785 protein-coding genes, 5 tRNA genes, 20 pseudogenes and 3 CRISPR repeat arrays (2 of these 813 only partly in view) are annotated in these 922746 nt (G+C 42.3%); of the genes and pseudogenes, 438 read left to right on the top strand and 372 right to left on the bottom strand.

What is annotated here, in order from left to right:
- Window positions 1-98, bottom strand: partial view of a photosynthetic/respiratory NAD(P)H-quinone oxidoreductase subunit K gene (gene ndhK / locus CYLST_RS20300; protein ID WP_015209615.1) — the beginning only. Its footprint begins 640 nt before the window's first position; only the first 98 of its 738 coding nucleotides appear in the window; the start codon lies at window positions 96-98; the stop codon falls past the left edge of the window.
- The gene (gene ndhC, locus CYLST_RS20295) at window positions 89-451 is read right to left on the bottom strand and encodes a photosynthetic/respiratory NAD(P)H-quinone oxidoreductase subunit C (protein ID WP_015209614.1); all 363 of its coding nucleotides are present in this window, start codon (window positions 449-451) and stop codon (window positions 89-91) included. Before ndhC ends, ndhK begins: the two co-directional genes overlap by 10 nt.
- 197 nt (window positions 452-648) lie before the next feature.
- Here ndhC and CYLST_RS20290 point away from each other — a divergent pair, with 197 nt between their 5' ends.
- The 6 genes from CYLST_RS20290 to CYLST_RS33540 all read left to right on the top strand — a co-directional run bounded on the left by CYLST_RS20290 (window position 649) and on the right by CYLST_RS33540 (window position 3051).
- Window positions 649-993, top strand: coding sequence for a rubredoxin (locus tag CYLST_RS20290; protein ID WP_015209613.1), 345 nt, complete (start codon window positions 649-651; stop codon window positions 991-993).
- A 217-nt stretch (window positions 994-1210) separates the two neighbouring features.
- Window positions 1211-2233 carry a photosynthesis system II assembly factor Ycf48 gene (locus tag CYLST_RS20285; RefSeq protein WP_015209612.1) on the top strand — a complete coding sequence of 341 codons (1023 nt, stop codon included), beginning with the start codon at window positions 1211-1213 and terminating at the stop codon, window positions 2231-2233.
- 103 nt (window positions 2234-2336) lie between these two features.
- Window positions 2337-2585: a cytochrome b559 subunit alpha gene (psbE, locus tag CYLST_RS20280; RefSeq protein ID WP_015209611.1), complete on the top strand. Its 249-nt coding sequence runs from the start codon at window positions 2337-2339 to the stop codon at window positions 2583-2585.
- Window positions 2586-2594: 9 nt separating this feature from the next.
- Window positions 2595-2732, top strand: a complete 138-nt coding sequence (gene psbF / locus CYLST_RS20275; RefSeq protein ID WP_015209610.1) for a cytochrome b559 subunit beta — start codon at window positions 2595-2597, stop codon at window positions 2730-2732.
- Between the two features lie 9 nt (window positions 2733-2741).
- Window positions 2742-2861: a photosystem II reaction center protein PsbL gene (psbL, locus tag CYLST_RS33545; protein WP_015209609.1), complete on the top strand. Its 120-nt coding sequence runs from the start codon at window positions 2742-2744 to the stop codon at window positions 2859-2861.
- A gap of 70 nt (window positions 2862-2931) precedes the next feature.
- A complete protein-coding gene (locus tag CYLST_RS33540) occupies window positions 2932-3051 on the top strand; it encodes a photosystem II reaction center protein J (RefSeq protein ID WP_015209608.1) in 120 nt (39 codons plus the stop codon).
- Between the two features lie 164 nt (window positions 3052-3215).
- Here CYLST_RS33540 and psaI read toward each other — a convergent pair whose 3' ends face one another.
- From psaI to psbO, 6 genes are all read right to left on the bottom strand, one after another.
- The gene (psaI, locus tag CYLST_RS33535) at window positions 3216-3356 is read right to left on the bottom strand and encodes a photosystem I reaction center subunit VIII (RefSeq protein ID WP_015209607.1); all 141 of its coding nucleotides are present in this window, start codon (window positions 3354-3356) and stop codon (window positions 3216-3218) included.
- Window positions 3357-3467: 111 nt separating this feature from the next.
- Window positions 3468-6218: a hypothetical protein gene (locus CYLST_RS20270; protein ID WP_015209606.1), complete on the bottom strand. Its 2751-nt coding sequence runs from the start codon at window positions 6216-6218 to the stop codon at window positions 3468-3470.
- 668 nt (window positions 6219-6886) lie between these two features.
- Complete coding sequence (locus CYLST_RS20265) at window positions 6887-7129, bottom strand: hypothetical protein (protein ID WP_015209605.1); 243 nt, start codon at window positions 7127-7129, stop codon at window positions 6887-6889.
- A gap of 139 nt (window positions 7130-7268) precedes the next feature.
- Window positions 7269-8186 (bottom strand): hypothetical protein, encoded by a 918-nt coding sequence (locus CYLST_RS20260; RefSeq protein WP_015209604.1) that lies wholly within the window; start codon window positions 8184-8186, stop codon window positions 7269-7271.
- A 164-nt stretch (window positions 8187-8350) separates the two neighbouring features.
- On the bottom strand, window positions 8351-9127 hold the full coding sequence (locus tag CYLST_RS20255) for an RNA polymerase sigma factor SigF (protein WP_015209603.1): 777 nt from the start codon (window positions 9125-9127) through the stop codon (window positions 8351-8353).
- Window positions 9128-9864: 737 nt separating this feature from the next.
- Entirely contained in the window at window positions 9865-10698 is an 834-nt protein-coding gene (gene psbO, locus CYLST_RS20250; protein ID WP_015209602.1) for a photosystem II manganese-stabilizing polypeptide, read from the bottom strand.
- An 883-nt stretch (window positions 10699-11581) separates the two neighbouring features.
- Here psbO and CYLST_RS20245 point away from each other — a divergent pair.
- Window positions 11582-11893, top strand: a complete 312-nt coding sequence (locus tag CYLST_RS20245; RefSeq protein WP_015209601.1) for a hypothetical protein — start codon at window positions 11582-11584, stop codon at window positions 11891-11893.
- 23 nt (window positions 11894-11916) lie between these two features.
- Here the strand turns inward: CYLST_RS20245 and CYLST_RS20240 are convergent, their stop codons facing one another.
- The gene (locus CYLST_RS20240) at window positions 11917-16926 is read right to left on the bottom strand and encodes a WD40 domain-containing protein (protein WP_015209600.1); all 5010 of its coding nucleotides are present in this window, start codon (window positions 16924-16926) and stop codon (window positions 11917-11919) included.
- A gap of 390 nt (window positions 16927-17316) precedes the next feature.
- On the bottom strand, window positions 17317-18648 hold the full coding sequence (locus CYLST_RS20235) for a P-loop NTPase fold protein (protein WP_015209599.1): 1332 nt from the start codon (window positions 18646-18648) through the stop codon (window positions 17317-17319).
- A 382-nt stretch (window positions 18649-19030) separates the two neighbouring features.
- Between CYLST_RS20235 and CYLST_RS20230 the strand changes: the two genes are divergently transcribed.
- The 3 genes from CYLST_RS20230 (at window position 19031) to ftsZ (ending at window position 22109) form a co-directional block, all read left to right on the top strand.
- A complete protein-coding gene (locus tag CYLST_RS20230) occupies window positions 19031-19870 on the top strand; it encodes a cell division protein FtsQ/DivIB (protein ID WP_015209598.1) in 840 nt (279 codons plus the stop codon).
- A 642-nt stretch (window positions 19871-20512) separates the two neighbouring features.
- Complete coding sequence (locus CYLST_RS20225) at window positions 20513-20773, top strand: hypothetical protein (protein ID WP_051056137.1); 261 nt, start codon at window positions 20513-20515, stop codon at window positions 20771-20773.
- A 46-nt stretch (window positions 20774-20819) separates the two neighbouring features.
- Window positions 20820-22109, top strand: coding sequence for a cell division protein FtsZ (gene ftsZ, locus CYLST_RS20220; protein ID WP_015209597.1), 1290 nt, complete (start codon window positions 20820-20822; stop codon window positions 22107-22109).
- Between the two features lie 384 nt (window positions 22110-22493).
- Here the strand turns inward: ftsZ and gshB are convergent, their stop codons facing one another.
- The 9 genes from gshB to cofG all read right to left on the bottom strand — a co-directional run bounded on the left by gshB (window position 22494) and on the right by cofG (window position 36607).
- On the bottom strand, window positions 22494-23474 hold the full coding sequence (gene gshB / locus CYLST_RS20215; RefSeq protein ID WP_041233762.1) for a glutathione synthase: 981 nt from the start codon (window positions 23472-23474) through the stop codon (window positions 22494-22496).
- Window positions 23475-23591: 117 nt separating this feature from the next.
- Window positions 23592-23864: a glutaredoxin 3 gene (gene grxC / locus CYLST_RS20210; RefSeq protein ID WP_015209595.1), complete on the bottom strand. Its 273-nt coding sequence runs from the start codon at window positions 23862-23864 to the stop codon at window positions 23592-23594.
- A 625-nt stretch (window positions 23865-24489) separates the two neighbouring features.
- Entirely contained in the window at window positions 24490-25269 is a 780-nt protein-coding gene (locus CYLST_RS20205) for a hypothetical protein (protein WP_015209594.1), read from the bottom strand.
- A gap of 31 nt (window positions 25270-25300) precedes the next feature.
- Entirely contained in the window at window positions 25301-26026 is a 726-nt protein-coding gene (locus CYLST_RS20200) for a hypothetical protein (protein WP_015209593.1), read from the bottom strand.
- A gap of 1339 nt (window positions 26027-27365) precedes the next feature.
- Window positions 27366-29129, bottom strand: a complete 1764-nt coding sequence (gene hflX, locus CYLST_RS20195) for a GTPase HflX (protein ID WP_015209592.1) — start codon at window positions 29127-29129, stop codon at window positions 27366-27368.
- 236 nt (window positions 29130-29365) lie between these two features.
- Window positions 29366-30928 carry a tetratricopeptide repeat protein gene (locus tag CYLST_RS20190; protein ID WP_015209591.1) on the bottom strand — a complete coding sequence of 521 codons (1563 nt, stop codon included), beginning with the start codon at window positions 30926-30928 and terminating at the stop codon, window positions 29366-29368.
- Entirely contained in the window at window positions 30925-32250 is a 1326-nt protein-coding gene (locus tag CYLST_RS20185; RefSeq protein WP_015209590.1) for an ATP-binding protein, read from the bottom strand. Before CYLST_RS20185 ends, CYLST_RS20190 begins: the two co-directional genes overlap by 4 nt.
- A 483-nt stretch (window positions 32251-32733) precedes the next feature.
- A complete protein-coding gene (locus CYLST_RS20175) occupies window positions 32734-35112 on the bottom strand; it encodes a tetratricopeptide repeat protein (RefSeq protein WP_015209588.1) in 2379 nt (792 codons plus the stop codon).
- 481 nt (window positions 35113-35593) lie between these two features.
- Complete coding sequence (cofG, locus tag CYLST_RS20170; protein WP_015209587.1) at window positions 35594-36607, bottom strand: 7,8-didemethyl-8-hydroxy-5-deazariboflavin synthase subunit CofG; 1014 nt, start codon at window positions 36605-36607, stop codon at window positions 35594-35596.
- Window positions 36608-36826: 219 nt separating this feature from the next.
- Here cofG and psbA (CYLST_RS20165) point away from each other — a divergent pair, with 219 nt between their 5' ends.
- From psbA (CYLST_RS20165) to CYLST_RS20145, 5 genes are all read left to right on the top strand, one after another.
- Complete coding sequence (gene psbA, locus CYLST_RS20165) at window positions 36827-37909, top strand: photosystem II q(b) protein (protein WP_015209586.1); 1083 nt, start codon at window positions 36827-36829, stop codon at window positions 37907-37909.
- Window positions 37910-38288: 379 nt separating this feature from the next.
- On the top strand, window positions 38289-39371 hold the full coding sequence (gene psbA / locus CYLST_RS20160) for a photosystem II q(b) protein (protein ID WP_015209585.1): 1083 nt from the start codon (window positions 38289-38291) through the stop codon (window positions 39369-39371).
- A 346-nt stretch (window positions 39372-39717) separates the two neighbouring features.
- Entirely contained in the window at window positions 39718-40806 is a 1089-nt protein-coding gene (gene aroC / locus CYLST_RS20155) for a chorismate synthase (protein ID WP_015209584.1), read from the top strand.
- A 128-nt stretch (window positions 40807-40934) separates the two neighbouring features.
- Window positions 40935-42026 (top strand): AAA family ATPase, encoded by a 1092-nt coding sequence (locus CYLST_RS20150; RefSeq protein WP_015209583.1) that lies wholly within the window; start codon window positions 40935-40937, stop codon window positions 42024-42026.
- Window positions 41987-42667, top strand: a complete 681-nt coding sequence (locus CYLST_RS20145; RefSeq protein ID WP_245587408.1) for a DUF4276 family protein — start codon at window positions 41987-41989, stop codon at window positions 42665-42667. Before CYLST_RS20150 ends, CYLST_RS20145 begins: the two co-directional genes overlap by 40 nt.
- 108 nt (window positions 42668-42775) lie before the next feature.
- On the opposite strand, the gene CYLST_RS20140 is transcribed toward CYLST_RS20145, so the two are convergent.
- Both CYLST_RS20140 and CYLST_RS36040 read right to left on the bottom strand, forming a co-directional pair.
- A complete protein-coding gene (locus CYLST_RS20140) occupies window positions 42776-43384 on the bottom strand; it encodes a Uma2 family endonuclease (protein WP_015209581.1) in 609 nt (202 codons plus the stop codon).
- A gap of 151 nt (window positions 43385-43535) precedes the next feature.
- Window positions 43536-43745, bottom strand: a complete 210-nt coding sequence (locus CYLST_RS36040; RefSeq protein WP_245587548.1) for a hypothetical protein — start codon at window positions 43743-43745, stop codon at window positions 43536-43538.
- Here CYLST_RS36040 and CYLST_RS20135 point away from each other — a divergent pair.
- Genes CYLST_RS20135 through CYLST_RS20120 form a run of 4 tightly spaced genes read left to right on the top strand, consistent with a single transcriptional unit; the run spans window position 43651 to window position 46242 of the window.
- Window positions 43651-43878 carry a SemiSWEET transporter gene (locus tag CYLST_RS20135; RefSeq protein ID WP_245587526.1) on the top strand — a complete coding sequence of 76 codons (228 nt, stop codon included), beginning with the start codon at window positions 43651-43653 and terminating at the stop codon, window positions 43876-43878. The two genes, CYLST_RS36040 and CYLST_RS20135, sit on opposite strands and share 95 nt — an antisense overlap.
- Window positions 43879-43884: 6 nt before the next feature.
- On the top strand, window positions 43885-45531 hold the full coding sequence (locus CYLST_RS20130; protein ID WP_015209579.1) for a B12-binding domain-containing radical SAM protein: 1647 nt from the start codon (window positions 43885-43887) through the stop codon (window positions 45529-45531).
- Between the two features lie 53 nt (window positions 45532-45584).
- Window positions 45585-45773: a CPXCG motif-containing cysteine-rich protein gene (locus CYLST_RS20125; RefSeq protein WP_015209578.1), complete on the top strand. Its 189-nt coding sequence runs from the start codon at window positions 45585-45587 to the stop codon at window positions 45771-45773.
- A 19-nt stretch (window positions 45774-45792) separates the two neighbouring features.
- Window positions 45793-46242 (top strand): SRPBCC family protein, encoded by a 450-nt coding sequence (locus tag CYLST_RS20120; RefSeq protein ID WP_015209577.1) that lies wholly within the window; start codon window positions 45793-45795, stop codon window positions 46240-46242.
- A gap of 28 nt (window positions 46243-46270) precedes the next feature.
- Here the strand turns inward: CYLST_RS20120 and CYLST_RS20115 are convergent, their stop codons facing one another.
- Complete coding sequence (locus tag CYLST_RS20115; protein ID WP_015209576.1) at window positions 46271-47086, bottom strand: SDR family NAD(P)-dependent oxidoreductase; 816 nt, start codon at window positions 47084-47086, stop codon at window positions 46271-46273.
- A 780-nt stretch (window positions 47087-47866) separates the two neighbouring features.
- Between CYLST_RS20115 and crtW the strand changes: the two genes are divergently transcribed.
- Window positions 47867-48631 (top strand): beta-carotene ketolase CrtW, encoded by a 765-nt coding sequence (crtW, locus tag CYLST_RS20110; protein ID WP_015209575.1) that lies wholly within the window; start codon window positions 47867-47869, stop codon window positions 48629-48631.
- Window positions 48632-48659: 28 nt separating this feature from the next.
- Here crtW and CYLST_RS20105 read toward each other — a convergent pair whose 3' ends face one another.
- The 3 genes from CYLST_RS20105 to CYLST_RS20095 form a co-directional block, all read right to left on the bottom strand.
- Entirely contained in the window at window positions 48660-49340 is a 681-nt protein-coding gene (locus tag CYLST_RS20105; RefSeq protein WP_015209574.1) for a hypothetical protein, read from the bottom strand.
- Window positions 49341-49352: 12 nt separating this feature from the next.
- On the bottom strand, window positions 49353-50450 hold the full coding sequence (hrcA, locus tag CYLST_RS20100; protein ID WP_015209573.1) for a heat-inducible transcriptional repressor HrcA: 1098 nt from the start codon (window positions 50448-50450) through the stop codon (window positions 49353-49355).
- A 439-nt stretch (window positions 50451-50889) separates the two neighbouring features.
- On the bottom strand, window positions 50890-51249 hold the full coding sequence (locus CYLST_RS20095; RefSeq protein ID WP_015209572.1) for a rhodanese-like domain-containing protein: 360 nt from the start codon (window positions 51247-51249) through the stop codon (window positions 50890-50892).
- A 125-nt stretch (window positions 51250-51374) separates the two neighbouring features.
- Here CYLST_RS20095 and CYLST_RS20090 point away from each other — a divergent pair, with 125 nt between their 5' ends.
- From CYLST_RS20090 to CYLST_RS20070, 5 genes are all read left to right on the top strand, one after another.
- Window positions 51375-53009: a DUF3352 domain-containing protein gene (locus CYLST_RS20090; RefSeq protein ID WP_015209571.1), complete on the top strand. Its 1635-nt coding sequence runs from the start codon at window positions 51375-51377 to the stop codon at window positions 53007-53009.
- A 163-nt stretch (window positions 53010-53172) separates the two neighbouring features.
- The gene (locus CYLST_RS20085; RefSeq protein WP_015209570.1) at window positions 53173-53667 is read left to right on the top strand and encodes a hypothetical protein; all 495 of its coding nucleotides are present in this window, start codon (window positions 53173-53175) and stop codon (window positions 53665-53667) included.
- Between the two features lie 352 nt (window positions 53668-54019).
- Window positions 54020-55216 carry a hypothetical protein gene (locus CYLST_RS36035; protein ID WP_245587407.1) on the top strand — a complete coding sequence of 399 codons (1197 nt, stop codon included), beginning with the start codon at window positions 54020-54022 and terminating at the stop codon, window positions 55214-55216.
- Between the two features lie 128 nt (window positions 55217-55344).
- Window positions 55345-56112 carry a serine O-acetyltransferase gene (cysE, locus tag CYLST_RS20075; protein WP_015209568.1) on the top strand — a complete coding sequence of 256 codons (768 nt, stop codon included), beginning with the start codon at window positions 55345-55347 and terminating at the stop codon, window positions 56110-56112.
- Between the two features lie 2 nt (window positions 56113-56114).
- On the top strand, window positions 56115-56810 hold the full coding sequence (locus CYLST_RS20070; RefSeq protein ID WP_015209567.1) for a L,D-transpeptidase family protein: 696 nt from the start codon (window positions 56115-56117) through the stop codon (window positions 56808-56810).
- A 1-nt stretch (window position 56811) separates the two neighbouring features.
- Here the strand turns inward: CYLST_RS20070 and CYLST_RS20065 are convergent, their stop codons facing one another.
- The gene (locus CYLST_RS20065) at window positions 56812-57396 is read right to left on the bottom strand and encodes an Npun_F5749 family FMN-dependent PPOX-type flavoprotein (protein WP_015209566.1); all 585 of its coding nucleotides are present in this window, start codon (window positions 57394-57396) and stop codon (window positions 56812-56814) included.
- A gap of 179 nt (window positions 57397-57575) precedes the next feature.
- On the opposite strand from CYLST_RS20065, the pseudogene nrdJ (CYLST_RS20060) reads away from it, so the two are divergent.
- The 6 genes and pseudogenes from nrdJ (CYLST_RS20060) to CYLST_RS20035 all read left to right on the top strand — a co-directional run.
- A pseudogene (gene nrdJ, locus CYLST_RS20060) lies at window positions 57576-58805 on the top strand (ribonucleoside-triphosphate reductase, adenosylcobalamin-dependent); the annotation flags it as partial.
- A 316-nt stretch (window positions 58806-59121) separates the two neighbouring features.
- A pseudogene (gene nrdJ, locus CYLST_RS20055) lies at window positions 59122-60195 on the top strand (ribonucleoside-triphosphate reductase, adenosylcobalamin-dependent); the annotation flags it as partial.
- A gap of 144 nt (window positions 60196-60339) precedes the next feature.
- The gene (locus tag CYLST_RS20050) at window positions 60340-60903 is read left to right on the top strand and encodes an EF-hand domain-containing protein (RefSeq protein ID WP_015209565.1); all 564 of its coding nucleotides are present in this window, start codon (window positions 60340-60342) and stop codon (window positions 60901-60903) included.
- 259 nt (window positions 60904-61162) lie between these two features.
- Entirely contained in the window at window positions 61163-61471 is a 309-nt protein-coding gene (locus CYLST_RS20045; protein WP_015209564.1) for a type II toxin-antitoxin system PrlF family antitoxin, read from the top strand.
- Window positions 61468-61935: a type II toxin-antitoxin system YhaV family toxin gene (locus CYLST_RS20040; protein WP_015209563.1), complete on the top strand. Its 468-nt coding sequence runs from the start codon at window positions 61468-61470 to the stop codon at window positions 61933-61935. Before CYLST_RS20045 ends, CYLST_RS20040 begins: the two co-directional genes overlap by 4 nt.
- 93 nt (window positions 61936-62028) lie before the next feature.
- Window positions 62029-62451: a hypothetical protein gene (locus tag CYLST_RS20035; protein WP_015209562.1), complete on the top strand. Its 423-nt coding sequence runs from the start codon at window positions 62029-62031 to the stop codon at window positions 62449-62451.
- 75 nt (window positions 62452-62526) lie between these two features.
- Here CYLST_RS20035 and CYLST_RS20030 read toward each other — a convergent pair whose 3' ends face one another.
- Window positions 62527-63051: a GNAT family N-acetyltransferase gene (locus tag CYLST_RS20030; protein WP_015209561.1), complete on the bottom strand. Its 525-nt coding sequence runs from the start codon at window positions 63049-63051 to the stop codon at window positions 62527-62529.
- A complete protein-coding gene (locus tag CYLST_RS20025) occupies window positions 63052-63327 on the bottom strand; it encodes a type II toxin-antitoxin system TacA family antitoxin (protein WP_015209560.1) in 276 nt (91 codons plus the stop codon).
- Between the two features lie 430 nt (window positions 63328-63757).
- Here CYLST_RS20025 and CYLST_RS20020 point away from each other — a divergent pair, with 430 nt between their 5' ends.
- From CYLST_RS20020 to CYLST_RS19990, 8 genes are all read left to right on the top strand, one after another.
- Window positions 63758-63976, top strand: coding sequence for a ssl0294 family protein (locus CYLST_RS20020; RefSeq protein ID WP_015209559.1), 219 nt, complete (start codon window positions 63758-63760; stop codon window positions 63974-63976).
- A 320-nt stretch (window positions 63977-64296) separates the two neighbouring features.
- Entirely contained in the window at window positions 64297-64581 is a 285-nt protein-coding gene (locus tag CYLST_RS20015) for an RNA recognition motif domain-containing protein (protein WP_015209558.1), read from the top strand.
- 406 nt (window positions 64582-64987) lie between these two features.
- On the top strand, window positions 64988-66037 hold the full coding sequence (fbp, locus tag CYLST_RS20010) for a class 1 fructose-bisphosphatase (RefSeq protein WP_015209557.1): 1050 nt from the start codon (window positions 64988-64990) through the stop codon (window positions 66035-66037).
- Between the two features lie 238 nt (window positions 66038-66275).
- Window positions 66276-67421, top strand: coding sequence for a transaldolase (gene tal, locus CYLST_RS20005; protein WP_015209556.1), 1146 nt, complete (start codon window positions 66276-66278; stop codon window positions 67419-67421).
- A 122-nt stretch (window positions 67422-67543) separates the two neighbouring features.
- Window positions 67544-69073: a glucose-6-phosphate dehydrogenase gene (zwf, locus tag CYLST_RS20000; RefSeq protein ID WP_015209555.1), complete on the top strand. Its 1530-nt coding sequence runs from the start codon at window positions 67544-67546 to the stop codon at window positions 69071-69073.
- A gap of 169 nt (window positions 69074-69242) precedes the next feature.
- Complete coding sequence (opcA, locus tag CYLST_RS19995) at window positions 69243-70601, top strand: glucose-6-phosphate dehydrogenase assembly protein OpcA (protein ID WP_015209554.1); 1359 nt, start codon at window positions 69243-69245, stop codon at window positions 70599-70601.
- Between the two features lie 262 nt (window positions 70602-70863).
- A complete protein-coding gene (locus tag CYLST_RS36830) occupies window positions 70864-71112 on the top strand; it encodes a mannan-binding lectin (RefSeq protein WP_085960643.1) in 249 nt (82 codons plus the stop codon).
- A gap of 169 nt (window positions 71113-71281) precedes the next feature.
- The gene (locus CYLST_RS19990) at window positions 71282-72676 is read left to right on the top strand and encodes a cobyrinic acid a,c-diamide synthase CobB (protein WP_015209552.1); all 1395 of its coding nucleotides are present in this window, start codon (window positions 71282-71284) and stop codon (window positions 72674-72676) included.
- Here CYLST_RS19990 and CYLST_RS19985 read toward each other — a convergent pair whose 3' ends face one another.
- Window positions 72677-73117 carry a cyclic nucleotide-binding domain-containing protein gene (locus CYLST_RS19985; RefSeq protein ID WP_015209551.1) on the bottom strand — a complete coding sequence of 147 codons (441 nt, stop codon included), beginning with the start codon at window positions 73115-73117 and terminating at the stop codon, window positions 72677-72679. It abuts the gene before it with no gap.
- A gap of 335 nt (window positions 73118-73452) precedes the next feature.
- Between CYLST_RS19985 and CYLST_RS19980 the strand changes: the two genes are divergently transcribed.
- A complete protein-coding gene (locus CYLST_RS19980; RefSeq protein ID WP_015209550.1) occupies window positions 73453-76440 on the top strand; it encodes a UPF0182 family protein in 2988 nt (995 codons plus the stop codon).
- Between the two features lie 69 nt (window positions 76441-76509).
- Here the strand turns inward: CYLST_RS19980 and CYLST_RS19975 are convergent, their stop codons facing one another.
- The 4 genes from CYLST_RS19975 to CYLST_RS19965 form a co-directional block, all read right to left on the bottom strand.
- Window positions 76510-76737 (bottom strand): type II toxin-antitoxin system HicB family antitoxin, encoded by a 228-nt coding sequence (locus tag CYLST_RS19975; protein WP_015209549.1) that lies wholly within the window; start codon window positions 76735-76737, stop codon window positions 76510-76512.
- Window positions 76738-76798: 61 nt separating this feature from the next.
- Window positions 76799-76954, bottom strand: coding sequence for a type II toxin-antitoxin system HicA family toxin (locus CYLST_RS33520; RefSeq protein WP_015209548.1), 156 nt, complete (start codon window positions 76952-76954; stop codon window positions 76799-76801).
- 84 nt (window positions 76955-77038) lie between these two features.
- The gene (locus CYLST_RS19970; protein WP_015209547.1) at window positions 77039-77848 is read right to left on the bottom strand and encodes a glucose 1-dehydrogenase; all 810 of its coding nucleotides are present in this window, start codon (window positions 77846-77848) and stop codon (window positions 77039-77041) included.
- A gap of 199 nt (window positions 77849-78047) precedes the next feature.
- Entirely contained in the window at window positions 78048-78476 is a 429-nt protein-coding gene (locus CYLST_RS19965) for a hypothetical protein (RefSeq protein ID WP_015209546.1), read from the bottom strand.
- Between the two features lie 547 nt (window positions 78477-79023).
- On the opposite strand from CYLST_RS19965, the gene CYLST_RS19960 reads away from it, so the two are divergent.
- The gene (locus CYLST_RS19960) at window positions 79024-79413 is read left to right on the top strand and encodes a hypothetical protein (RefSeq protein WP_015209545.1); all 390 of its coding nucleotides are present in this window, start codon (window positions 79024-79026) and stop codon (window positions 79411-79413) included.
- 264 nt (window positions 79414-79677) lie between these two features.
- Here the strand turns inward: CYLST_RS19960 and CYLST_RS19955 are convergent, their stop codons facing one another.
- From CYLST_RS19955 to infC, 4 genes are all read right to left on the bottom strand, one after another.
- Entirely contained in the window at window positions 79678-80235 is a 558-nt protein-coding gene (locus tag CYLST_RS19955; protein ID WP_015209544.1) for a CAP domain-containing protein, read from the bottom strand.
- A 57-nt stretch (window positions 80236-80292) separates the two neighbouring features.
- Window positions 80293-80526, bottom strand: coding sequence for a hypothetical protein (locus CYLST_RS19950; protein ID WP_041233183.1), 234 nt, complete (start codon window positions 80524-80526; stop codon window positions 80293-80295).
- A gap of 87 nt (window positions 80527-80613) precedes the next feature.
- Window positions 80614-83619, bottom strand: a complete 3006-nt coding sequence (locus tag CYLST_RS19945) for a hypothetical protein (RefSeq protein ID WP_015209543.1) — start codon at window positions 83617-83619, stop codon at window positions 80614-80616.
- A gap of 206 nt (window positions 83620-83825) precedes the next feature.
- The gene (gene infC / locus CYLST_RS19940; RefSeq protein ID WP_015209542.1) at window positions 83826-84359 is read right to left on the bottom strand and encodes a translation initiation factor IF-3; all 534 of its coding nucleotides are present in this window, start codon (window positions 84357-84359) and stop codon (window positions 83826-83828) included.
- Window positions 84360-84955: 596 nt separating this feature from the next.
- On the opposite strand from infC, the gene CYLST_RS19935 reads away from it, so the two are divergent.
- Window positions 84956-85900 (top strand): alpha/beta fold hydrolase, encoded by a 945-nt coding sequence (locus CYLST_RS19935; protein ID WP_015209541.1) that lies wholly within the window; start codon window positions 84956-84958, stop codon window positions 85898-85900.
- 22 nt (window positions 85901-85922) lie between these two features.
- Here the strand turns inward: CYLST_RS19935 and CYLST_RS19930 are convergent, their stop codons facing one another.
- Window positions 85923-86285 carry a BON domain-containing protein gene (locus CYLST_RS19930; RefSeq protein ID WP_015209540.1) on the bottom strand — a complete coding sequence of 121 codons (363 nt, stop codon included), beginning with the start codon at window positions 86283-86285 and terminating at the stop codon, window positions 85923-85925.
- A 270-nt stretch (window positions 86286-86555) separates the two neighbouring features.
- Here CYLST_RS19930 and ilvN point away from each other — a divergent pair, with 270 nt between their 5' ends.
- The 18 genes from ilvN to CYLST_RS19840 all read left to right on the top strand — a co-directional run bounded on the left by ilvN (window position 86556) and on the right by CYLST_RS19840 (window position 110571).
- On the top strand, window positions 86556-87074 hold the full coding sequence (gene ilvN, locus CYLST_RS19925; protein WP_015209539.1) for an acetolactate synthase small subunit: 519 nt from the start codon (window positions 86556-86558) through the stop codon (window positions 87072-87074).
- Between the two features lie 1088 nt (window positions 87075-88162).
- Window positions 88163-90136 carry a polysaccharide biosynthesis protein gene (locus tag CYLST_RS19920; protein ID WP_015209538.1) on the top strand — a complete coding sequence of 658 codons (1974 nt, stop codon included), beginning with the start codon at window positions 88163-88165 and terminating at the stop codon, window positions 90134-90136.
- A gap of 145 nt (window positions 90137-90281) precedes the next feature.
- Complete coding sequence (murJ, locus tag CYLST_RS19915) at window positions 90282-91658, top strand: murein biosynthesis integral membrane protein MurJ (protein WP_015209537.1); 1377 nt, start codon at window positions 90282-90284, stop codon at window positions 91656-91658.
- Window positions 91659-91677: 19 nt separating this feature from the next.
- Entirely contained in the window at window positions 91678-92799 is a 1122-nt protein-coding gene (locus tag CYLST_RS19910; protein ID WP_015209536.1) for a glycosyltransferase family 4 protein, read from the top strand.
- Window positions 92800-93113: 314 nt separating this feature from the next.
- Complete coding sequence (locus CYLST_RS19905; protein WP_015209535.1) at window positions 93114-94355, top strand: O-antigen ligase family protein; 1242 nt, start codon at window positions 93114-93116, stop codon at window positions 94353-94355.
- 200 nt (window positions 94356-94555) lie between these two features.
- A complete protein-coding gene (locus CYLST_RS19900; RefSeq protein ID WP_015209534.1) occupies window positions 94556-95653 on the top strand; it encodes a glycosyltransferase in 1098 nt (365 codons plus the stop codon).
- A 151-nt stretch (window positions 95654-95804) separates the two neighbouring features.
- Window positions 95805-97067: a glycosyltransferase gene (locus CYLST_RS19895; RefSeq protein WP_015209533.1), complete on the top strand. Its 1263-nt coding sequence runs from the start codon at window positions 95805-95807 to the stop codon at window positions 97065-97067.
- Between the two features lie 48 nt (window positions 97068-97115).
- Complete coding sequence (locus tag CYLST_RS19890) at window positions 97116-98312, top strand: glycosyltransferase family 4 protein (protein ID WP_015209532.1); 1197 nt, start codon at window positions 97116-97118, stop codon at window positions 98310-98312.
- A 377-nt stretch (window positions 98313-98689) separates the two neighbouring features.
- Window positions 98690-99646, top strand: coding sequence for an NAD-dependent epimerase/dehydratase family protein (locus CYLST_RS19885; protein ID WP_015209531.1), 957 nt, complete (start codon window positions 98690-98692; stop codon window positions 99644-99646).
- Window positions 99633-101240: a DUF4091 domain-containing protein gene (locus CYLST_RS19880; protein ID WP_015209530.1), complete on the top strand. Its 1608-nt coding sequence runs from the start codon at window positions 99633-99635 to the stop codon at window positions 101238-101240. Before CYLST_RS19885 ends, CYLST_RS19880 begins: the two co-directional genes overlap by 14 nt.
- A 70-nt stretch (window positions 101241-101310) precedes the next feature.
- Window positions 101311-101517 carry a hypothetical protein gene (locus CYLST_RS19875; RefSeq protein WP_157162612.1) on the top strand — a complete coding sequence of 69 codons (207 nt, stop codon included), beginning with the start codon at window positions 101311-101313 and terminating at the stop codon, window positions 101515-101517.
- Complete coding sequence (locus CYLST_RS19870; protein ID WP_015209529.1) at window positions 101483-102640, top strand: glycosyltransferase family 4 protein; 1158 nt, start codon at window positions 101483-101485, stop codon at window positions 102638-102640. Before CYLST_RS19875 ends, CYLST_RS19870 begins: the two co-directional genes overlap by 35 nt.
- A gap of 419 nt (window positions 102641-103059) precedes the next feature.
- Window positions 103060-103677: a sugar transferase gene (locus CYLST_RS19865; protein WP_015209528.1), complete on the top strand. Its 618-nt coding sequence runs from the start codon at window positions 103060-103062 to the stop codon at window positions 103675-103677.
- A gap of 37 nt (window positions 103678-103714) precedes the next feature.
- Window positions 103715-104605: a phytanoyl-CoA dioxygenase family protein gene (locus CYLST_RS19860; RefSeq protein ID WP_015209527.1), complete on the top strand. Its 891-nt coding sequence runs from the start codon at window positions 103715-103717 to the stop codon at window positions 104603-104605.
- A 39-nt stretch (window positions 104606-104644) separates the two neighbouring features.
- A complete protein-coding gene (locus tag CYLST_RS19855) occupies window positions 104645-105724 on the top strand; it encodes a hypothetical protein (protein ID WP_015209526.1) in 1080 nt (359 codons plus the stop codon).
- Window positions 105725-105792: 68 nt separating this feature from the next.
- A complete protein-coding gene (locus CYLST_RS19850; RefSeq protein WP_015209525.1) occupies window positions 105793-107007 on the top strand; it encodes an ATP-grasp domain-containing protein in 1215 nt (404 codons plus the stop codon).
- Between the two features lie 44 nt (window positions 107008-107051).
- Complete coding sequence (locus tag CYLST_RS19845; protein WP_015209524.1) at window positions 107052-108233, top strand: DegT/DnrJ/EryC1/StrS family aminotransferase; 1182 nt, start codon at window positions 107052-107054, stop codon at window positions 108231-108233.
- A 136-nt stretch (window positions 108234-108369) separates the two neighbouring features.
- On the top strand, window positions 108370-110571 hold the full coding sequence (locus CYLST_RS19840) for a GumC family protein (protein WP_015209523.1): 2202 nt from the start codon (window positions 108370-108372) through the stop codon (window positions 110569-110571).
- A 25-nt stretch (window positions 110572-110596) separates the two neighbouring features.
- Here CYLST_RS19840 and CYLST_RS19835 read toward each other — a convergent pair whose 3' ends face one another.
- The 8 genes from CYLST_RS19835 to CYLST_RS19795 form a co-directional block, all read right to left on the bottom strand.
- On the bottom strand, window positions 110597-112822 hold the full coding sequence (locus CYLST_RS19835) for a pentapeptide repeat-containing protein (RefSeq protein WP_015209522.1): 2226 nt from the start codon (window positions 112820-112822) through the stop codon (window positions 110597-110599).
- 12 nt (window positions 112823-112834) lie between these two features.
- Complete coding sequence (locus CYLST_RS19830) at window positions 112835-113836, bottom strand: zinc-dependent alcohol dehydrogenase family protein (protein WP_015209521.1); 1002 nt, start codon at window positions 113834-113836, stop codon at window positions 112835-112837.
- A 1488-nt stretch (window positions 113837-115324) separates the two neighbouring features.
- A complete protein-coding gene (gene arsS / locus CYLST_RS19820) occupies window positions 115325-116311 on the bottom strand; it encodes an arsenosugar biosynthesis radical SAM (seleno)protein ArsS (RefSeq protein WP_015209520.1) in 987 nt (328 codons plus the stop codon).
- A 46-nt stretch (window positions 116312-116357) separates the two neighbouring features.
- A complete protein-coding gene (gene arsM / locus CYLST_RS19815; RefSeq protein ID WP_015209519.1) occupies window positions 116358-117326 on the bottom strand; it encodes an arsenosugar biosynthesis arsenite methyltransferase ArsM in 969 nt (322 codons plus the stop codon).
- A gap of 305 nt (window positions 117327-117631) precedes the next feature.
- A complete protein-coding gene (locus CYLST_RS19810) occupies window positions 117632-117811 on the bottom strand; it encodes a hypothetical protein (protein WP_041233180.1) in 180 nt (59 codons plus the stop codon).
- A gap of 390 nt (window positions 117812-118201) precedes the next feature.
- Window positions 118202-118882 (bottom strand): response regulator transcription factor, encoded by a 681-nt coding sequence (locus CYLST_RS19805; RefSeq protein ID WP_015209517.1) that lies wholly within the window; start codon window positions 118880-118882, stop codon window positions 118202-118204.
- A gap of 189 nt (window positions 118883-119071) precedes the next feature.
- The gene (locus CYLST_RS19800) at window positions 119072-119359 is read right to left on the bottom strand and encodes a Mo-dependent nitrogenase C-terminal domain-containing protein (protein ID WP_015209516.1); all 288 of its coding nucleotides are present in this window, start codon (window positions 119357-119359) and stop codon (window positions 119072-119074) included.
- A gap of 182 nt (window positions 119360-119541) precedes the next feature.
- Window positions 119542-120012, bottom strand: coding sequence for a GNAT family N-acetyltransferase (locus tag CYLST_RS19795; protein ID WP_015209515.1), 471 nt, complete (start codon window positions 120010-120012; stop codon window positions 119542-119544).
- Window positions 120013-120302: 290 nt separating this feature from the next.
- On the opposite strand from CYLST_RS19795, the gene CYLST_RS19790 reads away from it, so the two are divergent.
- Entirely contained in the window at window positions 120303-120500 is a 198-nt protein-coding gene (locus CYLST_RS19790) for a hypothetical protein (protein ID WP_015209514.1), read from the top strand.
- Window positions 120501-121065: 565 nt separating this feature from the next.
- Window positions 121066-121710, top strand: a complete 645-nt coding sequence (locus CYLST_RS19785; protein ID WP_015209513.1) for a PAP/fibrillin family protein — start codon at window positions 121066-121068, stop codon at window positions 121708-121710.
- 645 nt (window positions 121711-122355) lie between these two features.
- A CRISPR array of direct repeats spans window positions 122356-123044; the repeat unit is 36 nt; unit sequence GTTTCCATTAATTCCACTTCTCAGAATAGAAGTGAC.
- Between the two features lie 687 nt (window positions 123045-123731).
- Here CYLST_RS19785 and CYLST_RS19780 read toward each other — a convergent pair.
- The 6 genes from CYLST_RS19780 to CYLST_RS19755 are packed head-to-tail and all read right to left on the bottom strand — an operon-like array spanning window position 123732 to window position 130741.
- On the bottom strand, window positions 123732-125285 hold the full coding sequence (locus tag CYLST_RS19780) for a hypothetical protein (protein ID WP_015209512.1): 1554 nt from the start codon (window positions 125283-125285) through the stop codon (window positions 123732-123734).
- Window positions 125286-125288: 3 nt separating this feature from the next.
- Window positions 125289-126905: a hypothetical protein gene (locus CYLST_RS19775; protein WP_015209511.1), complete on the bottom strand. Its 1617-nt coding sequence runs from the start codon at window positions 126903-126905 to the stop codon at window positions 125289-125291.
- Window positions 126895-127320, bottom strand: coding sequence for a hypothetical protein (locus tag CYLST_RS19770; protein ID WP_015209510.1), 426 nt, complete (start codon window positions 127318-127320; stop codon window positions 126895-126897). Before CYLST_RS19770 ends, CYLST_RS19775 begins: the two co-directional genes overlap by 11 nt.
- A gap of 4 nt (window positions 127321-127324) precedes the next feature.
- Window positions 127325-128176 carry a type III-B CRISPR module RAMP protein Cmr4 gene (gene cmr4, locus CYLST_RS19765; protein ID WP_015209509.1) on the bottom strand — a complete coding sequence of 284 codons (852 nt, stop codon included), beginning with the start codon at window positions 128174-128176 and terminating at the stop codon, window positions 127325-127327.
- Between the two features lies 1 nt (window position 128177).
- Complete coding sequence (locus tag CYLST_RS19760) at window positions 128178-129161, bottom strand: type III-B CRISPR module-associated Cmr3 family protein (protein WP_015209508.1); 984 nt, start codon at window positions 129159-129161, stop codon at window positions 128178-128180.
- Window positions 129146-130741 carry a Cas10/Cmr2 second palm domain-containing protein gene (locus tag CYLST_RS19755; RefSeq protein WP_015209507.1) on the bottom strand — a complete coding sequence of 532 codons (1596 nt, stop codon included), beginning with the start codon at window positions 130739-130741 and terminating at the stop codon, window positions 129146-129148. Before CYLST_RS19755 ends, CYLST_RS19760 begins: the two co-directional genes overlap by 16 nt.
- Window positions 130742-131125: 384 nt before the next feature.
- Here CYLST_RS19755 and CYLST_RS19750 point away from each other — a divergent pair, with 384 nt between their 5' ends.
- On the top strand, window positions 131126-133210 hold the full coding sequence (locus CYLST_RS19750; protein WP_015209506.1) for a WYL domain-containing protein: 2085 nt from the start codon (window positions 131126-131128) through the stop codon (window positions 133208-133210).
- 68 nt (window positions 133211-133278) lie between these two features.
- Window positions 133279-134513: direct repeats of the CRISPR family, unit length 36 nt; unit sequence GTTTCCATTAATTCCACTTCTCAGAATAGAAGTGAC.
- Between the two features lie 706 nt (window positions 134514-135219).
- Here the strand turns inward: CYLST_RS19750 and CYLST_RS19740 are convergent.
- Entirely contained in the window at window positions 135220-135777 is a 558-nt protein-coding gene (locus tag CYLST_RS19740; protein ID WP_015209504.1) for a hypothetical protein, read from the bottom strand.
- 28 nt (window positions 135778-135805) lie between these two features.
- On the opposite strand from CYLST_RS19740, the gene CYLST_RS19735 reads away from it, so the two are divergent.
- Window positions 135806-136018 carry a hypothetical protein gene (locus CYLST_RS19735; protein WP_015209503.1) on the top strand — a complete coding sequence of 71 codons (213 nt, stop codon included), beginning with the start codon at window positions 135806-135808 and terminating at the stop codon, window positions 136016-136018.
- 16 nt (window positions 136019-136034) lie between these two features.
- On the opposite strand, the gene CYLST_RS19730 is transcribed toward CYLST_RS19735, so the two are convergent.
- The 16 genes from CYLST_RS19730 to CYLST_RS19655 all read right to left on the bottom strand — a co-directional run bounded on the left by CYLST_RS19730 (window position 136035) and on the right by CYLST_RS19655 (window position 151921).
- Window positions 136035-137453 (bottom strand): sensor histidine kinase, encoded by a 1419-nt coding sequence (locus CYLST_RS19730; RefSeq protein ID WP_015209502.1) that lies wholly within the window; start codon window positions 137451-137453, stop codon window positions 136035-136037.
- 57 nt (window positions 137454-137510) lie between these two features.
- Window positions 137511-137972, bottom strand: coding sequence for a DM13 domain-containing protein (locus CYLST_RS19725; RefSeq protein ID WP_015209501.1), 462 nt, complete (start codon window positions 137970-137972; stop codon window positions 137511-137513).
- Between the two features lie 169 nt (window positions 137973-138141).
- Window positions 138142-139800 (bottom strand): glycosyltransferase family 39 protein, encoded by a 1659-nt coding sequence (locus CYLST_RS19720; RefSeq protein WP_015209500.1) that lies wholly within the window; start codon window positions 139798-139800, stop codon window positions 138142-138144.
- A gap of 17 nt (window positions 139801-139817) precedes the next feature.
- A complete protein-coding gene (locus tag CYLST_RS19715) occupies window positions 139818-140636 on the bottom strand; it encodes a GNAT family N-acetyltransferase (protein WP_015209499.1) in 819 nt (272 codons plus the stop codon).
- Window positions 140637-141223: 587 nt separating this feature from the next.
- Complete coding sequence (locus CYLST_RS19710; protein WP_015209497.1) at window positions 141224-142144, bottom strand: NAD(+) kinase; 921 nt, start codon at window positions 142142-142144, stop codon at window positions 141224-141226.
- Window positions 142145-142150: 6 nt separating this feature from the next.
- Window positions 142151-142456, bottom strand: a complete 306-nt coding sequence (gene nuoK / locus CYLST_RS19705) for an NADH-quinone oxidoreductase subunit NuoK (protein WP_015209496.1) — start codon at window positions 142454-142456, stop codon at window positions 142151-142153.
- A 47-nt stretch (window positions 142457-142503) separates the two neighbouring features.
- On the bottom strand, window positions 142504-143100 hold the full coding sequence (locus CYLST_RS19700; RefSeq protein ID WP_172642195.1) for an NADH-quinone oxidoreductase subunit J: 597 nt from the start codon (window positions 143098-143100) through the stop codon (window positions 142504-142506).
- A 73-nt stretch (window positions 143101-143173) separates the two neighbouring features.
- Window positions 143174-143755 carry an NAD(P)H-quinone oxidoreductase subunit I gene (gene ndhI, locus CYLST_RS19695; RefSeq protein ID WP_015209494.1) on the bottom strand — a complete coding sequence of 194 codons (582 nt, stop codon included), beginning with the start codon at window positions 143753-143755 and terminating at the stop codon, window positions 143174-143176.
- Between the two features lie 197 nt (window positions 143756-143952).
- A complete protein-coding gene (nuoH, locus tag CYLST_RS19690; protein ID WP_015209493.1) occupies window positions 143953-145071 on the bottom strand; it encodes an NADH-quinone oxidoreductase subunit NuoH in 1119 nt (372 codons plus the stop codon).
- 390 nt (window positions 145072-145461) lie between these two features.
- Window positions 145462-146598, bottom strand: coding sequence for a citrate synthase (locus CYLST_RS19685; protein ID WP_015209492.1), 1137 nt, complete (start codon window positions 146596-146598; stop codon window positions 145462-145464).
- Between the two features lie 112 nt (window positions 146599-146710).
- Entirely contained in the window at window positions 146711-147205 is a 495-nt protein-coding gene (gene sixA / locus CYLST_RS19680) for a phosphohistidine phosphatase SixA (RefSeq protein WP_015209491.1), read from the bottom strand.
- 87 nt (window positions 147206-147292) lie between these two features.
- Entirely contained in the window at window positions 147293-147976 is a 684-nt protein-coding gene (locus CYLST_RS19675; RefSeq protein ID WP_015209490.1) for a Shedu immune nuclease family protein, read from the bottom strand.
- Window positions 147973-148470, bottom strand: a complete 498-nt coding sequence (locus CYLST_RS36025) for a type II toxin-antitoxin system RelE family toxin (RefSeq protein ID WP_015209489.1) — start codon at window positions 148468-148470, stop codon at window positions 147973-147975. Before CYLST_RS36025 ends, CYLST_RS19675 begins: the two co-directional genes overlap by 4 nt.
- Window positions 148471-148792: 322 nt before the next feature.
- Window positions 148793-149263 (bottom strand): DUF29 domain-containing protein, encoded by a 471-nt coding sequence (locus tag CYLST_RS19665; protein ID WP_015209488.1) that lies wholly within the window; start codon window positions 149261-149263, stop codon window positions 148793-148795.
- Between the two features lie 164 nt (window positions 149264-149427).
- Entirely contained in the window at window positions 149428-150711 is a 1284-nt protein-coding gene (locus tag CYLST_RS19660; RefSeq protein ID WP_015209487.1) for a DHH family phosphoesterase, read from the bottom strand.
- Window positions 150712-151423: 712 nt separating this feature from the next.
- On the bottom strand, window positions 151424-151921 hold the full coding sequence (locus CYLST_RS19655) for an HNH endonuclease (RefSeq protein WP_015209486.1): 498 nt from the start codon (window positions 151919-151921) through the stop codon (window positions 151424-151426).
- A 578-nt stretch (window positions 151922-152499) separates the two neighbouring features.
- On the opposite strand from CYLST_RS19655, the gene alr reads away from it, so the two are divergent.
- The 3 genes from alr to CYLST_RS19640 all read left to right on the top strand — a co-directional run bounded on the left by alr (window position 152500) and on the right by CYLST_RS19640 (window position 154801).
- On the top strand, window positions 152500-153690 hold the full coding sequence (gene alr / locus CYLST_RS19650) for an alanine racemase (RefSeq protein WP_015209485.1): 1191 nt from the start codon (window positions 152500-152502) through the stop codon (window positions 153688-153690).
- Window positions 153691-153803: 113 nt separating this feature from the next.
- Window positions 153804-154643, top strand: a complete 840-nt coding sequence (locus tag CYLST_RS19645; RefSeq protein ID WP_015209484.1) for a dual specificity protein phosphatase family protein — start codon at window positions 153804-153806, stop codon at window positions 154641-154643.
- Between the two features lie 76 nt (window positions 154644-154719).
- Window positions 154720-154801: transfer RNA gene (locus CYLST_RS19640), tRNA-Leu, on the top strand.
- Window positions 154802-154993: 192 nt separating this feature from the next.
- Here CYLST_RS19640 and CYLST_RS36385 read toward each other — a convergent pair.
- The 4 genes from CYLST_RS36385 to CYLST_RS19625 form a co-directional block, all read right to left on the bottom strand.
- The gene (locus tag CYLST_RS36385) at window positions 154994-155119 is read right to left on the bottom strand and encodes a hypothetical protein (protein WP_015209483.1); all 126 of its coding nucleotides are present in this window, start codon (window positions 155117-155119) and stop codon (window positions 154994-154996) included.
- Between the two features lie 56 nt (window positions 155120-155175).
- Window positions 155176-156807 (bottom strand): HEAT repeat domain-containing protein, encoded by a 1632-nt coding sequence (locus CYLST_RS19635; protein WP_157162611.1) that lies wholly within the window; start codon window positions 156805-156807, stop codon window positions 155176-155178.
- A gap of 156 nt (window positions 156808-156963) precedes the next feature.
- Entirely contained in the window at window positions 156964-157548 is a 585-nt protein-coding gene (locus CYLST_RS19630; RefSeq protein ID WP_015209481.1) for a hypothetical protein, read from the bottom strand.
- Between the two features lie 38 nt (window positions 157549-157586).
- On the bottom strand, window positions 157587-158171 hold the full coding sequence (locus tag CYLST_RS19625) for a hypothetical protein (protein WP_015209480.1): 585 nt from the start codon (window positions 158169-158171) through the stop codon (window positions 157587-157589).
- Between the two features lie 1324 nt (window positions 158172-159495).
- On the opposite strand from CYLST_RS19625, the gene CYLST_RS19615 reads away from it, so the two are divergent.
- The 5 genes from CYLST_RS19615 to CYLST_RS19595 all read left to right on the top strand — a co-directional run bounded on the left by CYLST_RS19615 (window position 159496) and on the right by CYLST_RS19595 (window position 167531).
- The gene (locus tag CYLST_RS19615) at window positions 159496-160536 is read left to right on the top strand and encodes a response regulator (protein ID WP_015209477.1); all 1041 of its coding nucleotides are present in this window, start codon (window positions 159496-159498) and stop codon (window positions 160534-160536) included.
- Window positions 160537-160609: 73 nt separating this feature from the next.
- Window positions 160610-160987: a response regulator transcription factor gene (locus tag CYLST_RS19610; protein ID WP_015209476.1), complete on the top strand. Its 378-nt coding sequence runs from the start codon at window positions 160610-160612 to the stop codon at window positions 160985-160987.
- A gap of 4 nt (window positions 160988-160991) precedes the next feature.
- Window positions 160992-161507 (top strand): chemotaxis protein CheW, encoded by a 516-nt coding sequence (locus CYLST_RS19605; protein WP_015209475.1) that lies wholly within the window; start codon window positions 160992-160994, stop codon window positions 161505-161507.
- A gap of 44 nt (window positions 161508-161551) precedes the next feature.
- Window positions 161552-164404 carry a methyl-accepting chemotaxis protein gene (locus tag CYLST_RS19600; protein ID WP_015209474.1) on the top strand — a complete coding sequence of 951 codons (2853 nt, stop codon included), beginning with the start codon at window positions 161552-161554 and terminating at the stop codon, window positions 164402-164404.
- 118 nt (window positions 164405-164522) lie between these two features.
- Window positions 164523-167531: a hybrid sensor histidine kinase/response regulator gene (locus CYLST_RS19595; RefSeq protein WP_015209473.1), complete on the top strand. Its 3009-nt coding sequence runs from the start codon at window positions 164523-164525 to the stop codon at window positions 167529-167531.
- A gap of 669 nt (window positions 167532-168200) precedes the next feature.
- On the opposite strand, the gene CYLST_RS19590 is transcribed toward CYLST_RS19595, so the two are convergent.
- On the bottom strand, window positions 168201-169874 hold the full coding sequence (locus tag CYLST_RS19590) for an alpha/beta hydrolase (protein WP_015209472.1): 1674 nt from the start codon (window positions 169872-169874) through the stop codon (window positions 168201-168203).
- Between the two features lie 137 nt (window positions 169875-170011).
- Between CYLST_RS19590 and CYLST_RS19585 the strand changes: the two genes are divergently transcribed.
- Window positions 170012-170209: a hypothetical protein gene (locus CYLST_RS19585; protein ID WP_015209471.1), complete on the top strand. Its 198-nt coding sequence runs from the start codon at window positions 170012-170014 to the stop codon at window positions 170207-170209.
- A 27-nt stretch (window positions 170210-170236) separates the two neighbouring features.
- Here CYLST_RS19585 and CYLST_RS19580 read toward each other — a convergent pair whose 3' ends face one another.
- Window positions 170237-171151 carry an ion channel gene (locus CYLST_RS19580; protein ID WP_015209470.1) on the bottom strand — a complete coding sequence of 305 codons (915 nt, stop codon included), beginning with the start codon at window positions 171149-171151 and terminating at the stop codon, window positions 170237-170239.
- Window positions 171152-171261: 110 nt separating this feature from the next.
- On the opposite strand from CYLST_RS19580, the gene CYLST_RS19575 reads away from it, so the two are divergent.
- Window positions 171262-172449, top strand: coding sequence for an MFS transporter (locus CYLST_RS19575; RefSeq protein WP_015209469.1), 1188 nt, complete (start codon window positions 171262-171264; stop codon window positions 172447-172449).
- A 76-nt stretch (window positions 172450-172525) separates the two neighbouring features.
- Here CYLST_RS19575 and CYLST_RS19570 read toward each other — a convergent pair whose 3' ends face one another.
- The 6 genes from CYLST_RS19570 to CYLST_RS19550 form a co-directional block, all read right to left on the bottom strand.
- A complete protein-coding gene (locus CYLST_RS19570; RefSeq protein WP_015209468.1) occupies window positions 172526-173392 on the bottom strand; it encodes a YsnF/AvaK domain-containing protein in 867 nt (288 codons plus the stop codon).
- 305 nt (window positions 173393-173697) lie between these two features.
- Complete coding sequence (locus CYLST_RS19565) at window positions 173698-174609, bottom strand: DUF2382 domain-containing protein (RefSeq protein WP_015209467.1); 912 nt, start codon at window positions 174607-174609, stop codon at window positions 173698-173700.
- A gap of 503 nt (window positions 174610-175112) precedes the next feature.
- The gene (locus tag CYLST_RS19560) at window positions 175113-175955 is read right to left on the bottom strand and encodes a DUF2382 domain-containing protein (protein WP_015209466.1); all 843 of its coding nucleotides are present in this window, start codon (window positions 175953-175955) and stop codon (window positions 175113-175115) included.
- Between the two features lie 459 nt (window positions 175956-176414).
- Window positions 176415-178313 carry a transketolase gene (locus tag CYLST_RS19555; RefSeq protein WP_015209465.1) on the bottom strand — a complete coding sequence of 633 codons (1899 nt, stop codon included), beginning with the start codon at window positions 178311-178313 and terminating at the stop codon, window positions 176415-176417.
- Window positions 178314-178422: 109 nt separating this feature from the next.
- The gene (locus CYLST_RS36825; protein ID WP_425389087.1) at window positions 178423-178488 is read right to left on the bottom strand and encodes a hypothetical protein; all 66 of its coding nucleotides are present in this window, start codon (window positions 178486-178488) and stop codon (window positions 178423-178425) included.
- Window positions 178489-179376: 888 nt separating this feature from the next.
- The gene (locus CYLST_RS19550) at window positions 179377-179841 is read right to left on the bottom strand and encodes a GNAT family N-acetyltransferase (RefSeq protein WP_015209464.1); all 465 of its coding nucleotides are present in this window, start codon (window positions 179839-179841) and stop codon (window positions 179377-179379) included.
- A gap of 191 nt (window positions 179842-180032) precedes the next feature.
- On the opposite strand from CYLST_RS19550, the gene CYLST_RS19545 reads away from it, so the two are divergent.
- Together CYLST_RS19545 and CYLST_RS19540 are read left to right on the top strand one after the other, a co-directional pair.
- The gene (locus tag CYLST_RS19545; protein WP_015209463.1) at window positions 180033-180293 is read left to right on the top strand and encodes a hypothetical protein; all 261 of its coding nucleotides are present in this window, start codon (window positions 180033-180035) and stop codon (window positions 180291-180293) included.
- A 652-nt stretch (window positions 180294-180945) separates the two neighbouring features.
- Window positions 180946-181824: a DUF4231 domain-containing protein gene (locus tag CYLST_RS19540; RefSeq protein WP_015209462.1), complete on the top strand. Its 879-nt coding sequence runs from the start codon at window positions 180946-180948 to the stop codon at window positions 181822-181824.
- Between the two features lie 86 nt (window positions 181825-181910).
- Here the strand turns inward: CYLST_RS19540 and CYLST_RS19535 are convergent, their stop codons facing one another.
- Window positions 181911-182372 (bottom strand): DUF1499 domain-containing protein, encoded by a 462-nt coding sequence (locus tag CYLST_RS19535; protein WP_041233176.1) that lies wholly within the window; start codon window positions 182370-182372, stop codon window positions 181911-181913.
- Between the two features lie 505 nt (window positions 182373-182877).
- Here CYLST_RS19535 and CYLST_RS32390 point away from each other — a divergent pair.
- The 12 genes from CYLST_RS32390 to CYLST_RS19475 all read left to right on the top strand — a co-directional run bounded on the left by CYLST_RS32390 (window position 182878) and on the right by CYLST_RS19475 (window position 201261).
- Complete coding sequence (locus CYLST_RS32390; protein WP_015209460.1) at window positions 182878-187557, top strand: eCIS core domain-containing protein; 4680 nt, start codon at window positions 182878-182880, stop codon at window positions 187555-187557.
- Between the two features lie 9 nt (window positions 187558-187566).
- Window positions 187567-188244 (top strand): hypothetical protein, encoded by a 678-nt coding sequence (locus tag CYLST_RS19525; protein WP_015209459.1) that lies wholly within the window; start codon window positions 187567-187569, stop codon window positions 188242-188244.
- A gap of 100 nt (window positions 188245-188344) precedes the next feature.
- Window positions 188345-189850 (top strand): hypothetical protein, encoded by a 1506-nt coding sequence (locus tag CYLST_RS19520; RefSeq protein WP_015209458.1) that lies wholly within the window; start codon window positions 188345-188347, stop codon window positions 189848-189850.
- Window positions 189851-189868: 18 nt separating this feature from the next.
- The gene (locus CYLST_RS19515; RefSeq protein ID WP_015209457.1) at window positions 189869-190534 is read left to right on the top strand and encodes a hypothetical protein; all 666 of its coding nucleotides are present in this window, start codon (window positions 189869-189871) and stop codon (window positions 190532-190534) included.
- A 24-nt stretch (window positions 190535-190558) separates the two neighbouring features.
- A complete protein-coding gene (locus tag CYLST_RS19510) occupies window positions 190559-190987 on the top strand; it encodes a hypothetical protein (RefSeq protein ID WP_015209456.1) in 429 nt (142 codons plus the stop codon).
- 81 nt (window positions 190988-191068) lie between these two features.
- The gene (locus CYLST_RS19505; RefSeq protein WP_015209454.1) at window positions 191069-191833 is read left to right on the top strand and encodes a HEAT repeat domain-containing protein; all 765 of its coding nucleotides are present in this window, start codon (window positions 191069-191071) and stop codon (window positions 191831-191833) included.
- An 8-nt stretch (window positions 191834-191841) separates the two neighbouring features.
- Window positions 191842-192423 (top strand): DUF4291 domain-containing protein, encoded by a 582-nt coding sequence (locus CYLST_RS19500; RefSeq protein ID WP_041233750.1) that lies wholly within the window; start codon window positions 191842-191844, stop codon window positions 192421-192423.
- A 295-nt stretch (window positions 192424-192718) separates the two neighbouring features.
- Window positions 192719-194542, top strand: a complete 1824-nt coding sequence (locus CYLST_RS32780) for a type III secretion system chaperone family protein (protein ID WP_015209452.1) — start codon at window positions 192719-192721, stop codon at window positions 194540-194542.
- Window positions 194543-194579: 37 nt separating this feature from the next.
- The gene (locus CYLST_RS32385) at window positions 194580-198686 is read left to right on the top strand and encodes a phage tail protein (RefSeq protein WP_015209451.1); all 4107 of its coding nucleotides are present in this window, start codon (window positions 194580-194582) and stop codon (window positions 198684-198686) included.
- Window positions 198687-198691: 5 nt separating this feature from the next.
- A complete protein-coding gene (locus CYLST_RS19485; RefSeq protein ID WP_015209450.1) occupies window positions 198692-199813 on the top strand; it encodes a WG repeat-containing protein in 1122 nt (373 codons plus the stop codon).
- A 17-nt stretch (window positions 199814-199830) separates the two neighbouring features.
- On the top strand, window positions 199831-200382 hold the full coding sequence (locus tag CYLST_RS19480) for a DUF6939 family protein (protein ID WP_015209449.1): 552 nt from the start codon (window positions 199831-199833) through the stop codon (window positions 200380-200382).
- A gap of 147 nt (window positions 200383-200529) precedes the next feature.
- Window positions 200530-201261 (top strand): hypothetical protein, encoded by a 732-nt coding sequence (locus CYLST_RS19475; protein ID WP_245587405.1) that lies wholly within the window; start codon window positions 200530-200532, stop codon window positions 201259-201261.
- Window positions 201262-201615: 354 nt separating this feature from the next.
- Here CYLST_RS19475 and CYLST_RS19470 read toward each other — a convergent pair whose 3' ends face one another.
- The 4 genes from CYLST_RS19470 to CYLST_RS19455 form a co-directional block, all read right to left on the bottom strand.
- Complete coding sequence (locus CYLST_RS19470) at window positions 201616-201918, bottom strand: chaperone modulator CbpM (protein WP_015209447.1); 303 nt, start codon at window positions 201916-201918, stop codon at window positions 201616-201618.
- Window positions 201915-202877: a DnaJ C-terminal domain-containing protein gene (locus tag CYLST_RS19465; protein ID WP_015209446.1), complete on the bottom strand. Its 963-nt coding sequence runs from the start codon at window positions 202875-202877 to the stop codon at window positions 201915-201917. Before CYLST_RS19465 ends, CYLST_RS19470 begins: the two co-directional genes overlap by 4 nt.
- Window positions 202878-202903: 26 nt before the next feature.
- Window positions 202904-204250, bottom strand: a complete 1347-nt coding sequence (locus CYLST_RS19460) for an erythromycin esterase family protein (protein WP_015209445.1) — start codon at window positions 204248-204250, stop codon at window positions 202904-202906.
- Between the two features lie 421 nt (window positions 204251-204671).
- Window positions 204672-204947 (bottom strand): hypothetical protein, encoded by a 276-nt coding sequence (locus tag CYLST_RS19455; RefSeq protein ID WP_015209444.1) that lies wholly within the window; start codon window positions 204945-204947, stop codon window positions 204672-204674.
- 167 nt (window positions 204948-205114) lie between these two features.
- On the opposite strand from CYLST_RS19455, the gene CYLST_RS19450 reads away from it, so the two are divergent.
- The 5 genes from CYLST_RS19450 to CYLST_RS19430 all read left to right on the top strand — a co-directional run bounded on the left by CYLST_RS19450 (window position 205115) and on the right by CYLST_RS19430 (window position 208145).
- On the top strand, window positions 205115-205747 hold the full coding sequence (locus CYLST_RS19450) for a bifunctional 4-hydroxy-2-oxoglutarate aldolase/2-dehydro-3-deoxy-phosphogluconate aldolase (RefSeq protein ID WP_015209443.1): 633 nt from the start codon (window positions 205115-205117) through the stop codon (window positions 205745-205747).
- Between the two features lie 97 nt (window positions 205748-205844).
- Window positions 205845-206357, top strand: coding sequence for a L,D-transpeptidase (locus CYLST_RS19445; RefSeq protein ID WP_015209442.1), 513 nt, complete (start codon window positions 205845-205847; stop codon window positions 206355-206357).
- Window positions 206358-206772: 415 nt separating this feature from the next.
- Entirely contained in the window at window positions 206773-207312 is a 540-nt protein-coding gene (locus CYLST_RS19440) for a L,D-transpeptidase (protein ID WP_015209441.1), read from the top strand.
- A gap of 301 nt (window positions 207313-207613) precedes the next feature.
- Complete coding sequence (locus CYLST_RS19435) at window positions 207614-207889, top strand: DUF7219 family protein (RefSeq protein WP_015209440.1); 276 nt, start codon at window positions 207614-207616, stop codon at window positions 207887-207889.
- 61 nt (window positions 207890-207950) lie between these two features.
- Entirely contained in the window at window positions 207951-208145 is a 195-nt protein-coding gene (locus CYLST_RS19430; RefSeq protein WP_041233746.1) for an RNA-binding S4 domain-containing protein, read from the top strand.
- Between the two features lie 116 nt (window positions 208146-208261).
- Here the strand turns inward: CYLST_RS19430 and CYLST_RS19425 are convergent, their stop codons facing one another.
- Genes CYLST_RS19425 through CYLST_RS34670 form a run of 3 tightly spaced genes read right to left on the bottom strand, consistent with a single transcriptional unit; the run spans window position 208262 to window position 211007 of the window.
- Entirely contained in the window at window positions 208262-209860 is a 1599-nt protein-coding gene (locus CYLST_RS19425; RefSeq protein ID WP_015209438.1) for an Hsp70 family protein, read from the bottom strand.
- A gap of 3 nt (window positions 209861-209863) precedes the next feature.
- The gene (gene uvsE / locus CYLST_RS19420) at window positions 209864-210820 is read right to left on the bottom strand and encodes a UV DNA damage repair endonuclease UvsE (protein ID WP_015209437.1); all 957 of its coding nucleotides are present in this window, start codon (window positions 210818-210820) and stop codon (window positions 209864-209866) included.
- Window positions 210789-211007 (bottom strand): hypothetical protein, encoded by a 219-nt coding sequence (locus tag CYLST_RS34670; RefSeq protein WP_015209436.1) that lies wholly within the window; start codon window positions 211005-211007, stop codon window positions 210789-210791. Before CYLST_RS34670 ends, uvsE begins: the two co-directional genes overlap by 32 nt.
- 383 nt (window positions 211008-211390) lie before the next feature.
- Here CYLST_RS34670 and CYLST_RS19415 point away from each other — a divergent pair, with 383 nt between their 5' ends.
- The 6 genes from CYLST_RS19415 to CYLST_RS19390 all read left to right on the top strand — a co-directional run bounded on the left by CYLST_RS19415 (window position 211391) and on the right by CYLST_RS19390 (window position 216624).
- On the top strand, window positions 211391-211609 hold the full coding sequence (locus CYLST_RS19415) for a hypothetical protein (protein WP_015209435.1): 219 nt from the start codon (window positions 211391-211393) through the stop codon (window positions 211607-211609).
- Window positions 211610-211869: 260 nt separating this feature from the next.
- Entirely contained in the window at window positions 211870-213267 is a 1398-nt protein-coding gene (locus tag CYLST_RS19410) for a hypothetical protein (protein ID WP_015209434.1), read from the top strand.
- A 159-nt stretch (window positions 213268-213426) separates the two neighbouring features.
- Entirely contained in the window at window positions 213427-214878 is a 1452-nt protein-coding gene (locus tag CYLST_RS32380; protein WP_015209433.1) for an ATP-binding protein, read from the top strand.
- Window positions 214879-214921: 43 nt separating this feature from the next.
- The gene (locus CYLST_RS19400; RefSeq protein WP_015209432.1) at window positions 214922-215434 is read left to right on the top strand and encodes a GNAT family N-acetyltransferase; all 513 of its coding nucleotides are present in this window, start codon (window positions 214922-214924) and stop codon (window positions 215432-215434) included.
- Entirely contained in the window at window positions 215435-216112 is a 678-nt protein-coding gene (locus CYLST_RS19395; protein WP_015209431.1) for a ComF family protein, read from the top strand.
- 56 nt (window positions 216113-216168) lie between these two features.
- The gene (locus CYLST_RS19390; protein WP_015209430.1) at window positions 216169-216624 is read left to right on the top strand and encodes a PPC domain-containing protein; all 456 of its coding nucleotides are present in this window, start codon (window positions 216169-216171) and stop codon (window positions 216622-216624) included.
- A gap of 21 nt (window positions 216625-216645) precedes the next feature.
- On the opposite strand, the gene cobS is transcribed toward CYLST_RS19390, so the two are convergent.
- Complete coding sequence (cobS, locus tag CYLST_RS19385; protein ID WP_015209429.1) at window positions 216646-217419, bottom strand: adenosylcobinamide-GDP ribazoletransferase; 774 nt, start codon at window positions 217417-217419, stop codon at window positions 216646-216648.
- A 354-nt stretch (window positions 217420-217773) separates the two neighbouring features.
- On the opposite strand from cobS, the gene CYLST_RS19380 reads away from it, so the two are divergent.
- The 5 genes from CYLST_RS19380 (at window position 217774) to psbM (ending at window position 220469) form a co-directional block, all read left to right on the top strand.
- Complete coding sequence (locus CYLST_RS19380) at window positions 217774-218226, top strand: hypothetical protein (protein WP_015209428.1); 453 nt, start codon at window positions 217774-217776, stop codon at window positions 218224-218226.
- A 150-nt stretch (window positions 218227-218376) separates the two neighbouring features.
- Window positions 218377-219525, top strand: coding sequence for a tRNA guanosine(34) transglycosylase Tgt (tgt, locus tag CYLST_RS19375; protein WP_015209427.1), 1149 nt, complete (start codon window positions 218377-218379; stop codon window positions 219523-219525).
- 89 nt (window positions 219526-219614) lie between these two features.
- Window positions 219615-219752, top strand: a complete 138-nt coding sequence (locus CYLST_RS32775) for a photosystem II reaction center protein K (protein ID WP_006195022.1) — start codon at window positions 219615-219617, stop codon at window positions 219750-219752.
- Between the two features lie 187 nt (window positions 219753-219939).
- Complete coding sequence (locus CYLST_RS19370) at window positions 219940-220236, top strand: 2Fe-2S iron-sulfur cluster-binding protein (protein WP_015209426.1); 297 nt, start codon at window positions 219940-219942, stop codon at window positions 220234-220236.
- A 116-nt stretch (window positions 220237-220352) separates the two neighbouring features.
- Window positions 220353-220469 carry a photosystem II reaction center protein PsbM gene (psbM, locus tag CYLST_RS33510; RefSeq protein WP_015209425.1) on the top strand — a complete coding sequence of 39 codons (117 nt, stop codon included), beginning with the start codon at window positions 220353-220355 and terminating at the stop codon, window positions 220467-220469.
- Window positions 220470-220549: 80 nt separating this feature from the next.
- On the opposite strand, the gene CYLST_RS19365 is transcribed toward psbM, so the two are convergent.
- The 4 genes and pseudogenes from CYLST_RS19365 to CYLST_RS36815 all read right to left on the bottom strand — a co-directional run bounded on the left by CYLST_RS19365 (window position 220550) and on the right by CYLST_RS36815 (window position 223920).
- Window positions 220550-221401 (bottom strand): universal stress protein, encoded by an 852-nt coding sequence (locus tag CYLST_RS19365; RefSeq protein ID WP_015209424.1) that lies wholly within the window; start codon window positions 221399-221401, stop codon window positions 220550-220552.
- Window positions 221402-221792: 391 nt separating this feature from the next.
- Window positions 221793-221964 (bottom strand): annotated as a pseudogene (locus CYLST_RS36820) (IS701 family transposase); the annotation flags it as partial.
- A 449-nt stretch (window positions 221965-222413) separates the two neighbouring features.
- Complete coding sequence (locus CYLST_RS19360) at window positions 222414-223121, bottom strand: hypothetical protein (RefSeq protein ID WP_015209423.1); 708 nt, start codon at window positions 223119-223121, stop codon at window positions 222414-222416.
- Window positions 223122-223566: 445 nt separating this feature from the next.
- Window positions 223567-223920, bottom strand: a complete 354-nt coding sequence (locus CYLST_RS36815) for a DUF6714 family protein (RefSeq protein ID WP_425389086.1) — start codon at window positions 223918-223920, stop codon at window positions 223567-223569.
- An 84-nt stretch (window positions 223921-224004) separates the two neighbouring features.
- Here CYLST_RS36815 and CYLST_RS19355 point away from each other — a divergent pair, with 84 nt between their 5' ends.
- Together CYLST_RS19355 and CYLST_RS19350 are read left to right on the top strand one after the other, a co-directional pair.
- Complete coding sequence (locus CYLST_RS19355; protein WP_041233174.1) at window positions 224005-224391, top strand: helix-turn-helix domain-containing protein; 387 nt, start codon at window positions 224005-224007, stop codon at window positions 224389-224391.
- The gene (locus tag CYLST_RS19350; RefSeq protein WP_041233173.1) at window positions 224388-224951 is read left to right on the top strand and encodes a transposase; all 564 of its coding nucleotides are present in this window, start codon (window positions 224388-224390) and stop codon (window positions 224949-224951) included. Before CYLST_RS19355 ends, CYLST_RS19350 begins: the two co-directional genes overlap by 4 nt.
- Before the next feature lie 262 nt (window positions 224952-225213).
- Here the strand turns inward: CYLST_RS19350 and CYLST_RS19345 are convergent, their stop codons facing one another.
- The 5 genes from CYLST_RS19345 to CYLST_RS19325 form a co-directional block, all read right to left on the bottom strand.
- On the bottom strand, window positions 225214-227319 hold the full coding sequence (locus CYLST_RS19345) for a M3 family metallopeptidase (protein ID WP_015209421.1): 2106 nt from the start codon (window positions 227317-227319) through the stop codon (window positions 225214-225216).
- A gap of 70 nt (window positions 227320-227389) precedes the next feature.
- Complete coding sequence (locus CYLST_RS19340) at window positions 227390-228106, bottom strand: SDR family oxidoreductase (RefSeq protein ID WP_015209420.1); 717 nt, start codon at window positions 228104-228106, stop codon at window positions 227390-227392.
- A gap of 429 nt (window positions 228107-228535) precedes the next feature.
- A complete protein-coding gene (locus CYLST_RS19335; protein ID WP_041233172.1) occupies window positions 228536-229192 on the bottom strand; it encodes a DUF1295 domain-containing protein in 657 nt (218 codons plus the stop codon).
- Window positions 229193-229212: 20 nt separating this feature from the next.
- Complete coding sequence (locus tag CYLST_RS19330) at window positions 229213-229986, bottom strand: SDR family oxidoreductase (protein ID WP_015209418.1); 774 nt, start codon at window positions 229984-229986, stop codon at window positions 229213-229215.
- Between the two features lie 78 nt (window positions 229987-230064).
- On the bottom strand, window positions 230065-230955 hold the full coding sequence (locus CYLST_RS19325) for a hypothetical protein (protein ID WP_015209417.1): 891 nt from the start codon (window positions 230953-230955) through the stop codon (window positions 230065-230067).
- Window positions 230956-231038: 83 nt separating this feature from the next.
- Between CYLST_RS19325 and murG the strand changes: the two genes are divergently transcribed.
- Window positions 231039-232121, top strand: coding sequence for an undecaprenyldiphospho-muramoylpentapeptide beta-N-acetylglucosaminyltransferase (gene murG, locus CYLST_RS19320; protein WP_015209416.1), 1083 nt, complete (start codon window positions 231039-231041; stop codon window positions 232119-232121).
- A gap of 469 nt (window positions 232122-232590) precedes the next feature.
- Here murG and CYLST_RS19315 read toward each other — a convergent pair whose 3' ends face one another.
- The 8 genes from CYLST_RS19315 to CYLST_RS19280 all read right to left on the bottom strand — a co-directional run bounded on the left by CYLST_RS19315 (window position 232591) and on the right by CYLST_RS19280 (window position 239204).
- A complete protein-coding gene (locus tag CYLST_RS19315) occupies window positions 232591-234204 on the bottom strand; it encodes a mechanosensitive ion channel family protein (RefSeq protein WP_015209415.1) in 1614 nt (537 codons plus the stop codon).
- A gap of 84 nt (window positions 234205-234288) precedes the next feature.
- Window positions 234289-234642: a slr1659 superfamily regulator gene (locus CYLST_RS19310; protein ID WP_015209414.1), complete on the bottom strand. Its 354-nt coding sequence runs from the start codon at window positions 234640-234642 to the stop codon at window positions 234289-234291.
- Window positions 234643-234696: 54 nt separating this feature from the next.
- Window positions 234697-235287, bottom strand: a complete 591-nt coding sequence (locus CYLST_RS19305) for a slr1658 family protein (protein ID WP_015209413.1) — start codon at window positions 235285-235287, stop codon at window positions 234697-234699.
- Between the two features lie 166 nt (window positions 235288-235453).
- The gene (locus CYLST_RS19300; protein ID WP_015209412.1) at window positions 235454-236725 is read right to left on the bottom strand and encodes a PP2C family protein-serine/threonine phosphatase; all 1272 of its coding nucleotides are present in this window, start codon (window positions 236723-236725) and stop codon (window positions 235454-235456) included.
- Window positions 236722-237321: a SpoIIE family protein phosphatase gene (locus CYLST_RS19295; RefSeq protein WP_015209411.1), complete on the bottom strand. Its 600-nt coding sequence runs from the start codon at window positions 237319-237321 to the stop codon at window positions 236722-236724. Before CYLST_RS19295 ends, CYLST_RS19300 begins: the two co-directional genes overlap by 4 nt.
- 124 nt (window positions 237322-237445) lie before the next feature.
- Window positions 237446-237850, bottom strand: a complete 405-nt coding sequence (locus tag CYLST_RS19290) for an anti-sigma regulatory factor (RefSeq protein WP_015209410.1) — start codon at window positions 237848-237850, stop codon at window positions 237446-237448.
- Window positions 237851-238282 (bottom strand): STAS domain-containing protein, encoded by a 432-nt coding sequence (locus CYLST_RS19285; RefSeq protein ID WP_015209409.1) that lies wholly within the window; start codon window positions 238280-238282, stop codon window positions 237851-237853.
- Between the two features lie 4 nt (window positions 238283-238286).
- Window positions 238287-239204 (bottom strand): protoglobin domain-containing protein, encoded by a 918-nt coding sequence (locus CYLST_RS19280; protein ID WP_015209408.1) that lies wholly within the window; start codon window positions 239202-239204, stop codon window positions 238287-238289.
- Window positions 239205-239396: 192 nt separating this feature from the next.
- Between CYLST_RS19280 and CYLST_RS19275 the strand changes: the two genes are divergently transcribed.
- Both CYLST_RS19275 and CYLST_RS19270 read left to right on the top strand, forming a co-directional pair.
- Entirely contained in the window at window positions 239397-239891 is a 495-nt protein-coding gene (locus tag CYLST_RS19275; RefSeq protein WP_015209407.1) for a hypothetical protein, read from the top strand.
- 131 nt (window positions 239892-240022) lie between these two features.
- On the top strand, window positions 240023-240262 hold the full coding sequence (locus CYLST_RS19270) for a DUF6737 family protein (RefSeq protein WP_015209405.1): 240 nt from the start codon (window positions 240023-240025) through the stop codon (window positions 240260-240262).
- A 13-nt stretch (window positions 240263-240275) separates the two neighbouring features.
- Here the strand turns inward: CYLST_RS19270 and CYLST_RS19265 are convergent, their stop codons facing one another.
- Together CYLST_RS19265 and CYLST_RS19260 are read right to left on the bottom strand one after the other, a co-directional pair.
- Window positions 240276-241586 carry an MFS transporter gene (locus CYLST_RS19265; protein WP_015209404.1) on the bottom strand — a complete coding sequence of 437 codons (1311 nt, stop codon included), beginning with the start codon at window positions 241584-241586 and terminating at the stop codon, window positions 240276-240278.
- Window positions 241587-241617: 31 nt separating this feature from the next.
- On the bottom strand, window positions 241618-242211 hold the full coding sequence (locus tag CYLST_RS19260) for a thioredoxin family protein (protein WP_015209403.1): 594 nt from the start codon (window positions 242209-242211) through the stop codon (window positions 241618-241620).
- 127 nt (window positions 242212-242338) lie between these two features.
- Here CYLST_RS19260 and CYLST_RS19255 point away from each other — a divergent pair, with 127 nt between their 5' ends.
- The 3 genes from CYLST_RS19255 to CYLST_RS19245 all read left to right on the top strand — a co-directional run bounded on the left by CYLST_RS19255 (window position 242339) and on the right by CYLST_RS19245 (window position 245532).
- Window positions 242339-242743 (top strand): NIL domain-containing protein, encoded by a 405-nt coding sequence (locus CYLST_RS19255; RefSeq protein ID WP_015209402.1) that lies wholly within the window; start codon window positions 242339-242341, stop codon window positions 242741-242743.
- 126 nt (window positions 242744-242869) lie between these two features.
- Window positions 242870-244363: a glycerol kinase GlpK gene (gene glpK, locus CYLST_RS19250; RefSeq protein ID WP_015209401.1), complete on the top strand. Its 1494-nt coding sequence runs from the start codon at window positions 242870-242872 to the stop codon at window positions 244361-244363.
- A gap of 200 nt (window positions 244364-244563) precedes the next feature.
- Complete coding sequence (locus CYLST_RS19245; protein WP_015209400.1) at window positions 244564-245532, top strand: CHAD domain-containing protein; 969 nt, start codon at window positions 244564-244566, stop codon at window positions 245530-245532.
- 48 nt (window positions 245533-245580) lie between these two features.
- Here CYLST_RS19245 and CYLST_RS19240 read toward each other — a convergent pair whose 3' ends face one another.
- The 3 genes from CYLST_RS19240 to CYLST_RS19230 all read right to left on the bottom strand — a co-directional run bounded on the left by CYLST_RS19240 (window position 245581) and on the right by CYLST_RS19230 (window position 247474).
- Entirely contained in the window at window positions 245581-246213 is a 633-nt protein-coding gene (locus CYLST_RS19240) for a hypothetical protein (protein ID WP_015209399.1), read from the bottom strand.
- Between the two features lie 119 nt (window positions 246214-246332).
- Window positions 246333-246749 (bottom strand): hypothetical protein, encoded by a 417-nt coding sequence (locus tag CYLST_RS19235; protein ID WP_015209398.1) that lies wholly within the window; start codon window positions 246747-246749, stop codon window positions 246333-246335.
- 92 nt (window positions 246750-246841) lie between these two features.
- Window positions 246842-247474, bottom strand: coding sequence for a hypothetical protein (locus CYLST_RS19230; protein WP_015209397.1), 633 nt, complete (start codon window positions 247472-247474; stop codon window positions 246842-246844).
- Between the two features lie 213 nt (window positions 247475-247687).
- On the opposite strand from CYLST_RS19230, the gene CYLST_RS19225 reads away from it, so the two are divergent.
- Window positions 247688-248272 carry an LURP-one-related family protein gene (locus tag CYLST_RS19225; RefSeq protein WP_041233171.1) on the top strand — a complete coding sequence of 195 codons (585 nt, stop codon included), beginning with the start codon at window positions 247688-247690 and terminating at the stop codon, window positions 248270-248272.
- 5 nt (window positions 248273-248277) lie between these two features.
- Here CYLST_RS19225 and CYLST_RS19220 read toward each other — a convergent pair whose 3' ends face one another.
- Entirely contained in the window at window positions 248278-249216 is a 939-nt protein-coding gene (locus CYLST_RS19220; protein ID WP_015209395.1) for an N-acetylmuramoyl-L-alanine amidase, read from the bottom strand.
- A 486-nt stretch (window positions 249217-249702) separates the two neighbouring features.
- Here CYLST_RS19220 and bchH point away from each other — a divergent pair, with 486 nt between their 5' ends.
- The 4 genes from bchH to CYLST_RS19200 all read left to right on the top strand — a co-directional run bounded on the left by bchH (window position 249703) and on the right by CYLST_RS19200 (window position 254587).
- Window positions 249703-253443 carry a magnesium chelatase subunit H gene (gene bchH, locus CYLST_RS19215; RefSeq protein ID WP_015209394.1) on the top strand — a complete coding sequence of 1247 codons (3741 nt, stop codon included), beginning with the start codon at window positions 249703-249705 and terminating at the stop codon, window positions 253441-253443.
- 1 nt (window position 253444) lies between these two features.
- Entirely contained in the window at window positions 253445-253666 is a 222-nt protein-coding gene (locus CYLST_RS19210; RefSeq protein WP_015209393.1) for a type II toxin-antitoxin system HicB family antitoxin, read from the top strand.
- Window positions 253666-253893 (top strand): type II toxin-antitoxin system HicA family toxin, encoded by a 228-nt coding sequence (locus CYLST_RS19205; protein WP_015209392.1) that lies wholly within the window; start codon window positions 253666-253668, stop codon window positions 253891-253893. The genes CYLST_RS19210 and CYLST_RS19205 overlap by 1 nt, the downstream gene beginning before the upstream one ends.
- Window positions 253894-253966: 73 nt before the next feature.
- Window positions 253967-254587, top strand: coding sequence for a Uma2 family endonuclease (locus CYLST_RS19200; RefSeq protein WP_015209391.1), 621 nt, complete (start codon window positions 253967-253969; stop codon window positions 254585-254587).
- 173 nt (window positions 254588-254760) lie between these two features.
- Here the strand turns inward: CYLST_RS19200 and CYLST_RS19195 are convergent, their stop codons facing one another.
- Both CYLST_RS19195 and CYLST_RS19190 read right to left on the bottom strand, forming a co-directional pair.
- Window positions 254761-255156 (bottom strand): type II toxin-antitoxin system death-on-curing family toxin, encoded by a 396-nt coding sequence (locus CYLST_RS19195; RefSeq protein ID WP_015209390.1) that lies wholly within the window; start codon window positions 255154-255156, stop codon window positions 254761-254763.
- Window positions 255143-255769, bottom strand: a complete 627-nt coding sequence (locus tag CYLST_RS19190; RefSeq protein WP_015209389.1) for a hypothetical protein — start codon at window positions 255767-255769, stop codon at window positions 255143-255145. Before CYLST_RS19190 ends, CYLST_RS19195 begins: the two co-directional genes overlap by 14 nt.
- Window positions 255770-255863: 94 nt before the next feature.
- Here CYLST_RS19190 and CYLST_RS19185 point away from each other — a divergent pair, with 94 nt between their 5' ends.
- Entirely contained in the window at window positions 255864-256088 is a 225-nt protein-coding gene (locus CYLST_RS19185) for a type II toxin-antitoxin system HicB family antitoxin (RefSeq protein WP_015209388.1), read from the top strand.
- Window positions 256089-256214: 126 nt separating this feature from the next.
- Here CYLST_RS19185 and CYLST_RS19180 read toward each other — a convergent pair whose 3' ends face one another.
- Window positions 256215-257765 carry an adenosine deaminase family protein gene (locus CYLST_RS19180; RefSeq protein WP_015209387.1) on the bottom strand — a complete coding sequence of 517 codons (1551 nt, stop codon included), beginning with the start codon at window positions 257763-257765 and terminating at the stop codon, window positions 256215-256217.
- 84 nt (window positions 257766-257849) lie between these two features.
- Window positions 257850-259094: a tRNA nucleotidyltransferase/poly(A) polymerase-related protein gene (locus CYLST_RS19175; protein ID WP_015209386.1), complete on the bottom strand. Its 1245-nt coding sequence runs from the start codon at window positions 259092-259094 to the stop codon at window positions 257850-257852.
- An 84-nt stretch (window positions 259095-259178) separates the two neighbouring features.
- On the opposite strand from CYLST_RS19175, the gene CYLST_RS19170 reads away from it, so the two are divergent.
- The 3 genes from CYLST_RS19170 (at window position 259179) to CYLST_RS19160 (ending at window position 262384) form a co-directional block, all read left to right on the top strand.
- Window positions 259179-259427, top strand: coding sequence for a Ycf34 family protein (locus tag CYLST_RS19170; RefSeq protein WP_015209385.1), 249 nt, complete (start codon window positions 259179-259181; stop codon window positions 259425-259427).
- A gap of 165 nt (window positions 259428-259592) precedes the next feature.
- Window positions 259593-260273 carry a tRNA (adenosine(37)-N6)-threonylcarbamoyltransferase complex dimerization subunit type 1 TsaB gene (gene tsaB, locus CYLST_RS19165; RefSeq protein ID WP_015209384.1) on the top strand — a complete coding sequence of 227 codons (681 nt, stop codon included), beginning with the start codon at window positions 259593-259595 and terminating at the stop codon, window positions 260271-260273.
- A 614-nt stretch (window positions 260274-260887) separates the two neighbouring features.
- Complete coding sequence (locus CYLST_RS19160; protein ID WP_015209383.1) at window positions 260888-262384, top strand: adenylate/guanylate cyclase domain-containing protein; 1497 nt, start codon at window positions 260888-260890, stop codon at window positions 262382-262384.
- A 271-nt stretch (window positions 262385-262655) separates the two neighbouring features.
- Here the strand turns inward: CYLST_RS19160 and CYLST_RS19155 are convergent, their stop codons facing one another.
- The gene (locus tag CYLST_RS19155; RefSeq protein WP_015209382.1) at window positions 262656-263939 is read right to left on the bottom strand and encodes an aspartate aminotransferase family protein; all 1284 of its coding nucleotides are present in this window, start codon (window positions 263937-263939) and stop codon (window positions 262656-262658) included.
- A 151-nt stretch (window positions 263940-264090) separates the two neighbouring features.
- Here CYLST_RS19155 and CYLST_RS19150 point away from each other — a divergent pair, with 151 nt between their 5' ends.
- The 5 genes from CYLST_RS19150 (at window position 264091) to CYLST_RS19130 (ending at window position 272577) form a co-directional block, all read left to right on the top strand.
- The gene (locus CYLST_RS19150) at window positions 264091-265155 is read left to right on the top strand and encodes a potassium channel family protein (RefSeq protein WP_015209381.1); all 1065 of its coding nucleotides are present in this window, start codon (window positions 264091-264093) and stop codon (window positions 265153-265155) included.
- Between the two features lie 333 nt (window positions 265156-265488).
- Window positions 265489-268128: an alpha/beta fold hydrolase gene (locus tag CYLST_RS32770; protein WP_015209380.1), complete on the top strand. Its 2640-nt coding sequence runs from the start codon at window positions 265489-265491 to the stop codon at window positions 268126-268128.
- Between the two features lie 307 nt (window positions 268129-268435).
- Complete coding sequence (locus CYLST_RS19140) at window positions 268436-269791, top strand: leucine-rich repeat domain-containing protein (RefSeq protein WP_015209379.1); 1356 nt, start codon at window positions 268436-268438, stop codon at window positions 269789-269791.
- Window positions 269792-269995: 204 nt separating this feature from the next.
- Window positions 269996-271219 (top strand): leucine-rich repeat domain-containing protein, encoded by a 1224-nt coding sequence (locus CYLST_RS19135; RefSeq protein WP_041233170.1) that lies wholly within the window; start codon window positions 269996-269998, stop codon window positions 271217-271219.
- 203 nt (window positions 271220-271422) lie between these two features.
- Window positions 271423-272577: a leucine-rich repeat domain-containing protein gene (locus CYLST_RS19130; RefSeq protein ID WP_015209377.1), complete on the top strand. Its 1155-nt coding sequence runs from the start codon at window positions 271423-271425 to the stop codon at window positions 272575-272577.
- Between the two features lie 24 nt (window positions 272578-272601).
- Here CYLST_RS19130 and CYLST_RS19125 read toward each other — a convergent pair whose 3' ends face one another.
- From CYLST_RS19125 to CYLST_RS19045, 18 genes are all read right to left on the bottom strand, one after another.
- Complete coding sequence (locus tag CYLST_RS19125) at window positions 272602-273159, bottom strand: methylmalonic aciduria and homocystinuria type D protein (protein ID WP_041233169.1); 558 nt, start codon at window positions 273157-273159, stop codon at window positions 272602-272604.
- 340 nt (window positions 273160-273499) lie between these two features.
- Window positions 273500-273706 carry a hypothetical protein gene (locus CYLST_RS19120; RefSeq protein ID WP_015209375.1) on the bottom strand — a complete coding sequence of 69 codons (207 nt, stop codon included), beginning with the start codon at window positions 273704-273706 and terminating at the stop codon, window positions 273500-273502.
- Window positions 273707-273809: 103 nt separating this feature from the next.
- Entirely contained in the window at window positions 273810-274214 is a 405-nt protein-coding gene (locus tag CYLST_RS19115; protein WP_041233168.1) for an ExbD/TolR family protein, read from the bottom strand.
- Window positions 274198-274851 carry a MotA/TolQ/ExbB proton channel family protein gene (locus tag CYLST_RS19110; RefSeq protein WP_015209373.1) on the bottom strand — a complete coding sequence of 218 codons (654 nt, stop codon included), beginning with the start codon at window positions 274849-274851 and terminating at the stop codon, window positions 274198-274200. The genes CYLST_RS19115 and CYLST_RS19110 overlap by 17 nt, the downstream gene beginning before the upstream one ends.
- A 180-nt stretch (window positions 274852-275031) precedes the next feature.
- Window positions 275032-275154 (bottom strand): AAA-like domain-containing protein, encoded by a 123-nt coding sequence (locus tag CYLST_RS33505; RefSeq protein WP_085960638.1) that lies wholly within the window; start codon window positions 275152-275154, stop codon window positions 275032-275034.
- Between the two features lie 135 nt (window positions 275155-275289).
- Entirely contained in the window at window positions 275290-275622 is a 333-nt protein-coding gene (locus CYLST_RS19105) for a hypothetical protein (protein WP_015209372.1), read from the bottom strand.
- A gap of 46 nt (window positions 275623-275668) precedes the next feature.
- On the bottom strand, window positions 275669-276415 hold the full coding sequence (locus tag CYLST_RS19100) for a DevA family ABC transporter ATP-binding protein (protein ID WP_015209371.1): 747 nt from the start codon (window positions 276413-276415) through the stop codon (window positions 275669-275671).
- Window positions 276416-276427: 12 nt separating this feature from the next.
- Window positions 276428-277594 (bottom strand): ABC transporter permease DevC, encoded by a 1167-nt coding sequence (gene devC / locus CYLST_RS19095; RefSeq protein WP_015209370.1) that lies wholly within the window; start codon window positions 277592-277594, stop codon window positions 276428-276430.
- Between the two features lie 70 nt (window positions 277595-277664).
- Complete coding sequence (locus tag CYLST_RS19090) at window positions 277665-278975, bottom strand: ABC exporter membrane fusion protein (RefSeq protein WP_015209369.1); 1311 nt, start codon at window positions 278973-278975, stop codon at window positions 277665-277667.
- Window positions 278976-279023: 48 nt separating this feature from the next.
- On the bottom strand, window positions 279024-279635 hold the full coding sequence (locus CYLST_RS19085; RefSeq protein WP_015209368.1) for a TetR/AcrR family transcriptional regulator: 612 nt from the start codon (window positions 279633-279635) through the stop codon (window positions 279024-279026).
- A 376-nt stretch (window positions 279636-280011) separates the two neighbouring features.
- Window positions 280012-282006 (bottom strand): hypothetical protein, encoded by a 1995-nt coding sequence (locus tag CYLST_RS19080; RefSeq protein WP_015209367.1) that lies wholly within the window; start codon window positions 282004-282006, stop codon window positions 280012-280014.
- 23 nt (window positions 282007-282029) lie between these two features.
- Window positions 282030-285056 (bottom strand): DUF6603 domain-containing protein, encoded by a 3027-nt coding sequence (locus CYLST_RS19075; RefSeq protein WP_015209366.1) that lies wholly within the window; start codon window positions 285054-285056, stop codon window positions 282030-282032.
- Window positions 285057-285251: 195 nt separating this feature from the next.
- Complete coding sequence (locus CYLST_RS19070) at window positions 285252-286355, bottom strand: protein kinase family protein (protein ID WP_015209365.1); 1104 nt, start codon at window positions 286353-286355, stop codon at window positions 285252-285254.
- 139 nt (window positions 286356-286494) lie between these two features.
- On the bottom strand, window positions 286495-288387 hold the full coding sequence (locus CYLST_RS32375; protein ID WP_015209364.1) for a microcystin-dependent protein: 1893 nt from the start codon (window positions 288385-288387) through the stop codon (window positions 286495-286497).
- 140 nt (window positions 288388-288527) lie between these two features.
- On the bottom strand, window positions 288528-289412 hold the full coding sequence (locus CYLST_RS19060; RefSeq protein WP_015209363.1) for a hypothetical protein: 885 nt from the start codon (window positions 289410-289412) through the stop codon (window positions 288528-288530).
- Between the two features lie 623 nt (window positions 289413-290035).
- Window positions 290036-294034 (bottom strand): hypothetical protein, encoded by a 3999-nt coding sequence (locus CYLST_RS19055; protein WP_015209362.1) that lies wholly within the window; start codon window positions 294032-294034, stop codon window positions 290036-290038.
- Between the two features lie 668 nt (window positions 294035-294702).
- Window positions 294703-295158 (bottom strand): cupin domain-containing protein, encoded by a 456-nt coding sequence (locus CYLST_RS19050; RefSeq protein ID WP_015209361.1) that lies wholly within the window; start codon window positions 295156-295158, stop codon window positions 294703-294705.
- Window positions 295159-295953 carry a cysteine hydrolase family protein gene (locus CYLST_RS19045; RefSeq protein ID WP_015209360.1) on the bottom strand — a complete coding sequence of 265 codons (795 nt, stop codon included), beginning with the start codon at window positions 295951-295953 and terminating at the stop codon, window positions 295159-295161.
- Between the two features lie 382 nt (window positions 295954-296335).
- Between CYLST_RS19045 and CYLST_RS19040 the strand changes: the two genes are divergently transcribed.
- Complete coding sequence (locus tag CYLST_RS19040) at window positions 296336-297733, top strand: amidohydrolase (RefSeq protein WP_015209359.1); 1398 nt, start codon at window positions 296336-296338, stop codon at window positions 297731-297733.
- A 55-nt stretch (window positions 297734-297788) separates the two neighbouring features.
- Here the strand turns inward: CYLST_RS19040 and CYLST_RS19035 are convergent, their stop codons facing one another.
- Window positions 297789-303161 carry a trifunctional serine/threonine-protein kinase/ATP-binding protein/sensor histidine kinase gene (locus CYLST_RS19035; RefSeq protein ID WP_015209358.1) on the bottom strand — a complete coding sequence of 1791 codons (5373 nt, stop codon included), beginning with the start codon at window positions 303159-303161 and terminating at the stop codon, window positions 297789-297791.
- Window positions 303162-303707: 546 nt separating this feature from the next.
- Between CYLST_RS19035 and CYLST_RS19030 the strand changes: the two genes are divergently transcribed.
- Window positions 303708-304916 (top strand): NupC/NupG family nucleoside CNT transporter, encoded by a 1209-nt coding sequence (locus CYLST_RS19030; protein ID WP_015209357.1) that lies wholly within the window; start codon window positions 303708-303710, stop codon window positions 304914-304916.
- A gap of 7 nt (window positions 304917-304923) precedes the next feature.
- Here the strand turns inward: CYLST_RS19030 and CYLST_RS19025 are convergent, their stop codons facing one another.
- Window positions 304924-305376 (bottom strand): hypothetical protein, encoded by a 453-nt coding sequence (locus tag CYLST_RS19025; protein ID WP_015209356.1) that lies wholly within the window; start codon window positions 305374-305376, stop codon window positions 304924-304926.
- A gap of 483 nt (window positions 305377-305859) precedes the next feature.
- Here CYLST_RS19025 and CYLST_RS32370 point away from each other — a divergent pair, with 483 nt between their 5' ends.
- Genes CYLST_RS32370 through CYLST_RS19010 form a run of 3 tightly spaced genes read left to right on the top strand, consistent with a single transcriptional unit; the run spans window position 305860 to window position 315093 of the window.
- Complete coding sequence (locus tag CYLST_RS32370; RefSeq protein WP_051056132.1) at window positions 305860-310143, top strand: two-partner secretion domain-containing protein; 4284 nt, start codon at window positions 305860-305862, stop codon at window positions 310141-310143.
- Window positions 310133-312313, top strand: a complete 2181-nt coding sequence (locus CYLST_RS19015) for a ShlB/FhaC/HecB family hemolysin secretion/activation protein (protein WP_015209353.1) — start codon at window positions 310133-310135, stop codon at window positions 312311-312313. Before CYLST_RS32370 ends, CYLST_RS19015 begins: the two co-directional genes overlap by 11 nt.
- A gap of 35 nt (window positions 312314-312348) precedes the next feature.
- On the top strand, window positions 312349-315093 hold the full coding sequence (locus CYLST_RS19010) for a CHAT domain-containing protein (protein WP_245587404.1): 2745 nt from the start codon (window positions 312349-312351) through the stop codon (window positions 315091-315093).
- A gap of 69 nt (window positions 315094-315162) precedes the next feature.
- Here CYLST_RS19010 and CYLST_RS19005 read toward each other — a convergent pair whose 3' ends face one another.
- The 3 genes from CYLST_RS19005 to CYLST_RS18995 all read right to left on the bottom strand — a co-directional run bounded on the left by CYLST_RS19005 (window position 315163) and on the right by CYLST_RS18995 (window position 319032).
- Window positions 315163-316026, bottom strand: coding sequence for a DUF928 domain-containing protein (locus tag CYLST_RS19005; protein ID WP_245587403.1), 864 nt, complete (start codon window positions 316024-316026; stop codon window positions 315163-315165).
- An 88-nt stretch (window positions 316027-316114) separates the two neighbouring features.
- Window positions 316115-317881 (bottom strand): CHASE2 domain-containing protein, encoded by a 1767-nt coding sequence (locus tag CYLST_RS19000; RefSeq protein ID WP_015209350.1) that lies wholly within the window; start codon window positions 317879-317881, stop codon window positions 316115-316117.
- Window positions 317882-317937: 56 nt separating this feature from the next.
- Window positions 317938-319032, bottom strand: coding sequence for a TIR domain-containing protein (locus CYLST_RS18995; protein WP_015209349.1), 1095 nt, complete (start codon window positions 319030-319032; stop codon window positions 317938-317940).
- Between the two features lie 384 nt (window positions 319033-319416).
- Between CYLST_RS18995 and CYLST_RS18985 the strand changes: the two genes are divergently transcribed.
- Window positions 319417-321447, top strand: coding sequence for a glycoside hydrolase family 10-like protein (locus CYLST_RS18985; protein WP_015209348.1), 2031 nt, complete (start codon window positions 319417-319419; stop codon window positions 321445-321447).
- Between the two features lie 230 nt (window positions 321448-321677).
- Window positions 321678-322508, top strand: coding sequence for a squalene/phytoene synthase family protein (locus CYLST_RS18980; protein WP_015209347.1), 831 nt, complete (start codon window positions 321678-321680; stop codon window positions 322506-322508).
- A 43-nt stretch (window positions 322509-322551) separates the two neighbouring features.
- Here CYLST_RS18980 and CYLST_RS18975 read toward each other — a convergent pair whose 3' ends face one another.
- Entirely contained in the window at window positions 322552-323973 is a 1422-nt protein-coding gene (locus CYLST_RS18975) for a WGR domain-containing protein (protein WP_015209346.1), read from the bottom strand.
- Between the two features lie 374 nt (window positions 323974-324347).
- Complete coding sequence (locus tag CYLST_RS18970; protein WP_015209345.1) at window positions 324348-327032, bottom strand: winged helix-turn-helix domain-containing protein; 2685 nt, start codon at window positions 327030-327032, stop codon at window positions 324348-324350.
- A 246-nt stretch (window positions 327033-327278) separates the two neighbouring features.
- Here CYLST_RS18970 and CYLST_RS18965 point away from each other — a divergent pair, with 246 nt between their 5' ends.
- The gene (locus CYLST_RS18965; protein WP_015209344.1) at window positions 327279-327485 is read left to right on the top strand and encodes a hypothetical protein; all 207 of its coding nucleotides are present in this window, start codon (window positions 327279-327281) and stop codon (window positions 327483-327485) included.
- A 129-nt stretch (window positions 327486-327614) separates the two neighbouring features.
- Here the strand turns inward: CYLST_RS18965 and glsA are convergent, their stop codons facing one another.
- Window positions 327615-328619: a glutaminase A gene (gene glsA / locus CYLST_RS18960; protein ID WP_015209343.1), complete on the bottom strand. Its 1005-nt coding sequence runs from the start codon at window positions 328617-328619 to the stop codon at window positions 327615-327617.
- Window positions 328620-329443: 824 nt separating this feature from the next.
- On the opposite strand from glsA, the gene CYLST_RS18955 reads away from it, so the two are divergent.
- The 3 genes from CYLST_RS18955 to sodB all read left to right on the top strand — a co-directional run bounded on the left by CYLST_RS18955 (window position 329444) and on the right by sodB (window position 333519).
- Entirely contained in the window at window positions 329444-330532 is a 1089-nt protein-coding gene (locus CYLST_RS18955) for a septal ring lytic transglycosylase RlpA family protein (protein WP_015209342.1), read from the top strand.
- 159 nt (window positions 330533-330691) lie between these two features.
- The gene (locus CYLST_RS18950; RefSeq protein ID WP_015209341.1) at window positions 330692-332317 is read left to right on the top strand and encodes a bifunctional pantoate--beta-alanine ligase/(d)CMP kinase; all 1626 of its coding nucleotides are present in this window, start codon (window positions 330692-330694) and stop codon (window positions 332315-332317) included.
- 599 nt (window positions 332318-332916) lie between these two features.
- On the top strand, window positions 332917-333519 hold the full coding sequence (gene sodB, locus CYLST_RS18945; RefSeq protein WP_015209340.1) for a superoxide dismutase [Fe]: 603 nt from the start codon (window positions 332917-332919) through the stop codon (window positions 333517-333519).
- A gap of 381 nt (window positions 333520-333900) precedes the next feature.
- Here the strand turns inward: sodB and CYLST_RS18940 are convergent.
- Window positions 333901-334255, bottom strand: a pseudogene (locus tag CYLST_RS18940) (Uma2 family endonuclease); the annotation flags it as partial.
- Between the two features lie 129 nt (window positions 334256-334384).
- On the opposite strand from CYLST_RS18940, the gene CYLST_RS18935 reads away from it, so the two are divergent.
- The 3 genes from CYLST_RS18935 to CYLST_RS18925 all read left to right on the top strand — a co-directional run bounded on the left by CYLST_RS18935 (window position 334385) and on the right by CYLST_RS18925 (window position 336718).
- Window positions 334385-334591, top strand: a complete 207-nt coding sequence (locus CYLST_RS18935) for a hypothetical protein (protein WP_015209339.1) — start codon at window positions 334385-334387, stop codon at window positions 334589-334591.
- Between the two features lie 72 nt (window positions 334592-334663).
- Window positions 334664-335692, top strand: coding sequence for a phosphoribosylformylglycinamidine cyclo-ligase (gene purM / locus CYLST_RS18930; protein WP_015209338.1), 1029 nt, complete (start codon window positions 334664-334666; stop codon window positions 335690-335692).
- Between the two features lie 339 nt (window positions 335693-336031).
- Window positions 336032-336718 (top strand): PHP domain-containing protein, encoded by a 687-nt coding sequence (locus CYLST_RS18925; RefSeq protein ID WP_015209336.1) that lies wholly within the window; start codon window positions 336032-336034, stop codon window positions 336716-336718.
- A gap of 54 nt (window positions 336719-336772) precedes the next feature.
- Here the strand turns inward: CYLST_RS18925 and CYLST_RS18920 are convergent, their stop codons facing one another.
- Window positions 336773-337309, bottom strand: coding sequence for a retropepsin-like aspartic protease family protein (locus tag CYLST_RS18920; protein WP_015209335.1), 537 nt, complete (start codon window positions 337307-337309; stop codon window positions 336773-336775).
- A gap of 116 nt (window positions 337310-337425) precedes the next feature.
- Between CYLST_RS18920 and CYLST_RS18915 the strand changes: the two genes are divergently transcribed.
- Both CYLST_RS18915 and CYLST_RS18910 read left to right on the top strand, forming a co-directional pair.
- Window positions 337426-338247, top strand: coding sequence for an RNA-guided endonuclease InsQ/TnpB family protein (locus CYLST_RS18915; RefSeq protein WP_015209334.1), 822 nt, complete (start codon window positions 337426-337428; stop codon window positions 338245-338247).
- Between the two features lie 240 nt (window positions 338248-338487).
- Window positions 338488-339357, top strand: coding sequence for a DUF5895 domain-containing protein (locus tag CYLST_RS18910; protein WP_041233165.1), 870 nt, complete (start codon window positions 338488-338490; stop codon window positions 339355-339357).
- Between the two features lie 110 nt (window positions 339358-339467).
- Here CYLST_RS18910 and mltA read toward each other — a convergent pair whose 3' ends face one another.
- The 4 genes from mltA to CYLST_RS18885 all read right to left on the bottom strand — a co-directional run bounded on the left by mltA (window position 339468) and on the right by CYLST_RS18885 (window position 345298).
- Window positions 339468-340694, bottom strand: a complete 1227-nt coding sequence (mltA, locus tag CYLST_RS18905; protein ID WP_015209332.1) for a murein transglycosylase A — start codon at window positions 340692-340694, stop codon at window positions 339468-339470.
- A gap of 3 nt (window positions 340695-340697) precedes the next feature.
- The gene (locus CYLST_RS18900; RefSeq protein ID WP_015209331.1) at window positions 340698-340952 is read right to left on the bottom strand and encodes a hypothetical protein; all 255 of its coding nucleotides are present in this window, start codon (window positions 340950-340952) and stop codon (window positions 340698-340700) included.
- A gap of 790 nt (window positions 340953-341742) precedes the next feature.
- A complete protein-coding gene (locus tag CYLST_RS18890) occupies window positions 341743-344484 on the bottom strand; it encodes a GAF domain-containing sensor histidine kinase (protein WP_015209329.1) in 2742 nt (913 codons plus the stop codon).
- A gap of 343 nt (window positions 344485-344827) precedes the next feature.
- Window positions 344828-345298: a riboflavin biosynthesis intermediates N-glycosidase gene (locus CYLST_RS18885; RefSeq protein WP_015209328.1), complete on the bottom strand. Its 471-nt coding sequence runs from the start codon at window positions 345296-345298 to the stop codon at window positions 344828-344830.
- 118 nt (window positions 345299-345416) lie between these two features.
- Between CYLST_RS18885 and CYLST_RS18880 the strand changes: the two genes are divergently transcribed.
- The 5 genes from CYLST_RS18880 to CYLST_RS18855 all read left to right on the top strand — a co-directional run bounded on the left by CYLST_RS18880 (window position 345417) and on the right by CYLST_RS18855 (window position 349450).
- Entirely contained in the window at window positions 345417-345902 is a 486-nt protein-coding gene (locus CYLST_RS18880) for a DUF2243 domain-containing protein (RefSeq protein WP_015209327.1), read from the top strand.
- Window positions 345903-345950: 48 nt separating this feature from the next.
- Window positions 345951-346556 (top strand): DUF4129 domain-containing protein, encoded by a 606-nt coding sequence (locus CYLST_RS18875; protein ID WP_015209326.1) that lies wholly within the window; start codon window positions 345951-345953, stop codon window positions 346554-346556.
- A gap of 45 nt (window positions 346557-346601) precedes the next feature.
- Entirely contained in the window at window positions 346602-347696 is a 1095-nt protein-coding gene (locus tag CYLST_RS18870) for a DUF4350 domain-containing protein (protein ID WP_015209325.1), read from the top strand.
- 273 nt (window positions 347697-347969) lie between these two features.
- Window positions 347970-348920, top strand: coding sequence for an AAA family ATPase (locus CYLST_RS18865; RefSeq protein ID WP_015209324.1), 951 nt, complete (start codon window positions 347970-347972; stop codon window positions 348918-348920).
- Between the two features lie 287 nt (window positions 348921-349207).
- Window positions 349208-349450, top strand: a complete 243-nt coding sequence (locus CYLST_RS18855; protein ID WP_015209322.1) for a hypothetical protein — start codon at window positions 349208-349210, stop codon at window positions 349448-349450.
- 12 nt (window positions 349451-349462) lie between these two features.
- Here CYLST_RS18855 and CYLST_RS18850 read toward each other — a convergent pair whose 3' ends face one another.
- On the bottom strand, window positions 349463-349792 hold the full coding sequence (locus tag CYLST_RS18850; protein WP_015209321.1) for a helix-turn-helix domain-containing transcriptional regulator: 330 nt from the start codon (window positions 349790-349792) through the stop codon (window positions 349463-349465).
- 57 nt (window positions 349793-349849) lie between these two features.
- Here CYLST_RS18850 and CYLST_RS18845 point away from each other — a divergent pair, with 57 nt between their 5' ends.
- On the top strand, window positions 349850-351175 hold the full coding sequence (locus CYLST_RS18845; protein ID WP_015209320.1) for a DUF58 domain-containing protein: 1326 nt from the start codon (window positions 349850-349852) through the stop codon (window positions 351173-351175).
- Between the two features lie 294 nt (window positions 351176-351469).
- On the opposite strand, the gene CYLST_RS18840 is transcribed toward CYLST_RS18845, so the two are convergent.
- Both CYLST_RS18840 and CYLST_RS18835 read right to left on the bottom strand, forming a co-directional pair.
- Window positions 351470-352783 carry an MFS transporter gene (locus CYLST_RS18840; protein ID WP_015209319.1) on the bottom strand — a complete coding sequence of 438 codons (1314 nt, stop codon included), beginning with the start codon at window positions 352781-352783 and terminating at the stop codon, window positions 351470-351472.
- Between the two features lie 430 nt (window positions 352784-353213).
- Window positions 353214-354467: an MFS transporter gene (locus CYLST_RS18835; protein ID WP_015209318.1), complete on the bottom strand. Its 1254-nt coding sequence runs from the start codon at window positions 354465-354467 to the stop codon at window positions 353214-353216.
- A 1126-nt stretch (window positions 354468-355593) separates the two neighbouring features.
- Here CYLST_RS18835 and CYLST_RS18830 point away from each other — a divergent pair.
- From CYLST_RS18830 to CYLST_RS18805, 6 genes and pseudogenes are all read left to right on the top strand, one after another.
- The gene (locus CYLST_RS18830; RefSeq protein WP_015209317.1) at window positions 355594-356451 is read left to right on the top strand and encodes a TauD/TfdA dioxygenase family protein; all 858 of its coding nucleotides are present in this window, start codon (window positions 355594-355596) and stop codon (window positions 356449-356451) included.
- Window positions 356452-356476: 25 nt separating this feature from the next.
- Window positions 356477-357070, top strand: coding sequence for an FcoT family thioesterase (locus tag CYLST_RS18825; protein WP_015209316.1), 594 nt, complete (start codon window positions 356477-356479; stop codon window positions 357068-357070).
- A 318-nt stretch (window positions 357071-357388) separates the two neighbouring features.
- The gene (locus tag CYLST_RS18820; RefSeq protein ID WP_015209315.1) at window positions 357389-357877 is read left to right on the top strand and encodes an acyl carrier protein; all 489 of its coding nucleotides are present in this window, start codon (window positions 357389-357391) and stop codon (window positions 357875-357877) included.
- The gene (locus CYLST_RS18815) at window positions 357874-362073 is read left to right on the top strand and encodes a non-ribosomal peptide synthetase (protein ID WP_015209314.1); all 4200 of its coding nucleotides are present in this window, start codon (window positions 357874-357876) and stop codon (window positions 362071-362073) included. The genes CYLST_RS18820 and CYLST_RS18815 overlap by 4 nt, the downstream gene beginning before the upstream one ends.
- Before the next feature lie 120 nt (window positions 362074-362193).
- On the top strand, window positions 362194-363771 hold the full coding sequence (locus CYLST_RS18810) for a long-chain-fatty-acid--CoA ligase (RefSeq protein ID WP_015209313.1): 1578 nt from the start codon (window positions 362194-362196) through the stop codon (window positions 363769-363771).
- Window positions 363772-363787: 16 nt separating this feature from the next.
- Window positions 363788-364115, top strand: a pseudogene (locus CYLST_RS18805) (ISAzo13-like element ISMae28 family transposase); the annotation flags it as partial.
- 172 nt (window positions 364116-364287) lie between these two features.
- Here the strand turns inward: CYLST_RS18805 and CYLST_RS18800 are convergent.
- Window positions 364288-365244 (bottom strand): stage II sporulation protein M, encoded by a 957-nt coding sequence (locus CYLST_RS18800; protein WP_015209312.1) that lies wholly within the window; start codon window positions 365242-365244, stop codon window positions 364288-364290.
- 80 nt (window positions 365245-365324) lie between these two features.
- On the opposite strand from CYLST_RS18800, the gene CYLST_RS18795 reads away from it, so the two are divergent.
- Window positions 365325-366146, top strand: coding sequence for a hypothetical protein (locus tag CYLST_RS18795; protein ID WP_015209311.1), 822 nt, complete (start codon window positions 365325-365327; stop codon window positions 366144-366146).
- 21 nt (window positions 366147-366167) lie between these two features.
- Window positions 366168-366947 (top strand): RDD family protein, encoded by a 780-nt coding sequence (locus CYLST_RS18790; RefSeq protein WP_015209310.1) that lies wholly within the window; start codon window positions 366168-366170, stop codon window positions 366945-366947.
- 92 nt (window positions 366948-367039) lie between these two features.
- Here CYLST_RS18790 and CYLST_RS18785 read toward each other — a convergent pair whose 3' ends face one another.
- Complete coding sequence (locus CYLST_RS18785; protein WP_015209309.1) at window positions 367040-367828, bottom strand: DUF1868 domain-containing protein; 789 nt, start codon at window positions 367826-367828, stop codon at window positions 367040-367042.
- Window positions 367829-368055: 227 nt separating this feature from the next.
- Between CYLST_RS18785 and holA the strand changes: the two genes are divergently transcribed.
- Entirely contained in the window at window positions 368056-369045 is a 990-nt protein-coding gene (holA, locus tag CYLST_RS18780) for a DNA polymerase III subunit delta (RefSeq protein ID WP_015209308.1), read from the top strand.
- Window positions 369046-369153: 108 nt separating this feature from the next.
- On the top strand, window positions 369154-369630 hold the full coding sequence (locus tag CYLST_RS18775; protein WP_015209307.1) for a DUF4168 domain-containing protein: 477 nt from the start codon (window positions 369154-369156) through the stop codon (window positions 369628-369630).
- 394 nt (window positions 369631-370024) lie between these two features.
- Here CYLST_RS18775 and CYLST_RS18770 read toward each other — a convergent pair whose 3' ends face one another.
- The 10 genes from CYLST_RS18770 to CYLST_RS18725 all read right to left on the bottom strand — a co-directional run bounded on the left by CYLST_RS18770 (window position 370025) and on the right by CYLST_RS18725 (window position 378757).
- On the bottom strand, window positions 370025-370726 hold the full coding sequence (locus tag CYLST_RS18770) for a class I SAM-dependent methyltransferase (RefSeq protein ID WP_015209306.1): 702 nt from the start codon (window positions 370724-370726) through the stop codon (window positions 370025-370027).
- A gap of 215 nt (window positions 370727-370941) precedes the next feature.
- A complete protein-coding gene (locus CYLST_RS18765; protein WP_015209305.1) occupies window positions 370942-372513 on the bottom strand; it encodes a metallophosphoesterase family protein in 1572 nt (523 codons plus the stop codon).
- Between the two features lie 60 nt (window positions 372514-372573).
- Window positions 372574-372993 carry a type II toxin-antitoxin system VapC family toxin gene (locus tag CYLST_RS18760; RefSeq protein WP_015209304.1) on the bottom strand — a complete coding sequence of 140 codons (420 nt, stop codon included), beginning with the start codon at window positions 372991-372993 and terminating at the stop codon, window positions 372574-372576.
- Window positions 372994-373000: 7 nt separating this feature from the next.
- On the bottom strand, window positions 373001-373216 hold the full coding sequence (locus tag CYLST_RS18755) for an antitoxin AF2212-like protein (RefSeq protein ID WP_015209303.1): 216 nt from the start codon (window positions 373214-373216) through the stop codon (window positions 373001-373003).
- 101 nt (window positions 373217-373317) lie between these two features.
- On the bottom strand, window positions 373318-374544 hold the full coding sequence (locus CYLST_RS18750; RefSeq protein ID WP_041233733.1) for a damage-control phosphatase ARMT1 family protein: 1227 nt from the start codon (window positions 374542-374544) through the stop codon (window positions 373318-373320).
- A gap of 159 nt (window positions 374545-374703) precedes the next feature.
- Window positions 374704-374964 (bottom strand): type II toxin-antitoxin system RelE family toxin, encoded by a 261-nt coding sequence (locus tag CYLST_RS18745; RefSeq protein ID WP_015209301.1) that lies wholly within the window; start codon window positions 374962-374964, stop codon window positions 374704-374706.
- A 5-nt stretch (window positions 374965-374969) separates the two neighbouring features.
- On the bottom strand, window positions 374970-375212 hold the full coding sequence (locus tag CYLST_RS18740; RefSeq protein ID WP_015209300.1) for a hypothetical protein: 243 nt from the start codon (window positions 375210-375212) through the stop codon (window positions 374970-374972).
- Window positions 375213-375276: 64 nt separating this feature from the next.
- The gene (locus CYLST_RS18735; protein WP_015209299.1) at window positions 375277-376338 is read right to left on the bottom strand and encodes an agenet domain-containing protein; all 1062 of its coding nucleotides are present in this window, start codon (window positions 376336-376338) and stop codon (window positions 375277-375279) included.
- Window positions 376339-376422: 84 nt separating this feature from the next.
- On the bottom strand, window positions 376423-377352 hold the full coding sequence (locus CYLST_RS18730) for a hypothetical protein (protein WP_015209298.1): 930 nt from the start codon (window positions 377350-377352) through the stop codon (window positions 376423-376425).
- Entirely contained in the window at window positions 377306-378757 is a 1452-nt protein-coding gene (locus CYLST_RS18725; protein WP_015209297.1) for an ATP-binding protein, read from the bottom strand. The genes CYLST_RS18730 and CYLST_RS18725 overlap by 47 nt, the downstream gene beginning before the upstream one ends.
- A gap of 186 nt (window positions 378758-378943) precedes the next feature.
- Here CYLST_RS18725 and CYLST_RS18720 point away from each other — a divergent pair, with 186 nt between their 5' ends.
- Window positions 378944-379255 (top strand): type II toxin-antitoxin system Phd/YefM family antitoxin, encoded by a 312-nt coding sequence (locus CYLST_RS18720; protein WP_015209296.1) that lies wholly within the window; start codon window positions 378944-378946, stop codon window positions 379253-379255.
- A complete protein-coding gene (locus CYLST_RS18715; protein ID WP_015209295.1) occupies window positions 379252-379581 on the top strand; it encodes a type II toxin-antitoxin system RelE/ParE family toxin in 330 nt (109 codons plus the stop codon). Before CYLST_RS18720 ends, CYLST_RS18715 begins: the two co-directional genes overlap by 4 nt.
- A 6-nt stretch (window positions 379582-379587) precedes the next feature.
- Here the strand turns inward: CYLST_RS18715 and murJ (CYLST_RS18710) are convergent, their stop codons facing one another.
- Window positions 379588-381192 (bottom strand): murein biosynthesis integral membrane protein MurJ, encoded by a 1605-nt coding sequence (murJ, locus tag CYLST_RS18710; protein ID WP_015209294.1) that lies wholly within the window; start codon window positions 381190-381192, stop codon window positions 379588-379590.
- Between the two features lie 165 nt (window positions 381193-381357).
- Between murJ (CYLST_RS18710) and CYLST_RS18705 the strand changes: the two genes are divergently transcribed.
- Window positions 381358-381711, top strand: coding sequence for a hypothetical protein (locus CYLST_RS18705; protein ID WP_015209293.1), 354 nt, complete (start codon window positions 381358-381360; stop codon window positions 381709-381711).
- 228 nt (window positions 381712-381939) lie between these two features.
- Here the strand turns inward: CYLST_RS18705 and CYLST_RS18700 are convergent, their stop codons facing one another.
- Both CYLST_RS18700 and CYLST_RS18695 read right to left on the bottom strand, forming a co-directional pair.
- On the bottom strand, window positions 381940-382446 hold the full coding sequence (locus tag CYLST_RS18700) for a pentapeptide repeat-containing protein (RefSeq protein WP_015209292.1): 507 nt from the start codon (window positions 382444-382446) through the stop codon (window positions 381940-381942).
- 85 nt (window positions 382447-382531) lie between these two features.
- Window positions 382532-384037: an LCP family protein gene (locus CYLST_RS18695; RefSeq protein ID WP_015209291.1), complete on the bottom strand. Its 1506-nt coding sequence runs from the start codon at window positions 384035-384037 to the stop codon at window positions 382532-382534.
- 115 nt (window positions 384038-384152) lie between these two features.
- On the opposite strand from CYLST_RS18695, the gene CYLST_RS18690 reads away from it, so the two are divergent.
- The 5 genes from CYLST_RS18690 to CYLST_RS18670 all read left to right on the top strand — a co-directional run bounded on the left by CYLST_RS18690 (window position 384153) and on the right by CYLST_RS18670 (window position 389042).
- Window positions 384153-385217: a mannose-1-phosphate guanylyltransferase gene (locus tag CYLST_RS18690; RefSeq protein ID WP_015209290.1), complete on the top strand. Its 1065-nt coding sequence runs from the start codon at window positions 384153-384155 to the stop codon at window positions 385215-385217.
- A 78-nt stretch (window positions 385218-385295) separates the two neighbouring features.
- Window positions 385296-385580: a membrane protein insertion efficiency factor YidD gene (yidD, locus tag CYLST_RS18685; protein ID WP_015209289.1), complete on the top strand. Its 285-nt coding sequence runs from the start codon at window positions 385296-385298 to the stop codon at window positions 385578-385580.
- 31 nt (window positions 385581-385611) lie between these two features.
- Entirely contained in the window at window positions 385612-387255 is a 1644-nt protein-coding gene (locus tag CYLST_RS18680) for an ABC1 kinase family protein (protein ID WP_041233163.1), read from the top strand.
- 6 nt (window positions 387256-387261) lie between these two features.
- Window positions 387262-388242 carry an ABC transporter ATP-binding protein gene (locus CYLST_RS18675; RefSeq protein ID WP_015209287.1) on the top strand — a complete coding sequence of 327 codons (981 nt, stop codon included), beginning with the start codon at window positions 387262-387264 and terminating at the stop codon, window positions 388240-388242.
- A gap of 11 nt (window positions 388243-388253) precedes the next feature.
- Window positions 388254-389042 (top strand): ABC transporter permease, encoded by a 789-nt coding sequence (locus CYLST_RS18670; protein ID WP_015209286.1) that lies wholly within the window; start codon window positions 388254-388256, stop codon window positions 389040-389042.
- A gap of 298 nt (window positions 389043-389340) precedes the next feature.
- Here the strand turns inward: CYLST_RS18670 and CYLST_RS18665 are convergent, their stop codons facing one another.
- From CYLST_RS18665 to CYLST_RS18655, 3 genes are all read right to left on the bottom strand, one after another.
- Entirely contained in the window at window positions 389341-389598 is a 258-nt protein-coding gene (locus CYLST_RS18665) for a hypothetical protein (RefSeq protein WP_015209285.1), read from the bottom strand.
- Between the two features lie 611 nt (window positions 389599-390209).
- A complete protein-coding gene (locus CYLST_RS18660; RefSeq protein WP_015209284.1) occupies window positions 390210-391901 on the bottom strand; it encodes a serine/threonine-protein kinase in 1692 nt (563 codons plus the stop codon).
- Between the two features lie 102 nt (window positions 391902-392003).
- On the bottom strand, window positions 392004-392858 hold the full coding sequence (locus CYLST_RS18655; protein ID WP_015209283.1) for an alpha/beta fold hydrolase: 855 nt from the start codon (window positions 392856-392858) through the stop codon (window positions 392004-392006).
- A gap of 196 nt (window positions 392859-393054) precedes the next feature.
- Here CYLST_RS18655 and CYLST_RS18650 point away from each other — a divergent pair, with 196 nt between their 5' ends.
- The 3 genes from CYLST_RS18650 to CYLST_RS18640 all read left to right on the top strand — a co-directional run bounded on the left by CYLST_RS18650 (window position 393055) and on the right by CYLST_RS18640 (window position 398804).
- On the top strand, window positions 393055-394587 hold the full coding sequence (locus CYLST_RS18650) for a SagB/ThcOx family dehydrogenase (RefSeq protein ID WP_015209282.1): 1533 nt from the start codon (window positions 393055-393057) through the stop codon (window positions 394585-394587).
- A gap of 226 nt (window positions 394588-394813) precedes the next feature.
- Window positions 394814-397300: a GAF domain-containing protein gene (locus CYLST_RS18645; protein WP_015209280.1), complete on the top strand. Its 2487-nt coding sequence runs from the start codon at window positions 394814-394816 to the stop codon at window positions 397298-397300.
- 7 nt (window positions 397301-397307) lie between these two features.
- On the top strand, window positions 397308-398804 hold the full coding sequence (locus CYLST_RS18640; protein WP_015209279.1) for a hybrid sensor histidine kinase/response regulator: 1497 nt from the start codon (window positions 397308-397310) through the stop codon (window positions 398802-398804).
- Window positions 398805-398841: 37 nt separating this feature from the next.
- Here CYLST_RS18640 and CYLST_RS18635 read toward each other — a convergent pair whose 3' ends face one another.
- The 3 genes from CYLST_RS18635 to CYLST_RS18630 all read right to left on the bottom strand — a co-directional run bounded on the left by CYLST_RS18635 (window position 398842) and on the right by CYLST_RS18630 (window position 403097).
- A complete protein-coding gene (locus CYLST_RS18635) occupies window positions 398842-401754 on the bottom strand; it encodes a DUF3769 domain-containing protein (protein WP_015209278.1) in 2913 nt (970 codons plus the stop codon).
- 205 nt (window positions 401755-401959) lie between these two features.
- The gene (locus CYLST_RS33490; protein WP_015209277.1) at window positions 401960-402076 is read right to left on the bottom strand and encodes a photosystem II reaction center protein I; all 117 of its coding nucleotides are present in this window, start codon (window positions 402074-402076) and stop codon (window positions 401960-401962) included.
- A gap of 325 nt (window positions 402077-402401) precedes the next feature.
- Window positions 402402-403097, bottom strand: coding sequence for an acyltransferase (locus CYLST_RS18630; protein ID WP_015209276.1), 696 nt, complete (start codon window positions 403095-403097; stop codon window positions 402402-402404).
- Window positions 403098-404868: 1771 nt separating this feature from the next.
- Here CYLST_RS18630 and CYLST_RS18625 point away from each other — a divergent pair.
- Together CYLST_RS18625 and glgP are read left to right on the top strand one after the other, a co-directional pair.
- Window positions 404869-405192, top strand: a complete 324-nt coding sequence (locus CYLST_RS18625) for a hypothetical protein (RefSeq protein ID WP_015209275.1) — start codon at window positions 404869-404871, stop codon at window positions 405190-405192.
- Window positions 405193-405813: 621 nt separating this feature from the next.
- Entirely contained in the window at window positions 405814-408378 is a 2565-nt protein-coding gene (gene glgP, locus CYLST_RS18620) for an alpha-glucan family phosphorylase (RefSeq protein WP_015209274.1), read from the top strand.
- Here the strand turns inward: glgP and CYLST_RS18615 are convergent.
- Window positions 408345-409109 (bottom strand): DUF429 domain-containing protein, encoded by a 765-nt coding sequence (locus tag CYLST_RS18615; protein WP_015209273.1) that lies wholly within the window; start codon window positions 409107-409109, stop codon window positions 408345-408347. The two genes, glgP and CYLST_RS18615, sit on opposite strands and share 34 nt — an antisense overlap.
- Window positions 409110-409378: 269 nt before the next feature.
- On the opposite strand from CYLST_RS18615, the gene CYLST_RS18610 reads away from it, so the two are divergent.
- Window positions 409379-409576 carry a transcriptional regulator gene (locus CYLST_RS18610; RefSeq protein WP_051056131.1) on the top strand — a complete coding sequence of 66 codons (198 nt, stop codon included), beginning with the start codon at window positions 409379-409381 and terminating at the stop codon, window positions 409574-409576.
- Here the strand turns inward: CYLST_RS18610 and CYLST_RS18605 are convergent.
- Both CYLST_RS18605 and CYLST_RS18600 read right to left on the bottom strand, forming a co-directional pair.
- Window positions 409565-409792, bottom strand: a complete 228-nt coding sequence (locus CYLST_RS18605; RefSeq protein WP_015209272.1) for a type II toxin-antitoxin system Phd/YefM family antitoxin — start codon at window positions 409790-409792, stop codon at window positions 409565-409567. The genes CYLST_RS18610 and CYLST_RS18605 overlap by 12 nt on opposite strands.
- A 66-nt stretch (window positions 409793-409858) precedes the next feature.
- Window positions 409859-411430, bottom strand: a complete 1572-nt coding sequence (locus tag CYLST_RS18600; RefSeq protein WP_015209271.1) for a B12-binding domain-containing radical SAM protein — start codon at window positions 411428-411430, stop codon at window positions 409859-409861.
- Window positions 411431-411523: 93 nt separating this feature from the next.
- On the opposite strand from CYLST_RS18600, the gene CYLST_RS18595 reads away from it, so the two are divergent.
- From CYLST_RS18595 to CYLST_RS18560, 8 genes are all read left to right on the top strand, one after another.
- A complete protein-coding gene (locus CYLST_RS18595; protein ID WP_015209270.1) occupies window positions 411524-413932 on the top strand; it encodes a tetratricopeptide repeat protein in 2409 nt (802 codons plus the stop codon).
- 21 nt (window positions 413933-413953) lie between these two features.
- The gene (locus CYLST_RS18590) at window positions 413954-414181 is read left to right on the top strand and encodes a hypothetical protein (protein ID WP_015209269.1); all 228 of its coding nucleotides are present in this window, start codon (window positions 413954-413956) and stop codon (window positions 414179-414181) included.
- A 249-nt stretch (window positions 414182-414430) separates the two neighbouring features.
- The gene (locus tag CYLST_RS18585) at window positions 414431-415039 is read left to right on the top strand and encodes a CAP family protein (protein ID WP_015209268.1); all 609 of its coding nucleotides are present in this window, start codon (window positions 414431-414433) and stop codon (window positions 415037-415039) included.
- A 218-nt stretch (window positions 415040-415257) separates the two neighbouring features.
- On the top strand, window positions 415258-416265 hold the full coding sequence (trpS, locus tag CYLST_RS18580; RefSeq protein ID WP_041233162.1) for a tryptophan--tRNA ligase: 1008 nt from the start codon (window positions 415258-415260) through the stop codon (window positions 416263-416265).
- 60 nt (window positions 416266-416325) lie between these two features.
- Window positions 416326-417243 (top strand): methylenetetrahydrofolate reductase, encoded by a 918-nt coding sequence (locus CYLST_RS18575; RefSeq protein WP_015209266.1) that lies wholly within the window; start codon window positions 416326-416328, stop codon window positions 417241-417243.
- Between the two features lie 238 nt (window positions 417244-417481).
- Window positions 417482-418612, top strand: coding sequence for a DUF262 domain-containing protein (locus CYLST_RS18570; RefSeq protein ID WP_015209265.1), 1131 nt, complete (start codon window positions 417482-417484; stop codon window positions 418610-418612).
- Window positions 418609-419814, top strand: a complete 1206-nt coding sequence (locus CYLST_RS18565) for an AAA family ATPase (protein ID WP_015209264.1) — start codon at window positions 418609-418611, stop codon at window positions 419812-419814. The genes CYLST_RS18570 and CYLST_RS18565 overlap by 4 nt, the downstream gene beginning before the upstream one ends.
- Before the next feature lie 3 nt (window positions 419815-419817).
- Complete coding sequence (locus CYLST_RS18560) at window positions 419818-420783, top strand: hypothetical protein (RefSeq protein WP_015209263.1); 966 nt, start codon at window positions 419818-419820, stop codon at window positions 420781-420783.
- A 42-nt stretch (window positions 420784-420825) separates the two neighbouring features.
- Here CYLST_RS18560 and CYLST_RS18555 read toward each other — a convergent pair whose 3' ends face one another.
- Window positions 420826-421104: a type II toxin-antitoxin system RelE/ParE family toxin gene (locus CYLST_RS18555; protein ID WP_015209262.1), complete on the bottom strand. Its 279-nt coding sequence runs from the start codon at window positions 421102-421104 to the stop codon at window positions 420826-420828.
- A gap of 2 nt (window positions 421105-421106) precedes the next feature.
- On the bottom strand, window positions 421107-421367 hold the full coding sequence (locus tag CYLST_RS18550) for a CopG family ribbon-helix-helix protein (protein WP_015209261.1): 261 nt from the start codon (window positions 421365-421367) through the stop codon (window positions 421107-421109).
- Between the two features lie 123 nt (window positions 421368-421490).
- Here CYLST_RS18550 and CYLST_RS18545 point away from each other — a divergent pair, with 123 nt between their 5' ends.
- Window positions 421491-422276, top strand: coding sequence for a Uma2 family endonuclease (locus CYLST_RS18545; RefSeq protein ID WP_015209260.1), 786 nt, complete (start codon window positions 421491-421493; stop codon window positions 422274-422276).
- A 107-nt stretch (window positions 422277-422383) separates the two neighbouring features.
- Entirely contained in the window at window positions 422384-422635 is a 252-nt protein-coding gene (locus tag CYLST_RS18540; RefSeq protein WP_015209259.1) for a UPF0175 family protein, read from the top strand.
- Between the two features lie 129 nt (window positions 422636-422764).
- On the opposite strand, the gene CYLST_RS18535 is transcribed toward CYLST_RS18540, so the two are convergent.
- The 3 genes from CYLST_RS18535 to CYLST_RS18525 all read right to left on the bottom strand — a co-directional run bounded on the left by CYLST_RS18535 (window position 422765) and on the right by CYLST_RS18525 (window position 427556).
- Window positions 422765-423895 (bottom strand): CO2 hydration protein, encoded by a 1131-nt coding sequence (locus CYLST_RS18535; protein WP_015209258.1) that lies wholly within the window; start codon window positions 423893-423895, stop codon window positions 422765-422767.
- 164 nt (window positions 423896-424059) lie between these two features.
- Entirely contained in the window at window positions 424060-425562 is a 1503-nt protein-coding gene (locus CYLST_RS18530) for an NADH-quinone oxidoreductase subunit M (RefSeq protein WP_015209257.1), read from the bottom strand.
- 137 nt (window positions 425563-425699) lie between these two features.
- Complete coding sequence (locus CYLST_RS18525) at window positions 425700-427556, bottom strand: NAD(P)H-quinone oxidoreductase subunit F (RefSeq protein WP_015209256.1); 1857 nt, start codon at window positions 427554-427556, stop codon at window positions 425700-425702.
- A 651-nt stretch (window positions 427557-428207) separates the two neighbouring features.
- On the opposite strand from CYLST_RS18525, the gene CYLST_RS18520 reads away from it, so the two are divergent.
- The 10 genes from CYLST_RS18520 (at window position 428208) to CYLST_RS18475 (ending at window position 437227) form a co-directional block, all read left to right on the top strand.
- Window positions 428208-428516 (top strand): carbon dioxide-concentrating mechanism protein CcmK, encoded by a 309-nt coding sequence (locus CYLST_RS18520; protein WP_015209255.1) that lies wholly within the window; start codon window positions 428208-428210, stop codon window positions 428514-428516.
- Window positions 428517-428608: 92 nt separating this feature from the next.
- Window positions 428609-428953: a carbon dioxide-concentrating mechanism protein CcmK gene (locus CYLST_RS18515; protein ID WP_015209254.1), complete on the top strand. Its 345-nt coding sequence runs from the start codon at window positions 428609-428611 to the stop codon at window positions 428951-428953.
- Between the two features lie 6 nt (window positions 428954-428959).
- Window positions 428960-429262 carry a beta-carboxysome shell vertex protein CcmL gene (gene ccmL / locus CYLST_RS18510; RefSeq protein ID WP_015209253.1) on the top strand — a complete coding sequence of 101 codons (303 nt, stop codon included), beginning with the start codon at window positions 428960-428962 and terminating at the stop codon, window positions 429260-429262.
- Between the two features lie 119 nt (window positions 429263-429381).
- On the top strand, window positions 429382-431019 hold the full coding sequence (gene ccmM / locus CYLST_RS18505) for a beta-carboxysome scaffolding protein CcmM (protein WP_015209252.1): 1638 nt from the start codon (window positions 429382-429384) through the stop codon (window positions 431017-431019).
- A 120-nt stretch (window positions 431020-431139) separates the two neighbouring features.
- Window positions 431140-431904: a beta-carboxysome scaffolding protein CcmN gene (ccmN, locus tag CYLST_RS18500; RefSeq protein ID WP_015209251.1), complete on the top strand. Its 765-nt coding sequence runs from the start codon at window positions 431140-431142 to the stop codon at window positions 431902-431904.
- 72 nt (window positions 431905-431976) lie between these two features.
- The gene (ccmO, locus tag CYLST_RS18495) at window positions 431977-432765 is read left to right on the top strand and encodes a beta-carboxysome assembly protein CcmO (RefSeq protein ID WP_015209250.1); all 789 of its coding nucleotides are present in this window, start codon (window positions 431977-431979) and stop codon (window positions 432763-432765) included.
- Window positions 432766-432941: 176 nt separating this feature from the next.
- Window positions 432942-433868, top strand: coding sequence for a LysR family transcriptional regulator (locus CYLST_RS18490; RefSeq protein ID WP_015209249.1), 927 nt, complete (start codon window positions 432942-432944; stop codon window positions 433866-433868).
- A 128-nt stretch (window positions 433869-433996) separates the two neighbouring features.
- Window positions 433997-435643 (top strand): mucoidy inhibitor MuiA family protein, encoded by a 1647-nt coding sequence (locus CYLST_RS18485; RefSeq protein WP_015209248.1) that lies wholly within the window; start codon window positions 433997-433999, stop codon window positions 435641-435643.
- Between the two features lie 15 nt (window positions 435644-435658).
- Entirely contained in the window at window positions 435659-436462 is an 804-nt protein-coding gene (locus CYLST_RS18480; RefSeq protein ID WP_041233729.1) for a class I SAM-dependent methyltransferase, read from the top strand.
- A 54-nt stretch (window positions 436463-436516) separates the two neighbouring features.
- Complete coding sequence (locus tag CYLST_RS18475) at window positions 436517-437227, top strand: Uma2 family endonuclease (RefSeq protein WP_015209246.1); 711 nt, start codon at window positions 436517-436519, stop codon at window positions 437225-437227.
- Here CYLST_RS18475 and CYLST_RS18470 read toward each other — a convergent pair.
- A complete protein-coding gene (locus CYLST_RS18470) occupies window positions 437224-437424 on the bottom strand; it encodes a hypothetical protein (RefSeq protein WP_015209245.1) in 201 nt (66 codons plus the stop codon). The two genes, CYLST_RS18475 and CYLST_RS18470, sit on opposite strands and share 4 nt — an antisense overlap.
- 143 nt (window positions 437425-437567) lie before the next feature.
- Between CYLST_RS18470 and mnmE the strand changes: the two genes are divergently transcribed.
- Window positions 437568-438959 (top strand): tRNA uridine-5-carboxymethylaminomethyl(34) synthesis GTPase MnmE, encoded by a 1392-nt coding sequence (gene mnmE / locus CYLST_RS18465; protein WP_015209244.1) that lies wholly within the window; start codon window positions 437568-437570, stop codon window positions 438957-438959.
- Window positions 438960-439254: 295 nt separating this feature from the next.
- On the opposite strand, the gene CYLST_RS18460 is transcribed toward mnmE, so the two are convergent.
- A complete protein-coding gene (locus CYLST_RS18460) occupies window positions 439255-440373 on the bottom strand; it encodes an aliphatic sulfonate ABC transporter substrate-binding protein (RefSeq protein WP_216595221.1) in 1119 nt (372 codons plus the stop codon).
- A 382-nt stretch (window positions 440374-440755) separates the two neighbouring features.
- Between CYLST_RS18460 and CYLST_RS18455 the strand changes: the two genes are divergently transcribed.
- From CYLST_RS18455 to CYLST_RS18435, 5 genes are all read left to right on the top strand, one after another.
- A complete protein-coding gene (locus CYLST_RS18455; RefSeq protein WP_015209242.1) occupies window positions 440756-441424 on the top strand; it encodes a cadmium resistance transporter in 669 nt (222 codons plus the stop codon).
- A 447-nt stretch (window positions 441425-441871) separates the two neighbouring features.
- A complete protein-coding gene (locus CYLST_RS18450) occupies window positions 441872-442222 on the top strand; it encodes a hypothetical protein (protein ID WP_015209239.1) in 351 nt (116 codons plus the stop codon).
- Entirely contained in the window at window positions 442209-444185 is a 1977-nt protein-coding gene (locus tag CYLST_RS18445; protein ID WP_015209238.1) for an ATP-binding protein, read from the top strand. Before CYLST_RS18450 ends, CYLST_RS18445 begins: the two co-directional genes overlap by 14 nt.
- A 13-nt stretch (window positions 444186-444198) precedes the next feature.
- Window positions 444199-447189: a PAS domain S-box protein gene (locus CYLST_RS18440; protein ID WP_015209237.1), complete on the top strand. Its 2991-nt coding sequence runs from the start codon at window positions 444199-444201 to the stop codon at window positions 447187-447189.
- A 91-nt stretch (window positions 447190-447280) separates the two neighbouring features.
- On the top strand, window positions 447281-447658 hold the full coding sequence (locus tag CYLST_RS18435) for a response regulator transcription factor (protein WP_015209236.1): 378 nt from the start codon (window positions 447281-447283) through the stop codon (window positions 447656-447658).
- Window positions 447659-447751: 93 nt separating this feature from the next.
- Here the strand turns inward: CYLST_RS18435 and CYLST_RS18430 are convergent, their stop codons facing one another.
- On the bottom strand, window positions 447752-448636 hold the full coding sequence (locus CYLST_RS18430) for an alpha/beta hydrolase (RefSeq protein WP_041233727.1): 885 nt from the start codon (window positions 448634-448636) through the stop codon (window positions 447752-447754).
- A gap of 374 nt (window positions 448637-449010) precedes the next feature.
- Here CYLST_RS18430 and CYLST_RS18425 point away from each other — a divergent pair, with 374 nt between their 5' ends.
- Both CYLST_RS18425 and CYLST_RS18420 read left to right on the top strand, forming a co-directional pair.
- Window positions 449011-449901: a lysophospholipid acyltransferase family protein gene (locus CYLST_RS18425; RefSeq protein WP_015209234.1), complete on the top strand. Its 891-nt coding sequence runs from the start codon at window positions 449011-449013 to the stop codon at window positions 449899-449901.
- Between the two features lie 216 nt (window positions 449902-450117).
- Window positions 450118-451182 (top strand): DUF6765 family protein, encoded by a 1065-nt coding sequence (locus CYLST_RS18420; protein WP_015209233.1) that lies wholly within the window; start codon window positions 450118-450120, stop codon window positions 451180-451182.
- 103 nt (window positions 451183-451285) lie between these two features.
- Here the strand turns inward: CYLST_RS18420 and CYLST_RS18415 are convergent, their stop codons facing one another.
- Entirely contained in the window at window positions 451286-452935 is a 1650-nt protein-coding gene (locus CYLST_RS18415) for a hypothetical protein (protein WP_015209232.1), read from the bottom strand.
- 105 nt (window positions 452936-453040) lie between these two features.
- On the opposite strand from CYLST_RS18415, the gene CYLST_RS18410 reads away from it, so the two are divergent.
- Window positions 453041-456268, top strand: a complete 3228-nt coding sequence (locus CYLST_RS18410; protein ID WP_015209231.1) for an alpha-mannosidase — start codon at window positions 453041-453043, stop codon at window positions 456266-456268.
- Window positions 456269-457161: 893 nt separating this feature from the next.
- Here CYLST_RS18410 and psbN read toward each other — a convergent pair.
- Window positions 457162-457293 carry a photosystem II reaction center protein PsbN gene (gene psbN / locus CYLST_RS18405; protein ID WP_015209230.1) on the bottom strand — a complete coding sequence of 44 codons (132 nt, stop codon included), beginning with the start codon at window positions 457291-457293 and terminating at the stop codon, window positions 457162-457164.
- 290 nt (window positions 457294-457583) lie between these two features.
- On the opposite strand from psbN, the gene psbH reads away from it, so the two are divergent.
- The 3 genes from psbH (at window position 457584) to pth (ending at window position 458881) form a co-directional block, all read left to right on the top strand.
- Window positions 457584-457787, top strand: coding sequence for a photosystem II reaction center phosphoprotein PsbH (psbH, locus tag CYLST_RS18400; RefSeq protein WP_015209229.1), 204 nt, complete (start codon window positions 457584-457586; stop codon window positions 457785-457787).
- Between the two features lie 163 nt (window positions 457788-457950).
- On the top strand, window positions 457951-458223 hold the full coding sequence (locus CYLST_RS18395) for a TatA/E family twin arginine-targeting protein translocase (RefSeq protein ID WP_015209228.1): 273 nt from the start codon (window positions 457951-457953) through the stop codon (window positions 458221-458223).
- A 16-nt stretch (window positions 458224-458239) separates the two neighbouring features.
- A complete protein-coding gene (gene pth, locus CYLST_RS18390; protein ID WP_015209227.1) occupies window positions 458240-458881 on the top strand; it encodes an aminoacyl-tRNA hydrolase in 642 nt (213 codons plus the stop codon).
- Window positions 458882-459097: 216 nt separating this feature from the next.
- On the opposite strand, the gene rpsU (CYLST_RS18385) is transcribed toward pth, so the two are convergent.
- The 4 genes from rpsU (CYLST_RS18385) to CYLST_RS18370 form a co-directional block, all read right to left on the bottom strand.
- Entirely contained in the window at window positions 459098-459277 is a 180-nt protein-coding gene (rpsU, locus tag CYLST_RS18385; protein WP_015209226.1) for a 30S ribosomal protein S21, read from the bottom strand.
- Window positions 459278-459584: 307 nt separating this feature from the next.
- Window positions 459585-459929, bottom strand: coding sequence for a hypothetical protein (locus tag CYLST_RS18380; protein ID WP_015209225.1), 345 nt, complete (start codon window positions 459927-459929; stop codon window positions 459585-459587).
- A 199-nt stretch (window positions 459930-460128) separates the two neighbouring features.
- Entirely contained in the window at window positions 460129-460986 is an 858-nt protein-coding gene (rsmI, locus tag CYLST_RS18375; protein ID WP_015209224.1) for a 16S rRNA (cytidine(1402)-2'-O)-methyltransferase, read from the bottom strand.
- A 21-nt stretch (window positions 460987-461007) separates the two neighbouring features.
- The gene (locus tag CYLST_RS18370; RefSeq protein ID WP_015209223.1) at window positions 461008-461442 is read right to left on the bottom strand and encodes a DUF29 domain-containing protein; all 435 of its coding nucleotides are present in this window, start codon (window positions 461440-461442) and stop codon (window positions 461008-461010) included.
- A gap of 50 nt (window positions 461443-461492) precedes the next feature.
- Between CYLST_RS18370 and CYLST_RS18365 the strand changes: the two genes are divergently transcribed.
- Complete coding sequence (locus CYLST_RS18365; protein ID WP_015209222.1) at window positions 461493-462353, top strand: sugar kinase; 861 nt, start codon at window positions 461493-461495, stop codon at window positions 462351-462353.
- A gap of 65 nt (window positions 462354-462418) precedes the next feature.
- Window positions 462419-463273, top strand: a complete 855-nt coding sequence (locus CYLST_RS18360; protein ID WP_015209221.1) for a 3'(2'),5'-bisphosphate nucleotidase CysQ family protein — start codon at window positions 462419-462421, stop codon at window positions 463271-463273.
- A 45-nt stretch (window positions 463274-463318) separates the two neighbouring features.
- On the opposite strand, the pseudogene CYLST_RS18355 reads toward CYLST_RS18360, so the two are convergent.
- A pseudogene (locus CYLST_RS18355) lies at window positions 463319-464039 on the bottom strand (RNA-guided endonuclease InsQ/TnpB family protein); the annotation flags it as partial.
- 503 nt (window positions 464040-464542) lie between these two features.
- Here CYLST_RS18355 and CYLST_RS18350 point away from each other — a divergent pair.
- The 3 genes from CYLST_RS18350 to CYLST_RS18340 all read left to right on the top strand — a co-directional run bounded on the left by CYLST_RS18350 (window position 464543) and on the right by CYLST_RS18340 (window position 466200).
- Window positions 464543-464854: an RNA recognition motif domain-containing protein gene (locus CYLST_RS18350; RefSeq protein ID WP_015209219.1), complete on the top strand. Its 312-nt coding sequence runs from the start codon at window positions 464543-464545 to the stop codon at window positions 464852-464854.
- Window positions 464855-464979: 125 nt separating this feature from the next.
- Window positions 464980-465174 (top strand): 30S ribosomal protein S21, encoded by a 195-nt coding sequence (gene rpsU, locus CYLST_RS18345; protein ID WP_015209218.1) that lies wholly within the window; start codon window positions 464980-464982, stop codon window positions 465172-465174.
- A gap of 486 nt (window positions 465175-465660) precedes the next feature.
- Window positions 465661-466200 carry an SH3 domain-containing protein gene (locus CYLST_RS18340; RefSeq protein WP_015209217.1) on the top strand — a complete coding sequence of 180 codons (540 nt, stop codon included), beginning with the start codon at window positions 465661-465663 and terminating at the stop codon, window positions 466198-466200.
- Window positions 466201-466257: 57 nt separating this feature from the next.
- On the opposite strand, the gene CYLST_RS18335 is transcribed toward CYLST_RS18340, so the two are convergent.
- From CYLST_RS18335 to CYLST_RS18325, 3 genes are all read right to left on the bottom strand, one after another.
- Complete coding sequence (locus CYLST_RS18335) at window positions 466258-467145, bottom strand: hypothetical protein (protein ID WP_015209216.1); 888 nt, start codon at window positions 467143-467145, stop codon at window positions 466258-466260.
- Window positions 467146-467193: 48 nt separating this feature from the next.
- Window positions 467194-467706: a hypothetical protein gene (locus CYLST_RS18330; RefSeq protein WP_015209215.1), complete on the bottom strand. Its 513-nt coding sequence runs from the start codon at window positions 467704-467706 to the stop codon at window positions 467194-467196.
- Between the two features lie 138 nt (window positions 467707-467844).
- Window positions 467845-468498 (bottom strand): class I SAM-dependent methyltransferase, encoded by a 654-nt coding sequence (locus CYLST_RS18325; RefSeq protein WP_015209214.1) that lies wholly within the window; start codon window positions 468496-468498, stop codon window positions 467845-467847.
- A 140-nt stretch (window positions 468499-468638) separates the two neighbouring features.
- Here CYLST_RS18325 and CYLST_RS18320 point away from each other — a divergent pair, with 140 nt between their 5' ends.
- From CYLST_RS18320 to CYLST_RS18300, 5 genes are all read left to right on the top strand, one after another.
- A complete protein-coding gene (locus tag CYLST_RS18320; protein ID WP_015209213.1) occupies window positions 468639-470297 on the top strand; it encodes an ArnT family glycosyltransferase in 1659 nt (552 codons plus the stop codon).
- 10 nt (window positions 470298-470307) lie between these two features.
- Window positions 470308-470751: an HlyD family secretion protein gene (locus CYLST_RS18315; protein ID WP_015209212.1), complete on the top strand. Its 444-nt coding sequence runs from the start codon at window positions 470308-470310 to the stop codon at window positions 470749-470751.
- A 71-nt stretch (window positions 470752-470822) separates the two neighbouring features.
- Window positions 470823-472109 (top strand): MFS transporter, encoded by a 1287-nt coding sequence (locus CYLST_RS18310; RefSeq protein WP_015209211.1) that lies wholly within the window; start codon window positions 470823-470825, stop codon window positions 472107-472109.
- Window positions 472110-472208: 99 nt separating this feature from the next.
- Complete coding sequence (locus CYLST_RS36380; RefSeq protein WP_281172786.1) at window positions 472209-472337, top strand: hypothetical protein; 129 nt, start codon at window positions 472209-472211, stop codon at window positions 472335-472337.
- A 479-nt stretch (window positions 472338-472816) separates the two neighbouring features.
- Window positions 472817-473668, top strand: coding sequence for an SDR family oxidoreductase (locus tag CYLST_RS18300; RefSeq protein WP_015209210.1), 852 nt, complete (start codon window positions 472817-472819; stop codon window positions 473666-473668).
- A gap of 114 nt (window positions 473669-473782) precedes the next feature.
- On the opposite strand, the pseudogene CYLST_RS34655 reads toward CYLST_RS18300, so the two are convergent.
- Window positions 473783-473908 (bottom strand): annotated as a pseudogene (locus CYLST_RS34655) (Uma2 family endonuclease); the annotation flags it as partial.
- A gap of 170 nt (window positions 473909-474078) precedes the next feature.
- On the opposite strand from CYLST_RS34655, the gene CYLST_RS18295 reads away from it, so the two are divergent.
- Genes CYLST_RS18295 through CYLST_RS18280 form a run of 4 tightly spaced genes read left to right on the top strand, consistent with a single transcriptional unit; the run spans window position 474079 to window position 477397 of the window.
- Complete coding sequence (locus CYLST_RS18295) at window positions 474079-474789, top strand: hypothetical protein (protein ID WP_015209208.1); 711 nt, start codon at window positions 474079-474081, stop codon at window positions 474787-474789.
- A 3-nt stretch (window positions 474790-474792) separates the two neighbouring features.
- Window positions 474793-475425 (top strand): hypothetical protein, encoded by a 633-nt coding sequence (locus CYLST_RS18290; protein ID WP_015209207.1) that lies wholly within the window; start codon window positions 474793-474795, stop codon window positions 475423-475425.
- On the top strand, window positions 475422-475649 hold the full coding sequence (locus CYLST_RS36560; protein ID WP_015209206.1) for an ABC-three component system middle component 6: 228 nt from the start codon (window positions 475422-475424) through the stop codon (window positions 475647-475649). Before CYLST_RS18290 ends, CYLST_RS36560 begins: the two co-directional genes overlap by 4 nt.
- Window positions 475646-477397, top strand: a complete 1752-nt coding sequence (locus CYLST_RS18280) for an ABC-three component system protein (RefSeq protein WP_015209205.1) — start codon at window positions 475646-475648, stop codon at window positions 477395-477397. Before CYLST_RS36560 ends, CYLST_RS18280 begins: the two co-directional genes overlap by 4 nt.
- A 59-nt stretch (window positions 477398-477456) precedes the next feature.
- Here CYLST_RS18280 and CYLST_RS18275 read toward each other — a convergent pair whose 3' ends face one another.
- The 3 genes from CYLST_RS18275 to acs all read right to left on the bottom strand — a co-directional run bounded on the left by CYLST_RS18275 (window position 477457) and on the right by acs (window position 480628).
- Window positions 477457-477942, bottom strand: a complete 486-nt coding sequence (locus tag CYLST_RS18275) for a DUF4365 domain-containing protein (RefSeq protein ID WP_015209204.1) — start codon at window positions 477940-477942, stop codon at window positions 477457-477459.
- 4 nt (window positions 477943-477946) lie between these two features.
- Window positions 477947-478426: a DUF4365 domain-containing protein gene (locus tag CYLST_RS18270; RefSeq protein WP_015209203.1), complete on the bottom strand. Its 480-nt coding sequence runs from the start codon at window positions 478424-478426 to the stop codon at window positions 477947-477949.
- Between the two features lie 231 nt (window positions 478427-478657).
- The gene (gene acs / locus CYLST_RS18265; RefSeq protein ID WP_015209202.1) at window positions 478658-480628 is read right to left on the bottom strand and encodes an acetate--CoA ligase; all 1971 of its coding nucleotides are present in this window, start codon (window positions 480626-480628) and stop codon (window positions 478658-478660) included.
- 283 nt (window positions 480629-480911) lie between these two features.
- Here acs and CYLST_RS18260 point away from each other — a divergent pair, with 283 nt between their 5' ends.
- Entirely contained in the window at window positions 480912-481607 is a 696-nt protein-coding gene (locus CYLST_RS18260; RefSeq protein WP_015209201.1) for a hypothetical protein, read from the top strand.
- A gap of 54 nt (window positions 481608-481661) precedes the next feature.
- The gene (locus CYLST_RS18255) at window positions 481662-482114 is read left to right on the top strand and encodes a hypothetical protein (RefSeq protein WP_015209200.1); all 453 of its coding nucleotides are present in this window, start codon (window positions 481662-481664) and stop codon (window positions 482112-482114) included.
- A 114-nt stretch (window positions 482115-482228) separates the two neighbouring features.
- On the opposite strand, the gene CYLST_RS18250 is transcribed toward CYLST_RS18255, so the two are convergent.
- Complete coding sequence (locus CYLST_RS18250; RefSeq protein WP_015209199.1) at window positions 482229-482657, bottom strand: hypothetical protein; 429 nt, start codon at window positions 482655-482657, stop codon at window positions 482229-482231.
- Between the two features lie 317 nt (window positions 482658-482974).
- Here CYLST_RS18250 and CYLST_RS18245 point away from each other — a divergent pair, with 317 nt between their 5' ends.
- From CYLST_RS18245 to CYLST_RS18235, 3 genes are all read left to right on the top strand, one after another.
- Window positions 482975-483319 carry a hypothetical protein gene (locus tag CYLST_RS18245; RefSeq protein WP_015209198.1) on the top strand — a complete coding sequence of 115 codons (345 nt, stop codon included), beginning with the start codon at window positions 482975-482977 and terminating at the stop codon, window positions 483317-483319.
- Between the two features lie 426 nt (window positions 483320-483745).
- Window positions 483746-485071, top strand: a complete 1326-nt coding sequence (locus tag CYLST_RS18240; protein WP_015209197.1) for a salicylate synthase — start codon at window positions 483746-483748, stop codon at window positions 485069-485071.
- A gap of 213 nt (window positions 485072-485284) precedes the next feature.
- Window positions 485285-486007 (top strand): TerC family protein, encoded by a 723-nt coding sequence (locus CYLST_RS18235; protein WP_015209196.1) that lies wholly within the window; start codon window positions 485285-485287, stop codon window positions 486005-486007.
- An 89-nt stretch (window positions 486008-486096) separates the two neighbouring features.
- Here CYLST_RS18235 and ndk read toward each other — a convergent pair whose 3' ends face one another.
- Window positions 486097-486546 (bottom strand): nucleoside-diphosphate kinase, encoded by a 450-nt coding sequence (gene ndk / locus CYLST_RS18230; RefSeq protein ID WP_015209195.1) that lies wholly within the window; start codon window positions 486544-486546, stop codon window positions 486097-486099.
- A 231-nt stretch (window positions 486547-486777) separates the two neighbouring features.
- Here ndk and speA point away from each other — a divergent pair, with 231 nt between their 5' ends.
- Window positions 486778-488796 (top strand): biosynthetic arginine decarboxylase, encoded by a 2019-nt coding sequence (gene speA, locus CYLST_RS18225; RefSeq protein WP_041233726.1) that lies wholly within the window; start codon window positions 486778-486780, stop codon window positions 488794-488796.
- Between the two features lie 74 nt (window positions 488797-488870).
- Here the strand turns inward: speA and CYLST_RS18220 are convergent, their stop codons facing one another.
- The 3 genes from CYLST_RS18220 to CYLST_RS18210 form a co-directional block, all read right to left on the bottom strand.
- Window positions 488871-490037 (bottom strand): nucleotidyltransferase family protein, encoded by a 1167-nt coding sequence (locus CYLST_RS18220; RefSeq protein ID WP_015209193.1) that lies wholly within the window; start codon window positions 490035-490037, stop codon window positions 488871-488873.
- Between the two features lie 236 nt (window positions 490038-490273).
- Window positions 490274-491101, bottom strand: a complete 828-nt coding sequence (locus tag CYLST_RS18215; protein ID WP_015209192.1) for a segregation/condensation protein A — start codon at window positions 491099-491101, stop codon at window positions 490274-490276.
- 29 nt (window positions 491102-491130) lie between these two features.
- A complete protein-coding gene (locus CYLST_RS18210) occupies window positions 491131-492216 on the bottom strand; it encodes an AI-2E family transporter (RefSeq protein ID WP_015209191.1) in 1086 nt (361 codons plus the stop codon).
- A 108-nt stretch (window positions 492217-492324) separates the two neighbouring features.
- Between CYLST_RS18210 and pdxH the strand changes: the two genes are divergently transcribed.
- Window positions 492325-492969, top strand: a complete 645-nt coding sequence (gene pdxH, locus CYLST_RS18205) for a pyridoxamine 5'-phosphate oxidase (RefSeq protein WP_015209190.1) — start codon at window positions 492325-492327, stop codon at window positions 492967-492969.
- Window positions 492970-493049: 80 nt separating this feature from the next.
- On the opposite strand, the gene CYLST_RS18200 is transcribed toward pdxH, so the two are convergent.
- The 8 genes from CYLST_RS18200 to argB all read right to left on the bottom strand — a co-directional run bounded on the left by CYLST_RS18200 (window position 493050) and on the right by argB (window position 502612).
- A complete protein-coding gene (locus tag CYLST_RS18200; RefSeq protein WP_041233725.1) occupies window positions 493050-493865 on the bottom strand; it encodes an Rpn family recombination-promoting nuclease/putative transposase in 816 nt (271 codons plus the stop codon).
- Between the two features lie 363 nt (window positions 493866-494228).
- Window positions 494229-495797 carry a TniQ family protein gene (locus CYLST_RS18195; RefSeq protein WP_015207966.1) on the bottom strand — a complete coding sequence of 523 codons (1569 nt, stop codon included), beginning with the start codon at window positions 495795-495797 and terminating at the stop codon, window positions 494229-494231.
- A gap of 1 nt (window position 495798) precedes the next feature.
- Complete coding sequence (locus CYLST_RS36020; RefSeq protein ID WP_245587401.1) at window positions 495799-496443, bottom strand: hypothetical protein; 645 nt, start codon at window positions 496441-496443, stop codon at window positions 495799-495801.
- Window positions 496437-496967 carry a hypothetical protein gene (locus CYLST_RS36015; protein WP_245587400.1) on the bottom strand — a complete coding sequence of 177 codons (531 nt, stop codon included), beginning with the start codon at window positions 496965-496967 and terminating at the stop codon, window positions 496437-496439. The genes CYLST_RS36020 and CYLST_RS36015 overlap by 7 nt, the downstream gene beginning before the upstream one ends.
- Before the next feature lie 2 nt (window positions 496968-496969).
- Window positions 496970-499684, bottom strand: a complete 2715-nt coding sequence (locus CYLST_RS18185; RefSeq protein WP_015207964.1) for a TnsA endonuclease C-terminal domain-containing protein — start codon at window positions 499682-499684, stop codon at window positions 496970-496972.
- Window positions 499685-500207: 523 nt separating this feature from the next.
- Entirely contained in the window at window positions 500208-500987 is a 780-nt protein-coding gene (locus tag CYLST_RS18180; protein ID WP_015209188.1) for a DUF3153 domain-containing protein, read from the bottom strand.
- Window positions 500988-501059: 72 nt separating this feature from the next.
- Window positions 501060-501581, bottom strand: a complete 522-nt coding sequence (locus tag CYLST_RS18175) for a tetratricopeptide repeat protein (RefSeq protein WP_041233723.1) — start codon at window positions 501579-501581, stop codon at window positions 501060-501062.
- Between the two features lie 134 nt (window positions 501582-501715).
- On the bottom strand, window positions 501716-502612 hold the full coding sequence (gene argB, locus CYLST_RS18170; protein WP_015209186.1) for an acetylglutamate kinase: 897 nt from the start codon (window positions 502610-502612) through the stop codon (window positions 501716-501718).
- 477 nt (window positions 502613-503089) lie between these two features.
- Between argB and CYLST_RS18165 the strand changes: the two genes are divergently transcribed.
- Window positions 503090-504754, top strand: a complete 1665-nt coding sequence (locus CYLST_RS18165) for a glycoside hydrolase family 44 protein (protein WP_015209185.1) — start codon at window positions 503090-503092, stop codon at window positions 504752-504754.
- An 88-nt stretch (window positions 504755-504842) separates the two neighbouring features.
- On the opposite strand, the pseudogene CYLST_RS36010 reads toward CYLST_RS18165, so the two are convergent.
- Window positions 504843-505133, bottom strand: a pseudogene (locus CYLST_RS36010) (IS4 family transposase); the annotation flags it as partial.
- 247 nt (window positions 505134-505380) lie between these two features.
- Here CYLST_RS36010 and CYLST_RS18160 point away from each other — a divergent pair.
- Window positions 505381-506781 carry an ABC transporter substrate-binding protein gene (locus CYLST_RS18160; protein WP_015209184.1) on the top strand — a complete coding sequence of 467 codons (1401 nt, stop codon included), beginning with the start codon at window positions 505381-505383 and terminating at the stop codon, window positions 506779-506781.
- A 12-nt stretch (window positions 506782-506793) separates the two neighbouring features.
- Here CYLST_RS18160 and CYLST_RS18155 read toward each other — a convergent pair whose 3' ends face one another.
- Window positions 506794-507348: a shikimate kinase gene (locus CYLST_RS18155; RefSeq protein WP_015209183.1), complete on the bottom strand. Its 555-nt coding sequence runs from the start codon at window positions 507346-507348 to the stop codon at window positions 506794-506796.
- Window positions 507349-507354: 6 nt separating this feature from the next.
- The gene (locus tag CYLST_RS18150; protein WP_015209182.1) at window positions 507355-508962 is read right to left on the bottom strand and encodes an NB-ARC domain-containing protein; all 1608 of its coding nucleotides are present in this window, start codon (window positions 508960-508962) and stop codon (window positions 507355-507357) included.
- Between the two features lie 425 nt (window positions 508963-509387).
- Here CYLST_RS18150 and CYLST_RS18145 point away from each other — a divergent pair, with 425 nt between their 5' ends.
- A complete protein-coding gene (locus tag CYLST_RS18145; protein ID WP_015209181.1) occupies window positions 509388-509582 on the top strand; it encodes a hypothetical protein in 195 nt (64 codons plus the stop codon).
- 9 nt (window positions 509583-509591) lie between these two features.
- Here the strand turns inward: CYLST_RS18145 and CYLST_RS18140 are convergent, their stop codons facing one another.
- The 3 genes from CYLST_RS18140 to CYLST_RS18130 form a co-directional block, all read right to left on the bottom strand.
- On the bottom strand, window positions 509592-510263 hold the full coding sequence (locus CYLST_RS18140; RefSeq protein ID WP_015209180.1) for a LapA family protein: 672 nt from the start codon (window positions 510261-510263) through the stop codon (window positions 509592-509594).
- Between the two features lie 100 nt (window positions 510264-510363).
- Window positions 510364-510984, bottom strand: coding sequence for a flavin prenyltransferase UbiX (locus CYLST_RS18135; RefSeq protein WP_015209179.1), 621 nt, complete (start codon window positions 510982-510984; stop codon window positions 510364-510366).
- 17 nt (window positions 510985-511001) lie between these two features.
- Entirely contained in the window at window positions 511002-513353 is a 2352-nt protein-coding gene (locus CYLST_RS18130; RefSeq protein WP_015209178.1) for a ribonuclease R family protein, read from the bottom strand.
- A gap of 1044 nt (window positions 513354-514397) precedes the next feature.
- On the opposite strand from CYLST_RS18130, the gene CYLST_RS18125 reads away from it, so the two are divergent.
- Complete coding sequence (locus CYLST_RS18125) at window positions 514398-515261, top strand: hypothetical protein (protein ID WP_015209177.1); 864 nt, start codon at window positions 514398-514400, stop codon at window positions 515259-515261.
- 48 nt (window positions 515262-515309) lie between these two features.
- On the opposite strand, the gene clpP is transcribed toward CYLST_RS18125, so the two are convergent.
- Entirely contained in the window at window positions 515310-515915 is a 606-nt protein-coding gene (clpP, locus tag CYLST_RS18120; protein WP_015209176.1) for an ATP-dependent Clp endopeptidase proteolytic subunit ClpP, read from the bottom strand.
- Window positions 515916-517504: 1589 nt separating this feature from the next.
- Between clpP and CYLST_RS18115 the strand changes: the two genes are divergently transcribed.
- Together CYLST_RS18115 and CYLST_RS32365 are read left to right on the top strand one after the other, a co-directional pair.
- Window positions 517505-519571: a thioredoxin domain-containing protein gene (locus tag CYLST_RS18115; protein WP_015209174.1), complete on the top strand. Its 2067-nt coding sequence runs from the start codon at window positions 517505-517507 to the stop codon at window positions 519569-519571.
- 549 nt (window positions 519572-520120) lie between these two features.
- Window positions 520121-524197, top strand: coding sequence for a HEAT repeat domain-containing protein (locus CYLST_RS32365; protein WP_015209173.1), 4077 nt, complete (start codon window positions 520121-520123; stop codon window positions 524195-524197).
- Window positions 524198-524306: 109 nt separating this feature from the next.
- On the opposite strand, the gene CYLST_RS18105 is transcribed toward CYLST_RS32365, so the two are convergent.
- Window positions 524307-524885 carry a hypothetical protein gene (locus tag CYLST_RS18105; protein ID WP_015209172.1) on the bottom strand — a complete coding sequence of 193 codons (579 nt, stop codon included), beginning with the start codon at window positions 524883-524885 and terminating at the stop codon, window positions 524307-524309.
- Window positions 524886-525047: 162 nt separating this feature from the next.
- On the opposite strand from CYLST_RS18105, the gene CYLST_RS18100 reads away from it, so the two are divergent.
- Both CYLST_RS18100 and CYLST_RS18095 read left to right on the top strand, forming a co-directional pair.
- A complete protein-coding gene (locus CYLST_RS18100) occupies window positions 525048-525644 on the top strand; it encodes a molybdenum cofactor guanylyltransferase (protein WP_015209171.1) in 597 nt (198 codons plus the stop codon).
- Window positions 525645-525866: 222 nt separating this feature from the next.
- Entirely contained in the window at window positions 525867-526799 is a 933-nt protein-coding gene (locus tag CYLST_RS18095; protein ID WP_015209170.1) for an ABC transporter substrate-binding protein, read from the top strand.
- A 96-nt stretch (window positions 526800-526895) separates the two neighbouring features.
- On the opposite strand, the gene CYLST_RS18090 is transcribed toward CYLST_RS18095, so the two are convergent.
- The 4 genes from CYLST_RS18090 to CYLST_RS18075 form a co-directional block, all read right to left on the bottom strand.
- Window positions 526896-527864, bottom strand: coding sequence for an FTR1 family iron permease (locus tag CYLST_RS18090; protein WP_015209169.1), 969 nt, complete (start codon window positions 527862-527864; stop codon window positions 526896-526898).
- Between the two features lie 77 nt (window positions 527865-527941).
- Entirely contained in the window at window positions 527942-528376 is a 435-nt protein-coding gene (locus CYLST_RS18085; RefSeq protein WP_015209168.1) for a ferritin-like domain-containing protein, read from the bottom strand.
- 180 nt (window positions 528377-528556) lie between these two features.
- Window positions 528557-529600, bottom strand: a complete 1044-nt coding sequence (locus tag CYLST_RS18080) for a ComEA family DNA-binding protein (RefSeq protein ID WP_015209167.1) — start codon at window positions 529598-529600, stop codon at window positions 528557-528559.
- Between the two features lie 226 nt (window positions 529601-529826).
- Entirely contained in the window at window positions 529827-530852 is a 1026-nt protein-coding gene (locus tag CYLST_RS18075; protein WP_015209166.1) for a multicopper oxidase domain-containing protein, read from the bottom strand.
- A 337-nt stretch (window positions 530853-531189) separates the two neighbouring features.
- Here CYLST_RS18075 and CYLST_RS18070 point away from each other — a divergent pair, with 337 nt between their 5' ends.
- The 12 genes from CYLST_RS18070 to CYLST_RS18015 all read left to right on the top strand — a co-directional run bounded on the left by CYLST_RS18070 (window position 531190) and on the right by CYLST_RS18015 (window position 548753).
- A complete protein-coding gene (locus tag CYLST_RS18070; RefSeq protein WP_041233720.1) occupies window positions 531190-531876 on the top strand; it encodes an energy-coupling factor ABC transporter permease in 687 nt (228 codons plus the stop codon).
- Window positions 531863-532174, top strand: a complete 312-nt coding sequence (locus CYLST_RS18065; protein ID WP_015209164.1) for an energy-coupling factor ABC transporter substrate-binding protein — start codon at window positions 531863-531865, stop codon at window positions 532172-532174. The genes CYLST_RS18070 and CYLST_RS18065 overlap by 14 nt, the downstream gene beginning before the upstream one ends.
- Window positions 532158-532967 (top strand): cobalt ECF transporter T component CbiQ, encoded by an 810-nt coding sequence (gene cbiQ, locus CYLST_RS18060; RefSeq protein WP_015209163.1) that lies wholly within the window; start codon window positions 532158-532160, stop codon window positions 532965-532967. The genes CYLST_RS18065 and cbiQ overlap by 17 nt, the downstream gene beginning before the upstream one ends.
- A gap of 61 nt (window positions 532968-533028) precedes the next feature.
- Window positions 533029-533856, top strand: coding sequence for an energy-coupling factor ABC transporter ATP-binding protein (locus tag CYLST_RS18055; RefSeq protein ID WP_015209162.1), 828 nt, complete (start codon window positions 533029-533031; stop codon window positions 533854-533856).
- A 325-nt stretch (window positions 533857-534181) separates the two neighbouring features.
- Complete coding sequence (locus CYLST_RS18050) at window positions 534182-535105, top strand: energy-coupling factor ABC transporter permease (RefSeq protein WP_015209161.1); 924 nt, start codon at window positions 534182-534184, stop codon at window positions 535103-535105.
- The gene (locus CYLST_RS18045; RefSeq protein ID WP_015209160.1) at window positions 535098-535766 is read left to right on the top strand and encodes an energy-coupling factor transporter transmembrane component T family protein; all 669 of its coding nucleotides are present in this window, start codon (window positions 535098-535100) and stop codon (window positions 535764-535766) included. The genes CYLST_RS18050 and CYLST_RS18045 overlap by 8 nt, the downstream gene beginning before the upstream one ends.
- A 23-nt stretch (window positions 535767-535789) precedes the next feature.
- Complete coding sequence (locus tag CYLST_RS18040; RefSeq protein ID WP_015209159.1) at window positions 535790-536554, top strand: energy-coupling factor ABC transporter ATP-binding protein; 765 nt, start codon at window positions 535790-535792, stop codon at window positions 536552-536554.
- Between the two features lie 397 nt (window positions 536555-536951).
- A complete protein-coding gene (locus CYLST_RS18035; protein WP_015209158.1) occupies window positions 536952-537431 on the top strand; it encodes a hypothetical protein in 480 nt (159 codons plus the stop codon).
- A 63-nt stretch (window positions 537432-537494) separates the two neighbouring features.
- Entirely contained in the window at window positions 537495-544073 is a 6579-nt protein-coding gene (locus CYLST_RS18030) for a HAMP domain-containing protein (protein WP_015209157.1), read from the top strand.
- Window positions 544074-544333: 260 nt separating this feature from the next.
- Complete coding sequence (locus CYLST_RS18025) at window positions 544334-546511, top strand: response regulator (RefSeq protein WP_015209156.1); 2178 nt, start codon at window positions 544334-544336, stop codon at window positions 546509-546511.
- Between the two features lie 190 nt (window positions 546512-546701).
- Window positions 546702-547373 (top strand): DUF1361 domain-containing protein, encoded by a 672-nt coding sequence (locus tag CYLST_RS18020; protein WP_015209155.1) that lies wholly within the window; start codon window positions 546702-546704, stop codon window positions 547371-547373.
- Window positions 547374-547586: 213 nt separating this feature from the next.
- Window positions 547587-548753 carry a baeRF7 domain-containing protein gene (locus CYLST_RS18015; RefSeq protein WP_015209154.1) on the top strand — a complete coding sequence of 389 codons (1167 nt, stop codon included), beginning with the start codon at window positions 547587-547589 and terminating at the stop codon, window positions 548751-548753.
- Window positions 548754-549104: 351 nt separating this feature from the next.
- Here CYLST_RS18015 and CYLST_RS18010 read toward each other — a convergent pair whose 3' ends face one another.
- The 3 genes from CYLST_RS18010 to CYLST_RS18000 all read right to left on the bottom strand — a co-directional run bounded on the left by CYLST_RS18010 (window position 549105) and on the right by CYLST_RS18000 (window position 552883).
- Window positions 549105-549887: a sulfite exporter TauE/SafE family protein gene (locus CYLST_RS18010; protein ID WP_015209153.1), complete on the bottom strand. Its 783-nt coding sequence runs from the start codon at window positions 549885-549887 to the stop codon at window positions 549105-549107.
- 40 nt (window positions 549888-549927) lie between these two features.
- A complete protein-coding gene (locus CYLST_RS18005) occupies window positions 549928-551232 on the bottom strand; it encodes a sulfite oxidase (RefSeq protein WP_015209152.1) in 1305 nt (434 codons plus the stop codon).
- A 196-nt stretch (window positions 551233-551428) separates the two neighbouring features.
- Window positions 551429-552883, bottom strand: a complete 1455-nt coding sequence (locus CYLST_RS18000; RefSeq protein WP_015209151.1) for an aminotransferase class V-fold PLP-dependent enzyme — start codon at window positions 552881-552883, stop codon at window positions 551429-551431.
- Window positions 552884-553430: 547 nt separating this feature from the next.
- Between CYLST_RS18000 and CYLST_RS17995 the strand changes: the two genes are divergently transcribed.
- Entirely contained in the window at window positions 553431-554030 is a 600-nt protein-coding gene (locus CYLST_RS17995) for a hypothetical protein (protein WP_015209150.1), read from the top strand.
- Window positions 554031-554271: 241 nt separating this feature from the next.
- Here the strand turns inward: CYLST_RS17995 and mazF are convergent, their stop codons facing one another.
- From mazF to CYLST_RS36810, 4 genes are all read right to left on the bottom strand, one after another.
- A complete protein-coding gene (gene mazF / locus CYLST_RS17990; protein WP_015209149.1) occupies window positions 554272-554619 on the bottom strand; it encodes an endoribonuclease MazF in 348 nt (115 codons plus the stop codon).
- Window positions 554613-554855 (bottom strand): AbrB/MazE/SpoVT family DNA-binding domain-containing protein, encoded by a 243-nt coding sequence (locus tag CYLST_RS17985; protein ID WP_015209148.1) that lies wholly within the window; start codon window positions 554853-554855, stop codon window positions 554613-554615. The genes mazF and CYLST_RS17985 overlap by 7 nt, the downstream gene beginning before the upstream one ends.
- Window positions 554856-555020: 165 nt before the next feature.
- On the bottom strand, window positions 555021-557387 hold the full coding sequence (locus CYLST_RS17980; protein WP_015209147.1) for a putative PEP-binding protein: 2367 nt from the start codon (window positions 557385-557387) through the stop codon (window positions 555021-555023).
- A 4-nt stretch (window positions 557388-557391) separates the two neighbouring features.
- Complete coding sequence (locus tag CYLST_RS36810; RefSeq protein WP_015209146.1) at window positions 557392-557712, bottom strand: MerR family DNA-binding transcriptional regulator; 321 nt, start codon at window positions 557710-557712, stop codon at window positions 557392-557394.
- A 375-nt stretch (window positions 557713-558087) separates the two neighbouring features.
- On the opposite strand from CYLST_RS36810, the gene CYLST_RS17970 reads away from it, so the two are divergent.
- The gene (locus CYLST_RS17970; protein ID WP_015209145.1) at window positions 558088-558546 is read left to right on the top strand and encodes an MgtC/SapB family protein; all 459 of its coding nucleotides are present in this window, start codon (window positions 558088-558090) and stop codon (window positions 558544-558546) included.
- A 29-nt stretch (window positions 558547-558575) separates the two neighbouring features.
- Here the strand turns inward: CYLST_RS17970 and CYLST_RS17965 are convergent, their stop codons facing one another.
- From CYLST_RS17965 to CYLST_RS17955, 3 genes are all read right to left on the bottom strand, one after another.
- Window positions 558576-558989: a hypothetical protein gene (locus CYLST_RS17965; RefSeq protein ID WP_015209144.1), complete on the bottom strand. Its 414-nt coding sequence runs from the start codon at window positions 558987-558989 to the stop codon at window positions 558576-558578.
- A gap of 384 nt (window positions 558990-559373) precedes the next feature.
- The gene (recF, locus tag CYLST_RS17960) at window positions 559374-560492 is read right to left on the bottom strand and encodes a DNA replication/repair protein RecF (protein WP_015209143.1); all 1119 of its coding nucleotides are present in this window, start codon (window positions 560490-560492) and stop codon (window positions 559374-559376) included.
- An 87-nt stretch (window positions 560493-560579) separates the two neighbouring features.
- A complete protein-coding gene (locus CYLST_RS17955) occupies window positions 560580-563426 on the bottom strand; it encodes a cation-translocating P-type ATPase (RefSeq protein ID WP_015209142.1) in 2847 nt (948 codons plus the stop codon).
- 290 nt (window positions 563427-563716) lie between these two features.
- Here CYLST_RS17955 and CYLST_RS17950 point away from each other — a divergent pair, with 290 nt between their 5' ends.
- Window positions 563717-565387, top strand: coding sequence for a transglutaminase-like domain-containing protein (locus tag CYLST_RS17950; RefSeq protein ID WP_015209141.1), 1671 nt, complete (start codon window positions 563717-563719; stop codon window positions 565385-565387).
- 297 nt (window positions 565388-565684) lie between these two features.
- The gene (locus CYLST_RS17945; RefSeq protein WP_015209140.1) at window positions 565685-567046 is read left to right on the top strand and encodes a hypothetical protein; all 1362 of its coding nucleotides are present in this window, start codon (window positions 565685-565687) and stop codon (window positions 567044-567046) included.
- A gap of 21 nt (window positions 567047-567067) precedes the next feature.
- On the opposite strand, the gene CYLST_RS17940 is transcribed toward CYLST_RS17945, so the two are convergent.
- Window positions 567068-567922, bottom strand: coding sequence for a PD-(D/E)XK nuclease family protein (locus CYLST_RS17940; protein WP_015209139.1), 855 nt, complete (start codon window positions 567920-567922; stop codon window positions 567068-567070).
- Between the two features lie 110 nt (window positions 567923-568032).
- Between CYLST_RS17940 and CYLST_RS17935 the strand changes: the two genes are divergently transcribed.
- The 3 genes from CYLST_RS17935 to CYLST_RS17925 all read left to right on the top strand — a co-directional run bounded on the left by CYLST_RS17935 (window position 568033) and on the right by CYLST_RS17925 (window position 570669).
- On the top strand, window positions 568033-569460 hold the full coding sequence (locus CYLST_RS17935) for a phosphoglucomutase/phosphomannomutase family protein (protein WP_015209138.1): 1428 nt from the start codon (window positions 568033-568035) through the stop codon (window positions 569458-569460).
- Between the two features lie 59 nt (window positions 569461-569519).
- Window positions 569520-569789, top strand: coding sequence for a LapA family protein (locus tag CYLST_RS17930; protein ID WP_041233157.1), 270 nt, complete (start codon window positions 569520-569522; stop codon window positions 569787-569789).
- A gap of 73 nt (window positions 569790-569862) precedes the next feature.
- Window positions 569863-570669, top strand: coding sequence for a DUF4351 domain-containing protein (locus tag CYLST_RS17925; RefSeq protein WP_015209136.1), 807 nt, complete (start codon window positions 569863-569865; stop codon window positions 570667-570669).
- A 930-nt stretch (window positions 570670-571599) separates the two neighbouring features.
- Here CYLST_RS17925 and CYLST_RS17915 read toward each other — a convergent pair.
- Both CYLST_RS17915 and CYLST_RS17910 read right to left on the bottom strand, forming a co-directional pair.
- Window positions 571600-571851, bottom strand: a complete 252-nt coding sequence (locus CYLST_RS17915; RefSeq protein ID WP_015209133.1) for a hypothetical protein — start codon at window positions 571849-571851, stop codon at window positions 571600-571602.
- Window positions 571852-571882: 31 nt separating this feature from the next.
- Window positions 571883-572101 carry a type II toxin-antitoxin system HicB family antitoxin gene (locus tag CYLST_RS17910; RefSeq protein WP_015209132.1) on the bottom strand — a complete coding sequence of 73 codons (219 nt, stop codon included), beginning with the start codon at window positions 572099-572101 and terminating at the stop codon, window positions 571883-571885.
- A 125-nt stretch (window positions 572102-572226) separates the two neighbouring features.
- Between CYLST_RS17910 and CYLST_RS17905 the strand changes: the two genes are divergently transcribed.
- Genes CYLST_RS17905 through CYLST_RS17895 form a run of 3 tightly spaced genes read left to right on the top strand, consistent with a single transcriptional unit; the run spans window position 572227 to window position 573343 of the window.
- Window positions 572227-572553 carry a DUF433 domain-containing protein gene (locus CYLST_RS17905; RefSeq protein ID WP_015209131.1) on the top strand — a complete coding sequence of 109 codons (327 nt, stop codon included), beginning with the start codon at window positions 572227-572229 and terminating at the stop codon, window positions 572551-572553.
- 3 nt (window positions 572554-572556) lie between these two features.
- The gene (locus CYLST_RS17900) at window positions 572557-572898 is read left to right on the top strand and encodes a DUF5615 family PIN-like protein (protein WP_015209130.1); all 342 of its coding nucleotides are present in this window, start codon (window positions 572557-572559) and stop codon (window positions 572896-572898) included.
- Between the two features lie 13 nt (window positions 572899-572911).
- A complete protein-coding gene (locus tag CYLST_RS17895) occupies window positions 572912-573343 on the top strand; it encodes a DUF29 domain-containing protein (protein ID WP_015209129.1) in 432 nt (143 codons plus the stop codon).
- 102 nt (window positions 573344-573445) lie between these two features.
- Here CYLST_RS17895 and CYLST_RS17890 read toward each other — a convergent pair whose 3' ends face one another.
- Entirely contained in the window at window positions 573446-575020 is a 1575-nt protein-coding gene (locus CYLST_RS17890) for an NAD(P)H-quinone oxidoreductase subunit 4 (protein WP_015209128.1), read from the bottom strand.
- A gap of 300 nt (window positions 575021-575320) precedes the next feature.
- Between CYLST_RS17890 and CYLST_RS17885 the strand changes: the two genes are divergently transcribed.
- Window positions 575321-575896 (top strand): PEP-CTERM sorting domain-containing protein, encoded by a 576-nt coding sequence (locus CYLST_RS17885; RefSeq protein WP_015209127.1) that lies wholly within the window; start codon window positions 575321-575323, stop codon window positions 575894-575896.
- A 353-nt stretch (window positions 575897-576249) separates the two neighbouring features.
- Here the strand turns inward: CYLST_RS17885 and CYLST_RS17880 are convergent, their stop codons facing one another.
- The 4 genes from CYLST_RS17880 to CYLST_RS17870 form a co-directional block, all read right to left on the bottom strand.
- A complete protein-coding gene (locus CYLST_RS17880; protein WP_015209126.1) occupies window positions 576250-578352 on the bottom strand; it encodes an NAD(P)H-quinone oxidoreductase subunit 5 in 2103 nt (700 codons plus the stop codon).
- Between the two features lie 61 nt (window positions 578353-578413).
- A complete protein-coding gene (locus CYLST_RS34650) occupies window positions 578414-578695 on the bottom strand; it encodes a hypothetical protein (RefSeq protein ID WP_157162607.1) in 282 nt (93 codons plus the stop codon).
- A gap of 88 nt (window positions 578696-578783) precedes the next feature.
- Window positions 578784-579170: a thioredoxin family protein gene (locus tag CYLST_RS17875; RefSeq protein ID WP_015209125.1), complete on the bottom strand. Its 387-nt coding sequence runs from the start codon at window positions 579168-579170 to the stop codon at window positions 578784-578786.
- A 377-nt stretch (window positions 579171-579547) separates the two neighbouring features.
- Entirely contained in the window at window positions 579548-580264 is a 717-nt protein-coding gene (locus CYLST_RS17870; RefSeq protein WP_085960632.1) for an NnrU family protein, read from the bottom strand.
- Between the two features lie 212 nt (window positions 580265-580476).
- On the opposite strand from CYLST_RS17870, the gene CYLST_RS17865 reads away from it, so the two are divergent.
- From CYLST_RS17865 to CYLST_RS36805, 5 genes and pseudogenes are all read left to right on the top strand, one after another.
- Window positions 580477-581490 carry a LysR family transcriptional regulator gene (locus tag CYLST_RS17865; protein WP_015209123.1) on the top strand — a complete coding sequence of 338 codons (1014 nt, stop codon included), beginning with the start codon at window positions 580477-580479 and terminating at the stop codon, window positions 581488-581490.
- 109 nt (window positions 581491-581599) lie between these two features.
- On the top strand, window positions 581600-582940 hold the full coding sequence (locus CYLST_RS17860; RefSeq protein WP_015209122.1) for a protein kinase domain-containing protein: 1341 nt from the start codon (window positions 581600-581602) through the stop codon (window positions 582938-582940).
- Between the two features lie 114 nt (window positions 582941-583054).
- Window positions 583055-584146, top strand: a pseudogene (locus CYLST_RS17855) (substrate-binding domain-containing protein).
- Window positions 584085-584876: pseudogene (locus CYLST_RS17850) on the top strand (ABC transporter substrate-binding protein); the annotation flags it as partial. The pseudogenes CYLST_RS17855 and CYLST_RS17850, both read left to right, overlap by 62 nt.
- Before the next feature lie 447 nt (window positions 584877-585323).
- Window positions 585324-585461 (top strand): hypothetical protein, encoded by a 138-nt coding sequence (locus tag CYLST_RS36805; protein ID WP_245587399.1) that lies wholly within the window; start codon window positions 585324-585326, stop codon window positions 585459-585461.
- Window positions 585462-585922: 461 nt separating this feature from the next.
- Here CYLST_RS36805 and CYLST_RS17845 read toward each other — a convergent pair whose 3' ends face one another.
- The gene (locus CYLST_RS17845; RefSeq protein ID WP_015137174.1) at window positions 585923-586681 is read right to left on the bottom strand and encodes a Crp/Fnr family transcriptional regulator; all 759 of its coding nucleotides are present in this window, start codon (window positions 586679-586681) and stop codon (window positions 585923-585925) included.
- Window positions 586682-586956: 275 nt separating this feature from the next.
- Between CYLST_RS17845 and CYLST_RS17840 the strand changes: the two genes are divergently transcribed.
- Complete coding sequence (locus CYLST_RS17840; RefSeq protein WP_015209121.1) at window positions 586957-587823, top strand: DALR anticodon-binding domain-containing protein; 867 nt, start codon at window positions 586957-586959, stop codon at window positions 587821-587823.
- 366 nt (window positions 587824-588189) lie between these two features.
- Here the strand turns inward: CYLST_RS17840 and CYLST_RS17835 are convergent, their stop codons facing one another.
- Complete coding sequence (locus CYLST_RS17835) at window positions 588190-589032, bottom strand: Cof-type HAD-IIB family hydrolase (protein WP_015209120.1); 843 nt, start codon at window positions 589030-589032, stop codon at window positions 588190-588192.
- Between the two features lie 71 nt (window positions 589033-589103).
- On the opposite strand from CYLST_RS17835, the gene polA reads away from it, so the two are divergent.
- Window positions 589104-592043, top strand: coding sequence for a DNA polymerase I (gene polA, locus CYLST_RS17830; protein WP_015209119.1), 2940 nt, complete (start codon window positions 589104-589106; stop codon window positions 592041-592043).
- Window positions 592044-592371: 328 nt separating this feature from the next.
- On the opposite strand, the gene CYLST_RS17825 is transcribed toward polA, so the two are convergent.
- Window positions 592372-592719, bottom strand: coding sequence for a DUF6575 domain-containing protein (locus CYLST_RS17825; protein WP_015209118.1), 348 nt, complete (start codon window positions 592717-592719; stop codon window positions 592372-592374).
- Between the two features lie 113 nt (window positions 592720-592832).
- Here CYLST_RS17825 and CYLST_RS17820 point away from each other — a divergent pair, with 113 nt between their 5' ends.
- Window positions 592833-593819, top strand: coding sequence for a hypothetical protein (locus tag CYLST_RS17820; RefSeq protein ID WP_015209117.1), 987 nt, complete (start codon window positions 592833-592835; stop codon window positions 593817-593819).
- Window positions 593820-593846: 27 nt separating this feature from the next.
- Here the strand turns inward: CYLST_RS17820 and CYLST_RS17815 are convergent, their stop codons facing one another.
- The 4 genes from CYLST_RS17815 to CYLST_RS17800 all read right to left on the bottom strand — a co-directional run bounded on the left by CYLST_RS17815 (window position 593847) and on the right by CYLST_RS17800 (window position 599366).
- Entirely contained in the window at window positions 593847-595349 is a 1503-nt protein-coding gene (locus CYLST_RS17815) for a family 10 glycosylhydrolase (RefSeq protein ID WP_015209116.1), read from the bottom strand.
- Window positions 595350-595869: 520 nt separating this feature from the next.
- Complete coding sequence (psb27, locus tag CYLST_RS17810; RefSeq protein ID WP_172642162.1) at window positions 595870-596274, bottom strand: photosystem II protein Psb27; 405 nt, start codon at window positions 596272-596274, stop codon at window positions 595870-595872.
- A gap of 111 nt (window positions 596275-596385) precedes the next feature.
- Window positions 596386-597528, bottom strand: a complete 1143-nt coding sequence (gene cofH / locus CYLST_RS17805) for a 7,8-didemethyl-8-hydroxy-5-deazariboflavin synthase subunit CofH (RefSeq protein WP_015209114.1) — start codon at window positions 597526-597528, stop codon at window positions 596386-596388.
- 209 nt (window positions 597529-597737) lie between these two features.
- A complete protein-coding gene (locus CYLST_RS17800) occupies window positions 597738-599366 on the bottom strand; it encodes a glycosyltransferase family 39 protein (RefSeq protein WP_015209113.1) in 1629 nt (542 codons plus the stop codon).
- A gap of 660 nt (window positions 599367-600026) precedes the next feature.
- Here CYLST_RS17800 and CYLST_RS17795 point away from each other — a divergent pair.
- The 3 genes from CYLST_RS17795 to CYLST_RS17785 all read left to right on the top strand — a co-directional run bounded on the left by CYLST_RS17795 (window position 600027) and on the right by CYLST_RS17785 (window position 605546).
- The gene (locus CYLST_RS17795; RefSeq protein ID WP_015209112.1) at window positions 600027-601721 is read left to right on the top strand and encodes a glycosyltransferase family 39 protein; all 1695 of its coding nucleotides are present in this window, start codon (window positions 600027-600029) and stop codon (window positions 601719-601721) included.
- Between the two features lie 708 nt (window positions 601722-602429).
- Window positions 602430-603674 carry a glycosyltransferase gene (locus CYLST_RS17790; RefSeq protein ID WP_041233715.1) on the top strand — a complete coding sequence of 415 codons (1245 nt, stop codon included), beginning with the start codon at window positions 602430-602432 and terminating at the stop codon, window positions 603672-603674.
- Between the two features lie 180 nt (window positions 603675-603854).
- Window positions 603855-605546, top strand: coding sequence for a glycosyltransferase family 39 protein (locus CYLST_RS17785; RefSeq protein ID WP_051056130.1), 1692 nt, complete (start codon window positions 603855-603857; stop codon window positions 605544-605546).
- Between the two features lie 36 nt (window positions 605547-605582).
- On the opposite strand, the gene CYLST_RS34645 is transcribed toward CYLST_RS17785, so the two are convergent.
- From CYLST_RS34645 to CYLST_RS17760, 5 genes are all read right to left on the bottom strand, one after another.
- Entirely contained in the window at window positions 605583-605876 is a 294-nt protein-coding gene (locus tag CYLST_RS34645; protein WP_015209108.1) for a hypothetical protein, read from the bottom strand.
- A 131-nt stretch (window positions 605877-606007) separates the two neighbouring features.
- A complete protein-coding gene (locus CYLST_RS17775) occupies window positions 606008-606559 on the bottom strand; it encodes a 3'-5' exonuclease (protein ID WP_015209107.1) in 552 nt (183 codons plus the stop codon).
- 24 nt (window positions 606560-606583) lie between these two features.
- The gene (locus tag CYLST_RS17770; protein WP_015209106.1) at window positions 606584-607087 is read right to left on the bottom strand and encodes a MarR family winged helix-turn-helix transcriptional regulator; all 504 of its coding nucleotides are present in this window, start codon (window positions 607085-607087) and stop codon (window positions 606584-606586) included.
- On the bottom strand, window positions 607053-607535 hold the full coding sequence (locus tag CYLST_RS17765; RefSeq protein WP_015209105.1) for an EVE domain-containing protein: 483 nt from the start codon (window positions 607533-607535) through the stop codon (window positions 607053-607055). Before CYLST_RS17765 ends, CYLST_RS17770 begins: the two co-directional genes overlap by 35 nt.
- Before the next feature lie 113 nt (window positions 607536-607648).
- On the bottom strand, window positions 607649-608086 hold the full coding sequence (locus CYLST_RS17760) for a hypothetical protein (protein WP_041233713.1): 438 nt from the start codon (window positions 608084-608086) through the stop codon (window positions 607649-607651).
- A 126-nt stretch (window positions 608087-608212) separates the two neighbouring features.
- Here CYLST_RS17760 and petN point away from each other — a divergent pair, with 126 nt between their 5' ends.
- From petN to CYLST_RS17745, 5 genes are all read left to right on the top strand, one after another.
- Complete coding sequence (gene petN, locus CYLST_RS33475; RefSeq protein WP_012408302.1) at window positions 608213-608302, top strand: cytochrome b6-f complex subunit PetN; 90 nt, start codon at window positions 608213-608215, stop codon at window positions 608300-608302.
- A 7-nt stretch (window positions 608303-608309) separates the two neighbouring features.
- The gene (locus tag CYLST_RS35235; RefSeq protein WP_085960630.1) at window positions 608310-608471 is read left to right on the top strand and encodes a hypothetical protein; all 162 of its coding nucleotides are present in this window, start codon (window positions 608310-608312) and stop codon (window positions 608469-608471) included.
- Window positions 608472-608726: 255 nt separating this feature from the next.
- The gene (locus CYLST_RS17755; protein WP_015209102.1) at window positions 608727-611759 is read left to right on the top strand and encodes a GAF domain-containing protein; all 3033 of its coding nucleotides are present in this window, start codon (window positions 608727-608729) and stop codon (window positions 611757-611759) included.
- A gap of 114 nt (window positions 611760-611873) precedes the next feature.
- Complete coding sequence (locus tag CYLST_RS17750; protein ID WP_015209101.1) at window positions 611874-612086, top strand: hypothetical protein; 213 nt, start codon at window positions 611874-611876, stop codon at window positions 612084-612086.
- A gap of 128 nt (window positions 612087-612214) precedes the next feature.
- The gene (locus tag CYLST_RS17745; protein ID WP_015209100.1) at window positions 612215-612670 is read left to right on the top strand and encodes a DUF29 domain-containing protein; all 456 of its coding nucleotides are present in this window, start codon (window positions 612215-612217) and stop codon (window positions 612668-612670) included.
- Between the two features lie 131 nt (window positions 612671-612801).
- On the opposite strand, the gene CYLST_RS17740 is transcribed toward CYLST_RS17745, so the two are convergent.
- From CYLST_RS17740 to CYLST_RS34640, 3 genes are all read right to left on the bottom strand, one after another.
- The gene (locus CYLST_RS17740) at window positions 612802-613077 is read right to left on the bottom strand and encodes a type II toxin-antitoxin system RelE family toxin (RefSeq protein WP_015209099.1); all 276 of its coding nucleotides are present in this window, start codon (window positions 613075-613077) and stop codon (window positions 612802-612804) included.
- Window positions 613070-613321 carry a type II toxin-antitoxin system Phd/YefM family antitoxin gene (locus tag CYLST_RS17735; protein WP_015209098.1) on the bottom strand — a complete coding sequence of 84 codons (252 nt, stop codon included), beginning with the start codon at window positions 613319-613321 and terminating at the stop codon, window positions 613070-613072. Before CYLST_RS17735 ends, CYLST_RS17740 begins: the two co-directional genes overlap by 8 nt.
- Window positions 613322-613405: 84 nt before the next feature.
- The gene (locus CYLST_RS34640) at window positions 613406-613555 is read right to left on the bottom strand and encodes a hypothetical protein (RefSeq protein WP_157162606.1); all 150 of its coding nucleotides are present in this window, start codon (window positions 613553-613555) and stop codon (window positions 613406-613408) included.
- An 83-nt stretch (window positions 613556-613638) separates the two neighbouring features.
- Between CYLST_RS34640 and CYLST_RS17730 the strand changes: the two genes are divergently transcribed.
- The 4 genes from CYLST_RS17730 (at window position 613639) to CYLST_RS17715 (ending at window position 616581) form a co-directional block, all read left to right on the top strand.
- On the top strand, window positions 613639-614055 hold the full coding sequence (locus CYLST_RS17730; RefSeq protein WP_015209097.1) for a XisH family protein: 417 nt from the start codon (window positions 613639-613641) through the stop codon (window positions 614053-614055).
- Window positions 614043-614384, top strand: coding sequence for a XisI protein (locus tag CYLST_RS17725; RefSeq protein ID WP_015209096.1), 342 nt, complete (start codon window positions 614043-614045; stop codon window positions 614382-614384). Before CYLST_RS17730 ends, CYLST_RS17725 begins: the two co-directional genes overlap by 13 nt.
- A gap of 326 nt (window positions 614385-614710) precedes the next feature.
- Window positions 614711-615733, top strand: coding sequence for an IS4 family transposase (locus CYLST_RS17720; protein WP_085960564.1), 1023 nt, complete (start codon window positions 614711-614713; stop codon window positions 615731-615733).
- Window positions 615734-615780: 47 nt separating this feature from the next.
- Window positions 615781-616581 carry a hypothetical protein gene (locus tag CYLST_RS17715; protein ID WP_015209095.1) on the top strand — a complete coding sequence of 267 codons (801 nt, stop codon included), beginning with the start codon at window positions 615781-615783 and terminating at the stop codon, window positions 616579-616581.
- 153 nt (window positions 616582-616734) lie between these two features.
- Here CYLST_RS17715 and CYLST_RS17710 read toward each other — a convergent pair whose 3' ends face one another.
- From CYLST_RS17710 to CYLST_RS17700, 3 genes are all read right to left on the bottom strand, one after another.
- Complete coding sequence (locus tag CYLST_RS17710) at window positions 616735-618141, bottom strand: NAD(P)(+) transhydrogenase (Re/Si-specific) subunit beta (protein ID WP_015209094.1); 1407 nt, start codon at window positions 618139-618141, stop codon at window positions 616735-616737.
- Complete coding sequence (locus CYLST_RS17705; protein WP_015209093.1) at window positions 618138-618431, bottom strand: NAD(P) transhydrogenase subunit alpha part 2; 294 nt, start codon at window positions 618429-618431, stop codon at window positions 618138-618140. The genes CYLST_RS17710 and CYLST_RS17705 overlap by 4 nt, the downstream gene beginning before the upstream one ends.
- A gap of 75 nt (window positions 618432-618506) precedes the next feature.
- Window positions 618507-619679, bottom strand: a complete 1173-nt coding sequence (locus CYLST_RS17700) for a Re/Si-specific NAD(P)(+) transhydrogenase subunit alpha (protein WP_015209092.1) — start codon at window positions 619677-619679, stop codon at window positions 618507-618509.
- Between the two features lie 751 nt (window positions 619680-620430).
- Between CYLST_RS17700 and CYLST_RS17695 the strand changes: the two genes are divergently transcribed.
- The 9 genes from CYLST_RS17695 to CYLST_RS17660 all read left to right on the top strand — a co-directional run bounded on the left by CYLST_RS17695 (window position 620431) and on the right by CYLST_RS17660 (window position 625190).
- A complete protein-coding gene (locus CYLST_RS17695; protein WP_015209091.1) occupies window positions 620431-620943 on the top strand; it encodes a DUF2808 domain-containing protein in 513 nt (170 codons plus the stop codon).
- Window positions 620944-621078: 135 nt separating this feature from the next.
- Window positions 621079-621213, top strand: coding sequence for a 50S ribosomal protein L34 (rpmH, locus tag CYLST_RS33465; protein ID WP_015209090.1), 135 nt, complete (start codon window positions 621079-621081; stop codon window positions 621211-621213).
- Between the two features lie 25 nt (window positions 621214-621238).
- Window positions 621239-621661, top strand: a complete 423-nt coding sequence (rnpA, locus tag CYLST_RS17690) for a ribonuclease P protein component (protein WP_015209089.1) — start codon at window positions 621239-621241, stop codon at window positions 621659-621661.
- The gene (locus tag CYLST_RS17685; protein WP_015209088.1) at window positions 621648-622037 is read left to right on the top strand and encodes a PH domain-containing protein; all 390 of its coding nucleotides are present in this window, start codon (window positions 621648-621650) and stop codon (window positions 622035-622037) included. The genes rnpA and CYLST_RS17685 overlap by 14 nt, the downstream gene beginning before the upstream one ends.
- Window positions 622038-622240: 203 nt before the next feature.
- Window positions 622241-623392, top strand: coding sequence for a membrane protein insertase YidC (yidC, locus tag CYLST_RS17680; RefSeq protein ID WP_015209087.1), 1152 nt, complete (start codon window positions 622241-622243; stop codon window positions 623390-623392).
- 2 nt (window positions 623393-623394) lie between these two features.
- A complete protein-coding gene (locus CYLST_RS17675) occupies window positions 623395-623913 on the top strand; it encodes a Jag family protein (protein WP_015209086.1) in 519 nt (172 codons plus the stop codon).
- 97 nt (window positions 623914-624010) lie between these two features.
- Complete coding sequence (locus CYLST_RS17670) at window positions 624011-624523, top strand: YceD family protein (RefSeq protein WP_015209085.1); 513 nt, start codon at window positions 624011-624013, stop codon at window positions 624521-624523.
- A gap of 45 nt (window positions 624524-624568) precedes the next feature.
- Window positions 624569-624814 (top strand): AbrB/MazE/SpoVT family DNA-binding domain-containing protein, encoded by a 246-nt coding sequence (locus CYLST_RS17665; protein ID WP_015209084.1) that lies wholly within the window; start codon window positions 624569-624571, stop codon window positions 624812-624814.
- The gene (locus CYLST_RS17660) at window positions 624801-625190 is read left to right on the top strand and encodes a type II toxin-antitoxin system VapC family toxin (protein ID WP_015209083.1); all 390 of its coding nucleotides are present in this window, start codon (window positions 624801-624803) and stop codon (window positions 625188-625190) included. The genes CYLST_RS17665 and CYLST_RS17660 overlap by 14 nt, the downstream gene beginning before the upstream one ends.
- A 19-nt stretch (window positions 625191-625209) precedes the next feature.
- On the opposite strand, the gene CYLST_RS17655 is transcribed toward CYLST_RS17660, so the two are convergent.
- Window positions 625210-625668 carry a type II toxin-antitoxin system VapC family toxin gene (locus CYLST_RS17655; protein WP_015209082.1) on the bottom strand — a complete coding sequence of 153 codons (459 nt, stop codon included), beginning with the start codon at window positions 625666-625668 and terminating at the stop codon, window positions 625210-625212.
- 2 nt (window positions 625669-625670) lie between these two features.
- Complete coding sequence (locus CYLST_RS17650; RefSeq protein WP_015209081.1) at window positions 625671-625913, bottom strand: hypothetical protein; 243 nt, start codon at window positions 625911-625913, stop codon at window positions 625671-625673.
- Between the two features lie 176 nt (window positions 625914-626089).
- Between CYLST_RS17650 and CYLST_RS17645 the strand changes: the two genes are divergently transcribed.
- The 3 genes from CYLST_RS17645 to CYLST_RS17635 all read left to right on the top strand — a co-directional run bounded on the left by CYLST_RS17645 (window position 626090) and on the right by CYLST_RS17635 (window position 630769).
- Window positions 626090-628072 carry an AAA family ATPase gene (locus CYLST_RS17645; protein WP_015209080.1) on the top strand — a complete coding sequence of 661 codons (1983 nt, stop codon included), beginning with the start codon at window positions 626090-626092 and terminating at the stop codon, window positions 628070-628072.
- A gap of 561 nt (window positions 628073-628633) precedes the next feature.
- Complete coding sequence (locus CYLST_RS17640) at window positions 628634-630145, top strand: AAA family ATPase (RefSeq protein ID WP_015209079.1); 1512 nt, start codon at window positions 628634-628636, stop codon at window positions 630143-630145.
- 111 nt (window positions 630146-630256) lie between these two features.
- Window positions 630257-630769 carry an SH3 domain-containing protein gene (locus CYLST_RS17635; RefSeq protein ID WP_041233712.1) on the top strand — a complete coding sequence of 171 codons (513 nt, stop codon included), beginning with the start codon at window positions 630257-630259 and terminating at the stop codon, window positions 630767-630769.
- A 260-nt stretch (window positions 630770-631029) separates the two neighbouring features.
- Here CYLST_RS17635 and CYLST_RS17630 read toward each other — a convergent pair whose 3' ends face one another.
- Both CYLST_RS17630 and sbcC read right to left on the bottom strand, forming a co-directional pair.
- Entirely contained in the window at window positions 631030-633006 is a 1977-nt protein-coding gene (locus CYLST_RS17630) for a sensor domain-containing protein (protein ID WP_015209077.1), read from the bottom strand.
- 377 nt (window positions 633007-633383) lie between these two features.
- Window positions 633384-636410 (bottom strand): exonuclease subunit SbcC, encoded by a 3027-nt coding sequence (gene sbcC, locus CYLST_RS17625; protein ID WP_015209076.1) that lies wholly within the window; start codon window positions 636408-636410, stop codon window positions 633384-633386.
- Between the two features lie 266 nt (window positions 636411-636676).
- On the opposite strand from sbcC, the gene CYLST_RS17620 reads away from it, so the two are divergent.
- From CYLST_RS17620 to CYLST_RS17595, 5 genes are all read left to right on the top strand, one after another.
- Window positions 636677-637645, top strand: coding sequence for a hypothetical protein (locus CYLST_RS17620; RefSeq protein ID WP_015209075.1), 969 nt, complete (start codon window positions 636677-636679; stop codon window positions 637643-637645).
- A 623-nt stretch (window positions 637646-638268) separates the two neighbouring features.
- A complete protein-coding gene (locus tag CYLST_RS17610) occupies window positions 638269-639636 on the top strand; it encodes an NACHT domain-containing protein (protein ID WP_245587398.1) in 1368 nt (455 codons plus the stop codon).
- A 17-nt stretch (window positions 639637-639653) separates the two neighbouring features.
- Window positions 639654-639863, top strand: coding sequence for an NACHT C-terminal helical domain 2-containing protein (locus CYLST_RS36000; protein ID WP_157162605.1), 210 nt, complete (start codon window positions 639654-639656; stop codon window positions 639861-639863).
- Window positions 639864-640216: 353 nt separating this feature from the next.
- Entirely contained in the window at window positions 640217-640909 is a 693-nt protein-coding gene (locus tag CYLST_RS17600) for a hypothetical protein (protein ID WP_015209073.1), read from the top strand.
- Window positions 640910-641268: 359 nt separating this feature from the next.
- Window positions 641269-642507, top strand: a complete 1239-nt coding sequence (locus tag CYLST_RS17595; protein WP_015209072.1) for an S-layer homology domain-containing protein — start codon at window positions 641269-641271, stop codon at window positions 642505-642507.
- A gap of 3 nt (window positions 642508-642510) precedes the next feature.
- Here the strand turns inward: CYLST_RS17595 and CYLST_RS17590 are convergent, their stop codons facing one another.
- Window positions 642511-643890: a GAF domain-containing sensor histidine kinase gene (locus CYLST_RS17590; RefSeq protein WP_015209071.1), complete on the bottom strand. Its 1380-nt coding sequence runs from the start codon at window positions 643888-643890 to the stop codon at window positions 642511-642513.
- A 283-nt stretch (window positions 643891-644173) separates the two neighbouring features.
- On the opposite strand from CYLST_RS17590, the gene CYLST_RS17585 reads away from it, so the two are divergent.
- On the top strand, window positions 644174-644491 hold the full coding sequence (locus CYLST_RS17585) for a DUF3155 domain-containing protein (protein ID WP_041233710.1): 318 nt from the start codon (window positions 644174-644176) through the stop codon (window positions 644489-644491).
- A 432-nt stretch (window positions 644492-644923) separates the two neighbouring features.
- Here CYLST_RS17585 and CYLST_RS17580 read toward each other — a convergent pair whose 3' ends face one another.
- Complete coding sequence (locus tag CYLST_RS17580; protein ID WP_015209069.1) at window positions 644924-645454, bottom strand: cofactor assembly of complex C subunit B; 531 nt, start codon at window positions 645452-645454, stop codon at window positions 644924-644926.
- A 52-nt stretch (window positions 645455-645506) separates the two neighbouring features.
- Entirely contained in the window at window positions 645507-645854 is a 348-nt protein-coding gene (locus CYLST_RS17575; RefSeq protein ID WP_015209068.1) for a PadR family transcriptional regulator, read from the bottom strand.
- A gap of 702 nt (window positions 645855-646556) precedes the next feature.
- Between CYLST_RS17575 and CYLST_RS17570 the strand changes: the two genes are divergently transcribed.
- The 8 genes from CYLST_RS17570 (at window position 646557) to rpsN (ending at window position 653041) form a co-directional block, all read left to right on the top strand.
- Window positions 646557-647135, top strand: coding sequence for a DUF3611 family protein (locus tag CYLST_RS17570; protein WP_015209066.1), 579 nt, complete (start codon window positions 646557-646559; stop codon window positions 647133-647135).
- Window positions 647136-647236: 101 nt separating this feature from the next.
- Entirely contained in the window at window positions 647237-648517 is a 1281-nt protein-coding gene (serS, locus tag CYLST_RS17565; protein WP_041233709.1) for a serine--tRNA ligase, read from the top strand.
- Window positions 648518-648735: 218 nt separating this feature from the next.
- Entirely contained in the window at window positions 648736-649758 is a 1023-nt protein-coding gene (locus CYLST_RS17560; RefSeq protein ID WP_015209064.1) for a CBASS cGAMP-activated phospholipase, read from the top strand.
- A 179-nt stretch (window positions 649759-649937) separates the two neighbouring features.
- Entirely contained in the window at window positions 649938-650159 is a 222-nt protein-coding gene (locus CYLST_RS17555; protein ID WP_015209063.1) for a hypothetical protein, read from the top strand.
- Complete coding sequence (locus CYLST_RS17550) at window positions 650147-650548, top strand: type II toxin-antitoxin system VapC family toxin (protein ID WP_015209062.1); 402 nt, start codon at window positions 650147-650149, stop codon at window positions 650546-650548. Before CYLST_RS17555 ends, CYLST_RS17550 begins: the two co-directional genes overlap by 13 nt.
- A 347-nt stretch (window positions 650549-650895) precedes the next feature.
- On the top strand, window positions 650896-651996 hold the full coding sequence (gene rseP, locus CYLST_RS17545; RefSeq protein WP_015209061.1) for an RIP metalloprotease RseP: 1101 nt from the start codon (window positions 650896-650898) through the stop codon (window positions 651994-651996).
- Complete coding sequence (gene nth / locus CYLST_RS17540) at window positions 651993-652661, top strand: endonuclease III (protein ID WP_015209060.1); 669 nt, start codon at window positions 651993-651995, stop codon at window positions 652659-652661. Before rseP ends, nth begins: the two co-directional genes overlap by 4 nt.
- 77 nt (window positions 652662-652738) lie before the next feature.
- A complete protein-coding gene (gene rpsN, locus CYLST_RS17535) occupies window positions 652739-653041 on the top strand; it encodes a 30S ribosomal protein S14 (RefSeq protein ID WP_015209059.1) in 303 nt (100 codons plus the stop codon).
- 62 nt (window positions 653042-653103) lie between these two features.
- Here rpsN and CYLST_RS17530 read toward each other — a convergent pair whose 3' ends face one another.
- Window positions 653104-653433 carry a hypothetical protein gene (locus CYLST_RS17530; RefSeq protein WP_015209058.1) on the bottom strand — a complete coding sequence of 110 codons (330 nt, stop codon included), beginning with the start codon at window positions 653431-653433 and terminating at the stop codon, window positions 653104-653106.
- A gap of 126 nt (window positions 653434-653559) precedes the next feature.
- Between CYLST_RS17530 and aat the strand changes: the two genes are divergently transcribed.
- Window positions 653560-654135 (top strand): leucyl/phenylalanyl-tRNA--protein transferase, encoded by a 576-nt coding sequence (gene aat, locus CYLST_RS17525; RefSeq protein WP_015209057.1) that lies wholly within the window; start codon window positions 653560-653562, stop codon window positions 654133-654135.
- Here aat and CYLST_RS17520 read toward each other — a convergent pair.
- Window positions 654132-654947, bottom strand: coding sequence for a DUF3598 family protein (locus CYLST_RS17520; protein ID WP_015209056.1), 816 nt, complete (start codon window positions 654945-654947; stop codon window positions 654132-654134). The genes aat and CYLST_RS17520 overlap by 4 nt on opposite strands.
- 96 nt (window positions 654948-655043) lie before the next feature.
- Window positions 655044-655943, bottom strand: coding sequence for a cell division protein FtsX (locus tag CYLST_RS17515; RefSeq protein WP_041233708.1), 900 nt, complete (start codon window positions 655941-655943; stop codon window positions 655044-655046).
- A gap of 207 nt (window positions 655944-656150) precedes the next feature.
- Here CYLST_RS17515 and def point away from each other — a divergent pair, with 207 nt between their 5' ends.
- The 3 genes from def to CYLST_RS17500 all read left to right on the top strand — a co-directional run bounded on the left by def (window position 656151) and on the right by CYLST_RS17500 (window position 657973).
- A complete protein-coding gene (def, locus tag CYLST_RS17510) occupies window positions 656151-656714 on the top strand; it encodes a peptide deformylase (RefSeq protein WP_015209054.1) in 564 nt (187 codons plus the stop codon).
- Between the two features lie 12 nt (window positions 656715-656726).
- A complete protein-coding gene (locus CYLST_RS17505; protein WP_015209053.1) occupies window positions 656727-656930 on the top strand; it encodes a hypothetical protein in 204 nt (67 codons plus the stop codon).
- 140 nt (window positions 656931-657070) lie between these two features.
- Window positions 657071-657973, top strand: coding sequence for a PD-(D/E)XK nuclease family protein (locus CYLST_RS17500; protein ID WP_015209051.1), 903 nt, complete (start codon window positions 657071-657073; stop codon window positions 657971-657973).
- A gap of 19 nt (window positions 657974-657992) precedes the next feature.
- Here the strand turns inward: CYLST_RS17500 and CYLST_RS17495 are convergent, their stop codons facing one another.
- From CYLST_RS17495 to CYLST_RS17465, 7 genes are all read right to left on the bottom strand, one after another.
- Entirely contained in the window at window positions 657993-658682 is a 690-nt protein-coding gene (locus tag CYLST_RS17495) for a hypothetical protein (RefSeq protein ID WP_015209050.1), read from the bottom strand.
- A 141-nt stretch (window positions 658683-658823) separates the two neighbouring features.
- On the bottom strand, window positions 658824-659495 hold the full coding sequence (locus CYLST_RS17490) for a hypothetical protein (RefSeq protein ID WP_015209049.1): 672 nt from the start codon (window positions 659493-659495) through the stop codon (window positions 658824-658826).
- Window positions 659496-659676: 181 nt separating this feature from the next.
- Entirely contained in the window at window positions 659677-660231 is a 555-nt protein-coding gene (locus CYLST_RS17485) for a hypothetical protein (RefSeq protein ID WP_245587397.1), read from the bottom strand.
- A 300-nt stretch (window positions 660232-660531) separates the two neighbouring features.
- Window positions 660532-661224 (bottom strand): hypothetical protein, encoded by a 693-nt coding sequence (locus CYLST_RS17480; RefSeq protein ID WP_015209047.1) that lies wholly within the window; start codon window positions 661222-661224, stop codon window positions 660532-660534.
- Between the two features lie 141 nt (window positions 661225-661365).
- Window positions 661366-661632 carry a hypothetical protein gene (locus CYLST_RS17475; protein WP_245587396.1) on the bottom strand — a complete coding sequence of 89 codons (267 nt, stop codon included), beginning with the start codon at window positions 661630-661632 and terminating at the stop codon, window positions 661366-661368.
- 150 nt (window positions 661633-661782) lie between these two features.
- Window positions 661783-663129, bottom strand: a complete 1347-nt coding sequence (locus CYLST_RS17470) for a WG repeat-containing protein (RefSeq protein WP_015209045.1) — start codon at window positions 663127-663129, stop codon at window positions 661783-661785.
- Window positions 663129-664724: a hypothetical protein gene (locus tag CYLST_RS17465; protein ID WP_015209044.1), complete on the bottom strand. Its 1596-nt coding sequence runs from the start codon at window positions 664722-664724 to the stop codon at window positions 663129-663131. Before CYLST_RS17465 ends, CYLST_RS17470 begins: the two co-directional genes overlap by 1 nt.
- A gap of 418 nt (window positions 664725-665142) precedes the next feature.
- Here CYLST_RS17465 and recJ point away from each other — a divergent pair, with 418 nt between their 5' ends.
- The 3 genes from recJ (at window position 665143) to CYLST_RS17450 (ending at window position 668667) form a co-directional block, all read left to right on the top strand.
- Complete coding sequence (gene recJ / locus CYLST_RS17460; protein ID WP_015209043.1) at window positions 665143-667503, top strand: single-stranded-DNA-specific exonuclease RecJ; 2361 nt, start codon at window positions 665143-665145, stop codon at window positions 667501-667503.
- A 132-nt stretch (window positions 667504-667635) separates the two neighbouring features.
- Window positions 667636-667809, top strand: a complete 174-nt coding sequence (locus tag CYLST_RS17455) for a type II toxin-antitoxin system RelE family toxin (protein WP_245587395.1) — start codon at window positions 667636-667638, stop codon at window positions 667807-667809.
- Window positions 667810-667833: 24 nt separating this feature from the next.
- Entirely contained in the window at window positions 667834-668667 is an 834-nt protein-coding gene (locus tag CYLST_RS17450) for a carbohydrate ABC transporter permease (protein WP_015209041.1), read from the top strand.
- Between the two features lie 54 nt (window positions 668668-668721).
- Here CYLST_RS17450 and CYLST_RS17445 read toward each other — a convergent pair whose 3' ends face one another.
- A complete protein-coding gene (locus CYLST_RS17445; protein ID WP_015209040.1) occupies window positions 668722-669429 on the bottom strand; it encodes a sugar transferase in 708 nt (235 codons plus the stop codon).
- A gap of 278 nt (window positions 669430-669707) precedes the next feature.
- Entirely contained in the window at window positions 669708-673796 is a 4089-nt protein-coding gene (locus CYLST_RS17440) for a hypothetical protein (RefSeq protein ID WP_015209039.1), read from the bottom strand.
- Between the two features lie 316 nt (window positions 673797-674112).
- On the opposite strand from CYLST_RS17440, the gene CYLST_RS34635 reads away from it, so the two are divergent.
- The 4 genes from CYLST_RS34635 to cobT all read left to right on the top strand — a co-directional run bounded on the left by CYLST_RS34635 (window position 674113) and on the right by cobT (window position 677388).
- Window positions 674113-674292, top strand: coding sequence for a hypothetical protein (locus CYLST_RS34635; protein ID WP_157162604.1), 180 nt, complete (start codon window positions 674113-674115; stop codon window positions 674290-674292).
- Window positions 674293-674599: 307 nt separating this feature from the next.
- A complete protein-coding gene (locus CYLST_RS17430; protein WP_015209037.1) occupies window positions 674600-675301 on the top strand; it encodes a Crp/Fnr family transcriptional regulator in 702 nt (233 codons plus the stop codon).
- A gap of 11 nt (window positions 675302-675312) precedes the next feature.
- A complete protein-coding gene (locus CYLST_RS17425; protein ID WP_015209036.1) occupies window positions 675313-676095 on the top strand; it encodes a DUF2232 domain-containing protein in 783 nt (260 codons plus the stop codon).
- Window positions 676096-676290: 195 nt separating this feature from the next.
- Entirely contained in the window at window positions 676291-677388 is a 1098-nt protein-coding gene (cobT, locus tag CYLST_RS17420; protein WP_015209035.1) for a nicotinate mononucleotide-dependent phosphoribosyltransferase CobT, read from the top strand.
- 18 nt (window positions 677389-677406) lie between these two features.
- On the opposite strand, the gene CYLST_RS17415 is transcribed toward cobT, so the two are convergent.
- On the bottom strand, window positions 677407-678375 hold the full coding sequence (locus CYLST_RS17415; RefSeq protein WP_015209034.1) for a glycosyltransferase family 2 protein: 969 nt from the start codon (window positions 678373-678375) through the stop codon (window positions 677407-677409).
- A gap of 184 nt (window positions 678376-678559) precedes the next feature.
- Here CYLST_RS17415 and CYLST_RS17410 point away from each other — a divergent pair, with 184 nt between their 5' ends.
- Window positions 678560-678844, top strand: coding sequence for a hypothetical protein (locus CYLST_RS17410; RefSeq protein WP_015209033.1), 285 nt, complete (start codon window positions 678560-678562; stop codon window positions 678842-678844).
- Window positions 678845-679023: 179 nt separating this feature from the next.
- Here CYLST_RS17410 and ctpB read toward each other — a convergent pair whose 3' ends face one another.
- Window positions 679024-680361, bottom strand: coding sequence for a carboxyl-terminal processing protease CtpB (ctpB, locus tag CYLST_RS17405; RefSeq protein WP_015209032.1), 1338 nt, complete (start codon window positions 680359-680361; stop codon window positions 679024-679026).
- 313 nt (window positions 680362-680674) lie between these two features.
- Between ctpB and CYLST_RS17400 the strand changes: the two genes are divergently transcribed.
- Window positions 680675-681370, top strand: coding sequence for a YdcF family protein (locus CYLST_RS17400; protein ID WP_015209031.1), 696 nt, complete (start codon window positions 680675-680677; stop codon window positions 681368-681370).
- A gap of 227 nt (window positions 681371-681597) precedes the next feature.
- Window positions 681598-681723, top strand: coding sequence for a hypothetical protein (locus tag CYLST_RS36375; RefSeq protein WP_015209030.1), 126 nt, complete (start codon window positions 681598-681600; stop codon window positions 681721-681723).
- A gap of 5 nt (window positions 681724-681728) precedes the next feature.
- On the opposite strand, the gene CYLST_RS17395 is transcribed toward CYLST_RS36375, so the two are convergent.
- Window positions 681729-682121 (bottom strand): hypothetical protein, encoded by a 393-nt coding sequence (locus CYLST_RS17395; protein ID WP_041233151.1) that lies wholly within the window; start codon window positions 682119-682121, stop codon window positions 681729-681731.
- A gap of 94 nt (window positions 682122-682215) precedes the next feature.
- The gene (locus CYLST_RS34630) at window positions 682216-682377 is read right to left on the bottom strand and encodes a hypothetical protein (protein WP_015209029.1); all 162 of its coding nucleotides are present in this window, start codon (window positions 682375-682377) and stop codon (window positions 682216-682218) included.
- Window positions 682378-682527: 150 nt separating this feature from the next.
- Between CYLST_RS34630 and CYLST_RS17390 the strand changes: the two genes are divergently transcribed.
- The 5 genes and pseudogenes from CYLST_RS17390 (at window position 682528) to CYLST_RS17370 (ending at window position 684200) form a co-directional block, all read left to right on the top strand.
- Entirely contained in the window at window positions 682528-683304 is a 777-nt protein-coding gene (locus CYLST_RS17390) for an Rpn family recombination-promoting nuclease/putative transposase (RefSeq protein ID WP_015209028.1), read from the top strand.
- A gap of 29 nt (window positions 683305-683333) precedes the next feature.
- Window positions 683334-683531, top strand: a complete 198-nt coding sequence (locus CYLST_RS17385) for a hypothetical protein (protein ID WP_041233150.1) — start codon at window positions 683334-683336, stop codon at window positions 683529-683531.
- Between the two features lie 6 nt (window positions 683532-683537).
- A pseudogene (locus tag CYLST_RS17380) lies at window positions 683538-683759 on the top strand (Rpn family recombination-promoting nuclease/putative transposase); the annotation flags it as partial.
- Window positions 683760-683789: 30 nt separating this feature from the next.
- On the top strand, window positions 683790-683975 hold the full coding sequence (locus CYLST_RS17375) for a hypothetical protein (RefSeq protein WP_041233148.1): 186 nt from the start codon (window positions 683790-683792) through the stop codon (window positions 683973-683975).
- A gap of 30 nt (window positions 683976-684005) precedes the next feature.
- Complete coding sequence (locus CYLST_RS17370) at window positions 684006-684200, top strand: hypothetical protein (protein ID WP_041233147.1); 195 nt, start codon at window positions 684006-684008, stop codon at window positions 684198-684200.
- Between the two features lie 39 nt (window positions 684201-684239).
- On the opposite strand, the gene CYLST_RS17365 is transcribed toward CYLST_RS17370, so the two are convergent.
- From CYLST_RS17365 to CYLST_RS17345, 5 genes are all read right to left on the bottom strand, one after another.
- Complete coding sequence (locus CYLST_RS17365; RefSeq protein WP_015209027.1) at window positions 684240-684800, bottom strand: 5-formyltetrahydrofolate cyclo-ligase; 561 nt, start codon at window positions 684798-684800, stop codon at window positions 684240-684242.
- A gap of 16 nt (window positions 684801-684816) precedes the next feature.
- Window positions 684817-685761, bottom strand: a complete 945-nt coding sequence (locus CYLST_RS17360; protein ID WP_015209026.1) for a GDP-L-fucose synthase family protein — start codon at window positions 685759-685761, stop codon at window positions 684817-684819.
- Window positions 685762-685785: 24 nt separating this feature from the next.
- Window positions 685786-686865, bottom strand: coding sequence for a GDP-mannose 4,6-dehydratase (gene gmd, locus CYLST_RS17355; RefSeq protein ID WP_015209025.1), 1080 nt, complete (start codon window positions 686863-686865; stop codon window positions 685786-685788).
- 402 nt (window positions 686866-687267) lie between these two features.
- Complete coding sequence (locus CYLST_RS17350; protein ID WP_015209024.1) at window positions 687268-687999, bottom strand: undecaprenyl-phosphate galactose phosphotransferase family protein; 732 nt, start codon at window positions 687997-687999, stop codon at window positions 687268-687270.
- A 103-nt stretch (window positions 688000-688102) separates the two neighbouring features.
- Window positions 688103-689254 carry a glycosyltransferase gene (locus CYLST_RS17345; protein ID WP_015209023.1) on the bottom strand — a complete coding sequence of 384 codons (1152 nt, stop codon included), beginning with the start codon at window positions 689252-689254 and terminating at the stop codon, window positions 688103-688105.
- A 270-nt stretch (window positions 689255-689524) separates the two neighbouring features.
- On the opposite strand from CYLST_RS17345, the gene CYLST_RS17340 reads away from it, so the two are divergent.
- Together CYLST_RS17340 and CYLST_RS17335 are read left to right on the top strand one after the other, a co-directional pair.
- Window positions 689525-690463 carry an NAD-dependent epimerase/dehydratase family protein gene (locus CYLST_RS17340; RefSeq protein ID WP_015209022.1) on the top strand — a complete coding sequence of 313 codons (939 nt, stop codon included), beginning with the start codon at window positions 689525-689527 and terminating at the stop codon, window positions 690461-690463.
- Window positions 690464-690686: 223 nt separating this feature from the next.
- Window positions 690687-691574 carry an SMP-30/gluconolactonase/LRE family protein gene (locus CYLST_RS17335; protein WP_015209021.1) on the top strand — a complete coding sequence of 296 codons (888 nt, stop codon included), beginning with the start codon at window positions 690687-690689 and terminating at the stop codon, window positions 691572-691574.
- Here CYLST_RS17335 and pgsA read toward each other — a convergent pair.
- Both pgsA and CYLST_RS17325 read right to left on the bottom strand, forming a co-directional pair.
- The gene (gene pgsA / locus CYLST_RS17330) at window positions 691540-692076 is read right to left on the bottom strand and encodes a CDP-diacylglycerol--glycerol-3-phosphate 3-phosphatidyltransferase (RefSeq protein WP_015209020.1); all 537 of its coding nucleotides are present in this window, start codon (window positions 692074-692076) and stop codon (window positions 691540-691542) included. The two genes, CYLST_RS17335 and pgsA, sit on opposite strands and share 35 nt — an antisense overlap.
- A gap of 110 nt (window positions 692077-692186) precedes the next feature.
- The gene (locus tag CYLST_RS17325; RefSeq protein ID WP_015209019.1) at window positions 692187-692750 is read right to left on the bottom strand and encodes a Uma2 family endonuclease; all 564 of its coding nucleotides are present in this window, start codon (window positions 692748-692750) and stop codon (window positions 692187-692189) included.
- A gap of 382 nt (window positions 692751-693132) precedes the next feature.
- On the opposite strand from CYLST_RS17325, the gene tumA reads away from it, so the two are divergent.
- The 8 genes from tumA (at window position 693133) to CYLST_RS17285 (ending at window position 700158) form a co-directional block, all read left to right on the top strand.
- The gene (gene tumA / locus CYLST_RS17320; RefSeq protein ID WP_015209018.1) at window positions 693133-693363 is read left to right on the top strand and encodes an antitoxin TumA; all 231 of its coding nucleotides are present in this window, start codon (window positions 693133-693135) and stop codon (window positions 693361-693363) included.
- Entirely contained in the window at window positions 693353-693736 is a 384-nt protein-coding gene (tumE, locus tag CYLST_RS17315; protein WP_015209017.1) for a toxin TumE, read from the top strand. Before tumA ends, tumE begins: the two co-directional genes overlap by 11 nt.
- A 268-nt stretch (window positions 693737-694004) precedes the next feature.
- The gene (locus CYLST_RS17310; RefSeq protein WP_015209016.1) at window positions 694005-695435 is read left to right on the top strand and encodes an aspartate ammonia-lyase; all 1431 of its coding nucleotides are present in this window, start codon (window positions 694005-694007) and stop codon (window positions 695433-695435) included.
- A gap of 75 nt (window positions 695436-695510) precedes the next feature.
- Entirely contained in the window at window positions 695511-696482 is a 972-nt protein-coding gene (locus tag CYLST_RS17305; protein WP_015209015.1) for an Npun_F2552 family protein, read from the top strand.
- Between the two features lie 1093 nt (window positions 696483-697575).
- Window positions 697576-697764, top strand: coding sequence for a TLTLP motif-containing protein (locus CYLST_RS17300; RefSeq protein WP_015209014.1), 189 nt, complete (start codon window positions 697576-697578; stop codon window positions 697762-697764).
- Between the two features lie 435 nt (window positions 697765-698199).
- Window positions 698200-698715 (top strand): inorganic diphosphatase, encoded by a 516-nt coding sequence (locus CYLST_RS17295; protein WP_015209013.1) that lies wholly within the window; start codon window positions 698200-698202, stop codon window positions 698713-698715.
- Between the two features lie 145 nt (window positions 698716-698860).
- Complete coding sequence (gene panD, locus CYLST_RS17290) at window positions 698861-699244, top strand: aspartate 1-decarboxylase (protein ID WP_015209012.1); 384 nt, start codon at window positions 698861-698863, stop codon at window positions 699242-699244.
- An 11-nt stretch (window positions 699245-699255) separates the two neighbouring features.
- Entirely contained in the window at window positions 699256-700158 is a 903-nt protein-coding gene (locus CYLST_RS17285) for an MBL fold metallo-hydrolase (RefSeq protein WP_015209011.1), read from the top strand.
- 104 nt (window positions 700159-700262) lie between these two features.
- Here the strand turns inward: CYLST_RS17285 and CYLST_RS17280 are convergent, their stop codons facing one another.
- Window positions 700263-701333, bottom strand: a complete 1071-nt coding sequence (locus CYLST_RS17280) for an anthranilate phosphoribosyltransferase family protein (protein ID WP_015209010.1) — start codon at window positions 701331-701333, stop codon at window positions 700263-700265.
- An 86-nt stretch (window positions 701334-701419) separates the two neighbouring features.
- The gene (locus CYLST_RS17275) at window positions 701420-702361 is read right to left on the bottom strand and encodes a LysR family transcriptional regulator (protein WP_015209009.1); all 942 of its coding nucleotides are present in this window, start codon (window positions 702359-702361) and stop codon (window positions 701420-701422) included.
- Window positions 702362-702557: 196 nt separating this feature from the next.
- Here CYLST_RS17275 and CYLST_RS35995 point away from each other — a divergent pair.
- Together CYLST_RS35995 and CYLST_RS17270 are read left to right on the top strand one after the other, a co-directional pair.
- Window positions 702558-702659 (top strand): annotated as a pseudogene (locus CYLST_RS35995) (RNA-guided endonuclease InsQ/TnpB family protein); the annotation flags it as partial.
- A gap of 125 nt (window positions 702660-702784) precedes the next feature.
- Complete coding sequence (locus CYLST_RS17270; RefSeq protein ID WP_015209008.1) at window positions 702785-704743, top strand: ShlB/FhaC/HecB family hemolysin secretion/activation protein; 1959 nt, start codon at window positions 702785-702787, stop codon at window positions 704741-704743.
- Window positions 704744-704835: 92 nt separating this feature from the next.
- Here the strand turns inward: CYLST_RS17270 and CYLST_RS17265 are convergent.
- Window positions 704836-705153 (bottom strand): annotated as a pseudogene (locus tag CYLST_RS17265) (RNA-guided endonuclease TnpB family protein); the annotation flags it as partial.
- A gap of 1 nt (window position 705154) precedes the next feature.
- Between CYLST_RS17265 and CYLST_RS33460 the strand changes: the two are divergent.
- From CYLST_RS33460 to CYLST_RS17250, 3 genes and pseudogenes are all read left to right on the top strand, one after another.
- A pseudogene (locus tag CYLST_RS33460) lies at window positions 705155-705319 on the top strand (transposase); the annotation flags it as partial.
- Between the two features lie 90 nt (window positions 705320-705409).
- On the top strand, window positions 705410-708307 hold the full coding sequence (locus CYLST_RS17255) for a two-partner secretion domain-containing protein (protein WP_015209007.1): 2898 nt from the start codon (window positions 705410-705412) through the stop codon (window positions 708305-708307).
- Window positions 708308-708380: 73 nt separating this feature from the next.
- Window positions 708381-710930: a CHAT domain-containing protein gene (locus CYLST_RS17250; RefSeq protein WP_245587394.1), complete on the top strand. Its 2550-nt coding sequence runs from the start codon at window positions 708381-708383 to the stop codon at window positions 710928-710930.
- Window positions 710931-711227: 297 nt separating this feature from the next.
- Here CYLST_RS17250 and CYLST_RS17245 read toward each other — a convergent pair whose 3' ends face one another.
- The 3 genes from CYLST_RS17245 to CYLST_RS17235 all read right to left on the bottom strand — a co-directional run bounded on the left by CYLST_RS17245 (window position 711228) and on the right by CYLST_RS17235 (window position 713546).
- A complete protein-coding gene (locus tag CYLST_RS17245) occupies window positions 711228-711539 on the bottom strand; it encodes a hypothetical protein (protein ID WP_041233145.1) in 312 nt (103 codons plus the stop codon).
- 165 nt (window positions 711540-711704) lie between these two features.
- Window positions 711705-713003 carry a HEAT repeat domain-containing protein gene (locus tag CYLST_RS17240; RefSeq protein ID WP_015209005.1) on the bottom strand — a complete coding sequence of 433 codons (1299 nt, stop codon included), beginning with the start codon at window positions 713001-713003 and terminating at the stop codon, window positions 711705-711707.
- 117 nt (window positions 713004-713120) lie between these two features.
- Window positions 713121-713546, bottom strand: a complete 426-nt coding sequence (locus CYLST_RS17235) for a QcrA and Rieske domain-containing protein (protein ID WP_015209004.1) — start codon at window positions 713544-713546, stop codon at window positions 713121-713123.
- 335 nt (window positions 713547-713881) lie between these two features.
- Between CYLST_RS17235 and CYLST_RS17230 the strand changes: the two genes are divergently transcribed.
- From CYLST_RS17230 to CYLST_RS17195, 8 genes and pseudogenes are all read left to right on the top strand, one after another.
- Window positions 713882-715453 carry a ferredoxin--nitrite reductase gene (locus tag CYLST_RS17230; RefSeq protein ID WP_015209003.1) on the top strand — a complete coding sequence of 524 codons (1572 nt, stop codon included), beginning with the start codon at window positions 713882-713884 and terminating at the stop codon, window positions 715451-715453.
- A 54-nt stretch (window positions 715454-715507) separates the two neighbouring features.
- Window positions 715508-716746, top strand: a pseudogene (locus CYLST_RS17225) (CmpA/NrtA family ABC transporter substrate-binding protein); the annotation flags it as partial.
- Between the two features lie 113 nt (window positions 716747-716859).
- Entirely contained in the window at window positions 716860-718359 is a 1500-nt protein-coding gene (locus CYLST_RS17220; protein ID WP_015209001.1) for a NarK family nitrate/nitrite MFS transporter, read from the top strand.
- A gap of 334 nt (window positions 718360-718693) precedes the next feature.
- A complete protein-coding gene (locus tag CYLST_RS17215) occupies window positions 718694-720949 on the top strand; it encodes a molybdopterin oxidoreductase family protein (RefSeq protein ID WP_041233704.1) in 2256 nt (751 codons plus the stop codon).
- Window positions 720950-721267: 318 nt separating this feature from the next.
- Window positions 721268-721726 carry a phosphate-starvation-inducible PsiE family protein gene (locus tag CYLST_RS17210; RefSeq protein WP_015208999.1) on the top strand — a complete coding sequence of 153 codons (459 nt, stop codon included), beginning with the start codon at window positions 721268-721270 and terminating at the stop codon, window positions 721724-721726.
- A 55-nt stretch (window positions 721727-721781) separates the two neighbouring features.
- Window positions 721782-722234 (top strand): nitrate reductase associated protein, encoded by a 453-nt coding sequence (locus tag CYLST_RS17205; RefSeq protein ID WP_015208998.1) that lies wholly within the window; start codon window positions 721782-721784, stop codon window positions 722232-722234.
- An 87-nt stretch (window positions 722235-722321) separates the two neighbouring features.
- A pseudogene (locus tag CYLST_RS33455) lies at window positions 722322-722675 on the top strand (DJ-1/PfpI family protein); the annotation flags it as partial.
- Window positions 722676-723099: 424 nt separating this feature from the next.
- Window positions 723100-724443 carry a PrsW family glutamic-type intramembrane protease gene (locus CYLST_RS17195; protein WP_015208997.1) on the top strand — a complete coding sequence of 448 codons (1344 nt, stop codon included), beginning with the start codon at window positions 723100-723102 and terminating at the stop codon, window positions 724441-724443.
- Between the two features lie 270 nt (window positions 724444-724713).
- On the opposite strand, the gene CYLST_RS17190 is transcribed toward CYLST_RS17195, so the two are convergent.
- The 3 genes from CYLST_RS17190 to CYLST_RS17180 all read right to left on the bottom strand — a co-directional run bounded on the left by CYLST_RS17190 (window position 724714) and on the right by CYLST_RS17180 (window position 729477).
- Complete coding sequence (locus CYLST_RS17190; protein WP_015208996.1) at window positions 724714-725358, bottom strand: hypothetical protein; 645 nt, start codon at window positions 725356-725358, stop codon at window positions 724714-724716.
- A 144-nt stretch (window positions 725359-725502) separates the two neighbouring features.
- On the bottom strand, window positions 725503-727071 hold the full coding sequence (locus tag CYLST_RS17185; RefSeq protein ID WP_015208995.1) for a CHAT domain-containing protein: 1569 nt from the start codon (window positions 727069-727071) through the stop codon (window positions 725503-725505).
- A 114-nt stretch (window positions 727072-727185) separates the two neighbouring features.
- Window positions 727186-729477, bottom strand: a complete 2292-nt coding sequence (locus CYLST_RS17180) for a protein phosphatase 2C domain-containing protein (RefSeq protein ID WP_015208994.1) — start codon at window positions 729475-729477, stop codon at window positions 727186-727188.
- 96 nt (window positions 729478-729573) lie between these two features.
- On the opposite strand from CYLST_RS17180, the gene CYLST_RS17175 reads away from it, so the two are divergent.
- Window positions 729574-729822, top strand: a complete 249-nt coding sequence (locus CYLST_RS17175) for a hypothetical protein (RefSeq protein ID WP_041233144.1) — start codon at window positions 729574-729576, stop codon at window positions 729820-729822.
- A 368-nt stretch (window positions 729823-730190) separates the two neighbouring features.
- Here the strand turns inward: CYLST_RS17175 and ndhM are convergent, their stop codons facing one another.
- Window positions 730191-730538: an NAD(P)H-quinone oxidoreductase subunit M gene (gene ndhM / locus CYLST_RS17170; RefSeq protein WP_041233143.1), complete on the bottom strand. Its 348-nt coding sequence runs from the start codon at window positions 730536-730538 to the stop codon at window positions 730191-730193.
- A gap of 958 nt (window positions 730539-731496) precedes the next feature.
- Between ndhM and CYLST_RS17165 the strand changes: the two genes are divergently transcribed.
- Both CYLST_RS17165 and CYLST_RS34620 read left to right on the top strand, forming a co-directional pair.
- A complete protein-coding gene (locus CYLST_RS17165; protein WP_015208992.1) occupies window positions 731497-731781 on the top strand; it encodes an Npun_R1517 family heterocyst differentiation transcriptional regulator in 285 nt (94 codons plus the stop codon).
- Window positions 731782-732154: 373 nt separating this feature from the next.
- Window positions 732155-732313 carry a hypothetical protein gene (locus CYLST_RS34620; protein WP_157162603.1) on the top strand — a complete coding sequence of 53 codons (159 nt, stop codon included), beginning with the start codon at window positions 732155-732157 and terminating at the stop codon, window positions 732311-732313.
- Between the two features lie 119 nt (window positions 732314-732432).
- Here CYLST_RS34620 and CYLST_RS17160 read toward each other — a convergent pair whose 3' ends face one another.
- A complete protein-coding gene (locus CYLST_RS17160) occupies window positions 732433-733128 on the bottom strand; it encodes a response regulator transcription factor (protein WP_015208991.1) in 696 nt (231 codons plus the stop codon).
- Between the two features lie 269 nt (window positions 733129-733397).
- Window positions 733398-733772 carry a hypothetical protein gene (locus CYLST_RS17155; RefSeq protein WP_015208990.1) on the bottom strand — a complete coding sequence of 125 codons (375 nt, stop codon included), beginning with the start codon at window positions 733770-733772 and terminating at the stop codon, window positions 733398-733400.
- A 483-nt stretch (window positions 733773-734255) separates the two neighbouring features.
- Between CYLST_RS17155 and CYLST_RS17150 the strand changes: the two genes are divergently transcribed.
- Window positions 734256-735404 (top strand): extracellular solute-binding protein, encoded by a 1149-nt coding sequence (locus CYLST_RS17150; protein ID WP_015208989.1) that lies wholly within the window; start codon window positions 734256-734258, stop codon window positions 735402-735404.
- 97 nt (window positions 735405-735501) lie between these two features.
- Here CYLST_RS17150 and CYLST_RS17145 read toward each other — a convergent pair whose 3' ends face one another.
- Together CYLST_RS17145 and CYLST_RS17140 are read right to left on the bottom strand one after the other, a co-directional pair.
- Window positions 735502-736002, bottom strand: a complete 501-nt coding sequence (locus CYLST_RS17145; RefSeq protein ID WP_015208988.1) for a hypothetical protein — start codon at window positions 736000-736002, stop codon at window positions 735502-735504.
- A gap of 158 nt (window positions 736003-736160) precedes the next feature.
- A complete protein-coding gene (locus tag CYLST_RS17140; protein ID WP_015208987.1) occupies window positions 736161-736940 on the bottom strand; it encodes a class I SAM-dependent methyltransferase in 780 nt (259 codons plus the stop codon).
- Between the two features lie 36 nt (window positions 736941-736976).
- On the opposite strand from CYLST_RS17140, the pseudogene CYLST_RS33450 reads away from it, so the two are divergent.
- The 5 genes and pseudogenes from CYLST_RS33450 to CYLST_RS17120 all read left to right on the top strand — a co-directional run.
- Window positions 736977-737425 (top strand): annotated as a pseudogene (locus CYLST_RS33450) (LysR family substrate-binding domain-containing protein); the annotation flags it as partial.
- Between the two features lie 53 nt (window positions 737426-737478).
- On the top strand, window positions 737479-737715 hold the full coding sequence (locus CYLST_RS17135) for a DNA-directed RNA polymerase subunit omega (RefSeq protein ID WP_015208986.1): 237 nt from the start codon (window positions 737479-737481) through the stop codon (window positions 737713-737715).
- Window positions 737716-737808: 93 nt separating this feature from the next.
- Complete coding sequence (locus CYLST_RS17130; RefSeq protein ID WP_015208985.1) at window positions 737809-738456, top strand: hypothetical protein; 648 nt, start codon at window positions 737809-737811, stop codon at window positions 738454-738456.
- 34 nt (window positions 738457-738490) lie between these two features.
- Complete coding sequence (locus CYLST_RS17125) at window positions 738491-738856, top strand: DUF1818 family protein (RefSeq protein ID WP_015208984.1); 366 nt, start codon at window positions 738491-738493, stop codon at window positions 738854-738856.
- A 112-nt stretch (window positions 738857-738968) separates the two neighbouring features.
- Window positions 738969-739042 (top strand) — tRNA-Pro (locus tag CYLST_RS17120).
- A gap of 49 nt (window positions 739043-739091) precedes the next feature.
- On the opposite strand, the gene CYLST_RS17115 is transcribed toward CYLST_RS17120, so the two are convergent.
- Window positions 739092-739652 carry a type IV pilin-like G/H family protein gene (locus CYLST_RS17115; RefSeq protein WP_157162602.1) on the bottom strand — a complete coding sequence of 187 codons (561 nt, stop codon included), beginning with the start codon at window positions 739650-739652 and terminating at the stop codon, window positions 739092-739094.
- Between the two features lie 40 nt (window positions 739653-739692).
- On the opposite strand from CYLST_RS17115, the gene CYLST_RS17110 reads away from it, so the two are divergent.
- From CYLST_RS17110 to CYLST_RS17065, 10 genes are all read left to right on the top strand, one after another.
- On the top strand, window positions 739693-741423 hold the full coding sequence (locus CYLST_RS17110; protein WP_015208982.1) for a purple acid phosphatase family protein: 1731 nt from the start codon (window positions 739693-739695) through the stop codon (window positions 741421-741423).
- A gap of 70 nt (window positions 741424-741493) precedes the next feature.
- Window positions 741494-742282 (top strand): S-layer homology domain-containing protein, encoded by a 789-nt coding sequence (locus CYLST_RS35990; protein ID WP_015208981.1) that lies wholly within the window; start codon window positions 741494-741496, stop codon window positions 742280-742282.
- A gap of 3 nt (window positions 742283-742285) precedes the next feature.
- Window positions 742286-744181 carry a WG repeat-containing protein gene (locus CYLST_RS17100; protein WP_015208980.1) on the top strand — a complete coding sequence of 632 codons (1896 nt, stop codon included), beginning with the start codon at window positions 742286-742288 and terminating at the stop codon, window positions 744179-744181.
- 194 nt (window positions 744182-744375) lie between these two features.
- The gene (locus CYLST_RS17095) at window positions 744376-744693 is read left to right on the top strand and encodes a hypothetical protein (RefSeq protein ID WP_015208979.1); all 318 of its coding nucleotides are present in this window, start codon (window positions 744376-744378) and stop codon (window positions 744691-744693) included.
- A gap of 164 nt (window positions 744694-744857) precedes the next feature.
- Window positions 744858-746585 (top strand): succinate dehydrogenase/fumarate reductase flavoprotein subunit, encoded by a 1728-nt coding sequence (locus tag CYLST_RS17090; protein WP_015208978.1) that lies wholly within the window; start codon window positions 744858-744860, stop codon window positions 746583-746585.
- Window positions 746586-746800: 215 nt separating this feature from the next.
- Window positions 746801-747214, top strand: a complete 414-nt coding sequence (locus CYLST_RS17085; RefSeq protein WP_015208977.1) for a hypothetical protein — start codon at window positions 746801-746803, stop codon at window positions 747212-747214.
- 144 nt (window positions 747215-747358) lie between these two features.
- A complete protein-coding gene (locus tag CYLST_RS17080) occupies window positions 747359-747898 on the top strand; it encodes a hypothetical protein (protein WP_015208976.1) in 540 nt (179 codons plus the stop codon).
- Window positions 747899-747949: 51 nt separating this feature from the next.
- Window positions 747950-748366, top strand: coding sequence for a XisH family protein (locus CYLST_RS17075; RefSeq protein ID WP_015208975.1), 417 nt, complete (start codon window positions 747950-747952; stop codon window positions 748364-748366).
- Window positions 748354-748689 (top strand): XisI protein, encoded by a 336-nt coding sequence (locus tag CYLST_RS17070; protein ID WP_015208974.1) that lies wholly within the window; start codon window positions 748354-748356, stop codon window positions 748687-748689. The genes CYLST_RS17075 and CYLST_RS17070 overlap by 13 nt, the downstream gene beginning before the upstream one ends.
- A 117-nt stretch (window positions 748690-748806) precedes the next feature.
- Entirely contained in the window at window positions 748807-749259 is a 453-nt protein-coding gene (locus tag CYLST_RS17065) for a DUF29 domain-containing protein (RefSeq protein WP_015208973.1), read from the top strand.
- A gap of 10 nt (window positions 749260-749269) precedes the next feature.
- Here CYLST_RS17065 and CYLST_RS17060 read toward each other — a convergent pair whose 3' ends face one another.
- Window positions 749270-749668 (bottom strand): helix-turn-helix domain-containing protein, encoded by a 399-nt coding sequence (locus CYLST_RS17060; protein ID WP_015208972.1) that lies wholly within the window; start codon window positions 749666-749668, stop codon window positions 749270-749272.
- A gap of 527 nt (window positions 749669-750195) precedes the next feature.
- On the opposite strand from CYLST_RS17060, the gene CYLST_RS17055 reads away from it, so the two are divergent.
- The gene (locus tag CYLST_RS17055) at window positions 750196-750816 is read left to right on the top strand and encodes a TMEM165/GDT1 family protein (protein WP_015208970.1); all 621 of its coding nucleotides are present in this window, start codon (window positions 750196-750198) and stop codon (window positions 750814-750816) included.
- A 10-nt stretch (window positions 750817-750826) separates the two neighbouring features.
- On the opposite strand, the gene CYLST_RS17050 is transcribed toward CYLST_RS17055, so the two are convergent.
- Window positions 750827-751753: a tetratricopeptide repeat protein gene (locus tag CYLST_RS17050; protein WP_041233698.1), complete on the bottom strand. Its 927-nt coding sequence runs from the start codon at window positions 751751-751753 to the stop codon at window positions 750827-750829.
- Window positions 751754-752132: 379 nt separating this feature from the next.
- Here CYLST_RS17050 and CYLST_RS17045 point away from each other — a divergent pair, with 379 nt between their 5' ends.
- The gene (locus CYLST_RS17045) at window positions 752133-753167 is read left to right on the top strand and encodes a hypothetical protein (protein WP_015208968.1); all 1035 of its coding nucleotides are present in this window, start codon (window positions 752133-752135) and stop codon (window positions 753165-753167) included.
- Here the strand turns inward: CYLST_RS17045 and CYLST_RS33445 are convergent.
- The 4 genes from CYLST_RS33445 to CYLST_RS17030 form a co-directional block, all read right to left on the bottom strand.
- Entirely contained in the window at window positions 753139-753351 is a 213-nt protein-coding gene (locus CYLST_RS33445; RefSeq protein ID WP_216595264.1) for a hypothetical protein, read from the bottom strand. The genes CYLST_RS17045 and CYLST_RS33445 overlap by 29 nt on opposite strands.
- A complete protein-coding gene (locus CYLST_RS17040) occupies window positions 753348-754517 on the bottom strand; it encodes a homocysteine biosynthesis protein (RefSeq protein ID WP_015208967.1) in 1170 nt (389 codons plus the stop codon). The genes CYLST_RS33445 and CYLST_RS17040 overlap by 4 nt, the downstream gene beginning before the upstream one ends.
- Before the next feature lie 101 nt (window positions 754518-754618).
- Complete coding sequence (locus CYLST_RS17035) at window positions 754619-755446, bottom strand: DUF4351 domain-containing protein (protein WP_015208966.1); 828 nt, start codon at window positions 755444-755446, stop codon at window positions 754619-754621.
- A gap of 48 nt (window positions 755447-755494) precedes the next feature.
- Window positions 755495-756130, bottom strand: coding sequence for a hypothetical protein (locus CYLST_RS17030; RefSeq protein ID WP_015208965.1), 636 nt, complete (start codon window positions 756128-756130; stop codon window positions 755495-755497).
- A gap of 245 nt (window positions 756131-756375) precedes the next feature.
- On the opposite strand from CYLST_RS17030, the gene CYLST_RS32355 reads away from it, so the two are divergent.
- The gene (locus CYLST_RS32355) at window positions 756376-757374 is read left to right on the top strand and encodes an AlbA family DNA-binding domain-containing protein (RefSeq protein ID WP_015208964.1); all 999 of its coding nucleotides are present in this window, start codon (window positions 756376-756378) and stop codon (window positions 757372-757374) included.
- A gap of 582 nt (window positions 757375-757956) precedes the next feature.
- Here the strand turns inward: CYLST_RS32355 and CYLST_RS17020 are convergent.
- From CYLST_RS17020 to CYLST_RS17010, 3 genes are all read right to left on the bottom strand, one after another.
- Complete coding sequence (locus CYLST_RS17020) at window positions 757957-758703, bottom strand: DUF7873 family protein (protein ID WP_015208963.1); 747 nt, start codon at window positions 758701-758703, stop codon at window positions 757957-757959.
- Window positions 758704-758939: 236 nt separating this feature from the next.
- Complete coding sequence (locus CYLST_RS17015; protein WP_015208962.1) at window positions 758940-760073, bottom strand: AI-2E family transporter; 1134 nt, start codon at window positions 760071-760073, stop codon at window positions 758940-758942.
- Window positions 760074-760163: 90 nt separating this feature from the next.
- Window positions 760164-760355: a hypothetical protein gene (locus tag CYLST_RS17010; RefSeq protein ID WP_041233141.1), complete on the bottom strand. Its 192-nt coding sequence runs from the start codon at window positions 760353-760355 to the stop codon at window positions 760164-760166.
- A gap of 219 nt (window positions 760356-760574) precedes the next feature.
- On the opposite strand from CYLST_RS17010, the gene CYLST_RS17005 reads away from it, so the two are divergent.
- A complete protein-coding gene (locus tag CYLST_RS17005; RefSeq protein WP_015208960.1) occupies window positions 760575-761243 on the top strand; it encodes a DUF1614 domain-containing protein in 669 nt (222 codons plus the stop codon).
- A gap of 65 nt (window positions 761244-761308) precedes the next feature.
- A complete protein-coding gene (gene ftsH / locus CYLST_RS17000; protein WP_015208959.1) occupies window positions 761309-763246 on the top strand; it encodes an ATP-dependent zinc metalloprotease FtsH in 1938 nt (645 codons plus the stop codon).
- Window positions 763247-763297: 51 nt separating this feature from the next.
- Here the strand turns inward: ftsH and CYLST_RS35550 are convergent, their stop codons facing one another.
- Entirely contained in the window at window positions 763298-763447 is a 150-nt protein-coding gene (locus CYLST_RS35550; protein WP_216595220.1) for a hypothetical protein, read from the bottom strand.
- Between the two features lie 338 nt (window positions 763448-763785).
- Here CYLST_RS35550 and CYLST_RS16990 point away from each other — a divergent pair, with 338 nt between their 5' ends.
- Complete coding sequence (locus tag CYLST_RS16990; RefSeq protein ID WP_015208958.1) at window positions 763786-764367, top strand: lectin-like protein; 582 nt, start codon at window positions 763786-763788, stop codon at window positions 764365-764367.
- Between the two features lie 237 nt (window positions 764368-764604).
- On the opposite strand, the gene CYLST_RS16985 is transcribed toward CYLST_RS16990, so the two are convergent.
- Window positions 764605-766398, bottom strand: a complete 1794-nt coding sequence (locus CYLST_RS16985) for a WD40 repeat domain-containing protein (protein ID WP_015208957.1) — start codon at window positions 766396-766398, stop codon at window positions 764605-764607.
- Between the two features lie 574 nt (window positions 766399-766972).
- Here CYLST_RS16985 and CYLST_RS16980 point away from each other — a divergent pair.
- The gene (locus CYLST_RS16980; RefSeq protein ID WP_015208956.1) at window positions 766973-767656 is read left to right on the top strand and encodes an SDR family oxidoreductase; all 684 of its coding nucleotides are present in this window, start codon (window positions 766973-766975) and stop codon (window positions 767654-767656) included.
- Window positions 767657-767693: 37 nt separating this feature from the next.
- Here CYLST_RS16980 and CYLST_RS16975 read toward each other — a convergent pair whose 3' ends face one another.
- Genes CYLST_RS16975 through CYLST_RS16965 form a run of 3 tightly spaced genes read right to left on the bottom strand, consistent with a single transcriptional unit; the run spans window position 767694 to window position 769944 of the window.
- Window positions 767694-768131 (bottom strand): secondary thiamine-phosphate synthase enzyme YjbQ, encoded by a 438-nt coding sequence (locus CYLST_RS16975; RefSeq protein ID WP_015208955.1) that lies wholly within the window; start codon window positions 768129-768131, stop codon window positions 767694-767696.
- Between the two features lie 35 nt (window positions 768132-768166).
- Window positions 768167-769333 (bottom strand): pyridoxal phosphate-dependent aminotransferase, encoded by a 1167-nt coding sequence (locus tag CYLST_RS16970; protein WP_015208954.1) that lies wholly within the window; start codon window positions 769331-769333, stop codon window positions 768167-768169.
- Between the two features lie 8 nt (window positions 769334-769341).
- The gene (locus tag CYLST_RS16965) at window positions 769342-769944 is read right to left on the bottom strand and encodes a DUF3318 domain-containing protein (protein ID WP_015208953.1); all 603 of its coding nucleotides are present in this window, start codon (window positions 769942-769944) and stop codon (window positions 769342-769344) included.
- 336 nt (window positions 769945-770280) lie between these two features.
- On the opposite strand from CYLST_RS16965, the gene CYLST_RS16960 reads away from it, so the two are divergent.
- Both CYLST_RS16960 and CYLST_RS16955 read left to right on the top strand, forming a co-directional pair.
- Window positions 770281-770541, top strand: a complete 261-nt coding sequence (locus CYLST_RS16960) for a hypothetical protein (protein ID WP_015208952.1) — start codon at window positions 770281-770283, stop codon at window positions 770539-770541.
- A 270-nt stretch (window positions 770542-770811) separates the two neighbouring features.
- Window positions 770812-772050 carry an RNA-guided endonuclease InsQ/TnpB family protein gene (locus CYLST_RS16955; protein ID WP_015208951.1) on the top strand — a complete coding sequence of 413 codons (1239 nt, stop codon included), beginning with the start codon at window positions 770812-770814 and terminating at the stop codon, window positions 772048-772050.
- Window positions 772051-772078: 28 nt separating this feature from the next.
- On the opposite strand, the gene CYLST_RS16950 is transcribed toward CYLST_RS16955, so the two are convergent.
- From CYLST_RS16950 to CYLST_RS16930, 5 genes are all read right to left on the bottom strand, one after another.
- The gene (locus tag CYLST_RS16950) at window positions 772079-773656 is read right to left on the bottom strand and encodes an iron uptake porin (RefSeq protein WP_015208950.1); all 1578 of its coding nucleotides are present in this window, start codon (window positions 773654-773656) and stop codon (window positions 772079-772081) included.
- Window positions 773657-773791: 135 nt separating this feature from the next.
- The gene (locus CYLST_RS16945) at window positions 773792-774400 is read right to left on the bottom strand and encodes a Crp/Fnr family transcriptional regulator (RefSeq protein ID WP_015208949.1); all 609 of its coding nucleotides are present in this window, start codon (window positions 774398-774400) and stop codon (window positions 773792-773794) included.
- A gap of 595 nt (window positions 774401-774995) precedes the next feature.
- A complete protein-coding gene (phoU, locus tag CYLST_RS16940; RefSeq protein WP_015208948.1) occupies window positions 774996-775664 on the bottom strand; it encodes a phosphate signaling complex protein PhoU in 669 nt (222 codons plus the stop codon).
- Window positions 775665-775770: 106 nt separating this feature from the next.
- Window positions 775771-777096, bottom strand: a complete 1326-nt coding sequence (locus CYLST_RS16935; protein ID WP_015208947.1) for a sensor histidine kinase — start codon at window positions 777094-777096, stop codon at window positions 775771-775773.
- A gap of 54 nt (window positions 777097-777150) precedes the next feature.
- Window positions 777151-777903, bottom strand: a complete 753-nt coding sequence (locus CYLST_RS16930) for a winged helix-turn-helix domain-containing protein (RefSeq protein WP_015208946.1) — start codon at window positions 777901-777903, stop codon at window positions 777151-777153.
- 430 nt (window positions 777904-778333) lie between these two features.
- On the opposite strand from CYLST_RS16930, the gene CYLST_RS16925 reads away from it, so the two are divergent.
- Both CYLST_RS16925 and CYLST_RS16920 read left to right on the top strand, forming a co-directional pair.
- Window positions 778334-779317, top strand: a complete 984-nt coding sequence (locus CYLST_RS16925; RefSeq protein ID WP_015208945.1) for a coiled-coil domain-containing protein — start codon at window positions 778334-778336, stop codon at window positions 779315-779317.
- Between the two features lie 62 nt (window positions 779318-779379).
- Window positions 779380-780462, top strand: a complete 1083-nt coding sequence (locus CYLST_RS16920; protein WP_015208944.1) for a hypothetical protein — start codon at window positions 779380-779382, stop codon at window positions 780460-780462.
- An 832-nt stretch (window positions 780463-781294) separates the two neighbouring features.
- A CRISPR array of direct repeats spans window positions 781295-783259; the repeat unit is 37 nt; unit sequence GTTGCAATTCATCAAAATCCCTATTAGGGATTGAAAC.
- A 71-nt stretch (window positions 783260-783330) separates the two neighbouring features.
- Here the strand turns inward: CYLST_RS16920 and hisA are convergent.
- The 3 genes from hisA to CYLST_RS16905 all read right to left on the bottom strand — a co-directional run bounded on the left by hisA (window position 783331) and on the right by CYLST_RS16905 (window position 784885).
- Window positions 783331-784104: a 1-(5-phosphoribosyl)-5-[(5-phosphoribosylamino)methylideneamino]imidazole-4-carboxamide isomerase gene (gene hisA, locus CYLST_RS16915; RefSeq protein ID WP_015208943.1), complete on the bottom strand. Its 774-nt coding sequence runs from the start codon at window positions 784102-784104 to the stop codon at window positions 783331-783333.
- 152 nt (window positions 784105-784256) lie between these two features.
- Window positions 784257-784550 (bottom strand): DUF3593 domain-containing protein, encoded by a 294-nt coding sequence (locus tag CYLST_RS16910; protein WP_015208942.1) that lies wholly within the window; start codon window positions 784548-784550, stop codon window positions 784257-784259.
- Window positions 784547-784885, bottom strand: coding sequence for a DUF2499 domain-containing protein (locus tag CYLST_RS16905; RefSeq protein ID WP_015208941.1), 339 nt, complete (start codon window positions 784883-784885; stop codon window positions 784547-784549). The genes CYLST_RS16910 and CYLST_RS16905 overlap by 4 nt, the downstream gene beginning before the upstream one ends.
- A gap of 34 nt (window positions 784886-784919) precedes the next feature.
- Here CYLST_RS16905 and csaB point away from each other — a divergent pair, with 34 nt between their 5' ends.
- Window positions 784920-785960 carry a polysaccharide pyruvyl transferase CsaB gene (csaB, locus tag CYLST_RS16900; protein ID WP_015208940.1) on the top strand — a complete coding sequence of 347 codons (1041 nt, stop codon included), beginning with the start codon at window positions 784920-784922 and terminating at the stop codon, window positions 785958-785960.
- A 227-nt stretch (window positions 785961-786187) separates the two neighbouring features.
- Here the strand turns inward: csaB and CYLST_RS32765 are convergent, their stop codons facing one another.
- Complete coding sequence (locus CYLST_RS32765) at window positions 786188-788614, bottom strand: pentapeptide repeat-containing protein (RefSeq protein WP_015208939.1); 2427 nt, start codon at window positions 788612-788614, stop codon at window positions 786188-786190.
- Between the two features lie 144 nt (window positions 788615-788758).
- Between CYLST_RS32765 and CYLST_RS16890 the strand changes: the two genes are divergently transcribed.
- The 4 genes from CYLST_RS16890 to CYLST_RS32350 all read left to right on the top strand — a co-directional run bounded on the left by CYLST_RS16890 (window position 788759) and on the right by CYLST_RS32350 (window position 791748).
- Window positions 788759-789403, top strand: a complete 645-nt coding sequence (locus tag CYLST_RS16890; protein WP_015208938.1) for a Cap15 family cyclic dinucleotide receptor domain-containing protein — start codon at window positions 788759-788761, stop codon at window positions 789401-789403.
- 282 nt (window positions 789404-789685) lie between these two features.
- Window positions 789686-789868: a hypothetical protein gene (locus tag CYLST_RS34615; RefSeq protein ID WP_157162601.1), complete on the top strand. Its 183-nt coding sequence runs from the start codon at window positions 789686-789688 to the stop codon at window positions 789866-789868.
- A gap of 133 nt (window positions 789869-790001) precedes the next feature.
- Window positions 790002-790865, top strand: a complete 864-nt coding sequence (locus CYLST_RS16885; RefSeq protein ID WP_015208937.1) for a methyltransferase domain-containing protein — start codon at window positions 790002-790004, stop codon at window positions 790863-790865.
- 91 nt (window positions 790866-790956) lie between these two features.
- Window positions 790957-791748, top strand: a complete 792-nt coding sequence (locus CYLST_RS32350) for a hypothetical protein (RefSeq protein ID WP_051056126.1) — start codon at window positions 790957-790959, stop codon at window positions 791746-791748.
- Between the two features lies 1 nt (window position 791749).
- Here CYLST_RS32350 and pgeF read toward each other — a convergent pair whose 3' ends face one another.
- Window positions 791750-792526: a peptidoglycan editing factor PgeF gene (gene pgeF / locus CYLST_RS16875; RefSeq protein WP_015208936.1), complete on the bottom strand. Its 777-nt coding sequence runs from the start codon at window positions 792524-792526 to the stop codon at window positions 791750-791752.
- Between the two features lie 74 nt (window positions 792527-792600).
- On the opposite strand from pgeF, the gene CYLST_RS16870 reads away from it, so the two are divergent.
- Window positions 792601-793413 carry a biotin--[acetyl-CoA-carboxylase] ligase gene (locus CYLST_RS16870; protein WP_015208935.1) on the top strand — a complete coding sequence of 271 codons (813 nt, stop codon included), beginning with the start codon at window positions 792601-792603 and terminating at the stop codon, window positions 793411-793413.
- A 92-nt stretch (window positions 793414-793505) separates the two neighbouring features.
- On the top strand, window positions 793506-795125 hold the full coding sequence (locus tag CYLST_RS16865) for a M23 family metallopeptidase (RefSeq protein WP_015208934.1): 1620 nt from the start codon (window positions 793506-793508) through the stop codon (window positions 795123-795125).
- A 129-nt stretch (window positions 795126-795254) separates the two neighbouring features.
- Here CYLST_RS16865 and CYLST_RS16860 read toward each other — a convergent pair whose 3' ends face one another.
- Window positions 795255-795935 carry a riboflavin synthase gene (locus CYLST_RS16860; RefSeq protein WP_015208933.1) on the bottom strand — a complete coding sequence of 227 codons (681 nt, stop codon included), beginning with the start codon at window positions 795933-795935 and terminating at the stop codon, window positions 795255-795257.
- 341 nt (window positions 795936-796276) lie between these two features.
- Here CYLST_RS16860 and CYLST_RS16855 point away from each other — a divergent pair, with 341 nt between their 5' ends.
- The 3 genes from CYLST_RS16855 (at window position 796277) to CYLST_RS16845 (ending at window position 798865) form a co-directional block, all read left to right on the top strand.
- Window positions 796277-796774 carry a bifunctional nuclease family protein gene (locus tag CYLST_RS16855; protein WP_015208932.1) on the top strand — a complete coding sequence of 166 codons (498 nt, stop codon included), beginning with the start codon at window positions 796277-796279 and terminating at the stop codon, window positions 796772-796774.
- 163 nt (window positions 796775-796937) lie between these two features.
- Window positions 796938-798068 (top strand): aldo/keto reductase, encoded by a 1131-nt coding sequence (locus CYLST_RS16850; protein WP_015208931.1) that lies wholly within the window; start codon window positions 796938-796940, stop codon window positions 798066-798068.
- A gap of 179 nt (window positions 798069-798247) precedes the next feature.
- Entirely contained in the window at window positions 798248-798865 is a 618-nt protein-coding gene (locus CYLST_RS16845; protein ID WP_015208930.1) for a Uma2 family endonuclease, read from the top strand.
- Between the two features lie 60 nt (window positions 798866-798925).
- Here the strand turns inward: CYLST_RS16845 and CYLST_RS16840 are convergent, their stop codons facing one another.
- Window positions 798926-799399 carry a protein tyrosine phosphatase family protein gene (locus CYLST_RS16840; protein ID WP_015208929.1) on the bottom strand — a complete coding sequence of 158 codons (474 nt, stop codon included), beginning with the start codon at window positions 799397-799399 and terminating at the stop codon, window positions 798926-798928.
- A gap of 599 nt (window positions 799400-799998) precedes the next feature.
- Here CYLST_RS16840 and CYLST_RS16835 point away from each other — a divergent pair.
- From CYLST_RS16835 to CYLST_RS16795, 9 genes and pseudogenes are all read left to right on the top strand, one after another.
- Window positions 799999-800880: a DNA adenine methylase gene (locus tag CYLST_RS16835; protein ID WP_015208927.1), complete on the top strand. Its 882-nt coding sequence runs from the start codon at window positions 799999-800001 to the stop codon at window positions 800878-800880.
- Window positions 800881-801020: 140 nt separating this feature from the next.
- The gene (locus tag CYLST_RS16830) at window positions 801021-801575 is read left to right on the top strand and encodes a hypothetical protein (protein WP_015208926.1); all 555 of its coding nucleotides are present in this window, start codon (window positions 801021-801023) and stop codon (window positions 801573-801575) included.
- A complete protein-coding gene (locus tag CYLST_RS16825) occupies window positions 801572-802117 on the top strand; it encodes a hypothetical protein (RefSeq protein ID WP_015208925.1) in 546 nt (181 codons plus the stop codon). Before CYLST_RS16830 ends, CYLST_RS16825 begins: the two co-directional genes overlap by 4 nt.
- 154 nt (window positions 802118-802271) lie before the next feature.
- The gene (locus tag CYLST_RS16820; protein WP_015208924.1) at window positions 802272-804785 is read left to right on the top strand and encodes a U32 family peptidase; all 2514 of its coding nucleotides are present in this window, start codon (window positions 802272-802274) and stop codon (window positions 804783-804785) included.
- 54 nt (window positions 804786-804839) lie between these two features.
- Window positions 804840-807224, top strand: a complete 2385-nt coding sequence (locus CYLST_RS16815; protein ID WP_015208923.1) for a dynamin-like GTPase family protein — start codon at window positions 804840-804842, stop codon at window positions 807222-807224.
- Between the two features lie 103 nt (window positions 807225-807327).
- A complete protein-coding gene (locus CYLST_RS16810) occupies window positions 807328-807735 on the top strand; it encodes a KGK domain-containing protein (RefSeq protein WP_041233692.1) in 408 nt (135 codons plus the stop codon).
- A gap of 110 nt (window positions 807736-807845) precedes the next feature.
- A pseudogene (locus CYLST_RS35545) lies at window positions 807846-808232 on the top strand (KGK domain-containing protein).
- Between the two features lie 110 nt (window positions 808233-808342).
- Window positions 808343-808738 (top strand): KGK domain-containing protein, encoded by a 396-nt coding sequence (locus tag CYLST_RS16800; protein WP_015208920.1) that lies wholly within the window; start codon window positions 808343-808345, stop codon window positions 808736-808738.
- 50 nt (window positions 808739-808788) lie between these two features.
- Complete coding sequence (locus CYLST_RS16795) at window positions 808789-809034, top strand: HNH endonuclease (RefSeq protein ID WP_015208919.1); 246 nt, start codon at window positions 808789-808791, stop codon at window positions 809032-809034.
- Here the strand turns inward: CYLST_RS16795 and CYLST_RS16790 are convergent.
- From CYLST_RS16790 to CYLST_RS36800, 4 genes are all read right to left on the bottom strand, one after another.
- Window positions 809031-810455, bottom strand: a complete 1425-nt coding sequence (locus CYLST_RS16790) for a glycoside hydrolase family 13 protein (protein WP_015208918.1) — start codon at window positions 810453-810455, stop codon at window positions 809031-809033. The two genes, CYLST_RS16795 and CYLST_RS16790, sit on opposite strands and share 4 nt — an antisense overlap.
- Window positions 810456-810758: 303 nt before the next feature.
- Window positions 810759-811379, bottom strand: coding sequence for a hypothetical protein (locus CYLST_RS16785; RefSeq protein WP_157162600.1), 621 nt, complete (start codon window positions 811377-811379; stop codon window positions 810759-810761).
- Between the two features lie 44 nt (window positions 811380-811423).
- Window positions 811424-811627 (bottom strand): DUF6887 family protein, encoded by a 204-nt coding sequence (locus CYLST_RS16780; RefSeq protein WP_015208916.1) that lies wholly within the window; start codon window positions 811625-811627, stop codon window positions 811424-811426.
- Window positions 811624-811809: a DUF6888 family protein gene (locus CYLST_RS36800; protein WP_015208915.1), complete on the bottom strand. Its 186-nt coding sequence runs from the start codon at window positions 811807-811809 to the stop codon at window positions 811624-811626. Before CYLST_RS36800 ends, CYLST_RS16780 begins: the two co-directional genes overlap by 4 nt.
- Before the next feature lie 219 nt (window positions 811810-812028).
- On the opposite strand from CYLST_RS36800, the gene CYLST_RS16770 reads away from it, so the two are divergent.
- The 3 genes from CYLST_RS16770 to CYLST_RS16760 all read left to right on the top strand — a co-directional run bounded on the left by CYLST_RS16770 (window position 812029) and on the right by CYLST_RS16760 (window position 814986).
- On the top strand, window positions 812029-813318 hold the full coding sequence (locus CYLST_RS16770) for a glucose-1-phosphate adenylyltransferase (protein ID WP_015208914.1): 1290 nt from the start codon (window positions 812029-812031) through the stop codon (window positions 813316-813318).
- A gap of 45 nt (window positions 813319-813363) precedes the next feature.
- A complete protein-coding gene (locus CYLST_RS16765) occupies window positions 813364-813822 on the top strand; it encodes an AAA family ATPase (RefSeq protein ID WP_015208913.1) in 459 nt (152 codons plus the stop codon).
- A gap of 174 nt (window positions 813823-813996) precedes the next feature.
- Window positions 813997-814986, top strand: coding sequence for a DnaJ C-terminal domain-containing protein (locus tag CYLST_RS16760; protein ID WP_015208912.1), 990 nt, complete (start codon window positions 813997-813999; stop codon window positions 814984-814986).
- Window positions 814987-815081: 95 nt separating this feature from the next.
- Here the strand turns inward: CYLST_RS16760 and CYLST_RS16755 are convergent, their stop codons facing one another.
- The 3 genes from CYLST_RS16755 to CYLST_RS16745 form a co-directional block, all read right to left on the bottom strand.
- The gene (locus CYLST_RS16755; protein WP_015208911.1) at window positions 815082-815738 is read right to left on the bottom strand and encodes a glutathione S-transferase family protein; all 657 of its coding nucleotides are present in this window, start codon (window positions 815736-815738) and stop codon (window positions 815082-815084) included.
- A gap of 51 nt (window positions 815739-815789) precedes the next feature.
- Entirely contained in the window at window positions 815790-816332 is a 543-nt protein-coding gene (locus tag CYLST_RS16750) for a peroxiredoxin family protein (protein ID WP_015208910.1), read from the bottom strand.
- A gap of 569 nt (window positions 816333-816901) precedes the next feature.
- Window positions 816902-817513 carry a peroxiredoxin gene (locus CYLST_RS16745; RefSeq protein ID WP_015208909.1) on the bottom strand — a complete coding sequence of 204 codons (612 nt, stop codon included), beginning with the start codon at window positions 817511-817513 and terminating at the stop codon, window positions 816902-816904.
- A 138-nt stretch (window positions 817514-817651) separates the two neighbouring features.
- Here CYLST_RS16745 and CYLST_RS16740 point away from each other — a divergent pair, with 138 nt between their 5' ends.
- Complete coding sequence (locus CYLST_RS16740) at window positions 817652-819676, top strand: amylo-alpha-1,6-glucosidase (protein ID WP_015208908.1); 2025 nt, start codon at window positions 817652-817654, stop codon at window positions 819674-819676.
- Between the two features lie 175 nt (window positions 819677-819851).
- Here CYLST_RS16740 and CYLST_RS16735 read toward each other — a convergent pair whose 3' ends face one another.
- Window positions 819852-821132, bottom strand: coding sequence for a hypothetical protein (locus CYLST_RS16735; RefSeq protein WP_015208906.1), 1281 nt, complete (start codon window positions 821130-821132; stop codon window positions 819852-819854).
- Between the two features lie 335 nt (window positions 821133-821467).
- On the opposite strand from CYLST_RS16735, the gene CYLST_RS16730 reads away from it, so the two are divergent.
- Window positions 821468-824008, top strand: a complete 2541-nt coding sequence (locus CYLST_RS16730; protein WP_015208905.1) for a dynamin family protein — start codon at window positions 821468-821470, stop codon at window positions 824006-824008.
- A gap of 134 nt (window positions 824009-824142) precedes the next feature.
- On the opposite strand, the gene CYLST_RS16725 is transcribed toward CYLST_RS16730, so the two are convergent.
- From CYLST_RS16725 to CYLST_RS16690, 7 genes are all read right to left on the bottom strand, one after another.
- Window positions 824143-824216, bottom strand: a tRNA-Met gene (locus CYLST_RS16725).
- Window positions 824217-824363: 147 nt separating this feature from the next.
- Window positions 824364-826757 carry a peptidoglycan DD-metalloendopeptidase family protein gene (locus tag CYLST_RS16720; RefSeq protein WP_015208904.1) on the bottom strand — a complete coding sequence of 798 codons (2394 nt, stop codon included), beginning with the start codon at window positions 826755-826757 and terminating at the stop codon, window positions 824364-824366.
- 801 nt (window positions 826758-827558) lie between these two features.
- The gene (locus CYLST_RS16715; RefSeq protein ID WP_015208903.1) at window positions 827559-828020 is read right to left on the bottom strand and encodes a tRNA (cytidine(34)-2'-O)-methyltransferase; all 462 of its coding nucleotides are present in this window, start codon (window positions 828018-828020) and stop codon (window positions 827559-827561) included.
- A gap of 226 nt (window positions 828021-828246) precedes the next feature.
- Window positions 828247-829386 carry a glutamate--cysteine ligase gene (gene gshA, locus CYLST_RS16710; RefSeq protein ID WP_015208902.1) on the bottom strand — a complete coding sequence of 380 codons (1140 nt, stop codon included), beginning with the start codon at window positions 829384-829386 and terminating at the stop codon, window positions 828247-828249.
- Between the two features lie 185 nt (window positions 829387-829571).
- Window positions 829572-831662: a phospholipase D-like domain-containing protein gene (locus CYLST_RS35985; RefSeq protein ID WP_015208901.1), complete on the bottom strand. Its 2091-nt coding sequence runs from the start codon at window positions 831660-831662 to the stop codon at window positions 829572-829574.
- Window positions 831640-836178 (bottom strand): translation initiation factor IF-2 N-terminal domain-containing protein, encoded by a 4539-nt coding sequence (locus CYLST_RS16695; RefSeq protein ID WP_015208900.1) that lies wholly within the window; start codon window positions 836176-836178, stop codon window positions 831640-831642. Before CYLST_RS16695 ends, CYLST_RS35985 begins: the two co-directional genes overlap by 23 nt.
- A gap of 10 nt (window positions 836179-836188) precedes the next feature.
- Entirely contained in the window at window positions 836189-837106 is a 918-nt protein-coding gene (locus CYLST_RS16690; protein WP_015208899.1) for a histone deacetylase family protein, read from the bottom strand.
- Between the two features lie 384 nt (window positions 837107-837490).
- Between CYLST_RS16690 and CYLST_RS16685 the strand changes: the two genes are divergently transcribed.
- The gene (locus tag CYLST_RS16685) at window positions 837491-838528 is read left to right on the top strand and encodes a mechanosensitive ion channel family protein (RefSeq protein ID WP_015208898.1); all 1038 of its coding nucleotides are present in this window, start codon (window positions 837491-837493) and stop codon (window positions 838526-838528) included.
- A gap of 46 nt (window positions 838529-838574) precedes the next feature.
- Here the strand turns inward: CYLST_RS16685 and CYLST_RS16680 are convergent, their stop codons facing one another.
- The 5 genes from CYLST_RS16680 to crtA form a co-directional block, all read right to left on the bottom strand.
- Entirely contained in the window at window positions 838575-840254 is a 1680-nt protein-coding gene (locus tag CYLST_RS16680) for an S-layer homology domain-containing protein (protein ID WP_015208897.1), read from the bottom strand.
- Window positions 840255-840962: 708 nt separating this feature from the next.
- Complete coding sequence (locus CYLST_RS32335) at window positions 840963-841739, bottom strand: choice-of-anchor E domain-containing protein (protein WP_015208896.1); 777 nt, start codon at window positions 841737-841739, stop codon at window positions 840963-840965.
- Between the two features lie 404 nt (window positions 841740-842143).
- A complete protein-coding gene (gene hpsJ-A / locus CYLST_RS16670) occupies window positions 842144-842869 on the bottom strand; it encodes an HpsJ-like protein, cyanoexosortase A-associated (RefSeq protein WP_015208895.1) in 726 nt (241 codons plus the stop codon).
- Between the two features lie 134 nt (window positions 842870-843003).
- Entirely contained in the window at window positions 843004-843666 is a 663-nt protein-coding gene (locus CYLST_RS16665) for a cyanoexosortase A system-associated protein (RefSeq protein ID WP_015208894.1), read from the bottom strand.
- 2 nt (window positions 843667-843668) lie between these two features.
- Complete coding sequence (gene crtA / locus CYLST_RS16660; protein ID WP_015208893.1) at window positions 843669-844523, bottom strand: cyanoexosortase A; 855 nt, start codon at window positions 844521-844523, stop codon at window positions 843669-843671.
- A 366-nt stretch (window positions 844524-844889) separates the two neighbouring features.
- Here crtA and CYLST_RS16655 point away from each other — a divergent pair, with 366 nt between their 5' ends.
- The 4 genes and pseudogenes from CYLST_RS16655 to CYLST_RS16635 all read left to right on the top strand — a co-directional run bounded on the left by CYLST_RS16655 (window position 844890) and on the right by CYLST_RS16635 (window position 850926).
- Window positions 844890-845780 carry an alpha/beta fold hydrolase gene (locus tag CYLST_RS16655; protein ID WP_015208892.1) on the top strand — a complete coding sequence of 297 codons (891 nt, stop codon included), beginning with the start codon at window positions 844890-844892 and terminating at the stop codon, window positions 845778-845780.
- A gap of 501 nt (window positions 845781-846281) precedes the next feature.
- Window positions 846282-847331 (top strand): serine/threonine protein kinase, encoded by a 1050-nt coding sequence (locus tag CYLST_RS16645; protein ID WP_015208891.1) that lies wholly within the window; start codon window positions 846282-846284, stop codon window positions 847329-847331.
- A 390-nt stretch (window positions 847332-847721) separates the two neighbouring features.
- A pseudogene (locus CYLST_RS16640) lies at window positions 847722-849100 on the top strand (AAA-like domain-containing protein).
- Entirely contained in the window at window positions 849100-850926 is a 1827-nt protein-coding gene (locus tag CYLST_RS16635) for an AAA-like domain-containing protein (RefSeq protein WP_015208890.1), read from the top strand. Before CYLST_RS16640 ends, CYLST_RS16635 begins: the two are co-directional and overlap by 1 nt.
- A gap of 328 nt (window positions 850927-851254) precedes the next feature.
- Here CYLST_RS16635 and CYLST_RS16630 read toward each other — a convergent pair.
- Window positions 851255-851952 (bottom strand): annotated as a pseudogene (locus CYLST_RS16630) (Uma2 family endonuclease).
- Window positions 851953-852123: 171 nt separating this feature from the next.
- Between CYLST_RS16630 and uvrA the strand changes: the two are divergent.
- The 3 genes from uvrA (at window position 852124) to CYLST_RS16615 (ending at window position 857180) form a co-directional block, all read left to right on the top strand.
- On the top strand, window positions 852124-855072 hold the full coding sequence (gene uvrA / locus CYLST_RS16625; protein WP_015208889.1) for an excinuclease ABC subunit UvrA: 2949 nt from the start codon (window positions 852124-852126) through the stop codon (window positions 855070-855072).
- A 160-nt stretch (window positions 855073-855232) separates the two neighbouring features.
- Window positions 855233-855787: a Uma2 family endonuclease gene (locus CYLST_RS16620; RefSeq protein WP_015208888.1), complete on the top strand. Its 555-nt coding sequence runs from the start codon at window positions 855233-855235 to the stop codon at window positions 855785-855787.
- A 235-nt stretch (window positions 855788-856022) separates the two neighbouring features.
- A complete protein-coding gene (locus CYLST_RS16615; RefSeq protein WP_157162599.1) occupies window positions 856023-857180 on the top strand; it encodes a PIN domain-containing protein in 1158 nt (385 codons plus the stop codon).
- 476 nt (window positions 857181-857656) lie between these two features.
- Here the strand turns inward: CYLST_RS16615 and CYLST_RS16605 are convergent, their stop codons facing one another.
- Entirely contained in the window at window positions 857657-858085 is a 429-nt protein-coding gene (locus tag CYLST_RS16605) for a C6orf136 family protein (protein ID WP_015208885.1), read from the bottom strand.
- Window positions 858086-858200: 115 nt separating this feature from the next.
- On the opposite strand from CYLST_RS16605, the gene CYLST_RS16600 reads away from it, so the two are divergent.
- Window positions 858201-859064 carry an alpha/beta fold hydrolase gene (locus tag CYLST_RS16600; protein ID WP_015208884.1) on the top strand — a complete coding sequence of 288 codons (864 nt, stop codon included), beginning with the start codon at window positions 858201-858203 and terminating at the stop codon, window positions 859062-859064.
- 272 nt (window positions 859065-859336) lie between these two features.
- A complete protein-coding gene (locus CYLST_RS16595) occupies window positions 859337-859792 on the top strand; it encodes a pentapeptide repeat-containing protein (RefSeq protein ID WP_015208883.1) in 456 nt (151 codons plus the stop codon).
- A gap of 244 nt (window positions 859793-860036) precedes the next feature.
- Here the strand turns inward: CYLST_RS16595 and metK are convergent, their stop codons facing one another.
- Together metK and CYLST_RS16585 are read right to left on the bottom strand one after the other, a co-directional pair.
- Window positions 860037-861311, bottom strand: a complete 1275-nt coding sequence (gene metK / locus CYLST_RS16590; RefSeq protein WP_015208882.1) for a methionine adenosyltransferase — start codon at window positions 861309-861311, stop codon at window positions 860037-860039.
- Between the two features lie 256 nt (window positions 861312-861567).
- Window positions 861568-862572: a phosphoribulokinase gene (locus CYLST_RS16585; protein WP_015208881.1), complete on the bottom strand. Its 1005-nt coding sequence runs from the start codon at window positions 862570-862572 to the stop codon at window positions 861568-861570.
- A gap of 1260 nt (window positions 862573-863832) precedes the next feature.
- On the opposite strand from CYLST_RS16585, the gene petH reads away from it, so the two are divergent.
- From petH to CYLST_RS16570, 3 genes are all read left to right on the top strand, one after another.
- Window positions 863833-865266, top strand: a complete 1434-nt coding sequence (gene petH, locus CYLST_RS16580; RefSeq protein ID WP_015208880.1) for a ferredoxin--NADP reductase — start codon at window positions 863833-863835, stop codon at window positions 865264-865266.
- A gap of 118 nt (window positions 865267-865384) precedes the next feature.
- Window positions 865385-866782, top strand: a complete 1398-nt coding sequence (locus CYLST_RS16575; RefSeq protein WP_085960783.1) for a homoserine dehydrogenase — start codon at window positions 865385-865387, stop codon at window positions 866780-866782.
- A gap of 69 nt (window positions 866783-866851) precedes the next feature.
- On the top strand, window positions 866852-867970 hold the full coding sequence (locus tag CYLST_RS16570; RefSeq protein ID WP_015208878.1) for an S-layer homology domain-containing protein: 1119 nt from the start codon (window positions 866852-866854) through the stop codon (window positions 867968-867970).
- A 101-nt stretch (window positions 867971-868071) separates the two neighbouring features.
- Here CYLST_RS16570 and CYLST_RS16565 read toward each other — a convergent pair whose 3' ends face one another.
- Window positions 868072-868509, bottom strand: a complete 438-nt coding sequence (locus CYLST_RS16565; RefSeq protein WP_015208877.1) for a CAAD domain-containing protein — start codon at window positions 868507-868509, stop codon at window positions 868072-868074.
- Window positions 868510-869389: 880 nt separating this feature from the next.
- Between CYLST_RS16565 and CYLST_RS16560 the strand changes: the two genes are divergently transcribed.
- The 8 genes from CYLST_RS16560 (at window position 869390) to vapC (ending at window position 878605) form a co-directional block, all read left to right on the top strand.
- Entirely contained in the window at window positions 869390-871114 is a 1725-nt protein-coding gene (locus tag CYLST_RS16560) for a sensor histidine kinase (protein ID WP_015208876.1), read from the top strand.
- A gap of 551 nt (window positions 871115-871665) precedes the next feature.
- Complete coding sequence (gene glcD, locus CYLST_RS16555; RefSeq protein WP_015208875.1) at window positions 871666-873138, top strand: glycolate oxidase subunit GlcD; 1473 nt, start codon at window positions 871666-871668, stop codon at window positions 873136-873138.
- Between the two features lie 208 nt (window positions 873139-873346).
- Window positions 873347-874576, top strand: a complete 1230-nt coding sequence (locus CYLST_RS16550) for a glycoside hydrolase family 10-like protein (RefSeq protein ID WP_041233138.1) — start codon at window positions 873347-873349, stop codon at window positions 874574-874576.
- Window positions 874573-875148: a hypothetical protein gene (locus tag CYLST_RS16545; protein WP_015208873.1), complete on the top strand. Its 576-nt coding sequence runs from the start codon at window positions 874573-874575 to the stop codon at window positions 875146-875148. Before CYLST_RS16550 ends, CYLST_RS16545 begins: the two co-directional genes overlap by 4 nt.
- Window positions 875149-875544: 396 nt before the next feature.
- Window positions 875545-877782: a GAF domain-containing protein gene (locus CYLST_RS16540; RefSeq protein ID WP_015208872.1), complete on the top strand. Its 2238-nt coding sequence runs from the start codon at window positions 875545-875547 to the stop codon at window positions 877780-877782.
- A gap of 62 nt (window positions 877783-877844) precedes the next feature.
- A tRNA-Lys gene (locus tag CYLST_RS16535) sits at window positions 877845-877916 on the top strand.
- 45 nt (window positions 877917-877961) lie between these two features.
- Window positions 877962-878201 (top strand): hypothetical protein, encoded by a 240-nt coding sequence (locus CYLST_RS16530; protein ID WP_015208871.1) that lies wholly within the window; start codon window positions 877962-877964, stop codon window positions 878199-878201.
- Window positions 878198-878605: a type II toxin-antitoxin system tRNA(fMet)-specific endonuclease VapC gene (vapC, locus tag CYLST_RS16525; RefSeq protein ID WP_015208870.1), complete on the top strand. Its 408-nt coding sequence runs from the start codon at window positions 878198-878200 to the stop codon at window positions 878603-878605. Before CYLST_RS16530 ends, vapC begins: the two co-directional genes overlap by 4 nt.
- Before the next feature lie 152 nt (window positions 878606-878757).
- Here vapC and CYLST_RS16520 read toward each other — a convergent pair whose 3' ends face one another.
- From CYLST_RS16520 to CYLST_RS35980, 3 genes are all read right to left on the bottom strand, one after another.
- Complete coding sequence (locus CYLST_RS16520) at window positions 878758-879282, bottom strand: hypothetical protein (protein ID WP_015208869.1); 525 nt, start codon at window positions 879280-879282, stop codon at window positions 878758-878760.
- A 200-nt stretch (window positions 879283-879482) separates the two neighbouring features.
- Window positions 879483-879755: a hypothetical protein gene (locus CYLST_RS16515; protein ID WP_041233137.1), complete on the bottom strand. Its 273-nt coding sequence runs from the start codon at window positions 879753-879755 to the stop codon at window positions 879483-879485.
- A gap of 280 nt (window positions 879756-880035) precedes the next feature.
- Window positions 880036-880194 carry a hypothetical protein gene (locus CYLST_RS35980; RefSeq protein ID WP_245587393.1) on the bottom strand — a complete coding sequence of 53 codons (159 nt, stop codon included), beginning with the start codon at window positions 880192-880194 and terminating at the stop codon, window positions 880036-880038.
- Between the two features lie 1115 nt (window positions 880195-881309).
- Between CYLST_RS35980 and CYLST_RS16500 the strand changes: the two genes are divergently transcribed.
- Window positions 881310-882590 carry an LbetaH domain-containing protein gene (locus CYLST_RS16500; protein WP_015208867.1) on the top strand — a complete coding sequence of 427 codons (1281 nt, stop codon included), beginning with the start codon at window positions 881310-881312 and terminating at the stop codon, window positions 882588-882590.
- Window positions 882591-882611: 21 nt separating this feature from the next.
- On the top strand, window positions 882612-883193 hold the full coding sequence (locus CYLST_RS16495) for a hypothetical protein (RefSeq protein ID WP_015208866.1): 582 nt from the start codon (window positions 882612-882614) through the stop codon (window positions 883191-883193).
- Between the two features lie 309 nt (window positions 883194-883502).
- On the opposite strand, the gene CYLST_RS16490 is transcribed toward CYLST_RS16495, so the two are convergent.
- Together CYLST_RS16490 and CYLST_RS16485 are read right to left on the bottom strand one after the other, a co-directional pair.
- Window positions 883503-885056: a bifunctional ADP-dependent NAD(P)H-hydrate dehydratase/NAD(P)H-hydrate epimerase gene (locus CYLST_RS16490; RefSeq protein WP_015208865.1), complete on the bottom strand. Its 1554-nt coding sequence runs from the start codon at window positions 885054-885056 to the stop codon at window positions 883503-883505.
- 272 nt (window positions 885057-885328) lie between these two features.
- A complete protein-coding gene (locus CYLST_RS16485) occupies window positions 885329-886063 on the bottom strand; it encodes a hypothetical protein (RefSeq protein WP_015208864.1) in 735 nt (244 codons plus the stop codon).
- A 288-nt stretch (window positions 886064-886351) separates the two neighbouring features.
- On the opposite strand from CYLST_RS16485, the gene mnmA reads away from it, so the two are divergent.
- Window positions 886352-887407 (top strand): tRNA 2-thiouridine(34) synthase MnmA, encoded by a 1056-nt coding sequence (mnmA, locus tag CYLST_RS16480; protein ID WP_015208862.1) that lies wholly within the window; start codon window positions 886352-886354, stop codon window positions 887405-887407.
- A 599-nt stretch (window positions 887408-888006) separates the two neighbouring features.
- Here mnmA and CYLST_RS16475 read toward each other — a convergent pair.
- The 3 genes from CYLST_RS16475 to CYLST_RS16465 are packed head-to-tail and all read right to left on the bottom strand — an operon-like array spanning window position 888007 to window position 889187.
- Window positions 888007-888429 carry a hypothetical protein gene (locus CYLST_RS16475; RefSeq protein ID WP_015208861.1) on the bottom strand — a complete coding sequence of 141 codons (423 nt, stop codon included), beginning with the start codon at window positions 888427-888429 and terminating at the stop codon, window positions 888007-888009.
- A gap of 1 nt (window position 888430) precedes the next feature.
- Entirely contained in the window at window positions 888431-888868 is a 438-nt protein-coding gene (locus tag CYLST_RS16470) for a Panacea domain-containing protein (RefSeq protein ID WP_015208860.1), read from the bottom strand.
- 49 nt (window positions 888869-888917) lie between these two features.
- Window positions 888918-889187, bottom strand: a complete 270-nt coding sequence (locus tag CYLST_RS16465; protein ID WP_041233684.1) for a type II toxin-antitoxin system ParD family antitoxin — start codon at window positions 889185-889187, stop codon at window positions 888918-888920.
- Window positions 889188-889438: 251 nt separating this feature from the next.
- Here CYLST_RS16465 and sat point away from each other — a divergent pair, with 251 nt between their 5' ends.
- The gene (sat, locus tag CYLST_RS16460; protein WP_015208858.1) at window positions 889439-890605 is read left to right on the top strand and encodes a sulfate adenylyltransferase; all 1167 of its coding nucleotides are present in this window, start codon (window positions 889439-889441) and stop codon (window positions 890603-890605) included.
- 113 nt (window positions 890606-890718) lie between these two features.
- Window positions 890719-892908 (top strand): caspase family protein, encoded by a 2190-nt coding sequence (locus tag CYLST_RS16455; protein ID WP_015208857.1) that lies wholly within the window; start codon window positions 890719-890721, stop codon window positions 892906-892908.
- 327 nt (window positions 892909-893235) lie between these two features.
- On the opposite strand, the gene CYLST_RS16450 is transcribed toward CYLST_RS16455, so the two are convergent.
- The gene (locus CYLST_RS16450) at window positions 893236-894351 is read right to left on the bottom strand and encodes an acyltransferase family protein (RefSeq protein ID WP_015208856.1); all 1116 of its coding nucleotides are present in this window, start codon (window positions 894349-894351) and stop codon (window positions 893236-893238) included.
- Window positions 894352-894790: 439 nt separating this feature from the next.
- Between CYLST_RS16450 and CYLST_RS32330 the strand changes: the two genes are divergently transcribed.
- Complete coding sequence (locus CYLST_RS32330) at window positions 894791-896779, top strand: tetratricopeptide repeat protein (protein ID WP_015208855.1); 1989 nt, start codon at window positions 894791-894793, stop codon at window positions 896777-896779.
- Between the two features lie 98 nt (window positions 896780-896877).
- Here the strand turns inward: CYLST_RS32330 and CYLST_RS16440 are convergent, their stop codons facing one another.
- The gene (locus tag CYLST_RS16440; RefSeq protein ID WP_015208854.1) at window positions 896878-897750 is read right to left on the bottom strand and encodes an S-methyl-5'-thioadenosine phosphorylase; all 873 of its coding nucleotides are present in this window, start codon (window positions 897748-897750) and stop codon (window positions 896878-896880) included.
- Between the two features lie 189 nt (window positions 897751-897939).
- Here CYLST_RS16440 and CYLST_RS16435 point away from each other — a divergent pair, with 189 nt between their 5' ends.
- Window positions 897940-898143: a hypothetical protein gene (locus tag CYLST_RS16435; RefSeq protein WP_015208853.1), complete on the top strand. Its 204-nt coding sequence runs from the start codon at window positions 897940-897942 to the stop codon at window positions 898141-898143.
- 496 nt (window positions 898144-898639) lie between these two features.
- Here CYLST_RS16435 and CYLST_RS16430 read toward each other — a convergent pair.
- Window positions 898640-898713 (bottom strand) — tRNA-Pro (locus tag CYLST_RS16430).
- A gap of 102 nt (window positions 898714-898815) precedes the next feature.
- On the opposite strand from CYLST_RS16430, the gene lipA reads away from it, so the two are divergent.
- The 4 genes from lipA to CYLST_RS16410 all read left to right on the top strand — a co-directional run bounded on the left by lipA (window position 898816) and on the right by CYLST_RS16410 (window position 903444).
- On the top strand, window positions 898816-899694 hold the full coding sequence (gene lipA, locus CYLST_RS16425; protein WP_015208852.1) for a lipoyl synthase: 879 nt from the start codon (window positions 898816-898818) through the stop codon (window positions 899692-899694).
- Between the two features lie 62 nt (window positions 899695-899756).
- Complete coding sequence (locus tag CYLST_RS16420; protein ID WP_015208851.1) at window positions 899757-900800, top strand: NAD(P)H-dependent glycerol-3-phosphate dehydrogenase; 1044 nt, start codon at window positions 899757-899759, stop codon at window positions 900798-900800.
- A gap of 484 nt (window positions 900801-901284) precedes the next feature.
- On the top strand, window positions 901285-902523 hold the full coding sequence (sigC, locus tag CYLST_RS16415) for an RNA polymerase sigma factor SigC (protein ID WP_015208850.1): 1239 nt from the start codon (window positions 901285-901287) through the stop codon (window positions 902521-902523).
- A gap of 465 nt (window positions 902524-902988) precedes the next feature.
- A complete protein-coding gene (locus CYLST_RS16410) occupies window positions 902989-903444 on the top strand; it encodes a Fur family transcriptional regulator (RefSeq protein ID WP_015208849.1) in 456 nt (151 codons plus the stop codon).
- Between the two features lie 213 nt (window positions 903445-903657).
- Here CYLST_RS16410 and CYLST_RS16405 read toward each other — a convergent pair whose 3' ends face one another.
- On the bottom strand, window positions 903658-904839 hold the full coding sequence (locus CYLST_RS16405; RefSeq protein WP_015208848.1) for a peptidoglycan-binding domain-containing protein: 1182 nt from the start codon (window positions 904837-904839) through the stop codon (window positions 903658-903660).
- An 18-nt stretch (window positions 904840-904857) separates the two neighbouring features.
- Window positions 904858-908742, bottom strand: coding sequence for a cobaltochelatase subunit CobN (cobN, locus tag CYLST_RS16400; protein ID WP_015208847.1), 3885 nt, complete (start codon window positions 908740-908742; stop codon window positions 904858-904860).
- 93 nt (window positions 908743-908835) lie between these two features.
- Between cobN and CYLST_RS16395 the strand changes: the two genes are divergently transcribed.
- Together CYLST_RS16395 and CYLST_RS16390 are read left to right on the top strand one after the other, a co-directional pair.
- Complete coding sequence (locus CYLST_RS16395; RefSeq protein ID WP_015208846.1) at window positions 908836-910788, top strand: GAF domain-containing sensor histidine kinase; 1953 nt, start codon at window positions 908836-908838, stop codon at window positions 910786-910788.
- Entirely contained in the window at window positions 910781-911458 is a 678-nt protein-coding gene (locus tag CYLST_RS16390) for an N-acetylmannosamine-6-phosphate 2-epimerase (RefSeq protein ID WP_015208845.1), read from the top strand. The genes CYLST_RS16395 and CYLST_RS16390 overlap by 8 nt, the downstream gene beginning before the upstream one ends.
- 447 nt (window positions 911459-911905) lie before the next feature.
- On the opposite strand, the gene CYLST_RS16385 is transcribed toward CYLST_RS16390, so the two are convergent.
- On the bottom strand, window positions 911906-912886 hold the full coding sequence (locus tag CYLST_RS16385) for a hypothetical protein (protein WP_015208844.1): 981 nt from the start codon (window positions 912884-912886) through the stop codon (window positions 911906-911908).
- Between the two features lie 134 nt (window positions 912887-913020).
- Between CYLST_RS16385 and CYLST_RS16380 the strand changes: the two genes are divergently transcribed.
- The 4 genes from CYLST_RS16380 (at window position 913021) to CYLST_RS16365 (ending at window position 917063) form a co-directional block, all read left to right on the top strand.
- Window positions 913021-913941 carry a metallophosphoesterase family protein gene (locus CYLST_RS16380; RefSeq protein WP_015208843.1) on the top strand — a complete coding sequence of 307 codons (921 nt, stop codon included), beginning with the start codon at window positions 913021-913023 and terminating at the stop codon, window positions 913939-913941.
- A 330-nt stretch (window positions 913942-914271) separates the two neighbouring features.
- A complete protein-coding gene (locus CYLST_RS16375) occupies window positions 914272-914559 on the top strand; it encodes an antibiotic biosynthesis monooxygenase family protein (RefSeq protein ID WP_015208842.1) in 288 nt (95 codons plus the stop codon).
- Between the two features lie 263 nt (window positions 914560-914822).
- A complete protein-coding gene (locus tag CYLST_RS16370) occupies window positions 914823-916412 on the top strand; it encodes a B12-binding domain-containing radical SAM protein (protein WP_015208841.1) in 1590 nt (529 codons plus the stop codon).
- Between the two features lie 330 nt (window positions 916413-916742).
- On the top strand, window positions 916743-917063 hold the full coding sequence (locus CYLST_RS16365) for a hypothetical protein (RefSeq protein ID WP_015208840.1): 321 nt from the start codon (window positions 916743-916745) through the stop codon (window positions 917061-917063).
- Between the two features lie 131 nt (window positions 917064-917194).
- On the opposite strand, the gene pcrA is transcribed toward CYLST_RS16365, so the two are convergent.
- Window positions 917195-919519: a DNA helicase PcrA gene (gene pcrA, locus CYLST_RS16360; protein ID WP_015208839.1), complete on the bottom strand. Its 2325-nt coding sequence runs from the start codon at window positions 919517-919519 to the stop codon at window positions 917195-917197.
- 237 nt (window positions 919520-919756) lie between these two features.
- Here pcrA and CYLST_RS16350 point away from each other — a divergent pair, with 237 nt between their 5' ends.
- Window positions 919757-920527 carry a Uma2 family endonuclease gene (locus CYLST_RS16350; protein WP_015208838.1) on the top strand — a complete coding sequence of 257 codons (771 nt, stop codon included), beginning with the start codon at window positions 919757-919759 and terminating at the stop codon, window positions 920525-920527.
- A gap of 54 nt (window positions 920528-920581) precedes the next feature.
- Here the strand turns inward: CYLST_RS16350 and miaA are convergent, their stop codons facing one another.
- On the bottom strand, window positions 920582-921481 hold the full coding sequence (gene miaA / locus CYLST_RS16345) for a tRNA (adenosine(37)-N6)-dimethylallyltransferase MiaA (RefSeq protein WP_015208837.1): 900 nt from the start codon (window positions 921479-921481) through the stop codon (window positions 920582-920584).
- 178 nt (window positions 921482-921659) lie between these two features.
- Here miaA and gyrB point away from each other — a divergent pair, with 178 nt between their 5' ends.
- Window positions 921660-922746 carry the 5' portion of a DNA topoisomerase (ATP-hydrolyzing) subunit B gene (gene gyrB, locus CYLST_RS16340; protein ID WP_015208836.1) on the top strand. 854 nt of this gene lie beyond the right edge of the window, so 1087 of the gene's 1941 nt are visible here — the first part of the coding sequence; the start codon lies at window positions 921660-921662; its stop codon lies beyond the right edge, outside the window.

The raw sequence follows: 922746 nt of genomic DNA, 5'->3' as shown, positions 1-922746 counted from the left end.
ATGACATTTTCAGAAAGGTCTTGAGTGACCTTCGGACGCTCAACGGGGTTGATGATGCGCTCTTGATCCTGGGTGGTTAAGTTAGAATTCAAGACCATTCCAAAGCTCCTTTACGCCATGCGTAAACTAAGGCGACTACAAGAATTGCAATAAAAACTAGCGCTTCCAGAAATGCCAATAGCCCCAAACGGTGGAAAGCCACCGCCCAAGGATATAAAAACACAGTCTCCACGTCAAAGACGACGAAGACTAGGGCAAACATGTAGTAGCGAATGTTGAACTGAATCCAGGCCCCACCGATGGGTTCCATCCCGGATTCATAAGTGGTGCGCCGTTCTGGGCTGGAACCACTGGGTCGTAGGAGCTTGGACGCTGAGAGCGCCAGGGCAGGCACTAGGCTACAGATGATTAGAAAGCCTAGAAGATACTCGTAACCGCTGAGGACAAACACAATGAATATCTACCGCTTAGGATGTAATTAAGGCTGTAACGTTCTTTTACATTATATCTTTTTGCCTTTTCTGAAATCTGGGAAACAGACGCGCTGAAGGTATTTGATTCGTTTTTGGTAGCGATAGAAAAGCCTAACAGTTATGTCATAATTTGTAACGTATATTTAATATTCCCCCCCTCTTCGAGGAGCTAGCCATGAGCGAACAAGCTGAACAAGCTGTTGAGACTCCAGAGTTAGACCGCTACGAGTGTCGCTCCTGCGGTTATGTTTATGAACCTGAGAAGGGAGATGACAAGCAAGATATTGTCTCAGGTACACTTTTTGCAGAACTACCGGCAAATTGGCGCTGTCCAGTTTGTAATGCCAAGAAGGTCGCTTTTGCCAACATCGGCCCTGCGGGTACAGCATCCGGTTTCAAAGAAAATTTAGGTTTCGGTCTCGGTGTCAACACGCTGACACCAACCCAAAAGAACATTCTGATCTTTGGTGCTTTGGCCCTTGGGTTTTTGTTTTTTATCAGTCTCTACGGCTTACAATAAGACCCGCTATCTTTTATACCCAGTCTCTAGGACGGCTATTGCCATTCAGGTATACCTTTTAGAATTCATCGGGACTTAAATGCGGCCTTTAACAATCTGAGATTGAGAATGCAATCTCTGGGTATTCAATCCCTAGACGCCGCTCTTGATCTAATGGTACAAGAGCGGATCATTCACAGAACCCCGACAAAAATTTAGAAAAGACTAAGAAATACTGATGCATTCAATTGTGAGAAGTTGGCAAAGAATGTTTGCCCTGTTGATAGTAGTCCTAGCTTGTATAGGTTGTAGCAAAGTCCCCTCTATCAGTTCTAACCCTTGGCAGGTGGTGAATGTGCCTACAGAGGCAAAGCTGTTGGATATTGCCTTTACTGATAATCCACAGCATGGCTATTTAGTTGGTAGTAATGCCACCCTTTTGGAAACAAATGACGGTGGAGACACTTGGAAACCTTTAAATCTGGAATTGGATGACGCCAGGTATCGCTTTGACTCAGTAAGTTTTGCTGGGAAAGAAGGTTGGATTGCGGGAGAGCCTTCGCTGCTGCTACACACTACTGATGAAGGTCGTAATTGGTCGCGTATTGCCTTGAGCGAAAAGCTACCCGGTAATCCAATTGTGATCAAGGCGCTGGCTGAGAACACAGCTGAGATGGCTACTGATGTGGGAGCAATCTATCAAACCACAGATGGCGGGAAAAATTGGAAGGCTCAGGTGGAAGCTGCGGTTGGTGTGGTGCGTAACTTGGAACGTTCTGCTGATGGTAAATATGTTGCTGTTTCTGCTAAGGGTAGTTTCTACTCGACTTGGGAACCGGGACAAAATGCTTGGGTACCCCATAACCGCCTTAGTTCTAAGCGGCTAGAAAATATGGGCTTTGCTGACAATGGGCAGTTGTGGTTGTTAGCACGGGGGGGTCAAGTTCAGTTTAGCGACACCACTAAACCTGATGAGTGGCTAGAAGCAAAATATCCTGAGTTGTCTACTAGCTGGGGTTTACTGGATTTGGCATATCGCACACCTGATGAAATTTGGATCGGTGGCGGTAGTGGTAATTTGCTGCGGAGTACCGATGGTGGTAAAACCTGGGAAAAAGACCGTGAAGTGGAAGAAGTAGCCGCTAATTTTTATAAGGTTATTTTCTTGAAGCCTGATCAGGGATTTATTATTGGCGATCGCGGCGTTTTGCTAAAATACCAACCCACTGTAGAAACAGCTTCTCAACCAGAGGCAGCTTAGGTATTTATGCTAGTTTCTGAGAAGGACGTTGCAACTTGTAACTCTTTCTAAACTTTGTAGGATAATAAACTCAATAATAGTCTTTGAGAGGGTAGTGATTTAAATGGCAGGTACCACCGGAGAACGTCCGTTTTCGGACATCGTTACCAGTATTCGTTACTGGGTAATTCACAGCATCACCATCCCAGCTTTGTTTGTTGCGGGTTGGCTGTTTGTCAGCACTGGTCTGGCTTATGATACGTTTGGCACACCCAGACCAGATCAGTATTTCACACAAGCACGGCAAGAAGTGCCAATTGTGAAGAACCGTTTTGAAGCTAAAAAGCAAGTTGACCAATTTATCGGAAAGTAGTTTGAAATCATGACTAGCGGTAATAATATCAATCAACCAGTTACCTATCCCATTTTTACGGTTAGATGGATTGCAGTTCATACCTTAGCTGTACCAACCGTATTCTTTTTGGGCGCGATCGCCGCAATGCAGTTTATTCAACGCTAGGAGCAACTCATGGAAAGATCGCCTAATCCAAATAATCAGCCGGTTGAATTAAACCGGACTTCGCTCTACCTGGGACTATTACTCGTTTTCGTGCTGGGGATTCTGTTTTCTAGTTACTTCTTTAACTAACTGGAACTACAGTTGTTACTTTTTGTTGATTTAGTTTGTGTTGATTAGTTATTAAGGGAGGAGAAAAGCTGTGTCTGGAAGTGGGAGAATTCCTCTGTGGGTCGTCGCTACGATCGCAGGGTTGGGTGTCATAACTGTGGTAGGTATTTTCTTTTACGGAGCCTATGCAGGTCTCGGTTCTTCGATATAATCCTAGCCGGAGCCGAATATCATAAAATTTGGATTTTCTAGCATTTGTTTAGAAATCGGCATTGAAAAAACCGCCTGTCTCATTGAGATGGGCGGTATTGTTTTATTCACTCAAGAAAAATGGTAATTGGTAAAAAGTGAAGCTACCAATTACCTATTGCCTAATTAGGCAATATCTTCGCTTTCGATGTATACAAAGAAAAAGGCGAAGACGACTGCTGGTAAAACTAGACCAGTCAGAGGCACAAAGATAGAAGGCAAAAATGAAGAATAAGCCAAGATAGAAGGCAAAAATGAACCTGACATAGAAAGGATTCCTGTTAAGTTACACTACAATTCAAAATGAGCTTACTGCAAATTTCCCCGAATTTTTGAAATTCTCAAGATTTTTAACACAGCCTCTCTCGAGAGGAGTGCTCACATACCGAGTAATTCATCCGGCGGCAAAGTCGGTAAATCAGGAGGAATCACAGTCCTGACTATTGTGACTTTGTGACTTTCTTGTTGGGTGGCTATATCCAGGGCGATCGCCTCCAAGCGAATTTCCAAACAGCCAAAGGGAATACTTATTTGCGTCATCACTTCTAACCCTCCCAAGGAGTTAGGTAGCAAATTTGTCAGCAAATGAGGCCCGTCTAGCAACGCGCGAGTTTGGTAATCCTCAATCCATAACTTAACAACAACTTGCGAAGATACCTCAGGCAGTTCTACGCGCACTCTCACAGAAGTACCAGCGATCAGTTCGCCATCTGGCATATACAGTTGCGGAATTGGCAAAGACTCGATGATAGCCCCAATCATCGGCAGGGGACGGGATAATTCTGAAAGTCCTTCCTGCCGTTCTTCAGGGGGTTGACTGTTGGTAACTTCATCTTCTAGTTCGCTATAGATATCATCGACAACGATTTCTTGCGCCAACCAAGCAGAAGATGTCTTTACAGGACTCGGAGGTAATAGTTGTGGTAATTGCTCCGGTGACTCAGAGGGTGCTGGCAATTCATCTTCTACAGCCGCATTTTCTGCTGTTGCTATTTCAGCATCTAGATTTAATGGCAAATCAACCTCAACAGTTTGTGGCTCAGAAAATTCTTGTGCTTCATCTTCTACATCCACATCTCCCGGTGTCTCTATCTCAGTATCTAGGTTCAATAGCAAATCAGCCTCAATGGTTGGAGTTACTTGCTGGCTTGGCGCCTCGTCTTGGTATTCCACATTGATCGGTTCTGGCAAGATGTATCCTTGGCTTTGCATCCACTTCCTGAGCAAGGGTGATGGGGGGTCAGCTGTGATTAATTCCACGCTTGGTGGGGCAGGTTCTTGGGCTACAGACTGATCGATGAATTCCGCATTTGCAGAAGCTACTACTTCAGCAACAGACTCATCCTGTAATGGCGCCTCCCCTGTGACTAATTCGGGTGTCTTTTCAACCTCATCTACAATTGCTACCAACTGCTGGTAGTCCTCTGGCGCATCGCTATTTACGAATTCGCTCTCATCCGGTAAAGCTGGTAGCCGTCTCAGGTAGGGTAAGGTGGTGTTGAGCATTGGCACTCGCCGGGGTTTGATCACCAGCTGCTCCAGATTAATGGTAGCGATCGCCTTAGGCGGGCCGTAGCCCATCGCGCTAGTCTTCTCTACAGGCACATTTTGTGTTGGTGATTCTGCGATTAAAGCAGTCGAAGCAATGGGCTGCGCCCCGCTGTTCGCGAACGCATTAGTTGAAGTCACAGGCAACTTCGGCAGTTGCGGCCAAGATCCATCTGCTGATTTATTGAGCGTAGACACCAGAACTCGCGGGTTAATTACTGGTGGCAGGGGTTTCTTTGGTAATGGATTCGGGGGCTGAGATTGAAATGTTTTTAGGGTTTTGACCAAATTGAAAAGTTCTAAATCGAGGCTAACAGACGGCTCTGGTTCGGTGTAAGTAGCAGGCAGCGTCCGTGACACACTATTTTTAGCTAACAGATCCGCTGCACTAGATTTTGCTGTGGCTGTGATTGCCAGTAATTCCGTCACATCTGCTGTAATCGTGAAAGAATGGCTGGCTAATAGGATAATTTCTTCAACATCGGCGAGAGCACCGTACAAATCAATATCTGCCAAAATCAGCTTGGATTCATCATCAGCAGGAATATCAATCGACGTGCTGAAGGTGAAGGGCAATACCTGATCTAGTAATGGTTGCCTGACATGGGTCAAAATCTTTGACTCCTGGGGCGATCGCAATTCAATTTCTAGTTGCAGCCCCCAAAGCCTCTCAGGGGATGAGGTCTCACCTTCCAGATTCCTGTTTTCTCTTAGTTCGACGTGCCCATTGATTGTTAAAGCTTGACCCCAACGAGCGATGTAGCTCTCCCGATTTAGGGTCAGATCTAGTAGTGGCAGTGCTGGTGATGCTGGAAAATCCTCAACCGTTTCATCCGAGCGCAGGAGTTCATTGGTGGGTAAAGCTAAATCTATTAAGTTTTGTAAAATCTGCTCTGCCGTCTCACCTTTGAGCCAAACTGGGCTGACAGGTTGATTGATCACTATATCTTCATCTTCTGCTGCGGTTTCTGTTGGCAGGTGAGAAATTTCCGGGTTACTTCTTGTATTAATTGCCAGGTCTGTTAGGCCAAAGATAGTTTCTAGGGTAATTTCTTCAGGTTCTGCAACATCTGTAGCATCTGAGTGAGCGGATAAATTTGACTCAACTTCCTGAGAAGCTGCCAGTCCAGGGAGCCAATTCTCAGATTGATCTCCACCGCCCAATTTTTCTAGCTGCCCATCTAATTCTTGAGGCAAGACATGCACAAGGACTTTGTATTGCCAGGATTTACCGAAAATATCCGACATCAAGTCGCCAGAGCATCGCAACTCCCACATTCCTGGCTTAAGCAAGGTAAAGGGAATTACCGCCATTAGTCCTTCTGAGTTAGTGCGACGCGATCGCTTGAGAATTCGCCGCTTTGGGGGAAATTCTTGGGTTGAGGAGTGAGTTACCCGCACTTCCACATCTGTATTGGGAAGGTTAGAACGAGCTAAAACTCGATACCTACCTTCCAAAATTTTCAGATTTGGCGATTCCAGGGACTGCCAAGTGCGATCGCCCTGTTTCTGAATCAGAAATTGCCAGTGTTCCATGTGAGTAATACCCGAACCGAAGAGCAGCCGATTAATATTTTGCAATGAACTCCGATCCAAAAATGCTAACAATTGCTAACAATTGCCCGCATTTTCTTCCTGTTTCCAACTGTTCGTGTCGGCACTTTCCCCTTCGGGGTGATGCCTCCGGCACACCTTCGGTGAACAGCAGTCACTCATGGGGAGCTACTGCTCGACTAGGGTTTCCCGGCTTAAAGCATGAGGCGTGGAAACCCCCAAGGACGCGCCACTTCACCATTCCACAGGCTAACACGACTAATCTAGCCGCTTCTTGACTTAAATTAAGACTAAGTCCTCAGTTTTAAGCATGTCTGGGTTCAGAGCGTATTTAGCTAGGACAGTGCACTGTTGATGATTTAATTTGAGTTCAGTTCTGAACCCTAGAAGCATATGTGAATTTTAGTGATTAATTGTTGTTAGCAAAAACGATCCTGTTGATTAATCCTAGCTGGCAACTATGCTGCCAGAAACCAATGGAAAAATTGAGCGTAAAAAAATCGACCCATATTGTCAAAAAGGTCGCTTTGATTAGAAAATATTTTGATTATATATCAACGTTTTCAAAATTAACTTTCTTCATGCTACATGCTTAATTATTTCTGCTTAAGAAATAGCATGTAGGGGAACTAAGCCAAAATTACTCCAATTTAGGTTTAGTTCAGCAACCTGATATTAACTTCAGCCACCAAACACTAAAGCAGCTTTGCTTGATAATAAGCCAAAATTTGTTTGACACGCTGCCGACTTTTTGAACTAGCGTTTAGCGTCCACGACATCCATAAGCCACCGATTTGACTTTGGTTGTAATCAAACTGTGGGGACGACTGGGGAATTAAATCCACTTCTACCCCTTCAACTTGACGCAAGTGGGCTGCTATCTCCCGATAGACGGCCAAGGGCAAACCAGCAAATTCAATTTTTTCCTTGGTCTCCATTTTTATGAAGCTCCAGCACTAACAAGATTTTAAGGCAGCATAGACACCGAAGCAAGATCCTCAACGGCTTTATTTAGAGAAATGTCTTGGTAGAAGTAAGAGACGATTGCATTTGATGCTCAAACAACTGCCCAAACTCTCAATTAATTCCTTCTTGCTCCCTTGCCAATGCACCCCCAGCAGAAGCTGTAGTTGAGGGTTTGGCGATTACAGGTGCTTCCCCTACCATCCTGGCCACTTCAATGCCGTATTGTTCCAGAATCACCACAGGATTAGAGCCTTGATTCATTTCAATACGTTTAACCAGCACGCCATTGACTAATCGCTGTCCTGCTTGTACATAGCGACTCGTTGGCTCATCTGGTACTTTGATAATTGCCTGGGGTTCTCTACCAATTTGAACTATACCAGTTACCAGAATTGCTCTAGCTAACTCAGGTTTTTCTGTTGGTGGTAATACAGATACTAAAGTAGGGTTGGGGACAACTTGAGGCAAAACCTTAGGTAGGAATGAGGCCGAGGGAGGTTTGGGCCTTTGCGTTAGTGGTACTAGAGCAATTTTAGTTTTCTGTTGGGATCTTCCAGCAATGCTTGTTGGTTTTCGTCTAACTACAATGCGTGTTGTTTTTGGTTGTGATGCAATGCTTTTTGGCAGATTTTGAACTACTGGTATAGGTAGGCGAGGCACATTAGGAACCGTTTTTACCATTGGATTGGTGGAAAACTGGGAAATAGGCTGCCCGCCAATTTGTGAAAATGGGTCAGTTCGACCTTTCGACACCATCACTATCCGTTCTCTGGCATTAGTTGGTTGAATCAAACTCTTATTCAGAGTTGGCGCGGCAAGCTGTGGTACTTGCTGGGCGGGCACTACTGGATTCTTAAAGGTTGGAGTTGTTGGTTGCAAATTTGCTACAACATTAGGATCTGCCGTGTTAGGAGATGCCACGCTAGGGTTCGGCGTAGAATTAACAGCCACTGGTGTCTCTTCAGACGCGCATCCAGCAATTACCAAACTTAAGATAGCTGCAACTGTAATTTTTGTGTTTCTACCCATTAGCCATTCTCAAAAGCTATAGGAAAGTTTACTTGTGGAAATTGACATGCCTAAAATTTGGATCAAAGGCTAAGTCTGTTTCCTTTATAACCTACATTTTACATTTTAAGGGTCATTTTTAACACTGCTAACCCAGCACAATTGCTGCTTGTTCTGGTTTGCCGTTAATCGTCTGCTACACCCATGAGCTGTTTCAACAAGTCCAGCCCTTTCTTAACTCTACGGGAAACAGTCACTACACTAATCCCCAAGTGTTCTGCTACTTGTTTCTGTGTCAAATCATGCAAAAATACACACTCTAAAACATCGCGGGTGCGTTTTTCTAGCTGAACCAGTGCTTGTTGCAGGCGAATTTGGTCTTCTTGAGCTAGTTGAAAGCTGCGGTAGTGAGGATCTGGAACCAGTTCTCCCAAGCAGGTAGCCCCTTCTTCCCCATCCTGCACTGGCACATCTAGGCTTAAGGGAGCACGATTGACCCATGCTAATTTAATTTCTTGCCATTCGTTTGCAGAAATTTCTAGTGCTGCTGCTAATTCTGAGTCGGTAGGTGAGCGATTATATTTTTCTCGCCATGAACGGGAAACTCCTATAGCCTGCTGTTGTAGCGCTAACCACCGCCGAGGAATTCGCACGGTGACACCTTTATCTCGGAGGTAGTGTTGAATTTCACCCCGAATATAGGGAAGGGCGTAGGAACTGAAGGCATGTCCCTTGGAAAGTTCAAATCTTTCAATAGCCCTGATTAAACCCAAACAGCCTACCTGGAGCAAATCCTCATAGTTTTCATGACATTGATTTATCCAGTAGTGAGCTTCTTTTCTCACCAGTCCAAAATTGAGTTTCACCAGCTTATTACGAACAGTCTCTGAGGGAGACTGCTGATATTCTCGTAACAACTGCCAAATTTCATGCTTCAGTTCATTGGTGACGGTGGTAGGCATAATAACGTGTTTATTAAACAAATAAACAGTGTGGTAATCGCTTAAAAACCAAGCTGAGACACGATAGCTAGTAAACTATCGCGCTATAGGCCTCAGCAAATCCTATGGCAGGCTACAATTACTTTTCCTAGAAAAAGTCCCATAGGTGTATTGGCGATCCAGCAAAATCTGAACAAGCGAAATTAGTATTTCGCTTATTATTTAACTTTGGCGTGATATGTAGCTTTTGAAAAACTCTATAGAAACAAAATATACAACATATTGCCCAATCTCAAACCGAGATTTTACTTAAATTTAGGCAAAAATATGATTAGTTTAACTTATGAGGATCAAGCGATTGTATTTATTATTTTGTTAAACAAGTAAAAAAATTTTATTTAGTAATAATACATAGGTATTTTTTTAGTTTATCTAATCTTTAAATATTTTTCATATAAAATCTGTATATTTACGCAGAAACATTAAAGAGGGCTGATTGCCTCTTGTTGGAAGGAATATCTATAGCTATTTAGTTGATAGATGTGAACTACCCGCAGCTAGCTAAAGTGGTACTCAACTTAGCGGGAAGAATGCTACTAGTTAAAACTCACTCAGGGGCTTTCAGGCGCGAAGATTGCTGTAAAAAACCCCTTTGCTCCCTGAAAATAAGGGACAAAGGGGTTAACTCTTTTAATGAAGCCTGATGCTTACAGAACTGTAGTTCTTCCTTCCCAGTCAGTTTTATTAATCAAGAGAATTTAGATCCGAGTCGGTTCAACGCGAGCATAAAACAGTCCGCGAATCTTCACCTCTTTAGGTTCACCAGCACCTAAATCTGTATCAGATGGCTGTTCGCTCTCGAAAGTACCAGCAATTTCACCACTAGAATTATCTACTTTAGCTACTTGCAGAGAAATCTTGCCACTGAGTATTTCCGCACGCTTAACGTTAGTGCGGGTGAGTTCTTCATCATCAGCCTGGGCGGGGAGAGCCACGGCGTTATCATAGCCAGAGACAACACCACGACCTTTGGGATCTAGGAAGGCAGCACCACGATAGGAAGGAACTTTGAAAGTGCCTTCAAAATCTGTGGAGGTGTTAATACTGGTCAAACTGGGTTGTGTTTGAGCAACCAAGTTTTTGATGGTGAAGAGAAAAGGTACTCGCTCACCACCAGGGAGCTGCACAGTAATGGCTTGGAAGTCAAGACCATCTGTTTCTACAAAGGTCAGGCTATTATCTGGGTTGATTTTCAGGTTGCCTTGTACCTGGTCAATGGTGGAAGTGTACCTGGTCAACAATTTGCCAGCAACAAATTCTGCTTGTTGCCGTTTGTTAGCGGGTTCTTCTTTAACAAAGAAATTGGTTGGCTCCAAGCAAAGTTCTTTGATGGCGTAGGACTGGCTGGAGTCAATGGGAATTGAACCACGGCTTGTTTCTGCCAGTTGGGGGCATTTGTTAGCCAAGCCAGTGCCTCGAATTTGCTCGTAGGTGAGTACTTCCTTAGTGCTAGAAGATGGACTATCACTACAAGCAGTTATTAGCCCCAGACACAAAGCCAAGAATGCAACAATTAAAGCGCGATACCTCATGGTCAACCTCAATGTCAAAAATTAATATCTAAGTTGTAAAACTGCTCTACTAAACGTACTTAAACGCGTCGCGTTCTTGAGCTTAGGGTTTAAACCCCAAACTAAGCAGCACACTGCGTCCAAAATGGATGTGTGTCCCTAAAGGAGCAAAAAACCAGCAGTTTCGCTGTTTGCGCCATTTGTTAGACCTTGGGCGTTGCCCAAGTCCTTCTGTATTATGTATGTGACGCCACCACATACAACCCATTGTTTTATGGGGAATTCAGCCAGATCATACGATTTTTTTTAACTCAAAATCAAAGCGCTCTAGCTTTAAACAAGAATGTCCTGCTCCCCGGCAAGCTCCCGTGGAGACTGTGCTAAACTTCGCCGCGCTGTTATGTAAGCGATGGCGATGAAGCGATCGCACAAAAAGCGATCGTCATTGTTTTTTATCCAGATTCTGGTTACAGTCTGCCAGAGAAAGGAAGAGTCAACGAAGGAAGACTAAAAGAGTGGTAACTGGGGGAAGCAGAGAAAAAACTTCCACAACCGTCATTTTATTTGCTCTTTGTCTATAGTTCCAAAAAGCATAGGCATTTATTTTCTGCTCGTTGTTAGCCGGGAATAAACCCGACGGGGCGAACTACAACGCCCCCCATCCCTAGGCTAAAAGCTGTCAGGATTACTTTAGGTAAAATATTCTAACTACCATTAACATCTGCATGAATCAGTTTACCATTGGCTGTTCGATACAGATGAGTACGAATTCGCCGACCACTAAACTTAAGCAACTGTCGATCAGTTTCGACCCAAGCGGGAAATGAATCAACACTCTCAAACAATTGAAAATTAAAAATCTCCGGTAAATTTGAGTTGGTCTCATTTACACGGAGAGAATTGCATGAGCAAGGACAAAAATTTTGAATCAGGGAAGTTGTCCTGTAAATTACAAGCGATCGCCACTGCGACAGATGATGCGACTAAGGCTTGTCAGGGAGATGTTATGGCTCTTTTGGCTTTGCTGCGTCAGTTGGAGCAGTTACACCGAGAAATTCGTGATGGGCTTTTTCAAGAGAGTTTGCCTGATAACCGCCAGAAACTCTATTCTCTATTGAAAGACATTGAGTCTGAGGGGGGTTGGCCTTATATTGAGCGCATGAGGCTACAAAGCTTTTTGGTGAAGTTGCTACAAGACGCTACGGAGGAGGACTGAAGGCAGAAGGCTAAATGTTGAAACTAGCGCTTGTTCGTGATGCCATCACAAACAAGACGATCTTGCGGGTCAACATTGCTGTTGTGCCTAAGATAATCACTCACCCAGTTACAACCACGCAAGAGCAGGTTATCAAGATGTAAATTCCACACAATTATCGTATTGTCATCACTAGCTGATGCTAGTGTTTGACCATCGGGACTAAAGCTAACGCTTAATACTGGGGCACGATGCCCGTTGAGGGTTTTAATCAATTTACCCTCACGGCTCCAAATTTTCACTGTACTGTCCCAACTGGCAGCGGCTAGCAATTCACCATTGGGACTGAAAGTCACAGAATTGACGCTATCGCTGTACCCCTTTAACAAGGTTTTTAACAAGGTACCATCCTGCTGCCATAACTTGACGGTGTTATCCCAGCTAGCAGAAGCCAGTACTTGGTCAGTGGGACTGAAGCTCACACCTAATACCCAGCTGTCATGGGGTGAAAAGGTTCTTACCAATGTTCCATCCCGTCGCCAAAGTTTGACTGTTTGGTCATCGCTAGCGGAAGCTAAAACCTGACCATCAGGGCTGAAACTGACGCCATTAACCCAACCCTGATGACCCACCAAGGTTTTGAGTAACTTACCCTCACGGTTCCAAAGTTTTACTGTCTTATCTTTACTGGCTGATGCCAATAACTGACCATCAGGGCTGAAACTGACACTCATCACACTATCGCCATGCCCTTGGAGGGTGTTGAGTAATCTACCGTCGCGCGTCCAAAGTTTGAGTGTTTTGTCATAACTTCCTGACACGAGCATTTCACCTTTAGGGTCAAAACTGACGCTAGGAACTTTATCTGTATGCCCTATTAGGGTCTTGTAGAGTCGAGTTTCTACCTCGCCACCATTAATGTATCGTTGCCACAGTTTTACCGTGCGATCGCGACTACCACTCGCCAACATCTGACCATCGGGACTCCAAGCAACGCTCAAAACTCGATCTAGATGCCCTCGGAGGATCGGCAGTGTTGGGGCATCTAGACTCCACAGCTTCACGCTTTTGTCGTAACTTGCCGAGGCCAGCAATTTGTTATCTGGACTGAACGCTACGCCAGCAACAGCATCGCTGTGTCCTTTAAAAACTTTAAGTAACGTGCCGTTGATACTCCAAAGATTAATGGCATTGTCATCACCTCCAGAAGCTAACTTTTGACCATCAGCACTGAAGCTTAGACTCCAAACTGTACTGGTGTGCTGTAGTAAAGTTTTGTCAAGAATAAAGTTTGAGCTATCTTTACTACTACCACGCTCCCATCGCCAAAGTTTCACCGTTTTATCCCGCCCAGCTGACGCCAGAAATTTACCATCTGGGCTAAAAGCGACTACAGTCAAACCCTGCTGATGCCCCTGCAAAGTTGTCACTAAGCTACCATCCAGACGCCAGATTTTCACTGTCTTGTCGTCACTAGCTGAAGCGATGAATTGACCATCCGGACTGAATGTGACCCAGTTAACCCACCCAAGATGTCCCCTGAGTGTTCTGACTAAGGTACCATCTTGGCGCCAAATTTTGATGGTGGTATCCTTACTGCCAGTAGCCAGCAACTCCCCATCAGGACTGAAATTAACGCTATAAATCCAATCTCCGTGTCCTACTAGGGTTTTGTATGGCTGGGTGTCAAATTCCCCCGTTATCGGGTTTTTCCACCAGATTTGCACGGTTTTGTCAAGACTGGCAGAGGCAAGGGTTTGACTATCAGGGCTGAAACTCACACTGGTAACAGCATTTTTATGACCTTTGAGAGTTTGGAGTAAGGTGCCGTCAGGACGCCACAGTTTCACGGTCTGATCTGTACTACCTGAGGCTAAGGTATGACCATCAGGGCTGAAAGTGACACCCCAAACAATATCCTTGTGACCTTCCAAACGATTTAACTCTGTTACCCGATAAACTGCCTGTTGCAAGGCTGTCACTACCCGAATTCGGGTGTCTGGTTGGACTACATCTGCCTGTTTAAGTCTTATAAAAGCCCGCAAGCTTTCTAACAGGGCATCAAACTCTTTATTAGAGGTAAACAGAGCTTCACTAGCGGCAGCAATTCCACTAATTTTCAAGTTGGTTTCGCTGCGTTCAGCTCGCAGAGTCTGGCGCAGGGCTGCCCTTTTCTGTAAATCGGCTTGCCACCATAGAGCACCTATCGTCCCCGCCATCATTGCCAGGGCTAAACCTACTATCCGTGCTTCTCGCAATCGCTGCTGTAAAGCCAAATTTAGCTGCTCTTGACTCAGCCTTTGAGCAACTTCAGCTCTAGTTTTTTCAATTTTTACTTTTTCTAACTCGGCAACTATGCCATAGTTATTTTTTTGGCGAATCGGTTCTACTAAGTAATCGTGAACCAGTTGGTAGCGATCGCCTAACTCTTCTCTAACTCGCAACACCAACCCGGAACCGACCAAAATCTCTAAAATCAATTCCCAAACTGAGTCAAAGTCCAGGATTTCGTCAAAATCAAGATTATTGCCTAGGGCGATCGCTAAATCAGCTTTAGTTTTTAATGGTCGTGTGCCTTTTTCATCAGTTAACTCAAATAATAATCTCCAACTTAGCTCTTCGTTTTCCTGCCCGCAATCTTGGATAACTTCCTCTAACCAGCGTTCTACTAGTTTTTCTGACCCGCCACAAAGCTTGTACTGTTGGAGTGTAGTAATATTTTCTGCTTGCAGTTGAGCACCAACTATTTGTAATTCAATCGGATGAACTTCGTTTATTTTTCCTGCTAAATCCTGCACTAATTGGTTAATTAATTCATCATTAATTTCATAATGGGAACGCTGTGTCAAACCATGAATGATGCTGATTGCATCCTGGTAATTGAAATTTCCTAAGTAGTAGCGAATATCCTTATCTAAGATGTTTTTGTTAATTACTCCTAAATGATGTGGACTATCACTATTATTTTTGCTCAAACGCTCAAGTTCTAACAAATAATGCAAATAATCTTCCCTTAATGACAAAATGGTTTTTACATAGGGAATATTTAAACATTCAATGAAAAACTCATAAAATTGGATTCTTTGGGTGGGAACAGTACTATTGAAGAAAAATTCTTCAAATTGGTCAAATATGAGAATAATTGTATAATTCTGTGCAGATATTAACCGAATTGTTTCAAGAATTATAGTTGTGTTAATTTCTAGGGGAACTGATATTTCTGTATTTGCTAGGGTCTGCTTAATAACCTGTCCCAAGGATAGAACCCAATCAGTATAAACAGATAAAACAATCGGCAAAGGAATGCGTTCACCAATGACTTTTCCCTTCAATGCCGGTACTAAACCTGCTTTGAGAATTGAACTTTTGCCCACACCTGACGGACCATGAATTACTGTGAGTTTATAGTCGGCACGGGTAATTCTTTCAATTAATCGATTGACATCTTGCTGCCGCCCGGAAGTAGATATTTCTTGGGCAACTTCCTCAGGAACAAACGGGATTTTTTGCGGATCTAAGACTGGATTAAGTCTGTAGCGTTGCGGTTGCAATTGACTGGCGCCGATGAAAGCACGGAAGCCATATTGATGTTCTATTTGAATTTTTTCTTGCTTGAGGCTAAAGGCTTCTGCATAGTCATGACGCTCAAAAAAGTAGAGAGATCGCAATTCTTCAAGAATGGATAAGTAAAGTAACGGCTCATACTGTAGCTCACAGACTATCTTCGCCCATTCCAGGTTATTGATCGCTTCCTCCCACTCACCCAGATGCCGCTGGGCTTGTGCTAGCAGCAAAAGATACCAACTTTCCTGATGCCGCGTTCGCAAAGTATCTTGCAGAGAAACTTCTGTTGCCACTTCTGAGATCGAAAGTGCTGTATTCGCTAATTCATGAGCTAGCACCCAATTCGACTTAGCCGCTGCCACAGCTGCCAAAAAGCCATAATCTTGAGCAATTTGCGCGGTATCACCATAAGTTTCATGCAGCCGTAATGATTTTTGGGCTAGTTCTTCTAAGTCTTTCCAAGCTTGTAAGCGTTGCAGTATTTCACAAACTGGCAAAATAAATTTGGCGACTAAGTCTTGTCTTTGTGCCTCGAACAATACATCCAAACATTGCTTAAACCACAATAGAGCATCTTGCCAGTAGCTACTGTTAGCACCTTGGTATAAATCTGCCATTCGACGATAACAAAGCCCTAGATGGAATAGTACTACCGCTTGCTTTTGAAGATTAGGGGAATTTAGTTCTCGATTCTCCTCTGTACTCAGAGACAGTTGCCAAAGCACTCGGCTTTTTTGATAATGGGCTATGGCATCATAGATTTTATCGTTAGCATATTCATCACGCCCCAATACAAATTCTAAATTTGCTTCTAATATTGGTTCTAATTTGACACCATACAAGCGCCGCAAATCATTGCGAGCCGACTCAATTTCGTGGCGATGTTGGGAGTTGGGATCTAAATCTAGGGATGCATTAGATAAAAATCTGTTTGCGCCCACCTCTAAAACTTTGGTAAATAGATATTCTGTCTCTTGGCAGATCAAAGCGATTAAATCTGCTTTGGTCATTTCAAATTTGATGGTAGTTGCTGCCCAGCTTTTAAAATCGGGTGCTAATCTGGAAAGCGATGATGCCACTTCATCTTGTAGCCACAACACTAATGGAAAGCGTAAGGTCGCGGCATAGATATCTCGTGCTTGGTTGATGCCAGTAAGTAAGTCGTCGATGTTGGTAATTGACTCCAGACCAAAAACCATTACAGCTGATGGTAAAGAGTCTGTGAGTACAGCAGGATTATCTAGAAAAAGTTCTGAGACTATTGTGCTATGTAAGGCAGTAGTTGATGGCTGGAGATGGATTTCCCGTAAATTGATGTCTTTGGTGATGGAGCGGAGATTTTCCAATAATTGCCCGCGTAGGTGACCATAGTTACACCTGACTAAAATCAGGGCAAACTGACCTTTGGAAAGCGCGATCGCTCGAATCAGCCTTTGCAGAGCAAGCTGATTTTCGTTGGTGATCGCTGCTGTAAATTGCCGCTTTGTCATAACTAAAAATCAAGCTAGAAAGGAAAAAGAAAAAATACCACACCCACAATCACAAAGGCGCACTCGTCCTGAGTCGCACACCAGTTGCTACTCTACCTTACTAGTTCTCTTTTAGAGTAAGGGAAGGCACCCTCTATGGGTTTACAAAGTAGTTGTGACAATAGAGGAAAATCTCTGAAGTTCTGCTTGTATCTTGCGTGTTTGACTACAGCGCCTCCTTTACCGACAAATCGCAGTCTAAAACACTACAAGTCAGAGACAGAAACGCCATGGGGGAGAAAGTACCCGATGGAGAGCAAATTTTTCTGTGCAACCCACTGTCCGACAGAGGACAGCTTGTCGGTGACATCAGAACTTCAGTGATTTTGAATTTCTTAGACTCTGATATTGCTACTTGTTGTTTTGCCAGGCGAGAACTTTTTGTGTTTCTGCCAATGCTGGACTGATACCAAACCAGCGCCCTTGAGGATCACGGTATTCAAATAGATACATACTTCGCAGTAAGCTCTGGTAGTCAGACTCGCCTTTAACACTCTGCTTCTGCACTACTTCAAACAGTAAATCCCACTGGTATTCATCAATAGCTAATAGCAAGTCATCTCGGTAGTCTTTAATCACGGCTTCTAAACAGTTCTTGGAAAAAGGTGGATCTTGCCGTTGCAGACAGCTATAAAGCAAACCCAATAAGTTACGAATGTGACCACCACTGACGCGGCATATTCGATCTAGGGTTTCTGGATGCTCGAATAACTCTGTGATTAATAATGGTCTGGCATTCCAGGAAACTTCTGGAAAAGCTCTTGCTAAGACTAGCTGGCGCAATAGTGACATTCCTGGTTCGTGATCACTGCCGTCTCTTTGCCGCACTAATACCATTGGCAGTATCTTAGGTGCAATACCTCCACCCAATCGATTTTTCAATGTCTCGTACTCATTGGAAAAAATTAACGCTAAGGGAATTGTGTAAACTACGTGACATTTGAGTCGGCGTAACTGTTCGCCTCGGTCGATAAAGAGGTACTCTGGTTGCGTACGTCCGGATGCTACAGGACGCATATCCACTCGATCCAAGTTATCTACGATCACCACCAGTCCTTTTTGGCCCCGTTGTTTGAGCTGTTGAACAGCTTTTTCTAATAACTCTTCGTTAATCGCTTGCAAAATACTATTGGTACGGGGTTCTAGATATTGTCTGAGTTGATTACGCGTCTGGGCGCTATCTTTGGTTTTGGCAGTAATTTTGGCAATACCTAAGGACAACTCAGCTTCTCCAGAAAGCTCAATGGGGCTTTGCAAAAAATCGCCTATTTCTTTAAACAAATTGGTGAAATAACCCGGTTTTAGCTTGATGCCAATTGCTTCTAAACTGAAACTGACTTGACGGGCTACACTCAGCAAAATATCGCTGACATCAATATCAGCCATATCCAGGTCTTGACTGGATTCAAAATAGACTACATGAAATCCTGCTACTTCCAGTTCTGCTTTGAGGCGCTGCAACTCTGTGGATTTACCGCAGCCAATATGACCTGTAAATAATTGGCAGGTCGGCTCATCGGGAGAAATACGGCTGATAGTCCGTTGCAATTCTTCAACAATCTTGCAACCACGTACATCAGCAAAATCTATATAGTACTGCCGTTCTAGCTTGTCACCCATATTTAGTGTGTAGCTAGGGTTACAAGCTTTATAAAACCGTGACAAATTCAGTGGAGTTCTCATGTAGATGCGATGTAGATGCGGTTTGATTCGTATGTTGTTATTCAAAATCTCTCTACCCAGTATGCAAGCAGATAATTAACTTGCTTTTTCGGTTGTGTCATGCAAAAAAAACAGTGATCGAGGCGCGGGCGCTTTGCGCCATCGCTGACAGTATTTTTTCTGTAGCATGGTAGAGATTTATTCGTCGTCCCTGATAGGTTAATTGTATCCGTCCTTTTTGGATATGCTGTTGCGCTTTTAACAATTTCTAGCTTTTACCGGTTTCTATCGCGTACAACTACACAGAACTGTGCAACTTGCCTTAGTCTAAGGTAAATGTATAACGGTGGGTGTTGATTAAGATCCCACCAAGAATTTGGACTGAAACTAGAAAGGGGTTTGAATGGCTGGCATAGTATCAGTTTCCCGCACGGATTTAGCCCAGCGTCGTAAGAAATTACGTCGGCAGCGGCAGATGAAAATTATTCAGGCTATTTGGCGAACTTTTGCCGTTACAGGTCTGGCTGGTGGATTGCTGTGGGCGGCAATTCAACCTATGTGGGTGCTAAATGCTCCTGCACAAATAGTAATCAAGTCAGGCAATCAATTACTGTCAGATAAGGTGATTCAATCACTGCTGGTGCTATCTTACCCTCAGTCTTTGTGGCGGATTGAACCGAATGCGATCGCCAAATCTTTGCAGCAACAACCGACTATTGCCCAAGCCACTGTCAGCCGTCGTCTGTTTCCTCCTGGGTTAATGATCGAAATCAAGGAACGAGTACCAGTGGCGATCGCGCTGCGTGCAGTGCCGGAGGCCATCGCCCAAACTCAAAAAGAGCAACGCTTACTAGATGCCAGTGGGGTTTTGATGCCTTTAGAAAAATACAAGTCACTTAATCCGACAGCAAAATTGCCCAGTCTCAAAGTTATTGGCTCACCAGAAAAATACCGCCCCTACTGGACTCAGATTTATCAAGCTGTCAGCCAAAGTTCCGTGAAAGTCATGGAAATTAATTGCCAAGATCCCACAAATTTAATTTTGAAAACAGAACTAGGAAAGGTGCATCTCGGTGCCTTCATTACCCAGTTGCCTGAACAAATCAAGGTACTTGCCCAAATGCGCCATCTACCCACAAAACTCAATCCCAGTCAAATAGAGTACATTGATCTGAAAAATCCCGAATTTCCATTAGTACAAATGAACCAAAACAAACAGCAGGTTAACTCCCAAACACGCTAGATATATCTAGCGTGTTTAATGTATCAACCGCTCCTCGTAAATTAAGGCGTTTTATGCTGATAAATAAATATATTGATTATTTTCAGTGCCACAGCAACCCAAATGAAAATTGGCATTAAATTTTAATTAAAATTAGGAGGATCAATGATGAAAGTTGCTTTTGCAGTTAAAGATCCTTAATTGTTACCCTAACATCTAGTGATGGAGTACAAGATGTTAGACAATCTGATGATGGTGACTGGTGTGCAAAATGCCTTTTGCCTAATCAATCCGTGACTGAACCCAGCGCGTAAAAGAGAAAAATTCGTGAGTTTTTCATTAATATCTGACTCACAAGGAAAAGACACTAGTCACCCAAGTACACAGCTAAAGGCACTCTGGCTTTGGTTAGTTGGGGACACAGATCCAGACGATTTCGCAAAATCAAGAGTGGCAAAAGGAAACGCCGCCCAACGTTCTGTAAGCATTGCTCCTGGGACATCGGCTCGAAGTTTTCTGTGCAGATGACAGTCTATACAAAAATACAGCAGTAGTTTCAGCGGTTAACGAGAAAAAAACAACACCGATAGTTGTAAAATTAATGACCAATCTAAATTCTTAGCAGAAATAGGGGGAGGGCATTGGAAATGCCAAAGGTATACTGTGCCAAAGGGGCAACATAACAATGAAGATATTAATGTCTGGTGGAAGCTATACAGAACAATTATCGATAAATGTCGGTATACTTCTCTAGAATTAGCTGTGGGATTGCCGACAGCACTGCGCGGAGCGCAATCAGCTGCATTCAAGGCTTATCCCCTAGCTAATCATCGCATCTCCAATCCTGCTAGGGTTGGAAGTAGTGAGCACAATAAAGAACAGTGCCATAGATTGTGGCAGTGTCAAACTATAGTTGACTCTTAGGTGAATAGCACCTGAAAAAGTCGTTTATCTACTTTTGACAAATCCAATGACACTTGATAATAACCAAGGGCTTACCTATAAAAACTCCCAATCTGTGGGACAGCCAGGGTTCTCTCTGGCAGTTAACTCGACCAACCCCTTTAATAATTCTGGGCTGAACTACGGACAAAATCACGATAGTAAAAAGATGTCTGCTGAAAATAGCCGCATTGGCGAGATTGTTCCTGGTCGGGTTGCCAACATCAAAGTGATTGGTGTGGGTGGTGGCGGTGGCAATGCTGTTAACCGCATGATCGAGTCTGATGTCTCTGGGGTGGAGTTTTGGTCAATTAACACTGATGCTCAAGCTCTTACCTTAGCTGGCGCTCCTAGTCGGTTGCAAATCGGACAGAAGCTGACGCGGGGTTTAGGCGCAGGGGGTAATCCGGCCATTGGTCAAAAGGCAGCGGAGGAATCACGGGACGAGATTGCCACAGCTTTAGAGGGTGCTGATCTAGTATTTATTACAGCTGGTATGGGGGGTGGTACTGGTACAGGTGCAGCCCCGATTGTGGCAGAAGTAGCAAAAGAAATGGGCGCTCTGACTGTCGGCGTAGTAACACGTCCATTTGTCTTCGAGGGACGTCGCCGCACTAGCCAAGCAGAGCAAGGTATTGAAGGACTAAAAAGTCGGGTGGATACCCTGATCATCATCCCCAACAACAAGCTGTTGGAAGTGATCCCCGAACAGACGCCTGTGCAAGAAGCTTTTCGTTATGCAGATGATGTGTTGCGTCAAGGGGTGCAAGGCATTTCTGACATTATCACCATCCCCGGCTTGGTGAACGTTGACTTTGCTGATGTGCGAGCTGTCATGGCAGATGCGGGATCGGCATTGATGGGGATTGGTGTGAGTTCTGGAAAATCTAGAGCCAGAGAAGCGGCGATCGCTGCTATTTCCTCGCCGTTATTAGAATGTTCTATTGAAGGTGCTAGAGGCGTTGTCTTTAATATTACCGGTGGCAGCGACCTGACCCTGCATGAAGTAAATGCTGCCGCAGAAACAATCTATGAAGTGGTTGATCCTAATGCCAATATTATTTTTGGGGCGGTGATTGATGACAGGCTCCAAGGCGAAGTGAGAATTACCGTAATTGCCACTGGGTTTACAGGCGAATTACAAGCAGTGCCACAACAAAATGCGTCTAACGCTAGAGTTGTGACTCCAACAACTCAAAAGCGACCTACATCACAGCCTCCGATTAATTCTCCCAGCCCAACTCCAGAACCCAAAGAAAAACCCGCATTGGATATTCCTGATTTTCTACAACGCCGACGTACACCACCAAAAAATTAAGTGTTTTTGGATTTGAGATTTTAGATTAAATTTACAGTCTCGTATCAAGCTGAGTGCTGTATACAATTTGCTAGTTTTAGGGTTTTACCAGAAGCACGGGTGAGCAATTATGTTGCCATACCCGATGTTGTTAATGGGCGATGAAATTTATCCATGCTACCCATAGACCTCATAAACTTGGGCAGCAGCCTGCTGACTTGAATTTGCCGCTGTGTATTGGCAACAAAGAAAGCGGGGGTAGAAGCCTTTTGTACTTCTACCAGTACCTGTTCTCAAAATAGGAATAGGGGCTATCTATGAAGATGAATGCAGCTGAGTTTCATATTTTTAACTGACCGCTTTCATTGCCAAGAACGTTAAGAAACAAGAGTAGGTAATTGTAAATTATTTTAGTTGTTTCGTTTGTAGAGTCTGCTCAACCCATTGAATTACCTGATAACCAAGGCGAGTGCCATCTAGGCGGTCGATCTCGCGAATTCCAGTGGGACTGGTGACATTGACTTCGGTCAAATAGCCACCAATCACGTCGATACCCACAAAAATTAAGCCGTCTTGGCGCAGTTTTGTGGCTAATTGGGCGCAAATTTCCTGCTCCCGTGGGGTAATTTCAGTTTGAGCCACTGTGCCGCCTGTTGCCATATTATTGCGGAAATCACTACCACTGGAAAGACGGTTGAGAGCCCCTATTGGTTCGCCATTGAGCAAAATAATCCGCTTGTCTCCTTCTTTGGCCTGTGGTAAATAGGTTTGCACCATAACTGGCACTCGACCTTGATAGGTACTGAGTTCGACGATGGAGTTGAAGTTGCGATCGCCTGATTGCAAAAATAAAATCCCTTCCCCAGCTTTATTACCTAGTGGTTTGAGAATCGTCGCCCCCTTGGCTTCAACAAATTGTCGAATAAACTGCTTATCAGCACTGACAATTGTTTCTGGAATCGCATTGGTAAACTGGAGGGCATACATTTTCTCATTGGCCCCACGAATGCCACTGGGACTGTTAATTACCAGGGTTTTGTTTTGGTCAACGTAATCCAGAATGTAGGTGGCATAAAGGTAGGAGTCATTGACTGGTGGATCTGTCCGCATAAATACGGCATCCATTGTTTCCAAGGAACTTAAGGAGCTATCGCTCAACTTATACCAAGGATTGGCCGCTATCCAACGTCCTTCTACCAACTGCACTGGTACAATTTCTACCCGCTGTAAGATAGCCCAAGCTTTACCCTCCAACACACTCAGCAGGTTTGCCTGAGTCACCCAAACTTCGTGTCCGAGGATTTGCGCTGCTTCCATTAGGGCAACACTGGTATCGTGACACGGGTCAAGCTGATGGATGGGATCAATGATAAAAGTTAGTTTCACGCTTTCTACCTCAATCACCAAGAATTTGATTAAATTTAGATTATCCCCTGATGATCTCACTGATTGACGCAGAAGCTAAACGTCTTGTTGTCAAAGATCAGTTTTGTGGTCATCAACTTACAGGCTATTGCTAGCAACTAGTAGCTCATCCAACTTGCCTTGACGATCTAAAGCGTGGATATCATCACAGCCACCAATATGATTGTCATTGATAAAAATTTGTGGTACAGAGCGGCGTCCGTTTGCCCTTTCAGCCATTTGCTCTCTAGCTACCTCGTCTCCATCGATGCTGTATTCAATAAATTCAACCCCCTTGTTCGTCAGCAAATTTTTGGCACGAATGCAAAAAGGGCAAGTTCTCCAACTGTAAATTTCTACTTTTGCAGCCATAACGTCCTCAACTTAATGTCATACTTTTTAATTTTAGAACGTCGGCACTCGCTGTACACGTCCTATCCTGTTTTGACCTCATCCTCAAGGATGCCTAAACCACCAGGAGTACTTAACCAAATTTTTAAGTGAGGTGTTTTTGCGGCTATGTGTGGGAACTGTCATCAGTCTAGTACTTTGTCAAGTTAGTTTTGAGGGTTTGTTCTAAGCACTTTAGTACTTAGAACAATCAGGACTAAAGTCCTTACTACGAACTTGCTTATCCATCAATTTAAACTTGACCTACTACTAGGTAGTACCCGCAGAGCGAGGAAACCCAGTCAACAATGATTGGAATCCCCATCTGCATCTACAGCTATTTCTGCGTACTAAGGATGTTCAACACTTATAGAGATAAATTTTGTGTTGAAATCACCAACACATTAAATTGACATAAAAAACCATTGACTGTCTACCATATAGATAAACTTAATGAAAACTTTAATTTTCTTTTGGGAGTTTCTTCACATTAGATTAAAATTACTGTCAAAAGGATTAAACTCTCGGTCATTCACTTTGATAATTGATGAAACTTATCTCGGCTCGACCTCAAATGCTTTTAAGTAATCTACCTGCTTAATACAAACTAACCATAATTGACAATGCGGAAGCCATCACAAGGATAAATTCTGATAATTCGGAAAATTTGACGAGGTTGAAAGCTATCGAGAGTACAAGTCCAAGTTATGGAAAAATCTAAGCGATGACGAAATAATAACTCAATGTACGATGGCGCTTTGCGAGAACCGTCCGGATCTCGTGAAGAAGATAAAAGTACTCCATGATAGCGAACAAGATGAAAGTCAAAATTCTTGTCCTGAATAAATAAATCTACATTCTCTGCTTTCAGGACAGCTTGACGCATAATTGGCTCTAGGATAAAAATCATCCCATAGCGTCGAATATATTTAACTTTTTCTCGATTCTTTGCTGTTTGTTGGCAAATGCCATAACCTGATAATAATGACCCTTCATTGTTAACTAAAGCTAGATTGTTCCAGACTATCTGTTTATTGATTTCTTTTTCAATAAATTGGATTTCTTTCTTGTTTAAATAGGAGAGTTTTTCTCGGTCTAGATAAGTTCGATATAAAGCATCAAGCAAAGTGACTTTAGTTTCTTGCCAATGAATATTTGGAACCGAATCTGGGACATAGGTACTTCTATATAAGATTCCATTTTCTTTTTCTTTGTGTTTCCATAATTTAAATTGTTCATGGAAAGGACGGTTGAGAGGAAATCTGTCGCGACTTGTATACTCTCGATTAACTTTAGTAAACTGAAAAAATGCTCTACGCAATGTTTGAGGGGTTAGAATAACTAAACGCCCATCACCAGCTAGTGATAATTGAATTGGCCAAGCCATAAGCCATTAAAAATTTGCTTCTTGAAAACTCTTAATCGGGATTTTGAGGTGATGGTAATTTAGCAAGAATCACTTGGCTGATTCGGTTAATAACATCATCAATAACCGGATCATTTTCTCTCCCTTTAGTATTTGCTTCATCAATGGCTACTTGAATAGCTGTCCCTAAATCATCTACCATTTCACCTAATTCATTAAGCAATTTAATCTCCAAACCATAATCAATTTCTACTTTTTGAGTATAGTGAGTGATGACTTTATAGTGTTCTTCATAGGTTCGCACTCTGGTACTTGAGTCTTCTTCATAAGGAACGTATCTAGTTGCTTTTTCTTCGTGTTTTTGTTTTACATGGGCAAAAGCAGGACGATTATCAATCGTGGTATTGTAAATGAGTTTAGGATTGCGTCGGGGAAGTTTGCGGACTAATTCTGATAGAACAGTGTGGGCACTTTGCAGGGCACGTAATTGTGGCACGGTCAGTTCTATAGAAATTCCATACCATTCAAAATTACCTGTGTTATGAGAATTTGCTTTTTGCCTTGTGCCGTGCTGACTGACTACATCTTTGACAATTTCTAAAACATGAAGACTAATTTCTTCAGGAGAATAATCTACATAGGTTTCTCGTATTTCGTCCTGAAGTTCATTTTGATCATTATAGTTACGAAAGCGTACTTCTTGCGCTCTGATTTTTTCAATCCATGAAATTGCTTTAATTAGTTCTCGTTTTTGTTTGGTAAATGTCGTTTGAACCATATTTACTTTCTTCTGATAATCTTAGTTAAATGCGTCAGTAATTTAAACTGGTGATCGCGCTTTGAAAGGAAAGGCATTGCTTTATATCTGGACACGAGATATCTCTGTAGTATTTCTACCACAGAACTGAAAGGCTTAACGGTCGAAACCGAGGAGACTTTGTCACCAAGATGTTAGCCAGTTATTCTTAGGAATCGCTTTAAAACTCGAAAATCCAGAGGACTTCTCTTTGTTCAAGTGCCTACTTTCTTGTCTCCAAATTGCGCGATAATTCAGTAAAAATAACCAACATCCAACGAACATCTTTCTTTAAGTGACTCTCTGAGTTACTAAAACCTCCCTGAAATCTCCGATGAAGATTTCAGCTAAACTCACACCGCCGGCTCTATGTCACCATAGAGAATAACTGACAGATTGATTCTCCGCACTTACGACCTTTTAAGGTAGTCGTTCCCCTGGGTGTTAGATTAGAAAAGACGCCGCCACGCCAAAACGATGTGAATTGAAAATAGACATTTAGCAGGCAATTCATAGAATTCAAGAGAATTCCTCGAACTTAAGAGTTCTTGAGAGAATTTGTCCGTGCCCTATCGGATAATGTTTGAAAATACATTATGTATGACTGGGCAACGGATGAAAGCCTTCCTCCCTCTCTGATATTTCTTTCCGAAAATATGAGAAGTTTACGACTCCAACGAACATCTCAGGTTTTACCCCTCCTGGAAGATTTTAGGCTATTTCCACATTAGTTTTTCAAGGATCTTTGACTATCCTCTACTTGTCTGGCGGAACGTTTCGTCATAATTGCTATGGCGTTTTTTTCTTGGTTATTGAACAACTTAGGAGTTTTTTCTGAGATGTTAATGCTACAGTCTTGAACGAGATTTTTATTCGTAAAGATAAATATCTTTACTTTTCAGCAAGCTCAACCTTTCCTGCAATAACTCAAAAATAGTTTGAGCTATTACAATATCCATCTAACCATAGTGATTAACATTTTGTCTACTTAATTTTAGTAGACCACCAAGTTTTTTACGTTTACCAATTCGCTGCATAGGCGATGAGCAGGAAAGTTGACAATCATTGTTATTTTCAAAAATCCCCACAATTTTCAAATTTACAAGATATAACTTTGGCAGATCAAAATTTTTCGTTTTTTCTAAATAAGTTCTGATATTGAGTCGTTTATCTGCTTTTGCCAGGGCTGGCGGTTATCATCATATTTCAAAACCGTTGGTTTGCACTTAGGCGTAATTTTTGTCTAAGTCCCAATAACTAATGCCGCAGTTAATACAACTACGGCACTTTTTACGACAAACCAACAACTAAATTCCAGTAATTACTCACAACCTACGGCGTATTCAATCAACTGAGATAGACGCAGGCGTAGGGTTTCTAATCCCAACCGCTGGCTGGCGGAAATAAAGATCGCTAGAGGAAACTCTTCTTTAGCTAAAGCCAGTGTTTCGCTATTTACTTGATCTATCTTGTTAAAAGCAACCAATGCCGGGCCGGGAGTTACTGGCATTTGCGCGAGGATTTCCCTGACGGAGCGAATATGACTCAACCAAGCGGGATGAGACAAATCTACCAAATGCAGTAGGGCATCGGCTTCTGTCACTTCCTCCAAGGTGGCACGGAAGGCATCCATTAAGGATGCAGGTAACTCGTGAATAAACCCTACAGTATCTGTAATTAGAGTTTCCTGGGGTTCATTAGTATCCGCATGGGGAATGATTAGACGGCGCGTGGTGGGGTCGAGTGTAGCAAACAACTGGTCGGCTGTGTACACTTCTGAGTTAGTGAGGGCGTTCAGCAAGGTGGACTTGCCGGCGTTGGTATAACCCACCAAAGCGACTGAAGGAACTTCTCGATGTTGTCGCCGTTGTCGTAACCGTGAACGATGGGCTTGCAACTGGTTGACTTCTTGTTGCAATCGGGAAATCCGCTTCTGAATTGCCCGGCGTTCTGTTTCTAGTTTAGTTTCACCAGGGCCGCGAGTCCCAATACCGCCCCCTAGTCGGGACATTGTCTGTCCTCTTCCAGTCAGGCGCGGCATCATATATTCTAGCTGTGCCAGTTCTACTTGCAACTTACCAGCACGGGACTGGGCGCGTTGGGCAAAGATATCTAAAATTACTTCTGTGCGGTCAACTACCCGGACACCAATTTGCGCTTCTAAGTTGCGGACTTGGGTTGGTGAGAGGTCGCGGTCAAAGACGACAAGACTGGCTCCCAATGTTTGGGCGGTGAGGGCAATTTCTTGTACTTTGCCTTCGCCGACTACTGTTTGGGGATGAAGGCGCGATCGCTTTTGTTGCACTGTCTGCAATACGTCTCCGCCAGCAGTATCTACCAACCGCGCCAACTCTGACAAGGAATCCTGGAATTGTTGGGCAGTTTTACCATCGGTCAGCACCCCAATAAGTAGGACGCGCTCATGGTCAGCATCTACTTCCTGGGCGATGAATTCCCGCCGGAATTCTTCTTCTAGCCCTTCCACCAAGTCAATAAAATCCTGCTCTGCCAGGTCATCTAAGCTCAGAGGCTGGGAGATGTTGGAAGAGATTGCTGTGTCTTGGTTCGGTAGAGGTGTGGGTGGACTGGCATTACCAACTACTGATGGCTGATTTAAGACTAGCTGATTGGTATTTGATACCAAATGAGCTAAATAAACTTCTTTCACGTACCCAGCAGCGCCACCGCCTCGCCGTGTAAATCCCGTTCCCGTGATATTTAGCACCACTAAAGCGTCTAACCGTTGCAGCGCCATCGCTGTCAGTGCTGCCTCATTTGGCGGTTCTGGCTTGAGATGGGTCGCTATGCAACGAATCCCGCTGAGTCGTTCTGCACCGTAACGGGGCAGTTCCATCGGCGGAATTTGTGTTTGTCGTGGTGTACCTACCCCGACACGAATCACTTGTCCGCGTCGGTTGATGTAAGTACACACTGGCTGATTGATGTCCGTGCTAATTGCTGCCAGACGCTGGGCAAAATCGGGCGTGGTGATGCGATCGCCCGGTATGCGCTGGTGATATAGCCGCTGTAGTTGTTTCAGCTGGCTGGACTTTAAACCTTGGAGATTACCAAAGATAGTCTCTATAGACGTTTATGACCAATAAAATGGCCCCCCGAATCCTTACATTGTTCATTTTACAACAAGGTAGGGGCTGCCTGCTCTATCTTCTGGTAGATGATATCTAGGGCTAGAGTCTAAAGTGTTATATTTGACTATATTTTGCTAGTAATATCCCGTAGCCCATCGATATCAAGTTTTTGCGAAATATTTTTGTTTCGCGCACAGGAGAGCAATTACAGAGGCTTTGGTATTATTTGTGGTTATTGAATTAATGCTTGAAAGCGCTCATCTTTGCGAATTCCATCAAAATTGGTATCAGTTTTTGCCCTCTTTCGATATTTGTCAGGATTCAGATTTATTGCTTTTTGCAGATTTTCTAGTGCTGAATCAAGATTACCTTGAATGGCATAACAGCAAGCTTTGTTATAGAAAGCCTGGTGTAAATCAGGTTGAATTTTCACCGTTTGGTTAACAGAGGTATTTGCATTTTCCTCCGTTCTCAAATCCCCCAAGGTAATCCCCTGGCTATTTCCAGTGTTTTGGGAATCTGGTTGAGTCTTCAGCGCTGCGTCGAAGGATGCGATCGCATCTTCATAGCGTTTGAGATTCAGCAGCGCGGTTCCTCGGTTGTTCCAAGCCTCTTGGTAATCGGGTTTCAGCTTCAGTGCTGCGTCGAAGGAAGCGATCGCATCTTCATAGCGGTTGAGATTCAGTAGCGCAAAGCCTCGGTTATACCAAGCCAGGTGGGAATCAGGTTTAATTTTGATAGTTTCGTCAAAAGATGCGATCGCTTCCTCATAGCGTTCTAACTCATCCAGCGTCACACCGCGCTTAAACCAAGCTTGGTGGTAATCAGGTTTAATTTTTACAGCTTCGTCAAAAGATGCGATCGCTTCCTTAAAGCGTTCTAACTTATAAAGCGCTATCCCCTTATTAAACCAAGCTTGGTAATAATCACATTTTATTCTCACCGCTTGCTCAAAAGAGGCTAACGCTTCCGCGTGCAGTTCTAAACTCCCTAAAGCATTTCCCCGACGATACCAACCTTCTGGATAATGCGGTTGAATTTTTACTGATTTTTCGTAAGAAGCGAGTGCTGATTCATATTCTTGAGCAGCATGTAATAAACCACCCAATTCAAATTGTAAACTCGCGCGAATATTCTCTGTTTGATGCTGCTCATCCAGCAAGTCTTGTATTTCTAAAATCTTTTCAATCTTTTCCTCAGGTGCAAGTTTCAAATATTCCCCATAGTCTCCCTCTAAAATCAGGCGAGATGACTCTAACTCTACAACTTCTGGTGTTGTTGGTAGTTCAAATACAGCCGAACGCCAGTCAAAGAAATCTGGGGCGCGATGAAGTAAATAGTTAAGAGAAAATGACCGCACAAGAAAAACAAAAGAAATGGGGAAATCATCTCTAAACCTTTCTCGTTGTTGGTTTAAATGATTTAAAATAGGCGGAACACTGCTTAAATTACTAAATTGTCCTTCAGTGATTTCGCCAAACTTTCTTTTTTCATACTTGTAGAGAGAATATTCTAAACCAGTAATCAATAAAACTTCAAATTGCTTATTGCTATAAAGGTCAATTACCCGCTCATATAAATTGCTAATTGGCTCAACCAAGCGCAAAACTTCAACTTTTTTCTGCGGTAAATCCTGGGGAATTTTACCAATCACCTGTTCAGCTTCCCCAGGACTACATTGCACAAAATACAAGCCAAAACCTGAGTTACGCTTGAGTGCGCGAACCAAGTCTTGATAGGCTGCTTCAGGTTCAGGGGGAGAGTCTTCATCCCAATCGCTAAAATATTGTTTCATGGGAGTTTTGCTACAGCTTCTTTAAATTCTTGAATGCCTTGAATTAGTGGGTGAATATCATACCAACGCTGCATCTCCCCTTCATCATCCAAGTAGCGGTACTCTAAAAGACAGCGATTAAACATCAAACTCCGATACTGGTCATCATTAATGAGGAACTTAGAACGGGAGACTTCAGCTAACAAAACCCATTGATGATTTTCCACAGAACGGCGATAGGTATCTCGCGCTTGAGTGATAGCGCGTTTTACGGATTTTTCAGTAATTGGTAATTCTTCAGTGCGGCCAATAGCATCCTGAGTTAACAATAACAAATTTCTGACGTGACCACCACTCATCAAACAAAGTCGTTCTACAGTTTGGGGACTATCAAATATTTCTGTTTCTAGAGATAATTCCGGTGCAAACTGCTGTATTCGCCGGGAAATCACCTCTTTAACTTTATTAATTCCTGGTTCGTAAACTTCTCCATCCTGAGTGCGTACCATCACCATTGGCAAAATTTGGGGGTCGCCATAAATATCTCTCAGGTCTGTAGCTCTGGTAGAATAGACCATAGCAATAGGGACAGTGTAAATCAAATGACAGTCTAAGGCTTTGAGTTGTTCGCTGCGGTCTAAAAAGACTTCTTCATAATTAGTTCGTTCGCCATCTTTAACTAAAACCATCCGGTCTAAGTTATCGACAATTACTGCTAGTTTTTTACGTCCTTCAGGTAGGCGCTTTTTCACATCTGCCAGAAACTCATTTAAGACTTTAATCAAAGTGACAGTATGTGGCTCTACTTTTCTGCGAATTTCTTGGCGTAATGTAGGAACAGCCCTTAAATTTGCCGTCAATTTAGCAAACTGAGCAACTTGCACTTCTACATCCATATCATCTAATTGGATTTCTGTTAGTGCTAAATCTTTCAATTCTTGCCAACGATCTTTTAGCCAATTCAGCACCGGACGAGGATTACCAATAGTGCGTAAATCTCTGAGTAAGCGTCGAGTGCAAGCGAGGAGAATATCCGTATATTGGGCATCTTCAGAATCAATATCTTCTTCATCAGCCGCAAAATAGACTACATAAAATTCCCGTTCTTCTAAATATTTTTTTAATCTCAGCAGTTCTGTAGATTTTCCCGCACCGCGATGACCAGAATACAATTGATAAGTATTTGTTTTTGCCAATCGCATCCGATTTCCCAACTCTTGCTGAATATCTGCATCTCCCCGCACATCCTGACAATCAACATATTTTGGATCACCTGCGGGTAAGGGTTCAAAGGGGTTGAAGGCGTTGTAGAGGTTGGTGAGTAAGTCGGGGTTTTGATTCATGGGAGTTGTGTTTATTTTCAGTTTAATTTGCTGTTGCAGGTGGGAGTGTGAGTAGTGTCACATTTATAAGAGGATGTTCGTAAAGTATCAAGTCGTATCGAGATCCCCCTAAATCCCCCTTAAAAAGGGGGACTTTGACTCTAGTTCCCGCCTTTTTAAAGGGTGCTTCGACTCCAGTTTTCCCCTTTTTAAGGCAGGGCTGTTTCATTCGATAAGGAGGAATAGTTTGTCAATATCATTAGCGATAGTTTATTGGAGAAAAGTGATGGAAAACCCTTTATTTAGAACCAGAAAATTCAGATTTTGCCTAGGAAATTCAGCGCAATCGCTAAAATAAACCCTTGACATTATGAGCCTTTAAGGGAATGAAACAGCCCTGCCTTTTTAAGGGGGGCTAGGGGGGATCTACAAGGTTGTTGGGACTGATGCAAGATTTGAGATAAGTCATCTTATTGTAGGAAAGAAATAATTAGTAGGTTGCTGTTATTGAATCAAATATTGAAAGCGTTTATCTTCTCGAATACCATCAAAGTCAGAATCTGTTTTTGCCATGTTTCGATATTCTTCAGGATTTAGATTAATTGCTTGTTGTAGGTTTTCTAATGCTTGCTCAATATTGCCTTGAAGGGCATAATAGCAAGCTTTGTTGTACCAAGCACAGTGGTCATCAGGTTGAAATTTTATAGCTTCTTCAAATGAGGCAATCGCATCTTCATAGCGTCCTAAATTCCCTAGGGCAATACCCCGGTTGTTCCAAGCTTCGTGGTAATCAGGTTGAAATTTCAGCGCGGCGTCGTAGGATGCGATCGCATCTTCATAGCGTCCTAAATTCCCTAGGGCAATACCCCGGTTGTACCAAGCTTGGTGTAAATCAGGTTGAAATTTCAGCGCGGCGTCGTAGGATGCGATCGCATCTTCATAGCATCCTAATTCATCTAGGGCATTACCCCGGTTGTACCAAGCTTCGTGGTAATCAGGTTGAAATTTCAGCGCGGCGTCGTAGGATGCGATCACATCTTCATCGCGTCCTAATTTCCTTAGGGCAATACCCCGGTTGTACCAAGCTTGGTGGTAATCAGGTTGAAATTTCAGCGCGGCGTCGTAGGATGCGATCGCATCTTCATTGCGTCCTAAATTCCCTAGGGCATTACCCCGGTTGTACCAAGCTTCGTGTAAATCAGGTTGAAATTTCAGCGCGGCGTCGTAGGATGCGATCGCATCTTCATCGCGTCCTAAATTCCCTAGGGCATTACCCCGGTTGTACCAAGCTTGGTGTAAATCAGGTTGAATTTTCAGCGCGGCGTCGTAGGATGCGATCGCATCTTCATTGCGTCCTAATTTCCCTAGGTCATTACCCCGGTTATACCAAGCATCGGAGTCATCCGGTTGAATTTTCAGCGCGGCGTCGTAGGATGCGATCGCATCTTCATTGCGTCCTAATTTCCTTAGGGCAATACCCCGGTTGTACCAAGCTTGGTGTAAATCAGGTTGAATTTTCAGCGCGGCGTCGTAAGATGCGATCGCATCTTCATTGCGTCCTAATTTCCCTAGGGCAATACCCCGGTTGTTCCAAGCACCGGGGTCATCAGGTTGAATTTTCAGCGCGGCGTCGTAGCATGCGATCGCATCTTCATAGCGTCCTAATTTCCCTAGGGCAATACCCCGGTTGTTCCAAGCATCGGGGTCATCAGGTTGAATTTTCAGCGCTTGGTCGTAGGATGCGATCTCATCTTCATAGCGTCCTAAATTCCCTAGGGCATTACCCCGGTTGTTCCAAGCTTGGTGTTTATCAGGTTGAATTTTCAGCGCGGCGTCGTAGCATGCGATCGCATCTTCATAGCGTCCTAAATTCCCTAGGTCATTACCCCGGTTATACCAAGCTTGGTGGTAATCAGGTTGAATTTTCAGCGCGGCGTCGTAGGATGCGATCGCATCTTCATAGCATCCTAATTCATCTAGGGCATTACCCCGGTTGTACCAAGCTTGGTGGTAATCAGGTTGAATTTTCAGCGCTTGGTCGTAGGATGCGATCGCATCTTCATTGCGTCCTAAATTCCCTAGGGCAATACCCCGGTTGTTCCAAGCTTGGTGTTTATCAGGTTGAATTTTCAGCGCGGCGTCGTAGGATGCGATCGCTTCTTCATATTCTTTGGCAGCAGCTAACAAATTTCCTCGTTCAAATAGTAGACTTGCTTTACGTTCTTCCGTCAGATGCTGTTCTCTCAGCAAGTCTTGAATTTCCAGGACTTTATCGATTTTTTGTTCGTGGGTAAGTTTCAGATATTTCTCATAGTCTCCTTCCAACATCAGACGAGTTGATTCTTGTTCTAGGACTTCTGGCGTTGTTGGTAATTCAAATACACCTGAACGCCAATCATAGAAATCAGGGGCGCGATGAATTAAATAGTTGAGCGAAAACGAACGCAAAAGAAAAACAAAGCTAATGGGGAAATCATCTCTAAACCTTTCCCGCTGTTGGTTTAAGTGATTTAAAATTCGGGGAACACTGCTGATATTGCTAAATTTACTTTCAGTGATTTCGCCAAAACTTCTTTTTTCATACTTATATAAAGAGTATTCCAAACCCTTAATCAATAAAATATCAATTGGCTTATCTTTAACAAACTCATTCACTTGCTGATATAAATTATCAATTTCCTCCACATAGCGCAGAACTGCAATTTTTTTCTGCGGCATATCCTGCGGAACTTTTTTAATACAATGCTCTGCTTCCACAGGTGTACATTGGACAAAATACAAGCCAAAACCTGAGTTCCGCTTTAGTGCGCGAAGCAAATCTGAATAGGCTTTTTCAGGTTCCGGGGGTAAATCCTCATCCCAATCGCTGTAATTTGAGTTCATGCAAGTTTCGCCACAGATTATTCTTTTTGTAAAAAATATTGCTCTTTTCACCACCCTACTGAAAATTATAGAAGGTTAACCGCTAACCCCGCCACAATAAGCCTTTCTAGCTCGTAGTAAGCACTTCAGTGCTGATTCTCTTGTTCCCAGACTCCGGCTGAGAATGCACCCCTAGAGGCTCCGCCTCATATACTTAACAGCCACGGTTTACACAAGTTATCGGATTACCCAAAAGTCCTCCAAAACCTCAAAGAGTCCTAACAGACATCCCTCTCCTTGTGAAGGAGAGGGACAGGTTGTGCGTAGCAGAACCAGGGTGAGGTTTTCTTTCCTCTGTTCGATAAACCATAAATAAGTTGAGACAGATTTGTATCTACACCTTAAATACTTAACAGGAGGCAGAGCCTCCCATCTGGCATTCCTAGGTAGAACCTAGGAACGGGAACGAGGAAAATTATCTATATCTATATATATAGACGTTTCATAAAACATCTCTACACTCCCCCTTCCCTAGCAGGGAAGGGGGTTGGGGGGTTAGGTTCTCCCTCCACCGCTTCACCCCCAGCGCCAACTCTCCCCCCAACCAGTCATCAAACTGCGGATACACCGGCAAACGTGGCACCAATTCCCACCCCGCAGGTTGTAAAATTTCTCTCAAAGCCTCCTCTTGAACATGAGGATAATCAGGATTTACTTCATCCTTCGGGCCAATTCCCCCCAAATCCCTCGCACCAGCAGCTAAACAAGCGAGTAACCAGCCGGCATCCTTGACTAAATTCGGCGGAATTTGAATTGTAATATCTGCGGGTAAAATTTCCCGTGCTTTAGCAATCACCGCTGGTAGCTGATGGGGGTCAAAAGGCGGTGCATCAAAGCTTTGCTGATTTCCCGGACTGTGGGGTTGCAGAATCACTTCTTGAATGTGATGGTAGCGTTCATGCACATTAGATATAGCTGTCAACGTTTCCCAGCAATCATCAACAGTTTCCCCAATTCCCAAAAGTAACCCTGTGGTAAAGGGAATCTGCAACTCTCCCGCCCATTCTAATTGTTGCATCCTCACCTCTGGTAACTTACTCGGCGCGTGACGATGCACAGTATTTAATAGTGTTGGCGTCAACTGTTCCAACATCAAACCCATCGAAACATTTACATCCTTCAGCTTTTCCATCTCCGCCAAACTCAGTGGCCCAGCGTTGGTATGCGGTAAAAACCCCATCGCTAGAGCTAAATCACACAAATCATAAATCCGCTGAAACCACGCTTGACGCCTGGATGAATGGGGGTGTACCTCACCGCTGAGAATGAGAATTTCACAGATTTTTTGGCTTTGCAGTTGTTGCAATATCCTTTCCGCCGCCTCAAGACTCATCCAGGGACTCTTACCCGGTTCGCTGCGAAAGTTGCAGTAGGTGCAGCGGTTAAAGCACTCATAAGTAGGGACGATTGTATAGGCTGGGCTGTATGTAACGCTGCGTGAACTATGTAAAGCCATAAATGTAACGTTTCTGAATAGAGATTTACAATTAAGTTAAAATTCGTCAAAGCCTTGTACTGCAAGCTTTATAGCCTCTATTTAACACCCTGTTTTAGAGAACTGTTAAAAAATGTTGCTAAAAGGGGTTTACAAATCTCAATAAAGCTCTTAATATAAGTTCATAAGGTAGAAACACCTACCAAACATCATAAAAAACATAACCGCAATCATAAAACCATGACCGCAACCTTACAACGCCGCGAAAGCGCCAACGTATGGGATCGCTTCTGCGAATTCATTACCAGCACCAATAACCGTCTATATATCGGTTGGTTCGGTGTCTTAATGATCCCCACCTTACTAGCTGCTACTACCTGCTTCATCGTCGCTTTCATCGCCGCTCCCCCCGTTGACATCGACGGTATCCGCGAGCCAGTTGCAGGTTCCTTAATGTACGGAAACAACATCATCTCCGGTGCAGTTGTTCCTTCTTCTAACGCTATCGGTTTGCACTTCTACCCCATTTGGGAAGCAGCTTCCTTAGATGAGTGGTTGTACAACGGCGGTCCTTACCAATTGGTAGTTTTCCACTTCTTAATCGGCGTATTCTGTTACCTCGGTCGTGAATGGGAACTTTCCTACCGCTTAGGTATGCGTCCTTGGATTTGCCTAGCTTTCTCTGCACCTGTTGCAGCCGCTACCGCAGTCTTCTTAATCTACCCAATTGGTCAAGGTTCATTCTCCGACGGTATGCCTTTGGGTATCTCTGGAACATTTAACTTCATGATTGTGTTCCAAGCTGAACACAACATCCTAATGCACCCCTTCCACATGTTGGGAGTAGCTGGTGTATTCGGTGGTTCCTTGTTCTCAGCAATGCACGGTTCACTCGTAACTTCTTCCTTGGTTCGTGAAACAACTGAAACCGAATCCTTGAACTACGGTTACAAGTTCGGACAAGAAGAAGAAACCTACAACATCGTTGCTGCTCACGGTTACTTCGGTCGCTTAATCTTCCAATACGCATCATTCAACAACAGCCGTCAACTACACTTCTTGTTGGCAGCATGGCCTGTAATCGGCATCTGGTTCACCGCTTTGGGTGTAAGCACAATGGCTTTCAACTTGAACGGTTTCAACTTCAACCAATCAATCATTGATTCTCAAGGTCGCGTCATCGGTACATGGGCTGATGTGATCAACCGCGCTAACCTGGGTATGGAAGTGATGCACGAGCGTAACGCTCACAACTTCCCCCTAGACTTGGCTGCTGCTGATGTTGCTCCCGTAGCTCTGACTGCTCCTGCAATCAACGGTTAATCTGAAGCTCTAGCTGAATAAAAAACGCTCTCCTAAATTGGAGGGCGTTTTTTATGGGCAAAACCTGTAGAGACGTTCCATGGAACGTCTCTTTGTTGTAGGTAGAAAAGCGATCGCACACAGATCATATAATCCAATACAGTTCAGTTAAGCCTAAAACTCAAAGGGCTATTTCCTGCCAGATGTAACAATCTCAATAAATCCCCAAAAGCTTTACCCCATATAGATTAAAACCTCTAACAGATACCCAATTTCCCAAAAATCTTAAAAATACTTTCTGAAAGCCCTTTACAAACCGCAATAAACAACTTAGTATTTATACAGGGAGTAGAAATGCCTACCCCAAACATCATAAACAAATAACCGCAATCATCAAACCATGACCACAACCTTACAACAGCGCTCCAGCGCCAACGTATGGGATCGCTTTTGCGAATGGATCACCAGCACCGAAAACCGGATTTATATCGGTTGGTTCGGCGTGTTGATGATTCCTACCCTACTGGCTGCAACCACCTGCTTCATCATCGCCTTCATCGCTGCGCCTCCCGTTGACATCGACGGTATCCGTGAGCCAGTAGCAGGTTCCTTGATTTACGGAAACAACATCATTTCCGGTGCGGTTGTTCCTTCCTCCAACGCTATCGGTTTACACTTCTACCCAATCTGGGAAGCAGCTTCCTTAGATGAGTGGTTGTACAACGGCGGTCCTTACCAACTGGTAATTTTCCACTTCTTGATCGGATGCGCTTGCTACCTCGGTCGTCAGTGGGAACTATCTTACCGCTTGGGAATGCGTCCTTGGATCTGCGTAGCTTACTCTGCACCTTTGGCATCTGCTACAGCAGTATTCTTGATCTACCCAATTGGTCAAGGTTCATTCTCCGACGGTATGCCTTTGGGGATCTCCGGAACATTCAACTTCATGATTGTGTTCCAAGCTGAACATAACATCCTGATGCACCCCTTCCACATGTTAGGTGTAGCTGGTGTATTCGGTGGAAGCTTATTCTCAGCAATGCACGGTTCACTCGTAACTTCTTCCTTAGTTCGGGAAACAACCGAAACCGAATCCTTGAACTACGGTTACAAGTTCGGACAAGAAGAAGAAACCTACAACATCGTTGCAGCCCACGGCTACTTCGGTCGCTTAATCTTCCAATACGCCTCATTCAACAACAGCCGTCAACTACACTTCTTGTTGGCAGCATGGCCTGTAATCGGCATCTGGTTCACCGCTTTGGGTGTGAGCACAATGGCTTTCAACCTCAACGGTTTCAACTTCAACCAATCAATCATTGATTCTCAAGGTCGCGTCATCGGTACATGGGCTGACGTCATCAACCGCGCTAACCTGGGTATGGAAGTGATGCACGAGCGTAACGCTCACAACTTCCCTCTAGACTTGGCTGCTGCTGATGTTGCTCCCGTAGCTCTGACTGCTCCTGCAATCAACGGTTAATCCGAAATTCTAGCTGAATAAAAAACGCTCTCCTGGATTGGGAGGGCGTTTTTTATTGGCACTATGTTTTGCTATTTATGTAGAAAAAAGAGCGATCGCATCGCTAAAATCCAATACTGTTCAGTTAAGGCTTAACTCTTTGTCAAAGTCAATTTTTTTAACAAACCGCAAAGGACGCACGCGCGCAGCGATGCCCAAAGGGCTGTAGAACGCAAAGGAAGAGAAGGAAGAGAAGGAAGAGAAGGAAGAGAAGGAAGAAATGCTTAACTGAACTGTATTGCGCTAAAATCATCTTTTGCCATAACTCCCGATACAATTACAACAGCCGATATTTTTTCTCAACATCATGGGCAGCACTTTTGGTCATCTATTTCGCATTACTACTTTTGGCGAGTCCCACGGCGGCGGTGTGGGGGTTGTGATTGATGGTTGTCCTCCACAACTGGAAATTTCGGCTGAAGAAATTCAAGTAGAACTAGATAGAAGGCGTCCTGGACAAAGTAAAATTACGACTCCCCGCAAGGAAGCGGATACCTGCGAAATATTGTCTGGGGTATTTGAGGGAAAAACTTTAGGAACACCAATTGCAATTTTAGTGCGGAACAAAGATACTCGTCCCCAAGATTACGACGAGATGGCGCAAAAGTATCGCCCTTCCCACGCAGATGCGACTTATGATGCTAAATATGGGATTAGAAATTGGCAAGGTGGCGGCAGGTCGTCAGCGCGTGAGACAATAGGAAGAGTGGCAGCGGGTGCGATCGCTAAAAAGATTCTCCGTCAAGTCGCCAATATCGAAATTATCGCTTACGTCAAGCGCATCAAAGACTTAGAAGGCATAGTAGATCCTAACACCGTCACCTTAGAACAAGTGGAAAGCAACATTGTCCGCTGTCCAGATGGCGAAACTGCCACGCGCATGATTGAATTAATTGAACAAACTGGCAGACAAGGTGATTCCATCGGCGGTGTAGTAGAATGTGTGGCGCGAAATGTGCCCAAAGGTTTAGGCGAACCAGTTTTTGATAAATTGGAAGCAGATATAGCGAAAGCTGTAATGTCTCTTCCTGCGAGTAAAGGTTTTGAAATTGGTTCCGGTTTTGCAGGAACCCTGTTAACAGGAATTGAACATAACGACGAATTTTATATTGACGAACAAGGGGAAATCCGCACTGTAACTAATCGTTCTGGCGGTATTCAAGGGGGAATTTCCAACGGCGAAAACATCATTTTGCGAGTTGCATTTAAACCCACAGCCACAATTAGAAAAGAGCAAAAAACAGTAACTCGTGAAGGTGAAGAAACCCTATTAGCTGCCAAAGGACGCCATGATCCTTGTGTGCTACCCCGCGCTGTGCCAATGGTTGACGCGATGGTAGCTTTGGTTTTGTGCGATCATCTATTGCGGCAACAGGCACAATGTAAGGTGTTATAGGGATTAAACTTTCAGGAAATTTTGATAACTAAACAAAGTAATGATTTGCCAAACTTTTTCGTGCTTCAGAATGGCGCAAGTTCAGCGACATCAGCAGCCGGAAAGCTTAAAAATCAGGAGGCTATTCTATGCCGAGATTGATTAGTAGACAGCAACTATCCAGAATTGTTTTGAAGGGCTTTAAGTCTATTGCTGAATGCGACATTAAGCTTGCTCAACTTAACGTACTCATTGGCTGCAATGGCGCTGGTAAATCTAACTTCATCGGCTTTTTTCGCATGGTTCAGCAGATGCTTGAGGGAAATCTGCAAGTTTTTGTCAGCCGTCAGGGTGGCCCCGATGCGATTTTGCATTTTGGTAGGAAAACAACTGAACAATTAGAAGTTAAACTTTACTTCGGAACCAACAGTTATTTCGCTACTTTTGAACCAACTCAGGATAACCGTCTGATGTTCTCTAAAGAATCTTTTGGATGGAATAATACTGAGTGGGAAATAGGTAGTGGTCATTTTGAAACTCAAGCTCCACGAGGTACTGGGACAAGAATTGACGAATATGTATTACCTGCTATGCAACAGTGGCGAGTTTATCATTTCCACGATACAAGCGACAGTGCTTATGTAAAACAAATACATGGCATTAATGTTAATAATTACCTGCGTTCAGATGCTCGTAATCTTGCGGCTTTCTTGTATTTATTAAAACAAAATCATCCTGAATATTATCAACGAATTGTCAAAACAATTCGACTTGTTGCACCTTTCTTTAGTGATTTCTATCTACGACCTTCCCCACAAAATAAGGATATGATAGAACTTGAATGGTTTGAGCAAGGTCAAGATATTCCCTTTAAAGCTCATCTTCTTTCTGATGGAACGCTGCGTTTTATATGTTTGGCAACCGTTTTTTTACAACCTACTTCTCTTCAACCAGAAACAATTTTAGTTGATGAACCTGAGTTAGGTCTTCACCCTTATGCAATTACTATTCTTGCATCATTAATGCGTGCTGCTGCAATAGAAAAACAAGTTATTGTTTCCACTCAGTCGGTTGAACTGCTGAATGAATTTAGCGCAGATGATGTAATTGTAGTAGACAGAAAAGATGGTAAATCATTACTCCGAAGATTGAAGGAAGATGATTTACATGAGTGGCTAGAAGACTATAGCTTAGGAGAATTGTGGAAAAAGAACATCCTTGGAGGAAGACCTTCAAGATGATTCGAGTAAACGTTTTTGTGGAAGGACAGACTGAAGAAACTTTTGTTAGAGAATTACTTTACGAGCATTTTCAGCGACAAAATATCTACCTCAACCCAATCCTTGTAAGAACTAGTCAAACTGCTAAAGGTGGTGTGGTGAGCTATGAAAAAATCAAGCCTCAATTGAATCGTCAATGCCTTAAGGATAATTCGGCATTCGTCACTACGATGTTTGATTTGTATGCATTACCAAAAGACTTTCCCGGAAAAGATTCTGTGCCAAAGACGAATGACCCATTTAATAAAGTTGAATATCTTGAACAGCAAATGGGTGCAGATATTGGGCACAAAAATTTTATTCCAAATCTACTGGTACATGAGTTTGAGGGACTTCTGTATAGCAATCCGCAAGCTTTTCTGGGATGGTTTGATCAAAGCGTAGTAAATCAGCTACAAAGTGAGCGTGACTCATTTGCTTCACCTGAACATATTAATGAAAGTCCGATAACAGCCCCATCTAAAAGGATTATTAGATGTTGCCCTCAATATGATAAACCATATCATGGATCTCTGATTGCAATGGATATCGGTTTGGATGTAATACGTCAGCAGTGTCAGCATTTCAATAAATGGTTAACCCATCTTGAAAGCATCATGTAATTCACAAGTACAGTTGTAAGTAAAATAAATATTTTAGCCTGTATTTTTTCAATATCATGGGCAGAAATTTGACATTTTATGAAGTTAAATTAAAATTTCTATAATCTACTATTCACCTGCTTTAAACACTTGTTCAGCAGTGATATTTAACTCAGGAAAAGTAAGAGAAATAATTCTTTGATTTCCTCTAAATTGCTGAAATTGATATTCCCCGTCAACTAATTGATAAACTGTAAAAGTTGGTTCTTTGGGAAATCCAATATATCTCCTTCCACCTAAACCTAAATAATCAGCTATCCAATATTCAGAAATTCCTAACGCTTCGTAGTCCGTGAGTTTGTGTCCGTAATCATTACGCCAATTTGTACTCACTACTTCGACAATTAATTGAATTGATTCACCTTTGGTAATGGTTGAATATTTTTCCCAAAGTGGTTCATTTGAGAGATTATTTTTATTTACTACTATCAAATCGGGAAGATAAGCCGTTTCCCAATCAGGTGCTTTCACCAGTGCGTGTCTAGGGAAACTATAAGGTAGTTTTAACCTTTGACTTTCTACAGTTATTGATATTCCTAGAAAGTCAGTAACTTCTTCATGCTTACCCGTTGGTTGCATTTCAACTACACACCCATTAATTAATTCATAACGTCCATTTTCTGGATACCATTCTAGAAAATCAGCAAATTTGACTGGCTGGGATATGGCTGCAATCATAGTAATATTCCTTTAGGAGTATTTTTATTGTATAAATATTGCATTTAATGTCTTTGCTGGTTTCAATACTGTTCATAAATTATCTAGTGTTGCTATATTAGAATATAGCAGCTATTTCATTCTTTCAAAATCTACAATGCTTTTTAATCATTTAGTCCGCGCAGGCGGACTTTGTTTGTGTAGCCGCGATTTCCAATCGCCAAGGCTTATTTAAACTTAAATCATCAAATATGGATTTAATTACGGTTTTAGGATTATTTGCCGCGATTTTAACGACTATCTCTTTCTTACCCCAGATGTTGAAAATCTGGCGTTCAAAATCAGCTAAAGATGTTTCCTTCCTCATGCTGATAACTTTCATGAGTGGTCTTTTTTTATGGTTAATCTACGGAATCATTCTTGGTGCTTGGCCGATTATTCTGGCTAACGGCGTGACCTTGGGTTTTAACTTTATAATTCTATGGCTTAAAATTAGATATAGAAAACGCCCATAAAAGCTTGTGACATCATCTGTGTTTGACTCCGAACGCCTGTTATTCACCCCCGCTACCCCTAACACCGACGCTATCCCCCTGATTTTTGCCTTTCCCAATGAGTACAGCGTCGGGATAACTAGCCTTGGCTATCAGGTGGTGTGGGCAACTTTGGCTATGCGGGATGATGTGCAGGTAAGTCGCTTGTTTACCGATACTCACGAACAACTCCCTAGAGAACCAGAAATACTTGGCTTTTCTATGTCCTGGGAATTGGATTATGTGAATATTTTAAATTTGTTGGAATCTTTGTCAATTCCCATTAGGGCAGATTTCCGTAATGAACGTCATCCCCTAATTTTTGGCGGTGGACCTGTTCTCACCGCTAACCCTGAACCTTTTGCCGAGTTTTTTGATGTAATTTTGTTAGGAGATGGGGAAAACCTGCTGGGAGATTTCATTGAAGCGTATAAGGAAGTAAGAAGCGCTTCTAGAGAATTTCAATTAAAAAGATTGGCACAAGTACCGGGAATTTACGTTCCTAGTTTGTATGCGGTGGAATATCTTGCCAAAGATGGGGCGGTAAAGTCAATAAACCCAATTTCTGCCGAAATTCCCGCAGTAGTGCAAAAGCAAACTTACCGAGGAAATACTCTCTCAGCTTCAACTGTGGTTACAGAAAAGGCGGCTTGGGAAAATATCTACATGGTGGAAGTGGTGCGGAGTTGTCCGGAAATGTGCCGCTTTTGTCTAGCGAGTTATTTAACCTTGCCTTTTAGAACTGCGAGTTTGGAAGGTTCTTTAATTCCCGCAATTGAGAGAGGGTTAAAAGTTACAAATCGCCTGGGTTTATTGGGTGCTTCTGTTACCCAACATCCAGAGTTTACAGAATTGCTAGATTATATCAGTCAGCCAAAATATGATGATGTCCGCTTGAGTATTGCTTCGGTGCGAACAAATACGGTAACGGTGCAGCTAGCAAAGACTTTAGCCCAAAGAGATACGCGATCGCTTACCATTGCCGTAGAAAGTGGTTCCGAGAAATTGCGGCAAATCATCAATAAAAAGTTACATAACGATGAAATCATCCAAGCGGCAGTAAATGCCAAAGCTGGAGGATTAACCAATCTGAAACTCTACGGGATGGCGGGAATTCCCGGTGAGGAACCAGAAGATTTAGATGCAACTGTCGCAATGATGCGCGGTATTAAAAAATCTGTACCTGGACTGCGGTTAACATTCGGATGCAGCACCTTTGTACCGAAAGCACACACGCCTTTTCAATGGTTTGGGGTAAATCGTCAAGCAGAAAAGCGGTTGCAGATGTTACAAAAACAGCTAAAACCCCAAGGGATAGAGTTTCGTCCAGAAAGCTATAATTGGTCAATTATACAGGCTTTGTTGTCGAGAGGCGATCGCAGGCTTTCCCAGCTTCTCGAACTTACCCGCGACTTTGGTGACTCCTTGGGTAGCTACAAACGCGCTTTCAAACAACTAAAAGGCCAAATACCCGACTTAGATTTCTACGTTCACGCCGAATGGTCAACAGAGCAAGTTTTACCTTGGAGTCACTTGCAAGGGCCTTTACCACAGTCTACACTACTAAAGCATTTGGCTGAGGCTAAGAGTTATTTCCATTCATGTCAGAAGCAACTACAGGCGTTAAATTTATAATTTTTTAAACGCAAAGGGGCGCAAAGTTATAAAATTGAGGATAATATCTAGAAATGCAAAATACGGCTGAGTATTACTGCGCCTATTGTGGCGAACCAAGCTTAACTTTTATTGATTTGAGTGCGGGACTACAACAAAAATATGTAGAAGATTGTCAAGTTTGCTGTCGTCCAAATATTTTGTATGTGCGGGTTGATGAAGATACCCTAGATATTGAAATTGATACCGAATATGAAGAATAAATTTTAGGGTTTTCTTTCCATGCTGCACTTTAAACATTCTTCAGTCATTGATGCGCCACTAGAAGTAGTTTGGAAATTTCACGAAAGACCAGATATTTTGCAACTGCTGACTCCACCTTGGCAACCAGTCCAGGTAGTCCGCCGCGAGGGGGGACTTGCAGTCGGTGCAATCACCGAATTTCGGCTTTTTCTGGGACTATTGCCTTTGACTTGGTTAGCGCGTCACACTGAATGCGAAAAAAATAATCTATTTATCGACGAACAGATATCTGGCCCTTTCGAGTCTTGGACACATCGACATGAATTTGTCCTAGAAAATGACAAAACCAGATTAACTGATGCTATTTCTTTTTCTATGCCTGGTGGCGATGCCGTAGAATTCGTTAGCGGTTGGTTACTGCAAGCTCAACTAGAAGCGATGTTCCGCTACCGCCATTATGTGACAAAGCGGGAGTGCGAGTCACGATAGCAGAAGGCGCTGAAGAATCCAATAATTACTATTCCTGATTTTTTAAGGTTTGCCGAGAAACCCATTTCATCAAACCAGGAAATAACCGATACAATGACTGCGAAAAATTCGCAGAACCAACCATTACTTCCGACTTCTGATTATTGACTGCATCCCAGATTGCATTTGCCACATCTTCAGGCTTCTCCACTACGGGATTTTTCAGCACATTATTGAGTTGTTCTCGACGAGTTTGCAATTCTTCCTCATCCTTACCCCGAAAAATTGCCCGTTCCATCAAACTACTCTTGATCAAATTTGGATAAATCCCACAAACATGAATACCTTTTGGCTGTAATTCTGCTTGTAGTGCTTCCGTCAATCCTGTCACGCCAAATTTACTAGTGCAGTAAGCAACTAAATACGCCGTAGGCACTTTACCCCCAATGGAACTTAAATTAACAATTGTTCCACTTCCCCGTTGGAGAAAATGAGGCAAAAGTGCCTGAATGGTGTGGATATATCCCCATAAATTAGTGTCTATAACCTGGTGCCAATCACTAAGAGAAAATTGCTCTACTGGCCCAGATGCAAAGATGCCTGCATTATTCACTAGCACGTCGATATAACCATAATGCTCCAATGCTTTTTGCACCAACATCTCTACCTGGGAGGGATTTGTGACATCACAAGTTACAGTCAATGGTGCTGCAAGTCCAAGGCTTTGCACCTCCTGCGCTGTAGCTTCCAAGCGTTCAGTTTGACGGGCTGCAAGTACGAGGTCATATCCTTTCCGGGAAAATAAAAGCGCTGTTGCTTTGCCAATGCCTTGAGACGCACCTGTAATCAGTATTGTAGGAGCCATACTCTAAGTTTGAAAAAAATTATTTTATTTTCTGTCTATCAGTTTGGGCAAAAACTCTGTAAAAACCTTCTGACTTTCGTTAGATTTGTCGTGGCATAGAGAGGATTATTTTTTTGCTTTCATTGCCAGCATCGTCTAGTAACTCTAGTCAAGACACCTCTACTCAATAGGTTATTTTTTAGCCGAGGTTTTTCCTGAAAATATGCAAAGATTCATCCTTTAGACTTACTTACATTTTGATATTAAGGCAGATGCCGCTAATTCATTAGGTCAAGATAATGAAAAAGTATTTTATTTTTCAGTAAAAAAATTAATGTGTCTTGACAAAAGCGATATAACTGAAAACACAAATAATCAAATAGATCGTAATGCCTGAAAGCATTTTTAGCACTGGCATCGGTTTTATGGCTTACCTATTTTGAGATATCAACGGTTGAGTGTAATGCACAAATTACTCCACTTCATTTCCTACAATTTTCAACTTACGATTGACGGTCTTTGTTGCAGGCTTCAGATCTTTACAAAGTAACAACGCGCTAACATTGGCTACTTGTGATACCTAAGACAGCAGTTTTGCCACCCATATTACCCGACCTCTCAACTGAAAACAATTTTTGTATGGCGGCCGTATGTGCAATAATACTTAAAGCATCTTAATAATTCTAAACATTTTTAGATTATTGACACTATCCACTAATGCACTTGTCTAGCTGGTGGCTGGTGCTTTTACCATGACTATGTTTTGGGAATTTTCACCTGAATTCTACGCGGAGTAAAAACGTGATCGATTTAGAACAACCACCCAGTCTTCAAATAAAACTAGCCCCGGTACTAAAAACTAAATCACCTTTTGGGGGACTTTCCATTGCTATTGTCATTATTAGCGTCTGGGCTATTAGCCTGGGTTTCCTACTTTTCCTTGACATTTCTCAGTTCAAATTCTTGATGTTAATGCCTATCATAGTTTGGCAAACATTTTTATATACGGGATTATTTATTACAGCTCATGATGCCATGCATGGGGTAGTGTTTCCCCAAAATACCAAAATAAACCATTTTTTTGGCTCATTATGCCTTTTTCTTTATGGTCTTTTACCATACAAAACACTGTTAAAAAAACATTGGTTACACCACCACAATCCAGCTAGTGAAATAGACCCTGATTTCCATGATGGTAAACATGCAAATTTCTTTGCTTGGTATTTTCATTTCATGAAGAGTTACTGGAGTTGGCGGCAAATTATCACCCTAATAATTATTTTTCATTTTACCAATCGTATCCTCAATATACCCAGTGATAATCTAACTTACTTCTGGGTAATTCCCTCGATTGTCAGTTCATTACAATTATTTTATTTTGGTACTTTCCTACCACATAGCAAACCAATAGGCGGTTATATTCAGCCTCATTGTGCCCAAACTATTAACCGCCCAATTTGGTGGTCATTTATTACCTGCTATCATTTCGGCTACCACAAAGAGCATCATGAACACCCCCATGCTCCTTGGTGGCAGCTTCCAGAAGTTTATGAAATGTCTAAATAATTTCTGTGCTTGGGTAATTAAAAATTGCTTAGTTTGCGGCTAGTTGTTGCTGATTGGTTATTAATTCGACGCCAACTTCTGGTAGAGGTGGACGTACACACAAATATAATAAAGGGCCGAATAGAGGAATCAAAGCAAATAGCCAAAATAATGGATGATCTTTCCAACCACGACGCGCCATATCATCTCCCAGCAATGCCGGAAATAATAGGCTAAGTAGACAGAAATCTAAACTCATCACATGGATAAAACGGCTAGTTTGCCACTGTTGGATAAAATTTACCCAATCTCCTTTTTGTAAACCATAGATAACTAAAAGAGCTGCGCCTATAGTTAGGGCAATTCCAGTGAAGCGGGAATCTAAAAGTTTGATAAGGATATTCTTTTTGCCAATAAACTGTTTATTTGATTCTCTTAAGGCTAAATAAGGCAATAGGGCAAATGCGCCAACGCCAAAAGAAGCAGTAGCAAACGGCCAAGCGGGTACTTTTTGGCATCTACCATCAGTAAACAATACTGTGCTGTAGATTAAAGGCCAAATGCCCATAATATTGAATAGGGCAATAACTAAAGGGTTAATGCCTTGCAACTGACCGGTGGAAAGATTTTTAATTAACTCGAAGGTATCGGGTTGGTCGGGAGGAGCAAAGAAAAAGGCATAGGAAATAAATCCTAGCCATAGTAAACTAAAGGCAATGTTTTTCGGCATGATTTAAGCTAGTTAACTGAAAGCTTCTGAGAGGTAATCGGCAGCAGCAGCTACAACTGCGATCGCACTTTCATAGTCTAGACGCGTTGGCCCCAAAACTCCCACACTGCCAACTGGTACAGAACCTCGGCGATAAGTAGAAGTAATCAACGTGCAGGTGCGTATCGGTTCTAGAGGGTTTTCTGCACCAATCCGAACCGTTACCCGTGACTTACCCAAGTCCTCCGGCTCTGATGCCTCAAAGATTAATCGCCACAATTGGTCTTGTTCTTCCTCCAGCAGGTGGATAATCGTTTTCACTTGCTGCAATTGGGAAAATTCCGGCTGACGCAAAACTTCAGCCACACCCCGCACCATAATTTGTGTCGCAGATGGTGCCAGAGTGCGACGAGTTAATTCTGCCACTGATTTTTTTAAGAATTCGCCATAGCGTTGGAACTCTTGATCTAATTCACTCCAATCTAGGGTAGCTAATTCCAACAGACTCCGCCCCCGTAAGTGGCTATTCAAAAAGTTAGTAACTATCTGCAACTCGCGATCTATTACCTCTGGATCTGGCTGAGTTTCTGCCGATTCTGATAGCAAATCCATTAACTTAGAATGTGTCTCGTAACCATCTGTCACCACAATCAGCATGATTCTACCCGCTTCAATTTGCATTAATTGCAAATGTCGCAACTGAGCCGTGTGAGTTTGCGGCATGGTAATCAAGCTAATGCAGCCGCTTAAAGTTGCCAAAATTTGTGCGGCTCCTTGCAGCAGAGTTTCCAAACTCCAATCTTCCCAATGGAGTCGCTTTTGCAGTGTGTCTTCTACCTCTTTAGCTAAAGCTTCTGTTCGCGGAGCGGACGCTCCAGAAGGTGTAATCAACTGGTCAACATACATCCGATAACCAGAATCAGAAGGTATTCTGCCGGCTGAGGTGTGGGGTTGGTAAAGTAACCCAGATTTTTCTAAAACGCCCATGACATTGCGAATAGTGGCGGAACTTACACCCAGGTCAAACTCCTCAATCAGAGCTTTGGAACCCACAGGCTCTGCTGTAGCAATGTAGTGGCGTACAGTTGCCCAAAGTATATGCTGTTGTCGATTGGTCAGCTGGACTTGCATAGGTGATTTTTTGCTGAAGGCAAATCTTAATCAAAATTTGAAAAAAGTTGTGGATCTAACCACAGAAAGAATTTAATAATAATTAATTTTTAAGGATAAATTATATACTTCTATTATAGTAAGTAAACACTAAGTTCCCCTTCAGCATTTTTCGAGATAATTTTCAGCTAACAGCTTGCCTGTTGCCACAAAAGCTGTAGTTGAGGGTTAAATCCGCTATTTTTCCGTATTATCCCATAATATTTCACCATAACCTGTATTTTTAGATACGGATTTTTTCGATTGGGGAAAGAATGGCTCTGGAAATGTCTCCAAAGCCAACATTACCAAGCTTTTAGACCATAATCGAGATTTTGTCCTTGATAGCTTCAGAATGGTGAATAGCTGAGGCAAGAGTTCACCCCGTCTGGTTTTTGCGTTATGTTTCGGCAATCAGCGGTTAATATTGGGGAATGGAAGGGTCAACTAATATAGAGTAGGCCGCAATACCACCTCCAATATTTTTAACATTTGTAAATCCTTGAGCAACTAACCACTGACACATCTGGGCAGAGCGGATACCGTGGTGACACAGCACTAAAGTTTCGGCATCGGCATTGAAGCGACTCAATACTAGCTCGCTCCACTCGGCAAATTGACTCAGGGGAAGGTTGACAAAGCCTTGAATACTAGCTGTGTCAACTTCTTGGGGTTCGCGCACATCCACCAACTGAATCCCCTGCTCGCCTGAAGACAGACGTTGTGCTAGTTCCTCTACACTAATTTGGCTAAAGGTTTGACCAAAAGAATTCCCTGTCATGCAATTTTTCTAAACAATCATATATTATTCATGTTGGCAGAAAAGCCGGAAAAATGCTGCCGTCCAATCCCTAGAAGCTGCTTTTGTACCATAAGATCAAAAACGGAGCATTTACTAGGTCTAGCGTGAACAGGCAAAGCTCATTCTTTGGTTTCCTAGTAGCTGGTGCGATCGCGCTACTACTAATTGGTATTACTGGCTTTTACTGGTTTTTCGCCAAAACTCCAGTTAACCTCGTCGCTTCTACCGGACAGCCTGGTGCTGCTATATTCGTGTCGAAGCTGGCCCCTGTGATGGTGTCATTGCTGGCAAATCCAGACCGTTTGCAGGCGTTGGAGCGTGATGGAGAACTTTCCCAACTCAAAACCAGTTTATTGGCTAAAAGTAGCATAAATTACAAACAAGATATTCAACCTTGGCTAGGCAAAGAAATTACACTGGCTGTAACTACTTTAGACATTGACCGTGAACCAGAAAACGGACAGCAGCCGGGGTATCTGATGGCACTAGCAACGGAGAAACCGGAGAAAAGCCGCGAGTTTGTCGAGTTGTTGTTTTCCCGACGGGTTTTAGCTGGTGCAAACTTAGCCGTTGAACAATACAAGGGCGTGAAGCTGATTTATGACAACCAGGAAAATTTAGCTGGTGCGGTTGTTGGAGATAAATTTGTATTGTTTGCTAATGATCTGAAGGTGCTGCGAGCCGCGATTAATAATGTCCAAGCGCCTGATGAGAATTTGACCAGTTCTGCCAAATATCAAAAAGCCACTCAACAATTGCCCAAAGGTGCTGTTGCTTTGGCTTTTCTGAATCTGCCCACGGTGGCAGCATGGCAAGGTTTACAACTATCAGAACCAACATACGACAGCCAAATAATTTCTCTGGTATTAAACCCTCAAGGATTGCTAGCGGAAACCACTTTTCTGAGTAGATCAGAAGTTGTTCCCCCATCGCCACCACTTTCTCAGCCTGTAGGAGCATTAAAATATATTCCAGCATCAGCGGGGTTGGCAATTTCCGGTGCGAATTTGCGGAATTTAGGTGATAGTAATCTCGCTCAATTCTGGAGACAAGCAACTGCAACTATATATGGTTCTGGGGAAGATGCCCTTGTTCGATTGGCTCAACCTTTGGTAGATATTCAAAAACGTTGGGGTATAAACTTGGCGTCGGATATTTTTAGCTGGGTTGGCGGGGAATATGCGATCGCTTTATTGCCTAGTGCAGGTAAAACAACTCCTGCTTGGGTGTTTGCGGTGGAAAAATTGCCGGCAGTAGTAGAAGGCGTTGGGCGTTTAGATGCGATCGCCTCAGCCAATGGATTCAATATTAGCTCTCTCACCCTAGGAAAGCAAAAAGTCTCCGCCTGGACAGAGTTAACAGCTGCGACTAAAGACCAATTATCCCTCACCGTCGAAGCCAAAGTTAAGGGGGCACATACAACCATAGACAATTACGAAATTTTTACCTCTAACTTGGAAACGATGGATAAAATCCTCACAGCTAAGGAAACCGCCTTAATTGACAATCCCGATTTCCAAGATAGTGTTGCACTCATCCCCCAACCGAACCAAGGCTATATATATCTTGACTGGACAAAGAGCAAAAGTCTCTTAGAGCGTCAGCTACCGATTCTTAAATTTGTGGAAATATTAGGTAAACCGCTTTTCAATAATTTGCGATCGCTCACAGTCAGTAGTTATGGTAATGAGACAACAGCCCTTAAAGGCGGCGTCTTCTTCCAACTCCAGGGGCGATGAGTTAAACGACAAGGGAAGCGGGGACACTTTTGAATCCCGCCTTCTCTGTTGGGAAAAGCACCCTTTGTGTCACCTTCCAATGTGGCACACACACTGGAAAATCACAGTTTTTCCCATAACAATAGTATATATAATCACGATAAGAGCCTATCGGAGGGCTGCTATGAAATATCGTCGCCCCCAAATGTTTTTCCAAGCAGGCTGTCTTTTGGCTATGGTTACGGCTATTACAGCAACACCGACAATAGCTGAGACAGCAGCAAATTTTGCTACCCTCAAGTTGTTACCAGATTTTAATCCAGCACAAGGTATAGTTTCTGGCTATACAGGCGGTTCTTACTCCTTATCTGCCATTAGCAACCGCGATCGCGATAAGAAAGCCTGTATTGGCTTTGCTGACCCCACTCCCGATCACATCCTAATTTTGGACAAAGACTTTGCTCAACTAAAAATATTAGTCAACAGTGGTGGGTACGATACAACTTTACTCATTCAAGGGCCAGAGCAAACAACAATTCGTTGCGGTGATGACACTGGTAAAAGTAAAGATGCCAGCGTCAGCGACAGCAAATGGAAAAGTGGCACCTATCGGGTTTGGGTAGGTACATTTAATCCTGGAGTTAAGGGTAACTATACTTTGACAGTACAGCAGCCATGATTGGGAAGAAGGGGAATTGGCAGAAATAGCGTGATATTAGCTCTTTCACCATCCCTAATCCCCATTACCTTTTTCCCAATTACTCATTGAAAGGCGATCGCATCCAGTACGCTGTGCAACATCGCTACACCCATTGACGTGCTTGATTTTTATATGAAGCTTTTTTTCTTTACTCAGAGAAAAAACAACGTGGGGTATATATTGAGTGGGAAGACAGTAAAAATACTAGAGGACTGGGTAAATGTATAGCAGACAGCACAGAACCTCCAAAAATTCTTCCAATTCTTCTGACACACCAGCACCGAATCAATTCGCGCCGCGTCGCTTTGTCGTTCAGCCCAAAACAGAGGAAGTGAAGCCAGCACAAGACCAAACACCAGATGCACAGGCTAAAGCCGAAAGATCAAAGGAAGTTGGTAAGAGTTTCATTGATGGAGCGATATTTGCTTATCGTCCAATACCACCAAAGCCACCAAGATTGCAGATGAAGCTCACCGTCGGTCAGCCAGGCGATAAGTATGAGCAAGAAGCAGACAAAATGGCTGCAAATGTAGTGCAGCAGATTAACGCCCCTGAGAGTGAAAGTGTCCAGCGCCAGACACCAGAAAACGACAAAGACCGAACAATAGGCAGGGCTGGGTTACAACTTTCACAGTCGACTCAGGCAGCACAACTGACCTCTAGGCAGGGTGAACCCTACATCCAATGCAAGTTATCACCAGAAGAAAAAAAGGGGTTTGGAACAGTCATTCTGCAACTAAAAGCAGAATTTAAGTCGTTCACTGAAAACAAAGATATCTCTAAACCAGTTAAAGATGGCTTAATCAGAGACTTTGATACTATCAAGATAGCATATGAAGCAGAGAATACTACTAGTGAATCTTTTAGCGATCTATTAAATCAATTTAGTGAAAAGCTTGATCAGGTCAAACAATATAGTGAAGCTTTAGACGAAGCAAAAAAAATCTTTGCCGCAGGTGTGGATAATAAACAGGCAGAAATTGAACTTGAAAAGCGAATTGATAATTTTGAGTTCAACCTTAAATATGAAGAGCTGTCTGATATTGTTCAGGAAAGAGGAGCAAATACTCTGAACTCTTTGCTGGAATTGGCTAGGCGACACAGGAAGGAAGATTTGCCTACTGCTAAAGTTAAAGGTAAAGCGGTTCAAGAACCTTTGACAAAAGAAGAAGAACAACAAGAAAAAGCGAAAGAGAGTGCTGGATCGTATGTAGGTTTTAAAACACTGGAAACAGTCCCGTATCGGGTGAATGTTTACGGAGAAGATTACACCTATTCAGATCCAGAAAAGACGGTGCAGAAGGATATTGTCCGGATGTACGAAATCAAATGGAAGCCCAACCCAAAAACGAACAAGCAGCATGGCCCTTGGGTGCTTCATATTCACTTCACACTAAAGGATAAGTTAACTGTTGCTCATTTCAAGCGATATAAAAACCATGCAGCGGGAGCCGGTACCAATTTGACAAACTACGATGGCGACATCGCCAGGATGTTCTACAATGCGGCCAAAAACCCCACCTGGTAAAAGTATGTGGCTTGAATAAGTCTTACCCCACAAATCCCACATTTCTTTATTACCAAGTTTTTATTGAGAACACCTGGGACGATAATATGGGAGAGTAGCTTGTTTTGCTTATCCTTGGGTACTATCTCGTGCTATCTACACTCCGTGTTGACTTCCGCATCATCTTTGAACGTGACCCGGCTGCTCGTAATTGGTTAGAAGTTTTGTTTTGCTACCCCGGGTTGCAAGCCCTGCTATTCCATCGGCTCGCTCACTGGCTGCACAGTATTGGTATTCCCTTTATCCCTCGTCTGATTTCTCACATAGCTCGATTTTTGACAGGAATTGAAATCCACCCTGGCGCTGCAATTGGGCAGGGGGTGTTTATTGACCACGGAATGGGCGTGGTGATTGGCGAAACAGCGATCGTCGGGGACTATGCCCTGATTTATCAAGGTGTCACCCTTGGGGGTACTGGTAAAGAAAGCGGCAAACGCCATCCCACTTTAGGTGAAAATGTCGTAGTTGGAGCAGGTGCAAAAGTCCTGGGCAATATCCAAGTTGGGAATAATGTCCGCATTGGTGCCGGTTCAGTTGTGCTGAGGGATGTGCCTTCTAGTTGCACAGTGGTAGGCGTACCCGGTCGGATCATTTATCGTTCTGGAGTTCGGGTTTCTCCCCTAGAACACAGCAATTTACCAGATTCGGAAGCTGAAGTTATTCGCGCCTTAGTTGATCGAATTGAATCTTTGGAAGAACAAATCCAAACTCTCCAAAATCTTCATGTTCCGGCAAAAACTCCTGTCTTGGTGGGTATGTTAGCCCTCAAAGACAATGATTCATCACCACAAGATTCCCCCAAATGTAACCTCAGAGATAAGGCGATACAGGAATTTCTCGATGGTGCGGGCATTTAAACATGACTCAAGAGCCACTTAAGAAAACTTATTGGCATCGTCAACAGATACTCATAATTTTTCTGTCGTTAATTAGTGGCTCTATATTCTACCTGCTTCTAGTGCGATTAGGGTTGATATTTCCCCTTGGGGAACTTCCTGCGGTGTTGTGCATCCCCGCTTGTCCACCTGAATCACAGATGCACACGCCCCCAGCAGGAAACCAGTTATTAAATTATGACAAACCACTTGAGCAGTTAGTAACTGGAAATAATCAACAAAAAATTTCTCTCCTCATCGAGAAATCTCAACATCGATTGACGCTTTATGACGACCAAAAACCAGTCAAATCATACCCCGTAGTTTTTGGCACTAATCCTACTGGTGACAAGCGGGGAGAAGGTGACAGAAGAACACCGGAAGGAATTTTACAAATCCAAGACCTTTACCCCCATCCCCAATGGTCAAAGTTTCTCTGGCTTAACTATCCAAATGTGCAATCTTGGCGCAAGCATTTTCAGTCTAAGGCTAGTGGTGAGTTAGGTTGGTATATTCCCATTGGTGGGGAGGTGGGAATTCATGGTGTGCCTGCCGGTGCTGATAACATGATTAGCTATCGCCAAAATTGGACTTGGGGTTGTCCATCTCTCAAAAACCAAGATGTCGATGAACTATATCAATATGTGCAGAAAGGTACAGTTGTCGAAATTCTCCCCTAAATCAAGGATTAATTTCTTCACAAAACCAACTTTGATTTTCATCGAAACGGTAAATTCTTCTATTCTGCGGTTCACCACGCAATTCTAAATGGTCTACCTGTATTGGCTCAAATAGCAATAGACAGAAATTTGCTAGTGGTTGAATAGCATTAGGTGCTGGTGGTGAAAAAGCTTCTGGCTCTTTGACTCTCGGTTTACCCGAATCAGGCCAAGCGAACTGTAAACGCGCTGCATCACTCAATTCTTGCCACATATTAATCCGGGCTAGTTGTAAAACTGGGTAAGAATCATCACCACTTACCAAAGTTAAATCACCAGTAATCCGAAATTGCTCTCGTGTCTTCGGGAAGTACCAACAAACCTCCGCCGCTGAGTTATTTTCTATTTGGTCGGCTTTTTCGCTACGGATATCAGTAATAAATTTTAGCTGATTGGAATCTTCTAAAAAGCCGCGAAAAACGACGGTGCGGTTAGCAGGAAAATTATTATCCCGTACTGTAGCCAGTTGTAGGTAACGGGCATAAACCAGACTGCGGTTGCGATGGAGTGCGTTAGCTAGAGCACTTCGCCAAGGTGCAAGTGACATTGTAAAATTATAACTCAGTATAAAGATTTTAGTAACTTAGAAGAGACATTATACAACATGAAGTTCTGTTGCAATTGGGACAGCGAAGAGGTAGCCTAAAGTGGCCATTTTGGCAATCTTTAATCCTCAATCTACTTGGCGTATAGTCATAATTTGTCCGCCAGCAACAACAGATCATTATGGTTCGAGAGCTTGAAAGAAAACGTCAGAGTGCAAAGTTCCCAGAAACTGCCCCAGCTGCCAATCCTGTATTTTTTAGAACATATAGCCGCCGTACACAGGCAGGGCTGAGAGAATCATGGGATGAGGTGTGCGATCGCACTCTCCAAGGTATCATCGAGTTGGGAAAACTCAGCCGCGAAGAAGTTGCCATCCTGGAAAAGATGCAACGCAACATGAGATCCTTACCCAGTGGGCGCTGGTTATGGGTCGGCGGCACAGATTGGTTAGCCAAGCCCAAAAACTTTTCCGGGGCTTACAATTGCACCTCCACCAACCTAGAAGACTGGAAAGCCTTCGGGTTGATGATGGACTTGGCAATGATGGGCTGTGGTACAGGAGCAGTCATAGAACCGCAATATATTAACCAACTGCCTCCCATCCGCAATCATCTGCATATTAGCGTAAAAGGTGAAATTGGTAGTACTCCTAAGCAACAGCGTCGTGAATTTACAGAAACCGATATAGAAGGCAACAGCGTTACTATTCATGTTGGAGATAGCCGAGAAGGCTGGGTAAAATCTTATCAAACCCTTTTGGAAATCTCCACCGATGAACGCTTTGCTGGTGAAGTTAATGTATGCATTGATATCAGCGACGTGCGCCAAGCCGGGGAAACACTCAAAGGCTTTGGTGGCATGGCAAATCCGGTGAAATTGCCCGGACTGTATGAGCGTTGTGCATCCATCCTCAATAAAGCTGTAGGGCGACAATTAACTTCAGTTGAATGCTGTTTGTTAATTGATCAAGCCGCTGTAACAATTGTTGCAGGCAATATCCGAAGAAGTGCCGGGATGAGACAGTTCGCTGCTGACGATCAACAAGCAGCCACCGCTAAAGATAATTTATGGCAGCAGGATGAAAATGGCAACTGGCGCATTGACCCAGAGCGTGATGCTTTGAGAATGGCCAACCACACCAGAGTATTTCACCGCAAGCCAACACTAGAAGAATCAATTGAAGCTGTCCGCAAACAATATTACAGCGGTGAAGGTGCGATTCAATGGGCTGGTGAAGCTGTAGCTAGAGCCAACGCTGACTTGCTATTAACACCAGCATTAAAAACTGACTTTTTGCAAGCTTATGACCAAGGTCAAGGAAAACAGTGGTTACAAGAACGCTACCCTAATTTAGATGCAAATGAATTAGAGCATCGTTTGCAGCGATATGCTTTAAATCCGTGTGGTAAGTAATTTTGCCTCACGTTAAACACCGGGGAAAATCGGTGAACCCTGCGATTGGGAATACCGAGGTAATCAGAGGAATTAAAGCACCTTTGACACCGTACAGACTAGAGAGTGAAACTGTTTACAATTCAAAATTCTCTGATTCATTTTGAAATGTAAAAAGAATATAATCTGGGTTTAACCCCCGTTTTTCAACGGCTCCACGAGTCCCCGGCTACTAAATTTTAATTTCGCTCTTTAGTAGAAAATATAGTCGGAACTACTGCGAATGATCAAGCAGTAGAACTAGAGGATAAAAAGCCTTTAGGATAACAATCAGGAAATTACTGGTAGCGATTTTCACTGTAATCTTTCAGAAGTTCACTTAAACCAACTCGACCCAAATAACTACAAAGAACAAGAAGAAGCTTTCACTGCTGGGGCGCTGTCTGTAGCAGCACTTTTAAATCACAAATTTCTAGAACCGCGCTATCAATACAGCCGTGAATTAGACCCAATTGTCGGGGTTTCCTTCACTGGTTTATTTGATTTCTTTGTTCATGCATTTGGTGTTGATTGGTTGCGTTGGTGGTCAGAAGGTAGACCGGAAACCCTCCAAGGACTGGCTTTTAAGCAAAAAGAACAGAAATATCTCAGCTTCTGGAAAGATACAGTGCATCGGGTTGTGTGGGAATATTGCGATCGCCATCATCTCAAACGTCCCAATCGCTGCACCACCGTCCAACCAAGCGGTACAAAGTCCTTATTAACAGGTGCTAGCCCCGGATGGCATCCCCCCAAAGCCCAAAGATTTCTGCGTCGCATCACCTTCCGCAAAAATGACCCAGTAGCCTTAGCTTGCATAGACTACGGTTACAACGTCATCCCCTCCCAATCTGACAAAGACGAACAGGGTAATTTGCTCAATGATCCCTTTGATTCCCGCGTTACCGAATGGTTAGTAGAAATCCCCGTAGCTGTATCTTGGGCTGATTTAGACGGATGCGATCAAATTGATGTTTCTCAGTTCTCAGTTTTAGCTCAATTGGATTTTATCCTTCAAGTTCAGGGTTACTACGTCACTCACAACACCTCAGCTACTTTAGAACTCCGTTCTGAAGAAATAGAACCATTAGGAAAGCGAATTTACGAAGCCATCCAAAACGATGAAGGATATATTTCCGCCGCCCTTTTAGCCCGGTTTGACGATTTGCAATCATTCCCCCGTTTGCCCTTTGAACCAATCGATAAATCAACCTATGACACTTTATCTGAAGAGGTTTTAGTGCGACGCAAAACAGATGATTTCTGTGCTGTCTTAAGCCGCTACGACTCCGGCGAATTATCAGAAGCTGGCCCAAGTGGCTGTGATTCTGATAAGTGTATGTTCCCAAGTCAAGAACCAACTTCTTAACCCGAAATCAACAAGATCCCCTGCCTGCGGCGACCCCCTTAAAAAGGGGGTTGCAGAAAATTAAGACCCATTTTAAGAACCGACTCCTTCAATCCGTACTGGAAATTGTGGTTATGGACTACGTACGGATGTGATAATGTAGGTGTGTTTGGTAAGCAAAAGGGAAAAGCATTGTTAAGCGAATATCATAGAAAAAAGTTACTGCATCACTTTTACTGTTTGGATGCCGATAATTCAGGCTTCATTGGGAAAGAAGATGCTGAGATTTTTGCTGAGAGGTTCGCCAAGATCCGTAGCGCAGAACTTGGTTCAGATATTCACAAAGATTTGTTGTTTAAGTGGCTTCATGTTTGGGAGAATTTTTGGTCTAAAGCGGATTTGGATGGAGATGGTAAGGTAAGTTCCGAAGAATTTTGTCAGGGCATAGAGAAAACGGTTTCAAATCCAGATTACAACGACCCTTTAATAGAGACTTTGTTTGACATTGTTGATTTAGACAGTGATGGTCATATATCACAACAAGAGCATCGTCTCTTCTTCAGTGTGTTTGACCTAGATGCTGAAAAATCAGCTTTTGTCTTCTCCAAGCTTGATATCGATCAGGACGGCATCCTCTCTAAAAAAGAGTTTGTTTCTGCTAAGAGAGAATTTCTAGCTGAAAAGGAACCCGGTGCTGTAGGCAACTGGTTTTGGGGTTCTGTGGAGTAATGCACTGATTGACGGTTGACATAGTAAAAAAATTAATAAAATTGTAGGTTGGGTTGAACGAAGTGAAACCCAACTAATTTTTCGGGAATGTTGGGTTTCGTCCCTCAACCCAACATCTTACTTTTCAGGAGTTACGGTGACGAAAATCATACATTTGACTACGATTAACTCACCAATGACTTTTCATGGAAAATAAGCTATGATCAACCTAAAAAGTTAAATATTACATCTTTTATCGCCCAAAAAACTAATTCAAGTAATGAAACTTAAGCTTCGCAAGAATGTAAATCCTTTTCCTGCTGCTGTCAGTCGTTCCATCAATTACAGAGTCTACAGAGTCGTTTATCACAGCAATAGCAAAACAAGAGAAATGGATAAAATATTGCAATTAATGGAACAATGTGCTTTTGTGAATGTTTTTTTGGATTTTCTTGCTAGAGATATCAAGAATAATCCCAGCATCATTCAACCACTAACAGAAGATATGTTTCTTCGTGCCTCAGTACTTACCGAAGGTATGGAAGTTGATCTGGATGAAGAATTACCAGAGGATTTCATACTTGCATGAATGTTAATGGGTGGACACTAAAAATTCATCCCGCTTTCGGTGAACAATATCAGAAGTTGATTAATCAGGTTGAGCAGCTGAAGGAAAAAAATCCTGAAGAATATCAAATGCATCCAGCTACAAAGCTGCTCAACAACATTACAGAGCTTATTTTTAAGCGTATACCTGAAGATCCAACTGCACCAGAGTTTAGACAAGGTAAAACATTAGGGACAGAAAGAAAGCATTGGTTTCGAGCTAAATTTAATAGAAGATTTCGCTTGTTCTTTCGTTACAGTACTGCAAAGAAAATTATTATTTATGCTTGGGTGAATGATGAATTTTCACTTCGCAAAGAGGGATCTAAAACAGATCCATATCAAATTTTTACGAAAATGCTAGAAAATGGAAATCCTCCCGATAGCTGGGATGAACTTTTAAATGTTTCAAATAATCTCGAATTGTTTTCAGAAGATCCTGAGTGATAACAATATTTTACTTTATTATCTTGTGTTACATTAGGTAGATATGTATAATATTATTAACACCGTGTTTACTTAAATACTATAATAATTAAAATGAAAATCAAACTTTCTCATAATGTTTACGCAAGACATTATATAGAAAATAAACCTTTCAACCAACCACAAGACTTTCAGGCAGGACAAGAATTAATTGTAAACAAAGAAAATATTCAGAATTTACCAAATGGGGATTGGCAAATTTGTTATTTCGATTCAGATAAAGAAGTGACATATCCATTTATTATAACGCAAGATGAAATAAAAATTGTAACCACAAAAGAAATACTCTGTCTCAGTGTAATTGAGTCTGAGTTTGAAGAACTAATTAAAATACCTAGAATAAAAGAACTGATAGATTCCGAAAAAGTAGTGATATATCTTTATGATAGTGATAATGTATGTGAATCATTAGATACTTATGAGCCTTTTCAAACATATTATAAAAAACTATCTGAAATATATTCAGCCGAGCAATAAAGTTAAGTAGTATTAACTCTTAAAACGCTTGCGGTAAAGCACATACAGCTTTCACATCGAAAGCGATTTTAAATTTTACTTAAAAATCTCACCAATAGTTTTCATCAATAAAAATAACTTAAAACGAGAATCAGGGAATTGCACAAAATCGTAATACTCATAAAATGAAATAGCTCCATCATCCTTAGCATCAACCACCACAGCTATTGACGCTATCTCACTTTGAAAACTTCGATAAAGTGCATCCATTAACAGCCTTTCTCCTAAACCCTTCCCCCGATATTTTTTATCAACAGCCAATCTACCCAAAAGAGTTGCAGGAACCTTGGAATATTTTGGCAGTTTTTTATTTATCTCAGGTGGTAATTCATCAAATAAAATACTGGTTGCAGATAAAGTATAATACCCAGCTATCGCACCAGAGCTTTTTTCAATCAGCACAAAAGGAGCAGCAACATATTTATCAGCATCTTGTTTAGCACGCTGTTTTAAATAATTATCAAGTGCATCTACTCCACAGCAAAAAGCCGCTCGGTTTTCTTTCTCTAGCGGCTTGATTAAATAATCATCAAAAATATCAACATTATCAGGTGCTATCACTTATACACCCATATTTTGCTGATATCTTTGAGCAGCATTCCGCAACTTACTATTAGGAGATGGAGGATTAAGCAACGCTTTAACAAAAAATTCTTGATCTTGCTTACTTAATCTCATCATTTCTTGTTCTTGAATTACTTGGTTCGCAGCCTGGGCTACGCCACTAATCACAAAGTCTGTTAGCGTTCTACCCTGAATATCAGCAGCACGCTGAAACAGTTCTTTTTGTTCTTTACTAATACGCGCTTCCAAACGTTCGCTCTTTGTAATAGTCATAATAAATCTCTACATGATTTACATAAATGGCTCATATTCAACTGCGTACAAATAACGTACGGCAATTTGCCTTACAAATATATACTATCACAAATGTAATCATAGTCAAGCTTCTCAACTCTGTTCAATTTCGAGCTAGGAAGAGATTTGAGCAGCATTAGTACCTAAAATGCTTGTGTTCAAACACTTTCAGCCTTCATATCATATCGCAAGCACTTATTAATTCTCACCTAATCACCATATTTCATCCCACCACTCAGCGACGCCAAAAAACCCTCAGCGTACCTTTGCGCTTTCCCCCGCGTACCTCTGCGTTAAAAAACACCAAGTATTTTACCCAAATCCGTACATAGAAGCACCCAAAATAGATTTCCAGGTTACGATCGCTTCAGAAGTAATATTTTTTATGGCAAGGCCAGGAGACTTTTAAATGTTCCTTGATGAACTGTCACCAATATTTAAACAAGCTACCCACCACCCAGTCTCATTTTTCGGCGGCTTCTTCTCTGGTGTGCTGCGACTGAACCTAGCAGAAGATCCAGTTAAAAGCTGGCTAGACAAACAAATCGGCTCAACTGGTTATATTACCCCCACAACTGGGGTAAATAATGGCAAAGCCTCTGGCCCTCAGCAGATTTCAATTGATTGACGGAAGACATAGTGCCGGCGCTACCCTTGGGGACAGCGCCGGCTGCTAGTTAGCATTTGATCAGTAGGCGAAAGCGTTAAATTTTATAAGAGATTGTAATATCCCATACTGGGAAAAATCTCACAATCAGTTATGATATGAGCGTGTATGTATGTTCAGCCACATGGGACGCTGAGTAGTAGACAACACCAGGATTATGGTTGCTGCTCTACAAAATTCGCCAACCGTGAATCAGAAGAGACTAGGCAATATTTGCAATTTGTTTAGATCTGTATTCCAGCTGAACTAATGCCTCTTTGTCGAAAATTACGTGATCGAACATGACTATTTACGTTGGAAATCTCTCTTACCAAGCTACTGAAGCAGACTTAAAATCCGTGTTTGCAGATTATGGCGAAGTGAAAAGAGTTGTCTTACCTACAGACCGTGAAACCGGACGGCTACGCGGGTTTGCTTTTGTTGATATGATGGAAGACTCTCAAGAAGATAAAGCTATCACTGAACTAGATGGCGCAGAATGGATGGGTCGTCAACTGAGAGTCAATAAAGCCAAACCGCGAGAGGATAACCGACGAGACGATAACCGACGAGGTAGTTGGGGGTAAAAAAAAATTTTAGAAAAGATGGACTGTTAATGCAGCATATTAGTCTCTAGTTACACAAGACTAATTCGCTAAATATTCCGAGAAACAAATCTCATAGCACTCAGCCCGACTAGTTGTAAACAATAGGCAAATTTTACAGCTAGTCGGTTTTTACCATGCCAACATTTTGGCTTTATTCATTGAAAATTTTCATTCGTGCCTTCCCTAACGCACTCTACAGGTAGGACGCATCCCCTGAGGCATCAGAACACTAAGCTTTGGGATGGGCTGCCCAGCATTATCCATTTCTTTAGTTTATCTAAAATCACATTTAAGTTATCAAATTACCTTTCTAAGATAGAGGCAGCAACCTCAAGTTGCGATGCATAACACCAACCCAACAGCAACTCGCTAGGAAGTTAACAAAATGGCTCAAGCGCCAGAATCTTTAAATTTGTCTATGGACTACGCTACAGATAAATCTCTAGATCGTGATTGTACAACCTTATCTCGTCACGTTCTCCAGCAACTTCACAGTTTTTCAGGAGATGCACAGGATTTGAGTGCGCTGATGAATCGCATCGCCTTGGCTGGGAAACTAATTGCCCGTCGGATGAGCAACGCTGGGTTAGTGGAAGGAGTTCTCGGATTTACTGGGGAAGTCAACGTCCAGGGAGAATCGGTTAAAAAGTTGGATGTCTACGCCAACGATGTCTTTATCTCGGTGTTTAAGCAAAGCGGTTTAGTTTGTCGCCTAGCTTCCGAGGAAATGGAAAACCCCTACTACATACCCGAAAATTGCCCCATTGGTCGCTATACCTTGCTGTATGATCCGATTGATGGCTCATCTAACACCGATACCAACCTCAGTTTGGGTTCTATCTTTTCCATTCGCCAGCAAGAAGGAGATGATAGCGATGGTAAAGCTACAGACCTCCTGACCAATGGACGTAAGCAACTGGCCGCTGGGTACATACTGTACGGGCCTTGTACGATGCTGGTCTATACTATAGGTAAGGGCGTTCATTCCTTTACCCTTGATCCCAGCCTAGGGGAGTTTATTCTCACTGAAGAAAATATCCGCATTCCTAATCACGGCGCTGTTTACAGTGTTAATGAAGGCAATTTTTGGCAGTGGGAAGAATCAATTCGCGAATACATCCGCTACGTTCATCGCACCGAAGGCTATACCGCTCGTTATAGCGGGGCGATGGTGAGCGATATTCATAGAATTTTAGTTCAAGGCGGTGTGTTTCTCTACCCAGGCACCGTTCAAAAACCAGAAGGTAAATTGCGGCTGCTTTATGAATCTGCTCCTTTGGCCTTTTTGATTGAACAAGCAGGTGGTCGTGCTACTACAGGACTGGTAGATATATTGGAAGTGGTGCCGAAAAAATTGCACCAGCGCACGCCTCTGATTATTGGTAGCAAAGAGGATGTGGCGAAGGTGGAGTCTTTTATTCAAAACGGTCACTAGAAGCGGGTAAAAAAGTATCAAAAGTGTGTTGAGCATTCGCCAGTAATTAGCAGTGAGGATGGGGAGTTTGGAGTTGGGGATGTAGGAATAGCGCTGTTTGAATGTGAATTAAAGACTACCTCAGTTGGTCGATGCGATACATGATTGGTAACGCCAAAATGCAATAGACACCATCAACTGATGAGTTTTGCTTTCCAACACTTGGAAACATTGTTAACAGGAGTTAAAGAAGACAGCTATGACTACCAATCATTTATTAGAGATTAAACAATACGGTCAGAGTATCTGGATGGATAATTTGAGCCGTGACATTATTCAATCAGGTGAACTCAAAGACCTGGTTGAAAATCAAGGAATCTCTGGTATTACATCCAACCCTGCCATCTTTGAAAAAGCGATCGCTGGTAATGCCATTTATGACGCCGATATTGCTGCGGGAGTTCGTGCCGGATTACCGACATACAAAATTTATGAATCGCTAGTTTTTGCAGATATCCGCAATGCTTGTGATATTTTACGCCCTGTTTATGAAGCCACGAATAGACTGGATGGTTATGTGAGTATAGAAGTACCACCAACCATCGCTGAAGATACGCAAGCGACGATAGCCGAAGCCCGTCGCTATTTCGCAGAAATTGGGCGAGAAAATGTGATGATTAAGATTCCTGGGACAGCGGCTGGTTTGCCAGCAGTGGAAACCGCGATCGCCGAAGGAATTAATGTCAATATCACGCTGCTGTTCTCAGTCTCAAGTTACATCAACACAGCTTGGGCATATATTCGTGGCTTAGAAAAGCGGGTAAGTGAGGGTAAAGACATCAGCAAAATTGCTTCTGTAGCTAGCTTTTTCCTGAGCCGGATTGATAACAACATTGACGCTAAGATCGATGCTAAGTTGAAGCGAGGCGTTGATGATATTACCCAGCAAGCCAAGCTGCGAGCTGTCAGAGGGAAAATTGCGATCGCTAACGCTAAGATTGCCTATCAAGAATACAAACAGATCATTCAAAGCGACCGTTGGCAGGCTTTGGCATCAAAAGGGGCAAAAGTGCAGCGGCTACTTTGGGCCAGCACTAGCACCAAAGACCCCAACTACAACGATGTCATGTATGTCAATGAATTGATTGGCCCAGACACAGTTAACACCTTACCACCAGCGACAATTAAAGCTTGCGCGGATCACTGCGATGTAGCCAATCGCCTAGAAACTCTCACACAAGAAGCTTACAGGCTGATCGAAAGCTTGAAAGACCCCGACATCAACATCAATATCGATGCCGTGATGGACGAACTTCTCATTGAAGGCATTGACAAGTTTATCAAGCCGTTTCAATCCTTGATGAACTCTTTAGAAAGCAAAATCAAGGTATTGTCACCAGTGTAGGTAATTGGTAATGGCTAATAGGTAATGGGTAATGGGTAATATTTCTTTTCCTTTTTCCCAATTACTAATTACCCATTACCAATCCCCAACCCAAAATCCCTAATCTAAACTCCAAAATTGTTATGCCCAGTCTGCTAGAAAATCCCCTACGCGTTGGTCTACAACAGCAAGGGATGCCCGAACCCCAAATTATAGTTATCTTTGGCGCTTCTGGGGATCTTACCTGGCGTAAACTAGTGCCAGCACTTTACAAATTGCGGCGGGAGAGACGCATTCCCCCTGAAACTACCATAGTTGGCGTAGCTCGTCGAGAATGGAGCCACGAATACTTCCGCGAGCAAATGCAGAAGGGCATGGAAGAAGCTCATAGTAGCGTCGAACTGGGAGAACTTTGGCAAGACTTCTCTCAAGGTCTGTTCTACTGTCCTGGGGACATAGACAATCCAGAGAGTTACCAGAAACTGAAAAAATTATTAAGCGAATTAGACGAGAAACGAGGAACAAGGGGAAACCGGATGTTCTATCTTTCCGTCGCCCCCAACTTCTTCCCAGAAGCTATTAAGCAACTAGGGGCAGGTGGGATGCTAGAAGATCCCTACAAGCATCGGTTGGTAATTGAGAAACCCTTTGGTCGGGACTTAGCCTCGGCCCAAAGTCTCAACCAAGTAGTGCAGAAATATTGCAAAGAACACCAAGTCTACCGCATTGACCACTACTTGGGTAAAGAAACTGTTCAGAATTTGCTGGTGTTTCGCTTTGCCAATGCGATTTTTGAACCCTTGTGGAATCGTCAATTTGTTGACCATGTCCAAATTACCGTAGCAGAAACAGTCGGCGTTGAAGACCGGGCGGGATATTATGAAAGCGCCGGCGCCCTGCGGGATATGTTGCAAAACCACTTGATGCAACTTTACTGTCTGACGGCGATGGAAGCGCCCAACTCGATGGATGCTGACAGTATCCGCACGGAAAAAGTAAAAGTACTGCAAGCTACGCGTTTAGCTGACGTTCATAATCTGTCCCGTTCAGCAATCCGTGGGCAATACAGCGCTGGTTGGATGAAAGGTCAACCAGTAGCAGGGTATCGGGAAGAACCGGGAGTCAATCCTAAATCAACAACGCCCACTTATGTGGCAATGAAGTTTATGGTGGATAACTGGCGCTGGCAAGGTGTACCTTTCTATCTACGAACCGGAAAGCGGATGCCGAAAAAAGTCAGTGAAATTGCCATCCACTTCCGCGAAGTTCCTTCCAGTATGTTTACCTCCGCAGCACAACAGGCAAACGCCAACATTTTGACAATGCGGATTCAACCGAATGAGGGAATTTCCCTGCGGTTTGATGTGAAAATGCCAGGGGCAGAATTCCGCACCCGTGCTGTTGACATGGACTTTAGTTATGGTTCCTTTGGCATCCAAGCAACTTCCGATGCCTACGATCGCCTATTTCTTGATTGTATGATGGGCGATCAGACTTTGTTTACACGGGCGGACGAAGTGGAAGCCGCTTGGCAGGTAGTTACACCAGCCCTTTCTGTTTGGGATGCGCCCGCAGACCCAGCCTCTATTCCTCAGTACGAAGCCGGTACTTGGGAACCAGCAGAAGCAGAATTCCTCATTAACCAAGATAATCGTCGCTGGCGCAGACTCTAAGAATTTTAGATTTTAGATTTTGGATTGGGGAATTGGTAATTGGGAAACAGGTAATTGGGAAAGAGGAAAATAGTTATTACCTATTACCCGTTACTCAACCGCTAATCCAAAATCTCAAAATCTCAAATCTCGAAATCTCAAATCCAAAATCCAAAATCCAAAATAGACTATGGCTCCCCAAGCTCCTACCATTTTTTCACTTCAGGCACCAAAGGATGTTTCGCTCACAGAAATAGAAGCGGAACTAACTCAAATTTGGCAAAGTTACGGCATGACCGGCGAGGACGGTGGGCTGCCTGCTGCTACCCGCGCCACGACATTTACTTTAGTGGTTTACGAACCGGAAGAAACCCAATATCTGTTGGCTGCTTCGGGATTTTACAATGGGCCAATTGATGGGATTTTAGGGCCGCAAACAGAAACAGCCCTACGGGAAGTTCAAAAGCAATATGAACTTCCAGAAACTGGTACACCGACAAGGGACACCCTCGCCATCTTGCGAGAAGAAGCAGCCAAACGTCAGCGCAATGGTGGATCTATTAATGGTGGCGGTATTAGCTATAACTCCAGCCCGACGATTGCCGATGAAATCGCTATCCGCAACCCCTGCCGCATTATTGCCCTATGTCCAGTTGCTGGGGAAGATGAAGGGGTCAAGGCGCAAGTTTCTGCTTATTGCCCGATTCAAAAGCAATCTTCTAGTACACTCATCTGCTGTGAATATATAACTCTCAGCGGCACCGCCTCCGCCTTGGAACGTATAGGTGGCATGATTCCAGCATTGTTGATTGGTGGCTTGCCGAAGTTTCTCTGGTGGAAGGCAACACCAGACCCGAATAACTCTTTATTCAAACGACTGGCAGCAGTCTGCAATAATGTGATTGTCGATTCTTGCCACTTTAACGAGCCAGAAAGTGTTCTACTCAGCTTAGAAGAGTTGGTAGAAAATGGTATACCTCTAGCTGACTTAAACTGGCGACGTTTGGCAGCATGGCAGGAGTTGACAGCTGAGGCTTACGACTCTCCTAACCGTCGGGCTGCTTTGAGGGAAGTTGACCGCGTGACGATTGATTATGAAAAAGGCAACCCTGCTCAAGGATTGTTGTTTTTGGGTTGGCTGGCAAGTCGCTTAAATTGGGAGCCAGTTTCTTATCAAAGGGAAAGCGGAGATTATGATATAACTCGCATTCAGTTTGTTGCTCAAGATCAACGACAAGTAGAAGCAGAGTTAGCAGGAGTCCCGGTTGCTGATGTCGGTGACATTGTTGGTGACTTGATTGCTCTGCGTCTAAGTTCCACTAATCCCAAGGCAGACTGTGGTACAGTCATTTGCTCAGAAACTGGTGGTTGTATGCGGATGGAAACACATGGTGGTGCTCAGTCCGCAGGTCTGTATCAACAGGTAAGTTCACTTTCGGAACAAAAGGCGGAAGTGTTGTTGAGTCAGCAGGTACAACGCTGGGGTCGTGAGGCTCTGTTTGAAGAAAGCCTGGGTGCGATCGCGAAAACTTTAAAGTTGGCTAATTAATTCAAACCTAACCCCTCTATCCTCCTTTCTGCTTTGGAAAGGAGGGTATTTTTTTAACTATTTATTTGATTCAGTCACAAGATAGAAATTGAGCTTTTTAATTTCTATCGTGGGGATAATTTTATCTAAAAAAAACATATTTAGTATTCGGATAAATAAGTAGTCATGTAATTTAAATCTCACCCCAAAATCGTCTCAAATGCTCCCGATAGCTAAGAGACAGTGTGAGATTGATGGTGACTGGGTACTTATAGGTTAGGTTATGTACCTTAGAGGAGCTACAATCATGTCAATTCAAATCACCAAAATTAGCTCGGGTCTATTTGTAGAGCTATCCATAGCAGAACAGCAGTTTCTTTCTGGAGGTCGAGATGTTAACGCCGGCCCTATCTACAACAGGCTTGACGCGAAAGACAAATGTCCTAGAACCTGCGGTTCAGTCGGTGCGACATGGAATGGCCAGTGGGATTCAAATATTCCAAACCAAAGTTCTGTCTGTGGTTGTGTATAGCGGTTCCTAAGCAACTGAGGTACACCCAAATCTTGTTTACCAAGACTAGTAGCTTTGAAAACGTACCTCTCTAGGTCGGGAACCGCTACAAGTAAGTAAATTAAGTGCTCCTAGATATGGCTATGCTAAATCTGGGAGCCATCTTAGTTTACCAATCACCAATTAAGGAATGTCTATAATTATTGCTGGAGAACGTAGTGGGGTGGGTAAGACAACAGTAACGCTCACCCTTTTAGCATCTTTATGCCGTCGCGGTGCAAAGGTACAATCTTTTAAGGTGGGGCCAGATTATATTGACCCGATGTTTCATCAGCGTGTTACTGGTCGCGCTTGTCGGAATTTAGACACGGTGCTGACTTCGGAAAGTTATGTACAGCAATGTTTTAAGCGTCATTCTCAAGAATGTGAATATGCGCTTGTAGAAGGGGTGATGGGACTTTTTGATGGTGTTGGATATGGTAAAGAAAACCAATTACCAATTACCAATTACCCATTACCTACTGACTTTGCTAGTACAGCGCACATTGCACGGTTATTAGATATCCCTGTGGTATTAGTAATTGATTGCAGTCGCTTGTCTGGTTCGGTGGCAGCGATCGCACACGGTTATTCTTCTTTTGATGCCAGAATTAAGATAATTGGCGTGGTGCTGAATCGTGTGGGAAGCGATCGCCATTTATCTTTGCTCAAAAGTTCCCTAGAACCTCTACAATTACCCGTTCTCGGCGTTTTGCGGCGACAAGATAACATCACTATACCCGATCGCCATTTGGGTTTAATACCGTCAGATGAACTCCCAGAACTGAATGCTGTTATTGATCGTCTGGCTGATTTGGGCGATACCTGCTTTGACTGGGATCAACTACTACCAATCTTGCAATCACAATCATTACCCATTACCCATTACCCATTACCCATCACCCATTACCCAGTTAAAATTGCAGTTGCACGCGATCGCGCTTTTAATTTCTACTACCAAGATAATCTTGATTTACTACAACAGTTAGGCGCAGAACTAGTCGAATGGAGTCCGCTTACAGATGCTCTCTTACCACAGAACGTGCAGGGAATGTATTTCGGCGGTGGTTTTCCCGAAGTTTTTGCCCAGCAACTAGCAGAAAATACCAGCGCCCGTGATGCAGTGAAAACAGCAATATTGGCTCTAATGCCAACCATCGCCGAATGTGGGGGCTTGATGTATTTGTGTGAGCAAATTGTCGATTTTGAGGCTAAACCTTGGTCGATGGTGGGGGTTTTGCCGACATCTGCTCAAATGGGTGGAAGTTTAACTTTAGGCTATCGTCGCGCGATCGCATTGCAAGATAGTCTGTTAGTACCAGTAGGGGCGAATGTTTACGGACACGAGTTTCATCGTTCCCGTTTAATATCACCCCCCAATCAGCCCTTATTTGCCACTTCTCGCTACGATTGTGAGGAAAATACGGGATTTGAGGGTTGGAGTTTACCGACTCTCCACGCCTCTTATGTGCATCAACACTGGGGGGAAACTGTGGAGATTCCCCAGCGGTTTCTTCGGCAATGTCGGGAATTTAGACTTTCGTAGTTAATTGTTTAACCGGATTGCATTCATGTTGTCATTCAGTCTGCGAACCAGACGAGATAACTCACGAATAATATTCACGGCAATTTCCGGAGTTTCTTCAATGGCGTCATAAAGTTGCTCTTGTGTGAGTTCCAAACATTCGCAAGGTTCCAAGGTGGTTACAGAAGCGGAACGGGGTTCAGTATCAAATACTGCCATTTCCCCAAAGTATTTTCCTTGTTCCACCTCTGCTAATTTTGTATCCCCAATGTGAACTTTGACGCGCCCTGAAACAACAATATAGAGCGATCGCCCCTCTTCTCCCTGTTTAAAGATGCTGTAATTAGCTGGATATGACAGTTCGTTCATCACTGAAGCCAGTCGCACAATAAAGTCATCCCGCAATTCCTTAAAAATTGGGACTCGCCGGACAAATAATAAACGGTCAACGCTGGTAAGCATAATTACAGGTTACAAATAAAACACTGGCCAAAATCTCCAACCTGAAGTAAGAGGGTGATTAGCCATACTAACCGAATTAATCAATTTTTATCGCGAGATGCCAAGAATATCACAGCGATACACAGACAACTTAACAATCAAAGCGAAAGTAGAGACTTTGCATGCAACGTCTCTACATTACTTCGCTGTTCCAATAGATAGTTTATCTGATGAGCATCAGCAATTTTGTCAAGGCTTCGCCGCTAAAATCAGATATAGGGCAGCAAAAATAAGTGATGCGCCTCAGTATGCGCCAGTGGCAGTAATTTTAATTACCAATTACCAATTGCTAAGGAATGTTGTGGAAATGGTGCTTTCGAGTATTTGTAGTATTCCTGGGGTTGTTACTACTTTGGGATCTGGGTTCCCGATTGGGTGCTGAGATTTTCTGGTTTCAGGAAGTCGGATATTTACAAGTATTTCTGCTGCGGATAGTAACCCAAGGTAGTTTATGGGTAGTCGTAGCTGGTATAACGGCTGCTTATTTACTGGGAAACTTGGCAGTGGCTCAACGGCTGAAGTATCCCCAGTCTTTAAAGACGGAGCAAGTCAGGGCTAGGGAGCTAAAAAATTTTCTCAGTCCTCTTTATACCAGAGGAAATGAAACCCGGATACTTGAATCGCAACATTGGCAATTAAGATTGCCTTGGCTGTTACCGTTAGCTTTGGGATTGAGTTTGTTGGTAGGGTTAATACTGGTACATTATGGTGAAATTGCTGTTGCTTACTGGCATTCGGAAGTTAATCAGGCTAGTTTAGCCGTTCCTGGCTGGTTTCGCGCAGAGATAATTTGGCAACAATTGAGGCGGATGGCTTCCCAAACTTGGTATTTTGGCTTGGTTTTGGGAATGGCGATCGCATTATTAATTTATCCCCAATTTTTCCTCAGGGCGATCGCTATTTTGTTAAGTGTCGGGTTTGGGCTGATGCTGTCTCAACACTGGGCCAAGGTGTTGCAATATTTCCACCCTACCCCCTTCAACAATACAGAGCCTTTATTCGGTCGAGATATCAGCTTCTACATCTTTTCGCTACCAGTCTGGGAACTGCTGGAACTTTGGTTGACAGGATTATGTTTGTATGCTTTGGTCGCCGTTACTCTTACCTATTTGCTATCGGGAGACAGTCTGAGTCAGGGAGTTTTTCCGGGTTTTTCCCAGCAGCAGCTGCGTCATTTATCCGGTTTGGGGGGCTGTTTGCTGTTGGTGGTATCCCTGAGTTATTGGCTGAGTTGTTATGAACTAGTTTATTCGTCCCGTGGGGTGAGTTATGGTGCCAGCTATACCGATGTGATGGCAGAGTTGCCAGCCTACAAGGTTTTGTCCATTTTGGCAGTAGCGATCGCATTTTACCTGCTATGGCGAACAATCTTTTGGCAACCAAAATCTCAGCATCAGCGCTTCGTAGTTTATGGATTGGGGGCTTATTTATTGCTGGTTGTAGCAGGTGACTTTGTTTTACCTGAGTTGGTGCAATATTTAATAGTCCAGCCCAACGAATTGCAACGTGAAGAACCCTACATTCAGCGGACTATTGCTTTAACTCGGCAGGCATTCAATTTAGAAGCAATTGATGCCAGAACCTTCAACCCCCAAGGAAAACTGACTGAAGCTGATATCAAAGCCAATGAGTTAACCATTCGCAATATTCGCCTTTGGGATCAGCGGCCTCTGTTAGCAACTAACCGCCAGCTGCAACAAATTCGACCATACTATAAGTTTCCTGACGCCGATATTGACCGCTACACCATCAAAACAGATGTAACTGCACCTCGCCCCCAAAAGCCACCAGACCAAGAAGCAATCGAACCAACAGAACGGCGGCAGGTACTGCTCGCTGCACGGGAATTAGACTACAGTGCTGTGCCGCAGCAAGCTCAGACCTGGGTTAACCGCAGTTTAATTTATACTCACGGTTATGGTTTTACAGTCAGTCCAGTAAATACAGTTGCTTCCGGTGGACTACCAGAATATTTTGTTAAAGATATTAGCGGTAATGAAAGCGCCCTCACCACTTCCAGTGAAGCTATTCGTGAAAGCATTCCCATTGGGCAACCCCGGATTTATTTTGGTGAAATTACTAATAATTATGTGATGACTGGCACCAGGGTTAGAGAACTAGATTATCCCAGTGGCAGAGACAATGTTTACAATACTTACGATGGCTTGGGTGGAATTCAAATCGGTTCGCTGTGGCGACGGTGGCTATTTGCCATGTACCTGAAGGATTGGCAGATGGTACTCACACGGGACTTTTTGCCAGAGACGAAGGTATTATTTCGGCGGAATATTAATCAACGAATTCGCGCGATCGCACCTTTCTTGCAATTTGACAAAGATCCCTATTTAGTTGCGGTTGATGCCAATTCTGATGATGCTAATCAACAGTTTCCTGGTAAAGAAAATTACCTTTATTGGATTGTTGATGGCTATACAATAAGCGATCGCTATCCCTACTCAGACACGGGTAACGATGGGATCAACTACATTCGTAACTCCGTCAAAGTAGTGATTGATGCCTACCACGGCAGCATTACCTTTTACATTGCCGATGCCAAAGACCCGATAATTGCCACTTGGTCAGCGATATTTCCCAAGCTGTTCAAACCGCTGAGTGCCATGCCAGTCAACCTCCGCAACCATATCCGTTACCCGGAGGACTTATTCAAAATTCAATCTGAGCGGTTGATGATTTACCACATGACTGACGCCCAAGTGTTTTATAACCGGGAAGACCAGTGGCAAATACCGAATGAAATCTATGGCAGTGAAACCCGTCAGGTAGAGCCATATTACTTAATTACCAGCCTCCCCACCGTCCCCTTTGAGGAATTTATTCTATTTTTGCCCTACACCCCCAAACAGCGGACAAATTTAATTGCTTGGTTAGCGGCGCGGTCAGATGGTGAGAACTACGGAAAGTTGCTGCTGTATGTCTTTCCTAAAGAACGTCTGATTTACGGAACAGAGCAAATTGAAGCGCGGATTAACCAAGATCCCGTAATTTCTCAGCAAATTTCTCTGTGGAATCGCCAGGGTTCGAGAGCGATTCAGGGTAATCTTTTGGTGATTCCCATTGAGGAATCTCTGCTATATGTTGAGCCAATTTATTTAGAAGCAACACAAAACAGTTTGCCAACTTTGGTGCGGGTAGTTGTGGCTTACGAAAACCGAATTGTCATGGCGCAAACTTTGGAACAAGCATTGCAGGCAATTTTTCAACCAGAGGTTACACCAGCGCCGGCGATTATTCGTCCTTTAGAGGAGGGAACGCCACCGGGTTAGTTAAAAATATCTTTGAGGCGGGGAATCGCCCACCCAAACCTACCTAAAAAAGCAATTGACGCGAGATTTTCAAGCAACATTGATTAACTGTTCTAAAGATTTAGTTAATGGTAAAGCTTTGCTGTCTTGCTGATATTCTTCAACTAGCATTTCTAAAACTTCCTGAGCATTATGTAAAGCCTCTTCATAAGTTTCACCATGAGTATGATATTTTTGGGTGGGAAATTCTGGTAAATGAACTAAATAACATTGGTCTTCACCACTCCATTGAATAATAATTGTGTAAGGTAAATTCATTCGTCTGACTCCTGTTCTTGAATTAATTTTAATTTATCTAATTTCTCAATAACTTCTTTTTCTATATAAGGTTTAGCGTCATCTCTTTACCAGAAATTGTAATAGGATCACTTGGTAATAAAGGATGATACCAACGGGTATGACTTCCTTTTGCTGAACGATAAACAAAACCTGCTTTTTTTAATAAACTTTTTAACTCTCTGATTTTTTTAGGCATGGCTTAAGCACAAGGTTTAATATCCCTCACCATCATTTTAGTATGGATGAATGAGTTAGGTGTAATGTGAGTCAATTGATGGCTCTACGCTGACCAAGCTTCTCGAAAGTCTGCATATAGGGTCAACCCACCATCTACAAACAGGGTTTGTCCGGTGATGTAGGCGGCTTCGTCTGAAGCTAAAAAAGCTACTGCTGCTGCCATTTCTGCCGCAGTACCAGCCCGATTCATGGGAATGTGACTTTCAACGATCGCCTTTTTTTCAGGATCATCTGTCCAGGCTTCATTGATGGGCGTAATCGTCGCTCCCGGCGCCACAGCGTTAACGCGAATATTTTGGTTAGCATATTCCAAGGCTAGGGTTTTGGTCAGGTTTTCCATGCCGCCTTTGCTAATGGAGTAGCTGAGATACATTGGTCTGGGAATAATTTCATGGACGCTGGAAATATTGATAATTACTCCCGGACGCTTGGAGGATAAAAGGTGTTTAATAGTTTCACGGGCACAGAGAAAAGCTCCCCGGAGATTGACTGCAATCACTTGGTCAAAATCTGCGGCGGTGATTTCGTGGGATGGGCATTCTGTTTGAATTCCGGCATTATTAACTAAAATATCCACACTGCCAAATTTCTCAACAACATGATTCACAATTTCCGTGATATCTTCTTCCTGGGAAACATCTCCCTGAACCAGCAGTGACTTGACACGGCAATTTTCGATATCTGCACAGGCTTTTTGCATTGCCAACTCTTCAGTATTTTCCGCATCTTCTGCCTGTTTGCGGTAGTTAATGGCGATGTTGCAGCCTTCTTGGGCTAGTCGAATGGCGATCGCTTGTCCAATGCCTGAACTAGCACCTGTAATTAAAGCGTTTTTTCCGGTTAATCCTTTCATTTCTCGGCTATTGCTTAACGTGAATTTGCTGGTACTTGCTGCGGCACTACCCAGTAATAAATAGTTTTTCCCTCAATATTTTCAGGACTCTGTTTCAGGATAGACAAGTCAACTCAGTCAAACGTCTTCCAGCAGTAGGATATCCAGCAGATTGGGGAAGAAGAGGTTAGGGGGAAAATTCCTCTCCCTCGAACCCCCGTTAGTACCTGCTACTGGGTAAAAGTAGAATGTCTATCATTTCGCCAACGCCCAAACCCAATACTGCAATTACTGTTAAAACACAAAAAGAATCGAGTTTGCTGAAGCCGGCAAAACGCATTTCTAAATCAGCTAAGACCGTAGTTGCTACGGGTATGAGAAAAAGTCTGAATAATAACGACCAAGTTGCTATTAAAGCAATTGATGCACTTAAGGCTAAGATCACAACTAAGGTTTGAGAACCAAAAGCAACCAAACCGTCTAACCAGAACAAACTCTTCCGCACTACCACTAGAGCGATCGCCGCGACAAAAGCTCCCACCAACCAAACAATGTGGTGAGCAGCAATATACCACCCCAAGAGACCATAAGCCAGCCAGAGTAATACTAGAGACGTTACGGGAATCCTCCGGAAAAATCCCAAATTCATATATTTTGCTTGCTTTGTAATACTTCTGAAACTTTGTGAATAAAAATTAACAGTGCTTTCGCAGGTAAGTAACAATTGCCCTATCTCTCGAAAGATTTTAACACAAAAGTATCCAGTTATTAGTCTGTTCAGAAATTTATGCCTTTTGATACACATTCATCAAATAACAAGCAAAACTATCGACAGAGATATGTGAACTTTTATTTTGCTACACCTATAATTAAAACCTTGCAAAAAATTAATCTTTGAAGCAGCAATTGAGATATTCATCTTCACGTATTTCCCTATCTGTATGAAGTTAAAGGCATTTAATAAAAACATACTCAGTAGAAATGCCAGCCTCAGAAGGAAAGAGCTTGCATGGCAGTCTATAGTCAGGAGTCAGTAGTTTTTATAATTACCCTAATCCGATTAATCTGTGAGTTTAGATAAAAATTATTTACTAAATCTAAAATCTCAAATTATCACTGGGTACACACTGACAAATCAGAAATTACCTTGTTATCAAAAATCAGACGATAAAAATCTATAGAGAAGGGTAGATAATATGTCTGTTGAGCAGATACTACTACAGAATGTAGCAGCAAATAGTAATTTTCATCCCGTAACAAAAAGTGAAGTTAAACAGGAGCCTGCCAAATCGGATGGGTTAAATGTCCCAGATTTAGTGATATCTTTAACTCCCCTGAGCTTTATCTTCAGTTGGGCTATATTGCTGCTTGCTTTGCGAAAGCTACGCACAAATTTAGACAACAAGATGGTTTTTACAATCAATAGTTTACAGCAAGTTCCCTGTAAAAACTGTCGGTTTTTTTCTAATAATCATTATCTCAAGTGTGCGGTCAAACCGGATACTGTTCTGACTGAAGAAGCGATAAATTGTCAGGAATACTCGCCAAAAAAGGGGAAATTCCCGCCAAAAAACTTCTTTGGATAGCGCTGTGCTTAATCCCGATATGAAAACATTTCCACCTCAAAAAAAAGGGGAGCAAGAAAATTAATAGCCAAGACAAATTGCGACATCGAAAATATATCCTCAGGGAAAACCTGGCCTATTTCTCTCTTAGGCTACTGTTGAAATCAAGCTAATTGCCTTGGATTGCTGCTATACCCCAAAGTCGCCAGATTTCACCACAGCATGCCGATGGGAACACCACCCTCAAGCTAAAACTGCTCTCTTAGCCTATTAGGGAACTGCTCGCTAACGCCGTAAAAACAACTGGGTAATGTAGTAAGTATTGCCAACGCGCCACACTCCTACACCTGTTTCTGTGAACACCGGACGGAGGATATTAGCTCTGTGTCCGGGACTTTTCATCCAACCTTCGACAGATGCCGGCACGGGTTGCGGCACATTCCGACTTTTGAATAAGTTCTCACCCACCATCCAGTAAGGGATACCTCCTGCCCTGACTCTATCTTGCAGGGTACTACCATCTGCACCTGTGTGGCTAAAGAAGTTTTTTTCTGCCATTTGACGGCTGTAGTATCGAGCAACCAGCGCTAGTTTTTCATGATTTTCTAGCGGTGACAATCCGTTTTTTTGGCGTACTTGGTTGATGCGTTGGCGAACTGCTGCTTCCATTTGGGCAGTTTTAGCTGATTCGGGCGCAAGTGGCGGTTTAGTTGATGGCACTTCCACTCTAGGTAAGGGCGGCAAATATTGAATAGCTTCCTCACATCCTGTGGCGAAAAGTGCGCTTGCTATCCATGCTACCCAAATCAGCCGGGGTAATTGGCTTTGGCGCTTCTGTCTCACAGTCCTCTAATAAAAAATTGACGGACTACCATACTAGCTTGGCAGGGTTTCTCGGTTTCACGAGTCTCCTCTCAACTGTTTGACTCGTTTCTGAATAAGAGCATGTTTTTCTGCACCCTCAAACGCATAACGATTGTAGCCATTGCGAGTAATCAATTCTTCTAGATAGCGAACCCGTTCTTTAGAAGAGGGATCAGTTGAAGCATAACTTTGACCACTGGAACCATAGCGTTCGTGAAGAGTGCATGGTTTACCTCGCGCTTGTCTGTATATACACGCATATAATATCATGAGTGAGTAGCCAAAACACGGGGCGATCGCCGAAGCCCCTAATGTGTACTTTGGCTTTGACGTCAATACTCTGAGGTTTTGAGATAATTACTGTTGGTTGAGGTGGTATTTTTGCATCAATTCCTTAACTTGAGCCGCTACAAGTGGATGAGGATCTTGTTGCAAGTGAGGAAGAAGCTCACGAAAGACGCGATGTGAAACTACACTGAGATAGGAGATGGCTGCTTCCCGGACAAAGCCTGTAGGATGACGCAGTGTGACCACAATTTCGCTAGCTGTCAATCGGATGCGCGCAACTTGTGCAAAATGAAAACAGCAAGCCAAGCACCAGTCAGAAAGCAAATCACCTAGCATGATCAATCTGCGGAGGCGATCGCTAACTAACATATTTTCATATTTGACAATTCCAGCTTCTACAAGATATTGGAGTTTTTCTTGTTGCGATCGCCGATCTAAAATATTCAGCAACAGAGACTTGCAAGACAAGTACACAGTATGGTCTAAAATCTCTAACCCCCGCGCTAAACTGACCACTGACTGAGACCGGAGATTAAAAGCCGCCGCCTGCATTTTTTCTGGTGGGTAAAGCAGCTTTAATAGCAGCAGTAACCGCTCCTTGACATCGATTTCCAACTCTAGGAGTGAGCGTCGCATTAATTCACTAACAATCGTTACCCGCTCATTTGCTTGACTGGGTTTCAGAGAATCTGCTGTTTGGAAGTCTATATAGGCGGAGTAAATCTCACCTAAAGCTCTTAATTCTTGCTCAATTAAAGCTTCTACTCTATTTTCATAAAACCGATCCACAAAACTGGTGATTCCGGGTTGTTGGTTAATTTTTAGTAAGCTACGGAGGATATAATCCCTATTGGTGCCCCTAGATATTTCCAAGTTTTGCCATAAAGTCTCCATTGCTTCGGAAGTGCCGATTTGGGCAATGGTACGCCAAGCGTACATCCGCACTACTTCCGGTTTGTAAATATCCGTAGCTAGTTCCAACAGCATTTTCAGCGCTTCATTCTCCAGTCGCACTAGGGCACGCATGGCTGTAGTGCGGGTTGACTTGTAGTAGAGTGCTGCTAGTAGTGCGGAATAGTACTCTTCCAAATGAGTGGCGGCGATCATTTCCAATACAGCACAGCGCACTCGTAAGGACACATCCTGTAACAAATTCGGAATGTGAATTCGCAGCGCCTGTAAATAAACGGCTTCTCTGAGTGCTTTGACTCCATTCATCCGTTCCCGTTCTTGTTTATGAGTCAGCATCCGGCGCATGGTTTTGGTAGCTGCTACCTTTTGCATTGGCGTTCCCTGACGTAACAACAAAGCGGCAGCGGTGGCGCGGATGAGTGAGTTTTGTCGGGGGTGGAGGTATTCTTCTAGTACGCTTAAATTGGGATTTGGATCTGCTAGCCAAACGTAGCGGAGAGCCAAGGCAAAAACTTCGGGGTCAATAGTTATTGAAGGCTGATCTAACAAATAACGAACTTGCGGCACATAAGCGAGATTTGCCCCTCCTAAGAGCATTACTTCTAAACTTTGGCGCTGCAAATCTGGGGTTAACTTAATTAGCAGGGGTGCTAAAACTTCCGCCGCACCTGGGAGATCAATTTGGGCTAAAAGTTCCAGACAAGAGCGTTTATCTGCCTCGCTGCCTTTTTCCCCTAAAGCTTTGACTACCCCCTGTTTGAAGACACGCAATCCCACATTGGCCGCACTCAGTTCTCCCCGTTCTGCACTCAAGACTAATAGGTCTACGTAGCGCGATCGCAATTCCCAAGCTACTTTTAAACAAATGCCAGCGACAATGGTTGTTTCGCCGATCAATACCCATCTTTGTAGTGATGTGGGTACAAATCGCGCGCTGAAAAACAAAGTGACAATAATCAGTATTCCTGTCAACCCGGTGGCGATCGCTTCGGCAGTACCACCAGATAATGTCTGCATCCGGCTGCGAATTCGCTCTGGGATTGGCTGGTAGAGCACAGGCCCGCTACTAATAATAAAGGTGTAGCGGAGAAGTTCATCGCAGAACTTGAGACTGATCAAACCCCAGAAAAACCCTTGGGATTGGGTGGCTGGTAATAAAGTCAGCAAGGCGATCGCACAGGGGAGTAGCAACCCGACAGTGATTGGTAAAAGTGCAGCCGTAAAAAACACCCCGATTCGTTCGATCAGTCGGCTGGAAACAAACCACTGTGTCACTAACTCACACAGTCCGACAATCCCACCAAATAGACCCAAGAAGCTAGCGAGTTCTTGGTTGGTCAACGTAGACTCGAGTTCTCGCAGATACTGAAAGTCGATTAACGACCCAATCACCTGCAACAAAGCCACAAAAGCAAATAACTGCCAGGCATAGCGCTTGAGAGGAGTTTTCAGGCGACGATGTCTAGAGGCTTGTTCTTCGGGAATTGTCCGTTGCGGGGTATCGGGAAAAGCTTCTCGATAGTGATAACTTAAATAAAATAAAATTCCTGCCCCGAACATAATCACAATACAGGCGATCAGGATCACCTGATTTAGCTTGGCGAATTGCAACAGCCAAGGCAGACTAAAGCCACTGATCACGTCAGCCACTAACAGACCACTACTAACCAGTGGGTAAGTGCGCTTAATCTCCCGAATATTAAATAGTTGATTGGCAATGATCGAGGTGTTGAGGTCATTGACCACGTAAAACGCATCTACCCACAGCCTGAGCAGAAATACGATAATCACTGCTAGGTAGTTAGCGTGTATTTTCCAATGCAATAAGACTAATAAAAATAAGGGCGTCACCATACAAGGTGCGATCGCCACAATCACCCAACGCAAGGGGAAAACCTTTTGCAACCAAGAATATATTACTACTAGTCCAGTACCAATTGCTGCACTAGCAATATAAATCCAAGGCAGTGTGCCAGCCCCATGTTCGTCCAAAAACAGCGCTACTGTACTGTCCTCAGCCCACCGTAATCCTACAGATACAGTGGTGTAGAAGGCAAACATCATCCAAGTTCGTTCGCCCTCCTCTGGTCGCAGATTCACCCACTGAAGCAATCGTGCCAGAGCGCCTTTATTTGCAGTTAACCAGTGATTTTTCAATTCCATGCAGTTTTAGTTTCTGGTGTAATCACAGCGCCACAGGCACGTAAAAAGCATAACAGTTATTCATAAGGCAAAAGTCCTGAGTATCTGAGTATTATGTTTCCCACTCAGCGCTCAGGACTATCGGTTTTAGATAAATTTCCACGACCTTGGAGTCAATGGTCTATTTTGAGGTTGAGTTATTCTACGTCTGTAGAACACTCAAAGGATTACTTTTTGGGTGAGAGGAGCATCATCATGTTGCGTCCTTCTTTTTTCGGCGCTTGCTGCACTTCACCAAATGGCTCCAAATCAGTTGCCATCCGCTTGAGCAAATCTTCTGCTAAATCACTGTGTTGAATTTCTCGACCCCGGAACATCACAGTAGCTTTGACTTTATCGCCATCTTTCAGAAAGCGCTCTGCTTGCTTAACACGCACGTTATAGTCGTGTTCTTCTATCTTGTAGCGCATCTTCACTTCCTTTACGTCAGCCGTGTGCTGCTTCTTCCGGGCTTCCCGCGCCTTTTTTTCCTGCTCAAACTTGTATTTCCCATAGTCCATGATCCGGCAAACCGGTGGGTCAGCTTTGTCACTGAGTAGCACCAGATCTAGTTCTTTTTCTTCTGCTAGTTGTAGTGCTTCCTGCGGCGGCATAATTCCCAGTTGGGCGCCATCAGTGTCAATAACCCGAATTTTCGGGAAGCGAATCCGTTCATTAATTTGGGGCAGATCGCGAGTTCGTTTTTTCTCAATCACAGGCATTATGATTTGTGGGAGCTCTTAGTTAAGGATTTGGCTTGGTCTTGATTGGTATGCCTCAGAGGCAAAATATTCAAATAACTCATATGTGAGCAATGAGTCTCTAGTTCTAGGTTAGCTAATCCATACATTAGTTGCGTCGTTATTTTTGTCATTTTACTCACTCTGAGAGAATTTCTCTGCAATAGTTAATCTAAATTACACAACTTCGAGCAATGTTAACTATTGTGACAATTTTTTGTCAATACATTGACGGTTAAAGATGGCAGCATATCCCCAGAATAGCCAGAGTACATATACAGAGCCGTATTATGTAATTATACTTAAAATAAGTATAATATATTTACACAAAACCTATAAATAGATTTACGGTTAAAAACTGCGGTAGCTGTATTTTACAGGCAGACAATAGCCACAACTTCACCAACATTAGCACTAAAAATTTGCAATTAGGCACTTATTATTGGAATTAGTAGGGCTTCTAGTTTCTGGCAAAAACATCTATAGAGAAAATGACGTCGATAGTCTTGAATAAAACAGTGAACTGGGAAATTCTCATATTTAAGCGCATTGATTAAGTTTTATGGAGCATCTTAAGTGTGACCACCGCAATACATTGGCAGCAACGGGTTGGTAATCAAAGGGACTGGGTTTGGCGGGGTTGGCAAACCCGCTACACCTACATTCGTCCTGGACAAAATCAGCAAAAAAACACCCCCATAATTCTGCTACATGGGTTTGGCGCTTCCATTGGTCATTGGCGACATAATTTAGAGGTTTTGGGCGAACACCACACAGTCTACGCCCTGGATATGCTGGGTTTTGGCGCTTCGGAAAAAGCCCCAGTTAATTACAGCATCGGACTCTGGGTAGAGCAGGTTTACGACTTTTGGAAGGCATTCATCCGCCAACCAGTGGTATTGGTAGGCAATTCCAATGGTTCGCTGATTTCCTTAGCCGCTGCCGCCGCTCATCCCGACATGGTGCAAGGCATCGTGATGATGAGTTTGCCTGATCCTGCACTGGAACAAGAGGCGATCCCCGTTGTCCTCCAACCCATTGTTAGGGCTATTAAAAATATTGTCGCTTCGAGGCTGATACTAAAACCTGTGTTTCACTTAGTGCGCCGGCCTGGTGTGCTGCGTCGCTGGGCTAGTTTGGCCTACGCTAACCCAGAGGCGATCACCGATGAACTCATAGACATTTTAGCTGGGCCTCCCCAAGACCGGGGTTCTGCCCGTGCTTTTGCTGCCCTCTTCAAAGCTACAATTGGCATCAACTTCAGTCCCAGTGTCAAGTTAGTTTTACCAAACTTAACAATTCCTATGCTCTTAATTTGGGGGCAAAAAGACCGATTTGTACCCCCTGTATTGGCTAGCCAGTTTGCTTTGTGCAACGAGAAATTAGAACTGCTCAATCTAGAAGATGTGGGACACTGTCCTCATGATGAGTCGCCAGAACAGGTCAACCAGGCGATTTTGGCTTGGCTTGAGAGAACAGTAGGCGATCGCGATTCGCGCCGTTTATTAAGCAATCGCCAGTAGTTTACGTTAAAAGTGACAGCACCTAGCCAATTGAGACTTGGGTAGAGTCAACGTCTGTAGTGCCATTTACTGACCGGGCGACAGAAGTCATCTTGTTGAGAATAGCCTGACTAGGAACTTTGCCTTTTAAGACTACAGTGCTTCCAGTCTGAGCAACCCAGAGGGTATTAACATCATCAAGTTGGGGATCTTGATCAAAGGCCAATGCCACTCGTTTTGCCAACCCACTCTGGTCATACTCTCCATTCAATCCAAGACGCTCTGGGGGAATTGCTTGCGTTGCAGTCGCGGTGGCAGTAGGAGCTTGTGGCACCGGCTGTGGCGTCGGATTTACTTGGGCATTTTCCGGTTTTTCCAATCCAAAAAGTCTTTGTAACCAACCCATAATAAAGTTTCTCCGAATAAAGGTTCTTGAGACGGAAGTATAAAAGCTTGGTAAAAAAGTAGCATCTACCGCTATAAAGATATGTACCAAGCAAGAGTCCTACTAGCGGTATAATCTCTACACAACTTCTATCTTAAGATGTAATGAGTGCCTCTATTGAGTTTAAAATAGGAGTTTAGACCTACAATTTTAAATTTAGTGTGGTAGTACGTCTAGCGTAGCCCTAAATTCTGGTCTGCGTTAAATGCTCCCTAGCCTGTGTCGGCGAAGATGAAACATACACTTTCAGTGCTCGTAGAAGATGAAGCGGGGGTTCTATCCCGCATTTCTAGTTTATTTGCCCGTCGCGGCTTTAATATTGAAAGCCTTGCTGTTGGCCCAGCTGAACAGGGAGGAGTTTCCCGAATTACAATGGTTGTACCTGGAGACGATCGCGTAATCGAGCAACTCACCAAGCAACTATACAAACTCGTTAACGTCCTCAAAGTACAAGACATTACCGAAATTCCTTGCGTAGAGAGAGAATTGATGCTTTTGAAGGTGAATGCTACCAGCAGCAATCGCTCAGAAGTGATCGAACTGTCTCAAATTTTCCGGGCGCGAGTCGTAGACGTGGCGGAAGATTCTCTGACTCTAGAAGTTGTCGGCGATCCAGGGAAGATGGTGGCGATCGTGCAAGTGTTGCAAAAATTTGGACTCAGGGAAATCGCCCGCACTGGCAAAATTGCTCTCACTCGTGAATCGGGTGTGAATACTGAGTTGCTCAAGTCTTTGGAAGCAAAGGTTTAGTCGGGCATTAAAAAAGCTGGTCTTTATATATGGGCTGGATACGTCCTGTCAAAGGAAGCAGCCTCGTGGAAGCAAGAACCCCCTGATTTCTAATCGGGGGTAAATAAAATTTTGGAAATATAAAATATTGAGTATAAATATAAGGGTTTTAAAATTAATAGTGAGTGATTAAATTATAAAAATTTTTCTTAGGAAGAGATGTGAGCCAAGACAGTACCTTCCCTAAGGCACAGTAAGGGTAGAATGCGTCAGGGGACGCACCCAAAAACCACTGAAAAAGCCTGGAACGAGGGGCAATTTGTACAGTGCGTCAGTCCTAAATTCCACAAGCAAAGGAGGCAGTAGATATGGTAACTATTTTTACTATGTCTGCTGTTTATGTCTTTTTCGGAAATGCTACTTACTGAATTTAGCAATCGAGTTTTCTTAATCTTGTAATTAAGTTGGTAGAAACTGCTAGTGACTCAGCTCAATACTTCCTTGTATTGTATTTATCAAGTGAGGAGTTGAGCAGCCTAATGGAACTTGGTAAGCAGCTATGTACAAATTCGTCTTAACCGTAGACATCACAAGAGCTTGAAATTGGTGAGCCACCTTTTCTTGATTTAAATGGGTTAGAGGCAACTTTAAGCATATTGGTGTATCTTCTTTTTGAATCGTGTTATTCTCCGTCTAAACGCCGATTATTGCACATATTGTCCAATCCTGCTTGTAGCTGTTTTACCCACTGTCAATACGATGCAGATCAGGTTGGTAATTAACATTATTCACAACAAGATAACGTAATAATCAACCTTTTAAGATTCCAGAAATTGAGAGTTTTGGTTCACCAAACCGTATTTGACCACTGTAGTCTATTCATCGGAAAACCGCTGTGCTATTTGGTTAAGTTTCAGTAAAGTCTAAGGTCAATTAAACAAAATGCTTGCCGCCTGTTGAAATTCCCAGTATGTGATCATTTAATAGGGCAATTCAACCGTGCCAAAACCTTTTTTTGATGAAATTGATGATATTGAATATTGTCTGAAATTGAATTTTTCTACGCAATTGAGATAATTCTGTAGCTTGCCCTGGAGGTCTTTGCAGGTATGAATTCCTTATCTTTTATTTCTCAAGGAATCGTTCAAAAATCGATTAACAGTATACTGAGTAAATTGCTGAAGATGAGAAACAGGCATTTGTTTCTTTTTGATATCATTGTTTTTTTTATCACTCCATTATTAGCTCTACTTTTGCATTTAGATGGAAATCTCTATCTACATGCAGATATATCAGAACTAGCGATCGCCACAATTTTGTTTTTAGTAGTCAAACTAATTGTATTTGGGAGTTGTGGATTTTATCGGCGTTACTGGCGTTATGCCAGTATTGAGGAACTGACATATATAGCCATATTGATGGTGAGTGCGGTATTCATCCAAATAATGCTATTTGAAGCTATTCATTACATACCAAACTTTTCTGTTAATACTCTGCCACAATCACTACCATTGATTGATGGGTTTCTGTCATGTATTTTCATTGGGGGGCTGCGTTTTAGTTTTCGGGTTGTAGAAAGAGTCATTCAACAAAAAGCAGTATTTAGTCCACGGGAGCGGGTGCTGATTATTGGTGCTGGTAGTGCGGGAGTTTCTCTTGTGCAAGATATGCAAAGAAATCCCCAACTAGGTTTTCATGCTGTTGCTTTTATTGACGACGATCCTCAAAAATTAAACGCACACATTCGGGGAATTCCTGTAGTAGGAGATCGCTACCAAATTCCTGATATTGTGAAATCTTTCCAAATCCATAAAGTTATCATTGCCATGCCTATGGTTGCCGGAAAAATAATTCGAGAAACTGTAGATATTTGCAAAGTAACTGGAACACAGACTAGTACCTTACCAGGAATACATGAAATCCTCAATAATCCTGTGCGAGTAGATAGCATTCGAGATGTAAGAATTGAGGATTTACTCCGACGTGAACCTGTACAGACTAATATTGAGCGAGTTTTCCAATTTCTCCTAGGCAAGAAAGTACTAATTACAGGTTCAGGCGGATCAATTGGGAGTGAACTTTGCCGGCAAATTTTTCAATGTAGTCCCGCTGAAATTATCCTGATAGGACATGGAGAAAATTCTGTATTCAATATCCAACAAGAATTAGAACAACTTGCCCACGTATTGAAAACTGATAATAAAGGACAACGAAATACTCCCCGTATTTCTACATTCATTGCTGATATTCGCTTTCAGTCCCGATTAGAACACGCTTTTGAGCAATTTCAACCAGATGTTATTTTCCACGCAGCAGCTCACAAGCACGTCCCTTTAATGGAATTAAATCCAGCAGAAGCAATCACTAACAATGTGATAGGAACAAAAAATTTAATAGACCTAGCTCTGCAATATAATGTTAAACATTTTGTGATGATTTCCACAGACAAGGCTGTTAATCCCACCAATGTTATGGGTGCTAGTAAGAGAGTTGCAGAAATGTTGGTGTTACAAGCCGCCAAACAAAGTGGAAATCATTACGTCGCTGTGCGTTTTGGCAATGTTTTAGGCAGTCGAGGTAGTGTGGTTCCCACTTTCAAAAAACAAATTGCATCTGGTGGACCTGTCACAGTTACCCATCCCAATATCACCCGTTATTTTATGACTATCCCGGAAGCAGTTCAACTTGTTTTACAAGCTGCGGTAATTGGTCATGGTGGTGAAGTATTAATGATGAATATGGGTGAACCTGTGAAAATTGTGGACTTAGCAAAAGAACTCATTCATCTTTCGGGCTATGAAGTAAACAAAGACATTGACATTGTATTTACAGGGTTAAGACCTGGAGAAAAGTTATTTGAAGAATTGTTTATCGAAGGAGAGGAATACGAACAAACCCAACATAAAAAACTGTTCATTGTCAAAAATGCCAGTCGGATTATTCCTGAAAATTTAGCTATTAATGTAGAAGTCTTATGTAAAGCGGCAACAAAAAATGATGTTAATACTATCCTATTTTTGATGGAACAATTAGTGATAGGATATAGCCCTAAATACTTACAAAATAATATGGCAGTAAAATAAATAGTTGGCATGCCATTTATTTGAAAGAGGTTAAAACATAAAAATGTTAACATTGGAAGGATTTCACATAATCACCATTTCATATTTTTTGAAGCTTTACAAGCTAGCAATTAACTAAAATCACCAGCCAGCTATAAAGAAAAAAATGCTATTACAAAAAATTAGTAAAATATGGAAATATTTAACTCAAGGCTCCGTCAATCGCCAAATATTGGGTGCATCTATCATAGTTGGTTCATTAACATTATTTGTCAAAAGTGCTGGTGTTATTAAAGAATTAATCGTTGCCTGGAAGTTTGGAACTGGCGATAACATTGATGCATTTTTAATTGCCTTGCTGGTTCCTTCTTTTATTATTAATGTAGTAGCCGGCTCTTTTCATGCGATCCTCATACCCAAGTATATTCAGGTACAAGAGCAAGAAGGGAAAAAAGCAAGTCAAAGGCTTTTTTCTGGAGTGACAATTTGGGCATTGGGACTACTGGTCATTACCACCATACTCATGCTGGTTACCGCGCCATTTTATCTACCGCTAATTGCTACAGGCTTCGATCAGCAAAAATTAGAACTGACGTTTCATCTGTTATATGTGATCGCGCCTATTATTTCGCTCAATGGAATTACCGTCATCTTTAGTGCTGTCTTGAATGCAGGAGAGCATTTTGCACTAGCAGCTATCACCCCAATGGTGACATCAGGAATTACCATCATATTCCTCTTAGGGTTTGAGTCTTATGGAAGTTCTACCTTAGTTGCAGGATTAATCTGTGGTGCAGTAGTAGAAATCGCAGTTTTAGCAGCAGGACTAAAACACCAAGGAATTTCTATACGTCCAAAATGGTATGGTTTTAATCCTCACCTGCTTCAGGTTATCAGCCAGTATATGCCCACAGTTGCCGGGTCTTTTTTGATGTGTAGCGCTGGTCTAGTGGATAAATCGATGGCAGCAATGTTATCCCCTGGAAGTGTAGCAGCACTAAGCTACAGTGATAGGCTTGTTACTTTACCGATATTTTTAATTACTACAGCATTGAATACTGTAGTGGTTCCCTATTTCTCCAAAATGGTAACTAATAATGATTGGGCCGGTATACGTCATACACTTAAACATTATCTGCAATTAATATTTTTAGTGACTGTGCCACTAACAGGAGTCTTGATTACGTTTTCTGAACCAATTACCCGACTTCTATTACAAAGAGGTTCTTTTACAGCTAGTGATACTCAAATAGTTGCTCAAATTCAAAATCTTTACGCGTTGCAAATTCCTTTTTATGTTTCCGCAGTTTTTATAGTTAAATTAATTATTTCTCTGCAAAAAAATCACATTTTAATGTGGGGTTCTGGATTAAATTTAATAGTCAATATTACTGCAAATTTATTTTTTATGCATTTTCTAGGTATTAAAGGAATTGCGTTGTCCACTAGTTGTGTATACTTGACATCATTTTGTTTTTTATTATTCTTTGCTTTCAAGTATTTGAAACAAATTGAACTGAATCAAGAAAGTAAATCTGTCTAACCTATCTTAAATTACAGTCATGAAAATAACATTAGTAATTTCACATTTTGGACATGGCGGTGCAGAACGAGTTTTAGTTTTGCTCGCCAAAGCATTTGGAGACCAAGGACATGAAGTTAAAGTGGTGACGCTATCGACAACAGAAACTGATTTTTACAGCTTACCAAAGGGTACCTATAGATTAGCTTTAGGAATGATGAGAACCTCTCCAAACCTGCTTAATGCTTTAGGAAATAATTTCTACAGATTGTTAAAATTGAGGCACGCCATTTGCTCTACAGACCCTGATATAGTTATCTCGTTTTTAACTGAAGCTAATGTTTTGACATTACTATCTCTAATTGCAACGAAGTATCCTATAATTGCCACTGAACATAACGATCCACGGTTTATTGCTTGTGGAAAAATTTGGGACTGGTTACGACGTTTTACCTATCCTTATGCAGCTAAAATTGTCAGCGTTAGCAGAGGAGTTAATGACGCATTTGACTGGTTAGCAATAAACAAAAAAACAGTAATATACAATCCATTTTTACGGGTAGAAGATCAAGAAATAATAACCGATTTACCTAAAGGTTTTGACATCAATAAAAAATGGGTTATTAGTATGGGTAGGCTAAGTGAACAAAAGGGTTTTGATATTTTGTTATCGGCATTTGCAAAAATTGCTGATCGGCATCCGACTTGGCAGTTGTTAATTTTAGGAAAAGGGAATATCCAGCAGCAAGAGAAACTGGAAAAAATGAAAGAAGATTTAGGTTTAACTAAGCAAGTAATTTTACCCGGAGCTATTAAAAATCCATTTCCTATCTTAAAGAAAGCCAAGCTATTTGTTATGGCTTCGCGCCGAGAGGGTTTTCCTATGGCTCATGGTGAAGCTATGGCTTGTGGTCTACCAGTTATTGCTACAGATTGTCATAGTGGTCCAAGGGAAATTATTCGTCACAATCTAGATGGTATCTTAGTACCCAATGAAGATATATCAGCATTAGCTACGGCAATGGATCATTTAATGTCTAATGAAAAAGAGCGGCAACGTTTAGCAATTCGTGCACCAGAAGTAACTGAAAGATTCAGTTTGGAAAATGTTATTTCAATGTGGGAAGCATTATTCAAAAAGGTATTAAGTAATAATAATTAAGGATCTATAGCAATCCTATTTGAGTTGTGTCCGCGTAGCGTGCCGGAGTCATTACAGCAGTATTTTTTTAACGTTTGCTCCGCGTTAGCGCAGATCCTCTGCAAGAGGCACACATCTAATTTAGTATCGCTATACCTATTATGGAATCGAATAATAAAGAAAACGGCATTATAGTTTATGTTCTTGATGAAGATTGCGTTTTAAGGTTTTAAATTTATAAATTCTTGATTTAAATGCCGGAGAAAACGGGGAATACTAGAACCATAATTAATTGCTAATTCTCAGTAATCAACAGGAAATATCTAAATTATTTTATGACAGTAAAAGTAAAATCATCGTCAAATAACAATTTACTTTTGTATTATCAGTGTCTTTTATCCGTGCTATTTGTGCTATTTTTCTACACAGAAGCGGATAATCATTTATTCGGTTTAGGAATTACACCTCGTCCTTATGAAATGGTAATAGCTTATGGGCTATTAGCCATACCATTACTTCCTGGCTTTATGTCTAAGAATATTAAGTATGTCCCTAAATCAACATTTCAATGGCTAGGGTTATATTCATTATTAACTATAATTTATTATTTATTTTCTAGTCATTATAATGAGGTTGTCCAACAGGAATTAAGTGATCGAATATTAGCAGTAATATTTTTATTGATAGCACTATTAATTTTTGCTGGAAAAAACTTGGTTCAATTATGTGTAAAATGGGCATTATTTTGTACTATATTCTGGAACATTTATACTTATGTTTATGAAGTATTAAATCCAGGGGTATGGCAGACTTTTATGACATTAAATCCATCCGGTCGTCCAGCAGGATTTTATGTAGACGCTAATAAAGCAGCCTGTGCATTAATTCCAAGCATGATTTTTTCAATTGATTTAGTACCACAAAAGTATAGATTACCATTTATTTTGATAGTAATTTTTGGTGTAATTATAACGTTTTCGCGAGGAGCAACTCTTTGTATCTTAATTTTAATTTTGCTGTTGATTTACAATAAAATGTTATCTAAAAAGGCAATTATTTATTTTATTACATTTGGATTAATCATGGCTATTAATAGTTATAATTTTGCATCTTTTGTTGAAAATCAAGCTTCAAATTCGGGTCTATTAAATAAGGATTTAGAAACAAGACTTTCCATTTTTTCTAATCCTAGCTCTGATGCTTCCGATGATACATCTCGTGTGGATATAATTGGTTTTGCTTGGGAAAAAATTATGGCAAAACCTTTGTTTGGAAATGGAATTGGTTATGTGCATGAGTGGGGAGAAATACTGCCACATAATATGTATTTATATTTTATGGTTGAACATGGAATTTTAGGAATAATGATTCTACCTTTATTAATTATATCAGTAACTAAAAATGCCTATGGAGAATCTAAAAAAATCAGCTTTATGTTTGGGGTTTTTATTTTAATATGGTCAATATTTAGCCACACAGTTCTTTTAGATCGTCAGAATTTAATGTTATTTGCTCTAACAGGTATCATGTCCAAATCTAGCTATTTAAATCATATTTGTCCAAGGAATAATATATGATAAAAAAGCCTTTTATCCTATATTGCCGACTTAAGAAATATCAACGTTTGTGCAGCGAATAAAATTATGTTACTTATGGATCTTCTGCTGAATAGTCGTAATTTTTAATGGCATTAATATGGCTATGTGGGAAGCAGTAATCGATGAAGTAATTACCGCAGGCTGATGATGAAAACATATAGGAATTAAGAGTTTAACCTATGAATAGACAACCTATCGCTTTTTTTATTCCCACTCTCGCTGGTGGTGGTGCAGAACGAGTAGTAATTAATTTACTCAAAGGTATGCTAGAACGAGATATCCCTTTGGATCTAGTTTTGGTGAGTGCAACAGGACTTTATTTAAGCCAAATGCCAAAGCAAGTACGTTTATTTGACCTGAAATCAGGACGAGTGCTAAAGGCTATATTGCCTTTGTCTCAATATTTGAGACAAAACAAACCACGAGGACTCATATCACACATATCTCATGCAAACGTAGTGGCATTGTTAGCAAGAGATTTAGCTCGCACGAATACTCCATTGATAGTAGTGGAACACAATAATTTATCAGCCTTTAAATCTAATTTAACAAGGGCTAAGTTCCTTCCACCGTTCATGAAATGGCTATATCCGCATGTAGAAGCTATTGTGGGAGTTTCTCAAGGTGTCGTAGATGACCTAGAAATTCTATTCGGTTTTGGAAAAGAAAAGGTCAGTTTGATCTACAATCCAGTTATCGATAACGAGTTAATTGCCAAAGCCAAAGCTCCTTTAGTTCATCCCTGGTTTCAAAAAGGATCTCCTCTTGTTTTTTTGGCTGTGGGACGATTGACAGAACAAAAGGATTTTTTAACTCTAATCAAAGCTTTTGCAATTTTAAGAAAACAGGTTGTAGCTCGTTTAGTAATTTTAGGGGAAGGAGAGTTAAGGACTGAATTAGAGGCAACAATCAATGCATTAGGTATCACTAAAGATGTTTCTCTCCCTGGTTTTGTAGAAAATCCCTATGCATATATGAGTAATGCTAGCGCTTTTGTACTATCATCCCGCTGGGAAGGTTTGCCAACTGTATTGATTGAAGCTATGGCTTGTGGTTGTCCTGTAATTGCTACAGATTGCCCTAGCGGTCCAAAAGAAATATTAGAAGATGGCAAGTATGGATCTTTGGTACCAATGGGGGATGCAGAGAGTCTGTCTAGAGCTATGTTACAAATACTGGAGACTTCGGTGAATCGGGATATTTTAGTACAACGGGCAATGCATTTTTCTCGTGAGGAATCAGTTTCTAAATATCTGGATCTGTTAGTTGATAGATGACTAAATTTTAGCTTAAAAATTGTGTCAATTTTTCAAAATAAGCCAGTTCAAAAACATTAATAAGTCAGGCGATAGATATTTTAGGCATACATATTTTTTACTATAAATATGAAATTTGAAATGCCATTTATGCCAGTTACTTTACAATAAAATGTTATCTAAAAAGGTAATCATTTATTTTGTGACAGATATACCAATACAACAGTTAAAAATGAACCAAAATAGCTTGACTACAGTGCGAAATTTATTGAATTTAAGTACCTATTGTTTAAATATGAAAAAAAAGATTGTCTTCCTCATTCGTGACCTAGAATATGGCGGTGCTCAAAGACAATTAGTGACGCTAGTAAAAGAGTTAGATAAAAAAAAGTTTGAAATAACACTTTTACACTTTTATGGTGGTGGTCCCTTAGTAAAGGATCTAAAAGATACTAGCATTAATGTTATTTCTTTAGAAAAACGAGGACGTTGGGATATACTCGGCTTTTTTTCACGTCTTATTCGGTCTTTGAAAGAGATAGAGCCTGATTTGCTGCATACATATATGGGAGAATCAAATCTAGTGGCTATATTTTTAAAGCCATTTTTACCATCAATTAGGATAATTTGGGGAATACGTATATCCCAATCTCCTGGAGATGCTTTTGATTGGCTGGGGAATATAATTGGGAAATTAGAGAACCTTTTATCCTATCTTGTTGACTTAATAATTATCAATTCTCATGCAGGTAAAGAAGATTATGTGAGTAGTGGATTTCCTGCTGAAAAGATGGTCGTAATTTCCAATGGCATTAATACCGAACGTTTTCAGCCTGACCGAGAAGCTGGTAGAAAAGTCAGAGCTAAATGGGGAATTTCAGAGCAAGAGATTTTGATTGGGTTGGTAGGGAGATTATACCCTCAAAAAGATCATCCCAACTTCCTCCAGACGGCAGCATTACTCTGCAAAGAGTACCAAAATGTGCGCTTTGTCTGTGTGGGTACTGGACCTGACAAGAGCTATATTCAACAACTGTATCAACTAACTGAAGAACTGGGTCTCTCAGAGAAAGTTATCTGGGCGGGAGCACATGAAGATATGTGTGCAGTATACAATGCTCTGGATCTTGCTGTGTCTGCTTCTGCTTTTGGGGAAGGCTTTGGGAATGTGATTGGTGAAGCAATGGCTTGTAGTGTAACTTGTGTGGTTACGAATGTAGGAGATTCTGCTTGGATTGTTGGTGATACAGGCATAGTTGTACCACCTCAAAATCCAGAGGCTTTAGCGGCAGGATGTAGACAGTTAATCGCTTTATCTCTTCCAGAAAAACTTGTTTTACAAGAAGAGGCAAGAAGAAAAATACTTGAGTATTTTAGTGTAAGAAATCTGGTGGAAACCACCCAATTATATTGCTTAAAAATATTGAGCATATAACATTAAATAATACGAATTAGGATTGAATAAGTTAATAGAGATATAGTCATGAACAAAAGATTCGTTATAGCTCATGTTATCACTGGACTCAGCAAAGCTGGGGCTGAAATGATGCTTTATAATCTCTTATCTAAAACTAATCGAGACATTTTTAACCCGCTTGTGATTTCGCTTATGGATCGTGATGTGTTGGGTGAACGAATAGAATCATTAGGTATTCCCGTCTATACAATTGGTATGAAACCAGGAGAATTTCCCACACCTGCGGTGGTTTGGCGATTGATTAAAACCATAAATCAGCATAAGCCTGATTTAATTCAAGGGTGGATGTATCATGCCAATATAGCAGCATGGATAGCGAATATTTTGTCCTTCCAGAAAGTTCCTGTTATTTGGAATATTCACCATTCAATTAATGGATTATCTTCTGAGAAAAGGATGAGTCAGGCTATTATTAAATTTGGTAGGGTCATTTCTAAATATACCAATCAAGTTGTTTATGTATCTCAAAATAGTAAAGCAGAACATGAATCTTTGGGATATTGCTCTGAAAATTCTTGTGTAATTCCCAATGGTTTCGATACTTCAATATTTAAACCTTCAGATGAAGCCAGATTAAGATTTCGCTTCGAGATTGGTCTACCTTCAGATGCTTTTTTGATTGGACTTATCTGCCGCTTCCATCCAATGAAAGACCATCATAATTTTCTGCAAGCGGCTAGATTGTTGCAAAAACACTATCCGGATATTCATTTTATTTTAGTTGGACAAAATGTTGATAATAATAATAAAGTTTTACAGCAATTGCTTCAAAAGCTAAAAATTTCTCATATTAACTTACTAGGAGAGCGTAGTGATATACCTATCATTACTGCTGCTTTAGACATTGCTTGTTCTTCTTCTGCCTATGGAGAAGCATTTCCTATGATTGCCGGAGAAGCAATGTCCTGTTGCGTACCTTGTGTGATGACAGATGTTGGTGATACTAGCTGGGCTGTTGGCAATACAGGTAAAATTGTGCCTCCACGGAATCCAGAGGCATTGGCTAATGCTTGGAAAGAGTTGATTATGATGGGTGAAGAGGAAAGAAAAGCTTTAGGGAAAGCAGCAAGAGCCAGAGTTATTGAATGTTTTTCTTTAGAGTCTGTGGTAGATAAATTTGAGAATTTGCATGAAAGTCTACTCAGCAAAAAATATAAGACAACTGGCGATTATAGACCTTTCACCAGAAGGACATCAGCTTAAAGGCATGTTTGCCTTTGCTCTGTGGGATTGTCAAGGGCGTGTGGGAGCATTTGAGGCGAGATTGCTAAGGATAAAAGCCTCTGTATTACGGCTGGATAGGTTAAAATTTTCTACTATTTACCTCGGAATCCCAAGTCATCAAAATTTTGGCAAGTAAATAAGCAACAACTAATCCAAATTCTCTGAATCGAGGTATTAGATTTTGATATTTAATCTCAGCAAATCTGTTTTTATTGATCCTTCAGATCAACTTAAAAACTAACAGCTTGAAAACTTTTAATGCCCTTGTGCTGAAGTGAAGAATTTTTATGAACTTTAGACTCTACTTTGCATAAGGGTGTGATAGATCCCAAAAAATTAACCAGGAATTATGGCTAATGGCTAAATATATCGTAACCGGAGCCGCAGGATTTATTGGTTCTCACTTGGTAGAAACTTTATTGAAACAAGGAGAAGAAGTAATCGGGGTTGATGAATTTAATGATTACTACGACCCTTTTTTGAAGCGCAAAAATATTGCATACTTGCACTCGTCACCCAACTTTAAATTAATTGAGGCAGATATTCGATTTCTAGACTGGCAGACATTGCTAAAAGATGTTGATGTGATTTATCATCAGGCGGCACAAGCAGGAGTAAGAGCAAGTTGGGGTCAAGGTTTCTGCGCCTATACTGAACGTAATATTAACGCTACGCAAGTTTTGTTGGAAGCAGCAAAGGATGCCAAACATCTAAAAAGGCTAGTCTTTGCCTCTACCTCTAGCGTCTATGGTGATGCCGAAACATTACCCACCTACGAACAGATATGTCCTAAACCGATTTCACCTTATGGCATTACCAAGCTAGCCGCTGAACGATTGTGTGGACTGTATTATAAAAACTTTGGTGTGCCGTTTGTGGCGTTACGCTATTTCACCGTTTATGGTCCCAGACAGCGACCAGATATGGCATTTCATAAATTTTTCAAATCTGTTTTGCAGGATGAGGCGATTCTCATTTACGGTGATGGACTGCAAACTCGGGACTTTACCTTTATTAAGGATGCTGTCGCGGCCAATTTAGCAGCCGCCACCGTTCCTGAAGCAGTGGGTGAAATCTTCAACATTGGCGGTGGTAGCAGAGTGGTGTTAACAGAAGTTTTAAACACAATGGAAGAAATTATTGGCAAACCCATCACAAGAAACCACATTGAAAAAGCGATGGGAGACGCACGTCACACCGCCGCTGATGTGTCTAAGGCGCAGAAAATATTGGGATATAAGCCACAAGTTTCTCTCAAGGAAGGTTTAACACAAGAATGGCAGTGGATAAAGTCTTTGTATGCAAGGATTTAAATTAACTTCACAAATTATCATCTGGACGGTGCTTGCCTTAGCAACTTTTTCATGCGCTTTGGGAGTAGCAAAACAATCCTCCTCAAATGGTCCAGCCATCTGGGTAGCCCAAAGTTTGGAAAGGATAGCACAAAGTCAGAATCCCGGTTCTTCTAGCAGCGTCAAACTTTACGCAGCCCGTGGAGAATATGAATCGTTTCAGATAGGAATAAAATCACTCCAAGGTGGTCTGACAAATGTAAATGTATCTGTCTCAGATTTGTCTGGATTAAACAATCAGGTAATTCCCAAATCAAATATTACCCTCTACAGAGAACATTACGTTCGTGTCGTTAATTCCAGCCCAAAAGAAAACAGAAGTTCCAACCCGCCGTTACAACCTGGATGGTATGCTGATGGGCTGATTCCATTTGTTAATCCCGAAACAAAAGCGGAGCTTTCCGGGGCTAAGTTAGACGCAGTGCCGTTTAAACTTGATGCTGGAAGTAACCAGCCAATTTGGGTAGATGTGTTTGTCCCCAACAATGCTAAACCAGGGTTATACAAAGGTACATTCACTGTTGGAAGCAACCAAGGCAATTTCACAGGTGAAATTTCTCTAAAGGTTTGGAATTTTGAATTACCGCTTAAACCGTCGTTAAAGTCTTCTTTTTTGGTCTGGGAAGCAAGAAGTAAAAGTACCTTTGTGGAGCTTCTCAAACACAAAATAATGCCAGTAGGAAATATCAATCCAGCGGATGAGCGCGAACTGATTGATAAATGGGGGTTAAGTTCGGTCAGGCTACCTTTTTGGAGTGGAGCAAACAACCGTACTTGTCGGATGAATCTAGCTCCTTCTGTTGAAGAAATCAAAGCCTCTGCTGCCAAACATCAATCAGACCTATTTCTGTATGTGTATTCAGTAGACGAAATAGATAATTGTCAGAATCTTAACCAAGCAATTAAACAATGGCTGCGTAATGTTAAACAGGCTGGAGTGGCAAATCTGGTTGTGATGACTCCAGTATCTGAACTTTATGATCATAATTTTTTTGCTGGCAGTCCTGGTGTAGATGTTTGGGTAGTATCGCCACCGATGTATTATCAGGCTGGCAGCAGCGTTTCCGATGTGCTGAAAAATAAAGGTAAAGTTTGGTTTTATACTGCCTTAGTACCAGATGATTATTCCCCTAAATGGCAGGTAGATTTTGAGCCAATCAACTTTAGGATTCCCCATGGTTTTATCAATCAAAGTCTGGGACTAACGGGGGCTTTATACTGGCGGGTTGATTTTTGGACAGATGACCCTTGGAACAATGTGGAAACTTTGTTTCAAGATGGTAATCATTACCCTGGAGAAGGAATGTTAGTCTACCCCGGTCAACAGGTAGGCATTGAAGGAGTCGTTCCATCCATGAGGTTGAAATGGCTAAGGGACGGAGTGGAAGACTATGAGTACATACAGATACTTAAAGAACTGGGACGCGGAGATTGGGCGCTGGAAGTAAGTAGAAAGGTTGGTCGTGACTGGAAGGATTGGACGCGAGATCCACAAGCGCTGGAATTAGCACGGCGGCAGATGGGAGAAGAGATAGAGAGAATTTCTACACAATGAATAGCCTGTTGATAATTACTACCCATCAAGACCAAACTTCAAGGTGGCTTGTGATTGCGAAAAGCTTAGTTTGACAGGTAAAAATTTGCAACCCATCCACAAGGAATTGCGCCTTGGGAATATCCGTCAGAGTCTTGCTGATAACACAGCACTTACGGCTTTGGAATGGTCGCCAACTACAAGTATTTGTGAAGGTTTAGCAGAGTTGTTAAAGACAACACAAAAATGTTTTGAAGTCAAAAATGAACAAAATTTTAATGGTAGCTACGATTCCTGATACTTTACGCGGCTTTCTCCTGCCTTTTGCCCGCCACTTTCATGCTCAAGGTTGGCGTGTGGATGCAATGGCTTGTGGCGTTTCAACTTGTATAGATTGTGTGCAGGAGTTTGATCGCGTTTGGGATGTAAAGTGGTCACGCAACCCCCTAGACCCACGCAATCTAGTAGTTGCTCCGCAGATTATCCAAGAGGTGGTGCAGCGAGAGAAATATAATATAGTTCATGTCCACACGCCAGTTGCTGCTTTTGTGACCCGATACGCCCTTAAGGATTTAAGAAAGCAGCTTAATACTAAAGTAATCTATACTGCTCACGGTTTTCACTTCCATTCTGGTGGCCAACCATTAAAAAATGCTTTGTTCTTGGCAATGGAGAAGTTGGCAGGGTATTGGAATGACTATTTAGTAGTGATTAATCGTGATGATGAGGAAGCAGCGAAACGCTATAGGCTGATTTTACCTAAACGTATCCGCTATATGCCGGGAATTGGGGTGGATTTAGACTTTTATCACCCTGATGCTATTTCAAAAGCAGAAGTTGAGCGGGTGCGTCAGGAATTGGGTTTAGCACTGGGAACTCCACTATTGTTATCAGTAGCAGAGTTAATTCCCCGTAAGCGACCTCAAGATATTTTAAAGGCATTTGCTCACTTAGCTCGGTCTGAAGTCTGCTTGGCTTTTGCTGGGGATGGACCGCTGATGCAAGAAATGCAGCAGTTAGCGTCCCAACTGGGAGTGCAACATCAGGTTCGATTTTTGGGGAATCGGCAGGATATTCCGACTTTAATGCGTGTGGCGGTAGCTACTGTGCTTGCTTCTCAACAAGAGGGACTTCCTAGGAGTATCATGGAGTCTATGTCCCTGGAAACTCCTGTAATTGGCACAGAAATTAGGGGAACTAGGGACTTGCTAGCGGACGGTTGTGGTCTTCTCCTGAAAGTGGGTGATGTAGAGGCACTTGCAGGGGCAATGGACTGGATACTATATCATCCCCAAGAAGCTAAAATGATGGGAAAGCGTGGGCGGGAACAGATGGTCGATTATGACCTACGCCACATTATCAAGCTACACGAAGCTTTGTATGCTGAGGCTACATCTACAAGATGTTTAGTGTTTCAATGATTTTAAGGATAATGGCAAGAAGTCATTAACACAGCTAAATCTGCAATAGACAGATAGCTTGTCTTGACCAAAAATCTACAAAGATTTCTTCATATTTTCATCACTAATACTATTACCCCATCTAATTAAGATACTGGGGTAATCTTTTTTATTTTTAATCAAAAAGCATATAAATATATAGTGCCAAATTGGCGATATTTTTTGATTAATCTAGGTTATTTTATTAATAATTCACCACTCAAAAAAACATTGGACAAGTCCAAGAATTATCACTTGTCTATAACTTTTTTGTATTTTCACAAACTGAGATTTTCCCAGTAATTAAATGTTCAGACATGTAGTTATTAATGTCTGATTTTACTGAATAGAATTTCGTTGTATTTACGTTTTTTTTGTTGCTTTGAACAAAGGGTGTATTTATGAAAAAATCTAGTATATTCATCAAGTCAGTATTAGATAAAGTTGTGGCAGCAATTGCCTTAGTTGCTCTTTCTCCTCTACTACTAGGTGTGGCGATCGCTATTTATTTCTGCATGGGTAGTCCAGTTATTTTCACTCAATCTCGCCCTGGTAAAAATGCTCATATTTTTAAGTTTTATAAGTTTCGCACTATGACGGATAAACGTGATAGCAAAGGCAATCTTCTCCCTGATGAAAAACGACTCACGTCTTTAGGTGAATTTCTCCGTAAAACAAGTTTAGACGAACTTCCTCAACTGTGGAATGTTCTTAAAGATGACATGAGTTTCGTTGGACCTCGCCCTTTATTAGTAACTTATCTCAACCGCTACACCCCTGAACAAGCAAGACGCCATGAAGTAAAACCAGGTATCACAGGTTTGACTCAAATAAACGGTCGCAATTCTTTGGGATGGGAAGAAAAATTTAAACTAGATGTTTGGTATGTTGACAATTGGAGTTTATGGCTGGATTTAAAAATTATTTTTCTGACGTTTTTTAAAGTATTGAAACAAGAAGGAATTAATCAAGAAGGCTATGCTACAGCGGAAGAATTCATAGGAATACTTAAAAAGTAAGCAGAGTTAAATACAACTAAACAACAGAGAAAGTAAGATGGTAAACCTTTACACTCCACGTCTGAATCAAGAACAAATAGCACTGTTGCCTACTGATAAAGATGTTACTTTTTACGAAGAGCATGGTTGGTATATCTCCAAAAAAGTTATTCCTGACGAGATGATTGATGCAGCTATTTTAGCTAGTGAAAAGTTTTATCGTGGTGAGCGAGATGTAAAACTTCCTTATAGTACTGGTTATAGCAACTGGAAGCCGGGAGACGGGGATGCTATTCGCAATAACGAATTTGTTTCTTTGCAAAATAATGTCTTACGACAGTTTGCACTTCAGCCAATTATTGGAGCAATTGCTGCTAGGCTAACTAGGAGTAAAAGTATTCGGCTATTTGAAGACCAGTTAGTTTATAAAGCTCCGCATGGTGAGGATGGCAAAGGAGTTGTTGGTTGGCATACAGATCATGCTTACTGCTCTACTTGCACTTCTAATAAGCTCCTAGCTGCCTGGATTCCTTTCCATGATTGTGACAAGTCTAGAGCGCCGCTAGTTGTTATTGATGGTAGCCACAAATGGTCTGGCAATGAACATTTGCGCTGCTTTAACCAGCAAAATCTCAAAGAAATAGAACAGAAATTTTCCCAAATAGGACAGAGAATTGTCGAAGTACCTATGACTTTAAAAAAAGGGCAAATTAGTTTTCATCACTGTAAAACAATTCATGGCAGCTATCATAACTACAGTGATTCATTTCGTTTAGCAATAGCTGTACATCTCCAAGATGATGACAACTGCTATCAAGTTTTTTGGAATCCCCAAGGCAAACGCATTCATCATTTTCTTGATTCTATATGTCACAAATTGCCCAACGGCGATCCTGATTACAGCGATCTGGAAATATTTCCTGTTTTGTGGTCGGCAGAAGATAGATAACAGATAGTCAGATATAGCTAAGGAAATCGGGAAAATAGCATGAATTTACAAGTACAAATACTTGAATTAACAAACGATTTGTGGTTCCAAACACTGCAAGAAATTCCTCATGATTTTTATCATTTACCTGAGTATGTCTATTTAGAGTCTAAAAGAACTGATACTATCCCTGAAGCTATTTTAATAACTGAAGGTGAAAAAAAGTTTTTTGTACCTTATTTGCTCAGGAAATGTAATGATATCCTCTTTGAGGAACTACAGTTAGCAGATGTTTTTGATGTTATTTCCCCCTATGGTTATCCGGGAATTTTACTCAGTAAAGCAGCTATTAACGCACCAGAATTTCCAAATGCTGCTCTAGATGCAATGAAGCAAGAATTTTTTTCTAGGGGTATATGCTCTGCTTTCTTTCGTTTGCATCCAATTCTTAATGATAGTTTCACGGAAGTATTTAAAACTGGAAGCTTTAAACTAACAGGAGAAACGGTTTCAGTTGATTTGACGCTTCCTAACCTATGGAGCCATACCAGAAAGGGTCATCGTAGCACAATTAACAAGTGTAAACGTCTCGGAATGATTGCAAAGATGGTTCCATTCCAAGATTATTTGGATGAATTTATTGCAATCTATGAAGAAACAATGCAACGTGTCAATGCTACGACAGGATATTACACCTTTAATTCTGAATATTTTACTCATATGAATGATTTGTTAGGTTTAAATATTCATCTATGCATTGTTCAATATGAAAATCAGGTAGCCTGTGCTGGTTTGTATACAGAATGTTGTGGAATTGTGCAAAGCACACTTGGTGGAACAAGAAACCAATTTGTTCACCTATCACCGAGTAGTCTAGAAACCGACCATGCACGATATTGGGCGCAGGAACGAGGGAACAAATTTTTGCACTTGGGGGGTGGAGTTGGTGGCTCAACTGAGGATAGTTTGTTTGTTTTTAAAGCGGGTTTCTCTCAGATGAATCATAAATTTTTGACCTCACAATTGATAATTGATGAGGATAAATATCATTATTTGGTGGAATTAAAAGCGAAACTTTTAGGTAAAACGGCGGCACAATTACTGCACTCAAACTTTTTCCCCGCTTATCGTTCATCTTAAATAGCATGAGATATGTTGTCCAAAAAATTAAGCTTGATAAATTTTCTAAATCTCCAAAATTATAGCTAATGAAAACTAAACAACCAGCTATTTTAATTCCTGATTCCTGCAACAATCCTCTTGCTTACTATGTCATACGATGTTTAAAAGAAGCTAATAGTAAATTTAAAATAAACGTGATTGTCTCTGCGAACCAAGAATCTAATGAAAAAGAATGGCTGGTTTTTTATAAGTATTCGGCATATATTGATCAGTTATTTTTTTCAGAAAATCTGATGAATTCAGTAGAATATTTAGATGAGGTAGTTCAGATAATAGAAAATAAAGAAATAGATATTATTCTTCCTGCTTCGGAAGATGGCTTCAAGTTTGTTGCCAAATTTAGAAAAAAGTTATCAACCTTTTGTAAAGTAATAGCATTACCAAGTAATGATGCCTTGGATACAGCTTTTGATAAGTGGAAGTTACACATCTTTCTGAAAAAGAATAACATTCCAACGCCAGAAACATATTTACTTAAAGAAATTGAGCAAATTAGCAAAATTAATTGGCCTGTATTAATCAAACCAATAGATGGATCTGGTGGAGAAAATATACAGAAGTTTGACACTTTAGCACCAGAAATTTTTCAGGTTATCCTTAATCATCCTAGCGAGGTATATATTGTTCAGGAATATATACATGGCTACGATATGGGTTGTAGCGTTCTTTGTCAGGATGGGCAAGTTCTTGCTTACACAATACAGCAGCAATTAGGATTAACAGAAGGTTTTGCTCCCAAAATTGATAAATTAAAGTTTGTCCATGACTCTGCTGTGATTGATATAGTTACAAAAACCATGAATGCACTCAAATGGAGTGGGGTTGCTAATCTAGACCTGAGATATAATTCCAAAACTGAAGAAATTAATATTATTGAAATTAATCCAAGATTTTGGCAATCTCTGATGGGTTCTCTCTCAGTCAGTGTAAATTTTCCCTATCTTCTATATTTATTGTCAAATGGTATCAGCTTTGAGTATATTTTATATCAAGAAAAGTACTATGCTAAATTCCACAGGTTCATTAAAGATGCTTTAAATGGCTCTTTAGAATATAGTTTGTCTAATACGAATATCAGATATTTTTTATCAGATATAAATGCTTTAATATATCTTTTATTTTATAAAATTGTTAAAACAAGGTTATTTCAAAAAATAATAAATATTTTTTTCGACAAGCTCAAAAATTACAAACTGTTAAATGACAAGCGAGCGCCGAATTTTTTAAAGACAAAATTTTGAATTATTACAGCCTTGTTAGATAATCCAAATTACTGAAAAGAATCATGTTTAAACCAATTTTGCTCTCGACTCCACATATAGGCGATCGCGAATTAGAATTTGTCAAAGAAGCATTTGACACTAACTGGATCGCTCCTGTGGGCCCCCATGTCGATGCTTTTGAGCAAGAATTTTGTCAAGTAACTGGGGCTGGTTATGCTGCGGCTGTAAGTTCTGGCACAGCAGCGCTGCATTTGGCCTTGCGATTAGTTGGGGTTGAGCCTGGGGATGAGGTTTTTTGCTCTACCTTGACCTTTGTGGCTACCGCCAATCCCATTACTTATCTAGGAGCGACACCAGTATTTATTGATTGCGATCGCACTTCTTGGAACATGAATCCTGAACTGTTGCGGTTAGCGCTAGAGAACCGGGCCCGGATTGGCAAATTGCCTAAAGCGGTTGTGCTTGTGCATCTATATGGTCAAAGTGCAGATATCGAGCCAATTCTCAAAGTTTGCAATCAATATGATCTTCCCTTAATTGAAGATGCTGCTGAAGCTTTAGGCGCTACCTATAAAGGGCATTCTCCGGGAACTTTTGGGCGCATTGGCATTTATTCCTTCAATGGCAATAAAATTATTACTACCTCTGGCGGGGGGATGTTGGTCGCCGACGATCCACAATTAGTCGCAAAAGCACGTTTCTTGGCAACCCAGGCACGTGATTTGGCTCCTCATTACCAACACTCAGAAATTGGCTATAATTATCGTCTCAGTAACGTTTTAGCCGGCATTGGTCGCGGTCAGTTGCGTGTTTTGAATGAGCGAGTAACAGCTAGAAGACGCAACTTTGAGATTTATCAACGAGCTTTGGGAAATCTGCCAGGAATAGAATTTATGCCCGAAGCTAGCTTTGGGCGTGCTACTCGCTGGTTAACCTGCTTAACAATTGATCCTGAGGCTTTTGGTGCAAATCGCGAACAAGTCCGCCTTGCACTTGCCGAACAGCAAATTGAAACTCGTCCTGTGTGGAAGCCTTTGCACCTCCAGCCTGTGTTTGCTGAATGTGATTGTATTGGCGGTGCAGTAGCAGAAGATTTATTTACACACGGTCTTTGCTTACCTTCTGGTTCTAATCTGGCAGACGAAGACTTAGAACGGGTGATTAGTGCGATCGTCCATATAGCCACAACAGACGGGAAAAAGGAACGTTTACCCTGTCTCTCTGGAATAAAACAATTGCCCTGATAACTATTAGAGGTGGAAAGAGCCAACCTGTACTCTACGAAAAATTTATGGCTCAATATTTGATGGACTAACAAGATTTTAAAATTTCCTAATCTGAGAATTTATTCATCACTAATTAAGGATTTAAAATAGATTTATGCAATCAACAGATTCTGGTTTCCATTTTGATAAATATTGGCAAATTATCAAGCATCGTTGGTTAACTGGTTTAGGAATATTTATCCCAACTTTGCTGCTTTTGTTACTAGCTTTATCTTTAAAAAAGCCTAGCTACGTTGCGGAAGGTACCCTGAAGTTGCAAAAGATAAATAGTATTTCTTCCCTAACAGGAGTAGGAACAGAAATAGGTAAATTAGAACCACTGGTACAAGACAACAAAACTAATCCTATAAACACAGAGGCTGAAGTGATACGTTCTGTTCCTATTGTGCAAAAGACTATAGACAGACTCAAATTAAAAAATAACAAAGGCAAATCTCTAAACATAAAAGATTTTCTGAAAAATTTTACAGTTAATGATATTCAGAAAACTGATATTCTGAAAATCTCATATAAAGATGCTAATCCTAAAATAGCAGCTCAAGTTGTTAATATGCAGATAGAAGTTTATTTAGAACATAATTTAATTTCCCAGAAAAGCGAAGCAACTGCTGCACGCCAGTTTTTAGAGAAACAAGTGCCTAATGCTGAATTGATTCTTAGGAAATTAGAAGCTGCGTCACGTGACTTTAAAGAGAAGAACCAAGTTATTTCTCTACAAGAAGAAGCTACTAAGGGAGTGGAAATAACTTCAGATTTGGAAAGGCAAATCCGTGATACTCAGTCTAAAATAGCTGGAGTTACTGCTCAGTTTAGCTCCATACAAAAGCAATTAGCCATGACCCCTCAGGTAGCGGTGGCTGTAAATTCCATGAGCCAGTCTACTGGGGTACAAGACATCCTGAAAGAAGTCCAACAGCTAGAATCTCAACTTGCAGCTAGGCGGACATTTCTCCAAGATTCCCATCCCGAAATAATTAACTTAAAACAGAAGTTAGAAGCTTTAAACGAGATACTAGAAAAACGAAAAATACAAGTTACCGGGACGAATTCAAAAAATATAAATGACGAATTGCCAATGGGCATGCTGCAACAGCAACTTACGGCAAGGCTTGTAGAACTAGAGTCGACTTATCTGGGTCTAACTAGTGAATTATCTACCTTAATTAAGTTACAAGCTATCTACAGACAACGCCTCAATAAGCTCCCCCAATTAGAGCAACAACAACGTGAGTTAGAACGCAAACTACAAACAGCCCAATCTACTTATTCACTTTTACTCCAAAAGCTACAAGAAAGCCGAATAGCAGAAAATCAGACTGTAGGTAACGTTATCAAGGTATCTGAAGCGCAAGTTCCTGAAGAGCCAAATTCTTCTATTTCTATGTTCATAAGTGCTGCTTTACTGGCTATGATAGCTACCTTGGTGATTGTCTTCATTTTGGAAGCACAGGATAAAACTATCAAGACTGTTGATGAGGCAAAAAAATTATTTGAATTGACTTTATTAGGGGTAATCCCTTCTGTGGACAAGTTGAAAAAATCTATTCGTGTACATGAAGAAAATGAGTCATATAGCGAAAGATCTATTGTGAAGAATTTTCCTCGTTCCCCGATAAGTGAAGCTTACCGGATGCTCAGGGCAAATCTGAAGTTTATGAGTGCTGATAAAGAGCTAAAAGTTATTGTTGTCACCAGTTCTGTACCCAGAGAAGGTAAGACAACAGTCGCTACTAATTTGGCTGTAGCAATAGCTCAAATGGAGTGTAAAGTCTTACTGATAGATGGAGATTTGCACCGTCCAGTTCAGCACAAAATTTGGGATCTGACTAATAGTCAAGGTCTGACTAATTTGATTGTTGGACAGACTGAAATTAAAACAGCTATCAAAAAAGTTATGGATAATTTAGATGTTCTGACTTCCGGGGTAGTACCTCCTAGTCCAGGATCTCTCCTAGACTCAAAACGAATGGCGTCGTTGATAGAAATCTTTTCTGCTAACTATGACTTCGTAATTATTGATGCTCCCTCATTAAATGTAGCTGCTGATGCTGCTACTTTAGGTCAAATGGCTGATGGTGTTTTGTTGGTAGTTCGTCCAGGAGTAGTTGATTCAGTGAATGCAGCTTTTGCTAAAGAAGTTCTGGAAAAATCTGGTCAGAATGTTTTGGGACAGGTAGTAAATGGTGTGATTCCTAAAAATGAACCCTACAGCTACTACTACTTCACCGAGGAAGACTACGCGCAAGAAGGTATTAGTCAAGCTAAATCTATGAAAAAGGTAAAATCCTCAAGTTAAGATTTACAGGCTCTTTAAATAAAAGTTACTTCAGATAAATTAATAAATTTAATCCCGGAATTGTGCGGGAGAGAGTCCACAAAACTAGGGTAATGTAAAGTAAACCTAGACTCCACTGATACCAAGCAAGTGCGGCGATAATGCCAGGAAGATGTTCGTCCCGTAGGCGGATATCGTTAAATCCTAATCGTACTAGGTTATTGAGGCTAAAGTCGTAGTAGTTAAGCCAGTTCCAACGGCGATTCCACAACAGAGACATATATCTCTCTCGGAATGTAGGATTTCTGGGGATTACTGGCAAACGTCCAATTAGTAATCTTAACTGCCGGAGAGTACCGTCTTCAGTGAAGTAAGAAACATTCATTAAGTCGTGATAACGTCCTTGTTGATAAAGTCGGCATAATAAAGTTATTGGTATGGGAAAAATAATAATTAACAGACATCCTAAAGTGAGCCAAGGCTGTTCAGCATGACGAAAAATGGCTAATAAGCTAAAGAATGATAAACAGCTAAAACTAGCCAAGATGGAAATAGTTTCGTAATATGTGGGAATAATAGGTACAGGACGCAAACGACGGTAGCGGTCAACTAGCCAAAATAGCAAGCCGAAATAGGCGATCGCTAATCCCCCCACCCCAAAAACTAACCAAAAGTCCGTACCATAGCCACTCAACAGCAGCAGGACACTCAAAGCTAACCAAGTCAAAGCTTGCAGTAACCACCCACCAAGTGAAAGAGGTTCACTCACAACTAGGCGATCGCTAATTTGGGTGTACGTTTTTAAATCGATGTCTGCTAAAGTCAATAACTCGCTGCTGTTGCGAAACGCTTGTACTTGACGCCGCTCTTTTATAGCTAACGCCTGAGTGAGAGTAAAACCTAAATTAATCAAACTAGTAAGGTTTGCACTATTAATATTAGTCACTACTAAACGGCGGCTTAATTCTATTAATCTTAATCGCTGTTTTGTATACTCCAACTGATTGGCATCGGCAATTTGTTGCTGCTGACGGAAATTTTGCCCCAAATTCCGCAAAATGTTTTGATTACCTTGCAAAGTGGGTATGCAAAACATCTTGCCAATCTGACCAGGATTACCCAAAATTTTCGCTTGGTTGGAGTTAAAAGTTAGACCAGGTACATTTAAATAAGCAGTTTTGGCAAACCTAGCATCACTAAAATCTGCTTGATTGAGAATGCTAGCACCCTGCAAATTTATAGCTTGATCAAATTGGGTTTCTCGAAAACTCACGGCTTGCTCAAAAGTCGCTTCCGTGAAAAAGAGAAACTGATTAAAATTCGCTTTTGTAAATTGTACTTGATTGGCAAAAACTACATCAGAAAAATCAGCGTTTCCTTGCCACAGCCCATGACTAAATTTAGCCAATTGCTTAAATTTCGCTTGGTTAAAATTGGCAGTATTGGTAAAGATACTACCTTTAAAATCAACAGTTTCTTGGAATGTAACTTCCTTAAAATTAGCTTTGTAAAAAAAAATACTGCCCTGAAACTGGCTCTGTTGCCTGAAAGTGGCAGATGTGAAACTGACGGAACGGCTGAATCTGGTTTCTGTCCAGTTAGTGGGTTGCAGAAAGGTTGCACCATGGGCATCCACAGACTGAAGAAAGAATGTATTGGGGAACTGCACTTCCCCATTGAAGCGGGTTTGTACCAGTGTTAAGGACCCACGGAAGACGGTGAGTTGACTGGAGGTAGTTGACTCAGGTTCTAAAAGCGATCTACAGTCTTTGGAGTTGGGAAATGCGATCGCTAATGATTGCAAACAAACCAAGCGCAGGCGTTCTAATTGTTCCTGTTCAGTGGCGGTAAAAATTGGGGCTATTTCTTGGGCATATAGAGGTGTTTTCAAACCCAAATCGCTACCCACAAAATCTCCCTGAATCAAAGAATTACTCAAGTCTAAGCCCAACGGTTTTGCACCAGTCTTTTGCAATTCTTTTCGCAGCAGTTGATAAAAAGTATCGCGAAAGCTGGCATTTTCAGGTCGTAAATCTATCACCATTTGCCGTAAATCTACGGTCAAATTACCTTCTCTGACTATGGGTGTATGTAGCCTTTCTTGTAACAGTTCCAGAGTTAAGGGTGTGCGTTCTGGTTGTGCCGCTACTGGGAGGGAAAACAGTAAAACGCAGCAGATAGCTAAGGAAAGCGCAAAGGAACCCAGAGAAAATTTGCGTACCTCTGCGTTTAACCGCTGCGTTCCTCTGCGTTGAAAACAAAATTTGTTCAAATTGCTTGCTTATTATTCGTCACTCATCAGCAAAACAATTTTACCTGTGATAGAACCAGTTTCTAGTAATTGGTGAGCTTTTGCAGCTTCTGCGAGGGGGAATTTGTGACTAACGTGAATTTTTAACTTACCTTCATCTATCCAGGTAGCGCATTGTTGGAGGATTTCGCCTTGATGCTGAAGGCTTTCTGTTAATCCTAGCAGCATTGGCGTAAGCATTAATTCTAAACCAATGCGGAGATTACGTTCTCTGGCAGTTTTCCAAATTGTATTGGTCTTTGGTTCCAAAATGGTGACAATATCGCCATATACACGGACTGCGGGGAAGGTTTGGTGAAAGGTTTCGCCGCCGACGGTATCAAAAGCTAAGTCTACGCCTTCGCCGTTCGTCCAATTTAATACCGCTTGAACAAAGTCTGTTTGTTTGTAAAAGATTGTCTCGTCAGCACCTAATTCTTTAACAAAGTTTGCCTTGTCTTCTGAACCGATAGTTGTGGCGACATTTGCACCTTTAAGTTTTGCCAATTGAATAGCTACATGGCCGACACCACCAGCACCAGCATGAATCAAAACTTTTTCCCCTGGTTCTAGTCGTCCCCGTTCGTATAAAGCCTCCCAAGCAGTGATTAAGACTAGCGGGGCGGCTGCTGCTTCGGCAAAGGAGACGGAAGCGGGTTTACGGGCGACAAACCGCTCGTCTACAGTAGTATATTCTGCATAATTTCCCTGGTGTGCGCCTAAACCACCATAGCAAAAATATACTTCATCACCAGAGCGGAATCGCTGAACGTCAGCCCCTACAGCTTCGACAATACCAGCACCATCACATCCTAAAACGGCTGGCATTTGTTCGGGGTAGAATGTGCCGCGGCTTCGCAGTTTGGTATCAATGGGGTTAATGCCGGCTGCTACTAAGCGAACTAATAGTTCTGTATTTCCGGGTGTGGGTTTGGGGACTTCTTGTAGTTGCAGTACTTCGGGTTTCCCTGCTGCTGTCATTAAGACTGCTTTCATGATTTTTTCCTCCTAGATGCACGCTTATTTGCAACTTTAGCGTAATTGGGTGGGGTTGGATTTGAACCGCCAAGACACCAAGTGCGCCAAGGAAGAGGGGGAAAAGAGCAAGATGCAAGGGTGGGTATGCAGCATGAACTGATTCAGTTATTTGGGGCTTGTTATATTGAAACGCCTTGTCACCGGCTTGAGTGGTAGTTTAAGGAAACGGGGAAATGCGATCGCCACTATCTCCGCTTGTGATCAAAATGTCTAAACTGTGGGGCAAGGTTTAAAGTTCCGGCGTTGTGGAAAAATAGAATGTGCGATCGCAGAAATAATATGATGTCCGTTTAATTGGCATAAAAAAACCGCTAACCAATGTAGAGACGTTGCATGCAACGTCTCTACTACTTCCAGCACCAACAAGTCAGCCTGAGAATAGTAAATATTTCGACCCTTACAACTTGGGTTAACTAATATACTCGTGGTGCTACCTGATCGGGAACCTAAATGACAACAAAGCGTCATCGACAAATAATTAGTCACTGTACATCAAAAAAAAACCGCGAAACATCGAGTTTTGCGGCTTTCAGTGTGGTGTGAGGAGTTTAACTATTCATCATCTTAAAGTAACTGCCCAAAAACGACGCCTTCGTAACAGTTTTGGTAACAGAATTTTTTGAGGATGACACCACTAAAACTAAAAGCTTTGATGCTTGCACTTAGCGCTGAAGCGGTAACTCCGAACTTAAATCAATTCCCATCTATCTCAATACGCTTGGTGTTAAGAAAATTGTAGTAGGGGTAGAACGAAGTGCATGAGTATCAACTTAAGCAGAAACCCTTGTAATCAGGTTATATCGAATCTGCTCAATTACAAATCACTTTCTCGGAACCCCACCCCAGTTTTACTGACGCAAAACCTCCCCGAAGCTCATGAGGGGAACTCGGGCACGGAGTGGGGATTAGGGGTGGGGTAAAACGGCTGTGGGACAACGGTTTGAGCTTAAGTTGACACCAATGAACGAAGTGAAACCCAACCTTCGTCTCCCAAATGTTGGGTTTCGTTCCTCAAACGCCACTTAGAGGAAACGGGGGAAACCCCCGCAATTTTTGTGGCTCCCCAACCTACGTAGACTATCTCCGACAGTCCACGGAGGTGGATTATCCCTACGGGACGCTACGCGAACGTTTGTGTAGCCGCGAATTATATTCGCCCTGGCTTTTCTTCTTTGATTATCACTAGTGAAAAAATAAAACCGTGGAAATTGAGAATAATCCACGGATTTTTGGTGTGGTGTGAGGAGACTTAACTCACCTCAATCATAAACCCATCTAACTATTTACTATGCCAGCACCATAACTTTTGTTACATAGTTGTTTTTTGATGACATAAATACTTTTTTAATCAATCAAACCCAAACCCAAAATCCATGACAAATCAAGGATGTAACCTTTAGCTAGGATGAAAAATTTGCCATTTCATCCTTCCCGCTTTAGAAAAGTTTACACCAAAGCACCACCACAACTAGAACCACACCCAGCAGTACAACCGTAGCAATAGGCAGCGGTTTGCACTTCCTTAATCAAGTCTAAACTGCCAGCTTCTAACAATTTGGCAACTGTTAGAGTTTCACCATTACCAGTTTTGGCAGGCAAATTCATCATCTGGTTAAAGTCGCAATCAAAAACATTGCCCAGATAATCAATAGAAAGTTCGTCACGGCACATTAAATGCTCAATTGTATCGGCATTGAATTGCAACTCTAAAAACTGCAAGTAGCTGGCGTACAGTTTTTTACGCTCTAAATGTAATTTAGTTCTACCAACGGGTAAATTAGTGATGGTGAAGAGGTTGTTAAATACAATATCAAAATGTTCTTTTAAAAACATTTTATAATCTCGTTCTAGATTAGTCTGTTCAGGCGCTAAGGAAAATTTTTCACCGCTGGGTAATTGGGGATTATAAACTAAATCCACAATTAAATTCGGCTCTTTGCCATAACCGAGTCGGTTAAGCCACTGCAAAGCTTTAATTGAATCATCAAAAACACCTGTACCCCTCATTTTATCGACATTATCTGCTAAATAGCAGGGCAGAGAAGCCACAACTCTAATTTGGTTTTTAGCAAAATATTCTGGTAAATCACCAAATCCATCGACAAAATAAATGGTCAAATTAGACCGAACAATTACCTGTTTACCAGTTTCCCTAGCTGCTGCTACCAATAGCTCAAATCCATAATTCATTTCTGGTGCGCCGCCGGTTAAATCTACAATTTGAATTTCTGGGAATTTGTGAATTAAGGAAATTAGTTGTTGGCAAATTTCTGGGGAAAGCTCTTCAGTCCGTTTTGGTCCAGCTTCGACGTGGCAATGTGTACAGGCTAGGTTACATCGCTTACCGAGATTAATTTGTAAAACTGTGATTCCTCTTTTTGTTAAAGGGGAATTTAGTTTGTGGATGAAAGGTGTGATTGCTGTTTGAATCATGATTTATTTCTGGAGTGGCAAGGTTAAATTGGGCATTCCGGAAATGTTAACAACACCCACCGCCGTCATAATGCCAGGTGGAATCTGTAATCATGATTTCTGCTGGATTAAAATTCGCAAGTTTTGCAGCGGTTTTATCACAGACAGCAGCGGGAACACCACGTTGCAGCAAATGTCCGGCTGAGTCGTCAAAAAATGGTTCTGTACCAGCATAAATTGCCGTTTTGCCGGTGAAAATACAAGCACCGTCTTCGGGAATCGCAACTTTGAAGGAGACAGAATCGAGACTTTCTAAAAGTAAATTTTCTTCTAGTTTATAAGTCTGGGTATCTAGCAGACGATAAGGGCGACGGGCGCGAATTTCAACTTGACCAAAGCCAGCATTAATGATGCGTTGAGTGTACTCTTGATATGTGAGTGCGCCTGATAAACACATGGCGCGTAGCTGTTCATCTTGTTGTAAATGTGCAGGAATGGGACGTGTAGCAATTGGGTCACTCATCTGCAAGCGACCACCTGGTTTTAATACTCGATATGCTTCTTTTAAAGCACGGGTTAAATCTTCTGGTTCAAATATATTGAAGAGGCAATTTTGCGCCACTACATCGACAGAAGCATCACCAATGGGTAAGTTAAAGGCATCCCCGGTGCAAATTTCGACAAAGCTGGTATCAAACCAGGGATTTTCTTCAGCAGCTATTTCTAGGTTACGGGTGGCGGCTTCCCGCATGGAATCAACTGGCTCAACAGCAATTACAGCACCTACACGGCGGGAAAAGTAAGCGAATTGCAATGCTTCTAAGCCACCACCAACGCCGACATAGAGGACGGTGGGTTGGTTGAAGAGTTCGGTGGGGTGTACTGTGGTGCCACAACCATAGTTCATTGCTTGCATCTTGTCAGGAATTTTCAGCCCTGGTAATTGCAGGGGTGTACTTTGGACACAACAAAGTCCTACTTGTGGTGTTTGAGCAACTTCGTGGTAAAACTGCGCCGCTGTTTCTAGATAAGTCATTGAACTGGTATAGAGTTGGCTTTCTGCATCCTAATATATATAGTTGGGTGAATTTTTGCTGAGTGTGGGAGAACGCCCAAAAACACGTAAATTCATATTTTGCACTTAGCCCTAACGACTGGAAGTCGCGGCTATACAAACAAAGTCCACGGCTCGACTGAGCTTCGCCGAACGTCCTGCGTGGACTAATATTATGTCGGTGCTGCGTCAGTCGTCATTTAACTAATTCGGCGAAATTCCCCTCCCTCAGCGCAGCAGGGAGGGGATGGATAGCTGGACGATGACGAAAGCATCTCCGACCAATATCAACCTAATGGTTGATTAGGGAGTGAGATGGCTGAGGAATCGTCAATAACTGGACTCGGTAGTCGGTCAATCCAGTCTTCAATCAATTGTGTCATCGTCTTTTCTTTATTAGTGGCATATACCTTGAGCTTATTGTACCGCCGCTCAGACATCCGAAAACGCAATGATTTCTCTTTCATACTTGTGTACACGTTACGCCACATATATGATAATATGTAAATGGTTGTTGACCCACCCACACGACTCACAACAAACGGTCACGTAGCAGTAATATGCTATGCCTTGTCTAAGAGCGTGAGAAAGGGGGAAAGAGTAGACCACTGGTTCGTCTGATTACGTTCGGCGGTAAAAAATAAGCCAAGCCTACTGTACGGAAAATAAATCAAACTGTCTGCGGAGGCGGACGGCTGCGCGGGTTCTCCCTTGAGGGGATAAACGGTGCAAACCGAGAGACGCGGTGTAAGTCCAATTTGTGCTTGTACAAAGAGGCGACGGCGGGTGAGACGCGAAACGATGATGGTTGTTTTACTGAAGCTACGGCTTCAGCGAAGCAAGCCGGAGTACTTCACTTACGCATAATCGCGCAAGACGTAGCCGACACCGCGCACTGTTTGCAGGAGGCGCTTTTCGTCATTAGCTTCAAGTTTCAGGCGCAAGTAGCGAATGTAAACTTCAATAATGTTGGAATCGCCCATGAAGTCGTAACCCCAGACTTCTTCCAAAATGCGATCGCGCGTAATTACCTGTCGCGGATGGGCTAGTAAATAGTCCAGTAAGTCAAATTCCTTGGCGGTTAACTCAATTAAGCGCTGACCTCGGTGTACTTCTCGCGTCCGACGATTTAAACTTAGGTCGGCAAACTCTAAGGTATCTGCGGTATCGGTTTCTTTGGTTCTTCGCAGGTGGGCCCGGACTCTGGCTAATAGTTCTTCAACACTGAAGGGTTTAACTACATAATCATCAGCACCAGCATCTAAGCCTGCAACGCGATCGCCTACTTCATCTTTGGCGGTTAATAAAATTATCGGTACTTTATCACCCGTACTTCGTAAGCGGCGGCATATTTCCAACCCCGATACACCAGGCAGCATCCAGTCTAAAATGACTAAATCCGGACGCAACTCTCGCGCTGCGGTAAGTGCGGTTAATCCATCGTAGGCGACGCTGACTTGATAGCCTTCATAATTCAGTTCCAATTCTACAAATCGAGCCAATTTGACTTCATCTTCAACCAGTAAGATGTGCGTCATGATGATGTTAATGATTTCAGCAGGGGATGGTAAGTAACACAGACTAAGAACTTTTTAGAGATGTACTAGCTACTAAATAGCCAGACATTCAATTAGGTCTACGTTAGCTTAGTATAAAGCTGAGTAAGTAACAACCGTAAGTCTGTAATTACCCTTAACTGCTAAATCAGAAGACGCTCTCACTAGCTATTAGCAATAGACTGTAACATCTTCGCCGCATTCATCAGCAAGATAACAGAGCGCTTTGAAACGCAGGCTCACAACTTGCTCATAAAGAGGATTTAATTTACACATCGGCGGAATGTGAAATAACTTCTGACCAAACAGTGTGACATCTCGTTCAAATGGACATTGAGATGGGATCGATTTACACAAGAAATGAGCAAACTTGGAATTATGAATTTCGATCGATTCCAACCATTGGCGGATTGGCTGGAGCAGGTCGCTATGTAAAGAAGTTTGAGTAAAATTGAGCATAATTACTCACCTCATAATTAAGAATTTCAAAGTTGGTTAAGTTTATTGGATTTGCATCTCTATAGTTATATACGGTTGATTGATACAGCTTTATGCAGTTATTGCCTCTCTTAATTTGGGTGCATCTGTCGTTCTTGGCAACAGGCTTAACTAAACACTGCCACCCCAAAGTTGGAGATAATTTATTTAGGCGATCGCACATACTGCATAAATACCACAGGCACTCTGAACAACCTTTTAGCTAATTTTGATACACCAAACTTACCTTTAAGCGATGACGGTAAGTCTGTAAAAGAAGTTTCCACAAACCCAAAACGACTGTAAAACGCCGCCAGTCTCTCACCTAGACATTCCAGATACAAGGGTTGCGTCGCTGTATTAATCAGATGCTGGGTGAGAAAACTGCCCAAACCGCGACTTCTCCAAGGGGGTGCAACGACCAAACTACCAAGTTCTTGTGTATCTGAGAAGTTACGTAACTGTCCACAAGCGAATAAATCCCCGTTGCATTCAATCACCCAAAATTGCTGCCAACGTAATTGGGTAGGGTCGAGTTTTGCTGAGAACACCAACCGCCGAATCGACCATATATCAGCAGATGTAGCCCTGCGGAGGATGCAGCCAGATGGTAAAGAAAAAGCGATCGCTTCCATTAATGACACTTCAACCTATTTTGTTTGTGCATTCCGCAAAGCATATCTGAGTTACCAGCTAGACAAAATATTATCTTGCGATCGCGATCGGCACCAAAGCAGCAGCGCTTCATCCCCTACTCTCAGGCTATATCTAGGCAATCATAGGGTTATATTTGTCGATATCTATGTACTGAGTAAACAATACCTACGACAGATAGATCCATCAGCCATAACTAGATTCTAGATAGATGTTTTTCCATTCCTTAACTTTTAAAATTGTTTCTAGATTAAATAATAGGACTGTAATCATGGCAGAACAAAAACAAAAATCTGATAAGAAAGAAACTACACCAACCGCATCAGGTGGTTATCAAACCCCTCTCCAAGAAGATATTCGCAAAACCGGCGATGCTGAAAAAAGTGATGCTAGACCCACCGCTACACCAGAAGCACCAGGAGAAGATTCTGTAGCAGGTAGTCCTAATCAAGGTACTGAGTCGCGTTAATTGTTGGGGATTTTTGCTAGTTTAAATAGTCAGACTCTAATTCAGTAATTTCCGAGTGGATAATGTGGTGTAACAGCCGCCATTATCCACTCTTTTTTTGTTGGTGATAAAACTGTTGTTAGAAGATGTTTGAAAAGTCAAGTCGCTTCGCTCCAATTATAAATTAAAAATTAAAAATTAATGGCTCCCCTTCAAAAGGGGGACTTTGAGAAGTTTTTGCCCCCCTTTTTAAGGGGGGTTGGGGGGATCTACGAGTGTTTTATTTATCACAAACAACTTTTCAAACATCCTCTTAGGGATAACGCATTGGTGACAAGTTAAGCCTGTAAATCTTTTGTCAAGCGACTTTCAGACAATTGTTGAAAAAAACTTGTTAGACCCTCGTTGAATCTCAGAAAAAGGGGCAACAATTAATTTAAGGTTCGGGTTTGACTTTTGTTTAAGAATATCTAAATCTCGATTTTGGGGGTCAGCAAAATCTGGGTCTAGCCCACCGCGATTCTCAAAGAAAGTCATGACGGTTTTGGGTTACACTTTTATAAGTGTTCTACAACTGTTTTATCTGATGAATAATCAACTTGTGAAGGAAAAATTACAAGCGACACTTAAGAAGATTCAAACTAACAGTGATGGTTCTCCTGTTACTAATTTGAAGCTAGATAAAACTTTAGCCGTAGAAATTGAACAATTGACAACGGAACTAGAAAATCTCAATCCTCATCCTCAACCACTCCTCCATGCTACTGCTTTGTTAGAGGGGGCTTGGCAACTGCAATATTCCACAGCCAGAGAAATCCGTTCTTTAGATTCTCTGCCATTGGGTTTACGGGTGGGTAAGGTTTATCAAGTGATTAATATTGCAGACAAACTGTTTTTTAATTTAGCTCAAGTTACCCATCCTCTAGGGCTGGTATCGGGATATGTTAAGGTAACAGCTAGCTTTGAGGCTGCGATAAATCATATATCAGGTTTAGCGGATAAACGGATTAATGTAGATTTTGATAAGCGTTATTTAGCAATTGAAAAGATTCTCGGTATTGATACGCCTAAACTAAATCCATTTAAAGTTGTAGCGGCTAATAATCCTCAAGGTAGAGTTGCTACTCTCGATATTACTTATTTAGATGAAACCTTACGAATTGGGCGTGGTGGAGATGAAAGTTTATTTATTCTGAATAAAACCAGTGATTTACCTGCTTTTTTTGGGTGATGGTAAAAGATGTTATTAAAAAATGACAGATATAAAGAATCCTGACTGATTTTTGGCGGTGCTGCTCCTAATTCTTAGGGGATGTTTGAAAAGTTTTTAGTGATGTATTAAGCACCAGCAGATCCCCCTAAATCCCCCTTAAAAAGGGGGACTTTAAGAAGTTTTACCCCCCTTTTTAAGGGGGGCAAGGGGGGATCTAGATCAATTTTGATACTTTTCAAACAACCTCTTAGGGGATGGAGAGCGAAGGACGAACGGCCCACCAAAAACGTTCGGCAAAGCCCGTGCCATCGCCTACCCGCCCACTATTCCTCAAAGGAGAAAATAACTGACTAATGACTCTATCTACTGAATTATGGGCAACAAATAAAGACTTGTCCCTAGCTTGTCTAGAGCATCCTTATGTGAAAACATCGCCTTAAAAGGTCATTAATGGGCAAGTTTGAGGGACGGAATAGCGTGAAGAGTTGATTTTATTATGCAAAAAGATGAGTAGTTTCGTACCATTTTTGGACAAATTACTAAAGCACGTTTCGCAACATTTGTTTACAACGTGTCCTATTTTGCACATACCTCAGTGGATACTTCTCAGAATAGAAGTGACTCGCGGTAAGCGTCATCGGCATTTAGTTTTGAATAGATTGAGTTTCCATTAATTCCACTTCTCAGAATAGAAGTGACATGAAGATGAGATAGGGCGCTCTGTCCTCCACGAGTTTCCATTAATTCCACTTCTCAGAATAGAAGTGACGTCTGACATGAATGAATGGCAGAAATACCATTGGCGTTTCCATTAATTCCACTTCTCAGAATAGAAGTGACCGCGATAGAAGCGCTCAAGGAAGCCAATCAGATAGAAGTTTCCATTAATTCCACTTCTCAGAATAGAAGTGACCTCGAAGGCGGCCAGCGCGCGCGGCATGTGCAGGGTTTCCATTAATTCCACTTCTCAGAACAGAAGTGACTTGCTGGCGTTGAGCGTTTCTGACGTTGCAAGCTTGTTTCCATTAATTCCACTTCTCAGAATAGAAGTGACTATCTATGTAAACCCCCCTACCCCTGCTGCACCTTGGGCGTTTCCATTAATTCCACTTCTCAGAATAGAAGTGACATTGAAGACCAAACAGCTTTAGTATTAACAGCTAGAAAGTTTCCATTAATTCCACTTCTCAGAATAGAAGTGACAGCAGAATTACTATCCAAGGGTTACAAAGTTCGTAGCTGGTTTCCATTAATTCCACTTCTCAGAATAGAAGTGACTATGTCTTGCACGCAATCGACCTGCTTCCAAGCGAAGTGTTTCCATTAATTCCACTTCTAAGAATAGAAGTGACCCCTCCTACATTAAGCCCTGACTGTGCCTAATGTCCAGATGCCGTTTGCGGCGGGGTCTATGGACACAGAATTTATCTGAGTCAGTTAGAGGTAGAAAAACCCTGAAACCCTGTCAGAGAGAGACATCGGCGGGGTCAACGAGATAATCACGGTTTCCAGCTTTTGCTGACCCTGCCGCAATGGGGTCAAATGTGCAAAAAGTTTCCAATAATTCCGATTTAACCCAATCGGTGGGGAAGAAGTAGAGAAAAAGCGCTGGTGGTAAACCTCGCTTGTTTCCAATAATTCCGATTTAACCCAATCGGTGGGGCAATAGATGACAAAGACGAACTTGGCACAAAACAAGGGTTTCCAATAATTCCGATTTAACCCAATCGGTGGGGAGTTCGTCTAGCAGCCCTTACCCAGTAAGGGTTTCAGCCACCAAATCGACACACCTCTAAAAAAGATTATATACACTGCCCAAAATGGAGTCAAACACATGGCTGAAATCCTTTCCCAGTAAGCAATCGACACACCTCAACGGAAAATATAGGGTTTCAGCGATTTGCCGACGTGTGTCGATGAACATCTAAAAATCCCCCACAAATCCCCTAAAAGCAGATATAGCGGTTTTCATATCAGTGAGGTACAGTTTTAAATCGCAAACCCTGTAGGGGCGGGGTTTCCCCGCCCTCGATTGTATTTCATCTAATAGAGTCTGCTATTTTTTGCAGCCTTTTAGCTAACTTGTCTCTTTTGTAAGGAAGTTGAAAACGGTCTATAGCTTTCAAAAAATGTTGCTTTACATGATGGTTATAGGCAGTCATAACATCAGATACTTGATGATTTTTATATGCCAATAAATAGTTAATTACTTCACTATCTTTTACCCCACGCAAATTGTGCATTAATTGGTTACGCAGATCATCATCTGCATCTCTTTTGCTGCAACACCATATTAATAAATCCCAACCACCAAAATTATTATCTATACTTTTTAACCAGGCAATCAAACCAAAATTTCTGTTTGTAATCTCAAAATCTTTATCCGTATTAAATTTAAAGCTATTTACAGGAAAATTTAGCTTTTTTAAAATCGTCATCTTATCACTAATACTGCTGTTATTAACAGAGGCATCTAAAAATAATCCAAAAGGAATCCATTTTATCAACTCAGAGACTTTTCGATAATTACCATTTATATTGATAGTTTCATTAATTGTTGCTACCTGTGACAAAATAGCTACCTTTAAAAAAGTTTCCTGAGCAGCAGCTAATAGAGCAATACCTGGTAAATAATTCTTCTGATTAAAGAAAAACCCAATTAGATCAAGAGTATCAACAATCCTTTGGGTAGCTTGTGGAACTGCCAAATCTTCACTGTCATCTATTGACGGAGTATATAAATTAAAGAAATCAACAATATCTTTTAATTCACTTATGGCAGCTTTATCTATTTCATTAATTTTTTCCAACATTTTAAGTGCAGCACCAGGAAACCCATCTATGATTAACTGCTTGGCTTTTTGAATTTGCATACCTCGCTGATAACGAGAACTTTCGACTGTATCGGATTTAGCTTTTAGTTCATAATCTTCATTGAAATATTCATTACTTACTAAAAACTGAACCTTTTTAAACTTCCCGATAGTTACAAACTGGACAGCAGAAGATATTGCAGGTGTTCCTGCTTGATGACTAACATAAACTTCCTGATTGACATCAATATCTAACTCTGTTAATTTTGCTTCCACCAGTGATAAAGTAGCATCCCAGTTATCAACACCTTTATCGATGTGGTGAGGGACTAAATATTGAAATTCTGGTTGACAGGCAAATTTTGCATTTTTAAAATACCATTCTAATAGAGGTTGAAGGGTACAAGTATCTTTCCAATAGGGAGAAAATTCGTTAAGTCTTTGTTCGTCACTGCTAAATATCTGAGATTGGTCTGTCAGCAGAACAATTATTCTTTCAATCTTGATATTTTCATCTGTTAAATATTGAGAATATGTATCAAGCAGGGGAAATTTTAAATCATCTTTGTAGTATTCTTCTGACTGATTTGCATAAACTAAACCTAATATTCTAGCTGGTACGGTATATCCAGCTTCTTTATCATCAGGATTTATTCTGGAAGCAGAGCCAAAACCTGAACATTCTAGATTATGACTGGCTTCATCATGTAACCTTCCCCAAGTTCTATCATGTTTGAGGATAACATCACTATTACCAGTAGTCAAAATCCAAATACTCATAGTTTATACTCCCCAAAATTTAGTAAATCCAGATGTTGGTAAAAAGGTGATAAATTCTTGTGTTCTCTCATCTCTTGTATCTGGGAAAATAGTTAATAACTCTACATATTCTCTACCTTTGCGTCTTATCTCCCCTTCTGTTGTTTTGATATAATGTGGGTACATCCGATGGTAAATTCTGCCAATATTACTCATTTTACCCGTCAATTTAGAACCTTTAATTGATTGACTTCCTTTGTAATTACCGTGAAACCATCTCACAGCTAAACTATCATCTTCATCCTGTGCAATACGCCCCCAAACTTGCACCTTTTGAGGATGAAAAGATTCGCGCCATGAACTTACTTGATTACTTGGTGTTTTCCCTTTGAATATTAGCCAATTCTTAGCAGATTTCTGGACACCATCAAGAATATTCGTGATATGCTTAATATTATTAATAGGAAAATAGTAGTTATTTGATTGCTTAGTAAATTCCCAGTGACAGCCTATCATCGGTTTATTACCATTGTCTAAATATTGCGGGAAGAATATCCGATGATCAATTCTGCGCCCTGATTTACCAAAACCACCGATAAGCATGGAAAATCGTAAAAGCTGCATTGCTAAAATTTTCAATTCCTTTTTATATTCATCTGTACAATTACTCATACAAAGAATATTTAAAACGCCTTTATCTAATTCATAAGTAGGCATAGATACCCTGTTATATCTAAATTCATCTAGTTCTAACTCTACAGGATTAAATGCAATTCCTAATTGACCAACTACTGCACCATTAGCACCTGCAAACCCTCCCCAAAGTTCTTTGGTTAATTCCTCGGCTGTATTCTCATCAGTCACAGCACTAAATAGCCGCAATGTATGACCACGTAAAGCAGCTTTAAACATATTTGGGCGAAATTCACCACTTTTATCTATTAATTGTGATGCTAATCCTTGTCCTTTTAAATTGACAGTAATCAGCTTGGTTTCTGGGTGGTTAATAGGTTGACCATAACCAGCACTAACTCTAGAACCAATTCCTCGTTCTATAGCTTTATCCCAAATACTCCAGATAGTTTGCCATTCACTTTCATCTAGTTGAATATTGCTAGAAATACCAAAAACTAAAGTAGGTTGGTAGAGAGATATTTGCAAAAAAGCTGCATGAGATTCACTATTTTTAACTTGCCAATCTTGCTGAGGATGAACCACATCAATTAATGGTTGTTCACTCCAACTATCATCATGAGGATATGCACCGTGAAAGCGGAGTATTCCTGGTTGGGTTTCATTACTAGAAATTTGACCACCGCAGTATCTTTGTGCTTGTTGAGGGTTACAACTGCGTAAAAAAGCACCTTTCATACTTGCACCAGGATAATAGGGAAACCCATTAGCAGCTATTACTGGTCGAATGATATCGTCATCTTGTCCACTGTTAGAAACAAAACGCCAAGTAATTTTATATTCTTTGGTTTTAACCTTGTTAGTAAATTCAGGAGTTTTTTTTGCAGCAGCTTCTACCCATTCATCAACCCATCTTTCTGATTTTTCGGGTTCTTGAATATATTGAATTTGTCCCCGTCCTTTGACTGGTGCTTGAAACATTAAGGGAACTTCATTGCTATTCGGCATCACTATCTCCTGTTTTCTTATAACGCTGAGTCCACCAAACTAAACTGTCACAAAACTGTGTGAGAACTGCTAAACAGATTCTTTGGTCTTCAATGGGAAATTCCCATAATTTAGCAGCATATTTTTGGATTTCTGGGGTATTACTCCCATTTACATCTTCTTGAGGAAGTTTAATTCCGGCATTATTCATAATTGCGACAAAAGCTTTCCAAGTATCACGCCAATATTCACCTTTAGCGCGTTCTTTAGAGTCGTTTTTACCTAACAGTCGTAATTGTTCACCCCAAAAGCGTTCTAAACCATAAGCTACAGTAGTTCGCATTTTGTGTGATTGACCAATTACCCCTTTTTTGTCACGATGTTTGAGGACTAATTTTTGTGCTTCTTGGTCTAAGTTATAAGATTTCCAAGTCATATATTTACAATCCATTTAAAGTTAATTCACAATGACCCAAACCGATAGATTCTAGACCACCAAGATAAATATCTGTGCTTTGACTACCATTGAAAGGTTGCCAATTTTTGCCAGATTTATCATTTCTGATAGCAATCGGAAATACTAAAATTGTTCCTTCTGGTAAAGCTTCGGTATTAAAGAAACCACCACCATCTACTACTTTTTGGTCTGCTTTTAATCGCACACGACTTTGACGATATAAAGCCATATCGTGAATCATGCCGATATCACTATCATCTACTATGATTGCAGGTTGCTCTTTTTTAGCGGGAAACCAAGGGGATAAGTCTACTGTTTTCTTGATAGTTACAAAACCTAAGTTAAAGAATAAGGTTTTTGTCCCACCTGGTAATGATTTTGTTCTCAAGTTTTTTGAACCAGTATAAGCATCAGGAATTTCTACCTCTTTGAGAAATTTAGTTTGACCATCTACTTGTACTTGAACTGTATCACCAGCAATTCTTTGATAACGTTGCAGTAAACGAGGACAGGTTACCCAAACTATTGGTTGTCCTGGACAAAAAACAGGAATCCAAATAATAGAAGCATACTCAAATTTAACGATAGATTCGTTGTTATTTGATTCTTCTGCACCTGCTTCGTTACCATACCAATAGTTTGTTTCTGTTTCTCCATTTTCTAGCAGACGCATTTCTGACCGCAGACGACCACGAATAGAACTACCGGGAATGATGCCAGTTTGGGTAAATTGGTCGCGGAAAATTAGGTTTAAATTACCGCTTTCTTGTCCGGCTGTTGCACCTACATGAAGTGGTGCTAAAGTTTCAATTATGCCATAAGCTTTTTTGTACATTTTATGCGACTCCTTTAATTTCTACTGGTAAACACAAACCACACCCAACTTTTTTAAGGCTATAACCTTCTTTGGGAAACCATGCTTCATCCCATTCCCACCAAGGTTTATCTATGGGTTCTTTGAGAACGTAAACACTCCCAGCAGGAACTGCATAACGTCCTCTTCCTAATGTCCCTTGGGAACGATAACGATAGGGAACTGGTTTATCAGTTAACATTTGCATAGTTTCAGGAAAATTATCATGTTGAGGTTGACGGTAAGATATACGGTTAGAACCCCAAATTCCTGGTGTGATTAAAGCGAAACTTTTAGCGATGGGTTGATTTAAAATATCTACTGTTTTTTGATTCAGTTTGTCACAGGAGATTTCGACAATGTGATTTTCACCACCGAACCGATACCAACCGTTATCAATGGGATAAGTTGATAAATAAATTAAACAAACATCGTCGGGAATCTGCACAGAGTTTTCTAGAAATAGTCCGTCAGATTTTTCTACACAACGTTCTGATTGTTGAATTTTAGGATGGAGAAAAGAAACGAACTTCCAAGGACTGTCAGCAATTGATTTACTTGCTTTGAGTCCTTTTGATGATGTTTTCCAAGAGTCTATAGTTTGCCAACGATAATCAGGTTCTGGTTTTTCTATATCCTTTTCTAATTGCCATTCACCATTTTCTATTTGCCATTCTCCTATGCCTTTTTTAGAGATGATTTTATGCCAGGGAATGGGAATATAAAAGTTTTGTTTGGTATTGGATTTTGCCCAAAATGGGCCTGTAACATAGAGATTATCTCTCAATTCTGTTTGAGTAAATTGTCCGGTCGTTTTGCTGATGCTAAATATTAAACCTGATAGTGTGGAAGCTTCAGGAGGAAATTTAGCACCGGAACGTCCAACTAGGTTTTCTGGTGAGAGAAATGCCCCAGCACTTCCATACATAAATCCTAACGGATTAATACTAATTAGGTATTTGAACATAAATGCCAGCCTACTTTAATTAAATCTGTCATCCAATCAATTGTGGCTTTTGCTCTATCTATTTCGTCATCATTTTCGTTAAATCCAACAAGATATTGCGCTAATTTATAATTTTTATCTTCTAGTAATTTCTGTCCTTCTCCTGGAAAGTAAACCTCAAAAAATTCAATTGCTGATTTTTGGACAATATAAGCTTCTTTGGCATTCTCAATTTTAAATGTTCGTCGAGATTCTAAATGTGCTAAGTCTTGATAAACATGACTCCAGTTAGATTGTTTTTCTCTATCTCGATACTGCGTTAAAATATGCAAATAATCCCAGGGACAAGTCCATTGCACATATTGACCACTATTAAAAACTACTCTAATTGTGACTCGGTTGCGTCCTAAAGATTTAGCTACTTTTTCCGCTTCTCGACAATGTTGTAAAACGTCTCGCTGGGGTACACTACCAGCAACCCAAACAAAGCCAACACTTACAGTAATACTCTGTTTATGTTCTTGCCATTTATCATTTATTGCCATTAACCATTGATATGCTGTTAATGGTTGAATCGGTTCAGCAGGATTTTTACTATAAATTATGCCTAAAAAATCATCACCACCTGCATAAACTACTCTACCTAGGTCTTCAGGAAAATTTTGCTCAAATTGTTTTCCCCAATTTCGCATTCCTTGACTAAATGTTTCAATTCTTATATCACTATCATTTTCATCTGCTAATTTTTTTAAATAATCTCCAACTTTGTCACCATCTCCCATAAACCAACCTGTCCATTGTCCAGGTACATTTTTATTGGGTTTGCGTTCAATTTCTTGAAATCGTTTGAGTTTTTCTAATGGTTGATTATTAGGTATTGCTTGGCTGATTAAATCTGCTATTTCTGGTAAGGTAATTAGACGTTTTACCAATTCAGGAATACTCAGCTTTTCGTTAGGTGCAATATATTTACCTTCTGGTTGTTTGTCAGGTGGACAATTATCTAATTTTCTGGCAAGTTGTGTATAAAAGCCTTTAATGCTATCATTCTCTGAACGATAGTTCATATTTTTAGGATTACGAGTTTCTGCACCTAGTCCCGGAAATGCGATCGCATCTGTACCCGTCAAGCTAGAACTCTCACCAATCCAGTTAACCGCAGTCCAAGCACGGGATAATTTCCGAGTCTCCAAATCATCCATCGCTGCTTGGATAGTGTCACCTCTTCCTTGAAATATTTCCCAGGTGTGACAACCCCAAAGCGTCCACTCCCGTTCCCAGTGGTATTGATAATCAGGTAATTTTTTCTCAACCCAAGTCCGACATACTTGTAAAATTTTCTTCCAAGCAGAGGTGAGGATTATCTCTGCATCACCTTTACTAACTTCTCCTTTAATCAGAATCCGATTAGGCATCCCTTTCTGCAAATTATGACTTGCTGGAGAAATTACTTCTAGTTCTGGTGGTTTATGAAACTCTTTTACTAACTGCTGACTTAGGTAAGAGAGAATCAAAGATGCACCATACAAATCGCGGAGTTTGCGGGATTTCTCAATAAATCCTTGAACTGGTGCAAAGGTGATAGCAGTATACTGATTCATTTAGCTATATCTCCTTTATACACTAGGTTTTCAACATACAAGCTTTTATTTAGCTTTTTAGAAAGAAAAATACTTTGTAACAATTCTTTATTACCTAGCAGCGAGTTTGGTTGTTAATTGCTAAATTAAAAAGTCTAAAATCCTTCTATTGCCTACAGCGTGAGCAATATAATGGTAAGAATTCTATATTTTTTACTGTGTAAACTTTTGCCGATTTATGTTGTGCTTTTATCTTAGCGGTAATCTGAAAGTTGTAAACTACTATTCATGCGAATGACGAAATTTACAGTAGAGAAGTGGTGATAAATTTGTGATTCGCTTGACAGGACTAGATTTTGAGTTTAAAAGAGGATACAAAAAAATCAGCCTGAGTATGTAAAGAAAATGTCTACTCCTCCTATCTGTCACTTTCTCATTGGTATCCCTGGTAGTGGCAAATCTAGCTTCGCCGCCGAGTTAGCCAAACTGGAGAATTATCGCGTTGTCTCTACTGACGCTATTCGCCAACAACTCTACGGCGACGCAACTATCCAGGGTGAGTGGAGTCAAATTGAGAAAAAAGTTATCTCTGAGATAGTTGAGGCGATCGCACAAGGTTATGCTGTAATCTATGACGCTACCAATGCCAGACGTGGGTGGCGGATGGATTTGCTGCAAAAGTTGAACTTATCTTTGACAAATCCTGTACTGTGGATGGGGTGGTACTTGCAAACTCCCCTTGCAACTTGCAAGGTATGGAACCAACAACGCCCCCGCCAGGTTCCAGACTTTGTAATTGAGAGTATGCACAAGTCTCTGCAAGACTTTCCGCCAATAGCAGCAGAAGGATTTGCAGCAGTAAAAGAAATCGATGTCACCTCCCCCAAATTTGACATTCAACAAATCCCAACCCAAATTCAACAGCTTTCCCGTACCCTCATCAACCGCGCCAACCGCAACCGCTATATTACTTTGCACTCTTATAGCAAGCTGCTGGACTTTGAACGCTTAATGCATCTGCTTTCTCTGATAATTCGCTACCCAGAAATTGGTAATCTGCAAGCAAATCAGCCCAGTTTGCTAGAAAGCATTTTTAGCAATGTTCCTCAGTTTGCTAGTGCGGCGGCGGAAGTTAATGCCTTTATGGCTAAATTGTGCGGTAATATCTATGCTGACGAAAATGCCGTTGCATCTGATTTACTCTGGTTAAAACAAAATAGTCTAATTGGCGTCAATACTATCTCTTCATTACCCCACTTTCTGGGGGTGGCGAGTTCGCCACCTGAATATGACTCCAGCGCCCTAGCTTCTTTTGTAACCCACGCCTATTCTGATTTAGGCAGTTTCCAGCGGTTGATGCGGACAATTTGCTTGATTCTGCACCACCCGTTTTTGCAAGATTTAGGTAAGGGAAGTTTCAAAACTCTTGTGTCTGCACTCGAAGATCATGGGATTATTGACGATGATGAACTGGACACTGTCCGCAAAGATATTGAAAAGGTTCTGAAACCATATAAAATATTGCCTGAGTTTCCCCTCAGAAATGGCTACTTTGCGGGGACAGCGATTTTGTCAGAACATGAATTAATCAAGGTGTTTGGCGTTCTCCAGTCTCAAGCGAAAAGCTTTGATGATCCCGTAGCGCTGGAAATTTATGAAACTTTTGCTACTCGCATGGTACAGAGTAAGTTAGGGGTAAGTGATGTGTATCCGGTACGCGCGATCGCCAATCGTAGTATGATTGACTCAGCTTTTTTACCACCAGAGGCGCTTTCTAGCAATTTACAGCAATTAGAAGAGGCGATCGCTAACGGACAACTGCTAGAATTAAATCGCTTTCCTGGTGGCGGTAAGTTTGCCCTTGATGAGGAAGGGTTCTTTTTAGCATATCCCTTGCAAATAGTGTTTTGTAACACTGCGTGGTATTTGGGTTATGAGTGTGAAGGTGGAGAGTATGCGGGGTTGTTCCGATTTGAACGCTTAGATAGATTGTTTATCGGTCAGCCTCAAGGGAGAGTACGTTCCAGACTAGAACAAGAAAAGTCATTACAGAAACTGCATAAACTCTCTGCTGCCGGTGCGGGAATTTTCTTGGGATACAGCGCTAGTGACCAGCTTTTGTACCTCAGTCAGGACAAAGGAAAGCGATCGCAAGTCTGTGTCACAGTAGAACTATGGTTTAATGATGCTATGTTTAGATTTATTGCTGAGGGAACTAAGAGATTTCCTGCACAGCAAATGAAGATGTCTCCACCTGTAATAGGAGGGAAATTAAACTCCCCCAAGTCGATTTTCTGTCTCAAGAAAACCGGAGATAAAAACTTCCCCAATCGCTTTCGGGTAGTATTGCCTAAATGGTGTTTGGGTGATGTAGAGTTTATTCGCTGGATTGTTGGGTTTGGAGGAGGTTTGAAGGTGTTACAGCCACAAGAGTTATTAGTTAAAGTTAGGGGAATGGGTGAGGATATTGTTAAAGTTTATAGCGAGTAACAAGTAAATATTTAAACTATATTTAATGGTTTTTAAAAAAGGTCGGATGTTAATATCCCGACCTTTTAATTTTGATTAATTCCACTTCTCAGAATAGAAGTGACGGTATAAACCCTGTGATTATGCTTTGGGATAATTTCTGGGTGTTTCCATTAATTCCACTTCTAAGAATAGAAGTGACTCCTCCTGCTGGGATGGGCTGGGCATGCTGTCAATGGCATCCTCGTTTCCATTAATTCCACTTCTAAGAATAGAAGTGACTGTGTTACGTGGCATCGATATCCCTGTCATAGAAATGTTTCCATTAATTCCACTTCTAAGAATAGAAGTGACGCCTATGCCCTTTATGGAAGATTGATTGGCGGAGAAGTCAAGTTTCCATTAATTCCACTTCTCAGAATAGAAGTGACCAGCTTAATCCTGCTTTGAAAGAAGCATATCCGTTGTTTCCATTAATTCCACTTCTCAGAATAGAAGTGACTCTCACTGTTCATCTTGAAGCCGATGACACATATACGTTTCCATTAATTCCACTTCTCAGAATAGAAGTGACAGTTCTAGGTGATACGGCAAAAATCGCAATTCCAACGATTTTTCCATTAATTCCACTTCTCAGAATAGAAGTGACAAAAGAGGTGCATAAATCACCCAATTACGACAAGCCTAATGGCAAGTTTCCATTAATTCCACTTCTCAGAATAGAAGTGACTGATCACCACGTCGGGAACCAATTCCCGTCTGTATGGTTTCCATTAATTCCACTTCTCAGAATAGAAGTGACTATTCAACGAGTTTTGCAGGCAGAAGATAATCGGGTAAGTTTCCATTAATTCCACTTCTCAGAATAGAAGTGACATTCCGAATAGACACGTCCGTTAGAGAGCCAAAGTTTCCATTAATTCCACTTCTGAGAATAGAAGTGACGCTGCACAATGAGTTTGCAACGATGAAGGCTCTCTTGAGCTAGAGTCGGTTTCCATTAATTCCACTTCTAAGAATAGAAGCGACGAATACGAAGGGCGACCTTCTGCTTTCGTCGTATCTCGTTTCCATTAATTCCACTTCTAAGAATAGAAGCGACTTGTTAACGTACCCAGTAAGGTACATATTGTTGCAAGTTTCCATTAATTCCACTTCTAAGAATAGAAGCGACCTGCAAATATCCCCGGACGAACCGGTAGATGCGAGGTTTCCATTAATTCCACTTCTAAGAATAGAAGCGACGCGTGGCTACAGAAAGAAGAGTTGGAAGCAACCTTTCAATCTGGTTTCCATTAATTCCACTTCTCAGAATAGAAGCGACCCCTCATACTTTAAGCCCTGACTATGCCTAATGTCCAGCTGCCGTTTGCGACGGGGTCTGTGCACACAGAATTTATCTGCGTCAGCTAGAGGCAGAAAAACCCCAAAACCCTGTCAGAGAGAGATATCGGCAGGGTCAACGAGATAATAACGGTTTCCAGCTTTTGCTGACCCTGACGCAGAGAATGCCGAGAAAATTCATAAATTTGTCATTCGCATGAAAACACTAGCTAAATAATTAAGCACCCACTACCTTAAAACATAGAGCAAACCTACAAGTAGCATCAACCACTAATGTAAATAACCCCTTTCCAAACCTCCCCCCCACGGGGAAAGAGGCTTTAAAACCTTTATTTTATCCTTCAAAACTAAGAATATTTTTGCCCCTCTCCGTTTCGGAGAGGGGTTGGGGAGAGGTTCCCCGTAGGGAAGTCGGGAAACCCGCCCAACACAGTAGTTCCCCCACAAGAGTTTTAGTTAATTTGATTATGCAAATTAGATTATTTCTAGAAACAATTGGGCGTAACCTATCGCTTTTTGAGCCGACAACCCGCACCATTGCCCTTCCCGCAATTACAGCGGATCCCTTTGTTATAAGGTACATCATAGCCCCCTCATCGCTTGCGGGGAGGGGGTTGGGGGTGGGGTTCTTGTACCTCATGACACTGGGAAGTGCTGTAATAGTGGAAAAATAGGAAATAAGAAGTTTAACCAAGGTAAGGATATTGGTGGAAATTAATTTTTAGTTTTAATAATTCTGTCCAGTAACGTGTAGCATTCTGCTTCGTTATTTCCCTATCACGTTGTTTGTGAACTCTGCCTATTTCCATCAGATAGTATGTTAATCTTATCGCAGTAATTAAATGGCTAAAACCCAAAGATTTGAAATGCTGTAAAAACAAGTGTAGTAGAATTTGTGGTTTTTGTTTGTGGCGAAAATACATCCACCATTTCATTTGGTGAATGGCGATGCTGGTTTGATAACCTAATATAGTTTCCACCTCAATTAATTTATCTTTAGCTTGATGATAAAACTGCATTTCTTCATCAAAATCACCTGCTTTATAGGCTAAATCAGCTTCATCAGCTAATTGATATGCCTGACTAATTAAATGACCTGCTGTTTCTGCTTCTTGTTTGTTATATCCAAGACTTGTATATATCTTGGCTGCTGCTGATGCCAATTCTGTAAACTTTTCAGCATCATGTAACCAATATATTTCTGATTGTAATTCTCCTAATACAGCTACCAGATTATCATTCATAGGGATACACAAAATCCGGGAAACGAGGGTGGCTTTAGAGAGAGGTAAGCGACACAGTTACTTTAGTGCCCGTCAAAATGTTATTGCTGAAAATATCATAAAGGGAGCGGTAGAACCGGAAAAGCCCAGATTATCCAAACAACTCCTGATGCTGATAAGCGTAGTAGCACCAGGAAATAAACCTGTTACTTTGCAACGAGAACGAATATCAGAAATTGCCAAAACATCCCAATCCCATTAAACACAAGGGTTGTGGCTTAAACAGGCAAGCTAATTGTAAACACACTTCCTTCACCCAAACGCGATCGCACACTCACACTACCCCCCATCCCCTCTACAAGTGTTTTCACAATCGACAACCCCAAACCACAACCCCCAGTAGAAGAAGTCCGAGACTCATCTACCCGGTAAAAACGCTCAAAAATCCGTGATTGATGTTGTAAAGGAATCCCATATCCTTGATCGCAAACTTGAATAATCGCCTCTTCACCTTGCTGACTTATCTTTAAAATTATGGGCGTATTAGCTTCAGAATACTTAACAGCATTATCAATCAAATTCAACAATACTTGTTTAAGGCGATTATAGTCTGTCTTCACTTCAATTCGCTGATTTATTGCCTCAATCGTCGTCAGTCGCTCACTATAATTTTGTGCCATATTCACAACTTCAGCAACCAAGTCATTCAGCACGCACTGTTCCATCCGAAAATGCAAATAACCATTATCCACCCGTGCTAAATCGAGTAAATCTTGTAAAAGCCGGATAGTCCGTTCAGCTTCCGCAGCAGCCGTTTCTAAAGCTTCTGTTTGGGCAGATGTTAAGTTATTTTGCCGCCGTAAAACGCTTTGTAAATAACCATTTACTATAGTTAATGGTGTGCGTAGCTCGTGGGAAACATTACTGACAAATTGTCGCTCCTGCTCCCAAGATTGGGAAAGGCGAGATAACATCATGTTAAAAGTTTGCGCTAATTCTTTAACTTCGCTAGGTGCGTTATCCAGATACAGTTGTGCTTGCCCTAAATCTGCTATGGAAATCACAGCAGTCATTTGACTTAACTGACGCAGCGGTTGGAGAGAACGCTGGATGTAAAATGCGATCGCCACATAAATCGCTATAATTACCAAAATACTGGCAATAGCCAAGCTTCTGACCATCGCCATAAACATTATTTGTTCGCGGGTTACATCCTGCACCACAAATAATTTCCCCAACACCTTACCTTGTACAGGCAAACTAACACCACACAAAACAAAGTAGCGTTGACTCACCTTGTCTACTTGGGGTTTAACCGACATCTCAGTTAAAGACATCAACTTAACTGATGTGGACTCAGATAGCAGATGCCAATTGCCAGATTTCGCCAGAATTTGATTATCCCGACTTTTAACCCACACAAATACATCGGTATTTGTCAAGTTATTAATTGCCTTTTGCAAGGCAGTATCCGGTGGCATCATTTCACTATAAAGTTGCACATCACGCGGCAAGCGGTCGGCAATTTTTTCAATGTTATACTTATGACTATTAATCAAAATTTGCTGCATTTTCCAGCTTGTCCAGATAGCAAAGCTACCTAATCCTAAAGCTGAAACTACAGCAATACCAACCGTTAAGCGCACCTGTAATGAAAAGAAATCAATTTGCTGCCAAATTTTGCTAATTTGTTTCACTATTGCACTTAGAATATTTGTTAATAGACAATTTTATTAGCAAAATTATTTTTGCATTTATCCTGGTAAAGGAGCATAGCCAAAAGTAGCATTGAATTTTCGACACCATACCGCCACAGAGCGAAAATCTGCCAACTTAACATTATCAGGTAGTGCATAACGTTGAGAACCGCTTGTCTTTTGTAAACGGGCAATACTCACATAATCGTTCTTTTTAATACCATATATTGGCGGCGTATCAGAACGATATAAAATCACAAATACATCGGGGCCTTGATTAGTCTTGAAACGCTGATCAAACTCTAGGTAGCGTTTCCCCTGTTCAGTAACGACGCTGACTGTTCCCTGAGTGGGGTGTTCCCCAGCCTTAAAGTTTCCAGACTTTGCTACTGCTACTGGACTGCTGACAATTGTTGCGGTTGGAATCTTGTTATCTATGGTATTTGAGGTTACTTCTTTTGTACAGCCGATGGTTAAAACGGTAGCAATACCCAGAATAGTTAAATACTGAAACTTCATAGCTTTATCCTGCCAAAGTTTATCTCTAACGACAATTTAAAGCCTTTTGATATCACTAATATTAATTTAAGCTGAGAATTCGTTTAATATTTACTCTGGTTATATTTATTTGTTTTTAACAACTTGTATCAATACTTGGTCATGAAACCGAATTTTTATCAGAGTGCAATCAATTAATGGTAGCTTCAGATCCCCGACTTCTTAGAGAAGTCGGGGATCTAGTTGTTCGACGTAAGACACGAGGCTTTATTAGTTTCCAGACTAGGTAATGATCGTTCCCATAAATAATGTGGGATTTAGACCGATATTTTGCTTTTATTTGATTCCGCCAGGCATTGGCAGGATTAAATAAAAATACATCTGTTGTAAAAAAATCAGGAATTTTAGGAATATTTTGACCTTTCATTAACTGAAATCGCACATTTGGCTCCACAAGATAGCTCAGAGAAAATATATTCCCATAGTTAGTGCCAAAAGCATTACTAACTACAATTGGGCGAGCAGCCCGATTGACTATTTTGGCAACTTGTGGATGGTTATAACTAATCGCTTTATTCCACCATGTATCTGCCTGACAACTTACCCGATAAGACACCAGTCCACAGATAATTATTAGTGCCAGAATCATTTGCCAAATTATCCGGCGCGATGAACTCCCATTATATAGTTGGGTAGCTAGTAGGTAAGCCACAGCTAATTGCATCCCTAAATAAGAGGGAATTAAATAGCGTGCAGAAAGTGAACGTGTCCCCCCCAAAAACAAATCTGGTAACATGAGCGGAAACGCTGGTACTACAATCAATGTAACGATAAATAACCAAACTCTGGTGTTAGTTGTCCGACAAAGAAAATAAATTGCATATCCAACCAAAATTAAAAAAATTGGTGTAATTAAATAGCTAAAAGGATTTTCAAAGCCAAAGTTTAAATCAAAGAAAATTCGGCTTAACTGCATCAGCCAAGATTGAATTAAATTTACCGGGGGTAACTGCATTGTTTCCCCATCTATTAACTGTTCAAACTGCCTAAATTTATCTATCACCACCAGCATCCAAGGTGTGAAGGCAATAAACCCAGCCAAGGATGCTAGAAGATAATTTCTAACTGTTTGAGTCAAGCGAAATCTGGCAATAATAATCACATAAATTCCATGAGCAACTGACACAAATCCACTTAACAAAAATGTATAGAGGCTCAGTGCCAAAGTTACTGCATAAATCACCCAGTTAAAAATGCGTGCATTTTTATCTTTTGACTCTAGCCCCATAGCTCGCAGAAGTGCTGCACTGCATAGTAATATAGTTACTAGCCAAAGCATATATTCTCCCGCTTCCTGGGCATAGATGAGGTGAATGGGGGAGATAGCCATAAGTGCGATCGCTAAAAATGGCACCGATAACGGCACATTAAATAATTCTCGACATAGCCAATAAACGCATGGGAAAACTAGCAAACTAATAAAAACAGATAAACTTCTGATAGTTGTCACTGAGTAACCGAAAATTTCCACCCAAAGTCGAGCAATTATGTAATAAAGTGGTGGATGCTGGGGATCTTCAATTGCTAAAGACTTAATCGTATCACTTAAACCTTTTTCTAAATTAGGACGTTGGAACCTAGCAAAACTTTCTCTAGAAATTACCTGCCCATTAAATAATTGCTGTTTTACTTCCCTCGCTGTGTAACCAGAAATCCGCAAAGATGTATAAGTCTCGTCGTGCCAGTAAACTTTGCCGCCAAGGTTAAAAAAGCGAAAAAATATACCTACTATCAACAAGACAATGATTAAAAACCGCAACCAACTCGGAATGAGTTTGAGATGCCGCATAAGCTAGTTTATTGAGTTTATGTAGTTCCAGGGTTTAGCCTGACATCTGCTAAAGCAAGATTTGGGTAATGCCATCTAGCAAGGTTTGTGAGATTAGATATAATTAGAAAGTCAATAGTTTTAAACTGCCGATCAATGGCTGGAAAACTGCATATTTTGGCTCCAATACTCAAATATGCCTGCAAAATCTTAGGAATTTCCAGTTTATAAGAATCTCCACACTGTTGGGGAAGTTCTAGAGCACATTCTGAATTAGGATATACCAAAATACTCGGATGCATCAAGTCATGCTGCTGAAAATAATTATAAGCACAAGCAGCTTCCCAAGGAGATTGTGTGAGTAATGATGCACAGCCAATAAAATATTGGTTTCTACTCCAGATGAGATAATTTGCTAGCCCTTCCCAGAGTAGTAAAAGCGTCTGACTGTTGCGGTATTCTTTAGCTATACATGCACATCCAACTTCCACAGATGCCTGAAGCACAGAATCGGGAATTTCCTGAAGATTAAATATATCGGCAGCATCAAAGCCTAAACATTGAGCAGCCATTGTATAAGTTTGCATCCGATAAGTGCCAATAGTTTTGCCAGTATGTTTGGTAATGAGTATCAAATGATGGCAAACCTCATCAAACTTGTCTTGATGCATTTGGGTAAGATGAGAACTAGAAAATCCTAAACCTAGCTCCCGATTAAAAACTTCAAACCGCAAGCGAAAAATCGATTCTAATTCTGCTTCAGTTGAGGCTAGCCGTAGGATATATTTTTCAGTTTGCAAAACGGGAAAATCAGGAGGAATCAGTGCGTAATTGATATCGTGATAAGAAGTTTCCATCTGTTTTCCTACTTAGATTTGTGAAATATCCTATGAGAATTAAGTTAATAAAAAATAGACCAAATAAACTAATTTGGTGCAGCATTATCAGAGCAGTTATCAAGAACCCACACTGCATAAGGCTTTTTTATTAAGCTTAGAAATATTTAATTTACATAACACTGTTTAGAGGATGTCTGAAAAGTATCAAAATTGATCGAGATCCCCCCTAACCCCCCTTAAAAAGGGGGGAACAAGAGTCAAAGTCCCCCTTAAAAAGGGGGATCTATCAGTGTTTGATTTATCACTAACAACTTCTCAGACATCCTCTTAGATAGGATTTATTTCCCCCTGTTTAAATCTGGCTAGAGAGAATCTTTGTAGGATTAACATAGTTAACTGTTAACTGAACTGTCTTCAAGATACGGTGCTTTTATTATGGACATGACCGCTAAAAAAAACTGGTAATAAGATACAAAATGCTCTGCTCAGATACTTTGGATTTCTTTCGTCCAGATAATGGTAGAAAACCCCCGGATGCACCGGGGGCTTGTATAATTTTGCGTTTACAGGCGAGTAGTGGCAAAAGCGCTAGGAAGATACCTCAATCAATTTCGGTGATTGTTGCTGTAGCGAACCCTGGTACCAGCCCAGAGCAACTTCTCCCGTAGCGTCTGATAGTATGAATTGTTCTCTCGCAAAATAATAAACTTGGCCCGACAATCTGCCATCCGCACATCAACGCGGTGTCCAGGCCAAATTGAAGTAGATAACACCCCATCCATCCATAATTTGGTACTTAAATCGTAATCCCCCAAAGGCCAAATACTGACCACGGAACCAGGGGGTAAGACGAGGGGACGACTAGAAAGACTCATCGGACAAATGGGCGTGATGGTAATCGCCTCCATACCATCGTGCATAATTGGGCCATTGGCAGACACGGTGTAACCCGTGGAACCTGTGGGAGTGGAAATAATCAACCCATCCCCCACATATTGATCGATTACCTCACCGTCGATTTCCATTTCCAGAATTGAGGTAATCATCCGGTCAGCAGAGGCGGGTTTGACACAAAATTCGTTCAAAGCGAGATAGCGTTCAGTTACTGGTTCTAAATTAGACCCATGACCCTCAAACACCGCTGCCTGCAACATCATCCGCCGCTGGATAGCATAGCGATCTTCCAACAGCCGATCCCAAACTTTCTCTGTATCCTCAAACTCATCCACCGACTCAGTTAAAAACCCCAGATGGCCTCCCACATTCACTCCCAGAATGGGGATGCCAGCAGGGGCTAGCTGTCTGGCACCCGTTAAAACAGTGCCATCACCACCGAGTACCAAAGCTAGATCAATTGGTTGACTTGCTGACGCCAAAAACACCGGATAAGGGTTATCTTTGGGACCGCTAGGCCCCATTAACACCTGGCACTGACGATTTTCTAGTTGTTTAGCACAGAGTTCCGCCCAGCGTTTGCTTTGGGAATCTCGCGCTTTATAAGCAATGATTACCTGCTTGAGTTGCACGCACAGTTACCACTTCAGGAGATTAAATTGCTCCATATCGACGGTATCACGGTTGCGATAAATGGCAAGCACGATCGCTAAACCCACCGCCGCCTCAGCAGCAGCCACGGTGATCACAAAAACTGTGAACACCTGACCCTTAATTAATATTGGGTCGAGAAAGTTGGAAAATGCCATTAAATTCAAATTAACAGCATTCAGCAGCAACTCAATTGACATCAGCACCCGCACAGCGTTGCGGCTGGTAATTAACCCATAGATGCCGATGCAGAACAAAGCTGCTGCTAGTATTAAAAAGTACTGGAGTTGCATGAATCCGGGTATCCCTTCTGAAACATTTGGCTGTTTAACTGCAAATCTTACTCTTTTGTTTCGCCATTTACTGAGACTAGTTCTCTGGGACGTTCTGGCAAAGTCAAAACAGTTCGCGGTATATCAGATGGCAAATACTCGCGACGGGCCAAAATAATCGCTCCCACCATCGCTATCAGCAACAAAATGGAAGCCAGTTCAAACGGTAGTAAGAAATCAGTGAAGAAATGCTCACCAATCAAAACTATCGAACTTTCGCGAGTTGCAGGCAGAGTGGTGTTAGCCCAAGGAGTCGCCAGCACCATTGTACTCAACAGGGCAAACAATCCTAGGCTCACTACAGCTGTGATTACTGTCCGCACCCAAGCTGTGGGCAAGGTGGCAAAAGGCTGCCGCTTGTTGACCAACATAATGGCAAATAAAATCAGTACGTTAATTGCTCCAACATAAATCAGCACTTGTGCTGTTGCCACAAAATCACCATTTAGCAACAGGTAGATGCCCGCCATGCTGATGAATACTCCCCCCAGCAAAAAGGCGGAATAGACGATGTTGGAGAACAGCACCACACCAAGGGCTGCCCCAATCATCATCACACCTAGTACGCTAAATGAAACAAACTGAACTCCTTCCGCTAAATTCACTGTTTTTTGTCCTCTGTCATTGGTCATCGGTCATTAGTCAAGAGTCATCCGTTTGACTGTTGACTCAAGACATTTATTTTTCTGTTTCTACTAGGTCTTCTGGGCGTGAACCACCACGAGGAGCATTGGCAGGCAAATCATGGGGGTCGAAGACGCCCTTGGGTAGGTAAACCAGTTCGCGTAGTGGCGTTACCATTGGGTCATCTGTTACTTTATAAGGCAAGCGACCCAGGGCTACGTTGTCATAGTTCAGTTCGTGGCGATCGTAAGTGGCAAGCTCGTATTCTTCTGTCATCGATAAACAGTTAGTCGGGCAATATTCCACGCAATTACCGCAGAAGATACAAACTCCAAAGTCGATGCTGTAGTGGTTGAGTTTTTTCTTCTTGCTGGCTTTGTCGAATTCCCAATCAACTACAGGTAGGTTGATCGGACAAACGCGAACACAGACTTCGCAGGCGATGCATTTATCAAATTCAAAGTGAATCCTACCGCGAAACCGTTCGCCAGGAATCAGTTTTTCGTAAGGGTACTGTACGGTAACTGGACGCCGCCGCATGTGGTCGAAGGTGACAGACAGCCCCTGACCAATATAACGCCCGGCTTGCACTGCTTCTTTGGCGTAATCACCAACTTGTTTCAGGAACTTTAGCATCGTTCGTGTCTCTACTCCTTTTAGGTGACAGATGATTGGGAAAAAGGTAACTGGGGAAAGCCAATTTTAGATTTTAGATTTTAGATTGGGGTTTGAGGTTTGGTAAATCTAGACATAAAATTCTGCCTAATTATCAAAATCTCAGTTTTCATCCAAAATCCAAAATCCAAAATCCAAAATTGAATACCCATTACCCATTAGCCGCCAAAGGCGACGGGAAAAGCTAGTTTCAGGGCAGCGGTTAATAGGAGATTAACCAAACCCAGTGGCAACAAGAACTTCCATCCTAAATCTAGCAATTGGTCAATCCGCACCCGTGGCACTGTCCAGCGCAACAGGATGGCAATAAACACTAAGAAGTAGGCTTTGAGTATGGTCATGGTGATACCCAATGAAGCAGCCACTATCTGCAACACAGGGTTGGCTTCACTTACTCCCAGCAAGTTAGCTATCAGGTTGATGGGTAGGGGAAAATCCCAACCGCCTAGGTACAAAACTGCTACTAGCAGGGAAGAAAGTATTAAGTTAACGTAGGAACCTAGGTAGAACAAACCGAATTTCATCCCCGTGTATTCAGTTTGATAACCTGCTACTAGTTCTTCTTCTGCTTCTGGTAGGTCAAAGGGCAAGCGTTCGCATTCTGCAAGGACGGAGATCCAAAAAATGAGGAATCCGACTGGTTGCCGCCAAATGTTCCAGCCCAGGATGCCGTAGCCAGATTGCTGATTGACAATATCAACGGTGCTGAGGCTGTTAGACATCATGACGATCGCTAACACACTCAGCGCCAAGGGAATTTCGTAACTAATGGACTGCGCTGCTGCCCGTAAGCCCCCTAAGAGGGAGTATTTGTTATTGGATGCATAGCCAGCCATCAGCAAGCCAATCGGCTGAATGCTGGACAAAGCAATCCACAAAAAGACCCCCATTCCCACATTGCTAATAACGATATTCTGTCCAAAGGGAACTATCAGAAATGACAGAAATACCGGAATTACAACAATAATTGGGCCGAGAGTAAACAGAAAGGCATCTGAATTGGCTGGCACTACATCTTCTTTAAATACCAGCTTCAGACCATCTGCTACAGGCACCAGCAACCCAAAAGGACCCATGTATTCTGGACCAATCCGCTGCTGTGCGGCGGCGGAGATTTTCCGCTCCAGCCAAGTGGAGACTAGTACCCCGACTGTTGCTGCAATCAGCATCAGGATCATTGGTAATGGCATCCAAATCGCTTTGGCTGCCCCTGGTGGTATTCCTAAATCCCTGAGGGATTGAATAAAAGTTCCTTGGAGGTCAATTCCTGAATTCATTTTTGCTGCTCTTTAAGTCATCGAGTCATGGTGAGATACAACTATTAGTTGAATTAATACCTGCTGTCTTCACCCGTTGATAATCTCTGCCGAGAAGATGCCTGATTGTAGATTTGTTGCCAATTCCCATGCCTAGTATATCCTTGGATGGTTTTTGCCTTAGTCGAACGACAGGACAACTTCTACTTATGGTTTGGATTGAGTTGAACTAATGAAACCCCCAGTCTGGGTAATGGTTGCTGGGAAAACTCTTACCAATTACCCGTTCCCATTACCAGGTTCAAGCAAGACAACGTAGCCGCTTCCAGCTTGGCAACGGTTGTCTACTTGAGCCAAATTTTCTGATATCCCAGAACTGAGGGCTGGCAAGACTGGCAATGCGATCGCCAGTTAACGTTGTTCAATGGGGATATAAGGAGCTTCGTGGCGACCGTCGTAAATTTGGGTAGGACGGAAGATCCGGTTTTCTGCGAGTTGTTCTTTCCAGTGTGCCAGCCAACCAGCAACACGCGCGATCGCAAATATTGGTGTAAACAAGTCTGTCGGAATCCCCATTTTCCGGTACACCAAACCAGAATAAAAGTCAACGTTGGGATAAATCCCTTTGCTGCCGAGTTTTTCCTCTACTACCCGTTCCATCTCTAGGGCAATTTCGTAGTACTTGTCGTACCCAAACTTCTCAAACAACTGTTCGGCTAAGGTTTGCAAGATAGTGGCCCGTGGATCTTTCACTTTGTAGACACGATGTCCAAAGCCCATAATTTTAGCTTTGCGTTGCAGACGATCCTCTATGTATGGGCGCACATTTTCAATCGAGCCAATTTCTTCCAACATCTGAATCACTTCTTCATTGGCGCCACCGTGCAAGGGCCCCCCCAAAGTGCCCACCGCACTAGCAACTACAGCGTAGGGGTCAGTTAAGGTAGAAGCCGTCACCCTGGCGCTGAAGGTAGAAGCATTCATTGTATGTTCGACATGCAAAATCAAGCAGATGTCGAAAATTCTTGCCGCCAAAGGATCTGGTTCTTGCTCATTGAGCATGTACAGAAAGTTGGCGGAATAATCTAAGTCATCGCGCGGCCGTACGGGGTCATTACCTTTTCGCATCAATTGGAATGCCGCCACCATTGTCGGAATGGTTGCTATCAAGCGGACTACCGAATCGCGAATGTAGGCAGGATTATGTAAATCCCGGAGCGAATAAAACAAACCTAACGCAGCAGCAGAGGCTTGCAGAGCATCCATCGGGTGACCGCTTTCTGGAAAGCATTTCATCATGTCCCGAATGCGATATTTTATCCGCCTGTGGAAGCGAACTTCATGCTCAAACGCTTCTAGTTCTTCCTTGGTTGGCAGTTCACCCCAGATTAAAAGAAAAGCAGTTTCTAGAAATGAACTTTTCTCTGCTAATTCCTCAATCCGGATGCCACGATATTCTAGTATTCCCTTTTGCCCATCAACGTAGCTGATACTCGATTGGGCTGCGGGAATGCCTTCTAACCCAGGCCTGAATTCGCACACCGTCATGGCAACACCATCTGCTTTTTGAAATATCTGATCACGCTAACTTACCAGAAATTATTTTCGTTATAACAGTAGCCGATCTAACAACCATTCTTTGGGAAAGGTTGAAAAACTGTTATAGCAGGTACTTGGGTGGTGTCAACCAAAACATCTGACTACGACCCAGAGGAGAACCTTTTTCTGGTAGTTTTATCCCAATCATACCTGCTTTTTTCAGGACTAGACGCTCTTTCGCTTCTCCCCAAAGGAGAATTTCTGCCCAATTGCTCAAATTAGGCTCATGTCCCACCAGCGCTAGTTGGGTTTTTTCGGGATATTTTCTAGGTTCTAACCAGTCTAGCAGCCAATTGTTAATATTACCTTCAGGCTTCAGGTGGCTAGATTCTTCTATCTGAGAACTGAGTCCAGCGGTGATGAGTATTTCTGCTGTTTGCTGGGCCCGGACTAAGGGGCTAGTAATAATTAAATCAAAGTGTAAATCTAGGGTGACGAGTCGCTGGGCTACTTTCTCGGTTTTTTGCCGTCCTTCTTTGGTGAGTTTGCGTTCTTCATCTTTGATACCGGTTTCTTTCTCTTCGGCGATGCCGTGACGGAATAAATACAGTTCCATAGTTATTTCATATCCTTGCCCTAACGACTAGAAGTCGCGGCTATACAAACGAAGTCCGCCTTCGCGGACTAAATACTTAAAAATAAGCTAAGGCAATGTGCGATCGCTTTCATCTGTGGAAATAGTTCGTTCAGCCTCTGATTCTGCTTCATAAATCAGTGGATACAGTGAAAGTCTATCTCTAATATCTCTAGCTAATTGGTCAAATGTTATGCAAATTACTTTGCGTGAGTCTACTAAAACTTTATTTAAACGCCATTTCAATCTAGCTTTATCAAGAGGAGAGATAAAAGCATCTCTACCTATAATAAGAATGCCGTAAAATTCTATATTTTCACTTTCAAAAATAGAGCGGGATGAAGTCGTATTCTTAAAGTCATCAATCTTCCAAAACCAATCAATGATTTGACTGAACCCATGTTCAAATCTAGGCGACCAATCTGATGTACTTCTTCCTTTATTTACAAATATACTGTCTTTAGTAGCATCTTCAAATTCAATAAAACAGTAAGTATTGTTTACTGAATCACCAACAACTAAATCAGCACGAAAGTCACCAAAAAAAGAAAATTCATGTTTGATTTGGTTGAATCTAACGATATCAGGAACGTAAGACCCAATAAATGCCGATAAATGTAGTCTCTCCTTAAACAAGGGCAGTATATCTTTACTTTCTTGTAGTTCACTATTATTGAGAAGTAACTTCTCAAATTCATCAAGTTCAAATCGACACTTTTTAAGGTCTATGGTAAAAGAATCTAGACCTTTCATGTTTTAGCCTTTTCTAATGAGCCATAAAACATCTCAAGACGGTCGTGATTAACTATATCGACAATAGTTACTTCTCCAGGTTGAAACTCAAAAATCACTCTATATATGCCTATCGGCGCAATGAAATAATTTGGGTTTGAACTCAAATTAGCAAATTGGAGTGGTGAACAATCAGGAAATTTTTCTAGGCAACTAATAGCATGAGTAACCTTTTTTTGATATTTAGTTGGTAAAGCATCAAGTGCTATTTGTGCTTTATCAAGTAAAACTATCTGGTTTGTTTTTAACTGCTGGTTATTAGATTCAATAGAGAAGTCATAAGACTCATCAACTAAGTGCTGAAGCTCATTGAAAGAATTTTTTAGCCCTTCTTGTTCTTGTTGTTCAAGATGTTGCTTAATAGCTGCTAGTATCTTATCCTTCTCTTCTGTGCTATCTAACTCAGAAGCAACAATTTCTAGGAACATCTGATAGTCTTTTTTTGCCTTTTCCATGATAATCGCTTTGTTTGTAACAAAGTAGGCTGTCCGGGTATGAGAAATTAAAAACGTGCTATTGGCATCTCAAGTGCATCTCTTGATAAAAACTTAACAAACTTACAGCACTTTCCACAATTTAATCCTCAATTCGTTAGCAAGCATATCTATAAATTGTACCAAATTTATACCTGCTCGTATAGGAGTAAATTTTAGGCTAGTACTGAGCCGCACTGTATCCCTATGAAACTATCAGTTATTAAAGTTAATCTAATATTTAGTATAAAATACTACTTAAGCTCTACAAGTTTGTGCGAGCGCACACGGGATAAACTTACAGTTATTCTTCAGCGTTAGGATAAAAGTCTAAGTCTAAAATCTCATCGACAGAAAAAGGACAAGCGATCGCAAAATGATCCTCTGGTAAACTAGTTTCTACCATTGCCTCTCGTCGCGCTCTTTGATAGGTGGCATTTATCCAATCGGCATCAGTTAAAAAACGGCGCAAGCTGGGACTTTCTGTCAATAATTCATCTAAATTTAGTCGCTCACGGGTAATGGTCACTTGCCAACTTTGGCTACGACGTTCGGGTTGATATTTCCACTTCAGCAAATGCGACAACACCAACCGCAACGCACTCTGCAACGCACGCTGTTGACTCTTACCCAAGTCCACCACTTCCTCGATTAAATTTTCTAAATCCACTGCGTCCCAGTGTTGCGATCGCAAAAGCTCTGCTGTCTGCTCTACCCAAGCACAAAAATCTTGCTCATACAAGTTTTGTAACATTTGCTGTTTTCTAGTCTTCATGGCGTTCCGGCTAATCCTTACTTGACTAGATCACGCGGCTCATTGACGTAAATCAAGATATTGGTGTCAACGGCTTTACTGCCCATTTAAACCTTTGTAGAGACGTTGCATCCAACGTCTCTACTGTAACCCCAGCAATAGTTAGGAACTTTCTTTCATCATCCCTAAGACTGTATCGGGTTATCTCTAGGATTGACCAACCTCAGCAACTTTTGCTTAATTTGCGAATCGAAAACTTCCCATTTAATTTTGGCATAGGAAGAATTTTCGTTGCCGCCAGACAAGAAACCCATCGGAATTTCAAAGCCGCCGGCACCAGTCCTACCACCACCAAAAAACCGCCCAGTACTATCTTGCCCAAAGGCTTCTTTAATGAACTCATCGGGGTCTAGGGTGAGTTTAGTGGTTCTCAAAGAACCGATAACTACTTCTAGTTCATCATCTTCATCATGAACGATGCCATAAACTACGGCGGTGTGGACATTTTCTTCGGTGACGAGAAAATCAGCCGCTTGGGGGATGGCGTCTCTGTCTTCGTAGCGTAAGTAACCAACTCCGGCGATGGAAAAGTTGTTTTGGACAATGCGGTTTTTGAGCGATCGCTCAATCACATCCATCACCCGTTTGGAACGATTCGCCTGTAAAATGGCGTTTAGCAGTTGAGCGTCATAAAATCGGCTGAGATACGCAGCGGCCATAAAGTCTTCCTCTTGCGCTTGCATTAGCCGATTTGTATCCGATCTCAAGCCGTGCATCAAGGCCGTAGCACATTTAACGTGTTGATTGATGCTGCTATCTAATTTTAGGATGCCAGTTTGCAAATACTGGGTAAAAATCGTTGCCGTTGCTCGGACGTAAGGACGGACATCAACAAACTCTGCTTTAAGTTCTGCCTGCATGCTGTGATGGTCAATCACCGCCACTAAAGGAACTCCTGCCTGTTGCACCGTTGACAATAGCTGAGAAGTTGTTCCCTGATTATCAATTAAGACAAAACCCTGGTAAAATGACAAATCTTTAGTTTTCAGGGTTTGCAATGTCCACCGCTGGGCAGGTAAATTAGTCAGCTTGACTAAAGCAATATTCTCTTGGTGGCTTAAAGTACCAGCATAAATAATTTCACATTTAATATCGTATTGTTGAGCAATTAGCTGGTAAGCCCAAGCACAAGAGAGGGCATCAGGGTCAGGAAAATCTTGTAGAATTACCAACTGACGCTCATGTCGATGCCCTAGAAGAGTTTTTTGCAACTCTTCTGACTTCTGATTTGCTAGAGAATTGCCACGTTGAGCTATGTAGATGCTTGGTTCACCTGTCGCAGGCGGTAAGGAGGGGCGATTAAGCGGTGGAAGTTCAATTGGCTCTCTGTCTATTTCAGCATCCTCTGGGTTCGGCTCTGTGGTCAATGACAAACTCTCAAATTGAGTCACGGGAGAATTCAAATACATAGGGAACTCTTTTCTAAGTGTGAGGCTAGTTTTATTTCAATAAAAGATACTCAAACCAGTGAAGCACTGATTTAGCCACACATTACGATCTTCGCAAAAATCTTGAGTCGTGGCACTATATACATCGGTCTATTTTTTGCCAATAGCGTCGGGCATCAATCTGCCACTTCTGACGAGAATGTATATAGGGAGTGCAAACCAAGACACAAAGCATCTTGTACTGTATCTGGTCACATAAATCTTTTTTCTCGTCTTCCTTTATTGATAAATCAGCAGCTTTTGATTAAAAGCTGAACAGTTACTCTTGAAGATTTATCTGGTTTAGGGTATAATCATCGACTCATACTTCACACTTAGCTCTTAATTTCCTAGCTTTTTGAAATTAATACTCCCATATTTGGGGCTAATGAGCAATTGACTCTTATTTTCACCGAAAATCAGGCTTTTAAAGGAGTTTTTTCCTCATTTTAGCGCCAACTAGAATTTATCCCCGCTGCCATAAGATATAGTGGGGCGCTGGTAGATCACTAGCCAAGATTTAGGCACGCTTTTCTACCCGCTTGCATGGGATGTTGTCCCACACAAACATTCTGATCAGCTTCACCCAAGCCTATGTTTTGCCTTGCTGGACTATACTTGTCCAGACGTTGGTCAAACAAGAAATTTTAGAGGTGAAGACTGTCCTGGTTTTTTAGGGCTGATCTGTGTAACGTCAAAGACCTATTACATATTTTTGCCACTCTTGGTGTAGTCCACTTTTAAGTTGTTTGCTGACCTCAAAATAGAGGCTACTGTAAGGCTGGCGAGGAGAATGACGCAAAAACATATGCGCTTCGTGAGGTGTACGGCTCCCTTTTTTGACATTGCAACGGACACAAGCTGTCACAATGTTTTCCCAGGAATCGCCGCCACCACGAGATCGCGGCAGTACGTGATCTAGTGTCAACTCATCTCCTGTGTAACCGCAGTATTGACAAGTATGACCGTCACGGTGCAATATATTTCGGCGAGTGAGAGGAATTTCCTTGTAGGGAACGCGCACATAGTAGCGCAACCGGATTACGGTCGGCAGTGGAAATTCCGCGTAAAGGAATTTACCATTGTGTTCTATGCGTTCTGCCTTGCCTTTAATCAACAAAACCGCAGCACGTCGCCAGCTAGTTATGTTGAGCGGTTCGTAAGAGGCGTTTAAGACTAAAACCTTCCCCATGAATCTGCGCTCAAGGTATTAGTTTTACATATATTAACACATATATACTCTGCTGGGGAGATGAGATTAAATGATACTACCGGGATAATTTTTGCAGAAATAAATTCAAATAACGGGTGATAAATTCTGATCACCCTTGATCAAGGGGCAACCCTTCCAAGGGTTTATGAGCAAAATCAGTAGCTAGTAACGCTTCGCGGAATTAAAAATTCAAAATAGAGCCTACGGCACGCTCCGCTGTCTTCGCATCTCCTCTGAAAGAGGCACAAAATTAAAAAAGCTTGTGATGTAGGCTTTTGGCCTATTTTGAATGGTAGCTTTATTTCCGCCGTGATGTACCAGTCGCCATTGTTAGTATTAAAAATAACTTATAACTAACAACTGAACATAATAGACAGCAGATAAGCAGCAACTCTTGGCAAGTCTGCCGTGCTTTTGGTCACCCATCGAGGGTTTAGACATCTTGTATCAATTCCCGGATGAGCGGTAAACTTCCTGATTAATTTGATATGGCTTCTAGGAGCGCAAATCAATAGACAATTTGGAAGTTTAGCAGTGGTGTGATAGGAGTGAGTGAAATGTTAAGTCGCAAACAACAAACTTCTGGTGTGGCTGATAATCAGCAGTGCGATACCTACGCCTGGTTCTCCCAACGTGCTTGGGTAGAAATTGATTTAGGGGCGTTGTCGTATAATGTGCAGCAATTGGTAAAATTTTTATCGCCGCGCACCCAGCTGATGGCAGTGGTAAAAGCTGATGCCTATGGTCATGGAGCCGTGACAGTTGCCCAAACGGCACTGGAATCGGGAGCTAGTTGGTTGGGAGTTGCCACAGTGCCGGAGGGCATTCAATTACGAGAAGGCGGCATTAAAGCGCCGATTTTAATTTTAGGGGCCACCCATACACCAGAGCAAATTCATGCGATCGCTCACTGGAAACTTCAGCCCACCCTGTGCAGCCCTAAACAAGCTTTGGTATTTTCCAACGTCCTAGAAAGCATGAACAACGGTTCCCCGATGGAAGTACACATCAAATTAGACACGGGAATGTCTAGGTTAGGAACCAATTGGCAAGAAGCAAGTGAGTTTGTGCAATTAGTGCAGAGCTTACCTCATCTGGCGATCGCCAGCATTTATTCCCACTTAGCAACAGCAGACAGCCCCGATTTGACAGCGATGCAAGAACAGCATCAACGATTTGAAGATGCGATCGCCCAAATCAAAGCCAAGGGCATCAACCCACCTTGCTTACACCTAGCAAACTCAGCCGCTACCCTCACAGATACCGCACTACACTACGACATTGTGCGCGTGGGTTTAGCCGCTTATGGACTCTACCCAGCACCCCATTTACAAAACAAAATCCAACTTCACCCGGTTTTACAATTAAAGGCACGAGTCACCCAGGTAAAAACCATTGCCCCAGGAACTAGCGTCAGCTACGGTCATAAGTTTACCGCACCACGAGAAATGCGCCTCGCAGTCGTCGGCATTGGTTATGCTGATGGTGTCCCCCGTCAACTTTCCAATAAAATGCAAGTCTTAATTCGCGGTCAGCGCGTGCCGCAAGTTGGGACAATTACAATGGATCAGTTGATGTTAGATGTCAGTTCTATCCCCAATATCCAAGAAGGCGAAATAGTCACCTTACTAGGGCAACAGGGAAGAGAACAAATCTCAGCCGATGACTGGGCAAATCAATTAGACACAATTTCCTGGGAAATTCTCTGCGGTTTCAAGCATCGTCTACCCCGTATAGCCGTGATGTAGTTAATAGACTCCTGGCAATAATACTAGTTTGGAACTACAGATAAACACCAATAAATTATCTGTGTTTATCTGTGGTTCCATGTTCATAAAATTTGTTGGCGACAAACGTAAATATGGCTGACTCCTCAACAAATTCTCTTGTTCATATCCAAGAGATCGTTCCTGCTTTAGGCTCTTACCAGACTCTTTATATGCTGGAAAGCTTTGGCACCACGGTTAAGTTCAAGAGCCAATATCCAGCAGAAGAAATACGAGTACAAATCTGGACAAATGCCTTAAACAAGTACAACAGCGAAGGTTTTTGGCATAGCATCGACCTAGAATTTCAATCTAGAGAACAAGAGGATACATATATTTTCCAAGGTTCTTTTTTGCCTACCAGCCCAGGAGAGTATCAGTATACTTACAGATTCAGGCTTGGTAATGAAGATAATCAATGGCAATGGGCAGGAAACTTTGGCGAAAATGGCTATCTCACAGTTCCTCCTCCATCTCCCTCAATGGATTGGACACAAGGAGCAAACCATGTTGAGTTTCTCCCAGGGGTTTATGTTGGCAACTTTATCGCCGCTTCTCAAGCTGAAAATTTGAAACTTGATGCTGTGCTAAACCTAGCTTTTGAGTTTACTTTAGCTTTCTGTGCTAGTTCTAATCTTGCGTATAAAAAGATTGGACTCATGGATGGGGCACACAATGCCATAGCTGATCATGCCCTGTTAGAATCTATCAGCTGGATAGAAGAACAAGTTAAGCAAGGGAAAAAAATCTTAGTCAATTGCCGGGCGGGGATTGGTAGAAGCGGATCTGTTAGCATTGCCTATTGCTTTTACAAACGCCCTGATTGGAGTTATCAACAAACTTTAGACTATATGTGGAGCCGGAAAGCAGACATTTATCCTCACAAACACCTCCAGGAGAGCTTGGAACGCTTATTTCCCCGTAGAAGTGAGTGAAGATTGAGGTTTAGTCAATTTTTATTTATTTGGCTATTCCCATAGACAATTTATTATGGTACAATCAAAATCTGATGCGGATATGGCGAAATTGGCAGACGCGCTAGATTTAGGTTCTAGTTCCGAAAGGAGTGAAGGTTCAAGTCCTTTTATCCGCATTCTTAAATAATTGCAGCCTCTGAGCTGGTATTGATACTGAGAGCAAAATTGTATTTTGTGTTTGGTATCAATTTTGCATTAGTATATTAGAGAATCAGGGTATGCGATCGCCTATCGCCTAAATGGTGGGAAAATCTGAAAATGCGTAAGCTCTCGCCAGCCGTAGGCATCACCTGAAAGATATTGTCAAGTTAATCCACTCCCGCTGTAGTCACAATATCTTCCATTAAATATGTCACTTCATACCCCTCTTCTTCGCTGGGAGGGTTAACCAACAGGTAATCCAGACGTTCTAGTAAAAGTTTAATAGCTTCCATTTGGTCTCACAACTTACCAACAAATTTTGGTTTATTTGCGCTTTTCTGCTTAAATTTTACTGAAAACTAGAAAAAAACCTAGATTCAGAATGTGCAAGATGATTAAAGAAAAAGTCATAATTTAGTGTTAGTTGATAACAAGACTGTAGTCCAATCATCGGATTTTCCCACACCGCCGGAGCTACAGTAAATTTAATTACTAACTCTCTACCATCTCCTGTAGAATGCAAATTTAGTTGATCGCCCTTAGCTGTATATCTGTATTCCTTGCGCTCGTCATCACTGTCCACAGTTTCTGCATAACTATTATTGTAAAAAATAATTTTTCCAGACACAAAATAATATGATGGATCTAATAACCAAGATGTAAAAGCGACACCAATAGAAGTTGGATTAAATAACTGTTTTGCACAGCCAGAGACAATTTTGTTTGCAAACCTAGTATGGTCTAATCTCACAAGAGAATCTGCAATTTGTGCTAAAATTTCATGGTTAGTCTCTTGATGTTCTAGCTCCAACAGTGCCGGAATCGCCTGATTTAACTTTATTTTACCAAGACTAGCAACTATCTGTAACCGAACTCCAGAATCGGAGTCAGTTAAACCTGATAATAAAGCTTCCACATTTTGAGAATCACCGCAGTTAGTGATTGCTCCTGCTGCTGTTTGACGAACTTCCGCATCCCTATCTTCCCTAAGCACCTCAATCAGTCTAGTGCATACTTGTTCACCGCCTATCTTTCCTAGCACTTCTACTGCTGCGGCACGTACCATTTTAGAAGAGTCATTTTTGAGAACATTTAATAGTACTGGAACTGCTTCTGGGGGATTTACTGCTAAATAGGCAGTTACAGATGCTGCTCTGACCATAGGTGCTGTTTTTGATAATGCTGACCTTAATATGGGACTGATTTCATCACCACCAATCTTACCCAAAGTTTTCAAAACAGCAACTAGCTCATTATCATTTATTGCTTGTTCTGCTTCTTCAAGTAATCGGTTGATAGCTTGTTTGCAACCAAGTTTACCTAATGTATCAATTGCTAATTCTTTCAGTCTGGGGTCGTTTATTAAATGCAAAACAGTTGGACAAGCATCTAAGTTACCCTTCCTAGCAATACCGCACAAAGCGAAGAAACGGACATCAGATGACGAATCAGAGCAAGCCTGAATAAAGATACTGACTGGAACATCAGCAGCTAGTTTATATAGTGTCTCCAAAACTTGACATCTGACTTGCTCATCTGGATCATCAAGAGCAGTTTCCAGATGCACAATGGCATTTTTACCAACTTTAAAAAGTGCAGTAGCAGCAGCGGCTCTCACCTCTGGGGATATATCTTGTAGTGCATCTATTACTGCTGGGGTTAAAGGTGGACAGTCGAATGTTTTAAAAATATCCAATACTGTTAGACGGTCATTTTCATCGACTGAGGCAAAAAGAGAATGTAGCCAGTCAGCCGCAAGCACTGGATCAAGTATTGCCAACGCTTTTGCTACATTGCGCCTGACTCTACTATCTGAGTCAGAGAGAGCCTTGACAAGGGTATCCCAAGCAGCAGTAGCTTGGGGATGACAAAGCAGGAAAGCTGCCGTTATTCTGACATTTGGAAAACCACTATTTAGAGCTAATTGAGCAATTGACCAAACATCATGATTATATATACCAATCAGTGTAGCCAGAACCATTTGTTGCTCTTGTTCACATCCATTCACCAACAAATAATAGGCAGATTCAAGAAAATCTGGTTGATAATACAGTTCTTTTAGTTCTCGCTCAAGAATCGAATTTCCCCTTTTTTTTGCCTTTATATTAACTGACTGATTAGTTCTAAGGTATTTGAATCATGGAATTAAGTTATTTAGATATGCAATTTGCCTATTCAAATGAGTATCTCCCTCTCTGATAATTTCTCTAAAGCGTTGACGTAATGCAGCAATTTGAGTTTCTGTAAAAACGTCCTGTATCAATCCATGCTCATTTAATACTTGCAAGACATCTACAACCCCTTCCACAACAGTTACGTGTTGGCTTAAACAGTATTGCACAAAGGGAAAGATTACAGATTGTGCCTGAGAAAGTGAAGTCCAAGGAAGATCAAACATTGTCTGACGTTGTAAGGTTGTCAGACAGTTAATCTGTGTAGCCCAATCGTCTTGACATTGCAGGTTGTTGATTAACTCATATATTAAAGGGCTGGTATTTTCATCAGGGTGATTAGCTTGCTGTGCTAAGAAAAATGATGTCGCGCGGGGAAAAATCGGAACCTGCGAGTTTCCATATCGCTCTACTAACAAAATTAAACCATCTGTTCCCGCTGTAGTGACAATATCTTCCATTAGATATGTCACCTCATACCCCTCTTCTTCGCTGGGAGGGTTAACCAACAAGTAATCCAGACGTTCTAGTAAAAGCTTAATAGCTTCCATCTGGTCTCACAACTTACTAATGGAAAGCTTCATTTAAATCATGGAATTAAGTCATTTAGATATGCTATTTTCTTATTTAAATGAGTATCTCCCTCTCTGATAATTTCTCTAAAGCGTTGACGTAATGCAGCAATTTGAGTTTCTGTAAAAACTTCCTGTATCAATCCACGCTTGTTTAATTGGTGTAAGGCATCTACAACCCCTTCCACAACAGTTACGTGTTGGCTTAAACAATATTGCACAAAAGGGAAAAGTACAGATTGTGCCTGAGAAAGTGAAGTCCAAGGAAGATCAAACATTGTCTGACATTGTAAGATTGTCAGACAGTTAATCTGTGTAGCCCAATCGTCTTGACATTGCAGCTTGTTGATTAGCTCATATACTAAAGGGGTGGTATTTTCATCAGGGTGATCAGCTTGCTGTGCCAATAAAAATGATGTCGCACGGGGAAAAATGGGAACCTGTGAGTTACCATATCGCTCTACTAACAAAATTAAACCATCTGTTCCCGCTGTCGTGATAATATCTTCCATTAAATATGTCACCTCATACCCCTCTTCTTCGCTGGGAGGGTTAACCAACAGATAATCCAGACGTTCTAGTAAAAGTTTAATAGCTTCCATCTGATCTCACAGCTTACTAATGGAAAGCTTCATTTGAATCATGGGATTAAGTCATTTAGTTATTTGATATCAAACTTGTTGCTCTTTTAGCCATATACCCAGATGAGAAGGATCAGATAAAACAAAAAGTAAAGAGCAAAAGTAGGTATTCCCACTTTGTAAGGTAAATTACTGTTTTTACTAAGGGTTTGTTTGATCGCGTATAATAGCATATAGGACAAAGCTGGAAAAGAGAACAACCCTGCCAACAATGCAATAGTGCGATATCGATACATACTTACACCTATATCAGCGTAGTTCTCTCCCCGCGCCAATGTGGTCAAATACCAAGACAGCACAAGTGAACAATTAACAGAACATATTGCTGTGATCGTAACTAGGATACGCTGCCAAACTGTCATTGGTGATGGCTCATGATCCATTTGCAAGTTCTTGCTCCAAATTAGTTTTTACCCAATTTCGACTCGCATTCTAATCTGGCACGCTGAACAGTTCCTCTATTCGTTGAGTTTGCATCTTCATCACCATTATCTCCCGACTCGCTCAGACGCCAAAGCGACGCGGAGCAAACCGATTAGGCGCTGGTTTGTCAAAGTTATTTGAAGGATTTTTGGCTGTTCTGTGTTCCCTGCTATACATTTACTCAATCCTTTCAGTAAAAATCTTTGTAGGCTGTTGTTAGATATTGCTTGTAATAATTTTTGTAGTATACTCCGTTCACAGATACTTTGGATATACATAGCAGATATTAGTACTGACAACCTAAATAGAGCAGCAACATTTATAGGTTATAAAAACCTAAAACGCTTGTATTGTAGAGATTTGAGCTTTCAGTCACGATGGTTTATTATTCTTTGCTGAGAGTTTAATCAATCCCAGTTTTTTACTTTGAATACTGAATAAAGTAAATTTAACTTTTTAATAATTCAGTAATATTACGGTAGTTGGTTGCTCTCTCTTGTATGAGAGTAACCTTATCTAGCGTAAAATTTTTTGCCTATACCAAGTTGTGTTTAAAGGTGTCATTCAGAGCAAAGCTTGGCTCAGGATGACAAATTGTTTATCCGACTACAATTTGGTATTAATTCCTCAAGGATGTCTGTTAATCTCAGTTGCAGTCAGTTAAGTCACGCCGACTGACGAGTTAAAAAAGATTTAATAGTCTTTAAATAAAGCTGCTGTTGAGTTATATCACAAACTTGGGCATAAAAGTTGGTATTTTATGCTACAAAAGTTCCGATGTCTTATATTGGATTTGAATAATGGAAGTGCTTCTACACAAATTTAGCTTACACATATTAAAATTAGCCGAAGTAAAAGCAAAATGAGCACAACTTCTATAGGTAGCTACAGGTTGTTCCAAAAACTACATCCGCTATCTCTGTTGGCACAACTAACCAGTCGCCGTACTACAGGTTGCTTAAGCATACATACCGGAACTGTTTCTTGGTCAATCTATCTAGAGGAAGGTAAACTAACTTATGCCTCCTACTCAGATAAACTGTTTGAGCGGCTTGACAGCCACCTGCGACGATTAGAGCAGCAAATTCCCAGTCTGAAGAGCGCCGAACGCTTACAGATGCGGCTGATGTTTGAAACGCAAACTGAAAATCAGTCAATACCATCTCCCGATTATCAAGCGATTTGTTGGTTAGTTACTCAAGACTATATCACTGCTGCACAAGCTGCTATTTTGATAGACGAGTTGGCGAAAGAAGTGCTGGAGTCGTTTTTGTGTTTAAAAGAAGGGAACTATGAATTTAATCCAGATAACTCTTTGGGTGAACTACCAAAATTCTGTCACCTGGATTTGCGGTTACTAGTCGAACACTGTCAAAAGCAATTAAGAAATCGGCAAAATATCCAGTCATCGGTGCCGGCTGACGGAGGTTTGCAAGTTTTACCCAAGACGAAGCTACCACTAACTCAGCCACAAATCCAAACATTAGTTAAGGTAGAGCAGGAAAATAACGAAACTTCTCAACCAAGTGTTAGCAAAACTTTATATAAAATTGCTTGCATTGATGATAGCCAAACTGTCTTAAATTCTATCAAGCATTTTTTGGATGAAAGTAAGTTTTCAGTGGTGATGATTAATGATCCAGTAAAAGCTTTGATGCTAATTTTACGGAGTAAGCCAGACTTAATTTTACTAGATGTAGAGATGCCAAGTTTGGATGGCTACGAACTATGTTCTTTATTGCGGAGGCATCCGGCTTTCAAGCATACACCTATCATTATGGTGACTGGTAGAACAGGATTTATTGACAAGGCTAAGGCGAAGATTGTCAGATCGTCTGGCTATTTGACTAAGCCTTTTACACAATCGGATTTGCTAAAAATGGTGTTTAAGCACATTGGTTAATTTGGTCAGGATGAGTAGAGGTAGAATTAACTAATATTAGTAGCTGCAATTTAGTTTTTTAGGAGATTTAGGAGTGAGCCTTACTTTGCTTGGCACAATTCTAATTGTGGAAGATTCCCCTAGTGAACTGGAACTAATGAACCATTATCTTCAAGAAGGTGGTTACAATGTGATTAAAGCGACTGGGGCAAAAGAAGCTCTAGAAAAAGTCTTTTTAGAGAAGCCAGATGTAATTGTTACTGATGTAGTTATGCCTGGGATGAGTGGCTTTGAGTTATGTCGTTTTCTGAAAAAAAATTCAATTACGGCAAAAGTGCCAATTTTAATTTGTAGTTGTAAAAATCAAGAAATTGACCGTTTATGGGCGATTAGACAAGGTGCTGATGCTTATATAACTAAACCTTACACTCGTGAACAACTCCTGCGGGCTATTAAATCAGTTGTGATTTGAATCAATGACTAATTCAAAAATTACAAGTTCTGTTCAAGCGAACCAAAATGATTTGGTAAATAGTTATCTAAAGTTTCAGCTAAATCAAGAGACTGCTGCTGTTTTATCAATTAAGCATACTCAAGAAGCGATTATTGTGCCTGTTGAGTCTGTGACGGCGATGCCCAATATGCCTGCTTGTATTTTAGGATTAATGAATTGGCGTAGTCGGATAATTTGGGTAATTGATTTGCTGAGGATACTTAATTTAGCATCTCTAGATAATCGCCTCCGACAGTACAATGTGATCGTTATTCGAGTGGAATCACTGCTTTTGGGTTTAGTTGTGCGAGAAATTAAAGGTACAACTAAGTTTAAGCCTGATGATGTTTGTTCCCCTGTGGGACAAGTGGCATCTAGCTTAGTTCCTTATTTACGTGGCTGCGTTGTCCAAAAAGAAGAAATTTTGCTGGTATTGGATGCAGAGTCAATTGTGCAATCTTCTATGATTTACAGTGAGCAGAATCCACTAATAAATTAAAGGATTTTTAGATTGCTTATTCACATATTCAGGGGGATTATTTTATGTTTAATAGAACTGATATTGCTAAGAGTAGTGATGCTCAAAATCAGAAATCGGTGATTTCAGCGGAGAAGGTGACTGATAATAAAGTACAAGTACCTGTTCAGCCTGCCACTAAAACTGCTAGAAATTTTCGTTTGCATGATGCGGTTAACGGTTTGCAGCAGTTAAGCTTGGGTAAGAAAGCGACAATTTTGGCGATCGCATTCGGCACCATACCAGCCTTGGGAATTGGTGCTTTCGCTTATAGCTTTGCCAACAAATCGATGACTCGGCAAATTACCCAAACGTCAGAAACGCAAGCCATCAACTTAGCTGACAATGTGAACCGGTTCATGTTTGAACGGTATGGAGATATTCAGGTACTCGCTAATCTGCCGCTGTTGACAAATTCCAAAGTCAGCGCTAGCGCAACTACCCTAGAAAAGCAAGCTGTGCTCAATAGTTTTGTCGCAGCTTACAAAACCTATAACAGTGTCGCTGTCTTCGATTTGGAAGGGAGAGCGATTTTGCAATCTACAGGTGAACCGCTGGGTAAGGATAAAGATCGTAGCTATTTTCAAGATGTTCTCAGCCAAAACGCTGCTGTGATCAGTCAACCAGAAACATCCAAAAGTACAGGTGCAGTCAATATTTACATAGCTGCACCGGTGAAAGATGCCGTGACGGGTAAAACGATCGCTGTGGTGAGAGCACGGTTGCCCGTACAATCAATAGCTGAGGTGATGAAAAACTATGTGGCAAATGGCAATGAATACCATTTGCTCGATGCCTCTGGCAAAGTTTTCCTCAGTCCCCGACAAGACTTTTTGGGTAAAGAGGCAAAAGCTGTGTATCCCAGTTTAGCTAATTTGCTGAGTGCAAATAAGGTTGAGACTTTCAAAGCAGTTCCCAAAAATAATCAAAACCCCGAACTGGTGAGCTACGTACCATCAAGAACACTAGAAGGATTACCAGAGTTAAACTGGCAGGTACTTTTGTCTACAGATAAAGCAATTGTCTATGGAACTCAAAGACAATTGTTGTGGTTGATCGCAATTGGCACAGCATTGACAGCTATGATTGTCGGGGCGATCGCGAATTGGTTAGCCAAGGGTGCGCTCAAACCAGTTCTCCAGGCAACTGCGGCCTTAACAAAACTCCGTCAAGGTGAACTCAATACTCGTCTAGAAATAGCACCAAAAGACGAATTAGGGCAATTAAGCGCTAATATTAACGAGATAGGCGATAAATTAGAGACTTTAGCCAGAGAGCAGGGAATAGATACTCAATGGACAAAATTACTTGCACATATTACCTTGGCGATTCGCAGAAATTTCCAAACTGAAGATATTTATCAAACAGTAGTTAAAGAAGTTTGCCAGGCTTTGAAAACAGACCGAGTAATTATTTATCAACTGAATCCAGATACCAGTTCGGGAATTGTGATCGCCGAATCGGTGACTGGTGATTGGCCGCAGATGCTGGGCGTGGATATCGATGAACCCGGTTTTGGCGGTGGGCTACGCCTCTCTGTTGGCGATCGCTATATAGAAACCTATAAAGATGGGCGAGTGCAAGCAATTGCCAATATTCATCAAGAGCCAAGTCTGAATAATACCGATTCTTACAGCCAAATATTAGATAAATTTGCCATCAAAAGCAACTTAACCGCTCCAATTATCACCCAAGGGCAACTCGTGGGTTTATTGATTGCTCATCATTGCGAGAGTCCCCGTGTTTGGCAACAACTAGAAATTGATTTATTTGCACAGATAGCAATTCAAATCGGCTACGCCCAAGAACAAGCCCAGTTGCTAGCAGAGGTAGAACGTGCTAGGGCGATTTTCTCCACAGATGCCCAAGGCTCAGGACAACAAAAAGAAACCCTGCACCTGCAACTTTTAGAACTGCTCAGTAATGTAGAAAGTGCCGCCAAAGGTGATTTGACAGTGCGGGCTGACGTCTCGTCTGGGGAAATTGGCACAGTCGCCGATTTTTTCAACTCAATTGTCGAAAGCCTCCGGGATATTGTTACCCAAGTTAAACACGCAGCTATTCAAGTAAATGATGCGATCGGCTCGAACGAAGGTGCCATCCGCCAGCTAGCAGAAGAAGCCCTGACACAAGCTAGCGAAATTAACCGCACCTTGGATGCAGTTGATCAAATGACCAATTCCCTGCAAGCCGTAGCCCAAAGCGCCGAACTTGCCGCTATCATCGCCAACCATGCAGCACACAACGCTACCAAGAGTGGACAAGCAATGGATCTAACAGTGCAAAATATTCTGTCTTTGCGGGAAACAGTTGGGGAAACTGCCAAGAAAGTTAGGCGGTTGGGAGAATCTTCTCAACAAATTTCCCGCGTGGTGTCTTTGATTAACCAAATTGCCATGCAAACCAACTTGTTAGCCATCAACGCCGGCATTGAAGCGGCCCGTGCGGGGGAAGAAGGGCAAGGTTTTGCTGTAGTTGCCGAAGAAGTAGGCGAACTAGCAGCCCGGAGTGCCGCAGCCACCCAAGAAATTGAAGAAATTGTCGAAAACATCCAACGGGAAACCAGCGAAGTAGTGCAGGCGATGGAAGTGGGAACTATTCAGGTAATTGAAGGTACGCGGATTGTCGAAGATGCTAAACAGAGTCTGAATCAAATTTTAGATGTGTCGCGGCAAATAGACTCTTTGGTGCATTCGATTTCCACTGCTACTGCTTCTCAGGTGCAAATATCACAAACTGTCAGCCAATTGATGAAAGATATTGCCGCTGTTTCACAACGCACCAGCGATTCTTCACGCCAAGTTTCCCAATCTCTGCAACAAACTGTAGAGATTTCCCAAGAATTGCAGGAGACTGTCGGGACGTTCAAAGTCAATTGAAAGAGGTAGTGGGTAATGGGTAATTGGTAATGGGTAATTGGTAATTGGTAATTGGTAATAGGGACTAAAGACTAAAGACTAATGACTAAAGACTAATGACTAAGGACAAAAATTAATTATGTCAAAAGACAAAGAATTAGAAATCCAGATGCAGTTTCTGGAAGAAGCGACGGATTATCTCAATACCTTAGAAGGGGTACTGCTGGAACTCGACACAATTAACCGCATCGATTTGGAAAAAATCAATGCTGCACTCCGCGCTGCTCATTCTATTAAAGGTGGTGCAGGGATGATGGGATTTCGGGTGCTGAGTGATTTAGCTCACCGTCTGGAAGATTCATTTAAAGTCTTAAAAACCCGGAGAAATTCTCTAGAAATTGATACTCATTTGCAAAGTTTGTTACTATCTGGCGTTGACTGGCTGCGGCAGATTGTGGAATTGCTTGCAGAAGGAAATGTTTTAGAAGAGGCGTGGTTAGGAACCTTTTGTTACCCAATTTTTGATGAACTGCGCGATCGCTTGGGTGAACCCGCCCCAGAAGATGCTGCAACCATGCTCTCATCAGAAGAGGGGCAGGATATCATCCCCTTGTTATTTGCCACAGAAGTAGAAAGTTGTTTACAGCGTCTAGAAGCGGTGTTGGCAGATCGGGAACAACCCGGTTTACAAGAAGAAGTCGCCATCATGGCTGCTGAGTTGGGCGGTTTAGGGGAAATGCTTCAGCTGACAGCTTTCACCCAGTTGTGTGAGTCAGTCACCCAGCATTTAGAAGCGGCAAATAGCGATCGCGCGGAGCGCTCTGTCCGAAGCGATCGCCTAACCGAAATTTCTCAGTTAGCGTTGCAAGCATGGCGGCGATCGCAAGCTCTGGTGCTGACAAATCAACGGGATAGCCTGCCGACGGAACTTGATTTTAGCAATTTAGCCAACGCCCCCATCAGCCATACCCAAGAGCAGATTTTACCCACAGAAATAATTTCCATTGACGAAACTTGGTTGGCTGAAGAAATAGTAGAGATAGCTGGGGAAATTAATGCGGTTGACTTCCCAGAGCCAAATCCAGGATTCACCCCCGAAATTTCCCCAACAGATTCCAGATTTAGCGATGCGGGTTCTGTGCCAGACTCCCTGCGGATTGACACACATACAAATACTGTTGTCAAAGACCGGGAAAATCAGGAAAACACAGTCAGAGTTCCCAGCAAGCAACTAGAGCAAATTAATGACTTATTTGGGGAACTGATCATCCAGAGGAATGGGTTGAACTCACAACTCGAAAAATTACGCAAACTCATTCGCTCTCTCAGCCAACGAGTACAAACTCTTGACCGCGAAAATCAGGAATTACGTACGCTATACAATAAAATCGCTACGACCTCTGTCATCTCCTCTAGGTTGCCATCACCAGGAGACACTGCTGTGAACCACGAGACAACAGCTAATGAGAGCCGTTTTGCCACCTTAGAAAATAATCGTTATCACGAATTAAACCTGCTGTCGCAGGAAGTTATAGAAACCATTGTTCAGGTAGAAGAACTGACAACTGATATTCAACTCAGCGTTGACGATACAGATCAAATTGCCAGGAAGTTAAACAAAACATCTAAGCAATTGCAGCGAAAGCTCACCCAGGTAAGGATGCGTCCCTTTTCCGATTTAGTCGAACGCTTTCCGAGAGCCATTCGTGACCTGAATGTGGAGTATTGCAAAAATGTGCAATTAAACATTGAAGGTGGTAATACCTTAATTGAACGCAGCATTATCGAAGCTTTGAGTGAGCCTTTAATGCACCTGTTACGCAATGCCTTTGATCATGGCATCGAAGATGCTGCCACCCGTCACAGCCAAGGTAAACCAGAACAGGGATTGATTGAAATTAAAGCCACTCACCACAGTAATCGCGCCATAATTTCTATGCGTGATGATGGCCAGGGCATTTCCCTAGAGAAAATTCGCACCAGGGCACTAACTATGGGGTTAGATGCTTCACTACTGGCTGGTGCTAGTAAAGAAGAACTGTTATCGCTAATTTTTGAACCAGGGTTTACCACGAACGACCAAGTGACAGCGTTATCTGGTCGCGGTGTCGGAATGGATGTGGTTCGCAACAACCTCAAACTCCTGCGGGGTAATGTCACTGTTGATACAGAAGCAGGAATCGGTACGACTTTCACATTATCAGTCCCATTTACACTTTCAGTGGCACGAGTTCTGTTGGTAGAAAGCAATCGAATGCTCTTGGCATTTCCTACAGATGTGGTTGCAGAAATCTTTTTACTGTCAAATGAGCAGATTTTATTAATGGCTGGTAACGAATTCCTCAAGTGGCAAGATACTAAGCTGCCGCTAATTCGCCTTGGTCGTTATTTCGAGTTTAATTGCCACCGCTACGATAGCCCAGAACTGGAAACCCCGCCAGCAATTAATGCTAGTAGTGTGTTAATAGTTAAAGGCGATAATCAGCTAGTTGCTGTGCAAGTAGACCGTTGTTGGGGTGAGCAAGAAGTTGCCATCCGCAAAGTTGAAGGAAATATTCCTCTACCCAATGGTTTCAGTAACTGCACAATTCTTGGTGATGGTCGGGTAGTGGCACTAGTGAACACCAACGAGTTACTGTCTTGGATTACCACTAATCAGTACACCCCTAGAAACAATCAATTACCTTCAGCCAGATTACAAACGGCTTTTCTCATACCTCAGAATGATAAACCACCAGTAACCCCAGTCAAACAGAAAGGGACAATTTTGATTGTTGATGATTCAATTAATGTTCGGCGTTACTTAGCGCTAACTCTAGAAAAAGGAGGGTATGAAGTAGAACAAGCTAAAGACGGTCAAGATGCCTGGGAAAAACTTCAAAGCGGCTTGAAAATCCAGGCTGTAATTTGCGATATTGAAATGCCTCGCCTTGATGGTTATAGCTTCTTAGATCGTGTAAAATCAGACGTTAATATGAAGAATATCCCAGTAGCTATGCTTACTTCTCGTAGCAGTAATAAACATCGGCAAATGGCGATGCAATTGGGCGCAGGAGCTTATTTTTCTAAACCTTATAACGAGCAAGAATTACTGAGAACAGTGGAAGAATTGATTTTTACCGTAGCAGGCACGGCGTCATCCAGTTGAAGAGAGGAAATTGCTAATTGGTAGTGGGGCCTTTTTTCAGAAGTTTTTGTAGAAGAAACAAGTTTTCAGTTCTTCGACTCCGGCTATCTTAGCCAATCTGGATAGGCCACCTTCCCCATCAGGCAATTCCTCAACTCCTAATTGGGTTTGGTTTCTCAAATCTATAGCTTGTACAGATGTTGTCAAGATCACCAATATAAAGAGAGTGTCCCCAACCTTTGAGGCTAAATCTGCCGCTGCCGCGCTCGTCGTCTTTGATGCTCACAAAATATTCCCCAATGTATCTAAAAGTTTCTGAAAACTATCTACAGCTAGTAGAGGGATAAAACAGGAAACTAACAGAGGAAAAATTTCCTTAATTGCTAGTTCAATATAAGTTAATACCTTTCTCTCAAAGCAAGGCCCTAGGTGAGGAACCTAGGGGGTATTAACCCACGACATCATCAAGCTAATAGCTAAGTTAGTGTTGGGGGTAATAGCCCTAGCAGATTACTGGTTTGGGCGCTTGTGCTTTCAACAACGGCAATCCCTTGGGAAAAACCTGGACTTTCATTGGTCAGCCCATGCTAGTTGGCGGCGATGATGGCGACAGAGGGATAGAGAAAACCCAGATCTACCCAGCGTTTTCCTATCCAAAATTTAAAAGACAAAATCCAAAATGGTATAACCTTAGGGTGACGCTGGTGCGGCTGATTGACGAGATGCCCCATTCAATGCTTGAGCCAACTGATCGGCCGTCAACGACTGTACAAGACTGAGATTAAGCGGCTCCTTACTGATGTATTGGGCGTAGGATGGTTGCAAGTAAGAGCGATATTCCGGGCGCTTGAGCAGATGAGTTTCTAAGAAAGCCACACTCAAAGCTCTGAGATAGGAATAAGCAGGGGCAGGGTTTGGGCCTAGCAAGGCAGGCGGCACAGGTAATACACTATTCTCAGGAGTTGGTTCGGCGATCGCCGTAAAGTGGGTGGCGTTTTCAATCAAGGCGAGATATTTGTTGGGGTTAGGCAGCCAAGTGAAGGGGATAATTTGCTCTGGTACCACTGGGGTGACAATATCTTGACTACTTCCTACCAACATTACTGGCACTTGAATTTGACTCACGCCGCTTTGACTGAAGATGGAACTGTTAAAAGGATTAACCGCTATGACTACTTTAATGCGATCGTCCTTGAGCTGATAATTTATCGGCAGTAAATCAGTGGCACTACACTGCAACAACACCGACAAATTCAAGGATCTATTGGGTTTGCAAACCCGGCGGATTTGCTGAAAGTTAATTTTTGCTCCTGCCAAACTCAGAACAGTATAGCCACCATAAGAATGACCAATTGCCCCAACTTGCTGAAAATTGAGTTTTCCTTGGAGTTTGGGATCAGATTTCTCCAGCTGCTGGAGTTCATCGAGTACATACTTGACATCCATTGGTCGGTTGATCAATTCCTTTGCATCTGGTGGCCCTGCCAAACCCGCGAAGAATTGCTGAAAGCGTTCGGCATTACTACCAGGGTGTTCTAGTACGGCAACAGCAAAACCGTGGGATGCGAGATGTTGAGCCAGGTAAATAAAAGCATAGCGGTCTGAGGCTAGACCATGAGAAATGACAATTAAGGGAAAGGGAGGTGAAGCGGCGTTGGTGCGACTTTGGGGTGTTGCTTGCGGCAAATAAAGATCGACCGGCAATTGGCGTTCGCGTTTACTATCATTAAAAGTAAAGTTGATTTTCTCTAAACCAAAGGTTCCTGGGAGGCGTAAATCTGGCTGTTGGGAGAAGTCAACGGTGGAATTAGCCACTCCTGTGTTTACTTCTTTTTGAATAAAAGTTACAACCGCATCCCTAGTTTTCAGCAATTCCGACAAATTCTTGACTATCCCTAGACCTTCTGCGAAATTCAGCCGCACAGTATTGCTAGGATACTTACGCAGCACATTCACAACGGTCAAGCCTTGGGGGTCAGCAGCGGCTAAAATCAAAGCGGCACGTAGGGCAAAAAAGCCGTTTTGGCGAGAGTCAGTCAGCACCAATTCTCCCAAACGTCGCACCACCTCTTCCCCTATAGGTGAATAGGTAAACTGAGACACTAAGGTAGGAGTGAGGTTGAAGCGCTGCTGCAATAAATCCCGCAGTTGGGCTAGTTGTTGGGGGGTGGCGCGTTGAGCATAAAATCCCAATTCATTATTGATTTTGCCTTCTTTGGCAAAAAGTTCTAAAGAGTCAGCAGACAAGGAAAATTCCCCCAAGGGAGGGAAAAAAAAGCTAATACGCTCTGCTCCCAGTCCAGGAGTTGCCGTCAAAATCGTCGATAGCAGCCCTAAACTCAGGTATTTAAGGGTTTTTTTCATAACTTAGAGTTCATAGCAAAAACAGGGGGAATTTTGGGGTGCGAATGGGAATAGCATGCCGCTAATATAAAACTTAAATTCCGTCGTTTGGCGCTGCGCTCCGCGCGATAATTAATGTAGAGATTAAAGCGTATTATATGTCCTTCCCGAACTGCCCCAGTTGTGTAGTTGTCCTCAACCAACAACAGGAACAAAATATCTCCCACCAACACCAGTGTCAGGATGCCCAAGTCAACTACAGCAAAAGCACGGTAAAAAAGTGCACTGTGGTTGAAAATGGCCGCGTTGTCGTTAAACCCCTACAACTACCACTTGATGAAACTGCTGATGCTTGAAATTGTTGATCACAACTAATTAACTGACTAATCTAAAGGTAAAACCTCGTGAAAGTGTTGGTAGTCAACGTAGCGATGTCCATCAGGTGTTTGGTGCATGATATCAACAAACCGTTTGTTCCACAAAATCTCATCAGCACCGTAGCTATGACGGGCATGAAGCACCTGTGCAACCGTTTCATCAATGCCACTAACCGAGGCTATAAGCATAGTATTTGTCTGAATCAGTGACTCTGGTGTCATTCCATAAAGCGGACTAGACTGATCGATGACATGCATCACTGACCAGCTTAAGGAGAAGCTAGGTGTTTGGTTCCTCAGCAGCTTGAGGTCATAAATTCTTCGCATAAACTGCCCTTCTGCCGTTACTTCATCGCGCATCAAATACACTCGCATCTGTGCCTCCAAAATCATATTCCGACGCTGGTTAGCAGTGCGAAATGTGAGCGTGGGCATTCCCTCATAAACTGTAATCAGTGCCACACGGCTAAAAATTACCCGGGCTGTTGGTCGGGAAAACCGAGCAAAAGCTAGCCCCGTTAACATAGCAATTCCCATCACGCCGATCATCGCTTCAATCGTGACAATAATATTGGCGTAAGTTGTTTTCGGATACATCGCACCATAGCCGATGGATGCCAAAGTTTGCACACTAAAGAAAAAAGCATCTAAAAAAGAGCCTGGTCGAGCATTGGCGATACAATCTCCTCCTACCCAGTAAGCCAAGGCAAAAACGGCATTTATAGTTACATAAAAAATACAAATTAGAACCAGAAAGCCAGACCAAGGAAGAGTCAGCAGCAGATGGTAGGGATCACGCCAGTAGGAATACCATGCACCCATCCCCATAATCTCTAACTGTCCATTGCGGATTTTAATGTGAACTCGTGAGAGCGGACGCACTCGTTGCTTCCTTGGAAGCCTCTTCAGTCGAAATTTCATTGAGAGTGACCAAAAGAACGGCGAATGGTAGGATGACTAGAGTTGAAAAGTTGCTGTTTTCAGTTTTAATTACAGTCGCAAATTAATAACCATTAGGTTATATATCGCTGATGAATCGAAACTTCTGGATTATCGCTTTAATTGCCTTTATTAATTCCCTCAGTTTTACAATTTTAATTCCCATTATCTATCTTTATGGCAAAGAATTTGGTCTTAATGATTTCCAGACCAGTTTGTTATTTTCCATGTACTCTATAGCTCAGTTTTTCGCCACTCCTGTTATTGGTAAACTCTCCGACCGCTTTGGACGCAAGCCTTTACTGATTATCAGTTTAGCTGGGACTGTAGTTGCTAACTTGATAGCGGGAACAGCGACAACGGCAAGTTTTCTCTTTTTCGGTCGATTCTTAGATGGTATCACCGGTGGAAATGCTTCTGTCGCTCAAGCGGTTATTTCTGATATCACCGATGCGAAAGACCGCGCTCAGGGGTTTGGGACTTATGGTGCAGCAATGGGTTTAGGCTTCGTACTAGGGCCCGTCACAAGTTTGCTGGCACAGCAGATTTCTTTGGGTACTGCATTTTTAGTTTCGGGTGCAGTTGCGCTTTTAGGATTGTTAATTACAATCTTCTACTTACCAGAAACTCTGCAAAATAGGGCTGATAAAGCCAAAAATATCTTTGATTTAGGCTTGGAAAACTTAATCACAGGTTTGGTAATGCCAAAAGTAGGTATCCTGATTATTCTTAACTTTTTTATGGGCACAACCTTTACAATGTTCACTTTTGCATTCCAACCATACTATATTAAGGTTTTAAATCAAAATAGTCAGTCCTTAACACTATTGTTTCTAGCATTTGGCATCATTGCTGTAGTTATGCAGACTTGGGGAGTGGGAATTCTGAGTCAAAAATTTAATCTGGTGAATATATTATTTTTAGGTATATTCTTCCGCAGTCTGTCATTTATGTTAATGCCAATTTGGCCCAATATTACTTATTTTTGGGCAGTCAGCATATTATTTTCACTGTTTAATGCTCTGGTGCAACCGATGATTAGCACGCTCGTTTCTCTGAATGCTAAACCCCAAGACCAAGGAACTGCAATGGGCTTGAATGCATCTTATTTAAGTATTTCCAATGGGATTGGGCCTGTGATTGCGGGAATGATTGTTAGTCAATCAAATCCTCAGACCTACGGCTATCCCTTATATTTAGCGGGATTGCTGACTTTTGGAGTATTGTTTTTAGCGATCGCTACTCGCAAAAGATATACGCCAGAAGTTAACCCAAGTTAATTAAAAACTGTCGAAATCAGCATAAAAAAGTAGGCTGGGCAATGTCCAACCTACAAATAAATTAGCTGTTATAATCTTATTTTTGGGGCTTTAGTTGTTGACCTTTAGAACAGCGGTTAAACCACTCTTGATATTTTTGCTGGTCTGACTCATCTTCAACATGAATTGTAACTCTCACCTGCTTACATCCATGATTACGCTCTAGAGCGATCGCATTCAAAAGTAAACTAGCAATTTTAGGTGAGCTAAATTCGCCACTTACTGTTAAAAGACCGTCATAACTGGCAACTTCCCAGCCTTCCCCTTCAATCAAATCAATACCAGGAATTTCCCCTTGACCTAAATCAATTTCTACAAGTTGATGATGTTCTGGGCTGACTTGTTCCACAATCAATTTCTCACGCCGGACAGGAACTTGTATCATCCGGGTTTCAATTTGTTTGCGAACAATCACCTCCCCAACTTTCTGCTTATTACTGCCAACAACTAGACGCTCTTCTAGTAAAGGAATAATTTTTTCTTCCTCACTTGCTGATTCAATTGGCATATTTGCCGTTTGACTAGCTTGCTCAGTTGGACTTACTGAGAATTTCTGGCCGCCTGGTGTTGCTGTTTCTAAATATTCAGGCATATACTCTATTTCTGATTTTTCTATGTCTATAAAAACAGATTGCTTTCGGCTGTCAATTTTTTTGATCCTCTGGCTCCGCAAGCGGAATAACCGATGTTTATCGACAACTTGTTGATTCACCTGTTTAGATATCACTAAATTTAGCTGGCGATTAGCATCCACAATTAAATCCTGCACCTCGCCTACTAGCTGGTTTTGCTTATCAATTACAGCAAAGTTTCTCACTTTGCTTTTCAAATTCTCCAGCAATGTACTAATACGAATTCTCTGGTTTGCCGCTCCAATTTTGTTTGCTATCTGCTGGCTATGCATATGCAGTATCTATAAAGTGATTTATGCCCATTTCTGCCTATCTAGATGAAATCTATTGATCTTATTGGTTGATTTCAATTGCAGGTAAGGCTCATCTAGAAACCCCACCTGCACTATATTAAAGTCCTGGTACTAAAGTTCATTCCACTTTTGGAAAATGAAACCACAGATAAACCACGAGATTTATGCAGATAAATTAGGGTGTGTTTATGTGCGTGTATCAGCCAATTGAGCTTTTGCCAGGGGTCTGTTGTCTAAAGCCAATATCATCAGGGATTTGGACAAATGGGCCATCACTATCTGAGTTACCGTTCCTCAACTGGAAGGCCAGAAGTATTCACATCTAACTCTTCGCGACGCACGGTTTCTTGAGTCTCAACTGTCTCTTGATCTACAACTTTTCTGACTCTGACTTCTTCACGCAGAAAAGCTTCTTTGCGAATTTCCGGAGTTTCTTCGTGGACTTCCACACGAGCCACTTCACCTTCACGGAAATCAGCTTCGCGAGAAGAAACGACAGTCCCAGCGTCTGCTGGAGTTACGCGCTCAATCACGACTCGTTCTGTTTCTACTGGTATGGCAATTCGTGCAGTTTCAGTTTCAACGTGCTTACCGATCGCGACTTCTCCAGTTTTCTGGCGTCGTTTATTGGCAATTAACCGTTCTTCATACAGTCTCAGAGTTTGATGATCTTGCTCATTTAACCCATACAAAGAAGGCTCATGTTCGTAGCTATAGCGATCGCGATCGTAAATCGGCGTAGTCGTCGGCTGATAAGTTGCACCTCCTGCTGCTGATGCATCTAGGGGTGTTGGTGTTTCCAAAGGTGCTGATGTTTCCACGGGTCGGGTTTGATATTGAGGGCTGCGGTATACCCCGCGCACTCGTTCCTCATAGTCATGATCGAGCGTTAGGCGTTCATTAAACTCAGGTAAATTTTCCGCTTGCTCCCTTGTCAAGCCAATGGCGTAAACGCGGTCAGCCTGATAATCAACGCGGGTACGACCAATTGGTAACAATACTTTCTTACCAAAAATCCAGAAGCCTAAATCAACGACCAGATAGCGAAAATGACCATCGTCATCAACTAAAACATCAGTAACTGTGCCTATTTTTTCATCAGTTCTTTCTGTATAAACGCTAAGTCCCTTAATATCTTTGCCTTCAAAACTATCCCGGTACTTGGGATCAAAATCTTCCAGTTTGTAAAGAACCATGATATTTTCCCTTGAAACTTCCCTTTTATCTCCTATTTACTAGATTAAACAGTTATTGACGGCTCTCCATCTTTCTCTCGACGGAAATAACTAATAATCAAAAGTTAGAGGTATTTTAGATTCACAGTATATAAAAAATATCCGGTGTGGCTCAATAAATTTTAGTTAGAGTCTAATACATAAACCTGCGTAGTTTAAGTTAAGCTACACCACCCAAGATTACCAAGATTTTGTTGGGTAAAGCGCGAGGTAAAACCAACCTACAATTAATTTTCCTCACTGAAGTTTATTACAGTATGTCTAGCGAAGTAAGTAGGTAGGAGTAAATATTTGTCTTTGGGATTAGACAATAGGTAATAGGGTTTTAGACTCTTTCAAATTTCTTTACACAGTTATTTTTATTTATGCCTTCTTACTGATGATTACTTATAGCAATAGTACAGACAGGGATAAAAATAAACCCTGCCTGTACTAGATCCTCAACCAATTTCTTTGACATCTACTTAAATAGCTTCATTTCTTCTCACATCAGTTTCATTAAAATGAATATCGCCCGCAGTATTCACATCTAACTCTTCTCGACGAATGGTATCTTGTGCTTCTACCATGTCTCGATCTATGACTTTCCTGACTCGGACTTCTTCGCGGACAAACGCTTCTTTATGAATATCTGGCGTTTCTTCATACACTTCTATGCGTGCTACTTCCCCTTCTTGAAACTTAAGTTCTTTAGGATCGACAAATGTGCCTGTGGCTGTAGCCGGAACTCGCTCAATGACAACACGTTCTTTTTGAATAGGTATTCCCACCCGTGCAACTTCCGTTTCAATGTGCTTACCAACTGCAACTTCTCCGGTTTTAACGCGGTGCTTGCTGGCAATTAATCGTTCTTCATACAATCGGAGAGTTTGATGATATTGTTCATTCAAATCATATAAGGCTGGTTCTTGCTGGTAAGTGTAGGTTTCGCGATCAAAAGTTATATCACTCGTGGGTGAACGAAAGGCATGGCGTACCTTTTCTTCGTAATTGTCATCAAGGATTGTGTTGTCTTGGTACTCAGGCAAATTTTCTATCTGCTGTCTGCTCAGTTCATTAATATAGACACGCTTGGCAGGGTAATTGATGCGAGTCAGACCAATTGGTAGCAATATTGTTTTACTAACATTATCTACATTCGCGTTAATTACTAAATATCGAAAACGCCCGTTTTGGTCAACTACAGCGTCGGTAACTGTGCCGATGCTCTGCTCTCCCTGATTGTATACTTCTAAACCCTTAACGTCGTCACCGCCAAATGTTTCCCGGTAGTTAGGGTCAAATTCTTCGAGCTTATGAAGAGACATAGGTTTTAAGTTGTTGAGAATATCTTATTCACTAGCGTAATATTTATTTGGCTTGTTGCCCTCTGGCTGACGACTGAACTAAAGTGAGAGACAGTATAGTCTAGGGAACATACTTTATCAGGTAAATACCAGGAAATATGAACTAATTAAATTACCGATTTATATATTTCTCAAGTTATATATCAACTTTTATTTTTACAAAAATAAATCATACTCAGGTAAGATGATATCGAAAAAAATTCTAGTTCTAGTCTAAATAAATTTGGCTTGATAAAGCAGAAACCTCAGAGAAAAATTGCGTCTTTTCCCTGAGGTTTGAGATGATAACTATCGAGACGCTTGCTCTCACTGCTGTAGGCAGAAGTATTTGAGAATTAGTGATAAATCCGGGGCAATGTGATCGACCTCATTTTCCAAAAAATGCCGCAATTCAGCCCAAATTAGCCGACACTCTCCGTCTTATGAGGTTGATGCTCCCACTAGCTGTCTGATTTGGGATTTCACCGCTTCTACAATCGCATCGGCGTCAATCTTAGCAGCATGGAGCAGTTCTTCTGGGGTGCCGGAAGTGGGCATATCGTGTACTGCTAGTTTAATTAATCGCAGCTGCGGGCCGTGGTAGGCGGGAGAACTGATATTACCAGCAAAGGCATCCAGCACAGCTGCGCCTAATCCACCTTCGATCCAATGGTCTTCGACGACTACTAAATTACCGTTGGTATCCCGTGCGGCTTGATGTAGTGTCTGGACATCAATCGGTTTGACAGAGTAGGCGTCAATGACACGCACGGCGATACCTTCGTTATTTAAGCGATCGCTTGCTTTTAAAGCTTCATGCAAGGTAATACCCGCAGCAATCACTGTGGCTTGGTCTCTCTGGGAACTGCGGATAACTTTGCTGCTACCAATGGGAAATTGTTCATCGGCGTCATAGATCACATTTGTGCTTTCCCTAGTGGTGCGGAGGTAGACAACGCCATCGCGATCGCACATCAATCCGACTAATTTCGCCGTCTGATTAGCATCACAGGGATAAAGTACGGTACTATTCCACACCGCCCGCAAGGCTGCTAAATCTTCCAGCCCCATCTGCGAAGGGCCATCCTGACCAATCGAGACGCCAGCATGGGAACCGACTAATTTAATGTTGGCACGAGATATGGCTGCCATCCGCACAAAGTCATAAGCACGAGTTAAGAAAGCGGCGAAGGTGGAGGCGAAAGGTTTGTAATGTCGCACCTGCAAGCCGACAGCAGCTGCTACCATTTGCTGTTCGGCAATGTACATTTCAAAGTAGCGCTCAGGATAAGCTTCGGCAAAATCTTCGGCATAAGTGGAATTACTCACCTCAGCATCGAGGACAACCATATCGGGTCGAGCGGCCCCTAATGCTGTGATGACGTCACCGTAAGCGCGGCGTGTCGCTACCTTTGCACCTTTGTGGTATGTGGGAAGTTCTAGGGGTTGAGGATTACCGAGACTCGCCTGTTGCTCTTGTTCTTCCGGTCTATCTACTTGGATAGTAAAATTACGCTCACCGCCTAATTCGGCGATCGCTAAAACCTCTTGATCTCTTTTAAGTGCTTTGCCATGCCAACCACCGATATCTTCCAAAGCCTCCACACCTTTACCTTTCTTCGTCCGGGCGATAATTACCGTCGGGCGATCGTTAACAGCTAAAGCAGCACTATAAGCCTGATCAATCTCGACCAAATTGTGACCATCAATCTCAATCGCTTGCCAGCCAAAAGCTCTAGCACGGTTAGCATAAACTTGTGTGTTCCAGCCCAATTCAGTTTGACCCCGCTGACCGAGGCGATTAACATCAATAATGGCGATCAAATTATCTAAGTTATAGTGTGCGGCATGATCAAACGCCTCCCAAACCGACCCTTCGGTGGTTTCACTATCACCCAGTAGCACCCAGATATTATAGGAAAGTTGATCTAAATACTTACCTGCCAAAGCTACCCCCACACCAATGGGCAATCCTTGTCCCAAAGAGCCAGTTGCTACATCAACCCAAGGTAAAACGGGCGTGGGATGACCTTCTAGGCGGCTGCCATATTGCCGCAGTGATAGCAACTCCTGGTCAGAAATCATCCCCGCAGCTTTATACATAGCATAGAGAACCGGTGCAGCATGTCCTTTAGAGAGAATGAAGCGATCGTTATGGGGATTATCTGGATTATTGAAGTCGTAGCGCAAATATTTGGCGAGTAAAACCGCCATCAAATCGGCAGGGGACATGGACGAGGTAGGATGGCCCGACCCGGCGGTGGTTGTAGCGCGAATACTATTAACACGTAACTGTTGTGCCAGTTCATGCCATTGGTGTAGTTGCTCCTGTGTGGTCATGGTTATTTTCCTATATGAAAATCATGGAGATTGGGGATTAGGGTGAGACGAATTCGCTCATTCCTCAATTCCTCCTTGTCTTGTCTGTATCGAAGACAGCACAGCGTCTCTAAGAGAAGCGTTTTGACCTCACCTCAAAGATGTCTGCAAAGTCTGACCGGAAGGACAGCATCAAGAATTAAAAGAAATTAAAAATTAAAAAGCTTGTACCGTAAGGCTTTCAGCGATTTAAAATCGTAGCTTTATTTCCGCCAGCCTGTAATAGTACACTACGGCGTAAGTCAACCGACCATTAAAAATCTACCAAAAAGCTTGTGTCATCTATTTTTTTAATTTTTAATTTTCAATTCCGAGAAAGCGGTGCTAGTTTGCCATTTACTACTAGCGATATCGTCTCAAACCCGAAGAAGTTATGAATTTAAGCTAGATTTAGATTGTTCAGAGAGTTATTACACTCCTCTTGGGTTTACTTTAGAGAGTCGGAGTAACAAATGCTTCTTTCTAATGGAATAACTAGCCCTTCCTTCTCAGGGTATACAGATATTTGCATTCATTCAACCTCTTGCATAAGTCAGCCCCTTCGGGGAATTCAAAATTCAAAATTCTCTCATTAAAGATAATCAGTGGTAGCTTTCAACCCACCACTGATTCTAAGAATCAGTGGGAGTCTGTACCCAGAATTAATTAATTCAAAATTATTTCCATTCTCCTCTTCCTAACATAATTTTGCATTTTGAATTCAAAAAAGGTCAATTTTAGAAAAATGAAACCACAGATAAATACAGATAGATGCAAACAAATATAGATAAATCCAGATAAATCTGATTGTGCTTATGTGCAAATGCATAACAGAATTATCAAAATATAGACTAAAACATCAAAAATCCCTGATTCTCTAGATACCTGGTTTGCCACTGAATAACCAGAATCTACAGTATTCTGACTCCATGCATTCGCTCATCGTGTATTTTGTGATGCAATGGTGTTTTTCTTATTCAAGAAATAGGAAAATCCCTTGCTGTACCAGCCCAATTTGCAATTTTCAATCAATACCATTCAGAGGCTAGAAAATGAATTTTTCCATCACAAAATTGATAAATTTTTGCCCCCTAAGTTCAACTTCTTGCTTTTTCACAACAATAAATTTTTTACTAGCAAAAAAAGGTTTAGCTGTAATGCTTGCTTCTGTAAACAACTGCTTAATTCCTAAATCCCTTGCCTTTGACTCAATATTTGCAAGGAGTTGTGTGCCAACACCTCGCCTTTGAAAATCTTGATGACAAAAGAAGCGATCAATATGTCCATTATCCTCTAGATTACCAAAACCAATAATCTTGCCGTCTTTCTCTGCCACATAAGTAAAATTACTGCTTAAACTTCTCATCCAAACTTCAATATCTATATTTGCTGGTGCCCAAGCATCTACTTGTTCTTTTGTATAATCACGAATGTTTACACCATGAACAGTGTTGTAAAACAACTTGATAATTTCTTGGGTATCCCCTATTTCATAAGTTCTTACTTTCATCAGGTAGTTCTCAAAAATTAAAAAAAGTAGGTAATGTATGCCAGATAGCTCAAGCACAGGTATTGCTAGCGCTAAGGATAAAGAGAAAGAATGGCAAGATTAATTAAACCACAGATAACACAAATCATAATTTTTCTGCATTGGTGATTGTTTATATTCATAATTTGTAGATAGATAAGAGGTATTTGCTTATGAGTTTACCTACTGAAGAATTCCCATTGCCGAAGCGTTCGCCAACACCTAGGACGATTCAAGAAGTTCCTGCAAATGGGGCTGTTTCCAATGATTCATTAATTGCTAAGGGTTGGCAACGGGAACAGTATGTTGGTATTGCTATCCTTTTTGCCGGCTTGATTGCTGTTATCGGATTTTTCAGCCGCAGATTTGAATATGCGTTGGTGTTTGCTATTTCCCTCAGCATCATCTTAATTGTGTTTTTTCTGACAGCTTAAAATTTGGAATTTATGAGCAATCCAATTTCTCAAACCGTGATTATCGGTGGTGGCTTTACTGGGTTATTTACAGCTTTACACCTCAGCCATCAAGATTAACCGCGATCGCGTGTGCCTTGAACTCAGCGCTGCTGCTTTGGTACAGATCGCTAATTCTGATCGATGAAAATGAACGCTTTTGTTTTAAACCCTTAGTCTATGAGTACTTCAGCGGTCAAATGGACAATATGCAGGTGTTACCGTTTTAAGGTACTGCTAGAGGGTAGCGGTGTAATCTTTAATCAAGAGTCCGCTGGAATCAACAGACGTAAAGGTTACAGCGGTGCTGCCAAATGCCGTCGAGTATCAGCGCGAAGTCATGAAGCTTGAATCTGTAGGGTAATTTAACTGTGTGTAATCCACAACTTTACCAATGCTGGAATACTGATTCCAGCATTTTTTTTTAATTAAACATACTTATTATTTAATCTTGCTCTAATGTAATATATGGTATTGATATCTAAAACCAATTCACCATGATTTTGCCACAAATCAGACCCCAGCGCTCTTAATCAGGGTTTTAGGGTAACACTAACGTGCCAACTTATGGATAATCGGTATTAGAAATTGCTGCGATGAGCATTTTTCCCGTTTGCAAATTGAGTGTGAGGCAATGACTACTTCTGAAACGGCTAATTTTGAGCAGGTAAACCAGAGAGACATTTCCTATACATCTGAAAATTTATCCAATTCATCAGATCAAAACATGTTGTATACCTTGAAGTTTATTGAGTATTTATTGGCAGCTGCTTTTGTCAGTGCCAGCATTATAATTTATGTCTTTTCAGACAATCAAGATTATGTAATCGCTGGGGCAGTTTCTCTAACTGTTTTGATTTTTTTGTTTCTTTTCAATAGACAATTGTTTCAGAATTCTCAAAATGCCTTTAATCGGTCTGAACTCACTAAAAAAGCTGAACTCTATACTTATCTATTGAGCAACAATAACTCCTTGTTAGAACAAAATACAATCATTCCCGCCAGACAAAAAGCTTTACAGTACTCCCAAGATTTAATTGACGATTATAGAAAGGTGCGGAATTTATCCAGAAACCTTTACTATGGCTTGCAAATTTCCACCGTTATTTTATCTGGAGTCACACCAATATTAGTTTTGGTAGACAAATTGGAAGCAGGACAAGCTTGGCTCAAGTGGCTCCCTGTTATTTGTCCCGCTGCTGCTTCGATAGTCGCCAGTATCGTTACCTCTTTCCCGTTTCAGAAGAATTCTCTTGCTGCCAACACAGCCGTTGAATTGTTAGAAGCTGAACAAGAAAAATTTATTTTGGGCGTAACTCCCCTTTATCGTTGCTATGATGTGACTGACGAAACCGAACAGCAACAAAAGGCAAGTCAAGCAATAGAACACTTTATCACGCAAGTGAATAATATTCACCTCCAGTTAGTACAACAAACAACTGATTCACCAGCAGATAAGAAAGAGAAAAAAGATTCAGAGTCATCTGATGCATCTAAGTCAGAGGAAAGTTAATCCAGTTAGCCAAAAAGACGAATAAAAGCAGAACTACACAGGCAAAGTTTGCCTGTGTTTTTTTACTCATTGATCTTGTGTAAAACTCAGATATTTAAGTCGCGCAGAGCCAAACGAATTTGTTCGCTTCGTCGGCGGTTGACACCAAGATCCGACTCTCCCACGCGAGATGCCGAGCGAATATGAATTACAGACTCATCGGCAGGGAAATAAAACTCTACGTCATCAACAAATTTAAAGATGCGGCTTTTAGAAAGAGCATGGATGTAATTATCTGTCTGTTCTACAACTTCTGTACGAGGCACAACCGTCAGGACTTTGAGTAAAATTTTTCTAGCTGTATCACGGTCTACATGATAGGTAATCGGGTCAATAGCGTGTTTGGCATCAGCATTTTCACTCACAACACAGTTTGGAGAAGCAGGACAAGGAGCAAGATGACCTTCTCCCAAAGAAGCAGCCCAAGTAGCCGCAGGAATTAAAATGGTTAGGAATATTACGAAAATGATATTTAGCAGAACTTGCTGTGAGAATTTTAGCAGGGACATATAACTGAGGAAGTGATTTTCACACTTCACCCTATCATCCATCCAACCGCACTCACAATCTCAATGCACCCGTGACACATAATCACGGTTAAATTCTCCACCGCACTGGGAAGCCACCCACTGGGGTGGTTTTTTTTATAAAAGTTATATGTTGATGTACTTAGTTTAAATGTCAAGCTTTTTTAATTTTCGCCAGAGAAAAATACAACAAAATAAATAAGGAATATACTGAGGAGATGACAAATATACAGCATTTTTCAGGTAAATGAGGTACGCGGGTAGGGGCACAACAATGTTGTGCCCCTACGATAATCTGTACCTCACCAAGTTGCAATCTGCTGTATTTCCTACCTTTAGGTAAAAAGCCGGGCAAGATATGGTCTACGAAAGGGTGCAAAAAAACAATTCCAGAAATCCCGCTTCCTAAAAAGAGTCTAGAGAGTCAAATCAAACCACACTCTTTTGGTATCCAGCCTGAATCAGCTTTTACTTAAAGGATTGAGAAATGTATAGTAGACAACACAGAACTTCCAAAAATTCTTCAAATTCCTCTGACAAACCAGCAAAGAGTCAGTTCGCACCGCGTCGCTTTGTCGTTCAGCCCAAAACGGAGGAAGCAAAGCCCCAACAAGACCAAACGCCAGAAGAACAGACTCAAAAGGACGAGGTACAGCAGTATAAAAGTGCCTTGATAGATAGCTCAAAATGGACACCCCGCCCGTCCCCACCACGGGAACCAAAAGTTCAGATGAAGCTGAACATTCCTCAACAGGGGGATATGTTTGGGCAAAAGGCAGTCCCATCAAACCCTATTGCTATCCAGCCCAAAGTAAACACGGATTTATCCCCAGCCCAAAATTCAACCTTGGGGCCATTCGAGAAAGCCGAAGAAGTATCGAATGAAGCTGTTGAAATTCAGCGGATGAGTGCGTCAGGAGAGTCAGGGGATGATGATGCCAACTCGCCGAATGGGGGAAATATTCAACGGGCTTGCTCTCTATGCGATTCGGAAAACTCACTCCTCTCCTCCAAACTCACCATAGGCGCACCAGGGGATAAATACGAGCAAGAGGCAGACTCAATGGCAGAACGGGTGATGTCAATGGACACACCAACTGCTAGCTCCCAAACAATCGGGCGCCATTCGGAAGAACCACTCAACTCGATTCAGCAACAACCTTTAGCCCGAAGCATCCACCCATTAGTCCAGCGTCAGATTGACTTAAACCGCATTCAGAGACAGCCGACAACATCCATCCACCCACTGATTAAGCGTCAGATGGAGTTCAATCAAAACCGCACTCAGACAAAGCCGATAACATCGACTAACCCATTAATTCAGGGCTTTGTCCAAAAGACAGAAGGCAATATTCAGAGTCAAAGCAATCCAAATCAAGGAAGTTCCAGCTTAGAAAGCCGTTTAGCGAGTCAACAAGGTTCTGGTAATCCCTTAGATGAACAGACACGCTCTTTCATGGAACCCCGTTTTGGCAATGATTTTAGCTCTGTGCGCGTGCATACAGATAGTTCATCTGTTGAGATGAACAAGGAATTGGGGGCGCAAGCGTTTACTCATGGTCAAGATGTTTACTTCGGGGCAGGGAAGTATAACCCCGGTGCAGATGATGGTAAGCGGTTATTGGCTCACGAGTTAACCCATGTAGTGCAGCAGACAGGTGCTGTTCAGCCTAAATCAGCCCCTAACCAAGCATTCAAGAACAATAAGATACAGACAAAAGCGCTTCTCACCTCATCTTCTGAACCGCAATCAATTATCCAGTCCAAGAAGCAGAATTCTCAGGAATCAACAAAGCAAAATCGCCAAGAACCAATTAAGCAAGATCAACAACAGCTGAAACAAGAACTCCCGATAGCTGATGTTGAACCAGGGAAAGAGCAACCAGCAAAGAATCAGGATAGTGACGGTGCGGCAGTTGCGCCCCAAGCAGATAGTGACGGTGGAGCAGACAGTGACTACGGTGCGGCAGCTACAGTCCAAGCTAGTAACGGTGCGGCAGTTGCGCCCCAAGCAGATAGTGACGGTGGAGCAGATAGTGACGTTGCGTCAGCTACAGTCCAAGCTAGTAACGGTGCGGCAGTTGTGCCTCAAGCACAGATTCACGGTGCAACAGGTAGTGCCAAAGCCCCATCTACAGGAAAATCTAGCGGTGGTGCTACGACAGCTACAGGTGGAGCAAAAACTGCTGCTTCCCCTCAACAAGATCCAGAATTTCAAGCAGTAGTGAATAATGCCAAGGGAGTAACGGAGGAAAAGAAAAAACATGATCCGGCTCAGGCAGAATCGCAAGAAGCCCAAGATGCGGCTCAACCACCCAGCAATGAAGTAGAGAGCAAGGCCCAAGACAAGCAAGTTCAGGAGATGAACCAGCAGCCGCCTGGAGAATTCAGCGCCGAAGCCTTCAAGAAAAAAGTGATGGATAAGGTGGATGCGGCTGCACCAAGAACTCTGGAAGATGCTGACAAATTTAAGGATAATAATCTGCTGGACTCTGTGGGGGGAAACCTATCGAGCAATGCTAAAGATGCAACAGAGCAAGCGACTGGCCCGGTTGCCGAGAAAGCGAAAGAAGCACCTGACAGCAGTGGGATTAAACCCAAAGAAGTCAAACCACTAGAGAAGCCGGAAGCAGGAGCCAAACCGCCTGATATTGGTGCAGCTAAAGCCACACCTAAACCCAAGTCAGAAGCTGAGGTATCTGCACCACTGATAGCAGAGAGCCAAAAACTCGACCAGCAAATGGCTGAGGCTGAGGTGACGGAAGAACAACTGGCAAATTCCAATGAACCCCAGTTTGTCAAAGCTGTAGGCGCTAAGAAAGAGGCTCAAACCAAGGCTGTGGAAGCGCCTCAAGTCTACCGTCAACAGGAACAAGCAACTTTAAACCAAGCACAAACTGAGGCACAGACCACCAGCCAAACTCAGTTAGAGGGAATGCATGGTCAACGGGAGCAGTTATTAGCTCAAGTAACTGGTCATCAAGATGAAACCAAGAGTAAGGATGAGCAAGCACGGACTAAAGTTGCTACCGATATTGATGGCATTTATCAGCAAACTAAGTCAGATGTTGAAGGTGTTCTCAAGGGTTTAGACACAGAGGTAACAACCAAATTTAAGACAGGTGCAGATACGGCTAAGAAAAAATTTGAGGAGTATGTTGCTCCTTCCATGTCCGAGTACAAGAAGCGGTATGACGGGATTTGGGGTGCAGGACGTTGGTTAAAAGACAAACTGCTAGGTGTGCCATCTGAAGTTACAGCCTTTTTTACGAAAGGAAGAGATTTGTATCTAGGAGAAATAGATAAATCTCTAACTGATATTTCTAACTATGTTGCCGAACAACTAAAGACAGCTAAAGAAAAAATTAATCAAGGCAGACAGAAAATTCAGGATTATGTCAAAGGTTTGCCAGAAGCACTCCAGAAAGTGGGGGCTGAAGCGGCACAAAATATTCAAAGTAAGTTTGATGAATTAGAGCAGAGTGTTAAACATAAAGAAACTGAATTAGTTGATAAGCTGGCTCAACAATATAGTGAAAATCTCCAGCAACTTGATGCCCAACTTCAGGAGATGAAGGCATCAAATCAGCCTTGGTTTGCTAAAGCCTTTGATGCGATGGCTGGAGCTATTGAGAGTATTAAAAAACTCAAAGATATGCTGATGGGGGTGTTGGCTAAAGCAGCTAGTGCTGTCGGCTCAATTATCAAAGATCCCATTGGCTTTTTAGGCAATCTGGTGACTGGGCTGAGACAAGGTTTTGAAAACTTCACGGGGAAAATTGAGACACATCTGCAAACAGGTTTAATCGGCTGGTTGACGGGTGCTTGCGGTGCTATGGGTATCCAGTTACCAGAAGATATCTTCAGCTTACCAGGAATTTTTAGTTTAGTAACTCAGGTGTTGGGACTGAGTTGGAACTACATTCGCGGTAAAGGGGTGAAGCTGTTTGGTGAGCCTGTGGTGGCGGGAATGGAAAAAGAGTCGGAAATCTTCCCGATGTTGATGAGTGGCGATTTTAAGGGAATGTGGGAACACGTTCAGGAAGATTTCGGCGACCTGAAAGAGACGGTAATTGAACAGATTAAGGAGATGGTGATTACTCAGGTAATTACCGCTGGGGTGAAATGGATTATCGGGTTATTAAATCCAGCTTCGGCGTTTGTGAAGGCGGCGATGGCAATTTACGATATAGTGATGTTTTTCATCAATAGTGGTAGCCAAATTATGGATTTGGTGAATGCGATTATTGATGCTGTAAGTGCGATCGCTTCTGGTGCTGTTGGTGGTGCTGCTAAGTTGGTGGAAGATGCCCTGGCTAAATCCCTACCTGTGGTAATTGGTTTCTTGGCTTCGTTGTTGGGTGTGGGAAATTTGGCGAAGAAGGTGCAGGGCATTGTTGAGAAGATACGTTTGCGGATTGATCAGGCGATCGAGAAGTTGCTGCAAAAGGCGAAGAAGTTATTTAAGGGTAAGAAGGGTAAGGAAGGTAAACCTGATGAACGGACTGAGAAAGAAAAGAAAGCAGACCTTAATAAAGCTTTAGCTGAAGCTGACACCCTTTTAAAAGAGAAAGAATTATCTTCAAATGAAGTTAAAAAACACCTACCAGCTATTAAGATTAAACATAAAATAACGTCTCTTGAACTTATTGTTGATAAGGAGAGTAGTAAGAATGAAACTGTCCACGTTAAGGGTGTAATTAATCCTGAAGGAGAGACACCCAAAAGAGACTTGATGCGAGAGACAAGGTATATTAAAAATGGAATGCTTAAAGAAGAATATCGTAGTAAGGACAAAATACGTAAGCGATTTTATGGTTCTAATAAGCCTTATAATCAAGAAGCAATAAAGAAAAAAGACGAGTTGCTTACTAAGTATCAAGTAGATAAAGACAATTGGAAAGAACCAAAAAGCGGTAAGATTGTATCTAAGTCAGATGTAACAATTGAACATAGTCCATCTGTAATGAGCCATTGGAATGGTACGGGCTACAATACAGATCAATCAACTCGCCGCAACTGGTATACCTTTGTAGGAAGACTTGACGAATTGGAAATTCTGCCGAGGAAGGGAAAGGATGGAAATAGCAGTGGTGGTGCGAAAATGGAAGGAGAATATCGCTTTGATATAGGTGAAAATTTCAAAGGTCCAGATGAAAAAGATTAGAGGTAAATTATGGAACAAGATCCTACTTATATAATATGGCATCCATCTTTAAAACAGAAAGATGAATTTTCTAGCATTATCACCTTTAACATCACTCCAATTGCTACCCTTGATTTTCCTACAGAACCTAAAGAATTCTATATTCAGCTTTTGGCAGATATTGGTATTGATATTGAGCCAAAATCTTGGGATATTGTTGCTTATCGATCTAACTACTACAGAGATTTAGAATCACAAGATTGGCAAGATTATTGGACAAAAGTCTGGCGAGTAGTAATTAATTTAAATGGACACATTGATAAGCTACCAAAAATATCTGAAGAAGACATTGAAACTTACGCATACGCTCTCGATTCACAATGTAATGAAAACAATAATCAGAAAGAAATTGGATGTATAATTATTGCAGATTTCCAAAGCAAGACATCTGCCGAAAAAGCAAAAGTTGCAGTTCAAAACTCTGAGAAAATTCAACAGCTAGCCCAAGATATTTCAGCACCAGTACCAGAATTATATAATCTTGAAATAGGTGAAAATTTTTATCAGATACAAATTGTTCTTGGTACATTTCCTGAATCATTCTTTATAAATGGTGCTGCTTATGCTCTGGCTATAGAGAATATATGTAATCAGTTAGGGGGAATTACTTCTTTTGATGAGCGGGTAAATGAATGGGGTGAAATATAGCTACTAGGGTGTGAATTGCTATTAATTTCTTGAAATGAGAAAAGAATTATACTTCAGTTTATAAATGTTGAAATAAACGGTAATCGGACAGATTAAGGAGATGGTGATTACTCAGGTAATTACGGCTGGGGTGAAATGGATTATCGGGTTATTAAATCCAGCTTCGGCGTTTGTCAAGGCGGCGATGGCAATTTACGATATAGTGATGTTTTTCATCAATAGTGGTAGCCAAATTATGGATTTGGTGAATGCGGTTATTGATGCGGTAAGTGCGATCGCATCTGGTGCTGTTGGTGGTGCTGCTAAGTTGGTGGAAACTGCCCTGGCTAAATCCCTACCTGTGGTAATTGGTTTCTTGGCTTCGTTGTTGGGTGTGGGAGATTTGGCGAAGAAGGTGCAGGGTATTGTTGAGAAGATACGTTTGCGGATTGATCAGGCGATCGAGAAGCTACTGCAAAAGGCGAAGAGGTTGTTTAAGCGTAAAGGTGGTGCAACAGGTGCAACAGGCGAAACAACAGATCACAAGGCTCTTGCTAAACAAGCAGCATCAGAATTGAAACAAACAAGAGGGGAAGGTAAAGATTATGAAACTCTCAGAAAAGAGAAAGAAGCACAAGCCAAGCAAATTGAACAAACTTATACAAAGAAACTAAAGCCAGGCATTAAGCTCAGTGTTCACTTTGAAAATGCTGCTAAGGATAAGAATGATGGAGACTTAGACTTTAAAGTGGTGATTGCACCTAACGATACTGTAGTCACAGATGAAATATCTACTGATAGACTTAGCAAAGATAATCGAACTTTGGCTGAAAAAGAACGTGATTTGAACGCTGCTGTTAAACAGACAGAAGAAATATCACGTCAGCCTGATGCTACATATGAATCAATTAAAACTCAATTGCCCAGTATAAAAGAAAAATACACTCTTAATAAAATTGAACTTTTTAAAGGGCAAGATAATATTTATCAAGTTCATGCTGAAATTAATCCAACTTTGACAGTTCCTCTACCATCCTTAGATGCAGGGGATACGACAGTAAAAACAAAGCTAGTAAGTTTAAACTTTTTTGGTTCAAGTCCCGGAGATATAGATAAGATTGCTAAAACCTTAAAAGCTGTGGGTGGTGGCTCTGCTATCGGCAATTATATCGCATTAGGTCTATTCGATCATTGCTCTGGATACAAAGATATTTTGCAACAACTTAAGCAACCCTCAATGCTGCCATCTGTTTTAATGGCAATGAAAGAAGCAGATTCTCTTATGAAAGCGGGATATAAGAAATTAGAATTTGAGAAAAAATCCAATACGCCTCACTATGACATTGATGTAGCAGTAGTAGATATGAATGGTTCATGGTCGATGGTTTACCAATTAAAATATGTTGCAAATAATAGCAGCATTGCCAAGAATGCAACTAGTGCTGCCAAGCAACTAGAGAACGCACCAGCAGAAGAAAAATGGTTGGTTATAGAAGTGAATAATGGTACATGGGATGAATTTAAGTCTGACGGAAGAGAGAAAGGCATTCAAGAAACATTTAAGAGCCAATACCCAGAAATCAAACTAAGAGTCAAATTTTCTGATGGACATGAAGAAACTTTCTAAACGTCAAGGAGAAGAAAAATGATAATTAATAGGCAAATCGGTGTGGTCGCAGACTGGTGGTTTGAGAATCGTCAGTGTCTAGTTTTTCCCAACAACTTGTCCGAGCTATTTCAGCTTTTACAAATGTGTCAATTAGTAATTGAGGTGCTGCAAGTTCATCAGTTATTAGAACCTCAACAAGTAATATTCTCTGGCTGGCTAAACTATGATCAAGATAGTAATACCTTAGTAAAGATAGAAGAACCTACTGAAACAATATCAATTGATCATCGAGGATTTTTAGCTTGTTGTGGGGAAAAATTAGATCAACTAGGACAAAAACGTTCTTTTCTTTATCCTATTGATATCTACATCTTAGGAATGGGTATTGTTTTAGATGCTAAAGGTAATCCTGAGAAGCAACCTGATGTTATTTGGCTTGGGGGGAAAACACTAGATGCCCACATTGTCAATGTATGCACTCAGAGTGATGCTTGGCTTCCTTACAATCTCTTAGCGGAGCCACAGTTAGAAGTATCGAAGCTTAATGCACCTAGACTAGAATCTGCACTCAAGGAAATTCAGGATAAATTGGGTATTATTCCTGTGACAGATACTTACAGTGACTATGCTATTATTGACGGCTTTCATCTCAGTAACCATATTGATATTGATGGTGAGGTAATCAAGACTCACCATGTGTAGTAACGTTGAACATTCTTCTTTCTTATGAACAAATTTTGGCAATTTTTTGTAGCACCTGGAGATGAAGATACTTCTCTACCTATTGCTTCATCTCCTTGGCATAATGGGCGTTGTGTTACTCTTCCAAGAGGGCATTGGGAACTAATAATTGATTATGCAAAGTCAATTAATTCAGAATATTCTGATAAGCTTAATTTTTACTCTTTTGCGACTAATAATGATGATGAAAATAATTTTGTCTATTATGAGCAGAGCGAATTAGACGAGCTTATTAAATTTATTTTTGATTTGCAGCAATCTATTAATGCTTCCGAACCAATTCATCCAGAAGCCACAGAAGAACTTCCCGATTTGTATGAAAACAGTGAATATGTGCGTATGTTAGAAGCAGTATCGGCAGTCTTTCAAGAGGCATTAAATCTTAGAGAACCTTTTCATGCCTGGATTGAATAGACATCTTCAGGAACCGGATGACTTATTAGCTTCCTTGAATAAGACGAAAAAACAAGCTAAAAAGAAAAATAAGTAAATAATATGAAATGCGAAGATCAACTTCAAGATATACTTAGTCGTCTGGATAAGCAATCAGAAAGTATACAACAACAAGTTGATATTTGGAATGATTGTCTTGTAATGTTAAAACAGATGGAGCCTGAATGTGCTTGTGCATTTGTGCAAACTGCACAAGAAATCCTGAAACAAAATAATCCTCTCTATGTTCAGGATGAACGTAAGTTGCAATTAATCCTGTGGGCTATATCAAAGAATAACAAGTCTACTACTATCGAATTGGCTTCTGCTGCTCTTAACAGTGACAAAACAGGTGACAAGGAGGAGTATGTTGATATTCTAGATAACTTGAATGACCCGCGTACTATTCCCGCATTAATGTCTGCTATTGAGCTTGATCATTCTGTAGGAAAATTGGGGGGGATGGCACGAGCTAAGGCAATAAATGCGCTATTGCTTTTTAATGCACAAGAAGCGAAATATCTGATAATTAGTTGTTTCAAAGACTCTGTTTACCGAGTCAGAAAAGCAGCTATTAAATTTTTGCTTGAACTCAATATTACCGAAGCTGCGCCTGTCTTCATAGAACAACTTAAAGAAGAGGAAGATCCTGATAATCTCGAATGCTTAATCGATGGTATTATATGCTGGGAGCAAACAAAAGCTTTGCCTACTTTGCGAGATATTCTAAGTAGTGAGTGGGTTCACAATGATGAATATCTGCGAGAAATAGTCGAAGACGCTATTTCAGAACTACAGGCAATTGAAAAACCTGCTACGACTTCTTGATGATTGCTATGCAACGAAAAATTTTGGCAGAGTTCGACAAAGAAGGTATTTTTGTATATCAAGCTTTCAAACCTTCTATTGCTGATGAAGCTGTGCGTAAAGGAACCTTTGGTAAAGGCTTTAATTTAGAAAGGATGACTTGGATCAAGCCTTCTTTTGGTTGGATGCTTTACCGTTCATGCTACGCCACCAAGCACAGACAAGAACGCATACTCAAAATAAAACTTAGCCATGAAGGTTTCCAAACTATTCTTTCCCAGGCAATACCTACACTATTTGACCCAAATATATTGACATCAGAAGAAGAGTGGCGACGAAGTTTAGACCAGTCAGAGGTGCGCTATCAATGGGACCCAGACCGCGATTTATCGCTGCGAAAACTGGAAAATCGTGCGTTACAATTAGGCATTCGTGGTAGCGTAGTCCTAGACTATGTAAATACCTGGATCATCGGGATAGAAGATGTAACTAAATTGGTTCATCATATCAAGATCGCTGTCGAGAAGAAACAAAAAGAAATGCCTATAGTTACTGAAGAAAATATCTATGAGGTAAGCCCAAAAATTCAAAAAACTTTAGGAATGATATAACCACTTCATACATTCTTAACTTCTGAAGTATTGATATCGTTATCAACGTTCGCCGAAAAAATAAAAACAATTTACAAGATGAGTAAAAATTTACTTATATTTTTAAATATTTAGTAGAGATATTACCACACAAACAAATCAGAATATTTAATTGGGGAGTAGTTATTAAATAAGCTGAAAAAGCTTACTATTTTTTGATAAAAAAAGCGATAAATTATCGTTCACGTTTATCACAACGTGCCAAGCCATTGCCTTTAATGAGAGATGGCAAGACTATCAAGCAATATAAGTTTCTATGGAAGTCAAAACTGAAAATTATCAATTGTATACCGAATTAATCCTACATAAATCCTCATCCTTCTCCATAACCGTTCACACAATCACCCTGTCCCTAACCAGACAAGATGACAACATAATTGAGTGTCATCTGACCTTCTGCGTAACCCCAGAACTTTACCAACGCATCGAAACCGAAGCCTTATTCAACCTCAAACCCGAACTACGCACCCCACTCACCAACGGCGACTTCCAACCCTCACCCGACATCCAAATTGAAGCCATTCTCAAACCCGACTTACTCCCCCTCTTACTAGAGAACGCCACCAACGCTGATGAAGCAGCAACCTACCTTTTAAACCTCAGCCAACAACAACCTGAATTAATATCTGAAATCCAGAAAAATAACGAACTATCTGAAAATCCCAAATCTCCATACTCCCTACTATCTACAGAAAGTTGGTTAGCCTTATCAGTCAAACAGCAACAGGAATCAGGTGAAACAGGCTACCGGACATTTTGGTCTTATGCTAGTCCCAAAACCCTTTCAGGAGAAACACCTTCCAGTGAAGAAATATCTGAGAGTATCACCGACTTCTTCAAAGATTTAGTTAGTGGTAGTCTGAATGCTACTGCTAAAGAATTCGCCAATGAAACCATCGGGGCAATATCTAGCTTCTTCCAAGAATTAACCCAAGATACCCCAGAACCAACTCCTGACAACAACACTTTAACACAACCAATTTTTCAGGCAATAGTTAACTTCTTCACCCAAGATGATTGGCCATTCACCAAAATTCAAGGAAAACTAGCCTTGCGTTTAGGGTATAAGGGAGAGAATGGCAAATGGAATTGCTACGCCGAAGCTAGAGAAAAAGAGGAACAATTCGTCTTTTATTCAGTTTGTCCCCTCAATGCTCCAGAAACTCAGCGAATGGCTGTAGCAGAGTTTATTGCTAGAGCTAATTTTGGTATAGTTATTGGCAACTTTGAAATAGACTTTAGCGATGGCGAAATTCGCTACAAAACCAGTATTGATGTAGAAGGTGACAGACTTAGTTTTGCACTTATCAAACAGTTGGTTTACACCAACATCGCCACGATGGATGAATATTTACCAGAGATAATGTCTGTGATTTCTACAGATGTGTCGGCAGAAAAAGCAATTAACCAAATTGAAATAATTACAAATACTCACCAATCATCAGATGAACAAAAACAGTTATTATCTGTCGTACCTGCTGATGAGCAGCAAAAGTTAGCAGTTAATCCATCTTCACAAGCAGAAATACAGCAACAAAAAGAAAAAATCCCGGAAAGACAATCTCATATATTAGCCAGAATAACACCAGATGAAATTGGTCAATTACATCAAGCATTGCAGATGCTGGAACCTTATCAGCGTAAACAAACTCAAGCAATTGTAGAGAAAGTCAAAAGATTAATGATTGCAAGATTGGGTGATTTGGGAACAGAAGTATTTAATGAAGCATTTACTTTCTTTACCAAAGTTAAATTTCCGGGAATCATTCTGAAATTAATTCAACGTTATTCAAGAATGGCGGCACAGACAAGATTATTTATACAGAAATTAAAAGATTGGATTAAACAATATGGTGAAGCAGCGGATAATTCTGACATCAACCTAGCTATAGAAGATTTGGAAAAACTATTTGGTCGGATTAACAAGCGTCTGGAAGAACTACCAACAGATAAGTTGCTAAGTGAAAAAGAACTCATATATTTACTTGAGATTGAACAATTTAGAGAGCAGTTAGCCTTTTTTGATAGATTTGTCAAAAATCTCCCTGAAAATCCTCCAGATGGATTGGCTTCTAGTTAATAAATATTTTCTATTAGGCTGACTCCAAGTTTGATATATGCCAGCTACAGTCCGAGCAGGTAAAGGTGCGGCATTAGCTCCCCAAGCAGGGATAAAGGGTGGTGCAGGTACTCCAGCTACAGTCCAAGCAGGTAAAGGCGCGGCAGCCACTGGCAGAGATCAGGCTCCGGCTGCTGCTGAAAGTGACTCAGCATATCTTGCAGTAATCAGCAGCGCTAAAGGAATTGGGGAACTACATAAAGAACACCCACCGGCTCAAGGCAAAGCCCAGGAAGCCCAAGCGGCTGCTGAATCTCCTAGCAATGAAGTAGATAGCAAAGCGCAAGCCAATCAAGTTGGAGAGATGGGGCAGGCGGAAACTCCAGAATTTGACGCTGCCGGCTTCAAAGCCAAACTGATGGCGCGGATTGCAGATATGGCGCCCAAAAACCTGCAAGAAGCTGACGATTTTAAGAACAATAACCAGCTAGACTCAGTTAAAGGAGAATTGAGTGGACAAGTAAAAGAGGAGCAAAAAGCCTCTAAAGATCCACTGGAAGAGAAAGCAAAGGAAACACCTGATACCAGTGGCATTGAGGCGAAACAAGTCACGCCATTACCACCAAATGACCCTGGTGCTGCACCATCGGACATTGGTGCAGATAAGGCAGCACCTAAGCCTAAGGGTGAGGGTGAAGTGGAAGCACCGCTGCAAGCTGAAAGCCAAAAACTAGATCAGCAAATGGCTGAAGCAAATGTAACTGAGGAGCAGTTGTCAAACTCCAATGAACCAGAGTTTCAAGGGGCACTCACAGCTAAGAAAGAAGCACAAACCAGTGCAGCCCAAGCTCCCCAAGAGTATCGCCAGCAAGAAGAAGGACTGATATCTAATGCGAAAAATACCGCTGTTAGCACAGCACAACAGCTGCTACAGGCGATGCATGGGACGCGCACACAAAGCTTAGGTCAGGTAGCAACTCAGCAGACAGAAGCAAAAGGTAAGGATGAGCAGGCACGAACTAAGATTGCTGGTGACATTAATAAAATTTACGAAAACACTAAAACCAAAGTTGAGCAAAGTCTCGCTGATTTAGATTCTCTAGTGTTGCAAGGGTTTGATACTGGTGCGGGTGAGGCGAAGAAAGCCTTTGAGGATTATGTTAAGCAGAAGATGGACGCTTATAAGGATGAGCGTTACAGTGGCGTGACAGGCAAATTACAGTGGGTAGAAGATCTATTTAAGGGTCTGCCAAGTGAGGTTAATGCTTTCTATGAACAGGGACGGCAGCTTTACATTGCCAAAATGGATGGTGTGATCAATAACGTAGTTGCGATCGTCAGCAAAGGCATAACCAAGGCAAAAACTGAAATTACCAACGGCAAGCAAGAAATCCAAACCTACATACAACAACTACCAGAAGATTTAAAAGCAGTTGGTCAAGAAGCAGCAGCAGAAATTCAAACCAAATTTGACGACCTACAGCAACAAGTCAACGACAAACAAGATGAACTAGTTAATACCCTAGCAGAGAAATATCAAGAAAACCTGCAAGCCGTAGATGACAGCATCGAGAAGATGAAGTCAGAAAATAAAGGACTGTTGCAAAAGGCAGCAGACGCCTTTATGGGAGTCATTAAGACAATTTTGGAAATGAAGGACTTGCTCCTAAGTGCCTTAGCAGGAGCAGCCGCAGCCGTCATGGACATCCTGAAAAACCCGATTCAATTCCTGACTAATTTCATCCAAGCAGTCAAGCAAGGCTTTTTGAACTTTGTCAACAATATCGGGCAATATCTGCAACAAGGATTGATGGGTTGGCTCGTAGGGACAATCGGTGGGGCAGGACTTCAGATGCCAGAAAGCTTTGATGTCAAAGGCATCTTTAGCTTGGTGACTCAGGTTTTGGGTTTCAGCTATGACTTCATCCGTGGACGAGCAGCGAACAAACTGGGTGAAGAAAAGGTTGCCTATCTGGAACAGAGTGAGGAGACGTTTAAAGTCTTGCCTACTCAGGGATTAGCTGGGATTTGGCATCTAATTCAAGACAAGATTGGTGATCTTAAGACGACGGTGATGGATGGCATCCAGAACTTTGTTATGACCTCGATTGTGCAGGCTGGGGTAGAGTGGGTGCTGAGTTTGTTAACTCCGGCGTCGGCGTTTGTCAAAGCTTGCAAGATGATTATTGATATCGTCAAGTTCTTTATCGAGCGTGGATCACAGATTGCAGCGTTGATTGGGGCGGTTACTAGCTCAATAAGTGCGATCGCATCTGGTGCAGTTGGGGAAGCCATCCAAGCTATTGAAAGTGCTCTAGCTCGTTCCTTACCAGTAGCGTTAGGTTTCTTAGCCAGTCTTTTGGGTTTGGGTGGTATTAGCCAGAAGATTCAAGGCATTATTCAGAAAGTTCGTCAACCAGTAACCAAAGCTGTTGATTGGGTGATTGACAAAGGTGCAAAGGTTGCTAACAAAGTTGGTGGCAAGTTCAATAAAACTAAGTTTGGTAGTAAGGTAGTTGGCGTTAAGAATGCGGCTCAGGAGAAATACAAAGCTGGTAAGAAGTTTGTTGAGGATAAGAAAGCAGCCGGCGAAAAATTCTTTGATGACAAGAAACAAGCTGTTCACCAAGCAACTGAAAAACAGAAGAATCGGCTTCTGAATACTAAGGCAGGTAAGGCTTTAACAAGTGTTAAGGATGCCGCTCATAAGAAGTTAGATGCTTTGGAGAAGAAGCGGCAGGTTTTCAAGAATAAAATCGATGCGGCGAAGGAATGGCCTGGTAAGCAGTTGGAGAAGGTGCAGGATAAGGCGGCAGAACTGGGGGGTAGGGCGAAAGATAAGTTTAAGCAGAGTAAGTTGGGTAAGGGTTTTGCTAATCAATTGGAGAAAGCTAAGAATTGGGGTGGTAAGAAGAAAGCTGCTGTTGAGGATAAATTTGATAAGTTAGGTAATAAAGTTAAAGATAAGTTTGGATTTGGTAAGGATAAAGATAAAGATAAAGCAAACAAGAAAGCTGAGACCACTTCACCTGCTGAACAGAAAAAGCATGAGGCGATCGCTGATAAGATTTACGAGAGACTAAAGCCTGATCAACAGAAATCAGGAGGGGTAAATCAATACTTAAAATTGAAACAAAAAGAAGCGAATGAGTTAAAGAAAATCTATTCCCCTCAGCTTAGGAAAGGAATTAAGCTATTTATTGATTTAACCAAATCTAAACAAACAGATAAGCAGACTCCAGGATTGCATCTGCATATAGCAATCAAACCTAATGACACGGAAAAGGATTATGAGCTTTTCCATAAAGAAGGGGAATTAGATAATCATCTTGATGAGCTAATAGAACAGGCTTTAGGAAAAATTACTAAGCATTTTTATCGAGGACAAAGCAAGACAGAAAATCAAGAAGAAAATCAAGATTCGTCTAAATTACCTGAAGGAATTCAAACAACTATTGCTCGGATTCAAGCCGATTATGGAAATGCGACCAGAGGAACAGAAAATGTCATTACAGTAGGGGGCAACAAATTTTTTATTGATCAGAATAGGAATAATTATGTTTATCCTTTGCAGGTAGCGACGAAAGCAGGAATTACAACTACGAAGGACGGAAAGCTCACCACCCAAAAAGAGGTAAGCGGATTTGAATATAGCCGCTTTACAAATGTCACAGTGGGCCAATTATTCGCTTTATTAGAAAATATTCGTTTTGGAAAAAATACTGCGATAGACAGAACAGCTATGCTGATAGCATCTCTAGCAGCAGAACCCTTTAGATATCCACCATCTCACATCACTAATTTAATCTTACTTAACAATTCTAATAAAACGATGCCTGCTTTTGCCACAATGGCTATGACGACTGGTGGGACTGATCCTACTAGTCAAGACCAAGCTCCCCAAGGCATAGACACTAAAAAATCTAAAAAAGGACAAAAAAATAAGGCACAAGAAACCGAACAACAAACTCCCAAAGGTACAGTCCCTAACAAAGTTAGAAGACGACAAATTGATATTGTAAAAAATGTTAATATCGTAAAAAATGATGAAAAATTATACGACAAATTAGAAATCTACTATAATACGAATAGATCTAAGAATGACAGCGAGATTATTGAAAAATTCCAAGACATTCTTCGGGATCATCTTACACCAGAATATTAGTATAAATGTTAATTATTATGCTTTATCCAGTAGTTAAAGATGATAAGTATGGCTTTATCAATGCAAAAGGCGAACTGGTTGTGGAACCTACCTACGACCTTGTAGGACGTTTTGTTGAAGATAGATGTATAGTCGAAAAATTTTATGATTATGATCTTAATCTAGAACATAACAGATTTCAAGGATATATTAACTCCAAAGGTGAGGAGATTATCCCTTTGCAACCTTGCTACTTTTGTTTGTCCTTTAGTGAAGAACTAGCTCAGTTTGAAGAGATCAATGGAAAAGTCGGTTTTATAGATAAATCAGGAAAATTTAAGATTCCTCCTCAATTTGAGATAGATTATGAGGGAGAAGTCAGTTTAGGATTCAGCGAAGGAATAGCTGCTGTTGCTTATGAGGAAGGATGGAGTTATATCAATAAGGAGGGCAAAGAACTTTTTGACATTCGATTTGAAATAGCACAGCGATTTCAAGATGGATATGCCCTTGTTCGTCCGGTTGAGCAAGTTTCTCAAGCTGAAGAGTTATTTTTTATTGATAAAACAGGTCAAAGGCTAGAAACCATCCCTTGTAAAATCAATTTCTTTTCTCAGGGATTTAGAAATGGTCTTTGTGAGGTTTTACTTCCCCAATCAGATCAGGAACATGAGTTGGATAATATAGGATTTATCAATACCGCTGGAAATCTGGCATTTGAAGGAAGATTTGCCTATTCTTCTGGGTTTCATGAAGGTTTGTGCATTGTCAAAAAATGGGGGGTAAAAGAAGAAAAATGGCAGAGAAAATATGGGGTTATTAATACACAAAATCAATGGGTTATCGAACCTTTATATGAGGAAATTGGTTTATTTAATTATGGAATTGCTCCATTTAGGCAAAATAATAAATGGGGATTGCTAAATGATCAGGGAAAGGTAATACTTTCTCCTCAGTTTTCATTTATTAGTAGTTTCAATAGTTATCTTCAGCCTAGAGATCCTTTTCACAATTCAGAATTTGCCGAACTTACAACAGCGATGATTGCCGAACCTGGACAAAAGACTAGAAACAGTAAACCTGATACAGAAGTGTACATTAATCGGACAGGAGAGATTGTGAGTTCATTTGACATTTCCGATAGCTGATATCTGGGAGACAAGGTATGCCGCTGGTTATCAAGAGTCGTCATATGCCACCCGAAAGTTTAAAAAAACGCTATGGTTATGCAGCCATCATTGATGTTACCTCCCGCGCTCCTGAACCTTGGGTTTACTTCAGCCCTTTTTACCCTCATGGAGGAATTCCAGTTCCGTTTTCACCTGGAGAATTTAGCATGACAGTTGAAGGTATTTGGCAAGGGTTAAAAGTTTTTGAGACTACAGATATAGATGCTTCTAAACTGTTAATTTCTGATATGAAAGGCATCAAGCGTTCAGAAAGGAAATATGGAAAGGTACTAGGTCATCGTACTGGTTTGACTGGTAATCAGCTTCTGTCCTATGGAGAAGCACGTCGGCAAATCTATTTACCATCCTATCAATGGGTGCTGGAGAACTGTGTTCAAGACTTGCTCAAAAAACTGAAACATCTAGAAGCGGAGCAAACAGTTATTTTGCTAGATTACGAAACTAACTCTGATATAAATAACTTGTCGCGTCCTTTATCGCACGCAGGTCTAATCAAACTATACTTAGAAGGTGACTGGCCAACTTAGGATAGTATAGCCAATTCTGGCATACTTATCGGCAACTTTGAGTTAGACTTTGACGATGGGGAAATTAGCTACAAGACTGGTATTGATGTAGAAGGAGACAGACTTAGTTTTGCCCTGATTAAACAGTTAGTTTACGCCAACGTGACGATGATGGACGAATACCTACCGGGGATAATGTCTGTGATTTATGGGGATGCGTCGGCAGAAAAAGCAATTAACCAAGTTGAACTTATTCCAGATATTCACCAATCATCAGATGAACAAGAACGGTTGTTAACTGTCGTAACTGCTGATAATCAGCAAAAGTTAGCAGTTAATCCAACTTCACAAGCAGAAATACAGCAACAAGAAGAAAAAGTACCTGAAAGACAATCTCATATATTAGCCAGAATAACACCAGATGAAATTGGTCAATTACATCAAGCGTTGCAGATGCTGGAACCTTATCAGCGTAAACAAACTCAAGCAATTTTAGAGAAAGTCAAAAGATTAATGATTGCTAGATTGGGTGATTTGGGAACAGAAGTATTTAATGAAGCATTTACCTTCTTTACCAAATTTAAATTTCCGGGAATCATTCTGAAATTAATTCAACGTTATTCAAGAATGGCGGGACAGACAAGATTATTTATCCGGCAATTAAAAGATTGGATTAAACAATATGGTGAAGCAGCGGATAATTCTGACATCAACCTAGCTATAGAAGATTTGGAAAAACTATTTGGTCGGATTAACAAGCGTCTGGAAGAACTACCAACAGATAAGTTGCTAGGTGAAAAAGAACTCATATATTTACTTGAAATTGAACAATTTAGAGAGCAGTTAGCCTTTTTTGATAGATTGGTCAAAAATATTGAGATCCCCCCTAGCCCCCCTTAAAAAGGCTACCGTGTACACACAAGTTATCAAATTACCCAAAAGCCTTGAAAAACCTCACCCTGTCCTGACGGACATCCCTCTCCTTGCCAAGGAGAGGGACAGGTTTTGCACAGCAGAACCAGGGTGAGGTTTTGTTTCCTGTGTTCTCGCAACCATAAATTGCATTGAGAGAAACTTGTGTGCATACCGTAGCCTTAAAAAGGAGGGAACAGGACAGGACTTACGCAAAAATCGCCAAGAATTCGTAGGGTGTGCGTAAGTCCTATTTACAAACATCATCTAAATTTAAGAGGAGGGCAAAATTGTTGGACTCCTTATGAATTAAAAATCCCATCCCTTGAAGGGGTGGGAGTGTCAAAAAAGCGCATGATACATTTGAATCTGAGCGCGTAACTGAGCAATTTCTTGAGCCATGTCTAGAACCATTGCGGCTCCCACTAAATTTAGTCCCAAATCTTGACGCAGACGTTGAATTTGAGCTAGACGCTCAATTTGTTGCTGATGCAGCATGACGCCAATGGGTTCAATCAATCCCAACTGCACACAGCTTTCGACCAAGGTAGTAGATGTCTTTGTCACCATTGCCGCATATTCAAAAGAATAAAGCGGATCTCCCTCCTGGGAAACCACTGTTTGGGAAAGGCTAAACTCGCTCATAATCTCACCTCTTGTAATTGTGCGCGGGGGTCAAAAGTGCTGTGTGCTTGAATTTTTTCGTAGGCTTCCCGTTCAATCTGGCTCAGATCTTTGGGAGAGACAATTTGCAGCTTGACTATCAAGTCGGTTCGTCCATCTTGGGGCTTTTTCCAACCTTTACCCCGTAGTCTCAAGAATTGCCTGGAATGCACTCCCGGTGGTACTTTGACGCTGACGCTGCCATCAGGGGTGGGGACTTTAATTTGAGCGCCTAACACCGCTTCATCGGGACGAATCGGCACGTCGCAAGTAATGTTATCGTCTTCAAATTGAAAAAAGGGATGTGGCAGAACTTCAACGGTTAAGTATAAGTCTCCTCGTTGTTGAGAAAATGGACTCAGACGACCTTTGCCCCGAATCCGAATTCGGCTCCCTGGTTTCGCTCCTGCGGGAATCCGCACGTTGATGATCTCATCATCTAGTTGTAGCTGCTTTTGTACGCCGTGAAAGGCTTCTGAGAAAGTGAGTGCAATCGCTGCTTCTGTATCTACAGGGGACTCAAAGCCACTTGGTTGTCCTGTAGGGGTGCGATAAGTGTAGGTGCTACGCCTAGTTCTACCGGTAGTACCAAAGCGTCCTAGCAAGTCGTTGATAAATGAGTCGAAATCCCCATATTGATCAAAATCAAATCCCTCTACTCCCACACCTGCGCCTCTCGGTGGGGGTGCGCCTCCCTGACTCACTTGGTTCCAATATTGCCCAAATTGGTCATATTTTTGCCGCTTTTCTGGGTCAGAAAGCACTTCATGAGCTTCATTAATTTCTTTGAAATGTGCTTCCGCCTGCTGGTCTCCAGAATTCAAGTCAGGGTGATACTTGCGGGCAAGTTTGCGGTATGCCCGTTTGATTTCCTCTGGTGTGGCATTTTTGTTTATGCCCAGAGTAGCGTAATAGTCTTTGAAGTCTGTAGCTGTTGGCATACTCCTTCCATCAGTTCATATTGCATCTAGAGCGCAGAGGGAAAAGTTTCTGGTGCTTCACCCATTTCCCAGTAAGCGGTGCGATCTAGGGGTTGCACTCCTTTGGTATCATCGATATAAATCACCGCATCAAATTGCTCAGGGAGACGTGCATAAAAGTAGTGGCTAAGGTGTTCAGTTTCCGGTCGATAAATGACACCGATGGCTCTTTCTAGTAGAGATTCCCCTAACCCAGAAATTGCCGAATAATCATCTTGTAGCAATAGCAAAAACTGGGGCAATTGCGTTTGATGGAATAGGGCTTCATAACTTCCAGACAAGGCTGGCTGAACTTGCTTGAGTTCGGCTGTTGCTCCCCAGTCAGAAGCAGCGGTGACAGTACCTGTGTAAGTTGTAAAGCCGATTAACACTGCATCACGGCCGTAGCGTTCTCGCACCAATTGACCAACATTCACTTCTCCCCTTAGCCCCATGTCTGTTGCTCTGGCGTCTCCTAAGTGTGAGTTGTGTTCCCAAACAATTACTTTGGTAGCATTCCCTTGTTGATCTAAATGGGTAACTAGGCGGTCTAAAGTTTCTGCCATGTGGCGATCGCGAATATTCCACGAAGACACCCGCCCGTGAAACATTGAACGGTAGTAAGCCTCAGCATTCTTCACCAAGAGAGCGTTCTGTTCTACAGAGAATAACTCATCCGCCTCTACCTGACCGGTTTTTTGGCTATCCTCAGCAGTCCGGCGTTGCAGTTCCCATAGTTGATTGATCACCTCTTGCTCACAAGTTGGGGTGAGTCCAAAACTTGTAGCATAACCGTAGGTCTGGGCATCCTCGCCAAAATACTCTAAGCACGAGTAGCGATCGCGGGCGCGATGGGCGGCTTCGGGGTCAACTTGGTCGAGGTATTTGAGAACTGCTTCTATCGAGGCATACATACTGTAGAGATCCAGCCCGTAAAAGCCAACTTTGGTAGCATTTTCTGGAAGCTCATCATTATATTCCCGCAACCAGTTGACAAAGTTGAGAATATCTGTATTGCGCCACATCCATGCAGGGAAGCGTTGGAAACCTGCGAGTGCTTCCGCAGGCGTTAAATCATTACTTTCTCCCCGTACGTAGCGATTCACACGGTAGGCGTCTGGCCAGTCTGCCTCAACAGTTACGGCTGTAAAGCCTTTCTCGCGAATCAGCCGTTTGGTAATCTCAGCCCGTTGCTCGTAGAATTCATGGGTGCCGTGGGAAGCTTCGCCTATCAGCACAAAGCGGGCATTACCAATTAAGTTAATCAATGGGTCATAGTCTGCCGCTGCACCTGTCAGTTGGTATGCAGACTCACGCACTGCATCGACTAGGTGGATTTTAGTTGCATCTGGCATGGTAATTAATTATTCAAAATTATGAGTTTATTAAACGCAAATAATTACCTGTAATCTGAAAAAATGAAAGTTTGCCGACAAGTATCACGCGATCATGCAAGATTAGTTAGGGTTTGCACCTATCCCATAAACTCATAGACATAGCAGTGAAAATTAAAGCCTCGGCTTCCCTCGGCTTGAAATATGCATTATGCATAACCGTTGTAGTAGAGACGTTGCTGGCAACGTTTCTACTTTCCCACAATATGTCTAATACCTTTCTATCTAGCTAGCTTAAAAAGCTCAAACTCACTTTTCATCTGGCTAATGGCGCATGATGCGTGATGTAGCGATCTACCAATGGAGGGAGCGACAAAATTCAAGTTGGTAGTGAGCGCTTCACCACTCACTGTCTCTAACGCAGGCGTGAACCATCAAAGCGCTAATTATTACCGCTGATATCCCATTCATTTGTCCCCACAGCTCGCGGCGTGGCAAACAGGCGACGATAAGCCCAATTGATCCCCAAAAAAATCAAACTCACCACAGTTAGCAGCAGTACCCCAAAAATTGTCCCATAAGCTTGAGAGTGCCAGAAAACTCGCTGTAGTTGTGATTCACCCAGTCGGACTAGCTTCCACAAGCGACTTAAATTAACATTCTGGGAATCATCAAGCTTTATTTCTAAGGATGCTATGTGTTGCCGCGCAATTGTCATTGCAATTACCCCTTTAAAATTTAAACTACGGTAATTCGATAGACTTTATGTTGTATATGTAATATCCCATAGCTTGATTAAATTGGCAAGCTTGAATTATATTGCTGTTCCTATGTCACGCTGGTAGTTGAGGTGTCAGAGCCTTTTGGTTAAAAGTTAGATTCACAATGTCTGATCAAGTTTGGTTATCACAGTTGCGAAAACACCGAGCGATCGCAGTTATTCGTGCCCCGAAAATTGAAATAGGGGAGCAAATGGCTTTAGCTGTAGCATCTGGGGGAATGCAGCTGATTGAAATTACCTGGAATAGCGATCGCGCAGCAGCATTAATTAGTCAACTCCGCAGCGAATTACCCACCTGTATGATTGGGACTGGGACGCTGTTTAATGTCCAGCAGTTGCAATTGGCGATCGCCGCTGGGGCGCAATTCCTCTTTACACCCCACGTTGACCGAGAAATGATCCAAGCAGCGGTGGCGAAAAATGTGCCGATCATTCCCGGTGCACTCACACCCACAGAAATTATCACCGCCTATACTCAAGGTGCCAGTTGTGTAAAAGTGTTTCCTGTTCAAGCCCTGGGAGGAACTAGCTATATCAAAAGCCTACAAGGGCCAATGGGTCACATTCCCTTAATTCCCACTGGTGGAGTGACACCAGAGAATGCTAAAGAATTCTTACAAGCGGGTGCGATCGCCGTGGGCTTGAGTGGACAATTATTTCCCCAAAAATCGGTAATTGAAGGGAATTGGGAGGCGATCGCCCAAACGGCCAGAAACCTAATTAGAAATTTGGATTAGTTAAAATAAAGACATGATTAAGTCTGGACTATTACGGCCATAGGCAGAGAAACAGGTGCAAACTATCCCAAAACTCGATTATTTAACGGTGTCCACCATGAAAAACCAAAATTACCCTGATTGGATGCAGCGCTTAAAAATATTCGTCGCTGGTGCCGCAGTCTCCTTGAGTGTTGCTAGTCTAGGAACGGGTGCTGTTTGGGCAAATTCCCCAAACGAGACAATTAAACAAACGATTGCCACCTTACAAAAATCCGATCAACGCTGGATTCACATTGATCTCTCAAAGCAAAAATTAATCGCTTGGGAAGGTAGCAAACCTGTTTATGCGATCGTCATTTCCTCAGGTAAAAAATCCACCCCCACGCGCACTGGGACTTTTAAAATTCAATCCAAATTAAAAACAACTCGGATGCGGGGTAGGGACTATGACGTTCCCAACGTCCCCCATGCGATGTTTTATGAGGGAAATTACGGTATTCATGGTGCTTACTGGCATAAAAGATTTGGGACTCCAGTCAGCCACGGCTGTGTAAATCTCGCGCCAAATCATGCCAAATGGCTATTTAAATGGGCATCAGTAGGAACAGATGTAGTTATCCAGAAGTAGCCAGGAAAACAGAAATTAGCAGCCAGGTTCAGCAAAATCAAAAATAACCATAAATCAAAACAATTCAAGGTTTAAGGGCGGGATCTTCTCCTGGGATGCTCCGGAATTGGCATCAAAAAACTGGAAATGATATATAGAGCGGGCATTTAGAATCTCTGGCCCCAAGAAATCGGCATAAATCCTGGCGAATCCTGCGTAAAATCCTCAATTCAAATATCAACTCTCAGTAAATTCCTCATTTACTTAGAATTGAAGGCGTTCAATAATCACTAATAACGCCAAAATCAAGCCGGAAAAAATAGGTGAAGTAGCTGGGTATCAGTAGACAAGTGTGAACACTGTTAACCGTTAACAGCTTCATCTACCCCAACGGCAAACTAAAAGTTGAGTCGCAAAACTACAAGGTGATTGCATCATGCAAACCTGGATTCGCAGCAGTTTGATACGTTGCTCAGGAAGTTTCTGTACGGGTATGGCACTGATGCTAGCAAATTTGCTCTCTTGGTCGCCACCAATCGCAGCTGACCCCTACGCTGCTACAGCTAACGCCGTTTCAGTAAATAACAACAGCAAAAGTGTATCGAAGAAAAGACAAATCTCCTCATCTCGTTGGATTGAAATTGACTTATCTGAGCAACGCGTACGTGCATGGCAAGGTAAAAAACTTGTTTATTCGTTCCGAACTTCTACGGGCAAAAGAGCGACCCCCACACCCGTAGGTGAATATCGGATTAATTCTAAATACCGCACTAACAGAATGCGTGGCAGGGGCTACGATATTGCTAATGTTCCTTACGCTATGTATTTCTATAGAGGCTATGCCATTCACGGTGCATTCTGGCATAACCGTTTTGGCACTCCAGTTAGTCATGGTTGCGTGAATTTGCCTGTCAAGCAGGCGCGTCAGCTGTACAACTGGGCGCAAATGGGGACTTTAGTAGTAGTGCGTCGGTAAGATCGCACTTTGACGGCTGTAGAGATGTCCTTACAGCAATTTTCAGGTGAATGGACTATCTTATTAGAAATTCAAACCTTTCTTTGTAGAGACGTTGCAGGCAACGTCTCTACAGTGTGAGGTCTACCAAAGCGAAAACTGCTGTAAAGAAGATTAGAAATGACGCATCCCTCGTATCTATACTGAGGGGTTTTCTTTCGGCGCTAAGTCCACTCGACTTTCTTTAGGGGCAATTGCGTAAATTATCAGCAATTTGCTGATAACTCTAGAGAAAGAAAAATTTTTAGAGGATAAACTGACAGTGCAGCCGAAAGAGACCAGCATAAATACGAACATCGCCCCTCTCTGTCGCTACTGTGGTCATGTCACCTCAGGAAATATAGATTCATATATCAAACTACAGAATTTTGCTCAAGAAATTGGCTACATTAGCGGCTTAGAAGCATCTGGGAAAATATCCCCTGAAAAAGCTCATCAGGACATTAAGGCGCTTTGGCAAGAATTCAAAGCTTCAAAAAATGAACCAGAAATTGACATAAATCCAGAAAAATCAGCTAATCACTCTACTATGCTGTAATCGATCTAATATAAAATTAAGTTGTTGTATGCAGCGTGAATTAGTTTTGACAAGTGCCCAGATGATTAAACTTGACCAGTTTTTAAAGTTAATGGGTGTAGCCCCCAGTGGAGGGCAAGCCAAACTGATGATCGTTGATGGTGATGTAAAAGTCAATGGCACGGTTGAAATCAGACGAGGACGGAAATTAGTCTCAGGCGACAAAGTAACAGTAGAAGGGCAAACTTTTGAGGTTGGGGACTTAAATAGTAAATAGTAGGTTTATTCGCCTACAGGCTGAAGCCTGGGGCTACCGGAACAAAGCCTGTCTACGCAGGCTAGTTTGATCATGGGTATTCTTAAAAATTATCAGATTTGACTAATTACCCCTATCTAACTCAACTGTGCCACAAGTTGATTTTCTAATAGGGTGTTATTGGTTAATAAGTCTTCAACGGTGATGCGTAAAAAGCGTTGTTCATCAACTTGAAACAAAATTTTAATGCGATCGCTTCCTGGATAGCCGGGAGGGGTAAGCTGGGCAATACTTCGCGCCCCTTCTTGATCGTTGAGAGGTTTAACGGTTGTCACACCACCCTCAAGCCGGCGCGTAATTAAGCGATCGCCATCAAAATAAACTTCGGTACCACCTGTCTCTGCTCCCAATTCCCCGATAATTAACTCAATGCTGGGCTGATTCTCTAAAGAAGCGCCTAAAACTAAATCTACCGGCTGACTCATAGGGTAAGCCTGTCCTGCTTTAATAATTGGGTGCCAATTGTGGCGACCTTTGCGACGATCCCAATAGCGGACACCATAACTATGATAGAGAAAGTCTTTGATTTCCACACCTTGCGCTAATTGCAGCGCACCTTGAGCGATCGCTTCAAAAGGACGTGTACAACGAATTTTTTCCGGTTCAAAGTACTGTTTTACCCATGTCTGCACTGCGGGTAATTGCACGGTACCACCAACTAACAACACTGCATTAATATCGGCAATTTCTATCCCTTGGCGTCGCGCTTGCTGCAAGAGAGATGTCATCGACTCATCCAGCAACTCAAAAAACCCATGTTCTTTAAGGACAACTTCTAAAGCTTCGCGGGTTAATTCCAGTTCATAACTTTCAAACGTCTCATCATCAAAATACACCTCACTGGCTTGGTTTTGAGTAGATAACTGAATTTTCACCCGTTCCGCTAGCCGCGTTGTCAGGGGACTTACCGCCAATCCTTGAGTTTTGGCAAAGTAATCTACTAACCAATTATCAATATCAGTACCGCCTAAATTTTGCCCAGCTTTCGCCAGAACACGGGCGGTTTTTACCTTTTGCTTGGAGTCTTCGGCGAGGGATTTGTTACCCCATTTGAGCAGAAATCCCAAAGGTTTAGAAGTCCCTTGCAGAGATTGATCTAAGCGCACAAGAGATAAATCCAAAGTACCGCCACCAAAGTCAATTACCAAGACCATTTCTTGATTTGCCAAACCATAACCCAAAGCGGCTGCGGTGGGTTCATCCAGCATCCGCACCTGTTCGACTCTCAGGGATTGACAAACTTTGCCTAACCAATGGCGATAAGCTTCAAAACTATCTACAGGTACAGTTAAAACTAGAGAATCTAACCCGCCTTCCAGAGGTGCTAATTCCTCAATTACCTTGTTGAGAAACCATTCCCCGACTTTCTCAAAGGTGACGATTTGCCCATCAAGTTCGGGTAAAAAACCTTGGATATCTGCACCAATACCCCGTTTGAAGCTACGGAAAAATCGGGTTTCGCCTTTGAGGTCAAGACCGCGATCGCGCACTTGTTGCCCTACTAAGACTTTACCCTGAGTTGCATCTTCCACATAAACCAAGCTGGGAATCAGCGGTGGATTGAGACTTTGTTGAATTGATAAACCAGGTAGATTAATGGTTTCTGCCTGCTGGGTAACGGGATTCCAGCGGGCTATAACTGTGTTGCTAGTACCAAAATCAATTGCGATCGCCATCTTTTATTTTTTATTATTCGGCATTAACCACCAAGAGCGCAAATAAGCGATCGCATTTTCCTTGTGTTTAGCTTCCACTTCTATCCAAGGTGCTTGATGGTAGACATCAGGCATCGCGCTGATTAAATCGCTATGCTTGCGATCGTTGAAAGCCGTTTCCCCGTTGGAAATATGCACTAATTGCCAATCTGGATTTTTCCAAGTTTCCCGCGCTGCGTAAAACATCGACGCTACACTCGGATGATCATAGCTGTCTAATTTTTCGTGACAAATATGATGATGAGCATCAAACACCATTGGTACACCAGCGCGTTGACACACTGCTAAAATTTCACTAGCGCTGTAGGCGTATTCATCATTCTCAAAAGTCAAGCGGCTTTTGATTGTTTCTGGCAACTCTGAGATCACCCCCACCAGTTGATCAGCGCGTTGAGATTTGCCCCCATGAATATTCATCAAAGACCAAGGTGACTGAGGTAAGCCCAGCAAATCCATTGTGCGGGCATGTCGTGCCAAAATTTTAATACTTGTTTGCACAACTTCCGCAGATTCAGAACTCAACACCACATATTGATCAGGATGCAGCACCATTCTGATGCCTAATGCTTGGGCCCGTTGCCCAATTTTGCCTAAATCAGCGCTCATTTCCTCTAATATGTTGGCGCCGATTTCGTCTTCCATATCACTCAAGGGAAATAAAGCCGAAGACATTCGATAAAGCTGAAGATTATTCTCCTGACAGAAAGATAATGCTTTATCCAAACGTTGTAAATTATGCTGATAGATTTCTCTGAGACTGCTTTGGCGTTGTTCTAGAGATAGTTGCAAGTAGCGCGTGCGCGTCATTGTCCGAAAGCGCACTTGTTTATCAACGGTGATGCAAACTAGCCCTAACTGCGGCAGAGTGCTGTATTGACTTCGCTGTGCATCAGGTAAATTGGGAAACTGGATTGCGGTCATTCAATTTATCGACTATTGCCACCTTTAATTTAACTAAGTTTTCCTCCTGAGCGATGAGTATCCCAAGGATGAAATCGGCAGAAAGTAGATGCTGAGTACTTCTTGGCGTGTCAAATCCTTGTTTAGCTAATAGATATCTCCAGAAAACAAATATCCGGCTTCCAGAACCCTTGTAGAGACGTTGCATGCAACGTCTCTACATTCTTTGTCGGAGATGTTTAATACAGAAAGGCTGCTGTCTGATTGATCACTTGAATTATCTCTGTCTTATGGTGTATTATATTTACAAATAAATTTTTGTATACTTTATTGGTGATTAAGCAACAAAAGTGCTTTAGCCCCTGGCTGAGGAGTTGAGTATTCAAGTTATTGCCCTCCCCCAAAGGCGACAGAACCAAAGGAGGAAAATCTAGATGCGGAGATGTATCTGTAGGTAGTGAAGTCAAGTACTTGAAACATTTATTAATGTAAATGTAAATTCAGTGTCAGGAGTTGAAAAAGTTCTCAGTTGATTGATTGCCTCCAGCACGTTACGCTCGCTAGTTTCTTCAATAAATGGAGCACAAGATCATGAACGACCAGCAACTATCAGACTCTAAAGAGTTCTTAGGAACTCTCAAGAATGGCATTTGGCTATTTGGCATCTCATCTTGGCTATTTGGCATCACCGACCGCAGTATTGCTTCCTTCGCAGATGGTTATCTGTCTGCGTTGGATCTGATGCAACTATTTACAGCAGCGACTTTCTTTGTCGCCTGGCTATTTTTGAAGCCGACATCCAGCGATTAAGCTTTTTCAAATTGCAAATAGTAAAACTGAATTGTGGTCAGTAATCTGATTGAAAATAGGGAAATTATTTCAGGGGAACAGTTTGTATGGCAATTAGGGGTGCGCTGAAGAGTGCATCTGTGTGTTTAACATTCTACAAAAGCGGGGTAATTCTAAACCAACCAAGAATTATTCCGCTTTTTGATTTGTACTGCTATTTTTCTAGAAACTTTTAATATATAAAATAGGTCAGGTGTATAAAATTATCTAAATACCTGCCCATGCCTACTTCTGCTCAAGGCGTTCCCGGATTACCCGATTTAACACATCCGGCTGAGTTAGTGCAATTTGGTACTCAGGTTCTCCAAGGTTCACTATTATTAGTATTTTTAGTTATAGCTTTAGGAATTGCCATTGCACTGATGAGTTTTTCCCTACAGCGAAACAAGTCAGAACAACTGGTTTTTTTTGGTGAATGGGCGCTGCATTACTCCCAGCTTTTGCGGGGGTTACAACATTTAGCCCTGATATTAGTTCTCATAGTACCGGGCTTTTTTCTCTGTTCAACATTGAGCAATCGCTACCACCACTGGGAACAAGCCAAGGTAACTCAAGTAGCCGAAAGTGTTGCTGGTGATAAGCTTGAGCAAATCGCGCCACAGGTGCGCTACATTGCTGAGGAGCCATACACTTACACTACTCAAGTCAAAGACAAGATAGTTAAGGTAAATTCTACCCAAAAATTCACTCGCTTCCTGACTCTGGCTGGTTCGCAAATTCAAGTTAATCTTGACCAAAGCATAGATGTCAAAGGACGCAGCGCCATTTATAACGTAGACTACACCGCCGACTACAAAGTTGTTAACAAACTCACAGATATTAATAGTTTTTTCTTTGAAGCACCGCCACCCAACGGTTACTCTCTACTGGAGAGCTATAAAGTAGAGCGTGACAAGACCAGGTTACAACAAACGAATCCAGGTGACTATGGCTTTCCCTTCCGCTTGCAACCTGGACAAGAAACCACCTTTCGCGTTACCTATCGGGCGAAAGGGGGGCCGCGCTGGGTTTATAGCGCCGGGGAGCAGTTGCTGTCTAACTTCCGCCTGTTAGCGATCGCTAAATTTAGTCCTGTAGATTTTGCTAGTGGCATTGTACCTAATGATATTAAAGTTGATGGCAACAGCACCCAATTTACTTGGATATTTAATGACAATGTTTCTGTCAAAAACCCTTTTGGTGTGTTTACCAACAGCCTACCCATTGGTAAAACTGGCATCTTTCCCCGGTTGTTGCTTCTAACACCAGCTTTATTTTTGTGGTGGATATTGTTGCTATATTTATCACTGCCCATGAGTTTAAAAAATGTGGCGATCGCAGCTGGTATTTTCTTCGCTTGTCTGCTGACTTTGACCTATCTGGGGCGGTTAATCAATGCCCAGCTTGCTTGGACGTTTATTTCCCTGATTTTACTAGCTTTGACTTATGGCTTAGGTTCAAACCGTCGTGCTTCCCTAGCTGCGATCATCTGTACAATTTCTGGGGCTGTGTTACCGGTCTTCGGTTTATTAATACCATTCAGCGGTCTTACTCTCAGCGTTGCCGGCTTGCTTAGTGCTGTTTGGCTAGCGGTGCGTCATTGGTATGGCTGGTATGGTTTGCAATCAGATGAGCGGTGATGATGAACATTCTTGTTGTTGCTTTTATACTGTGATTCCGGCATTATCTATTCCTTTAGACAGATAGCAACTGCTTCTCTAAACTTACGTGCTATGTTTGTGTGGTTTAATCAGCATTATGAATACACACTTAAGCGCCTATACTAGAAGTAACAAGTTATGCTTGAAGCAGAAGAAAATTTTAATAACATATCTGTTGCCGATCACAACATTGAAAACATCCTAAAATATGTCTTCGAGGCAACAGCAGCAAGCACTGGTGAAGAATTCTTCACCGCATTGGTAAGAAGTTTGTCCCTCGCATTAGATGTTCCTTACGCAGTGGCAACAGAATTATCAGATGGAAAATTGCACTCATTGGCATTTTGGCAGAACGGCAAACTGGAATCAATGAACTGCTATGATCCAGAGCCAACACCTTGTAAAGCTGCATTGCAAGAGGGAAGCTACTTTTGTGCCAGAAATATCCAGCAATTCTTCCCAAAAAGCAAAGCGTTAGCATCGTTGGATGCCGAGAGCTATTATGGTGTAGCTCTTAAAGATGCTGATGGTAAATCAATTGGTGTCCTTTATGTTGTCGGTTGCAAACCGATGTTTCATCCAACTATTCTGGAAGGAATTATCCAGTTGTTTGCCATCCGGGCATCGGCAGAGTTACAGCAAAAGCGATCGCGACAATCCATTCAATATCTGAGTGAAGAAAATGCACGTCTGTATTCTCTTGAGAAAGATAAATCCCGCCAATTAGCAGAAACTATCGAGCATCTCCAACGAACTCAATTACAACTAGTGCAACATGAAAAAATGTCTGCCCTTGGTAACCTGGTTGCGGGAATTGCCCATGAAATCAATAACCCCGTCTGTTTTGTTTCTGGTAACCTTGAACCTTGTCAGAATTACCTCAATGATTTGTTTACACTGATCAACCTTTACCAACAAAAATTTCCCAATCCAGGGGCGGAGATTCAAGAAAAAATCGCGGCGATTGACCTAGAATATCTGTGGAAAGACTTGCCCAAACTGCTCAATTCGATGATGCTGGGCGTTGATCGTATTCTTAGCATCAGCAACAGTCTGCGTAACTTTTCTAGAAGCGATAATGAGTATAAAGTTCCTTTCAACGTCCATGAAGGTCTTGACAGCACTATTCTGATTCTCAGACATAGGCTAAAAGCCAACAAAGCACAGTCCAATATCGAAGTCATTACAGACTATGGAAACATTCCCCTGATCGAATGCTTCCCTGGTCAATTAAACCAAGTCTTTATGAACTTGTTGGCTAACGCTATTGAGTCCTTAGAAGATTTGCATCAAGGACGCGGTTTGCAGAAAATTACCGCCAATCCCTATCGGATTACAATTAGTACGACCCTATTAGATGATCAGCACATTAGGATTCGGATTGCTGATAATGGTGTGGGGATGACAGAGGAAATAAAAAAGCGGATCTTTGACTATTTGTTTACCACCAAACCTGTAGGCCGGGGTATTGGGTTAGGGCTAGCAATTGCCCGTCAAATTATTTTAGAGAAACATGGCGGCACAATCGAGGTGAATTCGGTGCTGGGTCAAGGAACTGAGTTTGATATCATATTGCCTGTAAAGGCTTAAGGGGCAGCTACTGTCGTTTCTCTACTAATTCAAATTTTTTTAGATGCAAGATTATTATCAAGATTTTTTAATTCGTGATTGGGAAGAAAGCGATGGGCTACGCCCCACCGTAGGTGATCGCATCCCAGCCTCTACAGTGATTAAATCTGTACTATTAGAATATGGTCTGGGTTGGGAACCCGACGGCGCAGACCGAGATGTGCTGCAAGTGGAAGAATGTTACTTAGCAACCGGCGGCGAATTTTGGGTAATAGAACACCAAAATCAGGTGGTTGGTACTGCTGCATACTACCCCATCCATCGGGGAGAAAAAGCTGTAGAAATCCGCAAAATGTATCTTTTACCAAGTGTTAGGGGTTTGGGATTGGGAAAATATTTGTTACAACAGCTAGAAGTAGCGATCGCCTCCCGTGGTTTTCAGGAAATTTGGATTGAAACCGCCAGTGTTTTAGTTGAAGCCGTCAAGCTGTACGAAAGCAACGGTTATAACCCAGCAACAGGTGTAGAAACAGCAAGATGCGATCGCGTTTACGTTAAATTTCTCAATCAACCCTAAATGCACACTTGGACTCAGAATTTCAAAGGCTTACTCAACCTTTTTCTCCAAACCAATTGCCCGCTCTGCCAACGAAACACATCAGATAGGTTTTGTCAATATTGCACCAAACAACTGCAAAACTGTCACCTAAAAAACCCTAGCTATCTGTGGCAGCAGCCCTTACCAGTGTTTGGCTGGGGGCTTTATGGCGGTTGCCTCAAAAGAGCGATCGCCGTGATGAAATACGACAAGCAACCCCAAATCGCTCAGACTTTGGGTCACTTGTTAGGAGAGGCGTGGTTATTAAAATCCCCCCAGAAAGATACACAGCTTGTGGTTGTGCCCATCCCACTCCACCCCAGCAGGCAAAAGGAACGTGGTTACAACCAAGCGGCACTGATAGCCCAAAGCTTCTGCCAAACAACTGGGTTAAAATTAAAAATAAATGGTTTAGAGCGAACAAAAGAAACTCAGGCGCAGCATATTTTATCAAGCTTTGAGCGAGAAAAAAACTTGGCAGACGCTTTTGCTGTTGGGCAAGTATTACATCGCCATCCCCCAGATACCCCAGTGCTGTTAGTGGATGACATTTACACAACTGGTGCCACGGCCAAGTCTGCTGTGTACGCACTTCGTCAATATGGGATTACAGTCCTTGGATTAGCGGCGGTTGCCACTGCCGTAAAAGACAGTTGAAAAGCTTATAATTAGCCCGACTACCCTGTGTTTTGTGGGAACACTGTATTAAATTTATGAATAAAGCTTTTGCAGCAGGTTTAAGAAAAGTCATCATTGTTCCTGTCACCTTGCTGACAATGGGCATAGGTATCAGAGCAGTTGATGCTCAAAACAAATTGTATAGCCCGATTTCTTTACCTAATAGTACTGAACTTTCTGATACCCTCACAGAACAAGACATTCCCACAGGTCAGGGGGGATTTGCCCGTGATTATACGGTGAAATTGAATAAGGGCGATAATCTAGCGGTTGATGTCGCCTCAGACAACTTTGACAGCATTATCACACTGCTGGCACCTGATGGATCGACAGTGGTAGAAAATGATGATGGACCCGATGGTACCAGCAATTCCTTATTATTTACCCGCATCGCCGAAACGGGGACTTATATCATTCGTGTCCGGTCTTTTGGAGAAACAGGGGTTGGGACTTTTAAACTTAAGGTGACAAAGCTGCAACCGATTAAATAAAGGTGCATTTTTGGGAATTGCTCAGAGTGTTGTCAGTAAGCAGAGAAATAAAGCTTCAGTCCACTCAACGACTGCGCCGTAAGTATCTCCCGTGTGTCCACCTAATTTGTGATTAAACCATGCCGCTGTCAGAATGGCGATCGCACTCCCGACAAATATCATCCCCACAGCAAAAATTAGGCGTTGGGGATATAGCAGCAAAGTTAAACCCGACATGCCGATCAACAACAATAATCCTGGTAACAAATCTTTGTAACTACGAATCGCTTGTTTATGTAATGCGCCTTTGCCAGTGGGTTTCAGGTAAGGATAGCGAGCGATCGCTACTTGTTGTCCCCAGCGTCCCCACCCACAAGCCGCCATCAGCAATAAAAACCGATTTTCTGGCAAATCTATCAAGGCAGTTGTTTTCAGCAGCACCAAGGCGATCGCTGCCATTGCCCCAAACGCACCTGTGGCACTATCCGCCATCACCGCCAGTCGCCGTTTTGGATCACCCACAGCCAACCCGTCAGCAGTATCCATGGCCCCATCTAAATGCAGTCCTCCCGTAATCCCAATCCAAACACCGACAACGATTGCGCTACGAGTAAATACAGGCATCCCGATAAAATTCAGCGCCCCATCCAATAATCCTAAAATGCCCCCAATCATCAGCCCTACGCTTGGGGCCAGACGCGCCACCCCCCGCAAGTCCAACCCGTTTATATAAGGTAGGGGAATCACCGTATAAAAAATAATCGCCGCCGTAACCTGTAACCAGAGATGTTTCCACCACTGCAATTCGTTAGTCATAAAAGATCGGTGCGAATGACGCTCACAATTCCGGCACAAGAAACAGTAGTAGATTTTAAAGCTTTAGATAAGATTTACTTGTATCAGGGATTCACAGGAAAAATTTTGTTATGCTGTTTTCAGTGTATAAAAAAGGTTTTAAGTATCAATTACCACAGAAACACGATTAACTGAAAAAGTTACAACTTCTTCAGGGATCATTTTGTTCAGTATTCTATAACTAATAACTTACTCTAAGTTATTAGTTTGTCGCCCTACAAAATTGGTATTTTTTTTAATGTAGGGAGTCAACAAGCTCTTGAATTGACTGTTTAGCTGTGTTGTCACTCACCTTCCCTCAATCGCTATTTTCCTATGAGTCACCATCTACCCGACACCAGGATACCAGCACCGTGTATTATTAACACGGGCATCATTGTGAACAAGCTCGACATGCGGCGATTACTGACTGATTTAGGTCGAGTCCACTACATCTACACCCAAGAAGATCAGCTACTAAGCGAGGGTGAAGGGGATGTGATGGAAGTATTTTCAAACCCCCAAAGGTCTACCCTAGTTGCTAACAATGCCCTGTATCTGAATGTTCATAGTTTTGATTACCTGGAACTAAAACAGTCCCCGCAGCAAGAAACCTACTTGGATCTAATGCAAGAAGGGATGTGTTTGCGGCTAATTCCGCTCTCGACCCCCCTGCAAGAGCGACGGGAGCGTAACTTTAATGTCAGCGCCATAGAAGCGATGATGGAGCAAGTGCTCTCAGCCAGATGGGATGCCGAAATGGATGACGACTGTTCCGATTGCTTCTAACTAGCAAATGATAAACCATCTGGGGAACTAGGCATTGCGGGGCTAAACCCCGTTGTAGCAACTGCCTTTCATGCCCAGAAAGAAGCTTAGTTAGGGCGGTGAGAAACCCAAGAAAGGTCTATAATTTAGCGAAATAGTATTATTTTTGCTTTGAGCGCTAATTTTTCTTTTGAATGTCTTGCCTGCTGTAGTCAGACCAAAGCTAGGGCAGGGGTTTTTTTTACCCCTCATGGGCCTGTAGAAACCCCAAGATTTATGCCTGTGGGGACTCTGGCCAATGTCAAAACCATCACTCCAGCCCAACTGCGAGACACTGGAGCACAAATGGTTTTATCCAATACTTATCATCTCCACTTACAACCAGGGGAAGCGATTGTCGCTGGCGGTGGTGGGTTACATAAGTTTATGGGGTGGGACGGGCCGATGCTCACAGATTCTGGTGGGTTTCAGGTCTTCAGCTTGAGTGAAATGCGAAAGATTACAGAAGAGGGTGTAACTTTTCGCTCGACCCATGATGGCAAAATTATTAACTTAACGCCAGAACGCTCGATTGAGATTCAGAGTATTTTGGGGGCGGATGTGATTATGGCATTTGATGAGTGTCCGCCCTACCCAGCGACTCGTCAAGAAGTTGAAGCGGCTACTGAGCGCACTTACCGCTGGTTAGAACGCTGTATAGCGGCACATGTCCGCAGTGATCAGGCATTGTTTGCTATTGTCCAAGGGGGCGTGTATTTGGATCTACGCAGCAAGGCAGCGACAGCTTTAGCTAAGTTAGATTTGCCAGGATTTGCCATTGGTGGTGTGAGTGTGGGAGAACCACCAGAATTGATGGCCAAGATTGTGCAAACAACGGCACCGCTGTTGCCACCTGACAAGCCGCGTTATTTGATGGGTGTGGGTACTTATCGAGAAATGGCGATCGCGATCGCCTCTGGTGTCGATTTATTTGACTGCGTGATTCCTACAAGATGGGCCAGACATGGGACGGCGATTGTCTCAGGAACACGCTGGAATTTGAAAAATGCTAAATTTCGGGAAGATTTTACGCCATTAGACGAAACTTGCCCTTGTTACGCCTGTCAAAACTTCAGCCGCGCTTACATATCGCATTTAGTGCGATCGCAAGAAATTTTAGCCTACACCTTGTTAAGCATTCACAACATCACCGAACTCATTCGCTTTACCCAAAAGATCCGCGAAGCCATATTAAGCGATCGCTTCATCGCCGAATTTGGTCACTGGCTTAACTCCCCTGAACCAGCAGGAGATGATCATGAGTTAATCACCAATGACTAATCACTAATCACTAATGACCAGTCACCAAACCATGTTAAGATACTTTTCAAATATGAAAGCTGTGTTGGATTAGGTGGATTTAAACGAACATGGAAGCAGCACTTTTATTAGCAAAACTGCCGGAAGCTTACCAAATATTTGACCCATTGGTAGATGTTCTCCCAGTTATTCCCGTATTCTTCTTGTTACTTGCTTTTGTTTGGCAAGCAGCCGTGGGGTTTAGGTAAGTTAATCTCTTACCGATTCCCAGGACAGGTAAATCACCTGTCCTATTTTTTTGCCTGCTCATCTTTGCTAAACTTCTTATCTCTTAATATTTTGCAACATATTCAGATAGTATTAAGTAAAATATCAAATCAAGCCTAGTTAACACAAAGCTACAAGCCACACCTACCACTCAGAAAGGGATTAGTTATGGGCAACATCAAATTTGTGAAAGAAAATAAAGAAATAGTGGCGGCAGATGGTGCTAATCTCCGGCTCAAAGCTATAGAAAATGGCATTGATATATATACATTCTTGAGCAAGATGACCAATTGTGGCGGCTACGGACAGTGCGCCACTTGCGTTGTCGAGATAGTCGAAGGACTCGAAAATCTTTCCCCCCGAACAGATGTAGAAAACAAGAAATTTAAGAAAAAGCCCGAAAATTACCGTCTTGCCTGTCAAACCTTAGTCAATGGCCCAGTCAGTGTAGTCACGAAACCTTAAGTTTTTGGGTTTAACAGTCATTAGCATTGGCAAAGGCAGAAAATTTGGGCTAACTCTGCCATCGATGATGCTATTCTAAAGTTGTTGACCGGAAATCAAAGAGAGGCTTTCTTGCCATGCAAGTAAATGAGCTTGGGTTCGTAGCGAGCATTTTGTTCGTACTAGTTCCCACCGTGTTTTTACTAATTCTTTACATCCAAACTGCTAGCCGTGAAGGTGGAAAAGATAGTTAATACTGTTGGTATAAAATAAATAACCCCTACACCATTGGTGCAGGGGTTTTTGTTGATCCACCGCTAACTCAATTTTGACTTTAAGCCACAGTCCGCGCCAACAACACAGGACAAGTGGCATTAACTCGAACATAGTCAGACAAAGAAGCCCCCAAGAGTCTGTCTATATCCACAAAACTCTTAGCAATAGACGGACGACGATCTGGAGAACCAAGCAGCAATAAGTCCGTATTCAATTCCTTCGCCAAGCGACAAATTTCTTCACCAGGTTTGCCACTACTACGAACACAACGAGTTGACACACCTTGGTTTTCGGCTGCTGTAACTGCGGCTGCCAAAGCCGAATTTTTATCTGGCTTAATATCCGTAATTTCCGTAGTTTTGCCGTTTAAGTCTTGAGTTACATTAGCCAAAATTAACTGCCCTTCCGGAATACCACGCAGCAAAAACAGAGCCAAATCCAAGCATTTCTTGGCCGCGTCTGAATTGTCTATTGCCACCATAACGCGCTTAATTCTTTTGACATAAATGTCATCTTTGACTAGCAACATGGGGCGAGAAGACAATTGGAAAACATACTGACTGACCGAGTTTGCTAAAATCGATTGCAGCCGCTTCAGTCCCCGTGAACCCATAATAATCAAGTCAGCTTCCATTTCATCAGCTATTTGACAAACAACATCTTTGGGGTCACCTTGCCGCAAAATTGAAGAAACCTGGCTGGGGTCTAAATTCAAAGACACAATAGCATTAGCCAGAATTTTGCCACCTTCTTCCCATTTAGCTGTCATCGCCTCAGTGGTACTTTGGCTAGGCACAACATGCAAAACTGTAACTTTGGCAGATTGGATTGATGGCACCTGTTTCAACGTCTTGAGCATTTCTTCCGCGTGTCCCAATCCAGAGACAGCCAGCAAAATTTTTTCTATCATTTTACGTAATGGTTGATAAGGTTTCTTGGGCTTTTGCTGCTAGTTCTGAGCGACTATCAGATGTTCTCCATCTTGCTTAATCAGCTAGTCAGTAAATCAGTACAAATAAACTTGAGTTTTTAGTCATTAGTAAGGAGAACCAATCATCGGGACAAAATACTAACGAACATTTAAGTTTCTTTGCACCTCGTTACTTTAAGTTTCAACTAAGCTTTCGATAAATTAAGCATACTTCTAATTCTGCCTGATAAACTTCACGAAATATGATGCTAGTTATTATTTTTAATCTATATTTAAGTTTTTTAATTAGAACTTAGTTAAGTATTGCAAAGAATTTCCTCAAAAAGTAGGTGAATAATTATATTAGCAAGACTTATGCATTGACAGGAAACTAACTATGTGTATTCAAGCCCACCTTCTGTTTTAGATGTTCGAGGATAAAATCACGAGCTACTTGAAAAGGTAAATTTCGCACTTTCTTCGTACCAGTTTTCAATTAACTCTTCTGTTCGCATTCATTCTAGTTGCGTAAAAGCACCAATAGCACTAAAAAAGTGAGTACGGAAAAACTTCAGAGCGTAAGTTCTAAAATATTTGGATTTTTGCTACCTCACCAGATTATTTACTCTCCGCAGGAATGATGAGCGCAACCACAAAAGTGTAAGCAATCATTAGTAATGAACCATATAAAGGTTTATAAAAGCCTTGAAAAGTCGTAGCAAATGGTTCCCCTAAAGCAAACACCCAAACTATAAATGCACCTGTAGAAATAGCACTTTATAAACAGCCTCTTAGAGGATATTTGAAAACTTTTTGGTGATGTATTAAGCACTAGCAGATCCCCCTAAATCCACGCCAGTCGCTCATGGGGGAGACCCCCAAGACCGCGCTGGCTCCCCTTAAAAAGGGGGACTTTAAGAAGTTTTACCCCCCTTTTTAAGGGGGGCAAGGGGGGATCTAGATCAATTTTGATACTTTTCAAACAACCTCTTAACCCAATCTCATATACTAATTAATTATCGTTCATGTCATCAACGGAAGTATCATCCGGTTCTTGGCTCAATAGTTCGGCTATTTCTGGAACTATTAAAACATACATATTATCTATCCAATACTCTAGTTGTCGCTCTATCAACTCTAAATTAACTTCATCAGGATAATTCCAAATCTCCTTTTCTCTGAGCCATTTCACCACCTCTTCCCATTCTCTAGCAAAAACAGCATATCCTGCTGCGTTAAATATAGGTATACGTTCTCTGGGAACATATTCTCTTTTTTGGGACTTTTCCCAGGCTTCAGGATCGTCAGCTTCCCACACATTAGTTCGACGAGCATTAATTACTGAGCGAATAGCGCAAGTACAAGATGAAGTGACTGTGAATAAATCATTTTGATGAGAATAAGCCAGTAAGACACTATGACAGCTACGTTCATAGCTAACTTCTGCTGTAAATGATTTTACAGCATCCATATTTACTCCTCTAGCAAATGTCTCGAAATATTTGGAGATATCACTGATAATTTGTCTTGGTACAGTTATCTCAGGGTGTTTTCTTTCAAAGATAGGAAGATAACGTGACATTATAAAGTAGGCAAGTTCTAGTTGCAAATCGGTAGGTAGACCATAAAGCACACGAAAGCAATTATCGGTACAAATATTTCCATAAGCATCATCGATACCTGCGATAATATCATCAAGTAATCTTTGTCTTCTTTGCATGGTCGGCTAATTTTAAAAATCTAAGGGCAGTTCAATTCGCAAATACCTATCTCCGCATATTTCTTCAGGATAAATATTGGTTTTTGCTTTGCTTAACCCAACCTAATCTACATCTGAATTGTCTAAGGTGGCAATTGAGGAATTACCCTTAGGTAAAGCGCCTTGTGGTGCTAATTCACCAGCGTCAGGTACTATCTTCTTTGGTAAGATAGCACAATATTCTGACTTTTTCTCCTCCTGAGTTTTTGGATTTTTTTGGCAGCATTCACAACAAATTATAGAAGCAACATATTGCCTGGCTTCATTTCGAACTTCATGATGCGAACCACCACCAAAGACATCGCATCTCAAGTGGAATCGTTGTAGGCGTAAGTCTTCTCAAAGAGTACAAGGAATCTCAGCATCTAAAGACTTTGAGAGTGTCAAATCAAATGTTCTCACTTCTCTAAAATCTTTCAATTGCTGTGTTTATATCGCCCAGTGGAAAGTCGCCGGAATGTTCAGTCAACAAGAACTTCAAAAATGATCTAATAGCTGATTTTTGAGTTAAACTGAAGAAACTAACTCGAAAAAAGAATCGCTTCATTTCAGATCCCTGCTCTTCAGGAGCCGTTAAACTATGAACAAAGTTGTTAGTGATAATATCTGCTTCACGATAAAATTGTATTGAAGCGAGAAGATAAGCTGGTAAATAAAAGCGGTAAGCTTGTGGAGTAAAAAAGAATAAGCTATCAGCATTATACCGTAGTGTTTCTAGAGGTATTTTTTTCCAGTCTTTGCCTCTAAAATCTCTGGCAATTTCTTCACACTCAAGATGGTTTCCACTATTACAGCACTTCCGTCTGTAATAAGGTACACTAGATGAAAATACAAATACTTTTAAATGAAGTCATACTCTGTCGACCTTCGAGAAAAAATAGTGGCGGCGCATATTCAGAAAAACATATCAATCAGGAAAGTAGCTAATATATTTTCTGTGTCAAAAAGTTTAGTACAAAAGCTTGTAAAACAACAAAAACTTGAGGGAAATTTACAACCCAAACCGCGAGGAAAACCACAATTTAGTCATCTGACAAATGCGGACATAGATTTAAGAGAATTAGTTGAAGCACATCCAGATGCAACATTGATAGAGTTATGTGAATTATTTGCAGACAAGACTGGTAATTGGGTAGGTCGAAGTGCAATGTGTTCCGCATTACAGAAATTAGGATTAAATCGTAAAAAAAAACAACGCGGAGTACCCAAGCAGGGACAGAAAGAGTACTGAATTTAAGATTAAATTATTGGGATCAGGTCAAAAATATAAAACCAGAAAATTTAGTATTTCTTGACGAAACTGGTATCCTACTTGGTTTAAAAAGGACTCATGCCCGTTCACAATTGGGAACAAGAGCTTACTCTCTCAACCCCTTCTATCGGGGTTCAAAGGTTACAGTAATTGGAGCCATTAGTATTAAAAAAGTAGTGGCATTAATGACAATGAATGATTCAATGGATGGCAACGCATTTGAAGTATTTGTATCTAAGTTTTTAGTGCCGCAGTTATGGTCAGGGGCAGTGGTAGTAATGGATAATTTATCCACACATAAACGAGATTCAATTGTGCCAATGATTGAAGCTGTCGGCGCTTCAGTCCTAAGTTTATCATCATACTCTCCTGATTTTAATCCAATTGAATTATGGTGGTCACAACTCAAATTTTTCTTACGTAGTTTTGCTCCAACTACAACAGAAATGGTTGATAAACTAATCTCAGTTGCGCTCGACTTAATAAATCCTCTGCATTTAAGAAACTGGTTTGCTAGTTGCTGCTACTGTACCTCATAACAGCGGGAAGTGCTGTATCATACACAAGTTGATCATCTCCGGGGTATTGGCTAGTAGAGAAAGCCCCTTCAATCTCTCGAACTAAATCTTCTAGGTGTCTTTTTGAAGACTTAGACATAACGATAAAGACCTTTCTATTTCATAGACTAGAAGAAGAAAATCAGCATTTTTTATTTTTACGCTATAACTCTCGGCAATTTTTTCTGCCTTACAGAGAATTGGTATTAGATCGAAAATGGTGGGCAATGCCCACCCAACGATATTAAACAGCAGCCAACAAACCATTGTGCTTAAGCAAAGCACCTGTACTCGGTTCCCGTCCTCGGAAGGATTTAAATACCTCCATTGGATGCTTGCTACCGCCCAAGGCCAGCACAGTATCACGGTAGCGTTTACCTGTGGCTTGTAACGCTGCTTCATTTTCTAGCCCTGCTTCTTCAAAAGCGGCAAAAGCGTCAGCACTCAGGACTTCAGCCCACTTATAACTGTAGTAACCGGCTGCATAACCACCTTCAAAAATGTGTCCAAAGGCGCATAAAAAAGCATCTTCTGGCAGTGGTGGCAAAACAGAAGTTGTTTTAGCAATGCGATGACGGACATCTGCGGGAGTTTCGTCACTACCAGGGTGATAGCGGTGGTGTAGTTCCAAATCAACGCTGCTTAAGTGAACTTGCCGCAACATAGCAGAACCGCTCATATAATTGCGTGCCGCTAGCAGCTTTTGATAATAATGCTCTGGTAGAGGTTCGCCAGTTTCGTAATGTTTAGCCATGCCAAAGAAAGTTGGTCGGTCATAGCACCAGTTTTCCATAAACTGACTGGGCAGTTCCACTGCATCCCACTCTACATTATTGATGCCTGCGGCTGAAGGGTAGTTAACCTTGGTGAGCATGTGATGCAAGCCGTGTCCAAACTCGTGGAACAAAGTTTCTACTTCATAGAAAGTCATCAAGCTAGGATTGCCATCTACTGGAGGAGTTTGGTTACATATCAAATAGGCTACAGGTAAGCGGATGGCAGTCACACCATTTTCTGTAGTTTTGCCCCGATTGATGCACACATCCATCCAAGCACCACCGCGCTTTTCTGCGGGACGGCTGAAAGCATCTAGGTAAAAGTAGGCGAGTGTGTCGCCTTTTTCATCAGCGATTTGGAAATAACGCACATCCTCATGCCAGACTGGAGCTTGTCCATCCGCTGGGGTGACAGTGACGCCAAACAGCCGCTTTACTAGCCCAAATAAACCATCTAGCACTTGGGGTAGGGGGAAGTAGGGACGTAATTCTTCAACGGTAAAGGCAAATTTTTCTTCTCGTTGGCGTTCTGCCCAAAAGCTGATATCCCAGTGTTTTAAATCTTCGGCTTCTGCTGCTCCCTTAGATAAGGCAAAGGCTTTGAGTTCTTCTAAGTCTTGGACAGCAGCATCATAGCTGGCTTGGCGTAATTCTTCTAAAAGCTTTTCTACTGCTTGGACGTTCTGGGCCATTTTACTAGCTAGGCTGAGTGCGGCAAAATTCTCAAAGCCGATTAAATTTGCCAGTTTTTGCCGCAAATCTAAAATGCGTTCAATTAAGGGGTTGTTATCCAATTCTCCGGTGGAAGCACGAGTGATGTGTGCTTTGTAGAGCTTTTCGCGCAGATCCCGACGGGTGCTATGTTGCATGAAAGGGCCGTAGCTGGGGAAGTTTAAAGTGATCCGCCAGGGGCCATTTTCTGGTGTGGCGTTTTCTTCTCCAGCTTCACGGGCAGCTTGAGCAGCTAGACTAAGTAAGCTGTTGGGTAAGCCGTCAATTTCTTCTTTGCTTGTGAGGGTTAGGCTAAAGGCTTTGGTGGCATCGAGGAGATGGTTAGAGAATTTGGTGGATAGTTCTGCTAATTCCATCTGAATAGCATTGTAGCGATCGCGTGCTTCTCCTGTTAAACCAACACCGGAAAACTCGGCATCGCGGATGGCTGCTTCAACAATGCGCTGCTGGGCTGATTCTAAGCTTTCCCAGGCTTTGCTAGCGCGGAGTGTCTTAAAAGCATTGTATATGGCTTGGCTTTGACCGAGGGTGTTGATAAATTGCACTACCTGCGGCTGTACAGCTTCATAAGCGTCGCGAAGTTTTGGGCTATTCTTCACACCCATTAAATGGTTGAGTATGCCCCAACTCCAGTACAGTTTTTCTGTCAATTTTTCTAGAGGTACTACTAAACCACTCCAAGTAGGTTGTACATTTGCCTCTAAGGTAATCAATTGTTTGTTTAATTCTGCTAACAGCTGGCTAAAGGCTGGTTCTACTTGCTCTGGTTTAATTTCTGTGAAGGGAGGCAAACCAAGGCCTTGAAGTAGGGGATTCTGAGAAATAGTAGCAGTTGCACTCATAGTTTTGTGTCGGTAGCCGGTAGATAGATGGGAACGTTGATTTTTATTTATATATCTTTTTAATGTAGCTTTACCAATCAATTGCTTGGCGATCGCGAAAAAATCCGCCAGTAGCACCTTGATCGGGAAGTGTTGCCAGCCAGACAATTGTATCAACGCCTTGTTCTGGGGTTAGCGGTGCTTCTGCTCCTCCCATGTCGGTTTTTACCCAACCGGGGCAAACTGAGTTAACTAAAATATTTGTGTCCTTTAATTCGCTGGCAATAATCCGCGTTAGGGCATTCAAAGCCGTTTTAGAAAGCCGATATCCAGGTGCACCACTCTGCATATCAGTCAACTGCCCCATGCCAGAAGAAACATTAACTATTCTTCCGTAATTCTGTTGTTTCATTAATGGAATTAACGCCTGAGTCACTCGCAAAACGCCATAAACGTTGGTTTCTATTGTTTGTCTCAAAGTGTCAATTTTAGCATTAAATATGCTATTATCTCCTCCTTTAACATCAAGATATATACCTGCATTATTCACCAAGACATCGAGTCTACCAAACTGCTTGCGGATGAATTCGGCTAATTTCTGGCTACTTTCTTCACTATTAACATCTAGGGGATGAAAGATTACATCTAATCCTTCGTTTTGTAACTGAAGAGCCGCTGCTTTGCCTTTTTCTTCATCCCGACTGGTGAGAATTACCTGATATCCCTGTTTAGCTAATTGGCGAGAAGCTGCAAATCCCAAACCACGATTTCCACCAGTAACTACTGCAATCTTTTTTGTGTTACTCATTGTTTCTCTGCTGTTGCAAATCCAATTTTTTGTGAGGTGGGCATTGTCTATTACTCATCACAAAATTAACTTTTTTAGTGCATAAGTTGGCTGATATTTAACTAAATCAATTTCTTTATAATCTGGGCAGTTGCCGTAAATCATTGTGTAGTTGGTCGCATTAGAAACTGATAAAAAATTCAAATTACTTATTTCTCAGGAATGATGAATGTGTCCAGTCCTGGTTCTAAACTGGTAGCCTCGGCGATCGCCAGAATTTCGTTTTATGGGGTTGTTTATCCAATTTGCTTAAATAAAGCATACTTGAAATGATTATGAGTTGCAACTAATTTCATGAAAAAATCACAGATGTTGCTTCACCTGCGACTTTCAAAGTTATCTCTTTGGGTAGATGAATTATCTACTACAATAATACACTCGCAAAAGTGATTACCAAATAAACGGAATCAAGCGGGCGCTAGATTGTTGATACTCAGGGTAGTTTGGGTACTTGCCGGGCATTGACTGTTCTTTCTGGGACATGCGCTGGAGGTAGAGAAGCAAGATTGAGCCGGGGAGTAAATAAGCCCAGGGTGAACCAGCTACCACGCTAAAACTCAGATACCGGAGCAAATCACCAAAGTAATTGATGTTGCGGGAAAATCTCCAGATTCCATCACTTACTAGCCCAGTACTGTATTGCTTGGAGGTTAACTTTTGCACATCGGCAGCGGCATTAATCAGCGTGCCAAATGTGTACAGTGGTAGTGCGATAGCTGCCTCTGTGATTGAGAGGGGGACAGGGTTGGTAAAGGCTAGGTATCCTGGAAAGGCGTAAAAAACACCAACATATAACAGGGTGAAGATGAACGCAATCAAAAGCGCAGGTTGATTAAATAATTGTCGCCGCTGGGGATAAAACCACTGTTCCAGTAGCCACCAGAGACAATAGCTGATGTGCAGACACAGATAAATTACCTGTCGTAAGTCATGGATACCGAAGATGAAAGCAAAAGCCACTAAGCAGACAATTGTCAGAGCTTTCGCTGTGTTAATTGCTGTGAGTACTGTCACTCCAGGGTTTTCAGTGTTTGCCATATTCTGCATAGGTTTATTGTTGGTTGATTTTATATTCGCCGATTCACCAATGTGGCGCTAGCTTGGTCAACTGGCATGAGCACAACTTGATTAATATTGACATGAGGCGATCGCGTGGCGCAGAAAAATATCACATCAGCAACATCATCGGGAGTTAGGGGGGTGACGCCTTGATAAACCCGTTCTGCACGTTCAGTATCACCATGAAAACGGACTTCGCTAAATTCCGTTTCCACCATCCCAGGATCGACGGAAGTTACCCGCACAGGGGTTCCCAACAAATCTTGTTTTAAACCTTCAGAAATTGCTTTGACTGCGGCTTTCGTGGCACAGTAGACGTTACCGCCGGGATAGGTTTGATGTCCAGCAATCGAACCGAGATTGATCACATGACCGCGATCGCGATTAAGCATTCCCGGAACAACATAGCGACTGAGGTACAGCAAGCCTTTGATATTCGTATCAATCATTTCTTCCCAGTCCTGAAAGTCGCCAACGTGTAACTTTTCTAAACCGCGACTCAGACCAGCGTTGTTAATCAAAATGTCGATTTCCGACCAGTCAGGGGGTAAATTAGAGATGGCAGATTCAACAGCAGAGCGATCGCGCACATCAAGCTGTAACAAATGAATTTCTCCGCCAAATATTTGATTCAGTTCATCAGCTAACTGCTGCAAACGTTCCAACCGCCGCGCTGCCAAAATCAGCTTTGCACCCGCACCAGCAAAAATTTTGGCACAAGCAGCACCAATACCACTGCTTGCACCAGTAATCAAAACGATTTGATTTTTTAAAGAAATCATTGAGTATCAAAAGTCAATAGTCCAGAGTCATTTTCCAATAATTCGGAACCAATGACCAATGACCTGTTTGACCAATAACTACTTTTTCACCACTTGTAGACGCTGAGTGATCATTGTCATCCCATCACCCCGCAGGATGACCGCAGAAATCCATTGACTACCAGGGGTTAGAGGTGCGCTTCCCACTTTAAAAAGTCCGCCAGATGACAGTAATTCCAAATCCACGGGTGTCGGTTTGAGATATTTGTCTGGAACTATGGGTTCTTCTAGCACCGTTCCCAGGAGAAAATCATCACCCAGTGGTTCTTGAACGATCGCATCAAAATTATATTTCTGACCAACTTTTACCTGTTGTGGTAGTTGGAAATTCACTTGGGGTGGCTTGCTGCCGGAAGTCAGGAGGGTGCGTTCTGACAAAATGTCTTGATTGACGATTTTCGCACCTGTAACGCGCTGGCGCGATGTAATCGTGGCATTAAGAGTCAAATTATTACTGTTAAAAGAGGATGAGCCAGTGATCTTAGTTACTGTTTCCGCAATCAGACTATTACCTTCAGATTTCCAAGATTGCAACTGTGTTGTGTAGCGCAATTTAGGGTATCGTTGCCAGAGTGATGTCAAGGATTTTTCCAAAGTCAGGCGGTTTAATCCATCCCCATGAGTGAAATTAGAGCCGTAGAATTGCATCACCCCTTTAATATCCCCGCGACTGGCAGCGGCGTCAATTTGCGTCAACAGGTTTTTTAGTTCGGCGGGTGCATTTTCGGCGGCACTGAGTTGATGGGGTAGTCTTGTAGGGGGAGTAACTTTTGCAGGTATACTCCTAGAGGGTTGTAAGTGTTGTGGTGTAATGGCTTGAGCAGATTGCCAACTACTGGTTAAACCAAGTGTCAGTAGGAATAAAATTACTGAACTATTGGCAGGAAATCTGTTGTGGTGTTTCAGTAATAAGGCAATAATGTGAGTCATTGTAAGAGTTTACTGATTTGATTAGAGAAGTCCAGGAAATTGTTTTATCTTAGTTAAGCTAGGCGCTAAATGGTATAGCTCTGATGGCAAATGCACCAATACGATTACTAATAGCGGCCAGTGGGACTGGTGGACACTTGTTTCCCGCGATCGCACTGGCGGAAAAATTACCTGATTATGAAATCGAATGGCTGGGGGTTCCCGACCGGCTAGAAACTCAGCTTGTCCCCAAACAGTATCCTTTGCATACTATTGCAGTTGCAGGGTTTCAGCAAGGGTTTGGGCTTGACTCGCTGCGGATTTTGGGTAAACTCATCGGTTCGGTTCTGGATGTGAGACGACTTTTGAAACAAGGTAAATTCCAAGGGGTGTTTACCACAGGGGGTTATATCGCAGGTCCAGCGGTGATTGCGGCGCGTTCCCTTGGTTTACCTGTAGTTTTCCACGAATCTAATGCCTTACCAGGTAAGGTAACGCGGTTTTTTGGACCTTGGTGTAGCATGGTGGCGGTGGGATTTGCCGTTGCTGCTCAATATTTACCCCGTGCTAAAAGTGTTTGCGTGGGTACTCCGGTGCGATCGCAATTCCGCGATGGGGAAATTAATCCAACTTTAAATTTAGCGATTCCTGAGGGTGTACCCTTAATTGTCGTCTTTGGTGGTAGTCAAGGCGCCGTGGGGATTAATAAATTAGTTCGCCAAGCTGCACCAAGTTGGTTTGCGGCTGGTGCTTATATTGTGCATTTAACTGGCGATAATGACCCAGAAGCGGACAGTTTGCAACATCCCCAGTATATCGCTTTGCCGTTTTACAACGATATGGCACCATTATTACGACGAGCAAATTTAGCAATTAGTCGTTCTGGTGCTGGGAGTTTAACAGAATTGGCGGTGTGTGGGACTCCAGCAATTTTGATTCCTTACCCCTTTGCGGCAGAAGATCATCAATCTTACAATGCAGACGTGTTTACCAAAGCTGGTGCGGCGTTAACCTTTAAGCAATCAGAGTTGACGGCGGAGATTTTGCAAACTCAGGTTTTGGGTTTGTTGCTCTCACCGACAGAATTAGGGAAGATGGGAGAGTTGGCAAAGGCGATCGCAGTTCCCGATAGCGCCGAGAAGTTGGCGTCCTTAGTGCGGGAAGTAGTGGACTGGAGTTTAGACTAAATGGTCGAAGTGACATACTCCACACACTCCCCTTCGGGTGAGTGTGGGCTTCTCAGCGACTCCTCTAGGAGGACATTAACTGAGCTTTAAAGCCCTATGCCCTAGGGACTTTTGGAGATAATTTTGAACTTTTTTGATAGGCTGCTTTTCAGCATTTAATTGAGTTACACCTATTGGTTAGAATTATATCAAATATGAGTGAGGAAAATCAAGAAAGTCACTCACTCGTATTCATCTCATCACCTCCCTATCGGGTAGGTAGGAGGCTTCTACTTTTTGAGCTAAAAGCAAGCAAGAAAAAACTATAGAACACAGCAGTACCACAGTAACGGGAAATCAACCCATAGTTATCGGTGAAGGATATAGTCCATTTGCATTCTAATCTTTTGTCACACTTGTCAATATCCCCTGACGAGAATCCTTACGTGAATACAACCAATATACTGGGTGGAATTAATTTACTTTGCACTCAGTGCTGTTTAAGTGAGTTCGCCAAATTCACATTTTTAGACTTGAGATATTCCAAAATCTCTTGATAAATTTGGCTGCTAACACGTTCACCCCTTCTACCATTTTCTAGTTTGATATCATCAACGAAGAAATTGAGCTTAAACTCAACATAAGTCACCCCATCATCGCTATGATTAGTACCTTTGATGATGATTTGCGGCTCTTGCCATTTTTGTCGCGGTTCCTTGAATCTTTTCTGAAACCATTCATTTAGTTCCATCACATAATCATCAATTCGAGTTTCCTCACTTCGAGGATTAGAAATTTTTTGATATAGACGCTGTGAACGCCGCTTTAGTATATTAATCTTGCGTTCCCATTCTTCAGAAATCATGTAGCTATCATCATCTAAGAGGTTGGGATCACGAATCCAGATGCGATACCATCTGCGGACTAATTCAATTAAGCTATCCTTATCTCTAACTTCTTGCAATGTGTAAACAGCACGATTATTTTGTTTTTCAGTAACAGCTTTTAACCCAATCAAAGTCATAATTTCTCGATATTCTAGCTGCACATTTTCAATTTCATCCTCAGTTAAGCCACCCTTTTCTGCAAACTGTAGAGTAACAACTAATGCCTCAAGTCCTTGTTGAATTTCTTCTAGTTTTAAAATAACCGCCAGTTCTGAATTTAAACGTAATTTACCTATTTCTTGTTGTTTTATTAGTTCGTTGATTTGATAGTGGCTATCAATCATATTTAATTTTGTATCAATATCTCCTAAAGTATCTGGATGAGCTAAAATGATCTCTTTCATCGCCAATTTAACATCACACAAATCGTGATCAACTAATACTTCAACCTGGTTTGAATAATGATAGTAAGATGTAGGACGGCTAAGATTAACAATACTTTGACTTTGTAAATTACTATTAGGAATATAAATATCGCAATGCTTGTCAGGTATATAGAGTTGAGTAACCCTGACACCAATTTTTCCAAGTATAGCAATTGAGCCATCATCCAGTCGTAAAACATCACCAAATTGAAAAGGTGTATCAATTAAGAGAACCACACCACTAAAAAAGTTAGCTAGGATACCTTGAGCAGCAAAACCAATGACAAATGTTGCACCACCTAAAGTTACCCAAATTCCTGTCAGATCGACTCCAAGCAAGCGTAGAGACAAAACACTAGCGATTAGGTAAACTACAACAGGAACTACTGCTTCTAAAAGCGGAAGCAATACATCATCCCACATCGCTTCCGTTTGCTGGGTATAATCCTTGAGATAATAGATAAAAACCTGGATAAACAATTGTACTATCCAGTAACTAATCCCTATGATTAATCCGACTGATATGAGATTTTCAAAGCTGTCAATTATCTGAACTGAAGGTAATCTCTCACAGGTTAACTTGAGGACAGCTAAAACAAAAATAGCTAAAGCTGGATAGGTAGAAACGTTAAGTGTAACCAGAGCAATATCCCGTTCAAATTTGCGAAATATGGAACGCAAAATGTAAAACAAAATGAAATAGATGAGCATTCCCCCAGCAATAGAAATCAACAAACTACTGGCAATAAACGCCCATGTATTAATCTCAAATGGCAATACTTTTTGTAGCATTATTTGATGATTTAAATGAATGAATCAGTAGAAGAGCTAGCTTCTGAATATTTGCAATTTGTGCTGTAAAAATTACCAATTATTTCAGAGTACTTCTAGTTTTAATCCAGGTAATAATTTCACTAGATTCTGCAAAGATTTACCTTGCCAAGGTTGATCATTAGAGCCTAATACAATTAACTGAGTTCCTTTCTTTTTGCGTAAACTCATCACAAATTTTGAGAGCATACTGATACCAGAACTGTTGAGAAATGCTAGTTTTATCAAATTTATAGTCATTGTTTCTGGATCAGTTGCAGCAACCTCATTAAGTAAATTAGTGATTGGTTCATACTCATTAGGTCCACCAAGACTCAACTCACCTTCAAAATTAATAGTGGTTGAATCAGGCTCAAATTGAACGGTATAATCTTCTCCCTTAATTTCCTGAGCCAGCATTTTTTATCCTTCCTGAAGTAAATGATTTAATAATTAAACTTTTACTGATGAATACTATACTTTGAATTGAGCCATTGTAGTCACAGTCATAACTGGGGAATCACCTTCAATTAAGTCTATGCTCCAACCCAGTTTAGCACCATAGTCATTAATCATCGTCAACAGACCTAAACCCGACGCTTCTGTATCTTCTTCAACACTTTTTTCGACTTGGCTAATATACATATCATTGGGATCGGAAGAAAGTAACTCTTCAATGAACGCTTTTAATTTATCCACATCTCCTGATTTGACACTATTAGTCGCAAAAATTACAGCTATTATATCATCGATATTTTCCACAAAGTGAACACCAAATTTAACTTTGTAATTGGAATTTTCATCGTTATACTTAATAGCATTTTCCAGTAACTCGTTGGCTACATAGCTAACGGCACCTTTGCTTTCCTTAATCCGCCTTTCACGACTTGGATCATTTTCATCAACTGGGAGGAAATTAGCAAAGTAATCAGCCACGAAATGAGCAGAAAGGCGATTATTTTTCCAGCGTTGCTTAATTGGACGAGAGCTAGGGGTAAAAGTGAGTTGTAGGAAATCCTGCTCTAGAGGAAAGTCTGTGATAAATTCACCAAATACTTCAGTCATGTTTATAGAACCTGTAAGGTAAATAAGTAATCAAGACACAGATAACACTATGAATAAAGCCATTACTTAAATGGAAGGTAAAACTTTTTCAAAAAGTGTTTTTTGGATAAAACATATTTTCTTGATTGTTTCATGTTGTCAACATTACTTCTAAATCTTGTGACATTTATTGATAAAGATCACTTTGCCGCTTTAGCACCAATAAAGTGATGTCATCGAATACTTTTTGCTTGCCAATATGTCGCCGCACATCAGTAATTACTGCATCTTTGATATCTGGGGCAGATTTATGCCAATTCTCGCTAATTACTTCACAAAGTCTCTCTAATCCATACTGGATTTTATTAATATCTTTTGCCTCTGGAATGCCATCTGTATAAAGTGCAATTCCATCACCCGGTTTTAACTCCAATGTAATATGACTGATAAAGTCAGCAATTTCACTATCTAAACCAATAGGGAACCCTAAGTCCATCGTGTCAATTCGTTCAACTTTACCGTTGTTGCGAATGATGAGAATTTCTTCATGCTGTCCACTAATACTAACTTCTCCATCTGCATAATTAACAATTGCTAGAGTTAAACTTTTTTCAGAATTCATGCGTTGCACATTTTTATATATTGTGCGATTCAGTGCATCTAAAAATCTGACTGGATCAACTTCCTGAATTTCTTTCAGAGTGCGAACAGCAGTTTGAACCATCAGCATCAAAATACCACTTTCTAATCCGTGTCCGGTTACGTCACCAATACCTAGTGTGACTACGCCATCTGTATACAGAACATCATAGTAATCTCCACCCACTTCATCAGCAGGTTCCATGAATCCGGCGATATCGAGTTTTTCAATTGCCAATTCTTCTGGTTTTGGGAGAATCATCTGCTGGAGCATTCGGGAAACATTGAGTTCTGCTCCCATTCGTAGATTTTGTTCTTTAAGCTGTTCTTTCATGATGGTTGTTTGCTTTAAATCATCCAGAGATTCATATAGTTCACGGTTTCTAATTTCCAGTTCTGTCATTAATTCATTACGGCTTTTTTGCTGGATAATAGACTTAATTTTGGCGATGGCATCTTGATCAAAAATTTGGCGATTGCGCAAACTAATCATAGCCTGCACCCGATACAAGTTATTTTTTAAAGTCAGGGAATTGACTTGATCAAAAAATGGAGTTAATAAGTTGATGCCTGGCAAAGATTCATTAGCTGTAAAATTCAAACAAAACACAGAATTACCAACAGCCGTGTCAATCTCAAATTCAATTTGAAAGCTAATAGACAATCTATAGAGAGAGCGGCACATTTCTGAGGTTGCCGTAGCTATGCGAGTAGCTAAAATAGTTTCTCCAGTCATCAATTTGACAACAGTAAAAACCTTGTTTCGCACCTCATTCACAGGTAGATGATGATTAACAAGAATGTTACCTAATGGGATCATTTTCTGTACTTTAAAACTACACAAGTTGCATCATCATGGACTTTATCAAAATGCCGCACCATATTTCTAGAAATCCTATTAGGACTTTCATAGAGAATCTGAGGATAATCATTTATTTCAAAATGATCTTTAATCCCATCTGTATAAAGTAAAATAATATCCGATTTGCTTAACTCAATTTTCTGTGCTATGGGTGTGCGAAGATGGCTGCCAATTATACCTTCTGTTGAGCAGAGTCGGATTGAGCGATTGCCAAAAACCCGAAGAACTGTATTGCCCACGCCTGTGTAAGATAACTCACTTGTTGCCAAATTCAGAACACTTAAACCTGCGGCTGCACCACGAGTTCCTTTAATTTCTGCGTGTAGTTGATGTAGAGTTGCTACTACATCATTGTTCCAAGTTTCTTTGAGAAAATCTTCAATCTGACGAGCAACAAGATAAGCATCATGTCCATGTCCAAGTACATCAACAATAGCTATAAACACCAGTCCTTCTCGCTCTTCAACAATTACCGTATCTCCACTGAAACGCTCTCCAAAGCAAGGACGACCAAAGAAAGCACAATCTAAAATATCTGAAGCTTTTATAGACATTCATTTTCTCGATAAATATTCAGGCAATTAGATAATTTCTTGAACATTATCTTGATTTATTGCTGATTAATATAATTCAATTTTAAGAGATATCCAAAAAATAAATTATCGAGTGTAAATAGTTTTAACGCCATTTTTTAATTGTCACTCGTGTTCCTTTCTCCAACACAGAATTGATTGCAAATTCATCCATCATTCGTTTAACTCCTGGTAATCCTAATCCCAAAGTACCACTAGAGCTAAAATGATCAGCCATTGCCTGTTCCACATCAGCAATACCAGATCCTCGATCTTGGGCAGTAATTTCAATGCCAAACCGATAACCTTTTTGTATAGGAGAGATAATAATTTCACCTTTACCTGCATATTTAAGGATATTGCGAGACAATTCTGAAACCGCTGTCGCAATCATTTGGCAAGCATTATTATCAAAGCCAATCTCATTGGCTATTCTTTTGGTATCTACAATTGAGCGCACCAAATCTGACTCACTCTTGACTGGAATCCAAATTGAGTTCGGATGATTCATCTAATTTTCCTTTAAATCTTCTTGATGAGAGTTTTCAGATAATAGCTCTGTATCCTGATTTACAGGTCGCAGGCTATTCATTAATTGCCAAGCATCATCAATATCTAATGCAGCATAAATGCTATCAATGTCGGCATTTAAATCTACTAAAGCAGATGCTACACCTGGTTGAAAACCAGTGAGGATCGTTTCAACTCCCATCATTGCTGCCATTGACAAAGTGCGTCGTAAAGTTTCAAAGTCTTGGAGATCCATAATCTCTACACCTGAGAGATCCAGAATGATACCTCTAGCTCTGTTAGTATGGAGCCGTTCTAGGATATCTTGGCGAAACTGCTGAAGTACTTCCGCCGTTATTTCTATTTGAATAGAAGCAACGATACAACCTTGGGATAACTGTAAGGGAATGCGCGGAACATCACTACCGTTCATATTTTTAATGGGTCTTTGTAATTCGTAGTCCCAGACGCTGGAAGGCTCCTTCTAGTGCATCCATCATGGTAGCAGTAGTCTTCAGCGTACCAGTATCAATACCCAGTTCGATGATAGTTTCAGCGATCGCCGGAGAGATACCACTTAGTGTTGATTCGCAGCCCATTAAGCGGGTAGCTTTAGCAATTTTAATTAGGTGATTGGCAACGGCTGTATCTACTACAGCAACACCACTAATATCTAAAATAAAAACACGAGCACGGGTACGAGAAATCGCACTTAAAACAGCATTTCTAATATCTAAAGCCCGCTTAGAGTCTACAATTCCCACCAAAGGCAATAGCAAAATATCATCCCAAACTTGGGTAACAGGTGTAGACATCTCCATCAATGATTTGCTCTGGACGGAGATCATCTCGTTGGACATAATCGAGTAAACTTCGCAGACGATGCCTGTATCCAAATGTATAACCTTTGCTACTGCATCTGCCGTTGTCACCTTATTTTTAGCATTAGTGCCTTTTTCTTGGATGATTTCAGAAACGAGGTTATTGAATATGGTCATGCCGGCAAAAAACATCGTCATGGAGAGTCCGATACGGGCGTGAGTTTCCCCAATTACTCGCCGATGCTCAACATATTCATCGTCTACTTTACCAGCTAAAAATTTTTCCCAATAGATGCGCTGCATTTTCTGAGTATGCTTGAGAAGTTTTGGGTCAGAAAAAAACTGTTCGTATTCAGGCTGCTCCATTAGCCAGCGATAAAAACCATCCACCATTTTATCCATCTGCGGTAGCATCAATGGTTCTAGAGATTTGATTTCCTCTAAATCTCTGTCAGAAATTTCATATAACTGCCGTAATGATGAGGAGTCTCTGACATCACCAGCAGTATGGAGATAGTTGGTCTGAAAATTCATTTATATTACCCTTGAACGTTGTTAAGCTTTGTATTACTTGCTTTTCCGGAAAATAGGGAAATTCCGGTAGCGCAGGATTATCTGCCCAAAAAAACCTCTAAGTTATCGCAAATATTGATCCCAGGGGGTCACAGCCCTGGTATCGTTATTATACAAGCCAAAATATTACACTCTTACTGAGAGTAGATAAAAATGCTTAAGAGTAATTTAACAAAGCAATTAGCCTCTGGCCCGCTGATGTCTTTATTGCTGATAGGGGTATTAGGGGTATTAGGACGTTCAACCATTGATCAAAGTCCCAAAAAGCATGTTCAGGCGGGGTTAAATTCTTCACTAGCGGTAGCTGGATTAGGCAAACATATTGCAGTGAAGGTTGCTCAAACTACCAGTGGACTTGATGAAAAAGTAGCTCAAAATCTAGTCTGGAAGCTACCGCAAGTGCAACGCAAAGCTAGAGAAATTCGACAACTCTCTAAGGGGAGTATCTGGGTTGCGTCTGTTGTTGATAGTTCTCCGACTGCTGATGCACCTTACTATGGAGTTCGAGTGTTTGAAAATCATCCAGATAAAACTACAGACACGATTTATTGGTTTCGCGTCTTGAGTCCTAGTGGTGTCATCGAGGTTCTAGATTTGGTGGAAAACAAATACATCCCCTTAGCCAAATGGAATCCTGATGGACGCTGAGGAGTTTGATTTGGCTGATGGTGTGATGGCGAAACGCAAAGCACCGAAGCGCTGCTTTGGTGCAGATCGCACTTTTACCCTGGGTTTGCGCTAAAACTTGTTAAAGGACAATTCCCTTTCTTTAATACCCAATGTCTGAACAAAAGCCTCTCAGTCCGTGGAACTACAAGCCTTGGTGGTGTCAACCCTGGTCTATACTGCTCACAGGTGTGACGCTGATTAGTGGTAGCTGGTTACTATTTAAGACTATCTGGCTAACTGTTCTCGTTGCTATTCCCTTATTGGCGTGGATGGGATTTTTCTTGTTAGTTTGGCCGCAACTAATGATTCGTAGCGGTGTTTTGGAATCTTATCAAAATCCTGATGGTTAAAAGCCTGGGAGTTTTAGTCTGCCAAAATTTGACCTTTAGTTTCAATTACCCAAGGCATAAAAGCCAATCCCAACAGGGGGATAAAACCCACCCAAAAGAGTACCTGTAAACCACTATTCAGGGCATTTGCTCCTTGAGAGGCAATAGCACCCACTAAAAAAGGGCCAATAGCTGCCACTACACGTCCAATGTTATAGCAAAAACCTGCACCGGTCGCCCGCAGTCTTGTCGGGAAAAGTTCTGGTAGGTAGTATGTAAAACTGCCAAATACACCAAAAACACTGATACCAATGGCGAAATACAGGTACAGCCGAATTTGGGGAGGGAGTGGAAGCCCAAAAGTCACCATAATGGCGGCAGATGAGAGAATGAAGTAGACGACAAACATTTTCTTCCGCCCCAAATATTTAGCCGCAGGAATTGTCAGCAGTGTGCCGATGAAACCTCCTAGGTTAAAGCTATTAGTCGCGATTACTTTCCATTGCTCAACTAGTGCCAAGGTAGCGCTTTTACCCAAACCTTGAGCATTCGCAGATGTTTGAGCTAAACCTGTAGCAATTACGGGAATGAAAGCATTACAACTCCACCAGGTGAGTAAAGCAGTCAATGCCATCAAAAAGCTACTGATAGTTAAAGGTAGATTTTGGCGGTTGAAGAGTTCGCCGAGTTTAGGGGGAACGGTTGTGGTGGCTGTTCTCTGCCAACGTTCTGGTTCCTTAAGAAACAAGCTGATGGCAAAAGCGACTACTGCGGGTATCAAACCACATAAAAATACATAGCGCCAAGATGTTTCAGGACTTCCGGCAAATAGCACCCCGGCGATTTGGAAATTGACGAAGGTGGCTAACAATAAACCGGCAGATGCAGAAGTATACAAGAGTGCGCCGGCTTCTACTCGTGAGTTTTCTGGTACTACTTCCGCTACCATCGCCGCCCCAGATGCCCACTCACCGCCAATACCCAGGCTAGCAACAATTCGGCAGAGCATCAAAACCCAGATGTTGGGAGCAAAGGCACAGCTAGCAGTTCCCAAAGCATAGATTAGCATTGTTAGCAGGAGGGTTTTGCGGCGCCCGATGCGATCGGCTACTTGACCAAAAATCACTCCACCTGCTGCCCAACCTAACAAGAGAAGAGAAGTTAAAAGCCCAGTCCAGAAAAGCGTTGCTGCTTTAGCTTCTGGCGAACCAATGGTTAAACCCAAAAGTGTGGGCACACAATTGGGAGCGACGTAGTTAAATAGGATACTGTTGAAAATATTAAAGCCCCAACCCAGCCACGCTGCTAAAAGTACAGTCCATTGGTAACGACTCAGACGGAGCATTTTGTTTTACAGCAAATAAATAATTTATCTGCTAATTTAGCACCACTTGACTGCCATGACTGCGGGGGTCATCTTGATTGGCTTCTGGTGCTACTGGGGCTGAGAATTTGGAAACTTGTCCGTTGGCTTGAGCATAAGGGAGAGTGGAACCGGTAACTAAAGCCTCTAAATTGCCTGCCATGACTGTGCGCGGTAATTCGCCGATCGCTTCGGCTATGGTTTCCCCATTGTTACCCAAAAACACAAAATGCGGAATGCCATCTACGCGATATTTGAGCATTTCCGGTAGCCATTTGTTATTATCTACATTCAGCATCACGAAGTTTAGCTTGTCAGCATATTGGGTTTCTAGTTGGGCCATGTCTGGCGCCATTTTCTGGCAGACAGTACACCAATCAGCATAAAACTCTACCAGTGAAGGCTTGCCATTGGTCATGGCTACTTCTAGGGGTGTAGAAGCCTGATCTAACTTAGACAGGGAAACAGAGGTGGTTTCGGCTCGCAGTCCCACAAATAAAGCTACGCTGAGGGCGATCGCTACTATGGCAATTAAGAAATTTCTCAAACGCTGCCCAAATGTAGATTCCGGCTTGGTGGGAGAGTTCACAGGTGTATCTGTAGTCATCACAAATTTATTAAAAGATATTAAGCGCTGTCATTATTTAGTTTAACTCTTTGCCTCTCTACGTCCTCTGCCGTTCCGGAAAACGTCCAATACGCTACAAGAAAAACACAACCTAACTTTCCCACCCATGAAAAAACGAGTTACGCTCACCTTTCCCAAACGCGCCATTCAAATGCCAGTCACTTACCGACTAGCAAAAGATTTCAACGTTGCTGCCAATATTATCCGCGCTCAAGTTGCCCCAAATCAAGTTGGCAAATTAGTTGTGGAACTAGCTGGGGACATCGATCAGTTAGATGCGGCGATTGAGTGGATGCGATCGCAGCATATCAATGTTTCCCATACCTTAGGCGAAATAGCGATTGATCAAGATGTCTGTGTTGACTGTGGATTGTGTACTGGAGTTTGTCCCACCGAAGCCCTCACCCTTAACCCAGAGACATATAAACTCACATTCACGCGATCGCGCTGCATCGTCTGCGAACAGTGTATTCCCACCTGTCCGGTGCAGGCTATCTCCACTAATCTCTAGTTTAGCCAGAACAGATCAACTCAAAAATTTTGCCGGCAAAACGCAACCCAAGCATACCCAAATACCACAACCTCAATATTGGGAACTTTAATCTCTCAACAGTGCATAGCCAATCAACATAAACCCATGACCAAATACGTAGCTGCAATTGACCAAGGAACGACCAGTACTCGCTTCATCATCTTTGATAAGCAGGGTAAAATAGTTGGCTATGCACAAAAAGAACATCAGCAGATTTATCCTCAACCTGGTTGGGTAGAACACGACCCCGAAGAAATTTGGTCATGCACTCAAACTGTGATTAAAGATGCCTTAGAGCAGAGTAATATTTCGGTTGCTGAGATTACAGCCGTTGGCATTACTAATCAGCGCGAAACAATAGTAGTTTGGGATCAGAAAACAGGCAAACCTTACTACAATGCCATTGTCTGGCAAGATACCAGAACGAACCACATCTGTAATCAACTAGCAGAAGATGGTGGTATAGACCATTTTCGCGCCACAACTGGTTTACCACTTGCTACTTACTTCAGCGCACCCAAAATTAAGTGGTTATTGGCAAACGTACCAGGATTAAAAGCCGCAGCTGAAAATGGTAACGCGTTTTTTGGCACAATTGACACCTTTTTGATTTGGCATTTAACAGGTGGTACACAAGGCGGTTTGCACATTACTGATGTTACCAATGCCAGTCGTACCTTGCTGATGAACTTGAATACTCTGGACTGGGAACCGGAAATTTTGGAGATTATGGGTATTCCCCGGCAAATGCTGCCGGAAATTTGCCCTTCATCAGCCATCTATGGCAAGGCTACAGGCATTCTTGCAGGAGTTCCCATTGCTGCTGACTTAGGTGATCAACAAGCTGCATTGATTGGACAAACTTGTTTTCAGGTAGGTGAAACCAAAAATACCTATGGTACAGGTTGCTTTATGCTGCTGAATACAGGCCAGCAACAAGTGATTTCCCAACATGGTTTACTGACAACCGTAGCTTACAAGTTGGGTGATGCTCCGGCCGTTTATGCCTTGGAGGGTAGTATTGCGATCGCAGGTGCTCTAGTCCAATGGTTGCGTGACAATTTGGGACTGATTCAAAGCAGTGCAGAAGTAGAAGCATTAGCCAGCACAGTTACAGATAACGGTGGCGTTTATTTTGTCCCTGCTTTCTCTGGGTTGTTTGCTCCTTATTGGCGCAGTGATGCTAGAGGTGCAATGGTGGGTATGACCCGCTACACAAATAAAGGTCATATTGCCCGTGCCGTGTTAGAAGCAACAGCATGGCAGACTCGTGAAGTTTTAGATGCCATGAGAGAAGATGCACAGATAAATTTAACTGCTTTGAAGGTAGATGGTGGGATGGTTTACAACAACCTGCTGATGCAATTTCAAAGCGATGTGCTAGGTGTGCCAGTGATTCGTCCCCAAGTAGCGGAGACTACAGCTTTAGGGGCAGCTTATGCTGCTGGGTTGGCAACAGGTTTCTGGGGTAGTCTGGAGGAATTATCTGATAATTGGCTTTTAGACCAGACTTGGCAACCGAAAATGGATGCTGTACAGAGAGAAAGCTATTATACTCTTTGGAAGAAAGCTGTTACTAAAACCTTTGATTGGATATAGGTGTAAACCTTGGCTTCTAACCTACATTCCGCCCTGCTTTTAGCCTTAACTGAACCGTAATGTGATATATGCAACAATCTTGTAATCAAACCTTACCGCTATCAGTCTTAGTTATAAAAATAACGATTAAAGGATAAATGTCAATTTTTTTCTAATGCTATTATGCAAGCATCAGATTAAGTATTTCCTTGTTATCAATTATGAAAGTAACCACAAAAACAACAGTAAAAACTCTAGGGGATTACGCATACCAGGCGATTGAAAAACATTTGAATAAAACCTGGAAGTGGGAAAAATCAGTTAAGAAAGATGAAGATCCAGAAGCACTGCACCAAATGCGAGTAGGGATGCGTCGCTTACGTACTGATATAACTAGGTTTGGGCTGGCTTTGGATTTATCGAAACCGATCAGCGAGAAAAGAATTGCTAAAATTGCCCGGATTCTGGGAAATCTCCGAGATTTGGATGTACTAAAAGAAGCTTTAGAAACCAATTACAAACCACATTTACGCCGTAAAGAACAAGAATCTCTAGAAACAGCCTTTGCCGCTTTAGCTAAACAACGTGAAATTGAACTTGCCAAGGTGCAGAAAACATTAAAGGATGAAACTTACAAATCACTCAAACAAGGATTTCAGGATTGGTTAGATAAACCCAGTTATCAACCTTTAGCATCTTTGCCAATTCAACAAGTCCTACCAGATTTACTTTTACCAGAAGTAAGTAGTTTATTGTTGCATCCGGGTTGGCTAATTGGTACTCAAATTGTAGACTCAGAGGTAGTAGTCCCCGCCGATTGGACAGCAGAAAAACTAGAAGAACAATTGGCAACTCAAGGCGCAACTCTTCATGATTTGCGGAAACAAGCCAAACGTGTCCGCTACCAAATGGAGTTATTTACTGAATTATATGGTGAATCTTTTGCAGCCCATATCGCCGAAGTCAAAAGTATTCAAGAAATTTTAGGTTCACTGCAAGATAGTATGGTTTTAGCTGAGTGGCTCTTAGATATTTTTAAGTCAGAAACTCGCACTCAGTTAAGTGGGCTAACTAATTTATTAGCAGAAAATCGTTATCAATTGTGGCAGCAGTGGCAACCAATACAAGAGCGGTATCTGAAAGCTGAAACCAGACATAGCTTTCATTTAACAATACTGCACCCCCTGTAAAAATTCAAAATTCAAAAGTAAGTTTTGCCAGATCTATTGAGGCTTGGATTAGCGAGGAGATAAGTTGATCGGAGCCTCAAGTGATAACACATAAACACTACTTTGGGGAATCTGCACAACACGGGTATTTTCTGCGGAACGCAAGCCAGAAACCAGTCCCACCGCACTTCCTAGCATTGCTCCTCGGTCAAACTGCTCAGGATCGCCTTGATTTAAAAAGCCTAAGGTACTTCCGCCAATCCTCCCCCAAACAGAACCATTTTCCACAGCTTTATCATTAGCTCGCTTATGGGTAATAGTAGTACCAGGAATCATCAGACTCGATGCTTTAATTGAGACAATTCGTCCATTGATTACCAATGACTGTGCCACAATTTTAGCGCCCCCTTTAGTGGGTTGCAGCACAATGGTTACAGGGGTATTTTCTGGTGCTATCACATTACCTTGATTATCTTTAATTGCACTTGCTAAAGGTACTGTCAGGGGATAGTCTTTTTTTTGCCCGACATCTACGGTAACAGGTGCTGGAAATGAGACGATAACCGCTGTATCTTGAGGGATGGTAATTTCTTGACTGACTTCTGAGGGCTGGGTTGGAACTGATTGGGCAAAAGTGGGTAGTGTAACGTTACCCAACAAAGACAGAGAACAGGCAAGGCTCAACAACATTTGCGTTTTCATAACTGCTTATTCCTTTGATGTGATTGCGTTTTCGAGGTTTGAATCCCTCGGTTAACAATCAATAGGTTTGTCGTTTTTGGTTTATGCAGTTTGGTTGTAGAAAACAAGCAAAGAAAATTTTAGCGGCCATTTCTGTGCCAATACCATCCCGAACCTTGACGGTTGAGCCAGTCGTCGTCAAATTCAGAGGGTTGATAGATTGGAGAGTCCAAAAAGTCTGAGTCACCTTGAACCCGAACTCTAACATTGCGACAACTTCCTTCTATTTCAATAGTGACAGTGTTTGGCGGATAGCTTGGCGTTGGTTGCAGCAGGCTATCTCTGATAATACGTCGCTGCCTGTCTGTTTCCTGTCTATCTCTAGGCAGACAACGCACCCGCACTGTTGAGTTATCGTGAGGATTATCTAGCAGATATGGCAAAATTGGGGAATTACGAGTTTTTCGAGCTGGCGTTTGAGCGATCGCTAAAGATGTGATGGACAGACACAAAATTGTCGTGAGGGCAATAATTCCCCCTCCTCTGAGGTTTCTCATTCGTGGTTGCTCCTTTCCTCTAATAAAGCAATAGCCAGGGCGCAGACCTATAGCAAACCCTGGCAGCTTCAAAATCCAAAATTAACCAATAATTATTTATTCTCTAGCAGTTGATTCACTTGCTGTCCCTGACGACCAGTTTTGATTTCATAGCGGCGAGTGAGGTTGTCTTCGTAGTTCATGTCTCTGGCGGCGGCGGAATTAACGAAAGCATCGCAATTCCTGCCTTTAACTACTGTTGAGGAAGCGCTGCTGTTTTCTTCTGTGCGGTTGTTGCGGCGATCGCTAGATTCGCTATTATTTTTACTACCTTGACTGGAACCACTACCGCTAACACCAATACCTAAAAAGCTTACACCACCGCCACCGCCATTATTGTGGCTATTGGCAGAACTAGAACGAGTACTGGTAGAAGTGGCAAGAGCAAGTTTGTTAGCACTGTTGCGGGTGTTACTACCCAAACCCACATCGCTACATAAGGCCCGGGGGTCATTTGCTAAAGTTTTCGGGTCAACCCAAGATTGATGATCACCTAATCCTTGGACTTCAGTATTCCCATTTGGATTGCTAGGCGTGCTAGGAGTTCCATTACCCACGGCTGCACCAGGGGTGACAGGGGTGAAAATACCAGGCTTGAGGTCAAAGGGCCCGGCGAAAGCAGGTAATGTAGTAGCCAGAAGTGCGGTAACTGTTAGCAAAGAATTAGTTAAGTTACGGAATTTCATGGTCTTTCTCCTAAAATTTCAGAAAAGAGTGTTTATCTTTGGGTTCCAACCCCTTCACTGACTCAATAGGTTGACCTGCTTTTGTTTATGCACTCGCTGACCAAATTTTTTTAGTTCCTCTTCCCAAATCCCCAATCCCGATTCCCTAAATGTTATTTAGCTCACAAAAATGGGATAAATAGGGTGAGAAATGGGGAGTCTTTCCGTAAACCTATGCAGTATCCGCTCGAATTCACTTTCAAGCTCTGGGCATTTGCGCCCCAAATATCCGTTGTTGACAGTCAAAGCAATTTGGTTTTCTACGTCAAACAGAAACTCTTCAAGTTCAAGGAAGCAATCACGATCTTTGCTGATAGTGAGCAAACCCGCCCCCAATACTACATCAACGCTGATCGAATTATTGATTTCTCGGCCCGCTATGACTTCACCGACAGCAACGGCGCTTATATAGGTTCAGTGAAACGACGGGGGTTGAAATCTCTTTGGCGTGCCCGCTATGACATATTTGATGGTGACACAGCAATTTTGAACATCCAGGAGAAAAATCCCTGGGTAAAAGTTGCCGATGCTCTCTTTGCAGAAATCCCAGTTGTGGGCATTTTTACAGGTTATGTGTTCAATCCAGTTTACCTAGTGAGCCGGGATGATGGCACGGTGGTGATGCGTTTGGAGAAACAAGCCTCTTTTTTCTCCAGAAGATTTACCGTCAAAGCCGTCGATCAACTTAGCGATCTCGAAGAGCAGCAGGTTTTGTTAAGTTTGTTAATGATGCTGCTCTTAGAACGAACTCGTGGTTAGTCAAACTAACCGATTAATTTTAGCCAGGATGCTGGCCCGACAATCCCATCGGCAGTTAAACTATTTTGCTTTTGAAATTTCTTAATTGCTGCCTCTGTCTGTGGCCCGTAGACACCATCAGGGTCAACACCCACACGATATTGCAAGTATCTGACAACCGGCCCACCAGCATTTGCTCGGATGACTCGTTTTGCTAAAATCAGATTTATTACATCCCATGTAGTTTTTCCGGCGATTCCAGTTGGCAGAACCCCCACAATTTTCTGAAAGTTTAATATTGCAGAGGTTGTTGCTGGGCCAATGGCGTTATCTTCTGCCAAGACTTTGCCATTTTTATCGGTTATTTTCAGTCGATTTAAGGCTTTTTGCAACCGAACAATACTGGTATCTGCATTCTGCGATTCATCTGGTACGGTGCTTACAGGAGCAGTTGGCACTTTACCCGTTAGTCCTTTAACGATCGCATTAGCCATTGCTTCGCCGTCATATAGTCGCATATCTTTTGCCGAATCGATAAAGCAACATTCCACGAGAATCGCAGGCATATCTGTATTTCTCAGTACAAACAATTGAGAACCATTCTTGACACCACGATTAAAAAAGCCTAATTTGACAATTTCATCTAATACCGGTTTAGCGATTTTATTACCTGTATCGCTAGTGGCAAATACTTCTGTGCCATTAGCTTGTCCATTGAAGGCATTGAAATGAATAGAGACAAAAATATCGACTTTGTTAGTATTCGCTTTAGCACATCTTCTGGCTAGTGAATCGCGGACTGAAGCAGCTTTATCTGGCTTACATAATATCACCTCATTTCCTAAATTTCTTAACTTAGCGGTAACTTTATTGCCCACCTCTACAACTAAATTATCCTCAAACTTAATCCCATTAGCTCCAGTGTCTGGAGGGCAATTATGCCCAATATCAATTCCAAATTTCATTTTTAGCTCCAGAAATAATTTTCGCAATAGCTCAAAACGCTGCCAATTCTAAGTATCAACTTCCGTTAATCACTTTGTTTAAGTGCTGGTTAGCAATTGGTAATTGAAGTATTATCTTCACCATAAGCAGTCTGGTAGAGAGAATAGGTATTTAAGCGAACTAAACGAGCAGGTTTTAGTGCATTTTAACAAAAAAAGAACTCACTTATCCAGATTTATCAAGATTGGGAGTAATCCGGCAATTTTAGCAAGAGGTGGTGAAATGGTAAAGGGTAAGTGTTAAAGAAAAAGTTCCGCGCTTTAACCCTTAACCGATGCCCGACTTCTGCAAGAAATCCAATATAGTCAAATGGATTAATTGCCATGATTTTTCAGATGACTTCTCCTATTGACTTCTCCCTAAGCTAAATCTGTAGGTAGATATTCCCCCATCAGCCCAAACGACGTTTAAGATCAAGGTAAAGAAATATTTCTTAGATTAAGGGCATGAAACGTATCGTCTTGATTGCTGGGTTTGAATCGTTCAACGCTGACTTGTACAGGAAAGCGGCTTTTGTGGCTAACTCTCGCTGTCCGGAGTTGGATATTCGGGTGTTTAGCGATCGCGATATTACCACCAAGGGAATCGAGGTAGAAGCATCACTCCAAGGCGCAGATGTGTTCTTCGGCAGCTTGCTGTTTGACTATGATCAAGTGATGTGGTTGCGTCAGCGCCTTCAAAGAGTCCCCATCCGTCTCGTCTTCGAGTCAGCCTTAGAATTGATGAGTTTAACCAAACTGGGTGATTTTGCGATCGGTGACAAACCCAAAGGAATGCCCAAACCAGTTAAATTCATCCTCGACAAATTTAGCAACGGAAGAGAAGAAGACAAACTCGCCGGTTATATCAGCTTCTTAAAAATCGGCCCCAAACTCCTCAAATTCGTCCCAGTACAAAAAGTCCAAGACTTACGTAACTGGTTAATTATCTATGGCTACTGGAATGCAGGCGGTCCAGAAAACGTCGCCTCATTATTCTGGACACTAGCAGAAAAATACCTAAAATTAAAAATCGGCGACATTCCACCACCACTAGAAACCCCCAACATGGGATTACTCCATCCCGACTATCAAGGGTTTTTTACATCCCCCCGCGAATATTTAGAATGGTACCAAAAGAAGATCAGAACTAGCCCCCCTTTCCAAGAGGGGTTGGGGGGATCTCCATCAATAAAACCCGTAGTCGGTATTCTTCTTTATCGCAAACACGTTATTACCAAACTACCCTACATTCCCCAACTAATTAGCCAATTTGAAACAGCCGGATTAATCCCCTTACCCATCTTTATCAACGGCGTAGAAGGACACGTTGCAGTCCGCGATTGGATGACAACCGACTACGAAATTCAACAACGACAACTAGGTAATATTCAAACTCCCTCACTTTCTAATGAAGCAGTTAAAATAGATGCAATCGTTTCCACAATCGGCTTTCCTTTAGTCGGTGGACCCGCAGGTTCAATGGAAGCAGGGCGGCAAATAGAAGTCGCCAAACGCATTCTTACCGCTAAAAATATACCCTACATTATCGCCGCACCCCTGCTAATTCAAGATATCTACTCATGGACACGCCAAGGTGTCGGCGGACTGCAAAGTGTAGTCTTGTATGCCTTACCAGAACTAGACGGGGCAATTGATACTATCCCCCTCGGCGGTTTAGTTGGTGAACAAATTTATTTAGTTCCTGAACGAGTACAAAGATTAATTGGTAGAGTCAAAAGCTGGGTTTCTTTGCGGCAAAAACCTGTATCAGAACGCAAAATTTCGATTATTTTATATGGGTTTCCCCCTGGTTATGGCGCTGTAGGTACTGCTGCATTATTAAATGTTCCCCGCAGTTTAATAAAATTTCTTCATGCACTCAAAGACCAAGGTTATACCGTCGGCGATATTCCTGATGATGGCGAAGAATTAATTCGCCGTGTGAAAGCAGCAGATGAGAACCCCACCCCAACCCTCCCCGCAAGCGGAGAGGGAGTCATATCCCCCCTCGTTTACGGGGGGGTTAGGGGGGGTTCTTCTGTGAATGCGCGTACTCTAGAAAAATGGTTAGGATATCTCCGCACTTCTCGCATCGAAAAACAATGGAAATCTCTCACGGGAACGGGTATTAAAACTTATGGTGATGAATTTAATATTGGCGGTGTGCAGTTAGGAAATATCTGGATAGGTGTACAACCACCTTTGGGAATTCAAGGCGACCCTATGCGCTTAATGTTTGAAAGAGATTTAACCCCTCATCCCCAATATGCTGCTTTTTATAAATGGCTACAAAATGATTTTCAAGCTGATGCTGTAGTTCACTTTGGTATGCACGGAACTGTGGAATGGTTGCCGGGTTCACCGTTGGGTAATACTGGTTATTCTTGGTCTGATATTTTGTTAGGAAATTTGCCTAATCTCTATATATATGCGGCGAATAATCCTTCTGAATCTATTTTGGCAAAGCGTCGCGGTTATGGGGTGTTAATTTCTCACAATGTACCACCTTATGGTCGTGCAGGTTTATATAAGGAGTTGGTGGCTTTAAGGGATTTAATTGCTGAATATCGCGAAGATCCGCAAAAGAATTATCTGCTGAAGGAAGGGATTTGTAAGAAGATTGTTGATACTGGTTTAGATGCTGATTGTCCTTTTGAAGATGCTAAACGGTTGGGGATTACTTTTAGTCCGGAAAATGTGCGGTTGTTTAGTGGTCATGCTTTTGATGATTATCTGGTGAAGTTGTATGAGTATCTGCAAGTTCTAGAATGTCGGCTGTTTTCTTCTGGGTTGCATGTTTTGGGTGAAGCGCCGAATGAGGAGGAAATGGCGGGGTATTTGAATGGTTATTTTGGGGAGGATAACGAACCGCCAAGATGCCAAGAACGCCAAGAGGAGGAAGGAGAAATTAGGGATTTGTTGATGCAATCTACTGATGAGTTAACAAATCTTTTGCGGGGTTTGAATGGGGAGTTTATTCTTCCTGCGCCTGGTGGTGATTTGTTGCGTGATGGGGCTGGGGTTTTGCCTACGGGGCGGAATATTCATGCTTTAGATCCTTATCGAATGCCTTCGCCTGCGGCTTTTGAAAGAGGTAGGGAAATTGGCCGAAAGATGATCTCTCAGCATTTAGATGAACATGGGAAATATCCGGAAACTGTGGCGGTTTTGTTATGGGGTTTGGATGCGATTAAAACTAAGGGTGAATCTCTAGGTATTCTTTTGGAATTGGTGGGGGCTGAACCTGTTAAGGAGGGGACTGGCAGAATTGTTAGATATGAGTTGAAATCTCTTGGAGATGTGGGACATCCTCGAATCGATGTGTTGGGGAATCTATCGGGAATTTTTCGGGATAGTTTTGTGAATATTATCGAGTTGTTGGATGATTTGTTTCAACGGGCTGCTGATGCTGATGAGTCGGAGGAAGAGAATTTTATTAGAAAACACGCTTTGGCTTTGAAGGCGCAAGGGGTTGAGAATACGTCGGCGCGGTTGTTTTCTAATCCTGCGGGTGATTTTGGTTCTTTGGTGAATGACAGGGTTGTGGATGGTAACTGGGAGTCTGGGGAGGAGTTGGGGAATACTTGGCAAAGTCGCAATGTTTTTAGCTATGGTAGGGAAGATAAGGGTCAGGCTAGACCGGAAGTTTTGCAGACATTGCTGAAAACTAGCGATCGCATTATCCAAGAAATCGACTCGGTAGAATATGGGTTAACTGATATTCAGGAATACTACGCCAACACTGGCGGTTTGAAGAAAGCAGCCGAAAAGCAAAGCGGTAAAAAGGTAACAACTAGCTTTGTCGAAAGTTTCTCTAAGGACACCACACCCCGAAATTTAGATGATTTGCTGCGGATGGAATACCGCACTAAGTTACTAAATCCCAAATGGGCCGATGCAATGGCTAATCAAGGTTCTGGTGGTGCTTTTGAAATTTCCCAACGGATGACGGCATTAATCGGTTGGGGTGGTACTGCGGATTTTACTGATGATTGGGTATATGACCAAGCCGCTGATACCTATGCTTTAGACGCAGACATGGCGGAGAAGTTACGCAAAGCTAATCCTGAAGCTTTCCGAAATATCATCGGCAGAATGTTAGAAGCACATGGACGCGGTTTCTGGCAAACTGATCAAGATAAGTTAGATAAATTGCGCCAGTTGTATGATTTGACTGATGAACAATTGGAAGGAGTGACGGTGTAAAATGCCAGCAAAACCTATGAAATTTATCATTACTATCTTTCAAGATGAAGATGGAATCTTTATTGCTGAATGTCCATCAATTCCTGGTTGTGTTAGTCAAGGTAAAACTGAACGAGAGGCTGAAGAAAATATTCAAGATGCAATTAAGGAATGTTTAGAAGTGAGACTTAAAAAAGGTATGCCATTGACTGTGATAACTCGTGAAGTGGAAGTTTATATCTAATGCCTGCTATACCAATATTGAAACCTACGGAGGTTATTAAGGCATTTGAGAAACTAGGCTGGGAGGTTTCCCGTCAGCGTGGGAGTCATATTATTCTCACAAAGGAAGGACATCCAGCTACACTTTCTGTACCAAATCATTATGAAGTAGCACGCGGTACTTTACGCAGTCTAATTTCTAAAGCGGGAATTACTGCGGATGAATTTATAGAAGCGTTGGAGGATTGAATTTGGAACTTGACAAAATAGAAAAATTGCAGGTTTAGTTAAGGATCGTGAATTAACTTTCCGTAGGTGAATTATGGTTCAAGCCTTACCAAAAATAGTAACTTTTGCAGAATTTATAGAATGGCTACCTGATAAAGGACGCTATGAATTACATGATGGGGTAATTGTTGAAATGAATCCACCTGTAGGTTTTCATGAAGATATTATTTGTTTTTTATCTGAGAGAATCACGGCTGAGTATTTACGCTTAAACTTACCCTATGGAATACCAAGAACAACTTTTGTTAAGCCACCTGCAAGCGAATCAAGCTATTTACCAGATGTATTGGTGATAAATCGATCTATTTTAGCAAATGACGCCACCTGGAAAAAATCAGCAATAATTTCTCAACCAGATTCTATTCCCTTAGTTATTGAAGTTGTTAGTACTAACTGGCAAGATGATTATTATAAAAAGCTTGGTGATTATGAAAGGTTAGGCATTCATGAATACTGGATTGTAGACTATCTAGCGCTGGGGAGTAGAAGGTTTATTGGTAATCCTAAAGAACCAACTATTTCTATTCACGAATTGATAGATGGGGAATACCAAGTTAGTCATTTTAGAGGTAGTGATTTGATAGTTTCACCAACTTTCGCAAATTTGAATTTGACTGCTGAACAGATTTTGAAAGCTGGTAATATTTTCGAGTAAGTAATTAAGCGAAAATAAATCAAACTAAGTTAAGGAATATAAAAATATTGAGATTGGCTTGTAGTAAGCGGCTATAGCCCTCTTTTATAGCTGCGCTTACCGCGTAGCGTCGTCTCAAAGAGAGGGCTGAAGCCCTCACTACGAACCTTTAATTATTTATGCTAACCTACTGTTTAAAATAGTTCTGTAATGCAATCTTTCAGAATTTCAATTAATTCTTGTTTATTCACTTTATTATCAGCAACCTGTATTGTTAATTCCTCTGCTTCCTTGCCTTCCTTGTTAATTTTGTAATCATTCATGTTCAAGAATGTCACCATAACAGCAAACGAAACTCGCTTATTACCATCTATAAAAGCATGATTTTTATTTATGTTAAATAAGTATGTTGCTGCTTGTTCCACAATTGTCGGATATAAAAATTCTCCCCCAAAGGTTGCTTGAGGTGCGGAAATAGCAGATTCTAGCGAACCTTCATCTCGTATACCTGGTAAGCCACCATACAGCCTTAATTGCTTATCATGTATACTTAACACATCTTCTTTTTCAACAAATTTAGGATTTTGCAAGATTTCTGTACACCTGATCCCATTTTTTCATAGATGCCAAAAAGGTTAGCGTAGTTTCCGATTCTTGGGAAATGGAAGTATTTAGATTCAACGCATTAACTTTTTCTTCGGTTAATATGTTAATGTTTAAAACAACAGTGATTACTGATTGTATTAAGTGCTTTAGTGTTTCTACAATAATGTATAATTCATCTTTTTGAGCATCTCTAGAGTCAAATTCTTTTTTCAATTTTATGTATGATTTACCTAAACTCAAAGTAATTGCTTTAACGGCTTCTCTACCTTTTTCATTTTGAAAAAAGTCCCAGTATTTATCCATGATTTCCTTATATAGGAAATTGTATCTAACAAAGAGTAGAAGTGATAAATCATCCTGTTGTTCTTTTGCTTTTAGCTTTTTATCTAACTTCAAAAATTTATGAAGCAGATATAGCATTTGTCTGGCTTCCTCTTTAAGTTGACTAAGAGATATTTGCCGACTATTAGCCAACTCAATTATTTCTGCCATTGCTTCATCTTGCGGGTTAGCATCATTCAGGCATCTTTCTAGGAATTCTATCCTTTCCTGAATGCTGTCAATCATCTCTTGTGGGAATGTAAAGCTGTGAACCATTTTTTATGTACCTCGCTTGTGAGGTGTTAGGTTTCCCATTAAACCATTTTAACCGAAAAAATGCTAAGTTTTATATTATGGTTGGTGATTTTTTATGGAAAACTCCTTTACTGCGGTATTTGAAAAGGTAGATGATTGGTATATTGGCTATGTCCAAGAGTTACCAGGTGCGAATGTACAAGAAAAAACACTAGAAGAAGCGAGAGAAAGTTTGCGGGAAGCGATAGAGTTGATTTTAATATCAAATCGGGAACTGACTGAGCAACAACTTTATAAGATAGATAAGGGCGGGCAAGATGCCAACCCCACAAGAGTTTAATTGCTAATATCTGTACTTTATTGAAGATGCCCAGCACTTATGCAAAAGTACAAGGCTGTAGAATTTATGAATTCTAGGTGAATATAGAATTGGTATCAACTAGCGAAGATACCAAGATCGAGTTTTCTAACTCTTCAAACTCTCTTGATTGATAGCTGCTTCAAATTGCTTTATTTGCATTTCCCAATTTTTAATTAACTCTGTTTGAGTTGACTCAGAAACAAATGCATGTTCTAAACTGGCACGAGCGATTTTCTTGACTTCTTCCCAACTCAAATCTGGTTGACTCTCAACTACACGGGCAAATTCTTCTGTGATATTCGTGCCAAAGATACCAGCATCATCGGTGTTGAGAGAAACCGGAATCCCCATTCTCAACCATTTTTTAAAAGGATGACAGGTGAAGGGAATTTTTAATAGTAAATGGTTACTTGTTGGACAAGCTTCAATCAAAATACCACGTCGGCGCATCAGTGATTCTTCTGCTGATTTTGCTTGGAAGATAGTATCTGAATTGACTGCATCACAAATCTGTTTGACTGATTTGGCTTCTGGAGATGTAACTAAGTTTACTCCATGTCCAATGCGCTCTGCTCCTAGTAAAATTGAATCTCGAATGTGCCAGTCCCATTTATCAGTTTCACCTGCATGAATTGATAAGCGGACTGAGGGATAAAGGCGACGTAATGCGATAATATAATTACTAATATTATCTGGTTGAGCTATTGCTTGACCAATCTCTGGATCTGTTGAGTATTCGTTACCAACGAGGTTGATACCTGCGATCATTTTACCTACTTTATCATTGGCGGCTGCTAATTCAAAAGCGATGGGTAATTGTGTAAACTGTTTAGCGCTGGTACGACGAAAAGAGAGCATAAATCGGACTTCTACACGCTCGTTTTTTGGTAACTGTTGATTTGCTTGTTCTACTGCTTCTATCAAGCTAGTCAAATACTCTCGTGATGTAGTCAGATTCAATACTTTATATTCATCTGCCTTGTTTTTACCAAGTGGATTACCGGGGAAAGGAGATAACATTGGTTCTACATAACTGATGTGATGCTTGTGTGCTTTTTCCACCACATCTGCTAACATTTGACGCACAATTTCTGGGTTGCTGGTGACAACATCACTACGGGCAAAAGTTGCGTTAAAAAATACTGTATTTGGATCTGGTTCGGCTTCAGATATCATCAAGGCTTGACGATATTTTTGTTTGTGCTGACGTTGAGATTCTGTCTGTGGGTTGAGTAGCTGAGAAGCTGGTATTAATGTATGATTGCTATCTTGGGAACCTGGTTGAGTATCTGGTGATAATGCTACAAATTGATAAGCTTTGGGGTCGTCTGCGCGGTAAATTTGATTGGGTACTCGCACAAAGTATTTAATCTGTTTTGATTGCGCTGCCAATTCTAATAACCGTTCTGGGGTAATATCACCACTCAGGTGGGTGTGCAATTCTCCACCTTTAGGCATTTTTTGCAGAAAAGTGCGTAACAGTTTTTGGTCTTGTCGGACTTTTTCTAAATAGGTATTTGTTTGGAGTGATATTTTTTGTTGCCCGCTATTTTCTCGACTGAAGGCAGGTAAAAACAAGCTCTCTCCATAGTTTACACCACAAAATATCCCGACTCCGATTACAAAAGCAATCAGTAGCTGCCAGTATCTTTTCATCTGCAAAAATTTATACCATGTTGGAATTTTTTATATATTATCCCCCCACATCTTTCTTTAGCAATGATTTCAGATTAACTAAAATCAATTCTCAACTAATCCCCGTGCAAATGCGATCGCATCTTCAACCGTCCCAATTCTCCCCTCAACCTGGGCTACAGCAATCTCTGTCAGCATTTTGCCCACCATTGGCGAAGGGGGGATGTTTAATGCTATGATGAGGTCTTTACCACTCACTAACGGAGTGGTGTGAGCGACCAGATCATCAGGGTTAAGGTAGCGGCTGATCAATGGTGCGATCGCATCTACTGGGGCATCATGTGCTAGAGCTAACGCTGCTGTAGCGGTAAATACAATCCCAACTTCCTGGAACAAACAATATTGTTCTCGTAGGGACATATTAGTTTTTTTGAATTGCGGGAACAGTTTCAGGGCGATGGCTACAGCGCGAATCTCTGCACGGCTGTAAGTTAGTTGTTGTAACTCTATCTCGGCGATTTCTGGATTTGGGTGAACAAGACAAGCGAGTTTGGCAATACCGAACCAAGAAGTTTTGATAGTATCGCGCACATATCTTTGCAGTTCTATTCCTAATTGCGGCCAGTTTTCTGTGAGTAAGGTAGCTGCTTTGTCAACCGCTGCTAATTTAATCAAGCTTTCACGGTTGGCGTTTTTGAAGAAAGAAGCCAATAACCCATCTTCCCAAGCATTGGTGATTTTAGCAGTACCCTGATAACTCCCTAGCAGATAGCCAATTTCTACCCGCACTCGTTCGGCTGCAACTTGAGTGATGTATGGCGCTAAACTGCGAATGGCTGCTTGGGTAGCTGATTCAATGGTAAAACCAAGTTGGGCGGCTTGGCGATATCCTCGCATCAGTCGCAGAGGGTCATCTTGGAGGTTGGCGGATGATATCATTCGCAATAGACCCAAATCTATGTCAGCACAGCCTTGGAGAGGATCGATTATTTCTTGGGTGTGGGGATTATAGGCGATCGCATTTATTGTAAAATCCCTTCTGTGCAAATCAGTAATTAAACTCTCCCCTTCCTGTTGGGCAAAATCAGCTGTAGCCTGGGGAAAGACAACACGAGCAATTCTGCGTTCTTTATCAAGTAACACAAAACCAGCTTGGTAATGTTGAGCAATCTTTCTCGCTACCTTCACCGCATCCGATGGGATGATAAAATCTAGATCCAAGTATTCTCGACTTCTGCCAATAATCGCATCTCGCACCGCACCACCAACCATGTAAGCAGGTTGTGGCAACCATTCTAAGCTAAAAGGCCAATTTTCTGGAGATAGGCGAGAAAAAACTGAACTCTGCATTTTCAAAAATCAACCCAGCAACTAGTGATTAACAGTTTGGCTTAGGTTAGATTAACTATAAAGGTTTTTGGAGTTGGTTCTATTATGTGTATTTGTGTAAACTGCCACTATGTAGACCGCTGTGCAACCTACAATGCTGTAGAAACGCAGCACCAACAGCCGCACTTGACCGAAACGCCAGATTTTGATCCTAACGAACCTTCCATCAATGTCAATATCCGCACAAAAGAAGATGTGATTGAAATGGAATGGGATGTGGTGGGATGTCTCAGCTTTAAGCGGGAAATGGGCAAATGGGCTAAGTTGCGTCCGGGTGAATTAGTGCCTACGTGACGTTATGATGGGGCGGGTGGTTCTTGTCTGAATTAACCCGCTCAGATATGATTATGATTTATTGATAATAATCCCAGTAGCTGTAGAGTAGGCGTCTCGCCTGCTACCGAATGATCGGCTTTCCGGCCTGTTCTACGATTCTAAAAACATATATTTGAATATACTTTGACAACTGAACTAGAACATCTCGAAACCACAAAATACGCTTTGGCAATGCACACCACCACTCCCGAATTGGGTTTGGCAATTAGCAGCAATGCAGGCGAAAATCGGTCTAATGTTTGGAATTTAGGGCGTGATTTATCTAGCCAGATACATCAATATTTAATTGATTTTATCAAACCGCAAACTTGGGCAGATATGGCATTTATTGCCGTGGCTAAAGGTCCTGGCGGTTTTACTGGTACTCGCATTGGTGTTGTGACTGCGCGAACTTTAGGACAACAGTTAGAAATTCCGGTATTTGCTGTTTCCACTTTAGCCGCAGTAGCTTGGGCAGAATATATCTCGAAGATATCCTCTAACAAAGAAGAGCGTTGGGGGAATCAAAATTTTGCTGTGGAAATGCAAGCACAACGTGGGCAAATTTTTGGCGCGATTTATCAACCTACACTTAATAATTTGGGAATGACAGCTTTATTACCAGATACTGTATTTACACCTGAAGCATGGCAGGAAACTTTAACTAATTGGTCTACAGATTGTCAACTAATTAAAGCTACTTCTGGTTTAGCAGCGACGGTAACAAGTATTTTGCAATTAGCTGATTTTGATTGGCAACAAGGTAAGCGTCCTAACTGGTCAGAAGCTTTACCTTATTATGGGCAGCATCCGGTAGATTTGTAAAGGGTAAAGGGGATTGGGGACTGAGAGGATGTTTGAAAAGTATCAAAATTGATCGAGATCCCCCCAACCCCCCTTTTTAAGGGGGGCAATAAACTCTTAAAGTCCCCCTTTTTAAGGGGGATTTAGGGGGATCTACGAGTGTTATATTTATCACAAACAACTTTTCAAACATCCTCTGAGGACGGGGAATAGTTATTACCAATTACCCATTACCAATTACCCATTACCAATTACCCATTACCCATTACCAATTACCCATTACCCATTACCAATTACCCATTACCCATTACCCATTAATTATCTATAAGGTTGAAATTCTATCTAAATTAGATAATAGAGAACAGAAGTTTTGGTTTTAAGTAGAAGATACTGGCATAGGTATAAAGGCAATTTCAAATAAATTATCCGACAGGTTAATAAACTAGAAGGTGAAGATGATCATCTCTTGCCATTCTGCGAAAAATTACGTACATTAGCCAAAGACTTTGAAGGTTAGGAGATTGTTAAACTTATTAATCAATCGATTAAAGGTTGGTAGTGTTCCAAAAGTGGGGAACGCGGGATTTAAAGGGGGCAGCATCTGCTGATGCAAAAGAGACAAATAGGAAATAAAGTTGACTAATCCTCCAACTATATGTAAGGCAGATATTTTGGTTGTTGATGATACTCCCAGCAACCTGCTTTTACTCACAACTATGCTGACGCAACATGATTACTCAGTACGCTGTGCGATTAATGGCGAAATGGCACTAGAACAAGTACAAGTAATTTGCCCGGACTTGATTTTGCTTGACATTCAGATGCCAGAAATGAGTGGTTATGAAGTTTGTCAAAAGCTGAAAGAGATGAAGGAGATCAAAGATGTTCCTGTGATTTTTTTAAGTGCATTAGGTGAGGTATCTGATAAGGTGAAAGCCTTTGAAGTGGGTGGTGCTGACTATATTACTAAACCCATTGAAGGGCAAGAGGTGCTAGCGCGGATCGAAAATCAACTAGCAATCCGCAAATTACAAAGACAGCTGACAGAACAAAACGCTATTTTAGAGCAGGAAATCCGCGATCGCCAGCAAGTAGAGACCAAACTGGCAAATTCTTTGGCTTTACTCCAATCAACCTTCGATTCAATGGGGGATGGCATTATAGCGGTTAGTGGCGATCTGCAATCTGTGACTTACAACCAGAAATTTTTGGATATGTGGGGGATTGACAATCCAGATACAGTATTGCCAGACCGCGAGAGTCGCGTTCGCTTTTTAGCCAATCAACTGCAATCTCCAGAGGTTTTTTGCCGTCGCTTACAAGAACTTTATCTCCAGCCAGAAGTTGATGCTTACGATGTGCTGGAGTTGCAGGACGGTCGAGTGTTTGAATGCCATTCCCGTCCACAACGCTTGGGGGCTGGCATCAGTGGGCGAGTCTGGGTCTATCGAGATATAACTGAACGTAGGCGGGCAGAAACGCAATTGCAACTGGAGCGAGAAAAAACCGAGCAATTGCTGTTAAACATCTTGCCAGAGGCGATCGCTGAACGATTGAAACAGAAGCATCAAGCGATCGCTGAACAGTTTAATGATGTGACGGTCTTATTTGCCGATATCGTTGGCTTCACTGAATTGTCTAGCTACATTTCTGCCAAGGATCTGGTGGGTTTACTCAATCGGATTTTTTCTTTATTTGATCGCCTATCAGAACGATATGGTCTAGAAAAAATTAAAACCATCGGGGATGCTTACATGGTGGTGGGTGGACTCCCGAACCCACGACCAGACCATGCCGAAGCGATCGCCGAAATGGCTCTATCTATGCAGCAAGAAATCGCCTATTTCCGAACTTACGAGGGGCGGCGTCTGGCCATCCGCATTGGGATTAACACGGGGGCAGTTGTCGCTGGGGTGATTGGCACCAGCAAATTTAGCTACGACCTCTGGGGAGATACGGTCAACATCGCCAGTCGGATGGAATCACAGGGAGAACCGAACCTGATTCAGGTGGCTGAAGCAACTTATCAACGACTGCAATCTAAATATTGTCTTTATCTGCGGGGGATGGTGAACATTAAAGGCAAGGGCGAAATGCCGACTTACTGGCTAATATCCCGCAAGCAAGAGTGAACAATTCAAAATTCAAAATTCAAAATTCAAAATTTTAGCTCTGCGGTTAAATAAATGGCTTTTTAACCACAGAGGCACTTTAGTAACTAGTACAGGGCGGCAAAAATAACTAACCAGTGAGATTCCACTCAAAAGCTTAGGGATTTCCAATTAAAAAAATATCCAATTGGTAGGGACACAGCATTGCTATGTCTCTACCAGTCTATGATTACTGGATAATTTAATTGTTGGTATTCCCTTATTGTTAATTTTTAATTCCGAGAAAGCGGTACTAGGCTGTGACAGTAGCTAATGCCTTTTCAACAGCTTGCAGTGCTATCTTGACTTCTGCCTCTGTGACAATTAGGGGAGGTACAAACCGGACAACTTTTGGCCCGGCGGGTACGAGTAATAAACCCTCGTCTACGGCAGCTTTGACAACTTGGGCGGCGGTTAGCTGAGTGTCTGCTGTTAATTCCATACCGTTGATTAAGCCCCAACCGCGAACTTCGGCAATATGTTGCGGATATTTGAGAGCGATCGCATTTAATCCCCGCCGCAACTGTTCCCCTCTGGCTTCCACATTCGGCAAAATCTGCTCTTTTTCCAAAGTCTGGCAGACACTGAGGGCCACTCCACAGACAAAAGGATTACCGCCAAAGGTGCTGGCGTGTTCCCCTGGTTGAAATACATCACAGAATTTCTTGCTGATCATCGCGCCGATGGGGATACCACCACCTAAGCCTTTAGCACTGGTGAAAATATCCGGTTCTACGCCGAGATGTTCATAACCCCATAATTTGCCGCTGCGTCCCATGCCAACTTGCACTTCGTCAAAAATCAACAAAATGCCTGTTTCATCACAAATTTCCCGCAGTCTTTGGAAATAGGCGATATCTCCAGGACGCACCCCGCCTTCTCCCTGCAAAGGCTCAATCAAAATCGCCGCTACGCCATAATCACCTTCATCCAACTCGCTAACGGCTGCTTCCACCTCAGCAATATTGTTGTACTCTACATAATGGAAACCAGGCACTAAGGGGTCAAAATACTTTTGATACTTTGATTGTCCGGTGGCGGTGACAGTTGCCAAAGTCCGCCCGTGAAAACTGGCATGAGCGGTTAAAATAATTGGCTGGTCAATTTTGAGGACTGTGTGGGCGTATTTCCGCGCCAGTTTGATTGCCGCTTCGTTAGCTTCAGCCCCCGAATTGCAGAAAAAAGCGCGATCGCCACAGGAATGTTGAATCAGCCATTTAGCTAATTCCCCCTGTTCAGGAATGTAGTACAAATTAGAAACATGATGCAGCTTTTGAATTTGGCGTGTCACCGCTTCTACCATTGCTGGGTGGGCGTGTCCCAAGGTGCAAGTGGCAATTCCGGCTACAAAATCTAGATATTCCCGCCCCTGTGTATCCCAAACCCGACATCCCGCACCCCTTTCGAGGGCTAGGGGATAACGGCTGTATGTGGACATCACGGCTTGATTAAAGCTATCTGCATCAAAGGGAGTAGATGGCACAGAATCTATCTCTGGGGGGATTGTGGCTTGTTCAACTGGAGTTTGGACGCTCACTACCGCTCCTCCTGAAAATCTTTTGTCGTACACTTATCTTTCTAGTTTCCCGGAAAAATTTAAAAATTTCTAATTATTTCCATAACTGCCTCTATCACTAAGGCTAACCCTCAGATATCCTCAAACGAGTGGCAGCAATGAAAAAAAAATTGTGTATTCTACCCTCGATCAAAAATATCAACGCATTCAACAAGAGTTAATGGTAGGGGCAATTGCCCTCGGCGGTGTTTTCCTGATTGGAACTTTTTGGTACTGTTTCATTGAGGGCTGGTCATGGGAAGATGCAGCTTACATGACGGTGATCACCTTAGCGACGGTGGGTTATGGAGAGACGCACCCACTAGGAAGCCGGGGACGGTTGTTTACAATTGCCTTGATTTTGATGGGCGTAATCAATATCGGTTACATTGTCAATAGATTTACAGAAGCCGTAATTCAAGGCTACTTTCAAGAAGGAATTCGATTACGGCAACAGAGGCGCTTAATGGAATCCTTGTCAGGACATTACATCATCTGTGGATTTAGTCGGACTGGTCGGCAAATTGCCAAAGAGTTTCGCGCCGAAGGGGTGTCTTTTGTCGTTATTGATGCTGATGTGGAATCTGTGCAGAGAGCGCAGTCTGAGGGTTATACGGCATTTCAAGGCGATGCCACATTAGACGACACCCTGCTGAAAGTTGGCGTTGAACGGGCAATTTGCATTGTCGCGGCACTGCCGAGCGATGCCGAAAATTTATATATAGTGTTATCGGTAAAAACATTAAATCCAGGAATTCGGGCGATCGCTAGGGCCAGTACAGAAGAAGCCTTGAAAAAGCTCCAGAGGGGCGGTGCTGATGCCGTCATATCACCCTATATCACTGGTGGTAAACGGATGGCAGCAGCAGCCCTCAGACCCCAGGTGTTGGACTTCGTGGATGGAATTCTTACAGGTGCAGACCGCCAGTTGTATATGGAAGAATTTTTACTAGATCCGACTGTTTGTCCTTTTGTGGGTCAGAGTTTACAGAAGGCTAAATTGCGATCGCAATCCGGCGCCTTAGTTCTGGCAATTCGCCGAGGTGATGGTGCCCTCATTGGTGGCCCCACCGGCGATACAGTTCTCATGCCCCAAGATACCCTCATTTGCATGGGCACAGCAGAACAATTGCGGAGTCTCAACCAAATTCTCGGACCCATTAATTCCCAGCAACTGCGACGACCTAAAAATAGCTGATTAGGTAAGTTTAAATTTTACAGTGTATTCACCGTAACTTTTTCACTTCCAGAGAGATGTGTAAAGTATCTATGACTTCCGAAGAAGAGAAAATCACACCGAGTTCCTAAGATTCTCCAGAAACAGTAATTTTGGACTCTAATTTAGATTTAGATATGGATATCGGCTTGCAGCTTGGTTTTTTTTTCATCTATCATAAGATAGATATAGCTAGTCGGCTCAGGGTAATTATCTAAATATCAAACTTGAATGTCCGAACAATATTGACCAGATTTTTGATTTTTATTCCTCTAGAGAAAATTATTTAAATGTATCAATCTACACTAAAAGCAAATGAAAATACAGCATTTAGATATATCTGAGTCAATCATTGGTAGTTCAGAAAATTTGACTATTGTCCAATTACTGACAGAGAGTGTCAAGCGAAATCCAGAAGCGACCAGCATCACAGCACCAGATCGTCTTCCCCTAACCTATATTCGCCTTGATGAACAAATTCAAGAGACGATCGCCATTTTGAATTCCCAAGGGCTAGGTTTAGGCGATCGTATTGCGATTGTCCTGCCTAATGGCCCAGAGATGGCGGTAGCTTTTTTGGCAGTAACGGCTTGTGCCACCAGTGCCCCCCTCAACCCTGGTTATAGTGCAGCGGAATTTGATTTTTACCTAAGTGACTTGAATGCCAAAGCCCTGATAGTGCAATCAGGAATCGATTCACCTGCTAGACTTGCCGCAGCAACGCGGAATATTCCCATTCTGGAACTGGTGCCACAGTTAGACGCAGAAGCGGGAGTTTTCCAGCTGATAGGTGAGACAAACTTGCCTAAAATCACCAAATCTGTCGTAAAAAATCAGGATATTGCCCTAGTACTGCATACCTCAGGAACCACTGCCAGACCCAAAATTGTGCCATTAACCCAGGCGAATCTATATATTTCAGCACAAAACATCAAAAATGTCTTGGAGCTGAAGCCAAGCGATCGCTGCCTGAATATCATGCCACTATTTCACATTCACGGATTAAGCACAGTTTTTTCCTCCTTAGCAGCAGTCAGTAGTGTAGTTTGCACCCCAGGCTTTGATGCCACCAAGTTTTTTAAGTGGCTGGAAGTCCTACAACCAACCTGGTATACCGCAGTGCCTACACTACATCAAGCAATATTAGCCGAGGTCGAGGCTAACCGCAGCCTGAGCGAAAAATCCTCATTCCGCTTCATTCGGTCTGCTTCCTCAGCCTTACCACCGCAAGTGCTAGAGGCATTAGAACTAGCATTTAATGTGCCTGTGATTGAATCTTATGGCATGACCGAAGCCGCCCCCCAAATAGCTTCTAACCCCGTACCACCGAAAAAGCGTAAAGTCCATTCAGTTGGCATGGCCGCAGGCCCAGCAGTTGCCATCATAGATGAAGCCGGAAACTTCCAAGCAGAAGGCGAAATTGGCGAAATTGTCATCCAGGGTAGCAATGTCACCCAGGGTTATGAAAACAATCCGCAGGCCAACTTTATGGCCTTTGCCAATGGGTGGTTGAAGACTGGAGATCTGGGCTATTTAGATAGTGACGGTTATCTCTTCGTTACAGGCAGACTCAAAGAACAGATTAATCGGGGTGGTGAAAAAATTTCCCCCCGTGAAATTGAGGAAGTGCTACTAGACTATCCTGGAGTAGCAGAGGCAGTCACCTTTGCAGTTCCCCATCCTACCTTAGGTGAAGATATCGCAGCTGCGATCGTTCTCCGGCAAAACGCCCATGTAACTGAAAAAGAAATACGTGCATTTGTAGCCACAAAACTAGCAGAGTTCAAAGTACCAACTCAGGTGGTATTTCTAGCAGAAATCCCCAAAGGTTCCACAGGTAAACTCCAGCGAATTGGTTTAGCAAAAAAACTGGCAAGCCAATTGAAGATAATTTATATCGCTCCCAGAACCGAGACAGAGAAAGCGCTGGCAGCAATTTGGGCAGAGGTGTTGGGTATTGAAAAAGTGGGGATTTACGACAATTTCTTTGCTTTGGGCGGTGACTCATTGCAGGCGCTGCGGCTATTCGCAGAAATTGACACGCGCTTAGGTAAAACTCTGTCTATATCTACCTTAATCGCCGCGCCAACAGTTGACCAACTCGCTGACATCATTAATCACTCCAAAGGTTCAGAATCTTGGTCATCTTTAGTCGCAATTCAGCCCAGAGGTTCTAAACCTCCTCTGTTTTTGATCCATGCTATTTTTGGAGATGTCCTCTTCTATCGTGATTTAGCACGTCATTTCAGTCCGGAGCAACCGATTTATGCGCTACAAGCCCTAGGACTGAATAAAAACCAAACTCCTCATAATCGAATTGAAGACATGGCGGCTTGTTATCTTCAAGAGATACAAACCATACAACCCCAAGGTCCTTATTTTCTAGGAGGACACTCCTTTGGGGGTATAGTAGCCTACGAAATAGCTCAACAACTACGTAGGCAAGGTCAGGAAGTAGCAATGCTAGTTTTGATTGATACCTCTGCTCCTGGCTCTAAAGATAGGTTACCTTTGCTCAATCGATTACCGCTTCACCTTAAACAACTTTTACAACAAGGGCCTGCCTACATTTTTCAAAGGACTTTAGCCTGGAACAAATTACTCCAATCACGCTTGCAGAAAGTTTTCTACAAAACTTGCTTGGTTTTTAGACTTTCCTTAAATCGCGACTTAAGGAAGTTATACGTCAAAGACTCCAACAAACAGGCGCAAATGAAATATGCTCTACAAATTTATCCAAATCCTGTAATTATCCTGCGAGTTGAAGATCAGATGAGGATAGACCTTGTTGGTAATAAGACTGCTCCTGACTTAGGCTGGGGAAATTTTGTCACAGGCAAACTGGAGATTTTTTACTTTTCTGGTTCTCACACTTCCATAGTCCAAGAACCTCACGTCCAGGAAGTGGCTGAACAATTGCAGGCTTGTTTAGAGCAGGTGCAGCTAGGTCGCTAGCTGTGTCTATAAAAATGTTATAAGTTCATAAATAAAATCAAACTACTATCAATAAACCACACAACAGAAATTATTTCCCCATGTAGAGACATTGCAAACAACCTTTCTCTCTACACTGTGATCTAATACCAATTCTATCTGAATTAAAATGAGCTTGATTTGACCAGAAAACGCTATAGATAAAAACTGCTACAACAACAAGATTCCCGACTTCTCAAATAAGTCGGGAATTTGTGGCATCTAAAATGGTATAAATTGCTATATAGATGCTAAGAAATAATCTACCCTACACAAACAAAAAACCAACATGAAACTTGCCTTAGCCATTGGAACTCTATTTACTTTTACCTTAAGATTTTGCACCTCACCAGCTATAGCTGCACCCCTGACAACTCCCAAAACTTTTACAGAATGGTGTCAGCAGAAATCAACTTTACACCCCCAAACAAGACGCACAGTTGACACTTTGTTAAAAGTTGCTGAAACCTCAGACTGTAATCAGGCTAATCAAAAGCTTACCAAACGGTCGGAACTCAACCTAGAGTCAAGCGAAATCAGCGATATCAAACCTTTGTCCAACCTGACTAATTTAACTACTCTTGACCTCAGTGAAAATCAAATCAGTGATATCAAACCTTTGTCCAACCTGACTAATTTAACTGATATTGATCTTAGTTCAAATCAAATCAGCGATATAAAAGTTTTGTCCAACCTGACTAATTTAACTGATATTGACCTCAGCAAAAATCAAATCAGCGATATCAAAGTTTTGTCCAACCTAACTAATTTAACTGTTCTTGACCTTAGTGATAATCAAATCAGCGATATCAAAGTTTTGTCCAACCTAACTAATTTAACTTCTGTTAAACTCAGTGAAAATCAAATCAGCGATATCGAAGTTCTGTCCAACCTGACAAATTTAACTGTTCTTGACCTTGGTTACAATCAAATCAGCGATATCAAAGTTTTGTCTAACCTGACTAATTTAACTTATCTTTCCCTTTGGAACAATCAAATCGGTGATATTAAAGTTTTGTCTAACCTGACTAATTTAACCTCTCTTTCCCTTTGGGATAATCAAATCAGCGATATCAAACCTTTATCTAACCTGACTAATTTAACCTCTCTTTACCTTTGGGATAATCAAATCAGCGATATCAAACCTTTATCTAACCTGACAAATTTAACTTATCTTTACCTTTGGGACAATCAAATTGCTGACATCAAACCTTTATCTAACCTGACTAATTTAACTGATCTTGACCTCAGTAAAAATCAAATCGGTGATATCAAACCTTTGTCTAACCTGACCAGTTTAACTTCTCTTGACCTCAGTAAAAATCAAATTGCTGACATCAAACCTTTGTCCAATCTGACTAATTTAACTTCTCTTTCCCTTTGGAGAAATCAAAGCATCGATATCGAACTTTTATCTAACCTGACTAATTTAACTTCTCTTGACCTCAGCGAAAATCAAATCAGTGATATCAAACCTTTGTCGAATCTGACTAATCTAACTGATATCGACCTCAGTGAAAATCAAATCAGCGATATCAAACCTTTGTCCAACTTGACAAAATTGGAGGATCTTCAAATTCAGAATAACCCGATTCTAGACAAAATTTGCCCCTTCATTCCAGAATCCATTTGTAAATTTGATTAGCTTCAGAGCTGATGCAGACTACAGACTAATTTTCGTCCACCCTGGTTTTACTGCATTTGACCAGAAAGCGCTATAGATGAAATCTGCTGTAACAAAAAGATTCCCGACTTCTCAAAGAAGTCGGGAATCTCTGGCATCTAAAATGGTATAAATTGCTATATAGATGCTAAGAAATAATCTACACTGCAAAGACAAAAATTCAACATGAAATCTACCTTAGCCATTGTCACTCTATTTACTTTTACCTTGGGATTTTACACCTCACCAGCTATAGCTGCACCCCTAAAAACTCCCAAAACTTTTACAGAATGGTGTCAGCAGAAATCAACTTTACCCCCCCAGACAAGACGCACAGTTGACGCTTTGTTAGAAGTGGCTGAAACCCCAGACTGTAATCAAGCTAATCAAAAGCTTACCCAACGGTCGGAACTCGACCTATATTCAAGCGAAGTCACCGATATCAAACCTTTATCCAACCTGACTAATTTAACTTCTCTTGACCTTGGGGGAAATCAAATCAGTGATATCAAAGTTTTGTCTAACCTGACTAATTTAACTTCTCTTGACATCAATTACAATCATATCAGCGATCTCCAACCTTTATCCAACCTGACTAATTTAACTTCTCTTAACCTTAGTGGAAATCAAATCAATGATCTCAAAGTTTTATCCAACCTGACTAATTTAACTTCTCTTGACCTTAGCGGAATTCAAATCAATGATCTCAAAGTTTTGTCCAACCTGACTAATTTAACTTCTCTTGACCTTAGCGGAATTCAAATCAATGATCTCAAAGTTTTGTCCAACCTGACTAATTTAACTTCTCTTGACCTTGGGGGAAATCAAATCAATGATCTCAAAGTTTTGTCCAATCTGACTAATTTAACTTCTCTTGAGATTAGGGGAAATCAAATCAGCGATATCAAACCTTTGTCCAACCTGACTAATTTAACTTCTCTTGACCTTGGGGGAAATCAAATCAGCGATATCAAACCTTTGTCCAACCTGACTAAGTTAACTTCTCTTGACCTTTGGGGAAATCAAATCAGCGATATCAAACCTTTGTCCAACCTGACTAAGTTAACTTCTCTTGACCTTTGGGGAAATCAAATCAGCGACATCAAACCTTTGTCCAATCTGACTAATTTTACTTATCTTCACCTCAGTTCAAATCAAATCAGCGATATCAAACCTTTGTCCAATCTGACTAATTTAACTGAACTTATCATCGGTGTAAATCAAATCAGTGATATCAAACCTTTGTCTAACCTGACTAATTTAACTGAACTTTACCTCAGTGAAAATCAAATCAGCGATATTCAACCTTTGTCTAACCTGACAAAATTGGAGAAGCTTGAAATTGAGAATAACCCGATTCAACGTAAAATTTGTCCTGTAAAACCAGAATCCATCTGTACATTTGATTAGCTTCAGAACTGATGCACACTACAGGCTAATTTCCGTACATCCTGGTTTTACTGCATTTGACCAGAAAGCGCTATAGATGAAATATGCTTTAACAAAAACATTCCCGACTTCTTTGAGAATCCGGGAATTGTGCCATTTAATCTTGTATACATTGCTATATAGCAGCTAACAAATAATCTACTCTGCAAAGACAAAAATTCAACATGAAATCTACCTTAGCCATTGTCACTCTATTTACTTTTACCTTGGGTTTTTGCATCTCACCAGCTATAGCTGTACCCCTGACAACTCCCAAAACTTTTATAGAATGGTGTCAGCAGAAATCAACTTTACCCCCCCAGACAAGACGCACAGTTGACGCTTTATTAAAAGTGGCTGAAACCCAAAACTGTAATCAAGCTAATCAAAAGCTTACCCAACTGAAAGAACTCAAGTTAGGGTCAAACAAAATCAGCGATATTAAACCTTTGTCCAATCTGAATAATTTAATTTATCTTGACCTCGGCTTCAATCAAATCATCGATATTAAACCTTTGTCTAACCTAACTAATTTAACTGGTATCAATATCTATTACAATCAAATCATCGATATTAAACCTTTATCCAACTTGACAAAGTTAATTTATCTTAACCTCATTAAAAATGAATTCAGCGATATTAAACCTTTGTCTAACCTGACCAATTTAATTTATCTTGGACTCAGTCGTAATCAAATCAACGATATCAAACCTTTATCTAACCTGACAAATTTAACTACCCTTGACCTAATTGAAAATAAAATCAGTGATATCGAACCTTTATCCAACCTGACTAAATTAACTTATCTTACCCTAATTGAAAATAAAATCAGTGATATCAAACCTTTATCTAATCTGACTAATTTAACTGCTCTTTACCTCTGGAACAATGAAATCAGTGATATCAAACATTTATCCAACTTGACTAAGTTAACTTATCTTCTCCTTAGTGAAAATAAAATCAGTGATATCAAACCTTTATCTAATCTGACTAATTTAACTTCTCTTGGACTCGATGAAAATCAAATCAGCGATATTAAACCTTTGTCCAACCTGACAAATTTAACTTATCTTAATCTTGGTTTAAATCAAATCAGCGATATCAAAGTTTTGTCTAATCTGACTAATTTAACTTCTCTTTACCTCGATTACAATCAAATCAGCAATATTCAACCTTTGTTTAATCTGAATAACTTAACTAAAATTGACCTCGATTACAATCAAATCAGTGATATCAAACCTCTGTCCAATATGACAAAATTGGAGAAGCTTGAAATTCAAAATAACCCGATTCCAGACAAAGCTTGTCCCTTCATTCCAGAATCCATCTGTAGCTTTTAACAGCTTCCAGACTGATGCATGCTACTAGCTAAATTCCGTCCATCCGTGCATAGGTGCTATGCCTTTAGTGACAGATTGAATAATGTCTGGGGGTGCTTCAGAAATCAAGACGCTGGGATAAACAGCGGTACCCCAATCGGGATGCACTAAGACACAGCATTTATTTTTAATTACGGGATAGTCGAGCAAAGCTTTAACAACCGCTGTGTCGTCGTGGGGAACGGCTCCGGGGTGGGAGAGTAAGGGGTAGCCGGTACGGGGGTCAATCAAGTCTGTTAAGTAGCCGCGATCGCGCAAATTGAAGGCTAAGTCGCAACCAAACCGCATAAACTTTTCTCGCAACCTTTCTTTCTCTATCTCTGCTTGTGCAGTTTTTTCCTCTAGTGGATATTGTGCTTGCTGCAAGACAACCACCACCCATAAAAATTGCTGCTGTTGCCAATCTGGTAATATCTGTTCGCAGTTGGCACAGATATACTGACTGGGATTATGAATTGAAATCTGCACCGCTTGTCCCATTTTGCCAACTAAATTTATAGGACAGGCTTGCTCCGAAATGTAAACTGGGGGATAGTTCACTATATTTATTCGGTTTGGGCAAGTTTTCTAATTTATTCCTTGGTTATAGATAATAACCCTGAAAACTTGCAAAAATACATCAAATTTTTATGATAGATAAGGTTTACTGGCGGTTTTTGTGAATAAAGTTTGAGGTTTTAATCCCCTGTTTATCTGGGATTAACCTTTTTTGGTGATGGTTGCTTCGCTGAACTATCTCCACATCTGGTGAACGAAAATCACAAACCATACCCTTTTATCTGTTGAGAGTTGCCATCGAGGAGGAAAAGGGGATGACTTTCTGCCGAGTTTCGCCCGGTCTTTGTGTTGTATTTTTAACTCAAAGTGGGGATAAAAGAGCCGATTAATTGAGTTTTAAAGCATTAACTGGGACATCATCCCAAGAATCAACTATCCGCAATTGCGCTACCCAACCGGTTTCCTTTTGCAATTCGGTCAAATTATTCTGGAAGGATTCATGACAATCTTGAGCCTGAGACTCATTACAACAGGCAATACAGGCATAAATCAGGCCGGATGGATCAATTTGCTCGTTTACCCAAATAGTCATCTAGTTTTACCTCAAATCAATTTGTCATTATAGTAGAGTCTTTAGACAGGTAGAGAAAAATCGGTAATCAGAAACTCAAATTACCGATTTTCCATTGATCGAGTTATGGTTTTTGAGTAGCGATCGCTAATTTTACTCCCTGTACCTGACGCAAGCGATCCATAACTCCCACCGCCTGACCGTAAGGGACGCCATCATCAGCGTTAATAATTACCAAAGCTTCTGTATTATTGCCCATCAATAACCGTACTTCCTCTGGTAAATTCTCAAGAGAAACTCGTTGCCTGTTTAAGCTGATATTTCCAGTTTTATCTACCGTCACAGTAATCGGTGCTGCTGATGCTTGTGATGTTGCCGTCGCCGCTTTGGGTAAATTAACTGGTAACCCTTCCGACCGAGTTAAAAACAAAGTTGACATGATAAAAAACGTCAAAATTGCAAAGATGACATCAATCATCGGCACAATATTAATCTGAGGTGGAATATCTGGCTCATCTGGTAGGCGCATAGGATTTATCTTTTCTTTCATAGCGACGGCGGTAGAGTAATTCTAGCTGTCCGCCATATTCTTGAATCCAAGCAATTTGGCGTTGGTACAGTCCCCGAAAGGTATTGGCAAATAACAGGGTAAAGATCGCCACCACCAATCCTGAAGCTGTTGATACCAATGCTTCACTAATCCCTGCTGTGACACCAGAGGTTTTACTACCTCCCACATCACCAAGATTCAACGAGGCAAAGGAGGCAATTAATCCCAAAACTGTACCCAGAAGCCCTAACAGGGGTGCAAGACCGATGATTGTCTCAAAAATGTTTTGAAAGCGTTTAAGTAGGGGAATTTCTCCTTGAGCTTCGCTTTCTAATGCTAAACGAAATTCCTCTGGCGTCGCTTCCTCTAATTCTAAAGCTGCTAAAAAAATCCGGGCGATGGGTAAATCTGTGTTTTTTTGCAATAAGTCTAAAGTACTAACCACATTATCTTGGCGATAAAGCTTTAATACCTCTCGCACAATGCGGTTTTGCCGACTATTGATTTTGATCCAAAACCTGACACGTTCCAAAATCAGCGCCACGGCTAAAACCGAAAACCCCAGCAGGGGCCACATGACTAGACCACCCGCTGTAAACAGATTACTAATAGACATCTAGCATTTTTTAATTTGGCAACAACGCTAGATTAACAGATCGCTGTTTGAGGATTTCACTTTATTTTTGGTTATAGACGAGGAAAAAATCATAGCCTGTGGGGGATGTGGCGCTTTTTGTGAATTTTGACAAGGATGGGTGGACTGTGATGATCGCGCGATCGCATAATGGCAGAAAATCTACAAGGTGGAAGATAGTTGGCTATTTCTGGATGTAAAATACTGCCGATATAATTCACAACTTGGTATCACTTTATCTTTTAACTGTTTGATCAGCCCCATACTGCTTAGTTTATAAGTCATCAGCGAATCTAATGATATCGATTGTTGAGCATTTATGACATTTTTTTGAATTTAGTTCACCACAAGAGCGCATAGCGCAACCACAGATAGAGGATAAACAAACGAAAACTGCTGTTAGCGTGACATCTCCCACCACTAAATCGGAGTACCGATTACAGTGGGGGCGAACATGACAATCCGGCTATTGCTTAGGAGGCTCTTGGCTTTAAAGACGGAATGACCTGCCGCTTTATTTAATATATTGATCGCCGCATTATGATCTTTACCAGAGGGAGCAAATGCGATCGCACTTCCCAATCCCCGGTAATCATCAAGTAAACTATTGCAGTGCAGGGAAAGGAACAAGAAACAACTCACCTTGAGGGATAAAGATAATTCGGTCATTCGAGCAACACTAGAGGCATTTTCATCAATAGCTAATGCTTGGGTTAAGTCTTTAATTGCTTCGTTATATCGCTCTTCCGTCACTCTGGGGTAAAACCTTAATCGCTTCTAGCTCTGAATTTATAGGTGTCTAATGCATTTTTGTCGCCACATCTACGCCATCACTCTTGAGTTGACCATCTTCCATGTAGACGATGCGATCGGCTATGTCGAGGATGCGGTTGTCATGGGTAACTAGCAAAATCGTACAGCCTTGTTCTTTAGCTAGCTTCTGCATCAATTCCACGACATCGCGCCCAGATTTTTTGTCAAGTGCGGCGGTGGGTTCGTCGGCGAGGACTATTTGCGGATGACTGACTAAGGCGCGGGCGATCGCAACTCGTTGTTTTTGTCCCCCTGATAAACTCTCTGCATAGTAATTTACGCGATCGCCTAAACCGACTGTTTCTAGCATGGCGATCGCTTTGGCGTTGATATCTTGGTTCAAAAACTGGTCATGCAACTCTAAAGACATTCGCACATTTTCTTTAGCTGTCAAAAAAGTCATCAAGTTGTGCGCTTGGAAAATATAGCCTATCTGGCGGCGCAGCTTAGTTAACTGCCCCTTGCTCGCACCGCAGATTTCCTGTCCTAAGATTTGCAGACTACCTTCTTGGGCTGACCGTAGTCCACCCATTAGGGTCAACAGCGTGGTTTTTCCCGATCCTGAGGGCCCCGTCATAATCACAATTTCACCGCTGTTAATCTCTAAATTAATCTCAAATAATGCTTGTTTACGCAGCGCACCCGCACCAAAATAATGGTTGAGGTTGTGAATAGAAATTGCAGGTTCTGGAACTGGGGCGTTGGTGGTGACTAGTGTAGATTCTGGCAACATAAAATTTTTTATCTAAAAAACATCGGCGGGATCAGCAGAACGTAGCTTTCTCATAGCGATCGCCCCAGAGAAACTACACATAATAACTGTCAAAGTTAATACATTTATTGCTCGATCTAACGTCATGGCGATCGGTAACATTGTCGCACCAGCGGCAACGTGATACAGTCCAATCGAAAGGATGAATCCGGGGATATAACCCAATATGGCTAAAAGTAATGCCTCTTGGATCAGGACGGATAGTAGATAGTTATCGCTATAGCCCATTGCTTTGAGGGTGGCGTATTCTGGCAGATGCTCAGAAACATCGGAGTAGAGGATTTGGTAAACAATCACAATGCCGACGATAAAGCCAACGCCGACACCTATACCGAAGATGAAACCAATGGCGGTGCTGGTTGCCCAGTACTCTTTTTCGATGTCGGCAAACCCTTCGATAGTGAGAACTTTGACATCTTTGGGTAGTCTTGCGGCTAGTTGCGATCGCACAAGTTCTACATCAGTCCCAGGCTTGAGAATAATTAAGCCAACATCGATGCGATCGCGCTTTCGCTTGGGGAATATTTGCAAAAAAGTAGAGTCACTGCTGATCACATTGCCATCGGCCACAAAGGAAGCACCGTTAGTAAACAAGCCCTTGACGCTGACAGCTTTATCACTCAGTTCCGTTTCAAAGTTGCCTGTTTTTTTGACATTATCAGCAACCGCCCCAAATTCTGCACGACCTGCGCGATCAAACAGAACTTGGTACAATTGCTTAAGTTGATCTTGGTTTTGTTGAATTTCCGGGAATTTAAAGGCGGGTTGTGCCGGATCAAAACCCCACACCAAAATAGAGCGTTGAATGCGCGTTTCGGGATTCCGCCACTGCCCAAGGCCGATGTAGAGTGAAGTCACTGAGGCTACACCGTCATAACTCAAGGTCTGGTAAAGTCGCTCTCTGCCAAAGGTTTTCGCCGCCCCTAGGGTTTGAAATTGGGGATTAATTAAAATCAAATCTGCCTGTAAGTTGCGATGTGGTGTTACTGATGAGTCATAAAGCCCATCTTTAAACCCCAATTGCAGAAACATCAGCATATCTGCGAAGCCAATGCCTGCAATCGCAATTGCTAGCCGCGTCTTTTCTTTCATTAACTGCCGCCAGGCCAGCGGAGTTTTGCGAAGCATTTTACTAACCATTGACAGCCTCCTCAGCCATGCCACACCAATCTATACCGAACATTCGTTATTCTTAGGGTTAAATCAACTTTTACAGTTCAATTGCTGTCTGCACCTGTAAGTTGGTCAAACCGGAAACTTGCTGGCTGTCTTCAGGATTAAGGCGGATTTTCACCTCAATCACTCGTTGATCAAGGTTCTCTCCAGGCTCACTGGCGAAGACGTTTTGTCGGTTGACTTGTAAGCCTATATGGGTGACGGTGCCGCGCAGTTCGCCGGCAAATGCCTGACTGGTAATAACGGCGTTTTGTCCCAATTTGACTTTACTAATATCTGTTTGATAAACTTCTGCTACTGCCATCATCTGGTCGGTTTGCGCTAAGTCTGCAATGCCAGTTGTATTTGTGCTAGACATCGCTTGCTCTGTCTTTTCTCCGGCTTTTTTATTGATTTTGAGGATCTGCCCAGGGATTGGCGCCTTGATATAAGCTGCTTGGTACTCAGTTTGGGCGCGTTTAAGTGCGGCGATCGCACTTTCAACTTCTGCTTGTGCTACGGCTACATCTACAGAACGGACTTCGGCAATACCGCTGAGTGTGCCTTTTGCTTCACTAACTTGCTTATTACCAGTAGCTTTAATTCGGTTAAGTGTGACTCTAGCTTCGGCTAGTTGCTTGTTAGCGGTGGCGTTAATCCGGTTCAGAACTGCTTTGGCTTCCCCCACTTGCTGTTTTGCCGTTTCCACAACCAAGCGCTTGCTGTCAATTATCGAACTAGAAATGGCACCTTCAGAATATAGCTGCTGATAACGCTGCTCTTCGGCTTGGGCGTTGTTGAGTTCGGCTTCTAACTTCCTAATTGTTGCTTCTTGGGCGGTTCTGTCTCCTTCCCATTGTGCTATGTATCTAGCGATCGCTTGTTCTTGAGCAAGTCTTTCTCCTTGTCCCTGGGCCTGTATGCGTTCCACACTAGACTGCTGTGCCTGGATTTCTCCGGTTTTTGCCCCGGCTTTCACTTGCACCAGTTTCGCTTGGGCAACTCTGACTTGTTTCTCTGACTCGATTACAGCATTTTGCAAGCGATCGCGGGAGTCTAAAATTGCCACCACCTGTCCCGATGTCACGCGATCGCCTTCTTTGACGAGGATTTGGGAAATGCGATCGCCATTCAACGCCAACGGCGCAGACAAGCTAATTATCTCTGTTTCTGGTTCCAATCGTCCTAATGCCGTCACTTTTGGGGCAATCGGCTTGGTTTCTACAATGTCAGATGAAGCCGTTTTACCAACTTGCCCAAATTGAGAAATCCCATAAACAGCAATTACACCTGTAACAGCAGTAGCCGCAATTACTAATGGAATTAACCCTTGGTTGGTAGGTTTAAATAACAATTTTTGTCCCATCTTATTTCCCCAATAAAAAGATTAATTTTGTGGATATTTTCAACTAAATTACTTACTGCTGGCTAATGGTTCTTTATTAGCCAGATTATGTGAATCTTGTTGTTGCAAATATAACGTCAGCATATTGCCTAATAAAGCGAATTGTGCAGGAATATCAATCATGCCATCACCCCGCAACTTCGTTAGTAACAAGCCATCGATAAAGCTGACTATAAAAGAAGCTAACGCTGAATCTTGAATGCCAAAAAAATCTTTAGCTGCCTGTTGATATCGCTGATTGGCACGCTGAAACACAGTATTTCCCTCCTGCTTCGAGTCTTGATGCTGGCAAAAATCAACCCAGATATAAGTCCACTTAACGAAGTAATCCTCGTTTTTTACCATATGTCGTCCCAGTGCTTCTATGCCTTCTTGCAGTGTTTGCGTTCCTCCCAACTCCGCCAATACTGCACTTAAATCCTGCTGACATATCTCTTCCACTAAATGCTCAAACAGAGCTTGTTTACTAGGAAAATAGTGATACAGCGTCCCTGTAGATACCCGTAGACCTTGAGCAATTTGCCGCATAGTGATGGAACCATAGCCTTTTTCGGCAAATAAATCAAAACACTTGCCTAGTAGTTCTTTGCGGTATTGTTCATGGTCAACAATCTTCGGCATAACTCGGTTTATATATCGAACGCTCGTTATTGATTAAGATAAACACTTTATAAAGATTTGTCAATAGTTCCAGAAAAATTGAGTATTTGAGAGGTAAGAGGCAAAAGAGGTAGATTCACTCATATGGTCTTTTTTAAGCGCAGAGCGCTCTCTTCGCCAACCAAAATAAAACAAGAATCCTATATTTGCCGATGGTGAATAGGGATAATTATGGCATGGGTATAACATTGATAGATAGCACCACACTGTAGAGACGTTGCATGCAACGTCTCTACAAGATATGTTTTCCATTCACATTCCCACAAACGCACACCGTCACGGGTGTGCATAGAGGCGGTTTACTTGGGAAGGACTTTCAGCATGGGGAAAAAGAACGTTATGGAGTAAAGAGGAACCTAACTTTTTGCACTCCCTCAATCATTTGTAAGCCAAATTGTGCTGAAGTAAATTCGCCTGCTGGCAATAATTTTTTCATCTCATCAACCATTGCAGAGATGTTGACATTTCCTTTAGCTTCATCCCTCCAGGGAATATCCTTGATAATTAAAACTTCACTCCCCTCACCAGCAGGATTCCGTAAGTTTTTAGTAAATTTGTCAGACTCATCACTCGGCGCATCTAAACCAAAGTGCATCCCTTCTGGTTTTTGGTGAATGTCCACTGTTTTAACTTCTCCTTGGAAGAGGCAAATTAACACATCCGGTGCTAATTTTTCCATGCGTAAGAGTTTTAAAGGAGTTGCCTCGTCTGGTGCAATGAATCCTATATCGTTAACGACAGTATCGTAAGCCTCAACCAGTAGGTTCGGCCAGCCAGAGACAACTTGCGATCGCAAAATACACCCTGTAATAGTTCTATCATCTGAGCGCAATGCTCTGCTAGAGCGCATCTTGCCATCTTGCTCCACATCAGTTGGCGTCACCCGTCCAACGCTAAATGCTCCATCTTGCAAGCAGTCTACCCATACAGAATCAACCCAAAAGAAACGAATAGATTCGGCTGGTAAAAGGCGCTCATCAGGAATTAAATAGTTAAAGGGAAGTCCCTGCAAGAGTTCCAACTTTTTAAACCAATCGGCGATTGCCTCCGGCACTGCGCTCCGCGCAATCGCTTCTGGAATCGAAATAATCTCCTCTCGAAGTTGCCGAGAACTGCGGAGAGGAGGATTAATTACCTGTTGCTCTAACTGCTTGAGGTTTTGGGCATTTTCCCGCTTCCAGTTGTACAGTTCAATAGCAAGGCGTTGATTTTGTAGCGTCAGCATACGTCCTAATTGCCAAGCTGCCCCATAAGAACAATCAAACAATCCCGTACTCGAATCGTAGCGCAACAGTTCGTCAGCTGCCCGCACAGGCAGGTCAAAGCTGTCTGGTTGAGAGCCAGAAATCAACGGGCCTCTATACCAAGAAACGGTTTTACTGCCCTCCCGCAGGGCATGAGGAAGGGGGATATAGCTTTGAACCAGGAAGTTTTCTGCTGCCGGATCGCTGTTGATTGGCAGTCGTGGGGAACTGGGTTGACCGTTGAGATTGAGTAGCAACTGGGTAAAGCTTTGAGCAGGGTCAACGCAACCAAAACTCCAGCTAGCTAGGGTTACCAAGCGGATTAAATCTTCATCCCCTGCCCCCATGAAATCAAAGCTACCGTCATCTCCATCTCCATAGCGACCTTCGACAGAAACTAAATAGACAGTACTCACACCTTGAGGTTCGGGGAGGCGATCGCACAAAATCGTTGATAGTTGTTCACCTTCAGCATTGTCATCAGCATCTTTAGTTTGGCGGGTATGCGCGAGGAAAGCGAGATCGGCAATAGTTGGAAACAGAGGCTGTAAAAATTTCTTTTTGACATCAATAACGTTTACTGGCTCTTCTTGGTGCTGTCCAGGTTCGATTGTAATTGTGGGAAATTTGATATTAGTGGGAGTTGCTAGTAATTCTTTGAGGGTGACACTTTGCAGTTTTGGTTTTTCTGACTCATCAGTGAAATCCGATTCTCGAAACAGCAGTAATACCAGCCAAGTGAGGTTTTTATCGACTACTCCGGAGTCAGGAAAGCGTTCCCAAGGGAGGGTACTACGCTTGAGGGTGATATGAGGTAGGACATTAGAATGATCGCCGATCGTGTTGGCTGGAGGGAAAACTGCATGAATGTCTGCTGGTGCCAGAGGGCCAAAGCGTTCTCCTGCGACCACAAAAGTAATCTCGCGGGAGAAGGTTTCGTTAATTTTGTCAGGAACTGCGATCGCCTCCGGCGCTGCGCGGAGCGCAATCGCTTGTTCGACCGTGAGGATATATTCACCACTCTCCATTACTGGTTGGTGGTACTGGATGAACTCGACTTTTCCTGTTGGGGCATTTTTTGTCCGCATGATTGAAGGCTCCTGTTGATTAGTTATTTAACTTGTGGCGCAAAAACAAAAGCATCTGCGATCGCCGCATCAACATTAACCATTTCGGCAACATCGAAGCCTAATGCGTTTAAGATATCGTTGCGGTTAGTGTTACTAGCGACAGTATCCCGAATTTTATCTCTGCGTTCCTCATCTGTGGCTGTAATTGCCCCAAAAGCAGGCAGCGTTTCCCACAAATAAGGCTCCTCAAAAAGCGTCGTGTCATACTGAAGTTCAGCAATATTAATATCTTCAGTATCGGCAGGGTTAAGCTCAGGTGCGGGAACAATGCGGAAACCGGAGATAGTGTTATCGATAAATTGCTGCCCATTCGTCTCAGGAAGCTGCAACCGCCCTTTATCAGTGAGACGAGGTTCTCCCCACAGCGCTGTTGGTGCTTTTTTCGTTACCGGGGTAAAAGTAAATTGGTCTTCAAACGAACTCCCGTTCCTGGTGATGGTGACGCGGTGTTCTGTTTCTAATTCATCTGTTGTTTTAATTCCCATTGGGCTAATGCCAAAGACCGCACCGCTGCCTTTCTCCTGTCCGCCTGCGATCGCTTTTTTGGAAGGAATAAAAGCATCAGTGACGAATTCAAACTGCTGAGGATTGACAATCCAAATCTCTTCCTCACCGCGTTTGAGTTGTTTCACCATACCTTCAGTAGCGGCGATACTGCAAATTTCATCATCCGGGGGCAAAAACGAAGAGCGGAAATCGTCCCAGATGATGGGTAGAGGATCGCGGGAACCTTGGTCGCCAAACCTAGCTGTAACCGAGGCAATCCAAAAGCTAATTTCAAAAGTTCCGCCGAGTTCCGGCCCCCACAGATGGAGATCAACCCCCAAACTGCCAGAGACAAAAGAAATCCCGGCGCTAATGTTGATATAAGCTCGAATATCGTAATAGTAGGGTTTCCAGCAAATTAAAAAATCAGCCCCCACACTCAAAGAAGCCCACGCCCAACCATCATCATAGTCAAAAGATAATCTTCCGCCAGCCATCACCGCATGAGAACAGAGAGCAAAGTAAGCTTCGCCAGTAATGGAAGTATTGCCATCAATCTGCCATTTGTAACCGAGACGCGGCACTTGCGGGTAGTGAGAGGGAACTTTAAAAGCGGGATGGTAGCCGCCTAAAGTAATCACAAAGTCGCCATCATGTTCGCCAGCGTACCAGATACAGAAAGCAAAGCCCCCAGTTAACTGACACAGACCAGAGAGAATATAGGAGGCAGGGGTAAGCTGGGCGCGAACCGAGAGAATCCCTTCATTGGGAGCAAACCGCGCGTGGAGAATAATCTCCGCTTGGGCAACCGGGTCTAAACCTGACTCTTTAGCCGGAACGACTAGCCGAGAATTACCAATTAAATTTACCTCAAACTTGTCTTCATTAATCGCAACAGTCAATAGACCAAAGCTATCGAGCAACTTGAAGGAAGTAAATTTCACCCCAATAGCCAAGAACCCCGAACCCGGAGAAAGCTTGATATACTTCTCGAGGCTTTTTAGTTGTTCGCCAACCGACGCACCGGGATCATCAAAATCTATTGAACCAACTCCGTTAACCGCCTGAGAAACTAACGGGAAAGCGGGAAGTTCTTCTAAAGGAGGAACAGTCAGAGAACGGTTGTAGCCAAAGCCACCAGAGAGTCCCGTCACAAAGAAAAAAGGCGGGCCACCTAAAGGATAATCCACCGCTAGATAGAGGAAGAAAGCGGATTCTCCGTCACGATTAGCATAGGAACCAACCGCAGAAAGGGATAGAGCTTTAGCTTTAGCTTTCATTCCCAGGGTAGCTATGCCCAAGTATTCGTCATAGCCATCTTTCTCTATACGGGCAAAAGCGCCACTAATTTCTAGGTTATCGCTGATGTACTCTAAGCCAAATCCTTCAAGCTTAAAATAAGGAGCAAAATCATTTAAGGAAGCCCTAACTGAAAGAGCGTTGAGGGAAAGGAGAAACTGAGATACCTGGAGAGTTGCTTCTGGAACTAATCGAATTTCCCCATCTTTGTACAGCAGTCCGATTTTTTCTATATGAACTGGCCCGAAAGACCGTTGCACCTTCAGCCAAGCACCGTTACCGTTCTCTGCAAAGGTGATGGGACTCTCTTCTGGAGTGCTTCTGGTAGAAGCGATGAGCCGATAATTACCAACTTCTCTCAGGCTGCGAGTACCCGTCCCTGTGCGCTTAACTAACGGCACAAACCAGCTTTGTTTGTATGCCCCCGCTAATTCGAGATAGGCAGCAATGCTGACGCCCTTGGTTAGCTTATGCGAGGCGGTAGTGGGCGGCTTAATCTGGATAGGTGCTGTTAGGTCTACCAGTAATTGGTTGATGGGTTTGAGTTCTGCCTGGGTAAAATCTTGAGTAGCAATCAGAAGCTGGATACTCAGGTTGTTACCCGTTGGGCCTGCGGGAAACTGTGAACCGATTAAGGGCAGTTGGGATAAGTCAATATCAAGATTGTCGGCGGCATTAAAGCCAAACCCTAAGAGAAATTTTCTAGTAGAAGGAACAGTTGAGCCAGATTTTGTCATTACAATCAGAGCATTGTAATTGGTTCCGATCGCAATCTCTTCAGGAATTACGCCATCTAGACCCGGTAGCGCACCGCCAAAATCAACTAGGGGGAAACTTTCTGTTATGGCACTAGTCGCAACCAGAATACTTGATGTTGTACTGTTCTTAAACTGAAGGTCGAAAGCGAGACGCTTGTCTCCTTCGAGAGGATAGCTCAGTGTACCCGAATACAGTTTCTGCTGTGAACTTGTCTTGACTTCAATATTAATACTAGCTTCTAGTTCTTTAGTTGGTTCTCCCTCTTCATCTTCAGCGAGGATAAACCTGAGGTTGCAGATAACTGTATAGCCAGTGCCATCCCGCGTGTACTCAGCATATCTCAGGGGGCAATCGTTGAGAATATCTGGAATCGGGTCAATTCCAATACTTAGTTCATCTGCTAAATACTCATTTGCTTCTACAAGGTTCTGATATTCATCGACATCAATGATAACGGTTGTCATTGTTTTTGCTCCGATTTTAAATATATGGGAATGGGGAGTTGGAAAGGCGATCGCTTTTTTCTAGTAAGGTAGGCAATACCTCCATGATTGTTTATAAACCTTTGTTTAACAGACTCGGTTTCTATCGCCGAACCCGCAACTAATTACGGAGGTTTAGGAGGTTTTTTTGAAAAAAATAGTCGTTTTAAATGAATTTTAAACATAAACAATCCGGGAATTTAATGTATTTAGTATTTCTTTTAATTCTTGATGATAATCGTTACCTTCTAATAAATAAATTAATCTATCAATTAAAAGTTTTATATTTGCTTCAATACTTTCCCTTGGCTTCAAATCAGATGGAATTTTGAATAATTCTCCCAAAACAGATAAGGTACTGTGTATCAAAGCACTACTTAAATTCATTTCCCAAACTTTATCATCAAACTCTATTTCACGATATTTACTATATTCAAGGCGATAAATATCGAGTATTTCTCTGGGAAAGTTAGGATGATTGATAAAATATACCTCTTCTTTTCTATTCCATTCAATTGAGCCAACCAATATTTTAGCAATATCTAAAAAAGCATGAGAATATTGAGCATGTTCAAAGTCGATTAAATAAACTTGATTTTTAACATAAACAAATTGTCTTGGTGAGACTAAATCATGATGAATAAAAGCATGAAAGACCTCTGGATTACTAATAGTATCTTGGATTTGATTAATCAAGATTTCATAATTTTGTCGTTTTATATTTAAAAAATCACAATACCAATTAATTTGTATAGCCCCTGTAGCAAACAAAATATCATAATAATCCTTGCTATACATTCTTCTATCAATATCGTCTAAATTAGCTTCCTTTCTCATTTGTTGAAATAAAGGATATTGGTTAGCTGTAGCAGCATGGAGTTTAGCAACAACAGTTGCTAAATTTTTCAAAATAGATTGATCTGGCGGCTCAGAATATTCACTTTCACCTAAATCTTCTAAGATTAGTAAATTTTGATCCTCAGCAATTAATTTTGGGAATAAAGGAAAAAAATCACGAATTTTGGAGAGGAAAATATAGTTAAATCGTTCTTCGATATACTCTGCTTTTGTCTCGATCTGCTCGTTATTAAAATTTAAATTTGTTGGATTAACGTATTTAACAATCAATGAAGTGAAATTTTGTCTTGTCCCCTCCAGTTTAATTCTATCCACCCAATAAGTTGCTCCAACATTCAGTGGTTCGCAAGAAAATATTTGAATATTTTGCCCAAGAATTTTACTTAATTGAGTTTTGATTTCAGCAGGTAAAACATTATTCATCGTCTTATCAATTTCTCCTAATTCTTAGATTTTAAGCCTAGAATTGGCAATGTTCGGGGCTGGCTGCTAAGGTGTTTTAGGTAGCAGATACACCCCGTTCTACCATCAAAAAAGTATCTCGATCAGCGAATAGCCAAGTTTAGGGAATATCCACTTTCATAATGAAACACAGAGCATAATAAGGTGGTCTGTTTTCATGGGCTTTACCACCTCCTTTGGATAGAATAGAAATTCCAGTTGTTGCGCTGTTAGTTCCTTTTCTATTTCCGTCATTAATGTCATTTCTCGCATAGAGAGGAAGGGATGTAGGCTGGAGATCGCTGCTACTATCTCTCATTTCAATAGAATGAGTGTGACCAGGATCATCAACACCATGATTATGACTAGGCATTTGCTCCTCAGTTAAGATGACTTCTTTAAGACCTCCTGTATTTCCAACTGGGTAATCCTTTCCCGCACCAACTAAAAAGCGATCTCTCAAATCCGGTGTTGTATTCGTTCCATTACACAGCGCCCAACCAGCCGGGATTTTATCCGCTGCTCCCGACCACATCAAAATCATCCCTGTAAAAACAGCCCCATCCGCCACAATCTTTTTAGCGGTTACTGTCTCTATTACCTCAACATTTTTAGCTTTTATTGTTTCTGTTACATGTAACTTGGCTTCAGGACTTGCCGTACCAATACCCAACTTGCCATCTTTATGCAATACCATTAAAGGTACGGTCTGATTAGTCTGGTTGAAGAACTTCACTGACAAATCTTCAGTCTTGTCCACATTTGAACGCAGGACAAGAGTACCATTTGTTTGAATTTCCCCATTTGTAGAAGCGTCGGTATTTTCTATCCTTAAATTACCCGCTTTAATATGTAAGCTTTCTTTGGGTTGGGTTGTCCCAATGCCTACCTTATAGTCATGAAATACCAAAGGCGTTTTTTCTATCGCGCAGACAAACTCCCCATCTTGATACTCTGGCACATACTGATAGCGCAAGTTCAACTTAGTTGCACCCGTTGGATGAGCCGTTTTAATTTTTTGAATGTCTACTAAGATAGTTTCCTGAGCAGCTAACTCTACATTGGCTGAGTTGGGGATGAATGTCCACTCCAGGGCGCTGACTCCTCCAACTATTACTTCCGTTGGTTTGTCGCTAAGTTGCTTCCACTTGTTACCAGCAATGGACATTGTAATGTTATTCACATCGTCTTTTGTTCCCAGCACCCAAGGAAATGCAGTTGTGTCTCCTACTTCAAGGGCAATTCCCAGTTGAGAACATTTAGTGGTGTCGCTATCGTAATAAAAGATAATGTTGGGACTACCGGGTTCAGCTGTGTTAGTGATTCGCAATTGTAGATTGCTTTCTTCGCTGTTAGTGTTGAGAACCCGATTAGAGCCGGCAAATCCAACAGCTAGGGGAATGTTTGGTTTGCCTTTCTGCTTGACTTTTTCAAGAGTTTTCGTACTAGTAGTTTCATATCCATCAGAGTCACCAGGCGCTCTAGGGGTAAGGGTGAGAGTTTCCCTTTCGCCATCGTGTTCTTCCCCGTCTAGTGATTGGGCTAATTGCTCAATTTGCAACACCCAACTCATCTCAACTGATGTTCCTGATGTCCTTGTTTCTGTTTGAAAATCTGTCGCTCCTACCCCATTGAAAGTCAATTCGATTGGCTTATCACTTTCGAGGATAATATCTTCTCCTTTCAAGCACAGATAAAGCCCATCAGAAGAACTTCCTGCTTCTTTAGCGTGTGCGAGTACCCAGTTGCTATTTTGAAGTTGAATGTTTTCTGCTGTGACCAAGACTTGGGGATTGAACTTAAGTTTAAAGTGGTAATTGTCTAGAGTGACTAGACCATCAGTCTCAGAAGCTGGAATGGTGATGGGTTGATCAACTAGGTTGTTGATAATGTTTAAGTGCAGTGGTGGAACTTCGCTGGGAGCATCAATCAACAAAATATCTTTGAGGTTTTCTTCGGTTGCTGGTTCGTAAAAGAACTCAAATCTAAAAGGCATTTTTTTGTTGGTGGACATGGTTAATTCTCCTTGTGAATAATAATTAGGAAATTGGGCTTTGGTTTGGGTAATTTGGGTTAATGCAATTCAGATACATGACGACTTGAAGAAAATAAAATTCATCAGTCGATAACGATTTTTCAAGCATCTTACCTTACTTAATATTGGGCAGGTCTCTTAATTGCTGAGAGGGCAAAGTCATCAAATAGAGCAGTACTAGGACTCCATAAGATAATTTCGATTTCGCTAGTATCATCCGTTGTGGTAAATTCAATCGTTTTATTTTCCCATGCTCCATTTGTATACTTTTCAGAAATTAAATCAGGTGCGATTTCAATGTTTCCCTCACCTGACCAGGGGTTTTGATTTCTAAATGTTAATCTGTATTCTGTATTGGGTTGGATATCGGTTATTTTTTGGGAAGCTTTTCCGTCTAGCGTAATTTGAAGTTCACCATTAATAGCGCGAGCTGTACTATTACTACTGGGTAGGTGAGGTTCCCAACTAGCCATGTATTGTGAAAAATCCCCATTTTGAACTAAGTTATGCTCATACAAAAAAACCTCACTAATGCCGCTAATACACTCTTTAGATGGAGAGTCACTGACACAGGTAAAAGAAATAGTTAGTTCGGAGGCATCTGCTTCTGTAAAAAAATGCATCCTCCAGTTACCATCAATTTCGAGTTCGTCTATTTCCTTGGCTTGATTAAGAGAAACCTGCTCGGTTACAGTTGTGTTATCACTGCGTGATTCGCCAGGTTTTTGCCGTTTTCTCCAAATTTTTCCCACACCTTCTAAATAAAAGGTTTTAGCTACTAAATCGTAACGTTTATTGGGTTTGACTGCTACTGTTTGCTGGACTACATATTGTTTTTCTCCATTACTATTAGTTAGTTTGAGATAACATCTCTTGGGGTCTGGGTCGGTAATAATTTCAGCTAAAGTCGTGCTGCCATTGGCATCAGAATCGTTTTGAATTATCCACCCGACATTGCCTTCAGAAAAATCTCCATTTCTCAACACATTTGTTACCAAAACCATTGCTTGTTTCTCCTTTAAGTTGCTAGTTGAAATCAAATAATCTGGAGTAGGTAGTTTGAAAAGTTCTAGGCGAATTATATTCGACCATTTAATTAATAAATTACACTGCTGTCACTGAGTTAATTTCTGAGAGGCTTAAATCGATTTGAATGGGTTTGTTGTCATTCATCTTTTGGATTCCTGTTAATTAATAGACTTTTTGGAGAACTGTATTCAGAGGAATGTCTGATTCGTATCAAAATTGATCGAGATCCCCCCTAGCCCCCCTTTTTAAGGGGGGGACTGGAGTCACATTTCTCCTTTTTAAGGGGAAAAGAAATCCCCCCTAGCTCCCCTTTTTAAGGGGGGGACTGGAGTTAAAGTTTCCCTTTCTTAAGGGGAAAAGAGATCCCCCCTAGCTCCCCTTTTTAAGGGGGGGACTGGAGTCACAGTTTCCCTTTTTAAGGCGAAAACAGATCCCCCCTAGCTCCCCTTTTTAAGGGGGGGACTGGAGTCACAGTTTCCCTTTTTAAGAGAGAAATAGAGCCACTCTTAGCCCCCCTTTTTAAGGGGGGTTGGGGGGATCGAATTTTATCCAAACCGTATTGGGTGTTGGGTTGTTCGCATAAACCAATTACCAAGATTCATCCTTCGCTTTCCTCGATTGGTGTGAGCTGTAACCAACCTTCAGAAAGTGCTTGGGGGGCAGAAAAAGTTGCCTTGATATTGACGGGTTTGATATTAGTCGTTTCTAGCCAGTCGCTCCCGCTTAGGCTTAACCATGACCATGCATATTGTGGGACTTCTGGCAAGGGAATGGAAATTTCTCCTTGATTCGATAAAACGGGAGTCGAGAGAAAATGAACCTCGATTGCCTGTAATGCTTCGTTATAATTTTCTGGGGGTAAGCGCAATTCTTGATTGGGCAAAATCCCAGAGGTAGTATGAATCGTGCCTCGCGGGTCGATTAACATGGTTACGTATTGGGGCGGCGCGTCTACGGTTTGGTCGAAATACACCAAGCCTTCCGCTTCGGTTTGAATTAAGTCATTATTAATGCGATTGCTTTGGGGTGCATAAAAAATGTTTTCCTCATAGTTGTAATCGTCTCCTTGGTGAACTTCTCGCCAGTAACCGACTAATCCATCGTTGAGTTGCTGGTAATCTCCTAAGCGGATGGGAAATTTGACGGCACCGAAGCCGCGAGTTGTTGGGTTGTTTTCGGCGGTGATGCTGACGCTGGGATCGCTTGCGGGAAGCCCTTGGACTTCTAAGTTAAAGGTGGCTCGCGCGATCGCAATTGGTCGCCCCACCAACAACGCTAAACTGGGATGCTCGGCAAAGTTTTCGGGGTCGATGGTATCGAGAGAATTGATTAAAACGGAGATGAATTCTTGCTGAAACTCCATCCCTCGCTCTAGTAGATAATGCACCAATTTTTGCAGGTGAGGATTGGGGAGTTCAGGATAGTTGCGAGCATTGCGGGATAAAGTGCTACCGGGAGCAGAACGCCAATTCCCCGCGCGATCAATTAATCCCACCGCCTGACCGCGATCGCTATAAAATTGCAAGTTACTGTCAAGATTATTGGGCACTATCCAACCGCAGACAGGGGTAATGGCAGGGGCTGTGGTCATTTGTTCTTCGTTTTGGCTATCTGCTGCTATCCAGTGGAAGTTAAGCCGGGCTGGTTGTGCCAAACGGGGGGGTAATAGTACCTGATAGTTGGAATTGGGCGGTGTCATCTGGGTCGTTGTCACTACATCAGTGTCTATTCCCGTTTTAATGACTTCCTTAAATTGCCCAAAGGTATCCACTAACCGCAGAGTCGTAATTTTCAGCGCCCCACTGCGGATGGGATTGAAAATGTCTAGGTCAAGAATCTTGTATTGTAGGGTGTTGCCCAAGTTCCAACGCACCTGTTCATGGAATAGTTTGCGCCCTGGATTTTCGTTGAGAGGGTCGTCTATCTCTACGTATAGGGTCGGTTGGTAAAGTAGCAGCGTATCGTTAAACCCGCCGATCGCCTGGGCTTGACATTCTAGAGTCTGCATTTGTTCGTAAGCCCACAGCGCCACCCAGATGGGGTTTTGGGCTTTTTCTAAGTCTGGGATGTCACCGATGCCCGACTGGCTTCTATACCAAGTTGCGATCGCACCGAAATTTTCGCTGAGGTAGTCTTCTGTTTGCTGCTCTTCCGGAATCTCGTTACCGCTGTAATAAAGGGGAAGCAGTTGTTCGCTGAGATAAATTGTCAGTCGCTCTTGAAGTATCAGCCCCGCTGCCGGCGTCAGGATGCTCAGACCGTTATAAGTCTGGGCAGAAGCGGCAAAATTGCTTTCATTGCCTGGTTTTAGAGAGAGGTCAATGGCGTTAAATTCTAAGCTGTAATTGTCGAGAATGACTTCGGAATTATAATCTGCCACTGGATCACCGGGACGGCAGGGGAACATCTGAACTGCCCAATCCATCAAAAAGGGAGACCAAGGTTGTTGTGTCCAATGATTAAACCCGATCGCGTCTGCGCTAGCAAGTGATGCCAAATTGTCAATCTCGTTCTGAAGGCTGGTTAAAGTTTCCGGGGGTAAAGTTTGCAGATTTAGAGTTGCGTTCAACAGATGGCAATTTAAACGTTTGTCATTTCGCAAGCGTCCATCTCTGCTGTGCCGTAGGGAAGCGCTGGCCGCCTCACCTGCCAACAAAATTACCGGATCATTAGCTCGCCAGTAACGCTGAGAGGGAAATTGTTTGAGGATATATTGGGTTGAGGCTGTACTGTTGTAAGTTGCGATCGCATCAATTAGCTCATTAATTGCCGTTGCTAGTCGGTAAGCTAGTTGAGGTTCTTCAGAAACAGGAATATATGTCGGGGGAATATAAATATTTAAAACGCTATTTTCAACTTTGACAGTATAGGTTTGCCCTTGGTCGTTGATTTCCCATTCCTGGTTTGGTGTTACTTCTGTAACGTCTATCTCTATAAGCTGATTTGTTTTAACGGGTGGTTGGGGGAGAAGTTTGACATTGCATTTTTCAAACTCAATTTGTAGATAGTCATACCAATCTGAACCCGATACAGTCCCTGCAACCGCGTCGTTTAAAAAATCTACGCAATCATCCAAATAATCCAACTTCGAGTAAATGCTAAAGGATAAAGTCGCCGCAGCTGCTCTAAAATTGCCCGACCGAACCCTGTGAATTTCCATAAATTCCAACCGTCCTGTCTGGCTGAGGGCGGCCCGCAAGGGATTGAGCAACTTGTCAGTCGTGGCATTAAGAACATCCGCAGCAGCTTCGCCACCTTCCTCATAGGCTTCTTTCATGAACTCATACCAGTGGGCATACAACTGCTGGCGCTGGGACTCGATGTTAGCCAGTGCCTGATTGTATTCTTCTTGCAGGTGATTAACTTGATTGAGTTGGTGAGCCAATTCTAATGGCAGCGTTAGGCGATTTTGGTTTGAGAAAGTTCTTGTAATGGTTTCATTTGTCTCTGGAACTTGAGGTTGAATCGACCAGAGAATTCCCGCGCTGCGCGTGCCAAATCCCTGTTCGTGGCGAGCTTCTCGTAATTTGGCATCGAGGTCGAGTTTGCGTGACTCCAAGCGTTCTGACAGTTGTAGTGCTTCTAGTTGTTCTTCTACAAATTGGCGAATCTGCTTGCCTGTGTCATTGGTTTCGGAGTTGTAACTATGAGCTAGATAGGCTGATAGTGCTTCTGGTGCTGAATTACCCACAGCAATTGTTGGTTCAGATAAGGTACTGATGCGATCGCTTGCTGATAGAACTAATCCTGTAGACTCAAAGGTAATTCGTGAAAAGTAAAGACTCTGCCCAGGAAACTCTCCATCAAGGTCGAATGTCCAACGAAATTCCTCTTGTAGGAGTTCTAGCAATTCCTCAGAGTCTTTCCCCTGGTTATTTTCCAACAGAGTTTTTAAGCAATCCTGTTGCTCCTCACTATACCAACCGATGACATCGTACTGTAACCCAGCCGGGGGATTGGTTGTAGAATAATCGCCGTCATAAAAGCCAAAAACACTCTGACAGTTGGGATAAAAGGCCGCAAAGGTCGCTTTAACAGAGTCAAATAGAGGAACTTCAGCCTTGGGGCCGATGGCGGTCAAGGTTTCTATATACTCACGACCAGAATTACTATTTTGTGCTTCTTGCCATGCTGAAAGTTCCAGAGTCCGCCCCATATAGCGATAACGCTGATAAAATTCTGTTTCCGGATCAGGACGCTCGATGAGAATGTTGATGGTATCAGCTGGTTCCTGATCTTCAGGGTAGAGGTAGTCACTTTCAACCACCCATTGCTTAGTTCCTTTATCCCCTCCCTGACGCAGAATCAACCAGCGATTGGGGACTAGAGGAAATTTCGTGCCAGTGGCGCTATGTTGGCCTCGTGTTAAGCCATCAGGTAATGACCAATGCAGATGAATCCCGGCTTTTAGGGTTAATTCTTGGTTAAAAAGTGGGGCGAGAACTTTTTCGCCCAGATTAGCCGTGCCATCGGCATTCGTCTCCCCGTTGTACATATAAGGTAATCGGCGATAGTCTGCCAGTGCCCTAACCACTCCGGTCTCTTGCTCTAGGCATAAGGCATCGAGATGGATGGGAACGAGTAAGAGGTTGGTCATAACTTTACAAACCTTTGTGGTTAGTTCAGGTAGCTGTGCCTTAAGTCACAAAATTGGGAATAGCTGATTAAATTATGCCCAGTCTAGTGCGATCGCTAAATAAGTAGGCACGAATCAATCCAACTATGTAACAAGTAAATTTCTGAAAACTCTGATGATTGCTTTGTTTCACCCTGTTACACTCGCAATAATTTACTTATAAATTTTCTCTCCTACTTACTTAATTCCAAATCTTAGTTAGAAGCATTCCATTTAGATGAATACTCCTCACCCTCCTAGGATAAAACTACAAAAATAAAATAGACAAAAAGCATACCTCATAAGCTTTTTTAATTTTTAATTTTTAATTTTGCCCTGCGGTACCGTTACGAATTTCACCACCTTTAAATGGCTACTTTTTAGTGCTTACCCATTGACAGAAACAACAAGGTGTGAAATTATATGAAATAGGAAGTTTTATGCCTTTATTTAAGAATTGATTTTGCCACTACCAGATGGATATAGACATCTATCAAAAGTCTGAAACGACCCAAGTAAACTCATCTAAATTGGTATAAATTATATATATTTAAACAAATTGCTATATATAATAAGGTGTGCTAGACTCAAGCTGTAACACACCCTACTTAAGATTTAATTTGTTTTCTGTGATTTGATAGCCATCGCTTTTAACAGGGTATCAAAGAATCATATTTACCCAGCACTGCCATATCTTCCTCATCTAACTCTACCGGAATCCCACTGCGAATTAGTTCTGAAAAATCTTCGTTGGGAACCATAATTGTCAAGGTATACAAGCGACTATTGCCTGTATTTTTAATCAAATGTGTGCCAGTAGGAGGCACTAATAAACTATCCCCAGCTTTGATTTGCATATTTTTACCATCGCAAATCGCCATTCCTTCTCCTTTGAGGACAAAAAACATTTCCAATGCCCATTGATGACGATTGGGCGGCGTTTGTCCACCAACATCAAATATTTCCACACAACAAGTTAAAGAAGTATTAGCATTTGTGGAATCAAAAATAATCGCTAACCGATTGGAGTCCTGGGGACTGATGCGATATGTTTGGTAATCTTTAGGAGATTTGATCACCGGAATTACACAACGAGTAGCGTACATTTATTTATTCCCCCCTATTGATTCAGGGTTATTTAGCGCTGTTAACATTGCTGCTGTGTCAGTAACAAAACCGAAGCACTGTTTCACGTTGTATAATGTCGCCAGCCAACAATATTCTGGCGAAGTTGTAGCAGTGCAGTCTTTGACTAACACGCAGTCATATCCTAAAAAGTTGGCGTCACACAGGGTAGTCAAGACACATTGGTCAGCATTAACGCCAGCAAATAATATTGTCGTCGTTCCGAGATTCCGCAAAATACTATCTAAGGGGGTATCCCAAAATCCACTCATGCGGTATTTATCCACGTGGACATCTGTCGGTAGTTGTGGGAGTTCGTCTACTATCGCCGCCGCCCAACTACCTGCCATGAGTACTTTAGCACCATTACTAGGTAAAGGATCGCCCAAGCCAACGCCGTCACCTGTGGGATTGTAGACATGAAGTGAACTCGCACTAATATTGAGTAGGTCGGGACGATTGCCCCAATTTACCCAAATTACGGCAACACCTGCGGCACGAAGTTCTGGAAGTAAGGTTTGTAAGGGTTCGATGGGTTGACGCGCCCTACTGACATCAACGCCGATATGCGCTAACCAGCCATCTGGGTGGCAAAAGTCGTTTTGCATATCGATAATGACGATCGCAGTTTTTGCCAAATCTAGGCGCAGGGTTTTCGTTTCTGTGGATAAAGTAACCGGTTGTGGCGTCTTTGGCGGACGAGTAATATCTGCGATCGCTTGATTCACACCCCAAGCATTTGGTGCAACGCCCAATGTCCGAACAGGTAGATTCATAAATTGCAACACCCGACACCGTTTTTTACTTTGTAGCCTGAAAATCTGTTAAACCTTCGATTCCTTAATCAAGGTTAAATATCCTCATGGCTACCATTAGGCTTATTTCACCTGGTAGATGCGAAAATTAGTAACCCATGAAAAGATACTAAAACCTTAATTTACAAGGGGTGGGACTTGTCGTCTCACCTTTTTATGGTAATCAAACAATAACATCAAAAACCGCTAGCGGTGGATGTCTAATAGGACGGTTGCGGGTGCCATTGGAATTGATTCCCATCGCTTCTTGTCAATAGTGGCAATTATCCGTCTCTTCGGGTTCAATTAAATTTGGGCACTTGCTACTCAAAAAAAGCCCGAAACCCATTGGTGGAGGTAACTCGTGAATTTTATTATCCAAAATGTTCTAATTCCCGTTGAAAGTGGTTACACAACCGTAGATGTGCAGGTTGTGGACGGTAAAATCGCCGCCATCGCCCCTCAGATAGATGCGATCGCCCCCATCATCGATGGTAAAAATAAACTGTTGTTGCCCGGTTTCTTCAACGCCCACACCCACTCTTCAGAAATGTGGCAGCGGGGAATTATGTCAGTTTTGCCTTTAGAATTATGGCTGGCGGAACTGTATGATTTTGCCCCCCTCGATCCCGAACAGGTATATCTCAGCGCTTTGGGGACGGCGGTGGAAACCCTGCTTTCTGGCGGAACGAGTGTGGTAGATCATTTGGTGTTAATTCCAGGACTTGAGTTAGAAACCATCGCCACCGCTGTTCGCGCTTATCGAGAAGTGGGGATTCGCGCCTTTATTGCCCCCTTAATTCAAGATGAATCGATTACCGCAGGTATTCCCTCTGGAGAATCAGCCCAAATTCATGAACCTTATTTCCGCTCAACGGCAGCTACTCTGGAAATTATCGAAGAAGCGGTGCGGCAGTTTCATCGGCCAGAAGAGGGGGTGAATATTTTAGTTGCACCGACGGGGATTCAGTTGTGTAGCGATGCTTTGTTTACTGGATGTATTGAATTAAGTAACCGTTACAATCTGTGTCGTCATTCCCACCTACTGGAAACCAAAGCACAGGAAAAACTTGCCCTAGAGAAATATGGTTGCACCGCTGTTGAACATTTATGGCATATTGGCTTTTTAGGCGATCGCACAAGTCTAGCTCATTGTGTCTGGTTAACTGATGCTGACATCGCCATTCTTGCACAAACCCAATCCACAGTTGTTCACAATCCCCTGAGTAATCTGCGTTTAGGCAGTGGCATCGCCCCAATTTTAAAATATCTTCAAGCTGGGGTAAACGTGACTTTTGGTTGTGATGGCGCTTCTAGCAACGACTCCCAAGACTTGTTAGAAGCAATCAAAATCGGTTCCATCTTGCACAATGTTACAGACTTAGATTATCAGCATTGGATTACACCCCGGCAATCAGTAGAAATGGCATCTTTGGGAGGGGCAACAGGACTGAATCTCGCGGATAAACTCGGTTCCCTCACCGTCGGTAAACAAGCCGATTTAGTACTTTATGACCTTACCAACTTATCACTGCTGCCCCGTACAGATCCCATCGGTTTATTAGTTTTAGGGCGTCCCACCAATGTTGTTGATCACGTTTGGGTGAATGGCAAGCAAATTGTTGCCGATGGAAATGTTACCACCATCAACGTTGACAACTTGCGGCAAGAATTATTTAACCGCAGTCAGTGGGAGACATCGCGCAAATCTCAAACTGCGGCTCAATTGGAGCTTCATTATCGCACAGTCATGGGTTTGTGAAACGCACCAGATAATCTTTCTCCCCGTACCTCTGCGTTAAAACTCCTACCTAATTTTAAATCGGAATTTGAACCACAAATTCCGAACCCTGTCCCTGTACAGAATTTACCTCCAAAGTGCCACCGTGTTTTTCCACAACAATTTGACGGGCGATCGCTAATCCTAAGCCCGTACCTTTACCAACAGCTTTAGTTGTGAATAAATGATCAAAAACCTTGTGTTTTACCTCCACAGACATTCCTATGCCATTATCACGAATCCGAATCAAAACATGTTCTTGCTCCTCACTCAGGCAAGTTTGAATCTTAATTTCATTAGGATGATCCTTAATCTCGTGAAAGTTCATCCCAACATTAGACTCCTCTAAAGCATCAATAGCATTTGCCAGCAAATTCATAAATACCTGATTGAGTTGACCAGGGAAACATTCTACAAGCGGTAAATTTCCGTAGTCTTTGATTATTTGAATAGCGGGACGAGTTTCTGATGCTTTTAAGCGGTGCTTGAGAATCAAAATTGTGCTGTCAATGCCTTCGTGAATATTGAAAGCAACTTTGTACTCTTGATCTACTCGCGAAAATGTACGTAAACTGTTGCTGATACTGCGAATGCGGTCAGTACCAAGTTTCATCGAAGAAATCAGTTTGAGCAAATCTTCGCGCAGATACTCCAAATCAATTTCTGCAATTTCCGCCTCAATTTCTGCACCCGGCGCAGGAAATTGTTGCTGATAGAGGTCGATAATCTGAAATAAATCCCCAATCGAGTCAATAGCAGGTTGTATATTACCCGCAATAAATCCCACAGGGTTGTTAATTTCGTGGGCTACACCCGCAATTAAATTCCCCAATGCAGACATCTTCTCACTCTGCACCAGTTGTAATTGCATCTCCTTCAACTCAACCAGAGAAAATTCTAGCTTTTGAACATACTCTTGTGACTGCTGATAAAGACGAGCGTTTTCTAAGGAAATAGCAGCTTGGGAGCAGAGGAGTTTGAGGACGGTGAGGCGATCATTTGTAAATACCCCAGCAATCAGATTATTTTCTAAATAAAGAATGCCAATCAACTTCCCTTGATGGAGAATTGGGGTACACAGTAAACTTTTAGGTTGATGTCGAATAATGTAAACGTCAGAAGCAAAAGAAGTTTTTTCAGTTGCATCATATACCACTAATGTTTCTAAGGTATTTTTGACATAGTTAATCAGGTTAAGAGGGATATCTTCGCTGAATTCGATGGGGATAGATTGCATAATAGTTGGTGCTTGATCGACTGTGGCGATCGCTTCTATCACCCAACTATTATGCTTCAGCAAAATCAGTACAGATTTTTCAGAACCTGCATTTTCCATCACCACTTGCATTAATCTAGAGAGTAACTTCTCTAGCTGAATTTCACTAGACAAGGCTTGAGAAGCTTTGAGAACACTTGCTAAATCTAGAGCTTCGGAAATACTTGTGCTGCTAGATGAAATGGTTTGAGCATCGCTAAAAGTATGTTGGGAAGTTCTACTAGAAGTAGAGAGACTTTCGCTAGTATTGAGGCGATTTTTTTCCGGTTGCAATATAGGGGCAAGTAATTGAGTATAACGTTTTTCTAAGTCATCAACTTTGGCTTTAGCACCCCAGAGAGCATAGCAGTAGTAGGCATTTGTCAAATAGATTTGGGCAAATTTCTCTTTGCCCCATTTCAAATAAAATTGGGTAGCGAGTTCATTAGCGAGGGCTTCTTCTTGGATATATTCGTTTTGTTTTGCTCCAGCAATCGCGCGATCATATTTCTCAGCCGCTACCCAATTTTGACCAATTACTCGCGCCTTTTCTGCCTCTACTAAATCGTACCGATGCTGATTATTCATTGGTGCATGCTCTGCCCAAAATTTCATTTTTTCTTGATTGATTTCAACTTGCTTTAAGTACTTTTGTTTCTCAGGAATTTCTACTTGGGAATAATTGCCAAGCAGCGCCAATGAGTGATAGAAGTTGAGAATGACAACTTGCATAAAACCAAATGCAGATCCTGCCATATCCTCCGCTAACTTCACTTGTTTCAAAGCCTGGTCATAATCTTTAAAGTGGTAAAGCAGAATTGTTTTGGCTACATAAAAAATGAATAACACTGTGCCGCTTTTGGCAGCAATTAAACGAGGTAGAATTTGAGCTTCATCAAAGCTATCGCCAATTAATAAACATTTATCCTCAGATAATCCTTGCAAATTCAAACCTAGTTGTCGCCATACTTGAGAAAAATGAATAGGTATTTCTTGTTTGATTTTTATGCAAATATCTATATATATTGCTTGTTCCTGAACAGCTAATTCCAGTTTGTCTGTGGAGAAAAATAGGTAACTACATAGGTTAGCAGCACAATAACCGCCCCACTCAATATCTCCTGTATCCAACCCACTTTGTACCCCTTCTCGTAGAGAAGCAACACTATTCTTAGCATGTTCTTTCCAGGTTCTAATATTGGAATTAAACAAATTGTAAACTCTGGCTTTGAGTTCTCTAGCATCAAACTTATCTAATAATTTTAAAGCAATATTTCCAGCATGATATCCATCGTTTAATTTGCCGATTCCAGATAGTAACAAACCATAAAAACCATAGGCAAACGAAGATAAAGCTGAATTACCATGTTCAATACAGAGATTGACCATTGTAATGATGATTTGTGGAAAAATTTCTGGCTTGGCCATAAAAACAGGAGCAGACAGAATTTTTAAAATCTGCATTGCTGACAGTTTATAGGGATCAGTCATCACCCATATTTCTTCAAGTTCAGCTATATTGGGCAATTCTACAACTAAGCTATCATCTCCTTCTAAACTTATCAGAGAAATACCTAACTTTCCTAAAATTATCAACCCAAGTTCGACGGCTTTAACCATCTCTAATTGAGCGATATAAATCTGCATTTGAGCTTCATATAACTTAACCTGATCAAGCAGAGTATTTGTGTTTTGTAGAGCAACTTTAGTCAGGTTAGTTGAGCGCTCAAAGTTAATATTTAAATATTCCGCTTCGATGGTTTCGATGTAGAGTTTCAGTGTTAAATCATACTGACACTGCCAACTATCAGCCGACAGCATTTCTAATCCAGCATTCAGATACCTAACTGCTGGTTCATAAGCAGTGGCTGACTTAGCTTTGTGTCCTGCTATCAGATTGAGTTGAGCCAGTTCCTTTTTTTCTAATTGATTGGTGATTAAATTCGCTCCAACATTAAGCTGATTAACAATTGCAAAGATATGATCTTCCTTTTCTCTAAATGATGTGTTTTTCAACAGGAGTTGTCCAATTTTTAGATGTGTTGCTTTTTTCTGTCCTTCGGGAATTAGCAAGTAAGCAGCCTGTTGTACTCTGTCATGAAGGAATTTGTAACAGACTGTTAGTTGTTGAAGTTCATTGATATATGACTCAGATTGAAAAAACTTGTAAACTTCACTGGTGGGAATAACCAGTCCTTCTTGTAATGTTTTCCACAGGTCAACTGCTGTTTCTGATTGAGATTTTTCATAGACAATAGCGAGAGTTGCTAAATCAAATTCGTTGCCAATACAAGCAGCAAACTTTAATACTTCGATAGTGGCTCGTGGTAACTTTTGCAATTGCAGTGCCATAAACTCAACCACGTCGTCTGTAAGTGCTAATTCTTTGATTTGAGCAATGTCACATTGCCAATAGCCTACATTGAAGTTAAAACTAATTAATTTATTTTCATGCAGGAATTTGAGAAATTGATTAGCAAATAAAGGATTGCCCTTTGTTTTTTGATAAACGAGTTTTGTAAACGGTACGGCAATTTCTAGCGAGCAATTAAGAGTATCAGCGATGAGGTAATTTAAATCTGTTAGATTGAGCGGTTTTAGGGTAATACTATTAATGATGGCTCTAGTTTTTTTAATCTCGCTTAATGTCAACATCAACAAATGTGTTGGCTCAACCTCATTATCACGATAAGCACCAATTAGTAATAAATAGGGAGTAGATGTTTCAGTCATCAGCAATTGCATCAACTTTAGAGATGCTGAGTCTGCCCATTGTAAATCATCCAGAAAGATTACTAAGGGATGGTCTTTGGTGGTGAAAACTTGGATGAATTTCTGAAATAGTAAATTGAAGCGATTTTGTCCAGCACTCCCCGAAAGTTCTCTTACTGGCGGTTGTTGTCCGATAATTTTTTCTAGTCCGGGAATCACTTCGATAATTACTTGAGCATTCTCACCTAGTGCTGCCAGAATTTTAGTTTTCCACTGTTGTAACTGAGCATCAGTTTCACTTAGTAATTGCCAAGTTAAGTCACTGAGAGCTTGTACAAACGCCGAAAAGGGAATGTTGTGCTGAAATTGGTCATATTTGCCTTTAATAAAATAACCCCGTTGTCGCACAATCGGTTTGTGGACTTCTTTAACAATGGCAGTTTTACCAATACCAGAGAAACCCGCTACTAACATCATTTCGGTGCTTCCCTGTGCCACCCGTTCAAATGCCGCGAGTAAGGTTGCTACTTCTGTTTCCCGACCATAGAGTTTTTCTGGAATCTGGAAGCGATCGCAAATATCCCGCACTCCTAGCTTAAACTCATCTATGATGCCAGTCTCTTGCCATTGACACCGACAAGTTTCTAAGTCATGCTTCAACCCCAAAGCACTCTGATAGCGGTCTTCGGCATTTTTCGCCATCAGTGTGCTAATGATCTCAGAAAGAATTGGCGGAATGTCAGGATTCAGGCTATGGACTTGTGGGGGAAGCTTTGCTAAGTGACAGTAGACCAACTCCATCGGGTCCTCAGCAGCAAAAGGTAACTGTCCTGTGAGAAATTCAAAAAAGGTGACACCCAAGGAATAAAAGTCGCTGCGGTAGTCAATTCCCCGGTTCATTCTTCCAGTTTGTTCGGGTGATAGGTATGCCAGTGTCCCTTCCAAAATATTCGGACTGGTGAGGGTTTGTGTTTCTCTCGGAAGTAAAGAGGCAATACTAAAGTCAATCAGTTTTACCTCTTTTGTCGCGGGGTTAATCAAAATATTGGCAGGTTTGATATCTTTGTGAATCACTCGATGGCGATACAATCTATCGAGAATAGAGACGATTTGAAGCGCAATGTCGAGAAAATCCGAGAGGTTGGGGGTATAGTTGGCAGTATATTCCTGGAGAGAAATTCCACCAAAATCTTCCATCACTAAAGCATAGCTGTTTTCATAGTGTTCCAGGCTATAGGTTTCGACAATACCATCAAAATTGAGGTTCTTGGCAATGGTGTACTGATTGCGGAACCTCACAAGTTCGTTAAAGGTGGGATACTCACGCCGCAACAGTTTGATGACTACTGGTTTTTTGTCTGATTCTCTAATGCCACGATGCACTAGGGTTCTGGAGCCTGAATAAATTAGCTCATGTATTTGATAACCAGTTAAAGACACCATAAACTTTTTCTCTCGGCAAAATTAATTTATTTTGATTTACATTGATGGTTCCCACTTAACGGGTGGGCTTAACATTTAGGGAAAAACTTTATGAGAAAATTTTAGTCGGCGATTTTCCGGGATCAATCAATAATTTGTCAGGGTAATTTCCCGGTAGTGAATAAAACAAAGTTCTTACCACGGGGTCATGACGATGAATTAACCGTGTTTATCCATAGCAATCCTAAGTAAGTAGGCAAAAATAAATCAAACTATGTTTTGTAAAGTAAAAAATATTGGAATTAGCTCGTAGTGAGGGCTTCAGCCCTCAAAGTAGGGCTGAAGCCCTCACTACAAACCTTTAATTATTTACGTTGCTCTACTTATGTGATTCATGAAAATTACTTGATCAGCACCTTCATGAATATCGTAGGAAACTTTTATACGGTCATTTGCATCGTAAAATATTATACTAACTTTATTTGAGTTGTGCCAGATAAATTCCGTAGAGACTGTACTGTACAGTCTCTACAGTTATGAATAATGCATTTATTTTTGGGAGTCGACATGGAACGCGCCATTTCCGCCTTGGGAATCTTGATTTTTATTGGCATTTCCTACGCTTTCTCGATCAATCGCCATGCTGTACGTTGGCGAACAGTCGCTTGGGGGTTAGGTTTGGAGTTTGTCTTGGCGCTGGCGATTCTCAAAACTCCCTGGGGTTTGAATGTGTTTAAGTCACTGGGGGATATAGTCAGTAATTTTTTAGCATTTTCTGATGTCGGTGCCAAATTTGTCTTTGGCGAAAATTTCAAAGATCATTTCTTTGCCTTTCAAGTGCTACCGACAATTATCTTTTTCTCTGCATTTATTAGTGTTTTGTATCATTACGGCATTTTGCAGCGGGTGGTGAATCTACTGGCTTGGGGGTTGATGAAGACGATGAAAACATCAGGTTCTGAGTCTTTATCTTGTGCTGGTAATATCTTCTTGGGGCCCACAGAATCAGCGCTGATGGTTAAACCTTATATAGCCAACATGACGCAATCAGAACTCCATGCAGTCATGACTGGTGGTTTTGCCACAATTGCTGGTGGGGTACTAGGCGCTTATCTCTCCTTTGGTATCCCAGCAGAACATCTGATTGCGGCTTTCTTTATGAGCGCTCCTATTTCATTAGTAGTATCAAAATTGCTTTATCCAGAAACGGAAATATCGGAAACTACTGGTAAATCCCAGATGGAAATCAAGAGCAATTATGTGAATGTGATTGATGCGGCTACTACGGGAGCGATTGACGGCGTCAAGTTAGCCGTTAACGTTGCCGTAGTCATTATTGCCTTTTTGGGGTTGTTGGCTGCTGTGAATGCTCTGCTGGGATGGTTGGGGGCGCTTGTTGGTTTACAGCAACTGTCGTTGGAGTGGATATTGTCTTTGATTATGGCTCCTGTGGCGTGGTTGATGGGTGTACCTTTTGCTGATTGTGGACAAGTTGGGGCGTTATTGGGTAAAAAGACTATCCTCAATGAGTTTCTGGCTTATGTGGATTTGGGGAAACTAATTGAGAAACAGCAGATTTCCCAACGTGCAGCCATTATTACGACTTATGCTTTATGTAATTTTGCGAATATCGGCTCGATTGGAATTACTATTGGCGGGATTGCGGCGATCGCACCAAACCGCCAACAAGATTTAGCTCGCATGGGTGTAAGAGCCATGATTGGCGGCTTACTTGCCAGTTTTATCACTGCTTGTATTGCAGGGATGCTGGTGTGAAGAGGAATCATTTTTGGTTTTCTTTGATATAACCCAAACTCCAGTTACTGGGCTGTTGTAGCTGATTTGCTTTGCCTTGAAAAATTAGCCCTAGGGCTGTGCGAGTTTGCAAATATCCCTTCATTAGGTAATGTCCAGGCTTGGCATCAATACCAGCATAGGTATTGCTAGGAAATAGCAGATTTCCACAGTAAGTCTGCTTTTCTGATATATTTACGGTTATCATGCGGTCACGCATATATCCATTGGGAATCATGAATATACCGTATACATGATGCCGACCGCGCCAAGGTTCAATCACTATTTTCTCAGGATGAATGTAGTATTTTGTCAGGTTGTCGGCAATAAATCCCCGTTGCTGGCAAGGAAATAACGGTAATTGCTTCCAGGCGTAAGAACCGCCTAAAAGAGCAATTAAGCTAAGTGTAAATAATATGTAAATTATGGGACGTTTTTTCACCTGTTAGATCCAGCACTACCTCTTTTTGGTTATATCTTGAGTTTTGCTGAATGCCCAGACTAACAAAAGCCGCTCGGCTTGGGAGACGCTGGGCGTTAGTCAAAATGAAAGCTTTCAAAAGCCACTCCTATTTTTCTTTTTCCAGAGTATAAAACCGGAAGGATCTGCATTTTTAAATCATCTAATTTACTGTTATTTGTTGCTTGCTTTTAGGGGAATATCGTGTTAATATCTCCGAAATTGCTGTGAAAATTTGACTTTTTAATTGACTAAAAATCCGGGTTGCGATCGCTCCATGCAATCGCATTAAGCACTACCTCCAAGACCGTTTTAGCACAGCATATAAACTTCATCACCTCAGGTTTCAATTCATGAAAGTAAGTCAGTCACTGTGCTTACAAATGAATTGTTATATATCGCTGTAATCCTTGTGTTTTAAGGGTTGCAGTGAAAAATTTTATGTTCTGTTTGGCAGCTAAACTCATGAAAACCACAAATAAATATTGCCGCTTGCCCAAATCATCCGGATTTTGGGAGGGGGCAAAAATTCGCCCGGAAAACTTGGTTAAACTTGCTTTGCGTGCTAGGAGCAAGATAGGGCAAGTAGGGATGATTTTGACGGCAATTGGTGGGGCAATCTTTTCGGGAAATAATGCGATAGCCCAAATTAATCCTGATAATACCCTTGGTGCTGAATCTTCGGTGGTGACACCAAATGTGGATATTAAAGGTGTGTTGAGCGATCGCATTGATGGCGGTGCAACGCGCGGTGCCCAACTCTTCCACAGTTTTAGCGAATTTAACGTCAACAACGGACGGGGAGCCTATTTCAGCAATCCGACGGGAATTGAGAGCATTTTCAGTCGGGTAACGGGGAATAATGCCTCAAATATTGCTGGAAAGCTTGGTGTGTTGGGAAATGCGAACTTATTTTTGCTCAACCCCAACGGGATTATTTTTGGCCCCAACGCTTCATTAGATTTGGGGGGTTCGTTTTTAGCCAGTACAGCCAACAGCTTTAATTTTGGCGATGGGAAAGAATTTAGTGCGACTAATCCGACAGGTGCGCCATTGCTAGCGGTGACAGTACCACTGGGAGTGCAATTTAATCAAGCGCAACCAAATGCGATCGCAAATTCCGGGAATTTAGCAGTGAGTACAGGGCAAAACCTCACCTTGCTAGGGGGTACAGTTGCGAGTACAGGCAATTTATCAGCACCATTCGGACAGATTGCAGTTGCAGCAGTTCCTGGTGGGAGTGTGGTAAATCTGAATTCATCAGGGCAATTACTGAATATTGATACTTCATCAACAGCGGGAAATTCATCACAGACGAAATCTTCTCTAGCTAAATTGTTGACAGAGAATAATCAAATATCCCTGCCAGAACTGACGGTGAAAAGTGACGGAAATGTAGAGTTGGCGGGTTCTGGCTTGTCTGTGGGGGATGGTGATGTAGTAGCCAAAAACGTTTCCGCCCAAACTGCGACACTTACAGCCCAGCAGAATTTAACTTTGGTAGAGAGTCAGTTAAATACAACCGGTGATTTGAATTTGTTGGCTGGGGATACAGTGCGAGTGCGGGATACTGTTGCGAATCCCTTTGTAGCCCAAGCTGGGGGGAAATTATTAGTTCAGGGTAAGCAAGGAGTTGATATTTTTGCTTTAAACAATTCCTCCAGTGGTTTGGTTTCGGGAGGGGATATGATTTTGCGATCGGCTAACACTGTGGGTGGTGATGCTCACTATTGGGCTGGTGGGAGTTTTCGCATTGAGCAAATGGATAGCAGCTTAGGCGGTTTATTCAGTCCTGATGATCCCATTATTCGCGCCGCCGGAGATGTGAGTTTTGACAGCTATGAAGGAGCTTCATTACACATTCTCGCCGGCGGGAGTGTGACAATTGCCGGCAACGTTAACATTACGGGTGCAGAAACAAATCCAGCGAATGGACTTGTTGAGACAGTACCTTTATCACAAACACTACCAGATGGAACTTCATCAGTCGAGATTAATGGTGTAGCATTTCCAACCCTGGATATTCGGGCAGGTGTGCATGCAGATGCGATCGGTATTCCAGGACTCACACCAGATCCCATCCCAGGAATTGTTAACCCAACTGATAGTAGCCAGCCAACAAGCGCGAACATCGAAATAGGAAATATCTACAATCTATCTGGAAAACAAAGTAACACTGGGCAGATACTTATAACTAATCAATACAATCCAAATGCACTACCAGGGTCAATTGAAACAGGATTAATTTCTACATACAGTGATGTTGATATTGATTCACGAGGTGATATCACTACTAATGGAGAAATATTTACTGAGATTGGAAAAGATACTACTTCAGATAACAGAATTGCTGGTGATATCAGACTTATTGCTGATGGAAAAATTAAAATTGGTGGCAGTCTGTTATCACAAATTAGTGAAGGAAATGGGGTTGCTGGAAATATTACTCTCAAGGCTCGTGGTGATATTACGGCTGGTGATACTGAAAAACCAGTAAACATTATATCTACTAGTAATAGTAATAGTAATGATCAAGGTTTCAGCATAATCAGACTTGAATCATCACAAGGATCAGTGTTTTTGGATAAAGTGAAATTGAGTACCACTAACACTGGTTCTAATTATGCAGGAGATATTAGAATAAATGCAGCAGAAGGAAAAATTGAAATAACTAACAGTCCAGAAAATGATGAACAAGGAAAATATCTTGGTCTTGGTATCATCAGCAATGGATATTTTGGAATAATTGATATTAATGCTGGCAATAATGTGTCTATCACAAACGCTAATTTGACCGCCCAAACTCCAAGCAATTTACCCGAACCTAGTATTTCTACTAATTCAGGAAATATTAATATTACTTCCAAAAATGGAAACATTGAGATTAACAACTCTTTTTTGACTACTTTAACTCAAGTATCATTTGATGATGATTCAAAACGTATTAATGGTGGCAACATCGACATCAGGGCTACTTCAGTCTCCCTAACTGGAGGCGCTCAATTGTCTGCCAGCACTTTTGGAAAAGGAGATGCGGGCAGTATATTTTTGTCTGCTAAAGATTCTGTTTCCCTTGCAGGTACAGGCACTACCGTCTTCAGTAATGTAGAAGCAGGGGGTGAGGGAAATGGTGGGAACATCGATATCAGGGCTGCTTCAGTCTCCCTAACTGGTGGCGCTCAACTGCAAACTGTTACTAAGGGTATAGGAAATGCAGGTAATATCAAGATTCATGACACTGATACTGTCCAATTTGATGGTAGTACTGCTTTCAGTACTGTAGAAGACGGGGGTGTAGGCAATGCAGGTACAATCGACATCTCAGCTGCTTCACTCTCCCTAACTAATGGCGCTCAACTGCAAACCTTGATTCGTCAAGGACAGGATGGCAAGCCAGCTGGACAGGGAGGGAAGGAGCCGGGGAAAATCAACATTAATGTCACAGGTGAGGTGAAGATAGAAGGGCAAGGCAGTTTAATTAACAGCGATGTTCAGCCAGGGGCAAAAGGTGATGCTGGAGAAATTGTTATCACTTCTGGTTCGTTGTCCATAACTAATGGCGCTCAAGTGTCAACCAGCACTTCTGGAGAAGGAAATGCTGGTAGTGTTGTTGTATTTGCTCCAAAAGTTGTTGTCAGCGGTACAGCTACCAATGATCAACTCAGAGATTTTTCCGATACAACAAAACTTAGTGAAGGCATATTCGCTAAAGCAGATCAAGAAAAAGGAATTGCGGGCGCAATAGGAATCTTGACAAATGAGTTAAGGGTTGAAAAAGGAGCAGAAATTACTGTTAGCAGTCCAAAAGGACAGGCAGGAAACCTGACAATTTTAGCAAAGAAAGTTTTGCTGAATAATGGAGCCTTCATTGCTACAACTGGAGAAACTGTTGAAAATCAGAAGGATGGGGGAAATATTATCCTACTATCAGATCCAGTTGTGATTAATACTTTATTTCAGCTATTACAAAATCCAGAATCAGTGGATGAAAATACGCTAAATGAACTTAATAATAGGATAGAAAAACTGGATTCAGCGTTACTTTCATTGATAGCAGAAGAGAAGCTCAGAGGAGAAGTATTACCTGGTTCTCCTCTTGATTTCCTCCTTATGGGTAACGAAAGCCGAATAGCTGCTAACGCCGGAAACAATGCTGATGGTGGTAACGTAGCTATCAACACTAGACTACTTATTGTACTTCCACCAACAGGGAAAAATGGTAGTGACATCACTGCGAATGCTCAAGGAGGAAAAGGTGGTGTCGTTGCTATTAAAGCTGAACCCTTGGGTATTTACGGCACTGAATTCCGAAAACAAGCAACTGATAACACCAATGATATCACTGCCTCTTCAGAGCAAGGTTCAGCAGGCATTGTTTCACTGGCTATACCCAATGTAGACCCCAGCAAGGGATTAATTCAGTTACCAGAAGAATTGGGTGATTCTTCAAAATTAATCGCTCAGAGTTGCCCAGTGGGTGGACAACAGGCAAGTAGCCAATTTGTTGTCACCGGACGGGGAGGTTTGCCACCAAGCCCTGATTCGGCACTCAACAGTGATGTTCTTGTGGGCAATGCAGCAGCTAATAACCCAGCACAAAGCAGTTTCCCAGATTCCGCTTCAGTAGCCACTGTAGAGGCTCAAGGTGTCAACATCGGCCCCAATGGCGAAATTCTGCTCACCGCTAACCCCACTAAACTCGCTTCCTATAGTTCTTGGCAGAGGTTCACAAGCTGCAATGCAAAATAAGTCTTTCCAAAATCTCCACGAGGGTAAGGTTTGTTCTCAAGCTTCTAAACCCCCTCTTACCCCCTTTGAAAGAGATATGTTGCCAGAAGGCACTTATCTCTTCAATGTTGATATCATCAGTTCTCAAACTTCTAAATCCCCCCTTCCCAAAAAGAAAAAAGCACCCTCCAAAGCCCCGCTGTTTACAGCAGGTTTCATTTATTTGAACCACATCTGTCGTAGGGGCACAGCAGTGCTGTGCCCCTACAGTGGGGTCTATTTACCGAAAAATCGCTGTAAGGCAACTGGTGGGGGTTGGGGGGATCTTCCAAGATTCAGCAGTTGGAAAACATACCCTAAGCTGCTTCTGACCATCCTCACACTGGGGCTGTGTCTACCCAGTTCAATCACTGCCTACGCTATGGAAGTGGCTCAAGTTACTGCCCCGCCTAACTTACCGCAAACTTTGCCCCCGCCCCAAGATGTTGTTCCTCCTCCGTCTCTACCTTCTCAACAGCGGCAGGTTCCATCACCTTCTTCTCCACAAGATTTGCTCCCTATCCAACCAACTCAACCAACTGAGGAAGCCCCGACGGCAGTTCCTGAGAAGTTTTTGGTGACTAAGTTTGAATTTGTGGGGGGTACTGTTTTTAAAGACGAACAACTCTTACTAGCGATTGAAAAAGGTTTATTGGCGGGTGGGGATAATAGATTTTGTCCGCCGCTTCCCAGTAATGAAGCTCAATGTCAAAGGCTTCCCAGAACTGAGGCAGATCCGCCGGTAGAAATCACCTTTGCTCAACTGCTAGAGGCGCGTTCGGCAATTACGCAGTTTTATATTGATAAAGGCTACATCACCTCTGGGGCGCTGATTCCTGAACAAGCCCTTCCCCCTGGTGGCGGTGTCGTCACGATTCAACTGGCTGAGGGTAGCTTAGAAGATATCAAAATCATTGGAAATCAGCGATTAAATCCGAACTATATTCGCAGTCGGTTACAACGGGCTAATCAAAAACCCCTAAATCGCGATCGCCTCCTCGAAGCACTGCAAGTCTTACAACTCAATCCTCTCATTGAAAGTTTATCGGCGGAATTATCTACAGGCTCTAGCTTTGGGAGCAATTTGCTATTGGTGAAGGTAAAAGAGGCCAGAAGCTTTAACACCCAAATCAGTCTTGATAATAACCGCTCACCAAGCGTCGGCAGTTTCCAACGCAGTATTCAACTGAGAGAAGGTAACTTACTAGGAATCGGCGATGGTGTCAATCTCCGCTACGCCAACACCGATGGTAGTAATCAAGTGGATGTGGGCTACACCTTACCGCTTAGTTCCCAAAATACTACCCTGAGCTTCAACTATGGTTACTCCAGCAATAATGTGATTGAGGAACCCTTTGACGAGCTTGATATTTCCTCTAATTCCAGTGAATATCAACTAACTCTGCGTCATCCAGTGATTCAAACTCCTAGACAAGAATTAGCTCTGGGACTTACCGCAGCCCATCGGGAAAGTCAAACTTTTTTAGGATTTAAAGATACTGGCGGCTTTCCCCTCTCTCCAGGGGCTGATGACAAAGGACGGACTAAGGTTACAGCACTGCGTTTCTTTCAAGAATTTACCCAAAGAGGCGATCGCTCAGTTTTTGCACTCCGCTCACAGTTTAGCTTGGGACTTGATGCCCTGGATGCCACCATTAATCACAATGATGAACCCGACAGCCGCTTTTTTGCTTGGCGAGGACAAGCTCAATTAGTGCGCCTTTTAGCCCCAGATACCATCTTACTCATCCGGGGTGATGTGCAATTAGCAGACAGAAGGCTGTTATCTTCAGAGCAAATTGGACTCGGTGGCCAAGCCAGCATCAGAGGATATCGTCAGGATCTCTTATTGGCTGATAACGGTGCTTTTGGCTCAGTTGAACTCCGTTTACCAATTCTCCGGCTTCGTAAACAGCAAGCACTTTTACAGGTTGTCCCTTTTGTCGATCTTGGTACAGCTTGGAATAACTCTGGGGGTGCAGACATTGAAACTGACTTTTTGGCCTCTGCTGGAGTTGGTTTGCGATTTCAGTTAAGCGATCGCCTAAATGCCCGTTTTGATTGGGGAATTCCCATTGTATCTGTTGATTCGGGTGGCAGAACTCAACAAGAAGACGGTTTGTATTTATCTGTCTTATGGAACCCCTTCTAAAACGCAGACTTCTCCAACTCTATCGTTATATCTCCATGCAGAAACTAAACCAGCGCTTCATCACCACAGTCCTGCTAGCTCTTTTGGGGCTAATGATCGCCTTGAGCATTCAGGCATTTTCTCAGCAAATGGCGATCGCTAAAAAACCAAACGCAACACAATTGATTTGTACCAGTACACCAAATCTCAGCCCCGAAAAGTTAAGTGAAAATGGCAGAATTAGTTACGAACAAGGACGCTTTGACGCAGCCATAGATTGTTGGAAAAAAGCCACAGATACCTACAGCCAAAACGGCAATAATACTGAAATCATCAATAATCAAATTAACCTAGCTCAAGCCGAGCAAGCTTTAGGACTATACCCCAGAGCCTGTAATACCCTAGTGCAAATTTATGGAGAAAAAGACTGCACTAGCCTCTTACAAAATGAGATAAAACAAAAAATTTTCTTCAGCACACTAAAACAAAAAGCCGATTCTCCAGCCAAAATTACAGGCTTACGCAGCTTTGGCAATATCCTCAGAGGAATTGGTGAACTAGACTTATCTCATGAAGTCTTGAAATTGAGTTTAGAAATGACACAATCTCAAGACCAAACAGCAACTTGGCTTGATATTGGCAATACCAGACGGGCTTTAAGTAATAAAGAACAAGACTTATATAGTCGCACTCAATCTGAGGAAAATCTTGTTTGTGCAATTATCAATGCTTACACATCTCAAGAAGCTTACCAAAAAGCAATAAACGAAACTAGCTCAAATTCCCCCTCCATTATTCCACTACAGGCACAGCTAAATCAATTGAGTCTGCGATTAGATACCAAAGATTGGCTCAACAAAATTCAAAAAGAGACTCAGGATAAACCCAAGAAAAACCGCAATCTTTTAGAGCGAGTCTTTCAACCTAACTATTTTGTTAAACGTAAACAAACAGAGAATTGCTCCCAGCAATTAACCGATGATCAATCCCAACTTCCTAATCAAATCCGTAATTGGGTAAATCAGAACTTATCTAACCAAAATCAGTTACAACAGATTGATAATCTTCAACAGCAAATTGAGCAATTACCACCAAGTCATACAGCACTTTACACCAGACTCAACTTTGCCCGTAGCTTAATACGATTTCAGGCTTTGCCAGGTATAGATCAAAAAACAGAATCATTTCTCAATACTACAATTGACCAAGCCAAAAATCAGAACAATTTAAAAGCACAATCCTATGCCCTAGGATATCTTGGTAAGCTATATGAAAAAAACCAAAAATGGGAATTAGCTAAAACCCAAACTCGCAAAGCTTTACTCCTAGCTCAATCCATTCCCTCGCCAGATATAATGTATCAGTGGCAATGGCAACTAGGGCGCATCTACAAACGTGAGCTTCCAGCTAGAGAAAAGGCTAACACAAAGGATAAAGAAAAAGAATTCCCAGAAGCACGTTCTGCTTATGCTGGAGCATTTAAAACCCTAGAATCTCTGCGTCGAGAGTTAGCAACAGGTAGCCCAGATGCTCAATTTTCTTTTCAAAATGATATCGAAGGTATCTATCGGGAGTATGTTGATTTGCTGTTATGGAATAAAGAACCTTCAGCAAATTCTCTTTCCCAAGCTCGTCAAGTTATCGCCTCTTTGCAATCAGTTGAATTAGAGAATTTTTTGCGGCTAGCTTGTCCAGAGTACGACGTTAAAGAAATTGATAAAATCATTGATGAAAAAGCCAAAAATACCGCTTTTCTATATCCCATTGTCTTAGAAGATAGAGTAGAAGTAATCGTCAAAGTCCCGACAACTTCAACTAATAACAAAGATGCAAATCAAGGGCTAAAACACTACAGTACATTCATTGAGAGAAAAGAAGTTGAGCGACAAGTTAGGCAGTTACAGATAGACTTGGAAGAAGAGTACACCTTTGATGCGGTTAAAGACGAAGGTCAAACAGTATACGGATGGTTGCTGAAAGGAGCAGAAAAATATCTCAGTAAAGATATCAATACATTGGTATTTGCTCTCGATACCAATTTGCGAAATATCCCCTTGGCTGCACTGGTTTCCGGTCAGGATGCAGGTAAGCCGCAATATTTGGTGGATAAATATGCGATCGCACTAGCTCCAAGATTAGAAATTCCCAACCCTCGACTCCTCCAAGGTAAAACACTAACTGTCTTAGCTGCTGGTTTAACTGAACCAGAATCAGAAGAAGACAAACAAAAATTTCCCAAATTACGCTTTGCAAAAAAAGAATTAGACGCGATTAAACAGGCTAATCCTGCTAATATTTCAGTTTCCCCACTCCTGGATACAAATTTCAGGATAAAAAATTTCAAAAATGAAATCAACACTTCTAGTTTTCAAGTCCTGCACTTAGCTACACATGGCGAATTTAGCTCTAGTCCTGAAAAGACATTTCTCTTAACTTCAGACGAACAGATTGTAGTTAAAGAAGTAGGGAATTTATTCCGCAAACAAGCTCAAAATCAGTCAGAACCCATTGAACTGCTGGTGCTAAGTGCCTGTGAAACCGCTGCTGGCGACAAGCGAGCCACCTTAGGCATTTCTGGAGTAGCTGTACAAGCAGGCGCTCGCAGTGCTGTAGCTTCTTTATGGTCACTAGACGATGAAATCAGCGTTGAGTTCACTGAGAAGTTTTACAAGCAGCTTGTTGACCCAAATCTCACAAAAGCGCAAGCCTTGCAACAAGCTCAAATAGAACTGAAAAATTCACCTGGTCGTGAACATCCAAGATATTGGGCACCCTATATTTTGTTAGGTAATTGGTTGTAAAGTACATACCATTCGTAGGGGCACAGCAATGCTGTGCCCCTACAACGTGTTGCATCCAAGTAAGAACCGCTATATATCAGCTCCTGAATCAGGAAGTAGCTCAAGAATGGGCGAATTAGCAATTTCATTAATCTGCTTTTCATCACTCCATTTAAGCAACCGGAAAACCTCCAACCAATCTTCTTGAATTTGGCTTACTGGCGTTATGAGTGACTTATCACGACTAAGCGGCGCGATATCATCTATTTGAGCCTGTTGAATAGCTGCACGACTGTCAGCAAGACGCGTCACCGTATCATACCAAATCCCCTGTTGAGCGTAATAAAGGTATTGTTTTGGTGGTAGAATCGGCAACTCAACTCTTTGAATCCAGCCTGTAACACCCGGATTTCTAGATGGCTTTCGAGCATCGCAAATAATCGAAAAGTACCAATTATATTCCTTACCGATTTCTAAAGGTTGCTGTTTGGGTAAAGTAAATTTGGCAATTTTAGATTTCTGGTCTAAATTATCTTGATTAGAGAGTTTGAGAAAAATTGGCCCAGTAACAATACTCTTTTCTTCATCCAGCAATACAAATTTTGCCTCTAGTTCAGATTCCTCATATTGATAAGGAATATAAAACCAGAAAGTTGGATATGCTTCAAAAGTTTTACCCCAAACAATTTGAGAGGACTTTTGTTTTGATAGCAGTGCCTCTTTGTCTAAACTATTTGATATTGTGGGTACAAGTGCAGTAAGTTGAGTTTCATCGCTAGATGCAATTACAGGACACTGGCCTCGACCTGCTCCTCCGCGCACTCGACCGGTAGGTGTCCCCCTATTTTTTCCTCGCGGGACAAACAAAGACGTTAACTGCTGTAAAGCAATTTGAAAGGGGTTCCCATTTTGGGCTAGGGCTTGTGAGGGATAACCTAGAACAAGGATAAACACAAGCACAATACTGATAGTGACTCTGAATAACTGAGCTATAAATGACTGGTTTTGAAACATAAGTAATGATTTAGTAAGTTGAGGAAAATTACTGTTCTTGAATTCTGATAAATACCACTATTACGCCTGTGCCTAGAAAAGTTAAAGCAGGAGGTACAAATGGCACCCAACGTTTCATTGGCAATAAATTGAATAAGACTAAGCAAATAATATACAAACTGGTAAAGGCAATTCCTCCTGAGAAAATTAATTTTCGCTTTGAGCGATAAAACTGAGCTAAAGTGCCTCCAAGTAATGACCAGCCAAAAATCCAAACTATCTCATACCAAATAGACCAGACTTGTAATAGTGGACGCTTACCTTCAACCGCACTTAAAATCTGGCTGATCATTTGCGCTTGCACAATTACTCCAGGTACTGGTTGCTTTGTTGCTGAAGAAAAGGGAGTTAAAACAGGAAGCTCATAAGAATATTCATTTAGTCCGATTAAAACAATTTTGTCTTTTAGAGAGTACCTATCCAGAAAATCAGGCTTCAGAACGTCTCCAACAGTAACTCTCGGCGCTACAAACTCAGGAGAACACTTAGTTTTATTGTCTTCGGAACAGGAAATACGATAGTTTAGTAATACCTGATCTCCCTCTAGATGATTTTCTAGTAGTGTAAAAAAGCTGCCTCCATGACTAGCATCAAGTAGCTTAAATTTAGGTAATAGATCATCAGCCGATTGATTTAAGTAGCGTTGAGCTAACCGAAAGCCGAAGGCAGTATCGATAAACTTTCCATCAACTTTAGATAAACAAGGAGAGCCTTTAGGTATTTCCATGCTGAGAAGTTGACGACGAATAATCCCGTCGCTATCTGCTAAGAAATCACTAAATCCTAGCCGCGTACTCGGAAGTTCTGGTATTGGTGCAACACCGTCATTTTTGACGCTGTCATCGCCTGCATTACAAAGACCAAAAATAAGCGGGTTCTTTTCTAGAAGACTAGATAAATCTGGCGTTTTAGTTTCAAAATCACGGTAAAGGTCTATACCAATAACTCGCGGCTGGTTTTGCGGATTTTTTAGCAGCGTTTTTAGAATGTTTAATAAAGTTTCATCTGTCAATGATCCTTGTCGTGTCCCATCCTGGCTATCAATATCTTTTTTAGTAATTTCAATCACTAACAAACGGTTATCTTGCTCTTCAATTGGCTGCATTCTCATCATCTGATCGAAAAAATAAAGCTCTGATGCCTGAAGGATTGCCAACCAGCGCATAACTACTACCAGAACAGTTATCCCCATGCTTCTCAAGAGTAAATTACGGAGGTTAATCCAAGGGATTTTGAGCAGCCGACCTTTAGCCAGTTGGATAGTATCTTTAGATTGCTGCTGCCCAAAAGTCATTTCCTTAACAGCTTTGCGGATGCCTTTGGCAACATCTGTGAATGCTTCATCATTATCCGGTCGGCCAATAGCTTTACGATTGCTAGGGAGGGGTTCCAGCTTACTGAATGGTGTTCCTTCCCAATCGCATTCGCGAACCAATACGGGAATAACACGCGCTTCTCCAACTTTGTGCCTTTCCATAGCCCGTTTTACGTCACGCTGCCAATTATCCTCTGAAGCAATAAAATCGGCGCTAATCAGCAACAGAATTACACGGGCTGAATTCAGATGCTTTTCAATTTCTTCATCACGTTCTGTTCCTGCACTAATTTCGCGGTCGTGCCAAGCGGTGATTACTTTCTCACGTTCTAAAGCACTCAAGTGGGCGGTAAGCTTTTTGCGGAGTTCTTCATCTTCGCGGGAGTAAGAAAAGAAAACTTCGATTGATTCTGGTGTTTGATTTTGCGTTGCCTCAGTCATAGCTCTGAGTTTTGATTACAAGTGTTTATTCTCAAGACCTTTTTTCTAGAAATTGATTAAGAGTTGCGGGCTAATAGCTCTTTCACAACCTTAGTAATACCTCTACTAATATCTGTAAATGCCTGGTCTTGATTTGCCCAGTTGGTTACTGGCTCGGCATTTTTGGGTAATGCCTGTAGTTTGCCAAATGGGGCTGAGTGCCAATCTACCTCCCGCAGAATTATCGGAATTACACAGGCTTCTCTTGCTTCGTGGCGTTCCATTGCTCGTTTTAATTCGACACTCCAGCAAAAGTCTGAAGCCAGAAAATCAGGACTAATTAAAAGTAAGATTACCTGGGCTGCATTCAACTGCTTTTCAATTTCTTTTTCCCATTCGTTCCCGGCTGTAATGTCACGGTCAAACCAAGCTTTAATCACCTGTTGTCGTTCCAAAAGCTTGAGGTGTTTTGCTAGTTCATTCCGCAATCTTTCGTCTTCGTGGGCGTAAGAGAAAAAGACTTCAATTGCTCTATTCTCTGGGTTAGATACAGTTTCTAGTTTGTTAGGAGGTACTTCTAGGGGGGAAAGTTTGGCAGGAACGGAGGCGGCTATTTCCGGTTTTTTGAGCAAAACTGGTGTTAATTGTGCTTCTATTCCCGCTAGACGAATGGCACCGCAGCCTAATTTATAAGCAAACTCTATAGAACGTCCTGCTCCCAAAGCATCATAAAAACCAACTGCAAATTCAATGGCTGCTTTATCGTTGATCGCCTGATTCATGCCGATGACATAATTAATGTGTTGTGCGATCGCTTCTGCCTGCACTAGTGAGTAACAACCATTCAGCACTACACACTCAATCTGGTCGGCAAATAGTTCAAACAAATCAGCCAGTGCAGATCCACTCACTAGCTGAGAGTTCCCAGTTTCATCTTCAAATACTAATCCCTCTTGCTTTGCACCATGTCCTGAAAAATGAATAATTTGTGGGTTAATATCTAACAATGCTCTCTGGATATCTCTGGGACGGACTGCTAAGTTTTGCTCCAGACTAAACTGATCGCGTTGTTGAGAACGCCGCAATCCTTCCTCAATATCTCGCAACTCTTGATCTAGACGCAGGGCTGAAGTGTTTTTAGGATTGGCTGCTAGAACCAGTATTTTTTTCACTGGAGTATTGTAGTTTATGTAATTTGCAAATCATAACATTACTGGCAAACTATCTTCAGTGCAATTGTGCCACAAAAACAAGCGATCGCCTATTTTTGGTAATCACCTCAAGCAAATGTTTTTTCTACCATTAAATTTTAATCTTGTAGTGTATTTTAGGCTTACCATCAGGCGCAAATACCTGAAAAATTGCCTAGTCCAAGCTGGTAAAAATTATAATTTAGAATTTTTAAACGAGCAACGCAGATATACAGCAGTTTTCATTTATTTAGTGTAGAGACGTTGCAGGCAGCGTCTCTACATTCTTTTTTAATTTCCAACCTGTGGGTCATTTACCTGAGAATAGCTGTAAATTAAAGTTAGGCCAGCTAGCTGCAATCATTAATGGTAAATACTTCTACGCCCTTCTCAGATATTCAAAATCATTGGGCACGGCTATTCATTGAGGCCTTAGCAGGGCGTCGCATGTTGAGTGGCTATCCTAATGGGACTTTTCGCCCAGATAACTCAGTCACTCGCGCTGAATTTGCTGCCATCATTGCGGCAGTGTTTACCCTACCAAAGAAGCGGGAGTATGTGCCTTTTGTTGATGTTCCTGGCAGTCACTGGGCGATAAATCCGATTAAAAAAGCTTACGAGACAGGATTTATTGCTGGATACCCTGATAAGCGTCTGCGCCCCAATGACAGGATTTCCAGGGGTGATATTTTAGTTTCTCTGGTCAATGGCTTGGAGATTGGGGCTAAAGTGGAACCTGATTTGCTGAGTACACTGGGGCAAATATATCAAGATGCTGCTGGCATAGCAGTTTATGCTAAAAATCAAGTGGCGATCGCAACTCGTGCAGAATTAGTTGCTAGCTATCCAAATATAAAATTACTCAACCCCAACATAGCAGCGACTCGCGCAGATGTTGCAGTGATAATTTATCAAGCTTTGGTCTATCTGGGACAAGCGCAAAAGATTACCTCTGCCTATATTGTGATTCCCCCAAATGCTGTAACCACACCAAAGCCCCCAGTTTTTAATACTGTCAAAGTCAGTCATCGTCGGGAGTTCCGGGGGGCTTGGGTAGCATCTGTGTGGAATAGTGATTGGCCTTCTAAATCTGGACTGACAGTTGCCCAACAGCAAGCAGAATTAGTGCAAATTATCAGCCAATTGCAAGAGATGAACTTCAATGCGCTGATTTTGCAGGTACGGCCAGAGGGCGATGCGTTGTACTCTTCTCAACTAGAACCTTGGAGTGCATGGATTACAGGAACTCAAGGTAAAGCACCAGAACCATTTTATGATCCTTTAGAATTTGCGATCGCCGAATGCCACAAACGCAACATCGAACTTCACGCTTGGTTCAACCCCTACCGCGCCAAAACTAGCATCAAAAATTCCCCCAACATCAGCCCCCACATAGCCATCACCAACCCCGAAGTTGTTTATCAATGGGGTAATCAGTTATGGATGGAACCAGGCTCAAAAGTCGTTCAAGATAGGGCTTACAACGTCATTATCGATGTTGTCCGCCGCTACGATATCGACGCCGTTCACCTAGATGACTATTTTTATCCCTATCCCATCGCTGGACAGTCTTTCCCCGATGAAAAAACCTACACAGCCTACAAATCAGCCGGCGGAACCCTCAGCTTAGACAACTGGCGACGAGAAAACGTTAACCAAATGGTGCTGCGTCTATCCCAAGGAATCAAAGCCACAAAACCCGACGTTAAATTTGGCATTAGTCCCTTTGGCATTTATCGCCCTGGACAACCAGCCGGTATTGCCGGTTTAGATGCCTATAGCGTCCTCTATGCAGACTCCAAGAAATGGTTAGAACAAGGCTGGGTTGATTATTTTGCCCCCCAACTCTATTGGCGTACCGACCAACCAAAACAGAGTTATGAAGCATTGCTGAAATGGTGGACAGAAGTTAACACCAAGCAGCGACATATTTACGCCGGCAATAACATCGCCCAACTCGATGGTAAAGCTTGGAAAGATACAGAAATTGACAAGCAAATCAAGATTACTCGCAACCTAGAGAAAAACTTGGCAATAGGGAACATCTTCTACAGTATGAATTCCCTCACCGAAAATCGCCAAAACATCGCCGACAACTTCAAAAATTCCCTTTATTCCCAACCAGCAATAGTGCCGAGTATGTCCTGGCAAAATGCAACACCACCAGCCCCACCCAAAGAACTGCAAGTTAACAACCGCAAACTGAAATGGCAAGATGGAGATAATCGGCCAGTTCGTTCCTGGACACTTTATCGGCAGAATGGAGATACTTGGACACTCCAGCGAATTTTGTCTGCTGGTACCACCTTTGCCACCGTGGAACCAGGAACTTATGCCGTATGTGCAGTAGACAGATTAGCAAATGAAAGCGCCGGCGTAGTGATTACCGTGACTTGAGTTAGAGATATCTTCGGCGGCTGGAGTTTGAGCCAAAAAAATGTAGTTCATTTACCTGAAAATAGCTATCTATATGGTATGGACTATATTTTTCTCTGTAGACAAAAAAATCTATAACTTAAAACATAGTTAGTGTCTTAATTAATAAAATATTCAAATTAATGTCTAAGTATACAATTAGTTAATTTGCTATATCCTATTACACATATAAGATATAAAAATTCCAATTCATGATTTCAGAAAGCAATCAATTCGGTATATCAAAGACTCTAGTAAAAGATTGGAATAATGCAGCTTTTTTGTCAGATTTAGAACCTGAAATTCAAGATGAATGGGTTAGAAGAATTAGCTGGCTTCGTCTGGTTGATGAACTAGCTGAAAACGAATTTTTAGATGGTCAAGGGACTGAATTTCAAAATTTTTTTCAAGGCTGGAAGCTACTTTTAACTGACAATAAAGTGCTAATAGGTTGTGCTTATGAAGATATTTTAACTCAAATTAAAAACTCTTGGTTTCATAGTAATCCTAGCTTAGTTGATGAACTCTCTATTCAATCTTGGGACAAACACGTAATAGCGCTCGCCAAATATAATCAACCTAATTTGTGTATCCAAACTCTCCAGCAACATCAAACAATGTTAGAGGATGTGGGTGGCAATTTCTTTCAAGTCTCACCATTCCTGACGGCGGAACATTGGCAATTAGCTTATTACCTTGGTACAGCAGATCAGTTTTACAATAACTTGCGAGATCTACAAGAAGACTCTGAACGTAAAATTTGCTACTTCCCTGTTGATCTACTCAACAATTTTGGTGTCAGACGCGAACAATTTTTTCAAATGGATGTATACCAAAATCCTGGGTATCACAAAATGATGCAATTTTGGCTAGACGAATACCTTTTGAAAATCCGGGTACAATCAGATAAAATCATGCTAGCTAATGATCTACATCCTTCTTGGAATATTTGTCGCCAATGGTGTTTACAGCGCTATGCTCGAATTGAGCGAATATTTCGTGAATGCGATTTTGACTACACTCTATTTTCCCAAGTCTACTGAAATGAAGTTAAATCAGACTTTGTCAGAAAAAATAGTCAGTTCACTAAACCAACTTCCTAATATCCCCATAAGCGCGATAGAAACCACCATTAGCAGACTCACGCACCTCTTGCACCAAATAGCGCTGTCCTTCTTGGCGAATATCTTGGGGAAACTGCACCCTCCATTGAGAGTTATATCCAGGTGAAACAACCCGAACTCGCAATTTACTCCCCTCTTTAAAACACTCAACAATTACCCCAACGCTGCTATCTGCTGTAGTTTCCAAAACCGACGTTGGTGCGGCACCTTCTCCCTTTGGTGCTTTAATAATAGTTGCTTGGGGAATTGTACCTTCTTGAGCCGCTTTAATGGCAGAAACACTTGCATCAATACAAGCCAGAGAACCTTCTGTCGTGACAATATAAATACAATTCTCGAAAAACTGCATAGATAAAGCCGAACCGCAGCCACTCCCCAGTTTCCAAAGTCTTTCCCCAGCCTGATTAAAGCAATAAATTGAAGAATAGTTATCACCTGCAAACACATATTTACCATCTTGGGCAGTAGCGCAAGAATAAACCGGTGCATCACACTTATAAATTGCGCCGACTTCACCTTTTTTGCTAAAAGAATAAATCTTTTTGTCGCTGGTACCTGCATAGACAGCCGATGCTTCTTGCCAACCAAATAGTACAGCACCTTTAGTAGGTTGATGCCACAACATCCGACCTTCTTTATTATCATACATAGTCACACCCTTGCTATGACCGTGATAGATACCCACCTCATCACAGCGTACCATCCAACCAGAATCACCTTGACTTAAACGTGTCCATTGAGATTCATCATCATGGTCAATTGTGGTGACACCGCCTTTAGCATCAGAGACTCCCAGCAAACCATCCTTGATATCTAACCAGAAAATATCGACATTTTCATCAATTTGGTAAGCAACTCGTGGTAACTTGCCGGTGAGGTCATAGACATTACCATCATCACAGCCAGCATAAATCCAAATATCATCAGCAACAAGACATTTCACCCCGTCGGGAATCTTAAATTGATTGAGAACTTTACCTTGATGGTTTAGTGCAAAAACTTGACCGTTTTGATTTCCTAGCCAGCAGGAGTTACCGTCAATGAATATCCCAAAAGCGGCAGAATTAGCGTTAAATTTCCAGAGAATTGGCGCTTGTTTAGATGTAGAAGTAGTGCTAGCAACTTCGCGGCGTGTCACGGAACGCTTTTGACGCGCACCCATGACGGCTTGTTCATAGCCTTTTTTCAGTTTTTCGTTTATCTTTTTCGTCGCTTCAGCTTTCGCTTTTTCTGGGGAAGGGTATGTTTTGGTTTGAGTTTGTCCTGAGTCCCCGATGCGCCCATAGCGGATAGTTAATTCGCTATCTTTGATGATAACTTCATAAAATTTGTGGGAACCTCCATCAGCTTCGGAAAGTTCCAAGTATACTTTTTCTTCAGCCATGACGTTTTCTCGGTGAAACGATTTTGAATATTTAAATCATGACGCTTTTTGGAGTGTTTGAGTTATAGCAGATTTCATTCATTTGAACCATATCCATCGTAGGGGCACAGTTAAAAGGGCGGTTAGAAACCGCGTCTACACAGGCAAAACCCACCTCCGTGGGTTTCAAACTCTCAATTTTTCCTTAGTCCGCGGAGGCGGACTTTGTTTGTGTAGCCGCGAATTCCATTCGCCCTGGCTAATTCGTGCGTTAGGGAACGCACCCTACTGGTAGTGTCCCCTGACGCATCAAAAATCCATATTTTCGAGATGCTACGCGAAGGAAAAAGCCTGGAACGAGGGTAAATTTGTACAGTGCGTAAGTCTTAATAGATTTAAGATTCTTCTATTTCTAGCACCTGTTGTAATATCTTGCGTTCTTCGATGGGTAATTCTAGTAAAACTCGTTTATCTCCCTTGGTTTCCCGATAGCGCACAGCAGCATTCAGCAGTCGCAAAGGGATTTGAAATTCGGGGCGATTCCCCACCAATTCCCGCCACACTTCTAGCCAAGTCTGCGCTGCTTTATCGCTGACCATTTCTGACATTACAGCGGGAATGTTATCAATAATTGCTTTTCCTAAAGCTGAGATTAGTTGGTATTTGTCGTAAATTTCTATCAGAGTTGTAATCCGACTTTTCCACACAGATACATCTTTGTAGTTTGTGAATATGTTGCGGATAATATACTCTGTATCCTCTAAATTAGGCTCTTCTTCATTGCTCAATTTATTGAGTACATCATCTAATGCTTTAATTCCTTCTTCCCAACGGTTCATAGCTAGTAAACAATCAGCTACATTGAAGAGAATTTCTGAAGATTGATAACCAAGAGCGATTGTCTGCTTGGAAGATTCTAATGATTCATCGTAGCGTTCAAGGTCATATAATATCAAACTTCGTTTTAACCAAGTATTTACATCTGTTGAGTCAAGTTTAATTGCTTTATTAAAAGATACTAAAGCCTCCTCATCACATTCGAGGTTTAGCAGTATATTACCTCTGTCGTACCAAGCTTTAGCATCAAATGGATTAATATCAACTGCTTTATTGTAGGATTCTAAGGCTTGATCGTATCGTTCAAGGTTTGTTAACATAGCACCTCTATTTGCCCAATAAATTGCTTCATTTGGCTCAAGCTCAATCAACTTATCGCAAAACTCTAACGCAGCTTCATATTGACCAATTCCTGATAAACATGCACTGATATAATTCCAATAAATATCTTTTTCATCTTGATTAATTTCCATTGCTTTGTAGAAAGATTCTAAGGCTTCATCGTAATGTTCAAGATTATATAATAATATTTCACCTCTAAGTAACCAAGCACCTTCATGATTGTCATTTAATTTAGTTACTTTGTTGTAGGACTTTAAAGCTTCATCATATTGCTTAATATTTTTCAGTATACGGCCTCGACGATACCAGGCATCCACATAATTTTGGTCAAGTTCAATTACTTTGTTATAAGAAGTTAATGCTTCCTCATAATCCTCGGTTTCATCAAGCGTCAGACCCCGTAAAAGCCAAGACAATTTCTGATTAGGGTCAATGTCAATCGCTTTATCTATAGATAATAAAGCTTGTTCGTAATGTTTAAATTCATGGAGAATGCAACCATGTATAAACCAGTCATTTGCATACCCGCGAATTGCTATCAGCTTATCTGCTATTTTCAGACAATGGAGATAATCTTTATTTTCAAAGGAAGCAAAAACATCCTTCAAATATTCTGCTATACGAGGGTCTTCTGGTTCTTCTTCAATTATCTGTAGCGCATGAAGTATATAGTCTCGCTCAATTTCTGCATCAGGTGGGAGTATTTCTAATCTCTGTTTCAACTCCTCCTTTGTATACCATATTCGCAAAAAGTCTACAAATAACCGTATCGCTTCACCCCGTTGTTTCTTTACCTCCATGCAAAATCGCATCAACGGTTCTCGCAATTCATAAAATGATTCGCGTCCAACTGTTTCAGCATTCACATAACCTTTTTCTCGCAAATCTTTAAGCTGACTTGATGCTGTTTGATGAGTAATAAAACAACGTTGAGCAATTTCTTTCACAGTTACAGCGCGACGGTGGTTAGTGAGAAATTCGATAATTTTTCGCTGCTGTTGGGAAAGCCAAGCCATTCGCGCTTGATAATAAGGTGTCAAATCATCCAACATCCGCATAAATGGTTCTACCAGTTCATCTAGAGATTTGCGCGTGAGGAACTGGGAGAAAATTACATAAACGCGGGGGTTTCCTGCTGCTAGATGATGCACTGCACGAATGCGATCGCGCCCCGTTGATGTTAAAATAAACGATTCTAGGTCATTTTTGCCTTCTAATCGGGCAATTTGCCTTAATAAGTCGATAGCCTCCTCTAGCGTCAACTCTTCTAAAGGGTGTATCTGGAAAAAGTCATAGAAAGGGCTATTTTTGACGTTAATTCCCGCAAAACCACTTTGCGCTGTCGCCAAAATTGTCAAAAATGAATAATTGTCTATATATTCCCGAAGTTGCTTTTGTCCGTTCTTTCCCAACCCATCAAATAAATCATCTAAATTTTCCATCAGCAGCAGCAGGGTGTGTTTACCCACAAATTCCCTCAGCAAGTCTGCGGCTATAGGTTCGGCTTCATTAGCCGATAATTGATAAAGTGCTTCAACTTGCTGATTTAACTTAGCCTCATATTCTGCTGGATATTCTTGTTGTAGCGCTCGAAATATCCGCAACAGCAAATCTAAAAATGTTGTAACTCCCCATTCTTCTTCTCGCAACCATGCGATGAGTAACTTATCCCGCAAGTCTTCCATTTTAGAAATACGGTGATAAGTCAGTGCTACCATGTGGGTTTTACCAATACCCCGCATTCCCAGCAACAGGTGGAAATTTTTCTTAGCTGTCAATGCACTTTCACGAATTGCTGCTGCTAAGTCATCCGCTAACTGATGACGCTGTACTAATATAGCTTCCAACGCTTCGGGAGCCATGAGACTGGGGGTAAAGTGAGAGATGAAGGTACTGTTCATTTTTTTAGCCCCAAATTATATACGTATTCAATTTGAGTACCTGGAAAATACTACTCTTTCAATATACGTTATTTTTAACGTACGTCAAAGTTGACGTACATCATTCAAGGTATGTTATTCTTGCCTATAAGCAAATAAGCGTCTCCAGTACCACCTAGAAACGCTTGAAGATTGCTTGTAAATTCGCACAGCGCCGGTAACGTTTGTGCGTTGTTGTTATGGTCTTTTGAAGACCAAGGATTTGATATGTCTGATTTTAGCAATAAATCGGTGATTTTGGTGGCGACTACCGCCAACCCATCTCCCCAAATGCCTGAATTCGGGGGATTTGTACCTCTACTGATGTATGGAGGTGTTGCGGTGGCGGTGATTTTGGCTATGGGTTATTTTTCCCAAACTCTGCTAAATGCGATCGCACACCTCATCAACACGACAAACAAAAAAAAGAAGTGAGTTCAATAAACCTCTCCCTGCCTTGAACTAAAGTTCAAGTCCTTCCCTCTCCGACTCGGAGAGGGACAGGTTTTACGCAGTAAAACCTCTTAGTGGTTTTTTCACTATATATATAGTAGTGAACCAATCCTACTCATCCCCACATGGCTTAAACACAGTTTCGCCAAAATTCCCACCCGAATTAGAACACTCAAACAAATGTAAACCCAAGCGTTGGGAAAGTTCCTCACACACCTTTACCCCCCGGACACTGTTACCCCGGATATCTAACAGTGGTGAAAACACCCCAATCCCCATCTGGTTCGGGACAACGGCGATAATTCCCCCACAAACACCACTTTTCGCCGGAATCCCGATTTTATAAGCCCACTCTCCAGCAAAGTTGTACATCCCACAGGTGTACATCACGCTGAGAATATCTTTAATGTAACGACTCTCAACAGCCCGTTCCTCTGTCAACGGGTTGATACCTTTATTAGCTAAAGTAGCCGCCATCACCGCCAAATCTCGACAATTTACCATCGCTGAACATTGTTTGAAATAAAGATCCAGCGACTCCTCAATATTTTGGTCAATCATGCCAAAATTCAGCATTAGGTGCGCCATCGCTCGGTTACGGTGTCCTGTGCTGCGTTCTGAGGTAAATAGTGAGATATCGACAAACACATCTCGCCCAATATATCGACGGTACATATCTAGCACCCGATTCAGGCGTTCAGTGGCACCAGCACCTTTAATTAAACTGGTGGTGGCGATCGCACCAGCATTTACCATTGGGTTATATGGTCGTTTTGACTGCTCATCTAGGATAATGGCGTTAAATGCCTCCCCTGTTGGTTCCACACCCACCCTAGTTAAAACATAATCCCGTCCATGATCTTCTAAAGCAAGTCCGTAAGCAAACACCTTAGAAATCGACTGGATAGTAAATAGCTGCTTGTAATCTCCAACTTCGTAACTCTGCCCATCGACTGTAACAATGCAGATGCTAAACAAATCGGGGTTTACTTTTGCCAGTTCTGGAATATAGTTCGCTACTGCACCCTCTTGCAAAGATTTGTACTTGGAGTGCAAGTCGTTGAGAAATTCTGGTAGTGGTGATGAAACTATTTCTGAATCTCCTGGATTATCCATAGGGCTGAAAGCTGTCTCTCACAAATAATACTAGGGCAAATACTTGAGGCAAACACTACTAAGTGTTATTTTTGTTACAAATGCCTAATTATTTACATCTGCCCGTTAACTTTTTTCATTATCTCATTATTGATTTTTTTCTGATGTGAAAAAATACATAGTGGCTCTGTATCTAGATTTTCTACACCATATTACGTAAATATAAAGTAACTTAGATTACAAAGAAAAATAATGTTTAGCAACGTCACCTTCAGACTTAGAGAGCACAAAAATCTCGAAAAATCCCATCTAGTTGAAGTTGACTCTATTCGCTGATATTTGCTCTAACTCTTGTGCATTCAAGGTTATAGAGAATTACAAATATTTAATTAAATAAATTCTTTAAATATTTATCTGGGGTTTAGAATTAAAAATTAATGTTGCTGGCAATGAAATTTTGTAAATATAAATGTTACTTAATATACATTGTTAGCAAATAGCACCGCGAACAGTCTTGAATCATGACCACTCGATTTGGCAAAGTTGTAATGTTAAGTCTTGATAAGAAATCCTTTACCTGGGAAAAAAAAAGGTTACACAGCCAAAATCCGCACTTGAGAAAGGTTTTGCCCTGAAAATCACGATTTAAATTGGGGAAAGTGACTAAGACTTACGATAAAACCCTGATCCCCAAGCCAAAAGGTTCGTGTTAGTCTGTTGCAGTTATAAACAAAAAAGTGGAAGCGGAACGAGTTCGAGTTTTAGAGGGAATGTCACTCTCTATTTGGTGAAAAACCCGCGAATCATAAAACTTCAGTTCTACAGTCGCTTTAAAAATCGGACGCATGAATCAAAGATATTTGTGGACTATTGTCGCCCTGCTTCTGACTACTTTGGGTATACCCTTAGTCGTTCAGACTCAAGCCACTGAGGGAACTGCTCTAGCATCTGAAGAACCACCTGCAACTGATGTGGTCAAAGTCGGAGAGTATCAATCCCCTGTAGGGAACCTAACCTCGGATGCTGTGATGACAGAAATTCATCCACACAGCGTTGGCGGTCGGCAGGCAGCAACCCTTTTTATCCGAAATATTCCCGTTCTCACCTTTCTGAGTTCCTCAAAAGTTGCCAGTAGTCAAACGAAAGTTGGTGCTATTGGAGATACTGGGGGCGTACAATCGTACGCCCTTATTGCTAGCAACTCACCCAAGGTGGGGAATGTTAGGAACGTAATTAACTCAGTTGACAATGATCCGGTACAGAGAGCTGGTGTAATAGCAGCTAAAATCAACCAGCTGATCGAGGACAATGTGGACGCGAGTCAAATTACCGTAAGTTGGAAAGCAGGGGACAAATCGACCGTCGCAAATTTTGCCCAGAATAAAGGTTCCTTTGTCCAACAACAGTTAGGCGATCGCTACACGATCAAAATTAGCGACCAAGAATTGGTGGAAATCAATCAAAACACGCGATTAGCAGATACCACCACAAATCTGGCACAAGACGCATTGCAAGCAACCAATCGCCTGCGGAGACTCATCGGCAAAGCATCTCCCTTAAGTCAAATTGCTAACCTGCCGATGCGCTCACCATTCTCCATACCAAAGCTACCACAACAGATTGCCGTTGGCGGAGTGCGAATCAACTTCACAGGCATCGCTTCCTGGTACGGCTATGATGGTTCTGGCAGCCAAACTGCTAGCGGTGAAAGGTATAATCCTGAAGGCTTAACAGCAGCCCATCGCACCTTGCCTATGGGGACAAAAGTCCGTGTTACCAATACCCGCAACGGTCGTTCTGTCGTCGTGCGAATTAATGACCGGGGCCCATACATTGGAGGTCGAATTATTGACGTTTCTGCCGGTGCCGCTAGGGTGTTAGGAATGATCGGTAGCGGCATTGCACCAGTAAAAATCGACGTCTTGGGAAGATAAAGGGGACTGAAGTTGACCGTCAACTTCACCCTGACAAACTACTCTCTACGCTCTATTCGCTCTTCACTATTACTTAATTCCCCTAGTTCAAGCATCTCTTGCCTCTATTTCAGATATAAACTAACGAGGGAGAGGCAAGAGTTGAACTAGGGGAATTTTGTGCGCCTGCTGACAACAGTCGCAGCTTTACGCTGCTATTTAACTAAACGTCGCACTCTGCGAGACGCTACGCCAAAGGAAAACGAGCTTACCGTTCCAGAGGATATATTACTAGATGACACAACTAGCTGGTATCAAACAGCAGTCGGTCTAGTCCCAACAATGGGAGGGTTACATCAAGGTCATTTAAGCTTAATTGAACGAGCGCGTTCCGAAAATTTCACGGTGATTGTCAGTATTTTTGTCAATCCCCTGCAATTTGGTCCCAACGAGGATTATCAACGCTACCCTCGCACTTTAGAGTCAGACCAAAAACTTTGTGCACAAGCCGGAGTAGATGCGATTTTCGCGCCGACTCCGGAAGAAATGGGACTTAGACCGAAGAATATAGCAGAATCTCATGTTACACAAGTAATCCCTCCATCTGCTATGATATCTGCCTTGTGTGGTCGTTATCGAGTAGGTCACTTTCAGGGAGTGGCGACGATCGTCACCAAGCTTTTTAACTTGGTGCAGCCTGACCGCGTCTACTTCGGTCAAAAGGATGGTCAGCAACTGGCAATTATTAAACGGCTGGTAGTTGATTTGAATTTGCCAGTAGAGATTGTTGCTTGTCCAACGGTGCGAGAAGCATCAGGTTTAGCCTTGAGTTCTCGTAATCAATATTTGACTGCAACGGAAAAAGAACAGGCAACAGTGTTGTCTCGCGGCTTGAGGCAAGCTGAAGCTGCGTTTAAGGCAGGTACTCGCCACAGCAGTCAGCTAATAGCATTGGTGTGGCAAGAAATAGCAACGGTTAGCACTATTTTCGTGGAATATATTGAATTGGTTGATCCGACTACGTTGATGTTTTTAGAAACAGTTGAGGAGGAAGGAATGCTCGCGATCGCAGCTCGTCTTGGTTCTACACGCTTGATTGACAATACCATCTTGCGCGATCGCCAACCCATCGTCGCCATTGATGGCCCTGCCGGTGCTGGTAAATCCACGGTGGCACGTCAAGTGGCAGCTAATCTCGGCTTGGTTTATCTAGATACAGGCTCTATGTATCGGGCTGTGACTTGGCTAGTACTAAACATGGGAATTGCTATTGATGATGATTATGCGATCGCTGAATTAGTCAATCAGTGTAAAATTGAACTCACTCCCAGCCAGGATCTTCAATCTCCGGTGCGGGTTTGGATTAATGGTACTGATGTTACCCAGGCAATTCGCACAATTGAGGTAACATCTCTTGTATCTGCGATCGCCGCCCAAACTTCAGTCCGGGCAGCACTGGTTCAACAACAGCAAAGTTGGGGTAAACGCGGTGGTTTAGTGGCTGAAGGACGGGACATCGGTACTCATGTATTCCCCGATGCCGAAGTCAAAATCTTTCTCACCGCCTCTGTAGGTGAACGCGCACGTCGCCGCCAGCAAGACTTTAAAAAACAAGGTCAACCCGAAGTGAGTTTAGAGCAGTTGGAACGAGATATTGCCGAACGTGACTGGAAAGATAGTAATCGCAAAGTTTCCCCCTTACAAAAAGCAGTAGATGCGGTGGAAATTCAAACCGATGGACTTAGCGCGTCTGAAGTCACAGCAAAAATTGTTAACTACTACCAACAACGCCTATCTCAGTGGTAATCACTGCAATGGGCTGTTGGTTTTTGTGTTAAGTAGCGTGGTGAGTGAAAACTCACTCACCATTCTTAGAACTGAAAAAATAGTCTGAGACAGTTTTTCAATCAGCTATATTTAGTTTAAATCAAGTACCGTAATGTATATCTTAAAGACTTTAATAATGAATTCATCTAGCTTTAGATAGATTTAAAATACTCTGATTGGTGCATCTTCAGCTAGAAGTACCAGAGCGGTAAATTTAGCAAAATAAATGTGTAGAAAGAAAATTTTCATAATCAAAGATAAATTCCTGCTATGCAGAGCATAACAGTCTAAGAAATTCCCCCCTTTAATCTCTCTTTAGTTAAAGGAGATTGTCCGTAATATATCCGGATTCGTGCAGATGAACTATTAGTAGTTTTTATTTATGATCATTAATGCCTAGTGATTTAGCTTATTACCAAAGTACTTTGTCTGAATCTTCACTTTGGTAGTAAAATAACTATGTTAAGTTTTATGTCCCTAGATTTAAGGATATAAAACAACCAAATACAAAATTTGTATTTTCCTAAGCTTCTACAAAAGCTTTCCACTGGAAAACGGTAAAGAGAGGATTTGACAAAATGGCATTTACACAGCTGCCCCTACCCTTCGATTTTAATGCTCTAGAGCCATATGGCATGAAAGGTGAGACTTTCGAGTATCACTATGGCAAGCATCACAAAGCTTATGTAGACAACCTTAACAAGCTCACCGATGGTACAGAACTTGCTGATAAGTCCTTGGAAGAGGTGATCCAAACTACATTTAAGGATGCCTCTAAAGTCGGAGTTTTCAACAACGCGGCTCAAGTTTGGAACCACACCTTCTTCTGGAATTCCTTAAAGCCAGCCGGCGGTGGCGCACCTACCGGTGACTTGGCTGCTAAAATTGACAAAGACTTTGGTAGCTTCGACAAATTCAAAGAAGAGTTCTCTAACGCGGCTACAACTCAGTTCGGTAGTGGTTGGGCTTGGTTGATTGATGATGGTGGCACCCTCAAGGTTATCAAAACACCAAATGCAGAAAACCCTCTAGCACTCGGTAAAAAGGCACTCCTCACCCTAGACGTTTGGGAACACGCCTACTACATCGACTACAGAAATGCTCGTCCAGCGTTCATCAAGAATTACCTAGATCAGCTTGCTAACTGGGACTTCGCCGCAGCAAATCTGGCTTCAGCTTAATAAACTGACGAAAGTTAGCTTTTGTCAAGCGCCGATAATCAGTTAATTTATCAATTCAAACAGCAGCCACGATGAGCAATCGTGGCTGTTTTTGATTAGGGAATACCAAAAAATAAATTATCCAGTAATCATAGACTTGTAGGGACACAGCAATGCTGTGTCCCTACCGATTGGATATTTTTTTAATTGGAAGTCCCTTAACTGGATAAATTTCAATCGCAGGGCTATTTCGTTGTAGACATAACCCGCCCTGAACTGAAGTTCAGGGCTAATAGCTAAAGTCCGTTTTAACGGACTAGAAATTTCTTTTAGTCGTCTTGAGACGAATGAGTGCCATTAGACTCAGAATTCATTCTGAGGCGGGCTAGATGAGAATGAAATAAGTAATTCAATAATCACATTGGGATATTTTCCCCGTTCTGCCCATAATACCCAGCTTTTGCGGGGGCGATTTTCAGATCCCAAAACAACAAAGAAATCTGGCCCTCTAAAGTCCCGTGTGGTAATTTGCTCTCTTGCTGAAATAAATCGTCAGATTTCCAGTAGCATAGAAATCGGTGCGATCGCGCCACCACCACTTGAGACAAGCAAGCAGCAGTTCAATTTGCTCCCGGTGCAAGTCACTTTCCCACGGCGGTTCATCACTCCATAAATCACTTGGAGGAATGATAATATCTTCTGCTTCTGAGGCAATAGTTAATTCAGCAGACACTGAGACATCTTTAGCAGATGTCATCATGGTTACTAGCTGGCGTTGCTACATCTAGTGTAATGGCAATCAACGAGCCTATTCAGTTTTCCTTCCTCCAAACACATCTTCAAAGGTTTTCAGCTTGTCCCTGATAAAAAACAAAATCTAAAATCTATGGATAGCAAACAACTAGCGCAATACGTCGAAGCCACAGATGGTATCTCCAAACCTTGGCTATTAGTGCAACTACGCCTGAAGAAACTGCAAGAACGGCGAGATACGCTTTCAGAAAATGCCTATGCGGAAGAATTAGAAGATATTTACCAAGATTTAATGAATTTAGGCGAATGGTGGCACGGTATCGAAGATCAGGTATTTTAATGCAGTTCGCGTCAAAATTGTGTGATGATAATAGCCTAAGTTTGTAACGAATTGATAACGGTGTAGTTAGGCATGGATTATCGGGATGCAGGGGTTGATGTTGAAGCAGGTAGAGCTTTTGTAGATCAAATTCGCAATTTGGTTCACAGCACCTTTAGACCAGAAGTTTTGGGGGGACTGGGTGGCTTTGGTGGCTGCTTTCAACTACCAACAGGTTATCACGAACCAGTATTGGTTTCTGGGACAGATGGAGTCGGTACAAAGCTGAAAATCGCTAACATTCTCAACCGCCATGACACCGTTGGTATTGATTTGGTGGCGATGTGCGTTAATGATGTGCTGACATCTGGTGCCCAACCGCTGTTTTTTTTAGATTATTTGGCAACGGGGAAACTAGATAAAGAGCAGTTAACTCAGGTGGTAGCGGGGATAGCCTCTGGATGTAAGCAGGCTGGTTGTGCCTTACTGGGAGGAGAAACGGCAGAAATGCCTGGTTTCTACCAAGTGGGTGAGTATGACTTGGCGGGGTTTTGTGTGGCGATTGTGGAAAAAAGCCAAATGTTGGATGGTTCCCAGGTACAGGTGGGGGATGTGGCTGTAGCACTTGCTAGTTCTGGCGTCCACAGCAATGGCTTAAGTTTAGTCCGAAAGATTGTGAGCGATCGCGGTTTTTCTTGGAACGACACCCCAGAATTGTTAGGTGGTGCCACTATCGGCGCAACTTTTCTCCAACCCACGCGCATTTACGTTAAATCTGTACTCGCAGCGCTGTCAGCAAAGTTAGAAATTCACGGTATGGCTCACATCACAGGTGGTGGACTGCCAGAAAACTTACCTCGATGTTTAGGAAAAGGTCAAGGGCTGAAAATTAACCCCAGCAGTTGGACTATCCCCCCCGTTTTCCAGTGGCTAGCCCAGGCTGGATCTGTCAGTCCCGAAGCTATGTATAATACCTTCAATATGGGGATTGGATTTGTAGTATTAGTGCCGCCTCATCAGGTAGAGCAGACAATTACTCACTGGCAATCACAAGATATTCCCGCTTTTGCTATTGGTGAAGTGATTACTGGTGCGGGTGAATTAGTGGGGTTGCCTAGATAAAAGCTATAATTAACACATAAAATTAAATTTGGTTTTTGGCTTGGTATAGGGAATAACTCGACCCAAGCCGGATATTTTTGATTTATTCGCCCTATATCTACTAACCGTATTTCTTCAAGCAGATTGCAATATTTTAGACTTTCTTTATAGGAGCCATGCAAAATACTCATGGGCGTCAGCCTTGAGATTTGCTAACGTAGTCTTAACATATCGAAAATATTTGTTAATGCAGCCGAAAAAATAACTACTAACACTATTTTACCTTGTTGATGGCTGCTCATCTGTAAATATGGCGTGTTGGTGTATTGAGAATCACATGTTTTTTGTTCAGAGGGGGTTATGGTTGTAAATTTTGCCCGGTGTACTGCTTCCACAGAACTTTTGAAGCAAGTATTCCAGCGCATTGATGCCCAAAGTTGTCCGAGGTTATTCAACTTTCATATGCACACAGTTAACTCGGATGGAAGGTTACAGCCGAGCGGATTGATGGAGCAAGCGATCGCCATTGGTTTACAAGGACTGGCGATCACTGACCATCATAGTGTTGATGGCTATCAAGCGGCACTGACTTGGTTAGAAGCATGGAAGTGGAATAATCCCGATGCAATTACTCCTCACCTGTGGAGTGGTGCAGAAATCAATGCCAACCTATTGGATATAGAAGTTCACGTTTTGGCTTATGCCTTTGAACCAGAAAACCCCAGTATGAAACCTTATTTGCAAAGAACAACTGCTATGGGTGAAGAATATGAGGCAGCCAGTGTGATTGCCGCTATTCATCAAGCTGGGGGCTTGGCTGTACTCGCTCATCCAGCGCGCTACAAGCGATCGCTTTTTGACTTAATTCCAGCTGCGGCGGAAAACGGCATCGATGGCGTTGAAGCTTTCTATGCTTACAAAAATCCCAACCCCTGGAAACCCTGTGCTGTGGAATCACAACAAGTACAACAGTTAGCTGAGGAATATGGTCTTTTTAATACCTGTGGTACAGATACCCACGGTTTAAACCTGCTCCAGCGGTTGTAAAGACAAAGCCATGTTTTTTACACTCCTGGTTCAAATAGCCAGGGGTAACTACGGTTATCGCTGCCGAAATTGAATTTGTTTTTCTAGAATTGTGATATCGTAGTTGCCAAAAAAATCGTGCCCAAGCAGCCCAATACTAGCTTTGGGAGCGATCGCAACTGTTGCATTATTAACCACAGCACGGCCAACGGCAATTGTTGGGATATTGCCAGTTTTAAACTCCACTACGCTACCATCCGCAATCGTGGCGTTGATCATTCCCAAAGGTTGGATTTTGAGGGCTGTGGCCATTTGTTGAGTAATCAGAATACCACTTGCACCAGTATCAACAACCATCTCAAAAACTTGATTGCCGTTAAAATAAACATCTATGATCGGAGTTTTAGCGCTACGACGCTTGATTGGTACTTGAAAAACTCTGGGATTTGGTTGGTTCATTCCACATAGTTGCCCCAATCCGATAGTTTTACCTGATGATGTCACCATGAAACAACCACCCGCGTCATTAGCCTTTGCTACAGATGGCACTGTTAACACAATCATGGAATATACAGCAGCAATCCCTATCCTTATCCTTCCAATAGCTTTCATTGTTTATGGTTCTCATAAATTACCGAAAAAATGGGTTTAAAGCCCCGTCCGGAGACGGCTTTTTAAACGAGTGTTGCGTATTCTTTGCCTGGATCTATTCATAGTATAATAACGCTATGAAGACACTGAAGTTTAAGCTATACGAAAACAAGAGGAATAGACACCTCAAACGGATGATAAACGCCGCTGGGGTGATTTATAACCATTGTATTGCTCTACATAAACGCTACTACCGAATGTGGGGCAAGCATTTAAATAGCAATCAACTTCAATCTCACATTGCCAAGCTACGGAAACGCCATCAATTTTGGCAGTCAGTAGGTTCTCAAGCAGTACAAGATATTTGTCAACGCATCGAGAAAGCCTATCAATTATTTTTTAAACACAACAAAAAAGGAGTGAGACCCCCTGGATTTAAAAAAGTTAAAAAATACAAATCATTCACCCTCAAACAAGCTGGTTATAAATTATTAGGAGGCAACAGAGTTAAGATTGGCAAACGAGTTTATCAATTCTGTCAGTCCAGAGAGATAGAAGGAAAAATCAAAACATTAACCATAAAACGTACACCGCTAGGTGAGTTATTTATGGTGATAGTGATTTTTGAAACTTTGAACCTCAAAGGTATGCAACGTCTTTGGGGTAGGAAAATATCAGACTTAGCTTTTAGAGAGTTTCTACAAATCCTAGAATGGGTTGCCAAGAAGAAAGGAAAGCAAGTTGTTTATATAGAGCAGTGGTATCCATCTAGTAAAACTTGCTTTAATTGTGGTCATCTTTTAGAAGATTTGGATTTATCCGTTAGAGAATGGCGTTGTCCGTCTTGTCAATCAATTAATGGACGTGATCACAACGCTGCGAAAAATATTCAAGCAGTCGGGGCATCGACTGTTGGGTTAGGTGATGTCAGACGGGCTATGCCCGCAATTGCTGTTTGACCCCAGAATCTGGGCCCTTCTAGGGCGGGGAGTATGTCAACGACCGTACGCTGTTCGCGTTTGCCACCTATCTCTTGGTAATCACTAAAAGTCTGAAACGACCAAATTCCGTTAACATACTAGATGTCCCATTCGTACAGTGGGTAAGTCCTAAATTTTTGGTAGTAGTATATCTGCTGCGCCAGACTCTGTACCAGACTGATAAACTTAATTAATAAGACACTTTCATAGCCGAAAATGATGAATGCATCTGCTAAGTTTGAATTTGAGGACGAGAAATTCAACGCGCCACCTTCTCAAGTCCTCCCCTGGGGTCTGATGATTAATCCTCGGTATGGCCCAGATGGTCTTCAGCCCCACGGTTTGGCGATTAACCTAGATAACGCCCAAGCTATCGGCTTTCAACCGGATGATAATTGGCAACAGATAGAGCATGAATTTAGCTCTGGAGTCGAAACAGTATTTATTACTACCACTCCCAGGTTAGTGATAGTGCGCCGGGGTCCATTATCTGTTAAAGACCGGGAAACGGGTATAAAACTGGGTACTTTCAAAGATCACAAGGATGATTTTTTAGCTGATAAACTTAAATTTAAAACTTTTACTCGCCATTTAATTTTTCTAGTGGGTGAAGATAAAAAGTTTTTACATAATTTACCACTGCAATTAACTCTCAGTGGTGCTGCGGGAGCTAGCTTTGGTAAAAATTATTCCGAATATCAACAAGGTAGAATTGTTGGTGGTTTCGTGGCTGAATTAGAAAAGGCTTATGCTGGATTTTGTAAGAAACCAGTGACACCAAAAGGTCCATTGTTCCATGCTCACGGTATTTTTTGCCCAATAATTGAGTGTGAAGAAAGAGGTATTCAGCCCAATACAGCAATGGTTGCTTCAACTGTTGACTACAAGCATCCGACAGTGGGAACTTTAATAGAATACATGATTGCTTCAGATTCTCCTGAATCGGCAATCATTTGCAAGACTTTTGAAGACTACAAAGAATTTGGTAAGGAAGCGATCAAAATCGAAACACCCAAAATGGAACTAGCTGGGGTTTCCAGTTCCTATGTTTACGCTGATGAAGATGATTTTGGTTATCCTCCCTATTAGGGATTGGGAATTGGGGATTGGGAATTGGGAATTGGGAATTGGGAAAAGTCTTATTCATTACCCATTACCCATTACCCATTACCCATTACCCATTACCCATTACCCATTACCTATTCCTTCAGGAGTAAATAATATAGTGAACCATTCCCGCCTGTGACACCAGCGCGATCGCCTGCTAATTGCCCAGAACCCATGAAATAATCCACCCGTCCGGGGCTTTTGATGGCGCTTCCTGTATCCTGATCAAGCACAAAGCGGCTAACAGTACGATACTCTAGCTGGCCACGGCTGACAGGATAGGGAAGTGAGGTGTTAACCAATGCTAGCGCCCCTGGAGGCATGAGAGACTTATCTGTAGCAATGGAACGTTCTGCTGTGACTGGCACATGAATACTACCTGTAGCTGGTGTTCCGCCAGTGTCTTGGAAAAAGATAAACCTTTCCCAACGCGGCAGATAATTACTCAATTCCCGGGGATTTTGGCGGAAATAACTGACTAGACGTGGTAGCGTTAAGCCGTTCAAGTCCATTTTGCCATCCTTTGCCAGTTCTTTGCCGATGCTTGTCCAAGGGTAATCGGTTCCACCTGCATAACCAACAGAGGTTTTCTTGCCATTGGTTAAGTTAATTTGGGCAGAACCTTGGATGTGTACCATGTATGCGTCTAGGCGATCGCGAAACCAAAGCAATTCTAAACCGCGCAACTGGCTCTTATTGCCTAGTAATCCATCTTTTCCTTCCAAATCAATCCGTTTCGGGTGGGGTTTAGCCCATTGGTCGAAATCTGGCGGCAGTTGATAAAGGGGATATTTATAGACTGAAGTCTTTACACGGCTAGCGGTATAAACTGGCTCATAATAAGCAGTGAACTTAACAGTACCCTTGCCATCATTGCCCACAGACTTATAAAAGACAAACTCCCGACGGACAGCAGCTTGTAGTTGGGCTGGTGATTGAGAACTGACAACCAGTTGACGGAAGCGCAGCAAACTCCTCCGGACGCGATCAAGAGAAATCTCCTTGATGGGATAATTTTGATAGGCGGCGATCGCTTCGTTCTTTCCTAGGTAACGCAGACTGTTGTCAATCGAAGCCAAAAGTGCTTGGCGATCGCCTTTTTTACCCCTGCTATTCCAAATTTGCTCATCCCAACCCAAGCAAGCATTTCGGGGGGTGCAATTGGCTTGCAAATCGATTGGTTTAAGTGGTGGTTGTACTTCAGGACTGGTCGGTACTGGTGACGACGGTATATTTGGAATCTGAGCAACAACTGACCAGAGTGGGTTTACAAGGGCGATTCCCAGACTCAAGGAAAGCAAAGCAAGGGTTTTTCTCATCATTTAGTTGAATCTTTCAACACTAGAACTAAAAATGGGTTCTACCCGGATGGCCACAATCCGAGATGGACGTACTACTAGATATTCACCTTGAATATTCTTGATCGGCACATTGATAAACTCATGAGAATCATATTTCGGCGTCAGTACGTTGCTGTACCATTTCTGAAACTCTGGAAAAGTAGGAAAACGCACTTCTTCCCGATGACCGGTGTCCAGTAGGAGGTATACGGCGTATTCATCTGGAGTTCTAGCCATAAATTTGCATCATTTAAAATACATCCAACCCATTGTTAACCAGGTCACCCCGGAATGGAAAGAGTAAGCCTACGGGAGCAGCAGCATTTGTGCCAAAGCAAGGGCAAAATTGGCCGTTAATCACCCCTAACTCTGAGCTTTTACTTCCGCCTATGACGGTTATCTACCCAGAAACAGTTCCCAATTATTGGTTGAGGAAAAAAATCAAAAAAATAATTTAAATCGTGCTAGCTGGTTGGCGAGGGAGCAAAGCGCCCGCTTTCCCTCGATTGCACCCGTCAATATTAGCTAAATTTTTTTAATTTTTAATTTTTAATTTTTAATTGCGCGAAGCGCCAAGCTGTACCCATACAAACAACAACACCCAGACAATCTACTAGCTGAATTACTCCCTCCCCTTGTTTATTCTAGCCAGGGATGTACTCATTTTCACCACTTTGATAAACAAGCAATGAAAACCAGTTACAGCGCCCTCTGATTTTCAAAAATTTGAGGGAATATAAGCTTTCGCGTTGGGTGTTGTTGTATTGAGACGAGACAGAAGTGAATTAAACAGCTTTGTTACCTCTTACGTGCATTTGAACTGTAGCTGTTGTATCTGCCAGGGAAGCTTATTAGCTTCAACTATTAAGTTAGCACCTGTAGATTGAGGTGGATGATTTTTGAGACTAAACTTTACTTTCTTGAAAAAGAAAGCCTTATAACCACTATTAATCAAAGTACTCTTGCCAGAGGTGTATTGAGTCATTGCTCAGTCATTCTTTAAGTTTTGAAAACTAGCCTTTATTGCCTAATAATCAATGACTCCTCCTAGGAATTTGAGGGGAATCTCAATCCAGAACTCTGTGCCTTTACCTATTTCTGAGATACACTCCATCAATCCACCATGCTTTTCGACAATAATCTGATAGCTGATAGCCAGTCCCAGTCCCGTACCCTTGCCCACAGGCTTAGTAGTGAAAAACGGGTCAAAAATTCGCTTTTTCACTTCTTCACTCATTCCTGGCCCATTATCGGCGATGCTAATTAGCAGATGGGTATTATCTGCTGAGACTCTAGTAGAAATCCGGATGCTTGGTGCGGCTTTGTTATTCTCTTGCTTTCCATCTGCGAGACTCTCTTCAATCAGGACATCAATGGCATTGTTGATAATATTCATGAATACCTGATTCATCTGACCGGCATAGCATTCCACCTTTGGTAAATTGCCATAGTCTTTGATTACCTCAATGCCAGGAAAATCACCATTTCCCTTCAGCCGATGTTGCAAAATCAATAAAGTATTATTGATGCCTTCATGCAGGTCAACAGGCTTGTTTGCTGCCTCATCTAGGCGAGAAAAATTACGCAATGAAAGCACAATTGAGCGGATACGATCTGCTCCTACTCGCATTGATGACATAATTTTTGGTAAGTCTTGTACCAAAAAGTCAAAATCTATAGATTCAACGGTCGAGCGAATTGTACTACTGGGGTTGGGATAATGCGATTGGTAGAGTTGTAAAAGGTCGAGCAGCTGTTCGGTGTAGTCACTGGCGTGGCACAAGTTACCGTAGATAAAGTTAACGGGGTTGTTGATTTCGTGGGCTACACCCGCTACTAACTGTCCTAAACTGGACATTTTTTCGGTGTGAATTAATTTTGCCTGTGTTTCTCGGAGTTGGTACAGGGTATGCTCTAATTGTGCAGCTTTTTGCCTTGCTTCTGCTTCTGCATCACAGCTTTGTTGGTAGAGTTGTGCTTGCTGAATAGCGATCGCTGCCTGATCCGCTAGCTGTTGCAGCAAATCAATTTCTGCTTCCTGCCAATTTCTGGAAGATTCACAATGGTGGGCAATGAGTAACCCCCATAGTTGCTTCCCTATTTTAATGGGTACAATTAAGTTGGCTTGGACTTGCAGATTCTCCAAAAACTCTCGATGACAGGAACTTAAAGACTCTGTTGATACATTGTTTATCGCCCTTACCCTACCGCGAAAGTAATGACGGGCATATTCATCAGGAAAGCATTCTGGTGGTGTTTTCATTCCCAGCACCGACCGCCAATTACCATTGACCTCTTCAACAATTATCTCACCCTCAGATTCACTTAGTAAGCGGTAAATCAGCACCCGGTCTGAATTAAGCAGGGGGCGCACTTCCCGGACGATGGTTTGCAGGGTTGTATTCAAGTCCAATGTACTGCGGATATGGTCTGCAACTTGCTTGATTGCCTTAGTCAGCAGTAATGATTTTTCCAGTTCAGCGGTTTGCTCTTGCACCCGAAGTTCTAGATTGGCATTTAGTGACTGTAGCTGTAGGTATGTTTGCTGCTGCTGAATTACCATTGAGAAGTCATAGGACAAAGCTTGACCCAGTGAGATTTCTTCGGGCTTCCACTCAGGTGCTTGTCCTTTTTTTTGCTCTCGCCAAATATCAAAAGAAAGGCGCGGTTGCTGTTGTCGCTGATTTTGGTCACACTGTCCAGCCCACAGGATTTCGGTATCAAATTCTGGGCGAAAAATGCTCAACATACCGATAAAATTTTCGCGGTAATGTAGAGGAATCGCCATCAGTCCCCGAATTCGAGTAGACCGGAACGCCGTGGTCAAAACTCGCAAACGTGTTTCTTTGTAGAGGTCAGCAATCGCCCAAATATTACCTGGTTTGGACTCAGTCATCCAGTTTTGCCATTCAGGATGCCGTTCGATGATGCTGTTTTCTGTGTAGGGGAGTGTCGGCTGCTCACCCCAAGTATATAGTTCCCCACTCTGTTCAACATACAGCCTGCCACCAACTCCATCGAATGCAGCAATAGTTGCTTCTAGCGCTTTCTGCAACTGGATTGTGGGTCTTTCGTGCAATAGGGTGTTGATGCGGTTAATAATCGCTTCTCGCTGTTGCTGGGCGCGGGCTTCTCTAAGTAGGTTACTTTGAGAAATGCCGATCGCTACCTGATCGGCAATTTGCTGCACTACTTTCAGTTCCCGCTTTAAAATAGTTCGCGGTTCACTATGGTGCGATACCAGCAATCCCCATAATTCAGGATTTGTCGATTCTTTTGTTAAGTCATAATGTAAAATCGGCACCACCAACGAAGACTGGACGCCCATTGCACTTAAGTATTGAATATGACACGGGTCTACCTGTCGATAGTGGATATTCTGACTTTGTAGAGATTCGCCAGTTTCTTTTGAGCGTAGTGGAGACAAACCTATTTTGCCACTAACTACATCCACAATTGAACGTTGCCGCGCCACCAGAAACATCTCTCTCGCCGTTTGGGGAATGTCATGGAGTGGGAAGTGCAACCCCAATAGGGATGGTAGACGCTGTTCATGAATAGATTCGGCAATGACTTCACCACTACCATCGGCGGCAAACCGATACACTTTCACCCGATCTGTACCCAAGAATGAACGAACTTCATTAACCGTGGTTGTTAATATTTCTTGGAGTTCGAGCGATCGCCTAATCTGTTTGATCATCCGGTGCAGCAAACCTTCTTGGTTTAGGCGCTGCTGTAAACCGTTTGGTTTATCAGTAAATCTCATTGCTTATCTTTACCCAAACACAAGTTAAAATTTTTTTTTAATGCCCTTGGTGAGAATTTATCACTTCAAATGTTACAAATTCGTTTTTTTATTTTAAAAAAGAATATTCGGATGATATACAACTTATTATATATCCATACTTTTCATAATATTTCAGTACGAGCACTTAAATTCCGGCGTCCATTACAAATCTTGATGAAGAAGCAGCTTTTTTTATGATGCTTTGCATCAATTAATTAAATTAAATTAATTTTTTGCCAAAAGAGAAAGCTGGTTGACTGGGGGAAATGTTGCCATTCCCCTCTCCGAAAAAATCCTATTCAATGTAACTATTCTGACTTAGTCATTCAAAATTTACAGAGGCTGAAGGTAACTTGCGAATTTCTTCACGCACACTCATGAGGATTTTGCCGAGATAGTTGTGACCAGTTTGATCAGCACCACAGCCCCAGAAATAATCCGTTGGCGAGTTTTCTACCAGAATTTCATCACCCGTAATTAGGAGTGCTTCTCTAACATCAGCATGAGTGAGAAACTTTTTGAGTACAGCTTCTCGCATCACCTGAGTTTTGACCAACTCCCAGTCTGTACGTAATCGACGGGTGCAACATCGTCCCAATGCTGCTGCGGCTTCAGGAGTAGCAGCGGCATGAATTACAGGTATAATCACCGCATCCACACTCCCGACAAACTTCTGAGCCTGATAATAATGCTCAACTGTTGGCCAGTAAATACCCTCAATTTGGATTCCGTGGGGAGAAAAGTTAGAAAAACAGCCATAAGGCTGCCAAACCTTGTAAAAATAAATGGTCATTTGAAAACGGCTCTTTTTTATCTACTTGATATTGAACGCTAGCACTAGACTCAAGACAGAAGATATTGTTCTAAACACACTTCTATTGTGGTAGAAATCTCTATCTATCAGGTTGACAATGAGTGCGAAAAGTGAAGTCAGCAGCAGACGTGTACCGTTGATTGCTGCTGGAATTTTCCTCGGTCTAGGTCTCGGAGGCTTCATTGATGGCATCCTGCTGCATCAGATCCTTCAATGGCATCACATGCTCAGTAATATTCGACCGCTGACAAGCGTCTCCAATATAGATTTAAACATGGTATGGGATGGGTTATTTCATGCCTTAGACTGGGTACTAACTGTGATAGGAGTAGCCTTACTGTGGCATGCTGGAGGGCGTGAAGATGTTCCTTGGTCATCACAAACCTTCATCGGGTCAATCTTGGTCGGTGCTGGGTTGTTCCACTTGGTTGAAGGACTAATTAACCATGGAATTCTAGGTATCCATCATGTAAAACCAGGTCCAAATCAGTTAGCTTGGGATTTGGGGTTTCTGGTGTTTGGTGCATTACTTGTGCTCATCGGCTGGTTAATGATCCAAAAAAGTAGGAAGTATACAGTGTGATCTTCCCGCATTCAGTTTTTAGGCTTCATCCTTCATCACTACTCTTTTATGTCTACAGATACTTTTGAAAAAACTAATTTGGGTTGGCAGTTTTCTTTGTTCCAAAAACAAGTAGAAGAATGGGTAGAATATCAATTTTCTCACTTCCAAAAAGCTTTACCAGAATTGCCTGGATGGTCAATTAGTCCTTGGTTGAGTGAGTTACTTAAATTCCTGTTTTGGCTGGTACTCGGCTTATTTATAGCTTGGATAGTTTGGCGGTTATGGCAAGAATTTGGTCATTTTATCTATTCTTGGCTGGCTGGTGTTGGGAATTCCCCAGTCTCTGGGGCTAAAATTCCCTCCCATGAAGCAACGATCGCCTTTTTATTGACGCGATCGCAAGAATTTTCCCGTCAGGATAACTACCGTGAGGCTTGCCGTTGTCTATATTTAGCGATGTTGCAGCAGTTGCATCAGCAAGCGATCGCTATTCAACAATCCAGCCGCACAGATGGAGAATATCTGCAATTGCTCAGTTCTTGCGTAACTCCCCTACAGCCTTATGAAACTTTAATTACCACTCACGAGCAATTGTGTTTTGCTAATACTGAGATTTTGCCAGAAAATTATCAGCAGTGTCGGCAAGCCTATCAGGAGATTTTCAAAGACTGAGCCTCAAAAATTCCTAATTCAAATTAAGTATTAATTCTATAAAATATGAAACGCTCAAATCGCCTTGCTTGGCTGGGTGCGATCGCTCTAGCAGTGATCATTTTACTGAGCTTAATAGCAGCACCCAGCAGCAAAAACAATAGTAGTTCTACTTACAGCACTGGGCCTGATGGCTATGGTGCTTGGTATGCTTTTATGCAACAACAGGGAACATCTATCCAGCGCTGGCAAAAGCCTTTGAGTGATATCCAGCAGCAAAAAAGCCCAGCCACCCTACTGCGGATAAACGGCAACCTCAATCCACCAGTGCTAGAAAGTAAAGAACGAGAATGGGTAGAAAAAGGCAATACGTTGGTAATTTTAGGCGTGAGTCAGCCAGTAACAGCGGCTGAATTTAGCACCAAACAAACATCGTCTTTTGGAGATATTAAGATTGACACCCGCCGACGGCATCAGAAAAGTAAACAGCAACAACTTTTTTTAGGCGATCGCTTCGGTGCTGTCGTCTGGGAAGAAAAACACAAACAGGGAAAAGTAATTTTTGCTACCACTCCTTATTTAGCCGCCAACGCTTACCAAGATTATTTAAGTAATTTCCAGTATTTATCTGATTTAGTTACAAAAAAAAGTAACACAGTATTTGTTGATGAATATATTCACGGCTACAAAGACGCCGATGTGAGGGAGAAAGAAGGCGAAGGTAACTTATTCAGTTACTTGGCAAAAACTCCCTTATTACCAGTACTGGAACAGTTAGGAGTTTTGTTATTAGTGCTAATTTGGGCACAAAATCGCCGCTTTGGTAAACCAGTAACTTTAGATACCCCAGTCATCGATAACAGCCAGGCATACATCCAAGCTTTAGCCGGAGTCTTGCAAAAAGCTGAATCCAGAGACTTTGTTCTAGAAATGCTGGGTAAACAAGAACAACTGCAACTCCAAAAAACCTTGGGATTAGGGCAAGTACTTCTAGAACATCAGATTTTGCTGAAAGTCTGGGAGGAAAAAATAGGCAGTAGTACGGCAGAACTAGATGCAGTATTAAAGATGCAATTACGAAAACAATCCATGAGTGAACGAGACCTGTTAAGCTGGTTGGGGAAATGGCAAACTCTGCGGGAAATTCAAAATTCAAAATAGAGCCTCCGGCACGCTCCGCGAACAAAATTCAAAAATAACCTCTGTTAATGGTAATCCGTACCCCGAAACTCTCGTGACGCCTGTTCTACGTAATATTTGGATATAACTTAATTGGGAATATTCTAATTGTAGGGCGGGCATCCTGCCTGCCACAAAACAGGCGTCTCGCCTATTCTACGGAATATTTGAATATAACTTCATTGGGAATATTCTAATTGTATATATTCCTTCTTTAATCTCTAATCCTTTGCCTGAATTATTTATAAATCAAATATGAGTGAAACCCATTCTGTATTAAATCGCCTCGGACAAGGGCTTAACCAAGTAATCGTCGGACAATCCAACCTGATAAAGCAGCTATTAGTCGCACTGCTAGCAGGTGGGCACATAATTTTAGAAGGAGTCCCAGGAACTGGTAAAACACTTTTAGTAAAAGTGTTAGCGCAGTTAATTCAAGCCGATTTTCGTCGCATTCAACTAACACCAGATGTTTTACCATCAGATATTACTGGTACAAATATTTTTGACTTAGATAGCCGCAATTTCATTTTGAAAAAAGGCCCCGTATTTACAGAAGTACTGCTAGCAGATGAAATTAACCGCACTCCCCCCAAAACCCAAGCAGCGCTGCTAGAATCAATGGAAGAAATGCAGGTAACGCTGGATGGTGAAAGTTTACCTTTACCTGATTTATTTTGGGTAATTGCCACACAAAATCCCCTGGAATTTGAAGGTACTTATCCTTTACCAGAAGCACAGTTAGATCGATTTCTATTTAAGCTAGTAGTAGATTATCCTGATCAAGCGGCAGAAAAGCAAATGTTACTCAATCGTCAAGCGGGTTTTGCTGCCAGACGTGGGGATATTAGCCGCATGAAACCAATTGCTACAGTAGCAGATATTTTGCAAGCAAGGCAAGCAGTTAAAAAAGTTAATGTATCAGATGCGATAATTGATTATCTTTTGGCATTGGTGAGAACATCCCGTCAATATCCTGATTTAGCTTTGGGTGCTTCACCTCGCGCAGCGGGTGCTTGGATGCAGACTTCTCAAGCAGCAGCATGGTTAGCTGGTAGGGATTTTGTCACACCAGATGATGTAAAAGCGGTTGCTTCCCCTCTGCTGCGCCATCGCTTGCTTTTGAAACCAGAATCAATGCTTGATGGTTTACAAATTGATGCGGTAATTGCTGCGGTAATTAATCAAGTGCCGGTGCCAAGATGAAGAATAGAGATTAGAATCATGATTAATAGCTCTATCTAAAATAAGCACCCCATAACCACAATATCAGGACACTACACAAACACCCAAGATATCGCCTACCATGACAGATAATATTAAGCGTTCCGAAGGCCAATTTGACGCAGTAGCCGAGTCCAGGTATTGGCTACCAGCGGCATCAGAGGAACACTGTAAAAAGATAGGAAGAAAAAGGGGGCTAAAATTAGTTGAGGTTGTTGATACTAAAGCAGAAATTTTACCAATAATTTGTATTTTTGAGGGCTACCCAGATGAGTGAAACAGCACTTTCTATATCAGTAAGCGAATTAATCCCAATGTTGACTGCTATAGTAGATCGCAATTGGGAAAGTTTTAAGGAAGTAGAAAAACAATTCGTTACGCGGCACGGCATAGAAGCCTGGGAAGAATTTTTTGCTTTTCGTCTCAAGCCATCACTAGATAAAGATTCTGACCGTTGGCTTTTGATTCAATGGTGTAACACAGGGATCAAATCAGTTAAGAAAGTTTTGTAAGCAAGATTGATACTATTCTGAGCAAGCAACCGTAGTATGAACGTTGATATCAACATTTAGTTTTTTACGAAGAACATTAAAGATAGCAGTCAAATTATCCATCGTCGGATTACCTTTTGCAGATAACATCCGGTGAAGACTCTTGATAGGTTTAGATGTTTCAATTGCTAGCTGTTCAAAACCTACGGTTGCATTTACAATATCTCTTAATATCAGTCTTGCAGTTTCTGGCTCACCATTGAGAAAGAGGGAAACAGCTTCATCAAGTAGAGCTATTGCAAATTCTGAATCTCTTTGGATTCTTGCATTAACTGTTTCTTTAAAGTTTCTAGTAAGTGCCATAATAACTACTTCTTCTCTCTGTTTTTGTTCTCAGCTTCTGCATTCATCCTTGAAAATATGGTTCCTGCTAAAAGAGTTTATTATTTATTAATTTCGGGAATAGCGATCGCACCAATCCTATCCCAAATCATTAGCATTCCCGCCAGTATCGCTGTCACTTCGCTCTTTGATGCCGTGATTTTAGGCTTAATGATTGTAGATGGTTTGCGGGTGCGGCGCAATCGCGTGGAAATTAGCCGCGAGTTACCACCACGCTTATCCATTGGGCGAGATAATCCAGTTGTGCTCAAGGTAAAATCAGGGAAAGCTAACGCTATTATTCAAATTCGGGATTTTTACCCAACAGGGTTTAGTATATCTGCACCCGAAATCTGCGCCACAATTCCCGCCAATAGCACCCAAGAATTGACGTATACCGTTAACCCAACCCAGCGGGGAGAATTTCCTTGGGGAAATATTCAAGTGCGACAGTTGGGACTTTGGGGATTAGCCTGGGATGATTGGCTTGTTAGGCAAAGTTTAGACGTGAAAGTTTATCCTGATTTAGTCGGATTGCGATCGCTGACAATTCGCCTGACAATTCAATCATCAGGCTCAATCCGCAAACTTCGCCAAATGGGTATTGGTACAGAATTTGCCGAACTGCGAAACTATCGCACCGGTGACGATTTGCGGTTTATTGATTGGAAAGCCACCGCCCGTCGCGTCGGGACTTATCGCAACGCATCGCCACTGGTAAGGGTTTTAGAACCAGAACAAGAGCAAACCTTAATGATTTTGCTGGATCGGGGTAGATTGATGACAGCGACGGTACAAGGCTTACAGCGCTTCGACTGGGGCTTGAATACAGCCTTATCCTTAGCCTTAGCCGGACTACATCGAGGCGATCGCGTCGGCGTTGGTGTATTTGACCGCCAAATGCATACCTGGGTTCCCCCAGAACGTGGACAGCATCACCTAAATCAGCTAATTGATCGCCTAACGCCCATTCAACCAGTATTGTTAGAGTCCGATTATTTGAATGCCGTGACAACTGTAGTGCAGCGACAAACCCGCAGGGCGCTTGTAGTGGTAATTACAGACTTAGTCGATGCGATCGCCTCTACTGAACTCCTCGCCGCCCTCACCAAGCTAGCACCCCGCTACTTACCGTTCTGCGTCACCCTCCGAGATCCGCAAGTTGATCATTTAGCATCCACCGCCACAGCAGATGTAACAAACGCTTATATCCGTGCAGTAGCCCTAGATTTATTAGCACAACGGCAAGTTGCCTTTGCCCAGTTAAAACAAAAAGGTGTTTTGGTACTTGATGCCCCAGCAAATCAAATTGCTGATCAATTAGTTGAGCGCTATTTGCAACTCAAAGCCAGAAATCAACTGTAATTCTCTTCAGCGACAAACACTTAATTATTACCATTTTTAAATTTTCAGGAAACTCCAAAAAGTTAGGACTAGCCCTTTCAAGGTGTTGTGTAATGGCTTGATTTGTAGTTAGCTCATGCATAGGTGAAAATCTGTTGAGTTGGGTGGAGAATAGAAATGTTGCTAGGGAAGGTGTTTGAGCGGTTTATCAAAGAAAGTCCAGTTTCTGAGGTCGCTTCTTCGCTGTTGACAGAAAATTAACACACCTTTAAAACTCCAGTCCTATTAACCTCTCAAAAATGATTTTGAATAGGTTTAATCAATCGTGCGTACTGATGATTTTGTCGCTAACAAGGCAGCCATCATCAGCATGATACCGCCCGCCGCACTGAAAAGAATCGTGATATTTACATCGGCTAATAAGCCAGCTACAGCGTAGGAGAACGGAGCAATCCCATAGGAAGAAAGCATCACCAAGCTCATGACTCTCCCTAAAATCTCAGGTGAGGTTCGTCTTTGAATCCAGGTAATTCCTTCAACAGTCAAAAACCCACTACAGAAACCTAGTACAGCAATTGTCACGCAAGCCAAGATAATATTTGGTAAAAAGCCAAGCAGGATGATACCGACGCCTTGTATACTGGCGAGGCTTAACATCAGAACTCCAAGGCGTGGATGACGACGGAGTATTCCAGGCGTCAGCGCTCCTATCAGTCCACCAGCACCCCATGCTGACCTGATTATCCCTAGCGCAACTGCACCGCCTGGAAAGCGGCTATAAGCCAATGATGTAGTACCGACTTCTAACGGTCCCAAGAAAAAAAAGTTTAACGCCGTTAGGATCAGCAAAACGATTCTCAGCGCTGAATTATGCCATGCATAGTTCAGTCCTTCACGAACACCAGCAATAAAACTGACCCCATTGCTGGTTGGGATGGGCTTTTTAATAGACGACTCAAAAACCTCTTTCAACTCGTCGGTCAATGCTATATCCTTAGTGGTTAAAGCACTTTGCTTAGGGCTGCTTTTCATCAGCAAAAGTGTCACGGTCGTGAAAATGAAACTGGCAGCATCAATTGCCAGAGCTGTTTCAATGCCAACAGTGGCAATTAGCAAACCACCTAAAGCTGGCCCAATCAGCAAAATAAGTTGAGTTGTTCCCTGGCTTAAAATGTTACTTGCCCCCAACTGCTCTTTAGCTACGAGAGTAGGTATGATAGATTTTGCTGCTGGAATAAAAAAGCCATCGACAATACCAAAGCAGATAGCAAACAGGTAAAGATGCCATACTTGCGTTGCTTGAAATATAACCAGCGCTGTCAGTAAGACTGTCAGCACCACACGTAAGGCATTGGAAACCAGCATAACTAATCGAGGTGACAGACGATCGCTGACGACCCCACCGACAAGCATCAAGAAAGCACGGGGAATCGCGGCTGCCATTAGCACTGTGCCCAAGCTGATACGAGACTGAGTTAACAGTATAGTTAACCAAGGCAAGGCCACTAAGTAAAATTGATCGCCAATGAGTGAAACGCTTTCCCCAATATATAGAAGCCGGAAGTTGCGTACAGTCAGTGGTTGCCAAAAAGGCAGTCGTTCTGTGCTTGAAACTTTTGGTTTTTCCATTTTTGACAAGATTTTATGATGGCTACCGCTATAGTGCTTAACTCAAACGCCCCGCCATTCCATTTAATTGGAAGCTATAGCAATCCTATTTGAGTTGTGTATCCCTTACGGGAGCCGTAGGCATCACGGCATTTTTTTAACGTATTATTTAGGGCCGCTATATATCTAAATAATGAGATCATCTGTTTTTATCAATAACATCTACAAAAGAGACAATTCATACATCTCTACTGTGAATTTTAATTCTTACAGGACTTACGCAAAAATCGCCAAAAAGCTGAATTTATCATAGACGCGGAGCGGCGTGCCGTAGGCTACCGCCAAGGCGCCCCTGTTCGCTAAGAATTCGTAGAGTGTGCTTAAGTCCTATCTTAGATTAGGTGTTTACTCATAAACTCAAGTAAGCACTTTGCTTGTGTAGGCAAGATGTTCACCCTGAGATGAGGGGTGAGTCCTGAGTGCTTCTAGTCTCATCAAAGACTCTGGCAGTAATTACAACGCTCAAAAGAGTAATCACAACACCCAGAACAAACACCCCCTGATAGCCAAATGACTCAGCAATCACACCACTGATAGCAGCAGCACTAATGCCGCTAAAAGAAAGAATTGAACTTTGTATAGTCTGATCTGTACCAGCAGTTTCTAGTTCGCTTTTGTCCATCACAATTGTGAATACAGCCGTACTGGTCAGGCTTACAGAAAACTGTACAACGATGGCAACTAAATAGAGTATGGGCAAACTAGTCACACCGGACGCAGGCAGCAGGTAAGTCATCATGGCAACTGCTTGAAACAATCCAAACAGAATCAGTGATCGTTTCCGTCCTAGTGGATTAATCAGAAACCCAGCAGCGATCGCGCCAAATATCCCAACAGTGTAACTCACTACTCCCAGCAACAAGCCAATCTCTGACAAAGACAGCCCAATATCCACCAATAGGAGACGATACATAGTGCTCGCCATAATGCTACCTTTCATATACAACAACAAAACTAGCAACCAACGCCACATTCCCTGACGACGGAAGAATTTGACCAAGTTCATTAAGGCAGGAGTAGAACGTTGAGAGTCGAGCTTAGTTTGAGACACTTGTTGGTTATTTCTGTTGGGTTCTTCATACCGTAAGATTGGGAACAGCGCCACAACCACCAGGAATGCCAAAGTTAACATGGTAGCCATCCATCCCCAGTAATTGAGTAAACTCAGCATCCAACCACCGCCAATGACAGCACCTAAATAGTTGCCTCCCATTTGCACCCCGTTTCCTAAACTTCGCTCCCGAACTTCTAGCAACCCCAAAGCCAATGCATCTGTAGCAATGTTTTGGCAAGCACAAAGGAAACACATGACAAACAAACAAATCAAAAGGGCAGTAACGTTGTGTTCAATGTTAAGCAAACCCCCAATAACAGTGGTACAAGCTATTAAAACTTGAAGGCAAATAATCCAGAAACGATAATGTCCTAAAGTGGTAAAGCTATATCGATCTATTAGGGGAGACCATAGAAAATTGAGCGCTGAAGGTAGAATCAGCAATGAAAGAAAACTGATCGTTTTTAAAGAAACCCCCTGCTGACGCATGAACACGGGCAGGGCTTGATAGAGAAAAGCAGTTGGTAAGAACTGTGACACATATAAGCAGCCTAATAATCCTAATTTATTCAGGCTTTTTGTGCTGATCATTATATAATTTTGTCTTCCAGATTTTTTATTTTTATTTCTAGACTCTTTCACATCAAACTAGTACGGATAAGGTTCCCATTTTTGAGGAGTTTAGGCAGTTGATAAAAATGTTTGTTGAACCATATACAGTAGAGCACAAAGTTTTTTATAAGTCTTGCCACATGGAGATTTCAACAAAACACTCAGATCTCATGAAAGTACGTTTTAATCACTATTTCAGCCAATAGACTTAAATGTTATTTGGCGATCGCTATTAAACAAATGCTGTACGCTCATTGTTGGTGAGGGCTGAAACCCTTGTTTTTACATTTGTTTTCAAAAGTTTGTTATCTACTGAATATTACCAGTGTAGTCATATATGTCAAAAGACAAGCTGTCAAACTTTAATTCGGTAATACAGCACTTTTCTTGTTGGATTACCACACCTAAATATCCAAAAGGTTTACGGGGTATGGGTTATAGGATTTAATTTTGTACCTGACTCTTGAGCAAAGTGCTATAAGTGTATGATTTTTATCTTGCCAGAGTGATAAAAATTTATTATATTGACGGAATATTGATCTACTATTTGTTAGATTCTGTAGAGGAATAACTTTTTCTACCTCTTTTTTAAATCTTTTAGCAGGATTGAATTATTTAGGTCGTAGATTGCGCGAACAGTAGCCTAATAACCTTACCAATTCAGAAATGCTGACAAACTTAATTTTTAACTTGCATAAATCCCTTGAAAACCTCTGATATATCTCAGTAGGTATTGCTTGAGCCACTCTCTGATAATCAGTAGTGTCTAACGACAAGCCGCTACTCTACGAGTACTTCAAACGAGTACTCATCTATGCATATGGTCTTGGTTTTGCCCTTGATGTATGCATTGTCTGCCTTGTCGATGCGTAAGCCCTAAGTGCCTTAGCTAACTTTTTCAACTAAGCCTGGAAAAGTTGACAGAGTAAGGTTTTCAAACTAAATCTGATTTTCTAAAGTTCAGATTCAATCAGAATAAGCAACGAGAAAAGAGGACTTTAGGATAGCGATACCGTAAGAGATGTCTAAAGACAAGCTCTCTGCATATACGCATCCTTTCAAGAGATCACGGAAAAAGTCAGAATGCCTTAGAAGGAGAAAAGTAATGAAAATTAATAGACCATCTCCAGAACATGTTGGTGCCGAAATTTTGGAGATAGATGTTGCTTTGATTAGTGAAGCAGAAATAAATTTGATTAAAGAGCTTGTATACGAGCATAAATTAGTGGTTTTCAGGGAGCAAAATATTGACGATGTCCAATATTTAGAATTTGCTCGCAAAATTGGTACGCCACAAATTTATCCTCAGGGTAACTATCATCATCCGGACTATCCTGAGATATTTGTTTCTTCAAATGTTCCAAAAGATGATAAAAAATTTGGCGTTTCAGGAACTGGTAAATATTGGCATACTGACTGTGCATTTCTTAATGAACCCTTGCCATTAACTATGCTATATCCACAAGTTTTGCCAAATTCAATTAGAGAAACCTACTACATTGACATGGGGCTGGTTTATAAAAAGATGCCTTCAAATTTGAAAAGCTTTGTCAATGATAAACACATGGTGCATGATGGAAAATGGCGTTACAAAGTGCAAGAATGGGATATTGACAAAGCAATTATAGATATTTTGAACGACATGGGTAAGCAATTCCCACCTGTGAAACATCCAGCTGTCATTACACACCCTGTTACCAAGGAAAAAATATTGTACATGAGCCAAGGTTTTACAACTGGGATCTTAGGTCTAAATTATGAAATAAGTCAAGAATTTTTGCAGGAATTGTTTTCGTTTATTGAGCAAAAAGATCATATACATACTCACGTATGGAAAGACGGAGATATCCTGTTATGGGATAACAGACCACTAATTCATAAGGCATCTACAGTACCGAAAGGTGAAAAAAGTGTTAGTTATCGCATAGGTATTTACGACAGATTACCGTTTTATATTTCCTAACTTAATACAAGCAAGGATGAAAGTTATGAACAGCTATCAGCAAAATCCAAAATCAGATAATGTAAGCCAGTTTTTATTGGACATGTTTCTTGAGCCATATAAAGAAAATTGCAAGTATCTAAAAAAGGCTCAAGTTCAATATTCAAATGTCGGAATACCTAAGAAATCGCAAAAAGTAGATGAAGCTGAATGGATTATTAAAGGTGAATTTTCCATTCCAGATTCTTGCTATATTGCTGACACAGGACACTTTAATGCGGTAGAGTTTAACATTTGTTATAATCAGCTATGTTACATCTTAATGGCTTATTTAGTTGATAATAAATTACTAGATGCCATGAAGCATTGGGACTTAAAAACATATAAAGAGCGTCAGTTAAGTAATTGTTTGATTGCCAAATTTTCCAGCACATTCAAAAAACAAATCAATGCCAGACAGTTTCAAGGATTACTAGCAATCAACAAGTCTTCATTTCGAGGCAATTTGATAATCTTGAAAACTTCTTGTGTATTCTATGATGAGTACGAGGGGTGGGCTGAAGGTGATGTTACCATTGCTATATTAAACAATGAGTTAGTAGAAAATAGTGGATGTGTCAAAAAAACAGTATTGGCTTAAATGTGTAGGGATTGTTGTTCAATTCGGCAATTAGAAAATTTAACTTTAGATGAGGTCAGGTTTGTTTGATGTCATTTTGGGCGAAGCTCAAAACTGCCATGATGCTACCCTAATAGTATCTACTTTTGTGTATGCATCCCAGGCGTTTCACCCAGAATGACACAAAATATCTTGTGATAAGGGATTAAATTAAAATAACTTGAATGTGATAGACAGCAAGCTGTATTTATCTAGTAGTTACTGCCCTTTCATGGAATGATGAACAGTTGGAAAGATCCAATTTAGCTTTGAAAATAACAAAGAAACTACGTTACTGTCATGCACACCGAATTTGTTAGGGAAACTGAATTACAAAAAGAAACAGAGCATGTGTTGACACAGCAGCATGAGCTTTTACCAAGATTGGCACAGACGACGACAAACGAACGTCAAGCATTCATCACAGCTTATTTGCAAGAGCAGATTGCTAAAGCTATAGGGATTAGTACTTGCGAACTAGATGTACAGCAGCCTCTCAATCACATGGGAATTGATTCCTTGCTTGCTGTTGAATTAAGAAACCGACTAAGAACTGACCTCAAGGTGGACATAGTTGCGGTAAAATTCATGGAAGATACCAGTATTGCTAGTTTAGCAATGCAAATAAGCGAACTACTGACCACAAATGCACCGTCTGGCTTATTTGCATCTCTTCAGAAAGCGCACACACTCAACCAAGATAGCCAAAAAGTAGACCCTGCTGAAAATAGAGAACACTTTAACCAAACAGCAATTAGTGAAGGTGATTGGCTAGAAGGTGAAATATGAACTTAGTTGAGTTTCTCAAAGACCTTTCTCTACAGAGTGTGACATTATCTATTGATGGCGATCGCCTGCGCTATCATGGACCCAAAGAAGTATTGACACCCATAATCTTAGATAAAATCAAGCACCATAAGACAGAAATCCTACAGTTGCTGCGCCAGGGTATTCATACCTCTAAATATTATCCTCTTGCTCATGGGCAGCGAGGTCTGTGGTTCTTGTACAAACTAGCCCCAAAAAGTGCAGCTTATAACATCCCTTTTACAGCACGCATTCGCTCAAATTTGAATGTTCCAGCCTTACAACGCGCTTTCAGTGCGTTGATAGTTCGACATCCAACGCTACGTACCACTTTTGGTCAGCAAGGCGATGAACCTTTTCAAGAAGTTCATCAGTATCAAGAAGTTTGCTTTGAGGAGACAAACGCTTCAACTTTGAACTGGGATGATTTGACTAGTAAGGTAATTGAGGCATATCGGCGTCCCTTCGATTTAGAACAGGGCCCTGTACTACGAGTCAGCTTGTTTACTCGCTCTGCACAAGATCATATTGTTTTACTGACAATACACCACATTGTGATTGATGGGTTCTCGTTTGGCATTGTTCTAGATGAATTGGGTTTGCTCTACCAAGGCGAAAATGCTGGTTATTCAGTATCTCTCCCTTCCATTGACTGGCAATATACAGACTATGTGCAATGGCAAACCCAAATGCTGGCAAGTTCTGCTGGAGAAAAGCTATGGGATTATTGGTACAAACAGTTTGCTGGTGAGTTACCAGTGCTAAATCTGCCAACTGATAGGTCTCGACCACCAGTGCAGAATCAACAAGGAGCTTCCTATAGCTTTGAGGTGACTAAAGAACTAACTTCTAAACTCAGAGAAAATGCCAAGGCTTTGGGAGCAACCCTTTACATGACTCTCCTAACAGCCTTTGTGGTGTTACTTCACCGCTTGTCAGGTCAGGAGGATATCATAGTTGGGTCTCCAGCCAATAACAGAAGTCAGCCTGAATTTGAGCAAACTGTGGGGTTTTTTGTAAATATGCTGGCCTTGCGCGTGAATCTTGCTGGCAATCCCACTTTTTTGCAATTACTCACGCAAGTACGCCATACAGTATTAGCTGCGCTCCTGCATCAAGATTACCCATCTCCTCTATTGATTCAGCGATTGCAGCTAAGACGTGATCCCAGCCTCTTAGGACTTTTTCGAGTTTCGTTTAACCTATTTAAGTTGCAGCACAATGCAGAGATACTAGACTTATTTACTTTAAGCGAGACAAAAGCGATCGCAAATTGGGGAGGGTTATCGCTAGAGCCTTTTACCATACCACAGCAAGAAGGACAAAATGATTTAGTCTTCGACATGATGGAAACAACGGAATCACTGGTTGCAATCTTTAGGTACAACACCGACCTATTTGATGCAACCACGATGAGTCGGATGGCGGGACACTTTCAGACCTTGCTGACGGAGATTGTTGCTAATCCACAACAGCCAGTTTCAAAAATACCTCTGTTAACTAAAGTTGAGCAACATCAGTTACTGGTGGAGTGGAACAACACCAAAGCAGAGTATCCGCAACAAAAATGTATTCATCAGTTGTTTGAAGCTCAAGTGGAACTGACCCCAAACGCGATCGCAGTGGTTTTTCAGGATTCGGAAATAACCTACCAGGAATTAAACGTTCAGGCTAATCAGTTGGCATACCACTTGCAAGCAATGGGGGTAAAACCGGAGGTGCTAGTAGGTATTTGTGTCGAGCGTTCTATAGAGATGGTCGTGGGACTACTGGCAATTCTCAAAGCAGGTGGGGCTTATGTACCCCTAGACCCGACCTATCCTCAAGAGCGATTGGAGTTCATGTTGTCGGATTCGCAGGTATCAATACTTTTGACTCAGGAGAAGCTAATAGCACAGCTACCTGAACACAATGCTCATTTAGTTTGCCAAGATACAAACACAGAGATAATCAATACCAACAGCCAGGAGAATCTAGTTAACGAGGTAACACCAGAAAACTTAGCCTACGTGATTTACACTTCAGGTTCTACAGGAATACCTAAAGGAGTGATGATTAGGCATCACAGTCTGGTGAATGCTTATTTTTCCTGGGAAGATGCCTATCAACTGCGAAAAAGAACTAGTAGTCATTTACAAATGGCTAGTTTCTCTTTTGATGTATTTTCAGGAGATCTGGTGCGTGCGCTTTGTTCTGGAGCCAAATTAGTTCTCTGCCCACGAGAATGGCTTTTGGTTCCTGAAAAGCTGTATGAACTGATGCTACAACAAAAGATTGATTGTGCCGAGTTTGTTCCTGTCGTTTTGAGGAACTTAATCGAATATCTGAAAACAACCAAGCAGAATCTTAACTTCATGCACTTGCTAGTGATAGGTTCAGATAGCTGGTATGTCAAGGAATATGAAGAATTTCGGCATTTCTGTGGTGTTGAAACTCGTTTGATTAATTCCTATGGGGTCAGTGAAGCCACCATTGACAGTTGCTATTTTGAAACCGCCGAAATCAACCAGCCTGCTGATGAGCTGGTTCCTATCGGTTGCCCCATGAAGAATACACAAGTTTACATTCTCGACCAGTATCTCCAACCCGTCTCTATAGGCGTTTCTGGTGAACTACATATTGGCGGTACTGGTTTGGCTCGTGGCTATCTGAACCGTCCTGAATTGACCAGAGAGAAATTTATTCTTAATCCCTTTAGCAATCAAAGTGAAAACTACCTCTATAAAACTGGAGATTTAGCATGTTATCGACCTGACGGTAACATCGAGTTGCTTGGTAGAATTGACAACCAGGAAAAGATTCGTGGCTTCCGCATTGAATTAGGCGAAATTGAAGCAGTACTTACGAGACACCCAGAGGTACAAGAAGCAGTAGTTATCACCCGCGAAGACCAACCAGGTAACAAGCGACTGGTAGCCTACATTGTCTCCAAGCAAAAGCGACCTACCACCAATAAACTACGTAGCTTCCTCAAGCAGAAACTGCCTGACTATATGGTGCCTAATGCTTTTGTAATCTTGGCTGCCTTGCCTCTGTTGCCCAATAACAAAGTAAACCGCACTGCCTTACCAGCCCCAGATACATCCAGTCTTAGTTTGTCAGCCAACTTTGTTCAACCCCGCGACACCTTGGAACTACAACTGGCGCAAATTTGGTCAGAGATTCTCGATATTTACCCCGTCGGCATCTGGGACAACTTCTTTGACAAAGGCGGACACTCCCTTTTAGCCGTTCGCTTGATGAGTAAGATTCAACAGCAGTTTGGGAAAAACCTGCCTTTAGCAACACTCTTCCAAAGTCCCACTGTTGAGCAACTGGCAAATATTCTTCGCTTGACAACAGATTCACAACTTTCGTCTCCCTTGGTAGAAATTCAGCCTGCTGGACAGGGGACACCTTTCTTTTGTATTCACCCGGTCGGTGGTAACGTCTTCTGCTATGTGGACTTAGCCCGTCATCTTGGTACTAAACAACCTGTTTATGGTTTGCAATCACCTGGTTTAAATGGGGAACAAGAACCTTTAACTTCCATTGAAGACATGGCCGCTTACTATATTGAAGTGCTACAAACCGTTCAGTCTCAAGGTCCATACCATCTGGGAGGCTGGTCTTTTGGTGGCGTTGTTGCTTTTGAGATGGCTCAACAATTGTACCAGCAAGGCCATGAAGTAGCTTTACTAGCCTTAATAGATAGTTATGCACCTATTACTGTCAATATCTCTGAAGAGATTGATGAAAAAATGCTGGTGGTCTATCTCGTAAAGGACTTAGGTGGTCTTTTTGGTAGAGAACTGCCATTATCAATAGATGAATTACAGCCACTCAAGCGAGACGAGCTATTAAACTCTATTTTAGAGGAAGCAAAATTAGTCAATATCTTGCCCTCAGAGTTTGGGCTAGAACAGATGCACCGAATGTTGCAGGTTTTCCAAACTAACTACCAAGCTGCATATCGTTACACACCCAAGCCATATCCTGGACGCATTACCCTTTTCTGTAGCACAGAAAAATTTGTGGAAGTCAGCCAAAATCCAAGCCAAGGTTGGGATAAGTTAGCGGATAATGGTCTAGAAATCTATAAGATTCCTGGTGATCATTACACTATTGTCCGGGAACCTCATGTTCAAATTCTAGCTGAACAGATGCGAACCAAACTCAATCAGATAGGCAAGGCATAATAATTAAAAATTAAAATGTTAATACTTCATTCTTAATCTGTCTTAAAATACTTTCATTTGACAAGTAAAAACCGAAGGCTATTTCCACTTAATGACCTGACTTATTTCTAAGGAATATCAATGATATATAACAATGAAATAACAACCTTAGCAGCTTTACCACTTGTGCAAGCACGTCAATATCCAGAAACTAGGGCACTAATTTTTAAGGATAAGGCGCTTACTTATCAAAAGCTACATACGCAAAGTAATCGCGTGGCTAATACACTTTTAGAACAAGGTGTTAAAGCTCAATCACGCGTTGCATTATTAGCTAAAGATTCATTGAAAAGTTATGAAATATTATTTGCTTGTTGTAAAATCAATGCTGTCTTAGTACCTATTAACTGGCGTTTAGCTGCTCAAGAAATCAGTTATATTCTTAGAGATGCTAATGTGGAAGTTCTTTTTGTGGGGCTTGAGTTTTATACATTAGTTAAATCTATTTTAAATGAAATTGATGGAGTTCGAGCCATCATTGCATTAGACAAAGTTGAAAATGATTGGTTGAGCTATGATAATTGGCATCAACAGTATAGCGATGTTAACCCTAATATTACTATTGAGCCAAATGATGTCGCAGTGCAAATATACACTAGTGGTACGACTGGGCGTCCCAAAGGTGTTCAACTATCACATTATAGTTTCTTTGCCATTGCCAAAGAAATAGTCAAGCAAGGCAAAAGCTGGATAGGTTGGAACGAATATGATAAAAGCTTGTTGACTTTACCTTTATTTCATATAGGTGGATTATGGTGGGCTATTCGTGGTTTGGTAGCTGGTGCTGAAAATATTTTACTAGAATCTTTTATCCCAAAGGAGGTTCTCGAAGCAATTGAAAAATATGACATTACAAAAGTTGCGATGGTTCCTGCCATGATTCAAGTTTTATTATCTGAACCTGCATGTGAACAAACAAATTTTTTATCCCTGGGGCATATTGTTTATGGCGGTTCTCCTATTAGTCAATCACTATTGAAAAAAGCGATCGCTACATTTTCCTGTAACTTTGTGCAAGTTTATGGTATGACCGAAACTGGAAATTGTGCTGTTTGTTTATCTGTAGATGATCATGTATCTGCGAATCCAAACAGACTAAAATCTGTAGGTAAACCCTTTCCTGGAGTTTCACTAACTATTTTGAATAATGACGGCGAACCTTTAGCAGATGGTCAAGTAGGTGAAATCTGTATAAAATCGCCCGCCAATATGATTGGTTATTGGAAATTACCCGAAGCTACAACAAAGACACTCGTTGATGGTTATATCCATACTGGAGATGCAGGTTATTTTGACGAAGAGGGTTACCTCCACATCTGCGATCGCATTAAAGATATGATCTGTTATGGCGGTGAAAATATCTATCCAGCAGAGATTGAAAATATTTTATATGAACATCCAGCAATTTCCGAAGTTGCAGTAATTGGTGTTCCAGATGAATATAGGGGAGAAACTGTTAAAGCTATTGTAGTTTTAAAAGCAGGGATAAATGCGACGGCATTAGATATCATCAATTTTGTTAGAGGGAAAATTGCAGATTTCAAGCTACCTAGAAGTGTAGAGTTTACTGAATCTTTACCGAAAACACCAAGTGGCAAATTGCAAAAGGGTAAGCTTCGGGAAAAATATTGGCAAGGCTATCAACGAAGAGTTAACTAACGGGACTTAAACAAAAATATTGAAGCAAACCGCACAGCAATTAAAAGGAGCAGCCAAACGTAGATTCATTGCACAAACAGTTGTGGCATTAGGACGCGGAGGACAGTATGAAGGTGGAGCGAGACTTAGGATGGAATCGCGTGACTGTTGGTAAAGGAATTAAAGAATTAACTACTGGTATAACTGGCGTAGATAATTATCGGGGTAGAGGACGTAAAAAAGAAGCAGAACACCTACCAAATTTTTTAGAAGATATCAAAAAGTTGGTTGATTCTCAAGGTAAAATAGACCCAAGTTTTAAAAGTCAAAGGCTTTACACACACCTTGAAAGAGCTAAAGTTAGGACTTACGCATTCACAACTTCGACGGGCTGCACTTACCGAGGAAATAGCAAATCTGAGGTATCGTTGCAGTGATTAAAAGTGCTAGTGATTAAAAGTGCTAAGAAACTGCTGGGCAGCACACTAGGTAGGATGCGTAAAGAGACGCATCAAAAAAAGCATTTAAAATTTCTAATTAATTAGGTTTTTTGCGACTACAGTACCTCACCAAAAGTATAAACAATCCAATGCCTGACAAATATTTAATCGGGTCTGGTATGCTGGGATTGGGAGAGAAAAAGCCTTCAATAGTACCAGCAATAATCAACATTGGCACAATACCAAATACTAATTGCACCGCCAGAGAACCGGAGAATTTTAGTGCATCCCGACGGCGATATTTACCAGGAAATAAAATTGCTTTTGCTAGTAAAAGTCCCGCACCACCAGCCAAAAAGATAGCAGGTAATTCCAAAGAACCGTGGGGAAATACAAACGCCCAAAAGGGGTAAGCAAGTTGATTTTGACCCACTAAAGTACCCACAGCACCAATTAATAACCCATTGAATACCATGATATAGACTGTGTATGCCCCTGCTGTCATCCCCCCAGCAACAGCAGCAAAAGACACCGACAGATTATTGACCATAATACTGCTGGATGCCAGAGGTTCAATGCCGACAATCGAACCCATCCACAATTTATGCTCATCTCGCACCTGAGTAATTAAGCTTTCAGGTACTATCAGCGACATAAAAGTTGGATCTTGCCAAGCATACCACCAAGCCACTAAAGCCCCTAGAAAAAATAAAGCGGTAGCAGTGGCGATGTATGCAAAGGTTTGCTGGATTACAGATGGTAATCCCCAACGGTAGAATTTCACAACTGCAAGCCATTCCTGTCGCCGCGAACCTTGGTAAATCTGCGTATATGCACGGCTTGTCAGAGATTGTAAACTTTGAATCAAGGTATTGCCCACTTGTTGGGTACGGGCCCGCGACAAATCCGCCGCCACGGAACGATATAAACTCGCTAACTCGCGAATTTTATCTGCTTGCAGTGACTTTAACCCTTTTTGTTCTACCTGCTTTAACAGAGAGTCCAGATGCTGCCAATTTGTTTCTCGCCGTGCAATCCAACGTTGAATATTCATAAGTTTTGGCAATACTGAGTTTAACTTAGCTTAAAATAACCTCAAATTCTCAACCGTACTTTCAAGAAAAATTAGCGATCATGTCTGAAAATTTTGGTTCTCCCGGTATCGTACAACCCCTCAGTATTGGTAACGTAGTCAGTGCTGGTGTACGGTTGTATCGTTCTCATCTCAAAACTTATCTTAAACTAGCATTAATTGCTCATTTGTGGGTTTTACTTCCCATATATGGCTGGGCAAAATATGCTGCTATATCTGGACTAATCTCGCGTTTAGCCTTTGGAGAATTGACCCACCAGCCGGAAAGTGTTGAAGATGCCAGAAGTCACATTAATCCACGTTTCTGGTCATTTTTAACAGTTTATTTGCGAGTAGGTATATATATTTTGTTAGTTTATCTTGGGCTAGCCATTATAGGTGGTGTATTGGTTGGTTTTTTGGGAGTAATATTAGGTAGTGGAGCGATTTTAATTACAAATATCTTAGCAACGATTTTGATGGTAGTTATCGTTTTACTAGGACTAACTTGGTTTTATTCCCGTTGGGTAATAGCCGAAGTACCGTTAGCAGTTGAAGAAAATATCAATAGTAGCGACAGTGTAACTAGAAGTTGGGAGTTAACTAAATCTTCTGCATTTCGGATTCAAGGCGTTGTGATAGTTGCTGGTATTGTGACATTACCAATTGTATTTTTGTTTAACTATGTGCCTAGTCTATTTCTCCTGACACTGGAGCAAGGTTCTACTATCTACTGGATTGTGTATTCTATTTCTTTGATTACCAGTTTAATAGGTGGGATATTTGTGATGCCATTCTGGCAATCCATCAAAGCTGTTATTTATTATGATCTACGGAGTCGTCGTGAGGGGTTAGGTTTGCAGTTACGTAACCACGATATTTAAACCACCAATACCGAGACTACTATGCACCTGTTTAACCGTGTTAAATTCCGCACACCTGAAAGTGTTGAATTAGAGTTTACCCTTGCCGGTATCGGTAGTCGTGCCTTTGCTTTAATCATTGACTATCACATTTTGGCTGCGACTTTGGCTGTGTTTTTTCTGATCTGGGCTATGGTTGCGGAGCAGTTAGGAGATTTTTTGGCAGAGATTTTTGGCTCCGCAGCTTCTTTATGGTTGGTGGCGATCGCATTTTTGGGCGGTTCTGTTATTTACGCAGGTTATTTTGTCTTATTTGAAACCTTATGGCAGGGACAAACTCCTGGTAAACGCATTGCTAAAATTCGCGTTATTCGAGATGATGGTAGACCAATAGGTCTGCAACAAGCAAGCCTGCGTGCCTTACTGCGTCCCTTTGATGAGTCTTTGTTCATTGGAGCTGTTTTAATTGCGTTGAGTCGCCAAGAAAAACGCCTGGGTGATTTAGCAGCTGGCACAATTGTGATTCAAACCCAAACAGCTACTAAATCGGCAGCTTTAACTATTTCTGAGCAGGCAAAGTCACTCCATATAAGTTTGCGGCAATTTGCCGATTTATCCCAATTGTTACCCGATGATTTTGCTATTATTCGTGAGTACTTGGGGCGACGTAGTGGAATGTCATCAAAGGCAAGAACCTTACTATCTCTAAAATTATCACAGCAGGTTCAAGCTATTATTAACTTAGAACATCTACCAGCAGATATTACCCCTGATGTGTTTTTAGAAGCTGTTTACCTTGCCTATCAACAGTCAGAATATTAGATGATTAAGAAATAGGTAATTGATATTAGTAAAAAATCTTACTCATTACCAATTACCCATTACCAATTAGCAAATTTAATGCCCATCTCAAATCAAAAGTCTAAACTCGGCCAATCTGGTTGACGATAATAGCGTGCCATGTTGTCAAACTTCCGCAGTTCAACACGCTGAACCAAAAATTCTGGCAAATTCAAAAGCCATTGTTGATTCAACTGAGAAAGTGTGGCACTGAAATTTGTCCGGTCTAGCTCAGGCGAAACCTCCCCAAAATAGCCTAATGTAATATGGGCGGTAAAGTGATAGTGCTGCTCAATACCCAAAGCAATTAACTTGGGATTTTGATAAATTGTCCGGCGAAATTGAATAATCTCCTCATAGCAGCGTTCATCCTGGGGTACTAAACAAACAGCTACAGCTCTCGGCATCAGTATCAGTCCCAGCATTTGCCATTGAATCGGATGAGTCCTTTTTGTCATCGATTGTTGATATTGCTGAAACATTTCGGTTAAGCAATGTCTCAACTCTTGATCAAATTTGGGATTTTCTTCACAGGTGTGAAGGTAAGCACTGTCCCAAATCAAATCTGCCAACGTCACATGGAAGCTAGCAGCAGGTACAGGCACAATCAAATCAGGGTTTACAGGTAACTGCAAAAGTTCCTGCTGATAAGCCTGTAACTTGGCGTAGAAATCAGAGTTTAGTGAATCTTCCTCCGCTGGTGGAGTAATCAGTGTATAGCCAGGGAAAGGTGCTGGTTGTCGCAATCCAGAATGCGGCTGAAATTTAGATGATTCCTGGATATGCTGGACTTGGGATCTGTAAGCTTCTGGTAGCGTCAGTCTAGCTACCCGATTTAAGTAAGTTTGATAGTTGTCGTCCAATCTTCATAACCTCACGCGCTCACTTGATAGATTTTAGGGAAATTTACCCAGATTAACTTAAGTGACTTAAAAAGTATTTAGCTTTTTTGGGGTGATGGCAGGGGAAAATGGTGTTGGGTATTGGGTAATTGGTCTTGGGTATTGGCAAAAGACAACAAAGAGACGAATTCCATAATTCCCCCAATTCCCCCCTGCCCCGTGCTCTTTGCCCTCTATGAGGTTTGTCTATGCCAGTCTATGTTTACTGGGGTGAAGATGATTTTGCTATGGAAAAAGCGGTAGCGCTCTTGCGCGATCGCATCCTCGATCCCCTTTGGATAAGTTTTAATTACACTTCATTCTCCCCAGATCAAGCCGACGCTACAATCCAGGGGTTAAATCAAGTGATGACACCAACTTTTGGCGCTGGTGGACGCTTGGTGTGGTTGATCAATACTACCCTCTGCCAGCACTGTCCAGAGAATGTGTTAGCCGAATTGCAACGAACCCTGCCCGTAATTCCCGAAAACTCATTTTTATTGCTTACCACGCGTAACAAACCAGATGAACGCCTCAAAGCTACGAAATTGTTGAAACAATGTGCCACCGAGTTCCGAGAATTTCCGCTGATTCCACCTTGGAAAACCGAATTGTTGGTACAATCTGTTAATCAAGCTGCTCAATCTGTGGGTCTAAAACTAACTCCCAAGACAGCGGAACTATTAGCAGAATCCGTCGGTAATGATACACGGCTACTCTACAATGAAATAGAGAAATTGCAGCTGTATACCGCAGGCAGCAACCAGCCTCTAGACGTAAAGACCGTTACCCAACTAGTTAGAAATACTAAGCAAAATAGTTTACAATTGGCAGCAGCCATCAGAACTGGAGATACAGCTAAAGCTTTAGCAACCGTGGCTGATCTAATCAACGCTTCTGAGCCTGGGTTGCGGATAGTTGCTACATTGATTGGTCAATTTCGCACCTGGTTATGGGTAAAAATCATGATCGAAAGTGGCGAGCAAAATCAACAAGCGATCGCTCAAGCCGCTGACATCGGTAACCCTAAACGCATCTATTTTCTACAGCAAGAAGTCAAGTCTCTTTCTATCCAGCAACTAATCTCCTCTTTGCCCCTGCTGCTGGAGTTAGAAGTTAGTCTCAAGCAAGGAGCTTCAGAAATGTCAGTACTACAAACTAAAGTGATAGAACTTTGTCAAGTATGTCAAGGAACTTGATACTAAATATAAAAGTTTGATGGACTGAGGGTTTTCTGGAACTTCTCACTCCTAAAATAATTCACAGTTATTACCCCATCCTTACTGTAGTACTGTGTCAACAATCATATGAAAAAAAATTTTGATTTATTTTTCCGAATTAGCCTCCAGCGAATACTTACCCAATCATTGTTACTTGCCACTATCGCCACTGGGGGTTTATTTTCCAGTCATTTGAGCTTAAATTCAAAAGCTTATGCTCAAACTCCAGCATTCAACGATGCTGAAATCACCAGCTATGCCCAAGCTGTATTAGCGATGGAACCACTCCGTCAACAAACCTTGGAAGAAATTAAAAAAATTATTAATGGCGGAGAAGTTCCCACGATAGTTTGTAATAAACCCGATAGTATGAATAGTCTGCCAGGTAAGGCTAAAGATATTGCAGTTAACTACTGTAAGCAATATGCAAAAATCGTCAGCGAGAGCGGTTTACCTCCTGAGCGGTTCAACCAAATTACTGTAGAACACCAAACTAACAAGAACTTATATCGGCGGGTTTATAATACATTATTACGCTTGCAAAAAAAACCTGAATCTCGGTAGTTTAATCTTGGATTTAAATTATTTATCTGGATAAAGTCCAAGGGTAAGGATAGTTTTTTGTTATTGGACATTGGTAACTAATAACTAATGATTTTTGTAAATCCATCAAGAAAAACATTTATCGCTGATCATTGTGATTTTTTAAACAATTAAAAATTTAAAAATAACATTTTCATAAACAATTCAGAACATGATCATACTACTCAAGTTCAAGCAATAAAGGTATTTGTTGGGTTATACCTTTGGTATGCTACGCGTATGCTTACAGCACGCTTTGAGAACAAGTTCGCGGAGCGTGGCGTTAGCCATAGTGTCCCGAAGGGATACGCTCGTGTGCTCTAGACAACCTACAATTTTCTTAACTGAACTATGAGTTTGTCATCACTCGCAAATCTTAAGTCTGCTTTTCAAACACTATTAAGTGCTGCTGAGGTAACAAATTTTTAGTTTCACGCCAAACTAAACCCACAGCTTGCATTTCTTGGCGGACTTGTTTTTGAGTCATCTTGTGGAGTTTCTTGATCATAATAAAGGGATTTTCGCCTCGGTACTCAACCAGTGCTACCCTACCACCAGGTTTCAGCGCTTTGACAATTCCTTGCATCACTTCTTGGGGATATTCAAACTCATGATAAGCATCTACCATCAGTACTAAATCCACACTTGCGTGTGACAAATTAGGGTTTGTGAGAGTTGCTAAAATAGGCTCAACATTAGAGATATTTTTCTCTTGTTTGAAAAACTCAATAATCTCCAACATTTCTGGCTGAATATCTACAGCTAATACCTTACCGGATGGTAATAAAGGCGCGATGCGAAAACTCAAATAGCCTGTACCCGCACCAATATCTGCTACCACATCATCAGGTTGCAAATTGAGGAGGTTTACCACCTGATTTGGTTGTTCTTCTATTTCGCGACTTGGTCTTTCTAACCAACCGGCGCCAGTGTGTCCCATGACTTTGGCAATTTCGCGCCCCATGTAGTATTTACCGATGCCATCTGGACTGTGAATCTGCCTTTGTTCGTAAACTGTGGTGCTGGGAGAGGATGCTATTGCTGCGGCTGTCGGTTGAGTTAGTAAACTCCCCAACATTACTAGGATGATTCCTAGAAAATTTAAAAATTTAAACTGAAAATTATGATTCATATTTTTGCGAAAATTATTTTTTTACAAACCGCAGAGTACGCAGAGAACACAGAGAAAATAAAGATAGATTTTCAGGAATTGAATAAGTTAATGAGAAAAATTTAGAGCCGATTTTTTCTTTCCATCAGCGCTATTCAAATAACAGCATTCGTAGCAAAAACTTAAATCACAAATGGTGCTAACTGGCGCTTATCCCATTGTTCCCCAAATCGCTCTGCAATCAGTGGTCTGACGATAAACTTGGGTGGGGTACCTTGTTGAACGTCAATCCGTACACATGAGTAAGGTAGCCGCCTTTGGGAAGCGTAGCCATTGCGTCCAACATAAAGCAGCGAATCCGCAACTTTCCGAGTCGGACTGCCGGCAATGTTGGTAAAAGTCTCCATCAGTTCTGGGCCCTCTTGTCGTTGACGACGGGGACGATGTCCGCTTCCACCAGAAATAATGCAGTTGATGTGGGAGTCAGCATATCCTGTATCAACTGTGCGGATGTGTTCCAAACAGTGGGCGTGACCGTTTAAAATTAAATCGACGATGGGACGTTCTTTTGTCTGAGAACCCAGAGTTTGGGCTACTGCTTCAAATAAAGAGCGCAGACGATGACGAACTGCCAAAGTTTGTGCCTGGTGCCACTTGGTTGCCTCTGTGACGTAGGGGGGATGGTGAAAAAATATTACCCTTCCGCGTACTTCGCTCGTATGCCAAGATTCGATCAGCCTGTTTCGCAACCAATCGAGTTGTTCAAAGTCGATGTCTGGTGTTTTCTGGGGTGATAGTTGTTTTTCGATATCGATTTTGACTTCGTTGATTTGGTCTAATTTGGCACTGAGTTCATCGAGTTGTTCGGCTTCGCTGGGGATATCGGGATTTAGGCGATCGCATATTGCTAAAATCTGCAATTCTTCTTGTTCTATCTCTTGGCGATGCTGTTGCAATTGCCGGCGGTTGCTTTCCCCGGCTTGAGTTGTCGGCAAGGGTGATGGTGTATTAAAGGTATTAGAGTCTAAGGCGAAAAAGTCAATCCCGCCGTAACGAAATGTGTAATAGCGGTTGGGGACGCGGGTAAATTTTCCTGGTTGGTAACGTAAACAGCGTCCTGTGTCGCTTTTGGCGGTGTAATGCTGATCTAAATGATGTTCTAACTCTTGGTTCGATGCGATCGCTCCCATGTAGTCTAGAAAGGCTCGTGCATAAGCATCACCTTGATTTGAGCCATGCCAGCCAATCTCAATATCTTTGTAGCGCAATAAGCGGCGTAGGGACGATGTGGGGCCAGTCAGCAATCGATACATTAATGGCACATCATAGTAATCGTGATTTCCCAACACTGGCAAGAATGGCAGATTAAACACCATGCGATCGTAGGGAATGCTGTTATGGTTGTCGCCACCGACGATAAATTCCCGGTAAGGCTCGATAAAGTTTTGCGGATAATACTCTTGGGAACCCACCACATAAATCACATCGCCAGTGTGCAACACAAAACGGCAGCCATCGCCATGAGCTAGCATTTGTTCAGCTACTTGTCGTTGGGGGTGTTGTCCGTAACGAGATTTAGTGCCAGTATCACCAATCACCATAAACGAAAATTCTGGACTATCCTCCTTGCCATCGTCTAGAACCATCGAGGTTTGGTCAATTCCCCGCTGCATAATACTGGGATGCATCCACCGCACCCGTTGCTTCATCTTTTGGATTTTCACAGGAATTGGTGGTTCGGAAATCAAGTTCATGGCTAGATTTAGCTAACGCCTCAGCTAATTTTAACGAAATATTAAGTGCTTGCCGATCTACTACTCTTCTCGCAGTAAGGCGCGAAAGCCTGCCTGTAAAAAATGCTCATTTGCAGTGAGTGCTTGGGACATTTCTCTAGATTCCATCACGATAAAAGACACACAATCTCCAAACCCCCAGGCTTTTTCAGGTTGGTCACAATATAACTGCAAAGCACGTTCGTAAATTTCCTGGGTGAGGGAGACAATTTCTACTTTAGAGTCTGCTGCTAAAGCGTTTAATAAGATGATGGACCCGCGACGATAGGGTGGTTGAGATAAGGCATTGCCAATTTCTAACATCACTGCTTGTGTTGTGACTAAGCGTGTTCCTGCCGCCGCTAACAGTTTAGCTAAATGCACGGCTCGGTCATGTAAGCGATCGCTTGGTGCAGATAAGGCGATCGCAAATGAGGTATCGAGAAATATTTCACTATTCATGCAAACTTTAGTTTTCGTACAAATACTTGTCAATGTTGGCAGACCAGTCAGGTGGCCCTTCTAGTTTGAGCGATCGCGCCGTCTCTAGAAACGAGATCGTTTCCTGTTGATCTGGGGGCAAAATTTCAATACTGATTCGCACACGGGTATTAGCTGGCAGCGCAATCGGTTCAGCAGGATAGAACACGTTGCCATCAAACACAGCTGCTATTTTTTCAACCATTATTCTCAAAAAGTGCACTATCTATATCCTAGGACAGTTGTGGTAGCACTTACTAATGCTTGCTCCGTATCCTACCGAAATAATAGATTTTTCAGCATACCTTAAACCACCAACTGCAAAACACCCCACTGCCCACCTGTCAACCAATCAGGGTCAGATTTTGCCACTTCTGCCACATTTTTCGCCTTGAGTCCGGCGGCGACTTCTGACTTAAGGGTGCGTAAGGCTACCATTGGCGCGGGTAAGTAAGAGACGATATCTGCAATGTTGGTGGTATAGTCCCAATGGCGATCGCCTAATAACCGCCGATAATTGGCATCTCCTTTAACAACAATTAAACTCGACTTGGCTAATTCACCTTTGAGTGCTGAAGGTATTTCCCAAAATGCTAACGGTGATGTCCAGAAGTAATCTTCAGTTAAAACTAACTTTCCCGAAGCGATATTTGCTTGCAATCTTTCAGTAAAAGATTTAACCTTTGGATGGCTACCAGCAGCTAAAAAATTAATCGTGTAATGCACATCTTTAATCATGGCATCAGATACAAAAGTCGGATGAGGTTTTAAGTGCAAGTAGACCTCATTAACCAAGCCACTACCTAACAAAAAGTCTACAAAACACAAATCACAAATAAGCTCAAAACCTGCATTATCTATAACAAAATCAATACTCCCACCCTTAGCACTGGTTAATAATTCGCTAACTGAAAATGCATCATCTACTAATATATGAGTTAGTTGATTTTGAATATCAAAACGGCTCCGGTCATCCTCAAATGCCGACCACAAACTCAAATCAACACGATTTCCCCACAGCGCAAAGTATAACAGAGCAATTACAGATGCTTGGTTTGATTTACCTGCTTTCTTTGATTCATCTAACCATTTATCTACTTGACTACACAAAGAGATAATAGAATCAAGAGATGCTTCTAAACCTTGAGCTTTTTGTAACTCAAACGGGTCAATACCTTGCAATTCACCAGGGCGAAAGTAATTGGTAATATCCAGAATCAGCCGATAAAAATAAGTTTCCGCAAAAAACCAGGGCACATCCACCCACCGCTGACCTTTATATGGTTCTAAATATTGCTCCCAGGCTGTAAAGTCTGCACCAGTATCATCTGCCAGAGTTGGCAAATATCCTGTTGGTAGTTCAGCAGCGAGTTTCTCCAAGCTTTGATTAATTTGGCTAGGAAACTTATTTTCCGCTATCACTCGGCGGGCGATCGCAGGCATTCGTTGAGTTACTGTAAACTCAGTAAAAGAGCCGACTTCAGTTCCTACTAGTGGCGCTGGTAGGGGTAATTTGGGGATGTGGGGATTCACCACAAAGTTTTGTCCCTTGAATTTTTAGTTATTTTAACTTAATTTTGACCAGACTTTTACAACTAGGCAAAATTTTGAGTTATGTAAGCAAGTTCTGCCAAAATATCACACACAACCAAGATTTAGAGGAGTAGAAACTGAAATTATTTTCTGGGCTTTCTATTTTCTATATACATCACGACGATGCTTACATTGGAGGAGTAAAATGATTAATTGTTGATCTTCAATTTCATAGCGTAAGCGATAGTCACCGACTCTAACACGATATTCATTTTCATATCCTTTTAGTTTTACAACTCCATCAGGACGAGGGACTTCTGCAAGCTGGGCAATTTTTTCATATACATGCTCTTTTATATCATTTGGCAGATTATCTAATTCTTTTTGAATAGATTTAGTTACAATAATTTGGTAGGTCATTGTATCTATTTGCTCTGTTGGCTTAGATACTGATTGAAGGTGGTATATTCCCCATTTGCGTATTCATCACGAACTGCTTGAATTTCTATTGCAGTTGCTTCATCCTCATCCCAATTTTCTTCTTCAGCTTGAGAAATCGCCTCATCAAGAATCTGCCAAAGTTGCCGTTTTTCTGATAGCCCTAGTGACTTTAGCGATTCAATAAGAGCTTCCATCGGAATGAATAGCTGTACTCCTATCTGTGACATCGCTTTTCTCCTAGTGCTGTATGATTTCCTATTTTAGCTTCAACCTGAAATTTCTGCTTTTATCTCAATCCGAAGCTAACGGTCGGATACGCTCTCCCCCAACCCATTCCATCCAGTACGATGGAGAATCGTCATAACTGATAAAATGCAGACCAAACCAGGCTTTTTTTACTGTAGCTGGATACCATTCTTCATCAAATTCCACTTCTACTGAATCACCAACTGCAAACATATCTGGATTGTAGGGTTGAATCCGCTCATCTTCTACCCATTCCTCTGAGTTATCCACAATGTACTGGATATTAACTTGACCGTCATGTCTTGCTAAAGTCTTGGCTTTATACCACTCACCTTCATACTCCACTATCACCCGTTTACCTTCAACTGGTTCAATGTCATCCGACACCCTAGCTAACTGCATTTGCGGGTCGAAATCATTGGTAGTGATAAACATAGATTTCTGTTCCTCGATAAAAGCCATTTCCAATTCGGCGTATCGAGAAAAATCATACAGAGTTATAATGCGATCGCCATCTAAATCTACAACTGGATCGCCCAATAAACCCTTGTACAAAGACTCTGTAAAAGTCCAGTTACCTGTTGATGAATTGTGCGAGTAGGCTGAACTAACACAAGCGTAAGAAATCTCTGAATCTCGATTCTTAACCTCATCAATCAAAGCACCTGAATAGCAACAGTCAGCTAAAAGCAAGGCTTTAGAACCATAAAAATTACTTTCAATATCATCAAAAATCGAAGACACAGACCAATAATTGTCTCTGTCTTCAGCATTAGCATCATAATTTATAAAATAATGTGTATTCGTGTCAGAATCCCAATCTCCATGACCAGCAAAATAGAAAATTAGTAAATCATCTTCGCTGGTATTAGACAAAAAATCAGGAAGTTGTTGAATCTGCTCAATGGTAGCTTCTTGATCTTGCAAATAGATGATTTGTTCATCTGGAACCCCCTGGGAGCGAAAGAAGTTAACTAATTTTTCATCAAAACGACCTGGTACAGCATCCGGGAAAGATGCAAAGACATCAGAATTTTTCCATTCAAGAATTCCGACAGCAAAAACCCAGGTTTTCTGAGCATCCCAATCTTGTTGATGTTGTTTCACTTTTAATATAGTCTCATGGATATTGAAAAACTGCTTTCAGCGCAGATACATCACGATAAGATGATTGCAATTGACAGTATATCACTATGAAAACTTTATAACTAATCTATTTATCAGGTTGAGTAACTCTAGTTCCCTTTGAATAATTTCTTTATACGTTTCTTTTTTATCTCCCCTTATATGAATTTCTTTTTTATCTCCCCTTATATGAATTTGAGTTAACCTTTTATTCGACAAGAGAGTTATGCAATCAACATCATTTGGCAATAAATAATCAATATAAATTCCTTCTCTATCATTACTCTTTAAAAAATTACTAATATAGAAGCCATCCTGTATACGTTTTGGTAATGCTCTTGTAGTTAAAATTTCTTCAATAAACAAAGCTGTTGATTCATCAATTTTGTGATGATCATATTTGTCCGTTAACTTATTAGATTTTGAAACATAAGGATATAATTCGGCTTTATTATTATATAGAATGGATAATATAATAAATCCCTTTGAAGCTTCTTTCTTAATTTGCTCACCTGGAATTTGTGAATTATATGGACTCAATAAAATTCCTTGAAATTTAACTTTAAATTTTGTAGGTAAATGCTTATCAATTTCATCTTTTAAAATTTCTTTCAATGTTAAAATTTGCTCAATTCCATTATCTAAAGAATTGTGATTTGTACCTTTCATTTCAATAATGGTGCAAATGCAAGTATTAGAATCAATATAAAGAGACATATAATCTGGTCTTTTTAAGTCTTGATTTCTTATAAGCGGATCATCTCTTCGATCTATTTCAAATAAAATACATAAAGATTGATTTTGTGAATCTAAAGTTATACGAAAATGTACTCCGCTTTCTTTAGGAACACTTCTTTCTGGTATTGCACAAAACACTAGCAGATTTTCTAGAAAATTAAAATTTTGCCAATCGAGTTTATCTTTTTTTGCCTGTAGAATTTTAGCAGGATCATTCTTCTGTTTCACTTTCACTGACTTTTTCTTGTCCTGCTTCATAAATTTCAAAAAACTTTTGTTGAATATCTACAGAAACATCACTTAAAGTATCCCATCTAATACCATAATCTGGATCGTTTAACGAGACTAACTTATTCTCTTTCATTTCATAGGCACTAACTTGATCTATAGGTAAAAATGCTCTCTGGTCTTTTAGATAGAGAGATGAAGACTGATTTTTCAATATCTCAGGATTTTCATGATTACCATTAACCAAATTATTCAGATGAGCCATAATATATGGACTATGGGTTGTGAGTAAAACTCTTATCCCAAGATGAACAAGAATAGATAAAGCCTCAAGAAGCTTCGCTTGTGATTCTGGGTGTAAGTTCATCTCTGGCTCATCTATCACCAGAAAATCACCTTTACTTGCACGATACCTTAAATATAACAGTAATGGAGCAAGTTGCTTGATAGAAGATGAAGCGTTATATAAATCAATTTCAAGACCTTTTTTAACCAAGACTTTTATCTCTTTTCCACCAAGTTTATTACTCTTTAAGTTCGTCTTATTTTTATTCTGTAGTTGATTTTCAATCTCATCCGCTAACTTCTGAAATTCATTCTTCCCACTTGATGAATCTATTTCCTCTGCTTCTTGAAGTTCTATTTCAGATAAAAAATCTAAAAAATCTTCTACTGGCTGTGGATAACGGATATCACCTTGATCCTTCAGTAGCTCAAGTTGTCGTTCAGAGCCACTACTGCTAAATATCTCTCTTTGATTATTTTTAAGCAATTTATATCGCCTATTTGCAAGGATTTTATATGTATTTATAAAAGCATTTCTTTCAGCAGGAAATGGGAATATTTTAGAAAAAATAATTTGTTTAATAATAAAAATTAACAATAAATATGCTTTATCATCAAATTTTTTAAGAAAATCTTCGATTAGGCTTATGCTTTTATCTCCACTTTGTTCTTCATTTATTGATTTTATTTCAAATAACAAAACATTGTCTTTGCGACTAATGTTTATGGGAGTACCACCTATTAAAATAGGGTCTACTTGCGGAATTAATTCATTGATTGCATCCTCCACTTCTTGTCGAGGAATTATCATTTCAAATGATGTCTTTGAAAAAAGTTTACCACTCGAATCCTGAAAAAATGATTTTAAAGTACTTCCTTGGAAATTTCTTGCTGTCTCTTCAGACTCTCTGATAACAAAATCAAGTAGATTACTATCTATTTTCAGTGACCATCTACCTACCTCTTCCTGCTTAATTTCTAATTTATCAAGGTTGACACGTAGAGTTCGCCTAGCACGCTGCCACAAGCCGTATATGGAGTATGCAATATAGGTTTTGCTTGAGTTATTAGGGCCAATAATTACTGTCAGAGGACGCAAGTCTAACTCTGTTTCTTTAATAGAGCCTAAGTTTGAGAACTTGATTTTCATGTTGCGCCTATGTTCCAAGTAAAAATATTATAAAACAGATTACCTATCTAGTGCAGCTAAGATAGATGGCTATCAGGGTATACTGAGTTAAGTAATCTCTATTTTCTGTCCGTTACGTCCTAGCATTATAGCCATTGTCATAATTTGGTTGACAAACTCAGCAAATACTCATTAGCATTGAATTAGATGCTAATTCAACTTATGGCTATGATAAACCTTTCCAGAGATATACATTCCCTTACTGAGTTTAAGCGTAATACCACTGAGTTTTTGCAGCGAATTAAGCAAACAAAACAGCCATTAGTTCTAACTGTCAACGGAAAAGCAGAGTTGATTGTTCAAGATGCAGAATCTTATCAGCAACTTTTAGATGCTGCTGAGTTAGTAGAGACTTTAAAAGGCATTAAACTTGGCTTGGAACAAATGCAGCAAGGAAAAGGTAAAAAAGCGGAAGATTTTTTTAATGAACTGTTTGATAAATTAGACAGTTCCCAATGACTGAGAAATATCAAATAATCATACAACCCGCAGCGCAGAGAGCAATAGAAGAAGCTTATTTGTGGTTTAGTAATTTTTCTCACCGCAAGGCTAGAACATGGTTAGAGGGATTATATAAATCTATTTTATCCCTAGAAAAAATGCCTTCTCGTTGTTCTCTAGCCTTTGAGAATAATTTTTTTGATTCAGAAATCCGACAACTTATTTATGGAAAGGGGCGAAATAGCTATCGGATTCTTTTTACAATTGTTGATGATACTGTTCAGATTCTTTTTGTGCGACACGCTGCTCAAAAACCAATGATCGATGAATCTGATGAGGAATAAAATAATTTATCTCTTCAAAAACTTTTGACGCATCTTTGAGACAAACATATTCACTTCTGGTATTTTCAGCCAAGAAGCAATAACTGCAAATACGCCAATTCCCACTAAGCCAGATATAGACAACTGCAACAGCAGAATTACCAAACCTTCTTTACCTAAAACCTGCTGACAACCAAGCAAAGTCCCATAACTAGCTACCCCAGCAACAACGCTACCAGCAGTCAAACCTAAAATTGGTAAACTCCACTCTCTCCAAGGTAAACCGTTGAGTTTGCGATTTAGTAAAAATAACAGCATCAACATCGAGCTGCAATTTACCCCCACTGTAGCTAAAACCAAACCGGGTGCGCCAAAAGGTTTCACAAAAATCGCATCTAATACGATATTCAGGAAAATATTATAAGCACTGATTCTAAAAGGTGTTTGTCCATCACCTAGAGCATAAAACACCCGCACTAAGACATCACGTCCTAAATAAACAAACATCCCAACACCGTAAGCCACTAACAGAGAAGATACTAGCTGGGTAGCTTCTTGCTTAAATGCACCCCGTTCATAAACTACCTGCACAATGGGGACAGATAGGGACACCATTAGCGCTCCTAGAGGTAACATGGTGACAGCAGTTAGTAGCAATCCTTGGCGAATACGTAATTTTAATTCTTGCCAATTTTCGGGGGCGGCAAGTTTGGCAAAGATTGGTAATAGGGGCAATAATATAATATTAGAAATAATCCCTAAAGGAGTTTGGACTAATAGTGTGGCATAGCTAAAACCCGCTGCTGCTCCGGCGATTGGACTAGCAAAATAGAGGTCTGTGGCGACATTAATGGGCATCATACCGGAAGAAATTGTCGCCGGAGTCATGATTTTAATTACTTCTTGGACGGCAGGAGATTTAAAATCAAATCTGAGGCGTAATGTTCCTAATCCTAACCGCCACTGGACGATTAATTGCACTATCCATTGAAGAATTGCTCCGGCTAAAGTTCCCCAAGCTAAGACAATGCCACCGATAAAAGCGTATTCTGGTTTAATAATGTCTTTGCCATATTGCAAGGTCAAAATACCAATGCCTGCAATTAGGGTAATACTGGATAATAAAGGGCTAAGGGAGAGTAACCAATATTGATTTGCGGCGTTGAGAGTACCGAAACCGATGCCAATTAAGCCTGCAAATAAAGCCATTGGCGCCATGATACGGATTTGTTGAATAGCGATCGCTCTCGTTGTCGCTTCCAACCCATGGCCCACTAGGTCAACGATCGCATCTGCAAAGAAAATCTGAGCAAATGTCACCACCAACAACAACCCACCCACCAGGGTTGTCACCGTTTCCACCAAGGGTGCTGCTTCTTCTCGTTGACGCTTGGCTAAAACGCTAACAATCGCACTGTGTAACGGCCCATTCACACCACCAAGCAGTATCAATAGAAAGCCAGGGATAATATAAGCGTAACTATAGGCAGTAGCAGCAGCACCTACACCAAAAGCAGCTGCGATCGCTTGCTGTCGTACTAAACCAAAGACTTTACTAATTAACGTTGCAGCGGCAACAATGCCAGCAATTCCAGCAAAAGAACGAGCGGGTTTTTGGTCTTTTTGCGTCACGAATGATACCTGAAAACTCTTGTAGAGACTATATCTGAGAATATTTAACCTGAAATTTTAACATCTGTCAGGTAACTTCTAAAAAATTAGCTTATCACTTTGCCTATTGCATTTATACTGAGATTGTATATTTACATAACTTGCATTCATTAAATCAACTAGCATATGAACACAACCTATACAACCCCAGAGATTCGGAAAATTGCTCAATATCACAAGTTGCTTTTATGGTCTATTTTAGTTGCTATACTTGCCAACTTCATCAGATTTGCTCTTAACAATAGTCCCATAGCTTTGCTTGTATACTTTGCGGCAGCAGGTTTCGAGATATTTGCACTGTACAAGTTGGGAAGATCCCTAAAGTATTCAATTGTATTAATGATTTTCCTCTTTGTTTGCTTATTTATACCGCTTGTATCTTTGCTAATATTGCTTTTCATGAATAGTCAAGCTACTACAGCTTTGAAAGCTGCTGGAATTAAAGTAGGATTTATGGGTGCTGACCTTGAATCTATCTAAGTATTTGGATACCTAAGCCTGGAAGTTACCTCTTTGAATTAGCTACAAAACCGGGCTTGAATCTTTGAATTCAGACTGCTAATAACTTGGTGCAATGCTAAAAATAGTAACTATTGAATGTGGGAAAAACAACTAGCTACTTCTCGTAGGGTGCATTAAGGTATTTCTCCTAAGGAACAGAGATGATATAAAGATTAATTCTTCACTATGCCTTATGGTGTAACACAACTATCTACATCCCAAACTGTCGCGTGTAGAAATTCCTGTTACTGGATTTACGCCATCTGCACTTTTGCATAATAGCGCCACTTGATAGCGATCTATCAAAGCATCTGTAAAATCAGCACCAGTCACATCAGCATCAAAAAAGCGGCTACGGGTCAAAGTTGCTTCTGTGAAAATAGCATTTTTCAGGTTAGCACCATCCAAAGTCACCCGGTCAACTAAAGCACCAGCTAGGTTTGCACCTTCCAGATTTGCTTTTAACAAAACTCCCTTAGTGAGAATTGCGTTAGTTAAATTCGCACCTTGGAAATTTGTCCCCCGCATTTCTGCCGCCACAAAAGTCACACCGACTAAATCAGCGTGAGAAAAATCTCTATTCTCTAAACTTGCATTGTTGTAGTTGATGGTATTGATTTGAGCAAAAGCTGGTTGGGGATTAATAATTACCCAAAACCAAGCCAAAATCAACATCAAAATCAAACTTAAAAGCCGAAGTAAAATCTTTTTCATAAAATTTGTTTTTTGTCTTGTGTCATTAGTCAATAGTTTTTTGCTAATGACCAATGACTAATGACTAATGACTAATGACCAATGACTATTTCCAGTCTTTACCAATACGGATTGTAATCTCAGATTCCAAATTCCCGCTGGCCGCCACCTCGATTTGACCCAAGCCTAAAACTTTTTGTAGGTCAACGCCTGGTTGTCGGTTTCCTTTCTCAACAATAATTTGAGTCTGGCGTTGGGTATCCGGCCAATCCGATACTGTGTAAATATTAGTAAAGCCTTTCTCTTTGAGATAGGCGATAACTTTTTCAGTTAACTGAGGTTGATTGGAAGCATTTTGAATAGCAATTTTGAGGCGAGAAACTGGTCGCGTATCCGGCTTAAGACCAGGTATATTCACCCCAACATAATCATTCAACAGGCTCTGTTGTCCAGTCATATTCAGCCAATAGCTATTAGGGTCTTTGCTAAAACGGCTGAAGGTACCAGGCAACACAGTCATTTGGAAATTATCCCGTTCCACCTCCAGGGAAAAATGTGCTAATGCCATCATTTCTTCTGTCTTCAGGTTGGTATCAAAATACTTTCGCATAATGCGAGTTAATTGAGGCAACCGAGGTAAGACAGTGGGGCTATTAAGGCGTTGCAGCAAGGCTGACATTAGTACTTGTTGACGCTGTACTCTTGGCAAATCGCCTAAACCTTCTTCGCGGAATCGGGAAAATTGTTCTGCCTGTTCACCATTGAGAGTTTGCCACCCGCTGACTAAATTCATCGACAACCGACCAGCGATGTCTTGATATTCCATCGATTTGGGCACAAAAACCTCTACCCCGCCCAACTGATCAACTAACTGCCGCATGCCACTGGTGGAGATGCGGATGTAGCGGTCAATGGGGGCATTATTTAATGTCCGGCTGACTACCCTTGCGGCTAAGACTGGGCCGCCTTGGGCATTAGCCTCAGATACTTTAGTTAATCCCTTTTCTGGAATAGCCGTGACCGTATCTCTGGGAATTGACAGCACCCGAATAGATTTATCGCTGGGGTTGAGCCTTACCAGCAGCATGGTATCGCTGGTACCAGCAAAGCTTTCTGGTGAACCGTCAACAGTACCCTTAACTGGTTCAATCCCCATAATTAGAATATTCATGGGTCTTGATAGTTGGTATCGGGAGAGTATGCTCCGTGCATCCCCAGGTAAGATGGTTTTTGCCAGATCTTTACTAGCAGTTCCGGAATCTTCATCTGTTTGATCGAGATTACTCCACAGGGGAGTCCACAGGGCCAAAGTTGATGCCATTAACCCGGATAAAATTACCCCCAAAACCACCGTCAAAATCCACAATAGCCATCGCGGCATCGTCAAGCCTAACCGCTCATAAAGCTCGTTAGGAATTGCACTTACCGAACCGACGACGTTACGGTTTGTAAACGCTGGTTGTTTTGGTTTGACTTCTGGCTCCGAAGTCCTTACTGGTTGAGGCGCAAACTGATTTTCGCGTTTTAGTTGTTGCACTCTTGCCTCTTGCTCTGAGGCTGGTACTTGTTGAGGCGTGAACTGATTTTCCGACCATTCGACTTGTTTAATCACAATTATCTCCCCACTCAACCACTCCCTAAAGGTATGTTAATGCAAGCTACAAATCTTGCTAGTGAAAGAGCTAGCTGTACACTTGTATTGTTCTTCGGTAGGTATCTATAACAGGATGAATAGCTCATTTATCCCCGTAATTCTTGCTGGCGGTAAAGGTACAAGATTTTGGCCCCTGAGTCGTCAAGACCGACCCAAGCAATTTTTAAGTCTCGATGGTAGCTCTAGAAGCCTACTACAAGCAACCGCTGATCGACTGTTAGCAATCGCCGGCGGCTGGGATTCCTTGTGGGTCATAACTTCTAGTCAAATAGCTCAAGGAGTACGAGAACAACTACCCGATCTGCCAAATCAAAACTTGCTGATTGAGTCACAGGGGATGGACACCGCCGCCGCCGTTGCTTGGGCAAGTTTAGAAATTAAAAAGCGTTACGGAGAAGAAGCAATAATTGGCTTTTTCCCTGCTGACCACTGGATTGCTGACCAAGAGGCGTTTGCACACACTCTCAGCGCTGCTACCCAATTAGCGGCTAGCACAGCAGCGATCGTCACTTTGGGGATCAAGCCGACTTTCTCATCAACTGGATACGGCTACATTGAACAAGGTGAAAAGATAGGTAGCTTTAATGAGTTGCCAGCTTATCACGTCAACCGCTTTACTGAAAAGCCCAACCGGGAAACGGCAGAAACTTTTTTATCTACGGGACGCTTTAGCTGGAATAGTGGCATGTTCGTGTTTCAAGCTGGGGTTGTTCTTAAGGAACTACATACCCACGCTCCAGAAATTATCGAACCTTTAGAACAACAGGGCCCTGATATATATCCCCAGTTGCCTAAAAAGAGTATAGACTATGCGCTAATGGAAAAGACAACTCTAGCATACGTCTTGCCAGTGGAATTTGGTTGGGATGATTTAGGAGATTGGAATGCGATCGAACGCTTACTCAAAAAACAAGAAAATCCCAATGTGGAACTCGCTACCCATGTGGGGTTAGATACGCAGGGTGCAATTATTTATGCCTCAGATCCAGAAGATGTAGTTGTGACTATTGGCTTAGAGGATGTGGTGATTGTGCGCGATCGCAATGTGACCCTGATTGTCAAAAAAGACCGCACCCAAGATATCAAGCAGATACTCAAAATCCTGGAAACTGATCCCAGATTTACCCACTTACTGTAAAAGTTAACACCCTTGGTAGAGGCTTAAAAGTGTTATCTTCTATTATAACTTGACTGTCTAACGTTTTTTGTGACAGTTATGGCAATCAGCAGCTTTGAGCCTTTAGCCAAGACAATGGCAATCAAATCTATCACTGCCTATCAAAAATATCTTTCTGGAGCCAAAGGTTTTTCTTGTCCCCATCGTCTAGTACATGGTGGGGATTCCTGCTCAGATTACGTCAAAAGGATGCTGAGTGAGCATAGCCTCACCAACGCCGTCAAATCATCCAGACAAAGATTTGGTGATTGTGCCACAGCAAGCAAAAGCTTAACAACTACCCGCTGCCGTTTTTTTATCATTCCCTGTTGCCTACCCCTTTGAGTTATCTGCGTCTTTGCAGTTAGTGATCACAATGTTCCTTACCCAAACTGTTCCCCGTCAACGAGAAATCATCGAAGTAGTCCTTCGCAATGGCTGGGACTATATGCGAAGGTTACTCACTGGTGGCAAAACTGATGAACCCCAGCTACCTACACCTGCGGTGCTAAAAAACATCTTGGTGGATTTGGGACCAGTCTATGTCAAACTCGGTCAGCTACTCTCCACTCGTCCAGATTTACTCAACGCTGCTTACATTGAGGAACTCTCAACCCTGCAAGACGAAGTTCCACCAGTTCCCTGGTCAGAGGTAGAAATCATCCTCCGCAAACAGCTAAAACGCCCCTTAGAAGAAACCTTCAGTATCATCAATCATATCCCAGTTGCAGCGGGATCAATTGCCCAGACCCATCGAGCGACATTAGCGGATGGTCGGGAAGTCGCTCTCAAAGTTCAACGTCCGGGAATTGATTTGACGATCGCTCAAGATATCGCCTTAATTCAAGGTATCGCTGATTTAGTAGCGCGTACAGAATTTGGGCATAACTACGACATTAAAGCGATCGCCGAAGAATTTACCAAAGCCTTAGAAGCCGAGTTAGATTTCACACGAGAAGCCGGTTTCACAGACCAACTGCGGCGCAATTTATCCCATAGTCGCTGGTTTGATCCCACACAATTAGTGGTAGCGGAAATTTACTGGCATTTAACCACAGAAAAATTAATGGTGATGGAGTGGTTAGAAGGAGTACCCCTACTCTCAGCCAAACTTAGCAGTGAAAACGGTAAAAACCCCGCCACCGAACGCAAAGCCATCACTACTTTGCTCTTTCGGGTATTTTTTCAGCAACTATATATTGATGGCTTTTTTCATGCTGATCCCCATCCAGGCAATTTGTTTTATCTCATAGATGGTCGGATTGCTCTCTTAGACTGTGGCATGGTTGGCAGACTTGATCCCCGCACTCAGCAGATATTAACAGAAATGTTGTTGGCGATTATTGATTTAGATGCTCAAAGGTGCGCTCAGTTAACTTTGCAATTATCAGATTCTGCTCAACCAGTGATTTTGGCACGGTTAGAAAATGATTATGACCGGATGCTGCGAAAATATTACAACGCCAGCTTAACTGATATTAATTTCAGTCAGGTATTTTATGAAATTCTGCAAGTAGCTCGCAACAATAAAATTCGCCTACCTAGTAACATGGGCTTATATGCCAAAACCTTGGCTAACTTAGAAGGGGTAGCGCGTACCTTCAATCCAGAAGTAAATCTGTTTGATGAAATCAAGCCATTAATCACAGACTTGTTTCGTCGTCAGCTATTGGGGGATAATCCAGTGCGATCGCTCCTCCGCACCGCTCTAGATATCAAAAGCCTCTCGTTGCAATCTCCCCGCCATATTGAACTGTTATTAGACCGTGTTACCTCAGAAACCTTACAGTGGAATCTCTCACTCCAAGGTTTAGATGGTATGCGCCGCACAATGGACGATGCCGCCAACCGGCTTTCCTTTAGCATTTTGGTGGGTTCCCTGATTATGGGTGCAGCAATTATTACCACCAGAGCAACGACGACTCAACTATCTTTTTTAAGCAGTGTTTTATTTGCCGCCGCCAGTCTGTTAGGGTTGTGGTTGATTATTAGTATTTTGCGCTCAGGGCGTTTAAGGTAAAGCATAATGCCAATTATCGTGGCTGAATCCTTACGTAAATTTTATCCCGTGGCGATCAAAGAACCGGGAATTAAAGGGACAATCACCCACTTTTTCCGCCGCACTTATCACTCAATCAAAGCAGTTCAAGACGTTTCTTTTGAAATCGCCCCTGGTGAAGTAGTCGGGTTTTTAGGTCCAAATGGCGCCGGTAAAACCACCACCCTGAAAATGCTCACAGGGCTAATTCATCCTACAAGCGGCACAGTTAAAGTCGCCGGACAAGTGCCATTTCGTCGCCAAGAGGCATTTTTGCAAAAAATCACCTTGGTGATGGGGCAAAAACAGCAGTTAATTTGGGACTTACCCGCGCTGGATTCTTTGAAAATAAACGCCGCTGTTTATAACATTCCTGACAAAGAATTCCAGCGGCGAGTCGGAGAATTAAGTGAGATGCTATTCCTATCCGGCAAGCTTACCCAACCAGTGCGGAAACTGTCTCTAGGTGAGCGGATGAAGGCGGAACTGTTAGCAGCACTTTTACACCGTCCCCAAGTCTTATTTCTCGACGAACCCACCTTAGGGCTAGATGTCAATGCCCAGGTAGCGGTGCGTGACTTTTTACGTGAGTACAATCAGCGTTATCAGGCGACAATTTTGTTGACTAGCCATTATATGGCCGACATCACGGCTTTATGTCAACGGGTGCTGCTAATTCACCAAGGAAAGCTGATGTATGACGGTAGCTTAGATGGACTCTTAGAACGCTTCGCCCCTTACCGGGAAATTTATGTAGAGTTAGCCCAACCACTACCAACAGAAAAACTCATGTTCTATGGTGACGTACAACTGGTAGAAGGGCGAGCCGTGCGCTTTATAGTCCAGCAAGAAGCCCTCACGCGCACAGTATCTCAGATTTTGGCTGATTTAGAGGTAATTGATTTAAAAGTCACTGAACCACCTATAGAAGAAGTGATTGGACGAGTTTTTCAGGCAGGATATGTATAGTCAGTGATGATATGAAACGGATTATTAAAAAAGCCCTAACTTTGCTTTCAGTCTACTACGCTCATATGCTTGAGTTTCGAGCAGAACTGATTTTATGGACTTTGTCAGGCTCCTTACCAATTATTCTCATGGGTGTCTGGATACAGGCGGCGCAAGGTGGAAGTTTTGGTCTCAAACCTGTGGATTTTGTCCGTTACTTTTTCGCCGTTTTTATTGTCAGACAAATGACAGCTGTCTGGGTAATTTATGATTTTGAAAGAGAGGTAGTAGAAGGCAAACTTTCTTCCCGGTTGTTACAACCCTTAGACCCAGTATGGCATCATGTTGCATCCCATGTTTCTGAAAGATTTGCCCGGATAACTTTTGTGATGCTATTGATAGCACTATTTTTTTTCTTATATCCCCAGGCTTTTTGGGTACCGAGTTTGGCGAAATCGTTGCTGTTTATCTTGGCTGTAGTGCTGGCTTTTGCTTTACGGTTTATAATTCAGTATACCTTTGCCTTGTTCGCCTTTTGGACAGAACGAGCTTCAGCTTTAGAAAATTTATGGATGTTGTTTTATTTATTCTTATCTGGGTTAATTGCACCTCTAGATGTGTTCCCCGAAGCTGTGCGGACAATAGTCATGTTTACACCTTTCCCCTATTTGCTTGATTTCCCAGCAAGCATTTTAGTAGGGCTACCTGTGGACATAACACGGGGATTTTTAGCAATTGTCGGTTGGATTTTGGTGTTTTTGGGTGCAAATCGCTTGCTATGGCGTGCAGGCTTAAAGCAGTATTCGGGGATGGGAGCGTAAACAATTCAAAATTCAAAATTCAAAATTCAAATTTAAGAGTTTACTCACTCCATAACTTATAGGACTTACGCAAAATATCTCTCAAACTCTCATTTCTCTGCGTCCTCTGCGCCTGGAGCGGTAACCTGCGGCACGCCGCTCCGCGTCTACGTTACTCCGTAACTCATGCGTAAGTCCTAATTTAGTTAAGAAATGACTAAATAAACATCTCGCCAAGACTTTTCGTAAGACAGGCGTCACGATAGGCTGACAAGGCTTGTATGCCTGTCCTACGGGATTATTTATTTTTTGGATTTAGCTAACTTCCTAAAGTGTAAACTATCTGAATTAGTTCTAGCAATTCAGCTAGCGTATTCGCAGTTAGTATGCCCCGCTGAATTTCCTTTAGTTGCTCTAAATCGGAGATTTCAGATATCTTGGGCATCAGTTGCAAACCTTCAAGGCCGAATTTAACTTCTAAACTTAGTTCAATACTTGACAGCCTCTCCAGTCGCCGTCCTTCTTCCCTACCCTTTTGCAAAATTTCCTGATAGAAGAAAGATTTTTCTAAAACCACTACACACCACCTGATGATTTATCTAACTTGCAGGAGTTGGAAAACTCTACCCGGAGTTCCCGTAATTTGTCGAGAGTATTTACAGTCAGAATGCCGCACTGAACTGCTTTTAGTTACTCTCAATCAGAAAACTGCGAGATTTCGGGCATCAGTTGTAAACCTTCGCTACCAAATTTTATCTCTAAACTCGATTCAATGCTCGAAAGTATACCCCATTTTTCACCCTCTCTCAAAGCTATTTATACTTTAACTTCCCAAAGATTGATGCAGCGGTAGTCTTGAAGCGCCTGTAAAAGGAGCGAATGTTGATTCATAGCGCGTGGGAATTTCTGGCTTGCAGCGTAATTGTAACTCATTGAGTGTCGTGAACAACAAGATCCCCGACTTCTTAGAGAAGTCGGGGATCTGAAGCTGGAGATTTTCACAAAAATGATATTTTCTATATGAATATACTTGTATCCTCCCTGCCACTATCCTCTTCTAGGATTATCAAAAAAGGGAGCAAATAAATCTTGTCTATTCTTGACTGTACCCACAGTTTCAGCAATTTACAGGCTTACTATATACTCTGGAAATATCGGATAGCTAAACTAGCAAAAATTTACTACAGCCTACAAGTTATTCGGTATTGTCTTAAATTTTTCTACTGAACCTAGAGAATAATCTTCTAATTTAAAATCAGCAAAAGGCTTATTTTCTAACCTATTCCTTAAGGCTTCATCGAGAATTACACCTTCAGATTGCTTTTTGACGCCAATAATTATAATACTGCGTTGGTAAGCTGTTGAATCTTGACTTGCTTGACAATCATTGCGCTGAAATTGCCCTAGATTTAATAATCTATAACCTTTGACGCTGGGTGTATTGCTAAATAACTTTTTTGCTAAAAGTTGTATTTGCTGGGAACGTTCTAAAGCACGTCTTTGTTCGGCTTTGACTTCACCTTCACAAGAAGCTGTACCTACAGAGATAATCTCACTGGGGTTTTCCATAAGCTTCTGTATACCTTCTTGTTCTAAATTCGATTTTAAAAGGTCAAGACTTATTGTTTTATCGTTAAATTTAATTTGAAAGTTGCTGCCTAAAAGCCATTTATATTCTACTGATAAAACAGCTATGTTAAATTCGGCAACTCTTCCTTGACTATCTTTACCTTCTTCATAGGGGAAGTAATCAACTTTGCCTTTTCTTTCTGGGGCTTGTCCGTAATTGGCAGATGCTGCAAATTTGGTTGTGCGTGTGGCTAAAGCGACTAAGCCAAGTATGCCTAATGAGACTAATAAGGCGGCAAATAATGCCAGTAGCGGTACTTTTTCTAGCTGCTTTTCTTGGGGTAATAGAGTTTTATTAGTAGTTGGTTGGGGAAACTGTTCAGTTCTAGGAATTCCTACCACCTTCACTGTTGCGGTGGTAGTTTCTGTTGGAGGGCATTCAATTTCTGCTAACTTCTGCAAAATTTGCTGGGCATTAGCGGGACGTTTTTCTACTTCTGGTGCTATTAGCCAATCGATTAAATTTAATAGCAGTGGTGAGATGTTGGGGCAATGATTTCGCCAGTGTAAGATATCATTTATTTCCCAGGGTTGTTGTCCTGTTATTAAAAATATAAAGGTGCGTCCCAAGGCAAAAAAGTCTGATTGTACTACAGATTGACCATTCATTTGTTCTAGGGGACTGTAGCCAGAGGAGGTAATTGCTGTCATGCCACCGCCGTTGGCAAGATAAGTTCTTGTGACTTCTCTGGCGGTGCCAAAATCAATTAGGACTAACTGCCCATCGGGGCGAATCATGATGTTAGATGGTTTAATATCTCGATGCAGATAGTGTTGGTCATGTACTACAGCTAAAATCTCTGCTAGTTGTTTTAACCAGGCTATTGCTTGGGCTTGGGAAATGGGGCGATTTTGCTGTTGTTTTAGCCACTGTTCTAAGTTGGGACCATCGATTTTTTCCATTGCTATGCAATGCAATATTAAACCGTTTCTGGTTTGATACTGAAAGTAACTATCTACGTTGGGAATGCCTGGATGTTGCAACTGTCCTAGTACTGTTACTTCTTGCTGAAATAGTTCTACTGCTTTGGCGTCGTTTGCTAATTGTTCTTTAAGTACTTTGAGGATTTTTGGTGTGTCTTGTTCATAAGCTTCATAAACTTTGCTAAAGCCAGTTTTGTCACTCAATAGGCGCATTACCCGATAGCGTCCTAGCAGTTCTAGTTGGGAACCACAACTTTGACAAAAGCGGTTTTCATCGTTATCGGGGTGGTTTGGTTGGGGGCAAACTGGATTAATACAAAGACTCATAATATTATATATTGTGTGGGATTGAATATTTATACTATCTGTAAGGTTGGTAATGGGTTATGGAAATAAGATAATTACCAATTACCAATTACCAATTACCAATTACCAATTCACTTCTGATTTTTGTTCTGCCAAAAAATTTGCTACAGTCTGGTTAAATTCTTTTGGGTGGGTCAAAAATGGCCAATGATTACCGGGAAGTTGGCAGAGGTGTAAGTTTTTGAGATAGGTTTTATAGGGTTGTATTTGCCAATCTTGGCGGTTCACGCCTTTTTCTGGCTGTATGAAGAGGGCAGGAATATCAAGGGGGGTGATGAAACCAGGTACCTGCATTACTGCTTCAAAAATGCGATCGCGAGCTGCTATGGTAAATTTGCTCCCCCAAGTACCATCGGGTTTTTGTTCGATTCCGGCTTGGAAGACTTGCTGTTGTATTGGTGTCCATTGTTGAAATTGGGCTAATTGTCGTATTTGTTGTTCGGCTGCTTCATAACTGGCAAAGGGCCCCATGCTTTTGAGAAAAGGCAAGACGCGATATAACAGGGGAAAGGTGATTTTGAAGAAGCCAGGAATTTTCCAAATGAAAATTGGATCGACTAGAGTTATACTCCGCAAGCGTTCTGGGTTTTGTCTGGCCCAGATGGCGGCTAGTTTACCTGTCCAAGAGTGACTGACTACATGAGCAGAAGACCATCCCAGTTTATCCATGAGTGCTTCTAAATCAGCGATCGCTATTTCAAAACTATAATCGCTCTCAGGTTTACTACTGTCACCATGACCACGCATATCTGGCGCAACTATATGGTAGTCCAACTTTAAGTAATCTCCTAAGCTAGACCACACTAAGGCATGATCACCTAAGCCATGTAGCAGCAGCAAGGGTTCTCCTCCTTGTTGGTACCACTCTAGGTAAGAAAGTTGAATATCAGGCTTCGATAGGGTTTGACGTACAGACATGATTGCAGATCCAGCTTTTGAGCGATAGCTATCTCTCAAAAATGGTACTGCGAAAATACGCTTTCACCCCCTAGAATGCTGACTCATTCCCGATAAGCACATTTATTATCTGAGGATTGTGCTAATTCACACGAAATAATGAGGCTGATGAATGCCAAGATCAAAAAAAGGACTTCTCTAGACTATTGAAACTACTATGCCAGAAATACACCAATCTATTGCCCAGCACTATCACGAACGGACTAAATACGACCCCGAAACCCTGGCCTCCAAAAATCAGCGGTTGGACTGGTCTAAGCAGCCTGTGCCGTTCAAAGAGTACAAAATTGGCTCAGATTTTGACCTCAAACCCTACATCCAAGACAACTTTGAGGGACTTGCCGATAATCCAGATGCTCAGTGGTGGCAGAGACTTTCGCAAATGCTGTTTCGCAGCTATGGACTGACAGCCAGAATGCCTTCTATGGGTAGTGCGGTGTATTTACGATCTTCCCCCAGCGCCGGGGGGTTGTACCCGGCTGAGGTGTATCTGGTTTCCCGTGGGACGCCCTTATTGCCACCTGGACTGTATAACTACCAGTGTCGGACTCATTCTCTGATGCATTATTGGGAAAGTGATGTTTGGCAAGCTTTGCAAGCCGCTTGTTTTTGGCATCCAGCTTTAGAAAATACCCAACTGGCGATAATTACGACTGCGGTTTTCTATCGTTCAGCATGGCGCTATGAAGATCGGGCTTATCGCCGGATTTTTTTGGATACGGGTCATTTGTTGGGCAATATTGAGTTATCTGCTGCGATCGCCGATTATCGCCCCCATTTAATCGGTGGTTTTGTAGACGAAGCGGTTAACGATCTACTTTACATCGATCCCCAACAGGAAGGCGCAACGGCTGTCTTGGCTTTGGCAGATTTGTTAGATATCAAACAAAATTTGCCTGTGGGACGTAGTGCTTTACCTTCTGCGACTGAAACCAATTATCCGCAAGTACCTGATGGGGAACTGCTGAAATATTTTCATCTTCATACCCAAATCGAACCCGGTACAACTGGTAAGTTGAATTTACCGGAGGTAAAACAAGAAAAAACCTTGGAGGATAAATACAACTTTCCTTTCTGTCTGAAAATCCCCACCGTCACCATGCAGATTGACTGGGGAGAAAATCTGTCAGAACTGGATAAAACCATACTCAAACGTCGCTCTACCCGTGCCTACAGTGGTGATGAATTAACTTTTGGTGAACTGAAAGCTTTACTTGATTTCACTTATCAACCACAAAATTACATCGACCAAAATTTAGATAGTTCACCAGATTACTTTGATCTAAATTTAATCGAAACTTTTATTGCTGTCTCTGGGGTGAAAGGACTGGACTCAGGCTGTTATTATTACGCGCCTAAAGCACAGGAATTGCGACAAATTCGCTTTAAAAACTTCCGGCGAGAGTTACACTTTCTTTGTTTGGGGCAGGAATTGGGGCGGGATGCGGCAGCGGTGCTGTTTCATACCGCCGATTTGAAATCAGCGATCGCACAATATGGCGATCGCGTTTACCGTTATTTACATCTCGATGCCGGACATTTGGGACAAAAGCTGAATTTAGCCGCAATCCACCTAAATTTAGGCGTCAGCGGCATCGGTGGCTTCTTTGATGACCAAGTAAACGAAGTTTTGGGAATTCCGGCTGATGAAGCTGTTCTCTACATCACCACGCTGGGAAGACCAAGATAAAACGAACCGCCAAGAACAGATATCTTGCAAAAACATCGTTTTATTATTTATCACCACAGATCAACAACAATAAATTAAAATATCTGTGTTCATCTGTGGTTTGTTAAGTTAAAATATGGAATTAAACTGCCACATATAAATTAATTATTAGTCATTGGTTACAACGCAACGCCAAGGTGCCTAAATTAAATTCCTACTGGAAGTTTTTTTTATAATATCAGCAGCTATGCTATTTCCTAAAAATGAAATTCAAAGGCTAGAAGTACTGCATCAATATCAAATTTTAGATACACTATCTGAAGCATTTTTTGATGATATTGCTCAACTTGCTGCGGACTTTTGCGAAACACCGATTGCTTTAATTAGCTTCATCGATGCAGAACGGGAATGGTTCAAGTCAAAAGTTGGATTCAATATACCAGAAATTCCTCGTAGCCTTTTTTTTGGTAGTTACACTATTCTCCAAAGTGAAATTTTCATCATCCCAGACACTTTGGAAGATCAAAGGTTTGCTGCAAATCCCTTGGTGATATCAGAACCTTTTTTCCGCTTCTATGGGGGAGTTAGTCTGATTAATTCTAGTGGCTTTGCATTAGGTTCTCTTTGTGTAATTGATTCTAATCCTCGCAATTTGAGCCTTAAGGAACAAACGGCATTAAAAAACTTGGCAAATCTAGTTGTTAAGCATTTAGATTTACATTGGCAAAAAATTATTGATGCTAGCCAAAGTAATTTACATCTGCTAACAGAGCGCAAACGAGTAGAACAAAATCTCTACGATAGTGAAGCTAGATTTAGCACAATTACTCAAGCTATTCCTGTTCCCTTAGCTATTTTTCGTATATCTGATGGGGTGATTTTATACACTAATTCAGAGTTTTTGCAAACATTTCGCTTTACTTCTGAGGATTTAGTTAATCGTCAAATCTCAGATGTATATCACGAATTAGTTGATTTACAAAAACTTTTGGAATCTCTTGTCCAAAACGGCTATCTTCATAATTATGAAGTCAAACTCAAAAGAGCAGATGGTAGTGATTTATGGGCTATTGCTTCGTTTCAGTATTTAAGTTTAAATAAAGAATTAGTTATTTTGACAGTGATTTATGATATCACTGAACGTAAAAATGCCGCTGTAAAACTCCAAGAGCAAAATGAGTTTCTTCAAAGGATATTTGAGAGCATTCCGTTGATGATTGCACTCATTGATATCAACGGTAAACTCCAGTGGGTGAACCAAGAGTGGGAACATGTTCTTGGTTGGAAATTTCAAGATTTCCAAACTGGCGATGTTTTAGAAGCTTTATATCCCAATCCTGAATATTATCAGTATATGATTAATTTTGTTAATTCTGCACAACGTGTTTGGGGTGACTTTAAAACTCAGGTGCGGGATGGTCGTGAAATAGATACGTCTTGGACTAATGTGAGGCTGACCAATGGTCAAACCATAGGTATCGGACAGGATATCACAGGACGCAAGCAAACTGAACAGGCCCTAAGAGCTACGGCAGAACGGGAGCAATTAATGCGAACGGTTGCTCAACGGATTCGTCAATCTCTGAATCTCCAAGATATTCTGAATGTCACTGTTCAAGAAGTACGAAATATACTTCGTGTTGATCGTGTGGTGGTTTTTCAGTTTTCTTCAGATATGAGCGGTACAGTTGTAGCAGAATCGGTGGAACCTGGATGGACGGTTGCTTTAGGTAAAAATATTCTGGATACGTGTTTTCAGAGAGGGGGCGGACTAGAGTATCATCAAGGGTTAAGAAAAGCGATCGCCAATATTTACGAAGCCGGACTAACTGATTGCCATCTTAAGTTGTTGGCACAGTTTGAGGTCAAAGCAAATTTAGTCGTACCGATTTTGGTAGAAGTAGGTGGAGACAAAGCTAGCACCCGCCTTTGGGGTTTACTAATCGCTCACCAATGCTCTAGTCCACGAGATTGGGAAGAAAGTCAATTAGATTTGCTAGACCAGCTGACAGTGCAAATAGCGATCGCTATTCAACAATCCAGCATATTTCAACAAGCACAAAGTGAACTAGCCCAAAGACAGAAAGCTGAAGTGAAGTTAAGAAGTGCGTTAGCTGAAAAAGAAGTCCTGTTAAAAGAGATTCATCATCGCGTTAAAAATAACTTGCAAATTGTCTCTAGTCTGTTGCAACTCCAGTCTGACACCATCAAAGATCCTGAAATTATCAAAGCTTTGAGAGAAAGCCAAAATCGGATTGAGTCCATATCTCTGATTCACAAAAACTTATACACTTCCCCAAATATTGGACAACTTGATGTTGCTGACTATATCAATAATTTGGCAGCAAACCTGCTAATCTCTTATCAAATAGTACCTGGTAAAATCGGTCTAGAAACTAACATAGATTCAGTTAGTTTAAATGTTGATCAAGCTATTGCCTGTGGGCTAATCATCAATGAATTAATCTCCAATGCCTTAAAGCACGCTTTCCCTGGAAAACAAGGCGGTACTATTAGCATTATTTTACGTAATACTACTAATAATATTCAGATGACTGTGCAAGATAATGGTATTGGTTTACCAGATAATTTAAATTGGAGAAATACCAATTCTCTGGGTCTCTCGTTAGTTTATGACTTGGTAACAGAACAACTAGAAGGCAATATTACTGTAGAACGTAATCAAGGAACAGTATTCAACATCGAATTTCCGCAGTTAACCGGGCATAAATAAATATCTCATGGGGCAAGCTAAAATTTTAGTCGTTGAAGACGAAGTGATTGTGGCTAGAACTATTGCCAGCCAACTCAATCAGCTAGGGTACATGGTTACAGGTACAGCTTCTTCAGGAAAAGTTGCTATTGCCAAGGCATCAGCAACTCAACCAGAACTAGTGTTAATGGATATTGTGCTTAAAGGCGAAATGGATGGCATTACTGCCGCTGGTTATATTCGTGAGCATTTAGATATACCAGTGATTTTTCTCACTGCTTATGGTGATGAAAATACTTTAGAACGGGCCAAAATCACTCAACCTTTCGGTTATGTTGTTAAACCGTTTACTATAAAAGATTTACGTATAGCGATAGAGATTGCCCTGTTAAAACACCAGCTAGAACGTGACCTGAGGGAGAATCGAGACCAGTTAGCAACCCTTTTAAACTCGATGAGTGATGCTGTAATCGCCACGAATGAGCAGGAAATCGTCACATTCATCAATCCCGCTGCCCAAATGCTAACTGGCTGGACGGAAAAAGATGCTCTCGGAAAACAAGTATCGAAGGTTCTGCATATTGTCGATGAAGTTACAGAAGCTACACTAGAAAATCCTGTTACCAAAGTACTGCGGGAACAACGGGTTGTTTATTTGGGGGAATTCACCTCTCTAATTACCAGAGATGGCAAAAGAGTGCCAATTGGCGATAGTGCTTCACCGCTGCGGCGGAAACCTGACGATATAAGCGGTGTAGTCGTTGTTTTCTGGGATCTTAGCTCCAAGCGCCAAGCACAACTCCTAGAGCAAGCTTTAGAGAAGGAGCAAGAACTCCACCGGCTCAAGTCCCTATTTATCTCTACAGTTTCTCATGAATTTCGTAATCCCTTGACTGTGATTCAATCGGCAGTAGAACTGATAGAAATGCAAGGGGCAAATTTGACAGAAGGAAAAAGAGAAACCTATGTCAAGCGAATTAAAGGTGCTGTGGAATCCATGAAAAACCTCATGGAAGATGTATTGTTTATGGGTCGGGCTGAGACAGTAAAACTTGAGTGTCACCCTGCTCCATTAAACCTCAAGCAATTCTCTCAAGAGCTAATTCAGGAATTTTCGGCTACTGAAAGTAACTCCCAGGAAATCGTTTTTACCTGTCATAGTGATCACACAGATGCTGTGATGGATGAACAACTTTTACATTACCTGTTCGGGAATTTACTTTCTAATGCAGTTAAGTATTCTCTCCCAGGTGGCAAGATTTTGTTTGACCTCACCTGCGACTCGGTCACGGGGGTAGCAACTTTTCAGATTCAAGATCAAGGAATTGGCATTCCGGAAGCAGACAAGAAGCGACTTTTTGAATCCTTCTATCGAGCCTCGAATGTGCAATCAATTCATGGTACTGGATTGGGGTTAGTAATTGTCAAAAGGTGCGTTGACGCTCACAAGGGCGAAATTAAGATGACAAGTCAAGTTGATGTCGGCACTACATTCACCATTGTTCTGCCCATTAAGTCAAATTAAGCCATTATTGAATTTTGAATTTTGAATTTTGAATTTGTTAATTATCCTGTCGTACGCCACCCACAACTGGCTTAACATCGTCTCCAGAAAAGGGATCAGTACCGCCAGTCCAATTAAAGTCACTAATGCGGATGCTGAAGCCACCTAATTCCAGTACCGGATTGTAACGTAAGACGAGTCCATAGGTGCGGCGGCTATATTCCAAAATGTAGTCAGTGCTAGTTTCTCTGCCTGTATCTAAGTTAACTGACGTTTGAAAACCTAAGCGAAATGGCCCATAGATTTGCTGTGATATCCCAGCACTGAGCACTCTGTTATCAACAGAGCGATCGAACAAAAAGGGCGATAAACCACTATTGAAACCTTGGGAATAACTGATATTAAAGCCGGTATAGTCTAAATAAGGTCGGGAAAAATGCCCAATCTGTCCCGCTAAACCGATTGTCCCAGTCAAGGTGCTTTGATTTTCACCATTGGTGTAGTAGCTGGAAGTGCCTGTGAGTCCAGCGAAAGCTTGCAAGTAAGGAACCACAGGATTAGCTGTGTATCGTAATCCACCAGTGCGAGTGGGTGGCAATGCTTTTCCTTGCCATAGCAGTAGTCCACTACTGAGGGCAGCACTACCTTGTAAGCGACCTAGAGAGATGCGATCGTTTTCTCTTTTTGGCTTGAGTAAGTCTTGGCGATCGGTGTTAGCGTCGATATATTGAGCGCCGCCTTGATAGCTTAGGTTAATGCCACTTTTCCCTAAAGGAATTACCGGAGAGGTGATGATGCCGCCAAGACTACTTTGGACTGTTTGATAGCCGAGGGTACCGTTGTAAAGGCGATCGCGATAGCTATATTCTAAATTCAATAAATGGGGATTGCGATCGCCTAAAGTCTGGCGCAACCGCAAACTCCCCCGCAAATTATTTTCTACATCGGTCAAGTCGAAACTGGTTAACTCTCCAGTGCCTTGGACGCTAGTCTTTGGATTCAAAACAGCATTCAGCTTTGTCTTCACGCCAAATAGCGCTCCTAAGTTACCCCCATCTTGCAGAGCTTTTTGTACAAAAAACTGGGGTGTGATGCTCCAGCGTGTCTTGTCTGTATTTGTCGGTTCAAAGCCGCGCTCAATAAACAAACCGCCCCGCTTATCTCCATCAAAACCAAAGGAAACAAGTGCTGGAGTAACTTCCCGCTCTCGTCTATCAATCGTCCGTTGATCCACTGGAATCGGTACAGGGACTTTTTGGTCAAATACTAAGCGCTGATTTTGGGTGGTGATGCGGTCAATTAAGGGTGCTTCCCGCGTCAAGGTGACCTTAGATGCCCGAATCTCTAGTTCTGGAGGTGAAAATGGGTCATTGGTAATCCGTGCATTCCTTGCTTGGAAACCGCGCGGGTAGAAATCAATCCGTTGAGCTTCAAATCGTAGCCGATTGACAACACCTCCCGCTTTCGGCGGCGGGATGTTGCTCGCGCCAGCCCCACCACCAAAGCTAAAATCAAGTCCTCCCGGACTGCCCACACCAGTAACGGGCTGATTAGCGCGAATGCGATCGCTTGGCGGGGATTTGGGCACACCACCCGCCGTCACATCGGTGGATAAGAAAGCAAAATCTGTTGACGTTGTGGGTACATAAATTTCACCACTACCATTTTCCAACTCCCCACTATCTTGCACAAAGTTATAGGTAAAGCGTTGTCCCCGCAGTACCTGATCACCCCTAGTTAAGGCCACGTTACCTTCACCCACGGCAATTAAGTTGTCCAAATTTACCTGTAGGCGATCGGCATCCACCACCGCCCCATCAAATCGCACCACCACATTACCCACAGCCGTGACAATCCGCCGCTGCTCATCATATTCCTGGCGATCAGATGTCACTTCCACAATCCGCTGTGTCACTGGTGGCGTTGTCCCAGATGGTTGACTTTGTGGCGGTTTTGTGTTTCCCCCCTGGGGTGGAGTTGCTTGGGTGCGGGGCTGGAATTCTATAGTAGAGGGTGTTGATGACTCATTAGTCTGGCTACGAGACTTGAACTCGATAATATTTTGTACTAGTTGAGAACTCGGTTTATTTTCGGGAGTAGATACAGAGAGATTAATTTTACCCCCCGAATCCTGTGTAGTAATAACACTTTGCGCTATTGGCTGGGCTAATTTTTCAGCGACAAATTGTGACTTAGGCGGCAATAAATTCTGTTGTTGAGCCTGGGCAGGGGGAGTTCTTTTTACCCCAGTCTCAAGAGCTTGCCCAGGGTCTATTTGGGAATGCAACTCAGCAGGATGACTGTTGATAACTGTTGGGGCAACTTCACTCTTAACTTGAGGAAATGTAGTGGCTGGTGTATTTAGGCTGCTACCGTCATCAGTATTAGATGCTGAAGGCTGGGGATCAGCAACTGACAGCGGCTTGGATAATACCAATTGTGACTTAGACGGCAATAAATTCTGAGACGAGGTTGTATTCAGTTGTCGCGACTGAGCAGGGGGAGTTTTTTTTGCCCCAGCCTCCTCATTTGTCCCAAAATCTATCTGGGAATGCAACTCAGAATTACTGTTGATAACTGTTGGGGCAACTTCACTATTAACTTGAGGAAATGTAGCGGCTGGTGTATTTAGGCTGCTACCGTCATCAATATCAGCTAGTGTTGGTTTTGGATAACCAACTGCCAGCGGCTTTCCCAAAAGTGCTGCACTTCTAGGAGCCGTGAGGGAGGAAAATTCCGGTGGAAAGGTTTCTGGTCTAGGGAGTGTGGATAGGGTTTCGGCAACTACTACATCATCCTGATTTGCCTTGATGGGAGTTGGTAAACGCCGAAGGGTTCCCTTGTTTCCTTGGCTCGCAACTTGCTGTGTCTCAGTCTTAGCCTCTACAACTACAGCAGATGAGATAGGATTTCCAGGTTTTAAAGGTTCGAGAATAGAAGGTGGGTTAGGCGGCAGAACTGGATGAAGCATATCTGGGCAAAATCAAACTAGCAAGTAGGCAAACAATAGCCGGAAGGATGAATTACACATTTGCCTTCCGACTTTTGCCTTCTGCCTACCCGCAGCAAGTCGCCAGGAGGATGACACTGTGTTGCTATGAGTATGACTCGCAACCAGTATCTGTGGCGTTTAGTGTCTTCCGCCTTCCAGCAGTCGGGGGTTATTTGTCGAATTTTTACTCTGAATCCCGACGACCAGGGTTACGAGCTGGGTCATTCGACAAAAACCCAAAGACAAAAATACCTACGAAGAACGCAACAACAATATAAACAGCGATTTTTAAAGTCACCATAGAAATATCTCCCAGGGGTATGACAAAAGAAGCTTTCTTTCAGTAATCTGCTATGCAGAAAAGATAGCTCCTTTATATTACCCGCATCTCGTCCTTTTTTGGAGGACTCAGATGAGAGAGGATAACGTGCCTCCAACCCAGCACTTTCGGACAGGTCTAGTGTTTGGCTCTGATCTGGCACTATGGTTTGTCTGACTTGTAGATGCTACCCAAAAATTCCTGGCTCTTTTCTTTTGTGACGTTAGTTAACGGCAGAGGTTTCCCATCTGAGAAACTTCCTCTGCATCACTCGAGAAGGAAGAAAAAGCCATGCGACTAGGAGTTGTCAGTCGGGAAATTTGACTAAATCCTTAGCAATTCGGCTTTTGATCACTCTTGCAGGCGTACCTACAGCAACAGAAAAGGGAGGAATATCTTTATTAACAACTGCTCCCGCACCGATAACGCTGCCTTGACCAATGGTAACGCCATCTAATACTGTCACCCCATGTCCTAGCCAACAATCATCCTCAATCACTATTCCCTTGCGAGTAACGCCTTGCTGTTTTATTGGTGAAAACGGATCAGAAAAAATGTGATTATTCGCATATATTCCAGAGTGAGCCGCTATCATACAGTGCTTACCAATTTTGATGTCTCCAGGCCCAGAAATACACACGTCCGGAGCAATGAAGGTATCTTCATCAATGTGTATATACGTATCTTCCAAAGATCCTATATCTACGTTACGCTCAATCGCCACCCGATTTCCTAAATGAATTCGATTATTGGGATGTCCTTTGGCATCTAGACGCACACCTTTAAATAGGTATACTCCATTGCCAATTTCGATACCATTCGTATTGATAAATTCAACACCATTTTGAATAAAAACTTGGCTGCCCATGTAGCCGAAAATACCCTTATACACAAAATTTCGTAACTTCGTTCCTAGAGCAATTGTGGGAATATCGCCTAATAAAGTAGTAACTAAAAGCTCTTGCAAGCGCTGCATTTTTAAGGAATAGTGCTGGTTATTCATAGCCACAGATATCTCAAATAAATTGTTGTTGACAGTATTGGAAATTTGTTAGCTCTGTATCCTATCTCTTGGTATTGCCACCTATCCCGAGCTTTCCCAGCCGTGAAGAAAGCTGAGAATTGCTACACAAATTTACCAGTATTTTTAGATAGTTGACTCAACGATTAAAACCCAAATCCATACTAAGACTACAAGTAAATTATCCAACTTAGATGTTGTGAAATCACCCAAAAGTTATGCATAATTAATTACCTTTATTTACTAGAAAGTATATTTCTAGTAAACTAGATTGAATTAATCAGCCAATTTTCTCTGCATGGCTGGATCAAATATCAGACTATGAGATGGGGTAGTTGAGACGGTCTAGTTTTGCGGTTGTCCGGAAAATTTGAAAATCTTATTATGCAAATGCCGATACAGTTGTTTGCCTTTGGTTCACTTCCCATAAGGCGTTTTATATCTGTTGCCACAACTGAGATCGACAAGCGATAATTCAACACAATTAAATTACATCTGCTCAGGTAGCCTCTAGGACACAATAAAATTTTCGCCTAGCATCATAATTTAATTGTTGTTTAATTTTTTGGGTATTTTTCCCAGGTAAGGCTAAGTTAGGGTGGAGTGTCTCCCACTTCTGCCATAACATTAAAGTTGACCATCGGTGCAAACAAGTAAGCGCTTCCCCGACTGCTATGACGGCTTTCTTGCAACGTATTTTTAGGGTATACTGCTCTAAACATGTTGCACACAAATGGATTACAGACTAACCAAATCACGCTTTTAATAACATGATTGGCTTTTACTAATAGATGTTTTTAACCATAGCATATTTTGCTTTTGATGGAGCCTACTTAAGCAGTAAGTTTATTTGAATATTATTGATCTAGACAAATTTAAGACTCGGCCAGTTATAAAACTGGCATAGTCAGCAAAATAAAATATTTTTATATATACAACAAAAATCTGATCAAACAGGAAATTAGCTACTCCATTCCTACTCCAAAATTACTCAACTTGTAGGTGATGTTGAATAGATGTGAAAAATAACTTAATGCTGAGTATCCTGAAGCAAGCCGCCACGCAGGTCTAAGTTTTTCAACCCAGTCCACGAGTCAGGGAATAATGGACGATATCCCCTATTTTTCTGTAACTTGATGTGATTAGCAGATATAAAATTTACTAGCAAATAATTAAGTACGTAAGTTAGTTAATGCTTTAGGACTTACGCATCAAGTAGCAAATGTAGGGTCAATTCTTGAATTTCCCTATGCTAAATCAAGGGGTTCACGTCATTTTGCGTAAATTGTAGGTATTTTGAATCCAGGATTCTTACCAGAATCTAAAAATTCCCGGAACTAATTCAGCCACCTGAGTAAACCTTTGATGGATGCGTAATCAGCAAAAATTATTATTTAATAATGCTGTAGGTGTAGACGTTTGGAGGCTAGACAGAAGTTCGCAGCGGAGTAGAAAAAGCTTTTTTGTGACAAACCTGCGTTCAAACCAGAATACGTTTGGCGATATTTTTTACACCGATTACCCACAACAGCCAAACGGGTAAAAGGAGATTTCCTCCATTACCTATAATCGCATACCTATGATCGCAAAAAAAGTAAATCACCCGATCGGATGATCCAAGAGGGTGATGCGTGCCTGGCATGACCCATTATAAATTCTAGAGAAAATCCAGACATACTTTCTTTACTTTGCTGGAAAACTCCACAGCGTAAAAGTAAGATCTCGCTTTTAACTCACACACTCGGTTCGCGTTATGATGCTAATTAAGGAAATCGTGCAACAAGCTTTAACATCGGGCTATTTGAGTGCTACAGATCAAAAGCAGATCCGATCGCTTCTGCGGACTAACTATGACTCGGAAGACCTGGATGCCTTCATTATCTTGCAGCGGGCTGTGGTTGCGGGTGAAGTCAAGCAAGAGTCATGCAGTCAAAAAGCTTCCCTCTCGACTAAAGGCAAGGACGCTTCATCAAATATCAAGCTTGCTTACCAAATAGCAGCAGAGATGGCTTATGCCGCAGCAGTTGCTCTAACTATGCCCCAGAATAAACAGGATCAACCTTCTTTAGGTGCATAAAATATTACCCAGTTAAGTAATTTACTGACACAAGATTAATTTTTTGCACCAAGTGATATTCTTGGGAAGGTTCTGGCTGTGATCTGGAAAATTTTCCTAATTTTCTGCTGGGTAAAACTAATTTTACCGGCTTCGCTCACATTTTTGAGAAATTACACCAGTTTTTTTCTCTCATACAGCCTTTATGTCAACCTATTTTTATAAAGAAATAATTAAGAAAATAAACTTTTACCTGGAGTAGCGATCGCTAATTCTCACCTTTAGCCTTGGCGCTGGAATTCTTCTACCTCTCTCGAAGATTATGTCACCACAGCAGTTGGTAACATAAATCTAAAATAAATATTAAATATAAATATTTATCAATAAAAATACTATCTTTAGTTTAATTTAAGTATTGAGTGACAGCAAATAATTAAATTTCAGTAGCCTCAGCAAATGTTTCAGGGAAACCATAGACTGATAAAGTCCATTGGTGTAAACTTTAGCATCGACAGGAAGAATGATTCTCAATGCTCAACAAAGTCATCGCATTTTCACAAACAGAGTATAGAAAATTGGCAACTTTGGGTACAGACAGTAAACAATAACTATAAATAACTAAACTTGGAGTTTTGCCAACCTATGCAACCAATTCGCACATTCAATGTCTCTCCTTCACTACCGTCGCGACTAGAACCCCTGCGGCGATTAGCATACAATCTACACTGGGATTGGAATGTTGAGACTAAAGATGTATTTCGCCGCTTAGACCCAGACCTGTGGGAGTCTAGCCATCATAACCCGGTGTTGATGCTCGGTACTATCAGCCAAGGACGGCTTTTGGAGGTTGTGGAAGATGAAGGCTTCCTGGCGCAAATGGATCGCGCTAACCGTCAGTTAGAGGATTATCTTCAAGAACGCACCTGGTATCAGAAACAACGCGGCCAAGATGCAAAAGAATGCTACGCCTATTTTTCGGCTGAATTTGGTCTTGTAGATTGTTTACCTGTGTATTCTGGTGGTTTGGGTGTTCTGGCGGGGGATCACCTCAAATCTGCTAGTGACTTGGGACTACCGTTGGTTGGTGTTGGCTTACTGTACCAGCAAGGCTACTTTGCTCAGTATCTGAATGCTGATGGGTGGCAGCAAGAGCGCTACCTGATGAACGATTTCTACAATATGCCTTTGCACCTAGAGCGCAATGCTGATGGTTCTGAATTGCGGATTGCGGTAAATTATCCAGGACGCAAGGTATACGCTAGAGTTTGGCGCGTACAGGTGGGAACGGTGCCTCTGTATTTGTTGGATACCAACATTGAACCCAACAACGCTTATGACCACGACATTACAGACCAGCTGTATGGTGGGGATATCGATATGCGTATCCACCAAGAAATTATGCTGGGTATTGGTGGTGTACAGATGCTCAAAGCGTTGGGTTATGATGTCACCGCTTATCATATGAATGAAGGTCACGCGGCGTTCTCGGCTCTAGAGCGCATCCGCACTTTGATTCAGCAAGATGGTTTGAGTTATGCCCAAGCTAGACAGGTTGTGTCTTCTAGTAATATCTTTACCACCCACACACCAGTTCCAGCGGGTATTGATTTGTTCTCTCCTGACAAGATTTTGTACTACCTAGGATACTATGCAGATATCTTTGGTTTGCCTAAAGAGCAGTTTTTAGGTTTGGGACGAGAAAATACTGGGGATTTATCTGCGCCTTTCAGTATGGCGGTGTTAGCGCTGAAGATGGCGACATTTTCTAATGGTGTGGCGCAACTGCATGGTGTGGTGTCACGGCAGATGTTTCAGGGTTTGTGGAAGAAGGTGCCTGTAGAGGAAGTGCCGATCGCTGCTATTACTAATGGTGTACATGCTCGGAGTTGCGTTGCTAAAGCGACTCAGGAGTTGTACGATCGCTATTTAGGTCCAAATTGGTCATCGGCACCACCAGATAGTCAGTTGTGGGAACGGATGGACGCCATACCTGATGAGGAGTTATGGCGCAATCATGAACGCTGCCGCTTAGACATGATTTTGTATGTGCGGGAGCATTTAGTTAAACATTTGCGCGATCGCGGCGCTTCTGCCTCAGAAATTGCTCAAGCTCAAGAAGTTCTCGATCCTAACGTGTTAACTGTGGGCTTTGCTCGTCGTTTTGCTACCTACAAACGCGCTACCCTATGGATGCGCGATTTAGACCGGATCAAGCAGATTTTGCTGGGGAATAAAGACCGCAAAGTCCAATTTGTCATCGCTGGGAAGGCACACCCGAAAGATATTCCCGGTAAAGAACTGATCCGCGATATCAATCACTTTATCCGCGAACAACACTTAGAAAAACAAGTGGTGTTTGTGCCTAATTACGATATTCACATCGCTCGGTTGTTGGTGGCTGGTTGCGATATCTGGTTAAATACACCACGTCGTCCACGGGAAGCTTCTGGTACCAGTGGCATGAAGGCAGCGATGAATGGATTGCCGAATTTAAGCGTCCTAGATGGCTGGTGGGATGAGGCTGATTATGTCCGCACCGGTTGGCCGATTGGACATGGTGAGAATTACGAAGATCCTAATTACCAGGATGAAGTGGAAGCCAACGCTTTCTATGATTTGCTGGAGAAGGAAGTTGCACCGCTATTTTATGACCATCGGGATGGTGATGGCTTGCCTCGTCCTTGGGTGGCTAAAATGAAGAATGCTATCCGCTTAAATTGTCCGTTTTTTAATACAGCGCGGATGGTGCGTGAATATGCTGAACGGGCTTACTTCCCCGCTAGCGATCGCTACCATACCCTCATTACCGAAAATTACGCCCCAGCTAAGGAATTGGCGGCTTGGAAGTCAAAATTAGCTGATCACTGGTTTAACATCAAAGTTAAAGATATTGACGTATCGGCGGCTTCAGATATTGAGGTTAACCAAACTGTGTCTGTCAAAGCCAAGGTTGATTTGTCGGTTTTGACTAATGATGATGTGCAGGTGGAGCTATACCAGGGTGCAATTGATGCTCATGGTGAAATTGTCAATGCCAAGCCGGTGGTGATGGATTATCAAGGAAATGATGCACAAGGATTGAGTATTTACACGGCGAATATCACCTATACCAGTTCTGGTTTACAAGGTTTGTCTTTGCGCGTGTTACCAAAACATCCATACTTGTCTAGTTCTTATGAACCTAGGTTGATTGCTTGGGCTGAGTAAGCTGATTTGGGGATGACAATGTAGCCTGTGGTGCGATCGCCTAATACTAGGTTACGTTGTTCTCCCCAAAACCACCAGTGTGCTGCAACGTAAGCGCAAATTAGGCTATCTAGTTGATCTTCTACTGCTTTGAGTGCTGCGCCTGTGGTGGGGATTTCATGAAAAAACGAACCGCCAAGACGCCAAGGACGCCAAGAAGGTTCAAGAGTAGGGAGGATATCGAGGATATAATTTTGGAGTTTGATTAGTTCTAAGCGGCGCTCGTTGAGGCGTCCTTTTTTGTATTTGAGGATGCGTTGAAGGTTGAATAGGTTAACGATTGCTGGGTGGGGAAAGACTTCTATTTGATATCTGCCGGGTTTTTGCGGTTCGATGGTTGGGGCGTGGGCAAATCCGCGTGATTCTAATTTTAAGCCAAAGTTGATTGTGCGATCGCTAAAGGGTAAGTTTTGGTTGGCTGGGTAGCATCCAGCATGATATTTACCAAAGTATTTGTGGCTGAGTTTATCGGGTAAGCGACTCCCGGTGGCGTTGGGGATGAGGGTGGGTGCATCTACGGCGATGATGGCTGGTTCGTCTGGTTGGACGGTTTTATCAATCCAGGTGAGGATATCTGCAATGAGTTCTAAGCGATCCAAATCCAGTAGTTGCAGTTTTCCGTCTATTAATTCTAAGCAACATAGTCCGCTTGGTTGCGATTTCCAGCCAAAATCAACACCGAGAAATTTCATGCTTGTTAGCCTAAATATGCGACTATTATCGCATCTTTGAGCAGTTATGAGATAAACTAATAAAGAAGCTATTACTCATCTAAATCATCTACTTATATATCATTTATCAAAATTACCTGATGCGTATTAAGTAGATGGGCTGAATTAAATATAAGACCTCTCTCCAAACCTCTCCCCTGCTCTTGGGTGAGGCTTTAATCTTACTCCCCTTCCCTTGCAGGGAAGGGGTTGGGGGTTAGGTCTATCTTATATTTTTTTACGCCGAAATAATGCCTATCCTCAAGGGTGTTGCACTCCTCAAAGCATTACTAGAGGAATCTAATCTTCAACCCAAAGATTTAGTCTCTATTTGCGAAAGCGAGTCAACAGTTTTAGATATTTTGAATGGTAACTGCAAATTAACAGAAAATCAAATTCAAAACTTAGCTAATTTTTTCCGAATTCCGCCTACTTACTTAGTTGAATAATGGCTGCTCAAAATCATCGCTTGTCCAAATTGCTCCAGAATGTAAGCCTGGGGTACGGGAAGTAGAAAGGGGAAGCTGTTCTTTTGACATTGCTACCAAACGAGCCTGGGGAATACTATCCTCAGTCAGAATAATTTCTTTACCTTCAAGCACTAGAGATAATAACTCTTTGACGCTTATCTGTGATTGATTTACATCAATTGTAATTGGCAGCATAACCAAATTTCTTTTCCTTGCAAGACACCTATTCACAATTTTAGAATAGGTGTCACAGTTCTAAAATCAACTCACAGTTTCTAACTGATAACTTGCTTCTAAGATCGGTTGTTGCTGCAATTCTTCTAGTTGTGCTTCTAGTTGCGCTTTCACCTCATGGCGAAAATTGAAAAAGTGTTCACCCACACCCAAAGCAATCAAATAGTCGTAGAATAGATGTGGTTTCTGGAATGCGATCGCCAATAACTGCCACCAAAACCGCCACCGAGTAGAACGCACCACACCCTGACGCCAGCAGATAGCAAAGAAAAAACGTACCTCCTGCCAAGTAAACTGGCGTTTGTTCTGGGGACGCCAACCTTCCATCATGATAAAATGGCGAAATGTGCGTTTAAGATAAGGTAGGGGTTCGTATAAATTCCAGAAAGTAGTGATAAACTCGTTAACAACTTCTGCCATTGGACGTGTGGGAACAAAATTCATCAAAGATTTTTGAGAAGTAAAGTATTTAGTAAACCCCTCAAGTAACCGTCCTTCTTTTTGCAGACGAGTCCACATGGCAGTATTAGGTAATGCACCCAGCAAACTGAGATGCGCTTGAGGAATACCAGTTTCTTCAACAAACTCCTGAATGCGTGTACCTGCACCAGCACGTTCATTATCAAAACCTATAATAAAGCCAGACATAATTTGCAAACCGGCGCGGGTAATCTTATCACATGATTCCTGCAAAGACTGACGTGTATTCTGTTCTTTATTAATCCCCACCAAGCTCTCAACATCTGGGGTTTCAATCCCCATAAACACAATTGTGATCCCTGCTTTTACCATCAAATCTATCAGTTCGTCATCTTCTGCTAGATTTAGAGACGCTTCCGTAATGAAATTAAATGGATATTTGCGTTCTGCCATCCAGGGAATTAAAGCGCGTAAAAATACCTTAGCATTGCGTTTATTGCCAATAAAATTATCATCAACCAAAAATATGTAACGATTCCAACCCATTTGATAGAGAGCTTCTAATTCAGCTAACATCTGCTCAGGGGTTTTAGTGCGCGGCTTGCGACCAAACAAGTTGATAATATCGCAAAACTCGCACTGAAAAGGACATCCCCTAGAAAACTGCACCGTGATTGCATAGTAGGCATTTAAGTCCAACAAATCAAACCGGGGAATAGGAGTTTGGGTAACATCCGGTTTTTCTGAAGAACGGAAAACACCTTTTTCTTCTCCCCGTTCCACAGCTTCTAAGAACATGGGGACGGTGCATTCCCCTTCATCTAAAATTAAGTAATCAGCGCCAGCTTCCAAAGCAAATTCTGGTACTGATGTGGGGAAAGGGCCACCCACTGCCACTTTTTTACCCAATGCAACTGCTTTTTTAATTAATTCCCCTAAATCTTGCTGCTGAATAATCATTGCAGAGATGATTACCAAGTCGCACCATGCCCAATCTGCATCTGTCTCTAGTCGGACATTGCGATCGCTAAATCTGATCTCCCAATCACTCGGCAACATCGCTGCCACCGTGATTAAACCCAATGGCGGATTTGTAGAACGCAACCCAGCTAAATCAAGAGTTTCTTGGTAAGACCAAAAGGAATTGGGCATTATCGGCCAAAGTAACAAAGCTCGCATAAAACACCCTTTTAGTTTTAAACTATAAAGGTTTAGTAACTAACTCTCAATCCGCCTTCAGGTACAGATTTTGTCGCTTGATCCTTCAAAATAATGAATAACCCAAAATCCTTAACGCCCAGTCAGCGACGACAATTGGAGGATCGACAAAACACACTTTTGAAGGAGTGGGAGCTTCGTAGTCAGAAGATAAAAGACATCCGGCTAGATTTGGCAATTGAGGCAGGGACGACGGTAAAGTTTCAGTTGAAACAGCAACTTCAGGGAGAGGAAGCGCAACAAAAACAGTTAGAAGTAGAACTAGATGAAATTGAACAAAAGTTAAATCAGGAAGTTGTCGCTAGCTCAAAAAATCCTCTCCCTGTTCCAGCAACATCTAACACTTTATCGCTTTCTGCTTATAATTCAAAAACCTGGGTAGGTCGTGACGCACTGATTACAGAACTTACCGAAAAACTTGAGGAAAAATGCCGAATATTAGCGCTGACGGGCATCACAGGCATCGGTAAAACAGCACTCGCAGAGCGGTTAGTGGTAGAAATTCACCGCAATGGTTTACAGTTCCATCGTCTCAACTTTGATGATAGGGGACAGGGAACAGATTTCATTAGTGGGGCGCTTTCTCTGTTACCGAAGTTGGGTGAAACGGTGACATTAGAAGACCAGAAAGACCCACAAAACGCACTTAAACACCTGCTGCAAACTCTGAGAAATAATAAATTTCTGGTGCAGATTGATTCGGTGGAGATGCTTTTGCAGGGTGATGATGAGATTGGATGGAATGCCTTTGTAGATAACCTGTGGGTGGAATTCTTTCAACAACTGCTAGCTGGGGGAGAATGTCAAAGTCAAATTTTGCTCACCTCACAAGCGTTATCAGAAGAATTGGAGATAGAGGGGTCGCGTTATCCCCGTTGTTGGTATCGTCGGGATTTGGGTGGTTTGTCAGAAGCAGAACGGTTGCAGTTGTTTGAGAAGAACGGGTTAAAGCCTGATGAGTTGGGGACAAAGATTTTAAAGCGCATTGGTAAGCTGTATGAAGGTCATCCCCTGTTAATTCAGGTGATTGCGAGGGATATTCTCGATAAGCCTTTTTATGGAAATGTGCAGCAATATTGGCAGAGATACCAGACAGAATTTGATGAAGATGAACGTCGCAAAAAGAAGAGTACATCATCCCGTAAGTTGCAATTGCTGGTAAAAGAACGGGTTGAGAAGTCGTTGAAACGCTTACCACCAGATGCTTATCAAATGCTGTGTTGCAGTTCCGTGTATCGTCGTCCTGTCCCGGAAGGATTTTGGCTGGCAATGTTGGCAGAAGATAAGCAGGATAAAGCGTTGGAGTTGCTGAAGTCTCACAACTTGGCAGAGGAAGAGTTGAGAGGGGATGCGGTGCTGTTGTTGCGGCAGCATAACCTAGTTAGGGAGGTTGCGCGTAGTTTGTTGAGAACGGATGCGGCATTGTGGCAAGAGGCAGAACGCAAAGCTGCGAGGGTGTGGCTGAATGAATATGAACCAGAACCGGATGCAGCTAATTTGGAAAAGATGCGGGGTTCTCTGGAAGCCTTTCACCATTATTGTGAAGTGGAGGACTGGGAGGAAGCTAAAGCAATTCTGATTGATCAGGGAGTAAGCGCTCAACTTCATACGTGGAGTTACTTTCAGGAAATGTTGCCACTTTATGAGCGACTTCTTGGTAAGTTAGATGCTGCGTTAGATGTGGTTTGTGAGAGGGGTATCGGGAATGCTTATGTGTTTTTGGGTAACTATCCTCAAGCGATTGAGCATTATCAGCAGAGTTTAACAACTGCTTATGAAATTGGCGATCGCAACGGGGAAGGCAACGCGCTGGGCGGTCTGGGTATTGTTTACCGGGTTCTGGGCAAATATCCTCAAGCGATTGACTATCTTCAGCAACAGTTGAACATTGCCCGTGAAATTGGCGATCGCAACGGAGAAGGGCAAACACTGGGCAATCTCGGTCTTGTTTACTATTGTCTGGGTAAATATCCTCAAGCGATTGACTATCTTCAGCAAAGTTTGACTATTGCCCGTGCCCGTGAAATTGGCGATCGCAACGGAGAAGGGAATGCACTGGGCAATCTGGGTCTTGTTTACTATTGTCTGGGCAAATATCCTCAAGCGATTGACTATCTTCAGCAAAGTTTGACTATTGCCCGTGAAATTGGCGATCGCAACGGAGAAGGGAATGCACTGGGCAATTGGGGTGCAACACTGCTCAAGCTTGAACAGTATCCAGAAGCTCAACAACAATTACAGACATCCCTAGAAATTTTCAAAGAACTGGGTGATCGTGAAGGTGAAGCGGAAGCCCTCCTGAGACTGGGACAACTCCACCACAAAACAGGACAGCTTGACCGATCGCGCGAGTTTTGCGCTCAAGCTCATTCCCTTGCCTCAATCCTGGGTATTCCCCTACTCAAAGAGTGTGAAGAACTTCAAGCCATGCTGACAGTTGATGCAGCGGTAGATATGCCATAATTTTTCCTTCAGAAGCTCAAGATGGCGATGCAGAAGTTTAAGATGGCAATGCAAAAGCTCAAGATTGTGATGCAGAAGTTCAAGATTGTAATACAGAAGCTTAAGATGGTGATGCGTAGCTTTAAGATGGCAATGCAAAGCTTCAAGATTGTAATGCAGAGCCTCAACAAAGCCCTAACGGCTAAAAGTCGCGGCTACCAGAACAAAGTCTACTTTCGCGGACTAACAAAGATTAAAGCCGTGAAATAAATTTCCGGCTTAAAGCTCAAACCCGTTAAAACGGGTTAAGAAACCGATTCTAGTTAGCTTTAGCTAACTTTAGCTTTTAGCCCAAACTTTAGTTCAGGGCATATCTTCATTCATCCAAAAACCCCCATAACCGCATTTTATAGTTAATTTTTAGATCAGTAATTACCCTGCCTACTTTTATTAAAGACGGATACAAAATAAACTTGCTCTAAGACAAAAATTTGTCCTAGTACCAAGCGAAACAAAAACATGAATAAATTATTTTCAACTCTCAGCCTAACAGCAGGTACAGCTTTAACCCTGATACTAACGGCAATAGCTCCCTCTCAATTGGCAGGAATCAGCAGTGGCCCAGTAATGGGGCAGACATCTATCGACCTAGCGACCTTCCGTAACAGCGCTCTGTCTAAGCACAACGGCTATCGAGTTACACATTCTAGCCCTAACATGACCATCAGTGATTCTGTGAACAACACCGCTCAAGCTTGGGCAGAATACCTAGCAACCAATGCAGTGTTACAACACAGTACTGCCAGCCAACGAAATAATGCTGGAGAAAATTTGTATGTTTCCTACACTACGGCGTCCTCGATAGCTGCAAGCACCCTGGCCGATACAGCAGTTAAAAAATGGTACGACGAGGTTTCAGCCTATAACTACGCCAATCCAGGGTTTTCTTCCCAAACTGGGCATTTTACTCAGGTAGTCTGGAAGAGCAGTACCCAATTAGGCTGCGGTGCTGCACAGGGTACTAAAACTATTAACGGCACAACTTATAAGGCTTTCTATGTGGTTTGCCAGTATGCTCCCGCTGGTAATATGCAAGGGCAGTTTCCTGCTAATGTGCTGCAACCATAAGGGTTGGGGTATTACGGCGAATTACATTAGACTTAACGTCTAATAAACTGGGCAGGCTAGAAGCCTACCCTACAATAAAATTTGGGATGTTTTATTTGGAAGTCTCTAAATTGCGCGATCGCACCCTCAACAGCCAACCACCATATAAAGTGCCAAAATTGAATGAGTTTTAACACCGCCACCGGACGCGGGAATTGAGATCAGCAAAACAGAAAATTATGGGAAAGCAGCGCGTTCTGTCAGGAGTTCAACCAACTGGTAATCTGCACTTGGGCAATTACTTAGGAGCAATTCGGAACTGGGTAGAAATCCAAGACCAGTACGATAATTTCTTTTGTGTGGTAGATTTACACGCCATCACTGTACCGCACAATCCCGCAACCCTAGCGGCAGATACTTACAAAATCGCTGCTCTTTATCTAGCGTGCGGCATTGATTTAACCCACTCTAGTATCTTTGTGCAATCCCACGTTTCAGCCCACAGCGAACTCACTTGGTTACTCAACTGCATCACACCGCTAAACTGGCTGCAAGACATGATCCAGTTTAAAGAAAAAGCCGTCAAGCAAGGCGAAAATGTCGGTGTCGGTTTGTTAGACTACCCGGTGTTGATGGCGGCAGATATTTTGCTTTACCAAGCGGATAAAGTGCCCGTGGGTGAAGACCAAAAGCAACATTTGGAATTGACGCGGGATATTGTTAACAGGTTTAATCACCAATTTGCTAAAGATGCACCGGTGCTGAAGTTACCAGACCCCTTGATTCGCAAAGAAGGTGCAAGGGTGATGAGTTTGACCGACGGAACACGGAAAATGTCGAAGTCTGATCCCTCAGAGTTAAGCCGAATTAATGTTTTAGATCCAGCAGATCAGATTACTAAGAAGATTAAACGCTGTAAAACTGATTTAGTTCGTGGTTTAACTTTTGATGATCCAGAACGTCCAGAGTGTCATAACTTGTTAACGCTGTATACCCTGCTGGCTGGGAAAACTAAAGCAGAGGTCGCGGTTGAGTGTCAAGATATGGGCTGGGGACAATTTAAACCTTTGTTGACAGAAACTGCAATTAATGCGCTAAAGCCAATTCAAGAAAAATATCAAGAGGTAATGGAGGATAAAGGCTATCTAGACTCTGTGTTGCGGGATGGAAGGGAGAAAGCCCAGGCGATCGCATCTTCTACCCTAGCAGATGTCAAAGCCGCCTTGGGTTTCTCTGTACCTGTCTAAGGTTTTCGCTTTTAGGTGTAATATGTTTTACCCTATTAGAAAACCGAAAACGTTAATGTTATGCCTCCTGATACCCACAGTATCCCAGTCTTGAATACCTTCCGTAGTGCTGCCCTAGCAGGTGAATTTTTAGTTACCGCCGAGGTTGCACCACCCAAGGGGGGAGATCCAACGCAGATGATTAAAATGGCAGCGACTCTTAAGGGAAGGGTTCATGCTGTCAATATTACCGATGGTAGCCGTGCGGTGTTGCGGATGTCTTCGTTGGTAGCGTCGGCGATTTTGTTGCAGAATGGAATTGAGCCGGTTTGTCAGATGGCTTGCCGCGATCGCAACCGGATTGGTTTACAAGCTGACTTAATGGGTGCTCATGCCTTGGGTATCCGGAACATTTTAGCCTTAACAGGCGACCCAGTAAAAGCAGGCGATCACCCAGAAGCCAAAGCTGTATTTGACTTAGAAGCGGTGCGTCTGCTGCAACTGATTAGGAAGATGAATCAGGGAGTTGATTGTAATGATAAATCCCTAACAGATGGGACACTGGACTTATTTGCAGGTGCAGCGGTAGATCCGCAATCTAAGAGTTGGTCAGGTTTGCAAAGTCGCTTTGAACGTAAGATAGAAGCAGGGGCGCAATTCTTCCAAAGCCAGTTGATTACAGACTTTGAGCGGTTAGAGAAGTTTATGGATGCGATCGCCGCAGGTTATAAAAAACCGATTTTGGCAGGAATTTTTCTGTTGAAATCTGCAAAGAATGCCCAATTTATTAATAAAGCCGTTCCCGGCGTGAATATTCCCCAACACATTATTGATCGATTAGCAAAAGCCAAAGATCCTCTAGAGGAAGGAATGCAGATTGCCGCAGAGCAAGTGCAGATAGCGCGACAATTGTGCCAAGGTGTCCACATGATGGCCGTGAAGCGAGAAGATTTGATCGCACCCATCTTAGATTTAGCAGGAGTAGAGAAGATTAGTTAGATGCTATCTGAGTAGATAGAGTGACGGATTTTTTACCAAAGCAGCTGGTGTGCTCCGGCTGCTTTATTAGTTGCGGAGTGCTGGGGATGCGATCAATTTATGTTGATTACAACTGCCAACTATGGAAGATAGTACGATCAAAGTAAGTTATTTAAGAAAACTGCTATTTACTCAGGTAGTATTACCAAGGATTACTAAGAAGGGACTGAATAGCAATTAATGCCAAGGAGTAAGTGATATGACAGAGATGAATACCGTTAATTCAGAGTTAATTGAAGAAGATGCAGAAATAGAAGAAGAGGAAACTGCACCAGAAGAAGAGGAAATAAGTGAACCGTTTGATCCAACTAAAATTAGGGTTGAAACTAGACAATTTAATATTGACTACTTACTTAAAAAGATTAGAAACAATGAAATTGAATTATATCCTGAATTCCAGCGCAAATTCGTTTGGAATAAAATAGCTCAAAGTAGACTTATTGAGTCTATTTTGCTTCGTATTCCTATACCAGTATTTTATATTGATGCAACTAATGAAGAAAAATGGTTAATGATAGATGGATCACAAAGGCTAACTACTTTAAAAGAGTTTGTAATAGATAAACAACTTAAGCTAACTGGACTAGAATCATTCACTGAGTTTAACGGCAAGATATATGATGAAATCCCACGTAATTATCAACGTCGTATAGAAGAAACACTCCTTACAGTTATTTTGCTTGAGCCAGGTACAGCTAAAGAATTTAAGCAAGCTATATTTGAACGTATTAATACCAGTGCGTTATCTCTCTCAACACAGGAAATTCGTCATGGCTTGAATCAAGGTAAAGCGACAAAATTATTAGAAAAATTAGCTGCATCAGATGAATTTAAAAAAGCTACTGGAAAAGGAATAAAGTCAGAGCGAATGGCGGATCGTGAGTGCATTCTTAGAGTTTTAGTATTTATGATAAATAATCAAGAATTATTTGAGAATAACAAAAGCTTTAAAAAGCTATTGGATCAATCAATGGCACATATAAATCTCATGCCAGAAGAGGAAATAAAATCAATAACTAATAAATTTCTAAATTTAATGAATTTAGCTTTTGACATATTTGGTAAAGATGGTTTTCGGAAAATAAAAGGAACAAAACGCTATCCCATCAATAAAGCCTTATTTGAGGCTTGGTCTGTTAATTTATATAAACTTAACGATCAAGAGGTTAAGATGATTAAAGAAAGGAAAGAAAATTTAAAACAAAAAATAATATATTTGACTAATGATGGTAAATTTGATACTCCTATCTATAGGAGTACAGGAACTCTTAAGACTGTATTAGATCGATTGAATGAAATTAAAGCAATTCTTAAAGAAGTATTATTATGATACATTCACTACATTTAAAAAATTTCAAACCATTTGAAGATCAGTTATTAGAGTTTAGACCATTAACTCTATTATCTGGTCTTAATGGCATGGGTAAATCTTCAGTATTACAATCACTTCTCTTATTACGCCAATCTTATCAACAAAGACTTTTACAAACAAAACGCCTAGCTTTAAATGGTGATTTGGTTCGTATTGGTACTGCTAAAGATGCTTTATTTGAGTGGGCAAAAGAGGAAATAATTAGTTTTGAACTTTTAGTAGATCGTCAAGAAAGAAAAACATGGATGTGGCGCTTTAGATATGATGAACAAGCAGATGTTCTACGCAGTGATACTGCACCGATAACTAAAGAACTACATGAATTTAGCCTTTTTGGAGATTTCTTTCACTATCTACAAGCAGAACGACTTGGCCCTCGTAATGTCTTTGAAATGTCAGATTATTTAGTACGTCAACATTTTCAAATTGGTACGAGAGGTGAATATACAGCACATTTTCTTAACGTTTTTGGTAATTCGAGAATAAATACTGTTGGACTTGATCATGGAGTTTCACAGAAAGTTCCTAAAGCTTTTGAACGTCCCAAACAAGGTGAACGAAGCAAATTGAGTCATCCAAAATCAGATTCGGATTCGGAAAAGTTGCAGTATCAAGTTAAGGCATGGATGGAAGAAATTAGCCCTGGCACAATAATTCATCTCAATGCAATTACATCAGTTGATTTGATGAGTTTACAATACTCATTTGATATGGGAAAAGAATTTAGTAATCCTTACCGTGCCACTAATGTAGGATTTGGAATTACCTACACTTTACCAATTATTGTAGCTGTACTTGCATCTCCTCCTGGTACACTAATTCTAGTTGAAAATCCTGAAGCTCATCTTCATCCTAGAGGACAAGCAAAAATGGGAGAATTGTTAGCACTAGCAGCTAGTTGTGGTATTCAAGTAGTGATAGAAACTCATAGCGATCATGTTTTAAATGGTATTCGTCTTGCTGTTCATGGTGGCAAACTTAAGCCGGAAGATGTGCAATTACATTATTTTCAACGTCAAGAAAAACAAGGACAAGCTTTTACAAAAGTAATTTCCCCACGGATTTATCGCGATGGTAGAATTGACCGCTGGCCTGATGGATTTTTTGATGAGTGGGAAAAAAGCTTAGATGCTTTATTAGAACCTGTCGAGGGAGATTAGGATGTGGAGTTTGATCTAGTATTTAATGAACTTTCTGTACAAAATATTGATTCTAATGTAGAAATAGCAAGACAATGGATGTCTGATTTTATTGAAACTATTAGAGCATTTACAGCCCAAGGTGTTAAGGTAAGTATTCGCTCTAACGAATATTTTTATACTATCATGCTTGCACCTAATTATTCTATAAGTCAATGGTGTAAAGAAGCTAATGAAAAAGAGCGACGTTTTATTAAAAATTTAGCAACTAAGACACCTTTATCACAGGATTTATTAAATCCAAAGATTCAAGATATTGAAAATAATGCTGGCTTGTCTGACGCTTATCATCAAGGGAAGTCAGCAATTGGCCTGGGTGTTGCTTATTTACTCGATACAGTAGCAATTAGTTTTATATCTGATCAGTCTTGGGATTTAAGCTGTCTGGAATTAGATTTGATTCAACTGAATGATAATGACGAGATAATTAATCAAGCTGTAGAAATTCGTCACGCTAGTCGTAATATTCATATTCAAGACCACTCTGAATGGATACAGGAGCGAATTCGCACTGGAGTTAATGATGGTGAGGATATTTGGGAGCGTAGAAAAGAATTATTTCCCAGTCTGGAGTTTTGCGAAAATGTCAGCAAACAGATCCAAAGCCTTTATTATGGAACTCCAATGTTAAGACAGGTTGAAAAGAAGTTATTTGAATTAGAAAATTACTGTAAATCTTGGAAAGACGGAGCTTTTGATTTAGACCTTCTTCCTAGCAAAGCTACTCCAGAAAGTGAGTCTAGGCTTAAAGACTTAGAAGAAAAACTAACCTTTAAATGTCCTGATGGTAAGAAGCGTATTTTTAGTTTGCATCTCAGAATGACTGGTGCAGGCGCTTGGCGGCTTCATTTCTCTTCAGAATTAGGGATCTGTCCAGAATTAGGGACAGGCAAAATTATTATTGGGTATATTGGTAAAAAAATACAGTAATTTTTAGATTTAATTAAATTGTGCGATCGCTTATTTCCCCTCTTACCCAAAATCACGGAACTCCTTACCGTGCCATATTCTTAATATAAAAATTACATCTTCAAGCCGTAAATATCGCACAACATAATTACCCGCTACAAGTTCACGCACATTCTCAAACTCCGGTACAGAACGCCCTATGTCGGGATGCAGTACAATTTTGCCAATTGCTTGTCGTAGCCGCAGAGATACGCGTTCTGCTGCTTTTGGGTTATGAACCGCGATAAACTCCCGCAGCCGAATCAAATATTGAATCGCGCTTTCTGAAAACTCCAGCCTCATAATTAAGGAGCCTTGGTTTCAGCAGCAGTTCCCCAAGTCTCTAGCCACTTCATCACATCTTCTCCTGATACTACACGACCCGCTTCAATATCCGCGAGCGCATCTTGAGTCTCTTCTAACATCTGCTGTTTACGCTCTTCCTGCTCAATATACTGACGTAAAGCGTCATTGATTATCCAACCCTTAGAACGCTTGAGACGGTTAGCAGTGGTATCAAGTTTCTCTTGCAAGTCATCATCAAGCCGAAAACTCGTGGTACTCATGAAATCACCTATAATGCACAATAATACATTGCATTATTTTCAAGATAATTCACTATTCATCAACTTTCAACCACAAGCGATCGCTTGCTAAACTAAGACAAACCTCATCTAGCGCGAGGGTATATGACCTTTACCAGCAATCCCCCCACCTCTGGAACCACCCTCCCAGACCATACGCAACTTCCAGAGTCTGACGGAACTTTCGTGAAAAACTTCCAAGAACATCCCCAAAGCATCCTCCTAACCGATTCCATTAAACCAGTATTGCAAAAACGCCACCCTGACGGGCAATATTGCATAGGTCAAGATAGCGGTATCTACTGGCGCATTACCGACCCCCCAGAACGCGGTGCAGAAGCTCCTGACTGGTTCTATGTACCCAATGTACCACCTACCTTAAATGGGCAAATGCGCCGCTCTTATGTGCTTTGGCAAGAATACATCGCTCCATTAATTGTCTTAGAATTTGTTTCTGGAAATGGCAGCGAAGAGAGAGATAAAACTCCTTGGACGGGTAAATTTTGGATTTATGAGCAGGTGATTCATCCAGCTTTTTATGGCATTTATGAAGTGAATAAAGCCAGCGTAGAAGTCTATCACCTGATAGAAGGACAATATCAGTTATTACCAGCAAATGAACGGGGACATTATCCCATTAATCCCTTGGGAGTTGAGTTAGGTTTATGGCAGGGAGAATATCAGAATGCAGAATTACCGTGGTTGCGGTGGTGGGATTTGCAAGGCAATTTGTTGTTGACAGGTGACGAAAGAGCCGAACAGGAAAGACAAAGGGCGGAAATGGAACGCCAAAGAGCGGAAATGGAACGCCAAAGAGCGGAAATGGAACGCCAAAAAAGCGATCGCCTAACTGCACAGTTGAAGGCACTTGGCATTGAACCAGAGGCGTAATATTTTTGTTTGGATTTTGGCTAAAAGATGCGTCTCCCCACCCTTTCGCTAAACGCTACAATTGAAAGAGTGAGGTCTATGATCGGCTTTCACATTGGATATAGTTTATGGCAACTTTTAGCTTAGAGCTACCCGCAGAAACTTTTTCTGCCTTGCACCTGTCACCTGATGAGTTTGTCCGTGAGTTGCGGCTTGCTGGGGCTATTCACTGGTATAAACGTGGTGAAATTTCCCAAGAGAAAGCAGCTAGTCTCGCAGATTTAGACCAAAAAGATTTTCTCCTCGCCCTGAAGAGTGAACAAGTCAATACCTTTAATGTTGACTTTGCTGACTTACGACTGCAATTAGAAAGAGGCTGAATCACCTGTAATTAATGCTTCTGCTTAGAGGATATTTTAAAAGTATCCTTATTAACATCAAAACCTCGGAAACCCAGGAGAGTAGAGACGTTGTATGCAACGTCTCTACATTTGCAGGAGACAAGTCAGCTATTTATTTACATCCAATATCCGCGAAGTTTTTAACCGTTCCATCCATTTTTGTAAATAGACTAGATTAGTTGTTTGCTCATCTATATCTTGGGTATCCAACGCATAAGGCATCAGTCCCAAAATCGTCGCTGTTGTAACGCAAAACATCGATTTTTGGAAACTCATACAAATCTGTACCCGCAAATCATCTTCACCCCGAGGACTGCGACGATAGATTTCATGCAGATACTCTGGTAGATAATGGCGCATATCCTGCATTAACAAAGTGGGAGGAATGCCGGCGCTACCAATGGGTAAAGGGTCAGCATATAATGCACCATATTGAAAGCGAGATTGATCTGGGGAAACTTGATAAGCTTGGGCGTTGAGAGAAACTGTTCCCAAAAAAGGAGTTCCCCGAAAAAATACCGCCTCTACATAAGGAATTGCTGTATCTGCTAAAAAGGTTAAACCAACTGATTTAGGAATAATTTCATAGACCTTATCGGCAATTTTGACCTCGTAGGTAATTGGATTGACAGCATTTGCTACTAAACCCGTTTTAATATGTTCTACAACTTGGGGAATCGATTTGATTTCGCCTTGATCATAACGGTCTGATAAGCTGAGAAACATATCAGCCATTACCCGCCAAAATTGACCTAATCCTGTGTAGTAAGCAGAGACGCGCACAAATTCAATTAAAAAGTCTGGAAATAGTTGATTCAGTCCCAGAACTAAGGGATTATTTTTAAATTTAGCAGCAATAACGGCTTGCGCTCTTTCTTGAAATTCCTTTGTGTCCAAATATGCATCTAGTCCGCCACCACCATGCCACATCATGCTTTTCATGCAATATTCGGCATATTCAAAATTAATTCTGTCATGCCACCAATGACGTAGTAATTTTTGGAAAGAGATTTCGCCATTGAAGTATTTAAAGAAGGGGAAAAATACTAAAAATTGTTTTTCAGCAATATAGTTGAGATTTTTTGAATAAGCATCTAAAACTACGCCATAGCTTTTGAGAATTCCTACTACTTCCAACACATTTTGCGGTGTATCAGAGAGTAATGCCTCTCCAGTTTGCAGGCGTTGAATATATTCAGATAAAGTATTATTAACTCGCTTTTTTTTAGTGGTTGCCATTACCAATTCTCCAAATATTTATTCTAGGAATTTTTGATTGGCTATTAGGGCTTGGTAATTGGTGATTGAAGCAGGTTATGAAAGTTATGATTACCAATTACCAATTACCAATTACCAATTACCAATTACCAATTACCAATTACCAATTACCAATTACCTATCATTTAGATTTTGCTTTTTGGCTTATCTAAAGATACTGTTGCTACTACATTTTGGACATTAACCATTGCTGTGATGGTTGGTTCAGTCCAGTAAACTAACCAAGCGGGTTGGATGCCGAAAATGACAATCAGCACTGCTAAAATCATTGCTGGGGCGCGATCGCTCCAATATACCCGTGGCAAGTTGGTGACTTGTGTCGACAAACGCCCAAAAAAGGCACGGTTGAGGAGAATTAAGAAGTAAACCGCAGTTAAGCCTGTACCAATCATCGATAGCAAGGTTTGCACCGGAAATACGGCAAAACTGCCCCGAAAAACAATGAATTCGGAAATAAATCCTACCATTCCCGGTATGCCAGCGCTGGCCATGACTCCCATAACCATCAAGCTGCCAATTACAGGTAAACCCCGTTCTGGATTCAGTAGTCCTTGAATAACATTTAAATCGCGGCTACCAGCTTTTTTATACACAACCCCAACTAACAAAAACAGCATTGCAGAAATCAAGCCATGGCTAATCATCTGCATCACAGCACCCAAAACGCTTAAAGGTGTAGCTGCTGCTGCTGCTAACAGTACATAGCCCATGTGCCCAATGGAACTGTAAGCTACCATTTTCTTCATATCGGTTTGGGCGATCGCGCAAGATGCACCATACAATACGCTAACTACAGCCCAAGTTGCCAACCACGGTGCTAGATATGCCCAAGCTTCGGGCAACAAGTTCATCCCAAACCGCAGTAAGCCGTAAGTCCCCAATTTCAACAATACCCCAGCCAACAGCACAGAAATCGGTGTAGAAGCTTCTACGTGAGCATCTGGTAACCAAGTATGGAAGGGAACCAAGGGAATTTTGATCCCAAAACCCACCAACAGCCCCCCTAGGAGTAAAATTTGTGTCGCTAAAGGTAAAGTCGTGGCATTCAAAGTGGCGATCGCAAAGCTATGAGAACCACTCAGCCAAACCATCCCCAAGAAACTGGCTAAAAGCAGGATTCCGGAAACAGCAGTATAAATGAGAAATTTTGTCGCGGCATAACCCCGCTTTGCACCACCCCAGATAGCTATTAACAAATACAGGGGAATCAATTCCAATTCGTAAAATAGGAAAAATAGCAGTAAGTCCTGTGCCAGAAAAGCTCCTGTCACCCCAGCACTTAAAAGTAGGATTAAAGAGTAATAAAATCTAGGACGTTGAAGAGCTTGGTCGCTGCTATAAATGGCGATGCAAGTCAACAGTCCATTCAAAAGCAATAATGGCAAAGATAAGCCATCTACCCCTAGATTATAATTTAAGCCTAGGGCATCGATCCAGGGGAGGGACTCGGCGAACTGTTGACTGATGGACGCTGGATTGAACTGAATTGCTAGGACAATTGTCAACAAAAAATTGACACTGGCAAAGACCAAAGCTATCCCACGAGAGAGTTTCCCATTGATCTCAGAAGGCCAGAAACCGATTAACGCCGCACCAATTAATGGCAGCAAAATCAACGTACTCAGCATAAGCACAAATCGTGAAGGGGCAAGAGGAGAAAAATGAATTCAAAATTCAAAATTCAAAATTCAAAAAAAACTAGATTTTTACTTTAAATTTTTCACTTTGATTTTTGCATTGAAGTGCAGCGACTACTTCAGCACTACTAGAAAGGCAATTTATCTAGGAGTCCCAATGACCAGCTAATGAAAAAACCCAGGACGCTAATTACCACGAGGATGGTTAACATATAGCCTTGGGATTGACCAGAAATGCTGTATTTTAAAGTTTGCCCACTGAAAATAGCGGCAAATCCTACCAAGTTTACTAGACCATCAACCAAATAGCGATCGCTCCAAGCAGAAATCTTAGACAGCAGTGCTACAGCACTCACAACCGTTAGGCGATAAACTCGGTCAATGTAAAAATCATAACCTAACAAGTCCTGAATAAATCTCCAGGAAAGGATTCTGGATCTTGACCAAGCTTTGTGCAGATAAATTGTTGAACCAATACCAACCCCCAGAATAGTAGAAGCCAGCAACGATATCAGCACATACCAATCAATGCTTTCCCAACCGGGTAGCAAGTACCATTGTTGTAGCATTAGGGGTAATAGCAGCGTCAGCACAGTCAGAGCCACCATTGGAAATGCCATTTGCCAACCAACTTCTGGGGCGCGGCGGGTCTTCGGTTGCGGTTTACCCCAAAAGACTAATCGAAATACTCTGGTCAAATTCAGTGCTGTTAAGCCATTGACTAATATTAAAACCACGATTACCCAAGGGCTAATCCTCACCAAGCCATCAGCCCATGCCAACATTGCCCAAAAGCTTCCTAGTGGTAACAGTGTCACCATCCCCGCCGAACCGACAATAAAGGCGGTGGTGGTGGCTGGCATCCGTGACCACAGACCGCCCATTTCTGTTAAATCTTGACTTTGGGTAGTGTAGATAATCGACCCAGAACTCATAAATAACAGTGCTTTAGCGATCGCATGGGTTAACAATAACATCAAGGCCACACCGCCTTGCTGCAATCCCATTGCCAAAAAGACTAATCCCATGTAGGCACTGGTGGAATGAGATAGCGATCGCTTAATATCAATTTGGGCGATTGATACTAATGTTGCACCCACCGCCGTCACCGTACCCATAACTACCAAAGCATTCAACGCTATCGGCGACAACGCTAACAATGGCTGAATTTTATACAGTATGTAAGCACCACCAGCTACCACCAGGGAATTCCGCATCACCGACGCCGGGTTAGGCCCTTCCATCGCCTCATCTAACCACAGATGCAAAGGAAATTGGGCGCATTTACCAGCAGGCCCAGCAATCAAAGCCAAACATAATAACGTTGATGTCACAGGACTTAAGTTAGCCGTTTGCGCCCACTCAGATAAATCGGAAAAATCCAGACTGCCGGCTAAGTTAGAGAGAGCCACCACACCCATTAAAAGTAACAAATCTCCCACCCGCTTAGTCCAAAAAGCATCCCGCGCCGCCGTCACCACTAGCGGTTGAGCATACCAAAATCCCACCAGCAAGTAAGTGGAAAGGGTCAAGACTTCCAATAAAGCGTAACTGAGAAACAAGGAGTCACTCATAGCTAAACCACTCAGCGCCGCTTCAAAAAATCCGATCAGCGCGAAAAACCGTGCCAACGACCAGTCCTTTTCCATATAGCCCAGGGCATAAATTTGGGCCAACAGACTTAATCCCGTAATTAAAACTATTGCCCCAATACTCACTGGCGAAAGTTCTAGAGCAAAAGATAATTTAAAATCCGCAGCTTGGAACCAGGTAATCACCAAGCTTTCTGGATCTTTGTCCCAGATATCTTTAAATACAAACAGGCTATGGAAAAAAGCTAAGATAGTCGTCAACAAATTGAAGTATGCCGCAGGTCTTGGCCCTGTACGTTGAATTATTCCCATTCCCCACGGCAAGGTTAAAACTGCGCCTAATAAGCTATAAAAAGGCACAAACCAACTTGTTAAAAATAGAAACTGATTCATTTAAAATTCCCTTGACAACTCAGCCTGATTTTTTTTAAATAGCCTAAAAAAAGCATCTACTAAAAAAAAATTCCCGGAAACTAGGTTTTTTTAACTATTTTGACACTAAAATTGAATAAGCATTTTTACTTTAGCTTACCCTATTAAATTTAAAAAAAAATATAACGTTACATACTTAAAGGCATTTACTTCTCTTATATCATCTTTGGTTAGAGATTTGTATTTCTACACTTTAGCAAAGAACTTTATACGATATATTTGGAAAAATTATATATTTTTCATCTAGTCCTTGTGCAAACGGCAAAACTTCAGGAAAGACAGAGACAGCAGCCTATACAGCCCCCGCTCATCCCTTGCTAGACAGGATTACCCTTGGTTATGAATCTCGTTTTTTAAATGTAATAAAGAAATTATAAAGCATAAGCGGCCACTCTAGGAATCCGTAAACTTTGATCGCGTAGCAGGTCGTATTAAAAATTGTTAACTTTCTTAAAACTTTCTTATTACAAACTATAGTAATTTATATTGCCAGGGATGCAAAGCTTTCCTATGCTTAATTTGGAAGTGTTTTCTTAGCTCATAAGATAAAGCTCTCCCCGTCAAAATTTCCGACCCACAGTACTGATCGGATTCAACTTTAGGAGTTCTGCGATGCCAATTGCAGTTGGTATGATTGAAACAAAGGGCTTTCCAGCAGTTGTAGAAGCTGCTGATGCGATGGTGAAAGCTGCTCGCGTTACCTTGGTAGGCTACGAAAAAATCGGTAGCGCTCGCGTTACCGTGATTGTCCGGGGAGATGTATCTGAGGTGCAAGCCTCAGTAGCAGCTGGCGTTGAAGCGGCCAGAAGAGTAAATGGTGGTGAAGTGTTATCCACTCACATCATTGCCCGTCCTCACGAAAACCTCGAATACGTCTTGCCGATTCGTTATACAGAAGCTGTGGAACAGTTCCGCACCTAAAAGTAGTTTAAACGAAGTAATTAACACTCTTTGGCTAATTGAAGCCTGAGTTTCGTCGCTTGTCTAGAAACTTAATTTAAGGATGAGAACTAATGTCAATTGCAGTCGGAATGCTTGAAACGTTAGGCTTTCCAGCAGTGGTGGAAGCCGCTGATGCGATGGTGAAAGCTGCTCGCGTTACCTTGGTAGGCTACGAAAAAATCGGTAGCGGTCGGGTTACAGTCATCGTTCGAGGTGACGTTTCGGAAGTACAAGCTTCCGTGGCCGCAGGTGTGGAATCAGTGAAGCGAGTCAACGGTGGACAGGTGTTGTCTACCCATATCATTGCTCGTCCTCACGAAAACTTGGAATACGTCCTACCAATTCGTTATACAGAAGATGTAGAACAATTCCGGGAAAATGTGAACGCGATTCGTCCTTTCGGTAGAAGACCGTAAAGATTAATGCAAGTCGCCAAAGTTCGTGGCACAGTAGTCAGCACCCAAAAAGATCCCAGTCTTAGAGGTGTCAAACTACTGCTGTTGCAATTAGTAGATGAAAACGGAAACATCCTGCCAGAGTATGAAGTAGCAGCAGATATTGTTGGTGCGGGAGTGGATGAGTGGGTACTTGTCAGTCGTGGTAGTGCCGCTCGTCAAGTGCTGGGCAATGAACAACGGCCGTTGGATGCAGCAGTAGTGGCGATCATAGATACCATTCACGTCGAAGATCGCGTCATTTACAGCAAAAAAGACCAGTATCGATAGTCAATGGTCATTAGTCATTAGTCATTAGTCATTGGTCACTAGTTGTCAACTGACAAATGACGACTGACAAATGACAACTGAACATCTGACAAAAAGCTTATTTCAGGAGGAATCTCGCGATGGTAGTCCGCAGCACGGCGGCACCCCCAACCCCTTGGTCAAGGAGTTTAGCTGAACCCCAGATCCAACCAACCGCTTTTGTACACTCTTCGGCCAACATTATCGGGGATGTGCTGATAGGTGCGAATGTAATCGTTGCTCCAGGGACTTCGATTAGAGCGGATGAAGGTACGCCTTTTTATATCGGTGAAAACACCAATATTCAAGATGGTGTGGTCATTCATGGGTTGGAGCAAGGCCGAGTAATTGGGGATGATGAAAATCTCTACTCGGTATGGGTTGGTAAGAATGCTTCAATTACCCACATGGCTCTCATTCATGGGCCAGCTTATGTAGGGGATGATTCTTTTATTGGCTTTCGCTCTACGGTATTTAATGCCAGGGTGGGTGCAGGTTGCATCGTGATGATGCACGCCTTAATTCAAGATGTAGAAATTCCCCCAGGTAAGTATGTGCCTTCGGGAGCGATCATTACTAATCAGCAGCAAGCAGACCGCTTGTCAGATGTCCAAGAGCAGGATGGAGCATTTGCTCATCATGTGGTTGGAATTAATCAGGCATTGCGATCTGGTTATCGCTGTGCTGCGGATAGCAAGTGTATTGCACCCATTCGGGATGAAATAGCTAAATCTTATACAAGTATTACGGTTGAAGAATTGGAAAGGAGTAGTGAAGTGGCGAGCAAGAGTTTGGGTGCAGAAACGGTAGAGCAGTTGCGCTATTTATTAGAGCAAGGGTATAAAATTGGTACAGAACACGTAGACCAAAGACGGTTTCGGACAGGTTCTTGGACTAGTTGTCAGCCGATTGAACCGAGATCAGTCAGGGAGGCGGTCGCAGCTTTAGAAAGTTGTTTAGCAGACCATAGTGGCGAGTATGTCCGTTTGTTTGGCATTGACAACGGTAGACGGCGGGTGTTAGAAACCATCGTCCAACGTCCCGATGGTGTGGTGGCAACAACAGCCAGCTTTAAAGCTCCTGGGAGTCAGTCCAATGGCAGTTATAACGGTAACGGCAGCGGCAACGGCGCTAGTAGCGCCAAAATCAGTACTGAAACTGTAGACCAAATCCGCCAACTCTTGGCAGGTGGCTACAAAATAGGCATGGAACACGTAGATGAGCGGCGTTTCCGCACGGGTTCTTGGACTAGTTGCCAGCCAGTTGAAGGAACTTCGATCAATGAAGTTATTTCTGCTTTAGAAAATTGTATAGAAAGCCATCAAGGCGAGTATGTGCGGTTAATTGGCATTGATACCAAAGCCAAGCGGCGGGTATTAGAAAGCATTATCCAACGACCCAATGGTCAGGTAGCTTCATCTGGTAGTCCCAAAGCAGTTGCTAGTAAATCATCTGAAAGGGCATCAGTTGGTAGTACCAAATTAAGTTCTGAAGTAGTGGATCAGCTGCGGCAACTATTAGCTAGTGGGAATAAAATTAGTGCCGAACACGTAGACCAGCGGCGGTTCCGGATGGGTTCTTGGGCTAGCTGTGGTCAAATTCAAACCACATCTGACAGAGAAGCGATCGCCATTTTAGAATCGTACCTCGCTGAATATCAAGGGGAATATGTGCGGCTAATTGGTGTTGACCCCAAAGCGAAGCGCCGGGTATTGGAAACAATTATCCAACGCCCATAGTAATAGGTAATGGGTAATGAATGGGTAATTGGTAATGGGCAATGAGAAACCTAATCACCAAGAACTATCAATTACCAATTACCAATCAAATTTTTTCCGGCTTCCGAGGTGACAAATCTCATGCCTGTGCCGCCACTGCGCCTCAGCAACAACTTTAATTCTTATATTAGTGGCGAGGTGACTATTCACGAGAGTGCAGTACTTGCACCAGGGGTGATTCTCCAAGCGGCTGTAAACAGCAAAATTATTATCGGCCCAGGGGTCTGTATTGGCATGGGAACAATTCTCCAAGTCCATGAAGGCATCCTCGAAGTAGAAGCAGGAGCAAACCTGGGAGCCGGTTTTTTGATGGTTGGTAACGGCAAAATCGGTACAAATGCTTGCATCGGTTCAGCGACAACAGTTTTCCACTGTTCTGTTGAAGCAGGCCAAGTAGTTCCACCTGGTTCAATTTTGGGTGACACCAGTCGGCAGATTGGTGAACCAAAACAACTAGAACCATCCGCCACTAACTCCACTTCTACAAATACTGAGGAGCCGGAGGAAAATCCCCAGGTGATTTCCTCAACTAATATCTCGGCGTCAGCCTTTGTGGAATTAAAATACCAGTCTACTTTCTCCTCCAAGTCGAATCCCGTCACTGGGAGCCAATCTGCTCCTGATGGGGTAGATACCAAGACTGCTGACTCCAGCCTCAGGGAAGATACCCAGAAAGGGTCTACATTAGTCAGTATTCAGGACTCAGAACCCAATCAGTCTGATGCTGAACCTAATATTTTCGGGGCGCAAATTTATGGGCAAGGAAGCATAGAAAGGTTGTTGTCCACATTGTTTCCCCATAGGCAACCCTTGAACGACTCAAACTCTCACAACAATCCAAGCTAAATCTATTAGAGGGGCTTGTACAGAAACTGCACTTTTTGGTAAGTTGCCAGTTTTGTGAGTATCCTGGATAGTATGGAGACATATAATCAACGGTCTATTAGTACCATCCAGGCATCCCGTCTTCGAGACGACTACAAGGATACTGCCTTGGGTTTAGTGTCCACCCGCAGCTTTCCAGCAATAGTTGGCACAGCGGACATGATGCTGAAATCGGCTGGTGTTCACTTGGTTGGGTATGAAAAAATTGGTGGCGGTCACTGTACTGCTATCGTTCGAGGTGGAATTGCTGATGTGCGTCTGGCTGTAGAAGCTGGTGTGCAAACTGCTGAACAGTTTGGTCAGTTGGTTTCTAGCTTGGTGATTCCCCGGCCTTATCCCAATCTTGAGGTGGTGCTGCCAATTACCAACCGCCTCAATCAAATCATGCAGGAAGGTAATTACAGCCGCCTGAGTAATCAAGCAATTGGTCTAGTGGAAACGCGGGGATTTCCGGCGATGGTTGGCGCCTGTGATGCGATGCTCAAATCCGCTAATGTCCATTTAGCCGCTTATGAAAAGATTGGGGCGGGTTTGTGTACAGCCATCATTCGTGGCTCTGTCGCAAATGTTGCCGTAGCAGTAGAAGCGGGGATGTTTGAAGCAGAACGCATTGGGGAGTTGAATGCCGTTATGGTAATTCCTCGACCACTGGAGGATTTGGAGCAAACCTTACCCCTAGCAAGTTGCTGGATAGAAGAACGTCAACCATTAAACTTGCCAGTCAATATTAAGGAGCAAGTTGCCGAACTAGAGGTGCTAAAGCTGCCAGATTTAGCTACCTTACCTGTAAAAGTTCCGGAAGAATTATGGAATGATCAATGATCGATTGCAGTGAATCTTCTCCATAAGTCCAATACCCATCTTCTAATAGCGGTCATAGAGTTTTATCTATACTAAAACTCTAAATTTTTAATGAGTAATTCCCTAAGATTTCCTAGTGTTCAGTGATACTAAATATATATCTATGAATCGTTTTAGCTATTAGAGGAGTATCACTCTTGAACCAAGCGACGCTGCACCAATTGAAGGTTTTCGAGGCGGCGGCACGGCACAGCAGCTTTACTCGCGCCGCTGAGGAATTGTTTCTCACCCAACCAACCGTATCGATGCAAATCAAGCAACTCACAAAATCGGTAGGGTTGCCATTATTTGAGCAGGTGGGGAAGCGCTTGTATCTGACGGAGGCTGGGCGCGAATTATCTGTAACTTGCCGCCAGATTTTTGAAACTATAGCCCAATTTGAAATGAAGGTAGCAGAATTAAAAGGGCTAAAACAGGGACAATTACGCTTGGCAGTAATTACAACAGCAAAATATTTTATACCGCGCTTGTTAGGGCGGTTTTGCCAACTTTACCCAGGAATTGATATTTCGCTGCAAGTAACTAACCATGAAGGGATTTTGGAGAGAATGGCCAGTAATATGGATGACTTGTATGTTATGAGTCAAGTTCCAGAAAATACTGATGTCACTTTTGAGCCATTTTTAGAAAATCCCTTGGTAGTTTTTGCACCTATTAATCATCCGCTGTCCCAGGAAAAAAATATCCCCATACAACGCCTAACCGATGAACCTTTTATTATGCGAGAACCTGGTTCAGGCACACGTCGTGCTACCCAAAGTCTCTTCGATGAACATGGAGTGAAGGTAAAAGTTAAGCTGGAATTGGGGAGTAACGAGGCAATTAAACAGGCAATCGTCGGCGGTTTAGGAATTTCTGTTTTATCTCGTCATACCTTATTGACAGATACGTTAGAGTTCAGCATTTTGGATGTCCAACACTTCCCCATTCCGCGAAATTGGTACATGGTTTATCCATCTGGCAAACAGTTATCTATTGTTGCTCGTGCCTATTACGAATATCTACTAGAGGCGGTAAAGGACATTGCGGCGCTAGACACCGTTATTTCTAAGGTAAATCGTTAGTGAGGAAGAGGCTATTGCCTATTGCCTCCTTTTTTGGATACAAAATAGCCAGTAGCTTGACGGCTGAACCAGGAACCATTAAAAATTAACCAGCGGAACCATTAAATAAAAATGGGGGAAGACGGGAAGTGGTTAACCCGGAAAAATCATCTTGGTGCAAAACAGTAGAAAGTCAGATTGTCGCTGTGACAGTATATGCTGACAAAGCCTTAGTTACACGGCGGGGTGTAGTGTCTTTAACAGGACTCGAACGGGAGTTAGTGATTACACCGCTGCCGATGACTGTAGAAACTGAGTCTGTGAGGGTAAGCGGTACGGGTACGGTAGGGGTGCGCTTGCTGGGGGTGAGTTGCGATGTCTCCGACGGGCTACGCCTACGCACTTATTTTACCGAACCCATTGCCGAGAGAGTAGCACAGTTGACGCGGCAAATTCAGCAACTAGAAGCAGAAATTCGCCACCTGCAAGCTCAAGTAGAAGCTTTGGCATTGCAATCTAGTTTTATCGTCGGCTTACGGGAAAAGACAGAGCAGACCTTTTCTCAGAGTCTAGCGCGGAAAAATATCAGCCTGAGTGAAACGTTGGATTTCCTCAATTTTCTCGGTAGCCAATATAGTGAATATGCGATCGCTTCTGGGGAGTGTAAAACCCAACAGCAAGAACTAGATAAGCAGTTACAAGCACTCCGCATTGCATTGCAAAATATCCAAACACCCCATCTCCAAGAAAGCCTCAGCTTAATTGTGGCAGTTGAAGTCGCAGATGCAGGTGAGTTTGAGCTAGAGGTTTCTTATGTGGTTAACCGCGCTAGTTGGAGTCCGCTTTATGACTTGCGGGTTGATAGCATCAGAGATATCGTGCATCTGAGCTACCTCGCAGAAGTTACCCAAAGTACCGGCGAAGATTGGTTGGGTGTAGCGCTTACTCTTTCTACAGCCAAACCAGGATTAGGTACAATCCCGCCAAAACTTCAACCTTGGTATATCAGCACTCCACAGCCATTAATAGGACGACGTCGAGAAGTGATGCTTCCACCTGCGCCTGCGATGATGGCTAAGTCTGCGCCTGGTGGTGAAGGAAGCTGGGAAGCAGAAGACGAAGTAGCAGAGGAAAATTTCATCGCAGCGGAAACTGTTGTTGCTGAAGTATCCAAGGAAGGGGGTGTAGTCACCTTTAAATTAAATAGCGGCGGTAACATCAAGAGTGATGGTACACCCCATAAAACGACAATATTTAATGATGATTATCCTTGTAAATTTGAGTATGTAGCAATGCCACGCTTGGTAAGCTTTGCTTATTTACAAGCTAAGGTAAAAAATAGTCCCGATGGTGCGACTTTATTACCAGGTAAGGCGAATATTTTTCGGGACAATACATTTGTCGGTACAACTGAACTAGAGAATATTGCACCAGGACAAGAATTCAAACTTAACTTAGGAATTGACGAAGGTTTGAAAATTGAGCGTAACTTAGTTGAGCGTCAGGTTGACAAAAAACTGATGAGCAAACAACGCCGCATTACTTATGGTTATCGGTTGGTAATTACTAATTTGCTCAATTTAGAAACTCATCTGAAATTAACTGAACAATTGCCAGTTAGCCGCAACGAAGAAATTAAGGTGCGTCTCACCCAAGGCAACCCACAAATTCAACTGGGTGAAATGGGTATTTTGGCATGGGGGTTAACTCTGCCACCGCAGGAAAAACGAGAGATATATTACCAGTTTACTGTTGAGCATCCGCCTGAGTTAACGGTGGTAGGATTAGATATTTAGATGTCAATTCCAGTGATGAATAATTACAAGCAGCAAGTAACTAAATTTTTCAATCTCAGAACTGCCTACGATCAAGAAGGTAAATTTCATCCACGTCTCGCTAATCGTCTACTCGAATGCTTATCACTTCATTCGGGACAGAGAATTCTTGATGTTGCTACTGGAACTGGTTTGATTGCGATTGCTGCGGCACAGCAAGTTGGTTCAGAAGGTTATGTCTTGGGTGTGGATATTTCTGCGGGAATGCTCAACCAAGCTAGACAAAAGATTGAAACAGCAGGATTACAGAATATTGAACTCATGGAGGCAGATGCAGATTTTCTAGATTTCCAAGACGAAAGTTTTGATATAATTTTTTGTTCTTCAGCACTCGTATATCTGACTGATATTTCTAATGCTTTACAAAATTGGTATCGGTTTCTGAAGAAAGGTGGAATCGTTGCCTTTTCTTGCTTTTCTGAAACATCTTTTATGGCAGATATTCAAAAAAAAGTCTGCTCAAAATTATTTGGTATTTCGTTGCAACATATTAACGAACCGCTAGGTACTCCTTCCAAGTGTTATCAGCTTTTACAACAAGCAGGGTTTGATCACATTGAGGTGAAGACAGAACAATTCGGTGAGTATCTTAGCCTTAGCGATCGCAGAATGTTGTGGAATGGAGGTGGTTTCTATCCTAGAGGAAATTCGCTCCAGCTGCTATCACAGACGCAATTAGAGCTATTACAAGCTGAATACACAGCAGAAATGGAGCGTTTAGTGACTGATCAAGGAGTTTGGTATGAGATTGCAGCCTTCTTTGTGCTAGCTCACAAATGAGTTTGCCATAGCAAACTGCTAGGCTAAACTTATAGGACTGAGACACTTGCTGCCATGACTGTCGCCCAAGATTTACCAATCCCAAAAGATGTTATATTTCCCCCAGGGGATTTATATAGTGACGAACCGCCTTTGGAAAGTGATTTGCATCGGTTACAAATGACGCTCCTCATCCAATGCCTTGAGTGGTTGTGGCAAAATCGTCATGATTTCTATGCGTCTGGCAATATTACAATTTACTACAGTCCACGCCAGCTAAAATCAGAATATTTTAGGGGGCCTGATTTTTTCGTGGTGCTGGGGACTGAACGCAAACCGCGTAAAAGTTGGGCTGTCTGGGAAGAAGATGGTAAGTATCCGAATGTGATTATTGAAGTGCTATCAGATTCCACAGCCGCAACAGACAGGAATTTGAAAAAGCAAATTTACCAAGATACGTTTCGCACACCAGAATACTTTTGGTTTGAGCCAAATAACTTAGAATTTGCTGGGTTTGTCTTGGTAGCTGGTAAGTATCAACCTTTAGAACCTAATCCCCAAGGCTGGTTATGGAGTCAGCAGCTAGAGTTATTTTTGGGTGTTGATCAAGATAGTTTACGCTTTTTCACGGCTGTTGGAGAGTTAGTTCCGACACCGAAAGAAGTGGCTGAACAGGAAAAGCAACGTGCTGAACAGGAAAAGCAACGCGCTGAACAGGAAAAGCAACGCGCTGAACGCTTGGCGGCAAAATTGCGAGAATTAAATATTGATCCAGATGCTATTTAGGAATCTTCAGGAAGAATCCATTTTGGTGGTTCCGTCATTCTTTTCCGCAGTCGTTCTTCTGCTAACTCCAGCATTTTGTCTAAGGAAGTCTCTTCAATAAACTTTGAGGCTTCCGTTCTAAACTCGGTATTAGGGCATTTATCCCCTAAAACGCAGCCATTGACACAGGCTACAGCGCAGTCAATCTTCTGCTCCACAGTAAATTCCTCTCTTTCTACTTAGGGCGCTTTTACCCTCCAAGTAAATTTTACCTTGTGAATTGCCCTCCTATTAGTCCAAATACCTACCATTTAGTTAAGCTAGGCATTATCGATGCAATGTCTTGTTGAAAAGGGCGCTCATGTCGGAACTGTTGGCTAATACTGGAACTATCGCGGCGATCGCAACTGCTATTGTCCCTCAACAAGGTAGCGTGGGGATTGTGCGGGTTTCTGGGTTCCATGCAATGGCGATCGCTCAAACTCTGTTTGACGCACCAGGGCGTCAAGTTTGGGAAAGTCACCGGATTCTTTACGGTTATATCCGCCATCCCCAAACACAAGAAATCGTAGATGAAGCTTTGTTGCTGATTATGAAAGCTCCCCGCTCTTACACCCGTGAAGATGTGGTGGAGTTCCATTGTCACGGGGGAATTATGGCGGTGCAACAGGTGTTGCAACTGTGTTTAGAAGGTGGTGCGCGATTAGCCCAACCGGGAGAGTTTACCCTGCGGGCGTTTTTGAATGGGCGATTGGATTTAACTCAAGCCGAAAGTATTGCCGATTTAGTGGGAGCGCGATCGCCTCAAGCGGCTCAAACTGCTTTAGCTGGGTTGCAGGGGAAGTTAGCTCATCCGATCCGTCAGTTACGCGCTAACTGTTTGGATATCTTGGCAGAAATTGAAGCTCGGATAGACTTTGAAGAAGATTTGCCACCATTGCATATCAATTCCATCATATCAGAAATCGACAAAATTGCCGCAGATATTACCAAGTTATTGGCAACTAAAGACAAAGGCGAACTGCTCCGCACAGGGTTAAAAGTGGCGATTGTCGGGCGTCCGAATGTGGGGAAATCCAGCTTGTTGAATGCTTGGAGTCAGAGCGATCGCGCGATCGTTACAGACTTACCCGGTACAACCCGCGATGTGGTGGAATCTCAGCTAGTTGTGGCGGGAATTCCCGTGCAGGTACTAGATACAGCGGGGATTCGGGAAACTGTAGATCAAGTAGAAAAAATCGGCGTTGAGCGATCGCGCCGTGCAGCTAATGCAGCTGATTTAGTCTTGCTCACCATCGACGCCGCAGATGGTTGGACTCAAGGCGATGAAGAGATTTATACACAGGTGCAACACCGTCCGTTAATTTTAGTTATTAACAAAATTGATCTTGTGCAAACAGCTTTGATTACATCCTGGGAATATCCCAAAACAATTAACCAAATTGTTACCACATCAGCGTCACAAAATCAAGGAATTGATGGCTTAGAAACGGCTATTTTAGAAATAGTACAAACTGGAAAAGTTCAAGCTGCTGATATGGATTTAGCGATTAACCAAAGGCAAGCCGCAGCGTTAACAAAAGCGAAGATTTCTTTAGAGCAAGTGCAAGCGACAATTACCGATCAGTTACCATTAGACTTTTGGACGATTGACTTACGAGGTGCGATTCAGTCACTAGGAGAAATCACCGGAGAAGAAGTGACAGAATCTGTTTTGGATCGGATTTTCAGTAGGTTCTGTATTGGTAAATAGCCCAGATTAATACAACATTTTACTATATTAGGACTTACGCAGTATACAAATTTGACACGATATGAATCAACGATAATTGGTAATTTTCGGCTTTTGGGAGAGCATATTAGCCCTCTGCTGTCACTCTCCGAAAACATTTGCCATTTCTGAATTCTAGAGCTTTTATCTACCAAGCGATTGCACAATTTCTTTCTAATAACAAATACAACACCCATTTTTTTCTAATAGGATAGGTTGGATTGATTGGTTGATCAGGCTTTCAGAGATTGCCCTCCCGGAAAGTAACAGAAGAGGGCTAATAAGTCCAGTTTTGCTTGGTCTGCAAACTATAGGTTCCATCTTTCACATTCACCCACTCAGGAATCAGATTTAAATCTCTAAATATATTTGCCTGATGCTGTAGAGCATCGAGCGATTGGTCGTCAATCGGAATGATGGCGCGTTCGCCGCTATGTTTCTGTAAAACTTCTACGATGGATGGATCAATTTCATGGTGTTTAGCCAATCGTTGAACGGCTTCTAATTCCTGTTTCTTAGCCCAAGTTCCAGCTTCGTTTACCTCTTCTAAAATCACCTTAAGCAAGTCGGGATAGTCGCGTACCAGTTCTGGAATCGCGTAGTAATAAGTGGGAACTTCCACGGAGGTTTTGTCACCAAATATGCTCTCTAGGTCTGTAATTGATCGCCCAGGGTAAGCGCTTCGGGCAAGAGTTGCTGTGTAGGGAACCCAAATCACCCAAGCATCGATTTCACCTCGGCGGAATTGGGGCAGCGCCTCCGGTTGTGTCAGATAAACTGGCTCGATGTCACTAAAATCTAGACCGACTTTTGCCAGCGATCGCACAAGTATATAATGTGCGCTTGAGCCTTTGTCAAAAGCGATCTTTTTGCCCTTCAGGTCTGCTAGTGTCTGAATCGGCGAATCTTCTGGCACCAGAATCGCTTGACCTTTGGGAGCGGTATATTTTTCTTTCGCCACCCGGACAAATACATGATCCGCCGCTTGAGAGAAGATGCTGGCTGTGCCACCACCGCCGCAGAAGTCAATCGTCCCGTTGCTAAGTGCTTCTATCAGAGAAGAGGCTGATAAAAAGCTTGTCCAGGTGACAATCAGCCCATAAGGTCGCAAACGCGTTTCCAGCAAGCCTTGAGTCCGGAGAACTTCCAGATTTGTCATCCCCTCTGGATATCCAATTTTGAGTTGCTTGAGCCGCCGCGCTTGCTCTGCTAAAGGCGTGTTGCTAGATTGAGCAGAACGCTGAGAAAACCAGCGATCCAAAATTACACAGAAAATTATCCCCCCCATAAACAATCCCACGGTTTCCAGTAACTGGATTGTGGAGCTTTTGGATAGTTGGAACTGATTACCAGATTTAGAAGCAGCAATAGCATGACCGTCAAAAACTAGAGGCAAGACCAAAACCGAGACAAGTCCGATGCAAAATCGAACTGCAAACCTGTAGGTAGCCGATCTACAAGTCGCTGATCTGAGCGACCGTAAGATATTTTGACCTGTGCATCTAGGCAGAAGGTCAATCAAACGGCTAATCATAATGACTCCTTTGATAAATTAGGTGATGCAAATTGCCGGATGAATTGAAGATGGGGGATAAAGTCAAAGCACCACTTGATATATAAACTACCAAACTTGCTCCGTTGTTACACCCAATATGCGATACTCACATTATCATATCGATATTGTGCGGATTTTCTACAAAGGTTGAGCGATAGTGCATCCGCACCGCTACGCGATCGCTAGTTTTGGTCATCAGATAGGTGTTGAGTGAGGAATAGTGATGGATTGGTTAATTGCAACAATTAAGATTGGGCTAGCTGCGGCTGTGGCAACAACATTTGATGACAATATTTATTTGACTGCCTTCTTCAGTGAGGTCAATCGGACTTTTCGTCCTCAACATGTTGTAGTTGGTGAGATTCTAGGGTTCACAGCATTAGTAATAGTAAGCTTACTTGGTTTCTTACTGGGTCTAGCAATTCCATCAACTTGGACTGGTTTACTGGGGATTCTGCCGATACTCATTGGCTTGAACAATTTGCTCAACCTGAATAAGGATGACTCAGCCGAAGATAAATCAGCCAATCTGAAAAGAAACTCTAAATTTCGAGGATTTGATTCCAGAAAGCGATCGCTCTGGGACGTAATCCGCGATCCCCAGACCTATCGCGTCTCCTCGGTCACAATTGCCAACGGCGGCAACAATCTTGGCATCTATATCCCCCTGTTTGCCACTAGCTCAATCCAAAATCTCGCTGTGATCGTACCAGTTTGCTATTTCATTGTTTTTTGCTGGCTGTTTATGTCCTATAATCTGACTCGTTTACCTGGTATCGCTTTGATACTCAGCCGTTATGCTAGCAAGATTTTCCCCTTCGTTCTAATGTGGCTGGGTTTCAGAATTCTGGTAGACAGCGAATCTTATCGGATTTTTCTCCCCAAAACTTGACGGGTTTTCAGGTGGTAAATTTTCATGCAAGTTTAGGCGATGACGCGGAACGTCCACCGATAGCGATCGCCGCAGGATAGGCTGTGTAAATAGGTAGGCGTAAATATTTGTCGTTGAGATTAGGCTGTCTTGCACTATTGCAAAAGACATAAATTAAAAGGGTTTTAGACTATTTCAAATTTCTTTACACGGTTATTTTTATTTATGCCTTTTTACTTAATATATAAAGCGCGATCGCTCTTTAATTATCTGGATAAAGCTTAATTTCCTTAACTTCAGTGTAATTTGGCTCAATAGTGCCGTTTGTTGTAAGTATATTCAGTGCAAACACAGCAAGCATAGATCCGCTTACTCTGGTTTTTATTACGAAATATGCAACTAATAGAGAGCGCCAAGCTTTCTGGGAATATTAATCTTATTAGTAAATTATTTTATTACTAGCTTTTTATGATAATTTCTATTTTTTCCAGAGATGCTAGGCGAATAGATAGCTATCTGATCATCGAAGAGTTTTACTCTGAAAGTCGAACCTTGGTCTATTTAGCAGTTAGCTATGCTGACCAATTACCCGTTGACATCCAACAGTCTACACAAGCATTTATCCGGGATGTCTGCAACGGGCAAAGCCTAGGCGTCGAAATCCTCAACCTGTTCTGCACTCAAGCCGCATCTCTAGAAAATACAAAGCTTGATCAACAGATACGACTGCAAGGAATGCAAAAGATTAATCAGCCGATTGGTTTGAATGCGGTTAATTTGCTACCTGCTCTGGATGAGGTGTTTCATGTCCGCAGTTAGCCTGAGAAAGATTCTTCACAAAAAAGAGTTGCCGTCTCTGCTTCAGGACTTAGTACAGCATTTAAATATGGCGATTGATGTTGAACTGGTAGACGGCACAAAACTGATGAGCATTGGGGAGCAAACTTCACCAAACAGATATCCAATTGAGGTGTCAGAAGAAATAATCGGTTGGGTTGTTGGGGGAGAAAAGGCAACGCTAATAGCGACTTTGCTTTCGTTTTTGGCAAAACAGGAAGCTGAGAAGAGAGAACTCGCGAAAGAATTGCTGGAACGATACCAGGAAATTGATTTGTTTGAGGATATCTCAACTCAACTGACAACAAGTTTGGATACGCGACAGATTGCCCAACTCGTGCTTCAGGAAATGAGTCAATCGATTGAATCATCAGCGGGGATGATTTTGCTCCTGAGTCCAGATGCAACTGCATTTGAAATCATTGCCGAATTTGGGATGTTTTGTGACCAAAATCAGCCGGAACCGTGTAGGGGAATCATTGGCAACATTGTGCAATCCGGTCGGGCAGAATTGATCAATGATGTGCAAGCCGATTCTCGATTATGGGGAGAGAAAAACGTCAAATCTTTGATTTGTGTACCGTTGAAAGCAAAAGAACGGGTTTTAGGAGCGATCGCTATTGGCTCGTCCAAAACCGACGCCTACAAAGCTGAACACCTCAAGCTCGTGGGTATCTTTGCCTCTCAAAGTGCGATCGCTATTGAAAAAGCTTTACTTTACGAGCAAAGCACTCATGCAGCCACCCAGGCAAAAGCTCAGACAGAAAAGCTTCAACAAGCTCTCCATGAGTTGCAACTGGCACAAACCCAATTAATCCAAAGCGAGAAAATGTCGAGTTTGGGGCAACTCATCGCCGGAGTAGCCCACGAAATCAACAACCCAATTAACTTTATTTGCGGAAATTTGCGGTATGTTGCCGAGTACGCCAAAGACTTGTTGCACCTACTGCAACACTATCAAAAATTCTTACCTGTTGCTCCGCCAGATCTGCAATTAGAGCTAGACAATATCGATCTGGAATTTATCATCCAAGATCTACCCAAACTGCTGAATTCGATGAAGGTAGGCACTGATCGGATTGTGGAAATTGTCCAATCGCTGAAAAACTTCTCCCGCCATGACGAAGCCCAAATGAAAGCCGTCAAAATTCACGATGGCATCGACGGGACGCTGATGATTCTTCAACATCGCCTGAAAGCGGCTATTCACAGACCGGAAATTGAAATCGTTAAAGACTATGCAAAGCTTCCCCTGATTGAATGCTACCCCGGACAGTTGAATCAGGTGTTTATGAACATCCTGGCAAATGCCATTGATGCCCTAGAGGAGAGAATCGGCAATGAAGAAATATCCCCCCCTCCGGCGCAAATCACTATTCGCACCGAAGTCCTCGACAACCAGTGGGTAGTGATTCGCATTGCCGACAACGGGCCGGGTATGAAAGAGGAAGTAATCCGACACATTTACGATCCCTTCTTCACTACGAAAGATGTTGGCAAAGGCACCGGGTTGGGCATGGCTATTAGCTACCAAATTATTGTGAACAGACACCAGGGAATTCTCAAATGTCGTTCCCAACCAGGTGAAGGGACAGAATTTTGGATTCAGATTCCAGTGACTTGTTCAGTGGTGGACGCTGTTGAAAATCACAATTTCAGCTTCTCTGACCCGAAGATGGCGATCGCCGCTTCCACAACCGAATCAGCCCCCAGTCCCGATGCCGACGGCTTCATTCCCTCAACAACTCCAATGCTCAAACCGACGGAGCTGCTTCACCGCCATCATCAACTGATTCAGCGACTTTCAGCCCAGAGTCCAAACATTGGCGCTGCATCACCTGAGCAAATTTACCAGATGTTTCAACGTAGCCCAATTTCGTTAAAGCTTTACGCCACCTTGTTGTCTTGGTTTTATTGTCCTAACCCTACCCACATCGACCACTAAGGAAACTTTAATCATGTCTAGCCAACTTGATGAATACAACCGTCAGCTATTTGAACAATGTCCCGTTGGGTTGGTACTCTGCCGAATGGATGGAACTTTGATTGATATCAATCCCGCCTATGGGGCTATTTTGGGTCGCACTGTTTCGGAAACCCTGAGCCTCGCCAACCAGCAGGTGACCCCTGAAAAGTATGCCGTTGCCGATCAAGCTATATTAGAGACCCTGTTAGAGACTGGTCGTTATGGCCCCTATGAGAAAGAGTATATCCACAAAGACGGGCATCTAGTTCCTGCTAGGCTTTCTGGGCAGCTGATTGAAGAGGATGGAGAGTGCCTAGTCTGGTCAAGTGTGGAGGATATCAGCGACCTCCGACGCGCCCAGCAGGAACGCCAACACGCCGAACAAATTTTGAAACAGAGCGAAGCACGATACCGCTCTCTGGTGACAGCAACTACACAAATTGTTTGGGTAAGCACACCAGAAGGAATTTGCTTTGAACTGGCAAGCTGGATAGCTTATACAGGTCAAAGTTTAGCTGAAGCTGAGAACGGGGGCTGGATTGATGCCGTTCATCTTGACGATCGCGATCGCACAGCAGCAGTTTGGGGTGAAGCTGTGGCCAACCGCAGCCTCTATGAAATTGAATACCGGATTCGTGGCAAAGATGGCACCTACCGCCACTTTTTTGTTTGTGGTGCCCCTGTCTTAGCAGAAGACGGCAGCATCCGCGAGTGGATTGGCACCTGCACCGATATTCACGACCGCAAGCTAGCAGAAGCCGAAAATCAGCGTCTCATGGATATGTTAAATCATTCCAGCGATGCGATCATTGTCCGCGACATGAGCGACAAAATTTTATACTGGAATCAAGGCGCAGAAAGGCTCTATGGCTGGACTCGTGAGTTTGTGAAAGACCAATACATCCACACACTGCTGAACTCAACCTTTCCAAAACCTTTAGAAGTTCTTCTCAGGGAGTTTCTACAGCAAGGTAGTTGGGAAGGAGAACTAGAACACACTACTCGCAACGGTAAATCGATCACCGTTCAAAGCCGCTGGACTTTGCAACGAGATTTATCCGGTCAACCCTGCGCCATGCTAGAAATTAATACCGATATTACTGCCCGCAAACAAGCAGAAATCGGTCTGCGGCAACTAAATCAAGAACTGGAAGCCAGAGTTGCCGAGCGGACATCTGCCCTGCAAAATACTTTAGCAGAAGCCCAGGGTTTAAATGCCATTTTGGATAACTTAGCAGATGGTTTATTGGTTGTAGATACAACCGGACTGATCACTCACTTCAATCCTGCCTTTTTAGCTATGCACGGATTGACAGCCACCGCCCTCAACGGTCACTACCGAGAACTGCCGGTATCCGGTTTAGCAGACCTGATTGAACGAACACAGTCTCATCCTGGAGAGGTGTTTGCGGCTGAAGTTGCACTGGCAAAGGAACGCATCGGTCAGGCAGTAGCGACCGCCATCTTTAAAAAGACGGCAACCAAAGAACCTGCTGCTTGCTTTGGTTCGGCGCTGTTAATTCGGGATGTGACGGCGGAAAAAGAGATTGATCAAATGAAGACAGATTTCATCTCCACGGTTTCCCACGAGTTGCGGACACCACTAACTTCTGTTCTCGGTTTTGCGTCGATCATTAAAGAAAAGCTGGAAATTGATGTCTTTCCAAAACTTTCGGTCGAAGACCGCAAGCTTCAGAAAACGATGAAGCGGGTGGGTGATAATCTCAACATTATTGTGTCGGAAGCAGAAAGGCTCACATCTTTGATTAACGATGTTCTGGACATCGCCAAGATGGAAGCAGGTAAGGTGGAATGGCAGATGCAGCCCCTCGACCCAAGGGAGTTAGTAGATTGGGCAACCAATTCCACCGCAGGGTTGTTTGAAACCAATGGATTGCAGTTGGTGAGAGAGATTGACCCCGGACTGCCTCAGATAATCGGCGATCGCAATCGGCTGCTGCAAGTATTGATCAACCTGATTTCTAATGCCGTTAAGTTTACCGAATCTGGTGCTGTCACCTGCCGCGTCAAACAAGAAAACGAGGGTGTTTGCATCAGCGTCATCGACACAGGCGTTGGCATTTCACCTGAAGACCAGCCGAAAGTGTTTGAGAAATTTCGCCAAGTTGGCGACACCCTCACCGACAAACCCAAAGGCACAGGACTGGGACTGCCCATCTGCAAACAAATCATCGATCATCACGGTGGTAGAATCTGGGTGGAGAGTGAACCAGGCAACGGCAGCAGATTCTCGTTCATCATTCCCACTTCCACCAGCGAGTGCAAAACCAGCACCAGTCTAAATCTAGATGCCCTAGTCAAACAACTCAAAGAACACGTCATCACCACCAGCGCTGTCCAAAACGAAAACCGCAAAACCATTTTGGTGGTGGATGATGATGTCAATATTCGGGAATTGCTCCGTCAACAACTAGAAACCGAAGGTTACAATGTTCGGGAAGCAAAAGACGGCGTGGATGCAATTCATCAAATCAAAACAGCCCGTCCCGACCTGATTCTTCTGGACGTAATGATGCCTCAAATCAATGGCTTCGACGTGGCAGCCGTCCTCAAAAATGATCCCCAAACCGCAGATATTCCAATCATCATTCTATCAATTATTGAAAATAAGGAACGAGGCTACCACATTGGTATTGATCGCTATCTTACCAAGCCGATTAACACAGAGAAACTCCTCAACGAAATTGGTTCCCTGCTTTCCCAAGGTACTTCTAGTAAAAAGGTATTGGTTGTTGATAAAAATGCCTCAACCTTAAAAACCATATCTGATGTCCTACAAACTCAGGGATACAGCGTGATTGAAGCCTCTAATCCCCAAGAATGCATCAATAAAGCTCGGTCAGCCAAACCTGACATGATCATCATCGATTCTCTCTTCTCTCAAGAAGCCGACATGGTGAAAGCCCTACGGTTTGAGAAAGAGTTGGAGAATCTATTCTTCATTATCTTGTCTGATCGCTAATGCAATTCGCCAGCAGGCAGAATGATAAAATACTACATTTCCTAGTTGATACTTTCTTCTTGCCAATCTAAAATCTAAAATCCAAAATTGTATGACCCAGAAAATTCTGATTGTTGACGATGAACCCAATATCTTGATTTTGATGGAACAAGCCCTAGAAGCATTGGAAGATGAGGGGGTTGAACTCCTAACTGCCAGAAATGGCGAAGAAGCTCTCGAAACTATCAAAACCGAAAAACCAAACCTGGTTTTTCTCGATGTGATGATGCCGAAAATGAATGGTTTGCAAGTCTGCCATATTGTTAAATATGACTGGCAAATGACTGACATCTACATCGTGATCTTGACAGCTAAGGGACAGGAATTTGATAAACAAAAAGGAATTGAGGTTGGTGCAGACTTATATTTGACCAAACCATTTCGCCCCAAAGAAGTCCTGGAAAAATCAATGCAGGTATTGGGCTTTTGATGATACTCATACAGCAAAAGCAGTTTTTGACAACTATATTTATTTAACTTAATGGTCAGCATCTGAAAACAACTGACCACTAAATATTACCCCCTACTCATTACTCATCACCGACTCTAACTGCGCCACCTCAGAGGGTAGGTGCCGATCTAGCCAATTCCCTAAATCAGCCATCACCTCTTGGTAATTGAGGTCGGCATGAATCTCGTGATAGGCTTCTGGATAATCGATTAGTAGCTTATCTGGGTAGGTTACTTGATCGTAAAAGTTTTGGCTTCCCGCTAGTTTTGCCACTCGATCATCTCCACCGTGGAGAATCAACAAAGGCACTTGCCAATCAGCCGCATGGGCATGAATCCAAGCGCGTGTAGCAAAGAATTCTGTAGACAGACGGGCAGTTCCGAGGGTATGCCGCAGTTCATCCTGGTTCATGGCGGCTACCACCTGCTCATCCCGTGAACCGGCAGTCGGATCAAGACCTGTATGCATCGTGAACTGTGGCCACACCCGTGAGAGCATCTTTCCTAATAACAGGCGCAGAGGTGACACCCCAACTTCCCCGATGCTTGGCGCTAGGGCAATTACACCCTGCAATAGGGGTGCATCTTTGGCATAGTGCAAAGCGTAATCAAAGACAATTACCCCGCCTAAGCTATGACCTAACAGAAAAATTGGCACTCCTGGCTGTTGCTGCTGAATTAACTTGAGGAGCGATCGCACATCTTCTCGAAACTCAGCCCAAGCATTAATATAGCCCCGCTGACCAGGTGAACGTCCATGACCGCGCATATCCACGCCATAGATGGCATATTGCTTGGGTAGCAAATGCTCAACTATATTACTGAAGCGTCCGCTGTGTCCTCCAAGCCCATGCACAACAGCTAATACCCCCCGTACCTTCAGATCTGGAATCCAGCTTTGGTAATACAGGTCAAGCCCCCCAACACCTTTAAAATTGCCTTCGCTGTGGTAAATCATCATGGTTAATTTTTTACGTTCTTTCCCAGCAAGCTACTAGCCTAGTAACGTACATTGTAGGAATAATAGCTGCTAACCGTGGGAAGAAATACAGACAAATTGAGTTGCTTTCACATAATTTAACCAAAAATTGCCTTTTTTTGGGAATATGCAACTAAAGCTTCTGACTGTAGAGTGGTTGAGATTATGCCGTCAAGGATTATTATTTTGGTTAGGAATTCAAAGAGGGTGTTATCGAAACTTCTTCGAGTGAATCTGTTGCTGAAAGCAAAACTGATGGGTTAACTTCCCAAGTTCACCCGGATGGGAAAACAGCAGACAAGACATCGAGCCATCAGCGGTCAAATAAAACACAATCAGAAACCTTGCCACCCTTGACTGACGCAGCTATCAAGCGGGTGTGGGAAGGTGTAGCGGCGGCAGGCAGCAGCGCAGTTCGCCATGCTATCGAGTCCAATATAAGACGGCTGTCAACGATTAATGAGCAACAGACAGAACCTAGGGCTGATTCTAGATTACGGCGTTGGGTATTGCGATCGCTAATTCATTCTCTATTTCGCGTCCGCGTCGAACATCTAGAAAGAATACCACCAGAACCCGCCATCTTATCTGCCAACCATCTCCACCACATCGACCCCTTACTCTTGCTGGCAGAAATACCCACCCAACCCCATTACTATATTCTGGGCGATGCCCGTACCCTCTATAACAAGTGGTGGAAGCGCTTCATCTTGGCTTTTGCTGGGGGTGTCATTCCCTTAGAACGAATTTGGAAAGAAGAACTCGCTGTCATCGCCGCCGCTAAAGCTGGACAACAAAACCTGCTGGAACTGGCTACAGCCATTGAAAAGACCGTACACACAGGCGGAGATATCCAGACATTGCGCCAGATAGACCGGATTGTGCTGGCAATTTTAGCCCGTGGGGATGGGATGATTCTCTTTCCTGAAGGCAGACTGGGAACTACTGAGGGTCAATTACATCTCCCCCTGAAACGAGGAACTGTGATTTACGCTTTACGGGCTGGAGTGCCGATAGTACCCATAGCGCTGATTGGTACTCATGACCTCTATTTGCGAAAAGAGTTAACTATTCGGGTTGGGGAACCGTTATACTTTACCCCTGATTCCAGACCGAAGCGGCAGGCAGTAGACGCAGCTTTAGAAAAGTTGCAGCAGGCAATGCTGGATCTATTACCCACAGACTATCAAGAACCAACCGGGACAAAGCTGTTTCGCCATTTCCTCAACCACATGTTTTGGTGAAAATATTTAATGTCAGAATCAGGATTGGAAGATTGGCAGACTCAGACAATAACGCCGTCCTATTAATCCCATAATCCTGTCCATCCTGATTCAGACACGTTTTTATGGAAAGTTGTACTTAGGGCCATTCGGGTGTTAGGCTAAGTATTTATTATTTAATACAATACTTTTTTTACAAAATAGTTTTCGCCACAGAACCCTAACCACTAACTGAATATGCAAATTGATTTTCATCATGGTGTCACCTACGTTGTCGCGCGACTAGCTGGGTTTGAGCATCAAGATGCTAGTATCATCGCCTACTGTGCCCAATATGTAGACGATAGTACTAATTCTGGATTAATCCAGTTCGATAACGGCGCATTATTTAACCGCATTAGTTCCGCCCACAAGATGCTGGACTATCGCAACTTTCAGGAACTGGCAATTCACCGCGTTTGGATTCCGTTTCATTTTCTCCCAGGGAACGGCGGACTGAAAGTAGGCGAAGATCCAGAGGGGAAATTTATTGAGAAGCTGATTTGTCGTCCTAACAGTGATGTAGCGCAGCAAATGGTGAGGGAGTGTATCCAGCGCCGTGAAACTCCTTACGGACTGTATCGCCTGGGAATTACAATGCATGTCTATGTTGATACTTGGGCACATCAGGGATTTGCTGGAGTTAACCATCGGGTAAATGAAGCGAAAAATCTGCTGGATGAGAATGATCAACCCGATCGCAATTTGATGGATCGTCTCCAAAATTACTTCGTTAGCGAGGCTTTACCTTTAGGACATGGTGCTGTTCTCAGTCATCCTGACAAGCCGTTTTTGCGCTGGGGTTACATCAACGGACGCGGCGAAAAAATCATGAGAAACAATCCTCAAGACTTTCTAGAAGCTGCTGACCAGATGTGCAAAGCTATGCAGCGGTATTTGCTAGGTGATGCGGATGCCACTGTACCAGGACTGCCAGAAGCAGATAAGATTGCAATTAGTTTCATGCTGAATAATATTCGGGATAATAGCGGTAGCCTTCGGCATCAGAAGTGGTTAAATGCGATCGCAAATGGTAAGTTCAGTTTTGGCAAAGCAAGCGTTACCTATATCCCCAAAGGCAAAGATTCCTGGAAATATCTAGCTCTAGGCACTGAAAACGAAGTTGATCGAGGAAACGAAATTTTTACCTATCATCCCAGCTTTTTAGTCAGCAATTGGAAACTGTTTCACGACGCTTTGCAGGCTCATCAGTTCTATATTACCCATGACCTACTACCTAGATATGGAATTTGCATTGCTTAATGGGTAATTGGTAATGGGTAATGGATAATTGGTAATTATTTTAGTCTGCCTCCGCAGACTATCCCTACGGGACGCTACGCGAACGTTCTTGTAGCCGCGACTTCTAGTCGTTCGGCACTTTCTTAACCCGCAACAGACCCTGCATAAACTGAAAAATATTCACAAATAATTGTTCTAGCCAAAGCATAGCCCCATCCAGCCATGCCAGAAGTACCTCTAAAGGGTGTTTCTCATAACCCAATAATGTTGCTGTAGTTTCTATCCAGTCTGGTTGAGCCTCAACTTGACTATTTTGGCGAACTTCCATTTCGTAAAGTTTGCCCTTCTCACTCCCAGCTTGAGAAATACGGGATGTAGTTCGTTTGTTAGCGGGTACCGTTGCCGATTTTTTGGAGTTAGAAGCGCGATTATGGGTTAATTTTTTACCTCCAAACAACCCCAAACCTGATTTTGGATTTTGTAGCAAGTCTTGGGCGCTATTATTTAAATCATCTGGCGGAGAATTTTCTGCTGATTGACTAGAAGCGATCGCCTGATTGATTCTTGGAGATGGTATAGTTGGCTGAACAAAGCTCGCTTTATGATCACCAAACAAATCATTCAAAGTCAGCCAAGGATCTGCAATTAAATCCGCTTGCTGTACTTGGTCGCTTTTGGGCAATACCTTTCTAGAACTGTAGCGTAAAGCCTTACCTTGTGGTTTTTCGCCGGTTGCTGTAGGCTCAAGTTTATTACCAGTTCTATCCCCAAAAAAGTAATTTACCGCCGCCTCAATCAAAGCCTGAATATTCAGGTTTTGGGTTTCCAAATCATCAGCGCCAACAGCGATTTCTCCCCTAGCTTTGAGTTGCTCTTTGCCGTAAATAAATATCTTTAATTGAGTTTGGGCAGCTTGAATAATTTCTCGGCTGCGTTGTTGCACAACAGGTACTAAAGCATTTGATTCCACCTGAGCAAATGCTGCGTCTAGCAATGCCAAAACTTTGCCAGGATTCAGTAAATATTTATCCTCTCTACCATCTGCTGCAATTTTTCCCGCAGCTAATAATAACGTACTTTCAGGACTTCCACCAGTCAGCCTTGCTAATATGCGGTCAATTTCCGGTAATAGCGCTGTTTCTTTTTTAGCTTCAGCTAATTGCCAAAAATGCCAGTAGTCAGCCACTTCGCCAATAATTCGGTCTGCTAATTTTGCTTGCTGCTGGGGCGTTAAAATGTCTAGAATTTGATTATCGGCGGTAACAAGTACCAAATTACGATTTGCCAAATGTGTGGCAATTCCCCGCATTACTGGCAGATGGCGCTTGAGGGCATTATCTGAGGCTACCACTGGTTTGTCTAGAATCGCTAAGGGTTGAGGCTGATGATTGGGAACAACTTTCTCCCAAAAAGACCCCAAGAACGCCAAGAGGTTAAAAGTTTGAGATGTTGTGGCAGCAGTGGCTGTAGGTTCCTCAGATGATAAATTTTGGACAATCTCTAGTATGTGCTGAATCGGTGTGTCCGCAGGTGGGGGAGTTTCAGCTTGTAACTGTCGTCTGGGTTGTGGTTCTGTGGTGTGCAGTCGTTTCCCAGCTAATTCGTCTGACTGAAATATCTGGTACACCTGGTAAAGTAGTGCATCCACACCCAGTTTAGTGGCAAGTTGCAATTGCCGGAAGGTGTTTTCCCACTGTTCTGTCAACCGCCGAGATTGCTGGTGGACAAAGTTAAATAGTTTGCTTTGATAACGACCAGAGGAACCAGAAGACATGATTATGATTTGTTAGTTGTAGCTTTGTTTAGTCGTGAGACCCCCACCAAACAATAAAAACGCCAAACTGTTAATTATCGTCAGTGTCCTCATCTTAGCGAAAATATGACTTTTGCTGTATCTCCATCTCAGTCAAAATTTATCTCGGAAGCAATTGAGCAGTTGCGCTCTTGCTGTCAAGTTAATATTCAGTCTACCTGGCTATGTCGAGAATTTGATTCGGTAATTACTGATATTGCTGCCTCTGATTTGTCTAATTGGCAATCGGTTCAGCTAAATGCTAAAGAACATATTGCTTGGACTGGTGGAAAAAAGGTGCTGTGGTTGGTGCAAAGATTGGTGGTTCCTCATGATTTACACGGTTATCCTTTGGCTGGGTTATGTTTGCGGTTGGCGCTGGTTTGGTGGGCTGAGTCGGCGGAAATTTATCTGAATGGGGAGTTGGTGCTGGAGGGAGATTTATTTGATTGTTCGCCGCGGGTGCTTGTTAGTCAAGGGGTGACTCCTGGGGAAGAGTTAATTGTGGCTTTGCGGTTGGTGAGTCCGGGACATGATGATGGTGCGTTGGTGCGATCGCTCCTCGTTTATGAGTCAATGGATTATAATGTCCCTGATCCGGGTTTTGTGGCTGATGAGTTGGCTGTGGTTCAGCTTTATTTGGAACGGTTTGCTCCTGAAAAGTTGGCTGTTTTGGCTGAGGGGGTGAGGGAAGTAACGAACCGCCAAGACGCCAAGGACGCCAAGGAAGAGAGGGAAGAGTTGGTAAAATCGTTTTCGTCTCTACGCCAAAATCTTATTCAATCTAATATATTAGCCCCCTTTTTTAAGGGGAGCCAGTCGCTTGCGGGGGTTCCCCCCTTTGTGCGAACTGGCGTGGGTTGGGGGGATCTAAAATCTAAAATATATTTGTTGGGTCATGCTCATTTGGATTTGGCTTGGTTATGGCCTGTTAGTGAAACTTGGAATGCTGCACAACGCACTTTTGAGTCGGTTTTACGGTTACAGGCAGATTTCCCGGAGTTGATTTTTTGTCATTCGACGCCGGCGCTTTATGCTTGGATTGAGGAACATCGTCCAGATTTGTTTGCAGCTATTCAAGGACGGGTGGCTGCTGGATGTTGGGAGGTTATCGGCGGTTTTTGGGTGGAACCGGAACTTAATTTGATCGCTGGTGAATCTATTGTCCGTCAGCTATTGTATGGTCAGCGTTATACTCAAGAGAAGTTTGGCAAGCTTTCGTCTGTGGTCTGGGTTCCTGATTCTTTTGGTTTCTGTGCAACTTTACCGCAGTTTTTTGTTAATGCGGGTATTGAGTTTTTTGTTACCCAAAAGCTGCGCTGGAATGATACTACTCAGTTTGATTATGGCGCTTTTTGGTGGCGATCGCCTGATGGGTCTGAAGTATTTAGTTTGATGTCTGCACTCATCGGTCAAACCATCGACCCGGTTAAAATGGCAGAATACGTCTGTGAATGGCAAACCCAAACCGGTTTAGAAGATGCCCTCTGGCTTCCCGGTGTTGGCGACCACGGCGGCGGCCCCACCCGTGATATGTTAGAAGTCGCTCAACGTTGGCAACAGTCGCCTTTTTTCCCTGAGCTAGAATTTATCACAGCAGAAAAGTATTTACAGCACATCAAATCTCAAGTTCAAAATCTCCCGGTTTGGGAAGATGAACTCTATTTAGAATTCCATCGCGGTTGCTATACTAGCCACGCAGACCAAAAACGTTGGAATCGTCGTTGCGAAAATTTGTTGTATGAAGCAGAACTCTTTGCGACTTTGGCAAATATTACCTGTGGTGTGACATATCCCAAAGCGGAAATCGAAGCAGCTTGGAAACAAGTGTTATTTCAACAGTTTCACGATATTTTACCCGGTTCTTCCATTACCCAAGTTTATGATGATGCCTTAACCGAGTGGCAGCAAGTGGAAAAAGTGGGAACGAAGATATTAAAAGCGTCGTTGGGTGCGATCGTCGCATCTCACATCACTTTACCAGAACCCCCGCAACCCAATAGTCTATCTGTTATAGTTTTTAACTCTCTCAATTGGTCGCGTTCTGAAGTCGTTTCTGTCACCTTACCCACACCTAACCAACCATATCAGGTTTACGATATTGATGGAAATCAGCTTGACTCTCAATTATCTGAACCATCCACCCTACTATTTCTCGCTAGCGATATTCCACCCGTCGGTTACACCACATTTTGGCTTTCCCCCACTCACCCCAACACCCCAACACCCCAACCCTCAGAATGGGTACTAGAAAATGAATTTTTGCGAGTTGTCGTAAATAACGAAACAGGCGATTTAGCAAGTGTCTTTGACAAAAATCAACAACGAGAAATTTTATCTGGTGCGGGAAATCAACTCCAAGCCTTTAAAGACAGTGGTCAATATTGGGATGCTTGGAATATTGACCCCAATTATGCCCAACATCCCCTACCACCAACCCACCTTAAATCTATTCAATGGCTAGAAACAGGAAGAGTGCAAACTCGTGTGCGTGTGGTGCGTCAATTGGGTGCATCGGAATTTTGCCAAGATTATATCTTACAAGCTGGTGTACCTTTATTAAAAATCGCCACCACTGTTAATTGGCAAGAAAATCAGGTATTGGTAAAAGCAGCTTTTCCTCTCAACGTCACAGCAGACTTCGCTACCTACGAAATTCCCTGCGGTGTTATTCGTCGCCCCACAAATCCCCAAACCCCCGCAGAAAAAGCAAAATGGGAAGTCCCCGCCTTACGTTGGGCTGATTTGACTGAAGAGACAGCCAGCGGTATTTACGGAGTCAGTTTACTAAATGATTGTAAATATGGTTACGACTCTCAACCCAACCAACTACGCCTAACATTACTCCGCAGTCCCAACTGGCCAGACCCACAAGCTGACAGAGGCTATCATGAATTTACCTATTGCTTGTATCCCCACGCTAATAGCTGGGAATCAGCCCACACAGTACACCGAGGATATGAATTAAATATCCCTTTACAAGTAATAGTAAATCCACCCAGCACTCACAACTCCCCACCCAGAACTCTTACAAGAGCGAGTTTCTTAGATTTATCAGCAGAAAATTTAATTTTAATGGCACTGAAACCATCAGAGGATAACCCACAAACATATATTCTCCGTTGTTATGAAGCTCACGGAGAAACAGCCGAGTTATCATTGCAGAGTGACCTGGGTTTAACTTTAGACCGTGCTGTAGATTTATTAGAACGTCCCCTCACCAATCAACTTGTACCCTCAACGATACAGCCTTGGAAAATCGCCACCTTCCAAGTCAGACTTGGCGATAAACTTCTCTCCGATGTCCAATTTTGACAACAGTTACCACTAATCCATCATCTTAAATTTGATAGAAAATTCGATAACCGTTTTCTGTATCTTTTAGCTTGACAGCACCATCGTGATGTGGTTCGTCTGCTAATGCTTGGATTTTTACTTCTATCTTTTCTCGAATGTCTGCTGATAAATTTTTTTAACTGCTTTAATGCACCTCTTGGCACCTCTTGTCCCTCTCCTTGCGAAGGAGAGGGATGTCCGTCAGGACAGGGTGAGGTTTTTCCAGACTTTGTACACACAAGTCTCTTTCGATGCAATTTATGGTTGTGCTAACACGCCTATTCAAAACCTCACCCTGGTTTTGCTACGCACAACCTGTCCCTCTCCAACGCATAGAGAGGGATGTCCGTCAGGACAGGGTGATGGAAACAAAAATAAGGTATACCAAAAATGGAAGTATGGAAAGCCTTTACATCACCACTTCCCCTAACGGGGATGGAAACTTGTGTCGTTAGTGTTCTTACAACAACCTTCCCGAAACCAGCCTTTACATCACCACTTCCCCTAACGGGGATGGAAACGTTCTACTGCCAAAACAAGAGTAGACAATGTGGAAAACTTTACAACACCACTTCCCCTAACGGGGATGGAAAGACATAATTTGGAATTAGGGAACTCCAACAACTAAATTATCCAATGAAAGTGGGATGGGCATCCTGCCCGTCCAATAAACTGGGCGGGCTAGAAGCCCACCCCACAAGAAGATTTGCGATGTTTTATTATTTGGAAGTCCCTTAGAGAATAGAGAAAACTCAAAAACTATTCTTAATGCAACAACATCTCAGAAACGGTGCGTTAGGAACGCACCCTACTGGTTAAGATGATTTCTTCCTGGTTTGACAAAAGCGGTTAAAGGGAAATAGACAACTTTTCTAGTCTTCGTGGTCGTCAAACGGGTCATCTAGTTCTTGGGCTGGTGGGCCAAATGAGGTATAAATTGCCCAGCCTGTTATCGCTACCAGCGCAGCGCCAAAGGAAATGCTAAGAAATATTGCGGGTTCCATAAATTAGGGATAAATTATGATTGCTATTATTAATAGAGTATTACAAAATTTGAAGCAAAAACCCACAACTGTTAATTAAGCTTAGTTGAGGTAACACTTTCCTTGGTATCATAGTCATGGTTAAAAACTATGGCTCGGATAATCGTTAACGATCCACGAAGTTTTATGAACTGACCTATAATCAGGGCAACCTGAAAGAGGCGAGTTCAGCCCAAGAATCTCAACCCCTCTAGGGCTGGGAATGTCTAAAAAAATTAAAAAAAGCTTTGGCAACAAATCTTAGGTGAACTATGGCACAACGGACTAGGTTGGGAGATATCCTCAGACCCTTAAACGCTGAGTATGGTAAGGTGGCTCCGGGTTGGGGTACTACCCCAGTAATGGGTGTTTTTATGCTGCTATTTTTGGTGTTTCTGCTAATTATTCTGCAACTTTACAATAAATCACTGTTGGTTCAGGATGTACTGGTTGATTGGCGGAGCTTAGGCGGCTAACTGATATACAGCTACCAAACTTGGTTAGCAAGTTAACCTACACCCGGCTCGTCCGGGTTTTTTTGTTGGTTGTCGGTTGTGATTTCTCGCTGACTGCTTAACTATTGAGTAGACTACAGATGTAAGTTGCAGCGGTGATTTTAAAGTTTACAGGAGCTAAAAAATGAATATTTTTGGGATTGGTCTGCCGGAAATGGGTCTAATTATGATAGTGGCGCTGTTAATCTTCGGCCCGAAAAAGCTACCAGAAATTGGGCGGAGTTTGGGTAAAACCATTCGCGGTTTCCAAGAAGCTTCTAATGAATTTCAATCTGAGTTTAAGCGGGAAGCTGAAAATATAGAACAAGCGGTGAAGACTACTGCTGAACTGGAACCCAAGCAAATCGAGGCTGTTACATCCCAGCAAGAAACTCCTAGTTCTTCCCCAACTAGCTAGGAAAGTACTGCTCCCAATGACAGAAGCTGTTACACAACCAGCTTTGGTGATTCCCCAGCTAATTGTCGGGTTGGGGAATCCAGAGCCTAAGTATGACCAAACTCGCCATAATATCGGCTTTGCTGCTCTAGATGCTCTCTCTCGTTCTTGGAAAATGCCTCTTGCGGAAAATCGCAAGTTTCAAGGGGAGTATGGCGAAGGAATGGCACCCGGTGGTGGTAAAGTTCGCCTGTTAAAGCCGTTGACTTATATGAATCGTTCAGGACAGTCAATCCAAGCGGTGACAAGTTGGTATAAATTGCCGGCAGAGTCGGTGCTAGTGATTTATGACGATATGGATTTACCTTTGGGTAAAACTCGCCTGCGCTTGTCTGGTTCTGCTGGGGGACACAATGGCATGAAAAGTACAATTGCACATCTGAGTTCCCAAGACTTCCCTCGTTTACGCATCGGTATTGGTAAACCAAAAGGTGCAGCTAATAGTGATGATTCTGAAACTGTCTCTCATGTACTGGGGCGATTTTCTGGCGCTGAAACTAAATTAATGTCTCTTGTGCTTCAGTTCGTAGTTGAGTGTGTAGAACTCAGCCTCAAACAGGGAGTCGAAAAGGCGATGAATCGTTGTAATAGTCGGACTGTTGATACTTCTGAGGCTTAAATTATTTTGGTTGATGGGCAGCTTTTTTAGCTTGCCCTATCCAACCAGAGTAAAACCCTTGACGCACCCCATGCATGGGCAAAAATAATTCACTCACACTGCATTTAAGGGTACGGTAAATCTTGCGGAAATTTTTGTAAAAATCATGGTAACCCGCTGTTACTTGTTTCAGACTATATCCTCAAGCAACGACAGTACCAAACAAAGTACACAGGGTTAATTAAAACGACGTTTTCGTCTAGCTGACACTGCCTTACGTTTACGCTTTTCCTGCGGGGTTTCAAAGTGCCGATGATATTTGACGTCAGCCAATATACCAGCTTTGGAAACCTGGCGTTTAAACCGACGCAGCGCTGAGTCTATTCCTTCATTTTCGCCTAGAAGCACTTGGGTCATTCTTAGCTTGTCCTCAATTTGTCGATAATTTCCATTTTAATATTAGCCTCGGAGTTAGCAAAACCCCCTGAACTAGGGAGGGGATAAGAGGCGATTCATCGGGTTTAGGCGGGTGATGTTTGCTCCTCGACGATGAAATTGGCACTCAGCGATAAATTATTCTGAGTGCCGACAACACACTCAAGAGCGAGAGTCGAGAAACTGGGTAAATTATACCGCCTAATTTTTGGGAATGTACCACAGTTTAGCCAAAACTGTAATCTATACTACTAATAAAAATGATAATATCCTGTCATTTATAAATATTTTAAAAATTGATTCTACCCTCGTTGAGTAATTTATATCCAGCGGCTAAGGCGGTAAAAGCCACGCAGAAATTCCATAAGCTGGTGGATTTTAAAATCACTCCACCGCTCAAGAAAACTAGCACTATACCAATGCCTAGCAAAATCCAGCCAAGGTTACGAGTTTCTCTCCCAAAAAAGACTAAGGCTAAGATACCTGCCATAATTGTTAAAACTGAGGCAGTCGCAGGTAATGTGCGGAAGGAAAATCTATAGTAACTGCTAACAAATATGATGTTTTGACCAAAGAAGTATATGCCTATAAGAAGTAAAAATAATCCTATAAGCTTGATTAATGCTCGACCCATTTTTTTATATTTTTCATGCGTTAACTTAAATTTAAACTATTATGTAACTTGATATTTAAAATAATTACGTAATTTTGTGTAAATTGTCATTAAAGATTAGAGCAAAATAACCGTGAATATACTTAAAGTACTTCGGTCTATGAATATTGGGAGCAACCAGACTAAAATGCTTGACTTGCAGAGCGATAAATGCACTGATTTACTCAGGACTCATAACTATAGAAAGGGCTAGTTGATAGAGATGGCGACGGGATATGGAGGTGCTTTTTGCTAACTGACGACTAGCTTGCGATCGCGAAATTCCCTGTTTCATAATCTGTTGTAGTTCGGCTTTGAGTTGTGCTTCTGTGAGTTGGAGTTGACTGGGTGGATTTCCTGCCACCAGGAGAGTATATTCGCCTTGGGGTTCCCGTTGGCTGTAGAGGGCGATCGCCTCAGCAATTGTCCCCCGCCAAAATTCCTCATACAATTTAGTTAACTCCCGCGCTAGCACAATTTGGCGATCGCTTCCCCAAACTTCTCCTAAGTCTTGCAAGGTTTCTCGCAAGCGGTGGGGTGACTCGTAAAAAATCAATGTCCGGGATTCTGCTTGCAGAGATTCTAAATGTTCTCGTCGTTGTTGACCTTTCGCCGGTAAAAAGCCTTCAAAGCTAAACCGATCTGTCGGTAGTCCAGATGCACTTAAAGCTGTAATTGCCGCACTAGCGCCAGGAATGGGAACTACTCTGATTCCCGCCTCAATACAAGCGATCACCAGTTCATACCCTGGATCAGAAATTCCTGGCATCCCCGCATCACTCACCAGTGCGATCGCCTTATTATCTACTAAAAGCTCTATTAGTTCCGGGACGCGGCTGTGTCGGTTATGCTCGTGGTAACTCATCTGGGGAGTTTTAACTTGAAAATGTTGTAGCAGTTTCCCCGTGTGGCGCGTGTCTTCTGCTGCAATTAAATCCACCGTTTGCAAAATTCGCACCGCCCGAAAGGTCATATCTTCCAGATTGCCAATTGGTGTGCCGACAACGTAAAGTGTTCCTGGTTTTGGATCAGTTTGCATAATTGTTATATTTTACAAATTTTAGTTTTCAAGAGGTAAAAAATCAGGCGCAAAAATTTCTGTTAAGTTATAAGGACAAGTTTCAGGAAATGAAGATAATCCTGTTTCTCGTTCGGCGCTAATAGTTGCAAGTTGATAAGTTTTATCGAGGGAGTCGGCTAAAAAGCAGCTAAGGCTGGGGTTTTCTTGAAGCAGTTTCTCCAAGCGTAAGCGTTGCTCTTTGATGGTTAATTGCCAACTCCGAGAGCGTAAGTTAGGCTGAAATTGCCATTTAAGTAGATGCATAAGTAGTAGTTCTAATCGGCTTTCTAATTCCCGTTTTTCAGAACGTCCCATGTCTTCAATTTCTTCAGCCAGATGATGAAAATCAATTTGATTAAATTGTTTTGTTCTCAACAAGTGCGCTTGTTCTTGCGTCCAGGCATAAAAATCATTGTTGTGGGTAGCTGAATTCATCAATTATCCTGTAAGTCACTTAATAATTTGATAAAGTTACCTTTTTCCCAATGACTAATTTTGGCTTATTTGTGGGGTTAGTAACCTTAGATTTAATTTACCTTGCTGAATCTGCCCCCAAAAACAATCAGAAGCTGGTTGCTACTGACTATACTGTGGCAGCAGGAGGCCCGGCAACAAATGCGGCTGTAACTTTCAGCCATTTGGGTAATCAAGCTACAGTCTTGGGTGTGGTGGGTTCTCACCCAATGACGCAGTTAATTAAAACAGATTTGGCAAACTACAAAGTAGCGATCGCCGATCTTCACCCCAGCACCAATACAGCCCCGCCTGTCTCTTCTATCATTGTTACCCAAACTACCGGTGAACGGGCTGTAGTTTCGATTAATGCTGTCAAAACTCAGTCAACAAGCGAATCTATCCCGCCAAATATTTGGCAAAATATTGATATTGTCCTAATTGATGGGCATCAGATGGCTGTTGGCTATGCGATCGCCCAAATCGCTAAAAACCAGAATATCCCAGTTGTGATTGATGGCGGTAGCTGGAAGCCAGGATTTGCACAAATTTTGCCTTTTGTGGATTACGCTGTTTGTTCAGCTAATTTTTTTCCCCCCAACTGCCACACTGAAGAAGAAGTTTTTACCTATCTCAACGCCTTGAGTATTCCCCACATCGCTATCACCCACGGAGAAAAACCGATTCAATACTTAAGTAGCGATAAAACTGGTGTTGTCAATGTGCCTATAATTCAGCCTGTTGATACACTGGGGGCGGGAGATATTTTCCACGGTGCCTTCTGCCATTACATCCTACGGGAAAATTTTCCCGATGCCTTGGCTAATGCGGCTAATATTGCTGCTACTTCTTGTCAATTTTTTGGCACGCGCCGTTGGATGAATTCAAAGTAGACTGAGCCTAAGACAAGCATCTTACCTATCTCAGTAAACAAAATAATTTAAAGCCACTTTTTGAAATGAAAGACCTACAAGAAATATTAGAAATTGCTCGTGATATGGGTTGGGGGGCAGCAAATATACTGCGGTCTTACTACAACGGAACGGCAAAAGACCCAAACCTCGACATCCAATATAAACAAAATGAGCCTGTTACTGTTGCAGATGTAGTTGTCAGTAAATATATTTTGGACAGGCTACAAGCAACTTTGGGTAATGAAGACTTTGCCTATATCAGCGAAGAAACCTATAAATCTCCACTGAGTCAGGATAGCTCTCAGTGGGTATGGATCATTGATCCTTTGGACGGGACGCGAGACTTTATCAAAAAAACTGGGAACTATGCGGTTCACATTGCTTTGGTGCATGAAAATCGCCCAGTCTTAGCCGTGGTAGCGGTGCCAGAGGCAGAAAAGTTATATTATGCCACCAAGGGCGGAGGTACTTTTTTGGAAACCAGCGATGGTTCTATTCCCTTGCAAGTCTCTGCCGGTAAACGAATTGAAGATTTAACCCTAGTTGTGAGTAGTTCTCACCGCTATGAACAGTTAGATTATTTACTGCAAAATCTACCCTGTCAAAATCAAAAAGCGATCGGCAGTGTGGGTTGTAAAATCGCCGCCATTGTCGAACAACAGGCAGATATTTACATTTCCCTTTCCGGCAAGTCTGCCCCCAAAGATTGGGATCTCGCCGCTCCCGAACTAATTTTGACAGAAGCTGGAGGTAAGTTTACGCACTTCGATGGCACTCCCTTACGATACAACACTGGAGATATCAATCAGTGGGGGGGTTTGCTAGCCAGCAACGGTCAGTATCAAGAGGTACTCTGTAAGCAAGCAGAAAAGATATTAACACAGTTCACTTCTAGGTGACACACTCCACACACTGACCTGAGTACAGGTACAGTGGTGGCTCTCTCAACCAATCCGGCTATTGCTTAGGAGGCGTTGAGCTTTAAGAACCGCGTGACCGTCGGCTCTATTCTTTATATTTAGCGCTGCATTATGATCACGATCCAAACTACATCCACAAGTACAAATGTGCTGACGGATGTGCAGCGCTTTAGGAACTTTCACCCCACAACTAGAACAATCAAGTGATGTACCCGATGGATTCACAGCAATTACCAGCAACCCAGCATTTATGCCTCCGGCACGCTACGCGAACGGCTTTGGTGGTGAGAATTGACAGGAAGTTTGACCATCCAGCATCATGGACAGATAAGGCTAGCATGGATCGTGTTAGACCTTTGACGTTTAAATCTTCGTGAACTACAACGTCATATTTTTTCAGGAGATTATTGGCTGTTTTAAAGTGAAAATCTTTGCGCTTATCCGCCACTTTCTTATGTTGTTTGGCGACTTGTTTAATGGCTTTTTTGCGCCGATTACTTCCTTTTTTCCGACGTGAAACACGCTTTTGGACAACAAGTAATCGCTTCTGAGATTTACGATAGTGTTGAGGGATTGAGACAGCATCTCCTTCAGAAGTTGTCAAAAACGCTTTTAAACCGAGGTCAATACCTGTAATTGAGTCTGAATTGAAATCAGGCTTAATAGCCGGGACTGTGGTATCTTCAAGGCTCAGAGTCAAATAATAACCATCAGCTTTCTTGGTGACAGATGCGGTTTCCCCCTTCCTGTCAAGCCTATGACTTAAATTGGTCAGGGGTCGCGTTATTTTTAACCGCCTTATATCTCACCACAGAAGGTCGTACCGTTTCAGTGGGAGGCTTACGGCGAAAAAGCTAAAGGCTAGGAAATTTGTACAAGAATCAATTTTTAGGCAGTTAGTTATGGTACAATTACACCCACAACTAACGAAGATCCTTATCTTTAAAATTCCTCAGTATTTAGCCTGAGTTTCGAGATAGCAACTAGTAGGCGATCGCTAGTTTATACAATTCTGCTTTCACAAGTAAAATTGTAGTACCGGCGACAAAAGCCTTGAATTGGCAGCTCTCCAAGTTAAGCCTACAAATTTTATCTGGGAATATTACTCCGTATGAAGACATATTGAGAGGCTGTGCTATACTCATGGACATAAGGATTATTTTCGGTTGAGTAAGTCGTTTTAATTTTTTAAATGCGTCTCTCCGAATCTAACTCTCTACACTCTCTGATTTGGGAGACTCTTTTTCTATGTCGATTTACGTTGGAAATTTGTCCTATCAGGTAACAGAAGAAGACCTGAAGCTGGCTTTTAAAGAGTACGGAACAGTTAATCGTGTGCAGTTACCCACCGACCGGGAAACAGGCCGTCCACGTGGGTTTGCCTTTGTGGAAATGGAAACAGATGTACAAGAACAAGCTGCTATTGACGCACTTGATGGTGCTGAGTGGATGGGGCGTGACTTGAAGGTGAATAAGGCTAAACCCCGTGAGGAAAGAAGTAGTTCTCCTCGTGGTAACTGGGGCGGCAATAATGCCCGCAATAATAACCGACGTTACTAAGCCTTTTCCTAAAAATATCACATTTAGAGTCTCCAGCAGATAAAGCCAAAGGCTCATTTCTGCTGGAATATTTTGTTTTCTCTCTAGCTGGTAACTATTTATCCACATCAATAGGAGGAATGAAAATGACCCAAGTAGTTTTGGGGGAAAATGAAGGTATTGAATCAGCCTTGCGAAGATTTAAGCGGGAAGTTTCCAAAGCAGGAATTTTCCAAGATATGCGAAAGAAGCGTCACTTTGAAACGCCGATAGAAAAAGAGAAGCGTAAAGCAATTGCTAGACACAAGCAACGTCGTAAACAACGTTCTCGCTTCAATTAATCAAGGACAGGTTAATTTCCGCTTCAACTTAAAATCTAGTCAGCATCTCTTCATCATTTCGGATAAATTCTGTTCTTGGTGGTGATATATCCAGCCAGCCGCAAATAAATAATGAGCAGACACTAATCAACGATTTTGTCAGTAGTAGCGCTGTCTTTCCTGTCGGCGCTACTACAAATTTTATCTAGAGCAATCCTAAATCATTCGTGAATAAAACTTAGATTGAATTCACCATTGTGACTTGAATTATAAAGTGAACTTTTAATTTAAGATCCGCTTCATAAACCGTGTATTCATTTTAGGCATCAGAGATGCAGCCGAAGTAGAAAACTAATCTTTCCCATTATTTATTAACCAGGGCAAACGCATCTTAAACAAAACTCGCTTTTTCGGAAAATCTCTGATTCTTTCTGTATTTATATTTAGTTAATGTGGCTTGCAAGTTCAATTTTATTCTTTGTATATCAACTATTTTCTGGAGATTTTATGGGTTTAATGACAAAGTTGACAGCAGGATTGTTGACTTTTGAAACATTGATGACCGGAGTATTGCCTGCAATAGCTCTTCCGGGGACCGTGACGAGTAGAAGTAATTTGCGAACAGATGCATCTTTGACAGCATCCGTAGAGGAAATCTTACCATCAGGCAGTAATGTGGAGGTTTTGAATATTACGGTGGGAAATGATGGCGATAACTGGTACTATGTGCAACCAACAGTGGAAGGGACACTAAGCGGTTGGGTACGGAGCGATTTAGTCAGCCTTAAGCTTGACAAAAAGCGTTATGCAACCATAGTGGGGGATCGCGGGGATAAAATTAACGTGCGTTCATCTCCTAACTTAAGAAGCAAGGTTCTGCACAACGCGCTGTCAGGTGATTTGGTGACGATTGAAAATTCGTACAAACAGGGAGGTCAATATCGTTGGTATTGCATTAAGTTCCCAAATAATGTTATTGGTTGGGTGCGAGAAGACCTGCTATCGATATGGCCGCAAGGATGCATTATCACTTGTCCTGATATTTAGGCCCCATACCCATACTTGGTAATGGGTAATTACTAGCATTACCCATTACCAATAAATCTAAATCTCAGCTACTGCGCGTTCAATTAAGCGCCGAGCTAAAGTCTGCGTACCTGTGTGTTCATAGTAATTAGTTGATACATCCAGGAATGCTGCTAGGTAGTCTAACTTATCATCGGCGAGTTGGACAAAACTTTGCAGGTTGCCGACAACTTTTTGTGGCGTTAGATTATTAGCGGTGACGATACCACTCATCCAACCTTTAACTGAGTCAAAGCTTTCGCCAATAAAGTTTAATTTGCCAGCGTCATTGTTGCCTGGAATTGAATCTTTGATGTTTTGGAAAGTTGAGTTTTGTGCTAAATCCTGGGGGCTTGTCTGATTAATGCTAGACAATGCTTTGTTGATGAAGTCTGGGCCTAAGGGTAATAAACCATCAACGCAAATTAATGCCACCATCCGAATTAGGGACTCACCACTATACTCACCCAAAGAGGCGACAAAATCCCCAATGCTGTCTCCGGGAATACCGTTAATTTGGCAGAAAGCTACTAATTCAACCACTAATTTCAAGGTCAGGTCAATAGTTTGGGCTTTGTCTGGTTTGGGAGTGAGTGAGTTTAAAAAACCCAGCATGGGTAGATTCTCACCAACTTTATTCGCCAAAGCTGCTGCACCCAAAGCTTTATCTGTCCCATCAACAGTTTGATAGAGCCATAAAGCGCGTTGGTATCCTTGGGATTTGTCGTTAAATAGATAAATCGCTCGTTCGCCAATTTGCTGAATTAGGTCTTCATCGTCTTCACCAGTGACTATTTTAATAGTGTTGACAAAGCCGACAGGGTTTTGCCACTCACCAGGAGCAACAAAATCTAGAGCTTTCAACATAGACACAGTTAAGTTACTGGTTGGTAATTGATCAACCAACTCAAAAATCGATTTGCTCACAAAAATCTCCTTATTTTGGTTTTTTTATCAGAATATCTGTAGTGCGGCTTATTTCAACTTCGCCAGACCTGCAAGATTAAATTTCTCGATCCAATCGGCGCGATCGCTTGTTGTAAACGCTGGATCTTTAGAAATCACCTTCACTTGGTACTTACCCACCAAAACCGAAGTTTGAGTTTTGCCTTGTTCTACGGCTGGATAACCACCAATTTTTTTGCTGCTATTGGCAAATTTTGCCGCCGCTGTCGGTGTGCTACTGGTGTCAGAAATAGCGAGTTGAGCAACGGTTTTACCGCCTTTTTTCAAGTTCGCTTCTGAGAAGCCTTTTTTCTCTTGAGTATAAACGCGCTGGTAGCCGTCTCCCGCCGGTGGGAAGAACTTGTTCAATTTGCTACCCTGAGTTGCATCTTTGGAAACGGCTTGACCGCTTTTTTTCTTGGTGCTTTCCTGTTGTACCTGGTCAAAACGGCTGGGTTCTGGTGTAGAACAAGCTGTTGTCGTCAGTAATAAAACTGAGAGCAACACAGCAGCTAAAATCCTGCGTCCACGGGGTAAAGTCACGGAATGATTCTCCTAAATGCTATATGTGTGAGGCAATTATCTGCGCTTGTGTGGTGTTTAACCCAGAAAATTAACTTTTCGATAATTATTGCTAGTTGATCAGTTGATTGTCAGTAGCCTTAAACAACCGATAAATGGCTATTGTGCTTCATTGCGGTAAGCTATCACAGCATAGAACGGATCTCCTCCAGCTGCACCTAACCACTGCAAGAAATTCGGTAGTGTTGACTTATGGACAATGACTTCTGGGGCGCTAAATCCCGGTACTGAGGTAAAATAGCGTTTGACTAATTCGACTCTAGAGTCCTCTGTTCCATCTCGCCAGGCTTGAATCGCCTTTTGAAAAAACATCCGGTTGGAAAAGCTGATAATGGCGACGCCACCAGGTTTGAGGACACGGTGAATTTCCGAAAATACTGCCTCTGGATATTGCATGTACTGCACAGAAACGCAGTTAAGAACGGCGTCAAACTCTTGATCTGGTAAAGGTAGCTGGGGATTTTCGTTGAGATTTTGCACAAGGTAATGATTTAACCGAGGATTACGTGTGAGTTCCTCAGCGTTGAGTCCATGTCCCTGAATATAATCAAACTGTAATTCTTCTGGCAGATGAGACACCCAACTGCTCATCATATCAAGGATGCGTGTGTTGGGTTTTAGTCGCTGACGATATAATGCCGTTAGCTGTTGAATAAAACCTTCATCGACATGGGTGACAAAGCGGGGATAGGCATAAAAAACCTTGTCGTCTGTATCATCTAACTTCAGGCGTTGATTCGGTCTTAGCAGCATAAATGTTTGTTTTAGACAACTTTATTCCAAGATTTTCTTAATTCCGGGTACTATTTCCATCAGGATTATGTAATATATTTTAGTAATATTATGATACTTAAACGAGTCAGCTCGGCAGCATTCGCTTGCAATCAAATTCAATGCTATATAAACTAAAGTTCTTGCAGCCGATTTGGTGGCAAACACGCCTAGCTGTGGCATTACCGTATATTAGTTTGTTGGGTTGGATACTCCCCTTATTAATATTCAGTTCTGGGGAGAATAGCCTAATGGCACATGATGAAGGGCTTTACGCTTGGCGAGCGCGCCAGATGTTTGACTCTGGTGACTGGATCGCGCCTTGGAGCAATGCCCATCATAAAACCCCTGGACCCTATTGGTTAATTGCTAGTTCATACAAGCTGCTTGGTATTAGTGAATTTAGTACGCGACTGCCTGTGATGACTGCTAGTATTTTTGCCTTATTACTGCTCTATGAAATTGGCAAAATTCTGTTGGGAAAGAAGGTTGCATGGTTAGCTGGTGCAATTTTGAGTGTGGAATTTCTCTGGTTGCAATACTCTCGCTTAGGTACGCCTGATGTGCCGATGATTTTATTGGTACTTTTAGCTATTTTGTCTTTACTAAAAGCGGAATTACATCCTCGATATGGCTATTTTTGGAGTTTTCTGGCTGGGTTAAGTTTGGGTTTGGGCTTCTTAGTCAGAAGCTTTATGATTTTTTTACCTATCATAGCATTATTCCCTTATTTAATTTGGGAGCATCGCCGTCATCGTCATCTTGTTAACCCAATTTTATATTTAGGTTTGGTAGTAGGTTTGATTCCTACTTTCGCCTGGCTGTGGTTTGACTGGCTGCGCTACGGTAATTTAAGTTTTGAGCAGTTGTTCAATTTTGTTGTGGATCTAGGTTCTAAAGAACGTAATCGCAATGGAGTTATATTCTATTTTTGGAATGTCCCTTTAAAATCGTTTCCTTGGTTTTTATTCGGTCTGTTAGGCTTGGTTTTAACGATTCGTCGTCCGATTCCTCGCTATCAGTTGATATTAGTTGGTTTTCCCCTGGTTCTATTTGCAGAACTGAGTATTTTCTCAACTCGTTTATCTCACTATAGTTTGACCCTTTATCCCTTTATAGCAATGCTTGCGGCTGTGGGTTTAAATTGGCTAGGCCAAGTTTATGGTCTGATGGGGGAACCTGGCAAATCCTACTATCCGGAAATTAGGAAAGATCCACTTCCTCGGTATATCTGGATCATTACCCGTAACCTCAGTTATGCCTGTGGTGTGTTAGGAGTTTTACTTTTGTTAGGGGGTATAGTGGCTTTAGCTGGGGGTGGTGCTGACATTCGCAAGTATGCAACAATTGGCTTAACTATGGGGTTAGGTTGGTTAATTTTGCCTGTGGTGTGGGTTGGTCGTTACCACTTTGGTTATAAGTGGTTGACGTCTGATTATTGGGTGGCTGGTTGGCTAGTTCCCTGTTGGCTGGCGTTGGCTGTGGCTGGTAGTTTTGGTGTTTTAGGGGACTATAATCCTAGTTTTAGAACTTTTATCCAACAACCTGCGATCGCTAAAGTTCTCCAAACTCATCCGATCTATTTTGTGCAAGTAGGTGGAAAAACTGCTGTATTGCTCAATTTCTACACTCCCGTTCACGGTAAAAAGGTAGATTCAATTTCCGAATTGCCAGCTTTTAGCTATGCTTGGATCTCTGCACAACAGTCTGCTGAATTATCCCTGCCTCACCATGTTCTTGGTACTGTGCAAGAGTATCAGTTGGTTCAAGTCCTGCCCTAGGACAAAAGAAGTGGCACCGTCGGGGAAAAAACCGCTCTTCTTGATTTTGGCAGCATTGGGTGTAGGTGCGATCGCCGCAGGTAGTTTTGGTTATCGTTACTGGCAGTACACCTCTAGCCACCAGGAAACAGACAACGCCATCGTTGCTGGACACATCCACCAAGTGAGTAGCAAGATTCCGGGAACTGTCAGTCAGGTGCTAGTGAGTGATAACCAACTGGTACAACCAGGACAGTTATTAGTGCAGCTAGACCTACAAGATGATCAGAGTAAAGTACAGCAAGCAAAAGGCGCTCAGTTTGCTTTATTACCACCGGATAACGCCACAGGTAACTTTACCAAAATCGTCCAGCGTATCCCAGTAAAAATCGTTTTTGACCAAAAGAGCATTCAAAAATATAACTCGCGAATTACACCAGGGATGTCTGCGGAAGTTAGCGTAGAGGTGAAATAAAAGCATTTGTCTGATTTTAGACATTGGACAAAGATCATCAGCGCCTCCTCAAATGAGAATAATATCATCCTATGACTAATAAAGGTGCGACCAAAAAACTGCCGCTACTACCTGCATTCAGATCAAGAAATTACCAACTATTTTTTGCTGGGCAAGGTATATCTCTAATTGGCACTTGGATGACACAACTGGCCACAATTTGGCTAGTTTATCACTTAACAAACTCCCCATTAATGCTGGGAATTGTGGGATTTACTGGTCAAATTCCTAGCTTCTTTCTCGCTCCCTTCGGTGGGGTATTTGTGGATCGTTTTTCTCGCTATCGCACCTTAATTGGTACACAAATATTGGCGATGATTCAGTCATTAGCCCTGGCTGGCCTAGCGTTGACGGGGGTGATTCAGGTGTGGCACATCATCGCCTTAAGCTTGTTTCAAGGATTTATTAACGCCTTTGATGCACCAGCGCGGCAAGCATTTGTCCCAGAACTGGTTGAGCGCAGAGATGATTTAGCCAATGCGATCGCTATCAACTCAACGATGATCAATGGTGCGCGGTTAATTGGCCCGGCAATTGGGGGGTTACTGATAGCTGGTATCGGAGTAGGTTACTGTTTTTTAGTGGATGGACTGAGTTACATCGCTGTAATTGCTTCTTTATTAGCAATGAAAATTCAGCCGCAGCAAATCCCAGTAACTGGGGGTAATGTCTGGGAAAAAATTAAAGAGGGATTTCTTTACTCATTTAGATTTCCACCCATTCGCTCTATCTTATTGCTATCAGCTTTAGTCAGTTTTATGGGTATGCAATACATGATTTTTATCCCCATTTTTGCTGACAAAGTTCTCCATAGCGGGGCAGAAGCCCAGGGTTATTTGATGGCAGCATCAGGAGTTGGAGCTTTAGGAGGGGGAATTTATCTGACTACGCGACAAACGGTAGTCGGGCTAGGCAAATTGTTGGCATCGGCTCCAGCAATTTTAGGAATCGGTTTGATTGCTTTTTCTTTCTCCCGGTTTTTACCAGTTTCTTTGTGTGCAATGTTGTTTGTTGGCTTGGGATCAATCCTCCAAATTGCCTCTGCAAATACAATTTTACAAACCATCGTGGAAGATGATAAACGCGGACGAGTAATGAGCTTATATGGAATGGCGTTTTTGGGGATGATACCATTGGGTAATTTATTTGGAGGTATTTTAGCAAATTATATCGGCACTTCCAATACATTAATAATTGATGGTTTAGCTTGCATTATAGGGTCGATAATTTTTCGCAAGCAATTGCCTGCTCTAAGGAAATTGATTCGTCCAATTTATGAGCAGAAAGGAATTTTAGAAAGCGAGAAAGCTGCTAGATAAATATTTGCTCCTTCAATTGGGCCAACATTAGGAGGTTGGTTAACAGAAAATTTCGGTTGGAAGTATAATTTTTATATCAATCTCATTCCCGGATTATTAATGTTAGCTGGAGTTTGGCATGGTATTAAGCAAGAAAAACCCCAACAGCATTTGCTTAAACAGGGTGACTGGTGGGGAATTATCGCCATGGCGATTGGCTTAGGTTCCCTACAAGTTGTATTAGAATAAGGTAGTCGCAAAGATTAGTTTAGTTCAGGTTTAATTGTTCGCTTGAGTATAATTGCGGCGATTTTTATAGGATTATTTTTCTTGATAGAATTAACTCGCAAGCAACCATTTATTAATTTGCGGCTTTTGGGACGGCGCAACTTTGGTTTAGCCAGTATTGTAAATGTTTCGCTGGGCGTGGGACTGTATGGTTCAATTTATATTTTACCGCTATATCTCGCCCAAATTCAAAAATATAATGCATTGCAAATATGAGAAGTGTTAATTTGGGCAGGTGTTCCCCAACTGTTTATTATTCCTTTTCTTTTTACTCTTCAAAAAAGTCAAGGCAACTGGTGGCGCTGTTGGTCATTAGATTTAGGATAAAAATGGATTGTATGAATTGAAAAACCAGTTTTATCTACAAGTTCACCAATTAACATGGCTATTGCTTGACTCTGGAGTATACAGTAGGAGTTAAGTAAAGAGAAACTTTCAACATGAACTCTATTGTAATTACTGGGGCTTCTTCAGGCATTGGTTATGGGGCAGCAAAAGAATTTGTAACCAGTGGTTATCAGGTATTTGGCAGTGTGCGTAACGAAAAGGATGCTGAACGACTCACGGCTGAACTCGGCAGCAATTTTACACCGTTAATATTTGACGTGACTAATCAGCAAGCTATCCAACAGGCAGCTTTATCGGTGGAAGCAATTGTGGGTGAAAGCGGTTTAACTGGGCTGATTAACAATGCGGGAATAGCAACAAGTGGCCCGTTAATGCATCAATCTATTGATGAAATTCGGTTACAGTTTGAAGTGAATGTCTTTGGTCAGATTGCGGTTACTCAAGCTTTTTTGCCGTTACTGGGAGCGATAAAAAATGCAAAACATCAACCAGGAAGAATCATCAATATCAGTTCGGTTGGTGGCAAAATAGCTTTTCCGTTCATCGGTGCTTATGCAGGAAGTAAACACGCAATTGAGGGAATTTCTCATAGTCTACGGAGAGAACTTCAGCTTTATGGAATTGATGTGATTATCATTGCCCCCGGTGCAGTCAATACTCCGATTTGGGATAAAGAATCTGCCCAAGATTTCAGCCGATATGCTGAAACAGATTATGCAGAAGCAACAAATGCTGGTCAAAAATATATGCTTAAGCTAGGCAAAGCTGGATACTCTCTTGAAGAGGTGGGAAAATTCATCAGAAAAGTCTTTGAGACTCCCAAGCCTAAAACTCGATATAGTCTAGTGCCAAATTCAATTATAAACTGGATAATTCCCAAAATGTTACCTGATCGTCTATTAGACAAACTGATTGGAAAGACTCTGGGATTACTGCCAAAATAATCATAAATAGTGTTGCTTTACAAACCGTAGGATGCGTCAGGGGACGCATCGAAACCCATCAAATATAATTAATATTCATTCAACCAATTTTCTCCATGATTAATCAAAATCGGTGCGTTGGGGAACGCGCCCTACAATATCATCGAGTAGGATGCTTTGAGGATATTCTTGCCCATTTTTCTCGAATGTCCCGTCTGACTCTGGTAACTGGGTGTGGTCTGGTAATGTCAATTCTTTCATAATCTCTCTAATATTCTTTAGTCGTATAAATATCTTTCTCTTATCTGTTTTTATTTCCACTATATCTGAGATATAAAAAAATACTATTATGTGTTAATGTTTTGTGTATTCCTGTATTAAGCGCTACATTTAAGTGAAACTGCTTAATATAATTGTAAAATTATATAATTATGCCTTCACACTTCGACCTGAGACTCCAACACTTAGAAGACAACATTAGACAAGACAAAGATTTGCTCAAAGACTATGAAGATTCCTTACGATACGAAGATGATCCACGTCGCCAGGCTAGGTACAGGCGAGAAATTGAGCAATTGCGCGGATCTGCTAATCGTTATCAGAGCGAATATGAGGAATTGCGAGTGCAGATAACTGGTGAACCAACTGCACAAATGCAAAATGTAGCTATCCAATTGCAACAGATAAACACCAGAATAGATAGATTATCTGCTGGACAGAAGGCTATCTATGAAAACATTAATCACTTGCGTCAAGGACTACTAGCTCGTTATAGCGCTGGTGAACAGAACATAATTGCAGCCCTCACTGAACAGTTAGATCAATCTCAAATGGTTATGATTTCTACTGTTTTAGATGCAATAGAAACTAACCAAGTAACAGAGGGAGAAATGCAGCTTATTTTACAAGGGATACAGCAAAATATAACTAAATTACAACAAAGTGGTACTGCTTTACCTCCTAGTCAATCAGCCTTAGTAGAAGTTATCAATTCACCTGGATTAGATTTCAAGCACAGATTGAAAGTTGGTATACCTATTATTCCTTTTATTTTGGACTATGAAGGTGAATTAGAACTAGGAACTGGAATAAACTTAAAAGCAGCTTTGCAAGCATTGATGATGCGATTGAAAGGAGAGTAAATCGTGGATTTGCATCATCAGCGACAAAAAGACTTAGAAGAGCATCTTCAAGATGATTATACTTTACTTAAAGACTTAGAAGATGATTTGCGTCTTGCCGAAGAAAGCAGACCTAAAACAAAATTAAAAAAGCAGATCAAAGAAGTAAAAGATAGAATTTCTGAATATAAAAATGAGCTAAATTCTTTATCAAATTCTCCAAAAGAGCAAGATTTACTTGTTAATGCCATGACCAATATTACATTCAGAGAACTGGGTATGGTTACTGACGGAATCCTTAGTATGCCCGTAGAATTTGATGAAAGTTATACTGTTGTTCCAGTAGTTACAAAAATGTCTAAAAATGAACTGACTGGATCTGCTCAAAGGAGGCTGACAAGCGGTGTTATCCAAGCAAAAATGGTTGCCAAATATGTTGAAAATCAGATTCATGTAATTCCTGATTTTCCAGAAAAACTGAAGTCAGGATTCGCTAAGGAGTACGACAACCTTCGAGCGGCAGGATTAAAGGGAAATGCTTTATTGGATGCCTTGCATGAGTTTTCTTGCAATCGTAGTTCAGATTATGAGTTACGAGCGGCTGGTATAGCAGTATTGTACTACCTTTTTGAGAAATGTGAGGTCTTTGAGCGATGATTCTTCCCACAAAACACATATCTACTAGTCATTCTTTATTGGGAGTAGGTGCTAAAATATTAGAACAATTGTACCAACCAAGAACAGTTTCATCACTTTGGAGTGCTGTTGCTACTATGCCAGAAGTTGCCACATTTGAACGTTTTGTTTTAACTCTTGATCTCCTATACGCTATAGGAGCAATTGACATGGAAACAGGATTAATTCGGAGGTGTCACCGATGATTCATACTGTTCGCTGTAATCAAGCATCATTTAAAACAGTTCGGTTTAGACCTGGTTTAAACGTAGTTTTAGCAGATAGGACTGAAGACTCTGGGAGAAGAGATTCCCGTAATGGATTGGGTAAATCTACTCTTATTGAGATTATTCACTTTTGTCTTGGAGGTAAAATTCCACCAGCTAAAGGACTTGGTTCTAGAAATCTTCGTGGTTGGGCTTTTAGTTTAGAGCTTACACTTGCAAATCAAATTATCACTGTTACAAGAAATACTGAAGATCAAGCTCAGGTAATAATTGATGGAGATACTAATAACTGGCCTATTCAACCAAAACAACAAGAAGGTCAAAAAGTTCTAAGTTTAGATGACTGGAAGGCTGTTTTGGGAAACCTAACATTTGGATTAACCATTGATAATGAAGCTAAGAAATACAAACCTACTTTTAGAGGATTAATTTCTTACTTTATCCGTCGAGGACGAGACGCATTTTCTACACCATTTGAGCATTTCTCAAAGCAACCTGGATGGGATAAGCAAGTTAATAATTCTTTCTTATTAGGTCTTGCTTGGGAAGATGCAAGAGAACTACAGCTTTTAAATGATAAAAAAAAATTAATAACAGATATTAAAAAACTAAAAAAAGATACAGAAGATGGAGTCACAATTGCAATTTTTGGCTCTCTCGGTGAACTTGAAACTGAGAAAATTCAAATAGAAGCACAACTACGTGAACGAAAAGAAACTCTTAATAATTTTCGGGTAGCACCTCAATACCATGAATTAGAAACAACTGTTAATCTATTAACATCGCAAATTCATGAAGCAACCAATAAAAACATTATTGAACATAAACTACTGGAGTTTTATCAATCTAGTCTTGAATCAGAGGATGAACCAAGACCTGATGATGTCATTCGTATATATGAAAATGCAGGTGTTGAATTACCAGGTTTAGTAATTAGAAGGTTAGAAGAAGTAGAAATATTTCATCGCAAATTAATAGAGAATCGTCGGGAGTTTTTAGGAAACGAAATTAAACGTCTTAAAAGAGAAATATTAGCCAAAGAAACTTTTATTAGAGCCAAAACTAATGAGCGTGCAGAACTGCTCGAAGTGCTAAAGACGCATGGAGCTTTAGAAGAATATACAATGCTACAAGAAATTTATCTTGATAATGTAGCTAATCTCAATGAAATTAATAAACGCATCGAAGAATTAAAACAATTTGAAGAAGAAAAAAGTACGTTAAAAATTGAAAAAGAACAGTTACTGCAACGCGCACGCCGTGACTATGGAGAACGGAATGAGCAAGCAGAACGTGCTATTAATTTATTCCGCATTAACTCTCGATTCCTTTACGATGTTCCTGGAACACTTGTTATTGATGTAGGAAACAATGGTTTTAGTTTCCGAGTGGATATTAGACGTGATGGCAGTGAAGGGATTGATAAGATGAAGATATTCTGTTATGACTTAATGTTAGCACAACTTTGGTCAGAGCGTGATCCTTCACCCCGCATACTAATTCACGACAGCACAATTTTTGATGGTGTAGATGAGAGACAAGTATCTCTAGCTTTACAATGGGCTGACATAGAATCAAGAAGACTTGGTTTTCAATATATTTGTACATTAAATTCAGATATGGTTCCACGCTCAGAGTTTCCGTTAGATTTTAATTTTGATTCTTTTGTCAGACTTAGACTTACAGATGAGAGTGAGGAGGGAGGACTACTAGGTATTAGCTTTTAGAAAACAACTTGACGTTGCTTTAATTTTTTTCAGTTTATTGTAGGTTTAAATAAATTTGTTTATGCAACAAAATTAATCTTATGATCATACCAGTTATTGACTATGGCAATAATATTATCTATTTCTTGGTCATTCAGGTTTCTTAATTCATCATTTTCGTTAAATTTCAATGCAGCATTATTTCCGTCTTTGACAATCGGTTCTAAAATCCATTTGTAATAACCTTTATCATTATCTAATGTAAAGAAAAACAGGCAAAGTGGAAATGGTAAATCCTTGAAAGATTTTATGTTATATTTGATGTTTTTTAGCTTAAAAAAATTATGCTGCTGAATTAATTCAGAACTAGAAGCTGTAGCTTTTACTTGTACACCAAAAATTCTCCCGCTATAATTACCATCTTTGGTGATTGTGACTAAAAAATCTAAACCTCCTGCATCTTTTTGTGGCGGTTGAGAAATAATTAAGTCATCACGACGAGTTAAATAAACTTTTGTCAAAGCTTCGGAACGTAGACCAATGTACCAAGGTTGTTCTGTTTGCATATTCTTATCTCCATTGTTGGTCAGAAAATTGTGAAGCTAAATTATTATTTTTATATTGACTCCAAAAATTATTTACTTCGTGCCAAAGAATTTCTCTATTTTGTTTATTAATTGGAAACTGTGTAGAAAGGCTTGAAAGAGATTTTAAATTTTCTCCATTAGCCGAAATTACATAACCTACTTCTTTAATTTCATCAATCCCAACTATATAAGTTGGTGCAGGATACGATGCTAAACCAATTATAGATTCTTCTTTTAATTTCACTTTTAAGCGATTATCTTTTTTTGTATATCCTTGCCTGGTGGTTTTGACTTGTACAAAGAAATAAGGAATATATGAACCAGCCCCTACCAACTCAACGATAAAATCAACATACTGCCATTTATCTCCTAAAAATTGTGGTTTGAAAATGGGGCCAGCATCCGAGTGAAACTCTGTTATTAAGAGTTTAAATATAGCGTTTCCCGGTCTGGTGAGGTACATCTTTGAACCTAAAAGCTTTAACTAGCAAAGTCTGGATGTACCTCACTAGCATAGGAAACGCTATAGTGCTTCTCCTCTCTCTCCCAGTGCATCCCTCATTTTCTTGTATATATCCCTATCTTAATTCAGCAAATAATTTTATTCACAAAATACAGGGTAGGCAATTTTGCCCACCCCATAAAGTTAATTACACCTGTGCGTTAACCTTTTGCGTCTTTGCGTGAGACTCTCCTAATTTCCTTCCCGCAGCTTATCCAAGACACCGCGATCTTCTAAGGTTGAAGTATCACCAGATACCTCTTGTCCGGCTGCCAGACTCCGCAGCAAGCGCCGCATAATCTTACCCGATCGCGTTTTTGGCAAAGCGTCAGTAAAGCGAATCTCGCCAGGACGGGCGATCGCACCAATTTCCTTGACAACGTGCTGTTTTAATTCCTTACTCAGTTCCTCACTCGGCTGATAAGTGCCTTCTAGGGTCACAAAAGCAAATACTTCCTCACCCTTCAATTCATCCGGTTTACCCACCACCGCAGCTTCTGCAACCGCTGGATGAGACACCAACGCTGATTCTACTTCCATCGTTCCTAGGCGGTGTCCGGATACATTCATCACATCATCAACGCGCCCCATCACCCAGAAATAGCCGTCCTCATCGCGTCTAGCACCATCACCGGCAAAGTAAATAAAGTTGCCATCTTTGGGGGGGATATGCTCCCAGTAGGTGCGGCGGAAGCGTTCAGGATCGTTGTAGACTGTCCGCATCATTCCTGGCCAAGGATGACGGATTGCTAAATAACCGCCTTCGTTGTCGGGTAAAGAGTTGCCTTCCAAATCGACGACATCAGCCATAATTCCAGGGAAAGGACGAGTTGCGGAACCGGGTTTAGTAGCGATCGCACCCGGCAATGGTGTAATCATAATTCCCCCGGTTTCAGTTTGCCACCAAGTATCAACAATTGGGCAGCGTTCACGGCCAATTACGCGGTGATACCACATCCAAGCTTCTGGGTTAATCGGTTCACCGACGCTTCCCAGCAACCGCAGAGAAGAAAGGTTGCGCTTTTTAGGATGGTGTTCGCCCATTTTGATAAATGCCCGAATTGCCGTCGGTGCAGTATAAAAAACTGTAACGCCATATTTTTCAATTACATCCCAAGTACAACCAGGATTTGATGCACGAGTCGCGCCTTCATACATCACCGTCGTTGCCCCGTTAGAAAGTGGCCCGTAGACGATGTAGCTATGTCCTGTAATCCAACCTACGTCAGCGGTACACCAATATACATCAGTTTCTTGGAGGTCAAAGATCCATTTGGTGGTCATGTGGGTATATAAGTTATAACCCGCAGTTGTATGGACAACGCCCTTTGGTTTGCCTGTGCTGCCAGAAGTGTAGAGGACGAACAGCATATCTTCACTGTCCATCGGTTCGGCGGGACAATGGGCTGAGACACCTTTTTGCAAATCGTGCCACCAATGATCTCGCCCTGGTTCCATATGGGTTTTTTGCTTTGTTCGCTGCACCACTAACACATCTTTGATGTTGGGAACTGCGCCATCAGCTAAAGCTTTATCTACTTGTTCTTTGAGAGGAACGATCGCATCTTTGCGCCAACCGCCATCAGCTGTGATTACCAATTTAGCCTCGGCATCAATTAAGCGATCGCGCAAAGCTTCGGCACTAAAACCACCAAAGACAACGTTGTGGGGTGCGCCAATTCTCGCACAGGCTAACATCGCGATCGCCGCTTCGGGTATCATCGGCATATAGATGCCAACGCGATCGCCTTTTTTCACCCCCAATTGCTTCAGCACATTGGCAAACTGGCAAACCTCCCGGTGCAGTTGGGCATAAGTCAGAGTCCGCGAATCCCCTGGTTCCCCTTCCCAAATCAGCGCCGCTTTATTCTTACGCCAAGTGGTGAGATGTCTATCAAGGCAATTGTAAGAAATGTTAATTTTACCGCCAGCAAACCACTTAGCAAAAGGTGGCTCCCACTCTAGCACCTTGTCCCAAGTTCGGAACCAGTGCAACTCAATTTCCGCCAGATCCGCCCAGAACTGCTGGGGGTCTTCTTTAGCTTGGTCATAGAGGCGCTGATAGTCTTCCAAAGACCTAACATAGGCATTTTGAGAAAATTGAGTAGTGGGATGGAATAGCCGCTTCTCTTGTAGGATTGATTCTATATTTGGTTGAGACATGGTTATGAATGCAATTGGTATTGTTACTTCAGACTATTTTTAGCCCAGTTGTACCAGACAGTATTTAGATTTTCGTTAAGCTGCGCGGAGATTGCTAGGTTATCTCAACCCGACAAAATGCTCCTGCTATAACGGTAATCTGTTTCGTGACTTCCTCATGAATAGCGGATCAAAAACTTAGATGCGTAGCGGCTGATCTCCAGGTAGCACCGTCCAACAAAAATACTGAGAAAAGGTATAAATTTGTAAGAAGAGCATTAGTTACTGAAAAGTAGGGCATAGTTTGCAAGCAAAAGAAATTAAGGATAAGCTAAAGTTACTCATCGAGCAAGCCTCCTCGATAGACCCGAACTTAGCTAGAAGATTAGATGAAATCAACCGTTGGGTAAAAGATATCAAACCAGGCTCACTGACTGCTAAACCATTTGTCTTGGCTTTCCTCCTAGAGGTGATTACGGATTCTACAATTTGGCTGGTAATAAAATCTCTACCTTCCGAAGTAGAACAACAGTCAAAGTTCGAGCAAATGACACCTAACGAAAGATATTGGTATAGTTACCTGTTTCCTAGGTGGATAAATGCCACCGACTCCAAGTTTTATATTTGGAAGAAAAAAATGATGGCAGGAGAATTTAATCAAGATGATGGTGATATTATTAAATTAATAGCCCAAGATATTGTCCGTCGTGGAGGGAGTTTTTGGCAGCGCTATATTGCCGACCTTTCTATGGCAACCGATTTAATCATCTGCAATCATCAACAGAAACCACTGTGTATTCAAGTCACTAGTGTCGGTGAAGAATTTAATCGCCAAAAGTATCAAGACTGGCAAAACACACTCCAATTATGGGAAATAGAACGAGGAATGTTCTTAAGTTACAACCCCGGAGATGACAACTTTATCAACCAGTTAGTCACCCTGACACTATATAACAGTGATAATCTTGCTGATAGAAAGTATTTGAATTTTTCTGCATGATATCGAAACATTTATCTTGTCCTCTACATCCTTAACCCGCCCCAAACAGCATTTATGCTTAATCAAAAAGAAGTCAACAGCAACCCTCAAACAGACACATTTGCTGAAGCTTTAGCCGCTGCACGCAAAATGCAGCAGGAATGGCTAAACTACGGGCTTGATTTTGTCCATCTTTATGTTGAAGATGTAGATGGAGATTGGTTAGAAAATTGGGGCAGTGATGAAGATATCAGCGCTTCTGCATTAGATTCTATTAAAGAATTTCTAGTCAGCGATGATGCTGTGGCTGTGAAAATCAGGCAGAATTTAGGAGAACGTTCACTTTTTGAGTTAGCGGTGAACTTAGAAGAATCTTGGAGCATTACTGAAGCGAATCTCCGGAGATGTTCTGTGCGAAATTTGTTAATTGGTGGAGGAAATAACCATGAAACAAATTCCCAGATAGATGATGTCGAGTTATGGGATTTAGCAGATAATTTGTTGGCAAAGTTCGCAGAAATATTGTGATATTTCAGTCCTCAGGCTGAAGTCACTGGCTCCATAACGCAGCCTGCTAACCCAGGCTATATTATTCTTAGGCTTAAATCTGGGAATTTAGTTTTTAATAATTCTCTAATTCCACTAGGGGACAACGACAGTTTTTAATTCTTGGACGTGCTTTTTATAAACAAACCAGGTTTGCTGAGTTTCACTTTGCTGATCGCATAAGAGGGGTTGCTCAAATGTTACTTCCCAGTAATCAGCGATGCGTTCGCTATTACCTTTGGGAGGTGTCGGACTATTACTAATACTTCTTTTAATAGAAGAAACAAAAAATTTCTCACCTGGTTTAACAGGGCATTTTTTGTCATTTGCTATCTGAGATGATTGTTGATACCAGCTATCTCGCAGTTTGAAAGTAGTACCTCCCGTAGCCGTAACCCTAACTATGCGTACAGGAATAGTTTGAGAAGATACGGTATCGGGACTCACCACACCCAAAACCCCACAAACCACACCCAGACACAAAACTATTTTGTGGGGATGTAACTTAGTCTTACCAATCATCATGTTGGATTTCCTTAGTGTCTAGCATCACTAGCATATCTATTTAAACTATATATTACAATACAGTTCAGTTAAGCCTAAAGCTTAACGTCTACGTAGGTTGGGTAGACGAACGAAACCCAACATATCCGCGAATTTGTTGGGTTTCACTACGTTCTACCCAACCTACAATTCGTAACACATTTTTACCTAGCTTTTGGCAGCTTGTAGTCAGGTTATTACTTTTATTCAGTATAGATTTAGCAAAAAAAAGTTAACTTCGTCTCCATATCAGGGAATAAAAGCTTGTTGAAGCACAGGTAAGTAGGGTAAAAGCGTAGATGGCTGAAACTGCGGAACTGTTGCATTGCTCTCTGGAGCAATTGCTTAAGGAGATTACGGCGCTTAATCACGCTTGGAAAGCAGCGCGTGAACTTTTTGGTGAAAATTCATCCCTATCAACCTCATCACGAGATTTAAAAACCTGTTTGCAGGTGCGTTTGCTGAGAAGCTATGCACCAGAACAGGTTTATTTAGTTGAGGACACTGAAGCGGAGGGTGAAAAACTTTACAGCTTAAGACTTCGGGAACTGACAGATAACCGCTTGGATGCAGCACATTTGCCTGTGCGGGAAGCGAACACGGTTCTCTCTGCTGACGAAATCGCGCGATTTAGCAAGTTGTAATCAAGATAAACACGAGGGGTGCTTTGTGGGAATAGGAAAAATTTGGGACACAGTTTGGCAGAATGAGCCTTTTCACTGGGCTACGGCTTTTGTATTAGCGATCGCAATTTCGATAATTTCCCTTGGTCTTATGCTTTTTACGAAACCAATGAATATCAGGCTCTATTAGAAGAGTGTGGTTTAAAAGCCAAGCGGGTGGAGTTAAAACAGACCCATATGATTTTTCAAGGAAAAGAAGGATTGAGAGGGTTTATTCGATCAACGTTAAATTCCATTACTGCCAGGATACCTGAAGACTTACGGCAAGAATTTATTGGCGATTTAGTCGATAAATCTGTTGAAAGTAACCCTCCAGACAGCGCAGGTTTGATCTATGTGCCTCTTATGCTACTGGAGGTTGAAGCATCAAAAGATAGAAGTAAGCCCATGCACCAAATAGCAAGTGGTTTCCTAACTTATTACGAATTGTTCATCCCCGAACCGATGGAGCCTTTGATTCTGTTGCAGAATCTGCTGTCCTCAGGACGGTTTTCTAACTACGTGATGTACGAAAGTAAAAACTCAATACGCATTGCTGGAAATGTGTTAGCTGAGGTATCAGTAAGCACTGAAACCGTTTCACTTAGCTATAAGGGACAAACGATCTGTACGGAGGCGATTAGCGATCCACTCAAACAGGTAGAATCCGCCCTTGCCTCTTTACCAGTGAAAAATTGGACAGCTTATGGTTACGTAGGCTTCGATATATCCCGCTTCTACTACCCCTACTCAAAAGCAATCCAGCAGCCATTACTCTATTTTATGGTTCCAGAAACAGAAATTCACATCACTCCTAAGGGAGTATATGTCAAAAGCATCAGATTGCCAACGAAAATCACTGAAGTGTTATTCGGCGATAGCCAACTAAAAGACTATATCGCCACACCTATAGTCCTGGATTTTGCTGATAAACAGCATTATCAAAATCAGGTTGATACTATGATTTCGGCGATTCAAAGCGGTCAGTTACATAAAGCCATTATTTCCCGCCATCTGAAGGTGAAAGGCAATATGGATGTTCTTGGAACCTATGTATTAGGAGCCAAGAATAACAATTCAGCACGCTCATATTGTCTGGGTCTAGGAGATGTATCTGCTGTAGGCTTTAGTCCTGAGATTTTTATGAAATCCACCGCTGGTGGCTTCGTCGTTACCAATCCGCTAGCAGGAACTCGACCTAGAGGTTCTAGCTCAGAAGAAGATGCTAGTCTACAGGGCGAATTATTCTCCGATGCGAAGGAAGTGAAAGAACATGCACTTTCGATCTGGCTGGCGCAAAGCGAGATGGCTTCGGTTTGTTTGCCCCAAACTGTTCAGATTCTTGACTTCATGGAAGTGAAAAAGTACCGGACTGTGCAGCATTTATCATCACAGGTTGGTGGTCAACTCAAACAAGGATTGACCTCATGGGATGCGATGAAGGCTTTATTTCCTGGAATTACCGTATCCGGAATTGACAAACACCGGGCGCTGGAATGGATTGACCGTCTAGAAGACGAGCCGCGAGGACTTTATGCTGGTGCCATTGGTTACATAAACAGCGAGGGAGCGTCAGATTTAGCGATCGCCATTCGTTCAGCTTACCAATATGGTGATTCTGTCTACTTGAACGCTGGGGCAGGCATTGTGGCGGAATCATTGCCAGAACGAGAGTACATCGAGTCGGTCAACAAGATGAACACCATGTTGACTAATTTAGTCATGAAGTCTTAAGCAGGACTCGATCAATCTAATTCTTGAGTAAAAAATAGTCAAGCCGTAATATGGCGACGTACTAATTTTGGTTCTCTTTCCTGTAGCTAGTAGTAATCTTGTGGCTCACAGTCGCGTTAAGCTGAATTAAGAAGGTAGCAATTTATTGTACTTTTATAGTTAGAAAATCTCTGTACCTGTTAATTTTTAATTTTTCCTGCTTGAGAAACCTGGATGCTAGACCAAATTTTTGATTACCTGAACTTTCACTTCAGCATTGAAGCCTTAATAGTCCTGCTAATTTTGGTGATGTTAGAGGCGGTGCTGTCTGCTGATAATGCGATCGCACTCGCAGCAATCGCCCAAGGGCTGGAAGACAAAGAACTTGAGGGGAAAGCCCTCAACATTGGTTTAGTCTTTGCTTACGTCTTGCGAATCAGCTTGATCCTCACAGCCACTTGGGTACAAGCATATTGGCAATTTGAACTATTGGGCGCTGCTTACCTGCTGTGGTTAGTATTCCAACACTTTACCTCTGACGAAGGCGAGGAGAGTCACCACCACGGCCCGCGTTTTAAGTCGCTGTGGCAGGCAATACCAGTGTTAGCCTTTACGGATCTAGCTTTTTCTTTAGATAGCGTCACAACTGCGATCGCCGTTTCTCAAGAAAAGTGGTTGGTACTTACAGGCGCAACCCTTGGCATTATCATACTGCGATACATGGCGGGATTGTTCATCCGCTGGCTAGATGAATATGAAAACCTAGAAGACGCAGGTTATATTACGGTGGCTTTTGTCGGCTTGCGCCTGCTGTTGAAAGTGGTCAACGATAATTTAGTACCACCAGAATGGCTTGTGATTAGTGCGATCGCCCTCATCTTCATCTGGGGATTTTCCAAACGCACTGTCGTTGAATTAGCCCCAGAAGAAGCAGAGAAAACCGAAGTGTCAAAATAAGCAGGTGGGTCATGGGTCATAGGTAAGAAGCTTTTTCTCTTCCCCAATTACCCATCACCCATTACCAATTACCCATCACCTAGCCTAAATTATTCGTGCAACCAAGGTGTTAATTGCGGTTGCCAACTGACTAATTCTTCATCCTTAAACCACAGGGCAATTTCTTTTTGTGCCGTTTCTGGAGCATCAGAACCATGAATCAGGTTGCGCCCAATATTAATTCCAAAATCGCCCCGAATCGTTCCTGGCTCCGCGGTTAATGGGTTTGTCGCCCCAATTATTTTTCTCGCAGAGGCAATTACGCCATCACCTTCCCACACCATCGCTACCACAGGCCCGGAAGTGATAAATTCGACCAAACTAGCAAAAAAGGGTCTTGACCGGTGAACACCATAGTGTTGTTGTGCTAATTCCTGGCTGACTTTCAAGAACTTCAAGCCAACGAGGGTAAAGCCTTTAGTTTCAAAGCGACCGATAATTTCCGCTACCAGTCCACGTTGTACTCCATCAGGCTTAATTGCTAAAAATGTACGCTCCATTGCTGTCTCCCAAAACTTAATAAAATTTTTGAATTAGTCCGTTGTCTTTTGTTCAGTTGTCCTTTGTCCACTAGTCGAAAGGCTTTTTATTCTTAGCCAAGGACTAATGACTAATGACCAATGACTAATGACCAATCAGAGTTTATCGCAGAAATTATCTCGTTAGTGGATATCCGTTACCAGATGAATGCGTTAAATTGTTCGTGGGTAAAACACAGAGGTCAGGAAGAAATGGGTGTCGAGTCAAGTGCTACATCGGATGAGGTGGTTAAACTACCAACCAACGGACACAAGTCTGAAGTAAAAAATAATAAGCAAAAAAAGCTGCTACCACCTAGTAGTACTACAGGAGATTTGCCGCGCTCTTGGAAAATTGAGGATAGCGAAGACCTTTACCGGATTGAAGGTTGGGGACAGCCTTATTTTTCGATTAGCGCTGCTGGTCACGTCACTGTTTCTCCCAAGGGAGATCGTGGCGGTTCTCTAGACTTGTTTGAATTAGTCAACGCCTTGAAGCAGCGTAATTTGGGGCTACCGATGCTGATTCGCTTTTCCGATATTTTGGAAGATCGGATTGAGCGGTTGAATGCTTGTTTTGCTAAAGCGATCGCCCGCTACAATTACCCTGGCGTTTATCGTGGTGTGTTTCCCGTCAAGTGTAACCAGCAGCGGCACTTAATAGAAGATTTAGTCCGGTTTGGTAAACCCCATCAATTTGGTTTAGAAGCCGGCTCAAAGCCAGAATTGATGATTGCTCTAGCTTTGCTGGATACAGCAGGAGCCTTGTTAATCTGCAACGGCTATAAAGACCGAGAATACATCGAAACAGCAATGTTAGCCCAAAGACTAGGGCAAACGCCAATTATCGTCTTAGAACAGGTGGAAGAAGTCGATTTGGTGATTGCTGCTAACAAGCAACTGGGGATTAAGCCTATTTTGGGGGTTCGTGCTAAGTTAAGCACCCAAGGGATGGGACGCTGGGGAACTTCAACTGGCGATCGCGCTAAATTTGGGTTGACGATTCCCGAAATTATCGAAGCCGTGGACAAGTTACGGGACGCTGACCTGCTGGATTCTTTGCAGTTGTTGCACTTCCATATTGGTTCGCAAATCTCCGCGATTAATGTGATTAAGGATGCCATCCAAGAAGCCAGTCGCATCTATGTGGAGTTGGCGATGCTGGGCGGAAATATGAAATATCTCGATGTTGGTGGCGGATTGGGTGTCGATTATGACGGTTCGCAAACCAACTTCTACGCCTCGAAAAATTACAACATGCAGAACTATGCCAATGACATCGTGGCAGAGTTAAAAGATACCTGTGCAGAACGGCAAATTCCCGTACCAACACTGATTAGCGAAAGTGGACGTGCGATCGCCTCCCATCAGTCAGTGCTCATCTTTGACGTTCTCAGTACCAGCGATGTCCCCCTCGACCTCCCAGAACCCCCACAAGAGGGAGAATCCCCCATAATTAATTACCTTTGGGAAACCTACCAATCGATCAACAAAGAGAACTATCAGGAGTTCTACCACGACGCCGCCCAATTCAAAGAAGAAGCCATCAGCCGCTTTAATTTAGGAATTTTGCGCCTCAGAGAACGAGCCAAAGCAGAGCGGCTTTACTGGGCTTGTTGTCAAAAAATTCTCACCATCACTAGGCAGCAAGAATACGTACCAGACGAACTGGAAGACCTAGAGAAAATCATGGCTTCCATCTACTACATCAATCTTTCTGTGTTTCAATCGGCACCAGACTGTTGGGCGATCGACCAATTATTCCCGATCATGCCGATACACCGCCTAGATGAAGAACCAACGCGACGAGCGATTTTAGCAGACCTCACCTGCGACAGTGATGGCAAAATTGACCGCTTTATCGACCTGCGCGATGTCAAATCGGTTTTAGAACTGCACACCTTTAGGCCTGGAGAAGCCTATTATATGGGGATGTTCCTCAATGGAGCTTACCAGGAAATCATGGGCAACTTGCATAACCTCTTTGGGGACACCAACGCCGTTCATATCCAATTAACGCCCAAAGGCTACCAGATTGAGCATGTGGTCAAGGGTGATACGATGAGCGAAGTAGTAAGTTACGTGCAGTACGACTCCGAGGATTTGGTGGAAAGAATCCGTCAGCGTTGCGAGAAAGCCTTAGAAGACAAGCGCATCACCCTAGCTGAATCTCAACGACTGCTACAAACTTACGAGCAAAGCCTGCAAAGATATACGTATTTGAATAGTTAGTTGTTAGTGGTCATTAGTCCCAAGTCTCATAACTCATGACTAATGACCAATGACTAATGACTAATGACTAATGACTAATTAGCATTTGTCCCCAACAATTCAGCGATCGCTTGTCGCTCAACAGGGGTGTTGGATGGTGGTGTCTGACGGGCATCGGTAATCAGCCAGTCTAAAGCAGCAGCTTGGACATCTATCGCCGCCCCGGTCTTATCCACGCAGTAACGTCCAAACACCAGCTTATCAACCAAGCGGACTCCCGGCCCTAAGCGCGACCATTCAAAAATCACACTGTTTTCTACTGTTGCACCGCTGCATATCCAGCAATTAGGGCCGATCATCGCTGGCCCGACGATTTTTGCCCCGTCTTCGATTCTCGTCATCCCGCCAATATAAACTGGGCCTGTGATCTCCACTTTGTCCCAATTCACAGCAACATTTAAGCCAGTGTAGATTCCAGGAGCAACTTCATGACCAGGAATTTGCACGTTTTTGATTTCCCCTAGAAGTACACCGCGAATCGCTCGCCAGTAATCTGGTACTTTACCAATATCTACCCATTCAAAATCCATTGGGATAGCGTAGAAAGGGGCATTGATTTCCACCAGTTTGGGGAACAATTGGCTACCAATGTCATACTCTACTTCTGAGGGGATATAATTAAAAACCTCAGGCTCAAAGATGTAAATACCTGTATTGATGTTGGTACTGAGGGCTTCTTCTGTTGAGGGTTTTTCTTGGAAAGCTTTGACGCGATGATCTTCGTCAGTGACGACCACACCGTAACTAGAAACTTCTTCTTCGGGGACAGATTTCGTGATGATGGTAGCAATTGACCCCTTAGATTTATGCCACTTAACTGCCGCAGTCAAATCCAAGTCAATCAAAGCATCACCGCACAACACCACAAAAGTATCATCAAAAAATGGCGAGAAGTCTTGAATTCGCCGCATCCCCCCAGCAGAGCCGATGGCAGCGCCCTCGAGTTTACCATCAACAATTTGCCCTTCAAACGAATAGGCAATCTGCACACCAAACCGCTGACCATCACGGAAATAGTTTTCTATTTCTTCAGCTAAATGGCTAACATTGACCATAATCTGGTCAAATCCATGTTGGCGTAATAATTCCAGCAAAAATTCCATCACTGGCTTTTGCAGGATGGGAATCATCGGTTTGGGAATGGTATAGGTAATAGGACGCACGCGAGTACCCTTACCTGCCGCGAGAATCATCGCTTTCATAAAATTTTATTCCTTAGCCACAAACCAGTTTGCTTTTATCGAGTGATACTTTATCATCTGTTTTTATTTCTGCTCTAAATAATCCCTAAAAACAGGCATAACAGGAATTTGCTGGTTGTCGCAACCGTAGGTATGACCAGATCACCAGCGATCAGTTATCTTTTAAATTTACTCGGATTCTGAGTTTTGCTAAAGCAAAAATTAGTAAATTATCTGTATGGCTGGCTTGGACAGACTCAGTTTATTTGCTGCTCCAAGGGTTTGCAGGCGTTGGCTGATTCTGTGATTAAGCGAATTTTAATCTCCTGGTAAAAGTCCTCTTGAAATAGCTCTACCTTGGATTGAGCACTGAGAAGTAATAGCGCCCAAAAAACGCTAACTAGCTGGCTGTGTTCTGACTCATGGGCAGAACCATTCTGGTATGGTTGCTTTGTTTGAGTCCACATCTGTACAAGTTGTTCCAGATTCAACCAATTATGTTCTAAATGTAGCTTGCTTGCCCAAAGATGCAACACCTGCTCCAGTTCAAGAGCTACTTCCGTCAGATTTTCGTGGTGAGCTAACTCTAGTGCCTCCCGCATAGTTTGGACACTGGGCTGACGCTTGAGACGGTTAGGTTTGCTGACTTGGGGTACAAGTTTTAGCTGGTTTGCCATGATCTGCAATTGATCAATTAACTCTTGCAGGGTGACGCGGCGTTTTGGTGGTGGCATTGCCGCTGTACGGCGACGCAAGTGTCGCTCTAATTGGAGACGATGCGCCTGATGTAACGTCCCGTCCTCGCTCACCAGCATATCATCTACTACATCTTCTTGGGTTTCACTTACGGTTGACAATTGTACCAAGGTGTTAGCTTTGAATAATACTAACATGGATGCTGATAAAAAAGCCTGTCCAGACTGAGACAAATCGGCTTCATAGCCTCTTGCTGTTACCTCCGGTGCCATTAGCTCTAAGTAACGGTCAATCACCTCAATCACCTGGACATCCCAAGGGTCAATTTCCCCTCGTTTTGCTTGGTCAATCAGGAGTGTAATTGTTTTTAATAGCTCGGAAGCATCCATCTTTAACTTTTAACTTATAAATTTTTGTCTTAATCTAAAGTTGAGTCATGACCAATAGTCACACTTGAGCCAAAGTTATTGGACTTACCGCTCTTGATAGCATCGAATGTACCTTTGACAGTACCAGCAATTGGCACAGCTACCAGTGTCCCCAATAACCCAGCAATTTCAAATCCCATCAAAATTGCCACAAAAATCCAGATGGGATTTAGTCCGATAAAGTCACCGAGTAACTTGGGGGCTAACAGATTATCTTTTATTTGTTGCATGAGAATCGCCATTGCCGCAACTGGAAATGCCAACCACCAATTTTGCAGGAGTAACAAAATCGTCACTAAACCAATGCCTAGAGTCGCCCCAATAAAGGGAATAAGTTCGCTCATACCGATGAGTATGGCAAATAATAAAGCAAATGGTACTTTGAGAAATAAGAAAATTGGGGTGAGGGTGACGATCATGAACAGCCCTAACAATAACTGGCTGAGGAAAAAGTTCTGGAAATTTAGCCGTAAGGCCGCCGTTAAGGGAACGCCAATATTAGACGGTAAGAGATTGACTAGACCAGTCCAAACGCGATCGCCATATAGCAGCATATAAAACGCCAGCACGACCACTAACACCATGTCAAGTAATCCTGACAACAAGGTGCCAGCAAATCCCACTGCACCAGAGGCTATCTGCTGCACCAGATTTTGAACATTGGCGTTGATTTGATTACTCACCACCCGCAGATCAAGGGGTAAACGCCGCTGCTTGGCCAAAGCCTCAAATTGCTCCAGGTTGGCTTGACTTGTGGCTAACCAATCAGGAATCTTATTTAATAGTTGGATTGTTTGGTCAATTAACAGCGGTACGAGGGTGACACCCAAAATAATCAACAAAGTTAAAGTTAAAAGCAAAACGATGATTACCGCTTGAGTACGCGTAATCCGCGCCCGTTCAAAGAATTTAACCGGGTAATTCAGTAAAAAAGCCAGAATCGCTGCAACACTCAGAATAGTGATTGGATGTTGGAAATAACGAAAAAATACAGACAGCAGCCAGACGTTAAGAGCGATAATCGGGCCGCTCAGACCATAGATTAACAGGCTTTGAACGGAGGCAGAACGGCGCATCTGATGCAATCTCTTTTCGAGACTCCTTGAGAAAATTTGCTCAACAGGTGTTGGCGCTGATCATCATCATAGATATTTTTTACATAGACGTGTATAAAGCAAATCACAATGGACAAAACTATATCTGACCTCCGCAAGGACTACACCTTGCAAGATTTGAGTGAAAGTGAAATTGACCCTAATCCTTTTATCCAATTTAAAATTTGGTTTGATCAGGCACTAGCCGCACAACTTCCTGAACCCAATGCTATGACTATTGCCACCGCCACACCAGATGGTAGTCCATCGGCGAGAATGGTACTGCTGAAAGATTTTGATGAACGCGGCTTTGTCTTTTTCACTAACTACAACAGCCGCAAAGGACAAGAATTAGCAACGAATCCCTGTGCGGCATTAGTTTTTTGGTGGGCGGAACTGGAACGCCAAGTGCGGATTTTGGGGACTGTAGAAAAAATTTCTTCAGCGGAGTCTGATGGGTATTTTGAGATGCGTCCGCCGAATAGTCGTCTAGGTGCATGGGCATCTAATCAAAGTGAGGTAATTGCTAGCCGCGAAGAATTAGACCAGCGGTTGCAGAAATTTCAGAGCCAATATGCAAATAAAGAGGTTCCCCGACCACCTCATTGGGGAGGCTTGCGAGTGATCCCCACAGAAATCGAGTTTTGGCAAGGACGCTCTAGCCGTTTACACGATCGCTTGCTGTATACTCGCTTAGATGATGGAGGCTGGAAGATAGCGCGATTGTCACCTTAATTTTAGGCAGTTGATGTAGTAAATTAACCAGCGGTTACATCCCTTAGCAATAGCGGGCTTTTCGGCCCGCACCACTTTCTTTACTGATTTTCAGACTTTGGCTCTACAGCTTGCTGAACTTGGGTAATCTCCAACTCTAACGCCTGTGCTATCTGTTCTACAGTTAAGCCCAGTGCTAATAATCTAGGTGCAGCTTCTAATTTTGCTTTTTGTTTACCTTCTTGTTCACCTTCTTCTCTACCTTCTTCTCTACCTTCTTGATAAACCCGTGTTTGCTTCAGCTCGCTTAAGCTAAACATTGCTTCTATCTCCTTTCGGCTCATTTGCGGAAATTTATAAACCAAGATAGTCTCGATCAATTCTAATAATTGTTGCTGTGGGAATGGTAAATTTACAGCTTGCTGGGTACGGTTGATTAATTCCCTGGCGATGGTAATTGCTGTTTGTTCATCTTCAATTACTAATTTAATAGTAGCAATACCTATGGGAAGTGATGCAACTGCCCCTAATTCATCTAAATAAATTCTACTGATGCGTTGGCTGAGGAAAAATTCTAAACAATCTTCTTTATCGCCAATGTCTATGTTTCTACTAGGATAAATCACCACGCCTCGCCAAGAGTTGCGGCGTCGATTTTGCCGGAGATATAAAAAAGCTTCCGAAACTAGGCGAATGTAAATATCAGAGTCTGGTTGAAATTGGACTTCGACAAAATAAATCTGGCTTTCTTCATCTTGGGTAGGAAGAAATACACCGTCGATTCTGAAGGCTGTTTGCTTAATTTCAACGGAAGAAAATTGATAGATGTTTGCAGTTTCGGGAGGGTTGCCAATTAGTTCAAAGAAAATGCTGGGAAAATCTTGAAATAGGCGATAAAAGATGCTGTCTGTTTTCACGCTGAAATTTAGGCGCGGTTTATAGTTGTTGTGGCTCGCAATTATAAATGCTCCGGCTTGCAAACAAGACATTTTCTGGCTCACATTATTTGCAACTGAAATGTTGGTTCGGCGCAAATTAGCTGCAACTAGGCTCAGATTATTTGCAACCAGTTTGCAATCATTACTCTCCGGCTCACATTAATTGCAAATAAGGGGGGTAAATGAGCAATCGTACATCTATACGCGGTGGTTGATGAAGGTGGAACCTTGTCGGTGGAAGGATAAGATTGCCGTTTTTACGTGCTTATGCTTCCAATTGATTTCGGCAAAATTATGCTTCCAAATAAACAAGCGTGCCATTCATTCCGGTATAGATCATGTTCATTCATAGCCGAGAGAGCTTTGAACATCACGTAAAGTCTTCTTAGCATACCAACTCAGCATGACTCCTGGCCTAGTGAGAAGCTTAGTCACCCTAGCTTGAGTCGGCTTGTGTCCTGTTTCATGAAGAAATTGAGCAATATCAATAATTTCTTGGCATATGCGTTCTCTTTTCTCTTGCCCACTAGCTTTCTGGTACTCTTTATACCGCTTAGAGATTTCGCGAGAAAGTTCAGAGAAATATCGGTATAAATAGCTGTTATTTTTATAGCCAAGTCGTCGATTAATGGAAAGAAGTGAAGGAGGTGGAAATTCTTTGAGTGCTGCTTCCAGAATAGGTTGTATTTTTTGCTGTTGACTTACCTTTCTGTACTCAGTATGTCTAATTTTTATTTCCTCACATAAAGAAGGAAAATGATATTGTAGAACTAAAGGACGATATCTCAAACGAAGTGCCACATTTTCCAAAGAAGGTGCAAGATATTCCTTGAGTACCTCTGTTAGAACTACATTTAAAACTTGTTTTCTCTCCAAATCTAAGTGCTTATAAGATTTTCTTGGCTGCTTAACTACATTCAGTTCCGTTTCCAGAAAAATGTTTTTTGAGTCAGCTAATAATACGTCTGTTGTTAAGAAATCTAACAGCGATATTTCCAAATAGTGAGTTAAAACCAAAAGATTATCAATTTGAGGTATTACTTCTCCTTTACACCACAAACCAATTGTTGCCTTATTCATCCCAGATTGCCGAGAAAATGCAGGGATACTAGATTTCAAAACTTGCAAAATGTAGGTAGAAATTGTATTACTAACTTTCTGAAGATTAGGAGGAGAATTGAGAGTAGGTGTTACTGCAACTAGCTCTCCCAAATTGTTAACTATATTCAATTGCCGATTCTGTTCTGCTTCTGACTTTATCTGGCTTGTGACAACAGTTTTGTGTCGGTTATTTCCCAGCCATTTACCACATTTATTACAGTGTCCGGTTCGGGAGTCCCCAGAAATTGTCAGTTGTTGTTGATGACAGTAAGGACACTGCTCTTGCAACGGTTGATGATGGTAAGGACAGACTTGGGCAGTATTGATAGACCAGAGAAGTGGTTCATAAACGCTTGTGTGATTGTCATGCCATTCTTGGTAGCATTTGGGACACCAAGCCCGGTGACGACGGAGCAAGCCTCTTTTAGAAATGACCTGCGCCCAAGGTAACAGGGTAAGGTAGTGCAAGTCCAAACGCCTAGTTAGAGCAGACATTGCACCCACAAGATTAGTTGCCATCAACCCTGTTCCATTAAACGCTGTTCTATCTCTGCCAGTCCCAAATACTTTGCTAATACTTTCATCTTGCAATTTTGCTTCTTTGCCCATAAGTGGGGCAATTTCGGTTATAGTCAACCGTCTAACAGTGACGCAATGTTCATGAGCAAGTCTTTGCACATAGCCTGTTAAGCTTTCTACATCAGGAGTTCCTATACCAATTGGCTCTAGATGATATAAGCGACTTCTTTGTGGGATGGCAGTTTTCTCAATATCCCACGACGGGTAAAGTTTGAGCGTCTCGGAGAGCATATTACTGATTGCCTACTTGATGCCGCTTGGGTTTGGGTTGTCCAGGTTTTCTTCTTAAACGTCCTTTTTGAGTACCTAATTGTAGAGTTTTCAATGTCTGTGACTCCGAATCATCTGCAACGGCTCCTAAAGATGGCAAACCAAGTTCTGCACGCAGTTGAGAAACTTCTGCTTCAATTTGTGCATGATTGTTTTCACCTTCCTTAATTTTCTTGAGAATGTTCCGGCATTGGGCAACAGATAGGGCACGCCGTTCTAAATGTTGAATTTTAACGGTGTTCGCACCTTCAGTCATGGCATCGAAGAGCGCATTCTGAAACCAATTTTTGAGAATCCCTACGCAGCCGAGACTTCGCTCATAACAGTAATCCCAATGAGAAACTAAATCCGGCTCCTCAACAAGGGGCATATTCAGTTGAAAACCCCACACCACGCTTTGAAATATCTCCCTGTCCTGGGTGCAGTCAGCACGGTAGCGGGGAAAGTGTACATAGGCACTACGCCGACTCAATTGATCCCCTACATCGTGTAAGGTGAGCAGTTCATAGGTGCCAACTAACCCATGCACAACACTTGTTCTATTGGCAAGGGACTTAATAGCTTCTGGTAAATCTGTGAGCTTGCGCCCGGAAGCTATCATCAGCATGTGATGAGCTTCATCAATAAAAAAATTTTGGGTTTACGATGCTTGAGAGCTTGTTCTAATGCCCATCCCAAGTCAGTTTCAATAACTTTTGATTCAATAACAATTTGCCCATTGCTATTACGATATATACCTCGCGTCCCATAGTCTATTTTCTGGTCAATTAATGGTTCATGAAGGGCAAATAAGCAGCGTTTGATATGATCTTTTGAATTGAAAAGTCCAGATTTTTGAACTACTGCCTCAACTGATGCAACTGGCAACCAACCTCTGTCAGCTTCTAATTCGTGTTGGTTCGTCTCAATCAGCCACTTTTCAATCAGCAGCCGCAGGGTTGTTTTACCAACTCCAGTTGGCCCGTAAATAAAAATAACTCGTGATTCACCAGAATTACTAACCAAAAGCTTGAGTAAATTGAAGGTTTCTTCTAACCGAGGGTGTGCCATTGTATAGTTATCGAAGAAAGCCAACCGCACTAGCGGTGATTGCAACAGTAGAGATTGAGGGAATTTAGAGGATTTAGACATGATTAATAAGAATCGAAAGATTGAAGCCGATGAGGTTTAATCGCTATATTTTCGGATGTAGGAGACGATTCTGAGTTATTATTGTTAATCTCTTCTGCGATATTCAATTGCTCCAAAAAACTTTCTTTTTGCCTGACTCCATTAATAACTTGAAATACTTCCTTACCTTGAGCATCTCGCAAACGTTGCGTGAGTAAAACTTCCTCTGCTTCAGCAGTTGATAAAAATTCCGCTAACTTTTTAGCTCTCACTGTTAATTGTTTGTCATGGTTAGAGTTACGCTTTTGTAACTCAGCAGTCGCCAGCCAAATTTCTTTTTCTGAGCGTCCTTTGAAAATTGCATAATATTCACTAATACATTTAACCCATTGACCACGGATATAGGCATAGGCAATTCCAACATCAAACGGGTCATATCTGGCTTCTACATCAGTTTTCTGGATTAAAGGGTCACGAAAGGCTGAATTCCAGTAGTGAATGCTCCTTATTTGTATCCCTTTAGCTGGATGCACTTTTACCTTCCCGGATTGTGTCGTTGGTAAGGTTAAAATTCTCCAGGTTTCGTCATTAGGTATTAGTCGGTGAGCGCGACTTCCGTACTGGGATATTCCTGAAGTAAAAGCCTGTTTTGGAGAAATTCCTAATGCCGGATGTTCTGTTGTGTCGTACTCAGAGTAAGCCCATTCGCAGAGATATAAATACAATAAGCCAAGTGTCCAAACTGCCAAATTTTTAGGATTGACAGATTTGGTCATCAACCTAATTTTTTTAGTAATCTGTGTATTACCAGCCAAGTTGTAGAGCAACTGGGTGTTTGCCGTTCCAAATAGGCGTTCACAAACTCCACTAAATCGAGAAGCAGCAGGAGGACGATGTTTGAGTGTACACTCAAACAAAGCCAACAAGCTCTCAAAATAGTTACTGTGAAACTCTTTGCCGTTGTCCGTCACAATTATTTGGGGTAGGCGAGAGTGACGCATCACGCAAATCCGCAGCACCATCATGCAGCTGCGGTAGCTGGGAGGGTCAAAAGTCAAATAAACCGCCAGTATTGAACGACTGTAAGCATCCACCAAAAATGTTGCCCAAGGTCTGCCAAGAACTTGACCTGTAAGTGAACACCGTAACTCTATATCCATTTTTGTGTGGTCAATATGACCAACCTCAAAAGGGCGGTCTCCGTGACGCGGTGTCGTTAGCTCTAATTCCCAGTAAAAAGGTTTTTGTGGGTAGGCAGCCCGATGTCCAACGCGTGCCTTTGTCTGTTCCCAACCACTACGCCGTTTTATTTCGTTAATAAATGTTTTGTAGCTGGGAATTTGGTCTGGGGAAATTCCGGCGCTTACACAGGCATTGCTAAAAGCTCCATAGACTTCATACTTGCGCTTCTGTTTGTGCGTTTCGTAGGCTTGTGTTATGAACTTGTCTATTAATTCTAAGGTCTGTTGGGGTAGCTTTCGGTTGCGGTTGCCTTTTTTATTAGAGCAACTCAAAAGCCCGATATACCCATAGCCGAATTTTTGTTGTGCTTGCCGATATTTGGTTAACCAATCCCTTAAGGTACGTTCTGATATTGTGGAATTCTCTAGTGGTTGTCCCAGCAATATTGGTTCAATACTTCTGTAGCGGTGATTAGCCTCTTCTAAATCTTTTGAACTGGCTTGGAGCAGAATAGACTTTATTTGGTCATCGTTACAGTTGGACTGTTGGAGTTGAGAAGCTGTGATTTTTCCTTGCCGAATTTTACTTTCAAACTCAGAAATGGGCAAATCAATAAAGTCTCCTTCTCTGGCACGCAAAGTAATCTCGGTATGACCAATTTGAACCACGTTGTAGCTTTGACCATCCCAATTAATTGGCGTGTTGGGAATCAAATTTATAACTGGGGAACTGATAGAATCAGCGATGGTCTGCGACGAAACCATCAAGTTGTAAGTTGTTCCCGAAAGTTGGTCACAAAAAACTCTGCACCGTTCTGGCTCAACCAAGAGGGTTGCCTTTAAATCCACATAAATTTTTTCAGTGGCAACCAGTTGGTAAATTTCATCTGCACTAACTTTATTAGCTTTATATAGCAATTCCCGAAGAGTTATTCCAGGTTGTTCCTGAATTATTGCTCTTATAAGTTGTGTTTGATTCGGATTTATACTATCAACACAATTTCGGTAATAGTCTTCTAGGAAGGTAATGTTGCGATATAGAACCCAATTAATTTGGTCATCTGACTGGATGTGAAAGTCAAATCCAAACTGCGCTGCGTGTTCAGATGCTGGTGGCGAATACCACTTCAAATCTTCTCCCTTACTGTAACGATGGGGGTGTTTAAAAATCAGCGATTTGAGTTCACTTAGAGTTTTACACTCTACCCAACCAGCACTGTTTGTTCTGATGACAAAAAAGTCTGGGGTGTAAAAGAATCCAATATTTCGCCCAGAGACTCCTTGATAATTAATCTTGAATGCAGGGGGTTGGTCGTAAAATTCTAAGATATCTTCATCATGCTCCAGTGAGTAAATGAAGGGAAGCTCGACTTTGTGGGACTCAAATTGGATGGTTTGCCCCATCTTTTTACTGGGGTAAAAACCTGACACATTTTTTCTCCCTCCTCCTACACGCCGTGCAGGTTCTTTTGAACGGATGTCGGCGAGAGTTTTGCGCCCTAGTAGCGATAGGTTTTGACGACTACACCAGCTATCAAACTCGTCAGGTGTGAGCATTTTTTCTCCCCCTGAAATTTGAATTGAAGACGCAACTCACAACATATGTCTTGTTGTTATAGCAGTGGTAGGAGTGCTGTCACCCAATTCATTGCTCTCGACACTGGTCTGAGCGCTTCAGTTCATTGTAATTCTTACTACCGATTTGAAATCTTAAGAAAGTACATTTTTGGCAAGCTTATGGTAACAATTTTGCTTGACGGCAATATTATGGTTCTAATTGCTGAAAAATGACTAAAAGTGTCTAACGGACACATCAGCATTTCAGCCACTGTAGCGGCAATATTATGGTTCCAGGCGTGGCAATCTTATCCTTCCACCGACAAACCTCTAGAACAAAATTGTTATTAGGGGTTTCTTTCTCATACAGTAGTTGAAGCGGTAGTGAAAGCAAGAACAACAAAATAGAAACAAAAATTAATTGTTCAGTCAACTATCCAAAATCAAGAAATAGACAAGGTTGATTTTCTCTCATACTTGTCTATTCAATAGTTTCAAACTTTCATCATTTAGCACTTAGAACTCATGACTGTTTGGGCGCAAACTGAATTCTGGGATCGGGCATGAAACTATATCTGAGATATATTCCTCCCCAGACAAACAGAATAATCAACAAAGCCCCAATACCAATGGGACTAGGAAGCCAGAAAACTACTTCTATGTGATTTAGTTCACCAGACTTGAGTTTCCACACTAGTTGTAAACCATTCTTTTCTGGCTCGATAGCATCTTCAGTTTGTTTAATGTTCCTTGCTCCCCAAGGGGTGTTGAGGCTAAAGTCTAAATCGAGAATTGAACCAGCATTAGCCAAAACGTTACCTTTGCTGGCAATTATCGAGAGCGATCGCAAATCCAAATCATAAATTAACCGATTTCGGACTAAAAGCAAGAAATGATTCTGCTCCAAGAGCAAGTTTGAGGCGATTTTCGGCAGTTCTGAATCAGATTCGCTTTGAGATGATTCAGATATTTGTGGATTGCGAGAGTTAAAAAAATCGTTAAACTTCTCTTGTAATTCCCGACCATTACTGAAGGGAATTTTCACAATAATTTCTTCTGGGGAAACCCGCTGTGTTTTTCCGTTCAGTTTGCGGGCGCGACGCTCGATGCTATTTAACCAATCATAAATATAATCGCCACTAAAACTGGTGAGCTTTTCTGCTAACTTAATATGCTGGACTAGTTCGCCGCTGTTGGCGTTACCAAAGTTAACCCCCAAATCGTACTGCACACAACCAGAAAGCAGTAGTGATGCTGATAGTACCAGCAATAATATAGGTTTTCTGAAAATAGACATATTCATAATTGGCTAATGGGTAATCGGTAATCGGTAATGGGTAAGAGAAGTTAATCACCTCTTAGACAGTCCCCAGCCTTAGAAACTCAACCAAACCAAATACGAGACGGTTAAGCCAACAGCTATCAGGGCTAACCAGATAAAGCGATTATCGGTGGTATTTACTTGGCTAAGGTCAATGTATTCTGGTTCAACAGGCTTCTGCCTTGGGGTAGATTTTTTCGGATTGAGAGTAACGCGAGTTTTCGCTTCATTGTTAGGGAGTGCGCCCAAGTCAGGGATTTCGGTCATCCACTCGCTTGGTCTAACCAGCTTTGGGGCTTGTAAGATGTAGAGCAAATTCCGTGCTTGTTTGCTGGTTTCAAAGTGTGGATGGCGTTGGAGTTGTTGACAAAGAGCGATCGCATCTTCTGTCCGCCCTGCTGCTTCAAAAGCCGTTACTAGCCACATTCCTACCTCACCCCCTAGGCGAGAATTACGATTTAATAAAGCGATCGCCTTTTCCAAATTTTCCACAGCTTCTCGGTATTGCCCATTTTCAAAGGCAGCTTTTCCAAGCTGGTAGCGAGTTTTGGCAATTTCTAAACTTTCTGCACTCACGATTCCCACATAAATTAACTCTGCTTTAATTGTGCCAATGCTAAAGAGATTTTTGGCATTTTTTCGGATGCTGGCAAGATTAAGTTAATTAAAAATATTAGTTTCTAGGTGGGCCAGTGACCCACCCGCAGGTTTTAAGAGGTAAATTGGGAACCAAGAATCATTGTGCCGATCCCCACGTCAGTAAAGATTTCTAGAAGCAGGGCATGGGGAAGGCGTCCATCAATGATGTGTGCTGCACGGACACCTTGAGCAAGCGATCGCACACAACAATTGACTTTGGGAATCATCCCACCACTAACGACACCAGTGGCAATTAACTCACGGGCTTCCCGAATATCTAGTTTCGGAATCAAGGTAGACGGGTCTTTGTAATCTTTTAAAATACCCTGAGTGTCAGTCAGCAAAATCAACTTTTCTGCTCCTAATGCAGCGGCTATTTCACCAGCGACAGTATCAGCATTGATGTTGTAAGCTTGTCCCGTCTCGTCAGCAGCGACGCTCGACACTACAGGAATATAGCCATTTTTAGACAAAGTATCCAAAATTTTGATATTTACATTGCTGACATCCCCCACAAAGCCGATGCCTTCTTGACCTTGGGGACGTGCTGTAAATAAATTACCGTCTTTGCCGCAAAGTCCCACGGCCAAGCCTCCCGCTTGGTTAATCAGCGAGACAATTTCTTTATTGACTCGACCAACTAAAACCATCTCTACCACATCCATTGTGGCAGCATCAGTAACTCGCAGACCATTCTTAAATTGGGCTTCGATTCCCAGTTTATCTAACCAACTGTTAATTTCTGGGCCACCACCATGCACTAATATCGGTCGCAAGCCGACGCAAGATAAAAATACGATGTCGCGGATGACTTTATCTTTGAGGGTGCTTTCTTTCATCGCTGCGCCACCATACTTGACAACAACGGTGCGACCGGCGAATTGTTGAATGTAAGGTAGTGCTTCGCTTAGGACACGTACACGAGTGGCTTCAGCTTGCCTGATGTACTCTCTATCATTATCCATCATGAGGAGCTGTTGAGACTTAAAACCTATCAAGTCAGTGTAGAAGACTTTGGAACCTGTAACAATCTCTAAATGCCAAAGTTGAGTAGTAAATTTAGTGCTGGTATATTTGCCGACCTAGAATCAAGCTGTGAAGTACCCTGCATATAAAAGGCTGATACTAAATTTTTAGGCATGGAGTTTTAAATTGCCAGAATTTTTTATAAGCTCTATTTTTCTCCCCTAGTTCTTCCCTATTGCTCTCTAAAGTTAGAACTATCAAAGGCACAGAGGATATCAAACCTGAGAATTAACCAGGCAATATCCTGCTTAACAAGCTAGTGCTTCTAACCACAGGAGTCCTATCTGATTTTGAGCAGTATTTTAGATGAAACCTGATAAAACAAACGGGCTTTTCAGTCTAAGTATGTTTTCAAAAATCTTTGGAGGAGTCCTATATGGTTAGGTTTATTCAACAGGTTTTTTTAGGGAAGACTAATTATGACTCAACTAACCCTTCAACTTAGTATCAATCCTGCGGCCGCTAGGCATCCTATTAGCCCACTGATCTATGGTATTAATGCTATTGGCATAAATGATGAGGATTTTAACAAACTAAGCCAAGCCATCAAATCACCAGTTGTTCGTTGGGGTGGCAATGCCACAACTCGCTACAATTGGGAGAATGATTTCTACAATACTGGCAAGGACTGGTATTTTGAAAACATCCCCCGCGATAACCCAGATCGCTCACAGCTTCCCAATAATTCTGCTGCCGATCGCTTTATTCAGCGTAACAAGGCTGCCGGAACTGAATCGTTTATTACCGTTCCCATCATTGGCTGGGTAGCTAAAGCTAAAGCTAAAACAGAAAATGACCCGAACCCACTCGGTCACCCCTATAACTGTGGTTTTAAGGTCAGTAAATATGGTGAGCAACAATCAACCGACCCATACGATCCTGATTGTGGCAATGGGATTCGTCGCTCCGATTCTTCACGGATTACTGGTAATGACCCCACCGATACTAGCATTGCAGTTGGTCCCGATTTTATCCGCCGTTGGGTGGCTCATCTGGTAAAGAAGTTTGGCAATGCCTCGGCTGGTGGCGTCCGTTTTTATGGACTCGATAATGAACCAGGGATTTGGTTTGAGACACACCGCGATGTCTACCCTGGCTATTTAAGCTACGAAGAACTATTGCAGCGCAATATCGATTACGCTGCTGCTATTCGCCAAGCCGATCCAAATGCCCAGATTTTAGGACCAGTACAGGATGGGTGGACGCGCTACTTCTATTCATCATATGGCTCCTATCCCGATAAAACCGCCGAAGCCGACCGTAAAGCCCACAATGGTCAGGCATTTGTGGCTTGGTATCTAACTCAACTTTATGCCCACGATCAGCAGAGCGGTAAGCGTACTATCGACTATTTAAACCTCCATTATTACCCACAGGCGGCGGGGGTCGCACTTTCACCAGCTGGTAACAATACCACCCAGGCACTCCGGCTTCGCAGTACCCGCTCCCTCTGGGATACAAGTTATGTCGATGAAAGCTGGATTAAGGATACTGAAAATGGCAATACTGCGGTGCAATTGATCCCGCGTATGCGTGCTTGGGTTAACCGGCACTACCCTGGTCTAAAGTTAGGCATTTCGGAGTATAACTTCGGTGCTATTGATGATATAAATGGAGCCTTGGCTCAAGCCGATGTGCTAGGGATTTTTGGGCGTGAGGATGTGGGGTTAGCAACCCTTTGGGGTGCAAAAGTTTGGAACAAACAACCAGCGCTAACTGCCGATCTACCAGTAGTGTTTGCTTTTCGGATGTACCAGAATTATGATGGTCAAGGGAGCAAATTTGGTGATATCAGTATTCCGGCTGCTAGTGCCGATCAGGGGCAGCTTGCAATTTATGCCGCCCAACGCAGTAGCGATGGTGCTCTCACTCTGATGATTATTAATAAATCTGATACCGCACTTTCAGCCCAGATCGATCTTGGTGATTTTATAGGAGGAGAATCTGCACAACATTACCATTATAGTGCTACCGATCTCCATTCAATTGTCAAACAGACCGATCTACCTATCAGTAATGGTGCAATCAATGGTACATTTGCAGCAAAATCAATCAATCTATTGATTATTGCTGGATCTATATAGCGACAAAACGTCGTTTGTTCAGATCAGCAAGTTTCCCAAGATGGAAATTTGTCTGGTCTGACACCTTAAGTGCTCTTTCATCACTCTCATATAACTTTTTCTGGGCTTTATTGTGGATTAATTGATTCAACTGATGATAAAGATTCTGGAATAGTTCTTGACTTCGATGAGTGTTATATTTGGAAAATGTGGAAATATCTACATCAAATCTAGTATTATTTAATCGTTTAAATTAATCGCGCATACTTGTTAAGCTATTATCCAGGGCATAAGCTAACCAACACTCAACGAAAAGATCGCTATTCAAAACAGGATAATCATTTTTTGTTAGACCTCTGAGAATATGTTTGACAATATAGGGAAATGAATTTACAATCATTATTAACAAATAATATTTTAATCCTTTGCCCAAAATAAGTTAGATTTTGGGCTATTTTTATCAGTTATTTCTTAACATTCAACATTTCTGCTGTGGCGTTTTTCTGTTTCATCTGGGTGTTACTTTGACGTGAAAGCTATGCTAATTAAGCATTATACTCATTTTTAGTCTTCTTTTTTCTTGAAGTCCCCCTAATCAATTGCTTCTATAAGCAATTCCAGAATTTTAACTGATTGTGTAACACCCCATGAATTCTAAGAATGAAACGAAGTTACTGGTTTTTTCTCTACTGTTTACCACTGTTCTGTTAGGTGCTGGCTTTTGGTTGTGGAATCAACTTTCTGGAAAGACGATAATTCCTTCAGCTTCAAACAATAATCCTCAACGAAATTCAGGTTCTACATCAGAGAGAATCAGTTTAGGTGAAAAAATTTTAGTTACCGCTGACACCAACCCTGATAAAGAAGCCGGAGTCAAAGCCTTCGCTAAGGGTGATTTTGCCGCCGCTGCTAGCAATTTTAGAGCATCCTTGCAGAAAAATCGCAACGATCCAGAGACATTAATTTATTTAAATAATTCTTTGGGTGAGAGTAGTAAATACCTGAAAGTTGCGGTTAGCGTGCCGATTGGTGGCAATTTAGATGTAGCGAAAGAACTTCTGCGGGGTGTGGCTCAGGCGCAAGATGAGGTAAATCGCAGTGGTGCGATCAATGGTAAACTTTTGCAAGTGGCGATCGCTAACGATGACAATGATCCAAACCTTGCCCAGCAGTTAGCTACGCAGTTTGTCAAAGACTCTAGCATTCAGGCTGTAGTCGGGCATAATGCTAGTAATCTCACCATTGCCGCTGCGCCAATATATCAACAGGGAAGGTTAGTGATGATCTCTCCCAGTAGTACTGCGGAAAACCTTTCTGGAATTGGTAGCTATATATTCCGTACTGTTCTCGGTAATGACTCGTTTGCTAACAGCCTCTCTAATTACACTATTAAAACGGCGCGCAAAACTAATATTGCCATTTGCTTTGATTCCACAGCAGTTGACACCATCTCTTTCAAAAAAGAGTTTGTCAAAGTGATACAGGCTGGGGGTAGCAAGGTGAATCCCACAGATTGCGATCTTGCTGCTGCCAATTTTGATCCGAGTGCAGCGATGTCTCAATTAATCAGCAGTGGTGCAGATAGCTTGATATTACTACCTCATGTAGATGGAATTAACAAATCTTTAGAACTAGCAGCAGCAAATAAAGGAAAATTAGCACTGTTAGCTAGTCCGACACTTTACAGATACCAAACTCTACAGGCGGGAAAAGGTGATATCAACGGTATGGTAATGACTGTACCTTGGCATCCTACAGCAATTAAGAGTAATCCTTTTCCGCAAAATGCTGTCAAACTTTGGGGTGGCACCGTTAATTGGCGAACAGCGACGGCTTATGATGCGACTATGGCGATTGCTAAAGGTTTACAGCAAGGTAACAGCCGTGAAGAATTACAAAAGGTGCTGCATAGTCCCAGTTTCTCTGTGAATGGTGCTACAGGCAAAATTGCATTTCAGCCATCGGGTGATATCAAAGGCAAAGCTATATTAGTGAAGGTGCAACCAAACAGCAATTCTCCTACTGGCTACGACTTTGCTCCCCTGTAGAGGCGATTAGTGTCAGTTGTGAACTTGAGAAACTTCTGGTTTGAGAACGGTGGGAATTGCTTCCATGATTCTAGCGGCAGTTTGTTCTGGTGTTTCTTCCGCTTGCACAGTGATTCTGAGATCCGCTTGTGAGTAAAGTGGTTTTCGTTGTTCAAGAAGCGATCGCAATTTATCTTGAGGATCAGTATCTTGCAACAGTGGTCTTGTGGTATCTTCTGCTAACCGAGCTAAAATTAGTTCCACTGGCGCATCTAGCCAGACTATCAAGCCGTGGTGCAAGTAACCCCAGTTTTCTCTCTTCAGGACAATGCCCCCACCAGTCGCTATAGTCAACTTAGTAAAAGCACAGACTTGTGCCAGTACATCACTCTCTAACTGGCGAAACGCCGCTTCCCCTTTATCAGCAAATAGTTCATTGATCGACTTACCTGCTGCTTGAACAATTACATTATCAGTATCCACAAACCCATAACCAAGCTGTTGAGCTAGTAAGCGCCCTACCGTCGTCTTACCAACACCCATCATCCCAATTAAATACAGGTTGACTCCTTTTAATAAGCTACTCACTCTACTTTATATCTCCGCGTTCAGGCAATTTTCTCGGATGTGGTTTTTCAGTTGCGCTGACAAAATCGTATAACTTGCCAATAAGCTGTTTTCTTTCTCTTCAGTTAATTTATAATTTTCCTCCATCAAACGTTCAATTACATACTCCGTCAACACTGGGGTGGGGTAAAAGCTGGATGCTTTTGTTTCAATTAGCGATCGCCTTTGTAATAACTCCATCGCCTCCAGCATTAATCTTTGAGACAACCGGGGCGATAACCCTGGTATGATATCACTTGGTAAATCCTGCAAGCAAACAAAATTTTGATTGAGTGCCATCCAGTACATCAAGCGCTTCTCTAACACAGATAACCGATTGAACTGCTGGTCTAAAATCCCGCGAATTTCGCCAAAAACTAAAGTATTCTGGTGATAAAACGCCAAGATACTACCAGCAAATAATTCTTGAATAGTAGTAGTAACTATTTTAATAAATAACGGGTTGCCTGCATACCAGTCAGTTAAAATTCTGCATTCCTCTTGTTTTAAGTCAGCAAATCCTTTAGCTTTGAGGATGCAAACACTTTCTTTTTTAGTCAAACCAGTCAGTTTGAAAGAGCGCACAGGCAGTTTTTCGCCTTCAATAGCGGATGTCTCTGGTGGTTTTTCCCGACTCGTTAATAATAAACAGCTTTGATGTTGGCAGTCTCCCACCCGTCGAATTAATTCTCCATAACCTTCATAACCTTGGCGATAGCGAATCTGCCCAAGGGTATAAATGGAAGTACTTACTGGTATGGGAGATTGTGATTGGCACTGCTCGCTATAATCACTGCACAAAATCGAGTCAAAACTATCTAGCACCAAAAGACAACGAGAAAAGCGCAAACAATCAATTAGTTGGGAAATTTTTCCGTATTCAGTATCTGTGCTGCTTGTCTGTGGCTTTGGGGATAAAACTTCTCTGAGTTGATCTAAAATCACCTCTAGGGGAGGAGCAAAACTTAGCGATCGCCAGATAACATATTCAAATTTAGCTTGAATCTCTTCTGCCAGCTTGATTGAGAAAGCGGTTTTACCAATTCCACCCATACCCAAAACTACCACTAATCGGCAGCGGTCTTGCACAATCCATTCTGCAACTGTGGCTAATTCTGTTGTTCGTCCGTGAAATCCCCTGACATCAATTGCTTCACCCCAATCTTGGACGAGTGCTGATTTAACTGTGAGCAAATCAGTTTCTGGACCACTTGTAGATTTGCCAGGTGTGGTTGTTGGTTGTACTTGAAACCAATTCTTTTTATACCCAGCTTTTTCTAGCAAATGAGTCACCCGACTCCAGCTTTTCACCTTGACTGAGTATCCTACTTGGTTACTCAGCATTTCTTCTATATATTTATAAATTCCATTAGAAAGATAAACTCTAACAGTACTGCTACTACGACTTTTATAAACTATACTGGCAATTTCCGCAGGGCTACAGCCACAAAGTAAACCTCTGAGGAATTTCTTTTCTACAGGTGTTAGGGCTTTTCCTTTGACGGAAGCCAAATCTATGTATAGCTTTTCTAATTCCCAATTATTTTTAGCCTCAATAAATTCTGCTTCTAATTGAGTTGAATCAGCTGCTAACATTATAGTCATGCATGTATTTAAAGTAACTCAAAGAATATATTAACGGTTCTTTAATCAAGTCAGAATAAATAAACGATGAATTTATAACGAATTTAATAACTGTCGTTAGGTGAATTGACAGATGCTGTTTAGCTATCGTTATGCTTAACGGAAATTTTATATAGCTTGTTTGAAACTTTAAGGAAATAAATTCTGTCAATACAAGAAAGCAGAACTATTTCTGGTGGGTGAAATTTAGTGATCGACAATACTGTGTTTTTAGAAGCACAGTATGATCCTCTAAAATTTACTGATAGCCAGCCCCAATCAATGGGTGTTTCCGTAAAAGTCTAAAGGATAAGTAACTTTCCTTTCGTTGTACCAAGAAGCTTTTCTCACCTGATTAAGACCAAATCAATCAATGTGGTATGAATGAGGTCTCAGCAATGACTCGAATTCGTGATGTTGTGCAAAAAGCTTTGGCAACTGGCTATTTGACTGTTGAAGCAGAAAATCAACTACGACAACTTTTAACTACCCAGTATGACTTAGAAGATTTTAATGCTTTTATGACTTTGCAAGAAGCCGCTATGACTGGTAAAGTCAAGCAGGAGTCCAGGGAGAAGTGTGGTATCAAATAGACAAGAGCTTTACCGACGGGAGCGCGCATCCTGATCCTCATCCTCAAAATCGTCGTCATCAAAAAAATCCCAATCATCGTTATCTGCTTGATTGGTAGTCGGGGGTTGATAAGGGGGGATGATTACCCGATAATCAGCATCGTAAACAGATTCGGTTTTTCCCACAGCTGTATTTTTTGGTTCCTGGTAGCTGTAGGAGTAAACTGAACCAGATTGAGAGCTGCTTTTAGGCGCTCGTTGGCGTTCTTCGGCAATGTCTGTAGGTGCTTGTTCTGGCTGTTCCTCAAAGTCCCAATCATCATTTTGATTAGGTGTCTCCCAATCATCAAATTCTTGACTGGTACTGTGCTTGGTTTTACCAGACGGGGGTGGCGGACTGGCAGGGGAGGGTGTAGGTTCTTTCCTTCTATCTGCCGAATGGCGTGGTGAAGTTGGAGCTGATTTGGGTGGTGTTTTATCTGGTTGTCCAGCAAATAAATTGGACAACTTAAACAAGGTGGTAATCAATATAGATGTGAAAGCACCAGCGGCAGTACTGAACAAAATCCACAGCGCCAGTGGTAATGGTTGAGTCCGCATACCCAAAAATACGAGTGGGAGGACAGGCGACCAATTTTGGGCTAACAACAGTGTTAGTCCTCCCAGTACTGCCACCAACAGAATTAAGCGAATTACAGCCATAAAGATGAGAAAAAAATAAAAAATAAAGGATAAAGTTGAAGGATGAAGAATGAGCAATTTCTACGTCACACTTCACACTTCATACTTCACACTTCATACTTTAGCGACGACCTTGCCAACGCTGAATGGGAATGCAGTCAATATCTAGTTGATCTAAAGCACGAGCAACTACAAAATCAACTAAATCCTCAATACTCTGGGGATTATGATACCAGGCGGGAATAGCGGGGACAATTCTGGTTCCAGCTTCGGCTAAGGTGGTTAAATTACGCAGGTGAATCAGGCTAAAAGGAGTTTCACGGGGGACTAAGACCAGTTTACGCCCTTCTTTAATCTGGACATCTGCTGCCCGTTCTAGTAAGTCGGAACTCAAACCGACTGCTAGCTTCGCTACTGTACTCATACTACATGGCATGATCACCATCCCTAGAGTCCGAAAGGAACCACTAGCGATATTAGCGCCGACATCACTCCAAGGATGGCAGCGTAGTTTACCTGATAGTGGGACTCCGGTTTGCTCTCGCCAGAATTGCTCTTGGGCGGCTGGTTCTGGTGGCATTCGGACATCCTGCTCGGCTTGCCAAACCATATAGCTTGATTTGGAGGCAACCAGTTCAATGCGATAATCTGCTTCTAACAGAAATTTGAGAGCGCGAACGGCGTAAATCAGTCCCGATGCACCTGATACGCCTAAAATTAAAGGATTGGTGTTATTGGACACGCATTTATTCAGGATATTTACTCATCCTCAGGGTAAGGTTCCAAGTCGCTTCGCTCAATGTCATTTCTTAAGTACATATCTGATATATCTTCATTAGGAACGTTAACTCCTAAGTTTTTGGCTACACCATCGCTACCAACGGTGACTAAATCAATTTGCTGACGGTAGTAATCAACACTCTTAACTTGCACGGCTACGCGATCGCCTAATCGATAGGAAGCGCGATTTTTCCGACCAAATAAAGCCTGCTGTCTGGCGCGATATTCATACCAATCGTCTTTGAGAGAACTGACATGTACCAGCCCTTCTACTCTCAGAGGTACGCCAGGGTTAGCGCCTGTTTCAACTTCTGCGGCTGGTACTTCAATTTCTACAAAGAAACCGTAGGATTGAACACCAGTAATCACGCCCTGAAACACCTGACCGATGCGCTGTTTCATCAGTTGGGCTTTTTGCAGTCCGGCTAAATCGGCTTCAGCTTCTTGGACTTCTTTTTCCCTGTCGTTAATCTGGACAATCACTCTAGTCAAATCGCTTTGGAGTTCTTGTTGCAGTTCTGGGGGGAGGACGTTCCAGTTGATTTCCGCGTGACAAGAGGAGTGGCGCAGGTTAACACGTTCTTTTACACGGGTATTGCGGCGATCGCGTCCTTGCTCAAGTAATGTATGGTACACCCTTTGCATCAGCAAATCTGGATAACGTCGCAAGGGGGAGCAAAAGTGGATATATTGTGGCAGAGCCAGACCAAAGTGCAATCCTTTGGTGGTGCTGTACACAGATGGCTTGAGGGTATCTTGCAATAAGTAGGTAAGCACTTGCTCTGATGGCGATTCACCAAAAGCGCTGGTCAAATGTTGATAATCTAGGGGTTGGATGTCTAGTTCTGGATCTAGTGACAGTTCCACACCTAAATTGACCGCCAATTTCAGCATTTCTTGGACATCTTCGGGATCGGGTGTGCCTTGGACGCGCCAGACGGCGGGAACGCCTAAAGCGCTCAAGTGATTTGCTATCAGTTGATTTACCAACAGCACCAACTCTGTTAAAAGCGATCGCACCGGTAAATCATTAACTACCACAGCCCCCAGAATCCCCTCATCATAGTAGGGGTTTTGGCTGGGTGGCAGATTTAACTGCAAGCTACCGCGATTCAACCGGGCCTGTTTTACCGCTTTTCTCAAGGTTTCCAGGTCTTGCAATATCTGGATCACTGTTGGCGATTGATCTGTTGGTTGACCGGTGAGAATAGCTTGAGCTTGTGATTTACTCAGAGCGGTATCTACGTTGATGATACTCGGTTGAATTTCCCACTCTCTAACTTCACCCGATTGTGGATCGATGGTAATCAAAAAAGACAGAGTTAAGCGATCGCTTCCTGGGACTAAAGAACAGCGTTCGATCACCGCCTCTGGCAATATCGGCAACACTAATTCCCCCAGATAAACCGCCTTCCCCCGCTTGAGTGCTTCTCTATCTAGAGGTTCATCAGGTTGGACATAGTGGGAAATATCAGCAATGTGAACCCCCAAGCGCCAATCGCCTAGGGGTGTTTTTTCCCAGCTAAAGGCATTTTCTACCGTGGTGTCACCGTTGACCGATTCAATGGTCAGGGTAAATAAATTACGTAAATCTACCCGACTTTTTATGTCTACTTTCAGCAGCTTTTTGGGCAACTTCGCCGCTGCATCAAGGACATTATCCGGGAAGTTTCGGGATAGATCATGTTTACAAGTTACCAAATCTATATCGGCAGCAGCTTCGGCATCGCTACCAAGGATTTGCACCACCCGACCCAATGGGGGATATTGAGCTAGGGGGTAACGTAAGACTTCTACATGGGCTAGGTGATCGATCGCCTCTTCCAATTTCATGCCGTTCATTTGCAGTTTGAGTTCAAACAGCAGTCGATCATCTAAGGGGACAGCCCGAAAACCGCCTTCTACTTGCTTAATCCGTGCCAGTAAAGTGTGATTGGAACGTTCCAGAATCAGCTTTACCTCTCCTTCGGGAGAACGACGACGACTACCTTCTTTGAGAACTCTCACCAAAACGCGATCGCCGTTCCAGGCATTACTCAAATGGCTTTCGCGGATATAAATATCCTCCGCCCCCTCCACATCTTGAATAGCAAAGCAAAAACCTTTACTAGAACAACGGAGTTTTGCTTCGATCAGCCCCTCTTCTGATACGCGGCGATACTTACCCCGTTCTTTCACCAAAATCCCGATCTTTTCTAGAACCTCCAGGGCAATGTGAAGTTTATGTAAACTTTTTTCATCCTCGCAACCAAGTTTCTTTTCCAAAACCTTACGAGCTACCAATTTATCATCGGTGAAATTGGCAAGGAGTGTAGCGATTGAAAATTCCATGCAGTGAACCGACCTTTGGTCAAAACATCATTTTTTTAGGACAATTGCCTGCGGGGGTTCCCCCCAGTTGAGGAGCCAACACCGTGGTGAGGCAGTCCGGAAGGGGTTTCCCCCATGAGGAACTGCCGAAAGGGTTTCCCGACTTGGGGAGCCACTGCGTTGCTCTAGTCAAGAGAGTTGTCGCAAGTGGCGTGTGACTGGCGTCAAAGTGTCCGGTTTAATCTGGTTCTTCCCTGTATACCCTCACGGACTACAGAACACGCTTGGTGCAAACGAATTGCCCGGAGGCAAGGCTGCCGAAGTTCCGATCAGAGGAAGCCTGATCTTAAACTTCTCACTGCACGACACTCAAAAGAGTTCGTCTGGGTTCAACTACCTTTACCTAACCAATCTGACAAAGCACTCCTGATACTCGATTTTGCCCCACTAGGTAATTACGCAACGGGTTTTTGAGAGGCTTGGTTTGGAGAACTCTCCACGCTGCCCAAAAGCACTATGTAGGGAAACCACGGGTGTTTGATTGTCTAGATCTTAGGTAATTTTACGCCATGAAACTCTGATTTTTAACTAGGAGAAACTGCCGATAAACCCAATTTTTCCATATGTAGAATCGGTAACAATTAGGTAAGCAGCTTAACAAGCAGTGAGGGCGAACCTTATCTTCATTATTGTAGATTTAGAGTACACTTCCAGAAAATAGTTCTGGATATCGAATTGGGTATTTAGTATAGCATTGAAGGAAAGACCACTCAGAGTAAGTCAGCAGTAGCCAAAAATATTCTTGATTACATCTGCTGCTACAATCGGGAAACATTCCTTAAGGTGCGAATAGCACCTTGGAGTCCCATTGGTGGACGTAAAATTCAAATACATCTAGATATCCACCCTGAGTAAGGTTGGTCATCTCCCGTCATATTTTAAAATCCAGCACAGCCGGATTTGAAATTTGGGTTTGAGAGGAGATTACAAAGAAATGCTACGTAGGTTGTGTAAACCAGTAGCAACAAAGCCGTAATTAAACAGACTTAGATTGGTGGCAGTATTATGTTAGCTCAATTCCAGAGCTTGTATCCCAACGGCAGTCTTATCTCGGAATTAGTGCAAATTTTTCAAGGAAAATATATCGTCAGGGCCAGCGTGCAAATTGAAGGCGTCACCCGCGCTACTGGTATGGCAGCAGCGGAAACAGTAGAAGCAGCCGAAGACCAAGCCAGAAATAGGGCGCTGATGGTTTTGGGAATTACGAATGCACCAGGGGAACCAGTAACATCTACCCCAAAAACCATCTCCCAGGTACAGATCTACCCCTCCTTGAATACCACAGGGAGATTGCATGAGTCCACCTACGCCTCTACAAAAGATGGGGATTTTGTCAGTAGTCAGTGGTCAGTAGTTAGTGGCAAAGAAACATCGACCCCACCCCCCAGTGAAAGGGATATCAAACCAGATTTAGTCACGAACGACACACCTGTTACAAATAAAATTGATACCGATAACCAAGACTTAGGTCAACGTTTTCCTGTGAAGAGTAACTGGGAAGCCCAATTTGATACCCCGGTTAGCAACGTGGGAATTCTCTCAGGTAGCGAGCCTGACAATCAATCCTTACCAGCCATTGCTACTAGTAACGTCACACCATTTGTGCCGCGCAATTATGGTCATCAAGAAGACGTGGATAACCAATCAGGGGTAGGAAAGAGAAAGAAGAAAAGTGAACCTGTGAACTTGTCTGATGTAATTGCCAAAACCGATGTCGAAATTGAGCGCTTAGGTTGGACAAAAGAGCAGGGAAAGGAATATCTCAAAAAAACCTACGGTAAGTTAGGACGCTCTTTGCTGAGTGAAGAAGAATTGCTAGATTTTCTCAAACACCTGGAATCTCAGCCAGACCCAATTGCCGGATTTTAAAGAAAGACCACTGACAACTGTAGGGCGGGGAGACCCCGCCCCTACTGACTAAACAACAGCCATTGGTCGGCTACCTGCGGCGTGACGGTCAATTACTTGGTCAATCAAGCCATATTCCCTGGCTTCCTCTGGCGACATGAAGAAGTCACGTTCAGTATCTTCAGCAATGCGCTCAATCGGCTGACCAGTGTGTTCGGCTAAATAATCATTGAGCCGCCGCTTGTGGTATAAAATTTCCCGCGCCTGAATTTCGATATCAGTCGCTTGACCTTGAGCACCGCCAAGAGGTTGATGAATCATAATCCGCGAATGGGGTAGACTCATCCGCTTACCCTTAGCACCAGCGCTGAGGAGGAAAGCGCCCATACTCGCCGCCAGTCCGGTACAAATAGTACAAACATCGGGGCGGATGTGCTTCATTGTGTCAAAAATACCCATGCCAGCTGTCACCGAACCACCGGGAGAATTGATATATAGATAAATATCTTTCTCCGAGTCTTCAGCATCTAAAAACAGCAGTTGGGCAACAATCAAGTTAGCGATACTGTTATCAACCTGTTGTCCCAAAAAGATGATGCGCTCACGCAACAGCCGTGAGTAGATGTCAAAGGCGCGTTCGCCGCGACCCGATTGTTCAATAACGATGGGAATCATGGGATATGTCAAGATAACGTATTATCAACACTTTCAGTCTTTATTACTGTCATAATGCTCGTTTGGGATGATTTTGGTGGTTTGAGCATTATTTATAGTAACTTTGCACTACTTGAATTAGATTCAGTAAATGCTCAACTGATGCTCATCTATTTTACCTTGAACAGCAGAAGGCTCGCACTGTAACGGTAATCCGTTCAGTCGTGAGACGGCAGTTGCTTCTCCTGTCGTCGCGTGGCGTGGAAACAAGACAGTCCTCGGACTGCCTGATGAATGCGCGGGAGTGGGGAGAAGATGGAATTAATGTTTTTTGGCACAGCAAAAACAGTTAATTTCATCATCGGTCGGTTGCAGTTATGGCTTCTAGTGACAAGCCCTAAAAGTTATTTATTCATTTTTATAGTATTTTTTAACCGAAAAGCCAGCTATTTGCATCGGGAATAATCTCATCAATTTTCTCATTTCTGCCTAAATCAAATATCTGATGAGTTTTGCAAAAATTGCCTCCTTTAAATTTGGCTGGAGATACTCAGAATAATGCTCCCAAGCTGCCATCAAATTTAATTAGGGGAATGGTGGTAATCATCCATCACTGATAGATGGTTCACTGGATTTAACTACTCTCAACTTAGCTCTTAACCCTTGCTCCTCTTGAATCTCGTTATATCTAGCTTTGTTGAAAGTTAAGTCTGAATTGAATAACTTCCCCTCTGCTAGCTTCAATTGCCAGCGGCGCTGTCATCTATCAGCCGTAGTTTGCCAATTGTCAGAGTAGGATAACAATTAAGAATGTTATGGCGGCTAATTGTGGTGCCACAGCAAATTCGATGCTATACCAATTTTAAATTTTGGATTAAAGGAAAAATCTCAATAATCAGTTCTGAGCAAACAGACTCATCGGTGGGGACAATCTAAAATTTAAAAATCTAAAATCTAAAAATCTAAAATCTAAAAATCTAAAATCCAAAATTCGTAGATGGGCACTTTTTGACGGCAGCGAGCGTCTAAATGGGTATGCTCGTTTAGACAGACAGAGAGAAATCACAAAAATTTCCAACTGTGGTCGTTAATCCCTGGACTGGGGGTTGCTGCACAACTTTAGTAACGTCGTAGTGACTATACCAATAACTGAATACCAATTTCTCCAGTGATTTGTCAGCTATTGGTAACTTTTCCCACTTTTTTTTAGGATCGTTCTGGGCAATTATCCGGATATTCTCGCCAACTCCGGTAAATCAATAGTACGAACTGTATTTAGAATCACCAGTCTTACTTGTAATGCTATTCATCCTCCAGAGAGACATACTATGCTGGAAAAACTTATGCAAGCGGCCTTTATTACCTTTTTGCTCCACTTGATAGCAGGACTGAGCGTTAATACACAAATTCCCAAACAGGGGATATCACCTGTGTCCGAAACGTCAGCGTCAGTCCTCAGTTCAGCGTTTCGCTCTTTTGAGTAATGCTGCCACCTCTACCCAAGGAATAAGTCGCTCGTCGGGTTTCTTAGCTGTACATATAGATGCCTAGGCTAACAATCCTGGGAAAAGGCTAGACTGGGCAAAGAAGGCAACTACCCGCACCTGATCATGACTAATCGCCTTGCTGAAACCAAGAGCCTGTATCTTCGCAAGCACGCTGAAAACCCGATTGATTGGTGGCCTTGGTGTGATGAAGCACTGGCTACTGCAAAGACCGAAAATAAACCCATTTTTCTCTCCATTGGCTACTCTAGCTGCCACTGGTGTACTGTTATGGAAGGGGAAGCTTTTTCTGATTCAGCGATCGCTGATTACATGAATGCTAACTTCCTTCCCATCAAGGTAGATCGAGAAGAAAGACCTGACCTCGATAGCATCTATATGCAGGCTTTGCAGATGATGAGTGGTCAAGGGGGTTGGCCTTTAAATGCTTTTCTTTCTCCAGATGATTTGGTACCGTTTTATGCGGGGACTTACTTCCCTTTAGAGCCGCGCTACGGTCGTCCTGGCTTTTTGCAGGTTTTGCAAGCGTTGCGCCGCTATTATGATACAGAAAAAGAAGATTTGCGCGATCGCAAAGCTTCGATTATTGAGTCGCTTCTCACCTCTGCGGTGTTGCAAGATGGCGCAGCCGATGAGTTGCAAGATAATCAATTACTCCGTCATGGCTGGGAAACTACCACGGGGATCATTACTCCTAAGCCATCTGGTAATAGCTTCCCGATGATCCCCTATGCTGAATTAGCATTGCGCGGAACTCGGTTTAATTTTGCATCTCAGTATGATGGCAAGCAAGTTTGTACCCAACGGGGACTAGAATTAGCGCTGGGGGGAATTTATGACCATGTGGGTGGAGGCTTTCATCGCTACACAGTTGATCCCACTTGGACTGTACCCCATTTTGAAAAGATGCTTTATGACAACGGTCAGATTTTAGAGTATCTGGCTTCTTTGTGGAGTGCAGGAGTAAAAGAACCAGCTTTTGTCAGGGCTGTTGCGGGAACTGTTCAATGGCTGCAACGGGAAATGACTGCACCAGAGGGTTACTTCTATGCGGCTCAAGATGCTGATAGCTTCTTCAACTCTACGGCTGTTGAACCGGAGGAAGGGGCTTTTTACGTCTGGAGTTATAGCGAACTGGAGCAACTGCTAACCCTAGAAGAACTAACAGAATTACAACAGCAGTTTACTGTTACCCCTAACGGTAATTTTGAAGGTAAAAATGTTTTGCAAAGGCGTCATGCAGGGGAATTGAGTCAAAAGCTGGAAGTTGCACTGGGTAAGCTGTTTACTGCTCGTTATGGTGCTCCCCCTGATTCACTGGCAACTTTCCCCCCCGCTCGCGATAACCTAGAAGCAAAAACCACTAACTGGCCTGGTCGTATTCCTTCGGTGACAGATACTAAGATGATTGTCGCCTGGAATAGTTTGATGATTTCCGGTTTGGCTAGAGCTGCTGGGGTATTTCGACAACCGTTGTATTTGGAATTAGCAGCAAAAGCGGCGAATTTTATTCTGGATAATCAGTTTGTGGATGGGCGTTTCCAGCGACTTAATTATGGTGGTGAAGCGACTGTGTTAGCTCAGTCGGAAGATTACGCCTTTTTTATCAAAGCATTGCTGGATTTATCCCAAGTTTCGCTAGATAGCAATCAGCGTACTTTTTGGTTAGAAAAAGCAGTAACACTTCAAGAAGAATTCGCTGAATTTCTCTGGAGTGTAGAATTAGGTGGATATTATAACACATCCAGTGATAATAGTCAAGATTTGATTGTGCGAGAACGCAGTTATGTGGATAATGCTACACCATCAGCCAATGGAATAGCGATCGCAAATCTTGTCCGTCTTGCCCTCCTCACAGATAATCTGCATTATTTAGATTTAGCAGAACAAGGTTTAAAAGCCTTCAGAAGCGTAATGAGTAGTGCTCCCCAAGCTTGCCCCAGCTTGTTTACAGCCTTAGATTGGTATCGTAACTCAACCTTAATCCGCAGCACCATAGAGCAGATAACATCATTGATCCCCAAGTATCTGCCCACATCTGCCCTTGCAGTAGCAGCACGTTTACCAGAGAATAGCATCGGCTTAGTTTGCCAAGGTTTAAAGTGTCTTGCACCGGCTGAAAGTGTAGAACAGATGTTGCAGCAAGTCCAGCAAATTCAAGTGAGAGTGTAATCAATACAATTCGGAGAAGATCCCCCCGCCTGCGGCGACCCCCTTAAAAAGGGGGTAAAACAGCCTTAAAAGCCCCCCTTTTTAAGGAAGGTTGGCGGGATCTTCTTCAAAAAGAAAGGGGTAAAACAGCCTTAAAAGCCCCCCTTTTTAAGGGGGGTTGGGGGGATCTTCTTCAAAAAGAAAGGGGTAAAACAGCCTTAAAAGCCCCCCTTTTTAAGGGGGGTTGGGGGGATCTTCGATAGATTCAAACTTTAACCAAACCCTATTGAGAGCGTAATACTAATATCTGGCACCAGTTCCAACAACCGCCTCAGAATACATTCTGAGGCTAATAGCAAAAGTCGTCTTTAGACGACTGAGAAAGGCTTTCAGTGCGTTTCAACGTACTTGAGCTGTTAGCCTGGGAATTCATTCCCAGTGGGTGAGGGGGCTAACCGAGAATAGCGTAATATTTCCGAGAATTCATTCCCAGGCAGACTGTTATAAATGCCACAATAAAAAAGCATCTTCCCGCAGCAAGAGAAAACCCATTAGCCCAACTCGCTCAACATGGTGAATTGGAGTGAATATCTAGAGTCAGTTCGTCAAACTTACGCCCAGTGGTGGAAAGTTTATATATTTACAGATGTAGTCGGACACCGGCAGGTAGAACAGGAAGCGTTAATTCCCCTGTGGAACTTTGACTTGCAGGTGCAGACAATTAAACCACGAGATGAGCAACGGGAACAGCAAGAAAAAATTGAACAATACAGCGTCTTGGAAGGTTTGCGAAAATATAAATCTGACCATGTGCTGTTAGTAGGAAAACCAGGTTCAGGAAAATCAACAGCGCTGTTGAGGTTGTTGCTAGAAGAAGCAGAAAGACCTCTCCCCCAACCCCTCCCCGACGCGGAGAGGGGAGCTAATTCTCCCCCTTCCCTAGCAGGGAAGGGGGCTGGGGGGTTAGGTCAGATACCCGTGCTGGTAGAGTTGCGCTATTACCAAACTTCAATAATTGACTTGATACGGAACTTTTGCAAGCGCCATCGGTTGTTATTCAAGAATGCCGAAATTGAAGAATTACTATTTCATGGACAATTCTTGCTGCTGGTGGATGGTTTAAACGAATTACCCTCAGAAGAAGCGCGGCGAAATTTGCAAGCATTTCGCCAAGACTATCGCCAAACGCCGATGATTTTCACCACCAGAGATTTAGGGATAGGTGGCGATTTAGATATTAGCAAAAAACTGGAAATGCAACCCCTGACAGAAACACAAATGCAAGATTTTGTTTGTGCTTATCTGCCAGGACAGGGTGAAGAAATGCTGAAGCAGTTAGGTACAAGGTTGCAGGAATTTGGACAAACGCCTTTGCTGTTGTGGATGTTGTGTTCTGTTTTTGTGCAAAATCAGAATAAAGTCCCCTCAAATTTGGGTTCTGTGTTTCGGTTATTTACCCAAAGTTATAACGAAAAACTTAAACGAGATATTCCTGTTTCCGTAGAGTTTCGCCGTTGGAGTTCCCGACTTTTGCAACAATTAGCCTGGGTGATGACTCAGGGAACAACAAGAACAGATTTAAATGTTGCTATTCCCAGAAGTGAAGCTGAAGACATTCTGACAGAATTTTTTCAGAAAGAAAAATTTGATAGACCTCGTGACCGTTCTTTAAAATGGCTACGAGATTTACTCAACCATCATTTAATTCAACTCGGTGCAAATGACCAAATTGAATTTCGCCACCAACTGATTCAGGAATATTACACAGCAGAATATTTGCTGAAGCTGTCACCAAAACTCAGCGATGATTGTTTAAAACAAGATTATTTAAATTATTTAAAATGGACAGAACCTCTGGCGCTGATGGCAGAATTGATAGAGAATGAAGCGCAAGCCGTGCGAGTAGTGAAGTTAGCCTTAGAGGTAGATTGGCAGTTAGGGGCAAGGTTTGCAGGTGAGGTAAAATCAGAGTGGCAGGAGCAAACAGTTAATTTAATTGCTGATTTAAAACTTCCTCAGTTATTGGAAATCAGACTTTTTGGTATTACCAAATCAGAAAAGGCGGCGACTGGCTTAATTAAACTTCTAGAACGCCCTGAATCTTATGTTTGCATAAGTGCCGCATCTGCTCTAGGAAAAATCAAATCAGAAAAGGCGGTGACTCGCTTAATTCAACTTCTAGAATACCCAGCATCTGATATTTGTTGGAGTGCCGCATCTGCTCTGGGAAAAATAAAATCAGAAAAGGCGGTGGCAGGCTTGATTCAACTTCTAGAACACCCTGAATTTGATGTTCGTAGGAATGCCGCATATGCTCTGGGAAAAATCAAATCAGAAAAGGCTGTGACTGGCTTAATTGAACTTCTAAAACACCCTTATTTTCATGTTCGTAGAAATGCCGCAGATGCTTTGGGAGAAATTAAATCAGAAAAGGCAGTGGCTGGCTTAATTGAACTTCTAGAAGATCCGGAATCTAGTGTTCGTTGGAGAGCCGCATATGCTCTGGGAGAAATCAAATCAGAAAAGGCTGTGACTGGCTTAATTAAACTTTTAGAAGACCAAAATTCAGAAGTTTATGAGTATGCCGCAGAAGCTCTGGGGAAAATTAAATCAAAACAGGCAGTAACTGGCTTAATTCAATTTTTATACCACCCTTATTTTCATGTTCGTATTAATGCCGCGTCTGCTCTGGAAAAAATAAAATCAGAAATAAAATCAGAACAGGTAGTAACTTGCATAAATAAACTTCTAGAATACCCAGAATACCCAGAATACCCAGAATATCCAAAATATGATTTTCTTTGGAGTGACGCATCTGCTCCGAGAGAAATAAAATCAGAAAAGGCGGTGACTTGCTTAATTAAACTTCTAAAAGACCAAGATTCTAATTTCCGTTGGAGAGCCGCAGATGCTCTAAAAAAAATTAAATCAGAGAATGCAGTGTTTCCCTTAATTAAACTTCTAAAACACCCAGAATATTATGTTCGTAGCAGTGCCGCAGATGCTCTGGGAGAAATTAAATCAGAAAATGCAGTGGCTCCCTTAATTAGACTTCTAGAAGACCCAAATTGTGATGTTCGTAGGAGTGCCGCAGATGCTCTGGAAAAAATTAAATCAGAAAAAATCATTATTGAGGCAATTAAATTTTTAAATACTGATAATTTTGTAATTGCTAATATTGCGACTACATTCAACCATGCTATCCAATTAATTGAAATAAATCAAGAATATTATAAATTTCACAATCCTTTGTTAAAAAATATGTCACTTAGATCGCAATTAATAGACTTCTTGTTAAATTCGTCAATTCTTAACACAGAAAGAGAACGCCAAACATTACTATTATACTTCGGCTACGATTCCCTAATTAAAAAAATCACTTTAGCAGGCACTCCCCAACAATTCACCGTTCATTTAATTCAAGTGCTAGAGTTGGAAGGACGAGATACACTACTGAATTTTATTGACAACTTAGCTAATAGCGATTTTCTAGGAATCGAGAATAAAGAAAAACTAACGAGATTAAGTGCAGACATTAGAGCTATTACTACCGAAAATTGGCGTAATGAATTTATAGGCAATCAACAACAGCTTAAACCAGAAACAATTCCGATTATTAAACCAAATATATCTACCACATTAATTAATATCGTCCACCTCTCAGACTTGCACTTCAGCAATTCCCAACAAGCTCAAATTTGGTCTAACCAATTAGCAGAAGATTTACATCACGACCTCAACATTCCTCATCTTGATGCTCTCATTCTTTCCGGTGACATCGCTAACTTTTCTACCCCAGAAGAATACCAAGCCGCTGAAGAGTTTATTGTCAACCTCAGCCAAGATTACCCTCTCAAACCTGAGCAAATTATCATTGTTCCAGGGAACCATGACCTTAATTGGAAAATGGCAAAACAAGCTTACCAACTATTTGACCGCGATGAATATGAAGGACAACTCAAAGAAGGTTATTACATCGAAGAAAGTACCAGCGTGATTCGAGTGCGAGATGAAGAGAAATATAAACAGCGTTTTGTCAATTTTAGCAACTTCTACCAAGCTATCAAAAATCAACCCTATCCCTTAGAATATCGCCAGCAATACACCTTAGACTATCTCCCGTCCCAAAACCTCCTCATACTCGGTCTAAACTCGGCTTGGCAATTAGATCACCATTACAAATCCCGCGCTAGCATCAATATGGATGCTTTGAGCGATGCCCTAACTGATATTCGCCGCCATCCAAAGTTTAATAATTGCATGAAAATTGCTGTCTGGCATCATCCCCTTGATAGTGCTTGGGATGACCGTATTAGAGACCAAGGTTTTATGGAACAGTTAGCTGTGGCTGGTTTTCGCTTCTTCCTTCACGGTCACATACACAAAGCAGAAACCAGCTTATACCGTTATGATATGAGTCAAGAGGGGCGGAAATGCGATCGCATCTGTGCAGGAACATTCGGCGCACCTACCAAAGAACTCATCCCCGCTTATCCCTGGCAATATAACCTGCTACAATTTGAAAACGATAAATTAACAGTCCGCACCCGCCGCCGAGAAGAAGAAAATGGTGCGTGGAAACCAGATGCGCGTTGGGGTCAGGGTGCGGGTAAGTCGTCGCTAGATTTATATACTATTGAGTTATAGCAAAAATGCCAAATGAATAGAAGCCTAAAAGAAAATCAAGGCTTTTAACCCGCGCAGGCGGGTTTTGCCTGTGTAGCCGCGATTTCTAATCGCCAAGGCTTCCATATCATCATCCCAAAAAGTCACCGAAAACAATTGATTTTACCTTCCCCTTTCCCAGGGTGAAATAAAAGTATGTAGGACTGGAATAATCGACAGCATAATTTAATCTAGTAGTATCGCCTGATTCAGGTTTTCCGTAGATTGTCGTCACTTTTGTGGCGCTATCACCTACTTTGACTTTATCCAAAGTGGCATATTTAGAACTTTTAGCTTCAATTTCATAGACAAAAAATTTACCTGTTGGTTTAGCGTCTTCAAGCAACTTGACTGTAATTCCTGAATATTCAAGAGTGCGAGTTTTACCAGCAATAGGCATATCAATATTTTTTGTGGTTAACGGTTGTCCTAAAACTTTTCTGACTTGCGTCTCAGCCATCCCAAGACCTACACCACCTATTACTAAGCGTTTATAAGGTATTTTTTTAACTTGCTTGTTATTCTGGGAAATTTGATAATTTATAGTGGCGCTGGTTGGTAAAGCTTGCACAGCTAATGGTTGTGCAAATAAAGAGGCCAAGCTTAAGATAGCTCCAGCGCTAGATAAAACTTGCTTGAATTGATTTTGAGAATTAGCTGTTAGTTTCATTTGTTCAAATCCTTGTAATATGTAGGCAGAGACAATTAAATATGAGATGAAAATTTTGTTCGTAGACGGGGATTTATCGTTTAGTCTAAGAATTTTAAGGACTGAAGTCCTTACTACAAGCTTTAATCTAATTCTCCTATTTATTCGGCCTTAAATTAAACTATGACTAATGACTGTAGCAAATTAACCGCCATTGTCCTAGCCGGCGGAAAAAGTTCTCGCATGGGTGAAGATAAAGCCTTGATTCCGATTCAAGGAGTGCCGTTGTTGCAGCGGGTTTGCGGCATTGCTCAAGGTTGTGCTGATACTGTTTATATCGTTACTCCCTGGCCAGAACGTTATCAAAACTTGCTTTTGCCTAATTGCCAATTTATTCGAGAAGTCCCTTTGTCTGGAGACACTGGTGGCCCTCTGGTGGGTTTTGCTCAAGGACTAGCGCAGGTAAAAACAGATTGGGTGTTGCTGCTAGCTTGCGATTTGCCGAAGTTGCGGGTTGAGGTGTTGCAAGATTGGGCAGGTAAACTTGATAGTGTGGGGGATGAGGCGATTATCGCATATTTGGTACACCATCCTAAAGGCTGGGAACCGCTGTGTGGCTTCTATAACCGTCGCTGTCTACCGCTGCTACTGGATTTTATCACTCAAGGGGGGCGATCGTTTCAGCAATGGCTACAGCAACATCAAGTAGCAGCCTTGCCTTTAACAGAACCTGATATGCTTTTTAACTGTAATACACCAGAAGACTTGGCTTTAAGTTAATCAATGCCTATGTCGCTTATTGACAATTTAAATAAATTTTGGATTTTAAATAATTTATTGTATTCCTAGTAACAGATTAATAGCTAACTGGGTTTTATACTTATCTCCCTACCATAACCCAAAGGTTATAAACAAAGTAATTATCTAAAAATAAATTAGATTTTTTAATCTTAAACTTGTGACTGCGATTGCTTTTATTACCATCCTGGAAGGAATTATAATATGTATCGTCGTTGGATATCATCTGCTTTAGCACTTTTGTTGAGTATCGTTTTATCTGCTTGTACTACTGCAACAACTCAGCAACCACAGGCAAAAGTTACAAATACCAATGAGACAAGTAACACAGATTTTCAGCAATCACCGAAAGCATCAGCAAAAAGAGTTGTTGCTCTCTCTTCACTTGCTGCTGATATTATCTATCAACTTGATCAAACAAAACTTATAGGAATTACAGGCAGTAGATTATTTAATAATGACCCAAGATTTCAGGATATTATCCGCGTTAGCGAAGGTCAAAGTCCTCCTAATTTAGAAAAAATTGTATCTCTGAAACCAGATTTAGTTATTGGTGCAGCGGGTTTTTCTGATGTACCCATTCAAAAACTCAAGCAGCTAGGAATTGCAACTTTTCTGACGCAAGTGAAAAACTGGGAATCTTTAGAAAAACTGACTCAAACGCTAGGTCAATTAATTGATGTTGATTCCCAGCCTTTGTTAAACCGTTACAAAAACTTTTTACCAGCTAAACCAAATCAAAGTCTTTCTACTCTAGTGCTGGTTAGTCGTCAACCAATTTTAGCACCAAATAAAAATAGTTGGGCAGGAGATTTACTTGCTAAATTTGGGGCTAAAAATCTCGCAGCAGAATTACAAGGTAAAAGTCCGATAGGTGGATATGTAACGCTTTCGGCTGAGAAAATTTTAGAAGCAAATCCAGCAGTGATAATTTTAGTTAATCCTCCCCAAGGAGGTTCTGAAGCAGCACTTTTAGAATCTTTTAAACAGGAATCTTTTTGGCAGAAAATGCAAGCGACTAAAAATAACCGAATTTATGTTTTTGATTATTACGGACTGGTGAATCCGGGCAGTATAAATACAATTGAAAAAGCGGCTCAACAGCTTAGGGAAGTTTTGTCTGCACCACAACGTTAGATTGAATGACGGGCAAGACTTTGAATGATTTGAATGACAGGCAAGATGCCTGTCCTACAATTGTATTTTAGGAATTTATCCAAAATTCAATATTGTTTAATCCTTGAGAGAACCAATTTGGTTCTGCATAACTGGGCTATTCTTTTTAGGTTGAGGAGAACTGCCAGTAATGCTGCGAAAATAAAGCCCGCCGACGCTGACTAAAAACCCTGCATATCCTACTGCTTGCAAGACATAGAGGTTGTCTCTGTAGCCAAATAAAGATTTGAAAATAATGCCGGGGAATTGTTCATCGGGCAATATTTTGGAAGTATTCCAAACCATTGGCCCCAAAATGCAAGAATGGACTTTAGTAAAGCGTTCATAATAAAAACAAAGGCTTTCGGAGGCGCGATTACTGAGAGCCAGGTTAGACACTGCTGTGTCAAAATGACTCAAAGCTGAAACTACCAAACCGGCGACAATCAATACTAAAAAAACGCCCATTACCTGGAAAAACTGGCGGATATTAATTTTGACACCCAATTTAAATAACAGCACACCAATGCCTACTGCTACTGCCAAACCACCAAGGGCGCCAATAGTGGGCATTAATCCCTGTTGAAAATTTGCAGCAATGAACAGAACGGTTTCAAAGCCTTCACGCACAACGGCAACTAAAACTAAGCTAAAAACGCCCCAACCAGCATTTGAGTTTTGTGTCAGTGCTTCTGTCACCGCACCTTCAACTGTAGCTTTCATAAATCTGGCTTGTTTAGTCATCCAGATTAGCATCCAACTGAGCATAGCGATCGCAAATACACTAAATACACCCTCTAGCATTGGTTCAACTATGGGGGTGTATTGAGGATTAACAGATCCTAAGTATTGAATTAGCCAACTGAAGAGCACACCTATCAAGGCGCTGATAACAATGCCCACCGCAATACCAGCATATACCCAAGGGTTGAGTCGGGACTGTTTGGCTTTTTTTAGCAAAGCCAGCACGATACCAACAACAAGGGCAGCTTCTACCCCTTCCCGGAGCGTAATTACAAAAGTTGGTAAGGCTGTACTAAAATTCATAGTTCAATATTATTAGTCATTAGTTATTAGTCACCAATCTAAATATTTTTAGACTGGTGACTATTGAGCAGGGAATACTAGCTGAAATCGCGTAACATTTTTTTCAGTTCGAGATTATGCATCTCTTCCTGACCAATCATGTTACGGGCGAATTCTTCCAGATAGATGCTGGCATTAGTGACAATTTCTAGCAGACTTTTATACAACTCCAGCGCTTTGCTTTCGTGGGATAAGCTTTCTGCCAAAATAATCTTGACGTTATGTTGGTAAGTCTCTTCCATTTGGGCGATTTTTAGGGAGGGATGCCCATCTAAACCTGTGATAATTTCTCCCACTTGCTGGGCATGAAGTAGCGACTCACTCGCCTGTGCTTTGAAAAAAGCCACAATTGGAATCCGGTTGGGGCCAGTCACCATCAAAGAATAATGGGTATAGCGTACTACCCCTGCTAGTTCAAATTCCATGATGGAGTTAAGTAGGTCAATGGCCTTTTTTTGGTCAAGCTCTTGCATCAGTTGTTAAGTTAGGCAAAATTACAAATGGAGCGGATTGAATTATGAGTTAAGAGTGAGCAGTTATACTTTTTTCAGGTATTAAAAACCCAGATTATCCTCACTCTTAACTTTTAGCTATTTCCGCTCTTATTACTTATTTTAAACTGCCCATTCTGGGTTTCCAATAGTACTAGGCTGCTATTTTTGTGCCTGAGTGTTGGATTGATCAATCACTTTTTGAGAGTTTTGCTCAATGGTTGTCACCAGTTTGGTAACATCAGCAGGGGTTTTGACTGCTTGCGCGGGTGGGATGGCGGCTGGCCAAACTTTGAGCAGTTCAGCAAGATTAGTGGCGATCGCTTTGTCCGCTTCCGGATTTCCTTGAGCAACTTGGCTAGAAATCCCTTTGTATAACTCATTGGCGTAGATGACAAAGCCACGAGAGTCTTGATACTCAATGGGTGCAGCCACTTTGCCATTGGCGATCGCTGCGCCGTATTCTGAGTTGGCTGCATCTAGTAACCCACTAATCACCTGTAGCACAAATCCCGGTTTTGAGCGTTGAGGGGCTGGTAAAGCGGCGATCGCTTGATCAATTGATTGCATGGAAGCAGTGAAATCAGTTTTCAGTTTGGCATTCTTGGGATTAGATTTGACTAAATCTTGTAAACTCACCAAACTTGTCTTGAATTCTTTGACTTTGCGCTCATTTAGCTGGTCTTCAACATCAACATAAATCTCCTCAACTGGATGTCCAATATGAGGTTCTGCTTGTTTTGGCTGATTTAAATCTAGAAGTTCTTTTGCTACAAACAGATGCCCTTTCATCAATGCCAATTTAGTCATGTAGTCAATATCTTTAGCTTCACCTGTAAGCACTACTTCCTGAATAGTCACCGCTTCTTTAATTTGGTCAAACTGTTCTTGAGTAATGACTTTTTTGCTAACTAAATCTTCCGGACTGGCGTAGGGACGATTCGCCTGAATTTTGTTCGATAGCGCCGGCACGCCTAACTTGGCTTCAAATTTATCTAACTGCGACAAGATAGCAGTATTAATGTTAATTTTCGCCTTGCCACCATGACCGCTGTGACTGTTTTGACTAACTGTTTCTGTAGTTTGGGGGCTAGAGCTAGCACTTGGCGCGGTTGAATTTTCTGTGGTGGGCGTACTGTTACAGGCGCTCAGGGTAACTATTGCCGTACTAGCGACAGCTAAACAGAGATGGCGAAATTTTAACATTTTTACTCCTTTTATACTTAGAATGTCTAAATTGCAAAATTGCAATTTATTAGTAGCATTTAGGTTTGACCCTATGTCATAGATTTTACTCTCGCATATAATGACACTTTTTATCAACTAGTCGCTAAATTATTCAGCAGAATTTAATAAGTTTTCTCAAAAAAATTGAAAAAATTAATCTTATTCCTGGGACTTGCTATCTTGGGAAGTTAATTAAAAAGTTTTGTCAGGATTTGTTCACAGGTTTTGTTGAGTCGTTTTTGGCGAGGACTTCAAATTGACCCATGCATCCATTTTCGGCGATCGCATCTTGATGGGGATGAAACATATACTTACCCGGATAGCGAAAGGCAAATTCCAAAATATGTCTTTCTGCTATACCCATCGTTAGAACATCGGTTTTCTCGCTGGGAGTCATACTCATTCCTGAACGATAAACATCAAAGAAGTTGGCGTGGAGGTGAAAAGTTACAGCCGTCTCGTATTCAATGATGTTCAGTACATACAGCCGAATCAATTGATCTTGGTAAATCTGGACAGGATGATGCATGTAGTGATGCGGCAGACCATTAAAGGCGTAATATTCATTATGTCCATCATCATTCACGTCATAGCCAGACATCACTAACACAATCTCATCAGCCGGGGGGCGCGGTTGGGGTGGATCGATGATAAACATACCGTACAAACCCTTAGCGATGTGGCGGGTGACGGGTTCAATATGGCAGTGATACAAGTGAACGCCATAGGGTTCAGCGTCAAATTCATAAATTGTCGCTTTATTATTACCAATTGGGCGTATCCCATCCATTTCTGCCGGATGAACACCATGAAAATGTAGAGAATGGGAATGTCCCGCCCGGTTGAGAAATAGTACCCGCACCCTTTCGCCTTGTTTTGCCCGTAGCGTTGGCCCTGGGATGCGGCCATTTAAATCCCAGATATTATAAGAGACGGCACTGTTGAGCTGAATTATGGAAGTATCCGCTGTTAACTGAAATTCTCGGATAGTCCGGCCATTTTCTTGCTTCAGCGTCCCGTAATCAAAGTCGCGTAGTACTTGCATAGGTTTGGCAACTTCGTTAGAAGTTACCATCTCCATCGGTGGTACTCTGACTATTGATTTATTTTTGACATTTAGCATCTGCCAAAGTGTAGCTGCACCCGCCACACCCGCGCCGGCTAGTCCCAGCTTCAGCAATTGCCGACGGTTCAAAAGGTTTTCTTTACTTTCAGTAAAGTAGTTGGGCATGAAATTAATTTCGGTAAGCGCAAACAGAATGTTGCAATTATTTACAATTGCTTCTATGTATCCTATAGGACTTAAGAATTATTGTCAATAATCCTGAATACCAGGAAAACTACTGTCTGTGTGTTGGTAAGGTTTTGTGCGTTTCCTAGGGAATTTTTAATTTTTAACGTCTAATTGTCTGTCTGGGTGTGGGCTGATCTAAACTAAGTCCTTGAATTACAGCTGCGAGGGCTAAAGTGTGTCGAGAAATATTTTCAAATCAAAACGTGCATCCCTAATCTTAATTGGGGTTCTGAGCTTTTACATTATTGTTAGCGCCTCTTCACCAGCTTATGCCATGCACATTATGGAAGGCTACTTACCACCAAGTTGGGCGGTTTTTTGGTGGGTGGTGGCGTTACCGTTTTTTGTTTTAGGATTGCGATCGCTAACTCGCATTACCCAAACCAACCCAGAACTCAAGTTACTCCTAGCATTGTCGGGAGCTTTTACCTTTGTGTTATCGGCGCTGAAAATGCCTTCGGTTACAGGTAGTTGCGCTCATCCTACAGGCACAGGGTTAGGAGCAGTGCTATTTGGGCCGTTAGCTATGTCGGTGTTGGGAAGTCTAGTGCTGTTGTTTCAAGCGCTGCTATTAGCCCATGGTGGTTTGACGACTTTGGGGGCTAATGTTTTTTCAATGGCGATCGCTGGGCCCTTTGCCGCTTACTGGATATATCAGCTAATCATGCGCTTTAGTGGTAAGCAAAAAATCGCGATTTTCTTCGCCGCAGCCTTGGGCGATTTACTGACTTACGTGATTACTTCAGTGCAACTCGCCCTAGCTTTTCCGGCACCTGTTGGTGGTTTTATCGCTTCATTCGCCAAATTTGCGGGTATTTTTGCAATTACACAAATTCCTCTAGCAATTAGTGAAGGATTGCTGACTGTGTTGGTGTGGAACTGGCTACAGTCCTACACTGCTCCAGAACTGGAAATACTAAAATTAATCAAACGGGAACCTCAAACCAATGAATCAATCTAAAAAAGGGTTAAGCAACTGGTTTTTAATAGCAGGAGTAGTCTTTTTGGCAGTTTCACCCTTAATAATCGCCCGTAACGCTGAATTTCTCGGCGCGGATGATAGAGCGACCAAAGCTGTTACAGAAGTAAAACCTGGATATCAACCTTGGTTTCAACCACTGATGCAAGTGCCTAGTTGCGAAGTGCAAACCTTTTTATTTGCTGCTCAGGCGGCTTTAGGTGCGGGAGCGCTGGGGTATTTCATGGGTTTGTCCAAAGGGCGTACTGAACAGCGAAAAAATCATGAACCTTCAGATTGACACCCTGGCTTACACCAATCGGCTGCGGTGGTTGGCGCCAGAACAGAAACTACTATTTGCGATCGCGCTGCTAATCATCACAGCCTTTGTCCATCCCCTAGTGCAAATTCTCATTGCTATCTGGATAAGTATTTGGACGGTCATTTATGCTGGTATTCCCGCCAAAATTTATGTGAAATTAGTTTATATTGCCGCTCTATTTTGGTTAACAAGCTTACCAGCTTTAGTGATCAATGGCGTAGACCTTGCTCACCTGCATTTAGCGCAAACTGACTCAGTAACAGGGTTGACTATTGGCTATTATTATGTATACATCAGTAGGCATGGAATTGAGCAGGGATGGACAATTTTAACGCGAGCGCTTGCCTCTCTTTCCTGCTTATACTTTGTGATGCTAACTATCCCCTTTGCCGAGCTTTTACAAACCCTACGTCGCTTCGGGTTGCCAATATTGTTAACAGACCTTTTATTGCTGATGTACCGCTTTATTTTCGTTTTATTAAACACAGCATCTGAGTTATGGACTGCCCAACAATCTCGTGGTGGCTACCGCACTTTTAAGATAGCGATGAAAAGTTTATCTCTGTTAATTGGACAATTACTCAAGCGCACTCTAGAAAATTATCGTCAAGTTTCCTTGACTTTAGCCTCACGGGGCTTCAATGGGGAATTTCAGGTTTGGCATCCCCATCGCTATCATTTATCTAAGCGGTATGCCGTCGAAGCAATTTTCGGATGTGCCATATTAATAATATTGGAAGAAAAAATGTCTTTTTTGTCAGTGGCATTTTGAAAAATTTTGGCAATTGTTCTGATAGCTCTTCCTTCAAAGCTTTGATTAAAACGGTATGATAATGCAGCAATGTTTACTCGAATTTGAACAGGTAAATTACACCTATTCAGGTTCACAACAATCAGCTTTAAATAATTTAATATTGAAGATTCCTGCTCATAAAAAATGTGCATTAATCGGTCAAAATGGTTGTGGCAAAACCACATTATTTTTATTGGCTAATGGTTTGTATAGACCCCAAAAAGGAAGTATTTATTGGCAAGGTAAGCCTCTACAATATGACCGCAAATCCTTGATGCAATTACGCCAAAATGTCGGGTTAGTCTTTCAAGATCCAGAGCAACAACTGGTAGCCTCTACTGTTGAAGAAGATATTTCTTATGGCTTGTGCAATTTGGGATTACCTGTAGCAGAAATTCAACAGCGAGTTGAGCAAGGTTTAAGAGAATTTGGGTTAAATGAATTAGCTCAAAGACCAGTACATCATCTCAGTTTAGGGCAAAAAAAACGAGTTTCTATCGCTGATGTAATGGTGTTAAAACCAGAACTACTGTTGCTAGATGAACCTACGGCGTATTTAGATCGGCTGCATACCCGTAACCTGATGGCAACTCTGAAAAAGATTCATGACGATGGCACAACAATATTAATGGCAACCCATGACCTTGATTTAGTTTATCGCTGGGCAGATTGGATTTTTGTGATGGATAGGGGAAGATTAATATTAGAGGGAACCCCCCAAGAGGTATTTAGCCAACGTGAGGTTCTCGAAGCGTTGCAGCTTGGTGTGCCATTGATATATGAGATGTTATTTTCTGAAGAACTGTCTGGAGAAGAACCTGGTTTAAAAAAATTGCGGCAGAAAATATTGAATCTATTTCATGACTAGGATTGAGCATAATTTATTTGTTTAATCCTGTATTTCGTGAGCAATTAGATCCCCAACTTCTTTGAGAAGTCGGGGTTCTGTGTCCGCCAATGCTCATTTCACGTTTAGCGCTAATCTTAAAATAAAATTAACAAAAATTAATATTTAAGAAAATAGGTATATTGTCTTAACGTATATTTTATTGCCAAGCCACCCTCAGTAACACTAGGAAATCCCCCAATAGGGCATTGCTTAAAAGGGGGAATTCTTGTTTGTTATTAATTTGATGCCGTAGTTTTGTAACTTAATTTTGTGTGAAGAAACACATGAAATACAGGGGGAGATCATGCATATTCCTGATGGATTTGTTTCGGTGCCGGTGGCAGCAGCTACTGGTTTAGCGAGTGTGGCAGCATTATTAATTGCATTTAGGCGATCGCAAGAAGCTTTTGGGATTCGTCGCGCCCCCGTACTGGGTTTAACCACCGCCTTTATATTTGCCGCGCAGATGGTCAATTTTCCGGTAGCCGGCGGCACCAGCGGTCACTTGTTGGGAGGTACCCTAGCAGCGATCGTCTTGGGTAGCCCTTGGGCGGGGATGTTGTGCATTGCCACAGTGTTAATTATTCAAGCTGTACTATTTGCCGATGGTGGCATTACAGCTTTGGGAGCGAATATTTTAAACATGGCAGTAGTTGGGGTTTGGGTTGGCTGGGTGTTAACCCAAACCTTACAACGGCTGTTTGGGGGAGCTAGAGGGCGGTTACCGCTGGCGGCAGGTATTGCGGCTGGCGTTAGTGTGGTAGTAGCATCCGTTGCTTGTGCCCTAGAGTTAGCCCTTTCTGGTACAGCACCAGTCAACATAGTTTTAGCAACTATGGCTGGTGTACATCTGCTAATTGGTATTGGGGAAGGGTTGATTACTGGTGGTGTGCTGACTTACTTAGCCACAGCACGACCAGATTTGTTACCAGGAGAGCAGCAGCAGTTTCGTGGCTGGTTGGTGCCTGTCGTCAGCATTATTCTAGTTGCCGGTGTGCTGTCGCTGTTCGCTTCGGCATGGCCTGACGGCTTGGAAAGGGTGGCGGAAAACTTAGGCTTTATTAAGTTAGCCGAGGAAGTGCGGGTAATTGTGCCCACGCCGTTAGCTGATTATGGGATTCAGGGTTTGGGCGAGATTGGTACTAGCATTGCTGGGCTGATAGGGGCGACGGTGTGCTTTGCTGTTGCTTTTGGGATTGCCAAAGTGATGAAACCGAAGAATGCTTAAAATTTCTTTGCCGTTACGCTTGCATCTGTCTTTAGTGATTGTGATTGGGGCAGCGTTGTTAAAGCATTATGCTTGGTCTAATTTAGCTGTGTATGGTGCGATCGCACTTTTTTGGGCCTGGCTACTGCGCGTCTCTATTCGCCAACTGGGGGGATTAATCGGTACGGAATTGATTTTTCTCTCATTGGTGGCTTTACCTTTGGGATGGGAGCGAGCTAGTTTTTTGCTAGTGCGATCGCTAATTTGTCTAATTGCGATGAATAGTTTTTTGTTAACTTTACCTCCTCACAGTTTTGGCATTGCTCTCAAAGGTTTACCAGTACCAGGGCCATTAAAAGAAAATTTGCTATTAGCTGGGCAATATTTAGAAATTTTGCTCTCAGAAGTCACGCGCATGCAACGCAGCGCTCAATTACGAGGTTTAAATGGTACGGGGGGATGGCTACGCTACGCTAGTGCTGCCATGATTGGTGCCCTATACCTCCGCAGTTTGGACAGGGCAGAGCGTGTTTACACCGCGATGATTGCTCGTGGTTACAACGGTGAATTACCCGTAGATTCGACCATTAGACCAAAAGAGCGTTTGGTTTTGTTAATAGCTGGGGCGATCGCCACTTGTTTAACCGTAAGCTCTTATTTTCAGAGTTTCGTTAAAATTTAACTTTGAATTTTGAGTGGTGAATCTTGACATCCTTAACTTCTAATCCCCAAAATTCCCTCTCTCACCCCTGCACTGCTGTGGTTGAGGTGCAAAACTTGGTGTATGCCTATTCCCAGCAAGAGCCGGTATTAAAAGAAATTTCCTTTACCTTGAAGAGAGGCGATCGCGTCGCTTTAATGGGTGCAACAGGATCAGGAAAAAGCACCTTGCTGGAAACCCTGATCGGTTTAAAACAACCACGTACCGGGGAAATTTGGATTAATGGCATCAAGGTGGCACCAAAAACCCTGCCCCAAATCCGGCAGCACATCGGCTTTGCTTTCCAAGATGCCAACGACCAACTGTTTATGCCTACCATCTTGGAAGACGTCACATTTGGCCCTCGTAACTACGGTGTGCCACCAGCAGTGGCAATTGATCGGGCGCGGCAATTGTTAGCTGATTTTGGTCTAGAAGCTTACGCCCACCGTTCTGCCCACGAACTTTCAGGGGGACAAAGACGCCTAGCCGCCCTAGCCGCGATTCTCGCCCTAGATCCGGCAATCCTGATTTTAGATGAGCCAACTAACGGACTTGATCCAGCATGGCGGCGACATTTGGCGCAAGTATTATTAAAGTTGTCCGTGCAGGTGATCCTCATTGCTTCCCATGACCTACATTGGCTAGGTAGAGTTACCCAACGTGCTTTAGTATTGTCTGGTGGTCAAATTCAAATAGACGGCGATATTCAACCACTTTTGCAAGATGGAAATACTTTAGACCAGTTAGGTTTGCCGATAGATTGGTAATTCTGCCAGAGAGAGCGGAAAGATACCTTCCGCTTTTTTTTTGCTCTAGAGTCATCCACAAAATAAATTATCCCCTAGGGGGATGACAAAAAGACCCTCCAACAGGTACCAAATATTTGAGATCCAACACATTTCATCTGAGTGAGGTAGACAAAGGCGGGCAAATCGGCTTACCCCACAAGACTTATAAGATTAAAATGTGTACTTGATTTACTTATAAAATGCTGTATTTTTAGAAGCACCAGTGGCGAAAACAGTTCCTACAGGAGACATTGTATCTATTTACCTACGCGATCCAGACGGTAATTTGATTGAAGTTTCTAATTGGTTAAAGTCAGATCGAAACTAGTTAAATATTGGTTAATATTATTTGGGTTTTACTGCTGTTGGGGTTTGGATGTTAGTTATATCTAAGTATATTGTTATTGCTCCTGTGAGCCTGAGTATCGCTTTGTTGGTTACTGGTTGCAGTGAGAGCAAAGTCTCCCAGTGTCAGCGCCTGGTTAAGGTGGTGAATGAAGGCACTTCTTTAATTGATACAAATAAAGGAAAGCAGGTAACAACCAGCTTGCAACTGTCTAAGGATTTAGAGACTGTTAACAAATCGATTAGGGAACTGAAGATCACAGATCCCAAGCTCCAAGAATTTCAAAGCAGTTTTGTCAAAGTATTTGATCATCTCAGTCAAGCGATCGCCATTGCGGCTAAGGCCCTTGGTACAGCGAAGACAGCAGAAGCCTCACCAGCAGGTAGAGAAAAAATCCAAAGTGCTAGAGCAGAAATAGACTCAGCACTAGCAGCAGCTAAAACTACTGGTAAGAAGTCTGATGGTCTAAGTAATCAGCTTAATCAGTACTGTAGCCAGACTACTAATTAATCATCTCCCAGCTTCTAGCCAGGGGATTCATCAAACACACAAAAACTTCTAAAGGATTAGGCTATGGCAACCGAACAGTTAACTAGAGATAGCGATAATCTAGATTTAAAACAGCTCCTGACAACGCTGACTGCTGTTAAACAAGGTGATTTTTCTGTTCGGATGCCCATAGACCAAACTGGACTGGCAGGGAAAATAGCCGATACGCTCAACGATATTATTGACCAGAATGAGCGCATGGCTACAGAGCTACAGCGGATTGGCAATGTTGTTGGCAAAGAAGGCAAGATCGCCGAACGTGCCTCTTTAGGAAATATTCGCGGTTCTTGGTCAGATTGTGTGAATTCTGTCAATACTCTAATTACAGATTTAGTGCAGCCAACAGCCGAAACTACTCGTGTGATCAGGTCTGTAGCCAACGGCGATCTATCCCAAACGATCGCGACAGAAATTGACGGCAGACGTCTCCAAGGAGAGTTTCTCCAAACTGCCAATATCGTTAACACAATGGTAGATCGCCTTGGTTCCTTTGCCTCAGAAGTGACACGAGTTGCTAGGGAAGTGGGAACCGAAGGCAAGCTGGGTGTGCAAGCAGAAGTTAAGGGAGTCGCTGGCACTTGGAAGGACTTGACCGACAACGTTAACTTGATGGCGGGTAATCTCACCGGACAAGTTCGCAACATTGCTGAGGTAGCAACAGCGATCGCCAATGGTGACCTTTCCAAAAAAATTACTGTCAACGTTAAAGGCGAAATTCTCGAACTAAAAAACACCGTCAACACGATGGTGGATCAGCTAAACTCTTTTGCATCGGAAGTGACGCGAGTTGCTCGTGAAGTGGGCACTGAAGGGAAGTTGGGCGTCCAAGCAGAAGTGCGCGGCGTCGCTGGTACTTGGAAAGACTTGACAGACAACGTGAACTTAATGGCAGGTAATCTTACAGCCCAAGTCCGGAATATTGCGGAAGTGACGACGGCAGTAGCGAACGGCGACCTCTCCAAAAAAATTACTGTTAATGTCAAAGGCGAAATTTTGGAGTTGAAAAACACCGTTAACATCATGGTGGATCAACTCAATTCCTTTGCATCGGAAGTGACGCGGGTTGCCCGTGAGGTGGGTGCAGAAGGAAAGTTGGGTGGTCAAGCGGAAGTTCGGGGGGTAGCGGGTACCTGGAAAGACTTAACCGATAGTGTCAATTTCATGGCGGGAAGCTTGACGGCACAAGTGCGAAATATTGCCGAAGTGACCACAGCAGTAGCTAACGGCGACCTTTCCAAAAAAATCACCGTCGATGTCAAAGGCGAAATTTTAGAACTGAAAAATACCATTAACACGATGGTAGATCAGCTGAACTCCTTTGCATCGGAAGTGACGCGGGTGGCGCGGGAGGTGGGAACAGAAGGTAAGCTGGGTGTGCAAGCGGAAGTCAGGGGGGTAGCGGGTACCTGGAAAGACTTAACCGATAACGTGAACTTAATGGCAGGTAATCTCACGGGGCAGGTGCGAAACATTGCCGAGGTGGCAACTGCGATCGCTAATGGCGACCTTTCCAAAAAAATCACCGTCGATGTGAGAGGCGAAATTTTCGAGTTAAAGAACACCATTAATATCATGGTGGATCAACTCAGTTCCTTTGCATCGGAAGTAACAAGGGTGGCGCGGGAAGTGGGCAGTGAAGGCAAGCTGGGAGTGCAAGCAGATGTTAAGGGCGTTGCTGGCACTTGGAAGGACTTGACCGACAGCGTGAACTTCATGGCGGGCAGCTTAACGGCACAAGTGCGGAATATTGCCGAAGTGACCACAGCCGTAGCCACCGGCGACCTTTCCAAAAAAATCACCGTTGATGTCAAAGGCGAAATTCTGGAGTTGAAAAACACGATCAACACAATGGTGGATCAACTTAATTCCTTTGCATCAGAAGTAACAAGGGTGGCGCGGGAAGTCGGAAGTGAAGGGAAGCTGGGCGTACAAGCAGATGTCCGGGGCGTGGCAGGCACTTGGAAGGACTTGACCGACAGCGTAAATTTCATGGCGGGCAGCTTGACGGCACAAGTGCGAAATATTGCCGAAGTGACCACAGCCGTAGCCACCGGCGACCTTTCCAAAAAAATCACCGTTGATGTCAAAGGCGAAATTCTGGAGTTGAAAAATACCATTAACACAATGGTGGATCAGCTGAATTCCTTTGCATCGGAAGTAACGCGGGTGGCGCGGGAAGTGGGAACTGAAGGTAAGCTGGGTGTGCAAGCAGAAGTCCAGGGGGTAGCGGGTACCTGGAAGGACTTGACCGATAACGTGAACTTAATGGCAGGTAACCTCACGGGGCAGGTGCGAAATATTGCTGAGGTGGCAACTGCGATCGCTAGCGGTGACCTTTCCAAAAAAATCACTGTTGCCGTTAAAGGCGAAATTCTGGAGTTGAAAAACACCATTAATATCATGGTGGATCAACTCAGTTCCTTTGCCTCAGAAGTGACGCGGGTGGCGCGGGAAGTGGGCAGTGAAGGCAAGCTAGGCGTACAAGCGGATGTCCGGGGCGTTGCTGGCACTTGGAAGGATCTCACCGACAGCGTGAATTTTATGGCGGGCAGCTTAACAGCCCAAGTGCGGAATATTGCCGCAGTCACCACAGCCGTAGCCAACGGCGACCTTTCCAAGAAAATCTCAGTTGATGTCAAAGGCGAAATTTTAGAGTTGAAGAACACTGTCAACACGATGGTGGATCAACTGAATTCCTTTGCATCGGAAGTAACGCGGGTGGCGCGGGAAGTGGGAACCGAAGGTAAGTTGGGTGTGCAAGCAGAAGTTAAGGGGGTGGCAGGTACTTGGAAGGATCTCACCGACAGCGTGAACTTCATGGCGGGCAGCTTAACGGCACAAGTCCGGAACATTGCCGAAGTCACCACAGCAGTAGCTAACGGCGACCTTTCCAAAAAAATCACCGTTGATGTTAAAGGCGAAATTCTGGAGTTGAAAAATACCATTAACACAATGGTGGATCAGCTGAATTCCTTTGCATCGGAAGTAACGCGGGTAGCGCGGGAAGTGGGAACTGAAGGTAAGTTGGGTGTGCAAGCTTATGTTAGGGGAGTTGCTGGCACCTGGAAAGATTTAACCGACAACGTGAACTCGATGGCGGGGAACTTGACGGCACAGGTGCGGAACATTGCCGAAGTTACCAAAGCGGTGGCGAATGGCGACCTCTCTAAGAAAATTACCGTTGATGTTAAAGGCGAAATTTTGGAGTTGAAAGACACCATCAACACAATGGTGGATCAACTTAGTTCCTTTGCATCGGAAGTAACGCGGGTGGCGCGGGAAGTGGGAACTGAGGGGAAATTGGGCGGTCAAGCGCAAGTGCAAGGTGTCGCCGGCACTTGGAAAGATTTGACCGACAACGTGAACTCGATGGCGGGGAACTTGACGGCACAAGTGCGCGGTATCGCCAGAGTTGTAACAGCGGTTGCTAATGGTGACTTGAAACGGAAACTGATGCTGGATGCCAAGGGAGAAATTGAAACCTTGGCAGAGACAATCAACGAGATGATTGATACCCTAGCCACCTTTGCTAATCAAGTGACAACAGTAGCCAGGGAAGTGGGCATTGAAGGTAAGTTGGGCGGTCAAGCCAGAGTGCCTGGGGCTGCTGGGACTTGGAAAGATTTGACAGATAACGTTAACGAACTCGCTGCCACTCTCACTACTCAGTTAAGAGCGATCGCAGAAGTGGCTACCGCTGTGACGAAGGGTGATTTAACCCGCTCGATTGCTGTTGAGACCCTAGGTGAAGTGGCAATCCTTAAAGACAACATCAACCAGATGATTGCCAACCTGCGGGAAACAACCCAGAAAAACACCGAACAAGATTGGTTAAAAACTAACCTAGCCAAGTTTACCCGGATGCTGCAAGGTCAGCGAGACTTGGAAACCGTATCCAAACTAATTCTTTCGGAATTGGCACCGCTGGTGGGAGCGCAACAAGGCGTATTCTACTTAATGGACAGTGGAGACAATTCGGTATATCTCAAACTGCTTAGTAGCTACGCTTACCGCGAACGTAAGCATCTGGCTAACCGCTTCTACTTGGGTGAAGGACTAGTCGGACAATGCGCTTTGGAAAAAGAGCGAATTCTGCTGACGGAAGTACCGAGTGATTATGTGAAAATCGGTTCTGGTTTAGGAGAATCAACCCCACTCAATGCCGTAGTGTTACCTGTGCTATTTGAAGGACAAGTGACAGCGGTGATTGAATTAGCTTCTTTCCGCCGCTTTAGCGAGATTCATTTGACATTCTTCGATCAACTCACCGAAAGTATCGCGATCGTCTTGAATACGATCGCGGCTTCGATGCGGACTGAAGAACTGCTCAAGCAGTCCCAGTCTTTGGCAGAGGAACTGCAAACCCAGCAAAGCGAACTCAGAGAAACCAACAAGCGCTTAGAACAACAAGCCCAATCACTCAAAACCTCTGAGGATTTATTAAAGGGACAGCAAGATAAGTTACAACAAACCAACGCCGAGTTAGAAGAAAAGGCAGATTTGTTAGCGCTGCAAAAAAAAGAAGTCGAGCGCAAAAATCAAGAAATTGAACATGCAAGAAGGTCTTTAGAAGAAAAGGCCGAACAACTAGCACTCTCGTCAAAATACAAGTCTGAGTTTCTCGCTAATATGTCCCATGAACTGCGGACACCGCTAAACAGCTTGTTGATTTTGGCTAGGCTGTTAGCAGATAACGTCGAGAGCAATCTCACCAGCAAGCAAGTAGAGTATAGCCGCACAATTTACTCAGCAGGTACTGACCTTTTGGCGCTGATCAATGACATTCTCGATCTGGCCAAAATCGAATCTGGGACTATGTCAATTAACATGACCCAGATGCTGTTGACAGAATTGGGCGACCATATTGAGCGTACCTTCCGGCAAGTAGCTCAAGACAAGAAGCTCTCCTTCTCAATTGAATTGGCTCCTGAATTACCTAGAACTATCTATACAGACTCGAAACGCTTACAACAAGTCCTGAAAAATCTGCTCTCCAATGCTTTTAAATTTACAGAGAGTGGAGAGGTAAACTTGCGAATTGAAGTAGCAAAGCAGGGGTGGAGCCTCAACCAGGAAACTTTAAATCGCGCCCAGATAATTATCGGCTTCTCAGTCAGGGATACCGGGATTGGCATTGCCCCCGACAAGCAAAAGGTGATTTTCGAGGCGTTTCAGCAAGCCGATGGCACTACCAGTCGTAAATATGGCGGCACCGGATTGGGCTTGTCAATTAGCCGCGAAATTGCCCGCCTCTTTGGCGGAGAAATTAAACTTGTTAGTAGTCCCGGTCAAGGTAGCACGTTTACTTTCTATCTGCCGCAATTCAGTTCTGAGCTGGGAATGCTGAGTTATGAGTCTAGAACGGAACTTCTCAGTAATGCTTCTGCCGCAGCAGTCCTGAATGACGATCGCACTGCTATTGAAGAAGGCGATCATGTGCTACTGATTGTCGAGGATGATATTCACTTTGCACGGATTCTGCTCGATATAGCGCGGCAGAAAGGATTCAAGGTGATAGCCGCTCAAAACGGCAGAGTCGGTTTAACCCTAGCACAGGAATACCAGCCTTCAGGGATTTTGCTGGATGTGCGGTTGCCAGAGATGGATGGTTGGACGGTGTTGGATCGTTTGAAGCATGACCCAAACACGCGTCATATTCCCGTACACATCATGACAGTTGAAGAAGGACGACAACGCAGTTTAGAACTGGGAGCGATCGCATATGTGCAAAAACCCGTAACTAGCGAGACCGTATCTGAGGCATTGAATAAAATTAAAGGTTTTGTTCAGCGGCGGGTAAAAGATTTGCTCGTAGTCGAAGACGACGATCATCAGCGGCGGAGCATTATCGAGCTGATCGGCAGCAACGATGTGACGATCACTGCTGTTGACACTGGTGCAGCAGCTTTAGCAGCGATTCGTACTCAGCTTTTTGATTGTCTTGTCCTCGATTTAGGACTACCGGATATGACCGGGTTTGAACTGATTGAGCAGATCAAGCAAGACCCCAACGGCGAAGCTTTACCAATTATCGTCTACACCAGTAGGGAAATTTCCCCAGCCCAAGAAACTGAACTCAAGCGAATAGCGGAAACAATCATCGTCAAAGACGTGCGAACTCCTGAACGTCTCCTCGATGAAACAGCATTAGTTCTGCACCGCATTCAGGCAGATTTACCTGAACCCAAGCGTCAACTGCTGGAACAACTGCACTCAACAGACTGCTCCCTCGCTAGCAAGAAAGTGCTGATCGTAGACGACGATATCCGCAACATCTTCGCCCTTACCAGTATGCTGGAGCGCTATCAAATGCAGGTTGTATATGCTGAAAACGGCAGAGAAGGCATTAGGGTATTAGAAAATACACCAGATATTGATGTCGTGTTGATGGATGTGATGATGCCAGAAATGGATGGTTACGAAACAACGCAACTAATTCGCGAAAATGCCCGATTTAAATCTTTGCCGATCATTGCACTGACCGCTAAAGCTATGCTCGGCGATCGCGAAAAGTGTCTTGAAGCCGGGGCATCAGATTACATCACCAAACCCGTAGATATCGAACAGTTACTTTCACTCTTGCGGGGTTACCTGTATCGGTAAATCCTGATGTAGTCCGTTAGAAATCAGCAGCAATCCAGATTCTGACTCCCGACTGCCTTAGTTGAAATTTCTAACTTTAGATAGTTGTAATCGTCCATCTTAAAGGTAGAAAGTATCTACACAGATGTACTCCCACAGTGATGCCAGCATACAATGTGGGCAGCGATCGCGACTCCCCGTATCTCGTTGGACATTAATCGAGCTTTGCTTATACTAAAAGCTAAACAGCGTTTTCCCTTATCCGAAAACAGAACTCTTCTATGGCATTTGACGCGAAAGTAAACATCCTACTGGTTGATGATCACTCAGAAAATCTGCTGGCTTTAGAGGCGATCCTTCAGAGCCTTGGTCAGAATCTAGTCAGAGCGACGTCGGGTGCCCAAGCTCTGAGATGCCTGCTCAGTCAAGATTTTGCCGTAATTTTACTCGACGTTCAAATGCCAGATATGGATGGATTTGAAACGGCAACCCTAATTCGACAGCGAGAGCGATCGCACTTTACCCCGATAATTTTCTTGACAGCATTCAGTACTAGCGATTCAATGGTGTTTAAAGGGTATTCTCTAGGAGCCGTAGACTACCTGTTCAAGCCACTTGACTCGGAAATATTGCGATCTAAGGTAGCAGCCTTTGTCGATTTGTTTCAGAAAACGGCGGAGGTAGAACGACAAGCAGCTGAACTAATGGCAGTCAATGCCCAACTGAGAAAAAGCGAAGAACAGTTTCGCTCTTTAAGTGCTTGCTCACCTGTGGGAATTTTTTTAACAGATATAGCAGGACGTTGTACTTACACAAATCCTCGCTACCAAAGTATTTTAGGTCTCAATCCTACGGAAAGTTTAGCAGCGGATTGGTGGCAATCACTTTATCCAGAAGACCAACCACAAGCACTTGCCGAGTGGTTTATCTGCATCCGCGAAGGTAGGGAATACTCCCGTGAATTTCGGATACTGACGCCAGCAGGAATTTTGCGTTGGGTAAGTTTACGCTCATCACCGATGTTTTCTGATCAAGGGGAAGTTGTGAGTTATGTGGGCACAATAGAAGACATTAGCGATCGCCAGCAAGCTGAAGAAGAACGCACTAAATTGATCCGTGAGCAAGCAGCACTCAAAGAGGCAAAAGCAGCAAACCGGATGAAGGATGAGTTTTTAGCTACCCTTTCTCACGAACTCCGCACACCCCTAAACTCAATACTAGGTTGGTCTAAACTACTCCGCAATCGCAAATTAGATCCCAAAGCCATTACACGCGCTTTAGAAACAATTGAACGCAATGCACTTTTGCAAGAACAACTTATAGAAGACATTTTGGACGTCTCACGCATTATTCGCGGCAAGTTATATTTGAATCTCTGCTCAATCAACTTAGTCTCTGTGATTGAAGCAGCAGTAGATACTGTCCGGCTTCAAGCTGAAGCTAAAAATATTCTCTTTAATTTTTTAATTGTCTCCACCGACACAGCAAAACCGAAGACAATAACGCTACAAGACAAGGAAGAATTTACTCCTTCGGTACCCCCATCTTCCTCCTCTTTCGCCGTCTCCCTCGCCCCCCCAAGCTTACCTTTTCTCGTCTCAGGTGATCCAGACCGCTTGCAGCAAGTTGTCTGGAATTTACTTACTAATGCCATCAAGTTCACAGCCGAAGGTGGTCGAGTAGAAATTAAGCTATCAGCTGTAAGTCATCCGGAAACACAACAAACAGCCCAAAGCTACGCTCAGATCCAGGTGAGTGATACAGGTATTGGCATCAAACCAGATTTTCTAGCATATGTTTTTGACCGCTTCCGTCAAGCTGATGGCAGCACAACCAGAACTCAAACTGGATTGGGACTAGGGCTAGCGATCGCTCGTCATTTGGTAGAACTGCATGGGGGAAGCATCCATGCAGACAGTCCTGGTGAAGGACTGGGAGCGACATTTACTGTGAAGTTACCCCTTTTAAATGTAGAAGATAGTCTACCCGTTGAAGAGTCTAGCTTGACCAAACAAACAGAGGCAACCTTAGAGCCAAATTCTCCTAAACTCCTCCATCCATTACCCCTTGATAATTTGCTGGTGCTGGTTGTGGATGACGATCCTGATACAAGACATTTCCTCACCATCGCCCTAGAAGAGTCTGGGGCTAGGGTAACGGCGGTTGATTCGGTTGATCAGGCACTCTCAAAAATTCAACAATACCCGCCAGATATATTAATTAGTGATATTGGCATGCCCACAGAAGATGGTTATACATTGATCCGCAGACTGAGACGCCTCGAAGCAGAACAAGGAAGCCAGATTCCAGCTATTGCCTTAACGGCCTATGCCAGAGAGGAAGATTCCACAGAAGCGCTAGCCGCAGGCTTTAATATGTATGCCTCTAAGCCAGTTGAATTAACGACATTGATTAATATGGTAACAAAACTGGTGGGACGAAATTGCCATGTAGAGTAAGTGCCTTAACGTGAGTTGTGGGAATATCCACCCTGAGGGCGGGGAAAATTTTAAATTATTAGTCTAATTGCTTGACAAATTTGGCAGTAGCCACAGTCATTGTTTAGCATAGAAAACAGAAAGCTCCTAGGTTTCGGTTAACACCCAATAGCCAAGCCATATCAATCACACATCTTGCGAGTAAGCATTTATGAAAGAAGAATTGATTGAACTCATAGCCAGAGTTGTGCAGGTCTTGCGAATTAATATGAATTGGATGACCTGGAATCTATTTCTGGCTTTTATACCTTTAGTTTTGAGTGTTTGGCTGTTTCGCATCAGACGCAACCGCTCTTGGCTTTGGTGGCTAGGATTCCTAGTTTTCTACGCTTTTTTACCAAATGCACCTTATTTGTTGACTGATGTAATCCACCTGATAGACGACATTCGCCAAATCCAATCTGTGTGGGTGATTACCTTAGTGCTAATTCCTGTCTATCTGCTAGTAATTCTGGCAGGATTTGAAGCTTACGTCATATCTTTAATAAATTGGGGTTACTACTTACACCGCATCGGCAAAAGCCAATGGATTTTATGGATGGAGTTAATTACCCATGCTCTTTCTGCTGTAGGTATTTATTGGGGGCGGTTTTTACGTTTTAATAGTTGGGATTTTATTACTCAACCAGATGCCGTGCTGACTAAAGGTGTCGAGGAAATTCTTGGTAAACAACCTTTGGTAATTATCGCTGTCACCTTTGTCGTCCTTGCCAGTTTGTACTGGATTATGAAACGAGTGACTTTGGGTTTTGTGAGACAACCACAGAATGGTATAGGTATTAATTCACAGCAAGCTAATCCACACACCCCGAACGCTGGATAATTGAATATTTTTTGACCAAATACCAACTTATATAACTATCCGCTGCAAAATTAGCAATTAATCTATGTCTATACCCGTCTCATAATCCATCTAAAGGAGGGAATATGCAGCGGGTAATTTCTTATCAAAAGAAAGATGCAGCTTCACCACGTCAGGATTTGAAATAAATATAGATTGTTTAACTTTAATTGACGTGGTTCGGAATTTAATTTTATGGCACTATTATCTATTGATGAACTCAAAACTTTAGTAGAAAATCCCCAACCCCCATGCGTCTCTCTATATATGCCTACGCAAAAAGCCGGGCCAGAGATTCGCCAAAATCCCATTCGCTTCAAAAACTTAATCCGTGAAGCTGAAGAACGCTTGGATACAATCGGGATTCACCACACTGAGGCAGCAAATTTTCTCCAGCCAGCCTTGGAACTTGATACAACCGATTTCTGGGAACACCAAGACCACGGGTTAGTAATTTTACTATCTCAAAATGTATTTCGTTACTATTGTCTGCCGATTGAGTTTCCAGAATTAGTTGTTGTTAGTGAGCAATTTCACCTCAAGCCGCTACTACCTCTAATTCACAATGACGGAAATTTTTATATTTTGGCTTTGAGTCAAAAAAATGTCAGGTTTTTTCAGGGAACGCGCTACAGTCTCAATGAAGTAGAGGTAGAAAAAATGCCGAAGAGTCTAGAAGAAGCTCTTCAAGAAGATGATTTCCAAAAAGGGGTACAGCACCGAATCGCTACATCCAAAGGAGGAACCGCTAATCCTTTTCAACAACCTGGTGAATTTCACGGACAAGGGAGTCCTGATAGGGATAAACACCAAGAACATATCCTGCAATTTTGTCATGCTATTGATGCGGCATTACATGAAAAATTGCGGGAAGAAAAATCGCCTTTGGTATTAGCTGGTGTCGAGTATTTGTTCCCGATTTACCAAGAGGCAAATACTTATCTCAATTTGCTAGAAAATGGCATTACTGGTAGTCCAGAAATGCTGAATTCGGAAGAATTGCGTGATCAGACTTGGCAAATTGTCGAACCTTTATTTCACCAAGACCAAGAAGCTGCGATCGCACTTTACCAGCAACTAGCTGGAATGGGTGATAGTAGAGCCTCTAGAGATATCAACGAAATTATTTCTGCTGCTTATTATCAAAGAATTGATTCTTTATTGGTGCCAGTAGGACAGCAAATTTGGGGTAAATTTAATCCAGAAACAATGACTGTAGACTTACACCGAGAACCAGAACCAGATGATCAAGATATGTTAGATTTTGCCGCTATCCATACGCTATTAAATGGTGGCAAAGTTTACGCCCTTGAGCCAGAAGAGATACCAAACGGTGTAACAGCAGCAATTTATCGTTATTGATAATTACTGTGGTAGGCAACAAAGCCGTAGTGTGCGTTCCCTAACGCACAATCTATAGGACTTTGAATACATAAAACCGATAATCAAATTTACCATTTTTTGTCAATGCGTAATACCATTTCTCTTAAAGCTTGATAGATATGATTGATCTTAGCCCCCGCTTTCCAAGGGAAGTTGGGGGAATCTTATTTGTTTCAACCTTATAGGGAATTGATATGAGGAATGAACCCTATAGCGATCCTAAATAAGATGAACTCAAATAGGATTGCTATAACACCTGTATTCTTTAGCTGGGCTTGTGCTGCCCTTAACCCTGACTACGATTCTTCTTAACTGAACCGTCGTGATTTCCTATATTGAGCTTTGATAATTTATCCAGGCTTCCCAAAAGATATAGATTGATAGTATACCTAAGAAAATGCGAAGCACAAGGCTAATAACAGAATCTGCTAGTTTTGGCAATGTGCGAGCACTTATCTGAACGCCAAAAAGACCTCCACATCCCAAAACTATACCTTGAGAAAACAGAATATTTCCCTCTAATGTATGTCCTGTGCAGGCAGCTAGCGCAGTAATGACAATCACACCTAGACTTGTCTGGATTGCTACTTTAATTTCTTCTCCCAGTAATAGTATTTGCAGCGGCACCATAATCGTACCCCCACCTAAGCCAAACAAGCCTGCTAAAATTCCTGCTGCTCCCCCAGTGCCAAGTTTAGCAAGCAATGGGTTAAATGCTGGTGCTGTATTATCTTCTTCTTTAAAAGCCAGTTGCTTGCGAAGGTCTATCAAATAAATATTAGCGAGTAGTATTAGTCCAAATGTAAATAGTATGATGTGGGGGGGGATTTTATTGGCGAAATAGACTCCTATTCCAGTAGTCAAGAAAGCTGGAATTCCTAAATAAATTACTCGTTTAAAGTCAAAATAGCCCATCCACCAATTCTGTAAACTTCCGGAAATTGAAGTAATCACAATAGCTAGGCTACTAGTAGCGATCGCTTGAACAGGTGTGTAACCTAGTGTGACTAAAAGAGGAATTGTGATTATACCGCCACCTATTCCTAAAAGTCCCGCTATGACTCCAGATATTAGACCCCCAGTCACTAAAATCAACCAACCAAAATCAGTCATAAATAGGTCTTTGTGAAATTAAGTTTGATATTGAGGCTGACTAACCTTGTACCTTCACCGGATGACTAACAACGCCTCCGTACAGCAATCCAAAATCATTCCACGGAGAGATACTCGGTTGTGTGTTGCCCAAGTTGTCAGTAGCACGAGCTTGGATAAAATACTCCCCAGGCACTACATCCCATTCAATGTCCCACCTCACCCATGCAAAGGGAAAATTTGGTTCTCTCAATCGGGCAAATTGCCAGGTTTTGCCGCCATCTAAGCTGACTTCCACTTGCACAATCTTTCCTTTCCCAGACCAAGAACGTCCGCGCAGTAGGTAGTTTCCAGCAGAAAGCGTAGCTGGCCAAGCCAATTCAAAGGCGCTCTTAACATTTTGGTATGTAATCAGCTTGCCTTTATACGGAGAAATAGCTGGGTAATCAGCACCAGTCAGCACCATCTGCTCCATTACCCACTGGGTATATATCGGTGTTTGGGAAACCTCAATCCGTTCAATCCACTTAACATTGGCATTTCCTGCCCAACCGGGAAATAAAACACGACATGGTTGACCGTGATCTGGAGGCAGTGGTTCTCCGTTCATGGCGTAGACGAGGAGCGAGTTATCTGCTAATGCCTTTGTAATAGGAACAACACTGCTAAACTTGGACTTCTTCGTCCCCTTTGAGTCCAGCGAATCTAAATCTGCTCCCTCAACTAGTACATCTCTGGCAGTAGATTTAAGTCCAACTCGCTCAAACAATATGCTCAGTGGTACACCAGTCCACTCAGCTACGCCAATAGCACCTAACCTCCACCGCGTTCCAGAAAGTGGTGTGTTGTAAGCGTCTTCAAAGAAGCGCCGACCATTGGCAGCACACTCAATGGCGCAAGTGACTGAGATTGATGGCATGGTAACGATTTCATCGTAAGTAAATTCACGTGGGGCAGAAACGCCAGTTCCCTCAATCCGCAAACGCCAAGTAGATGGGTCAAAAGGGGGCGGTGCATTGCGGTTGTGAACATAGAACCAATCGTTTGGCACTATGTAGCCACGCTTATACATCGCTTCCCAGTTCATTTCTAATGTGCCTTTGCTATGAGAGATATACCCTGGTGGCGGTGGCTTACGTATGTTGCTGTTCTTGGGTTTAAAGCCAGAAGTCACATTTGACATTGCCCCGCTGTGAGCCGGTGCTGGTCTAGCTAACTCCCCAATAGCTGTTGCTCCAACCATAGTGGCTAGTATTTGCAGAAAGCGCTGGCGAGAAATACCCGCATCTTTGCTTTTTTGCCAAATATACTCATCAACTCGTGCCTTTAGGTAATCCTCCTGATCAAAAAGGTTTTTATCGCTCAAGCTTTTACCCCCTTGTAATTAAATATGTTTAGGCAGCAAAAGGGTTAAAAGTATGCTTCTGCTACCTGGTATTCTCAACAAATATAGGTTTTAGCGTGAAGCTGACAATGCCTGATGCCATTTCGCCCAATATCTGAGACAAATCAGAAGTTAGTGGCTAATTAAAGTGAAATGGTATTAAAAAGGGTGAGACTACCTACCTGTCTATTACAGTCCAAATACCAGTTGTCTGATCTTGTTTGTAGTAGGGTAAATAGTGATTAACGCCGTTCTGGGCTATTTCCGCGATCGCGCCGATGAAGCGATCGCAGTCTTCAAGTGTGTTGTACACAGCAAAGCTTGCCCGGATAATGCTAGGAATGTTACGGGTAATACCCCTATCTACTTGTCTGGCAATCTCGCTGTCTTGCTCGTCGGAAATATTCTTGAGTTTGCGAATGTATTCATAAGTGCAGAAAGCCCCAGATCGAAGCCCAATCCCGTATTCTTGTGCTAAAATTTCTGCCACCAAGCGGCCGTCAAACTCATTAATATCAAAGGGGATAACATGGGCTAAATTATCTCCAGGGATATGTACTTTAACACCAGGAATACCTTGAAGCCGTTGGAAGGTGAGTTCAACGAGATGGTGTTCGTACTCAGCAATTCGCTCACGTCCAAGCGCTTCTATGATTTGAATCGCTTTTGCTATGGCGATCGCACCCATTGCGTTCGGTGTTCCCGGATCATGCGCCCGTTCTGTATAAAAACGTTTGATTTCTAGGTTTCTGGTGATATAAGGCAGGTTTCCACCGCCGATTTGATAGGGGTAGCAGCTATCAAAAAACTCCTTCGGTCCCAGTAAAACCCCGGTTCCATAAGGGGCATACATCTTGTGTCCAGAGAAAGCCACAAAATCTAAATGACAGGGGTCATCATCTGCACGCATATCTACCCGCTCATGCTGAATTAACTGACACACGTCAGCAAATATTTTGGCGCCATACCGATGTGCTAAAGCTGCGATTTCATAAATCGGGGGTCTATAACCTGTAATTGTTGAGGCACCTGTAATGGTCAATAACTTGATTTGTTCAGCTTCGGGGAGATTTTGGTGTGCTTTGAAGATATCTTCAATTTCCGCGATCCTTACACTTCCGTCTGGCTGGGTTCTGTATTGCACAATTTGGTCTTTAGTTACCCAAGGCAGCAAGTTTGAAGAATGTTCAATGTCAGAGACTAAGATTTTGCCAGGTCTTGCTGCCCATAGTGTGGCAGCTCCATTAATTGCTTCTGTCGTGTTCTTTGCAAAGATGACATAGTTCTGGGAAGATGACCCGACAAAGTCCCGAATTATGTCTCTGCTAGCGTCATATTCTCGTGTCGTGATGATAGACTTTTGCCCAGAGCCTCGATGCACGCTACCGTAGGAGTCAAGCATCTCATCGACGTACTGCTTAAGGGCTGCAAAGGGAGTTGTTGTGGCTCCATTATCTAAGTTGACGTACTTGACATCTTTTCCGTTAAGAGTTTTCACTCTGAAAATTAGAGACTCATCTGTGAATAAGGGTCTGATTTCTTGGTGCCAAAAACTGTCAATATTTTCCACAAACAACGGCAATTGTGGAGGTTCTTGCTTCTTGTTCGTGCTTTGTACAAGTACTTCAGTCATGTTTAGTACCCCTGGTTGCAATTTTTAATTTTTGGACAAACGTAACTACCGCACCGCTTTATCGGTACAACAGTTACGTTGTCTGCCACTGAAGCTTGGTATTTAAAACTACTTTTTGACGGATAAAATACGGTATTTCCTATGATTCTTTATTAAAAACTCAAAAAATGTAACCGTAAACACACTTATTTATAAAAATTTCATACCTAAGACTTACTTCCGCATTCACATAAAGCTAAGTACGTATATTATGGGTTCTGAATCTGTCTACCCTATATCACCTTTGGGCACACTGGGCGTCGCGCTTAGGGAGGAATTAAAAATGAAGAACCACCAAAATTTGAGATCATGATGCTACGGCTACACTGATCGTAGACATCGTACTGTCAGTAGTATTTGCCACTCTTAGAAAGATAGAATTTTAACAGTAGTTAAGGATAAAATAGTAATTACCTGCGTATAACATTCAGGATTACATCACGCCTTAAAAAATAATTTTCAATTATTAAAAATCCAATCTACACTAAAAAATAACGAGGTAATCTAAATGGCTTATAGTGACTTTACCTTGAGTAAGTTTAAAAAGAATTTCAATATTCATCTTGTTGAAGAAATTGATTTGTTTGCTAATATTGAACCTCTCCAATTCAGTGAGCAACTAAAAAGTAACTTAGAAGAAACTACTGAACTAGCATTAGCAATTAATACTGAAAAAGCGCGTTCTGAAATGATTATTACGCCTATTTTGTTGGAGGTAAGGCGTAAGGCTAATTATCAGATTAGTTTATTTTCAGGAACCGAGTTTAATGTTGATGCTGAAAAGGGGCTAAATGGTTATTGTGATTTTGTTATTAGTCGTTCTAAGGAACAGTTAACAATTAATGCACCTGTAATGATTATTGTGGAAGCGAAGAATGAAAACATTAAAGGCGGTTTGGGGCAATGTATGGCAGCAATGTTAGCAGCACAGTTATTTAATCAACAGGAAGGTAATGAAATTAAAACTATTTATGGGGCAGTGACGACAGGGGATATTTGGAAATTTTTGAAGTTAGAAGGATCTGATGTGTTTATTGATTTAAATAATTATTATATTAAGGAGTTAAATAAGATTTTAGGTATTTTGTGTCAAGGAATTCGGGGATAAAAACTGTTTTTAACTAATATTTTGAATTAAAATAATGTTCGTCCGTTCGATATGATGGTGCATTGCGCCTGTGCGACAACGCACCCCACAATATCCCTGCGCTCGTACTGTGCTAGTTTGTTAGACTGCCAGTTAGAAGATAACTCAAAATCATTTGAATACCCTGAACAGCCAAATAAATTAGCGTAATAGAACTTTAGTTTCACTGAGTCTTAAGCTGCTGGCAACTGTTTAATGCTTTTCATAGCAATAGTGGCTCAATTTTGGCTTGTACTTCCTCAATCACACTTTCTGGTACTGACTCAACAAATTGAACACCACGAGATTTCCAGTCTAAACACTTAATCTGGTCTGCGAGAATAACGCCCTGAATTTTCAATGCAGATGGCAAAAGAACTTCAAAAGGATACCCTTTTTCTTGCTTCGTGATAGGCATAAATAAAGCTAGAGAGGTTTTCTCGTTATATCCAATAGGCGAGATCACAAAAGCTGGTCTATGCCCCCTCTGCTCATGCCCCTTTGTTGGATCGAAGTCCAAGTAAACGATATCTCCCCGACTTGGAATATATAGATTTGCTTGTGCTACCAAACTTCATTTCCTACAGCTATTCCACTATCAATCTCACTATGCAGATTCTCCGGTGTGATTCCCTTGATTAGCTCGTCAAGGGAGTAGCGCTTTCGATTTCTCGGCTTCATCACTAGAGTTCCATCTGCCACACGAATATCTATCTCCACTCCTTCGGCTAAATGGATCTCTTTTGCTAAATTCTGTGGAATACGAATAGCAAGACTATTTCCCCACTTTGCAACAGTCGCAACCATAGTCTGAATCTCCATCCAGCGAAACAGTTGTTCATACTCTGTCCTTTTTTCAGGAAGTATATACAGAGTATCTACAGTATAGCGACGAAGCAGATGTTTTACAAGGATTCTGCTTCAACGCTACTTGCTGCATTTGCCATCAGGAGTAAATCGCCTGATTCGAGTTTAAAACTCGCCAAGTTGACGCCTTGCCGCTGCTAAAATTAACCGTTGTTCGGCACGGGCGATCGCCTGGTGTGTCCGCTCAAATGCTTCCGGTTCCACAGAAATAGACGTTATGCCCCATTGCACCAGTTGGTCAATAATTTCTGGATAGAGGGCTGGTGCTTGGCCGCAAATGGAACAGGGAATGCCCGCAACTCTGGCCATTTTGATTAATTGGGCGATCGCACCCATCACCGCCGGATGACGTTCATCAAAGATTTTTGCTAGTTGTCCTTGCTCTCGATCAACTCCTAAAAGCAATTGAGTCAGATCATTTGTGCCAATGGAAATCCCAGCTACACCCGCTTTTACATATTCTGGCAATAAAAACAAGACGCTTGGCACTTCTGCCATCATCCACAACTGAAACTGCGAACTCTGAGTTAACCCTGCTTGCTCAACTTTCCGGCGACAAAATATAAACTCTTCCACAGTCCGCACAAAAGGCAATATTAAGTGGATATTGCTGTAGCCAGATGCTTGTACAGCTGCCAAGGCTTGCAGTTCCAACTCAAAAACTGCGGGATTTTGTAAATAGCTGTATGTTCCGCGTTCACCCAGCATCGACTGTGGGGAAGATTGTAAACTATCACTCAATGATGGCAAATCCTGCGATCGCCAATCTAAAGAACGGTAAAAAACTGGTCGTGGTGCAAAAGCTTGGGCAAATTGTCTAATTTGCTCTGACCAGCGCTCTAATAATTCTGCCTGACGCCCGCCCAAAAGCCAACTATGGGGATGTTGCCCCTCTAGTATAGTTAGCACCATCAGTTCTGAGCGCAATAATCCCACCCCATCTACAGGCAAACTTTGCACTTGCTCGATTAAGCTGGACTGACTCAGGTTAATCAGCAGTTGGGTGGCAATCATGGGTAGGTGAGAAGTAAGGGGAGGGCGGGGTAATGGGGGGCTTGAGGTTTGGAGAGAATTTAGTTCTAGATTTTCAAGAGAACTTATTCTCGCCTGAACTTTCTCGCTGACCTCGCTTTTGATCCGATAAACTTCTCCCCTGTCGCCATCGAGTAGCAGTCGTTCGCCATTTTGAATGAGGGTTGTGGCATCTGTCGCACTCACCACGGCTGGGATGCAAAGTTCTCTGGCAAGAATTGCTGCGTGGCTAGTTAATCCCCCTCGTTCCGTGATAATTCCAGCAACTTGTTGCAGTAATGGTAACCAATCTGGAGTGACCACAGAGGCAATTAAAATGACTCCCTTGGGTAGTTGTTCGGGTTTCGGTTGTGAACTGCCGATTATGTATGCAGTACCCATCACACGTCCCCCAGATGCCCCTAGTGCCTTAATGAAGTACGAACTCTTAATTACAGATTGGGGAGGGCTAACTTGTGTCAAGAGTAGCTTGGGGTCTGAGGATGTTTGAGCGATAGTCCACTTCATGGTCAAGGTTGTACCTATTTCACTCACTAGCTGAGTTCCCAAAGCAATTAATTGTTGCAGGTATTCTTCTGGTAAAGCGTACTGTTTTTGTTGGGATTCCTCAAGCAGGTAGGCCACTAGACTTGTGCTATCGGCAGTTAGCACTGACCTAGGGACGGGTTGCCAAGAGTCGGTCGATGCAGCATCATCAACACGATAAGCCAGCATTTTATTCCCCAATTGTCGCTCTAGGACAACCCCGGTTTCCGGTTGGATGTGGTAGGCATCTGGCAATACTTCGCCGTTGGCAAGAGCCATTCCTAATCCCCAAGTGGCTTCAATTTCCCACGTTGATCTGTTGGTATTGAGTAAGCCAGAGGCGATCGCATTTTCAACGGGTTGCACCAGGACTGCTAAATTAATTCTTTGTAGGTTAATTCCCGCCTGCTGCCAATATAGTAGACTCCTGGCACGAAACAACTGACTCCAGGTACGCTTTAATGCATTTGCGATCGCTTCCTCATTGCATGGACAAAACACTGACTCCAGCAACCCAGACAGATTACCCACACCATGTGTACCAGTTGATACTGCCAGCGTGGGGCGAAAAATTAAACAGCCGGTTTGCCATTCACTCGCTGCTGTGAAAATTTTACTTGCCCACTGCGGTGGTACACTGGCACTGATAATTTCTCGACGCAAGCGGCCAGCTACCTGTTGAAGTTGACGCCAATTAGCTACATCTAGGTGTAACGAAGAATGGGGTAAGTCGGCGACTAATGACTCTGAACTATTTAGAGTTTCGAGAAATTCTCGCAAAACTTCCGCCGAAACTACAAAACCAGGCACTACTGGGTAACCTCGCTGCATGATTCTGCTCAGGTAATACGCTTTGTCGCCTACTTTGGCGCGGTCTTGTAGTTTAATTTGGTCGAGCCAGTAGAGTTTGTCCACTCAATTAGATTAGAGCATTGATCAACAATGCTTGAACTGTAACGATAGCAATACCATCACTGCTGACAGTAAAGGAGGAATCCCTCAAAGCACGCAACATGATAAGGTCTGCTTTTTGGGAGCGACTTGAAACACGGGCATAAGCGATAATTGCTCGCTCTGTTCTTTGGTTAGATAATCCCGTGTATGACGCGACATCATATCGTCTTTGCCCTGATGGTGTCCTGATTGCTTGGATCTTGTTGTCTCTTTCCCACCTCCTCAATGTGTGAAGACTGACACCGAAGTGTTCAGCCGTCTCTCCGGGAGATGTGTATTTAGGCATCAATTTTTTAAGTTGATGCCTAATTATCTCAATTAACGTTCAGGCATTTCCAGTGTTGTATAGACAATCATTGTTCAGGACTGTTCTCTTCGGCACGTAGTGCGGAATCACCAATTTTTCTGATAAAATGGTGAGTATCTTGACCACCAATGCCGCAAGCGAAAACCAAGCTAACTAGGTAAGTGTTGCAAGAAGAAGATTTGGGTCTTGGAAGGACTTCTACCTTTGGAGGGAATCTCAGACCAATAGAACTACGGAGTCCTGGAGGCTATTCCCGATGAATTGGCAGAGCTTCGTCCGTCTATAGATTGGGGTAGTTCACAAGTATATTACCAAGTAATGTAGAGCAGAGTATTATTTCTCGCCAACCAAAAATTGACAAGTGATTACGACATTTCTAGCAATGATTGGCTGAATATCAGCTTTCGGCTCTGCCTCGCATTACTATTCGGGGCAGTTATTGGATTAGAACGCCAGCGTCAGAACAAACCAGCTGGCTTAAGAACTCATATGTTGGTCAGTTTAGCTTCAGCCATTTTTACGCTTATACCCATGCAAATAAGCGGAATGCAACCCAGTCCTGATGCAATCAGCCGCGTAATTCAGGGTATTGCTACTGGCGTGGGGTTTCTCGGTGCAGGCGAAATTGTGCGCCAATCTTCAGAACTACCTCACAAACCAAAAATTCGTGGACTCACATCGGCGGCGGCTATTTGGGTTTCAGCAGCTTTGGGAATTACCGCTGGGTGCGGTCTTTGGCAGTTAGGATTAATTAGCGTTGTGCTAACTTTTACAGTTCTCAATTTTTTCAAAAAATTAGAAAAAACCGATTAGTAATTGGTCATTAGTTAAGAGGCAAAAACTTAATTAAGTAATTCCAAAACTTGGGTAAAAATAGCTTCTTCTGTCCTAGTTTGGAGAATTAATTTTACTAAATTGATAAACTCTAAATCGGAGTGAGTGTCATTTTGCATTGTTTTACTAGCCGCATAGAAACTGACATCATCAATATTTAATTCATTAGTATTACCTGTTTGTAACCCAGGTCTTTTGCTATTCCAGGAAAGCGATTTACCACGTAATGTGAATTGAAACCATATTATTTGATTATCCTTTAATTCAAAAAAAACATCAAAGTAAGGTTCTGCTCCTTGAAACCAAATTCTAGTTGTGCCGGATTTATTACCCTTTTTGAGGATCTTTTGATCAATCGCTCGTAAGGATGCACCTAGTGATGCAATTTCATTTTTATCCAAAATGTCATGCGTTTTGGGCATATTTGAACTGTCCGTAAGTTTAATTTATGACAAAAATCCCGTCAACTACTTCCGTAAATTCAACTAGAATATCTCAGTTTGATTAGTCTAATTTTTTGCCTTATCCATTTAAGATTTTAATATAACGGGTCTCAAAAAGATGGGACAAATTTGGGGTTTAACTGCAACAATCCCCCAAGATAGGGAGATAAATCTTCAATTACGCCGTCCAATTTTCTACTGTTGACTGCTGATGAATGTAAAAAGTGGCTGGCGATGATACCTGCTCAGAGGTGTAGGTTTTTCATTCAAAGGTAAGTCGGGACTCTTTTTTAAACCTAGGAATTAACTTTTTCTCAACTGTCCCTGTTCTTTTCTAGCATTCTGCTAAAAAACCTGCACTCGTCAGGAAGATATAGATCCCGCCTTCACAAATAAAATTTGAGAGGAATTCAACCAAGGGGAATTAAAAGAACCCAGGTGCGTGGTGGTAATCAAGGTCTGGAAGCGATCTTGAATGGCATCCAGCAATTGATTTTGGCGGGACGGGTCTAATTCGGCCAGGACATCGTCGAGCAAAAGTAGTGGTGGCTCTTTGACGACTTCTTCAATTAGTTGTAATTCTGCTAATTTTAAAGCTAGAACCAGCGTTCGTTGCTGACCTTGAGAACCGTATTGACGGGCTGGCGTTTGATTAATACTTAATTCTACTTCGTCGCGGTGAGGTCCGACAAGGGTCGTGCCTCGGTATATTTCGGCAACGGCGCGCTGTTGCATTTTGGCTAAAAAAGCTGACTGCACTGCTTCTGGATTGTTTGGCGTCAGAGGTACATTAGGCGCGTACTTGATTTGTAATATTTCTGTACTGCCACTAATACTAGCGTGCCAGGCGGCGGCGATGGGAGCCAGTCGCTGGATAGCTCGCTCTCGGCGTCTAATTACCCTTGTGCCTGTGGTAGCTAATTGTGCATCCCAGAGAGCTAATTCAGATTTTAGAGCCGTTGCATCTAAAGACTCTACATGGCGTTTCAAAAAAGCATTGCGCTGGCGTAACACCTGGTTATACTGCTGCAAAATATGAGCATAAACAGGTTCGAGTTGGATTAAGAGTGTATCTAGCCAATTGCGACGACCTTCAGGGCCGCCGCGCACCAGTTCTAAATCTAGGCTAGAGAACTGCACTGCATTGAGGACTCCGAGAAAGTCCATTTGACGGCGCACTGTTTCGCCATTCAGGGCGACGCTACGGCGACCATTACGGCGTAAAGTTAAGGTCAAGTCACTGGTACCTGTATCTCGCTCTAGGGTGGCGTTAATTTGGGCTGTAGGTTCCCCTTCCCGGACTAAATCGCGATCGCGTGCGAGCCGATGCGATCGCAATGTTGCCAGCAACTCCACCGCCTCCAACAAATTGGACTTTCCCTGAGCATTATTACCAACCAAAATCGTTTTGGCAGCAGTAAACTCAACCTTTTGGTCTTGGTAATTGCGAAACTGTCGGAGGTGAATGGTTTTGAGGTACATGGTGTTGGGGAATGGGTAATGGTAATGGGTAATGGGTAATGGGTGATAGTTTTTTGAATTACCTTTTTCCCACTTAGCTCTTCCCCATCACACCGTTCTTTTACCCATGAATCGGAAGAATAGCTTCTCCATTTCAATCCACACCAACATTAAGGAACTAAAGCCAATACAAATCCCTAACTCCGAGAGACTTAACTTTTGAGTACCAAAGAAATTTTGCAGGGGTGGGACATAAACTAGCATCAGCTGCAAAATCGTTGTTACAACCACAGATCCCAGCACAAAGAGATTGGATAAGGGATTCATTTCGATGATCAGTTGGTTGTTAGAGCGAATTGCGATCGCATGACCCATTTGAGCAAGACACAGGGTAGTAAATACCATTGTCTTCCAAGTTCCGGGATAATAATCGTATGCCACCTTCATCAAAATAATGCTAATGATAGCGAAGATAATCCCAATGCGAACCATGTAAGAACCCAAACCCCTAGCAAAAATGCTTTCACGGGGGCTAAAGGGGGGACGCTTCATTACATCAGGTTCCGGTGGTTCGACAGCTAAGGCTAAGGCTGGTAAACCATCTGTGACCAAATTCATCCAGAGAATTTGTAAAGGGGTCAGGGGAACGCCTCCCAGTCCCATAATTGGTGCAGCAGCGATGGTGAGAATTTCGCCAATGTTACTACCCAAGATGTATTTGATAAAGCGGCGGATGTTGGTGTAGACGACTCTACCTTCCTTGGTGGCGGCAACAATGGTGGCAAAGTTGTCATCTAGTAACACCATGTCACTGGCTTCTTTACTCACATCCGTGCCTGTGATGCCCATAGCAATGCCGATATCAGCTTGCTTGAGGGCGGGGGCATCGTTAACGCCATCGCCTGTCATCGCCACAAACCTGCCCCGGCGTTGCAGTGCTTGGACAATTCGCAGTTTGTGTTCAGGGGCGACTCGCGCGTAGATGCTGACTAGGTCAACGTTTTGCTCTAGTTCTTCGTCGCTCATCCGCTGCAATTCTTGACCAGTGAGAACTCTATCGCCTTCTTGGGCTATTCCCAAATCAGTAGCGATCGCCCGTGCGGTTAACTGGTGGTCTCCAGTAATCATCACTGTGCGAATTCCCGCTTCTCGACACTCTTGCACGGCGGCTCTGACTTCGGGACGAGGGGCATCTAACATCCCCACCAATCCCAGCCAAACCAAGTTTTGCTCTGTTGTTTCATCTGACCCTTCTGGCGGGTTTTCTGGCAGGGGTTTGTAGGCAAAACCTAGCACCCGCAAACCTTTACTCGCCATGCGATCATTTTCTGCCAAAATTTGCTGACGTTGCTCATCACTCACAGGGGCGGCTAAAGTCCCCAGATGAATTTGAGTGCAACGTGCCAAGGTTAACTCTGGTGAACCCTTGGTAAACATTAAGTAATTTTCAGATTGCAAAAAGCCGGCGATCGCTGGATCAACAGATGTCACAGAAGCTTCACCTGTGGCGACTTCTTCCACCTGACAAATTACGCTCATCCGCTTGCGTTCTGAGGAAAAGGGAAACTCGCCAACACGGGGTAATTTACTATTCCACTGGTCTTTTTCGATTCCCGCTTTCCCCGCCAGTGTCACCAAAGCTCCTTCTGTGGGATCTCCGAGAATCACCCAATCCCCTTTATCTTGTTGTAATACCGAATCATTACAAACGGCACAGGCAACGAGTAAAGCGGAGATTTCCGGATACTCATCTACGGGAATTTTTGTTCCATCTAACTGAAAATCTCCTGTGGGAGCATAGCCTTCACCAGTGACGCGAAAAGCAGAATTGTTCGTGTATAAGGATTGCACGACCATTTTGTTCTGAGTCAAAGTGCCTGTTTTATCAGAACAAATGGTGTTGACAGAACCCAATGTTTCGACTGCTGGTAATTTGCGAATTAAGGCGTGTTGGCGCACCATCCGTTGGGTTCCCAGTGCTAAGGTAACGGTGATCACCGCAGGTAGACCTTCTGGAACTACAGCCACCGCCATACTCAAAGACACTTCCACAAGTTCTCGAAAATTACTAAAACCTTTTCCCTGGCTAAAGCTATAGAGCAGTCCGCCGCCAACAACGATCGCTACTAAAATTAAAGAACCAGTAACTAAAACGTTGCCCAGTTGGGTCATCCGCTGCTGTAAGGGCGTAGGCTCACTATCCACCGCTTGCAACATGGCAGCAATTTTGCCAAGTTCGGTTTGCATACCAGTGTTGGTGACCAGAACTTTGGCTCGTCCCTGGACGACTTCAGTGCCTTGAAAGACTAAATTGAGGCGATCGCCTAAATCTGTTTCTTCAGGCAATGTTAGCTTGGCTTGTTTGTTCGCAGCTACCGCTTCACCCGTTAGTGCCGACTCACGGATTTGTAAATTAGACTGTTCGATCAAGCGTCCATCAGCGGCGATCTGCACACCCGCTTCCAGCAGCATTACATCCCCTGGAACTATTTCCTTGGCTGCTACCTCCAGCAGTTTGCCGTCGCGCAGTACTCGCACTAAGGAAGAGGACAGTTTTTTCAGGGCGGCTAGGGCTTTTTCGGCCCGGCTTTCTTGAACATAGCCAAGGATGCCATTGAGAATGACAATCGATAGAATGGCGATCGTGTCTTTAAACGGTACTTCTCCAGGCTTTAATTGGCCTTGTTGCCACGTCCACAGGTCTATCCCACCAGAAATCAGGGCTACGCCAATCAGCATCAACAACATAATGTTTGTGAACTGATCCAGTAGAATTTCCCAAGCACTGCGGCCACCACTTTCTACTAGCTCGTTGGGGCCGTATTTTTGCAACCTGAGTTGAATTTCTTCGGTTGTTAAGCCTCTGTCTGCGTTACTATCAAGCAGGTCTAGAGCTTTATCAACTTCTAAACTATGCCAAACGGCAGCAGCTTCAGGCAAAGAATTAGCAGACATCGTGTAGTTCACAGGAAATGGTTACAAAATTCGATCATAATTTAGTGATGGCAGGAATTCCATCAACTAAAGTTACATTAGGGCTGTCCCCAAGCTGTATAAAGTATAGAAGTGATTCGGAGACACTTGCCAATTTTCCTCGGAGAAAATATGTAATATTTCTTAATAAGAATTTATTGGGAAGGTATTGTATGGGTAAAGGTAAATCACAGAAATCCAATGTGCTGTGACAAAAATATATGCCACAATTGATTCTAGGCGTGCTAAACCGTTGAATTAATATGCTTAATATGAGTTTTGCACTCCCCAGTTTGACCGCTAGCCAGATGTTTGGCCAAAAGACAATTCGACCGATTACGGCTGCGACCTTGTATGGTCTTGCTTTCATCAAAGACAGACTCATAGCTATCGACAGTATAAAGGGGCATCTACTGGAGATTGACCCCACCTCTGATAACAGCAAAATTCTTAATCCCCACCAAGTACGAGAGTTTTGTGAGGTGACAGGTATAGCTGTGTGGGAAGATACCCTGTGGGTCAGCCGTGGTAATAGTGTTTATTTGTCTAAGCTCGCTTCGTTAGGTCTGGAGCATTTCGCTACATTGCCTTATCCGGCAGACGGTGTTGCTGTTTGGGAGTCAACAGTTTATGTGAGTTGTCAAAGGCTGGGCTACATTCTGGTTTTTGACCGTGAGACGCGCAAAGAGATTACCAGATTTTATGCCCCTGGAGTAGGGGTAGAAAATTTGACTGTCAGTCAAGAAACTCTTTGGGTTTGCGATCGCCTAGAGCAAACAGTTTACTCGATGGATAGAGCAACCGGAGAAGTTCGCTTTAGTGTGCTGACGCCCTTTGACTCGCCTACAGGCATCGGCTTACATAAAAATGAAGAAACAGGCGAGGAATGTCTCTACATCGCTTATGCCTCGGAAGAGCCGTATATTCGGGATAACCCCAATGCTGACCCGAATCATGAGCTAACTTACCGCGATCGCACTTTTATTCACCCCCTGTATTATCATTACGAGCCGGATAAACGCTACGCCCTCTCTAATGGTTATCTCGTGGAAATGTCCTATGTTGAGGAAATTTCCCCCTTAGATGAGGTATATATCCCAAACGTAGAATGGCGCATCGCCCTACCATCGGAAACTGAACGCCAAAAGGTGAAACACGTTGAACCCATTGGTTTACCCTTCACAGAAGAAATCATCGAGGGACAACGGGTGGCAGTATTTAAATTTGATGCTCTCACCCCAGGCGAACGGCATATATTTGGCTGGAAAGCGCTGTTAGAAGTCCGAGGCATTAAATATCGCATCACACCCAAAGACGTGGAAGGAGCACCCGAACCCTCGCCAGAATTTCAAACTCGCTACCTGGTGGATGATGACGACTTAGCAATGGATAGTGCCATTGTCCGTCGTGCTTCCCGTGAAGCCATCGGTTCGGAAACTAATATGTTGCGGAAAATGTACAATATCCGCAATTACGTGTACGATCAGTTATCATATGGTATTAAACCCTACATTGATCCGCCCAATGTAGTGTTAGAACGTGGTGTGGGTTCCTGTGGCGAATATGTCGGTGTACTACTGGCACTCTGCCGTTTGAATGGCATTCCCTGCCGCACTGTAGGTAGATATAAATGCCCCCCCAGTGGCGAACAGCAAGGTGTGCCTTTGCAACCCGACTTTAACCATGTTTGGTTAGAGTTCTACATACCGAATATTGGCTGGTTACCAATGGAATCGAATCCTGACGATGTTGGAGATGCCGGACCATATCCCACAAGATTTTTTATGGGTTTATGCTGGTATCACATCGAAATTGGCAAAGGTGTCACCTTTGAAACTGTCACCAGTAATGGTGCCCGACTGACTAAAGAAGATATACCCATTGGTGATTTGGCAATTAATCATATTCGGTTTACAATTCTTAAAGAATTACCGCCTTTTTGAATTGGGAATTTGGACTTGTGAACGGGTAATTAGTAGTCAGCCCTGGGCTAGGGAACATTTTTGAATTTTCCCCATTACCCAATTCTCCCTAGAGAATAATTTAACGTTTTGCAGCAAAACTGACTTGCTGCTTGATCAAGTTACGTCAATCCCTAGTTAAACTTGGAAAATGTGATTTTGATCATTTTCCCAGATAGAAAAATCAGTCATAGTAGAAATCGGGTTTCTTACGGTTGAAAAAAGCACACTCCTGCTGAACGACAGAGATCAACCCATTTTTCCAGCGGTAATAAAAAAGTGAATACTTGGATTAATTCTGACTTTGAAAAAACGGTGCTACAAACACCCTCTGACAGGAGGACTGGGGGGAATTTAGATCATGCTCATAACCCTCATCACTGTCCTCCGGAAGAGCAGCAGATATACCAACATTTGCTGCATTTAGTACGCCTAGAATCTCCCGGACAAATGATTGAGCGCTTTCGGTGCTTATTTGTTGAGGGTTTAGGTTATCCTGAACCACAAATCCCGTTACTTCTAGATAAAATTACAGCCTCGAAGAAAGCGGTACTAGAATTTAAGTTTTTTCTCAACCGTTGCTGTCATATTCTAATAAATAGATGGCATATGCAACCCCAAATGCATCATGCCATTTCTGAGCTAATCAACTTGTTTGTGTCCGCGCCGATTAAATCAAGGTCAGCTAGTTTACGTTACAGAGAAATTAGACGTTTGCGTGAACTAGTGAAGTTGTTTACCGAAAGTGACCAATACCGAATCTTGCTTCGGTTCACCCAGGTAGTGAATCAACCTGGCTGGTTGGGTAGCGACCAAGGTAATCTGCCACTGATAACGTTGATTCGTCGCTATCCTTACCTACATGAACATTACTTAATTAGCGAAGATTCTACCTCAGAACAACAGCAGACAGTCAGGCAAATTCAGGCACAGGTACAAAAAAAATTTGAAATTGATTTGTCGCAATATGTGATCTACAAAGTGCGATGCCATCAGATAATCCAAAAAGCTTCAGTCGCTGATGCCAATCGGATTTTACGACCTGTCAATAATCCTACATTGTTGAGCGATCGCGAACTATTTTCCACACTCAAACAATTTGCTGGTAAAGTTGAAGGTGACTACACCTACAACGACCTAGCACAAAATTTCTTACGCTACAGTAGCCAGGTTCCCTCTTTCCGTGCTTTTAAAGATGATCTTTATCAATACCTGACATCCTCCATTGACGGGGAATATGGAAAACGCCAATTTAATAAGCGATTATATGCCCAACTGCAAAACACATTACCACAAGCTAATTCTCAGAAACTAGATGATTTTTTAGTTGTGAGAACTTGTAGTCAGCTACTCAACTTTTTAGTTGTCAATAGCCAATTATCGCCGCAGCACTTTACCTTTGTAGATTTGATCACTAACCAAGGTACGATGCTCACGATTGGGTTGTTGCTGAAAATTGTGCTCATTTGTCGTAAGGTCAAGCCACATCTAGAAAAACGGTTGGCAATTTTGTTTAACCACTACGAATCTTCTACTACTAATTGTATTCAGTGGTTAGTCAAAGCTCTAGAACAATTGAATATTGCCCTCAGTATCCACTTTGGGAATCTTGATGTATCCTACTTTAAGCAAATGCGTTAATGCTCAGTCAATTTTAGGTAATTAGCTGCGAGTTCTAGAAATTGGCATTGGGCGCGATTGTGACGATTTTAAGCCAGAAAACTCACAGATAGAATTAAATGGGCAAAAGCGGCAGTGAGTTCCAGGATTGGGTGGAAATATTTTATTAAAATTATTATTTTCTTCTTGATATTTTTGTAAATCTTGCTGGTGCTTTTGAGCAATATTAGCTAACTCAAATTCTAAAGATACTAATTCACTATTATTTATACTAATTAACTCGGACTCTTGACAAATCTCTAAATTATAAAATGAGGCAAAAGCTGTTTTTCCAGGGTAAAGATAGTGAGCAGCTAGCAAATAAACTAATGCTTGCCGGCGGTCAAAAGCAGATTTACCTGTTTTGAAATCTAATATATGTAAACTGCTATCGGACTCACTAAAAACGCAGTCCATAGCCGCATACAAGCGAAAGCAATATTCCTCTTGTTCAATGATAATTGGTTTGGGGAAACCTTCATCTCCTGGAGTTAATTGGAGGATGTGTTTACCTAAAAGCAAGGGCGCATGATGGTATTTTTGCAAAATTTGCAGCACCCGTTGCTTAACTTGTTCGGCAGAATTACTCAATTCTAGTAGCTGGGCAACTTTTTCGACACCATCCGACTGATTTAACAGATGCCGATGATGGTGAAATTCATACACACCTTTTTGGGCAAGTATACCAATCCGCTGGGGTGGTGTGGCATTTGCCAATAGGGATTTGACTTGTGGTTCATGTTGCCGCGCTTTGATAAACCCCCGTCTCATCTGGCAATGCCAGCGTTCTTGCCCTATGGCTGGGGCAATTAAAGACCAAAGGTGATAGCTGGCAAATGGTCGGTCGGGGGTTGACATCGCTCAGGCACAGTGAGAGAAAATACGGTGGGAGACTTGCGGCTACGCACGCTTTGCGGGAAGCTTCCTAATAGTAACGAAACGATTATGCACGGGAGAAAGTGGCATATATGAGCAACCGTAGCAATTCCAGCAAGATAAAATTTGGTACTGATGGATGGCGAGGTATTATTGCCGATGATTTTACTTTCCCCAATGTGCGGAAAGTAACCAGGGCTATAGCTAGTTATCTGGAAACAGCTTATAGCAAAGACAGACCGGTGCTGATCGCCTACGATACTCGATTTTTAGCGGATGAGTTTGCCCGGACATCTGCCGCAGTTTTAGCAGATTTGGGTTGGAATGTGAAAATTACTGATCGGGATTGCCCCACACCAGTAATTGCCTACAACGCCCGTCACCTGAATTCTGCTGGGGCGTTAATGTTTACCGCTAGCCATAATCCAGCACCCTACTGTGGAATTAAATATATCCCAGACTATGCTGGGCCTGCCACTCCAGAAATCACTGATACTATTGTGGCAAATATTGAAGGTGCGTCGGATGAGTTGCCCGGAAGCAACCCAACAGGAACAATTTCCATTTTTGATCCGAAACCAGATTACCTGCAATTTATCTATACACTACTTGATGTAGAAAAGATCAAGAGCGCTAATTTAAAAGTAAAGTATGATGCGCTTTATTCTACCTCTCGTGGCTATTTAGATGAAGTTTTGCTGCACAGTGGCTGTCAGTTAGAAAGCTTCCACGCTTGGCGGGATGTGCTGTTTGGTGGCGGGATGCCAGAACCCAAGGGAGAAGAATTGGTTGGGTTGGTGGAGGCTGTAAAGGCTGATCATGCCGATTTGGGTTTGGCGACAGATGGCGATAGCGATCGCTTCGGTATCGTAGATGAACTGGGAAATGTTCTCACTCCCAACACTGTGCTGTTAGTTCTAGCACGCCATTTAATCAAAAATAAAGGTAAACGCGGTGCGATCGTGCGGACGGTGGCTACTACTCACCTGCTGGATAATTTCGCCGCTAAACATGGGCTGCAAATTTATGAAACCGCTGTCGGCTTTAAATACATTGGTGAAAAGATGCGGGAAACTGCTGTGCTGATTGGTGGGGAAGAATCAGGCGGTTTGAGCATTATTGGGCATATCCCTGAAAAAGATGGTGTTTTAGCCGATATGCTAGTGGCAGAAGCGATCGCCTATGAGGGTAAACCTTTAAGCCAATTGGTGAAGGAAGCGATCGCTGAAGCTGATGGCCCGCTTTATAATGATCGCCTTGATTTACACCTCACCGAACCTCACAAAATCGCTGTGATCGATGCCTTTACTAAAAACCCGCCGACAGAAGTCACCGGGATTAAGGTGAAGGAAGTCGGGCGCAAAGATGGCATTAAACTCTATTTAGAAGAAGGTAGCTGGGTGCTGCTGCGTCCTTCCGGTACTGAACCGCTGGTGCGCGTTTACCTAGAAACCAACTCCCCGGAAAAACTCGCGCAAATCGCCGCAGAAATGAAGAGTGCGATCGCTAAACTAGAGTAGTGTAGAACCCCACCCCTAACCCCTCTCTGCTTGCGGGGAGGGGAATTATTTTTTAAGTTATGAAAAATATTACTAGTTTGCTGATATCTGTAGTTATGGCTGTTTGGGTTGTGGCGATCGCGATTATCTCTGTTCAAAACGCCACCCCTGTATCGTTAAAGTTTTTGATATTCCAATCGGTGCAAATCCCAATGGGTTTGGTTTTGGCTTTTAGTACTGCGGTGGGATTGCTGGGAATGGCAGTTTTGCAGCCTCTCTGGGGGTTGGGTGAGTCTCAGTCTGGGGTTGATGAGGATACAGAGTTTTTTGTTGATGATGAGGATTTTTAGGAGTTTTGGTTTCGCGCAAAGACGCAGAGGGGAAGAGGCTAAAATCTCAATTGTGTGTTTTAACTGAAAACCTTTGGCTTACGATAATATTTGCCGTTACCTCACCGATAATTACCCGTTATCTTTTGTGCAATGGTTAATTGCAGAAGATATCAATAAAATTGAGGTACTACCGACTGAGTTACCTATTCAACCGATTCGTTGTGATGCGTTGTTTCTGCTACCGACATTAAATCGCATTCTGCATCTAGAAATTCAAACTTCGCCAAAATCTGATCCACCCATGCCAATACGGATGTTAGATTATTGGTTGAGGATTTACCGTAAATATTCATGTCCTGTACAACAGGTAGTGATTTTTCTCCAAGAGACAAATTCACCTGATGTTTTTGTTGATAGTTTAATAGTAGAGAATACACGGCATCAATACCAAGTTATCAGAGTATGGGAACAAGAAAGCGAACCTCTTTTACAAGTTCCAGCTTTATTACCATTAGCAGTTTTAGCCAAGACAGATGAACCAAATAAATTACTTCAGCAAGTTGCTTTAGCTATAGATAAAATTGAAGAACAGCCCCAGCAAAAGAATATTGCGGCTTGTGTGGAAGTGTTGGCTAGTTTGAAGTTTGATAAACAATTAATTCAACAATATCTCCGGGAGGAACTTATGCAAGAAGCACCTATGTATCAAGAAATTATGAAACGTGGAAAGTTAGAGCTTTTATTCTATTTGCTGAAAACTCGTTTTGGTGATATTTCGCCCAGGTTAGAGTCACAAATTAAAGAATTATCAGGTGAAAAAATAGATGCGCTTTCAGCAGCACTTTTTAATTTTTCACAACCTGCTGATTTGGTAAATTGGATGGCCAATCAAAGTTAAAGGATTTTCTCACGCAGAGACGCAAAGGCGCAAAGAGAAAGAGAGATTTTTTATGAGTCGGTTTTAACCGACTTTTGCTTTTAGATAGGGAATTTATTTCCTGGCTATGTTGGTCAATATCAAGTACTATATATATTTATTTACACTAAATGGTTATGAATCAATCACTTGAAGAAATAGGAATTTAATATGAAACCTAGCCTAAATTATTTCTCTTATTTCAAGAATCTTGTAATTATATTGGCGTTAATTGTATTTTCTAGTGTGATAGGTTGTTCTTCAGCTAATAGATGTGACTCCCTACAAACTTATTCTAAAAGAACAGCTTGTCAAGATCATGAGACAGTAGAAGTCTTGACTAACTTGATTTCATTTGGTTTTCTTGGGTATATTGGATACGTATTAATAACTAAGCCAGCTTGGTTGTTTAGATTAATTTATTTTATTAAGCAAAATCTAGATTCAAATAAACAGGCAAAAGACTCCATAACACAGCATTTGATGAGCTTTTAAAATTGACAGGAGCATACTTTGATGGCAAAAAATATATTTATCAAGAAGTTATACCTCAATATTAAGAAAGAGTTATTGAATTATGCCAATTTTTCTTAGAAAACGAAAAATTTGAAGACAAGGGACAAACATTATATATTTTAGCTGCTGGACTAGAGGAAAAAGGAGAAGATATAAAAATAATAGCTCAATTACGAAAAGATGCTGAATTTCAGTTCAGCATTGGACAATTTATTAAACAAGTTTTACAACAAGTTAAATCATCAAAATAAACTATTTACTATTAAGTTACGAAATAGTCATTGCGACTACATGGAGGGCGAACGCTTGCCAAAACCCTTATTTGCGGTCTTTTTAGCGCCTTTGCGCCTTTGCGTGAGACAAAAAACAGCGATCGCACGCACAGATGATAACTAATTACCTGCATTCTATACAAAGACCAGATTCAAGATCGCTGGTTTTCGCCAAACAACAATAACAAATTTCAAAATATTCTGCGTGTTCTTCTAAAATTTCGCCTGAATTGCAATCATATTTATAACCAGCTAAATGTACAATTTCTTCAATAAGATTTTGCTGTTTTTCTTTATCTAAATGTTCAAAACAATGCTCACGTCTCAACATTGTAATTACTTCACTTAACATACGACTGCCGCTATGATTTGACATACAATGTACTCCCATAGAAGAATTGAGAACATCAAGCAATTTTCACTAAACTGGGTTCAGGGATAGACTCACCTTCTGCAAGACACGCTTCTAAATACATTTCAATTACTTCTTCCCCATGACGAATTGCTTCTTCACAAGTTTTCCCGTGAGTGCAGGGCATAACTACGCGATCGCTAAATTCTGGAATCGTGACTAAAAAAAGCTGATCTTCCTCTGACCATTGAACAATCATACTATATTGACTCATTAATCCTCATCCTCCCCTAACTGTTCTAATTCAACTAATAACTTTGCTAGTACAATTGTTAACAAGTCTTATTCACAGCAGCATCAACGCTATGACTCAGTTACTTGAACAAGCTGGCACAAATTATGACACACCAAGAATTAGAAACACAACTCCTAGCATTAACCCCAACTGAAAAAGCAGAAGCCATACAGATATTGACTCAAACATTAAATCAAGGTTCATATCGCATTACCAAAACACCAGGTGTCTGTGGTAGTGAAGCCTGTATCGCTAATACTCGCATTCCTATTTGGCTGTTAGTAGAATCTCGTCGTTTAGGAATCACTGAAGCACAACTATTAAACGATTATCCTCATATTAGTGCTGCTGACTTAGTAAATGCTTGGGCTTATGCAAATGCACACCCAGAGGAAATTGCAGCAGCAATTGACAAAAATGAGGCGGCTTAAACTGTGGTGCGTCTTTATGCAGATGAACAATTTCCCCGTATAGTCAGCGAATTATTACGCACTTTAGGTCACGATGTATTGACGGTGCAAGAAGCTGGAAACGGTAATCAAAGTATACCTGATGAAGAAGTGTTGAACTTTGCTATTCAAGAACAAAGAGCAATTTTGACGCTTAACCGCTATGATTTTATTCAGCTACACCGCTTACAACCAAATCACCCAGGTATTATTGTTTGTACAAATGATAGTGATAGAAACCGAATGTCACAACGCCTTCATGAAGCTATTTGTAAGGAAGGAAATTTAGAAGGTAAGCTGATTCGAGTAGTTCGTCCTTCTGTATAAAAAGGAGCAAGTTATGAGCGCAACATATCAAACAGATTTCAACTTTTGGATAGAAGAAACAGCCCAACTATTGCGGGAAAATCGCTGGCAAGAAATTGATAAAGAACATTTAATTGAGGAGATTTCCGACTTGGGTAAAAGTGAAAAGCGAGCAATTTCTAGTCAACTAATTCGCTTGCTGTTACATTTGCTCAAATGGCAATATCAACCTCAGCGTCGCTCAGACATTTGGCTAGATTCTATCACTGATGCGCGTACCCAAATTGAATTAACTATTAAAGATAGTCCCAGTCTCAAAAATTATCCTACAGAACAACTTGAAGAAAGCTATGAAAAAGCGCGGCGGCAAGCTACGAAACAAACAGGATTACTAATTTCTGTATTTCCCGAAAATTGCCCCTATTTTTTAGATTTAGTATTAAATGAAGACTGGCTACCAGATTAAACCATTAAAAATTAATAAATTAAAAATTAAAAATTAACTAAAAAAAGGGTAGGTATAAAGCCCACCCTTAATGCAAAAGTAATTTAACTTATCAATCGGTATTTAATTACCAATTATCGGCGCACTCAAAGAAACATTTTGCACTTCTTTTTGTGCTGTCAGTGTCGGCACAGAATCACGCAATCTTGCTGTCAATTGTACAGTTGTAGCGTCGTACATTTGAGTTAGCAACTTGGGATAGAAACCAATACCAATAATTGGAATCAACAAACAGGCGATGATGAAGACTTCGCGGGGTTCAGCATCTATCAAAGCTTGATGAGAAACTAATTCTTCGTTCTCTTCACCGTAGAAGATTTCCCGCAACATCGACAGTAGATAAATTGGAGTTAAAATCACCCCAACTGCCATCAAGAAAATCACAATGACTTTGAATGTAGGGCTATAAGCATCGCTAGTAGCAAAGCCAACAAACACCATTAATTCTGCCACAAAACCGCTCATTCCTGGCAAAGCTAAAGAAGCCATTGAACAAGTGGTGAACATAGCGAAAATCTTCCGCATTCTCTTACCAACACCACCCATTTCATCCAACATTAGGGTGTGTGTCCGGTCATAAGTTGCGCCTACAAGGAAGAACAAACTCGCCCCAATCAACCCGTGGGAAACCATTTGTAACACTGCCCCACTCAATCCCAAATCGGTGAAGGAGGCAATACCAATGAGGACAAAGCCCATGTGGGAAATTGAGGAATAAGCAATTTTACGTTTGAGGTTGCGCTGGGCAAAGGATGTCAAGGCGGCGTAGATGATATTTACTACCCCCAAAACCACCAACACAGGCGCAAAATAAGCGTGGGCATCGGGGAGCATTTGGGCATTCATCCGAATTAAGGCGTAACCGCCCATTTTCAGGAGAATACCAGCCAGCAACATATGCACGGGGGCTGTAGCTTCGCCGTGGGCATCAGGTAGCCAGGTGTGCAAGGGAATAATCGGCAACTTGACCGCGTAAGCAATCAGGAACCCAGTATAAAGTAACAGTTGAAGATTGAGGGTGAAATCCTTCAGCCCTAGGGCTTGCATATCAAAGGTGACTGTACCGCCATAAAATCCCATTGTCAGGGCAGACAGCAAAATAAATAGCGACCCGCCAGCAGTGTATAAGATGAACTTAGTCGCTGCGTATTGCCGCCGTTTGCCGCCCCAAATTGACAACAGAAAGTATATTGGTACTAGTTCTAGTTCCCACACCAGGAAAAATAACAGCATATCCTGGACGGCGAAAACGGCAATTTGACCGCCATACATTGCCAAAATCAAGAAGAAAAAGAGTTTCGGCTTAAAGGTCACAGGCCAAGCTGCTAAAATCGCCAGGGTGGTAATGAATCCTGTCAAGATAATTAGGGGCATGGACAAGCCATCTGCCCCTACTGACCAATTCAAACCGAGTTGTGGTACCCAGGGGTAACTCTCCACCAGCTGCAAATCGGGATTGGAGAAATCATACCCAGTATAAAAGGCGTAAACAATCAGTGCAAAATCTATCAACCCGACGATGAGGGAATACCAGCGCACTGTTTTGCCATCTTTATCTGGGATGATGGGAAGCAGTAGTGACGCCGCTATTGGGAACAGAATAATCGTCGTCAGCCACGGGAAATTAGCTATATTCATCACAATCAGTCTGCAATTAAAATCATGTTTGGCAAAAAGTCACTAGCTATTAACTAACAGCTTTTTGGCGATTTTCCCTTCATTGTTACGTTGATTTAATTAAATTGGTAGTTTCGAGCAAGAGTTTTCAGCCTCTATTTCATTAAGCGTCTGGTTTTGTGATCAGGTCACATACCTGCTACAAAACTTCATTCAATATTCACAATCAATTGATAGTTTCAATATATTGCCTATATATACGGAATGGTAAGGTAATTTTGAAACCAGTAAATTCCCTGAAGTGAATTCCAGCACACCAAAATGAACAAAAACATCTTTATTGCCCTAACATCAAGCATAGTAGCCGTAGCCTCGATTGGCGCTTCACCTCTCAAATCACAAGCAGTAACCTTTGATTTTCAATTTGATGGGACATTTGATGGCACTGTGACTGCTCCCATTGTAGGAGCAGGAACCTTTAGCTTTGACGGAGATATTGCAGATGGAACAGTCGCACTTACGTCTTTAGCAAACTTTGACTTTTCCTTTAATTTCGTTAATGGAAGCAGCTTTACAAACACTGATATTGCAACGCCATTGGCTAATATTCTTGTAAAGGTCGCAACTATTGGTAGTGATCGTTTCGTCAACTTCGGCGGTTCGGGTGGTGGACCCCGCCTCGGGTCTATAGATTTTTCGAATGCTAACTTCTTAACTTTCCAACCCAACTTCGGATCACTGTATGGGTCAACATCTAGTTTTGGAACTTATCAGGGGATAGAACCCGCAGATGTTACCCCTACCCCTGTTCCCGAACCTGGTAGCATATTAGGTTTATTGGGTTTATCTTTGGGAGGGTTGGTTGCTAAGAATAAAAAAAAGCTGAACCCAGCTTAAGCAAAGTAAACTAAGAAACATCCAACATATACAGAACTTAACAACTGGCACAATCGCTCGGTGCGGCCGCACCGAGCGCCAAACAACTAGACAATAAACATGGGAACATCTAGAAGTTTTAATTGCTGAACTAAATAATTGGACAGCAAGGAGCGCTTAAGGTCAAACACCTGTTACCACAGGTAATTTAAAATTACAAATTAATTTAATATCGCCTTTAATAAAAGTTAAAAATATTCCTTTAAAAAGTTGCTGAACTGAAATCTGACTGATGCTGATGCGATAATTCCTCTGGATCACCTCTGTGTGCAAAAAACAAAGTAGGGGCGGACTTTCGTCCACCCCTATTAAAATCAGGTAACACCAAAGACGATGACTAAGCCCAAAACAGCCCCAAAAACGATCAAGGCATAGAATTGAACCCGACCGTTTTCTAGGTATTTCAGACCTTCACCGCTGACCAAGGTAAAGAAGCCTGTAAGGTTAACTGCACCATCGACAACACGGAAATCAACTTCCATGACTTGTCTAGCTAAACGACGCAAACCGATGACAAAGACCCGATGATAAATGTCGTCAAAGTACCACTTGTTAAGGGATAGATCATACAGTGGTTTGATTTTTTCGGCGATCGCAGCTGGGTCAATCTTACGCCACAAATACATCAGCAGCGCCAAGGTAATCCCAATCACAGAAACTGCAACTGAACTCCCCGCCATCAGGTAAAATTCCGACGGGTCGAACTCAGCAGCTTTTTCCAGAACTTCCGCCAGGGTTTCGCTAGGAGGATAAATGAACTGCTCAAAGTAGTTGGCGTAGGGTGTGCCTACCAAACCAATCAAAATTGAAGGTACTGCCAAAACTACCAATGGCAGAGTCATTGTCCACGGCGACTCATGGGGAGTATCGCTGTGATGTCCGTGGGAGTCATGGGCGTCATGGTGGGCACCAGTAGCCGCCAATTCTCCTTTTTTCATGGCCCCGGGTCCAAAGTTAGGCGCTAGTTCGGCTGAATCTAATTCCAGGACAATGGTAGCGGCTGCTTTCTTAAGTTTTTGCTTGATTTTCTCGTCTGTGCCCCGGAATTTGCCTTCAAATGTCATGAAATACATTCTGAACATATAGAAAGCTGTAATCCCGGCAGTTACCCAGCCAATTAACCAGAGAGATGGGTTAGCAGCAAAGGCTTTTCCGAGAATTTCATCTTTTGACCAGAAACCAGCAAAGGGGGGAATCCCGGAAATTGCTAAACAACCAATCAAAAATGTGAGACCTGTGGCGGGCATATACTTGCGTAGTCCCCCCATCAACCGCATATCTTGGGCTAATACGGGGTCGTGACCAACTACTCCTTCCATGCCATGAATCACAGAACCGGAACCCAAGAACAGCATCGCCTTAAAATAGGCGTGGGTCATGAGGTGGAACAATCCAGCACTGTAAGCGCCTACTCCCATCGCCATCACCATGTAACCGAGTTGGGAAATGGTGGAGTAAGCTAGGCCCTTTTTGATGTCGTTTTGGGTAATGGCAATAGTCGCCCCCAAAAACGCTGTAAATGCCCCAGTAAAGGCAATCACATTCATTGCCGCTGGCACATTTTCAAATACAGGGTACATCCGGGCAATCAGGAACACACCCGCTGCCACCATTGTTGCTGCGTGGATTAAGGCAGAAATGGGGGTAGGTCCTTCCATCGCATCTGGTAGCCAGACGTGGAGGGGGAATTGGGCTGATTTTGCCACTGGGCCGAGGAAGACCAAAATCGCCAACAGGACAGCCAGGAAATTGCTGATAGAACCTGTTTGCACGAGTTCGGCGAGGCGATCGCCCATGATATTGAAATCAAAGCTTCCTGTCGCCCAGAACAGCCCTAGGATGCCGAGTAACAGACCAAAGTCACCGACGCGGTTGGTGACAAACGCTTTTTGACAAGCATCTGCTGCTGACTTGCGATCGTACCAAAAGCCGACCAGCAAGTAGGAACACATCCCGACCAGTTCCCAGAAAATATAAACCTGTACTAGGTTGGGACTGACCACCAGACCCAACATTGAAGAGCCAAACAAGCTGAGATAGGCGTAAAACCGCACATAACCTGGGTCGTGAGCCATGTAGCCATCGGTATAAACCATGACTAATACGGCTACTGTGGTTACAATCACCAGCATCAGGGCTGTCAGGTGGTCAATAGTGTAGCCCATGCTCAGGTGAAAATTGCCTGCTGCTGCCCATTCTAGAGTGCGGAGGTAAGGCGCGTGTCCTTGAATTTGACTCCAGAGCAAGGCCAACGATAGCCCCATAGCCGCTGCCATCAGGGAGATTATAACTACAGCATTAAGCTGCCGCAGGCGATTTGTTACCTGATTCAACGAGATTAACCCTAGACCGACCAGCATTGCTCCCAAAAGAGGTAATACTGGAATCAGCCAGGCATACTGATAGATTACTTCCATCACTGACGCCTACTTTTAGAATTCTTGATTAAGTTAGGACACTAGCAGTCGCTTGCGGGGATTATCGATCCACTGCGTTGAGGGGGCAGTGCGTTGTCCTTCGGTGATTTATAGGCGAAATGCCTTCCCGAAGAGTAGCAACTGCCGTCGGCAATACCCGACTTATAGCCTCCTGGAGGGCGGCTTCCCAAACGGTAGCATCTGACGTCCCGTTGAGCGAACTGCGCTGCGGACGGTTTTCAGAGGACTGTGACGGAGAGAGAAGTTTGAGTGGTCTCCGCGCCTGGCCAATTACCCGTCCGCAGGCAACTGTCCAAGTCGGAACTGTTAATAATTGTGACACACACCCTTGAGGATAAAATACCCCACCCAATGACCTTTGGGTGGGGTGTTAAGCATGGTTTTAGATTTGCCGAGGCTAGTCTTGCCCTTTATGCTGAGCGACACTCCAAATCCGCTGCTTTTGGGCTATTGTATGATTTATTACTAACGCTATAACTGAGTCTGATTTCTTCTAAAGCCAGACGTAGATCTTCTCTACCGCGAAAACCTTCCAGACGATGCCGGATCATGCCATTTTCAATCAACAGTAAAGTTGGTAGTGATTTAAGTCTATAAGTGTTAGACAGTTTGAAATTTTGATCAGCATTAACCCCAACTAGCTTAATTTCCTCGCCACATTGGGCTTGAAATTGCAACAGTAACGGGTGGATGATGCGACACAAGCCACACCAAGGTGCTTCAAAATTAACTAAAACAGGAATTGGAGATTCTAAAACTTCTTGAGTAAATGTCCGCTCACTAACCGACAACACCATGACGCCTCTTGAATTATAGGGTTTTTATATCAAACTAGCTACCAGCACCGAATAATTGGCTTTCTTAGTCACTGCTGATAGACGCGCTCAGGGCATAAATAAATAATTATGCAAAAATTGAACTTATTGATTTTGGCTTTGACAAAAAAGCCAGCGCGACATTCACGGTGGCTTTTTTTAGATGTTCAACTCCTGATTGCTGTTGACTCTCCAGGAAAGTCAATTGACCAACAACTACCAATATAAAATCTCAAACCGACTGAGGACACCCCCACTGACAGCTATTTGATTTCATCCTACATTGATTCGGTAGCATTTGATAAGCTGAAATTTTCCTTGACTGAGGATTTTTTGCTGATAGTGGGGATCGTCTGAAACTACCATCTTATCCCACTAGTAGCTGACAGCAACAGAGGATGCGCCCACGAAAGCAAGTACACAAAAATGGCAACTCCTAAATAGGCAGGACGCAAAAATTCCTCCCATTTGATAGATTGACGACCGTCAATAATTGCTTTAAAGGGAATAGTTGAAGTTCGCTGTTTGACCACTTCAAAGGCTTCTCCATAGCGGCAGCATAGGCGACGATCACCATGCCAAACCCCAAACAGGTGATGCAACACCAACCCGATCGAAGTCATCAAAGTAAAGCTAGTACCTAGCCAGAGAGTATGGGCAACACACCAAATTATTTGCCCCACCATCTGGGGATGACGGGTAATACGAATTATTCCTGTCTCGTAGAGGTGGACTTGGGGCTTTTGAATGGCAGCAATTTCTAGTAGATTGAAGGTGGCAGGATATAAAAACAAAAACGAAATCGCGGACAGCACCCAAACTACTGCTCCCACGCCAGGTACACCTTGCACCTGCCAAAGTTGCAAGCCATCATAACGATGGTTAATAAAGTAGGTAATTAATATTACAGCCAACGGTAGACTGATTAATGCAAAGAAAATGCGATAAAGCCTTGGTCCGATAAGCTTTTCTGCCCAAGGGCGCAAGGCTGCTCCGCCACTGTGGGCGATCGCAAAAGCTAATTGCAACCCCAGCATGACAAAATGACTGGAGGTAAACCAAGGATTCAGCATCATATACATAGGTGAAGTAATTTAAAGAAAACTTAATTCAGTACAATCTATACCACAAACTATTCCCAAGGAGACTTTAGTCAAGATGTTGTGGTACTGTCTTTTTCGAGCAAAGCGTCCAAGTTTAAGATGCAACAAATCCTACCCAGCTTTTTCGCTATGAAACCTGATTTGTTGCCAAAGCCACTCCTTTCAAAGTTTGTGGGTTGAGCCTTATGTCTGACCTTCCTTTCACTTTAGATCAGTTACGTATTCTGAAAGCGATCGCTGTAGAAGGAAGCTTCAAGCGTGCCGCTGATAGTCTTTACGTCTCCCAACCTGCCGTCAGTTTACAAGTCCAAAATCTAGAACGGCAGCTGGATGTCCCTTTATTCGACCGTGGAGGACGTCGCGCACAACTAACCGAAGCAGGGCATCTACTTCTCAGCTACGGTGAAAAAATCCTCAGTCTGTGCCAGGAAACATGCCGCGCTATTGAAGATTTACAAAATCTCCAAGGTGGTACTTTGATTGTCGGCGCTTCTCAAACTACTGGCACTTATCTTTTGCCAAAAATGATTGGCATGTTTCGGCAAAAGTATCCAGATGTGGCAGTACAGTTACATGTTCACTCCACTAGACGGACTGCATGGAGTGTAGCTAACGGACAGGTAGATCTAGCGATTATCGGTGGCGAAATTCCCGGTGAACTGACAGAATCTTTGGAAATTCTGCCCTACGCTGAGGATGAGTTAGCGCTGATTTTACCTGTATTCCATCCCTTTGCCAAACTGGAAACGATCCAAAAAGAAGACCTATATAAATTACAATTCATTTCTCTAGATTCCCAATCGACCATCCGCAAAGTCATTGACCAGGTGCTAGCACGCGGTGAGATTGATACTAGGCGTTTTAAAATTGAAATGGAACTAAATTCCATAGAAGCCATTAAAAATGCCGTGCAATCGGGTTTGGGAGCGGCTTTTGTCTCTACCTCAGCGATCGCTAAAGAATTACAAATGGGCGTGCTACATTGTGCCCCCATTGAAGGTGTTGTTGTTAAGCGAACACTGTGGCTGATTTTTAATCCCAATCGTTATCGATCCAAGGCCGCAGAAGCATTTAGCCAGGAAATTCTCCCCCAGTTTGCTACTCCTGGATGGAATAAAGATGTGTTAAAATTAACACAAAAAAGTCTAGCAGTAAATGCATTGGATGCAGCAGCGCCCCGATCCTCTGACGCTAGCTAAAAATTTTGCCAGTAGTCGATAGTCAGTAGTCGGTGGTCAGTACTTATTAGTAAATAACTTCTGGCCTTTGACAATTGGCAACTGACCACTGACCAAGGACAAACACAAAATGAAAATTTACTGCACTCGTCCACGCTGCCCCCGCCCACAAAATTTTTTTGTGGACTTAGATGATATTACAACGCTGAAAACAACCCAGCAAAAATATTGCATCACCTGTGGTATGCCACTAATATTAGATGGTCGCTATGTGCCAAATAAGTTGCTGGGAAGAGGGGGGTTTGGAGCAGCCTTTTTGGCAGGCGATCGCCGGATTCCCGGAATGCGCCCATGCGTAGTTAAGCAGTTCCAACCGGCGGGAAATTTAACTTCAAATCAACTGCAACTAGCACAACAGTTATTTGAAAGAGAAGCAGACGTTTTAGCGCAAATAGGCAACGAACACGAGCAAATTCCTGGCTTGTTTGCTTTCTTTCCAGTCATAGTCCAGAGCTTGCAACCAGGGCAGCAGGACCAGTTTTTTTACTTAGTACAAGAATATATTAATGGGCAAGACCTAGAGCAAGAATTAGCTCAAAAAGGCAAATTTTCTGAAGCAGAAGTTTTGGAAGTACTCAGGGAAATTCTCAAAGTCCTGAATTTTGTTCATCACAAAAGCATTATCCACAGAGATATTAAACCATCTAACATCATGCGCCGTCAGGACGGTAGAGTTTTCCTGCTAGATTTTGGTGCAGTCAAGCAAGTTACAAACGCGCCTTCTGGTGCTGCTGCTTCTTCCACAGGAGTTTATTCTATGGGATTTGCACCACCTGAGCAAATGGCTGGAGGTCAAGTATTCCCATCTACAGATTTATACGCTTTGGCTGTAACTGTTGTCACCTTGCTGACAGGACAGGAAGCAACTCAGCTATTTGATGCTTATAGTAACCAATTGAAGTGGCGCTCACTAGCAACTGTCAGCCACCGTTTAGCTGAGATCTTAGACAAGATGCTCATGCCTGCTCCTAATCAACGCTTTCAGTCAGCTCAGGAGGTTTTGGACGCGCTAGAACCAGGCAACACACAACCACCACTACCATTGCCAATAAAGCGCCAACCAGCTTTTTCTACATGGGAATTGTTAGGTGGAGCGGCATTTAGTGGATTTGAGGGTGCATTGATCGCGATCGCCCTTTTGGGTCTGGTAGGTAACCCCATCATTACTTTGGCTATTTCAGCGGTGATTTTGGGGATACTAATTTTTTCCCAAACAAGGCGCTGGATTGAAAAGTTTGATTTGTTGATTATTCCAGGTATTAGTTTTGCTTTGATATTTTTTATTCCCTTGTTTCGAGGCGTTCTTGGTATTCAAGACGTAGTGATTTTAGCAGTTACTGCTAGTTTGATAGCCGTTGCCCTAACAGCACTATTTCGTCTTATTTATAAATTTTTATCTCTTCTGCTTTAACAGCGGTATGTTCAGAATGCTTAAAGCTTACGAAGATAGATTAGTAATTTTTAAAACTTTAAATTTTAAGTATAATAATTTATAACCGTAGGTAATTTTTAATTCCCAAAATATATGTCTGAGAAAAAGGAAACACTTAACCTTTTCTTAGCAATGCTCATAAGCATTGGCTTAATCTTCGCCGGCTTATGGTTTCTGATGGAACGCTGGGCACAATTAACTAGAAATCAAGTTAGCACTTCTTCCTCTCCTCACCCTTCAGAAAGTGAAAAACCGACTAATTCTTGGATGATTCAAAATGAGTCAGTAACTAAATGTAATCTTGCAAACCTCCCAGGAGGGACATTCAACTATGGCGGCAGCACAACATGGGCACCTATCCGTCGAGACGTAGATCAAGTGCTTGAACGCACCTGCCCTCAATTTATTTTACGCTATACTCAACCCACTAATAAAAAACCAGGCTCTGGCACGGGCATTGAGATGTTGATAGATAATCAACTCGCTTTTTCTCAATCTTCTCGCTCCCTGAAGGGAGAAGATTGAGAAAAAGCTCAAGAAAAAGGATTTAGTTTGAACGAAATTCCAGTAGCGATTGATGGAATTGCGATCGCAGTCAACCCAAACCTTAACATCCCTGGTTTAACCGTTGCTCAACTAAAAAATATTTATACTGGCAAGATTACTAACTGGCAAGAGGTAGGTGGGCCAAATTTATCCATTATACCCTTATCTCGTAGCAAAGAAGCTGGAGGTACAGTGGAATTTTTTCTCGAAAACGTTCTAAATAAAGAAAATTTTGGTACCAAGGTTAGTTACATTGGCACTACTACAGAAGCACTAAGAAAACTAACTTCGAGTCCTGGTGGAATTTATTATGCTTCTGCGCCAGAAGTTGTATCTCAGTGTATGATTAAGCCCCTACCACTGGGGCACACTAGTGGGCAATTGGTAACTCCCTACCAAAAACCCTATATACCTCCCTCTGAATGTCCTACGAAGCGTAACCAGTTGAATGCTCAGGAGTTTCGCAGTGGGGAATACCCAATTACTCGTAATTTATTTGTAATTGTTAAACAGAATGGTCAACCAGACCAGCAAGCGGGGGAAGCTTATGCAAATTGGCTGACAACATCTCAATGCTATCTACACCAAGGGAGAACTTGTAGCGATTTCCCCGACCAGCACTTCAGTAAAAATTTCTAACTTTAGCCGTTATATTTTTCGCACTGTTCCCAGTGATTTTATGGCTGCCAGAAGTTTAGCCAACTACATGGTGAAAACTTGGCAGAAAAAAAATGCAGTCGTTTTCTATAATTCCCAGAGTAACTATAGCCAGTCCCTCAAGTCCGAGTTTGTTGCATCTGTTTCCCTGGAGGGTGGACAAGTTTCCAGTGAATTTGATTTATCCAAAGCGGATTTTAGTGCGGCTCAAAGTGTAGCACAAGCGACTCAGCAAGGAGCCGAAGTGTTGATGCTAGCCGCTAACAGCGGTTCCTTGGATAAAGCGTTGCAAGTAGTTCAGGTTAACCAGAAACGGTTACCTCTACTGGGGGGTGATGATGTTTACACCGTCAAAACTTTAGCAGTCGGTGGGGGGCAAGCTGAGGGGATGGTCCTGGCAGTTCCTTGGCATATTGATGGTGATCCTAAGTCAGACTTTCCGCTGAAATCCCGGCAGTTGTGGGGTGCTGATGTAAGTTGGCGTAGTGCCCTCTCATACGATGCTGCACGCGCTCTTATTGCCGCATTAGAGGCCAATCCCACGCGTTCTGGCATACAACAGGCGCTTTCCTCATCTAGCTTTTCTACAACAGGCGCTTCTGGGGCGATTCGGTTCTTACCATCAGGCGATCGCAATGTCCCAGTCCAACTTGTAAAAATTATTCCTGGTAATCGCTCTCGTACTGGGTATGACTTTCAGCAATTACCATAATCAGCAATCAATAAATAAAACTAAACCAATCGTTCCGACCAGTTCTCGGTCGGAATTTAAGCCGGGCCTAGCAGCATAGGTTGAGCCTGAACCAAACTTTTATAGCGATTTATGTATTTGGTAGTAGGAGTTCATCGACTTTACTAAACCTACTCAAATCTACTTAAAGATTTGAAGTTAGCTTCCTGCTTCACTTTAAGAGTGACGGCACTTACTTAACCCACAGGTAGAAGGAACGGACAAAGCTTGTCCTACCTTACAATTCTCAGATTTTCAGGCTTGGTTATCGCCTAAAAGGGATTTTAGATTAACTGATTTACCTTGGTCAGTACCTTTTTTACTTAAATTTATACAATTTTAAGTAGATTTAGCTAAAATTTTGACTACAGTTTTCAGCCCTACCTTAAGCTCCCAAGACTGGAGGTGAACATCTAAAATCCAATTACATTGGCAAGATCAATAATTGTAGCCAAGGAAGGCAGACTCAATTTCCCGATTAAGCCTCATTCCTGCGGCATCAATAATGGCAATACAGTAGAACTTTTTGTCCAAGACATCTTGGGTGGTCAACCTTTCGGTACTTAAGTGGAATTTATCTCCACAACCACCCAAGCCTTGCAAAAATTGGCTGGTAGTCCTGGTGGCATCTATCTACGCTTTTACCCCAAAAATTATTCCTCAATGTTCCATCAGAGCCTTGCCGTCGGGGCAGACGCAAGGGTAATACATTGCTCCCTACGAAGAATCATTTGTCCTCCCGTCTAAATATTCTGATAGACGGAACAAATTAAACATTGAGGCTTTTCAATCAGGAAAGTACCCGATTACCCGGAATCTGTTTGTGGTAGTCAAACAGAATGGTCAAACTAAGCAGTAAGCAGGTGTGGCTTAAGCCAACTTACTGCTGATTTGCAGGGACAGGAACTAATTAACCAAACAAGGTTCGTCAAAATCCGCTGACACCTGTTCTTAATGGCTTGAGAGAGCAGTGGCTCCCGTTACATATCTCAAGAGGGTGGTTTCTCCTAAGATATCTGAACTGCTCTTTAGCTGGCTCTATTAATCGACTCTGCTGGCAAGCAAATAAGATTATCACCTTGGGTGAGGATTAAGCCGCGTTGACGCAACTTGCCCATCAACCGGGTGACGGTGACACGAGTTGAACCAATCGCGCTACCAATTTGGGCATGAGTGAGGGGGAACGGCAGACAATAGCCGCGAATCACATCGGGGTCAGTTTCGCTCATTGCTGGCTCTCCATATTCCTCAATTAACAATGTGAGAAATCCTAAGAGTCGGTCAATTGTGCGTCGTTGTCCTAAGGCACTCAGCCACAACAGCTTACGCTGGTGCTGATATCTAAAGGCGTCCATGACTTCACGACGGAAGTGAGGCCAGTTATCTAAATCATGCCAGTACATCCACAGCACCGCAGTTTGGTCAACGTGGGCATAAGCCTGGAGTGTGAACGGTGACTGGGCAACAATTTCAAAAGGCTGTCCCGCTCCCACAAAACCCAAGAAAGCTTCTTCTGGGGTTCTGTTGATTCGTCGAGACGTTAGCTGACTGGCAGTAGCACTAACTTGGGCGGTTCCTACCATGCGGATTGCACCCCTTTGCACTAGATATAGCAATCCAGGTCTAGCTGGAATGCGCTCATCTTTGCTGAAGGTGCGGCAGCGGTAGTGTTCTTGGGCCCAATCAAGAATTCGTTGCCAAGTTAAGAAAGGCCGTGATGCCTCGGAGAAGGAAGATGGAGATTGCATAGGTAACAAAGAGCGTTCGGCTGAAGACAAAGACGACATAAAAAGGTGCAAGGAGTGTCTTTGTGTTGGCGAGGCAGGCTAAACGCCTAACAGCGCCAGCCATCTAAAGTGAGTGTAGAAAGCAAAATTGCCCTCTACTCTTCTGTTATACTTCTTACTGTACAATGATGGTAGTAAAGTTTACTCATTATTCATCGATTATTCATCAAATTTTATCCTACTCTCATTTTTCTCTATCTAGATTAAGCTTCTATCTTTAGATAGAAGAAACCGGATCAAATGATCTGTCATACAGGTTTTTTACAAAGGACTAAGTGCATCAGAAGCTACTCGTCAGTAAATATGCAGCCATTAAGCAGATAGTATACAGTCAATTGGTGACTGCCCTAAATATTTATACCAGTAATGGAGCAATTGTAGGCATAGAAGATGGAAAAATTCCTCTATTTAAAGGTAGAGACGATGGGCAAATCTTATATATTTCAGGTGTAGCTCTGCGGCTATCAAAATCTCAGAATTCAAAAGCTATGGAGATTGCTGGTGGGATTGCTGCTCACTTATTGGCGACATCTAGCGACTTTTTCTACGTCCAAATAGTTCCCCCAGGTTGGATTCATTTAGAATTGACCCACTCTACCTTAGCGGTTTGGCTGCAAAGTCTCGCAGTTGGCATTGCTTGCTTAGAGAAGGTTCAAGCCAGAGAAGTAACCCTAATCCAAAATTCTTCCAGATTGTTTGCTATTCAATACGCTCATGCACGCTGCTGTTCGCTAGTTCTGCTAGCTCATCGAGAGGGATTAATTAACTTGAGCAAATCTGTTTCAGGTAGTAGTCCAGCTATTTGGGATGTGATCGACCAACAGCCCATACCTTGGCTTAACTGTGATGACAAACTTCGCCTCACTCACCCAAATGAGGCTCATCTAATTTCTGAGTTGGTGCAAGTGGTAGACGATTGGGCACTTTCTGATTGTAGCGGCTCGGTTAACTGGGAAAAAGCAGGGCTAAATTTGAGCCAAGCTTTTGAAACCTTCTGGTGTAATTGCCGTATTTGGGGTGAGGTGAAAAATACCTCACCAAAGCTAACACAAGCAAGACTCGGACTGCTTATGGCTACTAAGTTTGTCTTAAGGTCTTTGCTGGAAGAAAAACTGGGGGTTTCTGCACTCTTGGAACTATAGGTCATCAAATTTTGGATTTTAGACTTTCCTGCCGAACGCTACACGTTGGCGTTGGCCATAGCCTGCGCTTGGCGCTTACGTCGTCAGCGCTCAGTCGAAGGATTTTATAGCGTCTCCACGGATAAATTTGAGGGCAATAACTTCTCGGTTTGAGATTGGTTCTTGCCGCTTAATTCCAAACCCTAAATTGTAGATATAAAATTGTGTCTGTGGCAAATCTAAAAACTTTGATCACAGCTATTGACTGCATGAATCCCCTCGGCTATATTATCAAGTGTGTGAGGAGCGAACCAGCAAGAGCACCGAGACGAAACACGGCCAGTCGTCGGTGTTCTTTCTGATGTTTATGGTGCTGGCTTGTAGGAGTTACCTTACTCCAAGCAAAAATTTTTCGATTGCCACTGCGGCTCCGTCTTCCTCCACGCTAGGAGCTACCCACTGAGCGATCGCTTTAACCGCCGCCGGTGCGTTGCCCATAGCAACGCTAATGCCAGCATACTCCAGCATTTCTACGTCGTTGAAGTTATCGCCAATTGTCATCACGTTGGCTCTTTGTAATCCCAGCAGTTTTTCGGCTAGATAACCTACAGCAGTTCCCTTACTGACCAAAGCGTTAGTCGCTTCCAAAAAGGTAGCTACAGATGTTGTCAGGTAAAGTTCGGCGGGTGTGTATTGACGGCGCAAATTGCTCAGAAGTTCGTGGATCACGTCTGTGTCATCGCACAAAGCTAGGACTTTAGTTGGTTCATTTGTTAAAACTTGACGCAAATCGCCTACGGGAATTGGGGTAATACCAGAACGTTCAGCATAAAGTTGGCTTTCTCTGGTTAACTCCCGCACATAAAGCTGGTCATTGATGTAGAAGTGGACAGATAGAAGCGATCGCAAATGGGATTGTTCAAAATAGTCTAGTAATTGCTGTGCAATCTCCCTAGAAACAGCCAAATGGCGATAAATTTTTTGAGTGCTTGGGTCTTGAATCCAGGCTCCCTGATAAGCTAGTAATGGCAGGGTGGAGCTAATTTCTTGGTGGAAACGCAAAGCTGAACAATACATCCGTCCCGTGGCGATCGCTACTTGAATCCCTCGTGCTTGCGCCGCAGCAATCGCTTGCTTTACAGATTTGCTCAAGTTGTTAGATTGGCCAGCGATCGTACCATCTATATCTAAAACTAATAGCTTAATATCACTAGGGTTGTGCTTTGACATGAGTAACAGGATAGCCTAAATGTAATCATACAGTTGTGTACGCATTGGAAGCTACTGGCTAAAATAGGGCTATGTCCGAAAATTTTGCTAACCACTTGACGAACGATTCTGCAACCACAACAAGGCCCACGTTCATCCTCGTAGATGGACATTCCCTCGCTTATCGTTCATACTTCGCTTTTGCCAAAGGCAGAGACGGAGGACTGCGGACAAAGGCGGGGGTTCCTACCAGTATATGTTTTGGCTTTCTGAAGTCACTGCTGGAGGTAATGGCCACACAACAGCCACAAGCAATGGCGATCGCCTTTGATTTGGGTGATACAACCTTCCGCCATCAAGCTGATGATACCTATAAAGCAGGTCGTCCGGAAACACCAGAAGACTTTATTCCCGACTTGGCAAACTTGCAAGAGTTGCTGAGTGGCTTCAACTTGCCTGTATTAACGGCTTCAGGTTACGAAGCAGACGATATCTTGGGAACCTTAGCACAAAGAACTGCTGCGGCTGGGTATAGAGTCAAGATTCTCACAGGCGATCGCGATTTATTTCAACTGATCGACACTGACAAACAAATCACCGTCCTGTATTTTAGTCCAGATGCCTGGAAGCGTTCCACATCTAGCATTACTGAATTTAGTGCAGAACAAGTAAAAGAAAAATTAGGCGTCTTTCCTTCGCAAGTTGTCGATTTCAAAGCTCTGTGCGGTGATAAATCTGATAATATTCCTGGAGTCAGAGGCATTGGCGAAAAAACAGCAGTACAGCTGCTTAATGCCTACAATTCCCTAGAAAATATTTATGCTGTATTAGACCAAATTAAAGGCGCTACTCAGAAAAAACTGGCAGAAGGTAAAGAAGATGCCAAAATATCCCGTTTTTTAGCAAAAATAGTTCTTGATGTGCCGCTAGAACTTGATTTAGAAGATTGTAAATTAACAGGGTTTGATGCCAGCATCCTGACACCAATTTTAGAAAAATTAGAATTAAATAAATTCTTAGGCAAAATTAACGAAATCCAGCAGCAATTTGGTGGCAAAGTTGCAGAAACTCCAGCCGTAGAAACAGCAGCAACACTCAACGCTGATGAAGATGATGATTTGTCGTTTTACAGTGCTAGCGAGACAGCAGAAGTTCAACGACAAACAGCTTTACCAATTCAACCACAAATCATCAACACTGAAGCCAAACTAAATGAATTGGTAAAAATTCTAGAAAAATTTACCAATTCAGAAACACCCGTTGCTTGGGATACTGAAACCACTGCTTTAGAACCAAGAGATGCTACTTTAGTGGGAATTGGCTGCTGCTGGGGAACCGAACCAGATGAAGTTGCCTATATTCCCTTAAATCACAAAATGGGGGAAAATCTCAATCAAGATTTAGCATTGACAGCACTACGTCCAATTCTTGAAAGTGCTGATTATCCCAAAACTTTACAAAATGCGAAATTTGACCGTTTAATCCTCCGGTGTCAAGGAATTAATTTGGCAGGAGTAGTGTTTGATCCCATGCTGGCGAGTTATGTGTTAAATCCAGATACTACCCATAATTTGACTGATTTGTCGCAGAGATACTTGGGATTAACTGCTAAAAGTTATTTAGAGTTAGTTCCTAAAGGCAAAACCATCGCTGATATCAGCATTCCTGCTGTAGCAGATTACTGCGGTATGGATGTTTATACGACATTTAGATTAGTACCAAAACTGCGAGAGGAACTAGAGAAAATTCCTACTTTACACAAGCTATTACTAGAGGTAGAACAACCGCTAGAAGTGGTTTTAGCGGAAATGGAATATACAGGAGTTCGGATTAATTCAGCTTATCTCCAAGAACTTTCCCAGCATTTAGAAACAGAGTTAGCCAAGTTAGAAGAGAAAGCTACTGAAATTGCTGGAGAAAAATTTAATTTGGGTTCCCCCAAACAGTTGAGCCAGATTTTATTTGAAAAATTGGGATTAAGCAACAAGCATTCTCGGAAAATCCAAAGTGGTTATTCTACGGATGCAGCGACATTGGAAAGACTCCAAGAAGTTGATCAAACTGGTTTTGTTGAAGCCATCATTGAGTACCGCACTCTATCGAAATTAAAATCTACTTACGTGGATGCACTACCAGCATTAGTACGTGCAGATACCCAGAGAGTGCATACGGATTTTAATCAAGCTGCGACATCAACAGGTAGGCTATCTTCTTCTAATCCCAATTTGCAAAATATCCCGATTCGCACTGCTTTTAGTCGCCAAATTCGCAAGGCGTTTTTGCCAGAACCAGGTTGTTTAATGGTAGCGGCTGATTACTCACAAATTGAATTGCGAATTTTGGCTCATTTGAGTCAAGAACCTATATTAGTGCAAGCATATCAACAGAATGAAGATATTCACACCGTAACAGCACGGTTGGTATTTGAAAAAGAAGATATTACGTCAGATGAACGAAGATTAGCGAAAACCATTAACTTCGGTGTAATTTATGGAATGGGTTCTCTAAGGTTTGCGCGTTCAACAGGTGTAGATAAAAATAATGCGAATGAGTTTATTAAGCGATTTAACGAACGATACCCCAAAGTTTTTGCCTATTTGGAGAAAGTAAAAAAAGAAGCGATTGCTCAAGGTTATGTAGAAACTATTCTTGGTAGAAGGCGTTATTTTGATTTTACTAGCAATAGTTTACGCCAGTTAAAAAATAGCAATCTAGAAGAGATTAATTTAAGTAAATTAAAGAATTTGGGTGCTTATGATGCAGGGTTACTGCGTTCTGCTGCTAATGCACCAATTCAAGGTTCCAGCGCTGATATTATCAAAATTGCCATGGTGAGATTGCATGAGGTTTTAAAGAAATATCAAGCGCGTTTGTTGTTGCAAGTTCACGATGAATTGGTGTTTGAAGTTCCTCCTCAAGAGTGGGAAGAATTACAACCACAAATTAAGTCGGTGATGGAAAATGCTGTTTCTTTAAGTGTACCGCTGGTGGTAGATGTGCGTGCCGGTGAGAATTGGATGGAGATGACGTAGAGGTAATTTTTTAAGCAGAATTATCAACTTCTATAGTAATCCTCTTTGATTAGTGAACAGTATTTTTTAAGCGTAGACTCGGAGCGGGGTACCGCAGGCTACCGCTCCAGACTTAGAGGGCGCAGAGGTAAACAAAAACTAGATGTGAGCATCTCATTTATGATTGCTATATAGGACGTAGATCTAAAAATTTGTACTTCATCTTTCCTTGTTTACTATTTTTTGTCAATGCGTAAGTCCTAAGAACTTCCCGTTGAATTTGTTTTGCAGTTCGAGTTGCTTTCTTCGCTTCAATAATTGGCAGTGTTTCAGCGCCAAAGTCAAGAAATTACCCAGACATTGGTAGCCACTCACCAATTAAATTTTCAGAAAAGATCGTTTCTAGTCTATCAGGACTAGCATCATAGGAAATTATGACTTTATAAACAAAACCGTCTTCTGAACTTCTAAAAGCATCGTGTAGATTAATATTGCCAGAGCGAATATTTCCCAATCTCCGTTGAGACATTGGAATATAAAGCCATGTCTTGAACTCTTTTGTTTCATCTATCCAAACTGCCATGAAAATCTCTCCTGAAGTATTTTGACAGCTAAACAGGCATGGGCCATCATAATACTCGTACACCTCGATGATTTCCAGATTTACTAGAGGTGGGAATTGTGGTAATAGATTCATAACCATACCTCATTTTGTATCAGGACAAGTGACATTGACAATCTGAAAAAGTCTCCAAGGATTTAGACGAATAAAAAGTTTCAGCTAAAAATAGCAATCCTGAGTTATAAAGTATGCTAGTTAGTCAGGATTTGCTATTTATTATGCATATCTACGGCCCCGATGCGATTAATTTTGACGGTGTAAATGGCGATCGCTATTGGTTCCACGAATCTGATTATTTCACTGGGGCATCTGACGTTGACGAGCGATTAAGTGGCTTTCCCGTTTCCGTCTTTTTGCCACAAAATCGACCCGCACAAGATACACCGCTGGTAATTGGGTTACAAGGAATGTGTGCGCCATATTCCTGGAATGCGTTCATTGTGCCAACACTGACACAAATGGGTATAGCTGTAGCTTTATTCGATACACCATTGGCTGGTGAGCGTAGCTTGGTGCGTACCTTCACCGCTGTGGCAGAAAAAGAGATTAAGCCGTTAGTTGACCGGGGAATCCCTTTCGACAGCAAGTTAATGTTATGTATTTTCCGGAGGACTGCGGCTGATATTGCCAGAGTGCAGGAATTTTGCTGTAAGCGCTATGGTCTGAGTGATAGGTTAGCGATGTTTGGCGTTAGTCTGGGCGTTTTGCAAGCTGCCTACGCCTTTACTGCTAATGGTCTTGGGGCGCGGTTGCTGGGAGTGATTGGTCATGCTAATCTCCAATCTTTTGCCAAAAGCTGGGGTTATTGGATGTTGCCAGATTTAGCCGCTTCACCTCTAGGGGGACTAGTCGAGCGAGTACAACCGGAGCTAAAACCGATAGTTAAGATATTACAACTAGCCAAAAATCTGAAATACCCTGACGAGAATGCTTTGGCTTGCAACCCGATGACCTATATAGAGGGCGTCAAACCTTCCCGTCGGGTGCGTTTTTTAGTGGGTGCTAACGATCCCATTGTCAGCATTCGTGATGTCCAGGCTTGCGCTCAAAGTTTCCCAGATGGTGAGTGTTATGTAGTGCCTGGTTTAGGACATGGAAATAGAAAATGGGGGCCGACATTTGTTGATCATGTCCGCTATTTTCTGGGTACTCAATTGGGTGATTGGCGAAGTTGAACATGAGAAATCGAGGGCGGAATTCACTTATCGAGCGCGACAGAATTTGCGATCGCTATCTTGTTCTGGATATTGCCAAGAATATGCAAAATGGCTCACCCCCTTGATTTTGGGGGAAAATTGGCGCAGTGCTTGCATTTGCACTTCTAGAGATGGACGATTGGGGCTGATTGATGATCCCCACCTACCAGCCAAAGCGGGAATCACCTGAGTACCTGGTTTTGCTGCACTCAAAACCCGCTGCACTTGTGCGGCAATACAACTGCCATTATTGCAAGTTGCATAAGCCATAGGATGCCACTCCAGATTACTCGGAAACCGATCCCAAGGTTGCAAGCGAGAATCATAACCTTGTCCTAAACTTTGGTTACCTTCAGGGAAAAACACCACCCCAGCGGGAATACCTTGCTGTTGTACTGGGTAACTAGCTAAGGCGACAAAATCTAAGATACCTTGCATCGCATGGGCAACTGCTAACTGCCATAAATCAAATTGCAGAAGTGGTTGTCTGTCAGTTGCAGTTAAGATTGATTTTGGCGCTGCTGGGGGATTGCGCCCTTGCCATAGGGGTTCACCTTCTTGAGGATAAAGTTTATCGACTTCACCGATGTCTCCGGCGGTGATGTATCCCTTACGCAAAAACCGCCGAATCAAGTCCAGCCCTTTATTATTCTGTGCCCTTCTAAATAAAGCCTCTTGGGTTGCTGGCGTAAATAACCATAAATCTGTAACTTTAGTGGCGATCGAATCACTTCCAGCTTGCCTGGGATAGCGCACATAGTCAAATAGCAAGCCATCTGGGCGACGGCGCAGCACCTCTTGTACCATGCGGTAGTAGTCGGTTTTCGCTTGGGAATTGTAGGGGTCGATATATACTTGAGAGCCATTATCTACAAGATATAAGCTTGTTTGACCTTTGCCATTACGAGCGATCGCACTTTCCTTATCTGGACGCTGGGCGTAGGTATAGCCGAAATTGACAGTAAACATCCAAGCATAAACCTTCAAACCTCGTTCCCGCCCTTTTTTAATCGCTGCGGCCAGTAGATCCACTTTTTCTGAACCTGGAGTGCGAACTACAGAAGGCCAAGCTGTGGGGTTAGCTGCCCCTGGCAATAGTACCTGCCCGTCAGAAAATGCTTCTAAATAAACTTGGTTATAGCCACGGTTGACAATCCGATCCATAATCTGGTCAACTGCCCCCGGCTGAATGTCGCAGGGATACAAGCGCAACCAGATTGCTTGGTTTTCGGGCCAAGTACGATTGCGGCACTTCTGTAATTCCTGTGCGTGTTTTTGTACTAGCTTTTGGTATCGGCTCTGGGCATCTTGATTGTTTTTGAGTGCTGACAAACGTAACTTTTCTTTTTCTTTTGCTGCCGTTGCTGATAGCTGACAATACTGGGTTACTTGCGCCTCTGCTGGTTGGTTGCCAAAATTGGGCATCAACAAACTACTGCTAAAAACGACAGCAAATAGACGCCGCCAAAATAATATTGGTCTTGTAACACTCAAGGGATGGTTAGACATAAATACAAGTAGATGGACAAAACAGTCATTGACCCCAAGTTAAATAATTTGGGGCAATACGTATCGAAATCTCTAGTTAATTAATCAGGGTTTTGAAGCCTAGTTTTTCCAGACTCCTAAATTGCTATTTCTGTTGCCACTTTTTTTATAAAAAAATCATAGGAATTGCAAAAACCCCGAATAAAAAGCACCTCTAACCTGCTTTTGGGGAGATTATACACCTACTTTGATTTGTGAAACATTGCTTAACTAATAATTCTCTGACAAATAGGGGTTGTTTGTTTTTTCGATCAACTTAATTAATTCAAAATAGGGCTGTGGCAGGCTGCACCTTAGCAGAGTGTATCCGCATTGCCAGAGGCGAAGCTGCGCCAAGGCGGTAGCGTTGCGGAGCAAAGGATATAGAAAACAAGAGGCACAAAATTTCAAGCCCAGATGCAGCTAAAATTCCGACAAATTAATCAAGAGTCAAAACGTTGGATTCTAAGCTCTTGACTCTTGATGATCGGGTAGCTAATAGTTAACCACCACGCTTCAGCGCTGCTTCTACTTGGTTTAACTCCTTATCTAGACGATTTTTGAGTTTTTCAGGAATGGGGCGATTTGGGTAAGAACTGTAATGTCCAGCTAGGGCGTTGAGAGCTGTTCGCATTGTTGTAAAGGAGCTAAGTCCAGAAACAGAGTTAACCCGCTGGTAGCGAGCTGAAAAATCAGTTATTTTTTGCCGGGCTTCTGCTTGAACTGCTGCTTTATCTGGTGAATCGCCTGATAAATTTAGGGCTTGTCTCATGATATTGACTACAGCTAAGGTATCTTGACGATAATCCCCAGTCAAACTATCAGGACTGCCAGAACAACCCATTAAGCCGATAGATACAACTAAAACCAGGGCAAGTAGACGCGACCAATAGCGCTTCATAAGCATTTAATAAAACAATACGTAAATCAAGGACTATCCTATCCTGGAATGGTATCTTGGGGATCAGTTAGAGTGCTGAGTCAAGAGTGCTTGCGAACTGAGTCAAAAAAAGTGTGATTACCTTTTCTCGATTCTTTGATACAGAGTATCCCGTTGGTGGTAAGGTCGTCCTAAAGATGCGATCGCATTTTGCAAGGTTTCCACTTCCATACAAGTACCGCCCACAGCACCTGCCATTGTAGTGATATGTTCCTCCATCAATGTGCCACCGATATCGTTACAACCCCAAACTAAAGCTTCTATCGCCCCAGCTAACCCCAGTTTTACCCAACTCGGTTGATGGTTAGGTATCCAATTTCCCAAGAAAATCCGCGCCACGGCCCCCAGTAGCAAGGCATCAGCTAACACTGGTTGATCTCGTCCAACACGACGACGTAAGGATTTGGGCGCTTCTTGTCCCACGAAAGGTAAGACAATAAACTCTGTAATCCTGGCAGGGTATCCCTGATTGATTGCAGTTTGTTGGAGCGATCGCAATTTTTCTAAATGCCCAATTTGTTGGGAGAGCGTTTCAATATGCCCCGACAACATAGTGCTAGTAGTGTGCAAACCTAATTTGTGAGCCGTGCTGACAATTTCTAGCCAAGTGGCGGTGTCGATTTTCTCAGGACATAATATCCGCCGCACTTCATCATCCAACACCTCAGCCGCTGTTCCTGGCATTGAACCCACACCAGCATCCCGCAAAGCAGCAATCACATCCGCGTAAGACAGTCCGTCAAGTCTGGCAATAAATTGCACTTCTTGGGGAGAAAAAGCGTGCAAATGTAGCTGGGGAAATTCCTGCTTGATAGTTTCCACTAGCTTCAGGTAATAAGGCAGAGATTTGCCGTTGATTTGGGCTTGTGGGTTTAATCCCCCCTGCATACAAATTTCTGTAGCCCCCCGTCGCACCCCATCTGTAGCTTTTTCCAAAATTTGCGCCTGATCTAACCAATATGCATCGGCATCACCATCATCCCGGCGGAAAGCACAAAAACTACAGTGCTGCTCACAGATATTAGTAAAGTTAATATTGCGGTTAATTACGTACGTGACCGGATCACCAGCTTGAGCTTGACGGAGTTTGTCAGCCGTCACCCGAATATTCGCGATCGCCTCTGGATCAGTTTGTTTTAACAGTACCACTCCCTCTGAGGGAGATAAATCGTACCCGATTAGGGCACGCTCAAGAATATCATCAACAGTTATAGTAGGCACAGTTTATCAAACACAAATTATTTATCCTATTTTCGCAATAAATTCAACTAATGGACGGCTGTTTTGGGATTTTGGTAACAATTTAAGTATAGGGCGATCGCGAAGCTGAACAAAAAGATCCCCGACTTCTTAAAGAAGTCGGGGATTTGAAACTCTGAAAATTTCACCAATAAAATAGGATCTCTAGAGAATATTTAAATCTTCCTAACTTAGATTGTTTTCTTATCTAGCCGCCAAAGCTCTACACTAACAAGCTTTATTTTGTATTTTGCATCTTTCTCAACTTCCTGGATTAGTTCATTAGAAGGCGCAAACAAAAACACATCAAAACCATCAGGAATCGGTAAGAGTTTCTTTTTCAAAACCGCAGGAGGAATTACACGGCAAGTGTGACAGTAGGGCTTTAACTGTAGCTGTACTTGAGAATTGATTTGATGGCTCAAGCCTAATATCATACCCATACTTCCATCACTGAGCAAAAGTGGTCGATTAGCTCGATTAATAAACTCAGCAGCATAGAAATTAATATCGCTATGGCTCTTAGTCCACCAATAATTAGCTTGGGAACTAATCACATTGGAATAAACTGCACCAGACAACAGTAGAAATAAAACAATTCGCCATAGTTTCTGTTGACGTGATATAGTTGTAATCTTAGTAGCTAGAAGATAAGCAACAGATATTTGAATACCCAAATAACCAGGCGTGAGATATCGTAAAACAATTGTTCTAGCTCCCCCATCGATTAAATCTTTTAACATGATAGGCAGACAGGTTACTAAGATTAATGTCAAAATAAATAACCAAGTTCGTTTGGAAGTATTTCGACAGAGAAAATATATAGAATACCCTGACAAAATTACCAGCAATACGACTAGAATTATCTGGATTATGTATGTCAAAGGATTCTCAAAGCCAAAGTTTATAACTGCTCTCTCATGATTGGTATCAATAAAAATCCGGCTCAGGTTAAAAGTCCATATTTTAATTAAAGACAATGTAGGCATATTACCCTGTCCGCCAACTGTCTTATTGATATGACTTAAGTTCGTAATAATCACCACAAGCCAGGGGGAGAAAGCTATAAATCCAGCAATGGATGCCAACAGACAAGTAATTGTCCTCTTGCTGAAGCGGAAACCTTCGATAGTAATTACATAAACGACCTGTGCAATTGTAACTATCGCTGAAGATGGAAAAGTGTAAAGACTCAGTGCTACGGTTGTTGCGTATATTCCCCATTTCAGCTTTGTGTTGAGGCGTATTGCTTGGAGGAGTGATGCACTTGATAACAAAATTGTCACCGTCCATAAACTATACTCCCTTGCTTCCTGAGCATATAGTATATGAAATGGTGATATAGCGATTAATGCAACAGCTATCCATGCTGTCAAAAAGGAATCAAATAATTCTCGGCACAACCAATAAATACAAGGCAAAGCTAGCAAGCTAAGTAAAGCAGACAAACTTCTGAATGCTGCCACAGAATTACCAAACCACTGCACCCAGAACCAAGTGATTAAGTAATATGCTGGTGGGTGCTGAGGATCTTCTAATGCCAAGGAGTTAATTGTATCCTTTAAACCTTTTTCTAGATTAGTGTTTTGGTATTTATCTAAATCCTTAACACTAATTCTATCAACACTAGCAACTCGCTCAACTAATTCAGCTTCTGTATATCCCGAAGTTCGTAATGATGTAAACGCTTCATCATCCCAGTAGGCTTTTTTGTCAATGTTTATAAAACGAAAACTTACGCCTAATACTAAGACAATGACAAGTAGAAATTTTAAAATTCTAGAATGTTTGTCCCATGAGACTGGAAAACTTATCCTCATTATACATTTGGAGAATATTTATAGTAATTAGTTCATCGCTTACTGGCTAATTCCGAACATAATTAGTTTTTGTCAACGAACTTTATTAAAAGTTTATGCTAGCCAGAAGAATTTTTTGTTGGTAAGATGTGAAATTTTGATGAACTAAAAGTGAATACTATGCACCAGTACTTAAAAAGTATTTAAAAAAATGCTGGACAAGTGTAAAATGTCATACTGAACAAAATAAAGCGGAGTGTTCAGCATGATAAAAGCTGCCTTTTTCATACTTTTAAAATATCTTTAACATCTTTAGCTTGTAACCAACTCAGCACACCGACTTCTTGCTCGGTATTTAAGTAGTGCTTTTTCGCTTTGTGGTTAAGCCGCGGTCTATCTATACTGATATACTACTGAAGATCGCTTTGTTTCCATCGCGTTTGTTTGAATTTGTGTTCGGCATTGTTCTGACGATTGCCGACCGCAAGCGATCCGCGCCATCGCACTCCGCCAATTCCAGGAGACAAGAACTGGTTCCTTTTTCCCTCCTCTCCTTTTCTGTTAGTAACTATAATTACCTTTGCTGGGGCGATGTTATTCGACTTGTTCTACAAGTGTAAGTCCCAAAAAATACCTATCGAATGAGTCAGCTTAATTTTTGGAAAAACTATCAATTTTTCTATGATGAATAAAAGTTCAGCAATCCCGAAGTTTTCCTGGGGCTTCTCACTAGAGTGGCTGCTGCTGAGTGCGATCGCCATTTCGATATTGCTGCGAATTCTCAATCTGGGAAGTCGGGAATTTTGGTATGACGAAGTTTTATCATTACTCCTATCCACTGGACATTCGACTGCTTACAACACTCCTGGGGATACACCAGTAGTTTTGGCAAACTATACATCCTTGTTAAGTTTACCAGTTGAGTCAGGTGTGCGCGAAATCATCCTCACCCTGAGACAGCTAATTCATGGTCTCCTAGGAGGCGAACCTCATCCACCAATATTCTTTTTAAGTCAGCATCTCTGGCTGCGTCTTTTTGGTAACAGCGAAATAGCAACGCGGAGTTTGAACACATTATTCAGCATTGCAGCTATATTTAGTGCTTACGGTTTGGGTAGGACTTTTTTAGGACATCGTGGAGGACTATTTCTATCAGCCTTATTAGGAATTAATCCGTTTTTTTTATTCCACTCTCTCAACGTCCGAATGTATGCCCCTCTAGTTTTGTGGGTAACATTAAGTTCATGGGCACTACTGCATCTGATTGATCAGCGGGATACCCAAATTCCCGATAGTCCTCGCCGTCGGTGGTTGTGGAATACCATTTTGATTGTATCCATTCCTGCTGGATTACTAACTTTTTATTTATATGGCTATTGGGTAATTGTTTTAGCAGTTTTAGTACTTTATCTTGATAGACCGCATTGGTGGCAGCACGGCTGCCGTTTGGGATTTGGCGTTTTGCTGGCTATGCCCTGGATATTATGGGGTACTATCAAACAACTCCGCAATGCCGACTTAAACCGCTTTGGTGCCGGGGGTAAATCTGTACCTGCGTGGTTGAATCACTTGCAAGATGTCACTCAGACTTTGGGTACTGATTTACTTGTGGGAGATTGGGTAACTAGCCTAGCGCCAATGAGTGTCACCGTAGCTGGTTGTTTGGTTATCTTGTTACTGTTAACCTGTTGTATCAGCCTCTGGCGTCAGGGTGAGCAGAAGAACTTAGGTGTAGCTTTAATACTAGGAATTTTGCCGCTGTTTCTAGCATTGGTAGTAGACATAGCAACTAAAAAGTTTACATTGGGTTTTGGCTGGGGACGAACGATGATTATTATTCTCCCTGGCTGTTTGTTATTACTAGCTTTATGGGTAGAAAGGGGGGTTTCTAGTCAACTGCGTGCACCCATAGCAACAGGTTTATTACTTATATATCTCACCATCAGTGTTAGTGATTTTAGCTTGCGGCCACGTTCGGTTTTTCATTCAGTTGCCGAATTGATTTTACAAGAAGCGAATCAACCAACTTTAATAGCGATGAATTCCCAAGCTTGGGGTCATGTTATGCGTTTGGCTTATTACATTCCCTCAACAGCCCCTGTGATGCTGCTAGCCCAAAAGCCCGCAGAACTGGCAACTTCTTTAGAAAAAGTCCTGAAGGATGAAGCTATTAAATATCGTCGTGTGATTTGGTTAGATAGCGGCAGTCCTCTGTGGTCTCGTTTGAAAACTGAAGCGGAAATAGAAAACCAAAAACAGAGAATTCAACAAGTTTTATCACCCCAGTTTCAGCTAAATAGCACTCAGCCTTTATCCGGTACTATGTCTCTTGATAAGTTCACTGCTAGACTTTACACAAATGCTTCTTTGAGATGAAATTATTCATATGAAAAAAATAAATTTGCGGCTTTTTCGCAATCTTATGTTCGTTTTCTTAATAGCTTTGGGACTTATAAGAATATCGTTAACTTATAACGTATTTTGGCAAGCTTATGATGAGCCAGCCCATATTGCCGCAGGTATGGAATGAGAATATCAGCCTGTAGAGAAGATTGGTAAATCTATATGGTTATACCATATACCTGAACAGTAGTTAACTAAAATTATCTAAATTCTACAGATGTAGAGTTTATAGGGTTACTGATTGATTTTTGAGAAAATACTGTAGAGATGGAGTTTCACCTCTACCCTCTGCTTGACTCTTGGCTGCCTTTACTGCTTCATTTCATAAATTAAATTAGGACGGCTATACCTGGTAAATAGTTCATCGATTACTAGATAATTACGGTTATAATTTTTTTCTCGAATGAACCTTATAGAACCATTATTTTTCTACAGGAATTATTAGTTAAATGTAAATTTTAGATGAATTAAACGAAAAATACGATGAATTAAAAGAAAATCCTATGAATTAATAGCTAGCAATTAATTAATATCATAACAGCTAACCATAATCATAAATTTTAGGAAATGTTGGCTGCTATAGTTCAGGTGACAAAAGCCCTGTTCTGTGGGACAAAAGATATTGCGCTCGATTTACTGTCAACCTTTATATACCATCTCCTGCGAATTGAAATTTACTTTATGAATGTCAACCCATCAAACTCGCTGTTAACAGTTCCAACTGGGCAATTACAGATTTCAGAATTTCCTGCTGTTCATGTGGGCGCAGGTAGTAATGCTGTCCATCTATCTCTAGTGATTCCCACATATAAAGAACGTGACAATATTCAGAATGTAGTGAATATTTTGAGTCATTTGCTGGATGAAGCTATTCCTGGAAACTACGAGTTGATTGTGGTTGATGATGATAGCCCGGACAAAACTTGGGAAGTAGCACAATCCATGATGGAAGACTATCCCCAGTTGCGGGTGATGCGACGCCAACAAGAGCGGGGACTGTCCTCGGCGGTGATTCGTGGGTGGCAAGCAGCCAGGGGAGATGTGTTAGGTGTGATTGATGGGGATTTGCAGCATCCACCAGATGTGCTGATGCAATTGTTCCGCAAGGTTGAACAGGGAGCAGATTTGGCAGTAGCCAGCCGTCATGTAGAAGGAGGCGGCGTTAGTAGTTGGAGTATTGTCAGGCGGTTTTTATCACGTGGCGCTCAGGTGTTGGGATTGATTATTTTACCGGGGGTATTGGGAAGAGTTACTGATCCTATGAGTGGTTATTTTATGGTGCGCCGGAATGCGATCGCCGGGGCAACACTCAATCCAGTAGGATATAAAATTCTTCTGGAGGTGATCGGGCGAGGAAATGTGGGCGAAATTGCCGAAGTGGGCTATGTGTTTTGTGAACGCAAAGAAGGTGAAAGCAAAGTTACATGGAAGCAATATTTAGATTACATCCATCACTTAGTGCGGTTGCGGTTGTCTACAGGGCGGCTGGGTAAAATCAGGCGCCAGATTAATTTTCCCATTGGTCGTTTCGTTCGTTTTGGGTTGGTGGGACTAAGTGGGGTATTTGTGGATATGCTGATGCTTTACTTGCTGAGTGATCCTACAACCCTAGCTTTGCCCCTGACTCGCAGTAAAATCATTGCTGGCGAAATTGCAATTTTCAATAATTTCTTGTGGAATGACGCTTGGACATTCGCTGATGTCAGTATGAGACAGCAGGAAGGACATCAACGCCTGAAGCGCTTTTTGAAATTCAACATTATTTGCCTGGCCGGATTGGTGTTGAATGTACTGGTATTGAATTTGGTGTTTAATTTGCTGATTCCTAACCGCTACGTCGCCAACCTAATTGCGATCGCAGTTGCTACGATCTGGAATTTTTGGGTTAACTTAAAACTGAGTTGGCGTGTGACTGACGTAAAATAGTCACAACTGGAGATTTTAAATCTCAACCATTTCCTCCCTTGATACAACTCGACTTGTTAATGGCATGGCGATGAGAGTTTCTTTTTGGGGTTTACACCACTTTTGTAGGAAGATCATTTGGTTGCTGAGAGCATACACTAGCCGCCTACTCTTGCAAGAGAAATCTCTATCGGACAAAGGATGCATTTATATAATCGGTATGCTAAAATTCCCCATTTCTGGCTGTGCCTGATGTGGTTGATCATCGGACTCGGTTTGCGCCTAGCCAACTTAACTGGAAAGCCTCCTTGGACTGATGAGTTTTCAACCTTGGTGTTTAGTTTGGGGAATAGTTTTTTGCAAGTACCGCTAGATCAAGCGATCGCACCTGATATCCTCTTGCAACCACTACAACCCCAAGCTGGTGCTACTTTCCAAGACGTCTGGGCACACTTGAGCCAGGAAACTAACCATCCCCCACTTTACTTTGTGCTAGCTCACTGGTGGATGCATTTATTTCCCACAAACGGGGGTTTAGTTTCCCTGTGGGGGGCGCGATCGCTTGCTGCTATTTTTGGGGCTGCATCTATCCCCGCCATCTATGGCTTAAGCTGGCTGAGTTTTCGCTCCCACAAAGCTAGTCATCTAGCCGCTGCCATGATGGCAGTTTCGCCCTACGGGATATTTCTGGCACAAGAAGCACGTCATTATACCTTAGCGATCTTGTGGGTGATTGCTTCCCTCGCCTGCTTGGTAATCACCACAAATCACATCCAAAACCGCACACAATTACCCGTTTGGACAGCACTCACCTGGGTGGGAATTAACGCTTTGGGTATTGCGACACATTATTTCGTCACTCTCACCCTCTGCTCTGAAGCGCTGGTTTTGCTTGTTCTGGCTTGGCAACACCGCCCCCCCCTTTCCCCACCTTGGCGGCGCATCTATGCTGTTGCGGTTGGCACTTGTGTGGCGGGTATGGTTTGGGTACCAATATTTTTGCAAAACAGCTATGGCAGTAAATTAACCGAGTGGATACAGCAGCCCCGCGCGGGATGGGCTTGGTTAAGCCCAATTTTTCAAGCGATCGCGGCCTGGATCACAATGCTTTACCTGCTACCAGTTGAAGCACCACAACTAGCAATCATGATTGCTTCTGGACTGGTGATGCTGATTTTCATGATTTGGGCAGCACCAATTCTCGTGCGTGGGTTGAAGATTCAGCTACAGCAGCCAGAAACCCGTTTCATGACTCAGGTGTTTATTGGGGTAGTTGTCGGTGCGATCGCATTATTCTTTATCTTTACCTACTTTCTCGGAATTGACCTGACACGGGGCGCACGTTATAACTTCGTTTATTTTCCCGCAGTCATCGTCTTACTAGGCGCAACTTTGGCAGTTTGTTGGCATCCTCCCCAGGGAATCATCGGCCGATGGGGAGTACATAGGCACAAAGCCGTAATATTAATTTGGTTGATGGGATTTCTCAGCGCCGTGACAGTTGTCTGTAATCTTGGCTATCAAAAATACTATCGTCCTGACCTGTTTGTACAGCTAATACAGCAAACATCCCAAGCACCAGTACTGATTGCCACCACCCACAAAACTCATGTCCACATTGGGGAAATGATGGGTGTAGCCAGGGAGTTTAAAATTCAAAATCCAAAATTTCCATTTCCCCTGTTTCTTCTTGCCCATCAAGACCAAGATCCCAATACTTCCGCCACCACCTTAGAAAATACCTTAAAGGCATTACCACAACCTTTTGACCTTTGGTTAGTAAATTTTCATGCTCCCGTAGCCGAAGCAGTGAAAAAGTGTATCGCTGACACCCAATCTTTACCACCAGTCAATGGTTATGAATATAAAATATTTCATTGTGGTGATAGTTAAAACTACCTATTCGGTACAGGTGCTGGGTAAGCAGGATCAAAATAGCGCATCGTTACTCGCGAACAGCGCTAAAATTCTCACCGTTACCAATCTGGCGATCGCAGACACCGACTCAGGAACAGTAGCACCCGTTCCTGGAAATTGTGCGATCGCCTGGGACATTTGCTCCAATTCAAGGTCAGTATCCGTGAAAGCTGGGTTAGCCGCGACAGAAGGCGATACTAAGGAGGAAGCAGGAAAAACAGCAAACACTCCCAACTGAACAACCCATATCCAGACTGGACTTAAAACGAGCGCTCGTAAACCGACTTTGTTACTTTCCACAGCCATGAAAGAAGCGGAAGATTTTGTGAAAGAGCATTATTGAGACGCTGAAGGCAACGTCTCTTCCAACACCTGCTATTGGCACGCAACTTCCTCGCCCAGATGATAGATAAATAGTAGTTGCACTTGACATTTATTCAGCTTGGTTTTTTGGTTTTCATATGTCGATAGATAGCTGCAATATTCCGGGCATCATCAATGCCTCTATGGTGTGTTCCTTTCAATTCTATTCCCAGATGGTTGAGAGCCTTTGCCATGCCAAATCCTTTAGATACGCCAAGATATTCTGAAAATTCCTTTTTGATATTTATGTGTTCCGAACCAAAAGGATATGGAACCTTATGAAAATCACAATCTTGCAGAAATTGCGATTTGTCATAATTGCCCCAAGAACAGAAAATATGATTGGGGAATGAATCTATCCATGCTTTAAACTTAGAAATCGCTTCGGCAAATTGAGGCGCATTTGCCACATCTTGCTGAGATATGCTTGTCAATTCTGTACAAAAACCCGTCAGTTGTACATTTCTCACAGGTTGGATAAATTGTTGAAACTCTGAGTCAATTTCCCAGGTTTTTCTATTGAGCATCACCGCACCGATTTCGATGATTTCCATTTGATGCCGAGGTATACTACCTTGGTCACAGCAAGTAGCTTCAAGATCGACTATTAGAAAATAATGAGTCATGAATCCTTGGTTATTGGTAATTTGTTATAAGTTATTGTCCCCATCACTCCATCCCGCCATTTCACAGGATTTGCTGCCATCTATAATTGACTGCAAATGCTGATTAAATTCGCCTATTTGTTGACCTAATGCCATAAAAAAAGCATGATCAATCTTTTCCACTATCTGAATCGCTTCTACTGTCAATTCATAACCTTTATTGGTTATGCTTAAAGACTTGGCTCTGGTATCTTTTGCATCAGTTTCTCGTTTAATTAAATCTCGTTGTTCCAAAGCACGTAAAACTTTAGAAGTCATCATAATATCTGTTTTCGCATGAGCAGCTAACCTTGCTTGAGTAACTGTTTCTTCACCTTCACTAAGCCAAATAATTCCTGCTAGTAAAACAAACTGTACATGAGTTAGTCCCAGATGACTGAGTCCAGTATTCATTTTTCTCTGCCAGAAATTAGATACCTGCCAGAGTAAAAATCCTGGGCTATCATCTGGACTCTCAAACTGAATTACCTGATTTTTCGGCGATGTCAACTTTCACTCCCTTTATTATTTCTCTATTTGGCAACATCAAGCTAGCAACTAAATCTAAATCAGGTTTTTGAATTTCCCATAAACCAAACCTAAATATATAGCCCCAGTAACGTTTATTCTGAATAAAATCCAGATGGGGAATTAATGGCAATATAGATACTTCACAGCCATCAAAAAACTGGACATCACGCCCGAAAGGAGTAAATCCATTACCCATATCATAATCATAGATTTCCTTGCCAGTAACTCTGCCAATTGCTGTGAAAGCTTGACATTTTTCCTTAACACCAAATTCAAGTTTCGGGGAGTAAGAAATCATCCAGTCATTGATATTCAGGCGTTTAAGTGGTGATGCTTTACCATGACTTGCTTGCATAAAACCACTTTCCACTTTCTTTTGTACATGATCTTTGGATGCAACCACAATCCAGTATCTAGGATTTTCCACCTGAATGCTGCCATAAAAACCTTACTTATATTAATCACGATTGATATATTATGTAGCAGGTGTGGAAAAACATTAATATTTGCTTGATCAATTGACGAAAATGTGATATGTAGTTAATCTGAATTAAAAGGTTTAATCCAGCCGAGTTGCAAGGCAATATCGAGAGAGATCGCCGCCAACACAAACCAAAATACACTTTCCAGAGCCAACACCATCCAAGGAAAAACTGTACCAGCTACATTCCAGCCAACTTCTATCTGGGTTAATCCCCGCACCAAACCAAAGGCAAACACAGCACCAGCTTTGAGTTGGGGATTTTTATCTGAACGAATGATGTAGCGGTAGGTGACACCAAACAGTAAGCCAGAGAAGCTGGCAATCGCCCCACTCAGCAACTCGTGTAAATTTATCAAAGTAATTGGCTGACTAGCAAGTATCGGAAAATACTTTGCTAACACTAGATTATTCACAAGACTGGTAATCAGGAAAGCTAAACCGAGAGACAAACCCCCAATTATTCCCGCCTTGAGGGATTCTAAGCGTTCTACCATCAGTTGAATATTTGAATCAACATTCACAATTTTCTAACACCTCCACAAATGCGGTTGAAGAATCAACCGTCCTTTCCCGGTATGATAAATATTAGAGACCTCTTGTAATTATTGAAAATTAAAACTATGGAGATTTTGACACTGGGCTGGGTATCATTGCTAGTTGTGTTTACTTGGTCAATTGCAATGGTAGTTTGGGGACGCAACGGACTATAGAGGAATTGTGGAAAATCCATTCCTGAGTATTTTGGCTTTAGTTGCTGTAGTGCTGCTGGTAGCAGTCACCGGCGGTGTTAGTTATTTGACACTGGCAGATTGGCGCGATCGGCGTCGTCGAGAAGACGATACCCGCGAACTCCGACGCAACACTCCCAAACGGCGATAATTTTTACCGCAGCAAATATAGCGCTGTTTTCTGCCACCAAAAATCTGTTTAAGGACACCATATTATAGTGTCCTTAAATCCTAAAGCTATTGAATCCATAAGAAATTATTTTAGATCTCGCTGTTCCCTTTCAATTTGTCGTGAGAATTATACTAAAATAGTATATTTTCGATATTTAAAGCCCCACGGGAAATAAAAAATTCTTTTAACATAGAATTTATATAACCAAGTTCCCAACATGAATATCAGCCAGATATGACTTTTTCCCTGTGTCAGGGTGAGCAACAAAAAGCTTTGTCTAGAGTAATTGCTCACATTCGCGAGTCTCTGGATATAGACACTATCTTCAAAATTACAGTCACCGAGGTGCGCCAACTTCTGAATACTGACAGAGTTGGAGTATTTCGTTTTTATCCTGAGTTGGAATGGGAAGGAGAATTTATCTATGAGGATGTAGGAACAGAATGGGTGTCAGCATTGGCCGCCAAACTGCGCGATCACTGCTTTGCTGCGGAATTTGCCGGACTGTATAAACAAGGTCGGATTAAAGCGATCGCTGATATCTATCTTGATGGTGCCAGCGATTGCCATGTCCAGATTTTAGAAAGATTCCAAGTGCGTGCCAATATAGCTGCCCCCCTGATGAAAGGCAAAGATTTATGGGGATTATTATGTATTCATCAATGTAGCGGCCCACGGCAATGGGAAGGATCAGAAATTGAGTTTGTGCAACTAATCGCCGAACATTTGGGAGTTGCCTTGCAGCAAGCAGATTACCTAGAACAGGTAAAACTACAATCGGCACAATTAGCACAAGCAAAAGCTAGAGAAAAATCAGCGGAATGGCAGAAAATCATCGCCAAAACCATTGAGAAAATCCGTCAGTCTCTAGACTTAGAAAGCATTTTTCGCACCAGTACTGAAGAACTCAGGCATCTGCTGAAAGCCGATCGCGTGGCTATCTATCGCTTCAATCCAGATTGGAGCGGTGAATTCGTGTTTGAATCTCTGTCAGAGGGTTGGGCCGCCCTGATGCTAGAGCAGTTACAGCGCCCAGAATTGGGTGAAAACATCAGCGAATGTCGGTTGCAAGACTTAATAGCACCCCCAGTGGCTGATACTTACTTACAAGACACAGAGGGTGGTCGCTTCACCAAGGGTGAAGTCTACCGTGTTTGTAATGATATTTACAATACTGGCTTTAGTGACTGCTACATTAAAGTCTTAGAGAGCTATCAAGCAAGAGCTTATGTGATTATTGCCATTCTTCATAATCAAAAGCTCTGGGGCTTGCTGGCCGTTTACCAAAATACCGGGCCTCGTGATTGGCAAGAAGATGAGGTGTACTTGCTCACACAAGTTGGCAGCCAATTTAGTGTAGCTTTGCAGCAAGCGGTATTCTTACAACAAATGCAGACCCAAGCAGCAGAGATCAGCAAAGCTGCGGAAAGGCAAAGAGGACTAGCGAACACAGTAGAAAAAATTCGCCAGTCTCTTGACATTGACACCATCTTTAAAACCACTACTCAAGAAGTTCTGCGGTTATTAGAAGTAGAAAGAGTGGCAATTTATCGCTTCTACCCTGACTGGAGTGGCGAATTTGTTGCTGATTCCATTGTTGATGGTTGGACACCAATGGTTAAGCCACAACCAGTGACCGAACGCCTTCTTTTGCAAGGAACACATGCAGGTAAATTTGCACGAAATGAAATATTTGTCCCGATTTCTCAAGGCGAAAAATTGTGGGGATTGCTAGTAGCTTATCAAAACTCCCAACCCCGTTATTGGCAAGACGAAGAAATCAACTTGCTGGCCCAAGTTGGCATCCAACTGGGGGTAGCATTACAGCAAGCTGAGTCCTTGAAACAAGTGCAGGTGCAAGCGGAGAAACTGGCTAAAGCGACCGAAAGGGGAAAGGCATTAGCAGCAACAGTGGAGAAAATTCGCCAGTCCCTTGACCTGAATACCATATTTGCTACCAGTACCCAAGAAGTCCAGCGGCTATTGGAAGTTGATCGAGTGACAATTTATCGCTTCCGGCCTGATTGGAGTGGCGAATTTGTAGCTGAGTCATTAGCCTATGGTTGGACACCAATACGGGAACTTGTGCCTGTAATTGCCGACGATTACCTGCAAAAAACCCAAGGAGGAGACTACGCTAACGGGAAAATTTTGGTCATTAAGGATACTGCCACCACAAATACTTCTATTCGTCATATTGCCCTAACGGAGCCAATGGAGGCTAGGGCATATATGATTGTGCCGATTTTTCAGGGGGAGAAACTCTGGGGACTACTAGCAGCGTATCAAAATACAAAACCCCGTGATTGGCAAGAAGATGAGGTAGATTTGCTAGTGCAGATTGGTTCTCAATTGGGGGTAGGACTCCAGCAAGCGGAATTACTCGAACGGACTCGACGTCAAAAAGAAGAAATCACCCAGACTCTTAAGGAATTGCAGCAAACTCAAAGCCAGTTAATTCAAAGTGAAAAAATGGCTGGTTTAGGGCAGTTAGTTGCTGGGGTAGCCCATGAAATCAACAACCCAATTAGCTTTATTTACGGCAACATCCCCTACGTTACTCAACATACTGAAGATTTGTTAAACTTGCTGCGCCTTTACCAGGAAAACTATCCTCAGCCAACAGGGGTAATTCAACAGCAAGCAGCAGAAATGGATTTAGATTTTATTGCTGATGACTTGCCCAAAATGCTCACTTCCATGATGATGGGGGCAGACCGCATCCGTGAATTAGTCCTGTCGTTACGGACTTTTTCTCGGCTTGATGAAGCAGAGATGAAGCCTATTGACTTGCATGAAGGCATTGAAAGCACTTTGTTGATTCTGCAACATTGGCTGCAACCAGAAAATAAATCGCTGGCTATTGAGGTAGTTAAAGAATATGGCGATTTGCCCCTAGTTGAATGCTATGCCGCTCAGATGAATCAGGTATTTATGAACATTGTCAGTAATGCAATTGATGCTCTAAAAAACTCAGCAGCATCTGGAACAATAACTGACCATCCTAAAATTTGGATTCGTACAGCAGTTATAGAAGAAAATTATATTCAGATTCGCATTGCCGATAATGGTTGTGGTATTCCAGAGGGGATGGAATCGCGTATTTTTGAACCTTTCTTTACGACTAAGCAACCTGGTCAAGGCACTGGTTTAGGTCTATCTATTAGTTATCAGATTATTGTGGAAAAACATGGCGGTCAAATCAAGTGTGTTTCTCAACCTGGTAACGGTTGTGAAATATGGATAGAAATTCCGATGAAACGTTAGGTTAAAGTATTTGTTTGGTGCAAATGATGATCTGATGATTTACAATTGGTGGAGATTTTCAAGGCAGATCGCCTGATGAAGTTTTGCAAAACGTTAGCTTGAGGGGATTTAGACATGAAACATTATCTGCCTTTTATACTCATTGGCTTTCTGCTATTTGTGGCAGGAGGTGATAAGGTGTTTCCTGGTGCTATAGGTCAAGCTAGCACTCAAACCCGTACAGCCATAAACAAATTTTTCATAGGTCTGTCTCCCTCTTGGAAACCGAAGACAAAACCCTATGAGCGGACAGAGAAGCAACTGCGGGAAGCAGAAGAACAAAAGTAGCGATTTGGCTTGAAACTGAGCTTGATTATTACTACTCGAATAAAAAGATTAACTTAAATCAGCAATTATCTATCTTTTTATCACAATAGAAGTGATGCGAAAATCATATATCCGTAAAGGAGAAGATTATGAGCCATCAATCTTTTCATACAACCAATAATCTCTACGCACAAGATTATAATTTATGGTTAGAGAAAACTGCTTATTTGTTAAAAACTAAGAATTTTTTAGAATTAGATTTAGAAAATTTAATTGAAGAAATTGAAAGTATGGGAAGAAGTGATAAAAATGCTTTAAGGAGTAATCTTAGAGTGCTTTTAATGCACCTTCTCAAATACAAATTTCAACCCCAAAACCGATCCAATAGCTGGTTATACACTATCTATGAACATCGTCAAAGATTGCAAGAAGCATTTTTAGATAGTCCTAGCCTAAAAAGCTATTATACCGAAGTTTTTGATATTTGTTACCAACACGCTCGCAAAGAAGCATCTATTGAAACTGGACTTCCTCTGTCTATTTTTCCTCAAGACTATCCTTTTTCTGTTGATGAAACCTTAGACTCTGATTTCTTTCCTGTTTAATTATAATTGCTTTTATAATTGCTTTTTTGTCTCACTCTTTCGTCGCAAAGCCGCAAAGGCAGAAAGATAAAGAGCGATGGTGCAAAGCGATCGCTTTTTGGTGGTTTTGGAAGTACGATAGGATAACAAAGTTACAAATTTTGATAAACTTCACCATCATTACGTTTACCAACCCGGAAAACAGCAACTAATTTATTATCGTCATCAATGGTGTACAAAATTCTGTACTCACCCTGATCAATACGATAACCACCTTGATAACCTTTTAAAGCTGCGTAGTCTTGAGGACGAGGATTACCCTGAAGTGAGAGGATTTTCGATACAACCTGTTTATACTGTTTTGCTTGCAAGTCTAATAAGTCTTTTTCGGCAGTTTTAGCAATCCTCAGAGTATAACGTTCACTCATTTGGGCGTTTGGCAATAATTTCTTCTATGGTGGTAAATCCTTCATTTTCCTCAATTGCACGTCGCAGTTTAGCAGAATCAATGGCATCTTCTATCGCTTCTAGTAGCTTTAAGTCGTTAATGCTAATTATCGCTACCGCAGCTTTGCCATGACGCTGAATTAAAATTCTTTCACCACCGTATTCAGCACGGTTCATAATATCGGGAAAATTAGCACGCGCTTCAGTTGCACTGATGACAGACATAGCGGCTTACAAAATTTATAGGGTTAGATAATTCTAATTATAGATTTTTTGTCTATTTTATGCAAATTGTACAAATTTTAAGTTTTATGGCGATCGCGCGGTGCGCTCCCAGAGGAGGCGATCGCATTTTGGCGCGTGTGTGGCTATATCTTTTTTAACGAACCGCAGAGGCGCAGAGAACGCAGATGAAGGAGAGAAGAGGCGATCGCGTATCCCTGACGGGATGCTTTGCACTCAGCGCTGATACTTTCAGCTGATCGCAAGCTATATAATATATTTGTACTATCAAGCTTAATTTGTATTTGCTCAGGAAGACAATGCCAGCAAAGGATATTTACCATGATGCCGTTAAGAACGCTTTAGTTAAAGATGGTTGGACGATTACGGCTGATCCTTATAAAATCAAGTATAAAGATGCTGAATTGTTTGCTGATTTATCAGCAGAAAAACCTATCGCAGCAGAACGAAAAGGACGAAAAATAGTTGTTGAAATCAAAAGTTTTCTTAGTCCTTCTCCTATGAGAGATTTTGAACTAGCTTTAGGGCAATATATTTTATATCGTAATTTAATTAACCTCACAGAACCAGAATATATAATTTATTTAGCTATTAAAGAAAGTACCTATGAAAACTTTTTTACAAGAGATTCAATCAAAGATATTGTCCAATTAAATCAAATTTTGATAATTGTCGTTAATGTAGAAAAAGAGGAGATATTGCAATGGATAAACTAGAACAATATCAAATAGCTATCAAACAAGTTCTCACAGAATATCATAATTGGGTTTCTGGTGCGGCAAATTTAACTGATGAAAGTTGTCTGGTTTTTGATGATAAAAATCATCACTATATTTGGTGTTTTTTGGGTTGGGATGGTAAGAAAAGAACCAATAATATCCAAGTTAATATCAGGATTAAAAATGATAAAATTTGGATAGAAGAAGATTGGACAGAGGAAGGAATAGCTAATGAGTTAATGAAGTTAGGTATTTCTAATCTTGATATTGTTTTAGCATTTCACCCTCCTGAAGAGAGGAAATATACTGAATTTGCTACTGCTTAAATAAATATGTTACTGCGATCGCATGGATTATGGCAGGTGTTGCATTTTGGCGCGTGTGTGGCTATATCTTTTTTACCTCACGCAAAGGAAGGAGAGAAGAGGCAATTTCTTGTCACTTAGTACAAATGTGCTATACTCGCTAATGAAAATAAATATTGAATTTTTATCTTAGAGAATATGATTATTTTGAATTTATATTCTTGGCTTGAAACTCAATTTCAAGTTTTACATCAAAGTCAGAAGTGTTGAATGTTAAGAAAATTCCGATAAGAATAGCCCAAAATATGTTAGATTTTGGGCAAAGGATTAAAATATTTCGATTAACGATGATTATAAATTCATTTCCCAAGATTGTCAAAAATATCCTGGGAGGGCTACCAAAAAATGATTATCCTGTTTTGAACAGCCGTCTTTTTGTCGAGTGTTGGTTAGCTTATGCCCTGGATAATAGCTTAACGAGTATGAGGGATTTATTTAAACGATTAAACAATACAGGATTTGATGTAGATATTTCCACGTTTTCCAAAGCTAACACTCATCGAAGTCAAGAAGTATTCCAGAAGATTTATCATCAATTAAATCAATTAGTCCAGAATAAAGTCCAGAAGAAGTTACACAATAAATATGCAATATGTCCAATTGATTCAACAATTATTACATTGACAAGTAAGCTGTTATGGATTCTGGATTATCATCAAGTTAAACTGTTTAGTTCCCTAAATCTTGCTACAGGAAGTCCAGAAGATAATTTCATCAACTTTGGTCATAATCATGATTATAAATTTGGCTCAAAGATGATGTCTAATTTGCCAGCAGATGCTGTTGGAGTAATGGATAGGGGCTTTGCAGGTTTAAATTTTATTCAAGAACTAGTTCAAGAAAATAAATACTTTGTGTTACGGATTAAAAATAATTGGAAGTTAGAATTTGAATCAGAAAATGGACTGGTAAAAATTGGCTCATCAACAGATGCACAAGCTTATAGAGTGATTAATTTTTGTGATTTAGAAACGAGAACTGAATTTCGCTTAGTCACTAATTTACCAACTAATGGAGATGCAGCAGTTAGAGATGATGATATTAGAGATATTTATCGCTTAAGGTGGGGAGTTGAATTGTTATGGAAATTTTTAAAGATGCACCTAAAACTTGATAAATTAATTACCAAAAATGTTAATGGTATTACCATACAAATCTATGCAAGTCTCATTGCTTATCTGATTTTACAACTTGTATCTGTTCCTAAACAATGGGGTGAAAAAATATTAGATAAATTCCGCTATTTACAAGCCTGTATGTGTCAACAAATTAGTTATGTACATTGGATGGAAGATATTATGAAATGTTGACAATTAACCCTTGATAGGACAATTACATCTTAGTATGTAAAGTTTTATTGCTGCATTCAACGTTTCTGCATCAAAGTATAAGTTTATTTGTTCATAAATTTGAAGCTCCAAGAGACTACTTAACTGCTTTTAACATTTTATTCACTATTAGTCTAGCATTTTGGAATGCTCGTAACACACATAAGAAATTTGAGACACAAAACTATCCTGTATTAAAAGCTGAACTTGAATTACCACCAGATACAGATCAGTGCAAATTATTCCCTATTTACCCTAATTATAAAGTCACTAATATAAGTGATAAAACATCTGTTGATATTAAAATTGAAGTCAAGATATACTCCCTGAAAAGGAAGTATAAAATTTGGCAACCTTGTTTGCTAGATAGAACTGTAACTAAATTTGATAACTTACAACCAAAAGCAGAAATAAAATTTCCAGAATATTTTCAGGAATTTCGTATTGTTAATGGTAGATTGTCAGATAAAAGAGAGATAAAAAAATATACAGAACAAAAATATATAGAGAACATTCCTATCAAAGCATTAATAAATGTTTATTATAGCCCTGTACTTTATCATGCCAAAAGTCTGAGGGTTAGTAGCACTTATAATCTCATTCTTCAGCGTACTCATGGAGTAGATTTCACAAAATTTGATTTACTTTTGTTAACGCCAAGCCTTTTAAAACTCAATAACAAAACTTTTATGTCTTTAGTTAACCAGTTTTTGATCTACAAAAATTTGCTACCTAGACTGGAATTGTCCGAAATGATAAAGTATCGTACTCATTATTGGAAACTTCAAAAAATAGAAAATTCTTGGCAATTTCCATTTAAGTTATTTTAGCCTATTAGTAAAGTTACAAATATCATAATAAAAAACAAACAATTTTTCATTTTTTAACCACAAAAAAACTTGCCCCAGAAGCATGACACCCCCAAGGCAAGCTAACTGTCTAATTCTTTCTTTTCTTGGCGTTCTTGGCGTCTTGGCGGTTCGTTAAAGTTGCTTCACTTCAGAAACCAACTTGGACACCATATCCTTAGCGCTACCAAATAACATCGTCGTTTTATCCTTATAAAACAACTCATTATCAACACCGGCAAAACCTGTACTCATCCCGCGCTTAATTACAATTGTTTGCTTTGCTCGATCTACTTCCAAAATCGGCATCCCATAAATAGGACTACTTGTATCAGTACGCGCCGCAGGATTTACAACATCATTTGCCCCAATTACTAAAGCTACATCGGCTTGTTCAAACTGGGGATTAATATCATCCATGTCGTATAACTGGGTATAAGCTACATTTGCTTCAGCCAGCAATACGTTCATGTGTCCCGGCATTCTTCCCGCTACAGGGTGAATGGCATACTTAACATCAACACCCATCCGTTCTAGTTGATCTGCCAACTCGCGGACGCTATGCTGTGCTTGAGCAACTGCCATACCGTAACCAGGGACAATTACCACAGAACGAGCATAACCTAACATCATCGCTCCTTCTTCGGGATCGATGCTGCGGACGGTTTGATCGGTTGCACCAGCAGCAGCAGCACCACCACCTGTAGCAGAACCTGAACCAAAAGCGCTGAACAGCACACTGAAGAGAGAGCGGTTCATTGCTTTACACATAATCTCGGTGAGAATTAAGCCAGAAGCTCCCACCAATGCGCCGGCGATGATTAACATATTGTTCATCACCACGAAACCAGCCGCTGCTGCTGCTACACCTGATAAGGAGTTTAACAGCGAAATTACCACGGGCATATCGCCGCCACCAATGGGGATGACGAACATCACACCCAACACCAAGGAAACTGCAACCACTGCGAGGAATACGGGCAGGCTATCTGGTGTGATGATTAAATAGGCACTTCCCGCTACATAAACTCCCAGCAGCGCGAGGTTAAATGGTTGCTGGAACGGAAAGGTAATTGGGGAACCGCTGATTAAACCTTGCAACTTGGCGAAGGCTAGAAAGCTACCTGTGAAGGTGACACCACCGATTAACACGTCCAACAGCATGGAAATGTTGACATCTAGGGGTATTGGTGCTGAAGAATCCAGTAACCGCCAAAATTCGGCAACGGCGACTAGTGCGGATGCTGCGCCACCTAAACCGTTGAGTAAGCCCACCATTTGGGGCATTTCGGTCATTTGGACTTTGTAAGCGGCGATCGCACCCAGGACTGATCCGATCGCCAAACCGATCAAAATCATCTCGTAATTTAATACGTGCTGATCTAGCATTGTGGCGGCGATCGCTAGCAACATCCCCACAGCAGCGACAACGTTACCGTTTCTGGCTGTAGCGGGAGAACCCAGCTTTTTCAAACCGAGAATGAATAAGGATGCAGCGACTAAGTACGTCAGCTGAATGCCAGTTGGTAAAAAGTCGCTCACGCCTTAATCTCCTTTTTCTTGAACATTTGCAACATTCTGTCTGTGACTAAGAAACCACCCACGACGTTGACTGTTGCCAGTACTACGGCAATTAAACCCAGAATTACTGACAAATTCGTCTCTCTGGCACCAGCAGCCACCATCGCCCCAAGTACCGCAATGCCAGAAATCGCGTTTGAGCCTGACATTAAGGGCGTGTGCAAGGTAGGTGGTATTTTGTTGATGACTTCAAAGCCGATAAAAGATGCCAAAACAAATACAAACAAAGCAGCAATTAATGCTTCTGTCATGAAATAAAAACTCCTTTGTGCAGGGAACCACAGATTGATCTCGATATTTATCTGTGGTGAATATGCAATAAATTCCTAACTAACTCGTGATTGCTGAGTGTTCACAGCTTGTAGTGCATCTTTGACGCGTTGATTTCTAATTTCGCCGGCGTGGGTAACGCAAGCCGCATCAACGATGTCGTCGGCAAAGTTCACCTGTAAGGCTTTGTCTTTAATCAGCAGTTGCATCAACGATGTGACGTTTTTGGCATACAATTGGCTGGCATGGACTGGCATCGATGATGGCAGATTGATCGGGCCGATGATTGTCACGCCGTTCCAAACAATATCTTTGCCGGGATCAGTGCAGGCGCAGTTACCACCTTGTTCGGCAGCTAAATCTACAATTACTGAACCTGGTTTCATTTGCGCCACCATTTCTTCTGTGACAAGTATTGGGGCTTTTCTGCCAGGGACTTGGGCGGTAGTAATCACAATATCGGAATTTTTGACGTGTTCGGCAACAACTTCTTGAGTGCGTTGTTTGCTAGCTTCGGAGATTTCTTTGGCGTAACCACCAGCGGCGGTTGTTTCTTCTTCGAGTTTGACTTCGACGAATTTCGCCCCTAAGCTTTGGACTTCTTCTTTAACGGCTGGACGGATGTCAAAGGCTTCTACCACTGCTCCTAGGCGTCTAGCTGTGGCGATCGCTTGCAATCCTGCTACACCTGCTCCCATGATAAATACTTTCGCTGGGGCGATGGTGCCGGCGGCTGTAGTTAACATTGGGAAATATTTTGGTAATGCCGCAGCAGCTATCAATACTGCTTTATAGCCTGCTAGTGAAGCTTGGGAAGACAAAGCATCCATACTTTGCGCCCTCGTGCTGCGGGGAATTAATTCCATCCCCAAGGCTGTGACTTTACGATTAGCCAATTGCTGGGCTATCACTGGATTACCCAAGGGATTGAGGAAGCTAATTAAGACAGATCCTTCTTTGAGTAAACTGATTTCTGATCGTCCATCTTCTCGTTCTTCGGGTGGGCTAACTTTGAGCAAAATATCTGCCTCGCCCCATAATGTGGTGGGATCGCTGATAATTTTGGCTCCTGCTGCTTCATAGTCAGCATCGCTAAAAAAAGCTCGCTCTCCTGCACCCTTTTCTACCAAAACTTCCAAACCTTGTTTTACCAACCGGGCCACGGTGTCAGGAATCAATGCTACACGACGTTCCCAAACTTCTATTTCTTTAGCAACTGCTATTTTCATGAAATCTCCTGGAGATAAGTACCATTACTCTGCTAACTATGGAATTTTCCCGATAAGGGATGTCCCGCACTCATAGCGTATGGGCGGGCAGTATCAGCCATGATTTTTTCGCTTTAGATTGAACCTTGAGACTTTGCCGAACCACACCTGATTTCTCCGAGGCTTTGCCTCGCTTTGCCGCTTGCAGACGTCACAATTCCCGATAGTTGCAAACAGGGTTACATATTGCACATCCTATGTTGCTTCCCAAATTTTGCATCTTGGTCTTCAGCTTTGTTTAGGGGTTGAAAAAATTTGGTATTTCTTTCTGACATAAGTGCAATATTGATCAAATTTCTCCAGCTTGATAATTTCCCAATTAATTTTTTAATGATTGCTGCTTTCGTTCAAGCTATTTTAATCAATTTATCCCAAGTTAACTGGCGATCGCAAATGACGTGGCTCAATTTTTATCACAAATTTTTTAATTTTCTATACACTTATACATATTTGTCAACACAAGCAAATCTCAACTGTGTTTTTATCTACTGCCAATAAGCTCCAGATGTCATCAGGTAAAACAATTATAGGTATAGGTAAAATTTATCGCTCAGTGTTTCGGCGATCACCTCAGGCTGTAAGGATGATGGCACTTTTTGTGGCTATTTAGCGTCAATTGTCATGAAATCCGAGTAAAGTTTAGTTAAGAATACTAACGCTCAGTTATTCAGATTACAGTCCTACCATATTATCTGCTAGAGGAAGCTCAACTATGCGACGTGTACTTTCTGCTTTAGCCGTAACTGGCTGCTTGCTGACTGCTTTCCCAGTTATGACCAGGGGCGAAGGCTTACCTGGTTTGACACTGTTTAGCGGCGTCAAAAGCGAATATCAGCTGCCCTTTCGGTTAGATTTTGGCGGACAAACCAATAGCACGGATCGCTATATATTGAGGATTCCTGCCCAAAAGATGAAATTGGCAGTTGCTCAATTTGCCATTATCTACCCGAATTCTTACAAAGGAACTTTTGACACCAAAAATATTGCCGTTAAAGTCAAAGGTAAAACAGTTCCCCTAGCTGAAGTGAAGTGGAATAAAGAAGGTCGTGTTCTAGAAATATTCCCTCAAGAGCCAGTGCCAGCAGGTAGTAAGGTGGAGTTAGTATTATCTAACGTCCAAAACCCAGCCTTTGGTGGAGTTCACTATTTCAATTGCCAGATTCTATCCCCCGGCGATGTGCCCCTACTACGTTACCTGGGTACCTGGATTTTGAGCATTTCTTGAAGAGTAGAAAGTGGTCAGTTGCTATCTATAACTGGCTACTGGTAAAGTTTTTCCCGAAATCCGGTTTTTTCACCCGTAAAGTGATAAAATTACAGATTGTGACTTTTTATAAAAATCGCCTAAGAGGAGAACAGTATGCAGCGCACCCTGGGCGGCACTTGCCGTAAGAGAAAAAGAACCTCTGGATTTCGCGCCAGAATGCGGACACCAGACGGGAGAAACGTGATCAGCGCTAGAAGAAGGAAGGGACGCCATCGTCTGAGCGTTTAGGGTACATTCAGCCAAAAGAACAGCTGTGGCCTTGCCCAAAGCAAATCGACTAAAATCACGAAAAGATTTCCAGGCAGTTTTCCGGGAAGGAATTCGGCGTCATAGCTCTCACTTCACATTGAGAGCCTTGAAACCGCCGCGTTTGAAAGAGCCTTCAATGGAAGCTGCCTCTAAAACTGGAACAGCGAGTAACCGTGCAAATCTTGCCAGCACACAAATTGGCATTTCGATTAGCACCAAAGTTAGCAAACGAGCAGTAGTCCGCAACCGGATTAAACGCCAGATTAGCGCTGCTTTTTATCAGTTGTTGCCCAAGTTATCGCTAGGATGGCGGCTAGTAGTGGTTGTGAAACCAACGGCCGCAGAATCTAAGTGCGATCGCCAACAATTTCTGCAAGAATTAGAGCAGTTGTTGGCACAAACTGAGGTCTTCGATGGGCATTCGTGAAGAAATTTATTATGAAGGTGGCCCCCATATTGGGGATTTAATCCTCAACTTGTTAATTGGACTAACTGTAGTTGGGATACCATTGACAGTTGGGGCGATTGTCAGGGCGTTTTGGCTGCGCTTCCGCATCACCGATCGCCGAATAACTGTGATGGGGGGTTGGATGGGGCGCGATCGCACTGACGTGATTTATTCAGAAATTGTTAAAGTTGTCAAAGTCCCCCGCGGTATCGGCGCCTGGGGCGACATGGCCCTTACCCTGAGAAATGGCAGCCTGCTGGAAATGCGGGCTGTTCCCAATTTTCGGGAAGCCTATGACTACATTAGCGAAAGAATCGCGGCTAAAAATGCCCAGCCCAGCAACGTTGCTAAGTAGTCAGCTAATAAAAGTAGACTACAGCAGTAATGAAGCGAGCATTCAAAATCAAGCAAAAGCTTATAATATAAGATTTTTGAATTTTGACTTTTGAATTCCGGTTGTGTGCGGCTATCCGTAGCGAGCGATAGTCGCAGACTAATCATGATTTAGATAAATTAGATTCAGTTCAGTTTACAGTACCTCAGGTTTAATTCAGAATAATGGATTTTGGTATCGGGTTTCTCTCGAACAACGTGATGCTGCCAATCATAGACTTTTTCTATGGTATTGTGCCTAGCTATGGATTGGCGATCGTGGCCTTGACATTGATAGTCCGCTTCGCGCTCTATCCCCTGAGTGCTGGATCTATTCGCAGCATGAGGCGGATGCGAGTTGTGCAGCCTCTAATGCAAAAGCGGATGGCAGAAGCCAAAGAGCGCTATAAGGACGATCCGCAAAAGCAGCAGGAGGAAATGGTCAATGTCCAAAAAGAATTTGGCAACCCATTAGCCGGATGTTTGCCACTGCTATTACAGATGCCAGTGTTATTGGCGTTGTTTGCTACTTTACGGGGTTCACCTTTTTCTGGCGTGAACTACTCTGTTAACCTGCAAGTCTTTCCCGCTGAACAAATCGAGCGAATTCAACCCCAAGCCTTTGCCACTCCCCCCCAAAACATCTACATTGCTGATGGGGAACACGCTCGGATTACTGCCATCCTTCCTGGGGGCAGCAAACTGGCAGTGGGAGAAAAAACCAAGATTGAATATCAGACTCTTGAGGGCAAACCATTTCAGGTGCTCTTAGCAGAACACCCAGAAAATAAGTTGACTCCTGCGTGGACAATCACCAAAGGGGAAGATCGGGTCAAAATCGATGCTGAGGGCAATATCGAAGCCTTACAGCCTGGAGACGTAACGATTCAAGGCTCAATCCCTGGATTAGCAGCAAATAAAGGGTTTCTCTTTATTGATGCTTTAGGCAGAGTTGGCGCAATTGATCCCGATGGCAAAGTCCACTGGGATATCGTCTCGATGATCGTCTTCTTTGGCATCAGTCTTTACGTTAGCCAATTGCTCTCTGGGCAAAATTCCAGCGGTGGCAACCCGCAGCAAGACACGGTTAACAAAATTACCCCAGTCATCTTTTCCGGGATGTTTCTGTTCTTCCCTCTACCAGCCGGAGTGCTGATGTATATGGTGATTGGTAATATTTTCCAAACCTTGCAAACTTATATTCTCTCCCGCGAACCTCTACCAGAGGAACTACAAAAAATCGTAGAAATTCAGGAGAAAGAAAAAGAAGCAGCAAGCGCAGAACCAAAGACGTTGCCGTTTGAGCCAAAAAGTTCTAAGAAAAAAGCTACAGGCTGATCATGAGCAATAGTACTATGGAACGAGGTGAGCAGTGGTTAAAAACACTGCTCGAACTTACTAATATAAATACAGAGATTAGGGGTAATTTAGAAACTGCCCCATCTCTAAGCAATGAGTCACCAGAAACTGATAGCTATTGGTTGACCATTGATGAAACCAAATTGATGCCGACACAAATCAGTCTGTTAATTGGCGCTGATGGCTCTGTGCTCGATGCGATGCAGTATCTAGCAAATTCGGTTCTCAATTTGAACCAACCAGAAGATCAGCAAGCCTCTTACACCATTGAGTTGAATGGCTACCGTGTTAAAAGACAAGCGGAAATTCGCGCTTTAGCCGAAACAGCAGCCGAAGAAGCACGCTCTATTGGTCAAGAAGTGGAAATTAAATCCCTCAGTTCGGCTGAACGGCGGCAAATTCACACTTTTTTGAAGGATTTCCCAGATTTGGAAACCTTTAGCCGTGGTAAAGAGCCAAACCGCAATTTGGTGATTCGTCCAGCGATTGAAGCCGGCTGATTGAGTAGAAAATCTCTAAGCGCTAAAATAAAGATGTAGTATCAGCAGAAATGCTGATGATCAACATAAATTTTCGTGAGGGTAGCTCACAAATCCTATGGACGCAATTTTTATTCCGCAGCTAACTAAGGCCCCGGAGCGGACAGAGGAAATTCAAGTTCAGGAATTTCTGCCTGGTTTGGAAACCTTGACACCTGTACGCGGTAGTGTCCGCGTGCGGCATCAAGGTACTTTTTTGGAAGTGTCTGCTCAGGCAGAAACAATTATCACTTGTACCTGCAACCGCTGCTTGCAACAATACAATCAACGTTTGGCCCTTGATACCCAGGAAATTATCTGGTTGGATGAAACGGCTAATCAAGACCAAGACTTGCCTTTAGAGAGGGAAGTGGCTGTAGAAGATTTGGTCGAAACTGTCTCACCAGAGGGTTATTTTCACCCCAGCGAGTGGTTGTATGAGCAGATGTGTTTAGCAGTACCTCAAAGGCAATTATGCGATCGCAAATGTCCCGGTATTAAACCACCCGTTGCTGCTAGTACTCCTGAAAAGCCGATTGACCGTCGTTGGTCTTCTTTGCAAAACTTGAAAAACCAACTTCCCGAATCCTAAGGCGTTTTATAATTTTGTCAGGAACTCAAGTAAGGAATTTGAGTAATGGCTAGTGAAACTATCACGACCGAAGGACAAGTAACTATCCCTAAAGAAATTAGAGATTATCTCAACCTTGATACAGGTAGCAAGGTTGATTTTATCATTGATGAAAATGGGATAGTTAAACTTATCCCTCTAAATGTCCCTATCCAAAGCTTATCCGGGATTTTGCATCGTCCGGGTATGACTCCCGCAACTTTAGAGCAAATGGAAGCAGCAATTAGAGCAGGATCAAGTGATTGGAGTTGATACAAATATTTTAGTGCGCTACCTGACAAAAGATGATGAAAAGCAGTGGGAGCAAGCTGCTGAAATTATTGAAGGTGGTGAACAATGTTTTGTTGCTAATATAGTTCTCTGTGAATTAGTCTGGGTTTTACGTGGAAAACCTTATCAATTTAGTAGAGAAGAAATCAGCACTACTTTGGAAATGATGCTGCAATGTTCAGTGTTTGAATTAGAAAATCGCTCTTTAGTTTATCAATCATTACAGCGGTTTAAACAGGGAAGTGCAGATTTTTCAGATTTTTTAATTGGTGCGATCGCTCAAGAATCTGGTTGTACTATAACAGCAACATTTGACAGAAAGTTACGAGGTGAAAAGGGTTTTGGACTGCTGGATTAATCTTCATTTCTAACCTATTTCAAATATCCAACAAGTCATGCCAATTTTCTAAAGGGAAATCCCAAGCTTGTTGGATACGTTGGAAATCTCTATCAGCTGAAACAATTGTGAGATAGTTTTGAATAGCAATTGAAGCAATCCATAAATCGTTCTCACTTATACCAAGTTCATGTATTCGTGTTTTTCTTCTTTTTTTGCGTTCTTTAGGGCCAAAACAATCCATAATTTTTGCTTTTAGCTTGGCATAAATCCGACTTGTATTACTATTGACATCATAGACAGGCATATCTTCCAAAAATTCCTCAATTATTGCCAAGTTGTCTATTACTGATGTCGAATTTTCAGCCATATATAATAATTCACCTTCAGTAATCGCTGAAATTGCAACATTAGAAATACCAATAGATTCTACTTTTGTAATAACGGTCAAATTACCAAAGATAATTGAGCTACAGTGATTTGTATCTAGAAGGTACATGATTAAAATTCAGCCAAGCCACGGGAAGATTGTACTATTGCTAAACATTCTTTAAGATCATCACCAACCCACCTTCCAGCATGGCGTAGAATAGATTTACCTGATCCTTGACGATGGGGTGGCTGAGGTTGTGAGAATTTGGTAGATTGTTTATTTTTTATTGATCGGATAATATTCAGCGTTTCCATAAGTTCTGTTTCGGACATTGAGCTAATTTCTTGTAGAAGTAATTCCTTAGTTGACATAATTTTTATTTCCCTCTTTTTCTGTATTTTAGCATTTTTAATATCTGCGGTTTCTCTCCGTTATTCATATCTGTCAAAGGCCTAACGCACTGGTAGACTGAGTTTATTTAATTTTACTTGGCAAATTAAGTGAAATTGTCAATAATAGAATTAACTCAGTAACTATGTGATACAAAATGTTTATCAAAAAGCTGCAAGTCTTTAACTATAAGTCTTATGACGATTCTGGGGTAATGGAATTTGCTCCTGGTGTCAATATTATTGTTGGGAGAAATAATGCAGGTAAAACATCTTTGCTTGAAGTGCTTACCCTGGATTTTGAAGATCATCCGCATAGAAGTATAAAGACATTACCTAATTCATCTTCAAAAATAACTGAGGAATCTCGTGCTGAAATTTCATTGTTCTTTGATAAGGAAGAATTAGTAAATTTGATAAACCAGTTACCAAATCCACTAGGACTCCCTTTCCCATACGATGATGGACAAGGATGGTGGTATAATGGAGAGCCAGAAGAGGCAGAATTATTAGTTAAATGGTTTCAAGAACTGTTAGATAATCCTCCTATAAAGCTAAATTTATCAATATCTATAACCTCTCATATTGAGGCGCAAAACAATATAATAACTGAAAACTTCAATTTTGACTTATACTCTCTAGCACCTCAAAATAAAAATGGGAGATTTGACTTTATGCAAATAAAGTATTCTACCAATGACGACAAATTTCATCCTATTTATAACTATAAAGTTATTGAGGACAAACGGTATGATATATATCAAGAAGTGCTTAATAGTTTTGAATGTTTTGAAGGAACTAATGAACAGACAATTGGTTATCAAATATTGAATATTTTCAAAAAGCGTATATATCGATTTAAAGCTGAACGTCTAAATATTGGTATTTGTAAATTTGAAAATAATGCTGAATTGAAACCAGATGCTTCAAATCTTGCTGAAGTACTCTCTACATTACAGGGCAAAAATCCAGGGATGTTTGCTGAGTTCAATAAATTCGTTTCAAGCCTTTTACCTGAAATTAAGTGGATTTCTGTAGTACCGAGAGATAATTCAGATGTTGAAATCATAGTTTGGACGATAGAACCTAAGCTGAACAGGGATGATTTATCACTTCCTCTATCATCATGTGGTAGTGGAGTTAGTCAAGTTTTAGCAATTGTATATATCCTAGTTTCTTCTATTCATGAACCTAGAACTTTAATTATTGATGAACCGCAATCTTTTTTACATCCAGGTGCAGCGAGAAAGCTTATAGAGACTATTAAACAATTTCCGCAGCATCAATATTTTATTGCTACTCATTCACCAGATATTATCACAGCGGCTGATCCTTCTAAGATTATCAAGCTGAAATATGAAAATTGTGAAACAACATCATCACCAATATATCCAAAAGATGAAAATGAAATTTTAACTGAACTTGGGGTTAGGTTATCTGATGTTTTTGGTGCTGATAGTATTATTTGGGTAGAAGGAGAAACTGAGGAAAAGTGCTATCCATTAATACTTGAGAAAATAGCTAAAATACCTTTGATGGGTATTAAAATTTTACCTGTTGGTAGTCCTGATGCTCTTTTGGATGGAAAGCAATCTAAGCGTGTTGCTGAGATTTATAAAAAATTAACTTTGGGAGCCGGTTTGTTTCCTCCAGGTATTGCATTTATATTTGACAGGGAAGGTAAGAATGATGGGCAAATTGAAGAATTAGAGAAAATAGGATTTAAATTTTTGAAACGACGTATGTATGAAAATTATATACTGAATCCAGATAGTATATCAGCGATAATTAATGAAGAAGCTACATGGTTAAAAACACCTATCACTGGAGATAAAATTAAGGAATATTTTAAATTCGACAACATCAAAAACATTGAACAGAAAAACATTGAACAGAGAGAAAAAGAAAAATTATTTCCAGGTATCAAACTAGAAGATATTTCAGATGATAATTGGTTGTTTAAAGTTCATGGGGCAAATCTTCTTAAAAATTTGTTCCAAAACTTCTGTGGAACTCTATTAGAGTTTAAAAAAACTACACACTCGGATAAACTCACAAAATGGCTAATTAAAAATCAGCCTGAGTTCTTATCTGAACTGGCAAAAGAGTTAAAAGAATGCTTGAATAAAGAGAAGTCTTGATTTTTAAGCTGATTATATAATCATGCTGATCACAACTGCTAAAAGATCCCCGACTTCTTAAAGAAGTCGGGGATCTGAGTTCATTCATTTTGAAAAATCAAGTAAATCTTTGCTGGGCATTTGATTGAACGGAGATTAGTCATTATCACGTATTTAATACCATAAGCATGTTTATTAAGAAACATCAATTAATATAATAATACTTAAGTAAGAATGACTTGATCAAGAGTCGGTTTTTACGCGCGAAGATTTTTCAAACCTAACTCCAAAAGCTTTTCTACGGGGAAGGCTGTGGTGTATACACAAGTCTCTCTTGATGCAATTTATAGTTGCGAGAAGACAGGAAACAAAACCTCACCCTGGTTTTGCGTAGCAAAACCTGTCCCTCTCCTTGGTAAGGAGAGGGATTTCTCTCAGGACTTGTTGAGGTTTAAAAAGACTTTTGGGTAATTGGATAGCTTGTGTTTACACCGTAGCACGGGAAAGGGGAGAGTTTTAGTTGTGAGACAGAATACAAGCCTTAACAATGAGAGAAGAACTAATTACCACTAGCAACTAATTATGAATTTCCGTGAAGAATTTAAACTGCTGCTACGCGCCCGCTACCCTTTGATTTATATTCCTACCTACGAGGAAGAACGGGTAGAAGCTGCGATTCGGGAAGAAGCGACAAACCAAGGTAATCGCCCGGTGTACACTTGGGATTTTGTCGATGGCTATCAGGGAAACCCCAATGATGCGGGGTTTGGAAGGCGTAATCCGCTACAGGCTTTGGAGTTTGTGGAAAAATTACCAGCTTCTGCGCCTGCGGTGTTGATTTTGCGTGATTACCATCGGTTTTTAGATGATGTAGCGATCGCACGCAAACTCCGCAATCTCGCCCGAATCTTGAAGTCGCAACCAAAAAATATCGTCTTACTATCGCCGCGCATCGCTATTCCTGACGATTTAATGGAAGTGCTGACAGTGGTGGAGTTTCCCTTACCTGCTGCTCCAGAAATTAAAACCGAGGTAGAACGGTTATTACAATCTACAAATAACTCCCTTTCGGGGAAAGTTTTAGATGACTTAGTGCGCTCTTGTCAAGGATTATCGATGGAAAGAATCCGCCGGGTTTTAGCGAGAGCGATCGCTACTCACGGAGAATTACAACCAGAAGACGTAGATTTAGTTTTGGAAGAAAAACGCCAAACTATCCGCCAAACCCAAATCCTGGACTTTTACCCCGCCACTGAACAGATTTCTGATATAGGGGGATTAGATAACCTCAAAGACTGGTTAATCCGTCGGGGAGGCTCATTTACAGAACGAGCGCGACAGTACGGATTACCACACCCCCGTGGTTTAATGTTGGTGGGGATTCAAGGAACTGGTAAATCTCTAACAGCAAAAGCGATCGCCCATCATTGGCATTTACCATTATTACGCCTCGATGTCGGGCGTTTATTCGGTGGTTTAGTCGGTGAATCAGAATCCCGCACCCGCCAAATGATTCAGGTGGCTGAAGCCCTCGCCCCTTGCGTTTTGTGGATTGACGAAATAGATAAAGCCTTTTCTGGGCTGGGGAGTAAAGGGGATGCAGGAACAACTAGCCGCGTGTTTGGAACTTTCATCACCTGGTTAGCCGAGAAAAAATCACCTGTGTTTGTTGTCACCACCGCCAACGATATTCAGGCTTTACCACCGGAAATGCTCCGCAAAGGCCGATTTGATGAAATTTTCTTTGTGGGTTTACCCAGCCAAGAAGAAAGAAAAGCAATTTTTAATGTTCATTTATCCCGACTGCGCCCCCATAACTTGAAAAGTTATGACATCGATAGGTTAGCTTATGAAACGCCCGACTTTTCAGGAGCCGAGATTGAGCAAACCCTAATTGAAGCCATGCATATTGGGTATAGCCAAAATCGAGATTTTACCACTGACGATATTTTAGAAGCCGCCAGTCAGATCATCCCCTTGGCGCGAACCGCTGTCGAGCAAATTCAAAAACTACAAGAATGGGCTGCGTCTGGGAGAGCGCGTCTAGCCTCAAAAAATAGTCCTTTGAGCGATCGCCTCCGGCGCACTGCGTAACGCATTCAAAGGCAGTTGCAATAATTGATTAGTCAATTATTATTAGTCAATAGTCAATAGTTAATGATCAATTACTATGGACTATTGACTAATGGTGTAGAGGTTGTAACTATGTTTTCTAACTTACTTAAATTTATACTAGGGTTTCTCTTGGCGATCGTTGTTTTAATAGGTAGCAGTGCGACAATTGCGCTCTATTTCGTCAATCGCACCGCCATACCCCCCGCCAAACCGGTGTTTGCTAATGATAATGGCCCGTTGAAACCCAAAAACCCAAAAGCGATCAATGTAAAAGCCTCTCCCACCGCCAAGTCTAGCCCTAGTGCTAGTCCTAGTCCTAGTCCTAGTTCCACTCCTACTCCCACTCCTACTGAATCACCAAAGGAATTACCGCCGGGAGCTTACATAGGGCGAGTCACTTGGCCTCAGGGCTTGAGGTTGCGTACAGAACCAAAACAGGATGCTGAACGTGTTGGTGGAGTTGCTGCTAATCAAAAAATTATCATTTTGGAAGAAAGCGATGATAAAGTCTGGCAAAAGATTCGCGTAGAAGGTAGCGAACAAGAAGGTTGGGTAAAATCAGCTAATACTCAACGAGTTGACGAACAACAACAAGAACAATAAATCTCTGGAAAAATTCAATTTTGTAAACTGAAACCACAACAGATAAACAATTCAAAATTCAAAATTGAAGACTGTTTCAAACGGGGATTTCAACCCCGACTGAAACACTTTCCTACCTGTAGACGTTCGCGCAGCGTGACCCAGGAAAGGGGTATTAGACCCTTTCCTTGCTGATAACCATGAACAAAGCTTGCTGGAGAATTTCTTGACTATAATTTATAATTCAGCACTCAGAAATTTAAAGACAGACACCACGAACTTTAGTTAACAGTGAAGGATGAAAAGTTTTGTCTGCCATCTACTATCTGCCATCTGCTATCTGATTTATTTTCCAGATATATACTAACTTTCTGGGATTTGGATTTTTTCAGTAGTTCTGTAGCATTTTCAGCTAATATCGGGTGACTAAAAAGATAGCCTTGCATTAATTCACATTCAAGAATTCGCAATAAATTCCGTTGTTCTTCTGTTTCAACTCCCTCGACAACAACTGTCAAATTAAGTGCATGAGCTAAAGCAATTATTGCTGTTGTGATTGCAGCACCATTAGTATCATTAGTCAGATCGCGCACAAAAGATTTGTCAATTTTTAAGGCATTAATAGGAAAATTTTTGAGATAACTGAGAGAACAATATCCTGTACCAAAATCGTCTAGGGAAATAGTCACCCCCATATTACCTAGCTCGCTCAAAATTTTTCTGGTGAAGTCAATATTTTGCATAGCAACTGTTTCGGTAATTTCCAACTCTAAACACTGGGGGTTCAATTTGGTTTCTGACAATACCTGCTTCACCAGGCTAACTAAGTCTGGTTGGTTAAATTGTCGTGCAGAGAGATTAACAGCTACCGATAAAGATGGTAAACCGAGAGCATCCTGCCAAACTTTATTTTGTGTACAGGCAGTTCTTAAAACCCATTCACTCATAGGTATAATCAGTCCATTTTCTTCAGCAAGTGGAATAAATTTTCCCGGAGGAATTAAACCTAATTCTGGATGTTGCCAACGCAGTAGAGCCTCCATCTTCATTATTTCACCCGTGGCTATTTTCACCTGGGGTTGGTAGTAAATTATAAACTCTTTCCGCTCTAAGGCAGTGTATAAGCTGTTTTTCAAACTTAACAAGTCTAAAGCTTGTGAATTAATTTCTGATTGATAAAACTGATAGTTATTCCTTCCCTGCGACTTAACACGATATAACGCCGCATCAGCATTTTTAGTCAGTGTTTCTACATCTTCTCCATGCATGGGATAGAGCGCAATCCCAATACTAGGGCTAATATGCAAATGGTGATTCTCAATTTGAAATTCTGATTTGAAAGCTGCTAATATTCGTTCTTGGATGTGGGTAGCATCCTTAAAATCACTAATTTCTGGTAAAAGAAGGGTGAATTCATCACCTCCCCAACGAGCAATAGTATCACCTGATCGCAGACATTTTGTCAGACGTCGGGCAACATTTTGTAATAATTGATCCCCGATCCCATGACCTAGCGTTTCATTAATGGTTTGGAATCGGTCTAAATCTAAAAAACACACTGCTAGTTTACTTCTGTTTTGACGCGCTTGCACCAAAGACTCAGAAAGCCGCTGATTGAATAATACTCGGTTTGGTAGATCGGTTAACAGGTCATGCAAAGCTTGATGGTGAATTGTGGCTTCTGCTATTTTATGAGCAGTGATATCGCGAAAGGTCCAGACTCTACCAATAATTTTGTCACCGATGCGCTGCGGTTGGGAATAACGCTCAAATACTCTACCATCTTTAAAGGCGATCGCATCATAAATTTGGGCATCTGGGTTAAGGTATGATTGTCTAACTGTGTCCAGATGCTGTCTCGGATTTTCTAGCTGTTTGCTGGCCACTCTCAGGGCTTGTTTGTAATTTCCTGACTCCACAAGTAATTCAGGAATGCACCACATCTGGACAAACTTTTGATTAAAACCTACGATTTTGCCTTGAGTATCCACCACTAAAACACCGTCAGTGGTAGATTCTAGTGTGATCTGTTGCCAAGTCCAAGATTTTTCTAGTTCTTTTTGGATGCGCTGGCGTTCAGCAGTTTCTTTATGTAATTCAGCTAACAAAAACTTTTCTACGCCCACTTGAGGTAGGTCGGGAATATGACGCTCATCTGCTTGTATATTCCGAAATTTTGCCAACGGAAAATATGAGATGCATAACGCAATTAATTTTGCTCCCAAGCAGATGAACAAACCGACCATTAACAACATCATGGCAGTCTCTGCTCTATTAAGTAATGGATAATTTTTGTCTGGGCATTTTTTTAATCTTCATCCTAAATTACAATAACTTTATATCTCGTTAATCACAATTTTAACTACATAACTCCGTCTCCTCATTACGGAAATACTACAGTAATAGTAAATCATTTGTGAGATAAAAAGGCTGAACAGCCTATAAATACTTACTTTTCGTTTACGGATTTTCTCACGATTGAATTTGGATTGCTATAGCTTTTTTAAGCTACTAATAAATTTTAATATGTAATAAATCTTAAGACAATAAAAAAAACCAATTTTAAAAAGAGGTAATGTAAGGGTGAAAAACTTGACAATAAAGACTTTCAGCAGTTTTGTTGCGCCCTAAAAAATTAAACAGACAGAAGCAATTGCGAACCTTGCTGGGTTTTATTGACTTCAATCCGGGCTTGGAAGGCTTCCTTGAGGTGGGGCATATGGGTGACGGTGAGAATGCAGGCGAAATCGTTAGCGATCGCATTTATAGCGGCAATTAAGCGATCGCATCCTTCCGCATCCTGTGTGCCAAACCCTTCGTCCACAATCAATAATTGCAAAGCCGCTCCCACCCTCTGGGCCAATAATTTCGCCAAAGCCAAACGGATAGCAAAGTTAATTCTAAAAGCTTCCCCACCAGAGTAAGTTTCATAAGCTCGCGTACCTCTGGTATCAGCAATTAAAATATCCAAAGTGTCTATCAGCTTGGCGTTTTTCTTGCTGGACTTGCCACTGCGCCCAGCTTTCTGCGTCACAAATTGCACATGCAACTGATTACCACTCAGCCGCGAAAGTAGTTGATTTGTCTCGGCTTCTAGTTGGGGTAACACATTTTCAATCATCAGTGCTTGGATGCCATTTTTACCGAAGGCTTGGGACAATTCCTGATAAACACGATATTGCTGCTTGCAATATTGCAGTTGCTGCTGCTGTTGCTCATACTCAACTTGCTGCGTTTCTAATTGGTGAGCCAGTTGTTCCAAACGCCCCAACTTGGCTATTTGCTCATCAAGTTGCCGTCTGCGGGTTGCCAATTGCTGCTCTAAAGCTTGAATTTGGGCCGATGGATTATCTGTTTGGGTGAGTTGCTGGACAATGCTTTCGATTTGGTGAGCGAGTTTTTGCCGCTCTGCTAATCTGGCAGTTTGGGACTCCTGCAACTCTTGCAATCTTGCCTGGAGTTGGGGATATTGCTGTTGAGCAGACAACATTTGTTGGTAACGCAAATGCCAAGATTGAAGCTCACGAACAGATTGGCGGAGGTGATTGTGTTGCTCGGAACTGTAAGCAATTTCGGTAATTTGCCGCTCTAGGGCAGCGATTTGTCTAGCACAATCAGAATCAATTTGCTCTTGCTGAATTCTCGTTTGAAATTGGGCAATATTCGCTTGGAGTTCGGGTTTTCGGGCTGTTAGTGTGGCGCGGCGCTTGGTAGCATCTTTAATTTGCTGAAGTTTAATTTCTGCCCACCGCCATCGCTCAACTTCGCTGCGGGCCAGGGCGTGGTCTTGTTCATTGTAATTGAGTTGTTGCAGATATTCGTCTAGCTGCCGGAGTTCTGCTTGTTTGTCAGGGGCATAATCACCAGCTTGGAGCGATCGCTCTAAATGTTCTTTTTCAGCAACAATTTGTTGCAGCTGTTGTTGCACATCCGTTGTTGCTTCTAACTGTGCCGCTAACTGTCCCCGTTGTTCCCGCAAAGCATCATAAGCCGCCAATTGTTGGGATATTTCTCTGTATTCCTGCCTGAGTACCTGAATTTCTCTATCTGAAACCGCCATTTGTTCCCGCACTACCCAAAATTGCCCCTGAGTATCCTGGTACTCAAGTTGGGTTTTTTCGATCACTCGGCTCCAGTGATGTTCATCTAAAGAACGTTCACACAAGGGACAAAGGGCATTAGGGTTTTGGAGCATTTGCAGTTTTTGTTCTAATTCACCCAGCACTTTTTCATAATCCCCTTGAGTCGCTCGCAAGCGTTCGATAAAATGACGCCGTTCCTGCCCTTTTTCTTGGACTCTTTGCAGATAAACCCGCTTTTTCTCCAATTCCTCAATCTGCACTCCCACATCGATCACCGCTTGCTGGAGTTGCGGTTGGCGGCGATGTTGGCGTTGTAGTTGATTTTCTGTAGATTGCAGTTGTTCGAGTCGCGCTACCAAACTCGCATGGGTGCGATCTAGTTGGCTTTGTAAAGTTACCCGTTGTTGTAACAAGGGACTAACTTGCATTTGCAGTTGATCCAAATGCGCTACATGATTACGCGCAGCGGCTAATTGTGCCAAAGCCGCTTCCACATCACCAGATTTAGTGAGAGTTTGCTGAATTTCTCGCTCTTGTTGCTCCAAAGCTTCTAATTGAGCTTGAGCCTGTTGCAGTTGCCTTTCAATGTCGTTAATTTGTTTGGTAAGCTGTTGTTGTTTTAGTTGCCGTAAACCAGTGGCTTGGGTATGTTGTGCAAATTTGGCAGCAAAGGCTTCTTCTTGAGATTGCAGATTTTGGTATTCGGTATATCCAGCTTGAATTTCGGCTTCTTGATGTAAAATTTCTTCTAAATCTGCTAGCTGAGTTTTCACCGCTAACTGTTCTTGTTGGAGGCGATCGCAATCTTGGGTAAGATTCTGGAATTGCTGCCTCACAAAACTCAGTTGTTGTTCCCAATTTTGCCGCTGATGCTGCACAACTTGCAAATTTTGTAATTGAATATTGTCAAAAGCTTGCACCTGTTGCAGTTGATTCAGTTCAGCTTCTAACTCTATTCGTTGCGCCTCAGTTGTCTCCCGTTGTTGTAGCTGAATTTTAATCGCCTCTAAAGAACGCTCTAAATCCTCCACCCTGAATTTGAACTGTTTAGAACTGTCCTTTGCCCGTTCTTCTAATTCATCATACTGATTCAGCTTCAACAACTCCGCTAAAATTTCCTTGCGTTCCGTCGGACGCTTTAGCATGAATTCATCAGCTCTACCTTGACGCAGATAGGCAGAATTAATAAAAGTATCGTAATCTAGTTTGATATGTTGTATAATCACATCCTGTGTTGCTCGCACCCCTTTGCCAGTGAGCGAACGAAACCCAGAAGGCGTTTCTATTTGAAATTCTAAAACGCCACTTGCACCCCGGAGACGGGTACGAATAACCCGATATTTTTGTTGGTTATTATGGAAAGTGAAATCAACCCGAACTTCTTTCGCGCCAGAATAGATCACATCATCTTCAGCAGTAGCGCGGCTTTCGCCCCAAATTGCCCAAGTGATTGCCTCCAGCAGAGAAGATTTACCCGCACCATTGGAACCGCAAATACAGGCCGTGTGCAAACCGCGAAAATCTAAAGTTGCATCACGGTAACTGAGGAAGTTTTTGAGGATAAGTTGTACTGGGATCATTGAGGCTATAGCGCCACATTTACAATTTTAATAATTAGCAGTACAGATGCACTTCTTTTGTTAGTTTAGCTATCTAGACAGCAGGTTTCTAGTCTTGAATACATCAATTTTACATAAATTAACAATAAAATGGGTTGGCTTTTGATGTTGGGTAAAATATTTTTCCCGACTTCAGAGAAAAAATTGGGAGTAACGAGCGTGGATGCGATCGCTAAAATAATCTTTAATAGAACTCACAGCATACCCATCTTCGTAATCAAACAGTCGTGACTCGATTTATTCATGACCAATTTGCCAAAGACTATCTGGAAGAACTGCTAAAATCTTATGGGAAAGTAGAAGCCCCCAGTCGTGTTGCCGGAGAGGTGCGAGAAATCGATGTCTTATTTTCTCCCTCAATTCCCCAAAACCCTAATTTGCAAACCCTCGGTTTATTAGGCTCCTTTGCAGATAACACCGCTATCCTGGAACCATACCGCAACCCGGCATCAAAAGAAGAAATTTGTGATTGTCTCCTAAAATTATTAGAACTTAGGGGTGCATTACAAAGGGAAGCAAACCGAAATAAAACCCCCATTCAAGAATTAGCAAATCCCAAATTATGGATTCTCACCCCCACAGCATCCACGACGCTGTTAGCGGGATTTGGTGCAACTCAAAAAGCCGATTGGTTGCCCGGAGTACACTTTTTACCAGAGTATTTACGGGCAGCTATCGTTGCTATCCATCAATTACCACGCATTCAGGAAACCCTGTGGTTAAGAATTCTTGGTAGAGGAACAACACAAAAACAGGCAATTGATGAATTAGAAACGCTACCATCAAACAACCCATTCCGGCGAGCAACGCTAGAATTACTGTATAACTTGCAGAAAAGCTTAGTAATCTCTCAAACTCCAGAAGCAGATGACAAGGTGCTAATTATGCGACTTACACCATATTATCAACAAGACCGGGAACAAGCCATACAAGAAGGAAGACAAGAGGGAAGACAAGAGGGAATACAGGAAGGAAGACAGGAAGGAAGACAGGAAGGAAGACAGGAAGGAAGACAGGAAGGAAGACAGGAAGCACAAAGACAACTTGTAGAAAATTTACTGCGAGTTCGCTTTGGTTCATTGGATGCACAACTATCAGGAATTATTGAACCGTTATTAGCGCTACCACCAGAAGAGTTTACCCCCTTACTAGTGAATTTATCACGGGAAGAATTAATTAATCGGTTTGGTAGATAATTTGGCAGGTCGTCTTAGTTACCAAGGATGCAAAGTATTCAGTACTCTTGCTGAGGACTAAGGCGATCGCTTGCAATAGGCTGCGTGATAGCGCAAAGCGATCGCATTTATCCCATTTTGGCGAGAATTATCAAAAATAAAAACCCGCGCTGGCGGTTATCAGGATTTAGTTTAGAGGTTTTCTTCGTCTTGGGGAACGGGTAGAAGTTTAGAGACTTCCAATTAAAAAAATATCCAATCAGTAGGGACACAGCATTGCTGTGTCCCTACAAGTCTATGATTACTGGATCATTTATTTTTTGATATTCCCTTAAAAAGGGTGGTTTTGAATTGCCAATGCAAGTACAGGATAATCACTAACCCCTGGAAAGCGTGATTTTTTTTAAGCTGATACCAAGCTTGATTTAGAACTTTTTTAACTAGCCAAGGTAAAAATATTTTTTTAATTGTCCACAAAAGGGCAGTTTCCATAACCGAGAAGATTTGTATGTGTACCCTTACATAGTCAAAAATAGGTGTCTACAATCCAGCCAGCGTATAAGCTAGAGAATGCCTGACTTCTTGCCTGAGTTGCTTGACTTTAAAAGCAGACACCGGATATACCTAAGACAACGGTAAAAATTTTGTCTAGTGCTATGGCAGGGCGATCGCAACAAGCATCTTCAGAAGGCATCGAAAAAGCAAAACAGGCTTTAGATAAAAATTCCTTAAATCAAGTTTCTCTAGCAGAAGACTTAAAATTCAGCCGCGCTACAGTCAACAATTTCTTTGCAGGTAAGCCAGTTGACCGTAAGTATTTTTCCCAAATTTGTGAAAAGCTGGGTTTTGAGTGGGAAGAGATAGTCACCAAGTCAGCTAACGAACCAGAAACAAATCAAGACAGCAGCATTAATATTGATGCTTTAGTTCAAGATGTACGCGAAACCATAAAACCCCTCATCCAAGAACGCTGCGGTACAATGCGGGTGCTAGATATGACTCAGCCCATCGGGTTGAACGACATCTACACCAACGTCAACATATTGGAGAAAATCACAGGAAAGCGACGACTAGGAATTGATGAATTTTTGCAACAGTGTAAAAGTGAGGATTTTGACCGCTTTGGACTTGGGAAAATTACTGAAAAACGAGTACCTGGAATAGAAGCGGTTAAGAAATATCCCAAGCTGATGATTTTGGGTAAGCCAGGGGCAGGTAAAACCACATTTTTGAGATATTTAGCAATTCAGTGTATTGGGGGTGATTTTCAGGCTGAACGTGTGCCGATTTTTGTCACTCTCAAAGACTTTGCAGAAGCTGCAAACAAACCAAGCTTACTAAACTTTATTATTCAATTCGTAGGACAGGCGTCTCGCCTGTCATTGGAAATAGATGATATTAGCCGCAGGCAAGATGCCTGCGCTACGAATATTGAAAAATTATTAACTCAAGGTAGAATGCTGATTCTACTTGATGGCTTAGATGAAGTCAGAGAAGAAGATAACACCCGCGTTTTAAAAGAAATTCGTGATTTTTCTGACCGTTTTCGAGAAAATCACTTTGTCATCACCTGTCGAATAGCCGCCAAGGAATATACATTTGATAAATTTACAGAAGTAGAAATTGCTGATTTTGATAATAAACAAATTGCCAATTTTGCAAATAACTGGTTTAAGGAAAAAGCCGTAAAACCAGAAGATTTCATTAAACGACTCGAAGATAACAAGCGAATCCAACAACTCGCGGCAAGTCCTCTATTGTTAACGCTGTTGTGTTTAGCATTTGAAGAATCAGGAGATTTTCCAGCAAATCGTTCTGAGTTATATAAAGAAGGACTGGATGCGCTGTTAAAAAAATGGGATGCAAAGCGCGGAATTCAGCGCGAACAACTTTACAAAAAGTTATCAGTTCAACGCAAAGAAGATTTACTCAGCAAAATTGCCTTGACGACATTTGAGCGGAGTGATTATTTCTTCAAGCAGAAAGTAGCAGAACAATACATTTTTGGATAGAGAAATTAAGAAACGTGATGATTAAATATCGCAATATTGGTCATGATTGGCAGTTTACTAAACAGCAGAAAGAATTGCTTCAACAATATTATGATGCCAATTTATTACTAGTTGAGTGCCTCAATAGTAATTGTAATGTCAGCCGTGAAGTACGACAACATAGAGAAGATACCTTACTATTACCCATTGCAGAATTAAAAAATTACAAATTAAAATCTAACCCCTAATATTCCTTCTTCTTTCTTCTTCCTTCTTCCTTCTTCCTTCTTCCTTCTTCCTTCTTCCTTCTTCCTTCTTCCTTCTTCCTTCTTCCCTCTTCCTTCGCGCTCTTCGCGCCTTCGCGGTTCGTTTAAAACCCTTCAGGAACAAAACCCGCAACCCCACGTCTGACAACCCCTTCACCCCATCAATCAACGCACATTAACAAAACAAAAATTCTGCGGAACGATCGCACATTTTCCCCCGTCATCAAATCACCAACACTTGCGGGATATGCCTAAAGTCATGTTTCATCAACATCTGAAACTATCTCTGCAAACCCGCGTCATTAAATCCATCACACAAAAAGGGAAGCTTGACTATGCATCGCCTACTACGTTGGAAAACTGGAACACTTGCACTCATGGCAATGACAATTACCACAAGTGCTATTACTCCCTTTGTTATCCTTGCTCCTGCTAACGCCCAATACAATATTAATCAACCCCGCTCAATTACAATTCCTGCTAACGTCACCTTACCTGTTACCTACGAAAAAGAGAAAGTTATTGTTAGTCCTGGAGAAACTGCAACCCTAACCCTGAAAATACCCAACGACATTATCGACAGAAACAGAACCGTCTTAATTCCCGGCGGTACTGAAGTTGTGGGCAGGCTAGAACCTGTCAACCTCAACAGCGGTTATTCCAGCAATGCGAATGATCCAAAGAACAAAGGTGTGCGGTTTGTAGCCCAAGAATTAGTATATGCCTCAGGTCGGCGTCAGGCGATTAACGCTACTTCTCAGACAATTACTAGAACCGAGAAAATCACCAAGGGAGCAAATACTGGAACTATTTTAACAGATGCAGTCATTGGTGCAAGTACTGCCAGTGTGATCGCACTGCTTACAGGCAACAAAAAAATTGAAATTTTAGAAACTGTTGGTGGTGGGGTTGCCGGTGCTGTAACAAGTGTGCTGTTGCGGAAAAAAGAAGTTGATGTCTTTGTCCTCAGGCCCGAACGGGATTTGAAAATCACACTTAACTCTAGCTTGGTAGTGTCTCGCAATTAGGATTAATTCAGTTTGATTTGTGACTTCAATTATCCTCAGATCGCGCCATTGCTACTGCAACTCATAACTATTGTGTGTGCGTTCGCCTTTGGCGCGACGTAACCCTTCGCCAACTGCGATCGCTTTGCATCATCGCCTGATTTTTGGTACTAAGTAATTAAGTAATACTTTCTTAACTTTATGACCAAAGACCTATATGCATATTACCAGAGACCGATATGCATCAACACAAACGTTCTGGTATGCTTAGACATATTGGTAAAACTTTTTACAAACTACAGAAAATAATCGGAACTTTTGATTTCAGGTATTGTCTCAGTAATCAACAGAAAAAAATAATTGTGGTGGGGTAAATATCAATGTTTAATTTAAATCGTTGGCAATCAGGAACAGCGGCACTCATGGCTTTGAGCGTCACAGCGGGGACTGTCGCACCCTTCATTATAGCCGCGCCCTCTTTAGCTCAAACAACTTTTTCTGATGTTCAATCTAACTACTGGGCATCACAGTTTATTCAAGAATTGTCACAACGGGGTGTAATTGCCGGCTTCCCCGATGGTAGCTTCCGCCCAGAAGAGCCAGTGACACGCGCCCAGTTTGCGGCGATGATCAACAAAGCTTTCCAAAAGCAGGCACAACGCCAGCCAATCACTTTTAGAGATGTACCCAGCAACTACTGGGCAGCCAATGCGATTCAGCAAGCCTACACCATCGGTTTTTTGGCAGGATATCCAGGCAATAACTTCAGACCAAACGAAGCTATCCCCCGTCAACAGGTTTTGGTTTCCCTCGCTAACGGTCTGCAATACACCGCCAGTACTGACCCGGCAACCATTTTGCAATACTACAATGATGCCTCTAGTATCGCTGACTATGCCCGTAGTCCCATTGCCGCAGCGACTGAGAAGCAAATTGTCGTTAACTATCCCAATGTGAAGTTCTTGAATCCGACTGTCACCGCCTCGCGGGCACAGGTAGCGGCTTTTATCTACCAAGCTTTGGTTAGTTCTAATCAAGCCACAGCCATTAACTCGCCTTATATTGTGGCTATTAACACTACGCCAACACCCACGGCGATCACGATTCCCGAAGGGACTGCTATTCCTGTGAAGTACGACCAAGCTAAAAAAATTCTGGTCACCAAAGATGAAACAGCACCTTTGACACTCACAGTCTCGCAAAATGTGGTTACGCAAGACGGCGTTGTGGTGATTCCCGCTGGAAGTCAGGTGATTGGTCAACTCAAACCTGCTCAGGGCGGTTCTCAATTCGTTGCCCAGAAGCTAGTTTTGACTTCAGGTCAGGAGTATGATTTGAACGCTAGTTCTGATGTGATTACCAAAACTGAAACTGTCAAGAAGGGTATTAGTACTGGTGCAATCATCCAGAATACCGTTTTTGGAGCTAGCGCAGCGGCGGCGGTATCTGCTGTCACAGGCGATCGCGCTATTGCCACAGAAGAAGTCTTGGGCGGCGCGGGTATTGGTGCGTTAATTGGGGTGTTCTTTGGTAGAAATAGTGTTGACTTAATCGCCATCGAACCTAACACCGACCTGCAAATGACGATCAATCAAAACTTGTCGATTGCACTTAAATAATAATTAGACAGATGAAGGGCGGGGAGACCCCGCCCCTACTTCAGGCAACCAAATAATAACTGTAGTTCCTGGGGTATGCGGTGAAGTGATAGCTGAGTCGATTGCAGGGCTGAAAACTTCTATTTCGCCCTGCATTTGCTCGAGTAGTTGTTTAGCGATCGCCATTCCCAAACCTGTGCCGGGAATCGCTGTTTGCGCTTGTACTCCCCGGTAATGCCTTTCTCCCAAATGCTCTAAATCTTCGGGAGGAATGCCAGGGCCAGTATCACTGATGGCTATGCCTTGAAAATTAGCTCTTTTTTGCCCTACCTGAATCAAAATCTTGCCGCCAGAATTTGTATATTTCAAAGCATTATCAATGATATTGCTCAAGACTTCCCGCAATGCTTTGATGTTAACCTGTACTGGGGGCAAATCGGCGGGAATATTCGCCATCAGTTGGAGATTTCGCTCTTGGGCGATCGCTTTAGCTGATACTAATAATGGGTCTAATAAATCTGCTAACAAGCAATCAGCGGTTTTTTCTCCCGTTCCTGGCAATAATAGCGCTGGTTTAGCGTCTTTTTGGAAACTTGCTTCCACAAAAACTTTGGATTCCGGGAGTTTCCGTAGTGCTAGATCAGCCTCAGTCAAATCAATCACCTCATCAAACTGGATCAACAATTCCTTCAGGCGATCGCTCTCTCTGACTATACTAGTCCCCACATCTCGATTAGGATCTGCTGGCCGCAGTCGCTTTAACAGCAGTTTGCCAAAAGTCCGCACAGCAGTTAATGGGTTACGAAACTGGTGCAAGAGATTATCCAGTAAATCTCGTTGCTTTTCTTGGAAAATTTGTTGTTGATGTAGCTGCTGCTGCAACCATGCGCGACGCTGATCTAAAATACATGCGATCGCCATAGTTTGGGCTATCCGTTGAATTTCACCTTGCTCATGATCATTCCATCTCCGGTCTTCCCTGCCTGTCACCAATAACCCCATCATCACACCCTCATAAATCAGAGGTAAAACAATTTGGTTACCACTGAGCAAGTATTCATCTTCTAAATGGGGTTGGGTGGCTTCTTTTGTTTCTGACTCCAGAGATGGGCTAGGAGATTTTGACCCAGATATCAATAACCTGCGCTGGTGATTGGGTAATGCCAAAACATTGCTAACTTGTAGTTGCTTGGTTGCAGTTGTCGAAACCGGCTCCTCAGAGTGCCGTAACACTGCTGTCTCTGGGTAAACCACTACAGGAATCAGTTTCGCGTCACCAGTGGGAGCTTCTACCAATTCTTGTGTCAAGTACACAATACTCAAAGACGCTCCCAACCCTTGGGTGAGCAGCGCTGTTTGCTCTCGGCACAGAGCCAGAAAATCAGAACTGGCAGACATTAACATTTTTTAGCTTTTGCTCAGAATTACAGACTTTGAGGGAGAATCAAAGAAGACCTTGAGTTTTTACCAATGTGATTTAATAAAGCTTAACTAAATCTTCTCAGTAATGGTTTGCACCAAGGGATTATCTTTTTACCTACTGTTGATTTTTCCAACTTTCAAAAATATTATTTTTGTTGTATCAAAAGGTTAAAACCCATTGATTTCTTGAACTAGAACTTATATAATGACGACGGATTTTGTAGCTATCACTACAATCTATAGCTTGAAAGAGGAGGACAATAGGTTGGCAAGGAGACGCAAAAGGAAAAGCCGTCGTCGCCAGGAAGGACGGCGCATCTTAGAGCACGTGCCTCAATATAGCATCGAAAGCGGTGAAGAGAAACCTGTGACAGCAGCTAGAAAATTCATTCAAGCTGAAGGTATTTTGCCACCGGCGCTGCTACTCGTAAAGCGGAACGAACACACTACAGACCGTTATTTCTGGGCAGAAAAGGGCCTATTTGGTGCTCAATACGTAGAAGAAAACCATTTCTTGTTTCCCAGCCTGAGGATATTAGAGGCTCCTACAGGACAGGAACCCATGGCTGTAGCTAGTAGGTGAACTATAGATGGCTATTCTACGCATTGGATATGGCTTCTGACAATAATTAACTGGCAAAATTGCTCAGTTTATGCAAAAATTCCATTTTTTTTAAGTTTGTAGCTGAATTTGCCAGTAAGGCTTGTCCAGGTAGTGGGAGAATCAACTAGTCTCAAGCCATGCTCAGGTGCATGGGTTGATCTCTAGTTTGATAATGCAGCGGGGAGTGGGGACAGAGTCAACAGCATCTAGTAGAAAAGCGTGAAGTTGTGCTCTCATCAGGTAGATTGCCAACACGCTCTGTCAACCAATCTAAATTTTTCCCTATGACATCAGTTGTGGGGGAGAAATTGACACCAATTTCATTTTGCCTCCTCCCTACTGCCCATTTCCTGAATAGTTAGTCAGAAGTCTACATCTCATAATTTAGGCGATGGTCTCAATAACCAACAGTCAATCACCAGCCTTTAACTGTAACGCCCTCTGCAACTCGGCGAGTTCATCTCGATGGGCAATGACAGTAATACCACTTGAGGAGCGTTGTTCGCTCTGGTTTAATTCTATCTTGAGTGACACCTTCTCAAGTCTTCCAGCTTTTTTCCAATAAAATAGACCGCTTAAAGGCGACAGCAGCACTATTGCTGGAAATAACTGACTAGAGTCAGGAAAAAGCAGCGCCAAAACCAATGATAGACAAGCAAGACCAGCGAAGGCCAGCAGCGTCAAAAACACAGCTAAAAATCGGCTAGGTCTAACGAACCCTTCAAAAGTGACTTGGTTTTGTTCTTGGTCTACCGCTGCCACTCGGTACGACCGCGAGCGGAAATACTCCTTTAATTGAGACATTAAAGCAGCTTCGTCTTGCTCAGATACTAGTTGCGCTTTTTCTATCCGGTCTTTGGTCGAGGCACGAATAAAGAAAAATAGACCAACCGATAACAACAAGGTTAGCAGCAACGTGGATGGCAGAATAGCGATATCCATAACTAATGGTTACTGTTTTACAGGAGGGGACTTATTCATTATCAATTATTCGTTAATTTTTTCTCTGGTTGATGTAGTCCTGCCAAAGATGAGCTAATCTAAGCGATTGAACTCGCCATCCTCGAGCGACTTGATACATCCGCCTGGGGCGTCCTCGTCCTTCGAGTCTTTTCCAATATCCATTGATCGCCCTTTCGTCTTCGAGAAATTTGATTGCACTATAAAGTACAGTGTCCGAAAGCCGATAGGTTGGATGTTCAGTTTCCAGTCGCTGGATTAACTCGGTTCCGTAGGATTCACCTTGTATCAAAATACACAGAATATAACAAACTGCTAGTTCCTGACAGAGGTAAGTTGGCGGAGGATTTTCAAAGAATTGATATATATCCTCAAGTTTCATGGTTAGTGAATGGCTAAAAAAAGGCCTTAGAGTAAAGTAAGTAATTCAAAATCAGTATATATTAATACTATATCATAAGTAAGTAGATACCGCTACTAAGGCTAGATTTCTCAAGTGTAAACAAACATTAAGCAATCACCCACGTTTTTCAATTGTGGGACGGGTGTGCAAGTCTTGAGGCGCAAATTTTTGCGCCCCTACCCGAGCTCGTAGCCGTGGGGTGAGGAGCAAGCAGACAGTGACTTTGCCGCCATCTTAGTGTTGAGTGATGCCGAGCTGGTTACAGACGCTGAAGCACTGAAGCAATAAAATACCTATCGAAGAAATTCTACAGTTAAAATGCCATTTTGTCTGTAAAACTTAAATAAACACTTCGTTTTATGGTGCTTTTCCCAGTCCAGAGCCTAAAAAATTGAACCAAGGGAGTTTTGCAGGTGAAAACCACTATAACTGTGGAAACACCTCAGCAGAGAGTCAGTACTGACGGGAGCAAATTTTAGATTTGGGATTGAGGAGATTAAGTGGAAAAACCAAATCTAAAATTTAAGAATCCGAAATTGGATGCTCCCGGAATTATCAGCGGGGACAATCTCAACTCTCAAATTTTAAATTCGATGATTGACTGGACTGGAGATACTATTGTTCCATCTCTTAAGTGTGATATTAAACTTATCAAGCGTGAGCCTGAATTGGTGATCTGTTATGTCACAAAACCCCGACGCCCCGTCGTCTTCATCTAATATTCGGGCAATTGCCCAAACGTTCCGCCTTACAGGTTGGATTAGTTTCTGGATTCAGTTAGTACTAGGAGTAATTTCTGGTATAATCGTTCTTCTCTACGCTATCTTTAGTCAAAGAACTGGCAGCCCAAGCAATAATCCAGGGACTGGGTTTGGCGTCTTTTTAGCAATTTGTGGATTGGTCGTTTTGGGAGTTGGCATTTATTTAGCCTACCGTTACACCAGAATCGGTAATCAACTGCAATCTTCTAACCCCAACAACCGCCCGCGCAAAAGTGAGACTGTACAAATTTTGCGTTTGGGACTGATGGTGAATTTAGCGGGAATTCTCGTCACACTATTGGGGGCACAAGCAATTGTGGGTACGCTAGTGGCCAGGTCTATCTCCCCTCAAGCCGTAACTACCCAACTATTTGACCCCACCCGAATTATTAGCGGTCTAGATATGCTTGTGGTGCAGGCAAACACTAACACTGTTTCAGCACACTTTGCCGGACTTGTAGTATCGCTGTGGCTACTCAATCGCATTAACCGGTCTTAGGCAACATTTTTCTGGTTGCAATTCCGGTGACGGCAAGCCAAAATCAGTATATGCTGGTGTTTTGGCGAAAAGATACTAGGCTAAAAATAAAAGAAAAATCTGTGTTGGATCTTAAGCAAATTCGGGAAAATACCCAATTAGTTCAGGAACGGTTGAATGGTCGTAGTGGTAAATACGATATTCAGCCCATATTAGAGTTAGATAAAAAGCAACGGGAACTGGAGGGGACACGCAGTCAACTCCAAGCCCGGAGCAACGAAATCGGTAAAATCGTCGGGCAAAAGATCAAATCTGGGATAGAGCCTCAAGACCCAGAAATTCAAGCCTTGCGGGATGAAGGGAACTCGATTAAAGCTAAATTAAGCGAACTGGAACCGCAAGAAAAAGAACTGAAAGCGGAAATTCACCAAAAGTTACTAGAACTCCCCAATTTGCCAAGTGATGCTACACCAATTGGTAAAACTGAGGAAGATAACCAAGAAATACGCCGTTGGGGGGATGAATATCTGCCTCAAAACCCGAACATTCTCCCCCATTGGGAAATTGGCGAAAAGTTAGGTATTCTCAATATTGAGCGAGCCGTAAAAGTTGCCCAAAGTCGCTTTGTAACGTTAGTGGGGGCTGGTGCGGCTCTGGAGAGGGCATTAATTCAATTTATGCTATCCCTGCAAACCCAAGCTGGGTATGTGGAAGTCAGTCCACCACTGTTAGTGAATACTGAATCTCTCACAGGAACTGGTCAGTTACCCAAGTTTGCAGAAGAAAGCTTTAAATGTGCTGAGGATGATTTGTGGTTAATACCAACAGCAGAAGTTCCCGTTACCAACCTCTACCGGGGGGAAATTCTCGCTGCTGAAGATTTACCAATTTATCACTGTGCTTATACTCCTTGTTTCCGTCGAGAAGCGGGAAGTTATGGACGGGATATGCGGGGTTTAATTCGTCTGCATCAATTCAATAAAGTTGAGTTGGTGAAACTTGTTCATCCTAGTTCTTCTTTTGAGGAACTAGAAAAATTGGTGGGGAATGCAGAAGCGATTTTACAAGCTTTAAAATTACCTTATCGCGTCATCAATTTATGTACTGGTGATTTAGGTTTTTCTGCAACCAAAACCTACGATTTAGAAGTTTGGCTACCTTCATCTGGGAAGTATCGAGAAATTTCCAGTTGCTCTAATTGTTTTGATTTCCAAGCGCGACGGGCAGATATTCGCTTTAAGGAAGCGGGTAAGAAAGGTACTCAGTTTGTCCATACCCTCAACGGTTCTGGTTTGGCTGTGGGAAGGACAATGGCAGCGATTTTGGAGAATTATCAGCAACCAGATGGGACAGTGTTGATACCGGAAGCATTGCAGGTTTATTTGGGAAGGGAGGTTTTGTAACTTGAATAAGTTAGGGATAACAAGCATGATAAAGCCATTAGATTTGGTATCGCTCATTATTTCTGTGAAGCGTATACGGTTATCCCTACTTTTAATTAATACATATATATTTAAGTAAGCGCTAAAATTTGAGATGACAGAAGATTTAGCCTTAAATTCTATAATATTAGGCTAAATTGTAGATTCGAGATTTCATCTCAAAAGTTAACAGTCAAAATATGGTTCACTCTCCTTCAGATTCTGCTTCTGAGTTAGAAACATTTAAAGTCCTATCAATAGATGGAGGGGGGAGCAAAGGGCTGTATTCAGCCAGAATCCTAGAACATTTTGAGGATAGATTTAATTGTCATATCGCTGATTATTTTGACTTGATTTGTGGTACTTCAACGGGAGGGTTGATTTCACTGGCATTATCCCTAAATATACCTGTCAGTTTGATCAGTAACCTATACTACAGACGAGGAAAACAAATTTTCCCACAGCAAAATAATTTTCTAAGTTTGCTGAAACAGATTTTTCTGAGAAGCAAGTATGATAACAGCGAATTGAGGAGAGCATTGCAAGAAATATTTGGAGACCGAACCCTTGCAGACTCTCGCTGTTTGTTGTGTATCCCTGCATTTTCTTTAACTGATGGTAGACCATTCATTTTTAAGTACGACCATAATGAAGGTAATTTACGTAGGGATAGCAAAACAACGTATGTTGACATAGCTCTTGCAACAAGTGCAGCACCAGCTTATCTGCCAATTGTTACTATTGATACTTATGATCAAAAACAGTTTATTGATGGAGGAGTTTATGCCAATAATCCAACTTTAGTTGGTGTTGTAGAGGCACTCCGGTACTTTGTTGGCAAAGGCAAAAGATTTCAGAAGCTAATGGTGATGTCTATTGGTTCTCTAGAGCCAAATCCTGGAAGGCGTTTTGTTTCTAAATATCATCGTTCGGTTCTTGACTGGAACAAGGATCTGATCACTACATTTTTTGAGGGTCAAGCTTATGTTACGGGTTACTTTGTGGACACTTTAGCAAACTATTGCGACTCCCCGTTTGATTATGTTCGTATTCCTGGTGCGCCTTTATCTCCACAGCAGGCACAAATTATTAACATCGATAACACTTCCAAAGAGGCATTGCAGTTAATGTCGCAAATGGGGACAGATCAGGCATTGTTTTGGGGTAGGACGCCAGAAATTGCTGAGTTTTTCAAAGAGCGTAAACAATATCTTATCAGGTGATCTGAAGGTAAATAAAGCAATTAAAAGTAGCACATATTTTTTGCATTCGGCGCTATAATGTCTCTCCTAGATCAGTTGAAGAATAAGAAAATAGCATTTTAACTGGTGCGTCACGCTGACTTGTCAGTTCGGCCAAATTATAATAAGAGAGAGCAAAAGTTAATGAAAATAAGATCGCTATGCTAAAAAGTTACGAAGCTATTTATGAGAACGGTAAAGTAACATGGGTATCAGAACAGCCTCAAGTTAATGCTGCTCGTGTGATCGTAACTATCCTAGAAGAAACCTTCCCATCAAAAAAACGACGGACTCCCCCTGTTTCGATTGCTGGTAAAGGCAAAACATTAGGGGATATTATCAGTCCTATTGTGAACGAAGAAGAGTGGGAATGTCTGAAGTAATTGTCCTCGATACCCATATCTGGTTCTGGTTTATTAATCAAGAATTTGAGCGATTTCCTACTCACTGGCGAGAAGCTATCGAAACGGCTGAAGAGGTAGGTGTTTCGGTTATTTCCTGCTACGAAATTGCACTCGCACATCAGCGAGGAAGACTAGAGTTACCCTGTGCTGCTAATCAATGGTTTCAGGAGGCATTACAGCTATCAGACATTACATTATTTCCCTTGACTGCTGAAATTACCTGTCGTGCTGTAGAGTTATCTCCTATCCACAAAGATCCGTTTGACCGCTTAATTATTGCTACAACACTGGAATTTAAAGCAAAGTTAGCCAGTATTGATGGCTTGATATCTCAATATCTTGAACTTGATACTCATTTGATGACATAGTGCGATGCCTGCGGTGTCCGCATTGCGATCGCTCATCTTGTAGGTTGCGTTATCGGAAAGGACGGCACTAACTGCTGATGAAATTAGGAATCAGTTGTTGTACGCATAAATACTTTCCAAAAATTTAGGACTTACGCGTTGACAAAAAGTTGTAAATATGTGCATCAGTTTTATTTATTGAAAGTCCCATATCCTATAGATTGTGCGTTAGGGAACGCACACTACGGGGAGAGTTGCGTGAAGGGACGCATCGAAAAAGCCGGAAAAGCGAAATCAACAGCCCAAACGGGGGATCTACGGCCGTTCGCAAACTACAATAAGGATATATATCTGAATATTTTTGCTCTATGTCAGTTTTAGCAGCGATTTCAGTTTTGGCTATTTTGATTTTGGTACACGAGGCTGGACACTTTATAGCCGCGCGTTCTCAAGGTATTTACGTTAACCGCTTTTCTTTGGGTTTCGGCCCAGTTATTTGGAAGTACCAAGGGCCACAAACCGAATATGCTCTCCGCGCTTTTCCTTTGGGCGGTTTTGTCGGCTTCCCGGATGATGACCCTGATAGCGATGTGCCCCCCAATGACCCGAATCTGCTGCGTAACCGCCCAATTTTAGATCGGGCGATCGTCATTAGTGCCGGGGTGATAGCAAATTTAATATTTGCCTATTTGGTGCTGGTGCTGCAATTGGGTATTGTTGGCATTCCCAAGGAATTCAATTATCAACCTGGTGTAATCGTTAAGCCTGTTAATGAACAGTCCCTTGCTTACCAAGCAGGCATTAGGGAAGGAGACATTATTCTGGCTGTTAATGGTCAGGAAATACCCGCTACTGAAAATTCAACGGCGTTGCTGACTAAAGAAATTCAAAATCATCCTAATCAGCAAATTGAACTGAGAGTTCAGCATAAAAACGAACAAGTATCCCTGAAAATCTCACCAAATAAGGGGGCTGATGGTAAAGGTTTGATTGGCATTGAACTTGGCCCCAATGGTTCGGTTGCTTATCGTCGTCCCAATAGTCCTGTGGAAATTTTTAGTATTGCTGCCAATAGGTTCCAAGAATTATTTGTTGGTACACTCAAAGGTTTTGGGCAGTTGGTTACTAATTTTCAACAAACTATTGGACAAGTTTCGGGGCCAGTTAATATTGTCAAAATAGGCGCAAAGTTGGCTGATGAAAATAGCACTAACTTGTTGTCTTTTGCGGCAATTATCAGCATTAACCTGGCAATCATCAATATTTTGCCTCTACCGGCTTTGGATGGGGGACAATTGGCTTTTCTGTTGATTGAAGGTTTGCTTGGTAAGCCTTTACCTACCAAGATTCAAGAAGGTGTGATGCAAACTGGTTTAGTGTTACTCTTGGGCTTAGGAATTTTTCTGATTGTTAAAGAAACCACGCAGTTAACTTCCCAGTTGGACTGGGTGCAAAGATTGTTCCAGTGAGTGTTACCCGCAAATCGTCGTCTAAAAAGCAACGTGCTCTAGAAGTTCTTGCTCGCCTGAAGCGCCTTTATCCCGATGCAACGTGCTCTTTGAACTACTCAACGCCCGTGCAATTGCTGGTAGCAACTATTCTCTCTGCTCAATGTACTGATGAGCGGGTGAATAAGGTGACACCAGAATTATTCAGCCGGTTTCCCGATGCAGCTAGTTTGGCAAGTGCTGAGTTGTTAGAGCTAGAGGATTTGGTGCGCTCGACTGGATTTTATCGCAACAAGGCTAAGAATATTCAAGGCGCTTGTCGGATGATTGTCAGTGATTTTGACTCTGTTGTTCCTAACCAAATGCAACAGTTGTTGCTACTTCCAGGTGTGGCAAGGAAGACGGCAAATGTGGTTTTGGCTCATGCTTATGGAATAAATGCTGGGGTGACGGTGGATACTCATGTTAAGCGCCTTAGCCAACGTTTGGGTCTAACTAAATATCCAGACCCGGTTCATATTGAGCAAGATTTAATGGGGTTGTTGCCGCAAGCAGATTGGGAAAATTGGTCAATTCGGCTGATTTATCACGGTCGTGCTGTTTGTAAGGCTCGTTCTCCTGCCTGTGTTGCTTGTGAACTGGCGGATTTATGCCCAAATGCTAATCTGGCTGTGGTGGTAGACTAGGGGACACGAATAACCCTAAAATTGATAGCGAGACTGTAGAATGGAAAATGCTGTCTTTAAATTAAGTTAGAGAATTTATGGCGAAAAAGAGTATGATTGAGCGCGAGAAAAAACGCGCCAAGTTGGTGGAACAGTATGCTGACAAACGGGAAGCGCTGCTGGATGAGTTCAAAAGCGCAGCATCGCCTTTGGATAAGCTAGAAATCCATCGGAAAATTCAACAGCTACCCCGTAACAGTGCGCCTACCCGCCGCCGCAACCGTTGCTGGGTAACTGGTCGTCCCAGAGGTGTTTATCGTGATTTTGGGCTATCTCGGAACGTTCTGCGGGAATGGGCGCACGAGGGTCTTTTGCCTGGTGTTGTTAAGTCTAGTTGGTAGTCATTAGTCGTTAGTCATTGGTCATTAGCTTGGCAAAAATGACTTTTGACAACTGACTAAAATTATTGACCGCAACAACGATCAATGCCCAGACTTTCTAAGAGTAGATCGCTGACGGCGTTGGCGATCGCAAACTCTCCATAGAAGCTTTTAGAAAAATCAAACGACTGCATCTCGGTGACAATGGCAATCACTAGAGAACCCAAATCATTTTCTCCTTCCATCCTTTGTCTCATAAAAATCTGTGCCGCGCGTTGGGCAATCATTTGATTGACTGCTTCCGGGATAAATTCTGTATCAAGCCACCGTAGTAGGCGCTGTTGCAACCATTGTCCTTCTAGCTGGGGATTTTCAGACGGTGGTAAGGTGATGGGTGGAATTGGTTCAGTCATCTTTTTTTAGTTTATTGAGCTTAAATGGATTTTTATTGCCCAGGTAATCTTCAGAGGAACGCAGAGGATGACTGCTAACAGCAAATTGCGTTACTCTGAAGCTTTTTTTGACTTTTCGCACTCACTATGCAATATGATATTGCCGCTATTATTCGGGGTTACGCTCAAGGCTATTTTCTCATGGCTGATGACAGTGATCACCTGGGATGGTATGGGAGTAATGAACGCACTTTGATTCCTTTGGATGAACGATTTCGTTATCCCAAGTCATTACAGCGTGTTCTCAACCAAGAACGCTTCACTGTGGCGATTAACCGTGACTTCTCATCTGTGGTAGCTGGATGCGCCAACCGCGAAACTACTTGGATTTCCCCGGAATTACAAAAGATTTACTGGCTACTTTACCAGGCTGGTTATGCTTATAGTTTTGAAACTTGGCAGGGTGATGAATTAGCAGGGGGAATTTTAGGGATTGTGATTGGCGGCGCTTTCATTGGCGAATCGATGTTCTACCGTATTCCCGATGGCTCAAAGGTGGCGATGGTAAAGTTGGTAGAGAGATTGTGCCAAAGGCAATTTGTGCTGTTTGACGCCCAAATGATGAATCCCCATTTGGAAAGATTTGGTGCTTATCTCGTGAATGATCAAGAATATAACGCCTTACTTAAGCAAGCGTTACCAAGTAACTGTTCGTTAATTTAAGATGTGATTCGGCGTTCTGTGACTAGGGTAAGGCTAACCCATTCGCCTTTGTCGCTGTAGCTGCGAATCATTCGCTGGCGCTCGTTTGGTTCAATTAACCAACCCGCTTCTAGGAAGAAAGGTTGACGCAACTGTGCCTGTATTGGAGAAGTTGCAGAAGCACCATTCGGTAGGAGTAATACTTGCACTTGCTTTTGGGGATCTTGATCAAAGAGGATGATTGATCCTTTGATGGTAGCGGTGGAGGTAATTGTGCGCCCGCCAAAAGAGAGATTTTGAACTAATCGCCCAGTGGGATCAAGTTGTAGTTGTAGAGTTGAAGAGTATGTAGTAGGCGATCGCCAATCTGGATAAATCGTGACTGCCTCCCCACGCCATTCTCCCAATAAATCTTCTACCTGCAAAGGTGGGTTTTCTGCTGCTGGGGTATTAGCTAGATGTTCTCGAATCAAGGTTAGTTTGTCTAATTGACCAGTTTTAGCAAATAACTGAACTAGACGTAAGCGGCGATTTTCGTGAATTAAACCCAACTCCGCCCCAAATTCAGAAAATGGCCCTAGCTGGATTGAACCTTGAGAAAATGCCCCATTATCAAAAAATAATGTATTCCTGGATAGGGAACTGTATTCCAGAACTAAATCTTCTTGTCCTTGACGGCGAACAATCTGGTGGATGGTCTGATTATTGTCCAATCCTTCTAGAGAAACCACACTTTTGATATCTTCTAAAAGTGTACCTTGGGGTGAAAACCGAGTGAATGAACCTTGCCATTCACCAAGATTTTGCAGTAAGCGTTCCCATTGTGATGACATAATGGCTAATGACTAATGACTAATGACTAATGACTAATGACTAATGACTAATGACTAATGACTAATGACTAATGACTAATGACTAATGACTAATGACTATCTAGCAAACCGCCGGACAGCGAATAAGCTTCCCATTAATCCTACAGCTGCGCCGAAACTCAAAAGAATTAAGGGTAATAATAAAGTTTGTGCGGGAGTCAGTTGCACACCGTTGCTAATAAATTGGATGAACTCCGGTTGATTGGCTAGTAGTTTTCCGAGAAACTGTTGAATCACAGTAATGAAACTCCAAGCGATCGCACCGCCAAGTAAACCAAAAGAAATACCTTGTAAAATAAATGGTAAGTAAATCCAAGCAGTTGTGGCGCCCACCAGCTGCATGATTTCAATTTCCCGGCGTCGCGCCATGACGATCAGGCGAATTGTGGTAGTGTTAACAGCGATCGCAGTTAAGGTGAGAATAATCGTAATTGTCAAAGTCATCCAGTTCAAACCTTGGTGCAACTGGGCAATGCGTTTAACTGCTTCATCTACATACTGCACCAAATCAACTCCCCGCAACTTAGCTACCTGTGTCGCCAAAGTTGGCACAACTTGAGAATTACGCGCTTTCACCTTCATCTCGTCCACTAAAGGATTATCCCCTAACTGCTGGGTAGCACCTTCAATATCAGAAATCCCCAGTTCCTTAACTAACTTAGTCCAAGCTTGTTCTTTAGTAATGGTTCGGATCTCTGCAACCTCTGGCATATTCGCCACCAGTGTTTCAATGGTTTCGGCTTTGATACCTGGCTCAAGATAAACTGATAATTCAAGCTGGCTACCGAACTTGTTGAGGAGTGTTTCTACTTGCCAAGAGGTTTGCAGACTCAAGCCGAATAAAAATAGTAACACTGTAACAGTGCTGACTGCCGCCCAATTCATCCAACCTCCCCGCAGCAATCCGAGGAATGTTTCTTTGAGTAAGTAGTCTAGTTTTGTGAGAAATTTAAACACACCACACCTAAATTCAAAATTTAAAATTCGTCTGGGAAAGTGAGGGTGACGGAAACCGACATCGCCCACTTTCGGCAAAATTTAACATGAAAGAATAGCACAACTGACTACTGACCACTATACCTGCGGGGAAAGCCAGTCCCGACTGTAACGAGATTGATAGAATTGAAATAGTAGGATAATTCACCATCAAGCCGAATAAGAATCATGCCCTCTGACATCGCTGTAGAGAAGAAAAAGTTAAAAAATCCGCCTTTGGAACTGCACTATTTAGGCGATCGCGTGCTGCGTCAAGCTGCAAAGCGTATTGCTAAAGTAGATGACGAGATCCGCCAACTGGTGCGCGAAATGCTGCAAACTATGTACAGTCAGGATGGCATCGGTTTAGCAGCACCCCAAGTTGGCATACACAAACAAATCATTGTCATTGACTGCGAACCAGACAATGCCGCTAATCCGCCACTGGTGTTAATTAACCCCACCGTTAAACAGGTTAGCCGTGACATCTGCGTTGCCCAAGAAGGATGTTTAAGCATTCCCGGTGTATATCTAGATGTGAAGCGTCCCCAAGTCGTGGAAATTGCCTATAAAGATGAGTCAGGCCGTCCCCAGATATTAAAGGCTTCAGACTTACTAGGACGTTGCATTCAACACGAGATGGATCATCTCAACGGTGTAGTGTTTGTAGACCGTGTGGAGAACTCCTTGACTTTGGCTCAGGAGCTATCTAAGAATGGCTTCTCGTATCAAGCAGTGAAACCAGTAGTATAGGGTGCAGAAGTAGTGTATTTAACTCCAAAAAGCGGTTTGTATCTGGGTGGATCTTGCATAACGGCGATCGCATCTGTCGGTTCGATTTTTGAACTCAGTTCTGGACAACCAGATTTAGGTGTCCAAGTGACTGCGATTATCTTGGGATTGTGTATTCCTCTCACAGGATTATTTTTTGTTGCCGCAGTCAAGGACGCCAGGGAGAACAACAGCTAATATGAAGTAAGCATCAGGTACATAAAAAAAAGGTGAAGGGATGAAGCAAAAATGCAAAATTCATTCTTTTACCTTTTATTTTTGGGAGGCATCCGGCAAGGAGCAGAATATAAAAAGGCGATCGCTTCTAAAATAGAAGTATGCTATCAACTTCCACCCAACTATTACGACTGTCTCAAGGACAGCTAAACCTGCTAGAAGCTTGTCCCCGTAAATTCCAGCACACTTATTTAGAACAACTCAATACTCCCTCAGATCCCCAACACGAAGAAAAACAAACGTTGGGGAGTCGCTTTCACCTGCTGATGCAACAGCAAGAAATGGGTTTACCAATTCAGAGTTTTTTGGCAGCGGATGCTCAACTGCAAAGCTGGATGGCAGGTTTTGCCAATGCCGCACCAGAGATTTTAACACCATTCACTGATGATCAAACTTTCCGGGAAAGCGAACACTACCGCACCCTGCAAGTTGAAAATTACTTGCTGACGGTGATTTATGATTTATTGATTGCAGATTCCCAGCAAGCGCAAATCCTCGACTGGAAGACTTATCCTCAGCCACCAACTAGAAGCAAGTTAGAAAAAAACTGGCAAACACGCCTTTATATGTATGTTTTGGCTGAAACTAGCGGCTATTCACCAGAACAGATTTCTATGACTTACTGGTTTGTTCAATCTCAAGGACAACCACAAAATATTAAGTTTAGTTACGATGCTGCCCAGCACAAGAAAACCGCAAAGAGACTAAATCAACTTTTAAGCCAGTTAAGCAATTGGCTGGAACTATATCAAAAAAACGAGTTATTTCCGCAAGTGCCAGCAGAGAAAACAGCCTTGTGTAAGAATTGCCAGTTTGCGGTAAAGTGCGATCGCCTTTGGCGGGGCGCAGCCCATCGCGAACAGCGTGCCGGAGGCAATCGCCTATGGCGGGGCGAAGGCGATCGCTTACACCGTCCTGGAAGCGATGGACTACCCGTAGATCAAGAGGCGATCGCTAGCCACTCTTTACCAAATCTTGACGACATTCAAGAAATATCACTTTAATATTTTTCAGAGGTTGGCTTCAGTTCTTACCATCACCGAACAAAATAACTTCTACCTTAAAGCGTTCTTTCTCAACTACTGAGACAGGAACTTCTTTAAAGTTTCCTGTGCTTCTTGAAGCTAGCCTGCTGGTTTTATCTACGGTGACATCTGCTTGTAAATCACTCATGGGATTTGTACCAAACCAAGCTTCAGCCGACTCCCCATTAATTGTCAGTTGACTAGCTACCACTACCTCTACTTCTAACTGGTCTTTGTCTAGGTTTTCTAGACCCCAGAGTGTGATTGGCAAGCGCCGTATCTTTAACTTAGCTCCCGCAGGTAGCAGAAAAGCCTGGGAGTTGGCACTTCCTACAAGATTCCCAAAGATAACACGCCCCTTACCAACAGGCTGATATACCGCAACCGAAATGACACCACCTTGTCCTATGGCTACATAATTGCTCTCATCTGGTATGTTATCTGGCAGAAGAAACCAACAGGGCTGGTCGTAATGGTTGTGTAGTGTCACATCCATTAGCAATTCAGTCATAGGTGGTTTTCTAGGTATTATGTCAATGAACTTTATCTCTACTGTTTGCTTCGTCATAGCTTGTTGTGACTGCTTATGGATATCAGTTTGATTGACAGAGGACTGTGCTTTGCATTCTGGCAGTGCAAAACTCGTATAGGTTATGAAGAAGCCAAGCATGAAGATTTGTGTTTTCATTTATCTCGTAGTTCTCTAACTTTCTCTGGATTTATAAATATAGAGACGCTGCATTCAACGTCTCTACAATTTTCTTTAACCTCTCTAGATTTGATGCCAGATATAAACTTACATGACACCCATCAAATTTGGTGGCTGGTTTCAGTTTTTACCATCACCGAACAAAATAACTTCTACGTTAAAGCGTTCTTTCTCAACTACTGAGACTGGAAGTTCTTTAAAGTTTCCTGTGCTTCTTGAAGCTAGCCTCTTGCTTTGATCTGCGATGACATCTGCCTGTAAATCACTCATTGGATTTGTACTAAACCAAGCTTCGGCTGGCTCACCGTTAATTGTCAGTTGACTAGCTACGACTACCTCTATATGTACTTGGTTTACGATTTTTTCCTCCCAGAGTGTAATTGGCAAGCGCCGTATTCTTAACTTGGCTCCCGCATTTAGGAGAAAAGCCTGAAATTTGCCAGTTCCCAAGAATCGACCAAGAACAACACGCCCCTTACCACCAAGCTCGAATGCTTCAAGCGTATCCACACCGCCCTTTTGTAGTATTGGAGACTGGATTGAAACTGGTAGGAGAAACCAACAGGGCTGGTCATAATGGTTGTGCAATGTCACATCCATCAGCAATTCAGTCATAGGTGGCTTTCTAGGTATTATGTCAATGAACTTTATCTCTACTGTTTGCTTCGTCATAGCTTGTTGTGACTGCTTATGGATATCAGTTTGATTGACAGAGGACTGTGCTTTGCATTCTAGAAGTCCAAAACTCGTATAGGTCAAAAGGAAGCCAAGCATGAAGATTTGTGCTTTCATTTATCTCGTAGTTCTCTAACTTTCTCTGGATTTATAAATATAGAGACGTTGCATTCAAGGTCTCTACAATGTTCTTCAACCTCTCTAGATTTGATGCCAGATATAAATTTACATGACACCTTAAGGTTAGCTGCCCTAAAATCCTTTCCTTGTCAGCTTTTGATCCATAATTTTTACCTCATCAGAATAAAGTAACTAACACCTTAAAGCGTTCTTTCTCAACTACTGAGATAGGAACCTCATCAAAATTTGGCATTTCTCTTAAGCCTATTCTGTCGTTTTCGTCTACAGTGACATCTGCCTCGATATCGCTCATTGGATTTGTGCCAAACCAAGCTTGTGCTGACTCACCGTTAATTGTCAGATGACTAGCTATCACTACCTCTACCTCTACTTGTTTTTTGTCGAAGATATTTTCCTCCCAGATTTCTATTGGCAGTTCTCTGAGCTTTAATTTAGCTCCCGCAGGTAAGAGAAAAGCCCGGAGGCTAGGGGTTCCCAGGAATCGACCAACAACAACGCGCCCCTTACCATGAAACTCAAATGCTTCAACCATATTGACACTACCTTTTCCTATGGCTAAAGAGTTGATTGAATCTGGTAGGAGAAACCAACAAGGCTGGTTGTAATTATTGTGCAGTGTCACATCCATTAAGAATCTAGTCAAAGTCGATTTTGCAAATCCTATGCCAACTGACTTGATCTCTACTGATGGCTCTATTGATTTTTCTGTCATAGCCTGCTGCAATTGAGATGATGATAAAATGACCTGTCTCTGGGTATTGTTTTGATTGAGTGATGACTGTGCTTTGCATTCTAGAAGTCCAAAACTCGTATAGGTCAAAAGGAAGCCAAGCATGAAGATTTGTGCTTTCATTTATCTTGTAGTTCTTTAAGTTTCTCTGGATTTATAAATATAGAGACGCTGCATTCAACGTCTCTACAATTTTCTTTAACCTCTCTAGATTTGATGCCAGATATAAACTTACATGACACTCATCAAGCTTAATGGCTAGCTTTACTTATGACTAACTTTCTACAAAGGAACTACCACCTTAAAGCGTTTCTTATCAAATACTGAGACAGGAACCTCTTTAGCATTTCCTGTACTTCTTGAACCTATCCTTTGGCTTTCGTCTGCGGTAACATCTGCCTCTATATCGCTCATTGAATTTGAGCCAAACCAAGCTTGGGCTGGCTCACTGTTAATTGTCACCTGACTAGCTATCACTACCTCTACTTCTACCTGTTCTTTATCTAAGAAGTTTTCCTCCCAGAGTGTGATTGGCAAACGCCGTATCTTTAACTTAGCTCCCGCAGGCAGGAGAAAAGCCTGGTAGTTCGCACTTCCCACAAAAAGACTAAGGACAACACGCCCCTGCCCACCGAGCTTTAATACTTCAACATTAGAGACACCGTTTTGCTGTGGCATTGAAGAACCGATATCAGCTGGTAAGAGAAACCAATAGGGCTGATTGTAATGGTTATGCAGTGTCACATCCATCAGCAATTTAGTCATAGGTGATTTCCTGAATCCTATGTCAACGAAATTTATTTCTACTGTTGCCTCTTTTGATAGTTTCGTCATAGCTTGCTGCAATTGAGATAATGATAAAATGACCTGGCTCTGGGTATTGTTTTGATTGAGTGATGACTGTGCTTTGCATTCTAGAAGTCCAAAACTCGTATAAGTCAAAAGGAAGCCAATCATGAATATTTGTGTTTTCATTTATCTCGTAGTTCTTTAACTTTCTCTGGATTTATAAATATAGAGACGTTGCATTCAACATCTCTACAATTTTCTTTAACCTCTCTAGATTTGATGCCAGATATAAACTTACATGACACCCATCAAATTTGGTGGCTGGTTTCAGTTTTTACCATCACCGAACAAAATAACTTCTACGTTAAAGCGTTCTTTCTCAACTACTGAGACTGGAAGTTCTTTAAAGTTTCCTGTGCTTCTTGAAGCTAGCCTCTTGCTTTGATCTGCGATGACATCTGCCTGTAAATCACTCATTGGATTTGTACTAAACCAAGCTTCGGCTGGCTCACCGTTAATTGTCAGTTGACTAGCTACCACTACCTCTATATGTACTTGGTCTACGATTTTTTCCTCCCAGAGTGTAATTGGCAAGCGCCGTATTCTTAACTTGGCTCCCGCATTTAGGAGAAAAGCCTGAAATCTGCCAGTTCCCAAGAATCGACCAACGTATAGGTCAAAAAGGAGCCAAGCATTAATATTTGTGCTTTCATTGATTAATAAATAAATTGAGGCAACAGTTAATCAGTTAGTCGGATTCCATATATACTTTCCGGTTTTGTCAATATAACCATACTTATTACCAATCCATACCTGTGCTATTCCCGAAGAAAAAATCCCAGTTCGATCAAACTGTGGTTCTATCACCATTTTCCCTGTGCGATCAATAAAACCCCACTTACCACCTTTTTTTATCTGCACAGATGCCAATCCTTCAGAAAAGATTGAAGTATCAGTAAATTGAGGTGCAATTATTAGTTGACCATTTATGTCAATATAGCTATACTTTTTGTCAATTAGTAATGCAGCTAAACCTTCATGAAAATCAAGTGGTTCCTTAAATTGTGGTTCTATCACCATTTGACCTGAGGTATTAATATATCCCCACTTATCACCCTTATTCACTGCTGCTAAACAGTCTTTAAAATTTAATACATAGTCGTATTTAGTTGGAATAACAGTTCTACCTGTACGGTCAATAAAACCCCAAAATTTTCTGCCTCTTCCTGTATCGTCAACAATGCCATCAATTAGTTTCCAAATACCAGGACTTCTTACCCATACAGGTGCTAGTCCATTCCTAAATCCCAAGCTCTCAACGTCTAAATTGATATCCTTTAGCTCGATGACTACTTTGCCATTACGGTCAATAAAACCACTATTATCAGCACTTTGAAATCCTGCTAATCCTTCAGAAAAATCTGTATATCCGATAAATTTTGGTTGGATAATAAACTTTCCCTCACTGTCAATTAAACCCCAAAGATACCCTATTTGTACAGATGCTCGTCCCTCTATAAAACGGGAAACTCGGTTAAACTGGGGTTGAACTACAATGTTGCCATTAAGGTCAATGAAGCCCCACTTGCCACCTAGCTTAACTGCTGCTCGTTCCTCGATAAAACGAGAAACTTGGGTAAATTGGGGCTGAACTACAATGTTGCCATTAAGGTCAATAAAGCCCCACTTGCCACCCAGCTTAACAGGTGCCCGCTGTGCATGAAATTGATCGACATTCTCAAATCTAGGTAAAACTAAAACCTTCCCAGTCCTGTCAATAAAACCCCATTTGCCATTTTTACCCCCAAAAGCTGCACGGTTTTCTGAAAATGGCTTAAGGGAGTAAAATTGTGGCTTGATCACAATTCTCCCTGTTTTGTTTATAAAACCCAACTTACCATTTTGTTGAATGATTAACAAATATTCTGATTCTGATGTTGAACTTTGAACTTGATTTGCGACTTGGTTTGGCTCTGAACAATTAGCAGAAATTACTGGACTGCTACCACAAGCTGAAAACAAACTTAGTGGTACCAGGCAAATGAGTAGTAATTGCTTTGGGATATTGCCATAATTACGAACTTGATACATCAACTATCTTTTGGATAAAATGGGCTAGGAATTGGTACATTTAAGGGACGTTGGGGGCCTATTTGTTCTTCTGGAGCAAATCCTTGTCTTGGACATCCATTTTTTTCTAACAAATCCTGAATCCACCATCTGTACTGACTAATCCAAGGCCCCATTTTTTCGGTTTTGTCCATTATAGGAACCACTGTTTGTTGTTCTATAAGTCCACCATCCTGAAAAGCATCTGTGCGTCGATTTTCAAAACCTTCAGCTCGCTTGTCAGGATTTCCCCCTTGATATAAAGCCCCTAAAATACCTGCTTGATCTCTCACATTGTAAATAGGTCTTGGGGGTATATCAAAAGTTACGTCTTGCTTTGCAAAACGTTTTGCAGCTGCTTCATAAATGTCTGCTGCACGATCTAGAATAGCCCCAATATACATAATTGCCCATTCTGAGTTTCTTAATCTTGCTTCTCGAAGGCCAGCGGCACCTAATGTATTCAAATTGTGAATTTCAAATTGAGATGGATTTTTGCTAATTAATGGAGGAACTCGTCCCTCTTCTTCTACTTTTTCAGCTTCAGATCTGTCAAAGGGGTTGAGGGTTCTAGCTGTGCTATGAATCTTACCAGGAATATCAGGTCGAATTACTCTCCATCGAGGGTAAGGATTTTCAATTCCTTCCCATAAAATTGCTCCGGCGATCGCATCAGGAGTTACATTATATTGTTTAGATACCTGATAAATCCATTTAGCCTTATCACTAATAATCTGAATTGCTTTTTGCCGCTGTGCTTCATCATTTGGATCGTCACGTTTAGCCCAAGGGGGTAGATTAGAAAACACACCTGGGTTACTTTGGGCAATTTCTGTTTTATTTTCTGATGGCAGCGGAGTTTTTTCTTCTGTTTCTTTCTCTAATGGTGATGGGGTTTGCTCATCACTTTCTAAAATGTTGAGTTTATCCCGTTTAACAGTTGGGGTAATCTTTAGATTTAGTTTCACTCCCTCTTCATAGGCTTTGAGTGCATCTTGGAAACGTCCATCTTTAATCGCTACATAAGCGGGGGCAATCCAGCTTTGAGGTTCAGCATTTTGGTTGTTGTGAGAATCACTCTTTTCTTCTAAAGGTGTTTCCTGTCTCTGAATACTTTGACTCTGCGGAGCAGAATCATACACTACATCCGCTGCCACTCTATCGGCTTCTTTTTCATTCTTATCTTCCTGATTCCTAAGAGTGAGCTTCATCTGCACTCTGGGAGTAGCAGCCTGAGGACGTGGAGTAAAGAAGGATGGATTGTCTAAAGGGTTTCTATAGCTGGATATCTCTTCCCTTTTCTTGGCTGCGAAGTCATCTATCTTCGCCCGCAATACGCCCAGATGCTCTTTTTCCTCTGGCGTTATGCTGCCTAATTTCTCCTTCATCTCTAGTCCAGATGCCGTATTTTTATCCTGCACCCTTGCGTCCATCTCATTGTTCTGATGCGAAGAAGAAGTTCCTGACTCCTGCTGTGGTTTAACTTTGAAGCTCCGAGGAGCAAACCGAGAGGGTTCTGTTTTTGCCGGGGTGTCAGGTTTCCAAGACGAGGATTTGTGTATTCTTTCGTATGCCATAGTGCGCTTTGCTGTTTCAAATTGATCGAATAACAGGATTGGAGATTTTAGACTGGCTAAAAACCTCAATTTGTCTTGGGTCAAGACCAATGAGGGTATTAAAAATTAATTAATGTTAAATTTTCTACCAAGGAATAATTTATTTAGGAAAAGTCTCGTAATACTAATTCCGTCTAATTACTTAAAAAACCCTATCTTTCTACCACTAAGTATCCATTGCAGCCTATTTTCTAATATTTGCCAGAGTCAACTTAGAAACAATCAAACCCTCTTACCTACTAAGTTAGGAGCAACGTTAATCCCTACTAGTTGTTGAATAACCAGGTGTTCAATATTTGCTAAAAAAGCTGTGGGGAATGCTATGAGTTAACGGAGTGGGGGTGAAGTTCTAGCAACTGATTGGGCTATTATTTCTTATATGGCTGAACAACTACAGCAGTGGACTCTTGCAGCAACAGAACAACCACCAGAGTGGTTTATCCAAGCGGTGAAACAGTATGCACCCCCAGCAGGTGGACTTTATGCCGCACAATTACTTTGGCAACGGGGAATAAAAGATGAATCACAACTAACAGCTTTTGTCAACTACAAATCCTATCAACCAGTGAGTCCCTTTGAGTTTGGGCAAGAAATGGATTTGGCAGTAAAACGTTTGCAACAGGCGCGGGCAACTGGCGATAAAATTGCCATTTGGGGAGACTTCGACGCCGACGGCATCACCGCCACATCTGTGCTTTGGGATGGATTGGGAGAATTTTTTGGGCAAAATACGCAATTAATTTACTACATCCCCAATCGCCTCACAGAGTCCCACGGACTGAATGAACAGGGGATTGATAATTTAGCAAAACAAGGTTTTACATTAATTGTTACTTGTGACACAGGTAGCACAAATATTAGTGAAATTAACTATGCCAAACAGTTAGGTATAGATGTTATTGTTACTGACCACCACACCTTACCCTCAGAACGCCCACCAGTTACAGCAATTATCAACCCCCGTTATTTGCCTAACGAACATCCGCTGTTTCATCTTTCTGGGGTGGCTGTGGCGTATAAATTAGTCGAAGCGCTACATCAAACTCTGCCTGATGTGCCGCAACATCCGTTAACTGATTTATTAGATTTAGTGGCGGTGGGGTTAATTGCCGACTTGGTGCAGCTAAAAGGAGATTGTCGCTACTTGGCGCAAGTGGGAATTCAACAACTGCAAGCTGATTTTAGACAACCACCAGCAGCGCGAAGACGTCCGGGGATAGGACGATTATTGGAATTGTGCCAGAAAAGTGGCGATCGCCCCACAGATATTTCTTTCGGCTTAGGGCCACGCATTAATGCCGTTAGTCGCATCCAAGGCGATGCCAGCTTTTGCGTAGAATTGCTGACTAGCCAAGATGCTAAACGTTGCAATGAACTGGCGGAAGTTACAGAATTAGCCAACACCCGCCGCAAGTCTTTACAAAAAGATGTACAAGCGCAAGTAGCGCAAAAACTCACTCAGTTAGACTTATCAACCACCAGCGTCATTGTCTTAGCAGATGCCCAATGGCCCGTTGGCGTTTTGGGCTTAGTCGCTGGACAAATAGCCCAAGAAACAGGCCGCCCAACGATTTTATTGAGTACAGAAAACTCACCCTCTGACTCGGAAACTGCCTCAGCACTCAATCTAGCCCGTGGTTCTGCCCGTTCGATTAATTCTGTTGATTTATACCAATTGGTGAAAGACCAAGCACATTTGTTACATCGTTTCGGGGGACATCCCTTTGCTGCTGGGTTGAGTTTGTTGACAGAGAATATTCCTTTATTTACGGCGGCGATTAATCAAAGGTTGCGCCAATCTTTAGGCGGTGCTAACCTGACGCCAACAGTGCAAGCAGACTTGGCGGTAACTGTTGCAGAGTTAGGAAAAGAGTTATTTTTAGAACTCAAAATTTTAGAACCCTGTGGAATGGGAAATCCCGCCCCGAAACTGCTGATTCAAAATTGCTGGTTTGAAAATTCTTGGCATCGCAATCAACAAGATTGGCAAAAGAAAAAAGTACAGTATATTAAAGCCGAGTTTGACATTCGGGATGATTCCAGCAAAAGTCCTTTTCCGGGGATTTGGTGGGGACACTATAAAGAAGAATTACCCCCAGGTAGGTGTGATTGCATAGCTGAACTAGACTACAACAGCCACATCTCGAAACAACGCTATGAAATCAGATTAATTGCTGTGCGTCCTAGTGTTAACTCAGCACCCAGCAATCAAAATTCACCACAGATACTAGATTGGCGGAATATTCCCAAACAGGAATACAGCAAGCAGGACTCAGTACTGGTTATCGAAGATTGTCCGACTAACTGGGATGATTTACGTGCATGGTGGCGAAAGTCGCTTTATAATCAACAACAATTAGCGATCGCTTGGTCAAAACCTCAAAACCCACCACCCAGCCAAATTTGGCTCACTTTGGTAGGAGTTGCCAAATATCTCAGTCGCACAAATCAACCAGTTACCCGCAGACAACTTTTAGATAAACTGGGTATCACTGACCAAACCTTACATTTAGGATTTAAAGCTTTAAAATATTTAGGGTTTACAGTCCAACGACAAGACCGTTCTTTGCAAATCAACTGGAATGCTGACAACGCCTCAGAAACCCTTGCTGATGCTGCTGTTAACCAATTTTTAGCCGCCGTCCGCGAAGAACAATTTCAGCGAAACTATTTTGCTGAAGTTCCTCTAGAGACGATAGTTAATCGTAGCCTAGAAAAGGGGGCTGTAATAAATATTTAGAAAACTCAGAAAGCCTTATAGCGTTTCCTAGTCCAATGAGGTACAAATTTATCTGCGTTCATCTGCGTCCATTCTCTTCCATCTGCGGTTAATTCTTGCTTACTGCAAAAGATTAAATCAGTAATTGAAGAAGTGGAAAATGCTGTCAGTCTAGGAGAAATTAATAATGTTAAAAAACTTAAAGCTGATGGTGATTATTATCGCATTAGAGTTGGAGACTACAGAATTGGTATCGCTGTCTCTGGGGATGTGGTGATTTTTATGAGAATATTACACCGGAGAGAGGTTTATAGATATTTTCGATAATTTGAGCAGAAAGCCTAAGCTGAAATGAACTTACAAAAATCACGTCTGCAAACTTTATTAATTTATGGAATACTAGGAGCGATCGCACTCGTTACCCTGTTTCCGCTGCTGTGGCTGATTAGTACAGCCTTGAAATCGCCGACAGAGAACATCTTTCAGTCACCACCGCAGTTATTACCCAGCCTACCGACGCTGGAGAATTTCGCTACTGTTTGGCAATCTCTACCTTTTGGACAGTATATATATAACAGTACTTTGGTGGCAGTACTGACAGTGGGTTTAAATCTGCTGTTTTGCGCTTTAGCTGCTTACCCCTTGGCCAGACTATCATTTGTGGGGCGAGACTGGATTTTTATTGCGATCGTTTCCACGATTATGATTCCCTTCCAAATCGTGATGATACCCCTGTATATTTTGACAGTGCAGATAGGTTTGAGAAATAGTTATTTAGGCATGATTTTTCCCAGTTTAGCTTCTGCTTTTGGGATTTTTCTGTTGCGACAAGCTTTTATGAGCGTCCCTAAAGAGATAGAAGAAGCTGCCAGGATGGATGGCAGTTCTGAGTTAGACTTATGGTGGTATGTGATGTTACCCGCAATTCGCCCAGCGTTAGTTACTCTAGCTATTTTTGTATTTATCGGCGCTTGGAGTGACTTCTTGTGGCCCTTAATTGTCATCCAAGATGAAAATTTATATACCTTACCTTTGGGAGTGGCAAAGTTAGCGGGTACGTTTTCTCTTGATTGGCGGTTAGTAGCGGCTGGCTCACTAATTTCTATTGCACCAGTATTGTTATTATTTCTTGTTTTACAACGCTATATTGTACCGACGGATAGTGGTAGTGGAGTCAAGGGTTAAAAAAATTAGAATCTAAACAACTTTATCGTTTTAAATCAGGGCGAGAGCAACAGATTAACAAGCGCCACTTTTTTTCAAGACTACCCGAATAGTTTTAATAATTAGACTCAGGTCATAAACTATAGACCACTTGTGCTGATAATTGATATCCATACTGACGATGGTTTCAAAATCTTTGATGCTGGAACGGCCATTAGCCTGCCATTCTCCGGTCATACCTGGTTTGACTCGCAATCTTTCCCAGTGGTGTGGTTCATAGTGCATGACTTCATCAGAAGTGGGTGGACGGGTGCCAACTAAGCTCATTTCCCCCATCAAGACGTTCCAAAATTGAGGAAGTTCATCCAAGCTAGTGCGCCGCAAGAATTTACCCACAGGGGTAATGCGAGGATCGTCAGTGCATTTAAAGATGTGACCTTGAGCCTGGTTTTTTACTAGATGCTTGAGTTTTTCGGCACCAACGACCATAGAACGGAACTTCCAAATGCGGAAACATTTTCCGTTTAAACCGCAGCGAATTTGGGAATAAAATATCGGGCCTGGATCATGAATGATCGTAGCTATTGCCACAGGGACTGTTACCACAGCGGCTATTACCAGTCCCACGATGGCACCGATAATGTCTATTAGTCGTTTTGTCGCGCTGGCAGTTGAGGGGTGTAACGGCTGTTGTGATAAATTAACTGCGTGCAGATGATTCAGAAGAGCCACATTATCCACGACAAGACCTTTAGCATCAGTAGTCAAAGTAGATGTGAACATATTTTTTTGTATTTTTTTACTTATTTTGTCGTTTCTACTGGGTTCTACTGAGTAATAATATAGACATTTTTTTAACTTTATCAAAAGCCAAACACCAGAAATTTACACAATCTTTTAATTATGGTAGGTATTTTAAATTTCCAGTGTCTTTTTCTGCAAACTTGTAAAATTAATGTTATAAATACGCGCCCACTTGCAAATAGTCCGTATTTCAACGTACAGGTGAGCGCGTTGTGCCTTGTATATGCCGGGAAGAAGGCTGTTCTAAAGCATCAATCCTAATGATCTGCTTCTAGGACGAAATTAACTGTGTATGGTTCTTCTAGAGATTGCTGAGTACTAGCTTTGATAGCATCTAGATAGTGACGCAGAGTCAGCAGTTGCTGGGAATTGGGACGATAAGTGAGACTTCCTTGCTTTTCAAACAGTGGTGCGATCGCGATCGCCTTGTAGTCAGAATTTTCTTGGGAGTTTTGAGTCAGCCAAGTAGATTCTAGGGTTGAAGGTACTAAACCTGGTGGTAGTTCACCTTCTAAAAAAGCCAGCAACCGTTGCTGACAAGTCCGGGTATTGATGCCACGACCCTCAAATAACTGGAGAACTTCACTAAAAGATAAAGGTCGTTCGGGTAAAAGCCGGAGCAATTCGGTGAACAAGAAATAATCACTGTACTGTTGCCGAGGCACTTCTAAAACCTGGGGATGCAGAGGTAGCATAGCCAGACCATAAGCCACCCGGCTACAAATAGGAGCGCCGTTGTCGCCAAGATATGAATCTTGAATAATCTTGGCGTTAGGGAGTTTTTGCCTTAACCAACGGTTCACCGTGCCGATAGAAGCCACCCCACCAGTCAAAATTGCTTGATTAATTGCTTCTGTGGGTATGCCGCGAGCTACCAATAACTTGTTGAGTTCTCGGTTGAGGCGGCGGACAAAGGGGACAAACACTTGACTTTCCAAGTCGCGGCGTTGCAATATCCACCGCTGGTCAGCTAATTCTAGGGTAAAAGAGTCTTGGTGTTGCAATATCAGCTTCAGGGCCAGGGACGCATCTAACACTGCTTGTCCCAGTAGTGAACTTTCCAGACGCTGCTGGAGGCGAATGCGAGTGATCGGATCTGGTTCCCCGACTCGCGGTAGTTCCAACGCTTCCAACCCCAAACTATGCCAATGCATTTCGTCTAAACCGGGAATGGCTGGTTGCCATTGCCAAGGGTTACTAGTAGTACTTTGGCTGTCAGCCTGTGTTTCTAGACGTGATTGCCGAGATTTTGGTGGCAACAGCAGCTGGCAGATAATGTCCTGCTCAATTCCCTTGCCAGCATAGGCAAAACCGTGGAGCATAAAGTCATTGTGTGCTAATTGCCCTAGGTTTTCTGGCAAATCTACCAAGGCCATTTCGGTGGCAGTCGCCCCAATGTTGATTGTTAGGGTGTTACCAAGGAGAGGATGATTGCTGGTTTTTGCCAAACGTAAACCCTGATGGTCACTCAATTGAACTATTTGAGCATTCGCACTATCAAGTTCTGGGAGTAGACTAGCGATCGCTTCCTCAATAAAAAATACTTGCTGGGGATGAGAGACAAGTTTGCTAGTCAGTACAGCTTCCCGGACATTGAAGCGATATTGTTCCGACCAGCTGGAGGGGCAAGTGCAGATGACACCAGTAATCTGATTGATAATAGTTGAAAAAGTTGCTGTGTCTATACCAATAGCAGCAGCAATTAAAGCCGGAGTGGTACTAATTTGATCGGACTTGAGAGTTAAAAGCAGTTTAGAGAGCGATCGCACAACCCAAATCAAAGGCCCCGCAGAAAAATCATTTAATTGCAACACAGGTTCCCATTTTTGCTGTGTGCTCTTGTAGGGGATGGCCACTTGTAAATAGGGCTTCAACTGTGCTGAGTAGAGATTATTCGTCAGGTCTGGTGCCGACATAGCTTTGTTCTCAGGTATCTTATCCTGAGCCACAGCCGCAGGGGAAGTCGAATCTATAGCTTCTATGCTCTCCATCTCCGCGTGAGGTACAGAAGCCGTAGGCAAATAAACCTCTGCTGGTAACCGAAAAGATTGCTGGAAGGAAGTTACTCCTGGTTGGTTTTCAGCCGACCAGTAGATCGGATAAACAACACAACTAGAGCGATTCATCAGTGCCGCAGAAATCCCCGTTGTCCCCAAATCAATTCCTAAATACCAAACTGCACCCAGAACATTCGGTGCAACTTCAGAATTATTCAGCGAGTTAGAAATGTCTTGCCAAGTGTTTTCGCTTACAGGAACTATGACTTCCTTTTTTTTTTCAATTTTCGGGCTGAAGTCTAAATCGGCTGACTGCTGAGGAATCTCCAGACCGGAAAAAGCATCTGTTGAGATATTCTCTACTTGTTGCCTACTAGTCCATTCGCTACTAGAGTCAGCGCCATCGAACCCATAGAGGCGCTCACTCTCTAAATCCTGGAAACTGTCCGAGTTAGTTGTCGGCTCTAAGAAGGAATTTAGCTGCTGATCAAAGTTAGCCAAGTCGCGATCCAATTGTTGCAACTGCTCTTCATCCAGAAAAATATTAGAGATAGTTGGCAATTGGGTTTGCTCTAGGGAAAGCAAATTTTCCTGTGGCGAAGCGGGAATATAGTTATCTAACGGACGCTCCGGCTCCTCACTGTGAATCAATGGTGCTGATGTCTCTGTTGCTGGATGATTGACAGAGTTCGATACTTCCAGCCGTTGCTGATCACTGCCGACATCAACTAATAAGTCGGTCAGGAATGTAATTGTATCAATACTAGCTGGCTGAGAATCGAGTTCCACGGGTAAACTGTCCGTAGGGCTACCGGATGCCTGGGGCTGTGTATCTTCTGTAAAAAAGAAAGTTGACCATGGCTCTGACGATGAGTCTGTCGGTTGTGCCTCAGCCTCTGAGATTTCTAATGGGGGATCATTGCCTAAATCCAAAAGATTTACATCTGTTTCATTAAGCCAAGGATCTGGTAGTGCTAGAGCAGCATTCTCTGGTGGCTCTGGATGCGTTTTGGATAAATCTGTGGACTCAGGATTCGGCAGTGCCACAGCACCATCCTCTGGTGGCTCTGGATGCGTTGGGGGTAAAGCTGTATTGTTGGCGCTAATTAATGCCGATAGAGTGGCTACTTCCAGAGGAGATAACTCATTCGTGACCACCTCAAGGCTGGGATTAGTAGAATCATTATTACCAAACAAACTGGCGTAAAGTTGGTCTACCTCATCACCAATTAACTCGGAACTCACTGACGCTAATTCAGTTGGAGTCGCAACCGCAGCATTGTCTGAAGCTGGAGGCTGATCAGCACCAAGCTGCAACAGCACTGCATCCAGATCCTCTGTTACCGGAGGAATAGCAATTGAAGATACATCCTCTAGTTGGATCAATTCTTCCTGAAGGGGCACAACCTCAGCACTGCTATTCGCTGGCTGTACCTGTACAGAGTCAACCAAGGACGGTAGTGGTAGTATTTCCTGACCTCCCCCTGGTAACGATGGCTGGAGATCAGGAGATTGTAGCTGCAAATACTGGGTCAGATTGTTAAAAAAGCTCGCCATCAACTGTTCGCCTTGCACACCCTGACTGTGCATTCTTGCCAGCGCTTGCGATAAGGACTGGTGATAGGTATTAATGTTGCCCTGTAAGGCGTCAAAGACAACATTCACAGTTCCATCTAGCGATCGCAAGCGTAGATCCAACTCCCTCGCCACTCCGGCTAACCGCTCCACCAGATCCGGCGATTCTAGAAAAGGTTGAATCGTCGAGAAAGCTGATTCTACATCCGGATTCTGACTTGGTGTTTCCGAACTGGGGGAAATTGCTAAATCCTGTGTCAAATGCGGTGTTAAACTTGGCACCAGGCGACTCATGAGCACTTGTAAAAATTCGGAAATCATTTGCTCTTGGTTTGCCAACTGCTGCGTTAAAGAGTAGTTTTGCAGCCGCCTTTGCTCTAATTGCCTAATTTCCTGGATTAGAGTGGCTCGCTCTTGCAACAACCCTGATAATTCCGCTTGCAAAGGCTGGAACAATGCAGAAAATTCACTGTTTAATTGTTCCGCCCCAACAACACTTTGCTCTTGGTTGGGTTGAGAATACTGGTTATTACCTTGCTCGACAAATCGCGCCAACAAAGGAGATAGTGGCTGTCCAGAAGGTTGACTTTGGATGCTGCCCTCTGAAACCTCATTTTCAACTAACCTGACAAGAAAGCCACGAATTTGTTGTAACACCTCTCTTGGCTCCTGCGCCTGACCAGACAGCAGTCTAGACAGGCGCTTGCCACTGCTGGCGAGTAAATTGTCAATGTCTGCGATCAGTTTTTGAATTTCATCTGCACGGGAAGTCACTTTAAATTACCTTAGGGATAAATGTACGTTAACTGTTGTGGGAATTACTTTACAACTACCAAAGTTATGAGTAGCAAAAGCCATTACTTAGACTTTTTCAGACAATTATGTAGAAATTGCTGGGAGTATTGGCTTTTGTCCATCAGTACCTGTTTTAGAAGATTAACTTGACAGCTAATTGAAGTCCAGGAATATAAAAGATCTATTCTGAAGTTCCGCAAGCGCCTTGCCGCTCACCAGGCGCTACACCCTCTCAGCAGACAGCCAATGTTGCAGAGGATGCAGATTTTTCACACACCCTGCCTACAAGCTGTTGGTGGTTAATACCATCATTGCTGACAACATTTACTACCTCTACAGATGCCACCCAGATTATTGCCAGCCGTTGATTTTACCCGAACACAAACAAAGCAAACCGCCTTTGGTGGATGAACCCTTGGCTAAGAACACCCAAGAGGACATTTTTTCTTGGTTCCCAATTGCTGAAACCCGCTAAAATACGTGAGCAAAAATTAACTACCTTGAGTATCATTGATGTTGTTTGCCTATATTCTCAAGTAATCATATTTGCAGTGTTGTTAACTCCTAAAGACTACTTCAGCGGGCTAAATGCCGCTTTTTGCCAAACTTTTACCCAGTTTAAACCCATAGGTAAAGATTGTTGAGAAAAAAGGCGCTTGTCGCCGAATTGTGTAACATAATTTAGTTTTCTCTTGATTCGGGGGCTGTGCTTCCATCCCTTGGTTTAAGATGGCGCTCCAGTTTGTTGTTTATATAGCAGAATTAATAATAAAGATGTCCTAATGGAAGATCGATATAGCTTGCAGCCACCCGCGCATCACTGGATGACCACGTCGGCTCCTTTTTTTCAAGGGTTGCCAGCAACGGTGGTGGAAACAGCCCTCACCCATCTCGTGTCCCGTACTCACCCAGCGAATCAAGTAATCCTGCTAGAAAATGACTGGGGCGGCTCTGTGTATTTTATCGTCGATGGATGGGTAAAAATTCGCACCTACAATATGGAAGGAAAAGAGGTAACGCTGAATATTCTCGGTAAGGGGGAATTATTTGGAGAAATGGCAGCGCTAGATGAAGTACCGCGCTCTACAGATGTAATTACCCTGACTCCGACGATGATTGGCAGTATGCCTGCTCAGGATTTTGTCAAGTTACTTCAGATAGAACCCTTGGCGGGACTCAGATTGTCGCAATTGATGGCACGACGTTTGCGGCAGGTGAATCGAAGATTGCGCTTGCGGGAATCTGATAGTCAGTCGCGGGTCGCAGACACGTTACTATTTTTGGCAGAAGGACAGGGAAAAAGAGGGCAGACAGGCACAGAAATTCCTAATTTACCTCACCGAGAATTGAGTAGTTTGAGCGGACTGGCACGGGAAACAGTTACACGAGTATTGACAAGGCTAGAAAAAAAAGGCTTGATTAGACGGGATCAAGACATTATTTGTATTCCCGATTTGTCAGCCTTAGAAAGAATGATCGTTTAACAACTTAGCTTATGAGCAATTTAGATTCCCTGCCAGAAGAATCAGAGGAAGACCCCTCCCCTGAATCTCAAACCTCTGGCAGTCAATGGTTAGATAAACAAGAGCAGTTAGCGCCACAGGGCAGTCCACCCAACGCTCTCGATCAGAGCATACGGCTATCGCCCCAACTGAAAGTTGATGCACCTTTGCGGATGGTGGAAACGGCGTTTTTAGCCAGTACCTCTAGCTTGATTTGGTTTATTAATTTCTACTTTCCCTTAGGGCCTGTTTTGCGGATATTTTTTCCAGTGCCGATCGCCTTAGTTTACCTGCGTTGGGGTAGGCGAGCAGCATGGATGGCAGCTGTCACTTCTGGGTTACTACTGGCAGTGCTGATGGGACCAGTTCGTAGCCTGCTTTTTGTCATGCCCTTTGCCTTCATGGGTGTGCTTTTGGGGGCGACGTGGTATCGTCGTGTGCCCTGGATTGTTTCCATCACTTTAGGCACGCTGTTGGGCACTCTAGGGGTGTTTTTTCGACTATGGTTACTCTCTGTGTTATCGGGTGAAGACCTGTGGATTTATGTGATTAACCAGGTGACAGACATCATAGAGTGGATCTTCTTGAAACTGGGATTGTTGACAAATCCGAGTGTGTTTTTGATTCAGGTGGGGGCAGTGGCCTTGATTGCAATCAACAACTTTATCTATTTGATTGTGGTACATCTGGCAGCGTGGCTACTGTTAGATCGCCTGGGTAATTCTATTCCCCGTCCGCCACAGTGGGTACAAGTCCTGATGGATTATGAAGTGTAGTCATTGGTCATTGGTCATTGGTCATTGGTCATTGGTCATTGGTCATTGGTCATTGGTCATTGGTCATTGGTCATTGGTCATTGGTCATTGGTCATTGGTCATTGGTCATTGGTCATTAGTCATTGGTCATTGGTCATTGGTCATTGGTCATTGGTCAGTAGTACAAAACTTCAACTGATAACTGACAACAAAGTTATGATTCGCATTTATACCCAAATAAAACAAGGTGAAAAATGGCTAGGACGTTATCGCGCTAGTCTACCGATATTTGCTTGTGTTTTAGGATTTACGGAAACTGGTTTGATTCCAGGGATTTCCGCTGCTGGTCGCACTCCAGAAGATCGGAAATATACTGCTTGTGCTGATGCCGAGTTTTTATATTACGGTGCTGAAAAAGAGCCAGTATATCCCCTACCACCCTTGGCAGCGGGGGCATCCCCTGTGCTAATTTCCCGCGCTGTCGTTGAGGCGCTGAAGATACCAGTTTATTTGTTTAATGCGGGGTTGCCCCAAGTTCCTGCTGTGCCAGTGATTGATTTGGGTGGGGCGATCGCTAAATGTTTAAGTCAAGGTGCTGCTATGTCCATAGCACAGGTACACCATTTGTTTGAACAGGGGCTGCTTTGGGGTTCTAAATTGAGTGCTAATATCCAACAGAGTTATCTGATTTTAGGTGAGTGCGTTGTCGGTGGTACCACAACTGCTTTAGCAATTTTAACTGGCTTGGGTATAGAAGCAGCGGGAAAGGTTAACAGTAGTCACCCTATTTGTAACCATGAACAAAAGTGGGCGGTGGTACAAGCTGGACTGGAAAAAAGTCAAAATCCTCTAGATCCCTTGGAACTAATCGCAGCTGTGGGTGATCCGATGCAAGTGGTGGTAGCTGGGATGGCGATCGCAGCCAGCCGCAGTTGTGGGGTAATGCTGGCAGGTGGCACACAAATGTTAGCCGTTTATGCGCTGATTCAGGCGATCGCGCAAACTTACTCTTTATCTTGGCAACCAGAAGCAGTAGTCGTCGGTACTACTCGCTGGGTAGCAGAAGACCCTACAGGCGCTACTGTTGACTTAGCCCTCAGCTTGGGAAAAAATGCCGGAATCCCTCCCCTCATCGCCACTCAGCTAAGTTTTGCGAATTCTCGTTATCCCCAACTCCAAGCTTATGAGCAAGGCTTTGTTAAAGAAGGTATGGGTGCTGGTGCTGCTTGTATAGCCGCCCACCTGAGCCAAAATTGGCAGCAAGATCAACTTTTGGCAGCGATTGAAGACCAACTCCAGCGGCTGAATAGTTGAAATTTTTGACTAAAATTTTCACAGCCAATCAATTATCTTGGCATTCTCTGGCAACTTAGCGTCCCGTTGCCCAACACTACGGGCATAAGCAGTAAACAAACCAATGGGAGTATTTAACAAGTCTACAAAGCTACCTTTAAATGCGATCGCCTTGACACTTTCTTTTGGCACTTCTTTAAATAACCAACGTAACAAGCGATGGACATATTGCTTGGATGTGAGATCACGCATTAACTCTACTCCATGCAGTTCATGGAGATAGCGATTTGAGCGTCCATAGCGCCGCCATTGGCTTTCGAGTTCTTTGAGTGTAGTACGGTGACGATGCTGGACGATTGCCTCTGGAGCAAATTCCCAACGCCCAATATTCGCCCCCAAAATCCGCCAGCAAATGTCTGCATCACCGCCAGTGGTGAGATAGGGACGAAATAACCCTGCTGTTTCCAAAGCGGTATGGCGAATTGCCAAATTAGCCGTTTGACCGTATGGACAAAATTTATGGGCGAGAGTATGCTTTTGAGATAAAGTCTCTTCACGGTCTGCGTGTTGTTCTAGCAGGGTTTTACCTGGTAACGCCACAACTTCACCAGCAACAATTACCACGAATTGATTGACAAATGGCTGAATTAATGTAATTAGCCATTCTGGTTGGGGACGACAATCAGCGTCGGTAAAAACCAGAATTTCGCCCACCGCTGCGCGAATCCCCTTGTTGCGAGCAGCGTAGGAGCTTTGAATTTGGTTTTCGCTTAAAGGTCGAATTGTGATTGGGCAATTTTCGGCAGTTGTTTTCAAAATAGCGAGAGTGCGATCGCTACTATTATTGTCTACCAGCAAATATTCTACCCGGTCTTTTGGGTAAGTTTGAGACAAAAGACAACTGATTAAATCAGGTAAATCTGCCTCACCATTATAAATAGGCACAACCACCGACACCATGGGCAAGAAGTTGGACGCGGTGGTTGCATCAACAGGCTGATGGTTCATAAAACAGAGATTATTTAGCTGGGATTAATAAGTATTATCAGTTCTTGTATGTGAGTAAATAGCAGCCATAACATCGATTGCATAAAAGTTGCTTCTCAAACCTAGTAGTGGATAGCGGACGATGAAGGGTTAGTTGAAATCATTCATCACCTTTGCAACACAACTAAATCAAAGAACAATCAAAATGTTTAATTGCCAGCAGATTTTATCAGTCACCTTACTAAGTATCGCATTACCTTTAACAACTGCTTCAGCATTTGCCCAACAAGTACCTCGGCCTGCAACTAGTTCCCAACTCAGTGCAGGGGGCAATTCAACCTCAACCGCTGTGAAGTGTTATGGCAAAGGCGCAAATGGAGAAAATTTAGGCAGTGGTAAAGGTGCGGGATCTTGCCACGCCTTTCTATCCAAAGCTGGATGCAAAAATATCAGCGGTGAGCATGGTGGCGTACAACGTTGCCGAGATTAGGGACTTCCAATTAAAAAAATATCCAATCGCTAGGGACACAGCATTGCTGTGTCCCTACAAGTCTATGATTACTGAATAATTTATTTTTTGGTATTCCCTTAAAAATAAATCCCACCTCTAACAAGCGGTGGGACGAAATCAATCACAAAAGCTGAATTTAGAAACAAACTTCTTGCGAACTAAAATTTCAAGTCGTTGGCGCGACTGCTCATCGGTTGGGTGGTAGGATTTGTCAAAGGTTTGGCAAAGTTTTTACTAGATAGAGCTGCGATCGCTCTCGCATATTGGGGATCGCTCTTAGTTCCAACTAAATCGGGATTAGTCGCCAACTGCCGCTCTTGCGCCTCTGTCAAGTCTAGCTTGATGTCTGGCGCAATCCCCTTATGGTTAATATCCGTGCCCTGGGGAGTGTAGTAGTGGGCAATGGTGACTGCCAAACCAGAACCATCTGCGAGTTCATGCACTGACTGCACTAAAGCTTTACCAAAGGTTTGGCTGCCAACAACTACCGCTCGCTTATTATCCTTGAGGGCCCCTGTGAGAATCTCGCTAGCACTAGCAGAATTACCATCCACCAGCACCGCTAAAGGCCGATTTGTCAAGGCAGTGCGATTGGCTTTAGTTACTTCACTTGCTCCCTGACGGTCTACAGTCCGGACAATCGAGCCGCTATCGTACCACATCCGCGCAATTTCAATGCTTGCCTGCAACAAACCACCAGGATTTCCCCGCAAATCTAATACATAAGAATCGACTTGCTTACCGTTTAAATCGCGGATGGCTCGTCGCATTTGATCAGCGGCGTGGGAACTGAACTCCCGCAACCGAATATAGCCAACGCGGCGACTACCTTCTTGTTTGAGGGTATAACGTACTGTTGGGACTTCAATCGTCGCCCTTGTCAGCTTCAGATTAAAATCATTCCCACCAGGACGCCCCAGCCGCAATGTTATGGCGGTACCAGCTTTGCCGCGAATCAGCTTAGAGGCATCATCCACTTTCATCTTGAGAGCGGGTTTGCCGTCAATTGCTAAAATCTCATCGCCTGCTTTAATACCAGCTTTCAGCGCCGGAGAATTCTCTATGGCCTCGACAACAGTCAGCCGCTTGGTTTTGTCATTCAATTCCATGCGAATGCCAATTCCAGAAACTTCCCCAGATGTTTGACTGGTGAGGGCTTCATATTGTTTGGGGTCCATGAACCTTGTATAAGGGTCACCCAACTTTTGTAAAGCTTCGCGGATGGCTACATAAGCTTGTTCATTATTTGAATACTCTTTGCTTAACAGGCTCTGCCTGGTAGCTTGCCAATCTTGTTGATTAAATTTTCCATCAACATATTCACGATTCACCAGTTGCCAAACTTGGTCAACTAACGCTTTAGGGCTATCTTGTAGGGCAGCGCGGACACCGCGCGTCCAAGCTGTACCAAATACAGATATAGTAGCAGTCGTGGCGATCGCTCCACCAATCAAGGCTACCTGGAGCGGCGAGTAACGTTTCGCAGATTGGTTCATGTATATCAGCTGGAATAATTGTGTTGTTGACAGTTTAGCAATCAGAATTTCCTGAGATTTTTAAGTTTTTATACCCCAATTTCAGCTATACTCCCTTCATCATTTTGCCTTGGCAATGATGTTAAAAATACTGCATTGGTTGTTAACAAACAGTTCTCGGTTTATTTTGCCTTTTCCGGAAGACTAATCAGACGATCTGACGCTTTTATCAGCGTTATCTTCACACCCTCGATTACTTTTATAAGATAGCACCTTGCTGGTTTAATTGCATCACTGTTAGATAGTAGGCAACTAGGCTTTTCTTACATAATTCATGAAACGCAAATTTACCATCAAATCATCAATTTCCGTTAGCCGAAAATACCGTCTACTGTGGCAATCGTTACAAAAATTAGTTTGGGGTTTGTCTCTTCTCCTGGGCATTTGGCTAATTTTTACCACTATAACCTTAGTTTCTGCTTCTTCCCAGCCTGTAGATGGCTTTTTTGTGATTGGTGGCAGTATTCGCCGAGAAATCTACGTCGCTCAACAAGCAAAACAATACCCGCAAACCCCAATTTTAATTTCTCGTGGTTCTCAAGATCCTTGTATTTGGCTAATTTTTCAACAGGAAGCCGCAGAGTTACAAAAAGTTTGGTTAGAAAAGTGCGCCAATTCCACTTTTGAAAATTTTTATTATGGAACTCCAATTTTACACCACTGGGGGGTGCATAAGGTAAAACTGATTACCTCGCCAACCCATTTGCCACGAGCTAAATGGCTAGCTCAGATTCTCTTAGGATCTCATGGCATCTGGGTGGAACCAGATATTGTTCAAGAGCAAGGCATTCCTGCAAATGGTGAACATTGGCTAAAAACAGGGCTAGATGTAACGCGCAGCTTATTTTGGGCGGTTATCAGTCAAGGCATTCAGCCCCAATGCTCAGATATCACAAAACTAGCTGATGTGGATATGTCAGCTTGGGAGCAAAAAGGTTTTCACTGCGAACACCAAGCGGGGTTGCGGTAGACAATTCTGTATGGTTGTGTTATGAGTTGGTTTTAAGCTACGTATTTTTACGGTTAAAGCCTTGGCTTGGCATTGAAGATAAATTACCCAGGAATTGAAAAGGCTGAAGCGACGTTTTGTCAACCTTTCAAAGGTGATAAATTTCTCAGTTTTCGTGGTAAACCGCTCAATTGCACCGCCGATCACCGATGCTAGAATGAATATCAACTTTGGTTAGAGGTGTTGTCATGTCACTTCAAGAGCTTCAAGAGCAGGCATTCAGATTATCTGTGCGCGATCGCTTGACTCTCATAAATGTCCTTGTTAAATCTTTACAAACTATTGGACAGATTGAAGACTGGCAATATCTATAGCAATCCTATTTCATTTGTAAACAGTATTTTTTAAACGTATCCCTTCGGGAGCGGTCGGCATTACCGCAGAGGCGCAGAGGGCGCAGAGTCAGAGAAAAAAGAGATATGAATTGAGGCTTAGAAAGCAGAACATTTCTAGTATTATTCAAGCCACTATCACCACTATTTATACTCTGCCCTTTACCTATAGAATCTCCTACCCATTCAATATCAATTTGTTCTAATATTTCTGTTTGTCCTAGTAATTTTAAGGCAGTTTTAATATAAATTGAATCAGTTTCTCCTTCTGTTAAAACTAGAGGTTTAAAACCTTTTTCTACAGTAGCTTTTACTTCATCTTTAATTGCGTTAATTTTTTCACAATATCTAAAAAACATCCATTGACCATGTTCAGACATTAGATAGCTACAGTAATCTTCCCAAACCTGAACTGACCAATGATATAGTCTTTCTCGAAGGTATTTATCAGTAGGATTGTCTTCTAACGACGGCTTAAAAAGTCCTGAGGATAACTAATTTAGGAATTTCTTTATCATCAAATCCATAACCACACATCACCCAAAAACTACCAACAATGTTTTGAGGATACTCTTCAAGTAATGATTCTGCTCTTTCACAAAGAGTAACGCCAATTTTAGGTAAATGCACTGTCATTTTCAAAACTCCTACTAAAACGCAGAAAGGCAGACGAATATTATGTAATATATTAAGTAGCTTGGCGTAAATAATTCAAGGTTGGTAGTAAGGGCTTCAGCCCTTCTTTGAGGGCTAAAGCCCTCACTACGAGCTAATTTCAATCCACAAATGAAGACAGACACGATATTTTATACCCTGCTGCAAAATCTCCCCAGCGTTTTATTTGAATTACTGGAACAGTCCCCTGCACTGGCTTTGCACTACGAATTTTCCTCTGTGGAAATCAAAGAACTAGCACGTCGCATAGATGGCTTATTTTTGCCCAAAGCCGAGTACCCACAAGACCCGATTTATCTCGTTGAGGTACAATTCCAGCCCGATGATGATTTATACTGGCGGTTGATTACAGAAGCGTTTCTTTACTTAAACCAATATAAACCTCATAAAACATGGCAAGCTGTAGTTTTGTGGGCAAAACGCAGTCTTGACCCTGGTGTACCGCTTGCATATCAAAGTTCACTAGCTGCTGGGCAAATTCATGTAGTTTATTTAGATGAATTAACCGATACATCATCCTCAATTGGTTTGGGAATTATTAAACTAGTAGTAGCTTCTGAAGATGAAGCTGTACAAGAAGCAAGAACTTTGTTAAATCTGGTGCAACAGGCAGATACGGCAAACAGTCGGAATGTTTTAGAATTAGTAGAAAGGATGCTCGTTTATAAGTTTTCATCCTATAGCCGTCAGGAGTTGGAAGCGATGTTTGGATTAACAGAATGGCGACAAACTCGATTTTATCAAGAAGTTCAGGAGGAAACGAAGTTAGAGACGATTCCTCGACTGTTAAGGGAGGGACTAAGTGTAGAGCAAATTGCTCGTGTACTTGAGTTAAATATCGAAGTAGTACGACAAGCTATTGAAAAGCAAAGTAGAGAAAAATCTTAATATTGATATAGTTTCAATAGTTGGAAGCGATGTTTGGATTAACAGAATGGCGACAAACTCGATTTTATCAAGAAGTTCAGGAGGAAACGGAACTAGCGACAAAATTTAAAACAATACCCCGTCTTTTGAAAATAGGTTTAAGTGTAGAGCAAATTGCCGAAGCACTAGAATTAAATATCGAAGTAGTACGACAAGCTATTGAAAAGCAAAGTGGAGAAAAATCTTAATCTTGATATAGCCGTCAGGAGTTGGAAGCGATGTTTGGATTAACAGAATGGCGACAAACTCGGTTTTATCAAGAAGTTAGAGAAGAAGTTAAGCAAGAAACCAAGCTGGAAGCAATACCTCGTCTTTTGAAAATGGGGTTAAGTGTAGAACAAATTGCCGAAGCACTAGAATTAAAAATCGAAGTAGTACGACAAGCTATTGAAAAGCACAGTGGAGAAATATCTTAATCTTGATATAGCCGTCAGGAGTTGGAAGCGATGTTTGGATTAACAAAATGGCGACAAACTCGATTTTATCAAGAAGTTCAGGAGGAAACGAAGTTAGAGACGATTCCTCGACTGTTAAGGGAGGGACTAAGTGTAGAGCAAATTGCTCGTGTACTTGAGTTAAAAATCGAAGTAGTACGACAAGCTATTGAAAAGCAAAGTAGAGAAAAATCTTAATCTTGATATAGCCGTCAGGAGTTGGAAGCAATGTTTGGATTAACAGAATGGCGACAAACTCGATTTTATCAAGAAGTTCAGGAAGAAACGAAGCTGGAAGCAATACCTCGTCTTTTGAAAATGGGGTTAAGTGTAGAACAGATTACCGAAGCGCTAGAATTAAAAATCGAAGTAGTACGACAAGCTATGGAAAAGCAAAATAGAGATATTTTGAATATTGATTAATATAATATCCATTTATCTAAATTTAAGCGATGAGCTAATTCATCCATTTTCCGTGATCACAGTTTGTAAAGGTTTATCCCAACTATCAACGGGAAGTTGAGGTAAATGGGCAAAATCAAAAACTACGCCCATAGTAGGTTTTTTAGCCCAAGCTGGAGAACTCAACAAACGGTCATAATATCCCCCACCATAACCTAGGCGATATCCTTGGACGTCACAACCCACACAGGGAACGAGAATTAAATCTATTTCTTCTATATCAATTCTTGGCGCTTCTGGGTGTGGTTCAGGAATACCATAAGCACCTGTATTAATAGCGTCGTCAGGTTGCCAAAAATGCCAAGCTAGGGATTTACCGATGCAGCGGGGAAAACCCCAACGTTTATCAGAGTTGGTAAAAAGTAAACTTAAATCAGGTTCTTGACGAAAGCTGAAAAAACAGAGAATGGTATTTGCTTGATGAAATAAAACTGAGTTTTGTAAATTAGCGGAAATGCGATCGCTCTTTTGTCTCCATTCAACAACAGACATTGATTGACGAGTTTTGAGCAGGGTGCGGCGGAGTTCTGCTTTATTAAATTTTTCATGGTTCATGAACATTTGCCGCACCTGATAACTAACTAGCGTTTTGACGATACCACTCAATGGTATTCTTTAACCCTTCCTCAAAGCCTACCTGAGCCGTAAAACCAAAAGCCTCCTTTGCCCGTTCAGTATCTAAACGGCGGCGCGGTTGACCATTAGGCTTGTCGGTTTCCCAGATAATTTCCCCTTCATACCCCATCAATTTCGCAATCAGATTAATCAAATCACGGATGGAGATTTCATCACCAGTTCCCAAATTAACCGGTTCAGGGTCGCTATAGGATGTTGTACCCATCACAATTCCCCTAGCGGCATCTACAGAATACAGAAACTCACGGGTAGGAGAACCATCACCCCAAACGGGGAGTTGCTTTTCTCGCTTAATTTGAGCTTCATGAACTTTGCGAATTAACGCCGGAATTACGTGGGAGCTTTTGGGGTCAAAGTTATCTTCAGGCCCGTATAGATTCACTGGTAGTAAGTAAATACCGTTAAAGCCATACTGCTGACGATAAGATTGCAGTTGGACTAAAAGCGCTTTCTTGGCAACTCCATAGGGGGCGTTAGTTTCTTCTGGATAACCATTCCACAGGTCATCTTCTTTGAATGGCACTGGGGTAAATTTGGGATAGGCGCAGATAGTGCCGACACAAACAAATTTTTCTATTCCAGCTTGATAAGCAGCATGAATCAGGTGGGTGCCCATGATCAAGTTATCGTAAAATAACTCTCCGGGTTTTTGCTGGTTGAGACCAATACCACCGACGTGAGCTGCTAGGTGAATGATAATGTCTTGCTGGTCAACTGCACGTTGGCTATTTTCCCAAACCCGCAGATCACAATCACGCGATCGCGGTACAGTAATTTTCTCACTGTCAGCCCCAGCCCGACACAGCTGATCTATCACCTGACGACCTAGAAACCCTGATCCACCTGTGACCAGAATCCGTTTATTTTGCAGTTCTAAGGCTGTCATATTTTTTATCCTTATTGGTGTGAATCAGAAGTGAAGAGCACCTAGTTCTTGACGAACAGTAGCCATATCTTGGGGCAGTAGTAAACCATTTCCATTAGGTGAAGTGTGACCTATTGCTTGTAAGTCAGCTTCCACCATCAAGGCCACAAGCTCCTTAAAAGTTACTGACGTTTTCCAGCCTAACTTTTGCTGTGCCTTTGTCGGATCACCAATTAACAACTCAACTTCCGCAGGACGGAGATAACGCTCATCAAATTCTACATAATCTTGCCAATTAAGATTTACATAACTAAATGCCAGTTCTAGGAACTCTTTGACTGAGTGGGTTTCGCCAGTAGCAACCACATAATCATCTGGCTGGTCTTGCTGCAACATCAGCCACATTGCCTTAACATAATCTTTGGCATAGCCCCAATCCCGCTTGGCATCAAGATTACCCATATAGATATTTTTCTGTTTACCTGCAACGATGCGAGCAACGGCTCTAGTTATTTTGCGGGTGACAAAGGTTTCGCCGCGTCTAGGCGATTCGTGGTTAAAGAGTATACCATTGCAAGCAAACAATTTATAAGACTCACGATAGTTGATTGTTTGCCAGTGGGCGTAAACTTTAGCACAAGCATAGGGGCTGCGGGGATAAAACGGCGTTGTTTCACTTTGGGGAACTGCTTGGACTAAACCATACATTTCTGAAGAACCCGCTTGGTAGAACCGCACCTGAATTCCTGTGCGTTGCTGGTAGTCCCTAATTGCTTCTAGCAACCGCAGGGTTCCCATTCCTACCGCATCAACCGTATATTCCGGTGAATCAAAGCTTACCCTGACATGGGATTGAGCACCCAAGTTGTAAATTTCTGTTGGCTTGACTTCTTCTAAAATGCGGCGCAAGGTTGTCCCATCCGTCAAGTCACCATAGTGCAGAAACAACCGCACACCCTCTTTGTGAGGGTCTTCGTAAATGTGATCGATGCGATCGGTGTTGAAGGTAGAAGTCCGGCGAATAATGCCGTGAACTTCATAACCTTGTTCTAGTAAAAACTCACTCAGGTATGAACCATCTTGACCGGTGATACCAGTAATCAACGCTCGCTTTGGTTGCGTCATGCTAAATTATCCCTTGTTAACGGTGGTTAAAAAGTTACAGGCAATCTGATATAAATTAACAGTTAATTACTCAATTGCCTAATGGAAACCCTAAGGGTATTAGTTGTTAATAGAAATATGCTGTAAATAAGTATACTTAAGGAAATGTAATTTAACAAGTAAGGTCTAATTAGAGAAAATAGTACATATTAAGGCTTTATGTATAAAAATATTAATCTTTGCTAAAAATTTATCTATTTTTGGGTATTGTAAAGGCTGAATAAAATTTATCTTTTTTGCTAGAAGAAAAATTTCAATATCAGGGCACTGAGGTGGCGTGTTTGCTGCCCCTATTCAGTCTCCATACAATAATTGGTATCCGGGGGCATGAGTTGCCCCACAGAATCAACCTTGAGTAGCTTCTCAGTACGCCCCGTTGTTTTTGGGTATAATAACCACGTCAATTGTTTTCAACATGATCCATAAATCGAGCCAAAAGTTCCTAAATTTGACATAATGTAGGTCTATTTGGACTCGCCGGGGGTACGGAATATCATTACGCCCTGACACTTGCCACAAACCGGTGATTCCGGGACGGATTGTTAAAATCTGATCGATGTGACAACCGTATTTTGGTAATTCCTCCGTTACTAAGGGTCGCGGACCGACGACACTCATATCCCCTTTTAAAACGTTCCAGAACTGGGGGAATTCATCCAAACTGGTAATTCGTAAGAATCGACCAATTTTGGTAATTCGGGGGTCTTGCTTGAGCTTAAAACTGGTCTCAAATTCTTGCCGCATTTCCAGGGATGTTTCCATCATTTGCACGAGAATTTCGTCTGCGTTGCTCACCATTGTGCGGAATTTAATACAATTAAAGCGTTTATAGTTTTTACCAACCCGTTCTTGGACATAAAAAATCGGACCTTCTGAGCTGAAAGCAATCAGCAAGGCCAAGATTAAGTAGACGGGGAAAAACAACATCAAGACCGATAGCGAAAATACAATATCAAACAGTCGCTTGGCAAACTCTCCGTTTAAACCCTGTAAAGACAAACCTTTGGGTTTTACCTTCGGTGTCTTTGTTTTTTGACCACGTTTTAAGAAAGTACGCGATCGCTTGCCGGAGAGGAGTGAGCTCTGGGCAGTCATCATACTCCTTAAGAATCCACACCACACATAGTCCCAATCTTAAAGCCAAAAGGCAGTGCTTCTGGGGGGAAATTTCCAAAAGCCTAGAAAACTCATCCAAAAATCAAGCCCATGCTTTCCAGAAAGGTCTTTTTTCTTGGCATTTATTTAAAAAATCGAAGTAACGCTCTGCAAAGACTTGCCCAGAAAACTGGGTGGCGTGTTCTCGCGTATACTCAGGATTGAAAAAGTCCTGATACACTTCAAACTTTTCTACTGCCTCCACTAAAGCTGCCTCTGTTTGCACCCTAAAAAATATTCCTGTCCCTGTATCCGCGCAGACGCGAATATCTCGCACCGTTTCTAGAGCACCTCCTGCACCGTAGGCAATAACTGGAGTTCCACAAGCTTGTGCCTCCACTAAGGCAATGCCAAAATCTTCACAAGCCGCATAGACAAATGCCTTGGCACTGGCCATATATTTTTTTACCACATCATCGGGAAGCCATCCCAGTATTTGGATATTAGCATTTGCCATGGAGCGAATCTTGTTCATTTCTGGTCCTGTACCAATGACTACCAAAGGTCGTTGTAGTCGGTTAAAAGCTTTGACAATTAAGGATACTTGCTTGTAACTCACTAACCGGGAAACTGTCAGGTAAAAATCCTCTTTTTGGCTAAAAAAGGGCAATCCCTCCAGATTAACTGGTGGGTAAATGACTGTTGCTTCTCGCCGATAGCAACGCCAAATCCGCCGAGCTGTATGCTGTGAGTTGGCAATAAAGTAATCAACGCGATTTGCACTCAATACATCCCATTGACGCAACTGATGCAGTAAGTACCTTGTCACCCACCCAGCTAAACCACTCCCCAGCTTGCTTTGGCGTAGATAATCGAAGGTTAAGTCCCAGGCATAGCGCATAGGGGTGTGGCAGTAGCAAATATGTAGCTGATTGGGAGTGGTTAGGACTCCTTTAGCCACAACGTGGGATGAAGACAAAATTACGTCATATTCCCGTAAATCCAGTTGTTCAATCGCTAACGGCAACAAAGGCAGATATTTTTGGACACCTTTGCGGGCTAATGGCAAGTGCTGGAGAAAAGTCGTGCCAATCTGACGCTGATATAAATAACTTTCAGGATTGCTGGATTCAAAATCGATGAGGGCGTATAAATCAGCATCAATGTGATTCAAAATTTCCCGGACTACGAGTTCTGAACCACCCGTGGCTTTAGGTGTCAGCCACTCATGAACCAGAGCATATTTCAAGGGCACAGCTAACTTTAATGGGTGGCAAATACTTGGGTAGGTTTGATGGTTAACTGAAAAGTTTCCCAAAGTGATGAATGAATGGGTTGCACCCCAGATTAACCCGAAGACGTAATCCTACTAAAAGAGGTTCCATCAGCGATGCTGCAACCTGATAATCTCAGATTGGGTAATAGGTAATGGCTAATAGGTAATGGGCACTGGGAAGGCTTTTCCCTGTTTCCTGTTTCCTGTGCTCTATCCCTTGACTTCAACTGACATAGGAATTGGGAACTTATGCGAATTTTGATTATTGGTGGCACTCGGTTCATTGGTGTCTACCTGACTCAACAACTGGTGGAAGCTGGACATGAGGTGGTACTGTTCAATCGTGGTAATCGTCCAGCACCTTCCTTACAGGGAGTAGGACAAATTATAGGCGATCGCACTGATGCCACCGTGCTAAAAGCCAAGTTAGCACAAGAAACGTTTGATGTCATTTTTGACAATAACGGACGGGAACTTACTGATACTCAACCGCTGGCAGAAATTTTTCAAGGACGTGTACAACATTTTGTGTATATGAGTTCGGCGGGGGTGTATCTTAAATCTGACCAATTGCCCCATGTAGAAGGCGATACAGTTGATCCTCAGAGTCGTCACAAGGGTAAGCATGAAACGGAAGCTTACCTGACGCAACAGGGATTGCCTTTTACTTCTATTCGTCCGACCTACATTTATGGCCCCCGGAACTATAATGAGTTGGAAAGCTGGTTTTTTGATAGAATTGTGCGCGATCGCCCTTTGGCTATTCCCGGTAATGGGATGCACATCACCCAGCTCGGTCATGTCAAAGATTTAGCTAAGGCCATGACTCAGGTGGTGGGCAACAAAAAGGCAATTGGACAAATTTATAATATTTCAGGCGATCGCTTTGTGACGTTTGATGGTTTAGCCCGTGCTTGTGCTGTCGCTGCTGGTAAATCACCTGATGCTGTGAAAATTGTCCACTACGACCCGAAAAAGTTTGATTTTGGCAAACGCAAAGCTTTTCCTATGCGGGTACAGCATTTCTTTGCGTCAGTAAATAAAGCGCAAATAGAATTAAACTGGCAACCTGAGTATGATTTAATTTCTGGGCTGAATGATTCACTTGAAAATGATTATTTGGCATCTGGGCGAGACAAAGCTGAAGTGGATTTCTCTTTAGATGAAGAAATTTTAAACGCTGTGTAACAATTTTCCCGACTTCTTAGAGAAGTCGGGAATTTGAGGCTGATATTTTATCTGGATTGATCCCCAATTCGCGCAATTTCGCCGCTAAGATTTCAACAGTTAAAAGGAAGATTTTTTCCTCGTACTTGGGAAAGATGCGATTGATTGTGCCTTGATTATTTAATATAAGTTGTTTGTCTTAATAAAAGACAGATAAATTATTCTTTATAAATGGTGTTGTTTGATGAGCCAAGTTTTGCAATACCCACACCAAAACGTGCTGAAGGCACACGCTAGCTTGGGCGAAGGTCCTGTTTGGGATTCAACCCAAAAGCTACTTTACTGGGTCGATATTGATAATCATCGGGTGCATCAGTTCAACCCGGAGACTGGGAAAGACTCGTTTTTTGATGTGGGAGATGTGGTTGGTGCGATCGCTAAAGCTGGTGTTAATAGATTAATTATGGCACTGCGCCACCGCTTGGCATTCCTCAACACTCAAACAGGTGTAGTTACTCCCATTGTAGATATTGAGACGGATTTACCCAATAACCGTTTTAACGATGGTAAATGTGATCCTCAAGGACGCTTCTGGATTGGTTCGATGTCTTCGTCTTCTCAAAAAGGTCAGGCTAGCCTTTATCGCTATGATCCTGATCATTCATTACATAAAATGGAAACGGGGCTGACTGTCTCCAATGGTCTGGGGTGGAGTCCCGATCAAAGGAGATTTTACCTGACGGATTCTCCTGAGAAAAAGATATATGCTTACAACTTTGACTCAGCCACAGGTAGGATTAGCGATCGCCAAATTTTTGTTAATTTAGCTGGTGAGTCCTTTTATCCCGACGGGTTAACCGTAGATATTCAAGGAAATATCTGGTCAGCAATGTGGGATGGAGGCTGTGTAATTTGCTTTAACCCCAAAGGTGAAGAGATATCGCGGATACAAATACCCGTAAAGATAACCACCAGCTGCACCTTCGGTGGTGAAGATTTGCAAACACTTTACATCACCACCGCTTCAGTTGGGCTGAGTGAAGATGAGATAGAAAAAAACTTCTATGCTGGTGATTTGTTTGCTGTCCAGACTGATATTAGCGGATTACCTGCGTCTGAGTTTCTAGGCTAGGTTTTTCTGGTAACAGATAAATTCCTCCAGAGATTAACGTCAAAGCGACAGATAGCCAAAAGGCAATTAGGGTGGGAATTTGCCATAATTCTGATAAGGGTGCCATCAAAAGCGCGATCGCGATGATTTGACTGACCGTTTTGAGTTTACCCCAAATATTCGCCCCGGTGATCGTGGTTTTGTTTACCCGCCAACCTGCGATCGCTAATTCTCGCCCTAAAATTAAAAATACTCCCCAAGCTGGCACTTTTCCTAATTCCACCAAAACCAATAAAGGTGCAAGTACCAATAATTTATCTACTAAAGGATCAAGAAATTTACCTAAATCAGTAATTTGGTTAAGTTTTCTCGCTAAATAACCATCTAACCAATCAGTCAACGCCGCAATTAAAAATATTGTCAAACATATCCATCTAGCTTGGGGTGTGGGATTGTATAAACCATAAAGTAAAAATGGTATCCCCAAAAGTCGAGAAAATGTAATCCAATTGGGTATGTTCATAAAAATATAAAATTCAAGACAGTTTAAAACGGGGATTTAGACTCTTTAATTTAAGATAAAAACACTAAAAGGGCTGATTTATTGATTTCGCCATTATTTCTTAATAAACTCTACAACTTCAACCAATCAAATAATTGTCCTAAAGTCAAATGTAAATCACTAACAAATTCGGGGACTGGCAATATATCTTCGGCATTTTCTAAAAAAATCGGTTGCTGGTGACTTGGATAAACTAAAACATTATATTCTTCGGGGTCAATTAACCAACCTAAGCTAGTACCGTGATTTAAACAATGTAAAATATTTTTGGTGGGTTTAGTTGTACTTTGTTCAGGAGAAAGTATTTCAATAGTCCAGTCTGGATAGGTATTAAAGACATTGGCAATATTGCCTTTTTCATCTACAGGGATTCTCTGCCATGTAAATACTGCAACATCTGGAACAATTGAACGTCCACCAAATGTACAGCGTAATTCTGGTAAAGCGAGGGCGATTTTTTGAGGTTTGACTACACTATTAATATTGGTAACGGATTCACCTTGAAGTCTACTATGTTTACCTTGTGGCATAGGTTTTTGAATTATTTCTCCGTTGATATATTCACTTGCTGGTTTGGTTTCTGGTAGTTTTAAAAATTCTTCTAAAGTTAAATTACGAGTTGGTGTTGTAACCATAATATTTTACCTCCCAGTGTTCAACTTCCAATGTACCCTAAAGTAGGGACACAGCATTACTTTGTCCCTACAAATCTATGATTACTGGATAATTTATTTTTTGGTATTTCCTTAGACCCAAAGGCAAAACAACGTACTATTACATTGTATAATTTATTTTAAATGCCTCGTAAATGTATGGCATTTTATGAATAAAACTTTACAAATTAGTACTATTCTGAGAGAACGTTACAAAATCACCGATATTTTATCTAGCAATACTGGTTTATTGTGTGGGTGTTGGTTTGTAGGGGTTTAGCAAATATCCGGTATTTTTTAGATTTTGAGCTTATGTTAATATAAGAATTAATCCAATTTTTGAGATACTGATTGAAAAGAACTAATGCGTAAACAAACAATTCAATATACATCACCATTAGATGCCTTAGTTGCTGTTACCAAGCGACTGAGTGTGTATGAAAATCAGCAAAAAATGGATTCTGAAGAATTTTTCTATCAATATAATCAAGGCATATTATCAGATGATTCCCTATTTATAGAATGGGCAAACGATTACCGTCACTACCTTGAGTTGCGTCAGGAATTAGAGCAAAGATTGAATTATGCTGCCTAATATTTTATCTGATTACCTCAATCAACTTGAGCAGGCAGTTCTTCTGTACAGTGATGTTTATGTTGAACGATATGAAGAAGAAAATTTGACTCCAAACCGAGCTAATTTAAGAATTCGATTGCGTTTTAATCAGACACATTTACTAGAAATCAATGAAGCTATCATAGTCGCAGATAATCAATTAGAATTTCTCGATTACCGTTACTATTTTCAGAATGCACATAATCACCTAATCTTTCGCTATGATAGCACACCTCACTTTCCTGATCTGCCCAATTTTCCCCATCATAAACACTTGCAGGATGAAGTTATTTCATCTGAAAAACCTGATATTGCTCAAGTTTTGCAAGAAGCAAATGAATTATTAATTTAAAATTTACTATCAGCCGAAATACCTTAAAATGAGATTATTTTGGGTTTCCATTATCCCAGTAAATGAGGTTTTAGAGAGTTTGCTATGGCTTAATTAACCAGAATATTCTAGGGTTTAGGATTGCGGTTTACCCCTAGATTTTGGGGTTGAAGGTGCGTTAGGGAACGCACCCTACGTATTTGGGAAATATAATATAAAAATTTCTAGATTAGGCTTTTAGTGTACTTGCATGGGATGATCTGTATTTTGAGATTATCCAAACTAGACTATGACTGATAATTCTGATTTTCGCATTGAACGGGATTCGATGGGCGATCGCCAAATTCCTGGTAGCGCTTATTACGGAATTCAAACTTTGCGGGCGATGGAAAACTTCCCCATTAGTGGACTCAAGCCTTTGCCCACTTACGTAGATGCTTGTTTGATTATCAAAAAAGCCACCGCCATCGTTAACGGTGAATTAGGTTGTATTCCCCAAGATATCAGTGTGGCGATTGTCAAAGCAACTGAAGAAATACTTTCTGGGAAGTTGCGTGATCAATTTGTTGTGGATGTTTATCAAGCTGGTGCGGGAACTTCTCACCACATGAATGTTAACGAAGTTCTGGCAAATCGGGCGCTGGAAATTCTCGGTGAGGAAAAGGGGAATTACAAGCGGGTTAGCCCTAATGATCATGTTAACTATGGGCAGTCTACTAATGATGTGATTCCGACAGCAATTCGCATCGGTGGCTTATTGGCCCTTGCTCATACATTACACCCAGCTTTAGAAAAGGCGATCGCATCCTTAGAAACAAAAGCGATCGAATTCCAAGATATCGTCAAATCTGGCAGAACTCACCTCCAAGACGCTGTACCAGTGCGTTTGGGCGATAATTTTCAGGCTTGGGCGCAAATTCTCACAGAACACCAAAACCGCATTTACACTGCTTCTGGAGACTTGATGGTGTTGGGTTTGGGCGGAAGTGCAGCGGGAACAGGAATGAATACCCATCCTCTATATCGTGCCCGTGTGGTGGAAATTCTCTCCCAATTGCTGGAAACGCCCCTAGAACCTGCGCCCCACCTGATGGCGGCCATGCAAAGTATGGCACCTTTTGTCAATGTTTCCGGGGCTTTGCGGAACTTAGCCCAGGATTTAGTCAAAATATCTCACGACTTGCGGCTGATGGATTCGGGGCCAAAAACTGGTTTTAAAGAAATTCAATTGCCCCCGGTGCAACCCGGTTCCTCAATTATGCCAGGGAAATATAACCCGGTGATGGCAGAAATGACATCAATGGTGTGTTTTCAGGTGATGGGATACGATAATGCGATCGCCCTTGCTGCCCAAGCTGGACAATTAGAATTGAATGTAATGATGCCGCTGATTGCCTATAACCTAATTCACAGTATCGAAATTCTCGGTAATACGATCGCCGCCCTCACCGAACGCTGCATACTCGGAATTACCGCCAACCGAGAACGCTGTTTAGCTTATGCAGAAGGTAGTTTAGCTTTAGTTACCGCCCTCAATCCCCACATTGGTTATCTCAATGCTGCGGCTGTGGCTAAAGAATCTTTAGAAACAGGTAAATCTCTGCGGCAGATTGTTCTAGAACGCGGGCTAATGGATGCAGCAGAATTAGCAACAGTGTTAAATTTAGAACAAATGAGCGGGATTTTGCCTCTCATGTCAGAATCGGACAAAGTTGACTAAAAACAAAGTAAGAAAATCGCAAAAAGCAGCAATTGTCCTTGACTCTATTTTCACTCTGATCGCCACTTAAAATCCATGCAGACTCAAAAACCATCTGTCAGTCTTATCCGGGCTACATCCTACGAACGAGAGGCTTTGCGGGAATCTTTAGAAACGCTGCTAGAACCTTTGGGGGGAATTGGGGCTTTTGTGAAAAAAGGCGATCGCGTCTTACTCAAACCTAATCTGCTCACAAGTTCCCGTCCCACTAAAGAGTGTACCACCCGCCCCGAACTGGTTTATGCAATTGCTCAGATGGTAATTGAGGTTGGCGGTAAACCATTTTTAGGCGATAGTCCCGCTTTTGGTAGCGCTAAAGGAGTAGCAACAGCCAATGGCTATCTACCCCTTTTAGAAGAACTCAATCTGCCAATTGTCGAGTTTCATGGCCAGCGTTACCAAACTGTCAGCGACAATTTTAATCACCTGCTGCTGTGCAAAGAAGCGATAGAAGCAGATGTAGTGATTAACCTCCCCAAAGTTAAATCTCATATGCAACTGACATTAACTTTGGGCGTAAAAAACCTCTTTGGTTGCGTCCCTGGCAAAATGAAAGCTTGGTGGCACATGGAAGCAGGGAAAGACGCCAACCGATTTGCCGAAATGTTAGTAGAAACTGCCCGAACAATTAACCCAAATTTAACCATTTTAGATGGCATTATTGGTCATGAAGGCAATGGTCCTAGTGGCGGTGAACCCCGTCAATTAGGGGTTTTGGCAGCAGCATCAGATGTATTTGCCCTAGATCGGGCCATGCTAGAAATCCTCCAAGTCCCTCCTGCACAAGTTCCTACCGTTGCCGCTTCCCAAAGATTAGGCATTTGTCCAGAACTGGCTGATATTGAGTTTCCTAACTTATCTCCCGACTTACTACAAATAGAAGATTGGCAGCTACCAGATAAGTTAATGCCCATCGATTTTGCCATGCCCCGCGTGATTAAGTCTACCTTTAAGCATCTCTATATCCGTTTCATTAAGGAACCAATGAGTACTTACAGTAAACGCTAGTTGCATTGGGAAATTTTCCAGGATATGGGAAAATTTAAAATTCAATACTTCTCGATTTCCTTAACTTAGGATGGCAACAAGTGCCAACTTGGCTACAACAATTTTAAAATTAGCAAAGTAAACTGTAAGTACCCTCCGATTGCTTAACCAAACCGCCCTCATCTTGTGGCGGTTTTTTCCTAGTTTAATTTGTGTTCAATTCCTCATATAGGAATAATATTTGATTCCTGAAATTATTTGCGTAGGCAGGCAAGAGGCAAAAGGATTCTAGACGATTAAGGTGTACCGAGTTTTGTTCAAAAATAAAATATGAGTCCTATATTAGGTTTTGGATTTCTCTGAAACTCAAGTTGGGATATTTAACACTTTGGGTATTGTTGCACGTGGTGTGCTCTCTGGCGAAAAGGCGCTATACCTGGAATTTGAGGATTATTACTCTACCTATATATAGATTGACAAAATTAGAGTAATATCAATTAGGTTAGTAAATTTAAATTCAGAAATATTTTCTTGGTGCTATTACTGAATAAATGCGGCGAACCAGGGTTCAATAACTGGATTTCTTCAGTAATAATGTGCTGTCTAAAACATAATCACCGCCCTGATCTTCCTGCCTTTGGCATAATTTTCTGTGAAATCACTGTTGAATAATTAACAACTCTAACCTACTTTAAGTATAATCTCGGTAGTAATATGTTGTATCAAAAATAATTGGATCAGGACAAATGCTCATAAGCATTGGCATTTGGAAATGTTATAATCAAACCATATTGTCCAAATAAACTTTTTTGCTTAATCTGCAAACAGATGAAAAACGCCGTTTATAAAGCTGTAGCTGTTAGCCATGTGTGAGATATCCATGAGACAGTACGGTCAAACATCTAAAAATATTAGTCACATAACAAAGCATCAGATGTATACAAGCTATTTTGTAACAGTGTTGTCATGTATAAAAACGCCATTATGACAATGGCAAACCTGGACAAAATACCTGAATGCTACAGAGTTGTCTGGCAAAAGATAGCTAAAATAGCATCAACACTCTCAAGAGAGAGAGTAAACCTAACAGTGATTTGACGAATTGCAATTTTGTATGAATTCAAATAGCCAGTCTGCCAATTCTCCCGACACATATTCCCAACGTTTGGCAGATGTTGTGGGAACCGCGATCGCTTTAGTCACCCTAATACTACCTGTATATGTTATCGCCCACTATTCTTCACACAATGTTCAGAATAACCAGCAACCCCTGACATACAGCATACCAAGCAGTGAAGACTAGATACAATTAGATAGAGAATTTTACCAGCAAGAAAGCTCAAAACAGGAGCAAACAAAGTTTGCGTCGATGTTTGTCTAAGTAAAAATCACAAATAATCTGAATCTGTGTTGTTGGACTCTAGATTCGGTAATCTTGACTGAAATTATGGTCAAACCTAGACTGAATCACATCAAAAAAGCGTTGCGAGGAAACTTGGCAACGCTTTTTCTATAGGACTGTCGCTAAAACATCACCTATCCAGCGGCCCTTTTTTTAGCCAATCTTCACTCTCACTATATTCTGATACCGAAAGCAGCTAGATGCTTCTTCTCCCATCTGTTTCCCTTAGTGAACGAAACAATTACCTTGGGAAGAGATCCCTAATTGCCCTAAAATTCTACACGGGGAGCCAAACTGTGTGCTACCTTGATTCACTGTTAGCAGAGGAGTTTTGTTGTGGATTTATCCCGTATTCCAGCCCAACCTAAACTGGGTATAATCAATGTGCTGATTGAAATTGCGGGCGGGAGTAAAAATAAATACGAATTTGATAAGGAATTGGGAGCTTTTGCCCTAGATAGGGTACTTTATTCCTCAGTACAGTATCCTTATGACTATGGGTTTATACCTAATACCTTGGCTGATGATGGTGATCCCCTGGATGGTATGGTACTAATTGATGAACCAACTTTTCCAGGTTGTGTGATTGCTGCACGACCAATCGGCTTTTTAGAGATGATTGACGGTGGCGATCGCGATGAAAAGATTCTTTGTGTTCCCGACAAAGATCCGCGCTACGCTCAAGTAAAATCCTTGAAAGATGTACCCCCCCACCGCTTGGAAGAAATTGCCGAATTTTTCCGCTCTTATAAAAATTTGGAAAAAAAGGTAACTCAAATTCTCGGTTGGCAGGATGTTGAGCAAGTCAGACCCTTAGTAGAGAAGTCTATCCTAGCTTACACTCAAAGATAACGGATGATGGTAATGGGTGATATTCTTTTTACCCATTGCCCGTCTAAGCTATCAGCTAAGTACGAAAACCAGACACCAAAAATAGGAAGACAAAAAACCTTCGCTGGTTGCGGCTCGTAAAAACTGCCATATCACCCGAAACGAAATGCAACGCACTCTCCTTTTGGCAAAAATTCATAACTGCACCCTCACGGCAGCGAATCTGCACTACGTTGGCAGTATTAGTATTGATCAAGTCCTATTGAAAAAAGCTGGCATCTTACCCTATGAGCAGGTGCAAGTAGTGAATAATTCTAATGGTGAGCGCTTTATCACCTATGCTATCCCGGCTCCACCCAACTCAGGGGCGATTGAATTAAATGGAGCTGCGGCACGTCTAGGCATTACAGGCGATCGCTTGATTATAATGACTTACGGGCAGTTGACTCTGGAAGAGTTAAAAAATTACTCTCCTACTGTTGTCATTGTGGACGAAAAAAACCAGCCTTTGGAAGTACGGCGCTACGATGATCTGCTCAGTAAGCTCTAATTTCAAGGAAAATGTCAAATTTTGAGCTGTCGTCGGGTTCCCAAAGCTACGTAACTGAGAAGCTAACGCCCCTGCCAAGTAGCCCAATTGGGGAATTTATCGTGCAATTTTGGGGTGTCCGTGGTTTGATTCCCACCCCAAGCAACAACACCAGCCGCTATGGTGGGAATACTGCTTGTGTAGAAATGGATGTAGCCGGGAAACGCTTGATTTTTGACGGGGGCACTGGCTTACGCATTCTGGGTAAAACTTGGCAGCAAGCACAAAAACCAATAGAAGCCCATCTGTTTTTTACCAACTGCCAATCAAATCGCATCCAAGGGTTTCCGTTTTTTGCTCCCGCATTTATGGCGGAAAATCGCTTCCACATTTATGGCACTGCGGCATCGAATGGTGCTTCAATTAAACAATGCTTGTGCGATCAAATGCTCCAGCCACACTTTCCTTACCCTTTACAGGTGATGCAGTCTGAATTGAAGTTCTACAATTTGACTGCGGGCAATGCGGTGGGGCTAGATGATGTGACGATTACAACGGCATTAGTTAATCAAAATCAGCGGTCAGTTGGCTATCGCGTATCTTGGCAGGACTATAGTGTTGCCTACATCACTGATTTGTACAATCGTGTTGAGCAAGGGGAGCGATCGCAGATTTTACAGATGATTCAAGACGCTGATTTGTTTATTGCCAACGCCACCTACACTCCCCCGACAGCTCATAACCACGAATCGGCTGATTTACTCTGGCAAACTGCGGTGGATTTGGCACAAAGCGCTGGCGTGAAAAGGTTAGTTATTTCTCACCACCACCCGGATGATCATGATGATTTTCTTGACCATGTTCAAGCTGAGGTTAAGTCAGTCTTTCCCAAAGCATTGCTAGCTCATGAAGGTCTGATATTACCTGTTAAATAATTTAAAACTATTGAAGTTTGATGTTAAACACCCCAGGCACATAAATTTGCCTAATTTATTTTACCATTTGATAATTCCATAAAAAAGAGATTATCAAAGACTAGTTAAATTTGGATGCTGGTTGAAACCAAATTTACGTATAAGCTGAGTTCTTGGAGTTTAGCCGCTACCGCACCACTAGAGAATAATTCTGCGGCTTTGGCTATACCCCCGCGCATATCTGGAGAAATGCCACTCTGCCAGAGGTAAAACCCGCCATTCCACAAGGCTGTTTGCATCAATTCTGTTGATTTACCAGCTAATACATCCGGCAAGAGGTCTAATAGTTCTTGAGTACTGCCAAGGGGTACGTTCTTGGTTGTAAAGCCATATTCACGGGGGACTAAATGTAAGCGTTCTAACTCCTGGGACATCGCTGCTGAAGATAAGCCAATGATCGCGGTGCGATCGCGTGGTAAGTCGCAACTACCTTCCAATCCCTTGACAAAGGTGAATTTTGTGACTTTATGCAGCTCCAAAGCTACCTGAAACATCGCTTCTGTCGGCGGGTGGACGAAGCCGGCAATCATCTGAGCATCCCCAGCATAAGGACACCAAATTAGCTCCATTGTTGCCAATGGTGGACGCTTGCCTAGTTGATCGCGGTACTCCCAAAGCGTGTTAGTTAAGGGAAAATGCTTTGGTGGATAAACAAAGCCGATTTTTGTTTGCTCAAATACTTGCTGAGTTTTGGCTAATGTTAAAGCAGTCCAATCTACCCCTAACCCTTGCCAAATCTCAATTAGGGGTAATCCATACTTTGTCGGCAAGCGATCGCCACCATGCATCACCACTGGTTGTCCAGCAGCGGCTAGCAGTAAAGCTGTAATCTGGCTAATTGGTGCGGTGCGTGTTCTGCCATCATAAGGAATACCTAAAACTATCACCCGTTGCGAAGCAGCGATCGGTTGCAGTTTTGGCCCCAGTTCGTTGTATGCATCTAACATTCCCGCTAACTCTTCCCCTGTGGGACGTTTAATGCGGTGGGCAATCAAAAACGCCCCGATTTGGGCTGGTGTCGCTTCACCCAGCAGCATCATTTTGGTAGCTGTGGCCGCTTCAGCACGGGTTAAATTTTCTGCTGTATGGTTTCCACTGCCTACTTTCTGGATAAATTCCCTAAATACATTGCTCATAATTAGTCATTAGTCATTGGTCATTGGTCATTGGTCATTGGTCACTAGTTTAGGGTCAATGTTTGGACTGTTGACCAATGATCAACTTAAGAAACCGATCGCTGTTTTTCAAGTTGCAGGGGGATATTTTCTTGCACTAGTTGCCAAAAGTGTTTGATAGGGGGAATCTGGAGACGGTCTTGAGTTGTTACCATTACTACCCGACGAGTCAAACTAGAACTGTCTGGTAAATTGCTATTGCTGGCTAGGGGACGAATTGCCAAGCTGGGGTCACACCTTGCTTCTACTAATGCAGATTGGGGTAGCAAAGCTATCAATTCTCCTTGACGTACCACTCCCCGAAAGGCATCTAGGGTATTTAGTTCTAAAGCTGCTTGGAGTACAGCGTCCATGCGCTCAAATCTTTCTTGAATTAAGCGTTGCATTCCGTAACCATCTTTAAAGACTACTTGCGGATAACGAATTAGTTCTGACCAAGGGATGCTTTCATATTGGGCTAGTGGATGATTGGCTGCACTTAAGACGAATATCGGTTCATCATAGAGAACTTCTACCACCATTTCTCTGCCGGTGGTTAAAAACCGATTATTCATCACGATTGCTAGATCTACTAATCCATCTTTGAGGACTTTGAGGGCGCGATCGCTTCCCAATGATGTTACCCGCAATTGGACGTCTGGATAATCATGACAAAATTTTTGTAACACTGGGGGTAAATAAGAGCCACAAACCGAGTGAATGGCTGCAATACAAAGTTCTGGCTGCTTACCGGCGATTAAATCTGCTAATTCCTGTGTTGCACTCTCCCATTCAGTGCAAATTTTGCGGACACGGGGGAGTAACCTTTCACCTCCCAGAGTCAGTTTGGCATGACTTGTTCTGTGAAATAGTTCTACTCCCAAATCTGCCTCCAATGCCTGAATTTGGCGACTGATGGTCGATTGGGTAACACCACATTGTCTCGCTGCATTTTGAAAACTGCCAGTTTGGGCGATCGCCAAAAAGGCTTGCAACTGCTCTAGCCGCATTTTGATGTAGCCTGAATTACATTTATAGCTTGCACTAAGTTAACGGTTTTCGGTCTCCAATTTAGTGGAGTTTGTTACAAGCGCTATTTTGGTAAAGATTTGCCTCGAAATCGGGAATAGTGCAGCGCGGCAAAAACCACTAACCAGTGAGATTCAACTCAAAAGCTTGTGGAATGTACTTTTTCAGGTTTAGTTGAGACGTGATTGGTTTTGGAAACTAGCTCAGAAGTTAACAGATACCTTTGATGTTTTATGCTTTGAAACCTTAAACCTCAAGGGTATGCAACGTCTTTGGGGCATCAACTATTGGGTTAGGTGATGTTAGACTAGCTACGCTAGCAATTGCTGTTTGACCCCAGAATCCCCACACCTTTAGGTGTGGGGAGTATGTCAAGTAATTTCTATTATTTGTATTTGATATATATGACTTATCGAGTAAGGGTGCTATTTTCGCTGGCTGGAGTTTTTCCGCTCCTACTATTGGGGAAACCAGTTAAAGCAGTAACAGCAGAGAATATTATTTATACATTAAATTCTCAAGAATTAGAATCTGCCGATAGTGGTGGGGAGAGGCAGTCGAATCACCCAAAGATCAGCATAAATGAGAAGTTGGGGAAAAAAGATCTAGGGAAATCTCCTCTCTTTGCTTCATCAAATATAGCTATCTGGAAATCTACCCAAAATTTTGACTTGGGAGTGAATGATCCCAAGTCTTCAAACCCAGCCGTAAACCTTAGATATCAAGACTTGTATCTGGGTCAAATACCTAACCCAATTCTCCCTAAACAACCTGAATTAACACCTGAAAGCCCACAACAGCCCCAAGCACCGCCCCTCCCACCGGCGGCACCAACTCCTCCCCCCAAGGAAGTCCAAACGCAAATTCCGGGGACAATTCGCGTTGAACGCTTTGAATTTGAGGGAAACACGGCTTTTAGCGATCGCCTTCTGGCAGAAGTTACCAAAGCATTGATCGGTAGAGAAATCACCTTCGCGGAACTGATAGAGGCAGAGACAGCCATAACGCAGAAATATGTAGCTGAGGGATATGTCAATTCGGGTGCGGTGATTTCCGCGAACCAAACCTTTCTCCGAGAGGGAGGAGTGGTCAAAATTCAGATAATTGAAGGGGAATTGTCAGAAATTCAGATAGTAGGAACTCGTCGCCTTAACCCTAACTATGTGCGATCGCGCCTAGAAATCGCCACCAAAAAACCCCTCAACCGCGATCGCTTGCTATTCGCCTTACAACTGCTGCAACTAGACCCCCTGATTGCCAATATCTCCGCCGAACTCCAAGCCGGTAGCCGTCCCCAACAAAGTCGCCTAAAAGTGCAAGTCACAGAGGCAGATACCTTCAACGTTAATCTATTCACAGATAACAACCGTTCTCCCAGCGTTGGCAGTTTCCGGCGTGGTATTCGGATTAATCAGGCTAACTTGCTGGGTTTGGGTGACGGATTGGAGGTATATTACGCCAACACTGATGGTAGTAATGAGTTAGATGCTAGTTATACTCTGCCGATCAATCCCCAAAACGGCACAATCCGCTTTGCGGCAGGTGTTAGCAGTACTAATGTGATTGAACAACCTTTCAATAGCCTGGATATTGAGGGGAAATCACGCACATATCAACTAACTTATCGTCAACCCATTGTGCAAAAGCCTAATCGAGAATTGGCTTTAGGGCTGACTTTTTCACGCCTTGAGAGCGAAACCTCACTGTTAAATGAGAGATTTCCCCTAGCACCAGGTGCAAATGATCAGGGTGAAACTCGTGTTTCGGCCTTGCGCTTTTTTCAAGAATATATCCAACGCAGTCCTCACCAAGTTTTTGCCGCGCGATCGCAATTCTCTTTAGGTACAGATTTCTTCGGTGCTACTGTCAATAGCAATAGTCCAGACAGTCGCTTTTTTGCCTGGCGGGGACAAGGGCAATATGTGCGACTACTAGCGCCAGAAACTTTGTTGATTCTGCGTTCCGACATTCAAATGTCCACAGATTCGTTGCTGTCTCAAGAACAGATTGGACTTGGTGGTGCTTTAAGCGTGCGCGGCTATGGCCAGGATGTGATGCTAACTGATAGCGGTGCGATCGCCTCGGCAGAAGTACGCTTCCCGATTCTCCGCGTACCTGAAGCCAAAGGCGTTTTACAACTCGCCCCCTTTATTGATTTTGGGGTCGGCTGGAATTATTCTGGAGAAAAGCCCAATCCCGGCTCGAATAAATTGCTAGGTGCAGGTTTAGGGTTAGTGTGGCGAATGGGCGATCGCTTCAATGCCCGTCTAGACTATGGCATTCCCTTGATTGACGTGAAAGCAGGCAATAAAACCTTGCAGGAACAAGGGCTTTACTTCACGATGAATTATTTTCTTTTCTAGTTACAGAAATTATTCATCAAATCCCCGACTTCTTGAAGAAGTCGGGGATTTGATAGGGGATCTGACGATGAGAAAAACAACCATTGACACTCTCAGGGCTGAAGCCACTGAGATTCTGCGGACAGAGCAACTTTAGGCAAAACCCAAAGTCTAACTCTCGCTACGGTCGTCAAAGACCGTCTACCCAGTAAGCCTAAGTCTATGCTTAGATTGCTGGCTACTTTTCTGAGAATATTTGCAGCGCCGTTCAAATCAGCATTTACAACTGACCCATTAGCTGACCGATACAATCCACGCTCAATGCGCTTACCTGATGCTTTCCACCCTTCCGGTTTTTGACCGTAAATAGGTAGGGAGTCTCCATCTAAGAAAGACGCTTTTGAAGTGTAAGATTCTTCGGTTTCCTGAAAAGTCATTAAGGCGTTTAAGGGGCGCTCAAGTTTTTATCTAAGAAAGGAATTCCCACAATTAAAAAAACTGCCATCTCTTTGGACTAGCAGCTACTTTGTCAGTACAGCAGGTAATGTAAGTAGTGAAGCGGTTAGACGATATATTGAAGACCCACACCACGGATAATATGGAGAAGACCACGGCGATTAAAATCGCTCGTGTTGCTTCCCTCTCAGCACTCTTCGTGACTGAGTTTCCCGCATACCGCGAGTTCTTATGAAAAATAAACGTTCGGTTTTATTGCTTACTGTTTATGTTTTACTGATGCCTTTCACTGCCCAGGCTCAAATCATACCCGATGACAAGTTAGGAGGAGAAAATTCACTCACCGTCGCTGACACTGTTAATGGTAAAGCCATTGATCGCATAGAAGGTGGCGCAATTCGCGGTTCTCATCTTTTCCACAGTTTCCAAGAATTTAATGTCGGTGAAGGGCAGGGAGCCTATTTTACCAACCCTACCAACATCACTAATATCTTCACCCGCGTCACAGGGGGCAAAACCTCCAACATTCTTGGCACACTCGGAGTCTTGGGCAACGCTAACCTATTTTTACTCAACCCCAAAGGAATTATCTTTGGCCCCAACGCTCAATTAGATGTGGGTGGATCATTTCTAGCTTCCACAGCCGATAGCGTGGTATTTGATAACGGCTTTCTCTTTAGCGCCACCAATCCTCAAGCACCGCCCCTTTTGGCTGTGAATATTCCCATTGGGTTACAGTTTCGTGAGCATCCAGGCAGCATCGTTAATCAATCCCAATTTAGTCGCATTGTTCCTAATATTTCCCCATCAACATTAACAGCCGTAGGCTTAGAAGTCCCCTTTGGTCAGACTCTAGCACTGGTGGGAGGGGATTTGAACTTAAACAGTGGCAATGTTACCGCTTTTCAAGGCAACATCTTGCTGGGCAGTGTAGCGAGTCCGGGTTTTGTCAGCTTCGGTTTAACTCCCATCGGATTGACTTTAGACTATACAGGCATTCAGAATTTCGGAAATATTGAATTATCTGGGACAACCTCAGTTAACGCCAGTGGTTTAGGTAGTGGGTCAATTTCCCTCAAGGGTGGTAATGTGACATTGCGCGATCGCGCCCACCTGATCTCCGATACTACCGGAACTATTGACGGTCATGACATCAATATCCAAGCAACACAATTTAACCTTTTAGATCAAGCCTTTATCGAAAGTGGCACATCAGGAACAGGTGCAGCGGGAAGTGTCAATATCAACGCCACTGACTCCATAAATTTAAGAGGAATAGGATTTGCCACATTTCTCAGGATTGGGTTGGAAGAACCTTTGGCTGGAATAGTTAACCCTTTCCCCCGTGATAGTGGCATATATACCAGCACTGTTGGGGCAGGGAAAGGAGGAAATGTCACCATCAACACCCGACAACTAACCCTCCGAGATGGGATGCTGATTGCCAGCCCAACATATAGGGACGGGACTGGGGGAAACATTGCTATTAAAGCATCTGAATCCGTAGAGCTAATTAGCTCTGGCTTTTCCGCTGGAAGTGCTGCTCAGGGAAATGGCGGCACTATAGAAATTGATACGAATCAGCTGATGATCCGAAATGGAGCATTCGTCACCACCGCAATTTCGGGTCAGGGTAAAGGAGGAGATTTAATTGTCAGAGCCACGGACTCGGTAGTATTAACCGCAACTCCAGAATTTAGCGCTTTCTCCACTGGACTATCGACTAACAGCGTTCGCGGCACGGGAGATGTGGGAAACATAGACATTAATACTCGCACTCTGCTTGTAGAAGGAGGGGCATCGATCAGTTCCACGAGTGGATTGACATCTGGAAATCGGCTGTTTTCTTCTGCTAGTCGCGGTGGAAATGTGATCATCAATGCCTCCGATTCCGTGAAAATAGCAGGCATGGCTACAAGTAACAACCCCTCAGACATTCGTACTGCCCAGAGTTTTGTGGTTTCAGGGGCTATTGGCAGTGGCGACGGTGGCGATGTGAGGATTAACACCAAGCGATTGATGATCAAAGATCGAGCCGCAATAGGAGCCTCGACTTTAGATACAGGACGGGGGGGAAACATCGTTGTCAATGCGGCAGAATCGGTAGAAATAATCGGCAGCAACGATAATTTGTCTGCTTCCGGCATCGCCACAGGCTCTGGTGATAATTTGTTTGCACTTGCGTTTCAGCTTTCACCCCCCACAGGCCGGGCGGGCAACTTAAGTATTACCACCCCAAAGTTGACTCTCAAAGAGGGAGGAACAGTCAGTGTCGGCAGTTTAGGAGCGGGGAACGCGGGCATCATCAAAGTTGTCGCGGATGAGATATCCCTTGACAATAACAGCATTATTCAGGGGACAACTGTATCGGGCGCAGGGGCGAATATTAACCTCCAAGCGCAATCCATCCTGTTACGGCGCGGTAGCCGAATTTCAACCGATGCGGGTACTTCTGATGGTGGCAACATCACCTTGAATAGCAATATTCTGCTGGCATTCCCCCAAGAAAACAGCGACATCACAGCCAACGCTCGCACCGCTAGGGGTGGACGTGTGATTGTCAACGTACCTAATATATTTGGTTTTACTGCCATTAGTCGTGAGCAGGTCAGAGACCGTCTAGGGTTGACAGATGCCCAACTTGCTGAATTACTTGTAAGTCCCACCTCTCTGTTACCCACTAGCGACATCGCTGCCATTTCCCAAACTTCCGGGCCTGCTTTACAAGGGACAGTAATTTTTAGCACCTCTGGGGTGAACCCGGCTCAAGGGTTAGTGGAATTGCCACAAAATGTAGTTGACCCTACCACGTTAATTGCTGCCAATCTTTGTAATCGAGGGGCAGGCAACGAGTTTACTATCGCTGGGCGGGGGGGTGTACCGCCTAGTCCTAACGAGGCTCTAGGTAACACCTCTGCTCAGTTCGCTTGGGTGGAAGGGGCAGCAGGGCAGCAGGGCAGCAGCGGCAGCAAGAATAATCTTCCGACCCTTTCCTCTAATGATCAAGTTATTCCCGCTAGAGGTTGGATGATGAATAGCTTGGGAGAGGTGACGCTTTTGGCTGATGAACCCATAGGTCAAAAGGGACAACGCTTTTGGCAACCAATATCAGTTTGTGCGCCCCACTAAGGAAAGATAAATAATGAAATTTAGGCGATCGCTCCTTAAATCCATTTGGTTATTTTTCTGCTCATTGTTATTGATGATTGGCCTTTCTCCCGTTGTTGCTCAGGTGCCGCAACCAGAGGCAATAATCCAGCAAGCCCGGACGCTTTATGATGCCGGACGCTGGGAAGAAGCTGTGCCTTTGTTGCAACAGGCAGCAGCTGGATTTGAGTCTCAGGGCGCGAGCCTAAATCAAGGCATGGCTTTGAGTAATTTGGCAGCAACCCTAGGACAATTGACACAGTGGGAACAAGCCGAACAAAATATCAGAGATAGCCTGGCGCTGCTGCGATCGCAATCCCCAACTTCTACACAACAGCGAATTTTAGCTCAAACTCTAGATATTCAAGCACATTTGCAACTAGAACGAGGACGGCTTCAAGATGCCATCGACACAGGGACAGAGGTAATCAAACTCTACCAGCAGCTCGTCGGAGCCAAAGACCAACTCCTGCAAGCTCAGATTAACCAAAGTCAGGCTTTGCAAGGGTTGGGACTATACCCCAGAGCTTGCGAAACTTTATTAGCCGCCTTGAATTTAGACGCGTCAACCTGCGAACTTTCCCCAGCAGGGTTGTCAAGCTTGAAAAACCAATCAGTTTCCGGACAAAATGTCCGAGCAGTCAATGCTTTAGGTCACATTTTGCGAGTTTTGGGGCAATCGAATCAGTCACAGCAGGTATTATTAGTTGGGTTGCAGGCAGCGCAACAATTAGGTATACCCCAAGAGCAGGCTGCCGTTTACTTGAATCTGGGCAATACGGCACGGGCCTTTGCCAACCAACCGGCAATAAATAGTCAGCAACGCCAGCAGTTTGAGCTTTCGGCCCTGGAAGCTTATACCCAATCTGCCCAACTGGCAACCCACGCAGATACTCGACTTCAAGCTCTCCTCAACCACCTGAGCCTATTGGTAGATCAAGCAAACTGGACAGAGGCAGAAACACTGTGGCGAAATCTCCAACCTCAAGTCAGCCAGTTTGCGGCTAATCGAGCTGGACTTTATGCCCAAATTAACCTAGCTCAGAGTTTGATCAAACTGGCAACACACTCTGCTGATACTAGATTATTTTCTGAGAGCGAGCAAATCCTCAGTCGCACTCATCAGGGGGCGAATCGTTTGGGGGATGCACGCGCCAGGGCCTATGTCTTGCTCGCTCAAGGTAGGTTATCCGAACTCCAACAACAATGGACAAAAGCCGCAGCCTTGACAAACCAGGGTCTAAGTATAGCACCAACTTTTGAGTATCCTGATATTGCCTACCAATTACTTTGGCAACTGGGACGCATCCAAAAACTACAGGGAAATACCTTCGAGGCGATCGCACCATATACTGAATCTGTAAAGATCCTTGCTGCTCTGCGGGGTGATTTGGTGACAGTCAACCCGGAAGTACAATTTTCCTTCCGGGAAAGTGTGGAACCTATCTATCGAGAGTTAGTCGGGTTACTGCTGCAAGAGGAAGCTCCAAGTCAAGCTAAACTCAAGCAAGCTCGTCAAACCATCGAGTCTTTGCAATTGGCTGAACTAGACAACTTTTTCCGTGATGCTTGTGCAGATGCTCAACCTAAACTGATTGATGAAGTCGATCCCACTGCTGCTGTTATTTACCCAATTATTTTAAGCGATCGCCTGGAAGTAATCCTGTCTATCCCAGGACAACCCCTACGCAAATACACTACTGATAAACCCCAAGGGGAACTGCAAACTACCCTCAGGCAGGCACTGATTTCCCTGAGACGGACTGCTTTCACTCAAGAGCAATTATCATCAGCCCAAAAACTCTACAACTGGCTAATTCGTCCTGCTGAGAAAGATTTGACCGCCAATAACATCAAAACCTTGGTCTTTGTTCTGGATGGCTCCTTGCGGAGTCTACCAATGGCAACTCTGCATGATGGTCAACAATATTTACTCCAAAAATACAACATTGCACTTACTCCCGGACTTCAACTCCTCGAACCTCGACCTTTAACCCAAGTAAAATTAAAAGCCTTAACTGCTGGCCTCACAGAAGCACGTCAGGGTTTTTCAGCTTTGCCGGGAGTTGCAAGAGAAATCCAACAAATTTCCGCCGAAATTCCCAGCAATACACTTGTGAATCAGCAGTTTATCGTTCCGGAATTAAAAAAACAAATCAAAACATCCTCTTTCCCGATTCTTCACTTAGCAACTCACGGTCAATTTAGCTCAAATGCCGCAGAGACTTTTATTTTGACTTGGGATCAGCGGGTCAATGTTAAAGAATTGGATCAATTACTGCGTTCTCGCAATGAGGAGAAAAATTCACCGATTGAACTGCTAGTTCTTAGTGCCTGTGAAACAGCTTCTGGGGATGATCGGGCAGCTTTGGGCTTGGCTGGCATCGCCATTCGTTCGGGCGCACGTAGCACGGTGGGAAGCCTCTGGCAAGTCGATGACGAATCTACATCTGTCCTAATTGCTGAGTTTTATCGGCAACTTGCCAAGTCCACAATTAGCAAAGCTGAAGCCCTCCGCAACGCTCAACTATTGCTGTTGCAAAACCAAAATTTTCAGAATCCCTACTTCTGGGCCCCCTTTGTCTTGGTGGGGAATTGGCAATAGACCTTTGGGGAATTCAAAATTCACAATTCACAATTTCCAGAATGCTGGATAAAATCTGTCGGAGGGGATTTATTTTTGATTTTTGATTTTTGAATTGTTCAACACTGGCGGATAAATTTGATTTGTTGATAATCTTTAAATAAAATTGCAACAGCAGAACGACAGCGGGATGCGGATTGTTGTCGTCAAGTCGCTTCGCTCCAATTTAAAATTCAAAATTCAAAAAAGGTCACTATTGATGAAGCCACAATAGGTTTAGGAGGAGCGGCGATCGCTATTTCTCTCTACACTACTCGTTTAGCCTGCTTGACATTGATTAAAAGGTTCTCGAATAAAGTAGAGTGCTTCACGCCTGTGAACTTCCATACCACCTCTATTCCAGGTTTCCCAACGAGTTATAAATTTTTTCCTGTCATTGCGACGCTCAACAGCAACAGTAAAATTATTGCGGAGTTCTCTATAACATCCTTCCAAATTAGTAAGGGTCAAATCAATTACTGGCACATTAAATTTATTCTCACCTTTATTGATAACAAAAAATCCTTCACTACCTCGCTCCATCAGTAATACAGTAGGACTATCAACAACTGCTTTTATGTGAGGCTGCACAGAATGATGAAATCAATTTAATTATCCATCTTTATCTGCGTTTATCTGCGTTTATCTGCGGTTAATTCTTTTTCATATCTTATTCTATGCAACTTCATATCAAAAGCATGATGAATCTGCTTGATTTCAGTCGTGCTAATTTCAAAAATATTGGTATATCCCCATTTACCATTCGGCTAAAGCGATCGCAATTCCTTGTTGTAAATCTGGTTGTATTGGGCTATTGGCTAATTGCTGCAATCGTTGATGGGCAACCTCTGGAGCCAAATTTTTCAAGGCGGCGATCGCGTGTAATCTCACTGATGAATCTGTATCGGCTAGCAGCAAAATTAGTGGCTCAATCGCCTGCATCTTGCCTAACTGCCCTAAAGAAAGTGCGATCGCACATTTAAAAGCGGCAATTTCAGTAGCAGGATGCAAGGCTTGCAGCATATCCAATAAAATTTCTGCTGCTATTGTCGTTAACTGCGGCTGTCGCACTCGTCCTAAAACTGTAACAATTTCTTGCCATAGTGTCTGTGATGAACTCTGCAAGAGCGCTTGTTGGAGATATTCCAAACTAGAATTAGTCCCTAGCCAGCTAAGAGCGCGGATGATTTCTAGTTGTAGGCTGATTGGTGTGTGAGGTGATGTGAGTAATAAGAATAACTCTTTGGCAGCTTGATCACAACCCATTCGGTACATGGATAGTACGGCAGTACTACGAACCAGAAGCTCGGCGTCATACAGCCTTGGTTGCAATCTCCCTACTAGATCTAATGCTTCTCGTAAATCAGGGCGAAAACCTAAACCACTCACTGCTACACGCCTAACTGTGGCAGCTACATCATCGACAGCGGTTAACAGCACTGGTGGCACACGGCGATCGTGAAAGCTGCTGAGGGCTTCAATTGCGGCGGTGCGGATTTCTGCTTGTGGATCATCAACTACACTCAACAACGGTGTGATAGTTTCTGTGCGTCGATTGTAGGAGAGTGCAAGAACAGCCAAAAGCCGCGTATCTTCATGTTCTAGGAGTTGGCAGACTGGAGCAAGCGCTATATTCCCCATTCGTCCTAGGGCTACTGCGGCCATCAGCTTGAGTTCGTCGTTTTGATTGGTTTTGATTAATTGCACCAAAGACGCGATCGCATCTGGGTGCTGAGATTTCCCCAAATGTCTCACCGCATACCAGCGTAATTCTTCCTCTGCATCTTCATCTTCTAAGATGTCAATCAGTGAGGGGATGGCAATATTTCCCAACCAACCCAACACATGGGCAATATCCCAGCGTTGCTGAAAATTCCCCATTTCCAAAATTGACAGCGTTAATTTCAGCAAATATTCTCTATTTTTCTCGATTTCTGGGTGTTGAGAGTCTTTTTCTGAAATCAACTGTTGCAGATATTGAATTGTCAATGACCAATCAGCTGCATTGTATGCTGCCTCTACTTGTTCCAAAAGCTGGTTGAGATTCTTCACCATGCCCTGCTTGAATTTTAAATTTTAAATTTTAACTGGTGCAGTGTGGCAGAAATAATTATCCAGTTTAAAAAAGCTCAAAAGCTAATGAAACAAAATTATTCCTCCTGCCGAATTGCACTAGGCTGGCTTGACTAGAACTGATTTACCCTCAATTTTAGCAACGTAAGTTTTCAGCGGGTTTTGGGCTGGGCCTTTTTTGACCTCACCATCAGTGCCAAATTCTGCCTGATGACAGGGACAGACTAACTTTTTGTCTTTAGCCTTCCATGCCAATGTGCAACCTTTATGAGTGCAAGTTGGGTTAACAGCAATCAGATTTTTGGCTTTTGAAGTACCGATTACCAAAACAGGCCCCACCGGCGATTTAGTTACCAGTAATTGTCCAGTCTTATCTAAATCTGCTGTCGTCCCAACCTTTTGCCAAGTTTTAGATGCGGGAGCCGCTTCTGTAGTTTCCTGGGAAGAACAGGCGGCAAAAGCTACGGGTAGAGAACTCGCTAACAAACCCAAACCTACCCAATTGAAGAAATCACGACGTTTCATAGCTGCTGCCATCCTGTCTAAATTTTAACTAATATGCATTATCGCCTAAGCCCTAGAAGTTCAACTGTGTAGCGATCGCTATTCATCAAGTGCTTTATTTCACTTATTACTTAGTTATGATGCAGAAAACGCATATTAATCATCCTATTTCAGCAAATTCATTTAAATTTCGTAACTATTTATACGATTTCTTTTAGAATGCCACCTTAAAGTCAAAAGTATGAAAAATGTTACATAAACATTACTAAAACCAGCTTGACAAATTAACTGAAATAATCTGCAACCACATAGAAAGAGATTTTCTCAAATTAGCAATTGACAATGAGAGTCAGCGTATGACAGACACAGCAACTACCACAACAGCCGGACTTAACAAGTTTGAGAAACTCAAAGCAGAAAAAGATGGACTCCTGATTAAAGGGGAGATAGAGAAACTTGCCTCTCTTGGCTGGGAAGCAATGGACGAAACAGACCGTGACCATCGACTCAAATGGGTAGGTGTGTTTTTTCGCCCAGTTACCCCAGGTAAGTTTATGATGCGGCTACGGCTGCCCAACGGTATTCTTACCAGCAATCAGATGCTAGTTTTAGCAGAAGTGCTACAACGCTACGGTGAAGACGGCAGCGCTGATATTACCACAAGACAAAATATCCAATTGCGGGGCATCAGAATTGAAGACTTACCGGATATATTTCAGAGATTTAGCGCCGTTGGTTTAACCACAGTCCAGTCAGGGATGGATAACGTCCGCAACATCACGGGTGACGCTGTAGCGGGGTTGGATGCTGATGAGTTGTATGACACACGAGAGTTGGTGCAGCAAATTCAGGACATGATCACCAACTCTGGCGTTGGTAACGCAGAGTTTACCAACCTGCCGCGCAAGTTTAATATTGCGATCGCCGGGGGCAGAGATAATTCAGTTCATGCCGAAATTAACGATTTAGCGTTTGTCCCCGCCTTTAAGGAAGAATCCTTCCAATCTCCAATATTTGGCTTTAACGTCTTGGTAGGTGGTTTTTTCTCAGCCAAACGCTGTGAAGCGGCGATTCCCTTAAATGTTTGGGTGTCCCCCGAAGAGGTGGTTGCTTTATGCAGAGCCATTTTGTTCGTTTATCGCGACCACGGCTTACGCGCCAATCGCCAAAAAGCCCGCCTGATGTGGCTAATTGACGAATGGGGGATAGAAAAATTCCGCGCCGAAGTAGAAAAGCGTTTGGGTAAATCATTGTTACCCGCAGCGGCCAAAGATGAAATCGACTGGGAAAAACGCGACCATATTGGGATATATGCACAAAAACAACCGGGACTGAACTACGTAGGCTTACACATTCCCGTCGGTCGGTTGTATGCCGGAGATATGTTTGAAATCGCCCGTCTGGCCCAGGTTTACGGCAGTGGAGAAATTCGCCTGACAATTGAGCAAAATGTGATCATCCCCAATATCCCCGGATCGCGGTTGACAACACTTTTAACAGAACCTTTGCTGGAGAGGTTTTCAGTTAATCCAGGTAACTTGGCGCGATCGCTAGTTTCCTGCACCGGCGCACAATTTTGCAACTTCGCCCTCATCGAAACCAAAAACCGCGCCCTGGCCATCGTTGCCGCCTTAGAAGCCGAGTTAATCCTCACTCATCCCGTGCGAATTCATTGGACAGGTTGCCCCAACTCCTGCGGACAGCCCCAAGTAGCCGAAATCGGCTTGATGGGTACGAAAATTCGCAAAAATGGCAAAACCTTAGAAGGGGTAGACATCTATATGGGTGGCAAAGTCGGTAAAGATGCTCATTTAGGAACTTGTGTGACTAAAGGCGTTGCCTGTGAAGACTTGCAGCCAATATTGCGGGAATTATTGATTGAACACTTTGGCGCCAAACTGAAGCAAGAAGCCTTGATTTCCAGTTAAATTTTGCCTCTGAGCGCTCTTCGTGACTAAGTTTCCCGCTTACCGAGTCTTCCTATGATTTACTTCCCCTTCCAGCAAAAACTAGCCAAAAAGAGCCAAAAACAAACAAGGGCATCCGTCAAAATCTCGTCCGGCAACTGTTTAGAAAAAGTTAATTTGGAAATTGGCTTTATTGCCCTGACGGATGCTACACCTTTGATCATTGCCAAAGAAAAAGGTTTTTTTGCTGAGTACGGCTTAGAAGTTAACCTTAGTTGGGAACCTTGCTGGAAAGAAATCGCCAAAGGTGTAGCTAGTGGTAGGCTAGATGCTGCCCAAATGGTTGCTGGTATGCCCTTGTACTTAACTTTGGGTGCGGGTGGCAAAACTCCAGTGCCAATAGTGACTGCCCTAACGCTCTCCCGCAATGGTAATGCCATTACCTTCAGCAAAAGATTATTTGATGCTGGGGTGAGAAACTTAGCTGACTTGTATTTTGCACTCAATACTTATTTAGGCAAAAATCTCTCCTTGGGAATTGTGCATCCGGCATCAATGCACAACTTGCTTTTACGCTACTGGCTGGCTGCGGGTGGGATTAATCCTGACAAAGATATCAGTTTAGTAGTCATTCCACCACCACAGATGCTTGCCTCTCTTAAAGCCATGAATATTGACGGCTACTGTGTTGGTGAACCGTGGAACTCTCGCGCTGTTCATGAAGATTTAGGTTTTGCGATCGCCACTACCCCAGAAATTTGGTCTGGACATCCCGAAAAAGTCTTAGGAGTCAGGGAAGATTGGGCAGAGAAATATCCGCAAACTCACTTAGCCTTGGTGAAAGCACTCTTAGCAGCTGGGGAATACTGCGACGATCTCCGCAACCGAGAAGAAATTCTCCAACTAATTTGCCATCCTCGTTATCTGGGTACCGATCCTACCTATACTCGTCCTGGCTTTATCGACCTTTACCCGCGCGGTGATGGCAAAGAACCCCAGTTGCTAACTGCATACAATCAGTTTTATCACCATCAAGCCAACTATCCCCACCGTGACGAAATGCTGTGGATATTAACCCAACTAGCCCGTTGGGGTTTGGTGGCGTTCCCAAAAAACTGGGTAGAAGTAATTAAAAGAGTCTGTCGTTCAGATATCTTTGAGCAAGCTGCACGGGAAATAGGTTGTTCCCATACCCGAATGAATGGGTCAATTAAACTATTTGATGGGAAAAAATTTGACCCTTCACAGCCAATTGAATATCTCAGCAGCCTGGAAGTTAAACAGCAAATTCGCTTTGAAGAATTATTCATCTAACGGATGAAGTAAAACCACTTTTACACCTACTCAATAGTTCTCAAATATTTGGCTAGAGCCTTTGCTCGATAGCCACCGGATTTTTCTATGTATTTTTTTGTGAGGAAAGTTAAATGCTGAAAGGATTATTTTCATTAAAGGGACGCTATCGCATCTTACATCAGACTTGGTTTGCCTTTTTTCTCACCTTTGTCTGTTGGTTTAACTTTGCTCCCTTTGCGACAACAATTGGTAAGGAATTACAGTTAGCACCTGAACAAATTAAAACCTTAGCTATCTGTAATCTGGCGCTAACAATCCCGGCGCGGTTAATTATTGGGATGCTGCTGGATCGTTTTGGCCCCAAAATTACCTACTCAATCTTGCTGATGTTTGCCGCTGTTCCTTGTTTAGCTACAGCGCTATCACAAGACTTTAATCAATTAGTCATCAGTCGCTTATTGATGGGTATTGTGGGATCTGGGTTTGTCGTTGGTATCCGCATGGTGGCAGAATGGTTCCCCCCGAAAGAGATGGGAATTGCTCAAGGTATTTATGGCGGTTGGGGTAATTTTGGCGCCTTTGGGGCAGAGTTTGCCCTACCGATACTTGCCATTGCTACTGGTTTTTTAGGTGGTGGTGGTTCTAACTGGCGATTAGCGATCGCACTCACAGGCATAATTTCGGCAATTTACGGCGTAATTTATTACAACAGCGTCCAAGATACACCCAAAGGCAAAGTCTACAAAAAACCCAAGAAAAATGGCTCTTTAGAAGTAACCAGCGTTAAAAGCTTCTGGGCCATGATTATCTCCAATTTTGGCTTAATTTTCGCCCTGGGTTTATTAGCTTGGCGATTAGAACAAAAAAATATTCACTTCCTCACTCTCAGCCAAATGTATCTAGCTTGGTTGGGTTTAGCAGGATTATTTGCTTACCAAACCTACAAAGCTTATGAAGTAAACCGAGAACTGCTAATTGGTAAGAGAACCTACGCACCAGCACAACGTTATCAGTTTGGTCAAGTAGCTATTCTCGAATTCACTTACATCACTAATTTTGGCTCTGAACTTGCAGCCGTTTCCATGCTACCCGCATTTTTTGAAAAAACCTTTGGTCTAGAGCATGTGGTAGCAGGAATGATTGCAGCAACCTATCCATTTTTAAACTTAGTTTCTCGCCCCAGTGGTGGCTTAATTTCTGATAAATTCGGTTCTCGCAAATGGACAATGACCATTGTCTCTGCCGGTATTGGTGTCGGCTATTTGATGACACACTTTATTAATAGCAGTTGGCCCATTCCTTTAGCCATCGCCGCCACAATGTTTGCCGCCTACTTTGCCCAAGCTGGCTGCGGTGCAACTTACGGAATTGTACCCCTGATTAAAAAAGAAGCCACCGGACAAATTGCCGGGAATGTCGGCGCTTACGGTAATTTTGGCGGTGTGGTTTATCTAACAATTTTTAGCCTAACTGACGCAGCAACACTGTTTTCCACAATGGGTTTAACAGCTTTGGTTTGCGCTTTTATGTGTGCCTTCTTCCTTAAAGAACCACAAGGTTCTTTTGCTACCGATGAAAATGAATCACTAGAACCAGAAACCCAACAATCTGCTTTTCTAGTAGAAGATTAATCAACTCTGAGAAAATCTAGCAGACACAAATCAAATCCCCCCACCTGTGGCTATCCCCTTCCGGTTAAAAAACGATAAAAATTCCCCCTTTATAAGGGAAGTTGGAGGCATAAAAAGCCCCCCTTTCCAAAGAGGGTTGGGGAAATAAAAAGCCCCCCTTTTTAAGGGGGGTTGGGGGGATCTCCTTTATTAACCCTCTAGCAAAATTCAATTTAATGAAATTCTTTTAAATACATTAATTCCAGATTGCTATGCAACACAGAAAATTTTCAAAATTTCGCTGCATCTGATGTTGCCAAAATCAAAATCCCAAATCCAAAATGGTGCATCTACCATGAGTGAATTTACCAAAACTCTCTGTCCTTACTGCGGTGTCGGTTGCGGTTTAGAAGTTTCCCCACCAGCACAACATGGCAAAGCGACTAATCGAGATAGTCAAGGAACTCCAACTTGGCGGGTACGGGGAGACAAAGCGCATCCATCCAGCCAGGGAATGGTGTGTGTTAAAGGTGCAACGATCGCAGAATCTTTAGACAAAAACAGGCTACATTATCCAATGGTGCGTGATTCTTTAGATCAAGAGTTCCGCCGCGTCAGTTGGGATGAAGCCTTTAATCTGATCACGCAGCGCATTCAAACTGTGCGCTTTACCCAAGGGCCAGAAGCCTTATGTATGTATGGTTCCGGTCAGTTTCAAACTGAGGACTATTACACGGCTCAGAAACTGATGAAAGGGTGTTTAGGTAGCAATAACTTTGATGCTAACTCGCGCTTATGTATGTCTAGTGCTGTAGCTGGGTACATTCAAAGCTTTGGTGCTGATGGCCCTCCCTGCTGCTACGACGACTTAGAATTAACCGACTGTGCCTTTTTAATTGGCACAAATACGGCTGAATGTCACCCGATAGTTTTTAACCGCTTGGCGAAATACCACAAAAAGAACCGCAAAGTCAAAATGATTGTGGTTGATCCCCGTCGCACCCCCACAGCAGAAGCGGCTGATTTGCATTTAGCTATTCGTCCCGGTACAGATATTGACTTGTTGAATGGGATCGCTCATTTATTGATGCGCTGGAACTACATTGATCCTGCGTTTATGGAGGACTGCACCAGCAATTTTTCTGCTTATGCGGAAGTGATTCGCCACTATTCTCCTGATGTGGTAGCAAATCGATGTGGAATCAGTATTGAAGATTTAGAAACAGCCGCTCACTATTGGGGTAAATCTGGACGGGTGCTGTCTCTGTGGTCAATGGGTGTGAATCAATCTTCAGAAGGTACGGCTAAGGTGAGAACCATCATTAACCTGCATCTGATGACCGGACAAATTGGTAAACCAGGTGCTGGGCCTTTCTCTCTCACTGGTCAGCCGAATGCGATGGGAGGACGGGAAGCCGGGGGTTTATCCCACTTGTTACCCGGTTATCGCTTAGTCAAAAATGCCCAACATCGCGCCGAAGTTGAAGATTTTTGGGGATTGAAGCGGGGGCAAATTTCACCCAATCCCGGTTTGACTGCTTGGGACATGATTACTGGTTTGGAAGATGGCGCTGTGGGGTTGCTGTGGATTGCTGCGACTAATCCAGCGGTAAGTATGCCAGATTTGGAGCGGACGAAGAAGGCGTTGTTAAAGTCGCCTTTTACCATCTACCAAGATGCTTATTACCCAACAGAAACAGCCGCTTTTGCTCACGTTTTGTTACCCGCTGCTCAATGGGGTGAAAAAACTGGCGTGATGACCAATTCTGAGCGGATGGTGACTTTGTGTTCTGCATTCCGTGAACCACCAAGAGAAGCAAAGGCCGATTGGGAAATTTTTGCGGAAGTTGGACGTCGATTAGGGTTTGTGAAAGAGTTTGCTTTTGCTAACTCGGCTGAGGTTTACGCTGAGTTTGTTAAACTGACTAGCGATCGCCCCTGTGATATGTCAGGTGTTAGTCATGAGCAATTGCAAACACAAGGGCCGACTCAATGGCCTCACCCAATCAAAAAAGCAAAACCAATATTTATCGATTCGGAAACAGGACTTTTGAGTTTTGAATCAGAAGCAGAAAATCTGACTCTGAAAACGCCAAACGCCAAACGTCTCTACACTGATTTACGCTTTCATACCCCTGATGGACGCGCTCGGTTTGCAGCATACCACTCGCGGGGGTTGGCAGAACCGCCCGATCCTGATTATCCTTTTGTTTTAACTACTGGGCGACTTTATGGACACTGGCACACCCAAACACGCACCGGACACATTGAAAAAATTCGCCAAATGCACCCCCAACCATTTATCGAAATCCATCCCCGTGATGCTGCGGCGTTGAAAATTAATGATCGCGATTGGGTGGAAGTGCGATCGCGTCGGGGTAAAACTAAGTTTCCCGCAAAGGTCACAAAAGCGATCGCCCCAGGTACAGTATTTGTCCCCATGCATTGGGGCGCCCTGTGGGCAACCGATGCCGAAGCCAATACCCTCACCCATTCAGAATCCTGCCCCGATTCACTGCAACCAGAATTAAAAGCCTGTGCCGTTCAGCTAGTACCAGTTTCTGTAGAAGTTACAATCAAAAACTATCAACTCCAGTCCTCCCAATGGTAAGCTTCTAGGTAGATCCCTCAATCAGAAGTTGGTAATTTAATCAATAATCTATAGTCAATAGTTATCATTGATTTTTCTGATTCTTAACTTAGGCAAATACAACATCAATCACACCTCAACTATTGGCTATTAACCGTTACCAAAAAGCAACGACCTGAGTTAAAAGTAGTTTTTATCCCCTTAGCTTTAGCTGTACAAGATCAGAAAAAAACCTAAAAAATTACGGTTCATACGTAACGCATCAGTAAGGTATTATTTTAAAATCCTTTAGTTTGATCTATAGGGTTTTGGCTTTTTACTTGAAAATGGGTGCGGCAAATGAAGAAATTACTCAAGCGAATCATCGCAGCTACCAGCGATGAAAACTTTATGCACTTCATCGAAAACATAGAAGTGATAGTTTCTAAAATTCTATCTGTTTTGATGGTGCTGGTAATTTTGGCAGCAATCGGCGATTTAGGAGTCTTTCTAATTAAAGAGTTATTTACCGCACCTTACGGAAAATTCAACTCTACCTTATTTAAAATATTTGGTTTATTTTTAAATATTTTAATTGCTTTAGAAATTTTAGAAAACATCACAGCTTATCTGAGAAAGCATGTTTTTCAGGTTGAATTAGTGATTGTTACTTCTTTGATTGCCATCGCCAGAAAAATTATTATTTTAGACCTAGAAAAGGTAACAGGCATTGATATCATTGGTTTAGGAATTGCTATTCTTGCTCTCTCAATTAGTTATTTGATAATTCGTTCCAGTAATTCCAATCATAGTCGTTGAATCAGTGTATTCTTGAATTACAGATTATCTAAATTTAAGTTCTGAATCAATTATTATGGCAGATTTCTTTGAATTTGAAGCAGACTTTGTTGATTCCCTACGTTGCATTCCCATGCAGGTACGCTACAAACTAGATACCTCTGGTATCAAGCTTAAATTGTCTGATTGGAATCAAATGACTCAAGATGAACGCCAAGCTTTATTAGAATTACCCTGCAACACAGAAACAGACATTCAAGCTTACCAAAACTATCTCCAGCAGCTAATTTTAGAACGCACAGGTACAACACCTGCAAAATTACCCATTGAGCCTTACCCTACATGGATGGACTCTAGAAATCTGCCAGATAGCCTCCAAGAGAAAGCGCAAGAAATAGGTGTCACCCTCACAACTGAACAGTGGGCAACTTTAACACCATTACAAAGATTTGCCCTGATTAAACTCAGCCGTTCAGAACATGAAAACCGGAATTTTCCTAAAGCAATAGCGGAATTTAATTTACTGTAATTTTTTAGTTATCAGTTGTCAGTTGTTAAAGAAGTGGATCTAAATACTTTTTAACAACGTGTAATTTATCACTACATATTTTATTTTGCCGAAACTTATGATTCTTTAGTCGTTCCCGGAGAACGGGCACCAGAATATCTCCGGCTGAATCAACGGGTGCTATAAATTACCCACAACTTTGCTCAAGCAAATCAACCTATTGCTGCTTTTTGCCACGGTTTGCAATTGTTGGCTGCTGATGTTCTCCAAGGTAAAAAGTGTACTGCTTACCCAGCTTGTAGTTATGATGTAAATAGTGCAGGGGTGTCTACGTAAATATTCCAGTCGATGAGGAACTTGGTGACAGCACCAGCTTGGCCTGCTCATCCCCGTTGGCTGGCAGAATTCCTCAAAGTACTGGGAACTAAGATTGAGCATTTAGAGCCGAGCACGGTTAAATAAGTGCCAGCTTTTGCTGGCTCACTCCAACAAATCTTAGAACCATCAATTGTCAGTTGTCCGTGGTCAGTTTATTTTTACTACTAGCCACGGGCTACTTTATCTTTATTTTAGGCAAATAAATGTTGTAAAAACTACTATTTTTTGATCATCAATGGTTGTAGGTTTAATTTGCAGTAGAATCTCAGAAGTACATAATTTATAGACCATGATTAATACACATAGCAACCGAGACTAATGACGCACTTCCTCTCTTCCTCTCTTCAAAAAGCTAACCAACATTAGCTGAGACAATTTTAAATTTTGTTTAAATTCTGAATTGGGAGTTTTCCATTTCTTAGCAGTAAGTGAAGCTATAGTGTATTTAGCAAAGCTGCTGTTGATGTGGCTAAGGTTAAGTCTACTGCCAAAGTATTTTAAGAACTCGATGACAGGCAAAAACGCAAGACATAATGCATTTCTGCGGCTAGTGTCTGGTACTGGAGCAGCTTTCGACTCAGAATCTCGTTATTCGCTGCTCCCCAGTAAAGAAGTGGTAATTGGACGCGACCCCAGCTGCCAAGTTGTCTTGGATGCCTTGACCTACCGGATGGTATCTCGTCGTCATGCAGTGATTCGTCCCCTCTCTTTATCTCCAGATACTAGATTTAGCTGGGTACTTTGTGATTTGAATAGTGCTAATGGTACTTTTTTAAATGGACAACGCTTGCAAGGGTGTCAAGAATTGCACCTAGGCGATCACATTTCTCTAGGTGCTGATGGGCCGCAATTCGTTTTCGAGTACGAAGTCATCTCCCAAGCAACGGTGATGACTAACCCAACCGCAGCGCTACTGTCTGCAAAGAACTACCAAACGCAGTTAAAGCAAGATTCGGTTAGCTTCACTCAACTGTTTCCCATTATTTCAACTGGTAAAGATTTAACTCGCAAAGCTTACCTGATACCGGGAATACTCACAGTAGTCTTCGTAGTGCTGATGTTTGCTACGGTAGGCCATCCCCAAGCGAATCAAGTTATTGTCGCGACTTACATCGCCTTTGCTGCCTACTATTTTGTTTACCAACTTTGCGGCAAGCAAAAGCCTTGGTGGGTAATCATGGCTGTGGCATTGAGCACAATGCTGATTTTGGTTAGTCCAATATTAGATTTTTTTATCTTTGTCTTTCGCGGCATCCTCCCTGGTAACGTCTCCTCACCTCAGGATTCGATTACCTTCACAGAATTACTGGTACGGATGTTTTTTGGCGCTGGGTTGATGGAGGAATTACTCAAGGCATTGCCGGTACTAGGGGCTTTTGTCATCGGTAACGCTTTACCATCACCGTGGAAAGAACGCATAGGCGTTGGGGAACCTCTAGATGGCATTCTTTTAGGGACGGCTTCGGCTGTAGGCTTCACCCTGTTGGAAACCCTCGGACAGTATGTGCCGGCTATCACTCAAAATTCCGGACAACTGGTGGGTTTACAACTGCTGATTCCGCGAATTTTAGGCTCTGTTGCCGGACACATGGCTTACAGCGGGTATCTAGGTTATTTTGTCGGGTTGGCTGTCCTCAAGCCCCTAATGAGTTGGCAGATTCTCTCTGTTGGTTATCTGAGCGCCTCCGCACTCCACGCTTTATGGAACGCTACAGGCTCGATTAATGGCTTGTTGTTAGTGGTAGTTGGGGTGTTATCTTACGCCTTCTTGATGGCGGCAATTCTCAAGGCCCGGGCGCTGTCTCCAACGCGATCGCAAAATTTCGCTACCCGCTTTCTCGGACCTAAATAATACATGCTCTGATGGGGGCTAGGTTCCCCCACAAGTGGGATTGGCGGGCAATTGGGAACGAGTCCGTGCTTGATTTCCCATTACCTTTTATTGATCAGCATCGGGGCAAATCTTGCAATAACCTGATATTTAGGCTATGATTTAGTACTCTCAGAAATAATCACTCTATTACTTTGAGATTTACAACATCAGTGCCACTAGCAAGCAGTTATAATGACCACTTGAATTGAATTAAAGCTTCAGTCTGAGTAAAGATCTCAGGAACGGAATTTAAGCTTCAGTTTTTTGCTTGTTGTTGAGTTCGATTAGGGCATAGTGTGCGATCGCTAAACTAACTTTTGCTTGCTCTATTTCCGATAAACCTGTCCAGTTTCGATTACCAACATTATTTATTACAGATACTACACTTTGCTGTCGGCTACCACGCATTGAGTAAGCAAAAGGACGAGCTAAAACTAAGAGGTCTTCTACTCCCCAATTTGGTAATACAGCCTGAACGCACTCAACTAGTTGCTCGCCTGTTGATTGCTGGGAAGCAAAAATCTCGGACGCTTTCTGGGCAATCGCTTTGAGCCAAATTTGGGGGACAGAGGCAGCAAAAACTCCATATAAATTTTCTTGAAGATGATCCGCAACTGTCTGTTCTGTAGTATGATTGTCACATACAGTAATTTCCGACCAAAGAGTGTCTAGATGGTGATAAAAATCCTGTGAGCTTGTTGTCAGTTCTGCCTCCAGCCAATCCGGAAGCGTAAACTGCTGTTCTAATTGGTAAAAATAAGCTTCTGATTCTTCATCAGCCGGATTCCACGGATAAGTGGCATCATCAGGTTCTAATAATGCTTCTAATAACTCTAAATCCAATGGAGATGACAAAGCTGGGAAAGTGTCTGAACTGTTAATTTTATTAGTCATCTGTCGCCTCACAATTAATTAATTAACGCTATTTACAGCTACAACTGGAATAGCCGAATTTCCGCAAAAAAAATTGAGCTTTTATTTGGTGAGCATAGGTTTTTGAGGCTGATAACTGACAACCCATTTGGATTAATACCTTAATTAGACGTCTTCAATAATAAACTCCCATGTTTCACCTTTAGCACTACCAAATTTTAGCTGCATTCCCGATTTTAAAGGGACTTCCTCCCGGAGGATTTGTTGCCAACCATGAGGATTTAAAATCCAAGTTCCGTAGCTAGAGCAATCTCGCAGATAATAAGTTTGCACTCTTGTAGCGCCAGTGATAGTAGTTCGGCAGAAGATTTCGGCATGGTCTTTGGAAACCGATGCTTCTGGGACGACGATATCATTTTTTTTCTCACGACCAATGCGGGTGACTCCAGAACCTAACCTTTGAGCGGTACTTCCTGGTAAAAGCGATCGCAAAAAAGCTGGCAGCTGGATTTCGGGGATGATGGTTCTCTCATCACTTCTAATGAGTTCGCCATCAAAATCTGGATGCATGTAGAGAACTGGCAAAGTCCAAGCTGGTTGATTAAATTTATATAGTGTTAACAGCTTTTGCCTTGCTTCTGCCACAGCTTCATCAATTGGCTTTTTTGCTCGCAAAGCTTCAGTAAAGGCTTGAATAAAACTGTGACTTTCCTGGTCAGCGATTTCGTCACGCATCCCTAAAACCGCCGGCACACCTTGACGGATCAGCACTTCTGCTAAACTGCTGGCGGGTATAGCCTGACGATTGATGGCAGCTGGTTGTGCTCCCCAACAGGCATTGAAAACCGCCAATTTTACACCTGTACGGCTCAATACTTGTGCCAATTCTATCCCATTGAGGGTCATGCCAAGTTGCAAAAAAAGTACCCCTCCGTCTGGGGCTGGTAGACCGTGACCAGCGTAAAAAAAGACATTGTATGCTTTGGTTTCTAGCTCTTGAATTAACTCTTGTGGAGTGGGTTGTAAGAGTGTCTTCACCATGCAAGGTGCATATCCTAGGGAATTGCTACCCTCTGAACTACCTTTAAAGAAGGTTCGTTCAAGAATAGCTGCTTCTGTTTCCAATTGCAGGTTCTGATCATGCCCTAAAACCAGCAAGATATTTAAAGCCTTTAAAGCCTGATCTGTTGACAAATAGGGCAGGGGTTCAACGGAGCAGGTAGTCCGACTAAACAATATATCTTGTCCAAGAGACATTGCTGATTGACCAGGTTCGCGCTGCATGATTTCCCAAGGTAGAGCGATTAAATCTGGGTCACGAATATCCAGTCGAAAGCGCAAACGTTGATGCTGACCCATAGCAATACCGCGACTGCGTTCTAGACTACCGAGAATTGGGTCGTCAAAAACCCAGCGCCATAAATTAATTCCCAAGTATTGCATCAGACGGCTAGTATAAGGCCCTGGGGTCTGACCCAACGTTTGTCCAAGCAAGTCTTGGGGCAGTGGGTTTGTCTGCCCCTGGGTTAGTTTTGGCGATATATCTAAGCGACTATGACCAGCAAACATCTGTTGCCATTCTTGCCAGACTTGACTGAGTTCAACGCTAAAGACGCAGTCACGCAGAACATAGCCACTGAGATAGGGAGCTTTAACCACCCAAATGACAAAGTTATCAGTGCCAGTGTTTACCAGACGGGTGATCGCCAGGTTTAGAGATGGCAATGGATTCATTAAATTAAAAGGTAAAAACAAATAATTTCAACTAACAATTTTTCCAGGCAAAATTTCTACCTAGTGAATTTTTGACTCCGATTGTTACCTGTATTATTTCAGGTTTTTACCAGTTTATCGAGTCTTTGGCTCAGTTGGATTGCTATCGATTTGACCATCTAGTTCTTGTGGTTGACTAACCGATGGTTGATCACATGGACTTGGTTCGTCGGATTGTAAAACTGACACCCCAAAACGTTGTAGCTGAGACAAATCAAACAAGACTGTTTTCTCTGGTTTCGTTACAGACTTTGATTTAGCTGGCCCTGTGGTGGATGGTGATGAAGTTGAACAGACCCGCAGATTCACAGCCAAGTCACCAGCAGCTTTGGGTTTTGGGTTTGTGCCGATAACTTGTAAAAAACTACCAGTAGGAAAAGATTCCTGATTGTTCAAGCTTATTTGAGTGTTGGTTTGAATTACCCAACCGATTGCGAGGTTAGCAAGATTTCGTGGTGTGGGTGTTGCTTCGGTAGTGGGATTGGGAGTTGTCTCTGGATTGACGGGAGTTGAAATCGTGAAGGATGGCGATCGCAGTTGCATCACCCAGAAACCCGCTAAACCAGCAGCTACAGCCAATAATAAAGGAACTATCCAATGTAGCGGCAATTGGGAAATTGTGTTCGGCTTGCTGTCTGGAATTACTTTGGTTTTCTGGCTGGTGTGGTCTGAGTCGGTTCCATCTGTCGTTCTTGGCGCTAAATCAGCCGTTGTAACTGAGACACTGTTGGCAAGATCTGCTGTGATGCTTGACTCTGGTTCAGAATATTTGGCTTGATAGTGTACTAAAGCGATCGTGACATTGTCGTGTCCATTTTTAGTATTAGCAATTTCTACTAATTTCTCGGCCACATTTTCGACATTTGTTTTCCCAGTCAGGATGGGTAAGATTTCTGTTTCCCAGTAATCCTCCACACGATCAAAATCAGTCAAACCATCGGATGCCAGTAGGAAAACCGCATCTTCGTCGAGGATAAACCTTTGGGAAGTCGGATGCAGTGAGGTGCTCTTACTCATCCCTAAAGCCTGCACTAAAGAGCCAGCACCACCTTGTTGCACAGCATCACGATAGATGGCATAACCCAACCGTACTTCGCGGGAAGCAACATCATCATCAAGAGTAACTTGATAACAGCCGTGGCGTGTAATCCAGTAGGCACGACTATCGCCGACATGGGTAATGTACATGGAGTGGGCAATTGGCAATGCCATCACCAAGGTGGTTCCCATGCGTTGACGCCCTTGGCGTTTTTCGTTGTCGTTGCGCTGGCTGATTTTATCATTCACAGATGCCACTGCCAATTCTAAGTCAGAGAGCAACAGTGAAGGGTCTATGTGGTCGTAGGGAACCGATGTTAGTTGCTTGACTTGCTGCTGGAGGGTTTCAATTGCTAAGGCTGATGCTACATTACCTCCCTCATGCCCACCAATGCCATCACAGACAATAGCTAAGGCTATCTGCTGCGGTGGTTTACTCACAAGGTTGCCAGCGGGGGGGTAACAGGCATCTTCGTTACGTTGACGGCTGGGGCCAGTATCCGTTTTGGTGAAAATTTTAAGCGAACTTGTTTGCGTCAGCGTTGTTCCTCCGGAGGAGGCTCGCCCTAATTCTGCCAGTCCTCGATCTAAAACTGTAATTAGTTGCTCAGATGAATTGATCTCTCCCTGAATCAGTGCATGGCTAATTTGCTGCACAAATTCAGCTATGGCTGGCTGCGCTTCTGACGCTAAAGGCAGCCAAAATTCACCTAATTGCGATAGTGTTGGGGCTGTAATTGAGTCAACACGCAATTCCAATAAGCGTACTAATGACCCTTCTACCCTTAATAAATAAGGGTCGATTAAGCTTGAGGCTGCCCCTTCGCTCAAAAGCGGTTGCCATAAATGAGCTATTTGCCACAAATAATTGATTTGGCGGAGCGATGAAGCATCACGCCAAGCAGTGGTAAACTCGCTGCACAGATTTACTTGAGTTGGTTCGCCATCAGTGTCGAGCGGCGGTTTTTCTAATAGTAATATTTCTTTTCGGGATTGCCCCTGGGCCAGAAGCAGCACTCCATATACCTGTGGTATGTGTAAGCGGTAGGGAATTAGCCTCAGATAAGCGCTGATTGCCTGTAAATCATCTAACTCAGGCGTTAGGGGTGATAAACTCGGTCTGGTATCTAAAACGATGGATGTACTGATAACTAAATAGCGATCGGCTAATATTTCTCCAGGGCTACTCAAACTCAAACCATCTCCCACAGCCCAGAGATAACGTTTAGGTATGGGTGTGCGGCATTGCTGGCAAAACTTGTGGTTCAAGGGGTTAGCAGCCTGACAATATTCATTTGGGCAGTAGAGCGTTGGCACGTCTTCACTCATAGTTGTCGCACCGATCAGCGATAGGCAATTTCTTCAACAGCAATTGGCAGCAGCAATCTAGGCCACTCATATTTCTTGAACTCGACATATCCAACTGTGGATCGTGATTTTGGCTGGCAACTACCAGCAGGTGCTAATACTTATTTACTACCTACTTATCCAAAGAACACGCTCCTAAGTCAACTCTATAGCCTCATCATAGCTGCTAATGCCCTGTTGACTCGACCTAGACAAAGCAACCAAATTCCACCCTGTCACCAAAGCATAACCCAAGCACAACTGCGCTATCTGCTGTTAGTTAATTATTCCATCATCAAGCGGCAGATAATGCTGGAATTTCTTTAGTTTATAAGTAGGTGGGCATTAATTAACTTTAATTAAAAATTAATAGAGCTGACTGATTAGCTAATCAAGGGCTACAGAGAAGGTTAAATATAGATCATATATTTTTGATTTTATTCAGCATTTTCCAAGTTGACAAACCCCGAAATTAGGTGAAGGTTGTGGCAGAGCGAAACAGTCATCCACATTTGCGCTGACTGTTTTGAAAATTCTTTGCTCAGAGAAAAATAATTGAACAAATTTCTTCTTAGGTAGTTTAATGATTAGGCAGTTCTTATTGAGACTTGCTATTGCGGATTTGGTAGAGGTAGTAATTTGTCCCTAAGTAGTTAAGAGTTAAACAATTGCATAACTCTTAACTAAGATTGATTTTATTCAGTTGCTACTTGGGGTAGTCCCATGCTGTAGTTAGTGACGCGGCTAGACAGATTGTAGCTAATTTCGCCTTTTTGGAGAAGCGATCGCAGATAATGCTCCAAGTCAGACCCAATCCGGCGTAAGTTATAGTCTGTTAAATCTACGCCACTAGATGCTTCTACTAGTTCATCAAACTGGCGATAAACCTTTTGTAGTGCATCTTCATTCCAGTTGAATTCGTTGTCTGGATCAACATCTAACGTTAAGACATGATTACTGGGAACCAGTTCATCTTGGTTCATTTCCGCCGCAAATATGCGAATATGGCGGGTTGTGGACTTGAGCAGCATCGGGTTGTCCATAAAAAGGGTGTAAGGTTTGGGTTAATGAAGAAGGAAATCACGTTGACAATCGCCCCGGAAAACAGCGCGGGGGATTCTTGGGGACTTCCAATCTACTTACCATAGTAGGTTGCCGAACTATGCAAGAGGTAGATTTACAAGCTTTTACCTCATTTCAGTAGTCAAATTCTGCATTTGGTGGGTACTTTTCAAACTATTAACTTTGGTGATCTGGTATTTGGTGCGGCAAGATCCCGCGATAGTAGACTTTACCAACAAAGGCAGAGGGCTTGATTCGAGGATGTCGTGGGTAGTTTGTCTTTCATCCCACCCGTGAAGGATACTTTACCTAGAAATTCAACACAATTTCCGGGTTTAGCGGGTAGGCGAATCCAACTTCTTGCTCTATTTTGTAGGGTTGTTGGCTAGAATAATTTGATTCGGTGTATATATATATTGTCCTGCAAAACACAATTTTTACCCCTCATAACTTTGCTCATTAACTCCCCCTGAATTTGCTGATGAAAAAAAGGTACATCTAGTAATTTTACGTAATTGCGGCATACCGTCATCTATCTTTCAGCCAATGGGAAAAATACAGCGTTTTTACTTACGTATAAACACCAGAAAGCTAGTAATAAGTCAAACTGTTATTGACGTTTAGATGAAGTTGATGTAAAAACCTTTAAAAAGCACTTGCAACTTCTTACAGAAACTTTATTGTACAGAAACTGAAAAACTGAATAATAGTTTATGGTTTATTTTAGCCATAACCGGCACAGAAACATTAAACCCAAGACAGTGTTGGTCTAGGTGGCAAAAAACAACACAGGAGAGTGAAATAGAATACCAATGTTCTGGATGAAGACAAATTCTTAATTCAAAACACTTTGGATTCAAAAAAAAAATCTAGAGAATTTTTGCTGGAGATCTAGCTTCTCACCCTGATGACCACCAAAATAAAGGAATCCTCAAAACTATGAACTCCAAAGCATTACCGCGCCAAATAAATAATCTCGAAGTGGGTGTTTATGAGTGCGAAATTCATCTCAAATTCCGTTTGATTGAGGAAAAAAGTCTATTGGGCGATCGCGAGCAACTGTTGCAGGTGCTGCTAGATGCTTTGACTGAGGGGTCTGACGACTTTCTGGAGACGCTGCAAGCCTCTGTGAAGGCGCAGGAGGTTTCTGAGTTCAAAGCCTCACCGCAAATGCGACGCCAACTGATGCGCTTACGGAATTTCGCCGACAGCAATAGTCAATAATTAAATTTGCGTAGGGGCAAATTGTGCCAAGCACATTGAATGGTGAATTCATTTTAAGTTTGCCCATGACTATTTATGCTGACAACAAATTTGGCTTGAATAACCTGAGTACTACGGTTACAAGCTGGGTATTACCTGCGGGAAGCTAAGAAAAGCGTCTACAGTAGCCCTGACCTTTTGCACGCAGAATCTACTTGGCTACTTACTGATACATTCAAGCCTTGCTTCCAAGGTGGGCTAGGGTTTTTAAAGAATCATGTTCCCGGGAAATTGTAAAATACCAAAGTTGCGCTGCGATTTGAAAAAAAAATTAGCTAGTAACCTTTTTCGTTAATTATTTGACAAAAGAGAATCGAGAAGCCGACAAGCAAGGGTGTCTTCAGACCTGAGTGTCGGCGAACGAGCGGTTAAAACCGCCTTGAGAGATATTCAGGAAAGTCCATATGTGTTAAGACAGGTTACAGCCATAGCTGGTCCGCAAATTCAACTGGGTGCATTTTACCGATTTTTTATCTGTATAGCTGGTAATTAAGTAATTCAGTAATCGGTTAGCACCCAATTACCGAAAATTAAAAGCAGACTTTTGTTCGGACTCAACCAACAAGTCGAATTTTCGCGAATTGTAGAAGAGCGTGCGTGTTAGGGGGTCTGTCAGCTAGCTAAACCATGTTCTAGAGCAAAACGAACTAATTCTGTGCGGCTATTCGTGCCAGTTTTACTAAACAAACGGCTAACGTACTTTTCAACATTGCGAACGCTGGTTTCTAAGCGACGGGCAATTTCTTTGTTCATCAACCCTTCAGCTACCAAATTTAAAACGCTTTGCTCTCTGGGGGTCAAATCGATTTTAAACGGGGCTGGAGATTGAGAGATGGCATTTCTTTGGGTTAACAAAGCCTTAATTTGGGCAATCTGATTGGCTAGTTCCGCAATATCGGGGGTTTCACTCTCTTCACCCTGAGCCTGAGACTTAGCTGTGCGGCGTACCAGCAAGTTTTCGATGATTGCTACTAACTCATCTGGATCGAAAGGTTTGGGCAAATAGGCATCAACACCAGCTTGATAGCCTTGAATGCGATCGCCTGTCATTCCTTTAGCAGTTAAGAATACTACTGGGAGGGCTTGGAAGCGGGGGTCATTTCGCAGTTGCTTGAGGAACTGATAGCCGTCCACCTGGGGCATCATGATATCAGAAATCACTAAGTCCGGTGTATTTTGCTGCATCAAATCCCAACCTTCACGGGCGTTACTGGCGACTCGAACGCTGAAACCGCTTTCTTGCAAATAGTCTTTTACAGCTTCCCTCAGTCCCGGTTCATCATCCACCAGTAACAGTTGTGCTGACATTTAAAGTTTCCTTGAGTTTACCTTTTTCCAATTTAGCGAAACTTGGTAGGTATTGGACAAAAGGGAGAGAATTAGTGGTGATGCTCCTCTAAGGGTGAGTAAAGTAGCAGATGAAACCGCATGCCCTCCCAAGCCTTGGGAACTTGGATACACGCAGACAGATACGGAGAAGCCTTGGATGAGCGAATATATTTTAGCTTTCTAATGGGGCTTTCCGTTTGCCTGATGCGGAATGGAACACTAGGAATGATTTTTGCTCAGGAAGTCCTTTAGTGAATTCTCTCTCTCAGTAATTGTTCTTCTAAGGCAGCAATGCGATTGTAAGCTGCTGTTAATTGTGCTGTTAGTCGTTGTATTTGAATTTCTGGTGTAATTTGCTTATCTCCAGCTTGACGATTCATGTCTGGATACATGCCGTCTGTCAATATATCCTTGTGTTCTAATTCTGGATTAAAACTGAGATGCCCTTTAAACTGGTAACGCCCAGCCTCGTTATTTTCTAAATCATTATTCCTGGCCTGTGTTTTATCTAAGGCGCACTCAGATAAAGCTTGAGAAACTTTTGTGTCAAGTTGCTCCATCACCTGGTGAAGGGCATCCAGTTTCTGGCTCAAAGTCAGGACTTGCTTTTGTAATGGCTCCATTTAATACCTTTATTCAAAGATTTTCTCTATGTTATGCACTTTACTGAGAATCTTAACCATACTTATGAATTATTTAACTTTTCATGTTTTGGCGATACTTAAGCCCTCGACCATAGGTATTAATCAATGTTTAGGATAGGTATTTAGACAGATTTTTTTGGGGAAAAAGGTGATTTTTTGGCTAGATAAATGCCAAAAAATCACTAAATTTAGGGCAAACTTAGTCAATATATTCATAATTTATGCAGATTTTGTCAGGATTTCTGATAAAAGAGAGCTTCACTTCATTTTTACGTAAGTCCTGAATCAATCAGAAAAGTCCAAAAGCCGCCAAAGCGATCGCTATTTTGCCCTCAAGTGGCATAAAAGTGTGTTTAAAGAACTCATGGGTTACCAAAGAAGAGGAGCTACACTGTTTTCAGAGCCTCTACCCAAGCTGGCCCTTAGCTGAATATTTAAATAGAATTAAAAATCTCAAAATCGATGGATCGACGGTCTTTTTTGCTAGGTACAAGTGGTCTGGCAGTTTCGCAACTGCTAATTGGGTGTGGAGGAAAGAACCAATCGCAACTCAATGTGCAGCTATTAAAAGGTTCTATACCTGGTCAGGTGGTTAATCAATTTCACAAAAATTTGCAGCAAAAGGTACAGTTAAAGTTTGCGCCAATTGAGCAGATACAGGATTTATTTCAGCAATTGCAAAGTTGGCAGCATTCGCCAAAAGCCAGTGATCAAGAGGGATGGCGTCGTTATATCCCCTGGTCACAAGGTAAAAAAGTGGCGATCGCTGATTTAGTCACATTGGGAGATTATTGGTTAAAAGCAGCAATTGAGCAGAAGCTGATTCAACCGCTGGAAGTAGAACAGGTAAAACAGTGGTCTGTTTTAGATCAAAAGTGGCAGAAACTGGTGCAGCGCGACGATTTAGGGAACCTGAATCCTCAAGGAAAAGTGTGGGGTGCGCCTTACCGTTGGGGTAGTACGGTGATTGTTTATAACCGTGAAAAGTTTGAAAAATTGGATTGGCGTCCGAGGGATTGGAATGATTTGTGGCGAGATGAGTTGCAGCAGCGCATTTCCCTACTCAATCAACCAAGGGAAGTAATCGGTCTGGTGTTAAAAAAGCTAGGAAAATCTTACAACACAGAAAATCTTGACCAAATACCTGAATTGCAAACTGAATTACAGAAATTAAACCAACAAGTAAAGTTCTACAGTTCTAATAACTACTTAGAACCGCTAATCATCGGGGATACTTGGCTAGCGGTTGGTTGGTCAAGTGATATAGTACCGCTTCTTGGGCGTTATCCCCAACTCACTGTAGTTATTCCTCAGTCAGGAACGGCAATTTGGGCTGACTTGTGGGTACGCCCGACAGGTGTTGGTAAAGCGTCTTTACCATATCAATGGATTGATTTTTGTTGGCAACCAAATATTGCCAAGCAGATTTCTCTGTTGACCAAAAGTAATTCGCCAATTTCTACAAATATTGTGGCATCAGATATTCAAGAACCATTACAAAACCTATTATTGACTAATCCACAAATTTTCCAAAAAAGTGAATTTCTGCTGCCTTTATCTCTATCAGCAACAAAGCAGTATGAGTCTTTGTTCTCTAAACTTAAGGCTTAAATTGGGGAAAAAGGTAATTGGTAATTGGTAACTGGAATAGACAAGAAAGAGACTTATTCAAGAATTTTCCCTTGTCAGCCAGTCTCCAGTAGCCAATCTAGGAAGTACGCCGTAACCCTATCTTGGTTTGATTACCCATCTGGATTCTGCATAATTCTGGACTGGTGCTAAAGTTGCAAGTGTAAGTTGCTAAGGGTTCTTGTTGATAGTTGAAAACTCGGACGTTGTAACCGAAATTTCGGGATACGCTACCCAAACGATTGACAAAATCGTAGCGCTCTACATAATCTAATAAAGTCCAAATTTGCTGATTCACTATCAAGTCTACACGTGCAGATTCTTTCTCAGAAGCTGGATAGGCTATCCAGTTATCCAACAGTTTGTTTTCTGAGTTTTCTTTTGCCCACCATAAACTGGGAACGGTTAATTTTTCTGGGTTAATGGTGTCGGCTGTGATCACAGAAGCTTTTGGCTTAGTTAAGAACTCTAGTTCTAGAGGCGCATCTGATGGTAGCGGTACTGTTTGTGCGGGTGAGGGCGGGATTGGTAATAAGGAAATTGTTGTGAGGCTGATGGTTAGTAGGAGTGGAAGGGACATTTTGCAACCAAGCACTTGATGTCTAAACATAGCTGATACCATTTGGGATTGTGGATTAATCTGCTATTCGGTTATGGGTAAAGGGTAATGAATTTTCACCAATACCCAAGAACCCATTTCAATAATTACCGTTGCTATTTGGTGACGATCTGCATAATTTAAAGTTTAATGGCAACGATGCGAATTCGCCGATAGTCGGCTGTCCAGGTTCCCGCATGATACAGCGTTGGTTTAAGGTGTTTCTCAACAGTGCGAATTACTTGTATTTGTTGCTCAACAGATAGCCCTGCAAGGAAAGCGCTGGCAAACATCTGAATCCAGTTCGCCATACCTGTTTCTCCCTCTGCTAGGGGAGTGGGACGAGAAAATAAGTTGGCATAGATAACATCAAAACCTTGTTTTTCCAGTAGGGTGGCGTACTCGCCAATACTGGGGAAATACCAGGGATTAAGCGCTTGTGGTTCAGGAATAGCGATCGCATCCAATGTAGTTTCTAAAGCTTTAGCGATCGCATCCACATTGCCCTTACCGCCAAACTCAGCCACAAATCGTCCCCCTGGTTTTAGGGCTTGATGAATAGAAGCGATCGCTTTTTCTGCCTCTTTCACCCAATGTAGTGCAGCATTAGAAAACACCGCATCCAACGGCTGGGTTACTCGAAAATTCTGGGCTTCAGCAACATCAAAGCGCAAATGCGGATAGTTTTGTCTTGCCTTTTGAATCATCGTCGGGGCGTTATCGATTCCCATCACCTCAGCCCCAGCTAAGGCAATTTTTTCCGCGAGTTGTCCGGTACCACAGCCAAGATCGAGAATTTGTTCTCCCGGCTGAGGGTTAAGTAATTGTAATAAGTCCTCGCCATACTGCCACACGAAGGCGTGTTTGTCTTCATACAGGGCACTATCCCAAACATTCTTGGCTAGGGAAATATTAGTCATAAACGGTGAAACCAGATAATTTTGCTTTGCCATAGATTTAGCTGGGAGACAATTTTTCAAGAATCGCTGATAGTCGCGCTTCCAGAAACACATTCGCTAGCTAACCAATCTGATATTAGTTGGCGATCGCTTACCGATGAACCATTTATTTTATTTCCCAGAATCTTAGCGCCCGGACTCTATGACTTAATTATCAGTCTTTGCCAGCAAGCAGGCTTTAGTCCCAAGGTGACACAATTCGCCATTCAGATGCAAACCATAGTTAGTCTAGTGGCGGCTGATAGGTGGCGATCGTACCCGCATCTTTGCAAAACCTGCAACGGACTGGGGTAGTATATAAAACTTTGCCAGAAAACACCTCAAAAGTTGCGATCTGCTGAAAGCAGCAGCGCTTCGCTATCGCCGTAATTTGGCGACCAAATGAATCATCCCCAACCCTACAGCGATTTCTGGAGATCGTCAGACTTGCCGAGCAAAATTGGTAAACCCCTATTTCAGTGCTGCTAAACTGATTTAATAACCCCAAGAACCAATAACTATGCTTAAGCGTTCTAAGTTCGAGACAACCCAGTCCCAAGTGATGCAGCGTGCCGAGGAACTGATCAGTGCTGCCTCAAATCGCTACCGCATTACGGTTCAAGTGGCAAATCGTGCCAAGCGTCGGCGTTATGAAGACTTTGAAAATAACGAAGATGCAATGATGAAACCCGTACTCAGAGCAATTATCGAAATGTCTGATGAACTAACTCAACCAGAAATAATCGGCGAACTATAAAAAACGGCTCTGTAAAATAGTGCTGAGTTGAAAGTGCAGTGTGCTGAATCAAAATAAAGCTTAACAGCACTTTCAACTCAGAATTTATGCTTTATGGAAAAGAAAAAACTTCTGCCTTGGTCAATTCTCCAATCGATATTTTTGCAGATTAATTCAGTACTTAGAACTCAGACGAACGCCATAATTATTGCCTTAATGGTGGTAAGCGTGATTGTTTTGGGTTCAGGAACAGGCAAATCAATCAATACAAGTTTACTCAGCATCCAACCCGCCGTAGCCCAGAGAATCAGTCCTAGCGACGTTTGGCAGCAAGTGTATCAGCAATTGCCCGACCTCCCCCAGGAAAATAAATATATCAGTAAAGAGTCTGGGAAAACTGAGGAAAATAACACCTTGATCAGTCGGCTGATTCGCTATCACATTTATGTAAAAGGGCGATCGCCAATTTATCGTTTAGATTGGAAACTGACTTTGGCAGATTACCTGAATGCCAATGAAGTTATGTATGAAACTGCCTATCCAGGGAGTGACACATTGCGGGAAAATCCGATAGATGGCGATCGCGCAGCTATAGCCCGCTTCAGCCGCCGCCAGCGAGATACCCTAGTGCAAGTCTTAGTTAATATCTTCAATCCTAATTCTCAAAACACACTCACCCCTAACCCCATCACCACACCCAGTCCGAATACCTCCACCACCCCACAGCGTCCCCAACGAGGAGGCGCAGAACTCTTGAAATAATTTGTAGTTGGTTGATTAATTTTGAATTGCTGAGATGGAACGTCTAGTTAAAAGTGGAACTGGTTGGCGTATCGGCTGGAACCCCGACGCAGTTGAATTTAAAGGCTTAGTTGGTACAGACGACTGGGCAATTGAGTTAACCGAAGCCGAGTTAAATGACTTTTGCCGACTGTTGGCAAGATTAGCAGACACCATAAAGCAACTGGCAACGGAACTAATGGATGAAGAGAAAATTGCCTGCGAAGCCGAAAGCGATTTATTGTGGATGGAGGTAGAAGGCTATGCCCACGCCTACAGTTTGCGCTTCATCCTGAATACAGGACGAGGTGTGGAAGGTCAATGGAATGCATCCGCAGTCAGCGGTTTGTTGCAAGCCACCATAACGCTGAAGGTTTTTTAAATAAAAGTTGTAATTTTCCTTGACCTTGTGCTATTCTTGGGAAAGTGACTTAATCAGCATTAGATTCAAAAATTTGGAAAAATCCAAAATCCAGAATCTAAGATTAAGTAAACGGGGCGTAGCGCAGCTTGGTAGCGCGCCACTTTGGGGTAGTGGAGGTCGTGGGTTCGAATCCCGCCGCTCCGATTGAGCAAAAAATTAACCTGCTAGTCTTTTCAAAAGATTGGCAGGTTTTTTAACGGGGAAGGCTGCTGGTACCATCACCGCAGGCAAGAACACCATTTTGATAGGTTGGATCAGCAGGGCGGCTAGTAGTAAGAGCATTTGCTTGACAGATGATGGCAACTGTCCCCAGTCCATCCTGAGGATTTTGAGAATTTTTGGTGGGAGTAGGTAAAGTAAACACAGCACCAACATAAGTTTTAACGGGCCTCCTATCAAACAATCCCTCAGAAACATACTCTCGCCGAGCAATTGCATAATTATACGCAGCTTTATCAGTCACACGAATAGAGTAGTTGTAGTTGGGTGTTTGAGTTTTGATGCCAAGTTGTAAATCTTTGATCGAACTAGCAAAATTTCTGTATTCCAAAAAATTTGCCTGTTGTCCACGGTTCATAGCGCCAATGTAAATTTTTCCTTCCGCTGATGTCAGTTTAGTTTTGCTGCTGATCAAACTAGGAAGTGCGATCGCGCCTAAAATCCCCATAATCATGATCATAAACAGAAAATCCCAAGCAGTAAAGCCTTGATCGGCATTCTTCTGGAGTAAATTTGATAAAAGTCTATTAGTCATAAAGAGTGTTTTTTCTCGTCTTGTAATACTCAAACCCATAATGGTGAGAATCAAACTACCAGCGGCTGTACTTCTGTTTGCTATCTGCCTTACCCTGGTGAGTGTGCGTTCATTCGGGCAAACAATTATGACACCAGCACCCCAACTGCTGACAGACCCATTTTTGCAACTGCCAACTGAAACTTCAGTACGAGTAGTTTGGTTTACGGAATTTGCAGGTAGTAACCACAGCGTCACCTATGGCGAAAATCTCGTAAAAGCTGCCGAGGCAAACACTACTAAACTCAGTCGCACCAGAGAAGACCAAAAATCACGAGTAGCAAACCAAACCCAAGACAGTCAAGTTTTTAAACAACCTGTTCGGCGTCTCATTTGGCGACATGAAGCGGAGGTGACCGAATTAACTCCTGGTGTGCGGGTTCCCTATCGCGTCACCAGTGTTAGAGAAGATGGTGAAAGTGTTAGCAGCGATATTTTTACCCTTGCACCCACCCCAAAACCAGGAACACCACTAAAAATTCTCCTCACCTCAGACCATCAGCTAAAACCAATGACAGCGGCGAATTTGCAAAAAGTAGTAGAGACAGTGGGACAAGTAGATGGGGTTTGGTTTGCCGGTGATTTAGCCAACGTCCCTGACCGCGCCTCAGAATGGTTTGATGATAATCGAGGTGGTGCCTTATTTCCCGGTTTGCAAGGTCGTGCTAACTATGAAATGGAACACCAACAAGTTAAGACAACCTATAAAGGTGGGCAAATAATTCAACACGCACCCATGTTTACTTGCATTGGTAATCATGAAGTGATGGGAAGATTTCAAAAAACAGGGAATTTAGACAATGAATTTAATGATGGAATTCCCCGTGAAGTTGCCCTAAAGTTGTATGGCGAAAAATATCTAAAAGATAATTCATTTAATACCGATACCTACGAAGAGATTTTCACCCTACCCCAAAGTAAAGAAGGTGGAAAAAAGTACTATGCAGTCACTTTTGGTGATGTGCGGTTGGTAGTCCCATATATTACAAATACATGGCGGACTCCCAGCTTAGATGTAGAGGTTACAGGTAGATATCAGGAAAAACAAGCAGGCTTGAAATACCCTAAAACTTGGGGTCATGGGCAGTTTATTTTTGAGCCAATTTCTGAAGGTAGTCAGCAATATAATTGGCTAAAGGCAGAACTCAACAGCCCAGAATTTAAACAAGCAAAATACAAAGTTGTGATGTTCCACCATCCGCCCCATACGTTAGGTGATAACATCGTCCCCCCCTATACTAATCCAGTTCCCATCATTGAACGGGATGATGATGGCAATATCAAAATATTACGTTACGAATATCCCAAAAACGCAGATTATATTATTCGTGATGTTATCCCATTATTAGAAGCGGCTGATGTGCAATTCGTATTTTATGGACATTCCCATTTATGGAACCGCTTTGTAAGTTCTAGTGGAATGCACTTTCTCGAAACATCTAACGTTGGCAATTCTTATGGTGCTGCTTGGGGCAAAAGAACGCGAGAAGTGCCAAAAGGGTATGAAAAAGATAATATTGAAATTGGCGATCCTAATGGATTAGAACCTGTGATACCGACAATTGCTCCTTCATTAGGAGAAAATGGTCAGCCAATGCCTTATATTGCCAGTAATGACATCACAGTTTTCAGCATTTTTGACACTGGGAGCGGAATTATTAGCAGCTATCGCTTTGATACTCGCAAACCAGATTCAGAAGTTTTAAAGTTTGATGAGTTTAAGTTGAAATAAAAATTCCAGCGATTGTTAGAAACTATTTTATAGAAACCTAGAAATTAGGATAATTACAGCAGATTGCAGTATGTTGAAAGAGTCTATTTTTTCAGATATTCAAAACCATTGGGCAAAAGCATCTATTCTCGCTGCTGCCGAGAGAAATATATTCAAAGGTTATCCAGACGGTACGTTTCGCCCCGATGCACCTGTGACTCGTGCTGAATTTGCGGCGATTATTTACAAAGCTTTACAAAGACAGCCATCATCTCGTCCTGGGATTACCTTTATAGATATACCAGCTAATCACTGGGCGGCTAAGGCGATCGCATCAGCATATCAGACAAATTATCTGTCTGGCTATCCTAATCGTTCTTTCAAACCCAATCAACCAATCCCGCGTGTGCAAGCTTTAACGGCTTTAGTTTCCGGGTTAAATTATGGGGTAACAGTAGAGCCAATCAATACTTTGAACAAGTATTACGCTGATTTTGGGCAAATTCCCAGTTATGCAACGCGTGCGATCGCAGCCGCAACGGAAAAACGCATTGTTGTTAACTACCCAGATATCCGACGCTTGCAGCCCAATAAAAACGCTACTAGAGGCGAAATAGCCGCATTTATTTGTCGAGTTCTGGAAATTAATACTGTACCTTACAAGTATATTCCTGGTATGGAATTGTTCGTGATTCCACCACAATTTGATGCTGCTGATGCTTTTTCAGAAGGATTGGCACGGGTGCAAACAGGTAACAAGTGGGGTTATATCGACAAAACCGGAAAATTTGTGATCCCGCCACAATTTGAGGAAGCTGATTCTTTTTCAGAAGGATTAGCATTAGTGAGAGAAAATATAAATAAATCAAGCTCAATCTGATTTATGGAAATTCGCGGGATTTGGATAACTACAACAGCTAGTCAAGTCTTTAACTCCAGACAAAATATTACCGAGGCAATGAACTTTATCGCCGAAACAGGATTTAACGTAGTATTTCCTGTTGTCTGGAATAACGGCGTAACCACCTATCCTAGCCAAGTTATGCAGGAAACCTTTGGCATGGAAATAAATCCACGCTTTCAAGGTAGAGATCCTTTAGCCGAATTAATTGACGAAGCCAAACGAGTTAATCTTGCTGTTATCCCTTGGTTTGAATATGGCTTTGCTAGTTCTTATCAAAAAAATGGCGGTGCCATCATTGCCAAAAAACCAAAATGGGCTGCCCGTGACTCTGCTGGTAATTTACTGATTAAAAATGGTTTTGAGTGGCTAAATGCTTTTGATAGCGAAGTGCAAAACTTTTTATTAAGTTTATTCTTAGAAGTCGTAAAAAACTATGAAGTTGCAGGCATTCAAGGAGATGATCGCTTTCCGGCTTTACCGAGTGAAGGTGGTTACGATCCAAAAACTGTTGAACGCTATCAACAAGAGTTTAATCAACCACCACCAGGGGATTACAAAGATCCAAAATGGTTACAGTGGCGGGCTGAGATTCTTTCAGATTTTTTAACCCGCGTCTACCGAGAAATTATTAGTATAAATCCTGAATTAATTATTTCAATGGCTCCGAGTGTTTATCCTTGGAGTTATGAAAACTATCTGCAAGATTCTCAAACTTGGGTTGATCGGGGGTTAATCGATTTAATTCATCCACAGTTATATCAGAGGGAATTTGAACTTTATAAAAGAGATATAGATAGGCTAGTATCTAATCAATTTACCAAAGAACAATTGCCCCAATTAATTCCTGGTATTCTTTTAAAACAAAATACATATAGAATTAATCCAGAACATTTAGTCCAGGCACTAAACTATAATCGTTCTATTGGTATTAAAGGAGAAGTTTTCTTTTTCTATGAAGGTTTACGAGAAGATGATAATGCTTTAGCTAAGATTCTCAAATCTGGTATTTATTCTCAATCTCCAGGAGAATTTGACCTGAAAGAAATTAAAAAATATAGTTTTACTCAGCAACGAATAAAGAGTAATTATGTTTACATAAATACATCACAAAAAATTATTTTCCAGGTACAACAATTTGATTGGGTTAAGCCATTTTCTGAAGGTATGGCAGCCGTCAAGATGGGTTATAAATCCGGTTACATTGATAAAACAGGTAAACTGGTTAACCGCCTTCAGTTTGATAGTGCTGAACCTTTTTCAGAAGGACTAGCCCTGATAAAAGTTAAGAATAAATATGGCTATATTGATAAAAATACCAAACTGATAATTAATGCTCAATTTGATGATGCTGCCAGCTTTTCAGAAGGGTTAGCAGCGGTAAAAATAGCTGATAAGTGGGGATATATTGAGCTAACAGGTAAGATAATTATTGCTGCTAACTTTGACGAGGCTAAACCATTTTCGTCAGGTATGGCAGCGGTAAAAATAGATAATAAATGGGGATATATTGATCAAATAGGAAAGATGATAATTGCATCTCAGTTAGATGATGCTAGAAGTTTTTCCGAAGGGTTAGCATTAGTTAAAATTGTGAATAAACTAGGTTATATAGATCAAACTGGAAAATTTATTATAGAACCGCAGTTTGAGGAAGCAGATATTTTTTCAGAAGAATTAGCTGCTGTTAAAATCGGAGGTAAATGGGGATATATTAATCAAATGGGTCAGTTTGTAATTACACCATATTTCGATTTTGCTAAACCTTTTTCGGCAGGCTTGGCATTAGTTAATGTTGGTGGAGAATTTAAAGAAGATAGGGAACAAGGAAAAGCTTTTTTTATAGGTGGTAAATGGGGATATATTCGCAAACCTTAATAATTCTCAATTCTTATAAGTAAATAGACTCATTAGACTGTCCCCCTAGTTAATTTAGGAGTTACGCTGGTAACAAAAAGGCTTAATTGTGAAGTGATATTACAATCTTTGCAAAAATATTTTATAACTTGTCTACTAGGCAAACATGGCTTTAACGTAGAACATATAGGAGAAAGAAATTTGAGGCAAATAGGATGAATAAGAATAATATACAAAACTATCGGTTTGTCTGCACCTTGACCTTTGGTGATATCTACGGTCAAATAATTGTTTGGTTGATCACAATTACCATCAGTTTGGCATCAGCTTTGGCGCTGATGGGTGCTAGACGCCCAGTGTATGCTTTAGTAACGGTGGGTCTTGTCGTCTTGCTAACGCTGCCTTTCTTGCTGTTTGCCTTTGTGACTACATTGATAAATCATATTGAATTAACTTCTATAGAACCAGGAACCAAAATGGAACCTATCCCCGGTAATGTTTCCCAGCAACAACCGATACAAGCTAGTAGCTGAGGCGATTTGAGATTTGAGACTGGGGTATTTGGCTTGATCTATATACTCAAAAATTTTTGCATTGAGATCACATCCCTGTCTATTGGCAGGGAATTTTTTTGTCCTGAAGTAATTTATGGCCTCTCTACAATAGAACAGCAGCTGTTTGCTATCGGGGATTGATGATGCTGGAACATGATGTAATTATTGTTGGGGGCGGATTGGCGGGATGTCGGGCCGCTTTGGAAATTGCCCGTACTGACCCCAGTTTAAAGGTGGCTGTGGTTGCCAAAACTCATCCTATTCGTTCTCACTCGGTTGCTGCCCAAGGTGGGATGGCAGCTTCGCTGAAAAATGTGGATGCAGAAGATAGTTGGGAAGCACACGCTTTTGATACTGTCAAGGGGTCTGATTATTTGGCAGATCAAGATGCGGTGGCAATTCTGACGCAAGAAGCGCCTGATGTGGTGATTGATTTAGAACATATGGGGGTTTTGTTTTCTCGCTTACCGGATGGGCGCATTGCCCAACGGGCTTTTGGCGGACATACCCATAACCGCACTTGCTATGCGGCTGATAAGACTGGTCACGCGATTTTGCACGAGTTGGTTAACAACTTGCGTCGATATGGTGTGCAGATTTATGAAGAGTGGTATGTGATGCGCCTGATTTTGGAGGAAGGTCAGGCTAAGGGTTTGGTGATGTTCCACCTTTTGGATGGGTGTGTTGAGGTGGTGCGGGCGAAGGCGGTGATGTTTGCGACTGGTGGCTATGGTCGTGTTTATAGCAATACTTCTAATGATTATGCTTCGACGGGTGATGGTTTGGCGATGACGGCGATCGCAGGTTTGCCTTTAGAAGATATGGAATTTGTGCAGTTTCATCCCACTGGTTTATATCCGGTGGGAGTGCTGATTTCTGAGGCTGTGCGCGGGGAAGGGGCGTATTTAATTAATTCCGATGGCGATCGCTTTATGGCGAATTATGCCCCCAGTCGGATGGAATTGGCACCTCGTGATATTACCTCCCGTGCGATCGCATATGAAATTCGCGCCGGTCGGGGGATCAATCTCGATGGTAGCGCAGGCGGACCCTTTGTCTACCTGGATTTACGCCACATGGGCAAAGAAAAAATTATGAGTCGCGTCCCCTTCTGCTGGGAAGAAGCACACCGCTTAGTTGGTGTTGACGCCGTCACTCAACCGATGCCAGTACGCCCCACAAATCACTATTGTATGGGCGGTATCCCCGTTAACACTGATGGGCAAGTCCGCAGCAGTGGCGACGGCTTAGTTGATGGCTTCTTTGCCGCCGGCGAAACCTCTTGTGTCTCCGTCCACGGTGCCAACCGCCTTGGTAGTAACTCGCTGTTGGAATGTGTGGTTTATGGCAGACGTACCGGATCTGCGATCGCCAAATACGTGCAAAATCGCAAATTACCCGCTATCGATGAGCAACGTTATGTCACAGAAGCCAAACAAGAAATCCAAGCCTTGCTAGAACAGCCTGGAAAATACCGAATTAACCAAGTTCGTCAAGCCTTCCAAGATTCCATGACTGAATACTGTGGTGTTTTCCGCACCGATGAATTAATGCGTGAAGGTTGGCAAAAAATCGCAGAATTACAACAGCAATACCCACAAATTTATTTAGATGATAAAGGTACTTGCTGGAATACAGAACTCGTGGAAGCCTTAGAACTGCGGAGTTTAATGGTAGTAGGACAAACAATTTTAGCATCAGCCATCAATCGCCAAGAAAGTCGCGGCGCACACTTCCGTGAAGATTACCCCCAGCGGGATGATAGCAAATTTCTTCAACACACAATGGCTTACTATTCACCAGCAGGAATTGACATTCAATATCGTCCAGTAGTGATTAATATGTTTGAGCCAAAAGAACGGAAATATTAGTAATTGTGTCTTAGGGCTGAAAAATATACTTGAACACACCCCTAGGACACAAAGATACACAAAAAATCTCAACTTTGGCGTTAGCAGAACCATTGTAGAGACGTTGCATGCAACGTCTCTACATTCTTTTTTACCAGATGTTGATTAAGTTCCTCGTTGGATGGGAATAATAAATCTAAACCTAGTATTTTTAAATCAAGTGAGGCTGTAAACTAATGACAGACATTAATATCAGCGATTCCGTAGCACATCCTTTAGTCAAATATCGGAATCACATGGAATTCAATGGATATCATGTTGAAGAAGATGGCGAAGTACTTATCTGCCGTCACCCTAGGAAGCAGAATATAAGTATTAAGAGTGTTATCGGGCGAGGAGTATTAATCAGAACTTTCTTTTATTGCCAGCCAAATATGCCGAGAATAGATGTTCTCGAATATGTAAATGACTTGAATACAGACTTTGTGTTTATGAAAGCATATCTTACTATTGATAGCGAAAAAATTTATATAGAAACTTTCTGTGAAGGCGAATATGACAAAACAGTTTTCTCAATTCTGTTAGAAAATATTGAGTCAGACCGGGAAATTTTTAATAATCACCAGAGAACACTAGAATTTTTACAGTAGGAGGATGCTTAAACAGGATTTTATTAAATATCTAAAGCCTAGGAACCTAACCCCTTTCTCTTTTAGCAAATGGGGATTATCAAGACTTCGTAGGACAGGCGTCTCGCCTGTCTCTCTTATTTAAACTGAGGGAGATGGAAATAAATGACAAATTATGACGCAGAAATCATCAATAGCATGGTCGAACATATGCGTAATTTTATAGAAAAACCGCATCCTGTTTTTAGCGATATGCCCGTTTGCCCTTTTACCCAAAAAGCACGACAGCAAGAAACTATTATTTACCAAGTTTATTCTTTTTCATCTATTCATGACCTCAATTGTGATTCTCATCTAATCCAGCTAATAAATAATTTTAATTCATCAGTCAACCATGAAGCTTTATTGTTCATTCACCCTGACAAACAGGCAATGACGCCAGACGAAATTGAGAAATTTGTAGAACGTTTAAATGAAATTATTTCCCACACAGGTTTGATTGCCTTTGCTGGCCATCCCCATCACGATTTTAACATCCAAGGAGTTTTTACCAGACAAGCACCTTACTTACACTTTATTGTCCAATCTTATCAAATAATTAAGACAAGTTCCGACCTATTGCTGAAAACTCGCTATTACGAGAATTGGACAGAAGAAAATTTAAAATCTGTGGGTTTCCCCAGAAATGCCCCTACTCAAAATTGAGGAAATTTGGTTTAGAATAACAATAGCGTAGTCAAATTGCTGATTTAGACTGTGTCTGCAAAAGATATTTTTCACGAAGCAGTAAAGAAAGCTTTACAAAAAGAGCAGTGGGTGATTACAGATGACCCACTAAAATTTAAATTTGGCAATGTTAACTTTCAAGTTGATTTAGGTGCAGAGAAATTAATAGCTGCTGAAAGAGAAGGTGAGAAAATTGCTGTAGAAATTAAGAGTTTTCTTAATCCTTCTGCAATTACAGATTTTTATGCCGCGTTAGGTCAATTTCTCAGCTATCGTCTAGCACTAGAAACTCTTGAACCAAATCGGACACTGTACATGGCTGTTCCCGTAGACGCTTATCGAGCATTTTTTCAACTTGAGTTTACTCAAATTGCGCTAAAAAAGTATCAAGTGCCATTAGTCGTATACGAAGCAAGACAAGAGGTGATTGTAGAATGGATAACATAGCCAAATACCGAGAATACATTCAAACCTTACTCACAAATTACGCTAAAGATGATATTTCAACCGACGAAGTAGAAGTGGAACTCATCTTTGATACAGAACGTGACCATTACCAGTGGATGAACGTTGGTTGGGAAGATTTAAATCGTGTTTACCGCACAGTGATACACTTCGACATTAAAGATGGCAAAATCTGGCTACAACAGAATTTAACAGAAGAAAATCCGGCAGAAGATTTAGTGAAAATGGGTGTTTCTAGAGAAGATATCGTGCTGGGGTTACAGCCTCCCTATAAACGTCCATATACAGATTATGGTGTGGCTTAGGATACTTGGTTTAGATTACTAGATGTTTGATAAGACGAGCCGATCGCATTTGAAAGAACTATAATCACAGTAGAGTTATGCGAAAAATTATCTAAAGTATTCCCGATGGAAACTGCCATGTCTTCCCCCAAGGCGCATTCCCAAAGCTTATATGAAACTGACTACTTGCAATGGATAGAAACGAATTTGGAGAAATTGCAAAGTCAGGACTACGAAAATGTGGACTGGGAGAACTTAATAGAAGAAATTGCCGATATGGGAAGGAGTGAACGCAAGAGTTTAAAGAGTAATTTTATTGTGATTTTAGTACATTTACTCAAATGGCAATTTCAGCCAGAAAAAAGAAGCGGTAGCTGGGAAGGAAGCATTATTGAACATCGTAGACGAGTCCTAGAATCTTTAAGTGATTCCCCTAGTCTCAAACCCTATCTTGAAAGTGTTTTTGCTGAGTGTTATACACAAGCAGTTAAGCAAGCAAAGGCTGAAACAGGTTTAGAAGTAGAAATTTTTCCTGTGATGTGTTCATATCAACTATCGGATGTTATAGATGATGATTTTTTACCTCAATAAGCACTCTTTTTTAAATAAACAAACTCGGTGAAACTTTGAAATACTCACCAAGCGTTTTAGCTTGTGTTTTACTAATTGCACGCTTACCGTTTACAACCTCAGAGACTACACCGCTAGAACCAATCAAACCAACTAAATCAGCTTGACGGGTTCCGCTAGATTCCATGATGTGTTGCAATATTTCATGAGGTGTAGATTTATCCATTGGATAATTTTCTTCCTCGTAATCTTCAATTAGCTTTACAAGCAATTTGTATAAAACTCGCTCCTCTGGAGTACGATTTTTATTAAAAGTAAGACGTTTTACCACTTTTAAAAGACGTTCGTACTCTGTTTCAGTTTCAATTACTTGAGGAGCGATTTCTGCAAGTAATTGACTATAAGCATTATTGTCAAAAGTAAGGGTCATTACACATAGAATGACAGTAGTATTTTTACCAGGGCTATTTCATTCTCAACAACCGCCTCGGAATGAATTCTGAGTCTAATAGCGAAAGTCGTCTCAAGACGACTAAAAGAAATTTCTAGTCCGTTAAAACGGACTTTAGTTATTAGCCCAGAACTGAATTTCTGGGCGGTTTATGTCTAGAAATAAATAGCCCTAGTATCTTTACAAAAGTGAGATATTATCTGTTGCCCTTTATTCTCTCAAAATGAGAGTAAGTTGTCAAGAGATAATTTTTCACGTTCTTGACTACTACCTGAAATTGTTGTATAGTCTATATCGCATAGAAGGGGAGTAGCTGCTGGCAAAAAATCAAAAAGCCAGTACATCTGAGTCAACATACTGGCGATTAGCCTGGTTCAGGTGGCAAGTAATTAATATTTGAAAGCGAGACCTTCACTGAGTTCACACAAAAAAAGTGTGAGCCTGGTGAAGTTTAGCCGCTCTCATCAAGCTCATACAGGTAAAAAATCCTTCAGGAGCTTGAGAGAGTGTTAACAGCATTTACAGCAGGTTTGTTACTAATTTCAATTTCAGAGCTAGGTGATAAAACCTTTTTTATCGCTGTAATTTTGGCAATGCGTCACTCGCGGAAACTGGTATTTATCGGTGTGACAGCGGCTTTAGCGGCGATGACAATCCTTTCGGTGATATTGGGACGGTTGGTTTCTTTGTTGCCAAAGGATATAATTCATTACGCCGAAATAGCTTTGTTTATTGGTTTTGGAATTAAGCTGCTGTACGATGCTAGTCAGATGACTACTGTTGCTGGTGATACAGAAGTGATAGATGAGGCGAAAGCTGCGGTAGAACAGGCAGAATCGCAGCTACCAAAGCAAAAAAGCGACTGGGGAATTGTCTTAGAAGCCTTTGTTTTAACATTTATGGCTGAGTGGGGCGATCGCACACAATTTGCTACCATCGCCCTAGCTGCCAGTAATAATCCCATTGGTGTAACTGCGGGTGCTATTTTAGGACACGCCTTATGTGCGGCGATCGCAGTTATCGGGGGCAAATTAATTGCCGGACGCTTGGATGAGCGGCAAATCACCTTTATTGGTGGGTGTTTGTTTCTGATTTTTGGTGCGATCGCGATCGTCGAAGGAGCATAAGGGACGCAATTTAAGGGCTGGGTGTGCTTTCAGGGGTAGGTGCGCTTTCCGGTGTCGGTGCTGGGGTAGCCGCTGGAGTAGCCGCAGGGGTAGGAGTGGGGGCTGCCAATGCTGCCTTTTTAATTTCGTCTTTGTACTGAGCAGGTGCTAAAGCAGAGGCACTATCAAATAAAGGCTTTGCTTCTTCCACTTGGCCCTGTTCCTTCAGCAGCATCCCCTTTGCTAAGATCGGGCGAAAATCCTGGGGATCTTTCTTAATTGCTTGATCGTAGACAGAAATCGCTTGCGGATAATTTTTCTGGAAGGCGTGGACACTGCCCAACAGCACCTGTACAGCAACTATATCAACACTTCCAGGCTGAATTGTATTCGCCTGGGCAGCATTAGAGAGAGTCTCTTGCAGCAAGCCAATAGCCGCTTCGGGGCGTTTCTCATTGATTTGGAGAGTCACCATCCCTTGCAGAGCTTTCAGATCACCTGGTCTCGTTGCTAAAATTGAACGATAAGCGACTGCGGCTCCTTCCTTGTCGCCTATTTGCTGCTTTGCTTGTGCCAAAAGCACAGCATATTCTGACTTGTCTGGATTCAGTTTTGCCAGCTTTTCTAGAGGTTCAATTACCGCTTGGATATCTGCTGGTTTAATCTCACCTCTACCTTTTTGACTTAGTAATTGTAGCCTTGCCTCTAACACTCCCTTGAGTGCTGTTTGATTTTCAGGTTCCTTTTGCAAAACCAATTCATAACCCCGGACTTGATCATCCAGTTTTGATTTTTGGTCAGAGTTCGGCAAACTGCCTTTGCTACTGGCAGTATTCTGGCCGGGAGATTGCTGATCATTCAATGCTCCAATTATGGGCATGATCGAAACCCCGACGAAAGCAATAACTGCCAGAGCCAACACGACCTGAACTATCCAGCGATTGCGTGGTTGAGACACAATTTTGTCCTTCTCCTGAACTCTAATGAGATTAACATTTACACAAATCCCAAAGTTAAAAAATTCCAAATCTTTGCGGAATACCGTCCATAGACGGTGAATTTTATAACAAATAACTATCCACACTGCTAAAGTAAGTGATGACTTTAGGAGGAGCCGTCAGAATTGTACCTATGATATGCTTCCGAAATTAGTCTAAAGACGTTAGATTACACATTTAGTGTATAAATGCAACATTTCGCGTCTTTTATGTTCTCACAGGGTGCGCTGAAGTGGCTTTATTGAAAGGAAATATACTTTTATTAGCCGCACAAACGCTCTTTTCATCTGCCTTTGTAAAATCCCACAATGGGATGTGTCTCCGCCGCAAGGAGTTTTTATGAATTCCGACCTGATGCCGTCTCCTGAATCCGCTAATCTTTCTGCCTCTAACCAGGCCCAGACTAACCAAACTAACACAGAGGCAGCCGCTAATGTTCATACAGTAGCAGCCAATATCTCTAAGCTAGAAAAATCCGCTGTTAACCCTAGCGATACTGACTCCAATGGGAATTTAAGCAATCGACAGCAGCCGATTCCACCTCCCAGTGAACCGATGCAGTACCGAGCCATCGGGTTAGTTCGGGGTCGCTACCATGCCAGCAGTGAACAATTTACTCAAGGTACACTGCTGACTACAGATGATGTTGAACTCAATGCCGTCCTTCTCGGTCGGATTATGAGTTTAGTCAAGAATCACTTGGACTTAGAAAAAGAACATCTCTGGGTAGTTTATCCCCGCACAAGGCAAGAAAATGACACGTTGCACCTCCAAATTGTTGGAGTTTGGGAGCCAGAAAATTTGGCTAAAAATCCCACAGAGGAGGACAACGAAGATTCTACTTCACAAGTGTTCCAGCGTCCTGATGAAGTTTTAGCAGAGAACTCCCAAGAAACTACAGAAGCTCTCACACCCTCCTCAGACATTCCCGATGGTGGTTTTTCCGTGCGTGGCGAGGTAGTTTACCAGTCTTTTGATGCTAAAAGCTTAGTAGTCAAGATTAAGCAGGCTCCACGTAAACCAACTGATAAACCTAAGTATTTTAAGTTGAAACTGAGGGGTGTGCTGACGACCAAAGCTGTAGGCAAATTTTGGGACTTCAAAGTCAAGCGGGAAGCTGATGTCTTAGTTGTAGAAAAGGCTGATGCGATCGCTGATTTGCCCAAAAAACGCAAACCACCATTCAAAGGCGCTCCTCGTAGTGGTGGCGGTGGTGGTGCTGGAAGGAGACCATTCCCTCCCAGACGAAATGGGGAAGCTCCACCATTGCCCATCAAGAAAACAGGCGGCGACCCCTCAGCGGTATCAAAACCTATACCGAAACCACCCGCGCCTAAACCCATCATCAAGCGACCAAAACCAACTCAAGAGTAGGGTAATAGGTAATTGGTAATTGGGGATTGGTAATAGGTAAAACTCTTACCAATGACCAATGACCAATGACCAATGACCAATGACCAATGACCAATGACCAATGACCAATGACCAATGACCAATGACCAATGACCAATGACCAATGACCAATGACCAATGACCAATGACCAATGACCAAGATCAAAAATCTGTCCAGCGGTCTTGGGGTAAAAAAGAACGCTCCATTGGAATTGGCGCAACTGCTTCTGTGAGGGTAAACGTGCCTGCTTCAATCCATTGTTTCAACTCTAGGGCGACTTGCCTCGAAAGAAATAAACTGGCTAAAGGGGCGACTCGCACTGTTTTACCCTCAATGGTGATCCGTCCAGATTTAAGTTGGGCGTAACTCACCAAACCAAATGTAGGACGAACGCGCCGGGGAATAGAAAAGTCTACGATCGGCGCGACTAAATCCTTATCTAGTACAGCACAACGTTCAACTACTGCTTCATTTAATACAGGAAGTGGTACACCTACGCCCAACATTAACGAAGGGCCATAGCTTTTAAAGTAACAACCCCGCACCCATCGAGCATCCATTTGCTTGGCATCACCAATTAAAGCCAAGGTGGCAGCCGGGCCAATCGGTGTATGGTTCGCTAAACGTTTTTGTAAGGGGAAGTGCTGGGTGCCTTCCCAAGCAACATAACCAACACCGCCGCCTAAAAAAATCCTTGTCCCAATGCCGACGAGTTGCAAATCTGGGTCATTAAGTAGGGGAGAAATTGCACCGGGGTTAGAGTAAACCGCATTCCCCACACGGGGTTGTAAAGGGCCGAGATAGGTGAAAAGAGTGCGATCGCCTCCATTCACCCCCACAATAAAATTTTGGTAAAGATTGCGCGGATTAAATAAATAAAACTGATTTATCGTTTCCTTGCTAACTGTGGTTTCAAAACTCGCCCGTGGATAACAATCTGTAACCTGTCCTAACGCCCGTACTGATACAGGTTTCCCCGCAATCAAATCTTCTATGACATGACCACCGCCACGTTCCCGCACTTCTTCCCCATCCATCACCTCCACGGGACAACTAGCACCCAAGTATAAATCCACCGCCCCAAAGCCAGGGTATGCTGGCACACCATCCAACCAGCAGCGGCGAATTTTAATCGGTGGATCAGTGTGTCCGAGATTAATAATTGCCCCACTTGACTCCATCGGCTCAAAAGTGCCGGTGGTAATCACATCGACTTCTTTGGCCGTTTTAGTAACACCAATTTCGGCAACTCGTGCTTTTAACTCTTCAGCCGTCAACACCACCGCACGTTTACGGCTGATTTTTTCATTAATTTCCGCAATTGTTCGCATTTTAAAAGTAGCGGATTGACATCTTAATTATCGGACTAAGTAGAACAACGTAAATAATTAAAGGTTTGTAGTAAGGGCTTCAGCCCTCAAATTATTGTATTTTAATGACTATCTAACCAGCTAATTAAATCAGCTTGAGTGGAAAAATCTAACAGTGCTTCTGCCAAATTTTCTAATTGATTGGTAGATAATCCATTAATCCTCTGTTCTATCTCAGAGTCAATAACACCAACCCGACGATTCAGCAGACGTAAAACTAACGTCGCCTCTCCTTGTTGCCTTCCACGTTGCTCTCCTTTTTGGAGGATATCTTGATAAATTACAGATTCTTGCATAATTTCCTCTCGAAATAGTTGTTGAATCAAATCTTTGTCAAAACGCAAACCAGCCAAAACCTGTATACAAGCCGATATATTTGTTCGCTTATCGCTTTCTTCGATCATATCGACTTGGGAGGCAACTTGCTCTAATAAGGCTTTGGGTGAATCGCTTCTAGCTAAAGTCGCCAACGGTAAAAGAGCAGGATTTGCCAATAGTGGCGCGGGATCTTCTTCCCATAAACGAATAACTCGATACTCGTGTCTAGTTTTGGTGTCTACATACTGGGTATTAAAGACAATTTCTGAGGTGCTGGGTTGGAGAAAAATAATTACCTGCTCGATTTCACACCAATATTGGCGTTTTAATCGGGTGTAATAGTCCAGCATCCGAAAGTCTATTGGAGTTTTGGATTTGGGTTGAGTTTGAAATTCCAGATGCAGAATTTGGTTAGACACTTGCAAAAAGGTAACAGCATCAGCGCGAATTGCTTCTAAGCTGAGTTCTGTTTTTAGTACTTGGATATCGTCCGTGTCAGCCGAAAGTAACCATTTAGCAAATTCAGCCGGGTAGTTTTCGGCGAGATATTTGCAGCTATTATCGTAAGCCAAGGGTGAAATTATTTTGAGTAATTTTGAATAGAGATAATATGAATTCCCTCATTTTAGCGCTGCTTGTCCTAATCGCTTTAAAATTTGCAAAACTTCTGCCAATTCATGACGCCGGGGAAATAGCGAAAATATTCGTGATACGTCGTATTGAGGTGTATCTGAAAGAGTTAATTTCAGAAATATAAATTCATCACCGTTTGTCGCCATCCCAAATACTGGTTTATCAGTTTGGGGAGTAGTTAGCATATAAGCTAATAACTGCGGTAATGCTGCTAAAACTGGAATGCTGTTTCGTTTAGATTCAACAACAAAAATCCAAAGTTTTTCTTGCACAACTAGCGTATCAATAAAACCACGAATTGTTTCTTCAGGTTCTTCGATTTCTAAAGCAATGCCATAAGGTGAGCGAATTCGGTAAGGTGGATCTAGAAAACCTGCAAGTTCCAATAATGGCGAAACTACTAATAAGTTAATTGTACCTTCCAACAGCAGGCCATCAACGCGATGGTAGTCATAACGCTGCTTGATGCGAGTCACACCCGCTTGTTCTTGCTGATTAAGTTGGGGTAAGTCTTCAATCCATTCGCTAAAAAAGCGCTCATCTTCTGCTTGACGCAAATTACAGCGTGTTTGTAAATCGCTCAAGCTTTTAATGGTGTCAGTAATACCAACGCTGGAAACCATTTATTAACCTAGTGAGCAGTCTATCTTCATTATCTGCGATCCTGTATACCAAATAATTAAATTTTATGGTATTGGGAAGGATAGCAATGATACTTAATAAACTAAATTTGTCCTTGATAACACGATGCTACTTGTCATATATATGTATTAATTGTATATTAATAAAAGTATTATCAATCGCGGCTGGATACACTTTCATAATTAACACAATAACTCTAAAGATAAGAACCTAATTAAGGTGTATTATGTCATTATCTATCTACAAACAAAATATTTCTCAGTTGACTAAACAAGTAGCTGAACTTCAAGCACAAGCTAGTCAAAAATCAAATAAAAAGGCTCAATTACTGGGGCAAGTTGCAAGTATTAGACGAAGTATTACAAGTAATCCAAATCCTAAGTTAATTAGTTCTAAAGAAACACAGATTGCACAAATTTATAGCAAAATATCAGCAATTGAAAATTCAGAAGCTAATATTAGCAAAAAACTCTTTGGTAAAAGGTGCGAATTAACACGTAATGAAGAAACGCTTGCTGAAGAAATAGAGAGGCAGTCTAAAAAAGAACAAAATGAAGAACGTAGGCTTTCAATAGATCGAAAACGTCAGAATGCCGAAGAAATTAGGCAATTAAAGGCATTAAACTCAGAACTTGAAAGGCAAAATGAATTAAAAAAGCTAGAAATAAAAGATGAATTTGCCGCATCTGAAGTTCGGGAGATTATTGAGTTAATTTCTAAACCCGAAAGTCAGCATTTGGAGTTTAAATCTTATGCACGTTGGGACATAAAGCAAAATTGTGAAAATAAAGCATTGGAGAAAAATATAGTTAAAACTGTTGCTGCTTTCTTGAATTCCGAAGGTGGAACTTTGCTAATTGGTGTAGCAGATGATGGTCAAATTTTAGGGCTTGAAAATGACTATCTAACAGCTAAGAATAAGGATAGAGATAGTTATGAACTACTCTTGCATGATTTATTGCTTACAAGCAATTTTGGTCATCATTTTATTTCTTTTATTAGCATAACGTTCCATCAAGTAGAAAGTAAAGAAATTTGCCGAATTATTGTTAAGCCTTCTAAAGAGACCGCTTATGTTAAAAATGGACAAGCATCAGAATTATATATTCGTACTGGAAATTCTAGTCGGCAATTAGATGCTAAACAAGCAATCGAATATTCTAAAAATCGCTGGGGTGGAGTTGAGGATAAAAACCCTTACCATGAAGAGTCAAATCACAGTTAGTAGGTTAGATTGAGGGAAGAAACCTAATACTAACAAGGTATTTGTTGGGTTTCGTTCCTCAACCCAACCTACAATTTTCTGACTACAGCAGGTTTGATTTATTTGAACTATATCTGTCGTAGGGACACAGCATTGCTGTGTCCCAAAAGGGTGAGTTTATTTAGCTGAAAATGGCTGAAATTTAAAATCCCCCAGGCGCTTTCCTTGCCTGGGGGTGGTAACTAAAAGTTATCAGCTTTTAGGTGCTTTGTTTCACGATTTCTGCCGAGTTAATTTCCGGTTACTGTAAGTTTAATCTTTAAGTCGTGGTGTTTTACCGCTAAACTACCAGCCCAAAATTTTGGAGGACCGGACAAGATTTGAACTCGTGTCCCACTGACATTTGTTTACAGAGGTCGATGCAGAAGGTGAATTTTTAAGTTTAGATTGGAGCAATAACCTAAAACTAATTATGAGACTTATTGTGTCAGGAGTGCCTTTACCATTTGGCTATCCCCCGGTTTAATGAAGTCGAGGGAGTAGGAATCGAACCTACAAATTCTCCTGTAGACACTGAAACTAAACTTGCGCTCCAATACTATTCTACCTGAAATTTGACGGTGCAAACAAGTAACCAAAAATTGATCTAGCAACTTGATTTTGTTCGGTAACTTCTAAACTGTTTGCCTGTTCTCTAGCAAAAATAACTTCTTGGGTTAGTCTGTCTACGCGCCGTAGCAATTCATTTTGCCTTGCTTGGGAAATTGCGCCAGAAAATTTAACTGTGCGCCAAGTTCCTTCCGGCACATCTTCAGAGGATTCTTTCACTTGTGCGGGATGCTCTTTTGTGGCTTCATACAATACCACTGGCTTAACTATTCGTTTGGTTTTGGTGGTGTATTTTGCTTCGGTAGCAAAGCACGCTTGTTGCTGATCATAAATCCAAGATTCGCTATTATCTAAAACGGGTAGTGTGGAGATGAAGGTTTTCATGTCAGTTAACTGCTTTTCTAAAAACAGCAGATAAGAAACAGGTACTTCCCGTAAGATTGTTGTTCCATCAACTACTATATCTGCTTTGGCTTGAGCATTAGCCCAATCTTGGGTTGCACATAAGTTAAATAGTTCTGTGCAAGCTTGCTCAAATTGAGTTAGCAAATCCTCTGCTTTCATTTGCAGGGTCTGATTTTCTGGGGGATAGACAAAGCCATCTTCAGCTACTGGCTGAAATGTTCGTGATATCCCCTGAAATAGGGCACTTTTTTGAATTAGTTGATAAACAGATGTTTTAGCTTTTGCGGTGTTAGCTTTAACTGTTTGCAGAATTGCTATGACTTGATTAAGTTTCAACTTTTACCCTCCTATATATAAATGTAAGACCTTTCTCCTGCTAATGTAGAGACGTTGCATGCAACGTCTCTACACTCCCCTTAGGAATTCGGTAAGGGAGCTAGGCGGTTAGGTGTGTTTTATATTATTTGTAACTTATATACTACATTATAGGCTACAAAATGGCAAACAGGCGCAATTGGGACTTTAATTTTTATTGCTGGACAGGCAAGATGCCTGTCCTACGAGATGATGGACTATTCATCGTCACTCTTCGGGATTTCTGGCTCTCTTCTCTCATTTGCTTGAGCTGAATCCTCAAATCTAGGAGTTTCTGAAACTATCACCAACTCTGTAGCTTGTTGATGATTATCTCCCCATTGATCTAATACATCTTTAATTAATACTTCTTGCACCCAAATTTTAGCGACAACAGTTAGAGGTAGGGCGAGAAATAATCCTAAAAAGCCAAAGAAGGTGACAAAAAATAGCTGAGAAATTAAGGTTACTGCGGGGAGTAGTGAAACTTGCTTCTCCATGACGATGGGGGTGATGAAGTTGCTCTCAACTTGTTGAATGAAGAAGTAGAGAATAAAGACAGCCAAGACTTTCCAGGGAGTATCCAAAAGTGCGATCGCCATTGCAGGTATGACGCTGATGGTTGGACCCAAGTTGGGAATCAAGTTCATAAAGCCTGCCAAAACCCCTAGTGCTAAAGCTGCTTTGACGTGCAAGATTGACAAGCCAACCATACTCATCAAACCCACAACAGAGACACCAATGGCAGCACCTGTGATCCAGCCTTCTAATGAAACTTCACATTTCTCTAAAATCCCATCCACCCGCCGCCGATAAAATGAGGGAAACAGCCGCACAAATACTTTCCGGTAAGCGTCGGGGTTGGCTAAAAACATCCCTGTTAAAACCAGCACTAGCAAAACCTTGAGGACAATTTCTAAAGAGCCAGAGACAAAGGCGAAGGAGTTTCCTAAAGCCCGATTGATTAAAGGCTGTGCTTGTTCGATCAGACTGTTAAGATCGGGTATGTAGGGCAGTAATTCGATAGGAATATGACTTCGCAGTTCATCAAGCCAACTATTAAAGCGCCCAAAACCTTGGGGAACGCGATAGGTTAGTTCGCGAAATTGCTGGGCAAAAGGCGGCACTATCAGCCAGAAGAACCCGATGACACCAGCAAAAAAGAGACTTACTGCCAGTACAACGGCCAAGCCACGACGTAGACCTGAGCGCTGAAAGCGTCGCGCCAAGCGGTTTAAGGTAGTTGCTAATACGACTGCGGCAAACATCAGTAAGAGCACTTCCCGAATTTGCCACAATATGTATAAAGACAGTAGTAGCGCGATTAGACCGATCCATTGACCGAGGTTCACAGGCGGACTCCCAACACTTGGCGAGATGCAATTTTCTAACAATGCACCTAGGTTAGTTGATTTTACCAAGTTCCGCCTTGATGATTGTGTTTAGTTTTGTTTTTGTCTTGGGATTCGCCACAGTAGTGCGATCGCCATAATTACAGTAGGCAACAGAACTATAATCAGCGCGTTCGTTGCTGTCGCCGGAATTAATAAACTCGGTGCGGCATATTTAATCAATAGCGATAACAAACCTGAGAGTAGAATCAGTTTCAGTACAAATCCCATTTGATTTTCCATAAAAGTTCGGTAAGAGGCAATTAGGCAATGAAGCAATGAGGCAATAGGTAAGAGGTAATAGGAACTAAGGTTTTTTCGTGCTTATGGTGTACACAGTTGACGATGGCTACTTAGAAGAATCCTGACATGATCTTTTTTCTTAGTATTTCTCAAAAAACATCTGTGATCCTTCTAGCCAGATTTGGGTGAGTGACAAAATAATTTTATTTCCCAATCCCCATGATCTATCTACCAGTTTCATTACTTTTATTTCTGGTGTTATTACTACTGCTACCATTTATCTGGTTTGCTGTGGCAGTAGATGTGGTAGAAATTGCCGTTGCTAAATTGGGATTTTCTCCTAACATTGCCTTTTTATTACTGGTGCTAATTATTCTCACCAGCACAATTAATATACCCTTATACCGTCTACAAGCTCCGATTCAATTGGCAGATGATTTCGCCACGCTGTGGGTAAGAGAATTTTGGGGTATACCTTTAAGGAAAGTGGCTAGCTCAACTGTGATCGCCGTGAATGTGGGTGGGGGCTTAATTCCGGTGGCGTTGGCACTGTACCAATTTACTCAAGGTAATGCTTTGGCAATTTTGCTAGTTACGGCGATTGTGACTGTTGTCAGCTACTTTGCGGCGCGAGTAGTGCCGGGAATAGGTATCCAAATGAATCCGTTGCTGGCTCCCTTAACTGCTGCTGTATCTGCAATGTTAATTGCCTCACCCCATGCGGCTCCTGTGGCCTTTGCCGGTGGAGTTCTTGGGACTCTAATAGGTGCTGATTTGCTGCATCTAAAAGATATTCAAGCTATGAGTTCCGGGGTATTGAGTATTGGTGGTGCTGGGGTGTTTGATGGCATTGCTTTGTGTGGTCTATTTGCTCTGTTATTAAGCTGATAACTCAAGATTAAAAATTAAGTAACTAAGGACTAATAAAGAATTTGAATTGAGGGTAGATCAAAATGCCTGTAGAAACTAATAACAAGAACCAGCTTAAACCACCGCGAGTTCGGCAGTTTGGCGGCAGTTTTTTAATTTTGCTAACGCTGTTGTTACTACTGAACCTGATTGTTCCAAGTTTTTTTGGGATGCGATTACCGCAAGTTCCTTATAGCACGTTTTTGGCGCAGGTAGAAGCGGGTAAGGTGGTTCGGGCGATTGTGGGAAGCGATCGCATTCAATACTCTGTCAAAACCGAAACTGCCGATGCTGAACAGACAGAAAAGGTATTCACTACGACACCAGTAGCCCTAGATTTGGATTTACCAAAGATTCTTCGGGAACATAATGTAGAGTTTGCCGCACCACCACCCAATCAAAATGGCTGGCTTGGCACTTTAATCAGTTGGGTAGCACCACCGTTAATTTTCTTTGGAATTTGGGCCTTTTTAATCAATCGTCAGGGTGGTGGACCGGCGGCGTTAACGGTAGGTAAAAGCAAAGCGCGGATCTATTCTGAAGGCAATACTGGCGTTAAATTTATTGATGTAGCCGGCGTAGATGAAGCTAAAGCCGAACTCGAAGAAATCATCGATTTTCTCAAAAATGCAACCAAATACACGAATTTAGGCGCAAAAATTCCCAAAGGTGTGTTGTTGATTGGACCTCCAGGAACAGGTAAAACAATGCTAGCAAAAGCGATCGCCGGCGAAGCTAGTGTTCCCTTCTTCAGCATCTCTGGTTCAGAATTTATCGAATTGTTCGTTGGTGTAGGTGCAGCTAGAGTCCGCGACTTATTTGAACAAGCCAAACAACAAGCACCCTGTATCGTCTTTATCGATGAATTAGACGCCCTGGGTAAGTCTCGCGGTGGTGCTGGGCCGATTATGGGCGGTAATGATGAACGAGAACAAACCCTCAACCAGTTACTCACAGAAATGGATGGCTTTGATACCAACACAGGGGTGATCATCATCGCCGCTACCAACCGCCCCGAAATCCTCGACCCCGCCTTGCGCCGTCCTGGTCGTTTTGACCGTCAAGTTTTGCTAGATCGTCCCGATAAAATCGGTCGGGAAGCAATTCTTAAAGTCCACGCGAGAAACGTTAAATTAGCCGAAGATGTCAACTTGGGAACTATTGCTACTCGAACTCCTGGCTTTGCGGGGGCAGATTTAGCCAACCTCGTGAATGAAGCTGCACTGTTAGCAGCGCGGCAAAATCGCTCCTCTGTGACAATGGCAGATTTCAACGAAGCTATTGAGCGCCTAGTTGCTGGTTTAGAAAAACGCTCTCGCGTACTGAATGAAACCGAGAAAAAGACCGTAGCTTATCACGAAGTTGGTCACGCCATCATTGCAGCTTTAATGCCTGGTGCTGGTAAAGTCGAAAAAATCTCTGTTGTCCCCCGTGGTGTGGGAGCCTTGGGTTACACAATTCAGATGCCAGAAGAAGACAGATTTTTGATGGTAGAAGATGAAATTCGCGGACGGATTGCGACTTTGTTGGGTGGACGTTCTGCCGAAGAAATCGTTTTTGGTAAGGTATCTACTGGTGCTGCTGACGACATCCAAAAAGCCACTGATTTGGCAGAACGGGTAGTGACAATTTATGGAATGAGCGATCGCTTGGGTCCGGTAGCCTTTGAAAAAATTCAACAGCAATTTCTCGAAGGTTATCCTAATCCCCGACGGGCTATCAGTCCCCAAGTAGCTGAGGAAATTGACCGTGAAGTCAAGCAGATTGTAGATAATGCTCACCACATCGCCTTGAGTATTCTGCAACATAACCGCGATTTGCTAGAGAAAACCGCACAGCAACTGTTGCAAACAGAAATCCTCGAAGGTAAACAACTACGGGAACACCTCCAACAAGTGCAAGCACCAGCAGAAATGGCAGAATGGTTGCGGACGGGTAAGCTATCTGAAGATAACCGAAGAGTGGAGACAGTTTTGCTTTAGAATTTTTTGGCAATGCAGAATAACTCCTCAGCGTTCCTGGAGCGTTGAAACTCAATCAAAATTCAACCAGCCAGAAACGCCTTTAACTGTCAGTTCTAACGCAATACCCCCAAGTATTGGTAATTTATCAGCACCCTCAGATGATTCCACTTTTTGACCAGGAAACACAGCCAGAATACTTTCCGCTTCTGAGTTGATCAACCAGCCTAATTCCGTTTCATGATGGCAACAGTGTAATAAATTACCAAGTACTTTCTTTAGCTTTTGTCCTGGGGAAAGAATCTCAATTACCTTACTACTTATTCCCGACCTACACAAAAGTATACAAAGTGACTTATTTTAACCCGTATTTTATGAAGCTGGCATAAAGTAAACTCAAAAATCACTATAAAATCCTAAAAACGATAAAGTTTAAGTAAATTAAACTATAAACCACTTGAAACATGTAACCCTTTCAATAAATAATTTACTCAGTAGAATAAAAACTTCAGTCTAAAAACTTACATTTAAAACAGCAAACAACAGGAGAATTTTTCGTGATGAAACTGACCTGCCTTAATCCCCTATGGGTGAAGAAGCTATCAATAGTGACTGCAACAGCAGCAGCTATGACTTTGGGAATAGGAAGCGCGGCCTCTGCTGCCACCTTCACCAACCCAAGCAATGGACACCAATATTTTTTAACGACTACCGATTCATGGACTGGCGCTCAATCTCAGGCTGTAGCTGCGGGAGGAAATCTGGTTACGATCAACGATGCAGCCGAAAACAATTGGCTCGTCAGCACTTTTGGTGGTGTTGAGCGGCTTTGGATTGGCTTCACTGATGTAGTTCAAGAAGGTGCATTTAAATGGATCAGTGGACAGCCTGTGACATATACAAATTGGGCACCTGGTGAGCCAAACAACTTCGCTGGTTCTGAAGATTATGCATTCACCAACTGGAATATTGCTGGCATCTGGAACGATTCCTCTGGTGGATTTGGAGGCAACAGAAAATTAGGCGGGATCGTAGAAGTAGAACCAAGTAAATCTGTCCCTGAACCAGCTACTCTTGGCGGTATCTTGCTAGTTGGTACCGTGAGTATGTTCTTGAAAAAGAAGAAATTGGCAGCTGCTTAAATATGAACATAAACGGCTCTTCAGTACCTTTCATGGCAAACTATTAGTTAAACGCTAATACTTTGCTTCTAAATCCAGGCTATAACGTCCAAAGTGATTGAAATCAGCCTGTTTTCAATCATTGACAAGCATTTTAAGATTTTGTTGAGCAATTCTCGCAGAGTAAATACCGAAGAGCCACGCAAACAAACACGCCAAGAGAAATACTCTTGGCGTCCTTTGTCTATTTGCAGTTGATTAACTTCTCTGCCAAATCTTAATCGTCTTATCCAAACTTCCACTCACCAACATATCCCCGGAAGCAGTGAAAGCCAGTGCTGTGACTGTGTTTGCGTGTCCTGTAAAAGTACCCAGCAGTGAGCCTGTTTGTAGATGCCACAACCTAATAGTTTTATCCGCACTACCGCTGGCGATAATTTGCCCGTCGGGACTAAGTGCGATCGCCTCTACAGCATCTCTATGTCCCTTAAGAGTGTGAAGCAATTCCCCAGTCTCCAACTGCCAAATTTTAATCATCTTATCCCGGCTACCACTGACGAGCAACTTAGCATCAGCACTGATTGCTAGAGAACTAACAATGTGAGAATGACCCATCAAGGTAAGCAGTGGTTCGGTATCCAGCAAAGTTGTATTTCCCTCTTGGCATGAGGTGCGCCAGACTTTAATTTTGCGGTAGCTACCTGTAATCAAAATTTGCCCGTCTTGGCTCAAAACCAAAGAATGCGCCGCTGTATCATCTAAAGACAAGGCAATCTCTACCTGACGGTGTCGCAAATTCCAAAACAGAATTTTTCTGTCATCCCCCCCAGTAGCTAACATACTGCCATCAGGGGTAAAAGCCACACACCGTACTACCCCATGATGCTTGTGCAGAATATCTATTAAATCTAGTGCCCCCGTGTGCCAAATCTTAATCGTCGAGTCTGCACCACCACTTACTAAAGTTTGTCCATCTGAACTAAAAGCTAGAGAATTCACTTCATCCACTAGCCCAGATACCACCCAAGGATATTCTGATAAAGTCTCGATTAATTCACCCTTAGCTAAATCCCATAACTTCGTCTCCCCACGACTGCCACTGGCCAATATAGGCACAGTTGTATCATGCTTACAGCCTGAACTGTTCGCTGTCTGCGTTCTTGAAGAATAGGCTAGGCAATTAATTCCTCTGGTGTGTCCAATCAATGTTTGCCAGTATTCCCAGTCACCGATAATGCTTTTTTGGGGATGGTCTGGTGGCAAAGTCTGAATCGTCTCGACTATCGTTTTTTCATTAACTACCAATGACGCATCTTTGCTGGTCATTAATGATTCTAAATACCAACTCAATCCTCCCACATACAACAAATTACTTGCAGTGATGTACAGCTTTGGTTCTGCAAAATCAAGTTGATTTGTGGGTAAAAAGCCAGTAATTACCGCTTGTTTTTCATATCCTAATTTACCAGTGAAAGGATAAAACAAACACAGGAAAATTAATACTTGGTGATTTCGCAAGTCTTCTTGAGTTACTGACCACCGGATTTTATCTTTCTTAATACCGTTAAAACTTTCTCCATCGGCTACGTAAACTTTAACACTCAACTTGGGGTTATTGGCGAGCAAGTAAATGAAATTACTTTCACCGCGCAAATTTCCCTCATCATCTAACACCATGTTTTCCGAAGTGTCTTGTGGCAATTTTTTCACCAACTTGCCCAGACGTTCTGTCATCACCCGCTCAACGATTTGCTCTCGCAAAAAATAATCTTCTGCTTGTCGCTGGAAGTACTTGGCAAAGGGTATCGCCCAATCGGGAGGATCAGGATATTCAGGCGGTGTCGGCGGCGGATTTTTGGCGATAATTTCGGCTTGTTGGCGAGAAAGATCGAGTAATTTTGCCAATGCCTCGCCCCAAAATGCCATAATTTCACTGTGGCAACCTTTGACTTGACTTGACAATAAAGATAAGTCGCAAGTCTTGGGTTTTTTCACACGTTGAAGGAAGTCAACTTGTTGAGCTTTGAGTAAGCTAATCCAATCCATCTGCATGAGAGCAACAAATTATTGCATACCTACGGTAAGCCATACCAATATAATTCCTCAAGTAATATCCTTTAGTTAGTTTATAAATAATGCCGTGATTCTATCGGTCTAATAGAACACAACAATCGGGTGGCATTTGCCCTAGAGATCCACTTAGATAATATTTAGACATTTGAGCCACAGTTCTGGATCTGGGGTATAGCAATTTAAATGATGTTTGTAAATTCTAACGAACCTGGAAAACAAGATACTGTCTCTAGAGAAACAGTTCTAGCCGCAAAGGGGGTTTAATTTTCGGGTAATTTTAAAGTCTGTGGCCAGGTTACTAGATTGGCAAGAGCACCTAAAAAAATAATACCTACAATTTGATTAAGTACAATTACTCTGCCGATAGAGGCATGATTAAAGTTAATTAGTTAAAGAAAATCACTGGATGTGGCTTACTGAGGATGCAAACCCAACACTCCTTTTTGTCTTTGTTGAGTTGGGCGCTAGTTGTAAACTGGGCGAATACTCTGATAAAATACTGTGAATATAAGCAATTAATTTGTTAATAGTTAAAAAATAATCAAAAATCGAGATGACAAATCCATCTAACATTTTTATCGGTGGGGCAAGTCGCGGTGTTGGTCGAGAAATCGCTAAATATCTGACGGCGCAAAATTTTAAGATCAAAGCACTCTTGAGAACGGCAGATACTGCTGCTGAACTAGAAGCAATCGGTATTCAGACGGTGCTAGGAAATGCCTTAAATATGAGCGATGTCGAACGGGCTATTCTAGCAAATGACCGGATATACGCCGTTATTAGTACCATTGGCGGTTTACCCCAAGACGGTGAAAAAGCGGATTTTTTGGGTAATAAAAATCTCATTGATGCAGCAGTTAAAGCTGGGGTGCAAAAGTTTATTCTCGTGACTTCCATTGGTACTGGTAATAGTGTCGTTGCGATGCCTCCCCAAGCTTTAGAAGCACTCAGACCTGTTTTAATCGAAAAAGAAAAAGCTGAACAACACTTAATTGCTAGTGGACTTACTTACACCATTATCCGTCCCGGTGGGCTAAAGTCAGAACCAGCAACTGGCAATGGTATTTTAACTGAAGACCCGCGCATTATTGGCAGTATAAATCGCGCAGATGTCGCTCAGTTGGTTGTCCGCTCTTTAATTTCTGACAGTGTTAATAATAAAATATTGTCAGCAGTAGACCGCAATATGGTATACCCTGGACAGCCAGAATTTGTAGAATTGAGTTTAGATCAGTGAGTGGGTTGGGCAATGCCCAGCATTCATGATTAACTCTCTATTCCCCAGAAATTTGCAAAAATACGGTTCTTTTACGCGGCCCATCTAATTCAAAAAACAACACAGATTGCCAAGTTCCCAAAGCTAATTTTCCATCCACAATGGGAATAAATTCACTGGTGCTTAACATCATGGCCATCAAGTGAGAGTGAGCATTTATCGGTTCGTCTTCAGGAACATCCCTTAAATGTAGGTCGTTGTGTAAGTAGTGTTCTGAATTTGGGGCTAATTTTTGCAAGAATACTTTTATATCTTCTAATAGTCTGACTTCATTTTCATTGATGGCTAATGCCGTTGTCGTGTGGCGAGAAAATACTAATATTTGACCGTTTTTAATCGCTGTTGATTCAATAAAATCTTCAAGTTGGGGGGTGATATTATAAATAGTGATACCTTCGTCAGTAGCGATTTCGAGGAATTTATTGATAATCGGCATTGGTTGAATTGGGGATTTTGACTATTAAACTGCGGTTATAATAATATCGCTTCTAGACCTTTGACTAATCTTTCTATACCTGAATAAGCGGTTTCTTTTGGCAACGCACCATAAGCAAGGCGCAGATAACATCCGTCTTCTATACCAAAGGTTGTGCCAGGAATTACGGCAACTTGATGTTCTTGAATCAGTCTTTTAACTAAATCAAAAGCATTCATTTGGGTATGAACTTTTAAGAAAAAATAGAAGGCGCCATCAGCGGGGACAATGCTACATAAGTTTTGCAGGCGATTGAGTGAATTTAGAACTAGTTGCCGCACTTGCGCGATCGCACTAATATTGTCTTTTAAGTAGTCGTCCTTCGCCTGCAATGCCCCGAAAGCCGCATACTGGCAGACTACTGGCGGACAAATCAAAATCGTATCTTGGACTTTTTTGACGGCGGTAAACAGATGCTGGGGAATTACCATGTAGCCGATGCGCCAACTAGCGAAACCATAAGCCTTAGAAAGGCTATAAAGGGAAATTGTATATTCACTACTGCCAGGAAAGGCACCAGGGGAGGTGTGTTTTACGCCGTTATAGGTAAAGTATTCATAAGCTTCATCGCTAATATGGTAAATGCCGCGATAGCCACAAATTTGATTAACTTGGTGCAATGCCGTTGCTGAATACACTACCCCGGTGGGATTGTTGGGGGAAATTGTGACTACGGCGCGGGTTCTTGGGGTAATGGCTTGGGCGATGCCATCGGGACGCAATTGGTAATTTTCATCTGTCGCCACTAACACCGGACGACAACCCGCCATTGTAATCGCCATCTCATGATTGAAATAGTAGGGCGTATTCAAAATAATTTCATCACCTGGGGAGGTAATAGCCAAAATGGCGTTCATAAACCCCATGTTGCTTCCCGCTGTGACGATGATGCAATTTTCGGCGTTGATTTCTATGCCGTTGAAGGCTGACAATTTTGCCGCCAGCGCTGTCAATAATAAAGGAATACCTTCAACTGGTTTATAGAGATGATTAACTGGTTCAGCGAGGAATTTGGGCAACATCTCTAATGCAGATGGTGGCGGGCTGTAGTGTACCACACCCTGCCCTAGGGAAATGGTTCCGGGGGAGTTTTTCATCAATTCCCCAACAACAGGAATGATCGGCGACTGTACCGCCTGCATCCGAGAGGTTAAAGATTCCATATCGATATCTATTTATAGTTTTCGGGGACACCCACTGGTGACAAATTGGCGATCGCCCGTAAATTTTGGCAACGAATCAACTCGGTAAAATTTAAACCAGAACGTCCTTCAATTTTGGCGATCGCTTCCATTCCCGTCAACAAATGCTGGGCGGCTTCTGTTTCTGAGTAGCCCCGACGCTGGGCGATGCGAATTGCTGTGACATCGGCATTTAACTCTGACTCTAGAGATTGGTGATTGCGCCAGAGACGAAATGCTGCGATCGCACTTAATCCTAATGCGATCGCTACACCCACCGCATCTGACTGTGCTGATTCCACTAATCCACCCACCAGCCCCGCCAGCACCAAACCTTGATAAACATCGGGTTTAAACCACTGCACCCCTGTTAACCAGCTAACTATCTGCAACAGCAACAAGTCCCGTTGTGGCTTCGTCAGGCGACGCCACAAATCGAAGTTAATATATATTGGTCGCTCCCCATTCCAAGGTAGGGGAAAGACCGCATCCATCACCTTTTTCTGTTCTGGCTTACTGACGATTTTTGTCGTCATCCGACCAGAAGCAGGCATCACATCTAATAAACGGCGAATTTCAATATTTGGCTCCATAATCTTAATTATTAGCGATCGTGTGCAGATAAGCTAACTTCTATAAAAGATAAAATTTTCGTGCTAATCTTTGATTTGTCAGCTCCTCGAACAACCATTAAAAATGGCTGTTTTATTGCTGGGAACTACTGCAAATGAAGATTTGTAACTAGAACAGACAAAGCCATAAAAATTCTGGTTAATCAGTTTTATAGTATAGCGGAATTCTTTGACACACTCCTACCTTTAAGCTGATGCTGCGCGGGGGAATCTTGAAAGTTAAAGATGGTATCTGTTTGCTGATAAGTTGAAAACGTCAAAGTTTTGGCTCACCATTTGGACTACACTGATATCTACATGGACGCTTTTGCCCCCAACCCGCCTGAATGGACGAATAAAGCAATTCACGCCTACGAATTTTGCTGTCCTAACTGCCACTCAAGTAGTCGAGAATCTGTAGAAGTTTGGCTGAATCGGCGATCGCCAGTGATGACAGACAACCATCACCGCAAATGGCAAGAATTTTACCATTGCCACTGTGGTTATGTCTGGTGGGCATGGAGCAATGATAGACCACCAACCAATTTGTCTAATCAGCAAGATGCTAATCCCACATAGCTTATTTTTTCCCAAACAAAAGCCCGCCAAAAGACGGGCTTTCGCATGTAGTAAGCACGCTATGTGCTTACCTTGAACAGCAATTCGGCTCCCACTTACCGCGAAGCGGAAGTGATGAGATGAATTGCGCGTGAGTTGACGACAGTCTCCCGACCAATGCGATAGCGTCTGAGGGAGACAGGTCGGAAACGAACAAATATTTTGCACGTCTTGACTGATTGCGAAGTCTCGTATTACCATAAACTACGAAACATGGTAAAGGTCGATGCCATGTACAGAGCAATTAAACTGAGAATTTATCCTACCGATGAGCAAGAATCAAATCTCGCTCAATGTTTTGGTAATACTCGGTGGTTGTGGAATTATATGCTGAATGCCACAACCACAGCATTCCAAGAAACGGGAAAGGGTCTTTCTAAGGTGGCAATGGACAAGTTGCTACCGGGGTTAAAGAAAGAATATGAATGGTTAGGACTAGCATACAGTCAAGTATTGCAACGAGTAACATTCAATCTTTCTAGTGCATTTGTCAACTTCTTTGAAGGACGTGCTAAATACCCGAACTTCAAGTCCAAATATGGCAAGCAGTCAATCCAGTATCCTCAAAATGTAAAACTTATGCCACAGGATTCTGTTATTAAGTTTCCTGGGAATATGGGGATGGTTAAAACTGTGTTTCACAAAGAACTACCTAATGCTAAATTCACAACTGTAACTATATCCAAGAATGCAGATGGTAGATACTACGCTTCTATTCTGTTTAACCAAGAAAAAAAGAAAGTAGTTGCTATCAATGAAGCTATTGGTGTTGACCTGGGGCTAAAGAATTTTGCCATCACTTCTGACGGCTCAAAATATGACCTACCCAAGAAGCGATTAGCAAAACTAGAGAAGAATAGAAAGCGTAAACAGAAAAAACTAGCAAGAAAAAAAGACAAAGCATCTAAGAAACGTCAAAAAGCTAAACGCTTAGTAGCTAGAGTCTCTAGTAAAATAGCTAGAGTTAGAGAGGATTTTCTACACAAGCTATCTCGCAAAATAGCATACGAAAGCCAAGTGATTTGTGTAGAAGACATGTTCGTTAAAAATCTGGTGAAAAATCCTAACTTAGCAAAAGCTATTAGTGATCAAGGTTGGGGAATGTTTCTCACCATGTTGAAATACAAAGCTGAGAGATTTGGTCATACATATCAGGAAATCAATCGTTTCTTCCCGTCATCTCAACTTTGTAGTGAAACTCTACTACCAATCCCAATGTGGCAAAATGGTTATGATTCATTGGGTATTAGGTTCGTGGATTGCCCACACTGCCAAAAGCAGCACGATAGAGACATCAATGCTGCGATCAATATCAGGAATGAAGGTTTGCGACTTTTGGTGTTAGGAACTAGCACTTTTGCCCAAGGAGGGGATATCAGACCAAAGACTTCTGGACGTAAAAAATCTACGAGGTCTGAGGCAATCCCCAACGAGTTGGGAAGCCTACATCGTACCGCAAGGTCGATGTAGGTAGTTCACTACTAACCAATAACCAATCTTAGAAACTGAAGGTTGTACGTAGAGTACCTACGTAAATAGTGTCATTGCTGTCTTTATGTTCAGGATTGAAAATTACCAACAAACCAGGAGTAACAGCAATATTATCAGTGACCTTCACCTTGTAGAGACCCTCTAGATGATAAGAGGTGTCAGAGTCTTCAGTAATATTGCTACCGCCGGTAACTTTAGGTGGTTGACCGAAGATCACACCCAAGACATTGCCTTCTCTACCCAAATCTTTTACACCAAGGGTAGCAGCCCAGTACCAAATATCGGCGTCCTGATTGCTTGTTTCAGATTGAGCAGTGGTATAACCTACCCAACCACCAAGAGTCAACTTAGAACTGGGTTGGAAGGAGGCTTGTAGACCGTAGTTGTTCGATGAGGCAGCATTATTAGCACCAAATGGTCTATTGGCATTATTACCTCCTGTACTTTCAAACAGCCTGCCACCACCACCTTGATAAGTGTGAGCGTAGGTTAAAGCCGCACTGAAAGCCTTACTGGGCTTAAATGCTAACTGACCGAAGATAGTATTATTACCATCGAATACACCGTTACCATCAGTGGGGTCGTTAGCTTCAGATGCGAGATAGGCTGCACTTAAGGTTAAAGCGCCTTGGGGATTTAATTCCACCGTCAAACCACTACCCCCAGCCCCTTGGCGATAGATGGGGCTGAAACGTCCGTAACGGGAGAGAGCGCCTGAACCACTGCTTCTGAATTCAGGGTTGAAAACGTTGACGTTCTCGTACAACTCAGCACCACTAGCGTCCACCTTGACCCGTGCTGGACCCAAGTTGAAGGCGTAGTTGATTTTATCTATTTCAACTCCGTTACCAGTTTCTTCGGCAAAACCCAAACGGGTCATTCTTGTACCAGTTACAGCCTCATTTTGGACGAAATTACCAGCATTCAAACGGATTTGTAACTTGTCTGTACCAATGAAGCTGCTTTCTAAGGTCAACCGCACCCGGTCAGAGAGAGTGGTGTTGCTTTCCAAATCTGCACCGTTGTCGGCTCTCTTATCACCGAAGGCGTCAGACAGAGCAAAAATCGCTTCACCTTTAAGTTTGGTGGTGGTGGAGAATTGATTGGCTTCCAATTCAGAAGTGCGAGCTTCTAGAGCATCTACACGACCGCGCAGAGTTGCCAATTCAGCCGAATATTCTTCTTGTAACCGCTGTAAGGTAGCTAAATCTTCTTTGTTTACCAAGTCAGCGCTAGCTGTGGCAATCAATTCATTAACTCTATCTAAACAAGCATTCAAACCAGCGGCAAATTCATAACGGGTCAATGCACGATTCCCACGGTAGGTGCCGTTGGGATAACCTGCAATACAGCCGTAGCGCTCAACCAAAGACTGCAAAGCTTGGAATGCCCAATCTGTAGGTTGCACATCCGAAAACTGAGAAACGGATGTTACCTGACCAATATTGTTAGACTCTTCTGACAACTGAGCAACATTTGTTAATTGCTCATTTATTTCACCAGCTAAGGCGTTGTTAGCCGCAAAAAATGTAGCGGCGACGACAATTGGACTTACCTTGAGAACATTCCAGAATAGTTTTGTCATATTATTAATCTCACTCACACCTGACTACCACAATTACGATCAAGCCCCTTTGGTTAAGGGAATCTACACATAATTTCCAGGATGATTGTACTATATTTAGGATAATTTACACAAGTTAATAACTACATTTTTGAATTATGCTCTGATTAATTTATTTGGTAAACGCAGAATAATACTACGTTTATGACGTAATAATGTCCCTTCTTCCACAAACTGATGTAGTAACCGTGTTACGGTTACTCTAGTTGTATTTAAGACTTCCGCCATTTCTTGATGAGTAATATGCAAATCAATCAGCTTTCCCTGTTCTACATCCCGACCAAATTTTTCACTTAACCACACCAAAAACTGCCATAAACGTAGAGAAATCGGTTTACGATGTACCACGCTTAAGAGTTTCTCTGCCTGTTGAATATGGGATAGTAAAGCATTGACTTCTTGAGACCAGAGTGATGGTGGTACAATGCTAACTTCCACACTTGTCAGGCATTCAATTTGGTAGGGATTAATTCGGGACAATGGATGACCTATTAAATCGCCTGCTCCCCAATAACCCAAGGTGATGAATGTTCCTTCCTCCGTCCAGGTTAAGGTACGAACTACTCCGCGTTCGATGCGCCAAAGTATATCATTCCCTGGCAGAATCACTTCTCGACGGGAAAATAGCCGCTGGGGTAACTTTCCATCTAAGGCTGAGTTGCTTAGTGTGTTAGAGTTTGGGGCGTGACTTGTGGGATACGTCATTGCAGAGTTTGAGGGAATTGAAAATTTATCAAAGTTATCAGGATGTTAGGGTCAAATACCCCTACCCTATGGGAACGCCAGGTACTTCTGCACGGAGAAAAGTGTTTCCGTCAAGGTTGAAATCAGCTTATGTAACAGTCTTCACTACGTGCAAGCTACGCGAACAATTTTTAATTCTTAATTTTTAATTTTTAATTGTTGAAGCTGACAATTGATCACGAGCGGGTATCCCCTGGTTAAATTGATTCAGGATCATGTAATACCAGTGCAACGTTAACCCCAAAGATAAATTTGATTACATAGCTGTTCACTCTAATCGGTAAAGTTTAAGAATAGGTAAGCTTTTAGTGAAATGTATTTTATTTAAAGAATTTTTGGCTGTAGAAACCACAAAAACTGCCTGTTATTAGCAGGGTCGATCATTTTAGACAACTTTAAGCTGGGGAACATTGCTATCTACTCGTTCCTCTGTAATAGACCTATTGTGGGAAAGAATATAGAGACGTTGCATGCAACGTCTCTACCGTGGGTTTAGCATAATGCATATTTAATTTTTACTGCTATGTCTAATGCACACAAATGAAAACAGCTATAGTTAAGTGCGTTGACCGGTGACGATGTATGCCACTCTTTGACCGATATTAGTAGCGTGATCTGCCATGCGTTCTAAACAACGGATGGCCAATACTAGGAGCAGAATTGGCTCGACTACTCCGGGAACATCCCGTTGCTGGGCTAAAGTCTGATAAAGGCGATCGTAGGCATTGTCTACAGTATCATCTAGGTGCTTTAAACCTCTTCCACCTGCGGCATCCAAATCTGCCAAAGCCACCAAGCTAGTTGCTAACATTGCCTGTGCATGGTGAGACATGTCGGCAATATCTGGCAAAGAAGTATGAGACGGATAAGGAAATATTTTAATCGCAATTTCAGCTAGATCCTTAGCGTAATCCCCAATTCGCTCTAAATCTCGTACCAGCTGCATAAAAGCACTTAAGCAGCGCAAATCTTGCTCTGTAGGCGCTTGCATGGTCATAATTGCCGTACAATCTGATTCTATTTGTCGATAAAAGCGATCAATTTTTTTATCTAATCGGGGAATTTCCTCAGCTGCTGTTAAGTTGCGGGCAAATAATGCTTGGTGGCTGAGGCGAAATGATTGTTCCACCAAAGCTCCCATGCGTAATACATCTCGCTCTAAGCGCCGAATAGCACGTGCTAGCTGAGATCTGTCAGGATTGGGATTATAAAGAACAGCTTTCACACTTGTATTCTCAAACGTGAATATATTTTTTAACTATAGTGCAACACAAATCTTACAAGGTAACCCCCTAAGGCTGAAAGTTCCCTCAACTTTAGTTGGGGGAGCGTCAAACGCCTTGGCTTGGGGTATCCACAACTTCTGGGAGTTGGACTTGCATCCAAGCGCCACCAGTTTCTGGATGGTTCATGGCCTTGATGGCACCACCGTGGGCGATGACTATTTGTCGGACGATCGCTAAACCTAAACCGCTACCAATAATCGCCGTTGTCGAATTACTCTCTGGCATTGGGGAACGAGTCCGTGCTTGATCTCCTCGGTAAAATCGCTCAAAAATATGGGGTAAATCTGCTGGTGAAAAGCCAATTCCAGAGTCAATGATATTAATTTCTAGGTGCTGGGAACTGGTATTGCTTTGGTGAGAATCGACCACTTGTAGAATTTTAGCTTCTATGTGAATTCTTGTAGAAGGGGGGCTGTATTTGATGCTGTTGTCTAGCAAGTTGAGAAAGACTTGGTAAATGCGGAAGCGATCGCCTTTTATCCAGAGATTTTCGATTCCAGAATAGGTCAGAGTTAGATCTTGCTTTTGTGCCAATGGTTCTAAAGTTTCCCACACCGAGGCAATTAGCGATCGCACTTCCACCACTTCCAAGTGCAATTGCATGCTGGGGTTAGTCTCCATTTGGGTGAGTTCTAACCAACTTTGTACCAAATTAATCAGCCGGTCAACTTCCTGCATCAAGCGGTTAACCCAGCGATCTAAAGGTGGTTCTAAGCGCTTTTGCAGAGTTTCCGCAACCAGACGAATCGAGGTTAAAGGCGTTCTCAGTTCGTGTGCCAGATCAGAAAAAGAGCGATCGCGTGCTTGATTCATATCCAACAAAGGTTGGCGATTTTCCAGAAATACTCCCACTTGTCCTTGAGGTAAAGGCAAGCTGGAAGCCCGTAAAGCCAGAGATTTCATACTCAAGATTTCTGTAGCAGTTTCGCCAGATGGATGAAAAACCCACTCCCGCATTTGGGGTTTTTGGCGATCGCGAGTGTGCTCAATTAACTGATCCAGTTCATAAGATCGTACCAACTCCAGCAACAAGCGCACCTGTCCTGCTTGCCACCTTTGCAGTTGCAAAATTTCCCGTGACTGCTGATTGCACCACAGCAGTTGATTTTCTTCATCCACCTGCAAATATCCCAGTGGAGCAAAATCCAACAAGTCTTGGTAAGTTTGCAGCGACTGCTGTAAATCTTGCCGTTGTTGCTTCACCAAAGCAATTTCTTGCCGCAAGTGAGGAATCAGCGGTAGTGCCACCTTATAAGAATGAGCCGTCAGCGGTTGGAGCACGCGCCCCAGGTAGTCGTTAAGTTGAACCTGTTGCCAAACCCAAAACCCAATGCCTACCGCCAAACCCAGAAGAAATCCCAATAAGAGCATTTGCGTCGTTAGTTGCTGTTGTGTCTACTAAAAACTAACAACTATCCCCACCCATTATCCGAATCGATAGCCAAAACCTCGTACAGTCACAATATATTCTGGATGACTGGGATCTGCCTCTAACTTTTCGCGCAACCAGCGAATGTGAACATCCACAGTTTTGCTATCCCCAACAAAATCTGGACCCCAAACCTGATCCAGCAACTGCTCCCGCGACCATACCCGACGGGCATAACTCATAAACAGTTCCAGCAGTCGGAACTCCTTCGGTGATAAACTTACCTCTTGACCACGAACCAACACACGGCACTCTTGGGGATTTAAGGTCACATCCTTATGTTTTAATACAGGCAATTGTGGCAAACTACTTAAACGTTGGCGGCGGAGTAATGCGCGACACCGAGCCACCAATTCCCGCATACTAAAGGGTTTAGTTAAATAATCATCTGCTCCTACCTCCAAACCCAGAACTCGGTCAGTTTCGCTACCCTTTGCACTGAGCATCAAAACCGGCACTGGGTTTCCTTGATGACGCAACAAGCGGCAAATATCTAGCCCATTAATCTGCGGCAGCATCAAATCCAGAAGCACCAAATCAAAGGGCAACTCACCTGAATTGGGTTCACAACTTTTGAGAAATTCTATCGCCGAGCGCCCATCAGCGGCAGTAATCACCTCATAGCCTTCCTCCTCCAATGCCACAACTAGCATTTCCCGGATGAGTTCTTCATCTTCTACTACGAGAATTCGGCTCGTTTGTCCGATCTCCGCTCTGGTCGAGTACTTGGTCAAGTCACTGGTATACATTGATAACATAAAAATTTAAGGAGGTGCTTGTATCAATAACAGTTATCTGACTTCCGTTTATCCACGCTGCTCTCGTGGATATTTTATGATTTAATTGTAACATACATCACAAATTCAATATATCATAAATCACCTCGACTATTTTTTGGTAGCTATGCAGATTAATTTGTGAATATTTGTAATTTTATCTTGACAATATCCAACCCATTTAGTATGTTTGTTTAGTACAAGAGTACTATAGCATCTCCACAAAGGACAACACAGTTTGTAGACGCCAACCATTGTCACAAATTGTGTATGCGCCTGATATTTTCAGTATTTCTACTGCGTCGAAAATGCTGATTTAAAAGCTACCCTGATGTCTGCATAGGGTGTCTTTTCGCGTGACGTATTACCCAGTTAATCATTGTCTATTCAAGGGAGTTAGAAGATGACTACAGTTGCAGTCAAAGACAGCAAACAACAACTATTGCAAGCATTTCAACAAATTCGCGCCGATAGAAAAAAACTAGAATCAAAAATAGCTACCAAACAAGAAGAAGCAGATAAACTAAAAAACCAAGAAATTTTAGCAGCAGCTTCTACCTACACTGTTGATAGCATCGTTAAAGGTTTAGCAGATTTACAATTAGAGTTTGGCAGCATTGTTAATGCACTATCAGAAAAATTAGCCAAAGAAAACTCTAAATTAGACGAACTACTCCAAGCTATAGAAGTTGAAACTCAACGCCTGCAAGAACTTCAAAAAATTAGAATAGTTGCCGACACTCTAGATATTTTAACTCAAGAACACCAAGAAAAATTAAAAATACTCGAACAAGATACCGCTAACAAACGGGAAGCATTAGAAAAAGAACTCACCACCAGGCGAAAAGAGTGGCAAAAAGAGCAAGCCGAGTACGAAGAAAAACTGCAAATATACAATGAATTATTAGCCAAAGAACGCCAGCAAGAGCAAGAAGAATATCAATATAAATTAGAAACTACTCGCAAACTGAATACTGACTCATATCAGAGCATAAAGCGCGATCAAGAAAGGCAAATTCTCGAAAATACCCAACAGAAAGAAAAAGACTGGGCAGAAAGAGAGAAGATACTTGCAGAACGCCAACCCTTATTTACTGAAAATCAACAAAAATTAGCAGCCTTCCCCACCGAACTGGAAGAGGCAGTTAAAAAAGCTAGAGAAGAAGCGATTAAAGAAACCAGCCAAAAAGCCAAAATCGAAGCTGATTTATTTGAAAAAGAATGGGAATCTAGCAAACAGAATTATGAATTAAGAGTGCAATCTTTAGAAGAGACAATTAAGAAACAAACTGAGCAAATAGAAGGTATTTCTGCTCAACTCCAAACCGCATTAAAACAAGCGCAAGATTTAGCAATGAGAGCCTTTGATAGTTCTACTGGTAAATAGTTAGATGGATAGGGGATAATTCAAAGGTTTTGATTTTAGACTTTTCAAAATAGAGGTTTGTGATGGCAGTTAAAAAACCAACTGATAAAAGCACCAAGGTAGAAATTCTTCAAGCTTATGAAGAGTTAGCCAAAGAAAAAGCGGATCTCAAATCCCAACTTGATCAAGCACTAAAAGATAAACAACCTGTAACCACAAAGGAACAGCCGAAAGTAGAACAAAAAACAGTTATGACTCAGTCTTCTACAGTTCAGCAAAAGATGAATAACACTATTGAAAGCTTGGCAAAAATCCAGTTAGGCTTTGGTAGTGCAGCTAATGAATTATCGGAACAGCTAACTACAAAAGCTTCCAAATTAGAAGAAATTAGGCAAGCTGTAGAAACTGAAGTTCAGCAATTAGTGCAATTGCATAATTTGGAGATTGCTGAAGATACCTTAGATACTCTGATTCAATCTTATGAAGATAATGATAAAGCTTATCAGGAAGAGTATAGCCAGCGCTATGAAGTATTATCTCAAGAAATATTAGAGCAAAAAAATACTTGGGAAAAAGAACAACAAGAACATCAACGAACGATTAAAGAACGGAATGAAGCGCTTAACAAAACTCGGCAACGGGATACAGCAGAATATAAATATGATTTAGAACTCCAGCGAAAATTAGCGGGTGATGAATACGAACAAGAGCAAAAAGGATTATATAAACAACTGGAAGAAATCCAACAAGAAACAGATAAATTGTGGGCTGAACGGGAGAAGACTATTGCTGAGAGAGAAAAGGAATTTGAAGAGTCTAAAGCTAAGGTAGAGGCTTTTCCGAAAGAGAAAGAAGCAGCTATTAAAAAAGCCACGGAAGAAGGTAAAGGCATTGCTCACTACCAAGCGAAGACAAAATCAGATTTGTATGGTAAGGAAGTAGAAGGGCAAAAGCGTTTTTATGAGCAGAGATTGCAATCTTTAGAACTGACGATTACTAATCAGGAAACGCGGCTTGTCAACCTCTCGAAACAATTGGAATCTGCACTTAAGCAAGTTCAGGATTTGGCTGTTAAAGCAATTGAGGGAACTTCTAATGTCAATTCCTATCAGGCTATTAAAGAAATAGCTTTGGAACAAGCAAAGAGTCAGGTGAAGAATAAATAAGCTGATTGTTAGATTTTGTCGTTTTGAGCTATGAGCGTTGGGGGGTACAGCACTGCTCATACGTGTCAACTTAAGATGAAACCCTTGTAATGGCGTTATATCAAACTTATCCAATTACCAACCAATCCCAAAGAACCCCACCCCGGTTTTGCTGACGCAAAACCTCCCCTCCCCTCTTGAGGGGAGGGGATTGAGGGGTGGGGTGAAACGTTTGTGGGACAACGGTTTGAGCTTAAGTAGACACCAATGAGTAGTGCTGTACCCCTACGAATACAGTAGGACTTACGCACCGTAAAAATTTACCCTCTTTTCACGCTTTTTTGATGCGTCTCTTTACACAACTTTCTCCGTAGGGTGCGTTCCCTAACGCACAATCTATAAGACTTTCAATGAACAAAACCTCGTACTATATTTATGGCTTTTTGTCAATGAATAAGGCTTAAATATTTTATGTATCGGCAATGGCACTAAAGTCGCTCTAGCTCGTTTTTCGGTAAAATTTGGGTATATTGGGTGGAGTATACCTAGAAACTATTAGTAACTTTTTTCCGAATCCTCTTCTAGCTTGGTTTTTGAGCGTTATTTGCGCGGATGGGTAGGTGTACAAAATCGAGTGCGAAAAAAAGTGCCTCTATCCCAATTCCCGCAAGGGTTTCCAGGCTTTTTACCAAATTTCGATCCGCGCAAACCTGGAAATGCTTGCTGTATATAGGTTTTAGCGTTTTTTATTTTCCCTCCTCTTTTCAAACGATCGCTGAAATGGTATATTTATGATCGATCCGCGCAACCGCACCTTGAAAACTACATATAGCTTGGGTTCCAGACCCCCGCAGTTGCAATTCACCAAAATCCCTATTAGGGATTGAAACGGAGTAAGCCGCCTTCAGCTTCTCTGGATTTTCAGTTGCAATTCACCAAAATCCCTATTAGGGATTGAAACAACCTTGTATATGCACGGCTAAACTCAGAGGAAAAAGGTTGCAATTCACCAAAATCCCTATTAGGGATTGAAACTAAACTGATATTATTCTCAGCATAGGATTTTTTAAGTTGCAATTCACCAAAATCCCTATTAGGGATTGAAACTGGGCACAATATACATACTTCTTTTTCGCACAGGTTGCAATTCACCAAAATCCCTATTAGGGATTGAAACGCATCCACCCAGATGTGGCGCTTCTCATATACACCGTTGCAATTCACCAAAATCCCTATTAGGGATTGAAACGCAAAGTTTCTAGGGAAGTAGACATATAAAGCGTTGCAATTCACCAAAATCCCTATTAGGGATTGAAACCAACAACAGTAGAATCTTCCACTTTGGTAATAGCAGTTGCAATTCACCAAAATCCCTATTAGGGATTGAAACGAGAACGCCGCAAAGATAATTACTGTACTTGGCGTTGCAATTCACCAAAATCCCTATTAGGGATTGAAACCCTATTAAGGGATATTTTATTGCACTAATAGACGAGTTGCAATTCACCAAAATCCCTATTAGGGATTGAAACTCCTGTGGTGTGTCGGGTGTAGCGTAAAAATTTCGTTGCAATTCACCAAAATCCCTATTAGGGATTGAAACACTACCTTGCAGTAAGCCGTAGCCTACGTCTTGTAGTTGCAATTCACCAAAATCCCTATTAGGGATTGAAACTTACTGTGTAAACCTTACTGCGTAAGAATTATAGGTTGCAATTCACCAAAATCCCTATTAGGGATTGAAACTAAATTTACTAAATCTAACAGATTTAGAACGACAAAGTTGCAATTCACCAAAATCCCTATTAGGGATTGAAACAGCTTCTCTTAATTAGCGCAAAAATCAACAGTTAAGTTGCAATTCACCAAAATCCCTATTAGGGATTGAAACTTGAGACAGTATTTTTAAGCTTATTGGTTGCCCAGTTGCAATTCACCAAAATCCCTATTAGGGATTGAAACAAGCCGCTCCCGCCAAATCGCTTGCACTTCTGGTAGTTGCAATTCACCAAAATCCCTATTAGGGATTGAAACTTCAAAGATGAATGATGGTGGACGCTGGAGGCGAAGTTGCAATTCACCAAAATCCCTATTAGGGATTGAAACCAAACTTATTAACCTTGCCAGATGAATTGAGCAAGTTGCAATTCACCAAAATCCCTATTAGGGATTGAAACCTGGAGTAGCTGCAACAACCTGCACATTACCACGTTGCAATTCACCAAAATCCCTATTAGGGATTGAAACTACCTTGCTCTGTTCCTACCTGCGCTACTGGCGAATAGTTGCAATTCACCAAAATCCCTATTAGGGATTGAAACGAAAATCTTAAAGAGTCCATTGTGAAGCTGCGAGTAGCGTTGCAATTCACCAAAATCCCTATTAGGGATTGAAACCTGATGAATAACCAAGACAGTGCAGTGCTGATAAGTTGCAATTCACCAAAATCCCTATTAGGGATTGAAACACTTTAAAAACATCTATCTATGTAAGTGGTGAGTTGCAATTCACCAAAATCCCTATTAGGGATTGAAACACCGCTCCGCCACTTCAGCTATTAAATCATACCAGTTGCAATTCACCAAAATCCCTATTAGGGATTGAAACCCAGAAGCTGCTGCAAAATTGAGATTATTTCCAGGTTGCAATTCATCAAAATCCCTATTAGGGATTGAAACTACCAATTGAAACATTGGCGTAGGCAGTAGTGCTGTTGCAATTCATCAAAATCCCTATTAGGGATTGAAACAACCAAGCCGCCAAACTCCAAACATCCGCGATGTTGCAATTCATCAAAATCCCTATTAGGGATTGAAACGTTAAGAAAAGGTGCATTAGCCAGAATCATAACGCACCCTACAGGTTGGATATTTTTTAAATTACAAGTTTCTAAGCGAAAGCGGAAAAATCTAGATTGGGGGGAATATCTTGAATGCGCCCTGGGCCGATAGCTCGCAATGCTTCGCTGAGGGCAATATCTCCAGTGTACAGGGCTTTACCGACAATTACACCTGTGACTCCTTGGGGTTCTAATGCTAATAGACTCAATAAATCGGTAACAGAACTGACGCCACCAGAAGCGATTACAGGAATGGTTATTGCGCCGGCGAGTTCTCGCAAAGCGTCTAGGTTGGGGCCTGAGAGGGTACCATCACGGTTGATGTCGGTGTAAATGATGGCGGCTGCGCCTAATTCTTGCATTTGCACTGCTAGTTGGGTGGCTAAAACTTCTGAGGTTTCTAACCAACCACGAGTTGCGACTAGTCCGTTACGGGCATCTATGCCGATAATAATCTTTCCGGGGAATTCTTGGCAGAGTTCTTGCACTAGCTGGGGTTGTTCTACGGCGATGGTGCCGAGTATGCCCCATTGGATGCCAAGATCAAATAATTGTTGTATGCTGGAGCGATCGCGCAATCCGCCGCCGACTTCAATGGGAACTGATACAGATTTAGCGATCGCTTCAATTGCGCCAATATTAACTATCTTACCGGCTTTTGCCCCATCTAAATCAACTATGTGCAGTCTGGTCGCACCTTGATCTACCCATACTTTAGCAATATCTACTGGGTTCTCGCTGAATACTTGCGATTTTTCATAGTCTCCCTGATACAGTCGCACACAACGACCTTCGAGTAAATCAATTGCTGGTATTACGTCCATTTAATTGTGCGTCCTAGTTAAGATTTTCATGGGTTAACCTTTATAGTCAACCCTATTACTACTGCGTGCATTTATTTTTTCGTCCTAGTTAAGATTTTGACCTCGCTTCCATTCCTCTCTCCGCAACGGAGAGAGGCTTTGAATTGAAAATGCTAATTTTTGGTTTTTAGTTGCTGCACAGCTTGGCGAAAACCCACCACAATCAAGATGTTAGACAGGGTTAAAAATACTTCTGCACTGCCATGTAACCAATCGACATTTGCTAGAGAATTTCCATAATGGACTAGGGCATAAATCCCTGCCGGAATGGTGACGGCGACAAATACCAAAGTGCCGTAAAATCCATATAGTGCTAAACGCGGCATTTGCGGACTGCGGCTAATGAACCACAAGAAACCCAAATAGGGAAATAAGGAAAGGGCAAATAGGGTTTCTTTTGAGATCATGGCTTTGATTTGATAGGTTGGGCGGTAATTGTGTCTTTAGCAGACTTGGTGGAACGCCAAATCCACACGGCTGCTGCCCAAAGGGTAAAATTACCAACTAAGGTCATGGTAGCTTGCAGCGTGACCATCCATTCTAGTGATTCGGCGTTGTCGAAATAATGCCAAGTACAGGCACACATGGCGCTGATTAAAGCTGGTAACATGGCTAGGGACAATGCCCACCAACTGCGGTTGCCGGTGAGTTCACCATAAGTCCAGATTAACCAAATGGCGGCTATCCACTCAATGACGCTAGAAATATGAATAATCCAGGTGGGGATTGAAAGGGCGTGCATAATAATTCAAAATTCAAAATTCAAAATGAGGAAGATGCGGGCGTTATTGTCTGGGTATTATGGCAAGGGTAATGGGGGTGACGAGGCTTTATTGGCGACGCTTTTGCAAATGCTACCACCTCACGTAACGCCTGTGGTGCTTTCGGGGAATCCTGAGGAAACGCAACGGTGCTATGGTGTGGAAAGCTATAACCGCATGGCTTTTTTACCTGTGCTGCAAGCGTTGCGTGCTTGTGATGCATTTATTTGGGGTGGTGGGAGTTTAATTCAAGATGTGACTAGCACTATTAGCCCTTTTTATTATGGGGGGTTGATGGCTTTGGCGCAGAGAATGGGTTTGAAGACTGTGGCTTGGGGGCAGGGAATTGGGCCTTTATTGCGATCGCCTACTCGCATTTTAGCAAAGCAGACTTTTGGCGGTTGTACTAAGGTTAGTGTACGCGATCGCGCCAGTGCTGCTTTATTAGCTGATTGGGGAATTCCTTTTTTGCTGGCACCTGACCCGGTTTGGGCGCTAGAATCGAAGCCAGTACCGGGATTGTGGGATTTGCCGGCGCCGAGAGTTGCTGTAATATTGCGATCGCATCCCCAACTCACCCCAACCCGTTTAGCAAACTTAACTCGCGCCTTAGTGGATTTCCAAAAAGCCACGCAGACTTTTATTTTACTACTACCGTTTCAAAAAAGTGAAGATTTAACTATTGCTGAAGCTATCCAGCCGCAACTCCCAGAAGTCAGCAAGATACTGTGTTTGGAAGATCCACAGCTTTTAAAAGGTGTGTTTCGGGGTGTAGAAATGGCGATCGGCATGCGTCTACACAGTTTAATTATGGCTGCTGCTGAAGGTTGTCGCTGTTTTGCCCTCAGTTATGATCCTAAAGTAAATCGGTTGATGGAAGATTTAGCAATGCCAGGATGGGATTTAGCGAATTTACCAGATGACGCGAATTTAATTAGTATGGCTTGGATGGAACATTACGCCAATGGTGAGCCATTATCACCTGAGCAAATACAATCTTTAGTAGATAGGGCATTAATGCATCGTGAGTTGTTAAAAGAAGCATTTTCATTCTAAACATAACCTGCTTAGAATTGAAGAAGCCCTGGTGAATAGAATAGAGCGTCCAGCACGCTTCGCGAACGCGGCTATACAGACAAAACCCACCTCCGTGGGTTAAAAAATCCTTCATTTTGCATTAGTCCACGGAGGTGGACTTTGCTTGTGTAGCAGCGAATTCTATTCGCCTAATACTCAGAATTCATTCTGAGGCGGTTGTTGACAATGAAATAGCCCTGATTGCATTATAAAGGTGTTAAGGGCCCTAAAACAAGAACCTTGTTTTCTGCCAGATGCATAAATTCCCTCACTGCTCCGGTTTGTGAGACAACAAAAACAAATGCATTTAACTCAGATACAGTGCAGAGTCTAGCAGCAGAACGATGCCTTGTACCATATTCCTTCGATTCCCATCTGTTTGCATTAGGGTTTTTATCGAGTGATTTTAAATAATTTGGTTCTAACAAAAGATCGATTAATTTTTGTCGCCCCAAAAGTTTATTTATATCGTTAGGTATATTTTGATTTATCAAAGGAGTATTAAAATCTGTTTTTACTTTATATTCAAAATACTTAAACTTTTTTGAATCAATATCGTCTTTAACTTTCACTTCCCCTCCAAAACCAATTAAATTTAAATATTGATCAAAAAGAATATTGCCATCTATAGTTGATAAATTAGCTATTAGGTCTATGTATTGGATTAGGTTATGATAACTTTCAAGTAAATCATTATCGTTAAATAAGCCTCTATTAAATGAATCTTGTCCCCTTCCATAGCTGGTACGATACTGATAATATTTGTAAAAAAAATCTATAACGGGGTTCCTATAATTTTCGTCTCGATTGGGTTGATGGAAATAAGATATATCCAAATATGGATCTTCTCCTTGTTGTATATTTGATGAAACTATAACAAACTGCCCTCCACGATTGCGATTGACTACCAATTTAAGAATACGACGCCAGACTCTTTGGATAATTTTAACTATCTCAAAAAATTTATTAAACTCTTCTGATTTATTATTACTACCTATTTCATGTTTTTTAATAATTTTGGCTGCTATTTCAAAAAAACATATATTTACTAGAGGATTTTGAACTGCATCAGCATTGATTTTAACTTCTCCTCCAGTCAATTCTAATTGTCTTTTTGAACCATTTGGCAGGTTAAATAATATGTGGATATTGCCTGGATTTTCAATAATTATAAAAATACCGACTAAATTTGTCTTGCTTTCTAACAGTTCACCAAATAGTTCGTCATGATTATTTATTTGAACTATTCCAGTAATCTGAATATCAGAATTCTCTTTTTCAACAATAAGAGCGCCAACTTTCTGCGGAATGCCAATACCCATGCGAGAAAGAGTAGAAATATGGTCTAACTTAATTTTAATAGGTTCATTGAATTTGACAATTAAATTTTTTTGAGCAGATTTATCTGGTTTTAAAGGTATATATATTTGAAATTTTGGATATCTAGATTCTTCTTTTTTGAAGGTTGCCAAAAAAGCCATCTTTATAATTTTTCTTAAGTTATCATCCGTTAAATCAAATTCTAATCTTTCGTCATTTATTATCCTTTGAATTAATTGCCACAACTTATCTAATTCATTCAGGTTTTCTACTGTTTCCTGATTTGGTGAAATATTATTGTCTTCAACTGGAAGATTATTTAGATCGAATCCTTCTGCTTGAGCCAAATTAGTATTACGTAGGTTTGCTTTTCTTAATCGTTCAAACTTCGGTAGTGTGGCTCCACTCAGGTTGGCTCCACTCAGGTTGGCTCCACTCAGGTTGGCTCCACTCAGGTCGAATCCACTCAGGTTGACGCCACTCAGGTTGACGCCACTTAGGTCGAATCCACTCAGGTAGGCTCCACTCAGGTAGGCTGCATTCAGGTAGGCTCCACTCAGGTAGGCTGCACTCAGGTAGGCTCCACTCAGGTAGGCTGCACTCAGGTCGGCTGCACTCAGGTAGGCTCCTCTCAGGTCGGCTGCACTCAGGTCGGCTCTACTCAGGTCGGCTCTACTCAGTCTGGCTCCACTCAGGTCGGCTCCACTCAGGTCAGCTCCACTCAAGTAGGCTCCTGTCAGATAGGCTCCACTCAGGTCGGCTTGACTCAGGTTGGCTTGACTCAGGTTGGCTTGACTCAGTTTGGCTTGACTCAGTTTGGCTTCACTCAGGTAGGCTCCACTCAGGTCGGCTCCTCTCAGGTCGGCTCCACTCGGGTAGGCTCCACTCAGGTCGGCTCCTCTCAGGTTGGCTCCTCTCAGGTTGGCTTGACTCAAGTTGGCTTGACTCAGGTTGGCTCCAAACAGGATGGCTCCACTCAGGTCGGCTCCACTCAGGTTGGCTCCACTCAGGTTGGCTTGACTCAGGTTGGCTTGACTCAGTTTGGCTCCAAACAGGATGGCTTCACTCAGGTTGGCTCCACTCAGGTTGGCTCCACTCAGGTTGGCTTGACTCAGGTTGGCTTGACTCAGTTTGGCTCCAAACAGGATGGCTTCACTCAGGTTAGCTTGACTCAGGTTGGCTCCACTCAGGTTGGCTCCCAACAGGTCGGCTCCCAACAGGTCGGCTCCCAACAGGTCGGCTCCTCTCAGGTCAACACCAGAAAAATCTCGCTCTCCGCCTGCATACCGGCTCAAAAATTCGTTTGCATCCATATTCTTAAACAGTAAAATTTTTGATTATCCTGACTCAAAGAACACCTGACAGGTAAATATCAGAGCAGTTAGTAATTTACTATAGATGAAATCCATTAGCTTTGGTATAATTTTTGTATCCGGCAATATACTGCATTAATATATATGCACACTTATGCTACAGATGCCAAAGATAGAGAATTGATTCCCTTATGGCTCGCTGCTGCGGCTGTAGCTGCAACACTACTGCTTAACTATGTATTAAAAGTTCTAAATTTACAGGTTCCCTGGTGGGTAGATGCACCTTCAGTGATGGGATTTTATGGTTTGTTTTATCAGTTATTTGATGAATTTCTCTGGAGACAGAAAATAGGAATTTTGGGTTTCTCTGAGATACCAAACCTGCGAGGTACTTGGGTAGGAGTAATCAAATCTTCCTATCAGGGTGGTACAGAGTTTCCCGGTGTCATTCTCAATGTTCGTCAAACTTGGTCAAAAATTAGTGTCCAACTAGAAACAGAGAAATCTAAATCCAAATCAATCATGGCTGCTGTTTGTACAGAATCTGCTCCTGAACCTGGTTTGAAATATGAATACAGTAATGACCCTAATCCATTCAACACGCAGGGAATGAATACCCACAAAGGTATAGTAAATCTAGTTTTAAGTTCAGATAAAAAAACACTTAAAGGTAACTATTTCACTAGCCAAACACGTCAGACTTACGGTGAAATGGTCTTTGAGCGCGTGTCTAATCAATACCTGACACGTCAAGAGGCATTAAGAAACGTAAACAATTCTGTTCCTTAGTCAAGAACAAACGAAACCCTTTTAAAATCTCGTTTCCAGCCGCTATCCTACGGTGTATACACAAGTCACTCTCAATGCAATTTATGGTTGTGTGAACAAAGTCAATAAAACCTCACCCTGGTTATGCTACGCAAAACCTGTCCCTCTCCTTCGCAAGGAGAGGGATGTCCGTCAGGACAGGGTGAGGTTTTTCAGATAACTTGTGTGTACACCGTAGTCTTCTGTCTGGGAATGCCTACTCCAGGGCTGCTGCCTTCAGTATCAGCGGCAGAACCGCAATGAATGCATTCCCACTCTGTGACTCTTAACGAGATAAAAACCCGTCCCTCTCCTTGGCAAGGAGAGGGATGTCCGTCAGGACAGGGTGAGGTTTTTCAGATAACTTGTGTGTACACCGTAGTCTTCTGTCCGGGAATGCCTACTCCAGGACTGCTGCCTTCAGTATCAGCGGCAAAGCTGCAATGAATGCATTTCCACTCTGTGACTCTTAACGAGATAAAAGTGTCTGAGCTTTACGCTTATCGTGTAGTTTGTAAATGTAGCTGACAACCGATTAATATTAATCCTGAATTTCACCAAGTCTCACCATCATTACTCAATGCCTAAGCCAAAATCAATCCAGATTCCCAAACCGACGCGTTACCAAAATGCAGCGATAGATTACTATATGGGGCTGACTGGTTCCTCCTATCTCCATTACGGGTATTGGGAACCGCTACCGAGTCCGGGAGAAGAATTGACTCTAACTCGCCTCCGTGCGGCACAGGAGGCTTATGCAGCCAAGCTGTTGAGTTTCATTCCGGGGGATACAAACACTATTCTTGATGTCGGTTGTGGAATCGGTGGCAATGCGGCATACTTACTTGATCGCGGTTTCACCATTGAGGGACTAGCACCCGATCCGCTTCAGCAAGAGAGATTTATCCAGAATACTAATGGTAAAGCACCTTTCCACTTAACGATATTTGAAGATTTTCGCTCCCAGAAATGCCACGATCTAATTTTGTTTAGCGAAAGTAGCCAATATATTGCGGCTAAGGATATAGCTCAAGGTGCAGCACGTCTGCTGAATAGTGGTGGCTATCTGCTGCTTGCGGATATGATGCGCTCTGATGCCGAATATAAAGATGGTATTTTTTCTAATTGTCATGTGGCCAAAGAACTTGAAGTGGCAATGGTGCAGGCTGGTTTTAAGTTAATTAAGTCTGAGGATATCTCAAAAGCGATCGCACCGACGATTGACTTGTGTCTTGACACTTTCCAGACTTTTGGGCTGACTACAATTAAATATATTGCCGATATTGTGGCGATCGCAGTTCCACCGATACACCGACTCGGAAGTTTGCTGTTTAAACGCTGGTTAGAAAAGCCAATTGCTGAGGGGTTAGCAGCACGCACAATTTTTGACCGCCATCTTTGTTATGAAATCCAACTTTGGCAGTTGTCAGAAACAGGTGATTAACTTTTTTTCCGCACTTAATTGCTGGGCCGATTTTGCACCATAGCGAGACAATCCCCCAAGTATTGATGATGCCGGGGAATTGCTGGGGACAATGGCGGGAATGAAGGGACTGGCATTAACAGAAGGATATCAGACTAGCCTGCAATGGCTGACGGCTTTCGGGGTCAAGTTTCAGGAGAGTTACCCCTATATGCCAGGTAAAGACAAGTTGATTGTCCTTGTGGGACTAATGCTTTGGGTTGTGTTGCTGCCAAATACACAGCAAGTTATGCAGTGGTTTCAACCTAAGTGGTGGTGGGCGGTAGGTGTGAGTGCGATCGCATTTTACTGCCTACGATCACTCAATCAAGTTATCAAGAACTTCCAAGCAGTCATATCCAGCTATTTGCGAAAAGAAGACCGATATAAAAACTATCAGATATCGAATCAGCGACTTAAAGACTTGAGGACAATTATTGACACCTGTCGTCAGCGAAACATTCCTGTCAAAGTCTTTTTTTTACCGACACACGCTGTGCAGTTGCAAACTTTGCACATAGCTGGCTTGTCGTCAGTATATCAACAGTGGCAGCGAGAGGTTGTCAAAATTATCCCCACGTGGGATTTCTCTGGGTATAGTCAAATCAACACAGAGCCTCTGAGTGGTGAAATGAAAAATTACGTAGATGGTGCTCATTTTCAGTATCGGATTGCCGATTTGATTTTGAACAGAATGTTTCAGTACCAGCTGGAAACTGTGCCTTCAGATTTTGGAGTACTGCTGACACCAGAGACGATTGAACCTCATTTGGCTGCCGTTCGTGCTGATCAAATTGTCTGGCAAAAAAATCACCCCAAGATGATCAAATTTGTGCAGGATCTGTATGCTAAGGCTAATCGTTGAATTAGGCAATGCTGACAATGCCTGACCATTGCACCTTTTTTTCTCGCTCCCGACGGTAAGAAAAGAAATGCTCTGGAGTTTGGAAAGTACAATAAGGGGCGATCGCAACTTGTTCGGCACTAATTCCCAGCATATCTATTTGTAAAGCATTTACCCGCCTCACATCTAGCCGCACCTTACCCGGTTGAGAATCTGCAAGCATTGGTGAATTGGGTAAATCATGCAAAGCAGCGACAATCGTTTGCGGGTCTTCATCTGGTGTAATAGTGCTACCAATTTCCGCAGCCACTTCTACAGAAACTTGGTAAACCTCACCAGCAATGGCAGGCCCCATTGCGATGCGTAAATCATCCAATTTGCTGCCTTGAGCTTGCAGCCGTGCGATCGCTTGAGGGACAATCTTGGCTGCTGTACCCCGCCATCCCGCGTGTACAGCTGCCACCTGTCCAGTTTTCACATCCCCAATCAGCACGGGTGTACAATCAGCCGAAGCTACCCACAAAGCTTGTAGAGGCTGTTCGCTAATTAACCCATCCGCCAACGCCAGCTCATTTTCGCTTGTATTTAACTTACTATCAACTTCTTGGGGAGTGAGAACAGTATTGCCATGTACCTGTTGTAAGCGATAGACTAAAGCCTCTGGTTGCAACACTTTTGTCAACTCTTGTGGTGATCGAGGCCAAAACTGCTGGGTAAAGAAGCCGTGATGCCAAAGTTCTAAGAGACTACAAGTCAGGTAGGGCAGCCCTTCGTCATTGCGCCAGTGCCAAGTGTGCATCTTCAACCAAACCTAAACAGAAAATCAAAATCCAATTAATGCTAACTTGAACAACGGGATTTGGGGGAACTGGTGTGAGATTTGATCAGCAACTTGTGGTAAATGCGCTGAAAGCAGCGCGTGAGTCTCCATATTTACCATTTTCTCTACACATTTTTGATAGCCTCTGCTCAACCAACCAAACCCTCTGGGAACTGCTCAACCAAGGCGCAGAATCAGGATGCGTCGTCATTGCCACTCAACAAACTGCTGGACGGGGGCAATGGGGTCGTCAGTGGGTTTCTCCTACTGGGGGACTATACCTTTCGGTGGCGATCGCTCCTAAACTAGATGCAACCAACAGCTACCAGCTAACATTAGCCAGTGCTTGGGGAATTGCGGCACAATTACAAAAGTGCGGCGTGAGCGTAGGCATAAAATGGCCCAATGATTTAATCTTGAATGATCGCAAACTCGGCGGCATTTTGACTGAAACCAAAGTCAACAAAGGACAAATCACCCAAGCAGTGATTGGCGTTGGCATTAACTGGGCCAACCCAGTACCATCCACTGGAATCAACCTGGAATCGTGGCAAGGTTCCGATCATTCTCGACCAATCTCTTGTCTGGAAATGCTAACCTCCACAGTTTTACTAGGAATAGAATCCGGTATCGAGTGCCTTTGCCAAGAAGGAATAAACATCCTCTTGTCTCGCTATCTCGATTTGCTGATAAACATGGGTGATCAAGTTGATGTCAATCATCTTTCAGGGACTATAGTTGGGGTGACAACTCAGGGTAATCTCCGGTTAAGAATGGCAGCTTATGATACAGATGAACTAATAACACCAGAAATTTCTGTCGAACCCGGTACAATCAGTCTGGGTTACCGCAAATCTTCTGTTTAATTATTTTAGGTTTGTTCAAAATTTCGCTCTTTAGGAAGACAAACCACTAGCCTCATCTCTTTAGGCTTATTTACACACAATTGAGAGAACTAATGACGCAGCGCAATAAATCTGCCCATAAAAGTCTGTATTACTCATGGCAGCAAGGTTTAATGGCAAAACGCTTTGCATCTACGCTACCAGCACAGAGCCTCTGTTGGTTGAGCAGCTTTAGCCTCCTAAGTGGTGGCTTCGTGTTTGCCCAAACGGATACATCAATAGACAACATCGTTCCGACTATTGAAAATTCCCAGCCAACAGCAGTTACGATTCCAGTAATCAAAGACACTGCTGCGCCTTCATCAGATCGACCACAATCAGATTTTTCTGAACGGCGAGCTAGACTCAAAAAGAGACTCAGCCGAGAAAATGTTTCCCAGTCAACAGCGCCAGTCAGGCAGTTTAAACCGAAAATTGAGCCTGAAGAGTCTACACCTGTTGTGATCTTCTCCAGACCCAAGGCAGAAACTTCGCGGGTTGCTCCTCGGCTGAGACAGGCAAAACTAAAAATTCCTGCTCGCACCGCACCTGAGAAGCCACCAGAAATTGCCCAACCAGTAAATAACTCCAACAGCACTGTCAGAGCCACGACGGGGAAAAACAAGGATTATAATAACGCCTATATTGACCCCACCGATTACAGCAGCGGTACCACGGCTAACTATCAAGCCCCCAACTCTGTGGTACTGACAGAACGCTCTAGCGGTTGTCGAACTATTTTATCATCGGGGCAAAGTGTATCAGGTGGAGCTTGCGCCAAAGCACCTCAAACGAACCGTGTAGCTAATTCTGAGGGCAAATCAGCCCCCAGTTGGCTTAAAAGAAGTGAAACCGCTAGCTTAGTTAAAGTATCACCAGTCCGGCAATTAGCAACTAATGTCAGCAACGTTAGCAATGTTAGCAATCTTCGGAATTTCCACAATGTCAGCAATGTCAGCAACCTGAGCAATGGGGGCTGGCGTGCTTCTCGGATTGATTCTGGTAATGTCACCAAGAGCACCTATCGCCCGAATCGGTTTATTCCTAACCCTGGTGAATTCGCCACCACCACCGTGAGTGCTTCTCCCATCGCCCCTAGTGGTGGTACACTACCCCCACCAATGGCAGACGGCAACGTTGCACCCCGTCCTAGCACTGTGTCTTACGAATTTTCCCTAGCATCAGTCTTGCCGCAAATTCCTTATACTGGTGCAGTGGCTTACCGTGGCGGTGGAATGGTGTTTCCGCTTTCTGTTCCATCTCCTATTACTTCTTTGTTTGGGTGGCGCGTTCATCCAATTACAGGCGATCGCCGTTTCCATGCTGGTACAGACTTGGGTGCGCCTACAGGAACACCAGTGTTGGCAGCTGGTAAGGGTCAAGTGGAAACTGCTAACTGGATGGGTGGTTACGGTTTAGCCGTTGTGATTAACCACAATTCGGCACAACAAACACTCTACGCTCACATGTCAGAAATCTTTGTGCAACCCGGACAGCAGGTAGAACCAGGAACTGTGATTGGGCGGGTTGGTAGCACTGGAAACTCCACAGGTCCCCACCTGCACTTTGAAGTCCGTCACCTGACACAAGATGGTTGGGTTGCTGCTGATCCTGGGGTGCAATTACAAAGTGGACTGAGCCAATTGGTTCAATCTTTACAAACAGCCCAGGTAACTCAGCAACCAGGTAGTTAAGAATGGCTAATGGGTAATGGCTAATGGCTAATGGCTAATGGCTAACACAAGTTAATCACCTCTTAGACAATTACCAATTACCCATTACCTTTTTCCCAATTACCTTTTTCCCAATTACCCATTACCAATTTACAAATATCCGTTTTCTGTTAGAAATGCGGGTGTAATAGCATCACCACTGTAATCATCTGGATCTTGGTCTTGTCGGTTGCCAGGATAAAGGAATTTTTCCACATATTTACCGAGAATATCTCCTTCTAAATTCACCCAACTGCCAGGAACTAAACAGTTGAGATTTGTCTCGGCATAGGTGAGGGGAATAACCGCCACAGTGAACTGGGAAATTTCTGGCTGATATGTAGCTACTGTGAGACTGATGCCATTGACGGCGATGCTACCTTTGGGGACAATATAGCGGGCGATCGCATCCGGTGCAGCAAATGTCATTTCCCAAGAACTAGCTGTTTGTTCCGCCGAGAGCAATCTACCAATGCCGTCTACATGGCCCATCACAAAATGACCGCCGACTTTACCCCCCACCCGCAGCGACGTTTCTAAGTTGACATATCTCTGTGGGGTTTGCTCTCTGCCTAAAGTGCTGCGGCGCAGGGTTTCCGGTGAAGCAGTGGCGATAAACCCGTCTTCTAAAACTTCTTCCACAGTCAGGCAAACACCATCTACTGCCACACTATCACCATAAGCTAAATCTTGGGTAATGCTTTCTGATGCTTGGCTGACACAAGTAATCTGCCAAGAATCGCCCCCTAGGGGTTGCATAGTACCTAATGCTTGGATTAATCCTGTAAACACGGCTTTTTTGTCAAACTAACTCTATTTATTGCCTAATTTTGCATGAAATCAACTGGTAATTCTCACAAAGAATGTAAAGAATCCTAGTATAATTTCCCACTTTTTAAAATATGGGGATATTAACACATTAACATCATTCACAAGGCATACTTGGGTAAGAAGGTGATTGCCTCGGTAGACCAATTAGATTTACTCTGGTATTCACCTCAAGGAAAGGAGTTTAATAGAAGCAATTATAGAGAATAAAAGCCTATGTTTATTCCCGTCCCCAAAACAGCTTGTCAATGGTATTATTTGTTACATAGCGCCCAATCGCTCAAAGGATTGTAGAGGCTTAGTCAATGATTGAAATGAAAGTTGCTGGCATAGCATTAGATGCCATAACCCGCAGCCCGATTGTACTTTTGAAGGATGCTTCAGATCGTCGCGCTTTGCCAATTTATATCGGTCAGGAACAAGCTAGGGCAATTATGGGTGCGCTAGAAAATCAGAAGCCGCCCCGACCCTTAACCCACGACCTGATTATGAATATTCTAGAGACATGGAACATGACTCTAGAGCGGGTTATCATTCATTCCCTGCAAAAAGATACATTCTATGCAGCGTTGATTGTCCAGCAAGGCGATGTCAAAAAAGAAATTGACGCCCGTCCTAGCGATGCGATCGCCGTTGCTCTACGTACAAATACGCCTATTTGGGTAATGGAGGAAGTAGTGGCTGATGCTTCGATCCCCGTTGACCGCGACGCTGATGAAGCTGAACAAGAAGCCTTCCGCGAATTTATTTCCAATATCCGTCCTGAGGATTTAATCAAGCGCTTTGGTAATGGCGACAGCTAGAAAGGTGCTGCAAAATGGGTGCCGAGTAATGGGTGCTGAGTGCTGATAAATAAAGAAGAAACAATAAAGAATTAAATAATTAATAATGAAGAAGTTACAACAATTTCTTCATTTTCTTCATTATTTAATCTTCAATCTTCACTCAGCATTCAGGACTTAAATCATGCAACACCGTCGTTTTGGAAAAACAAATCTCCACCTCTCGGTTTTTTCCTTGGGAACAATGCGCTTCTTGGCCGATGCCGAAAACGCTGAGGAGACCATTGCCAAAGCCTTGTCTCTAGGAATTAATCATCTAGAAACAGCCAGAGGTTACGGCAAAAGTGAGGAGTATCTTGGTGGGGCGCTAAAAGGTGGGTTGTCAGTACCCCGAACGGGGCTTCACATCACCACCAAAATTCCCCCCACAGCCGATGCTGACACCATGCGTCGGTATATCGATGAATCTCTGGAACGATTGAATCTAAATTATCTAGATTGCTTAGGTATTCATGGCTTGAACACTTGGCAACATTTGGAGTGGGTGCAAACTAAGGACGGCTGTATGCAAGCGGTGCAAGAAGCAGTTGCAGATGGTCGGGTGCGACACGTAGGTTTTTCTACCCACGCACCATTAGAGATAATTTTGGCTGCAATCAATACAGATTTATTTGAATTTGTCAATCTGCATTATTACTATTTTTTCCAACGCAACGCCCCAGCAATTCAACTAGCAGCTGATAAGGACATGGGTGTTTTGATCATTTCCCCCGCAGATAAGGGAGGAAAACTTTACACACCACCCCAAACCCTGAAAGATCTGTGTCAGCCATATTCACCTCTAGAGTTAAACTATCGATTTTTGCTGAGTGACAACCGCATTACTACTCTGAGTGTCGGCCCAGCAAATCCAGAAGAATTAATTGACCCGTTGAGAGTTGCTGACAGTGGTGACAATTTAACATCAGCAGAGAAAGCTATTTTTGATAATTTGGAAAATCAGCAAAAAACTGCTTTAGCAACTGATAAATGTAGTCAGTGTTATGCTTGTTTACCCTGCCCAGAAAATATCAATATCCCTGAAGTATTGAGATTAAGAAATTTAGCAGTAGCTTACAATATGAAAGATTATGGGCAATATCGTTATGGGATGTTTGAAAATGCCGGTCATTGGTTCCCAGGAATGAAAGCAAGCCGCTGTACAGAATGCGGTGATTGTTTACCCAGATGTCCAGAAAATTTAGATATTCCTGATTTGTTAAAAGATGCTCATGAGCGATTAAATGGGAAAGCGGGGAGAAGATTGTGGGGTTAATTTATATTTTTTTAAATCCTCATGTATTATTGGTGAATATAGAATGCCGGACGAATAGAAGTCGCGGCACTTTCCGCAAAGTCCGCCTGCGCGGACTAAAAAAATTAAAAAATTGAGTTTTACGCCAGATTTAGTATTTAGGCTAAAATGTTTATTAGACATCGCTTTCAGGTAAAAATATGCAAATAACAGAACAGCGATATTACACCGCAGAAGAATATCTGGAATTAGAAGAAGCTGCTGAATACAAAAGCGAATATATTGACGGTCAAATTATTCCTATGGCAGGTGGAACAGTAAATCATAACCGAATCGCAGGTAATTTCTATGCTGGGTTGAACATTGCATTCAGACAGCAAGAATATGAAGTCTTTAACAGCGATATGCGTCTATGGATACCCCAAAAGCGAATCTACACTTATCCAGATGTGATGATTGTGGCGGGTGAACCAGAATTTTTCAACAACCGCCAAGATATAATTCTGAACCCACAGGTAATTATTGAGGTTTTGTCTAAATCTACCAAAGCCTATGACCGCGAGGATAAATTTGAGGCTTACCGCACAATTCCTACTTTCCAAGAATATCTGTTAATTGACCAAAACCGGATTCATGTAGAGCAATTCTCTAAAAGTGGCAAGAAGCGATGGACGTTGTGTGAGTATGACGAAGAAGATGTAGCGATCGCACTATCCTCAGTTCCTTTTGAAATTTCACTGCAAGATTTATACAACAAGGTGAAGTTTGAGGTTGTTGCGTCACAAGGGGAAAGTACTGATGCTGAGGGATTGGGGTAAGAGTGCGATGGGCTAAACTTGTACAAAGCACCTTCTACCCCATCCCATTGATTAGCTGAATCAGCTAGCATGTACGGCTATCTTTGCATGTTTGTTAACATAGTCTACAAATAATTGCCTCAGCCGGGGACTAACTCTCATGTCTTCAAAAAATCCAAAGCCGAGATTTCTCGCCTTTGCGAAGGCTTGCTCTGATGTTAATCCTTCTTGAATAGCGATACTCAACAGTGCAATTCCAGTCGAGCGCATACCTGCTGCACAATGCACCACGGCTGGTTTAGGGATTTGTTCTAGTGTCGTGAGAATTTTGGTAATTAACTCTTCGTTCATCGCTTCCAGCTTGAGTGGAACATGCGCGTAATGCAACCCCAACCCTTCAGCTAGCTGTTGCTCATTCTGCGAAAATCCTAGCTCATCAGGCGATCGCAAATTCAGCACAGACTTAAAACCTTCTTGAATAGCTTGCTCTAGCTGTGTTGGGATAACTTGTCCTGTTGTCGTCAAGTTTTCATTAATCCGGATTACGTTGTTCACATTTACTCCTTTTGATTCTCTGATTTCTTCTAACTTGGCAAATACTCTTTTCAGCTAGCTATGAGCAGCTATTTTCAGTAAAAAACCTAAATCAGCCAAATTTAACCAGTTAATACTTGATTACTGCCAAATTTGCCTTTTAAGGTTGGTTATTTTATTGTTCTATCCATAATATACGGTAAGTCTATCGACAAACTGGTGATTAAAACAAATAATACATTTTTCCGGTAGTATTACCGAAATTTATGTTCTGATGATATTTTGAGCTTCTAAGACTGAGAATGCGTAAGTGCTATATTTAGCTATTACTTATTGTATTTTTGTTACTAAAATTCTAAATATCCGGCAAATATCCGAAAAATAGAGCACAAAAAAATTACACATGAAACGAAGTCATGCCTACAAGCGCTATAACTGGGATGAGTTAATTAGACTATGGTCAGAAATTGAATTAGGCAATACTCCCAGTCGGGATACAGGTAAAGCATGAGAACATCTAGTTTTACGTGCATTGCAACTTGATATGCCTCGGTTTCTTACTTTTATGCAATAGTATTTTAGACTCTCCTGAGAGACTATAAGCCTACAAGGATAAAATAATGGGCAAAAACAAGCAGATAGCTTTTGGCTGGTATGGAGGCAAATTCAGCCATCTTGATTGGCTTTTACCTCTCTTGCCAAATGCCCAGCATTATTGTGAACCATTTGGAGGTTCAGCGGCAGTTTTACTCAATCGCAATCCTTCACCAGTAGAAACATACAATGATCTTGATGGTGAAGTCGTTAATTTTTTTCGCGTACTACGAGAGCAAAAGGAAAGTCTCATTGAGGCTATTGGCTTAACTCCTTTCTCTCGTGAAGAATTTGAGATAGCAATTGCTGACATTACCCCAGATATATCTAATTTTGAACGGGCAAGAAGATTTTTTATTAGGGCTAGACAGGTGAGAACTGGTTTAGCGCAAAAAGCGAGTTCTGGCAGATGGGCACACTGTAAATTAACAAGCCGCGCAGGGATGGCTGGTGCTGTTTCTAGATGGTTGGGAAGTGTAGAAGATTTACCGAATATTGTTCAAAGACTTTTAAGAGTGCAGATTGAAAATGACCCAGCGATTAAAGTCATTCAACGCTACGACAGTGAAGAGACTTTGTTTTATTGTGATCCTCCCTACCCACACGCTTCGAGAGGTGATAGTCAAGCTTATGCTTACGAGATGACAGATAAACAGCATCGAGAATTGAGTAATGTACTTCACAATATCAAAGGTAAAGTTGCCATATCAGGTTATCAATGCTCTTTAATGGAAGAACTCTATGGTGATTGGAAATTTATCGCCGCACCAGCTAAAACTTGCCATTCTACAAAAGGATTAAGAACAGAAGTGCTGTGGGTAAATTATGAAATAGAAAATGTGGAAGAAAAATCTGTGAATAAAAATTTAGAAAAAGCAGAATTTGAATGTCACTTATCCTTGATTTAGCTTTTAACAAGGTTATGGGAAGTGATCGCCTAATTCTTGTTAACTACTTATTATTTTTTTGTGACAAGCGTTACTGCAATACGCTAAAATATTCTCTAAGTATCTGAACATAACAGCAATAAAATAGCTAAAATGAAATCATGCCTACAGGTGCAGAGTATCAAGCCAAGATTGCAAGCTATAATTGGGATGATTTAATCAACCTATGGTCAGAAATTGAGTCAGTTAATACCAAGGCTCTTGGTTGGGATGCAGGTAAAGCCTTAGAATACCTAGTTTTACGTGCATTTCAACTTGATAGCGCTGATGTTACCTGGCCTTATAGTGTGTACATGAATGAAGATGAAATAGAGCAAATTGACGGAGTAGTTTATGCAGATGGTCTAGCCTGTCTTATAGAATGTAAGGATGCGGCTAAAGAAGCTAAGATAGAACCTATAGCAAAACTAAGAAATCAACTATTACGAAGACCTGTAACAACTATTGGTTGTGTGTTTAGTCGAAAGGGATTTACAGAATCTGCTGTAACTTTAGTTGGATTTATTGCGCCTCAAACTATCCTGTTATGGGGAGGAGAAGAAATTCAATATTCACTGCAAAATAGATGTATACGTAGATCGCTGATCAAAAAATATCGGGTCTGCATTGAAAAAGGTATCCCTAATTACGATATTACATTGGAGGATGTGTTGTGACCCTAGCGTATATCCTTACCGAAAGTGATAAAGATATAAGAATTTTAAAGCGATTGCTACCACCACAATTGATTCAAAATGTTACATTTATAGCAGGTGCAAGCCCGTACAGAACGCGTTCTTTAGCTAGTTCACTTCTTGGTACTAGGTCAATCCCTGTTGCTCTTGTGATAGATGCAAATACAGAAGATAAAGATCAGATATTTGAAAAGTCTGATTTAATTGAATATGTATTTCGTCAAGCATCTGCGGGCATTCCCTTTCAAGTTGGACTAGCAACTCCAGAAATAGAAGTTATTTTATTACAAAATAAATCATTAATTGAGAAAATAGCTAACCGCAGCTTTACTGATTTAGAATGGCAATTTGCCCAGAGTCATCCCAAAAGATTTCTAGCAGAAGTTTTTGGCAAAGATACGCCAGTTATTGACACAATATTGAGCAATATCAGTGATGATGACATTAAGATATTGCAACAACATCCATTAATACAGGATTTGATTAATTTCTTATCATCAATTGCTGTTGCACCTACGGTTTAAACAACCGCAAAATCCCAAGGTTCAGGGATTTATAACCTGGTTTAAGACTTTGTACGATTTATAATTCTGTGATCTTGTGAATAAACAAGCCCCCACAAAGACCTACCAACTTAGATAAAATCGCTATGGTGACACCTAACCCTGACTAAATCCGATGAAAAGCGATCGCACATCCAGCCCTTCCCCCCAACGTCCCGAACTCCTGGCCCCCGCTGGTAACTGGGAATGTGCCAAAGCAGCAGTAGAAAATGGCGCGGATGCGATTTACTTCGGGTTGGATAAATTTAACGCCAGAATGCGATCGCAAAACTTCACCCCAGCAGACTTACCCAAATTAATGCAATTTCTCCACCTGCGGGGCGTTAAAGGCTATGTCACCCTCAATACCCTAATTTTTCCCCAAGAACTCAGAGAAGCACAGCAATATCTCCGCACAATCATCTCTGCCGGTGTAGATGCGGTAATCGTCCAAGATGTCGGCATTTGTCGCCTCATCCGTCATCTTTCCCCCGATTTTCCCATTCACGCCTCAACCCAAATGACCATCACCAGTGCAGCCGGGGTAGAATTTGCCGAATCCCTCGGTTGTCAGTTGGTGGTTTTAGCGCGGGAATGTTCCATCGCAGAAATTAACAAAATTAAACAAAAGACTTCCCTCCCTCTCGAAGTTTTTGTACACGGTGCATTGTGCGTCGCTTATTCTGGACAATGTTTAACCAGCGAAGCACTAGGTGGACGTTCCGCTAACCGGGGCGAATGTGCCCAAGCTTGCCGGATGCCCTATGATTTAATAGCGGATGGGGAAATTGTCGATTTAGGCGATCGCAAATACTTACTCAGTCCCCAAGACTTAGCAGGGTTAGAAGTCCTGCCAGAATTAGTTAAATCTGGTATAACTTCTCTGAAAATTGAAGGACGCCTCAAAGCCCCAGAGTATGTTGCCAACGTCACCCGTGTTTATCGCCAAGCCTTAGATCGGGTTGTCGAAACTTCGACAAATACAAATGTAGAGACGTTCCATGGAACGTCTCTACAACCAATGTCTTCTTCAGCGAGAGATCACTACAACCTAGAAATGGCATTCTCTCGCGGCATTTACACCGGATGGTTTGGCGGAATTAATAATCAAGAATTAGTTCATGCCCGATTTGGTAAAAAACGCGGAGTTTACCTAGGGGAAGTTACCCGCATCCGTAACGAACAAGTGACAATTAAACTAGAAGCACCAGTCAAACCAGGAGACGGAATTGTGTTTGACTGCGGACATCCAGAAGCCAAAGAAGAAGGGGGACGCATATATGCAGTGGAACATAAAGGCAAAGACACCGTATTAACTTTTGGCAGAAACGACTTAAATCTGCATCGGGTACATTTGGGTGATAAAGTTTGGAAAACCAGCGACCCAGAACTAGATAAACAGTTGCGTCAAAGCTTTGCTGGGGAGAACCCCCAATTTCAGCGCCCCATTGATTTAGAGGTTTATGGCGAAATTGGACAGGTGTTAATTGCGATCGCACGCGATGAATTTGGTAACATCGTTCAAGTAGATTCGGCAATTGTTCTAACCGAGGCACACACCAAACCCCTCACCACCGAACGCTTACAAGAACAATTCGGTCGTCTTGGTAATACACCCTTTTGTTTAGGAGACTTGACAAATTACCTAAAATGTGATGCCATGTTACCCGTCAGCGAACTAAACCGGATGCGACGGGAAATCGTCACACAGTTAGAAGAATTGCGAAGTCAACCCAAACGCTGGGAATTGCGTTCTGATATTTCTTGGCAAAACTTACTTCCTACAAAGTCTCCCACAGTCCAACATTCCCCATCTCTGATTGTTTTAGTGCGAAACCTCAAACAACTGCAAGCCGCACTTCAAACTGGAATTCAGACCCTTTACTGTGAATTTGAAGACATCCGCACCTACAAAGAAGCTGTGCAGATAGTACGTCAACATTCAGCAGTTCCCACTATTTGGGTAGCACCACCTCGAATTACCAAACCAGGCGAAAACTGGATTTTGCAGCAAGTCCGCGCTTCTGAAGCAGATGGTTATATAGTCAGGAATTACGACCAGTTGCAATTTTTTGCTACAGAAAGATGTATTGGTGATTTTTCTCTCAATGTTGCCAACCCTTTAACAGCAGATTACTTTCAGCGGCACTGTGGTTTAGAACGGGTGACAGCATCTTATGACTTGAATATTACCCAATTAGAAGATTTAGTCACAAATTGTCCTCCCCAGTGGTTTGAAGTGACAATTCATCAACACATGCCAATGTTCCACATGGAACACTGCGTATTTTGTGCCTTCCTCTCCACAGGTACAGACTACACCAACTGCGGCCGACCATGTGAAAAGCAGGAAGTGAAATTGCGCGACAGAGTCGGTAGCGAACACGTCCTCAAAGCCGATGCCGGTTGCCGCAACACTGTATTTAACAGCACCGCCCAAACCGGAGCCGAGTACGTACAACGGCTGATATCATTGGGTTTGCAGCACTTCCGCATCGAATTTCTTAACGAAACACCAGAACAAGTAACAAAAACGATACACCGCTACAGTCAACTCCTCCAAGGAGAAATCACAGGTTCTCAACTTTGGAGAGAATTGAAATTACAAAACCAATTAGGTGTAACCCGTGGTGCTTTAAGCATGATATAGCTAAAATCAGCTTAGTAGTATTACAATGCTGATACACATTGTTTACTACTTTCTATGTCAACTTTAGCGCCTCAATGTCAGCAATTAGTAGCACAAGTTGAATCTATTTTAAACCTGTTGCACCAAGAAGCAGCTTTGCGTTCTCAAGATATTACACCTGTGCAAATTTCTTTGGATAAAGCAATTTCTCCAAAGTTTGAAATTGTGTTTGCAGGTGCTTTTAGTGCAGGTAAGTCGATGCTAATTAATGCACTATTAGAGAGAGAATTGCTGTACAGTGCAGAAGGACACGCAACTGGTACAGAGTGCAAAATTGAGTATGCAGAAGCAGATACAGAAAGAGTTGTTTTAACCTTTTTGAGTGAAAAGGAAATTCAAGAACAAGCGGTTTTTTTGTGTCAGCAGTTGGGATTTAAAACAGTAGAAAATATTAATCAATCTGAGGTAATTGATTTATTGCGTCAAGGTTGTACAGTAATTATTCAACAAGAAGGTGGAGAGAGTAAATCAGAACGGGGAAAACAAGCAAAAGCATTAATTTTGTTATTAGAAGGATATGTAACAAACCGTGAACGCATCAACACGGTTAATAACGCTACATACTCAATGGAACAATTTAACTTTACCAACCTCAAAGAAGCTGCGGGATATGCGCGAAGAGGTAGTAACAGCGCAGTTTTAAAGCGAATAGAATATTACTGTCATCATCCCCTCTTGCAAGATGGTAACGTTATTATCGACACACCCGGAATTGATGCACCAGTAGAAAAAGATGCACAATTAACTTATACAAAAATTCAACATCCAGATACATCAGCAGTAGTCTGTGTTCTTAAACCTGCATCAGCAGGAGATATGACAAAAGAAGAAACCGAATTATTGGAAATAATGCGGGAGAATGCAGGGATAAGAGACAGAGTTTTTTATATCTTTAACCGCATTGACGAAACTTGGTACAACAACCAACTCAGACAACGTTTAGAAGATTTAATTAATAGCCAATTTCGAGATACTAGCAGAGTTTATAAAACCAGCGGGTTATTAGGATTTTACGGAAGTCAAATTAAACAGACGACGAGATTAGATAGATTTGGATTAGACTCGATTTTTGTGGAAACCGTTAAAAGCTTGGAAGGTAGAGAAGAAACACCACAATTTATTAACGAATTTAACCGTTACTGTGCTAACTCTGGTAAATTATCACCCAGTCAATTCCGCATTTCGGTGAATAGCTTTGAAACTCCCAATGAAAACTACGTCAGAATTTTAAGCGAACAGGGAACACCGTTAATTAACCAACTAATTCAAGATAGTGGAGTTGAAGAATTCCGTAAATCTATTACTCGCTATCTCACAGAAGAAAAACGTCCGCAATTATTCAAAAACCTCGCTGATGATTTAGAAGACATTTGCATTAAACTCAAAAAACACTATCAAAATCTACAACGAGACTTAGATAGTCAACCGCGAGAAATCGAGAGTATGAAAGAACATGAGTTGCAGAAATTAAATCAGCAACTCCAGCAAGTTGGTAAAGATTTTAGCCTTCATATACATGAAGAAGTCAATAAATTAATTAATAATAATTGCGAGGAATTTGAAACTGATTTCCGACAATTACAATCACGCATGATTCGTCGTCTCGATGAATTACTAGATACCTTTTCCGTTGCAGAAGCTTACCGACGTGCAACATTGAGTCATCCTCGCAACGCAACCGCACCTTTATTGGCTATTTTAGTAGAGGCATTTTATTACTTATCCAATCAGTTGGAAGACATTTTAATAGAATCTTGTCAACAAGTAATTGCTAATCTATTTCAGCAGTTAATGGAAAAAATTAGAAAATCAGAATTTTACCGTCAATTGTATCGCTTGTTAGGAAATGATGGGGGAATTGAATCACAGATAAAAGTCATAGAAAAACAAGTTTCCCAAGCTTTAATAAGTGCAGCAAGTGTGGAATGCGATAGATTTGTGCGAGAAAGTCCGAGATTTTACGATGAAGGGACATTTTCTATCTATCAATTTCGGCAAACATTACAACAAACATCTCAAGCTTATGACTCAGAAAGCGTCATCGAAGCTGAACCTGCAATTAGACAATTATTGAAGTTAGATTTTGAACCCAAAGTTTCCGACACCATTCGTAAATCTTTCCGTCAAACCATCAACCAAACCATCAAAACTCACTTGTTACCAATGGGGGAAAAACAAGCAGATGAGATATTACAACAGTATCCCTATGCGCGTGCTTATTTAGAGAAAACATTGGAACAAGAAGCAGAGGAAAAGATTGCCAATAATCAGCGTTTGTTGAGTCAAGTTGAGAGAAAAATTGAGGAGTATAATACAGCAGTTGCGGAAATCAATAGCTGTTTACAAGCGATGCAATTATCTGAATATTTACTGCCGATAATTGGTGAAGAAGAGGTATAATACTTTGGGTGAATGCAGGGTTTTTCTGTGTTCACCTATGTTTTTATTTTCTCACGCAGAGACGCAGAGACGCAGAGACGCAGAGACGCAGAGAGGAGGAGAGGTGGAAGATAATTTTAAATTAGACAATTGTAATCAAAATGAAGTTTTATCAATTAAGGATAAGGTATTTAAAATTTCTAAAATTCAAGAAACAATAAAAACAATATTTTGCGGTAATTTAGCTAATGCACTTTATGAACAATTAACATCTTATGGAGTAGATATAGATCCAGGTGGAAATGTAATTGGTAATAAATTCTATAGATATAATTCTAAATTTTTTAAGGAGGGAATAGAATGTGAAATCCTCAAATTTAATTCTGAAGGATGGCAAAAAGGAAAATTTAGAATTAAAGTATCTATAGAATTTTGTCCTGATGAACCGGAAATTGAAGAAACAACAGAAATCAAAGAACCAGAATCACCTCTTGATGACTTACGACGCATGATAAATGATGCGACATCATAGATTAATTAGTCCACGCAGGTGGACTTTGTTTGTGTAGACGCGATTTCTAATCGCTAGGTTTAGAGATAAAATAAGATTTTTCTCACGCAAAGACGCAAAGGTAAGAAGAAATGGAAGGTAAGTTTCAAATTCTAGATTCTGAACAAGGTGATATTGTAATTGATTTTAATGGTCATATTTTAAAACTCAGTCAACTGAATTTAGCATTATCACAGCTAATTTTGAATAATGGTGGTTTATATCAACTAAATAACGAATTAGAATCTATAAACAGTCGTGGTTTACCCTCTATTAAAGAGACTGGTGACTGGATAAATAAGGGTGTTAATTGTCAGATTTTAAAACCTGGTAAAAATTGACAAGAGGGAAAATTTAGAATGAAAGTTTATCTAGAATTTTGTCCCAATGAACCGCAAATTGAACAAACAACAGAAATCAAAGAACCAGAATCACCTCTTGATGACTTACGACGTATGATAAATGATGCGACATCATAGATTAATTAGTCCACGCAGGTGGACTTTGTTTGTGTAGACGCGATTTCTAATCGCTGGGTTTAGATACAGGATAAGATTTTTTTCGCGCAAAGACGCAAAGGTAAGAAGAAATGGAAGATAATTTTAAGTTGATAGAGTGTAATGATGATGATGTAATTGAATGCAATGATTGGGCTTATAAAGTTAGTAAATTGAAACAAGCATTAGAAAAACTGGGTGGTAGTGACGGTTTTTTACAAACTTTATGGAGTGGATTAAGGGAGCAAAAAATTTATTATTTAGAAGGAAATTACACTTATGATAATAAATCTTTCAAAGAAGGGATGGATGTCAAAATACTAAATTTAGGTTCTAAATCTTGGAAAAAAGGGAAATTAAAATTCAAACTCAGTATTGAATTTTACGTTGAAGAAGAGTTAGAAGAATCTTCCGAAAAAGATGTAATCAAAGAACCAGAATCACCCCTTGATGATTTACGACGTATGATAAACGAAACTACATCATAAACCTTATCTTCTCCTCTCTGCGCCTCTGCGTCTCTGCGTGAAACAAAAACATGAATAAAACCCCACGTATCCCCATACCCCCAGAAGTCAGAAACTACGTTTTTCAAAGGGATAAATATCAGTGTCAAAGCTGCGGTAAAACCTGTAAAGAAACTAACCTCAGCATTGATCATATTATCCCTTTGTCTCGTGGTGGTAAAAACGATATTAGCAATTTACAAACCCTCTGCTTAACTTGTAATCAGCAGAAAACTAATAAAATCGACAATCGTTTTCACCGACATTTCGACATTTAACCTAAAATGCAACCAGTACGCGGAGGAAGACTTAAAGACGATTGCTCACTATTCCATTCCGCAGTACCATATATCAATTGCAACTTGTTAATATCTAAATGCGCTTTTGCTGACGCTGTACCAGCATTCACAGCAATAATCAATTTCTCAGTTCCCAAAGTTCGCGCAAAGATGTATAATTCTCCTTGAGCAAACAGCACCTGGTAATCACCTGTTCGCAAAGCTGGGTAATTTTGGCGAATAGCAATTAGTTGTTTGTGAGTGTTGAGAATTTCTCTATCCCAGTTAGCTTCTAAAGGGAAACCCCGCCGCGAATCTGGATCTAAAGCACCAGGTAAACCAACTTCATCACCATAATATATACTAGGCGCACCGGGAAAGGTGAGTAATAGTAAAGTTGCTAATTCTGCGCTGGCTTTATCACCTCCAGAAATGGTTATTAACCTGGCGGTATCATGACTCGCTAACAAATTTAGTTGCGTTAGCTGAATCTCCCAAGGGTATAGTTGCAGTAGTTCTTGGATTTTGGTAGCATACTCAGCAGCAAATAAGGGTGGGTAGGGTTGATAGTCACGGCTTTGCACTTGCTGTAAGTCTACGCGATCGCCAGCCGCAAAAGCAATTGTCGGCCCAGCAAATAAATAATTCATCACCCCATCAAATTGGGTTCCATCCAACCACTCACGAGAATCACCCCAAACTTCACCCACAATGTAAGCTTCAGGATTAATCGCTTTAACTCGCTGTCGAAACTCTTGCCAAAAACCAGGAGTTTTAATTTCAAATGGTACATCTAACCGCCAACCATCGATGCCGAATTTAATCCAATATTCGGCAATTTCCATAATGTATTCTCGCACTTCTGGGTTATCGTGGTTAAACACTGGCAAAGACCGAATTCCCGCCCAACCCTCGTAGTTTGCAGGTAACTCACCGGTGTATGGTGCTAAGGGCCAGCCGTGAATTTTGAACCAATTTACCCAAGGGGAATTGGGTCCATTTTCTAAAACGTCATGAAAAAAGAAAAAGCCCCGACTGGAATGATTAAATACTCCATCGAGAACGACTTTAATATCTCGTTGATGGGCGGCATCTAGCAATTCTTTAAAAGCTTCATTTCCCCCTAAAATTGGGTCAACTTGATAAAAATCATGGGTGTGATAGCGATGATTACTCGCAGATTGAAAAATGGGTGTAAAGTAAATCGCGTTCACCCCCAAACTCTGTATGTAGTCTAATTCCTCCAAAATGCCCCATAAATCGCCGCCTTTGTAACCTTGGAGTGTTGGCATTGCTTCCCAATCTTCCCAACTGGCGCTATGTAACAACCGTTTGCGCGGCTGTTTGCTTTTGGCGAATCTGTCGGGGAAGATTTGGTAGAATACGGCGTGTTTAACCCAGTCTGGTGTTTGAATTTGCATAAGTTTTGTTTTGAGGATGTGTCGACTTTTTAAACGCAGAGGTTCGCTTAGGTAAGCGCGGAGATACGCTGAGTTTTTTATATTCTACTCGTTGTTATAGATACAGAATCAAAGGAAATTAAGCAAGGGATAAATTAACTGAATATCCCAAACTAATCAAGCAAATTTTGAAGGAATATGTAGAATTGTGTCAACGTCATCCACCAAAAGATTAGCGTTTTATGAACCCAATATGCGTCAGTATAGAGATTTTGCAGCGGCTATAATGTTGCGAATCAAATTTATATGAAATGCTGTACAGCATCAGCAGAAGTTAACGTAAGGTCTGCTAGGAAGATTCTTGATTATGCCTTGACGCTTGCGATACACTTTAATAAAGTAAGGGAACATAGATTGCGTAGATGATTTTGTATCTTTATCCTCAATTTCATCTATCCATTGGAATATAGTAGCCATTATCTGACCTAACTCCTGATAGATAATCCTTAATTCTACATTTCCATATAAAATTTCATAACTTATCAGATTTAACTGTTCTGTTATACGCCGCACAGAGCCTAATTCAAGATTTGAAATTTGGTCATCTAAATTTAATTTAGATTCAGGTATACAAAGTCCTTGTCCTTCAGGAATAAATAGATTATAAAGCGGGATTTGACTGCTTTCATCTTCTTTAGAGTAGATAACAAAATGCCCTGGCTCGGCTCCACCACTTTCGTAGGCTCGATAGCATATAACTTCCCAGATTTCTAGATCTTCCTTCTGGATAGATTTCTCGAAACGTTCAACCGATTTAAGGCTGTTATCTATTGCTCTTTGTTGATGTTGACCTTTGTAGCTAGCAAAAGCAAGTACTCCGCCTATTATGATGAAGAAAGTTTTAACAAAATCTAACAACGTAGATAAATTTATACCAGTTTCCAAGCAAATGTTCATCTTTAATCAATATTGTTTGCGGAAAGCGAATTTTAGCCATTAGCCCCTAACTGCGCCTGAATCACGGCTATCATTTTCTCTTCCCAAGCCGGATCATTAGACTCTATAGCCGCACTACGAGGACGAGAATGCCGTCTATCCATGTATGCATAAAACGCCTCCTGATCATCACGGTGAGTAAGAAGGTAATGCTTTAGCTCCTGGTCACTCATTGTAGCAAAGTTTACCTGCGTCATGGTTCTATACTCCCATCTGGTTGAATTTCAATCTCGATCTCTTTATTTTGTCCAGCTAATATAAATAAGTTAAGTGTTCGTTCATCCAGACGCACAATGTAAATCGGCTGGAACATGACATTGGTGAGTAAATGGCAATATCTGTATAAGCTTTGTAGCTGTGCTGCTGTTGGTTCTTTGATAAAATTATAATAGGCAACTTTTCTGTCAAGCTTACCCTGGCGGTATCTTTGCTATTAAATAATACAAATGTTCTAGGTTGAGGATTATTAGCAGCGCTATTGATCACAAAAGGGAAGGAAAGAAAATTCATCCCTGAGAATCTGCGATCCCCCCTTATCAGCTGCCACATACAGTCCTAAACTGAAGGGGAGAGTTGAAAGGCAGTCGGGAGAAATTTTGTGAAAAAAGTCTTAGCAATCATTCTTGGTGGGGGCGCGGGTACTCGGCTTTATCCGCTAACCAAACTCCGTGCTAAACCAGCAGTCCCAGTAGCGGGGAAGTACCGCTTAATCGATATCCCCGTCAGCAACTGCATCAATTCAGAAATCTTTAAAATCTACGTTCTGACACAGTTTAACTCAGCTTCCCTAAATCGCCACATCGCCCGTACCTACAACTTTAGTGGTTTCAGTGAAGGGTTTGTAGAAGTGCTAGCGGCACAACAAACACCAGAAAACCCTAACTGGTTCCAAGGTACAGCCGATGCGGTGCGTCAGTACATCTGGCTGTTGCAAGATTGGGATGCAGACGAATATCTGATTCTCTCAGGTGATCACCTGTACCGCATGGACTACCGCTTGTTTATCCAGCGCCACAGGGAAACGAATGCTGATATTACTCTCTCAGTTATTCCCATAGACAACCGCCGCGCTTCAGATTTTGGCTTGATGAAAATCGATGAGTCCGGTAGGGTAATTGACTTTAGCGAAAAACCGAAAGGTGAGGCTTTAGACAAAATGCGGGTTGATACGACTGTGTTGGGTTTGACAAAAGAACAAGCCGAACTTCAGCCCTACATCGCCTCGATGGGGATTTATGTCTTTAAAAAAGATGTTTTGATCAAGTTGTTGAAAGAATCTTTAGAACGGACTGATTTTGGTAAGGAAATTATTCCTGATGCTGCCAAGGATTACAACGTTCAAGCGTACTTGTTTAATGACTATTGGGAAGATATCGGGACTATTGAGGCATTTTATGATGCAAATTTAGCACTGACTCAGCAACCCCTGCCACCTTTTAGCTTCTACGACGAAGAAGCGCCGATTTACACCCGCCCACGGTACTTACCGCCGACTAAGCTGTTAGAGTGCCAGATTACAGAATCGATTATTGGCGAAGGTTGCATTTTGAAACATTGTCGGATTCAGCATTCTGTGTTGGGAGTGCGATCGCGGATTGAATCTGGCTGCGTGATCGAAGAATCCCTGCTGATGGGAGCAGACTATTACCAAGCTTCTGTAGAACGCCAGTGCAGCATCGAAAAAAATGACATTCCTGTAGGGATTGGTACGGACACTCTCATTCGCCGTGCCATCATTGATAAAAATGCCCGAATCGGACATGATGTCAAAATCGTCAATAAAGATAACGTGCAAGAAGCCGAACGCGAAAGTCAAGGTTTTTACATTCGCAGTGGCATTGTCGTCGTGCTGAAAAATGCTGTAATTCCCGATGGCACCATCATTTAGTCATTAGTCATTAGTCATTAGTCATTAGTTAAGGACTTTGGACAAATGACTAAACTCTTCTTACTGATTGGTCTTCCAGGTAGCGGTAAGTCAACTTTGGCAAAACAATTACTGGCAGAATGCCCCCAAATGCAGCTAATTTCTACAGATGCCATTCGGGGGCAACTGTTTGGTTCCGAAGCGACTCAGGGTTCATGGCTGTTGATTTGGCAGGAAATAGAGCGGCAATTTCAGCAAGTTATCACCACAGGTAGAGTGGCAATTTTCGATGCCACCAACGCCCAACGACGCAATCGCCATGAACTGATCACCTTAGCCCGTGATTTGGGTTTTACTGAGATTCAGGGAATGTGGGTGAAAACGCCAGTTTGGCTGTGTTTGGCACGCAATCGAAAACGCGATCGCCAAGTTCCCGAAGAAATCATCTTGCGGATGCATCGCCAACTCCGGGATGCTCCCCCCAGTTTGACAGACGGACTTGACAGCCTGATTCACTTTCTTTGAAGGTTGGGAGTACGGAAATTTCGCTCTTCGTGGTGAGCGAGAACCACACTTGATTTTCTGTATTGTTTGTTAATTTAATATCAGAATCTTTTTGCCTGGCATTATACCTGGCAAATAGTAAATCTCATATCTTAGAAAAAAAACATAACGGAAAGTTCTACAGGAGGCTGGTAGATGGCTGCAACCGACTTCAAAGACTATTACTCAATTTTAGGAATCAGTAAGACTGCCAGTCCGGAAGAAATTAAACAAGCTTTTCGTAAACTAGCCCGTAAGTTTCACCCAGACGTCAACCCAAACAACAAACAGGCAGAGGCACGCTTCAAAGAAGTTAACGAAGCCTACGAAGTTTTGTCAGACCCAGACAAACGCAAAAAGTACGACCAATTTGGTCAATACTGGAAACAAGCTGGTGAAGGTTTCCCTGGTGGCGGCGCTGGTGTCGATATGGGCGGCTTTGACTTCAGTCAATACGGCAGTTTTAATGACTTCCTGAATGAGTTATTTGGTGGTGCGGGCCCGCGCAGTGGGCGACAAAACTACTCTTATCGTACTTCCACTGGTAGACCCGGTGGCGGTGTTGGCGGTTTTAATGATTTTGGTTTTCAAGATCCAGGTACTGGTGCTACCCAAGATACGGAAGCCGTGATCACCCTGACTTTTGCTGAAGCCTTTGCTGGTGTGCAAAAACGCTTCAGTTTAGGTAACGAAACGATTGAGGTTCGCATCCCATCTGGGGCGAAAGCAGGTACTCGCTTGCGGGTGCGGGGGAAAGGTCAAGTCAATCCGATGACTCAACAGCGGGGCGATTTGTATTTAAAGGTTGAACTTCAGCCGCACTCTTTCTTCCAGATTGAAGGTGATCATCTTGTCTGTGAAGTGCCGATCACTCCCGATGAAGCCACATTAGGCGCTTCTATTGATGTCCCTACCCCCGATGGTTCAGTTAATGTCAAGTTGCCTGCGGGGGTGCGTTCTGGTCAATCTCTGCGCTTACGTGGTAAAGGCTGGCCCCTAGCCAAGGGTGGACGTGGCGATCAGTTGGTGAAGGTGGCGATCGCACCACCAAAAGACCTCAGCCCACAAGAACGGGAATACTACGAAAAAATCCGGGCGATACGGACCTATAATCCCCGCAGTCATTTGGAGCAGTTTAAACTATGAAATAGGCGTAAACCTGTCGTCCAAAGGCGAATCTTTGAACCAAGAATCCCCGTGTCTTTGGACCGGGGAGTGTCAACTTGATGATCTTAGTCAGCTTAATTCTGGTTCATGCGATTCTGAATTAGAGATTTAAACGCTACTATTACCTCTGGTGTGGCTTTAGTAGCTTGCCATGCAGGACGTGAAATTAAGCGATCGCACCAAGCACTTACTTTTGGATAGTCACTTAAAGAAATACCTGTTTTCGGCACCCAAGGAACTACAGTTCCAGCCACAGCATCAGCTAGAGTTAGGTTTTGGCTACCAAAGTAAGGGCGATTGTCAAGGGTATTTTCAAAAAAACTCAGCACTGTGGAAATCTTCTGCAATGCTTGCTCAGTTTTTTCGGAATTTCCTCCAGGTAAGCCTAAGATCTGAGGTAAAAAGGTGGTAGTTGCTGGCAAAAGCTCATTCACAGTTAGCAGTTCCACCATCCGCACGATCGCTAAATCTTTGACATCTTTTGGCAACATTGCCGGAGTGGGGTATTTTGCCTCTAAATAGTCGAGAATTGCCAAGGATTCCACTACATTAAATCCATCATCTACCAAAACTGGAATGTGGTGGAAGGGGCTAATCGTCAAAAAATCTGGTTTAAACTGTTCTCCATTCAATTTTATCTCTACCAATTCAAACTCAATTTTTTTCTCCAACAGCGTAATCCAGATACGACGAGAGTTCGGAGAAATTGGCGAGTGATAAAGTGTCAGCATGAGAAAACCTTACAGTTTTATGAGTAGAGCTAGCATTGCCTACCATAGAGTTTACACCCAATTGAATTGTTCTAACAATGTCTCTACTCCAGCATTGTGATCTAAAAAAGAAAATAAATGCCTGTAGCGAAGTCTGCCATCTTTATCTAATACAAATTGTGCTGGTAAAGGCGCTCCTAGTGCTTGCCCCACTTGATAGTTAAGAAACACGCGACAACCAGGGTCACTCAATAATGGCATTTGTAAACCTAAATCTCTGACAACTATTTGACTTTGCCTTTCGTCTGTACTAGTAATCAGCAAAACTTCGATTCCGCGATTTTTAAATTGCTCGTAGTTTTCATTCAAAGCTTTGATGTGAGGAAAGCAAAAGGGGCAATATTGTTTTTCTGTAAATATTCGGGTGAAAGCCAGTAAAACAGGTTGCTTGCCTTTATAGTCTGATAATTTTACTACAGTGCTGTTGGTAATATCTGGCAATTTAAAATCTGGTGTCCCTACTCCTATTCTTAACTGACTTATCGCTGGAACTGGTAAAAAGTTCCGGAAGAAGCGCTGATTGAATAAGCCGCTAAAATCAGTTGAAGTCAGCATATTTTTATCCCTGATTAATTAAATACTATTTTATAAAAAAACACACGAGATTTACACCGATTAATACCTATCTGTGTAAATCTCGTGGTTCATTTGTAGTTATGATTGATTTAGCTATAGGACTAAGAGGATGTTTGAAAAGTATCAAAATTGATCGAGATCCCCCCAACCCCCCTTTCCAAGGGGGGCAATAAACTCTTAAAGTCCCCCGTTCGGGGAGCCAGCGCTGTCTTGTCTCCACGCCACATGCTTCTCCCAAGGGGAGACGCTGCGCGAACAAGTCGGCGGAGCCGCCCAACGCAGTGGCTCCCCATGAGCGACTGGCGTGGATTTAGGGGGAGCTACGAGTGTTATATTTATCACAAACAACTTTTCAAACATCCTCTAAAGCTGCGTGTCACAATAAACATCGATTGTAGGGTGCGTCAGACTCGATAAATCTGGCAAATAAACAGATTTTTGACATCTGACGCACCCTACTTGCGCCGTGCCAGTTGCGTAAGTCCTGAGCTATCAACTCCAACTAACTGCGTTGGAGTTTTCTCGCGATGTCCAAGGAGTCCCGCAATCTAGACGGCAGAGAAGTAGATTTTAGACTTCACTGGGTCAGGAGTCATTGTCTTGTCTCCTGGTTGCCAACCAGCGGGGCAAACTTCGTCAGGGTGAGATTGAACGTGCTGAATTGCTAGTAATGTCCGCAGGGTTTCATCGACGCTGCGACCAAATGCTAGGTTATTGATGGTAGCGTGCTGGATGACACCATCTTTGTCGATCAGGAATAGACCGCGCAAGGCAATACCTGCTGCTGGGTCAAGAACGTTATAAGCGGCGCTAATTTCTTTTTTGATGTCAGAAACTAGGGGATAATTTAAGTCACCGACACCACCAGACTTGCGATCAGTTTGAATCCAAGCGAGGTGAGAAAACTCGCTATCAACGGAAACACCAAGAACTTCGGTGTTGATTTTCTTGAATTCTTCGTAGCGATCGCTAAATGCTGTGATTTCAGTGGGGCAAACAAAGGTAAAGTCTAAGGGATAGAAAAACAGGACAACATACTTGCCGCGATAGTCGGAAAGTTTAATTGTCTTAAATTCCTGATCCACTACAGCTGTTGCTGTAAAGTCGGGAGCCTGTTGACCAACGCGGAGGCATCCTTCTGTTCCGTAAGTGAGGGACATTAACCTATTTCTCCTTCAACTTATATACATCTTTTAGCGTTGAAATTCGGGTCAAGTAAAACTCACCCATCTACGCTGTCACAGTTTAATTACGATCTGTAACGACTATATCATAGTCATAACGATTTTGAGTAGCAAATGGCTGATTTAGATACAAGAGAATGGTTACTCACCAACGGCCTCGGCAGTTTTGCTAGTGGTACAGTTTCTGATGTCCGCACGCGCACCTATCACGGTTGGCTATTTGCCGCGATGAATCCACCTTCTGGGCGTAACTTGCTGATTTCGCATTTGGAAGCGAGCCTAGAAGTAAAGAACAAATTTATCGCCTTGGGTACAAATTTATGGGGTAGTAGTCAGATTGAGCCGACCGGCTACGAACTGCTACGCTCTTTTGAGATTAACCCAGTTCCCAAATGGATTTGGGGTGAGGATAACTGGCAATTAACCAGACAATTGGCGATGCCCTATGGGTTAGCTGATGAGGCCAAAGAAGCATCTTTTAGTCATCGGATTTTGATTCAGTATCGCTATCAGGGTAAGGATGCAGCTACTTTAAAGCTGCGACTGCTGATCGGCGATCGCAATTTTCACCATCAGCAAAATGGCGATCAGGAATTACAGTTTTCCCAATTGCTTGGGCCACAACAAGTTTGTCTGCAAGCGATTTATGCTGGAAACTTTGGCATCCCGTGGCACTTGCGGTGGACCAAAGGAAACTATCAACCAAATACAGTTTGGTACTGGAATTATGGGTTATCAGAGGAGACAAAGCGAGGATTAGGCGATCGCGAAGACCTCTTTAGCCCCGGTTACTTAACAGTCCCTCTCCAGACGGGAGATACAATCACTCTAGAAGCACGGGTAGGTTTTGCCGACTCACAGCAAGCTGTTCTCACCTCCACAGCCTTTGCCGAAGCTGTAGCGGCAGAGCAAGAAAGACTCTCGCAAATTTTTCGATTTGAGCAGCAGAATTCAGATAGTACAAAGACAATTACCAATCTCCAATCCTCAATCTGGCAGAAACTACTCAGAGCCAGCGATCAATTTATCGTTTATCGAGCCTCAATTGCTGGGCCTACTGTCATTGCTGGGTATCACTGGTTTAATGATTGGGGGCGCGATACCTTGATTGCTTTACCAGGATTGGCACTAGTCCCAAAACGCTTTGACTTAGCAAAAGGAGTGTTGCAAACATTTGGGCGTTATTGTCGCCAGGGTTTGATACCTAACGCTTTTCCCGATGTCGATAGCGAACCTTTTTACAACAGTATTGATGCAGCGTTGTGGTGGATTGAAACTTTAGGGCTTTACTTAGAAGCTACCCAAGACTGGCAGTTTCTAGCAGAGCAATTCCCGGTAGTACAGCAAATTCACAAAGCCTTTGTTGGTGGTACCCGCTACAATATTCACGTCGATGCTACTGATGAGTTAGTTGGTTGGGATGCTCCCGGTGTAGCTCTTACCTGGATGGATGTGGTACTTGGGGGGCAGCCTGTTACACCCCGTCACGGCAAGCCAGTGGAAATTAATGCCTTGTGGTATTCGGCTTTATGTTGGATGAGTCAGTGGGCAGAACGGTTGAGCCAGCTTGATTTGGGCGAACCGGTGCGTCTTGCTAAACAGGCACAGCGTTACACCCAGCAAGCACAACGGGTTAAAGCCTCCTTGCAAAAGTTCTGGAATCCTCAGCTAGGCTATTTGTACGACACCATTGAGTTGGACGATCGCCGCAATTCTCAAATTCGCCCGAATGCAGTTTTGGCGCTATCCCTGCACCATTGCGGGTTTGATTCACAGCAGGGACAACAGATACTGGATTTGGCTACTTCTAGTTTGCTTACTCCCTATGGTCTTCGCAGCCTCGATCCGGGGGATTCTGAATATATCGGGATATATGAGGGCAATGTGCAAAAACGCGATCGCGCATATCACCAAGGCACTGTTTGGGGTTGGCTGATTGGCCCTTATATCCGCGCTTGGCAGCGTTTTTACCCAGAAGCGCCAATACCTTTTGATTGGCAACCTTTGCTAGACCATTTTCTATCTAGTGCTTGTATTAATTCTATCTCGGAAATTTTTGATGGGGATGCGCCGCATCTAGCTAAAGGTGCGATCGCCCAAGCTTGGTCTGTGGCTGAAGTAATTCGTCATTTTAAATGATTTCTTGTGTAAATGCTTTTCGTTTCACGCAGAGGCGCACCAGAGGAATGAAGGAGAGATATATAGTAAATGTTTTCGTTTTTTATGGGTTACCAATTATCAATTTGATGGTAGTTATTGTGTCAACTACTCATAACATAAAACTCTTGTGGGGTGGGCATCTTGCCCGCCCTAATTATGCTTTAAACAGCTTATTTTCTGATTCATCTCTAATATTAAAGTAGTGAAAAAAATTAGCAACTGTTAAATTAGATGCTTGTTGTAAATTGGATTTAACTAATGTTTTATATCCAGAGTCTGCCGCTTGCTGACTAACATAAATTTCATACTCTCGACGTAGATCAGGCTCGAACATAAATAATAATTGGTCACGCAGGGAGTAGAAATGAGACTTTTCTGCTAAATTTTCGTATATTAATTGTTCGGGGGGGATTTCTGAAGCTGTGAGGGTTTGGTTAGTTTCTGAATTATTGAAATCAGAGCTATTTAAAAGTTTTAATTCTGATGGGGAAAGGGATTTTAACCAATCAACATGATTTTGCCATGAGTTGATTAGGACTAAATCATGGTTGCGAATGCGGGTAATTTCGGGAAAGAGAAAATCAAGCTCGTCATCTGATTCGCAGCGGTTAATCACGGTGATAGCATCTTCACAGATTTTATCTTGTAGTTGCAAAAGGCGATCACACACCGCTGAAACTTCATTCTGTACTTGATAAGTCGCAATAATCGTCTGTTCAATAGCCCAAGAGCATTCTAGCCTGCGGAGTTGTCCAGCCGCACAAGTTTCTGCTAATAAATGCGGGTTAGTGTAATCTGCTAAAGCCTCAAATAACATTCCTCTCACAGCATCAATTTCAGCATTTCTCCGGCTGATATCTTGCAATTGCATCGCTGAACGAAAACGGTTTATAGCCTGGATAAACAACCCATACGCCCTAACTAAAATCGTGCGATGTTGTTCAAATTTAATATCTTGGGCTACCTGCTCAATTAATTGCCTGATTTCCGCTCCTTGGTCTTTTAAGGCTTGTTTCAAGTCAATAAAGCCATTTTTGACCTCCAGCCGCATTTGCTCAACTTCTTTCCTCAATTTGAGTGTTTGATGTAAATTCACTGCTGTTAATGCTACACCTGCAACTGTTCCCACACCAATCAAAGCGGTTGTAGCTTGTAACACTCCCAGACTACTTTGTATAGTTTGCAAGCTACCCATCACTGCTGTAAAATTTTGCTGATTTTGATACATCTGTACACCAGCTTTCAGGAAATTAGGAGTAGATACTAGTGGTACTAATGGGCTGTCGTTGACATTAGCACCAATAGCATGAGCAACAAACCGACCAGTAACAGGATCTCTAGCCATACTTAGAGGTACACCAACCTTACTAAATACTTGTTCATATTTACCAGCATCAATGCTGGATTGAATTATGGGTTCAAATTGAAACTGCATATTAGTATTTAGTGGATTCATATGTAATATTATTAGCTTAACTGACCATTTCCAATACCAAAAACCGTAATTGTGCGGTAAATAGGTTAATTTTGATTCAATTAGGGAATAATTATCTTATCCCTCTTCTGTCACTTTCCGGGAGGGCAATCTCTGGAAGCCTTATCAACCAATCAATCCAAGCTATCCTATTAGAAAAAAATGGGTTTTGTATTTGTTATTAGAAAGAAATTGTGCAATCGCTTGGTAGATAAAAGCTCTAGAATTCAGAAATGGCAAATGTTTTCGGAGAGTGACAGAACAGGGATAAAATACTATATAAACGAGAAATTTTTATGGAAACTTCACGAGTTACCTCTGAAACTGTTGAGTTATTAAAAGAGATTAGTGGTGTAAGGCTGAGTCAACAGGATATAACACCTTTAATTATATTTTTAGCATCTTTAATAGTAATTCTACGTGGTGTAGCAGATGCAGATGGCATGGCAACAGAACAGGAAAAGCAATGCTGGGAAAAAATTCTCCAGCGTTTCATAAAATCACCAATGACAATACTAAACCTAATAATGAGATATGTAAGTTCAGGAATAAAACTGCATCAGATTTATGCAGATTCTCCAGAATTTATAACTCTAACAGATATGCTGACAAATTCAGAAAGGCTGATTTTGATTAGTCTTGGCTATGAAATGTCATTTGTAGATAATGACATTAATTTACACGAGAAAAATTATATCGAAACAGTTGCTTATCGGCTGGGTATTGACTCTCAGCACTTAGCCATATTAGAAGCTGGATTTACGCATGATGTAAATGTAGATCCAGATGCTTTAGAGGAAGTAAAATTTTTGCTTGCGACTGATCGTTTTTATGCTCTAGATACTGCATTGATTGAGGCTGCTAATTATATTTTAGATACTTTACCTGCAAAAATAGAAATAGAAACAGATGAACAGACCGCACCCCTATCTTATGATGAGTTGAAAAAGTTCCAAGAATATCGTAAGAAATTACAATATTTTTGTTATCAAATTACCAATATAATTCAGGAATTTAGAAAACGTGGTTTTATACCGCAAAGTTTGATAGGAGAGATTGCAGAAGTATCTCTCAGAATAAAATCCCAGAGGTTCAGATTAGCAGTAGTAGGGGAATTTAGTAATGGAAAATCAACCTTGCTAAATGCTTTAGTGGGTGAAGAAATTCAACCAGTAAGAGCAATTCCTTGTAGTGGTACAGTAACAGTTCTAAAATATGGGACTCAAAAACGAGTAATTTGTCTCTATAAAGACGGAAGAAGTGAGGAAATTCCTCTTGATCAGTATAAAGTAAAAGCTGCAATTTCTAAAGAAGCTGCTGTAGAACATCGTAGTGATGAATTATTACAATCTGATCTTGAGGAAATTATTTTTGAACATCCTGAATTAGCTTTATGTAAAAGTGGTGTAGAAATTGTTGATTCACCTGGTTTGAATGAACATCCTGATAGAACTGCTATTACGTACAAACTACTTAAAGAGACAGATGCAGTAATTTTCTTAACTAATGCAGTGCATCTTCTGACCGAAAAAGAAAAAGAATTAATAAAAGATGTGAGATATCAACTTAATAACAGTGAAAGTAAAAACGCGGCTGAGAATCTTTTTATATTAGTTAATTTCATGGATATGTTGGATAATGAAGAAGATCACCAATATGTGAAAAAGCGACTTGAAACCTTTGTTGAATCTGAAAAATTACTCATTACAGCAGGTGAAAAACGTGTTCATTATATTTCTGCAAAAAAAGCATTAAAATCAATACAGAATAGGGATGATGATGAATATTTGAAATCATTTAAATATTTTACTCAGTCTTTGGAAAGATTTTTGACTTTTGAACGCGGAGCAATAAAAATTAAGCGTTCCGTTAATGAATTGGATAGCTTAATTGCAAAATCTTTAGATTTACTCATTCAATATAACAAAGTTTTAGAAGGCAAAATATCTCTTTCTAAAGCTGAAAAATTAGAAGTTCTAGAAAAAATTGGTTCAATAAGCGGACGCGAATTGAAACTCCGAAGTTTTGCAGAACAACTGAAAAATCAAGCAGTTAACGAAGCTCATGAAGCTTGGCATAAATGGTATAGTGAATTACCAGAAGAATTAGCAAAGAGATCAGTTACATGGAGTTCTAAACATTCCAGATTATTTGAACAAAAGGAATTAATAAAGGAATATACAAGTCAATTTTTGGAAGATTTAAAATCTACATTAAATCTATGGCAGAAATATAGTTTGAGTAAGATCATAGAAAAACATTTAGAAATTTTAAACGATAGAATTTTACAAGAGACCCATGAATTAAATACAAAATTAGAAATAATAGACAAAAATATTAATACTAGATTAAGTGGATGCATTAATTATGATCTAGTTAATATAGATACAAAGCCATTTTTTGGTACATTAGGAAGATGGTCGGTAAATGTGTTAACTTATGTTGTTTTAGCATCAAGTGGTTTAATACTTCTTGCACCAATAATATTTGGGGTTAATAATTTTATAAAAGGAGTTGATGAACAACAAGATACAGGAATCAAGCAAAAAATTATTGAATCGGGTTTATCAAAATTTGTAGATTCAAAAAATCAAATCTTAGAAGAAATAAACCAATATATTAGTTCAATACTTGAAAGCAGAATTGAATCTTTTCTTTCTGTTATTGATCAAGCTATATCACTTTGCGAAAATCTGATAGAACAACAAGATAGAATTGAGCAAGAAACCCTAGAACAACGCGAAGTTGAAAAAGCCTTTATTTATCAAAAACGCCAAGAACTTGAGCGCGTGCAGAATGAGTTGGAAGTTATCGTCAATAAATCTACTAATTTATAAAGACCATTCCAACCTGTAGAGACGTTGCATGCAACGTCTCTACCTGTAGGATTAAGGTATTTACAGCAAAAAGCCATATAGTCGTAAAACTTCGACTGTCGGCTTAAATCTTTGCTAAGACTGAATTTTTAAAATGGCTCAGGTCAGATTTGAACTGACGACCCCAGGCTTATGAGTCCCGTACTCTAACCAACTGAGCTACTGAGCCATGTTGTTTTATCAACTTCTATTAAGATAACATACAAATTTGGCTGTGGCAATTCCCAAGTCAAAAATTTTTGTCTAAATAAAATAAAAGAGGGAGAAAATCCCCCTCAAAGAACAAGACAATTATTAAGTTGCAGACAACTAGAAATTACAGGCGAGCAGGCAGGAAGGCGATGGGGTTGACTGCCTTCTTGGCTGCTGTATGGACTTCAAAGTGGGTGTGGGGGCCTGTGCTGAAACCAGTGCTACCCATTGCAGCAATTGTTTGCCCTTGCTGCACTTGTTGACCTACTTGCACCAAAATTCGGCTGTTGTGACCATAGCGAGTCAGGGTGCCATCAGAATGGCGGATATCAACGAGGTTGCCGTAGCCACCGTTGTTCCAGCCTGCTTTTTCTACTACACCCTCAGCCGCTGCATAAATCGGTGTACCGGTGGAGTTAGCAATATCAATTCCCTTGTGCATTCTGCCCCAGCGCCAGCCGTAGCCAGAGGTGAGAACACCCTTTGCTGGCCAAATGTAAGCCGTGGAGAAGCTAGACGGGTTGGGTGTAGCTGCTGGGTCAATCGCTCTGGGTAGGTATTGATCCACTGCTGCCAAAGGTGGTAACTGTGGAGAAACGGTGGTTCCCCGCATTTTTCCTAAGGAATCAGCAGCATTTACACCGCTCTTAGGTGTTCCTAACCTAGCGCGGGAGGGAGACCACCGCGAACCCCCTTGATTTGACAGAAACTCTGGATTGATTGGTTCGTTAGCCGGTTGAGTAGCGCGGAATAAGGGCTTAACCGGTTGGGCGCTATAGCTGGGCAGAATTGGTCTGGGAACCGGAATCTGCACGGCGTTTGGTTGCGAGAAGGGGCTAGATGCCGCGAAATCCCTGGATTTCATCACAGGAATCGGTATTGCGGCACTCTCGCTTACCGCAGTGTCGATTTCGGTAACTTCTGGCGTAGCTGTACCAGACTGTTGAGCACGGTATTTCTGCCGCAATCTCTCAATTTCTGCTTGTAAGCTTCGGAGACGCTCGTTACTTTTTCCCTTGGCTACCTTTTGAGTTGGTTTTTGAGCCAGCTGATATTCGGTAAAAGCCTTTGGTACTGGGGTATCGCCGCCTACACCATAAGAATTATCAGGGGCTGTTTCTGGTGCGATCGCGCGGATTGCAGTGCGGTCGGCGATGGGCAACGCCCCGCTGTTCGCGATGGGCTGCGCCCCGCTGGAAGCGATCGCATTAGCAGTATTTGCCTGAATCTGATTATTTATAGTTACCTGTGTGGGGACGGTAACATTGGTGTTATCGGCAATAACTGGTAACTGTGAAGCTACAGGCAGATTGGCTTTGATACTAGCCGCATTCACAGAGGGAGTCACTATAGTAAAAGTGCTGCTGGTCTGGGCAACGGTAGGCTGAGTTACTACCTGTGGCTGGGCAACAGTACTACGCTCTAACCCAGCAACAGGAATCATCAGTTTTTGACTGATTTGCAGTTGATTGGGATTGGCTAGATTATTCGCCTTAACTAGTTCTGAAACTGAAGTACCGTGATTGCTAGCGATCGCTGCTAAGGTATCTCCCGGCTTAACTTCGTAGGCTGTGCGAGCCGACGGTGCGGCAACTTTTGGTGTAGCTGGTGCAGGCATTGGTAATTGCTGCATCGCCGCACTCGTCTCTTTGTTCTGTTTTAACTTTGATATCAGGCTGGATTTGCTGGCATCAGTGACAGATTCCGACGGTGCTTTTACAGTGCTCTCGGCTACAGTCGTCGGCTGTGCCAATTCAATACCAGCTTGTGATGAGTTTTTGGTTTCCCCAGACTGCAACTGAGCCAAACTCTTTCTTAAACGGTTCGATTTTTCCTGTAAGCGATTTAGGGCAAATTCTTGCTGCGCCTTTAGTTGTGCATTAACTTCATCACTGGCTGTATTCACAATCACCGATGAGGGTTGACCACCAGCAACACCCTCAGGGCTAGAGAATTGTTGTGATGGCTCAGACAGCTGCTTGGCTGTTTGTACTGTGCCCTGAACTGTCGTGTTAGTATCACTCAGTCCCTTTGCTACTTGGGGCTGGATGTAGACCGTATTTTTGTCAGCTACTGTTGATCTGGAAATTGCTTCTGATGCAGGAACTTGCACAGCCATGCTACTGGCGGCAATTTGCCATTTAGCTTCAAGCCCAGGCACTTGTGAAACTGCTGTTGGTTCCACTATGACAGGATTTTCAGGCACGCTCGCTGTTGAGACGGCGCTTGACTCCAGCTTTGTGGTGGCAAATTTCACCTCAGTCTCAGAAGCAGCAGGAATTGTTGAGGCTGCCTTTTGACTGCCTACAGGGGCTGCTGCTTGGGCTTGATCGCTTTGTCGAGTCACCAAAAGGCTGGTTGCTCCCATGGAGATTGCCAAGCCAATCATGGCGGCTTGGGTTCGCGCCCGGCGGTTTACTTTGGGATTTATCACATTTAAATGCTCTACCGGGGCATCATCACTGCTGGGGTTATTTTTCAACACAGCCTTCACTCTCTTTTTCAATGCTCGTTTCAAAGACGACCTCCTATGATCACTAGCGCTTAACTGATCTCGATTTATCAGTTTGATTCTAGTCAATTATTTAGATCACATCGAACTATAGATCAAGATCACACTCACCAGAGATGCTTACGCAAGATTAACCTGCTTCTCTGATTTAGACAAGTTTACACCCGTTAGTAAATCTTAAATTTTCTGTGCATACTTGTCTGAACCACTCCTCACAAAAAAAGGAATTTTTACTCTTAACAGTTAGTTGTACACGCCTATTTGGCTTTTAGCGCGGGGATTGGACAAATATTATAGCTTTGCCAAGTCCACTGTCACTGTTAGCAATTAAGTCGCTACGACTTCTGGATAAAGTGATGTCCCCTGCTGTAGATATCTTCAAGATATTTTTAGGCAATCCGTCTTACCAACACGAGACTTTACGTTGATTATTCCCTAAAAAACAACCGTATGAACTCTCAGCGGCTGTTTCGCTGCTTTTTAGTGCCATTGGACTAAAAATAGCCTAAATGCTTGGTCAGAAAGGCTTTTAGCTGTTTGATTTCCTGTTAGAGATCATTCAAATTCATCAAAATCTATCATTTAAATCGGCGATGGTCTCGTAGTTTATATACAAATTTCTTATATTAGCTTAGACAGGTGAGTAAGCGTTCTTTACCTGAAAGTTGGCTGTTACTAAAGGCAGGTTGTATATTAAATAACATTATTTTTGTGGTAACAAGGGAGAAAGCTGTTGGGAAAATTCTCTTGTAACATGAGTGCTTTCAAAGCTTTAGTGAAGGCTTTATACATAAAGCACTGAGAAAATTATTGTAAATAACCTAACTGACGGCGGGCTTCAAACAAGCCTACAGCTACACTTACTGACAGATTTAAGCTGCGAACCCCTGGTTGAGCCATAGGAATGTAGACCTTAGCATCGCAAGCTGACAGTACGGCGGTTGGTAAACCTGTAGTTTCACTGCCAAACAGTAGCCAATCATCGGCTTGAAATTGAAAATTGGCATAATTACAACTGCCGCCGACGGTGAAGCCTAACCATCTGCCGCCGCGCTCATGATGTATGTTCTTAAAGGCTTCTAGAGATTCGTGATAGTGCAACTTGACATAAGGCCAGTAATCTAAACCCGCTCTTTTGAGGTAGCGATCGCTAATTTCAAACCCTAAAGGCCCCACCAAATGTAACTCTGTACCTGTAGCCGCACAAGTACGGGCAATATTGCCTGTGTTGGGAGGAATTTGTGGGTTAACTAAAACTACCTGAGGCATGGTAACTAAAAGTTATGTATTTGATAAAACAATCTAAATATTAGTGGCAAAATCTATCTAATGATAGAGGTGATTCATAGGTTTTATTAATATCTGTCAAGCAGATGCTACACATTAGATATTTAAAACTAAGCAAAAATACTCTCACAACAATATCTGAGAGTATTTTTGTTTAATGGCGTCTCCAGAAAAATTTAACATTTAGACAAAGACAGCGGTTCTGGTCTTATGCCAGTAAAGACGAACACAACTTGTCTTCTAGTTCCATTTCCCGTTCTTGGGTGGCAATAATTGCCTGGGTGATGACGCGCTGGGTGTCAAACCCGATGGTGTGCAACTGTAACCACTGTTGGGCTTCATTGCCTTCGCGGAGAATTTTGTGTAAAGGGGAAAGGAAACAACTAAAGCCTCGTTGTTTTGCGATCGCCCAAACATCTTGATAAAGTTCCCCAATCCAATCTCTGGCGATGATACTTCTACCATCTTGCCAGTGCTGTAAACAAGCATCAAGGCTACTGCTAGCCGCTGCTGCTTCGTTGCTAGCCGTCAGGGTGATCAATTCTTCTGGGGAGAGACTGCTTTGGGTTAATGGGTCAATGTCAGGGTTTTCGATGATCTGTAACAATCGGGCTTCTAGCAAGGCAGTAATCGCTAACAAGGCAATAGGATCTGTGACTAAATCACAAATTCTTAGTTCCAGACGATTCAATTCATAAGGACGGCGATCGCCATTTGGTCGCACCGATGACCACAAATGCCGCACGTTTTGCATTGTCCCCGCAGCCAGTTGTGCTTCCACCCATTGAATATGATCGGCATGACTGGCAAATAAAGGCACACGGGCAGGGGTTTGAGGAAAAAGACCCCAACGGGTCGAGTGATAGCCGGTAGCTTTGCCATCTAGGAAAGGCGATGAGGCACTGAGGGCGAGGAATAAAGGAGCTTCCAAACGAATCACCCGACAAGCCCGCATTAACACTTCTGGGTCGCTGATGCCAATATTAATATGGACGCTGGCGGTAACTACCTTTGTTCCGTAGCTTTGCTCAATGTATTCGTGATAGGGGTTAGTCGGATCGGAACGCAAAAAGCGATCGCTCCCACCCAAAGACAGAGTACTCCCCGGTATTAAAGTGTAACCGCCCAAACGTTGGAGATAGTTTCGCAAAGTCCGCCGGGGACGCAGCAAACCACACAATTGATTCTCATAGCTACTCGATGGACTGGTTATGTATTCTACGTTACGGCTATCTGGCTCCCGCATAAATCCATTCAACGCCGCGATAATTTTATCGGAGAGACCGACGATTTCTCCTTGAGGCGTGCCAGTATACATCTCGATCTCAAAGCCTTTTGTTAAGACCACGTTATTCTCCTCGGCGCTCTTGGGCTAATAAATTGTATCGAATGTGACGGATTTTTGCATCTTCATTTAAGTGGATAACAAGTTAAGAATCTGGGACTTAGACAAAATCATTAACGAACCGCAAAGGGCGCAAAGGACGCAAAGGAAGAAGTTTTGAGAGAGTTATTGTGTAAGTACTAGAATTATTAGTCACCGCCCCGTTTTTTGATCTCGGTTTTCTTCTTCCCTGGCTTTTGAGGTGCAGGAGGTGGTGATATAAATTTATCGGGTGAATCACTCTCTTGGGCAATATTGAGACGGAGAAACTGCGCCCACACGTCATTGCTGAGTAAATTTAGTGCAGTTTCACGATTGTTAATCGCGATTAAACAGAAAACTTGACGCCATCCCCGCCCCAATGGCTCAATAAAAGCGGCTTCAACTCCAACCTGACTCAGCAACGAAAGCGCCGTTTTTAAACTCGCCGAATCACCGGGTATATTATTCGACCTTAACCCCTGAAGCACCACATTGAGCCACACAGGCAGAAGTTCCAGCCAGTTATGCTGCTGTATCGCTGTCAGTGCGACATCTTCCATAGCCAGCGCCCCCCAAATACAAAGAGACTCTACAGCCAGTTGAAAATCGCGGTTTTCTACAGCATTTGACCATAATTCTTGGGCGTGATTTTGGCAGCGTTCAGCGAGAAATTGATATGCTTCCTGGACTTGAGCGGGAATTGTGACTTGATAAACTGACTCACCTCGCGGTAGATAGTCGCCGCGATAAGAAAGCCAGTTATGAGAACCGCACAGATGGATTTTTTGATCAACTATGACTTCTTTAACGTGGGAATCTCCCAACCAGAAAACCTGTACACCCGGTAAACCCTCAGGTGTTTTTACTGCTTTCAATTTTGCCTCTATTTCTGGTGGAATTAGTCTTTCTTCATCTTCTCGTCGTCGCGCAATTCCATGTCCAATCAAAATCCCCACCCCGCGACTAACCAATTGCTGTAGCAAACTCAAAAATTTATCATCAACAACAGCTTGACTCACCCAAGGAGAATAAATCAAAATCTGACGTTTCGCCGAATTTAAAACCTCAGAAAAAGCTTCAGCAATTTGTCCATCACGTAACTGCACCGCCGTACCTGTCATAACATCTGATTTCTCTTCACCCCCCTCCTCTTTACCCCGCTTCTCTTCGCCCCCATTATTAACGGGGGTTGGGGGGATCTCATTGCTCTTAGTTTTATCTTTGCCCCCCTTATTAAGGGGGGTTGGGGGGATCTCATTGCTCTTAGTTTTATCTTTGCTCCCCTTATTAAGGGGGGTTGGGGGGATCTTATTTGTTTCAACCTCATGAATAATTGTTATTACTGGTAAATTATCCTGTGCAATTTCTAGCGCCATTTGGCGAATCTTTTCGAGTCTTGATTCTCTGACGGCATTTTTCTGATTAAGAATCGCCTCACGCTCAAAATTGATGGTTTCATTTGACAATTCACACAAAGCCTGCAAAGAAATCTTACCTTCATTTTGCAATGCTTCTAGCCAGTTTGATGCTGCCTCTAAAATTCGCTTACCTTGTCTTAGTTGAATGCTTAATTTATCTTCAAGCGCATCAAAAATAACAAACAGCGAGATAGTTTTCCAAAGGCTTTGCGTCGGAGATAATACCCGAAAAGAAGTAACAACTTTCCCCTCTTCTGGCAGATGAAGACCTAAATCTGATTCCAGAAGTTTTTGCTGTAATTCCTCAAGGGATAAAGAAGAAATATCAGAAAATTTATGATTAAAATTTACATACTTTGCCAAATCTGGTAAATTTACTGTGGCATCATTCAAAGATTCAGACTGAAAACTAATATTTCCGCCTAGAGGGTCAGAAATAGCATAAACTTGCACAGAGTATGGCGGCTGAGGTACAGTTCCTTTTTCATAAAATGAACGCCCTTCAGAAGTGACTGTAATTTGAGATGCTACCGCCAAAGTTTGCAATGTCTGAAGAGTAGCAATAGTACTTTTGACGAATACAGAATCAAGCCCAAGTACAGACGCTAGTTCATCCGCTGTAGGTGGCGGTTCAAATTCAATCCCCGCCCGGATAATAAATTCTTCGAGGACGTTAAATTGACGGGGTTCTTTAATATTTAACTCTACAGTATTTTGACGCAAATTATAGCGAAATTGACGCGCTGCTAAAACTGATAAACCAGAACTTTGCGCTTCAATTTTCTCTACCGCATTTTTGAGAACATCATCAATAGGTTTAGTTGCAGACGCGAGAAACATCAATAAAACCTCCATGACGACTGACAATGTTTGCAACTTCAGAATACATACTGCCGGCTATGCCTGGTTTACAGGTAAATAAATCGTGACAACCGACAATTATTAGTAGTTCTTGAGCGCGGGAAAAGGCAACATTAACCCGTTCTGGCTTTTTAGCAAATCCCACATCTCCCTGATTATTATTGCGAACCATACTCACAATTACAACAGGTCTTTCCATACCTTGAAATTGGTCAACTGTACCAGTACGAATTTGTAATGAAGGGTAAAGTTCAGATTGCAGACGTTCATCAATTTTTCTCAGTTGAGCGCCATAAAATGTAATTACGGCGATTTCTTTGGGTGATTCACCATTAGCAACTCTAGAACTCCAAGTAGTCTCAAATTGCTGACACAAACGCTCAATCGCATCAATTTCTTGAATATTAAAGAACGAAGTTCCCTCACGTTGCTCTTGAAATTCCTTCCCTCCAGGCATTTTCACCCAATTAATATGATGATGTTCTTGGATAATTTCGCCGGCTAGATGATGAGCGCGTTTGCTGTCAGGCTCCAAAATGCCACATTCTAGTTTACCATCATAAAACTGATTGATTGCACCCATAATAAACGGGTGCATTCTATATTGTGTAGTTAGCATTTGCTTAATACTTTCATCAGCAGTTTCAAACTGGATTTTAAATAGAGATTCTTCTAAATATTTTAGTTCTTCTCTTCCACTACCAATCTCTTGAGCAAGTTCTTCTAAAGTTCTAGTATCAAGCATTGGTGGTAATTGTCGATGATCACCTACCATAACTAACTTTTTGCCTTTTAAGGCAGGAATTAATAACTCTGGTGGAGTACATTTACTAACTTCATCAACGATGACAACATCAAAATATTTGAATTCTTCAGAAAAATTATAATTTGCTGCTTGAACGCAAGTGATACCGACGACATTAGCATTGTCTAGATAAATTCGCCTTAAATCTTGTTGATCACGTTCTGAAGGATTGCGGAGTTTAGCTATCCAATCTTGGACAAAGTGCTGATATCTATTGAGATATTTTTCTTCATCTTGCAGTTGCTGTTGGCAAGAATCAAACTGATTTTTAATGCCGCGTAAAAGTTTCAGATTAAATAAGTCATTATCAGAAATCTCAGGTTTAAATTTTTCAGGTATTCTTTGCCATTCTATCATCCACCAGTTTCTTTCTTCGGTTAATTTTTCTGATGGCTGCGTTTGTAATTTATGTTCTAGTTCCCGTAGTTTAATTTGGATTAGTTCAAGTTCTTTAGAACAACTTGCAGTTTCTTCTTTTAGCTTTGAGGAATGCTCATGCAGAGAGTTTTTGATTATCTCTAGCATCGCCAAAGAATCTAATGAAAAAATTAAGCTTTCAAGCTGACTGATGCCAATTTCCCAAGAATGGATTTGCTTTGAGAATTCTTCAGGTTGTTCCCAAATCTTTGATTGAGTTGCGAGATATTGTTCAGTGAGAATGCGTAATTGAGCAGGTATGTTTTGCTGTTGGCTAAGTTTTTGCAAGATATTAATAACTTGTTCAAGTTTCACACTAGCATCTTGCTGGACTTTCTCTATTTGATGTTGAGTAGCGAATATTTGCTGTTGAATGATTTCATTTTTCTGAAATTCATCTAATTGTCGTTGCAGATTTTGAAGCTGTTGTTCAGTTTCAGTTTTGACTTTTAAAATACATTGACGGGCATTTGCCAGGATAGTTTCTAGTAATTCTTGTGTAATCTGGGTGAGGGTAGAGTCGATGTTATTCCATTCATAAACTGCACCGTAAGTTTTTTGTAATCTAACTAAAAAAAGCTGGGTATTCTCAACCAGTAATTTTCGCTGTTTTGGGGTGAGCAGTTGATAATTGCTAAACTGTTGAGCAATTTCTTTCCATTGAGTGCGATCGCTTTTTACTAGCACTATTGGAATCTGACTAAAATTTTGCTGTAAAAAATAACTAAAATTATGCTGTTTACCCCTTCTGTCAGAAAAAGCTCCCTCGGCTTCATAAGACATTGCCTTTGTCAATAGCTCCCATTCTGGCAGGTTTATGATGTAACCTTTGGGCAAAATTGGCAATTTTAATGTATTGGCAAACATTAATAGCCCTACTGGTAAGTCCAGCAGATTTTCTGTTAAAGGTAAACCGGATTGCTGACAATCTTTTAAGACTTGATAAAGATGGGAAGATGCTGTAGACTTCCATTCTAAAACTGCTGAGATAATATAATCAATTTCCCGTTTGCGGTTTTCCCAAATCTGGATTGTTTGCTGTAGGTTTTGCTGTTTGTTCAGGATGGGCTGATAATCTGCTTGTAGCTGATTTAAAGAAGTGGAATGCTGTTTAAAAACTTGCACCAGCGCTGCAACTTCAGACATGGCTACAGTCGCATTTTGAGCAGAAGTAAGAGCAGTTCTAAATTGAGAAATTTCTGTTGCTACAGTCTCACGCAACCAAACTGCTAACCCAAATACACCACAGGCTGGACGAACAAAACCAAGTTCATCAGTATACTTAATGGCTTGACGAACGTTTTCCCAAAAGTTTTCTACTTGATTATTGCCTTCTGTGTAAGGCTGAAGACGAGGCAAAAAGTTTTTGACTTCAGGAGATTCCCAGTTTATATTTGGTGCAGTTTTTAGAAAGTTCTCCAAATCCGTAATTAGGAATTCAACCTCGTTCTGCTGCGCTGCTACTTCGCTGTAAGCTTGTTCTTGAATTTTACAGTTTGACTCTAGCTTTAACTTATTTTTCTTGAATTTATTTTGTTGTAGAGTGAATTCTTGCTCTGCTTTAAAGTAAGCTGCAAATCTTGGTGCTGATGCCAGCAATTGATTGAAAATCTGAATATTTTCGTGGCGTTGGCTGAGACTATCTTCGCAGTCAGTTGCGGTATTTTCTAGCCATCTGCCAATCACTTGGTCTTCTAAAAATGGCTGTCCTTCTTCCCCGACTTTCTCGGCTCTTCCCTTGCGTACAGCCCGAATAACTGGGTTGTGAACTAATCTACTCAGGGCGTTATCTACTGCTAAATTGGCTTGAGACGCTATTAAGGTGCGTCCACCGCGACGGGCTACTTGATAACAAATCTCGGCAATTACGGTAGTTTTACCTGTCCCTGGTGGCCCTTGAATGAGAACTAAATCTTCAGCTGCTAGGACTTTTTCAACTGCTGCTTTTTGTCCGGGGTTAGCGGAGGATAATAATAAGTCTTCTGGTTGAAGTTCAACAATTTTTTTAATTCGTCTTGCTTGAGAAGCATCAAATAAAAAGTTACCTAAATAGGGGTTTTGAGTCCGACCATTATTTAATTCATCTAAGGCTTTTTTCTTGCGCTGAATTTGTTTGATTTCACCAACAGCTTCAAAAAATAAAAATCCGGTGGTTGGTAGCTGATAACGTTCTGTTGCTATGTAGTCAGCTAGTTCGCGTTCTAGTCTGACGCGGATGATGGAACCCTTGGGGTCTACTTCTTCAATAGAGCCTATTTGGCGGGCGTTCTGCCAGTCTTTGCCTTTGGGAGCAGTCTCGAATAGTTTGATGTCTTCGTTTCTTGTCCGTTTTGCTCGTTCCCAAAAGTTCGCCGCTTCTAATAAATTTTCATCGTTACCGTCAAGGGTGGCAGAGGTGATATTAATTTCAAAACTAATCTGCCTTTTGAAGTCATGTTTGTAGCTGATGTAAGAGACACAAAACTGCCGGGCTTTGGCAATTTTTTCTTCAATTTGCAAAAAGCCTTTCCAAGCTTGTAATTGATCTTCTGTTGGTACATGATTACCGCAAACTGGCATGGTTGCTATGCGTGCCAATGCTTTTGCTGGAATGCCGATTTGATGATGATGATTAGGTAAAAGTCGCATTCGATAAGCTACGGCATAGGCATCAGCATTGCCTCGTGAGGTTTGGAGCAAATGAGCCGAGAGAAGTTTTAAACCGGGTTGTCCATTTTTGTTTACAGCTACTGTGAATCCTAAGGTTTTTTTTAATTCCTTAAGTCTTGGGGGTAGTTGAAAGTCATCTCTGTCTGTGGCTATTGTCAAATTCCAAATTTCTTCTCCTGGTTCTTTTCCAGAACCCTGGCGACGTATATAGAAAATGCCAGGTTTTTGACCGACGCATTCAAACATTAACTCGTGAGCACGCTCTCGCCGTTCTCGAAATTCGGGATATGATCTAAGGGCAGTTTCACCTTCTAAATTTTGGATTAACCGATCAATTATCGCACCTATGAACATATAGCCCCAATCTTCAGATTCGGTGTTCAGGTTATGAGATTTTAGTTTATTGGCAGATGTGCCAATGTTTTGAGTATTTGATTCTTTAGAATTTGCTGGGGACATAAGCTTTTTAGCTGCTGTACGAATGCGTTGAGCATCTGATTCTGGTACGGAGTTACTTTCGCTTTTGACTGTAATATGGAGTTGATTACAAATTGCTAATAGTTTTGTGCTAGGCAAATTTAATTCTTTTGATAGTTCGTAGATTCTAACTTTGGCTTTGTTCATCCGCTAATGACTATAGTCTATATTGCTGATAAACCTGACTGGCGGCGCGATGTAGCAAAGAGTGACGCCAGACGAGGGATTTCATATCTTCAGCATAACCGCCACCGATGACGCAGGCTACAGGATAACCTGCACTCACACAGGTACTCAGAACCTGCATTTCTCGGCGGAAAATGCCTGTGTCGGTGAGGGCTAATTTGCCGAGGCGATCGCCAATATGCGGATCAACGCCGGCATCATAAAGTACTAAATCTGGCTTGACATCAGACAATAAATCTGGTAGGTATTGCGCTAAAGTTTGCAAATAAACGTCATCTTCCATCCCCTCTGTGAGGGGAACATCGAGATCGCTGTTTTGCTTGGTGCCGGGAAAATTCACTTCGCAGTGCATTGAGAAGGTGAAAACACTTTTGTCATCTTGGAAAATAAAAGCGGTACCGTCCCCTTGATGAACATCTAAGTCTACAACCAAGATTTTCTGGACTATTCCGAGTTGTTGCAAAACGCGGGAGGCGATCGCTAAATCGTTGAAAATACAAAAACCAGATCCATAACCAGGAAAGGCATGATGAGTCCCACCAGCCGTATTACAAGCTAAACCATGACTCAGAGCTAGCTTGGCAGTCAGTATTGTACCACCAACCGCTACACAGGTACGATTTACCAGCGCTGGACTCCAAGGCAACCCAATACGCCGCTGTGCTTTAGGTTCTAGGGTTCCCTCACAATAAGCTTGAACGTAATTTGGCGTGTGAACTAACTCAATCAAATCTTGGGTTGGACGTTCAGGGGCATAAAATTGTTCTTGATGCGCCACCCCATCAGCCAACAGCAATTCATAGAGTTGTCGAAACTTGGACATCGGGAAGCGATGCCCTGGAGGTAGTGGGGCAATATAGTCTGAGTGATAAATAATTGGCAAATCCATTTCTAAGGCCAAATACGCCAAGAGATTTTCTAGAAATCAACAACCAAGGTTGAGTTTGCTCTGATCAAACTCGTTGATGAATTGTGGAAACTGGAAATTAATTTAATATATTTTTTTGTTGCCAATGCAACGAGTCGTCTGAGTATATTTACCGCCAATTCACTAGCAAATCATTTCTTTGATAAATCCCTATCATCCATATAATCTCTTGGTCAAAACTACATTCTCACTTTACATGATACAGCGCCATAGCTAGAAGTAAAATTTACCTTAATCTTTCCTTGATCTCAAATCATACCTTGACCCCTAACAAGGTAGAATCTAGCCAGCATAAGTGATTGGTGATGAATACCATAACTGACAATCCCTAATTTAAAATTGATTATGACGCAATGGATTCTACCGACTGCATTTATTCTGGCTGGCTTACTGGCTGGAATCGTTGGCGAAAAAGTTATCTTCAAAAAACTGAAATTATTTGTTGTTAGAAAACAAATTCCTGGGAGTGAAATCATCTTTCAATCCCTGCACCGCATGACCTTTATTTGGTTTGTGGTTGCAGGTTTTTTCTGGGCAATTCTCAGTTCTCCCCTCAAGCCAGATATTGCCATTGCCCTGCAAAAATTTATCACCATCATTTTGATGTCTTCAGTGACGTTAGTCTTAGCCAGGCTGACTGCTGGTTTTGTAACTCTGTTTATTCGTCGCACTGAAGGAGTTTCGACATCACTAATTTCTAATTTGGCTAAGGCTACCGTTTTAATTATGGGTACTTTAATCCTACTGCAAACCCTAGGCATTGAAATTACACCCATCATCACGACTTTAGGAATTGGTGGTTTAGCGGTAGGTTTAGCACTGCAAGATACTCTAGCAAATTTTTTCTCTGGCTTTTACCTAATTATTTCCAAGCAAGTTAGAACCGGAGATTATGTAAAATTAGATGGGGGTCATGAGGGATATGTGACTGATATTACTTGGCGAAATACAACCATCAAAGAAATTTCCAATAATGTGATTATTGTCCCTAACTCTAAGTTTGCAACGTCAACTTTCACCAATTATCATTTACCCGCTAAAGAAATAAGTTTAACCATCAATGTAGGTGTGAGTTATGACAGTGACTTAGAACTTGTCGAACGGGTAACTGTAGAAGTTGCCAAAGAGGTGATGCAAGAAATTGCTCTAGAACTAATAGCAAATGAGCCATATATGCGATTTCACACCTTTAATGATTTTAGTATAGATTTTACGCTTTATATGCGTGTAAATGAATACTTTGACCAGCGGATTGCTAAACACTTATTGATTAAAAAATTGCTGAAACGCTATCAGCAAGAAGGAATTCAAATTCCCTTCCCCGTCAGTGAAGTTTATTTCCCAAAAAATGGACAAAAAAATTCAGCTACGAAGCTGAATTAATTGTTGATATTTAGTTGTCTGCTCTACAACTCAACACAAAAAGAAATTATTTTTTGCCACCAGGAGTCCGGCCGCCTTCGTCGTTACTGCCACCACGAGGACTGGAATTACCAGGATCACATCCTTCCGCACCATTGCCAATTCCTTGGTTGCAATTGCGACGCTCAGGTTTGACGCGTTCCCGTTCCCCTCCCATTTCCATCGGTTGAGTTTCAGTCCGCTGCTCAACTTCAGCTTGTGACTGTGTTTCTGCCACAGCGTATTGCGAGGATATATCCGTTGCACTCCCTGTGCTAACTAGTGATTTGTATAGTAAAGCGCAGACTTCTGCTCTTGTTGCTACCTGTTCAGCATTCAGCAACTTCACATCGGGATAGTTGACAATAACGCCACGTTCAGTCAAGGCAGCAATCAAACTGCGGTATTCGCTACTAATGGAAGTAGCATCGCTGTAAACAGACAAAATATTCGTAGTCGAACCGCTAGATTGAAAATTTAGTCCCCGTGCTAATGCTACCAAAACCTCTAAACGAGTCAGGCTTTGGCTAGGGTTGAATTCCCTACTGGCAACGGTGTTTAAAAAGCCCATTTCATAAGTTTCGCGGATGGCATTGTAAGCCCAATTTCGGCTAGAGACATCCCGAAATGCGATCGCTTGGCGAACCTTAGTTTTGCTATAGGCTTTCCGCAGCAGTGCAGCAAATTGAGCACGAGTCACCGGCGCATCAGGACGGAAACTGCCATCGGGGAAACCCTCAATAACTTCCATCGCTGCCAATTCACCAATAAAATCTTTAGCCCAGTAGTCTTGAGAGACATCAGAAAACGCCACCTGGACGCCTTTAGCTACACCCACCTGGCGATAATAGCTTAACAACTGGCTAAGTTCATAGCTGGAGTTATCGCTAACTTCAGTCAGCTGCACCAAACTACCAGGAGTAACCCTTAAAGCCTCAGCCAAGTTAGAACTAAAGGCGTTAATTGACTGACGCACTAAACTGTACTCACCCTTGGTGTAAGAGGCAGGATAAACGCTGGTTGTCGCAACTGTTGAATAACCTTCAGCTTGGAACTGACTCACCTTGACGGTTTGGGAACTGCTGAGGAAACTAACGCTTTGGTTGCTAACTTGGCTGAAGTAGTCGTAGGTGGTACTGCCGCTATCAACCATGCCGTCTTCGTCAGCATCAACACCATAAACGGTGCGAACGACTCGATATTCTGTAGGATTGGCAGACAAAATCAGGTTAACTGTAGAGTTGGCCGCCAAACATTCAAATTCGCTATAGCCAATAAAGCGGTTTTGAGTATCGTACAGTCTGACAACAACGCGATCGCCTGCTTTAAATCCCTTAACAAATTTGATTTTTTGCTTGACTTTGTACTTGTAATCACCCAAAAACCTTTCTTTATGATACTTCTTGCCATGTTTACCCTTGAGAGAAACACGGGCAATCACATCTGTAAAAGTCCCGGCAGGTTGCCAAATACCTAGGCTAAAACCTGAACTTTTCCCCTTGTAGCCTCGGCTGCGGCCTTTCTTATCATCATTGTCGTCGTCTTTCTTATCAGCTAAAAGTTGTTGCCCAGTCGAATTGCTGAGTGTGAATTCACTGGTGGTAGATACACCTGTTGCTGCATAGGTTGAAGCGATCGGCGAAAACATGACTACAGAAGCAGCTGCAACCACGATTTTGCTCACATGAGCTAGATAACTTGAATTCATATATTTGCTCTCACACCGTACCAAGATACTTGATGGTTAAATGGGCGACAATGTTCCCCCGCCTTAAATTAATCTCTTGGTCTACGTGAAAACTACATCTCGATAATTTTGCTAATGCCTAACTAACCCAACATCTCAGGCATATTGCCTCAACGATAAAATCATCTCTATCAACCGATATAAAAGGAAATTTTGCACTTGTCTGAGACTCCACATCCTCAGAAATAGTAAATTTTTACGACGAAGGGAATGCCAAATGACGTAGCTATTTTTGTAAAATTTCGTTTACAAAATAAAGTATTTTCTTCATAGCAGGTTGTAATAAATATTTGCATATATGCTTAAGTCACACCAAGCTCAGTGGTGGTTAGCTACTTTTGCGCTGGAGAACTGCCCTCCAAAAGCAAAAACTGCTCACAGATGCACATAGCATTCCATTAGCAGTGGTTCTGAGTAGAGCCAGTATCAAATGAGATTAAAAGTTAGCGGCACTTTTGACATGCCATTATCGTTGAACACCGAGTATTGGGGGCAAAGAAAGTGGGAACACAACATTTGCTGATTAGCTGCTGAAAAGCTTGCAGAGAATCACTTAGGATTTGTACAGCTAGCTACCCGTCTAATTTTTTCTCGTTAGCTCTGGAGATTTTGCGGATAGGCTCTTAATTCACTAGCTTTTTCACCTGTTACCCAAATAAGCTAAGGTGTTCAAGCTAGTTTTACGAGACTCTTGAACTTTCTCATCATCGCGGCGCCAGAGCCAGTCAGTGCTAGGATGCCGAGAATGCTGGAAGGTTCTGGGACATCTGCTGGGGGTGGAGTAAATGTGCCGACATATTCTACTTCCAGCGTTGATGCCGCAACTGTTTGAAGTTGGACATCAACATTATTACCACCGCCACCGAGGGAAAAACCCATTAAGGTCGTAGGCTCCAAACTGAAGCTACCTGATCCTAAAAATTCACTAAGATTTGTATTGCTAGAGTCAAATGTGATAGAGGTTGAGCCATTGCCGATTTGGGTTGGGAAGGTTCTTGTTGCACCAGGAGCTACATTATTATATATCTGTTGTGTACCGAACGTCCCACTGATAGGAATTAATGGACCGTTATTATCTACGTATGCAATTAGTGGTGAAGGAGCACCGGCAACTGGATTAAAGTCAAATTGGGTCGCCGCCGCAGTCACCCTAAAGGTACTTGCCGAAGAATTATTGTTCTTGACAGTCCCAGAAGTACTGAGGTTAGTAGAAAGTCTAATGATTACCTGAGTTACCGTTTCTCCTGCTAGCGGAGTGTACTTATCGACTGTTAATACCGCTGCTGGGTTGTCAGTGAGTTCGGTTCTCAGTCCGCTGAACGACGCGGTGTTAGTCTTGAAACTAACTGCATTAGCTGTAGGGGATATAACTAGAGAGGCTAGAGAAACCGAAGCAGCTAGTCCAGCTATCTTCAAAGTTTGATGAAGTGGTTTTGTTGATATCATGATAATTGCGGATACTTATCGTGCAAAATTTTACCCTGTTTAGGGGGGTGATGCAACGCTATTAATAAAACTTTAAACAAATACCCCAAATTATTCTCGAAAAATACATAATCTAATCACCTATTTGTGCATGGAAATAGTTTTTGGCTAACTAGGACTTAACTGAGAGGAAATAGCAGATATGGGGTATGGGTTTACCGTCCTAGAAAAGTGCGTTAGGGAACGCACCCTACGGGTAGGATGCTTAATGAGATGTATCAAAAAACCATTTAAACAGCCTGAAAAAAAGTAAATTTGTACGGTACGTAAGTCCTTGCCACTAACAAAAATGTCACAATTAGTCTACGCTGTAGCGAGTCTAAGTGTGACATTCATGGTTTTTTAAGTTGACTGTCTCCTAAGTATCAACTACGTGATCTTGCCCAGCGAGTTCCTTTCCAAATACTAATAAATAAGACCGCAGAAACTAAAGCGCCTAAATTCCATTTCACAGAACTCTTGAGCAACCTCAGATTTCCAGAAGATTTCTTTGCTTCCCCTTGGGTCTTTATTTGTTTTTTAGCTTGACCAAGTTGTGCGAGAAGTTGGGTTTTTAATTCTTGAGGATCTCTCCCATCTAATGAGCGACCTTGACGCTTAATAAGATTCTCTAATTGTGTGGGTGTAGTTTCGTTCAGTTGCTTTTCAACCTGGTTTGCTTGAGAAACTTGTTGGGTATATTCCTGATTGAATTGCTCAAGGTTGGCTCTATATAGCCGAATGGTGCTAGTAACTCCCAAAGGAATAAGTAATATATACAATAATCCAACCAACAAAGTTAACCAGGATAACAATGCTAAGAGGGGGCGTTCCCATTTGGCTCGTTTTTCCAGCTTTCCAGAAAATACTAACAATAGCGACAATAACGGTACCGCTACCCGTTCTACTAGCGACCCCATTGTTTGAAATTCCCAAGCTGGATTCATCAGATTTAGCGGATAGAAAATCTCAACTATGTCAAAAAAGACTAATAGCAAAAGACCGTAACCAACCAAACGCCAAATATTAATCGACCCGATGAGAGACTCTATTGATTTACCCAATTTTATAGTCTCTACTTCAAGCAATCTATAAATGTCTAGTTCAGGCATAAATTTAAGGTTAGTTTAATGATTTGTTTCGACTTAAAATAGGTCTGACGCTTACGGACGTAAAACCCTTGATTTACCGGAGGGACAATTCCTGAATTCTACATTTGTTACTTGATGTCTAAGTCATATTAAAATTAGGGTTTTGGAAATCGGGGTTGCCACCACTGATACCAAGGAACCCAAATTTTCTCCAAGATTTGGTAGGCAGCCTCAGGTGTAGAATCTCGTAAAGGAATTGACATATATACCCAGAGACAGCGCTTGTCTATCAATGCCTCTTGACCTTGTAATACAGGCAGTATCCGCTCAAGGCGGACGTCTTTGAAGTACCGATTGTTTCTAAACTGTTCATGTGTAAAGGTAGTACCGCCGCGTGGGTTGATACAGGCGCTGAGGTAGGCTTGCTGCTGGTTTACCCCTAGACCGTAGTAGCCTAGCCCCTCTTGCTGACGCATAATACCAGAAGATCTGATCGAAGTGTAGCGCTGGATGAGTGAACTAATATCTGCATTAGATAAATTATGCAAATAGCGCATTTCGATATCTAAGGGTAAGTTGTTGTCAATGTATCGATAATGCTTTTGGGCCAATAGTTCTGGATACTCCCCGGTTGGTGTTTTCAGGGGGTTAGTTAAGCTAGGTTGCCATTGTGGTAGAGGGACTTCTTCTGGAAAAACAAAGGCTTGAATTTTCGGGTTACCTTGGTTCGGCTGTAGAATTACTTTTCCCACGAATAACAGTCCTGTGACAAACGTTAAAGCTAAAAGCTGAATGCGGACTTGTTTCCAGGAAGTCACCTTTATAACTCCGTAGCATTTAGATTTTTTGGTTGATTTATAGAGAGTAAAAACCAGCAGAAACTACCGAAAAATAAAGATGCAATTATGGAAAATATTAGGGAGCCATCTCCAAAATGCCAGTAGTCAAATGCTTGCTTGTCACCTTGTGCTACTAGAACAGCCATGAGGGCTACCCGTACACCGTTGATCATAAATCCTAAGATTGCAGCTACTGTTGGTATAAGGATTTTTTGCTGCCATTTTAGGTTAAATATTAAGATAAAAAGTACGGCTAATCCCAGCAAGTTGAGGATCAGAGCCATTCCAGCACAGTCAGCAATTACTTTTATACTCCCCGTTGGGAGTGTAATTGTGATTCCAGACCGAGTCACTTTAAAGCCTGTGTACCAAAGAATTGCTGTAGAAAATTTAGCAGTGAGTAGCGAGATATCTTTAAAAACTATCGATACTAATTTGTGTGCACTGAGAAAAAGTAATGCCAAAAATTCTATTTTGTATTGCGTTAAACCCTTAAAGCCAGAAGCGAGTAAGGCCAGTCCAAAACCAGAAATTAAAGGGGAGATGAAGAATAAGCCAGCAAAACTTTGCGGCGATGTACTGGTTAAAAACACTGTGGCAATGAGTAACAGACCTAAAATACTAGGAAAAATTCCACTTTCTAAGTTTAAGGTGTAGCGTTTTTCCTTGACTAAAAAACAGACAAATGCCAAAAACAGAAGATTTATTAAAAATACCTCAGAAGTGCTATCTCTCCAGGTTATATTTAGGTGAATAGCTATTAAACTCGCTCCTATTCCTAATAACCATAACTGCACATTTTTTAGTAAGTTCACTGTCCTAGTATCGGTTAGCATCTTTATTAAATTAACGGTAGTTATCAGTCACAGTTTTGATAATTAAAGAACTTTCCTAGGTTGGCTATTGCCGACTTAATCTAAATGACTCAGTTTGTTTATCTCTACTTCATGAAGGTTAACTCAAATTATTGATAATTCAGGTAAAGCTAGGTAGGAAGTTAAAGAATTGTTTTGCGTCTAAGTGGTAATGATATCAGATTTTAATGTCTTTTTCAATACCCTGCCTTGGTATCGCTGTCAGAGTCGGGGTAAGAAACCCCAGTGTTGGGGATTTGGAGGAGACAAGAAAGAGACGAATTCAATAATTTACCCTTTGGACGGAGAAGTTTACTATATAAAAATAATACTTTAGGAATCTTAATAATGAATTTAACTACCCAGCAGCCGCCTTCAGTCACCTTGGAAAAATTCTTGTGGACTTGGCAGGGGCATAAAATTCAGTACACTGTCATGGGTACAGGACGTCCCTTGGTGCTGGTTCACGGCTTTGGTGCTTCTATTGGACACTGGCGGAAAAATATCCCGGTGTTAGCAAATGCTGGCTACCAAGTTTTTGCGTTGGATCTTTTGGGTTTTGGTGGTTCTGACAAAGCACCAATTAATTATAGGGTGGAGGTGTGGGTAGAACTGCTGAAAGATTTCTGCACAGCACAGATTAAAGAACCAGCTATATTTATCGGCAACTCTATCGGCGCACTTTTAAGTTTGATCGTACTGGCAGAACATCCGGAAATTGCTGCTGGTGGTGTGTTGATTAACTCTGCGGGTGGTTTGAGTCATCGTCCTGATGAATTAAACCCTCCACTTAGGATTGTGATGGCAGCTTTTAACAAGTTGGTTGGTCATCCGATTACAGGCAAATTTGTCTACAACCGCATCCGCCAAAAAGCCCAAATTCGCCGCACCCTTTACCAAGTTTACTGCGATCGCCAAGCTGTGACCGATGAACTAGTTGATTTATTGTATACACCCTCTTGCGATCCAGGCGCACAGCAGGTTTTCGCTTCTATTCTCACCGCACCTCCCGGCCCAAGTCCAGAGGAACTATTGCCAAAAGTAGAACGTCCTTTATTAGTAATTTGGGGTGCTGATGATCCTTGGACGCCGATCTCAGGAGCTAAGATTTACTATGAGGCGCAAGAAAATGGCAAAGACATCAAAATTGTGCCCATTCCTCAGGCTGGTCATTGTCCCCATGATGAAGTTCCAGGTGTTGTTAATGCCCAGATTATCGATTGGTTAGCACAAAGGTGATAATTTCGCGCCAAGACGCAAAGATATCAGGAAGAATTTTGTGCTTATGCGCCTTGGCGTGGTTAAAATCTGGGTGAGTATCTCTGACTTTTACTCTAAATTAGACCTTGACAAAATCAATGTTTTGTGATTTCTCAATGGAGTTTGATGTGCAGAATACATAATGCAAGGGTAATTTCGCTCTGGGAAATTTACTCAGATCTACTCACGCAGATTTAATGTTCAATTCTTACTCCGTTGGGAGTATGGAGAAGGAGTTATCTCTCGGTAAGCTTAGAGAGATGAATTCTTTTTTGGAAGCGAAAATGTTTTCAAAAGACTTTTTCAGGGTGTGGAGTCGACTCACTTCCACTGACTCTGTAGCTGTGTCTACACCAGTCAAATGCTGGGAGATGAATTTTCTTTTGGCGACGGTAAAAACCGTTGGCCATTTCCTTAAAAAACATCTCTTGATGTATTTCCCAGATGTATTTCTCAGCTTTTGAGCAAGTTTAGCTAGAAATGAGTAAGTTTTTGTTTACTGATTCAAGCCCCTTCAGTCACTATCCAGATTTTTCCAAACTAGGTTATCAAGTTATTCGCGCACTAGGACGCAACCGAGACGAAGGACGTATTACTTACTTGGCTGATGTTCTTAACTCGAATCAAAAAGTGGTGATTAAAGAGTTCTGTTTAGCTAGTATAGCTACTGATTGGTCAGGCATGAAAGCTTATGATCAGGAAATTGAAATAATGCAACAATTAAATCATCCCCGCATCCCCCGCTATGTAGATTCTTTTGAAAATTTAGGGGATTTTTATTTAGTGCAGGAATATAAAAATGCCCCGTCTTTAGGGTTAAAACGCAGCTTTCATCCGGAAGAAATTAAGCAAATTGCGCTGTCAATTTTAGAAATTTTGGTTTATCTACAAACGCAAGTTCCGTCAATTATTCATCGGGATATTAAACCAGAGAATATTTTGGTAGATGAGCAATTGAATGCCTACCTAGTTGATTTTGGTTTGGCGCGGCTCAGGGGTGCAAAAATGGTTCTCAGCAGCTTTGTAACTGGTACGCCTGGTTTCATGCCACCAGAAGAACAGTTTGGTTATGCTCTGACTGAGGCGTCAGATCTGTATAGTTTAGGGGCAACATTGATTTGCTTACTCACTAACACCCGTGCTGTGGACATCGGTAAGTTAATTGATGATAACTATCGCTTTAATTTACAGAAATTAGTTCCTCAAATTAGTCCGAGTTTTGCTTCATGGTTGAGAAAAATGGTGGCATGCAACCGGAAACATCGCTATAGAAATGCATCTGTTGCTTTGACAGCGCTGAAGCCCATTCAGGTGATTGATTCTGCCACTGGGAAAGATAATTTTATTGCTGCTATCCAAGGGAGAAAACGCCTAACTTTACTGGGATTAACTACTATTGGTCTACTGGCTGTGGTGTCAGCAATTTTGTTGATTTCCCAGCCTGGTGATGCAGGTAAGCGATTGCTAGAAAATAAAGAATGTCTTGATTTTGAATTAAGGGAAAATTGCTTAAAGGAAACTGGATATTAGAGTATCTTGGCTCAGAGAATTCGCGGCTACACAGACACCACCTGGATTAGTCTTTTGGCTCAGAGAATTCGCGGCTACACAGACAAAACCCACCTTTCCTGCGGAACGCTACGCGAACGTGGGTTAAGAAATTCTTGATTTTGTATTAGCGAATATAATTAGCTCAAGACTTTTAAAAGTCTAAAGTCTCGGAACCTAACCCCCCAACCCCCTTCCCTGATAGGGAATGGGGAGTATGAGAATATTTCTTCTCTCTTTACAGCATCTCGATACAATTTGATATTTTACAAACATTCTCTTACACCCCTTCTACTGACAGTAATTATTCGGTTTTGTGTTGTGATAAAGTATGGCTAAGTAAGAAGCCTGTAAGCAACACTTGATAGCGCTGTGAAAAAAATCCTGATTTTGTCGGCTAATCCCATAAATACAAGCCAACTGCGTTTAAATGAGGAGGTGCGGGAAATTCAGGCGGGGTTGGAACGGGCTAAAAACCGAGATAAGTTTGAAATCATCGCTAAATTAGCAGTGCGTACTGATGATTTGCGCCGTGCCCTTTTGGATTATGAGCCTCAAATTGTCCATTTTTGCGGACATGGGGCGGGAGTTGAAGGGTTGGCGTTGGAGAATATCCTGGGGGAAATGCAGCTGGTGAGTACAGAGTCACTAGCAAGGTTATTTAAGTTATTTCAGGATAATATTGAGTGTGTTTTGTTGAATGCCTGTTACAGCGATGTACAAGCTGAGGCGATTTATCAACACATTGATTGTGTGGTGGGGATGAATCGGGCAATTGACGATCGCGATCGCCAATTGAGGTAGATTGTTATCAGACCATCCTCAAACCAGGGGCATTAATTCGCGTCAAAGCTCCCCGGCAGATGGGCAAAACTTCCCTGATGTCAAGGATTCTCTACTATGCTAACCAACAAGGCTATCTGACTGCATCTTTAAATTTTCAGTCAGCAGATGCCGAATTTCTCAGTAATTTGGATCAGTTTTTGCAGTGGTTTTGTGCCAGCATTACTTATGAAGTCAATCTACCAGATAAATTAGAAAATTATTGGCAAGGGGTTTTAGGTAGTAAGAATAAATGCACAAATTACTTTCAACGGTATTTGTTAGCCGAGATTAATCGCCCCATCGTTTTGGGTTTGGATGAAGTGGATGAAGTCTTTAAATATCCGACAATTGCGGCTGATTTCTTTGGGTTGTTGCGGGCTTGGCATGAGCGGTCAAAAAATGACCCAATTTGGAAAAATCTCCGTTTGGTAATTGTCCATTCCAAAGAAGTTTATATCCCTCTGAATATTAATCAATCGCCGTTTAATGTGGGTTTACCGATAGAGTTACCAGATTTAAATCAGGCACAGGTAAAAGATTTAGTTCAGCGTCATCAACTGAATTGGACAGATTCACAAATTGCCGAATTGATGACTTTGGTTGATGGGCATCCTTATTTAATCCGGGTGGCGCTTTATCAAATTGCCCGTGGGAGAATGACACTGCCAAAACTCCAACAAATCGCGCCAACTGAGGAAGGGCCTTACAGTGACCATTTGCGCCGCCATTTGCTGAATTTGCAACAGGATGGCGAATTATTGCCAGCATTTAAACGAGTTGTGGCAGCCAAGGAGCCTGTAGATGTGGGAAATTCCGAGGCGTTTAAACTCCACAGTATGGGGTTGGTGAAGCTGCAAGGTAATAAAGTCAAGCCTTTGTGCGAATTATATCAGCAATATTTTAGCGATCGCCTGGGAGTGAGATAATGAACTTAGAAACCCGCCCTGGCTATGAATATCAGGTTGGGGGTAGTTTACCTGTTGATGCTCAAACCTATGTTATCAGGCAAGCTGACTCTAACCTTTATCAAAGCTTGAAGGCGGGAGATTTTTGTTATGTCCTCAACTCCCGACAAATGGGAAAATCTAGCTTGCGGGTGCAGGTGATGCAGCGGTTGCAGACAGAGGGGTTTGCTTGTGCAGTCATTGACATTACCGCCATTGGTACCGCAGACATCACTCCTGAACAATGGTATGCCGGAGTTATTGATAGTTTGGTGGGGAGTTTTAATCTTTATACTAATTTTGATTTAGATATTTGGTGGAATGATAACGGCTTGCTGTCGCCGGTGCAGCGGTTTAGCAAGTTTATCAAAACTGTTTTGTTAAAACAAATTACTGAAAAAATCGTTATTTTTATCGATGAAATTGACAGTATTTTGAGTTTGCAATTTGAGCTTGATGATTTTTTTGCTGTGATTCGAGATTGCTATAACCGACGAGCAGACCAACCCGAATATAATCGCTTAACCTTTGCTTTGCTTGGGGTTTCTACACCTTCAGATTTAATTCAAGACAGACGGCGGACACCTTTTAATATTGGTAAAGCGATTGATGTAACTGGCTTTCAACTTCAGGAGGTCCAACCATTAGCAGCGGGTTTAGTAGGAGTTGGTAATTCTCAAGAGTTGATGCAGGCGATATTAAATTGGACTGGGGGACAGCCTTTTTTAACGCAAAAGGTTTGTAAGTTGGTGGTGCAAGAATTAAAGAATGACCTCTCCAGCAATCTAGCGGAGAGGGGAGTAAGAGAATTGGTGAGAAGGCGAATTATTGAAAATTGGGAAGGGCAGGATGAGCCGGAACATTTAAAGACGATTCGAGACAGAATTTGGCAAAGTGGAGAACAGCGGACTGGGCGATTATTGGGGTTGTGTCAGCAAATTTTGCGGCAGGGGGGAATAGTTGCTGATGACAGTCCAGAACAAGCAGAACTACGGTTAACTGGGTTGGTGGTGAAGCGGGATAGCAAGTTGCAAATATATAACCAGATTTATGCAGAGGTGTTTAATCGGGAATGGTGCGACAAGATTTTAGCAAAGTTGCGTCCTTACTCTGATGTGTTGAGTGCTTGGGTTGAGTCGGAACGCTTGGATGAGTCGCGCTTGTTGCGGGGAAAGACTTTGCAGGATGCTCAAGAATGGTCGGTAGGTAAAAGTTTGGGTGATTTGGATTATCAGTTTTTAGCTGCTAGTCAGGAATTGGAAACGCGAGATGTTAAAAAAAGATTGGAGGTGGAAGAACAAGCAAAATTAGTTTTGGTAGAAGCGAACCGCAAAGCTAAACGACAAATTCGGATTGGTTCTGTGGTGTTGGGTTTCGCTTTAGTGGGGGCTGTGGCATCATTTATAGTTACCCAAATAAGTTTAAAGACATCTAACGATGCGATCGCCACAGCAAAACAAGCTAAGTTAGAAACAGACAATGCTCAGGCAGATTTGAAAAAGGCTCAGGCAGAAAACGAGCAGATATCACAACAGGCAAAGGATGCCGCAGGAAGACGAAAGACAGCAGAAGCCAAGACGAAACAGGCTAATGTTCAATTGAATGCTGCAAAAGTTAACTTAGCAAAAGCTAGTCAGCAAGTTAGTCAAAATTATCTACATTTGGCAAGTTTCCCCTTTGTCATGATTGCGCTGGGAAATGTGTTATTAAACAACCCTCGCAGAATAAACTCTGAGGCTAATAACCAAAGCCGTCTCAAGACGACTGAAAAAGAGTTTCAGTCCGTTTTAACGGACTTCAGCTATTAGACTGGGAATTAATTCCCAGGCTTGCATTTTGCACGCCTTCGATTAAAATCGCGGAACTACCAGAACAAAGCCTGCCAAAGCCGCTCTCACAGGACTAAAGCTGCGTGTCACGAAAAATAAAATTTTTTGCTTGTAGTAAGGGCTTCAGCCCTTATTTTGTTCGCGTAGCGTCTCCGACAGGAGATAGAGAGGACTAAAGTCCTCACTACAAACTTAAAATAATCTGCTAGTTGTGTAAGTCCTATCCAAAATCCTCTATTTTTCATTAGTCCAGGTCGGTGGACTTTGTTTTTATAGCCGCGACTTCCAGTCGTTAGGGCTAGGTTCTTCAAACCTCCGGTTCCACTCCCATCGCTCTTAACTGTGCTGCTAATCTCTCAGCCCGTTGGTGTTCTTGTTCTGCTCGTTGGCGTTCTTGTTCTGCCCTTTGGGCAATTTCCCCATAAGTTAAAAAAGCTGTACCATCAGGGTGGTAAAGCTGCAAAGTTTCTTCACCCAAAACAAAGCGAATTTTTAAACGCGGACTAATAAAATCTGCCATTTGAGGGATGACATCTAAACCCTCTTCAGACCGTAACCAACCTTGTAAATAATTTTTCTCTGGATCATATATGTAATATTCTTCCACTCCATAGCGGTCATAGAAAAGTAACTTTTTCTCCATTTCGATTTTGCTGTTGCTGGGAGAAAGAATTTCAAACACTACTTGGGGCGGGATGCCTGCATATTCCATTGCATATAGGATAAGCGATCGCTGGAGAGCGGGCGCTTTGCGCCATCGCCTTTTGGTCTGCCAATTACCACCAACACATCAGGCGCATTAACAATTCCATTCTTTCCTTCCACCGGATACCAAAATAAATCCCCTGCCACAAACACATTCGGGTCATGAGCAAATAACCAATCTAAATTTTGTTGAATTTCCACTAGAGAGCGTAACTGAATCGGATTATTTGCCACTGGCTGTCCGTCGCTATCTGGATAAATCACCTCTGACTGAGTTGGTGATTGGATTTGGGAAACCATAATCTATAACCTCAGCAGGATTTTCTCTGACCATGCTACCAAATTACTAGCTTGTGGGTATCAATCTAGAATAGCCACCCGCTAGAACAGTACAATTGTTCTACAATAAGAGCGATAAAGATAGTATTATTAAGGACTGTTTCACAGCGCAACATTTTTCAGCCTGTCAATATGTCAGACCAACCGCTAGCAGCATCCTTAAACGGACATCTTCCGCACCCCAGCCACAACAGCCAGAATACCATTCGGATTCGCGGTGCTAGGCAGCATAATCTGAAAAATATTGATTTGGAACTGCCACGCGATCGCTTGATTGTGTTCACAGGCGTTTCTGGTTCGGGTAAGTCTTCCTTGGCATTCGATACGATTTTCGCCGAAGGACAGCGGCGTTATGTGGAATCTCTCAGCGCTTACGCCCGGCAATTTCTCGGACAGTTGGATAAACCGGATGTGGAAGCGATTGAAGGCTTAAGTCCGGCGATTTCCATTGACCAAAAATCAACTTCCCATAATCCCCGTTCGACAGTGGGGACGGTGACGGAGATTTATGATTATCTGCGGCTGTTGTATGGTCGCGCCGGTGTTCCCCATTGCCCGATTTGCGATCGCTGTATTGCTCCCCAAACCATCGATGAAATGTGCGATCGGATCATGGAATTGCGCGATCGCACCCGTTTCCAAATCCTCGCCCCCGTCGTTCGCGGCAAAAAAGGCACCCACCGCAAACTTTTATCCGGTTTATCGTCCCAAGGTTTCACGAGAGTTAGGGTCAATGGGGAGGTGCGAGAGCTATCAGATTCGATTGAGTTAGATAAAAATAATACACATACCATTGAATTGGTAATTGACCGCTTGGTGAAAAAGCCTGGCATTCAGGAGCGTCTAGTTGATTCTCTGTCTACCTGCCTTAAGCAATCTAACGGAATTGCCATAATTCAGGTATTGATTGATACATTGGCAGAGTCAGCGCTAGAGCGGTCTGATAGTAAGTATATAGTAACAGATCCAAAAGATAATGGTATTTCCTCACAAGAATTACCTCCAGAATTAGTATTTTCTGAGAATTTTGCTTGTCCAGAACATGGTGCGGTAATGGAAGAATTATCACCGCGCTTGTTTTCGTTTAATTCACCTTATGGTGCTTGTCCCCACTGTCACGGCATCGGCACTTTAAAAAGATTTGCGCCGGATTTGATCGTCCCTGACCCAGAAGCGCCGGTATATGCGGCAATTGCCCCTTGGTCAGAAAAGGAAAATTCCTATTATTTGGAACTGCTGTATAGTTTAGGACAAGCTCACGGCTTTGAGTTACAGACGAACTGGAGCAAATTGAGCGGCGAACAGATCCAAATTATTTTGTATGGAGAACCAGAAGCAAGCACGAAGGAGCAGAAAACCCAGAATTTTAAAGGGGTAATTCCCATACTGCAAAGGCAATATGAAGGTGGTTCGGAACTAATTAAGCAAAAGTTGGAAGATTATTTAATTGATCAACCATGCGAAGTTTGCGGCGGCAAGCGGTTAAAACCGGAAGCTCTGGCGGTGAAGTTGGGGCAATATGGGATTTTAGATTTCACTGGGGTGTCGATTCGAGACTGTCAGGAGCGAACAGAGAAGTTACAGTTAAGCGATCGCCAAACACAAATCGCCGATTTAGTTTTGCGAGAAATCAAAGCCAGATTGCAATTTTTATTAGATGTCGGCTTAGATTACCTCAGCCTTGACCGTCCAGCCATGACCCTTTCCGGTGGCGAAGCTCAACGCATTCGCCTAGCAACACAAATCGGTTCAGGATTAACAGGAGTTCTCTACGTTTTAGACGAACCAAGCATCGGTTTACATCAACGAGATAACGGACGCTTGCTGAAAACCTTAACGAGATTGCGCGATTTAGGAAATACATTAATAGTCGTCGAACACGATGAAGAAACCATTCGCGCCGCTAATCATATAGTTGATATTGGCCCAGGTGCAGGAATTCACGGCGGCAATATTATCGCCCAAGGCGATATAGAGACATTACTCGCAGCCGAAGATTCCTTAACCGGTGCCTACTTATCAGGAAGACGAGTAATTACCACCCCAGGAAAACGCCGCGAAGGCAATGGACGAAATTTAGTCATCAAAGATGCCCATCGCAACAACTTAAAAAACATCGATGTCGAAATTCCTTTAGGTAAACTCGTTGCTGTGACCGGAGTTTCCGGTTCTGGCAAATCTACCCTAATTAACGAATTACTCTATCCGGCATTACAGCACCACCTGCTGAAAAAAGTGCCGTTACCCAAGCATTTAGGGGAAATCAAGGGATTAAATGCCGTTGATAAAGCGATCGTCATTGACCAATCACCCATTGGAAGAACACCACGTTCCAACCCCGCAACATACACCGGCGTTTTCGATGTCATTCGCGATGTCTTTTCCCAAACAGTAGAAGCCAAAGCCAGAGGTTACAAACCCGGACAATTTTCTTTCAACGTTAAAGGTGGACGTTGTGAAGCTTGCGGTGGACAGGGTGTAAATGTCATTGAAATGAACTTTCTCCCTGATGTTTACGTGCAATGCGAAGTTTGCAAAGGTGCGAGATATAACCGCGATACATTGCAGGTGAAATATAAAGACAAGTCAATTTCTGACGTTCTCAACATGACAGTTGAAGAAAGTTTAGATTTCTTTCAAAATATTCCCAAAGCCGTCACTCGCTTACAAACATTATTTGATGTCGGTTTAGGTTACGTGCAATTGGGACAACCAGCAACAACCTTATCTGGTGGGGAAGCGCAACGAGTGAAGTTAGCAACAGAACTATCTCGACGCGCTACAGGTAAAACCCTTTATTTAATTGATGAACCAACAACAGGATTATCTTTTTACGATGTCCATAAATTATTGGATGTTTTGCAGAGGTTGGTGGATAAAGGTAATTCGATTTTAGTTATTGAACACAACTTAGATGTGATTCGTTGTTCTGACTGGGTGATAGATTTGGGACCAGAAGGTGGTGATAAAGGCGGAGAAATAATTGTTGCCGGCACACCGGAAGATGTGGCGAAAAGTTCTCGGTCTTATACTGGGGAGTATTTAAGGCAGGTGTTAAAGCAATATCCAGCAACTGTCTGAATCAGGATTTTGAGGATTTGAGGATTTTCAGGATTTAATCTTTTCATCTCGTTCCCAGTCTCCAGGCTGGGAATGTTGTTTTTGTCTCACGCAGAGTCGCAGAGTCGCGGAGAGAAAGGCAGTAATATTAAAGTAGAGAAAACTATACCTCAAAAGCTGTATGAGCCTAACTATTCAAGATGTAGAAAGACTACAACAAAAGCTCCAAGATGAACAACAGGACTACCAAATAGAACTGCAAGAAGGAAATATTCTAGTTATGGGGCCATCAGACATCGAATCTAGTGAAATTGGCGCTCAGTTGATTTTTTTATTAAAACTTTGGATTAATCCTCGTAAACTTGGGCGGATATTTGACTCAAGCGGTGGGTTTATTATGCCCAACACAGACTTACGCGCCCCAGATGTTTCTTTCGTTGCGGCGGAAAGACTAAAACGCACAGTGCGAGATTTTGCTCAGTTAGTACCTGATTTGGTTGTCGAAATTAAATCTAAAACAGACAGAATTGCTAAATTGCAAGATAAAATTCAGCTATTTTTAGAATTGGGTGCAAGGGTAGCAATATTAATTAATCCAGATACGTTAACTGTGAGCGTATATCGTCCCAATGGTGATATTGAAGTTTTGACAGGAGATGATAAGTTAACGATTATTGAGTTATTTCCTGGTTGGGAAGTTGCTATTTCTGAACTGTGGCCACCTGTGTTTGAGTAGATTTTTTTATCTAACGTAAAAATGTCTGAATCAGGATTTTGAGGATTTAAAGATTTACAGGATGATCACTTCGATCTCGTTCCCAGTCTCCAGACTGGGAATGCCGTCTTCGAGGTTCTACCTCCTGTATTGTAGAGGCAGAGCCTCTAGATATGCATTCCCACGCAGAGCATGGGAACGAGTGCAGGTTATGTGTTATGTTTGTATAGATACAAACTATACTTAAAATATTTCGATGAATATGCGTGACTTATTCCCTGGTTATTATCAACCCACAGAGGAAGAGTTTGCTGAACTTTGGAAAGAATGTATTTTTTCATTCGACACAAATGTTTTACTTCATATATATCGTTACTCTCCTAAAACAAGAGAAAGATTGTTTGACATTCTACAAAAGCTTCAGGAAAGAATTTGGATTCCTCATCAGGTAGCTTACGAGATTCATAAGAATCGCTTAACCGTGATATCTTATCAGTCAGGAGCTTACAAAGAAATCCAAACTATTCTAGATAAGAATCTAAGTATAGGAACCTTGAAAGAGCAGTTATTCAAAAATTACAAAAGACATCCTTTTATTGATGTAAACCAAGTTATAGAATCTATTGAGCGAGTAATTAAAAAAGTTGTAGATGATTTGCAAACTACGAAGCAAGCACATCCAAATTTTCTCAAAAACGATGAATTGTGGGATAAATTAATAGACATCATAAATGGTAAAATTGGTCAACCAAATAGCAAAGATAGATTAAAAGATATTTATAAAGATTCTGAACAAAGATTTAAAGATTTAACACCTCCAGGATATGAGGATGCTAATGACAAAAAAGCACCTGATAAATATGGTGATGTTGTGCTTTGGCGACAATTAATTGATTATGCCAAATCTGAGAGAAAACCTATAATCTTTGTGACAGACGACGACAAAGAAGACTGGTGGCTAAAACATGATAGAAAAATCATTAGTCCCAGACCAGAGCTAGTACAAGAAATGCTAACTGAAGCTGACGTTAAATTCTATATGTACTCATCTGATAGATTTTTAGATTATGCTCAGGAGTTTCTAAATCTTTCAGAACAGCCAGACGTAATTGAGGAAGCTAGAGAAATTAGGATACAGGATGCAGAATTACAAACACATATTTTTGAAGAAAAAAAGCCGCGTGATCTAAAATTATCGGTCAAAAGAGTAGCTTTACGCGTAAAATTGAGACAGATTGATGAAGATCGAAGTTATCTCCTAAAATATAAGCAAGAAATAGAATATTTAAAATTGTCTGGTGCTGACACCACAAAATTAGAGTTTGATAACGAAGAAGCACTAACTCTCTTGGATAAGGAATACCACATATATCAAAATAGGTTAGCAAAATTAGAGGATGTCCGAGAAGTATAAATTCACACTTAGATAGTCAAATAGAAGCTGCGGCACTTTCACAAAACAAAAGCGATTATATAGATAACACATTTACGTTCTTCTTAGTGCCTTTGCGTGAGATAAAAAACATTGACTCAACCAATTCCGAAGTCAGACTAGAAAGAGAGAGTAATTCTTCCACAACCTCTAAAAATTGCTCATTCTCAACTGTAAGCATCGCCCCTTTTCCCCCTTCTTCCCCTCTTCCTTCGCGCTCTTTGCGTCCTTCGCGGTTCGTTTCTCACCCACCCCCAACACAAACGCCAAAATCAGAAATAACTGATCTTCTCTTGGCGGTCTTGGCGTCTTGGCGGTTCGTTCCTTACCCACCCCGACACAAACGCCAAAATCAGAAATAACCGATTAGATGAATTTCTCTCTGCGTCCTCTGCGCCTCTGCGGTTCGTTTCTCACCCACCCCCAACACAAACGCCAAAATCAGAAACCGCAGATAACTAAATATCATCCCCCCTTTGCCAAAACTGAGCTAAAATCTCCCCCGGTTTCCTATCCCAAACATCAACATGCTCATATATCAAATTATCCGAATTAAACTTATAAGTCGAGTAACCATTAAAAAACAACCGCGCCTTCCAGGGAACACGCAAAACACCCCGCACAGTCCACTTCGCTAAAATCGTATCTGCCGCTGACTGAGATACCTCATGGACATCAAAGAAAATTTGCGTAAAAAACAGCCGTGCATGAAAACGCAAAGTCCAAAATATAATGCGATAGTTAAACTTATATTTAAACTTATTCACCGGATCTTGAAAAAAGATATCCTTTGAATAGATATCATAAGAAATATCTTGCTCAAAAAGAGTTGGTAAATCTTGTTTGAGAACATGAATTACCTGTTCCACCTGCAATTGTGATTTCATATTCTTGAATATATTGCCATTATTAGCCTATCTTTTAACAGATGCCTTGACCAGACAAACCAGCCATAATTTATTTTAACAACAGTTAGATTCTCCTCTGGAAAAGATAAAAGATATGTCTGTCATCGAAACATCTTGGACACACGCATACATCACAACCAACGGCGTAAAACTGCATTACGTCACCCAAGGAGAAGGTCCATTAATGCTGATGTTGCATGGGTTCCCTGAATTTTGGTACTCTTGGCGGCATCAAATACCAGAATTTGCCAAAAATTTTCAAGTCGTCGCTCTTGATTTACGCGGCTACAACGATAGTCATAAGCCAAAAGAACAATCAGCTTATGTAATGGCTGAATCAATCAAAGACGTTCAAGGAATAATTCAAGGGCTAGGATACGAAACCTGTATTTTAGTTGGACATGACTGGGGCGGTGCGATCGCTTGGAATTTTGCCTACGCCCATCCCGACATGGTAGAAAAACTAATTATTCTCAACCTCCCCCATCCAGCCAAATTCGCCGAAGGCTTACGCACTCCCCAACAACTGCTACGCAGCAGCTATATCTTCCTATTTCAACTACCGTTGCTACCAGAATTACTTCTACAAGCTGCCGACTATGCCCCAATTGCCAATGCTATTCAAGGTACAGCAGTTAATAAAAGCGCTTTTACCCCAGCAGACATTGACGCCTATAAAGATGCCGCAGGCAAACGTGGTGCCCTCACAGCCATGTTGAACTATTACCGCAACATTTTTCAGTCGCCAACACCAAAGAAAACTTGGAGTGTCCTAGAAGTGCCCACCCTATTGATTTGGGGCGAAAAGGATGCTGCACTCGGCAAGGAACTTACTTACGGCACTGCCGCCTACGTCCGAGACTTCCAAATTAAGTATATTGCCAATTCTGGCCATTGGGTGCAGCAAGAACAGCCTGAGTTAGTCACACAGTATATGCGGGAATTTCTCTCGGTTTAAGTTAAAGCCTAGGCACTTGATAGGAGGAAATACTTAAGGTAGTGCAATTGCTTAAAAATATTTAACATTAGGCTTAACTGAGAAAATCGTGCAGTTTTCATCAGTCAGCTATAGCGCAAAAACAGACTCAATAGCATTCCCGGCATTATCACCCAAGCTGAGAAATGTTCCTTCCATCCGGTGTAGTGCATTACCATTCTCAAGCAATTTAGTGAGATAATGGAATAGTGAGGGAAAGAACGGATGCTAATTCATTACCAAGGGGGAAAAATATGAAACTCAAGCTATTAGCTGCTATAGCCTTAGTAACTCCCCTATTTTTGATCGGCTCAGTTAAAGCTGAGAACAATCAGGACTTACAAAAGTTGTTGTCAACTGGGGAATGTACTCGGTGCAATCTATCAGGAGTCAACCTCAGTGGTGCTCATTTAATTGGTGCTGACTTGCGAGGTGCAAATCTCAAAGGCGCTAACCTAACATACGCTAACCTCGAAGGTGCTGACCTAACTGATGCCAACTTAGCGGGTGCTAACTTAACATCAGCTTATGTAACTAATGTGAATTTAAAGAAAGCCAATCTCAACGGGGTAAATTTTACCCGCGCGACGATTCACGATTCCAATGTGTATAAGGCATCAATGGATGATCTCAACCTCACTGATGCTGGGATATTTAACACCGGAATCGGTATTGGTGGAGAAGATGGAGAAATGCCTGATTGGGATTAGGCAGTCCTTAATCAGTCCAGTTAAAATTAAGCATCGTCGGCGATTGCGGGTTATAGTTACCCGGTAACCCTAGAAAATTATTAATAAAAGTTAAACCCCTCCGCTTGATAGTAGTTTCCCTATTCTCAAGGTTGAGGGTTTTATTTTATTTACTATTAACTGTAGAAATCAGGTTATAGGCAACGAATGAAATCGTCTATAACCTGAAAATAAACAGGCTAGGTTTTGCCAGTAGCTGATAACTTTAACTTAACGCCTGAGCAGCCACTGCCGACAGTGTCTGGTTGACTGCTTGCTTCAGCACATCTGCTTTATCAGTGCGCTCCCAAGGTAAGTCTAAATCAGTCCTGCCAAAATGACCGTAAGCCGCGACGTCCTGATAAAAACGTCCGCCTCGTGTACTTGGTAGGTTGCGTAAATCGAAGGCATGGATAATTCCCGCTGGACGCAGTTCAAAGTTCTGTTTGATTAATTCCAGCAAGATTTCTTCATCCACTTTGCCAGTACCAAAGGTATCTACCAAAATGCTGGTTGGTCGCGCTACACCGATAGCATAAGATAGCTGGATTTCAACTTTTTCTGCCAACCCAGCAGCGATAATATTTTTCGCCACATAGCGAGCAGCGTAAGCAGCAGAACGGTCTACCTTGGTGGGGTCTTTACCTGAGAAAGCGCCGCCGCCATGTCGTGAATAGCCACCGTAGGTATCCACAATAATTTTCCGTCCTGTGAGACCAGAGTCACCTTGGGGTCCACCAATGACAAATTTGCCGGTGGGATTCACTAAAAAACGTGTTTCCTGATTCGGCTTAATGTCAATGTCTTCAAAAACAGGTTCGACCACCGCTGACCAGAGGTCTTGTTTAATCTTGGCTTGCACCGCTGCCTCATCGGTAATTTCCCCAATGTCGGCTGCGTGTTGGGTAGAAATCAAGATTGTATCAATGCCTACAGGGCGTCCATCTTCGTAGGCTACGGTGACTTGGGTTTTGCCATCAGGGCGCAAGTATGGTAAATCACCTGTTTTGCGAACTGCGGCTAGTCGACGCGCAATGCGGTGGGCGAGACTGATGGGTAAGGGCATCAGTTCTGGTGTTTCGTTGCAGGCAAAGCCAAACATGATCCCTTGGTCACCTGCACCGATTTTATCGAATAGTTGTTCACTATCTTCGGCGCGGGTTTCTTGGGCGGTGTTCACACCCTGGGCAATGTCAGGTGATTGTTCATCCAAAGCTACCAGAACGCTAGCGCTGTTGGCAGAAAATCCGTTATCGGCATTGGTATAGCCAATTTCCGCGATTTTCTTGCGGGCGAGATGGACGTAATTCACATTGGCTTTGGTGGTAATTTCACCCGTAATTAGCACTAAACCAGTATTAACAACTACTTCAGCAGCAACGCGGCTGCTGGGGTCTTGTGCCAGTAAGGTATCGAGAATGGTATCAGAAATCTGATCGCAGATTTTATCTGGATGACCTTCGGTGACTGACTCGGAGGTGAATAAATAGCGACGGGACAAAGGACATTCCTCCTTTTATAGTGTTTTCACTGACTAAACATGGGTATTTAGTTTCAGCTACTAATTTCTGAAATCATAACAATATTGACACATAGATTAATTAGTGTCTTCTGATCTGGAGAGAAACCGCTAACTATAGCTTTAGTATCTCTAACAGAGATCATATTTAGGCTAGTGATAGGAAATTTTATTTGGTTGCAAAAAAGAGGGGACACCCAAAAGCATCCCCGTAAGCTTTGACACTAACACTACTGCGTTAAACTTGAACCGCCAGTTTTGCTTCCTTAGCCGTCAACTGCTCATAAGCAGCACGCATTTTCAAACCTGTCAGCACTTGGAACAAACCGGTACCATTATTGGAACCTGGATACTCACGGTGCTGGAGTAGCAAGTGAGTCATCTCACCTTGATACTTGGTGGATGTCTTGCTGAGATGGGTTTCGATGTAAATTACTTCTTCCAGATCGTCAAATTGACCATCTACTTCTAATACAGAGACGTAGCGTCCGTAGTAAACATCTGAGCCGTAATACAGTTGCATACCAGGATAGGAACAAGTGAGTTTACGTCCGCAGGGAGTCCACTGAATTGTTGATCCTTCATCAAAGAGGTAGGTTGGATCAAAGCCTTCCTTACCTTCCCGCTGGAGCATACGTACCCGCAAAACTTTGCGCTCTGTGTCGTTTTTGATCAAGTTTGTGGGTAACACTTGGAGAACCACATCGGCAAATTCTCTTTGTGGTTCGATAAACTTTTCAAAGTCAGGTTTACGGGAATTGATTTGAGCTAAGACATCTTCGTAGCGATGTCCCCTTTCAGCCATATCTCGCTGGATTTTCCAGGCGATTTTGACTTCATCGCTAATGTCGAAATAAACGCTGAAATCGATTAGCGATCGCACCCGCTCATCATATAACGGATGCAGCCCCTCAACCACTATAATGTGGTTCGGCTCCACCCGCTCTGGCGGATCGAGCAAGCCGGTTTCGTGGTTGTAAATCGGCTTATCAATCCCTTGACCTTCCTTAAGCGCTTTGATTTGCTCATACATCAGGTCAAAGTTGTTCGCCCTAGGGTCTAGTGCGGTTATCCCAGTTTCTTTGCGCTGTTTGCGATCCAGGCAATGATAGTCATCTAAACAGATAACTGTCATTAAATCTTCACCAAACAAATCTATCAAACGACGCAAAAAAGTAGATTTACCGCATCCAGAGTCTCCAGCTACTCCAATCAGTACCACGCGTTCCGGCTTAATGGTCATAAATCTCCTCTAAATACTAAAAAAGATGTGTCAATCAATAATTTTTCACACAGCAGATTTTGAAGCCAGGAATTTAACCCAATGGTATGATCCTGCGTTCTTGCTACCCAACAAGCCTATTACGCATCCGACGCATACACAACAAAATAGTTGTTATTTCGTCGGACTAGCCTGAATTAGCTGCTGGTAAGTATTTAATCCTAGTGGTATATTAGATTTTAACAGAAGGGGGTATTCTATAACAAGATTCGCCCTCATAAAGATGAGAGTGGTTCCCCAATAATCTTGATGATTTAGTTGTTAATTTTCAAAGGCCCATCATCACCGCCCATAAGTAGTTTAGCCTACTCGTCTACAGGGAAAGTCACTCTATATAATCAAGGCCATAAGGTAGATTTTTTTTGGCGGCAAATATTTTAGTGTCCATAAAATTTACTTGGGGGATCAAGATATTCAAAGCAAGATTCTAGAGATTGAATGGTTGAGCCAGTAACCAACATCCGAAAAGCTATTAACAGTAAACCTCTGGATCTGCCCAAATAGAAGTGTAAGGGCTATAGCAAGGTACTGGCAGAGGTTGACAGATTTTTCACAGCAAGTAAAACTGATGATACGATGTTTCCCGCTATGTCGTGTTATTAGCTGTGGTTACTCGAGTCATGGAGTTAGCCATGATCGGGATTTAAAAAATGCAGCCAACAGCATTCTTGGTGACTGGTAACGTTAGCTAAGTCCAAAACAAGCCTCACGCTCACCCTGCGGGTAGAGTTTTGAGATGAATTTTGTGGCAGTGAAGAACCAATCGGGAGAAAAACTTCCAGGATTGGCGCTCAGGAAATTGTCAATGCCCAGAATTGGCAAGCCCAGGGCTAGTTATTGGCTGCGGTCCTGGAGTGGTGGTTTTTGCTAATCAAAACTTTGATCCTCTAGATGCTGCTGTTGCGTACCCTTTCGGCAACCTACGCACCCGCTGGCGCGATCGCCTTAACTGGATTGGTAGTTAACGAAAATAAAGATTAAATTGACTCATTATTAACATTCTCTCAAAGACTTATCTTCTACCTTAGAAGGTGAACAGGTGTGTTTTTTGCTATGCCTGCATGTCTTGGGCGAGTTTACTTAGCAGGGCATTATATTTATGATGCCGTTTTCCCCGGTGCCAGTTTTGTGAAACGAAAATCCGGTAAACTAAAGCTGGCATGGGATGGGAATAGTTTTTTTTTGATAAACGGTTAAGTAAATATCGGAGTGGTAGAACGAATGTACAATCAAGGTGCTGTTGAAGGTGCTGCCAACACAGAATTAGGTAGCCGCATGTTCGTCTACGAAGTGGTGGGTCTGCGTCAGAACGAAGAAACTGATCAAACGAACTACCCAATTCGTAAAAGTGGCAGTGTGTTCATCAGAGTTCCTTACAACCGCATGAATCAAGAAATGCGACGTATCACTCGCCTAGGCGGCAAAATTGTTAGTATTCAGCCCATAACAGATCTACAGCAAGTCAATGGTAAAGCCTCGTTAGGGAACGCTAACAGTGAAGTCAGCGAGTCAGCCATATCTGGGGAAACTGCTAACAGCGAAGTCAGCGAGTCAGCCATATCAGGCTCGACGGCTAACAACGAAGTCAGCGAGTCAGCCATATCTGGGGAAACTGCTAACAGTGAAGGGAATGGTAAAGCCACACCTGTGAACGCTAATAGTGAAGTCAAAGGCTTCGCTAAACAACCAGCTGAAGAACAGCTCAAGAAGAAGGATAAAAAAGGCAACACCATGACTCAAGCGAAAGCTAAAAAAGACGCTCACGCTGACGTTCCTGTTAACATTTACCGTCCCAACGCTCCGTATATTGGTAAGGTAATTTCTAACGAACCGTTAGTCAAAGAAGGCGGGATTGGTATTGTTCAGCACATCAAGTTTGATATTTCTGGCGGGGATTTGAGGTATCTTGAAGGTCAAAGTATCGGCATTATTCCGCCAGGTTTGGACAAGAATGGCAAACCAGAAAAACTCAGACTGTATTCCATCGCCTCAACCCGTCATGGCGATGACGTAGATGACAAGACAATCTCACTTTGCGTCCGTCAGTTGGAGTACAAGCACCCGGAAACTGGCGAAACAGTCTACGGTGTTTGCTCTACGCACCTGTGTTTCCTCCCACCAGGGTCAGATGTAAAAATCACTGGGCCAGTGGGTAAGGAAATGCTGTTACCCAGCGATCCTGAAGCCAATGTGATCATGTTAGCAACTGGAACAGGTATCGCTCCCATGCGGACTTACCTGTGGCGGATGTTTAATGATGCTGAAAAAGCAGCTAACCCAGAATATCAGTTCAAGGGATTCTCTTGGCTGATTTTTGGTGTGCCTACAACTCCAAACCTCCTATATAAGGAAGAACTGGAAGAAATCCAACAGAAGTATCCAGAAAACTTCCGCCTCACTGCTGCCATCAGCCGGGAACAAAAAAATCCCCAAGGTGGCAGAATGTATATCCAAGACCGCGTGGCAGAACACGCAGATGAACTGTGGAAATTGATTAAAGAAGAAAAAACCCACACTTACATCTGCGGTCTGCGGGGTATGGAAGAAGGCATCGACGCAGCTTTGACAACTGCTGCGGCGAAGGAAGGAGTAACCTGGAGTGATTACCAGAAGGATCTCAAGAAAGCTGGCCGCTGGCACGTAGAAACATACTAAGTTAGTCATTGGTAATTGCTTCTTGAGTTAGGGCAACTGACAACTGAGAAAGGATAATCTGTAGGTGGGGCTGATGCTCCGCCTACAATTGTTATTGGTGAACTTGGGTGCAAAATCTGTGGGTGTGAAACTAGGAATACTAGGGTTAGGTACTGTAGGGACGGGCACAGTGCAACTGTTGCAAGACCGGGAGGGGCGTCACCCGTTGTTGCAGGAGATAGAAATATATCGGGTGGGAGTGCGATCGCTAGATCGACCCCGTGCAGTCGAATTGCCACCGTCCGTTTTAACTACAGATTTAGAAGCGATCGTCAACGATCCAGCGGTGGATATAGTGGTTGAGGTGATGGGTGGACTAGAACCAGCGCGATCGCTAATTCTCAAAGCCATCAGCAATGGTAAGCACGTAGTTACCGCCAATAAAGCGGCGATCGCCCGTTTTGGTGCAGAAATCTTTACAGCTGCCAATCAAGCCGGGGTATACGTCATGTTAGAAGCCGCCGTTGGTGGTGGTATTCCCGTGATTCAACCCCTGAAACAGTCTTTAAGTGTTAACCGCATTCATGCCGTGACTGGCATCGTTAACGGTACAACTAATTACATCCTGACGCGGATGCAAACAGAAGGTAGCAACTTCAGCGATGTTTTAGCAGATGCCCAACGATTGGGTTACGCTGAAGCAGACCCGACTGCTGATGTCGATGGCTTAGACGCAGGCGATAAAATTGCCATCCTCGCCTCCTTAGCCTTTGGTGGACGCATCCACCTAGAAGATGTTTATTGCGAGGGAATTCGCCAAGTTAGCAAAACAGATATTGCTTATGCCGAAAAATTGGGCTTTGTGATTAAATTATTAGCGATCGCAAAGCGCGTCCTAGCCCCCAACCTTCCCGGAGGGAAGGTTGCCCCGGTTCTTTCAGAACCGGGGGACGGGTTCGCAACGAACCCGTCGGGGCTGACACGGACGATCGCCAAACGCCAAACTAACGATCACTCCCAGCTGTCAGTCAGAGTTCATCCCACCTTAGTACCCCAAGCCCACCCATTAGCTAGCATTAACGGCGTTTATAATGCCATTCTTGTGGAAGGGGAACCCATTGGGCAGGTAATGTTTTTCGGTCCCGGTGCTGGTGCGGGGGCAACTGCCAGCGCTGTATCATCAGATATCTTAAATCTCGTTGCTACCCTGAAAACCAGTACAACCAACCCAAACCCCCTATTAACCTGTGGGCATGATGATTACGCTCAAATTGCCCCAATTGCAGAACTCGTAACTCGATTTTATGCCCGTTTCTTGACTAAAGACCAACCCAGCGTCATCGGCAACCTGGGTACTTGCTTTGGCAAGCATGGCGTTAGCTTAGAGTCAGTTGTGCAAACTGGTGTTCATGGAGAATTAGCAGAGATTGTGGTTGTTACCCATGATGTCAAAGAAGGGGATTTTCGGCAGGCCCTGGCGGAAATTCGGAATCTGGAAGCAATAGACAGCATTCCCAGCTTATTGCGGGTGCTGTAATTTGATTTTGGGGTTTCCCAGAAAGTAGGATAAAATGTGCATTTTTGGCTTAATTTCCGGGGAATTACGATGACAAATTTACCTCCTAGCGATCGCGATGGGCTACGCCCCGCCAAAGGCGATCGGCTACGCCCCGCCAAAGGCGATCGCCAGTCATCGCCAACAACTGCCCTTGGCTTTGATGAATTTATCGCCATTCTGGTTGTCTTTGCCACTATCGGCGGAATTCTATTTTGGTCACTTGGACGCAGAGATTCTAGTTGGCATTTCCCCGGAGTGCTGACGCCGAACCCAACTTCGTCTCCTGGCATTCTATCAAATCAAGCATTGCCGTCCCCTCTTCCCCAGATAAACAAGAGTGTAGGTTCCCACTCCAACAGCTTGTCATCGCCACCACCTGCGGCTGTTGTTGAACCCAACACAATGCCAACTGACAATGGGACTCCTGCCCCCATCTTGCCACCGATTAAGGTAGTCCCCATTGAGTTACCGACTCCTGGGACATCACCAACATTGTCTTTAGTAACTCCGGCAGAGAAAAAGTCAATTATTCCGCCGCCAATTGCCTTTAATGATGTGCCCAATAATTTCTGGGGACGGCGTTTTATTGATGTTCTTTCTTCCCGTGGTTTGATCAAAGGCTTCCCTGATTATACTTTTAGACCAAATCAGCCTGTAACCCGTGCCGAGTTCGCCGCCATTCTGCAACAAGCCTTTGATAGTGGACTGGATAAGTCCACCATAGCTTTTAAAGATGTGCCGACAAAATTCTGGGCAACTCCAGCCATTGACCAAGCCATCAGTACCGGCTTTTTAAAAGGTTACCCTCAAAACACCTTCAAACCAGAACAAAAGATTTCGCGCGGGCAAGTTTTAGTTGCCCTTGTCAGCGGGTTGAAGCTGAAAGTCCCCGCTGCTTCAAAGCAGAATTTACTTATTTATCAAGATGCTAAAGATATTCCGCAATACGCTACTGGCAAGATCACAGCAGCTACAGCCAACGGTCTTGTGGTTAACTATCCCAATCCAGAAATGCTTGCTCCCAACAAACCAGCGACTCGCGCTGAGGTAGTGGCGATGATTCATCAAGCTTTAGTGCGAATGGGGAGGTTAGAAGAAATTAAGTCGCAAAACATTGTGCCTTCGCCAAGCTTGTCCTTAAACACGAAGCAACTTCCCAAACGCTAGGAAACTCACCTCAATAACCTTGAGAAAAAATAGTCAATCCCCTGCGGGGGAGCGTAGACGCCTGGCATTCGGCTATCCGCAGGGGAGCGAAAGTTCAGATATTAAGCTTCTGGAATATCTTTACCGACAACTTGTGATTTGAGGGTTGTAATTTCACTAGTTAACTCTTGCCTAGTCGAGGCCTTGAGTAAATAGCGGTAAACAAACCAGGCAGAGTAACCAATACCAATCAACTCAAAGGTAGGCGCTACCAAAGGAAGATCATTCAAAGCATCCAATACCGCCAAAAGTACCTTGACTGTAACAATTGCTGTCAGAACTAAACCAAGGCTGACTAGAGGCTGCTTGTATTGATTAAAGAAGCTTCCCACATATTCGGGCAACGTGCCTAAAAATTCAGAAACTTGTTCACCGTACTTTAGCCATTGCTCTTGAGGCTGTACGGGAGGTTGGAGTTTGGTGATCGTTCCTGTTTGGCTGTTGATCTCTGGCACTGTTGCCTCTTGTGACTTGGTTTCCACGAATTCCGGTTCTTGCATTTTCACTCCCATAATTTAGACAGTTGAGTTTCTCTAATCCGGACAATTACAACCACAAGGCAGTTGATACGGCAATGCACTCTTGCATCAGCACAACTGGGTTTAGGGTACAAAGGATTGTAGTGTCCTCTAACCATAGTTGCCCCGTCACCGCTACTGCATCAACTACAAGGTAGAAAGTCAGTAGGACGATAGAAGTCAGAAGGCGACAGGGTAGATTAAAATCAGCTTTCTGATTTCCGTTTTTTGAATCAACTGCAATCCTCAGGTTGCGATTATCCTATGCAGTCTCATTTGCTCGTAATCTGACTCATCGAAGCAGAAATCATGGCAAAATCAGTCCACCTTTCATTTATACAGGTCTAAACGCCGATTTGATCTGATATTAAAGCTATCTTAAGCCGCGTTCGTCAATCAACTTATTCGTCTCGATCTGAATACGTGATAAGTTTTTATGGGCTTACACAGACTAGACTTTAAAAAAATTTATCTGCTATTTGCTCTCCGTTCGCCAATCCAGGCAGAATTTCTACACCATCTACACAGGTGGCAGTGATCGGAGCAATGGCAGCGTGCCGGAAAAATCATTAATCTCTTTTGGCAACCTGGTTTAAATCCGCGTCGTCGGTCATAAGTTGATGCCAGGAGGAGTCAATTGTGTGAAGTAGTAGGCTAGAGTAAGGCTATACCGTTCAACCAAAACTGAGCTTCGGTCGTTGATCTTAAGACCGGTCAACCATAATATAGTATCATTTACATAGCAAATAAGTATTTGCTTTTATTATCAAACCAGATAATGTAAATATTAATCATATTTGAAGTGATTGTATAGGCTAGACTGATTTGGTGATTTTTGCGGGAAGGCAAAGATAATTGAGGAATGCCTTCTCAAAAGCCAACCCCTGTTGACAGTAGTTCAGAAAGCAAACAAGTGCCAGCCGAAGAGCCATCGACAGACGAACTCCCAACTATAGAATTTCCCTCACGCCGGAAACTCAAAGCTAGTTCTTGGCGCATCCATCAAAAAATTGGCTATGGATATTTTGTGGCAATTGGCATTGGCTTTTTCGGTTCACTTACTGGATTGGTGCTTGCCAACTACTACCGGGGGAGAGAAATTAGGCAATTAAATCAAGCCAATGAGCAAGGGCAACTACTGATTAATTATAAAGATGCGGTAGTCGGGGCACAATTACATAGCTCTAACTTGGTTGCAGTATTGGAGGATAGACCCCAACTGTTAATTACAAAAACTAAATTTCTCCAAAGTGTTAACAAAGCTAAGAAATTAGAGCAGAAAATTACCGGATTTATAGACAGTAAGCCTCAGACACTAGCTGCAACTAGCATCACTTTACAGACTTTATTGCAGGATTACGCCACTAATTTAAAATCCTACATTGATCAAATAGAAACTATCTTGCAGCAAATTGAATCTCAAAATGTGCAGCCACAGCAGATTTCCGCCGCTCGAGAGCAGTTGCTAAAAATTATGCGTGGTCAAACTGCCATGCAGCTAGATCAGCTTTCGGAAAAATTGGCCAACATCCTGCGAACTGCCCAAGAGCAAGAGCAGGGAAGGCAAAGAGATGTAGAGCAGGCTAAAATAGTTGAGAGATGCATTGTGATCATGAGTATGCTGGTGTCGGTGGCGATCGCCGCAATCGTGGCTTGGCGTACAAGTCGCGCGATCGCAGAACCAGTGATCACTGTTACTCAAGTAGCTGAACAGGTGGCGAGAAAATCTAATTTTGATTTGCGAGCTCCCGTCACCACCGAAGATGAAATTGGCTTACTCGCAAAATCACTGAATCGGTTAATTGAGCGGGTATCTCAGCGAACAAAAGAATTACAACAAGCTAAAGAATTAGCTGAAGCTGCTAGCAAGGCCAAAAGCCGATTTTTGGCCAATGTCAGCCACGAGTTACGGACACCGTTGAATGCTGTCATTGGTTTGAGCCAACTGCTGCAAGATGATGCTACCGATTTAGGTTTATCAGAAGATTTTATCACTGACCTGGAAACGATCAACTCTGCTGGTAGACATCTTTTAGAACTGATTAATGACATCCTCGACTTGTCGAAAATTGAAGCTGGGAAAATTACCCTCTACCCGGAGACGTTTGAAATCGGCACGTTGATTAATAATGTTGTTCTCACAGTCAAGTCAGCGATTGAGAAAAATGGCAATGTCTTGGAAGTAAATTGCGATCGCCAACTTGGCATGATGTACGCTGATCAAACGAGGATGCGACAGGTATTGTTAAACTTACTCAGCAACGCTGCCAAATTTACCACCAACGGCATTGTGACACTCACAGTTAAAAGTGAAAAGCAAGATTTACTCAGAAATACTCCTTTTGGCATCATTACTTTTACCGTTAACGACACAGGTATTGGTATGTCTCCCAGTCAACAGCAGCAGTTATTTCAACCTTTTACACAAGGGGATAACTCAACTACAAAAAAATATGGCGGTACTGGATTAGGGTTAGCAATTAGCCGCCACTTTTGTCAGATGATGGGTGGTGAGATTATTGTCAAAAGTCAGCCTGGAGTTGGTTCTACTTTTACCGTGCGCTTACCGCTGACTGTGCAAGAATGATTGCGGTAATACCATTTTTCTTAAAGCTTGATACATATGATTTATCTTAGCCCGCTTTTTTAATGGGAGCCAGTTGCGTGGGCGGGTTTCCCGACTTGAGCAAACTGGCGTGAGTTGGGGGGATCTGATTTGTTTCAACCTTATGGGAAATTGGTATAAGTGCGCGGAAAGGCTTTAAATCTGATTTATAAGACTTTTCATTTGAATATCACACGAGACACAGCAATGCTGTGTCTCTACGGTATTGTAGGCAACGGGAAATAGTTATAAATCTAATACAGTTCAGTTAAGCATTTTTGTAGGTTAGGTTTTACTTCGTTCAACCCAACAAATGATTGCATTATTTGATTATAATCTATTCCTCAAGCTATCTAATATAAAATATAATCCTTACCAGACTCAAACAGCCCCAAATTTTGCCACAATAGAAAAAACATCCTCACTCTTACACAACACCTTAAATTGCTCAAAAAAAACCTCCCCTTCCTCTCTGCGCCTTTGCGTGAGATAAAACTCAATAACTAAACATCTACCATTAACAATAAAAACCTATGCTTACCCAAAATAAAAAACAAATTGACTGGAAACCAATAATCAAAAAATTTGAAGCAGCACTCGGCAAAAACGGCGTAGTCAAAACCCGTGAAGAACTCATCACTTATGAATGTGACGGTTTAACCAGCTATCGTCAACGTCCCGCTTTAGTGGTTTTGCCAAGAACGACAGAACAAGTTGCCGCAGCAGTCAAGATATGCAACCAATACTCCGTTCCCTTCATCGCACGGGGTTCTGGTACCGGCTTATCGGGTGGCGCTTTGCCGTCAGAAGACTCCGTTTTGATTGTCACATCCCTCATGCGGCAAATACTCAAGATTGATTTAGAAAATCAGCAAGCAATTGTCCAACCAGGAGTAATTAACAGTTGGGTAACACAAGCTGTTAGTGGTGCTGGATTTTACTACGCTCCCGACCCTTCCAGCCAAATTATTTGCTCAATTGGCGGCAATATTGCCGAAAATTCTGGGGGTGTCCATTGTTTAAAATACGGCGTTACCACTAACCACGTTTTAGGTTTAAAACTCGTACTTCCAGATGGTGAAATTGTCGATGTCGGGGGACAAATTCCCGAAACACCTGGTTATGATTTAACGGGTGTTTTTGTCGGTTCAGAAGGTACTTTAGGTATCGCTACAGAAATCACTTTGCGAATTCTTAAAAGTGCCGAATCAATTTGTGTGCTTTTAGCAGATTTTACCAGCGTAGAAGCGGCTGCGGCGAGTGTTTCTGATATCATCAGCGCCGGAATTATTCCTGGTGGCATGGAAATGATGGATAACATCAGCATCAATGCTGTAGAAGATGTGGTAGCAACAAATTGTTATCCGCGTGATGCTACCGCAATTTTGTTAGTAGAAATTGATGGGTTGGAAGTAGAAGTTGCTGTGAATAAACAGCGTATCGCCGAAATTTGTTTAAAAAATGGGGCGCGAAATATTACTACTGCCAATGACCTAGAAACACGATTAAAATTGTGGAAAGGACGCAAAGCTGCTTTTGCCGCTGCGGGACATTTAAGCCCAGATTATTATGTGCAGGATGGGGTAATTCCCCGGACTCAATTACCTTATGTTTTACAGGAAATTGAATCATTAAGTCAAAAATATGGTTACACTATTGCTAATGTATTCCATGCTGGTGATGGCAACCTACACCCACTAATTTTGTTTGATAATTCTGTATCGGGAGAATTAGAGAAGGTGGAAGAATTAGGAGGAGAAATTCTCAAGCTTTGTGTTAAAGTTGGTGGTAGCATTTCTGGTGAACATGGCATTGGTGCGGATAAAAAGTGCTATATGCCTGATATGTTTAGTGAAGCTGATTTAGAAACTATGCAATGGGTGCGGCAAGTATTTAATCCTCAAGGGTTAGCAAATCCGGGAAAGATATTCCCCACGCCGCGCACTTGTGGTGAAGCCGCCAACGCTGCAAATATTAAGCAGTTTGCAGGGGTAGAAAAATTTTAATTTTGCGCCCAAAAATGTTATAACTTTTTACTACTGTAGAGACCTTGCATGCAAAGTCTCTACACATTTCTTACAAATACAGATTTGGAGATCATTTATCAAGTAAACATAAAGTAGTAAATAATAGTCAAATCTTTGTATATTCCGGAAGGTTGTGACTTTATTTTGTAGTTATATGTACACGTACAAAACTAAGTCAAACCTACAGATGAAGCGGGTGATTCGCAGTTGTGTTTTTTACTTGCTATGTCTGGGATTAGTAATCAATTTAACAGTATTTTCTCTTTCTTCACTTTCTTCTATTTCTGTTTCTTCTCAACAAGCAAGTCCCTTAAAAACAGAAGTTCGCGGTGTTTGGCTGACTAATGTTGCTAGTGGTGTCCTCTTTGTACCTTGGGGGATTAACCGCGCTATCAACCAACTATCGGCACTCAATTTTAATACGGTTTATCCTGTAGTTTGGAATCGGGGTTATACCTTTTACCAAAGTGCTCTAGCCAAAACAGTTACAGGTTCAGAAACAGAACCTTTATTGAATTTAATGCACGGGGGAAGGGATTTTTTAGCTAAGTTAGTCAAGCTTGCTAAAATCAAAAACTTGAGTGTTATTCCCTGGTTTGAATATGGGTTAATGACGCCGCCTAATTCTGAATTGGCGAAGAGATATCCAGATTGGTTAACAATTGGGCAAACAAATATCAGTGCTGTTCAAGAAATTCCCCAAGATGAAATTAATAACGGCTTTTCAACTCAGCAAGCTTGGCTAAATCCTCTACATCCCCAAGTTCAAGAATTCATCCAAGGGTTAATTATGGAAGTTGTCAGAAATTACGATGTTGATGGGGTGCAGTTTGATGATCATTTTGGCATGCCAGTGCAGTTTGGTTACGATCGCTTCACTATCCAACTTTACCAGCAAGAGCACCAAGGCAAAAGTCCCCCTACAGACCCTTTTAACCCAGAATGGATGCGTTGGCGAGCCGATAAACTGACCAATTTTATGGCACAAATCTATCAAGCTGTGAAAGCGGTGAAACCTCACACCAAAATCTCACTATCTCCCAATTCTCAATATTTTGCGTATAAATACTATTTGCAAGACTGGGAAGGTTGGGTAAAAAAAGGTTTAGTCGATGAATTGATTTTGCAAGTATATCGAGATCATCAACGCAATTTTATCTGGGAACTAGAAACATCTGCGGTGAAATTTGCTCGGACTCAAATTCCCGTAGGTGTGGGCATATCAACGGGGACACTGCGTCACCCTGTGGATATCGCCCGAATTAGAGAACAGGTGCAAACAGTGCGCGATCGCAATTTTAGCGGGATTTCCTTTTTTTATTGGGAAAGTTTGTGGGGTTATATCTCCCCAGAATCACCCAAACAGCGACGCCAAGTTTTTCAAGAAATGTTTCAGGCTAAAGCCATTAAACCATGATCAAGGTAAAAAGTGTCAAAACTAAATTTAGCTGGACATGGCTGTGGGTTTTAGCCACATTTGGCGGGTTTTTGCTGAGTTTACTCTTGATTGAAATTGGTGGACGAAAAGATATTGGCATTATAGAAGCCTCTATCGGCGGATTGGCGATCGCCATTCCGCAAAGTTGTATACTCAGGACATCAATCTTCTCTTTGCGGTGGGTATTGGCAACGCTGTTGGGTTGGGCGATGATTGCCGCTACTAGCGTCGGTGCGGTAGGGTGGATTGTACCCACAACCGAGTCTCTTCCCCTAAGGCTGATCTTAGGAACAATTTCGGGAGCTATTGGCGGATTGGGTATTGGTTTGGCACAATGGTGGTTAGCAATTCCGCAATCAGTCACTTCGGGGTGGCGATGGGTATTCGTCAGTTCGGCGAGTTGGGCGGTGGCTGTACCTGTCGGTTCGGTTGTGGGGATGTTTTTGCGTCGTCTGACGCAGTTATTCTTAGGTGAAGTCGTTGGATTAGCTATCACTTGGCTGATAGTGGCAATTTTCACCGGAATTAATGCTTACAGATTGCTCCGGTAACTTTCAATTTCTGCCAGGAATTAAATACCTCAGAGAGAAAAATTGCCAAAATCGGATTTTAGAACCACCCCTGAATCGGGATTTTATGAATATTTATCACAATTATCAACCCCAATGCTGGATTATCTCTCAGTATATGCAACAATTCTAAAACATTATTAACAATGAATCTCCGTAACTTCTCACGAACCTGCATGAGCATTTTCGCCTTCAACGAGCAGGATTTGTTAAGCTTACCCCGATTAGCTTTCCGAGATTTCTGGTAAGAAGTAGAGAACGATACAAATATTCATGAGCAAGGGCTGATAATGCATAGCTTTAGGCGCTAAGGAGCATTGTATCAAATACAAAAGAGAGCGCCTAGAAGAGTCAGCAACACAAAAAAGGGACTCTCTTATGTCAATAAATCCAGTTGAATCCATCTTAGAGTTGAAACAACCAGCACCTCCTCAGCTTCTCTTCGGCACAGAAGTAGATGAAAAAAGCAGTAGTGAGCAATTCCTACTGAGTATGTACAATTCTGTGCAGGCATCTATATTTGTAGTTGATGTTCTCGATGACGGAGATTTTCGCTATTTAGCGCTTAATCCCACTCATGAGCGATGGCTGGGGATTTGCTCCGATGAACTCCGGGGTAAAAAACCAGAAGATATCCTTTCACCCGTGGATGCAGCTAGAGTGCGTCAACATTACGCCGACTGTGTACGCTTTGGCAAAACAATTTCTTATGAACAATGTTTGCAATTCCAGGGAAATTCTACTTGGTGGAGTACGACGTTGACACCACTACGGGATGCAGACTCCAGAATTTACAGATTGATTGGCACCAGCCGGAATATTACCCCTTCTAAGCAAGCAGAACAAGTGGGGGGATGGCAAGTTGAACGGGAACGTTTGCTAGAAGCAGTTGCTCACCGAATTCGCCAAGCTGAAGATTTAGAAACGATTCTCCAGCAGACAGTTAAAGAAGCGCGGCAGTTGCTAGAATGCGATCGCATCTTGATTTACCGCTTACAACCAGATACTGGTGGGTTAATCATTGCCGAATCAACCGTAACAGCTAATAGCCAGCTACTAGGGCAAAACATCAACGATCCCTGTTTTAGCAGCACCCATCGAAAACGCTACCAGCGCGGTTGTATTCAAGTTGTCGAAGATATTTATGCCGCCGGCTTAGATCCTTGTCATCGAGATTTCCTCGCTTCTTTGCAAGTGCGAGCTAATTTGATCGTGCCGATTGTGCTAAAACAGGAATTATGGGGGCTGATGATTGCCCAGCATTGTTGTAAACCCCATCAATGGCAACAACCAGAAATTGACTTACTCAAGCAACTAGCAATCCAAATCAGCATTGCAGCCCAACAGGCAGAACTACATCAGCAAGTAAAATATCTCCAAGCCCAACTGGAGTTACAGAAGCAGCAGTTGCAGCAAGGGCAAAACTTTCAAGCTTTGATACGCCGAATAACAGAACAAATCCGCGACAATTTGGATGAAACCAAAGTTCTGAAAACAGTCGCAGCGGAATTGTCACATTTACTCAAACTTGAACGTTGCCAAATTGAACTTTATAGTACCTGTCACACCTCGGCAACCGTTATCTGTGAATACACCACAAATTTACCTCATTGCCAGGGATTAACTAGACAGATTGCAGACTTTCCCGAAGTTTATCAGCCACTATTGCATAAACAAATTTTGCAATCTTGGGAAATTGTCCCCGAATGGGATGCAAATTTGCAAGTTGTCACCCAAATGGCTTGTCCCATTTTCGACAATCAAGGAATTTTAGGCAATATTTGGCTGATTCGACCAACACAAGGGGCATTTGACGAATTAGAGATAGCTTTAGCCCAGCAGATTGCCGATGAATGTGCGATCGCCATCCGTCAATCTCAACTATACGCCCAAACAAAAGCACAGCAACAAGAAATCGCCAACCGCGAACGCCTAAAAAACGAATTTCTCAGAACCCTTTCTCAAGAACTGCGAACCCCCGTAACTAATATTAGCCTCGCCGCCCAAACCCTAGAAAGCGTTCTCACCCCAAACGCCAAAATAGATCCAGAACTAATATCACAACTCTTACAGATTCTCCATAACGAATGTGGACGAGAAAGCAAATTAATTAAAGATTTACTCACCCTCACCTATCTCAAAACCGAACCCGAACCGCCGACATTAATCGCCATCGACTTACAAACCTGGCTTCCTCCCATTGTCGAATCTTTTCGCGATCTCGCCAGTTGCCAGCGACAAAAGCTAGAATTAAGGGTTGAAGCAGAACTCCCGCCTTTAGAAACAGACATCACCGATTTAGAGCGAATTGTCAGCGAACTCCTGCACCATGCTTGCAAATGCACCCCGGAGGGCGAATCAATCACAGTTTCCGCTTACCTAACAGCAGACTCAGTGCAGCTAAGTCTGAGCAATTCCGGCGTTGAGATACCCAGCCACGAACTATCCCAGATATTCCAGCCCTTTTACCGCATAGCCAAAAATGCCCCCTGGAAATCCAGCGACACCGGGCTAGAGTTAACTTTGGTGAAGACTCTAGTCAAGCATTTAGGCGGCTCAATTCAAGCAGAGAGTGCAGCCGGTAAAATCACCTTCACAATTAAATTTCCCCTTTAGCCAGTTTTTCAACTGCCACACTGGCGCAGTCCTCAAAATCCTGCTATGATGGTTTTTAGTGTGGGTGACTAGCTCAACGGTAGAGCAGTAGACTCTTAATCTATTGGTTGCGGGTTCAAATCCCTCGTCACCCACTAACAGCTTTTTAACTACCACCAATATATCTGAGCTTACAACCGATGCAAAGTATAAAATTACATTCTCGTGTAGGCGCAGACGGCATTTTACATCTAGACCTTCCTGTAGGAATTACAGATACAGAAATAGAAGTGACAGTGACAGTTAAACCTGTAACTTCTGTAACTCAAATAAAAGGCTGGATACCTGGTTTTTTTGACAATGTAATTGGTGGTTGGGTGGGAGAACCTTTAGAAAGACCAGACCAAGGAGAATTTGAAATAAGGGAACATTTATTTTGATTTATCTCCTAGATACTAATGTTTGTATTCGTTTGTTAAATAATAGTAGTTCTGCTGTAAAAGCACGAATTCAACTAGAACAACCAGAAGATATTTATATTTCTACAATCACCCAATTAGAACTTTATTATGGAGCGTATCGTAGTGTTCAACAAGAGAAAAATTTAGAACTATTACAACGGTTTTGCAGTCAGTTTACTACTATACCATTAGACCCAGAAGCAGCAAGAATAGCTGGCAGAATTCGTGCTGAGTTGGCTGCTAGTGGTAAGCCAATTGGCCCTTATGATGTGCAAATTGCAGCTATTGCAATGGCAAATAATTTGATATTGATAACGCACAATACGCGAGAATTTAATCGAGTAAATGGGTTACAAATTGAGGATTGGGAAGAAGAGGTTTAATGTCAAAATTAAGTAATACATTTAATTTCGCTCTTTCTCACATTGTAGGTTGGGCTTACCGTGTGAGAACCCAACGATTACCTTGATGGTGTTGGTTTTCGTCCCTCAACCCAACCTACAGCGTTGAGCAATAATCACAATAGATTCTTGTATTAATCTTCACATTTAACATAGCGGCCAAGATTTTTGCCGACTCCAGGCTCAAATCTAGTACATTCTTCTTGTTTTTGTAGCACTGGATTTTTACTCAAGAAATCCATACTTAAAAAGATAGAAACGACTATACACAGCATAATTACTAAAATATGAATTTTATATATAAAAGTTTTGTTTTTTTCTTCTTCATTAAGATTTATTTTTAATTTTTTACTTATGTAACCTAACATCTTAGAGAAAAAATAAGATGATAAAACAACAAAAAACCATAAAAAAAGAAAATTTGCTACATTATTAAGATTCTCCCAACGATTTGTTTCTCCTATTGGATGGTATAAACTATTGAAATTACGATACATCCAAATCATTGGTGGAACAACAATTAAAGAAGTAACTATAATCGTAACTATATTAAAAACAGACTTATTGTTTGAAATAGATTCTGGTATCAAAGCAAGCACAATAAATGATAAAATAAAAAGGATAACAAAAGTAATTAATGCCGTTATAAATAGGAACATAAATAACTATAAAAAGCAATAAACAAATTAAGCTAGATGTGAATAAAAAACCATCACACACCAGGAGGTTTTCCAACTCTGTCACAGTGGCTATTTTGGAATCATCAACGCAATTATAATGGTTAAAAACCTAATCTACATTAGATATATATTAGGAATATAGTAAGTCATGTAGGGTGTATTAGCGACAGCTACCTAGTCTAATTTCTTTCTTCTGGTATCCACTCGTGTGAAACAGTAAAGATCCATTTATTACTAGGAGGTTCACCAGTCTTGACACAAATAACTATTCCCATTCTATTTCCTTCTAGTATTTGGTTTAGTCCCTCTGGCTGTGTAACAAAAGCATTTATACCAAGATTCTTTTTTTCTCTAGTTGATGTATTTTTATAACTGTAGTCAATAGCAATTTCTTCATTAGGTGCAACGACCCACCAATCGCTTGAAGTATTCCATACTTTAAATAATTTCATTTTTTATTAACTATATAATTACCTCAGTACTATATCACTGGGTTGTATAATTGTCTAGTCAGGTAGGGTGTGTTAGCGACAGCGTAACGCACCATTAAAAATACACGTAACGGTGCATTAGTTAAGCCGTAACGCACCCGACTAACTAAACAGTGTCTATTAATTCAAAATGTATTTTCTTGCCAATTACTCTAGCAGCGCGATCAATTGTATCTAAGGTTACAGATGTATTATCTGGGTCTAAAAGCCTATCGATAGATGATCTACTTGTTTTCATCTCTTATGCTAGTGCTTTCTTAGTTATATTTTTCTCAGCCATCGCTTGTTTGATTTGCCAAGAAATAACTCTTTTAGTAGCAATTAAATTGATTTCATCAAGTGTTCCATCTTCTTCTAAAAACGCATCGAAAGAAGAACCAATATTAGGATTTTTATTCATTTATTTGCCTCCAGTTTTTGTTTACGTTCTACAGCTAATTCTAATGACCTTTTTGGGGGTTTTTGTACCTTTTTTGGTACAGTTAATCAATAGGTATTTTAATCAAAACACAACAGGCATTAAATAAGGATAGTTACTCAAAGCGGTCGTTAGGCAAGTATCCCGGACAGGCGAGACGCCTGTTCTACGAATAAATGATTTTTCTCTCATTTTTCTCTCTGCGTCCTCTGCGCCTCTGCGGTAGCCTGCGGCACGCCGCTCCGCGTCTACGTTAAAAAATAACTTTTCACAAAACAGAGAAAATCAAATCTGTTTCAAAACAGGCATTAAATACTGTGTCAAACTCAAGGCATCCACACCCAATTCTGTGCGTTCTTGCGCTGCTAAAATACTCGCTTGAGAATGCCACTATGCCGCAGTTGCGACAATATATTCAATGGGAATTTGCTTAGTGCATGACTTTCGACTCAGGTTGACTTTTACAAAATCCTATAAAGCACAAACGAACATCCCCCATAAGATAGATGATTTTTCGTAGCTAATCCTTAAATTAACTACAAAATTTAGAATCCTAAATTTACCAAAATTTTTATCACAACTATAGTTTTTATCAATGTCAAAAACTCTAGTCTAAAGCAGTAAATAAGAATACAATGAAGTAGTTGCTGCTTGTAGCAATTAGTGATTCATTAACTTAGATTGAACCGTTATTAGGTATCAAGGAATAATGTTTAAACGCCGCACAATACTTGCTGGTCTAAGTGCGCTTGGCTTCACGTTGGCCGTTAGTACAAAAGTCTATGGACAATCGACTAGCGGGACAGAAGCTTGGCAGACTGTCTACGATCAGGCGGTTGCTTCGGCAACAACGACAGTTACAGTTACGCTCTTGAACTCATTATTTAGTCTGCTAAATTTCCTCGACTTGGCGGGTTTTTGGGGCGGTTAACTCTTTGTCTCATACCCAAACAGAGAAAGACTCAAAATAGGGGCTTTTGCAGTGTAATTTTTTGGTAATTCCTGCGCCTGGGATTACCTACGGTTATATCTCTAACTCGAATAGTACAGATTCTCTCTTAGCCAAATATTCCATAACCCGTGAGGAGTTTTTTTCTATGTTCAAACTTCGCACAGTTTTTAGTGCCTTAGCTGCAATTGTCCTAGGGCTGGTGATAGGTACACAGATATATCCACAACCCGCCGTTGCTTCTGGAGGGGTGTGTAATCCAACGGTGAATAACCTACCTGTATGCCCAAGTACAGCACCGTCAGAGTCAGCTAGTTTCCTTGACCCAACTGCGACAATCACCAATCCAACAAATATTAGCTTGGGCGAAAAAGTTTACGTCGCACCATTTGCTGAGTTAAACGCTACTACTGCCCCCATTACCATCGCGGAAGATTCTAACGTCCAAGACCAAGTGAGAATTCTCGCTTCGGGAACGGGAGCGGAGATTGGCCCGCGAGTAATTATGGCACACATGGCCACTATCAAAGGTGCAGCCAAAATTGGTATTCAAGGCTCAACCGGGCCTTTTAGCGACCCGGTTACCAATACTCAGTTCAACAACACTATTCCTGAGACCTTTCTCAGCTTTAACTGTGAAATCGACGATGCAACTATAGAAAGAAACACGGTAGTCAGCTTTCTCTCGCGGGTTGGCCCTGGTGTGACTTTACCTGCTGGTAAAGTTGTCCTGCCAGGTAAAAATGTCACAACTAACTCACAAGCTAGTAGCGGCAGCTTGGGAAAGGTGGCAAACCTGACACAAGCCGACGTTGCATTGATGGAAGGCATCATCGAAGTTAATGAAGCGTTTGCCAAAGGTTACACAGAATTAGCCAGAGCAGACTTGTCAAATGTACAAGGAATAAATTACGCTCCAGTCACCTCTTTTAACACTGGAGGTTTGCCGCAGATAGGTGGAAGTGTCACTCGTTATCCAAACTTTCGTAACCGGATCATTGGCAATATCGTTTTGCAAGATTCTATAGCAACACTCGACAGCAAAATAGGTAATAGAATTTCGTTGCGTGCTGATGAGGGTCAGCCTTTTAATGTTGGGGAAATTGCTGGTATGGCAAACGATGTTGTCTTTCACGCTTTAGAGACAACTAGCTTGACTCTTGGTAATGGGATTGGTTATGGGCCTCGCGTTCTAGTTCATGGCGGTAGGCAGGTTGTCAATGGTGTTGCTAATGGCCCTGAGACCAGCGTAGGTGATGATGTAGGGCTAGCACCAAACTCCGTTATATTCCGGTCAAGCATCGGCAATAAATCAGCAGTTGGGCAAAGAAGCGCAGTCTTCAATTCTACACTAGCTCCCAGAACAGCGATCGCTTCTCGAACAATCTATGCCAACAACGGCAACACCATTTCGTTAGTGGAGTGGTAAGCAATTGACTTTTGCATAATTATGAATCTGAAAATCTTGCCGCTAGTGCAATTACAATGCCTACGATTGATTTTGCTGTTCACTTTGATATGCGGACTGATACTAAATTTTGATGATGCTTCATCTATGGCCGCACAGAAGGTTGGGCAACCTGGACTTATAAACTCCGTAACTGCTGATATCACCTCTAATCAGCCTCAGGTGGTACAGCCTCCAGTCACCGGACTTGTTTCTACATTGTCGGATGAGGTCAAGGAATTACCAACACAGTTAATTAACTGGTCAACTTACTGGCAACTTTGCTGGGAACCATATCCCGAAGCTAAAGAGTACGAACTACAAACGGTGCTGATGGAAGGGAAATCTCCAAAGTTACAACGTCAAAGCGATCGCTGTTTTCGGATACAAGCGGCATCGAATGAAAACCAAAAATCACAGGGATTACTCAACCGCGAATTAATCTTGCTGACACATCAGATTCAGCTTGGTTATCGAGTGCGAGCTGTCTTAGATGACAACCGCGTCAGTGAATGGTCTCCAGTCATGGCAGTCGGTGCAACTACTGCCTCTGAATCAAATGGTAGGATCAGCTTAAATCCCTGATATTACTGGCGCAGGGGGTGTAGGGTATAGGGAAATTAAGAACAAGAAAGTTTTGTTTACACACCAAAAATTGACTGACTTTTAACACGAACCGACAACCCTACCCCCCAATATTATGCTCAAACAATATTGTATTTTTTGTGAAAACTGCTCTTTCAGCCAGTCCATTTGTTAAATTCTGAACAGGCGTCTCGCCTGTTCTACGAATAAATGATTTTTCTCTCTGCGTCCTCTGCGCCTCTGCGGTAGCCTGCGGCACGCCGCTCCGCGTCTACGTTAAAAAATAAATTCTCACAAAATAGAGAAAATTCAAATCTGTTTCAAAACTGGCATTAAATATTGCGTCAAAGTAAACGCATCAACACCTAATTCTGTACGTTCTTGCGCGGCTAAAATACCAGCTTGAGAATGCCACCAGGCCGCAGTTGCGACAATATCTTCAATGGGAATTTGCTTAGTAGCAGCTTGCGCCAACAACCCACCAAGTAACCCAGTTAACACATCTCCACTACCGCCACGGGCTAAGGCTGGAGTACTTTCAGGATTAATCCAAACAGCACCTTGGGGATTAGATATGGCAGTTCTCGCCCCTTTTAATAATATTGTCGCACCACATTGAGATGCAGCTGCTTGCACAGCTTTGATTTTGTCTGCTTTAACATCAGCAATATCAGGAAACAACCGCTGAAATTCACCTGTATGGGGTGTGAGAACCGTTGCAGCTTGGCGTTGTTGTAAAGTGGGGATGGTTCCCAATTGCGCCAGGATATTTAAAGCGTCAGCATCAAGCAGTAAAGGTTCTGGGCTTTTCATCACTGCTTGGACAATGGGTGTGCTATCTTTTGTTAAACCGGGGCCAATGGCGATCGCACTAAAAGAACTCAAATCAGTTTTTTCCGGTAGCTGCAACTGCGATATAGCCCCCGTTTCCGTCTCAGGACAACCAATAATCAGCGCTTCTGGCAAATGAGACACCAAAAGATATTTCAAAGATTCCGGTACCGCAATCGAAAGCATCCCCACACCACTTGCTCTCGCACCTAAACCAGTTAAAATTGCCCCACCCGCATAACGCCGAGAACCACAAACCAGCAGTAAATGCCCTTCCTTATATTTGTGAGTCACTGGAGGACGGGGAAGCGGTAAAGTTGAAAGTGCCGTAACTTTGGTAATGCGTTTAATCTTCGGTACTTCCCCCAAAACGGCTTGTACATCTGCCAAGGGAATATCAAAATCAATTAATTCAACTTTACCAAAATAATCTAAAGCTTGATCTTGCAAAAATGCCAACTTCCACAAACCCAAACAAAAAGTGTGAGTAGCACGAATTGCGGTTCCTAAAACTTCACCTGTATCAGTGTGAATCCCCGAAGGTAAATCAATACTAAAAATCGGCTGATTGCGTTCATTTAGTTCATTAATTGCCGTGGCAATGGCATCAGTAATTGTTCTTTCTAAACCGAAACCAAATAACCCATCAATCAAAAAATCACAATCTGGCAATTCTTCAATAGCTGAATAACAGGGAATACCCAAACTTTGAGCATACTGCAAATGCTGCGTAGTTAATTCCTTCAGTTTTTCAAAAGGCGAATAAATCCAAATCTCATACCCGCGAAAATACAATTCACGGGCTACCACCAAAGCATCACCCCCATTATGGCCGGGGCCGACTAAAATTCCTACACGCTTTTTAAGCGGGGTTGGGGGAATCAAATCTTGTACGCGACGTGCAATCAGTCCCGCGACTTTTTCCATTAAAGCGACTACAGGCATACCTGCTGCAAAGATCTGCTGTTCAATATCGCGCATTTGTGCAGCAGTAACCACTACTTGCGAAATTTTTTCTTGCCTATCTTGCATCAGTTTTGAGTCCTGAGTTATGAGTGCTGTTGAGTTCAATAGAGACCTAACCCCCAACCCCTTCCCTGAGAGGGAAGGGGAGTAAGTTTCAAAGCCTCTCCCCCAACAATAAAAGCTGCTCCTCTTCCCTCCCCTTGCAGGGGAGGGTTAGGGAGAGGTGGGGAGAGGAATGGAAGCGAGGTCAAAGTGTATAACAGAAAAATGAGAAGCACTATATTAATTAACTCCTCATTCTTTAGTTTTACCTCTTAATTCAGTTCGTAAGCACTCTTTTATCTGCCGTAATAAACCCTGGCATTACCATAGCCAAAGTTTTGCAGATATTTATTCCATTGTTCGGCTTCAAGTCGCTGGGTAAAAGGCCCCACAGCTACGTGCCATCCTCGTGGTTGATTTCTGGATAAAACACTGATATTTGGGCTGATATTTTGCCGAATTCGTTGGACGATGTTGGCTAAACTTTGGGATTTGGCGGGAATAGCGACATAGTAATAATTAGAATTATCCCTTCTATCATTGCGAGAATTACCTCCATTAGTAGAAATAACTGTTTCTTCGGTGTTAGAGAAGCTGGCGATACCTACGCCATAGATACCATTTGATGCCAGTTCGTCAACCCGCTGTTGAGCATTAGCTCTAGTGCTAAATACTCCCGACTGGATGACAGTACGCCCATTGAAGGGACGGGTATAAGCACTGCGCTCAATCTGACGCACTCGTTGCAATATCTGCGGGTTATCGCTATCAACGTAGACAAAGTAGCGTTCAAAGTTCTGGGTATTTTGACTAAACTTTACTGGTTGGGAGGGCTGATAGTTCTGGTTAGAAAACTCTACTGGTTGCTGATTAGTGGGAACCTCTTGGAGATTTGGCAGTGGTGGTAAAGGTTCACTTCTCCTTTGCTGCGCTTGTGCTGGGTTACAGTGGGGAATCAGTGCCAAGCATCCTCCTAGAAAAAAGGGTAGCAGCGGTAAGGTGATAAATCGACTTGGTATTGCACTAGACATATTAGTAATCAGCTTCCTAGACAGTTGGCTAAATGATTTTTGGACACTTCAGTGTTAGCTTAGAATTAGCTTATCTGGGTGATAATGAATACATCTACAAGCAGTCTGAGGCTCTGTCAGTAAAATATGGCGCGGCTGATGAAATAACAAGTTAATAGCCTAAAAACTGAAGCGCCTTTCTAGTAAGGCTTTGAAGATAGGTGTGCTATAATCGAGCGGTCACGTTGATCTCGTGTCGTGCTGGTATGAGAAATCTCAGCTAGCACAAGAATAAAGATTTTTAAGGATATGAAAAAAGTCGTCGTTGGTCTTTCTGGTGGTGTTGACAGTTCCACCGCCGCTGCTATTCTGCACCATCAGGGCTATGAAGTGATTGGTTTGACTCTTTGGCTGATGAAAGGAAAGGGTCAATGTTGCTCTGAAGGAATGATCGACGCGGCTGAAATTTGTGAACAACTGGGCGTTCCCCATCAGGTTGTAGATATTCGGGATGTCTTTCAGACGGAAATTGTTGATTTTTTGGTGACTGGTTACAGTGTGGGAATTACGCCGTTGCCTTGCTCACAGTGCAATAAGACGGTGAAGTTTGGGCCGATGGTTAAGTATGCCCGTGAAGAATTGGGATGCGATCGCATCGCCACAGGTCATTATGCCCAAATTGCCTACGACGAAACTACAGGACGTTACCAATTATTCAGGGCTGTTGATCGCAATAAAGATCAATCTTACTTCCTTTATGACTTGTCGCAAGATTTACTTGCAGCAACCGTATTTCCCCTTGGTGAATTGCAAAAAGCCGACACCCGCCGCATCGCCACCGAATACGGGTTAAAAACCGCCGATAAGCCAGAAAGTCAAGACTTGTGCTTAGTGGAAAGTAACGGTTCTATGCGGGCATTTCTGGATAAGTATCTCGCACCCAAACAAGGCGAAATTGTGGATACCACAGGCAAGGTTTTGGGGCAACATGACGGTGTCCATCATTACACCATTGGTCAGCGTAAGGGATTGGGGATTGCTGCCGCCGAACCTCTGTATGTGATTGAGTTGGATGCGATTAATAATAGAGTGGTAGTTGGCGATCGCACCAAAGGAACTCAGCCAGAATGCACCGTCAACCGCATCAACTGGGTTTCCATCGCACAACCATCCGCCCCAATTCGGGCCGAAGTGCAAATTCGCTATCGTTCCACCCCCGTACCCGTGACGGTGATTCCTCTGGAAGACTCCCGCATCCGCTTGGTATTTGATGAACCCCAATTCAGCATCACCCCCGGACAAGCTGCGGTTTGGTACGACGGTGATAAGGTTTTGGGTGGCGGGATTATTGAGTCATTTAGTTGAACAAAACCGCCCCTCTTCACTTTGGAGGCATAGTTTTGTTTTTGCATCGATTTTCAAGTAAATAGACCACGCGGTAGGGGCACAGCAATGCTCATTGGTGTCAACTAAAGCTCAAACCGTTGTCCCACAGCCGTTTGACCCCACCCCTCAATCCCCTCCCCACCTCTCCCTAGCCCTCTCCTAAAAGGAGAGGGGAAAGGAAAAACTTTTGTTGCGGGGGAGGGGAGGTTTTGCGTCAGCAAAACCGGGGTGGGGTTCCGAGAAAGTGATTTGTAATCGAGAAGATTTGATATAACCTCATTACAAGGGTTTCTCCTTGAATATTAGAGGTTATGCCAGTCAACTTCAATCCACAGGTCAAATTATCAACAAAGCTCAGGCAATCGACCAATTACAAGGGATGCGAGTTTTAAATATGCCTCAAATTGCAATATTTTACTTTGGTAGTAATAGCAAGATAAACAAGTTAAGAGTTATGTGAGAATGCTGGACTATTCACGGTTGCTACTGTTGGAATATTTGCAGTTTCCGAAAAATTAAAATCTATTTATCTGAGTTAAGCCTATATTTTAATAAGTGGGATATTGCAAAATCATTAATTAACTATGGTCATAAAGAGTAAAATCTCTATCTAGCCAGATAACATAAAAAATAGCTCTATCCCGATAGCCAACCATCGGTTTCATTCCAGAAAAGCGAAAAGCAATAATATTTACATCTTCAGTAATAAACTTGGGAATTGGTGATTTTATAGCATCTCTAGCAATTTTTTCGTAACCCAACTTATGTCTATCTTGTGACTGTATTTGACTCCAAGTCAACTTACTCAGCCTATGAATTTTTAGAGCAAATGCAGCCTGATCATCTTTATCACATTTGGTTAAGCAATATTCACCTTCTAGGTAACGTAGAGAAAATATAGGTGGTTGTTGCTCTGGGGGTATTTCTTCTTTGTCAGATGGAGTAAATAGCTTATTTCCGCTTTCCTTTGGCGGGTTTTTAAATCTTTTCTTGCTACTCATTCTAGGTATTCACAAGCTGAGTTTTAAAGTAATTTTTCAGAGAGTTAGAAGTGATAATATTACCTACATCTGTATCTTTCCAAGGTTCTTCATTGTAAGTCATATTTCGTAATTTCCAGGCTGAAAATTGACCATAAACACTGTATACCTCATCTAGTAGTTCAAGAGTTTGCTCATCAAATTTTGAAAAATCAATATTTTCAGGAATAGGAATCGCATCAGAACCAAAGGTTTTATACTCATGGAAAACTTCAGGCACTACAGGCCCGTATGTCCAAGCTTCAATAGGCTCAGAAAAAAGAGGTTCATCATATAGTGCTAAGTGAAAACCTTGAGCATAGTAAAGCAATTTTTGCAGCTTGAGATTAGAAATTAAATCCCCAGCCTCTTCGTCTGTTTGAGCTAGAAAATACTTTGCAACATCATGACAACTGAGCATACTTATTCCCTTTTATCTTTCAATTCTAGCAACTATCCATCTCTGAGCATTAACCTTGATTTGACCCTTTTTTCTTGGCGATTCTTTCGCGCACAGCTTGACGGATGTCTTCCCAATCATCAGGCGTCATTTCAGTTGCATTCCCAGAATTTAGACCTTCTAAAAGCATTGTTTCCAAACGTTCAGCCGCTTGACGCTTTTGGTCTTGGCGCACTAATTCCCGGAAATACTCACTAACACTGCTGTAACCGCCAGATGCTACCTTCTCTTCTATATAAGTTCGCATCGCGTCAGGGAGAGATATATTCATGCTTTTCACTGTCGTTACTTCCCTAATTTTTCCTTGATGATAATTATGGCAATAATTGCCATTCATTGCCATGATATATCCTTGGCTCTCGTGACGCCTGCCCTACGGCTGTAAAATACACCTACTATTTCTAATCTCGCCTTTTCCGACCGGCAATTAATAAAAACTGATAAACTTTTTGTTCACTGTGTACCTACCTGATAAGTTAGTACATACATAGTTTGCAACAATTGTCGTTAAAAAAAAGAGGGGAATATACGTTGAGTTACCATTTAGATGCTATTGCCCCCCACGGTGGAGAGTTGGTTAACCGGGTTGCTACGGCGGCACAAAAGGCAGAATTTCTGTCAAAAGCTGAGTTTTTGCCGCGAGTGTCACTTGACGATCGCGCCGTTTCTGATTTAGAAATGATTGCCATCGGCGGTTTTAGCCCACTCACAGGCTTTATGAACCAACAAGACTACGATCGCGTGGTGACAGAAATGCGGCTGGCTAACGGTCTTGTCTGGTCAATACCAATTACACTCTCGGTAACAGAAGAAGTTGCTTCACCCCTAAAAGAAGGCGGTTTAATCCGTTTGGATAACCCCAGCGGAGAATTTATCGGGGTATTACAACTGACACAAAAGTATCAATACAACAAAAGCCACGAGGCGATCAATGTCTATCGCACTGATGACGTCAAACATCCAGGAGTGCAGGTAGTCTATGGTCAAGGTTCGGTAAATCTGGCAGGAGATATTTGGCTATTACAGCGCGACTCCCATGCCCTATTTCCCAGCTATCAAATCGATCCCGCAGCTTCACGGCAAATGTTTCAAGAAAAGGGCTGGAAAACCATCGTCGGTTTTCAAACTCGCAACCCCATCCACCGCGCCCATGAATACATCCAAAAGTGCGCTTTAGAAACTGTGGACGGTTTATTTTTACACCCATTGGTTGGGGCGACTAAAGACGATGACATTCCCGCTGATGTGCGGATGCGGTGCTATGAAATTTTGCTAGAACACTACTACCCCTTAGACCGGGTGATTTTGGCAATCAATCCGGCAGCGATGCGTTATGCTGGGCCACGGGAGGCAATCTTCCATGCTTTAGTCCGTAAAAATTACGGCTGTACACACTTTATCGTTGGACGGGATCATGCTGGTGTGGGTGACTACTACGGCACTTATGATGCCCAGTACATCTTTGATGAATTTGCGCCTGGTGAATTGGGGATTGTGCCGATGAAATTTGAACACGCTTTCTACTGCACCCGCACTAAACAAATGGGGACAACAAAAACAAGTCCCAGCAAGCCGGAAGAGCGTGTTCACCTGTCGGGAACCAAAGTTAGGGAAATGCTGCGCCGGGGAGAGTTACCCCCACCAGAGTTTTCCCGTCCTGAGGTAGCGGCTGAGTTGGCACGGGTAATGCATGCCTAATTATCGGTTGAAGACAAATTGCCAACCAGCAAACAGTATAAACTGTAACTTTACATTACAGACTTCCGCCCTTTAAGCTGTTAGCAGCAGGGCTGAGGATTCATAGCTAATTTATGAAACGGCGGACGCTTTTACAACGGATGGGCTGCGTTCTGGCGGTGTTGGGGGTGACTGAGGCTGAGTGGTTGACTTTAGGAAATCGCTATTACCAAGCTTTAGCACAACCCAGCCCACGGAAGTTGGCCTTATTAGTGGGCATCAATCAATACCCACAAAGTCCAGCCCTTCGTGGTTGTTTGACTGATGTGGAATTGCAAAAAGAACTTTTGATTAATCGCTTTGGCTTCCTAGCCGCAGATATTCTCACGTTAACTGAGGAACAAGCTAGCAGAGAATTCATTGAGGCGGCTATTTTAGATCACCTCGGTAAAAAAGCTAAACCCGGTGATGTGGTCGCTTTTCACTTTAGCGGCTACGGTACCCGCGTCAAATTGGGAACTTTGCCAGACACGATGCAAAATGCTCTCGTGCCGGTTGATGAAAATCAAAATTCACAAAATGATCAAATAGCCAACTATTTATTAGAAGAAACTCTTTGGCGATTGTTGCGATCGCTTCCCACCGACCGAGTTACAGCTGTCTTGGACACCAGTTACTATGCCCCTAGCATATTACAGCCCACAGGGATGGGAATTCGCGCCCGCCCACAATCGCTAGAAGTCAGGCTAGCAGACGCAGAACTTGACTTTCTCCAACAACTGAAAGCGCAAAACACAACACTGAACAATCCTGTAGTGTTGTCAGCGACATCAGAAGAGAATCAGGTGGCCCAAGAGTTCTTATTGTCTGGTTTGAGTGCCGGGTTATTTACCTACGCCTTGACGCAATATCTGTGGGAAACCGCCCCAGCCGCGACTACTCAAGTCATCCTCTCCCATGTGGGGAGTACTATGTCTAAGCTGGGTAGCAATCAGCAACCAGCTTTATTGAGTGAGCAAAAAAATCCCCAAGGTGCTTTAATTGTCGATGATTTACTCCTCGACCGCACTGGGGCAGAAGGCGTAGTCATAGCTACCGAAGACGATGGTAAAACTGTTTACCTATGGCTAGCAGGATTACCACCGCAAGTTTTGGAATACTACGGTGTGAATTCCCGACTAACTTTAGTTACGGGAGAACAGTTAGTATTGCGATCGCTTTTGGCAGGGCGTAGCCCATCGCTGAAAGTGGGCGTTTCGCCATCGCGTAGCGGATTAACAGTCAAAGCCCAAATTGCCAGCCTGGAAAATTCCACCCTCCCACAAGTCGGGCAACTCGTCCAGGAAGCAGTGCGGGTTTTACCGCGAAATATTGGCTTAACAGTTGCCCTAGATACTAGACTAGAAAGAATTGAGCGGGTAGACGCCACCAGCGCCTTTGCCACATTTGCCCGTGTATCAACTGTAGTCGCAGGAGAACAACCAGCTGATTATGTGTTTGGCAAATTGATCAAAACTCACACGCGCTATGCGCTATTTTCTCTAGGTGGTGAGCTAATTCCCAATACATCTGGGGAAATTGGGGAAGCAGTGAAAGTGGCAGTGCAGCGGTTAGCACCAAAATTACCAAACCTGCTAGCAGCAAAGTTATGGGAACTCACAGATAATGAAGGTTCTTCCCGCTTGCCTGTCAAGGGAACCCTAGAGATGATGAACGGCATCTCGCCTCGCGTAGTGATGCAACGGGAAACTGTGCGAACTCGCAGCCCTAAAACTGCGAACAGCAAATCACTCAGCACACCACTAGCAGCTATACCCACAGTACCAGTCGGTAGTCGCATGCAGTACCGGGTGCAAAATTTGAGCGATCGCCCTGTATATTTCATGCTGCTGGGATTAAATAGCAGTAGTATTGCGATCGCCTTTTACCCTTGGCAAGTCCACCACGAACCCAACATTGCCGAAACCAAACCCCAACTTGAAGATGTAGTCATCGCCCCAGGGGAAACCCTCTCATTACCAGAAATTGCGGCTGTGTCTGAATGGGCAATTCCGGGTTTAGCTTATGATTGCCAACATTTACTGATCTTTAGCACCGCCCCCTTTAGCGAAACCCTTGTCGCTTTGGAATCTGCTAACTATTCCACAGGAGTTCATAAGCCCATTGCCGCATTAGTCAACCCCTTAGAAGTTGCCCAAGCCTTGCTGCAAGATTTGCATAACGCCAGTGCATTCAAAGCCGAGACAAACGGCACCGTAGCCGATTCTTATATTTTGGATGTGAATCATTGGGCAAGTCTCGACTTTAGCTTTCAAATCGTTTAATCAAACTCTGCTTTACCTCCCTCTCCTTACCAAGGAGAGGGACAGGTTATGCGTAGCAGAACCCCAGTGCATTCAAAGCTGAGACAAACGGCACCGCAACTGATTCTTATATTTTGGATGTGAATCATTGGGCAAGTCTCGACTTTAGCTTTCAAATCGTTTAATCAAACTCTGCTTTACCTCCCTCTCCTTACCAAGGAGAGGGACAGGTTATGCGTAGCAGAACCAGGGTGAGGTTTTTTCCTCTGTTTTATAAACAATAAATTCCATCAAAAAATAACTGTGTGTACACAGTAGCCACGAAACAGCAGGGAGGGATTGTTTGATTCACTTCAAAAACAAAATAGAAAGTAAATAAGAATTATTCTGACCAAATCTAGTTTTCTTAACTACTCCAGAAATGACTTTTTTCTGTAAATACGTTACTGAGATAGCCCCCAATGTAACTACTAGAAAATCTATAACAAAGCTACCCCTAAATTTAGGTAAATGCTCCATAACCAAAGTTTGCCAGTAATATACAAAGAATATATGCCATAAATATATCCATAACGAAGATGCACTTATAAAAGTAATTCCCGTGATTAAGGCATTATTCTTAGCTGATAAATTATATTTAAGCGAAAATTTATCCACCACAAAGAAACTTAGCAAAGACATAAAAACGCCATAGGAAATAAAATATATTCTTGGTGGATATTTAAAAACCTGAGTAGAGACAAAATGCCCCTGACGATAGTAAAAATAGCCAGCTAACAGCAAAAATATAGTCAAGAAAATCCCGAAAATAAATAATATCTTTCTTCCTCTAAGTTTTGATAAAGTCATCCCCAAGCCAAATAGACAACCATAAGGCATAAGGTAAAATAAATAATCTTTGACCAAACTTGAAAGTATTCGACTGGGTAAATTAAAACGTTGTGTTAAATTAAATAATAATTCGTAACCTAGATAGATCAAAGATAGCAAAGCCAGAAACCTAGATTCTGATTTAGAAAATCTGTATAAACTCAGCAGTAAACTTGCAAAAAGAGCAACTAGAGTAAATACACGAATTATCCAGACATAACCAATACCGTTTAATAACAGAAATGTATCAAATATCTTCTGCTGTGAAAATGGGTATGGTTGAGACAGCAATGCAAATATGCCGTAAGCCGAAATAAAGAAAAAAGCTAGAAACAACCATACTGGAGCAATTAAACGCGGTAACCTTTTTTGTAAATAACTCCAAAAAGATATTTGTTTCTGTGCAGATGAATAATAATAAAGTGTTCCTGACACAATCACCATCAGCGGAACATCAAACCGTCTGATGTGAAATAAAATATTATTTTCTGGGCCGACATGGGCAAAAATAATGCAGAGTAGCCCAATGGTTTTCAAAATATCAAATCTAATATCCCTCTGTGCGTCTGAGATTTTTTCTACTTTATTTGTCATAGTTTCCACCAAAAAAGTTAACTATTTGCTTTTTTTAAGGGATGATCAGAGGATTTTTTAAAAGTATTGCATTAAACATAAAAGCCCTCGGAACCTAACCCCCTAGCCCCCTTCCCTTAGAGGATGTTTGGAAAGTCATCAAGTTTACTGAAAGACCTCTCTCCAAACCTCTCCCCTGCAAGGGGAGAGGCTTTGAAACCTTATTCCCTCATAGGGGACTCAGGAATCTGAGGGGGGAAAAGAGGTTTGGAGAGGGGTTTCTAGGATATTTTTGGACTTTACAAACATCCTCTAAATACACAGATATTCACAGTTACTCGATTATCCTCTGAATCGGTCAAATATAGCACTCAGCCTGTTTTGATCACAATGCTGAGGAAGACAGTATATTAGTTATATACATTACTAAAGTTCCTGAGTTTACACTTAGCAGAATTGCATGAAGATCAATAATCGGCTTGGGTTAGCGGTTTCAATTGTCCTATTATCTGCCAGTGCTGCAACAGCCCAACCCAAGCCAACTAATACACCAAAGTCAACCGTCTCACCCCAGCTTGTACCGATTGCAGCAACTTCGACTCAGCAGCAAAAGGAACTGGAAAAACTCCAGCAAGAAAAAGAGATTCGCGATAGAGTTCAAGTAGAAGTTGACCGCGCTTTTGGTTTCAACACAACTATGCTGAATATTTTGCTAGTTGTGCTGACTATATTTCCTATTGGGACAGCTTTTATTGTTTGGCTTCTGCGTCGTAGTGTAATTGGTCAGTTAGTGACTGAAACCAAAGAACCTTTGGAAAAAGAAATATTAAAAGCAAAATCTGAAGCTGAAGAACAATTAAAAAAGATTATTTCTGAGGCTCAAACTGTATCTGAAAAGCTAAAACTACAGATAGACACTGCGGCGCAAGAAATTGATGTTATTAAAGGTAATACTGCATCTCAAATGCAAGATATTGTATCTGAGGCGCAAAAAGAAAAGGAGCGAGTTTTGCAAGAACTTTCTCTGATTGTACCTCAACCTTCATTAACACCGGTTTCTGTTGAACCGGAAATACAGCAGAAAATACAAGAACTTACAGCACAGCTTGAAAACTTAAAGTCTGCTAATCCTCAACTATTTTTTACTGCTGATGATTACGTAAAACAAGCGGATGCTCTTTTCTTTGAAGAGCGCTATGAAGAAGCGATCGCATCTTGTGACAAAGCCATTGAACTCAAACCCGATATGCACAAAGCTTGGAGTAACCGAGGTGTAGCACTGGGGAACTTAGGACGACACGAAGAAGCGATCGCATCCTTTGATAAAGCCTTGGAAATCAAACCCGACTTTCACGAAGCTTGGAACAATCGGGGCGCAGTGCTTGGGAACTTAGGACGAAATGAAGAAGCGATCACATCTTACGACAAAGCTATTGAAATCAAACCCGATTTTCACGAAGCTTGGTACAACCTAGGTAATGCACTGGTTCAGTTAGGACAAGATGAAAAAGCGATCGCATCCTATGACAAAGCCTTAGAAATCAAACCCGACTTTCACCAAGCTTGGAACAATCGGGGCGTGACGCTGGGGAAATTAGGACAATATGAAGAAGCGATCGCATCCTACGACAAAGCCTTAGAAATCAAACCCGATTACTACGAAGCTTGGTACAACCGAGGTTTGGCGTTAGGGGAGTTAGGACGATATCAAGATGCGATCGCATCCTTCAAGGAAGTCATTAGAATCAAACCCGATTACTGTGAGGCTTGGTTTAAGCGGGGTGTGATGTTGGGGAACTTAGAAAGAAATGAAAATGCGATCGCATCCTTCGACGAAGTCATTAAAATCAAACCCGACTACCACGAAGCTTGGTACAACCGAGGTTTAGCGCTGGACAACTTAGGAATGTATCGAGATGCGATCGCATCTTACGAACAAGTGCTAAAAATCAAACCCGATGATCACGAAGCTTGGTACAACCGAGGTTTAGCCCTAGGGAACATAGGAAGATATGAAGACGAGATCGCATCGTACCATGAACTGCTAAAAATCAAACCCAACGACTACGAAGCTTGGTACAACTGGGGTATAGCATTAGTTAACCTAGGCAAAAACGAAGAAGCGATCGCTTATTTCGACAAAGTTGTCAACCTCAAACCCGACGATTACCAAACTTGGTACAACCGAGGTTTAGCCCTGGGGAAATTAGGAAGATATGAAAATGCGATCGCATCCTACGACAAAGCCGTAGAAATCAAACCCGAACTACAACAAGCTTGGTACAACAAAGCTTGCTACTGTGCATTAGTTCAAAACCTAGAACCAGCCCTAGAAAACTTACAACAAGCGATTAAACTTAACCCCCAATACAAAAAAACAGCAAAAACAGACTCAGACTTCGACGCCATTCGACAAAACGAGCAATTTAAACAATTGATAGAAGAATAAATTTATTTTTGAAATTGTTTAAATATGCGTTATCCAGAACCTTTGTAGAGACGTTGCATGCAACGTCTCTACATTCTTTTCCGCCAGAGGGCATTTTTTCACAAATACTTCTGCAACAACAACCCCAACTTATCCTTAGTCTCCGCCGGCGCTTTTGCCAAATTTGTCAAAATCGCATACTTCAAAGCCGAATGTGCGTCGCTAACGGGCGGATTTTCAGTCAAACGCCGCACCGTTTCTTGAATCACCTTTTGAGCGTTTACCGCATTCCGCTGTAAATTACCAATCACCATTTCCACCGTCACACTATCGTGATCTGGATGCCAACAATCGTAGTCTGTCACCAGCGCTAAAGTTGCATAAGCGATTTCCGCTTCCCTAGCCAACTTTGCCTCTGGTACATTCGTCATCCCGATAATTGTCGCCCCCCAACTGCGGTAAAGATTGGATTCTGCCTTAGTCGAAAAAGCAGGCCCTTCCATGCATACATAGGTACCACCACGATGCAGAGTTACATCTGGTAAATTCAAAGATGCGATCGCATCCCCCAACACCAAGGCCAAACTTTGACAAATCGGCTCACCAAAAGCAATGTGCGCCACAATTCCATCACCAAAAAACGTCGAAACCCGGTTTTTTGTCCTGTCAATAAACTGATCTGGCACCACCAAATCAAGGGGTTTAGCTTCTTCCTTCAAAGAACCAACCGCACTCGCAGAAATTAAATACTCCACACCCAGTTGCTTCATCGCATAGATATTGGCGCGAAACGGCAACTCAGAAGGTAAAAGCGTATGATTGCGCCCATGACGCGCTAAAAAAGCAACTTTGGTTCCATCCAGTGTCCCCAAAATCAAAGCATCAGATGGAGAACCAAACGGTGTCTGGACTTGCACCTCTTCTACATCTTTGAGCGCGTCCATTTTGTATAAACCGCTGCCACCAATAATCCCAATACGAGCATTAGCCATGATGCTGAACCTGTTTTTTGCTGGGCTGCCAAGTTATTTTACCGGAAACCTTCCTTAGTGGGAGCGATAAAAAGGTAGCAATTAGCGATTTTTCATCGTTCCGTAGATCCAGCCTGTCCAAGATTTGTTAAATATTGTTAAGATAATATGGAATAATCGTAGAAAACACACAAATCCTTGGTAAAGAATATGCGATCTGCCGGAACCTCAAACCAAATGCTAATGGAGATAGTCTTAGAGCGCATATTTGCTATCCGCAGAATTACGCGTCGAGATCAGCAGCTACTGATGTCAGCACTAATGTCTAAAAAAGGCTTAAACGAAAACGACCAGCAGCAAATTGGGCGAGTATTTGATGCTTTGCAGAGAGGATTAATCAAGGTAGTTGATTAACTCTACCCTGAATTTTTACTATTTTTCTACAAATTATATTGCATTACTATTGAGCTACTCTAAGAGGATGTTTTAAAAGTTATTTTTGATAAATCAAACACGCGTAGATCCCCCTAAATCCCCCTTCCGGGGGACTTTTAAAAGTTTTTACCCCCTTTTTTAGGCTACCGCGTACACACAAGTTATCTGGTTCCCAACAGTCTGAAAAACCTCACCCTGTCTTGATAGACATCCCTCTCTATGCGTTGGAGAGGCATATGTTTTGCGTAGCAGAACGAGGGTGAGGTTTAATTTCCTGTTGTCGATAAACAAATTAATTGTCGTTAAAGCACTAAACGCTGAAACCACTGCCAGATAAATGTTTCCGGCGTTTTTGATTATTGAACCAGTGATGACTTGTTTAACACTTTAAAAACTGCCAGAGCGACACTAATTTGCGAATAACGACGTTAATTTGCGAATTGCGACCTTTAATTTGCAAAAGTACAACAATAAATCGGGATGACTGGATTCGAACCAGCGGCCCCTTCGTCCCGAACGAAGTGCGCTACCAAGCTGCGCCACATCCCGCCGTAAAAATGGCAATTTGATCCTAGCATATCACAACCAGTGCTAAAAAACAAAAATTTATCTATCATGAGATTTATATAACTTGAGTAGTGAAAGTGGATTGTGACTGTAAAACCAGACTGGTTGCGGGTAAAAGCCCCTCAATGGGAGCGAGTTGGTAACGTTAAAGAAATTTTGCGGGATTTAGCCCTGAATACGGTTTGCGAAGAAGCATCTTGTCCGAATATTGGTGAGTGCTTCCAGGCTGGAACTGCCACATTTTTGATAATGGGCCCAGCTTGCACACGCGCTTGTCCTTACTGCGATATTGACTTTGAGAAAAAACCCAAACCACTAGACCCCACCGAACCTGCACGACTGGCGGAAGCAGTTCGCCGAATGCGACTCAATCACGTTGTGATCACTTCTGTAAATCGGGATGACTTACTCGACGGGGGTGCATCTCAGTTCGTCGAGTGTATAGCCGCAGTCCGTAGCGTTTCACCCCACACCACAATTGAAGTGCTGATTCCTGACTTGTGCGGTAATTGGGAGGCTCTAGAGATAATTCTTCAAGCTGCGCCAGAAGTACTCAACCACAACACAGAAACCGTTCCCCGCTTGTATCGCCGGGTGCGTCCCCAAGGGAATTACGATCGCACAAAAGAATTATTGCAGCGATCGCGCCAAATTGCCCCTAAGGTATACACTAAATCCGGTATCATGGTCGGACTCGGTGAAACTGATGCCGAAATCCGCCAAGTTATGCAAGACCTCCGCGCAGTCGATTGCGATATTCTGACAATTGGACAATACCTCCAACCCAGTCAAAAACACTTACAAGTCAATGAATTTATCACCCCAGAGCAATTTGCCGCCTGGAAGGCATACGGTGAAGAACTGGGATTTTTGCAACTTGTTTCCTCACCCTTAACCAGAAGTTCATATCATGCTGAACAAGTGAGGGAATTAATGGAACATAACCCCCGCAGCCAATTTTAGATTTTAGATTTTAGATTTGTAAGCAAGTGTGGGGTGATAGGAAGACTTTTGACTCTTGACTAATGACTAATCCAAAATCCAAAATCCGTCAGGCAAGGTTTGCTTCGGAGGCCCACCCTTCAGACACGCTCCTTTGCACAACGGAGGAAAAAACCGCCAGCGACGGGCAAAACTTGCCGCCAAATCCCAAATCAGTAGCAATTCTTGGTGCTGGTGCTTGGGGTACAGCCTTAGCAAATTTGGCAGCAGCAAACGGTCATCGGGTGGGACTGTGGTCGCGTCGGGGGTCACAACCTCTAGAAACAATCTTAGAAGATGCTGATATAATCCTGTCTGCTATTTCAATGAAAGGTGTAGCGGATGTAGTGGAGCAAATCAAGTATGCGCCCATTTCTCCAGAGACAATTTTTGTCACGGCGACAAAAGGTCTAGATCCTCAAACCACTTGCACACCGTCGCAAGTTTGGCAAACAGCATTCCCTGATCATGCAGTCGTCGTTCTATCTGGGCCCAATTTATCTCAAGAGATTGAACTAAAATTGCCAGCGGCAACGGTAGTAGCCAGTGATGTCACTGCTGCTGCTGAACTGGTACAACTGGTATTTTCTTCTCATCGTTTTCGGGTATATACTAATCCCGACCGCTTGGGAGTAGAACTGGGGGGAACTCTCAAAAATGTAATTGCGATCGCATCTGGTGTCTGTGACGGCTTACACCTAGGAACTAACGCCAAAGCTGCTTTAGTTACTCGTGGACTCACAGAAATGGTTCGCATCGGCAATATTTGGGGTGCAAAAACAGGAACATTCTATGGTTTATCCGGTCTAGGTGATTTACTAGCCACCTGTAACAGTCCCTTAAGTCGTAATTATCAAGTTGGCTACCAGCTAGCTAGTGGCCAGACACTTACAGAAATTCTCGCCAATTTATCAGGAACCGCTGAGGGAGTGAACACTTGTCAAGTATTGGTGCAAATAGCCCAGCAGAAAAATATCGTTATCCCGATTACCGAGCAAGTTTATCGGTTACTTCAGGGCGAAGTCACACCCCGACAAGCCCTTGATGAATTAATGTTGCGAGACATGAAGCCTGAGTATAACGATTAACTTTGGCTAATAGTTAAACAAGAGTTCACTGATAGCATTTTAGGCGAAACTACTAACAGCCTGCCAATAAGTACTACCACTACTTATTACCAAATAATCCTGAGGAAAAAATTGCTAAATCATCAGGAAATCACAGACCTACCCGTGTAGATATGACTATGTAGTTTATAATCATCATATTCACTAGAATATGTTTATACTCCGTTACAAAAGTAACAGATTGAAATGTTGATTAGGTAATTCTTAATTTAAAGCCTAGCTGTGGATTTGAATAGCTATTGGTTCAATCAAAAAGATACAGCAGCCGATAGCATTCGGTAATAATGTATCCGAAAAAATCGGTACAGAATTCATTAAGAAACTGTATTAGAATTCTCAACCGTGTTATTAAACCTAAAATCACGGGAACAATAGCAACAGTTGATTAGCTGACCGTTATTTTAGCTGACCGTAATCTATTGTTACCTGGAGCCATTGAGACGTTATGCCAGCAACTTCTTTTTACGCAGATGCCGCCTTCGGTACCCCAAAGTCCCGTCGGAACTTAGACCATGATCTTTCGGTTGATGAGGGTGAATTGTCGGTAGATGATTTACATGAACTAGAGATGGCTTCTGTTGACCCTGCTAACACTAACCGTCGTAGTACAGACTTAGTGCGCCTATATCTTCAGGAAATCGGTCGAGTTCGCTTGTTAGGGCGGGATGAAGAGGTTTCCGAAGCTCAAAAAGTTCAGCGCTACTTGCGGATGCGGACAGTGCTTGCAAACGCCGCCAAGCAAGGAGATGAAGTGATTGTGCCCTATCTCCGGTTAATAGAAGTTCAGGAACGTTTGTCTTCTGAACTCGGACATCGCCCGTCCTTGGAAAGATGGGCTACCACTGCTGGTATAGAATTACCGGATCTCAAACCAACTTTAGCAAATGGCAAGCGTCGCTGGGCAGAAACTGCCAAGCTGACAGTGGAAGAACTGGATCAAGTTCAATCCCAAGGACTCCAAGCTAAAGAACACATGATCAAGGCTAATCTTCGCCTAGTAGTTTCTGTAGCCAAGAAATATCAAAATCGTGGTTTGGAACTGTTAGATTTAGTCCAAGAAGGTACCCTAGGTTTAGAACGAGCGGTGGAAAAATTTGACCCCACCAAAGGTTATCGCTTTAGTACCTATGCCTATTGGTGGATTCGTCAGGGAATTACAAGAGCGATCGCTACTTCAAGCCGCACGATCCGCCTGCCTGTTCACATTACAGAAAAACTGAACAAAATCAAAAAAGCCCAACGCAAAATTGCTCAAGAAAAGGGTCGCACTCCCACCTTAGAAGACCTGGCAATTGAGTTAGAAATGACACCTGCTCAAGTACGGGAAGTTTTGTTAAGGGTGCCTCGTTCTGTTTCTCTAGAAACTAAGGTAGGAAAGGATAAAGATACAGAGTTAGGGGAATTACTCGAAACCGACTGTGTGACACCAGAAGAAATGTTAATGCGAGAATCTTTACAAAGAGACTTGCACAATCTTTTGGATGATTTAACTAGCCGTGAACGCGATGTAATTCTCATGCGGTTTGGTTTGTCAGATGGTCATCCTTACTCGTTAGCAGAAATTGGACGTGCTCTCGACTTATCGCGGGAACGAGTACGACAAATTGAATCAAAAGCTCTGCAAAAGCTGCGCCAACCCAAGCGACGTAACCTCATCCGTGACTACTTAGAATCCTTAAGTTAGTCAGCAAATTTTAGATTTTTGATTCCACAGATAAATCAAGGGGCTAAAAACAATAAAATTATTTGGTTAGTCTACCCGCATTAATTTGGGGGGAATAAACCGATTATTTAAATGCCTGGATTTTTCTAGAAAACCCAAATCCCAAATCTAAAATCAGCACGGTGAATATTCAAGTTTAACAAAATCTAGATTATGGAGTGTTGAGCCGATTAACTTTATCTCCACTGCCAAAATATTTCTCTAGCTTATAGCCAAATATTTGCATTTAATTGGGATCTGACTGTCCCTAACTTTGTTGTCAGGATCTTTTGCCTGTGGGGATCATGTGTTAGGTGATTTCTCATCAAGATTTGATAAATTTTTCTTGAGCATTTAGTAAATGTTCTCAATAAGCTGCAATTGTTGCAAATTGCTGGAAACATTTGCTATATTCTCAACTAACAGGCTTTGTTGAGAAAATTTAGTATGACTGTCTACACAACTGGTTCACTCAAGGCAGAACTAAACGAACGAGGCTGGCGTTTGACTCCCCAGCGTGAAACAATTTTACACATTTTTCAAGAACTTCCGCAAGGTGAACATCTGAGCGCAGAGGATCTCTATCATCGTCTAGAAACTGACGGTGAAGGCATCAGTCTGTCGACTATCTATCGGACTTTGAAGTTGATGGCTAGGATGGGGATTTTGCGGGAACTAGAACTGGGAGAGGGACATAAACATTATGAAATTAACCAGCCCTACCCCCATCACCACCATCACCTAATCTGTGTTAAGTGCAACAGTACCATCGAGTTCAAAAACGACTCAATTTTAAAGATTGGGGCGAAAACAGCCCAAAGGGAGGGTTTTCACCTGCTTGACTGTCAACTGACAATCCATGCAGTTTGTCCCAAGTGCCAAAGAGCGTTGATGCCGCTTTAGCACTTGAGTGGGATAGTACAATTTGGATTTTAGACTTCGTCGTCAGCGCTCAGTCAAACGATTTGAGATTTTGGATTCTGACTCTAGCTAGTGGATCAGCTTTTGTAAGATTTAACGGTCGCGCTGATTTCTCAAATTGGTACAACCACTGTTATTCTGAGCAAATGGCCATCAGTTGGGGAATCACACTGCAATGCCTAAGCGGAGGTTACGTTAATAGCTGCCGCTTCTGATATCACCGAGACTGATGCCGTAAAATTCTTGGGCTTGCTTAATTGCTTTTTTGGTGTCATCTGCCATCATGCCATTGAGGGGGCCTTTATAGAAACCCCGCTCTTGTAGTCGTCTTTGGATTTCCAGGGTATTAAACTCACTTTTGGGAGTAGTCTTAACTAGGCTATATAACTTCCCTCTTGTCGTTGGCCCAGCTACGCCATTTGTCTCTAGGTAATTAGCTGCCTGAAAGCGACTCACAGCATCTGCGGTATAGGGGCCATAATAGCCATTGGGCTGTCCCTCTAGATATCCTGCCTTGATTAAATGCTCTTGAAGAACTCTCACTGCTTCACCGCGATCGCCAAGGCGGAGTTTTTCGCGATTAACCGCCTTTTTGGGTGCATTTTCGCCATTACCTACGCCAAGTGGCGGTAATTTGTTTAATGTGGCTGGGCCAACTACACCATCAGGGTCTAATTTATAAGCCGTTTGGAACCGCTTGACAGCTTCTTCGGTAATTGGGCCAAATATCCCGGTGGCGTTCCCGTAATAAAAGCCGGCAATTCGTAAGCGTTCTTGCAGAACCCTGATATTTTCACCTTCATCGCCTTTAGTCAGAAAGTTGGAATTGCGGCGGTTTCTGGTTGATGAATTAGCAGTACTGATTTTGTTAGTTTGTGTACTCACGGTACTGGCTTTTTTGGCTGGTGTAGTCGCCGTACTGGTTTTGTTAATTTGTGGACTCGCCGTACTGGTTTTTTTGGCTGGTGTAGTCGTAGGAGTTGTCCGCCAATTGTCTAATTTTTGGAGAGTGGTTGTTTGGACTATGCCGTCAACGGGTAAGCCAGCGGCTTTTTGAAAGCGTCGCACAGCATCTTCTGTGGAAAAGTCATATACTTGGGTTACGGGAGCTTGATAAAAGCCTGCACTTTTTAACTTTTGTTGCAAATTTCTGACTGAAGGGCCTTGATCGCCTCGTTCTAGGGCTAAAGCACTGCTAACAGCGCCGAGAACAGACAAAGTGAGAGCTAGGGGGAGCATATACTTCCAAGCTCTGCTAGACAGCCGTTTCCAGTCTGGCGCTGCTGCTGTGTTGAACAAAGCGCTCAGGGAAATTAATTCGCTAGATTCGCTGTCTTCATAGGCAAAAGCTAGGTGCAAATACGCAAGGTTTTCCATATTCGTTTCCTACACCAGTTATTTTTCTTCGATCGCTGCTTCAGCTTGATGTACTAGGTTTCGCAAGTTTTCCAGTGTCTGTGTACTTACATCCTCCCATAAATTGCGCTGATGTGCTTCGAGCAATCTTTCAGCAATATCACGCAACGCCCACGGGTTTTTTTCCTGAATGAATTCGGAGACGACTGGATCTAGTAAGTATGTTTGCACTATTCCCTGATACATATGGTCTTCTACACAGTTAGCTGTGGCATCGTAGGCAAATAAATAATCTACCGTGGCTGCCATTTCAAATGCACCTTTATAACCGTGACGCATCACTCCGGCTATCCACTTGGGATTAACTACGCGAGAACGATACACCCGGGCGATTTCTTCTTTGAGTTGGCGAACACGGGGTTGGGCGGGAATGGAGTTATCACCAAAATAGGTTTGGGGATTTTTTCCCTGGAGAGAACGCACTGCTGCTGTTAACCCACCCTGAAATTGGTAATAATCATCAGAATCGAGTAAGTCGTGTTCGCGGTTGTCTTGATTGTGCAAGACAATTTGCATTTGTTCCAAGCGTTGTCCAAATGCTTCAGGGGCTGAAATTCCTTGTAATCCCCCCGAAACTTGAGAGTTGGCGCTGCTGTAGGCGTAACAACTCCAATTGATGTACGCTTGGGCTAAATCTTGGTCATCTTGCCAGTTTTGCGAGGCGATTAAGCCTTGGAGTCCAGCACCATAAGCACCGGGTTGAGAACCAAAAACGCGGTATTGCGATCGCATTTCCGCATCTTCTAAACTTAAACCCTCTGTAGTCCACAAATCAATCTCTTGGCGAACTGTAGCGGCTAAGGGGTTTTGTTCTGGCGGTTCATCCAAGGCCGCTACTGCTGCTACTGCTTGAGAGAATAAATCAATCAAGTTAGGAAAAGCATCCCGGAAAAATCCAGAAATTCGCAAAGTGACATCGACACGAGGACGCCCCAAAATCGCCAGAGGTAAAATTTCAAAATCCACTACTCGCCGTGCTGCACCATCCCAAACAGGTTGTGTACCAAGTAAAGCCAATGCCTCGGCGATATCATCACCGCCAGTCCGCATGGTGGCAGTGCCCCATAATGATAACCCTAGTGTTTTGGGATATTCACCATGTTCCTGGGTGTAGGTTTCAATCAGGGTTTCGGCGGCTTTTCTGCCGATATCCCAAGCAGTTTCTGTGGGAATAGCGCGAATATCCACAGAATAAAAGTTTCTCCCTGTGGGTAAAACTTCTGGACGTCCGCGTGTGGGTGCGCCGGCGGGGGCACTCTGGACATATCCGCCGTTGAGTCCGTGTAACAGGTTGGTAATTTCTGCTTGGGTTTGTTGCAGCGCTGGCAGGAGTTTGGCGTTTATCCAGTCAAGTGTCTTGCCTAGTGGGCTGTGAGTCTGTAGGAGTACAGCATTGCTGTGCCCGTAAGAGTTTTGGGTGATGAGTTGTTCAACTAAGAGGGCGGCGTGTTCTTCTAGGACTTCCACAACATCGCCATTGGTGCGACAGTCTTTGCCATTGACAACTACTGCTGCGGAGGGCGAAGAGGGCGGGGTTTCCCCGCCCCTACAGTCCATTGACAAATCGGCGGTGAGGGGGTCGAAGTCTAAATTCCAATATTGGGCGATGGCGCGGGTGATGCCGATGGAGTGGCGGTTGGGGAGGCGGGCGATCGCTATAATTAAATCTCGCAGTTGCCTTCCTTGGGGACATTGCCCGAAAATGTGTAACCCATCACGGATTTGGGCTTCTTTCAATTCGCAAAGATAACCATCGATGGAATTCAAGATTAAAGCTTCTAAATCCCCAATGTCTTTTTCACTATGAATTCCCAAATCCCGGTAGAGATTTTCTGTAATGACTAGTTCCCGAATGCGCGAACAAATTACAGGTAAACGGGAAGGATCTAAACTTTCAGCTTCGTAATATTCATCAATTAAATTTTCTAACTGTTGCAAAGAACCATAAAGTTCAGCGCGAGTCATCGGCGGCGTGAGGTGATCGATAATTACCGCTTGGGCGCGACGCTTTGCTTGTGAACCCTCACCAGGATCATTGACAATAAACGGGTACAGGTGAGGCATTGCTCCCAAAGCGACTTCAGGATAACAATTGCTAGACAAAGCCACACTTTTACCGGGGAGCCATTCTAAATTTCCATGTTTCCCCACATGAACCACCGCATCTGTACCAAAAGATTCCCTAACCCAATAATAAAACGCTAAATAAGCATGAGTTGGTTGCAAATCCGGCGCATGATAATTCAAGCTAGGGTCAACATCATAGCCTCTCGCCGGCTGAATGCCCACAAACACATTACCCAGTTGAATTCCCGCAATCGGAAAAGACGCCTTCTCCTCTGCGTCTGGGCGGTTCGTTTCCAAATCCCACCCCCAACGCTCACTAATCCCTTGCTGCACGACTGCCGGCAAAGCAGCAAAATACTCCTGATACTCAGCCAGCGAAAGACTTTGCTGCACTGGACGCCAGTCCCTACCTTCAGGATCATTAGTAACACCAGCGGTGAGACGCTGAATCAACTCATCTGAATCAGCGGGGATATTTTCCACATAATACCCAGCCAACTGTAAAGCCTTGAGAATTTCCACACAACTAGCTGGCGTATCCAAACCCACACCATTAGCGAGGCGGCCATTGCTGTTGGGGTAATTTGCCAAAATTAGAGATATACGGCGTTCTTGGGGTGGTTTAGCCCGTAATCGTGCCCAATTGGCCGCTAGTTGGGCGACAAACTCAATGCGATCGCTAACTGGTTCATAAACTACCACATCTGTTTCTAAGTCAGGATTGCGAGTTTGCACCGTTTTAAAAGACACGGCGCGGCTAATAATTCGTCCATCGACTTCTGGTAAAGCCACATTCATCGCAATATCGCGGGGAGTCAGCCCTTGAAACTGAGACTCCCACTGCTCAACAGCACCGCCACTGAGAATCACCTGCAACACGGGGACATCCAAGTTTTCCCACAATTCAATTTGGGGTGATTCTGTTTCTAACCGCGCCAAAGAAAAACTCGTGGTATTCAGCAAAACGGCAATATGCTCAGAGTCTTTCGGCTGGAAAAACTCACTCAAATCAGCGCTGATATCAGGTTCCCGCAACGAAGAAACAAACACAGGTACAGGTTGTAAATTTCTTTTTACCAAAGCTTCGCACAGAGCATCAATTACCTTAGTGTTTCCCGCCAGATAATGGGCACGGTAAAACAAGATGCCCACTTTAGGGTAACGGTAATTGGTAATTGGTAATTGGTAATTGGTAATTGGCGTCGATGAAGAAGAAACTTCTTCAATAATTCCTCCTTGTCTGCCTTGTCCCGCTTCATACAACCCAACACGAGGAACAGCTTGGGGTGGTGGGGGATTGAATGTAGTTAATAGGCAAGTATCAGCGACAAATTGGAGGGCGTTAACAAAATTTTCCACACCACCTTGGCTAAAGTACTGGCATACTTGGTTAACAATCCCTAAAGACACGGTAGAGTGAGAGATTAAGTCGGGATCAAGACCATCGTCTCCTGGCATTACAATGAGGGTTGTGCCATTCCGTTGCACAATTTCTTGCACTACTTCTAAGCCGTAAGCCCAGTAGGAACGTCCTCCTAATAAGCGCAGAATAATTACCTGGGCAAGTTCTAATACTTGTTCACCGTAAGTATCTATACTTATTTGCTGCTGTAATTGCAGCAGGTTGGCGACTCTTAATGCCGGAAATGTTGCAGGTAATTTAGGGACTGTGGCTGCTAAGGTTTGAATGTCGGTATCAGCAGCCGTAATGAACACAAAAGGAGCTGGAGTTTGTTCTAAAAAAATTAACCCGGATGACTGATCCCATCCACCAGATGTGGCACTAATTCGATGCATAATTCTCTATTTCCGCCTTAAACTATTGGTTAGTACACAATCAAAAAAAACCTTTTCACCCAGGATTTAGCCCTTCTTACCAGATTTTTGAAAATGCTTAGTTCTCCAGATTTGAGCTTTTCTCGAACCTTACCTTTAAGTGTATTTAATCAGCTTGGGGAATTGTTGCAGCAGATGGCTCAAGCAGTAGGAAGTAATACTTTGGTACTGACAGAAGCTGTGCTGGCGCGAATTCGCATCCCTGTGGAGTGGCAGAGGCAAAGGTTTACACTGGTGGTTTCTGAGCGGTTTAATGCGCTGTTGGTGGGAAATATAGAGGATATCGGCAGAGGGGGAGAATTATCTTCATCGACTCAGCACTCGTTACTGACTGCTCGTTTGACATTTAATGCCGAAGCGATCGCTTCTTTTGTCGCGAACTTGAGAGATTTGTTTGGGTATAATTCTTACATCTATAAAAACCTCGAATACTACCGTCAAATTCTTGCTCCTAATGATGCCACGCTCCAAAGTAAGTTTACGCTGCTGTTATTAGAATATCTCCTTCCCCAGCTAAATCAAGATTTGACAGCAGTTTCCATCTCAACGAATCCGGAAATTTATAGTTGTCAGCCGGTGGAAAATGCCCTGAAAAAACAGATCGCCCAAGAACGGCTGTTGAATCAGGTAACAACGCAGATACGTAAAAGCACAGATTTATCAGTAATAATGGCAACAGCGATTACGGAAGTGCGCGAGTTTTTGGAACTAGACAGATTAGTAATTTATAAATTTGAGCCTGCTCAAGTCAAGACGCCAGACAAAATACTCAACGGCCAATACTCGCCCCCTGTGTCAGTTAATTCTCAAACCCCAAAGCATGATTGGCAAAAGTTTGGCGGTTTTATTGTCCATGAAGCCCGGGCTACAGAAACTATTCCCTCAGTGCTGAATTATCAGGAAAAAAATTGCCTGATGCGCAACTCTCAATGTTGGGACAAGTATCGCCAAGGTTTTATCTTAGCTGTAGAAGATGTCGAAAAAACTTATGCTCTAGAAGAGTGTTTGTTGAATTTTTTAAGGGAAAAACAAGTCCGGGCAAAGTTGGCAGCACCGATTATATTTGAAGATAAACTTTGGGGACTGTTGATTGCTCATCAGTGTGATGCACCCCATGAGTGGAGTGAGAGCGAAAAAAACTTGCTAACCTCGATTGGGGAACAATTAGCGATCGCCATTCATCAAGCAGAGTTAATGCAATCTCTGACTCAAGAAAAACAAACTCTGGAACAACGAGTGATTGAGCGCACCACAGCCCTACGGGATGCCCTACTCGCCGCTGAAGCTGCTAGCCGCCTCAGAAATGAATTTCTAGCTACCATCAGCCATGAATTGCTCACGCCTTTAACTTACGTCATCGGCATGTCTTCCACATTGTTACGCTGGCCTTTGGGTGAGTTGAGTCCTAGACAACGAGATTATTTGCAAACCATCCATGACAGTGGAGAACATTTATTACAATTAATTAACGACATCCTCGACTCATCGCAAATAGAGGCTGGCAAGACAGTTTTAAATATTTCCGCATTTTCCTTAGTGAAAATAGCAGAAAAAACTGTAGAATCCTTATCAGATAAGGCAGCGAGTCAGCAAGTAACGGTCAAACTTGATTTGCAAATCGACCCAAAACGCGATCGCTTTACCGCCGATGTTGGCAGAGTCGAAAGAATTCTCTGGAATTTGTTAACTAACGCCATCAAATTCACCCCAGAAGGTGGCAGCGTCATTTTAAGATTTTGGGTGGAAGACGAAACCGCCATCTTTCAAATCGAAGACACCGGTATTGGCATACCCGAAGAACAACTACCACTACTGTTTGAAAAATTTCAGCAACTCGATACACCCTATCGCCGCCGCTACGAAGGCACAGGACTCGGTTTAGCTTTAACTAAACAACTTGTGGGACTCCATCGGGGTCGAATCGAAGTAGAATCCACTGTAGGCATTGGCTCAATTTTTACAGTCTGGATTCCCGCCCAGCCAATGAGATTAATCACAAATGACTAATTTAATTCAAAACCTTAATCAAGGACTAATTGTCTCTTGTCAAGCGCCTGTAGATTCGCCAATGTATGAATCTATAGTAATTGCCGCAATGGCAAAAGCATCCGTCAATAATGGTGCAGTTGGCGTCAGAATTGACACGCCAAATCACATCAAAGCCGTGCGCGAAAAAGTACAAGTCCCAATTATTGGGTTATGGAAACAAGTAATAGCTGGTTCTGATGTCTACATTACCCCCCAATTTCATCATGCTGTCGCTGTATCTGTTGCAGGTGCAGATATTATTGCCATAGATGCAACTACGAGAAATCGTCCTGGTGATGAAAAATTGGCAGATATTATTGCCAGAATTCATCAAGAATTAGGTAAACCAGTAATGGCAGATGTAGATACAATGGAATCGGCAAAAGCGGCTGTAGATGCTGGCGCAGATATTGTGGGAACAACTCTTTTTGGCTACACTTCTGCAACTAAACATCTTACTCCCCCTGGTTGGGAACTTCTAACGCAGATAGTAGAAAATTTAGACGTTTTCGTAATTTGTGAAGGTGGTATCTCTTCACCTCAAATGGCGCGTCAAGCTTTAGATTTAGGTGCTAATGCTGTGGTAGTCGGAACTGCAATTACTGGAATTGATTTGCAGGTTAAAGCATATACAGCACTTTGCAATTAAATAAATTACAGATATTAGCAATTAAACTCTTGTGGGGTGGGCATACTTCGACAAGCTCAGTACAAGTCCTGCCCGCCTTTCTGTCCCATATTTTGATGTAATTGGCTGTAAATCTCTATTGAATTCTGATTCATCAATCAAATTGTAAATCATTCTTGTGGTGCTTTGATGCGTCAGGGGACGCATCCTACCCGTAGTGTGCGTTCCCTAACGCACGGATTAAGATTTTCAATGAATAAAACCAGCACTCATATAGCAATCCTAAATTAGATGTGTTCGCGGAGCGTGCCGTAGGCATCACATCTCTTTTTTCTCTTCCTCTGCGCTCTCTGCGTCTCTGCGGTAATGCCTCCGGCACGCTGCGCGAACGTTAAAAAAATACTGCTGTTCACAACTAAAATAGGATTGCTATATTTAGCATTTTTTGTCAACGCGTAAGTCCTAGATTTATGATGTAACTGGCAAATTCATCGACTCGCTACGTTTAAAAATTACCATTTTATCGCCAACAACTGGGTTACGTGCTATCAGCTTATCTTGCGAATCGATAAATTCTAGATGGCTGAAATCTAGTTCTCTAGCGCGTTGTAATATATCCGCTGCTAGTTTATCTTGCTGGGATGGTTCGAGGGTGTACCAGTCATCACTAATATTGATAGTTAAATTGCTGCGGCGGAAATTGGCTTGAATAGATTTTATCAAACTTTCAGAAGTGCGATCGCCTTCGGTGCGCTGGATGCGGCTAATTTCCCCTAATTGACTTTTGATAGCCGCAATCAAGCTTTCTTCCGGCGTCAATTCCACAATTGGCGCTGGTTCCGGTATTGGTTCCGGTGTTGGTTCCGGTGTCGGTTCCGGTGTCGGTTCCGGTATTGGTTCCGGTATTGGTTCCGGCGTTGGTTCCGGTATTGGTTCCGGCGTTGGTTCCGGTATTGGTTCCGGTGTTGGTTCCGGCGTTGGTTCTGGTATTGGTTCCGGTGTTGGTTGAGGTGCCACAGTGGGTGCTGGAACCTCCTCAACAGGGGGAAGCGTTGCTACCTCAGGAGGTTTACCAGTGAACACAGTCGAAGTTGTCCAAACTATCACCACAGCAATTACAACGACAATTCCTGCCAAAGTTGTATCTGATACATTGTTTGATACACTTGATGGCAAAAACAAGCGAACTGTCCTTAAAAATCGACTCAATGATGAATCTAGCCGCTGTAAAAAGCTGGTTTTTTTCTCCGTACCAGGTGGCGGCGTTGTCTCCAGCTTCACAACCGTTGTTTCTAAAACCCCAATTGTTCCTCTGAGAAATCGAATAATTGTCGCCTTCCAAATAGGCGTAACTCTCTGTTTGGGTTTTTGGGGAGGTTTACTCACCGGCTGATTCGCTGGTGGTTCAGGAGAAGCAGGTGGTTGTGAATTCTGATTGTCTTGTGACATGGAACTTTCACCAAAATTTGCGAATCAATGACAAAATAAATATTTTCTGACTGCTGCTGTCTCTTTTGCCCTAATGTATCATTTCATTGCCCGTTATTTCAGGTAAAATTGCTAATTTTTGAATTTGGAGATTTATGAAGTTTAACCGCCGTCAATTTTTATTTTTAGGTAGCCTCAGCACTATTGGTGCAGGGTTTCTTGGCTGGGCATTATCTCGGCAAAATAGCCAAAGTACTGGTATTTTTCCTTTAGAAACAGCCATAGCTGCTAACCCAACCAAAAAAGATTTGCTATTGCGTTTTGTGTCTGTTGCCGATACAGGAACTGGGGCTAGAGGACAGTATGCCGTAGCTGGAGCGATGAATTATTATCATCAGCAAAATCCCTACGATTTAGTTGTTTTAGCTGGCGATAATATTTATAATAACGGCGAAATTGAGAAAGTTGGTGCTGTTTTTGAGCGTCCATATAAACCTTTACTCAATCAAGGTGTAAAATTTCAAGCTTGTTTAGGTAATCATGATATTCGTACTGCTAACGGTGCAGCACAACTCCGTTATGCTGGCTTTAATATGAATGGACGCCGCTACTACACATTTCGTCGGGGTGCTGTGCAATTTTTTGCCTTAGATACTAATGGTAATGCTGATTGGAAAAATCAGTTACCTTGGTTAGAAAAAGAATTAAGTCAAAGTAAAGCTTCTTGGAAAATAGTATTTGGTCATCATCCGATATATTCATCTGGTCAATATGGGAGTAATCCAGATTTTATTAAAACCATAACTCCGTTGTTTAAAAAATACAATGTTCAAGCTTATATCAATGGTCATGAACATAATTATGAACGGACTCTTGCTATTGATGGCACAACTTACTTAATTTGTGGTGCTGGTGCGGGTAATCGTCCTGTCGGTCGTTCTCCCTGGACAGAACACTCTACTAGTAATTTGAGTTTTATGGCTTACGAGGTGTATGCAGATAGAATTGAGTTGAGTGGAATTGGTACTAATAAACGTGTTTTTGATCAGGGTGTGATTAAGTTGAAGAGTATTTAAACGCAGAGGTTAGCGCAGAGGTACACGGAGTTTTGAGGGAGGTATAAAGGTTTGTAGTAAGGGCTTCAGCCCTACTTTGATGGACAAAGCCCTGATTACGAACTAATTTCAACATTTGCTACCTTACTTAATATAGTTTGATTTCTTTTCGCCTACTTACTTGTTTGGGTTAAAGCTATGAGAGTTAAGCGGTTCTAAATAAGATGTGTATCCCTGACGGGAGCCGTAGGCATCATATCTCTTCTTTATCTGCCTCTGCGCTCTCTGCGTCTCTGCGGTAATGCCTCCGGCACGCTGCGCGAACGTTAAAAAAATATTTACCCAAAACAGATGATTCTTGAAGCAGTAATACTTCCTATTAAACCTGGATTAGAGCAAGATTTTGAAGATAATTTCAAAAAAGCCTCTAGTATTATTTCGTCAATGAATGGATATATCTCTCATGAACTCCATAGATGTATAGAAGTCAAAGGCAAATATTTATTACTTGTCAAATGGGAGACCTTAGAAGCCCATACTGTGGGATTTCGAGGTTCTGTTGAGTATCAAGAGTGGAAAAAACTTCTCCATCATTTTTATGAACCATTTCCCACTGTTGAACATTTTGACCAAGTTTAGACGCAAGAAAATCACTAGGTTGTTGCGATTGTCCTAGTTGAGAAGATGATTTATAGCTTTAGCTTGAATAAAATCAAACCCAAAAATATCTCAAAAAACTAAATAGACGTCAGTGGTACGATTAGTTGACCACTTATTCTATAATCAGACAAACAATCATAGACCTTTCTCTGCATTGATCTAGAAGTGGAAACAATCTTGCACCATTTCAGTCTTTGAGTGAAATAAACCTGCAACAAAAATTTAGGCTTTGAATCATCATAATGAACGTATTACTTATATATCCCCTCTTTCCAAAAAGTTTTTGGTCGTTTGAAAAAACACTGGCTTTGTTAGACCGTAAGGCGATGTTACCACCTTTGGGCTTGGTGACAGTTGCGGCGATTTTACCGCAAGAATGGGACTACAAGCTAGTAGACCGGAATGTTCGTCAAATCACGGAAGCAGAATGGGCTTGGGCTGATTTGGTGATTTTGTCGGCGATGATTGTGCAAAAAGAGGATTTGCTAGACCAGATTCGGGAAGCGAAGAGTCGAGGTAAGCGTGTTGCGGTGGGTGGCCCTTATCCGACAGCGTTACCCAACGAAGTGACAGATGTGGGTGCAGATTATTTAATTTTGGATGAGGGGGAAATTACCTTACCATTATTTATGGAAGCGATCGCACGCGGTGATGCTACAGGTGTCTTTCGCTCCGGCGGTGTAAAGCCAGATGTCACAGGCACTCCGATTCCTCGCTTTGACTTGCTGGAGTTTGATGCCTATGCGGAAATGTCAGTACAATTTTCCCGTGGATGTCCCTTCCAGTGCGAGTTTTGCGACATTATCGTTCTCTACGGACGGAAACCCCGCACTAAAGCCCCAGCGCAACTGTTAGCAGAACTTGATTACCTCTACGAACTGGGTTGGCGGCGCAGTATTTTTATGGTCGATGATAACTTCATCGGTAATAAGCGCAATGTCAAACTATTTCTCAAAGAACTTCTGCCTTGGATGGTGTCACATCAATATCCCTTTTCTTTCGCGACAGAAGCTTCAGTTGATTTAGCCCAAGATCAAGAATTGATGGATTCGATGGTAGCGTGTAATTTTGGGGCGGTTTTTCTGGGGATTGAAACACCCGATGAAGAAAGTCTCGCCTTCACTCAAAAATTCCAAAATACCAGAGATTCTCTCAGTGAAGCAGTGCTGAAAATTACTCGCTCAGGATTGCGAGTTATGGCAGGTTTCATCATTGGCTTTGATGGCGAAAAGCAAGGTGCTGGGGCACGAATTGTTAAATTTGTTGAGCAAACTGCAATTCCCACCGCCTTATTTAGTATGTTGCAAGCGCTTCCTGACACAGCCCTCTGGCATCGATTGGTTAAGGAAGGACGACTCCGCAGCAAATCTGCCAACATCAACCAAACCACGTTGATGAACTTTGTCCCCACAAGACCATTAGAAGACATCGCCCAAGAATATGTGCAGGCGTTTTGGGATTTGTATGAACCATCGCGGTTTTTAGACCGCGCATACCGTCACTACCGTCTTTTGGGCGAAGCAACCTATCCCAAAAAGGGCAAAGGTGCTAAAAAACCATTGAACTTGACGGTACTCCGGGCATTGTTGGTCATCTGCTGGCGTCAGGGTGTGCTACGTGATACCCGTTGGCAATTTTGGCGCAATCTGTGGAATATGTATCGGCATAATCCTGGTGGGGTGAGTAGTTATTTAGCCGTTTGTGCCCAAATTGAGCATTTCGTGGAGTATCGCCAAATTGTCCGCGAGCAAATTGAGGCTCAAGTCGCTGAGTTTCTGAAAGCAGAAGCCGAGGTACAGCTTGAGGCGGAAAAATCTCAAGTCTTAGTTTAGGAACTTCCAAAAAAATACCCCAAATATTCCGTAGAACAGGCGTCTCGCCTGTTTGTTTTGTTTGGGGGCAGGCAAAATGCCTGCCCTACACCCGCATTATGGAACATTAACAGGTTGATGTGGCTGGAAATGCTCGTCTTGTCGAGAAGCGCTGCCGATTTCAGCAGGTCGCCTAATTTAGCTTGGTGAACATAACTAATGCCTACCCAAAAATCATACTTTGGTTTAGCAACGCCAAATAAAATATATAAACTACCCTAGTTTTTCCCGATTTATCTCTAAATTAAGAGCAACAACAACTATTGAAATATTATTGAAGGAGCATTTCAAATGACTACAGCTGTTAAAGGTTGCAATAACCTATCAAATGCATTTGTCTCGATTGTTAATGTAGAAAATCCTGCTAATAGTCGAGTTGTAAGTCCTGGAAAGGATGATCGTCTGTATGCATGGATATCACAACACAAAGAAAAACCTCTAAGTGTACACACTAAAATAGGTAGATGTATTATTTGGGATAGTGATTGGAAAATTCTGGGACAATGGGATAATGATTCATCATCATTTGTACTGGCTGAACTTAAAAGTAGTCCTAAAGATTATTTGCTAGAGATTAACTCTGAAGGTAGAATAGCAGTCTTTGCACTATAGCCAGAAAAATGGTTTCAACTGTATAGGTTTATCAGGATAATATTTGTGAGTACGATTGCCCCAAATAGAGAGATCGCTCTATTTGGGACTATCACTAACAAAGCATCGACAGCATTCTATCCCTAAAATATTTAGTCCACTTTTTGTAATTGCGCTACTCTGGGGTCAACGATTTTTTGCCCTAAACTAGAGAATTTAATCGCTACAGATAACTTGTTACCTGTGCCAAAAATATGGGTAATTTCTCCAAGTCCAAAAGTTTTATGTAAAACTCTGTCACCTACTTGCCAATTTTGTTTTGTATCTTGCTTGCTACCTGTTGCAGCAGCACCTTTAGTAAAACTGCGACTACTTTTTTGTTGATTCGTTAATAACTCTTCTGGTAGTTCGTCGAGAAATTGCGATCGCATCGCGGGTTCTCTTGAACCATATAAACGGCGTTCGCGGGCGTGTGATAAAAATAACCTTTCTTGGGCGCGAGTAATTCCCACATAACACAGGCGGCGTTCTTCTTCCAACGATGCAGGATCATTGATAGAACGGTAGTTAGGAAATAGCCCCTGTTCTAAGCCCACCAAAAAGACTACGGGAAATTCCAGCCCTTTGGAAGCGTGCAAAGTCATCAAAGATACCGCTGTTTTTCCTTCTTTTAAGTTATCCAAGTCGGAACTGAGTGCAGCACTTTGCAGGAATGCTTGCAAGCTAACCTCTTCGTTTTCTTCTTGAAATTGCAGGGCGGCGTTGTAAAGTTCCTGGACGTTTTGCACCCTATCTGTGGCTTCATCTGTGCCTTGATTCATCAAGTCTTGGACGTAACCAGAGTCTTCGATAATGCCATTTACCACCTCTGTAACAGGCATCGTGGCAATATTTCCTTGCCATTTTTTAATCATTTCGGCAAAACCATTTACGGCTTTTGTCGCCCTTCCAGCCAAGGTATTAACTGATGTTTCATCGCTCAATATTTCCCACAAGGTTGTCCCTAACTGCTGAGAGGCGTTAACTAAAGCTTCAATGGTAGTTCTGCCGATTCCTCGCCGGGGAGTATTGATAACTCGTAGTAAACTGACTGTATCCGATGGGTTGGCGACTGCACGGAGATAAGCTACGACATCTTTAATTTCTTTGCGATCGTAAAACCTCATCCCTCCGACAACAGTGTAAGGAATTTGATATTTAACTAATAAATCTTCAAAAGGGCGAGATTGAGCGTTAGTGCGATAAAGTATAGCAAAACTACCCCAGTTTATTTCTGGATTTTGATATTCTAAAGTCCGAATTTGATTGATAACAAAATCGGCTTCGTCCATTTCATTATCTGCTTTATGAAAATAAATTTTCTCACCAGCCCCCCGCGTCGGTTTGAGGACTTTATCAATCCGTTGGGTGTTATTTTCAATTAATTCATTAGCAGCTTCGAGAATGTTTTCACAAGAACGATAATTCTCCTCAAGCTTCACCATTGTCCGGGTGTCATCATCCTCCAAACCATCACCAAAATCTTGCTGAAATTCTAGCAAAATGGTGAAATCTGCCATTCTAAAGCTGTAAATCGACTGGTCAGCATCGCCTACGACAAAAACCGAGCGATTCTGCCATTTCCAGGCACTCTTACTGTCTTCGCCATTTGTTACTAATAGGCGGATTAAGTCGTATTGAGTGCGGTTAGTATCTTGATATTCATCAACTAAAATATGGCAGAATTTCCGATGCCAGTAATCTAGAACTTGCTCATTTTGTTGAAATAATCTGGTAGGAGTTAGAATCAAATCATCAAAATCAAGGGCGTTATTTTCTGCTAGCCTATCCTGATAGGAATTATAGACTTGGGCAATTACTCTACCGCGATAATTTGGTTGTTCTATCTCGAATTGCTGGGGTGATAAGCCCTGGTTTTTAGCGTTACTAATAGCGTAGCGGACGGAACGAGCATCAAATTTTTTATCGTCGAGGTTTAGCTGTTTAGTGACGATATCTTTAATCAAAGTTTGAACGTCAGATTCATCGAAGATGGAGAAATTACGATTCCAGCGGCGTCCTTTTTCATCTTGATATTTTTCGATATCAAAACGAAGGATGCGAGAAAAAAGGCTGTGGAAGGTGCCACACCACATATTTTTGATGGTGTTTTTGTAAACTTGCGATCGCAACTGAGTTTGCTGGTATTCTGTCAACAAATCCAACCGCTGACCGTGTTGTGACATCGCCAACTGTTCAGCAAATAGCCTTTGAATCCGTTCTTTCATCTCCCGCGCGGCTTTGTTGGTGAAGGTAACCGCCAGGATATTCTCCGGATCTACCCGGTTTTTCAGAATCAGGTTAGCAATCCGATAAGTTAGCGCCCGGGTTTTACCGGAACCTGCGCCAGCAACAACTAGCAACGGGCCGCAGTAGTGTTCGACGGCTTGACGTTGGCTAGGGTTAAGGTGGCTGAGAAAGTCAATGGTTGTGGTCATGGATAGCCAATGCGACTGGAAAAAGAATCGCTTCTGTTGAGAGTATTGCAATCAACACATATCATTCTAAGTTAATTGAAATCGAGATTTTCCAAAACGGTCAATTAGTTTCTCACCCGGAAACAGATAATACTCAGCGCCAACTTCCGTTTCTGAAATCACGCAAACAGCTAGTTTGCACCCTCCCACCCGAATCAATTAGTCTAGAAATAACATCCTTCAGCAGTGGATAAAATCATGGTTGAGCAACTTTTAATCAATGTTGATGATTACGATGTGCCAGATGCCAACCTGCTAGTCACCGAAGATGATACGCCTGTAGATAATCTCCCATCTGAAAAACAACAACGCCTCTTGGTTGGCTCTCTTTACAGTTCTTTACAAAACCAAACTTTTCTCGCAGCGGCCAATGTCGGCATTTACTATACTTACGGCGAACCTGCTATTGTCCCCGATGTATTTATTAGCTTTGATGTCCAAGTACCTGAAAATTGGTGGGAAAAGCAAAACCGTTGTTACCTAGTTTGGAAGTTTGGTAAAACTCCCGAAATCGTGGTTGAAATTGTCTCTAATAAAGAAGGTGAAGAACTGGAGAGAAAACTCAGAATTTATGAGCAAATGCGGGTGAGCTACTACATTGTATATGATCCAAATCACCAATTGGGAGAACAAATTTTACGTGTTTATCAACTCAGCGGAAGATATTATTTTGAAACTCAAGAAACTTGGTTAGAACAAGTTGGTTTAGGTGTAACTTTGTGGGAAGGACAATTTGAAGGTAGGCATGATACTTGGTTGCGCTGGTGCTATCAAGATGGTGCTGTTTTACCAACTGGTGACGAACGTGCTGATCAAGAAAAACTAGAAAAGGAGGTAGCAGAACAACGTGCCCAACAAGCAGAACAACGCTCTCAACAAGCAGAACAACGCTCTCAACAAGCAGAACAACGTGCCCAATTACTAGCAGAAAGGCTTAGGGCGTTAGGTGTAGATCCTGATACTCTGTAAAGTATTTTCAGGAATTTACCCTACTTTGTAATAGAGGCGTTTTATATAACGTCTCTACACATCTGTTAAAAACTCATTTATTCGCCGCCAAACTTGCTCTAATAAATCAGGACTATCGGCATCAAACCATTCAATTTGTGAATATGGTCTAAACCAAGTGCGTTGTCGCTTGGCAAATTGCCGCGTATGCAAAATTATTAATTCTTTCGCCTCCTCTTGGGAGATATCCCCAGCCAAATATTGCTTAATTTCTTGATATCCTAAAGTATTTAATAAAGGCAAATCAGCGCCATATTTTTGACATAAATACTCCACTTCAGCCACCAAGCCATCTGCTATCATTTGCTGAGTGCGTTTGTAAATGCGATCGCCTAACTTTTCGACATCACACTCTAAGCCAATTTGCAAAATCGGGTAATTCGGGGGATTCTCTCCTTGCTGTGCGGAAATCGGCATCCCAGTGACGTAATATACTTCTAGTGCTCTTAAAGTCCGCACCGAGTCATGAGCGTGAATTTTTTGTGTCGCTACTGGATCAACTTGTTGTAACATCGCATAAAGTTGAGTTTGACCGAGAGATTCAAGTTGCGATCGCAATTCTGGTTGTGGTGCCACCCTCGGAATCTTCATCCCTTGGACAATAGAACGGATATATAAACCAGTACCACCAACTAACAACAGTGGCGAAACTCCACTAGAAGTCATCAAGGCTTGTACTTGCTCCTGATAATCTGCTACCGTCATCATGCTAGTTGGTTCACAGATATCTATTAAATAGTGCGGTACCAAGTTTCGTTCAGCCACAGTTGGTTTAGCCGTACCAATATCAAACTCACGGTAAACTTGACGGGAATCAGCACTCAAAATTATAGAATCTAACCGCATAGCCACCAACATAGCTAAACCTGACTTACCCGTCGCCGTCGCCCCACAAATCACAATCAATTTAGTCATTAGTCATTAGTCATTTGTCAACAGTTCATCTTGATTTTCTCTAGTACTGCAACCCTAGTATAAACTTCTCTCTAAATTGGTCTACAGACGCCAACAAGGCTTTTGTGTTAGAATTTTGGAGTGATTTTACTTTTTTAGCCTTTAGGCGAGTTCAAACCCACACATCAGGAGAATTTTCATGACGAGCAGTTACAGTGCCGATCAGATTCAAGTTCTGGAAGGTCTGGAAGCCGTCCGTAAACGACCAGGGATGTACATCGGTACCACAGGGCCCCGAGGACTCCACCATTTAGTTTACGAGGTGGTGGACAACTCTGTTGATGAGGCTTTAGCCGGTCATTGTACCCATGTGGAGGTGGATATCAACGCCGATGGTTCCGTGACTGTAACAGATGATGGTCGGGGTATTCCTACCGACATTCACCCAAAAACCGGAAAATCGGCTTTAGAAACTGTGTTGACCGTATTGCACGCCGGTGGTAAGTTTGGCGGCGGCGGCTACAAAGTGTCTGGAGGATTGCACGGGGTGGGGATTTCCGTTGTTAATGCTTTGTCTGAGTTCGTGGAAGTTACGGTTTGGCGAGAAAAAAAGGTATTTACCCAGCGTTATGAACGGGGTGCAGCTGTAACTGAACTGCAAGCAAAGTCTTACAAAGAAGCCAGAACGGGAACTTCAGTCACCTTCAAGCCAGACACGCAAATCTTTACCACCAGTATCGAATTTGATTACATCACTTTATCAGGTCGCTTGCGGGAGTTAGCATATCTCAATGCAGGCGTCAAAATTACCTTTACCGACCATCGTCTAGAATTACTAAAAAGCGATACAGCTAAAGTAGAAACCTACGAATACAAAGGCGGTATTAAAGAATATATTGCCTACATGAATCGTGAGAAACTACCCCTACATGAAGAAATTATTTATGTGCAGGGGGAACGTAACAACGTTCAAATCGAAGTTTCCTTGCAGTGGTGTACTGATGCTTACACAGACAATGTGCTGGGCTTTGCCAATAATATTCGCACCGTTGATGGTGGTACGCACTTAGAGGGTTTAAAAGCGGTTTTGACTCGCACCTTAAATGCGATCGCCCGCAAGCGCAATAAAATCAAAGAAAATGAACCTAACCTCAGCGGTGAACACGTCCGCGAAGGTTTAACAGCAGTCATTTCCGTCAAAGTCCCCGATCCTGAATTTGAAGGACAAACCAAAACCAAACTCGGTAACACCGAAGTCCGGGGGATTGTCGATTCTCTGGTGGGAG

Source organism: Cylindrospermum stagnale PCC 7417 (assembly GCF_000317535.1).
Taxonomy (GTDB): Bacteria; Cyanobacteriota; Cyanobacteriia; order Cyanobacteriales; family Nostocaceae; genus Cylindrospermum; species Cylindrospermum stagnale.
This window is presented reverse-complemented; position numbering and strand designations above follow the sequence as displayed.

Bases quoted from the DNA above. Each gene is read 5' to 3' on its own strand.
- CYLST_RS20290 (WP_015209613.1), top strand. From the start codon at position 649: ATGAGCGAACAAGCTGAACAAGCTGTTGAGACTCCAGAGTTAGACCGC.
- CYLST_RS20285 (WP_015209612.1), top strand. From the start codon at position 1,211: ATGCATTCAATTGTGAGAAGTTGGCAAAGAATGTTTGCCCTGTTGATA.
- psbE (WP_015209611.1), top strand. From the start codon at position 2,337: ATGGCAGGTACCACCGGAGAACGTCCGTTTTCGGACATCGTTACCAGT.
- psbF (WP_015209610.1), top strand. From the start codon at position 2,595: ATGACTAGCGGTAATAATATCAATCAACCAGTTACCTATCCCATTTTT.
- psbL (WP_015209609.1), top strand. From the start codon at position 2,742: ATGGAAAGATCGCCTAATCCAAATAATCAGCCGGTTGAATTAAACCGG.
- psaI (WP_015209607.1), bottom strand. From the start codon at position 3,356: ATGTCAGGTTCATTTTTGCCTTCTATCTTGGCTTATTCTTCATTTTTG.
- CYLST_RS20265 (WP_015209605.1), bottom strand. From the start codon at position 7,129: ATGGAGACCAAGGAAAAAATTGAATTTGCTGGTTTGCCCTTGGCCGTC.
- CYLST_RS20260 (WP_015209604.1), bottom strand. From the start codon at position 8,186: ATGGGTAGAAACACAAAAATTACAGTTGCAGCTATCTTAAGTTTGGTA.
- CYLST_RS20255 (WP_015209603.1), bottom strand. From the start codon at position 9,127: ATGCCTACCACCGTCACCAATGAACTGAAGCATGAAATTTGGCAGTTG.
- psbO (WP_015209602.1), bottom strand. From the start codon at position 10,698: ATGAGGTATCGCGCTTTAATTGTTGCATTCTTGGCTTTGTGTCTGGGG.
- CYLST_RS20245 (WP_015209601.1), top strand. From the start codon at position 11,582: ATGAGCAAGGACAAAAATTTTGAATCAGGGAAGTTGTCCTGTAAATTA.
- CYLST_RS20240 (WP_015209600.1), bottom strand. From the start codon at position 16,926: ATGACAAAGCGGCAATTTACAGCAGCGATCACCAACGAAAATCAGCTT.
- CYLST_RS20235 (WP_015209599.1), bottom strand. From the start codon at position 18,648: ATGAGAACTCCACTGAATTTGTCACGGTTTTATAAAGCTTGTAACCCT.
- CYLST_RS20230 (WP_015209598.1), top strand. From the start codon at position 19,031: ATGGCTGGCATAGTATCAGTTTCCCGCACGGATTTAGCCCAGCGTCGT.
- ftsZ (WP_015209597.1), top strand. From the start codon at position 20,820: ATGACACTTGATAATAACCAAGGGCTTACCTATAAAAACTCCCAATCT.
- grxC (WP_015209595.1), bottom strand. From the start codon at position 23,864: ATGGCTGCAAAAGTAGAAATTTACAGTTGGAGAACTTGCCCTTTTTGC.
- CYLST_RS20205 (WP_015209594.1), bottom strand. From the start codon at position 25,269: ATGGCTTGGCCAATTCAATTATCACTAGCTGGTGATGGGCGTTTAGTT.
- CYLST_RS20200 (WP_015209593.1), bottom strand. From the start codon at position 26,026: ATGGTTCAAACGACATTTACCAAACAAAAACGAGAACTAATTAAAGCA.
- CYLST_RS20190 (WP_015209591.1), bottom strand. From the start codon at position 30,928: ATGAAACAATATTTTAGCGATTGGGATGAAGACTCTCCCCCTGAACCT.
- CYLST_RS20185 (WP_015209590.1), bottom strand. From the start codon at position 32,250: ATGAATCAAAACCCCGACTTACTCACCAACCTCTACAACGCCTTCAAC.
- CYLST_RS20175 (WP_015209588.1), bottom strand. From the start codon at position 35,112: ATGAACTCAAATTACAGCGATTGGGATGAGGATTTACCCCCGGAACCT.
- cofG (WP_015209587.1), bottom strand. From the start codon at position 36,607: ATGGCTTTACATAGTTCACGCAGCGTTACATACAGCCCAGCCTATACA.
- psbA (WP_015209586.1), top strand. From the start codon at position 36,827: ATGACCGCAACCTTACAACGCCGCGAAAGCGCCAACGTATGGGATCGC.
- psbA (WP_015209585.1), top strand. From the start codon at position 38,289: ATGACCACAACCTTACAACAGCGCTCCAGCGCCAACGTATGGGATCGC.
- aroC (WP_015209584.1), top strand. From the start codon at position 39,718: ATGGGCAGCACTTTTGGTCATCTATTTCGCATTACTACTTTTGGCGAG.
- CYLST_RS20150 (WP_015209583.1), top strand. From the start codon at position 40,935: ATGCCGAGATTGATTAGTAGACAGCAACTATCCAGAATTGTTTTGAAG.
- CYLST_RS20140 (WP_015209581.1), bottom strand. From the start codon at position 43,384: ATGATTGCAGCCATATCCCAGCCAGTCAAATTTGCTGATTTTCTAGAA.
- CYLST_RS36040 (WP_245587548.1), bottom strand. From the start codon at position 43,745: ATGAAAGTTATCAGCATGAGGAAGGAAACATCTTTAGCTGATTTTGAA.
- CYLST_RS20125 (WP_015209578.1), top strand. From the start codon at position 45,585: ATGCAAAATACGGCTGAGTATTACTGCGCCTATTGTGGCGAACCAAGC.
- CYLST_RS20120 (WP_015209577.1), top strand. From the start codon at position 45,793: ATGCTGCACTTTAAACATTCTTCAGTCATTGATGCGCCACTAGAAGTA.
- CYLST_RS20115 (WP_015209576.1), bottom strand. From the start codon at position 47,086: ATGGCTCCTACAATACTGATTACAGGTGCGTCTCAAGGCATTGGCAAA.
- CYLST_RS20105 (WP_015209574.1), bottom strand. From the start codon at position 49,340: ATGCCGAAAAACATTGCCTTTAGTTTACTATGGCTAGGATTTATTTCC.
- hrcA (WP_015209573.1), bottom strand. From the start codon at position 50,450: ATGCAAGTCCAGCTGACCAATCGACAACAGCATATACTTTGGGCAACT.
- CYLST_RS20095 (WP_015209572.1), bottom strand. From the start codon at position 51,249: ATGACAGGGAATTCTTTTGGTCAAACCTTTAGCCAAATTAGTGTAGAG.
- CYLST_RS20085 (WP_015209570.1), top strand. From the start codon at position 53,173: ATGAAATATCGTCGCCCCCAAATGTTTTTCCAAGCAGGCTGTCTTTTG.
- CYLST_RS20070 (WP_015209567.1), top strand. From the start codon at position 56,115: ATGACTCAAGAGCCACTTAAGAAAACTTATTGGCATCGTCAACAGATA.
- CYLST_RS20065 (WP_015209566.1), bottom strand. From the start codon at position 57,396: ATGTCACTTGCACCTTGGCGAAGTGCTCTAGCTAACGCACTCCATCGC.
- CYLST_RS20045 (WP_015209564.1), top strand. From the start codon at position 61,163: ATGAAACTTAAGCTTCGCAAGAATGTAAATCCTTTTCCTGCTGCTGTC.
- CYLST_RS20040 (WP_015209563.1), top strand. From the start codon at position 61,468: ATGAATGTTAATGGGTGGACACTAAAAATTCATCCCGCTTTCGGTGAA.
- CYLST_RS20035 (WP_015209562.1), top strand. From the start codon at position 62,029: ATGAAAATCAAACTTTCTCATAATGTTTACGCAAGACATTATATAGAA.
- CYLST_RS20025 (WP_015209560.1), bottom strand. From the start codon at position 63,327: ATGACTATTACAAAGAGCGAACGTTTGGAAGCGCGTATTAGTAAAGAA.
- CYLST_RS20020 (WP_015209559.1), top strand. From the start codon at position 63,758: ATGTTCCTTGATGAACTGTCACCAATATTTAAACAAGCTACCCACCAC.
- CYLST_RS20015 (WP_015209558.1), top strand. From the start codon at position 64,297: ATGACTATTTACGTTGGAAATCTCTCTTACCAAGCTACTGAAGCAGAC.
- fbp (WP_015209557.1), top strand. From the start codon at position 64,988: ATGGCTCAAGCGCCAGAATCTTTAAATTTGTCTATGGACTACGCTACA.
- tal (WP_015209556.1), top strand. From the start codon at position 66,276: ATGACTACCAATCATTTATTAGAGATTAAACAATACGGTCAGAGTATC.
- zwf (WP_015209555.1), top strand. From the start codon at position 67,544: ATGCCCAGTCTGCTAGAAAATCCCCTACGCGTTGGTCTACAACAGCAA.
- opcA (WP_015209554.1), top strand. From the start codon at position 69,243: ATGGCTCCCCAAGCTCCTACCATTTTTTCACTTCAGGCACCAAAGGAT.
- CYLST_RS36830 (WP_085960643.1), top strand. From the start codon at position 70,864: ATGTACCTTAGAGGAGCTACAATCATGTCAATTCAAATCACCAAAATT.
- CYLST_RS19990 (WP_015209552.1), top strand. From the start codon at position 71,282: ATGTCTATAATTATTGCTGGAGAACGTAGTGGGGTGGGTAAGACAACA.
- CYLST_RS19985 (WP_015209551.1), bottom strand. From the start codon at position 73,117: ATGCTTACCAGCGTTGACCGTTTATTATTTGTCCGGCGAGTCCCAATT.
- CYLST_RS19980 (WP_015209550.1), top strand. From the start codon at position 73,453: ATGTTGTGGAAATGGTGCTTTCGAGTATTTGTAGTATTCCTGGGGTTG.
- CYLST_RS19975 (WP_015209549.1), bottom strand. From the start codon at position 76,737: ATGAATTTACCTTACACAATTATTATTCAATGGAGTGGTGAAGACCAA.
- CYLST_RS33520 (WP_015209548.1), bottom strand. From the start codon at position 76,954: ATGCCTAAAAAAATCAGAGAGTTAAAAAGTTTATTAAAAAAAGCAGGT.
- CYLST_RS19970 (WP_015209547.1), bottom strand. From the start codon at position 77,848: ATGAAAGGATTAACCGGAAAAAACGCTTTAATTACAGGTGCTAGTTCA.
- CYLST_RS19965 (WP_015209546.1), bottom strand. From the start codon at position 78,476: ATGAATTTGGGATTTTTCCGGAGGATTCCCGTAACGTCTCTAGTATTA.
- CYLST_RS19960 (WP_015209545.1), top strand. From the start codon at position 79,024: ATGTCTGTTGAGCAGATACTACTACAGAATGTAGCAGCAAATAGTAAT.
- CYLST_RS19950 (WP_041233183.1), bottom strand. From the start codon at position 80,526: ATGATATTATATGCGTGTATATACAGACAAGCGCGAGGTAAACCATGC.
- CYLST_RS19945 (WP_015209543.1), bottom strand. From the start codon at position 83,619: ATGGAATTGAAAAATCACTGGTTAACTGCAAATAAAGGCGCTCTGGCA.
- infC (WP_015209542.1), bottom strand. From the start codon at position 84,359: ATGCCTGTGATTGAGAAAAAACGAACTCGCGATCTGCCCCAAATTAAT.
- CYLST_RS19930 (WP_015209540.1), bottom strand. From the start codon at position 86,285: ATGGGTTGGTTACAAAGACTTTTTGGATTGGAAAAACCGGAAAATGCC.
- ilvN (WP_015209539.1), top strand. From the start codon at position 86,556: ATGAAACATACACTTTCAGTGCTCGTAGAAGATGAAGCGGGGGTTCTA.
- CYLST_RS19920 (WP_015209538.1), top strand. From the start codon at position 88,163: ATGAATTCCTTATCTTTTATTTCTCAAGGAATCGTTCAAAAATCGATT.
- murJ (WP_015209537.1), top strand. From the start codon at position 90,282: ATGCTATTACAAAAAATTAGTAAAATATGGAAATATTTAACTCAAGGC.
- CYLST_RS19910 (WP_015209536.1), top strand. From the start codon at position 91,678: ATGAAAATAACATTAGTAATTTCACATTTTGGACATGGCGGTGCAGAA.
- CYLST_RS19905 (WP_015209535.1), top strand. From the start codon at position 93,114: ATGACAGTAAAAGTAAAATCATCGTCAAATAACAATTTACTTTTGTAT.
- CYLST_RS19900 (WP_015209534.1), top strand. From the start codon at position 94,556: ATGAATAGACAACCTATCGCTTTTTTTATTCCCACTCTCGCTGGTGGT.
- CYLST_RS19895 (WP_015209533.1), top strand. From the start codon at position 95,805: ATGTTATCTAAAAAGGTAATCATTTATTTTGTGACAGATATACCAATA.
- CYLST_RS19890 (WP_015209532.1), top strand. From the start codon at position 97,116: ATGAACAAAAGATTCGTTATAGCTCATGTTATCACTGGACTCAGCAAA.
- CYLST_RS19885 (WP_015209531.1), top strand. From the start codon at position 98,690: ATGGCTAAATATATCGTAACCGGAGCCGCAGGATTTATTGGTTCTCAC.
- CYLST_RS19880 (WP_015209530.1), top strand. From the start codon at position 99,633: ATGCAAGGATTTAAATTAACTTCACAAATTATCATCTGGACGGTGCTT.
- CYLST_RS19870 (WP_015209529.1), top strand. From the start codon at position 101,483: ATGAACAAAATTTTAATGGTAGCTACGATTCCTGATACTTTACGCGGC.
- CYLST_RS19865 (WP_015209528.1), top strand. From the start codon at position 103,060: ATGAAAAAATCTAGTATATTCATCAAGTCAGTATTAGATAAAGTTGTG.
- CYLST_RS19860 (WP_015209527.1), top strand. From the start codon at position 103,715: ATGGTAAACCTTTACACTCCACGTCTGAATCAAGAACAAATAGCACTG.
- CYLST_RS19855 (WP_015209526.1), top strand. From the start codon at position 104,645: ATGAATTTACAAGTACAAATACTTGAATTAACAAACGATTTGTGGTTC.
- CYLST_RS19850 (WP_015209525.1), top strand. From the start codon at position 105,793: ATGAAAACTAAACAACCAGCTATTTTAATTCCTGATTCCTGCAACAAT.
- CYLST_RS19845 (WP_015209524.1), top strand. From the start codon at position 107,052: ATGTTTAAACCAATTTTGCTCTCGACTCCACATATAGGCGATCGCGAA.
- CYLST_RS19840 (WP_015209523.1), top strand. From the start codon at position 108,370: ATGCAATCAACAGATTCTGGTTTCCATTTTGATAAATATTGGCAAATT.
- CYLST_RS19830 (WP_015209521.1), bottom strand. From the start codon at position 113,836: ATGAAAGCAGTCTTAATGACAGCAGCAGGGAAACCCGAAGTACTGCAA.
- arsS (WP_015209520.1), bottom strand. From the start codon at position 116,311: ATGATTCAAACAGCAATCACACCTTTCATCCACAAACTAAATTCCCCT.
- arsM (WP_015209519.1), bottom strand. From the start codon at position 117,326: ATGACTTATCTAGAAACAGCGGCGCAGTTTTACCACGAAGTTGCTCAA.
- CYLST_RS19810 (WP_041233180.1), bottom strand. From the start codon at position 117,811: ATGAAAGAGAAATCATTGCGTTTTCGGATGTCTGAGCGGCGGTACAAT.
- CYLST_RS19805 (WP_015209517.1), bottom strand. From the start codon at position 118,882: ATGACGCACATCTTACTGGTTGAAGATGAAGTCAAATTGGCTCGATTT.
- CYLST_RS19800 (WP_015209516.1), bottom strand. From the start codon at position 119,359: ATGCTCAATTTTACTCAAACTTCTTTACATAGCGACCTGCTCCAGCCA.
- CYLST_RS19795 (WP_015209515.1), bottom strand. From the start codon at position 120,012: ATGGAAGCGATCGCTTTTTCTTTACCATCTGGCTGCATCCTCCGCAGG.
- CYLST_RS19790 (WP_015209514.1), top strand. From the start codon at position 120,303: ATGGCAGAACAAAAACAAAAATCTGATAAGAAAGAAACTACACCAACC.
- CYLST_RS19785 (WP_015209513.1), top strand. From the start codon at position 121,066: ATGAATAATCAACTTGTGAAGGAAAAATTACAAGCGACACTTAAGAAG.
- CYLST_RS19780 (WP_015209512.1), bottom strand. From the start codon at position 125,285: ATGAGTATTTGGATTTTGACTACTGGTAATAGTGATGTTATCCTCAAA.
- CYLST_RS19775 (WP_015209511.1), bottom strand. From the start codon at position 126,905: ATGCCGAATAGCAATGAAGTTCCCTTAATGTTTCAAGCACCAGTCAAA.
- CYLST_RS19770 (WP_015209510.1), bottom strand. From the start codon at position 127,320: ATGACTTGGAAATCTTATAACTTAGACCAAGAAGCACAAAAATTAGTC.
- cmr4 (WP_015209509.1), bottom strand. From the start codon at position 128,176: ATGTACAAAAAAGCTTATGGCATAATTGAAACTTTAGCACCACTTCAT.
- CYLST_RS19760 (WP_015209508.1), bottom strand. From the start codon at position 129,161: ATGTTCAAATACCTAATTAGTATTAATCCGTTAGGATTTATGTATGGA.
- CYLST_RS19755 (WP_015209507.1), bottom strand. From the start codon at position 130,741: ATGAATCAGTATACTGCTATCACCTTTGCACCAGTTCAAGGATTTATT.
- CYLST_RS19750 (WP_015209506.1), top strand. From the start codon at position 131,126: ATGTCTACTCCTCCTATCTGTCACTTTCTCATTGGTATCCCTGGTAGT.
- CYLST_RS19740 (WP_015209504.1), bottom strand. From the start codon at position 135,777: ATGAATGATAATCTGGTAGCTGTATTAGGAGAATTACAATCAGAAATA.
- CYLST_RS19725 (WP_015209501.1), bottom strand. From the start codon at position 137,972: ATGAAGTTTCAGTATTTAACTATTCTGGGTATTGCTACCGTTTTAACC.
- CYLST_RS19720 (WP_015209500.1), bottom strand. From the start codon at position 139,800: ATGCGGCATCTCAAACTCATTCCGAGTTGGTTGCGGTTTTTAATCATT.
- CYLST_RS19715 (WP_015209499.1), bottom strand. From the start codon at position 140,636: ATGGAAACTTCTTATCACGATATCAATTACGCACTGATTCCTCCTGAT.
- nuoK (WP_015209496.1), bottom strand. From the start codon at position 142,456: ATGCAACTCCAGTACTTTTTAATACTAGCAGCAGCTTTGTTCTGCATC.
- ndhI (WP_015209494.1), bottom strand. From the start codon at position 143,755: ATGCTAAAGTTCCTGAAACAAGTTGGTGATTACGCCAAAGAAGCAGTG.
- nuoH (WP_015209493.1), bottom strand. From the start codon at position 145,071: ATGAATTCAGGAATTGACCTCCAAGGAACTTTTATTCAATCCCTCAGG.
- CYLST_RS19685 (WP_015209492.1), bottom strand. From the start codon at position 146,598: ATGACGGTGTGCGAATTCAGGCCTGGGTTAGAAGGCATTCCCGCAGCC.
- sixA (WP_015209491.1), bottom strand. From the start codon at position 147,205: ATGGAACTGTATTTATTCCGTCACGGCATCGCCGAAGAGAAAGAAACC.
- CYLST_RS19675 (WP_015209490.1), bottom strand. From the start codon at position 147,976: ATGAAAGGTCTAGATTCTTTTACCATAGACCTTAAAAAGTGTCGATTT.
- CYLST_RS36025 (WP_015209489.1), bottom strand. From the start codon at position 148,470: ATGGAAAAGGCAAAAAAAGACTATCAGATGTTCCTAGAAATTGTTGCT.
- CYLST_RS19665 (WP_015209488.1), bottom strand. From the start codon at position 149,263: ATGAAGACTAGAAAACAGCAAATGTTACAAAACTTGTATGAGCAAGAT.
- CYLST_RS19660 (WP_015209487.1), bottom strand. From the start codon at position 150,711: ATGTATTTGAATTCTCCCGTGACTCAATTTGAGAGTTTGTCATTGACC.
- CYLST_RS19655 (WP_015209486.1), bottom strand. From the start codon at position 151,921: ATGGGGAAGGTTTTAGTCTTAAACGCCTCTTACGAACCGCTCAACATA.
- alr (WP_015209485.1), top strand. From the start codon at position 152,500: ATGTTAAGTCGCAAACAACAAACTTCTGGTGTGGCTGATAATCAGCAG.
- CYLST_RS19645 (WP_015209484.1), top strand. From the start codon at position 153,804: ATGGCTGACTCCTCAACAAATTCTCTTGTTCATATCCAAGAGATCGTT.
- CYLST_RS36385 (WP_015209483.1), bottom strand. From the start codon at position 155,119: ATGGAAGCTATTAAACTTTTACTAGAACGTCTGGATTACCTGTTGGTT.
- CYLST_RS19635 (WP_157162611.1), bottom strand. From the start codon at position 156,807: ATGGTTCTGGCTACACTGATTGGTATATATAATCATGATGTTTGGTCA.
- CYLST_RS19630 (WP_015209481.1), bottom strand. From the start codon at position 157,548: ATGGAAGCTATTAAGCTTTTACTAGAACGTCTGGATTACTTGTTGGTT.
- CYLST_RS19625 (WP_015209480.1), bottom strand. From the start codon at position 158,171: ATGGAAGCTATTAAACTTTTACTAGAACGTCTGGATTATCTGTTGGTT.
- CYLST_RS19615 (WP_015209477.1), top strand. From the start codon at position 159,496: ATGAGCACAACTTCTATAGGTAGCTACAGGTTGTTCCAAAAACTACAT.
- CYLST_RS19605 (WP_015209475.1), top strand. From the start codon at position 160,992: ATGACTAATTCAAAAATTACAAGTTCTGTTCAAGCGAACCAAAATGAT.
- CYLST_RS19600 (WP_015209474.1), top strand. From the start codon at position 161,552: ATGTTTAATAGAACTGATATTGCTAAGAGTAGTGATGCTCAAAATCAG.
- CYLST_RS19595 (WP_015209473.1), top strand. From the start codon at position 164,523: ATGTCAAAAGACAAAGAATTAGAAATCCAGATGCAGTTTCTGGAAGAA.
- CYLST_RS19590 (WP_015209472.1), bottom strand. From the start codon at position 169,874: ATGAAAAAAACCCTTAAATACCTGAGTTTAGGGCTGCTATCGACGATT.
- CYLST_RS19585 (WP_015209471.1), top strand. From the start codon at position 170,012: ATGTCCTTCCCGAACTGCCCCAGTTGTGTAGTTGTCCTCAACCAACAA.
- CYLST_RS19580 (WP_015209470.1), bottom strand. From the start codon at position 171,151: ATGAAATTTCGACTGAAGAGGCTTCCAAGGAAGCAACGAGTGCGTCCG.
- CYLST_RS19575 (WP_015209469.1), top strand. From the start codon at position 171,262: ATGAATCGAAACTTCTGGATTATCGCTTTAATTGCCTTTATTAATTCC.
- CYLST_RS19570 (WP_015209468.1), bottom strand. From the start codon at position 173,392: ATGCATAGCCAGCAGATAGCAAACAAAATTGGAGCGGCAAACCAGAGA.
- CYLST_RS19565 (WP_015209467.1), bottom strand. From the start codon at position 174,609: ATGGTTCTTTACAAACTGGAAGATTTTGATCCCAAGTACCGGGATAGT.
- CYLST_RS19560 (WP_015209466.1), bottom strand. From the start codon at position 175,955: ATGTCTCTTCATAAGCTCGAAGAATTTGACCCTAACTACCGGGAAACA.
- CYLST_RS19555 (WP_015209465.1), bottom strand. From the start codon at position 178,313: ATGACCACACAGGAGCAACTACACCAATGGCATGAACTGGCACAACAG.
- CYLST_RS19550 (WP_015209464.1), bottom strand. From the start codon at position 179,841: ATGAAAGTAAGAACTTATGAAATAGGGGATACCCAAGAAATTATCAAG.
- CYLST_RS19545 (WP_015209463.1), top strand. From the start codon at position 180,033: ATGAGTTTACCTACTGAAGAATTCCCATTGCCGAAGCGTTCGCCAACA.
- CYLST_RS19540 (WP_015209462.1), top strand. From the start codon at position 180,946: ATGACTACTTCTGAAACGGCTAATTTTGAGCAGGTAAACCAGAGAGAC.
- CYLST_RS19535 (WP_041233176.1), bottom strand. From the start codon at position 182,372: ATGTCCCTGCTAAAATTCTCACAGCAAGTTCTGCTAAATATCATTTTC.
- CYLST_RS32390 (WP_015209460.1), top strand. From the start codon at position 182,878: ATGTATAGTAGACAACACAGAACTTCCAAAAATTCTTCAAATTCCTCT.
- CYLST_RS19525 (WP_015209459.1), top strand. From the start codon at position 187,567: ATGGAACAAGATCCTACTTATATAATATGGCATCCATCTTTAAAACAG.
- CYLST_RS19520 (WP_015209458.1), top strand. From the start codon at position 188,345: ATGGTGATTACTCAGGTAATTACGGCTGGGGTGAAATGGATTATCGGG.
- CYLST_RS19515 (WP_015209457.1), top strand. From the start codon at position 189,869: ATGATAATTAATAGGCAAATCGGTGTGGTCGCAGACTGGTGGTTTGAG.
- CYLST_RS19510 (WP_015209456.1), top strand. From the start codon at position 190,559: ATGAACAAATTTTGGCAATTTTTTGTAGCACCTGGAGATGAAGATACT.
- CYLST_RS19505 (WP_015209454.1), top strand. From the start codon at position 191,069: ATGAAATGCGAAGATCAACTTCAAGATATACTTAGTCGTCTGGATAAG.
- CYLST_RS19500 (WP_041233750.1), top strand. From the start codon at position 191,842: ATGCAACGAAAAATTTTGGCAGAGTTCGACAAAGAAGGTATTTTTGTA.
- CYLST_RS32780 (WP_015209452.1), top strand. From the start codon at position 192,719: ATGGAAGTCAAAACTGAAAATTATCAATTGTATACCGAATTAATCCTA.
- CYLST_RS32385 (WP_015209451.1), top strand. From the start codon at position 194,580: ATGCCAGCTACAGTCCGAGCAGGTAAAGGTGCGGCATTAGCTCCCCAA.
- CYLST_RS19485 (WP_015209450.1), top strand. From the start codon at position 198,692: ATGTTAATTATTATGCTTTATCCAGTAGTTAAAGATGATAAGTATGGC.
- CYLST_RS19480 (WP_015209449.1), top strand. From the start codon at position 199,831: ATGCCGCTGGTTATCAAGAGTCGTCATATGCCACCCGAAAGTTTAAAA.
- CYLST_RS19475 (WP_245587405.1), top strand. From the start codon at position 200,530: ATGATGGACGAATACCTACCGGGGATAATGTCTGTGATTTATGGGGAT.
- CYLST_RS19470 (WP_015209447.1), bottom strand. From the start codon at position 201,918: ATGAGCGAGTTTAGCCTTTCCCAAACAGTGGTTTCCCAGGAGGGAGAT.
- CYLST_RS19465 (WP_015209446.1), bottom strand. From the start codon at position 202,877: ATGCCAACAGCTACAGACTTCAAAGACTATTACGCTACTCTGGGCATA.
- CYLST_RS19460 (WP_015209445.1), bottom strand. From the start codon at position 204,250: ATGCCAGATGCAACTAAAATCCACCTAGTCGATGCAGTGCGTGAGTCT.
- CYLST_RS19455 (WP_015209444.1), bottom strand. From the start codon at position 204,947: ATGACAATTGCGCGGCAACACATAGCATCCTTAGAAATAAAGCTTGAT.
- CYLST_RS19450 (WP_015209443.1), top strand. From the start codon at position 205,115: ATGTCTGATCAAGTTTGGTTATCACAGTTGCGAAAACACCGAGCGATC.
- CYLST_RS19445 (WP_015209442.1), top strand. From the start codon at position 205,845: ATGAAAAACCAAAATTACCCTGATTGGATGCAGCGCTTAAAAATATTC.
- CYLST_RS19440 (WP_015209441.1), top strand. From the start codon at position 206,773: ATGCAAACCTGGATTCGCAGCAGTTTGATACGTTGCTCAGGAAGTTTC.
- CYLST_RS19430 (WP_041233746.1), top strand. From the start codon at position 207,951: ATGATTAAACTTGACCAGTTTTTAAAGTTAATGGGTGTAGCCCCCAGT.
- CYLST_RS19425 (WP_015209438.1), bottom strand. From the start codon at position 209,860: ATGGCGATCGCAATTGATTTTGGTACTAGCAACACAGTTATAGCCCGC.
- uvsE (WP_015209437.1), bottom strand. From the start codon at position 210,820: ATGACCGCAATCCAGTTTCCCAATTTACCTGATGCACAGCGAAGTCAA.
- CYLST_RS34670 (WP_015209436.1), bottom strand. From the start codon at position 211,007: ATGCAACGTCTCTACAAGGGTTCTGGAAGCCGGATATTTGTTTTCTGG.
- CYLST_RS19415 (WP_015209435.1), top strand. From the start codon at position 211,391: ATGAACGACCAGCAACTATCAGACTCTAAAGAGTTCTTAGGAACTCTC.
- CYLST_RS19410 (WP_015209434.1), top strand. From the start codon at position 211,870: ATGCCTACTTCTGCTCAAGGCGTTCCCGGATTACCCGATTTAACACAT.
- CYLST_RS32380 (WP_015209433.1), top strand. From the start codon at position 213,427: ATGCTTGAAGCAGAAGAAAATTTTAATAACATATCTGTTGCCGATCAC.
- CYLST_RS19400 (WP_015209432.1), top strand. From the start codon at position 214,922: ATGCAAGATTATTATCAAGATTTTTTAATTCGTGATTGGGAAGAAAGC.
- CYLST_RS19395 (WP_015209431.1), top strand. From the start codon at position 215,435: ATGCACACTTGGACTCAGAATTTCAAAGGCTTACTCAACCTTTTTCTC.
- CYLST_RS19390 (WP_015209430.1), top strand. From the start codon at position 216,169: ATGAATAAAGCTTTTGCAGCAGGTTTAAGAAAAGTCATCATTGTTCCT.
- cobS (WP_015209429.1), bottom strand. From the start codon at position 217,419: ATGACTAACGAATTGCAGTGGTGGAAACATCTCTGGTTACAGGTTACG.
- CYLST_RS19380 (WP_015209428.1), top strand. From the start codon at position 217,774: ATGAGTCACCATCTACCCGACACCAGGATACCAGCACCGTGTATTATT.
- CYLST_RS32775 (WP_006195022.1), top strand. From the start codon at position 219,615: ATGGAAGCAGCACTTTTATTAGCAAAACTGCCGGAAGCTTACCAAATA.
- CYLST_RS19370 (WP_015209426.1), top strand. From the start codon at position 219,940: ATGGGCAACATCAAATTTGTGAAAGAAAATAAAGAAATAGTGGCGGCA.
- psbM (WP_015209425.1), top strand. From the start codon at position 220,353: ATGCAAGTAAATGAGCTTGGGTTCGTAGCGAGCATTTTGTTCGTACTA.
- CYLST_RS19365 (WP_015209424.1), bottom strand. From the start codon at position 221,401: ATGATAGAAAAAATTTTGCTGGCTGTCTCTGGATTGGGACACGCGGAA.
- CYLST_RS19360 (WP_015209423.1), bottom strand. From the start codon at position 223,121: ATGCAAAGAAGACAAAGATTACTTGATGATATTATCGCAGGTATCGAT.
- CYLST_RS19355 (WP_041233174.1), top strand. From the start codon at position 224,005: ATGAAGTCATACTCTGTCGACCTTCGAGAAAAAATAGTGGCGGCGCAT.
- CYLST_RS19345 (WP_015209421.1), bottom strand. From the start codon at position 227,319: ATGAGTGCAACTGCTACTATTTCTCAGAATCCCCTACTTCAAGGCCTT.
- CYLST_RS19340 (WP_015209420.1), bottom strand. From the start codon at position 228,106: ATGAGTAACACAAAAAAGATTGCAGTAGTTACTGGTGGAAATCGTGGT.
- CYLST_RS19335 (WP_041233172.1), bottom strand. From the start codon at position 229,192: ATGCAGAATATGGCAAACACTGAAAACCCTGGAGTGACAGTACTCACA.
- CYLST_RS19330 (WP_015209418.1), bottom strand. From the start codon at position 229,986: ATGATTTCTTTAAAAAATCAAATCGTTTTGATTACTGGTGCAAGCAGT.
- CYLST_RS19325 (WP_015209417.1), bottom strand. From the start codon at position 230,955: ATGACTCACATTATTGCCTTATTACTGAAACACCACAACAGATTTCCT.
- murG (WP_015209416.1), top strand. From the start codon at position 231,039: ATGGCAAATGCACCAATACGATTACTAATAGCGGCCAGTGGGACTGGT.
- CYLST_RS19315 (WP_015209415.1), bottom strand. From the start codon at position 234,204: ATGCTACAAAAAGTATTGCCATTTGAGATTAATACATGGGCGTTTATT.
- CYLST_RS19310 (WP_015209414.1), bottom strand. From the start codon at position 234,642: ATGCTGGCTCAGGAAATTAAGGGAGAAGATTATACCGTTCAATTTGAG.
- CYLST_RS19305 (WP_015209413.1), bottom strand. From the start codon at position 235,287: ATGACTGAAGTATTTGGTGAATTTATCACAGACTTTCCTCTAGAGCAG.
- CYLST_RS19300 (WP_015209412.1), bottom strand. From the start codon at position 236,725: ATGATCCCATTAGGTAACATTCTTGTTAATCATCATCTACCTGTGAAT.
- CYLST_RS19295 (WP_015209411.1), bottom strand. From the start codon at position 237,321: ATGTCTATAAAAGCTTCAGATATTTTAGATTGTGCTTTCTTTGGTCGT.
- CYLST_RS19290 (WP_015209410.1), bottom strand. From the start codon at position 237,850: ATGAATCATCCGAACTCAATTTGGATTCCAGTCAAGAGTGAGTCAGAT.
- CYLST_RS19285 (WP_015209409.1), bottom strand. From the start codon at position 238,282: ATGAACGGTAGTGATGTTCCGCGCATTCCCTTACAGTTATCCCAAGGT.
- CYLST_RS19280 (WP_015209408.1), bottom strand. From the start codon at position 239,204: ATGAATTTTCAGACCAACTATCTCCATACTGCTGGTGATGTCAGAGAC.
- CYLST_RS19275 (WP_015209407.1), top strand. From the start codon at position 239,397: ATGCTTAAGAGTAATTTAACAAAGCAATTAGCCTCTGGCCCGCTGATG.
- CYLST_RS19270 (WP_015209405.1), top strand. From the start codon at position 240,023: ATGTCTGAACAAAAGCCTCTCAGTCCGTGGAACTACAAGCCTTGGTGG.
- CYLST_RS19265 (WP_015209404.1), bottom strand. From the start codon at position 241,586: ATGCTCCGTCTGAGTCGTTACCAATGGACTGTACTTTTAGCAGCGTGG.
- CYLST_RS19260 (WP_015209403.1), bottom strand. From the start codon at position 242,211: ATGACTACAGATACACCTGTGAACTCTCCCACCAAGCCGGAATCTACA.
- CYLST_RS19255 (WP_015209402.1), top strand. From the start codon at position 242,339: ATGAAAAAACGAGTTACGCTCACCTTTCCCAAACGCGCCATTCAAATG.
- glpK (WP_015209401.1), top strand. From the start codon at position 242,870: ATGACCAAATACGTAGCTGCAATTGACCAAGGAACGACCAGTACTCGC.
- CYLST_RS19245 (WP_015209400.1), top strand. From the start codon at position 244,564: ATGAAAGTAACCACAAAAACAACAGTAAAAACTCTAGGGGATTACGCA.
- CYLST_RS19240 (WP_015209399.1), bottom strand. From the start codon at position 246,213: ATGAAAACGCAAATGTTGTTGAGCCTTGCCTGTTCTCTGTCTTTGTTG.
- CYLST_RS19235 (WP_015209398.1), bottom strand. From the start codon at position 246,749: ATGAGAAACCTCAGAGGAGGGGGAATTATTGCCCTCACGACAATTTTG.
- CYLST_RS19230 (WP_015209397.1), bottom strand. From the start codon at position 247,474: ATGAAATTCCGTAACTTAACTAATTCTTTGCTAACAGTTACCGCACTT.
- CYLST_RS19225 (WP_041233171.1), top strand. From the start codon at position 247,688: ATGCAGTATCCGCTCGAATTCACTTTCAAGCTCTGGGCATTTGCGCCC.
- CYLST_RS19220 (WP_015209395.1), bottom strand. From the start codon at position 249,216: ATGAAATTTGGAATTGATATTGGGCATAATTGCCCTCCAGACACTGGA.
- bchH (WP_015209394.1), top strand. From the start codon at position 249,703: ATGAAACGTATCGTCTTGATTGCTGGGTTTGAATCGTTCAACGCTGAC.
- CYLST_RS19210 (WP_015209393.1), top strand. From the start codon at position 253,445: ATGCCAGCAAAACCTATGAAATTTATCATTACTATCTTTCAAGATGAA.
- CYLST_RS19205 (WP_015209392.1), top strand. From the start codon at position 253,666: ATGCCTGCTATACCAATATTGAAACCTACGGAGGTTATTAAGGCATTT.
- CYLST_RS19200 (WP_015209391.1), top strand. From the start codon at position 253,967: ATGGTTCAAGCCTTACCAAAAATAGTAACTTTTGCAGAATTTATAGAA.
- CYLST_RS19190 (WP_015209389.1), bottom strand. From the start codon at position 255,769: ATGGTTCACAGCTTTACATTCCCACAAGAGATGATTGACAGCATTCAG.
- CYLST_RS19185 (WP_015209388.1), top strand. From the start codon at position 255,864: ATGGAAAACTCCTTTACTGCGGTATTTGAAAAGGTAGATGATTGGTAT.
- CYLST_RS19180 (WP_015209387.1), bottom strand. From the start codon at position 257,765: ATGAAAAGATACTGGCAGCTACTGATTGCTTTTGTAATCGGAGTCGGG.
- CYLST_RS19175 (WP_015209386.1), bottom strand. From the start codon at position 259,094: ATGCAGAGTTCAGTTTTTTCTCGCCTATCTCCAGAAAATTGGCCTTTT.
- CYLST_RS19170 (WP_015209385.1), top strand. From the start codon at position 259,179: ATGTGTATTTGTGTAAACTGCCACTATGTAGACCGCTGTGCAACCTAC.
- CYLST_RS32770 (WP_015209380.1), top strand. From the start codon at position 265,489: ATGAAAATACAGCATTTAGATATATCTGAGTCAATCATTGGTAGTTCA.
- CYLST_RS19140 (WP_015209379.1), top strand. From the start codon at position 268,436: ATGAAACTTGCCTTAGCCATTGGAACTCTATTTACTTTTACCTTAAGA.
- CYLST_RS19135 (WP_041233170.1), top strand. From the start codon at position 269,996: ATGAAATCTACCTTAGCCATTGTCACTCTATTTACTTTTACCTTGGGA.
- CYLST_RS19130 (WP_015209377.1), top strand. From the start codon at position 271,423: ATGAAATCTACCTTAGCCATTGTCACTCTATTTACTTTTACCTTGGGT.
- CYLST_RS19120 (WP_015209375.1), bottom strand. From the start codon at position 273,706: ATGACTATTTGGGTAAACGAGCAAATTGATCCATCCGGCCTGATTTAT.
- CYLST_RS19115 (WP_041233168.1), bottom strand. From the start codon at position 274,214: ATGCGCCTACCAGATGAGCCAGATATTCCACCTCAGATTAATATTGTG.
- CYLST_RS19110 (WP_015209373.1), bottom strand. From the start codon at position 274,851: ATGTCTATTAGTAATCTGTTTACAGCGGGTGGTCTAGTCATGTGGCCC.
- CYLST_RS33505 (WP_085960638.1), bottom strand. From the start codon at position 275,154: ATGACTTATAAACTAAGCAGTATGGGGCTGATCAAACAGTTAAAAGAT.
- CYLST_RS19100 (WP_015209371.1), bottom strand. From the start codon at position 276,415: ATGTTGCCAGAATCTACACTAGTCACCACCAACGCCCCAGTTCCAGAA.
- devC (WP_015209370.1), bottom strand. From the start codon at position 277,594: ATGGTTAGTAAAATGCTTCGCAAAACTCCGCTGGCCTGGCGGCAGTTA.
- CYLST_RS19090 (WP_015209369.1), bottom strand. From the start codon at position 278,975: ATGGGACAAAAATTGTTATTTAAACCTACCAACCAAGGGTTAATTCCA.
- CYLST_RS19085 (WP_015209368.1), bottom strand. From the start codon at position 279,635: ATGCCGAAGATTGTTGACCATGAACAATACCGCAAAGAACTACTAGGC.
- CYLST_RS19080 (WP_015209367.1), bottom strand. From the start codon at position 282,006: ATGCGGACAAAAAATGCCCCAACAGGAAAAGTCGAGTTCATCCAGTAC.
- CYLST_RS19075 (WP_015209366.1), bottom strand. From the start codon at position 285,056: ATGACAACCGTTATCATTGATGTCGATGAATATCAGAACCTTGTAGAA.
- CYLST_RS19070 (WP_015209365.1), bottom strand. From the start codon at position 286,355: ATGAATAATGTTTTACCTGCTGAAATCAAAACTCAATTAAGTAAAATT.
- CYLST_RS32375 (WP_015209364.1), bottom strand. From the start codon at position 288,387: ATGTCCACCAACAAAAAAATGCCTTTTAGATTTGAGTTCTTTTACGAA.
- CYLST_RS19060 (WP_015209363.1), bottom strand. From the start codon at position 289,412: ATGGTTTTGGTAACAAATGTGTTGAGAAATGGAGATTTTTCTGAAGGC.
- CYLST_RS19055 (WP_015209362.1), bottom strand. From the start codon at position 294,034: ATGACCAACCTCTTACTCGTTCCCATCCATCTCGATGCCTTATGCCTA.
- CYLST_RS19050 (WP_015209361.1), bottom strand. From the start codon at position 295,158: ATGTACGCTACTCGTTGTGTAATTCCGGTGATCAAATCTCCTAAAGAT.
- CYLST_RS19045 (WP_015209360.1), bottom strand. From the start codon at position 295,953: ATGAATCTACCTGTTCGGACATTGGGCGTTGCACCAAATGCTTGGGGT.
- CYLST_RS19035 (WP_015209358.1), bottom strand. From the start codon at position 303,161: ATGGTGTCTTTAACTGGTTATCAAATACATGAGCTAATTTATTCAGGC.
- CYLST_RS19030 (WP_015209357.1), top strand. From the start codon at position 303,708: ATGGAACGCGCCATTTCCGCCTTGGGAATCTTGATTTTTATTGGCATT.
- CYLST_RS32370 (WP_051056132.1), top strand. From the start codon at position 305,860: ATGAAAACCACAAATAAATATTGCCGCTTGCCCAAATCATCCGGATTT.
- CYLST_RS19015 (WP_015209353.1), top strand. From the start codon at position 310,133: ATGCAAAATAAGTCTTTCCAAAATCTCCACGAGGGTAAGGTTTGTTCT.
- CYLST_RS19010 (WP_245587404.1), top strand. From the start codon at position 312,349: ATGCAGAAACTAAACCAGCGCTTCATCACCACAGTCCTGCTAGCTCTT.
- CYLST_RS19000 (WP_015209350.1), bottom strand. From the start codon at position 317,881: ATGACTGAGGCAACGCAAAATCAAACACCAGAATCAATCGAAGTTTTC.
- CYLST_RS18985 (WP_015209348.1), top strand. From the start codon at position 319,417: ATGGTAAATACTTCTACGCCCTTCTCAGATATTCAAAATCATTGGGCA.
- CYLST_RS18980 (WP_015209347.1), top strand. From the start codon at position 321,678: ATGATTTCAGAAAGCAATCAATTCGGTATATCAAAGACTCTAGTAAAA.
- CYLST_RS18975 (WP_015209346.1), bottom strand. From the start codon at position 323,973: ATGGCTGAAGAAAAAGTATACTTGGAACTTTCCGAAGCTGATGGAGGT.
- CYLST_RS18970 (WP_015209345.1), bottom strand. From the start codon at position 327,032: ATGAACAGTACCTTCATCTCTCACTTTACCCCCAGTCTCATGGCTCCC.
- CYLST_RS18965 (WP_015209344.1), top strand. From the start codon at position 327,279: ATGTCTGATTTTAGCAATAAATCGGTGATTTTGGTGGCGACTACCGCC.
- glsA (WP_015209343.1), bottom strand. From the start codon at position 328,619: ATGGATAATCCAGGAGATTCAGAAATAGTTTCATCACCACTACCAGAA.
- CYLST_RS18955 (WP_015209342.1), top strand. From the start codon at position 329,444: ATGAATCAAAGATATTTGTGGACTATTGTCGCCCTGCTTCTGACTACT.
- sodB (WP_015209340.1), top strand. From the start codon at position 332,917: ATGGCATTTACACAGCTGCCCCTACCCTTCGATTTTAATGCTCTAGAG.
- CYLST_RS18935 (WP_015209339.1), top strand. From the start codon at position 334,385: ATGGATAGCAAACAACTAGCGCAATACGTCGAAGCCACAGATGGTATC.
- purM (WP_015209338.1), top strand. From the start codon at position 334,664: ATGGATTATCGGGATGCAGGGGTTGATGTTGAAGCAGGTAGAGCTTTT.
- CYLST_RS18925 (WP_015209336.1), top strand. From the start codon at position 336,032: ATGGTTGTAAATTTTGCCCGGTGTACTGCTTCCACAGAACTTTTGAAG.
- CYLST_RS18920 (WP_015209335.1), bottom strand. From the start codon at position 337,309: ATGAAAGCTATTGGAAGGATAAGGATAGGGATTGCTGCTGTATATTCC.
- CYLST_RS18915 (WP_015209334.1), top strand. From the start codon at position 337,426: ATGAAGACACTGAAGTTTAAGCTATACGAAAACAAGAGGAATAGACAC.
- CYLST_RS18910 (WP_041233165.1), top strand. From the start codon at position 338,488: ATGAATGCATCTGCTAAGTTTGAATTTGAGGACGAGAAATTCAACGCG.
- mltA (WP_015209332.1), bottom strand. From the start codon at position 340,694: ATGAGAAAAACCCTTGCTTTGCTTTCCTTGAGTCTGGGAATCGCCCTT.
- CYLST_RS18900 (WP_015209331.1), bottom strand. From the start codon at position 340,952: ATGGCTAGAACTCCAGATGAATACGCCGTATACCTCCTACTGGACACC.
- CYLST_RS18890 (WP_015209329.1), bottom strand. From the start codon at position 344,484: ATGAGATTTACTGATAAACCAAACGGTTTACAGCAGCGCCTAAACCAA.
- CYLST_RS18885 (WP_015209328.1), bottom strand. From the start codon at position 345,298: ATGACCATTTATTTTTACAAGGTTTGGCAGCCTTATGGCTGTTTTTCT.
- CYLST_RS18880 (WP_015209327.1), top strand. From the start codon at position 345,417: ATGAGTGCGAAAAGTGAAGTCAGCAGCAGACGTGTACCGTTGATTGCT.
- CYLST_RS18875 (WP_015209326.1), top strand. From the start codon at position 345,951: ATGTCTACAGATACTTTTGAAAAAACTAATTTGGGTTGGCAGTTTTCT.
- CYLST_RS18870 (WP_015209325.1), top strand. From the start codon at position 346,602: ATGAAACGCTCAAATCGCCTTGCTTGGCTGGGTGCGATCGCTCTAGCA.
- CYLST_RS18865 (WP_015209324.1), top strand. From the start codon at position 347,970: ATGAGTGAAACCCATTCTGTATTAAATCGCCTCGGACAAGGGCTTAAC.
- CYLST_RS18855 (WP_015209322.1), top strand. From the start codon at position 349,208: ATGAGTGAAACAGCACTTTCTATATCAGTAAGCGAATTAATCCCAATG.
- CYLST_RS18850 (WP_015209321.1), bottom strand. From the start codon at position 349,792: ATGGCACTTACTAGAAACTTTAAAGAAACAGTTAATGCAAGAATCCAA.
- CYLST_RS18845 (WP_015209320.1), top strand. From the start codon at position 349,850: ATGGTTCCTGCTAAAAGAGTTTATTATTTATTAATTTCGGGAATAGCG.
- CYLST_RS18840 (WP_015209319.1), bottom strand. From the start codon at position 352,783: ATGGAAAAACCAAAAGTTTCAAGCACAGAACGACTGCCTTTTTGGCAA.
- CYLST_RS18835 (WP_015209318.1), bottom strand. From the start codon at position 354,467: ATGATCAGCACAAAAAGCCTGAATAAATTAGGATTATTAGGCTGCTTA.
- CYLST_RS18830 (WP_015209317.1), top strand. From the start codon at position 355,594: ATGAAAATTAATAGACCATCTCCAGAACATGTTGGTGCCGAAATTTTG.
- CYLST_RS18825 (WP_015209316.1), top strand. From the start codon at position 356,477: ATGAACAGCTATCAGCAAAATCCAAAATCAGATAATGTAAGCCAGTTT.
- CYLST_RS18820 (WP_015209315.1), top strand. From the start codon at position 357,389: ATGCACACCGAATTTGTTAGGGAAACTGAATTACAAAAAGAAACAGAG.
- CYLST_RS18815 (WP_015209314.1), top strand. From the start codon at position 357,874: ATGAACTTAGTTGAGTTTCTCAAAGACCTTTCTCTACAGAGTGTGACA.
- CYLST_RS18810 (WP_015209313.1), top strand. From the start codon at position 362,194: ATGATATATAACAATGAAATAACAACCTTAGCAGCTTTACCACTTGTG.
- CYLST_RS18800 (WP_015209312.1), bottom strand. From the start codon at position 365,244: ATGAATATTCAACGTTGGATTGCACGGCGAGAAACAAATTGGCAGCAT.
- CYLST_RS18795 (WP_015209311.1), top strand. From the start codon at position 365,325: ATGTCTGAAAATTTTGGTTCTCCCGGTATCGTACAACCCCTCAGTATT.
- CYLST_RS18790 (WP_015209310.1), top strand. From the start codon at position 366,168: ATGCACCTGTTTAACCGTGTTAAATTCCGCACACCTGAAAGTGTTGAA.
- holA (WP_015209308.1), top strand. From the start codon at position 368,056: ATGCCAGTCTATGTTTACTGGGGTGAAGATGATTTTGCTATGGAAAAA.
- CYLST_RS18775 (WP_015209307.1), top strand. From the start codon at position 369,154: ATGAAAAAAAATTTTGATTTATTTTTCCGAATTAGCCTCCAGCGAATA.
- CYLST_RS18770 (WP_015209306.1), bottom strand. From the start codon at position 370,726: ATGTTGGGGAGTTTACTAACTCAACCGACAGCCGCAGCAATAGCATCC.
- CYLST_RS18765 (WP_015209305.1), bottom strand. From the start codon at position 372,513: ATGAACTTGATTTCCGAACCACCAATTCCTGTGAAAATCCAAAAGATG.
- CYLST_RS18760 (WP_015209304.1), bottom strand. From the start codon at position 372,993: ATGAATAGTGAAATATTTCTCGATACCTCATTTGCGATCGCCTTATCT.
- CYLST_RS18755 (WP_015209303.1), bottom strand. From the start codon at position 373,216: ATGGTTGAAAAAATAGCAGCTGTGTTTGATGGCAACGTGTTCTATCCT.
- CYLST_RS18745 (WP_015209301.1), bottom strand. From the start codon at position 374,964: ATGACCTACCAAATTATTGTAACTAAATCTATTCAAAAAGAATTAGAT.
- CYLST_RS18740 (WP_015209300.1), bottom strand. From the start codon at position 375,212: ATGTCACAGATAGGAGTACAGCTATTCATTCCGATGGAAGCTCTTATT.
- CYLST_RS18730 (WP_015209298.1), bottom strand. From the start codon at position 377,352: ATGAAGCAGGACAAGAAAAAGTCAGTGAAAGTGAAACAGAAGAATGAT.
- CYLST_RS18725 (WP_015209297.1), bottom strand. From the start codon at position 378,757: ATGAAAATCAAGTTCTCAAACTTAGGCTCTATTAAAGAAACAGAGTTA.
- CYLST_RS18720 (WP_015209296.1), top strand. From the start codon at position 378,944: ATGCTAATTCAACTTATGGCTATGATAAACCTTTCCAGAGATATACAT.
- CYLST_RS18715 (WP_015209295.1), top strand. From the start codon at position 379,252: ATGACTGAGAAATATCAAATAATCATACAACCCGCAGCGCAGAGAGCA.
- CYLST_RS18705 (WP_015209293.1), top strand. From the start codon at position 381,358: ATGAACACAACCTATACAACCCCAGAGATTCGGAAAATTGCTCAATAT.
- CYLST_RS18700 (WP_015209292.1), bottom strand. From the start codon at position 382,446: ATGAAAAAGATTTTACTTCGGCTTTTAAGTTTGATTTTGATGTTGATT.
- CYLST_RS18690 (WP_015209290.1), top strand. From the start codon at position 384,153: ATGAATAGCTCATTTATCCCCGTAATTCTTGCTGGCGGTAAAGGTACA.
- yidD (WP_015209289.1), top strand. From the start codon at position 385,296: ATGGCAATCAGCAGCTTTGAGCCTTTAGCCAAGACAATGGCAATCAAA.
- CYLST_RS18680 (WP_041233163.1), top strand. From the start codon at position 385,612: ATGTTCCTTACCCAAACTGTTCCCCGTCAACGAGAAATCATCGAAGTA.
- CYLST_RS18675 (WP_015209287.1), top strand. From the start codon at position 387,262: ATGCCAATTATCGTGGCTGAATCCTTACGTAAATTTTATCCCGTGGCG.
- CYLST_RS18670 (WP_015209286.1), top strand. From the start codon at position 388,254: ATGAAACGGATTATTAAAAAAGCCCTAACTTTGCTTTCAGTCTACTAC.
- CYLST_RS18660 (WP_015209284.1), bottom strand. From the start codon at position 391,901: ATGAGTCTTTGTATTAATCCAGTTTGCCCCCAACCAAACCACCCCGAT.
- CYLST_RS18655 (WP_015209283.1), bottom strand. From the start codon at position 392,858: ATGTCTGTACGTCAAACCCTATCGAAGCCTGATATTCAACTTTCTTAC.
- CYLST_RS18650 (WP_015209282.1), top strand. From the start codon at position 393,055: ATGCCAGAAATACACCAATCTATTGCCCAGCACTATCACGAACGGACT.
- CYLST_RS18645 (WP_015209280.1), top strand. From the start codon at position 394,814: ATGCTATTTCCTAAAAATGAAATTCAAAGGCTAGAAGTACTGCATCAA.
- CYLST_RS18640 (WP_015209279.1), top strand. From the start codon at position 397,308: ATGGGGCAAGCTAAAATTTTAGTCGTTGAAGACGAAGTGATTGTGGCT.
- CYLST_RS18635 (WP_015209278.1), bottom strand. From the start codon at position 401,754: ATGCTTCATCCAGTTCTGCCGCCTAACCCACCTTCTATTCTCGAACCT.
- CYLST_RS33490 (WP_015209277.1), bottom strand. From the start codon at position 402,076: ATGGTGACTTTAAAAATCGCTGTTTATATTGTTGTTGCGTTCTTCGTA.
- CYLST_RS18630 (WP_015209276.1), bottom strand. From the start codon at position 403,097: ATGAATAACCAGCACTATTCCTTAAAAATGCAGCGCTTGCAAGAGCTT.
- CYLST_RS18625 (WP_015209275.1), top strand. From the start codon at position 404,869: ATGATGCTAATTAAGGAAATCGTGCAACAAGCTTTAACATCGGGCTAT.
- glgP (WP_015209274.1), top strand. From the start codon at position 405,814: ATGCAACCAATTCGCACATTCAATGTCTCTCCTTCACTACCGTCGCGA.
- CYLST_RS18615 (WP_015209273.1), bottom strand. From the start codon at position 409,109: ATGAAATTTCTCGGTGTTGATTTTGGCTGGAAATCGCAACCAAGCGGA.
- CYLST_RS18610 (WP_051056131.1), top strand. From the start codon at position 409,379: ATGCCTATCCTCAAGGGTGTTGCACTCCTCAAAGCATTACTAGAGGAA.
- CYLST_RS18605 (WP_015209272.1), bottom strand. From the start codon at position 409,792: ATGCTGCCAATTACAATTGATGTAAATCAATCACAGATAAGCGTCAAA.
- CYLST_RS18600 (WP_015209271.1), bottom strand. From the start codon at position 411,430: ATGCGAGCTTTGTTACTTTGGCCGATAATGCCCAATTCCTTTTGGTCT.
- CYLST_RS18595 (WP_015209270.1), top strand. From the start codon at position 411,524: ATGAATAACCCAAAATCCTTAACGCCCAGTCAGCGACGACAATTGGAG.
- CYLST_RS18590 (WP_015209269.1), top strand. From the start codon at position 413,954: ATGGCGATGCAGAAGTTTAAGATGGCAATGCAAAAGCTCAAGATTGTG.
- CYLST_RS18585 (WP_015209268.1), top strand. From the start codon at position 414,431: ATGAATAAATTATTTTCAACTCTCAGCCTAACAGCAGGTACAGCTTTA.
- trpS (WP_041233162.1), top strand. From the start codon at position 415,258: ATGGGAAAGCAGCGCGTTCTGTCAGGAGTTCAACCAACTGGTAATCTG.
- CYLST_RS18575 (WP_015209266.1), top strand. From the start codon at position 416,326: ATGCCTCCTGATACCCACAGTATCCCAGTCTTGAATACCTTCCGTAGT.
- CYLST_RS18570 (WP_015209265.1), top strand. From the start codon at position 417,482: ATGACAGAGATGAATACCGTTAATTCAGAGTTAATTGAAGAAGATGCA.
- CYLST_RS18565 (WP_015209264.1), top strand. From the start codon at position 418,609: ATGATACATTCACTACATTTAAAAAATTTCAAACCATTTGAAGATCAG.
- CYLST_RS18555 (WP_015209262.1), bottom strand. From the start codon at position 421,104: ATGAGGCTGGAGTTTTCAGAAAGCGCGATTCAATATTTGATTCGGCTG.
- CYLST_RS18550 (WP_015209261.1), bottom strand. From the start codon at position 421,367: ATGAGTACCACGAGTTTTCGGCTTGATGATGACTTGCAAGAGAAACTT.
- CYLST_RS18545 (WP_015209260.1), top strand. From the start codon at position 421,491: ATGACCTTTACCAGCAATCCCCCCACCTCTGGAACCACCCTCCCAGAC.
- CYLST_RS18540 (WP_015209259.1), top strand. From the start codon at position 422,384: ATGGCAACTTTTAGCTTAGAGCTACCCGCAGAAACTTTTTCTGCCTTG.
- CYLST_RS18535 (WP_015209258.1), bottom strand. From the start codon at position 423,895: ATGGCAACCACTAAAAAAAAGCGAGTTAATAATACTTTATCTGAATAT.
- CYLST_RS18530 (WP_015209257.1), bottom strand. From the start codon at position 425,562: ATGCTGAGTACGTTGATTTTGCTGCCATTAATTGGTGCGGCGTTAATC.
- CYLST_RS18525 (WP_015209256.1), bottom strand. From the start codon at position 427,556: ATGAATCAGTTTCTATTTTTAACAAGTTGGTTTGTGCCTTTTTATAGC.
- CYLST_RS18520 (WP_015209255.1), top strand. From the start codon at position 428,208: ATGCCAATTGCAGTTGGTATGATTGAAACAAAGGGCTTTCCAGCAGTT.
- CYLST_RS18515 (WP_015209254.1), top strand. From the start codon at position 428,609: ATGTCAATTGCAGTCGGAATGCTTGAAACGTTAGGCTTTCCAGCAGTG.
- ccmL (WP_015209253.1), top strand. From the start codon at position 428,960: ATGCAAGTCGCCAAAGTTCGTGGCACAGTAGTCAGCACCCAAAAAGAT.
- ccmM (WP_015209252.1), top strand. From the start codon at position 429,382: ATGGTAGTCCGCAGCACGGCGGCACCCCCAACCCCTTGGTCAAGGAGT.
- ccmN (WP_015209251.1), top strand. From the start codon at position 431,140: ATGCCTGTGCCGCCACTGCGCCTCAGCAACAACTTTAATTCTTATATT.
- ccmO (WP_015209250.1), top strand. From the start codon at position 431,977: ATGGAGACATATAATCAACGGTCTATTAGTACCATCCAGGCATCCCGT.
- CYLST_RS18480 (WP_041233729.1), top strand. From the start codon at position 435,659: ATGAATAATTACAAGCAGCAAGTAACTAAATTTTTCAATCTCAGAACT.
- CYLST_RS18475 (WP_015209246.1), top strand. From the start codon at position 436,517: ATGACTGTCGCCCAAGATTTACCAATCCCAAAAGATGTTATATTTCCC.
- mnmE (WP_015209244.1), top strand. From the start codon at position 437,568: ATGTCGGAACTGTTGGCTAATACTGGAACTATCGCGGCGATCGCAACT.
- CYLST_RS18455 (WP_015209242.1), top strand. From the start codon at position 440,756: ATGGATTGGTTAATTGCAACAATTAAGATTGGGCTAGCTGCGGCTGTG.
- CYLST_RS18450 (WP_015209239.1), top strand. From the start codon at position 441,872: ATGATAATTTCTATTTTTTCCAGAGATGCTAGGCGAATAGATAGCTAT.
- CYLST_RS18445 (WP_015209238.1), top strand. From the start codon at position 442,209: ATGTCCGCAGTTAGCCTGAGAAAGATTCTTCACAAAAAAGAGTTGCCG.
- CYLST_RS18440 (WP_015209237.1), top strand. From the start codon at position 444,199: ATGTCTAGCCAACTTGATGAATACAACCGTCAGCTATTTGAACAATGT.
- CYLST_RS18435 (WP_015209236.1), top strand. From the start codon at position 447,281: ATGACCCAGAAAATTCTGATTGTTGACGATGAACCCAATATCTTGATT.
- CYLST_RS18430 (WP_041233727.1), bottom strand. From the start codon at position 448,636: ATGATTTACCACAGCGAAGGCAATTTTAAAGGTGTTGGGGGGCTTGAC.
- CYLST_RS18420 (WP_015209233.1), top strand. From the start codon at position 450,118: ATGCAAATTGATTTTCATCATGGTGTCACCTACGTTGTCGCGCGACTA.
- CYLST_RS18415 (WP_015209232.1), bottom strand. From the start codon at position 452,935: ATGTCTTCTGGTTCCTCTGGTCGTTATCAAAGCAAACTATTTAACTTT.
- CYLST_RS18410 (WP_015209231.1), top strand. From the start codon at position 453,041: ATGACTTTTGCTGTATCTCCATCTCAGTCAAAATTTATCTCGGAAGCA.
- psbN (WP_015209230.1), bottom strand. From the start codon at position 457,293: ATGGAACCCGCAATATTTCTTAGCATTTCCTTTGGCGCTGCGCTGGTA.
- psbH (WP_015209229.1), top strand. From the start codon at position 457,584: ATGGCACAACGGACTAGGTTGGGAGATATCCTCAGACCCTTAAACGCT.
- CYLST_RS18395 (WP_015209228.1), top strand. From the start codon at position 457,951: ATGAATATTTTTGGGATTGGTCTGCCGGAAATGGGTCTAATTATGATA.
- pth (WP_015209227.1), top strand. From the start codon at position 458,240: ATGACAGAAGCTGTTACACAACCAGCTTTGGTGATTCCCCAGCTAATT.
- rpsU (WP_015209226.1), bottom strand. From the start codon at position 459,277: ATGACCCAAGTGCTTCTAGGCGAAAATGAAGGAATAGACTCAGCGCTG.
- CYLST_RS18380 (WP_015209225.1), bottom strand. From the start codon at position 459,929: ATGGGTCGAGCATTAATCAAGCTTATAGGATTATTTTTACTTCTTATA.
- rsmI (WP_015209224.1), bottom strand. From the start codon at position 460,986: ATGCAAACTGATCCAAAACCAGGAACACTTTACGTTGTCGGCACACCA.
- CYLST_RS18370 (WP_015209223.1), bottom strand. From the start codon at position 461,442: ATGAATTCAGCTACCCACAACAATGATTTTTATGCCTGGACGCAAGAA.
- CYLST_RS18365 (WP_015209222.1), top strand. From the start codon at position 461,493: ATGACTAATTTTGGCTTATTTGTGGGGTTAGTAACCTTAGATTTAATT.
- CYLST_RS18360 (WP_015209221.1), top strand. From the start codon at position 462,419: ATGAAAGACCTACAAGAAATATTAGAAATTGCTCGTGATATGGGTTGG.
- CYLST_RS18350 (WP_015209219.1), top strand. From the start codon at position 464,543: ATGTCGATTTACGTTGGAAATTTGTCCTATCAGGTAACAGAAGAAGAC.
- rpsU (WP_015209218.1), top strand. From the start codon at position 464,980: ATGACCCAAGTAGTTTTGGGGGAAAATGAAGGTATTGAATCAGCCTTG.
- CYLST_RS18340 (WP_015209217.1), top strand. From the start codon at position 465,661: ATGGGTTTAATGACAAAGTTGACAGCAGGATTGTTGACTTTTGAAACA.
- CYLST_RS18325 (WP_015209214.1), bottom strand. From the start codon at position 468,498: ATGCTGCTAAGACCGAATCAACGCCTGAAGTTAGATGATACAGACGAC.
- CYLST_RS18320 (WP_015209213.1), top strand. From the start codon at position 468,639: ATGCTATATAAACTAAAGTTCTTGCAGCCGATTTGGTGGCAAACACGC.
- CYLST_RS18310 (WP_015209211.1), top strand. From the start codon at position 470,823: ATGACTAATAAAGGTGCGACCAAAAAACTGCCGCTACTACCTGCATTC.
- CYLST_RS36380 (WP_281172786.1), top strand. From the start codon at position 472,209: ATGTTAGCTGGAGTTTGGCATGGTATTAAGCAAGAAAAACCCCAACAG.
- CYLST_RS18300 (WP_015209210.1), top strand. From the start codon at position 472,817: ATGAACTCTATTGTAATTACTGGGGCTTCTTCAGGCATTGGTTATGGG.
- CYLST_RS18295 (WP_015209208.1), top strand. From the start codon at position 474,079: ATGCCTTCACACTTCGACCTGAGACTCCAACACTTAGAAGACAACATT.
- CYLST_RS36560 (WP_015209206.1), top strand. From the start codon at position 475,422: ATGATTCTTCCCACAAAACACATATCTACTAGTCATTCTTTATTGGGA.
- CYLST_RS18280 (WP_015209205.1), top strand. From the start codon at position 475,646: ATGATTCATACTGTTCGCTGTAATCAAGCATCATTTAAAACAGTTCGG.
- CYLST_RS18275 (WP_015209204.1), bottom strand. From the start codon at position 477,942: ATGCAAACAGAACAACCTTGGTACATTGGTCTACGTTCCGAAGCTTTG.
- CYLST_RS18270 (WP_015209203.1), bottom strand. From the start codon at position 478,426: ATGTACCTCACCAGACCGGGAAACGCTATATTTAAACTCTTAATAACA.
- acs (WP_015209202.1), bottom strand. From the start codon at position 480,628: ATGTCTCAACCAAATATAGAATCAATCCTACAAGAGAAGCGGCTATTC.
- CYLST_RS18255 (WP_015209200.1), top strand. From the start codon at position 481,662: ATGCTTAATCAAAAAGAAGTCAACAGCAACCCTCAAACAGACACATTT.
- CYLST_RS18250 (WP_015209199.1), bottom strand. From the start codon at position 482,657: ATGATGATTGGTAAGACTAAGTTACATCCCCACAAAATAGTTTTGTGT.
- CYLST_RS18245 (WP_015209198.1), top strand. From the start codon at position 482,975: ATGGCTGAAACTGCGGAACTGTTGCATTGCTCTCTGGAGCAATTGCTT.
- CYLST_RS18240 (WP_015209197.1), top strand. From the start codon at position 483,746: ATGCACCAAATAGCAAGTGGTTTCCTAACTTATTACGAATTGTTCATC.
- CYLST_RS18235 (WP_015209196.1), top strand. From the start codon at position 485,285: ATGCTAGACCAAATTTTTGATTACCTGAACTTTCACTTCAGCATTGAA.
- ndk (WP_015209195.1), bottom strand. From the start codon at position 486,546: ATGGAGCGTACATTTTTAGCAATTAAGCCTGATGGAGTACAACGTGGA.
- speA (WP_041233726.1), top strand. From the start codon at position 486,778: ATGGGTGTCGAGTCAAGTGCTACATCGGATGAGGTGGTTAAACTACCA.
- CYLST_RS18220 (WP_015209193.1), bottom strand. From the start codon at position 490,037: ATGAAAGCGATGATTCTCGCGGCAGGTAAGGGTACTCGCGTGCGTCCT.
- CYLST_RS18215 (WP_015209192.1), bottom strand. From the start codon at position 491,101: ATGGATGCTTCCGAGCTATTAAAAACAATTACACTCCTGATTGACCAA.
- CYLST_RS18210 (WP_015209191.1), bottom strand. From the start codon at position 492,216: ATGCGCCGTTCTGCCTCCGTTCAAAGCCTGTTAATCTATGGTCTGAGC.
- pdxH (WP_015209190.1), top strand. From the start codon at position 492,325: ATGGACAAAACTATATCTGACCTCCGCAAGGACTACACCTTGCAAGAT.
- CYLST_RS18195 (WP_015207966.1), bottom strand. From the start codon at position 495,797: ATGCTCTCCGAGACGCTCAAACTTTACCCGTCGTGGGATATTGAGAAA.
- CYLST_RS36020 (WP_245587401.1), bottom strand. From the start codon at position 496,443: ATGCTGATGATAGCTTCCGGGCGCAAGCTCACAGATTTACCAGAAGCT.
- CYLST_RS36015 (WP_245587400.1), bottom strand. From the start codon at position 496,967: ATGTCTAAATCCTCTAAATTCCCTCAATCTCTACTGTTGCAATCACCG.
- CYLST_RS18185 (WP_015207964.1), bottom strand. From the start codon at position 499,684: ATGCTCACACCTGACGAGTTTGATAGCTGGTGTAGTCGTCAAAACCTA.
- CYLST_RS18180 (WP_015209188.1), bottom strand. From the start codon at position 500,987: ATGAATATGTCTATTTTCAGAAAACCTATATTATTGCTGGTACTATCA.
- argB (WP_015209186.1), bottom strand. From the start codon at position 502,612: ATGATGGATAATGATAGAGAGTACATCAGGCAAGCTGAAGCCACTCGT.
- CYLST_RS18165 (WP_015209185.1), top strand. From the start codon at position 503,090: ATGACTCAACTAACCCTTCAACTTAGTATCAATCCTGCGGCCGCTAGG.
- CYLST_RS18160 (WP_015209184.1), top strand. From the start codon at position 505,381: ATGAATTCTAAGAATGAAACGAAGTTACTGGTTTTTTCTCTACTGTTT.
- CYLST_RS18150 (WP_015209182.1), bottom strand. From the start codon at position 508,962: ATGTTAGCAGCTGATTCAACTCAATTAGAAGCAGAATTTATTGAGGCT.
- CYLST_RS18145 (WP_015209181.1), top strand. From the start codon at position 509,388: ATGACTCGAATTCGTGATGTTGTGCAAAAAGCTTTGGCAACTGGCTAT.
- CYLST_RS18140 (WP_015209180.1), bottom strand. From the start codon at position 510,263: ATGGCTGTAATTCGCTTAATTCTGTTGGTGGCAGTACTGGGAGGACTA.
- CYLST_RS18130 (WP_015209178.1), bottom strand. From the start codon at position 513,353: ATGGAATTTTCAATCGCTACACTCCTTGCCAATTTCACCGATGATAAA.
- CYLST_RS18125 (WP_015209177.1), top strand. From the start codon at position 514,398: ATGTTAGCTCAATTCCAGAGCTTGTATCCCAACGGCAGTCTTATCTCG.
- clpP (WP_015209176.1), bottom strand. From the start codon at position 515,915: ATGATTCCCATCGTTATTGAACAATCGGGTCGCGGCGAACGCGCCTTT.
- CYLST_RS18115 (WP_015209174.1), top strand. From the start codon at position 517,505: ATGACTAATCGCCTTGCTGAAACCAAGAGCCTGTATCTTCGCAAGCAC.
- CYLST_RS32365 (WP_015209173.1), top strand. From the start codon at position 520,121: ATGGTGAATTGGAGTGAATATCTAGAGTCAGTTCGTCAAACTTACGCC.
- CYLST_RS18105 (WP_015209172.1), bottom strand. From the start codon at position 524,885: ATGAAACTAACAGCTAATTCTCAAAATCAATTCAAGCAAGTTTTATCT.
- CYLST_RS18100 (WP_015209171.1), top strand. From the start codon at position 525,048: ATGACTAATGACTGTAGCAAATTAACCGCCATTGTCCTAGCCGGCGGA.
- CYLST_RS18095 (WP_015209170.1), top strand. From the start codon at position 525,867: ATGTATCGTCGTTGGATATCATCTGCTTTAGCACTTTTGTTGAGTATC.
- CYLST_RS18090 (WP_015209169.1), bottom strand. From the start codon at position 527,864: ATGAATTTTAGTACAGCCTTACCAACTTTTGTAATTACGCTCCGGGAA.
- CYLST_RS18085 (WP_015209168.1), bottom strand. From the start codon at position 528,376: ATGCAAGAGCTTGACCAAAAAAAGGCCATTGACCTACTTAACTCCATC.
- CYLST_RS18080 (WP_015209167.1), bottom strand. From the start codon at position 529,600: ATGTTAAAATTTCGCCATCTCTGTTTAGCTGTCGCTAGTACGGCAATA.
- CYLST_RS18075 (WP_015209166.1), bottom strand. From the start codon at position 530,852: ATGCCCAACTACTTTACTGAAAGTAAAGAAAACCTTTTGAACCGTCGG.
- CYLST_RS18070 (WP_041233720.1), top strand. From the start codon at position 531,190: ATGCACATTATGGAAGGCTACTTACCACCAAGTTGGGCGGTTTTTTGG.
- CYLST_RS18065 (WP_015209164.1), top strand. From the start codon at position 531,863: ATGAATCAATCTAAAAAAGGGTTAAGCAACTGGTTTTTAATAGCAGGA.
- cbiQ (WP_015209163.1), top strand. From the start codon at position 532,158: ATGAACCTTCAGATTGACACCCTGGCTTACACCAATCGGCTGCGGTGG.
- CYLST_RS18055 (WP_015209162.1), top strand. From the start codon at position 533,029: ATGCAGCAATGTTTACTCGAATTTGAACAGGTAAATTACACCTATTCA.
- CYLST_RS18050 (WP_015209161.1), top strand. From the start codon at position 534,182: ATGCATATTCCTGATGGATTTGTTTCGGTGCCGGTGGCAGCAGCTACT.
- CYLST_RS18045 (WP_015209160.1), top strand. From the start codon at position 535,098: ATGCTTAAAATTTCTTTGCCGTTACGCTTGCATCTGTCTTTAGTGATT.
- CYLST_RS18035 (WP_015209158.1), top strand. From the start codon at position 536,952: ATGTTAGTTATATCTAAGTATATTGTTATTGCTCCTGTGAGCCTGAGT.
- CYLST_RS18030 (WP_015209157.1), top strand. From the start codon at position 537,495: ATGGCAACCGAACAGTTAACTAGAGATAGCGATAATCTAGATTTAAAA.
- CYLST_RS18025 (WP_015209156.1), top strand. From the start codon at position 544,334: ATGGCATTTGACGCGAAAGTAAACATCCTACTGGTTGATGATCACTCA.
- CYLST_RS18020 (WP_015209155.1), top strand. From the start codon at position 546,702: ATGAAAGAAGAATTGATTGAACTCATAGCCAGAGTTGTGCAGGTCTTG.
- CYLST_RS18015 (WP_015209154.1), top strand. From the start codon at position 547,587: ATGGCACTATTATCTATTGATGAACTCAAAACTTTAGTAGAAAATCCC.
- CYLST_RS18010 (WP_015209153.1), bottom strand. From the start codon at position 549,887: ATGACTGATTTTGGTTGGTTGATTTTAGTGACTGGGGGTCTAATATCT.
- CYLST_RS18000 (WP_015209151.1), bottom strand. From the start codon at position 552,883: ATGACTGAAGTACTTGTACAAAGCACGAACAAGAAGCAAGAACCTCCA.
- CYLST_RS17995 (WP_015209150.1), top strand. From the start codon at position 553,431: ATGGCTTATAGTGACTTTACCTTGAGTAAGTTTAAAAAGAATTTCAAT.
- CYLST_RS17985 (WP_015209148.1), bottom strand. From the start codon at position 554,855: ATGGTTGCGACTGTTGCAAAGTGGGGAAATAGTCTTGCTATTCGTATT.
- CYLST_RS36810 (WP_015209146.1), bottom strand. From the start codon at position 557,712: ATGCCTAAATACACATCTCCCGGAGAGACGGCTGAACACTTCGGTGTC.
- CYLST_RS17965 (WP_015209144.1), bottom strand. From the start codon at position 558,989: ATGCCCAAAACGCATGACATTTTGGATAAAAATGAAATTGCATCACTA.
- recF (WP_015209143.1), bottom strand. From the start codon at position 560,492: ATGTACCTCAAAACCATTCACCTCCGACAGTTTCGCAATTACCAAGAC.
- CYLST_RS17955 (WP_015209142.1), bottom strand. From the start codon at position 563,426: ATGTCTGCTAATTCTTTGCCTGAAGCTGCTGCCGTTTGGCATAGTTTA.
- CYLST_RS17950 (WP_015209141.1), top strand. From the start codon at position 563,717: ATGAGTTTTGCACTCCCCAGTTTGACCGCTAGCCAGATGTTTGGCCAA.
- CYLST_RS17940 (WP_015209139.1), bottom strand. From the start codon at position 567,922: ATGTCAACCCCCGACCGACCATTTGCCAGCTATCACCTTTGGTCTTTA.
- CYLST_RS17935 (WP_015209138.1), top strand. From the start codon at position 568,033: ATGAGCAACCGTAGCAATTCCAGCAAGATAAAATTTGGTACTGATGGA.
- CYLST_RS17930 (WP_041233157.1), top strand. From the start codon at position 569,520: ATGAAAAATATTACTAGTTTGCTGATATCTGTAGTTATGGCTGTTTGG.
- CYLST_RS17915 (WP_015209133.1), bottom strand. From the start codon at position 571,851: ATGTCAAATCATAGCGGCAGTCGTATGTTAAGTGAAGTAATTACAATG.
- CYLST_RS17910 (WP_015209132.1), bottom strand. From the start codon at position 572,101: ATGAGTCAATATAGTATGATTGTTCAATGGTCAGAGGAAGATCAGCTT.
- CYLST_RS17905 (WP_015209131.1), top strand. From the start codon at position 572,227: ATGACACACCAAGAATTAGAAACACAACTCCTAGCATTAACCCCAACT.
- CYLST_RS17895 (WP_015209129.1), top strand. From the start codon at position 572,912: ATGAGCGCAACATATCAAACAGATTTCAACTTTTGGATAGAAGAAACA.
- CYLST_RS17890 (WP_015209128.1), bottom strand. From the start codon at position 575,020: ATGAATATAGCTAATTTCCCGTGGCTGACGACGATTATTCTGTTCCCA.
- CYLST_RS17885 (WP_015209127.1), top strand. From the start codon at position 575,321: ATGAACAAAAACATCTTTATTGCCCTAACATCAAGCATAGTAGCCGTA.
- CYLST_RS17880 (WP_015209126.1), bottom strand. From the start codon at position 578,352: ATGGAAGTAATCTATCAGTATGCCTGGCTGATTCCAGTATTACCTCTT.
- CYLST_RS17875 (WP_015209125.1), bottom strand. From the start codon at position 579,170: ATGGTGTTGTCGGTTAGTGAGCGGACATTTACTCAAGAAGTTTTAGAA.
- CYLST_RS17870 (WP_085960632.1), bottom strand. From the start codon at position 580,264: ATGATGCTGAATCCTTGGTTTACCTCCAGTCATTTTGTCATGCTGGGG.
- CYLST_RS17865 (WP_015209123.1), top strand. From the start codon at position 580,477: ATGTCTGACCTTCCTTTCACTTTAGATCAGTTACGTATTCTGAAAGCG.
- CYLST_RS17860 (WP_015209122.1), top strand. From the start codon at position 581,600: ATGAAAATTTACTGCACTCGTCCACGCTGCCCCCGCCCACAAAATTTT.
- CYLST_RS17845 (WP_015137174.1), bottom strand. From the start codon at position 586,681: ATGTCGTCTTTGTCTTCAGCCGAACGCTCTTTGTTACCTATGCAATCT.
- CYLST_RS17835 (WP_015209120.1), bottom strand. From the start codon at position 589,032: ATGTCAAAGCACAACCCTAGTGATATTAAGCTATTAGTTTTAGATATA.
- polA (WP_015209119.1), top strand. From the start codon at position 589,104: ATGTCCGAAAATTTTGCTAACCACTTGACGAACGATTCTGCAACCACA.
- CYLST_RS17825 (WP_015209118.1), bottom strand. From the start codon at position 592,719: ATGAATCTATTACCACAATTCCCACCTCTAGTAAATCTGGAAATCATC.
- CYLST_RS17820 (WP_015209117.1), top strand. From the start codon at position 592,833: ATGCTAGTTAGTCAGGATTTGCTATTTATTATGCATATCTACGGCCCC.
- CYLST_RS17815 (WP_015209116.1), bottom strand. From the start codon at position 595,349: ATGTCTAACCATCCCTTGAGTGTTACAAGACCAATATTATTTTGGCGG.
- psb27 (WP_172642162.1), bottom strand. From the start codon at position 596,274: ATGCTTATGAAGCGCTATTGGTCGCGTCTACTTGCCCTGGTTTTAGTT.
- CYLST_RS17800 (WP_015209113.1), bottom strand. From the start codon at position 599,366: ATGAGGATAAGTTTTCCAGTCTCATGGGACAAACATTCTAGAATTTTA.
- CYLST_RS17795 (WP_015209112.1), top strand. From the start codon at position 600,027: ATGATGAATAAAAGTTCAGCAATCCCGAAGTTTTCCTGGGGCTTCTCA.
- CYLST_RS17790 (WP_041233715.1), top strand. From the start codon at position 602,430: ATGAATGTCAACCCATCAAACTCGCTGTTAACAGTTCCAACTGGGCAA.
- CYLST_RS17785 (WP_051056130.1), top strand. From the start codon at position 603,855: ATGCATTTATATAATCGGTATGCTAAAATTCCCCATTTCTGGCTGTGC.
- CYLST_RS34645 (WP_015209108.1), bottom strand. From the start codon at position 605,876: ATGGCTGTGGAAAGTAACAAAGTCGGTTTACGAGCGCTCGTTTTAAGT.
- CYLST_RS17775 (WP_015209107.1), bottom strand. From the start codon at position 606,559: ATGACTCATTATTTTCTAATAGTCGATCTTGAAGCTACTTGCTGTGAC.
- CYLST_RS17760 (WP_041233713.1), bottom strand. From the start codon at position 608,086: ATGGTAGAACGCTTAGAATCCCTCAAGGCGGGAATAATTGGGGGTTTG.
- petN (WP_012408302.1), top strand. From the start codon at position 608,213: ATGGAGATTTTGACACTGGGCTGGGTATCATTGCTAGTTGTGTTTACT.
- CYLST_RS17755 (WP_015209102.1), top strand. From the start codon at position 608,727: ATGACTTTTTCCCTGTGTCAGGGTGAGCAACAAAAAGCTTTGTCTAGA.
- CYLST_RS17750 (WP_015209101.1), top strand. From the start codon at position 611,874: ATGAAACATTATCTGCCTTTTATACTCATTGGCTTTCTGCTATTTGTG.
- CYLST_RS17745 (WP_015209100.1), top strand. From the start codon at position 612,215: ATGAGCCATCAATCTTTTCATACAACCAATAATCTCTACGCACAAGAT.
- CYLST_RS17740 (WP_015209099.1), bottom strand. From the start codon at position 613,077: ATGAGTGAACGTTATACTCTGAGGATTGCTAAAACTGCCGAAAAAGAC.
- CYLST_RS17735 (WP_015209098.1), bottom strand. From the start codon at position 613,321: ATGTCTGTCATCAGTGCAACTGAAGCGCGTGCTAATTTTCCCGATATT.
- CYLST_RS17730 (WP_015209097.1), top strand. From the start codon at position 613,639: ATGCCAGCAAAGGATATTTACCATGATGCCGTTAAGAACGCTTTAGTT.
- CYLST_RS17725 (WP_015209096.1), top strand. From the start codon at position 614,043: ATGGATAAACTAGAACAATATCAAATAGCTATCAAACAAGTTCTCACA.
- CYLST_RS17720 (WP_085960564.1), top strand. From the start codon at position 614,711: ATGATTATAAATTCATTTCCCAAGATTGTCAAAAATATCCTGGGAGGG.
- CYLST_RS17705 (WP_015209093.1), bottom strand. From the start codon at position 618,431: ATGACAGAAGCATTAATTGCTGCTTTGTTTGTATTTGTTTTGGCATCT.
- CYLST_RS17700 (WP_015209092.1), bottom strand. From the start codon at position 619,679: ATGAAAATAGCAGTTGCTAAAGAAATAGAAGTTTGGGAACGTCGTGTA.
- CYLST_RS17695 (WP_015209091.1), top strand. From the start codon at position 620,431: ATGCGACGTGTACTTTCTGCTTTAGCCGTAACTGGCTGCTTGCTGACT.
- rpmH (WP_015209090.1), top strand. From the start codon at position 621,079: ATGCAGCGCACCCTGGGCGGCACTTGCCGTAAGAGAAAAAGAACCTCT.
- CYLST_RS17685 (WP_015209088.1), top strand. From the start codon at position 621,648: ATGGGCATTCGTGAAGAAATTTATTATGAAGGTGGCCCCCATATTGGG.
- yidC (WP_015209087.1), top strand. From the start codon at position 622,241: ATGGATTTTGGTATCGGGTTTCTCTCGAACAACGTGATGCTGCCAATC.
- CYLST_RS17675 (WP_015209086.1), top strand. From the start codon at position 623,395: ATGAGCAATAGTACTATGGAACGAGGTGAGCAGTGGTTAAAAACACTG.
- CYLST_RS17670 (WP_015209085.1), top strand. From the start codon at position 624,011: ATGGACGCAATTTTTATTCCGCAGCTAACTAAGGCCCCGGAGCGGACA.
- CYLST_RS17665 (WP_015209084.1), top strand. From the start codon at position 624,569: ATGGCTAGTGAAACTATCACGACCGAAGGACAAGTAACTATCCCTAAA.
- CYLST_RS17655 (WP_015209082.1), bottom strand. From the start codon at position 625,668: ATGTACCTTCTAGATACAAATCACTGTAGCTCAATTATCTTTGGTAAT.
- CYLST_RS17650 (WP_015209081.1), bottom strand. From the start codon at position 625,913: ATGTCAACTAAGGAATTACTTCTACAAGAAATTAGCTCAATGTCCGAA.
- CYLST_RS17645 (WP_015209080.1), top strand. From the start codon at position 626,090: ATGTTTATCAAAAAGCTGCAAGTCTTTAACTATAAGTCTTATGACGAT.
- CYLST_RS17640 (WP_015209079.1), top strand. From the start codon at position 628,634: ATGAATTTCCGTGAAGAATTTAAACTGCTGCTACGCGCCCGCTACCCT.
- CYLST_RS17635 (WP_041233712.1), top strand. From the start codon at position 630,257: ATGTTTTCTAACTTACTTAAATTTATACTAGGGTTTCTCTTGGCGATC.
- CYLST_RS17630 (WP_015209077.1), bottom strand. From the start codon at position 633,006: ATGATGTTGTTAATGGTCGGTTTGTTCATCTGCTTGGGAGCAAAATTA.
- sbcC (WP_015209076.1), bottom strand. From the start codon at position 636,410: ATGATCCCAGTACAACTTATCCTCAAAAACTTCCTCAGTTACCGTGAT.
- CYLST_RS36000 (WP_157162605.1), top strand. From the start codon at position 639,654: ATGATTAAATATCGCAATATTGGTCATGATTGGCAGTTTACTAAACAG.
- CYLST_RS17600 (WP_015209073.1), top strand. From the start codon at position 640,217: ATGCATCGCCTACTACGTTGGAAAACTGGAACACTTGCACTCATGGCA.
- CYLST_RS17595 (WP_015209072.1), top strand. From the start codon at position 641,269: ATGTTTAATTTAAATCGTTGGCAATCAGGAACAGCGGCACTCATGGCT.
- CYLST_RS17590 (WP_015209071.1), bottom strand. From the start codon at position 643,890: ATGTTAATGTCTGCCAGTTCTGATTTTCTGGCTCTGTGCCGAGAGCAA.
- CYLST_RS17580 (WP_015209069.1), bottom strand. From the start codon at position 645,454: ATGGATATCGCTATTCTGCCATCCACGTTGCTGCTAACCTTGTTGTTA.
- CYLST_RS17575 (WP_015209068.1), bottom strand. From the start codon at position 645,854: ATGAAACTTGAGGATATATATCAATTCTTTGAAAATCCTCCGCCAACT.
- CYLST_RS17570 (WP_015209066.1), top strand. From the start codon at position 646,557: ATGTCACAAAACCCCGACGCCCCGTCGTCTTCATCTAATATTCGGGCA.
- CYLST_RS17560 (WP_015209064.1), top strand. From the start codon at position 648,736: ATGGTTCACTCTCCTTCAGATTCTGCTTCTGAGTTAGAAACATTTAAA.
- CYLST_RS17555 (WP_015209063.1), top strand. From the start codon at position 649,938: ATGCTAAAAAGTTACGAAGCTATTTATGAGAACGGTAAAGTAACATGG.
- CYLST_RS17550 (WP_015209062.1), top strand. From the start codon at position 650,147: ATGTCTGAAGTAATTGTCCTCGATACCCATATCTGGTTCTGGTTTATT.
- rseP (WP_015209061.1), top strand. From the start codon at position 650,896: ATGTCAGTTTTAGCAGCGATTTCAGTTTTGGCTATTTTGATTTTGGTA.
- rpsN (WP_015209059.1), top strand. From the start codon at position 652,739: ATGGCGAAAAAGAGTATGATTGAGCGCGAGAAAAAACGCGCCAAGTTG.
- CYLST_RS17530 (WP_015209058.1), bottom strand. From the start codon at position 653,433: ATGACTGAACCAATTCCACCCATCACCTTACCACCGTCTGAAAATCCC.
- aat (WP_015209057.1), top strand. From the start codon at position 653,560: ATGCAATATGATATTGCCGCTATTATTCGGGGTTACGCTCAAGGCTAT.
- CYLST_RS17520 (WP_015209056.1), bottom strand. From the start codon at position 654,947: ATGTCATCACAATGGGAACGCTTACTGCAAAATCTTGGTGAATGGCAA.
- def (WP_015209054.1), top strand. From the start codon at position 656,151: ATGCCCTCTGACATCGCTGTAGAGAAGAAAAAGTTAAAAAATCCGCCT.
- CYLST_RS17500 (WP_015209051.1), top strand. From the start codon at position 657,071: ATGCTATCAACTTCCACCCAACTATTACGACTGTCTCAAGGACAGCTA.
- CYLST_RS17495 (WP_015209050.1), bottom strand. From the start codon at position 658,682: ATGAAAACACAAATCTTCATGCTTGGCTTCTTCATAACCTATACGAGT.
- CYLST_RS17490 (WP_015209049.1), bottom strand. From the start codon at position 659,495: ATGAAAGCACAAATCTTCATGCTTGGCTTCCTTTTGACCTATACGAGT.
- CYLST_RS17485 (WP_245587397.1), bottom strand. From the start codon at position 660,231: ATGACAGAAAAATCAATAGAGCCATCAGTAGAGATCAAGTCAGTTGGC.
- CYLST_RS17480 (WP_015209047.1), bottom strand. From the start codon at position 661,224: ATGAAAACACAAATATTCATGATTGGCTTCCTTTTGACTTATACGAGT.
- CYLST_RS17470 (WP_015209045.1), bottom strand. From the start codon at position 663,129: ATGTATCAAGTTCGTAATTATGGCAATATCCCAAAGCAATTACTACTC.
- CYLST_RS17465 (WP_015209044.1), bottom strand. From the start codon at position 664,724: ATGGCATACGAAAGAATACACAAATCCTCGTCTTGGAAACCTGACACC.
- recJ (WP_015209043.1), top strand. From the start codon at position 665,143: ATGGCTGAACAACTACAGCAGTGGACTCTTGCAGCAACAGAACAACCA.
- CYLST_RS17450 (WP_015209041.1), top strand. From the start codon at position 667,834: ATGAACTTACAAAAATCACGTCTGCAAACTTTATTAATTTATGGAATA.
- CYLST_RS17445 (WP_015209040.1), bottom strand. From the start codon at position 669,429: ATGTTCACATCTACTTTGACTACTGATGCTAAAGGTCTTGTCGTGGAT.
- CYLST_RS17430 (WP_015209037.1), top strand. From the start codon at position 674,600: ATGGAAGATCGATATAGCTTGCAGCCACCCGCGCATCACTGGATGACC.
- CYLST_RS17425 (WP_015209036.1), top strand. From the start codon at position 675,313: ATGAGCAATTTAGATTCCCTGCCAGAAGAATCAGAGGAAGACCCCTCC.
- cobT (WP_015209035.1), top strand. From the start codon at position 676,291: ATGATTCGCATTTATACCCAAATAAAACAAGGTGAAAAATGGCTAGGA.
- CYLST_RS17415 (WP_015209034.1), bottom strand. From the start codon at position 678,375: ATGAACCATCAGCCTGTTGATGCAACCACCGCGTCCAACTTCTTGCCC.
- CYLST_RS17410 (WP_015209033.1), top strand. From the start codon at position 678,560: ATGTTTAATTGCCAGCAGATTTTATCAGTCACCTTACTAAGTATCGCA.
- ctpB (WP_015209032.1), bottom strand. From the start codon at position 680,361: ATGAACCAATCTGCGAAACGTTACTCGCCGCTCCAGGTAGCCTTGATT.
- CYLST_RS17400 (WP_015209031.1), top strand. From the start codon at position 680,675: ATGAAACGCAAATTTACCATCAAATCATCAATTTCCGTTAGCCGAAAA.
- CYLST_RS36375 (WP_015209030.1), top strand. From the start codon at position 681,598: ATGTCACTTCAAGAGCTTCAAGAGCAGGCATTCAGATTATCTGTGCGC.
- CYLST_RS17395 (WP_041233151.1), bottom strand. From the start codon at position 682,121: ATGTCTGAACATGGTCAATGGATGTTTTTTAGATATTGTGAAAAAATT.
- CYLST_RS34630 (WP_015209029.1), bottom strand. From the start codon at position 682,377: ATGACAGTGCATTTACCTAAAATTGGCGTTACTCTTTGTGAAAGAGCA.
- CYLST_RS17390 (WP_015209028.1), top strand. From the start codon at position 682,528: ATGAAGACAGACACGATATTTTATACCCTGCTGCAAAATCTCCCCAGC.
- CYLST_RS17385 (WP_041233150.1), top strand. From the start codon at position 683,334: ATGTTTGGATTAACAGAATGGCGACAAACTCGATTTTATCAAGAAGTT.
- CYLST_RS17375 (WP_041233148.1), top strand. From the start codon at position 683,790: ATGTTTGGATTAACAAAATGGCGACAAACTCGATTTTATCAAGAAGTT.
- CYLST_RS17370 (WP_041233147.1), top strand. From the start codon at position 684,006: ATGTTTGGATTAACAGAATGGCGACAAACTCGATTTTATCAAGAAGTT.
- CYLST_RS17365 (WP_015209027.1), bottom strand. From the start codon at position 684,800: ATGTTCATGAACCATGAAAAATTTAATAAAGCAGAACTCCGCCGCACC.
- CYLST_RS17360 (WP_015209026.1), bottom strand. From the start codon at position 685,761: ATGACAGCCTTAGAACTGCAAAATAAACGGATTCTGGTCACAGGTGGA.
- gmd (WP_015209025.1), bottom strand. From the start codon at position 686,865: ATGACGCAACCAAAGCGAGCGTTGATTACTGGTATCACCGGTCAAGAT.
- CYLST_RS17350 (WP_015209024.1), bottom strand. From the start codon at position 687,999: ATGACTGCCCAGAGCTCACTCCTCTCCGGCAAGCGATCGCGTACTTTC.
- CYLST_RS17340 (WP_015209022.1), top strand. From the start codon at position 689,525: ATGCGAATTTTGATTATTGGTGGCACTCGGTTCATTGGTGTCTACCTG.
- CYLST_RS17335 (WP_015209021.1), top strand. From the start codon at position 690,687: ATGAGCCAAGTTTTGCAATACCCACACCAAAACGTGCTGAAGGCACAC.
- pgsA (WP_015209020.1), bottom strand. From the start codon at position 692,076: ATGAACATACCCAATTGGATTACATTTTCTCGACTTTTGGGGATACCA.
- CYLST_RS17325 (WP_015209019.1), bottom strand. From the start codon at position 692,750: ATGGTTACAACACCAACTCGTAATTTAACTTTAGAAGAATTTTTAAAA.
- tumA (WP_015209018.1), top strand. From the start codon at position 693,133: ATGCGTAAACAAACAATTCAATATACATCACCATTAGATGCCTTAGTT.
- tumE (WP_015209017.1), top strand. From the start codon at position 693,353: ATGCTGCCTAATATTTTATCTGATTACCTCAATCAACTTGAGCAGGCA.
- CYLST_RS17310 (WP_015209016.1), top strand. From the start codon at position 694,005: ATGACTGATAATTCTGATTTTCGCATTGAACGGGATTCGATGGGCGAT.
- CYLST_RS17305 (WP_015209015.1), top strand. From the start codon at position 695,511: ATGCAGACTCAAAAACCATCTGTCAGTCTTATCCGGGCTACATCCTAC.
- CYLST_RS17300 (WP_015209014.1), top strand. From the start codon at position 697,576: ATGAATTCAAATAGCCAGTCTGCCAATTCTCCCGACACATATTCCCAA.
- panD (WP_015209012.1), top strand. From the start codon at position 698,861: ATGCAACGCACTCTCCTTTTGGCAAAAATTCATAACTGCACCCTCACG.
- CYLST_RS17285 (WP_015209011.1), top strand. From the start codon at position 699,256: ATGTCAAATTTTGAGCTGTCGTCGGGTTCCCAAAGCTACGTAACTGAG.
- CYLST_RS17280 (WP_015209010.1), bottom strand. From the start codon at position 701,333: ATGAGCAATGTATTTAGGGAATTTATCCAGAAAGTAGGCAGTGGAAAC.
- CYLST_RS17275 (WP_015209009.1), bottom strand. From the start codon at position 702,361: ATGCGGCTAGAGCAGTTGCAAGCCTTTTTGGCGATCGCCCAAACTGGC.
- CYLST_RS17270 (WP_015209008.1), top strand. From the start codon at position 702,785: ATGACTTATCGAGTAAGGGTGCTATTTTCGCTGGCTGGAGTTTTTCCG.
- CYLST_RS17255 (WP_015209007.1), top strand. From the start codon at position 705,410: ATGAAAAATAAACGTTCGGTTTTATTGCTTACTGTTTATGTTTTACTG.
- CYLST_RS17250 (WP_245587394.1), top strand. From the start codon at position 708,381: ATGATTGGCCTTTCTCCCGTTGTTGCTCAGGTGCCGCAACCAGAGGCA.
- CYLST_RS17240 (WP_015209005.1), bottom strand. From the start codon at position 713,003: ATGGTGAAGAATCTCAACCAGCTTTTGGAACAAGTAGAGGCAGCATAC.
- CYLST_RS17235 (WP_015209004.1), bottom strand. From the start codon at position 713,546: ATGAAACGTCGTGATTTCTTCAATTGGGTAGGTTTGGGTTTGTTAGCG.
- CYLST_RS17230 (WP_015209003.1), top strand. From the start codon at position 713,882: ATGACAGACACAGCAACTACCACAACAGCCGGACTTAACAAGTTTGAG.
- CYLST_RS17220 (WP_015209001.1), top strand. From the start codon at position 716,860: ATGCTGAAAGGATTATTTTCATTAAAGGGACGCTATCGCATCTTACAT.
- CYLST_RS17215 (WP_041233704.1), top strand. From the start codon at position 718,694: ATGAGTGAATTTACCAAAACTCTCTGTCCTTACTGCGGTGTCGGTTGC.
- CYLST_RS17210 (WP_015208999.1), top strand. From the start codon at position 721,268: ATGAAGAAATTACTCAAGCGAATCATCGCAGCTACCAGCGATGAAAAC.
- CYLST_RS17205 (WP_015208998.1), top strand. From the start codon at position 721,782: ATGGCAGATTTCTTTGAATTTGAAGCAGACTTTGTTGATTCCCTACGT.
- CYLST_RS17195 (WP_015208997.1), top strand. From the start codon at position 723,100: ATGACAGGCAAAAACGCAAGACATAATGCATTTCTGCGGCTAGTGTCT.
- CYLST_RS17190 (WP_015208996.1), bottom strand. From the start codon at position 725,358: ATGACTAATAAAATTAACAGTTCAGACACTTTCCCAGCTTTGTCATCT.
- CYLST_RS17185 (WP_015208995.1), bottom strand. From the start codon at position 727,071: ATGAATCCATTGCCATCTCTAAACCTGGCGATCACCCGTCTGGTAAAC.
- CYLST_RS17180 (WP_015208994.1), bottom strand. From the start codon at position 729,477: ATGAGTGAAGACGTGCCAACGCTCTACTGCCCAAATGAATATTGTCAG.
- ndhM (WP_041233143.1), bottom strand. From the start codon at position 730,538: ATGGACAACCCGATGCTGCTCAAGTCCACAACCCGCCATATTCGCATA.
- CYLST_RS17165 (WP_015208992.1), top strand. From the start codon at position 731,497: ATGAACTCCAAAGCATTACCGCGCCAAATAAATAATCTCGAAGTGGGT.
- CYLST_RS17160 (WP_015208991.1), bottom strand. From the start codon at position 733,128: ATGTCAGCACAACTGTTACTGGTGGATGATGAACCGGGACTGAGGGAA.
- CYLST_RS17155 (WP_015208990.1), bottom strand. From the start codon at position 733,772: ATGGAGCCATTACAAAAGCAAGTCCTGACTTTGAGCCAGAAACTGGAT.
- CYLST_RS17150 (WP_015208989.1), top strand. From the start codon at position 734,256: ATGGATCGACGGTCTTTTTTGCTAGGTACAAGTGGTCTGGCAGTTTCG.
- CYLST_RS17145 (WP_015208988.1), bottom strand. From the start codon at position 736,002: ATGTCCCTTCCACTCCTACTAACCATCAGCCTCACAACAATTTCCTTA.
- CYLST_RS17140 (WP_015208987.1), bottom strand. From the start codon at position 736,940: ATGACTAATATTTCCCTAGCCAAGAATGTTTGGGATAGTGCCCTGTAT.
- CYLST_RS17135 (WP_015208986.1), top strand. From the start codon at position 737,479: ATGCTTAAGCGTTCTAAGTTCGAGACAACCCAGTCCCAAGTGATGCAG.
- CYLST_RS17130 (WP_015208985.1), top strand. From the start codon at position 737,809: ATGGAAAAGAAAAAACTTCTGCCTTGGTCAATTCTCCAATCGATATTT.
- CYLST_RS17125 (WP_015208984.1), top strand. From the start codon at position 738,491: ATGGAACGTCTAGTTAAAAGTGGAACTGGTTGGCGTATCGGCTGGAAC.
- CYLST_RS17115 (WP_157162602.1), bottom strand. From the start codon at position 739,652: ATGACTAATAGACTTTTATCAAATTTACTCCAGAAGAATGCCGATCAA.
- CYLST_RS17110 (WP_015208982.1), top strand. From the start codon at position 739,693: ATGGTGAGAATCAAACTACCAGCGGCTGTACTTCTGTTTGCTATCTGC.
- CYLST_RS35990 (WP_015208981.1), top strand. From the start codon at position 741,494: ATGTTGAAAGAGTCTATTTTTTCAGATATTCAAAACCATTGGGCAAAA.
- CYLST_RS17100 (WP_015208980.1), top strand. From the start codon at position 742,286: ATGGAAATTCGCGGGATTTGGATAACTACAACAGCTAGTCAAGTCTTT.
- CYLST_RS17095 (WP_015208979.1), top strand. From the start codon at position 744,376: ATGAATAAGAATAATATACAAAACTATCGGTTTGTCTGCACCTTGACC.
- CYLST_RS17090 (WP_015208978.1), top strand. From the start codon at position 744,858: ATGCTGGAACATGATGTAATTATTGTTGGGGGCGGATTGGCGGGATGT.
- CYLST_RS17085 (WP_015208977.1), top strand. From the start codon at position 746,801: ATGACAGACATTAATATCAGCGATTCCGTAGCACATCCTTTAGTCAAA.
- CYLST_RS17080 (WP_015208976.1), top strand. From the start codon at position 747,359: ATGACAAATTATGACGCAGAAATCATCAATAGCATGGTCGAACATATG.
- CYLST_RS17070 (WP_015208974.1), top strand. From the start codon at position 748,354: ATGGATAACATAGCCAAATACCGAGAATACATTCAAACCTTACTCACA.
- CYLST_RS17065 (WP_015208973.1), top strand. From the start codon at position 748,807: ATGTCTTCCCCCAAGGCGCATTCCCAAAGCTTATATGAAACTGACTAC.
- CYLST_RS17060 (WP_015208972.1), bottom strand. From the start codon at position 749,668: ATGACCCTTACTTTTGACAATAATGCTTATAGTCAATTACTTGCAGAA.
- CYLST_RS17045 (WP_015208968.1), top strand. From the start codon at position 752,133: ATGAATTCCGACCTGATGCCGTCTCCTGAATCCGCTAATCTTTCTGCC.
- CYLST_RS17040 (WP_015208967.1), bottom strand. From the start codon at position 754,517: ATGCGAACAATTGCGGAAATTAATGAAAAAATCAGCCGTAAACGTGCG.
- CYLST_RS17030 (WP_015208965.1), bottom strand. From the start codon at position 756,130: ATGGTTTCCAGCGTTGGTATTACTGACACCATTAAAAGCTTGAGCGAT.
- CYLST_RS32355 (WP_015208964.1), top strand. From the start codon at position 756,376: ATGTCATTATCTATCTACAAACAAAATATTTCTCAGTTGACTAAACAA.
- CYLST_RS17010 (WP_041233141.1), bottom strand. From the start codon at position 760,355: ATGGAAAATCAAATGGGATTTGTACTGAAACTGATTCTACTCTCAGGT.
- CYLST_RS17005 (WP_015208960.1), top strand. From the start codon at position 760,575: ATGATCTATCTACCAGTTTCATTACTTTTATTTCTGGTGTTATTACTA.
- ftsH (WP_015208959.1), top strand. From the start codon at position 761,309: ATGCCTGTAGAAACTAATAACAAGAACCAGCTTAAACCACCGCGAGTT.
- CYLST_RS16990 (WP_015208958.1), top strand. From the start codon at position 763,786: ATGAAACTGACCTGCCTTAATCCCCTATGGGTGAAGAAGCTATCAATA.
- CYLST_RS16985 (WP_015208957.1), bottom strand. From the start codon at position 766,398: ATGCAGATGGATTGGATTAGCTTACTCAAAGCTCAACAAGTTGACTTC.
- CYLST_RS16980 (WP_015208956.1), top strand. From the start codon at position 766,973: ATGACAAATCCATCTAACATTTTTATCGGTGGGGCAAGTCGCGGTGTT.
- CYLST_RS16975 (WP_015208955.1), bottom strand. From the start codon at position 768,131: ATGCCGATTATCAATAAATTCCTCGAAATCGCTACTGACGAAGGTATC.
- CYLST_RS16970 (WP_015208954.1), bottom strand. From the start codon at position 769,333: ATGGAATCTTTAACCTCTCGGATGCAGGCGGTACAGTCGCCGATCATT.
- CYLST_RS16965 (WP_015208953.1), bottom strand. From the start codon at position 769,944: ATGGAGCCAAATATTGAAATTCGCCGTTTATTAGATGTGATGCCTGCT.
- CYLST_RS16960 (WP_015208952.1), top strand. From the start codon at position 770,281: ATGGACGCTTTTGCCCCCAACCCGCCTGAATGGACGAATAAAGCAATT.
- CYLST_RS16955 (WP_015208951.1), top strand. From the start codon at position 770,812: ATGTACAGAGCAATTAAACTGAGAATTTATCCTACCGATGAGCAAGAA.
- CYLST_RS16950 (WP_015208950.1), bottom strand. From the start codon at position 773,656: ATGACAAAACTATTCTGGAATGTTCTCAAGGTAAGTCCAATTGTCGTC.
- CYLST_RS16945 (WP_015208949.1), bottom strand. From the start codon at position 774,400: ATGACGTATCCCACAAGTCACGCCCCAAACTCTAACACACTAAGCAAC.
- CYLST_RS16935 (WP_015208947.1), bottom strand. From the start codon at position 777,096: ATGCTCTTATTGGGATTTCTTCTGGGTTTGGCGGTAGGCATTGGGTTT.
- CYLST_RS16930 (WP_015208946.1), bottom strand. From the start codon at position 777,903: ATGTATACCAGTGACTTGACCAAGTACTCGACCAGAGCGGAGATCGGA.
- CYLST_RS16925 (WP_015208945.1), top strand. From the start codon at position 778,334: ATGACTACAGTTGCAGTCAAAGACAGCAAACAACAACTATTGCAAGCA.
- CYLST_RS16920 (WP_015208944.1), top strand. From the start codon at position 779,380: ATGGCAGTTAAAAAACCAACTGATAAAAGCACCAAGGTAGAAATTCTT.
- hisA (WP_015208943.1), bottom strand. From the start codon at position 784,104: ATGGACGTAATACCAGCAATTGATTTACTCGAAGGTCGTTGTGTGCGA.
- CYLST_RS16910 (WP_015208942.1), bottom strand. From the start codon at position 784,550: ATGATCTCAAAAGAAACCCTATTTGCCCTTTCCTTATTTCCCTATTTG.
- CYLST_RS16905 (WP_015208941.1), bottom strand. From the start codon at position 784,885: ATGCACGCCCTTTCAATCCCCACCTGGATTATTCATATTTCTAGCGTC.
- csaB (WP_015208940.1), top strand. From the start codon at position 784,920: ATGCGGGCGTTATTGTCTGGGTATTATGGCAAGGGTAATGGGGGTGAC.
- CYLST_RS32765 (WP_015208939.1), bottom strand. From the start codon at position 788,614: ATGGATGCAAACGAATTTTTGAGCCGGTATGCAGGCGGAGAGCGAGAT.
- CYLST_RS16890 (WP_015208938.1), top strand. From the start codon at position 788,759: ATGCACACTTATGCTACAGATGCCAAAGATAGAGAATTGATTCCCTTA.
- CYLST_RS34615 (WP_157162601.1), top strand. From the start codon at position 789,686: ATGCATTCCCACTCTGTGACTCTTAACGAGATAAAAACCCGTCCCTCT.
- CYLST_RS16885 (WP_015208937.1), top strand. From the start codon at position 790,002: ATGCCTAAGCCAAAATCAATCCAGATTCCCAAACCGACGCGTTACCAA.
- CYLST_RS32350 (WP_051056126.1), top strand. From the start codon at position 790,957: ATGGCGGGAATGAAGGGACTGGCATTAACAGAAGGATATCAGACTAGC.
- pgeF (WP_015208936.1), bottom strand. From the start codon at position 792,526: ATGCACACTTGGCACTGGCGCAATGACGAAGGGCTGCCCTACCTGACT.
- CYLST_RS16865 (WP_015208934.1), top strand. From the start codon at position 793,506: ATGACGCAGCGCAATAAATCTGCCCATAAAAGTCTGTATTACTCATGG.
- CYLST_RS16855 (WP_015208932.1), top strand. From the start codon at position 796,277: ATGATTGAAATGAAAGTTGCTGGCATAGCATTAGATGCCATAACCCGC.
- CYLST_RS16850 (WP_015208931.1), top strand. From the start codon at position 796,938: ATGCAACACCGTCGTTTTGGAAAAACAAATCTCCACCTCTCGGTTTTT.
- CYLST_RS16845 (WP_015208930.1), top strand. From the start codon at position 798,248: ATGCAAATAACAGAACAGCGATATTACACCGCAGAAGAATATCTGGAA.
- CYLST_RS16835 (WP_015208927.1), top strand. From the start codon at position 799,999: ATGGGCAAAAACAAGCAGATAGCTTTTGGCTGGTATGGAGGCAAATTC.
- CYLST_RS16830 (WP_015208926.1), top strand. From the start codon at position 801,021: ATGCCTACAGGTGCAGAGTATCAAGCCAAGATTGCAAGCTATAATTGG.
- CYLST_RS16820 (WP_015208924.1), top strand. From the start codon at position 802,272: ATGAAAAGCGATCGCACATCCAGCCCTTCCCCCCAACGTCCCGAACTC.
- CYLST_RS16815 (WP_015208923.1), top strand. From the start codon at position 804,840: ATGTCAACTTTAGCGCCTCAATGTCAGCAATTAGTAGCACAAGTTGAA.
- CYLST_RS16800 (WP_015208920.1), top strand. From the start codon at position 808,343: ATGGAAGATAATTTTAAGTTGATAGAGTGTAATGATGATGATGTAATT.
- CYLST_RS16795 (WP_015208919.1), top strand. From the start codon at position 808,789: ATGAATAAAACCCCACGTATCCCCATACCCCCAGAAGTCAGAAACTAC.
- CYLST_RS16790 (WP_015208918.1), bottom strand. From the start codon at position 810,455: ATGCAAATTCAAACACCAGACTGGGTTAAACACGCCGTATTCTACCAA.
- CYLST_RS16780 (WP_015208916.1), bottom strand. From the start codon at position 811,627: ATGACGCAGGTAAACTTTGCTACAATGAGTGACCAGGAGCTAAAGCAT.
- CYLST_RS16765 (WP_015208913.1), top strand. From the start codon at position 813,364: ATGACTAAACTCTTCTTACTGATTGGTCTTCCAGGTAGCGGTAAGTCA.
- CYLST_RS16760 (WP_015208912.1), top strand. From the start codon at position 813,997: ATGGCTGCAACCGACTTCAAAGACTATTACTCAATTTTAGGAATCAGT.
- CYLST_RS16755 (WP_015208911.1), bottom strand. From the start codon at position 815,738: ATGCTGACACTTTATCACTCGCCAATTTCTCCGAACTCTCGTCGTATC.
- CYLST_RS16750 (WP_015208910.1), bottom strand. From the start codon at position 816,332: ATGCTGACTTCAACTGATTTTAGCGGCTTATTCAATCAGCGCTTCTTC.
- CYLST_RS16745 (WP_015208909.1), bottom strand. From the start codon at position 817,513: ATGTCCCTCACTTACGGAACAGAAGGATGCCTCCGCGTTGGTCAACAG.
- CYLST_RS16740 (WP_015208908.1), top strand. From the start codon at position 817,652: ATGGCTGATTTAGATACAAGAGAATGGTTACTCACCAACGGCCTCGGC.
- CYLST_RS16735 (WP_015208906.1), bottom strand. From the start codon at position 821,132: ATGCAGTTTCAATTTGAACCCATAATTCAATCCAGCATTGATGCTGGT.
- CYLST_RS16730 (WP_015208905.1), top strand. From the start codon at position 821,468: ATGGAAACTTCACGAGTTACCTCTGAAACTGTTGAGTTATTAAAAGAG.
- CYLST_RS16715 (WP_015208903.1), bottom strand. From the start codon at position 828,020: ATGCCTCAGGTAGTTTTAGTTAACCCACAAATTCCTCCCAACACAGGC.
- CYLST_RS35985 (WP_015208901.1), bottom strand. From the start codon at position 831,662: ATGTTTCTCGCGTCTGCAACTAAACCTATTGATGATGTTCTCAAAAAT.
- CYLST_RS16695 (WP_015208900.1), bottom strand. From the start codon at position 836,178: ATGAACAAAGCCAAAGTTAGAATCTACGAACTATCAAAAGAATTAAAT.
- CYLST_RS16690 (WP_015208899.1), bottom strand. From the start codon at position 837,106: ATGGATTTGCCAATTATTTATCACTCAGACTATATTGCCCCACTACCT.
- CYLST_RS16685 (WP_015208898.1), top strand. From the start codon at position 837,491: ATGACGCAATGGATTCTACCGACTGCATTTATTCTGGCTGGCTTACTG.
- CYLST_RS16680 (WP_015208897.1), bottom strand. From the start codon at position 840,254: ATGAATTCAAGTTATCTAGCTCATGTGAGCAAAATCGTGGTTGCAGCT.
- CYLST_RS32335 (WP_015208896.1), bottom strand. From the start codon at position 841,739: ATGATATCAACAAAACCACTTCATCAAACTTTGAAGATAGCTGGACTA.
- hpsJ-A (WP_015208895.1), bottom strand. From the start codon at position 842,869: ATGCCTGAACTAGACATTTATAGATTGCTTGAAGTAGAGACTATAAAA.
- crtA (WP_015208893.1), bottom strand. From the start codon at position 844,523: ATGCTAACCGATACTAGGACAGTGAACTTACTAAAAAATGTGCAGTTA.
- CYLST_RS16655 (WP_015208892.1), top strand. From the start codon at position 844,890: ATGAATTTAACTACCCAGCAGCCGCCTTCAGTCACCTTGGAAAAATTC.
- CYLST_RS16645 (WP_015208891.1), top strand. From the start codon at position 846,282: ATGAGTAAGTTTTTGTTTACTGATTCAAGCCCCTTCAGTCACTATCCA.
- CYLST_RS16635 (WP_015208890.1), top strand. From the start codon at position 849,100: ATGAACTTAGAAACCCGCCCTGGCTATGAATATCAGGTTGGGGGTAGT.
- uvrA (WP_015208889.1), top strand. From the start codon at position 852,124: ATGTCAGACCAACCGCTAGCAGCATCCTTAAACGGACATCTTCCGCAC.
- CYLST_RS16620 (WP_015208888.1), top strand. From the start codon at position 855,233: ATGAGCCTAACTATTCAAGATGTAGAAAGACTACAACAAAAGCTCCAA.
- CYLST_RS16615 (WP_157162599.1), top strand. From the start codon at position 856,023: ATGAATATGCGTGACTTATTCCCTGGTTATTATCAACCCACAGAGGAA.
- CYLST_RS16605 (WP_015208885.1), bottom strand. From the start codon at position 858,085: ATGAAATCACAATTGCAGGTGGAACAGGTAATTCATGTTCTCAAACAA.
- CYLST_RS16600 (WP_015208884.1), top strand. From the start codon at position 858,201: ATGTCTGTCATCGAAACATCTTGGACACACGCATACATCACAACCAAC.
- CYLST_RS16595 (WP_015208883.1), top strand. From the start codon at position 859,337: ATGAAACTCAAGCTATTAGCTGCTATAGCCTTAGTAACTCCCCTATTT.
- CYLST_RS16585 (WP_015208881.1), bottom strand. From the start codon at position 862,572: ATGACCATTAAGCCGGAACGCGTGGTACTGATTGGAGTAGCTGGAGAC.
- petH (WP_015208880.1), top strand. From the start codon at position 863,833: ATGTACAATCAAGGTGCTGTTGAAGGTGCTGCCAACACAGAATTAGGT.
- CYLST_RS16570 (WP_015208878.1), top strand. From the start codon at position 866,852: ATGACAAATTTACCTCCTAGCGATCGCGATGGGCTACGCCCCGCCAAA.
- CYLST_RS16565 (WP_015208877.1), bottom strand. From the start codon at position 868,509: ATGCAAGAACCGGAATTCGTGGAAACCAAGTCACAAGAGGCAACAGTG.
- CYLST_RS16560 (WP_015208876.1), top strand. From the start codon at position 869,390: ATGCCTTCTCAAAAGCCAACCCCTGTTGACAGTAGTTCAGAAAGCAAA.
- glcD (WP_015208875.1), top strand. From the start codon at position 871,666: ATGCTTACCCAAAATAAAAAACAAATTGACTGGAAACCAATAATCAAA.
- CYLST_RS16550 (WP_041233138.1), top strand. From the start codon at position 873,347: ATGAAGCGGGTGATTCGCAGTTGTGTTTTTTACTTGCTATGTCTGGGA.
- CYLST_RS16545 (WP_015208873.1), top strand. From the start codon at position 874,573: ATGATCAAGGTAAAAAGTGTCAAAACTAAATTTAGCTGGACATGGCTG.
- CYLST_RS16540 (WP_015208872.1), top strand. From the start codon at position 875,545: ATGTCAATAAATCCAGTTGAATCCATCTTAGAGTTGAAACAACCAGCA.
- CYLST_RS16530 (WP_015208871.1), top strand. From the start codon at position 877,962: ATGCAAAGTATAAAATTACATTCTCGTGTAGGCGCAGACGGCATTTTA.
- CYLST_RS16520 (WP_015208869.1), bottom strand. From the start codon at position 879,282: ATGTTCCTATTTATAACGGCATTAATTACTTTTGTTATCCTTTTTATT.
- CYLST_RS16515 (WP_041233137.1), bottom strand. From the start codon at position 879,755: ATGAAATTATTTAAAGTATGGAATACTTCAAGCGATTGGTGGGTCGTT.
- CYLST_RS35980 (WP_245587393.1), bottom strand. From the start codon at position 880,194: ATGAATAAAAATCCTAATATTGGTTCTTCTTTCGATGCGTTTTTAGAA.
- CYLST_RS16500 (WP_015208867.1), top strand. From the start codon at position 881,310: ATGTTCAAACTTCGCACAGTTTTTAGTGCCTTAGCTGCAATTGTCCTA.
- CYLST_RS16495 (WP_015208866.1), top strand. From the start codon at position 882,612: ATGAATCTGAAAATCTTGCCGCTAGTGCAATTACAATGCCTACGATTG.
- CYLST_RS16490 (WP_015208865.1), bottom strand. From the start codon at position 885,056: ATGCAAGATAGGCAAGAAAAAATTTCGCAAGTAGTGGTTACTGCTGCA.
- CYLST_RS16485 (WP_015208864.1), bottom strand. From the start codon at position 886,063: ATGTCTAGTGCAATACCAAGTCGATTTATCACCTTACCGCTGCTACCC.
- mnmA (WP_015208862.1), top strand. From the start codon at position 886,352: ATGAAAAAAGTCGTCGTTGGTCTTTCTGGTGGTGTTGACAGTTCCACC.
- CYLST_RS16475 (WP_015208861.1), bottom strand. From the start codon at position 888,429: ATGAGTAGCAAGAAAAGATTTAAAAACCCGCCAAAGGAAAGCGGAAAT.
- CYLST_RS16470 (WP_015208860.1), bottom strand. From the start codon at position 888,868: ATGCTCAGTTGTCATGATGTTGCAAAGTATTTTCTAGCTCAAACAGAC.
- CYLST_RS16455 (WP_015208857.1), top strand. From the start codon at position 890,719: ATGAAACGGCGGACGCTTTTACAACGGATGGGCTGCGTTCTGGCGGTG.
- CYLST_RS16450 (WP_015208856.1), bottom strand. From the start codon at position 894,351: ATGACAAATAAAGTAGAAAAAATCTCAGACGCACAGAGGGATATTAGA.
- CYLST_RS32330 (WP_015208855.1), top strand. From the start codon at position 894,791: ATGAAGATCAATAATCGGCTTGGGTTAGCGGTTTCAATTGTCCTATTA.
- CYLST_RS16440 (WP_015208854.1), bottom strand. From the start codon at position 897,750: ATGGCTAATGCTCGTATTGGGATTATTGGTGGCAGCGGTTTATACAAA.
- CYLST_RS16435 (WP_015208853.1), top strand. From the start codon at position 897,940: ATGCGATCTGCCGGAACCTCAAACCAAATGCTAATGGAGATAGTCTTA.
- CYLST_RS16420 (WP_015208851.1), top strand. From the start codon at position 899,757: ATGACTAATCCAAAATCCAAAATCCGTCAGGCAAGGTTTGCTTCGGAG.
- sigC (WP_015208850.1), top strand. From the start codon at position 901,285: ATGCCAGCAACTTCTTTTTACGCAGATGCCGCCTTCGGTACCCCAAAG.
- CYLST_RS16410 (WP_015208849.1), top strand. From the start codon at position 902,989: ATGACTGTCTACACAACTGGTTCACTCAAGGCAGAACTAAACGAACGA.
- CYLST_RS16405 (WP_015208848.1), bottom strand. From the start codon at position 904,839: ATGGAAAACCTTGCGTATTTGCACCTAGCTTTTGCCTATGAAGACAGC.
- cobN (WP_015208847.1), bottom strand. From the start codon at position 908,742: ATGCATCGAATTAGTGCCACATCTGGTGGATGGGATCAGTCATCCGGG.
- CYLST_RS16395 (WP_015208846.1), top strand. From the start codon at position 908,836: ATGCTTAGTTCTCCAGATTTGAGCTTTTCTCGAACCTTACCTTTAAGT.
- CYLST_RS16390 (WP_015208845.1), top strand. From the start codon at position 910,781: ATGACTAATTTAATTCAAAACCTTAATCAAGGACTAATTGTCTCTTGT.
- CYLST_RS16385 (WP_015208844.1), bottom strand. From the start codon at position 912,886: ATGTCACAAGACAATCAGAATTCACAACCACCTGCTTCTCCTGAACCA.
- CYLST_RS16380 (WP_015208843.1), top strand. From the start codon at position 913,021: ATGAAGTTTAACCGCCGTCAATTTTTATTTTTAGGTAGCCTCAGCACT.
- CYLST_RS16375 (WP_015208842.1), top strand. From the start codon at position 914,272: ATGATTCTTGAAGCAGTAATACTTCCTATTAAACCTGGATTAGAGCAA.
- CYLST_RS16370 (WP_015208841.1), top strand. From the start codon at position 914,823: ATGAACGTATTACTTATATATCCCCTCTTTCCAAAAAGTTTTTGGTCG.
- CYLST_RS16365 (WP_015208840.1), top strand. From the start codon at position 916,743: ATGACTACAGCTGTTAAAGGTTGCAATAACCTATCAAATGCATTTGTC.
- pcrA (WP_015208839.1), bottom strand. From the start codon at position 919,519: ATGACCACAACCATTGACTTTCTCAGCCACCTTAACCCTAGCCAACGT.
- CYLST_RS16350 (WP_015208838.1), top strand. From the start codon at position 919,757: ATGGTTGAGCAACTTTTAATCAATGTTGATGATTACGATGTGCCAGAT.
- miaA (WP_015208837.1), bottom strand. From the start codon at position 921,481: ATGACTAAATTGATTGTGATTTGTGGGGCGACGGCGACGGGTAAGTCA.